Source organism: Flavobacterium sp. LS1R10 (genome assembly GCF_003968825.1).
In the GTDB taxonomy this organism is placed as follows: domain Bacteria; phylum Bacteroidota; class Bacteroidia; order Flavobacteriales; family Flavobacteriaceae; genus Flavobacterium.
This window is the reverse complement of sequence record NZ_RYDH01000001.1, coordinates 455436-1161231: the sequence shown is the minus strand read 5'-3', so window position 1 is coordinate 1161231 and position 705796 is coordinate 455436. Positions and strand designations below refer to the sequence as shown.

The 705796-nt window shown below is 35.3% G+C and carries 626 protein-coding genes, 10 tRNA genes, 4 pseudogenes and 1 riboswitch (1 of these 641 running past the window's edge); of the genes and pseudogenes, 275 read left to right on the top strand and 365 right to left on the bottom strand.

All coding sequences use genetic code 11. The features are described from left to right. Positions 1-60: 60 nt before the first annotated feature. The 22 genes from EKL96_RS05155 to recR form a co-directional block, all read right to left on the bottom strand. Positions 61-510, bottom strand: coding sequence for a glycosyltransferase family 39 protein (locus EKL96_RS05155; RefSeq protein WP_158615217.1), 450 nt, complete (start codon positions 508-510; stop codon positions 61-63). 201 nt (positions 511-711) lie between these two features. Next, a complete protein-coding gene (neuC, locus tag EKL96_RS05150; RefSeq protein WP_126458995.1) occupies positions 712-1833 on the bottom strand; it encodes a UDP-N-acetylglucosamine 2-epimerase in 1122 nt (373 codons plus the stop codon). A gap of 145 nt (positions 1834-1978) precedes the next feature. Next, positions 1979-3022 (bottom strand): N-acetylneuraminate synthase family protein, encoded by a 1044-nt coding sequence (locus tag EKL96_RS05145; protein WP_126458992.1) that lies wholly within the window; start codon positions 3020-3022, stop codon positions 1979-1981. Between the two features lie 237 nt (positions 3023-3259). Next, on the bottom strand, positions 3260-3937 hold the full coding sequence (locus tag EKL96_RS05140; protein ID WP_126458989.1) for a cytidylyltransferase domain-containing protein: 678 nt from the start codon (positions 3935-3937) through the stop codon (positions 3260-3262). Positions 3938-4046: 109 nt separating this feature from the next. After that, positions 4047-4931: a glycosyltransferase family 2 protein gene (locus EKL96_RS05135; protein WP_126458986.1), complete on the bottom strand. Its 885-nt coding sequence runs from the start codon at positions 4929-4931 to the stop codon at positions 4047-4049. A gap of 7 nt (positions 4932-4938) precedes the next feature. Then, positions 4939-5946: a glycosyltransferase family 2 protein gene (locus tag EKL96_RS05130; RefSeq protein WP_126458984.1), complete on the bottom strand. Its 1008-nt coding sequence runs from the start codon at positions 5944-5946 to the stop codon at positions 4939-4941. Next, positions 5943-6845: a beta-1,6-N-acetylglucosaminyltransferase gene (locus EKL96_RS05125; RefSeq protein ID WP_126458981.1), complete on the bottom strand. Its 903-nt coding sequence runs from the start codon at positions 6843-6845 to the stop codon at positions 5943-5945. The genes EKL96_RS05130 and EKL96_RS05125 overlap by 4 nt, the downstream gene beginning before the upstream one ends. After that, the gene (locus EKL96_RS05120; protein ID WP_126458979.1) at positions 6845-7990 is read right to left on the bottom strand and encodes a glycosyltransferase family 4 protein; all 1146 of its coding nucleotides are present in this window, start codon (positions 7988-7990) and stop codon (positions 6845-6847) included. Before EKL96_RS05120 ends, EKL96_RS05125 begins: the two co-directional genes overlap by 1 nt. Beyond that, on the bottom strand, positions 7991-8797 hold the full coding sequence (locus tag EKL96_RS05115) for a glycosyltransferase family 2 protein (protein WP_126458976.1): 807 nt from the start codon (positions 8795-8797) through the stop codon (positions 7991-7993). 23 nt (positions 8798-8820) lie between these two features. Beyond that, entirely contained in the window at positions 8821-9444 is a 624-nt protein-coding gene (locus EKL96_RS14560; protein ID WP_126458973.1) for a CatB-related O-acetyltransferase, read from the bottom strand. A gap of 16 nt (positions 9445-9460) precedes the next feature. Next, positions 9461-10411 carry a glycosyltransferase family 2 protein gene (locus EKL96_RS05105; protein ID WP_126458970.1) on the bottom strand — a complete coding sequence of 317 codons (951 nt, stop codon included), beginning with the start codon at positions 10409-10411 and terminating at the stop codon, positions 9461-9463. Continuing rightward, complete coding sequence (locus EKL96_RS05100) at positions 10408-11313, bottom strand: glycosyltransferase family A protein (protein ID WP_126458967.1); 906 nt, start codon at positions 11311-11313, stop codon at positions 10408-10410. Before EKL96_RS05100 ends, EKL96_RS05105 begins: the two co-directional genes overlap by 4 nt. Beyond that, a complete protein-coding gene (locus EKL96_RS05095) occupies positions 11314-12153 on the bottom strand; it encodes a glycosyltransferase (RefSeq protein ID WP_126458963.1) in 840 nt (279 codons plus the stop codon). Then, the gene (locus tag EKL96_RS05090; RefSeq protein ID WP_158614911.1) at positions 12150-12944 is read right to left on the bottom strand and encodes a methyltransferase domain-containing protein; all 795 of its coding nucleotides are present in this window, start codon (positions 12942-12944) and stop codon (positions 12150-12152) included. The genes EKL96_RS05095 and EKL96_RS05090 overlap by 4 nt, the downstream gene beginning before the upstream one ends. A gap of 25 nt (positions 12945-12969) precedes the next feature. Beyond that, positions 12970-13758 carry an FkbM family methyltransferase gene (locus tag EKL96_RS05085; RefSeq protein ID WP_126458955.1) on the bottom strand — a complete coding sequence of 263 codons (789 nt, stop codon included), beginning with the start codon at positions 13756-13758 and terminating at the stop codon, positions 12970-12972. Positions 13759-13821: 63 nt separating this feature from the next. Further along, positions 13822-15078: a polysaccharide ABC transporter ATP-binding protein gene (locus EKL96_RS05080; RefSeq protein WP_126458952.1), complete on the bottom strand. Its 1257-nt coding sequence runs from the start codon at positions 15076-15078 to the stop codon at positions 13822-13824. 299 nt (positions 15079-15377) lie between these two features. Then, entirely contained in the window at positions 15378-15839 is a 462-nt protein-coding gene (locus EKL96_RS05075) for a UpxY family transcription antiterminator (RefSeq protein WP_126458948.1), read from the bottom strand. 212 nt (positions 15840-16051) lie between these two features. After that, complete coding sequence (locus EKL96_RS05070) at positions 16052-17443, bottom strand: nucleotide sugar dehydrogenase (protein WP_126458943.1); 1392 nt, start codon at positions 17441-17443, stop codon at positions 16052-16054. A gap of 121 nt (positions 17444-17564) precedes the next feature. Continuing rightward, positions 17565-18548 (bottom strand): SDR family oxidoreductase, encoded by a 984-nt coding sequence (locus EKL96_RS05065; RefSeq protein WP_126458940.1) that lies wholly within the window; start codon positions 18546-18548, stop codon positions 17565-17567. 228 nt (positions 18549-18776) lie between these two features. Then, complete coding sequence (locus EKL96_RS05060; protein ID WP_126458937.1) at positions 18777-21233, bottom strand: polysaccharide biosynthesis tyrosine autokinase; 2457 nt, start codon at positions 21231-21233, stop codon at positions 18777-18779. Positions 21234-21248: 15 nt separating this feature from the next. Then, positions 21249-22040, bottom strand: coding sequence for a polysaccharide biosynthesis/export family protein (locus EKL96_RS05055; protein WP_126458934.1), 792 nt, complete (start codon positions 22038-22040; stop codon positions 21249-21251). Between the two features lie 72 nt (positions 22041-22112). Beyond that, positions 22113-22733: a recombination mediator RecR gene (gene recR / locus EKL96_RS05050; protein WP_126451855.1), complete on the bottom strand. Its 621-nt coding sequence runs from the start codon at positions 22731-22733 to the stop codon at positions 22113-22115. 578 nt (positions 22734-23311) lie between these two features. Here recR and EKL96_RS05045 point away from each other — a divergent pair. Then, complete coding sequence (locus tag EKL96_RS05045; RefSeq protein WP_126458931.1) at positions 23312-24820, top strand: sodium:solute symporter; 1509 nt, start codon at positions 23312-23314, stop codon at positions 24818-24820. Positions 24821-24919: 99 nt separating this feature from the next. Here the strand turns inward: EKL96_RS05045 and EKL96_RS05040 are convergent, their stop codons facing one another. Next, positions 24920-25288 (bottom strand): CoA-binding protein, encoded by a 369-nt coding sequence (locus EKL96_RS05040; RefSeq protein WP_126458928.1) that lies wholly within the window; start codon positions 25286-25288, stop codon positions 24920-24922. A 142-nt stretch (positions 25289-25430) separates the two neighbouring features. Here EKL96_RS05040 and EKL96_RS05035 point away from each other — a divergent pair, with 142 nt between their 5' ends. Then, positions 25431-26060, top strand: coding sequence for a MarC family NAAT transporter (locus EKL96_RS05035; RefSeq protein ID WP_126451852.1), 630 nt, complete (start codon positions 25431-25433; stop codon positions 26058-26060). Positions 26061-26105: 45 nt separating this feature from the next. Here EKL96_RS05035 and ctlX read toward each other — a convergent pair whose 3' ends face one another. The 37 genes from ctlX to rpsL all read right to left on the bottom strand — a co-directional run bounded on the left by ctlX (position 26106) and on the right by rpsL (position 49902). After that, positions 26106-27041 (bottom strand): citrulline utilization hydrolase CtlX, encoded by a 936-nt coding sequence (gene ctlX / locus EKL96_RS05030; RefSeq protein ID WP_126458924.1) that lies wholly within the window; start codon positions 27039-27041, stop codon positions 26106-26108. A gap of 88 nt (positions 27042-27129) precedes the next feature. Then, positions 27130-28044, bottom strand: coding sequence for a dimethylarginine dimethylaminohydrolase family protein (locus EKL96_RS05025; protein WP_126458921.1), 915 nt, complete (start codon positions 28042-28044; stop codon positions 27130-27132). 61 nt (positions 28045-28105) lie between these two features. Continuing rightward, positions 28106-29389, bottom strand: coding sequence for a citrate synthase (locus EKL96_RS05020; protein ID WP_126458918.1), 1284 nt, complete (start codon positions 29387-29389; stop codon positions 28106-28108). Between the two features lie 154 nt (positions 29390-29543). Next, the gene (gene eno / locus EKL96_RS05015) at positions 29544-30836 is read right to left on the bottom strand and encodes a phosphopyruvate hydratase (protein WP_126458915.1); all 1293 of its coding nucleotides are present in this window, start codon (positions 30834-30836) and stop codon (positions 29544-29546) included. 378 nt (positions 30837-31214) lie between these two features. After that, positions 31215-32315 carry a glutamine-hydrolyzing carbamoyl-phosphate synthase small subunit gene (gene carA, locus EKL96_RS05010; RefSeq protein WP_126458912.1) on the bottom strand — a complete coding sequence of 367 codons (1101 nt, stop codon included), beginning with the start codon at positions 32313-32315 and terminating at the stop codon, positions 31215-31217. 329 nt (positions 32316-32644) lie between these two features. Further along, positions 32645-33136, bottom strand: coding sequence for a 50S ribosomal protein L17 (gene rplQ, locus EKL96_RS05005; protein WP_126458909.1), 492 nt, complete (start codon positions 33134-33136; stop codon positions 32645-32647). A gap of 63 nt (positions 33137-33199) precedes the next feature. Then, entirely contained in the window at positions 33200-34192 is a 993-nt protein-coding gene (locus tag EKL96_RS05000) for a DNA-directed RNA polymerase subunit alpha (RefSeq protein WP_126451845.1), read from the bottom strand. A 21-nt stretch (positions 34193-34213) separates the two neighbouring features. After that, positions 34214-34819: a 30S ribosomal protein S4 gene (gene rpsD / locus EKL96_RS04995; protein WP_073210389.1), complete on the bottom strand. Its 606-nt coding sequence runs from the start codon at positions 34817-34819 to the stop codon at positions 34214-34216. Between the two features lie 87 nt (positions 34820-34906). Continuing rightward, positions 34907-35290 carry a 30S ribosomal protein S11 gene (gene rpsK / locus EKL96_RS04990; protein ID WP_024981527.1) on the bottom strand — a complete coding sequence of 128 codons (384 nt, stop codon included), beginning with the start codon at positions 35288-35290 and terminating at the stop codon, positions 34907-34909. Between the two features lie 8 nt (positions 35291-35298). Next, on the bottom strand, positions 35299-35673 hold the full coding sequence (gene rpsM / locus EKL96_RS04985) for a 30S ribosomal protein S13 (protein ID WP_091173715.1): 375 nt from the start codon (positions 35671-35673) through the stop codon (positions 35299-35301). Positions 35674-35675: 2 nt separating this feature from the next. After that, positions 35676-35792: a type B 50S ribosomal protein L36 gene (ykgO, locus tag EKL96_RS04980; protein ID WP_008992256.1), complete on the bottom strand. Its 117-nt coding sequence runs from the start codon at positions 35790-35792 to the stop codon at positions 35676-35678. A 12-nt stretch (positions 35793-35804) separates the two neighbouring features. Further along, on the bottom strand, positions 35805-36020 hold the full coding sequence (gene infA / locus EKL96_RS04975; protein WP_007136545.1) for a translation initiation factor IF-1: 216 nt from the start codon (positions 36018-36020) through the stop codon (positions 35805-35807). 4 nt (positions 36021-36024) lie between these two features. Next, on the bottom strand, positions 36025-37371 hold the full coding sequence (secY, locus tag EKL96_RS04970; RefSeq protein ID WP_126451844.1) for a preprotein translocase subunit SecY: 1347 nt from the start codon (positions 37369-37371) through the stop codon (positions 36025-36027). 13 nt (positions 37372-37384) lie between these two features. Continuing rightward, positions 37385-37837, bottom strand: a complete 453-nt coding sequence (rplO, locus tag EKL96_RS04965) for a 50S ribosomal protein L15 (RefSeq protein WP_126451843.1) — start codon at positions 37835-37837, stop codon at positions 37385-37387. Positions 37838-37848: 11 nt separating this feature from the next. Beyond that, on the bottom strand, positions 37849-38031 hold the full coding sequence (gene rpmD, locus EKL96_RS04960) for a 50S ribosomal protein L30 (protein ID WP_027310825.1): 183 nt from the start codon (positions 38029-38031) through the stop codon (positions 37849-37851). 12 nt (positions 38032-38043) lie between these two features. Continuing rightward, on the bottom strand, positions 38044-38571 hold the full coding sequence (rpsE, locus tag EKL96_RS04955; protein ID WP_035668102.1) for a 30S ribosomal protein S5: 528 nt from the start codon (positions 38569-38571) through the stop codon (positions 38044-38046). Positions 38572-38577: 6 nt separating this feature from the next. Continuing rightward, entirely contained in the window at positions 38578-38928 is a 351-nt protein-coding gene (rplR, locus tag EKL96_RS04950) for a 50S ribosomal protein L18 (RefSeq protein WP_113636694.1), read from the bottom strand. Positions 38929-38939: 11 nt separating this feature from the next. Beyond that, on the bottom strand, positions 38940-39482 hold the full coding sequence (rplF, locus tag EKL96_RS04945) for a 50S ribosomal protein L6 (RefSeq protein ID WP_126451841.1): 543 nt from the start codon (positions 39480-39482) through the stop codon (positions 38940-38942). 18 nt (positions 39483-39500) lie between these two features. Beyond that, positions 39501-39899 (bottom strand): 30S ribosomal protein S8, encoded by a 399-nt coding sequence (rpsH, locus tag EKL96_RS04940; RefSeq protein WP_066081018.1) that lies wholly within the window; start codon positions 39897-39899, stop codon positions 39501-39503. Between the two features lie 140 nt (positions 39900-40039). Next, complete coding sequence (gene rpsN / locus EKL96_RS04935; RefSeq protein WP_007136553.1) at positions 40040-40309, bottom strand: 30S ribosomal protein S14; 270 nt, start codon at positions 40307-40309, stop codon at positions 40040-40042. Between the two features lie 3 nt (positions 40310-40312). Continuing rightward, positions 40313-40864 carry a 50S ribosomal protein L5 gene (gene rplE / locus EKL96_RS04930; RefSeq protein WP_126451840.1) on the bottom strand — a complete coding sequence of 184 codons (552 nt, stop codon included), beginning with the start codon at positions 40862-40864 and terminating at the stop codon, positions 40313-40315. Between the two features lie 2 nt (positions 40865-40866). Next, a complete protein-coding gene (rplX, locus tag EKL96_RS04925) occupies positions 40867-41181 on the bottom strand; it encodes a 50S ribosomal protein L24 (protein ID WP_035668111.1) in 315 nt (104 codons plus the stop codon). Positions 41182-41192: 11 nt separating this feature from the next. Then, positions 41193-41561: a 50S ribosomal protein L14 gene (rplN, locus tag EKL96_RS04920; protein WP_026717863.1), complete on the bottom strand. Its 369-nt coding sequence runs from the start codon at positions 41559-41561 to the stop codon at positions 41193-41195. 2 nt (positions 41562-41563) lie between these two features. Beyond that, positions 41564-41824 (bottom strand): 30S ribosomal protein S17, encoded by a 261-nt coding sequence (rpsQ, locus tag EKL96_RS04915; RefSeq protein ID WP_066081027.1) that lies wholly within the window; start codon positions 41822-41824, stop codon positions 41564-41566. A 17-nt stretch (positions 41825-41841) separates the two neighbouring features. Further along, on the bottom strand, positions 41842-42027 hold the full coding sequence (rpmC, locus tag EKL96_RS04910) for a 50S ribosomal protein L29 (protein ID WP_091203666.1): 186 nt from the start codon (positions 42025-42027) through the stop codon (positions 41842-41844). Between the two features lie 13 nt (positions 42028-42040). Further along, positions 42041-42466, bottom strand: a complete 426-nt coding sequence (gene rplP / locus EKL96_RS04905) for a 50S ribosomal protein L16 (protein ID WP_007803637.1) — start codon at positions 42464-42466, stop codon at positions 42041-42043. A gap of 19 nt (positions 42467-42485) precedes the next feature. Next, positions 42486-43244: a 30S ribosomal protein S3 gene (rpsC, locus tag EKL96_RS04900; protein WP_126451838.1), complete on the bottom strand. Its 759-nt coding sequence runs from the start codon at positions 43242-43244 to the stop codon at positions 42486-42488. A gap of 5 nt (positions 43245-43249) precedes the next feature. Next, a complete protein-coding gene (rplV, locus tag EKL96_RS04895; protein WP_007136561.1) occupies positions 43250-43660 on the bottom strand; it encodes a 50S ribosomal protein L22 in 411 nt (136 codons plus the stop codon). 6 nt (positions 43661-43666) lie between these two features. Continuing rightward, a complete protein-coding gene (gene rpsS, locus EKL96_RS04890) occupies positions 43667-43945 on the bottom strand; it encodes a 30S ribosomal protein S19 (RefSeq protein ID WP_007136562.1) in 279 nt (92 codons plus the stop codon). A 6-nt stretch (positions 43946-43951) separates the two neighbouring features. Beyond that, positions 43952-44776 carry a 50S ribosomal protein L2 gene (rplB, locus tag EKL96_RS04885; protein ID WP_059114053.1) on the bottom strand — a complete coding sequence of 275 codons (825 nt, stop codon included), beginning with the start codon at positions 44774-44776 and terminating at the stop codon, positions 43952-43954. Between the two features lie 9 nt (positions 44777-44785). Further along, on the bottom strand, positions 44786-45076 hold the full coding sequence (gene rplW, locus EKL96_RS04880; protein WP_126451837.1) for a 50S ribosomal protein L23: 291 nt from the start codon (positions 45074-45076) through the stop codon (positions 44786-44788). A 6-nt stretch (positions 45077-45082) separates the two neighbouring features. Next, the gene (rplD, locus tag EKL96_RS04875; RefSeq protein WP_091173690.1) at positions 45083-45712 is read right to left on the bottom strand and encodes a 50S ribosomal protein L4; all 630 of its coding nucleotides are present in this window, start codon (positions 45710-45712) and stop codon (positions 45083-45085) included. After that, the gene (gene rplC, locus EKL96_RS04870) at positions 45712-46329 is read right to left on the bottom strand and encodes a 50S ribosomal protein L3 (RefSeq protein ID WP_126451836.1); all 618 of its coding nucleotides are present in this window, start codon (positions 46327-46329) and stop codon (positions 45712-45714) included. The genes rplD and rplC overlap by 1 nt, the downstream gene beginning before the upstream one ends. Before the next feature lie 155 nt (positions 46330-46484). Then, entirely contained in the window at positions 46485-46790 is a 306-nt protein-coding gene (rpsJ, locus tag EKL96_RS04865) for a 30S ribosomal protein S10 (protein ID WP_011963470.1), read from the bottom strand. An 11-nt stretch (positions 46791-46801) separates the two neighbouring features. Further along, a complete protein-coding gene (gene fusA / locus EKL96_RS04860) occupies positions 46802-48958 on the bottom strand; it encodes an elongation factor G (protein ID WP_126451835.1) in 2157 nt (718 codons plus the stop codon). A gap of 10 nt (positions 48959-48968) precedes the next feature. After that, complete coding sequence (gene rpsG / locus EKL96_RS04855; protein WP_035668130.1) at positions 48969-49445, bottom strand: 30S ribosomal protein S7; 477 nt, start codon at positions 49443-49445, stop codon at positions 48969-48971. 73 nt (positions 49446-49518) lie between these two features. Beyond that, positions 49519-49902, bottom strand: coding sequence for a 30S ribosomal protein S12 (gene rpsL, locus EKL96_RS04850; RefSeq protein ID WP_007136570.1), 384 nt, complete (start codon positions 49900-49902; stop codon positions 49519-49521). Positions 49903-50174: 272 nt separating this feature from the next. Between rpsL and EKL96_RS04845 the strand changes: the two genes are divergently transcribed. The 4 genes and pseudogenes from EKL96_RS04845 (at position 50175) to rlmB (EKL96_RS04830) (ending at position 57768) form a co-directional block, all read left to right on the top strand. Further along, positions 50175-51791 carry an outer membrane protein assembly factor gene (locus EKL96_RS04845; RefSeq protein ID WP_233579262.1) on the top strand — a complete coding sequence of 539 codons (1617 nt, stop codon included), beginning with the start codon at positions 50175-50177 and terminating at the stop codon, positions 51789-51791. Between the two features lie 468 nt (positions 51792-52259). Next, the gene (locus EKL96_RS04840; protein ID WP_126458903.1) at positions 52260-55517 is read left to right on the top strand and encodes a SusC/RagA family TonB-linked outer membrane protein; all 3258 of its coding nucleotides are present in this window, start codon (positions 52260-52262) and stop codon (positions 55515-55517) included. 11 nt (positions 55518-55528) lie between these two features. Next, complete coding sequence (locus EKL96_RS04835; RefSeq protein ID WP_126458899.1) at positions 55529-56968, top strand: SusD/RagB family nutrient-binding outer membrane lipoprotein; 1440 nt, start codon at positions 55529-55531, stop codon at positions 56966-56968. Positions 56969-57037: 69 nt separating this feature from the next. After that, positions 57038-57768 (top strand): annotated as a pseudogene (rlmB, locus tag EKL96_RS04830) (23S rRNA (guanosine(2251)-2'-O)-methyltransferase RlmB). 130 nt (positions 57769-57898) lie between these two features. Here rlmB (EKL96_RS04830) and EKL96_RS04825 read toward each other — a convergent pair. Continuing rightward, positions 57899-58684 carry a response regulator gene (locus EKL96_RS04825; protein WP_126458896.1) on the bottom strand — a complete coding sequence of 262 codons (786 nt, stop codon included), beginning with the start codon at positions 58682-58684 and terminating at the stop codon, positions 57899-57901. Positions 58685-58991: 307 nt separating this feature from the next. On the opposite strand from EKL96_RS04825, the gene EKL96_RS04820 reads away from it, so the two are divergent. From EKL96_RS04820 to EKL96_RS04805, 4 genes are all read left to right on the top strand, one after another. Beyond that, positions 58992-60989 (top strand): PAS domain-containing sensor histidine kinase, encoded by a 1998-nt coding sequence (locus EKL96_RS04820; protein WP_126458893.1) that lies wholly within the window; start codon positions 58992-58994, stop codon positions 60987-60989. Beyond that, positions 60976-62058, top strand: a complete 1083-nt coding sequence (locus EKL96_RS04815) for a response regulator (protein ID WP_126458890.1) — start codon at positions 60976-60978, stop codon at positions 62056-62058. Before EKL96_RS04820 ends, EKL96_RS04815 begins: the two co-directional genes overlap by 14 nt. Positions 62059-62653: 595 nt before the next feature. Then, on the top strand, positions 62654-65773 hold the full coding sequence (locus tag EKL96_RS04810; RefSeq protein WP_126458887.1) for a SusC/RagA family TonB-linked outer membrane protein: 3120 nt from the start codon (positions 62654-62656) through the stop codon (positions 65771-65773). A 10-nt stretch (positions 65774-65783) separates the two neighbouring features. Beyond that, positions 65784-67355, top strand: coding sequence for a SusD/RagB family nutrient-binding outer membrane lipoprotein (locus EKL96_RS04805; RefSeq protein ID WP_126458884.1), 1572 nt, complete (start codon positions 65784-65786; stop codon positions 67353-67355). Between the two features lie 357 nt (positions 67356-67712). Here EKL96_RS04805 and EKL96_RS04800 read toward each other — a convergent pair whose 3' ends face one another. Then, complete coding sequence (locus EKL96_RS04800; protein ID WP_126458881.1) at positions 67713-68690, bottom strand: polyprenyl synthetase family protein; 978 nt, start codon at positions 68688-68690, stop codon at positions 67713-67715. Positions 68691-68754: 64 nt separating this feature from the next. Continuing rightward, positions 68755-69798 carry a 23S rRNA (adenine(2503)-C(2))-methyltransferase RlmN gene (gene rlmN, locus EKL96_RS04795; RefSeq protein ID WP_126458878.1) on the bottom strand — a complete coding sequence of 348 codons (1044 nt, stop codon included), beginning with the start codon at positions 69796-69798 and terminating at the stop codon, positions 68755-68757. Between the two features lie 80 nt (positions 69799-69878). Between rlmN and EKL96_RS04790 the strand changes: the two genes are divergently transcribed. Then, positions 69879-70520 carry an O-methyltransferase gene (locus EKL96_RS04790; protein ID WP_126458875.1) on the top strand — a complete coding sequence of 214 codons (642 nt, stop codon included), beginning with the start codon at positions 69879-69881 and terminating at the stop codon, positions 70518-70520. A 128-nt stretch (positions 70521-70648) separates the two neighbouring features. On the opposite strand, the gene EKL96_RS04785 is transcribed toward EKL96_RS04790, so the two are convergent. The 8 genes from EKL96_RS04785 to EKL96_RS04750 form a co-directional block, all read right to left on the bottom strand. After that, positions 70649-71224, bottom strand: coding sequence for a phosphatase PAP2 family protein (locus EKL96_RS04785; RefSeq protein ID WP_126458872.1), 576 nt, complete (start codon positions 71222-71224; stop codon positions 70649-70651). Beyond that, entirely contained in the window at positions 71224-71625 is a 402-nt protein-coding gene (locus tag EKL96_RS04780) for a twin-arginine translocase TatA/TatE family subunit (protein ID WP_126451902.1), read from the bottom strand. The genes EKL96_RS04785 and EKL96_RS04780 overlap by 1 nt, the downstream gene beginning before the upstream one ends. 108 nt (positions 71626-71733) lie before the next feature. Then, the gene (locus EKL96_RS04775) at positions 71734-73977 is read right to left on the bottom strand and encodes a M1 family metallopeptidase (protein WP_126458869.1); all 2244 of its coding nucleotides are present in this window, start codon (positions 73975-73977) and stop codon (positions 71734-71736) included. A gap of 59 nt (positions 73978-74036) precedes the next feature. Beyond that, the gene (locus EKL96_RS04770; RefSeq protein WP_126458867.1) at positions 74037-74543 is read right to left on the bottom strand and encodes a DUF6702 family protein; all 507 of its coding nucleotides are present in this window, start codon (positions 74541-74543) and stop codon (positions 74037-74039) included. 80 nt (positions 74544-74623) lie between these two features. Next, positions 74624-75379 (bottom strand): hypothetical protein, encoded by a 756-nt coding sequence (locus EKL96_RS04765; protein WP_233579261.1) that lies wholly within the window; start codon positions 75377-75379, stop codon positions 74624-74626. Positions 75380-75396: 17 nt separating this feature from the next. After that, positions 75397-75645 carry a hypothetical protein gene (locus EKL96_RS04760; RefSeq protein ID WP_126458864.1) on the bottom strand — a complete coding sequence of 83 codons (249 nt, stop codon included), beginning with the start codon at positions 75643-75645 and terminating at the stop codon, positions 75397-75399. Between the two features lie 115 nt (positions 75646-75760). Next, the gene (locus tag EKL96_RS04755; protein ID WP_233579260.1) at positions 75761-76489 is read right to left on the bottom strand and encodes a carboxypeptidase-like regulatory domain-containing protein; all 729 of its coding nucleotides are present in this window, start codon (positions 76487-76489) and stop codon (positions 75761-75763) included. Next, positions 76479-77234 (bottom strand): hypothetical protein, encoded by a 756-nt coding sequence (locus EKL96_RS04750; RefSeq protein WP_126458858.1) that lies wholly within the window; start codon positions 77232-77234, stop codon positions 76479-76481. Before EKL96_RS04750 ends, EKL96_RS04755 begins: the two co-directional genes overlap by 11 nt. A gap of 149 nt (positions 77235-77383) precedes the next feature. Here EKL96_RS04750 and pepE point away from each other — a divergent pair, with 149 nt between their 5' ends. Then, the gene (pepE, locus tag EKL96_RS04745; protein WP_126458855.1) at positions 77384-78091 is read left to right on the top strand and encodes a dipeptidase PepE; all 708 of its coding nucleotides are present in this window, start codon (positions 77384-77386) and stop codon (positions 78089-78091) included. Between the two features lie 55 nt (positions 78092-78146). Here pepE and EKL96_RS04740 read toward each other — a convergent pair. The 3 genes from EKL96_RS04740 to EKL96_RS04730 form a co-directional block, all read right to left on the bottom strand. Then, positions 78147-78219 (bottom strand) — tRNA-Gly (locus EKL96_RS04740). A 45-nt stretch (positions 78220-78264) separates the two neighbouring features. Then, positions 78265-78337: transfer RNA gene (locus tag EKL96_RS04735), tRNA-Gly, on the bottom strand. Between the two features lie 757 nt (positions 78338-79094). Then, entirely contained in the window at positions 79095-79817 is a 723-nt protein-coding gene (locus EKL96_RS04730) for a murein L,D-transpeptidase catalytic domain family protein (RefSeq protein WP_126458852.1), read from the bottom strand. A gap of 189 nt (positions 79818-80006) precedes the next feature. Here EKL96_RS04730 and EKL96_RS04725 point away from each other — a divergent pair, with 189 nt between their 5' ends. The 18 genes from EKL96_RS04725 (at position 80007) to rlmB (EKL96_RS04640) (ending at position 106114) form a co-directional block, all read left to right on the top strand. Next, positions 80007-82400 (top strand): DUF5916 domain-containing protein, encoded by a 2394-nt coding sequence (locus EKL96_RS04725; protein ID WP_126458849.1) that lies wholly within the window; start codon positions 80007-80009, stop codon positions 82398-82400. A 132-nt stretch (positions 82401-82532) separates the two neighbouring features. Then, complete coding sequence (locus tag EKL96_RS04720; protein WP_126458846.1) at positions 82533-84938, top strand: DUF5916 domain-containing protein; 2406 nt, start codon at positions 82533-82535, stop codon at positions 84936-84938. A gap of 141 nt (positions 84939-85079) precedes the next feature. Then, a complete protein-coding gene (gene gpmI, locus EKL96_RS04715; protein ID WP_126458842.1) occupies positions 85080-86597 on the top strand; it encodes a 2,3-bisphosphoglycerate-independent phosphoglycerate mutase in 1518 nt (505 codons plus the stop codon). Positions 86598-86941: 344 nt separating this feature from the next. Then, positions 86942-87580 (top strand): leucine-rich repeat domain-containing protein, encoded by a 639-nt coding sequence (locus EKL96_RS04710; protein WP_126458839.1) that lies wholly within the window; start codon positions 86942-86944, stop codon positions 87578-87580. Between the two features lie 350 nt (positions 87581-87930). After that, positions 87931-88602 (top strand): TetR/AcrR family transcriptional regulator, encoded by a 672-nt coding sequence (locus EKL96_RS04705; protein ID WP_126458836.1) that lies wholly within the window; start codon positions 87931-87933, stop codon positions 88600-88602. A 27-nt stretch (positions 88603-88629) separates the two neighbouring features. Then, the gene (locus EKL96_RS04700; protein WP_126458833.1) at positions 88630-90288 is read left to right on the top strand and encodes a peptidase domain-containing ABC transporter; all 1659 of its coding nucleotides are present in this window, start codon (positions 88630-88632) and stop codon (positions 90286-90288) included. 6 nt (positions 90289-90294) lie between these two features. After that, positions 90295-91641 (top strand): HlyD family secretion protein, encoded by a 1347-nt coding sequence (locus tag EKL96_RS04695; RefSeq protein WP_126458830.1) that lies wholly within the window; start codon positions 90295-90297, stop codon positions 91639-91641. Then, positions 91641-93029, top strand: coding sequence for a TolC family protein (locus EKL96_RS04690; RefSeq protein WP_126458827.1), 1389 nt, complete (start codon positions 91641-91643; stop codon positions 93027-93029). Before EKL96_RS04695 ends, EKL96_RS04690 begins: the two co-directional genes overlap by 1 nt. A gap of 43 nt (positions 93030-93072) precedes the next feature. Continuing rightward, on the top strand, positions 93073-93891 hold the full coding sequence (map, locus tag EKL96_RS04685) for a type I methionyl aminopeptidase (protein WP_126451808.1): 819 nt from the start codon (positions 93073-93075) through the stop codon (positions 93889-93891). Between the two features lie 69 nt (positions 93892-93960). After that, positions 93961-94377: a GxxExxY protein gene (locus EKL96_RS04680; RefSeq protein ID WP_126451807.1), complete on the top strand. Its 417-nt coding sequence runs from the start codon at positions 93961-93963 to the stop codon at positions 94375-94377. Between the two features lie 51 nt (positions 94378-94428). Then, complete coding sequence (locus EKL96_RS04675) at positions 94429-95193, top strand: class I SAM-dependent methyltransferase (protein ID WP_126458824.1); 765 nt, start codon at positions 94429-94431, stop codon at positions 95191-95193. A 252-nt stretch (positions 95194-95445) separates the two neighbouring features. After that, complete coding sequence (locus EKL96_RS04670; protein ID WP_410503638.1) at positions 95446-96711, top strand: DUF5103 domain-containing protein; 1266 nt, start codon at positions 95446-95448, stop codon at positions 96709-96711. A gap of 81 nt (positions 96712-96792) precedes the next feature. Beyond that, the gene (gene apaG, locus EKL96_RS04665) at positions 96793-97179 is read left to right on the top strand and encodes a Co2+/Mg2+ efflux protein ApaG (protein ID WP_126451805.1); all 387 of its coding nucleotides are present in this window, start codon (positions 96793-96795) and stop codon (positions 97177-97179) included. Positions 97180-97343: 164 nt separating this feature from the next. After that, positions 97344-98972, top strand: coding sequence for an L-glutamate gamma-semialdehyde dehydrogenase (gene pruA, locus EKL96_RS04660; protein ID WP_126458822.1), 1629 nt, complete (start codon positions 97344-97346; stop codon positions 98970-98972). A 578-nt stretch (positions 98973-99550) separates the two neighbouring features. Continuing rightward, positions 99551-102712: a SusC/RagA family TonB-linked outer membrane protein gene (locus EKL96_RS04655; protein WP_317125133.1), complete on the top strand. Its 3162-nt coding sequence runs from the start codon at positions 99551-99553 to the stop codon at positions 102710-102712. Positions 102713-102729: 17 nt separating this feature from the next. Continuing rightward, entirely contained in the window at positions 102730-104382 is a 1653-nt protein-coding gene (locus EKL96_RS04650; protein WP_126458816.1) for a SusD/RagB family nutrient-binding outer membrane lipoprotein, read from the top strand. Positions 104383-104442: 60 nt separating this feature from the next. After that, entirely contained in the window at positions 104443-105309 is an 867-nt protein-coding gene (locus tag EKL96_RS04645; protein WP_126458813.1) for a hypothetical protein, read from the top strand. Positions 105310-105379: 70 nt separating this feature from the next. Further along, complete coding sequence (gene rlmB, locus EKL96_RS04640) at positions 105380-106114, top strand: 23S rRNA (guanosine(2251)-2'-O)-methyltransferase RlmB (protein WP_126458809.1); 735 nt, start codon at positions 105380-105382, stop codon at positions 106112-106114. Between the two features lie 54 nt (positions 106115-106168). Here rlmB (EKL96_RS04640) and EKL96_RS04635 read toward each other — a convergent pair whose 3' ends face one another. Then, a complete protein-coding gene (locus EKL96_RS04635; protein ID WP_126458806.1) occupies positions 106169-106945 on the bottom strand; it encodes a rhomboid family intramembrane serine protease in 777 nt (258 codons plus the stop codon). A 236-nt stretch (positions 106946-107181) separates the two neighbouring features. On the opposite strand from EKL96_RS04635, the gene EKL96_RS04630 reads away from it, so the two are divergent. Beyond that, positions 107182-108459, top strand: a complete 1278-nt coding sequence (locus tag EKL96_RS04630; protein ID WP_126458803.1) for a replication-associated recombination protein A — start codon at positions 107182-107184, stop codon at positions 108457-108459. A 62-nt stretch (positions 108460-108521) separates the two neighbouring features. On the opposite strand, the gene EKL96_RS04625 is transcribed toward EKL96_RS04630, so the two are convergent. Genes EKL96_RS04625 through EKL96_RS04600 form a run of 6 tightly spaced genes read right to left on the bottom strand, consistent with a single transcriptional unit; the run spans position 108522 to position 113241 of the window. Then, a complete protein-coding gene (locus EKL96_RS04625) occupies positions 108522-109265 on the bottom strand; it encodes a hypothetical protein (protein WP_126458800.1) in 744 nt (247 codons plus the stop codon). Between the two features lie 2 nt (positions 109266-109267). Beyond that, entirely contained in the window at positions 109268-109957 is a 690-nt protein-coding gene (locus tag EKL96_RS04620; RefSeq protein ID WP_126458796.1) for a YjjG family noncanonical pyrimidine nucleotidase, read from the bottom strand. Positions 109958-109966: 9 nt separating this feature from the next. Continuing rightward, positions 109967-110662, bottom strand: coding sequence for a RadC family protein (gene radC, locus EKL96_RS04615; RefSeq protein WP_126451795.1), 696 nt, complete (start codon positions 110660-110662; stop codon positions 109967-109969). A gap of 11 nt (positions 110663-110673) precedes the next feature. Beyond that, positions 110674-111132: a GNAT family N-acetyltransferase gene (locus EKL96_RS04610; protein ID WP_126458793.1), complete on the bottom strand. Its 459-nt coding sequence runs from the start codon at positions 111130-111132 to the stop codon at positions 110674-110676. An 8-nt stretch (positions 111133-111140) separates the two neighbouring features. Beyond that, positions 111141-112496, bottom strand: coding sequence for a UDP-N-acetylmuramate--L-alanine ligase (locus EKL96_RS04605; protein WP_126458790.1), 1356 nt, complete (start codon positions 112494-112496; stop codon positions 111141-111143). A gap of 37 nt (positions 112497-112533) precedes the next feature. Beyond that, on the bottom strand, positions 112534-113241 hold the full coding sequence (locus tag EKL96_RS04600) for a tetratricopeptide repeat protein (protein WP_126458787.1): 708 nt from the start codon (positions 113239-113241) through the stop codon (positions 112534-112536). Positions 113242-113384: 143 nt separating this feature from the next. Between EKL96_RS04600 and EKL96_RS04595 the strand changes: the two genes are divergently transcribed. Both EKL96_RS04595 and EKL96_RS04590 read left to right on the top strand, forming a co-directional pair. After that, a complete protein-coding gene (locus EKL96_RS04595; RefSeq protein WP_126458781.1) occupies positions 113385-114200 on the top strand; it encodes a UDP-2,3-diacylglucosamine diphosphatase in 816 nt (271 codons plus the stop codon). 80 nt (positions 114201-114280) lie between these two features. Further along, positions 114281-115273: a glycosyltransferase family protein gene (locus tag EKL96_RS04590; RefSeq protein ID WP_126458778.1), complete on the top strand. Its 993-nt coding sequence runs from the start codon at positions 114281-114283 to the stop codon at positions 115271-115273. 65 nt (positions 115274-115338) lie between these two features. Here the strand turns inward: EKL96_RS04590 and obgE are convergent, their stop codons facing one another. From obgE to hpt, 4 genes are all read right to left on the bottom strand, one after another. After that, the gene (gene obgE / locus EKL96_RS04585; RefSeq protein ID WP_126451789.1) at positions 115339-116340 is read right to left on the bottom strand and encodes a GTPase ObgE; all 1002 of its coding nucleotides are present in this window, start codon (positions 116338-116340) and stop codon (positions 115339-115341) included. Between the two features lie 82 nt (positions 116341-116422). Further along, entirely contained in the window at positions 116423-117697 is a 1275-nt protein-coding gene (locus tag EKL96_RS04580) for a hemolysin family protein (RefSeq protein WP_126458773.1), read from the bottom strand. A gap of 215 nt (positions 117698-117912) precedes the next feature. After that, on the bottom strand, positions 117913-118485 hold the full coding sequence (locus EKL96_RS04575; RefSeq protein WP_126458770.1) for an adenylate kinase: 573 nt from the start codon (positions 118483-118485) through the stop codon (positions 117913-117915). 13 nt (positions 118486-118498) lie between these two features. Beyond that, on the bottom strand, positions 118499-119029 hold the full coding sequence (gene hpt / locus EKL96_RS04570) for a hypoxanthine phosphoribosyltransferase (protein ID WP_126458767.1): 531 nt from the start codon (positions 119027-119029) through the stop codon (positions 118499-118501). Positions 119030-119245: 216 nt separating this feature from the next. Between hpt and EKL96_RS04565 the strand changes: the two genes are divergently transcribed. Next, on the top strand, positions 119246-120397 hold the full coding sequence (locus EKL96_RS04565) for a 5-(carboxyamino)imidazole ribonucleotide synthase (protein ID WP_126458763.1): 1152 nt from the start codon (positions 119246-119248) through the stop codon (positions 120395-120397). A gap of 107 nt (positions 120398-120504) precedes the next feature. Beyond that, positions 120505-120987, top strand: a complete 483-nt coding sequence (purE, locus tag EKL96_RS04560) for a 5-(carboxyamino)imidazole ribonucleotide mutase (RefSeq protein WP_126458759.1) — start codon at positions 120505-120507, stop codon at positions 120985-120987. Positions 120988-121037: 50 nt separating this feature from the next. Here the strand turns inward: purE and EKL96_RS04555 are convergent, their stop codons facing one another. Next, the gene (locus EKL96_RS04555) at positions 121038-121745 is read right to left on the bottom strand and encodes a hypothetical protein (RefSeq protein WP_231507387.1); all 708 of its coding nucleotides are present in this window, start codon (positions 121743-121745) and stop codon (positions 121038-121040) included. Positions 121746-121935: 190 nt separating this feature from the next. On the opposite strand from EKL96_RS04555, the gene EKL96_RS04550 reads away from it, so the two are divergent. Further along, complete coding sequence (locus tag EKL96_RS04550; protein WP_126458754.1) at positions 121936-123963, top strand: M3 family metallopeptidase; 2028 nt, start codon at positions 121936-121938, stop codon at positions 123961-123963. Positions 123964-124206: 243 nt separating this feature from the next. Beyond that, positions 124207-124689, top strand: a complete 483-nt coding sequence (locus tag EKL96_RS04545; protein ID WP_317125132.1) for a DUF2071 domain-containing protein — start codon at positions 124207-124209, stop codon at positions 124687-124689. 256 nt (positions 124690-124945) lie between these two features. Here the strand turns inward: EKL96_RS04545 and EKL96_RS04540 are convergent, their stop codons facing one another. Then, positions 124946-125665, bottom strand: coding sequence for a hypothetical protein (locus EKL96_RS04540; protein WP_317125131.1), 720 nt, complete (start codon positions 125663-125665; stop codon positions 124946-124948). Positions 125666-125905: 240 nt separating this feature from the next. On the opposite strand from EKL96_RS04540, the gene gcvP reads away from it, so the two are divergent. The 6 genes from gcvP (at position 125906) to EKL96_RS04510 (ending at position 133392) form a co-directional block, all read left to right on the top strand. Further along, the gene (gcvP, locus tag EKL96_RS04535) at positions 125906-128755 is read left to right on the top strand and encodes an aminomethyl-transferring glycine dehydrogenase (RefSeq protein ID WP_126458742.1); all 2850 of its coding nucleotides are present in this window, start codon (positions 125906-125908) and stop codon (positions 128753-128755) included. A gap of 278 nt (positions 128756-129033) precedes the next feature. Next, positions 129034-130092: a 3-oxoacyl-ACP synthase III family protein gene (locus EKL96_RS04530; protein WP_126451777.1), complete on the top strand. Its 1059-nt coding sequence runs from the start codon at positions 129034-129036 to the stop codon at positions 130090-130092. A gap of 235 nt (positions 130093-130327) precedes the next feature. Beyond that, positions 130328-130852 (top strand): methyltransferase, encoded by a 525-nt coding sequence (locus tag EKL96_RS04525; protein ID WP_126458739.1) that lies wholly within the window; start codon positions 130328-130330, stop codon positions 130850-130852. A gap of 104 nt (positions 130853-130956) precedes the next feature. Next, positions 130957-131805 carry a glycosyltransferase gene (locus tag EKL96_RS04520; RefSeq protein WP_126458736.1) on the top strand — a complete coding sequence of 283 codons (849 nt, stop codon included), beginning with the start codon at positions 130957-130959 and terminating at the stop codon, positions 131803-131805. Positions 131806-131884: 79 nt separating this feature from the next. Next, positions 131885-132634, top strand: coding sequence for an MlaE family ABC transporter permease (locus tag EKL96_RS04515; RefSeq protein ID WP_126451774.1), 750 nt, complete (start codon positions 131885-131887; stop codon positions 132632-132634). After that, positions 132631-133392, top strand: coding sequence for an ABC transporter ATP-binding protein (locus tag EKL96_RS04510; protein WP_126458733.1), 762 nt, complete (start codon positions 132631-132633; stop codon positions 133390-133392). Before EKL96_RS04515 ends, EKL96_RS04510 begins: the two co-directional genes overlap by 4 nt. Positions 133393-133396: 4 nt before the next feature. Here the strand turns inward: EKL96_RS04510 and EKL96_RS04505 are convergent, their stop codons facing one another. Continuing rightward, a complete protein-coding gene (locus tag EKL96_RS04505; RefSeq protein WP_126458730.1) occupies positions 133397-133999 on the bottom strand; it encodes a SprT-like domain-containing protein in 603 nt (200 codons plus the stop codon). A 19-nt stretch (positions 134000-134018) separates the two neighbouring features. Beyond that, positions 134019-134696, bottom strand: coding sequence for an SDR family NAD(P)-dependent oxidoreductase (locus tag EKL96_RS04500; RefSeq protein WP_126451771.1), 678 nt, complete (start codon positions 134694-134696; stop codon positions 134019-134021). A 131-nt stretch (positions 134697-134827) separates the two neighbouring features. Between EKL96_RS04500 and EKL96_RS04495 the strand changes: the two genes are divergently transcribed. After that, entirely contained in the window at positions 134828-135406 is a 579-nt protein-coding gene (locus tag EKL96_RS04495) for a GNAT family acetyltransferase (RefSeq protein ID WP_126458728.1), read from the top strand. Here EKL96_RS04495 and EKL96_RS04490 read toward each other — a convergent pair. From EKL96_RS04490 to EKL96_RS04445, 10 genes are all read right to left on the bottom strand, one after another. Beyond that, positions 135399-136379 carry a M28 family peptidase gene (locus EKL96_RS04490; protein ID WP_126458725.1) on the bottom strand — a complete coding sequence of 327 codons (981 nt, stop codon included), beginning with the start codon at positions 136377-136379 and terminating at the stop codon, positions 135399-135401. The two genes, EKL96_RS04495 and EKL96_RS04490, sit on opposite strands and share 8 nt — an antisense overlap. Before the next feature lie 18 nt (positions 136380-136397). Then, entirely contained in the window at positions 136398-137051 is a 654-nt protein-coding gene (locus EKL96_RS04485) for a hypothetical protein (protein WP_126458723.1), read from the bottom strand. A gap of 4 nt (positions 137052-137055) precedes the next feature. Beyond that, a complete protein-coding gene (locus EKL96_RS04480; protein ID WP_126458720.1) occupies positions 137056-138105 on the bottom strand; it encodes an ATP-grasp domain-containing protein in 1050 nt (349 codons plus the stop codon). A 22-nt stretch (positions 138106-138127) separates the two neighbouring features. Next, positions 138128-138838: an NRDE family protein gene (locus EKL96_RS04475; RefSeq protein WP_126458717.1), complete on the bottom strand. Its 711-nt coding sequence runs from the start codon at positions 138836-138838 to the stop codon at positions 138128-138130. Next, the gene (locus EKL96_RS04470; protein ID WP_126458714.1) at positions 138826-139314 is read right to left on the bottom strand and encodes a DinB family protein; all 489 of its coding nucleotides are present in this window, start codon (positions 139312-139314) and stop codon (positions 138826-138828) included. Before EKL96_RS04470 ends, EKL96_RS04475 begins: the two co-directional genes overlap by 13 nt. A 9-nt stretch (positions 139315-139323) precedes the next feature. Beyond that, positions 139324-139530: a hypothetical protein gene (locus tag EKL96_RS14415; RefSeq protein WP_231507385.1), complete on the bottom strand. Its 207-nt coding sequence runs from the start codon at positions 139528-139530 to the stop codon at positions 139324-139326. A 186-nt stretch (positions 139531-139716) separates the two neighbouring features. After that, positions 139717-140175 carry a YHS domain-containing (seleno)protein gene (locus EKL96_RS04460; protein ID WP_126458711.1) on the bottom strand — a complete coding sequence of 153 codons (459 nt, stop codon included), beginning with the start codon at positions 140173-140175 and terminating at the stop codon, positions 139717-139719. A 2-nt stretch (positions 140176-140177) separates the two neighbouring features. Beyond that, positions 140178-140777: a peroxiredoxin-like family protein gene (locus tag EKL96_RS04455; RefSeq protein ID WP_126458708.1), complete on the bottom strand. Its 600-nt coding sequence runs from the start codon at positions 140775-140777 to the stop codon at positions 140178-140180. An 80-nt stretch (positions 140778-140857) separates the two neighbouring features. Continuing rightward, entirely contained in the window at positions 140858-141535 is a 678-nt protein-coding gene (locus tag EKL96_RS04450) for a Crp/Fnr family transcriptional regulator (protein WP_126458705.1), read from the bottom strand. 99 nt (positions 141536-141634) lie between these two features. Further along, positions 141635-142774 carry an acyl-CoA dehydrogenase family protein gene (locus tag EKL96_RS04445; protein ID WP_126458702.1) on the bottom strand — a complete coding sequence of 380 codons (1140 nt, stop codon included), beginning with the start codon at positions 142772-142774 and terminating at the stop codon, positions 141635-141637. A gap of 88 nt (positions 142775-142862) precedes the next feature. On the opposite strand from EKL96_RS04445, the gene EKL96_RS04440 reads away from it, so the two are divergent. From EKL96_RS04440 to EKL96_RS04430, 3 genes are all read left to right on the top strand, one after another. Continuing rightward, a complete protein-coding gene (locus EKL96_RS04440) occupies positions 142863-143933 on the top strand; it encodes an anhydro-N-acetylmuramic acid kinase (RefSeq protein WP_126458699.1) in 1071 nt (356 codons plus the stop codon). Positions 143934-144000: 67 nt separating this feature from the next. Beyond that, positions 144001-145227 carry a Glu/Leu/Phe/Val dehydrogenase dimerization domain-containing protein gene (locus EKL96_RS04435; protein WP_126458696.1) on the top strand — a complete coding sequence of 409 codons (1227 nt, stop codon included), beginning with the start codon at positions 144001-144003 and terminating at the stop codon, positions 145225-145227. A gap of 406 nt (positions 145228-145633) precedes the next feature. Beyond that, on the top strand, positions 145634-146533 hold the full coding sequence (locus EKL96_RS04430) for an energy transducer TonB (RefSeq protein ID WP_126458693.1): 900 nt from the start codon (positions 145634-145636) through the stop codon (positions 146531-146533). A gap of 218 nt (positions 146534-146751) precedes the next feature. Here EKL96_RS04430 and EKL96_RS04425 read toward each other — a convergent pair whose 3' ends face one another. Together EKL96_RS04425 and EKL96_RS04420 are read right to left on the bottom strand one after the other, a co-directional pair. Beyond that, the gene (locus tag EKL96_RS04425; protein ID WP_126458690.1) at positions 146752-147147 is read right to left on the bottom strand and encodes an ExbD/TolR family protein; all 396 of its coding nucleotides are present in this window, start codon (positions 147145-147147) and stop codon (positions 146752-146754) included. Between the two features lies 1 nt (position 147148). Beyond that, complete coding sequence (locus EKL96_RS04420; RefSeq protein WP_126458687.1) at positions 147149-147844, bottom strand: MotA/TolQ/ExbB proton channel family protein; 696 nt, start codon at positions 147842-147844, stop codon at positions 147149-147151. Between the two features lie 129 nt (positions 147845-147973). On the opposite strand from EKL96_RS04420, the gene EKL96_RS04415 reads away from it, so the two are divergent. Then, on the top strand, positions 147974-149194 hold the full coding sequence (locus EKL96_RS04415) for a bifunctional folylpolyglutamate synthase/dihydrofolate synthase (protein WP_126458684.1): 1221 nt from the start codon (positions 147974-147976) through the stop codon (positions 149192-149194). A gap of 85 nt (positions 149195-149279) precedes the next feature. Beyond that, a tRNA-Val gene (locus EKL96_RS04410) sits at positions 149280-149354 on the top strand. Positions 149355-149443: 89 nt separating this feature from the next. On the opposite strand, the gene EKL96_RS04405 is transcribed toward EKL96_RS04410, so the two are convergent. From EKL96_RS04405 to EKL96_RS04395, 3 genes are all read right to left on the bottom strand, one after another. Further along, positions 149444-150898, bottom strand: coding sequence for an FAD-dependent oxidoreductase (locus EKL96_RS04405; RefSeq protein ID WP_126458681.1), 1455 nt, complete (start codon positions 150896-150898; stop codon positions 149444-149446). 355 nt (positions 150899-151253) lie between these two features. Beyond that, positions 151254-152267, bottom strand: a complete 1014-nt coding sequence (gene galE, locus EKL96_RS04400; protein ID WP_126458678.1) for a UDP-glucose 4-epimerase GalE — start codon at positions 152265-152267, stop codon at positions 151254-151256. Between the two features lie 83 nt (positions 152268-152350). After that, positions 152351-153481, bottom strand: a complete 1131-nt coding sequence (locus tag EKL96_RS04395; protein ID WP_126458674.1) for a DegT/DnrJ/EryC1/StrS family aminotransferase — start codon at positions 153479-153481, stop codon at positions 152351-152353. A gap of 229 nt (positions 153482-153710) precedes the next feature. On the opposite strand from EKL96_RS04395, the gene EKL96_RS04390 reads away from it, so the two are divergent. The 4 genes from EKL96_RS04390 to EKL96_RS04375 all read left to right on the top strand — a co-directional run bounded on the left by EKL96_RS04390 (position 153711) and on the right by EKL96_RS04375 (position 158011). After that, positions 153711-154964: a 3-deoxy-D-manno-octulosonic acid transferase gene (locus EKL96_RS04390; protein WP_126458672.1), complete on the top strand. Its 1254-nt coding sequence runs from the start codon at positions 153711-153713 to the stop codon at positions 154962-154964. Continuing rightward, the gene (locus EKL96_RS04385; RefSeq protein WP_126458669.1) at positions 154957-155403 is read left to right on the top strand and encodes a GNAT family N-acetyltransferase; all 447 of its coding nucleotides are present in this window, start codon (positions 154957-154959) and stop codon (positions 155401-155403) included. Before EKL96_RS04390 ends, EKL96_RS04385 begins: the two co-directional genes overlap by 8 nt. A gap of 23 nt (positions 155404-155426) precedes the next feature. Continuing rightward, a complete protein-coding gene (locus EKL96_RS04380) occupies positions 155427-157595 on the top strand; it encodes a S46 family peptidase (protein ID WP_126458666.1) in 2169 nt (722 codons plus the stop codon). 200 nt (positions 157596-157795) lie between these two features. Continuing rightward, a complete protein-coding gene (locus EKL96_RS04375; protein WP_126458662.1) occupies positions 157796-158011 on the top strand; it encodes a hypothetical protein in 216 nt (71 codons plus the stop codon). Between the two features lie 162 nt (positions 158012-158173). On the opposite strand, the gene EKL96_RS04370 is transcribed toward EKL96_RS04375, so the two are convergent. The 4 genes from EKL96_RS04370 to mutS all read right to left on the bottom strand — a co-directional run bounded on the left by EKL96_RS04370 (position 158174) and on the right by mutS (position 161609). Continuing rightward, positions 158174-158521 carry a DUF1508 domain-containing protein gene (locus tag EKL96_RS04370; RefSeq protein WP_126458659.1) on the bottom strand — a complete coding sequence of 116 codons (348 nt, stop codon included), beginning with the start codon at positions 158519-158521 and terminating at the stop codon, positions 158174-158176. A 130-nt stretch (positions 158522-158651) separates the two neighbouring features. Beyond that, positions 158652-158737, bottom strand: a tRNA-Leu gene (locus EKL96_RS04365). A gap of 14 nt (positions 158738-158751) precedes the next feature. Next, positions 158752-158824: transfer RNA gene (locus tag EKL96_RS04360), tRNA-Gly, on the bottom strand. Between the two features lie 148 nt (positions 158825-158972). Next, complete coding sequence (gene mutS / locus EKL96_RS04355) at positions 158973-161609, bottom strand: DNA mismatch repair protein MutS (protein ID WP_199739568.1); 2637 nt, start codon at positions 161607-161609, stop codon at positions 158973-158975. Positions 161610-161767: 158 nt separating this feature from the next. On the opposite strand from mutS, the gene EKL96_RS04350 reads away from it, so the two are divergent. From EKL96_RS04350 to EKL96_RS04340, 3 genes are all read left to right on the top strand, one after another. Further along, positions 161768-162211, top strand: coding sequence for a DUF1573 domain-containing protein (locus EKL96_RS04350; RefSeq protein ID WP_126458656.1), 444 nt, complete (start codon positions 161768-161770; stop codon positions 162209-162211). A 68-nt stretch (positions 162212-162279) separates the two neighbouring features. Next, on the top strand, positions 162280-162816 hold the full coding sequence (locus tag EKL96_RS04345) for an RNA methyltransferase (RefSeq protein ID WP_126451746.1): 537 nt from the start codon (positions 162280-162282) through the stop codon (positions 162814-162816). 20 nt (positions 162817-162836) lie between these two features. Beyond that, a complete protein-coding gene (locus EKL96_RS04340) occupies positions 162837-166568 on the top strand; it encodes a T9SS type B sorting domain-containing protein (protein ID WP_126458653.1) in 3732 nt (1243 codons plus the stop codon). Between the two features lie 10 nt (positions 166569-166578). Here the strand turns inward: EKL96_RS04340 and folK are convergent, their stop codons facing one another. Next, positions 166579-167715 (bottom strand): 2-amino-4-hydroxy-6-hydroxymethyldihydropteridine diphosphokinase, encoded by a 1137-nt coding sequence (gene folK / locus EKL96_RS04335; protein WP_126458650.1) that lies wholly within the window; start codon positions 167713-167715, stop codon positions 166579-166581. Between the two features lie 136 nt (positions 167716-167851). On the opposite strand from folK, the gene sppA reads away from it, so the two are divergent. Beyond that, entirely contained in the window at positions 167852-169612 is a 1761-nt protein-coding gene (gene sppA / locus EKL96_RS04330) for a signal peptide peptidase SppA (protein WP_126458647.1), read from the top strand. A 186-nt stretch (positions 169613-169798) separates the two neighbouring features. Continuing rightward, positions 169799-172411, top strand: a complete 2613-nt coding sequence (locus tag EKL96_RS04325) for an AsmA-like C-terminal region-containing protein (protein ID WP_126458644.1) — start codon at positions 169799-169801, stop codon at positions 172409-172411. A gap of 234 nt (positions 172412-172645) precedes the next feature. On the opposite strand, the gene EKL96_RS04320 is transcribed toward EKL96_RS04325, so the two are convergent. After that, positions 172646-173440 (bottom strand): DUF2797 domain-containing protein, encoded by a 795-nt coding sequence (locus EKL96_RS04320; RefSeq protein WP_126451741.1) that lies wholly within the window; start codon positions 173438-173440, stop codon positions 172646-172648. A 95-nt stretch (positions 173441-173535) separates the two neighbouring features. Here EKL96_RS04320 and EKL96_RS04315 point away from each other — a divergent pair, with 95 nt between their 5' ends. Both EKL96_RS04315 and EKL96_RS14175 read left to right on the top strand, forming a co-directional pair. Beyond that, the gene (locus EKL96_RS04315; protein ID WP_126458641.1) at positions 173536-175059 is read left to right on the top strand and encodes a GH3 auxin-responsive promoter family protein; all 1524 of its coding nucleotides are present in this window, start codon (positions 173536-173538) and stop codon (positions 175057-175059) included. Positions 175060-175069: 10 nt separating this feature from the next. Further along, positions 175070-175219, top strand: coding sequence for a hypothetical protein (locus EKL96_RS14175; RefSeq protein WP_158614834.1), 150 nt, complete (start codon positions 175070-175072; stop codon positions 175217-175219). A gap of 64 nt (positions 175220-175283) precedes the next feature. Here EKL96_RS14175 and serB read toward each other — a convergent pair whose 3' ends face one another. The 4 genes from serB to EKL96_RS04295 form a co-directional block, all read right to left on the bottom strand. Beyond that, complete coding sequence (gene serB, locus EKL96_RS04310) at positions 175284-176516, bottom strand: phosphoserine phosphatase SerB (RefSeq protein ID WP_126458638.1); 1233 nt, start codon at positions 176514-176516, stop codon at positions 175284-175286. 162 nt (positions 176517-176678) lie between these two features. Continuing rightward, the gene (clpX, locus tag EKL96_RS04305; protein WP_126458635.1) at positions 176679-177911 is read right to left on the bottom strand and encodes an ATP-dependent Clp protease ATP-binding subunit ClpX; all 1233 of its coding nucleotides are present in this window, start codon (positions 177909-177911) and stop codon (positions 176679-176681) included. Positions 177912-177997: 86 nt separating this feature from the next. Next, entirely contained in the window at positions 177998-178672 is a 675-nt protein-coding gene (gene clpP, locus EKL96_RS04300) for an ATP-dependent Clp endopeptidase proteolytic subunit ClpP (protein ID WP_126458632.1), read from the bottom strand. A gap of 408 nt (positions 178673-179080) precedes the next feature. Continuing rightward, positions 179081-180406 carry a trigger factor gene (locus tag EKL96_RS04295; RefSeq protein ID WP_126458629.1) on the bottom strand — a complete coding sequence of 442 codons (1326 nt, stop codon included), beginning with the start codon at positions 180404-180406 and terminating at the stop codon, positions 179081-179083. Positions 180407-180798: 392 nt separating this feature from the next. Here EKL96_RS04295 and EKL96_RS04290 point away from each other — a divergent pair, with 392 nt between their 5' ends. The 3 genes from EKL96_RS04290 (at position 180799) to EKL96_RS04280 (ending at position 182167) form a co-directional block, all read left to right on the top strand. Then, positions 180799-181299, top strand: coding sequence for an antitoxin Xre/MbcA/ParS toxin-binding domain-containing protein (locus tag EKL96_RS04290; protein WP_126458626.1), 501 nt, complete (start codon positions 180799-180801; stop codon positions 181297-181299). Then, entirely contained in the window at positions 181299-181775 is a 477-nt protein-coding gene (locus EKL96_RS04285; protein WP_126451733.1) for an RES family NAD+ phosphorylase, read from the top strand. The genes EKL96_RS04290 and EKL96_RS04285 overlap by 1 nt, the downstream gene beginning before the upstream one ends. A gap of 122 nt (positions 181776-181897) precedes the next feature. Then, a complete protein-coding gene (locus tag EKL96_RS04280; RefSeq protein WP_126458623.1) occupies positions 181898-182167 on the top strand; it encodes a hypothetical protein in 270 nt (89 codons plus the stop codon). Between the two features lie 68 nt (positions 182168-182235). Here the strand turns inward: EKL96_RS04280 and EKL96_RS04275 are convergent, their stop codons facing one another. Further along, positions 182236-182565, bottom strand: coding sequence for a hypothetical protein (locus EKL96_RS04275; protein ID WP_126458619.1), 330 nt, complete (start codon positions 182563-182565; stop codon positions 182236-182238). A gap of 263 nt (positions 182566-182828) precedes the next feature. On the opposite strand from EKL96_RS04275, the gene EKL96_RS04270 reads away from it, so the two are divergent. The 8 genes from EKL96_RS04270 to EKL96_RS04235 all read left to right on the top strand — a co-directional run bounded on the left by EKL96_RS04270 (position 182829) and on the right by EKL96_RS04235 (position 189308). Further along, on the top strand, positions 182829-183080 hold the full coding sequence (locus EKL96_RS04270; RefSeq protein WP_126458616.1) for a hypothetical protein: 252 nt from the start codon (positions 182829-182831) through the stop codon (positions 183078-183080). Positions 183081-183158: 78 nt separating this feature from the next. Next, positions 183159-183479, top strand: a complete 321-nt coding sequence (locus EKL96_RS04265) for a hypothetical protein (RefSeq protein ID WP_126458613.1) — start codon at positions 183159-183161, stop codon at positions 183477-183479. Between the two features lie 18 nt (positions 183480-183497). After that, positions 183498-184328, top strand: coding sequence for a hypothetical protein (locus tag EKL96_RS04260; RefSeq protein ID WP_126458610.1), 831 nt, complete (start codon positions 183498-183500; stop codon positions 184326-184328). 651 nt (positions 184329-184979) lie between these two features. Then, positions 184980-185210, top strand: coding sequence for a hypothetical protein (locus EKL96_RS04255; RefSeq protein ID WP_066082045.1), 231 nt, complete (start codon positions 184980-184982; stop codon positions 185208-185210). Next, on the top strand, positions 185200-185547 hold the full coding sequence (locus tag EKL96_RS04250; RefSeq protein ID WP_126455663.1) for a type II toxin-antitoxin system PemK/MazF family toxin: 348 nt from the start codon (positions 185200-185202) through the stop codon (positions 185545-185547). Before EKL96_RS04255 ends, EKL96_RS04250 begins: the two co-directional genes overlap by 11 nt. Before the next feature lie 204 nt (positions 185548-185751). Then, positions 185752-186690 (top strand): hypothetical protein, encoded by a 939-nt coding sequence (locus EKL96_RS04245; protein WP_126458607.1) that lies wholly within the window; start codon positions 185752-185754, stop codon positions 186688-186690. A 68-nt stretch (positions 186691-186758) separates the two neighbouring features. Then, entirely contained in the window at positions 186759-187298 is a 540-nt protein-coding gene (locus tag EKL96_RS04240; RefSeq protein ID WP_126458604.1) for a GNAT family N-acetyltransferase, read from the top strand. A gap of 558 nt (positions 187299-187856) precedes the next feature. Next, on the top strand, positions 187857-189308 hold the full coding sequence (locus EKL96_RS04235; protein WP_126458601.1) for a flavin-containing monooxygenase: 1452 nt from the start codon (positions 187857-187859) through the stop codon (positions 189306-189308). A 482-nt stretch (positions 189309-189790) separates the two neighbouring features. On the opposite strand, the gene EKL96_RS04230 is transcribed toward EKL96_RS04235, so the two are convergent. From EKL96_RS04230 to EKL96_RS04170, 13 genes are all read right to left on the bottom strand, one after another. Next, the gene (locus EKL96_RS04230; protein ID WP_126458598.1) at positions 189791-190609 is read right to left on the bottom strand and encodes an MOSC domain-containing protein; all 819 of its coding nucleotides are present in this window, start codon (positions 190607-190609) and stop codon (positions 189791-189793) included. Between the two features lie 45 nt (positions 190610-190654). Then, entirely contained in the window at positions 190655-193012 is a 2358-nt protein-coding gene (locus EKL96_RS04225) for a multicopper oxidase domain-containing protein (protein WP_126458595.1), read from the bottom strand. 2 nt (positions 193013-193014) lie between these two features. Next, entirely contained in the window at positions 193015-195549 is a 2535-nt protein-coding gene (locus EKL96_RS04220) for a heavy metal translocating P-type ATPase (RefSeq protein ID WP_126458592.1), read from the bottom strand. A gap of 58 nt (positions 195550-195607) precedes the next feature. Then, a complete protein-coding gene (locus tag EKL96_RS04215) occupies positions 195608-195829 on the bottom strand; it encodes a hypothetical protein (protein ID WP_126458589.1) in 222 nt (73 codons plus the stop codon). A gap of 106 nt (positions 195830-195935) precedes the next feature. Continuing rightward, positions 195936-196496, bottom strand: a complete 561-nt coding sequence (locus EKL96_RS04210) for a helix-turn-helix domain-containing protein (RefSeq protein ID WP_126458586.1) — start codon at positions 196494-196496, stop codon at positions 195936-195938. 2 nt (positions 196497-196498) lie between these two features. Beyond that, on the bottom strand, positions 196499-197227 hold the full coding sequence (locus tag EKL96_RS04205; protein ID WP_126458583.1) for a DUF3347 domain-containing protein: 729 nt from the start codon (positions 197225-197227) through the stop codon (positions 196499-196501). A 78-nt stretch (positions 197228-197305) separates the two neighbouring features. After that, positions 197306-198148, bottom strand: a complete 843-nt coding sequence (locus EKL96_RS04200; RefSeq protein ID WP_233579257.1) for a hypothetical protein — start codon at positions 198146-198148, stop codon at positions 197306-197308. Beyond that, the gene (locus tag EKL96_RS04195; protein WP_126458577.1) at positions 198117-198644 is read right to left on the bottom strand and encodes a heavy-metal-associated domain-containing protein; all 528 of its coding nucleotides are present in this window, start codon (positions 198642-198644) and stop codon (positions 198117-198119) included. The genes EKL96_RS04200 and EKL96_RS04195 overlap by 32 nt, the downstream gene beginning before the upstream one ends. 6 nt (positions 198645-198650) lie before the next feature. Then, complete coding sequence (locus EKL96_RS04190) at positions 198651-199121, bottom strand: TlpA family protein disulfide reductase (RefSeq protein WP_126458574.1); 471 nt, start codon at positions 199119-199121, stop codon at positions 198651-198653. A 19-nt stretch (positions 199122-199140) separates the two neighbouring features. Beyond that, positions 199141-200016 carry a DUF3347 domain-containing protein gene (locus tag EKL96_RS04185; RefSeq protein WP_126458571.1) on the bottom strand — a complete coding sequence of 292 codons (876 nt, stop codon included), beginning with the start codon at positions 200014-200016 and terminating at the stop codon, positions 199141-199143. Between the two features lie 610 nt (positions 200017-200626). Further along, the gene (locus EKL96_RS04180; protein ID WP_126458568.1) at positions 200627-200971 is read right to left on the bottom strand and encodes a phage holin family protein; all 345 of its coding nucleotides are present in this window, start codon (positions 200969-200971) and stop codon (positions 200627-200629) included. A 54-nt stretch (positions 200972-201025) separates the two neighbouring features. After that, positions 201026-201784 (bottom strand): alpha/beta fold hydrolase, encoded by a 759-nt coding sequence (locus EKL96_RS04175; RefSeq protein WP_126458565.1) that lies wholly within the window; start codon positions 201782-201784, stop codon positions 201026-201028. A 106-nt stretch (positions 201785-201890) separates the two neighbouring features. Beyond that, on the bottom strand, positions 201891-202604 hold the full coding sequence (locus EKL96_RS04170; RefSeq protein WP_126458562.1) for a pyridoxine 5'-phosphate synthase: 714 nt from the start codon (positions 202602-202604) through the stop codon (positions 201891-201893). Positions 202605-202717: 113 nt separating this feature from the next. Here EKL96_RS04170 and EKL96_RS04165 point away from each other — a divergent pair, with 113 nt between their 5' ends. The 8 genes from EKL96_RS04165 (at position 202718) to murI (ending at position 211062) form a co-directional block, all read left to right on the top strand. After that, complete coding sequence (locus EKL96_RS04165) at positions 202718-203377, top strand: CBS domain-containing protein (RefSeq protein ID WP_126458559.1); 660 nt, start codon at positions 202718-202720, stop codon at positions 203375-203377. A 78-nt stretch (positions 203378-203455) separates the two neighbouring features. Then, on the top strand, positions 203456-204340 hold the full coding sequence (locus EKL96_RS04160; protein ID WP_126458555.1) for an NAD kinase: 885 nt from the start codon (positions 203456-203458) through the stop codon (positions 204338-204340). A 167-nt stretch (positions 204341-204507) separates the two neighbouring features. Continuing rightward, complete coding sequence (locus EKL96_RS04155; RefSeq protein ID WP_126458552.1) at positions 204508-205182, top strand: DUF6089 family protein; 675 nt, start codon at positions 204508-204510, stop codon at positions 205180-205182. A 4-nt stretch (positions 205183-205186) separates the two neighbouring features. Then, positions 205187-205927: an isoprenyl transferase gene (locus tag EKL96_RS04150; protein WP_126458549.1), complete on the top strand. Its 741-nt coding sequence runs from the start codon at positions 205187-205189 to the stop codon at positions 205925-205927. Next, complete coding sequence (locus EKL96_RS04145) at positions 205860-208589, top strand: outer membrane protein assembly factor (RefSeq protein ID WP_126458546.1); 2730 nt, start codon at positions 205860-205862, stop codon at positions 208587-208589. Before EKL96_RS04150 ends, EKL96_RS04145 begins: the two co-directional genes overlap by 68 nt. 37 nt (positions 208590-208626) lie before the next feature. Beyond that, on the top strand, positions 208627-209649 hold the full coding sequence (locus tag EKL96_RS04140) for an OmpH family outer membrane protein (RefSeq protein WP_126458543.1): 1023 nt from the start codon (positions 208627-208629) through the stop codon (positions 209647-209649). A 21-nt stretch (positions 209650-209670) separates the two neighbouring features. Beyond that, on the top strand, positions 209671-210171 hold the full coding sequence (locus EKL96_RS04135; protein WP_126458540.1) for an OmpH family outer membrane protein: 501 nt from the start codon (positions 209671-209673) through the stop codon (positions 210169-210171). A 111-nt stretch (positions 210172-210282) separates the two neighbouring features. Further along, a complete protein-coding gene (murI, locus tag EKL96_RS04130) occupies positions 210283-211062 on the top strand; it encodes a glutamate racemase (protein ID WP_126458537.1) in 780 nt (259 codons plus the stop codon). A 12-nt stretch (positions 211063-211074) separates the two neighbouring features. On the opposite strand, the gene EKL96_RS04125 is transcribed toward murI, so the two are convergent. Both EKL96_RS04125 and EKL96_RS04120 read right to left on the bottom strand, forming a co-directional pair. Next, positions 211075-211590: a gamma carbonic anhydrase family protein gene (locus EKL96_RS04125; RefSeq protein WP_126458534.1), complete on the bottom strand. Its 516-nt coding sequence runs from the start codon at positions 211588-211590 to the stop codon at positions 211075-211077. An 11-nt stretch (positions 211591-211601) separates the two neighbouring features. Then, on the bottom strand, positions 211602-212600 hold the full coding sequence (locus EKL96_RS04120) for a type IX secretion system membrane protein PorP/SprF (RefSeq protein ID WP_126458531.1): 999 nt from the start codon (positions 212598-212600) through the stop codon (positions 211602-211604). A gap of 168 nt (positions 212601-212768) precedes the next feature. Here EKL96_RS04120 and EKL96_RS04115 point away from each other — a divergent pair, with 168 nt between their 5' ends. The 4 genes from EKL96_RS04115 (at position 212769) to EKL96_RS04100 (ending at position 216018) form a co-directional block, all read left to right on the top strand. After that, positions 212769-213668, top strand: coding sequence for a NifU family protein (locus tag EKL96_RS04115; RefSeq protein ID WP_126458528.1), 900 nt, complete (start codon positions 212769-212771; stop codon positions 213666-213668). A gap of 204 nt (positions 213669-213872) precedes the next feature. Continuing rightward, complete coding sequence (locus EKL96_RS14620) at positions 213873-213971, top strand: dodecin domain-containing protein (RefSeq protein WP_317125130.1); 99 nt, start codon at positions 213873-213875, stop codon at positions 213969-213971. A gap of 511 nt (positions 213972-214482) precedes the next feature. Next, positions 214483-215103, top strand: coding sequence for a hypothetical protein (locus EKL96_RS04105; protein WP_199736762.1), 621 nt, complete (start codon positions 214483-214485; stop codon positions 215101-215103). 66 nt (positions 215104-215169) lie between these two features. After that, complete coding sequence (locus EKL96_RS04100; RefSeq protein ID WP_126458525.1) at positions 215170-216018, top strand: mechanosensitive ion channel family protein; 849 nt, start codon at positions 215170-215172, stop codon at positions 216016-216018. A 57-nt stretch (positions 216019-216075) separates the two neighbouring features. Here the strand turns inward: EKL96_RS04100 and tsaB are convergent, their stop codons facing one another. The 4 genes from tsaB to EKL96_RS04080 form a co-directional block, all read right to left on the bottom strand. After that, positions 216076-216744, bottom strand: a complete 669-nt coding sequence (gene tsaB, locus EKL96_RS04095) for a tRNA (adenosine(37)-N6)-threonylcarbamoyltransferase complex dimerization subunit type 1 TsaB (RefSeq protein ID WP_126458522.1) — start codon at positions 216742-216744, stop codon at positions 216076-216078. A gap of 97 nt (positions 216745-216841) precedes the next feature. Next, positions 216842-218140: an efflux RND transporter periplasmic adaptor subunit gene (locus EKL96_RS04090; RefSeq protein WP_126458519.1), complete on the bottom strand. Its 1299-nt coding sequence runs from the start codon at positions 218138-218140 to the stop codon at positions 216842-216844. Between the two features lie 6 nt (positions 218141-218146). Then, a complete protein-coding gene (locus EKL96_RS04085; RefSeq protein ID WP_126458516.1) occupies positions 218147-219517 on the bottom strand; it encodes a TolC family protein in 1371 nt (456 codons plus the stop codon). Between the two features lie 82 nt (positions 219518-219599). Next, positions 219600-220280 (bottom strand): efflux RND transporter periplasmic adaptor subunit, encoded by a 681-nt coding sequence (locus EKL96_RS04080; RefSeq protein ID WP_199739570.1) that lies wholly within the window; start codon positions 220278-220280, stop codon positions 219600-219602. A gap of 240 nt (positions 220281-220520) precedes the next feature. On the opposite strand from EKL96_RS04080, the gene EKL96_RS04075 reads away from it, so the two are divergent. Further along, positions 220521-221930 (top strand): DUF4403 family protein, encoded by a 1410-nt coding sequence (locus tag EKL96_RS04075; protein ID WP_126458510.1) that lies wholly within the window; start codon positions 220521-220523, stop codon positions 221928-221930. A 33-nt stretch (positions 221931-221963) separates the two neighbouring features. Here EKL96_RS04075 and EKL96_RS14615 read toward each other — a convergent pair whose 3' ends face one another. The 28 genes from EKL96_RS14615 to EKL96_RS03935 form a co-directional block, all read right to left on the bottom strand. Further along, positions 221964-222113 (bottom strand): hypothetical protein, encoded by a 150-nt coding sequence (locus EKL96_RS14615; RefSeq protein ID WP_317125129.1) that lies wholly within the window; start codon positions 222111-222113, stop codon positions 221964-221966. 109 nt (positions 222114-222222) lie between these two features. Next, positions 222223-222807 (bottom strand): DUF420 domain-containing protein, encoded by a 585-nt coding sequence (locus tag EKL96_RS04065; protein ID WP_126458504.1) that lies wholly within the window; start codon positions 222805-222807, stop codon positions 222223-222225. Continuing rightward, positions 222808-223494 (bottom strand): SCO family protein, encoded by a 687-nt coding sequence (locus tag EKL96_RS04060; protein WP_126458501.1) that lies wholly within the window; start codon positions 223492-223494, stop codon positions 222808-222810. A gap of 11 nt (positions 223495-223505) precedes the next feature. Further along, positions 223506-224147 (bottom strand): hypothetical protein, encoded by a 642-nt coding sequence (locus EKL96_RS04055; protein ID WP_126458498.1) that lies wholly within the window; start codon positions 224145-224147, stop codon positions 223506-223508. 77 nt (positions 224148-224224) lie between these two features. After that, positions 224225-224575 carry a cytochrome C oxidase subunit IV family protein gene (locus EKL96_RS04050; RefSeq protein WP_126454166.1) on the bottom strand — a complete coding sequence of 117 codons (351 nt, stop codon included), beginning with the start codon at positions 224573-224575 and terminating at the stop codon, positions 224225-224227. A 21-nt stretch (positions 224576-224596) separates the two neighbouring features. Beyond that, the gene (locus EKL96_RS04045; protein WP_126458495.1) at positions 224597-225574 is read right to left on the bottom strand and encodes a cytochrome c oxidase subunit 3; all 978 of its coding nucleotides are present in this window, start codon (positions 225572-225574) and stop codon (positions 224597-224599) included. Between the two features lie 42 nt (positions 225575-225616). After that, on the bottom strand, positions 225617-226204 hold the full coding sequence (locus EKL96_RS04040; RefSeq protein ID WP_126458492.1) for a heme-copper oxidase subunit III: 588 nt from the start codon (positions 226202-226204) through the stop codon (positions 225617-225619). Positions 226205-226207: 3 nt separating this feature from the next. Then, positions 226208-227110, bottom strand: coding sequence for a heme o synthase (gene cyoE, locus EKL96_RS04035; RefSeq protein WP_126458489.1), 903 nt, complete (start codon positions 227108-227110; stop codon positions 226208-226210). Between the two features lie 105 nt (positions 227111-227215). Further along, the gene (locus EKL96_RS04030) at positions 227216-229369 is read right to left on the bottom strand and encodes a gliding motility protein RemB (RefSeq protein ID WP_126458486.1); all 2154 of its coding nucleotides are present in this window, start codon (positions 229367-229369) and stop codon (positions 227216-227218) included. After that, positions 229359-230102 carry a deoxyribose-phosphate aldolase gene (gene deoC / locus EKL96_RS04025; RefSeq protein ID WP_126459090.1) on the bottom strand — a complete coding sequence of 248 codons (744 nt, stop codon included), beginning with the start codon at positions 230100-230102 and terminating at the stop codon, positions 229359-229361. Before deoC ends, EKL96_RS04030 begins: the two co-directional genes overlap by 11 nt. A gap of 221 nt (positions 230103-230323) precedes the next feature. After that, positions 230324-230740 carry a VanZ family protein gene (locus EKL96_RS14665; protein WP_126458484.1) on the bottom strand — a complete coding sequence of 139 codons (417 nt, stop codon included), beginning with the start codon at positions 230738-230740 and terminating at the stop codon, positions 230324-230326. Continuing rightward, positions 230679-231059 (bottom strand): glycine cleavage system protein GcvH, encoded by a 381-nt coding sequence (gcvH, locus tag EKL96_RS04015; protein ID WP_126454175.1) that lies wholly within the window; start codon positions 231057-231059, stop codon positions 230679-230681. Before gcvH ends, EKL96_RS14665 begins: the two co-directional genes overlap by 62 nt. Positions 231060-231152: 93 nt before the next feature. Then, positions 231153-238319 carry a cell surface protein SprA gene (gene sprA / locus EKL96_RS04010; protein ID WP_126458481.1) on the bottom strand — a complete coding sequence of 2389 codons (7167 nt, stop codon included), beginning with the start codon at positions 238317-238319 and terminating at the stop codon, positions 231153-231155. Between the two features lie 26 nt (positions 238320-238345). After that, entirely contained in the window at positions 238346-238927 is a 582-nt protein-coding gene (ruvA, locus tag EKL96_RS04005; protein ID WP_126458479.1) for a Holliday junction branch migration protein RuvA, read from the bottom strand. Positions 238928-239028: 101 nt separating this feature from the next. Then, positions 239029-241305: an NADP-dependent malic enzyme gene (locus EKL96_RS04000; protein ID WP_126458476.1), complete on the bottom strand. Its 2277-nt coding sequence runs from the start codon at positions 241303-241305 to the stop codon at positions 239029-239031. A 158-nt stretch (positions 241306-241463) separates the two neighbouring features. After that, positions 241464-241889 carry a CBS domain-containing protein gene (locus tag EKL96_RS03995; RefSeq protein ID WP_126458474.1) on the bottom strand — a complete coding sequence of 142 codons (426 nt, stop codon included), beginning with the start codon at positions 241887-241889 and terminating at the stop codon, positions 241464-241466. A gap of 72 nt (positions 241890-241961) precedes the next feature. Further along, positions 241962-243827: a trehalase family glycosidase gene (locus EKL96_RS03990; RefSeq protein ID WP_126458472.1), complete on the bottom strand. Its 1866-nt coding sequence runs from the start codon at positions 243825-243827 to the stop codon at positions 241962-241964. After that, positions 243824-245038 carry an MFS transporter gene (locus EKL96_RS03985; protein WP_126458469.1) on the bottom strand — a complete coding sequence of 405 codons (1215 nt, stop codon included), beginning with the start codon at positions 245036-245038 and terminating at the stop codon, positions 243824-243826. Before EKL96_RS03985 ends, EKL96_RS03990 begins: the two co-directional genes overlap by 4 nt. 39 nt (positions 245039-245077) lie before the next feature. Further along, on the bottom strand, positions 245078-246016 hold the full coding sequence (locus EKL96_RS03980; RefSeq protein WP_126458466.1) for a carbohydrate kinase family protein: 939 nt from the start codon (positions 246014-246016) through the stop codon (positions 245078-245080). Then, on the bottom strand, positions 246017-247213 hold the full coding sequence (locus EKL96_RS03975; RefSeq protein ID WP_231507383.1) for a glycoside hydrolase 100 family protein: 1197 nt from the start codon (positions 247211-247213) through the stop codon (positions 246017-246019). It abuts the gene before it with no gap. Then, a complete protein-coding gene (locus tag EKL96_RS03970; RefSeq protein ID WP_126458464.1) occupies positions 247197-248498 on the bottom strand; it encodes an MFS transporter in 1302 nt (433 codons plus the stop codon). Before EKL96_RS03970 ends, EKL96_RS03975 begins: the two co-directional genes overlap by 17 nt. Positions 248499-248631: 133 nt before the next feature. Further along, positions 248632-249546 (bottom strand): hypothetical protein, encoded by a 915-nt coding sequence (locus tag EKL96_RS03965; protein ID WP_126458461.1) that lies wholly within the window; start codon positions 249544-249546, stop codon positions 248632-248634. A gap of 14 nt (positions 249547-249560) precedes the next feature. Beyond that, entirely contained in the window at positions 249561-250919 is a 1359-nt protein-coding gene (locus EKL96_RS03960) for a vanadium-dependent haloperoxidase (RefSeq protein WP_126458457.1), read from the bottom strand. A gap of 33 nt (positions 250920-250952) precedes the next feature. Continuing rightward, complete coding sequence (locus EKL96_RS03955; protein WP_126458454.1) at positions 250953-254210, bottom strand: VCBS repeat-containing protein; 3258 nt, start codon at positions 254208-254210, stop codon at positions 250953-250955. Next, positions 254203-257505 carry a VCBS repeat-containing protein gene (locus tag EKL96_RS03950; protein ID WP_126458452.1) on the bottom strand — a complete coding sequence of 1101 codons (3303 nt, stop codon included), beginning with the start codon at positions 257503-257505 and terminating at the stop codon, positions 254203-254205. The genes EKL96_RS03955 and EKL96_RS03950 overlap by 8 nt, the downstream gene beginning before the upstream one ends. Positions 257506-257711: 206 nt before the next feature. Further along, on the bottom strand, positions 257712-259259 hold the full coding sequence (locus tag EKL96_RS03945; RefSeq protein ID WP_126458449.1) for a RagB/SusD family nutrient uptake outer membrane protein: 1548 nt from the start codon (positions 259257-259259) through the stop codon (positions 257712-257714). 11 nt (positions 259260-259270) lie between these two features. Further along, positions 259271-262237 (bottom strand): SusC/RagA family TonB-linked outer membrane protein, encoded by a 2967-nt coding sequence (locus EKL96_RS03940; RefSeq protein ID WP_126458446.1) that lies wholly within the window; start codon positions 262235-262237, stop codon positions 259271-259273. Positions 262238-262966: 729 nt separating this feature from the next. After that, entirely contained in the window at positions 262967-264973 is a 2007-nt protein-coding gene (locus tag EKL96_RS03935) for a glycosyl hydrolase family 95 catalytic domain-containing protein (RefSeq protein ID WP_126458443.1), read from the bottom strand. Between the two features lie 196 nt (positions 264974-265169). Here EKL96_RS03935 and EKL96_RS03930 point away from each other — a divergent pair, with 196 nt between their 5' ends. The 4 genes from EKL96_RS03930 to EKL96_RS03915 all read left to right on the top strand — a co-directional run bounded on the left by EKL96_RS03930 (position 265170) and on the right by EKL96_RS03915 (position 270606). Continuing rightward, on the top strand, positions 265170-266759 hold the full coding sequence (locus tag EKL96_RS03930; RefSeq protein WP_126458440.1) for a glycoside hydrolase family 32 protein: 1590 nt from the start codon (positions 265170-265172) through the stop codon (positions 266757-266759). A 49-nt stretch (positions 266760-266808) separates the two neighbouring features. Further along, positions 266809-268137 (top strand): sugar porter family MFS transporter, encoded by a 1329-nt coding sequence (locus EKL96_RS03925; RefSeq protein WP_126458437.1) that lies wholly within the window; start codon positions 266809-266811, stop codon positions 268135-268137. 2 nt (positions 268138-268139) lie between these two features. Beyond that, positions 268140-269027 (top strand): carbohydrate kinase family protein, encoded by an 888-nt coding sequence (locus tag EKL96_RS03920; protein WP_126458434.1) that lies wholly within the window; start codon positions 268140-268142, stop codon positions 269025-269027. A gap of 550 nt (positions 269028-269577) precedes the next feature. Beyond that, the gene (locus EKL96_RS03915; RefSeq protein ID WP_126458431.1) at positions 269578-270606 is read left to right on the top strand and encodes a LacI family DNA-binding transcriptional regulator; all 1029 of its coding nucleotides are present in this window, start codon (positions 269578-269580) and stop codon (positions 270604-270606) included. 19 nt (positions 270607-270625) lie between these two features. On the opposite strand, the gene queG is transcribed toward EKL96_RS03915, so the two are convergent. From queG to EKL96_RS03865, 10 genes are all read right to left on the bottom strand, one after another. Further along, a complete protein-coding gene (queG, locus tag EKL96_RS03910; RefSeq protein WP_126458428.1) occupies positions 270626-271594 on the bottom strand; it encodes a tRNA epoxyqueuosine(34) reductase QueG in 969 nt (322 codons plus the stop codon). 92 nt (positions 271595-271686) lie between these two features. Further along, positions 271687-272709 carry a Holliday junction branch migration DNA helicase RuvB gene (gene ruvB, locus EKL96_RS03905; protein ID WP_126454217.1) on the bottom strand — a complete coding sequence of 341 codons (1023 nt, stop codon included), beginning with the start codon at positions 272707-272709 and terminating at the stop codon, positions 271687-271689. Positions 272710-272974: 265 nt separating this feature from the next. Next, complete coding sequence (locus tag EKL96_RS03900) at positions 272975-274771, bottom strand: cbb3-type cytochrome c oxidase subunit I (RefSeq protein ID WP_126458425.1); 1797 nt, start codon at positions 274769-274771, stop codon at positions 272975-272977. A gap of 30 nt (positions 274772-274801) precedes the next feature. Then, positions 274802-275938 (bottom strand): cytochrome c oxidase subunit II, encoded by a 1137-nt coding sequence (locus EKL96_RS03895; protein ID WP_126458422.1) that lies wholly within the window; start codon positions 275936-275938, stop codon positions 274802-274804. Between the two features lie 19 nt (positions 275939-275957). Then, positions 275958-277430, bottom strand: coding sequence for a quinol:cytochrome C oxidoreductase (locus EKL96_RS03890; protein ID WP_126458419.1), 1473 nt, complete (start codon positions 277428-277430; stop codon positions 275958-275960). Between the two features lie 27 nt (positions 277431-277457). Then, positions 277458-278003, bottom strand: coding sequence for a c-type cytochrome (locus EKL96_RS03885; RefSeq protein WP_126458417.1), 546 nt, complete (start codon positions 278001-278003; stop codon positions 277458-277460). A gap of 8 nt (positions 278004-278011) precedes the next feature. Then, positions 278012-278536 (bottom strand): DUF3341 domain-containing protein, encoded by a 525-nt coding sequence (locus tag EKL96_RS03880; RefSeq protein ID WP_126458413.1) that lies wholly within the window; start codon positions 278534-278536, stop codon positions 278012-278014. Next, positions 278529-279932 (bottom strand): NrfD/PsrC family molybdoenzyme membrane anchor subunit, encoded by a 1404-nt coding sequence (nrfD, locus tag EKL96_RS03875; protein WP_126458410.1) that lies wholly within the window; start codon positions 279930-279932, stop codon positions 278529-278531. The genes EKL96_RS03880 and nrfD overlap by 8 nt, the downstream gene beginning before the upstream one ends. 39 nt (positions 279933-279971) lie before the next feature. After that, positions 279972-283028 carry a TAT-variant-translocated molybdopterin oxidoreductase gene (locus EKL96_RS03870; RefSeq protein WP_126458408.1) on the bottom strand — a complete coding sequence of 1019 codons (3057 nt, stop codon included), beginning with the start codon at positions 283026-283028 and terminating at the stop codon, positions 279972-279974. A 29-nt stretch (positions 283029-283057) separates the two neighbouring features. Then, positions 283058-284392 carry a c-type cytochrome gene (locus EKL96_RS03865; RefSeq protein ID WP_126458406.1) on the bottom strand — a complete coding sequence of 445 codons (1335 nt, stop codon included), beginning with the start codon at positions 284390-284392 and terminating at the stop codon, positions 283058-283060. 215 nt (positions 284393-284607) lie between these two features. Between EKL96_RS03865 and EKL96_RS03860 the strand changes: the two genes are divergently transcribed. Next, a complete protein-coding gene (locus EKL96_RS03860) occupies positions 284608-284997 on the top strand; it encodes an SPOR domain-containing protein (RefSeq protein ID WP_126458404.1) in 390 nt (129 codons plus the stop codon). Between the two features lie 440 nt (positions 284998-285437). On the opposite strand, the gene infB is transcribed toward EKL96_RS03860, so the two are convergent. The 3 genes from infB to rimP all read right to left on the bottom strand — a co-directional run bounded on the left by infB (position 285438) and on the right by rimP (position 290179). Next, complete coding sequence (gene infB, locus EKL96_RS03855) at positions 285438-288335, bottom strand: translation initiation factor IF-2 (protein WP_126458402.1); 2898 nt, start codon at positions 288333-288335, stop codon at positions 285438-285440. Positions 288336-288447: 112 nt separating this feature from the next. Then, complete coding sequence (gene nusA / locus EKL96_RS03850; RefSeq protein WP_126453830.1) at positions 288448-289701, bottom strand: transcription termination factor NusA; 1254 nt, start codon at positions 289699-289701, stop codon at positions 288448-288450. Positions 289702-289714: 13 nt separating this feature from the next. Beyond that, positions 289715-290179 carry a ribosome assembly cofactor RimP gene (rimP, locus tag EKL96_RS03845; protein WP_126459084.1) on the bottom strand — a complete coding sequence of 155 codons (465 nt, stop codon included), beginning with the start codon at positions 290177-290179 and terminating at the stop codon, positions 289715-289717. A 175-nt stretch (positions 290180-290354) separates the two neighbouring features. Here rimP and EKL96_RS03840 point away from each other — a divergent pair, with 175 nt between their 5' ends. Further along, positions 290355-291179, top strand: a complete 825-nt coding sequence (locus tag EKL96_RS03840; RefSeq protein WP_126459081.1) for a universal stress protein — start codon at positions 290355-290357, stop codon at positions 291177-291179. 119 nt (positions 291180-291298) lie between these two features. Here EKL96_RS03840 and EKL96_RS03835 read toward each other — a convergent pair. Then, positions 291299-291369: transfer RNA gene (locus EKL96_RS03835), tRNA-Gln, on the bottom strand. A gap of 237 nt (positions 291370-291606) precedes the next feature. On the opposite strand from EKL96_RS03835, the gene EKL96_RS03830 reads away from it, so the two are divergent. Next, positions 291607-294888, top strand: coding sequence for a DUF2723 domain-containing protein (locus EKL96_RS03830; protein WP_126458400.1), 3282 nt, complete (start codon positions 291607-291609; stop codon positions 294886-294888). A gap of 72 nt (positions 294889-294960) precedes the next feature. Then, positions 294961-295596 (top strand): polysaccharide deacetylase family protein, encoded by a 636-nt coding sequence (locus EKL96_RS03825; RefSeq protein WP_126459077.1) that lies wholly within the window; start codon positions 294961-294963, stop codon positions 295594-295596. Between the two features lie 5 nt (positions 295597-295601). On the opposite strand, the gene EKL96_RS03820 is transcribed toward EKL96_RS03825, so the two are convergent. Both EKL96_RS03820 and EKL96_RS03815 read right to left on the bottom strand, forming a co-directional pair. After that, positions 295602-295898, bottom strand: a complete 297-nt coding sequence (locus tag EKL96_RS03820; protein WP_126458398.1) for a thioredoxin family protein — start codon at positions 295896-295898, stop codon at positions 295602-295604. Positions 295899-295962: 64 nt separating this feature from the next. Next, complete coding sequence (locus EKL96_RS03815; RefSeq protein WP_126458395.1) at positions 295963-297207, bottom strand: metallophosphoesterase; 1245 nt, start codon at positions 297205-297207, stop codon at positions 295963-295965. A gap of 329 nt (positions 297208-297536) precedes the next feature. Here EKL96_RS03815 and polA point away from each other — a divergent pair, with 329 nt between their 5' ends. From polA to EKL96_RS03800, 3 genes are all read left to right on the top strand, one after another. Next, positions 297537-300377, top strand: coding sequence for a DNA polymerase I (gene polA / locus EKL96_RS03810; RefSeq protein ID WP_126458392.1), 2841 nt, complete (start codon positions 297537-297539; stop codon positions 300375-300377). 304 nt (positions 300378-300681) lie between these two features. Then, positions 300682-301590, top strand: coding sequence for a pseudouridine synthase (locus EKL96_RS03805; RefSeq protein ID WP_126458390.1), 909 nt, complete (start codon positions 300682-300684; stop codon positions 301588-301590). 65 nt (positions 301591-301655) lie between these two features. After that, on the top strand, positions 301656-302036 hold the full coding sequence (locus EKL96_RS03800) for a nuclear transport factor 2 family protein (protein ID WP_231507426.1): 381 nt from the start codon (positions 301656-301658) through the stop codon (positions 302034-302036). 78 nt (positions 302037-302114) lie between these two features. Here the strand turns inward: EKL96_RS03800 and EKL96_RS03795 are convergent, their stop codons facing one another. Then, the gene (locus EKL96_RS03795) at positions 302115-304262 is read right to left on the bottom strand and encodes a M3 family metallopeptidase (protein WP_126458387.1); all 2148 of its coding nucleotides are present in this window, start codon (positions 304260-304262) and stop codon (positions 302115-302117) included. Positions 304263-304441: 179 nt separating this feature from the next. Here EKL96_RS03795 and EKL96_RS03790 point away from each other — a divergent pair, with 179 nt between their 5' ends. Then, positions 304442-306208 carry a DUF885 domain-containing protein gene (locus EKL96_RS03790; RefSeq protein WP_126458385.1) on the top strand — a complete coding sequence of 589 codons (1767 nt, stop codon included), beginning with the start codon at positions 304442-304444 and terminating at the stop codon, positions 306206-306208. A gap of 1 nt (position 306209) precedes the next feature. Further along, complete coding sequence (locus tag EKL96_RS03785) at positions 306210-306899, top strand: hypothetical protein (RefSeq protein ID WP_126458382.1); 690 nt, start codon at positions 306210-306212, stop codon at positions 306897-306899. A 175-nt stretch (positions 306900-307074) separates the two neighbouring features. Here the strand turns inward: EKL96_RS03785 and EKL96_RS14405 are convergent, their stop codons facing one another. The 5 genes from EKL96_RS14405 to EKL96_RS14555 all read right to left on the bottom strand — a co-directional run bounded on the left by EKL96_RS14405 (position 307075) and on the right by EKL96_RS14555 (position 309715). Beyond that, positions 307075-307428 carry a hypothetical protein gene (locus EKL96_RS14405; RefSeq protein ID WP_233579255.1) on the bottom strand — a complete coding sequence of 118 codons (354 nt, stop codon included), beginning with the start codon at positions 307426-307428 and terminating at the stop codon, positions 307075-307077. Next, positions 307409-307669: a hypothetical protein gene (locus tag EKL96_RS14400; protein ID WP_233579254.1), complete on the bottom strand. Its 261-nt coding sequence runs from the start codon at positions 307667-307669 to the stop codon at positions 307409-307411. The genes EKL96_RS14405 and EKL96_RS14400 overlap by 20 nt, the downstream gene beginning before the upstream one ends. Beyond that, positions 307656-308570: a bifunctional molybdenum cofactor biosynthesis protein MoaC/MoaB gene (gene moaCB / locus EKL96_RS03775; RefSeq protein ID WP_126458380.1), complete on the bottom strand. Its 915-nt coding sequence runs from the start codon at positions 308568-308570 to the stop codon at positions 307656-307658. The genes EKL96_RS14400 and moaCB overlap by 14 nt, the downstream gene beginning before the upstream one ends. A gap of 189 nt (positions 308571-308759) precedes the next feature. Then, positions 308760-309587, bottom strand: a complete 828-nt coding sequence (gene cobA / locus EKL96_RS03770) for a uroporphyrinogen-III C-methyltransferase (protein WP_126458377.1) — start codon at positions 309585-309587, stop codon at positions 308760-308762. Next, complete coding sequence (locus EKL96_RS14555) at positions 309584-309715, bottom strand: hypothetical protein (protein ID WP_255416219.1); 132 nt, start codon at positions 309713-309715, stop codon at positions 309584-309586. Before EKL96_RS14555 ends, cobA begins: the two co-directional genes overlap by 4 nt. 886 nt (positions 309716-310601) lie before the next feature. On the opposite strand from EKL96_RS14555, the gene EKL96_RS03765 reads away from it, so the two are divergent. The 11 genes and pseudogenes from EKL96_RS03765 to acs all read left to right on the top strand — a co-directional run bounded on the left by EKL96_RS03765 (position 310602) and on the right by acs (position 323527). Beyond that, on the top strand, positions 310602-311840 hold the full coding sequence (locus EKL96_RS03765; RefSeq protein WP_126458375.1) for a hypothetical protein: 1239 nt from the start codon (positions 310602-310604) through the stop codon (positions 311838-311840). A 23-nt stretch (positions 311841-311863) separates the two neighbouring features. After that, positions 311864-312040: pseudogene (locus tag EKL96_RS03760) on the top strand (DUF4212 domain-containing protein); the annotation flags it as partial. A gap of 205 nt (positions 312041-312245) precedes the next feature. After that, the gene (locus tag EKL96_RS14550; protein ID WP_255416366.1) at positions 312246-312371 is read left to right on the top strand and encodes a hypothetical protein; all 126 of its coding nucleotides are present in this window, start codon (positions 312246-312248) and stop codon (positions 312369-312371) included. A 298-nt stretch (positions 312372-312669) separates the two neighbouring features. Next, a complete protein-coding gene (locus EKL96_RS03750; protein ID WP_126453860.1) occupies positions 312670-313089 on the top strand; it encodes a helix-turn-helix domain-containing protein in 420 nt (139 codons plus the stop codon). Between the two features lie 102 nt (positions 313090-313191). Then, positions 313192-314571 carry a porin gene (locus tag EKL96_RS03745; RefSeq protein WP_126458373.1) on the top strand — a complete coding sequence of 460 codons (1380 nt, stop codon included), beginning with the start codon at positions 313192-313194 and terminating at the stop codon, positions 314569-314571. Between the two features lie 22 nt (positions 314572-314593). Next, positions 314594-316129, top strand: a complete 1536-nt coding sequence (locus EKL96_RS03740; protein WP_126458370.1) for an MFS transporter — start codon at positions 314594-314596, stop codon at positions 316127-316129. A gap of 11 nt (positions 316130-316140) precedes the next feature. Beyond that, entirely contained in the window at positions 316141-316368 is a 228-nt protein-coding gene (locus EKL96_RS03735) for a DUF6814 family protein (protein ID WP_126453866.1), read from the top strand. Positions 316369-316617: 249 nt separating this feature from the next. Further along, a complete protein-coding gene (locus EKL96_RS03725; RefSeq protein ID WP_126458368.1) occupies positions 316618-319323 on the top strand; it encodes an ATP-binding protein in 2706 nt (901 codons plus the stop codon). 2 nt (positions 319324-319325) lie between these two features. Beyond that, complete coding sequence (locus EKL96_RS03720; protein WP_126453872.1) at positions 319326-319688, top strand: response regulator transcription factor; 363 nt, start codon at positions 319326-319328, stop codon at positions 319686-319688. Between the two features lie 17 nt (positions 319689-319705). Next, complete coding sequence (locus EKL96_RS03715; protein ID WP_126458365.1) at positions 319706-321604, top strand: AMP-binding protein; 1899 nt, start codon at positions 319706-319708, stop codon at positions 321602-321604. 15 nt (positions 321605-321619) lie between these two features. After that, positions 321620-323527 carry an acetate--CoA ligase gene (acs, locus tag EKL96_RS03710; RefSeq protein ID WP_126458363.1) on the top strand — a complete coding sequence of 636 codons (1908 nt, stop codon included), beginning with the start codon at positions 321620-321622 and terminating at the stop codon, positions 323525-323527. Positions 323528-323633: 106 nt separating this feature from the next. Here acs and EKL96_RS03705 read toward each other — a convergent pair whose 3' ends face one another. The 4 genes from EKL96_RS03705 to EKL96_RS03690 all read right to left on the bottom strand — a co-directional run bounded on the left by EKL96_RS03705 (position 323634) and on the right by EKL96_RS03690 (position 332263). Next, complete coding sequence (locus EKL96_RS03705; protein WP_126458361.1) at positions 323634-326495, bottom strand: alpha-amylase family glycosyl hydrolase; 2862 nt, start codon at positions 326493-326495, stop codon at positions 323634-323636. 75 nt (positions 326496-326570) lie between these two features. Beyond that, positions 326571-327683 carry a SusE domain-containing protein gene (locus tag EKL96_RS03700; protein WP_126458358.1) on the bottom strand — a complete coding sequence of 371 codons (1113 nt, stop codon included), beginning with the start codon at positions 327681-327683 and terminating at the stop codon, positions 326571-326573. Between the two features lie 24 nt (positions 327684-327707). Beyond that, positions 327708-329306: a RagB/SusD family nutrient uptake outer membrane protein gene (locus EKL96_RS03695; RefSeq protein WP_126458356.1), complete on the bottom strand. Its 1599-nt coding sequence runs from the start codon at positions 329304-329306 to the stop codon at positions 327708-327710. A gap of 17 nt (positions 329307-329323) precedes the next feature. Further along, the gene (locus EKL96_RS03690; RefSeq protein WP_126458353.1) at positions 329324-332263 is read right to left on the bottom strand and encodes a SusC/RagA family TonB-linked outer membrane protein; all 2940 of its coding nucleotides are present in this window, start codon (positions 332261-332263) and stop codon (positions 329324-329326) included. Between the two features lie 233 nt (positions 332264-332496). On the opposite strand from EKL96_RS03690, the gene EKL96_RS03685 reads away from it, so the two are divergent. The 7 genes from EKL96_RS03685 to EKL96_RS03655 all read left to right on the top strand — a co-directional run bounded on the left by EKL96_RS03685 (position 332497) and on the right by EKL96_RS03655 (position 342392). Then, positions 332497-333519: a LacI family DNA-binding transcriptional regulator gene (locus EKL96_RS03685; RefSeq protein WP_126458351.1), complete on the top strand. Its 1023-nt coding sequence runs from the start codon at positions 332497-332499 to the stop codon at positions 333517-333519. Between the two features lie 246 nt (positions 333520-333765). Next, positions 333766-335127, top strand: coding sequence for an MFS transporter (locus tag EKL96_RS03680; RefSeq protein WP_126458348.1), 1362 nt, complete (start codon positions 333766-333768; stop codon positions 335125-335127). 3 nt (positions 335128-335130) lie between these two features. Next, positions 335131-335787 carry a beta-phosphoglucomutase gene (pgmB, locus tag EKL96_RS03675; RefSeq protein ID WP_126458345.1) on the top strand — a complete coding sequence of 219 codons (657 nt, stop codon included), beginning with the start codon at positions 335131-335133 and terminating at the stop codon, positions 335785-335787. A gap of 85 nt (positions 335788-335872) precedes the next feature. Beyond that, entirely contained in the window at positions 335873-338179 is a 2307-nt protein-coding gene (locus tag EKL96_RS03670) for a glycoside hydrolase family 65 protein (protein WP_126458343.1), read from the top strand. A gap of 213 nt (positions 338180-338392) precedes the next feature. After that, positions 338393-340270, top strand: a complete 1878-nt coding sequence (locus tag EKL96_RS03665; RefSeq protein WP_126458341.1) for a glycoside hydrolase family 13 protein — start codon at positions 338393-338395, stop codon at positions 340268-340270. A 115-nt stretch (positions 340271-340385) separates the two neighbouring features. Beyond that, entirely contained in the window at positions 340386-342071 is a 1686-nt protein-coding gene (locus EKL96_RS03660) for an alpha-amylase family glycosyl hydrolase (protein ID WP_126458338.1), read from the top strand. An 81-nt stretch (positions 342072-342152) separates the two neighbouring features. Further along, positions 342153-342392 (top strand): transposase, encoded by a 240-nt coding sequence (locus EKL96_RS03655; RefSeq protein ID WP_126458335.1) that lies wholly within the window; start codon positions 342153-342155, stop codon positions 342390-342392. Positions 342393-342412: 20 nt separating this feature from the next. Here EKL96_RS03655 and EKL96_RS03650 read toward each other — a convergent pair whose 3' ends face one another. Then, positions 342413-342826, bottom strand: coding sequence for a Rieske (2Fe-2S) protein (locus EKL96_RS03650; RefSeq protein ID WP_126458331.1), 414 nt, complete (start codon positions 342824-342826; stop codon positions 342413-342415). A gap of 162 nt (positions 342827-342988) precedes the next feature. Here EKL96_RS03650 and greA point away from each other — a divergent pair, with 162 nt between their 5' ends. The 4 genes from greA (at position 342989) to EKL96_RS03630 (ending at position 344872) form a co-directional block, all read left to right on the top strand. After that, positions 342989-343465: a transcription elongation factor GreA gene (gene greA, locus EKL96_RS03645; protein WP_126458328.1), complete on the top strand. Its 477-nt coding sequence runs from the start codon at positions 342989-342991 to the stop codon at positions 343463-343465. A gap of 55 nt (positions 343466-343520) precedes the next feature. Then, positions 343521-343910 (top strand): HIT family protein, encoded by a 390-nt coding sequence (locus EKL96_RS03640; protein WP_126458325.1) that lies wholly within the window; start codon positions 343521-343523, stop codon positions 343908-343910. A gap of 225 nt (positions 343911-344135) precedes the next feature. Next, a complete protein-coding gene (locus EKL96_RS03635) occupies positions 344136-344594 on the top strand; it encodes a transglutaminase-like domain-containing protein (protein WP_126458322.1) in 459 nt (152 codons plus the stop codon). 65 nt (positions 344595-344659) lie between these two features. Beyond that, positions 344660-344872: a hypothetical protein gene (locus tag EKL96_RS03630; protein WP_126458319.1), complete on the top strand. Its 213-nt coding sequence runs from the start codon at positions 344660-344662 to the stop codon at positions 344870-344872. Between the two features lie 12 nt (positions 344873-344884). Here the strand turns inward: EKL96_RS03630 and EKL96_RS03625 are convergent, their stop codons facing one another. Further along, complete coding sequence (locus tag EKL96_RS03625; RefSeq protein ID WP_126458316.1) at positions 344885-346039, bottom strand: sensor histidine kinase; 1155 nt, start codon at positions 346037-346039, stop codon at positions 344885-344887. A 174-nt stretch (positions 346040-346213) separates the two neighbouring features. Between EKL96_RS03625 and EKL96_RS03620 the strand changes: the two genes are divergently transcribed. The 3 genes from EKL96_RS03620 (at position 346214) to aat (ending at position 348233) form a co-directional block, all read left to right on the top strand. After that, on the top strand, positions 346214-347089 hold the full coding sequence (locus EKL96_RS03620; RefSeq protein WP_126458313.1) for a flavin reductase family protein: 876 nt from the start codon (positions 346214-346216) through the stop codon (positions 347087-347089). 26 nt (positions 347090-347115) lie between these two features. After that, a complete protein-coding gene (locus EKL96_RS03615) occupies positions 347116-347493 on the top strand; it encodes a DUF3127 domain-containing protein (protein ID WP_091203008.1) in 378 nt (125 codons plus the stop codon). Between the two features lie 101 nt (positions 347494-347594). Next, positions 347595-348233 (top strand): leucyl/phenylalanyl-tRNA--protein transferase, encoded by a 639-nt coding sequence (aat, locus tag EKL96_RS03610; RefSeq protein ID WP_126458310.1) that lies wholly within the window; start codon positions 347595-347597, stop codon positions 348231-348233. Positions 348234-348236: 3 nt separating this feature from the next. On the opposite strand, the gene EKL96_RS03605 is transcribed toward aat, so the two are convergent. The 17 genes and pseudogenes from EKL96_RS03605 to rplM all read right to left on the bottom strand — a co-directional run bounded on the left by EKL96_RS03605 (position 348237) and on the right by rplM (position 362996). Then, positions 348237-348947 carry a HesA/MoeB/ThiF family protein gene (locus tag EKL96_RS03605; protein ID WP_126458307.1) on the bottom strand — a complete coding sequence of 237 codons (711 nt, stop codon included), beginning with the start codon at positions 348945-348947 and terminating at the stop codon, positions 348237-348239. 233 nt (positions 348948-349180) lie between these two features. Continuing rightward, the gene (thiH, locus tag EKL96_RS03600; RefSeq protein WP_126458304.1) at positions 349181-350308 is read right to left on the bottom strand and encodes a 2-iminoacetate synthase ThiH; all 1128 of its coding nucleotides are present in this window, start codon (positions 350306-350308) and stop codon (positions 349181-349183) included. A gap of 139 nt (positions 350309-350447) precedes the next feature. Continuing rightward, a complete protein-coding gene (locus tag EKL96_RS03595; RefSeq protein ID WP_126458301.1) occupies positions 350448-350825 on the bottom strand; it encodes a GxxExxY protein in 378 nt (125 codons plus the stop codon). Between the two features lie 334 nt (positions 350826-351159). Further along, a complete protein-coding gene (locus EKL96_RS03590; RefSeq protein ID WP_126458298.1) occupies positions 351160-351930 on the bottom strand; it encodes a thiazole synthase in 771 nt (256 codons plus the stop codon). Next, complete coding sequence (locus EKL96_RS03585; RefSeq protein WP_126458295.1) at positions 351917-352549, bottom strand: thiamine phosphate synthase; 633 nt, start codon at positions 352547-352549, stop codon at positions 351917-351919. The genes EKL96_RS03590 and EKL96_RS03585 overlap by 14 nt, the downstream gene beginning before the upstream one ends. Next, positions 352542-353297: a hydroxymethylpyrimidine/phosphomethylpyrimidine kinase gene (locus tag EKL96_RS03580; protein WP_126458292.1), complete on the bottom strand. Its 756-nt coding sequence runs from the start codon at positions 353295-353297 to the stop codon at positions 352542-352544. Before EKL96_RS03580 ends, EKL96_RS03585 begins: the two co-directional genes overlap by 8 nt. After that, the gene (locus EKL96_RS03575; protein ID WP_126458289.1) at positions 353273-353869 is read right to left on the bottom strand and encodes a thiamine phosphate synthase; all 597 of its coding nucleotides are present in this window, start codon (positions 353867-353869) and stop codon (positions 353273-353275) included. The genes EKL96_RS03580 and EKL96_RS03575 overlap by 25 nt, the downstream gene beginning before the upstream one ends. Before the next feature lie 32 nt (positions 353870-353901). Next, positions 353902-355746 (bottom strand): phosphomethylpyrimidine synthase ThiC, encoded by a 1845-nt coding sequence (thiC, locus tag EKL96_RS03570; protein WP_126458286.1) that lies wholly within the window; start codon positions 355744-355746, stop codon positions 353902-353904. A 96-nt stretch (positions 355747-355842) separates the two neighbouring features. Then, on the bottom strand, positions 355843-356049 hold the full coding sequence (gene thiS, locus EKL96_RS03565; RefSeq protein ID WP_126458283.1) for a sulfur carrier protein ThiS: 207 nt from the start codon (positions 356047-356049) through the stop codon (positions 355843-355845). Positions 356050-356112: 63 nt separating this feature from the next. Next, positions 356113-356209: riboswitch (TPP riboswitch) on the bottom strand. An 81-nt stretch (positions 356210-356290) separates the two neighbouring features. Continuing rightward, positions 356291-356851: a DNA-3-methyladenine glycosylase I gene (locus EKL96_RS03560; RefSeq protein WP_126458280.1), complete on the bottom strand. Its 561-nt coding sequence runs from the start codon at positions 356849-356851 to the stop codon at positions 356291-356293. A 2-nt stretch (positions 356852-356853) separates the two neighbouring features. Continuing rightward, complete coding sequence (locus EKL96_RS03555) at positions 356854-357507, bottom strand: queuosine precursor transporter (protein ID WP_126458277.1); 654 nt, start codon at positions 357505-357507, stop codon at positions 356854-356856. A 394-nt stretch (positions 357508-357901) separates the two neighbouring features. Continuing rightward, the gene (locus EKL96_RS03550; RefSeq protein ID WP_126458274.1) at positions 357902-359275 is read right to left on the bottom strand and encodes a S8 family peptidase; all 1374 of its coding nucleotides are present in this window, start codon (positions 359273-359275) and stop codon (positions 357902-357904) included. A 402-nt stretch (positions 359276-359677) separates the two neighbouring features. Then, positions 359678-360083, bottom strand: a pseudogene (locus EKL96_RS03545) (queuosine precursor transporter); the annotation flags it as partial. Positions 360084-360238: 155 nt separating this feature from the next. Then, a complete protein-coding gene (tsf, locus tag EKL96_RS03540; RefSeq protein WP_126458271.1) occupies positions 360239-361063 on the bottom strand; it encodes a translation elongation factor Ts in 825 nt (274 codons plus the stop codon). Positions 361064-361170: 107 nt separating this feature from the next. Next, positions 361171-361974, bottom strand: a complete 804-nt coding sequence (gene rpsB / locus EKL96_RS03535) for a 30S ribosomal protein S2 (RefSeq protein WP_126458268.1) — start codon at positions 361972-361974, stop codon at positions 361171-361173. 180 nt (positions 361975-362154) lie between these two features. Continuing rightward, the gene (gene rpsI / locus EKL96_RS03530; RefSeq protein ID WP_126453913.1) at positions 362155-362541 is read right to left on the bottom strand and encodes a 30S ribosomal protein S9; all 387 of its coding nucleotides are present in this window, start codon (positions 362539-362541) and stop codon (positions 362155-362157) included. After that, positions 362541-362996 (bottom strand): 50S ribosomal protein L13, encoded by a 456-nt coding sequence (gene rplM, locus EKL96_RS03525; protein ID WP_066080505.1) that lies wholly within the window; start codon positions 362994-362996, stop codon positions 362541-362543. Before rplM ends, rpsI begins: the two co-directional genes overlap by 1 nt. A gap of 340 nt (positions 362997-363336) precedes the next feature. Here rplM and EKL96_RS03520 point away from each other — a divergent pair, with 340 nt between their 5' ends. Continuing rightward, entirely contained in the window at positions 363337-364362 is a 1026-nt protein-coding gene (locus EKL96_RS03520) for a LacI family DNA-binding transcriptional regulator (protein ID WP_126458265.1), read from the top strand. A 245-nt stretch (positions 364363-364607) separates the two neighbouring features. Here the strand turns inward: EKL96_RS03520 and EKL96_RS03515 are convergent, their stop codons facing one another. The 4 genes from EKL96_RS03515 to EKL96_RS03500 all read right to left on the bottom strand — a co-directional run bounded on the left by EKL96_RS03515 (position 364608) and on the right by EKL96_RS03500 (position 368009). After that, entirely contained in the window at positions 364608-365564 is a 957-nt protein-coding gene (locus EKL96_RS03515; RefSeq protein ID WP_126458262.1) for a geranylgeranylglycerol-phosphate geranylgeranyltransferase, read from the bottom strand. A gap of 92 nt (positions 365565-365656) precedes the next feature. Then, positions 365657-366595, bottom strand: a complete 939-nt coding sequence (locus EKL96_RS03510) for a mevalonate kinase (protein WP_126458259.1) — start codon at positions 366593-366595, stop codon at positions 365657-365659. A 59-nt stretch (positions 366596-366654) separates the two neighbouring features. Further along, positions 366655-366849, bottom strand: a complete 195-nt coding sequence (locus tag EKL96_RS03505; RefSeq protein ID WP_126458256.1) for a hypothetical protein — start codon at positions 366847-366849, stop codon at positions 366655-366657. 44 nt (positions 366850-366893) lie between these two features. Beyond that, the gene (locus EKL96_RS03500; RefSeq protein WP_126458253.1) at positions 366894-368009 is read right to left on the bottom strand and encodes a diphosphomevalonate/mevalonate 3,5-bisphosphate decarboxylase family protein; all 1116 of its coding nucleotides are present in this window, start codon (positions 368007-368009) and stop codon (positions 366894-366896) included. 113 nt (positions 368010-368122) lie between these two features. Here EKL96_RS03500 and EKL96_RS03495 point away from each other — a divergent pair, with 113 nt between their 5' ends. After that, positions 368123-368602, top strand: a complete 480-nt coding sequence (locus tag EKL96_RS03495) for a TspO/MBR family protein (protein WP_126458250.1) — start codon at positions 368123-368125, stop codon at positions 368600-368602. Between the two features lie 44 nt (positions 368603-368646). Here the strand turns inward: EKL96_RS03495 and EKL96_RS03490 are convergent, their stop codons facing one another. The 18 genes from EKL96_RS03490 to aspS form a co-directional block, all read right to left on the bottom strand. After that, entirely contained in the window at positions 368647-369855 is a 1209-nt protein-coding gene (locus EKL96_RS03490) for an NAD(P)/FAD-dependent oxidoreductase (protein ID WP_126458247.1), read from the bottom strand. Continuing rightward, positions 369852-370529 (bottom strand): glycerophosphodiester phosphodiesterase, encoded by a 678-nt coding sequence (locus EKL96_RS03485; RefSeq protein ID WP_126458244.1) that lies wholly within the window; start codon positions 370527-370529, stop codon positions 369852-369854. Before EKL96_RS03485 ends, EKL96_RS03490 begins: the two co-directional genes overlap by 4 nt. 538 nt (positions 370530-371067) lie before the next feature. Next, positions 371068-372438, bottom strand: coding sequence for an NADH-quinone oxidoreductase subunit N (locus tag EKL96_RS03480; RefSeq protein WP_126458241.1), 1371 nt, complete (start codon positions 372436-372438; stop codon positions 371068-371070). A gap of 13 nt (positions 372439-372451) precedes the next feature. Beyond that, complete coding sequence (locus EKL96_RS03475) at positions 372452-373894, bottom strand: NuoM family protein (RefSeq protein WP_126458238.1); 1443 nt, start codon at positions 373892-373894, stop codon at positions 372452-372454. Positions 373895-374001: 107 nt separating this feature from the next. Further along, positions 374002-375885: an NADH-quinone oxidoreductase subunit L gene (gene nuoL, locus EKL96_RS03470; RefSeq protein ID WP_126458235.1), complete on the bottom strand. Its 1884-nt coding sequence runs from the start codon at positions 375883-375885 to the stop codon at positions 374002-374004. Between the two features lie 6 nt (positions 375886-375891). Then, positions 375892-376212, bottom strand: coding sequence for an NADH-quinone oxidoreductase subunit NuoK (gene nuoK, locus EKL96_RS03465; protein ID WP_066079401.1), 321 nt, complete (start codon positions 376210-376212; stop codon positions 375892-375894). Position 376213: 1 nt separating this feature from the next. Further along, entirely contained in the window at positions 376214-376726 is a 513-nt protein-coding gene (locus EKL96_RS03460; protein WP_126453958.1) for an NADH-quinone oxidoreductase subunit J, read from the bottom strand. After that, on the bottom strand, positions 376727-377272 hold the full coding sequence (locus tag EKL96_RS03455) for a NuoI/complex I 23 kDa subunit family protein (protein WP_126458232.1): 546 nt from the start codon (positions 377270-377272) through the stop codon (positions 376727-376729). Positions 377273-377477: 205 nt separating this feature from the next. After that, on the bottom strand, positions 377478-378530 hold the full coding sequence (gene nuoH / locus EKL96_RS03450) for an NADH-quinone oxidoreductase subunit NuoH (RefSeq protein WP_126458229.1): 1053 nt from the start codon (positions 378528-378530) through the stop codon (positions 377478-377480). Then, complete coding sequence (locus EKL96_RS03445; protein ID WP_126453964.1) at positions 378523-379572, bottom strand: 2Fe-2S iron-sulfur cluster-binding protein; 1050 nt, start codon at positions 379570-379572, stop codon at positions 378523-378525. The genes nuoH and EKL96_RS03445 overlap by 8 nt, the downstream gene beginning before the upstream one ends. Before the next feature lie 67 nt (positions 379573-379639). Then, positions 379640-381007, bottom strand: coding sequence for an NADH-quinone oxidoreductase subunit NuoF (nuoF, locus tag EKL96_RS03440; protein WP_126458226.1), 1368 nt, complete (start codon positions 381005-381007; stop codon positions 379640-379642). A 1-nt stretch (position 381008) separates the two neighbouring features. Further along, positions 381009-381539 carry a complex I 24 kDa subunit family protein gene (locus EKL96_RS03435; RefSeq protein ID WP_126458223.1) on the bottom strand — a complete coding sequence of 177 codons (531 nt, stop codon included), beginning with the start codon at positions 381537-381539 and terminating at the stop codon, positions 381009-381011. 86 nt (positions 381540-381625) lie between these two features. After that, positions 381626-382864, bottom strand: coding sequence for an NADH-quinone oxidoreductase subunit D (locus EKL96_RS03430; protein WP_126453972.1), 1239 nt, complete (start codon positions 382862-382864; stop codon positions 381626-381628). 34 nt (positions 382865-382898) lie between these two features. Continuing rightward, entirely contained in the window at positions 382899-383420 is a 522-nt protein-coding gene (locus EKL96_RS03425) for an NADH-quinone oxidoreductase subunit C (RefSeq protein WP_126458220.1), read from the bottom strand. A gap of 4 nt (positions 383421-383424) precedes the next feature. Next, positions 383425-383973 carry an NADH-quinone oxidoreductase subunit B gene (locus EKL96_RS03420; RefSeq protein ID WP_113664545.1) on the bottom strand — a complete coding sequence of 183 codons (549 nt, stop codon included), beginning with the start codon at positions 383971-383973 and terminating at the stop codon, positions 383425-383427. 87 nt (positions 383974-384060) lie between these two features. Then, on the bottom strand, positions 384061-384426 hold the full coding sequence (locus tag EKL96_RS03415; protein WP_126458217.1) for an NADH-quinone oxidoreductase subunit A: 366 nt from the start codon (positions 384424-384426) through the stop codon (positions 384061-384063). 288 nt (positions 384427-384714) lie between these two features. Further along, positions 384715-384909, bottom strand: a complete 195-nt coding sequence (locus EKL96_RS03410) for a cold-shock protein (RefSeq protein WP_007137066.1) — start codon at positions 384907-384909, stop codon at positions 384715-384717. Positions 384910-385041: 132 nt separating this feature from the next. Further along, positions 385042-386787, bottom strand: coding sequence for an aspartate--tRNA ligase (gene aspS, locus EKL96_RS03405; RefSeq protein WP_126458214.1), 1746 nt, complete (start codon positions 386785-386787; stop codon positions 385042-385044). A gap of 226 nt (positions 386788-387013) precedes the next feature. Between aspS and EKL96_RS03400 the strand changes: the two genes are divergently transcribed. Then, positions 387014-387358 (top strand): toxin-antitoxin system YwqK family antitoxin, encoded by a 345-nt coding sequence (locus EKL96_RS03400; RefSeq protein ID WP_126458211.1) that lies wholly within the window; start codon positions 387014-387016, stop codon positions 387356-387358. Between the two features lie 534 nt (positions 387359-387892). On the opposite strand, the gene EKL96_RS03395 is transcribed toward EKL96_RS03400, so the two are convergent. The 5 genes from EKL96_RS03395 to EKL96_RS03375 all read right to left on the bottom strand — a co-directional run bounded on the left by EKL96_RS03395 (position 387893) and on the right by EKL96_RS03375 (position 394268). Then, a complete protein-coding gene (locus EKL96_RS03395) occupies positions 387893-389563 on the bottom strand; it encodes a sodium/sugar symporter (RefSeq protein ID WP_126458206.1) in 1671 nt (556 codons plus the stop codon). Between the two features lie 31 nt (positions 389564-389594). Continuing rightward, positions 389595-390644 carry a UDP-glucose--hexose-1-phosphate uridylyltransferase gene (locus tag EKL96_RS03390; RefSeq protein ID WP_126458202.1) on the bottom strand — a complete coding sequence of 350 codons (1050 nt, stop codon included), beginning with the start codon at positions 390642-390644 and terminating at the stop codon, positions 389595-389597. Position 390645: 1 nt separating this feature from the next. Continuing rightward, positions 390646-391815 carry a galactokinase gene (gene galK / locus EKL96_RS03385; protein ID WP_126458199.1) on the bottom strand — a complete coding sequence of 390 codons (1170 nt, stop codon included), beginning with the start codon at positions 391813-391815 and terminating at the stop codon, positions 390646-390648. A 352-nt stretch (positions 391816-392167) separates the two neighbouring features. After that, positions 392168-393214 carry an arabinogalactan endo-beta-1,4-galactanase gene (locus EKL96_RS03380; protein ID WP_126458196.1) on the bottom strand — a complete coding sequence of 349 codons (1047 nt, stop codon included), beginning with the start codon at positions 393212-393214 and terminating at the stop codon, positions 392168-392170. Position 393215: 1 nt separating this feature from the next. Next, on the bottom strand, positions 393216-394268 hold the full coding sequence (locus EKL96_RS03375; protein ID WP_199739567.1) for an aldose epimerase family protein: 1053 nt from the start codon (positions 394266-394268) through the stop codon (positions 393216-393218). Between the two features lie 101 nt (positions 394269-394369). On the opposite strand from EKL96_RS03375, the gene EKL96_RS03370 reads away from it, so the two are divergent. Continuing rightward, positions 394370-395368 carry a GntR family transcriptional regulator gene (locus EKL96_RS03370; RefSeq protein WP_126458193.1) on the top strand — a complete coding sequence of 333 codons (999 nt, stop codon included), beginning with the start codon at positions 394370-394372 and terminating at the stop codon, positions 395366-395368. Between the two features lie 64 nt (positions 395369-395432). On the opposite strand, the gene EKL96_RS03365 is transcribed toward EKL96_RS03370, so the two are convergent. Next, the gene (locus EKL96_RS03365) at positions 395433-399389 is read right to left on the bottom strand and encodes a two-component regulator propeller domain-containing protein (RefSeq protein ID WP_126458190.1); all 3957 of its coding nucleotides are present in this window, start codon (positions 399387-399389) and stop codon (positions 395433-395435) included. Positions 399390-399773: 384 nt separating this feature from the next. On the opposite strand from EKL96_RS03365, the gene EKL96_RS03360 reads away from it, so the two are divergent. From EKL96_RS03360 to EKL96_RS03315, 10 genes are all read left to right on the top strand, one after another. Continuing rightward, a complete protein-coding gene (locus tag EKL96_RS03360; protein ID WP_126458187.1) occupies positions 399774-402785 on the top strand; it encodes a SusC/RagA family TonB-linked outer membrane protein in 3012 nt (1003 codons plus the stop codon). Positions 402786-402802: 17 nt separating this feature from the next. Continuing rightward, on the top strand, positions 402803-404326 hold the full coding sequence (locus EKL96_RS03355; RefSeq protein ID WP_126458184.1) for a RagB/SusD family nutrient uptake outer membrane protein: 1524 nt from the start codon (positions 402803-402805) through the stop codon (positions 404324-404326). A gap of 83 nt (positions 404327-404409) precedes the next feature. After that, positions 404410-405582, top strand: a complete 1173-nt coding sequence (locus EKL96_RS03350) for a cellulase family glycosylhydrolase (protein WP_126458181.1) — start codon at positions 404410-404412, stop codon at positions 405580-405582. A 60-nt stretch (positions 405583-405642) separates the two neighbouring features. Next, a complete protein-coding gene (locus tag EKL96_RS03345) occupies positions 405643-406698 on the top strand; it encodes a glycoside hydrolase family 43 protein (RefSeq protein ID WP_126458178.1) in 1056 nt (351 codons plus the stop codon). A gap of 3 nt (positions 406699-406701) precedes the next feature. Continuing rightward, entirely contained in the window at positions 406702-408450 is a 1749-nt protein-coding gene (locus tag EKL96_RS03340; RefSeq protein ID WP_126458175.1) for a sugar-binding protein, read from the top strand. Positions 408451-408633: 183 nt separating this feature from the next. Further along, positions 408634-410451, top strand: a complete 1818-nt coding sequence (locus EKL96_RS03335; RefSeq protein ID WP_126458172.1) for a glycoside hydrolase family 2 protein — start codon at positions 408634-408636, stop codon at positions 410449-410451. An 11-nt stretch (positions 410452-410462) separates the two neighbouring features. Further along, entirely contained in the window at positions 410463-411503 is a 1041-nt protein-coding gene (locus tag EKL96_RS03330) for a family 43 glycosylhydrolase (protein WP_126458169.1), read from the top strand. Positions 411504-411534: 31 nt separating this feature from the next. Continuing rightward, positions 411535-412713 (top strand): aldose epimerase family protein, encoded by a 1179-nt coding sequence (locus EKL96_RS03325; RefSeq protein WP_126458166.1) that lies wholly within the window; start codon positions 411535-411537, stop codon positions 412711-412713. A 21-nt stretch (positions 412714-412734) separates the two neighbouring features. Further along, complete coding sequence (locus EKL96_RS03320) at positions 412735-413775, top strand: glycoside hydrolase family 43 protein (RefSeq protein ID WP_126458163.1); 1041 nt, start codon at positions 412735-412737, stop codon at positions 413773-413775. Beyond that, on the top strand, positions 413772-414767 hold the full coding sequence (locus EKL96_RS03315; protein WP_126458160.1) for a glycoside hydrolase family 43 protein: 996 nt from the start codon (positions 413772-413774) through the stop codon (positions 414765-414767). The genes EKL96_RS03320 and EKL96_RS03315 overlap by 4 nt, the downstream gene beginning before the upstream one ends. A gap of 148 nt (positions 414768-414915) precedes the next feature. Here EKL96_RS03315 and EKL96_RS03310 read toward each other — a convergent pair whose 3' ends face one another. Next, the gene (locus EKL96_RS03310; protein WP_126458157.1) at positions 414916-415077 is read right to left on the bottom strand and encodes a transposase; all 162 of its coding nucleotides are present in this window, start codon (positions 415075-415077) and stop codon (positions 414916-414918) included. Between the two features lie 320 nt (positions 415078-415397). Here EKL96_RS03310 and EKL96_RS03305 point away from each other — a divergent pair, with 320 nt between their 5' ends. Continuing rightward, complete coding sequence (locus EKL96_RS03305; protein WP_126458154.1) at positions 415398-416156, top strand: serine protease; 759 nt, start codon at positions 415398-415400, stop codon at positions 416154-416156. Between the two features lie 220 nt (positions 416157-416376). Next, on the top strand, positions 416377-417144 hold the full coding sequence (locus EKL96_RS03300) for a transposase (RefSeq protein ID WP_199739566.1): 768 nt from the start codon (positions 416377-416379) through the stop codon (positions 417142-417144). A 250-nt stretch (positions 417145-417394) separates the two neighbouring features. Here EKL96_RS03300 and EKL96_RS03295 read toward each other — a convergent pair. Beyond that, positions 417395-417474: transfer RNA gene (locus EKL96_RS03295), tRNA-Leu, on the bottom strand. A 290-nt stretch (positions 417475-417764) separates the two neighbouring features. On the opposite strand from EKL96_RS03295, the gene EKL96_RS03290 reads away from it, so the two are divergent. The 7 genes from EKL96_RS03290 to bioB all read left to right on the top strand — a co-directional run bounded on the left by EKL96_RS03290 (position 417765) and on the right by bioB (position 425497). Continuing rightward, positions 417765-418706, top strand: coding sequence for a ribose-phosphate pyrophosphokinase (locus EKL96_RS03290; protein WP_126458151.1), 942 nt, complete (start codon positions 417765-417767; stop codon positions 418704-418706). A 105-nt stretch (positions 418707-418811) separates the two neighbouring features. After that, a complete protein-coding gene (locus EKL96_RS03285) occupies positions 418812-419423 on the top strand; it encodes a 50S ribosomal protein L25/general stress protein Ctc (protein ID WP_126452005.1) in 612 nt (203 codons plus the stop codon). 283 nt (positions 419424-419706) lie between these two features. After that, complete coding sequence (pth, locus tag EKL96_RS03280) at positions 419707-420381, top strand: aminoacyl-tRNA hydrolase (protein ID WP_126458148.1); 675 nt, start codon at positions 419707-419709, stop codon at positions 420379-420381. A 141-nt stretch (positions 420382-420522) separates the two neighbouring features. Continuing rightward, positions 420523-422562, top strand: coding sequence for a M43 family zinc metalloprotease (locus EKL96_RS03275; protein ID WP_158615214.1), 2040 nt, complete (start codon positions 420523-420525; stop codon positions 422560-422562). A 101-nt stretch (positions 422563-422663) separates the two neighbouring features. Further along, a complete protein-coding gene (locus tag EKL96_RS03270) occupies positions 422664-423593 on the top strand; it encodes a bifunctional riboflavin kinase/FAD synthetase (RefSeq protein WP_126458142.1) in 930 nt (309 codons plus the stop codon). Between the two features lie 94 nt (positions 423594-423687). After that, positions 423688-424143, top strand: coding sequence for a hypothetical protein (locus EKL96_RS03265; RefSeq protein WP_126458139.1), 456 nt, complete (start codon positions 423688-423690; stop codon positions 424141-424143). A 268-nt stretch (positions 424144-424411) separates the two neighbouring features. Further along, positions 424412-425497 carry a biotin synthase BioB gene (gene bioB / locus EKL96_RS03260; RefSeq protein WP_126458136.1) on the top strand — a complete coding sequence of 362 codons (1086 nt, stop codon included), beginning with the start codon at positions 424412-424414 and terminating at the stop codon, positions 425495-425497. Between the two features lie 67 nt (positions 425498-425564). On the opposite strand, the gene EKL96_RS03255 is transcribed toward bioB, so the two are convergent. Both EKL96_RS03255 and EKL96_RS03250 read right to left on the bottom strand, forming a co-directional pair. Next, complete coding sequence (locus tag EKL96_RS03255) at positions 425565-429464, bottom strand: T9SS sorting signal type C domain-containing protein (protein ID WP_126458133.1); 3900 nt, start codon at positions 429462-429464, stop codon at positions 425565-425567. Between the two features lie 580 nt (positions 429465-430044). Further along, positions 430045-433374, bottom strand: coding sequence for a T9SS sorting signal type C domain-containing protein (locus EKL96_RS03250; RefSeq protein ID WP_126458130.1), 3330 nt, complete (start codon positions 433372-433374; stop codon positions 430045-430047). A 393-nt stretch (positions 433375-433767) separates the two neighbouring features. Here EKL96_RS03250 and EKL96_RS03245 point away from each other — a divergent pair, with 393 nt between their 5' ends. Further along, positions 433768-434265, top strand: a complete 498-nt coding sequence (locus EKL96_RS03245) for a regulatory protein RecX (RefSeq protein WP_126458127.1) — start codon at positions 433768-433770, stop codon at positions 434263-434265. 298 nt (positions 434266-434563) lie between these two features. On the opposite strand, the gene EKL96_RS03240 is transcribed toward EKL96_RS03245, so the two are convergent. The 5 genes from EKL96_RS03240 to EKL96_RS03220 form a co-directional block, all read right to left on the bottom strand. Beyond that, positions 434564-435718 (bottom strand): beta-ketoacyl synthase N-terminal-like domain-containing protein, encoded by a 1155-nt coding sequence (locus tag EKL96_RS03240; RefSeq protein WP_126458124.1) that lies wholly within the window; start codon positions 435716-435718, stop codon positions 434564-434566. Between the two features lie 127 nt (positions 435719-435845). After that, complete coding sequence (gene bioA / locus EKL96_RS03235) at positions 435846-437117, bottom strand: adenosylmethionine--8-amino-7-oxononanoate transaminase (RefSeq protein ID WP_126458121.1); 1272 nt, start codon at positions 437115-437117, stop codon at positions 435846-435848. Positions 437118-437174: 57 nt separating this feature from the next. After that, positions 437175-437792, bottom strand: coding sequence for a dethiobiotin synthase (gene bioD, locus EKL96_RS03230; protein WP_126458118.1), 618 nt, complete (start codon positions 437790-437792; stop codon positions 437175-437177). A 564-nt stretch (positions 437793-438356) separates the two neighbouring features. Then, entirely contained in the window at positions 438357-439157 is an 801-nt protein-coding gene (locus EKL96_RS03225; RefSeq protein ID WP_126458115.1) for a TIGR00266 family protein, read from the bottom strand. A gap of 413 nt (positions 439158-439570) precedes the next feature. Beyond that, positions 439571-440863: an aminopeptidase P family protein gene (locus tag EKL96_RS03220; RefSeq protein WP_126458112.1), complete on the bottom strand. Its 1293-nt coding sequence runs from the start codon at positions 440861-440863 to the stop codon at positions 439571-439573. Between the two features lie 215 nt (positions 440864-441078). Here EKL96_RS03220 and EKL96_RS03215 point away from each other — a divergent pair, with 215 nt between their 5' ends. After that, a complete protein-coding gene (locus EKL96_RS03215; protein ID WP_126458109.1) occupies positions 441079-443916 on the top strand; it encodes a WD40/YVTN/BNR-like repeat-containing protein in 2838 nt (945 codons plus the stop codon). Positions 443917-443990: 74 nt separating this feature from the next. Here EKL96_RS03215 and aceA read toward each other — a convergent pair whose 3' ends face one another. Together aceA and aceB are read right to left on the bottom strand one after the other, a co-directional pair. Further along, on the bottom strand, positions 443991-445271 hold the full coding sequence (gene aceA / locus EKL96_RS03210) for an isocitrate lyase (RefSeq protein WP_126458105.1): 1281 nt from the start codon (positions 445269-445271) through the stop codon (positions 443991-443993). Positions 445272-445333: 62 nt separating this feature from the next. After that, positions 445334-446935 (bottom strand): malate synthase A, encoded by a 1602-nt coding sequence (gene aceB / locus EKL96_RS03205; RefSeq protein ID WP_126458102.1) that lies wholly within the window; start codon positions 446933-446935, stop codon positions 445334-445336. Positions 446936-447096: 161 nt separating this feature from the next. Here aceB and EKL96_RS03200 point away from each other — a divergent pair, with 161 nt between their 5' ends. From EKL96_RS03200 to EKL96_RS03185, 4 genes are all read left to right on the top strand, one after another. After that, positions 447097-448578: a helix-turn-helix domain-containing protein gene (locus EKL96_RS03200; protein WP_126458099.1), complete on the top strand. Its 1482-nt coding sequence runs from the start codon at positions 447097-447099 to the stop codon at positions 448576-448578. A 1385-nt stretch (positions 448579-449963) separates the two neighbouring features. Then, on the top strand, positions 449964-450629 hold the full coding sequence (locus EKL96_RS03195) for a succinate dehydrogenase cytochrome b subunit (RefSeq protein ID WP_126458096.1): 666 nt from the start codon (positions 449964-449966) through the stop codon (positions 450627-450629). Between the two features lie 12 nt (positions 450630-450641). Beyond that, on the top strand, positions 450642-452642 hold the full coding sequence (locus EKL96_RS03190) for a fumarate reductase/succinate dehydrogenase flavoprotein subunit (protein WP_126458093.1): 2001 nt from the start codon (positions 450642-450644) through the stop codon (positions 452640-452642). A gap of 88 nt (positions 452643-452730) precedes the next feature. After that, a complete protein-coding gene (locus EKL96_RS03185; RefSeq protein WP_126458090.1) occupies positions 452731-453477 on the top strand; it encodes a succinate dehydrogenase/fumarate reductase iron-sulfur subunit in 747 nt (248 codons plus the stop codon). A 110-nt stretch (positions 453478-453587) separates the two neighbouring features. On the opposite strand, the gene EKL96_RS03180 is transcribed toward EKL96_RS03185, so the two are convergent. Next, complete coding sequence (locus tag EKL96_RS03180; RefSeq protein WP_126458087.1) at positions 453588-454151, bottom strand: hypothetical protein; 564 nt, start codon at positions 454149-454151, stop codon at positions 453588-453590. A 74-nt stretch (positions 454152-454225) separates the two neighbouring features. Between EKL96_RS03180 and EKL96_RS03175 the strand changes: the two genes are divergently transcribed. Beyond that, positions 454226-454996: an amidohydrolase gene (locus EKL96_RS03175; RefSeq protein WP_126458084.1), complete on the top strand. Its 771-nt coding sequence runs from the start codon at positions 454226-454228 to the stop codon at positions 454994-454996. Positions 454997-454999: 3 nt separating this feature from the next. On the opposite strand, the gene EKL96_RS03170 is transcribed toward EKL96_RS03175, so the two are convergent. Next, the gene (locus tag EKL96_RS03170; RefSeq protein WP_126458080.1) at positions 455000-456652 is read right to left on the bottom strand and encodes an Ig-like domain-containing protein; all 1653 of its coding nucleotides are present in this window, start codon (positions 456650-456652) and stop codon (positions 455000-455002) included. Between the two features lie 218 nt (positions 456653-456870). Between EKL96_RS03170 and mce the strand changes: the two genes are divergently transcribed. Together mce and EKL96_RS03160 are read left to right on the top strand one after the other, a co-directional pair. Continuing rightward, on the top strand, positions 456871-457272 hold the full coding sequence (gene mce / locus EKL96_RS03165) for a methylmalonyl-CoA epimerase (protein WP_126458077.1): 402 nt from the start codon (positions 456871-456873) through the stop codon (positions 457270-457272). 143 nt (positions 457273-457415) lie between these two features. Beyond that, positions 457416-457489 (top strand) — tRNA-Ile (locus tag EKL96_RS03160). A 362-nt stretch (positions 457490-457851) separates the two neighbouring features. On the opposite strand, the gene EKL96_RS03155 is transcribed toward EKL96_RS03160, so the two are convergent. After that, positions 457852-458439 (bottom strand): riboflavin synthase, encoded by a 588-nt coding sequence (locus EKL96_RS03155; protein WP_126458074.1) that lies wholly within the window; start codon positions 458437-458439, stop codon positions 457852-457854. 57 nt (positions 458440-458496) lie between these two features. Between EKL96_RS03155 and pdxA the strand changes: the two genes are divergently transcribed. The 10 genes from pdxA (at position 458497) to EKL96_RS03105 (ending at position 466178) form a co-directional block, all read left to right on the top strand. Further along, on the top strand, positions 458497-459546 hold the full coding sequence (gene pdxA, locus EKL96_RS03150; protein WP_126458071.1) for a 4-hydroxythreonine-4-phosphate dehydrogenase PdxA: 1050 nt from the start codon (positions 458497-458499) through the stop codon (positions 459544-459546). Between the two features lie 85 nt (positions 459547-459631). Then, positions 459632-460174, top strand: coding sequence for a YceD family protein (locus EKL96_RS03145; protein WP_126458068.1), 543 nt, complete (start codon positions 459632-459634; stop codon positions 460172-460174). A gap of 9 nt (positions 460175-460183) precedes the next feature. Continuing rightward, a complete protein-coding gene (gene rpmF / locus EKL96_RS03140) occupies positions 460184-460378 on the top strand; it encodes a 50S ribosomal protein L32 (RefSeq protein WP_007137315.1) in 195 nt (64 codons plus the stop codon). A gap of 172 nt (positions 460379-460550) precedes the next feature. Continuing rightward, positions 460551-461549 carry a beta-ketoacyl-ACP synthase III gene (locus tag EKL96_RS03135; RefSeq protein WP_126451979.1) on the top strand — a complete coding sequence of 333 codons (999 nt, stop codon included), beginning with the start codon at positions 460551-460553 and terminating at the stop codon, positions 461547-461549. 23 nt (positions 461550-461572) lie between these two features. Further along, entirely contained in the window at positions 461573-462052 is a 480-nt protein-coding gene (gene accB / locus EKL96_RS03130; RefSeq protein WP_126458065.1) for an acetyl-CoA carboxylase biotin carboxyl carrier protein, read from the top strand. A 91-nt stretch (positions 462053-462143) separates the two neighbouring features. Then, entirely contained in the window at positions 462144-463490 is a 1347-nt protein-coding gene (accC, locus tag EKL96_RS03125; RefSeq protein ID WP_126458062.1) for an acetyl-CoA carboxylase biotin carboxylase subunit, read from the top strand. 266 nt (positions 463491-463756) lie between these two features. Next, positions 463757-464053 carry a hypothetical protein gene (locus EKL96_RS03120; RefSeq protein ID WP_126458059.1) on the top strand — a complete coding sequence of 99 codons (297 nt, stop codon included), beginning with the start codon at positions 463757-463759 and terminating at the stop codon, positions 464051-464053. Between the two features lie 35 nt (positions 464054-464088). Beyond that, positions 464089-464385, top strand: coding sequence for a hypothetical protein (locus EKL96_RS03115; protein WP_126458056.1), 297 nt, complete (start codon positions 464089-464091; stop codon positions 464383-464385). 34 nt (positions 464386-464419) lie between these two features. Beyond that, positions 464420-464716 carry a hypothetical protein gene (locus EKL96_RS03110; RefSeq protein WP_126451975.1) on the top strand — a complete coding sequence of 99 codons (297 nt, stop codon included), beginning with the start codon at positions 464420-464422 and terminating at the stop codon, positions 464714-464716. 115 nt (positions 464717-464831) lie between these two features. Then, positions 464832-466178 (top strand): sigma-54-dependent transcriptional regulator, encoded by a 1347-nt coding sequence (locus EKL96_RS03105; RefSeq protein ID WP_126458053.1) that lies wholly within the window; start codon positions 464832-464834, stop codon positions 466176-466178. Here the strand turns inward: EKL96_RS03105 and EKL96_RS03100 are convergent. Both EKL96_RS03100 and EKL96_RS03095 read right to left on the bottom strand, forming a co-directional pair. Continuing rightward, a complete protein-coding gene (locus EKL96_RS03100; protein WP_126458050.1) occupies positions 466175-468607 on the bottom strand; it encodes a hybrid sensor histidine kinase/response regulator in 2433 nt (810 codons plus the stop codon). The two genes, EKL96_RS03105 and EKL96_RS03100, sit on opposite strands and share 4 nt — an antisense overlap. A gap of 110 nt (positions 468608-468717) precedes the next feature. Then, complete coding sequence (locus tag EKL96_RS03095) at positions 468718-470631, bottom strand: alpha/beta hydrolase family protein (RefSeq protein WP_126458047.1); 1914 nt, start codon at positions 470629-470631, stop codon at positions 468718-468720. Positions 470632-470864: 233 nt separating this feature from the next. Here EKL96_RS03095 and EKL96_RS03090 point away from each other — a divergent pair, with 233 nt between their 5' ends. Next, complete coding sequence (locus EKL96_RS03090; RefSeq protein WP_126458044.1) at positions 470865-471977, top strand: NAD(P)/FAD-dependent oxidoreductase; 1113 nt, start codon at positions 470865-470867, stop codon at positions 471975-471977. 61 nt (positions 471978-472038) lie between these two features. After that, positions 472039-472722 carry a monofunctional biosynthetic peptidoglycan transglycosylase gene (gene mtgA, locus EKL96_RS03085; RefSeq protein ID WP_126458041.1) on the top strand — a complete coding sequence of 228 codons (684 nt, stop codon included), beginning with the start codon at positions 472039-472041 and terminating at the stop codon, positions 472720-472722. An 88-nt stretch (positions 472723-472810) separates the two neighbouring features. Here mtgA and EKL96_RS03080 read toward each other — a convergent pair. Continuing rightward, positions 472811-472884 (bottom strand) — tRNA-Ala (locus EKL96_RS03080). A 125-nt stretch (positions 472885-473009) separates the two neighbouring features. On the opposite strand from EKL96_RS03080, the gene EKL96_RS03075 reads away from it, so the two are divergent. From EKL96_RS03075 to EKL96_RS03060, 4 genes are all read left to right on the top strand, one after another. Then, a complete protein-coding gene (locus EKL96_RS03075; RefSeq protein ID WP_126458038.1) occupies positions 473010-473777 on the top strand; it encodes an enoyl-CoA hydratase/isomerase family protein in 768 nt (255 codons plus the stop codon). Positions 473778-474039: 262 nt separating this feature from the next. Continuing rightward, on the top strand, positions 474040-474504 hold the full coding sequence (locus tag EKL96_RS03070) for a 6-pyruvoyl trahydropterin synthase family protein (RefSeq protein WP_126458035.1): 465 nt from the start codon (positions 474040-474042) through the stop codon (positions 474502-474504). A gap of 4 nt (positions 474505-474508) precedes the next feature. Further along, on the top strand, positions 474509-475261 hold the full coding sequence (locus EKL96_RS03065; protein WP_126458031.1) for a UDP-2,3-diacylglucosamine diphosphatase: 753 nt from the start codon (positions 474509-474511) through the stop codon (positions 475259-475261). A 229-nt stretch (positions 475262-475490) separates the two neighbouring features. Beyond that, complete coding sequence (locus tag EKL96_RS03060) at positions 475491-475787, top strand: superinfection immunity protein (RefSeq protein ID WP_126459070.1); 297 nt, start codon at positions 475491-475493, stop codon at positions 475785-475787. A 140-nt stretch (positions 475788-475927) separates the two neighbouring features. On the opposite strand, the gene EKL96_RS03055 is transcribed toward EKL96_RS03060, so the two are convergent. The 6 genes from EKL96_RS03055 to EKL96_RS03030 all read right to left on the bottom strand — a co-directional run bounded on the left by EKL96_RS03055 (position 475928) and on the right by EKL96_RS03030 (position 481841). Then, the gene (locus tag EKL96_RS03055; protein ID WP_126458028.1) at positions 475928-476284 is read right to left on the bottom strand and encodes a hypothetical protein; all 357 of its coding nucleotides are present in this window, start codon (positions 476282-476284) and stop codon (positions 475928-475930) included. Positions 476285-476539: 255 nt separating this feature from the next. After that, complete coding sequence (locus EKL96_RS03050; RefSeq protein ID WP_126458025.1) at positions 476540-477808, bottom strand: MFS transporter; 1269 nt, start codon at positions 477806-477808, stop codon at positions 476540-476542. A 9-nt stretch (positions 477809-477817) separates the two neighbouring features. After that, positions 477818-479509: a single-stranded-DNA-specific exonuclease RecJ gene (gene recJ / locus EKL96_RS03045; protein ID WP_126458022.1), complete on the bottom strand. Its 1692-nt coding sequence runs from the start codon at positions 479507-479509 to the stop codon at positions 477818-477820. A gap of 106 nt (positions 479510-479615) precedes the next feature. Further along, positions 479616-479960 (bottom strand): HopJ type III effector protein, encoded by a 345-nt coding sequence (locus EKL96_RS03040; protein ID WP_126458019.1) that lies wholly within the window; start codon positions 479958-479960, stop codon positions 479616-479618. A 13-nt stretch (positions 479961-479973) separates the two neighbouring features. Next, positions 479974-480687: a 16S rRNA (cytidine(1402)-2'-O)-methyltransferase gene (gene rsmI / locus EKL96_RS03035; protein WP_126451961.1), complete on the bottom strand. Its 714-nt coding sequence runs from the start codon at positions 480685-480687 to the stop codon at positions 479974-479976. 77 nt (positions 480688-480764) lie between these two features. Further along, positions 480765-481841, bottom strand: coding sequence for a hypothetical protein (locus EKL96_RS03030; RefSeq protein WP_126458016.1), 1077 nt, complete (start codon positions 481839-481841; stop codon positions 480765-480767). 248 nt (positions 481842-482089) lie between these two features. Between EKL96_RS03030 and EKL96_RS03025 the strand changes: the two genes are divergently transcribed. Beyond that, complete coding sequence (locus EKL96_RS03025) at positions 482090-482680, top strand: thymidine kinase (RefSeq protein WP_126451959.1); 591 nt, start codon at positions 482090-482092, stop codon at positions 482678-482680. 423 nt (positions 482681-483103) lie between these two features. Here EKL96_RS03025 and EKL96_RS03020 read toward each other — a convergent pair whose 3' ends face one another. Next, positions 483104-483709, bottom strand: a complete 606-nt coding sequence (locus EKL96_RS03020; RefSeq protein ID WP_126458013.1) for a thioredoxin family protein — start codon at positions 483707-483709, stop codon at positions 483104-483106. Positions 483710-483814: 105 nt separating this feature from the next. Here EKL96_RS03020 and EKL96_RS03015 point away from each other — a divergent pair, with 105 nt between their 5' ends. From EKL96_RS03015 to EKL96_RS02975, 9 genes and pseudogenes are all read left to right on the top strand, one after another. Continuing rightward, complete coding sequence (locus EKL96_RS03015; protein ID WP_126458010.1) at positions 483815-484594, top strand: patatin-like phospholipase family protein; 780 nt, start codon at positions 483815-483817, stop codon at positions 484592-484594. Positions 484595-484662: 68 nt separating this feature from the next. Continuing rightward, the gene (pyrH, locus tag EKL96_RS03010) at positions 484663-485370 is read left to right on the top strand and encodes a UMP kinase (RefSeq protein WP_126458007.1); all 708 of its coding nucleotides are present in this window, start codon (positions 484663-484665) and stop codon (positions 485368-485370) included. Positions 485371-485440: 70 nt separating this feature from the next. Then, the gene (gene frr / locus EKL96_RS03005) at positions 485441-486004 is read left to right on the top strand and encodes a ribosome recycling factor (RefSeq protein WP_126451955.1); all 564 of its coding nucleotides are present in this window, start codon (positions 485441-485443) and stop codon (positions 486002-486004) included. Between the two features lie 203 nt (positions 486005-486207). Beyond that, entirely contained in the window at positions 486208-487938 is a 1731-nt protein-coding gene (locus EKL96_RS03000) for a hypothetical protein (protein ID WP_126458004.1), read from the top strand. A gap of 4 nt (positions 487939-487942) precedes the next feature. After that, positions 487943-488416 (top strand): hypothetical protein, encoded by a 474-nt coding sequence (locus EKL96_RS02995; RefSeq protein ID WP_126458001.1) that lies wholly within the window; start codon positions 487943-487945, stop codon positions 488414-488416. 845 nt (positions 488417-489261) lie between these two features. Then, on the top strand, positions 489262-489720 hold the full coding sequence (locus tag EKL96_RS02990) for a hypothetical protein (protein ID WP_126457998.1): 459 nt from the start codon (positions 489262-489264) through the stop codon (positions 489718-489720). A 301-nt stretch (positions 489721-490021) separates the two neighbouring features. Further along, positions 490022-490480 (top strand): hypothetical protein, encoded by a 459-nt coding sequence (locus EKL96_RS02985; protein WP_126457995.1) that lies wholly within the window; start codon positions 490022-490024, stop codon positions 490478-490480. Between the two features lie 272 nt (positions 490481-490752). Next, positions 490753-490950 (top strand): annotated as a pseudogene (locus EKL96_RS02980) (ribosome recycling factor); the annotation flags it as partial. A 111-nt stretch (positions 490951-491061) separates the two neighbouring features. Then, a complete protein-coding gene (locus EKL96_RS02975; protein ID WP_126457992.1) occupies positions 491062-493560 on the top strand; it encodes a DUF5686 family protein in 2499 nt (832 codons plus the stop codon). On the opposite strand, the gene EKL96_RS02970 is transcribed toward EKL96_RS02975, so the two are convergent. Together EKL96_RS02970 and EKL96_RS02965 are read right to left on the bottom strand one after the other, a co-directional pair. Further along, the gene (locus EKL96_RS02970) at positions 493557-493886 is read right to left on the bottom strand and encodes a DMT family transporter (RefSeq protein ID WP_126457989.1); all 330 of its coding nucleotides are present in this window, start codon (positions 493884-493886) and stop codon (positions 493557-493559) included. The two genes, EKL96_RS02975 and EKL96_RS02970, sit on opposite strands and share 4 nt — an antisense overlap. A 1-nt stretch (position 493887) precedes the next feature. Beyond that, entirely contained in the window at positions 493888-496158 is a 2271-nt protein-coding gene (locus EKL96_RS02965; protein WP_126457986.1) for a cation:proton antiporter, read from the bottom strand. A gap of 198 nt (positions 496159-496356) precedes the next feature. Between EKL96_RS02965 and EKL96_RS02960 the strand changes: the two genes are divergently transcribed. The 5 genes from EKL96_RS02960 to rpoN all read left to right on the top strand — a co-directional run bounded on the left by EKL96_RS02960 (position 496357) and on the right by rpoN (position 502705). Continuing rightward, a complete protein-coding gene (locus EKL96_RS02960) occupies positions 496357-498777 on the top strand; it encodes an efflux RND transporter permease subunit (RefSeq protein WP_126457983.1) in 2421 nt (806 codons plus the stop codon). A gap of 133 nt (positions 498778-498910) precedes the next feature. Beyond that, on the top strand, positions 498911-499207 hold the full coding sequence (locus EKL96_RS02955) for a hypothetical protein (protein ID WP_126457980.1): 297 nt from the start codon (positions 498911-498913) through the stop codon (positions 499205-499207). Positions 499208-499341: 134 nt separating this feature from the next. Continuing rightward, the gene (locus EKL96_RS02950) at positions 499342-499572 is read left to right on the top strand and encodes a hypothetical protein (protein ID WP_126457977.1); all 231 of its coding nucleotides are present in this window, start codon (positions 499342-499344) and stop codon (positions 499570-499572) included. 154 nt (positions 499573-499726) lie between these two features. Then, positions 499727-501163: an asparagine--tRNA ligase gene (gene asnS / locus EKL96_RS02945; protein ID WP_126457974.1), complete on the top strand. Its 1437-nt coding sequence runs from the start codon at positions 499727-499729 to the stop codon at positions 501161-501163. A 75-nt stretch (positions 501164-501238) separates the two neighbouring features. Continuing rightward, the gene (gene rpoN, locus EKL96_RS02940; RefSeq protein WP_126451949.1) at positions 501239-502705 is read left to right on the top strand and encodes an RNA polymerase factor sigma-54; all 1467 of its coding nucleotides are present in this window, start codon (positions 501239-501241) and stop codon (positions 502703-502705) included. A 267-nt stretch (positions 502706-502972) separates the two neighbouring features. Here the strand turns inward: rpoN and EKL96_RS02935 are convergent, their stop codons facing one another. Beyond that, on the bottom strand, positions 502973-504112 hold the full coding sequence (locus tag EKL96_RS02935) for an aminotransferase class I/II-fold pyridoxal phosphate-dependent enzyme (protein ID WP_126457971.1): 1140 nt from the start codon (positions 504110-504112) through the stop codon (positions 502973-502975). A gap of 294 nt (positions 504113-504406) precedes the next feature. On the opposite strand from EKL96_RS02935, the gene EKL96_RS02930 reads away from it, so the two are divergent. From EKL96_RS02930 to EKL96_RS02910, 5 genes are all read left to right on the top strand, one after another. Further along, positions 504407-504946 carry a hypothetical protein gene (locus EKL96_RS02930; RefSeq protein ID WP_126457968.1) on the top strand — a complete coding sequence of 180 codons (540 nt, stop codon included), beginning with the start codon at positions 504407-504409 and terminating at the stop codon, positions 504944-504946. A gap of 486 nt (positions 504947-505432) precedes the next feature. Beyond that, positions 505433-506356: a transporter gene (locus tag EKL96_RS02925; protein ID WP_126457965.1), complete on the top strand. Its 924-nt coding sequence runs from the start codon at positions 505433-505435 to the stop codon at positions 506354-506356. After that, positions 506346-507902, top strand: a complete 1557-nt coding sequence (locus EKL96_RS02920) for a phosphatase PAP2 family protein (protein WP_126457962.1) — start codon at positions 506346-506348, stop codon at positions 507900-507902. The genes EKL96_RS02925 and EKL96_RS02920 overlap by 11 nt, the downstream gene beginning before the upstream one ends. A 358-nt stretch (positions 507903-508260) precedes the next feature. Beyond that, on the top strand, positions 508261-508641 hold the full coding sequence (locus tag EKL96_RS02915) for a hypothetical protein (RefSeq protein WP_126457959.1): 381 nt from the start codon (positions 508261-508263) through the stop codon (positions 508639-508641). A 2-nt stretch (positions 508642-508643) separates the two neighbouring features. Beyond that, entirely contained in the window at positions 508644-508853 is a 210-nt protein-coding gene (locus EKL96_RS02910) for a helix-turn-helix domain-containing protein (protein WP_126457956.1), read from the top strand. 167 nt (positions 508854-509020) lie between these two features. Here EKL96_RS02910 and EKL96_RS02905 read toward each other — a convergent pair whose 3' ends face one another. The 7 genes from EKL96_RS02905 to EKL96_RS02875 form a co-directional block, all read right to left on the bottom strand. Further along, the gene (locus EKL96_RS02905; protein WP_126457953.1) at positions 509021-509302 is read right to left on the bottom strand and encodes a FoF1 ATP synthase subunit delta/epsilon; all 282 of its coding nucleotides are present in this window, start codon (positions 509300-509302) and stop codon (positions 509021-509023) included. A gap of 69 nt (positions 509303-509371) precedes the next feature. After that, positions 509372-510883: a F0F1 ATP synthase subunit beta gene (atpD, locus tag EKL96_RS02900; protein WP_073204939.1), complete on the bottom strand. Its 1512-nt coding sequence runs from the start codon at positions 510881-510883 to the stop codon at positions 509372-509374. A gap of 257 nt (positions 510884-511140) precedes the next feature. Continuing rightward, complete coding sequence (locus EKL96_RS02895; RefSeq protein ID WP_126457950.1) at positions 511141-512610, bottom strand: SGNH/GDSL hydrolase family protein; 1470 nt, start codon at positions 512608-512610, stop codon at positions 511141-511143. Between the two features lie 33 nt (positions 512611-512643). Then, the gene (locus EKL96_RS02890; RefSeq protein ID WP_126457947.1) at positions 512644-515469 is read right to left on the bottom strand and encodes a TonB-dependent receptor; all 2826 of its coding nucleotides are present in this window, start codon (positions 515467-515469) and stop codon (positions 512644-512646) included. 386 nt (positions 515470-515855) lie between these two features. Continuing rightward, positions 515856-517703, bottom strand: a complete 1848-nt coding sequence (glmS, locus tag EKL96_RS02885; protein WP_126457944.1) for a glutamine--fructose-6-phosphate transaminase (isomerizing) — start codon at positions 517701-517703, stop codon at positions 515856-515858. A 9-nt stretch (positions 517704-517712) separates the two neighbouring features. Then, a complete protein-coding gene (locus EKL96_RS02880; RefSeq protein WP_126457941.1) occupies positions 517713-519302 on the bottom strand; it encodes a DUF4270 domain-containing protein in 1590 nt (529 codons plus the stop codon). Positions 519303-519322: 20 nt separating this feature from the next. Further along, on the bottom strand, positions 519323-520129 hold the full coding sequence (locus tag EKL96_RS02875; protein WP_126457938.1) for a glycogen/starch synthase: 807 nt from the start codon (positions 520127-520129) through the stop codon (positions 519323-519325). Between the two features lie 108 nt (positions 520130-520237). Between EKL96_RS02875 and panC the strand changes: the two genes are divergently transcribed. The 4 genes from panC to EKL96_RS02855 all read left to right on the top strand — a co-directional run bounded on the left by panC (position 520238) and on the right by EKL96_RS02855 (position 525394). Continuing rightward, positions 520238-521086, top strand: coding sequence for a pantoate--beta-alanine ligase (gene panC, locus EKL96_RS02870; protein ID WP_126457935.1), 849 nt, complete (start codon positions 520238-520240; stop codon positions 521084-521086). A 14-nt stretch (positions 521087-521100) separates the two neighbouring features. Beyond that, positions 521101-521451 carry an aspartate 1-decarboxylase gene (gene panD, locus EKL96_RS02865; RefSeq protein ID WP_126451936.1) on the top strand — a complete coding sequence of 117 codons (351 nt, stop codon included), beginning with the start codon at positions 521101-521103 and terminating at the stop codon, positions 521449-521451. Between the two features lie 235 nt (positions 521452-521686). After that, the gene (gene radA / locus EKL96_RS02860) at positions 521687-523048 is read left to right on the top strand and encodes a DNA repair protein RadA (protein WP_126457932.1); all 1362 of its coding nucleotides are present in this window, start codon (positions 521687-521689) and stop codon (positions 523046-523048) included. Positions 523049-523426: 378 nt separating this feature from the next. Then, positions 523427-525394 carry a transglycosylase domain-containing protein gene (locus tag EKL96_RS02855; RefSeq protein WP_126457929.1) on the top strand — a complete coding sequence of 656 codons (1968 nt, stop codon included), beginning with the start codon at positions 523427-523429 and terminating at the stop codon, positions 525392-525394. Between the two features lie 50 nt (positions 525395-525444). Here EKL96_RS02855 and EKL96_RS02850 read toward each other — a convergent pair whose 3' ends face one another. The 3 genes from EKL96_RS02850 to EKL96_RS02840 all read right to left on the bottom strand — a co-directional run bounded on the left by EKL96_RS02850 (position 525445) and on the right by EKL96_RS02840 (position 528713). After that, on the bottom strand, positions 525445-526482 hold the full coding sequence (locus EKL96_RS02850; RefSeq protein WP_126457926.1) for an aldo/keto reductase: 1038 nt from the start codon (positions 526480-526482) through the stop codon (positions 525445-525447). A 355-nt stretch (positions 526483-526837) separates the two neighbouring features. Beyond that, positions 526838-527779 (bottom strand): flagellar motor protein MotB, encoded by a 942-nt coding sequence (locus tag EKL96_RS02845; RefSeq protein ID WP_126457923.1) that lies wholly within the window; start codon positions 527777-527779, stop codon positions 526838-526840. A gap of 172 nt (positions 527780-527951) precedes the next feature. Next, positions 527952-528713, bottom strand: a complete 762-nt coding sequence (locus EKL96_RS02840) for an exodeoxyribonuclease III (protein WP_126457920.1) — start codon at positions 528711-528713, stop codon at positions 527952-527954. 199 nt (positions 528714-528912) lie between these two features. On the opposite strand from EKL96_RS02840, the gene EKL96_RS02835 reads away from it, so the two are divergent. Then, the gene (locus EKL96_RS02835; protein WP_126457917.1) at positions 528913-530715 is read left to right on the top strand and encodes a GNAT family N-acyltransferase; all 1803 of its coding nucleotides are present in this window, start codon (positions 528913-528915) and stop codon (positions 530713-530715) included. A gap of 275 nt (positions 530716-530990) precedes the next feature. Here EKL96_RS02835 and EKL96_RS02830 read toward each other — a convergent pair whose 3' ends face one another. Beyond that, on the bottom strand, positions 530991-531272 hold the full coding sequence (locus tag EKL96_RS02830) for a TM2 domain-containing protein (RefSeq protein ID WP_126451929.1): 282 nt from the start codon (positions 531270-531272) through the stop codon (positions 530991-530993). Between the two features lie 444 nt (positions 531273-531716). After that, on the bottom strand, positions 531717-532664 hold the full coding sequence (locus tag EKL96_RS02825; protein WP_126457914.1) for a 2-hydroxyacid dehydrogenase: 948 nt from the start codon (positions 532662-532664) through the stop codon (positions 531717-531719). A 145-nt stretch (positions 532665-532809) separates the two neighbouring features. Here EKL96_RS02825 and nhaA point away from each other — a divergent pair, with 145 nt between their 5' ends. Then, positions 532810-533979: a Na+/H+ antiporter NhaA gene (nhaA, locus tag EKL96_RS02820; RefSeq protein ID WP_126451927.1), complete on the top strand. Its 1170-nt coding sequence runs from the start codon at positions 532810-532812 to the stop codon at positions 533977-533979. 68 nt (positions 533980-534047) lie between these two features. Here nhaA and EKL96_RS02815 read toward each other — a convergent pair whose 3' ends face one another. The 13 genes from EKL96_RS02815 to serS all read right to left on the bottom strand — a co-directional run bounded on the left by EKL96_RS02815 (position 534048) and on the right by serS (position 545355). Continuing rightward, the gene (locus EKL96_RS02815; protein WP_126457911.1) at positions 534048-534362 is read right to left on the bottom strand and encodes a hypothetical protein; all 315 of its coding nucleotides are present in this window, start codon (positions 534360-534362) and stop codon (positions 534048-534050) included. Between the two features lie 166 nt (positions 534363-534528). Beyond that, positions 534529-534909, bottom strand: coding sequence for a Dabb family protein (locus EKL96_RS02810; RefSeq protein WP_126457908.1), 381 nt, complete (start codon positions 534907-534909; stop codon positions 534529-534531). Positions 534910-535054: 145 nt separating this feature from the next. After that, positions 535055-536152, bottom strand: a complete 1098-nt coding sequence (locus EKL96_RS02805; protein ID WP_126457905.1) for a YbjQ family protein — start codon at positions 536150-536152, stop codon at positions 535055-535057. Between the two features lie 151 nt (positions 536153-536303). After that, the gene (locus EKL96_RS02800; RefSeq protein ID WP_126451923.1) at positions 536304-536501 is read right to left on the bottom strand and encodes a hypothetical protein; all 198 of its coding nucleotides are present in this window, start codon (positions 536499-536501) and stop codon (positions 536304-536306) included. Positions 536502-536503: 2 nt separating this feature from the next. After that, complete coding sequence (locus EKL96_RS02795; RefSeq protein ID WP_126457902.1) at positions 536504-537043, bottom strand: hypothetical protein; 540 nt, start codon at positions 537041-537043, stop codon at positions 536504-536506. 412 nt (positions 537044-537455) lie between these two features. Continuing rightward, a complete protein-coding gene (gene proC / locus EKL96_RS02790; protein WP_126457899.1) occupies positions 537456-538232 on the bottom strand; it encodes a pyrroline-5-carboxylate reductase in 777 nt (258 codons plus the stop codon). Between the two features lie 169 nt (positions 538233-538401). Continuing rightward, a complete protein-coding gene (mgtE, locus tag EKL96_RS02785; RefSeq protein WP_126457896.1) occupies positions 538402-539754 on the bottom strand; it encodes a magnesium transporter in 1353 nt (450 codons plus the stop codon). Beyond that, entirely contained in the window at positions 539744-540523 is a 780-nt protein-coding gene (gene rsmA, locus EKL96_RS02780) for a 16S rRNA (adenine(1518)-N(6)/adenine(1519)-N(6))-dimethyltransferase RsmA (protein ID WP_126457893.1), read from the bottom strand. Before rsmA ends, mgtE begins: the two co-directional genes overlap by 11 nt. Positions 540524-540639: 116 nt before the next feature. Next, complete coding sequence (locus tag EKL96_RS02775) at positions 540640-541170, bottom strand: ORF6N domain-containing protein (RefSeq protein WP_126457890.1); 531 nt, start codon at positions 541168-541170, stop codon at positions 540640-540642. 108 nt (positions 541171-541278) lie between these two features. Then, on the bottom strand, positions 541279-541590 hold the full coding sequence (locus tag EKL96_RS02770) for a DUF4286 family protein (protein WP_126451918.1): 312 nt from the start codon (positions 541588-541590) through the stop codon (positions 541279-541281). Between the two features lie 50 nt (positions 541591-541640). Then, positions 541641-543419 (bottom strand): tetratricopeptide repeat protein, encoded by a 1779-nt coding sequence (locus EKL96_RS02765; protein ID WP_126457887.1) that lies wholly within the window; start codon positions 543417-543419, stop codon positions 541641-541643. 53 nt (positions 543420-543472) lie between these two features. Next, the gene (locus EKL96_RS02760; RefSeq protein ID WP_126451916.1) at positions 543473-544054 is read right to left on the bottom strand and encodes a TIGR00730 family Rossman fold protein; all 582 of its coding nucleotides are present in this window, start codon (positions 544052-544054) and stop codon (positions 543473-543475) included. 29 nt (positions 544055-544083) lie between these two features. Then, positions 544084-545355 (bottom strand): serine--tRNA ligase, encoded by a 1272-nt coding sequence (gene serS / locus EKL96_RS02755; protein WP_126451915.1) that lies wholly within the window; start codon positions 545353-545355, stop codon positions 544084-544086. A gap of 353 nt (positions 545356-545708) precedes the next feature. Between serS and EKL96_RS02750 the strand changes: the two genes are divergently transcribed. Both EKL96_RS02750 and EKL96_RS02745 read left to right on the top strand, forming a co-directional pair. Further along, positions 545709-547529, top strand: a complete 1821-nt coding sequence (locus tag EKL96_RS02750; RefSeq protein ID WP_126457884.1) for a DUF1800 family protein — start codon at positions 545709-545711, stop codon at positions 547527-547529. 12 nt (positions 547530-547541) lie between these two features. Continuing rightward, positions 547542-549149 (top strand): DUF1501 domain-containing protein, encoded by a 1608-nt coding sequence (locus EKL96_RS02745; protein WP_126457881.1) that lies wholly within the window; start codon positions 547542-547544, stop codon positions 549147-549149. A gap of 122 nt (positions 549150-549271) precedes the next feature. Here EKL96_RS02745 and EKL96_RS02740 read toward each other — a convergent pair whose 3' ends face one another. The 4 genes from EKL96_RS02740 to EKL96_RS02730 all read right to left on the bottom strand — a co-directional run bounded on the left by EKL96_RS02740 (position 549272) and on the right by EKL96_RS02730 (position 552277). After that, positions 549272-549811, bottom strand: coding sequence for a DUF4375 domain-containing protein (locus tag EKL96_RS02740; RefSeq protein WP_126457878.1), 540 nt, complete (start codon positions 549809-549811; stop codon positions 549272-549274). 102 nt (positions 549812-549913) lie between these two features. Then, positions 549914-550084 (bottom strand): hypothetical protein, encoded by a 171-nt coding sequence (locus EKL96_RS14275; RefSeq protein ID WP_197037238.1) that lies wholly within the window; start codon positions 550082-550084, stop codon positions 549914-549916. Between the two features lie 451 nt (positions 550085-550535). Further along, positions 550536-551075: a 3-hydroxyanthranilate 3,4-dioxygenase gene (locus EKL96_RS02735; protein ID WP_126451913.1), complete on the bottom strand. Its 540-nt coding sequence runs from the start codon at positions 551073-551075 to the stop codon at positions 550536-550538. Positions 551076-551164: 89 nt separating this feature from the next. Further along, the gene (locus EKL96_RS02730) at positions 551165-552277 is read right to left on the bottom strand and encodes an endonuclease/exonuclease/phosphatase family protein (RefSeq protein ID WP_126457875.1); all 1113 of its coding nucleotides are present in this window, start codon (positions 552275-552277) and stop codon (positions 551165-551167) included. Positions 552278-552439: 162 nt separating this feature from the next. Between EKL96_RS02730 and EKL96_RS02725 the strand changes: the two genes are divergently transcribed. The 4 genes from EKL96_RS02725 (at position 552440) to EKL96_RS02710 (ending at position 555409) form a co-directional block, all read left to right on the top strand. Further along, positions 552440-553441, top strand: a complete 1002-nt coding sequence (locus EKL96_RS02725) for an LD-carboxypeptidase (RefSeq protein WP_126457871.1) — start codon at positions 552440-552442, stop codon at positions 553439-553441. A 165-nt stretch (positions 553442-553606) separates the two neighbouring features. Further along, on the top strand, positions 553607-553966 hold the full coding sequence (locus tag EKL96_RS02720) for a YraN family protein (protein ID WP_126457869.1): 360 nt from the start codon (positions 553607-553609) through the stop codon (positions 553964-553966). Between the two features lie 108 nt (positions 553967-554074). After that, the gene (locus EKL96_RS02715) at positions 554075-554731 is read left to right on the top strand and encodes an aspartate kinase (RefSeq protein WP_126451909.1); all 657 of its coding nucleotides are present in this window, start codon (positions 554075-554077) and stop codon (positions 554729-554731) included. A gap of 69 nt (positions 554732-554800) precedes the next feature. Next, positions 554801-555409 (top strand): hypothetical protein, encoded by a 609-nt coding sequence (locus tag EKL96_RS02710; protein ID WP_126457866.1) that lies wholly within the window; start codon positions 554801-554803, stop codon positions 555407-555409. A gap of 47 nt (positions 555410-555456) precedes the next feature. On the opposite strand, the gene mfd is transcribed toward EKL96_RS02710, so the two are convergent. Next, positions 555457-558825, bottom strand: a complete 3369-nt coding sequence (gene mfd / locus EKL96_RS02705) for a transcription-repair coupling factor (protein ID WP_126457864.1) — start codon at positions 558823-558825, stop codon at positions 555457-555459. Continuing rightward, positions 558818-559423 (bottom strand): hypothetical protein, encoded by a 606-nt coding sequence (locus tag EKL96_RS02700; protein WP_126457861.1) that lies wholly within the window; start codon positions 559421-559423, stop codon positions 558818-558820. The genes mfd and EKL96_RS02700 overlap by 8 nt, the downstream gene beginning before the upstream one ends. 312 nt (positions 559424-559735) lie before the next feature. Between EKL96_RS02700 and EKL96_RS02695 the strand changes: the two genes are divergently transcribed. Beyond that, positions 559736-560674 carry an L-threonine 3-dehydrogenase gene (locus tag EKL96_RS02695; protein ID WP_126457859.1) on the top strand — a complete coding sequence of 313 codons (939 nt, stop codon included), beginning with the start codon at positions 559736-559738 and terminating at the stop codon, positions 560672-560674. 73 nt (positions 560675-560747) lie between these two features. Here EKL96_RS02695 and EKL96_RS02690 read toward each other — a convergent pair whose 3' ends face one another. From EKL96_RS02690 to EKL96_RS02680, 3 genes are all read right to left on the bottom strand, one after another. Beyond that, positions 560748-562622, bottom strand: a complete 1875-nt coding sequence (locus EKL96_RS02690) for a M1 family metallopeptidase (protein WP_126457856.1) — start codon at positions 562620-562622, stop codon at positions 560748-560750. 62 nt (positions 562623-562684) lie between these two features. Then, positions 562685-564316 (bottom strand): S8 family peptidase, encoded by a 1632-nt coding sequence (locus EKL96_RS02685; protein ID WP_126457855.1) that lies wholly within the window; start codon positions 564314-564316, stop codon positions 562685-562687. Positions 564317-564392: 76 nt separating this feature from the next. Beyond that, the gene (locus tag EKL96_RS02680; RefSeq protein WP_126455803.1) at positions 564393-565253 is read right to left on the bottom strand and encodes an MBL fold metallo-hydrolase; all 861 of its coding nucleotides are present in this window, start codon (positions 565251-565253) and stop codon (positions 564393-564395) included. 168 nt (positions 565254-565421) lie between these two features. Here EKL96_RS02680 and EKL96_RS02675 point away from each other — a divergent pair, with 168 nt between their 5' ends. The 8 genes from EKL96_RS02675 to sufD all read left to right on the top strand — a co-directional run bounded on the left by EKL96_RS02675 (position 565422) and on the right by sufD (position 570736). Beyond that, entirely contained in the window at positions 565422-565751 is a 330-nt protein-coding gene (locus tag EKL96_RS02675; protein WP_126455801.1) for a HesB/IscA family protein, read from the top strand. A 35-nt stretch (positions 565752-565786) separates the two neighbouring features. Next, the gene (locus EKL96_RS02670; protein ID WP_199739565.1) at positions 565787-566044 is read left to right on the top strand and encodes a four helix bundle protein; all 258 of its coding nucleotides are present in this window, start codon (positions 565787-565789) and stop codon (positions 566042-566044) included. A 155-nt stretch (positions 566045-566199) separates the two neighbouring features. After that, a complete protein-coding gene (sufB, locus tag EKL96_RS02665) occupies positions 566200-567648 on the top strand; it encodes a Fe-S cluster assembly protein SufB (protein ID WP_126457852.1) in 1449 nt (482 codons plus the stop codon). 19 nt (positions 567649-567667) lie between these two features. Continuing rightward, positions 567668-567871, top strand: a complete 204-nt coding sequence (locus EKL96_RS02660) for a DUF2683 family protein (RefSeq protein ID WP_126457848.1) — start codon at positions 567668-567670, stop codon at positions 567869-567871. Next, positions 567862-568101, top strand: a complete 240-nt coding sequence (locus tag EKL96_RS02655; RefSeq protein WP_126457846.1) for a Txe/YoeB family addiction module toxin — start codon at positions 567862-567864, stop codon at positions 568099-568101. The genes EKL96_RS02660 and EKL96_RS02655 overlap by 10 nt, the downstream gene beginning before the upstream one ends. Before the next feature lie 44 nt (positions 568102-568145). Then, complete coding sequence (gene sufC / locus EKL96_RS02650) at positions 568146-568898, top strand: Fe-S cluster assembly ATPase SufC (RefSeq protein WP_126455797.1); 753 nt, start codon at positions 568146-568148, stop codon at positions 568896-568898. Positions 568899-568947: 49 nt separating this feature from the next. Then, a complete protein-coding gene (locus EKL96_RS02645) occupies positions 568948-569322 on the top strand; it encodes a four helix bundle protein (RefSeq protein ID WP_126457843.1) in 375 nt (124 codons plus the stop codon). Between the two features lie 97 nt (positions 569323-569419). Beyond that, entirely contained in the window at positions 569420-570736 is a 1317-nt protein-coding gene (sufD, locus tag EKL96_RS02640) for a Fe-S cluster assembly protein SufD (RefSeq protein WP_126457841.1), read from the top strand. A 70-nt stretch (positions 570737-570806) separates the two neighbouring features. Here sufD and EKL96_RS02635 read toward each other — a convergent pair whose 3' ends face one another. Continuing rightward, the gene (locus EKL96_RS02635) at positions 570807-572153 is read right to left on the bottom strand and encodes a serine hydrolase domain-containing protein (protein ID WP_126457839.1); all 1347 of its coding nucleotides are present in this window, start codon (positions 572151-572153) and stop codon (positions 570807-570809) included. Between the two features lie 237 nt (positions 572154-572390). On the opposite strand from EKL96_RS02635, the gene EKL96_RS02630 reads away from it, so the two are divergent. The 10 genes from EKL96_RS02630 (at position 572391) to EKL96_RS02590 (ending at position 578157) form a co-directional block, all read left to right on the top strand. Further along, complete coding sequence (locus EKL96_RS02630) at positions 572391-573605, top strand: aminotransferase class V-fold PLP-dependent enzyme (RefSeq protein ID WP_126457837.1); 1215 nt, start codon at positions 572391-572393, stop codon at positions 573603-573605. 19 nt (positions 573606-573624) lie between these two features. Beyond that, positions 573625-574056, top strand: coding sequence for a hypothetical protein (locus tag EKL96_RS02625; RefSeq protein ID WP_126457835.1), 432 nt, complete (start codon positions 573625-573627; stop codon positions 574054-574056). Positions 574057-574079: 23 nt separating this feature from the next. Further along, the gene (locus tag EKL96_RS02620) at positions 574080-574499 is read left to right on the top strand and encodes a SufE family protein (RefSeq protein WP_126457833.1); all 420 of its coding nucleotides are present in this window, start codon (positions 574080-574082) and stop codon (positions 574497-574499) included. Between the two features lie 70 nt (positions 574500-574569). After that, the gene (locus tag EKL96_RS02615; protein WP_126457831.1) at positions 574570-574977 is read left to right on the top strand and encodes a GxxExxY protein; all 408 of its coding nucleotides are present in this window, start codon (positions 574570-574572) and stop codon (positions 574975-574977) included. 128 nt (positions 574978-575105) lie between these two features. After that, the gene (locus EKL96_RS02610; RefSeq protein WP_066075681.1) at positions 575106-575429 is read left to right on the top strand and encodes an SUF system Fe-S cluster assembly protein; all 324 of its coding nucleotides are present in this window, start codon (positions 575106-575108) and stop codon (positions 575427-575429) included. Positions 575430-575510: 81 nt separating this feature from the next. Next, positions 575511-576020: a DUF2480 family protein gene (locus EKL96_RS02605; protein WP_126457829.1), complete on the top strand. Its 510-nt coding sequence runs from the start codon at positions 575511-575513 to the stop codon at positions 576018-576020. Between the two features lie 25 nt (positions 576021-576045). Next, on the top strand, positions 576046-576213 hold the full coding sequence (locus EKL96_RS14170; protein WP_156063277.1) for a hypothetical protein: 168 nt from the start codon (positions 576046-576048) through the stop codon (positions 576211-576213). Positions 576214-576225: 12 nt separating this feature from the next. Further along, on the top strand, positions 576226-576477 hold the full coding sequence (locus EKL96_RS02600) for a hypothetical protein (RefSeq protein ID WP_126457827.1): 252 nt from the start codon (positions 576226-576228) through the stop codon (positions 576475-576477). A gap of 108 nt (positions 576478-576585) precedes the next feature. After that, positions 576586-577710: a PQQ-dependent sugar dehydrogenase gene (locus EKL96_RS02595; RefSeq protein WP_126457825.1), complete on the top strand. Its 1125-nt coding sequence runs from the start codon at positions 576586-576588 to the stop codon at positions 577708-577710. Between the two features lie 3 nt (positions 577711-577713). Then, positions 577714-578157: a c-type cytochrome gene (locus EKL96_RS02590; protein WP_126457823.1), complete on the top strand. Its 444-nt coding sequence runs from the start codon at positions 577714-577716 to the stop codon at positions 578155-578157. 22 nt (positions 578158-578179) lie between these two features. Here the strand turns inward: EKL96_RS02590 and EKL96_RS02585 are convergent, their stop codons facing one another. Further along, a complete protein-coding gene (locus tag EKL96_RS02585) occupies positions 578180-580258 on the bottom strand; it encodes a TonB-dependent receptor family protein (RefSeq protein ID WP_126457821.1) in 2079 nt (692 codons plus the stop codon). 340 nt (positions 580259-580598) lie between these two features. On the opposite strand from EKL96_RS02585, the gene EKL96_RS02580 reads away from it, so the two are divergent. Beyond that, entirely contained in the window at positions 580599-581627 is a 1029-nt protein-coding gene (locus EKL96_RS02580; RefSeq protein ID WP_126457819.1) for a hypothetical protein, read from the top strand. A gap of 15 nt (positions 581628-581642) precedes the next feature. Further along, positions 581643-582491: a polysaccharide deacetylase family protein gene (locus EKL96_RS02575; protein WP_126457817.1), complete on the top strand. Its 849-nt coding sequence runs from the start codon at positions 581643-581645 to the stop codon at positions 582489-582491. Positions 582492-582692: 201 nt separating this feature from the next. On the opposite strand, the gene EKL96_RS02570 is transcribed toward EKL96_RS02575, so the two are convergent. The 8 genes from EKL96_RS02570 to EKL96_RS02535 all read right to left on the bottom strand — a co-directional run bounded on the left by EKL96_RS02570 (position 582693) and on the right by EKL96_RS02535 (position 590731). Beyond that, positions 582693-583946 (bottom strand): murein hydrolase activator EnvC family protein, encoded by a 1254-nt coding sequence (locus tag EKL96_RS02570; protein WP_126455028.1) that lies wholly within the window; start codon positions 583944-583946, stop codon positions 582693-582695. Positions 583947-583969: 23 nt separating this feature from the next. After that, on the bottom strand, positions 583970-584755 hold the full coding sequence (locus tag EKL96_RS02565) for a DUF4292 domain-containing protein (protein WP_126457815.1): 786 nt from the start codon (positions 584753-584755) through the stop codon (positions 583970-583972). Then, complete coding sequence (locus EKL96_RS02560; RefSeq protein WP_126457813.1) at positions 584755-586104, bottom strand: tetratricopeptide repeat protein; 1350 nt, start codon at positions 586102-586104, stop codon at positions 584755-584757. The genes EKL96_RS02565 and EKL96_RS02560 overlap by 1 nt, the downstream gene beginning before the upstream one ends. Positions 586105-586521: 417 nt before the next feature. Beyond that, on the bottom strand, positions 586522-587532 hold the full coding sequence (locus tag EKL96_RS02555; RefSeq protein ID WP_126457811.1) for a sugar phosphate nucleotidyltransferase: 1011 nt from the start codon (positions 587530-587532) through the stop codon (positions 586522-586524). 84 nt (positions 587533-587616) lie between these two features. Continuing rightward, positions 587617-588051, bottom strand: a complete 435-nt coding sequence (dut, locus tag EKL96_RS02550; protein WP_126457809.1) for a dUTP diphosphatase — start codon at positions 588049-588051, stop codon at positions 587617-587619. Positions 588052-588228: 177 nt separating this feature from the next. Next, positions 588229-589695 carry a lipopolysaccharide biosynthesis protein gene (locus EKL96_RS02545; RefSeq protein ID WP_126459065.1) on the bottom strand — a complete coding sequence of 489 codons (1467 nt, stop codon included), beginning with the start codon at positions 589693-589695 and terminating at the stop codon, positions 588229-588231. A 123-nt stretch (positions 589696-589818) separates the two neighbouring features. Continuing rightward, the gene (locus EKL96_RS02540; RefSeq protein ID WP_126457807.1) at positions 589819-590277 is read right to left on the bottom strand and encodes a hypothetical protein; all 459 of its coding nucleotides are present in this window, start codon (positions 590275-590277) and stop codon (positions 589819-589821) included. A 10-nt stretch (positions 590278-590287) separates the two neighbouring features. Further along, complete coding sequence (locus EKL96_RS02535; RefSeq protein WP_126457805.1) at positions 590288-590731, bottom strand: GNAT family N-acetyltransferase; 444 nt, start codon at positions 590729-590731, stop codon at positions 590288-590290. Between the two features lie 406 nt (positions 590732-591137). Here EKL96_RS02535 and EKL96_RS02530 point away from each other — a divergent pair, with 406 nt between their 5' ends. The 6 genes from EKL96_RS02530 to EKL96_RS02505 all read left to right on the top strand — a co-directional run bounded on the left by EKL96_RS02530 (position 591138) and on the right by EKL96_RS02505 (position 595918). Further along, positions 591138-592211, top strand: a complete 1074-nt coding sequence (locus EKL96_RS02530; RefSeq protein ID WP_126457803.1) for a hypothetical protein — start codon at positions 591138-591140, stop codon at positions 592209-592211. A 43-nt stretch (positions 592212-592254) separates the two neighbouring features. Further along, the gene (locus tag EKL96_RS02525; protein WP_126457801.1) at positions 592255-592584 is read left to right on the top strand and encodes a hypothetical protein; all 330 of its coding nucleotides are present in this window, start codon (positions 592255-592257) and stop codon (positions 592582-592584) included. 50 nt (positions 592585-592634) lie between these two features. Next, positions 592635-593297 carry a hypothetical protein gene (locus EKL96_RS02520; RefSeq protein WP_091259556.1) on the top strand — a complete coding sequence of 221 codons (663 nt, stop codon included), beginning with the start codon at positions 592635-592637 and terminating at the stop codon, positions 593295-593297. A gap of 83 nt (positions 593298-593380) precedes the next feature. Then, positions 593381-594007 carry a hypothetical protein gene (locus tag EKL96_RS02515; protein ID WP_126457799.1) on the top strand — a complete coding sequence of 209 codons (627 nt, stop codon included), beginning with the start codon at positions 593381-593383 and terminating at the stop codon, positions 594005-594007. A gap of 169 nt (positions 594008-594176) precedes the next feature. Next, positions 594177-594947: a hypothetical protein gene (locus tag EKL96_RS02510; RefSeq protein ID WP_126552889.1), complete on the top strand. Its 771-nt coding sequence runs from the start codon at positions 594177-594179 to the stop codon at positions 594945-594947. Continuing rightward, positions 594941-595918 (top strand): hypothetical protein, encoded by a 978-nt coding sequence (locus EKL96_RS02505; RefSeq protein WP_126457795.1) that lies wholly within the window; start codon positions 594941-594943, stop codon positions 595916-595918. Before EKL96_RS02510 ends, EKL96_RS02505 begins: the two co-directional genes overlap by 7 nt. A gap of 60 nt (positions 595919-595978) precedes the next feature. On the opposite strand, the gene EKL96_RS02500 is transcribed toward EKL96_RS02505, so the two are convergent. The 5 genes from EKL96_RS02500 to EKL96_RS02480 all read right to left on the bottom strand — a co-directional run bounded on the left by EKL96_RS02500 (position 595979) and on the right by EKL96_RS02480 (position 602729). Then, positions 595979-596827, bottom strand: coding sequence for a thiopeptide-type bacteriocin biosynthesis protein (locus EKL96_RS02500; protein ID WP_126457793.1), 849 nt, complete (start codon positions 596825-596827; stop codon positions 595979-595981). A 3-nt stretch (positions 596828-596830) separates the two neighbouring features. Then, positions 596831-599041, bottom strand: coding sequence for a lantibiotic dehydratase family protein (locus tag EKL96_RS02495; protein ID WP_126457792.1), 2211 nt, complete (start codon positions 599039-599041; stop codon positions 596831-596833). Continuing rightward, positions 599041-600705, bottom strand: coding sequence for a S8 family serine peptidase (locus EKL96_RS02490; protein WP_126457791.1), 1665 nt, complete (start codon positions 600703-600705; stop codon positions 599041-599043). The genes EKL96_RS02495 and EKL96_RS02490 overlap by 1 nt, the downstream gene beginning before the upstream one ends. Then, positions 600702-600881, bottom strand: coding sequence for a hypothetical protein (locus tag EKL96_RS02485; protein WP_126457790.1), 180 nt, complete (start codon positions 600879-600881; stop codon positions 600702-600704). The genes EKL96_RS02490 and EKL96_RS02485 overlap by 4 nt, the downstream gene beginning before the upstream one ends. 141 nt (positions 600882-601022) lie before the next feature. Then, positions 601023-602729: a helix-turn-helix domain-containing protein gene (locus tag EKL96_RS02480; RefSeq protein ID WP_158614838.1), complete on the bottom strand. Its 1707-nt coding sequence runs from the start codon at positions 602727-602729 to the stop codon at positions 601023-601025. A gap of 513 nt (positions 602730-603242) precedes the next feature. Here EKL96_RS02480 and EKL96_RS14390 point away from each other — a divergent pair. From EKL96_RS14390 to EKL96_RS02465, 3 genes are all read left to right on the top strand, one after another. Further along, positions 603243-603416: a bacteriocin gene (locus EKL96_RS14390; RefSeq protein ID WP_231507447.1), complete on the top strand. Its 174-nt coding sequence runs from the start codon at positions 603243-603245 to the stop codon at positions 603414-603416. Between the two features lie 24 nt (positions 603417-603440). Next, complete coding sequence (locus EKL96_RS14270) at positions 603441-603626, top strand: hypothetical protein (protein WP_091259184.1); 186 nt, start codon at positions 603441-603443, stop codon at positions 603624-603626. Between the two features lie 279 nt (positions 603627-603905). Further along, the gene (locus tag EKL96_RS02465) at positions 603906-605048 is read left to right on the top strand and encodes an HlyD family secretion protein (RefSeq protein ID WP_199739563.1); all 1143 of its coding nucleotides are present in this window, start codon (positions 603906-603908) and stop codon (positions 605046-605048) included. Between the two features lie 43 nt (positions 605049-605091). Here EKL96_RS02465 and EKL96_RS02460 read toward each other — a convergent pair whose 3' ends face one another. After that, the gene (locus tag EKL96_RS02460; RefSeq protein WP_126457788.1) at positions 605092-605454 is read right to left on the bottom strand and encodes a four helix bundle protein; all 363 of its coding nucleotides are present in this window, start codon (positions 605452-605454) and stop codon (positions 605092-605094) included. 63 nt (positions 605455-605517) lie between these two features. On the opposite strand from EKL96_RS02460, the gene EKL96_RS02455 reads away from it, so the two are divergent. Further along, the gene (locus tag EKL96_RS02455; protein WP_126457787.1) at positions 605518-607686 is read left to right on the top strand and encodes a peptidase domain-containing ABC transporter; all 2169 of its coding nucleotides are present in this window, start codon (positions 605518-605520) and stop codon (positions 607684-607686) included. Positions 607687-607775: 89 nt separating this feature from the next. On the opposite strand, the gene atpG is transcribed toward EKL96_RS02455, so the two are convergent. The 15 genes from atpG to EKL96_RS02380 all read right to left on the bottom strand — a co-directional run bounded on the left by atpG (position 607776) and on the right by EKL96_RS02380 (position 621108). After that, complete coding sequence (gene atpG / locus EKL96_RS02450) at positions 607776-608636, bottom strand: ATP synthase F1 subunit gamma (RefSeq protein ID WP_126457786.1); 861 nt, start codon at positions 608634-608636, stop codon at positions 607776-607778. Positions 608637-608734: 98 nt separating this feature from the next. Next, complete coding sequence (gene atpA / locus EKL96_RS02445) at positions 608735-610312, bottom strand: F0F1 ATP synthase subunit alpha (RefSeq protein ID WP_126457785.1); 1578 nt, start codon at positions 610310-610312, stop codon at positions 608735-608737. 38 nt (positions 610313-610350) lie between these two features. Then, on the bottom strand, positions 610351-610884 hold the full coding sequence (gene atpH, locus EKL96_RS02440) for an ATP synthase F1 subunit delta (protein WP_126455011.1): 534 nt from the start codon (positions 610882-610884) through the stop codon (positions 610351-610353). A 5-nt stretch (positions 610885-610889) separates the two neighbouring features. After that, entirely contained in the window at positions 610890-611390 is a 501-nt protein-coding gene (locus EKL96_RS02435; RefSeq protein ID WP_126457784.1) for a F0F1 ATP synthase subunit B, read from the bottom strand. A 117-nt stretch (positions 611391-611507) separates the two neighbouring features. Then, positions 611508-611699 (bottom strand): ATP synthase F0 subunit C, encoded by a 192-nt coding sequence (gene atpE, locus EKL96_RS02430; RefSeq protein ID WP_073353856.1) that lies wholly within the window; start codon positions 611697-611699, stop codon positions 611508-611510. A 106-nt stretch (positions 611700-611805) separates the two neighbouring features. Further along, a complete protein-coding gene (atpB, locus tag EKL96_RS02425; RefSeq protein WP_126457783.1) occupies positions 611806-612942 on the bottom strand; it encodes a F0F1 ATP synthase subunit A in 1137 nt (378 codons plus the stop codon). Positions 612943-613062: 120 nt separating this feature from the next. Next, a complete protein-coding gene (locus tag EKL96_RS02420; RefSeq protein ID WP_126457782.1) occupies positions 613063-613455 on the bottom strand; it encodes a hypothetical protein in 393 nt (130 codons plus the stop codon). Between the two features lie 102 nt (positions 613456-613557). Then, complete coding sequence (locus EKL96_RS02415) at positions 613558-613785, bottom strand: AtpZ/AtpI family protein (RefSeq protein ID WP_126455003.1); 228 nt, start codon at positions 613783-613785, stop codon at positions 613558-613560. Further along, positions 613751-614161, bottom strand: a complete 411-nt coding sequence (locus EKL96_RS02410; protein WP_126457781.1) for a polymer-forming cytoskeletal protein — start codon at positions 614159-614161, stop codon at positions 613751-613753. Before EKL96_RS02410 ends, EKL96_RS02415 begins: the two co-directional genes overlap by 35 nt. Before the next feature lie 2 nt (positions 614162-614163). Further along, positions 614164-616788 (bottom strand): tetratricopeptide repeat protein, encoded by a 2625-nt coding sequence (locus EKL96_RS02405; protein WP_158615213.1) that lies wholly within the window; start codon positions 616786-616788, stop codon positions 614164-614166. Positions 616789-617112: 324 nt separating this feature from the next. After that, entirely contained in the window at positions 617113-617808 is a 696-nt protein-coding gene (locus tag EKL96_RS02400) for an ABC transporter ATP-binding protein (RefSeq protein ID WP_126457780.1), read from the bottom strand. Between the two features lie 50 nt (positions 617809-617858). Then, positions 617859-619328 (bottom strand): DUF5687 family protein, encoded by a 1470-nt coding sequence (locus EKL96_RS02395; RefSeq protein WP_126457779.1) that lies wholly within the window; start codon positions 619326-619328, stop codon positions 617859-617861. Positions 619329-619376: 48 nt separating this feature from the next. Then, positions 619377-620078: a hypothetical protein gene (locus EKL96_RS02390; RefSeq protein ID WP_126457778.1), complete on the bottom strand. Its 702-nt coding sequence runs from the start codon at positions 620076-620078 to the stop codon at positions 619377-619379. A gap of 6 nt (positions 620079-620084) precedes the next feature. Continuing rightward, a complete protein-coding gene (locus EKL96_RS02385; RefSeq protein WP_126457777.1) occupies positions 620085-620756 on the bottom strand; it encodes a hypothetical protein in 672 nt (223 codons plus the stop codon). Between the two features lie 10 nt (positions 620757-620766). Further along, on the bottom strand, positions 620767-621108 hold the full coding sequence (locus EKL96_RS02380) for a PadR family transcriptional regulator (protein WP_091259149.1): 342 nt from the start codon (positions 621106-621108) through the stop codon (positions 620767-620769). A gap of 151 nt (positions 621109-621259) precedes the next feature. On the opposite strand from EKL96_RS02380, the gene EKL96_RS02375 reads away from it, so the two are divergent. Next, the gene (locus EKL96_RS02375; RefSeq protein WP_126454992.1) at positions 621260-622312 is read left to right on the top strand and encodes a ferredoxin--NADP reductase; all 1053 of its coding nucleotides are present in this window, start codon (positions 621260-621262) and stop codon (positions 622310-622312) included. A gap of 85 nt (positions 622313-622397) precedes the next feature. Here EKL96_RS02375 and EKL96_RS02370 read toward each other — a convergent pair whose 3' ends face one another. Both EKL96_RS02370 and EKL96_RS02365 read right to left on the bottom strand, forming a co-directional pair. Then, positions 622398-623405 carry a glycosyltransferase family 9 protein gene (locus EKL96_RS02370; protein ID WP_126457776.1) on the bottom strand — a complete coding sequence of 336 codons (1008 nt, stop codon included), beginning with the start codon at positions 623403-623405 and terminating at the stop codon, positions 622398-622400. A gap of 43 nt (positions 623406-623448) precedes the next feature. Further along, complete coding sequence (locus tag EKL96_RS02365; protein WP_126457775.1) at positions 623449-624054, bottom strand: DUF4254 domain-containing protein; 606 nt, start codon at positions 624052-624054, stop codon at positions 623449-623451. Positions 624055-624140: 86 nt separating this feature from the next. On the opposite strand from EKL96_RS02365, the gene upp reads away from it, so the two are divergent. Continuing rightward, positions 624141-624794, top strand: coding sequence for a uracil phosphoribosyltransferase (gene upp / locus EKL96_RS02360; protein ID WP_126454984.1), 654 nt, complete (start codon positions 624141-624143; stop codon positions 624792-624794). On the opposite strand, the gene EKL96_RS02355 is transcribed toward upp, so the two are convergent. Further along, complete coding sequence (locus EKL96_RS02355; protein ID WP_126457774.1) at positions 624789-625718, bottom strand: DUF6427 family protein; 930 nt, start codon at positions 625716-625718, stop codon at positions 624789-624791. The two genes, upp and EKL96_RS02355, sit on opposite strands and share 6 nt — an antisense overlap. Before the next feature lie 143 nt (positions 625719-625861). Here EKL96_RS02355 and EKL96_RS02350 point away from each other — a divergent pair, with 143 nt between their 5' ends. Next, entirely contained in the window at positions 625862-626092 is a 231-nt protein-coding gene (locus tag EKL96_RS02350) for a DUF6341 family protein (protein ID WP_126454980.1), read from the top strand. Between the two features lie 27 nt (positions 626093-626119). Here the strand turns inward: EKL96_RS02350 and purD are convergent, their stop codons facing one another. Continuing rightward, the gene (gene purD, locus EKL96_RS02345; RefSeq protein ID WP_126457773.1) at positions 626120-627394 is read right to left on the bottom strand and encodes a phosphoribosylamine--glycine ligase; all 1275 of its coding nucleotides are present in this window, start codon (positions 627392-627394) and stop codon (positions 626120-626122) included. Positions 627395-627526: 132 nt separating this feature from the next. On the opposite strand from purD, the gene EKL96_RS02340 reads away from it, so the two are divergent. Further along, complete coding sequence (locus tag EKL96_RS02340) at positions 627527-628837, top strand: phenylacetate--CoA ligase family protein (RefSeq protein ID WP_126457772.1); 1311 nt, start codon at positions 627527-627529, stop codon at positions 628835-628837. Here EKL96_RS02340 and EKL96_RS02335 read toward each other — a convergent pair. From EKL96_RS02335 to EKL96_RS02325, 3 genes are all read right to left on the bottom strand, one after another. Then, positions 628821-629603: a glycosyltransferase family 2 protein gene (locus tag EKL96_RS02335; protein ID WP_126457771.1), complete on the bottom strand. Its 783-nt coding sequence runs from the start codon at positions 629601-629603 to the stop codon at positions 628821-628823. The two genes, EKL96_RS02340 and EKL96_RS02335, sit on opposite strands and share 17 nt — an antisense overlap. A gap of 2 nt (positions 629604-629605) precedes the next feature. Beyond that, positions 629606-630958: an exopolysaccharide biosynthesis polyprenyl glycosylphosphotransferase gene (locus EKL96_RS02330; RefSeq protein WP_126457770.1), complete on the bottom strand. Its 1353-nt coding sequence runs from the start codon at positions 630956-630958 to the stop codon at positions 629606-629608. A 120-nt stretch (positions 630959-631078) separates the two neighbouring features. Continuing rightward, a complete protein-coding gene (locus EKL96_RS02325) occupies positions 631079-632062 on the bottom strand; it encodes a UDP-glucuronic acid decarboxylase family protein (RefSeq protein WP_126457769.1) in 984 nt (327 codons plus the stop codon). Positions 632063-632352: 290 nt separating this feature from the next. Between EKL96_RS02325 and EKL96_RS02320 the strand changes: the two genes are divergently transcribed. Beyond that, positions 632353-633459 (top strand): glycosyltransferase, encoded by a 1107-nt coding sequence (locus EKL96_RS02320; RefSeq protein WP_126457768.1) that lies wholly within the window; start codon positions 632353-632355, stop codon positions 633457-633459. Here EKL96_RS02320 and EKL96_RS02315 read toward each other — a convergent pair. The 7 genes from EKL96_RS02315 to EKL96_RS02285 form a co-directional block, all read right to left on the bottom strand. Continuing rightward, the gene (locus EKL96_RS02315; protein ID WP_126457767.1) at positions 633395-634699 is read right to left on the bottom strand and encodes an O-antigen ligase family protein; all 1305 of its coding nucleotides are present in this window, start codon (positions 634697-634699) and stop codon (positions 633395-633397) included. The two genes, EKL96_RS02320 and EKL96_RS02315, sit on opposite strands and share 65 nt — an antisense overlap. Beyond that, a complete protein-coding gene (locus EKL96_RS02310; protein ID WP_126457766.1) occupies positions 634671-635735 on the bottom strand; it encodes a hypothetical protein in 1065 nt (354 codons plus the stop codon). The genes EKL96_RS02315 and EKL96_RS02310 overlap by 29 nt, the downstream gene beginning before the upstream one ends. Before the next feature lie 31 nt (positions 635736-635766). Then, complete coding sequence (locus EKL96_RS02305) at positions 635767-637077, bottom strand: MATE family efflux transporter (RefSeq protein WP_158615212.1); 1311 nt, start codon at positions 637075-637077, stop codon at positions 635767-635769. Positions 637078-637111: 34 nt separating this feature from the next. Then, on the bottom strand, positions 637112-638095 hold the full coding sequence (locus tag EKL96_RS02300) for a hypothetical protein (protein WP_126457764.1): 984 nt from the start codon (positions 638093-638095) through the stop codon (positions 637112-637114). A 7-nt stretch (positions 638096-638102) separates the two neighbouring features. Further along, positions 638103-639782 (bottom strand): DUF6909 family protein, encoded by a 1680-nt coding sequence (locus EKL96_RS02295; RefSeq protein WP_126457763.1) that lies wholly within the window; start codon positions 639780-639782, stop codon positions 638103-638105. 36 nt (positions 639783-639818) lie between these two features. Further along, a complete protein-coding gene (locus EKL96_RS02290; protein WP_126457762.1) occupies positions 639819-641318 on the bottom strand; it encodes a GH3 auxin-responsive promoter family protein in 1500 nt (499 codons plus the stop codon). Between the two features lie 67 nt (positions 641319-641385). Continuing rightward, complete coding sequence (locus EKL96_RS02285) at positions 641386-641907, bottom strand: peptidase (RefSeq protein WP_126454942.1); 522 nt, start codon at positions 641905-641907, stop codon at positions 641386-641388. A 214-nt stretch (positions 641908-642121) separates the two neighbouring features. Here EKL96_RS02285 and tatA point away from each other — a divergent pair, with 214 nt between their 5' ends. Then, on the top strand, positions 642122-642295 hold the full coding sequence (gene tatA, locus EKL96_RS02280) for a twin-arginine translocase TatA/TatE family subunit (protein WP_126454940.1): 174 nt from the start codon (positions 642122-642124) through the stop codon (positions 642293-642295). 40 nt (positions 642296-642335) lie between these two features. Here tatA and EKL96_RS02275 read toward each other — a convergent pair whose 3' ends face one another. Further along, positions 642336-644459, bottom strand: coding sequence for a Tex family protein (locus EKL96_RS02275; RefSeq protein ID WP_126457761.1), 2124 nt, complete (start codon positions 644457-644459; stop codon positions 642336-642338). Positions 644460-644523: 64 nt separating this feature from the next. Here EKL96_RS02275 and EKL96_RS02270 point away from each other — a divergent pair, with 64 nt between their 5' ends. Further along, positions 644524-644802: a DUF1294 domain-containing protein gene (locus EKL96_RS02270; RefSeq protein WP_126454936.1), complete on the top strand. Its 279-nt coding sequence runs from the start codon at positions 644524-644526 to the stop codon at positions 644800-644802. Here EKL96_RS02270 and rpiB read toward each other — a convergent pair. After that, positions 644799-645227, bottom strand: a complete 429-nt coding sequence (gene rpiB, locus EKL96_RS02265) for a ribose 5-phosphate isomerase B (RefSeq protein WP_126454933.1) — start codon at positions 645225-645227, stop codon at positions 644799-644801. The two genes, EKL96_RS02270 and rpiB, sit on opposite strands and share 4 nt — an antisense overlap. Before the next feature lie 718 nt (positions 645228-645945). Next, positions 645946-646179, bottom strand: coding sequence for a DUF2007 domain-containing protein (locus tag EKL96_RS02260; RefSeq protein ID WP_126454931.1), 234 nt, complete (start codon positions 646177-646179; stop codon positions 645946-645948). A 108-nt stretch (positions 646180-646287) separates the two neighbouring features. On the opposite strand from EKL96_RS02260, the gene rnr reads away from it, so the two are divergent. The 3 genes from rnr to EKL96_RS02245 are packed head-to-tail and all read left to right on the top strand — an operon-like array spanning position 646288 to position 649945. Next, positions 646288-648477: a ribonuclease R gene (gene rnr, locus EKL96_RS02255; RefSeq protein ID WP_126457760.1), complete on the top strand. Its 2190-nt coding sequence runs from the start codon at positions 646288-646290 to the stop codon at positions 648475-648477. Positions 648478-648482: 5 nt separating this feature from the next. Further along, positions 648483-649226 (top strand): head GIN domain-containing protein, encoded by a 744-nt coding sequence (locus EKL96_RS02250; protein WP_126457759.1) that lies wholly within the window; start codon positions 648483-648485, stop codon positions 649224-649226. 41 nt (positions 649227-649267) lie between these two features. Next, positions 649268-649945, top strand: coding sequence for a LysE family translocator (locus EKL96_RS02245; RefSeq protein WP_126452318.1), 678 nt, complete (start codon positions 649268-649270; stop codon positions 649943-649945). A gap of 410 nt (positions 649946-650355) precedes the next feature. Here EKL96_RS02245 and EKL96_RS02240 read toward each other — a convergent pair. Together EKL96_RS02240 and folB are read right to left on the bottom strand one after the other, a co-directional pair. Then, positions 650356-650426 (bottom strand) — tRNA-Cys (locus tag EKL96_RS02240). 82 nt (positions 650427-650508) lie between these two features. After that, positions 650509-650868 (bottom strand): dihydroneopterin aldolase, encoded by a 360-nt coding sequence (folB, locus tag EKL96_RS02235; RefSeq protein WP_126457758.1) that lies wholly within the window; start codon positions 650866-650868, stop codon positions 650509-650511. A 125-nt stretch (positions 650869-650993) separates the two neighbouring features. On the opposite strand from folB, the gene EKL96_RS02230 reads away from it, so the two are divergent. The 4 genes from EKL96_RS02230 (at position 650994) to EKL96_RS02215 (ending at position 654376) form a co-directional block, all read left to right on the top strand. Next, positions 650994-653096: a glutamine--tRNA ligase/YqeY domain fusion protein gene (locus tag EKL96_RS02230; RefSeq protein ID WP_126457757.1), complete on the top strand. Its 2103-nt coding sequence runs from the start codon at positions 650994-650996 to the stop codon at positions 653094-653096. 305 nt (positions 653097-653401) lie between these two features. Beyond that, positions 653402-653731 carry a YtxH domain-containing protein gene (locus tag EKL96_RS02225; protein ID WP_126457756.1) on the top strand — a complete coding sequence of 110 codons (330 nt, stop codon included), beginning with the start codon at positions 653402-653404 and terminating at the stop codon, positions 653729-653731. Between the two features lie 39 nt (positions 653732-653770). Continuing rightward, complete coding sequence (locus EKL96_RS02220) at positions 653771-654121, top strand: competence protein (protein ID WP_126452310.1); 351 nt, start codon at positions 653771-653773, stop codon at positions 654119-654121. Between the two features lie 3 nt (positions 654122-654124). Then, a complete protein-coding gene (locus EKL96_RS02215) occupies positions 654125-654376 on the top strand; it encodes a DUF6327 family protein (RefSeq protein WP_126457755.1) in 252 nt (83 codons plus the stop codon). A gap of 31 nt (positions 654377-654407) precedes the next feature. Here EKL96_RS02215 and EKL96_RS02210 read toward each other — a convergent pair whose 3' ends face one another. Beyond that, complete coding sequence (locus tag EKL96_RS02210) at positions 654408-655394, bottom strand: SPFH domain-containing protein (protein ID WP_126457754.1); 987 nt, start codon at positions 655392-655394, stop codon at positions 654408-654410. Positions 655395-655674: 280 nt separating this feature from the next. Here EKL96_RS02210 and EKL96_RS14385 point away from each other — a divergent pair, with 280 nt between their 5' ends. Further along, the gene (locus EKL96_RS14385) at positions 655675-655854 is read left to right on the top strand and encodes a hypothetical protein (RefSeq protein WP_231507448.1); all 180 of its coding nucleotides are present in this window, start codon (positions 655675-655677) and stop codon (positions 655852-655854) included. Positions 655855-656182: 328 nt separating this feature from the next. On the opposite strand, the gene gltX is transcribed toward EKL96_RS14385, so the two are convergent. Then, complete coding sequence (gene gltX / locus EKL96_RS02200) at positions 656183-657694, bottom strand: glutamate--tRNA ligase (protein WP_126457753.1); 1512 nt, start codon at positions 657692-657694, stop codon at positions 656183-656185. A 307-nt stretch (positions 657695-658001) separates the two neighbouring features. Between gltX and EKL96_RS02195 the strand changes: the two genes are divergently transcribed. The 6 genes from EKL96_RS02195 (at position 658002) to EKL96_RS02170 (ending at position 668237) form a co-directional block, all read left to right on the top strand. Then, a complete protein-coding gene (locus tag EKL96_RS02195) occupies positions 658002-661304 on the top strand; it encodes a hypothetical protein (protein ID WP_126457752.1) in 3303 nt (1100 codons plus the stop codon). Next, positions 661301-661708 (top strand): rRNA maturation RNase YbeY, encoded by a 408-nt coding sequence (gene ybeY, locus EKL96_RS02190; RefSeq protein ID WP_126457751.1) that lies wholly within the window; start codon positions 661301-661303, stop codon positions 661706-661708. The genes EKL96_RS02195 and ybeY overlap by 4 nt, the downstream gene beginning before the upstream one ends. A 152-nt stretch (positions 661709-661860) precedes the next feature. After that, positions 661861-663732 (top strand): tRNA uridine-5-carboxymethylaminomethyl(34) synthesis enzyme MnmG, encoded by a 1872-nt coding sequence (gene mnmG / locus EKL96_RS02185; protein ID WP_126457750.1) that lies wholly within the window; start codon positions 661861-661863, stop codon positions 663730-663732. 220 nt (positions 663733-663952) lie between these two features. After that, positions 663953-664801, top strand: coding sequence for a class I SAM-dependent methyltransferase (locus EKL96_RS02180; protein WP_126457749.1), 849 nt, complete (start codon positions 663953-663955; stop codon positions 664799-664801). Positions 664802-665117: 316 nt separating this feature from the next. Beyond that, on the top strand, positions 665118-665684 hold the full coding sequence (locus EKL96_RS02175; RefSeq protein ID WP_126459056.1) for an OmpH family outer membrane protein: 567 nt from the start codon (positions 665118-665120) through the stop codon (positions 665682-665684). 285 nt (positions 665685-665969) lie between these two features. Then, entirely contained in the window at positions 665970-668237 is a 2268-nt protein-coding gene (locus tag EKL96_RS02170; protein WP_126457748.1) for a helix-turn-helix domain-containing protein, read from the top strand. Between the two features lie 57 nt (positions 668238-668294). On the opposite strand, the gene EKL96_RS02165 is transcribed toward EKL96_RS02170, so the two are convergent. Further along, positions 668295-669239: an SPOR domain-containing protein gene (locus tag EKL96_RS02165; RefSeq protein WP_126457747.1), complete on the bottom strand. Its 945-nt coding sequence runs from the start codon at positions 669237-669239 to the stop codon at positions 668295-668297. A gap of 199 nt (positions 669240-669438) precedes the next feature. On the opposite strand from EKL96_RS02165, the gene dprA reads away from it, so the two are divergent. Beyond that, the gene (gene dprA / locus EKL96_RS02160; protein ID WP_126457746.1) at positions 669439-670539 is read left to right on the top strand and encodes a DNA-processing protein DprA; all 1101 of its coding nucleotides are present in this window, start codon (positions 669439-669441) and stop codon (positions 670537-670539) included. 79 nt (positions 670540-670618) lie between these two features. On the opposite strand, the gene trpS is transcribed toward dprA, so the two are convergent. After that, a complete protein-coding gene (gene trpS / locus EKL96_RS02155; RefSeq protein ID WP_126457745.1) occupies positions 670619-671593 on the bottom strand; it encodes a tryptophan--tRNA ligase in 975 nt (324 codons plus the stop codon). A 260-nt stretch (positions 671594-671853) separates the two neighbouring features. Between trpS and EKL96_RS02150 the strand changes: the two genes are divergently transcribed. Continuing rightward, positions 671854-672597, top strand: a complete 744-nt coding sequence (locus EKL96_RS02150; protein ID WP_126457744.1) for a lysophospholipid acyltransferase family protein — start codon at positions 671854-671856, stop codon at positions 672595-672597. A gap of 295 nt (positions 672598-672892) precedes the next feature. Here the strand turns inward: EKL96_RS02150 and EKL96_RS02145 are convergent, their stop codons facing one another. The 5 genes from EKL96_RS02145 to EKL96_RS02125 all read right to left on the bottom strand — a co-directional run bounded on the left by EKL96_RS02145 (position 672893) and on the right by EKL96_RS02125 (position 676754). After that, a complete protein-coding gene (locus EKL96_RS02145; protein WP_126457743.1) occupies positions 672893-673309 on the bottom strand; it encodes a membrane lipoprotein lipid attachment site-containing protein in 417 nt (138 codons plus the stop codon). A gap of 143 nt (positions 673310-673452) precedes the next feature. Next, positions 673453-674460: a recombinase RecA gene (gene recA, locus EKL96_RS02140; protein ID WP_126452335.1), complete on the bottom strand. Its 1008-nt coding sequence runs from the start codon at positions 674458-674460 to the stop codon at positions 673453-673455. A gap of 202 nt (positions 674461-674662) precedes the next feature. Continuing rightward, the gene (locus EKL96_RS02135) at positions 674663-675172 is read right to left on the bottom strand and encodes an acyl-CoA thioesterase (protein ID WP_126452284.1); all 510 of its coding nucleotides are present in this window, start codon (positions 675170-675172) and stop codon (positions 674663-674665) included. A 45-nt stretch (positions 675173-675217) separates the two neighbouring features. Then, positions 675218-675601, bottom strand: a complete 384-nt coding sequence (locus EKL96_RS02130; RefSeq protein ID WP_126457742.1) for a DoxX family membrane protein — start codon at positions 675599-675601, stop codon at positions 675218-675220. A 4-nt stretch (positions 675602-675605) separates the two neighbouring features. Further along, on the bottom strand, positions 675606-676754 hold the full coding sequence (locus EKL96_RS02125; protein ID WP_126457741.1) for an ATP-binding protein: 1149 nt from the start codon (positions 676752-676754) through the stop codon (positions 675606-675608). Between the two features lie 282 nt (positions 676755-677036). Here EKL96_RS02125 and EKL96_RS02120 point away from each other — a divergent pair, with 282 nt between their 5' ends. The 4 genes from EKL96_RS02120 to EKL96_RS02105 all read left to right on the top strand — a co-directional run bounded on the left by EKL96_RS02120 (position 677037) and on the right by EKL96_RS02105 (position 681887). Then, entirely contained in the window at positions 677037-678224 is a 1188-nt protein-coding gene (locus tag EKL96_RS02120; protein ID WP_126457740.1) for a phosphoglycerate kinase, read from the top strand. Between the two features lie 298 nt (positions 678225-678522). Continuing rightward, positions 678523-680355 carry a LysM peptidoglycan-binding domain-containing protein gene (locus tag EKL96_RS02115; protein ID WP_126457739.1) on the top strand — a complete coding sequence of 611 codons (1833 nt, stop codon included), beginning with the start codon at positions 678523-678525 and terminating at the stop codon, positions 680353-680355. A 48-nt stretch (positions 680356-680403) separates the two neighbouring features. Next, positions 680404-681384 (top strand): DUF4837 family protein, encoded by a 981-nt coding sequence (locus tag EKL96_RS02110; protein ID WP_126457738.1) that lies wholly within the window; start codon positions 680404-680406, stop codon positions 681382-681384. Positions 681385-681431: 47 nt separating this feature from the next. Next, complete coding sequence (locus EKL96_RS02105; RefSeq protein ID WP_126457737.1) at positions 681432-681887, top strand: GNAT family N-acetyltransferase; 456 nt, start codon at positions 681432-681434, stop codon at positions 681885-681887. Here EKL96_RS02105 and EKL96_RS02100 read toward each other — a convergent pair. From EKL96_RS02100 to rnpA, 3 genes are all read right to left on the bottom strand, one after another. Further along, on the bottom strand, positions 681876-682682 hold the full coding sequence (locus EKL96_RS02100) for an OmpA family protein (protein WP_126457736.1): 807 nt from the start codon (positions 682680-682682) through the stop codon (positions 681876-681878). The two genes, EKL96_RS02105 and EKL96_RS02100, sit on opposite strands and share 12 nt — an antisense overlap. Then, on the bottom strand, positions 682679-684310 hold the full coding sequence (locus EKL96_RS02095; protein ID WP_126457735.1) for a S41 family peptidase: 1632 nt from the start codon (positions 684308-684310) through the stop codon (positions 682679-682681). The genes EKL96_RS02100 and EKL96_RS02095 overlap by 4 nt, the downstream gene beginning before the upstream one ends. Positions 684311-684417: 107 nt before the next feature. Then, the gene (gene rnpA / locus EKL96_RS02090; protein ID WP_126457734.1) at positions 684418-684852 is read right to left on the bottom strand and encodes a ribonuclease P protein component; all 435 of its coding nucleotides are present in this window, start codon (positions 684850-684852) and stop codon (positions 684418-684420) included. A gap of 127 nt (positions 684853-684979) precedes the next feature. On the opposite strand from rnpA, the gene EKL96_RS02085 reads away from it, so the two are divergent. The 3 genes from EKL96_RS02085 to EKL96_RS02075 all read left to right on the top strand — a co-directional run bounded on the left by EKL96_RS02085 (position 684980) and on the right by EKL96_RS02075 (position 687459). After that, a complete protein-coding gene (locus EKL96_RS02085) occupies positions 684980-685714 on the top strand; it encodes a lysophospholipid acyltransferase family protein (RefSeq protein ID WP_126457733.1) in 735 nt (244 codons plus the stop codon). A 10-nt stretch (positions 685715-685724) separates the two neighbouring features. Continuing rightward, on the top strand, positions 685725-686714 hold the full coding sequence (locus EKL96_RS02080) for an acyl-ACP desaturase (protein ID WP_126457732.1): 990 nt from the start codon (positions 685725-685727) through the stop codon (positions 686712-686714). Between the two features lie 91 nt (positions 686715-686805). Further along, entirely contained in the window at positions 686806-687459 is a 654-nt protein-coding gene (locus tag EKL96_RS02075; protein ID WP_126457731.1) for an HD domain-containing protein, read from the top strand. A 219-nt stretch (positions 687460-687678) separates the two neighbouring features. On the opposite strand, the gene EKL96_RS02070 is transcribed toward EKL96_RS02075, so the two are convergent. From EKL96_RS02070 to EKL96_RS02040, 7 genes are all read right to left on the bottom strand, one after another. Further along, positions 687679-688083: a hypothetical protein gene (locus EKL96_RS02070; RefSeq protein ID WP_126457730.1), complete on the bottom strand. Its 405-nt coding sequence runs from the start codon at positions 688081-688083 to the stop codon at positions 687679-687681. A gap of 146 nt (positions 688084-688229) precedes the next feature. Next, the gene (locus EKL96_RS02065) at positions 688230-689012 is read right to left on the bottom strand and encodes an enoyl-CoA hydratase/isomerase family protein (protein WP_126457729.1); all 783 of its coding nucleotides are present in this window, start codon (positions 689010-689012) and stop codon (positions 688230-688232) included. Between the two features lie 10 nt (positions 689013-689022). Then, the gene (locus EKL96_RS02060; RefSeq protein WP_370274107.1) at positions 689023-690495 is read right to left on the bottom strand and encodes a PAS domain-containing sensor histidine kinase; all 1473 of its coding nucleotides are present in this window, start codon (positions 690493-690495) and stop codon (positions 689023-689025) included. Between the two features lie 2 nt (positions 690496-690497). Next, positions 690498-691052 carry a CopD family protein gene (locus EKL96_RS02055; protein WP_126457728.1) on the bottom strand — a complete coding sequence of 185 codons (555 nt, stop codon included), beginning with the start codon at positions 691050-691052 and terminating at the stop codon, positions 690498-690500. Further along, positions 691039-692394: an MATE family efflux transporter gene (locus tag EKL96_RS02050; RefSeq protein ID WP_126457727.1), complete on the bottom strand. Its 1356-nt coding sequence runs from the start codon at positions 692392-692394 to the stop codon at positions 691039-691041. Before EKL96_RS02050 ends, EKL96_RS02055 begins: the two co-directional genes overlap by 14 nt. Beyond that, on the bottom strand, positions 692395-693450 hold the full coding sequence (gene hemH, locus EKL96_RS02045) for a ferrochelatase (RefSeq protein ID WP_126457726.1): 1056 nt from the start codon (positions 693448-693450) through the stop codon (positions 692395-692397). A gap of 99 nt (positions 693451-693549) precedes the next feature. Continuing rightward, positions 693550-694425, bottom strand: a complete 876-nt coding sequence (locus EKL96_RS02040) for a helix-turn-helix domain-containing protein (RefSeq protein WP_126457725.1) — start codon at positions 694423-694425, stop codon at positions 693550-693552. A gap of 228 nt (positions 694426-694653) precedes the next feature. Here EKL96_RS02040 and hemA point away from each other — a divergent pair, with 228 nt between their 5' ends. The 12 genes from hemA to EKL96_RS01980 form a co-directional block, all read left to right on the top strand. Beyond that, positions 694654-695910 (top strand): glutamyl-tRNA reductase, encoded by a 1257-nt coding sequence (gene hemA / locus EKL96_RS02035; protein ID WP_126452248.1) that lies wholly within the window; start codon positions 694654-694656, stop codon positions 695908-695910. Positions 695911-695981: 71 nt separating this feature from the next. Further along, the gene (gene hemC, locus EKL96_RS02030; protein ID WP_126457724.1) at positions 695982-696902 is read left to right on the top strand and encodes a hydroxymethylbilane synthase; all 921 of its coding nucleotides are present in this window, start codon (positions 695982-695984) and stop codon (positions 696900-696902) included. Further along, complete coding sequence (locus EKL96_RS02025) at positions 696902-697585, top strand: uroporphyrinogen-III synthase (RefSeq protein WP_126457723.1); 684 nt, start codon at positions 696902-696904, stop codon at positions 697583-697585. The genes hemC and EKL96_RS02025 overlap by 1 nt, the downstream gene beginning before the upstream one ends. 22 nt (positions 697586-697607) lie before the next feature. Further along, positions 697608-698633, top strand: coding sequence for a uroporphyrinogen decarboxylase (hemE, locus tag EKL96_RS02020; protein ID WP_126457722.1), 1026 nt, complete (start codon positions 697608-697610; stop codon positions 698631-698633). Between the two features lie 186 nt (positions 698634-698819). Beyond that, positions 698820-699722, top strand: a complete 903-nt coding sequence (gene hemF / locus EKL96_RS02015; RefSeq protein ID WP_126457721.1) for an oxygen-dependent coproporphyrinogen oxidase — start codon at positions 698820-698822, stop codon at positions 699720-699722. An 80-nt stretch (positions 699723-699802) separates the two neighbouring features. Beyond that, entirely contained in the window at positions 699803-700795 is a 993-nt protein-coding gene (gene hemB / locus EKL96_RS02010) for a porphobilinogen synthase (protein WP_126457720.1), read from the top strand. 2 nt (positions 700796-700797) lie between these two features. Continuing rightward, a complete protein-coding gene (locus tag EKL96_RS02005) occupies positions 700798-701307 on the top strand; it encodes a DinB family protein (RefSeq protein ID WP_126457719.1) in 510 nt (169 codons plus the stop codon). Between the two features lie 38 nt (positions 701308-701345). Next, a complete protein-coding gene (locus EKL96_RS02000; protein WP_126457718.1) occupies positions 701346-701732 on the top strand; it encodes a c-type cytochrome in 387 nt (128 codons plus the stop codon). A gap of 237 nt (positions 701733-701969) precedes the next feature. Next, entirely contained in the window at positions 701970-702440 is a 471-nt protein-coding gene (locus EKL96_RS01995) for a methylated-DNA--[protein]-cysteine S-methyltransferase (RefSeq protein WP_126457717.1), read from the top strand. Positions 702441-702521: 81 nt separating this feature from the next. Next, on the top strand, positions 702522-703235 hold the full coding sequence (locus tag EKL96_RS01990; RefSeq protein ID WP_126457716.1) for a 3'-5' exonuclease: 714 nt from the start codon (positions 702522-702524) through the stop codon (positions 703233-703235). A 123-nt stretch (positions 703236-703358) separates the two neighbouring features. Continuing rightward, the gene (locus EKL96_RS01985) at positions 703359-704798 is read left to right on the top strand and encodes a nucleoside recognition domain-containing protein (RefSeq protein WP_126457715.1); all 1440 of its coding nucleotides are present in this window, start codon (positions 703359-703361) and stop codon (positions 704796-704798) included. A 306-nt stretch (positions 704799-705104) separates the two neighbouring features. Next, positions 705105-705796, top strand: partial view of a TonB-dependent receptor plug domain-containing protein gene (locus EKL96_RS01980; RefSeq protein ID WP_158615211.1) — the start only. 1507 nt of this gene lie beyond the right edge of the window; the window shows 692 of its 2199 coding nt (coding positions 1-692); its start codon is at positions 705105-705107; its stop codon lies off the right edge, out of view.

Genomic DNA, 705796 nt, shown 5'->3' with positions numbered 1-705796 from the left:
AATTTTGCGGACTTGTTTCATAGGCTAAAATTAAGATTATTTCTTAACTTAATGTGATGGCTAAGTTAGCATGTCCAGAGAATACATTCGTGCCTCTTGAGCATAATATAATACCCCAGGTGTAAACGCACTTAAGAATAAAAATAAAATTGCTAATTTTCTACTAAAATGTTTTTTTATTAGTAAATAAGACAATATTAAACCTAGCAAAGTAACAACATAACTCAGTAACCTTATTTCAAAATCGCCAGAACCAAATATTTTTCCCCAGTAAAACAATAATACATAGTACAAAGGAGGATTTCCATCTCTTGATATATATTTAGAAAACATTAAATCTAATGAAGATGTTTTTAAAGAGGCTGTTGCAGAAAAAATTTCATCCAACCATAAAGATTCTCTATCAATATTAGGTATTACAATTAACGTTGCAACAATTAAAATTAGGTAAAAAATTGTCTTGGAATTAAATAGGTAAACTATAAAGTTTTCTAACAAATTATTTTTCATAAAACACATTAATTTATAGAGGCAATTCCAAAGAATGAATCAGTTTAAGTTATGTATTGATTAGATCAATTTAAAAATAGTAGTAATAAGCACATAATAATGAAAGCAACTTAATAGTTATAACATCAAATTATTCTAACCATACCGCAACAAAATTCCGGAATCCAACGCCATCAGTGATTACTATACCTAGTTTTTTCATTAAATATCTCTAAATTGTTTTTGATGATTGATTGCCCAAATTGCATCCGTTTCTATAGACTCCAGAAACAACTGCGCACTGTTCCCTTTCCCAAAATCACTAGCCGTTGGAATGGTTTTTTGAATATCTATTAGCGCTAGTGCGTCTGTTATATTTTTTTGTTCATAATCCACGTTAATAATGTGCGCGTGAACCGCTCTGTTTTGCTGTCGTGTTCCAATATTAATAATAGGAATACCATAGCAAGGCGCTTCCCGAATTCCAGCACTACTATTCCCTATGATGTATTGTGCGTTTTTGAGCAAGGTCAGAAAATATTCAAATCGCAAAGAAGGAAATATTCGAAAACGGGTATTGTTTTCCAATCTTTTATAGGCTTCCAAAATAGTGTTAGTTCCCAAATCATTATTAGGGAAAACAACAACATAATTATGTGTATCTTCCAGTAAAGCGGCAACAAAATGATTCGCATGATGCTGCATTTCGGCAGCTTCTGTGGTAACAGGATGAAACATGGCAATGGCATACGTATCAAAAGGAATTTGATAATAAGATTGGGCAACGCTCAAATTTGGTAACGCATCCGAAAACATAACATCAATATCAGGAGATCCAATGGTAAATATAGAAGACTTTTTTTCGCCCATTTGAATCAATCTTTTGGCTGCATCAGTATTAGAAACAAAATGGATATGACTTAATTTACTGACGCTATGCCGAATTAATTCATCTACCGTTCCGGATAACTCGCCTCCTTCAATATGCGCCACTAAAATATTATTGAGCGATCCTACTATAGCACCAGCGAGTGTTTCTACGCGGTCACCATGAACTATAATCATATCCGGATTAATGGTCTTGATAAAAGCAGAGAGTCCTTCAATGGTTTTGGCCAAGGTCAAATCCATTGTAGTTTCATGGGTATGATTGATAAAAGTATGAATGTTTTTGAAGCCACAGCGTTCTATTTCCAATAGCGTATAACCATATCGCTCTAGCAAATGCATTCCGGTAACAAAAACAAAAGCTTCAAATCCTTCTTTTTCTTCAAGAATTGAAATCAACGATTTTATTTTTCCGAAATCTGCTCGGGTTCCGGTAAGAAATAGGATTTTTTTCATTATTTTTTTGTCATGTCGAGCGCAGTCGAGATACTTTTAAATCTTAAATACCGGTCGATTGCGCTCGAGGGAACTGTATTTATTTTGTAATTGTCTCTATTTTTAAGTTTTTAATTGCTATCCAAAAAAAGGCAAAATAAAGAAACTATTGTTCAAAATCATTAAAATCTAATTGCTCGTCGTTATCAATATCTCGAGTAGCGATTTTCCCAATCAAATCATTAAAATGTTTAGCCAAAATAGCTCCAGTTCCCGGACGTTTTACCCATGTATTATCCGTAGTAAATAACGCTCCTTTTTTTATTGGAGCAATCGTACAAACCGTTGCAAATGCAAAATCAATAGTTACTTGTTCTTCTAAAGCAGGCTTTTTTGTTCCACCCCGCATGTGCCACATTTCATGAGAAGAAACGATAAGTTCCCCACATGTCTGCTCATCCATGCTGCACACAATATCTGGACCGGTACGATGTGTATGATCCGTAAAATGACGTTCCAAAATACTGGCTCCTAAAGCTACAGCTCCTAAACACGCATTGTTATTCAAAGTATGATCGGACAATCCAAAAACTTTATCCGGAAAAGCTTTATGCATTTCCATCATTGCGCCGAAACGCACGAGATGAATTGGAGTTGGATATAAATTTGTAGTATGCAATAGCGCTACGGGTACGTTGTACTTATCAAAAATTGCCACCGCTTTAGTAATGCTTTCAATAGTATTCATTCCGGTACTCAAAATAACGGGCTTACCAAAAGCTGCAATATGCTCCAGCAAAGGATAATTATTACATTCTCCAGATCCTATTTTGTAAGCAGGAATATCAAATTTTTTCAGGCGTTCAGCGGCAGCACGAGAAAAAGGGGTAGAAATGAAAATCATTCCTTTGCTTTCTACATAATTTTTTAGTTCTAATTCATCGACTTCGTTCAATGAGCAACGTTCCATAATTTCATAAATAGAAACAGTAGCATTGCCCGGAATTACTTTTTTGGCTGCCCCAGTCATCTCGTCTTCCACAATATGCGTTTGATGCTTGACCACCTCAGCACCGGCTCTGTGAGCAGCATCTACCATCTCTTTGGCTATTTGCAAAGAACCTTCATGATTAATACCGATTTCAGCAATAACCAAAGGGGGATAATCAAGACCTATTTTTCTTCCTGCAATTTCAATATATGGGTTCATTTTTTTAATGAATGGTTACAAATTAAATTTTATAATAACTCCAAGACTCAATCTCGACCGAGCCTGCGTTGAGCGAGAGTCAATGAAGACAATCTCGACTGCGCTCGATTTGACAATAAAATCCTGAAGTCACTACAACTGTCACGTCGAAAGTTTGTACTGAGCGCAGTCGGAGTAAAGCCGAGACGATTTATTTCAAATTCATAGTACAACTAAATAATCAAATCATTACAACTGTCACTTCGAGCGCAGTCGAGACGCTTTATTGATTAAATACGCCGCATAATCAAAATCATCCAGCGTATCGATATCAACATTGGCAAAAATATGATTTACTTCATAAGGGATACTATTTTCAGAAACTATTTTACCCTCCAGTATCACTTTAGCTTTGGTAATGTACAACAACCCATTTTCAAAATAAAGAGGCTCTAAATCCTGACTGCGTTGCCCTATTGTGTAATTATAAGGTTCAAAACTGTTGTTGATTATTTTTCCCAATTTTTGATGATTCCTGGTTACGGTGACAAGACTGTCAGCATCATTCATGCAAAACCGTACATAGGCTTCCTGAAGCAAATTTTCTGGTCGTAACGGATTAGTGGGTTGTAACAAAACAACCGTGTCAACTGCATGAGTAATAGTCTCTAAAACATGTTGGACACTACTAATCGTTGGTTCCAAGTCTCCTGAAAAAGCATCTGGCCTGTCAATTACTGTAACTCCATACTGCAGCGCAATGTTTTTTATGGCTGCGTTATCGGTCGTTACATAGATTTCATCAATAATAGATGGATTTTTTTGGGCAAATAAAATACTGTGCACCAATAAAGGAATTCCTCCTAAAAGTAATAAATTCTTATTTGGCAACCGTTTAGAGTTTCCACGAGCAGGAATAATAGCAATCGTTTTCATTAGTAAAATTATATCCTTGTAAAAATACTTATTTTTTTGAATTTCAAATGCGCTCTGAGATTTATTACTCTTGTAGATATAAAGTCTTATCAATTTGCTTTTTAGCGTTTCAAAATTGCATCCCTTTTACTTTTCTCATTTTATCAAGTACTAATGCAGTAACTGGTTTTCTATAGGTAAGTATCCTGGGCATACTCCTAAGAACCTCAACACTAACGCTAAAAAAAATCTTAAAACAGTTAATGTCTCGTAATGCATACTTGTTGAAATTATGCCAATACAATTTCAAAATATTACCTAAAGGATACGGATAATACACTAAAAAATAATAAGTAGAATTTTTTAATTGTTTTCCAAATCTAAAATAATTTTGTCCCGCTTTCTTTCTTTCTATTAAATTAACACGGTGGTTCACTTGTATTGTGTTGGTATATATTATATCGTACCCCGCAGCTAACACTTCAATCGAAACGCATGATTCTTCTCCATAAATATCAATCCAAACCGGAAAGCCATTGGTAGCCTGATACGCCTCTTTGCGGATAGCAAATCCACAGCCTATAAATTCATTGGTAAAATATTCTTCCGCTATTGAGTTAACCTGACTTAAAGCCTCTTGATCTGAGCCAAACACACCTTTTATTTCCTGAAAAGCAACAATACCAACTATTGGATACCTTTCAAAAACACTTAGGGTTCTTGTAATAAAATCGGACTGTAAAGGATGGGCATCATCATCAAAACCTATTAAAAATTGTCCTTTGGCTTTTGGATATAGTTGATGCCTGGCAGCAGAAGCTCCTATGCTTTTTTCAGAAGAAAACCATCCAACCCAACAGAATTTTTCTTTTAATATCTTAGAATTATCAATGCAACCATCAAGAAATACCAAAACTTCATTCTCAGAAAAATCAATTATCTGAGCTAAAATATTTAACGTATATTCCAATTCAGATTTTCTATTTTTAGATACAATTAATATAGATGTTTGCATAAAGTGTTTATCGGATTAGGCTTTTTATTAATCTTATTTTACTCATGAACTTCACCTCTTTTATTATTACAAACCAGATTAAAGGATTAAATCTATTTACTGTTGATCGTTTCCAATAACTTAAAATCCTTCTGGCTAATAAATACCTAAATTTCTTTCTGTCATCAGGGTCCATCTGTAACTCTTTTAAATACAAAGTATTAAATTGAATTATCAAGAATTTAATTTTCTTAATAAAATCTGCTGAAGACAATAATTTATTTCCGTAATAATATTCATACACTTCGTCAACCGAAAGTATAATATTAAAATCAGCCCAATATCTAGAAATGATTTTTGATCGTTCTTTAATATGCTTATTTTTATTTTCAGGAGAACGATGATTACTATTTGGAAGGACTCTACATTTTAATAAAAAATTTGGTAAGTTTACGACCTTTCCTTCTTTTACTATGTGGGTCCAAAAATCCCAATCTTCACAGGTTTGAATTGTTTCATCATATCTCAAATGAGTTCTGATTAAAAATTCTGATCGAAAAACAATAGATTGATGATGAAAAGTAGCCGAAAAGAGTAAATAGTATTTGATATAGTCATTCTTGAAGGGATATTCCCAAGCGGATATAGGATTATCATTCATGTTTTTTAAACAATATCCCTGGGTTCCACACATAACTACTTCTTTGTTCCGTTCCAAATAATCAATTTGTCTTTGAAACCTTTCTGGGAATGACCAATCGTCAGCATCCATTCTGGCGATGTATTGATAAGAAGGTAATAATTTTTCAAAGCCTAAATTTAAAGTTTTGGCAATACCAAAGTTCTCGAAATTTTTTATATAAATAATTCTCTTATCACTATAACCTGATATAACTTGAATAGTATTATCTGTGGAACAATCATCGTAGATATAAAAATCAAAATCTGAATATGTTTGATTTAAAATTGAATCGATACTTTCCTGCAAATATTTTGCACAGTTATAAGTAGGCATTAAGACTGCTAGCTTTTTCATTGGCTAATCATTTTTTTTACAGCGTTAATGGTTTTTGCATTATTTTCAGGATCGAATTTTCTTGCGAATAAGAGACCTTCTTCAACACAATATAAATCTCCAACTTTCAAATATCTTGGACTGGCTTCTGCTCCGTTAAAACAAACTAAATGAGTTTTTTTATCACATACCACAAATTGATCTTGCAAATTGTAATTTAAAATCACAGTTGCAAAATACAATTCATCTGGAGCTAAAACGTATTTAAATATAGAGTTGAACTTTATGTTTTTATTACTTTTTTCAAGAATAAATCCTAACAAATCTTTAGTCAAAATCATCCACTGGCTGCTTCCATAAATTTGGAAATTTGGAAATCGATTCTTAAATCGATTTAAAGGTAACAAGAAACTAAAATGCATTTTTTTTATAACTCTGTTAGTCCAGTAATTCAGTTTAGGAAATTTTTTATATTGAAAAAAATAAAAATTTTCTAATCGAAACAAACCTCCTCCCCACCATTTATTATAAGGTAATTTCCAATAATCTAAAAATGAAGTATCTATATTGCTTTCTAAAAATTCGTGAATAGCTTCATTCCTTTTTAACGGTAAATCCTCGCTGGAAAGCATGATAAAATGATAGTCTGAATGTGTATAATGCTCGATCATAAACCTTTGCACTTCTTTCATTGTATTTAAAGTAGCTTGTACTAAACTGTAGGTCCCCCAGTCACACAACACTCTGTTTTTTACAAAATGACAGGATGAATTTTTAGTTGAATTTTCATATTCCTTTTGATTCACTTTTTTATCTAAATGAATAAAAAACAAAGATTTATTATCATCTAACAATGCTATCAAATCCTGAATTTGGCTTGGGTTCTTATGTGCTAAAATAAAGTAGACCTTAATATACATTATAAACTACTTAAAAGATAATTTAACTCATTTGCAAAGTCAACCGCTGGGTTTTCGGGAATTAAAGTTATAATTTCTTCTCTTGCCTTATTCCCTATTGCTTCCCAATTCTTTCTTTGTTGCCAAGCGCGTTCTAAGGCTTCATCCACATATTCTGGTCTTGGTGCAGCAGCAATAAAACCAGACTCATTATCCTGAACAAATTCGGCGTTTCCGCTTACATTGGTAACAATTACCAATCGCTTGCAAAGCATTGCCTCTACAACTACAATAGGTAAGCCTTCAAATCTTGAGGTTAAAATTAGACCTTGATTCATTTTCCATATTTCTTCTGTTGCCGTATGAGAATGTATCATTACATTGGTTAATTGATACATTTCAACCAAATCCTTCAAATTTTCTACATCATTCCCTTCTCCATAAAAATTTACCCACAAGTTTCTACTTTTCCACTTCGTTTCAGCTAGAACCTGAAGTAAAACATCCTGACCTTTTGCACAGAAATCATATCTTCCCACAAAAGCCAAATGAAAAATATCCAGTTTTGGGAAATCTAAATCAATTGCAAAAGACACATTATACGGGTTGCGAATAACAGCAGCATTATCCAATATGTTTCCTAACTGATTTTGAGTCACTAAAAGGTTGTCATGACTCACAAAATAATTTTTCTGGCTGTTATTAAAACCTTGAAGCATTTTTTTTCTCAAGTCTAAATTGGGCCACAATCCTTCATTTACGGCATGAGAAATTGTCACAAAGCTTAGGTTGTTTTTTAGCGCAAATAACATCAAATCTACAGCGTTGAAATTGAAGCCTTGATTCATTACTATTAAATCCGGGTTAAAATCAAGAATAAATTTATGCCGTAAATTAGAAGATTTAAATCGTTTACGGTAGGGCAAAAATCGATTCAGCATTCGTTTCCATATGGACAAGATAGAATTTGAATGTATAAAGATTTGTATTTTACTATCTTTTTCGAGCGAAAGTAACTCTTGAGGAAGTTTTAGTTTTTCATGAACGCAAACAGCTATAGAAAAACTAAATTGAGATAATTCTGCAACAGTTCTAGACCAAAGCAACTCGCTTCCACCCCAAGAAATATTTTCAGTAGTAAAGAATATTTTTTTAGAATTAATCATTTAGAAAGGCAATTTTCGTTTTACTTTTTTAAGTATCGTTTTTATTAAAAAATTAAAAGAGGGTTCCTGTTTAAGTTTTTTATTTTCGATAACACTTTCTCTAAATAGTGCTAAATGTTTTAATTCTTTTTTATTGAAAATATAATCTAACAACTCTGGTCTTTTTTGCCAAGCCTCTGACAGCATCGAATTATCTCTAACCCTATAGTCAAAAAACAGTTCATCCACATATTGAAAATTACAACCTGCATTACCCATTCGAAGCCATAAATCCCAATCTTCGAAACCCATAACAGGCATTCTTTCATCATATCCACCCAACTTTTCCCAAGTAGATTTTCTAAAGCCGGCACAAGCATCAATATAATTATTGAGTAGCATCTCCGGAAAATAAAAAGGTTTGGATTTCCAAATGCTAACTTTATTTCCAAAATTTTGAGCATTACCATGAACAACATCTATCTCTGGATTATTGTCTAAAATACTTATTGTTTGTTTAATAAATTCAGGTCTCAATTTATTATCAGCATCTAGTGGAATAATATACTTCCCTTTGGCCTGTTTAATTCCATTATTTCTTGCTTTTGCCAAGCCCATATTGCATTGATTCAGAACAAATATCGATTTATCTTGCTGCTCTATTGCTTTTAAAATTTCAATAGTAACCTGATCTATAGAACCATCATTTACAACAATAATCTCAGAATCGTCCAGTGGAAAATGACTCTTGATACTTGCAATAGCTTCATTTAGATAATTACCTAGATTGTAGCAGGTTATAATAATTGATATTTTGGGATATTGCATTATTTAACAAATTACGGTTCGATTTATTTTAATCGTGAAATCAACTCTAAATTTTCAATTATTTTATCCGACGTAAATAGTTCGAAATTTTCTCTTATAACTTTAGGAGATAAATCCCACCATTTAATTGATAACAAATTCCTTATCGTGCTTTGAGAAAAACGATATGACTTAACAACTCCTGGAACACCGACAACAATTGCATAAGCAGGAATATTTTTTAAAATAACAGCTCCAGCCCCAATGATAGCACCATCTCCTATTGTTATTCCATTTTTTATAAATACATTGGCACCAATCCATACATCATTGCCAATATGCACTTTTTTTTTTCCATAATATAAATTATCCAAAGGTTTTAAATCGAAACTACAATCAGAACTGTAAAATACAGGGGAAGTTGACAACATATTTGTTGGATGATCTCCAAAACCAATTACTGCATTTGGGCCAATTGAACAAAACTTTCCTATTTCAGTGTTATGTATAATCGAATTGTTTGCAATATAGGAGTAAATATCTATTTTCGAACTTTTAAATTCTACATTTTTAAAAAACGAGATATTATTGTTCTCATTCAAATTAATGATTTGTTTGGGTTTAAAAAAGATATTTATCTTAAGTAATATTTTTTTTATAAAATTCATCTTATAATTTATTAAACTAAAAATTATTAAATATTTTTTTAAATCTGTGATAACCTAATCCTTTAAATTTATCAAAACCAAAAGATTTATAAATCAGAATTAGAGCCCCAAAAAATATTTTATTATTTGACAAAATGCCTAATTTATTACCAAGTATATAGAATCTAATAAAATAGTTGTATTTCTTATTTTCAAAAATTAAATTATTAATGGTTTTCTTAAAACTAACTAAAAGATCCCTATCTATGTTATTTAAATGACAATTAAAAAAAACAAAAGCATTTTCTAATTCTAATTTTACTGGTCGTTTAGCAGCAAAATTATTCAATCTATAAAAACAGTCTGGCTCAGTATAATTAGAGAATTTCAATCGATATTTTTTCAATGCTCTTAAATGTAACTCTGGATCTTCAATCATCGTCATTTGCTCGTTAAATCCATCTAGTTCAACCAAAACACTCTTTTTCCATAATGGTCCAGTAATAACAAATGGATGATTACCTTTCATAAACTCTTTTTTACAAAATAAGCTTTCATTTTTCGCTATAATATTCTCATAAACAAATTCAAAATTGTTAATTGTATTATTAAAAGCCGCCATTTTAAAAATCCAAAAATCATATTCTAAATTTTGCATTGCAAACTCAATTCGATTTTCTAAACAAGTTATTGCTAATAAGTCATCCGAATCTAAAAAAATTATATAATCCCCTGTTACTTTTTCTATTCCATAGTTCCGGCAAGAAGAAGGACCTTTCTTTTTATAATCTGGTCGCAATAAATATAAAAACCTTGAATCTTTATTTAAATATTTTTGAATTACTACTAATGAATTATCCGTACTTCCATCATCTATAATAATACACTCCCAATTAAAATACGTTTGTTTCAAAACGCTATTGAGAGTTTCAGTAATAAGGTTTGCTCTATTATAAGTAGGAATAATTATAGAAACTAATGGAGTCATTTTAAAAACTTATTAATTAATATTCTTCTAAAAACTTTAGCTACTGCTACAAAAGAACCAATCTTTATATATTTTTTTACAATAAAAAACCATCTTTCTGCATTCATTTTATTCTGATCTTTTAAAATCACTTCATATCTTAATAACAGCAACAATTTAGTTTTATTGGAAAACTTATCAAATGAATTTGTAACTAACTCCGAAAAAAAAAGCAATCTAGCCCGATCCTTTTGAGGTTTATCATTTGTCTTTCCAGAAATACTTTGATCAGAAATTCTAATTACAATTTCTGCATCACTAATAGAATAAATTGGCTTATTCTCGGAAAAATCAAGCCACGCTATATCGTCACTATGCCAAGCAAGAGGATAATCTTTAAATTTATTTTTTGTGTATACTTCTCTTTCAAATATATATTCCGACAAAGAACTTCTTGTAAGCCCCTTAAACTTTCGATAATAAAAATCGGAAATGGTTTCAATTTTTGGATGTACCGTTTTATATCTTGTACTAAGCGAATCATTAAGTTTGACACTTGTCCGAAACCTAACGACATGAATTTCCTTCTTTATTATTTCTAATAAATTAGCATAAAAAGCTTCCACTACATTTACCCCCAGCACATCATCATCCCCCAAAATCATAATCCATTCTTCACTAATGGATAATGCAATACAACGTTCCCAGTGTTGTGTCAACGAAATACTGCCCAAATTATTTTCAAAACCATGATACACAAAATCAAATTTCGCTATATATTTTTCTAATAAAAACTCTGGATCTTCTGGACTAGCATCATTACCAATATAAACGTTAAACCGTTTGTCTGTCTGATTCACCAGAGACTCTAAAGTATCCTCAAAAAAAGTAATTTTATAATATGGAATGACTATTGCTAGCATTTATTTTAGCATTTGTTTCAAAAATTTAAAATGGCATCCTGTAATAGGCTTTAAAATAATTAATTGTATCCAAAGTAAGAAGGCTTGTTTTTTTAACCTGTAGTAAAGCAAACCTTTTATGAAATTTGTTCCGTTTTTAAACTCAAAATCCTTGCAGACTATTCCTTCTTCAACTTTTAAAGGGAGCAAATTCGAGTATATTTTGTGCATTATTATAGAGGTCAAATACCAATTTTTATCTAACTTTCCCAAAGAAAAATGTTCCACTACTATTGAATTAACCACTATAATACTATAACCCAGCTTGATGTACTCGAATGATATGTTCAAATCATAACAATGAAAACCCTTGGTAGATTCCTGAAAACGAAACTGTTTATCTCTTCGAGCAATCATAAAAAATCCATCTATTGCAACCACTTTTTCTATATTTTTATTCTTAAAACCTTGGTCCCAATCTTCAACATTGCCATTTCTTAAATGTTGTTTTAAATAAAGAAATTTATCCTCTTCTGGACAATCCCACCAAGCCGATGGCATCTTTGTTTTGGATTTAGCACCGGCAACCCCCAGCAACCCAAATTCTTCATTTTGGTCGAATAAATTCTTCACTAGTAGACCCCAATTTTGAGTATGCAATAAGACATCATCATGCATAAAACACAAATAATCATTCCTACTTTTTTCTATCCCTAAATTATAGGCCTCAAAAATAGAATATTTATTGTTTGAATTATCAATGACAATTAATTCATAATCACAACCAATCGTGTTTTTTATATTCTCAGATAAATTAAAAGAAATGTTTTGGGTTCGAGAACAAATAATTATTGAAATCATCGCTTAATACCTAAAATTATTTGATGATAAGGTTTTACAAAAGTCAAATTAACTACCTTAATATCAAAATACTTATAGACATTTTGCAGTAATTTGAAGTCAAAAACATGATGGTGCAAGCATCTATTTTCGTGATTAGCAAAAGACCTTTTTTTAAATTGTTCTTTAGTTCCGGCAGCTAAATCCATATTCAAATCATGTAACTCTAAAATTTCGGTTAGGTGTGTCAAATCGGTTTCATTAATCCCATTATTTAAATCATTTTCAAAATGACCAAAAGTAGAGATAGGACGATTATGATCAAATGTATATCTTTTATCCGGTAAAATAAGTAAAATAGCACCGCCTTTTTTAATAACTCTCACCCATTCTTTAACTGTTTTTAACGTGTTGGCACAATGTTCTAAACAATGGCTTGCAATAAGGAAATCATATTTGTTATCAGGTATTTCTTTAAGGTTACTCGCTTCACAAATGTATTGGTGTCCTTTTTTACTTCCTAAATAATTAAAATTTTGGCCTTCAACAATAGTACCTTCCCAAATGGTTTGAGAACTGAAATTACATCCGTCTAAACTATCTATAACCTGATAAATTGGAATTTCTTTTGAAAAAATAGCACTAGGCCCTCCTATTTCTATCCCTATTTTTCCATTAAAATATTTTAAAAAAAGATCCATTCTTTTAATAGTCCTCCCTTTGTATGGAAAAAATTTATCTTTAACAAGACACTTTATACCATAATACCCAGTTGTTACATATGTTTTCAGTAATGTTTGAATTTTTGACATTATAATAGTATACATTGAATTGCAATTATTTTGTTTTGTAGCAAAAAATATTTAGTTGTAAATCCATACCATAATTTAAATTTCTTTTGATGAAAGGATATTTAGTCGTGTAAGCTTCTTTAATATGATAACTAAATCCTGCTTTCTGAACTATTTCCAAAATTTTATGCAAATTTTGCTCTCGATCTGGCATGCTGTGGTATTCAATAAAGAGATAATCAATATTTTTCAATTCATCCTCACAGTCTTTTATCACTTCGAATTCCGCTCCTTCTATGTCAATTTTTAAAAAATCAACCTTTCGTCCTGTCAAATATTTTTTTAAACTGGTACAAACTACTTTTTTGTATTTCCCTTTTGAAGTTTCTTCTTCTATTCTTCCTCCTGCTCCTCCTTCAACAATAAATGACAAGGTATCATCGCAATTCCAAACTGCCTTATTGATTAACTCTACATCATTATATCCAAATGATTCAACGTTTTTTTCCAAAAAACCAAAAATATGCTCATCTGCTTCAAAAGCAATTATAGAAGCATTGGGATATAATTGCTTAAAATAAATGATACTCATCCCTAAATTTGCCCCACAATCTATTATACAAGGATTAGGACGACTAGCCTTAAACTTATACATTTCAAGTTGAAATAATTCCTCGTTACACAAATTAAATGATGCGATATCATGGATATATAATTTTTTTCCTAAAAATTCTTTTTCAGTAGGCACAAATCGCGCTATTGCATTTGTACCCTGTTTTTTTCCAATTAAGAAATAATAAGGTGGTTTAAAATATTTTTTTAAAATTTTAATCATTTATCTAATATTACTAAATGTTTATTACAAAAAATACAATTACAATTTATAAAAATTTTTCATCTAAAAAATAGAATCCCATTTCCCTTTTCCAAATACTTGTCCGTAATTGTATAATCCATGAATGCTCAAACTAGATTTTTCATCTAAAATCTCAAACAGACAAACTTCATTTACTTCATCAATTCTTAATTGTTGAGGGACATGTATAAACGCATTTAAAAAATACTCGCCTCTTACCAAAAATTCTGCTTCAATAGTTAATCGTATTTTTTCAGATTTAATCAGATTGGTTTCATATGAACATACTCTTTGACCATTCTTGCTGACAATTGTACAAAACATTTTGTAACGATTATTATCTTTTATTTCAAATTTTGAATTCAATTTAAAATCAATTACAATATTTTGATCATAATAAAAACGGCTTTCTAAGTTTCCTCCCTCATTATTGATATTTATTTCATCTATTACAATTTCGCTAAAGTCTTTCGAAATATCTCTTTTATAAAAAGATTCAAAATTTGAAGAAGCATTATGATATAAATCAACACTCTCCTCAATCCCCCCATCAAAAACTACCTGCCCATTCTCCAATACAATCCCCCTTGTACACAAACTCTTTACCGCCGCCATATTATGACTCACAAACAAAACCGTTCTGCCGCCAGTTCTGGAAATATCCTGCATCTTGCCAATCGCTTTCTTTTGGAACTCGGCATCGCCTACGGCCAAAACCTCATCTACAATCAAAATTTCAGGCTCCAGAAATGCGGCTACAGCAAAAGCCAGTCGAACATACATTCCGCTGCTATAGCGTTTTACGGGGGTATCAATGTAGCGTTCGCAACCGGAGAAATCAATAATTTCATCAATCTTGGAGGTTATTTCTTTTTTGGTCATCCCTAAAATAGCCCCATTGAGATAAATGTTTTCCCTGCCGGTCATTTCGCCATTAAATCCGGTTCCTACTTCGAGCAAGGAAGCCACACGGCCTCCAAACTTAATGCTTCCCGTTGTAGGTGCTGTAACACGGGATAATATTTTGAGCAAAGTAGACTTTCCTGCGCCATTCTTGCCAATAATCCCAAGAATCTCACCGCGTTCTACTTCAAAATTAATATCCTGCAATGCCCAGACATAATCACTCGTACCTTTGGTACTGCGGTCATTGGTGTCGCCAATTTTGAGATACGGATTTTCCTTACCACGCACTTGATGCCACCAGCGGTTCAAATCATGCGCCATAGTACCCGTTCCTACCTGGCCCAGTCGGTATTGCTTGGAGATGTTTTCGGCTTTTAATATAATGTCTTTCATTTTTTGGAATCTTTTTTTTAAATGGGCCTTTTAATGAGCATTAGGTTGTACTATAAACGAACTTCACTACTCACTAATTGCCGCAATTAATTACTATAAAGATTCGTCAGTTCGAGTGGAGCAGCAATTTGCGATAGAAAATTGCTGCGAAGTATCGAGAACTCTTCCGTTTTTCAGGCTTCTCGATACAATTTAGAATAGTAAAGCATTCGCATTACTCTTCTAAATTACTCGAAGTGACGGTTGAAACAGCTTATCCTTTTCTCTATTTTCTTCTCCTCACTTTGCACACTAAAAACTCATCGTTTCATTTTCAACACACATCCTAAAGATTCCAAAACCAGCACATAATGGGTATTGGTCATTTCCTGAACTGTGGCTTTTTGGTCGGCAAAAGGTCCCGATTCTAATTGTATCGTTTCCCCAATTTGATATGAGGCCACAGTGAGATCAACACAATCCGAAGTGTTGAGCCATTTCTTGATGACTTCAATTTCTTCATCACGCACAATTGCTGGTTTTCCTAACCAATACAAATAGCGGACTGCGCCAACGGATTGAAACACCAAATTCCGTTTCGAATCTTCTAATTGTACAAAAACATAGGAATTAAAAAGAGGTACTTCCACTTTTTTCTTGCGGTCAGACCATTGTCGCATTTGGGTTACCAAAGGACAGTAGCATTCCACACCTATCTTTTGTAATTGTTCTGCCACTTTTTTTTCCCATTTGGGTTTTGTATACACTACATACCAATTCATCTTTTATCTTGTATTGCCATAAAATTAATTCTCCCTATCCGAATTCAGAATACACTTTTTGAATTATTTATTTAAAAACGGTTCTCAATACACGACACTTCGAGTGCGAAGCGTAGCGAGACGTTTTGTTCTATTTCATTACTTGAAAACTACTAGCAACCCGCTGAGCACAATTAGCTTTTAAATGTTTAACCGTTTAATTGTTTAACCGCTTACGAACCTATCGCCTGATACACAAAACCAATTGCTTTTAATTCCGGGCCGTTCAGCAAATTTCTACCATCAAAAATAAAAGCGGGTTTTTGCATCGAATCATATATTTTTTGCCAGTCGTAGTGGATAAATTCATCCCACTCTGTCAGTATCGCAATAGCGTGTGCCTGCTGACAGGCTTCGTACGGGTCCAAAAAGGAACGCACACTGTTCGCATTCGCCTCTGCATTTCTGGTTTCCAAATAATTTAAATCCCCCAAGATCTTCTTGTTAGAAACTTTAGGATCATACACCGCAATTTTTGCGTGTTCATTGATCAAATCATCAGCTACATAAATTGCTGCTGATTCTCTGGTATCATTCGTATCTTTCTTGAATGCCCAACCCAAAAAAGTAATTTTCTTATCGGAAACCGTATTGTAAAGCGTTTGAACTATAGAATTGGAGAAACGTCTTTTTTGATGGTCATTCATGATAATAACTTGCTCCCAATAATCTGCAACGGCATTCAAACCATAGGATTTTGCAATGTACACTAAATTTAAAATGTCCTTTTGAAAGCAAGAACCTCCAAAACCAACGGAGGCTTTTAGAAATTTAGATCCAATCCTGCTGTCCATTCCAATCGCTTTAGCGACTTCATTGACATCGGCTCCCGTTTTCTCACACAGTTCTGACATGGCATTGATGGAAGAAATACGTTGTGCCAAAAAAGCATTGGCGGTAAGCTTAGACAATTCAGAAGACCAAACATTAGTGGTCAATATTTTAGCGGCAGGCACCCAATTCGAATAGACATCGACTAAGGCCTGAATCGCTTTTTTACCTTCCTCCGAAGGATCGCCTCCAATAAGAATCCGATCCGGATGCAACAAATCAGTAACAGCTGTTCCCTCTGCTAAAAACTCAGGATTTGACAGGATTTGAAACTGTACTCCATTCCCGGTATTATCAAGTATACTCTTAATTGCTTCTGCAGTTCGCACCGGTAGTGTCGATTTCTCCACTACTATTTTATTATCTTTGGCTACACGTGCAATTTGTCTGGCACAAAGCTCTATGTATTTTAAATCAGCCGCCATACCTTTTCCCTTACCATACGTTTTAGTGGGGGTATTCACGGAGATAAATATAATCTGGGCTTCGTCTATGGCTTTATCAACATTCGTAGAAAAAAACAAATTCCTTCCCCGAGCCTCGGCAACAATAACGTCCAATCCGGGTTCATATATAGGAATATTGGCCGTGTCGGTATCATTCCAAGCCGCAATGCGCTCTTCGTTCAAATCGACTACTGTAACTTGTATCTCCGGACATTTTTGAGCAATAACCGCCATCGTCGGACCACCAACATACCCAGCTCCAATGCAACAAATTTTTGTGATTTTCATCTATATATTTTTTTATTTTTTTTAATCCCAGTACAGACGCGATTTATCGCATCTCTACATTTCGCAATGCATCAAATCCGCAATGTAGATCCGATTTATCGCGTCTCTACGGTATACGGTATTACGATAAATTATCCCAATACCAGTGCACCGCCTCTTTCAATCCTTCTTGCATACCAAATTTTGGATTGTATCCCAGTAGGGCTTTTGCTTTATCAATACTAGCCAGGGAATGTGGAATATCACCCGCTCTGTTAGGACCATACACTACAGTAACGTTTGCAATTTCAGAATCGTATTTTGTTAAAAAATCTTTCAAATAGCCCACTAAATCATTCAACGTATTCCTATCGCCACACGCCGTGTTATACACCGTATTGATCGCTTCTGGATTTTGAGTTAACATCGCCAACTCATTCATTTGAATAACATTGTCAATATAAGTAAAATCGCGGGAATAATTCCCGTCACCATTTATTTTTGGGCTTTCGTGTTGCATGAATTGCATCACAAATTTCGGGATAACGGCTGCATAAGCGCCATTGGGATCTTGCTTCCGTCCAAAAACATTGAAATAACGCAGTCCTATGGTCTCTAAACCATAGGTTGTGCTAAAAATTTCGGCATACAATTCATTTACATATTTTGTTATTGCATACGGAGAAAGCGGCTTCCCAATAGTATTTTCTACTTTGGGCAACGCTTCTGAATCGCCGTAGGTAGAGGAACTTGCCGCATACACAAATCGCTTCACTTTTTCGTCTCTTGCTGCCACCAGCATGTTCAAAAATCCGGATACATTCACGTCATTCGTGGTCACCGGATCATTGATAGAACGGGGAACAGATCCCAAAGCCGCCTGGTGCAACACATAATCTGCGCCTTTGACTGCTTTTTGACACTCTTCCGGATTCCGAATATCGCCTTCTATCAAACGAAAATCAGGATGGTTTATGCAGTCTTTTAAATTATGCAGGTGCCCGGTGGCAAAATTATCCAGGCAAACCACCTTATAGCCTTTAGACAAAAAATGGGCACACAGATTAGAGCCTATAAATCCCGCTCCTCCAGTGATTAACACTGTTTTTTTTATATCTTCTTTCATTTGATTTTTCTGTATTAAAAAAAATAAACCACTATAAACTAAAAGTTCATAGTTTTTGTTGGCAGACTTAAAGTCTACACGGTGGTATCCCTTATTTATTTGCCACGAATTTCACAAATTATCACGAATTAATTTGTGAAAATTTGTGAAATTCGTGGTAAAAGTTTTTGAATCTAAAAAGTAAATGCCCTAAAATGCATCGTTTTAACTATATCTGTAATCAATAAATTACTTTCTGGGTCTATTAAGTATTTTCTGAGCCACTCTTTCATACATACTTTTGGGTTTGTCTTCTTCGTAATAGTCATTGGTATAGGTACCGTATCCGTAGCCATACCCATACCCCGTTCCGTATTTAGCTTTATTCTCCAGACCATTCAAAATTATACTGGCATTATTTAATTCCCCTCGTTTTATACGATTATTCAACAAGGTAATCATGTCTTTTTTAGTAAAATTCTGCCTCACAATATAAAGGGTAACATCACAATATTGTGCTAATTCTAGTGCATCTGACACTAACCCTACCGGAGGTGTATCTAATATTATATAATCGTATTTTTTCTTTAATTCTTCAATCAGCTCTCCCATTCCGTCACTCATGATCATCTCCGATGGATTGGGAGGAACCGGTCCGGAGAGAATCACATCCAGAAAAGGAATGTGGGTGTGATTTATAATTTCATCAACCGTTTTTTGCTTGATCAGGTAATTTACAATCCCGGCTTCATTAGATAAATTAAATTCAGTAGCCAGTTTTGGTTTTCTTAAATCAAGGCCAATAACAACTGTTTTTTTCTCGCTCAGGGCAAATACCGTAGCGATATTTATGGAACAAAATGTTTTTCCCTCACCACTAACGGAGGAGGTTATCATCAGTGTTTTGGCACCATCTACATTTTGTTGTTTGTACAAAAACTGGAGCGAGGACCGAATAGCTCTAAAAGATTCCGACAACGATGATTTAGGCCTGTCAAACACTGCTAAATTTGTATTTTCTTTATTGACACCGACTACGCCTATCAAAGGAATTTTTGTCAACTTACTGATGTCCTCCGTATTTTGAATCGAATTATTGACAAAAAAAATGCCAAATACAAAAATCAACGGAACAAGTATTCCCAGAAATAAGGCCAATATATAATTGACGGATGTTTTAGGGCCTATTAATCCGCCGCCAATATCCTTTGCGGGATCTATAAACTGAACATCCGATAGATTCGCTGCTTTGACAATATCCGCTTCACTTCTTTTTTGAAGAAAGGTGCTGTAAATATTATCACTCAAATCATATTTTCTTTTGATTTTAACGAGCTCTTGCTGGTCTTCCGGGAGTTGTTTTATGGTACTTTCGGTTTCATTAATTTTACTGCTCACCATCGCTAAATCATATTGCAGCGAAGCTTTTGCAGTAGCTATATTTTCTAACAGTACATTTTTGACCGCCTCCATTTGATTGTCAAAATCCTTAAATATCTTCTCGCTTTTTACGGCATAGGCCATTTCGGATCTTTGGGTAGACAAGGCGATCAATTTTGAAACATTAACTACAATATTAGGATCTTCTATTCCCGCTACAGATGGCGCTGGAAGTTTTGCATAGTTGGTGCTGTTTTTCAAATAAGTCTTTAACGAATTGTAATAGGACAGTTTACGGGTCACTTCATCTTTGGCTACATCAAATTCCAGAATCTTATCCGAGAATTTAGCACCACCCGCTTCAATATCATAAATGTTTTTATCTTTCCTAAATGTTTTTAGCTCATTCCCGGTTTCTTTGAGCTGGGATTCCATGGCAATCAGTGTACTGTCTATAAAAGCAATCGTATTGGTAGCAAACTGGTTTTTACTATCTAACTGTCTTTTGATCAGCATTTCAACAGTCGAATTCAAATATTCGACCATTCTGGCTTTATTAGTACCCTGCATTCCCAGGGTAATTATAGAACCGCCTTTATCATCTGAGCGCAAACTGATCCCTTTATATCCGGCTACTGTTCCGTCAAAATCATTAAAACGCACAAAATATTCATTTCCTTTGTAAAAACCGGGATTGTCTTTTATTTGTAATTTCCAATTCAAAAAGGGTAATGAAACAGACTCTCCTACTTTGTATCTTTTTACAAAATCACCAATTTCGACTGCTGTATTGCCATAGGAATTATTGGAGTACGTGACGACCGAGACGTTTTGATTCCCAAATGGAATTCTGATTTCATATTCATTTTCGCTTAGAAACGTAATTCCAATTAAATTTCCTGCTAACTGCCCTTTCGATTTATCAATATTTACATAGAATGGAACTGCTCCGTAGGCATCTACCATATTGTATTCGCCCTGAACTAAGTAATCAATATAATACTGCAGTTTATCTACCACTAACTCATTGTGTGATCTGGATTGCAGTGTTGTAGAGATGGATTGAACCTGATCAGAGGTACCGCCCCAATTAAAAACCAAACTGGTATTAGAAGTAAAAAGAGGGTTACTTTCCTCCTTTACGGCAATGAGGGTCTCCATGCCATATATTTTTTCTTTACGGATGTTGACCTGATAGGCAATAGTAAAAGTGATTATTAAACTCAGTAAAAACCACTTCCAATAACTTCCGATTTTCATTAAAAATCCCTTAAAATCAAAACTGACTTGATTTTCAAAAATCGAAAAATCTTTTATATCTAACATTTTCTGAATGCTGTTTTAATTTCTTAATAGTAGAAAGGTCGTTGTGGCCAAAGACAGCAACGTAATAATAGTCCCTAAGGATTCAATTCCTGTTTTCCCGGTTCCCCAGGTTTTTTGCTTGAGCGGCTTGATATAAACATAATCATTAGGTTGTAAGTAATAATAAGGCGATTGCATCACATTGATATCCGTCAAGTCCAGATCATGCATTTGAACTCCTGTTGGTGTTTTTCGCATGATGGTAACTGCTTTTCGGTCTCCTGTTATAGAGATATCTCCGGCATTTGCTATGGCTTCCATTATATTTACTTGCTCTTGAAATAATGTTTTTGTTCCCGTGCTGCCAATTTCCCCGTTGATCGTATATCTAAACCCCGATAATTTTACGGTTACAAAAATATTAGCTTCGGCATTAAAATACTCCGCTAACAATTGCTTTTCGATTCTCACTCTGATTTCGTCCAGCGTGTAACCAATAACATTTAATTCTCCTAAGACCGGAACCCTTATATTTCCGTGATCGTCTACTGTAAATCCATCAAAATACAATGCGGATTCTGATTTTCCTACCGAACCGACTTCGCTTGTAGGACTAAAAATAGCAACTAATTTAGGATCTATCGCTTTTATAGTAATACTCAACACATCATTTGTTTGCAACCGATAAGGCTTAGATCCTACCACAGCAATAGTAGATTCTTGTGCTGAGGTATCCTTTTTCTGAAGATAAATTAAATCTTTAGTAGGGATGCAGGAAAAAAGCAACACACTTATAACTAACAACAAACAGAGTACCGACTTGCTCATTTACAATATTTTTAAGCGACAAATATAACTTTTCATTTACGATTTAAAAAGCAACATTATTCATTAAACAAATTAATTATTTTTAAAAGTCTTTTCAAAAGGAACTCTTTGCAAAATACTCCTGCCCAGGGTAACTTCATCCGCATATTCCAGCTCATCACCTACTGAAATTCCTCTGGCGATTGTTGATATAATAATCCCGCAATCCCCAATTTGTTTGTAAATATAAAAATTGGTAGTATCTCCCTCCATTGTGGAGCTTAACGCAAATATAATCTCATTGACACTACCGGATTTTACTTTTTCAACTACAGTATTGATGTTCAACTGACTGGGGCCCACGCCGTCAATAGGTGAAATTTTACCGCCCAAAACATGATAAATTCCTCTGAATTGTCCTGTATTCTCGATCGCCATAACATCACGGATATCCTCCACAATACAAACAATTTGATGATTTCTGTTTTTGTTGGCACAAATTTCACACAACGCACTGTCCGATATATTATGGCAACTCGCACAATACTTTATATCCTCCCGCATTGCCACCAAGGCTTGCGCTAGAAATCCTGTTTGCTCTTTGGGCTGTTTTAATAAATGCAACACCAGTCGCAGTGCAGTTCGCTTACCAATTCCTGGCAACTGAGACATTTCATTGACTGCCCGTTCTATTAATTTTGAAGAAAATTCCATAACTGCAAATGTAGCAATTTGTTTATTTGTTTAATCGGTTATTTCTTGAATCGATTGTATACTTTAGTTATTCGATTTTAGTCCGCCGTTTTTTCTACTATTGGGCGCAATGTCATTAAGGCTGCGCTGTTTCCGCCCTCACTTCGAGTACTTTTGAATAGTAATGCGAAAGCGTTACTGATTAAAATTGTGTCGAGAAGCTATCAAAACGTTAGGATTCTTGATGCCCGGTAGAAATTTTTCCTGTCACAAATTTTTCTCACCTCGAACTGATGAAAAAAACTTAATGCCCTTTTTATCGAGTGCAGTCGATAGGCAACAAGGGTTCTCGGCTACACCCAAACTGACAAATGGAGTCGCTTGCAAAAGCCATTATATAAAAAAAGAATCCTTTTTCAACAGAAGTGCTTTGGACGTAAAGCAATACTTTTAGTAGGCGATATTAAAATAAAATCGTTTATAATGTTGCATACAAACCAATTAAGCAGTAGCTATTCGTGATGTGCCAAAGGGAATCCGGATCCAGAAATGACTCATTAAACAAAAAATCGTATTTTGCTCCCTGTAAACTCAAAAAAATGACACCATTCACCATTCTATCGTTAATTGTAATCTACTTCGGGATTTTATTTTTGATTTCCCATTTTGTAAGTAGAAAAGACAGTGGCAATGAGGCTTTTTTCAAAGCCAATAAAAACTCAAAATGGTATTTAGTGGCTTTCGGGATGATTGGGACTGCGCTTTCCGGGGTAACTTTTATTTCGGTGCCGGGAGAAGTGGGTGCGCCAAACGGAGAACAATTCAAGTATTTTCAGTTTGTTCTGGGAAATGCCATTGGCTTTATAGTTATTGCAAAAGTGCTGTTGCCTCTGTACTACCGGATGAATCTGACTTCGATTTACGGCTATATCGAGCAGCGATTGGGGTTGTATTCCTATAAAACTGCCGCAACAATTTTCCTGATCAGCCGAACAATAGGCTCTGCGTTTCGATTGTATCTTGTGGTGATCGTTTTACAGCGCTATGTTTTTGACTTTTACAACATTCCCTTTGCCTTTACCGTGCTGATTTCGCTGGCTTTAATTTTTGCATATACCTATCGTGGCGGACTCAAAACCATTATCATTACGGATACCTTACAAACTTTTTTCTTAGTGACCTCTGTTTTTATGACTCTTTTCTTTATTTGCAGAAGCTTGAATTTAAATGCTTTTGAAGCTTTTGAAACCGTAAAAAACAGTAACTATTCGAAAGTATTTTTCTTTGAGGATTTCGTGTCGAGTAAGTTCCATTTTATCAAACAAATTCTGGGAGGGATTTTTGTAACCATTGCCATGGTAGGTCTGGATCAGGATTTAATGCAAAAAAACCTGAGTTGTGCCACCATTGGTGAAGCTCAAAAAAACATGTTCACATTTACCGGAATATTTGTACTTATCAATATATTTTTCCTGAGCGTAGGTGCGCTACTGTATGTTTATGCCGCTAAAAACGGGGTTGAAATCCCCACCGATTTAAACACCGGAAAGCCCAGAACCGATTTGCTTTTCCCGGAAATTGCTTTTAATCACCTGGCTCTGATACCTTCAGTTATATTCTTATTGGGATTGACGGCCGCAACTTTTGCCACGACTGACTCTGCATTAACAGCGCTTACGACTTCGTTTTGTGTGGATTTTTTAGGAATGGACAAAGCGGAGAATCTGAACAAACCTAATGTAGTCCGAGACAGACATCTGGTTCATGTTGCGTTTTCCTTTTTGATGTTTCTGGTCATTATTTTCTTTAATTCCATAAATGACAGTTCCGTAGTAGGAATGATTTTCAGGGTGGCCTCCTACACGTATGGACCACTTTTAGGATTGTATTGTTTCGGGCTGTTTGCACAGTCAAAAACGGTCAAAGACAAACTGGTCCCGATAATTTGTTTGTTGTCTCCTGCACTCACATACCTTATCAGCGAACATTCAAAAACATTGTTTTTTGGATACGTCTTTGACAATGAGCTGATCATTGTAAACGGGCTTATTACTTTTCTTGGATTGTGGTTGATTAGCAAAAAAGCGGCTTCAGAAACACGATTTTAGTTTTAGCCCAGATGGCAGCGGCATCCTTTTCTTGTCCCGTTTTAAAAACGGGACAAGAAAAGATATAGCGAACAGCTGGAGGTAGCTCCAAAAAAAATATTAATACTGGTTAGTAGTCAATAATACTAAGGTACAGGCTATTTCTACTTTGATATCATTCAGCTTCAGCAATTGGTACAATTCTGGATTTTCAGTTCCCGGATTAAAAATAACACGTTTAGGTTTAGCCTCGACGATATAATTGTAATAATCGCGCTGACGTGCAGGGTTCAAATAAAGGGTAACGGTATCTATATTTTTTATGGGAATGGCTTTGGTCTGGATTTTCACACCGGCCACTTCACCAGCATTTTGTCCTAAAGCAAGCACCGAATGTCCTTTGTCTACCAACATAGTGATCGCTTTGAAGGCGTATTTCTCTGGTTTAGTAGTTGCTCCCAGAACTAGTGTTTTTTTATTCTTTGTCATTTTCTATAAGTATATGCAGCAAAAGTAATCAAAAAGGTTTGTCCGTTTCGGAATTTTCAAGTTTAGTTATCACTGCAATAAAAACATTTCCCTAACATTAAAAAGTAAAAAAAGAGTATTTTTACACCCTTAAATATAAAATATGGATCTTTTTATTTATCTGTTTGTCGCACTTTTCTCCGTGTTGAACCCTATTGGTACTGTTCCTATTTTTGTAGGACTTACACAACATGACACAAAAAAAGAACGTTCCAGGATTTCATTGTGGACAGCGATAAATGTGTTTATCATCTTAATTGTCTCTTTTTTTATTGGGCAATATATGCTGATTTTTTTTGGCATTAGCATCGATGCGCTTCGAATTGCCGGAGGACTTATCATAGTAAACTCGGGATTTTCATTGCTCTCGGGACAATTTAACAAAAAGAGGGGGATCACCAAAAAAGCAGAAAACGATGCTCAAAAAAGAAATGACATCGCTCTGACTCCACTAGCTATCCCTATGCTAGCCGGACCTGGATCTATTTCGCTGCTGATTGCTTTTTATCAGGAACACAATACAACTAGCGAAATTATCATTTCATCCTTTGCCATTCTTGCTATCGCAGTTGCTATTTTCATCATCTTGAAAAGTGCTCATTATTTAGCAAAAATACTTGGAGAATCCGGAATTGTAGCGATCTCCAGAATCATTGGTTTTATTGTAATTGCTATAGGAATCCAATATATTGTAAGTGCGATTATCAATATTATTAAAGGCAATTTGATCTAAGATTAAATTCAGGCAAAACGCAGTGTATTTGCCTGAATTGTACAATTATTTTCTTGGCAAAAAGATCTCAGCCATCATACATCTGGCACTGCCACCCCCACATGCTTCAATAGTATCCAGGCTCGAACTCAAAATTTCAGCATGTCGTTCCAGTTGTTCTATTTGTTTTGAAGTTAAACTCTGATGTGCAGCAGCACTCATCACTAAATATCGTTTGTCCTTTGCCCCACGAATTTCAAGCATGTTTCCTGCAAAAGTATTCATTTGGGCTTCCGTAATTAAAATGATTTCTTTCCCGTTTTCTTTTAGGCTATCCAGGACCATTTTACGTTCTTTTTTATCATCAATACACTCCGAACAAATCACAGCAAAAGTGTCCCCCAGACACATCATCACATTGGTATGGTAGATCAATTTTCGTTCCGAACCGACGGTTTGAAATGCTTCAAAAATAACTGGAGCATAGTCAAAATCCTCACAGAATTCGATAAACAACTCTTCATCAGCCCTTGGTGACAAAGCGCAATATGCTTTAGCATTAGTTCTATCCAAAAGCAAACTTCCTGTTCCTTCCAAATAGAATCCATCTTCCTCTGCCGATGTATAATCAACAATATTATGAATCACAAATCCTTTGTCTTCCAGAACATCTAAAATATCTTCGCGGCGCTCGTGACGGCGATTTTCAGCAAACATAGGATATAAAGCCACATCTCCATTCTCGTGAAAAGAAATCCAGTTGTTTGGAAAAACACTATCTGGTGTATCTGGATTCAGGGTATCATCAACAACCGTAACATCAACCCCGACTGCTGTTAGTTTTTCTACAAAAGCATCAAATTCTTGTTGTGCTTTAGCGTTTACCGTTGCAGGCAAAAGACCGTCTACTACTTTTTGGTAATAATTATTTACTGCCGTTTGTTCGTTCATTCTAAACGCTACTGGGCGAATCATCAATATCGAATTTGTTGTTTGTTTCATGGGTTTTTGTGTTTTATTTTTGTGGTAGAGACGCACTGCAGTGCGTCTCTATCGTGCGTCTCTACCACAATACGTTTTTAAAATTGAATTAATCTCGAATCAAAGGCAAGGTCGAACAGCGCAATAGCCCTTCTTGTTTTGCAATTTCGGCATAAGGAATTTCTTCTACCAGAAAACCGTTTGCTCGCAACCAATTGTTCAGTCGGGTGAAATTTCTTTCGGAAACCACAACAGTGGTATCGATAGAAAAAATATTAGAATTCATGTGATACATTTCGTCTCTAGTGACGTGAAATAAATTTTCTTTCCCAAAAAGATTAACCAGGAATAAATAATCGGCTTCTTCTCGAAATCCATTTTTGTATATAATCCCTTTATTAATTCCAACAGGCTGAAAACAACAGTCTAAATGCAAGGCATTATCCCTTGCTTCAATTTTAGACTTTACTAGGTCAAATCCCTTTACAATTTTAGTAGGAAACAGGTCTTTGATGTACTGCACACCCTGAAGATTCGTCCGTGCTGTAATATAATCCTGGTAATCACTCCCTTTATAAGTACCAACGAAGATATAGTCATTCCACAACATCACATCCCCTCCTTCTATGTGTACTTCTTCTGGGGGGCGCACTACTTTTTGAGGATCCATTTGGTCTATTACGTACTGAATCGCGTCTAATTCCCGCTCGCGATCCGGCAATATATTCGATTTTACAAAAACATCTCCAATTACAAAGCCAATATCTCTGGTAAATATTTGATTGTAATTTTCAATCATTTCAGGACGAAACACCGTTACATTATATTTTTCAAAAACCCGATTGAAGGCTTCCATTTCTCGAACCATATCTATCTCGATCGGATAAGTCCCTGCCAATATATGCTCTAACGATTTTGGATCATAGGCCTCTTCTCGTTTTGGCGTTGGCCCGTTATGTACTGCAGAACCCAAAACAACTGCCCTTAGTCTTGAAGTTTCATTATTTACATTTAATTCTAACATGTATCTTTAACTTTTAGCAAATATAAAAAAAGCTTCACAAATTTGTGAAGCTTTTTATCTTTTATCTTTTATCAGAGGTCTTGAATTCTCGCAAAGGATGTCCTGTGTAAATTTGTCTTGGTCTTCCGATAGGCTCTTTATTTTCTCGCATTTCTTTCCATTGTGCAATCCAACCCGGCAAACGCCCTATGGCAAACATAACCGTAAACATATCGGTAGGAATTCCTAGCGCTCTGTAAATAATTCCAGAGTAGAAGTCTACATTAGGATATAAATTTCTTGATTTGAAATACTCATCTTCCAAAGCCGCTGCTTCTAACTTTTTAGCAATAGCAAGAATTGGGTCTTCAACTCCTAAAGTTGCTAAAACTTCATTTGCTGCTTTTTTGATGATTTTTGCTCTTGGATCAAAGTTTTTATAGACTCTATGTCCAAAACCCATCAATCTAAAAGGATCATTTTTATCTTTGGCTTTAGCCATATATTTATCTGCATCACCGCCATTTCTATGGATTTCTTCCAGCATTTCAAGAACTGCCTGATTGGCACCTCCGTGCAAAGGACCCCAAAGAGCTGAAACTCCGGCAGATATTGATGCAAACAATCCCGCATGTGAGGAACCCACCATTCTAACGGTAGAAGTGGAACAGTTTTGCTCATGATCGCCATGAAGTATAAACAACTTGTCTAATGCATCTACTACCACAGGGTTTGGCGTATACGGCTCTGTAGGCAATTCAAACATCAAATGCATGAAATTCTCCACATACCCTTTAGTGTTATCATAATAATTCAAAGGATAACCCATACTTTTTCTGTAGGTCCAAGTGGCAATAACCAGGAATTTCCCCATGGTTTTACAAACTGCTTCATACATTTCTTTTTCATTCTCTACATTAACCGATTTAGGGTTGAACGCAGTCAATGCACTCGTCAAAGCAGCTAAAACACCCATTGGATGGGCTGTTTTTGGAAAACCATCAATGATGTTTTTCATTTCTTCATTGACCAGCGTGTATTTTCTGATATCCGTTTCAAATTGCGCCAACTGTTTAGTAGTAGGCAATTCTCCAAAAATTAAAAGATAAGACACTTCAAGAAAATCAGCTTTTTCTGCTAAATCTTCAATAGCGTATCCTCTGTAGCGAAGAATTCCTAATTCTCCGTCCAGAAAAGTAATATCACTCTTACAAGAACCTGAATTTTTATAGCCCGGATCAAGAGTAATTATACCGGATAAATCACGTAATTTGTTAATATCGATGGCAACTTCATTTTCGCTACCTACTACTATAGGCAGTTCAATTTTTTTTCCGTCGATTTCTAATGTTGCTGTTTTTGACATAATATATTTGAAAATAAACTTTTAAAATAATAATTTATCAAATCTAGGGAATTAAACACTAATTAAAAAGAGAATAATACAATGAAAATGTTAAATATTACCAAAAAAAAGCCATTCACACGAAGTGAATGGCTAAAAAAGATAGTAATAGAACTTATTTTATTTTAAAAGCGTTTTTTCCCGGAAAATAAGCGGTATCGCCTAATTCTTCTTCAATTCGCAATAATTGATTGTATTTAGCCATACGGTCTGAACGAGAAGCAGAACCGGTCTTGATTTGTCCACAATTTAATGCTACTGCTAGATCTGCAATAGTATTGTCCTCCGTCTCTCCGGAACGGTGCGACATTACCGAGGTAAAGCCTGCGTTTTTAGCCATATTGACCGCTGCAATAGTTTCAGTCAAAGTACCTATTTGGTTTACTTTAACCAAAATTGAATTTGCAATTCCTTTTTCGATTCCTGTTGACAATCGTTCCACATTAGTAACAAATAAATCATCCCCTACTAATTGTACTTTATTACCAATTTTATCCGTCAGGTATTTCCAACCATCCCAGTCATTTTCATCCATTCCGTCTTCGATAGAGATAATAGGGTAATTAGCTGCTAATTCAGCTAAATAATCAGCTTGCTCCTCTGAAGTTCTAATTTTACCCGTTTCGCCTTCAAATTTCGTATAATCGTATTTTCCGTTTACAAAAAATTCAGAAGCCGCACAGTCTAAAGCCACCATGATTTCGTCTCCAAAAGTATAACCAGCAGCCTCAACTGCTTTTTTGATCGTGTCCAATGCATCCTCTGTACCACCGGCAAGGTTTGGCGCAAAACCACCTTCATCACCAACAGCTGTACTTAAACCTCTATCATGTAATACTTTTTTAAGGCTATGAAAAATCTCAGTCCCCATTTGCATTGCATGCGTAAAAGAAGTTGCTTTAACTGGTATGATCATGAATTCCTGAAACGAAATTGGCGCATCAGAATGCGAACCTCCATTGATGATATTCATCATAGGAACGGGCAATGTATTCGCAGAAACACCGCCTACATATCGATACAAAGGCAATCCTAATTCATTTGCTGCCGCTTTGGCAACAGCCAAAGACACACCCAAAATTGCATTTGCTCCCAAGTTTGATTTATTAGGCGTGCCATCTAAATCAATCATCATTTGATCAATAACATTTTGTTCAAAAACGGAAACTCCAAGAAGTTCTTCCGAAATAAGGGTATTCACATTTTTCACCGCATTCAAAACTCCTTTACCAAGAAAAGCTTTTCCTCCGTCACGTAACTCCACTGCTTCATGTTTACCGGTAGAAGCTCCAGATGGAACTGCTGCTCTTCCTAAAACACCATTGTCTGTAATTACATCTACTTCAATTGTAGGATTTCCTCTTGAATCAAAAATTTGTCTTGCGTGAATTTTGATAATTATACTCATATTTTCTAATTTTTATTTAGTAATACAAATATATTCTATCTTTTGTAATGACATTATGAAAATAATGAATGTTATTAACGAAAACGTTATAATTATTTTAGAAATAACACTTTTCTACTTTATTAAAATTTTATTTTGCAGTATCAAATTAATTTTACTTTTTTCATTATATATTCGTGAAATTATATTCACTTTTGAAAGTGCTTTTTTTCTTTAAAATTTACAGTCAAGATGCGTATTGCATCGAGACAGCGCAAAATAGGACTAAAATATCATAGATAGTAGTATAAAAATTATTTTTCGCATAAAAAAAGGCCTGACTTTATGATTAAAGTCAAACCCTTCTGTTTTAAAATTTTGACAATTAAATAACTGTCTTTATCCTTTAATATTTTCAATAAACTGATCAAATAAATACGACGAATCATGGGGCCCAGGACTTGCTTCAGGGTGGTATTGAACAGAAAAACAATTTTTGTTTTTCATGCGCATCCCTGCAACAGTTCCATCATTAAGATGAAGATGCGTAATTTCAAGATTTGGATGATTGTCCAATTCCTCTTTATTAACCGCAAAACCATGATTTTGAGAAGTTATTTCCCCTTTTCCAGTGATGATATTTTTTACAGGATGATTTATTCCTCTGTGCCCATTAAACATTTTATAAGTAGAAATTCCATTAGCAAGACCAATTATTTGGTGTCCAAGACAGATTCCAAATAAAGGTTTATCATTGTCAAGAATTTCTTTAGCCACTTGAATCGCACCCGAAAGAGGCTCAGGATCCCCGGGACCATTAGATAAGAAGTATCCATCTGGATTAAATGCAGCTAAATCCTGATACGAAGAATCAAAAGGAAATACTTTGATATAACAATCTCTTTTAGCCAGATTACGAAGGATATTCATTTTTATTCCTAAATCAAGTGCTGCGATTTTATACGTTGCCTTCTCCTCACCAAAAAAATAAGGTTCCGTAGTAGAAACTTTAGATGCTAATTCTAAACCCTTCATATCAGGGACTTTTGATAAAGCAATTTTTAGTTCTTCTACAGAGGTATCATCTGTACAAATTACAGCATTCATAGCACCGTTCTCCCGAATATAACTAACCAGGGCACGCGTATCTACATCAGATATACAGATCAAGTTTTGTTTAATAAAATAATCTTCTAGACTCCCTGAAGCATCGGAACGAGAATAATTAAAGCTAAAATTTTTACAAACCAACCCGGCAATTTTGACACTACCTGATTCTATTTCTGAATCGTTTACTCCATAATTTCCAATATGAGCGTTCGTGGCAACCATTAATTGTCCAAAATAAGAAGGGTCAGTGAATATTTCCTGATAACCTGTCATTCCGGTGTTAAAACAAACTTCCCCAAAGGTAGTTCCGCTGATTCCAATAGATTTACCATGGAATATGGTTCCGTCACTCAATAAAAGAATGGCACTTTGTCTTGTTGTATATTTCATTCGTTGCTATCTAATGTTATTTTTAATAGTCTCATGGAACTCGCAAAGCGGGTTTCATATATAGTTAAATATTGTGCAAATTTAATTGTTTAAAGCAATGGATGCAAGTTTTTGAAATTTATTGTATAATAAAAATTCTACCCTAGAGCCCTGATGACCTTGGAGCGTCTGGAGTCATCTTTTTGATTTTTCTTTAAAAGCAAAAGATACAGTGAACAGCAAGACAATTCACTATTAAATAATACGTTTTTTGTTCCGAAAAAATCAAAAAAAAAGGATAAACTATAAATAGCTTATCCTTGATTTTTATTGAATGATTATTTTCATAATTACTCAGCAGCTGTCTCTGCAGTTGGTTCACTTTCAGCAGCTGGAGCTTCAGTAGCCTCATCTGCTTTTTTAGCTTTCCCACCACGACGGCTTTTTGCTTTTTTAACTTCTTTTTTACCACCATTGTAAAGTTCATTGAAATCTACTAACTCGATCATTGCCATATCAGCATTATCTCCTAAACGATTCCCAACTTTAATGATACGCGTGTATCCACCTGGACGGTCTCCTACTTTAGCAGCTACGTCTCTGAACAAGTCAGTTACCGCATATTTGCTACGTAAGTAAGCAAAAACGATACGACGATTGTGAGTCGTATCTTGTTTTGATTTTGTTATTAAAGGCTCAACGAATTGTTTAAGCGCTTTTGCTTTAGCAACAGTAGTGTTAATACGTTTGTGCTCTATAAGAGAACAAGCCATATTAGCTAACATAGATTTTCTATGTGCAGTCTGTCTGCTTAAGTGATTGAATTTTTTTCCGTGTCTCATGACGTGTTTTTTTATACTTTCATCTTGATGCTATCCATTTTGGAGATCAAAATATGAAGTAATTTATTCTTTATCTAGTTTGTATTTTGCTAAATCCATACCAAAGTTCAAATTTTTAACTGCAACAAGTTCATCAAGTTCAGTTAAAGATTTTTTACCAAAATTACGGAATTTCATTAGGTCATTTTTGTTGAACGATACTAAATCACCAAGTGTATCAACTTCAGCCGCTTTCAAACAATTTAATGCTCTTACAGAAAGATCCATATCAACAAGCTTAGTTTTAAGCAATTGTCTCATGTGTAATGACTCTTCATCATACGATTCTGTTTGTGCAATTTCGTCAGCCTCGAGTGTAATTCTTTCGTCAGAGAACAACATGAAATGGTGAATCAAAACTTTAGCAGCTTCAGTAAGGGCATCTTTTGGATTGATAGAACCATCAGTTTTAATTTCAAAAACTAATTTTTCATAATCTGTTTTTTGCTCTACACGGAAGTTTTCAATTGCATACTTTACATTTTTTACCGGAGTAAAAATTGAATCTGTAAAAATAGTTCCAATTGCAGCATTCTGTTTTTTGTTCTCTTCAGCAGGAACATATCCTCTACCTTTTTCGATCGTTAAATCGAAATTAAGTTTAATTTTAGGATCTAAATTACAGATAACTAGTTCTGGATTCAAAACTTGGAAACCTGAAATAAATTTTTGAAAATCACCAGCTGTTAATTGATCTTTACCGGAAACAGAAATAGTAACTGATTCATTATCAATATCTTCAATTTGTCGTTTGAAACGTACTTGTTTAAGATTAAGGATAATTTCGGTAACGTCCTCAACAACTCCTGAAATAGTAGAAAACTCATGATCTACACCTTCAATACGAACAGATGTAATAGCATAACCTTCTAATGCTGAAAGCAAAACTCTTCTAAGTGCATTACCAACGGTCAATCCGTAACCCGGTTCTAAAGGTCTAAATTCAAATTTACCTTCAAAATCGGTTGAATCGATCATGATAACTTTATCGGGCTTCTGAAAATTAAATATTGCCATAAATTTCGACTAAGTCAATTATTATTTGTTGTACAACTCTACGATTAATTGTTCTTTAATGTTTTCTGGGATTTGAAGTCTAGCTGGTACAGAAACGAAAGTACCTTCTTTGATATCATTATTCCAAGTAATCCATTCATAAACATGACTTGAATTAGACAAAGAACGTTCGATTGCTTCTAAAGATTTAGATTTTTCACGAACTGCAACTTTATCACCAGGTTTAAGGTGGTAAGAAGCTATATTTACAACGTCACCATTAACAGTGACATGTCTATGAGAAACAAGTTGTCTAGCTCCTCTTCTTGAAGGGGCAATACCCATTCTAAAAACAACGTTATCTAATCGTGCTTCACATAATTGTAAAAGAACTTCACCAGTAACACCTTTAGTTGCTGATGCTTTTTTGAATAAACCTCTGAATTGTTTTTCTAAAATTCCGTAAGAATATTTAGCTTTTTGTTTTTCCATTAACTGGATAGCAAATTCAGATTTTTTCCCTCTTTTTTTAGCCATCCCGTGTTGTCCGGGTGGATAATTTCTTTTTTCGAACGCTTTATCGTCTCCGAAAATTGCTTCGCCGAATTTACGGGCGATTCTTGTACTTGGACCAGTATATCTTGCCATTTTAAATTGTTTAAGATAGAGATTATGAATTCAGGTCTTATCCTTCGATAATCGGTATTCTATCTAGGTTATACTAAAAAAATATTATTAAACTCTACGTCTTTTTGGAGGACGACATCCGTTGTGAGGCATTGGAGTAACATCGATAATCTCAGTCACTTCAATTCCACCGTTATGCAAAGAACGGATCGCAGACTCACGTCCGTTTCCTGGTCCTTTAACATACACCTTAACTTTTTTAAGTCCTGCTTCAAGAGCTACTTTACTACAATCTTCTGCTGCCATTTGGGCTGCGTATGGAGTATTCTTTTTAGAACCTCTAAAACCCATTTTACCAGCTGAAGACCAAGAAATAACTTCACCTTTTTTGTTTGTCAAAGAAATGATGATATTATTGAAGGTAGCAGAAATATGAGCTTCTCCCGTTGATTCAACGATAACTTTACGTTTTTTTGCAGTTGCTTTAGCCATATTACTTATTATTTAGTTGCTTTTTTCTTGTTGGCAACAGTTTTTCTTTTACCTTTTCTTGTTCTGGAGTTATTCTTAGTTCTTTGTCCTCTTAATGGAAGACCAGTTCTGTGACGAATACCTCTGTAACACCCAATATCCATTAGACGTTTGATGTTTAAAGAAACTTCTGAACGCAATTCTCCTTCAATTTTGAAAGTGGACACTGCTTCACGAATCGCTCCGATCTCATCATCATTCCAGTCTTGAACCTTTTTATCTTGGCTTACTTGAGCTTTTTCTAAAATCTCAATAGCTCTACTATTTCCTAATCCGAAGATGTAGGTAAGTGCTATAACACCTCTCTTATTTTTTGGGATATCTACCCCTGCTATTCTTGCCATAATTATCCTTGTCTTTGTTTAAATCTAGGATTCTTTTTGTTTATTACGTACAATCTCCCTTTTCTTCGCACAATTTTGCACTCGGGACTTCTCTTTTTTACTGAAGCTCTAACTTTCATTTTGAATATCCTTTAATATCTATAAGTAATTCTTGCTTTTGACAAATCGTAAGGGCTCATTTCTAGTTTCACTTTATCACCAGGTAATAATTTGATATAATGCATACGCATTTTTCCAGATATATGTGCAATTACTATATGTCCATTCTCTAACTCTACACGAAACATTGCATTTGATAATGCTTCAATGATCGATCCGTCTTGTTCTATTGCTGATTGTTTTGCCATAAAGTTAAGCTACTGCTTTTCTATTTTTACCACTTTTCATTAAACCATCATAATGCTTATTTAGCAAATATGAATTGATTTGCTGCATTGTGTCAATGGCAACACCTACCATAATTATCAATGAAGTACCTCCGAAAAACATTGCCCAGGATTGTTGAACATCCATAACACTTACAATTATCGCCGGGAACACGGCAATCAAAGCAAGAAATAAAGATCCTGGAAAAGTTATTAAAGACATCACCTTATCAAGATAATCAGAAGTTTCAACTCCTGGTCTGATACCCGGTATAAAACCACCGCTTCTCTTTAAATCATCAGACATCTTGTTAGTAGGAACTGTGATTGCAGTATAAAAGAAAGTAAATACAATTATTAACGTTGCAAAAACTAAATTATACCAGAAACCAAACATATTACTAAAAGCGCCAACGATTGACTGCGAAGCATCTGATTTAGACAGCCCTGCCAAAGCAGCTGGAATGAACATAATTGCTTGAGCAAAAATAATTGGCATCACCCCAGAAGCATTAAGCTTTAAAGGGATCCACTGTCTATTTCCACCTAACATGTCTTGTTCAAAATCCCCTGAAGTAGTACGTCTGGCATATTGAACAGGAATTCTCCTAATCGCCATAACCAACAATACACAACAAACAATAACCAATAACCAAATGATAATTTCGATAACTAACAACATCGGACCACCGTTATTATTAGTCACTCTCGTGGTAAATTCTTGGATGAATGCCTGAGGCAATCTTGCCAAAATACCCACCATAATCAACAAAGATATACCATTTCCTATTCCCTTATCTGTAATTTTTTCTCCTAACCACATCGCAAAAATTGTACCTGTGACTAAAATAATTACTGAAGAAAATAAGAATTCAAATGAATTGAATCCCAATAAAAATGCATTACTAGGTAACGTTCTATATAAATTGTAGATGTAAGTAGGACCTTGAACCAAGGTGATACCAATAGTCAACCAACGTGTAATTTGATTAATTTTTTTTCTACCGCTTTCTCCATCGCTTTGAAGTTTTTGCAAGTATGGAACCGCAATTCCCATCAACTGAACAACAATTGAAGCAGAAATGTAAGGCATTATTCCTAAGGCAAAAACAGAAGCCTGTGAAAAAGCTCCTCCAGTAAACATATCAAGAATTGAACCAATTCCTTCTTTAGTTTGCCCGGCTAAATTACCCAACTGTGTAGCATCAATACCTGGTAAGGTTACTTGAGCCCCAAAACGATACACTAAAAGCAAACCCAATGTAATTAGGATTCTATTTTTCAGTTCTTCGATTTTCCAAACATTACTAATTGACTCAATAAATTTCTTCATATTAATTGAAAAATTACATTGTTACAGCTTCTCCACCAGCAGCTTCAATAGCAGCTTTTGCAGTAGCAGTAAATTTGTGAGCGGTTACTTTTAATTTTGCTGTCAATTCACCTCTACCTAAAATCTTAACGATTTCATTTTTAGTAGCTAAACGATTAGCAACATAAACTGTCATATCAACAGTATCTTTAATAACACCATTATCAACTAATAGTTGAAGTGTATCAAGATTTACACCTTCGTAATCTTTACGATTGATGTTTGTAAAACCAAACTTAGGTACACGTCTTTGAAGCGGCATTTGTCCCCCTTCAAAACCAATCTTTTTAGAATAACCAGAACGAGATTTGGCTCCTTTGTGACCTCTTGCAGAAGTACCACCTTTTCCAGAACCTTCTCCTCTACCTAACCTTTTATTTTGATTGTGTGTAGCACCTTCAGCAGGTTGTAAGTTACTTAAATTCATAACAGTATTTGTTATTTAGCTTCTTCAACAGAAACTAAGTGTTTAACTTTATTTATCATCCCAAGGATTGTAGGGTTTGAATCATGCTCTACAACTTGTCCCATTTTACGTAGACCTAAAGCTTCCAAACCTCTCTTTTGAGTAAGAGGACAGTTGATTTTGCTTCTAACTTGTTTTACTAATAATTTAGCCATAATTTCCTTGAATTAACCTTTAAAAACTTTTTCTAAAGAAACGCCTCTTTGTTTTGCAACAGTATAAGCACTTCTCATTTGTAATAAAGCATCAAAAGTTGCTTTTACCACGTTGTGAGGATTTGAAGATCCTTGAGATTTAGATAATACATCATGAATTCCTACTGATTCAAGAACTGAACGAACAGCTCCACCAGCAATAACTCCTGTACCATGAGAGGCAGGAATTAAGAATACACGTGCACCACCAAATTTACCTTTTTGTTCGTGAGGAACTGACTGACCATTCAAAGGAATTTTTACTAAATTTTTCTTAGCATCTTCTACTGCTTTCGCAATTGCTTCAGAAACATCTTTAGATTTTCCTAATCCGTGTCCAACCACTCCGTTTTCATCACCTACAACTACAATAGCAGAAAAACCAAAAGCTCTACCACCCTTTGTAACCTTAGTAACACGATTTACACTTACCAAACGATCTTTTAATTCAAGACCACTTGGTTTTACTAACTCTACATTCTTGTATTTACTATTAGACATACTATATTAGAATTTAAGTCCAGCCGCTCTTGCGCCTTCCGCTAATGATTTAATACGTCCGTGATATAAATAACCTCCTCTATCGAAAGTTACTACGTCTATCCCAGCTTTTAAAGCTTTTTCAGCAACTAGTTTTCCAACTGCTGTAGCAACTTCAATGTTCGTACCGTTACCTATTTCTTTTTCTCTTGAAGAAGCCGCCAATATAGTAACTCCGTTTACGTCATCAATAAGTTGCGCGTAAATTTCTTTGTTACTTCTAAATACAGATAGTCTTGGATTAGTAGCAGTACCACTAATTGTTTTTCTAATTCTGAATCTAATTCGTTGTCTTCTTTCAGGTTTTGTTAATGACATAATCTTATTTTTTAAGCTGATTTACCTGCTTTTCTTCTTAATACTTCCCCTACAAACTTAACACCTTTTCCTTTATACGGCTCAGGCTTACGGAAACCTCTGATTTTCGCAGCTACTTGCCCTAAAAGTTGTTTGTCAAATGATGTTAATTTCACGATAGGGTTTTTACCTTTTTCAGATATTGTTTCTAAAGTCACTTCTGGAGCAATTTCTAAAACAATATTGTGAGAATAACCAAGTGCTAAATCTAATTTTTGTCCTTGATTTGAAGCTCTGTAACCAACTCCTACCAATTCTAATGACTTAGTAAAACCATCTGTTACACCGATAATCATGTTATTGATCAAAGATCTATACAAACCGTGTTTTGCTCTTTGGTCTTTGTGATCAGAAGATCTTTCTACTTGAACTAGATCCCCTTCAACTGTAACAGTAACGTCCGAAAACTCCTGAGTTAGTTGACCATTTTTTCCTTTTACTGTAATAATACCATTTGCAACTTCAACAGTTACACCAGCAGGGATTACAACCGGACTTTTACCTATTCTTGACATCTTATTATAGTCTTTAAATTAGTATACGTAACAAATTACTTCACCACCTACATTCAATTGCTTCGCTTTTTTTCCTGTCATCAACCCTTTAGAAGTAGATACAATAGCGATGCCTAATCCATTAAGGATTCTAGGAATGGTAGAAGAACTTGAATATTTACGTAAACCTGGTTTACTAATTCTTTGGATATCTTTAATTACGGACTCTTTAGTATCTTTATCATACTTCAAAGCAATTTTGATTGAACCCTGAACAGCGTTGTCTTCAAATTTGTAACTCAAGATATAACCTTGATCAAATAAGATCTTAGTTATTTCTTTTTTTAGATTAGATGCAGGAATCTCAACGACTTTGTGGTTTGCAGCCACAGCGTTTCTAACTCTCGTCAAATAATCTGCAATAGGATCTGTATACATGTGTATTGATTTGCGGCAACGGTTTTCGACAAAGTATTTGTCGAACCTGAAACCAATTTATAAATTTCTATAATCACAAATTTCAAATTACGAATTACTTTTTAAAAGGTAATTCATAATTTGAAATTCATAATTGAATTTTACCAAGATGCTTTTTTAACACCTGGTATCAATCCGTTATTTGCCATTTCACGAAATGTAACACGTGAAAGACCGAATTGACGCATATACCCTCTTGGTCTACCTGTTAATTTACAACGATTGTGCAAACGAACTGGTGAAGCATTTTTTGGCAACTTTTGCAAACCTACGAAATCTCCAGCTTCTAACAAAGCTTTTCTTTTCTCAGCATACTTAGCAACTGTTTTTTCTCTCTTAACCTCGCGGGCTTTCATTGATTCTTTAGCCATGTCTTAATTCTTTTTAAAAGGTAAACCTAGTTCAGCCAATAATGATTTTGCTTCCTTGTCTGTTTTTGCAGTAGTTACAAAAGAAATATCCATACCTGAAATTTTGTTAACTTTATCAATATCAATTTCCGGGAAAATGATTTGCTCCAAAACTCCAAGGTTATAATTTCCTCTTCCATCAAAACCAGTAGCTTTAATACCACTGAAATCCCTTACACGTGGTAAAGCTGAAGTAATAAGTCTATCTAAAAACTCATACATTCTTTCTCCACGCAAAGTAACTTTTGCTCCAATAGGCATCCCTTTTCTCAATTTGAATGACGCAACGTCTTTCTTTGAAATAGTAGATATTGCTTTCTGTCCAGTAATCTTTGTCAACTCATCAACCGCGTAGTCGATTAGTTTTTTATCAGATACAGCTGCACCAACTCCTTTACTTAAAACGATTTTTTCCAATTTTGGAACTTGCATTACGTTTACGTATCCGAATTCCTCTTTAAGAGCAGCAATTACTCTGCTCTTATATTCTTCTTTTAGTCTAGGTATATACTCCATTACTATAGTACTTGATTAGATTTTTTTGAAAATCTTACTTTCTTATCTCCTTCTACTCTAATACCAACTCTTGTTGTTTCCTTAGTTTTAGGATCAATTAAAGAAATATTAGATATTTGTATAGAAGCTTCCTTCTTTACGATACCACCTTGAGGGCTTTTTGCACTTGGTTTCGTATGTTTCGATACCATGTTAACACCTTCAACAATCGCTTTGTTTTTCTCACGGTAAACACGTAATACTTTACCTTCAGCACCTTTATGGTCTCCAGCAATTACTCTTACTATATCACCTGATTTTATTTTTAGCTTTATCATCTTAAAACGAATTAAAGCACTTCTGGTGCTAATGATACAATTTTCATGAATTGTTTTTCACGAAGTTCTCTTGCTACCGGACCAAAAACACGAGTTCCTCTCATTTCACCAGCAGCATTCAATAACACACATGCGTTGTCATCAAACCTAATGTATGAACCATCGGCTCTTCTTACTTCTTTTTTGGTACGTACAACAACTGCAGTTGAAACAGCTCCTTTTTTAACGCTTCCGTTGGGAGCAGTATCTTTGATAGAAACTACAATCTTGTCACCAACAGAGGCATACCTTCTTTTGGTACCTCCTAAAACACGGATAGTTAAAACTTCCTTTGCTCCAGTATTATCTGCTACTTTTAGTCTTGATTCTTGTTGTACCATAATTATTTAGCTCTTTCTAAGATTTCAACTAACCTCCAACATTTGGTTTTACTTAAAGGACGCGTTTCGCTAATCCTTACCGTATCTCCAATGTTACAGTCGTTCATTTCGTCGTGTGCGTGATACTTTTTAGTTTTCAACACGAACTTACCGTATAATGGGTGTTTTACTTTACGCACTTCTGCAACAACAATAGATTTATCCATTTTGTCCGAAGTTACAACACCAACTCTTTCTTTTCTTAAATTTCTTTTTTCTTCCATCTTTCAGCAGACTACAGTTATTGTCTTTTAGTAAGTTCAGTAGCTAATCTTGCAACTGTTCTTCTTACACTTCTAATTTGAAGTGGGTTCTCAATTGGTGAAATAGCGTGAGCCATTTTTAGATCAGCGTATGTTTTCTTAGTTTGGCTAAGCTTTTCTTGCAACTCTGCTGCAGAAAGATCTTTTATTTCTGATTGTTTCATAATATAATATAGATTATGCTTCGAAATCTCTAGCAACGACGAATTTAGTTTTTACTGGAAGCTTTTGAGCTGCAAGACGTAACGCCTCTTTAGCAACTGACAAAGGAACTCCTCCAACTTCAAACATAATCCTTCCGGGTTTAACAACGGCAGCCCAATACTCAACTGCTCCTTTACCTTTACCCATACGTACCTCAAGAGGCTTCTTAGTAATTGGTTTGTCTGGAAATATTTTGATCCATAACTGCCCTTCTCTTTTCATAAAACGAGTTGCAGCGATACGTGCAGCTTCTATTTGACGAGAAGTTAAGAACATTCCATCTTCATGTACAGATTTAATACCAAACATTCCATTAGAAAGTTCATGTCCTCTTTGAGAATTCCCTTTCATTTTACCTTTTTGTACCTTACGGTATTTTGTTCTTTTAGGCTGTAACATTTTTCTTTAATTTAAAAATTTACTTTCGTTTACGAGCGTCTGGTTTACCACCTTTATTAAAAGGCTTTCTGTCTCCTCTAGGAGAATCGCCACCTTTACCACCAGCACCAGATTGTTTTTTGTCCATTCCAGCAAGTGGAGAAAGATCTCTCTTTCCATAAACTTCACCTTTCATGATCCACACTTTGATCCCCATTCTACCATAAGTAGTATGAGCTTCTGCCAAAGCATAATCAATATCAGCTCTGAAAGTTGATAGAGGAATTCTACCTTCTTTGAAACCTTCTGAACGAGCCATCTCAGCACCATTCAAACGACCAGAAATCAAAACTTTGATACCTTCTGCGTTCATACGCATAGAGGCGGCAATTGCCATTTTGATTGCACGTCTGTAAGAAATTCTGCTTTCGATTTGACGACAGATGCTGGTAGCAACTAGATACGCGTCAAGCTCAGGTCTTTTGATTTCAAAGATGTTGATTTGAACCTCTTTGTCAGTAACTTTCTTAAGTTCTTCTTTCAACTTGTCTACCTCTTGTCCACCTTTCCCGATAATAATACCCGGTCTGGCTGTAGTGATAGTAACGGTTACAAGTTTCAAAGTTCTCTCGATGATTACTTTTGATACACTAGCTTTTGATAAACGAGCATGGATGTACTTTCTGATTTTATAATCTTCGGCAAGTTTATCACCGTAATCATTTCCACCATACCAGTTTGAGTCCCATCCTCTGATGATACCAAGTCTATTTCCAATTGGATTTGTCTTTTGTCCCATCTTTATTAAATTGCTTGTGTGTTATTAATAGATCCAAGCACGATTGTAACGTGATTAGAACGTTTTCTTATTCTGTGTGCACGACCTTGTGGAGCTGGACGAAGTCTTTTCAACATCATTCCACCATCTACTGTAATCGTTTTTACAAATAAACCTGCTTCTTCCATATTAGCGTCAGGGTTTTTTGCTTGCCAGTTGGCAATTACAGACAAAACCAATTTTTCTAATTTTCTTGAAGCTTCTTTAGAACTAAATCTTAAGATGTTCAATGCTCTTTCTACCTTCTGACCTCTTACCAAGTCCGCTACTAAGCGCATTTTTCTAGGTGAAGTGGGGCAGTTATTCAATTTTGCGAAAGCAATAGACTTATTAGCCTCTTTTCTCGCATCTGCTGTTTCTCTTTTACGAACTCCCATTGCTTCTTATTTTTTACCTTTATTTTTTGCTCCAGCATGACCTCTAAAAGATCTAGTTGGTGAAAATTCTCCTAATTTGTGACCTACCATGTTTTCTGTTACGTAAACTGGTACAAATTGACGACCGTTATGAACTGCGATAGTTTGCCCAACAAAGTCTGGAGTAATCATAGAAGCTCTAGACCATGTCTTAACAACTCCTTTGTTTCCACCTGCAATGTTTTCTTGAACTTTCTTGTCTAACTTATAATGAACGAAAGGTCCTTTTTTTAATGAACGTGCCATATCTTATTATTTCTTTCTACGTTCTACGATATACTTGTTACTCGGGTTTTTCTTAGAACGAGTTCTATAACCTTTTGCTGGTATTCCATTTCTTGAACGTGGATGTCCACCAGAAGAACGCCCTTCACCACCACCCATTGGGTGATCGACAGGGTTCATCGCTACAGGTCTTGTTCTAGGTCTTCTACCTAACCATCTTGTTCTACCAGCTTTTCCTGATACAACTAATTGATGGTCTGAATTAGAAACCGCTCCAATTGTAGCCGAACAAGTCAACAAGATCAATCTTGTTTCACCAGAAGGCATTTTGATTGTTGCGTATTTTCCATCTCTTGCCATTAATTGAGCAAATGTTCCAGCAGAACGAGCTATTACAGCTCCTTGACCTGGTCTCAATTCGATACAAGAAATAACAGTTCCTAAAGGAATTCTGCTCAACGGTAATGTATTCCCAATTTCGGGTTGAGATTCTGGACCAGAAACTAATTTCTGACCAACTTTCAATCCGTTTTGAGCAATAACATACGTTTTCTCTCCATCAGCATACGCTAACAAAGCGATAAATGCAGTACGATTCGGATCATACTCAATTGATTTTACCGTAGCAGGAATTCCTTCTTTAGTACGTTTAAAATCAATGATACGATATCTCTGCTTGTGACCACCACCCGTATAACGCATGGTCATCTTTCCTTGACTATTTCTACCACCAGAGTTTTTTATCGGCGCTATCAAAGAGCGTTCCGGCTTATCAGTTGTAATGGCGTCATAACCATTCACAACTCTAAATCGCTGACCTGGGGTAATAGGTTTTAATTTTCTTACTGACATTTTTCTATCTTAGATATTGTTGTAAAAATCAATTGTTTCTCCTTTTTGTACTTGAACAATTGCTTTTTTAGTTGCATTCGTCTTTCCACTTATTAAACCACTTTTAGTGTATTTAGTAGTTCTATCTGGCCTAACATTCATCGTATTGACACTTAAAACAGTTACTCCATAAGCAGCCTCGACAGCTTTCTTAATTTGCACTTTGTTTGCTTTTTTGTCAACAACGAATCCGAAGCGGTTTAAAACTTCACTTTCTTTGGTTACTTTTTCCGTTACTATAGGCTTAATTATGATGCTCATATCCTATTATTTACTTAAATTTTCTTCAATTATCTCCAAAGAACTCTCTAAAAGCACTAAATTATTAGCGTTTAATATAGCGTAAGTACTTAATTCTAAGCTACTTACTACGCTGGAGCCTTTTAAATTGCGTGACGACAAATATACATTTTTATTTACATCACCCAACACAAACAGGGATTTTTTATTTTCTAACTCTAAAGCCTTCAAAACGTTGATGAAATTTTTAGTGTTTGGTGTTTCAAAATTAAAGTCTTCAAGAACGATAATATTCGATTCTTTAGCTTTAATAGAGAAAGCAGATTTTCTAGCCAAACGTTTCAAGCTTTTATTCAATTTAAATGAATAACTTCTTGGTCTTGGTCCAAAAACTGTTCCACCACCTTTAAACAATGGATTCTTTGCACTACCCGCACGAGCAGTACCAGTTCCTTTTTGTTTTTTAATCTTACGCGTACTTCCCGCTACTTCAGCTCTTTCTTTAGCTTTGTGCGTTCCCTGTCTTTGATTAGCAAGATATTGCTTAACATCAAGGTATACTGCGTGATTGTTTGGTTCTATACCAAATACTGAATCAGAAAGTTGCACTTTTCTTCCAGTATCTTTTCCGTTGAAATCTAATACTTTTGCTTCCATTACTTCTGAATGATTACATAAGAGTTGTTACATCCAGGAATACATCCTTTAATAACAAGTAGGTTCTTTTCAGCCACTACTTTTAAAACTCTAAGGTTTTGAACTTTTACATTGTCTCCTCCCATACGTCCAGCCATACGCATTCCTTTGAATACTCTGGATGGATAAGAAGACGCTCCTACAGAACCCGGCGCTCTTAAACGGTTGTGTTGACCGTGAGTTGCTTGACCAACACCACCAAAACCGTGACGTTTAACAACCCCTTGAAAACCTTTACCTTTAGATACACCTTGCACATCTACAAATTCTCCTTCAGCAAAAATAGAAACATCAATAAGATCCCCTAATTTTTGTTCTGTTGCGAAATCTTGGAATTCAACGACTTTTTTCTTAGCTACAGTTCCCGCTTTTGCAAAGTGACCTAAAGCCGCTTTTGTGGAATGTTTCTCGTTTTTGTCATCGAAACCAAGTTGCAACGCTTCATACCCGTCAACACCTTTGGTTCTGACTTGGGTAACAACACATGGTCCAGCTTCGATTACTGTACAAGGAATATTCTTCCCGTTTTCGTCGAAAATGCTAGTCATGCCGATTTTTCTACCAATTAACCCAGACATAATTATTAATTATTAATTATTAAATATAAATATAGAACGCAGCTTTTAACCAAATCCTATTTTTTAAGTGGGTGCAAATGTATAACTTATTTACACACAAACCAAAAAAATAATTTTCGATTAAAAACAGCGTCCTTTTCTTACTAGTAAGCTACTTAAACTTTGATCTCTACTTCAACACCGCTAGGCAATTCCAGTTTCATCAAGGCATCAATAGTTTTTGATGAAGAGGAATAAATATCAATCAATCTCTTGTATGACATTACTTCAAATTGCTCTCTTGCTTTTTTGTTAACGTGTGGAGAACGTAATACTGTGAAAAGTTTTTTGTGAGTTGGTAATGGGATTGGACCTGTAACAACTGCTCCTGTACTTTTAACTGTTTTTACAATCTTTTCAGCAGACTTGTCTACTAACATGTGATCGTAAGATTTTAGTTTTATTCTGATTTTTTGACTCATTTTCTTAAAGATTAAGCGTTTCCTTTTGCTTTTTTGATAACTGCTTCCGAAATATTCGAAGGAGTTTCAGCGTAATGTGAAAATTCCATTGTTGATGTTGCACGACCTGAAGATAAAGTTCTTAAAGTAGTAACATAACCAAACATTTCTGATAATGGCACATCGGCTTTAATGGTTTTAGCACCCGCTCTATCGCCCATATCATTTACCTGACCTCTACGACGGTTGATATCACCTACGATATCTCCCATGTTTTCTTCAGGTGTAATCACTTCCATTTTCATGATTGGCTCTAATATAACAGCACCAGCTGCTTTAGCTACCTCTCTATACCCCATTCTTGCTGCAAGCTCAAAAGAAAGTGCATCAGAATCCACAGGGTGGAAAGACCCATCCAATAAAGTTACTTTCAAACTATCTACTTGATATCCTGCTAAAGGACCAGTTTTCATAGCTTCTCTAAAACCTTTTTCTACAGATGGTATATATTCTTTAGGAACGTTACCACCTTTGACAGCATTAACGAACTGCAATCCAACAGGAGCTTTACCATCAACTTCATCAGCTGGCTCTAATCTAAATACGATATCACCGAATTTACCACGACCACCAGATTGTTTCTTGTACGTTTCTCTGTGTTGAGCAGACTTTGTAAATGCTTCTTTGTATTCAACTTGAGGCTCACCTTGGTTTACTTCAACTTTGAATTCACGTCTCATTCTATCAACTAAGATGTCCAAGTGAAGCTCACCCATACCTGAGATAATAGTTTGCCCAGAAGCTTCATCTGTTCTAACCGTAAATGTAGGATCCTCTTCAGCTAATTTAGCCAAAGCCATACCCATTTTATCTACGTCAGCCTTAGTTTTAGGTTCAATTGCAATACCAATAACCGGTGCTGGAAATTTCATAGACTCAAGAATAATTGGGTGTTTTTCATCACACAACGTATCTCCAGTTTTGATATCTTTAAATCCAACTGCCGCTCCAATATCACCCGCTTCGATATAATCGATTGGGTTTTGTTTGTTTGCATGCATTTGGTAAATACGAGAAATTCTTTCTTTATTTCCTGAACGTGTGTTCAAAACGTAAGAACCCGCATCTAAACGTCCTGAGTAAGCACGGAAGAAAGCTAAACGACCTACGAATGGGTCAGTAGCAATTTTGAAAGCTAAAGCAGCAAATGGCTCTTTAACATCGGGCTTACGCAATATTTTAGTTTGATCTTCTTCTAACAATTCAGCATCATCAGGATGAATTCCTTCAATACCATCTTTATCCATTGGAGATGGCAAATATTTACATACTGCATCTAACATGAATTGAACTCCTTTATTTTTAAAAGAAGAACCAGCAATCATAGGAATGATAGCCATATCCATTACAGCAGCTCTCAAAGCAATATTGATTTCTTCCTCTGTAATAGAGTTTTCATCTTCCATGAATTTTTCAAGTAAAGTCTCATCATAATCAGCTACTGCCTCAATAAGAATCGATCTGTACTCCTTCACTTCTTCAAGCATATCCTCTGGAATAGGCACAATATCATACGTTGCTCCTAAACCTTCTTCATGCCATACTATAGCTTGATTTTTAACTAAATCCACAACACCTCTGAAATCATTTTCTTCACCAATAGGCAAAGTGATTGCAACTGCGTTTGATTTCAACATATCTCTTACTTGTTGACAAACCATCAAAAAGTTAGATCCTTGTCTATCCATTTTATTAACGAATCCAATACGTGGCACCCTGTATTGATCTGCTAATCTCCAGTTCGTTTCTGATTGTGGCTCAACACCATCAACAGCACTAAATAAGAAAACCAAACCATCAAGAACACGCAAAGAACGGTTTACTTCAACTGTAAAGTCAACGTGTCCCGGTGTATCGATAATATTGAAGTGATAAGGAGCTGTTTCAGATAAAACTTTACCTTGTTCAGTTGGAAAATTCCATTCACAAGTTGTAGCTGCAGAAGTAATTGTAATACCTCTTTCTTGCTCTTGTGCCATCCAGTCCATTGTTGCAGCACCATCGTGTACTTCGCCAATTTTGTGTGATTTTCCAGTGTAGAATAATATACGCTCTGTTGTTGTTGTTTTACCAGCATCAATGTGAGCAGCAATTCCTATGTTTCTTGTATATTTTAGATCTCTAGCCATTTCTTAAGAATTAAAATCTAAAGTGAGAGAATGCTTTATTAGCTTCTGCCATTTTGTGAGTATCCATTCTTTTCTTAACAGCAGCTCCTTCTTCTTTAGCCGCAGCTAAACATTCTGAAGCCAACCTCTGAGCCATCGATTTTTCGTTTCTTCTTCTAGAATAAAGAATTAACCATTTCATCGCCATAGAAATTTTTCTGTCTGGACGAATTTGCATCGGAATTTGGAATGTAGCTCCACCTACTCTACGACTACGTACTTCTACGTGAGGCATAACATTGGTTAAGGCATCTTTCCAAATTTCTAATGATGGTTTCTCCGCATCTTGTTTTTTAGACTCAATGATGTCAATTGCATCATAAAATACTTTAAACGCTGTCGATTTTTTTCCATCCCACATTAAGTTGTTCACAAAACGTGTTACCAGTTGGTCATTAAACCTAGGATCTGGTAAAAGTGGTCTCTTCTTTGCCGCTCTTTTTCTCATGTCTTTTTTTTAATAAAACGTCATACTAATATAGTCGCGACGAATCGCGGCTTTACAAGAATAACTTTTTAAATTACTTTTTTGCTTCTTTTGGGCGTTTTGCTCCGTACTTAGATCTTCTTTGCGTTCTTCCTGCTACTCCTGACGTATCAAGGGCACCACGAACGATGTGATATCTAACTCCTGGTAAATCTTTTACCCTTCCACCCCTAACTAATACTATCGAGTGCTCTTGTAGATTGTGTCCTTCACCAGGGATGTAGGCATTTACTTCATTACCATTTGTCAAACGTACACGCGCTACTTTACGCATTGCAGAGTTTGGTTTTTTTGGTGTTGTAGTGTAAACACGCGTACAAACCCCTCTTCTTTGAGGACAAGAATCTAAAGCAACCGATTTACTCTTCTTAGTTATCTGAGTTCTTCCTGTTCTTACTAATTGTTGAATTGTTGGCATAATTAATACTAAAAATTTCTTATTATATTAAATTCCCGCTTTTTACGGGGTTGCAAATGTAGAAAATATTTTTTATTCTACAAACGTTAATCCACTAATTTTCAATAAGATTATTTTATCATTCGATTTTAATCGCAAAAAGCAGATATTTACATTCTATTTAATAAAACAAAATTCACTTGAAGCACTTCCTTATTTATATTCTCCTTTTTAATTTGGGCTTACACTGCTCTGCTCAAAGCTTTCAGGTACTCATTACAGGAAAATCAATATTGGAAACAAAGACAATCGACTCTTTAAAATATAACCCAAAACACACAAACACAAAATCAATTGAGATTGAATTAAACAGGCTGTCCGAAGATCTTTCAAGAATTGGATACATTGACAACATTGCCGGACCACCAATCCAAATAAATGACTCCAGTTATCTTGCTAAAATACATTTAGGAGAAAAAATAAAAGCGATACATATATATATAGGTAGCAACAAAAAACCAAACCTTCCTATACTTTTAAAAGAAGAAGAAGATACTATTATACTACCTTACCCAGAAATAGATTTTTACTTGCGTAAAAAAATACAAGAATTAGAACAAAATGGGTTTGCATTAGCTAAACTAAAGCTGACAAACATCAAAAGAATAAATGCCGTTTTGTATGCCAATTTAAAAATAGAAACTGACAAAAAAAGAATCTTAAATGCGATAACCATAAATTATGAAGACACAAATTCAACTACAAAATTCCCATCCGGACATTTTGCTCAACTAAACAGAAAATACAAAACAAGCATTTTTAACCAAAAAGTACTCGATCAGATTTACACTGATTTTGAAAATTTCGGATTCATCAGTCAAATAAAATATCCGGAAATTTTATTTACAAAAGATACCACAAAAGTATACGTATATCTTCAAAAAAGAAAATCAAACACATTTGACGGTTTCATTGGATTTACTAACAATGAAAATCAAAAAATCACATTGAATGGATATTTAGATGTACAACTCCAAAATATTTTAGGTACCGGCGAACAACTTTCAGTATATTGGAAAAGCGATGGCAATGACCAAAAAACATTTAAAGCAAGTGTAGAATTGCCCTATTTACTAAAAACTCCAATAGGCCTAAAAGCACAGATTCAGCTATTCCGACAAGACACAACCTTTCAAAACACTAAAACCGCAATAGACCTGAGCTACTTCATTAATTACAACACCCGGTTTTATTTAGGATACCAAAAAACAGAATCCAGCGCTATCCAAAATTTAAACAATAATCCAATTAGCGATTTCAATAATTCGTTCCTAACGTCAAGTTTTAATTATATCAAATTGGATGCAGCCAATTCTGTTTTTCCTACAAAATCAAGTCTTACACTACAATCAGGAATAGGAAGCAGAGCACTTAATACCCTATCCGAAAACACAACAAAAAGCAACCAGTTTTTTATAAACATTCAAGCCGTACACAACTTTAACCTAAATAAAAAAAATTCCATCCATATCAATAGCCTTAATTATTATTTACAAAGCAATACTTATGTCACCAACGAATTACACCGTTTTGGTGGATTCAACAGCGTCAGAGGTTTTGCTGAAAATAGCCTGCAAGCCTACCTCATGACTTCACTACTCACGGAATATCGCTATATTGTATCTCCAAATCTTTACGTTCATTCAATTTTAGATTACAGTATTTACAAAGATAAATCCCCAATAGACCAACAAGACAAAAAAGAAAACTTAATAGGTATTGGAATGGGATTGGGATTACTAACAAAAAATGGATTATTCAAATTAGCACTTGCCAGCGGGAGCACCACAAATCAACCAATAGAAATCAACAATACAATTGTACACATCAGCTATAATGTCACTTTTTAAAACATTAGAAACCGATTACACGACTTTTGTTCTATTAAAAATAGTCAAAATTTAAAAATCAAAAAACATTGCGAATAGCATATTAAAATTAATTTCTAATTTACTTCAAAACTTAAATAAAAGAATTAGAAAACATTTTTTGACATGGCAAACAGTTTTCGTCTCTATTTCTTTGCATCCAGTAAGGCACAATGTCCAGCCCATACTTTTTTTAACAGAACATTTACACTACAGACAAACATAGCAGTAAAAAAAATCTAGATATCCGCAAACAATTATCATCCTATTTAAACAATATTATGTTTTCATGAGATATCTCCTGATTTTTGTTTAAAAAAAACAAAAATATTGACTAATTAATAGTATTTATTGAAAATATTAAATTATTGTTAAATTTTAACGATAAATAATTAGGAATATTAACAAATTATTAAGAGATTTGCTAAACTAATTCAAAATATTTATAAAATGAAACTAAAGTTCAATGGATTCTTTGTACTACTTGTAGTACTTATGGCGCAGCTTACTTTTGCGCAAGAAAGATCTGTTTCAGGTGTTGTTTCTGATAATGCAGGATTGCCAATACCAGGCGTGAGTGTATTAGTGAAAGAAACACAAAATGGAACACAAACTGATTTTGATGGGAAATTTTCTATCAAAGCAAAGTCAACTGATATGCTGATTTTTAGCTACGTGGGTATGAAAACCATACAAATGTCAGCTAGTTCTACAAACCTAAAGGTTAAATTAGCTAGTGAAGCCATGGAGCTTGAAGGTGTTGTTGTAACAGCTTTGGGGATTAAAAGAGAGAAAAAATCTCTAGGTTATGCTACTCAGGAAGTTAAAGGTGACGCTGTAGCCCTAGTAAAAAGTTCAAACTTTGTAAACTCGCTATCTGGTAAAGTTGCAGGTTTAGAAATTAAAACTTCAGGAAACTTAGGTGGGTCCACACAAGTAGTTATCAGAGGAAATAACTCAATACAAGGAAATAATCAAGCATTATTTGTAGTTGATGGTGTTCCAATAGATAACAGCAACTCAAACACAAGGGATCAACAAGCTGGTAGAGGTGGATATGACTACGGTAATGCTGCATCCGATATCAACCCTGATGATATTGAATCTATTAATGTTTTAAAAGGAGCTGCTGCAACTGCACTTTATGGTTCTCGTGCCTCTAATGGTGTTGTAATGATCACTACTAAAAAAGGGAAGAGTCAAAACGGTATTGGAATCACTATTAGTTCGAGTTTAACTTTAGGGAGAGCAGACAAAGAAACTTTGCCTAGATATCAAAATAAATACGGAGCTGGATATGGTCCTTATTATGACTCCGCTGATGGATATTTTGGATTGGCTGACGTTAACGGAGACGGTGTTGATGATTTAACAACTCCTTTTACTGAAGATGCTTCTTATGGAGCAGCATTTAACCCATCGTTATTAATTTACCAATGGAATTCTATTTATCCTCAATTAACTGAAACTTTCGGAAAAGCGACTCCTTGGGTTGCTGGTAAAGCAACTCCAAATTCTGTATGGGGTACTGGAAGTACTGCTGTAAACTCTGTTTCATTAGATGGCGGGGATGATAAAAGTTCTTTTAGATTAGGTTTTACCAACTTATTACAAGAAGGCAACTTACCAAACAGTGGTATTAAAAGAAATACAATCTCTTTCTCAGGAACTCATAATTTAACTGAAAAATTAAAAGCTTCTGCAAGTTTTAATTTTATCAAAACTGATGGAAAAGGGAGAAATGGTACAGGTTATTCTTCTACAAACGTAATGCAACAGTTTAGACAATGGAATCAAATGAACGTTGATTTCGACGAACAAAAAGCTGCTTATTTACTTACAAGAGAGAACATCACTTGGAATCCAAACTCTTCTACTAATTTAAAACCCATTTATTCAGATAATCCATATTGGACATTCTATGAAAATTATCAAACAGATACAAGATCAAGATACTTTGGTAATATAGCATTAGATGATAAATTAACTAATTGGTTGAGCATAATGGGTAGATTCTCTTTTGACACCTACAGTGAATTACAAGAGGAAAGAACAAATGTTGGAAGTGCAGACGTATCTAAATATTCAAGAAACAATAATAATGTATCAGAATACAACTACGATTTAATGTTAAACTTCAATAAAGATTTAACTGAAAAATTAAATTTAGAAGGCAACATAGGTTATAATGTTAGAAACAACATTAGAAACAGTATTTTTGCAACTACTAACGGAGGTTTAAACAAATCGCGTCTTTATTCACTTTCAAACAGTGTTAGTCCAATTCTTGCACCGCAAGAATATGAAGCAAGTAGTATGGTTGACGGTGCTTACATAAGAGCTAGTTTAGGTTATGATAATTTTGCTTACTTAGAAGGAAGTTACAGAAGTGACCGTTCATCAAATTTACCAAAACAAGATAACAGATACGGCTATTACTCCGTTTCTGGAAGTTTAGTTTTCTCTAAATATATTAATGTAGACTGGTTATCCTTTGGTAAATTAAGAGCTAATTACGCTGAAGTAGGTAACGACACGACACCATACAGTGTGTTCAACACATTCGATATTGGAACTCCATTTAACGGAACTGGTATTGCTTCAAATCCTGGTGCTCAAAATAATTTGGACCTTTTACCAGAGAGACAAAAAAGTTATGAATTTGGTTTAGAAATGACTTTCTTTAAAAGACGTCTTGGATTTGATGTGTCTTATTACAATGACTTAAATATCAATCAAATTACAAGTATTCCATTATCAACGGCTACAGGATATAATTCAGCAGTTTTAAATGCTGGAACAATCGAAAACAAAGGACTTGAGGTCCAGATTAATGGAACACCACTAAAAACAAATGATTTCAGATGGGATTTAAATTTGAACTGGTCTCAAAATAAGAGTTTAGTTGTTGAATTATTGAACGGTATTGAAAATTTACAATTAGCTTCATTACAAGGTGGCGTTTCTATTAATGCTACCCCTGGACAACCTTACGGAACCATCAGAGGTAGTGATTTTATTTATGCTGATAATGGCCAACCAATCGTTAACCAGACAGGAAGCGGATCTAGAATTGGTACGTATCAAAGAACAGGTGCAAATAACATAGTTATTGGAGATATCAATGCTGATTGGAAAGCAGGCCTTAACAACAGTTTCACATACAAAAATTTCAATTTAAGCTTCTTAATTGACATGCAAAAAGGTGGAGATGTTTTCTCCCTTGACACATGGTATGGTTATGCGACAGGAATGTATGATTTCTCAGCTGCCAATAATGAATTAGGCAACCCTGTTAGAGATCCAATTGTTGGAACACCAGGAAACTATGGAGCTAATAGTGGTGGATTTATTTTACCAGGTGCGGCTCCTGATGGAACACCAAATGCAGTTAGAGCTAATGGAAGTGTATATACAACAGCTTGGGGCTACGCTAGAGCCCCTAATAAACTTCATGTTTATGATGCGGGTTACGTGAAGTTACGTGAGGCAAGTTTAAGTTATAACTTTAGTACTAAAACATTAAAAAATTCTCCTTTCACTAATATTGTTGTATCGTTAATTGGAAGAAATCTATGGATTATTGATAAAAATACTCCATATTCAGATCCTGAAGCTGGTCTAAGTTCTGGAAATGTTCAAGGATACCAATCGGGAGCTTATCCATCAATAAGAGAAGTCGGAGCAAGTCTTAAACTACAGTTTTAAAAAATTAAATTATGAAAAAAATAATATTAACAACATTAACTATTATTACTTTAATGGTATCATGTCAATCTGACGACCAATATGAAGATAAAAATAGAGATCCAAAGAACCCTACTCAGGTTAGTTCAGATTTTTTATTCAATGCTGCGACCAAGAGTTTGTTCGATCAGATGACCAGCACCAATGTAAATACAAATATCTTTAGGATGTTAGGTCAACATTGGACTGAAACAACGTATGTAGATGAAGCCAATTATGATTTCAATACTCGTAATATCCCACAAAACCACTGGTCTGAAATGTACCGAGATGTTTTATTGGATTTAGCAACTGCAAAAACAAATAATGATGCAGATACTGCAATATCAGAGGCTACCAGAAAAACAAGAAATGCTCAAATTGAGATTTTGGCAATTTATACTTGGGCGCAAATGGTTGAAACTTTTGGAAACATTCCATATACTCAAGCGTTGAATGCAGGTAAATACGTATTACCCAAATATGATGACGCAGCGACAATTTACAGCGATTTGCTTACTCGTTTAACTGCTACAATTCCAAACTTATCTAACACCGGTTTTGGAGCAGCAGATAATATTTACGGAGGAAATACAGCTAAATGGAAAAAATTCGGTAATTCATTGTTATTAAGAATGGGAGTAAGAGTTGCGGATGTTTCGGCAATGACTGCTCAATCAACTGCTGCAATTAAATCGGCTGTTAGTGGTGGAGTATTCACATCAAACGCCGATAATGCTGCTTTAGCTTATTCCAGTGCTACTCCCAATACTAATCCAGTTTGGGTTGATTTAGTACAATCAGGAAGATCGGATTTTGTTATTGCTAATACATTAGTGGATAAAATGAATGATCTTAATGACCCTAGAAGACCTTTTTACTTCGATCAAAATAAAGGGGCAGGTGTTTACGAAGGCGGACCTTATGGTGATAATAATGCTTTTTCATCTTACACTCATGTAAGCGCAAGAGTAATAGACCCAACTAATCCAGCATCGTTAATAGATTATTCAGAAGTTTGCTTTTACTTAGCGGACGCAGCGGAGCGCTCTATATCAGGAACACCTGCTACAGCTGCTGATTTTTACAATAAAGGTATTACTGCATCATTTGACTATTGGGGAGCTCCAAATGCAGCTAATTATTTATTAAGTACTAAAGTAAATTATGCCACAGCACAAGGAACTTGGAGAGTAAAAATTGGCACCCAACTTTGGTTAGCTATGTATAACAGAGGTTACGAAGCATGGACTGCTTGGAGAAGTTATGATTTCCCTGGCTTTAACTTACCAGCAGTATCTGAAGATCCAGTTCCAACGAGATACACCTACCCTATTAATGAACAAAATTTAAATAACGCCAACTATACTGCTGCATCTGCCGCAATTGGAGGTGATAAACAAACAACAAAACTTTTCTGGGATAAATTCTAGTTATCACTTAATTCAATTATTAAAACCACCCCATTTTTTGGGGTGGTTTTTTTTTATATCTTTTGCATGATAGAAAAAGAACATAAAATATTTGAGATTAGAGCGATAATTGAAGCTATATAAGCGGGTGCAACAGTAGACAACGTTTATATTCAAAAGGAAGCAAGAAGCAAACTAATGTAAAACTTAATGAAAGTGATGAAGCGCAGAAACATCAACTTTTCGTGTGTTCAAGTTGAAAAACTAAACAGATTGACTCCTAACAATCATCAAGGTGCGGTGGCAACTATCCCGACAATTTCCTTTTTTGAATTAGAATCTTTGATTGAATCCGTAATAGAGAATGGAAAGAAACCTTTGTTATTAATTTTGGTAAATATCGGATGCCCATAATTTTGGTGCTATCAAAAGAACGGCCGAATGTACAGGAGTAAATGGAATCATCGTTCAAAAAGCAGGTTCAGCACCAATAAACGATGATAAGGTAAAACATCTGCAGGCGCCGTTTTTAATATTCTTATTTGTACAGTAGGACGCATCAAAGACACTATTTTTTTGTTGCAGGCTACTGGTATAAAGAACGTTGCGGCCATTGAGAAAACAGATCAATATATATGACATTTTACTTAATGAACCCGTAGCGATTATTATAGGATCTGAAGATCGTGGTGTAAATCCTTCGTTTCTTGAAATTGTTGATAAAAAAGCAAAACTTCCAATGGTTTGGAACCATTAGATCATTAAACATTTCGGTAGCCTGTGGTACTTTCTTATGTGAAGCGACAAGACAACGATCTTAGAATTTTTATTGTAACAACCTCTTCTAAAGAAGAGTTATGACTTCGGTAAATTCATTTTTTTTACTTGTAAAAAGTCCAGACCTTTATTAATAAATTAAAAAAACACAACAATTAATTATTCCTTATTTTCTTAGTTATTCTCCAGCAATTTACTGTCATTATGGATGGATTTTATATAATCTCTGGGCGTCAGATTACTATATAACTTAAAACTAGTGGTAAAATATGAAAATGAATTAAATCCTGTTTCATGAACCAAGAACTGTATGTTTCTTTCTCCAAGATGGATCAGCTTAATGGCGTAATCCAATCGAAACTCTCTCATATATTGGCTGATGTTCTTATTTGTCAGTTTTCTGATTCTTTTATCTAAAGTTGATTTACTAATAAAAAGCTGTTTGGACAATTCATCTATATCAACATTCAATTTCAAATTATTCAACAAATGTTCATTTACACTCGTAAGAAAATCTTTTTCAGATAATTTTATAGTAACTTTTGAAAACGGATCTGGTTTGAATTTTTTTTCTATATTATTTTTGAATTCAAGTAAATTATTGACTTTAAAAATTAACTCTCTAACCTTAAATGGCTTTACTATAAAATCATTGACTCCGTTTTCAAGTAGCTTATACTGAACGCTATCGTCTATATTAGCAGTGATTATTACAAATGGAACTGCGTTTAGTTTGCCATTTTTTTTTATATTAAAATACAAATCTTCTCCATTCATATTAGGCATCATCAAGTCACTAATAATAATATCGGGTATGTGTTTGTTTAAGTATAACAGTGCATCAATACCGTCTTTGAACCAGTTCACATTAAAACCACTCAGGCTCAATAACTCCGAGATTGAGTTGCCAAGCGCTACATCATCTTCAATCAATACTATTCCGCTTTTTTGATTTATCATGCACCTAAATTAACTATTTTTATTTTAAATTATTGTTATTATTTTTTAAATCATTAGGACTAGTATTCATATAAATTAAAATTAAAATATCTTTATTTATGATTAAAGAACTACACCTCGCAAATGAAGCAATTACACCTAAAAAATCTAACAAAAGAGACCGATTGAATTACAATTATTTTTTTATCTGATAAAATAATTTTGCGCATACAACAGAAAGGCGTATGCTTTATTAGAAATAAATTAGTCTTAATAAAATTGATTTATTATATTGAAAAAATCAAATAAATAAAACCGTCTTAGATTGATGAAAAATCTCTTAATAAACATTTCTAAAGTCACTAATACTGTATTAAAAAAACACTCCATAAATGACGCCTTAGACTTATACTTAAGCGACATTGCCAAAGAACAACAAATCGACAGCTATACTATTTATAAGAACAAAACAAAAAACGGCATAATAACCTTTCATTCTGTCAATAAAAGACCAGATAATGAAATTAACAATCCTAATCAAAACGACCATAATTACGATAATTTTTCAGAACTTTATGAAATATTATCAAAAAACAAGTCTTTGCATGGTCTTGTCAGAGACAATAAAAATGTGATTTCTAAAAAATATATGGAAACAAAAGGAATAAAATCCTATCTATTTACCCCTATATTTTCGGAAACTACATTCTGGGGCTGGATCAGCTACACCATATGCAAAGAGGAAAGAAAATGGCAAGAGGAACAAATTAAAACCTTACACACAGTTGCTAAAAATATTGGAGACAGGCTTTACAAAGATAAAATTAATATAAAATTAAAAAAAACTTTGGAAAGATTTGATTTTTACATGGCCGGTTCAAATCAAGCAATGTGGGAATGGAATATTAAAACTAAGAAAACAACCTACTCTCATAATTGGGAAGGAATGTTAGGATATACTGAAGAAGAAATCATACAAGATAAAGAATTATGGCAAAAAAGCATTCACTCAGAGGACATGATTCAAATTGCAATCGATTTAGAATATTTTGTTACGCAAAAATTAAATCGGTATGAAGGAACTTCAAGAATGATTCATAAAGATGGACATATAATATGGATAAAATATTCCGGAATACTTAAAAAAAATAAAAAAGGAAAGCCGACAAAAGTCATTGGAACACATACTGATATTAGTGAGATTAAAGAAAAAGAAAACCAATTAGAGTTGTCCGAAGCTAAATTTAGATTCATTGCAGAAAACACAACCGATATAATTTGTCAACAAAAAATGGACGGAAGTTATTACTATATTTCAAATTCTTCAAAAGAAATAATAGGATATACACCTGATGAATTAATAAACAAAAAAATATTTGATTACATCCATCCTGACGATCATACAGACATGTTGAATTATTATAAAGCGTTTCTTAATTGCAGTAAAAACAAAACGGTAACGTATCGTTTTAGAAAAAAAGACAATGCCTATATATGGCTGGAAACCACTTTAAAAACAATATTAAATCATGAAAACATAATCATTGGTATACAAACTTCCAGCAGAGATGTCAGCGATAGAATTAAAGCCACCGAAGAAATCAAGATAGCATTTGAAAAAGAGAAAGAACTTAACGAAATGAAATCTAGGTTTATTACAATGGCGTCTCATCAATTTAGAACCCCTTTGACGGTTATTTATTCCAATGCGGAACTCATTGAGCTTAAATTAGATCATTTTGACAAAAACACACACCAATCCTTAGAAAAAATAACGTTACGAATAAAAAATGAAGTAGATCGAATGATCGAGTTAATGAACAACATATTAATTTTTGGAAAATACGAATCGGAAAAAATTCAAAAAACAATAAAAGTTCTAGATTTTAATACATTCATTAACTCCTTATTAAATCTTTATTTTAATAATCAACATCACAAACGCAAAATTCAAGTAAAAATAAAAGGTGAAAAACATTTTTTTATTACAGATGAAATCTTAATGACTCACATTCTAACGAATCTAATTAATAATGCCTTTAAATATTCCAAAGGAAAACCAGACCCTTTACTCCTTATAACCTATTTAGAAAAAGAACTAGAAATAGAGGTGATTGATTTTGGAATTGGAATTCCCGAAAATGATATTCAATATGTATTTACATCCTTTTTTAGAGCTTCAAATACAACGGCAATAACTGGTTCCGGATTAGGATTAGCAGTTGTAAAACAATTTACAGATTTTTTAAACGGTAAAATAGAACTAAAAACTCAAGAAAACATTGGAACTCGAATAAAATTAATTTTCCCTTATGAAAAAAAATAATATCCTTTTAGTTGATGATGACCCAAATATTAGAGAGACCATTGCTGAACTTCTAAGGTATGAAAATTACGAGGTAAAAGTTGCCTCTAATGGCCAAAACGCTTTAGATCTACTAGAATACTGGATTCCTGACTTAATTATATGCGATATAATGATGCCCGTAATGGACGGACATGTATTCCATAAAACAATCTCAGAAAACCAATCTTTGAGCCCCATTCCTTTTATTTTTCTGACAGCAAAAAAAGAAAATAATTTGATGAGAAAATGCCTGTTAAAAGGCGTTGATGATTTTTTATCAAAACCATTTAAAATCAAAGAGTTAATAAAAACAATAGATGTAAAAATAGAACGATTTGAAAAAATAAAGAATGCCAATAATAATTTATATATCGGCAAAAAAAATCATTTTGCACATGAAATAAACACCCCTCTTTCCGGGATTTTAGGTTCAATAGAATTGCTCATGGATGCTACAGAAAACTATAAAAAAAATGAAATCACTACATTTTATGATTCAATAAGGGTCTCTGGAGAACGATTAAACAGAACAATGCAAAACTTAATACTCTATCAAAATCTTAAAAACAATACAATCGAGTTTGATCACCAGTCAAAAACTGAAATAGCGACGACATTTGTAAATACTACAAGCAAAATTTTTGAGATTTATGATAAAAAAAACAATACAATTAATTTCAAAATAGATGAAGCTACTATAAAAATTAGTCAAAGACACTTAAAATTCATCCTATTTGAATTAATTGATAATGCATTGAAATTTTCTAAAAAGGATCCTACAATTATTGTTTCCGGCCAAAAATATAATGAGGAATACTATGAACTGGTTATTAAAGATTTTGGCATAGGGTTTAGTTCTGCTGAATTAAATAAAATTGGTGCTGCGCAACAATTCAAAAGAGAAGAGAGAGAACAACAGGGATTAGGCATGGGCCTTTATCTAAGCAAAACAATTATAAAAAAAATAAATGGTGTTTTCAGTATTGTTTCAAAAGAGAATGAAGGCACTACCATTAAAATATTCCTTCCATTAGACTCTAATTGCTGATACACATAACAAGCATCCTGCAGTTTCTCAACTAATAAAAGACCATTAGTGTCCGCTAAATCTGTTTAAACTACCTAACCTCTTTCGTATTTTTGTTTGATTTAATACTGTATTTTTTTAGGATAAATAAAACAAGACAAAGACATCTTTAGTACTTAAAACTTCGATATTATTAAAAAAAAAGCGCAATAAGTATCGTTACTTGCAATCTCCAAGGCAGTATGAAAATAAAGCCCTAATTATTAATTCATTAGGTATCTTCATACAAATCAGTTTTTCAATCCTAGTAATATAACTGTGCCAAATACCGTTCTTTTTCGAAGCAAAAAAACTAATAATATTTAACTACTCCTTCCATTTCCATATATAATATCTAGATTAAGCATCCGCAAAAAATTATCATAATATTGAGATCAATAGGTGCTTTTTTATGATAAAAAACACAATTATACTTAATTTATTTTGAATAAAAAAATTGAATAATTAATAGTATTTGTTCAATATATTGAATTATCGTTAATATTTAATAGGTTTTAATTAGGAATGTTAAGAATTTATTAAGAATTTTGAAAATCTAATTCAAAAATATTTTAATATGAAATTAATGTTTAATAGCTTTTTGGTGCTGGCAATAGCACTGATTTCGCAAGTTACATTTGCTCAGGAAAGAATGGTTTCCGGGTTGGTTTCCGACGAAAGCGGATTACCAATTCCAGGAGTTAACATTCTGGTTAAAGGAACCACAAACGGAATTCAGACTGATTTTGACGGTAAATTTCAAATCATGGTAGCACCAGAACAAATGCTGGTTTTTTCCTACATTGGAATGATCGGTAAAGAAGTCTTAGCTTCATCAACTAATTTGACAATCAAACTGAAAGATGATGCTGTACAATTAGAAGGTGTTGTAGTTACAGCCCTTGGAATCAAAAGAGAAAAAAAATCACTAGGATATGCAACTCAGGAAGTAGGCGGTGATTTACTGTCTCAAGGTGGTCAAAACAATGCAGTATCAGCTCTTTCTGGAAATGTGGCAGGGGTTCAAGTAGTTGCACCATCAACAATGGGAGGCTCTTCACGAATTATCATGAGAGGTATTGGATCCGTAACCGGAGAAAACAAACCTTTGATTGTGATAGATGGTATTCCTTTAGACAATGGTAATTATAACGACTCCAATACCGAAAGAGGAGCCGGAGGTAGGGATTATGGAGACGCTTCTGCGGATATTAATCCAGACGATATCGAATCCGTTACGGTATTAAAAGGAGGTCCTGCTGCCGCACTTTACGGGAATAGAGCCGGTAACGGTGCCATTTTGTACACTACAAAATCAGCTAAAAAAGGAAAAGGTGTAATCGAATTCAACAGTGGAATCACTCTCGAATCGATCAACATCATGCCAAACCTTCAAAACTCTTATGGTGGTGGTAATTCAACTACTTTTGGAACAGCTAACATAAACGGAACCACATACAACGTTCCTGATTATGGAACAGATGAAAGCTGGGGACCTAAATACGATCCCAATTTAAAATACCTTCCCTGGAATGCTTTTGATCCTGAATTTTCTAATGATTTTCTAAAAGAAAGGTCATGGGTTGCACCTGCTAACGATGTTCGTTCTTTTTTTAGAACTGGTGTAACACGCAACAACTCGATCTCTTTCATGAAAGCAACCGAAGATTCTAATATCAGAGTTGCCTATGCGAACCAAAGTACAGACGGAATCGTTCCAAATAGCAGACTGTCCAAAAACACCTTCTCTTTTAATGCGAGTACTAAAATATCGGATAAATTAAAAGTAGAAGCTATGGCTACCTATACTTTGACCAAAGGTTTTAACAGACCCGAACAAGGATATGGAGACAATAGTTTAGGACAAAAATTCTTTCAATGGGGACAAAGACAATTGGACTACAATGAATTAAAGGATTACAAACTGGCCAATGGCGACCAAAGAACTTGGAACAGAAAAGGTTTTGACGATGCTACACCTAATTATTCTGACAACGCCTATTGGACCATCAATGAAAATACATCCGAAGACAAAAGAAACCGTCTTTTTGGAAACGCTAAATTGACATATAACATCACTGATGAATTATATGTAGTAGGAAATGTGTATGCTGACACTTATACTTTTAGAGTAAGTGAAAGAGTCGCTATAGGCTCACAGGCTCAATCGAGTTATACGGATCAAACCAGAACTTTAAGTGATTTCAATTATGAAGGAAGAGTCCATTTTGACAAAAAAATAGGAAAATTTAGTGTTAATTCGTTTTTAGGTGCAAACAGAAGAAATTATTCCTTCAACTCCATTCGCGGAGAGTCTGTAGGAGGATTAGTATTGCCAGGATTGTATAACTTATCCAACAGTTCTGAACAAGCTCTAGCTACTAATGAGCAACAATTCATGACCACTAATAGTCTTTATGGTTTTGCTTCGGTGGGATATGACAACATGTTATTTCTTGAAGTTACGGATAGAAATGACTGGTTTAGTACCACTAGCAAATCCGTAAACTACGCCTCGGTAACGGGTAGTTTTATTTTTTCTGAACTGACTGATATTGATTGGTTGGATTTTGGTAAACTAAGAGCAGGTTGGGCACAAGCCGGAAACAGCACATCACCTTACCGTCTTCAAAATTATATTGACGTTTATTCTCCTTTTCAAGGTGATCCACGATATAGTACGGCTTTAAGCTCTAATAACGCTGATCTTGTACCTGAATTGAAAACTACTAAAGAAATTGGTCTGGAATTCAGTTTATTCAAAAAAAGAGTAAATTTAGACGTATCCTATTATGACGTAATTACAACTGATTTAATTACACCGATACAATTAGAAACGAGCACAGGATTTAGCTCTAAACTGATTAACGCAGGTAAATTACAAAACAGAGGTATCGAAACTACCTTGAACATTAACCCGATACGAACTGAAGATTTCAACTGGGACATCACTTGGAACTTTGCTAAAAATGACAACAAATTAGTCGAATTATTCGAAGATGTAACGAGTTTACAATTAGCACAAGGGCCTTTTAGAGCACGTTTATTAGCTGTTGTAGGTCAAAAATACGGTCAACTCTACGGAACTGACTTTGTATATGACAACAATGGGAACAAGCTAGTGGGAGCAGATGGAAATTACGTAGCCTCTGAACAAAAATCACTCGGATCTATTATACCGGATTACAACATGGGAATAAGAAATGCTTTCCGGTATAAAAACTTTAGCTTGAGTGCTTTAATTGACATTCAAAAAGGTGGTAGTTATTTCTCTACTACTCACATGTGGGGAACTTATTCTGGAATGCTTGAAAATTCTGCAGCAAACGGAATAAGAGAAAATGGAATTGTTGTAGATGGTGTTTTGGCTGACGGAACACAAAATACACAAAATATTCCTGCAAGAACATGGGCACAAGCACATTACAACACTGTAGATGCTCAAAATGTTTTTGATGCTGATTACATCAAATTAAGAGAAGTATCTTTTGGATACAACTTGCCAATCAAAAAAGAAAGTCCTTTTAGCAGTATTAAACTATCTGTTTATGGAAGAAACTTATTTGCTTGGGGATTGGCCTGGAAAGGAATGGATCCAGAAATGGCTTCATACGGAAGTGGCAATACACAAGGTATCGAAGGAGGTTCATTGCCTTCTACCAGAACCTACGGAATGAACCTGGAATTTAAATTCTAATAAAAAAATCATGAAAAAAAGAATCATATCTGCCTTAGCATTTATTGCTATACTTGTAACCACAAGCTGCACCGCTGATTTAGAAGAAATCAACAATGACCCAAACAGACCGGTATCCGTACCTAGCTATGGAGTATTCAACTTTGCCAATAAAGCCATTATGGACGGAACCAGAGGCCCATTCTCTTCTGCTAGAATGACTTTACCATGGGTTCAATATTCGGCACAGACAAATTACACAGAAGAGGATCGCTTCCAATTCAGACAGGAAACCAATACTGCTTTATACAACTCCTATTATTTAGCTGCCAATAATTATAAGTTAGTCATAGATTTGAATGTAGATCCTGCAACAAGAGCTGAAATGTCATCTTATGGAAATAATGACAATCAAATAGCTGCGGCAAGAATAATGCTGGCGTATACTTTTTCTCAATTAGTAGACACCTATGGTGATGTCCCTTATTACTCTTACGGAAATAGTGATGCCGATTTTCAAGCTTTGCAATTAGAAAAAGGCATTCTGAAACCCAAATATGCCAGTCAGCAAAAAATATATGCTGATATTCTAAAAGAATTACAAGAAGCCTCTGAAATGATTGTAGCTACTGAAGTAGTTTTTACCCGAGGGGATCAACTTTTTCAGGGAAATGCTCAAAAACTAAAAAGATTCTCTAACTCCCTGCGCTTACGAATAGCAAACAGAGTAAAAGGAGTTGTTTCTGGTGCCGAAGGTCACATTACTGATGCAATCGCTTCGGGCGTTATGCTTTCAAATTCAGATAATGTTGGCTTGACTTATCAAAATGATGCCATCAATCCTAGCCCACTCTATATTGCTTTTTTTATAAACAACAGAGATGATTTTACGATTTCTAATACTTTTGTAGACTTATTAAAAGGAACTTTAGGAAACAATAGTGCGGATCCAAGGTTGCAAAAATATGCAGCTCCAATAACTGCATCCTTAGAAGATGTGGGTAACAACTTGTATACAGAAACTGATGATTTAGCCCAATATATCGGAATGCCATATGGAATTCCTAGCGCATCAGCACCATCACAGTTACCTAATACATCGCGATTTAGTTCTAATATTCTTAAAACTAATTATACTGAATACTTTATGGAATATGCGGAAGTTGAATTTTTATTGGCCGAAAATAACAATTGGAACAATACAAATTACACCAATGGCGTAAGAGCTTCCATGGAACGTTGGGGAGTCACAGCAGCTAAAATTAGTACCTACTTAACGAACCTGGCCCCACCATCAAAAGAAAATGTACTGACTCAAAAATACATAGCGCTTTACATGCAGCCTACAGAGGCCTGGTCAGAACACAGACGAACTGGATTCCCTAATACAATCTTGAAACCAGGCGGTACTTATGCCTTGAATAATCCTTTTGAAGGCGCAACAACCTATACCTTTAAAGCTTTAAACAATTTGACAGAAATGCCAAGTCGCCTTAATTATCCCGTGAACTCCCCTCAGTTAAACGGCGAAAATTATCAACAAGCATCCTCTAATATAGGTGGTGATTTACTAACCACTAAATTGATTTGGGACAAAAATTAATTATCCTTTAATTAGTTTTCAAAAAGAAGAATACTAAAAAATTACAATTTTTAAACAGTAGTAAACAAATGTTCGCTACTGTTTTTTTTTGTTTAAAAAGTTCCTTTGACACAGATTAAGCTTCTTATTTGAATTACGCTCCGTACTATCAAATTCGGCTCATGCCGTGCTTATGTCCTCCAATCCACTGCTTAAGTTATAAAAAAAAGACAAAGTAAGACTGTCATTTAAAAACTAAACCCTTTGCAAGTTTGAAACGCAGCAAGAGTTCTTAAAAAGAAAAACACTGCCAAAATTTTAGGTTTAAAAAAATTAATAAAATGGATAGTTAACGAGAAAAGATTATTTTAAAAAAAATTATTTTTTTCTTTCAATGACATAATTTACCATTAAAATAAGTGCCTCTTTAAATTCAGAATTGGGATAGTTATCCAAAATCAAAAGGGCTTCTTGCTGAAATTCGACCATTTTTTGTTCCGCATAAAGCAATCCGTTATTGTTTTTCACAAAAGCAATCACTTCTTTGACGCGTTTTTTATCTTTATTATGGTTTTTTATGGAGTTGATCAACCACGTTTTTTCTTTTGAAGTACACGTATTCAGAACATGAATAAGTGGCAATGTCATCTTTTGTTCTTTGATGTCAATTCCGGTTGGTTTACCAATAGCTTCCTCCGTATAATCAAATAAATCATCTTTTATTTGAAAAGCCATGCCTATGAGTTCTCCAAACTTGCGCATGTTTTCAACCTGAACTTCCTCTTCAATTACTGATCTTGCTCCCAGAGCACAACAGGCAGCAATAAGTGTAGCTGTCTTTTTCCGAATGATTTCATAATAGATATCTTCTGTAATGTCAAGTCTTCGGGCTTTTTCAATTTGGAGTAATTCCCCTTCACTCATTTCACGTACTGCTACGGAAATAATTCGGAGTAAATCGAAATCACCATTGTCTATAGAAAGCAACAATCCTTTGGACAACAAATAATCACCAACAAGTACGGCAATTTTATTTTTCCAAAGCGCATTTAGCGAGAAAAAACCTCTTCTGCGGTTGCTGTCATCTACTACATCATCATGAACTAATGTAGCGGTATGAATAAGTTCAATAACACAAGCGCCGCGATATGTACGCTCGTTTACAACTCCTGCCGAAACCATTTTGGCCGTCAAAAAAACAAACATGGGACGCATTTGTTTTCCTTTTCTATTGACAATATAATACGTGATTCTATTCAACAAAGCCACTTGAGACGTCATCGATTCGTAGAACTTTTTTTCAAAAAGTTCCATTTCATCAAAAATGGGCTGTTTAATTTTAGAGGTCACATTCATTAGAATTCAAAGGTACATTATTAACCTGCCATTATTTTGATATTTCCATAAAAACCGAATCCTTTTACGCTTCCTTGTTTGCTAATTGTCCGCAGGCAGCATCTATATCTTTACCGCGACTTCTTCGCACTTTTACAACAATTCCGGCAGCCTCAAGCGCTTTTATGTACGCCTCTATTGATTCATCAGAGGCTTGTTGAAACTCCCCATCATCAATGGGATTATATTCAATAAGATTCACTTTGCAAGGAACATATTTACAAAACTTTACTAAGGCCTCTATCGAAGCTTTATTGTCATTTATATCTTTCCAAACAACATATTCGTAGGAAATTTTGCTTTTTGTTTTTCGGTACCAATACTCTAATGATTCCCGCAACTCTGCCAATGGAAAGTTTGCGCTAAACGGCATGATTCTGGAACGAATTTCATCGATTGCTGAATGTAGCGAAACCGCCAACTTAAACTTCACCTCATCATCCGCTAATTTCTTAATCATTTTAGGCACTCCTGAAGTAGAAACCATAATGCGTTTAGGCGACATTCCTAACCCTTCTGGAGAAATAATCATTTCAATAGCTTTCAAGACATTGTTATAGTTCATAAGAGGTTCTCCCATTCCCATGAAAACGATATTTGATAACGGATGATTGTAATACAAACGGCTTTCTTTATCAATGGCTATTACCTGATCATAAATTTCCGCTGGCTCCAGATTTCGCATTCTTTTTAATCGCGCTGTAGCGCAAAAATTACAATCCAAACTACACCCCACCTGACTGGAAACACAAGCTGTAGTCCTGGTATTAGTAGGAATCAAGACTGATTCCACCACCAACCCATCATGCAAACGTACAGCATTTTTTACCGTTCCGTCTTCACTGCGTTGCATTGTATCTACTTTGATATGGTTGATCACGAAGTGTGTTTCAAGCATAGCACGCGTTTCTTTAGACACATTAGTCATATCCTCAAAACTATGCGCGCCCTTGCTCCACAACCATTCGTAGACCTGATTTCCGCGAAAGGCTTTGTCTCCGTTAGTGATAAAAAATTCGCGTAATTGTTCTTTGGATACCGCTCGTATGTCTTTTTTCTCGATTTGCATGGTGCAAAGTTAATGACAATTTGTTGATTTGTTGATTTGATAATTTGATAACTTTGTCACAAATTGAAAAAACTCAACTAATGCATTTCATTTCCCAAGAATTAGAAGATTATATCGAGCAACATTCCGAAAAAGAGCCTGCTTTATTAGCGGCACTAAATAAAGAAACCTACCAGAAAATTTTATTGCCACGCATGTTAAGTGGTCATTTTCAAGGTCGGGTTTTGAGTATGCTATCAAAATTGATTCGACCTATGAACATTCTGGAAATTGGGACTTATACCGGGTATTCCGCTTTATGTTTGTGCGAAGGCATGCGGGAAAATGGTCAATTGCATACGATTGACATCAAAGAAGAATTAGTTGATTTCCAGCGCAAACATTTTGACAAGTCATCTTGGGGAAAGCAAATTGTACAACATTTAGGTGAAGCAACAGCCATAATCCCAACTTTAGAACTGCAATTTGATTTGGTCTTCATCGATGCTGATAAAGAAAATTATCTGAATTATTTTGAAATGATTGTTCCTAAAATGAATAAAGGCGGCGTTATCCTATCCGATAATGTTTTGTGGAGCGGAAAAGTTCTGGAACCCTTACAAACCAATGATGTGAGTACAAAAGTATTACAAGCCTACAATCAATTATTAAAAAATGACCCCCGTATAGAAACTGTTTTATTGCCTATTCGTGATGGATTGACAGTGAGCAGAGTGCTTTAGTTAGCAATCTTTTTTTGAAACCAAATGCCTTAGCCCCGGCAGGAACGACATCTCCCGATGTAGAAAAACAAGATCTTTAATCGTAGTTTTATATCGGAAATACAGTCTAGAGCAGGAAACGACTCCTGCTACTTGATAGGATTAACTGGGAAATATTTTTTCTGTGCTATTGTATATCCTTTAAACATAAGTGTTCCAAAAATAACGCCACATAAATAGCCGGATAAAATATCCAATGGATAATGCAATCCTAAATAGATTCTACTGTAGGCAAAAACTAAAGGCCATAAGAACAGAAAGGCCATATATTTAGTCGTTTTTTTGAGAACAAAGTATAAAAAAACGCAAACAGCCATTGTGTTTGAGGAGTGACCCGAGAAAAAACTAAAGGAATTGCGGACTTGCACAATACGAATAAAGGAATTGATTTCCGGATTATTACAGGGACGCAATCGTTGAAATCCGTTCTTGAATAAGTTCGTTGTCTGATCTGTAATTGTCACTAAAAGAGCTGCAAACAACAATACATATAAGGTTTGCTGTAGGCCTAATTTTTTATAAATGAAATACAACAAAAGCAAAAAAAGCGGAATCCAATTGAATTGACTGGTGATAAACAGCCAAAACCCATCATAAGTGGTCGAACCTAAACCATTCAAATAAACAAATAACTGGGCATCAAGGGATACTATTTTTTCTATCATTATACCTGACGTTTTATGGGACCTGCGGCATCTTCAATAATTTCTTTTGTTGTGTTGATCTGCGAAGTTGTTTCTTCCCGTAAACTCTCAGTAGTTTTATTAATTTCGGTCGATACGCCTTCTGTAATGTTTTTAAATTGCGAGGTATCCCCCATCAAATTGTCCTTTGCCTTATTGATTTCAGTCGTAATATTACCTCGAAAATCGCTCAAAGATTTGGTGTCAAACCCATTCGCCTCTGCTCCTTTTTGAATTTCGCTTTTTATATCGTTAGTTGCATTTTTCAATTGCGCCATTGCTTTACCCATCGTACGTGCCATTTCAGGTACTTTATCTGACCCAAAAAGCATGAGCACTATAAACATAATAAATATTAATTCTCCTCCTCCTATGCCAAACATATTTTTTGTTTTAGTTGCTACAAAGATACCTAATTTTGAAACTTTGCGTTTTAATTTTTTCATAAAAAAAGACTCTTTTTAGAGTCTTTTTTTAGCAGTACCGTTTATTTAATCAAATTTAGACTTCACTTCTTCTTTTGGCCACGTGTTATTGGTTACATCAATATCAGCTGTTTCTAATTTTGGATCTATCTGAATTTTTTTGATTGCTTTTTCAGTTGCATACACTTTCTTAGCCGTATCATTGTTTTTTCTCCAGATTTGCGCAGGATATTTGAAGGTTTCTTTTGTATCATCTTCATAGGTTAGCTCAACAATGATTGGCATTAACATACCGCCTGGCTTGTTGAAATCTACTTCATAGAAATACTTTGGCGATTTAAGTTTAGCTTTTTCATCTGCAGTAAAATTTTGATTTACATACTCCGAAAGTAAATTTACATCTGCAATTGCTAATGCTTTTTTATCTTTAGCGGACAATTCTTCACTTGTTTCTGGGACTAAATAAAGGAAGGGTCCTTTTTCTTGTCCAAAACGACCTCTTCGTACTGTGGCGTCTTTTAAATCTTTCGTGGGAGTCAGTGAAACATAATATTGTTTAACTTCCTTGATACCTATATCTACAAAATCCGTGGAGTAGAACCAACCTCTGAAAAACCAATCTAAATCTACTGCAGAAGCGTCTTCCATAGTTCTAAAAAAATCTTCTGGTGTTGGGTGCTTGAATTTCCATCGGTTTGCATATACTTTAAAAGCATGATCAAACAACTCTCTTCCCATGATAGTTTCTCTAAGGATATTTAAGCCTGTTGCTGGCTTTCCGTAGGCGTTTGCCCCAAATTGAACTATTGTCTCCGAATTAGACATAATAGGCTCCAAGAATTTTTGATCCCCGCTCATATAAGGAACGATCTTACTTGCTGGACCACGACTGGAAGGAAAATTAGTTCCCATTTCTTGCTCTGCCATATACTGCATAAAGGTATTCAATCCTTCATCCATCCAGGACCATTGACGTTCATCAGAATTTACAATCATAGGAAAGAAATTGTGTCCTACTTCATGAATTGTTACACCTATCATTCCATTTTTTATGCGATCACTAGTAACACCTTTTTCATCTGGACGCCCGTAATTCCAACAAATCATTGGATACTCCATTCCTTGATCTTCAGCAGATACTGAAACTGCTTTAGGATAAGGATAGTCAAAAGTATGCGCTGAATAACTTTTCAGCGTGTGTGCTACGGTTCTTGTTGCCGTTTCTCCCCAAAGTGGATTGGATTCTTTTGGATAAACTGAAATTGCCATTACCGTTTTATCATTCAATTTAACGGCCATTGCATCGTATATAAACTTTCTAGAAGTAGCAATACCAAAATCCCTCACGTTTTTAGCGCTAAATTTCCATGTTTTTTTCTTATCTGAAAATCCTTTTTCGCTAGCTTCCGCCTCTGCTTGCGTAACAACAACTACAGGTTTGTCGTACGTTTTTTGTGCTAACTCATATCTTTTTAGTTGCGCCGCCGTAAACACTTCACTCCTATTCATAAGATCACCCGTAGCTTCCATAATGTGATCTGCAGGTACCGTGATGTTCACATCAAAATCACCAAAAGGCAACGTAAACTCTCCCGTTCCCCAAAATTGCATATTCTGCCATCCTTCAACATCATTGTATACTGCCATTCTAGGATAAAACTGCGCAATTACATATAATTTATTTCCTGATTTTTCAAATAATTCATACCCGGATCGGCCGCCTTCAGCTCTGTAATTATTGATATTATACCACCAATTGATTGCAAAAGAGAATTTCTCTCCTGGTTTCATCGGTGTCTCTAAATTAATACGCATCATAGTTTGGTTGATCGTAAAAGATAACGGATTTCCTTTCGCGTCTTTTACAAAGTCAATATTAAAACCACGCTCTAATTCTTGTTTTAAAAACTTATTTGTGAAGTTTCCCGCCGGAAAAACCTGTTCCATTCTTTGGCTTTCTGCTAAAGGGGTTTGCGAATTTTTAGCGGATTGATTTTGGTCTAGTTGTACCCACAAATATTCTAAGGTATCAGGTGAATTATTATAATACGTAATAGTTTCAGAGCCTGTTAGCTTAGAATTTTTGTCGTCTAAATCAATATTGATTTTATAATCAGCTTGTTGCTGGTAATAAGCAGGACCCGGAGCTCCTGAAGCCGTACGAAATAGGTTAGGCGTAGCTAACAAATCATACATTTGACTAAACTTATTGGTATCGTACTTTCCGGTTTGTTTTGGCGATACCGTAGTCGATTTTTCTTGCGCAACTAACAACGCAGGAAGAAATAAAAATAAAAATATTTTTTTCATAGTAAATTTATGGTTCTTTAATTGTGTGAAATTAGCATTTTAAATAGCCGTTTCAAAATTTATTCATACTTTAAAACTCCAGTTGATACAGAATCTGTAAACAGCATCGTGTTTTTAATCCCAAAAACCTTAAAATGCATGATGTTTTGCTGCTCGTTATTTCCTTCAATAAGGACTGTATTATACACTTCAAGAGTCGTTATTTTTGGAATATCTTTTATGCTCAAATAACAAATAAGCACATCGCCTTCCATTTCTTTACTCAAAAGATACATCGTGGTGGGATGTCCATTAATTTTTATGGAAAACTTTTCAGTGAAATACTTTTTCAATAAAACCAAATCCGCAGCGGTTTCTTTCTCAGAACCCAAGTTGATTTTTTTACTGTACTTTTTTCCGATAGCACTATTCAAATCATCTACAAAAATACGCGAGGTGATTTGGAGCATTTTCTTTTCGGGAGCGTAATTCACCTGATACAATGCCACGTAAAACTTGTGCATACTGAACGAAGTTAACGTCAAAAATAGCAGTCCAAAAAAGGAAATTAAAATTATTTTTTTCATTCGAAGATTCTATTTGTTTTTTATCGGAAAATGGTATCGCCATTCTTCAATCTTATTTGTATTCTGGAATCATGGCGATTTCATTTTTCAAAAGTAGTAATTCTTTTAAACTCTTCGTTCTTGGTAATTAAGAAATCAATCAGCAAAAACTCATCTTCTTGTTTCAAAAGGGTTTTTGCTTTTGGATCACCCTCACAATAATCCAGAAAAAGACCTATCTCATCCTTTTTCAACCTCAATGTATTGGTAAAAAAATAAGCATCCATTCCTTTCGAGACTACATCCGAAAAATCTACATTTGGATTTAAACCTGCTTTATCTTCGGAATCTTTCTTAAATAATTTCGAAACCATTTTGAACACTCTGACAAAATCCATTCCGTTTTCTATAGTTCCGTCTGACGGCATTGTTCTATTAATAGGAGATGATTTTTCGTCATCTACAAATTGCATATCTACAATGCGCTGCGAACCTCCTACTATGGGTTTAATTTCGGTTTTTCGTTTCACAATAACTTCATTGAGCAGCGTAGTTTGCGTCTCTAAATTAATTACAAACAACGATTTTTCAAAATCTTTTTCCGCAACAACTATCTTTTTAGACTTGAATAAACTACTTGAAACAAGCAACGTATCTTTCGCTTTCGCCAAAATATCAAAAAAGCCCTGATTACTTATAAAAGTTCTGGTTTTTGAATTTAAATTAAAAACATACCCGTGATCCACTAAAGCAGATTCGTTAATAAACTGACCATGTAAAGACTTCCTGCTTTCATTTTGACCAAAAGAAAATTGGCAAAAGAAAATTAAACAAATGATTTTTATTCTTGTTTTCATTGTAATTTTTTTTAGTATTATTTTTTTAAAGACTGTTGTCTATTTTCTTTGGCAAGTATAGCTTTATATTCTTCGGCCAAAGCTACCATAAAAAAAGTAGTCTTTTGTTTATTTTTGGAGGCTAAAACTTCCAAAAAAATTTCATTTTCTACTATAAAATATTTAAAACCAGTAACGTAATCACTTGTAATCCCCAATTGAACCGTAAAATATTCTGGATTGTACAATTCAGAAATTAATTTGATATCGTTTTCTTTTTTCTCCAAAACAACTAATTTCTTAAGCCGTTTCGTTCTCCCATTGATCTTGTTTAGCAGCTTTTCATGGTGCGTTTGTCCAAAAGAAATTTGGTTTAGTAAAAATAACATCCCCGATAAAACACTATTGATTTTCAAGGGCTATTATTTCGTTATAATTTGCAGCAAGGCTTACAATTAAATACATAACCAATGTTTTATTTTTAGCACGCAACGCATTTGCAAAAGCTATATTATCCACACAATAATATTGAAATCCTTTGATATAATCCGAGGGTATTTTTAATGTTTGCGTATAGTACTTATCCTCAAAAAGCCCATCAATTCTCGCTAGTAACTGTTCTTTCTTCTCAATTATAATTTCTTTTTTCAACATGGCTTTTCGTCCAGAAATAGTATTGAGCAATCCATCAATTCCTCCACCGGAAGTTGCGGTGTATAATTTCCTCTCAGCAGGCGTATATTTCTTTTGACCGTAGGGAATAATCCCTAAACTCTCTGCTGAAATAGAAGATTCACCGACTACAACCTCATTTAGAATAATGCTTTTTGGGATCATTATCACTAAAAAAACCGTTTCTAATACATCTTGTTTATTAATTTTTCGGCGTAATGTTTCCAGATTAACGGCAGTAAAGACTAAAACGTCGCCTTCTTTTGCAGGTATAACAAAAAAGCCATTACCCTGTGACACGGTTGCTTTTCCTGTTGATATATTTACAATATTAATGCGGTCAACAGCAACAGAATCCGAAGTGATTTTTCCTCGAATTTCCTTTACCATTTCTACCTGTCCAAAAGTGGCTTGAACTACGAGAAAGAATAACAACTGTAAGGTATTTTTAATTTTCACTGGCAATTATTTCTTTATATTTTATAGCTAATTCCCCCATCAAGAAAGTGGTCATCGTCACATTTTTAGATTTCAGAACAGCCACAAATCGTTCGTTTTCAAGGCTGTAATATTCAAATCCTTTGACATACTCAACCGGTATTTTTAACTTACTCACAAAATAGTCAACGGCAAACAGGTTCTCTAATTGCCTCAAATAGGATTCTTTCTGCTCCACTTCAAGTTCTTTTTTTAGCATTTTTGTTCTTCCTGAAATCCAGTTCAATAACGGATCTGCTGACACGGACCCTCCCATCATGCTACCCACATTAGCACTGGCATTAAGATTGCTGGCAGTATATAATTTGCGTTCTGCAGGGGTGTAAATTTTTTGCTCTCTAGGAATTATCCCCATTGATACTGCATTGATCCCATTTCGAACAATAACTTCCCGCAATTGATTCGCAATAGGTGTCATTTTTTCAAAAAGAATCCCTTGATCAAAATGGACTTGGGTCAAAAGTATTTTGGTATCTTTGAACTGCACTGCTGAAAACAACAACGTATCACCAACGGCAGCCATAATAGAAAAGTTACCATCCTGACCCGTAATAGAAGTCTTCTCTGTTTTTTTATTTATGACATAAACCCCTTCCGGAACAGAAACATCAGCTGTCACTTTTCCGTTCAGTTGTATTCGGCTTCCTTCTTGTGACATCGCCGCTGTTGTTGCAAAAGCCAAAAACAAATACATAATTCTAATCATCGTTCTTGAAGTCCTTATTGACTTATCGTAAAAGTATCTTAATGCACTCCAAATTAATTACTAATGCCTTGGTAAAAAAATGTTAATTAAAAATTTGAAATAAAAAAGCCTGATTTAATACCTTTAGCGCAAATTATGTGTCAAAAAAAATGAAAAACATCCTAATTGCAAGCACATCTACTCTTGCAAACGAGAACTATCTGGACTATTTATTACCAGAATTACAAGTGCATTTTCAAAACTGTAATACAATTCTCTTTATTCCTTACGCCAAACCTGGTGGGATCTCTCATAAAGAGTATACTGCAATGGTACGCTTGGCTTTCGCCAAAATAAATAAAGAAATAATTGGAATTCATGAGTTTGAAAACACCACATTAGCTGTAAAAAAAGCAGAAGGAATTTTCACAGGAGGTGGAAATACATTTGTTTTAGTATCACAATTATACAAAAACAACCTTATGGAAACCCTCACTGATGTGGTAAAAAACGGAACTCCGTATTTTGGAACAAGCGCAGGAAGTAACATTTGCGGATTAACGATGCAAACAACAAATGACATGCCAATAGTTTATCCCCCAAGTTTTCAAACGCTGGGATTGGTTCCTTTCAATTTGAATCCGCATTATTTAGATCCGGATACTACTTCAACACACATGGGCGAAACTCGCGAAACCCGAATTAAAGAATACCATGCATTTAATACTGTTCCGGTTTTAGGATTGAGAGAAGGAAGCTGGCTGGATATAAAAGGAGATTCAATCACCCTGAAAGGCAATCTGACCGCACGATTGTTTCGACAAAATCAAAGTCCTGAAGAACTAGAAAGCGGAACTGATTTGAGTTTTGTAAAGTAATCCTAAAATAAATGACACAAAAAAAAGCCAAAACAATTATGTTTTGGCTTGAAAGAGCGAAAGACGAGGCTCGAACTCGCGACAACCAGCTTGGAAGGCTGGAGCTCTACCAACTGAGCTACTTTCGCATGATAACAGTAAAATAAAATTTCAAACTAAAATTTGAAATTCAGAGCGAAAGACGAGGCTCGAACTCGCGACAACCAGCTTGGAAGGCTGGAGCTCTACCAACTGAGCTACTTTCGCATTAACAACGGTGCAAATATAATTAATAAGTTTGCTTCAATGCAAGTTTTTTTCTTAAAAAGTCTCAAACTTACTCCGACAGTCTTTTTTTAAAAGAGGATTCAAATCATAAAGAATTTAATATGAAAATATTATATCCTTATAGCACTCAAAAAATACTTAAAAAAAATAAAGCAAAATATCAAAAAAAGGGCTGTTTGGAGACTTTTTCAGTACAATATCCTAAATTTAGGGAGGAGAACTCGCTAGAAAACGGTCGTTTTGACGGAGATACTTGAGCAACAACTTGCCGTTTTGAATAGTATGCTGCTATAATCTCTTAAAAACAGCCCTCGTATTCAAGGCTAAAAATGATTTATTTACCAATAAAAGCAATTTCAAATATGGGTAATGACCATTCTAAAACAGTATCAAATAAACTGGTTTAGGCAAAAAACGAATTGTTACCGGAGAAAAACGGCATCTCAAACAGAAACCAAATGTAATTTAGTTCAACTCCCCAAAAGAAGCCCTTGGCTTTTACAAAAAAACAGAGTATTTTATAAAGGAGTTAATAGTAACGGAATATTTACTGAACGACGGAATCAATTGAAATCTGGAATAAATCACAGAAACGTTACAGAACGAAAGAACAAAATTTGTCAAAATCAAAAAAGAAGTCGCCTTTCATCTCTTATATTGGACTGCTTGGAGCGAGAACAACAAATTGGTTTTTAAAGATGATAGCGATACTTTTGATGCTGCTTTATACGGCAAATTACAAAGCTGATTTGGATCCAAATTTTGACACTCTTGAAGGATGATAAATAAAGAAACAGGATTTATCTTTGATAACACTGATAATTGCTTTAGACAAGGTTACAGGAACAGCAGGACAACCCAAACTTCTTCCTAATCTTTGATTATTTTTTATAAATGAATTAGAAACATACTCTGCTGCATGCATCACCACGCCTCTTGCTCTGGCATTATCATTTACTCCTTTTTCCAGACCATCTAATCGAAGTGACATCCCATGTTTACCAGCGTAAATTTCGCCTGTCGAATAAAAGCCTAGACTACTCTTGAAGGATTCCGCAGTATTTGAAAAATTCGAAGCAAATTCATCGCCCGTATTTCTACCATGTGCAACCAAAGAATTAAATAAGACCTCACCGGTACCCAGATTGATCACCCAGAGTCTTTTAATATTAGAAGACAAACTAAAATCAATTAAGGTCAAAATTTCCTTCTTGACTAATCCTTTTTCTTTCAACAAATAGTATCCTTTTAGCGCTTCGGAGAAACTTTCTAATTTAGGCAGTGCAAATTTATTGGAATGCAAATTATTATATGCCACTGTAATATTATCGTCTAAACTCGGTTTCACAGCTTCAGCGTAAATCACTGGCGTGTGTGTCTTTGGTTCAGGAAAGTTGTTTTTGATTGGCACAAACGAAACTAGCAGCAAAAAAATAGTAAGAAATATGTTATAAATCATTGATTGTCTTTAAGTTATGGACTAATTGAGGATTGCAAACGTACGTTAAAAATCAAGCCAGAAACCACTTTTTAACAAAGTTTATTCTAACTCTAACGAAAAAAGTGACGAAATATTGAGTAATAAACTTAAAAAAAATACCGTTTATATGTTAATTTTACTATTTTTGTTCAATTATCCTTCAGATTTATGTTCAAATTACTACCTATCACTTTATTATATTTCATATTCTCTAGTTTGAATGCACAAAGTCAAAAAAAAACGCTTCAGGCAAAACCCACCACAGAAAACATTATAATTGACGGAAGATTTAATGGGGAAATATGGAAAACCGCCGCAGTAGCTTCGGATTTTATCATGTTTGAGCCTGATAATGGCAAACCAATCAGTGCGGATAAAAAAACAGAGGTGAAAATATTGTATGACAATAATGCCATTTACATCTCAGCACTGCTATATGATGACGAACCTGATAAAATTCAGAAAGAAATTACGAATAGAGATATTTTTGGCGTTTCCGATCATTTTTCCGTCTATATCAACGGATTCAATGATGGCCAGCAAGATTTTCGTTTTTTTGTAAGTGCGGCAGGCGTACAAATGGACTGTATAGCAACGGAAGATTTTGAAGATTTTAGTTGGGATGCCATTTGGGACAGCCAAGTAACACTCACTGAATTTGGCTGGACTGTAGAAATGAAGATTCCCTACGCCGCTTTACGATTTTCCAAAGCGGACAAACAAATCTGGGGGTTAAACTTTATGCGGGAAATCAAGCGCGACGTACAAAAATATACCTGGAATAGGATTGATACTAAAATTGGAGCCGTAATTCCGCAAGCGGGAATCCTGCAGGGAATTGAAAATATAAAGACACCGACACGACTTTTTTTGATTCCGTATTCATCGGCGTATTACCAACAAAGTGCGATAGGCTCTGGCATTACTTTAAAAGCGGGCTTGGATATCAAATACGGCATCAATGATTCCTTTACATTAGATGCTATTTTGGTACCTGACTTTGGTCAGACAAAATTTGATAATGCAATATTATATTTAGAACCATTTGAGCAACAATTAGAAGAAAACCGGCCTTTTTTTACAGAGGGAACCGATCTTTTTAACAAAGGTGGTTTGTTTTATTCCAGACGAATTGGCGGAGGATCCACTACAGAATTACTCCTTGATAATCAAGAAGAAATAACAAATTATCCCAGTACCGTAAACTTACTGAATGCCGTAAAAATATCCGGCCGAACCGAGAAAGGATTGGGAATTGGATTCCTGAATGCCGTTACGGAAAAGACTAAAGCTACTATTTTAAACAACGACACCGGCCAAATTAGAAAAGAAGTAATTGAACCTTTGACTAATTATAATCTGTTTGTAGTAGATCAACGTTTTAACCAAAACTCATCTGTTTCTTTTATAAATGCAAACACCACCAGAAATGGCGATTTCAGAGATGCAAATACCTCTGCATTGTTATTTGATTTGAATACAAAAGCCAATACCTATAGTTTGTATGGCGATTTCAAATACAGTTCCATCAAAACGACTGAAGATTACGACGGATTTAAAACAGAAATAGGTTTTGCCAAAACGAGTGGGAAATATCGGTATGGATTTTCTGGAAAATACGTCTCAGAAAACTATGACATCAATGATTTAGGAATCAATTTTTATTCTAATTACCACAATGCCTATGCAAATGGAAGCTACAGAATTGTAAATCCGACAAAACTATTTAATACCTTCAGAATCAATCAATATGTCAATTTTGAAATAGACAACACCTCCGGTAAGTTACAGACTGGTGCTTTTGGAACAGAAACTAAGGCCACAACATTAAATAACGACGCTTTAGAATTTGTAGTAGAGTTTTCTCCATTGAAAACCTATGATTTTTATGAACCACGAGAATATGGCAAATATGTATTTCTCCCGGAAAAAGTTTTTGCAGCAGTAAATTTCACGTCTAACGACAACAATCCTTTTACATTAGTACTCCAGCCTTCCTTCACAAAATACAATGAAAAGAACCGAAACGTTTATGGGTTGTATATAAGTCCAAAATACCGATTTAACGACAGACTTTCCATTACTTACATATTGGATTATTTTAACAAAACCAATGATCGTGGCTGGGTAGATTCGGATCCTACGGGGATAATTTTTGCAGAACGCAGCAGAGAAACTGCCCAAAATGATTTTACCGGAAAATATGCGATCAACAATAGAATGACTGTAAACCTAACCGCACGCTATTATTGGTCCTATTCAAAAAATCATAAATTCCTTACCTTACAAAACTCCGGTTATTTGACTCCAAACAATACCTACGCACAAAATAAAGACAGGAATTTTAATTCTTGGAACTTCGATTTATCCTATTCCTGGTGGTTTGCTCCAGGAAGTGAAATCTCTGTTTTGTACCGGAATTTTGGTATAGAAAGAACAGATATGGTGGAAAAAGATTTGTCTGCAAATCTTAAAAACATTTTCAACAGTGACCTGACCAATGTGCTTTCTATTAGCATCCGCTATTTTATAGACTACAATGTGATCAAAAATAAATTTTAATTTTTTTGAATCAAACTGTAACATTCCATTGAAAAGAAAGTCTAGTAGAATAAACTATTGTGTGAATTGGTACATTTTCACTTTGAAACTATTTTAGTTTTTCTAATTTTGTTCCAACCATTGAACTATTTCATGAAGAATTCTTTCTTATTTTGTTTTTTAGCACTCTCTTTTATTGGCTACAGCCAAAAAAAAGTATTACACACTAAATTTATTTCGGATAAAATTACTATCGATGGAAACCTAAATGAAGCGACATGGCAATCCGCAGCAATAGCTACTGATTTTATCATGTTTGAACCTGATAACGGCAAAAAAATTCCTGACAATAAAAGGACAGAGGTTCGCATAGTGTACGATAATGATGCCCTGTATATTGGTGCTACTATGTATGATGAAAATCCTGATAAAATCCTGAGAGAAATTACCCAAAGAGATAATTTTGGCACTGCTGATCTATTTGGCGTTTTTATAAATGGTTTTAATGATGGGCAACAAGATTTTCAATTTTTTGTCAATGCAGCAGACGGTCAGGCTGATTGCATCATGACAGACACCAATGGCGAAGATTATTCCTGGGATGCCGTATGGAATAGCAAAGCAGTAATTACGAAAAAAGGCTGGATTGTAGAAATGCGGATTCCCTATGCAGCCTTGCGATTTTCGGGAGAAAAGAAACAAACTTGGGGCCTTAATTTCTTTAGGGAAATACGACGAGACCGTCATAAATACACTTGGAATTTCATCGATTCTAAATTAGGTACCTTTACCCAGCAAACCGGAATTCTGGAAGGAATTGAAAATATAAAACCACCTACCCGACTCTTTCTTTTACCGTATTCTTCCTTTTATGTAAATGCAAACAGCCAAGAAAAAACTATCGGGACACTCAAAGGCGGATTGGATTTAAAGTACGGAATAAATGATGCTTTTACTCTGGACATGATCCTTGTGCCTGATTTTGGACAAACAAAATTTGATGATAAAATTCTAAATCTCGGTCCTTTTGAACAGCAATTCAACGAAAACAGACCTTTTTTTACAGAGGGAACGGATTTGTTCAGCAAAGGCAATCTACTATATTCCAGACGGATTGGGGGAACGCCCTCCTACAAACTAAATAAAAATGAATCGTTTGCGGAAGCCCCAAATATTAGTCTTATTAATGCCTTTAAAATTTCGGGACGAACTAAAGACGGATTAGGAATAGGAATTTTGAACGCTGTTACTAAAAATACCCCAACGACTATTTTCAACAATGAAAGCAGGGCATTAAGAACTGAACTTGAACCTCTGGCTAACTATAGTGTATTGGTTTTAGACCAGCGCTTTCGCAAAAACTCCTCAGTTGCATTTGTAAACACCAATGTAACTCGGAACGGACATTTTCGTGATGGGAATGTTACGGCATTAGTTTGGGATTTGAATACAAAAAAGAACACCTACAACATTTCGGGAGATTTTAAGTACAGTTACATAAATGATACAGAAGAGAAAACAGGGATTAACTCCCAATTGAATTTCTCTGAAACCAGCGGAAAATTTCGTTACGGGCTGGGCGCTGATATCACAACTAAAAATTTCGACAACAATGATTTAGGAATCAATTTCGAGACTAATTATTATAGCATTTATGGCAATTCCAGTTATCGAATATTGAATCCAACGAAGTATTTCAACACTTTTAATGCTCGAATAAATATGTATTCCCAATTTCAAAAAGAAACTGGCAAAGTGCAGTCCAGCAACATCAGCTTTCAGATTAACTCAAATAACAAAAAAAATCATTATTTTGGAATGGGAATTGATGCCAATCCATTAGAAACATTTGATTATTATGAACCCAGATCGGCAGATCGATTTGTAATAAAACCAACCAAAATTGGTGGCTTTATTTATCTTTCTTCAAATTATAATAATCCATTTGCAATTAATTTTAACCCTTCATTTGCAATTTTTGATGAAACCGGAAGAAACTCTTATGGGTTTTCTTTAGGTCCGAGATACCGATTTAGCGATAAAATATCTTTGAATTACAATTTCAACTTTTTGAGACAAAACAATAACAAAGGATATGTAGACAGTGTGAATGACGACATGAATGCAACCACACCAAACACAATTGTTTTTGCCAATAGAAATGTAATTACGTATTCTAATACTCTTTCAGGGAAATATTCATTAAACAGTCAGATGACTTTTAATCTCTCAATACGTCAATACTGGTCGTATGCTGAAAACAAAAACGCATTGTCATTGCAACAAAACGGCAGATTGGCTAATTTCATGGCCTACACTAGCAATAAAAATTCCAGTTTTTACTCCTGGAATACGGATTTATCCTATTCCTGGTGGTTTGCCCCCGGTAGCCAAGTGTCCGTTCTCTATCGAAATAATGCAGCTGCATTTGAAAGAAATATTAATAAAGAATTTAGTGAGAATGTCACTAATTTATTGAACAACGAAGCACTAAGCCATGTTTTTTCGATAAGCATTCGCTATTTTATAGATTACAATGAGGTTAAGAACAAATTCTAAAATACGTTTATTTCAAAAAAGTCCCTTTTCTATAGCAAAATAATCATTATTTGCAGGTGATCCCCTTAGAATGAATAATAGTGTTTTTGATTCATTCGAACCTTTTTAGAAATGTTTTATCTTTGTTTAAAATAAATTTCCATGAACAAAAAAGTAATTCTTATGATTCTGGATGGTTGGGGAAAATCTCCTGACCCAAAAGTTTCTGCAATCGACAATGCCAATATCCCTTTTATTAATAGCCTATATAAAAATTACCCCAGTGCTCAACTACGAACTGACGGTTTAAATGTTGGACTTCCTGAAGGCCAAATGGGAAACAGTGAAGTAGGACACATGAATCTTGGAGCAGGTAGAATTATATATCAGGATTTAGCTAAGATTAACCTTGCTGTTGCAAATGAAACTTTAGCAAAGGAGCCCGTTTTAGTTGATGCTTTTACGTATGCCAGAACACACAATAAAAAAGTACATTTTTTAGGCCTAGTTTCTGATGGTGGTGTACACTCACACACCTCTCATTTGCGCGGTTTGATTGACGCTACACAACAACATGGATTACAAAAAGTTTTCGTTCATGCCTTCACGGACGGTCGCGATGTGGATCCAAAATCCGGTACACATTACATTCAGGATTTACAGAATTATATGGCGAATACTACTGTAAAACTGGCTTCGGTTGTGGGACGCTATTATGCAATGGATCGGGACAAACGCTGGGAAAGAGTAAAACTAGCTTACGATTTATTGGTAAACGGAATTGGAACACCTACCACAAATGCAGTAGCTTCTATCCAAGAAAGCTATGACGTCAATGTAACGGATGAATTTATTCACCCAACAGTTATGGTGGATGAACTAGGCAAACCTGTAGCAACCATAGAAGATGATGATGTGATTATTTTCTTTAATTTCAGAACGGATAGAGGAAGAGAACTAACCGAAGTATTGACACAAATAGATTGTCATGAGCAAAACATGCACAAACTCAATTTGTATTATGTGACGCTAACCAATTATGATGAAACCTACAAAAACATAAAAGTCGTATATAACAAAGATAATATCACGGAAACCCTTGGGGAAGTTTTAGAAAAAGCCCATAAAAAGCAAATTCGTATTGCCGAAACGGAGAAATATCCACACGTGACTTTCTTCTTTTCTGGCGGGAGAGAACAGCCTTTTCTTGGCGAAAGCCGCATCCTGAAAAACTCTCCAAAGGTAGCCACGTATGATTTACAACCGGAAATGAGTGCCTTTGAATTAACAGAATCTTTAGTTTGTGAACTAGAGAAAGAAGAGGTAGATTTTGTTTGCCTAAATTTTGCCAATGGGGATATGGTAGGACACACCGGAATTATGAGTGCTGCCATACAAGCCTGTGAAGCCGTTGATAAATGCGTAGCAAAAGTAATCACAACTGCATTAGCGCATAATTACACTACCATTGTCATTGCAGATCACGGGAACTGTGAAACGATGATCAATCCTGATGGAAGTCCAAACACCGCACATACGACTAATCCCGTTCCCATTATTTTAGTAGACAACGACTTGAAAACCATTCATGATGGAGTTCTTGGCGACATTGCTCCAACAATTTTGGAATTAATGGGTGTGGAAAAACCTGCTGTTATGACCTGTCATTCCTTACTTTAAGGATACTAAGTAAGTCGAAAGTTTAAAAGTCGTAAAGTCAAAAGAATCAACTTTAAGCAAAACAGCTTTAAATCAGATTGTTACATAATTTTATCCTGATTTTAAAATACGCCATTATACCATGGTTATTACTTACATAAAAATGTCCCAATAAAAAACTACTTGATTCAAGTAGTTTTTTATTACAAAAAAAAGTTAAATACTTTTATGTTTGATAGCGTTACTATTATATTTGCAAACAAGAAACAATCACTAACAAGAAAGCATGAATTCTACTGTACTTGTGTTCAATAGCAAATAAAAGATGGGTAATAACCCTACGAATCAAACTAAATTCAAACACAATGAAAATATTTTACACAATCACCCTTTTTTTAATGACCCAAATAAGTATTGGGCAAATCGTTGATTCGATTCAAATCAAAAAAGAGTTTACTAATATAGAACAGGCTTTAAAGGAGCCCGAAAAAGTGTTCCGCCTAAATTTGAGTAATCAAACCTTAAAATTGGACAGCCTTAACTGGTCAAAATTCATAAATCTTGAGTACTTAAGTTTGAAAAATGATCATTTAACGGTAATTCCAAAAGAAATAACACTACTAAAAAAACTTAAAGTACTAGAATTAAGCGGAAATGATTTTTCAGTATTGCCAGAAGATTTTTGGAAGTTAAAAAGCTTAGAAGAACTTTTTTTAAACGATGAAACAAATTTAAATTTAGAGGCGAATATAGAAATAATGAGCAAAATGAAATCTTTACGAATATTACATTTAGAAAATGACAATTTAAACAATATGCCATCATCCATCAGTAGTTTAAAAAATTTAGAATTTTTATATTTGAACAACAATCAATTTAAAGAAATTCCAAAAGAAATCAAACAATTAAAACACTTACAATTACTCGAAATAAAAGATAATAAAATTATGGTTCCAGAGCGGTCTACAGAAAATTTGAATTTTGGTTTTAGAGTAAATCTATAGAACAGGCAGAAAAAACAGAGTAGCAACCATTCACGGACTGAACGTTTTAGTATGGTGGCCGTATTAAAACGAGTAGTTGCTACATTTTTATTTGTTTTTAACAAAAGTAAAGAACTTGGGCAGTACAAAAAACGACTAGCTCTATTGCAATTTATTCAGTTCGTCTGAATGATCCTGCTAATTATGGTGCGCTAAGCATCCGCTTTAACCAAATATAGGATCTGAAATTAAAGAAATTATCCCTAGAAATTAGAGAATAAATGTATCTAAATTCAATGCTTACAATATATTTAGTAAAACACTTTTTTATAGCTGGTAATGCTACTATATTTATATAAAATTTCAATAAAATGAATACGGTTCTCTCCAATTTAAAAATACAAATCAACGAAAAAATCTATGTAAAGGATCCTGAGACATCAGCTTTAGGAAAAAAAATCATAGAGCAAAGTATCCTTTTAATCCATGAGATTGGCTTTGATAATTTTACTTTCAAGAAATTAGGAGAGAAAATCAAATCTAATGAAAGTTCCATCTATCGGTATTTTGAGAACAAACATAAATTACTGGTTTATTTATCGTCCTGGCATTGGAGTTGGATGGAATACAAGCTAGTTTTTGCAACCACAAATGTTTTGGATCCCAAAGAAAAACTCAGAAAAGCCATTACAATTGTTACTGAAAAAATAACGAATGACAATAGTGCCTTATACATTAACGAGGCCGTTCTAAATAAAATTATCATTTCAGAATTTACTAAAACGTTACATACCAAAGAAATCGATCAGGAAAACAAGGAAGGTTTTTTCTTGATTTACAAAAGAGTAATCAATAGAATTGTGGCTATTGTAAAAGAAGTAAATCCGGAATACCCCTTTTCAAAATCCCTAATTTCAACAATTGTTGAAGGAAGTTTGCACCAACATTTTTTAATGGATCATTTAAAAACCATCACAGATTGTACTGATTCTGAGAGCACCACTGATTTTTATCAAAATCTTGCAGAAAAAGTTTTAAGTTAAAAAAAAAAAAAAAAAAACACTCCCATTATGACTCCCTTAAAACGATTTTACAATCTACTTGAATTAGATAAAAAAGACGTCTATCAAATATTTTTTTACGCCATTTTTGCCGGACTACTCAGTTTGTCCCTTCCACTGGGAATACAGGCAATTACAAATTTTATCCAATCCGGAAGAGTTAGCGCATCATGGATTGTGCTAATCATTTTAGTCATTTTTGGTGTGGCATTAGTGGGTATTTTATCCATCATGCAATTGCGGATTACGGAAAACTTACAACAAAAAATATTTGTACGTTCCTCTTTTGAGTTTGCTGCACGACTGCCTAAAATAAAATCAAAAGAATTATACTACAGCTATCCGCCGGAGCTAGCCAATCGTTTCTTTGACACAATGATAATTCAAAAAGGGACTTCAAAGTTACTAACTGATTTCTCTGCAGCATTGTTACAAATTGTTTTCGGGATAATATTATTGTCCTTATACCATCCTTACTTTATCATATTTGGTGTTTTACTGCTTGCATTGCTGTATTTTATTTTCAAATTTTCTTTTAAATCCGGACTGGAAACGAGCTTAAAAGAATCTAAATTCAAATACAAGGTAGCGAGTTGGTTACAAGAAATAGCTCGCAATAATTTTAGTTTTAGAAACGAGCTAAATTATGATTTTGCTTTAAAAAAAACCAACATGATTGTAACCGATTACCTGGTGTATCGAGATAAACATTTTAATGTGATCAAAAAACAATTTACGCATTTGATTATTTTCAAAGTCATCATTACCGGAAGTTTACTATCCATCGGTGGATTCTTAGTTTTATCTCAACAAATGAATATTGGCCAATTTGTAGCTGCTGAAATTATTATTTTATTAGTTATCAATTCCGTCGAAAAAATAATTATTGGATTGGAAACTTTTTATGACGTACTCACATCTATTGAAAAAATTGGAGAGGTAACGGACTTAGAATTAGAAAATTCTTCCATTGTTAACAGTGACATCTGTTACAATAAAATCTCAATGGAAATAGAAAACCTTACATTCAAATTTCCAGATTCAGAAAAAGAAATTTTAAACTCTATTTCATTAAAAATAGAACAAGGAGACCGAATTGTAATAAATGGAGAAAATGGCTCTGGAAAAACAACTTTAATTAGGATATTATCCGGCTTATTGCAGCCTACCAGCGGTTCCTTTTATGTAAATGACGATACTTTTCGTAAAATAAACATAAAACAATACCTCTCGCAAATAGGAAGTGTCATTTATGGAGAGAAACCTTTTGAGGGAACCTTGCAAGAAAATATTACTTTTAACGATCCTTCCGTCAGTTCCGAAGATATAAAATGGGCGGTAGACGGAGTACAACTCACCTCTTTTATCAAATTGTTCCCTAAAGGATTAGACACCCGAATTTACCCAGAAGGACGACAATTATCCTCGTCTAACGCGCAAAAAGTACTATTAGCCAGAAGCATCATTCACAAACCCAAAATACTTTTTTACGAAGACCCAACTGACACCATGGATGAAAAAGTAGCTAATGAAATTATAGATTTTATTACATCCGATAAAAATAAATGGACGATTATCGTATCCTCAAAAAACCCGTATTGGGAAACCAAATGCAATCGAAAAATCACGATGAAAAATGGGCATATTCAACTTGATTTAAAAAAATAATTAGTCATGCTAAACATTTCAGACAACAAAATAAAACTGCAACAGCTAGACCAATACGAAGCGGTCAAAAATCTAACAAACAGGCCGCATTATAAAATTTTAAATAAAATTATAGCGGGTGTTTCCATAATTGGTATAATTGCACTTTTCTTGCCATGGACTCAAAATATTTCTGGTACTGGAGCTGTTACCACCTTAAAACCAAGTCAAAGACCACAATCTATCCAAAGTATAATCTCCGGTCGAATTGAAAAATGGTACGTTCAGGAAGGCGATTTTGTCAAGAAAGGCGACACCATACTCTTTATCTCAGAGATCAAAGAAGATTATATGGATCCAAATTTAGTGCAAAATACCAAAAGTCAGATCGATGCCAAAAAACAATCTTTACAATCTTATGGGTCTAAAGTAAGCACGCTTTTAGAACAAATTCAAGCCATTGAAAGGGAGAAAGTCTTAAAACTAGAACAAGCACAAAACAAAATCAAACAATCGGTTTTAAAAATAGAAAGTGACAGTATGGATCTTGTGGCGGTAAAAACCCAACTAAAAATTGCAACCACACAATACAACCGATCCGTACAATTGAATAAAGAAGGCTTGAAACCGCTAACTGATATTGAAGAAAAAAGATTAAAACTGCAGGAAGTTGAAGCTAAAATCATCACTCAAGAAAACAAGTACTTAATCAGTAAAAACGAGTTGATCAATGCAAAAGTAGAAATAAACCGAATAAGTGCGGAGTATACGGAGAAAGTTTCTAAAGCAAATAGTGAAAAATTCACAGCGCTCAGCAGCCAGTTTGAAACAGATGTTCAAGTCTCTAAACTGGAGAATCTATACGCAAACTACAGCATCCGTAATGGAATGTATTACATCAAAGCATCCCAAAACGGCTATATCAACAGGGCCTTGCAATCCGGCCTTGGGGAAACAGTGAAAGAAGGCACTCCAATAGCCACTATCATGCCCTCAGATTATGATATCGCTGTGGAAACATTTGTAAATCCAATCGATTTGCCATTATTAGCGAAAGGTGAAAAAGTACGCGTTTGGTTTGATGGATGGCCTACTATTGTTTTTTCAGGATGGCCTAATATGTCTTACGGAACTTTTGGAGGTGAAATTGTAGCTATTGAAAATTTCATTAGCGTCAATGGAAAATACCGAGTTTTGATTGCTCCAGATAAAAACGAAGATAAATGGCCTGTTCAATTAAGTATTGGTGCTGGTGCGCAAACAATCGCTTTATTGGACAATGTCCCTGTATGGTTCGAGCTGTGGAGAACCTTGAACGGATTTCCGCCTAATTATTACAAACCTTCGCCTACAATAACAACAGAAAAAAAATAATGAAACAGATATTTTTAGCATTTTTATTCTTCGGGCTTTCTGCGGGTGCTCAAGAAAAAATATCCAACGAACTGACCTTTACTGAATTTCTGGGGTATGTAAAAAAGTACCATCCCTTAGTGAAAAATGCCAATTTAGAGATCAGTAAATCCCAAGCTAATTTGATGATGGCCCGTGGTGGTTTTGACCCAAAAATTGAAGTTGATTTCAGTGAAAAACAATTCAAAGGCAGCGAATATTATTCCATTTTAAACAGCAGTTTCAAAATACCTACATGGTATGGCATCGAGATTAAAGCGGGCTTCGATAATAGTGAAGGCGTGTATTTGAATCCCCAAAACACGCTTCCCAATCAAGGATTAACTTCGCTAGGAGTGACCATTCCGCTTGGGCAAGGTTTGTTTATAAATCAAAGGATGGCTGATGTTCGAAAAGCCAAAATGCAAATGCAACTGAGTCTGGCAGAACGAAAACTGCAGGCCATTGTGGTTTTATATGATGCTTCATTGGCGTATTTCAATTGGAAAAAAAACTTCAACGAAGTTGCCTTGTACCAGGAATACAACCAGAATGCACAAATTCGTTTCAAAGGAATTCAATCGTTAATCATTCAAGGGGACAAACCCTCCATTGATAGTGTTGAAGCAGGAATTATTGTAAAAAACAGAAAGCTGAGCCTGGAAGATTCAAACCTAAAACTGGCTAAAGCCAAGTTAGAACTGGCAACTTTTCTTTGGCTAGAAAACAACATTCCGCTGGAATTATCCGATGCCTTAATTCCTGAAATACAATTAGAATTTACCATTCAGGAAAGTTTAAAAACCAATGCCTTATTGAATTCAGATTTCTCCATCACCAATCACCCCAAAATAAATGCATTGCAAAGCAAAATTGATATGCTGAATGTGGAACGAAAACTAAAAGCCAACATGCTTTTGCCTAAAATTGATGTGGGGTACTCTTATATTTCAGAACCCAGTTATATTGACAACTATCAATTTGAGGATTATAAAATTGGATTGGATTTCTATTTTCCTTTATTTCTTAGAAAAGAACGCGGTAGTTTGAAACTGGCAAAATACAAAGTACAGGAATCTGAATTTGTATTGGATTTGGAAAAAGTGCAGTTGACTAATAAAATCAATGCCCAAAAACTAGAAATCAAATCACTCTTAAAACAACAGGAGTTAATCAAAGATTTAGTGCAAGACAATCTCATTATGCTAAATTCAGAGGAACGTTTGTTCTCTTTTGGTGAAAGCTCGTTGTTTTTAATCAATATCCGGGAAAATAATTTAGTTACGGCACAACTTTCGAAAATAGCATTAGAAAACCGTTTTTACATCTCTAATTCGGACCTTTTTAAAATCATGGCCAATCCGGATTAAATACTTATAAAATTGTATTTTTGCAACTTGAAAAAATGAAATTATGATTATTATAAAATCCCGTGAAGAAATAGAATTAATGCGCGAAAGTGCGCTGATCGTATCAAAAACATTAGGAATGATTGCTTCTGAAATCAAAGAAGGAGTTACCACATTATACCTGGATAAATTAGCCGAAACCTTCATTCGCGACCATGGAGCTGAACCAAGTTTTCTTGGCTTATATGGTTTTCCAAACTCCCTTTGCATGAGTCCAAACGCACAAGTAGTCCATGGAATTCCAAATAACAAACCATTAGAAAGCGGGGATGTAATCTCGGTAGATTGTGGAGCTTACAAAAATGGATACCATGGCGATCATGCGTACTCTTTTGAAATTGGCGAAGTGGCTCCGGAAACTAAAAAACTATTACAGATAACCAAAGAATCCTTATATATCGGAATCCGAGAATTTAAAATAGGAAACCGCGTGGAAGATGTGGGCAATGCCATTCAAAAATATACCGAATCATATGGATACGGCGTCGTACGGGAATTAGTGGGTCATGGCGTAGGACAAAAAATGCATGAAGATCCTGAGATGCCGAATTATGGCAAAAAAGGAAGAGGCAAACTCTTTGTTGAAGGAATGGTTGTTGCCATTGAGCCGATGATTAACATGGGAACTAGAAACATCAAGCAACACAAAGACGGCTGGACCATCACGACAGCTGACGGAAAACCAAGTGCCCATTTTGAACACGACGTAGCCATTATCGATGGAAAACCAGAAATTTTATCCACGTTTGCGTATGTTTATAAAGCGCTAGGAATTGTAAGTACAGAAGAAGATGAGTTTAGACGAGAGCCTTTAGTATTGTAAAGCATTTCACAAAGATTCACAAAGTAAACTCAAAGACTCACAAAAATTTAAGTCCTAAATTATTTATAAATGACAAACGAAGAATTTATAGAGATCTCTGAAGATTTACAAGCAATTTCATATAAAGTAATTGGCTTAGCTATTGAAGTTCATCGTCAACTTGGCCCGGGACTTTTGGAATCAGCCTATCAAGAATGTCTTTTTTATGAAATTAAAAAAGCAGGTTTGCAAGTAGAAAAGGAAATAACGCTTCCTATAATATACAAGGAAATAAAACTTGATCAAGGATATAGAATTGACCTATTAGTAGAAAATAAGTTAGTTATTGAATTGAAAACAGTCGAAAATTATACTTCCGTACATTTTGCACAAATACTTACCTATTTAAAGCTTGGAAATTATCCTTTGGGATTACTAATAAATTACAACAGTAAAATTTTAAAAAACAATATAAAACGATTTATAAATACAACTTCAGATTCTTAATAAAACTCAGTGAATCTTTGAGTTTACTTTGCGAATCTTTGTGAAACAACAATGAAAAAACTCTTTAAACTTATACTCAATACCATTCCGCGGCCCCTACTTATTCGTTTAAGTTATGTGGCACGCCCAGTTCTTGCACTTGCCTTAAAAGGAACAACATACACTGATCCAATTGACGGAAGAAGCTTTAAAACTTTTTTACCTTACGGTTACGGAACACAAAGAAACAATGTGCTTTCACCAAGTACCCTTTCATTAGAGAGACACCGTTTATTATGGTTGTATCTAAATGACAAAACTGATTTTTTTACGTCTCCAAAAAAAGTACTGCATTTTGCACCGGAACAAGCTTTTTATAAACTGTTTCGAAACCAGAAAAATCTAGATTACACGACAACCGATTTGTTTTCACCGTTAGCAGATGTGAAAGCAGATATTTGTAATTTACCTTTTGAGGACAATCAATACGATGTTATTCTGTGCAATCATGTTTTAGAACACATTCCGGATGATACCAAAGCAATGCAAGAACTGTATCGGGTTTTGAAACCGGGCGGAATGGCAATTTTACAAATTCCACAGGATTTATCCAGAGCCACCACTTTTGCAGATGATTCTATTACGGATCAAAAAGAACGTGCTAAAATATTTGGTCAATACGATCATGTCCGTATTTATGGCCGCGATTATTTTGATAAATTACGAAGTATCGGCTTCAAAGTAATCGAAGAAGAGTATACTAATAAAATTGCACCTGAATTAGTAGAAAAATATTGTTTGGCCAAAGGGGAAATTATCCCGGTTTGTTTCAAATAATTCAAAGTATAAATTTACACCATAAAAAAACCTGCTAAAGTTACTTTTTAGCAGGTTTTTAGTTTATTAGTGCGTCAGTTTATTTTTTTCATAAGCCGTTTATTTGTAATAAAAATAATCAGTTAGTCTTTAAGACCGGAACGAATTAAAACGATTTTGACAGCTATTACTTTCGAAATAATTAATGTAAAAACTAGATGAACCAAAGACAAAAGGTAATTGCTATATTTACACAATCTTACGTTTTATAAAATGGAAAACCCTTTGCTCAAAATAGCCGCTTTTATGCTTACTGCATTTTATTCCTGCGTTTCTTTGGCACAAATAGAAAAAGAAGTTGCTCCGCCATACCACATTAAAACCATTTCATTTGTTCAAAATGACCAAACTATAATTCCAATTTTAAAACTAGGCGAAGGATTTCAATTGCAATTTGATGATCTTTTTGGCAATGAAGCCAATTATTATTACGAAATAATTCATTGCGATTACAACTGGAATCCAACGGCAATACCTAAAAACGAATATTTAGAGGGTTTTGACAACCAAAGAATTCAGGAGTACACCAACTCTTTTAATACTTTACAAATCTATTCGCATTACAAATTAGCCATTCCAAATCAATTTACGCTCCAATTAAAAATCAGCGGAAATTACATGATAAAGGTTTTAGATGAAAATAAAGACATCCTGTTTTCGAGAAAATTTATTTTATACGAAGATCTGGTCACGGTTCCCATTCAAGTCAAACGAGCACGAACAATCAGCACTATCGAATTGAAACACAATTTAGATTTTGCGATTAAATCCAATTCTATTGTTTTCCAAACTCCGTTGCGGAATGTCAAACTGTTATTACTTCAAAACGGACAACTAAATAGCGGTATAAAAAATATAATTCCGCAGTATACGATAGGAAATGATTTGATCTACAAATACGATACTGAAACGCAGTTTTGGGCGGGAAATGAGTTTTTGTTTTTCGAAAATAAAGACATCAGAGCCGCAAACAACAACATTGGTCGGGTAGACTTTGACACCCCTATTTATGGTTCTTTTTTATACACTAATGCTGCTAGAGCCAATTTTCCGTATTCTTTTACCCAAGATGTTAATGGGGCTTTTGTAGTCAAGAATATAAGCGCTGCTGACAGCGAATTCGAAGCGGATTATGCCTGGGTCTATTTCAGTCTTTCGGCCCCCACTTTCAGAATGAATAAAAATATTTATGTTGCCGGTATGTTCAATAACTACGCATTAATCCCTGAATATAAGATGGACTATAATCCTAAAAAAGGGCTTTATGAAAAGGCTATTTTAATAAAACAAGGGTTCACAAACTTTCAATACCTTGTTGCGGATGACAAAGGAGTTCTTGATCCGGAAAATGCGATAGATGGCAATTTTTATCAAACAGAAAATGAATATACCATAGTAGTCTATTACAGAGAAAACATAGGTCGTTATGACAGGGCTGTGGGCAAAGGAATGGCAAATTCAATAAACACCATCAATTAAAAAAACTTTCATAAAATTCAACAAAACGATACCCTTTTTTTGTAAATTTGTTAGTATTAAACTCCTACACACCCATTTAATATGGTTTCTCAAATAACAAGAGGTATAAAAATTTCAGTATTGACTAGTTTTGAAGGTACGTACGTTAAGAACTACAAGCTTCATTTTGCATTTAGTTATGAAATTACTATTGAAAACCACAGTAAAGATTCCGTTCAATTGATCTCGCGTCATTGGGAAATTTATGATTCCTTAAATGATATCGAAATTGTTGATGGCGAAGGGGTAATTGGGAAAAAGCCTGTTTTAAAACCTGGCGAATTTCACACCTATAGTTCCGGTTGTCTATTATCATCCCCTTATGGTGCGATGAAAGGGTATTTTAACATGATTAATTTTACCTCAACAAAAAACTTCAAAGTCATTGTACCTACCTTCCGATTGTGTGCTCCCTTTGCTTTAAATTAATTTTTTTCGCTTAAAATATTCCTTTTTCTTATTCCTATTTTATCAATTTTAAAATTATCCTTTGTACTTTTGCAGTACAGTAATTTTTTGATAAAATATCGAGTAATTTATTTTTTAATTTTCTAATCTTAATCTCTTCAAACAGATTATCAAATTACAATATCATGCTAAAAGGATTTTTTCATGCGCCAAAAGCAGTAAACGAACCAGTAAAAGGGTATGCGCCAAATTCACCTGAAAAAGCCGCCGTACAAGCCGCTTATACTAAAATGTGGAATTCTAAAATTGACGTACCATTATATATAGGAAGCGAAGAAATTAGAACAGGGAATACCAAAACAATGTCAGCGCCTCATGACCACAAACATAGTGTAGGAACGTATCATCTTGCCGAAAAATCACATATCGAGAAAGCTATTGCAAATGCATTAGAGTCAAGAACAGCTTGGGCTAACATGGCTTGGGAACAGCGCGCAGCCATTTTCCTTAAAGCCGCTGAATTAATTGCTGGCCCTTACAGAGCCAGAATTAATGCCGCAACCATGATTGCTCAGTCTAAAAATGTTCATCAGGCCGAAATTGATGCGTCATGTGAGCTAATTGACTTTTTGCGTTTCAACGTAGAATTCATGACTCAAATATATGGAGACCAGCCGGCATCCACCTCAGATATGTGGAACCGTCTAGAGTACAGACCTCTTGAAGGATTTGTATATGCGATCACGCCTTTTAACTTTACTGCAATTGCCGCAAATCTTCCAGCAAGCGCCGCAATGATGGGGAACGTTGTAATCTGGAAACCAAGTGATAGTCAAGTTTTTTCTGCGCAAATTATAATCGAAGTGTTCAAAGAAGCTGGTGTTCCTGATGGAGTTATCAATGTAGTTTTTGGAGACCCTTTAATGATTACCGATACCATTCTGGCAAGTCGGGATTTTGCTGGAATTCACTTTACAGGTTCCACTCACGTATTCAAAGATATCTGGGCAAAAATTGGAACAAACATTCACCATTACAAAACGTACCCAAGAATCGTGGGGGAAACAGGCGGAAAAGATTTCATCATAGCGCATTCAAGCGCTAACCCTAAACAAGTTTCTACGGGAATTGTTCGAGGCGCATTTGAATTCCAAGGGCAAAAATGCTCTGCAGCCTCTAGATCTTATGTCCCACAAAGCTTATGGCCCGCTGTAAAAGAGCAAATTATTGCGGATGTAAAATCAATGAAAATGGGATCTCCAGAAGATTTTAGTAATTTTATTACTGCCGTTATTCATGAAGGCTCCTTTGATAAATTGGTCAGTTTTATAGACCAAGCCAAAAAAGATACTGATGCGGAGATTATCGTTGGTGGGAACTATGACAAATCAGTTGGATACTTTATTGAGCCAACGGTAATTGTAACGACTAATCCTCATTATACCACCATGGCAACTGAATTATTTGGACCAGTTATGACTATTTTTGTGTATGAAGATGCAAAATGGGAAGAAACACTAGAATTGGTAGATACAACGTCTGAATACGCATTAACAGGAGCCGTTTTCAGTCAGGACCGTTACGCCATTGAAGTGGCGACAGTGAAATTACAAAATGCTGCCGGTAACTTCTATATTAATGACAAACCAACGGGTGCCGTTGTAGGGCAACAACCTTTTGGCGGAGCAAGAGCTTCAGGAACCAATGACAAAGCAGGTTCTCCATTGAACTTATTGCGCTGGGCTTCTCCAAGAACAATCAAAGAAACTTTCGTTACTCCGGTAGATTACAGATACCCTTTCTTAGGAGAATAGCTATAATGAGGAATTCACCTCACCAAACAATGTATTTCATAAAAAATCCCAAGATTCAAAACAATTGAATCTTGGGATTTTTTTTAGGACTAGACGTTAACACCAAAAAAACGCTGTTATCCAATAAATACTTTTCCAAACTGATTGCCCCTTTGAAAACTATTTATAAACCACCCCAATTACATCCTTTGGATTGTTTTTGTTACTTTATTAAAAAGCGCAATGAAACTTTAGCGATTTTTGACTTCCCTTTTATTTTTCAGACAAATCGAATTCTATCTTTTCAAGAAAACAGACTGGCCTTTATCGAAAATAATTTCAATTAATTGATTCGTCTTTGGAAAGAATTAATTAGCCCAATAAAATAAAAAACAATACTAAAATTATAATTAGTTCAATTTTTTGGCTTTAAAAAGAAACAAAAAACATTTTTTAAGGTTAATTACTATTATATAAAATAAAAAATTAAGATAAGATTAGGATTTTTAACTTAAAATTTAGATTTTTGAAGAATATAACCAAAAATCATAACTATGAAACTAAAGTTTAATGGATTCTTAGTACTACTACTAGTACTTGTGACGCAATTGACCTTTGCACAAGAACGATCTGTTTCAGGGATCGTTTCTGATAATGCAGGAATGCCTATCACGGGAGTCAGTGTATTAGTAAAAGGGACTAAATCAGGGACACAAACTGATTTTGACGGAAAATTTTCAATCAAAGCTACATCAAGCCAAATCTTGATTTTTAGCTATATTGGAATGAAAACTCAGGAAAGAGTAGCAAATTTCGAGAACTTGAAGGTTAAACTTATGGAAGACTCACAAGCTCTAGAAGAAGTCGTAATTACATCTCAAGGTATAAAAAGAGAGAAACAAGCAATTGGTTACGCAGTTAGCCAAGTTAAAGCAAAAGATCTAGAACAAAGGTCAGAAGGTGATATAGCTAGGGTTTTAAGCGGAAAGGCTTCAGGAGTGCAAATCATTAATGGTAGTGGTATTTCTGGTTCCGCAACAAACATCAACATTAGAGGCAACTACTCTGTTAGTGGATCATCTCAACCATTATTCATCGTTGATGGAGTTCCTTTTAGCTCAGACACGAATGCTAATGGTTCATTCATTAATGGTAACTCTGGTTCAAGTAGATTCTTGGATTTAGATCCGAACAACATTGAAAACGTAAGTATCCTAAAAGGATTTGCAGCTGCAACACTTTACGGAACTGAAGGTAGAAATGGTGTAATTTTAATTACTACAAAAAGTGGAAGTTTAAAAAAAGGACCTAAAAAAACAGAGATTTCTGTAAGTCAATCCCTTTTTGCTAACGAAATAGCATCTTTACCAGATTACCAAAATAAATTTGGTAACGGATTTGACCAAGCTTTTGGTAACTTCTACAGTAACTGGGGTCCTGGATTTTATCCAAATGGTATTGGTGGTTACACAAATCCAAATTCTGGAATTGCTGCTGATGGCACAATCAAACACCCATACGACAGAGCAAACTTAAATTCTGCTTTTCCAGAATATATTGGTAAAAGAGTACCTTATTCTGCAAAACCAAACAACGTTAAAGATTTTTTTAGAACAGGTATAGTTGCTAGTACTTCTGTTAATATTGCTGGAGCTTCAGCTGACGGAAAAACTAGTTTCAACTTTAACTTTGGTCATTTAGAAGATGAAGGATTTACACCTGGTAACAAATTAGGTAGAAATTCAATCTCTATTGGTGGTAAGTCTGCTTTAAGTAATAAATTTACAATTAGCGGAACTTTAAACTATTCAAATACTAATTTTAAAAGCCCACCAGTTGCTTTAAGTACAGGCTCAGGAGCTTCAGGAACAGGTTTATCTGTGTTTTCAGATGTGTTTTACACACCTCGTAACGTAGACCTGATGGGATTACCTTTCCAAGATCCTATTACAGGAGGAAGTGTTTATTACAGAAATGATGGTGGAATTGTAAATCCAAATTGGACAGTAAACAATGCTTTCACATCACAATTAACAAATAGAGTTTTTGGTAATTCAGCTTTGAAATACGACATTAACGACAATTTGAACATAACGTATAGAGTAGGTATTGATAATTATACTGAAAGAAACGTTTCAGGAACTAATAAAGGTTCTGGAGGAGCATCTACCTCTGGACCGGTTTTAGGAGACTACAGAACATTTGATAACCTTAATACAATATGGGATCATAACATATTAGTAACCGGTCAGTACACGCTTACTGATAATTTAGGACTGAATTTCAGTGTAGGGGCAACTTCCAGATCTACTAAATATGACCGTCAGGGAGTTAATAGTGTAGAGCAATTAGGATTTGGAGTATTTAGACACTTCAACTTCAAAACACAAACGCCAATTCAGTACTCAGAAAGCCGAAATATTGCAGGTATCTATGGTCAAGTTGAACTTGATTATAATAAATGGGCTTATTTGACACTTTCTGAAAGAAAGGACTGGGTATCTAATACAAATATTAATACTTTGGATTACCCAAGTGCGAGTTTAGCGCTTATTCCAACAAAAATATTCTCTGAAATAGCATCAGATAAGGGTTTAAATTATTTGAAATTAAGAATGGGTTATGGTACCTCTGCTGGATTTGCAACAGGATATCCAGTTTCAAACAACGTAACATTAGCTCCAAGAGGAAACATAAACGATGCAGGAACTACATTTCCTATTGTATCAGCTTCAAATAACTTAGGAAATCCTAATTTGAGACCCGAACTATTGACTGAGATTGAACTTGGTTTTGATTCCAAATTTCTGAGTAATAGAGTAAGTTTAGATTTTTCTTATTTCAAAAGAAAAACAAAAGATTTAATTACCGACAGACCATTACCTCCAAGTTCTGGATTTGGATCAACAAAAACAAATATCGGTCAAATTGACGGAGAAGGTTTTGAAGTTGATTTAGGTGTAAGCGTTATAAATCACGCAAACGATGGATTTAACTGGGATGTTAGTGCTAACGTAACTAAATCTAAATCTATCGTTACTTCTTTAGGCCCTGACACAGAACAAATTGTTTATGATGGATATTCTAACTTAGGTAACGCTGCAATTCCTGGACAACAATTTGGGATAATTGTAGGTAGTAGAATTCAAAGAGATGCTAATGGAAATAAAGTTGTAGAAAGTACTGGTTTGTATAAAATCGAACAAGGTATCTTTAACATTGGTAATCCAAACCCTGATTATATATTAAACGTTTCTAATAGTTTTTCATACAAAAATTTTAATTTTGGATTTTTAATTAATTATACAGCAGGTGGAGATATGTTTTCACAAACAATCGCAACTTTGTTAGGTAGAGGTCTTACAACTGATACAGTAGATAGATTAAATACATATATTCTTCCTGGTGTAAAAGCTGATGGATCTGTAAATGATATTCAAATCAACAATTCAGATAATTATTTCAGTAATATTATAGCTGGTGCTGACGAAATGAAAATTTATGACGCAACTGTAATTAGACTTTCTGAAATATCTTTTGGATACAACATACCACGTAAATTATTAGATAAAACCCCATTTGGAGCTCTATCTATATCTGTATCAGGTAACAACTTGTATTACAATGCTATAAATACTCCTAAAGGAATCAATTTCGACCCTAACGTAGCTGGTCTTGGAGTAGGTAATGGTAAAGGATTTGACCACTTGAATGGCCCAACGGCTAAAAGATATGGTTTTAGTATTAAAGCAAGTTTCTAAATTTAAAAATAACAATTATGAACAATACGAAAAAAATAGCAAGTGTAATAATTTTGTTCTTAGGGGCATTATTATACTCTTCTTGCGAGACAATAGACATGGATATGAAAGAGGATCCAAATGCATTATCTGTTGACAAGGCAGATGTGGATTTCTATTTAAATGGTGTTCAACGTTCTTTTGCACTTAACATGCAAGCTTATGGTAGAACAAGTATGGAAGTAACAAGGATGACTAATATGTTTGGTAGAAGTTATGAAAATGCTTATAGCCCTGCTACATTAGACTCAAAATGGGCAGTTTCTTATCAAACAGTTTTAAAGAACATCCAATTAATGAATGTTAAAGCTGCAGAAAAAGGATTGAAACGCCATATTGGTATGGGACAGGTATTAGAAGCATACACTATTGTTAACTTAGTTGACTTTTTTGGTGATGTCCCCTATACTGAAGCTTTATTAGGAGCTACTAATCTAAATGCAAAGGCAGATACTGGAGCTTCAATTTACAATGCTGCTTTAGTTTTACTAGATAAAGCAATTGTAAATTTTTCAGAAACTAGTCCAACAACAACTACTTTCAATGATTTTTATTACAATAAAGATTGGACTAAGTGGATTAAGTTAGCTAATTCTATTAAGATGAAAATCTACATTCAAAGAAGATTAGTTGACCCTTCAGCTATCGCTAGTTTTAATACTATTGTAGCAACAGGAAACTTTATGCAAACTGCTTCAGATGATTTCCAATTTGACTGGAATTCAAATGTTAACAACCCTGATGGAAGAAGTCCTTTATACAGAGACAACTATTTAACTACAGGTACTTCTGAATACCAATCAAACTGGTTTATGGATTTAATGCTAAGTGACAAGTCTATAGCTGACCCTAGAATGAAATTCTACTTCTACAGACAGTTAAACGGACAATCACCAATTGACCCTACTACATTAAAATGTTCTATTGAACCAGCTCCAGCTCACTACGTAGCCGGAGGTTATACTTACTGTACTGTAGCTAATGGATACTGGGGCAGAGATCATGGAGACAATTTTGGTATTCCACCAGATGCTGACAAGAAAACTGCTTATGGAGTTTATCCTGCAGGAGGTCGTTTTGATGATAACACATTTAAAACTGTAAATAACTTAAGTGGAGCTAAAGGAGATGGAATTACACCAATATTACTAAGTTCTACTATGGATTTCTACAGAGCTGAAGCTGCGTTATACGGAGGTATAGGAAGTGCAAAAGCATTTATTTTATCTGGAGTTCAAAAATCATTCACTAAAGTGAGAGCTTTTATATCTAGAGATGCTGGTGCTATAGTATCAACTGTACCTGCTACAACAAGAGATGTAACTTATATGAACGAAGTTGGAAATAAATTTGATGCTGCTACTTTAACAGGTCAAAGAGAAATTCTTGCGAAAGAATTGTTCATCTCGGTTTTCGGAAACGGAACAGATGCATACAACTTTTATAGAAGAACTGGATTCCCTCAAAGAATTCAACCAAATCTAGAACCAAATCCTGGGCAATTTATAAGATCATTTTTATATCCAGCAAATGAATCTTCTTCTAATTCAAATATGAAGCAAAAAACTAGCGTTTCAGCAAGAGTATTCTGGGATAACAATGCTACAACTGGATTTCCAATTGGTAACTAATAAATATTAAACATGAAAAAATATATAAAAAACTTAACGTATTGCTTACTTGCAATGGGCATGGTACTATTACAATCTTGTAGTAGTGATGAAAGTACTGCAGACAATGTACTTGCCAACACTACAAGAGGCGCAATTTTAAGAACTTTAAAAGTAAACCAATCTACTTTTAATTTCTTTGATACAACTTCTAAATGGTCAGTAAATATTGAAGAACAAGATAGTAAAAATGGAGATCTTCTATCAGAAGTTAGATTGTATGTAAAACACACTAAAAATGGAGTAACAAGTGCCGAAAAATTAGTGAAATCATATTCCGCAACAGCCTTTCCAAAAGGATCTAATAATTTACCTACAGGTGAAGTAAGTGCTACACTTGCTGAGACTCTGGCTAAATTAGGGCTTACAACCGGAGGTTACACTACATCCGATAAATTTACAATGAGATTAGAATTAGTGTTAACGGATGGTAGAACATTTACTAATACTAACTCTTCTAGTACAGTTGTAGGTGGAGTTTACTTCTCATCAGGATTTGTATATTCAGTTCAATTCTTTTGTCCATTAGCTAGTGCAGCTGCTTTCAATGGTAACTACAAAGTAACCGCTGATGCTTGGGCTGACTACGCAGTTGGAGATATAGTGCCTGTTCAATACGTATCCACTGATGGATTGTATACATTTAGAATTAGAAATACAAACAATCCATACTTAAACAATCCTTCGACATCCTATATGATAGTAACAATCAACCCTTCAAATGCAGTGGCAACTGTTACTGCTAATGAGCAGTTCGACTACACAGGCTGGATGAAGGTAACAGTGACTGGATCAGGATCTGTAGGTTCTTGTACTGGGGACATTAACTTAAGATTAAACTTCAGTGGATCGTCACAAAATCAAACTTTTACCTTAGTTAAAATTTAGATTAAATAAATTTCCATATATCTAAAACCACCATCATTACGATGGTGGTTTTTTTTTATATATTTGCACCATGGAAAAAGAACATCAAATATTTGGGATTAGAGCTATAATCGAAGCCATACAAGCAGGCGCAACAGTAGACAAAGTCTACATTCAGAAGGAAGCGAGCAGCGAACTGATGAAAGACTTAATGAAAGTGATGAAGCGCGGTAATATTAACTTTTCTTATGTTCCGGTTGAAAAACTAAATAGATTAACGCCTAATAACCATCAAGGTGCAGTGGCAACCATATCCCCTATCTCCTTTTTTGATTTAGAAACGTTGATTGAATCTGTAATTGAAAACGGGAAAAAACCATTGTTCTTAATATTAGATCAAATCTCTGATGCGCGTAATTTTGGCGCTATCATCAGAACTGCTGAATGCACCGGCGTAAACGGTATTATTGTCCAAAAAGCAGGCTCAGCTCCTGTGAATGGTGATACGGTAAAAACCTCTGCAGGAGCTGTATTCAATATTCCAATTTGCAAAGTAGAACACATCAAAGATGCTATTTTCTTATTGCAAGCAAGCGGTATCAAAACAGTTGCTGCAACTGAAAAAACAGATCAAAACATCTATGATATCTCTTTGAACGAGCCTGTTGCCATAATTATGGGATCTGAGGATCGTGGTGTAAACCCATCTGTATTGAAGATTGTTGACGAAAAAGCTAAACTTCCCATGTTTGGAACTATTGGTTCTTTAAATGTATCCGTAGCTTGTGGTGCTTTTTTATACGAAGCGGTAAGACAGAGAAGTTAATTTCCAAACCCTTCCCAAAGAATAGGGAACCAAAACAAATTCACTAAAAATGAATCAAGACTCCCGTTTTGATTCATTTTTTTTATGCGCTACAACAGTGTAACAAATCGGGAGACTACACCAATAAAAAGAAGCAAATTCCTCAGGCTCGTCTCTCGGAAGATTTACAAAATTACCGTTGGCATCAAAACGCTGCATGAATTTATCCGCCAAGGGATCATAATCCGGATGTTCCCAATCATACTTAAGGACTTTTTTATACTCTGGAGTTTTGTATACTAACGTAAGAAGGAATCCAGAGAGCAACCCTCCCAGGTGACCTTCCCAAGAAATAGACTTATTACCTGGAATCTCAGGACTTGGAAAAACATACCAAACTAAACCTCCATAAACAACAATCACGGCAAGAGACAAGGCTATTAATCGATTGTACTTTGTTTGAATTCCCTTAAAAAAAATAAAACTAAACAACACATAAATCAAACCACTGGCTCCAATATGGTAATTCTCCCGACCAATAATCCACGTGATAAATCCAGACAATAGAATTCCATACCCAACAACCGCCAACGATTGTTTCGCATAGAAAAATTGTAAAGCGACCAATAATACCAATACAGGTATCGAGTTGTTGTACAAATGCTCTATATCACTATGAATAAAAGGACTGAACAAGATTCCTTGCAGACCTGAAAATGTTCGAGGGTAAATACCGTTTTGGACAAAGTCAAAATCAAATCGAATTTCGAGCCAAAAGACAAACCACAATACTACCACAAAAAAAAGAGGCAGTCCAATAACTAAATTCGTGAATTTAAAATGTTTGTCCATGAATCCTACTTGTTTATACTATCATCTTAATTCAAAAACTTCTCCAAAAGCAATTTAATGCAATTTTGTCATAGTACAACCCAAGAGTAAAATTAAACACAAGAATTCCTAGCCCAGATGGAAACGGCATCCCACGCTTTTTTGCGTGGATATAGTGTACAGCTGGAAATAGCTCCGAAAAATAAATTTGACAATCATAAATGGGCTTAGATTAAAAAAAATATTAATTTTACACTATGGAAGCACCACTTGCAGAACGCATACGACCACAAAAATTAGAGGACTACATCAGTCAATCCCATTTGGTTGGACCAAATGGTTCCTTGACACAACAAATTACAAAAGGAATTATCCCTTCCTTAATTTTTTGGGGACCACCGGGCACTGGTAAAACTACTTTAGCGCAAATTATTGCACAGGAATCAAAACGACCCTTTTATATTTTGAGTGCCATCAATTCCGGTGTGAAAGACATTCGCGAGGTGATTGAAAAAGCAAAGCAAAGTGGGGGTTTGTTTACGGCTAAAAACCCTATATTATTCATTGATGAGATTCATCGTTTTAGCAAATCCCAACAAGATTCGTTATTGGCTGCGGTAGAAAAAGGGTGGATCACCCTAATTGGTGCCACAACAGAAAACCCTAGTTTTGAAGTTATTCCAGCACTATTGTCCCGATGTCAGGTGTATGTTTTGAACGCTTTTAGCAAAAAAGACTTAGAAACACTTCTGGAACGCGCCATAAAAACAGACGCTTATTTGCAGACCAAAAACATTAAACTAAGAGAAACAGAAGCCTTATTGCGCCTTTCCGGTGGCGATGGACGTAAGCTGTTGAATATTTTTGAACTTGTTGTACATGCATCCGAAGAAGACGATGTTATAATCACTAACGAACGTGTTTTTGCTTTAGTACAACAAAATACCGTTTTGTATGACAAAACTGGCGAACAACATTATGACATTGTTTCAGCTTTTATAAAATCCATTCGGGGAAGTGATCCAAATGGTGCTGTGTATTGGCTTGCCCGCATGATTGAAGGCGGTGAAGATGTTAAATTTATTGCTCGTCGAATGCTTATCCTGAGTAGTGAAGATATAGGAAATGCCAATCCAACTGCTTTTATTATGGCCAATAATACCTTTCAGGCGGTTGCCACAATTGGATATCCGGAAAGCAGGATTATATTAAGCCAATGTGCCGTTTATTTAGCCACTTCCCCTAAAAGTAACGCTTCGTATCTGGCCATTGGAACTGCGCAACAACTTGTAAAACAAACTGGCGATTTACCGGTACCAATTCACTTGCGCAACGCGCCCACTAAATTAATGAAAGAATTAGGGTATGGCGAAGAATATAAATATGCACACGATTACACAAATAATTTTGCAGAACAAGAATTCCTTCCTAATGAACTGTCCAACAATCCCATTTATATTCCCGGAAATAACTCCCGAGAAAACATCACAAGAGAATTCTTAAAAAACCGCTGGAAAAATAAATATGGCTATTAAAACACAAAAAGGGATACACCGCAGTACATCCCTTTTAGAAAAATAATTAATTTATAATTGCACTAAAACTTTACCGCTATTTTTTCAGAATATAATTTGTCGTTTTCATAATACTCAAAAAACCATTGGTTGTTCTTAGCAATTAAAACACCTTTAATATCTCCTTTGAAAGCGATAAAAGATTCGGCACTAGAGGTTTTAAAAACTTTCATAACAACTTTTGGAGAACTATCAATCAACTGGAAACCGGTTGCCGTAGGCTGAGCATAAAGCAAATCCATTTCTTTTTCATCAGATACTGAGTCGCTGACTACTTTTTGAGCCAACACCACCGGAGCGGCCAAGGGCTTGGTAACTTCTGGCTCCATAGTTGTATTTATAGTACCGTTATATTTATATTGCAACTCATTAACGGATTCAAAAGCTTTGTTAAGCGCTTCGCCATACGCAGTTTCATATTGTTTCTCCTTGCTTTTCCCCACTGCAGATTGGAAAATTATTTTCCCGTAACAATCCTTAAGTGTCACAAATAACTTAGTCATCAAAAAAGCATTTTCTTTAACAACATCCATATACAACAAACTGCAACGGTCACTGTAGTCACTTGGAATGGCTTCTTTGCTGTAAAAAGCTTCAAAACCGGCTTTGTTTAGATTGAATTTAGACATTGTTGTCAGTCGATACTGATTCTCTGTTTTGAGGAAATCGTACTTAACGGGAATAATCACAGCTTTATAATCGTTTACCGATTGAGAATAGGAATAACTAACAACTAATATCAGCAGGAATACTAATGATTTTTTCATCTTTATAAATATTTTTTAAGTTCTAATAAATGGTTAATTTGTATGATGTGCTGTTCTACCTGAACTTTACTTTCATTAAAAAAAATAGCTTGCAGTCCCGCATCCAGTGCTCCTTGAACATCCGCTTCTAAACTATCACCAATCATGATACTTTTTTCTTTTTTGGCTTTGGCCAAATCTAAAGCGTAATCAAAGATAATGGGATTTGGTTTTTTTACCCCAGCCATTTCTGAATTAGTTATGGTCTGAAAATAGCTTCCAATTTTTGAATTGTTCAATTTTTTAAATTGCACTTCCGCAAAACCATTGGTTATAATATGCAAATTGTATTTAGGTTTTAAATACTCCAAAAGTTCCACTGTCCCATCAAAAAGATGATTGTTGTCCGGCAAAAACCGAATATAATCATCCGCAATAGTCTCTATTTCTTCATCTGAAATAGTATAACTCAACGCATCAAACGAGTGTTTCAATCGATTGTACCGCAATTCCTGATGGGTAATCTTATCGTATTGATAAAGTGCCCAACACGCTTGGTTAATTGGAACATATTTTTCAATAAATTCCTTGGTTGCTATCGTTGGATGATTTCTATTAAAAATAGTCTCAAAAGTGAGCTCTGAATTTTTATCAAAATCCCAAAGGGTATGATCTAAATCAAAAAAAACGTCCTTTATATGTGTTTGTTTCATTTTGTAATTTTAAAATATCCCTTCATCTGCAAAGCTGAAATAACTGGTTTCAGTTATAATAAGATGATCTAATACTTTTATTTCTAAACTATCACCTGCCAATTTCAATTTTCTTGTAATTTGTTTGTCGGCATCACTAGGAATCAAGGTTCCGGAAGGATGATTGTGACACAAAATCAATGCTGTAGCTCCGATTTCGAGTGCCGTTTTGAAAACGATTCGCACATCGACCAATGTTCCGGTGATTCCGCCTTTACTCAATTGGGATTTCGACAGTACCTTATTGGAGTTATTCATATAAATAATCCAAAATTCTTCGTGTGGTAATTCCCCAATAATAGGCTGCATGATTTCGAAAATGATTTTGCTGGAAGTAATTTTTGTCAATTCCACAACCTCTTCGCCTCTTCTGCGTCTTCCTAATTCTAAAGCAGCAATAATAGAAATGGCCTTTGCCTCTCCTATTCCTTTAAATTGCATGAGCTGAGACAGTGATAATTTTCCTAAGGCATTCAAATTAGTATCTACGCTTGCCAAAATCCGTTTACTCAAATCCACCGCTGACTCATTCCTGCTGCCGGAACCTATCAAAATAGCTATCAGTTCCGCATCACTCAAAACACTTTTACCTTTCAGCATTAGTTTTTCACGTGGTTTATCGTCTTCGGACCAATTGGTAATAGGAAAAAAGGAATTTTCAGCCATTCGCTTGTTGTTTAAATTTGTTTGCGCATGCAAATACTATTTTCTAAACCCACATAAGGCTCATAATTATCAACAATAACATATCCCGCTTTTTGATACAAAGCAATAGCTTCCTTTTGCTTGTATAATGTTTCCAAAACAGAAAATGATGATCCAGAATCCTGCGCCCAAAGTTCCAATTCTCGTAAAATAGTTTGAGCCAATCCCATTCCTCGCACCTCAGGAGAAACAAACATACGTTTTATTTCAATTGTATTTTTATCATATTTTTTAAAACAACCGCAAGCAACAGCTTCGTTTTTTAGATATACAACAATAACATTTGGGTTTAATTCCAAAATATTATTACCCCAATAGTCGGTTTTTAATTCGGGATAACGCTCCCATAAACTTTTATCTAAAGCGCTAATAAGAGCCATAAAGTCAGGATTTTCGCTTGTAGTCTTAGCAATTCTTATAGAATCTTTCATAGCATTATTTACTTTACCAATTCCTTTACTTCATCAAAATTCAATCCGCCGTAATTACCGGAACTCATCAACAACAAAGCCGAATTTTCAAGGTTTAAATTAAACAAATAATCCGCAAAATCTTTTGGATTGGTATAAATAATTAAATCTTTTTTGTTAAAAGCAGTAGCAATTTGCTCGTGTGTTACTTCCTCCAATTGTTTGATTTTTACGGCATCGGGCGAATAGAAAACTACTGCTGTATCAGCATATTCAAGTGCGCCTTCGTATTCTTTTAAGAATTCTGCATTCAAGCTACTATAAGTGTGAAGTTCTAAACAACCCACTAAAGTACGATTTGGATATTGTTCTTTTACCGCTTTGGTAGTTGCCGCCACTTTACTTGGGGAATGTGCAAAATCTTTATAGGCCACTTTTGTTTTACTCTCCGCAATTTTTTCTAATCGTTTTGATGCACCTTTGAAACTGGCAATGGCTTCATAAAAATCAGCTTCATCAACACCCATATTCTGGCAAATCCATTTGGCACCAGCCAAATTATTAAGATTATGTGCTCCAAAAACTTCAATTGGCATGTCGCCTTCCGGAGTTTCCAGCAGTGTCACACCCTCATTAACAGTATATTTTGGGGTATGATAGGCTAATTTTCGGATTGGATTTGTAGCCCCTTCTGCAACACGTTTTACTTCAGTATCATCTTCATTATACACGAGAATCCCGCCATTGGTAATTTTGCCAATAAAAATTTCGAACTGCTCCACGTAATTTTCGTAAGTTGGAAAAACATTAATATGATCCCAAGCAATGCCCGAAATCAATGCAATATTTGGCTGATACAAATGGAACTTTGGTCTTCTGTCTATCGGCGAGGACAAATATTCATCTCCTTCTAAAACGATAAAGTCATTCTCTTCCGTAAGATGCACCATTGTATCAAATCCTTCCAGTTGAGCGCCAACCATGTAATCTACAGCAATGTCATGGTAGTGCATTACATGCAAAATCATCGAAGTTATAGTTGTTTTTCCATGAGAACCACCAATAACCACACGTGTTTTATTTTTAGATTGTTCGTATAAAAACTCCGGATACGAATATATTTTGAGTCCTAATTCCTGGGCTTTCAATAATTCAGGATTATCTGCTTTGGCATGCATACCAAGAATTACAGCTTCAATAGCTGATGTTATTTTTTCAGGAAACCAGCCTAATGCTGGCGGTAAAATCCCTTTTTTGTCTAATCTAGATTTTGACGGTTCAAAAATGGCGTCGTCACTTCCCGTAACTTGATATCCTTTGTTGTGTAATGCTAAAGCCAGATTGTGCATGGCGCTACCTCCGACAGCTATAAAATGTGTACGCATTAATTGTTTTAATTTAGAGTTTTACAGTTCAAGTGAATTAAAAACTACTTTGAACCTTTTTGTTATTATAGGATTCTAAAAGAGATTTTGCCTTTTCAGTTTCATTCATTTTATCATTATATAAGCTAACCAGCTTTTGGTAACTTATTTTTGAACCACCAGCCAGAATTGCTTTTTTATACTGCTGTTCCGCACCTTTATATCGTTCGAAATATTCCTCAATATGACCTCTTGACAAATATCCATCAACAGGCGACAACCGCAATAATTCATCGGAATATTTCATAGCCTTAGTTTCACTCCCGCCAACAATTCCCGGTAACTGAATGTATATTTCAATCAAAGCCCAACGCGCCTCTATATGTTTTGGATTCAGATTGATGGCTTTTTCAAAGGAGGCTTTAACTTCAGCAATCATCCCAAGCGCCTTAAATTTACTGCTCTCTTTAGCTCTCATTCCCATCGCACCACCATATTTATAATAATAATTGGCTTCTGATGGTTTTACTGTTTTTAGCTTTTTATAATAGGTAATTGCTTTTTCCCATGAATTATAATAACCGGCAATATCGCCTAAATACTCTATCGTCTTCAAATCTGAAGGATTCGTTTTTAGTATTGATTCAAATATTGTTTGTGCCTGCTCATACTTTTCCTCTTTGAAGAGTTTTTGCGCTTTTTCAAAATTGGATTGTGACCAAATCATAATAGGAAACAATAAAAAAACTAGTATACTATGTTTCATGCTTCAAAAATAAGGAAAATTTAAAGTATTAAACAGCTTTTTTAATCTTAAAAAAGTTAACAAATCAATATGTGTAGCGTGTAATAATAATATATACGAAACATTATCATAACACAGAGTAATTAATTTCGTCAAAACAAATTATGAAAAGAAAGAGAAAAATTCCTTTAGTCGTATTGAGCGATGTACACTTAGGAACATATGGTTGTCAGGCCAATGAATTACTACAATATTTAAAATCGATTCAGCCAAAAATGTTGGTTTTAAATGGAGACATTATTGATATGTGGAGTTTTAGCAAAAGATATTTTCCTGCCTCACACATGAATGTATTGCGACAAATCATAAAAATGTCGAATCAAGGAACTCGAGTTATTTATATTACGGGAAATCATGATGAAGCTTTAAGGAAATATTCCGATTTTATTTTAGGGAATTTTGAATTGGCAGATAAATTGATCCTGGACTTAGATGGAAAAAAAACCTGGATTTTTCACGGGGATGTTTTCGATTCTTCTACGAAAGGTTATGCTAAAATTTTAGCTAAACTTGGCGGAAAAGGCTATGATTTATTGATTTTGATAAATAGTTTTATCAATTGGGTTTTAGTGCTTTTGGGAAAAGAAAAAAGAAGCTATTCTAAAATGATTAAGGACAGTGTAAAAAAAGCCGTCTCTTTTGTGTCAAATTTTGAAACTACAGCCGCCGAAATTGCTATTCAAAAAAAATACAGTTATGTAGTTTGCGGACACATTCACAAACCCCAAATGAGGGAAGTACAAAATGAACATGGAAAGGTTATGTATTTAAACAGCGGTGATTGGGTCGAAAACCTTACCGCATTGGAATACAAAAAAGAAAAATGGAGTATTTACCAGTATAAAAAAACGGACTATATAGACCATGAGAACAAAGAAGATGCAATTATAAATGACATTGTAACCAAAATTTTATCTTAATAACCCTGAGGAAAAATCATCTTATCCTAATAAATCCATATTTAAAAGAAATCAGTTATAATCCAATCTAAATAACAAACATGAAAATATTTTATGCTATTCAAGCCACTGGCAACGGTCATATCAGTCGAGCTATGCAACTTTATCCTTATTTACAAAAATTTGGCACTGTAGACTTCTTCATGAGTGGAAATAATGCTAGCCTAAAAATTGATTTACCAGTAAAATACAAAAGCGACGGTTGCAGCTTGCACTACAGTAAATGTGGTGGCTTGAACTACTGGAATATTGCAAAAAACATTAGGCCAATACAGATGTTCAAAGATGCAAGCTCTCTACCTTTAAAAAATTATGATGTTGTAATAAATGATTTTGATTCAATTACTTCTCTTGCTTGTAAATTACAGAAAGTACATTCGGTACAATTTGGACATCAAGCTAGTTTTGCGTCAAAATTGACACCAAGACCAGAAAAAAAAAGCCTTATGGGAGAAATAATTCTAAAACATTATGCTCCTTCTCCACAGTATATTGGACTGCATTTTGAGAAATACGATTCTTTCATTCTCCCTCCAATTATTAAAGATGAAATCATACAAGCCGAACCAAAAGACTTAAAACACATAACGGTTTATTTACCGTCTTTCCAAAAAGATTGTTTAGAAAAAGCGTTTAATAAACGCTCCGAAATTAATTTTCACTGGTTTTTGAATGATGTAAAACTCAAACATACCATTGGCAACATCACGTATTATCCTGTAAATCAAAAACAGTTCAATCAAAGCTTAATCAACTGTCATGGTGTCATAACCGGTGGTGGATTTGAAACACCCGCAGAAGCATTGTATCTTAGAAAAAAAATACTCAGCATTCCTATACGAAATCATTATGAGCAGGAGTGTAATGCTGCAGCACTAAAAAAAATGGGGGTTCCAGTAGTTTATGAAGTAGGTGATAATTTTGATTTAATCATAGAAAACTGGCTTAATAAGGATACTCCTACGCCTAATATACTAGCTAATACAGTCCCTGACACATTACAGTTCTTATTTGACACCTACAACAGTAACTAATTCTTAAATTATGGCAACAAAAAAGGTGTTCTAAAAGAACACCTTTTTTGTGAAATTTATGAAAATTAGTCGTTCAACATTTTCCACAACTTGTCTTTTAATTCTGTCAAACCTTGTTGAGCCACAGAAGAAATAAACATATACGGAACATCCTTGAAAGCAACGTCTAATTCTACTTTTAGCTCTGCTTTTAACTCATCATCAAGCATATCGCATTTAGAAATCACCAGCAAACGCTCTTTGTCAAGCATTTCGGGATTGTATTTTGTCAATTCATTTACCAAAATATCATATTCCGCTTTGATATCCGGAGTATCCACTGGAACTAAGAACAATAAAGTTGAATTCCGTTCAATATGGCGCAAGAAATAATGTCCAAGACCTTTTCCTTCGGCTGCTCCTTCAATAATTCCGGGAATATCTGCAATTACAAAAGATTGAAAATCTCTGTAGGCTACAATACCAAGATTTGGTTTCAAGGTAGTAAACGGATAATCGGCAATTTTTGGTTTTGCAGAAGTCAAAACTGACAATAATGTTGATTTTCCTGCATTAGGAAAACCTACCAAACCTACATCAGCCAGCACTTTTAATTCTAAAATAACATCCATCTCTGCTCCAGGCAATCCCGGTTGAGAATATCTGGGGGTTTGATTTGTTGAGCTTCTAAAATGCCAGTTACCTAAACCACCTTTCCCACCGCGAGAAAGAATTTGTTTTTCACCCTCATCAGTAATTTCAAATAATATTTCTCCCGTTTCTTTATCCTTTACAACAGTACCCAGCGGCACTTCGATAAATTTATCGTCACCATCTGCACCGGTACTCCTGTCTCCACTTCCATCTCCACCATTACCGGCTTTGATATGTCTGGCAAACTTTAGGTGAAACAATGTCCAAAGTGCTTTATTTCCTACCAAATATACATGGCCACCACGACCACCATCACCACCGTCAGGGCCTCCTTTTTCAATAAATTTTTCTCTGTGCAAGTGCGTAGATCCTTTTCCTCCTTTTCCGGATGAAACATATATTTTAACATAATCTACAAAATTCCCTTCAGTCATTTTTTTTTGTTTAAAAGTTTATAGTTTAAAGATTAAAGATTAGCGGCACACTAACTTTACACATTAAACTTTAAACCAAATTTTAACCCTTTAAGGCTTTCACCATCACTTTATCAATCTTGACGCCATCCATATCGATAACTTCTAACTCAAATTTTTGCCAAATTAATTTCTCTCCTTGTTTGGGTATATGAGATAGTTCCGTCATTATTAATCCACTCACCGTAGTAACTTCATAATCATTGATTAGTTCATCTAACTCAAAGTACGTCAAGAAATCGTGCAACGAATAATGTCCGTCAACCAGCCATGTTCCATCTTCTCTTTCAATTAACTGAAAATCATCTTTATAAAAATCCGAAGCATCACCAACCAGCGCTTCCAGAATATCATTCAGTGTAATAACACCCTGAAAAACACCATATTCATCAGATACAAATGCGTAATGTATTCCGGTTTTTTTAAAATTCTCTAACGCTACATACGCCGTGGTTTGCTCCATCATAAAGGGAGCTTCGGTCATAATATCAGCCAAATTGAAATTTTCGTTCTCAAAATGGGCAAAAATATTTTTTAGGTTAACAACCCCTATAATATCATCATAATTCTCACCGTAAACAGGATAAATAGAATGCAACTCTTTAAGCATAAACTCTCTAACCTGTTCTTTATCTGCATGAAAAGGTAGAAAAACTACTGATTTTCTATGTGTCATCAAAGAATTTATTTTCCGATCACCAATATGAAAAACGCGTTCCACAATATCTTGCTCTATTTCCTGAACTTCGCCTCCTTCAGTTCCTTCTTTGATAATCGCTCTAATTTCTTCTTCTGTAACTTTGCCGTCAGCTGTTGGTTTTATTTGTAAAATACTCAACAAAAATTCCGTTGAATGCGTCAACATCCAAATGAATGGAGCCATAATTACCGAAATAATTTTCATGGGTAATGCCACTGTTTTTGCAATGCTTTCCGGATGATTTAAACCAATTCTTTTTGGCAGTAATTCCCCTAAAACCATAGAAAAAAAAGTTAAAGCCACTACAACAATCCCAACAGAAACAGAATGGGCATACGGTTTGAGTATCTCAAAATTATTGATGTAAGTTTCGACGTCAAATGTGATTTTATCCCCACTATAAATACCGGTTAGAATCCCTATCAAGGTAATTCCTATTTGTACGGTTGATAAAAATTTGTTTGGAGAATTGGCTAATTCCAATGCAATTTGAGCATTTTTATTCCCTTTTTTTGCAGAAGTTTCTAATCTATTTTTACGTGCCGAAATCAATGCGATTTCTGACATGGAAAAAATTCCATTAAGCAGTATTAGAAAAAATATTATTAGTATTTCCAATTTCTTAGTTGATTCGTTTGTGTATTAAAATGTGATTCCTCCATTTTTTGTTTTGAAATCGGTTGTTTGTAACCTCAATTTTATGGCCCAGATAACAGTGAAAATCCCGCAAAAAAAACCTTTTTCTTGTCAAAAAAGAGCGACCTAAGGAAGCTCCTTTTTAGGACTTAGAAAAAAAAATTTCGAGGACTTACAACGTACCACTGGAACTGCTCCTATAAATGATCAATAACGTTACTTACTCTTTGGGTAATTTCTGCAATGGTACCAATTCCGTTTACTGCGTGAAATTTCCCTTGTCCCTGATAATAATCCATTAATGGCACTGTTTTTTCGTTGTATTCCTGGTAGCGATTTCTGATCTTTTCTTCGTCTTGATCGTCAATTCTGCCACTTGTTTTTCCTCTTTCTAACAATCGTTGTACCAGGATTTCGTCATCAGCTTCGAGTGCAATTGTTGCGGCAACAGTCGAACTAATTGAAACAAGAAATGCATCTAAATCTTTGGCTTGTGATAGTGTTCTTGGATATCCGTCAAATAAAATTCCGTTTGTGTCTGGATGTTTATTTACCTCATCAATCAACATTTTTGTCGTCAATTCATCCGGTACTAAATCCCCTGCATCCATATAAACTCTTGCTTGTTTGCCTAATTCTGTGTCGTTTTTTAAATTAAAACGAAATACGTCGCCCGTGGAAATATGCGTTAATTTGTACTTGTCTTTCAAAAATTCTGCTTGAGTTCCTTTTCCTGCTCCTGGTTTTCCAAATAAAACAATGTTAGTCATAATGTGTTGGTAATTATTCTTTTAGTTTATATACTTCGGATAAATTTCTTCCTAAACCATCATAATCCAAACCAAAACCTACAATAAATTTATTTGGGATTCGAATCCCAATATAATCTATTTTGATATCTTTTGTGTATGCCTCTGGTTTGAAGAAAAGTGTCGCTATTTTGAAATGCTTTACATTTTGTTTTTTGAATAATTCTTTGAGTTCCACTAAAGTATTTCCGGTATCTACAATATCCTCTAGTATGATAACGCTACGTCCAGTCAAATCCTGATTTAATCCGATTAATTGTTTTACCTCATTTGTGGTAGAAGTTCCTTCATAAGAAGCCATTTTTATAAAAGATACTTCACATGGTTTTTTATACTGTTTCATAAAATCAGAAACGACCATAAAAGCTCCGTTTAATACACCTACAAAAACTGGTATTTCATCAGCGAAATCATCTTCTATTTGCGCCACCATTTTAGCAATGGCAAAATCAATTTCTTTAGCAGAAATAAACGGAACAAATTGTTTGTCGTGAAGTTGTATCATTATTTTCGTTTTTAAAATAATGTGCAAAGATACAGAATTCGGATTTGTGAATTGATAAATGAGAATTAATTTGTAATTTTAAGTAAATTTCACATAAAAGGACCTCAAAATGTATTGAAAGCAACAAAAGTTATAATAAAAATTCCGAAGAAAATAAAATTGTGTTTTCGGATTCCATCATTATAAAGTATCTTTGCTCAAACATACAATTACACCATGAATTATTTTTCTTCTGATTTCAAATTAGGAATTCTCGGTGGCGGACAACTGGGCAAAATGCTATTGTTTGACACCCGAAAGTTCGACATACAAACCTATGTTTTGGATCCAAGTGATGAAGCACCTTGCAAAATAGCTTGTGACCAATTCTTCAAAGGGGATTTAATGGATTTTGAAACCGTATATAACTTTGGTAAAAAAGTAAGTGTTTTGACTTTTGAAATCGAATTAGTCAATCTGGAAGCTTTGGTAAAACTAGAAGAAGAAGGGTTAAAGGTATTTCCTTCGCCAAAAACGTTGAAACTCATTCAAAACAAAGGAATTCAGAAAGATTTTTACATTCAACATGCCATCCCAACCGCAAATTACAAACGATTTCACAATTTAAAAAGTCTCGTTGTTGATATTCTGGATTCGAAAACAAAACTACCGTTTGTATGGAAATGTACGGAATTTGGTTATGATGGAAATGGCGTAAAAGTGATTCGACACATTTCGGATTTGGATAATTTAGCCAATGTAGAATGCATTGCCGAAGAAATGATTCCGTTCAAAAAAGAATTAGCTGTCATCGTTTGTCGCAATCCTTCCGGTGAAATAAAAACGTATCCTGTGGTAGAAATGGAATTTCATCCCCAAGCCAACCAAGTAGAATATGTGATTTGCCCAGCTCGAATTGATGATACAGTAGCCGAAAAAGCAAGAGCTATCGCATTGAATGTTTCTAAAAAATTCAATCATGTGGGATTATTAGCCGTAGAAATGTTTCAAACCGAAGACGATGAAATCCTTGTGAACGAAGTGGCTCCACGCCCGCACAATTCAGGTCATTACTCGATTGAAGCCAGTTATACCTCGCAATTTGAAAATCATTTGCGTGCCATTCTAGATTTGCCTTTAGGGAATACAGACAGTAAAGTAGCCGGAATCATGGTAAATCTAGTGGGCGAAGAAGGTTTTTCAGGAGATGTAGTCTACGAAAACATCGAAAAAATACTGGGATGGAATGGTGTTACGCCACATATTTACGGAAAAAAACAAACACGTCCCTTTAGAAAAATGGGACACGTAACCATCGTAAATGAAGACATCAACGAAGCCCGAAGAATTGCTGAGGATGTAAAGAATACGATTAGAGTGATAAGTTAATTAAAAGATTGAAAAAATTAAAGATTGAAAAATTCAAAAAATTAATTAAATTGAATTTCTCAAAAATCTTTAAATGCTTAAATCTTTAAATCTTTAAATAAGAAACAATGAAAGTAGCCGTAATAATGGGAAGCATCTCAGATATGCCGATCATGCAAGAAGCCATAGATATCCTAAAAGCATTTGAAATCGAAATTGAAGTCGATATCGTTTCGGCACACCGAACGCCTGAAAAATTATTTGATTTTAGCATGAACGCACACACCCGTGGTATTTCTGTGGTTATTGCCGGTGCTGGCGGCGCGGCACATTTACCCGGAATGGTCGCTTCAATGTCGCCACTTCCCGTAATTGGCGTTCCTATAAAATCCAGTAATTCAATCGATGGCTGGGACAGCGTTTTATCCATTCTGCAAATGCCAGGTGGCGTTCCCGTAGCAACCGTAGCCTTAAATGGCGCCAAGAACGCAGGTATTCTTGCCGCTCAAATCATAGGAAGTCACAACAAAAGTGTCCTAGAGAAAGTAATTAAGTACAAAACCGGATTGAAAGAAGCCGTCAATATCGCTTCCCAAAGCCTCCAAAAATAAAAAAAGCTCCATTACAGAGCTTTTTTTATGAATTCAAATAGTGAAATAATTTATTCTGCATCAACAACAATTTCAAGAACTCCTTCAAATTCTGATGCAATAATGTCCTCTCTGCTTAACCAGTATTCAGAAGTTGTAATCGTATAATTCACATTATCCGTGGTCTTAACATCCCATAAAATATCTTCCGCTTCCGAAAAAGGGACGTTTTCAGTCATTGGCAGATCGAACAATCTTTTGATCAAATTACTGCCAGACAAACCGTTGTTTAATAATTTCAGAATATTTTCTTTAGTCAATTCGCTTTCATTTTCACCTTCGACCGGGACCAAACTGCATTCAACAATCGTCGCTTTTGCATTAGGAAAAGTACCGTTGTAAGCTTTGAAAAGCAATTGATTGATATGAAACAATGTTGAATGCAATCCAATTTCGGGATATTCTTCACATACTTTATCTAAAAGCATATCGTTTGAAATTTGCTGAATTTGACCTTCATTCAAATCTTCTGATAATTTGTATTCCAATAGTATTGCAGCGGCATCTTTTGGTTCGAAATCACTTATTGCCATAAACAATAATTCCCTTAAACTGGCAGCATCCCCATCAGCAGCATCCGGATAATCAAACTTTCCCAAGAGTTTTATATAATCCTCATTTGTCCAATATTCTTCAACCTCATCAACAGTATTCGCTCTATTTATTGTAATTTGATAATTCATCTTTTCTTTTAGTTTATTATATTTTTTTCGATTCATTTTTTACAAAACCAATCATTTTTTACAATTTAAGGCTTTATTACTGCCAAACGAAATAAATAACATTTAAATAACACTTTTGAATCCGCTATTTTGGCCCAAATCAATTCCTTGGACAAACACATTTTTTTTATTAAATCCGTACCTTTGATTTCTTTAAACATCAAATTATTTTTATTACAAAATACAAATGAGCATCCTAACACACCCTTTCAATACAAAGTACAATACTGCACCTTTTTCGAAAATTAAAAATGAAGATTTCCTTCCTGCTTTTCAAAAAGGAATCGAATTGGCAAAAGCCGAAATCGATGCGATTGTACAAAATCCGATAAAACCCACTTTCGAAAACACGATTGAAGCATTAGCGTTCAGCGGCGATGTTTTGGACCGAATCTCAAGCATCTTTTTCAACTTGAATTCAGCCGAAACCAATGACGAAATTCAAAAAATCGCTCAGGAAGTTTCGCCTCTGCTCTCTGAGTTTGGCAACGATGTGCGTCTTAATCCGGATTTATTCGCACGAGTAAAAACAGTGTATGAGCAACGAGAAAAACTGAATCTCAATCCGGAGCAAACCACGCTTTTAGACAAAAAATACAAAAGCTTTTCCAGAAATGGAGCGAATTTACCGGAAGATAAAAAGAATCAATTGCGAGAAATTGATAAAGAATTATCAAAATTGAGCTTGCAGTTTGGCGAAAATGTTTTGGCCGAAACACAGGCCTATCAACTGCATATTACTAACAAAACAGATTTAGCCGGTTTGCCAGAGGGAACTATCGAAGCCGCTCGTTCATTGGCTAAAAGCCAAGAAAAAGAAGGATGGATTTTCACATTGGACTATCCTAGTTATGTTCCGTTTGTGACCTATGCCGACAATCGGGAATTACGCATGGAAATGGCAATCGCTTTTGGTGCCAAAGGTTTTCAAAATAACGAATTTAACAATCAGGAAATTGTACTAAAAATCGCCAAATTGCGTTTTGACAGAGCGCAAGTTTTAGGTTATGCTACGCACGCTCATTTTGTACTTGAAGAAAGAATGGCCGAAAGTCCGGAGAAAGTAAAAACCTTCTCGAATGATTTATTAGAAAAAGCCAAACCGGCAGCTTTGAAAGAATTTGCACAATTGACCGCTTTTGCAAAAGAGCTTCACGGAATCGAGCAACTTCAAAAATGGGATGGTGCGTATTATTCGGAGAAATTGAAGCAGCAATTATTCAATTTGGATGATGAAATTTTAAAACCGTATTTTCAATTAGAAAAAGTTTTGAACGGTGCTTTTGCAGTAGCGCAAAAATTATACGGAATTACTTTTGAAGAAGTTTACGAAGTAGATAAATACCATGAAGAAGTAACAACATACGCAGTAAAAGATGAAGACGATCAATTAGTTGCGGTGTTTTATGCTGATTTCTTTCCAAGAAAAGGCAAACGAAACGGAGCTTGGATGACTTCTTTTAAATCGCAATATGTTAAAAAAGAAATTAACGAAAGACCTCATATTTCTATTGTTTGTAATTTCACGAAACCTACCGAAACAAAACCATCCTTATTAACTTTTAACGAGGTAACAACTTTATTTCATGAATTTGGTCACGCGTTGCACGGAATGTTAGCCAACACGACATATCCAAGTTTGTCCGGTACTTCAGTATATTGGGATTTTGTAGAATTGCCAAGTCAGATTCTGGAAAACTGGTGTTACGAACCGGAGGCCTTGGCGTTGTTTGCCTATCATTATCAAACCGGCGAAATGATTCCGATGGAGTTAGTTCATAAAATTAAGGAAAGCGCGAGTTTTCAAGAAGGTATGGCAACGATGCGCCAATTGAGTTTTGGATTATTAGATATGGGTTGGCATTCACAAGATCCATCTAACATCAAAGACATCAAATCTTTTGAAACCGAACAATTTGCAGCCACACAATTGTATCCTGAAGTAAAAGAAAATGCGATGAGCACTTCTTTTTCACACATATTTCAAGGCGGGTATTCCTCGGGTTATTACAGTTATAAATGGGCCGAAGTGCTGGATGCTGATGCTTTTGAATATTTCCAAGAAAAAGGTATTTTTAATACAGAAGTGGCCACCAAATTCAAAGAAAACATACTTTCAAAAGGCGGAACAGAACACCCTATGATTTTGTACAAACGCTTTAGAGGACAGGAACCAAAACCGGAAGCTTTGTTACGAAGAGCAGGATTGGTTTAGAAAAAACTTATTGAAAACCTGAAGTAACAGGCTTCGGGTTTTTTCAATAGTATTTCACATACCTACAAAAAATTAAAACCAACAAAAAAATGAGTTTCTTATAAGCCGAGTGGAATAATTTAGCCCTGAATTAATTATATGGTCAATCCGGAAATTCTAGAGAAATATGTCCCAAAAGGAACAGAAATCGATTGATGGAACGGCAAATGTTATGTTAGTTTTATTGGTTTCTTGTTCGAAAACGTGCGCGTTTTAGGAATGAAGATCCCGTTTCTTTCTGATTTTGAAGAGGTCAATCTTCGTTTTTACGTTAAGCGTTTTGAAAATGGTGTATGGAAAAGAGGTGCCGTTTTTATCAGCAAAATTGTCCCAAAACATACTATTACACTTGTTGCAAATACGTTTTACAATGAGCATTATAGAACGCTACCGATGAAACACGTTTTGAAAGTCAATGGAAACTCCCGAGAATTTATATACCAATGGAAAGTAAAAAACAAATGGAATACGATTCAGGTAACAACCCAAAAAAATCCCATTGCAATTGCACCGGATTCCGAAGCTGAGTTCATTACGGAGCATTATTTTGGGTATACCAAAATCAACGAAAATGCAACTTTTGAATACGAAGTCACGCATCCCCGATGGCAACAATTTGAAGTAACGAAAAACGAGTCAGTAATTGATTTCGAAGGCGTTTACGGAAAAGAATTACTTACGGATTAATTAACTACAATGAAACGGTTACCTGGCGCGGTAAATATTTTGGTTTCTAAAAACCCCTTATTCCTTTTATCCTCGAAAGAAACAAAGTATTAAAAGCTTTGTCTGAAAATAAACAGTAAAAACCAACACACTACGTACACAAAGACCAAACTACTTCAAAAATTCTCGAAAATTATCTTTAATCAACACTAGAAAAATATCCTATTCACCAAATTAATACTATTATTAGTGAACGTACTCACCAATTAAGTGCTTTTTAAAATAATAAAAGTAACAACCACCAAACTATCGGAATGCTTTCAACACAAAAAGAAGTATAATATTTTGATCGTTTTTCATTGGCAAAAATCAAAAATAATGAAATCATCAGTACTAAAATGAAGTTTACAATCAATTGATCTTTATCTAAATTACTTTTAAAAAATTCCAATAAATAAAATGGAATCAAAAGTAACAGTCCCAATATTTTGGTACGGTTTGCTCCTATTTGTTGGGGTACGGTTTTAAGATGCGGATCGTCATGTGCCATATCAATGATTTCAAAAACAAGCACCAATACAAAAATCAAGACAAAGCGTTGCATGCATTTTAGATAGAAATCTATGGTTATTGGGATGCCCGCATCTAAAATTGGGAGTCCTAGCGTGACACCCACCCAACACAATGCTACGATATAAATTTTGACACCAGCCCAATTTCTTGCATTTTTTTTATTTGGAAAAAAAGGAAGCGTATACAACAAGGTAATACTCAAAAAAACAATAGCGGTAATTTGCGTCACTCGTTCCAGCATAAAGAAATAATAGCCTACAAATAGAAGGGAGCAAAAACTAAACAAAGCAATCCCTTTTAGTTCCTTGCGCATTTTTATCTTTTTGGATCGAGCCAAAGCATCGTATTTCACAAAATTATACCCCACAATAGTTCCAAAAAAAACAAAATTAGCAACTGGTTCACCTACTGGAATGTGGAACATATAGTGCGTCATTCGGACCAAAGCATAACACGATAAACCCACGTGAATACTACTATTAATATAAAAATCGAATATTTGTTTAAAAAACCTCATTAGACAAAATTAATCAAAGTGTTAATAAGAACGGCTTTTAGTTGAAAAATTCACAGAAAATCCGATTAAAAAAGGCCATTAATAGCATATTAATATTTAATTTTACAGCCTTTTAAAACAAGAAACACACAACCTATTTTATATACAATGAAAACAGACGCTTTTGCATTAAGACACATTGGCCCTAGAGAAAATGATTTAGAACACATGTTAAAGACAATTGGGGCAGCAACGCTGGAACAATTGATTCAGGAAACGATTCCAAGTGACATTCGTTTAAAATCTGATTTAGATTTAGAACCTGCAATGACCGAATATGAGTTTGCAAATCACATTCAGAAATTAGGGAATAAAAATAAAGTTTTTCAATCCTACATTGGTTTAGGATACAATGCCGCAATTATTCCTGCAGTGATACAAAGAAATGTATTTGAAAATCCAGGATGGTATACTGCCTATACGCCGTATCAAGCCGAAATTGCGCAAGGCCGTTTAGAAGCCATTTTGAATTTCCAAACGATGGTTATCGAATTAACCGGAATGGAAATTGCGAATGCCTCTTTATTAGATGAAGGAACTGCAGCCGCAGAAGCAATGGCACTGCTTTTTGACGTTCGTTCTCGGGATCAAAAGAAAAATAACACCAATAAATTCTTCGTTTCTGAAGAAATATTACCCCAAACTTTATCCGTTTTACAAACACGTTCCACGCCAATTGGTGTCGAATTAGTACTAGGAAACCATGAAACATTCGATTTTTCATCGGACTATTTTGGAGCAATCCTTCAATATCCGGGAAAATTTGGGCAAGTACATGATTATACTGCCTTTATCGCTAAAGCAGCTGCAAACGAAATAAAAGTAGCTGTTGCCGCTGATATTTTGAGTTTGGCTAAATTGACACCACCCGGAGAAATAGGCGCTGCTGTTGTTCTTGGAACAACACAACGTTTTGGAATCCCGCTAGGATACGGTGGTCCGCACGCCGCTTATTTTGCAACAAAAGACGAATATAAAAGAAGCATGCCGGGAAGAATCATCGGCGTGACAGTTGATACGGATGGAAACCGCGCCTTGCGTATGGCGTTGCAAACCCGTGAGCAACACATCAAACGGGATAAAGCGACTTCTAACATTTGTACCGCTCAAGTATTATTATCCGTTATGGCCGGAATGTATACCGTGTATCACGGACCAAAAGGATTGCAATATATTGCAAATAAAGTACATGCTTCAGCAGCGACATTGGCTAATGCATTAGAAAAATCTGGTTTCCAGCAAATGAACACTGCTTTCTTTGACACCATTGTCATCAAGGCTGACGCTAAAAAAGTAAAAACAATTGCAGAAGAAAACGAAATTAATTTCTATTACATTGATGATAATACGATTTCAATTTCCTTAAACGAGACGACAAGCATTGCTGATTTGAATAAAATTATTGCTGTTTTCGCTTCTGCAAATGGGACTCCGCTTACACTGATTGAAACGTTATCAAAAACCAATCATTTTCCTGAAAACATAAACAGAACATCAACGTTTTTACAACACGATGTTTTCAATAAACATCACTCAGAAACAGCTTTGATGCGTTACATCAAAATGTTAGAAAGAAAAGATTTAGCGTTGAATCACTCGATGATTTCATTAGGGTCTTGTACCATGAAACTGAATGCCGCTTCAGAGATGTTGCCGTTAAGCATGCCACAATGGAATAACATTCACCCGTTTGCACCACTTGATCAAGCGCAAGGATATCAGGAAATGTTGGCTAAATTAGAACAACAATTAAACGTCATTACTGGTTTTGCAGGAACAACATTACAACCTAATTCAGGTGCTCAAGGCGAATATGCCGGATTAATGGTGATTCGTGCGTACCACCAGTCAAGAGGAGATCACCACAGAAACATTGCTTTAATTCCATCATCCGCACACGGAACGAATCCTGCATCAGCAGCGATGGCAGGAATGAAAGTAGTGGTAACTAAAACATTGGAAAACGGAAATATTGACGTAGAAGATTTACGCGAAAAAGCAGTTTTACACAAAGACAATCTTGCCTGTTTGATGGTAACCTATCCATCGACTCATGGAGTTTTTGAAAGTGCCATTAGAGAAATCACACAATTGATACACAGTAACGGAGGCCAAGTATACATGGATGGTGCGAATATGAATGCGCAAGTTGGATTGACAAATCCTGCAACTATTGGCGCTGATGTATGTCACTTGAACCTACATAAAACATTCGCGATTCCTCACGGCGGCGGCGGACCAGGAGTAGGACCTATATGCGTTGCGCCACAATTAGTGCCGTTTTTACCTACTAATCCTGTAATTCCAACTGGTGGAGAAAACGCGATAACAGCAATTTCTGCCGCACCTTGGGGTTCCGCATTAGTGTGCTTGATCTCTTACGGCTATATCTGTATGCTAGGTGCCGAAGGGTTGAAACAATCTACTCAATATGCCATTTTAAACGCCAACTATATTAAAGAGAAACTAAACGGTCATTATGATACGTTGTATTCTGGAGAAATGGGTCGTGCCGCACACGAGATGATTTTAGAATGCCGCCCTTTCAAACAAAAAGGAATTGAAGTTACTGATATTGCAAAACGCTTGATGGATTACGGTTTCCATGCACCTACGGTTTCTTTCCCAGTGGCAGGAACATTAATGATTGAACCTACAGAAAGTGAAAACCTGGAAGAGTTAGATCGTTTTTGTGATGCCATGATTGCAATCCGTAAAGAAATTGAAAACGCAACATTAGAAGACAAAAACAATGTTTTGAAAAATTCGCCCCACACATTAGCCATGCTAACTACTGATATCTGGAATTTTCCTTACACTCGGGAACAAGCCGCTTTCCCATTAGATTATATTGCCGAGAATAAATTCTGGCCAACCGTACGAAGAGCAGATGATGCCTATGGAGACCGAAACTTAGTTTGTTCCTGCGCACCAATTGAAGCCTATATGGAAAGTTAAACCACTACAAAATGTCTCGAGAAATCGAGACATTTTTTTTGCGCAAAAAAATTATCTGACCAGAAGCAATCTTTTGATAAAAAAAATAAAAAAGCAGTTTTTTTAACTTAAAAGAAGTAAGAAATAAAAATCGCATCAAAACATTCCTTTTACAATAAAAAAATTAATATTTTAGCCAATAAATTATTATTTCACAATTATATGCGTGCATAGTAAATATTGTGACCGTACTAATTTTTTAATGATTAATTTAGCATAAATTTTGGAAAATTAACGCAATGAAAATAAAAATAGCTGGAATAGGAAGTTATATTCCTGAGAAAAAAATAAGCAATACAGATTTTGGCGAACATGTTTTTTTAAACGAAGATGGAACCGCTTTTGGTTATCCAAACGAAGTAGTCATTAATAAATTTAAGGGAATTACCGGAATTGAACACCGGCGCTATGCAGAGGATCATTTAAACTCCTCCGATCTCGCTTTTTTTGCCGCTCAAAAAGCAATAAAAAATGCTGGAATTGATCCTGAAACAATAGATTACATCATCTTTGCTCATAACTTTGGTGATGTAAAATACGGCACAAGCCAGTCCGATATGCTTCCAAGTTTAGCCACACGTGTCAAACACAAGCTACAAATAAAAAACCCAAAATGTGTTGCATACGACATCCTTTTTGGCTGTCCCGGATGGATCGAAGGCGTACTTCAAGCCAATGCTTACATCAAATCCGGCATGGCAAAACGTTGCTTGGTTATAGGTTCAGAAACGCTTTCCAGAGTAGTCGATGCGCATGACAGGGATTCCATGATCTACTCAGATGGTGCCGGCGCTTCTATCATTGAAGCTTCAGATGATGACACCGGTTTGTTAGCGTATGAAAGTGCCACCTATGCAAATGACGAAGCCAACTATTTATTCTTTGGAAAATCCTACAATCCTGATTTAGATCCGGACATTCGCTACATAAAAATGTACGGACGTAAAATCTATGAATTTGCATTAAATCATGTCCCTGCAGCCATGAAAAGTTGTTTAGACAAAAGTGGACTAGGTATTGATGATGTCAAAAAAATTCTTATCCATCAGGCTAACGAAAAAATGGACGAAGCAATCATACAGCGTTTTTACAAATTATACGACAGAACAGTTCCTAAAGACATCATGCCCATGAGTATCCATGAACTGGGAAACAGCAGTGTTGCTACCGTTCCAACTCTTTTTGACCTGCTCATCCGAGGCAAAATAGAAAATCAGGAAATACACAAAGGAGATGTTATGATTTTTGCCTCTGTTGGAGCAGGAATGAACATCAACGCCTTTATTTACCGATATTAATTCTTTTTAGGAAATTGTAATCAGGAGCTAATCCGGCTGTCCTTTACAATTCCTCACTACAAAACTTGTTTTTCTAAGGTGCAGTAAAGCTTCTTTTAGTCGCTTTTTGCACCTTGAAAAACTACATTTTGAAGCTCCGGGATTTTCATTGCCATCCGGGCTAAAAAACAATCTTCAAAAACACATTTATTACTATATTTGTGCCTTCGTTCCCCAGCGGACAAATCAAAAAAACATGTACGAAAAAACGTTTCCCAATAAAAGATTCAAACATACTTTAGAATTTCTAAAAAAACATGTCTCCTCCTCAGAGACCATCTTAGACTTAGGCGTTGAAAACCCTTTCTCTAAAATCATGAAATCCGAAGGATTTACAATTACAAACACAACCGGAGAAGACTTAGACAAGGACCAATCCGTATTTTTAAGAGAACAAAAAGAGGTTGTAACCGCTTTCGAAATTTTTGAACATTTACTAAATCCTTTCACTATTTTAAACGAAATAAAATCGGATAAACTTTTTATTTCTATACCATTGCGACTGTGGTTTTCTCCAGCTTACCGCAGTAAAACAGACCTCTGGGATAGGCATTACCACGAATTTGAAGACTGGCAACTCGATTGGCTATTAGAAAAAACAGGCTGGAAGATAATAGATCGGCAAAAATGGACCAATCCCGTTAAAAAATTTGGAATTCGTCCCTTATTAAGAAAGTTTGCCAACCGATATTATATTGTTTACGCTGAAAAAATCAAATAGATTTAAGATTGTAGATTAACGATTTCTGATTTCTGATTTCTGATTAACGACTTGCAACAAATCGTTAATCTGAAATTTAAAATCTAAAATCTAAAAATTTTTAAATGAATTATTACATTGTTATTCCGGCCCATAACGAGGAAGCATTTATTGCTTTAACGCTAAATTCTTTGATTTCGCAAACCATTTTGCCCAAAAAAGTAGTCGTAGTCAATGACAATTCTACTGATAAAACAGCCGAAATCGTTATGGCTTTTGCCAAAGAAAATCCGTTTATCACATTGGTCACTAAAACCTCCCAAGCAATTCATTTGCCGGGAAGTAAAGTTATTCAGGCCTTTCACAAAGGTTATGAAACATTAGATGAAAATTATGACGTAATCGTGAAACTGGATGCCGATTTAATTCTGCCCAACAACTATTTTGAAACTATTTTAAACATTTTCAAAAAAGATGCAACAATAGGAATGGCAGGCGGATTTGCTTATATCGAAAAAAATGGCACATGGATTCTGGAAAATCTTACTGACAAAGACCATATTCGTGGCGCATTCAAAGCCTATAGAAAAGCATGCTTCGAGCAAATAGGCAATTTAAAACCGGCAATGGGTTGGGACACCGTAGATGAATTACTATGTAAATTTTACGGATGGAAAGTCATTACGGACACTTCATTACTGGTAAAACACCTAAAACCAACTGGCGCCAATTACAATAAAACTGCACGTTACAAACAAGGCGAAGCATTTTATACTTTAGGCTACGGCTTTTTAATCACTTCCATCGCTTCGGCAAAGCTGGCAATAATGAAGAAAAAACCGCTACTATTTGTAGATTACATCAGCGGTTATTGGAAAGCTAAAGCAGCTAAAACTCCATTATTAGTTACAGAAGAACAAGCAAAATTCATTAGAAAATATCGTTTAAAAAAAATGAAGGAAAAGCTTTTTTAGCTTCCAAAATCAAAAACTGCTAAATTGAAAGATATAACTCCTTACAATTTTTGTAATTTAGCCCATATTCGCAAAACTTATGATGCTCATTCGATATATAACACAGATAGGAAGATACTTCCTAATGCTGAGAGAAATTTTTAATAAACAGACCAAATGGTCTGTGATGAGAAATTTAATTTTCAAGGAAATTGATGATCTAATCATTGACTCTCTTGGTATTGTTGCCTTTATCTCTTTTTTTGTTGGAGGTGTAGTTGCTATACAAACTGCTTTAAATCTAACTAACCCATTAATTCCAAAATATCTTATCGGTTTTGCGACACGACAATCCGTAATATTAGAATTCGCACCCACTTTTATCTCCGTGATTATGGCCGGAAAAATGGGTTCGTTTATTACCTCCAGTATAGGAACCATGAGGGTTACCGAACAAATTGATGCCTTAGAGGTGATGGGTGTAAACTCCTTAAATTACTTGGTTTTTCCTAAAATAATCGCCTTATTATTATACCCATTCTTAATAGGAATTGCTATGTTTCTGGGAGTTTTGGGAGGCTGGATGGCAGGCGTTTATGGTGGTTTTATCTCTAGTACTGAGTTTATAAATGGCACACAGATGGATTTCATCCCGTACCACATTGTTTATGCATTCATAAAGACACTGATATTTGCCATGTTACTGGCCACAATCCCCTCTTTTCATGGCTATTATATGAAGGGCGGTGCGCTTGAAGTAGGTAAAGCCAGTACCGTTTCTTTTGTTTGGACATCAGTTTCCATAATACTATTCAATTATATACTAACACAGTTGTTACTAGGATCATGATAGAAGTACAAAACATAGAAAAATCATTTGGTGGAAATAAAATTCTTAAAGGTATTTCTACGGTTTTTGAAACCGGAAAAACCAATTTAATTATTGGACAAAGTGGATCCGGAAAAACAGTTTTGCTCAAAAGTCTTTTAGGCATTCATACTCCAGAATCTGGAACAATTTCATTTGATGGTCGAATTTACTCGGAATTAACGTCTGACGAAAAACGAGAACTTCGCACTGAAATTGGAATGGTTTTTCAAGGAAGTGCTTTATTTGATTCCATGACTGTAGCTGAAAATGTTGGCTTCCCATTAAAAATGTTCACTAGAGACAATAAAGCAAAAATTCAGCAGCGCGTAGATTTTGTATTAAAAAGAGTCGATCTTACTGACGCCCATAAAAAACTCCCTTCGCAAATTTCAGGAGGAATGCAAAAACGCGTTGCTATTGCCCGCGCCATTGTAAACAACCCCAAATACTTATTTTGTGATGAACCTAACTCTGGTTTAGACCCAAATACAGCTATTTTGATTGATAATCTTATCAAAGAAATCACTGAAGAATACAACATGACAACGGTTATCAATACACATGATATGAACTCCGTAATGGAAATTGGGGAGAAAATTCTATTCCTGAAAGATGGTTTAAAAGCCTGGGAAGGAAACAAAGAAGAAATTTTCAGAACCGATAATGAGGCTGTTGTCGCCTTTGTTTATTCTTCAAATTTATTCAAAAAAGTACGTGAAGCGTATTTGAAAGCGTAAAAAGCTAGCTTGACCTCAACAACTCCACCTCAGCATTAGGATTGAATAAATAGGTTTTTCCAGAACTCATTTCCAGACACTCAAAGCGCTTAGTTCTTACGGCAATTTTCTTGAATATCTTTCCGTTTTGGATTCGAAAAACACTACCGTATGGGATTTCGAATACATAGTTTTTGTCATTTTGCTGGTCAAATTGTTTCAGGGCTAATGCCAAAGTAGCATCAGTATCGCTGCTGGCTGTAGGATTTTTGAAATGTCGAGCTAACAAAGGCAACAAATGATTCGGAAAAATTTCTGGTCGAATATAAGGAATCATCAACCGTTGAAAAGAATATTTCCATTCGTCCCCATGCGGCTTAATATTTCTGCCGAACTTTTCAAACGCAACCAAATGCGATATTTCATGAATCAACGTAATCAAAAACTTGTATTTATTGAGATTTGAATTTACCGTGATTTCATGCTTCCCGTTTAAGCCTTTTCGATAATCACCATGACGTGTCTGACGCTCGTTGACAATCTTAAGATGCACTTGATTAGCAACAATAAGTTCAAAAACGGGTTTTACCGCATGCTCTGGAATAAATCTGGCTAAGGTTTCGCTCAAAATAGACGTGAGTTATAAATTAAGGATTCGTAGAAGAAACTTGCAACACTTTACCATTGAAATATTTATTTCCAGTTAAAGTAAAATCATAAATATAATTAGCCATTTCACCCGCTGATATTGGCGCTTGATATCCCGGAAAAGCTTCTGCCAACATTTCTGTTTGCACGGAACCCAAAGCCAAAACATTGAAAGAAATCCCGCGTTCTTTATATTCTTCAGCTAATAACTCTGATAACGTAATCACGGCTCCTTTACTTGAACTATACGCTGCTAATCCAGCAAACTTTAAACTTCCCTGAATCCCACCCATAGAACTTATGGTTACTACATGGCTTCCTTTTTGCAGATAAGGCAGGCAAATTCGAGTCAAATTAGCCACTCCAAAAACATTGACCTTATAGATGTTTTCGAAATCTTCCTGAGTCGTTTCTGAGAAAGGTTTCAACAATAAACTTCCGGCGTTATGAATGACTGCATCTATTTGTTTCCAAGACTTAGAAAGGAAATCACTTACTTTCACTAATTCAGATTCATTGGACAAATCAACTGAAAGACAGATAATATTCTCGTTGCCCAATAAAGCTTGAGGAATCTTTCTGGATATGGCTAGTACTTGGTGTCCCGCATTGGCAAATTGCAATGCCAATTCAAATCCTATTCCTCTACTCGTTCCTGTGATGATAATATTTTTCATGTTGCAAAAATAAACAAAAACGACAAAAAAATAAGGCTTTAGGCAAAGGATTGTTGTTACAATAAAAATTAAAAATTTCAGGAATTTTACTTATTTTTGACAAACCAAATTAACATCAGATTTCAAGAAAAATGACCGAAAGCATACAATTCGAAACTGCAAAAATGAGTGACATTGATGGAGTATTGGTATTACAAGAATTGTATCTTGTAGTAAATTTATCCGAAGAAGAAAAAATTTCTGGATTTGTTACTACGCCATTTTCAATACTACAACTAACCGAAGTTATTCAAAAATCAGAATTATTTATTGCCAAGAAAAACAACAAAATCATTGCTTACATTTTTGCAGGAAGTTGGGAGTTTTTCCAACAATGGCCCATTTTCAATTACATGAGCTCCTTGTTTCCTGAATTACACTTTTTAGATTTTAAAATCACCACAACAAATAGTTTTCAATACGGACCCATTTGCATTCACAAGGAATACCGTGGCAGGGGATTGATCAAACCACTGTTTGAATTCATGAGAACACACATGACACAAAAATATGCGTTGGGTTTGACATTTATCAATAAAATAAATATCCCGTCTATGAAAGCGCATACCGAAAAACTAAAATGGACCATTATTGGGGATTTTCAGTTCAATAATAATGACTATTCTATATTAGCGTATAATATGAATCAGCCGGTTTCTAAAACTATTTAAGCAATACGATTTCTTGTGTTGGCGTATTTGCCATTTGCGTTACAGCGGGTAATAATTCTTGAATAAAAGAAGTCATGTGAGGAATATCCATCGCTTTGAAATCATCCGAAACATGATGATAAAAGTCAAAATTTTCAAAATCGAATGTACTCACTGATTGGCAAGGCACCTTAAAAACATCATAAAAAGAGAAGTTATCGGATCTGTAAAATAATTTATATTCGGCTTCTTTTGGAAGAAAACCAATCGTATTTTTTCCAGTATATTCATTGATTTTACCTGCCATATTGGATTTATCAAAACCAGTAATATAAGCTAGATACGCTCTTTTCATTGGCACACCAATCATTTCAATATTGAATTGAGCATACAATTTAAAATCTTGCGCTTTCAGTTTTTTGGATAAATGCTTAGAACCTAATAACCCTTTTTCTTCTCCTGCAAAAAATACAAAAAGAATACTTCGCTTATTGTTTTTGGCTATGCTAAAATATTTTGCCATTTCAGCAACTGCAGTTGTTCCTGAAGCGTCATCATTGGCACCATTGTTTATAAAATCTCCCTTCACTCCTTTTTTATCCAAGCCAATATGATCGTAATGTGCGCTTAGCATTATAAATTCATTTTTAAGAACCGGATCGTTGCCTTCAACAAAACCGACGATATTAAAAGCGGTTCCCTTAAAAGTGGATAATGTATCGCGATACGATTTGAAATAAGGTTTTACATTGTTGTCTTTAAAAAACTGCTCTAAATAATCCGCCGCTTTTACCATTCCTTCTTTTCCGGTTTCCCTTCCTTCCAGTTCATCCGAAGCTAAATATTTTAATGTTTTAGCAACGTCATTTTCTGATACTTTATAGTCAATATCAACTGGGGTTTTTTGCGTCTTACTAGCTGTTTGGGCAATAATAACTTGAGTTGACAGACAACCTAAGAAAATTAAAAAAAGAGATAGGAATGCTTTTTTCATGATATTGAGATTTCTATTTTATAAAAGGGTTTTATTTCGATAATATTTCTTGTAGACTTTACCCATTTGAACAAGAGCCAAAACCACAAAAAATGACGGAATTACTACTGGCATTACATATTGATAAAAACTGGTTGTGTTTTTAGATAAGGTATTTAATATTAAAACTAAACTTAACATCCCAAAAAATGTGCCTACCAAAGTTCCTGCAATATAATACAGTTTGAGCTTATTTACAATGGAAATATAATCCCCATTTATCAAATAGAGATTCCAGCCGGTCCAAAACGGCACTTGAAGAAAATTGATACAATTCAACAATACACCAATAAGGAAAGGAGAACACATAGCATAACTCTCTAAAATCCCTTGTTCTTCCATTATTTGACTGGAATTAGCATAAAAAGAATACCCTAAAATCAACAGAAAGAGAACGGCAAAAAAATCAATAATTTTCATTAATTTTTTATTGTTTACTAATTGCTTTGCGAAAATTAAAGTGAGATAAATCACAACCATCTCTACGAAAATCACTCCTAATAAAAAGAAAAACAAGCTATTCATTCCTAGCTTTGAATAGATTTCGAAACCTACAACATTCAAATAACCCAAGGGTATCGAGCCGACAAAACTCACTAAAAAACCAACAAAAATGTTCTTTAATGCCTTCATTATTTTAGAAATTTACAATTTTATAGCTTTGTTTCAGATGCATTCTGTATTCTTTCATCCCCTCTTTATGCCCTAAATATGGAGTGCCATTTTTATGGTTTGCCACACTTATTTCGTACATGTAGGTAATGTGACGCGCAAGTTCTTTCCAGGCAAAAAACAAAGAATTTTTTGGATCATAAATGTGGGTGGGCTCACTTGCAGCTCCATTCAGCTCCACAACTGAAAAGTTCAATCCTTGTTCTAATTCTTCAATAGTATTGTACATCACATCCATTCTCCCAAAGTAGAAACCAGGAATTTGCAAACACATTTCGTTAATAGTCTGTGTCAATTTTGGTGTTACCCAATGGCTTCCATCAATGAATTTTGCGCCTCGTGCATGATTCCCATACGGCACCAGATTCAATTTTTCTCCTTTTGGAAGAATCTCGAGTAGTTTTTTTCCGTATTCTTGTTTCAAAACCTTTAATTGCAGTTCGTATCGCGGATTTTCTTTGATTAATTCTTCTACGGTAGAGAATCCGGTTCCGGTAATAATCAGAAATTCTTTAGAAACAATTCCAGTAATTCTACCGGTTTTTTCATGAGGATAACGCACATAAAAAATCCCGACTTCATTGTCAAACGGAATTAAATCCTGCACTACATAATCAAAATTTGCTTTTTCAGCATATTCTTTTAAATCTTGAACATTGTTAATTTTTTTGACTCCGGAGCCTCGCAGTCCAATATCTGGTTTTGCAATCAAAGGATATTTTATTTTTGATACTTGAATCGTCTTTAAAATTTCTTCAAGAGTAGTTCCTTCTTTTATTAATTCCGTTTTTGGGTAATAGTGTTGTGGAATCAAATTGTAGATTTGTTTTTTGGACTCCATCATAAAACCGCCATTTTTTATGGTTGGATTAGACGCATTAAAGAAAAAAATAGATTTTGCCTTGATGGAATAATAGGACCAAAGAAAATAAATTGGAATATACACAATCTGGAAAGGCCAGTATTCCCAATGCGTAACTTTATAAAAAAATAGTTTGATTCGCCTGTTCGTCATAACTCGGGTCAATGTGTACGTATTAAACGGTGATAAATGAGGTCGAAAAATCCTGTTGCGCAATCAAATCGTAATGCAATATAGCAACTTTATTTTTTTCAATAACTGCTTGTGTAATGCTCAACGTTTTCATTTCGTCATTTCTATTGATAACCAAACCATTTTCATCATTTCCTTCTTCGGTGTAGCGATGAAAATCGTGCATTTTTGATTCGGAAATTTCAGGATTCTCATTCATAAAAGTGTGAAACCACTGCAAACGCTGTTCACGCATGGCTAATGAATATAACGTTGATGAAGACCAAATATGATTTTTACGTATGTCTAAAGATATTGTTTCTTTCTTTTTTCCGTTCCAGCGCAATTGAAAAAGAGCGTTGTTTTGAAATAAAACTAATGTAAAAGGTTCAATGTTTTCCAAATCAATTTCGCTCCAGAAATCCTTTGGAGATAAGCTACTGATCATCTCTAAAACAATCAAGCCACGGCTTTTTCGATATGGGAGCTGTACTTCATGCTTTTCATCCGCACCGTTTAAAAGTACCAAAATTACTCCGTCAGCATTAGCCACAAACCACGTTCCTCCTGCTTTTGGATCCTTTGGGAAAATAATATTTTTCCCGTTTACGGTATAACTTTTTGGAGGTATTGCACTGGGTCTTACTGTTTTTTCATCCCGATTGGAGGTAATGATAATTGTATCATTCGTTGCTACAAAACTTACTGTGCACATTGATTTCTATATTCGATGGTAGATCGGGCAACTCCAAAATTAGGGTCAATGATTACTGTTTCACATTGTAAAATAGCTACTTTTATAAGTGCTTGATGGTGAATGCAATGTTCTAGATTATACAGTAATTCTCTGAAATAATTACTCTCAATTCGGATTTCCTCTCCATCAATAACTTGCAACAACTCGATATTTTTGTTTTTCTTGTTTAAATTTTGTTGAATCAAGACGATGTTTTCAATAGCAAAAGTCGTATCCGTTTGAATACGGGAATTTCGTTCTCTTTTGTCATAATTCACAATGCCTGAATCATATTGATTTTCTAAGCACTGAAACATTTCAAGAATATGTCTGGTATGCTCCCCAATAGTTGCATTACTTAATTCCGCACAAGAATTTGAATATTCTTTTTGCGACAATTGATTCAGCAAATCAATCAGCTCGTTTAAACTATTATTAATAGAAGGTAGTAGCATATTTACGTTTTAATTCAACAAATTCATCACTTTAGTTCTGTCATTAATAATTAAAGTAGCGCAACAAAGAAAGGCAATTAGAGCCAAAATAAAAAGTGTCCCACCATCATTTTTAACTTCAAGCCTAAGCACAAACAGATGGGCAAAAACCGCACCAACCATAATTCCGCAACCCAATACAGCGTCAAACAAGAAAGTTCTTGGTATTAAGATCAAAATTACCACAATCAACTCGGCAATTCCAGTGCCAATTCGTCCATAAGGTTCTACCCCATAGTAGAAAAAACAGAAACCGATTCTTCACTCCCCGTAAATTTGAAGTACAGCGTTTGGACTAAAATTACTGCTGTCGTAAATCTCAGCAATCAGAAAAACAGAGATAGTTTCATGATTTCTATTTTTTTAATTCACTATTTTATTCCAATTTACATCGGCCTTCATCATCAATCCAGATTCATTCTTGTTCCAGCTTTTCAATGTATTATTAAAAAAAGCATTGTAAAACAAATACAACTTCCCATTCTTTATTTTGAAAGTCTCCGGATTTATAGACACTTTTTCATTAGAATCTCCCATCGCAAAAGCACACCAACCTCCGTACTGCGGTTCAAATTTTGAAGGATTCTTTAAGAAATAGTCTTTATTTACTGGCATCGAAAAATAATAAACCACGCCTTCATGCAATGCTGTTATTTCTTTTTTGCCTTTCACTGCTTTTCCTTGTTTGAAATAAGCCACAGGATCATGTCCTTGAATAGCCACATTTTTTTCAAGATTAAAATGATCCATTCGTTTGCTGTCGTTTTGTGCAAAGCCAGAAAAAGCAAACAAAACGGTTAGAACAAACAGTACCTTTTTCATGACTATTTACTTAACGATTTTGCAACGGCTATCAACAAATCATTTGAAATTCTGTTTTTGAAATTTGGAGTGATGTACTCAAATTCAATTTCCGCATTTACATTTAAAATAAACACCGCCGGAACAGGCAAAAAAGAGCTATTTACTCCTTCAGAATCTTTATTGAGAATGGCTTTATAATTTTCTGGTGCTTGAAAAGCAATCCCAACCGCCTTCGACAATTCACCTGCACTGTCTGACAATAACAAATAATTTAACTTTTCTTTATCATCTGTACCTTTCAAGCTTTTTGGAGCATCGGGACTTATTGCGATAATTTGATATCCTAAATCCAACAATTCTTTTTCGGCTTCGGCCAAAGCGGCTAAATGAGCATTACAATACGGGCACCAACCACCACGGTAAAAAACTAAAACCGTTCTTTTCTTACTGATTAATTCCGTTACATTAACATCCTTATTTTCTACAGATTTCAAAGTAAAAGTAGGAATTTTTTCTCCAATAAGCAATGGAGCGATTTCTGTGGCTAATTTTGGTAAATTATTTTGAGCGTAAGCGGATAATCCAATTGTAAATAAGGCCAGACAAATTATTTTTTTCATAGTGTTACATTTTTAAGTTGTAAAACTACTGTACTATTTCGAACTGATTTGTCGGCTATGTTACAGTTCCACTAAATTAATTATAATGCACTGATGTCCGTTATAATAATTTCTCTCCTGCTGTAAACAATAGTACCATTCGTTTCCATTTCATTCAGTAATTGTGTAGTTGTCTGCCTCGAAGTGCATATAATTTGGGCAATATCATTTTGGGTCAGGTAATTTTCAATAACTACTTTATCACCTATTTTTTTTCCTTCTTTCTCAGCCCAATCTTTCAGGAACTGAAACAATCTGGTTCTGGCGTCTTTAGAAATCAAATTAGAATAACTGTTCTTAATGCGTTTCATCTTTAATCCTACAAACTTGGTGTAAGACAACGCCAGACTTGGATTTTGCAATAATAAATTTTCAAAATCCGACATTAGAAAACTACAGATAGCCACATCATCCGAAAGTACTTTTGCATATTCATTAGAGTGGCTGTCGGCTTCCAAAGCCAGTTCCCCAAATAAATCTCCTTTTTGAATAATATCTTTAATTGTTTCATTGCCGTCTTCATCAACTGCCACAATTTTTATATTCCCTTTTTTTAGAAGAAAAATTCTTGGCAAATCCGAAGAAGAAAAATAAATAATTTCGCCTTTCTGTGCTTTTTTAAAACCGGTGATGATACACAATTCCCTGATTTGTCCAAAACTCAACGTCCGGAATAATTTATGATCGCGCAAATACCAATATTTTAAATCTTCGTACATAAAAAAAAATTTCCGTAAATGTATTGAAAAAATGATTTGAAAAATAAAACCCTTTCAAATCATAACTTGAAAGGGTTTGTAAAATAGTATGCAATATAATTATGAAACTAATGTTCTTGAAATTACAATTCGTTGTATTTCAGAAGTTCCTTCGTAAATTTGAGTAATTTTAGCATCCCGCATCATTCGCTCCACATGATATTCAGCTACATATCCATTTCCGCCGTGAATTTGAATAGCTTCAATTGTAGTATCCATTGCCGTTTGAGAAGCAAATAACTTAGCCATAGCACCCGATTGCGTAATATCTTTCCCTTCGTCTTTTTCAGAAGCTGCTTTTAGAACTAGCATTTTTGCCGCCATAATTTGAGTAGCCATATCCGCTAATTTGAAAGCGATCGCTTGATGTTTGAAAATTTCCTTTCCAAAAGATTTTCTCACTTGAGAATATTTCAATGCTAATTCGTACGCTCCGGTTGCAATCCCTAATGCTTGGGAAGCAATCCCTATTCGTCCTCCGTTTAAAACTGCCATAGCAAAATTAAACCCAAAACCATCTTCTCCAATTCGGTTTTCTTTCGGAACTTTCACATCAGAGAACATCAAAGAATGCGTATCTGAACCACGAATTCCCATTTTCTTTTCTTTAGGTCCAATATCAAAACCCGCCCAACCTTTCTCTACGATAAAAGCATTGATTCCTTTATGTCCTTTTTCAATATCTGTTTGAGCAATTACAATATAGGTTGACGCTGAAGAACCATTGGTTATCCAGTTTTTAGTCCCATTCAACAAATAATGATCCCCTTTATCAAGAGCTGTTGTTTTTTGAGATGTGGCATCTGAACCCGCTTCTGGTTCTGACAAACAAAATGCTCCAATTACTTCCCCTTTTGCAAGCGGAACCAAATATTTCATTTTTTGTTCTTCATTGCAATATTTTTCAAGACCAGCACAAACTAATGAATTATTCACAGACATAATTACTGCCGCAGAAGCGTCAACTTTTGAAATTTCGGTCATAGCCAAAACATACGAAATACTATCTAAACCGGATCCACCATATTTAGGATCCACCATCATTCCCATGAAACCCAAATCAGCCATCATTTTCACCTGTTCAGTAGGAAACTTTGAATGTTCGTCTCTTTCTATAACTCCGGCTAACAGTTCTGCATTTGCAAAATCGCGTGCCGCTTGCTGAATCATTAAATGCTCTTCGGTTAGATTAAAATCCATATTTTTATTGTAAATTAAATGTTCTTAAATTTGTCGTCAAAAGTAATTATTAAATATTAGATTTCAAACGATTTCGTAAATTTAGCCAATGTTTAAAGAAAAGTATACAATTATAGGAGTCATGTCCGGAACTTCACTGGATGGTGTAGATTTGGCATATATTGTCTTTACTGTCAAAAATAATGAATGGGACTTTCAAATCCTGGAATCCGAGACGGTTCCGTATAGCATTGATTGGTTAAACAAATTGAAAATAGCTGTCGGTTTTTCTGAAACTGCTCTCGAAAAATTAAACCAAGATTACACGCAACTTCTGGCTGCTATCATTTCTGATTTCATCGAAAAACATGAAATAAAAAATCTCGATGCCGTTTGTTCCCACGGCCATACTATTTTGCACCAACCCCAAAACGGATTCACACTTCAAATTGGAAATTTGCCGGAAATTGCCCCTTTAATTAGCCAAACGGTTGTTTGTGATTTCAGAATTCAGGATGTGCAATTGGGAGGTCAAGGTGCCCCTTTGGTTCCTATTGGCGACCGCATTTTATTTTCTGAATACGAGTATTGCATGAATTTAGGCGGTTTTTCGAATGTGTCGTTTGAACAAAACAACAAAAGAATTGCCTTTGATATTTCACCGGTAAACACTGTTTTGAATTTTTATGCCAATCAACTGGGATTAGATTATGATGACAAAGGCAGTATTTCGAAAACAGGAATTTGCAACAAAGATTTAGTACAGGAATTAAATGCGTTGGATTTTTACCAAAAGAAACATCCTAAATCGTTGGGTTTTGAATTTGTAAAAGAAACCGTTTTACCTATTATAGAAAGCTATTCCATTCCCATAAAAGACAAATTACACACGTTCACGGAACACGTGGCGCTGCAAATTGCGGTGGCTTTACCCAATAAAAAAGGAAGCCTTTTCATAACTGGCGGTGGCGCTTACAATGATTTTCTGATGGAGCGCATTCAATGTCATTTACCGGAAATGAAAATTATTATTCCATCAACTAAAATTCTGGAATTTAAAGAAGCGTTGATTTTTGCATTACTCGGCGTTTTAAAATTACGAGGCGAAATAAATGTATTGAGCAGCGTTACAGGTGCAAAATCAGATCACAGTTCGGGAATTATTTATTCTCCAAAATAAAACTAAAAATACAGATTTCACATTATTCTATTTTTTATATTTGCCAAAATTAAATATATCGCAACAAATGAAAGATTTATTAAAGAAATTCGAAAATAAAGAACCTGAAATAGTTTTCCATTGGAAAGATGCTGAAACTGAAGCTGAAGGATGGACAGTCATCAATTCGCTACGTGGTGGCGCTGCCGGTGGCGGTACTCGTATGAGAAAAGGGTTAGATATGAATGAAGTGTTGTCTCTGGCAAAAACCATGGAAGTGAAATTTTCGGTTTCCGGGCCAGCTATTGGCGGCGCTAAATCTGGAATTAATTTTGACCCGAATGATCCAAGAAAAAAAGGCGTTTTACAACGCTGGTATAAAGCCGTTTCTCCATTATTGAAAAGCTATTACGGAACCGGTGGCGATTTGAATGTGGATGAAATTCATGAAGTAATTCCCATGACGGAAGAATGTGGCGTTTGGCATCCTCAAGAAGGCGTTTTCAACGGTCACTTCAAACCGACAGAAGCAGATAAAATCAACAGAATTGGACAATTGCGTCAGGGTGTGGTGAAAGTGATTGAAAATCCAAAATTCTCACCAGATGTTTCCAGAAAATATACTATTGCTGATATGATTACAGGTTATGGCGTTGCCGAAGCCGTTCGTAATTATTACACGATTTATGGTGGCGATGTAAAAGGAAAGAAAGCTATCGTACAAGGTTTTGGAAATGTCGGTTCAGCTGCCGCATTTTACTTAGCCGAAATGGGTGCTAAAGTAATTGGTATTATCGACAGAGATGGTGGATTAATAAAGGAAGAAGGATTCACTTTTGAAGAAATTAGAGCTTTATTTTTGGCCAAAGACGGAAACAAACTGGTAGCCGAAAACATGATTCCTTTTGAAGAAATCAATCAAAAAATATGGACAATCGGTGCTGAAATATTCACTCCATGTGCCGCCTCGCGATTAGTCACTCAATCTCAAATTGACAGCTTAATTGCAAATGGGCTTGAAGTAATTTCTTGTGGTGCAAATGTTCCCTTTGCTGACGCAGCAATATTTTTCGGTCCAATTATGGAAGATGTAGATCATAAAGTGAGTTTGATTCCTGATTTTATTTCGAATTGTGGTATGGCTCGTGTTTTTGCTTATTTCATGGAAAAGAAAGTACAAATGACGGATGAAGCTATTTTTCAAGACACTTCAGAAATTATTAAAAAAGCGATTGAAAAAGCGCATAATTTGAATCCCAGTAGAACAAATATTAGCGCCACTGCTTTTGAAATAGCATTGAAGCAGCTTACTTAAAATAAAAAAGTATTCTTTAATCCGTTGGGGGTAATTCAATTTGTTTAATTTTTTAACCACATAGAAACATAGATTTTTACTTTATGGAAGGCGTTTCACTTTTTAGTAAAAACCATGGCTAGGTGAACTCAAGAATTGGGCTATATGACTCTTTTTTTCTATGTTTCTATGTGGTTCGATTTTTTTAAAATTAATTTGAATTTTTATTAATATTACCCAACTCATTATTCTTTAATCTCGGAACTGATATTAAGAAGATTTTATAATATATTTAATCCCTTTTCTTATTTTTAGTTTTAAGCGAAAGCGATCTTATTTATATTCTGGCAGTCGCTTTTTACTCTTAACAATTTTTAGTACTTTTCAACGTTTTTTAGTAATACACTTTTTTAAATTTAAAACACAAATGAGTTTCACCATTTTATCAGATCAAAAGAAATCGTTAGCACTATCCATTCTTTTGTATGCGACAATGTTGTTAATTTTATTTTTTATCCGTTTCTGGCCTCCTGCAAACATGGATGAACTTGCTGGTGGCGGTGGTGGCGGTGGCGTTACAGTAAATTTTGGCGACAGCGATTTAGGTTCGGGTGCGAATTATAAAAGCGAAGTTTTGGAGGTAAAAAACCAAACCAGACAAACGCCTGCTAAATCAACTCCAGAGGAAGCTATTTTATCTCAGGAAAACAGCACTGAAGAAAGTGTTGTGATTCCGACAAAAGAAAAAACTAAAAAACCAACAGTAGTTATAAAAGAAGCAGCAAAACCAGTAGTTGTAAAACCTAAAGTTTCTAACAATACCAATAATGCTTTATCCAGTTTCATGAAAGGCTCCAATAAAGGCGGAGATGGCGATGACAAAGTAGCCGGAAACAAAGGGAAAGCAAACGGAAGCCTGAGTTCAAACGGTTATTATGGAACGGGTGGTTCTGGAGGAGGAACAGGCGGCGGAAACGGTACTGGAAGCGGAATAGGAACTGGCAGTGGCTATGGTTCCGGAAGCGGGGGTGGAACCGGAAGTGGCTCTGGCGGCGGAGTGGGATATTCGTTAGGAAACAGAAAAGCTGTTTCTAAACCCGCACCAAAATACACGTGTAATGAACAAGGCAAAGTTGTAGTTGAAGTATCTGTAGACAGATCCGGACGGACAGTAAATGCCGTTGCTGGTGTTAGAGGAACCACGAATACCGCAAAATGTTTATTAGACCAAGCCCGAATTGCAGCAATGAGCACGAGATGGGATGCCAGCAGCGATGCCCCGGAAAAACAAGTCGGTAAAATTGTTTACAATTTCAATTTGAATTAGAGCAATTAGGAAGCGTATCTTTTTATCATTGCGAGGAATAAAGTAATGACAACTGCGTAACATCAGAGATACAACTTTGCGTAAGGGATAGTAGCAAGTACCGAAGTACTGCGGATAGCCCGACCGCAATAGAAAAAGGGGCTAATCAACACTATGCTGATTAGCCCCTTTTTCTATTACGGTCACGCCCAAATAATCCTGTAAATAAAATGACAGTATTACTTTGGACTGGTAGCAATCACAAACTTCAAATTGTTTTTGACTCCTATTTGCAGTACATCAACTAAGTCTTGCACTTGCAAATTGAATGGAATACGAACAATAACCGTTTGATCCTTCTCTAAATTCATCTTAGACATCAAGGTTGTTTCGAGTTCTTCAAAGGAAACCGCCTGCTTGTCTATGTAGAATTTTTTATCCTCAGTGACAGATAAACTAATGTATTGCTTATTTGTTTTCTCGTTCGCCTGAGCTTTTGGCAAGGTCATCTTGATCACATTAGGATTTGCCAACGTTGATATAATCAAGAAAAACAACAACAGGAAAAACATAATATCACTTAATGACGATGTGGCTACCTCAGCATGAAATCTTCTTTTTCGTTTTATAGACATGTTACGATCTTTGAATAATATTTACAAACTCCAGGATTTGTTTTTGAATTTTTAAAGCAAAATTATCAATCTTGCCGTTTAATATATGATATCCGCTGTAGGCAATGATACCAACGATTAAGCCCGCACCACTACTGATCATTTTTTCATACAATCCCCCGGAAATATTACCGATACTAATATTTTCAGTAACTGAAATACTATAAAATATTTTAATTACTCCAGAAATAGTTCCAACAAACCCTAACGTAGGTGCGATTCCGGCTATAAGGCCTAAGTGACCTAACTGCTTTTCCATTTCTCCTATTTCGATATCTGCAGCACGATCCATATTAGATTCAATTTCAATAATTGGTCGCCCAATAACCAGAATTCCTTCTTTTATGATATTTCCTGAAGCCGTATTATTTCGTTCTGCAATAGATCGAGCTAAATCAAGATTCCCTGAATTAAGATTATCACGTACATCGCGCATCAAAAGAGTATCAATTTTTGATGCTTTATTGATATACAAATAGCGTTCTATAATAAGATAAAAAGTGTAAAATAATAGAATCCCGATTGGGATAAGCCACACTCCCCCTTTTAAAAGGAATCCTAAAGTGGATATTTCGGCATTTGAAGCAATTTTTTCAATAACTACGTTTGAAGCAGCGTTGGTAATCGTGTCGGCCTGTAATTGTATAAAACTAAACATATAATATTATTGTATTTTAATCATTAATTCTAAAAATTATTTCAATTTTGCACTAAAGATACTTTTCGATGTACTATTAAACTAAAAAAAACGAAAAATATTTCAAACAATTACTATTTTATTACAAAAATGAACTACCAGGAAACCACCAATTGGATGTTTAACCAGCTCCCGATGTACCAACTTCAGGGCGCCTCGGCGTACAAGAAAGATTTAACCAATGCGCATTTACTCACAGCACATCTTGACAATCCTCAAGAAAAAATAAAATGCATTCATGTTGCGGGAACTAATGGAAAAGGCTCTACTTCGCACATGTTGGCATCCATACTTCAAGAAGCTGGGTATAAAGTTGGCTTGTACACTTCCCCACATTTAAAGGATTTTAGGGAACGTATAAAAATTAGTGGAAAGGATATTTCCGAGGAATTTGTTACTAATTTCATCCATGAACACAAACATTTTTTTGAATCCAATGACATGAGTTTTTTTGAAATGACCGTTGGTTTAGCCTTCGATTATTTTGCCAAAGAAAAAGTAGACATCGCTGTTATAGAAGTGGGAATGGGCGGACGATTAGACGCTACCAATATTATCACTCCATTAGTTTCGGTGATTACCAATATAGGATTGGACCACACGCAATTTTTGGGCAACACACTTGAATCAATCGCTTTTGAAAAAGCGGGAATTATCAAACCCAACCTTCCCGTGATAATAGGAGAATACACTCCTGAAACCCGACCTGTTTTTTTGGCTAAAGCCAAAGAATGCAATTCGGAAATCTATTTTGCTGCTGATTTAATTTCAGAAACCTATCCCTCTGATTTAATTGGCGATTATCAAAGGCACAATAAAAAAACAGTATTAGAAACCATCACCGTTTTAAACAATCAGAACGAATTTAAAATCACTTCTGAAAATGTAAAATCCGGCTTATTGAATGTGATGAAAAATACCGGACTGCAGGGAAGATGGCAACAATTAAGAGAATTCCCCAAAGTTATTTGCGATACTGCACATAACAAAAATGGACTGGAAATTGTGTTGAATCAAATCCAAAAACAAACTTTTGAAGCATTACATATTGTTTTGGGAGTTGTAAATGACAAAGATTTGAACGAAATCCTGCCTTTATTTCCTAAAAAAGCAATTTATTATTTCTGCAAACCCAATATTCCTCGTGGGCTGGATGTTCTAATTCTAAAACAAAAATCGGCTAGCTTTGACCTAAAAGGGGAAATATACAATTCTGTTTCAGAAGCTTATCATGCCGCACTGAAAAATTCCGGAGCAACTGATTTTATATACATTGGTGGAAGCACCTTTGTAGTAGCAGAAATTTTATAATTTTTTTAGTTTTTACTTGCAAATCTAGAAAAGTGGCGTATATTTGCACACGCAATAACGGAAACGAAAGTAACCAAATTGTTTAGGGCGATTAGCTCAGCTGGTTCAGAGCACCTCGTTTACACCGAGGGGGTCGGGGGTTCGAACCCCTCATCGCCCACAAAAACTCCATTATTTCTAATGGAGTTTTTTTATGTTTACTACTTAACGGAACACTTCGTTTATGATCAATATTAAAATTGTTGCGGATCAAATATCTTTTTTCTTTAGACTCCGTCCTCTGGGCGCATTACCCTCTTGAAGCACGATATCAGAATGTAAGAACTCTGCAGCTGCAGCTGAATCGTGCACTTTGATCCCACTGCGTTCTAACATTTCCGCTTCAAACTTCGTTAACACACTTTCCCTTATTCCAACTTTTCTCCATTGAGATAAAGGACTACATCCCTTTGAGATTTCCCGAGCCAGCGAAAGTGCATCTAGCAAGGCTTGATTTGCCCCTTGTCCTTTGAAGGGGCTCATCGGGTGAGCCGCATCACCAATCAAAGTCTCTGCCCCCCATTTCTCCATCATTTCTGACTGGAGCAATTCTCGATCATACACAGGATATCCAGAAATCTGTGCTTTCAGGGTCGCCGCTAAAATCTGAGGAATGGGATCGTGCCACTGCGTTCTACGACACGCTTCTTCCTTGAGTGCTTGAGGTCCTTGAGCGCTTAATGTCTTAGCCTCTTGTTCTGGCATTGGGAAGCTAAGTTGCCACATCACTGAGTCTGACGTATAAGGCATGATGTAGATCCGCTCATTGCCATTGGCGGTTTGAAATACTGTAGCCGAGTCCAGTAAAGAATTATTAAGACCTTCGAGACGGCTTAAAGGACAAATTCCCAATATCACAATACAACCTAGGTATCGTAATGGAGTAATATCCTCCCCAATCAGTAGCGTCCGTACCGAACTACGAATGCCATCGGCTCCAACCACAAGATCTGCTTTGTAGTTCTTTATTTTCCCGTCTATTTGAAAGCTTAAATCAACACCATCCTTACATGCCACAAACGCTACCAACTGATGCCCCCATTGTACTGCATCCTGCCCGCCGAGTTGCTCTAGTAAGGCTAAACGCATCGATTGTCGTGCAATATGTACATTGGAACGCTTGGGAGATGTTTTCGCATCTGACTGTATCCATTTTCTGACTCCCCATTCCCCAATCACTTTTCCTTCTGCAGTATGAACCAGATGTCTTGTTGAAATCACTCCTTCTTTTAAAGAAAAAATACCTAATCCCTCGATCGCTTTACTCCCTTGTTGCAAAGTAAGTCCGTAGCCTTGAGAGCGAGCATCGAAGTTACTGTCGCGTTCAAATAGCGTAAAAGGAATCCCGCGGTGCAAACAAGCCACTGCTAGAGCCACTCCTCCTATACCACCACCGATAATAGCAACGTGTGGGAAGTTTTTTTTATCCGCAACCGGGTGACTATCCGAATGAACCAAACCGAATCCGTAACAGTTCAAACAGGAGTATAAGTGACCCTTAGGATACACTGGAGCCGCTCCTTCGTCTTTTGTTTTTTCAAATAGATCAAATGCTAGTTGATAGCGGAGTCGCGCTTTCTTGCTGATCCCACGACTTTTTTTGCCACGTCCCTGACATTCCGGACAAATAGTCCAGCATGCTACTTCACCTTCCTCTTTTTTCACTTCTTTTTTATTTCACTTGATGTTGACTCTTCGCTACACGAACACGAAGCTAATACTATTGCTGTTGGGCTTTTAAATACAGTCCAGATCCTGACTTTCATATAATTTAACATGAGAAATTTATATTTTTAGTTCTTACCGCTTGTGGCAGTTTTGCAACTTTAATACAAAAAGATAGCAATACAAAACTACTTTTTCCAAATTAAACCAAAAAGGATTCCTCTGAGTCATTTTATTCAAATCCTAGATGAAATGATTCGCAAACAGTTCCGCAAGAACCCCAAAAATCAAAAACCTTCAAGATCAAATGATTTTGAAGGTTTTTGATTTTTGGCATGAAGCAGGCGTGATTTTTTCATCTCCTAATCTTCTGTTCCCATTTCCAGGCACTTGCCATAGCTTGCTCCAGCGTGGATTGTGCTTTCCATCCCAAAATAGTATTGGCTTTATCTGTATTGGCGTAAGCAGAGGTAATGTCTCCTTCTCTGCGACCTACAATTTTATAAGGCAATTTTTTACCACTTACTTTTTCAAAAGTATGAATAACCTCTAATACTGAGCTGCCGGTTCCGGTTCCCAGATTAAAGGTTTCTACTTTAGCCGTATTTTTTTTGTTCAATAAGCGCTGTAGAGCAATTACGTGGGCTTTCGCCAAATCAACTACGTGAATGTAATCGCGTACTGCCGTTCCATCTGGAGTAGGGTAATCATCACCATAAACCGAAAGTTCTTTTCGCAATCCAAAACCGGTTTGCGTAATAAACGGCACTAAATTCTGAGGAACTCCAATAGGCAATTCTCCAATTTCAGTAGAAGGATGCGCCCCAATTGGATTAAAATAGCGTAATAATATAGCATTGATATTAGTAACTTTGGCAGTATCAGTAATGATTTCTTCTCCTATTTGTTTCGTGTTCCCATAAGGAGACATGGCGGTTTGAATAGATGCATTTTCCGTAATTGGCATGGTTTCGGCCTGACCATAAACCGTACAAGAAGAACTGAAAATGAAATTTGCTTCCGGTTTTAGCTGTAATTCCTGCAAAACATATACCAGTGTATTGATGTTATTTTCATAATACAACAACGGATTCTCAACACTTTCGCCCACTGCTTTTGAAGCTGCAAAATGAATGACCCCTGAAATATCAGGATGCCTTTTGAAAAAATTCTGCACTTTTTCTTTTTCGCGCAAATCTAATTTTTCAAAAGCCGGAACTTTCCCCGTAATATTCTGAATTCCGTCCAAAACACTCAAGGAAGTATTCGATAAATTATCAACAACGACAACTTCAAACCCTTCGTTTTGCAATTCCACTACGGTGTGAGACCCTATGAACCCTAACCCACCTGTGACTACTATTTTCATGATTTCTAATTTTGTACAGACGCAATAAACTGCATCTAATCGTTTATAAAAAAGACGCGATGAATCGCGTCTCTACAACAATATTATTTTAAATATTGTAAAACCGAATCCGTGATGAATTTAATTTGCTCGTCATCTAATTCAGTATGCATTGGCAACGAAAGCACTTCCCTGACTAGCTGATTGGTTACCGGAAAATCTTCTTCATTGTAACGGGAATCAGCGTAGGCTTTTTGTAAATGCAACGGAATTGGGTAATAAATAGCACAAGGAATTCCTTTTTCCAATAAGTGCTGCATCAAGCCATTTCTGTCAGCATCAATGATTCGTAACGTGTACTGATGAAAAACGTGACAGTCACAAATTGAACAAATAGTTGGTGCAACGATATTTTTATGCCCTTCAAAAGCCGCAGAATATTTCCTGGCTGCATCTTGTCTGGCTCTTCCATACTCATCTAACAAAGGCAACTTTGCGTTCAAAACGGCCGCCTGAATACTGTCTAATCGAGAATTTACGCCTACTACATCATGGTGGTATCGCTCATACATTCCGTGATTTACAATTCCGCGAAGTTTGTGCGCCAAAGCATCATCATTGGTAAAAACAGCTCCGCCGTCTCCGTAACACCCAAGATTTTTTGAAGGAAAAAACGAAGTTGCTCCTACGTGTCCAATCGTTCCCGCTTTCTTTTTAGTGCCATCCGAAAATTTACAATTGGCACCAATCGCTTGCGCATTATCTTCGATAACGTATAAGTTATATTCTTTTGCAATCGCCATAATCGCTTCCATATTGGCGGCACGACCAAACAAATGTACCGGTACAATCGCTTTTGTTTTTGGCGTAATCGCTTTTTTGATTCCTTCGATAGAAATATTCATATTATATAGATCCACATCGACTAAAACCGGTATCAATTGCAACAAAGCAATTACTTCCACTGTGGCTGCAAAGGTAAAATCGGCAGTGATTACCTCATCGCCTGGTTTTAAATCCAGTCCCATCATGGCAATTTGCAACGCATCAGTTCCATTTGCACACGGAATTACGTGTTTTACATCCAGATATTCTTCTAATGTTTTTTGAAATTGATGAACTTGAGGTCCATTAATATAAGTATTAGTATCTAAAACTTCCTGAATAGAAATGTTAACGGTATCTTTTATTTTTTCATATTGACTTTTTAAGTCAACCATTTGGATTTTTTTCATTACAATTTTTGTTTAATGTTCGAAAGAATACCATTTCTTAATACAGTAAATACTTTCTTAAAACGAAGAACAAAAATAGCTATTTATGAGTTGAAACCAATACAACCTACATTAAAAAAAGATATTATTCAAATGAACTAAAAATGACATTCCTAACAACCAAAATTTAAATATTGCTGTGGAAGAAATTAAAATAAAGAAACCGTATTTTAGCCCCAAAATTTTAATCATGCTTTTTCTCTATACTTTAGTGGTTCAATTTGCTGGTTTTTTATTAAAAATCACAGCACTTTTCAGTCCAAAAATGAAACTTTTTATGGATGGCAGGAAAGTAGTTTTCCCTATTTTGGAACAAAAAATAAAACCTACTGACAAAACAATTTGGTTTCATGCCGCTTCTTTGGGTGAATACGAGCAAGGTTTACCCGTGCTCGAAAAGATAAAAAAGCAGTTTCCTTCGCACAAAATCGTGCTTACTTTTTTCTCTCCTTCGGGTTATGAAGTCCGTAAAAACAATACAGTTGCTGATGTTACAGTTTATTTGCCTTTGGATACCAAGAAAAATGCACAACAATTTTTGAATCTCGTTCATCCGGATTTAGTGTTTTTCATCAAATACGAATATTGGCCCAATTATTTATTTGAACTCAAAAAATCAAATACTAAAACCTACCTGATTTCTGGAATTCTTAGAAAAAATCAACTGTTTTTCAAGTGGTACGGCGGCTTTTACAGAGAAGCGCTGGATGCCTTTACCTACTTTTTTGTTCAAAATGAAACTTCCAAAAAATTACTGCAGCAGTTAGGCAAAACAGACGTTGCTGTTTCTGGCGACACCCGATTTGATCGAGTGGCTACAATTTTAGAAAAAGACAATTCGTTGGATTTTATCTCTGATTTTAAAAACAACACACTCACTATTGTCGTGGGAAGTTCGTGGCCAAAAGATGAAGATTTAATAGTGAATTTTATAAATTCGAATACTTTCAATGTCAAATTTATTATTGCGCCACATAATATAAAGGATGAACAAATTCAGAATTTAAAAAACAGCATTGCCAAAAAAACTGTTTTATTCTCTGAAATGGAGACTGTAGGGACAAGTCGCGACTTGTCCCTACAGGATTTCGATGTTTTTATCATTGACATCATTGGTCTTTTAACAAAAATATACAGTTATGCGGATATTGCCTATGTGGGTGGCGGTTTTGGGAATCCCGGCGTTCATAATGTCTTAGAACCGGCAACTTTTGGTGTTCCAATCCTTATTGGCCCCAACTATTCGCATTTTGCAGAAGCAATTGCTTTGGTCAATATGGAAGCCTGTGTTGCCGTCAACAACCAAAAAGAATTGGACGAAGCCCTTGAAAACCTGATTCATAATGATGATATCCGACAGGAGAAAGGTCATATATCCAGCACTTTTGTACAAATGAATAAAGGCGCCACCACCATTATTTTAAACCATATTTTGAATGATTGAATTTAAACCTCTGGTTGCTACTGATATTGAAACCATTGTCTCGCTGATGCAGGAATTTTATGCCATAGATAATTATCCCATTTCTGTTGATGTGTCCAAAACTTTATTTCAAGAATTTATTTCCAATGAAAATTTAGGAAAAGCATGGCTCATTATATCCGTCAACGAAATTGTGGGCTATCTTATTCTAACCTTTGTTTTTAGTTTTGAACACCAAGGAAGAATTGCTTTTTTAGACGAATTGTATGTCACCGAAAAAGCACGTGGAAAAGGGATTGGTAACGAAGCCATTGCATTTATTACAACTGAAAGTCGTAAACTATCGTTACAGTTGCTTTATCTGGAAGTGGAACCGCACAATGAAAAAGCACAAAAAATGTATCTCGCCAGCGGTTTTGAATCGCACAACAGACAATTAATGAAGTACAAAATCATATAAAATTACACTCTAAATTTAATACTATGAAATTTTTAAAATTATTCTTAGTCCTATTTGTCATTCAGATGCAAGCCCAGCAAGGCGGCATGTGGATTCCTTCGTTGCTAAAAGGAATGAATGAAACTGAAATGAAAAATCTTGGCATGAAAATGTCCGTCAAAGACATTTATGATGTGAATCAATCCAGCATCAAGGATGCTGTACCTCATTTTAACGGTGGCTGTACCGCTGAAGTTATTTCTCCAAAAGGACTAATCCTGACCAATCATCATTGTGGATTTTCTCAAATTCAATCGCATTCTACCGTTGACCATGATTATCTGACAGATGGTTTTTGGGCATACAAAATGGAAGATGAATTACCAAATGAAGGTTTGACAGTTACTTTTATGGTAAAAATTGAGGATGTAACCACATCGATTCTGGAAGGTACTGCTTCCCTTAGTAGTGAAGCCGAAAAACAAAAGAAAATTCAAGAGAACATTACGGCATTGTCTAATTTGTTGCCAAAGGAAAATTGGCAGGAAAATAAAATTCGTACGTTTTACGAAGGCAATCAATACATGCTTTTTGTCACGGAAACCTTTACGGATGTGCGCTTGGTTGGCGCTCCACCTACTGCCATCGGAAAATTTGGTTCTGACACTGACAACTGGGTTTGGCCACGTCACACTGGTGATTTTTCTTTGTTTAGAATTTATGCCGATAAAAACAATCGTCCGGCTGCATATTCAAAAGACAACGTGCCTTACACCCCCAAACACTTCTTGCCTATTTCACTGGATGGCGTAGCCGAGGATGATTTTACATTGGTTTTTGGATACCCGGGCAAAACAAACGAATATTTACCCGCTGTTGCAATTGAGCAAATTATAACCGAACTGAATCCTGCAAAAATCGAAGTCAGAGACAAAGCCCTGAAAATAGCTGATAATTTTATGCGAAAAGACAACGCCATCAAAATTCAGTACGCCTCAAAATATGCAAGTACTGCTAATTATTGGAAAAAATGGATTGGCGAGACACAAGGATTAAAAAAATCAAATGCAGTTACTGTAAAAAGAGAATCTGAGAAAACGTTTCAACAAAAAATAACAAAAGCAGGCAAAGAAAAAGAATATGGAACAGTATTGGCTGATTTTGACAAAAACTACACAGAAATAGCTCCTTATGCGCTAGCAAGAGACTATTTTACAGAAGTAGTTCTGCGCAATACGGAATTGCTCAGTACTGGATACAAGTTATACCAATTAGAACAAGTGTATAAAGCCAAAGGAGAACAATCTTTTACAGACCGAAAAAATAATTTAATACCCGGATTGGCTAATTTTTATAAAAACTTCAATTCAACTGTAGATGAAAAAGTTTTTGAACAATTGATCGAATTGTATGCGACAAAATCTCCAAAACAATTTTTACCGCAAAGTTTGGTCAACGTTAATGCAGGGAATTTGGCCTCGGAAATATATACTAAATCCAAACTTCAAAATTATGCCGGCCTAATAGAATTGCTGTCAGGTGACGCCGGAACTGTTTTAACAAATTTAAATAACGACCCCGGATTCCTGTTAGTTAAAGAAATAGCCGATAAATACGCTAAAGAAGTAGCTCCAAAATATGACGAAATCAACGTGAAGATTACAGCACTGCAACGTACTTACATGAAAGCGCTGTTAGAATTAAACACGGATAGCAGGATTTTTCCAGATGCCAACAGTACTTTGAGAATAACCTATGGAAAAGTAAAAGGATATGAGCCTAAAGATGCTACTGTATACACTCCAATAACCTATTTAGAGGGTGTTATGGAAAAATACATTCCGGGAGATTATGAATTTGATGTTCCTGAAAAACTAGTGAACCTCTACAACACAAAAGATTATGGCCCGTACAGCGAAAATGGTAAAATGCCAGTTTGCTTTATTGGCACCAATCATACTACCGGGGGCAATTCAGGAAGCCCTGCGATTGATGCTTCCGGAAACTTAGTAGGACTTAATTTTGACCGGGTCTGGGAAGGAACAATGAGCGACCTCTATTACGACCCCAGTATCTGCAGAAATATCATGGTAGACATCCGCTATGTTTTGTTCATTATCGATAAATACGCAGGTGCAAAAAATTTAATCACCGAATTAAAATTAGTTCACCCCAAGAAAACCAACTCCTTGAAAAAGAAAAACTTAAAATAAAAATAGCAAAAAAAACGAGAGTATAGCACCAATATTAAACGTTTCTTAAATATTTACTTTGACTGGCACACTATTTGCTTTTTATCCTAGCGTGCATAAAAAATAATATTTTTTAAAAAAAAAATAAAAAAATATTTTACATATTAAAAAATTTATATCTTTGCCAAGAATTAATAATTAACCTTTTATATTAAATTAAGATGAAAAAAGTATTTTTAAGTTTAGCTGCTGTTGCTGTTTTGACTGTTGTATCATGTAAAAAAGCTGACGCTCCTGCTGAAGACGCTGCTGCTGTTGTTGATTCTGCTGCTATGGTAGTTGATTCTGCTGCTGTTGTTGTTGACTCTGCTGCTGTTGTTGTTGATTCTGCTGCAACTGCTACTGAAGCTGCTGCTACTGAAGCTGCAAAAAAATAATTAGAACTCAAATTCTAAAAATTTTAAAGCCATCCGCTATGCGAGATGGCTTTTTTAATTTGCAAAACCTCCTCTTTCGAGAAACAGATTTTCAAAAGCAAAAAAGAGGGTCTTGGCTATTAAACCAAGACCCTCTTTTTTGTAGATTCCTTTATTGAGAAATTAGGCTATAAAAATAAAATCATTCCCCGAAAAATCTAGTATTTCCGAAATTGAGCCATACCGAATAATTTCGTCAATTCCTTTTTGCAAACGCAACGATGTGGTATATTTTCTACTTGTTGCGAAATGATTACCACTTACTATCAATTTGAAATAGAACTTCCCACCGGAAGACTTAAATTTTAAAAAGTCAGCAGTTTCAATTGCTGCTTTAAATTTTTCAATATCTTCTTCACACTCAAATTTCAGTTCATAACTCAAACTTGTAAAAACTATTTTCCCCTTTCTGGAAGTAAAAACAAATTTATATTCGTCATTATATCGTTTACTTATTACGAAAGCTCCCATAGTTTATTAAAATAACAAAAATTCAAATTATGAATCACGAAAAAGCAAGGAGTTGATATTGGTTCCAACAGATTTAGTTTTATTAAAAACCATAAAACAAAAAAAAACCGCTTCAGTTGAAGCGGTTTAGTACTCAGAGCGGGACTTGAACCCGCACGAACATTGCTGTTCACTGGATTTTAAGTCCAGCGTGTCTACCAATTTCACCATCCGAGCATTATGTGGTGTCGAGCGAAAAACGGGGCTCGAACCCGCGACCTCGACCTTGGCAAGGTCGCGCTCTACCAACTGAGCTATTTTCGCATTTTCAATTCTTAGAAAGAACCGCGATACTTGTTCTGTATTGCGGATGCAAATTTAAGACATTTATTGAATTACACAAGCCTTTTTTATGAAAAATTCACAGATTAAAGTTAACGTTCTGATAACCTAAACTTTAAAACAAATAAAATCATTTTCTAGTCAGCATTCTTTTAATTTCATTGAGTTTCATCAGCGCTTCCATAGGCGTAATGGTATTGATATCGAGATTTAGGATCTCTTCTTTGATTTCCTCCAATAAAGGATCATCCAGATTAAAGAAACTCATTTGCATTTGCTCCGCCTGTTCGCCTTTCAGGCTCGAGCCATCTTTTGCAGCTTTAATCCCGTTCAGCGCATCGCTGGAATGATTCTTTTCTAATTTTTTTAAAAGCTTCTGTGCTTTCAAAATAACGATTTGAGGCATTCCGGCCATTTTTGCCACATGTATTCCAAAACTATGGGCACTTCCTCCTTTTACCAATTTTCGAATAAAAAGCACGGTATCTTTCAATTCTTTGACAGCAACATTATAATTATGAATTCTTGGCAGTGATTCACTCATTTCATTCAACTCGTGATAATGCGTTGCAAATAATGTTTTGGGTTTTGAAGGATGTTCGTGTAAGAACTCCGCAATTGCCCATGCGATTGAAATACCGTCATACGTACTCGTTCCTCTCCCAATTTCGTCCAAAAGGACTAAACTCCTATCCGAAATGTTATTCAAAATGGAAGCTGTTTCATTCATTTCGACCATAAAAGTAGATTCTCCCATCGAAATATTATCACTTGCTCCTACTCTAGTGAATATCTTATCTACAACTCCCATTCTCACGCTGTCTGCAGGGACAAAACTCCCCATTTGACATAAGAGTACAATCAAAGCGGTTTGACGTAAAATGGCTGACTTTCCAGACATATTTGGACCCGTAATCATAATCAGTTGCTGCGTTTCTCTATCCAAGAAAACATCATTAGCAATATAAGGCATGCCAAGTGGTAATTGTTTTTCGATAACAGGATGTCTTCCGTTTTTAATTTCCAGTTCGAATGTTTCGTCCAGTTCCGGACAAACATATTTATTTTCGATGGCCAATTGGGTAAAAGAGCACAAACAATCCAGTTGCGCTACTAAATTAGCATTCATTTGAACGGGTTTTATATACGTGGCAATCCAACTCACCAATTGTTCAAATAACTCTACTTCTATCTTATGAATTTTCTCTTCGGCACCGAGTATTTTAGTTTCGTATTCTTTTAATTCTTCCGTAATATAACGCTCTGCATTAACCAAAGTTTGTTTCCGAATCCACTCCGCAGGAACTTTATCTTTGTGCATGTTCCTGACTTCGATGTAATAACCAAAAACGTTGTTGAAAGATATTTTCAACGAGGAAATTCCTGTCAACTGTGATTCGCGTTTTTCGATTCCGTCCAAAAATTCCTTTCCGGAAGTTGATATTGCCCGCAAATCATCTAACTCTGCATTGACCCCTTTGGCAATCGCATTCCCTTTGGCAATAGCCACAGGAGCATCTTGATTGAGAATCGTTTTTATCTTTTCACGCAACAATTCACAGTTGTGCAAACTATCACCAATTACTTTTACAGCTTCCTGCGGGCTTTCCAGCGCCAAGGTTTTTATTGGAATAATCGCATCTAATGATTCTTTTAGATACACAACCTCGCGAGGCGAGACTTTTCCGGCGGCAATTTTCGAAATCAAACGTTCCAAATCAGAAATTTGCTTGATTTGATTTTGGATGTTTTTCAGGACGTCCTGATTGTCTTTTAGATACGAAACTACTTCATGTCTACTTTTTATTTTAGCACTGTCTTTCAATGGCAATGCCAACCAACGTTTCAACAAACGTCCCCCCATTGGTGAAAGCGTTTTATCAATAACATCTAGCAATGTCACCGCATTGGGATTGTAACTATGGTATAATTCCAGATTGCGAATCGTAAAACGATCCATCCAGACATAAGCATCTTCGGCAATGCGTTGAATCGAGGTGATATGCTGCACCCGATTGTGCTGCGTCTCGGATAAATAATATAAAATCGCTCCTGAAGCAATAATTCCTTCTTTCAGGTCTTCGATTCCAAATCCTTTCAAAGACACCGTTTGAAAATGCTTGGTTAAGGTCTCGAATGCATAGTCTTCTTTGTAAATCCAATCCTCCAGATAAAAACTATGATAGTCGTCTCCGAAAATCTCCCGAAAATCATTTTTATTATTTTTTGGAATCAGAACCTCGCTGGGATTAAAATTCTGTAAGAGTTTGTCAATATATTCCGCATTGCCTTGTGCCGTCAAAAATTCACCGGTAGACACATCCAGAAATGAAATCCCTATGGATTTATTGGCAAAAAAAACAGCTGCTAAAAAATTATTCGTTTTAGACTGTAAAACCTCATCATTCATGGAAACACCGGGAGTTACAAGTTCAGTCACGCCGCGTTTCACGATGGTTTTAGTCAGTTTTGGATCTTCGAGCTGATCACATATCGCTACACGAAGTCCTGCTTTTACTAATTTTGGCAAATAGGTATTCAAGGAATGGTGCGGAAAACCGGCAAGAGCCGTCTCGGTTTCAGAGCCCGCTCCACGCTTGGTCAATACAATTCCTAATATTTTAGAGGCACGAACAGCATCCTCCCCAAATGTCTCATAAAAATCCCCAACACGAAACAACAAGCACGCATCCGGATACTTCCTTTTGATCTCGTTGTACTGTTTCATTAACGGAGTTTCTTTAACTTCTTTATCTTTAGATGCCAATTGTATTTGTGTTTAAAAATGAAAAAATATCAGCGAATTTATAGATTTTAAAGCAAATAAATAACCTCCTTAAAAAATTAACCTTTTTTTTAAGAAATATTTAAGGCCTAATTTATTTATTTTTTTTAGATTTGTGACTCTATTAAATTGAAACACACATGAAAAAAATAATTGCCTTCGCTTTACTAGTGGTTTTAGGAGTAACGACTTCTAATGCACAAGAAACATCAAAAAAGATAAAAGCGACTAGCGCCACACTTGCCAAAGTAAATGGAGCAGGAATGGTTTTTGTAACTGAAACCATTGATTATGGTACTATAGCACACAACGCTGAGGGCCGCCGTGAATTTGTATTCACTAACAACGGTAACAAACCCTTAATCATAACTAATGCTCAAGGTTCTTGTGGTTGCACCGTGCCAACGTATCCAAAAGAGCCAATCGCCCCGGGTGCAAAAGGAGTTATTGGAGTAAAATATGATACTTCAAGAGCAGGTCAGGCATTTACAAAAACCGTTACGTTGACAACAAATGCTACTGTTCCTAATAAAACATTGACGATAAAAGGAAACGTTTTAGCAGCACAACCTGCAAAAAGCTAAAATTTTAACGAATACATAAAAAAGCTTCCATTCATTTCGGAAGCTTTTTTTTTGAATACTTTACACACATGAGAAAACTCGAAAATAGTGAACTGGATCGAAAATCCGTTGAGGGTTTTAAACAATCTGAAAAAACACCCCTTATTTTGGTATTAGATGACATTCGAAGCCTGCATAATATTGGCTCTGTTTTTAGAACTGCCGATGCCTTTTTAGTCGAGAAAATATTTTTATGTGGCATCACCGCCACACCGCCACACAAGGAAATTCATAAAACAGCCCTTGGTGCTACTGAAACAGTAACTTGGCAACATCAGGATAATGTTCTTGAAGTTATCGAAAAATTAAAAACAGAAGGCGTTATCACGCTAGCTATAGAACAAGTACAAAGTGCCGTTTTTCTTCAAAATTTTAAAGTTAAAAAAGGAGTGAAATATGCTTTGGTTTTTGGGAACGAAGTCTACGGAGTTTCACAGGAAGCGGTTGCATTATGCGATGGCTCCATCGAAATCCCACAATTAGGCACCAAACATTCTTTGAATATTTCCGTAAGTGCCGGCATTGTGGTTTGGGATTTATTTCAAAAAATGAATTGGCCAAAATAGAAAATTAGTACTTTTATAGAATGAAAACAACTGTTTTTTTTAAAATAATTCTAGCACTTTCACTTTTCATAACAAAGACAGCTTATGCAATTGATCCCCCTGTAATTAAAGCAACAGGAAATCAAATTTATTGTCCAGGAACCTCATTAAATATTGTAAAAACAATAAATATTAGTTTTGACCCCGACGAACCAACTACTGATGCTGTTACAATTCAAATATCTTCTGGGTATGTATCTGGACAAGATCTATTAAAATTAAATAATGCTAGTTTGCATGCTACAATAAAAGCCAACTCTTTTGACCCAACTACTGGAATTCTAAAATTAGTTTCACAAACTGGAAGCAAAATTCCTTATGCTGATTTTGAAGCTGCAATCAAAGATGTTAAATTCTACAATAACAATACTTCTCCATCAGGAAATAGGACTTTTTCAATCAGCTTAGGAACAGGACAACTTAGTTACTTGCCCAGCAATGGTCATTATTATGAATATGTTGCTTCTTCTGGCATTAATTGGACAAGAGCCCGAAATGAAGCCGCAGTCAAAAGATATTATGGCCTACAAGGTTATTTAGCCACTTTAACAGTCGCTGATGAAGCACAATTAGCCGGAGCTCAAGCACCAGGAACAGGATGGATTGGCGGAAGTGATGCCGAAACTGAAGGAACATGGAAATGGGTTACTGGACCAGAAGCAGGAACTACTTTCTGGATGGGGAAAAATAACGGAACAACAACAGCTCCTTTTAATTATGCCAATTGGAACTCACCTAACGAACCAAATGACTCCAGAAATAATGAAGATTACGCTCACATAACTTCTTCGGCAGTAGGAAACCCAGGGACTTGGAACGATCTTCCGGAACAAGGAGATCCACCAGGGAACTACTACCCTAATGGTTACATAGTTGAATACGGCGGTATGCCCGAAGATCCTGTACTTCATATCTCAACAAGTACTACAATTACAATCGCAAAAATTACAACGACAACACCAAGCCCTATTTGTGCTTCAGCGACATGTACACTTCAAGCAAGTTCTACAACTGGAACAATAAACTGGTATGATGCTGAAACAAATGGAGTTTCTCTTGGGACTGGTAATAGTTTTACAACTCCTCCACTTTATACCACCACAACCTATTATATTGATAACGGCTGTACTCCGAGAACTCCAATTATAGTAACTGTAAATCCATTGCCGATTGCAAATCCGGTAATAATTCCTAGACAATGTGATGACAATCAAGATGGAATAATCACTTTTAATACTGCTGTTCTTGAGACAACTTTATTAGGAAATCAAACAAACATAACCGTCACTTATTTTGACCAAAATAATAATCCGCTAAAAGATTCAAACGGAAATTTGGTAACTAGTCCCTTTCCTGCTAGTTTCACAACAACATCACAAACCATAAAAGCTGTTTTGACAAACAATTATTCTTTACACTGTTCTAAAGAAACAACTATTAAATTTATCGCAGACGATTTACCCGAAGCTTTTGCCGTTCCTGCATCCTTAACCACAACTTGTGATGACGAACCAAATCCATTAAATCAAGATGGTAAATTTGCTTTTGACACTGCTACATTTGAAGCTTTCATTCTAAAAGGACAAACCGGAATGATGGTTAACTATTTTGATAAAAATGGATATCCATTATCAAGTCCACTCCCAAATCCATTTGTAACTGCAACTCAAAATATTTTAGTAACAGTAACAAATACAGCAAACACAAACTGCACCGCAACTACAACTTTGAATTTTGTTGTTAATCCTTTGCCAATTGTCAACGATGTTACAATTATTCAATGCGATACTGACTTGATTTCTGACGGAAAGACTCTTTTTAATTTGACAGTAAATAACAAACTAATTTCCGCAAATTACACCAATGAACTTTTTACTTATTATACTTCACAATCAGGAGCTAGTAGTGGTTTTTCAACCGATTTAATTTCAAATGATTTGGCTTTCGAAAACACAACAGCATCGACAATGAATGTTTGGGCGAGAGTTGCCAATAAAATTAGCGGTTGTTATAGCGTTGCCAAATTAACATTAAAAGTCCCAGCTACCAATCTTCTTTCTTCCTATAAAATCACAGTTCCTCCTGTTTGTGATGATTTTTTAGACGTTATTAACAATAATAGAGACGGAATTGCAACTTTTGATTTCTCTTGGACGAAAGCCACAATACAAACTCAACTCCCCATAAATCAAGTTTACACTATAAACTATTTTAGAAACCAAGCTGATGCCTTAGCCGAACTCAATGTGATTGCGGATATTTCAAATTACAGAAATATTGGTTATCGCGATTCTCAAGATATTTGGGTCCGGGTTGAAAGTAGTCTAGATAACGCTTGCGTTGGTTTAGGGCCTTATATTACTCTAAAAGTCGAGGCTTTACCTATTGCTAATTCTGTTGCAATTCCAAGACAATGTGATGATAACAACGATGGAATATTTTTATTCAACACTTCCTCACTTGAATCTGATTTATTAAAAGGCCAAAACAACGTAACGGTTACTTATTTCGATCAAACCAATAATCCTTTGAAAGATGCCAACGGTGATTTGATCATGAGTCAATTTCCGGTAAATTTTCTTTCCACTTCGCAATCCATTAAAGCTGTGATAACTAATAACACGCCGCAACAATGTTTTGAGAAAACTATAATAAATTTTGTCGTAGATGTTTCTCCAAAAGCATTTTCTATTTCTCCATCTTTGATAACAGCTTGCGATGACGAAGCGAACCCAATAAATCAAGATGGGAAGTTTGCCTTTGACTCCTCAACATTCGAATCCACCATTTTAGGCGGACAAACAGGAATGATTATCAAATATTATGACCAAAATAATGACCTTTTACCAAGTCCATTGCCTAATCCTTTTATAACAGGGACTCAAAATATTACAGCAACAGTAATAAATCCACTAAACACTTCTTGTACTACCACCACAACTTTAAATTTTGTTGTTAATCCAATACCGAAAATTAACTTGAATGCCAATGGTAGTGAAAATGAATTGGTTTGTTCTAATCTTCCCAGTTTTTTTGTAACTCTGGATGCTGGGATTCAGGATGGGTCTCCCACAAGCAATTACACCTACATTTGGTCAAAAGACGAAACTATCTTGATTGGTGAAATAGCCCCAATTCTTTCAGTAAACGCCGAAGGAAATTATGCTGTCCAAGTAACAAATAGTTCAGGTTGCAGTAAAATTCGAGCCATAAAAGTTACCGCTTCTGATTTGGCACATATCAAAAGTATTGATATTGTAGATTTAACCGATATAAATACAGTAACCATAGAAGTAACAGGCAAAGGAAGTTATGAATACAGCATTGATGAACCCAATGGATTTTGGCAAGACTCCAACTTCTTTACCAATGTTCCAGCTGGAGTTCATATTGTTTATATTAATGACAAGAATGGATGCGGTCCTGTTTTTCAAGAAATTGTAATTGTAGGTGTGCCAAATTTTTTTACACCAAACGGTGATAGCTATAATGATTATTGGAATATAAAAGGAGTGAATGAAACTTTTAATTCAAAATCCATCATCTACATTTATGACAGATACGGAAAACTTATAAAACAATGGATTCCTTCAGTAAATCTGGGTTGGGATGGCACCTTTAACGGAATCCCTTTACCTGCAGATGATTATTGGTTCACCTTAAAACTGGAAGATGGCAGAGAAAAAAAAGGTCACTTTTCGCTAAAAAGATAATTTTCAAATTTTAAACCTTAATTTTCTTTTGGATTTCTTCTAAAATATACAAATAATCTGCTTGATTTTTTACAAAATCCCGATCAGAAACATCAATAATCAGCACATTCAAATCGGTTTGGGATTTAATGTAATCCAGATAACCACTGTTGATTTTATCCAAATATTCAGCCGGGATTTTTTGTTCGTAGCTTCTGCCACGTTTCTTAATATTTTGTAGCAGTCTTTCGGAATTTTGATACAAATAAATATACAAGTCCGGTTTTGGCATTTCTCTGTAAATGATATCAAAAAGATTGCGATACAGGCGGTATTCGTCCTCGGCCAATGTTATTTTGGCAAAAATCAACGATTTAAAGATATGATAATCGGCAACCAGAAAGTCTTTAAACAAATCAAATTGTGCTAAATCATCTGATAATTGCTGGTATCTATCTGCAAGAAATGACATTTCAAGTGGAAACGCATACCGGTTTTGATCTTTGTAAAATTTAGGTAAGAAAGGATTATCTGCAAAACGTTCCAATACTGTTTTTGCATTAAAATCCTCAGAAATTTTAGTAGCCAAAGTTGTTTTTCCTGCTCCGATATTCCCTTCAAAAGCAACATAATTAAATTGCTCCAACGGAACATTCTGCAAAGGATTCACTAAATTCTGAACTACTGTACAAACACTTTCATCTGGAGACAAAGCCAATAATTCCGAAATATTTTTTTGAAGAATGGGATGCTTCCAATCTAAATTTAAGTCCTGCACGGGTAACAAAACAAAATTCCTGTTCTGCATTAAGGGATGTGGAATTTGGAGTTTTTCAGTAGTAATAACTTCCGAGTCGAAAGCAATCATATCTACATCAATTGTTCGTGATTGATACCCCTGCGCCTTTGTTCGCAAACGTCCCAATCGTTTTTCCACTTTTAAAATCTGTGTTAGCACTTTATGAGCCGAATTAAAAGTATGCAAAACCAATGCACAATTATAAAAAGCATCACTTTCAAAACCCCAAGCAGGAGTTTCATATAATTTAGAAACTTTGATTACCGTCCCTATTTCCTTATGTATTACTTGTAAACAATGTTCGATATTTTCCAATCGATTCCCCTGATTACTTCCTATCGATAAAATGACCTGATGCTGTGATTTCATAATTAGATGCAAATTAACTAAAGAATTTTAGAATTAGCAATATATTTGTATGCGGTGTTGCTAATCAAACTTGGGATTTTCCCCCACGGCTTGTAACATTTCAATGTTTTGTACGACTTATAAAAAAAATATAATTATGAAATTTTTAGGAAATGTATTAGCGACTATTATAGGTATTTTTGTTTTCTTCATGTTATTCTTTTTTGGAATAATCCTTGTTGGAGCCATTTTTGGCGGTGAATCTGAAGGCGTTACGATAAAAGATAATACTGTTATTGAACTGAATTTAGAAGACATACAGAATGATTATGCCGGAAAATACAAAGATCCGTGGATGACTATTTTTTCAGAAAACAAAAAAGTAGGTTTATCTGATATTATCAATGCCGTTGAAGCGGCTGAAACGGATGATGATATCAAAGGAATTTCTATATTGAACAATGTTTCATCGCTAGGAATGGCTCAGAGTAAGGCCTTGAGAGATGCTTTGGAACACTTTAAAAAATCAGGAAAATTCGTCATGGCTTACGCCAACTCCTATTCGCAAAAAGAATATTACTTAAATTCTGTGGCCAGTCCCATTTATATAAATCCTGTGGGAGATATGGATTTCAAAGGACTTTCTGCTGAACTTATGTTTTTTAAAGACTTTCAGGAAAAATCAGGTCTAAAAATGGAAGTAATCCGCCATGGAAAATACAAAAGTGCTGTGGAGCCGTTTTTAGAAAATAAAATGAGTGATGCCAATAGAGAACAAACGACAGCTTTACTGAATTCTGTTTGGAACTCCATCACCACTGACATTGCTAAAAGCAGAAACATCTCTGTGGCTAAATTAAATGAAATTGCCAACGGACTTCTTGCAAGAACTCCGGAAATGGCAAAAAACCAAAAATTAGTAGATATCATTGCTTATGAAGATGTGTACCATAATGCCATACGAAAAGTGCTTAATGTAACTGCAGATAAGGAATACAACAAAGTATCTGTAATTGATTATGCACAGAAAATCGCTACCACTTCCCAAAGTTCTGACAGCACGGATGAAATTGCCATTATTTATGCCCAAGGAGAAATTATGGGTGGCGAAGGAGATGTCAATGTGATTGGTGAAGGTTCAATGCGTCGCTCGTTACAAGAAGCTCGAAAAAACAAAAATGTAAAGGCAATTGTACTTCGCATTGACAGTCCGGGCGGAAGTGCTTTGACCTCAGATTTGATCTGGAGAGAGATTGAACTGACTAAAAAAGTAAAACCCGTAGTCGTTTCTATGGGTAATTATGCGGCTTCAGGCGGGTATTATATTGCGTGTAATGCCAACACTATATTTGCTGAAGCAAACACAATCACTGGTTCCATTGGTGTTTTTGGAATATTGCCAAACTTTACGCCATTAGCCACTAAAATAGGAATATATACGGAACAGGTTAAAACACATGAAAATTCCGCCAATTACAGTCCTTTTGTTCCCATTGATAAAAACTTCAAAGCAGTTACGCTGGAAGGTGTGGAACACATTTACAAAACTTTTGTAACCCATGTGGCTGAAGGACGCAAGATGACATTTGCACAAGTAGATGCTATTGCGCAAGGTAGAGTTTGGACAGGTTCAGAAGCCTTGAAAATTGGACTCGTAGATAAAATTGGAGGATTAGATGATGCTATTGCGAAAGCGGCTTCCTTGGGGAAAACAAAAAATTACAGCACTCAAAATTATCCGGAATACGAGAAAAACTTTGATGATCTTTTAGCAAATCTTCCTTTTGCAAAATCGAAAGCAGATTTTATAAAAGAAGAAATAGGGGAAGAAAATTATCGTATTATGCAGGAAATTAAAAAAATACAAATGCAAAAAGGCGTTCAAGCCTTAATGCCGTTTGAAATTAACATGCATTAAAGAAAAAGATAAAGCTGCTATTAAATCCGTTTTTGCATTTGCTTAAACGGATTTTTTCATACAATATAGTTAAAGTATTGTTTATAAAAACACCATAAAAGTTACACTGCCCTAAAAATACTATTTTTGTAAAGGAATACAAGGCACCATTTTTGCCAAAGATATAAATCTAAAGACATTCAAATCATGCTAAAGAAAGTTTTAAAAATCATCGGAATACTCGTTATCCTGCTCGTCTTGACTTTATTTGCAGCTCCTTTTCTGTTTAAAGACCAAATAAAAGCCAAAATTTCTCAAGTCATCAATGAAAAGGTAGATGCCAAAGTCACTTTTGCAGAAGCGGATTTAAGCTTATTCAAAAATTTTCCTAATGCAAATGTAACACTGGAAAAACTAGTCATCATAAACAAAGCTCCTTTTGAAGGCGACACATTGCTATCACTGGGCGAATTGAATTTAAAAATGTCTATTAAGGAACTTTTTAAAGGCAAAAATGAAGCGATAGTTATTGACGGAATCACTTCGAAAAACGGATTAATAAATATCATTTTCAATAAAGACGGACTAGGGAATTATGACATTGCATTGAAAGAGAAAAAAACGGCAGCCGATGGAACAAGCAGTCCGTTATCCTTAAAAATCCAAGAGTATAAAATCGAAAATTTCAAGTTTCGTTATTTTGACGAAAGTTCAAAAATAAAAATGGTTGTCGACAGTTTGAACCACGAAGGAACTGGAGATTTTGCAGCCCAAAAATTAGATTTGGTAACCAAATCTACTGCAAAAATATCGCTGGATATGGAACAAGTCAATTACATGAAAAATGTTGCTTTGACTCTGGACGCCGTTTTGGGAATCGATTTAGAAAAAAGTAAATACACCTTCAAAGAAAATAAAGCGTTAATCAACCAATTGCCGCTGGAATTTGATGGATTTATTCAAATGGTGGAAGCCGGTCAACAGTATGATTTAAAATTTAAAACGCCTACTTCCTCCTTCAAGAATTTCTTGGGAATAATTCCTGCAGCCTATGCCTCACGATTAGACAACGTAAAAACAACCGGTGATTTTACTGTGGCAGGTTTTGCAAAAGGTTTGTATTCTGACACAACAGTGCCAAAATTTAATATAGAAATCGCTTCCCATAATGCTTCCTTTAAATACCCTGACTTACCAAAAACGGTTCAAAACATCATTATTGACACAAAAATCACCAATGAAACCGGAATTTTAAATGACACGTATGTCAATATTGACCAACTTTCTTTCAAGATAGATCAAGATGTTTTTAATGCCAAAGCCAACATCAAAAACATTACTCAAAACGCACTAGTTGATGCCATGTTAAAAGGAACTATCAATTTGTCCAATCTTTCTAAAGCGTATCCTATAAAACTCGATAAGCCATTATCCGGGATTTTAAAGGCTGATGTGACTACAAAATTTGATATGCAATCAGTAGAGAAAAGTCAATATGAAAACATTAAAAATGCGGGAACCATGAGTGTATCGGGTTTTAATTATGCGGATGAAAACGGCAAAACCATGAACATCAGCAATGCCTTGATCCAATTTAATCCTAGTCAAGTCAATTTGAAAGAACTGAATGCGACTACCGGAAAAAGCGACATTAGTGTAACGGGAGTATTAGAAAACTTTTACGGATTTATATTTAGAAATCAAGAATTGAAAGGAAACTTTTATATGAATTCTAAACAATTGGCCATTGACGATTTTATGACAACTGGTGAAACGACTAAAACGGCAACTAAAAAAGCAGATGCCATGAAGATTCCTGCTTTCTTAAATTGTACGCTTACCGCAAAAGCGACTACGGTGCTATATGATAATCTGACTCTGAAAGATGTTTCGGGAAAACTGATTGTGAAAGATGAAAAAGTGACTTTAGAAAATGTAAAAACATCTATTTTTGGGGGAACTATTGCGGTGAATGGAGCTGTTTCCACAAAAGGAAAAACACCGGTTTTTAATATGGATTTAAAATTAAATCAAGTCGATATTGCGCAATCCTTCAACCAACTGGATCTGTTGAAAAAAATTGCTCCAATTTCCGGAATCATCAACGGGAAATTAAATTCAAGCATCAAATTGAACGGGAATCTTGATGCAACAGCACTGACTCCTGACTTGAAAACCCTTACTGGAGATTTACTAGGACAACTGCTTTCCACGACTGTAAACTCAACTAATTCGACTTTGCTGACCGCTTTAGGTGCTAACTTGAAATTCATTGACGTCAGTAAAATCAATTTAAATGATTTGAAAGCGGCAGTTACGTTCAAAGATGGAAAAGTAAATGTAAAACCTTTTGATATCAAGTACAAAGACATCAAGGCAACCATTGGAGGAACGCACGGTTTTGACCAAAGCATGAATTATAATTTAAAATTTGATGTTCCCGCTAAATATTTAGGTTCAGAGGCCAATGCTTTAATAGCAAAATTATCTGCTGCAGATGCGGCAAAATTAGAAAGCTTTCCGATAAATGCTGTATTGGTGGGTAATTTTACAAATCCAAAAATCACAACGGACATCAACAGTGCGGTAGCTAAATTGACCACTAAACTCGTAAACCAACAAAAAGACAGACTGGTAAAACAAGGAACGTCCGCTTTGACGGATTACATCAATAAAAACAAAAAGCCAGGAGACACGACAAAAACGGCCACTCCTAAAATTCCGGTAACTAAGGAAGAAGTAAAATCTAAGGTCGCAGCATTATTAAACGGATTTTTTAATAAGAAAAGTAAAGCAGTAGATACGACAAAAGTAAACTAAAGTAACTTTACAAAATATAATAAAGAGGATTTTAGGTGATGAAATTCCTCTTTTCTTGGCTAGCAATATTGGGTTTGTGATTTGTCTCCATGATGTTTTCGTGTAGCTGTACGTGCGTAAAGGATGGTAGCGGCATCCTTTTATGAAGCGCAGCGGAGTAAAAGATACAGCGGACAGCCTGACCTTTTTTTAAAATTTTTATTTTAAAAAAGGATACGCCCAAAATTATATTACTTAAACCGCAATTGTAACCATATACCCTTCGGAACCACGGACATTAAAAACGGTTCCGTCTTCAAAAAGTAAATATTGCCCTTTTATTCCGGTAAGCTTCCCCTGAAACTGTGGTGTTTTATCTAAGCTCAAACTGTTTACCTTATTTGGATACTGCAAAACGGGGAAGTGCATCTCATACAAATCGTTTTTTTGCGAATAAAAATATTCCTGAACTTCGGTTGGAATAAGATTCTCAACCTTCAATCGTTCTGCGATTAAGTCAATTTGCTCCACATTGTTAGTCAGCATTTTTCTCCAATTGGTTTTATCGGCATAATAATTTTTCAATGCTACCTCCGTAATTCCTGCTAAGTATCTATTAGGGACTTCTACAATAGAAATGGCTTGGGTTGCGCCCTGATCAATCCATCGGGTTGGCACTTGCGACTTGCGGGTAACACCTACTTTGACTTCGCTGGACAAAGCCAGATACACAATATGCGGTTGCAATTGTACTTTTTCTTCATACGCTAAATCCCGATCCTGAATTCCAAGATGGGCAGTGCTTAATTCCGGTTTCATAATCCAATCGCCAACAGCTGCACTGGAATAGAAACAATCATAACAAAATCCCTGACGGAATATTTTTTTCTTCTTGCCACAATTCAAACATTGATATCCCACAAAATTGATTTCCAGTTCTTTATTCAACAACTGATTCACGTTTAAAAAACTATTCTCAAAAACCAAGTAATATTGAATTGGATTTCCAAATTCAGTTTGCATTTTTGTAAGTACACCTTCGTATGTCATTGTGATTAAAGTTTCCCGTTTAACACATCTAGTTAAACAAATTTTGTTATTTTTGGTAAAGTTATAACTCATAATTCATAATTCATAATTTAAAAATGCCACTAACCATAATCAATTCGTTTGCCTCTTGGGTTCTCAAACAAAGAATCCATCAGATCGAACTTTTCCTGAAATATCCAAACGAGGTTCAGGAAGAATTGCTCATGAATTTAATTCAGTCATCTAAAAATACTGTTTTAGGCAAACAATATGATTATGCTTCGATTCATTCCTATGCCACTTTTGCCGATAGAATTCCGATCTCTACTTACGAAGAATTACAACCATTGATTGAAAGAACCCGTAAATGTGAGCAGAATGTTTTTTGGGAAACACCGATAAAATGGTTTGCCAAATCCAGTGGAACCACAAATGCCAAAAGCAAATTCATACCCGTAAGCAACGAGGCCCTGGAAGGATGTCATTATAAAGGCACTAAGGATTTGTTGTGCTTGTATTTGAATAATAATGAAGATTCAGAACTGTTTCTTGGAAAAAGCCTGCGTCTTGGCGGAAGCTCTCAAATCTATGAAGACAACAATACGTTCTTTGGAGATTTATCTGCGATATTAATCGAAAACATGCCTATTTGGGCTGAATATAGCAGTACCCCGAGCAACAAAATTTCCTTGATGAGCGAATGGGAAACCAAAATTGCTGCGATTATAAACGAAACAAAAAACGAAAATGTAACCAGTTTTGCCGGAGTTCCTTCCTGGATGCTGGTTTTAATGAATAAAATGCTCGAAGAAACCGGAAAAGGAAATCTATTTGAAATTTGGCCAAATTTGGAAGTTTACTTTCACGGTGGTGTAAATTTTGAGCCGTACCGGGAACAATACCAAAAAATACTCCCAAAAAAAGATTTTAAATATTACGAAATATACAATGCTTCCGAAGGTTTTTTTGCCATTCAGGATTTAAATAATTCCAGTGATTTATTATTGATGTTGGATTACGGAATTTTCTATGAATTCATCCCAATGGATACTTTTGGCACACCAGATCAAAAAGTTATTCGATTAGCAGATGTGGAATTGTTCAAAAATTATGCTTTGGTCATTACCACCAATTCTGGTTTGTGGCGCTATTTGATTGGTGATACTGTTCGTTTCACCTCATTGAATCCATACCGAATTCGGGTAACGGGAAGAACCAAGCATCACATTAATGTTTTTGGTGAAGAATTGATGGTTGAAAATACCGATCAGGCTATTGCCAAAGCGTGCAAACTAACCCAAACGGAAGTGGTTGATTACACCGTTGCGCCTATATTTATGGAAGGCAAAGAAAAAGGTGCTCACGAATGGATGATTGAATTTAAAAACCCTCCAGCTGATGTATCACAATTCCAGAAAGCATTAGACGAATCCATACAATCTTTAAACTCCGATTACGAAGCCAAACGCTATAACAATATGACTTTGAATCCGCTTGTGATCAATGTAGCACGAAAAAATTTATTTTACGACTGGCTAAAAGATCGTGACAAACTAGGCGGGCAACACAAAATTCCAAGACTATCTAACCAAAGAGATTATTTGGAACAACTGAAAAGTATGCAGTTTCAAAGCGTATAAAAATGATGAGATGAAAAAAATTCTTTATATCCTGTTGACAGGAATTTTCTTGAGTTCCTGCGGACCACATAGAATGCGTTGTGGCGCCAGAGGAATTTGTAAATCTTCCGAAAAACAAACACTGGAAAAACCTGAAAAAATATTTAGCATTAAAGTATAAAAAAAGCTATCCAAAAATCATTTTTTGGATAGCCTTTTTTTATAATTATTAAAGTATTTTACTCCTAATCCATCATATCAATATGTCTGTCGTGGTAACCTAATAGGTATAAAACACCGTCGAGTCCTAAGCTGGAAATAGAACTTTCTGCTTTTTCTTTTACCGTAGGTTTAGCATGAAAAGCAATTCCTAAACCTGCCAAATTCAACATCGGCAAGTCATTGGCACCATCACCAACTGCAATAGTTTGGTTGATATGAATGCCTTCCTTATCAGCAATCGCCTGAAGGTATTCCGCTTTCTTTTTACCATCCACAATTTCACCTAAATAGTTACCTGTCAATTTTCCGTCTTTAATTTCCAATTCATTCGCATGAACATAATCAATACCTAATTCTTTTTGCAGGTACTTCCCAAAAAACGTAAAACCTCCGGACAATATAGCGGTTTTATAACCGTAATATTTCAAGGCCTTCATCAAGCGATGTGCTCCTTTAGTAATAGGCAGATTCTCAGCAACTGTTTGCAGTACCTCTTCACTCAAGCCTTCAAGCAAGGCCATGCGTTGCTTGAAGCTTTCGCTAAAATCGATTTCACCATTCATGGCTGCTTCTGTGATTGCTCTAACTTGCTCTCCCACACCCGCTAACTCTGCCAGTTCATCAATTACTTCGGTTTGAATCAGCGTCGAATCCATATCAAAACACACCAAACGGCGGTTTCTTCGGTACATATTATCTTCTTGAAAAGAAATATCCACATCTAACGTTCTGGAAATTTCCATAAAACTGGCGGTCATAAACGTTTTGTCGACAATCGTTCCTGTAACCGACAATTGTATGCACGAACGAGGGAATTCTTCTTTCTCAAGAATAGATACCCTGCCGGTTAATCTTTTAATTGCATCAATATTCAAATTTTGGTTGGATAGTATTTTGGTTACTGCCGCCAATTGTACAGCCGTTAAGGTTTCTCCTAAAACATTGATGGTGTAGCGTTGTTTGCGCTGCGCTTTGACCCAAATTTCGTAATCTGCAATGGATATAGGAATAAACTTGACTTTGACACCCAATTCGTATGCTTTAAATAACAAGTCTTTTAAAACTGGACCAGACGAAGAACCCGCTTTTATTTCAAATAAAATACCTAAAGAAAGCGTATCATGAATATCCGCTTGTCCAATATCTAAAATAATAGCATCATAATTCGCTAAGATGGATGTTAAACCAGCAGTGACTCCCGGTTTATCTTGTCCAGAAACTTTTAATAAAATTACCTCTATCTCGTCTTTTTGCATTTTATATATAATTGATTTAGAATATACAAAAATCGACAATCTGACGTTGATAAAAAATAATAATGTTCCTTTTTTTGAACAATAACAAATAGTGTAATTTCCCCATAAAAAAACCTGTTCAAATGAATGAACAGGTTTATATTTTTAAGAAAAATGCATTTTTTACGATGCAATCTCCAAACGCTTCAATAAATTTTTATTCAACGTTTCTTTAGCATAAGTTACGTCAATTTCTAATACTTTATCATCAGAACTAGGCAATTCATACATCGCATCGGTCAAGATAGCTTCACATAACGAACGCAATCCACGAGCGCCTAATTTATATTCTAATGCTTTATCAACAATAAAATCCAGTGCTTCATTGGTAATCGTGAATTCAACATCATCCATCAAAAATAATTTCTCGTATTGTTTGATTAACGCATTTTTAGGTTGTGTCAAAATTGCACGCAAGGTTTCTCTATCTAAAGGATCCATGTGTGTCAAAACTGGCAAACGACCAATAATCTCAGGAATCAATCCAAAATCTTTGATATCCTTTGGAATAATGTATTGCAACAAATTGTCTTTGTCAATATTGTCCACATTTTTTGAAGTAGAATAACCCACCGCTTGACGGTTCAATCGTTTCGAAATAATTCTTTCGATTCCATCAAAAGCACCACCGGCAATAAACAAAATATTTTGTGTATTTACCTCCACAAATTTTTGGTCCGGGTGCTTGCGTCCTCCTTTTGGTGGTACATTCACAACCGTTCCTTCCAATAATTTCAATAATGCTTGTTGCACCCCTTCACCGGAAACATCTCGCGTAATAGAAGGATTGTCACTTTTACGTGCAATTTTATCTATTTCGTCAATGAATACAATGCCGCGTTCTGCTTTGGCAACATCATAATCAGCAGCTTGCAAAAGACGTGTCAAGATACTTTCGACATCTTCCCCAACATAACCTGCTTCAGTAAGAACTGTCGCATCAACAATCGCTAAAGGCACATCCAACATTTTTGCAATGGTTTTAGCCACCAATGTTTTTCCTGTTCCAGTTTGTCCCACCATGATGATGTTACTTTTTTCAATCTCAACCTCATCGTCCAGTTGCTGTTGCATCAAACGTTTGTAGTGATTGTAAACCGCAACCGACATCACCTTTTTAGTTTGATCTTGTCCTATCACATATTGATCCAAAAACGCTCTGATTTCTTTTGGTTTCTTTAAAACCAAATCTCCAACCAGCTTTGAACTTCCACTAGATTTTATTTCTTCAAGAACAATCCCGTGCGCTTGTTCAATACATTTATCACAGATATGTGCATTGATCCCAGCAATCAATAATTGGGTTTCTGGCTTCTTTCTTCCACAAAACGAACACTCTAATACTACTTTTGCCATTTTTATAGTCTAATGTCATAAAGTCAAAAGTCGTAAAGTCTGAGCAATGCTTTTGACTTTCCAACTTTTGACTTTCGACTAATAATTTATCCTCTTACTAAAACTTCATCAATCATTCCGTATGCTTTTGCTTCTTCGGCGATCATCCAATAATCACGTTCGCTATCCGTATGAACCTTATCGAAAGTTTGTCCGGAGTGGTGAGAGATAATTTTATACAACTCATCTTTAAGTTTCAACATTTCACGTAAGTTGATTTCCATATCCGTTGCTACTCCTTGCGCTCCACCTGATGGCTGGTGAATCATTACTCTTGAATGTGGCAATGCCGAACGTTTTCCTGCTGCACCGGCACATAAAAGCACTGCTCCCATGGAAGCTGCCATTCCGGTACATATCGTTGCTACATCTGGTTTAATGTATTGCATCGTGTCATAAATTCCTAATCCTGCGTAAACGCTTCCTCCTGGAGAATTCAAATAAATTTGAATATCTTTAGAAGCATCGGCACTTTCAAGGAATAACAATTGTGCTTGAACGATGTTTGCAATTTGGTCGTCTATTCCTGTTCCAAGGAATATAATTCTGTCCATCATCAATCTGGAGAAAACGTCTAATTGTGAAATATTCAACTGACGTTCTTCAATGATATAGGGAGTCATATTTTTAGGAGTCATTGCGCCTACGATTTTATCGTAATACATAGAGTTTACGCCGTGGTCCTTTGTAGCAAATTTTTTAAATTCTTTACCGTAGTTCATATTTTTTTGTTCTAAGTTTTACGTTATATCTTGTCTATTTCTTTTAATGCAAAGGTCATACCTATTTACAAATGATGTCAATATGTCTTATTTGTAGCCCAGATGGGAGTAAAAAGCTTTTTGAATTCCGTTTTTAAGTTTTTTTATTCTTGCAAAGCGACTGAAAGAAGCTCTTGCAGGAATTTAAAAAACTAAAACGGAAGAAAAAACTTGTAACGTACAGCTGGATTGGCTCCCGCAACTAATTGAAACAAAAGAGCGTCAAAAAATATTTTTTCTGACGCTCAAATATAACTATTTTTTATTGTTTTGTATTTGTAATAGAATCTTAAAATTTGAAACAACTAACGAAATTGTTTCCGTCTTTTCAACTTTTGACTTTATGACATTTGACTTTACGACTAAAATTTATTCTCCGTAAGACGCTGCAATAAATTCGTCATACGTTACTTCTTTAGTGGTAGGATTTGCTTTTTCTTTGAATAATTCCAATAATTTTTCAGCAACAACTTGGTCCGAAAGTCTTTTCACTTCGTCTTGGTTTGACAAAACTCTTGCTACAATTCCTTGAACTTCTTCGTCAGTAGGATTTGTTTGTCCGAATTGTGCCATTTGCTGACGGATGTTTTTTGTAGTGAATGTTTTCAAGTCTTCAAAAGTGATTTTGATGTCAGATTGAGCCATAGCTCTACCTTCGATCAATTGAAAACGCAATCCTTTTTCAGAACGTGCATATTCAACTTCAGCCTCCTCAGGAGATAATTTTTTCTCCCCTACAGTTTGCAACCATTTTTTAAGGAATTCAGAAGGTAAATCAAATTTGGTGCTTTCGATCAAAAATTCCGTAACATCCCCTAATAATTTTTGATCCGCTTGTTGCGCAAATTGAGTCTCGGCATCTTCTTTGATTTTCGCTTTCAATTCTTCAAGTGAAGAAACAGTTCCAGCACCAAACAATTTGTCGAACAATTCTTGGTTCAATTCTGCTAATTCAGCCGTGTTGATCGCTTCGATTGTGAAGTTCACTTCAACCTCTAATCCGTGAACGTCATCATGACTTACTTTCATCACGTCCATCAATTGGTGGTCGTCTTCAAATAAACCTTTAGTATTTACAGTCACAACATCTCCTGCTTTTTTACCGATGAATAAATCAAAAATCGCTTTGTCTTTAAAAAGATCAGCAGCAATAGTGGTTGCGTTATTAATTCCTTTTTCTTCGTTTGCAAAAGTTCCCGTTACATCTGAATCTGCAGCAACAACTTCTTGAGGAATTGCAGTTCCAAATTGTTTTTGGATTCTTTCCAACTGGCCTTCAATCATTTTATCATCCGCTGAAACCACATATTTAACGATGTCATTTTTAGCTTCAAGATCCAATTCGAAATTAGGAACCAATCCTATTTCATATTCAAAAACCAATTCTTCAGTACTCCAGTCAAAGTCTTCGTTTACTTTAGCAAGCGGCGTTCCAAGAAGGTTTAATCTTTCTGATTGTACGAAACGCTCCAAAGCTAAATCTACCACTTTCTGAACCTCTTCCTGTTTGATTGCTTTACCGTATTGTTTTTCAACAAGATCTTTAGGCACAGCACCTTTTCTAAATCCTTTAACCGTTGCCAAAGGCATTTTTTCGTTTATTCTTTTTGCAACTTGTCCTTTGTAATCCATGTGAACAACAGTCATTACAATTGTTTCCGTCACAGCGTCTATTGCTACTCTTTTGATATCCATCTTCTTCTTTAATTTACATAATAAAATTGGACTGCAAAATTATAAAATTTTTGCAACCCAAACAAGTTTTTAGTCCCGAACCTTCGGGATTGAATTTTAGGCAGTTATTTGACAAAATCACAGGTTGGAAAAGGAAACTAATTTGGGCGTGTCCCTCCAGATTGCTTCGTCGTTCCTCCTCGCAACTACGGGTCAGACTGTACGTTCCCGCTTTTTATCGCCTGCCAAAAAAAGGCAGCCCATAAAAGAGCTCCACTGCCATCCTTCACGCGGATCGTGGTATGCGACATATAAAATTGCTTAGAAATTTTGACGAATTAGTGATAATTATGTTGGAATTTTTTCGTTTTAACAACAAAAATATTGTATGTTTACAATAAATTAGTTGCGCCATGGAGAAAGCCACACGTAGAACAAAGCCTTTCGACACTAAAAGAAGTGTCCTAAAAGCATCTGGTAATGCTGTAAATATTAGAAAATCTTTATTGACTTCCGATGGCAAGGAATATAAATGGAGCAATAAGCTCGAGCGTGTTAATGTCATCAGAGCTGGCATTCCATATGATTCAATTGAATTAATTAGCAAAAGGCTTAATAATCCCATTAAGTCAGTTCTGGCAATAGTTGGGATTCCACAAACTACATATAATAAGAAAAAAAGTGAACATTTACTTTTGGACAGTAGAAATAGTGAATTAGTGATTCTAATTAACGAGTTAATTGACTATGGCTTAGAAGTTTTCAATAACGAGGAAGAAAAATTTCAACGCTGGTTAAAAAAACCTAACTTGTCTATTGGGGGAAGTTCACCCGAAAATATGCTTGACACAATAACAGGCATTAACGAGGTTAAATTTAGTTTGAATCGCTTAGAATTCGGAAATTTAGCGTAATGATAGTATTTAGAATTGAACGTGAAAAATATTTAAGTACTACGTTAAATGGAATAGGTGCGTCGATTTCTGAAGGTTATCGGTGGAATAGTCTTAATACTCGAATTGTTTATACTGCTGAAACTAGAGCTCTGGCAACATTGGAAGTTTCTGTTCATTTAGATTTAAGCGAGGATTTACCCGATGATCGTTTTTATGTCGAAATTGAAGTACCTGATGGAATTACTATACAGGAAGTAAAGCTGGAAGATTTACCAAATGATTGGAATTCAAAACCACCATCTTTAACAACTCAAACCATCGGTGATGATTTCGTAAATTACAATGAAGCTGCCATTTTAAAAGTCCCTAGTAGTATCGTACCAAAAGAATTTAATTATTTAATAAACCCTGTTCATCCAGATTCATCAAAAATTAAGGTCGTTAGCACTTCAAAAATGATGTTTGATCAGCGATTAAAAAGTGTAAAAGAATAAATTACCGTTAACAGCAGGCAAAGCTCGGCAAAGCATTCATTAAAACAATAAATTTGTCGTACAAGCCATAAAATCCTAACAAAACCAGTTGTACAACTTACCAATAATTAAAATTAAATAGATTGACAAAGAATTTAAAATATCTTATTTTCCTTTTTCTGGCTTTTGGTCTGATGGTAAATGATGGTGCTTTAGATTCTCAATCAAATTCAGCAGATTATTATCAATTCTCGAACGTAATTCTAAGACGAGAATTAAACTGTAAGCGTTCAAAATTATACGTGTTCCATCAGATAAAACCAGATGGCTCGGAAATAAACTCAGTTTTCTCCTTAACAGATAGCGCGGTTTTGCAAACCGTGCCCATTCCAATTGGTAATTATAACACTTAGTCGGTAGGTAGCCGAAGAAATAAAGCTAACAAAACCATAAAAAAAACTGACATTAAAACGTAAAAAAGCTATCCCGCTTTAAGGATATAGCTTTTCTGACTTGTTTTATCTGCATTCGTTGGCGGGCACGGTTTGCAAAACCGCGCTATCCTTAGTGACACTATATCTGATAGGTCGGGTTTTAAATTGGTCAGAATATCCTCGGCACAATCACCGCCAGAAAACAGTATCATCCAAATGTTTTTAATAATATCTGAATACTGATAAGTCGCTAATACGGAACGACTTCCTAAATGGGAAGTAATCAATTTAGGCAATTGTAATTGTTCAAATTCTGTGGATATAAAATTTAATCCGCCAAAAGAGTTGATGTTTTCTAAAGATGTTGTAATTTTCACTTTGAGAGAGTTTCACTAAATTTAGTGAAATTTAACGGAAGAAAAAAGTCTTTAAAGCATTAGTTTTATTGACTTTTTACTCTTCCTGAATCTTTCCCTTGCGGATTTAAGGTATTTGAAAAAAAATGTATACTGATTTGCACACATGTCTATCTAATTTGAGGTAGCTTTGTCAAAGATGCATATACAAGTCAGCCATCAGCTTTAGGGACATTTCGGAAAACAACTAACAAACGAGTTAAACAAAAAACATAAACTATAATATGAAATTTTATACTCAAGAAGATGCAGAATTTTTAATACAATTTTTTACAAACATATTAGTTGGAACATCAATTGAACCGCCAAATGAAATTCTAATAACTGGTTTAGAATGGGAATTATATGAAGGTAATAACTATAGAGTAATTTGCAGAGTAAATCATTATCAAGGAGTGACAATTATTGATGATGTTGCTCACGTTGCGGAACTGCAAGGAATAGTTTCACCCGAAGAAGTATTAGCAAATAAGTAATAGCACAAACCGAAAGACCTACAGCAGTTTGGCACAATTTAAAAAACTAAGGAGACAACTATAACATAACACAATTTTATGGGACAAATTTTAGAAGGAATATGCACTAAATGCGATTATTCAGCAAATCTTTTGTTTGGGGGCAATCGTATAAATAATAAAGAACAATGTCCTGTACCAGCCTTAAATTTGGAAACCGACCAAATTGAGAGTGTTAATTATATTTTACATCAAAACAACCCGAATTATCTATTCTACACCAACAAAAACCTTAAAGGGATAAATAAAGAAAAACTTGTTTATCGCAATTTTGATTTAGAATTACACCCTTCAAATAATTTTTGCCCAAAATGTAAAAATTTATCACTAGAGTTTATTTCAAAATATCTTACAGATTAATTAAAACAAAACAACCAAATGGAAAAGAATTTAGAAGAAATCTATATCGGATATCAAAACGAACTAAGTAGACATTTGAGAGCTCGATATAATAAAAACGACGGTACCTATAATTTAATTGATGTAAGAAATGAATCTGTATTTTTCCTTTTAGTTTATAATTTTTTGATGATAAATAATTATAAAAATCAAACAGGAAAAATTATTGTTGAATTGACAAACGAAAGTAGAAATCTATTATTTAATGGTTTAAAATATTCTTTAAAAAACATTTTTAATGATGGCTTAATTGATGAAAATGAACTTAAAACAATTTTTTCACAATTTGATTTCATGCTAAAAAATGATTCAATAATAAATTTAATTAATGAACATTATTCAGATTTATATGATGATTATTCAACGAAAGTTCTTGATTTTGAATCGAAACAATTAAGTAAAAATGATATTCACGAATTAGCAGAAAAAATATACAGTTGCAAAAAATTTGGTTTTACTCCATATGAGTCCACAATATTTTTACAATCTCAATATTATAATATAGTTGATTTATATCTCAATTATGACAACTTAATTGATGCTAATGACATTGAACAAAAAGTAGACCTTACAGAAAAAATATCATCAATATGTGAATCCTTTTGTATTAGTCTAAATTCCATTCCTGAAAATGTTCGCTGGGAAAATTCAATTGAGCATATATCACAAATAACAACCATTCAAAAAGAATTAAACGATGTTCTTGAACTTCAATTAGCCGAAAGACATTTTTTAAATAATCCAAACCACTTTACAGCAATGTTACTAAAACAAGCTGAACATAAAATAAGAAATCAAAATAATAATTAAAACCCAGCCCCAGCTCGCCCCTGCTAGCGCGAGTGCAATGTCATTAAGTTAAGGATTTGTTATATTGCATCTTTCTGATTTTTAAGCACTACGGGGCTTAACCCGATGGCTCTGAAATACACTCAGTTTTCTCTTTAACAGATAGCGGTTTTGCAAACCGTGCCCATTCCAATTGGTAATTATAACACTTAGTCGGTAGGTAGCCGAAGAAATAAAGCTAACAAAACCATAAAAAAAACTGACGTTAAAATGTAAAAGCTATGCCGCTTTAAGGATATAGCTTTTCTGACTTGTTTTATATGCATTCGTTGGCGGGCACGGTTTGCAAAACCGCGCTATCCTTAGTGACACTATATCTGATAGGTCGGGTTTGTTCGTATTCTGTGCAAATGGATTTATATTTTGGGATACTAAGAGCAATATTTAACCCTTTTTACGGACTGTTTTATTTTAATAATCATAAAGCGAGTTTTGCCAGAACGAGTTTTAATTGTAGTTTAAATAACATATATTTACTCACTGTTTAACCAAATACAGTTCGTTTAGAGGGTTTTAGACGAACTGACGTTGTGCGACATGCGAAAAAAAAAATCGTACTAAACAACTTCATGCCTAAAAAAGATATACCTTTGTGATATCAAATTAAAACATATGAAAACAGTATCACTTAAAATAGATGATTCAATTTTCGGAGAAACCGAAAAAATTCTTTCAAGAATCAGTATTCCTAGAAATAGATATATCAACGAAGCAATTGAATATTATAATAAAGTACAGAAAAGACAAATTTTAGAAAAAAGACTTAAAGCCGAATCCGAATTAGTCAAAAAAGATTCAATGAACATTTTAAAAGAATTTGAAAAAATTGACTATGCAGATTAATCAATACGAAATTTGGATTGCTGACTTGAATCCACAAATAGGAACTGAGGCAGGTAAATCTAGGCCTGTTCTAATTGTTCAAACAAATTTGCTGAATAAAGTATCGCATCCCTCAACAATCGTTTGTCCAATAACTACAAACGTTGAAGATGATTCTGATATTTTAAGAGTTCATATTAAAAAGGGAATGGCAAATTTACATGAAGATTGCGACATAATGATTGATCAAATTCGAGCAATCGACAACAAAAGATTATTTAAAAAAGTTGGAAAATTGCCAACCGATTTAATTGAAAAAATAAAAGAAAATATTGCGATTATCATGGACCTAGAATAAGCACGATCGCACAACAGCCATTTGGCAAGATTGCGAATTTTGTGGTAAATTCACTTATACGTTTCGCAAGAAATTTTATCTTTAATGGAAAATATAAAGTTCCGAACTTCGCAACTGACGAGAAGCGGCGGAACTTTATATGATAGCTTAATCTCCTAAAAGAGAAGCTATAGTAGAAGCGAGAAAAACTTTGAAAAATATTCTATGAATAAAACAACTAATACACTGTTACTACTATTTTTAGCAGTCTTTATTTTATCCTGCCAGAATAACAAAAAAGTTCATACAGAGGTAAAACAAGTAAATCAAGATAGTTTAAAACTTCGTGAAATCATTGCTCAGAAGAAAAAATTTTTCCTTCAATATTGGGGAGGAATGACTACTAGTGAATTTCGTGAAGTAAATAAATTTTTGGTGTCTGAAGGGAAGTTGTCACATATCAACGAACAAGACAAGTACTATTATCAGGTGGAAAATTGCGGAACAGAGTTCTATCCTTATTTTGCGGACGGGAGATTATACGAAATCACATTATCGGCATCAGAATGTCTATACAAATTATTCCAAGAAAAATACAAATTACCTGCTCTAAAGAAAATAACTTACCAAGAAAAATCTGTTTGGGAGGACAATCCTAAATATAGCCCCGCAATGTCATATCTTGATGAAAATAACAAGTTAATACGATTACCAAATGCTTTTATAGATAGTTCTAATCTAGCAGGTTTAAAGGACGAAGAAAATAAAGGTATTAGTAGTGAAATGTACGTTCTACAGCAGGATTCAATTTCAGTTAAAACCTCTACCGCCGACATAATAATTTCACAACATCTTGAACAAAGTCAAATACACAAACCAAGTATAGAGTATTCTTTAGATAAGAGTCCTGAAATGGCTAAATATAGAAAAAGTGATGAGGGTGATAAGATGCTAGGTGGTTTATTTGCTACAAAACAATCAAGTTTTATTAACACAAATTCTAGATTTAGGAAAGTAATACCAAACACTGAGAACATTATCTACATAAGGTATATTTCAACGGAATACAAACATAAAAGAAAGTTGGATAATGACAAAAACGACGAACAACAAAAACTCTTAAAACAAAAAAAAGCTGAAAATGAAGCTATCAAGGAAATATAATATAACAGAGGAGTTAAGAAAAACTGAAGATTTCACCCAAAATTTTAAAATTAGAATAAAAACCTGAAATGAATAACTTAAATTTTAATACGGAAAGATTGAATTTGCGAACAATCGCAGAAAGTGACATTGATAACATTCACAAATTACATAGTTTGGCTGAAACTGATGAATTTAATACATTAGGAATTCCAAATAATATTAACGAAACCAAAATTATTGTCGAAAATTGGATTTTTAACAATAATTTGGAGAATAACAAGCATTTCTCTTTTGCGGTCGAATTAAATGGAGAAAAAGAATTTATCGGATTAATTGGAATAAATTTAGGAAAAGAAAAGTATAGAAATGCTGAAGTTTGGTTTAAATTTGATTCCAATTATTGGAATAAAGGTTATGCTACAGAAAGTTTAAAAAAGATAATAGCTTTTGGTTTTGAAACATTAAAACTTCACAGAATTGAGGCAGGTTGCGCGATCGGAAATATTGGCTCAATAAGTGTTTTAGAAAAAGTTGGAATGTCAAGGGAAGCGCATACAAGAAAATTGTTGCCTCTAAAATCAGGTTGGTCTGATAATTATGGATATGCCATTTTATGTACTGATTAAAAATAAAAATCCCCGCTAGCGCAAGCGCAATGTCATTAAATTAAGATTTTATACCAGCACCAGATGGCTCTGAAATACACTCAGTTTTCTCTTTAACAGATAGCGCGGTTTTGCAAACCGTGCCCATTCCAATTGGTAATTATAACACTTAGTCGGTAGGTAGCCGAAGAAATAAAGCTAACAAAACCATAAAAAAAACTGACATTAAAACGTAAAAAAGCTATTCCGTTTTAAGGATATAGCTTTTCTGACTTGTTTTATCTGCATTCGTTGGTGGGCACGGTTTACAAAACCGCGCTAACCTTAGTGACGACATATCTGATAGACCTGGAAATTTTAAAAGCCAAATTACTAGTTGGACAAAAGAATGACCTCAACGCTACATCGTGTTTATTCAAAAATAAATCTGTCGTTTAATCCTAATAAAAAAACCCTTCTTTTTCACTTCAAAAGGTTTTCATAGCAATTACAAACACCGTTATTTAAGAAAAAGTAATGGTGTTTTTTTATTGCTACAATTTTGTATTTTGCAACAGCATTTAATTCTAAAATAAAAACATGAATACTAATCATATCGATATTATTATAATAGGAGCGGGTTTATCCGGTATAGGCGCTGCGTGTCATTTGTCACGTAAAAATCCAGACAAAAACTATGTTATTTTAGAGGCAAGAACGGAACTTGGAGGTACCTGGAGTTTGTTTCAATACCCTGGAATCCGTTCCGATTCGGATATGTATACTTTTGGGTATTCCTTCAAAACATGGGAGGATCAAAAGTCTTTCGCCGACGGACCTTCTATATTAAAATACCTGAATGAAGCCGCAGACGAATATAAAGTGCGAGAGCATATCATCTACAATCAACGCGCTCTTTCTTATAACTTCGATACAGAAAAAAAATCATGGACGGTCACTACCGTAAATACCGTCACGGAAGAAGAAACAGTTTATAGGTGCCAGTTTATCTTTAGCTGTAGCGGCTATTATAATTATAACAAAGGGTACACTCCTGAATTTAAAGACCAATCCCGTTTTGAAGGTAAAATTGTCCATCCTCAAAAATGGCCTGAAAAATTAGATGTTGCCAATAAAAAAGTGGTTATAATTGGCAGCGGAGCCACTGCTGTGACCATCCTTCCGGAGCTTGCCGCCGAAGGTGCACAAGTTGTTATGCTGCAACGATCGCCAACCTATATTGCTGCTTTACCCAATAAAGACAAAATTGCTGCTCGCCTCAAAAGGCTGTTTCCAAAAAAAGTAGCTTATAGACTGATTCGTTATAAAAATATTTTCTACGCTATTGTCTTTTTTAATCTGTGCAAGTTCTTTCCAGAGGCAATGAAAAAATTCATTATAAAAGGGGCTGAAAAGGCTTTGGGTAACTTTCCCGTGGACCCTCATTTTATACCCAATTACAATCCATGGGAACAACGTTTTTGCATTGCGCCAAACGGAGATTTTTTTAGAGCCATCAGAAAAGGGAACGCAGCGGTAGTTACGGATCATATCGATTGTTTTATAGCAAATGGAATTTTACTAAAATCGGGGAAGACACTGGCCGCCGACATTATAATCACCGCAACTGGACTTGATTTAGTGGCGTTTGGAGGCGTAAAAATTCAACTAGATTCGCAACCTTTTAATGTTTCTAAATCTTTTGTCTATAAAGGCCTCATGTTAAGCGACCTGCCCAACTTCTTTATTTTTGTTGGCTATACAAATGCTTCGTGGACGTTGAAAAGTGACCTTACCAGCGAATATATATCTCGGGTTTTAAATTATTTGGACAAACACCATTATAAAGCGGTGCAGTCAAAAGTAGTCGAGACAAATTTAAAACCGGTTCCACTACTCAACCTGAATAGCGGCTACATTAACAGAGCAGCGAATACGCTTCCTAGTCAGGGAAACAAAGCACCTTGGCGTATTTACCAAAATTATGTGCTGGATTATAAAATGCTTCGCTTGGATGCCGTTAAAGACAAACGACTTACGTTTTTCAAATAAAGGAGGTTCAAGAGTACAGTAAAGAATTGGGTACTAATAATCCGGAAGTAAACGGTCTTCGAGCTCCAAAATCCTAATAAAACCTGAGAGCGTTCAACAACATATCAATAATGCAAATTAAATAGATTGTCAAAGTATTTAAAGCACGTTTGGAGCAATCTAAACGCCCAATTCTTTGGCTAAAAGAAAAATCATGCTATTATTACTGCATTGATGATTGGAAGGTCAAACGGAATGAATGTGGAAGATCATATGATTAACGGAAACCAAAATCACACGGAACAAAAACATAAAAAAGATTGATTTGATTGCTTGTACATACGTTGTAACCCACAAGAGATGAACAAGAATAGTATTAAAAGTCGGGTTGATCTGCAGCGTCTCCCGACTATTAATACTATTTCAGTAAGCAATAAATTTGAGTAAGAAATCTGGAAACTTAGTCAACGGATTACCTCATATTCACGAAAAGAAAAGGCCATTTAAATAGAAATCAAAATGGTAATAGCATCACCAACAGTAACAAGACCAGTTCCAGAACCGATCAAGTTTTGTCCAAACAACACATTATTTCCCGATGTCCTGTATTTTGCCAAAGTCCGCAAAGGATCTTTTCCTGATGTCACTCCTTTTTCTTGGTCTACAGTTGTCATTACGCATCTCCCGCAAGGTTTCACTCCAAAAAAAGTCAGCTCACCTATTGTGAATTCTTTCCAAGAATCCTCTTCATAAGCATCACCACCTGTAACAACAAAATTAGGTCGAAACCGATTCATCGGCAGTGCTTTTTTTAAACGGGAATTCAAATCATCCAATGACGATTGACCAATCAACAAAAAAGGATAGCCATCCGAAAAAGAATTAATATCAGCTTGCGTAACGGCATATTTAGCCTCTACTTTTCGGTGACTTTCCTCAGGCATGTATACCAAACGAGCCGAAAATCCCAATATTCGAGAAAACCAATCTGAAACAACTGAATCTACTTCATACGCCTGAATGGAGTCCTCCCAGACCATCACATCAATTTTAGTTTCGGCTTCCGAAAAAGATTGCTGCAGCGGAAGTTGTATTGTTTCTAATTGCATGCGATGTGTAATCTTCAGGAAATTCCCTATAATTTCAGGTAGAAAAAGAGCTAATTCCGGATGTTCCCTTTGCGACAGAAACATTCCGTTTTCATCAATCAACAACCAACGGCGGTCGTGTTCCAAACCACGATCGGTCACTTGAGCTTTTTGCAATTTAATTCCACCTAATGATTTTACAGGATAAATCCAGATTTCTGAAAGTTGTACCATAGCACTCTATTTTTCCCAAAATTACAAAAACAAAGTATTCCGTTTTTAATAATTCAAACTCAATCCAAAACCCATTCCCATATCGCTGTCATAATGCGTGGTAATTCCAAAATTTCTCTTGACTATATACCGCAATCCCGCCATGTATTCTTTGTCCGTATTCCACATTAAATTCATGCGCAATCTTTTAGAAACCGGAATATCCATGCGTTCAAATTGCAACCTGAAATTCCCGTCGGTATACACTTCGGCTTGCGCTTTAATCAGCATTGGCATGGTATATTCGACTCCGGCACTAAAAACGGCGCGATTGTCTTTGGTATTGGTTTGCCCAAAAAGATTCTCTTCCATTGCTCCCATTTCCATTTTTCGATACCGCCAGTCAAAACCAATAAATGGCATTAGCCACTGCATTTTCCCTAAATATCGTCCAATATGCGTTTCCGTTTCATACCCGTGATGATCTGTATAACCCAAACGCCATTCGGTACCAATACTCCAACGCGTGTTTTGAATCATCAGCATTCCATCGTTCCCATTGGTGGCAAAATCATTTTCGGCCATCACATGGAAGGCTCTGTCATCGGCAAATAATTTGCGTTGCGCTAATTTTGGATTTGGAATCAAAGGATTTGGCTCTTGATTTTCATAACTAAAAACGCGACCCATTCCCGCCATCATGTGATAGAGAATGTGACAATGAAAAAACCAATCGCCTTTGACATTCGCATTAAACTCAATCGTATCGGTTTCCATCGGCATAATATCGATGATGTTTTTCATGGGAGCGAACTCTTTCTGACCATTCAGGACTCTAAAATCATGCCCGTGTAAATGCATCGGGTGGCGCATCATGGAACCATTTAAGAGTACAATTCGAACATTCTCTCCTTTTTTAATTAAAATTTTATCGGCTTCAGAAACCACTTTATTGTCCAGACTCCACACGTAGCGATTCATATTTCCTGATAATTCAAACCGCAGTTCTTTTGTCTCCCCAGTCCCCGAAGGGGGAGTTGGAAGCGTTGTTTTAGTAGGTGATTTCAGCATGGCATAATTTAAGGTAGTAATATCAGATAATGCATTACTATTATAATCTTCCTCCGTCATTTTCATACCATCCATCTTCGGAGCGGTTGCCTCCATTTTCATTTTTCCCATATCATGAGACGAATGATCCATCTCCACTTCTTGTTGTGTTCCTTCTTTAGAATCTATAGGCCCCGTGATTTCAGGATACATTACTACATTCATATCCATTTGGTTCAGTGACATTTTCATTCCCATATCATCTAAATCGCCATTCATTTTCATCATGCCGTTCATCATTTTCATTCCTTCAAAATATTTTAATTTTGGCAAAGGCGACATCAGTTGCTTGATTCCATCTCCTAAATACAACGAAGCTGATTTAGTTCTATCCTCCGAAGTAACTAAAAATTCATACGCCGTTTTATCTGCTGGAATCGTTACAACAACATCATACGTTTCAGAAACAGCTACAATTAATCGGTCGACTTCAACTGGTTCCACATCGTTTCCATCACTGGCCACCACGGTAATTTTTCCACCGGCATACGTCAGCCAAAAATAAGTAGAAGCGCCACCATTGGCAATCCGCAACCTCACTTTATCTCCCGCTTTGAACTTCCTCAACCCAGACCCCTCTTCAAAGGAAAGGGGAGAAGAAACGCCATCTATTTTACTTTCATTTTTGCCGTTGATCAAAAACTTATTGTAATACACATCGCTTACATCCATCGCATTCATTCGTTTCCATTCATTGGTAATTTTTGTCTTAAAATGTCCTGCTTTTATGGCTTCGGCATAGCTCTGGGTAGTTCCTTTTTGAATTGCAAACCAATCGGTTGCATTGTGCAGCATCCGATGGACATTTTTTGGATTTAAATCCGTCCATTCACTCAAAATGATTGGAACGGTTGGTAAATCATCAATTCCTGCTCTAAAAGTTGGATCCTCATTTCGTTTGTTCATAACAAAGGAACCGTACATCCCAATTTGTTCCTGCAACCCCGTATGACTGTGGTACCAATGTGTTCCGTGTTGAATAATTGGAAACGTATATTTATGGGTGCTATGCGGTTTTATTGGCATTTGAGTCAAATAGGGCACGCCGTCTTCTTTATTGGGTAAAAACAATCCGTGCCAATGCAGTGAAGTATCTTCATTTAATTCATTGTGTACATAAATTTCGGCAATATCGCCTTCGGTAAACGTGAGTGTCGGCATCGGAATCTGTCCGTTTACGGCAATCGCTCTTTTGGGTGTATCGCCAAAAGTGACAATCGTATCCCGAACATATAAATCATACCGAACTATTTTTTGCGCTTCAGCATTCCAAGCAAAAAGCAAGAGTATAATTATTATGGAGTATTTTTTCATAATTAAAATTTTAAATTACGCAATCGCAACGCATTTGTAATTACTGAAACAGAGCTGAAACTCATGGCCAAAGCCGCAATCATTGGCGAAAGCAACACGCCAAAAAACGGATACAAAACACCCGCTGCAATTGGAATTCCAAGCACATTGTAGAAAAAGGCAAAGAATAAATTTTGCTTAATATTTCGCATCACCGCATGACTTAAGTTTTTGGCTTTGACTATTCCTTGCAAATCACCTTTCACTAACGTTATTTTGGCACTTTCGATAGCCACATCTGTTCCTGTTCCCATGGCAATTCCTATGTCGGCTTGTGCCAAAGCCGGCGCATCGTTGATTCCATCACCTGCCATGGCTACAATTTTTCCTTCGGCTTGCAATCGTTTAATTTCTTTGAGCTTGTCTTCAGGCAAACAACCCGCTTTATACGAACTCAAATGCAACTCCTGAGCCACTGCTTTTGCAGTATTTTGATTATCACCGGTAAGCATGATTACCTCAACTCCCTGACGCATCAGTTCTTTTATAGCTGTGATGCTTGTGGCTTTGATGGCATCTGTAATCGAGACAAATCCCACCGCAATTCCGTCAATTGAAATATAAGAAACCGTTTTTCCGAGTTTCTGTTCGGCGATAATTTTATTTTCTAATTCTTCGGAAATCGTGGCATTTACCTGCTCCATCAATTTTTTATTTCCGAGTGCCACTTTTTTATCGACTACGGTTCCAATAACTCCTTTGCCGGAAATCGCTTCAAAATCCTTGACTTCGATTAATGAAACTGCTTTCGCTTTCGCAAAATTGACTACGGCTTGCGCCAAAGGATGTTCGCTATACTGATTTAAAGAAGCAATACTTTGCAACAAAGAATCTTCTTCATTATTTAAAGAGAATACTTTTTCAACAGAAGGCTTTCCTTCCGTAATGGTTCCTGTTTTATCGGTAATCAGCACATTTACTTTATTCATATTCTCTAACGCTTCGGCATTTTTTATCAAAACTCCAGATTGCGCTCCTTTACCAACACCAACCATTACGGACATGGGCGTGGCCAATCCCAAGGCACACGGACAAGCAATAATTAATACTGCAATCGCATTGATAAATCCATACACCATTGCGGGTTCAGGACCAAATTGTGCCCAAACAAAAAAAGTGATTATGGAAACCCCAACTACAATTGGTACAAAATATTTAGCGATTCTGTCCGCTAGTTTCTGGATTGGTGCTTTAGACCTACTGGCAGTGTTGACCATTTGTATAATTTGCGAAAGCACCGTTTCCGAACCTACCTTTTCAGCAATCATCACAAAGGATTTATTGCCGTTAATGGTTCCGGAGCTAATACTATCGCCTGTTTTTTTATCTACGGGAATAGGTTCACCTGTTATCATCGATTCATCAACAGTACTTTCTCCATCGGTAATTTTTCCATCCACCGGAATTTTATCTCCCGGTTTTACCCGCAATAAATCTCCTTTTTTGATATCATGAATCGAAATCACTTTATCCCCTTCATTGCTAACCAAAACAGCTTCGGTTGGCGCTAACTTCAATAATTCTTTTATCGCTCCACTGGTTTGACTGTGCGCTCTAGCTTCGAGTAATTGCCCCAATAAAACCAAAGTTAATATCACCGTTGTAGCCTCAAAATAAAGATGAACCGCTCCGTTATCCGTTTTAAATTCATCCGGGAAAATAGCGGGAAAAAACAATCCAACCAAACTAAACAGAAAAGCGACTCCAGAACCAATTCCAATCAACGTAAACATATTGAGATTCCAAGTAACTATAGATTTCCATGCACGCTGAAAAAACATCCAACACGCATAAAAAACGACAGGAAGTGAAAATAATAATTGTACCCAATTCCATTTTTCTAAATCCATAATTTTCATTATTGGATTATTCGGAATCATATCTGACATGGCAATAATAAAAATGGGAACTGTAAAAACTACCGCTATTTTCATTTTGCGGACTAAGTCATTGTACACTTTGTTTTCTTCAGAAGCGGTGGGTTCCATTGGTACTAAATCCATTCCGCAAATGGGACAGGAACCGGGACCGTCTTTGATTACTTCGGGATGCATCGGACACGTGTACCTTGTTTTTGCAACACTCAATTCGGGAACTTTTTCCAGATTCATTCCGCACACAGGGCAACTTCCCGGTTTATCATAGACTTTTTCCCCCTCACAATGCATCGGACAATAGTATTTGCCTTGCGCAGTAGCGGGTAAAATTACGGTTGATTTCTCTTGTGGTTTATTCGAACTGCAACATGACTTCTCAATTGGTTTTTCAGTAATTCCATGAGAATCAACACCAGTATTCATTTCTATGGTGTAGTTTCCAGCGCCAGTTAAAACCTCTTGTAATTGAACTGTGGAAATGTGTTGATCCATTGTTATAGTCGCTATTGGCGGATTCAAAGTAACTCTCGCTTGAATTCCATCAATAACATTCAATGTTTTTTCTACTTTGGAACGGCAACCGTCGCAAGACATTCCAGTGACTGTATAAGTATGTTTCATAATGTTGAATTTAAAAAAAATCGGTTCTATAAAAGTATAGAACCGATTTAAAAAAACTTTAATGTTGATGATTCTCTTCTTTTGTATCACTTGCTTTTGGAGTCATCTGCATCCCACATTTTGGATATTTTACAGATTTATCACTCATTTCTTTCGGGTGCATTGAACAAGAATACATTGCTTTATGGGTTTCCTTTTGGGAAGATTTCACCACTTCTTGAGCTGATGCTATGGAATTCACTGCTAAGAATACGCTTAGTACGATAATTAATGTTTTCATTTTTTCTATTATTAAAATATTTAGCTAAACATTCATTGCTACTAAACAAAGGTACATAACCTTCTATTTTAACTTGTTGTAGAATTTTGGAAATGATTTGTAAGTTTTACAACGCATCAATTTGCGATCTGTTATTTTCTTTTAACTGTTTAAAATGAGTTGGCGTAACGCCCGTGATTTTTTTAAATTGATTGCTCAAATGCGCTACATCGCTGTAATTTAACTTATTTGCAATTTCACTTAAAGTTAATTCTTTGTACATTAATAATTCCTTTACCTTTTCAATTTTTTGAGCAATAAAATAATGCTCAATAGTTATGCCTTGCATTTCTGAAAATAAATTACTCAAAGTACTGTAATCCTGCCCTAATTGTTCTGATAAATAGTGTGATAAATTAATTTTTAATTCCTCATTTTGATGATGTACCAAATCAATAATTAGGCATTTAATTTTCTCTGTCAGTATCGTTGTTTTGTCTTCTAACAATTCAAACCCGAACGATTGTAATTTTATTTCTAACTCTCGCTTCTGATTTTCTTTGAAATTTTCTACTACTTCGACTTCTCCTAACTTCACCGAAACAGGAAAAATTCCAAGTTTTTCGAGCTCGGATTTCACAACCATTATACAGCGACCACAAACCATATTTTTGACATAGAATTTCATCGCTATTGAACGGTTCCTATTCTCCTGCCACAATTTAGCATCTCCGCACCAAAATAGGGATTAATCACGTCTTGGGTTTCACTGATCCAATACCCGTTTTTTCCTGCTCCATACATGGGACAGTAATCCTGATATACGGTTTGTTTGGTTCCAAAGGCTTTTATCAAATCAAAAACATCTTTGCTCAATAACGAAAAATACGTTCTTTGATGCTCCATTTTACCGGCATTATCCCCAATATGTTTGACATTTACTTTGGCATCCGCCACAAAAGCATTGTATTTATTTTTTAATTTGGTGTCTAATGAAGTTGCGCTGGAACTATTCAATATAGTATGCAAATCTTTTGCCGCGATGGCTGCTCCTTTTGAATCGTCTTTGGTTAATGCATTTTTAATTTTGAGATAATTAGATACAATAGCATCGGTTGGAAAAGTCATTTTATCAGCACTCTCCGTTTTAAGCATAGCACTAGAGTTCACCTTGGTTTCAACAGGCGTTTGCTCTTTTTCAGTAGGGATTGTGTGCACCACTTTCTCGGTTAGTTCCATCCCGCATTCTGAACATTCTCCACCGGATGCACCAGTAACTTCCGGATGCATCGGACAGGCATATAATTCCGTAGCTTTTTCTGTTTTTTCAGAACTTGTAGCTGCTGCTTCTTTGTTTTTCTGGTCACAGGAAACCGTCATAAATACCGTTATTAAGGACAAAAACATTATTTTTTTCATTGTATTTTTTTTTATAATTACAAATTTACATTTATTTAAAATCAATTATTCATTGTTATAAATCTAAGCTTTATCTATTTATTTTATGATATTAAAAAAATTATATTCTAAATTTAAATAAATTCCATTGGGTGCTGTACGCATCATAGAACTCATAATTTCTCTCCGGTAAGCCAAATCCAAACGGGCTTGACTATTGAAAATAAATTGTATTGCCGGAACCACATCAAGATACGATTTTCCATTTTCATTGATCGTTTGCCCAACAAATTCAACCATCAGGTTAATATTTGTTTGTTTAAAACTGGTGTATTTTTTGGGATACATCAGTTTGCCAAAAGACAAGGTATAATTCGTGGCGTTATTGCCTAATTCACTTGGAAAAGGATAATTTGGTTTATTATCAAATGCCTTTTCAAAACTTACCGACGAACTAATTGCTACTTTTTTTATCAGTTTCGTGGCTACTAATCCGGTCTCAAAACCCGTATTGTGCCCCATTATTTCAATTTGATCCTGATGAATATCTGCGTTATTAAAACTATACCTTCCAAAAGCAGCCAAACGAAAATGACTGTTTAAATCATCTGTCGAGAAAAACCGGTATTTAGCATAAAAACCGCCTCCTTCTGTAACCAATTGACTGTTTCTATTACTGACAAATGCGGTAGCCCTAACCATCAAATTTTTATTCAAACCATAGGTTACTTCCGGCATCAAATGATAGTTGTACTCTTCACTAAATTGCTCCTCAAAAAGGGATTGTGACAGTCTTACACTCAATGAATTTGCAGGGATATTACTGGCAGGGTCCGTAACAACAAATAATTCCTGGGCTTGCATTTGAGCCGATATCAGGAATAGGACAGCAAAGCGTAAATAACTCATATTAAATTGTTTTAAGGTGAAAATTATTTTCATTTTCGACCAGATAACTAGGGTATTTCGACAATGTTTTAAATGTTTTTTTATACTCTTTTTGAGTAACAAAACCTTTATCAACCACTTTTAACTTTGTTTCCCCGTTCATTGTCTTTGCTTTCACATCAACAAATATAAAGGTGTGTTCACCCTTTTTCAATGCTAGGTTGTCTTCTATTTTCAAATTATCGAAAGCCATTGTCAACACCATGGAGCCCACAAAAAAACCAGCTTTTTCGACACTCGTTTTTAAAGTTTTTGGACTTATTGAATTATTTTCCTTCAAATAAACGGTAAACGTATTCGTATTTAGATCTGTACTGACGCTGTCTACTTCAGTCATGGCCTTTAGCTGTTTGTTAATTGCATTCGAACACATGGAACACGTTAAACCCGTTGCAATTATGTCTGCTTTTGAAATTTGAGAATAGGACTTCATGCTTGCCATCAAAATCAAACAAGCAATACCAATGAATTTTATATTTATATTTTTCATCTTATTTTATTTTTTTATTTGCATTAAAATTTGTTCTTCTGTTGGATTTACAGCAACCAGTTTCCCTGTTGCATCAAAAAGATAGGCACTAGGCAACTGCTCTACGCCAAAGACTATAGCCGATGGCGCATCAAACCCTTTGGGATCAATCAACTGCTCATATTCTAATTTGTCTTTTTGAATGGCACTTATCCATTTCGCTTGATCCGTATCCAGGGATATCCCTATAATTTCGAAATTTTCTGTTTTATACTGATTGTAAAAAGGCACCAGCTTTTTATTGGCCATTCTACACGGTGCGCACCAAGAAGCCCAAAAGTCAATTAAGACGGTTTTCCCTTTTACAGAAGCCAAACTTACAGTGGCCTCTTTATTATTTTTAAGTTCAAAATCAGGTAAATTATCTCCAATTTTCATCTGGGCATTAGCCGTTGAAAAACTGATTATTACACTTACTACCAGAATTATTTTTTTCATTTTATTTTCCTTTAAATAATTATTGAAGCGTCTCTACCGTTTTTCCACAAGTCATCATTTGCGAACCGTAATACGGATTCTTAACGTCATTTTCTTTGCTCAACCAGTTGGCTCCTTTACCGCCATTTGCCATAGGACAAAACTGGAGATAAACCGGAGTCTCGTATTTAGCCACTTTTATCAATTCATACATCGATTTTGATAAATCCATGAAATGATCTCTCTGATGAGAAATATCTTTTGTATCACCAATATGCTCAGAATGTTCTTTTAAGTCATTCAAAACTTTCATCCAAACAATATGTTCTTCCGATTTTAGTGTTTCCATCTTCACGGAATTGATTGCCATTAATAAATCCTTCGCTTTCAAGGAAGTACTGTTTCCGTCTGTTTTCACTAAAGCATCTTTTAAAAGAAAATAGCTATCAAAAACAGCTTTTAATGTAGTATCTACTTGTTGTTTTGGAACTGCATTATCTGGGTGATTGGCGTGGCCTGCATGATTTTCTGTAGTGACGGTTTCCATTTTCGTTGCTGGAGAAACGGCTACTTTTGCTTCTCTTTCATATTGGCAACAGCCATGTAGTTTGTCATAAACAGCATCTGGAGCAAGAAACTTATCACTGTCATACCCTGCTAAAGCAATGCGTTTCAGGATTTCGTCTTGACTTGTTTTAGTCGAGTCATACGTGAGTGTTGCCATTTTGGTGTCTTTATTCCACTCGACTTTCGCTGCTTTTTTCAGGTTACCTGTAGTTTCTATGGTGCTTTTACACATCTCACAGTTGCCATATATTTTTACCGTTTCTGTTGTAGCATTTTTAATTTGCGCATGGCTGATTGTGATTGAAAGCAACAGAGTAGTTGCCATCAATATTTTTTTTATTGAATTCATTTTGATATTATTTTGAAGTGAATTAGTCGCAAAACATTGAAAACAACAGCTTATTTTGCTCTGTTTTTTGAATTGTAATTGACTACGTTTATTGGTTTTTAAAGCATATACTGCTTTGAACAAGACAGTTTTTTGGCTGTCAAAAAAGAAATTTAGCTTATTTTAGGTGGAAGCCAAATAGAACGGAAATGGGATGAGATAAAGATTTCCGAGTAATAATAATTTTGTTTTTCAGTAGAAAAACTAAAAATTTGCTTGTTTAATTCCGTGTTAAATATGGATGTTAAACCCAAATGAATTGCTGTACTGCCACAAGAAATACTCTTGCAAGCACCGTTACAACCATCATGCAACCCTTTATTTGATTTTTTTTCTTTATTACAACAGTCTTTTTGCTCCGTTTTTGAAGAGAATTCTTTTTTGCAACACGATTTTTCTGCTTTTATTCCACACGCAATAGCTACGCTTGGAGTCATAAAGAACCCAAGCGTAACTAGTAACAATATGTAAAAATTTTTAGACATAGTATCGTTCAAATAAAGTACAAAGATATTGATTGATTCTTAATTTCAAATGCATTACGTCATAAATACGTGTTAAAAATAGCCTATTATTTTCCCTCGCCTAGAATTCCATTCATTATAGACTGCGATACGGATAATATAATACTAAAAAACAAGGCAGTCCAAAACGTATCTACGCGAAAACCGTCCACAATTTTTGTACACAACAAAATCATCAGTGCATTAATAACCAATAAAAACAAACCTAAAGTTAGTATCGTTACCGGCAAAGTTAGTATCACTAATATTGGCTTGATAAATATATTAAGTAATCCAAGAACAATTGCCACAATCAAAGCCGTGGCGAATCCATCTACACGCACACCCGGCATAAAGTTCGCAATAAGCAATACTAAACCAGAGGTAATAAGAATTTTGATGAGTAAATTCATAAGTTTATCTTTTTAAATTTTAATAAATGTAGTGAAAATTAGAAACCATCTCCTTTATTTTAAAAAAGAAGTGACTTTTTGATAGAACTCAGCTGGATTTTCGGCATGAAGCCAATGCCCTACATTAGGAATCGTTTCAATATTTGAATCCGGGAAATGCTGTTTTATAATTTCAAAATCGCTGTCTAAAATATAATTTGATTTTCCGCCTCGAATGAACAAGGCTGGTTTCTCGAAAACGGAATTCTTAGGCAACGGAATTCCTATTTCATCCATTTTTGTATTGAAAACTGCCAAATTAAATCGAAAGGCAAGTTGCCCGGGCTCTTGCCAAAACAAATTCTTCATCAAGAATTGTCTGGTTCCAAAATCAGGAACAAACTTCTCCATGATTTCTTCGACATCACTTCGACTTGGTTTTTTTGAAAAATCAACCGCATTCAATCCCGCCAAAATATCCTGATGATGCTGCGGATAAAATTTTGGTCCTATGTCCGCAACAATTAACTTATTAACTAATTCAGGATGCAACGTTGCCAGAAGCATGGCTATTTTCCCGCCCATGGAATGCCCAATGACATTAATTTTTTCTAATTTATGAAATTGGCAATAGGCGACTACATCCTGAACCATGATTTCGTAAGTAAAATTCTCTGAGTGCAGGCTTCTCCCGTGATTGCGTAAGTCCAGCAGATGTACCTGAAAATGAGTTGCAAATTGTGTTCCTAATGTTTTCCAGTTATCGGACATCCCCAGAAATCCGTGAAGAATTAAAAGTGGCTGTCCTGATCCTTCTATTTTTGAAAAAAGCATATAATTTTAGATTTTAACGTTATGATTTAAATTAAAAACCATTAAGAAAGTAAAGCTATTAAGCTTAAAACTTAATCCATCATAATTTCTTAATGGTTAAAAAAAACTATTTTAATTTTTGCAAATACATATTCACCACATTGTCTAATCCCAGATAAATAGCTTCGGAAATCAGTGCATGACCAATAGAAACTTCGAGTAATCCCGGGATATTTTGTTTAAAAAATTGAATGTTATCCAAACTCAAATCATGACCTGCATTGATCCCTAATCCAAGCGCATTGGCTAGGATGGCAGCGTGTGTGTATGGCACAATTCCGTTTTGATTTCCTAAACTGTATTGGTGTGCGAATGCTTCGGTATACAATTCAATTCTTTCGGTTCCAATTTTTTTTGCACCTTCAATCATTTCGAGAACAGGATCTACAAAAATGGACGTTCTAATTCCGTTCCGTTGAAACTCCTGAACAATTTCAGTCAAATAAGAAGCGTGTTTTATGGTATCCCAACCAGCATTAGATGTTATGGCATCTACAGCATCCGGAACTAGAGTTACCTGAGTCGGTTTTATTTCCAGAACAAGGTCGATAAAGGTTTTTTCTGGATTTCCTTCTATATTATATTCCGTATAAACAGTCGTTTTTAAATCCCGTGCATCCTGATAGCGAATGTGGCGCTCATCCGGACGGGGATGTATGGTAATTCCTTGCGCTCCGAACTTTTGAATGTCGGCAGCTACTTTTAATAAATCAGGAACATTTCCTCCACGAGCATTACGTAAAGTAGCTATTTTATTGATGTTTACACTTAATTTTGTCATTGGAACCCTTTTTGATTAAACCAGTACTATTTCTTGAAGCAAAAATACAAAGTAAAACTTAGGAGTTTTTGCTTATTTTTGATTATTTTGCATGAAATATTTTTGCCTAATTTATGATCGGAATTACAGACTATATAACCAATGATTTTAAAGCGATTAACAACCAAGATACTATTGCGGTTGTTCAAGAATTCTTCAATGACGTCCACTTTTCACATTTCCCAATAATCGAAGAAGGGGTGTATCTGGGCAGTATTGCCCGCGAAGATCTAGAAACTTTTGACAGCACTAAAAAAGTATCTGATTTTCGCTATTCACTGGAAGGGTTTTTCACAAGAACTAATACAATATGGCTTGATGTGCTGGAAGTTTTTGCAAAAAATCAGACTAATTTAGTTCCGATTTTAGACGAAAACAACACCTACGTGGGTTATTATCAAATAGAAGACATCATGAAGTTTTTTCATGAAACTCCTTTTTTAAAGGAACCCGGCGGCGTTATCGTTGTCAAGAAAGCCGCTTTAGATTATTCTATGAGTCAAATTACCCAAATAGTCGAAAGCAACAATGGCAAACTTTTAGGTGTATTCGTCTCCGAATTAGATGTTGAGAGCGTTGAAGTTACCTTAAAAATAACGTTAGGCGCTATCAATGAAATAATACAGACTTTCAGAAGATATGATTATGAAATTATATCCGAGCATCAAGAAGACAATTACATCAATAATTTGAAGGAACGCTCTGATTATTTAGACAAGTACCTTAATATATAGTGCTCGTTTAACCGATTATTTGTTTAATCGATTAAATACTAAAACAAACATATCAACATTAAACGATTACACAAAAAGATGAAAGTAGCGATCTACGGCCAATATTATCAAAACAGTACCGAACCTATTATAAACGACATCTTTGTTTTTTTTAACAAAAATAATGTAGAGATGATTATTGAGTCTCATTTTTTGCTGATGCTCAACGAAAGGAAAATTGTAGAAAAAAAATACAAAACCTTCACATCCCACACTGAACTTGATTCTAGTTTTGATATGCTCATCAGCATTGGAGGAGACGGAACTATTTTAAGAGCAGCCACTTTAGTGCGGGATTCCGGAGTTCCTATTTTAGGAATAAATGCGGGAAGACTAGGTTTCCTTGCAACCGTCCAAAAAGAGAATATCGCAACATTCATGCAATTTGTCATTGACAAAAAATACACCATCTCAAAAAGAACATTACTGAGCGTAACCTGCACGCCACCAAATGAATCCATCCAAAAAATGGCTTTTGCCATGAATGAAATTACGGTCAGTAGAAAAGACACTACATCGATGATTACGATAGACACGTACTTGAATAACGAATTTTTAAATTCATATTGGGCCGATGGGTTAATTATATCAACACCAACAGGATCTACGGGGTATTCTTTGAGTTGTGGCGGTCCAATCTTGACACCTGATGTAAAAAGCATCGTCATCACCCCAATTGCTCCCCACAACCTAACGGCCAGGCCTCTTGTTGTTCCGGATGAAACAGAAATTAGACTAAAAGTTTCCGGAAGAGAGGAAAATTATTTAGTGTCCTTAGACTCCAGAGTTACCTCGGTAAAGAACGAATCCATACTGACCTTAAAAAAAACCCCCTTTCAAATCAATATGGTAGAAATACCCGAAGAAACTTTTTTAAAAACCCTTCGAAGCAAATTACTTTGGGGACAAGATAAGCGTAACTAAATCATTTTAATAAATAATATACGATTCTATGTTTTTTTTTCGTTTGAATAAATAAAATACTCACTTTGCGCAATTTACTTGTCAATTAATCAAAAAAACACACATTTAACTGAATGGGTATTGAATCGTATTGATTATTATTATATTTGCACGCAATTTTTGATTGAATGAACAAGATTTTCTATTTATTGTTTTGCTTACTCCCATTTACGAACACCCATGCTCAGATCCACGAAATTGGTGTTTTTGCAGGTGGAAGTAACTTTGTAGGCGATGTTGGTCCTACGACTTACCTTGCGCCAAACGAACCTGCTTTTGGGGTTTTATACAAATGGAATAAAAGTCCAAGACATGCTTACCGATTTTCATACATGCAGTCAAACATAAATTCAGATGATTCAGATTCAAAAGAAGCAGCAAGAAACCAAAGAGGATATCGTTTTGAAAACAATCTAAAAGAAGTCTCTTTAGGACTTGAATTCAACTTTTTTGACTTTAATCTTCACGACTCTCGAACTAAAATTACACCTTATGTGTTTTCAGGAATCAGTTATTTCCTGAGCAGGTACAAATTGACAGACACGCAAGCAGGTACAACAGCAGAAGGCAGATCAGAAAGAAGAAAATCAATAGCGATCCCGATGATTTTAGGAATCAAGTCAACGCTATCTCCCAGTTTAATATTGGGATTAGAAACCGGAGCACGGTATACGCTGACCGATGATATAGAAGGAAGTTATAATGGGAATTTTGGAAATATAAATAATAATGATTGGTATGTCTTCACAGGCGTTACGCTAACGTATACCTTTGGAAACAAACCCTGTTATTGTGCAGAATAAAAAAATGAATTTACTAGACACTATAGATGCAACGAACCTACCAAACCATTTGGCTATCATAATGGATGGTAATGGCCGTTGGGCAAAACAAAAAGGACTCTTACGAGCTTTAGGTCATGAAAGCGGGACAAAATCAGTAAAAAAAATAATTGAAGCCAGTGCTAAACTAGGGATTGATTTTCTAACACTCTATGCTTTTTCTACCGAAAACTGGAACAGGCCCAAACTGGAAGTAGAAACCTTAATGAAGGTACTCATCAACTCCTTAAAAAAGGAATTAAAAACCTTACAGGAAAACAATATAAAACTGAATGCTATTGGTAATTTAGAAAAATTACCAAAATCTGCACAAAAAGAGCTCCTCGACGTTATTAGTAAGACAAAAGACAACACGCAAATGACACTAACCCTAGCGTTAAGCTACGGTTCCAGGGAGGAAATTGTCACTGCTGTAAAAAACATTTGCAGTAAAGTTAAAAATAATATAATTTCAATAGACACTATTGACGATTCCATTATTAATGAGCATCTTTACACGCAAAATTTACCTGATGTAGATTTATTAATACGAACTAGTGGAGAGCATAGAATAAGTAACTTTTTGTTATGGCAAATTGCCTATGCAGAATTATATTTTACTGATGTATTATGGCCAGACTTTAAAGAACAAGATTTATATGAGGCTATCATTAGTTATCAAAAAAGAGAACGTAGATTTGGAAAAACAAGTGAACAAATTAAATAATTATTTAGTGTTAAATAAAAGCATCAGAATAGCCCTCACCGTTTTAATTTTAGGAAGTTTTACACAAGTTAAAGCACAAGAAAGAGTTCCTTTTGATCAAGGAAAAAAATACATCTTAGGAGATGTAACAGTTGTTGGCGATATCACTTTCAACACTCAAACTGTAGTTACTTTTGCTGGTCTGCAAAAAGGACAATCGATAACTATTCCTGGTGAACAAATAAGCAGCGCCATAAAAAAACTAGGAAAACTGGGCTTGTTCGATGAAATTTCATTTTATATCAATAGAATAGAAAATGACAGCATCTATCTTGATTTGAATATCGTGGAATTACCTAAATTGAGTGGTGTAAAATTTGTAGGTGTAAAAAAATCAAAAACGGAAGCTTTAATTAAAGACAACAGCCTTAACAAAGGGAAAGTAGTCAATGAAAATTTAATTACCACTACAAAAAACTACATCGAGAACAAGTATAAAAAAGATGGGTATTACAACACCAAAGTAAACATAAATACTGCCAAAGACACAGCTACGATAAACCAAGTCAACATGGTTATCAATGTAGACAAAGGAAATAAAGTAAAAATACAAAAAATTGATTTTGTAGGAAACACAAAAATATCCGATAAAGTATTGCGTAAAGCAATGAAGGATACCAAACAAAAAAACTTCCTGCGTGTTTTAAAAGGCTCTAAATTTATAAAAGAAAAATACAAATCGGATTTAGAAAACGTAATCGCTTCTTACAAAGAGAAAGGCTATAGAGATGCCAGAATACTTTCGGATTCTGTTACCTATGACAAAGACAAAAAAGCCTTAATGATTAAAATAAATGTCGAGGAAGGAAATAAATACTTTTTTGGAAACATTAAATTTTTAGGAAATACCGTTTATCCGGATCAATATCTAAACAGAATTTTAGGTGTCAAAAAAGGGGAAACCTACAACGGAGTACTTCTGGAGAAAAGAATTGCAGACAAATCAAAACCTGACGGAGAGGACATCACGAATTTATACCAAAACAGCGGTTATTTATTTTCTAATATCAATGCTGTAGAGGTAAGAACCGCAAATGACACCATTGACTTTGAAATCAGAGTTACTGAAGGACCAATTGCATACTTCAATAAAATTACAGTAGTAGGAAATGACAAGACCAATGACCGTGTAATTTACCGGGAATTAAGAACCAAACCAGGAGAGAAATATAGCAAAGAAGAGTTAGTACGAACCATTAGAGAGATTGGCCAATTAGGATTTTTTGATCCGGAAGCCATCGATCCAAAATTCAAGAATGTAGATTCAGGAGCAGGAACTGTAGACATTGAATACAATCTGGTGGAGAAAGGATCCAGCCAAATCGAACTTCAAGGTGGTTACGGTGGTGGTGGTTTCATTGGAACATTAGGACTTTCTTTTAATAACTTTTCAGCCAGAAACTTACTCAATAAAGAAGCCTACAAACCGCTTCCTATGGGAGATGGTCAAAAAGTATCGTTACGTTTACAGGCCAGCACCTTTTTTCAAACGTATAGCGTCTCGTTTTCCGAGCCTTGGTTTGGAGGTAAAAAACCCGTATCTTTTAGTACCTCATTGTCATACAGCAAACAATTTTTGAATAATTTTATAACACAAAGAGCCGATAAAAGTAAGAGTTTTAATATCATTACATTGTCCGTTGGCTTGTCAAAAAGATTAACAGTGCCGGATGATAACACGTATTTATCTCAATCCGTAAGTTACCAACATTATGATTTAAATAATTACAACACTGGATTATTTACTTTTGGAAACGGGTCTTCCAGAAATTTAGCGTATACTATAGGACTAACGCATACTAATAAAGGATTCAATCCTATATTTCCAACGTACGGTTCTGAATTTAGTTTAACCGCTAAATTTACACCACCCTATTCATTGTTGAATGGAATAGATTATGCCACACTAGGCGATAAAGAAGAATACAAATTAAAAAACACTGTAGACCGACAAAATGTGCCTGATGGAAATGGGAATATTGTTCAAATTGGAGATTATATTGACACCAACGGAAACAAAGTGACCGATTTTAACCTGGCGGCAACAAACATTAGTAAAGTAGATCAAGAGCGATTTAAATGGTTGGAATATTATAAAATAAAGTTTAAAGCGGACTGGTATACTAAGATTTACGGAAAATTAGTCCTTAGAACGTTGACTGAATTTGGATTTCTTGGAGCATACAATCAAGACAGAGGTTCAGTTCCGTTTGAACGATTTTATCTTGGGGGTGACGGACTGGCTAACTTTTCTATGGATGGTAGAGAAACCATTCAGTTAAGAGGGTATCCTAATAATTCATTGACACCCGTAAATAGCACAGGAGATCAAATTGGAGCTACGGTTTTTAACAAATTTTCAATGGAGTTACGCTATCCAATAACATTAAAATCATCCGCATCAATTTATGCTTTGGCATTCATGGAAGCAGGTTCGTCATTTAGTGATTTCAAGAGCTATAACCCTTTTGCCTTAAATCGTTCCGCAGGAGTTGGATTGCGTGTATTCATGCCCGCATTTGGTTTATTGGGAATTGATTTTGGCCATGGTTTTGACGCTCTGCCCGGACAAGCAGAACCAAACGGATGGGAAACTCACTTTATTATTGGACAACAATTCTAAAAAATTGATTTAAAATTTTTCTAGTACGTTACTATTTATGAGAAAACAATTTTTATATCTTTTTTTAATTTTAGCAGTTGCGCAGACTACGAAAGCGCAAACTAGAGGAACCAAACTGGGCTATATTGATATGGAATACATTTTACAGAATGTTCCAAATTATACCGAAGCAAAAGTTCAATTAGAGCAAAAAGCCCAAAAATGGAAACTAGAAATTGAAACTAAAAAAATTGAAATCAATAAATTGAAAGATGCGTTAAAAGCCGAAAAAGCACTATTAACCAAAGAACTCATTAGCGAAAGAGAAACAGAAATTAGTTTCCTCGAAAATGAAAATTTAGACTATCAACAAAAAAGATTTGGACCCAATGGCGATTTGATCCTACAAAAATCTATTTTGGTAAAACCAATACAGGATCAAATTTTTACCGCCGTTCAGGATATTGCTGAAGCAAAAAAATATGATTTCATCTTTGATAAAGCCTCTGATCTTACCATGCTGTTTGCAGCAAAAAGATTTGATATCAGTGAGCAAGTTTTACGTGTATTGAACCGTACAGAAAAAAGAGAACAACTGACAAAAAAACAACTTCAGGAAGAAGAAGCCAGAGAAAGCAAGGAAGATGCGTTAGATGAAAATCCTACCTTAGCCGATAGACAAAAAATCCTGAACGATAAAAAAATAGCCCGAGACAAATTGCTTGAAGACCGAAAATTACTTCAAGAACAAAGAAAAAAAGAATTTAACGACAAGCGAAAACAAATAATAGCTGACAGAGAAGCTAAAAAAATTGGCACGGTTTCTGCAAATGTCAAAACAATTGACACCGTTACAGCACCATCAGTAAGTGACTTAAAAAAAGAAAATGCTAAAGAAACTGTTGAATTAGCCAAACAAAAACAAGCTGATGCCAGAACTAAAACATTGGAAGATCGTAAAAAAGTCATTGAAGATCGCAGGAAAGCTTTAGAAGAAAGAAGAAAAAAAATACTGGAAGACAGAGAAGCTCTCAAAAAAGCAAAAGAGGAAAAAATAAAAGAAAATACAAACAATAATTAATTACTAAATACTTTAAAAACGATGAAACAAATCAAAACCCTATTAATTGCTGCCCTTGTTATTTTAGGAGCAAATCAAACAATTACTGCACAAACAAAAACAGCACATGTAGATGTAAGTGAAATTATGACAAAAATGCCTGCAATGTTAGATGCTCAAAAACAATTAGACAAATTGAGTACTACGTATGATGCTGATTACAAAAAAATGGTTGAAGAATACCAAGCTAAATTAAAAAAGTACGAAGCAGAAGCAGCAACAGTTACTGAAGTTATAAACACAGAACGTTCTAAAGAAGTTCAGGACATGCAAAAAAGAATTGTTGACTACAGAGACAATGCTCAAAAAGAATTGCAACAAAAAGAATCTGATATCGTAAAACCATTAATGGAAAAAGTAAGAGCTTCGATCCAAAAAGTGGGTAAAGCAAAAGGATATCAATATGTTTTAGACGGTTCAACTCTTTTACTTGCTGATGGTCCAAACTTGACTATGGATGTAAAAAAAGATTTAGGTTTCTAAAAAAAAGAACAAAATTCAAAAAAACTGCTCACCTTATATTAGGACAGAGCAGTTTTTTTTGTTTAACAAATATTCTAGGAAATTAAAATTTCAGCGCGTAACTTTGTTTCTATGAACAACAACGATCAACCTATAGGGATTTTTGACTCAGGAATAGGTGGCACCTCCATCTGGAAAGCAATTCACAAACTACTTCCAAACGAAAAAACCATATACCTTGCCGATAGCAGGAATGCACCTTACGGACAAAAAACAAAAGAGGAAATTGTTGCATTAAGCATGAAAAATACCGAATTCCTGCTTGATATGAAATGTAAATTAATTGTAGTTGCCTGCAATACGGCAACAACTAATGCCATTCAAGAATTAAGATCTAAATATAATGTTCCTTTCATAGGAATAGAACCTGCGATAAAACCAGCAGTCACTCATTCAAAAACACAAATAATAGGAATTCTGGCTACACAAGGCACGCTAAACAGTGAACTTTTCAATAAAACCACTGAAAAGTACCAAGACACTAAAATAATTGAGCAGGTGGGACATGGATTAGTGCAATTAATTGAAAATGGAGAGATCAACTCGCCCGAAATGACCACATTACTTCAAGCCTACCTGATTCCTATGATTAATGCCAATATTGATTATTTAGTATTAGGTTGCAGTCACTATCCGTATCTGATTCCTCAAATAAAAAAAATCCTTCCCAAACACATTCACATTATAGATTCCGGTGAAGCAGTTGCCAAACAAACTCAAAACATATTGCGGGAAAATATAGGTTTCGCATCATCACAAAACAACGAACCTATTTTTTATACCAACACCAATCCAAAAGTATTGACTGAAATTTTAGAAAACAAGTATACGGTAGAACAGGAAAATTTCTAAAACGGCTGAATATTACTCCTCCTTGAACCAACTGGAATACATAACATAATTATTCGAAATGCGTTCAATTTCTCCTGCAAAATCGGACTGATCTATATCCTTAACTTTTCTAGCGGGAACTCCTGCCCAGATTGTCCCTGAGCCTACAACAGTGTTCTGAGTAACAACAGCACCGGCAGCTACAATAGAATTACTTTCGATAACACAATTGTCCATTACTATCGCCCCCATTCCAATCAATACATTGTCGTGAACCTCACAACCATGCACGATTGCATTATGTCCAATAGAAACATTATTTCCTATGAGTGTAGGATGTTTTTTGTACGTACAATGAATAATAGCTCCATCTTGAATATTGACTTTGTTTCCAATTTTAATACAATTAACATCGCCTCTGATAACAGCATTAAACCATACACTACAGTTGGTTCCAAAAGTAACATCCCCAATAATAGTGGCATTTTCAGCAACATAACAATCCTTCGGAATAGAAGGTGATTTACCGTTGACAGATTTTATTAGCATGATAAGATAAATTAGTTAATTGCCGGACAATTGCAATCGTATTTTACAGGTTTACAAAACAAATCAATCCCAAGGGTAATTTGGTGGTACCCACCATTATCAAATTTAACCGCTCCAGACAATTGAGAATACGTATAAGCGACCATAAATTGATCAAAATTCACACCCACAATTGGTGTTATGTATTGCAGTTTTTGTTTGGAAATTGTATTGCCATCAAGATATTCTGCACCATCAAAACTTCTTCGATAGGACAATCCACCCCAAACTCTACCAAAATCTAAATTTTTATATGCTTTCAAATTAAGGTCAATTGATTTCTCTTTTGTTTGATCCACCAATTGGAATAAAACAGAAGGCTCCCATAAAATTTGATCTGAATTACCAAAAACATACCCTGCACTGAATAAAAACTTCCTTAAGTTATCACTTTCATATTCCGTGTAAATATTTCTTCTCGTTTCAATTGCGTTTTTTACTGTCGCATGCGCGTAAAAATCTAAAAAATTATAGGATATTCCAAAGTCCACGTTAAAATAAGAATCTTTTTGCACCACGGTTCCGTCAATTATTGGATCAAAATCCCCTGACTGCAAAAAAGCGGTTTCATCTAATTGACTTTGTATCAATCCACCACTAATCCCGAAAGACAATTGATTTAAATCAATTTCATCTCTAGAAAACATAAGGTGATACGCATACGTCAATTTTATTCCTTTTTGAGAATGATACCCGTTTTTATCATTAAAAAGTATAAAACCCGCTCCTGCTTTTTCACCTACTTTACCATTAAAACTAAGTGTTTGTAATTCAGGCGCGTCCTTCTGATCGAACCATTGCTTACGACCGGTTAACCTAATTTTAGAACAATTTGCCGCTCCGGCCATAGAAGGATGTATCAAGTAATAATTGTCTGACAGATAATCTGAGTACACCGGTATTCCTTCCTGAGAAAAGGAATAATGAGATATCAAAAAAATAATGGCTAGAAATCTAATCTTATTATACATTCAAATACTTTTTAGTAAAACGGATGCGATCAAAAAACAATATAAATTATTAAAAAAAAGCAAAAGCCGAATCAAACACGTAAATTAAAGTTAATTTATTCATTAAAAAATCAAATATAGGTATTCGTAGAAAATAACTTTAGTAAATTTGTAAAAAATTCAAAACTGATGAACAAAGTTACCATAAAAGAGACCCAAAATCCAACGATATTAAAATTTGAATTTAACGATTTCATCACTCAAAATGAAAGTTTTGAATTCAAAAATATAGACGAGGCAAAAACATCCCCTTTAGCACAACAATTATTTTACCTGCCTTTCGTAAAAACAATTTATATCTCCGGGAATTTTATTGCCGTTGAAAAATATAATATTGTTGAATGGGATGATGTCAAAGATGCTGTGGCGCAACAAATAGAAAAATTTGTAAATGATGGCGGATCAATCATTACTATAGAAGAAAATAAGTCTAAAAAACAACCGGTGACCGTGTATGGCGAAACAACTCCTAATCCGTCAGCTTTGAAATTTGTAGTTAGCAAAATACTCACTAAAAACGCTATTGAATTCAAAAATATCGATCAAACTGGCGCTTCTCCATTGGCAAAAGAACTGTTCAAATTCCCTTACGTAAAAGAAATTTTTATTGATGAAAATTACATCTCCGTAACTAAATACGAAGTCAATGAATGGCAAGAAATTACCTTAGAACTAAGAAGTTTCATCAAGCAATACATAGAAAATGGCGGAACTGTTTTAGATGAAAATTATATTGCCACGGTAACTGCAGAAGAAAAAATAAAAGTAAAAGAATTTGACACCCTGGATGTCACTTCGCAACAAATCATTAATATATTAGAAGAATATGTAAAACCCGCAGTACAAGCTGATGGTGGAAATATAGCCTTCGATTCCTATAATGAAGCCGACAAAACTGTAAAAGTGATTTTACAAGGTGCTTGTAGCGGATGTCCTTCTTCTACATTTACTTTAAAAAGCGGGATAGAAAACATGTTAAAAAGCATGTTAAATGACGAAAGCATCAAAGTAGAGGCAATAAATGCATAAAAAGGAAAAATAATTCAAAACATTGATTTAAATATAGTTACGTTAAAAAAATGTATTTTAAATTGAAAATACATTTTAATCTTTAACTTAATACCTAGAAATCAGGTCAATATTAAAAGTAATTGAAATTCTTTGCAGTTCTGAAACAAGTTGGCAAGATGGAGCTCGAAAAGAATAGCCAAAGCCTGAAAATCTGTAAAACACATGCGGTCCGTCTATGTCCATGACCAAAGCGTAACCATCAGTAATGGTGTTATAACAGAATTTAGAATAAATCTAAAATTAACTTTCGAACACGAATAGAGTAGCTAAAAAAATCAAAGCGTTTCATCAGAAGCGCTTTTTTTTAGGAGCAATTTCCCGTTATCCGTTACAATCTTTTTCTTTTTAAAGAAAAAAGAAAAAGGATTTCCACTTCTACCGGGGCTAAAAAAATTTCCATGAATAAATTCCATTTTGAAACCAGTCCCTATTTATTACAACACCCCAAAAATCCAGTAAACCGAAAACTCTGATTTCAAAATCATTGGCACCAATCCTAGAAAAAGACAAACCCAACATTATAAACACCGCTAATTTCCCAGCCATTAACAACCAACCTGTACGGCACTACTGCAGCAATAACAGGAATACAAAACTATCAAATTATCTTTTTTACAGGCACGCATCTCAAACCAAGAAAAGCTGTCATCCTTGAGTCAAAACTATACCTGTTCAATGCCAAATACTGATTATCAACAAATTATTAATGATTTAATAAAGTAATCATAGAAAAAAATCACTACTATTGTAAGACCAATCAAATAGAAATACCATGGGACTAGCATCATTTTTTAAAAAATTATTTGGCTCAGCCAAAGAAACGACTAATGAATTAGCGAACAAAGCAGAAACTAGTTTTGATCACGCCAAAAAAACAGCGGCACCTTACTTAGAAAAAGCAGAGAATTTCGTAGCAGAAACATTTGAAAAAACAAAAGAAAGCGCAACACCTTATCTTGAAAAAGCAGGGGTTTTTGCTGAAGATACTTTTGAAAAAGCAAAAGAAACGGCAGCGCCAATTATAGAAAAAGCAGAACACTTTGCCAGCAATACTAGAGAAGTATTAAGCGAGTATTCAGCCAAAACCGGAGAAGCTCTTGGGGATTTAGTAAATAGTATAAAAGAAAAAACTGATGCAACTGCTGACAAAGCATCAGATATGGCCATTGAGGAAAAAACAAGCGTATCTGAAGTTATTGATACCCTAAAAGAAAAAGCAAGCGAAACTGCTGACAAAGCAGAAGACTTAGCCAGTGATGCAAAAACAACCGCTTCTGAAGTTGTTGACACTCTAAAAGAAAAGGCAAGTTCCCTTGCACATGATGGCGATGAAGAACTAAAACAGAGCAAAAAAGAAACCATAAATAAAATAGAAGAAGAAGATGCCGATTAATTTATTCGTATTTTTGTCTTTCAAACTTAACCTTCTCCTTTTGAGAAGGTTTTTTATTACATAAAAATGAATTTAGATCCAGACCAACTTTCTAGTTACGCTAATACTTTTTTAAAAGTATTGATAGATTATTCTCCAAAATTGATTTCTGCCTTTATAATTCTATTTGCTGGACTTTATATCATCCGCCTCATCAATAGATTCATAAGAAGAATAATGGTGAAAAGGAATCTAGACCCTACACTGACAAAATTTCTGGCAGATATCTTACTTTGGGTTTTGCGGATCATCTTATTTGTTTCTTTCATCTCAAAACTTGGGATTGAAACGTCTTCCTTCGTGGCTATTCTTGGCGCAATGGGACTTGCTGTAGGCTTATCTCTCCAAGGATCACTCTCCAATTTTGCAGGCGGCATGTTGATTATTCTCTTTAAACCCTTTAAGGTTGGCCATACAATTGAAGCCCAAGGGGTCATTGGAACTGTTAACGAGATACAAATATTTGTAACCAAATTAATCACCGCTAACAATCAAACTATTTTTATACCCAATGGATCTTTATCAAATGGAAATATCATAAATTATTCTTTACAAAGGATCAGAAGAGCTGATTTGACAATTGCTATTTCTTATGATACGGATATTAAAAAAGCGCGCGAAATGATAACGGCAGTTCTAAAGAACAATCCAAAAGTGCTTGAAACACCTGCTGCTGAAGTATCCGTAAAAAACCTCACCGACAGCGCCATCCAAATAGCGGTAAGACCTTGGGCTACAAATGAAGATTTTTGGGGTGTTTATGCCGATACATTGGAAAACTGCAAACAAGCGTTTGATACTGCGGGAATTATTATTCAGCCTTATGTTAAAGAGTCTTCAAAAAAGAATAACACGGAGAGTAATGAAATAGAATAAGAAAGGCAGAAGTTACGACACTATTATTTTAAAACTCAGATTCCACAAAAGCAATAACTATTTTTTTGAAGTCGTAATCAAAAAATCTTTCAAATAATAAGGCTCAAAGTACGCAACATCAACGGTGTCACTTACTTTGAATTTCTCATAACTCAAAGCGCTCATTTCTTTGGCAGAAGGATATTTAATCTCCTCTAAAAAAATATGATTTTTTTTAGTTAAAACTAGCTTGCATTTCTCGGCACAATCTCCAACAAAATAGATGGATTCCTGCAAATCTTCAAATGAATTCTCCGTAATTATTTCGGCAAGAACTTCTCGTTTTTTTTCTAAATTCGGGTTAAAAACAGCACTATATACTTCCATTCTTCGCGCATCAATCATGGGAATAATCAATCCGCTGGAAACTGTAACCTGCGATGCCAACGCTTGCAAAGTATCAATAGCAATCAATGGGATGTTCAGTGCATAGCAAAGCCCTTTTGCTGCCGAAACCCCAATTCGCAATCCAGTATAAGAACCCGGTCCTTGACTTACGGCAACAGCGGATAAATCCTGAAGCGTAATTCCGGCTTCTTTGATAATTTCCTCAATAAAAACATGCAATCGTTCCGCGTGGGAATATCCTTCTTCTGCTATTTCTTTGCAGAGAATCGTTTTTCCTCCTTTTGCAAGAGCTACCGAGCAATTTTTAGTGGCGGTTTCAATATTTAATAAGTAAGACAAGCCGTTTAAAGTTTAAAGTTTAAAGTTCCTCTCGAAACCTTTAATTTGTTTTATTTTTGAATTACAAAATTCGCATTATTTATCCTGTTTTTCGCTTTTATTTTTTCATAATTTCCTTATCTTTTTTCAGCATCACTTTATCTCCTGAATTCAGTTCCTTAGCGACTGTAGAGTATGGCCCGGTAATGACCACATCGCCTTTTTTAAGACCTGTCAAAACTTCAATATTAGTATCATCCTGAATTCCGGTTTTAATAACTCTAATTTTTGCTTTATCCCCTACTTTTACGAACACACATTCGTATTTTTTATCACTTTTAGGCGCTGCTTCTTTTTGTTCTTCAGCTGGATCTGCCACTTTAATCTCTTTGACTGAAGCCGTATCTGACTTTATAACAACAGCACTTATAGGCACTGTCAGTATATTTGTTTTTGTATCGGTAATAATATCAACCGTTGCGGTCATTCCAGGTCTAAAAGGGGAATATGTTTCTGGTCTTCCTTTAAGTAAATCTTGATAAGATTCCTTCAAAATTCTAACTTTTACTTTAAAATTAGTGACCTGATCAGCTGTCAAGGCGGAACTGGCTGAATTAGAAATACTAGTTACCGTCCCTTTAAATTGTTTTTTTAAATAGGCATCTACCTCCACATTTGCTTCATCTCCTACTTTAATTTTTACAATATCATTTTCATTGACATCCACTTCCACTTCCATATTATTTAAATTGGCCACTCTTAAAATCTCCGTTCCGGTCATTTGTTGCGTACCCAAAACGCGCTCGCCCAGCTCTACATTCAGTACTGAAATGGTTCCGTCAGCGGGTGCATAAATGGTGGTACGCCCTAGATTATCTTTAGCCTCATTTACGGTTGCCGCAGCACTTTGAACATTAAAGTAAGCCGTTTGTTTTGATGCTTTAGCAACTTCATAAGAAGCAACTGCTTTATCCCAATCTGATTTTGAGATAATGCCTTTTTCAAATAATATTTTGTTTCTCTCGTAATTTGATTTGGATTCTTTAAAAGAGGCCTCCGCCTGACTCAAAGCAGCTCGTGTGCCTGATAAATTAGAAACGGAACGATTGTATCCTGAAGTATACAAATCCGGATTTATCTTGACCAATAAATCGCCTTTTTTAACGGCTTGTCCTTCTTTTACATTCAAAGAAATAATTTCGCCTGAAACCTCCGATGAAATTTTAACTTCAATTTCTGGTTGAATTTTCCCGGTAGCCGATACGGTTTCAATAATAGTTGAGGGATTGACCTGGGCGATTTCAATTTCTGTTCCCTCATCTTTATTTCCTATAACACCTGCTTTTGAAAGCGTTACTAACAATACAATAGCTGCTACTGAAACACCTAATACAATATAAATTGTTTTTTTTGACATGATAAATTAGTATTTGATAATTGGAATTCCAAAATAGAATTCTAGTATTTTGATTTTAAAAATATAATCGTATTTGGTTCTAATAATTTCTGATTGTGCATTCGTCAGTAAGGTTTGTGATTGATTAAAATCAAATGAATTCATCAAACCTACATCATATTTTTCTTTGGCATAATCGTAAGCGCCTTGTCTCGCCTCAAGTGCCACAACTGAGGATTCATAGGTATTTAGTGCGCCTTTAGCATCTGTAAAGGCAGTAAAAACATTACGCTGCAAATCTAAATCCTGCTGTTCCACTGCAATTTTTGACCGTTCTAAACTTACTTTTGAACGTTCTACATTGTTCCTCACCGAAAACCCATTGAATATCGGAATCGACAATTGTGCTCCAAAAGACTGTCCTTTATTACTATTAAACTGTTCGAAAAACGGAGCTGAATTTTTAGTGCCAATTAGATTCCTCATACTATCAAAGAAAGGGACATCAGCATAAGAAACTCGGCTATTAAAGCTGTAAAAACCTTGTAAAGTAGGTTGAAAAGCTCCTTTGGCAATCTCCAGATCTTTCTGTGCAATCTCCAGATTTGTTCTGGCAATTTTCAGTTCAGTTCTGTTTTCTAATGCTTTGTCATAAATAGCAGCTGGAGTTTGTACCATTATATTATTTTTATCTCTAATGTCAGTATCATCTACTACATCAAAATCTTCAAACTCTTTTAATTGCAACAACTGCGCTAAACTTAATTTAGAAATTAATAAAGCATTATCTGCAGCAATAACATTTTGATTGTTCAATGCTACTGTAGCTTTGATATCTAATAAATCCCCACGAGGAATTGAACCTGCTTTAACTAATTCTTCAGAGCGTACATATTGTTTTTCATTAATTTCCAACTGTTCTTTTTGTACTTTAAGATTTTCTTTATTAAAAAGAATCTGTAAGAAAGCGTTGGCAACATTCAGGGCAATATCCTCCTGCATTTTGAGTAATTGGTATTTAGCCGCCACAATTGAAAGATTAGCTCTTCGAAGTGTATTTTGATTTTGCAGTCCTTTATAAATATCCACTCCAACATTGGCTCCAGCCGAAGTAAACTGCGTCGTTTGGTTCTGCAAAAGCCCTGTTGTAATATCCTGATTCAAACCAATGTTCCAGGAATGTGATGCATTTGTATTTAAAGACGGCAGAAAATTTCCGATGGCTCCTTTTTTATCAATAAGAGCTGTTTTACTATCTAATTCAGATTGCTTGATGGAAATATTGTTTTGAATGGCATATTTCACGCATTCCTCGAGGGTCCATTTTTTGGATTGCGCCTGAATAGACAAACTGAACAGCGTGATAAAAACGAAACTGATATAACTATTTTTTTTCATATATTTTAGATGAAAGTGTAACAAAGGTACTACACATATTTAACATTTTTTAAAAAACTGAATTTCTTTTTTAAGTACAGATTTAGGGTTTCACTTCTTCGCTTTTTAAGACTTGATTCCAAACTTTAATCGTATCGGAAGCTTTAATTCCACTTTTGATTTCGACATAAATACCATCGCTGATACCCAAGATTAACTCCTTTCTTATAAATTCCTGCGTCCCCGTTTGAATCTCTACGTATGGTTTTTGTGTCTTCTTATCAAATTGAATCAGCGCCTCTTTCAGCGCCAATACCTTATCCACTTTTTCAAGTATAATTGACACATTTACTCTCAAACCAGCGCGAATAAAAGTGTTCTCACTATTGGCTAATGATGCTTTGATTTCAAATTGGATGGCACCATTTTCAGTTTTACCTTTTGGAGCAATGTATTGCAATACGGTGTCAAATTTTTTGTTCTCGATAGCGCCAATGGTAATTTCGATGGGTAATTTTTCTTTTATTTCGCCCACTTCTGACTCGTCAATTTTTCCCACAAATATCATTCGGCCTACATCTGCAACACTTGCAATTGCTGTCCCTTCATTGAAGTTATTACTTTCAACAACCTGATTCCCTACTTTTACGGGAACAGTATCTAAATTGTAATTCCCGGAATCTGCCTCATCCAGAATTCCAAGTATGTTTAATAGTGTTGATTTCCCTGAACCAGAGGAACCCATAATGGCCACTAGCTCGCCTTCCTTGATATTGAAATTAATCCCTTTTAAAACATGTAGATCAGAACTTCATATTTTATACGATTTGTACAGGTCTTTAATTTCAATCATAATCTGGCAATTTTAAAACACTATTTAATTAGTTTCAACAGTAAATTATACGGAAATAAAAAGAATGACTTCAAGGATTTTAACCATAAGACTTCGTTGCAGATAAAATGTTACACTTTAATCTTAAAAAAGAATAGTTTTATTAATTTTACCGCTTTAAACCCGAATTAAATGCCAAAAACGCTATCAACCCTGCTTACACTCTGTTCTATAATTTTATTTTTTAGCTGTTCGTCAACAAATCAAATTGAAGCTTTGAAACCTGAGCCTGACGACGCAACACCATTAGTCTATGAAAATACTCCGTCCTTTATCAACTTGCCCATCAGTATCAAACTGAAAGACATTCAAAACCAAACCAACACTCTAATGAACGGCTTAATTTACGAAGACAACAATATTGACGATGATGGCATTGAAATGAAAGTTTGGAAATTGGCACCAATAAATATCGTGAATAACCCAGAGAACTCAGGAGAAAAAATAAAAACTATTTTACCCTTAAAAGCGGTTGTAAAATACCGAATTGGCACTAAAAAAATGGGTATTGAATTGTATGATACGCGAGAATTCAACCTGAATGGCGTGATCACTTTAGTAAGCGAAATTAGCTTAACCAATTGGAAATTGAATACCACAACCCAACTGCAATCATTGGACTGGAATGAAAGCCCAACGATGCGTGTTTTTGGAAAAAATGTTCCAGTTACCTATTTAATCAATCCTGCTATCCAATTATTTAAATCGAAAATCGAAAATAAAATTGATGCCGCTATTGCGAAATCAATGGATTTCAAGCCGAATGTGTTGACCGCTTTAGAAAAAATTTGCATCCCTTTTCAAATGAGTACAACTTACAACAGTTGGCTTCGTATTGTTCCTATTGAAATTTATTCTACAAATGCCCAACTAAAAAAAGACACTTTTGTGTTGCAAATGGGGATGAAATGCAACATGGAAACCATAATAGGACAAGAACCTGATTCTAAATTTGATGCCTCAAAAATCATTTTAAAACCAGTTACTAAAATTCCAGAAGCCATCACTGCAAATATCATTGCTGTTTCGACCTATCAGGAGGCTTCAAAAATAATGATCAGGAATTTTGCAGGCCAGGAATTTAGCTCAGGATCAAAGAAAGTAAAAGTGCAAAATGTAGCAATTTGGCACAAAACCGGAAAAATGATTATTGCGCTAGAAATAACAGGATCTGTAAACGGAACACTCTATTTGTCCGGATTACCCAAATATAATGAACAAACAAAAGAGATCTATTTTGATCAATTGACCTATGCATTGGATACCAAAAATAAATTGATGCGCACTGCTAGTTGGCTTGTACAAGGATTTGTATTGCGAAAAATGGAACAATCTTGCCGATATTCCTTGATACCAAATCTTGAAGAGGGTCAAAAAAATATACTGCCTTATCTAAAAAATTATTCTCCAATGCAAGGCGTGTTCATCAATGGAAAAATGGAAAACATTCAATTTCAAAGAATCCAATTGACAAATCAAGCCATCTTAGCCTTTATAAAAGTAAAAGGAACCATCAATGTCGCTATAAACGGCCTGAAATAATTTTTCCATTTTAAAAAAAATAAAAAGTGCTGTTTAACTGGATTTGTTTTTTTTCATTCGATAAATAGCGTAACCAATCCCTGCAACCAGAAGATAAGGAATTACCATTAAATATACAATTCCGTCATTAACCGCCGCTGCTGTAGTGGTATTTCCTTCACTCGTCAATGCTGCGCGACACATCGCACATTGAGCCTTTACAGAGGACGAAAAAAGAAAACAAATTAGTACAAATATAGATACAGACCACTTTCTGATTATACTCTTGGTTTTTGAAATCTGGCTTTTACTTTTAATATACATAATAAGGGGAAATCATTAAATAAACAATTACTCCGGTAACGGCAACATACAACCAGATTGGGAAAGTAATTTTGGAGATCTTTTTATGACTTTCAAAATTTTGTGCTAATGCTCTAACGTACGTAATTAAAACCATTGGAATAATCGCAATCGATAAAATAATATGCGTGATTAAAATCAATAAATAAACGATTCGTAATGATCCTATAGTTACTCTTTCAGAATCCTCTAATATAAGATTATGGTTAGAATCTCCAAAAACAGCAGAAACGGACGTCATGTGATAGGCAACATACATTACCAAGAAGGCAATAGACAATGCAATAGCGCCTGTCATCAACCTTTCGTGTAATTTTCTTTTTCCGTTTTTAATTGCTACTACGGCTGCTACTAACAAAATCGCAGTAACCCCATTAGTGGCAGCATAAATGGGTGGCAAAAAAGAAAGAGGCGCTACATCATATCCCAAATCTTTTAATTTGACCCCAAAGAGTATAGCCACAACCACTGGTATTAAGATTGATACCGCTATAATTATCGTATTGTATTTTTTTTCTAAAGAACTGTTTTCCATTTACTCTTTTAATAAAATATTAATATCCTGCTGAATGTTCCTTACTCCTTTTTTATCTAAACCATCGTAATATAAAATCGGATTCCCAAAATCATCTTTTCTACAACGAATATTTCCATTCTTATCAATCAAGGCAAACAATCCTGAATGCTCGAATCCACCTGCTGCTTTCTTATTTTCCCCAGCATAAAGATTAAATCCCTTATTGGCCAGATTAAAAATATAGGCTTTATCACCGGTCAAAAAATTCCAATTCGTAGATTTTACTCCTAAAAAGTCTGCATGCTCTTTTAATACTTCTGCAGTATCGTGCTCCGGATCTATAGTAATAGAAACGATCCCAAAATTAGGATTTCCGAAAAAACTTTTTTCAATAAGAAGCATACTTTCATTCATCTTTGGACAAATCGTAGGACACGTTGAAAAGAAAAACTCTAAAACATAGACCTTTCCTTTGTAGGTTTCATTCGTTATTTTTTTATTGTCTTGATTAGTCAATTCGAATTGTGGGGCTGGACCAATTTTAGTTAGCTTCTCACCTTCTATAACTGCTGGCCTCACACTGTCCAGACGATCGCCCTGAACCACTTTGTCATTTTTAATTCTATCTACAATTTTTGGAATCGCATAGATGCCAAAAATCAAAATAATAAACGAAATACCGATATATGATTTATTCTTAAACATAAACTATAAATTTAAATTTTTCTACTGGCATTCTTATTTTTCTTCAGAGCAGCGCGATATTCATACAAAATGACTTTAAAATCATCCAGCATTTCATTGCTTAACTCAGCGGGGTGAAACGTATTATACCCCTCTTTGGTATCTTTTACTAATTTCCTCCCTCGAAGATTGCGTTCTTTATCGATGATATACACTTTGGGAGTCCCTAACTTTTGGTCAAGGTTCTCGATCAGTTTTAATTGCTTGTGATACGCTTGAATTTCTTCAGCTGAGGCAAACACAAAACGCCATTGTGCCATATCTGTAAAAGCGGACAAGGCATCAACTACTTTCTTCGCATCTTTCTCAGTCCCTATAGGGCAAATTACTACGAACTGGACATCTTTAAACTTATGATACGTTTGATAAATTTTCTGATTTAGGTTAAAAAGGTTGCCTCGGTTTATCAAAAGATCTGTCCCTGAAAACCCCAGAACGGTAACCTTATCATTTAAACTGATTTTTCCTCCGTCTAAAGTAGACCAATCTCCAAAATCAGCTGTTTTAGGGGTTACAATAGGAAGTTTTGTAAAACTGTTTACACCAGAAGCAAAAAAGAGGTACGCAACGATGGGTAAAATAAAAAGAACAAAAAGAACACTATTTTTTTTCATTGTGACAATGCTATTTATTAAAGTACAAAAATAAAAAAAGGCACGCAATGCGCACCCTTTTTTGAATTAATATCGTGTTAAAAATTCCATTTAATCGTGGAATTTTTAAAAACCTCATGAATATAATCTCCTTCTGTCAAAAGAATGAAAAGCAGGTAAATGATCAAGAAAATTAAAGGCAAAACAACTGCACTTCTTAAACTACTTTTTTCACCCTCCATGTGCATGAAGGCCCAAACTATATAGTACGCCTTATAAATTGTAAGGCCATAAAATATCCAGTTAAGCAAATTCATACCCATAAAATTATTCATGTGAAGAACTTCAGGTTTCAAAATCCCAAGAATAACTTCTATTATGGTAACGGCAGATAATATTCCGAAAACTTTCCAGATTCTGCCTATGTTAGATACGTGTACGTGTGACATGATAATTACTTTTTTTGAAAATTAAACAAGATAGAAAACGGTGAATACAAACACCCAAACTAAATCGACAAAATGCCAATAGAGCCCCACTTTTTCTACCATTTCGTAGCTACCTCTTTTTTCATAGGTTCCAATTAATACATTAAAAAATATAATAATATTAATTATTATTCCTGAAATAACGTGAAAACCGTGAAAACCAGTGATAAAGAAAAAGAAATCAGCAAATAATTTACTTCCATATTCATTTCTGACCAGATTTGCGCCTTCCACAACATAATGTGCCTGACCCAATCTAGATACGGATTCTTCTCTAGAAAGAATTGTTTTCTGTTTGGTTGCGGTCATCACTTCTGTTCGAATCAAAAGTTCAGGATGTGCTTTGAAACCGGCTTGAACCTCGGCTACAGAATAGGAAGGTAATGATGGCTCACTCATAAACCATTTAGCTTTATTTGGAGTCAATTGCTCTCTTTCTTCGTGCAGATTGGCAGCAAAATCAGCCAAAGCTACACGATTTCCGTCTTTATCAACAAACTGAAGCAAACTACCGCCTTTTGTTTCGATAGCGCCGTATTCGCCTTTGATGAAATTTTTCCATTCCCAAGCTTGAGACCCTACGAAAATCAAACCTCCAATAATAGTCAAAAACATATAAAGGATTACTTTGTTTTTTTTCATTTGATGCCCTGCGTCAACGGCCAAAACCATAGTCACAGATGAAAAGATCAAAATAAAAGTCATTAATGCTACATAATACATCGGAGCAGATACCCCATGCATAAATGGAAAGTGTGTAAACACTTCATCAGCCAACGGCCATGTCTCAATAAATTTAAATCTAGAAAAACCATACGCGGCTAAAAATCCAGAGAACGTTAAAGCATCCGATACGATAAAAAACCACATCATCAATTTGCCATAACTTGCCCTCATTGGCTCATTGCCGCCTCCCCAAGTTTTCTCTTCACTATTTGCAGTAGTAACTGTCGCTTCCATAAAAATTATTCGTTAAAAAGTTCCCAAATTTACGTTTTTTTCTTATTTAAAGAAATATAAAAACAAAAACAAATAAACCCATAATAGATCCAAAAAGTGCCAGTACATTGCACCTAGTTCTATACCAAGGGTTTGAGATGAATTGTATTTTTGTTTAAAATGATTATAAATTATAATTAGTAGTGAAATCACACCACCAGCAAGGTGAATCAGGTGCACAACCGTTACAACATATAAAAAAGTAGTCGTTATTGAGCTTCCACTTCCCGTGAAATAATACCCGCTTTCGACTATTTCTCCAAAACCTGCAAACTGCAAAAAAACAAACAATATTCCTAATGCTAAAGTAGCTAAAAGAAACATTGTAGTTTGTGTTTGATTGTCTTTTTGAATCGCTTTTTTGGCTAGGTAAAAAGTCACACTACACCCTATAATTGCCGCAGTGCTATAGTAAAAAGCAATTGGCAATTGAAAATTCTTCAACCAGTCAGCTCTTGATTTACTCACTACAAAAGCACTCGTTAGTCCTGCAAACATCATAGTCATACTCACCATAGCAAACAACAAAATCAATTTATAGGATCTTGCCGTTCTTGATTTTTGCTCGGCTGCTGTCATTATCATTTCCATAATTTATCTTAAAAATTTATCAAATATATAGACTAATTGTAACAAAGTAATATAGGCTACACTAACTAACATCAAAGTTTTAGCCGCTTTTGCGGTTCGTAATTTATACAATCGAACGGCATAAAAAAGCATCCAAATACCCAGTAAAAATACAACAATTGCTGCAATTGGCGTGATAAAAAAACGTCCCGTATACCCTAAAACCGGCAATAAGGAAGCCAAAATAAGCCACACTGTATACAGAATAACCTGCAAAGCGGTTCCTTTGTCTTTCTTTCCCGTTGGTAACATAAAGAACCCTGCTTTTTCATAATCTTCGTATAGAAACCAACCAATAGCCCAAAAATGTGGAAATTGCCAAAAAAACTGAATCAAAAACAAGGTTCCTGCCTCTATTCCAAATTCTCCCGTTGCCGCTACCCACCCCAACATAAAAGGAATTGCACCCGGAAATGCCCCCACAAAAACGGACAATGAAGTCATTGTTTTTAATGGCGTATAAACACTTGTGTATAAAAATATGGAAATAGCACCAAACATGGCCGTCTTCGGGTTGATCGTATAAAGCATCGCAATTCCTATAACGGTAAGCAAACTTGCTACCAGCAATGCAGTGCGTTGAGATATTCTTCCCGTTGGAACCGGACGATTTTTGGTCCTGTCCATCAAAGCATCTAAATCTTTTTCAATTACCTGATTAAAGACATTCGAAGCGCCCACCATACAATACCCGCCTACAGCTAATTTGAACAACACCGCCCAATCTAAAGAGTGCAAATCATAAATCCCAAGCATAAATCCTGCAATAGATGAAAATACGACACTAACGGCTAAACGAGCCTTAGTGATTTCGCGGAAATCGATATAAATAGATTTTAATGAAAGGGTACTTTGTGTTGTGCTCAATGCTAAAGATGATTTGCTTTGTAAAAACTTTTGCAAAAGTAGGGTATCAAAAGGGATTTGACAAAAAACAATTCATAAAAAACTTTTTTAAAATGAAAATGAAAACTAATAGTCAAAATACCAGTTAAAAATATCAGCTCTTAATCCTAAAGTTAGCCAATTAGTGCTCTGATTGAAAGTTGTTGCCGTATTTTTTGAAGGGTCGAAACTCCTGTAAATATAGCTTCCAAAAAACTTTAGGTTGGTTGCCGGATTGACTAAATATCCCCCTTGAAAGTCCGCAATAAAAACAGCTGTTTTATTTCCTTGACCCACTTTTACACCACTGTCAAACGGCCTATTTTCATCATAATCCTTGTAAATATTTCCTCCATAATTAAAAACATCTTCTGTTATACCAAAATCCAGGCCTCGAGTTCCCATAGTAATTTTTGCGTCAGCAAAATACCTTCCTTTGTGGTATCGGGCAATTGCAATAAATTCCTTAAAATTTCCGCCCCACTGATGTCCTATACTTTGATTATTATGTCCGTAATTTGTGACTGGAGCACTATGAGAATATACATACGGACGAACATGATTGTACTCTAACTGCAATAGTAAATTATCTACTTTGAAAGCATCAAAATATTTAATTCCAAGTTGGTATCCGTATTTATTTTTCCAGCTGTTATCCCGTTTTTTTACATCACCAAGCGAAAATTCATCGAGAACAAACTGTCCGTATAAGTTAATCTGGTTGCTCCATTTGTATTTATAAGTCAATCCTAAAAGCGCATTTCCGGTTCTTGCTGACGAAGCAAATTCGACCGCACGATAAAAAATTATGGGATTCACAAAACTCATGTCAAATCCTCTCTCATTGGTATTTGTCCAAATCACAGATTCGAAGAAACCTAGATTCAGCCTGTTCGAAACATTCCAACTCAAATAATGGTTGGCCATAAACTTCGTAGCGTAGGTTCTTTCCAGCGTAGCGTCCGGGCGAACGTCTTTAAGCCACATATAAGTATTGGTATATTTTATTTTCCAAAAATTAGTATTCAATTTAAAATAAGGATAGGGACTGGCGCCATCACTTTCTAACAAAGAGCGATAACCATCCCCAATAAAATTTCTTCCGTAACCCAATTGCATATCAATATGTTTGCTGGGCGCAAAAGTCAAATTGGCTTCGGCCAAAGGAAAATCATACGAATCCGTTTTGAAATCTTTTGCAATTCCGATTCCCGGAATAATCGCAGGATTACCTCCATCCGGTTTGATTGACTCAGCATACCGATTGTAATAATCCGCAAAACGACCCTGACTTTCAAAAATGGTTGTGGTAAAATTGAGTTGTTTTCCTATACCACCACGAAAATTTATCCCCCGTGTATTTACATAAGTATAAGAAGCCTCCGTTTGGGTAGCCTTCCCAAGCTGCAGGTCAAAAATAGGGTTAACTGTAAACCAATAGTCTTCCCCTTGAATTGCAACTGTACTCTCATTCCATAGTTTTCTGGCCCACCAGCCGGAAACATTCTTTTTCAGCTTTTCATTGGCTCCTTTTAAGTCATAATATTTTGACACCTCCGTGTATGTATATGGTTTTGATGCCGTATGATTATTGCTCCCCACTTGATTTAACGAAGCATCAAATTGCGCATAATAACTGTGTGAAAAGGGCACATTCAAATGGCTATCAAATTCAGGGTTATTAAATTTTTTATACACGATGCTATCCAGTTCTGTTACCTTTTTATTGCTACTAGGCAGGAATTCGGCTTTCGCCAAAGCTTCAGCAACAACTTCTCCCCTGTTTTTTAAAGGAATTGCAATCGTCATTGTAAACTTATTATAGGTGGGGTTGCCGTTGTAGGTTGAGGGTTGAATTTTAGGCAATTTTGCAAAAACTCTTTTGGTTTCCTTTATCAGGTCTTGCGCTATGGCATCTACATAAATCACTTTAAATACCCCCGTATTATCTACTTCAAAGAGCACTTTTACCGCTCCTTGAAAATCATTTTGGACTAGGTGCTCTGGAATTTCAAAGTTTTGAAAAACAAAATCCTGAACCTGATTATAGAAACAGCTTTCTAATGCTTCGGATTGCAAGTTTACACAATCTGGGAAAACAGGAAATCGTTCGGCTGAATTTCCTGAATCTTGCAGTAAACTATTAATCTGCTGAGCGTTTGTATAGAAAGAAGACAGGAACAAAAGCACTACAAACACTGTTTTTTTTACCTCAATTTCCTTTATAAATCTAATATTCATTGTGTGAATTTTGACCGTTAGCAATCATTTTAGCTCCCGAAGTTCCTATTCGTCTTACGCCTAATCGGATCATTTCAACAGCTTCCTCATACGTCCGCACTCCTCCGGCAGCTTTTACCGGTAAAGGCGACGCATTTTCGAGCATCATTTTTATAGCAGGAATCGTAGCGCCATTGGGCAGATTATTTTCCGTTTTATAAAATCCGGTTGAAGACTTCACAAAAATCGTAGCGAACAACTCTTGCTGAAAATTAGAAACAATAACATTTTTAATCAAACTTGATAATTGGATGATTTCTTTATCATTGAGCGCTGCAACTTCAATAATCCACTTTACAACTTTCTTATTGGCCAATCCCAATTGCGTACACTTTAGAATTTCATCTTTGACCAAGTCAATTTCACCATTTTTGAAGGCTTCATAATTACAAACAAAATCCAGATCATCAGCCCCATTATCTATAGCCTGTCCGGCCTCAATCAACTTCTGTTCAATTGAAGATTTGCCCTGCGGAAAATCAATTACAGTTCCTGTTTCCAGATTTGAATGTGCCGAAAGAATCATTTTTCTAGCTAAAGGAACCATCTCGGGACGTATCATAATGAGTTTAAAGCGTTCCTCAATGGCTTCCCGAATAAATTCCTGAGCCACAAGCGTATTTTCTTCATGACTGAGACCCGCTTGTACCGCAGTTTTCAAATAGGTTGAGTCTAAATATTGCTTGATATCCATAGCGATTTTGATTTCATAATTATAGTGAACTCTGACTGACAAAAATACATTTTATATGCACATGAGCTTAGTGCTAGATCGTACAATTTAATTATTTTTGATACTACAACTGATACTTTCACTACCTTAAAAATAGTAAAAATCCTGTTCCGTAAAACCGCAACTCTTCTAGTGCCTAAAACATAAAATCCCACAAGAAGTGGGACTTTATCTTTATGTTTTTATTTCTTAAACAGCACCGCGATTGCTACTGCCAGCACCGCTCCGGATGTATTTGCTGAAACATCATATATGTCTGCATGTCTGGAAAGGGTAAACAACTCTTGTGAAATCTCGATTACTATTCCAAAAAAAAAGGAAAACAAAAAAGAAAACACTAACGGTTTTAAACTATTCGAACTGCTTATCTGTTTTTTTAAAAACAAATAACAAAATGACGTTAGTACAAAATGAAAAAAAGCATGGACATATTTATCTATATTGGACACATTCCCAAGAGGGACATTGTTCAATTGTATTAAACAAAAAAAGACAATAATTCCAGCCCATACAATAGCTGCCCACAAAAATAGTTGCTTATGCACCAATAATTTCTTTATACGAATCACTCGAAAGAAGCGAATCAAATTCAGCAACATTAGTTACTTTAATTTTTACCATCCATCCGGCGCCATAAGGATCTGAGTTGACACTTTCCGGAGTGTTCTCTAGTGCGTCATTAAAAGCGATAATTTCTCCTGAGAGAGGAAGAAACAAATCAGAAACCGTTTTAACCGCTTCCACAGTCCCAAAAACCTCATCTTTCTCTAAAGTCTGATCTAAAGTTTCCACCTCAACATACACGATATCACCTAATTCTTTTTGCGCAAAATCAGTGATTCCTACTGTTGCAATATCCCCTTCAAGGCTTACCCATTCGTGATCTTTTGTGTACTTTAAATTTGCTGGTATGTTCATATTATTGTAATTGATAATTATTAAATGATAATTTGAATTTTATGTGACAAATGTAGCAATCTCAATTCAAATCTGGTTTAGATTTAAAGAAAATTAATTCCCAAAATTATACCGAAGTGTAAACCCGGAACGAACATTTGTCAGTGGAAAAGAAGTCGAGATTACTGCTTTAGAAAAAGAATGATCGTAATAGAAAATAGCCGTAAGGTTTTTACTAAAGGAATAATCAGCTTTTACGGTAAGTGACCACAAATTTTGACCGCCTGCCAGCTGATTGTTGTTATAATCCAAGTACCTTACAATGGTTTGATTGTTCCGATAGGACAAATCTGCTTTCAAATTAATATCGCTTTTTATTATTCCTGTGGGATTATCTGCGAGTCTGGAAGAAAAAATAACATCTTTGAAACGGTAGCCTAGCCCAACCACATATTCAATTCCTTTGACTTCGGTCAATAAATTATTATCAAAACTCATGGATAACGCTCTGTCTTTTTTGATTTCGGCCAATACTTTCAAGGAACTTTTCAGTTCAAAATCCATTCGCAACAACGGATTAAATTGCTCTACTAAATTGATATTAGACATGATGGTTTGATTAAAAAAATTACCACTTGCATCAGTTCCGTCGGGTGTTTTATCGTATTCAAAATTTGATCTGAATGCATTTATCGTATATGAAGCCCTGTAATTATGCTGCAGGGAGAATCGTTTGAAATTCTTTTTAAAAACTTCATAACGCATCAGTCCATTATATTTCACAGCCCAGTTTGGGATTGGAAAATTTCTAAAAATTCCCAGCGAAACAGCGGAAGCATCTCCCCCGGAATAAGCAGCTAAAAACGCTGGTAACAATACGGCCTGATTATTTTTTCCATAACCCAAAGGGAATCCTTCCGGATCCAGGTTACTCGGATTATTAATGTCGATGCCGCGCTGTGTTGCCAGTCGATTTGCCACAGTAAGCCTGTTTGATCTAAAGTCATCAAATGCAGCTGATATATTTTCATCACTACCCGAAAAGGAAGTTTTTATCAGAACGGTCGATATCGAGAAAATCCCGGCAGTGTAGGGAGATCTTGCGTTATAAACGCCATCGGTAACGTCATATTGTTCCGAAAAATTTTCAGAGTAGGCCCGGTCTAAAGTCAAATCAATTTTTAAATCCGGCAGTAAATCTACATTTGCTGTAGCTTTAAATAATTTATTTGTCACTCGGGAAAAATTTTGGTTGAAATCCGGATAATTGGTCAGCCATCCATTTTTTGCTGCTTCAAAGCGAACATCATCCTGACTTCCAAAAATAAATCCTAACGATGGTCTTGAAGAACCCAGAAACCCCACGCTTGGTGTGTATCCCGGCAAAACGGTACCGCTATTGTGTGTATAGGTCATCTGAATGTTTTTGACACTAGTCAACATCCCAATCAAACCATCTACAAATGGATTGTTTTTTGGAGCTTGGTTTGCATTCCTATTTACTATTTTTTCTCCCGGTTTTGGAGCAGTCATTCTAGGTTTAGATACTGTCTTAGTACTGTTTTTGGCAAGTCCTAAATATTTATACAACAAATCCATATTGAATGTTGCATTCAAATTATTGGAATTTGCATTTTGAACGGTATTTCCCAGATTATAATTAGCGCCTTCAATTTGTATTTCTGACAAAGCATTAGAAGTACGCTGCCAGCTGTAATCACCGGTATAAGAATACGTTGCTTTTACAAAACTGAACAACGGAATTTTATTAATTGGAATTTCATAATTCAAAACCAGTTGTTGCATGTGTTGATTTGGATCTCCCATGTCCCAATAACTATCCCAAATTGTAAACGTATCAATAGGCTCATTATTCTCGTTCAAATAGCTTTTTACAATATTGCTGGATGAAGCGGTATAGTTTAATTTCAGTGATTTTGTCAAATTATAATTAAATCCATATTGGTAATTAAAAGCAAAATTTCTACGATACAACGGATCAAGTCCTATGCCTTCTACCTCAACCTGTCTGAATTGCTGACGGTTGTATTGTCTAATAATATTGCTGTTAAACGAAATATTTGAAGGCAAATAATTAAAATTAAAATCACTCAGTAACTTCCAATAATTACTGTTTTTCATGAACTTAGTTTTCTTGAACGGCTCCACTGATTTAGGCTGAAATGTGTACGCATAATCTACAGAAGAGTTTACCTGTTGATCCACATAATCTTCGATTTCAAAATCATGTCTTTCTACTTCATTAAAAGATTGCGAAAAAGTAAAGTTTTCCGGGTCGTAAACATGCTGTTTTTGTTCCGGACCACGTTCTTTTCTAACCCCGATAAAGTTTATGCTTTTGCGTTTTGTATAATCAATAGCTCTACTGGCAATATTATCTCTTTGATTTTGATCCGTGGTTTTATCCAGTAACTGTTTTAGTTTTATATCTTGATTAAAAGGATCGTATTCCGGCGTTATTGTTTCTTCGCCTATAGCGTAATTAAAAGGCAGGTTAATCTGCCATTTTGGAGGCAGTAATTTTCCTAAATTCACATTAGCAACAATAGTATACTGTTGCGTATCTTCTCTGCTTCTTTCATTTGGGCCTTGCTCCAATGCTCCAAAACCAATAGTGCTTTTTCTACCGGAAGCTGAAACAGTGGCGAAATCAGCTAAATTTGAATCAATATTCAACACTGCGGCCATTCCGCCTTTGTTATCCATATCGGCCAGGCGAAGTTCATTAAACCAAACTTCTCCTTTAATATCGTTGCGGGCATCATTGTTTTTTACCCCAACCATTAAGGTTCGCACTAACCCAAAATTAGGATTCCCCTTAACTCCTATTCTTAATTTATTTATTTTATTGCCCAGGGAGGAATCCAATTCATCTTCATTTTGATAATAAATCCCATCTAATGGCAGTGTGGCAGGATCGATACTCATAGCCAGAATCTTCAATTGCGTTAATAAAGCAAGTGACAAATCAATTTCATTCTCTGCGGGCCAAACTGTTTCGGCACTCAAAGGTGAGCAATCAGAATTAGATGCTGATGATGGCGTGGTGACTTTTAAAGGAATTTCAATTTGGTAAAAATTCTGGGTAAAATCATTTCCAAAACGAATGAAACCTACCATTTGATTTTCTTGAAGTGCAATTTCGTTTGGTAAAGATTCTGCATGCAAAAACATTTTTAATTTCTTGAATTGGCGCATATCAATACTAACGTTTTTAAAAACGGCTCTGGAGTCTAATGGTTCCAGTCCGTTTCCGGATACCCGCAAGGCTAATGATTGTTCGTTTTGATTAATTACCGTGTTGTTATTAAACAGTTGTTCACGCGTTACGCCCGGTGGAGTAATGTAATTAACAGGACATCTTTGGTTGTTTTCCTGAACATTTACGGCTAAAACATCTAAATTAGTATTGTCATCGTCTATGTTAGTATCATTAAAATCAAGGGTATTGGTATAGCGTCTCCATTCTCCTCGAACTAAATCCAAGGCTCCAAAACGAACCGTTACTTGATCTTCAAAACCGGTCATAAACATTCTCATGAAACGAATAGATCTAAAATCGGAAATATTTCCTATTGTGTTTTCAGGTTGCGAAACCGGAATTTTAAACTGCAGCCATCGGGCCTCTGTATTTGAACCATCGGGCAAGGTCACTTGCGTATTTCTAATATCCGTAATGTAATTTTGTCCCACGGCCATATTGGGCTGGACAGTAATGCTGTATTCATAATACGCATTAATGGTATTCATCGTATTATCCTTATTGATATCCTCGACATCAGGAAGAGTGGTAGACCCTCTGTTAGGATCATTGATATCTACTGTTGAGTTGCCATCAGTACCGTTGTACATTTTGTATCGATCAATAATGCCGCCTGATGCATTCAAGTAAAAAGTATAGTCATCTGCCGCTGGATCCAGCTCAGAAGCAAAATTAGTATATACTGATCCTTCATTAGCATTAGACAAACCATCTAAACCAATGTCTTGATTTTTTCTATTATCAACATTTGTGTCAAAAGCATAAATCAATGATTGAGAAGCCGGGACATCGCCCCATATTGGCTGTGGATTTGCCACTATCTGATCCGGTCCTAATCCGTTTTCATATTGTTTTCTTCCATCTTTCAGGACATCCTCTGATATCTCTCCTAAGTTGAAGTATATTTTACCCGTATTTGTTTGTGCTGCCTGACCATTTCCTACATACGGATCTAAAATCCAAAACTGGATGTATTCCACATTTCCTTGTTCGAAATTAGTCGAATTTAATGCTCGCATGATTCCACCAAAATTGTCTTTGGCATTTGCACCAACATTTAGGCTGTTGTTATATGGCCCCCGTTCTAAAGGATAATAACTTAAATCTAATGTGTTTATCACTTGTGATTGTCCTTGGGCGATATCTGTCAGGGGATACAATTCCTGACTAAAGATTCTTCGGGTAGAATTAAATGAAAGGTCTTCATTAGAAACACCGGATGGTTTTTGTGTATAAAATATCGGATCTATAGAATACCATGATAATTTGGCTCTTTTAAACCCGTAACTTAAGTCATTGGCACTGGCATTAAAGTCATACGCACTAGTTGTGTTTTTTTCTGGGGTTGATGCAAGACTCCAAGAATATGGGCTTCGCATATCAATAGTAGATTGAGTTCCTTCAAAATCATCTACATAAATCGTAGATTCACCCTGAAATTGATCTGCTTTAGGCGAATCCGGTTTCAAGAAAGCAACTTCGCCTCGTATAGAAAGATTAGAAGGCACATCCGTATCCAGATTGGGTAATTTATTTACCAATCGAGTCAAGAATGGCACTTCGGTTGAAAAATTAGTATTAAATCCAAAAATAGTATTGTTGACCGATTCCTGTCCAAAACTCGATTTTTGAGTAAATGGCCTTTCGCTCATTTTCAAAAAAGTGGCTCCAACCACAAAATTATCAGCAATTTTATGCTCTACATTTACACCCATAAACCGCCTGGTTTGCTGGCCAAAAACAGAGTTGTTTTCCAATGACACCTCAATAGGCGTATTAGAGGCTTGAAGTGAAGCATCTAAAATCTGTACGCGACCCAATTGATAATTGACACTGTAGTCAATTCCTTCTACCAGAACCCTTCCTGCTGCGGTCACTACAACAGAACCTCTAGGAACATTAAAAGCGCCAATTGGTATTCCATCACCACCTGTAGATTTGTATTTCCCTCTTAATAAGAACTTATTTTTCTCACTATCCTGCAAAGCCCCTGATTGGGTGTTGCGGTACATATTGCGGAACACATATTTTTTCTGATTCTCATTATAAGAACTTACATTGTTATAATTTTCTATTAAAGCGGGGTTTGCTAATTTAGAAAACAATAATTCTCCAAACGGTTCTTTTGTGGTAAAAATAATTCTTCCGTTTTGAGCATCTATAGTCAGCCCTGGCATAAAGTCAAAAAAACCATCACCTCCGGCTTGCGGATCATTATTGAAATTTAATTTGTCTAAATTAAAGACTTTCAACAATGGTGTGCTGGTAACAGTATAATCTTTTGGAGGAATTTCATTTTTATTGTTAGCATCCGGAAAAGGACTTCCGGATACTTCCGTAATATAGTTTAGAGGCGAAGGATCCGTGTAGAGAATATTAAATCTGAAATCTTCTTGTTTCAATTGATAGCCCCCTTGAATCTGATAGATATTTTTCATCATCAGGTTCCAAATAGGGTTTCTAACGTTAGTCAAATTACTTTTCAGCATTTTCAATATCAAACTTTGCGAGATAACCGCTTGATTTGAGGAACCATTCCCCGTAACCACCGTTGCATCTACTCCATCATTACCAAATTCCCCCACTTGATAGACCTGATCGCCTATGGTATATTGATACGCCACTGCCAGAACCTCATCATTTGCCAGTCGTTGTTGCAATGAAATATATCCTAATTGTGAATTAAAAGTATATTCATTTGGATTCAGTTTTCGAGCATTTTCTAGTTTAGAATAATCCTGTGCTTCACTTACTGTCACATTAAAACCGGAGTTTGCCGTTACAATTTCACGTATATTGGGATTCAGCAAACCTCCTCCTGTAGTAATTTGTGCAGGATCATAATCATTATTTGAATTGTCAGCAGGAGAATCTAAGGGATTATTAAAAATACCTGTTGATGGATCTAAAACAACTACTTCGTTGTCTGCCAAACCCGATAATTGTCCTTCCCCTAAATCCTGAAGTGCAATAATATTTCTAAGGTTATTATTCGTGGTCGTGACACGGTTTTGCTTATTGGTTACCCAAATTTCGATTCGGGAGATCTGAACTCTACTGTCAATAAAAGGATAATTTGCCAGGGATTTATCATACCTGTTTCTGAAATATTGGGATAAGAAAAAATGCCTGTCACTATCATAATCTAAGGCAAACATCTCAAAATCTTCAATTGTGCCTCCACCTTGAGCGATTAAACTTTTAGTCTGCGATTTTTGTTCCGAAAAAACACCGGTGACTGTTGTTTTCCCAAACTGTAATTGTGTTTTTACACCAAATAGACTTTGTGCTCCACGGATCAAGGAACTATTCAATGGCATGCTGACATTACCCACTTCAATTTTTTGAATAATATCGTCCTCTGATGGTGCATATTCCAGCTTGATCAGGTTTTGAAAAGCAAATGTTGACTGCGTATCATAATTTACATTTACATTGAGCCGAGTCCCTACCTTTCCCATCAAGCTCATGCTAATTCTTTGATCAAAATCAAATGAAGTAGTAGTCCTGTTTCTCGGGGAAAATGAGGGATTGTCTTGTTTGGTATACCGCATTCCTAAATCCATTTCAACAGATCCGGTAGGTTTTACATCAATGGTATTGCTACCAAAAACAGATTCAAAAAGCCCTGATTTTACGTAATATCGAGGTAATAAATCTCTTTTAGCAATTTCACTTCCTTCCTTTTTTCCGTCAATAGCGTCTACTTTTTTCTTGAAATAATCCCGCATGGATTCCTTCAAAACAAGATTTTCATACTCTTTTGGTGTTAAAATAATAGGGTAATTAATAGAAAAACCATCCACGGAATTTGTATAGATGTACCTGTCAGTTACAGGATCATAGGTATATGCCGAAAGGACACTTTGAGGATTTTTTAACTGTACCTCCCCTATAGAAAATCCGGTTTTTACGGTATCCTGAACTGCCTGAGTTACTTGTGCATTTGACATAAAACCACAAAATAAAACAAGTGAAAAAATACAAATTTTATGCATACAACTCGTGTTTCTTGAATCCCTTTTTATAGATTTTTCAATGCTTTTTTGATGATTGTTTCCACTGTGGCGTCCGGATCTTCTTTAACAATTTTTTCTATAATTTTTTCCGAAGTTTTTCGTACAAAACCTAAAACTTCCAAAGCTGATAACGCTTCATCTCGATTTGTATTGTTCTGTGACATAGAAACTTCATCTAAGTCGTATAATTTTAATACTTTCTCTTTTAGATCCAGTATGACTCTTTGTGCTGTTTTACTTCCAATTCCTTTTATAGACTGAACAGTAATTACATCCGCAGTCGCAATTGCTTGTATGATTTGTTTAGGATCTAGCGAGGAAAGCATTGTTCTTGCTATGCTCGCTCCTATTCCTGAAACGGACAATAACATTTTGAATATTTCTCTTTCTGACTTTTCCATAAAACCAAAAAGTGTATGCGCATCTTCTTTTATCTGAAGATACGTATACACTTTTATAAAATCTGTACTAGGAAGTAACGAATAGGTATGTAAGGAAATATTTACGTGGTAACCTACGCCACCACAATCAATAATTATGTGAGTGGGTGATTTCTCAACTAGTTTCCCTTGTAAGTGTGCTATCATGAATTAACAATATGTTAACAAATATAACAAAATTAGCATACTATTTTAGTAAATTCATTAATTTAACTTTGTTAGCTTCTTGACGCTTTTCTGAATTTAATTTATTTTTTCTTTTGTTTTTCCTGAGCATCAATCACAGCAATAGCTGCCATGTTTACCATCTCCTCAACACTGGCTCCCAATTGAAATATGTGAACAGGTTTTCCCATCCCTAACATGATTGGCCCAATAGAATCTACTTTATTTAGTTCTTTCAACAGTTTATAGGTGATATTAGCCGATTCCAAATTGGGGAAAATAAGGGTGTTTACTTTTTTGCCTGCCAATTTAGAAAACGGAAATTTCTCTTTCAGCATTTCTGGATTAAGGGCAAAATCAGCCTGAAGTTCTCCATCAATAATCATTTCCGGATGATTTTCATGCAAATAAGCAACCGCTTGTCTTACTTTAGTGGCACTTTCATTTGAGGAAGATCCAAAATTAGAATAGGAAATCATGGCAATGACTGGCTCTACTCCAAACATTCTGGCGGTTTTAGCTGTCATAACTGCAATTTTTGCCAAATCATCTGCTGATGGATTAATATTTATAGCCGTATCAGATAAAAACATTGGTCCACGAGCCGTCATCATCATATTAGTTGTAGCCACCAGCGAAGCCCCAGGTGCTTTCTCGATAAGCTGTAAAATAGGTTTTACCACCGTAGGATAGCTTCTGGAATATCCTGTTACCAATGCATCAGCTTCGCCTTCATTGACCATCATAGCCGCAAAATAATTTCTTTCGCGCATCAGCTTCTGAGCATCTAATAATGAGATTCCTCGTCTTTGTCTGGAGGCCCAGTATGTTGTGGCAAACTTATTTCTTCGACCTTCTTCTTCAGTGATTTTCGGATCAATAATTTCAACATCGGCATCAAAGCCAATTTCTGCTTTCAATTCTAAAATAATTTCTTTATTCCCCAATAAAACTGGAAAACCTATTCCTTCTTCCAATACTATCTGGGCTGCTTTCAAAACATCTAAGTGATCTGCTTCGGCAAAAACGATTTTTTTAGGATCCATTTTAGCTCTATTGGTAATCAATCGAACCATTTTATTATCATTCCCTAAACGCTCTAAAAGTTCCTCTTCATACTTGACCCAATCCGTTATAGGATTCAATGCAACCCCAGAATCCATTGCTGCTTTAGCTACCGCCGGAGCAACAACTATAATCAATCTTGGGTCAAAAGGAGAAGGTATAATATAATCCCGTCCAAATGTTAACTTTTTAGCCCCGTAAGCGATATTCACTTGTTCAGGAACGGACTCTTTCGCTAAAGCTGCCAGCGCTTTGACTGCAGCCATTTTCATGGCTTCATTTATTTTGGTCGCACGCACGTCTAAGGCACCCCTAAAAATATAAGGGAATCCAAGAACATTATTCACTTGATTAGGATAATCAGACCTTCCAGTAGCCATAATCACATCTTTTCGAGTTGCAATGGCTAAATTATAATCAATCTCCGGATCTGGATTTGCCATAGCGAAAACGATAGGATTTACAGCCATTCCCTGTAACATTTTAGGGGTCATAATATCTCCTGATGATAACCCTAAAAAGACATCAGCACCAACTAAAGCTTCTTCAAGACTGATAGGTAAAATGTCTTTGGCATATTTTAATTGTAAATCAGACAATTTCGGATTATCTTTGGTCAACAATCCTTTGCTGTTATACATTAGGATATTTTCTAGTTTTACACCCAGTAAAATATATAAATTTGCACAAGCAAGAGCGGCTGAACCTGCTCCTGAAACTACCAATTTTACATCTTCTACATTTTTGCCGGCCAGCTCAAGGGCATTTAGCAATGCTGCCGAAGAAATGATGGCTGTACCATGCTGATCATCGTGCATCACGGGTATATTAAGCTCTTCTACAAGCCGTCTTTCTATTTCGAAAGATTCCGGTGCTTTGATATCTTCCAGATTAATGCCCCCAAAAGTTGGCGCTATGTTCTTTACCGTCTGGATGAATTCTTCTATATCTTTTGTCCCAATTTCAATATCAAATACGTCGATATTGGCGAAAATTTTAAACAACAACCCTTTTCCTTCCATTACTGGTTTTGACGCTTCCGGACCAATGTCTCCCAATCCTAAAACTGCAGTTCCATTAGTAATCACTGCAACTAAATTTCCTTTTGCAGTATATTTATAAACATTGTTTACGTCTTTAGCAATTTCTAAACACGGCTCAGCTACACCAGGAGAATAGGCCAAAGATAAATCTCTTTGTGTTGCATATTTCTTGGTGGGAACTACTTGAATTTTACCAGGAGTCGGCTTTGCGTGGTATAATAATGCTTCTCTTCTTTTGCTATTCTTTTCCATTGTTTTTAGATTTTATTCTAGCGCGTAAAGATAGGGGTCTAGATTTAAAAAGAGAGGACTTTTCTCCCATTCTTTTGCATAAAAAGGTCTGATTTGATTCCAAAAAAAAAGCTACACGTAATGCAGCTTTAAATAATTATTATTTTTTTGAATCTTTTTTATTGGGTAATGTAGGAGTTTAAATGTTGAATAGTCTCTTTTTGGATCTCGATTATAGCCTTTACCACATCACTTATTGAGATAATTCCAATTACAATTTCATTTTCCAAAACGGGCAGGTGACGCACTCTTTTGGCACTCATCAACTCCATGCAGTACTCCAAATTATCCGATGGACTTACTGTAACCACATCCGTCTCCATGATTTCATAAACAAAGGCTTTTTTTGAAGATTTTGCTTTCAGAACAATTTTCCGAGCATAATCTCTTTCAGACAGCACACCTTTCAAAATCGTATCTTCAATAATAAGAATTGCTCCGATGTTTTTTTCACTCATCACTGACAATGCTTCGTAAACAGTGTTAGTGGAAAGTATGGAATACACTTCCTTCCCTTTAGTACTTAAAATTTGATTAACTGTCATAATTGATTCATTTAGTGAATCATAAAGTTAAAAAAAATATGCATTCAAACAACAAAAACTTTTTTTTAAGCTCTAAAATATAGCATCAGGAGAAACCAACGCTCCTAATTTAGCTTTTAATTCTTCATTCAAAATTTGTAATCCATATTGATAGGACGCATTCACCCAGCCAAAACCTTCCTTTGCGATGTAATCAAATTCAGTCCCTACATTACCATATTCGGCAAAAACTTTATGGGAACTGATTTCCAAATCAAATTTTTCCGGGATTGTTCCATTATAATCCACTGCATTTCTAGTAATTAACCACAACCATCGGTACACCATTTCTTGTGCTTTATCTAGATAATTATAGTTAATCAATCCTTCCCACAGCAACATTTGGTGCGGTGCCCAACCAAAAGGATAATCCCATTGTCGTTGCGGTACCTCTTTTGAAGCATTAGCAATACTAGCCTTAGTGCTTCCTGTAATTCCACCTGTTTTCACAAATTGCGGCAAAGCAATTTCCACTAATTTTTTGGCCTGATTTTCATCACATAACCCAGCCCACAAAGGAAAAAATGTTGTCGCCGCTTCAAACGGGAACTGCTTATGGCTCACAAAATCATAATCAAAATACATACCTGCGTCCTCGTTCCAGCACAATTCATTCATTTTATCTTTACGGGAAAGTGCTTTTTGCTCCCATTCTTCTGAAGTGTAAAGGATCTCGCCACTTTGAAAAGCATTACTAAAATATTCTTTTATCAAGTAAGCGACATCTTTTTCATATTTGTAAAGAAAACTATTGACATCTACTGAATTCAAATTAGTACACGTATTTATCAGGCGGTTTGTTGTATCATGCCCGCTTTCTCTCATGCTTCGATCATGAACAAAATAAATGTCCAGTTCGTCATCAACAAGCGTTCGCTGTAAATATTGTTTTTCAAATTCTCGAATAGGTAAATTGTATTTTTTAGCATACGGCTCTAAAACATCATCAAAATGCCCCGGTTCTACTTCAAATGGCATTCCAATTCCATCGGCTTTATACCTGTTTAAACCTGTTGGGGTCAAGCGATTTCCTTGCACCATCCAAACTGTATTGTATTCCAAAATGACCGTTTCCAAATGACTTCTTAACCAGTCTACACTTGGCGTTTTCTTTTTTGCAATTTCGATTAGCAAAGAAGAATACAAAGGCGGTTGTGTTCTGGTCAAATAATAACTTCTATTCGCATTCAGAATTTTACCATACTGTATAATTTGGTATTTAAAATTTTCAGCAATTGCGATTGCTTTGTCTAATTGACCATCTATTAACAAGCCAACACCAATAAAATAGCTGTCCCAACCATACATTTCATTGAATCTTCCACCAGGAACAACAAAAGGCACACCTTGCAGACTGTATAATTTTTGTTCCAGAGTCAAAGCCAGAATTCCTGGTTTTTCATTTAAAGTTTCCACATATTCCACCGAATAATTCTCAGGCAGAATTTCAACTTTAAAATTTGGCAATTCTTTTTCTAATTCTTGAAAATAAGCAACTCCCGTTTTGTCTTTGGCAGCAACATAAAGTGTTGCCACATCACTGGACGTTTTTTCATCTTCAATAATTTGTTTCAACCCTTTTTTATCAATGGTACGAGTCAGTTCCTCCCAATAATCATCCTTGATTTTTCTTGAAATTCGGTGAACTGGATTCTCTTGAATGCGACTCAAATCGACTTCACCCAATACTGAATTCGCTTCCTTAAGCTGCGCTAATTCCTGTAATAAATTGGACAAATGATACGTACCTATAATAGCCACTTCCTGTTTGGTGTTTTCGTCTACCAAAACAAATTTTTTAGGCCCATTGTCGTCTTTCGTGATTTTTTTATCCTGATCTGTATCCTCTTGAAGCAATAGTTCTTGGAATACTTTGTCTATATTGAGTATGAATTTCATTGTTTAGCGGTAAGTTTTTTTAAAATAAAGAAAGAAACAAGCAGTAATGACATTGGAATTAAAGTGTAATAAAAGGCGTTTTCAGGGCCTTCATTTTTAAATAAGTAACCAATAACTCTAGAGCCCAAAGTACCACCAAGTGCTGAGAAAACCACAATTAAACCAGTCATAGAACTGTGTAATTTTTTTGGCAAGGCACTTAAAACTACTGAATTTAAAAGCGGATAAATCGGTGCAATAAAAAGTCCTACTAACGGAAATGCAAATCCTATCAAAGGAATATCGCTTAATGAATTGATTTCTTTGACATTCAATCCAACTGTTTTAGGAAGTACAAAAATCACAATGAGCATAGCTGCTATAATACAAAAACTGAGTACCCAAATCCAATTGACTCTTTTAGTAATTACCCCAGCAACAAGTCGGCCTACAGCCAATGAAATAGCCAAAATACTCGCCATCATGATACTGATATTCTCCGGAAGATGCAACACCTTATTATTGAAAGTAGGCAACCAAGACATAATTCCCTGCTCAATCATTACAAATAGGAATGCGCTGATTACAAAAACGATGGTTAACAGTTTCGCAAATAATTTGAACATTTGTTTGAAGTCATCAGCTAGATCAACGCCCGGAATTTCAATTTTATTTTCGAATTTGATAAAAAATAAAAAACCAAAAGACAATAACGAAATACCGGCCAATAACCAATACACGTTCAACCAAGCATCTGGATTCGCATCTGAATTAAAAGCCGGAAACAAGAAATACGCTAATGCAATTCCTATCATAAACACGCCTTCAATGCTACTCATCAAACTATTGTGTTCGTGTTGATTGGTTGTTATGGTTCCAATAAGTGAATACACCGATACTTTTATCAATGCAAAAGAAACGCCCACGGTAGCAAAAAGCAATTTGGCCGTTCCAAAAGAATTTCCATAATACATACTGACGCAAGCTGCTGAAACCAAAGCCAAACCAATAAGCATAGCTTTCTTATATCCAATTCTGGGTAAAAACGAAGCGATTAAAAACGAAACTATAGCAATGGGCAAATCCTTGTATGCTTCCAAAACACTGGCTTGAAATTCATCTACACCATAATTTTTTTGCGCCTTTAATATCACAATTCCCACGCTGTTCAGCAGAATTGCAAATACAAAGTAGTTGAGATACATGGCTAATTTTATAGTGCTTTTTTTCATGTTTTATCTATTATAACAATTAATTTTTATTCAAAGACATTACAAATCGGAATTTAAATATTCCTGAATATCTATTCCTTCTGGCAATCTGCCTACATTCTGAAGTTTCAATACTGCCAGTTTCTGTGCAATAGTTATTGTTTCTTCAAAGTTTTTATTCAACAATTGTGCATATAAAAAACCCGTCCAGAAAGCGTCTCCTGCTCCTGTGGTGTCTTTAATATCTTCTACCGGCAATGCTTTTTGATGAAACCTTCCATAGTCAACATTAGACAATACTACGCCATCTTTCCCTTTTGTCAAACAAATCGTTGAAGCGCCCAAGCTATGAAAATAATCAAAAATAAAATTTTCGGTTTTTTCTTCCGCAAAAAGACGGTAACAGTCATCTTCGCTTAATTTTACCAAAGGATTTGTTGACAAATAATCCTTTAAAACCTCACTTGCCTCTTCCCGATCAGGCCAAATTCTCTCCGAAAAATTAATATCAATACTCGTTTGTAATCCTAATGCTTTCGCTCGTTTGGCACTTTCCACAATAGTGGTCCGAGCTGGATTTTTGCTTAAAGCAAAACAAGTCGTATGGAAAATTTTAGCACTTTCCAGTAAATCATTCGGTATTTGACTTTGCTCAATCTGACAATCTGCTTCTCTGTACGGAATAAAATCCGGCGTACTTGTCGATTTTGAAACAAATATTACAGACGTCGGATGACTTTCTGATATTCTAATTTGTGACGTAATGACATGATTTGCTTTTAACTTTCGAACAATATATTCGCCTAAACCATCTTCTCCACAGGTGGCCACTAATACTGATTTCAGACCCAAACGCGCAGCATTTACGGCCAAATTTGTTGGCGAACCGCCCAGAAAACGATGGTAATCTTTGGTTCTATTTATAGACGTATTCATTTCATGACCAATAAAATCAATCAAAACTTCGCCTGCACATAATATGTCTATTGACTTTTTCACTTAAACTAAAAATTTAAAATTTGTATGTACACTTTGGTGCAACAGCACCGTTGCTGCGCCACTCCAAGCGCAAAAAGGAACGCCGTTTGGCTCTTTGGTTTCGCTATTAAAATTTTCGTAGAAACTAAAATTTTCAATAGCGTTGGCTTCATTTATAGCCGTTAAAAGCGCCTCTGCTTCCTTATTATTTCCTTTCGAAAGCAAAGCCAGACCATAAAAGCCATTGACCATGGACCAACTTCCACCGTTATGAAACTCATTAGGGTAATTTCTGAACTCGTATTTGCAATTGTTTTTAAGCAAATTCCAGTCTAAATCAGTTTCTTGTATTGGTGGCCAAAAAGCAGGTAACAACTGCAATTTCATTTCGTTTTTGAGTGCAATTGAATATTCTAAAATTGAATTTTGAAAATCTTCGGAACCAATGTTTAAGTACAAAGCCAACGAATTTGCAAAAGCATCAAACTGTGTTTTGTAACCAGCCGGTGAAAAAGAACACGGCATGTATTTTTGGAAGTTCAATTCATTATATGCACGTTCGTGGTATTTTTCACCAACTGAATTTGGAGTAAAATTAATTTCTAGTTGCGCTGTTATTGTTTCAATCTTTACGGTAATATCCTCGTCATGTGCAAAATGATTGTAACTTTTTAAGGCCCAAATTCGGAGTAATTGATCGTACAAAACATAGCCGTCCGTAATATATTCATCCGCCCAATTTCCTGATAATGGCACATACAAAAGGCCTTTATTGTTAAATTCCCAGGATTCCAGGAGCGCAAAACACTTTTCAATTTCAGTATCGTATTTTGCTACAAAAGTAATGTCCTTTGTATAATACGCATATTGGCAGATCCCAATTACAAACCAAGTCACGGCGTCGACTCTTCCTGCCAATCCGCCATAACTAACCTCAACTTGCTCGCCAATTGTCATCACGTTAGACGGAATAGTGCCATTTTGATGTTGATTACTAGCTAATGTTTCTAATGTGTTACGGAATGTTTCGATCAATTTTTTATCTCCAGAGGCCAAAGCCGCCAATCCACAAATCACTCCATCTCGGGCCCAGACTCTTTTATAGTTGGAAATATTTTGAGCACTGGCTAGAAATCCTTCAGAAGAAGACACTTTCTCAAGCAACTCCATTGCTTTTGTATAATTCAAATCACTGTTCATATTATTGTCTTGAAACATTTTTACTTTTAATCAAAAGAGTACAAAAAGCACCGATTAGCATCAGAACCCCAGCAAAAGTAATGGCTTGGCGAGCATCATTATCTAAGAAATTCTTTAAAATATAACCAAAAGAGAGATTTTGGATAATCATTGGAATAACAATCATCATATTAATAATACCCATGTACACTCCATAGCGCTCTTTTGGAATAACAGCAACGACCATCAAATATGGTATTCCCATCATACTGGCCCAAGCAATTCCGTAACCAATAATTACTGCAAAAAATATGTATTGATTTTGCACCATTGGAAACCATAAAAAAGAAACGGCTCCAAATAAAAGACAGACAAAATGAATCATTTTTGCACCGTATTTTTTAGCTAATATTGCCAAATAAAAGGCAATTGAAAAAGTAACTATAAATCCAAAAGCACCAATTAATCCGTTCCATTCTACCGCTTTTTCATAGCCCATTGCATTCCTCGGTGTTACATTCCATACGGACAAAGCAATACTTTTCGAATTATTTTGCCAATAGCACATCATGGCATACCATTGAAACAAATACACCAGAAACAGTTGCCACATGACCGTTGGCATTTCTAAAACTGCTTTATAAATATCGATAAAAGGCGAAAAAATATTTAGAGGTTCTGCTTTTAAGATAGCTAATTCTTCTGCTGTTGGCGGGATTTCTGTAGTTTTACCCATACTCCACCAAATGGAAGTTACTGAAAGAATTGCTCCTAAAAAAAAGGAGGCATAAATCCACGTTGGTAGCGATCCTGTATATCCTACAAAAATAATTGGAAACAGAAAAAGGGAAATATAAGCCAGAAACTGTCCGAAACCAGTAAAAAAACTTTGCGCCTGGAAACCTGTTGGTTGTTGTTCTTCATCCAGCGTATCCGCAATAAAAGCCCGGTACGGTTCCATAGCAGTATTGTTACCAACATCCAGAATCCAAAGCAAACCTGCAGCCATCCATAAGGAACTGCTAAATGGGAATAGAAATAAGGCGATACTACAAATTATGGCTCCGATAAAAAAGTACGGTTTGCGCCTTCCCCACCTTGGATGCCACGTTTTATCACTCATTGCGCCAATAATGGGTTGAATCAATAAGCCCGTTAAGGGTCCGGCAAGATTTAAAATAGGAATTTGATCCGGACTTGCATGTAAAAAATCATAAATAGGATTTACGGCACTTTGTTGCAAGCCGAAACTGTATTGTATGCCGAAAAAACCAACATTCATATTGATTATCTGCCAAAATTTTAATTTTACTTTAAAGCTCATTTTGGTTGGTTGATTTATTAATTTTATCTAAAAATAATTTTAATATTGCCAATTAAAAACAGATTAAAAACAAAAACGTTTTCGGAAGACCCGAAAACGTTTTCGATTATTTTAAATCAACGAAAATCAACCTTTATTTTGAAGCAAAAGGAATGATGATTTTTGTTTCCCATTCTGATTCTACACCCCCATTAAAAGGATTTGAAAGAAAATGCTCTAATGGTTTATTCTCTAATTTATAGCCATGTAGTTTCGCATAATCCAACAACGCAAACCAAGATCTGTCTGAAGTTCTGAAATTACCAAAATATGTTGCCTGAAGACCCTTTAACGCCGGTATAATTTTAAATTTGACATCACTATCCGGAACATATTTTGTATTTTTGGAAATCGGAAAACAATAATTAAAACTAATAATTTCTTTATCTTGATTCCAATCAGTAACTTCCAAATAAGGACGATAACCGATTATTTTTATTTTATTTCTATCTAAATAACCTACAATTTTAGCATCAAATTCAATCATAGTCTGTGCTTTTTCTTGCAAAATACTTTTTAAAGAAATGTAAGCTACATATATTTCTTCAGATGATCTTTTACCGTCTATTCTTATTTTAAAATCGTCAATATGATCTTCAAGTCCCATTTTAAAAGATTTTATTTTCTCTATTTGTTCCGTCCTAAACTTGGTTGAAACAAAGGGAGCTGTTAATCTATTGTAAAAGGAATGATTTAAATCTTTTATTCCAACAGTAATACTGGTCATAGAATCGTTTACTGATTTCATATTCCAAGTGTATTCCATTTCTTTATTTCCTTTTTTCATCTGATGTTTGATGAAATCAAAATTTCTTTTTTCTAAAACAGTATAAAATTCATTTTGATTTTTAGTCTGTGTTGTTGTCCACTCTATAATTCCTTGAGAAATAGTTCCTGTTGCAGCATTAACTTTAAAAGTAATAGTATAATCCGATTGCTTTAATAAAAAATACCATCCTAAAAAAGAAAATAAAACGACAGCCGATAACCACTTTAACTTATTATTCATTGTATGAATTTGATTTATTTAGATTTGAAAAATTTGATTTTACTATTAATATATGTCCCTAGGTTTGTACCTTGAACTACCCCATTTTCAATTGCGGCTCTATAATGAATGCCTCCATACAACCTACTAATAGAAGCTTCTGCTGCAGCTTGCTTAAACGATTTAAAAGGTCTTTTAGGCAACCCAAAAGAAACTTCTGAGTCATCGATATAACTAAAATTATCTCCAAAAATAGAGGTTAGAATAATTGCCGAACACGACGAAACTACAGAGTGTCCACTTACATATTCCGGAAAAGGAGGTGTTTGTAATTGTGGTCTCCAGTTTTCATCAATGTTTTGATTGATATACGTTTCAGGACGCACAACATTACTCCTATACTTTTCATCCCAACAACTAATGAAGCTCTCAAAAATTCCGATAGATGTTATAGTGTAAGCAAAAACAGTAGTTTCAAAATCTGATTTCGATTTTTTTAAGGCTATTTTAGTGATATTAATCCAATGTGCATCCGGTGTATTTTTCTTCTTTGCAAACATCATGTGTCCCTGTATGACTGTAGCATAGGGATTACAATCCCAAAAGGAAGCTATAGCCGATTCCTCAGGAATTGGTTTGCTTGGATTTTTTTCGACTTCAATTAATTTTTCAGAAATTAAATTTCCGACATCATAGGTTTCTTTTGCCTCTTTATAAAAAGCAGAATTTTTATCCGTAGAATAAGGATGAGGTGGAATGGCTTTAAATTGAGAGGCTGAATCCATAACCAAAGTTCTTATTTCGCCCCAATGAGGCTCCACACCATCCATATAAGAGGGCGGCGTTGGTTGCCATCGGCCGGGTTGATCTGCATACACTGAAAACTTAGGAAAAGTACGCGTTTGTTTATAATTATCTTTCCCCATCCACATTTTTATTCTGTCTACCACTCTTAAAGCGTACGCTTTGGAAACATCAAATTCTTTTTGATTTTCAGCGCTCCATTTTTCATACAAACTGTCTCTATATTTTTCTATAGCTTCCTCAGAAAAAATCAATTCTTTACTCACTTCAATATGGGCAATAAGCGCTGCCAAATTTTTATTCACTCCACTTTTCGGATCTAGTTTAGGAATAGAATCCAGTCCTTTTAACTGCCCTTGTAAACTTTCGTATTTCGTGCTATTTTGTGCCATAATCTCGTAAGCTGCAACATTGGGATAAACATAAATTCTACTCGCTACTGGAGGAGAAAATATGTCATGAACCATAATTCCTGTTACTGTATCTACTGCAGCACAAAAATCAGCTGATGACACTTTAATTGGCATCTCTTTGCCACAAGAGGTCAAAAAGAGCATTATAAGTCCTAGAAGATAAATTTTAGAGTTCATTTTATAGGGTTTAAGTGAGTTGTTTTCATTAAATTAGTTCTTAGCTGAAGGCATTTCGTACAGCTCTGCCTTTTTATTATTGATGGTAATTAGCAGGTATTTTTTGCCTTTAAAATTGATAATCCCCAGATGCTTAACTGCTTTTTGAGTCAGATCAATTCCAATTTGATGCCCTAACAAGATGGTTTTTTCATTCTTGATTAAAGCACCGGAAAACCCATCAAATCTACTGTGATATGGAGTCACTCCAAAGTAATTTCCCGCAGCAAAAACTTCTTCCCTAGCATCTGAATCAAAATTAGATTTCACAAAACTGGTGATAGGCGCTACTTGCATTTTATTGGAAAATGGAACAAAAATAAATTTACCCTTGTCATTTCTTAAATACCCCGATTTTAAATTATGAACTTCATACAATTTTGCTTTGTCTAACATTTTGGGATCAAAAACTTCCTCTAGTGTTTTTCCAGCAAAGGATTTATAGCTATTGAATTTCTTTTTCAACATTCCACTGAATTCTTCAGCTAATTCATCTAAACCTATTGTAGTATAGTATTTTCCGTTTTTTTCGATCGCAACAATTGTTTCAAAAGTGTCATTCGTATCAAAATCATCGTAATACATTTTCATAGGGAATTCCGGAGAGGCTTTGAATTTTGAATTCATTCCCCAGTTTCCAACCAAATAGTCTTGATCACCATCATGGTCAATATCAAATGCACAAATAGACTGCCATAACCCATTCTGATTTCCTGGTAAAAGACTTTCTGTAACCTCTTTAAAGCTTCCTTTTATATTGGCAAAAAATTTAGGTTTCATCCATTCCCCTACTACAATCAAATCTAAGTTTCCATCATTATTAAAATCCGTAACCAACGCATCAGTAACCATTCCAATTCCTGCGAAAATTTTACTTTGAACTATCGAAAACACACCTTTATTATTATTTAACAAGTAACAATCTGGCATTCGCCCGAAACTATTATATTTAGAATTATTTCCGACAAACAAATCTAAATCGCCATCTTTATCATAATCAATTGTTTTAATAACAGAAGCATTCATTGCCTTTGTATCTGGAAAAGCACTTTTAATTAGCGTATTTCCCAAATACAATCTATGAATTAGATCAGCAGCATATTGTCCACTTCCAGAAGCAACTATTAAATCATTTTGCTTATCCCCATTGAAATCAGCAATCACCGCCGAGGCATCTTCATAAATGGAATCTAAGTAAATTGAATTGAATACTTTTTTTGAAAATCCTTTTCCATTTTGAAGGTAAATTTCGGCTAACTTCCCTTGTGATCCTCCAAAGAAAACATCTTCTTTACCATCATTATTCAAATCTCCAACAACAGTTGCCGGTCCACGATCAGAACGTTGATATGGTATTAATTTTTGAGCTGTAAAATCAACAAAGTCATTTTCTAGATGTGTAAAATCGATTCCTAAATTGATTTCTGATTTTTTAAAAATAGGCAAAATAGCTGGATGTAATTTTGCATAATTAAATACTTTACGCCCCGGATTAGCTTGGATTGTAAGCGTCTGATTCGTTTTTACATTTTTCAGGGTTTGGATCGTTTTATCCGGCCAAATTACCTGAATAGAATCTACTTGCTTTATTTTTCCGTAACCAAAATGAATTATGGGTTCTGAACTCGATTGAAAACCACGTGTAGTCTGAATTTCTTTAAATTGTTTTTTGCCTTTTACATACGAAATCACTTTACTTCCTATCCCGAAAGTATTCTTTCCTCCAAAACGCAATTTTAATTTTAAATAATTGGCTTTATTATTAGTCCTGTTAATATAAATGGAAGCCACACTATTCAAATTATTGGTTACAACATCCAAATCACCATCATTATCTAAATCGGCATAAGCACCACCATTTGAAATAATGGAATCGTTTTCTATCCATTCATTAGATTTGTTTTTAAATTGCAAATCTTTAGCTCCTTGAAACACATAATTGGTTACATTGCCTTTAGGCATTTTCTTTAGCGCTTGTTTATCCAATAACTTAGTTGTATTAAGTTTGGTTTTTACATGATCATTTGAAAAATACTTTATGTAATCCAAATCATTTGGCCGTTTCGGAATTCCATTACAAATAAAAATATCTTGTTCACCATCTTGATCATAATCAGCAAATAAGGAGCTCCAACTCCAATCTGTTGCCGCTACCCCACTCAACAAAGCTGTTTCTGTAAAATGTTTCCCTCCCTGATTAATTTGCAACATATTTCTGGTATATTGATAATGATACCCTAATTTTTCTGTTCTAACCTTCAACATTTGAGGATTATCGTCACCCGATGAAGATTTTAAGACTTTTTCATCCTCAGGCAACATATCCAATGTAATTATGTCCGGAAAACCATCGTGATTGATATCAGCGACATCTATTCCCATCGAAAATCGACTAATATGACCAAAATAATTCTTCATACTTTCTGTAAATGTCCCATCTCCATTATTTAAGTAATAATAATCATCTTCATGAAAATCGTTACAAACATAAATGTCTGGATTGCCATCCAAATTAAAATCAGAAATCGCTATTCCTAAACCATAGCCATTAGCACCTCCAAAAATACCCGCTTGTGCGCTTACATCAACAAATTCGCCATCATCATTTCTAAATAGTTTATCTCCACTTTCATAATTTCTTTTATTTCGAATATCAGCTTTGCCATAAGAAGCTTCCGAATGAATCGCATGATTTAACAAATACATGTCTAAATCACCATCGCCGTCGTAATCAAAAAACGCTGCCGAAGAACTGTAATTATCAAGATCTAATCCGTATTCTGAAGCACTTTCAGTGAAGGTATTATTTTTATTATTAATAAATAATTCATTATGACCTTCAAATCCATTGATTCCTACCACTGCACAAACATAGATATCTAAATACCCATCGCCATTGACATCGGCCATAATAGAACCCGTTTTCCAATCACTTTCCCCCTCTATGCCAGCTTTCACAGAAATATCCTCGAATTTATTGTCGCCCTTATTGAGATACAACTTGTTTTTTCCTTGATTGGACGTAAAATAAATATCTACTAAACCATCATTATTAATATCACCCAGAGCGACCCCGCCTCCATTATAATAATAGAGATAATCTAAAATCGAAATATTCTTTGATTGATCTAATTGATTATTAAACTTTACATTACTTTCTTCGGGCGATAGTTTTTCAAATAATAGATTTTCATTCTTTGAACAACTAATAAATAGCAATGACGCTAGACCTATTTTAAAAAAATTATTCATTACTTATAAATAGTTTTGGAGTATTATTATTGAGTACTGCTAAAATAGCTATCGTATTATTTTTGTTTTTAACTATTTTAATCTTTTGCACTTCTCCAGTTAAAAAGAAACCAGAATTAGCATAAGGAAGCCAAGTAAAATCACCTTTTTTACTCCCTAACAAAACACTTCCATGATTGGCATCTAATCGCCCAAATTGCGGTTTAAATTCATATTGATTTCCCCCAAGTATGATATCTAAAATTCCGTCCTTATTAACATCCACGACACAAGTAGTATTTACAGATGAAAATTGCACTTCTTTTGGTAATATTTTTATTTCAAACTGACCATTACCCTTATTAATAGCAACAACACTTTCCTGAATCACAGCCGTTTTTTGTAAAGAATTGCCGACTACATCTTGAGCAAATATTTCTTGAACTGATTTGTTCGCATAATCAGCATAACTTAAATTTTTCTTTTTAATAGATGGAATCTGTTTTGCCAATTCTTGTTTTAAATGAATTGGCATATCTTTTCCTTCAATAGTACGAGTAGTAATTTGTTCAATAGTTCCATTATTGTCAAAATCATTGACAAATAATTTCATAGGATTTTTAGCAGAAGCTTTATAAGTTGTATTAGTTCCTTTATTCCCAAAAATAAAATCTTTTTTACCGTCATTATTCAAATCCACACAATTTATTGAATTCCAAAAACCTGAATAACCAGTCAAATTTGATTTAAAAATAGCCAAACGTCTTCCTGTATTTTTAAAGATTTGTGGAGCCATCCAATCGCCTACTACAATCAAATCTTTCTTAGAATCATTATCAATGTCTTCCCAAACCGCATCAGTAATCATTCCAGTCGAGTTGAGTTTGAAGGCTTTTTTATCGATAATATTTGTAAAATTTCCTTTGCCATCATTTTCTAATAATAAATGTTTTGGGTCAATACCATAGACTCCTGGAACACTTCTACTCCCCACAAAAACATCTACATCCCCATCACTATCAAAATCACAAGGTGCAATAACTGATACATTATTAGTTGTTGGAATGGTAGTTTTACTTTTTATGAAAATCCCTTTGCCATTATTCAAATACAAACGGTTTTTATAATTGGCTTGATCCGATTTCTCATTTCCGCCTGAACCTACAAATAAATCTAGGTCTCCATCATTATCAGCATCAAAGAAGCTAGCCGCTGTATCTTCAAAATCAACATCTACATCCAAATCTTTTTGAACTGTGACGCCAAAACTATTGTCTCCTTTGTTCAAATAAATTTTTCCTGATTGTCCTTTAGCACCTCCAATAAACACATCATCATTCCCATCACCATTAATATCTCCTACGGCAAGTGAAGGTCCCTCTTGTGATAGCATTCTAGAGATTAATCCTTCATAATCAAAATCGATGTAATCATTTTCCTTATGAGTAATAAAGTTTGACTTCACCTCTTTAAATAAGGCTTTTGACTGTGTTTTTTTAAAGATATACTCTTTTTTAGCATTACCAATTGATAAATTAATAGTTGAATTGAGAATTACTTTTTTTATCGTTTGCGATTTTCCATTTGGCCAAATTACCTGTAATGAATCTATTTTTTTAGTTCCAATACCAAACGTCATTACATAATCAATAGAAGATTGAAATCCTCTTGAAGGAATTAACTCTTGTCTTATAATTTCCTTACTTGAATATAATTCAACTACACTACCGATAGCAAATTTATTTTGATTATCTCCTTTCAATTTTACCTTAACAAAATGATTTGCTTTGTTTTTCTCTGAATTATTTCTGTAAACAAAGGATTCCATATTTACATTATTCACTACTAAATCTAAGTCACCATCATTATCTAAATCACCATAAGCCGCACCATTAGAGAAACTTGGCGTATCCAAACCCCAATTTATCGCATTATTTGTAAACGTCAGATTATGATTGTTTTTATAAGCGTAATTTGAGATAGGCGTGCTTGGCATCTTGGCTATAATGGTTTCAATATCTTCTTTTTTACCTGTAACTACCATTTTCTGCAAAAATTCATTTGCAAAAAAGTCCATAAAATCTTGATTTGTCAAGTCATGATAAATCCCATTACAAACATAAATATCTTTATACCCATCATTATCCATGTCAAACAACAAGGCTCCCCAACTCCAATCCGTTTTAGCCACGCCTGCATAATTAGCTATTTCAATAAATTTATTATTGTCATCATTAATCTGTAAAGTATTGGACATATATTGATTAAAAAAATCTAAATTCAATTTTCTAGTCAATAAATCATAGTTATCAAAACTAGTTGTTGTTTTTAAACGGGCATCCCCTTCTGGCAACATATCAGTTGTAAAAACATCAGATTTACCATCATTATTAACATCCGCTAAATCTGCCCCCATAGAAGATTGACTTATATGGGTTGCCCAACCTTGAATTTGTTCGGTAAACGTTCCGTTTTTATTATTGATGTATAAATAATCTCTTTCATAAAAATCATTTGAGATATAAATGTCTGGATATAAATCGCCGTTAACATCCCCCACAGTCACTCCTAAACCAAAACCAATCAAACTACTAAAAATACCCGCTGATTCACTAACATCAACAAATTTCCCATTGTCATTCCGCATCAATTTATCACCACCTCCTTTAAGGATTTCAGCAACATCCCAGTCTTTATCTCGTAATTCTCTTTTATTAGAATAATTTAAGGTCCCAACCGGAATAAAGCTGTTATTCAAAATATAACAATCTAAATCCCCATCCTTGTCATAGTCAAAAAAGGCCGCATGGGTTGTAATTCCAGTATCCGCAAGATTGTATTCTGCCGCTTTTTCTGTGAAAGTAGTATTCCCGTTATTTATATACAACTGACTTTTTCTTATAGCATCAATATTACTTCCTGCATCACAAACATAAATATCTAGCAAACCATCACCATTGACATCCACCATTACTACACCCGTTGACCACGCTTTTTCACCTTCAATCCCTGATTTTGTTGAAATGTCTTCAAATTTAAAATTGCCTTTATTCAAATACAACTTATTTGTGCCTTGATTAGAAGTAAAAAAGACATCCGCCAAACCATCATTATTGATATCACCAATTGCTACACCGCCACCGTTATAGAAATTACGATATTTAAAGATATTCATATTCTTACCATTTTTCACCTCATTCTGAAAACTAATACCCGTTTCAGAAGCGTCTAATTTAGTAAACAAGGAATCCGAATTTCCTTTAGAACAACTTATAAAAATTATAAATAGAAAAAAACTCGCAATACACTTCAACATCTTAAAAATGAATTAATTTAAATAAATATAAGCACGCAATTTATGTTTTTTTCAGTTTATAAAAAAATTAAAAAGAGCCAAAAAAAGTGTGAAATAAAACAAAAAAAGAGCTTCATAAGAAGCTCTCAATTATAAAAAAATTAAGAGGGCAATAAATCGCCCTCTTAATAACTAACTCCAAATATAATTAACAGTAAACAATACTTTTAATATCCAGGATTTTGTTTAATATTAGGATTCAACAAAGCTGTTGTTGGTACGGGTAACAATACTCTATACGCATCAGTATTCTTCATTGTAGCTCTAGCAGTAGTATAAGTTCCAAAACGAATCATATCATTTCTTCTCCAACCTTCTTCCCACAATTCTGTAGCTCTAGCTTTATCAATGTTAGCCAAAGTCGACAAATTAATTACAGTGGTAATTCCTTGACGAGCTTGTAATTGAGCAGCAATAGAAACAACAGTACTTGTGCTTGAACCACCTCTTGTTATAGCCTCCGCTTTCATCAATAAAGCATCCGCGTAACGGAATAACACATAGTCATTTTCCGGTTTATCCATATTAGACACATCTGGAATGTATTTTTGTGGACGAATACCCCATCTTTCTAACCAGCTTTGAGAAATGATTCTACCATCTGCTGGCAAATTTGCCAAATCACTTTGAAAATTTAAAGGTAATGAACCATTTTGAGCTCTTGTTGTTAGAGGAGTAACTCCTCCTTTATCATATTGCAGTCCTTTACGCAGTCCTAGAGGGCTCCCGAAAGCGGCAATAATAGCCGGATCATTATTATTAATACGTCTATCTGACGGATCAAATTTATCGTAATACTCCTGCAATACAGAAAATCCGTTCCAACCACTTGGAACTTGATTGTAATGGTTTCCCATATACCACCTTGTTCTAATAGCGCCCATATCAACACCATTAATATTTTTGGCTGTAAAAATTAACTCCGGACTAGTATGATTTGCTGGTTTAAAGTTATCCCAGTAATCCGAAGCTAAAGTAGTAGCGCTAGAAATAGCATCAACGTATTGAATTACTTTATTCATATTAGCCACATTGTTCGCATTAAATCCTGTATGACTTGGCGAATCAAATACCGCTTTATTCAAATAAATTTTAGCTAACAAAAAGTTTGCTGCATCTTTACTTGCAATTGAAGGATCAGAAGTATTTTTTGCAGGAAGATTAGGCAACGCTTCTACAAGCAATGCAATAATTTTAGCTGTCGCTTCAGGAGAAGTCCAAACCTTAGGAAAATCATCTGGAGAACTACCTGCTTCTCTGTATGGAACTTGACCAAACATATCAATAGCATTGTAATAATAATAAGCTTTCAAAAATTGAGCTTGCGCTTTCTTGTCAGCCGGAATTCCCTGTATAGCTAATGCTAAGTCACAATTATAAACACTTGATAGCATCTGTCTCCAAGAAGTATTTATTTCTCTACTATTTGCGTCCCATGTATGAAAATGATCTTGCAACCACGCTCCACCGTCACCCCAGTCACCTGCACGTGTTGGCACAATAACAAAATCTGTAGAAACCTCTTGTATTGCAAATACTCCGTCTTGTCCCTCAAATTGTCGCAATCCATTATAAGCTGAAGTCAAAACTGCATCAGGATCCGCTTTTGAAATTTCAGTTGCATCAGGGATTTGTTCATCTAAATTAGTACAACTAACGCCAAGAACTAATGCTCCAGCAAAAATACCGTACTTTATAAAATTATTTTTTTTCATTTTTATTCTAATTAAAATGTTACGTTAAGACCTACTGACAAAGTTCTAGCTCTCGGATAAGATAAATAATCTATACCTGCAGAAGGGACACCATTTAAAGATTTGTTAGTATCAACTTCCGGATCAAAACCTGAATATTTAGTAATTATAAATAAGTTAGAACCGTTTACATAAAAACGAGCAGACTTCACTTTAAAACGCTCTAAAACATCTCCTTTAACAGTATAACCTAGTGTTAAATTACCCATTCTAATAAAGTCCCCTTTTTCAAGGTATTTAGTAGATGGTGTATTAGCATCAGATCTTGATTGAACTGAATTTGCAACTTCTGGAGTTACGTTTTTACCTCCCAATTGATTTTGATAGAAAAGGGCTACATTAGTGTTGTTGAATAAATAATTACCGAAATTTCCATATAATGATGTTGAGAAATCAAAACCTTTGTAGGCCAAACTTGTTGAAAAGCCTGCAGTCATTTTAGGTAAAGGCTGCTTATCTAACAATTTTACAGCGCCTCCATCTGCATATTGAGAAATTCCATTTGCATCATATCCTGTGAATGTTGGAAGATAATAGGTATACAATGGATGTCCATCTTGAATTCTTTGAACATATGCATCACTCAGACCTTGCCCGTGAATGGCTCCAACGTTGTACACGTTTGCAGCACCCAGATTTTCAATAGTATTTGACAAGAATGCCACGTTACCAGAAATATCCCAAGTTAAATCATCTGTATCAATTACCTTGTATGACAACGAAACCTCGACTCCTTTGTTTATTAAGTTAGCTGGTAAATTAGTATATTTGATACCTTGAGGTGAAGGCTGCCCTGAAGTTGAAGGGATACCAACAATTAAATCAGTAGTATTTTTGTTGAAATAATCAACAGATCCTGTTAACTTATTATTAAGCAAAGCAAAGTCTGTCCCTACTCCGTAAGAAGTTGTAGTCTCCCAAGTTAATTGAGAATTCGCATTGTTTACAACATTAAATTGATTTGGACCATTGTATTCAATTATACCTACAGAAGAGTTTCTTGGAAATTCAGTATTACCTGTTTTACCAATATTTCCTCTTAATTTAAAATCATTAACTAACCCGTCTTTTCCATCAACTAGTTTGTAAGCCAAACCTAAAGAAGGGAAATTTCCGTATTTTTTACCCGCTGCTGTTTTAGAAGAACCATCACGTCTTACCGTTAAATCTAAATTCAATTTATTATAGAATGCTAATGATGCTCTGGCAAAAACAGATTGCATATCAACTAATCCTTTATAAGAACCAACTCTTGTTTCTGTTGGGATTCCACCTTCCATATTTTCTAATAAATTAGTTTGTGTAGCAGCAAAACCTTTTGCAGATACATAAGTACCATTAGATGCATAGTTATAGTACGAATATCCAACAATTGCATTCAAGTTAATATTTTTTGTAATATCTTTTGTGAATGTTAAATTGTGTTCAATAGTTTTGTTTACTCTTTGATCATTAGAAACTGTCGCTTGTCCTCTGTACGTTTTCAAATCCGCAGGATTAGTAGCCGTTGCAAAATCTTGAATATTTAAATCCGGAGTAGCTTGTTGCTTTACAGAAGAATTAGATGTCTCAATACCAACAACCATGTTGTATTTCAAACTATTAGTTAATTTCACAGTAGTGGTTAGACTACCTAATAATTTAGACAAATCACCATTATTAGAGAACGAATTCATCAAATGAACAGGATTAAGATAATCACCACTCACTCTTGTGTAACCGCCTGGCTGTGCTGGGTCATAAACTGAACGCGTTGGGTTCCAATACAATGCAGCACTTAATAAGTTACCAATATATCCTGTATCGTTAGTAATCAAACCTCTACGATCTTTGATATTAGAATAAGCGATACGAGTTTCTAATATCACTTTACCATCAAAGAAATCATTTGAGTTGTAAAAACTTGCAGAAATTTTATCTAAACCAGTATTTCTTACGATACCGTCAGTATTAGCCATACCTAGAGAAACTCTAGTACTAGAATTGTCTGTTCCACTTGAGAAAGACAGGTCATGATTTACAGTATTACCTGTTTGCAATACTTGTTTTTTCCAATCGAATGCTCCGCCAAAATGATTTGCTGTCTGACCTGGAGTTGCCGCAATAAATTCATCAGTAGATAAAACATCGAATTTTGAAGCATAAGAAGAAGTAGTGTAAGAAGTAGAATAAGTTAATTCTGGCACTTTAGACTTTCCTTTCTTAGTTGTAATAATAATTACCCCATTAGCCCCTCTAGCTCCATAAATCGCTGTTGAAGAGGCATCTTTCAAAATTGACATACTTTCGATATCATTTTGATTAATGAAACTCAATGGATCTTTGGCGCTCATAGAGCCTAAATTCATATTAGCACCACCTGCTGATACGTCACCTCCGGCTAAAGGCACCCCATCTACAACAATAAGCGGTCCGTTACCCCCGCGTAAAGTACCATTACCACGAATTCTTATTGAATTTGCAGCACCTGGCTCTCCACTTGAAGAAGTAATTTGAACACCTGCAACTTTACCTCTCAAAAGTTCAGCTGGATTGATAGCAGCAACATTATCAAATTTTTTAGAGCTAATTTGATCTACAGCACCCGTTGCATCTTTCTTTTTAACCGTACCGTAGCCAATAACTACTACTTCTTTCAGTTCTGCAGAATCTTCTTTTAAGACTACACTAATAGTGCTCTTACCTGCTACATTTACCTCTTGAGATTTAAGACCAATGTAACTAAAAACTAAAACTGCATTTGAGCCTACGTTTTTGATCGTAAATTTTCCATCGAAATCAGTTTGTGCTCCATTTGTTGTTCCTTTAACTAAGACAGAAGCCCCTGGAAGCGGACCGCTGCCATCAGATACTGTACCAGACACATCTTGCGAATATGTCAAGCTTGTACACAGCATCGTTAGAAACACCATCAAGCCTTTAATTAGACTATTTTTCATACGTAATAAATAAGTTGGTTAATAATTTTTTTTAATGGTTTGTTTAAATATTAACACCAAACATAATTATAAATTTATGATAATATTAAGATATTACTAAACTATAACGTTTTCGTTATGCCGAAAACGTTTTCGATTTTAAAATTAATACTTTAAAAAATTAATACTAAAATTATACTAAACACAAAAAAAAGATACTAAAAAACATATTATTATAATTTAGTGGCTTTTTCACTTCAAATCAATTGTATATTACTCAATAGAAAAGCTTTTTACAAACTAAGATTACGAATTACTCATCATAATGAAGTTTTTTATACCAAATCGATAATCCAAAATAAGTCGCGTCAAATGTCTAAAAATAGTACGCCATACCTATCAATACTTCGTTTTTTACTCCGTGTTTCAACGGCTAAAAAAATCACATTTACTAAACGTATGATTATGAAAATGTAATTGCCTTTAAAATATAAATTTGGAATAAATTACATAATTAAACCATTTATCACTTCATCCTATTTATTTTATCTAAATAATCAGTCCTAAAATAGTAAAAGCAATCATGCAGCTTTTTCTGTCGAAAATTTAAATTGAATAAAACCCAATGGCTTCTAAAAACAAAAAACCACGAATACTATAACAATCTTCAAAATAGATTGCTTGTATATTCGCGGCAAAAATTATTTAAAGTAACCCGTTGGGTGTAATTACACCCAACGGGTTACTGTATTATTTGATAACAATTGTTTTATTATCCACTCCCAGTCCAATAATCTTAAGTGATTTCCATTGTTTTGGCAGCAGTCCCTTGTTGTATTTCAATCCCATATCCGTTTGTTCCACTCCGCCAAAACCATAAATAACGGCTTGAAGCATTGCTCCGGCTCCAGTAGCAAAATAAGGGTTATTACTATTGGCTGATTCCGAAAATACGCCAAAAGGAGGCCGACTGTTAGGTAAATACGATTTCACAAAATAACTATAGGCTTTATCTCTATCTCCCAATCGAGCATATAGAACCGATAAAACTCCGGAAGCCATAGCTGGACCATCTTTTTTGTCAATTTTTTCGGCGTAATATTCCAAATCTCTTTTTATTTGTTCTTTGTCAGTGATTGTATGCAAAGGATATGCTAATAAGTTGACATCTGCCTGTTTGATCATTTGTCCTTGATATCCTTTATAATTTTGAGTAATCCCATCCTTTTTATGAATCACTAATTTCTCTGATACTGCTATCCATTCTGGATTGATCGGCTCATTTAAAAGTGTCGCTGCTTTAATCGTATTTTTCAAAGACTCGATCGCTGATGCATTGGTAAAAGCATTGTCATCTACATGTTGCGCATACTCATCGGCACCAACTACATTCAAAATAGAAAAACTTCCGTCTTGATTTTTAACTACTCTGCTTACCCAGAAATCGGCTGTTTCTTTAAGAACCGCCCATTCTTTTTTCAGCCAAGAAGTGTCTTGTGTATAGGCGTAATAATTCCAAAAAGCTATCGAAACATCTGCTGTGATGTGCTGTTCAAAAATACCTGTCAAGGCCCAAGTTGGTGTTGCTTCTTCTCCTGTATCATCAGATTCCCAAGGATACATTGCTCCTTTGTACCCATAAATAAAGGCTTTTTGTTTTGCTTTTTGCAAACGATCTGACCGGTAATCCAAACATGATTTTGCCATATCAGGTTGCAGTGCCAAGAGCGTTGGATACATCCAAAGTTCCGTATCCCAAAAAATATGTCCGTTATAGCCTTGAGACGACAACCCCATAGGCGCAATACTTTGTCTGGTTCCTGGACGTATATAAGAATACAAGTTATACAACGCGAAACGCACCCGTTGTTGCGCATCCAGATCGCCTTCAATTTGTATGTCCCCCGTTTTCCATAATTCGGCCCAAGCTTGTTTGTGACGGTTCAATAATTTATCAATTCCTTCCTGAAGGGCATAAATAGGTTGTCTTTCGGATTCGTTCAAAGGATCCGTAACATCCTTGGAAGTGCAAATTCCTCCTGCAACCGCAAAACGGTATTTTTGGCCTTTGATCAATTTTTTAGTAAACCCAACTTCATTTCCGGTTTGTTTTAAGGTTTCGCTTTCATCATCAAAAAGAAAAGTTGTTGAAGCGGCCACTGTATATTTACCGGTTAGCGTTTTAGCTGTAGTACCAAAAACCGGCATTAAATACTGATTATCCTTTAAGACCCGAAACTGACTTTTTGCCTCTTTCAGTTCATCAGGAACAACCATGTAATTGTTAGCGGTAATTTCTATATCCTTAATAGGAGTAATTTCGACAATTGCCATCGCTGAAAAAGGAACAGCTCTATTAGCCAAAATCGTGTAATTAATTGTGGCCAAATCTTTAAACGAAAAGGAAGTGGTACTCGTTCCTTCTTTCATTGAAACCACTTGACTCCAATTATCGATATTGTCTGATTTGATTTCTTGCTTATTGATATTCAAATGCAGATTTAAAAACTCAATTCCGCGTACTATTCTGCTGATCCCATTTTCAGGACTTCCGTCATACACACCATTCAGGATAATTTCTTTTGTTTTGAGAGGTGTGTCGTCAGTAACGATTCCTATTTGACCATTGGCCATGGCAACTCCAAAATAATTCTCTCTGGAATTAGCATATAAGTGCCACTCGTCTGATTGGGCTTGACCACAAACCACAGTACTAACTAAGAGCATGAACACCAATGTTTTAACTGTTAAATTCATCATATAATTTTTTAATAATATCTTCAAACATATATAAATTATTCGTAAAAACATTAAATAGCTCAATATAGTATATGGAATACAAATCGAAAACGTTTTCGACTAATCGAAAACGTTTTTGATCGGTCCCAAATGAACAATTACAAAATATAATTCTATTTTTATGAGGATACTATACTAATTAATCCTTTTTTTAATGAAGTTCACAAATAAAATCACCTATTTTTTTATACTATTTGCAGTCTCTTTAATTCTATTTTCCTGCATAAAAGAAACTAAAAATGATGTTATCACCATTGATGCTTCTGGAAAATTAGCAGTAGATTCCTCTAAAAAATACAAAGAACCTTTTAGACCGCAATTTCATTTTTCTCCGGAAAAAAAATGGATGAATGATCCTAACGGAATGGTTTTCTATAAAGGGATTTATCATTTATTTTACCAATATTACCCAGATGATATCGTTTGGGGACCAATGCATTGGGGACACGCCACAAGTACAGATTTAATCCATTGGACACACCAAAAAATCGCTTTGTTTCCTGACAAATTAGGAATGATATTTTCAGGAAGTGCCGTTGTAGATTTAAAAAATACTACTGGTTTGGGAACAAAAGAAAATCCACCAATGATTGCCATTTTTACCTATCACGACATGGCAGGCGAAAAAGCGGGCAAAAGAAATTATCAAACGCAAGGATTGGCATATAGCTTAGACGAAGGCGAAACTTGGCTCAAATACAATGGAAATCCAATCATAGGAAATGTTGATCAGAAAGATTTTAGAGATCCTAAAATGTTCTGGAATACCGATACTAATCTTTGGAATATGGTATTAGTAGCAGGAGATCATGCACAATTTTATACTTCCAAAAATTTAATTAATTGGAAATTTGAAAGTGAATTTGGTAAAAATATAGGAGCTCATGGCGGTGTTTGGGAATGTCCTGATCTTTTCAAATTAAAAATTGCCGGTTCCAATGAAGAAAAATGGGTTCTACTCATTAGCATCAATCCCGGTGCACCACTTGGTGGTTCAGGAACACAATATTTCATTGGTGATTTTGATGGAAAAAGTTTTAAAACCACCCAAAAAAACATCAAATGGATTGACAATGGTACTGATAACTATGCCGGAGTCACGTACAATAATACGCCAGAAAACAAACGGATATTCATAGGCTGGATGAGCAATTGGCTGTATGCCAGAAATACGCCTACCAAAAACTGGAGAAGCGCCATGACGTTGCCAAGAGAACTTTCGCTTGCAAAAATCAATGGCGATTATGTCCTAAAAAACGTTCCTGTGGAACAATTCAAAAAACAAGAGACCATAGCCTTTTCTAAAGATGAAATTATCCTAAAAGCGAATCAAAAAACTACATTTAATTACCAATATTTAAATCAATCAGCAGTACAATTTAATGCTAAAAATAAAAATTTAAAATTGGTTTTTTCCAATGATGTAAAGGATTCTTTGGTCATGAATTACGATGCGAAACGAAAGACTTTTTCTGTTGACAGAAGACATTCCGGCGTAGTCAATTTTGAAAAAAGTTTTGGAGAAGAAATACACAACACCAAAATTCCAAATATAATTTCTGAGGCTATTGATTATCAAATCATAGTAGATTGGTCCTCAATAGAAATTTTCCTCAACGGTGGCGTTTACAGTTTCACAGAACAAATTTTCCCTAACAAACCATATACCAAACTAACCATTCAATCCGATGAAAATCAAGAAATTAAAAATTTTAGTATTGCTGAAATAAAAGGAATCTGGTAATAAAATTCATTTATAATAACCAAAACCACTAACTAAAAAAAACAGAATAATGAATAACAAAAAAATACTCTATTGGTCCATTATCGTTGCCTTTGCAGGATTTCTATTTGGATTTGACACCGTCGTAATTTCAGGAGCAGATAAACAATTGCAACAACTATGGGGTTCTTCTGATTTGTTTCATGGATTAGTAGTGATGTCATCCGCATTATGGGGAACGGTTATTGGCGCTATTTTTGGTGCGTTTCCAACGAATATTTTAGGTCGGAAAAAGACTCTAATAATTATAGGATTACTGTTTTTGGTTTCTTCCATTGGAACTGCATTCGCAAATGATCCCATTTTCTTTTCCGTTTTTAGATTTCTTGGCGGAATTGGTATTGGCGCTTCAACCATTGCTGCTCCAACCTATGTTTCTGAAATTGCTCCTGCAAAAGACCGTGGAAAACTGGTTGCTTTGTACCAATTCAATATTGTTTTTGGAATTTTAATCGCCTTTACATCCAACTACTATTTGCAAGATATAGGAGAAAATGCCTGGCGATGGATGTTAGGAATACAAGCGTTTCCATCTTTCATTTACACACTTCTGGTATTTGGAATCCCGGAAAGTCCGCGTTGGATTTTAGAATACAAAAAAGACAGACAAAAAGCAGTCGCTATTTTGAAACAAATCAATAGTGACGCAGCAGTAGAAGCGGAAATTGCTGCTATAGAAAAAGAAACTGTTCAGGAGGGGAAAAACGAATCTATTTTCATGGCTAAATATAGAAAACCATTGCTCTTAGCGTTTTTTATTGCCTTTTTCAATCAGCTTTCCGGAATTAATGCTTTTTTATATTATGCGCCTCGAATTTTTGAATTGGCAGGATTAGAAAAATCTGCCTCTTTTTTGAGTAGTAACGGAATTGGGATAATCAATTTAATATTTACCATGATTGGAATCTCGCTAATAGATAAATATGGTCGAAAAACGCTCATGTATTTGGGTTCGGTAGGATACATTATTTCTCTAGGATTAGTGACAACCGCATTTTATTTTGAATGGAAAGGAATGGCTGTTCCGTTATTTTTCTTTTTGTTTATAGCCTCACACGCCATAGGTCAAGGAGCCGTCATTTGGGTATTTATCTCTGAATTGTTCCCGAATAAACTTCGAGCTGCCGGAACCTCTTTTGGCACTTCTGTACATTGGATTTTAGCAGCATTAATCCCATCATTCATTCCGTTTTTGTTTAAAGAGATTGGAACAACAACCGTTTTTGCCGTCTTCTGCATAATGATGGTTTTCCAATTGCTTTGGGTATTTACAAAAATGCCGGAAACCAAAGGGAGAACATTAGAAGAACTATCTGAAAGTTTGTCAAAAAAAGAATAATTATGACCAAAAAAATAATCTGTTTCGGGGAAGTTTTATTTGACGTTTTCCCAACGCACCAAAAAATCGGAGGAGCGCCATTGAACGTGGCGCTGCGTTTAGCATCACTTGGCATTGATGCTCAAATAATAAGCCGAGTAGGAAATGATGAAATTGGAAAAGAACTCCTTGCCTTTGTTAAAAAAAATGGAGTTGTTACCGATACGATTCAAGTAGATAAAAACGCTTCTACCGGACAAGTTATTGTTCAATTAAATGAGAAAGGAGCTGCTTCATACACAATCAATTATCCGGTTGCTTGGGACAAAATTATATGTATTCCGGAAGACGAAATAATGGTCAAGAAAGCAGATGCACTAGTTTTTGGGAGTCTTGCATGTAGAGATTCTGTTTCGCACGATTCCCTATTAGAAATAATTAACTATGCAAAATATGCCGTTTTCGATGTTAATTTACGTGCTCCTTTTTACACTAAGGAACTACTGATTAATTTGATGATGCAGTCAGATTTTATAAAATTTAATGATGAGGAATTGTATGAAATAAGTGCTTTTATGAATTCACCATACCATTCATTAGAGCAAAATATTCTTTTTATTGCTACACAAACGAATACAAAACACATTTGCGTTACAAAAGGAAATCATGGTGCGGTGTTGTATTACAATGAAAAAATGTACTACAATAGTGGCTATAAAATAGATGTTGTAGATACCGTGGGTTCCGGAGATTCTTTTTTAGCCGGATTGCTTTCTAAACTATTAAAGGATGCCGATCCCCAAGAAGCAATTGATTTCGCTTGTGCAATAGGAGCCATTGTAGCCAAAAATGAAGGAGCCAATCCCAAAATTTCAAATAAAGAAATTAGTGCCTTTATGAATCCATGCTAGTTTAGCAAAACTGATTTTTAACAATTACAACAACCCAAAAAAAACCCATGCATCTGTAAATCAATCATAAAAAGATTGATTTGCAGAAATTTTTTGGGATAACAAAAAAGTTATTGAACTTTTTTTTAGGGTTTTAAACAAAAGTATTGAACTTTGAAAAATCCCATTATCAACGAAATAGCCACTCAATTACGGATTTCTAAAACCCACGTTTCAGAGTCATTGAAGGAATGCCGAAATCTATTAAAGAAAACAATTCCCTTCTGGTTTTAAGTACATTAAGATCGGAACACCTATAAATGAAAGAACGTCAACCTAGGATGTTCCCGCCTTTACTAAAAATGGCAGATCCAATTAGTTTATGTAACGAATGTGTAATAATTTGTTTTATTATTAAAAAATTACAGAAATAAGATAAAAATCAATACCTTGGTAAGGAATATTTGAACTTATAGTCTTTTTTATACCTATGTCAAAGACTGAAAAAGGACGCACAGCAAAGTTACTATAAACACCTTTTCTTAAAATTAAATACGTAGAAATTCGATTCATGAAAGACATTACTCTTAAGGAAATTGCAACAAAACTGGGAATTTCAATAACGACTGTTTCAAAAGCGCTTAAAAATTACCCTGATGTTAGTGAAAAAACTAAAAAAGCAGTAATTGAACTTGCCCAGCAATTACACTACACTCCTAATAGTTTTGCTGTAAATTTAAGAACAAAAGAATCAAAAACCATTGGTCTAATTATTCCTGAAGTTGTACATCATTTCTTTTCGAATGTGGTCAATGCTATCATCAACGAAGCTGAAAAAAACGGCTATTTAGTAATCATTTTACAATCAAATGAGACACTGGCTTTAGAAAAAAAACAAGTAGAACTGCTTATAAACAAAAGAGTTGACGGAATCATCATGTCCTTATCAAATGAGTCCAATAATGATGATCATATAAAAGAAATAATGAATAGAAATATTCCTTTTGTTATGTTTGACAAAATAGCAAAGCTTTCTAAATGCTCGAAAGTAATAATTGATGACCAAAAAGCAGCCTTTAATGCAGTACAACACTTAATCGACACTGGTTGTAGAAAAATAGCACACATTAGAGGGCCATTGAATCCACAAAATTCAATAGATCGGTATATTGGATATAAAAAAGCATTAGAGAAAAATAACATTCCTTTTGACACAAAATTAGTTTTTGCATGTGAAAATGTGACTTTTGAAGAAGGAAGATATTTTGCTAAACAGATTATTCAAGAGCATGCTGATATAGACGGCATTTTTGCTATAACAGATCTGGTAGCAGTGGGAGTATTAGACTATTTTAATGAAAACAAAATCAATGTCCCGGAACAAGTAGCGGTAATTGGTTTTAGCAATTGGTTTATATCGCAAGTACTGACTCCAAAACTTAGTACTGTAGATCAGCCAAGCCATGAAATGGGAATTGAATCTTTTAACTTATTGTTAGAAGAAATGAATTGTCATAAAGAAGGAATTCCTTTTACTCCAAGAACTGTTGAATTAGAAACAAGCATTATTGTTAGAGAATCTTCTACAAAATTCAAATAAATTAAGTTTCAAAATTTCGTTACTGTAAAAAATCAATATTCCTTTTTAATCCTTGAAACTTGGCTCTTTTAATTGGTGAGTTTTTAAAAACAGCTTTAAAAGTTTCTTCAGTAATTTCTATCCAATCTTTTTTGGACAAGGACAGTAATTCTGGATTTGGGTTAAATAAAGGTTCATTATGTGCTTTTGAAAACTTGTTCCAAGGACAAACATCCTGACACACATCGCATCCAAAAGCCCATTCATCAAATTTACCTTTCATCTCCTGAGGGATATTTTCTTTTAATTCAATTGTAAAATAGGAAATGCATTTGCTGCCATCTACTACATAAGGCGCAACTATTGCCGCTGTAGGGCACGCATCTATACAAGCTGTACACGTACCACAATGATCGGTTGTAGGATTGTCATAGTCTAAATCTAAATCGATAATGAGTTCCGCGATAAAGTAAAAAGAACCTACTTTTTGTGTCAATAAATTACTGTTTTTGCCTATCCAACCCAAACCACTTTTGGCAGCCCAAGCTTTGTCAAGGACTGGAGCAGAATCTACAAAGGCCCGACCAGAAACATCTCCGATTGTAGATTGAATAGAAAATAAAAATTCTTTGAGTTTTTCCTTGATCACAAAATGATAATCCTGACCGTACGCATATTTTGAAATCTTATAAGAATCTGTATTTTGCAGGTCTTCTGGATAATAATTTAACAACAGTGAAACTACACTTTTAGCATCCTCAACGAGTAAAGTTGGATTTAAACGCTTGTCAAAATGGTTTTCCATATAGGACATTTGGCCATTTCTATTGTTCTCCAACCAGTTTTCTAACCGCGGTGCTTCTTGTTCCAAGAAACCAGCTCTAGCTATTCCACAGGATAAAAATCCGAGACGTTTCGCTTCAGATTTGATAAATTGTGTGTATGTCGCTTTTGTATTAATAGTTAAAAAATAGAAGTTAATAAACGGGATTCCAAGCCCTGATACCATCGGCGCTTCCCGATTAACAAAAACTACGGCTGAAAAAGCCTTGTTTTTCTATATCGGAAATACAGCGGAAAGCGGGAAACAGCTCCTAAAAATCAGAATAAACCGCCTTGATTGTTTGTTTTTAATTTCCCTAAATGTTGATATGCTTTATCGGTAACTTCTCTACCTCTTGGCGTACGCATAATAAAACCTTCCTGAATCAAAAATGGTTCATAGACTTCCTCGATTGTTTCACTGCTTTCAGATACGGCTGTCGCCAAAGTAGATAAACCTACAGGTCCGCCTTTGAATTTATCGATGATTGTATTTAGTATTTTATTATCCATCTCGTCCAGGCCATGAGCATCTACATTAAGTGCTTTTAAGGCGTAACGGGCAATTTCTATATCGATAGTGCCATTCCCTTTTATCTGGGCAAAATCACGCACACGCCGTAACAATGCGTTCGCGATGCGAGGAGTTCCACGACTACGACCAGCTATTTCTATAGCTGCCTCCATGGATATAGGCATTTTAAATATAGTAGCACTTCTTTCTACGATTGTGGTGAGTAACTCAGTGGTATAATATTGTAAGCGGGAAGAAATTCCAAAACGCGCTCTCATAGGAGCGGTTAATAAACCGGAACGCGTGGTGGCTCCAATTAAGGTAAATGGGTTTAGATTGATTTGGACGGTTCTTGCATTAGGTCCTGATTCAATCATGATATCAATCTTAAAATCCTCCATAGCAGAATACAAATATTCTTCTACTATTGGACTCAAACGATGAATTTCATCAATAAATAAAACGTCTCTTTCTTCTAGATTAGTCAGTAAACCGGCTAAATCTCCAGGTTTGTCTAAAACCGGACCGGAAGTAATTTTGATTCCCACTTGCAATTCATTGGCAAGAATATTGGCTAATGTTGTTTTTCCTAAGCCAGGTGGACCATGAAACAGCGTGTGATCAAGTGCTTCATTTCGTTGATTTGCAGCCTGAACAAAAACTTTCAGATTTTCTAATATTTGGTCTTGTCCTGCAAAATCATCAAAAGAAAGTGGTCTCAATTTTTTTTCAAGATCTAGCTCTTCTGAATTGTAACCATTTGCTGTTGGGTCTAAATTTTCATTCATATAACAAAGATAGCAAAGCAATATTGAATTATAAATTTAAATTTAAAATGCTATAAATAAAAAAGCAATACTATCAAGCAATCTATTTCAGTATGTTATTTTTTTATTCATTCAAACAAAATCCAGACACCACAATGGTTGTAGAATGCACTGCATTAACAATTGAACCCTTCTATAAATACAGTGATTACACACTTACAAAAGGGATGAAAATTGAGTAATGTCCTAAAAAAAGCCTCTACTTTCGCGAGGCTTTTTTTATATTTTAGTGATGTAAAACTTCTTCACCTTCTTTCATTGGAACATTTTGAGGTACAAAATCTACATCATGAGCTGGATTACTGTAGTCATAAGGCCAACGATGAACCTCAGGAATTTCTCCTGGCCAGTTCCCATGAATATGTTCCACAGGTGCAGTCCACTCTAATGTATTTGATTTCCAAGGATTCATTACTGATTTTTTACCGTAGAAGATACTACTGAAAAAATTGTACAAGAAAACCAATTGAAAGGCACCACCAATTAAAGCAAATATTGTGATCAAAACGTTAACATTTTGTAAATCATCAAATAACGGAAAGTTGGTGTTAGTATAGTAACGTCTTGGCAGACCCGCTAGTCCAATAAAGTGCATCGGAAAGAAAACTCCATAGGCACAAATTGCAGTTACCCAAAAGTGTACATATCCAAGATTCTTGTTTAACATTCTTCCAAATAATCTTGGAAACCAGTGATAAATACCTGCAAACATTCCATAAAGTGCAGAAATTCCCATTACCAAGTGAAAGTGAGCTACAACAAAATAAGTATCGTGTACATTAATATCAAGTGTACTATCCCCAAGAATAATCCCTGTTAAACCACCTGTAATAAATGTAGAAACCAATCCAATAGAAAACAGCATAGCCGGATTCAATTGTAAATTTCCTTTCCACAATGTTGTAATATAATTAAACGCTTTTACCGCTGAAGGTATCGCAATTAACAATGTTGTAAATGTAAATACAGATCCTAAAAACGGATTCATACCGGAGACAAACATATGATGCCCCCACACTATCGTCGATAAGAATGCAATTGCAATAATTGACATAATCATTGCTCTGTAACCAAAAATTGGTTTACGAGAATTTGTAGCAATCACTTCAGAAGTAATACCCAAAGCAGGTAATAAAACTATATAAACTTCAGGGTGACCTAAAAACCAGAATAAATGCTCAAACAATACTGGAGAACCTCCTTGATAATGCAACACTTCCCCTGCAATATAAATATCAGATAAGAAAAATGAAGTACCAAAGCTTCTATCAAAAATCAATAATAAAGCAGCTGATAAAAGAACAGGAAAAGATACTATACCAATAATAGCAGTCACAAAGAAAGCCCATATAGTAAGTGGTAATCGAGTCATAGACATTCCCTTAGTTCTTAAGTTAATTACCGTAACAACATAGTTCAAAGATCCCATTAAAGAAGATGCAATAAAAATAGCCATTGAAATTAACCATAATGTCATACCCATACCTGAACCAGGAATAGCTTGTGGTAAAGCACTTAAGGGAGGATATATCGTCCATCCTGAAGAAGCAGGACCAGCCTCAACAAAAAGGGAACCAATCATGATTACACTAGATAAGAAAAACAACCAATACGAAATCATATTCATAAAACCGGATGCCATATCTCGCGCTCCAATTTGAAGTGGAATCAATAAGTTACTAAAAGTACCACTCAGGGCAGCCGTTAAAACAAAGAAAACCATTATTGTTCCATGAATAGTAACCAATGCTAAGTAAATATCATTAGCCATGACTCCATTAGGAGCAAATTTATCCCCTAGTAAAATATTAAATATTCGGAAAGATTCTTCCGGCCATGCTAATTGCATTCTAAAAAGCATAGACATCCCAACACCAATAATCCCCATAATGATACCCGTAATTAGGTATTGTTTGGCAATCATCTTATGATCAATACTAAAAATATATTTAGTAATAAAAGTGTCTTTATGGTGATGTTCGTGTTCGTGATCTATTGCGTGATCGTGACCTTCTGCTGACATATATGTTTACTTTAAATTTTTTTTATAATATTATTTCATTGCCGTTACAGCAGCAGCAGTATCAGTACTTGCTCCAGTATCTACAGGAGCTGGCGTAGCTAAAGCTGCTTTAACTTCATTAACGATAGTAGCCTTCTCTTTCAACCAAGCTTTATAGTCTTCAGGAGTATCTACAATGATCTTCATTTGCATGTTGTAATGAGATGTACCACAAATTTTATTACAAAGTAACAGATAATCAAAAGTATAAGAATCTAAAGCTGCCTCTCCTTTTGCCACCAAACCAACACTTTTCTTAGCCCTTAAAGCATTAATATTTGCAACTTTTTCAACCATATAAGGCAATTCTCTGTATTCTACAGTGGTATAAACAGGCTCAAAAGCGAACTCAGTTACCATACCAGGAACACAATTCATTTGCGCTCTAAAGTGAGGCATGTAAGCAGAATGTAAAACGTCTTGAGAACGCATTTTGAAATGAATTTTCTTCCCTTTTGGAATATGCAATTCTGTTACCAATATATCATCTTGAGAATATGGATCCGATAAATCAACTCCTACAGCATTTGCACCTTCGATAAACCTTACATTTGCTTTTCCAAGTACGTTATCCTCTCCTGAATATCTGGCTTTCCAGTTAAACTGTTGCGCATATAATTCGATTACGATTGTATCTTCATCTTCATCAACAAACATAATATTATTCCAAGCATACAATCCATAAAGTATTAATCCTGCCAAAACTACTGCAGGAATAACGCTCCAAATAGCTTCTAATTTATTATTATCGGCAAAATAAAGTGCCTTTTGATCTTTTTTTCCTCTGTATTTGAAAGCAAAATAATGCAATAAAACCTGAGTAATAGCTTGCACAATAAAGATAAGAATCCAAGTTATGTTCATCAAATAATCCACTTGTTCACCATGAGCAGAAGCAGATGTATGAAGGACTAAAGGTCCCCAAGCAAACAAACCATATATTGAAAAAATATAAATAAAGGCCAAAAAACCAAACATTAAATAACCTTGAACGTTATTGTCATTATCTGTAGCTACTTCAGAGCTATCGGAATTGGATCCAACTTGCGTCAGATCGAATATTTTAGTCAATTGCCACAAAGCAACAGCTAATAAAGCTAAAACTATAATTACCAACAAACTTGTCATCTGTTTTTTTCTTTAAATATTAATAATGGAAATGTTTACTTTCTTCAATAAATGGATTTCTTTTTGGCAACAAAGGAACTTTTGTCAATGCTGTAAAAACAACATATATAAATAATCCAAGGAAGAAAAGAACAGAAGCTATCTCTGAAACCCCAATGAACCATCTGTCTCCAACAGTTCCTGGCATAATCATGTTGAAAAAGTCTATATAATGTCCAACCAAAATAACGGCACCTGCCATGACTAAAACCCATGTAATTCTTTTAAAATCAGTATTAACTAAGATCAACAAAGGAAATACAAAATTCATAACCACAGCACCAAAGAACGGAATATTATATAATTCGATTCTAGTTATATAATAAGTTACCTCTTCCGGAATATTAGCATACCAAATAAGCATATATTGTGAAAACCATAAATAAGTCCAAAATATACTAAAACCGAACATGAATTTTGCTAAATCATGAATATGACTCGTATTAACGTGCTCTAAAAAACCTCTAGATTTCAAATACAAAGTAACTAATGCTATCGTGGTGATTCCACTAACAAAGAAACTTGAAAAAACATACCACCCAAATAAAGTACTAAACCAATGTGGATCGATAGACATAATCCAGTCCCAGGACATTATCGATTCTGTAACAATAAAGAAAACTAAGAAGACAGCCGATAATTTAAAGTTTTTCTTGTAAAATAAATCATCACTAGCATCATCTTGCGCTAAACAATATTTTCTAGAAAAATAGTGATACAAATTCCAACCAGTCAAAAATATAGCTGCCCTAATAATCCAAAAAGGAAAATTTAAATACCCCGCTTTATTCGCAATTAATTTATCCGTAGCAACAACTTCAGGATCTAACCATATAAAAAGATGATTAAGATGAAGACCACATAACAATAATACTATAAAAAAGACAACAGACCCTACTGGTAAATAAGACGTTATACCCAGCATAACTCTAAACAAAACAGGAGACCAACCAGCCTGAGCTACTTGTTGAATAGCATAAAAAGCTAAAACACCCAAAGACACCAACATAAAGAATATACAGGCAACATAAAAAGCAGCCCATGGCTTATTTTGCAACTGATGCAAAACATGATTCAAATGTTCCGCATGTTCCGCATGTTTCACTTCTTCACTAATTTCATGTTCACCCTTTTTTACAGCTACTTCGGTGTGTAACGAATTCTCATGAACTTCATTAATAACTTCTGAAGTGCTGTCCGTAGGCGATACTATTGCATTGCCCTCTTTTGTACTTTGAGCTTCCTCGTGCCCGTTAGAAACAACATGCTCTTCAACAGGTTTTGAAGTTTCATGTTTAACTTCTCCATGACTACCATGGCTTTCAGCAGCAAGAAGAGTTTCAACTTCTTGAATATCCTTTGGTGCACTCCAAAAACCATATCCAATCCCTAATACGCCTATGGCCATTAAGAGGAAAGAAAAAGTTTTTAATTTACTTGAAAATGTATACATATCTATTACGATCAGTTTGTTCAACAATTATAATTCGCTTTTTAGTTTTAGAACATAGTCAGTAACCAACCAACGTTCATGGGCACTCAACTGGTTTGCATGCGAGCCCATAGAATTCAAACCATACGTTATTACATGATAAATACTTCCCTCAGTAATAACTCTATCTTTATAACTAGGAACACCCAGAAATTTTTCTCTTTCTACCAGTTTACCTTTACCGTTTCCAGAAGCACCGTGGCAACTGATACAATAAATTTCAAAAAGTTCTTTTGCCTTTTCAGGTTCTCTACTTAAGGAGTCTAAAGGAGATTTAAGATTCACTTTAGCTAACTCATATCCAGCCGTAGAGTTTTCGTATTCAAAAGGCTCAAACCCTCGGTTTATGGATCCTTGAGCAGGAAGTTGTCCTTCTTTACCATTTTTAAATGCATTTGATTCAGAATAAGTTTCATACCCTACTGACTCATACATATTTGGAAAATACTGATAGTTTGGTGCCGCATTATTATGGCAGGAGGAAACTAAAATAGTTATACCAAATAAAAGTGTTATTTTATATACGCTTTTCATATCTATAATTAATGCTTTTCTATTACTTTAACTTCTACAGCTCCCGTGCTTTGGAAAAAAGAAACTAATTCCTCTTCATTATTGTTTACAGCAACTTCCATTAAAAAATGGTCATCTGTGGTTCTTACATCAGGATTTTCCGCTTCTTTGAAAGGCCATAATTTACTTCTCATATAAAAAGTAATAACCATTAAGTGAGCAGAAAAGAACACTGTAAGTTCAAACATAATTGGAACAAAAGCTGGCATATTTTCAATATAACTGAAACTTGGCTTTCCACCAATATCCTGAGGCCAATCTTGAATCATTATATAATTCATCATGGCTGTTGCTACCGAAATACCTACGCAACCATACAGGAAAGCACAAATCGCTAATCTCGTTGGTGCAATTCCCATAGCTTTATCCAAACCGTGTACAGGGAATGGAGTAAAAACTTCTTCAATATGATGATGGGCTGCTCGGGTTTTTTTAACCGCATCCATCAAAATATCATCGTCATTATAAATGGCGTATATTACTTTATTACTCATGGTGTGAATCTTTATTTGCTTCTCTTTCTCTTTTGTAATTATCTCCGGTTCCTTTTAAAATTGTTTTCACCTCTGCCTGAGCTATCACAGGAAATGTTCTGGAATAGAGTAAAAACAGTACGAAGAAGAATCCTATAGTTCCAATAAAAATTCCAATATCAACAAATGTAGGAGAGAACATTGTCCATGAAGATGGCAAATAATCCCTGTGCAATGAAGTTACAATGATTACAAATCTTTCAAACCACATTCCAATATTCACTACAATTGAAATTATAAAGGAAAACATAATACTTGTTCTTAATTTTTTAAACCACATGAATTGTGGAGAAAAAACATTGCAAGTCATCATAGACCAATAAGCCCACCAGTACGGTCCAGTAGCTCTGTTTAAAAAGGCATATTGTTCATACTCTACACCGGAATACCATGCAACAAATAATTCCGTAATATAAGCAACACCTACAATTGAACCTGTAATCATGATTACGATATTCATCAATTCAATGTGTTGAACTGTGATATAAGCTTCTAAATTTGAAACTTTTCTCATAATAATCAGCAACGTATTTACCATTGCAAACCCTGAGAAAACTGCTCCAGCAACAAAGTAAGGCGGAAAAATTGTAGTATGCCAGCCAGGAATAACTGACGTGGCAAAATCCATTGATACAATTGTGTGCACCGAAAGCACAAGCGGAGTTGCTAAACCTGCAAGAACTAAAGAAACTTCTTCAAATCGTTGCCAGTCTTTTGCTCTACCGCTCCAACCAAAACTCAATATAGAATATACTCTTTTATTAAAAGGAGTTATTGCTCTGTCACGCAACATGGCAAAATCAGGTAATAAACCAGTCCACCAAAATACTAATGAAACAGAAAGATAGGTAGAAATTGCAAATACATCCCAAAGTAATGGTGAGTTAAAATTCACCCAAAGAGAACCAAATTGATTCGGAATTGGTAAAACCCAATAGGCTAACCATGGACGACCCATGTGAATAATTGGAAATAAACCTGCCTGGATAACAGAGAAAATTGTCATTGCTTCAGCAGAACGGTTAATAGCCATTCTCCAACGCTGACGGAAAAGCAATAATACTGCCGAAATTAAAGTTCCAGCATGACCAATACCAACCCACCAAACAAAGTTCGTGATATCCCAAGCCCATCCAACAGTTTTATTTAACCCCCATGTTCCAATACCTGTAGAAACAGTGTAAATTATACAGCCTAAACCCCAAAGGAAGGCTATTAATGCAATTGAAAATACAATCCACCAATGTTTATTTGCTTTACCTTCAACAGGTGCTGCTACATCTACAGTTACATCATGATAAGTTTTATCACCTATAACTAAGGGTTTTCTAATGGTTGCTTCGTAGTGAGACGACATAATCCTTTATATTGATTCTTAATTAATTCTTTTTTTGTACTAAGTATTTCTAACTTTAACGTGATAAATCACATTAGGTTTTGTTCCAACATGCTCCAACAAATGATACATCCTTTCGTCAGCAACTAAGGCAGCCACTTCCGCATCTTTATCATTTATATCTCCAAATTTCATTGCTCCATTAGAACAAGCATTTGAACATGCCGTTTGGAATTCACCATCAATGATTACTCTTCCTTCGTTTTTAGCTTTCAAAATAGTTGCTTGTGTCATTTGAATACACATTGAACATTTTTCCATAACTCCACGAGAGCGAACATTAACATCCGGATTCAATACCATACGTCCTAAATCATCATTCATATGATAATCAAATTCACTGTTTTTGTTGTATAAAAACCAGTTAAAACGACGTACTTTATACGGACAGTTGTTAGCACAATAACGCGTACCAACGCATCTGTTATAAGCCATATGATTTTGACCTTGACGCGAGTGTGAAGTTGCCGCTACTGGACAAACTGTTTCACAGGGCGCATGGTTACAATGTTGACACATTACAGGCTGAAAGGAAACTTGAGGATTATCACCTGCCTTTTCCATTTCATTAAATGTAGATAATGAACTTGATAAACCTGCTATATTTTCTTTTCTTTCGTTATCACCTTCAAAAGTACTTTCGGAAGAATAATACCTGTCAATACGCAACCAGTGCATATCACGACTTCTTCTAATTTCAGCTTTCCCTACTACAGGAACGTTATTTTCAGCATGACATGCTATCACACAAGCACCACAACCGGTACATGAATTTAAATCTATAGAAAGATTAAAATGATGCCCGACAGAACGATCAAATGAAGACCACAAATCTACCTTAATAGCCTCTACCTCCTTATGATCCAATGACACCATAGGTTGAGGATTCCAGATTTGAGCATCTTTTGTATTAAAAATTTCTAAAGATGTTTCTTTTATAATATCCCCTCTTCCCATCAATGTTTTCTGACCTTGAACACAAGCAAACTCATGTTCACCTTCAGCTTTTACCAAGGTTACTGATTGTACATTATTGAAACCTTTATATAAAGAATAGGCATTTAAACCCACCATCATTTCTTCCTTCAAAGCCGCTTTGCGACCGTACCCTAACGCCAAGCCAATAGTACCAACAGCCTGACCCGGTTGCACAATTACAGGAACATTTTCTAATTTAATTCCGTCTGCTGTGGTAATACTAGCATAACTTCCGTTTAACCCCCCATTAGCAACAATTTCATTCGAAAGATCATATTTCTTAGCATCAGCATTCGAAACCGTAAGATAATTATCCCAAGAAACTCTTGTAATTGGATCCGGAAATTCTTGTAACCAAGGGTTGTTTGCTTGTTGTCCATCCCCTAAACCAGTTTTGGTGTATAAAACAAGTTCTAGTCCTTCAGAAGCTTTTGATTGTGCCAAAGCAGTTGCAGCAGCACCATAATCAGCAGAACCTGCAGCTACAGTTGGTACAACACCCACATAAACACCATCATGCAACACTTTATTCCAAGAAGAACCTGCTATTATTGTCGAAGCATTCCCTTTAATATAATCGTAAAATGTACCAGTCATTCCATTTAAAGACAACAATACATCCTGAAATTGTTTGGTATTAAAAAGAGGACGGATCGTAGGCTGAGTAATCCCATAAGTTCCTTTGGTGAAACTTACATCATTCCATGATTCCAAATAATGAGGAACAGCTGCTGCAATTGTACTTACTAAAGCCGTTTCATCTTCTTTCAAAGAAAAAGATACTGATGTATTAACTTTCTTCATTGCTTCAACAAAAGAAGTGCTGTCTGGTAAAGTATAGACTGGATTAACACCACTCATAATCAACGTATGAACACTTCCTGCTTTCATATCATTAATTAATTGATTCACTTTTTCATTTGAACCTTTTCTGATTTGTCTTACACCAGAGGTAGTAAAAGCCTCACTGGCCAATGCTTGATTGACAGCCAAAACTACTAACTGAGCATTTTTATCTTGAATACCAGAAACTAAAACTCCTTTTGCACCAGCAGCTTTTAACTGCTGAGCCGCTTTAGTAACTTCAGCTTTAAATTTATCTTCTAAAGTTACGCCAACAGAAGAACCTGTTACCACATTATAAATATGAACTAACGCTTGCTTTTGATTAGCCGTAGACATTGGCAAACGTTTATCAGCTGCAGCACCCGAGAGTGTCATATTAGCTTCTAACTGAAAATGACGAGACATTTTTCCTGCTTTTGGCACTCTTCCTTGCGTATAACCCGAATCATAACCCCCGCCTTGCCAGTCTCCAAGAAAATCAGCTCCAACAGAAACGATAAGAGATGCTTTTGAAAAATCATAATTAACTAAAGCTCTTTCTCCATAAACAGTTTCAAAAGCATCTAATGCTTCCGAAGAAGAAACAGCATCGTAAACAACATGTTTCGCATTTGGATTTTTGGCAATAAATTCAGCAATAAGCTTTTCTGATGATGGACTCGCCAATGTATTAGTCAAAAGCACCACTTGCCCGCCTTTTGCAGCAGCAGCAACGATACTAGACTTTATTTTAGAATCAACAGCAGACCAAGCCGCATTTTTACCTTCTATCTTTGGCTCCTTCAAACGCATACTGTCGTATAACGAAAGAATAGAAGCATGAATTCTTGCATTAGCACTAAACGCAGCACCTTGAATAGTATTATTATCTATTTTAATAGGGCGCCCTTCGCGTGTTTTCACCAAAAGATTTGCAAAGTCAAAACCATCAAAAACTGACGTTGCATAATAATCGGCTACTCCGGGGATAATTTGTTCCGGCTGAAGCACGTAAGGAATAGACTTGTTAACCGGTCCTTCACAAGCCGCAAGCGTGGCTGCTGCTGTGCTAAAACCAACGTACTTTAAAAAATCACGACGTGATGTTGACGAAGATGACAAAGTACCATCATTTCCTAAAAATTCATCCGTAGGAATTTCTTCAACAAATTCGTTATTTCTAAGGGCCTCAACAACAGAACTATTTTGATCTAGCTCTTCAACACTTTTCCAGTATTTTTTGTTTGATGACATATATAAATATTAAAATCTTAATAATTTGATTAATAATGGCATTTACCACATTCTAAACCTCCCATTTGAGCCGCAGTCAACTTATCTACACCGTATTTCTTAGAAAGCTCCTCGTGAATCTTAGTATAATATTCATTGCCTTCCATTTTTACCTCAGTTTTCCTGTGACAATCAATACACCAACCCATTGTTAAAGGAGCGAATTGTTTTTGAATCTCATATTCTTGTACTGGACCGTGACAAGTTTGACATTCAATACCAGCCACCGTTACGTGTTGCGAGTGATTAAAATAAACAAAATCCGGCAAGTTATGAATACGAACCCATTTTACAGGCTGTGTTTTACCTGTGTACGTTTGAGTTGTTTGATCCCAACCAACTGCTGTATATAATTTCTGAATTTGCTCATCATAAAACGCCTTACTGTATTCAGGAGTAGCTGTTGTTTCAGCAACTTCAGCAATATTCTTATGACAATTCATACAAACATTCAATGAAGGAATTCCAGCATTCTTACTAACTCTTGCCGAGGAGTGACAATACTTACAGTTGATCTCATTATCTCCAGCATGTATTCTATGAGAATAATGAATCGGCTGAACTGGCGCATAATCCTGGTCAACACCAATTTGCATCAGATAACCATATACAAAATACGCACTCGCCAACAACAAAAATACAGAAGTAACCAATACTAAAAACTGATTTCTAACAAACGATTTCCAAATAGGTGTTGTTGGAGTTTTTGGAGCAACTTCAATACCATTTGCTTTTGCTACTTTAGTTAACACATTATTTACAAGAAACAACATTACCACAAGAACTAACATCACCAAGGACAAAGCCCCTAAAATAATATTATTCGAAACCCCACTGCCTGCATCAGCTGTTCCTGGAACCGCCTCAGTACCTGAAGCTACTGCAGGAGCCTCCGCTTTTGGCTCTGAAGTGTAAGCAATTATATCATCAATATCAGCATCCGATAATTGAGGAAAAGCAGACATTACGGCCTTGTTATTTTCCTCATAAACTTTTACAGCTTGAGCATCTCCTGATTTGATAAGATCTGAACTATTACGAACCCACTTATGAAGCCATGAAGCATCATATTTAGCACCCACGCCTCTAAGAGCCGGTCCTGTTGCTTTCGCATCAAGTTTGTGACATGCCGCACAGTTAGCATTAAAAAGCTCTTTACCCTTAACCGGATCAGCACTTTGTGAAGTAGCTGTAGCATCCGCAGTAACATCCGCTACTGCTGGAGTAGCTTCTTGAGCAAATGAAGTAAAGGAAACAGACAGCATTAAAGCTATGCTAAGAATTAATTTCCTTGAGATCGAATTATGGTTACCCACCTTTTTCATATAGTATAATGATTATCTACTAAAAATTGGCACAGTTTTTTCTAATTATTTTTATAAAAACTGATCCTTTATTTTAAACTTGCACAAAAATACGACTTAAGAACTACTCTCAAAACCTTAAAATAGTCTTAATTTCAATTTATATCTATTCTAAATAATATTCTGAGTTTAGTATGATTTATTAAATAGTACTTTTACACAAAAACAATCACATTATGAGAATTTTAGCCTCCAAAAAAGCTTTTTTTATCACTATTGCATTTTGTATATCTTATATACATGCAATTGCACAAGACAAAAACTTAACCGTTAATCAAGACCCTAAATTTGAACAATTACTAAATGAAAAGAGAAAAACAAATATTTCTAATGCTATAAATGACCAATATAAAATTCAAATATTTAGTGGCGAAAGTGAAAAAGCAAGAAACACTCTTAATCAATTTAGACAACAATTTCGAGATATTGACGGCACCATTATTTTTTTTACTCCAAACTACAAAGTTTGGGTTGGGAATTTCAAAACACGAATTGAAGCAGAACGAAATCTAATAGAGATCAAAAAAAGCTATTCCAATGTACATTTGATAAAGCCTAACAAATAAAACAGCATCAGTAATCATGCATCTCCTATTTTAAAAAAACCACTTCAAAAGTGGTTTTTTTGTTTTTATAATTGGATTAAAAAAAACCAAAGACAATTGAAAAATAGCAAAATTATCCTCTAATAAACTTAAAAAATATTCAAATTATATAAAATCAAGCTCTCTATTATTTGAAATAAGCAAAAAACTTTAAATCAGGATGACATAAACGAATAAGCTCAGTTCAACACAAACTCCTATCCCACTCTCGATTAAATAAAAAATCGCGTTTTACTAACTGAAATAAAAAAAAGTTGTCACTTTTCCTTAACAAATAAAAATCAGTGTTAAAACAAAAAACTTTTATTCAGCCATTAAAAAAGCTTTTCAAGACTAAACCTGTCTTTGTTTAAAACAAAAAAATCCCGACTAGTCGGGATTTTAATTAAAACAATATAATTCTATTTCAATTTCTTCTTAATTGCTACCTCATGGTAAGATTCAATAACATCTCTTTCTTCAATGTCATTATATCCCTTGATCTGAATTCCACAATCATAGCCTTTAGCAACCTCTTTAACATCATCTTTGAAACGTTTCAATGCTATCAGTTCACCTGTATGCACCACCACACCATCTCTAATGATTCTCATTTTAGCGCTTCTGGAAATTTTACCGTCCATTACCATACAACCCGCAATAGAACCTACTTTAGAGATTTTGAATATCTCTCTAATCTCCGCTGTACCCAGAATTTCTTCTTTCATTTCCGGAGCTAACATCCCTTCCATGGCATCTTTCAAGTCATCAATTGCAGCATAAATAATAGAATAGTAACGGATATCAATTTCTTCTTTATCTGCTAATTGTCTTGCGTTTCCAGCAGGACGAACATTAAATCCGATGATGATTGCATCAGATGCCGAAGCCAACATTACGTCAGTTTCTGTAATTGCACCAACCCCTTTATGAATAATATTAATTTGAATTTCTTCGGTAGATAATTTAGAGAACGAATCAGACAATGCTTCAACAGAACCATCCACATCTCCCTTAAGGATAATATTTAATTCTTTAAATTGACCCAATGCTATTCTACGTCCAATTTCATCCAATGTAATGTGTCGTTGTGTACGTACAGACTGCTCACGCATCAATTGAGAACGTTTTGAAGCAATTTGTTTGGCTTCTTTTTCATCTTCAAAAATATTGAACTTATCCCCTGCAGTGGCTGCTCCATCAAGACCCAGAACAGAAACCGGAGTTGAAGGTCCCGCAACTGTAACTATATTCCCTCTTTCATCATGCATGGCTTTTATCTTACCATGATGCTTCCCTGCTAACATATAATCACCAACTCGTAACGTTCCATGCTGTACTAATATGGTAGAAACATATCCTTTTCCTTTATCAAGAAATGCCTCAACCACTGTACCTTGAGCCGCTTTATTTGGATTTGATTTTAAATCTAAAAGTTCCGCTTCTAACAATACCTTCTCTAATAATTCTTTGACACCTGTACCAACTTTTGCAGAGATATCATGAGATTGAATTTTCCCACCCCAATCTTCTACTAGTAAATTCATACCCGCTAATCTTTCTTTTACTTTTTCAGGATTGGCATTAGGCTTGTCAATTTTATTAATGGCAAATATAATAGGAACGCCTGCTGCTTGAGCATGACTGATCGCTTCTTTCGTTTGTGGCATGATGTCATCATCCGCAGCAATCACAATAATTGCAATATCCGTAACTTGAGCACCACGCGCACGCATCGCTGTAAAAGCTTCGTGACCCGGTGTATCTAAGAATGCAATTTTTTGTCCGTTATCCAAAGTTACTCCGTAGGCACCAATATGTTGTGTAATTCCTCCAGACTCCCCTGCGATTACGTTTTCTTTACGAACGTAATCCAGTAACGATGTTTTACCGTGATCTACGTGACCCATTACCGTAACAATAGGCGCTCTGAATACTAAATCTTCTTCTCTATCTGCAACAACCTGAATTGCTTCTTCAATATCTACCGTGATAAATTCAACTTCATAACCAAACTCATCCGCAACGATTGTCAATGTTTCCGCATCAAGACGCTGATTCATGGTAACCATGATTCCAAGCGACATACAAGTTCCAATAACTTTTGTAATTGGCACATCCATCATGATGGCAATTTCACCAACGGTAACAAACTCAGTAACCTTAATCGTTTTGCTTCCTTCGTCTATGGCTCTTTGCTCGTCATCTGATTTTTGACGGTGCGTATCTCTTTTATCTCTTCTATATTTAGCTGCTTTAGATTTACCTCCTTTTCCTTGAAGTTTTTCTAAAGTCTCTCTAATTTGGTTTTTTACTTCTTCTTCCGTAGGCTCTACTTTAGCAACAATAGCAGGTCTGTTTCCTCTTACGAAACCAGGTCTTGCACTTCTGTTAGCATTAAATCCGCCACCACCAACATTTGGCGTAATCTTGTTAGGATTTGGCGCTCCCGGAACTCCTGGAACTGCAGGCGGCCTAGGAACTCCTGGTTTAGGAGCAATCCTTTTACGCTTGTTTTTATTTGCATTAGCCGCAGCCGATCCTGGAGCACCCGGTTTATTAGGAGTGATTTTAGGTTCTTCTTTTTTCTTTTTTGGTTTGTTGAATTGTGACAAATCAATGATCTGCCCTGTCAAAGTAGTTCCTGATAATTTTTGATATTGCGTTGTGATGGTTTCATCAACAGGCACGTCATCAGTTTTAGCAATTTCCGTTTTCACTACCTCTTTTGGTTCAGCAGGGACTGCTTTTACAGTCTCTTTTTTTACCTCTTTAATTCCAACAACCGGTTTTATCTCTTTTTTATCTGAAACAGGTTTTTCTTCTAAAGGTTTTTCTGGCGACAGTTTTTCTGTTGAAGCTTCTTTTTGAATTGCTTTCACCTCAGCTACTTTAGCAACTGGAGTCTCCACTTTTTCAACCGCTTTCACAGGAGTGACGATGGAAGGTTTTTTAGGATTAAGATCAATCTTACCTACCTGAACAGGACCCGCTATAACTGCTCTCGCTTTTATAACTTCTTGCTGTTTCAGACGCTCTTCCTCAATCTTACGTTTGTCTTCGATTTCTTTCTCTCGTTCTAAACGCAAAGCCTCTTTTTCTTTTCTTTTTTCTTCCCCAACTTCTTTCGAAGCTTCTTTATTCCCTTTGTCACCTGCAAACTGACCGCACAAGACATTGTATACATCATCAGAAATTTTTGTGTTTGGGTTTGCTTCAATAGCTATCCCTTTATCTTTTAGATAATCCACAGCTCTTTCCAAAGAAATATTCAATTCCCTTAAAACTTTGTTTATTCTAATAATTCTCTCTTCAGACATAAAACCTTTTTATTATTACCTTTTTTGTTATTCCTCACTTTACTCCCGACTCGATACCTACCGAGCAAGAATTAATTGTAAAATGGCATGTTTATCGTTGAAGATTTAATGACTAACTATCAAATTCTTCTTTCAATATTCTCATTACATCCAGAATCGTTTCCTCTTCCAGGTCTGTTCTTCGTACTAAATCTTCTACATCTTGCTTTAAGATACTTTTTGCAGTATCCAATCCAATTTTTGCAAATTCTTCAATAACCCAGTCTTCAATTTCATCTGAAAACTCTGTTAATTCAACATCATCATCATCAGCGGTAGCACCAGCAACATCACCTTCACGAATAACGTCTAATTCATAGCCCGTTAGTAAGCCCGCTAATTTGATATTGTGTCCCCCACGACCAATTGCTTTTGAAACCTCTTCAAGCTTCAAGAAAACCTCCGCTCTTTTAGTCTCTTCATTGATCTTGATCGAAGATACTTTTGCAGGGCTTAATGCTCTTGTGATAAACAATTGAATGTTGCTTGTATAATTGATAACATCTATATTCTCATTACCTAATTCACGCACGATTCCATGAATACGAGACCCTTTCATACCTACACAAGCCCCCACAGGATCTATTCTGTCGTCATAAGAATCAACAGCTACTTTTGCTTTTTCGCCGGGTATCCTAACCACTTTCTTTACCATGATTAAACCATCAAATACTTCCGGAATTTCTTGCTCAAACAATTTTTCCAAGAACTTCTCCGAAGTTCTAGACATAATAATTTGAGGTTTATTTCCCTTCAACTCAACGCTTTCAATTATCCCTCTGACATTATCTCCCTTGCGGAAAAAATCAGAAGGTATTTGTTTTTCTTTTGGCAAAATAATTTCATTGCCTTCATCATCAACTAAAATCACAACTCTTGGACGCACATGGTGCACTTCGGCGGTGTAAATATCTCCTATTAAATCTTTAAACTGCTTGTAAAGATTGGTGTTATCGTGTTCATGAATTTTAGAAATCAAATTCTGACGCAAAGCTAAAATTGCTCTTCTTCCTAAATCAATTAATTTAACTTCTTCAGAAACCTCTTCTCCAATTTCAAAATCAGGCTCTATTTTTCTAGCTTCAGTCAATGTAATTTCAAGGTGATCAAAATCCAAGTCTTCATCCGCAACAATTACTCTTCTTTGCCAAATCTCCATATCTCCTTTATCAGGATTTATAATGATATCGAAATTATCATCTGAACCGTATTTTTTTTTCAATGCATTTCTAAATACATCTTCTAAAATTGCCATAAGCGTTACACGATCAATAAGTTTATCATCTTTAAACTCTGAGAATGAATCGATCAATGCTAAATTTTCCATGCGAATTCTTTAATTAAAATGTTACTGTAACAATTGCTTCTTTAATGTCTCCATAAGGTAGTTTAAGTTCTTTTTGAACGGTCTCCTTCCCTTTACCAATCTTTTTTGGCTCTCTTGCTTCCCATGACAAAATTACAAAATCATCATTAGCTTCCACTAATTCCGCTTCAATTATTTCTGCTCCAGTCTTCACAATCAATGTACGCCCTATATTTTTCTTGTATTGTCTGATCAATTTCAATGGAGATCCTACTCCTACCGAAGCCACTTCTAAAGAAAAATCCTGCTCCTCACGGTCCAGGTTATTGTCTAGTGAACGGCTCACATCAATACAATCCTGAAGCGCTACTCCATTATCTCCATCCAAGGTCACAATAACCTTAAAAGCATCCGTGATAATCAGGTCTATCAAAAAAATTGACGGCTTCTCTAACAGGCCTTCTGCCAATAACGTGTTTACTTTCTCTTTAAATGTCATATGCTTATAAAAAGAGGGGACATTTAGTCCCCTCATTATCTAGATTTTAATAAATAACGGTGCAAATATAGTGTTTTTTTTTATAAATTAAAATAATCGATTGCTGTAAAATAATTTCTTACCTTTATTATAGCATTAAAATAACAGTTTTCATATAATTTAATACTTTCAAATGATGAAACGCATTTTAGTACCCACTGATTTTTCCACACATGCTGAAAACGCACTTAAAGCAGCTGCCATAATTGCAAAAAAAAATAAATGCGAAATATTTCTATTGCATTTATTAGAACTTCCAAACCAGATGAACGACGCAATAGTAAATGGTAGTAGCATTCCTGAAGTGATGTTATTTATCAAAAAAGCAAATGAAACACTTCAAAAAATTAAAGAGCAACCCTATTTAAATGGAATTTCAGTAATTGCATCTGTACAATTTGAAAAAGCCTTTAACGGCATCCTCTCGTTTAATAAAAAAAATAAAATTGACTTAATCGTTATGGGATCTCACGGAACTTCTGGAATTGAAGAAATACTCATTGGCTCCAATACCGAAAAAGTAGTACGACTCTCCGATGTCCCCGTTTTAGTAATAAAACACGATGTAAAAGAATTAAAATTTAAAAACTTTGTATTCGCCTCCGATTTTTCGAAAGAAATAGAAAAACCATTTAGGAAAATGATAGAGATTGTTAAAATTTTTGACGCCGATCTTTTTTTAGTAATGATTTGCACACCCAATAGTTTTAAGACCACTCTTGCTGCCGAAAAAGTGATGGGTGCTTTTATGGCTGATTTTGACCTTCCAAATTACTCCTCACACCTCTTCAATGATGCGAACATTGAAAGTGGAATAATCAATTTTTCAAAAACAATAGATGCTGATTTAATTGGCCTTTGCACTCATGGCAGAACTGGGCTAGCACATTTCTTTAACGGAAGCATCAGTGAAGACTTAGTAAATCATACCACCAGACCTGTTGTCACTTTTAGAATTTAACTCCTTTTGGCTTTGCAATAACAACTGACCAACTTCATTCTCATATCCCGGAAACCCCAACAAACTCTACTCAGAATTTAGTATATAAAAAAACCTCTCAGAAATTGAGAGGTTTTTTGTTGGTCTACAAGGACTCGAACCTTGAACGACTGCACCAAAAACAGTTGTGTTACCATTACACCATAGACCAGCATTGCTGCTAAGCGAGTGCAAATTTAAAATAAAATTTAGTTTGCACAAATTTTTTTTGCCTTTTTATTAAAAAAAAATAACAAAAAATAAAATTAGCTGCAAAATATCTCAAAAGAGCTTTACAATCAATTGATTATTGAATTTCATTACTTTTCCAGAAAATAGTGTTAATGCTACTAGGGTTAAATAAAAAAACATTTTCTTTGTAACTTACATTTAAACTAAATTTTAGTACATGGACAAAGGAACATTCAACTTCAATAAATGGAACACAATTATTGGTTGGTTAACATTTGGAATCGCATTATTAACTTACACTTTAACTGTTGAGCCTACCATGAGTTTTTGGGATTGTGGCGAATACATTTCCACCGCAGCAAAACTTCAAGTTGGCCACCCTCCGGGAGCTCCTTTATACCAGATGATTGGCGCTTTTTTTGCCATGTTTGCATCAGATGATCAACACATTGCCTTAATGGTAAATATGATGTCTGTATTCTCGAGTGCCTTTACTATTTTATTCCTTTTTTGGTCTTCGTCTATACTTCTAAAAAAATTGATTTCCCGATTTTCAGAGACTAACAGAAACAATGAAATCGTTATACTAGGAAGTTCATTTGTTGGTGCTTTAGCCTTCACTTTTTCAGATAGCTTTTGGTACAATGCTGTCGAGGCTGAGGTTTACGCCATGGCATCCTTGTTTATTGCCCTATTGTTTTGGCTGGGTTTACGCTGGGAGCAAGACATGAATACTCCAAGAGGAAATAAGTGGTTATTGATTATTTCTCTTGTTGTAGGACTTTCCTTTGGGGTTCACTTTATGGCATTACTAACAATTCCCGCAATAGGTTTTCTTTATTTTTTTAAAAACTATAAGGTAGTAACAGTTAAAAGTTTCCTTATTGCAAATGTTGTAGTAATTGCTATTTTGTTGTTTATTTTCAAATTGCTACTTCCTATGACCATGGGATTCTTTGGTAAAACAGAAGTTTTTATGGTCAATAGTTTAGGACTGCCGTTTGACTCGGGCACTGTGTTTGTTACAATAGCTTTGATTGCTTTCTTTTACTTTGGATTGAAATACACCAAACAAAAAGGCTTTGTGTTCTACAACACCATAATTCTTTGCATCCTTTTTATTTTAATTGGTTTCTCGACATGGATGATGCTACCCATTCGAGCAAATGCAAATACTGTAATCAATGAAAACAAACCGTCTGATGCCCGCGAAGTTTTAGCCTATTACAATAGAGAACAATATGGTGTAAATGCATTGTTCTATGGTCCACAATACACAGAGAATTTTGCCGGATTAGATGCCAATAATCCTTATTTAGACAAAGCACCCAATTATGAAAGAGATTATAAAACAGGGAAATATGTTATTGTCAATAATTATAAAAATGCTTCCCAAAATTCAGATGACAATCATAAAACCATTCTCCCAAGAATGTGGAGCGATGGACATATTGAAAATTACATGAATTTTACCAATCCGCCTCAATTCAAATTAAATCCTAATTATCCTTACGAGGATGATTTAGCAAAATACGGTATTGATGCCAGTCAGCTTAGTGAAGAAGATTACAATAAAGCGATTGCACAACTCAAAAATGAAACTCAAAAAATAATTTCTGAATTCAGACAAGCCTACGCGCAAAAACAAATTGACAACGAAGGATATGTCACCTTCCTAAAAAGTTATGGCGACTATTTGATTGTTGAAAAACCAACAACTGCGGACAATCTAGGTTTTATGGTAGAGTATCAATTTGGATACATGTATTGGAGGTACTTGATGTGGAATTTTGTTGGCCGTCAAAATGATGTTCAGGGACGATACGATTATCTGGATGGCAACTGGCTCAGTGGTATAAAATTCATTGATGAATTGCATTTAGGAAGTCAGGACAACTTACCATCGGATGTATTGAACAATAAAGGTCGGAATGTATATTTCTTTTTGCCTTTTATTCTGGGCCTTATTGGACTTATGTATCATGCCAATAAGGATTTAAAAAGCTTTTATGTTTTGCTTGCCTTGTTCCTTTTTACGGGAATAGCCCTGAAAATTTATTTGAACGAAAGGCCTTTTGAACCTCGAGAAAGGGATTATGCATTGGTAGGCTCCTTTTATGTATTTGCCATCTGGATAGGCTTTGGTGTTTACGCCTTGTATGAAAGTGTCAAAAAACATCTCGCTCCAAAAATAGCTGGCCCTCTCCTTATCGCATTAAGTTTGGTAGCGGCACCAGTGCTTATGGCGTCACAAAACTGGGATGACCACGACCGTTCCGGCAAATATACCGCCTTGTCTATGGCAAAAGCGTATCTTACCTCGTGCGACCCTAATGCCATCTTATTCACCATTGGAGACAATGACACTTTCCCGCTTTGGTACGCACAGGAAATTGAAAAAATAAGAACCGATGTCAAAATTGTAAACACCAGTTTATTCATGACGGACTGGTATATCGATCAAATGAAAACCAAAACATACGAATCAGACCCAGTACCGGTTTCATTTACACACGAGGAATATGTTGGAGATAAATTAGACTATGTGGCCCATATTCCAAAAATTGAAAGTCGCTGGGATATAAAAGATTTTATCGATTTTATTAAAAATCCGAAATCAACGGTAGGAATGCAAAACGGACAAACCATCCATTTTTACCCAACCAATAAGATTCGGATTCCCGTTGACAAAAATACGATCATACAAAACAAAGTAGTATCCCCTAAATACAATGACTCTATAGTGCCTTATATTGATATAGACATCAAAGGGAGTGCGTTGTACAAAAACAGATTGATGATGCTTGACATTGTTGCTAATAACAACTGGAAAAGACCAATTTATTTTAGCGGTGGTGCTTATGATAGCGAGGACTACCTCTGGATGAAAGAATATCTTCAACTCGAAGGTATGGTGTACAAACTAGTTCCAATAAAAACTCCAATGTCCAAAGATGGAAGTCCACTTGAAATGGGACAAATAGACACTGACAGAATGTATGCAAAGGTCATGAAATGGGATTGGGGAAATAGTGATAGTCCTTCTATTTATCATGATCCAGAAACCAGAAAAAATAGCATTACCTACCGAAACAATCTGTCAAGATTGATGAATCAGTTAATCCTGGAAGGACAGAAAGAAAAAGCCAAAAAAATCATTGATTTAGCTATGGCAAAAATGCCTTTGGACAGCTTTGGCTATTATTCATTAGTAGAACCTTTTGCGGGGGGCTATTATAAAACTGGCGAAAAAATAAAAGCCGAACAATTATTGGACCGATTAGTCTTTAAGTACCAAGAAAACCTCAACTATTATGGCAATCTTAAATCTTCTGAACAAAGCAGTATTGCAATTCCAATCATAACTGATATTGAGCGCTACAGAAGCCTCTTGCAAGTCATGAAAGAAAATGGCGATCTCGCATTTTACAATAAGAACAAAATTGTCTTCAATACGTACATCAAAATGTTTGAACGTTTTGGACGCGACAAAGAGTAATATTAGAGAGCCATTAAAAAAATAGCGACATTTTTCAATGTCGCTATTTTTTTTAATTTTAAAATGAAAAAAATGAAATTGTACTGGACAAAGACCCATTCGATTATAAAAAAAATATTCTCTAATTATAGTTGGGATGTCTCCAATACAGGAAATACTGTATACCTTACCTTTGATGACGGCCCCATTCCAGAAGTTACAGAATGGGTTTTGGTGGAATTAAAAAAATACGGAATCAAAGCCACTTTTTTCTGTATTGGAAATAATATCGAAAAAAATTCTGAAATATTCAAAAAGGTGATTCGGGAAGGCCACACCATAGGAAACCACACTTTCAACCACTTAAATGGCTGGCAAACAACTACTGAGACGTACATCAAAAACACGAAACAAGCTCAAGAAGCGATTGAAAACCACACCCATCCAGACGCTAAACTTTTTCGCCCTCCGTATGGAAAAATAAAAAAATCGCAATCAAAAAAACTACAAAAACTAGGGTACAAAATAATTATGTGGGATGTCCTGAGTGCTGATTTTGATGCCACAATATCTAAAGAAAAATGCCTGAATAATGTGTTGTCAAATGTAAGACCGGGGAGTATTATTGTTTTTCACGACAGTATAAAAGCGTTCAAGAACCTACAATACGTGTTGCCAAAAACACTAGCTTATTTAAAAGAAAATAATTTTAAGTGCAACCCTTTATAAAAATATTACAATTGTTCCTGAACGAGACTAATTATCGTATTGGCGTCAAGTTCTCCGGACTGTCTCCAGATCATCTGACCTTGTTTATAGATCATCAACGTAGGCAACCCTTTGATCCGCAAAGCATCCGCTAATTCTTGATTTTTATCCACGTCAATCTTAATGACTTTCGCTTTATCGCCAAGAGCCGCCGCTACATCTCTGATCACAGGATGCATTAAAACGGAGGATTCATTCCACTCCGTATAAAAGTCAATTAATACCGGAATTTTAGTATTTATAAGTTCTCCAAATTTTGACATAAAACCAAAAATTTAATTTTTAAAATTCACTAAACAGAGATATTATTTTTACAAATGTAGCATTTTAAACGAATTCTGCTACATTAGTGCCTTTTTTTAGTTCGATGACCGTTATTTCCGGCATGATTCCTACTCTTCCGGGAAAGGCATGAAAACCAAATCCCCTATTGACATAAACGTATCTTCCCAGGTTTTCATATAAGCCGGCCCATTGTTTGTATACGTATTGCGCCAAACTCCATTTGAAATAACCGGGAATTTCGATTCCAAATTGCATTCCGTGTGTGTGCCCGGAAAGCGTAAGGTGGTAGTGTTTATCATCGTGCTGCACCACGTGCTCCCAATGGGAAGGGTCATGGCTCATCAAAATCTTGAAATCTTCTTTCTTTAACTGCCCCGAAGCCTTATTCAAATCTCCGGCCTGCTTGAAATTATGTCCCCAGTTTTCGACACCTACTAATGCTATTTTGGCATCTCCTTTCTCGATAAACGTATGCTCATTCAGCAATAAATCAAACCCAATTTCTCCGTATAAATTTTTTATTGCCTTAAAATTATCTGCTTTTGCGGCTTCACTTGGCCAGGTTACATATTCTCCGTAATCATGATTCCCCAAAACGGAATATTTGCCATATTCATGTTTCTTAATTCGGTTGAATGTTTCTATCCAAGGATGCATCTCTTTGGCGTGCGTATTGACAATATCTCCAGTAAACAGAATCATATCTGAATTTTGCTCATTTACCAAGTCAATCGCATAATTAATTTTTTCCGGGTCATCAAAGCTTCCACTATGAACATCGGATATTTGAGTAATTTTAAAACCATCAAAAGCATCCGGTAAATCCGGAAAAAAAATACGCTGCCTGATCACTTTGTAATTGTATTTCCCAATCGTGACTCCATATATCAAGGATAAAAACGGAACCGCCGCTAACCCTAATCCTATTTGACTGATAAACTTTCTTCTGGAATTAAGGAAATCAGTACTCTTGTCATAATCCACGAAAAAATTTAAGGCTCCAGCACCTACTCTAAAAATGTCTTCCCCTATTAAAATTAAGGCTAAAATTAATTTTGGAACATAAACAATAAGCAACAATCCCATACTAAACATGAATTGCTGGGTTTGTCCTACGCTACGGTCAAATTGCATTAAAGAATACACGATATATATTAAAACTAATAGGCTTATACCCTGAATTGAAAACAATATTAGTTTTGATTTTATCAAAGTTTTTAAGATCTGAAAAGTATACAGCTCAATAATAAGTAGAATTGAACACAAGAATACGACACGGAAAATCATTTTTAATCAAATTTTACACAAAATAACAAATTAAGAAAATAGTATGCGTTTTTATTAATCTAAATTTAACTAAAATTACATTAAATCAACTTGAAACAGCTTAGCTGAAATAGAAAAACTTAATTTTAAATAAAAAGCAAAACCGTTATCGTACAAATTATTCGTGCTTTATTTAATAAACAAGTTTAACAAATATAAAATCGCTGCACCTAAGCCCCTGTTTCTCCTATTTTATTTTAAAAAACATAGTGAAATTGATTTGAAGAAATATTTCATGCCTTTATCTGACAAGTTTTGTACTTTTGAAAACTTTACAAAAATTACAATTCATGTCACAACAAAAACGCCTGTTTCTTCTTGATGCCTATGCCTTAATCTTCAGAGGCTATTATGCTTTTATAAAAAATCCACGGATCAATTCTAAAGGAATGGATACATCCGCCATTATGGGTTTTATGAATTCATTGATGGATGTTATAAAAAGAGAAAAACCAGATCATTTAGCCGTTGCTTTTGACAATGGTGGCAGCCAGTTGAGAAATGACATCTTCCCGGAATACAAAGCCCATCGTGATGCTACTCCGGAAGCCATAAAAATTGCTATTCCTTATATCCAAGATTTACTGAAAGCCATGCATATTCCTATAATAGAAGTCAAAGGCTATGAGGCTGATGACCTAATTGGGACCATTGCCAAACAAGCCGAAAAACAAAATTATAAAGTTTTTATGGTCACCCCGGATAAGGATTTTGCACAACTTGTTTCTGAAAACATATTTATGTACAAACCTGCCCGAATGGGGAATGGAATAGAGATCTGGGGAATTCCTGAGGTTTTGGCAAAATTTGAAATTGAACGTCCGGATCAGGTAATCGATTTCCTTGGAATGATGGGTGATGCAGCGGATAATATTCCAGGACTTCCCGGGGTAGGCGAAGTCACTGCAAAGAAGTTTCTAAAAGAATTTGGAACCATGGAAAATCTTTTAGCTAATACGGATAAGCTGAAAGGAAAAATGAAAGAGAACATTGAGGCGAACAAGGAAAAAGGATTATTATCTAAAACCTTAGCCACAATTTTACTGGATTGTCCCGTTATTTTTGATGAAACGGACTATGAATTATCCACTCCTGATGTCGAAAAAACAGACGCACTGTTCAACGAGTTAGAATTCCGCCGAATGGCAGAGCAGTTTGACGCTATATTCAAAAAAGGAGCGACTGCGACAGCCAATAACCCGGTTGATGAAACTAAATTATATAAAAAACCACAACCTAAAACTGAAGAACAGTTTGATCTTTTTGGAAGTGCCATTCAGGAAGATTCATCAGAAGAAACACGCCATCAATATTATAGTTCACTAGCAAATACAGAACATTCGTATCAGATAATCCAAGGGGATTTAGGGCTGAAGTTGCTGTTGCAAAATTTACAAAAACAAGCTTCAGTATGTTTTGACACCGAAACAACTGGTCTAGATGCTTTGCATGCCAAATTAGTGGGGATTTCGTTTTCTTTCGAAAAAGGAAAAGGATTCTATGTTCCTTTTCCGGAAAATCAAGAGGAAGCACAAGTTTTAATCGAGAAATTTATTCCTTTTTTCGAAAATGAAAACATCGAGAAAATTGGTCAGAATTTAAAATACGATTTAAAGATACTCTCTAATTACAAGGTTACCGTAAAAGGAAAACTATTCGATACCATGATTGCACATTATCTAATCAATCCGGATATGCGTCATAATATGGATATTTTGGCAGAAACATATTTAAAATATTCCCCGCAATCTATTGAAACTTTAATTGGAAAAAAAGGGAAAAACCAGAAATCAATGCGCGACGTTGAACTGGAAGAAATCAAAGAATATGCGGTTGAAGACGCTGATGTAACTTTGCAACTCAAGGAAATATTCACTTTAGAATTAGACAAAACCGGCACCAAAAAACTTTTTGAGGAAATCGAAATTCCATTGGTACCTGTTTTGGCCGCTATGGAAAAAGAAGGAATCCGCGTAGATGTCGATTTCTTGAAATCCCTGTCGAAAACCTTGGATGATGATATAAAGATACTGGAAGCAAATATTTATGAAACTGCCGGTGAAAAATTCAATCTCGCTTCCCCAAAACAACTGGGCGATGTATTATTTGACAAATTGAAAATTGGAGGAGCCAAACAAAAGAAAACCAAAACCGGTCAATACGCAACTGGAGAGGAAATCTTAAGTTATTTAGCCGCTGAAAACCCAATTGTAAAAGACATTCTGGATTGGCGACAATTGATAAAGCTGCAAAACACGTATGTTGATGCTTTACCCAACCAAGTTGACAAAATCACGAACCGCATACACACCGATTATATGCAAACCGTTGCGGCAACAGGACGATTGAGTTCGAATAATCCCAACTTACAAAACATCCCGATTCGAACCGAACGTGGCCGACAAATCCGGAAAGCATTTGTGGCACGAGATGAAAATTACACATTGGTTTCTGCAGATTATTCCCAAATAGAATTGCGGGTAATTGCTGCATTAAGCGGTGAAGAAAACATGATCAAAGCCTTTCAGAATCACGAAGACATTCACAAATCTACTGCTTCAAAAGTCTTTAATGTTCCGCTGGAAGAAGTGACTCGCGAGCAACGAAGTCATGCCAAAACGGTCAATTTCGGAATTATATATGGTGTTTCGGCTTTTGGATTGAGCAATCAAACTAACTTATCTCGTAAAGAGAGTGCTGATTTGATTGAAGCGTATTACCAAACCTATCCAAGATTAAAGTCTTATATTCAGGAACAAATAGATTTTGCAAGAGAGAACGGCTATGTGCAAACCATCCTGGGCCGTCGTCGTTATTTGAAAGATATCAATTCACAAAACGCCATTGTTCGTGGTGGAGCAGAACGAAATGCGGTAAACGCACCAATTCAAGGCAGTGCTGCTGATATCATCAAAATTGCAATGATTAATATTCACGGAAAACTAACCTCTGAAAATTGGAAAAGTAAAATGTTGCTACAGGTTCATGATGAGCTTGTGTTTGATGTGCATAATGACGAACTCGAAAAAATCAAACCGATGATTAAACATGAAATGGAACATGCGTTTAAACTTGATGTACCTTTGGATGTAGATTTAGGAATGGGGAAAGATTGGCTGGAAGCGCATTAATAACTGCTTGAAATATCCCAGAAAGATTGCATCTAAATAGTACAATTAGCGCTTTATTGCGGCAGTATTTCACTATTTCATTCCTGATAAAACGAACAAAAACAACTTATGAAAATAGCAAGATGACTAGATTTTTTTTGTTTTAAAAAGAAAAGGGGGAACAGTAGAAATCGAGAGCCAGCTCTAAAAAGCGAATTTAATTTTTTTTAATTCGCTTATTAACAAGCCAGTTACCTTTTTTATAATTGCCATCTATTGATTCTCAATTATATAAATACTATCTTTGCGCAAATTAAGGAATATTATGAATAATAAGCAAGGCAACAATAAAGGAAGTGGTGCTAGAACAAATAGTTCAAGACCAAGTTCTAACAAGCCAAAACCTGCGATGCAAAAACGGGCACAAGGGCCAAAAAAAGTTAAAATAAATACTAAAGTTGTAGCTGTCGATACGGATAAAGTAGAAAAAAAACCAAATCAAGCTCCTAAAAGACCAAAGGTAAAAGACGAAATCCGTTTGAATAAATACATCGCCAATTCTGGGGCATGCTCGCGTCGTGATGCGGATATTTACATTCAATCCGGAACTGTAAAAGTAAATGGAATTCCCGTTATCGAAATGGGATATATGGTAAAACCGGGAGACGTAGTAAATTTTGACGGCGCCACTTTGACACCGGAGAAAAAAGTATACATCTTATTGAACAAACCAAAAAACTTTACTACTGCGATGGACGAAGGTCAGGAATATCGTAATGTACTGGAACTGGTAAAAGGCTCTACAACAGCAAAAATTGGCGCTATTGGGAGAATGGACAAGAATACAACTGGTTTACTATTGTTTACGAATGATACGGATATGATTCGTAAATTTACGTTACCAAGTCAAAAATCATCTAAAATCTACCAAGTTTCATTAGATAAAAACTTGAAATTTGAGGATTTAGAAAAAATAAACAAAGGACTGACTCTTGATGGACACCGTGTTTTTGTGGAAGATGTAAGCTACATTGACGGAGAAGCGAAAAGTGAAATTGGATTACAGTTGAGATCCGCTAACGTGAAAGTGGTTCGTAATATTTTTGAACATTTCAGTTATGATGTGTTGCGTATTGACAGAGTTGCTTTTGCTGGTTTGACTAAAAAGAATTTACCAAGAGGAAACTGGAGATTGCTTACGGAACAAGAAATCATCAATTTGAAGAACGTTTAATATTTCTTTGAAATTATAAAATTAAATCCCTTTTGCGTAGCAAAACGGGATTTTTTTAATTAAAAATGCAAATTAAAATTAGTATGATGCCAGAAAAATTACAATCTATAGCTTTTAAATGGTTTGAAACTTTCAACAATAAAGAATTAGAAAAACTATTGTCTTTGTATGATGACGATGCTGTGCATTTTAGTCCAAAACTAAAAATATTCAAACCCGAAAGCAACGGTTTTGTCACCGGCAAAGAAGCCTTGCGAGAATGGTGGAAAGATACTTTTGAACGTTTGCCGAGTTTGAATTACAATGTAAAATCGCTTACCGCAAATGGTGACCGCGTTTTTATGGAATACATACGAACGGTAGCCGGTGAAGAAGATTTACTGGTAGCAGAAGTATTAGATATCAGAGAAGGTAAAATAATTGCTTCCAGAGTGTATCACGGATAAGCCTTTTTTGAAGGACAATAAAAAACCCTACAACACATTATTTGTATTGTAGGGTTTTTGCTTTAGAACAAAATTATTTTATCCTTTTATCTTTTTAAATACTTCTTCTTTTTTGTCCAAACCACGTTTTCTCAACAGCGGTTCAATACTTGGCTCCGCACCGCGGAAACGTTTGTACAAAACCATCGGATCTTCTGTCCCTCCTTTTTCCAAAACATTCTCACGGAATAATTTGGCTTTTTCAGGATTGAACAAAGTAGTTGTTTTGAACGCTTCAAAAGCATCCGTATCTAAAACTCCTGACCATATATAACTGTAATATCCAGAAGAATATCCTCCAGAGAATATATGACTGAAATACGTACTTCGGTATCTTGGAATAATAGATGCAATCAAACCAATTTTTGTCATTGCTGCTTTTTCGAAAGCGTTTGCATCAACGGTAATGTTTTTGGTTTGAGAATGGTATTCTAAATCCAATAAAGAAGCTGCTAGATATTCTGTTGTAGTAAAACCTTGGTCAAAAGTCCCTGCTTTTTTTAATTTATTCACCAATGTTTCTGGAATCACTTCCCCAGTTTTATAATGCTTTGCATACATTTTTAAGACCTCTGGTTCAGCTGCCCAATTCTCCATAATTTGAGAAGGAAGTTCTACAAAATCTCTTGGAACACTTGTTCCTGCTAAACTTTTATAGGTCACATTAGACAGCATTCCGTGTAAAGAATGTCCAAACTCGTGAAAGAAAGTCGTAACCTCATCAAATGTCAAAAGTGCTGGGGCATTCGCTGATGGTTTAGTAAAATTACAAACAATAGAAACTACTGGAGCCACGCGTTTTCCGTCAACCGTTTTTTGAGTTCTGTATGAGGTCATCCATGCACCGCCTCGTTTGGATTCACGCGGATGAAAGTCCATGTATAAAACACCCAAATGGGTTCCGTCTTTCTCAGTCACTTCCCAAACTGTAACATCTTCATGGTATTTTGGAACATCCGTCAATACTTTAAACTGAAGCCCGTATAGCTTTTCGGTTACTTGAAAAACGCCTTTTCTAACATTTTCTAAACTGAAATACGGCTTTAATTCTTCTTCGTCTAAATCAAAACGTTCTTTTCTAATTTTCTCCGTGTAATACCTCCAGTCATACGGCTGTACGGCACCTTTAATTCCTTCTTTAGCCATCATTTTCTGAATATCGGCAGCTTCCGTTTTAGCAATTTCCAAAGCTGGTTTCCACAAATCATTCAATAGCTTATTCACATTTTCGGGAGTTTTAGCCATTGATTCTTCCAAGACATAATTGGAATGTGATTTATACCCTAATAATCGTGCTTTTTGCCCACGAAGATTTGCTAATGCTATTGCATTCTTTTTATTGTCAAATTCATTATCTTGATTACCTCTAGTCTGGTAGGCATTCCAAATTTGCTTGCGCAATTCTCGATTAGAACTGTATTGCAGAAATGGCATCACACTGGAATTAGAAAGGGTAAAAACCCATTTTCCTTCTTTGCCTTTTGCTTTGGCATCAACAGCTGCAGCATCAATTAATCCTTGTGGCAATCCGGACAAATCTTTTTTGGCATCAACAACCAACTCGTATGAATTAGTCTCCGCCAAAATATTCTGTCCATACTTTAAACTGGTCAGCGAAAGATCTCCGTTTATTTTACGCAATATTTCCTTGTCAGCATTTGATAAATTGGCTCCACTACGAACGAAATCTTTGTACGCATTATCCAAAATTTTAGCCTGTTCTAAATTCAGTCCCAAAGTTTCTTTTTTGTCCCAAAGCGTTTTTACTTTTGCGAATAATTTCTCGTTCAGGTAAATATTATCTCTGTGCGCGGAAAGATTTGGTGCCATTTCTTTGGCAATATTCTGAATCTCTTTATTGGTATTCGCCGAATTCAGATTAGAAAAAACCGTATTCACATTCGATAATAATTCCCCTGCATTTTCCATGGCAAGAATAGTATTCTCAAAAGTAGCGGGTTGCGTATTATTTGCAACAGCATTAACCTCCGCTTGATGGGTACTAATTCCCTCTAAAATCGCGGGCTTAAAATGTTCGTTTTTAATTTTATCGAAAGGCGGCACATTAAACGGCGTGTCGTAAGCCTGAAAAAATGGATTCATACTAGTGTTTTCTTGTTTTTCTTGTGCTTCAATTGTTAGCATATTTCCGATAACTAACAAAATAAAAAAGGATTTTTTTCTCATTTAGGTGTGATTAATTAAAAAAGTAAATTTAGCAGAAATCTACTAAAAACAAACTGTACGATGGCGCGTTAACTAAATTTTATGACAAATAAAGATGTTTTTACAAACGAAAAACTATTCTTACATTTGAATTTGAAAAAAAAACAATAAATTAGCTCAATCTATTACCAAATATAATTATGAAAAAAATAACCACTCTTTTACTTTCCGTAACCACTTCATTATTGCTACTTAATTGTAAATCGGAAGAAAAAAAACAAGACTTTAGCAGTCTGACAGAAAATTATTTTGACGACAAAAATGCTATGAATCCTCTGGATGCGACCCAAAGTGGTCAAAACCAATACAACGACCAACTGCAGTTTGAAATGACGGACAGTTTTAGAAAATCACAAGAAGCTTTCTTTGACAAATACCAAACTGCCTTAAAAGGATTTGCTATTGAAGACTTATCCGAAGAGGAAAAAAACAGTTACGAAATCATCAAATGGGAAGTTGAAATCGGGAAAGATTTATTAAAACAACCGACAAATTTGCTGCCGGTACATCAATTTTGGGGAACACATCTAACCATGGGACAATTTGCGGGAGGAACCGGTGCACAACCATTTAAGACAGAACAAGATTATACCAATTTCCTAAAAAGAATGGACAAATATGCTGCCTGGATCGATTCAGCAATGGTGTATATGAAAAAAGGAATGGCAAAAGGGGTTGTTTTACCAAAATCATTAACGGTAAAACTGATTCCACAATTTGCAGAAATGGCTACACCTAAAATCGAAGACAATTTGTTTTATTCTTCTATAATACTCCTGCCTACTACTTTTCCTGACAGAATCAAAAACGAGTTAACCGCAAAATATACCGCAACCATCAACAACAAATTGATTCCGCAATACAAGAAAATGGCCGATTTCCTGAATAAAGAATATCTTCCTGCTTCCAGAGCTACCAGCGGAATAGGAAGTTTGCCTTTTGGAAAAGAGTTATATGCCACGTATGTAAAACAATGGACCACTACTGATATGACTCCCGAACAAATTCACGAACTGGGATTAAAAGAAGTCGCACGATTGAACTCCGAAATGGAAAAGGTAAAAACGCAAGTAGGTTTCAAGGGCACTTTATTAGAATTCTTTGAGGTGGTTAGAAACAAAAAAGAATTAAAACCATTTACAAAACCAGAAGAGGTTATAGCCAATTTTCAAAGCATTTATACCCGTATCAAACCGAATGTAGATAAATTATTCGCACTCCAACCCAAGACGAAGTTTGAAATCAGAAGAACAGAAGCCTTTAGAGAAAAAACGGCTAGCGCCGAGTACAATCAAGGAACTGCTGATGGTTCTCGCCCAGGCATTTTCTATGTTCCGATACCTGATGTAGCGAATTATAATATGTACGGCGATGAAGATTTGTTTTTGCATGAAGCCGTTCCTGGACACCATTTCCAAATATCCTTGCAGCAGGAAAACGAAAATCTTCCTGACTTCAGAAAATTCAATTGGTTTGGCGCTTATGGCGAGGGTTGGGCTTTATACACGGAAAGCCTAGGAAAAGAACTGGGATTGTATCAAGATCCGTATCAATATTTTGGGATGCTGGGCAATGAAATGCACCGCGCAGTGCGATTAGTAGTTGACACTGGACTGCACTCCAAAGGCTGGACTAGAGCGCAAGCCATCCAATATTCATTAGCAAATGAGGCCGAAAGTGAAGCTAGTATTATTCCAGAAATAGAGCGGTATATGGCCATCCCCGGACAGGCTTTATCCTATAAAATTGGTCAGTTGAAGATTCTAGAATTGCGTAAAAAAGCCGAAACAAAAATGGGTGCTAAATTCGATATTAAAAAATTCCATGAAAAAGTATTGGAATCCGGTGTAATGCCTTTAGCGATATTAGAAAATAAAATTAATGCTTGGATACCTAAATCTAACTAAAATGAAAAAAATAACCGTTAACGTCTTATTCCTGTTCTGCATTGTTTTAAATAGCTATTCTCAAGGATATCTTGATAAAATTGACCCATACTCAACTGGTGTATTATATCGAAGCACTGATTTAAACAATCCTGTTTTAGCAAAAACAGAAGGCACGCAGTACCTCAATAAAGACTTTCAATTAGCGGAAGTTTCTGATGTTCCAAAAAAATTAATGGTGCGATACAATGCCGTCACAGACACTCTAGAGATTCAAAGTGAGGGTGACCAATTCTTTTCGCTCACAAAAAAAGCTCCATATAATACCATCACTATGGTTTCTAACCAAAATAAATTAAAACTTTTAAATTACACAAATAAAGAAGGCGACGTTTATGGGTACCTATCTGAATTACATGGTACAAGCTATCTCGCCTTGTACCGAAGAGATAAAATTATACTCCAAAAAGCAACAGAGGCCAGAACAAGCTATCAGCAAGCTAAACCCGCAAAATTTGTTAAAACAAATGCAGAGTATTATCTAAGTTTAGAAAATAAAATAGCAAGACCAATGCCAAAGAACAAGAAAGAGCTTCAAGACTTGTTCCCAATGAAAAAAGAGAAAATTGCAGTTTACTTAAAAAAGAATACCTTTTCTTTGAAAGAGGAAAAGAGTATTATTGAAATTGCAAAATTTCTTTCTGCTTTATAGAAACTTCACTAAAAAACATAGAAATCCGGAGATATACCTGATGACTCGGATATGTGAGCGCAACGATAGTGGACTTGCTAACTTTCCTCTCTAACCCCGGGGTAAAGCCTCGAGGAATTCAACTGATTGAAGAATTTGATTATGGGCACGAGCGGGACGCTCGCGCTCAATGTCATTAAGTTAAGAGTTTATTGTTTTTAATGGCAAAAGCAATCAAGTTTTCTATCGCTTCGCCATTTCTGAAAGGCGTCAGTAAATCTGTTTCGGAGTTAGAGAACAGACAGTATTTTAGTTGCCCATTGGCCGTAAGGCGAATTCTGTTGCAACTGTAACAAAAAGGATTGGCTATCGAACTTATAATTTCAAAACTTCCCAAATAGTTTCGTGTTTTGAATTCTCTGGCAGTGAAGTTTTTATCGTCTTCTAATTTCTCTACATCGGATTGCCGGAAATGATGTAACACCTGATCCAGAATCTCCTTTTGAGCAACCATTTTGCTCTTGTCCCACTCATTTCCTCCAAAAGGCATGAATTCTATAAACCGAATCGAAATCGGTCAATCTTATTTTGTCAACACCATTATTGACGAATATTTGGGCGATTGCTTGAATTTCGTCAGTCGTCATCAGGCTCGCTTTTGGAGGTACTACAATTCCATCGACCGGCATGCAATAGGTGCAACGCAAATTGTATTTCTCAATTAGAGAAATACGTAAATAGTGGTGTTTACATCCAAAATCATTCGATAAAACAGCCTTATTTGATATCATGATTATTGCCTTTCAAAATATGAAAAACATGCAGCACATGAGGAAATATCGCATCCATAGATTCCTTTGCGCCATTGGTTGAACCTGGCAAAGCCAATACCAACGAATTCCCTAAAGTTCCCGCGACTGTTCTGGAAAGCATGGAATACGGCATGCGTTGTTGCCCATAACTGCGTATGGCTTCCTCGATTCCCGGAATTCGGGTTTCTAATAAAGGTTCCAGTGCTTGCGGGGTAACATCTCTTGGCGAAAGCCCGGTTCCTCCTGTAAAAATGATTAATTGATTTTCTTTGGCAAAAGCTTTAGTCCGCTCCTGAATCACATCAATTTCATCCGGTATGATTTCGTAATGCGTCGTTTCTACACCGCTAATTTCCAATTTTTCAACGATTATTTTTCCGGAACGATCTTGTTTATCTCCCGCAAAAATAGAATCGGAACAAACGAAAACCGCCGCTTTAATTGCGGATGGAAATCTATTTTTGAAAGACGATTTTCCGCCTTCCTTACTGATTAATTTAATGGTTGAAATCTCGATATTTTTGTCAATTGGTTTCAGCATGTCATACATCGTAAGCGCCACAATCGAAGCACCGTGCATCGCCTCTACCTCAACTCCGGTTTTGTAAACCGTTTTCACGTTGAAAATAATATCAATGCGTAATTCGTTAATTTCATATTCCACCGATGTAAATTCAATTGGAATAGGATGACAATCCGGAATGGATAAATGCGTGTTTTTCACGGCAAATAAACCAGCCGTTTTAGCCATTTCCAGTACGTTTCCTTTGGGAACCAGATTATTTATAACGGCGTCAATTGTGGCTTGAAGACTCACAATTACTGTGGCCTTTGCGGTTGCTGTACGAAGCGTACTTATTTTATGTGTGATATCAACCATTTTTTTTTAAATGTTTAAAGTTTCAGGTTAAATCTGATAACGACTAATTATAGAAACTACGAACTACTTTTTAATTATTTTTGTACTTTAAAATGTTTAAGACAATCATTAAAGACAATCGCTATCGACAACGGACTTTATGACTTTCGCCTTTAAGACCTTCGACTCGGTTACTTTATGATATTTATACTACAACCTATTTTTATTCCCCGTAAAAGTACTGTTTTCAACTATTTCTTTATCAGAAACAGGTATATCTTCTACTTTCTTCTCTTGAAAATAAGCCGTTAGTTTTGAAGCATTTCGCACTACTTCTCCAATGACAATAATTGCAGGTGACGAAAGTTGGTGTTCTTGAACCAATTTCACAATAGAATTGATGGTTCCCACCACTTTTTTCTCCGTGTCTTTTGTTCCGTTCTGAATGATGGCAACCGGTAAATCATCGGCTCTGTTGTTTTGATAAATCGAAATAATTTCGTCTAATTTATTCATTCCCATCAAAATAACCACCGTTGCCGCGGATTGCGATGCCAAAGCCACATCTTTAGATAATTTATGATTCGAAGTAGTTCCGGTGATTACCCAAAAACTTTCGGCAATTTTTCGCTGTGTCAAACTGATTCCGTTAGACGCCGGGACACCTAAAGCCGATGAAATTCCGGGAACAATTGCGGTTTCCAAATCAAATTTTTCAGCATATTCAATCTCTTCGCTTCCTCTTCCAAAAACAAATGGATCGCCACCTTTCAACCGGACGACATGACCAAAACGTTTTGCCATCGATACAATCAACTCATTAATTTGATCTTGACTGTAGGCGTGACAACCAACACGTTTCCCCACAAAAATAATTTCGGCATTCGACGCATATTGCAACAATTCCTCATTTACAAGGGCGTCATACAAAACAACAGCGGCACTTTCTAATGCTTTGATCGCTTTCAAAGTAATTAACTCTACATCTCCGGGACCTGCCCCTACGATTGTCAATTTTGGTGTATTGGAATTTTTCATTTTAACTGGGATAAATTGGTATTCAATTCGTTCAACTCGGCAACAGCATTTATATTTTTAAACACCTGTCTTTTTTCATTCGGAATCGGAATCAATTGGCGTTGTACAGTTGCAATAAAGCGCATCATTTTTAACTCATTTTCATCAATTGCCTTTTATAAAACTGGCAGTATTCGTTTCGAATAGATTCCTATCAAAGGATGCATCCGATTTGCCTCTTCAAAAGCAGTTTTTTATTTATGATAAATAAATTAGATTTATACAAAAAGACAAAAATTATATTAAAATCCTAGTCGTTTTATCGTTTTAGTTAAAAAATAAAAATAATTCAAGATACAGTCAATATGTGATTATTAAGCAAAAAACCTATTGTATCGTCGTTTATTAAGATAATTAACTGAATATAAAACAGAATAATATAAAAATATATGTTATTTTTTACATAATTCGTTTTTTGGATAATTGCAAATTTACTATAGTTATGCAAAATTTATATACACACGAACCTTTTCTTCTTTAAAAAAAATAGTTACACAGAGCTTAAGCTCTGTAAGCAATACAAAAAAAAGAAAGATACTAATAAATTTTATTTGAGAAATATTTATAAAACAACCACTGCATTTCCCTTATTACTCTTTTTTAATACAACAAAAGCATTCCTAATTTAAGAAATCGTATTGATTTTAAAACAAGGCAAGAATCGTGTTGTTCCCGCTGAACCAATAGCGGTTAAATTCCTTAAAAAAAATATAATTACAAATAAAAATAATTTAAAACATTGATTTTTAGAATTTTAATTGAATACGCTTCGTCAAAAACCAATCCATTTTTGTTCTTGTCAGGCATGTATCAACCACAAACATACTTATCTATTCCGGTGCATTCAGGCTTTAATTTAAATAAAAACTATAGTATTTAACTTATATATATACCATATATTTTTATACTAAATATAAAATTGGACTTTAGCATTGTTGCAAGAATATTTTTTAACGCCTTAAATTCTAATTTATTATGAAAAAAACGTATTTGATAGTTTTCGTATTGCTCTTCTCTTTAAAAGGTTTTTCACAAGGTTCTCCAGATTATGGAGCTGGGATGAAATTCGATTTAAATGACGAAGGAACAAAATATCTAAGGGTGATTTCCTGGGCTCAAATTTGGTCCCAATACAATTCGGATCGCCCTTTAGATGCCAATGGAAACCAACAAGGCGATCTCGATTTTAGCGTTAGGAGATCCAGAGTATTATTGTTAGCACAAATTAATAAAGACTTTCTGATAGTCACTCATGTTGGATTGAATAGTTTAAATGCTAATTCAATGACGCCAACCGGACTTGGTGATGGCCCACAATTTTTTCTTCATGATGCATGGGCACAGTACAGTGTGGGCGCAAATAATGCCGTGGGAGCAGGGCTGCATTATTGGAACGGAATCTCCAGAATGAACAACCAAGGAACTTTGAACTTAATGACCTTAGACAATACGCGTCAAGGCTGGGCTACGCTGGGTTTATCGGATCAATTTGCCAGACATATTGGGGTTTATGCAAAAGGAACCGTTGGAAAGTTACAGTATCGCGTTTCTGTGAATGAAGCCTCAAATAATAATTTAGAACAATTAGTTGTGCCTACTAATGATGGAGCCGCCACCTATACCGGCAGAAGGTTATTGGGTTCAAAAGCTGCCGGAAAAACCTTTGCTGGTTATTTTGAATACAGCCTTTTTGATACCGAAAGTAATGTTTTGCCCTATAAAGTAGGATCCTATTTAGGAACACAAAAAATATTTAATATTGGAGCCGGTTTTTTTTCCCATCCTAATGGTGCAGTCGTAGCGGATGCTTCGGGAAATATAAGTGGTGAAAATGTAAACATTTTTGCTCTGGATGCTTTTTACGATGTCCCAGTTGGCACTAAAGGAGGTGCCATAACCGCTTATGGTATGTTTCAAAAAACAGATTATGGCGAAAATTTTAGATTAGGAACTACATACGAAACCGGCTCTCTAGTTCACGGTCATGTAGGGTATGTTATTCCGGGAGAATCTAAAACCCGTATCCAGCCGTATGTATCTTATGACAATCGTCAAATTGATGTTTTAGACGATTCTGCAAATCAATTTGGAATTGGCGCCAATGCTTATTTCAGCGGCCATAATTCAAAATTAACGTTAGAATTTCAATCTCTGAAATATGCTACGTTCAACACCATCAATACCATTACATTGCAAGCCATGATCTATTTATAAATTAATCTATTAAAAAAAACAGTATGACAACACCAGAAAACGCAAGCGCCTATTGGAAGGAAAATATACGATACCCCTTTATTTTACTAGCGATCTGGTTTATCTCTTCTTTTGGAGCAGGAATACTATTTGCAGAATAATTAAACACCATAAAACTGGGCGGATTTCCACTGGGATTTTGGTTTGCACAGCAAGGATCCGGCTTTTATAGCCACTGCTGAAGCAAAAGGATTCGGCTTTTATAGCCACTGCTGAAGCAAAAGGATTAAAGGGAAGTGAACTAAAAAATGACAATGACATTATGGTATTGACAAATCCGGAAATTGCCAATTTACCGGATTGGGTTATTGCTTTGGTAGCTGCGGGCGCTTTGGCATTTCTCCAGAAGGTTTTGGTACAATCGCTATGCTAGCCAATTTCATTGTTGCTTTTATTATCAATAGTTTTACCCCGGAACCACCACAGGAAGTTCAGGAAATTGTAGAAAACATCCGAATTCCTTCTGGCGTTGGTGAAGACTCCTCACTTTAGAACCAATTTCAATACCAATAAAAAGCGCTATTCTTCAGATAGAATAGCGCTTTTTATTTACTACCGAAGATATTTTTGTCTAAAAAAAGGCACTACAAAGAGGCAAACCCTATTTAATTTTCAACACCTATTTAATTTCTATTTTCTAAAAACCATTTTATATAAAACTGCATTTATCTACTTATAATTAAAGCATTCCCCAATAAAAACAGATAGTGTGCAAAATAAATCCATTTTTTTTACACAATTCATTTTTAAATTGTTGCTAAATTACTATATTTATGCAAAATTTATATATATGGAGATTTTAAGCTGTCCTAAATGCCAAAACAATCAGATTATAAAAAGCGGTATAATCAACAGTAAACAAAGGTATTTATGCAAAAAATGCAAGTATTTTTTCACGGTTAACAAAATAGGAAAAAAGATTGATGATTACTATGTTACCAAGGCTTTACAGCTGTATCTGGAAGGACTCAGTTTTCGAGAAATAGAGCGTATTCTTGGCGTTTCACATGTTACGATCAGCAATTGGGTAAAGTCCTTTAACATCAAAAAACCTTCGCACGCAAACTACCACCCTACTTATAAGATTTTTAGTCACTTAGAACTGGTAGAATACCTCAAAAACAAACAATTGTTATCCGGGGCAGGCATGATCATTACAGAACTAGGAGACAAGTTTATGCTCATAAAATGGGAACGATTCAAGGACTAACTATATCTCTTTACATAAAAATATATCAAAATTTTTTTCTAGAATTAAATAACTCAATTTGGCACTTTATTAACCAACCATTTAATAACCAAAATTTTATTTATGAAAAAAATATTTTTTATAGCGGTACTATTATTATTGTCGCTAAAAAGTTTTTCACAAGGCTCTACTGACTATGGCGCTGGATTGAAATTTAACCTGAACGAAGACGGTTCCAAATTCATGCGTGTAATTGCATGGAACCAGATCTGGATGCGTTCCTCTCAGATGAATCCAGGAACAATGATTGGTGGCGAAGCAACTTCAACTGCAACCGACATTGGTAATCGACGTTTGCGTTTTCTAGCTTATGCACAAGTATCCAAAAGATACATGATCTTAACCCATTTTGGAATCAACAACCAAACTTTTATTAACGGTGGTGCAGCAGGATCCTCAGGTACTGGTGGCTACGGTGCCGGAAAAAAACCGGGTTTATTCTTTCATGACGCATGGAATGAATATGCAGTTGTATTGCCAGAAAAAGATAAGAAATTTAGTTTCACCCTCGGTGCTGGATTGCACTACTACATGGGATTGTCTAGACTTACGATGGCTTCAACACTAAACTTCTTAACCATAGACGCCCCTGTTTTTAACTGGCCTTTAATAGAGAACTCCGATCAGTTTGCCAGACAAGTAGGTTTATTCGCTAAAGGAAAATACGGTAAGTTAGAATACAGAATGAGTTATAATAAACCGTATGCTACGAATTTAACACCTACAAATACCTCGAATGCATCGAATGCCGTAGCTGTAGATAACAGTGGAAATACAAAATGGTCTAAAGCGGGTTATTTTGAGTATCAATTTTTAGATCAAGAAGCTAATGTATTGCCTTTTAAAGTAGGTAGCTATTTAGGAACTAAAAAAGTATTCAACATTGGCGCTGGTTTTTACACTGCGCCTGATGCCACAAAAACTTCTGTAAACAGCACTATCAACAAACATGACATCAAACTTTTCTCTGCCGATGTTTTTCTTGATATGCCTATTGGAAAAAAAGAAAACAAAATGGCCGTTACAGCTTACAGTGTACTATATGATTATGATTTTGGCCCTAATTATTTGCGTAATGTTGGGATTATGAATATTGGCTCAGTAGATCCAAATTTCACAGGGAGTAGAGCTATAGCGGGAGCTGGAAATGCACAGCCAACGATGGGATCTGGAAATATTTGGTACACACAAGCTGGTGTTTTATTGCCATGTAAAGAAGCGAAACCTAAAATTCGTATCCAGCCTTTTGGTGCTGTTACCTATAAAAACTTTGATGCTTTGGAACAATCAAGCACACAGTTTGATGTAGGATCTAACTTTTTCCTAGATGGACACCATGCCAAAATAACGGCACAATATTCAACTAGACCCGTATACACCTCTCTTACAAACCGCTCAGGATCATTAGGAGACTTCATAGTACAACTTCAAATTTATCTATAATCAATTTTAAAAATAACAATACATGAAAGAAAAATCAACAAAAGGAATTTGGAAAGTTATTTCCGCATCCTCAATGGGCACCATGATCGAATGGTATGACTTTTACATCTTTGGAAGTTTAGCAGTTGTAATTTCAACTAAATTTTTCCCTTCGGATAATCCAACAGCTGCTTTCTTATCTACTTTGGCAACATTTGCAGCAGGGTTTGTAGTTAGACCATTTGGAGCCCTTTTCTTTGGAAGATTAGGCGATTTAATTGGCCGAAAATACACCTTCATGGTCACCTTACTTTTGATGGGTGGAGCCACGTTCCTGATTGGTTGTATTCCGAGTTATGAAACCATTGGTTTTATGGCTCCTTTATTAGTATTAATTCTACGTTTGCTTCAAGGTCTTGCTTTGGGTGGTGAATATGGCGGAGCCGCAACATACGTAGCGGAGCATGCCCCTGTAGGACAAAGAGGCTACTGGACTTCGTGGATTCAAACTACTGCAACGGTGGGTTTATTCATCTCTTTGATGGTGATTTTAGCCACTAGAAATATCCTTACGCCAGAGCAATTTGACGAATGGGGATGGAGAGTTCCGTTCTGGGTATCTATCATCATGGTTGGCGTTTCCTATTTAATTAGAAAAAATATGGATGAATCTCCTGTTTTTGCTAAAGCAAAAGCGGAAGGAAAAACCAGTACCAATCCATTGAAAGAGAGTTTTGGAAATCGTTACAATTTGAAATTTGTCTTATTAGCTTTATTTGGAGCTACTATGGGTCAAGGGGTCGTTTGGTACACCGGTCAATTCTATGCCATGAATTTCATGAAAACAGTAATGGCTATTGATTCGTCACAAGTTGACACTTTACTGGGAATTGCATTAATGCTTGGTACTCCGTTTTTCATCCTTTTTGGTTGGTTAAGTGATAAAGTAGGCCGAAAATACATCATGATGGGCGGGATGTTGCTAGCCATCATATTATACCGACCTATTTATAAAAGTATGTACGAAACTACCTCGATAGCCAATAAAACGGAAATGGTAGAAAAAACAACGCTAATCGCGGAGCTGAAAGAGAACAAGAAGCAAACCATGGACTCTATTTACACCACCAATAAAGAGTATGCGGATGGAACTACTTTTCAAGAAATAAAAACCGTACATTTAGAAAACGGAACGGCAGTAATTGTAGATGGCAAAGCAAAAGTAGACACCAAAACAACTATTAAGATCTCCACTGCTGACGAATGGTCGTTAATATTTCTAGTCTTCGTTCAGGTCATATTTGTTACAATGGTATATGGTCCAATTGCGGCTTTCCTTGTAGAGATGTTCCCTGTAAAAATTAGATATACGTCTATGTCGTTACCATACCACGTAGGAAATGGAATTTTTGGAGGACTGCTTCCTGCCATTTCAACCTATTTTGTTATAAATGCAAAAGAAGGCGGGAATCCGGAATTTTACCTCGAAGGACTTTGGTATCCAATTGTTATTGCTGCTATCAGCTTTGTAATTGGAATGGTTTACATTAAAAATAAAGACAAAAACGCTCACATTTAAAAAACACAGCTATGAATCAAATAAAAAGAATTTTAGGATTAGTTTGGATTGCATTAGCAGCTGCTGCAGCCTATTTTTGCATCTTCACTTTCGGATTGCCCAAATTTATGTCCGGTAAACAAGAGGATTTAGTATTCGGGATTATCATCCTATTCATACTCACCCCACTAATTGTTTTAGGATTGGGAGCCTTTGGGTACTTCTCCTTAATGGGAGATTACGATGAAAAAAACGATTAATTAAATGCATTCCTTAAAAACAATCTCTGCATTTTTTTGCAGAGATTGTTTATTTTTTTACAATGAAAAAAAGACATGAACAAAAGCTGGTTATACTCTCAGTGTTAATCTTATTAGCATTGAATATTCCGCTTTTGCTATTATTTGACAGTTCTAAACCTATTTTTGGTTTACCCCTAATTTACCTCTACATTTTTTCGGCATGGCTATTTTCAATCGCTATAACCTACTTAATCATAAAAAGATATTATGAATAGCGTAGGGGTTTTACTGATTTTAGCGCTTTATGTCTCCATTTTATTTTACATAGCGCATTGGTCTGAAAAAAGAAGACATTCTAAATGGACTAACAATCCGTATATCTATTCTTTTTCATTGGCAGTATATTGTACTGCTTGGACCTATTATGGCAGTATAGGAGTCGCAGCAGAAACAGGACTAGCCTATTTACCTATTTATTTAGGCCCTATTATTATTATACCAACGTGGATGATCATCCTAAAGAGAATTATCCGAATTTCGAGAGTAAATAAAATCTCCAGTATAGCAGATTTTATTTCTTTACGATACGGAAACAGTAGATTTCTTGGAGCATTAGTCACCATGGTTTGTGTTATTGGGATACTTCCTTATATTTCACTACAACTAAAATCAATTTCAGATACCTTTCATATTGTCAGCAAAACACAATCAAGCGACAACATCTTTACGGATACAACTACATATGTGTGTCTTGCTTTGGCATTATTTGCCTCTTATTATGGAACACGCTACGTGGATGCTTCCGAAAAAAGACGTGGTATTGTAACTGCCGTAGCCATGGAATCAATCCTAAAATTAGTTTTCTTTTTAATGATTGGCATTTACGTAACCTTCTTTGTTTTTGATGGGTTTGATGATATTTATCAAAAAGCGAGTGTCCTTGAAAATTTTGACAAAAAAAATACCATTGGCGGGATTACAAACGGAATCAACTGGTTTTTCCTTTGTGTGTTGTCTATGTTTGCCATTTTTCTATTGCCAAGACAGTTTCATACTGCCATCGTAGAAAACAATAAAGAAAGCCACATTCGAACAGCCATTTGGCTTTTTCCACTCTATCTGTTGCTTTTTAATCTTTTTGTTTTCCCAATTGCTTGGGGAGGAAACATCTTATTTGAGGGGCAAGGACTCAATTCCGATACCTATTCATTGTTAATCCCACAATATTTCAACAACAACACCGTAATGGTTTTAGTCTTTCTGGGCGGATTTTCGGCAGCGATCTCAATGATAATCGTTTCCTCAATTGCGCTCGCCACTATGCTTAGTAACAACCTATTAATCCCTTATGGCTTTATAGGTTCACTCGAGAATGATTCCCAGAAAAAAAACAACAAACGCATCTTGATCAGTCGGAAAATAGGCATTTTTTCCCTCATTATCCTGGCGTATGCTATCTATCGAATTTTTATTCTGGACTACTCTTTGGTTTCCATAGGACTTGTCGCCTTTGTAGTAATCGCGCAATTGGCTCCTTCTTTTTTTGGTGCCATATTCTGGAAAAGAGGATCAAAAAATGGTGCTATAACAGGGATTTTACTTGGATTTATAACCTGTTTTTATACCCTTCTAGTTCCTTACGCCATTGGGATAACCGAATCAACAAGCTTATTCATTCAAGAAGGCCCTTGGGGAATTGAACTTCTAAAACCATTTCAGCTTTTCGGACTGGATTATTTAGAACCTATACCACATGCCGTTTTTTGGAGTTTATTAATCAATTTGATGAGTTATCTGGCCATTTCCGTTAGTTTTAAAGGGAATTACAGGGAACGCAATTATGCCGAAATGTTTGTAGACATTGACAAATACATTACCAATCATGAAAATGCTTTTATTTGGAAAGGAACGGCCTATATCTCCGACATTCAAAAAGTATTGCAGCGATTTCTAGGGGAAGAAAGAACAAAACGTGCACTGACAATTTTCAATTTGAAATACAACATAGACAAAGACATCACCACCGCCGATGCCCGATTTATAAAATTTGCTGAGAATTTATTGACGGGACACATTGGTACGGCTTCCGCCAAAATATTAATATCAAGCGTGGTCAAAGAAGACAAAATCAGTCTGCCAGAAGTGTTGCGAATTTTAGAAGAATCCAAAGAAAACATCATCATCAACAAAAAGCTGACAGACACCTCAAATGAATTAAAAAAAATATCCGAACAACTCAAAAATGCCAATTTGGAATTAATAAACAAAGACATTCAAAAAGATGAATTTCTTGACACTGTTACCCACGAATTGAGAACGCCAATAACCGCAATTCGTGCGGCAAGCGAAATCCTTCATGATGATGACGACATTCCGGAGGAGTTGAGAAAACAGTTTTTGCAAAATATCATTTCTGAGTCCGATCGTTTGAATCGTTTAATTGATAAAATTCTGGATTTAGAAAAATTTGAAACCGGAAAACAAAAAATTTACCTCTCTAAAAACAACATTTCAAAAACAATCAAAAAAACATTGAATTCCCTCCAGCAACTCCTAAAAAACAAAAACATAAATGTTGAATTTCAGGAGGAATCAAGAGAGATCAAAGCCTTTTATGACGAGGAACGAATCATTCAGGTGATTCACAATTTAGTATCCAATGCGATAAAATTCTGCGCTGAGACAAACGGGAAAATAGTGATTTCCATTCATGAAAACAAAGACAATATTGAAGTCAAAATACACAACAACGGCAAGGCAATTAAGAAAGAAGATTTTCAAGCTATTTTTGATAAATTTTACCAATCTCGAAACCAAAACGTAAAAAAACCAATAGGAAGCGGCTTGGGTTTAGCCATTTGCAAACAAATAATAGAACATCACAAAGGTAGAATTTGGGCCGAAGACGATACCGCTGAAGGTGCCACATTCGTCTTTACATTACCCAATTATAATACAACTGAAAATAATTAAAAATGAAAAAAATTTTAATTGTAGATGACGAACCAAATATTGTAATGTCATTAGAGTACACTTTCAAAAAGAACAATTTTGAAGTTTTCATCGCGCGCGACGGTCAGGAAGCATTGGATATTTTAAAAAATAAACTTCCGGATGTCATTATTCTTGATGTCATGATGCCTATGGTGGACGGGTATGCCACATTAGAGCAAATAAAAAAAGACGAACGGTTGCAGCATTGCAAAGTCATTTTCCTTTCGGCAAAAAACAAGGAAAAGGACATTGAAAAAGGCCTTTCATTAGGCGCTAATTTATATGTAGTCAAGCCTTTTTCAATCAAAAAGTTAGTCGACCAAGTTCATGAATTAATTCAATAAGAAACAAATTCAACACAATGACATACAAGGAAATTTATGAGGAAAGCATTGAGCAGCCAGAAAAATTCTGGGCTGAACAAGCTGATGCAATTGAGTGGTACAACAAACCGGAGACAATTTTGTCAAAAGACGAAAATGGCTATCCGCTTTGGTACAAAGATGGCGAATTGAACATTTGTTACCTGGCGTTAGACAAACACATTCAGGATGGCTGTGGGGACCAGGTCGCTTTTATTTATGACTCTCCGGTAACACAAACCGTAAAAAAATACACTTTTTCGGAAGTAAAAACAGAAGTCGCAAAATTAGCCGGAGGGATGCAGTCGCTGGGATTGAAAAAGGGAGATACTGCCATAATTTACATGCCCATGATTCCACAAACAGCTTTTGCCATGTTGGCTTGCGCGAGAATTGGAGTGATTCATTCGGTTGTTTTTGGAGGTTTTGCTCCACATGAATTGGCAATTAGAATTGACGATTGTAAACCTAGAGCGATTATTACTGCTTCTTCGGGAATTGAAGTGGATCGTTTGATTGCGTACAAACCTTTGGTCGATCAAGCTATTGAACTCGCTTCACACCGACCAAAAAAAGTAATCGTTTTCAACAGAAAATTAGGCGCCCGAATTCCGTTTAAGAAATATGATGTAGATTATGATGCCTTGGTTTATGGCTCAGAAGAAACTCCTTGTGTTCCTGTAAATTCAAATCATCCGCTTTATATTTTGTATACTTCGGGAACGACGGGAAAGCCAAAAGGAATTGTAAGAGATACTGGTGGATATGCTGTGGCATTGAAATTTTCTATGAAATACATCTATAATGTCAAAGAAGGCGAGACTTTTTGGGCCGCATCAGATATGGGTTGGGCAGTAGGTCATAGCTACATCCTTTACGCTCCGTTATTAAATCGAAATACTACCATAATTTTTGAAGGCAAACCGATTAAAACTCCCGATGCGAGTACGTTTTGGAGAATAATTTCAGAGCATAAAGTGGGCACTATGTTTACGGCTCCTACCGCCATTAGAGCTATCAAAAAAGAAGATCCTGATGGAACATTCATCAAACAATATGATTTAAGTTGTCTCAAAAATCAATTTTTGGCGGGCGAACGTTGTGATAATGCCACTTTAGAATGGTATCAACAACACATTCCTATTCCTGTAATTGACCATTGGTGGCAAACAGAATCAGGCTGGCCAATGATTGCCAATTCTCTCGGCATTGAAAAAATGCCAGTGAAATTCGGTTCTGCCACAAAAGCAGTTTGCGGATATGATATTCGGATTTTCAATGAAAACGGTGACGAATTAAGCGCCAATGAAGAAGGCTTGGTTGTCATAAAATTACCTTTGCCTCCGGGAAATATGTTGGGTATCTGGGAAAACGAAGCCCGTTTTAAAGCCAGTTATTTCAGTAAATTTGATGGCTATTATCTATCTGGTGATGGTGGTTATAAAGATGAGGACGGTTATATTTTCATCACCGGAAGAACGGATGATGTTATCAATGTAGCAGGACACCGCTTATCTACAGCTGAAATGGAAGAAGTTGTTGCTTCCCACCGATTCGTTGCAGAGTGTGCGGTCATTGGAATTCAAGATGATTTGAAAGGACAAATTCCGTTGGCATTGGTCGTAACGAAATTAGATATTGCAATAGAGCATTATCAATTGGAGCAAGAAATTATTAAATTGATTCGCCAGCAAATTGGAGCGGTCACTTCTTTACGAAATGTAGTTATTGTAACGCGCTTACCAAAAACGCGCTCGGGAAAAACCCTTCGAAAACTACTGCGCAGCATTGCAGATGGTGCCGAATTCCAAATTCCGTCGACCATTGACGACGAATCGATTGTGGAAGAAATTATCACCGCATTAAAAAAGTATAAAATAGGAATTAACAACATATAAAATTTATCAATAATCATGAGTTACTATAAAATTAATAATCTAGAAGAGTACTTTAAACATTACAAAAAATCAATTCGTGAACCGGGAAAATTCTGGGACAAAGTGGCCTCAGAGAATTTTACTTGGTACCAGCAATGGGATAAAGTAGTTGATTTCAATATGGCTGACGCCGAAATAAAATGGTTTACCAATGCCAAAGTAAACATTGTAAAAAACTGTATCGACAGGCATCTTGCTAAAAAAGGAGATAAAACAGCTATCATTTTTGAACCGAATGACCCAAATGAAGAGGCATTGCATATTTCATATAATGAGTTATACGAGCGTGTTTGCAAAATGGCGAATGTCTTAAAGGAGCAAGGCATACAAAAAGGAGATCGGGTTTGTATTTATTTACCAATGATTCCTGAATTAGCGATTACCACTCTGGCCTGCGCCAGAATTGGAGCAATCCATTCGGTTGTTTTTGCAGGATTTTCCGCCTCGGCAGTTGCCGCAAGAATCAATGACAGCGAATGTAAAATGGTCATCACTTCAGATGGTGGGTATCGCGGGAATAAAACCATCGATTTAAAAAGTATCGTTGACGAAGCCTTATTGAATTGCCCTTGTGTAGAGAACGTTTTAGTAGCTAAAAGAATCAACTCCACTATCCACATGAAAGAAGGTCGTGACCAATGGCTGCAACCACTTTTAGACCAAGCTTCGAATAACAATGTGGCTGAAATCATGGATGCCGAAGATCCTTTGTTCATCCTTTATACTTCCGGTTCAACAGGAAAACCAAAAGGAATGGTTCACACTACAGCCGGTTATATGGTGTATTCTGCATATACGTTCAAGAACGTTTTTAATTATGAAGACAATGATATTTTCTGGTGTACCGCTGATATTGGCTGGATTACCGGACATTCCTATATTCTTTACGGCCCGTTATTGAACGGAGCTACGACCGTAATTTTCGAAGGCGTTCCGTCTTATCCTGATTTCAGTCGCTTTTGGCAAACCATCGAAAAACACAAAGTTACCCAGTTTTACACGGCGCCAACAGCGATTAGAGCTTTGGCAAAAGAAAGCATCGAATACGTGCAACGCTACCAGTTGACCTCTTTGAAAGTAATTGGATCTGTAGGAGAACCCATCAATGAGGAAGCATGGCACTGGTACAACAACCACGTAGGCGATAAAAAATGTCCTGTGGTAGATACGTGGTGGCAAACGGAAACCGGAGGAATTATGATCTCACCAATTGCCTTTGTAACCCCGACAAAACCTACTTATGCTTCATTACCTTTACCGGGAATCCAACCCGTTTTGATGGATGAAAAACGAAATGAAATAGAAGGGAATCAGGTTACCGGAAGTTTGTGTATTAAATTTCCTTGGCCAGGAATTGCAAGAACAATTTGGGGCGATCATCAACGGTATAAAGAAACCTATTTTTCTACCTTTCCAGGTAAATATTTCACTGGCGACGGCGCTTTGCGTGACGAGGTTGGGTATTACAGAATCACTGGACGTGTAGATGATGTAGTAATTGTTTCCGGACACAATCTGGGGACTGCCCCTATTGAAGATGCCATCAATGAACATCCTGCTGTTGCGGAATCAGCCATTGTAGGTTTCCCGCATGATATCAAAGGAAATGCGTTGTATGGTTTTGTAATTCTAAAAGAAACCGGAGAATATCGCGACAGAGAAAACCTGAGTAAAGAGATCAACCAACACATATCCGATCACATAGGACCCATTGCCAAATTAGATAAAATCCAGTTTGTTTCCGGTTTGCCAAAAACCCGTTCCGGAAAAATCATGCGCAGAATTTTGCGTAAGATTGCCGAAGGGGATTATTCTAATTTTGGCGATACCTCAACCTTGTTAAATCCTGAAATTGTGGAGGAAATCAAAGACGGTAAAATTTAATATTTAGTTGTAATTGTAGTTAAAAACTGCTTCATTTATGGAGCAGTTTTTTTATACAAAAAAGGCTGCCTTTTTATGGACAGCCTTTTCAATCTTCAAGGTATTCTTAATTTTTCAACAGTTTCAATACTTTCATTTCATTATTTTCATCAAATGTTTTTACGATGTAAAGTCCTTGATTCAAATCACTAACCGAAAATTGAGATCCTGCCGTTTTATTGGTATCAAAACTTTTTAGCAATTGTCCCGTGATAGAAAACACCTGCACCTTAGCCGTTGTTTCATTCAATGTAAAATAATCAGATGCCGGATTTGGATACAACACAATCGTTGGTGATTTTTCGTAATCCGCTATTGCCAATGATGCTGTTTTATTCCCATAGATTTTAAATTCTCCCGGTTTCAAAGTAATTGCAACTGAGGTACTGATTACATTAATAGATGTATTGTCCATCAAATTGTACCATGTTCCGGTGTATGGAAACCCGGAAGGAGCATTTTTTGGCGTCACATCAAAATTAGCTACAATCAATACATCTTTCAGTTGTGTTGATGCTAGTGCACTGTTGGTAATTTTGATATTCGGTAATAACGAACTGCTATTATTGATTGTTACAGTTCCTAAAAACACAGGTTCTTCGGTCTTCATCGTAATCATTTTGGACCAATCATTGTAAATCTTGCTTCTGTTGGTATCTCCAATCCAGTTATTGACCCATTGTGGTTGCGGTTTAGTATCTAACTTACAATCTCCTGATGTACCATCTGAAGGAGAGTTCACAGTTCCATTATTGCAGGTAAAAATAGAAGAATTCCATCCTAATTCTCCAAATTGCCAAATCATTTTTGGCCCTGGAACCAATAAAGAAACAGCTCCTAATGCAGACATTCTGGATAAAGCTACAGTAAGCGTTCGTACATTATGGTCCGCAGTGGTATTGTTTCCTGCTTGCACATTATTGTACATTAAGCGCTCCTCATCATGACTCTCTGCATAGCCCATCAATCGGTGTGCAGTAAATCCTCGACTTGATGAACTCATTCTTGAAATATTACCTGCATACCCTTTTGTAAGATTGTTATAGTCAAAAGTCATTATTCCCCACATCATCACGCCTTTACTTAACGTTTCATTCAACCTGTAATTAGCCCATTGTTGTTCTTCCTCATTACCACCCAAATGTTCGAAAATAACGTAGTGATTTGGATCTAAATTCCAAGAATAATCAGCATATTTTTTCAATACATCTATTCTATCTTGTTGTAAACTGCCGGTACAATTTTCTTGCCCGCCAGCTACGTTCGCTGGACAATTTTGTGTAAAACCTTTGGTTAAATCCCAACGAAAACCGTCAATTTTATATTCTTCAACCCATTGTTTAATGACCCGTTGTACATAATTTTGTGTTCTGGGCAGTTGATGATTAAAATCTTCCCCCACACTATAACTGTGCATCGCTGTTGTATTAAAATAAGGATTTTCAGTGGAAGGCGAGCCCCAACCATTGCCGTCAGGATCATTCATCCACATGCGAAGCATTGGGTTTCTACCAAAAGCGTGATTTAGCGCCACATCAAGAATAACAGCAATTCCGTTTTGATGGCATAAATCAATAAACTCTTTCAATTTATCCGAAGTGCCATAGAATTTATCCAAAGCCATGTGAAAAGAGGTATTGTAACCCCAACTTTCATTGCCTTCAAATTCCATCACTGGCATTAATTCAATCGCATTTATCTTCAAATTTTTGAAATAATCGATTTTATTAATCAAGTCCTGATAGCTTTTATTGGCATCAAAATCACGCACTAACAATTCATAAACTACTAATTTTTCTTTAGCTGGTTTAACAAAGTTTGTAGTGGCGCTACTCCAAGCGTAAGCAGCTTTCCCGGTTTGCAAAACGGTTACTTCACGTTCCTGACCAACGGGATATACCGGAAGATTTGGATAATTTACAGATGAAATCCCTGGATCATCAAAAGGAGATAAAACCAAAGTGGAATAAGGATCCGCAGTTTTTACTAAACCAGGCGAACCGGCCAAGGGAGTTGCGTCCCCCACCCAATATTGATACATGTAATTTGTCCCCGAGACCAATCCGGTTAATTCTAACCAAAATTTACCGCTGGTTGGGTCTTTTTTCATAGAGTGCGCTGATGTTGGCTGCCAGTTATTAAAACTCCCTGCTACATAAATAAAATCTTTTAAAGGTGCATCCAACACTAAAGTTGCTTTTGTCGCATCACCAGTATTGTAATTAATTCCGTCTAACAAACCATTAGCCATCGCGGCACTTATCGTACCCGTATTTACAATCACACTGAATTTTTTAGTAATAACAGTAGTTCCTTGAGTAACTTCCAACTCATAGATTTGATTTCCGGTGATATTTGTGTGATTAAAAGTATAACTGGAAGCCGCTGTATTTATATTTAAATTTGTTCCGTTTGCCTTCAAAACATAACTGGCATTTCCTCCTGTATTAGAAGCTGAAATATTCAAACTGCCACCAGATGCAATAATTGTCGAACTGTTTTCTGCTGGAGAAGTTAAAGTTGCCTGAAAAGCTCCAACATTAAAAAAAGTATCAGCAGTCTGCATATTTCCGGCATCATTTCTTAAGACTACACAAATTTCTGTAATAGAGCTCGTATTTGGAATCCCAAAATAAGCATACAAATCCGGAGTAAGATCCAATTTATAAGTAGTTCCTGAAACCAATGTTAATGCGGGTTGTGTGGAATTATTACCCCAACTCCCTTTCACGTTTTGCCATCTTGTGCCATTAACAGTTAAACCAATATGCGCATATATTGTACCTGTATAACTGGCGAGTGGCGTTCCTGTTTTGTTAAAATTAAGAGTAACTGCACTACTTGCAATTGCAGGTGATGGCGTAGTTGTAAATTGGGAATAACTTATAGAGGTTATAAGTAAAATTAATAAAAGTAGATTTTTTTTCATGGCTAAGTATTAATTAAATTAAAAACTAAAAAAAAGGGCTACCCATAGATAGCCCTTAAAAAATTTTGAAATAAATTATCCTTGATTAGGAATCATTAAATAACTACCATCTAAATCATTAAAATAGATTTTGTATTTAGATTTTGCAACCGGTAGGTCACCTCCACTTGTTCCGTTATTTGGGAATCCTGAAAAAGCAGTGTTTCCACCCCAACTTACGTCCCATGCATTATTTGCTCTAAATTTAGCTTTACCATCATTTAATGGCAACAAATTTAATGACCAAACATGAGAATTGAACGTAGATTGGGTTAATGCTGTTGAAGCATCCCATTTTAATGGTGTGCTATCTCCAATGATACCTACGGTAGTGAAAGTTTTAGCAGCAGCTGCATTATACGTCACTAAAGTGTATTTTAATGTTTCAGTATTCATTGTAAAAGTATAATAGCCTTCCGTTGCAATAGTAAAAGATGCTGGATCTGGATCAGCTTCTGTAGGTCTAGCCACAATAGCACCATTATCTCCTTTACCATACATTGGAGCCCATTGTCCAAGTGTAGAAATTAATTTGAATGCACCCGCTTTGAAAAATCCAGTAAATTGATACAAACTTGGGTTTGTTCCGCTTCTGAATAAAGGTTGGTTTTTATTATTATTGTTCCATCCTGAAGCAGTTGCGTCGCCTACAAAATACCAGTCTTTAAATGCGTAAGGAATTAATCCAGTGTACGCATTAACTAAAATAGTCAGTGGAGTTTTAGACATCATTTTTTCAATTCCTGCTAAACTAGAAACTACTTTGACATCATAAGAACCCAGTTGATCAGGTGTTCCACCCAATTGAATTACTGCTTGATTCAATGTTTTTACAGTTACTTCAATTTGAGTTGCTCCAGAAGTTCCTCCTAATTCAATTGCTTTTGTAAAATTTCCTCCTTTAACATCCATCAAAAGTTTGTACCCAATCTCTACATTACCAGCATAAGTTGCTTTGGTCCACACAAAACGTTCTATAACATCTTCCGCATTTTCTTCTAGTAAAACGTATGATTTATCATTTTCAGGCGCCACTAATTCAGGAGTATCCACTCCTTGAATTACTGGTCTGTCTTCTACATCCTCTACGCTACAAGACAAGGTAAGAACTGCGAATAAGGCAATTACTGATTTAGTTATATTTTTCATTTTTTATTTATTATTTAAATTTTATTAATACCCAGGGTTTTGTTTCAATTTATTGTTTGATGCTAATGCTGTAGCAGGAATAGGAAATAAATTTTTAAATGCTTGCGTTGGCGCACCACCCGCTACATTTCCTTTCCAAGGCCACACATAACTACCGCCTGTAAATTTACCAAAACGAATTAAATCCGTTCTTCGGTGTCCTTCCCAGTGCAGTTCTTTTGCTCGCTCGTCTAGAATCAGGTTAGCACCTGCAGCATCCGCAGTAAGAGCACTTATCGTTGAAGCATTCGCTCTGGTTCTTAAAGCATTTACATATCCTCTGGCAGTTCCTAGATCTCCTACTTTACCAACTACCGCACATTCAGCATACATTAAATACGCATCGGCTAAACGGAACATTGGAAAATCAGAGTCAGAAAAGTCTCCTGATTTATCTGAGCCCTGAACTCCGTTTACGGTCACATTTCTAAATTTCTGAATTGCGTATCCATCAGTAAATGTACCAATATCAGCAATTTCTTTAGTTTGTCCATCAGTATAAAATTGACCTCTTGCGTCTGTAGTATTTTCACTAAACTTATTTACAAATGCTGATGTTGTTCTGATACCAGCCCAACCACCATTGATTCCAAATTCAGAAGCCTTCATAGTACCACCAACTGGTGCATGCGTCAAGAAAGTAGTCCCACCATACGTTTGCGTTCTTAGTCCATCAAAAGCAATTGCAAAAATGAATTCGTTTTGAGCTCCGTTTCTATCATTATCCGCAAAAAATAATTGGTTATAATTGTTGTGTAAAGTATACCCTGATCCTATTACTTTAGTAATCAAAGGCAATGCTCCTGCATAATTATCAGTACCAATATATACTTTAGCATTCATGTATAACTTAGCTTGTAACATCCAGGCAGCAGCTTGATCCACACGATACGCCTCATTTGATTTTGGCGCTTTCAATTCTGGAATAATTGCTGTTAATTCGGCATCCACAAATTTGTATAATTCTGCTCTTGACGCATATTCCGGGTAGTAAAAACTCGTTGGGGAATCTTCAGTAACCAAAGAACCTCCGCCAAACATATCAATCAAGTGCCAATAGGTGAATGCTCTAATAAAACGCGCTTCTGCTCTGTAGGTTTTAATCTTTGCTATCAAAGCGGCATCAAGACCTCTGGAGGCTAATTTAGCATCCGTAGTTTGTCTTAAAAACTCATTACAGTTTACAATTTGAAAAGAAAATCGAGCAAATGTAGCCGTGATAAAACGGTCTAAAGAAGTCCATGTTTGTGAATGAAGGTCTTTTATTGTTCCGTCATTCCAGGCAATAACAGCTTCATCTGTTGTTAATTCCTGCATCAACCAGATCCCTCTGATGTATTGACTTTCCCCTTCATCAATTCCGGAGATATCTGGAGAACCAGCTGCAGTTTGCCCTGAAGTAGCAAATCCTGCGTATAACTTGGCCAGATTTTGTTTGTACGATTCCGGGGTGCTAAAAAACTGTTCTCCCGGAACTGCAACACTACTTGCCGGGGCTTGGCTCAAATCATCTGTACACGATGAGAATACCATCACGCACAGTAACAAAGAAATACCCAATAATTTTATTTGTATCTTTTTCATTTTTCTTACTATTTGTATTAAAAATTAACGTTTAAACCTAACGTGAAAGTAATTGGTCGTGGGTATAAATTTCCATCTATACCTCCAGAAATTTCTGGATCTAATCCTTCATAATTAGTAATGATCAAAACATTTTGTGCTGATAATGTCAATTTAACTAATGAAGACGTATTCTCTTTTTGATTGAAAGTATAGCCAACACTTACGTTGTCTAATCTTACAAAAGAGGCATCTTGAATGTAATAATCGGATTCGAAACGTTTGGTGTCATTAGATCTGAAACCTGTTTCCAAAACATTTTCAACTCCGTTTGACAAATCTGTGTTTCTGATCAAAATATTATTGAAAGATCCTTTACTGGAATCCACATTGTTGTAATTGTAATTACCCCATGATCCTCTCCAGTTCATTCCCATGTCAAAATTTTTGTAGGTCACACTAGTGTTAAACCCGTAAAAAACATCTGCTGCCGGTTTATGAAAACGGTATTTATCCAACTCTGATATTATTCCATCTTGATTTCTGTCAACATACACCCCATCTAAAGGTTTTCCGTTTACACCATACGCTTGCTCATACACGTAAAAAGAACTTGGTGCATAACCCACTTGGTGATTTTGAATAAAATTTCCGGTAGCACCTTCATAGCCTCCAACATTAATTCCTGGCGTATTAGGAAGTGTAGTAGTCAGCTTAGTGATTTTAGACTCTTGAAAGGTTACGTTTCCGCCAATTCTCCATTCAAAATCATCAGAACGAAATGGGATTACTTCTGCAGCAATCTCAATACCCCTATTTTCAATTGTTCCTACGTTATAATTGTCAAAATTTGAAAACCCGAAGAAAGATGGATTTTGTGTGTACAATAATAAATCTTCTGTTGTTCTTTTGTACAAATCAACACTACCATTGATTCTATTGTTCAAAAATCCAAAATCCAACCCTGCATTCACAGTGGTGGTTTGTTCCCATTTCAAATTACTGTTGTACGGCTGTGGTCTGTAAGTGGTGTAAAACTGACTTCCAAACGGGTATTGAGCAGCAGTATTAGAGGCTAAATACAACGGAATAGATGGATAACTTATTCCAATATCCTGTTGTCCGGTAATACCCCAACCCCCACGGATTTTTAAGGTAGAAATACTACTTACGTCTTTCAAAAAGTTTTCTTCGTTCAGTTTCCAAGCCAAAGCAACAGCAGGGAAATTAGCCCAACGATTTGATTCTGTAAATCTTGAAGTACCATCACGTCTATAGGACAAAGTCACTAAATACTTATCGGCGATATTAATATTTGTTCTTGCAAAGAAAGACTGCAAGTTGATACGGGACGGGAAATTAGGATCTACCGTAGTGTTATTACTCTGAAAATTAAAATTGGAAGAGTAAAAAGTCTCTCTGAAATCTTGGTAGGAATACCCTCCAGTAACATCAAAAACGGTATTGATCGATTCTACTTTTTTGTTGTAATTTAAGTACAAATCCATCAATTTATTGAACCGTGATTGGGTTTTTTCATACGTATTCTTGAAACCGGAACCGGAAAGTCCATTCAAAAAATTAGCTTCTGTATTACCAAATGAACGTCCTGTTAATTGATCGTATCCAAAATTAGCTACTGCTTTTAATTCTGGTAAAAAATGCATTTTATATTCGGTTTGAATATTTCCAATGCTTCTGTACGCTGTTCCAAAACTGTTTTGTTGTTCGATTTGAGACAATGGGTTTCTGCCTGCCAATTGGTTGATTTCAGTTGGAGACGTATACCATTGAAAAAAGGTTCCGTCAGGATTTCTTACCGCTTGTGTTGGATCAAAACGAATGGCTGAACCAATAGCACCACGATTACTATAATTACTATTAATCAGAGACGTATTATTATTCAATTCTATCTTTAAATGATCGTCAAAGAAGTTTCCGGTTATACCAGCAGACATTGTAGTACGCTCCATGTTATCTCTTTTTAAGATACCATTCAAATTAGCATATCCCACAGAGGCTCTGTACACTATATTATCAGAACCACCGCTTAGGGCAATATTATGATCTGTACCAATAGCTGTTCTGAATATTTCATCCTGCCAATCTGTATCAGCAGCACCCATCAACGCGATTTGAGCAGCATTTCCGTTAGCCGTTACAAAATCTCTGAATTGTGTACTTGATAAAGCATCTACTTTATTCGTGATTTCAGAAACCTGGAAGTTTGCATTATAATTAATTTGCATTTCCCCTGCTTTACCTTTTTTGGTAGTAATTATAATTACCCCATTCGAAGCACGAGATCCGTAGATAGCAGTTGCCGAAGCATCTTTCAAAACCGTAATCGATTCAATATTATTTTGATTAATAGTACTCAAAGGATTTCTACTTCCTTCTACGCCACCAGCAGCAACCGGCACACCATCAATAACATACAACGGATCGTTATTAGCAGATAGTGAAGAGCCACTTCTAATTCTGATAGTTGCACCTTCACCTGGAGAACCTCCTCCATTAATAACCTGCAAACCAGCTACTTTCCCTGTTATCATTTGATCTGCAGAAGTAACAGGTCCTTTATTAAAATCTTTGGAAGTCAGCACGGTTACCGCTCCTGTAGCATCTTTTTTCTTAACAGTCCCGTAACCCACTTGGATCACCACTTCTTTTAATTGATTGGCATCTTCTTCTAAAGACACGTTTAATGAATTTTGAGCAACATAAGTCACGACCGTATTGGTGTAACCAATATAAGAGAACACAATTTTATCCCCTCTTTTTACATTAGACAACTGATATTTACCATCAAAATCAGTAGAAACACCATTATTTGTACCCTGTACATTTATGTTTACCCCTGGAATTGGCTGTCCTGACACTTTATCAAGAACGGTTCCGCCAACAATATTCTGAGCCAGAACACTAAAAGGGAGCAGCAGTACTAAAATCAACAACTTTTTATAAATTGTTTTCATACATTTTCTTTAATTTAATTGAATTTTCCTTGAATTTTCAAGCGTAACTATTACTTCGAATGTTAAATTTATGTAAATTTTTGCACGCCCGACAAGAGCCCTTTTTAATTGGGTTACGAAAACGTAATAGTGTTGAAAACTTTTTGTTTTATTTAAATTTTAACCCGTTTAATTACCATTTGTAAAATTAAATTTTATCTTTATTACGAAATAAAATTTTACTCCCTCTCCACATGAAAAGGAAAATAACGCTTAAACAAATTGCCAAAGAATTAGACGTTTCTATTTCTACCGTTTCTAAGTCATTACGGAACAGTCCAGAAATAGGCGAGGAAACCAGACTTAAAGTACAAGCTTTCGCCAAATTTTACAATTACAAACCCAATAATATTGCGCTGAGCCTAAAAAACAGAAAAACAAAAACCATTGGAATTATCATCCCGGAAATTGTGCATCATTTCTTCTCCACGGTCATCAATGGAATTGAACAAGTGGCCAATGAAAACGGATATAGCGTACTCATTTGCCTCTCAGACGATTCCTTTGATAAAGAAGTCCTGAATATGGAAATGCTCGCTAACGGCAGTATTGACGGATTCATTATGTCACTGTCTAAAGAAACCCAATTCAAAGGCGATTTTCACCACATTACAGAAGTCATCAATCAGGGAATGCCTGTAGTCATGTTTGACAGAGTTACGAACGATATCTTTTGCGATAAAGTCATTATAGACGATCAATCTGCAGCCTATGAAGCCGTTCAGAGCTTGATTGATAAAGGACGGAAAAAAATCGCCTTAGTTACCACTGTTGATTATGTGAGTGTGGGTAAACTTCGCACAGATGGTTATATCAAAGCATTACTGGACAATGACATCCCCTTCAATGAAAATCTTATTATCAAAATTGAAGATGTTGATACCTGCGAAATCACTATTGGAAAACTATTAGAAGACAAAGCCATTGATGCCGTCTTTGCTGTAAACGAACTTTTTGCAGTAACGATAATTAAAACCGCCAATAAAATAGGATTAAATGTCCCTAAAGACTTAGCCGTTATTGCCTTTACAGATGGTATCATTTCTAAATATTCTACACCTACTATTACTACTGTAAGTCAGAATGGTATCAAAATGGGAAATAAAGCGGCAAAAATGCTGATTGAAAGACTCGAATCTGAGGAAGATGAAGAAGATGAAAATTACAAAACTGAAGTAATTGAAACGCATCTGATAGAAAGAGAATCTACACATTAGATATTATACGTTTTCAGTTGCCTTCATAAAACTGCGACTGAAAACTGTGACTAATTTTTAAAACAGCTGTATTATATTCAGTACTACAACCTTGTAGTGAAAAATGTTTCTTTTTATTTGTATCTGAAAAACAAAAGTTTAAAATATATTTTTATATTTACCCCATCAAAGCCTCACTTTTACTTCGAAAATAAGACAAGTTTTGATAAGCATATCGCTTATCGTATTAATTTATAAATTACGATAATGGAAAAGCGTAGATTAAGTTTCTGGCAAATTTGGAACATGAGTTTCGGATTTCTGGGAATACAGATGGGTTTTGCACTGCAAAATGCTAATGCCAGCAGAATTCTTCAGATTTTTGGTGCTGATGTGCACGAACTATCCTGGTTTTGGATCATTGCCCCTTTGATGGGACTTATTGTACAGCCCATCATAGGCCATTACAGTGATAAAACGTGGGGGAAATTTGGAAGACGAAAACCATTCTTTTTAGTGGGTGCTTTGTTAGCCTCCATTGGTTTAATATTAATGCCGCAAGCCGAAATTTTCATTGCTCTTTTGCCTGCCTTATGGGTAGGTGCCGGAATGTTGATGATTATGGATGCCTCTTTCAATATTGCTATGGAACCTTTCAGGGCTTTAGTAGGCGACAATTTAAGAACGGATCAAAGAACACTTGGATTTAGCGTACAAACCGCCTTAATTGGTTTCGGTGCCGTGATTGGTTCTTGGCTGCCTTATGTTTTGACGAATTGGTTTGGCGTTTCCAATAGAGATGAGGATGGCGGTGTTCCCATGCATTTGATTTTATCTTTTGTAATTGGAGCTGTTATACTTATAGGTTCTATCCTGGTTTCCATTTTTTCTACCAAAGAATATTCTCCGGAAGAGCTAGCCCAATTTGAAGACGAAATGGCGCATCAGAAAACCAAAGTGGCTGATGCCAATGCTAAAGAATCCAGCGTACTGGACATTTTTGATGATTTCAGAAAAATGCCTACCACGATGCGGCAATTGAGTTGGGTACAATTTTTCTCTTGGTTTGGTTTGTTTGGAATGTGGGTTTTTACCACTCCGGCCATAGCCCATCATATTTATGGTTTACCTATTTCGGACAGCAAAAGTGAGGCGTATCAAAATGCAGGAGACTGGGTTGGCGTGTTGTTTGGTATTTACAATTTGGTTTCTGCTTTCTATGCTTTTGCGTTGCCTTATATCGCAAAAAAGATCGGAAGAAAATTAACCCATTCCCTATCCCTTATTATTGGTGGCCTTGGATTAATTTCGATCTATTTTGTCCCTAACGAAAACTGGCTTATTCTTTCTATGGTTGCAGTGGGTATCGCTTGGGCTAGTATTCTATCTATGCCGTATGCCATATTAGCCGGATCAATCTCCCCAATGAAAATGGGAGTTTACATGGGTATTTTCAACTTCTTTGTCGTTATTCCCCAAATTATCAATGCCTTAATTGGCGGACCATTAGTTAAATATGTATACCATGACAATGCCATATTTGCATTAGTCACTAGTGGTGTCAGCTTTTTGATTGCTGCTATTTTAGTAGTTAAAGTACAAGATGTTGATGACCTAATAAAACAATAATCAATGAATACAAAAGCATTTATATTCGACCTAGACGGAGTGATTGTAGACACGGCTAAATACCATTATTTAGCGTGGCAAAAAATTGCAAATGAATTAAATATCGAATTTACACTGGAACACAACGAATTACTAAAAGGAGTCAGCCGGGTGCGCTCTTTGGATATTATATTAGACCTAGGAAAAGTAACCGCCTCACAAGAAGACAAAGACCAATGGTTAGTCCAAAAAAACGAGGAATACTTATCTTATTTAGTGGATATGAATGAAAGTGAGATTCTTCCGGGAGTTTTTGAAATTTTAAAATTTTTAAAACAAAACGACCAACCCATCGCATTGGGTTCAGCCAGTAAAAACGCCAGACCCATTCTGGAAAAAACAGGACTACTCTCTTATTTTGACGCTGTTGTAGACGGAAATGATGTGACCAATGCGAAACCCGATCCGGAAGTATTCTTAATGGCCGCAAAATTATTAAAAATAAAACCAGAAGATTCAATTGTTTTTGAAGATTCAGTCGCAGGAGTTCAAGCGGCGAATATTGGTAATATGACCAGCATAGGAATTGGGGAAGCAACTACTTTGCACGAAGCAAAATACATCTTCAACGATTTTACAGCTATCGATACCCAATTCATAGAAGAATTAATTAACAAATAACGAAACAAATTCAAAAAAGTAAAAAGGATAATATTATTTGTGCATCACAATAATTTTTAATCTTTGAATTTTTAAATTATAAAAAATGAATCAAGATTATATAAAACCAGACAATTGGTCTATCATAGAAGAAGGATTTGATGCCGAGTGTGTAAAATCATCTGAAAGTTTGTTCAGCATTGGCAACGGTGCTATGGGACAACGGGCTAATTTTGAAGAAAATTATACTGGTGAAACATTTCAGGGAAGTTATATTGCGGGAATTTATTATCCGGATAAAACCAAAGTGGGCTGGTGGAAAAACGGGTATCCAGAATACTTTGCTAAAGTTTTGAATGCACCAAACTGGATTGGAATTGATATTGAAATCAATGGAGAAAAATTAGATTTGAATACCTGTGCTGAAGTCAAAAACTTTCGTCGGGAGCTGAACATGAAAGAAGGTTGGTACCACCGCTCTTTTGAAGCCACTTTAAAAAACGGAACCGAAATCGCAGTTAGTATTCGTCGTTTTCTTTCAATCGTGTTGGATGAAGTTGGGGTTATCAATTATGAAATTACCCCTTTGAACAAAGATTCAAAAATCGTTTACAAACCTTACATTGATGCTGGTGTAACCAATGAAGATGCGAACTGGGAAGAAAAATTCTGGGAACCGCTTGATGTAAAAAAATCAGGAAATGAAGCTTTTGTAACGGCACAAACCTTCAAAACACATTTCAAAGTAACCACTTTCATGCAAAATAGCATTTTTACTAGTGGTGAAAAAATGGGAATTTCTCCTTCTAATATTGATGCAACTGCTGATAAAATTCAGTTTAGTTATGATGTAATTGTGGGACAGGGTCAAAAATCATCGATCCAAAAAATTGGCGGGTATACGGTTTCCTTAAACCATGAAAATACCATTACTGCTGCCGAAAAAGTGATTCAATCCGCTTTAGCAGTAGGCTATGACCAAATGTTGCAGGACCAGATTGATGCTTGGGCAAAAATTTGGGAAATGTCAGACATTACAATTGATGGCGATGTCAAAGCACAACAAGGAATTCGTTTCAATATTTTCCAATTAAACCAAACCTATTTAGGCAAAGATTCCCGATTGAATATTGGTCCAAAAGGTTTCACCGGAGAGAAATACGGAGGTTCTACCTATTGGGATACGGAAGCGTACTGCATTCCGTTTTACATGGCGACCAAAGATCAGGAAGTGGCTCGGAATTTATTGACGTACCGTTACAATCAATTGGATAAAGCCATTGAAAACGCTACTAAATTAGGATTTACTAACGGAGCAGCTTTGTATCCAATGGTGACGATGAACGGCGAGGAATGTCATAACGAATGGGAAATTACTTTTGAAGAAATTCATAGAAACGGAGCTATCGCTTATGCCATTTATAACTTTTACAGATACACTGGCGATTACAGTTATATTCCTGAAAAAGGACTAGAAGTATTAATAGGAATTGCTCGTTTCTGGCATCAAAGAGCGAATTTTTCGACTAATTTAAACCAATATGTAATTCTTGGCGTTACGGGTCCAAACGAATATGAGAACAACGTAAACAATAATTTTTACACCAATTATATTGCAAAATGGTGTCTGGAATATACCTACGAACAAATTCAGAAAGTATCGCTGGAATATCCTTCGGATCACAAAAGAATTACAGAAAAGGTAAAAATCTCCGATTCCGAATTACAGTCTTGGAAAAAAATTTCGGACAATATGTACTTCCCTTTTTCGGAAGAACATAATGTGTACTTGCAACAAGACGGTTTCTTGGACAAAGAATTGGTTCGTGTAGTTGATTTGGATAAAAGCCAAAGACCCATCAATCAGAAATGGTCTTGGGATAGAATTTTGCGTTCGCCATACATCAAACAAGCCGATGTTTTACAGTGTTTTTATTTCTTTGAAGATCATTTTTCGAAAGAAGAACTGAAAAACAATTTTGAATTTTATGAATCCTTAACGGTTCATGAGAGCTCCCTTTCGCCCTGCGTACACTCGATTCAAGCCGCTTTATTAGACAAAATGGACATGGCGTACTCGTTCTATTTGAGAACGTCACGTCTGGATCTTGATGATTACAATAAAGAGGTCGAAGAAGGGTGCCATATAACCTCAATGGCCGGAACCTGGATGAGTATCGTAGAAGGTTTTGGCGGAATGAGAGTTAAAGATGATACGCTTCATTTTTCTCCAAAAATCCCAAAACAATGGAAAGGCTATTCGTTTAAAATCAACTTTAGAAATCAAATTCTGAAAGTAGCGATCGATCATAAAGAGACTTTATTTACAATTCTTGGAGATAAAGAATTGGAAATTGTGGTAAATGGCAAGACTCTTGTGGTCACTACTGAAAATTTAGTCTCCGTAAACTAACATTTGCTAGAACTTGTAGTTAATTCTATCATTTGAACCCAAGCCTTGCTAGGCTTACTGACAATCCCAATATCTATTGGGATTGTTCGATTGAAAACTACTCTTAAATAAAAAAAGAATGGCCTCTAAAATGCTGAAAATAGTTCTTTTCAAACATGAATCCGTTTTATTTGAAGCCAACACAACATTAAATAGCACTAAAAAATACATACAATGAAGAAAACAGATCAATTTCCGTTCTTAAACAGAAGCTTTCTAAAAAAAATAACTTTATTCCTTTTTTTTATGTCAATAACTGTACATGCGCAAATCGACAAAGTGGAACCCCCTTTTTGGTATGCAGGAATGCAGAATCCAGAGCTGCAAATTCTTTTTTATGGCAAAGGCATTGCTCAAAACCAAGTAACGGTTTCTAATGGCATAAAAATAACCGACGTAAAAAGAACGGAAAATCCCAACTACCTATTTGTTACCATTGACACTAAAAAAGTGGTGGCATCAGATCTGATTTTTACCTTTAAAAACAACAGTAAAGAAACCTTTACACAAAAATACAGCCTTAAGAAAAGAAGAGAAAACTCAGCGCAACGCAAAAGCTTTGACGCTTCGGATATGATGTATTTGTTGATGCCAGATCGCTTTGCCAACGGAAACAGAAACAACGATAGTGAAAATTCAACCCAAGAAAAATACAATAGAGAATTACCCGGAGGAAGACACGGTGGCGATATTGAAGGGATTATAAAAAATCTGGATTACATAGCAGAACTAGGTGCAACAACAATTTGGAGTACACCACTGTGCGAGGATAATGACGCTGCTTTTTCGTATCACACCTACGGACAATCTGATGTGTATAAAATAGATCCCCGTTACGGAACCAATGAAGATTATGTTCGATTGGCTGCTGAAATGCACAAAAAAGACCTGAAACTGGTGATGGATTACGTGACGAATCACTGGGGAATTGAACATTGGATGATCAAGGATTTACCCACAAAAGAATGGATCAATCAATTTGACACCTACACCCAAACAAATCATAAAAGAACAGTTATTCACGACACCAATGCCTCTGAAATTGATAAAAAAATCACGCTGGACGGTTGGTTTGTCCCATCGATGCCCGATTTAAATTTGAAGAATCCGTTGACTTTAAAATACTTGATTCAAAATGCCATTTGGTGGATAGAATATGCTGATTTAGATGGCTTCAGAGTCGACACCTACAATTATTCTGATCCAAAAGGAATTGCAAAATGGACCAAATCCATAACCGATGAATACCCCAATTTTAATATTGTAGGCGAAGTCTGGATGCAAAGTCAAGCGCAAATGGCGTATTGGCAAAAAGACAGTAAAATTGCAGCAATACAAAATTACAATTCATATCTGCCAAGTGTAATGGATTTTACATTATATGAAGCCGTCACTAAAGTTTTCAATGAAGATGACGGCTCTTGGGACAAAGGAATGGTAAAACTCTATGACAATTTTACCAATGATTTTCTGTATCCTAATGTCAATAATATGTTACTATTTGCAGAAAATCATGATACCAATCGCATCAATCAAACCTACGGGAACGATATCAGAAAATACAAAATGGCAATGACTTTGATGGCTACCGTTCGCGGGATTCCACAATTGTATTACGGAAGCGAAATAGGCATGGCCGGTGATAAAAACAAAGGTGATGCAGCTATTCGTCTTGATTTTCCAGGCGGTTGGGAAGGCGATAAAAACAATGCTTTTACGAAGGAAGGACGAACTCCGGAGCAAAACCACTATTTTGATTTTACCGCCAAATTGTTCCAATGGAGAAAAACAAAAGCAGTGGTTCATTTTGGAAAAACAACCCATTATATTCCGGAAAATAATATCTATGCTTATTTTAGATACAATGCAAATGAAACGGTAATGGTTTTAATGAACAACAGCAACGAAACCAAGACGGTAAACACACATCGTTTCAAAGAAAATATCAAAGACTTTAAAACTGGAAAAGATGTCATTTCTGAACTCACCTTTGACGTGACGAACGAAATTATAATCGAACCTAAATCTGTTTTGATTTTAGAACTGAAGTAATTCACACTCTAAAATACAAGAATCCGGAGAACTACTGAAAAAAATACCAGATACTGACTGCTGCTCCTTGAAAAAGAAGCTCCAGCAAAAAAATAATTATTCAATTTAAAAAAAAATGAAAAAAAAATCTTTACTATTAATTCTATCCGTGCTCGCTTTTTGCGTGAGTTGTTCCGGTACCAAACCTGTTACGGAAAACAACACTCCAATAAAAAAGACAAAAAAAACCCCTTTTGTCTGGGAAGGTGCTAATGTCTATTTCCTTATGACAGATCGCTTTAATAATGGTGATCGTTCCAATGACATTACTTTAAACAGAACTAAAACTACAGGAAAACTTCGTGGTTTTGAAGGAGGAGATATCAAAGGAATTACTAAAAAAATTGAAGAAGGTTATTTTGACAAACTAGGGATAAATGCCATTTGGTTTACTCCTGTAGTGGAACAAATTCATGACGCTGTAGATGAGGGCACTGGATTGAGTTATGGCTATCATGGCTATTGGGCCAAAGATTGGACGGCATTAGATCCCAATTTTGGAACTAAAAAAGAGTTAGCTGAATTAGTGAAAAAAGCGCATGCACGAGGAATCAGAATCATTCTTGACGGCGTCATTAATCACACCGGTCCTGTGACTGAAATAGATACTGTTTGGCCAAATTACTGGGTTCGTACCAATCCGGTTTGTGATTATAAAAATTATCAAAATACAACAACCTGCACTTTGGTGGCCAATCTTCCAGACATCAGAACTGAAAGCACCCAGAATGTAGACTTACCTCCTTTTCTTGTCGAAAAATGGAAAAAAGAAGGTCGATACGAACAGGAAATGAATGAGTTAGATGCTTTTTTTTCTCGGACAGGCTATCCTAAAACTCCAAAATATTACATCATAAAATGGCTGACAGACTACGTTGCTGATTATGGGATAGACGGCTACAGAGGAGATACCGTAAAACATACAGACGAAACCGTCTGGGCAGATTTCAAAACGCAATGTGACTATTCATTTGAGACTTGGAAGAAAAAAAACCCTACAAAAGTACTGGATAACAACTCCTTTTACACCATTGCCGAAGTCTATAATTATGGTATCAGCGGCGGACAAGATTTTGATTTTGGAGATAAAAAAATAAACTATTTTAAAAATGGTTTCAACAATATGATCAATTTTGAGTTCAAATGGGACGCCCAAAAAGACTATGAATTCATATTCTCAAAATACTCGGACAAGCTCAACACCGATTTAAAAGGATACAGTGTTTTAAACTATTTATCCTCACATGATGACGGCGCTCCATTTGATGCAAAACGCACCAAAAGCATCGAAGCCGGTACAAAATTATTGTTGAGTCCGGGACTTTCTCAAGTATATTATGGTGATGAGAGTGCACGTCCCTTAGTAATTGAAGGCACAAACGGCGATGCTACCTTACGCTCCTTTATGAACTGGAAAGATATAAAATCCAATCCTGAAACTAAAAAAATACTGACACACTGGAGAAAATTAGGAAAGTTCAGAAAGAACCATCCTGCTGTGGGAGCTGGAATTCACACCATGATTTCGGACACGCCCTACACATTTTCAAGAACATACACTAAAGGAACTTTCACAGACAAAATAGTGGTTGGTCTAGATCTCTCTACTGGCAAAAAAGAAATTATTGTAGCCCCTATTTTTGAAGATGGATCTAGAGTAAGAGATGCCTATTCCGGAAAAGAAGCCAAAGTTTCAAAAGGAAAAGTGACTATTCGAACCGACTTTGATATTGTTTTATTAGAAATGCGAATCAAGGGTTAAGAAGATAGATGTTCTTTTGGAGATAAAATTTATCAAAACAAAGAATTTTTATCTGATTTTGAAAAAGAAAAAAACGCTGTAATGTTCACACCCGTTAAAGCAGTAAAAGGAGAATCTCAAGAAATTAGAAATAGAGATAAAGTTTCAAACGACTTGTATTCAACAGCAGTATCAAGAATTAGACAACCTATTGAATCCCTTTTTAATTGGTTGATTGAAAAAACCAATATTCAAAGAGCATGCAAAGTTAGATCCACAAAAAAATTATTAGGGCAGCTATTTGGCAAGATAGCAGCTGCCTTTATAAACTTAATATTTTAACCCTTGATTCGCATTTGTAATTAATTATAAACCCGAAGCACATTTCCATTGACTTGAACGCGATACTGCTTCATAGGATATTGTAAAGTTCCTTGTCCGGTAAATAAACTGTATTCTTTACCGTCGCATCCGCAAACGGCATTTATCCCATTTATGGTCATGGTAGAACAAGAACTCATCGCTTGATTGGGACAAGCGGCATCAAAAGCATTGTAACCACTGCCTGTATTGAAAACAATAACACCTCGAGCGCCTATTCCGGATACATAAACCGCATTACTAACGAATTTAAGATTAGAGTATTCCGGCAAATTCAGGTTCAGGTCTACGGCGAAAGTATAATTAGGCACAAATGGATTGGTGTTGTCAAAACCAGAATCACTACACGAAAAAAATAAAGGAATAACAACGAAGAGCAGCAGAATTTTTTTCATTTTAAAATAGTGTCGAAGTATTAGTGAAACAAATTTAATTTATTTAACTTTGAATTATATATGATTAACATATATTTATCGACGAAAAAAAAATAATAATATCTTTGTGGAAAGAAATCCCGTCCTGATGGGATTTTTTCTATTTATATAAATGAAGAATTTATGAGTACAGTATCGTATTACACAGCAGAAGGCTTAAAAAAATTAAGAGAAGAATTAGATTATTTAAAAAGCGTAATGCGCCCAAAAGCATCGGCTGATATAGCTGAAGCACGAGATAAAGGTGATCTTTCTGAGAATGCAGAATACGATGCCGCAAAAGAAGCACAAGGGATGCTGGAAATGCGTATTGCCAAAATGGAAGAAATACATTCTAACGCCAGATTGATTGATGAAACCCATCTGGATGTTTCTAAAGTATTGGTATTATCCAATGTAAAAATCAAAAACCAAACGAACGGAATGGAAATGACTTATACATTAGTTGCCGAAAGTGAAGCCGATTTAAAAACAGGTAAAATCTCGGTAACCTCACCTATTGGAAAAGGTTTGTTAGGAAAATCAGTTGGAGAATTTGCTGAGATCACGGTTCCAAACGGTGTGTTGAAATTCGAAATTTTAGAAATATCTCGCGACTAATTAAAGGTTTATTCGGTTAACCGATTAATCGATTCAACAATTAACCAATTTCACAATGTCAAGTATATTTACCAAAATTATAAACGGAGAAATTCCGTGCTACAAGATTGCTGAAGATGAAAATTTCTTGGCTTTTTTGGATGTAAATCCAAATGCAAAAGGACACACACTTTGTATTCCGAAACAAGAAATTGATAAGATTTTTGAGATGGAAGATAATTTATATATTGGACTGATGCAGTTTTCTAAAAAAATCGCAGTTGCGCTTGAAAAAACGGTTCCGTGTAAACGAATCGGAATGGCAGTTGTAGGACTTGAAGTTCCTCATGCGCACGTTCACTTGATTCCATTGAATGAAATGGATGAAATGCGTTTTCAAAATAAAGTATCGCTGTCCAAAAATGAATTTGAAGCGTTGGCAGAAAGTATTAAAACCAATTTGTAAATTTGCACAAATAAAACAAATTGGTATGATTTTAGTTTAAAAGGGAATAGGTGAAAACCGATTCCCTTTTCTATTTTAGAGAACTTAAGTAAGTCGAAAGTTTAAAAGTCGTAAAGTCAAAAGAATTAACTTTAAGTAAAATAGCTTTAAATCAGATTGTTAAATAATTTTATCCTGATTTTAAAATACGACATTATACCATGGTTATTACTTACATTCGAGACTATGAAAAATATATTTTTGTTGCTTACCTTCTTTTTCTCCTTTATGAGTGTTGGACAGGTCAATCCCGGATATCTATTGGTTGATGCTAAAACGGCAGCTATTCCAGCTAATTCAACTACATCTACTGAAGCTATTGCCAATTATATCAATGCTAATTTTAAAACAGAAACCGATAAAATAAGAGCTGATTTCTATTGGACCGCATCTAACATCAGCTATGATGTTGCGAATAGGTATGCCGTAAATTCCCATGAAACGGGAGCTGAGAAAATCACGAAGACATTAAAAACTAAAAAAGGGGTTTGCATTCATTATGCAACGGTTTTTAATGCGCTTGTGCAAAAGATAGGAATCCAATCCTATATCATTGAAAGATATACCAAACAAAACGGAAAAGTAAGTGACTTGGCTCATGCTTGGACAGCAGCTGAAATTGACAAAAAGCGGTTGTATTGTTGAATGATTTTATACACTATCGAAACAATAAGTTTAAGCCTTCTTTTTCAGATACTGAAATTAGCCGTATGATTGAAATTCCGAGAATGAAACTGGTAAAGTGTCAAAACGATATGTATATCGTGGGTTCCGTTGGTAATCAAAACGTTTCTAATGTCACATCGATTAAAAAATCAATTGGAGCCTCTTTGGCGCAAGCCGAAGAGCACGCATTGTTTGTTAAAAATTATTTGAGTAAGTCCAAAATAGTCAGAAAAACAATGTTTTCTAAAGTTACATAGTTTGGAGTTCCGTTACGCTAGGTTGTTTTTTTTAAAACTCACCTGCATTGTGGTTCCTTTTCCAATTTCGGAGTTCAGTACTTTGATGGTTCCTTTGTGGTATTCTTCCACGATTCTTTTGGTTAGTGAAAGTCCCAATCCCCATCCGCGTTTTTTAGTGGTAAATCCAGGTTCGAAAATGGTTTTAAATTGTTGTTTGTGAATTCCGCCGCCAGTATCAGAAACATTTATTTTTACATAATCCCCTTCTTGTTCAATTTCTAAAGCTAATTTTCCTTTTCCTTTCATTGCATCGATGGCGTTTTTTACTAAATTCTCGATGGCCCAACTGTGCAGCGTAGGATTAAGAGATACCATAATAGGAGTTTTTGGCGCTTGGAACGAAAACTCAATTTGTTTGGAGAATCGGGATTGCAAATAGTCGTAAGATTGTTGTGTTTCGGCTACAATATCTTTGTTTTCTAATTTGGGTTCCGATCCTATTTTCGAGAAACGATCGGTTATGGTTTGCAAACGCTCAATATCTTTTTCAATTTCGAAAGTAGTACTTTCATCCATGTTTTCAGATTTCAGGAGTTCAACCCAGCCTATCAGTGACGAGAGCGGCGTTCCTATCTGGTGAGCAGTTTCTTTAGCCATTCCTGCCCAAAGTTTGTTTTGTGTTGCCATTTTGGTGCTTCTATAAAAATTATAAACTAAACCGCCAAAAAGCACTATGATCAGCACTAAAGCAACGGGATAATATTTCAATTTATTCAGTAAAGCCGAGTTGCCGTAATATAATTTTTGAAATTTCCCAGGGACATACTCAATGACTATGGGCACGTTTTCGTTTTTTAAGTTCTGCAAGAATGCGACTGCCTTTGAATTATTTTTTACAATAGCGTCGTCAATATTTACGGTGTTTATGATGCTGTCATTCTCTGTCAGTATAATAGGAATTGAAGTGTTGTCACTGAAAATTTGCAGCGGAAGATCAACATCTGTATTTTCATTGGCATTAATGAGTGTTTTTTGGGCTTGTGCCCAAAGATTCATTTTTAATCGTTCTTCGTTTTTGAAGATTTGAAAAAAAGTGTATGTGTTCCAAAGAATCAGGGAAATGATTAAAAAAGAGGCAGAAATTATAATCCAACGGGTTGTATTTCTTCTTTCAGAAAACTGCATAAATGAAAATTTGAATTATAAATATAACGAAATAAACGCTGTGGTATTTTAGTTTTAAAGAAAGATTTTTTTTTAGATTAAATTCAGATGTAATTTTATTCTAATTGGATATACTCTTTCATAAACTGATCCGATTTGTTTACTTTTGTAGAGTACAGCTATAAAGTAAAAAATATGATTACGATTGATCCTAAAAGTATCGAAACGGCAAAATTACAAGGCTATTTGCAAAGTTCAGTTGGACCTAGACCTATTGCTTTTGCCAGTACTATGGATGCGGAAGGTAATGCTAATGTATCGCCTTTTAGTTTTTTTAATGTGTTCAGCGCCAATCCTCCAATCCTTATTTTTTCACCAGCAAGGCGCGTTCGTGATAATTCGATAAAACACACGTTGATCAATGCTGAAGCAACTCGGGAAGTAGTCATTAATGTGGTGAATTATGACATGGTACAACAGATTTCGCTGGCCAGTACAGAGTATGCTCATGGTGTGGATGAGTTTTTAAAATCAGGCTTGACTCCGATTGCTTCAGAGGTGGTGAAACCCTTTCGAGTAAAAGAATCACCGGTTCAATTTGAATGCAAAGTCACTCAGATTATTCCGCTGGGAACAGAAGGAGGTGCGGGGAATTTAGTACTGTGTGAAGTTGTTCGCATTCATATTGACGAGTCTGTTTTAGACGAAAATGGTGCGATTGATCAATATAAAATTGACTTGGTTTCCAGGTTAGGCAGCAATTGGTATTCCAGATCAAACCAAGGGCTTTTTGAAGTGCCAAAACCCTTGTCTACTTTAGGAATTGGAGTGGATGCCATTCCAAATTTTGTTAAAGAAAGTTCGGTTTTTAACGGAAATGATTTAGGCATGTTAGGGAATATAGAAGCCTTGCCCACAATGGAAGAAGTTAGTATATTTGTAAAACAGAATTTTGCTGTAAAAGGAGTTTTAAGTGCTGATGACCAGCAAAAAGTACACCTGGAGGCAAAAAAATACCTGAATGAGAATGATGTCTTATCGGCTTGGAAAGTACTTTTGGCAAAAAAATAATATAAATAACATTAAAAACAACGAAGATGGAAGTTACAGGAAAAATTAAAATGCTTGGGGATGCAAAAAATGTGGGAAGCGGAAGTTTCTTAAAAAGAGAATTGGTCGTAACCACTGAGGAGCAATATCCACAACATATTTTAGTAGAATTTGTACAAGATAAATGCGATTTATTGAACAGTTTTAAAGTAGGTGAAGCGGTTAAAGTTTCGATCAATTTAAGAGGACGCGAATGGGTTGACCCACAAGGAGTGACTAAATATTTTAATGCAATTCAAGGATGGAGAGTAGAAAGAGTAGCCACAGAAGCCACTGCTGCTCAAATGCCTCCGATGCCGGCTGCTGAAGCATTTGCACCAGCAACAAACCTAAACGAAGAAGAAGCAGACGATTTGCCTTTCTAAGGGATGAAAAAGTTAGAATTTAGAAGTCAGAAGTTTGAGTCTTACTTGAATTTCTGACTTTTTTATTTTTTGAAATTGGTATTGATTTTTGAAATTGAAAAATGTATTATTTATCCCCAACCTTATTTTTCCCTCCTGTTGACCAAGCCAATTGCGATGGAATTTTGGCCATTGGAGGTGATTTGTCCCCGGAACGCTTGCGACTTGCGTATCAAAGCGGCATTTTTCCTTGGTTTGAAGCGGGAGAACCTATTATGTGGTGGTCTCCAAATCCCAGAATGGTGCTATTTCTCGATGAATTGATTGTATCTAAAAGCATGCGAAATATCCTGAACCGGAATATTTTCAGTGTTACTTTCAATCAAAATTTCAGAGATGTAATTTCAAATTGTCAAAATATAGAACGTGACGGTCAAAACGTGACTTGGATTACCAATGACATGATTGAAGCCTATTGTAAGCTGCATGAATCAGGTATTGCAAAATCGGTTGAGGTTTGGCAAGATGAGGTTTTAGTTGGTGGTTTATATGGAATTGATTTGGGAGGTATTTTTTGTGGTGAAAGTATGTTCTCGAAAGTATCTAATGCGTCGAAAATGGCTTTTATAGCTTTGGTCAACCAATTAAAAAAAGAAGATTACAAACTTTTGGATTGTCAGGTTTATAATCCGCATCTTGAAAGTTTAGGTTGCAGGGAAATCGACAGAACAGATTTTATGGAAATTTTAAAGAGTAAATAACTCTTAAAATTCCAGCTTCTTAAAACTCCAATCCAGCGTATTAAAAAGAACCAATTCATTTTCCAATGTCGGTAAATCCATAACAAGTTTCAACGTTTCGTGCGCCATCATGGTGCCAATAATCCCAGGGAGCGTACCCAATACTCCGTTCAAATCACAATTAGGAACATCTTTAGGATTTGGAGGTTCTGGGAATAAGTCCCGAAGATTTTTATTTCCATTATGGTTAAAAACGGCCACTTGCCCCTCGAATTTTAAGATGCTGCCGTAAATCAATGATTTTCCTAATGTCACGCAAGTATCATTTATCAGATAGCGGGTTTCGAAATTATCACAGCCGTCAACAATTACATCAAAATCCTGGATGATTTGTACTGCATTTTTAATGGTTAATTTTTCTTCAAAAGCAACAACATGAATCAATGGATTCAGGATTTCTAAAACTGATTTTGCCGTGATTGCTTTTAATTGACCAACGTGCCTCTCCGTATATAAAATTTGACGGTGTAAGTTGTGCAATTCGATTTTGTCAAAATCAACTATACCAATAGTTCCTACTCCGGCCGTTGCAATATAGTGTAAAACAGGACAACCCAATCCGCCTGCGCCGATCACTAAAACTTTCGCTTTTTTGAGTTTTTCCTGTCCGGAATCGCCTATTTCCGGCATCATCATCTGGCGGTTATAGCGTAAAAAATCTTGAATAATACTCATTTTTTTAGTCTTAAAGTTAAAAAGTCATAAAGTTGGACAGTTATAAAGTCTATAAGTCATAAAGTTGGAAAGTTTTAAAGTCAAAAGTTAAAAACAAGTCAATTCGAGCGCAGTCGAGAACTTTTTTAAAGTTAGTTGCTATTAGTAATAAATATTAAGGTGTGGCCCCATGTTGCTTTCTAAATTTTTAGACTCTTGTCTCTTGTCTAATTTTTTTGTTAATTTCTAAACTTTTAGACTTTCGACTTTTGACTAAAATTTCTGTCCCAATCTTTCCAAACGGGTTCGTATCCTTTGCTGGAAATAATTTTTGCAATCTCGGCAGCAGATCGCTCGTCACTGATTTCAAATTGTTCCAAAGATTGTGGATCAACTGCATAACCACCAGGATTAGTTTTAGAACCGGCACTCATACTGGTAATTCCAATTGGAATAATATTGTCCCGAAATTTCTCGTTCTCTCGGGTTGACAGGGAGATTTCTAAATCTTCATTCCACAAACGGTAGGCACAAATGAGCTGGGTCAAATCAGCATCATCCATGATAAAGTTGGGAGCAATCACTCCTTCTGCGGGTCGTAATCTGGGAAATGAAACTGCATATTTAGTTTGCCAATATGTTTTTTGTAAATAATCTAAATGCAAGGCATTAAAAAAACTGTCAGTGCGCCAATCTTCTAATCCCAATAAAACACCCAATCCTATTTTATGAATACCAGCAGTTCCTACACGATCTGGTGTTTCTAAACGAAAATCAAAATTGGATTTCTTTCCTTTGGTATGATACTGTTTATACACATCTCGATGATAGGTTTCCTGATACACTAAAATTGAATAAATACCAGCGTCATGTAATTGTTCGTATTCTTCTGTTGACAAGGGTTGCACTTCGGCTGAAATGGTTGAGAAATCGTTTTTTATTTGAGCAATTGCTTTTAGAAAATAATGAATGTTTACGGTCTGATTGGCTTCGCCTGTAACTAATAAAACATGATCAAATCCTGCTTTTTTTAAGACTTCAATTTCTTGCGTAATTTCATTTTCGGTCAGTGTTTTTCGTTTGATTTTGTTGTCTAAACTAAACCCACAATACGTACAAATGTTTTGGCATTCGTTGCTTAAATACAAAGGCGCATACATTTGAATCGTTTTGCCAAATCTTTTTTTGGTTGATTCCTGTGTGAGTTGTGCCATTTGCTCTAAGTAAGGTTTGGCAGCTGGTGAAATCAACGTCAGAAAATCATCGAGACTGCGTTTGTTTTTGCCTAACGCAGATTCGACTTCTATCGAAGTGGTATGGTATATTTTTGTTTTGATTGTTTCCCAATCGTAGTTGTCAAAAACCGATCTAAATGTGTTCATTGTTTTATTTTTTTTCGCAAAAAGGATATGCGGTTTTTGGCACGCAGATTCTGCAAATTTTCGCAGATTTTTTTAACCGTTTTTTTTAATTTTAGCTGTATATATAAGTGAAATCTGCGTGCTATTTTCTAATCCTTAATTATAATTTATTTGCAATTCGTTTAATGTCATCTAAAATAGTGACTGTATTAAAATTGACAAGTAGGCCTAATTTTTTATTAGTAAGTTTTAAATAGTTTGTAATTTGTTTGTAATGAATAGGTGCTAAATCTTCGACAGATTTCAATTCAATAATTACTTTGTCTTCTACTAATAAATCAATTTTAAAAGCAACATCTAATATGATTTCATCGTAAGGAATACTGATTTCTAATTGTCTTTCAACTTTTAAATTTATTTTAGTTAATTCATAATACAAAGCGCTTTCATAAACAGATTCAAATAAACCTGGACCGAGTGTATTGTACACTTTGAAAATGGCTCCTCTTATTTTGAATGATATGTCGTTTTCGGTCATTTTTAAGAATTTAAAAATTAGTACTAATTAATAACTAAATGTAGTTATTTTAATACAACTATAAATTTCTGTAGTCTGTAAATTATGCGAATTTTTGCAGATTCTTTTTAAGTTTTTATATGCGTAAATCTGCGTGCCATTTTTTCAACAGTTTTCTTGTAAATAGACCAAAAATATAGTACTCATTATAAATTAAATCTAGCTATTTCAATGCGATTTATAATTTTTTGTTACACGTATATTTTAGCCATTTTTTTATTTCCCATCTGCGAAAATCTGCAAAAGCTGTGTGCCATTTTTTCAACAGTTTTCTTGTAAATAGACCAAAAATATATTACTCATACAAAAACGCAGTCAAAGGACTTGAGGCCATTGCATGATTTACTTTTTGTGCTAATTGTGCTTCGAATGCTTTTCGACCAGCAATAACGGCTTCTCTAAAAGCTTCTGCCATCAATATTGGATTTCCTGCTACGGCTATTGCTGTGTTTACTAAAACCGCGTCAGCTCCGAGTTCCATCGCTTTTGCTGCATCGGATGGTGCGCCAATTCCAGCGTCTATAATCACGGGAACTCTGCTCTGTTCAATTATTATTTCTAAAAAATCGATAGTTTTCAGTCCTTTGTTGCTACCAATTGGAGAACCTAAAGGCATCACCGCCGAAGTTCCTGCGTCTTCCAGTCGTTTACATAAAACGGGATCCGCATGGATGTAAGGCAAAACGACAAACCCTAATTTGGCTAAAGCTTCCGTAGCTTTTAAGGTTTCGATTGCATCGGGCATTAAATATTTTGGATCGGGATGAATTTCCAGTTTAAGCCAATTGGTCTCCAACGCTTCTCGTGCTAATTGTGCCGCAAAAACCGCTTCTTTGGCATTTCGTGCGCCAGAAGTATTGGGTAGCAAATTAATCAGCGGATGTTTGAGATGGGATAAAATGGCATCGGTTTCCGTTTCTAAATCGATACGTTTTAGCGCTACCGTTACTAACTCGCTTCCAGAGGCTAAAACGGCTTCTTTCATCTGTTGGTTAGAACCGAATTTTCCTGTGCCTAAAAACAAGCGGGAATGAAAGGTCTTGTCTCCTATTTTAAATGGTACCATATAATTTGTCGTTAAGTTGCTTGATGAGTTGAGATGGATTTTTGCTTTGGGTGATCAAACCAGAAACTGCAATGCCCTGAATTCCGTTTTCCATCAGGTCTTCAACGTTTTCTAGTGTGATTCCTCCAATGGCATAAATGGGAATTTGGATGTTTTTTATTTTCATTTGTTGGATAATCAATCGATACCCTTCCAATCCTAAAATTGGGCTTAAATTTTGTTTGGTAGTTGTGAATTGGAATGGACCCAGGCCTATATAATCACAGTTTTCAGATGTCCTTTGGATCACATCTATAAAAGTATTTGCCGTTCCTCCAATGATTTTTGTTTTTCCTAAAAGGATTCGGGCCTCTTCCACTTTCATATCACTTAAACCCAGATGAACGCCATCCGCATCCAATTGCTTTGCCAAATGGACGTTGTCATTGATGATAAAAGTGGCTAAGTATTCTTTGCATACTATTTTTACGGCTTCCGCCAAAGTGAAAACGGCAAGCGCGTTTTGATTTTTGAATCGCATTTGTATCCAGTCACAACCATTATCCAGTGCTTTGTGAATATTGTGCAATTGTTCTTCGACAGTATTTCCTTGCGAAATGTAGTGTAGCTTATTATACATGATGATATCCTAATTTGGTTTGATTAGATTGTAAATAGGTTTCTATATATTTTTTGGCATTGATGCAAGCTGTTTTCAGGTCTAATCCCAAAGCTAAATTGGCTGTAATCGCTGATGATAATACACAGCCAGAGCCGTGTTTCTCGAAAACCGAAGTGTTATTTGGCGTAAGCATGAAGATTTCCTTTCCGGTATACAAACAGTCAACACCAATTGCCAGAGGATTGTGACCACCTTTTAGTAATACAGCGCACTGTTTTGACAGCTCGTGAGCAATTAAATCAGGTTTTTTTTCTGCTGCGGAAAGCTGTAAAATTTCATTGTAATTGGGTGTTATCAAATCTATTTTTTTCAATATTTCGATCAAAACAACTTGATTTTCTATAGTTATAAAACGGAATTCGGTTGTAGATTTTAAAACGGTATCCCAAACGATCTTTGTTTTTGGCGAAAGCTTTTTTATAGCAAAAACAATTTTTTTTAAATAATCCAGTGAAGGAACAATTCCAATTTTTACGGCTTTGATAGCATAATTTTCAAACAATTTGTCCAATGATCTCAAAACGAAAGCTTGGTCAGTCCAGTGCATTTCGAAGAACTGATTTTCGGTTTGAATGGTGTTACCGGTATTGACGGCAAAACCATAAACGTGATGTTGCTCGAATGTCTTGATGTCTGCTAAAACTCCCGCGCCTCCAGAAGGATCAAAGCCTGCAATTGTTACTACGAAAGGTCTGTTTTCTTGCATTGTTTAAAATTTTCTATTGGATGGTTACTATTCCAAATGGCACCTAAAAGTGCCACATCATCAAAGCCATATTTTAATGCCGTTTTAATTTTATCAGCTGTAATTCCACCAAGTGCTACTAATGAAGTTTCGTTATTCTTCCTTTGTTGCAATGCTTTTTTAAAGTCAATATCCGAAGCATACTTTGGTTTTGAAATACTTTCGAAAACAGGACCAAAAAAAGCATAAGCAAAAACAGTAGGTAGTTCTTCAAAATCAATCATTTGATGAATCGAAGTAGAGAGTTTAAATCCACTTTCTTTCCAGTTTTTTAAACTTTTCTCCGATGTTTCAATTCTTGCTTTTTCTGTAAAATGAATCCGATGTATTCCAGATGCTAAAGCCAGTTGGTGATGACTGTGCAAAACCACTTGCTGACGGAAATCTGATTTTATTTCGGATAAAAAAGCGTTCATTTCTGTTTCTGAAAAATCAGGTTTCCGAATATGAAGCAACTCCAGTCCATTCTCAAAAAGAGAATGAATGGTGTCGATTTCATTAATTACAGGAATTGGATTTGTGATTACGATCATAATCTTTTTTCTTTCCTCTTTCTTCTACAGTCTTATAAGTAAATTTCTTTGCCGCTTTCTACAAATTCTTTTGATTTTTCTTTCATGCCTTTTTCGGCTTCAGCTACATCGCGAATTTCTTGTGAAATTTTCATAGAACAAAATTTTGGTCCACACATGGAACAAAAATGAGCTACTTTGGCACCATCTGCTGGTAATGTTTCATCATGAAATTCACGAGCAGTATCGGGATCTAAGGACAAGTTGAATTGGTCTTCCCAACGGAATTCAAAACGGGCTTTGCTCAAGGCATTGTCACGGTATTGCGATCCAGGATGCCCTTTGGCCAAATCAGCAGCATGAGCCGAAATCTTATACGTGATTACGCCGTCTTTAACGTCTTTTTTGTTGGGTAAACCAAGGTGTTCTTTTGGTGTCACGTAGCATAACATCGCACAACCATACCAGCCAATCATAGCCGCGCCAATGGCAGAGGTGATGTGATCATAACCTGGAGCAATATCAGTAGTTAATGGTCCTAAAGTATAAAAAGGAGCTTCATCACAGTGCTCTAATTGTTTGTCCATGTTTTCCTTAATCATGTGCATGGGTACGTGGCCAGGGCCTTCAATAAATACCTGAACATCGTGTTTCCAGGCGATTTTTGTCAGTTCGCCAAGTGTTTCCAGCTCTGCAAACTGAGCGGCATCATTCGCATCGGCAATAGAACCGGGACGTAACCCATCTCCTAATGAAAACGCTACATCATATTGTTTCATAATTTCGCAAATGTCTTCAAAATGGGTGTAAAGAAAGTTTTCTTTATGGTGAAACAAACACCATTTTGCCATGATAGAGCCTCCACGGGAAACAATACCGGTAACACGTTCAGCAGTCAAATGGATGTAGCGCAATAAAACACCGGCATGGATGGTAAAATAGGAAACCCCTTGTTCCGCTTGTTCGATTAGCGTATCACGATAAACTTCCCAAGTGAGATCTTCGGCCACGCCATTTACTTTTTCCAAAGCTTGGTAAATAGGCACGGTTCCAATTGGCACAGGAGAATTTCGGATAATCCATTCTCTGGTTTCGTGAATGTTTTTACCGGTTGATAAATCCATAATCGTGTCAGCTCCCCAGCGGCATGCCCAAACTGCTTTTTCTACTTCTTCTTCGATTGTTGAGGTTACGGCGCTGTTGCCAATGTTAGCATTAATTTTCACTAAGAAGTTACGACCTACAATCATAGGCTCACTTTCTGGGTGGTTGATGTTATTTGGAATAATGGCACGTCCTCTGGCTACTTCGCTTCGGACAAATTCAGGGGTGATTTTCCCCACCCCAGCCCGGCCCGAAGGAGAGGGAGTGTTTGCGCCCCAACTATTTCCTTCGTGTTGGTGTTGCATGGCTTTGGTTTGTTCGTTTATCAACTCCAAGCGTTGGTTTTCACGAATGGCTATGTATTCCATTTCTGGAGTAATGATTCCTTGTTTTGCATAATACAATTGGGAAACGTTGGCTCCTTTTTTGGCACGCTTAGGTTTGTGCAAATATTCGAAACGCAATTCGTTTAGTTTTTCGTCATTCAAACGCTTTTTCCCGTATTCGGAAGAGATTTCACTTAATTCTTCGACATCATTACGATCCAGAATCCATTGTTCACGAATGCGGGGCAGTCCTTTTCGAATGTCAATTTCGATATTTGGGTCGGTAAATGGGCCCGAAGTGTCATAAACGGTTACAGGCGGGTTTTTTTCTATTCTGCCATTTGACATTTTAGTGTCAGTCAATGCAATTTCTCGCATCGCTACTTTTATGGGATGAATGGTTCCATCTACATAAATTTTTGTAGAATTAGGAAAAGGAGTGGTTGATATTTTTTCTTCGTATTTCATATTTTTTTTATTGAAAGATTTAAGTATTAAAAAATTGAAAGATTGAAGAGTGGATTTGATAAATATTTTAATCTTTCAATCTTTAAATTAAAATGGTTATCCTCCTTGAGTTGCAGAGATGATGAGAATGTTATCGGTTTCTTGTATGATGTGGGAATTCCAGTTGGATTTTGGAATTATACTATTGTTAATGGCTACCGCAATTCCGTTTTGTTTTATGGGAATTTCCAAGTCAAGAAGTGCCTGAACAGTAAGACTGTCAGTTGCAAATTGTTTCGTTTGATTGTTGATTTTGAGTTCCATTCCTTTTGAATTTAGTATACAGTTATACTTTAGGAATGGCTATAGGAGTACATAAATGTACCAGAAAGTCATCTTACTTTTCCCTACGCTAGTATGAACTAGATCAGGTTCAGAGGGTAATTCTCAGCCTACAATGTTGTAGACACCCCTAAAGTGTGAAACAAATGTAATGGTTTTTTTGATTAAAATTTCGGATTTAAAGTTTTATTTGATAATTTAAATGTCGAAAACGGATTACTCACTACTGTTTTTTCCAGCAATCTGCAACGTGATCATCAACCATTCCGGTGGCTTGCATGAGTGCATAAACTACTGTAGAACCGACGAATTTGAATCCGCGTTTTTTCAAATCTTTGCTTATTTTATCCGAAAGTGGAGTGGTTGCAGGAACTTCTTTTAGAGATTGTCGGTTGTTTTGAATGGGTTTTCCTCCAGTAAATTCCCAAATATATTTTGAAAAACCGCCAAATTCCTCTTGTACTTTCATAAAGGCAGTAGCATTAGAAACGGCTGCGCGAATTTTTAACTGATTGCGAATAATTCCTGCATCAAGGAGTAATTCCTGAATTTTATTTTCGGTATAAAATGCTGTTTTTTTATAGTCAAAATCATCAAAAGCCAATTGGAAATTTTCTCTCTTTTTTAGGATTGTAATCCAACTTAGTCCGGCTTGGAAAGTTTCTAAGATTAGAAATTCAAATAATTTTTGGTCCTCATATACTGGAACGCCCCATTCTTCGTCGTGGTATTTTTTGTATAAATCGCTGGAAGTGCACCAACCACATCTTGTTTTTTTATCCATAATTATTCTTTTTCTGCCGCTAAATAGTTTTTTATAATGTAGTGGCCCAAGTAAATTAAAGGAGTCAAGAGAATGGCAATTCCAAGTTTGAAGGTATATCCTGTCAAGGCGGAGGTTAGAAAAACGTCAAAGTTTATTTTGCCGGGCAACCAAAAAGCAATTCCCAACACAATAAAAGAATCGAATAATTGCGAAATGATAGTAGAACCCGTGGCTCTGAGCCATATTTTTTTGTTTCCTGTACGGTTTTTGAAAAACCAAAAAACGGTTACATCTATCAATTGAGAAACTAGGAACGCAATGATACTTCCCACTATGATCCACATGCTTTGTCCAAAAACGGCAAAAAACTGCTCATCATTGACTGGACTGATTCCTTTTGCGGCTGGTATATTGATCGCGAAAAGTAAAACAAGGAAAGAGTAGGCGATTAAACCGGCAGTGATTAAGGACAATTTCTTTACTCCTTTTTCTCCAAAGTATTCATTGATTAAATCAGTAGTCAGGAAAACAATAGGCCAAGGCAAAATGCCGATGCTCATTACAAACGGACCTATTTGTATCAATTTCCCACCGATGAGTTCTGCCGTAACGGCATTAGTGATAAAGATTCCGGCAAGAATAACAAATACAAGTTCTTTTTTGGTTTTGAACATAAAAAACAATTAATATCCAAATTTAGTGTTTTAATTGAAAAGTATTAATTTGTATTGTTGTTTTCGATGTAAATTTATTCTAAACATGATTCTATTTTTTTTCATTTTTATTGAATAAAATCGTTTAATTAATTTATAATCAAATTAGTGAAAAAGAAGAATCATGTAACTTTAATATTTTGGCTAGAGATATTTTTCCGATTATTAAGTTCAAATTTTTACATTAAACAAGTCAATTTGTGCTTAGCAGTCTTATCTAACATAGCTTTTGCTATTCATCCTCTACTTAGGATATTTTAAAAATATGGATTTTTTGAACGGTATTGAAAAAAAATATGACCATAAAAAAAGAGCCCAACTTGTGGACTCCTTTGTTTAATTAGTTTTAATTGGATTAAAATCCGCTTACATTCAATCTACCTCCTGTTAAACATTTTCCAGATAAAGAGGAAGTAGGAGTAGCACTGTTCAATAGTGCTGCTTTAATTTGTGCAGCTGTTGCACCAGGATTCAAAGATGCGTATAATGCAGCCGCTCCTGACACATGTGGAGTTGCCATTGAAGTTCCGTTATAACTAGCATAGCTAGATACAAACTTACCTTTAGATCTTGCAGGTACTGTTGACCATATTCCTGAACCAGGAGCGCCTAAATCAACAGAGGTAGCGCCAAATTGAGAGAAACTTGATAGAGCTCCTGTATTGGTAATTGATGCAACGGCGATTACATTTGCGTTAGGATAACTTGCAGGATAACTTGGTGTGGTGTCATTGTCAGTTCCACTATTCCCTGCAGCAGCAATGAACAGTATTCCAGCAGTATTGGCTCTCTCAATTGCATCCTGAAGACCTTGTGAGAATCCTCCTCCTCCCCAAGAGTTATTAGTAGCTACAATGTTTAAGCCATGTCTTGTTTTTAGATCAGTGAAATAGTCAATTGCTTTAATTGCATTTGCTAATGTTCCGCCTGTTCCACCTAAAAATTTAGCGTTTATCATTTTTACATTCCATACAACACCAGCAACACCTTTTCCATTACCTCCTACAGCACCAATAGTACCGGCAACATGTGTTCCGTGGTCATCGTCAACTCCGTCAAAAACAGTATTATCGTTTGCGGCAAAATCATAGCCATACACATCGTCAACAAGGCCATTGCTATCATCATCTATACCATTTCCATCTATTTCACCTGGGTTTTTACCTGCATTGGCTGCTAGATCTTCATGAGTATACATGTAACCTTCGTCAATAATACCGATATACACAGTAGCTGATCCTAACTTATTGTTTGCCCAAGCAGCTGCGGCTTGCGAACCAAACTGATTCGATGGAGAAGTTGTAGATCCATACATGCCCCAAAGTGAACCATTAGTATAATAAGTGTCATTTGAAACTGCAAAATGATTGTATATCCAGTTTGGCTCTGCATACTCTACTCCTTGTAAATCTTTAATAAGCTCAATAGCTTCCATTGTGCCTAACTTTGAATTTACCAATAAAATTTTTCCACCTGTAGTGTTTGTTTTAGCAGTGGAAGTTTTCATAGAATTAGTGTTAATAACTTCTACTGTAGTTCCTCCAATTAGAGATAAAATGTTTGTTGATGTTTTAGCTCCAGTTTCTGTAGGTTTAAATTTAATAAGTAGTTGGTTCGCAACATAACTTGGTTGTACCTTATTTTGTACTACTTCTGTTGGGTTTAAATTTTCATCAGTACAAGAGAAAAATGCGAACAAGACTAGGGATGCGATAAATAAATTCTTCATAAATTTGAGTTTTTGGTTTAAAAAGTTAAAAGTATTAAAAAAATAAGGTAACGATAACGTTTTCGGTAAAAATATAAATAATTTTAGGTGATGGTCGTTTTATGTTAAATTTTTACGATGCGCGTTTTTAGGTAGGAATTTTCGTTTTGTATTTATAAGCTATTTTAATTTAAATTGTTAGTGGTTAATGGACACTGCATGAAGTTCAGCTTTTTATAATCTAATATGTTTAAGAGTTCTTTTTGAATGAATGAATCCGATAAAAAAACCCATTTCAAATCTCTTTGAAATAGGTTGTATATAAATCTGAGTTCAAATATTATAATCTGAAATCAAAAAATCAATTTATCCTAACGCAGCTCTTTTGAAACCTGTTTCTCTGAGCCAGATTTTTTTATTTCATGTACGGTTTTTGAAAAACCAAAAAACAGTTACGTCTATCAATTGAGAAACTAAGAAGGCGATGATGCTTCCCACAATAATCCACATGCTTTGGCCAAAAACTGTTCGTCATTTACCGGGATTATCCCTTTTGCCACGGGAGTATTTATGGATAAAAACAAGAGGTTGAACGCATAAGTAATTAAAAAAGCGGTAATTAAAGATAATTTTTTACTCCTTTTTCTCCAAAGTATTCATTGATTAAATCAGTAGTCAGGAAAACAATAGGCCAAGGTAAAATGCCGATACTCATTACAAAGGGACCTATTTGTATCAGTTTTCCACCGATGAGTTCTGCGGTAACAGCGTTAGTAATGAAGATTCCGGCAAGAATAACAAAGACAAGTTCTTTTTTGGTTTTGAACATAAAAAACAATTAATATTCAAATTTAGTGTTTTAATTTATTTTTTGGAAGTGGTTTTTAGGGAATAAAAAAATCCCATTCGAGTGAACGAATGGGATTTATAATTTTTAAACAGAATATAAATAAATTTAAGATTCTGTCGTAAATTTTGAAAAAATTATCCTAACGCAGCTCTTTTGAAACCGGTAACGATAAGATCTTTATCTAAAGATTTAACATAAGCAGCAACGCTCATTTTGTTGTCTTTGATATAATCTTGGTTTACTAAAGTATTATCTTTAAAGAAACGAGCCAATTTACCTTTAGCGATATTGTCTAGCATTGCTTCTGGTTTACCTTCTTGACGTAGGATATCTTTGGCAATTTCTATTTCTTTAGCGATGGTGTCAGCATCAACACCCGTTTCGTCTAAAGCTATTGGAGCCATTGCAGCTGCTTGCATCGATACGTTTCTTGAAACTTCTTCAGCACCCTCTACATTTGCAGATAGCGCCACTAAAGTAGCAATTTTGTTTCCGGAGTGAATGTAAGATCCGATAAAGGCACCTTCTAATTTCTCGAAAGTTCTGATTTCTAATTTTTCACCGATAACACCCGTTTGTTCGATTAATTTATCCGCAACAGTGATTCCGTTGAAATCAGCTGCTAAAAATTCTTCTTTTGTATTGAAGTTCAATGCTAGATTAGCCATTTCAGTAGCCATTTTCACGAAGCTTTCATTCATTCCTACAAAGTCAGTCTCACAGTTTAAGGTGATTACAACTCCAGCAGTTTTATCAGCATTTACAACAGCAATTGCAGCACCTTCTGTAGATTCTCTATCAGAACGGTTTGCAGCTACTTTTTGTCCTTTTTTACGTAAGTTTTCGATAGCTAAATCAAAATCTCCTTCTGCTTCAACCAAGGCTTTTTTGCAGTCCATCATTCCTGCACCAGTGATTGTTCTTAATTTATTTACGTCTGCAGCAGTAATTGTTGCCATAATTTTTTTATTTTAAAGATTAAAAGATTGAGAAATTTAAAGACTTCATCATTAATTTTACAATCAATAATTTTTATCTTTAAATTCTTCAATCTTTAAATTTATTTTTATTCTTCAGTTGCAGGAGTTGGAGCTACTGTTTCGGTAACAGGAACAACTACTTCAGCAGCAACAGGAGCTACTACTTCAGCAGCAACAGGAAGATCAGTTTCTTTGTCAGATCCTCTATCAGAAAGTCCTTCGATAATTGCACCAGTTACTAAAGTTAAGATTTTGTCAATTGATTTAGAAGCATCATCGTTAGATGGGATTACAAATTCAACCTCTCTTGGGTCAGAATTGGTATCCACCATTGCGAAAACTGGAATGTTTAATTTTTGAGCTTCTTTTATTGCGATGTGTTCCGCTTTGATATCAACTACGAACAATGCAGCTGGTAGTCTTGACATGTCAGCGATTGAACCTAAGTTTTTCTCTAATTTGGCACGAAGACGATCTACTTGCAAACGTTCTTTTTTAGAAAGGGTCATGAAAGTACCGTCTTTCTTCATTTTATCAATAGTTGCCATTTTTTTAACAGCTTTACGGATAGTTACGAAGTTAGTTAGCATTCCACCAGGCCATCTTTCAGTGATGTAAGGCATGTTTGCAGCTTTAGCTTTTTCAGCTACGATGTCTTTAGCTTGTTTTTTGGTAGCTACGAATAATATTTTTCTACCTGATGCAGCGATTTTTTTCAAAGCGTCATTCGCTTCTTCAATTTTTGCTGCTGTTTTATAAAGATTGATAATGTGTATACCATTACGCTCCATATAAATGTAAGGGGCCATGTTTGGATCCCATTTTCTAGTCATGTGTCCGAAGTGTACACCTGCTTCTAGTAATTCTTTTACTTCTACTTTGTTTGACATTTTTTGTTTAGTTTACGTTCTGTTGATTAGCAATGTTCCTTTTTAATTTAAAGATTCAATCTTTTAATTGGGTTTCATTTAGATGCTAAACTAATTTCCCGTCTCAACGGGACAACAACAACATTGTTTTTAAATTTAATAATCAATACGTCTTGTATAAATAATACAAGACAGGTACTATTAACGTTTAGAGAATTGGAATCTCTTACGAGCTTTCTTCTGACCGAATTTCTTACGTTCAACCATTCTTGGATCTCTTGTCAATAAACCTTCTGGTTTCAGTATCGCTCTGTTTTCAGCATTTACTTCACACATAACACGTGCCAATGCCATTCTTACTGCTTCTGCTTGTCCAGTTGAACCACCTCCGTAAACGTTCACTTTTACATCAAAATTTGTTACATTTTCTGTCATAGACATAGGTTGTAATACTTTGTACTGTAACGTTGCAGTTGGGAAGTATGTTTCGAATGCTTTTTTGTTTACAGTGATTACTCCTGTTCCTTCCGAAACATAAACACGTGCAACAGCGGTTTTTCTTCTACCGATTTTGTGAATAACTCCCATTACTTAAGATCGTTAAGGTTAACTGTTCTAGGTTTTTGAGCGCCTTGTTTGTGCTCTGATCCTACAACAACATTTAAATTTCTAAAAAGTTCAGCACCTAATTTGTTTTTAGGTAGCATTCCTTTTATTGCTTTTTCAACTAGTAATGCAGGGTTTTTTGATTGCAATACTTCAGCAGTTAAAGTTCTTTGTCCTCCAGGATAACCAGTGTGACGGATGTAAGTTTTTTCTTTCATCTTGTTCCCTGTAAGGTTGATTTTTTCTGAGTTGATAACAATTACGTTATCTCCACAGTCAACGTGTGGCGTATAACTTGCTTTGTACTTACCTCTAAGGATCATTGCGATCTTCGAAGCCATACGACCTAAGTTATGCCCATCAGCATCTACAACAATCCACTCTTTTGTAACGGTGGCTTTGCTTGCTGATTGTGTCTTGTAGCTTAATGCGTCCATAATATTATTTTAATTAAACATTCCATCCCCAATAAAGGGGTTGCAAAAGTACAATTAATTATTTTAAATACAAATACCTTAAAAGATTATTTTTTTCTTGTTTTAGTGCTGATTATCAAATGTATATTTGAAATATTTTTCCGGCAATGAATTTAGAATTAATCGAAACCGTCGATAGATTGTTTTGTTGTGAATTTTTATGTAAATTTATTGAATATTCCTCATTTTTCAGAGCCAATTTTTATATTATAATCGCTATTTTTGTCGATCTAATTGTTAATATTCTATTTATTTACATCTTGTCCCTTTTTTCTTTATTAATTACAATAAACATTTTTTTATGAAAGCCAGAGCTACACTAAAACAAATCGCAAAAGAACTGAATGTTTCTGTTTCTACAGTTTCAAAAGCACTTAATGATAGTCCGGAAATTAGTGAGTTAACTAAAATAAAAATAAAAGAATACGCAAAGCTAAAAAATTACAAACCTAACGTAATTGGTTTGAACCTAAAAAACAGGAAAACAAGAACCATTGGGGTGATTATTCCTAATATTTTGAATTCTTTCTTTGCCAAAGTATTTAGTGGTATCGAGAAAGTGGCTGATGAAAAAGGATACAATGTGATTATGTGTATTTCAAATGAATCTTTGGATAAAGAAGCGCATACTTTGGAGATGCTCAGCAATGGTACTATCGACGGATTTATTGTTTCGGTTTCTGAAGAGGCTCAAAAAAATCAGGAATACAGTCATTTTTCGGCAATCATTAATGATGGAACTCCTATTGTGATGTTTGATCGAATTGCGGATGGCGTTGATTGTGACAAAGTTATTGTAGATGATTTTGATTCGGCCCTAGATTCTACCCAACATTTAATTGATTTAGGGTGCAAAAACATAGCGCTGTTTTCTTCAGTTGATAATTTGAGTGTCGGGAAATTGCGTGCTGCCGGCTATATTAAAGCCTTAGAAGTCAACAATATACCCATTAATAAGGCTATAATTTTGAGAACTGATTGTGATGAAAATCTAAATAATCTCATAGAAAATATTTTTGATACCAATACAATTGACGGGATTTTTGCTTTGGACGAAAATGACTCCGTAGCTGCTTTGAGAATTGGACTCAAAAAAGGATATAAAATTCCCGAAGCACTTTCTATCATAGGTTTTGCAGATGGTATACTCGCCTCCCGTAGGTTGTCTCCCAGTTTGACCACGGTCAGTCAGCATGGCATAGAAATAGGCGAAGTTGCTGCTAAACTACTTATTGATCGACTGGAATCTAAAGAAGAACACATTCCCTATGAAACGGTTGTCATTAAGACAAAATTGAAAGAAAGGGAGTCAACAAGAAAACTGTAGAAGGTATTATAGCAATCCTGCGGAATCACGTTTAGCAATGAAATGAACCCGAAAAAGGGTTTGTACAATGCCCCATAGCATAAAAACTGCTCTTTTTTTGTTTTTATTGAATACATAAAATTAAAAATCAAATTAATAAATGGTTGTGATTTTCTAATTTTATAGTAGGAACCCTTCTTCTATTTCAAGAGAATGCCTAGCCTGATGATAGAGGTTTTTTTTAGTAATTCTTAAAAAGGGATTGTCTAAAGCATCATCAGCAATCTTTTGCCGTGCCATAAAACACTCGGATCAATCAGTACAATACAAAATACTCCAGAGACAATTAAAAATTTCAGGACATTATGAAGCAATAGAAATTGTGGTTTAGCATTTGATTTCCACAAGTAAAGCAAGGATAAAATAAGGATTATGAGCGAGGAATAAAAATAAATATCCATATATCCCACATCGTAAATTTCGATTAAAACATAAACGGGGAAAACGGTAAGGAGTGTCAAAAAGGTTATGATTTTTTTTGAAATTTCTTCTCCATAAACAATGGGAATCGTTTTATAATCAGTAATTAAATCGCCTTTCAGATTTTCTAGGTCTTTAATCATTTCCCGAATCAGCAGCAATAAGAACAAAAAAGAGGCATGCACAAATATTACTCCAAGCTGTCTTTTGTAATTTTCAATTTCTTCAAACGGGATCTGATTGTAGTAATACAATAGTATGGCAAAAAAAGGGGTCACGGCAAGTAAAGCCGCTGTCAAATTTCCTATTATAGGGTATTTTTTTATTTTATGGGAATAAAACCAAATAACGAAAATGTATAGGGAAAAGAATAAAAAAGCACGCCAAGAAACAAACAGAGCCATTAAGGCAACTATGAAATTCAATGTAAAATAGACGTTTAGTTTTGTTTTTTGACTCACTAATCGATCTAACATGGACTTGTTAGGGCGATTGATTAAATCTTTTTGGCTGTCATAAAAATTATTGATAATATATCCCGAAGCAATTGTTAGTGATGAAGCAAAAACCAAGATAAATAAATTGAAATCGAGTAAAATAGCCAAAGCTCTTGTGTCAGGAGCCAAAATAAATATGGCTGAGAGGTATTGTGCCAGGATAATGACCGGAATGTTATAGCCTCTAACCACAGAGAACAAACTTGCAATTTTCATTAGGAGAAGTTTGTGGTGCCTGCTTAACATTTAGATTTATTTAAGAATGTGCTCCCAATAATAAGGGTGCTATTTTAGGTTTTCTTCTCCCTCTCCTTTGAAGAGGGTTGGGGAGAGGATGTTTAAAACTGGTACACGACTTCTAGTTTATACTCTTTCAGGGAAATTTTGGCTTTTTCTAAATCTTCTGTGAATCCTAAGATGTAACCACCGCCACCAGAACCACATAATTTCAAATAATAATCATTACTGTCAATTCCTTGTTGCCAGATGCTGTGAAATTGTTCCGGAATCATTGGTTTAAAGTTATTCAAGACCACTTTAGATAGTTTCTTGGTATTCATGAACAATGATTTCATGTCTCCGCCCAGGAAATTTTCAACGCAGGCATCTGTATATTTTACAAATTGATTTTTCAACATGGCGCGGAATCCTTTGTCTTTCAGGTTTTCCATGAAAATATTCACCATGGGAGCGGTTTCGCCCACAATTCCAGAATCTAACAAAAATACGGCTCCTTTGCCGTCAAAGCTTTGATTTGGAATTCCGGTTGCTTGAATGTTATCTTTAGAATTGATTAAAATAGGGATACTCAAATAACTGTTCAAAGGATCTAATCCAGAACTTTTTCCGTGGAAAAAACTCTCCATTTGAGAAAATATATTTTTTAGCTGCAATAATTTTTCACGAGTCAAATTTTCCAGAACCGTAATTTTATTTTGAGCATATTTATCATAAATAGCGGCTACAAGTGCACCACTGCTACCTACGCCATAACCCTGAGGAATACTGGAATCAAAATACATTCCGGCTTCCACATCATTTTTCAAGAGGTCTAAATCAAAAGTAACCAGATTGGGGTGTTCGTCTTGTAAAGTGTCTAGATAGATAACAAAACGCCTTAAATTCCCATTTGATTTTACCGCTTCTTCAGACGAATTTCCGTCTCTTTTGAGCGCACCATTATAAAAATTATATGGAATTGAAAGCCCTTTTGAGTCACGAATTATTCCGTATTCTCCAAAGAGTAGTATTTTTGAGTAAAATAAAGGTCCTTTCATATGGTGTTGTAAATTAACAATTTGGGGGTTGGCAATTAGGCATTTTTTAATGTGCTGTTTTATAAATCAACTTGATCGCCACGATTCGCTTCCTGAATTTCAAGGTCAATTTCTTCTTGTTGTTCAGGTGATAAATTTTTCCAAACCTCTTTTTTTTGTGATTTGAAAATGTTTTTCACAGCTTCAATTATGGCTGTGTCGTCAGTTTCTAACAACATTTTTATCAATTCTAATTTCTCGGATTGAATGTCCATGTTTTCAGGTCTTTAAAAATTAAAGATAGTGAAAAATAAATAAATTAAAGCAATACCGCTCCATTTCCAATTTCGTCACAAATGTACTGACCATTTTGACAATAGCCAACTAATTCGTGCTGAATAAATTGTAAAACTTTTTCGGCAACATTCTCAGGATATAAAACATGCACATTTGCTCCGGCATCCAGCGTAAAACAAACCGGAATTGTAGTCTCATTTCTAAATTTCCAAATCGCATTTATAATCTCCAACGTATTTGGTTTCATCAATATAAAATAAGGCATCGAAGTCATCATCATGGCATGTAACGTCAAGGCTTCGCGCTCTACAATTTTGATGAATTCGTCCAGATTTCCACTTTCGAAAATTGAAATCAATTGGTCTAAATTTTCGTGCGCCTGTGCAAACCGCCTTTCGGCAAAAGGATGGTTGTGCATTAAATCATGTCCAATGGTACTTGAAACTTGCTTTTCTCCTTTGTCAACCAGCAAAATAGTGTCTTGAAAATTCTTGAAATTAGCATGAATTGCATTTGGAAATTCCACGCCAAATAAATCCGAACTTCCGGAGATATTTGCATGATTACCCCATACTACCACTTGTCCTTTTACACTTCTGCAAGCGCTTCCAGAACCCAAACGTGCTAATAAAGAGGCTTTCTGATAGAAATATTCCTCGGTCATTCTTGGGTTTAACGCTTTTTCTAAACTCATTAAGTTCATCGCCAAAGCCGCCATTCCAGATGCCGATGAAGCAATTCCGGAACTGTGCGGAAAGGTATTTTCCGTGTCAATCGTAAAATGGTAGTCTTTTAAAAACGGTAAATAGATTTCGATTCGCTCCAGAAATTTTTGGATTTTTGGTTTGAAATCTTCTTTTGGTTGTCCTTCAAAAAGTAAGTCAAAAGAGAAATTATTACCCGTTACATTGAGCGATACCGAAACTTCTGGAGAAATCTCTTTTTTGGCGAAAGCCAATTTAGTAATCGTCTTGCAATTATTCAAGGTAAAACTCACCGATGGATTAGCAGGAATTTGATTGTCTTTTTTTCCCCAGTATTTTACAAGGGCAATATTGCTGGGTGCACTCCATTGAAAATTGCCTTCTTCAATCGAATGTGTATATTGTGATGGAATAAAATCGGTTGCTGAAATCATGAATGTATAAATTTATGCAAATATACTTTTTTTGGGTTATTTGTTTATTCGTTTAGTTGGTTAATCGTTACAAAGATTTGAGTAAATTTGGCTCACATTAGAAAAATATAAAAATGAATAAAATCACCCGAATATTAGCTGTTGTTGTTACGTGTCTTGCGATTGGTTATTTCTCTGGTACGGTTACTCGTTCTGCCATTACCACTTGGTATCCAACCTTAATAAAACCAAGTTTTAATCCGCCCAATTGGATTTTTGCACCAGTTTGGAGTATGCTGTATGTGATGATGGGTGTTGCTGCTGGATTAGTTTGGGACCGAATAGAAGTCGAAAAAGAACTAGTAAAAAAAGCGTTGATTTTCTTTGCGATTCAATTAGCACTGAATGCTTTGTGGTCGTATTTATTCTTTGGATTACACAACCCGATGTTAGCCGGATTAGAAATTATTGTATTGTGGTTGATGATCTTTGAAACGTACCTTCAGTTTTCAAAAATCAATAAAATTGCGGGCTATTTATTCATTCCGTATTTGGCTTGGGTAAGTTTTGCAGCGGTTTTGAATGGAAGTATCTGGTGGTTGAATAAAGGATAGTTTTTTAACCTTTTAGGCTTCCACACTGTTAAAGCGTTGATTTATTATATAGCACTCGCCACAATAAACCCACTAGTCCACGCATTCTGAAAGTTGAATCCTCCAGTAATGGCATCAATATTAACAATTTCACCAGCAAAATATAGGTTTTCGTGTAGTTTGCTTTCCATAGTTTTGAAGTTGATTTCCTTTAAATCAATTCCGCCTGCCGTCACAAATTCTTCTTTAAAGGTGCTTTTTCCATTCACTTGAAAAGTGCCATTCGTTAATTGATTCGCAAGATTCGTCAATTGAATTTTAGACAAATCGGCCCATTTCGTCTCCGCTTCAATTCCGGAAGCGAACACCAAACTTTCCCATAATCTATTGGTTAATTCGAAAGGAGATTTCTTGGAAACTGATTTTTTCGCGTGTTCCTGTTTTAAGTCTTTTAGCTTTTTCTCGACATCTTCTTTGTCAGCATCGTTCAACCAATTCACGAAAATATTGAACTGATAATTTTTATCATGCAAGATGCGGGCTCCCCAAGCGGAGAGTTTCAATATCGCCGGTCCGCTCATTCCCCAATGGGTAATTAACAACGGTCCTGTTGAGCTGAGTTTGGTGTCTTTTACTTTTACGGTTACTTGCGCCGCAACTCCGGGTAATTCTTTTATTCTGGAATCTTTGATATTAAAAGTGAATAAGGAAGGAACCGGGCTGACAACTGCATGACCAAAATTCTGTAACATTTCCCATACTTTAGGATTACTCCCAGTAGCTAGAATCAGTTTTTCGGCAAGATAATTTTCAGTTTGGGTTTCGATTTTCCATTCATTCTCTTTCTTGAAAATTGATTGTACACTTTGTCCTGTAAGTACTGCAATACCCAGTTTTTGTGTGGCAGTTAGAAAACAATCAATAATAGTTTGTGAAGAATTCGAAACCGGGAACATGCGTCCGTCTCCTTCTATTTTTAATTCTACACCATGTTTCTCAAACCATTCAATCGTATCGCCAGAACAGAACTGATGAAAAGGGCCTCGTAATTCTTTTTCGCCACGCGGATAAAACTTCACTAATTCATTTGGCTCAAAACAAGCGTGCGTCACGTTGCATCTTCCGCCGCCGGAAATGCGAACTTTTTGCAATACCTCTGCACCGCGCTCCAGAATGGCAACTTTCAGTTTTGGATTTTTTTCTACAATATTTATCGCTGTAAAAAAACCTGCTGCGCCACCGCCTACTATTATTATATCAAAATTCTGATTCATATTCTATTTGGGAAATCGGTGATGATTCCGTTTACGTTGAATGTTTTTATTTTTTGAATATCTTCTAATTCATTGATAGTCCATGGGAAAACCTGCAATCCTTTTTCTTGCATTTGCGCCGTGTTTTCTTTTGTCAATAAATGAAAATGCGGATGAATGGATTTTGCCTGAATGAATTTGGCGAAAGCCAAAGCCAAGTCTAAATCAGTTTCCGTTAAAACGCCAATTGAAATTTTATCATTTAAAAACGCCACTTGCTGCAACGCATTCCAATCAAAACTGGAAATTAAAAAACGATCGTATTTCCAACCTTTTTTAGCAACATATTTTTCAATGAGTGAGACTACTTTGTCTGTTGCTTCGTAGCTTTTGAGTTCAATATTGATCAGGCAGCCTTGGTTTACCAAATCAAAAACCTCTTGTAGCGTAGGGATTTGGTGCTTTCCATTTATTCGAAATGCCTTTAATTCTTGCAAAGATAAAACTTTTACAAAACCTTTTCCATTGGTCGTACGGTCAATGGTTTCATCGTGAATAACAATTAATTCTTCATCAGCACTCAAATGCACGTCGAGTTCAATACCGTCCACATGTAGGTCTAATGCTTTTTGGAACGAAACAAGAGTGTTTTCCGGTTCGTATCCTTTAGCACCACGATGTCCAATTTTGAGCATTGCCTTTTAATTTCGAGTAAAGATAAACATAAAAAAAACGCCTTCATTTCTAAAAGCGTTTGGATTTAAAAAGTAAACTCATAGTCAGTTTAGACTCTTCGGTACCGTCTCCAGCTTTTGGAGAGTCCCAGATTTTATTATTTCAATTCTAATGCGAAACAAGTGTTAAGAATCAGTATTACAAATCGATTAAAAAAAACAGAAACATCTTCTATATATCTTATTAAAGTATAAAAATAAGCGACTTACGGAATTCTCGAAGTACTTTTAAACATACGATTATTCAGACTAAAGCATTAAAATTAGTGCAAATTTATTCGACAATTTGTGAAAAATTAGAAAAAATTTAAAATATACTTGTGAGCGATTCAGTAACAACGATAAGCCAGATTTAACAGATCCAGAAATTATGACCATCTATTTTGAAAAAAGACAATACCGTTCCATTAGATTGAGCACACAATTCATTGCAAAAACACATGACAAAAAAATTCTGATAGCTAAGTCATCAAGATTTTTTTTAATATACAGATTTAATTTATGCCAACAAATCCAACACTAAGGATGGAAACAACCCTAATGCGATATTCAACACAATTGCTACAATGGCAACCGCATAAATAACAACCGGCGTTCCTTTTCGTTCCTCGTTTGGTTCTTTAGTGTACATCGCCAAAATCAATTTGAAGTAGTACCCAACGCTTATAATCGAATTGATCACTGCTACGATCACTAAAGTCAAATAACCCGCTTGAATCGTTTGATTGAACAAAACCAACTTAGCAAAGAAACCCGCAAAAATAGGAATACCTGCCATAGAAAGTAAAGCTGCCGTAAGAATGGCCGCTAATAAAGGGTTGGTTTTTCCTAATCCGTGGAAATTTACAACATCTTCGTTGTCTCTATTTTTACAAACGTATAAAATCACACAAAAAGCAGCGATTCCAGATAAAGAATACGCTGAGGCATAATACAACAAACTTCCAGCTGATGTAGACAAACTCAACAAAGTCATCAACATAAAACCGGCATGAGAAACGCCAGAAAAAGCCAACATACGCTTCACGTTTGTTTGTCTCAATGCCATAATATTACCAACGGTCATCGAAGCCATCGAAATCACAACGACTACCATTTTGAATGACTCAGAAACATCCGCATTCATTACTGATAGTAATTTGTACAAACTAGCCATAGCAACTACTTTTGCCAAAGTACTCATTAATGCAGTGGTCAACGCTGGAGAACCTTCGTAAACATCAGGTGCCCAGAAATGAAATGGAACTGCCGCCACTTTAAACAACATCCCTATGGTAACCAACACAATTCCTATTGGAAACCAAACTGGCAATTCCGCTGATTGCGACAATTCACTGATTTCAGTAACGTCAAAACTTCCCATGGCACCATAAATTAAACAGATCCCAAAAAGAATGATTCCAGAGGCAAAAGATCCCATTAAAAAATATTTCATTCCCGCTTCGTTACTTTTCAAACTCAAACGGTCACTTGCAGCAAGAATGTAAAGTGCAATGGACAACACTTCGATTCCTAAAAAGAACATCGCTAAGTTTCCAAAAGAAACCATTGCCACTGCCCCTGCTAATAAAAATATTTTTATGGCAATATAATCCGAGATTTTAGATTGGTGATTTTCGTAAAAATTATGTCCTAAAGCTACCAAGAAAATGGTTAGCACAATAAACAAAGATGAAAAAGTAGTTGAAAATTTACTCACAACAATCATGTTGCTATAGTAACTTTCTGTTGAATTATATTCAGATATAGTTAAACCCAGCACTCCCAATAATCCAATAATCATTATTGGAACAATGGCTCTTCTTAAATTAAAGATTTCAAATAAAAGGCATAAAACACCTAATCCTATTATAGCTATTAATGTATTCATTTTTTTATTTGACTTAGTTAATTCGGTTTATTTGAGTTAAAATTTCTTCCAGACTTGGGGTAATCAAATCAGTAATTGGCTTTGGATACATCCCAAAAAAGAATAAAACACCAATTATTAGTACCAAAGTTATTCCTTCATTGAACGTTACATCCGCAAAAGGTTTTGAATTAGTTTCGCCCAACATGGCATGTTGAAACATTTTCAACATATAATACGCTCCTAATATTATGGTTGTTCCTCCTAAAATAGCAAACCAAATGTTGATTTGTGAAAGACTGTATAAAACGGTGAATTCTCCAATGAAATTAAAAGTAGTTGGCAAAGCAACAGAGGCTAAAACCAAGATTAAAAACATTGATGTAAATTTTGGTGTCTGTGAACGAATGCCTCCCATTTCAGCAATTGCTCTAGTTTCATATCTTCTAAAAATAATTTCAGCTACATAAAACAACCCAACAACTACAAATCCGTGTGCAATCATTTGTAAAACAGCACCACGCAATCCGTCTAATGTCAACGTGTACGTTCCGGCTGCTATTAATCCAACGTGAGCCAAAGAAGAATACGCTAATAATTTCTTCAAATCTTTTTGTTTCAATGCAACGATAGACCCGTAAATCACCCCTGCAAGTCCAAGTCCGATGAAAATATACATGTATTCCTTAGCTGCCAGAGGTGTCAAAGGCAATTGCCAACGAATAACGCTATACAATCCCATTTTTAGCATGATCCCTGACAAAAGCATCGTACCAACGGTTGGTGCTTTCTGATACACATTTGCCTGCCAAGTATGAAAAGGAATTAATGGAATCTTAATGGCATACGCCAAGAAGAAAGCTAAGAATATCCACAATTGTTCAGTTGCTGTTAGGTTCAATTTGTATAAATCTTCTAATAAAAGACTTCCCGCTTTTTGATACATATAAACAAAAGCCACTAACATAAATAAAGAACCTGCTAAGGTGTAGATAAAGAATTTAACTACTGCTTTTTTGCGTTCTTCTACGTCTCCGTTACCCCAAATTAAAGCGATGAAGTAAATTGGAATCAATGATAATTCCCAAAAAACATAATACAACAAACCGTCTGATGCTAAGAATGTTCCTGCCATTGCAAATGACATGAACAAGATTAACGCATAAAAAGATTTTGAATTTTCGTATTGATTTCCAAAAGAAGAGAATATAATTATTGGAATCAAAACCGTAGTCAATAAAAGCATCGCCATTGACAATCCATCTGCTTTTAGAGCGAAAGAAATATTAGGTTGCGTAATCCACTGGTTGATGAAACTGATGTTTTCACCTAAATTATAGTGATTTAATAATACAATTGAAGCGCCTGCAGCAGCTAACCCAAAGAACAAAGCTACTTTTGAAGCTAGCTTATCGCCTGCAAGATACGTTGCAAACGTGCCGACCAAAAGTATAATTAATATTAGAGATACATTCATTTGTAATTATTTATTGTTTTTTAAACATCCTTAGAACCAGATTTTTAAAAGAAAATTTATTTTAAAATTATAATTTTAGTATTATGAAAACTTGTGTATAAATTCGGTTATTCTGCTAAAAACAAATACGAAACAATAGCACAAAGTCCTAAAACAAAGGCAAAGAGATAAAGACCGATACTTCCGTTTTGGACTTTCTTTCCTTGAAAACTTATTTCGTTTGCTACTTTTCCAATACCAAAAACAAAAGCTGTTACACCCGTTTCTATTGTGTCTCTGAAAAAACGAGACAAAAAGTTAATTGGTTTAACAAAAATAGCATCATAAAATTCGTCCACATAATATTTATTGTAAAGAACTTTAGAAAATCCTGTAATGGCCGCATCCTCTGTAGGAACCTCGTTTTGTTTGATGTATTTAGCGTAAGCAATACCAATTCCAACCAATCCACCCACAACAGCAATAACCATTAAGATGTATTCAGTAGTTCCTAAATGGTGTTCTGCCGCGGCTAATTTAGGTACAATAGGAGTCAAATATTCATTCAACCAACTATTTCCAGGCAAACTGATCATACCACCTATAGTAGCCAATATTGCCAAAACAATCAAAGGAATGGTAATCAAAGCTGGACTTTCGTGCAAATGGTGCTTTTGTTCTGCTGTTCCTCTGAATTCTTGGAAGAACGTTAAAAACATTAAACGGAACATATAAAAAGCAGTCATTATAGAGGCAACCGAAGCCACAATCCATAACGGAATGTTATTATGGAAAGCCACTAATAATATTTCGTCTTTAGAGAAAAAACCGGAGAATAATGGAACTCCTGAAATCGCTAATGAAGCAATAAGCATTGTTGCAAAAGTAATTGGCATTGCTTTTTTCAATCCACCCATCTTGCGCATGTCTTGTTCACCGTGCAAAGCATGAATTACAGAACCGGAACCCAAGAACAAACAAGCTTTAAAGAAAGCGTGCGTGATTACATGGAAAACAGCCACTTCATAGGCGCCCAATCCCAAAGCCAAAAACATTAATCCCAGTTGAGAAACAGTAGAATACGCCAAGACTTTCTTAATATCATTTTGCAGCAGTCCAATGGTTGCAGCAACCAGAGCAGTAACGGCTCCAACAATAGCAATAATCGATTGCACATCCGGAGTCAAATCAAATAAGAAATTCAATCTGGTAATCATAAAAATCCCTGCTGTTACCATCGTCGCCGCGTGTATCAGTGCCGAAACCGGTGTTGGTCCCGCCATCGCGTCCGGTAACCACGTATACAATGGAATTTGTGCTGATTTACCGCAAGCGCCAATGAATAACGCGAAAGCAGCAACAGAAAGCCAATACATATCAAGATCCGTTGCACCGGCAATAGCAGTTTTTAAAGTAGCGTAATCTAAAGTCGAGAATAAATTACCGAGAATGAAAATTCCAACTAACAACCCTAAATCCCCAATACGGTTCATGATGAATGCTTTCTTTGCAGCGTCATTAAATTCTTGGTTTTTATGCCAAAAACCAATTAACAAATACGAACAAAGACCTACGCCTTCCCAACCGATGAACATCACTAATAAGTTACTTCCTATTACTAAAAGAATCATGAAAAATATAAACAGATTCAAATACGCAAAAAAGGTATGCATATTTTCATCCTCATGCATATAACTGATCGAATACAAATGAATCAAAGATCCAATTCCGGTCACAAAAAGCAACCATAAAATGGACAGTTGGTCCAATTGAAATCCAAAATCGACTTTGAAAGTACTGATTTGGATCCAGTCAAAAAGAGCAATTCGAATGCCTTCTGGTTGCGCTGCAATTCCACCGAAGAAATAAGCAGTCGCAATAAAAGAGACAACAACAGAAAGTGTTCCGATTATTCCAGAAAGTGATTTTCCAAGGCTTTTGCCAAAGAAAACATTAATTAAAAATCCTAAAAAAGGAGCAAGAACTAAAACTAAAGCTATATTGGTATTCATTTCCATTTATCCTTTTAGGTTTTTTAAATTATCGATGGTAATTGAACCTAAATTTCTAAAAATAGAAACCAGAATTGCCAATCCTACCGCAACTTCTGCCGCAGCAACAGCCATCGAGAAGAACACAAAAACTTGTCCTTGCGCATCTTGATGATACGTCGAAAATGCTACAAACAATAAGTTTACTGCATTCAGCATAATTTCAATTGACATAAATACGATTATGGCATTTCGTCTGTACAACACCCCAAAAACGCCAATACAAAAAAGTATCACGCTTAGGAATATATAATTTTCAATACCAATGTGGTTTAAAATATTGTTCATTTTATTTTTGCAATTTTTCTTTTTTAGACAATAAAACAGTACCAATCATAGCGACCAAAAGCAATATAGAGGCAAATTCAAAAGGCACCATATATTCGTTGAGCAACACTTTACCCAGTACTTTTATAGATTGATAATCTTCGCCAGTGGTTACATATTCGCCAACAATAGGTTTTGAGTTGATAAAAATAGCAATCAAAATCAAACATATCAAACAAAAAGAAACAATTGCTCCTAATCTTGTTATTCTTGGTTTGTGGACTTCTTTTTCTTCGTTCAGATTCATCAACATGATCGTGAACAAAAACAAAATCATAATCGCTCCAGAATACACGATGACATGTACTATGGCTAAAAATTGAGAATTCAATAATAGATAATGACCCGCAATCGAAAAGAAACACACCACTAAATAAATAGCACTGTGAATCGGATTTTTGCTGAAAATTGTCAAAAAGGCGGTTGCTAATGTGATAGCAGCCAATACACAAAAAATTATAAGTATTGTAGACATTTAGTTCGCGTTTTTAAGTTGAGCATTTTTCATTGCGATATCTAATGGCATGACCAATCTGTCTTTTCCAAAAATGAAATCTTCTCGTTCATAACTTGAAGGAACCAATACTTTAGAAGTCGTCAGGTAAATGGCGTCTTTAGGACAAGCCTCTTCACACAATCCACAAAATATACAACGCAACATATTGATTTCATATATCGAGGCATATTTTTCTTCTCGATACAAATGTTTTTCATCCTCTCTGCGTTCTTCAGCCTTCATCGTGATGGCCTCTGCAGGACAAGACAACGCACACAAACCACATGCTGTACAGTTTTCACGACCTTCCTCATCTCGCTTTAACATGTGCTGCCCCCGATACACAGGACTCATTTCACGCACTTGCTCCGGATACTGAATCGTTACTTTTCTGGTGAACAAATGCTGAATCGTAATTATCAAGCCTTTGACAATCGCAACCAGGTACATTCTTTCCCAAAAAGTCATCTCTTTATTAGAGACTACTTTTTTCCTTCCCGATAAGGATATGTTTTCTATACTCATTTTTTAGTCATTTCGAGGAACGAAGCAATCGAACACTCAATTTTAATCCTTTCTACTTATTTTATTTGAAGCTTAATCCTGCTATTCGCTGTATCTTTTATTTTTTAAAGAAAAAAATAAAAGGATGCCGCTACTATCAGGGCTAGTGATTTTGAGATTTATGTATTAAATTTAATGCTAATTAATTTTATTTTAAGAGTAGACATTAAAATCCTAAATAAGCCGCAATATCGTTTCTCAAAATTACAATACCCGTAATCACTATATTGATGATAGACAGTGGAATCAATATTCTCCAACCCAAATGCATCAATTGATCGTATCTAAATCTTGGAATAGTCCATCGTACCCACATATAAAAGAAAATGAATCCACATATTTTTATAAAAAGAACTCCAATACCTATAACATTAGCAATATTGATTCCCCAATTTTCAACCACCCAACTCATCCCAGGATAATTATAGCCGCCAAAGAATAAAACCGCCAAAATAGTAGATGAAATAAACATATTTGCATATTCAGAGAACAAATAGAAACCCATTTTCATCGACGAATATTCCGTATGATACCCCCCAATTAATTCGGTTTCACATTCTGGCAAATCAAATGGCGTTCTGTTGGTCTCCGCAAAAGCACACACCAAGAAAATTAAAAAAGATAAAGGTTGGTAAAAAACATTCCAACTCATTCCAGACTGCTGTGCTGAAATTTCTCTCAAACTCAACGTCCCGGTCATCATCAATAGAGCTATAATTGAAAGCCCCATTGCCACTTCATAAGAAACCATTTGAGAGGCAGCACGAACCGCACCAATCAATGAAAATTTATTGTTTGAGGCCCAACCTCCAATCATAATTCCATAAACACCTACAGAAACAACTCCAAAAAAGTATAATAATGCTATGTCAATATCAGCTGCTTGCAGCAAAATATCCCTGCCAAACAAATGAAAACGATCGCCCCAAGGAATAACAGCACTAGTCATTAAGGCCGTACTCATTGCAATGGCCGGACCTGCAAAAAACAACACCCGGTTTGGCGTATTGGGTTCAAATTCTTCTTTCGAAAACAATTTCAAACCATCAGCGAGTGGTTGAAACAATCCCATAGGTCCCGCTCGGTTTGGGCCAACTCGATCTTGAAGCCATGCGGCAACTTTACGTTCTGCCCAAGTAGAATACATCGCCATCAACATTGTTATAGCAAAAACTACTACAATAATGACGCTTTTATCAATGATAAGTGTACTATCCATTATTACCTAAGCTTTTTTGATTCGTAATATCTTCTTCAGTCAATGGAAACTCTACCATGCTTATTTTCTTGCGGTCTTTCTCTCTTCCTAAAAGAATATTCTCTTCGGTAGCGATTTCCACTTTTTGTAATTTTCTATTGTATTTATTTTGATTGATCACAGAATCTTTTTCAAAGGCTCTCGGCCCTTCAATAATCCAATCCGCAACATCTTTGTGATCAAAACGACACCCATTACAAATAAATTCATCTACTTCATGGTACTCATCTTTTCTTCCTGTAACGCGTTGAATTTCGTCACCAAACATCCAAACGGTAGTTTTTCCAGAACAAGTTGGGCAATCTCTGTGTGCATTATAAGGTTTGCTAAACCAAACTCTCGATTTAAATCTAAATGTTTTATCTGTTAAAGCGCCTACCGGACAAACATCAATCATATTTCCAGAGAATTCATTGTCAACCGCTTTTGAGATACACGTTGATATATTAGAATGATCTCCTCTATCCATTACTCCGTGCACACGATCGTCTGTCAATTGATCAGCCACCATCACACAACGGTAACAAAGAATACAACGGTTCATGTGTAATTGAATATTTGGTCCTATATTTTCGGGCTCAAATGTTCTTTTTTCTTCGATAAAACGCGTTTCTGACTTTCCGTGCTCAAAGCTTAAATTTTGCAAATCACATTCTCCTGCCTGGTCACAAACCGGACAATCTAATGGGTGATTGATCAATAAAAACTCCGTTACTGATTTTCTGGCTTCGGTTACTCTTGGCGAAGATTTACTGTTCACTTCCATTCCGTCCATACAGCCCGTTACACAAGATGCCATTAATTTTGGCATTGGTCTTGGATCAGCTTCACTTCCTTTTGCCACTTCCACTAAACAACAACGGCATTTTCCGCCGCTTCCTTTTAGTTTAGAATAATAGCACATCGCTGGCGGAACTACCTCTCCACCTATCATACGTGCTGCCTGCAGGATTGTTGTTCCTGGTTCTACTTCTATGCTTTGACCGTCTATGGTTACTTTCATTATCTACCAATATTTAACTCCTACGGAGTATCTTAATTCTGAAATCAAAAAACGTTAATCCTTACTCTTAAATCATTTCTTTAGAAACTAAATGCTTTACTTTTTCAAAAGGTTCCGCAACAAAATGATCTCTATGTTTTATTTTTTCCGGGAAACGAATGTGGTATTCAAACTCGTCTCTAAAGTGCCGAATCGCCGCTGCCACTGGCCAAGCTGCCGCATCACCCAATGGGCAAATCGTGTTGCCTTCAATTTTACTTTGAATGCTCAACAACAAATCGATATCTTCTTCCCGACCGTGACCATTTTCTATTCTATGCAATACTTTTTCCATCCAGCCAGTTCCTTCACGACAAGGGGAACATTGTCCACAACTTTCATGGTGGTAAAAACGAGAGAAATTCCAAGTATTACGTACAATACAAGATGTATCATTGTACACGATAAATCCACCTGATCCTAACATAGAACCTGTTGCAAATCCACCGTCACTTAACGATTCGTAGGACATTAAACGATCTTCACCGGCGGCAGTTTTATAAATCAAATGCGCTGGTAAAACCGGAACAGAACTTCCACCGGGTACAAATGCTTTCAAAGGTCTGTCAGAACTCATTCCGCCTAAATATTCATCAGAATTCATGAATTCATAAACACTTAAACCCAATTCAATTTCATAAACACCCGGATTTTTAATATGTCCAGAAGCCGAAATTAATTTGGTCCCTGTAGAACGCCCAATACCAATTTTGGCATATTCTGCACCTGAATTATTAACAATCCACGGCACCGCGGCGATCGTCTCTACGTTATTCACCACCGTTGGATTAGCCCAAAGTCCTGAAATAGCAGGAAATGGTGGCTTGATGCGAGGATTTCCTCTTTTTCCTTCCAACGATTCTATCAATGCAGTTTCTTCGCCACAGATGTAAGCTCCGGCACCACAATGAACATATAGTTCTAAATCATAGCCTGAACCTAATATATTTTTACCCAAAAATCCAGCGACTTTTGCTTCGTTAATGGCTCTTTCTAATATTTTATAAACCCACATATATTCTCCACGAATGTAGATGTAGGATAGGTTTGCACCCAAAGCATAACTGGAAGTGATCATTCCTTCAATCAACAAATGAGGAATAAATTCCATCAAATAACGATCCTTAAAAGTTCCTGGTTCTGATTCATCCGCATTACAAACTAAATGTCTTGGCTTTCCTGATTTTTTATCAATGAAACTCCACTTCATTCCTGCGGGAAAACCTGCCCCACCGCGACCTCGCAATCCGGAAGTTTTCACTTCTTCGACAACCTCGTCTGGCGTTAATGTTTTGATGGCTTTTTCTACTGAAGCATATCCACCATTCTGACGGTACACTTCGTAAGTTTTAATCCCCGGAATATTTATTTTATCTAATAATATTTTTTGTGACATATTATGTATCGTGTAAAACTATTGTATCATTTTTGCAATCTTCAATTAACTGGTCGATTTTTGCCACCGTCAAATGTTCTTTATAAAAGTCTCCTAATTGCATCATTGGAGCGTAACCACAAGCTCCTAAACATTCCACACCTCTTACTTCAAAAAGACCATCTTGAGTAGTTTCACCTACTTTTACACCTAATTTTTCACAAGTGTAATCCATTAAATCCTCGACTCCGTTCAAACAACAAGGAGAGGTTTGGCAAAATTCGAACATGTATTTTCCAATTGGTCTTTGGTTGTACATCGTATAAAACGACACTACTTCGTACACTTCAATTGGTTTAATCAAAAGGATTTCGGCCACTTTATTCATTAATTCAATACTCAACCAATTCTCATGAGCGTCTTGAACTTCATGCAAAATAGGCAATAACGCCGATTTTCTTTTGTTTTCAGGATAATGACTAATCAATTCATTGATGCGAGACATCAATGCTTCAGTCATATTTATTTCTTGTTTGTGATACGTACGTTCCATTTTTTATTATTTCAAATTTTGAATGCTAAATTTTTAATGTTTTTTAACTTTTATTCAAAATTTATAATTCATCTTTTATAATTTCATTAAGCGTCTAATTCTCCGGCAATAACATTTAAACTTGATAAAATAACAATTGCATCTGAAAGCAAGGCTCCTTTTATCATTTCTGGATAGGCTTGGTAATAGATAAAACAAGGTCTGCGAAAATGCAATCTGTACGGCGTCCGACTTCCATCAGTAACCAAGTAAAAACCAAGTTCTCCATTACCTCCTTCTACCGGGTGATACACCTCAGCAACCGGAACCGGAACTTCACCCATTACAATTTTGAAATGGTAAATCAAGGATTCCATATTGTTGTACACATCCTCTTTAGGCGGAAGGTAATAATCCGGGACATCCGCATGGAACTCGTTGCCTTCTGGCATTTTTTCCAATGCCTGACGAATAATACTCAAACTTTCCCAAACTTCAGCGTTACGAACACAGAAACGATCATATGTATCTCCTGATTTTCCCACCGGAACAATAAAATCAAAATCTTCGTAAGAAGAATAGGGTTGCGCAACACGAATATCATAATCAACACCGGTAGCCCGTAAGTTAGGACCGGTAAATCCGTATGCCATAGCTTGCTCAGCCGATATAGCGCCAACATTTACAGTTCTGTCAATAAAAATTCTATTTCTTTCGAATAAGTTTTCAAATTCTTTCCAAGCGGCTGGAAAATCAGCTAAAAAAACATCTAATTTTCTAAAGGCTTCTGGTGACCAATCTCTTTCGAAACCACCAATTCTTCCCATATTGGTAGTCAAACGAGCCCCGCAAATTTCTTCGTATATTTCGTATACTTTTTCTCTAAATTGGAAAACATACAAAAAACCGGTATAGGCGCCGGTATCGACACCAAGGATTGAATTACAAATAATGTGATCCGTAATTCTCGCCAACTCCATTACGATAACTCTTAAATATTGTGCTCTTTTAGGAACTTCAATATCTAATAATTTTTCTAATGTCATCCACCAACCCATGTTATTGATAGGCGACGAACAATAATTCATTCTGTCCGTGAGGGGAGTGATTTGGTAAAAAGGTCTGTTTTCAGCGATTTTTTCAAAAGCTCTGTGGATGTAACCAATGGTTGGTTCCGCCTCCAGAATTCGCTCTCCATCCATCAACAGGATATTTTGAAAAATACCGTGAGTCGCAGGATGCGTAGGACCTAAATTCAATATAGAAAGCTCGCTTCCATCTTCATTTAACTGCGCTGCAATTCTTTTAGCATAGCGATGCTCTGGGGATAATAATAGTTCTGACATTTATTTAATGTGAAAAATTATAATTGTTTTTTTTTTAATAATTGTCGGTTGTTCTACCAAAGAAACGGTCATCTTTATCCGTTCTTCCGCTGTCTTCCATTGGGAATTCCTTTCGCATTGGAAAAGAAATCATTTCGTCCATATTCAAGATACGTTTCAATTGCGGATGACCAATAAAATTTATCCCATAAAAATCATACGTTTCTCTTTCCATCCAGTTTGAACTTAGGAAAATACTTGATATCGATTTTATTTCAGGGGTTTCACCATTGATAAACACTTTGATTTTAATTCTTTTGTTTTCGTACCAATTGTGTAAATGATATACTACCGCAAATTGATGTTCTACATCATTATCTGGGTAATGAATTCCACATAGATCAGTTAAAAAATGAAAACGCAATATGGGATCATTTTTTAAAAAAAGAATCACCGCAGTAATTTTGTCCGCAGTAACTTCAAATGAAAATATATCTCTCTCTTGATTGAATTCAAAAACAGCTGAATCAAATGTCTCAACTAATTTCTCTTGGATTTGTATCGTTTCTAGCGCCATTCTTTTATTTGATATTATACGAAGCTAATAATTCTTGGTATTCCGGGGAACTTCTTCTTCTTACGGATTCAGTTCGAACCAACTCTTGTAATTTCATAACTCCGTCAACAATTTGCTCCGGTCTTGGCGGACAACCCGGAACATAGACATCGACCGGTATCACTTTATCAATTCCCTGCAAAACAGAATAGGTGTCAAAAATCCCTCCAGAGGAAGCGCAAGCACCAACGGCTATTACCCAACGAGGCTCTGCCATTTGCTCATATACCTGACGCAAAATAGGGGCCATTTTTTTTGAAATCGTTCCCATTACCATTAACATATCGGCCTGGCGCGGAGAGAAACTCACTCGCTCTGAGCCAAATCGAGCCAAATCATAATGCGAAGCCATTGTTGCCATAAACTCTATACCGCAACAAGAGGTTGCAAAAGGTAATGGCCATAATGAATTAGCACGAGCCATACCCACAACATCATTCAGTTTTGTAGCGAAGAAACCTTCTCCTACAACTCCTTCGGGTGGCGCTACCATATTTATTTTAGAATCACTCATCTTTTATTATTTTGAATTACAAATTTTGAATTGTAAATTATAATGAAACCTTTTAAAATTTAAAATTCAGCATTTAAAAATAAATTTTTATTCCCACTCTAACGCTTTCTTTTTGATGATATAGAAAAACCCTATCAAAAGCAAAGACATAAAAATCACCATCTTTACCATTCCTTCCATTCCTAATTCTTTGAAATTGACTGCCCAGGGATACAGAAAAATTACCTCCACATCAAACAAAACAAACAATATGGCTACTAGAAAATATTTAACAGAAAATGGAATTCTGGCATTTCCTACCGATTCAACACCGCATTCAAAGTTTTTATCTTTCGCTTCTGAAGATCTTTTAGGCCCTAATTTACCAGAAATTATTATGGTGCCTACAACAAATCCCACCGCTAAAACTAACTGCATTAAAATTGGGATATAACTTAATTGATCGGATTGCATGGTTGTGGTTTTTTTAAATAAATATAAATGACAAAGATACCCTTCAAATTATTAAATAGCAATGAAAACTTAAAAATACATGGCTACTATATCGATGTAAATTTACAATTTTTATTAATTATAAATAACAAAAAATATTTATCTTGTGATGTGTTTAACATCCCAAGGGTTTAACAAAGTCAAATATCAGTAGTCTTTTTGAATACTACGCTTTGGTGCAAAAAAAAACGTTCCGATAAATATCGGAACGTTTTAAACATTCGTAGGCAAAAAAATTAATTTTTATGCTTAGATCACTGCTACTTTCGCAGCAACTTTTCCTTTTCTTCCTTCTTCTTCTTCATAGCTAACTCTATCCCCTTCGCGTAATTCTTCCGCGTTGATTCCTGATGCATGAACAAAAATGTCTTTTCCTGTTTCTTCGTCTGTAATGAATCCGTAACCTTTAGATTCATTGAAAAATTTAACTGTACCTGTACGCATTGTAATAGTAATAATAATTTATAATGGAGCAAATGTAATATTTAATATAATACGAAATACGATGTTGTGTTTTTATTTTGCAAAAATATTGACATTCAACGTTTTCTAACGAATTTTATCGACAAACTACAATTACGCTAACTTTATATGCAGCTCTTTTAACTGTGATTCGTCAATTTTAGACGGAGCATCAATCATAACATCCCTGCCCGAATTATTTTTTGGAAAGGCAATAAAGTCTCTAATGGTTTCCTGTCCGCCAAGAATGGCTACTAAACGGTCCAATCCAAAAGCCAATCCTCCGTGTGGCGGTGCGCCAAACTGAAATGCATCCATCAGGAATCCAAATTGCGCTTTTGCATCTTCCGCTGTGAAGCCTAAATATTTGAACATTAATTCCTGTGTCGCTTTATCATGGATACGTATTGAACCACCACCAATTTCATTTCCATTCAAAACCATATCATACGCATTGGCACGAACTTTCCCTGGATCGGTTTCCAGTAAGTGCATATCTTCCGGCTTAGGAGATGTAAAAGGATGATGCATGGCATGGTAACGGCCACTTTCCTCGTCAAACTCTAATAAAGGAAAATCAACCACCCACAACGGAGCAAATTCAGCTGGATTTCGCAACCCTAAACGAGTGGCGAGTTCCATACGCAACGCACTTAACTGCGTTCGCGTTTTATCAGTAGGACCAGAAAGCACAAAAATCATATCTCCGGGTTTTGCTCCGGTGATTTTTGCCCACTGTGCTAAATCGTCTTGATCGTAAAATTTGTCAACGGATGATTTATAGGTTCCATCTTCATTGCATTTTACATACACCATTCCGGATGCACCCACTTGAGGACGCTTCACCCAGTCAATTAATCCATCAATTTCTTTGCGGGTATAGCTCCCAACTCCCGGAACTGCAATTCCAACCACAAATTCCGCCGCATTAAAAACTGGGAATTCTTTGTGTTGTGCTACTTCATTTAATTCCCCAAACTCCATTCCGAAACGAATGTCCGGCTTGTCATTTCCGTAGGTCTTCATAGCATATTCATAGGTAATTCTTGGAAATTTTTCTACTTCAATACCTTTTATTTCTTTTAATAAATGTCTGGTCAGTCCTTCGAAAACATTCAAAATATCTTCTTGTTCCACAAAAGCCATTTCACAATCAATTTGTGTAAACTCCGGCTGTCTGTCTGCTCGCAAATCTTCATCTCGGAAACATTTTACGATTTGGAAATATTTATCCATTCCGCCCACCATCAATAATTGTTTGAACGTTTGCGGGGATTGTGGCAATGCGTAAAATTGCCCTTCATTCATTCTGGAAGGCACCACAAAATCTCTGGCTCCCTCTGGAGTAGACTTGATCAAATAAGGAGTTTCTACTTCACAGAAATCCAAATCCGAAAGATATTTACGCACTTCCATCGCTACTTTATGACGAAACATCAAACTGTTTTTCACTGGATTTCTTCGGATATCAAGGTAACGGTATTTCATTCGGATATCTTCGCCACCATCCGTTTCGTCTTCAATAGTAAAAGGAGGCGTGAGAGAAGCATTCAAAATAGTAAGTTCCGTTACTAAAATTTCTATCGCTCCCGTTGGGATATTATTATTTTTGGCTTCGCGCTCAATAACAGTACCTTTTACTTGAATCACAAATTCACGACCAAGGGTTTTAGCTCTTTCAAAAACTGTTTTATCCGAACGACCTTCGTCAAAAATTAATTGCGTAATTCCATAACGGTCGCGCAAATCAACCCAGTTCATAAATCCCTTATCACGTGATTTTTGCACCCAACCGGCAAGTGTAACTTCGGTGTTAATATGTGAGGCGTTCAACTCGCCACAGTTATGACTTCTATACATGTTCTAAATTTTTGATTATTTTGTCCTTTGGACATGGCTGCAAATTTAGGACTAATTATGAATAATGAATTGAGAAATAAGAAATTTTAGTAATGAGTAACGCAAGGCACTTCGTTAAAATGTTAAATTTTATTCTAATGTTACTAAATTGTTAAGTAAAAGTTTTTTTATTGTAAAATAATTTATATATTTGTTAAGCCAATATGAATTTTAAAAACCCAAAACCATGAAAAAATATATAATATTAACCGCACTGCTTTTTTCAGGAATAGCATTCGCTCAAGAAAATAATCCAAAATTAGAAGCTCTAGGTGATTTAGTAAAAACAACTTACTACTTTGAAAATGGAAAAGTACAACAAGAAGGCTTCTTTAAAAATGGAAAATTGGAAGGAATCTGGACTGCGTACGACACAAATGGTAATAAACTATCTGTTGCTATTTATGAAAATGGAGAAAAAACTGGAAAATGGCTTTTTTGGAATGGCAATAATTTAAACGAAGTAGACTATTCTAACAGCAGAATTGCTTCCGTAAAAACTTGGAAACAAGATGCATTAGTAACCAACTAAAAAAACCTCAACAACTATAAAAGCTTTCGTTACTCCGAAGGCTTTTTTTTGTGCCTTATATTTTTGGGTTAATACATCTTTAAAGTTTTGTCTCATCTAATAAAAAAATGGACACGAAAAATTAAACTAAAAATATAACGTTTCTTCGGGAAATAATCAGTCCTAAATTAAAAAAGTCCTTATAGCCATTAGGTCTAATTTTTAAACCTCACTCCGACTTCGCTCTGTGCTGGCTAGAAATATCGGTTTTGTAATTCCGGTAGGCCTGTCACTTTTTTTAGAGAAAACCAAATCTATGTGGCCCAATACCACAGAAGGACTGGCGAAGCAACCTAATAATTGGGCTATCTGACTCTTTTTTCTATGTTTTTATTAGATGTCTTTTTTATTTAAGATTAATTGAAGTTTTTATGGATTCATAACTAATGGATTTGAATCGTTTTTATGATCCTCAATACACTTTTTTAAACAACAAAAAAGCGATGAATTCAATAAAAATTGAACGCATCACTTTTTTTGCATCTAAAACATTATCTACCAAAAAATAGTGTAAAACGCTGCAATAATCGAAAGAACAATCAACATCCCGACAGTAAAACCTGGTGACATTTTAAACATGGTACGATCAATTTCCAGACCATTAGTTTTAACGCCTCGCGCTGTTTCATACATACTGATGCTGTACATCCCGATGACACAAATTAAGAAAACAAATCCCATGCGATCAATAAAAGGAATTTCATAGACACCATTCCCATTTGGAACTGAAAAACCGGAAGAATGAAGGAACGATAAATCTACAAAAGCCGGCATGAATTTAAACAGAATAGAAAACATAAATCCACCAATTGTTGCAAACAAAGCCGCGTTAGAAGTTGTTTTTTTCCAAAAGAATCCTAAAATAAACATAGCGAAAACGCCCGGACTTACAAAACCTGTATATTCCTGAATGTATTGAAATCCTCCTTTTTTATCAATTCCAAGAAAAGGCGCTACTACAACTGCAATTAACATCGCCGCTACAATTGCTTTCTTCCCCACATTAACTAATGTCTTTTCATCGGCATGCACATTCAATTTGGTTTTGTAAATATCCAACGTAAAAATAGTAGCGATACTATTCGCTTTTCCGGCCAATGACGCTACAATCGCCGCAGTCAAAGCAGCAAATGAAAGTCCTTTTAGGCCCACAGGAAGCAAATTTAACAAAACCGGATACGCACGATCAGGATTTACTGTACCATCTTGCAACATTTCAGCGCCAAAATGCCCGTTCTGATACAATACAAAAGCAGCTATTCCAGGCAAAACAACAATTATAGGCATTAGCAATTTCAAGAAAGCAGCAAACAAAATTCCATTTCTCGCCGTTTTTAAATCCGCCCCCAACGCACGTTGTGTAATGTATTGATTACATCCCCAATAATTTAAATTGATGATTAACATTCCTCCTATCAAAACTGACAATCCTGGTAAATCCATATAATTAGGATTCGTTTTTTCAAAAATCATGTGAAAATGGTCGTTTGCATGAGTCGTCATCAAATTGAACCCATTTATAACTCCCGTAGAACCAAATTCTTCGGCAACTAAATTCAATGCTAAATAAGTAGTAACCAATCCACCCAAGATCAAAAAGAAAACTTGAATCACATCCGTATACCCAATCACTTTCATTCCGCCCAGCGTAATCATCACCGCAAAAAACGCTAAGAAAATCATACACAAAGTAATATCCAGACCAGAAATGCTGCTTATCGCCAAAGCGCCCAAATACAATATAGAAGTAAGATTGACCAAGACATACAACAACAACCAAAAAACAGCCATAATCATAGCAACATTACTGTTATACCTTTGATTCAGGTATTGCGGCATGGTGAAAATTTTATTTTTCAAGTATACCGGAATAAAGAAAATAGCAACGATAATCAAGGTAAAAGCTGCCATCCATTCATACGTAGCAATCGCCAGTCCCATTTTAAAACCACTTCCACTCATTCCTATAAATTGCTCCGCACTAATATTACTGGCAATTAATGATGCGCCTATGGCCCACCAAGTAAGCGATCCTTCTGCTAAGAAATAATCTTTACTGCTCGTTTCTTCTTTCTTTTTCTTTCTGTAAATCCATATTCCATAACTGACAATCAGGATGAAATAGAAGAAAAAGACAATATAATCTTGGATTGCTAAAGTTTGCATTGGTTAAATGTATTTAGTTATTGGTTAATGGTTATCTATTTTTATAATGTACATTTGATTGCGCTCTTAAAACGGCTGCACTTTTCTCCGCCGTGATGTCCCTTTGCGATTCACCCATCATTTCATACCCTACCATAAATTTCTTTACGGTTGCAGACCGCAATAACGGTGGATAAAAATGCATGTGAAAATGCCATTCCGGATGCAATTCTCCGTCTGTTGGCGACTGATGAATTCCGGATGAATATGGAAAAGATGTTTCAAAAAGGTTATCGTATTTGGTTGTCAAATGTTTTAAAATAATTGCAAAATCCGTCACTTCGGTTTCCGTGAAATCAGTTATTTTACTCACATTTCGTTTGCTGACAATCATAGTTTCGTAGGGCCAAATCGCCCAAAAAGGGACTAATGCCACGAAATGATCATTCTCAACAACAATGCGCTCGTCCAGTTTCATTTCTTCTTGTAAGTAATCCTGAAAAAGTGTTGTGTTGTGTTTATCAAAATACGTTTTTAGATTTTTTTGCGTTTTTTCCACTTCGGTGGGCAAAGAAGATTGGGCCCAAATTTGTCCGTGCGGATGCGGATTGCTGCACCCCATCGCACTTCCTTTATTTTCAAAAATCTGAACGTGGTTGATGTACTCCACATTACCCAAATCCATATATTCTTTTTGCCAGGTACGAATGATATTTTCAATCGCTTCGGCCGGCATTTCTGGCAATGTCAAGTGGTGTTTTGGCGAAAAGCAAACCACTCGAGAAATTCCTCTTTCTGGTTTTGCTCTAAAAAAAGTCTCGCTTATATTTTCCTCAAAAGCTATTTCTTCTTGTTTTAAAGCCGCAAAATCATTTTCAAAAACAAAAGAACTTTCATAATCCGGATTTACCATTCCATTCGCTCTAACATTCCCTGGACACAAATAACAAGTCGGGTCATATTCGGGCAATGCATCCGAAGGTACCACTTCATTTTGCCCTTGCCAAGGGCGTTTCGAACGATGTGGAGAAACCAGCACCCATTCGTTAATTAACGGATTATAACGTCTGTGCGGATCTTCGTTGATATCAAAGTTTTTCATTCTAATTATTGTTATAAAGTGATGTTCCGTTTCCAATTTTAACATCATAAATTTTTAATTCTATTCCAAATTTATCTAAATAAAGAGTAGAGAGCTGCTTTTTAATTCGCTCTTCTTGTCCTTTTTTAATCAAATTAATGGTACAACCGCCAAAACCGCCGCCCATTAATCGAGAGCCTATCACTGATTTGTCCTCTTTCACCGTGTGTACTAAAAAATCCAATTCGGCGCAACTCACTTCATAATCCAATGATAATCCTTCGTGCGTACTGAACATTAGCTGTCCTAAAACTTCAATGTTTCCATCATCCAAAGCGTCACAAGCCAGTTTCACGCGATTCATTTCTTTCACTACAAAAAGGCTCCTTTTGAAAACATTCGCAGACATTTTATCTTTTAGACTCCAAACGTCCTCTTCTTTACAATCTCTAAAACTACTAATTTCCGGGAAATAAGCACTAATTATCGATATTCCTTCTTCACATTCTTTCCGTCTGGTATTGTAAGCCGAGCTAAACAAGGAATGTTTGACATTACTATCGAATAAAACTAAGGAGTAATCACTAAAATTAGCATTATGGTATTCATATTCTAATGTCCTGCAATCAATTTTTATGACTTTGTTTTCAAGACCCATTACACTGGAAAACTGGTCCATAATTCCGCAATTGATTCCCACCCAATGTTCTGCTTTTTGTCCCATAAGCGCAATATCAATGGGTTTAATTTTAAAATTGAACAGTTCATTTAAACCATACAAAAAGCCACATTCTAAAGCCGCCGAAGATGACAAACCGGAACCAACCGGAATATTACTGCTGAAAACACAATTGAAACCCTCCACGGAATAACCGTTCCTTTTCAATTGATTCAGAACACCACGCAGGTAATTTGTCCATACACTATCCGTCTGATTTTGCTCTTCGTTTGTATAAACTTCGAACTCGTCATTCAAATCTATAGCCACAATTTTAGCGGTATCCGAATTGTTTTTTTCGAAAGCAAAACAAATAATTTTATCGATGGCTGCCGGCAAAACAAAACCATCGTTGTAATCAATGTGCTCTCCTATAATATTGATTCTGCCCGGGGAAAGAACAATTTTTTCAGGCTCTGATCCAAAAGTCTCCTGAAAAAAATCAATTGTTTTGTGTACTAAAATGTCATTCATGATTTAAAAATTATCCATTTCCTTTTTTTAGGAACTCGCTGTTGTTATTTTTTTAAATATTCAGTAAAACTATATGAATTTTGGTTTATTTCGTAGCGTACAAGGTCAATTTACCGCTCTTTAGTCCTGCTCCATGTACTTCTGGTTGTATAGCATTGTACGCTTGTCAATTAACCATTTACAGTGAATGTAAGTTAAAATATTCTTTAAATGATTAATGACTTTACTTAAACGAATACCGAGTTTTTACTTGATTTAATTCAAATTAAAAACTTCAATGACTTATATGCTGCAAAATAATTAATAAAATGCCGTTTTTTTCCTAGGATTAAGCGGCATTTCTTTTCTTTAACTAATCCTTAAACGCATCTAAAGCCATTGATGGTTTTCCGTCAGACTGCCAAGCACTCAGGGAATAACCGCTCCAACTTTTTTCTCCTTGTGGTTCCCAATAAATTACGCCAAGTCCTTTGTTATTTGGTACCGCTTCGACTGCTTTGATTGTTGCTGCTAACATTTCGTACGTATTTTGCGCTTTGTCATATTCTCCACCAACTTCTACAACCATCACTTCTTTGTTGTATCTGTCCACCATATCGTTTAGATTATACGCTAAATCCGCAATAGTTTCTGTGTAATCTTTCTTGATCCAAAAAGGATAATAGGACAGTCCAATCACGTCGTACTTTACATTTTTTGCTTTGGCATTATCAAAAAATAATCTGAATTTTTCATTATTATTTCCTTCGTCAAGATGAACGATTACTTTAATTTTAGGATCAATAGCTTTTGTAGCTTCATACCCTTTGTTGAGTAATTGTGCCAATTGATTCCAGTTTTTGGTACTTCCTTCCGGCCACATCATTCCACCTGGAATTTCATTGCCTACCTGAACCCATTCCGGAGTAACTCCTGCTGATTTCAAGGCACTCAAAACATCAAAAGTATGATCATACACATCTGTCATTAACTCCTGAAAAGTATGGTTTTCCCATGCTTTGGGTTTAAATTGTTTGGCAGGATCTGCCCACGAATCGCTATAATGAAAATTGATCATGATGCGCATTCCCGTTTTTTGCGCACGCAAAGCCATGAAAACGGTTTCTTCCTTGCTGCAATACCCACTGGCTTTATCGTCATTTGGATTGACCCAAACACGAAGCCGAATGGTATTCATTCCTCTGTCCTTTAGGAGTTGCAAACAATCTTTTTCAATACCGTCAGTATCATAAAATTTATATCCTGTGGCTTCCATTTGTGGCAACCATCCTATATCAGCTCCTTTTGCAAAAGTAGCAACTATTGGAGTTGGCGTATGATCCACATTCGTTTGAGAATTACTGGACGTAAAAAACAAAAATAACAGTAACAACGACAATATAGTTTTACTATTTTTCATTTTAAAAAGATTGGAATTTATAACTTGTTTTATGATAATATATTTCACCTTTTTTTAGAATAGCATTCGGGAAATGTTCGTGATTTGGTGCATCAGGAAAATTTTGCGTCTCAAAACAAATACCGCTCAAAGCATGATAATTTGCATTTTCTTTTCCTTTTATTGTATTAAAACAGTTCCCACCAACATAAATATGAACCCCAGGTTGATTCGTATAAACGGTCATTTTCAAATTATTATTTTTATTAAAAAGAGAAGCAGCAAATTCATTTTCCTTTTCTAATACAAAAGTGGCATCAATTTTTGGAGGACACTTTTTAGGTTGATTAAAATCGAAAGGTTTATTATCTAAATCCAAAAATCTACCAGTTGGACTATTTTGATCAGTAGTCTCTACCATTTTTTGAGCGTTAACGATTAACTCTTGTTCTAAAATATCAGAATCGTGACCATCGAGATTAAAATAACTGTGATGGGTTAAATTCACAACTGTATCTTCGGTCGAAATAGCTTTATACTCTATAATTAATTCATTGTCTTCCGATACCATATAGGTGATTTCTACTGATAAGCCTCCTGGATAATTTTCTTCCCCATCAGGACTAAAATATGCGAAAGTAATAGCCGGGTTTTTGCCTTCTTTCACGTTTTTTACTCGCCAATTTTTTTGACTATATCCAATATTTCCACCATGTAACGAATTATTGTTACTGTTTTTATTTAAATGAAAAGCTTTACCGTTCAAACTAAAAAAGCCATTATTAATTCTGCCAGCATATCTTCCAATGGTTGCTCCAAAGTATGGCGCACTTTCCAGATCAAATGATTTTATGTAAGCATCTAAAGTATCAAAACCCAATACCACATCTACCAATGCTCCGTTTTTCAGTGGCATTTTCAACGAAGTAATAGTTGCACCATAATTGGTGATTTTAAGTTGCATTCCATTTTTGTTAGTTAATTCATAAAGAGAAACCTCTTCACCATCTGACGTAAAACCAAATAATTTCATTACAGAATTAGCTTTAAAATGTGATATGTGTTTTATTTTCATTATTTATTTATGAAATATTAAAACCAAAAGTAAAATAATTACCGTTACTTACATACCAGTACCTACCAGTTTTTGTATATTGCCAAGAAATTCCATTTTATATGACAATAATTTCCATTCAAAACAATCTTGGAGTTCCTAAATACAAACAAATAATCATTACCGTTGAGAAGGGAATTGAAGAAGGAAAATTAATAAAAGGAGACAAACTCCCCTCAATAAATAAAGTGTGCTTAGAGTTTTCATTGTCTCGAGATACGGTTCTTCTAGCCTACGACGAATTAAAAAAAAGAGGTATTATTTATGCCATTCCGGGCAAAGGCTATTATATAAAAAGTGTTGAAGTCACTATAAAACAACGGATTTTTTTACTTTTTGACGAATTGAATATTTTCAAAGAAGACCTGTATAATTCGTTTCTGGAAAACATTGGTACAAATGTTCAGGTAGACATTTTCTTCCATCATTTTAATACTCCTGTTTTCCAGAAACTAATTAATGACAGTAATGGCAATTACACCAAATACATCATCATGCCGACCAATTTAACCCAGGCCGCCACCGTGATAAAAACCCTACCAGTTAATGATGTATACATATTAGACCAGACAAATCCAGAACTAAAATCCTTTCCTGCTGTGTATCAAAATTTCGTAAAAGACATTTATGACGGCTTACTGAAAGGGAAATCCAGACTAGATAAATATGAAAAAATGATTATGATTTTTCCGGGATTTCGTGAACCTTTGGAAATGAGAATTGGTTTTGAGAATTTTTGCAAAGACTTTGCTTTCGATTATGAAATCATTACTGAATTTAAGAATCGGGAAATTAATAAAGGTGAAGTGTACATCATCCCGAGTGACAGGGATTTAGTGCGTGTAATTGAAAAATCAAAACTTCAAAACTTAAATCTAGGTAGTGATTTCGGCATTATTTCCTACAATGAAACGCCTTTGAAAAAAGTAGTTGAAAACGGAATCACAACTATATCAACGAATTTTGAAGCTATGGGAAGAATTTTGGCTCAGATGATTTTAAAAGGTACAAAAGAACAAATTGAGAATAAGAGTGCTTTGAATGTCAGGAATTCGTTATAAAAAAATTACATGTACTACTCCTAATTCCTATATAGTTCTGCGCTTTTCCATTGCGATGCGCTTTTTACTTTTTTATCGAAATATAATCCGAAGGTGACATTTTAAAATGCTTTTGGAAATTCCTGCCAAAGTTGGTTTGTGATTTATAACCAACCATTTCGGCAATTTCATACATTTTGTAATCTTCGTTCAGTAACAATTCAGCTGCTTTTTTCAGTCGGACAATATTAATTAATTCATTTGGACTCAAATTCGAAATGTCTTTAATTTTTCGGTATAAAGTCGATCTGCTCATATTCATGATTTCGGAAAGCGATTCAACACTTAAATTTTGATCGGTTATGTTTTTGATAATTTCTTCGTCTAATTTTTTCAAAAAAGCTTCATCCGTTTTATTATGCGCGATGCTTTTGATGTGAGAAAGCGGAGAACTCGCATAATATTTCATGATTTGCTTCCTGTTTTCTATTAAATTTAAAGACTGGACTTTTAAATATTCCATAGAAAAAGGTTTGGCAATATAGGAATCCGCTCCTACTTCGAGTCCGTCAATTTGAGATTTCAATGAATTTTTTGCTGTCAGTAAGATAACCGGAATGTGACTGGTTTCCAGATTGGTTTTGATTTTTTTGCATAGTGTAATTCCATCCATAACGGGCATTCCAATATCGCTGATTACCAAGGAAATATTTTCATTATGAATCACTTCCAATGCCGCTTCTCCGTTATTTGCATTAAAAACAACATAAAACGGAAGCAATTCTTTGCTTATGAATTGCAATAAATCTTCATTGTCTTCCACAACCAGAATAGTCGTTTTCTCGCTTCTGGTTTCTGGCTCTATTATTTTATATTCGTTGCTCTCTAAATCTTTTGCCTGTTCGTCATACAGCATAAATTCCTCTTCCTGATGCAAAGGCATAATGAGTTCAAAGACGTTCATTTCAGGTTCCGAAAAAACCAATTGCAAACTGCCGTTGTGCAACTGCGTCAACGAATGCGCCAAAGACAATCCAATCCCGGTTCCGGAATTATTATCCATATTTTCTACTCTAAAAAAAGGTTCGAAAATCTTGTCTTTCAAATGATTTGGAATCAAAATCCCATCGTTTTTGACTGTTAGTTTTAGTTTTTTCTCATCTCTGATTAAACTCACAATAACTTTATTTTCAGAATATTTGATGGCGTTATTGAATAAATTACTCAATATTTTTTTCAAAGCTTCTTTGTCTACAAAAGCATAAATATCCTTTTCGCTTAATTCTAATTCAATATCAATGTCCTTTTCTTCGATAAGCTGACTAAATCTCAGCTGCATATTCCGCACCATTGATGAAATATTGGCTTCGACAAAAGTGAGCTTCAAACCACCAATTTCTGTTTTTCTAAAATCTAAAAGTTCATTTACCAATTTTATCAATCGGGAAGTATTTTTTTTCATTATCGAAAGATTCTGCGGAATCTCGGGCGTTTCATATTCATACTTCAAGAGTTTTTCCAAAGGACTTTTGATAAGCGTTAAAGGCGTTTTTATTTCATGGGCAACATTGGTAAAAAACTCAATTTTGGCCTGATATATTTCCTTTTCTTTTTCATCATTTAGATGTTTTATTTTTCGGTTATTTTTCACTTGACTCAAATGATTGGAGTAGAGAATAATCATATACAAACCATAACAAATCAATACAAAATACAACAAATACGCATACCTACTGGCCCAAAATGGAGGAAGGATTTTTATTGTAATAGCAATTTCTTTACTCCAAACTCCAAAACTGTTCAGCGATTTTACTTTAAAAACATACGTTCCGGGAGACAGTTCCGTAAAGAAAACTTTGTTATTTCGTTCTAAATAAACCCAATCTTTATTTATGTCTTCCAATTTGTACCAATATTCTGTTAACTCAGCTCCGGTATAATTTAAGGCGGCAAATTCAATATTGAAAGACGACTGATCGTGTTCCAGTTCTAGTTCATTCAGATACGAAATGGATTTTTTAATAGGGGAATTTTCATCGGTTGCCTGAACTTCCTGATTGTTGATTTGCAAACCTGTTATAAAGGTTTTTGGAGCGTATTTATTTTTACTGAAATTTTTAGGATTAAAACTAATCATTCCGTTTAAGTTCCCAAAATACATATCGCCGTTAGCATCTTTAAACGCAGAATTGTAATTGAACTGGTCACTTAACAAGCCATTTGCCGTGGTATAAATTTTAATGCTGTTCTGTTTTGGTCCAAATTTCACTAATCCTTTTGAAGTTGTTATCCATAAATTACTTTTATCATCTTCAAGAATAGAATAGAACACATTACTCGGAAATCCATTTTTAGTGTTGTATTTTCTAAAGGTTCTTGTTGTTTTATCAAAAAAATTCAAACCGTTTTCTGTAGCAATCCATAAATTGTTTTTACCGTCTTGAAAAATAGAGTTGATAGAGTTATTGCTAATTCCTTTTGTATCTTTATAATTGTATCTGAAAATTTCTTTTTTCTTGTTCTTAGGATTATAAAACAACAATCCGTCCCTATACGTTCCAGCCCAATAATTCCCGTCTTTATCCTCCATAAATGAGGTATAATGCATATTTTCCGGAAAAAATTTCAGCACGTCAAAATTATCTAATACTGCATTGTATTTATAAATCCCTACAGATGTTATTACTAATAGTTCCTTCTTTTTGGTTTCATAAAAATTAAAAATAAAATTACTTCTAAGTCCTCCAACTTCATTGTTAGCTCTGTAATGTTTAATTACTTGCCCGGATTTAATGTCTAAAACATCTAAACCATGTTCAAAAGTTCCTATCCAAATTTTATCTTTTCGAGCCATTAAGGCATGAATATTATAATACGACACCGAGCCTTTTCCTAGTCCTGGTGTATACGATGTAAACACTTGAGTTTTTGGATTGAATTTATTCAAACCGGCATCTTCGGTACCAATCCAAAAATCCCCATTTACATCTTTCTGAATTTCTCTTACCGCACTCCCATTAATCGAATTTTGATTGTTCTTAGGGAAATACTTTTTAAATTGTGTGTATTGGTTTTGATGGTAATTGATTCCTCCAAAATAAGTTCCAATCCAAACTCCATTTTCTTTATCAATCGTAATCGAATAGGCAGCATTATCTGAAATACTAAACGGATCATTAAAATCTTTCTTAAGATTCGTGTATTTTTTGGTTTTGATATTGTAAATAAAAATACCCGATTCACTGGCTATCCAAATTTCATTTGCTCCATTTTTTTTTAATTGTCGAACAAACAAAGACTCTTTTGTAGAAAAAGGCAACACCGTTGTGCTCTTAGTGATGCGGCTATAGGAAAAGACGCCATTTTCCTGCGTGCCTATTAATATATTGTTTTTATCAAAGGCATAAATTACAGTAATCCTGTAGGCTGTTTTAGCTGTTGTATCATTCGTTAATAAAATGGTCTCAAACGACAAACTTTCCTCCGAATAATGGTATATTTTATTTAAAGACGAAATCCATATTTCTCCATTTCCATCTCTTGTAATTGAAGTCGCTATAAAATAATGATTGGGATTGAATGTGGTTGTTTCCTTTTTCTGCGTTGAATATTTATACAGAATATTACCGGAAATAAACCAGATATTACCGTATTCATCATGTTCAATTGCTGCAATTCGATCATTTATGGCTTCGTTTAGAATACTAAACCGATCTGATTTTTTGTCATATTGATACAACCCCTTATCCGTTCCTACCCAGATAATCCCTTTATATTCATGTAAGGATTGAATATAATTACTTCCTAAACTATGAATTGGATCAGAATTACCACGATAGATCTTAAATCTATAGCCGTCAAAGCGATTTAAACCATCTTTCGTACCAAACCACATGAAACCATCTTCATCTTGTAATGACGATAAAACAGTGTTATTAGACAAGCCCTTTTCTACTTGATAATGCTTAAAATAATAATCTTGTGCCTGAACAAAAGAGGATGATAAAATTAAAAAAATATAAAAAAATAAGAATTTACGCATATTTATGATTTTGATAGTAAATATCGACTTCGACGAATCGTCTCAATTATATTCCAAATGTTGCAGCAACCTAATTTTATCCTTTAAAAAAAGAATTTGCATCATTTCTAGTAAATATTGACACAAATGAATAGATTTTTTTTGAATAAAAATGACCTAATTTGAATTTTCAAATAAAAAATATATTGGCATTTTATTTAGAATAAAATTATTATATCAATAAAAAAAAGTTGCTAAAAATACACTATTACTATTTTGAAAACAATGAATCCAATTTCACCAGAGAGCACCATGAATTATTTTTTTGCTCGAATCAGAGACGATTAAAGTTTCTAATCATTTCAAAAACCAAAACAAATTAAAACTATTTAAAATGAAAAATCAATGAAAACAAAAATTAACCAAATTTTAAAGCAGAGATATTACCTCTTACTTTTTTTTAGTTTTTTACTACAACAAAGTTATGCTCAAGAGCAAATTAAAATTACGGGGAAAATAATAGCTGCTGTAAATGGAGATGGTATTCCACTTGCTAACATCCTTGTGAAGAATACTCCAAACAGTACCGCAACAGATTTTGACGGGAATTTTTCCATTATGGCTAAACCAGGCCAAGTGCTTGTTGTTACCTATCAAGGTTACAAAACTAAAGAGTTTACTGTAACCAAAGAAACTGACATCAACATTGCTTTAATTGAAGATGCGCTTGCTTTAAATGAGATTGTAATCGTAGGATATGGATCGCAACAAAAGAAAGATCTTACCGGTGCTATTTCAGTAGTTAACGCAGATGAAATCCAAAAAAGACAAGTTACCACAATGGCCGAAGGTTTACAAGGTTTAGTAACAGGCGTTAAAGTTCGAGGAGGAGGAAGACCTGGACAAGAAGCCAATATTGAAATTCGTGGACTTAAAAATCTTCAAAACGCAAATCCACTGTATGTTGTGGATGGTTTAATCACTACGGCTAACAGAGATTTTAATCCAAACGACATTGAAACCATTCAGGTTTTAAAAGATGCTTCTGCAGCTGCAATTTACGGCTCCAGAGCTGCAAACGGAGTAATCATTATTACTACTAAAAAAGGAAAAAAAGGCCCCTTAAAAATAGAAGTTTCCTCAAAAACGAGTTTTTCAACGATGCCAAAATATGATTTGATGGGAACGGAAGAATTTTCGAAATTCAACTTCCAAGCCTATGATAATGCCGGTATTCCGAGACAAAACTTGAATCTTGGCGTAAATACTGATTGGCAGAAAGAGATTTCTCAACAAGGATTGCTTCAGGATTATAACGCTAGTTTTTCGGGTGGCGGAGACAATTCAACTTTTTTCATGTCGGCAAACTATTTTGGAAATAAAGGAACTGTAATCTCAACTGATTTTAATCGTGTTTCTTTTAGAGTAAATTCAAGCGGTACAAAAGGAATTTTCAGCATTGGTGAAAACTTAGCTATCAGTAATTCAAGAACCGATGAAATGTCTGGCAATCCAATCATCGATTCATACCGATTATTCCCAACCATACCTGTTTATGATGAAGCTAATCCGGGTGGTTTCGGTTATGGAAAACAAGGCGTTGCCAATACTTTTGGAACAAACCCAATTGCTCTTGCCAATTTATTAGACACTCAAAATGAAAATTTTAGAATCAGAGGAAATTTATGGACCGAAATAAAATTGGCTTCATTTTTAAAATATCGTTTTAATTTTGGATACGAAACCAGTTTCGATAGTTACAACTTTATTAGAAAACTAGGAAACTGGACGTTGAATCAACCCAACGAACAATCATTCATTAACCAAAATAAAGGTCGCTCAGAAACTAAGTTATTTGAAAACACATTGACTTTCAAAAAAGAATTTGGAAAACATGATATTAGCGTTTTGGTAGGTCAAACATTTCAAAAAGACGACTACGAACAAATTTATGGTACCAAAAGAAATCTTTTAGTCAACCCAAGTACAGGTCAATACTTTGATGTTTTAAATTTAGGGGACCAAGCAGAAGTTGGCGGTTTTAGAAACGAAGCTGCCTTAACCTCTTATTTAGGAAGACTAGAATACAACTATGACGACCGTTATTTATTTAATGCTGTCTTTAGACGTGACGGTTCTTCAAAATTTAGTGACACTAATAAATGGGGGAATTTCCCGTCGGCTTCATTAGGATGGAGAATAAACAACGAATCCTTTTTTAAATCTGAATTCATCAATGATTTGAAACTAAGAGCCAGTTATGGTGAATTAGGAAGTGGGAATATTGGAAACTACGAATACCAAGGTTTCATAAATACTTTTGGTGCTATTGTTCTTGGTGACGGACAAACTTTATATCCATCAGCAACTCAAGTGCGATTGGCAAACGCTGAATTGCGTTGGGAAAAACTAAAACAAACCAATATTGGGGTCGATATAGCGATGCTTGATAGCTCTTTGCGTTTAACTGCAGATTATTTTATTGCACGTACTGAAGATGTTTTGTTTGGATTCCCAATATTAATGACCACGGGTAATGACGGAGGAAATCCTATTTCGAATGCTGCGACAGTAGAAAACAAAGGATTTGAATTGGATTTAAGCTACAGCAAAAAAATTAATGATTTCTCATTCAATGCCTCCATAAACTTTACTAAACTAAACAATAAATTAGTTTCTCTTGGCAACGGACAAAACGAAAGCATTCAAGGAAACACAATGACAAGAGCCGGAAATGCTGTAGGAATGTGGTTTGTATTGCAAACTGACGGGCTATTCCAAAATCAACAAGAAATTCAAAATTATGTGAATTCAGCCGGAACTGTAATTATGCCAAATGCGCAACCTGGTGACATTCGATTTAAAGATATTAATGACGATGGGGAAATCACGAATGAAGATAAAGACATCGTAAGCAGCCCCTGGCCCGAGTTTGAAATGGGATTCAATGCTGGCGCTTCATACAAAGGATTTGATTTTTCTATGAACTGGATTAGTTCTCACGGAGCAACTGTTTATAACGGATTTAGAAGTGTCGTCGATCGTTTTGATGATGACAGCAATTACAGAGCCGGCATCCAACCATGGACTCCTGAAAATCCAAATACTGATTTCCCAAGAATTGTCAAAGGAACTACCTTAAATGCCAGAGGTGATACTGACCGATTTTTAGAAAACGGCGATTTTATCCGACTTAAATACATTGGATTTGGTTATAACTTACCTGAAAATATTTTACAAAAAGTAGGTTTAACCGGCGCTCGATTTTCTTTATCTGCACAGAACGTGATTACAATTACAAAATATTTAGGACTAGATCCTGAATTCAGTAATAGTAATGTTTTTGAAAGAGGTGTAGATGTAGGTTCTTTTCCAAACCTAAAAACCTATTCATTCGGCGCGGAGTTTAGTTTTTAATTTTAAAAAATAGCATAATGAAAAAAATATTTTTAATAACTGTAGTTTTTCTTAATCTTCTAATCTTGTCTTCCTGTGATGATGAGTTAGATCTTGATAACCCAAATACATTAACGACAACTCAATATTGGGCTACAGAAAGTGATGCACAAGCCGGAATAAATTCCGTTTATGCCATGTTTTATAAGGACGGTTTATGGGCTCGATGGATTTATTTCCGTCTGGATTTAACCTCAGATGAAGGCTATAGCCAAAGTCCGTGGATAGAATTAGCAGACTGGACTCGATTTAATTACATCAATTATAATTTCTGGGAAGGAAACAGCGTAACCTGGAGAGACACGTACAAAGCCATTTTTAGATGCAATCAAGTTATTGCCAATGTTCCAAAAATCGAATTCCAAAACGAAGACGACAAAAAGAAAATTTTAGCGGAAGCAAAATTTTTAAGAGCATTACACTACTATTATGCTGCAATCCTTTGGGAAAATATTCCAATTGTTCTAGAGCCATCAACACCAAATGATCGTCCGGAGCAAAAAAATATTACCGAAGTCTGGGTTCAAATAGAAACTGATTTAAATGATGCTTATGTTGATTTACCAATTGAATGGGCCGGAGATCAAACAGGAAGACCAGACAAAGGTGCAGCAAAAGGAATGCTTGCAAAAGTGTACATGCAACAACGCAAATGGACGGAAGCAAAAACAGCTTTAGACTATTTAATTTCTGGTGCTGGAGCAAAATACAGTTTGGTGGCTAATTACAGAGACAATTTCACCGATGTGAATGAAAACAACAGCGAATCTGTTTTTGAAATTCAGTTTGGAGACCAAAGAAAAGGTGGAACTGATGAAGGTCCAAGTGCTGCGGTTTCCAGCAACCGTGCTCAGTTTTTTGCTCCAAGAAGTATCGGATGGTCAGACGGACAAGCTAGATTTTGGTTAGTTGATGCTTTCAAGAAAGAAAAAAATAAAGACGGTGGTTTAGACATCCGATTAAAACACACTTTGTTTTATCCGGGTTTATTGGCTGATTTTGGAGACAAAACATACAATAAAACGTGGCAATGGGGAACTGAAGCATGGTTTAGAAAAGGCAGTAGAGATTATTACAGAGACAATGAAGATTATTACAGCCAAGTAAATTATCGATTAATTCGCTATGCAGATATTTTATTGCGTTATGCCGAAGTATTGAATGAAACAGGAAATACTGCTGGTGCTTATCAATATGTAGATAGAGTAAGGGCTCGTGTAAACATGGGAACTTTAGCAGTTACACATCCTGAAATTGGAAATGATAAAACTAAATTCTTAGAACAATTAAAAATGGAACGCGTTTTAGAATTAGCTGGCGAAAGTGTTCGTTGGGAAGATTTAAAACGTTGGGGAGATTTAGACTCTCAAGCTGCTGTAGATAAAATTTCATTACGTGATCCTGATTTTAAAAACTTTAAGGTTGGTAAAAATCAAAGATTACCAATTCCTCAAGTAGAGGTTGATAACAACCCTAATTTAAGCCAACATCCTGAATATTAACTAGTAATTTTTATGGGAATGGTTTATAGAATCATTCCCATAAAATTAGCAAACACAGATTTGTTCCAATAAAATAAATTACAATGAAAACGACAAAACTTTACCTGGCACTTGTGCTGGCAGGAATACTATTCCTTAGTTGCAACAAAACTAAATCAAGTTCAGAGGGAAATAATACTCCGGCAACAGCCGCAGTTGAAAAAAGAGAAATTTGGACAAAAGAACAGGCTAATTCATGGTATGCAAAACAGCCGTGGCTTGTAGGATCAAATTACAATCCAAGTACCGCCATAAATCAACTGGAAATGTGGCAAGAGGAAACTTTTGATCCTAAAAGAATTGATGAAGAACTAGGTTGGGCAGAACAAATAGGAATGAATACCATGCGTGTTTATTTACATGATTTATTACACAAAGATGATGCTGAAGGTCTTTACAAACGAATGAATATCTTTCTAGAAATTGCTGATAAACATCATATAAAAATTTTATTTGTGCTTTTTGATTCTTGTTGGGATCCATTTCCAGAATCAGGGAAGCAAAGAGCTCCAAAACCACATGTTCACAATTCAGGCTGGGTACAAAGTCCAGGACAAAAAGCATTGCAGGATGAAACACAATATCCTCGTTTAGAAAAATACGTAAAAGAAACGGTTACTCATTTTAAAGAGGATCAAAGAATATTAGGTTGGGATGTTTGGAATGAGCCTGATAACATGACAGGTCCTTCTTATGAAAAAGTTGAGATCGCCAACAAGGTTGATTTAGTGTACACTCTTTTGGGGAAAGTATTTAAATGGGCTAGAGAAAGTAATCCTTCACAACCACTAACCTCCGGTGTTTGGGCTGGTGATTGGACAGAGGCGAATTTAAAACCCATTTTTAAATTACAGTTAGACCAATCGGATGTGATTTCTTTTCATTGTTATGATAAACCCAAAGATTTTTTAAAACGTATCAATGAGCTAAAACGCTACGGAAAACCAATGTTGTGCACGGAATACATGGCGCGTCCTAATGGAAGTACATTCGAAGGATTCTTGCCAATTGCAAAAGAAAATAAAATTGCTATGATCAATTGGGGTTTAGTTGATGGTAAATCACAGACTAAATACTCTTGGGACAGTTGGACTAAAAAATACGATGCGGAACCCCAATTATGGTTCCACGAAGTATTTCATACTGATGGTACGCCGTATAAAAAATCAGAAACTGATTTAATTAAAAAAATGACTTCTGAGGCTAATGACAAATAAAAGAAGTTAAAAACTAACCCTATTTTAATTCCTTAAAATAGGGTTATAATACCCAAAAAAATGAAAAACAGGATTCTAAATACGGTTTTAATACTCGCAGTTTTATTATTAGAAACAGCATTATTTGCACAGCAACCTAATCCGCCGGGGCAAGTACAAAATGGTTCAAAAGCAAAGAACGAAGCTTATTTATTTGCACACATGACGCATAACGATTACGGAAGATTGTATTATTCAGTTAGTCTTGATGGCTTACATTGGACTAATTTAAACAACGAAAAAAGAGTCTTTCCGGAATACCAAGGACACCCGGACATTTGCAAAGGTCCGGACGGCAAGTATTATATAGCAGGCAACACCAGCGATGATTCACCAGAAATTAATATATGGATTTCTGATGATTTAATAACTTGGAAAAAGCATGCTGTTTACACGCCAAATCTAAAAAGCACTCCCGATTATTCCAGTGCATTGCAAAGAATAGGCGCTCCAAAATTGTATTACGACAAAGACTCCGCAAAGTTTATGCTAACTTGGCACACGCCTCACAAGCAAGGCTCTAAAGAAGATCCCGAAGCCTATTGGGCAAGCCAAAGAACACTTTATGTCATGTCAAAAGATTTAAAAATGTTTGAAGGCACTCCAAATCGATTGTTTGATTGGGACATGGGGACGATTGATGTCTTCATCAGAAAAGTGGGAGATTCCTATTACGCAATTTTAAAAGATGAAACCTACCCAACTTTATATTGGACAACGGGAAAAACCATCCGAATTGCTAAATCAAAATCGCTATTAGGGCCATATTCATTGCCACAGGAATCAATCAGTCCGAATTTTAGGGAAGCACCTATGTTGATTCCATCTCCGGACGATAAAATTTGGTATATGTATTACGAGCAGTATCCCGGAGTTTCTTATGGATTATCCATTTCAGATAATTTAAACGGCCCTTGGTTTCAAGCATCAGGATATACTTTTTATAGTGATTGGGACAAATACAGTTTACCCGAAAAAGCAAGACATGGTTGCATGATTTCAATTTCTACAAAAGAGTATGATGGTTTGGTACAGAAATTTGGTTTAACCAAAACAGAATCGAATCCCAAAAAGTAAAAAATGAAAAAAATAAATTATGCATTTCTAGGGCTTATTTTCATCCCGTTACTTTCTTGTAGTGACTCTCCGGATGGAAATGACGAAAAACCCGTTGTAGAAAACATTACTTCCAAACCAGCTGTGGAAGGCATCAGAATTGCTTGGGATTACAACTCTTTAATTCTGGTTTCGGATAAAAACAGCACAGATTACAATGGATACGCCAGATTAGTACAGCTAAATGACAAGAAATTAATGTGTACTTATGAATCCGGCGGAGCGATTTTAGTGAAAACAAGTTCTGATTTTGGCGGTACTTGGAGCGCACCCATTACAGTAGTTTCCGGAAATGCTTCGGTGAATATGACCACGCCGGATATTTTACAATTAAAGGATAATTCTATTTTGATTTGTTACAATCCAAGACCAATTGCAGGGAACGGTACTGTGAAATTTTCTATCAATACGATTAAAAGTTATGACGGAGGTTTGACTTGGAAGGAAAATCGACTCGTATATGAAGCCAGTTCTGATTTTGAAAATGGCTGTTGGGAACCTTCAGCGTTACAAATTCCGAGTGGAGAAATTCAATTGTTTTTTTCCAATGAAAATGTGTACCGCAATTCTAATGAGCAAAATATTTCCCTGATCCGTTCATCAGATAATGGATTAGCATGGTCAACAATACCAGAAATTGTGAGTTTCAGAGCCGGAAAAAGAGATGGAATGCCCTCTCCAATTCTACTAAAAAATCAAACTGAAATTGTTTTTTCTATTGAAGATAATGGCATTGAGAATCAATTTAAACCGTATATCATTCGGAATTCAATTACAGAAAACTGGAAGCAACCAGTCGATGCAAATAGCAATAATAGAAATTATGCTTTGGAAGAAGTCTTGAGTAACCCCGTTTATGCAGGCGCTCCGTATCTGTCCCAAATTAGCACTGGAGAAGTTTTGATGTCCTACCAAGGAACTGAAAACAGAACAACAAACGATATTAATAATGCCGATATGAAAGTGGTTATTGGAACTAATGACGCTAAAAATTTCAACAGAAAATCTACTCCTTTTATACTTTCCATCAGAAAATCGGCTTTATGGAACAGTATTGCTGTTTTAGATGACGATACCGTTATAGCTTTAACCACTACGAATCAATTTTCAAATTCATCCCAAATTTGGATGATAAAAGGACGTGTTTTACCCGAAATTAATGCCACAAAAGAAACAGCCGTAATTGACGGGCTAAACAATGAAGTGGTTTGGCAAAAAGAAAGTCCAGTTTTCATTGGTCAAAAAAGCAGCACTCAATTAGAAGCCAATTTTACGTACGACACCGAATTTTTATATGCTTTTGCACAAGTGAAAGACAGCCAAATTGTAAGTACAGATGCCTTAACCGGAAGTGATGGTTTGAATTTGTATTTAGACCCTAAAAATAAAAGTTTAATTGGCCCGGGAAATTCCATTTTTAAACTGGAATTAGGGCAATCCAATCTGTTTTCGATATATGAGGGAGAAAACAGCAAATGGAAAAAATTAGACAGTCCAAAAGGAATGGTAACAACGACTGTCAAAACTTCAAACGGTTATCGAATAGAAGTCAAAATACCGTGGAATGTATTAGGTGGAATGCCTGCAAAACAAACCAGAATAGGTTACAACGTAGAAATTAGAGAAAAAGGAACAAATAATTATACCGAAAGTATTGCAACCAATAGTAGTGACAAACCGTATTCTTGGTCCACTTTAAAACTGGTGAATTAATACAAAAAGGTAAAAAAACAGGGCGTTTTATAATGGTTTAAAACGTCACTAAAAGGAGGTTAGTTAAGTTAGGTTTGTTTAATTACCGGGCTGTTTTTAAATAGTCTGGTAATTTTTTAGTAACAGAAATAGAAAAATAGCACGTCAATTTTATTGAGGTGCGCCAAAATAAATTATATATCAATGAAAAAAAATGCAACAGTACTTCTCTTTTTATGCTTAGGATTATCATTATCTGCGCAATGGAAACCGGCTGGAGAAAAAATCAAAACAGAATGGGCGAATAAAGTAAATCCAAAACAGGTACTTCCTGAATATCCTCGTCCGATAATGGAGCGCAAGGAATGGAAAAACCTCAACGGATTATGGAATTATGCTATCCAAGAAGCAGGAAAACCAACCCCTACAAAATACGACGGTCAAATTCTGGTTCCTTTTGCAGTAGAATCCAGTTTATCTGGTGTGATGAAAGAAGTGGGTTCTAAAAATGAACTTTGGTACACCACCACTTTCACGGTGGAATCCAATTGGAAAGGTCAGAACATTTTGTTGCATTTTGGCGCAGTCGATTGGAAAACCGAAGTTTGGTTGAATGGCGTTAAAATTGGTTCGCATACTGGTGGATATACTCCATTTTCTTTTGATATAACACCTTTTATAACCGGAAAAACGCAGCAATTAACCGTAAAAGTTTGGGATCCTTCCAATGAAGGACCACAACCAAGAGGAAAACAAGTTAAAAACCCGGAAGGAATCTGGTACACGCCAGTTACAGGAATTTGGCAGACGGTTTGGATTGAACCTGTACATAAAAAGAATATTACAACTATCAAAACCACACCAGATATTGATCAGAATGTAATTAATATAAAACCCGAAGTTCCCGGAGCAAGTTATGGAGATGTAATCGAAGTGACCGTTTATGATAATTCAAAAACAATTGCAAGCGGGAAAGCTTCCGTTGGAGAAAACTTGGAAATTGTTTTAAATAATCCAAAATTATGGTCTCCGGAATCTCCTTTTTTATACAAAACCAATGTAAAATTAATCAGCAATGGAAAAGTTGTCGATCAGGTAAAAAGTTATTTTGCAATGCGAAAAATTGGTTCTAAAAGAGATGCAAATGGTGTGCTTAGAATGCAATTAAACAACAAAGACTATTTCCAATTTGGGCCTTTAGATCAAGGTTGGTGGCCAGACGGATTGTACACTGCTCCTACCGATGAAGCTTTAAAATATGATATTGTTAAGACCAAAGAATTAGGTTTTAATATGATTCGCAAGCATGTCAAAGTAGAACCGGAACGTTGGTATACGCATTGTGATGAGCTTGGGATTTTAGTATGGCAAGATATGCCAAGTGGTGACGAGCAACCTTTATGGCAAAATAAAAAATATTTTGAAGGTACTGAATTGCAAAGAACTCCTAAATCGGAAGCAATTTATAAAAAAGAATGGAAAGAGATCATGGATCATTTGTATTCGTATCCAAGTATTGTCGTTTGGGTTCCTTTTAATGAGGCTTGGGGACAATTTAAAACCGTTGAAATTACCGAGTGGACCAAGAATCACGATCCAAGCCGATTAGTTAATTCATCCAGCGGAGGAAATCATTTTCAAACGGGAGACATATTGGATTTACACAATTATCCCGGTCCAGAGATATATCTTTATGACGCCCGAAGAATTACCGTTCTGGGTGAATATGGTGGTATCGGATTGCCTCTGGAAGGTCATTTGTGGAGAGCAAACGACAATTGGGGTTATATCAAGTTCAAAAACGTTACAGAAGTAACCAATGAATATATCAAGTATGCCAAGGAGTTGAAAAAATTAGTCAAAACTGGATTTTCTGCTGCAGTTTATACACAAACAACTGACGTAGAGGGCGAAGTAAATGGATTTATGACATACGACAGAAAAGTAGATAAAATGGATTTCGAAAAAGTAAGCGCTATCAACAAAGAAGTTATCGATGCTCTAAATCATCAATCGAACTAAAAGCTATTGAAATGAAAAAATATTTAATACTAATCGTATACTTAATTGCCTCGGGCTGTAATTCAGAAGCCTATTCGCAACAAAAAAACTTTACAAACCCTATTTTGCCATCTGGTGCAGATCCTTACAGCACGTATTATAATGGCTATTATTATTACACCCATACGTTGCAAAATAAGTTGGTTTTATGGAAAACAAAAAGTTTAGCTGATTTAAAAAATGCGGAGAGCAAAACCATTTGGACAGCACCAAAAAATACAGACTATTCCGCAGATATTTGGGCCCCTGAATTTCATATGATCAATGGCAAATGGTACGTCTATTTTGCAGCAGATGATGGAGACAATGCGACCCATAGAATGTACCTTTTAGAAAACAAATCGGAAGATCCTTTTAAAGGAGTATGGGAATTTAAAGGAAAAATAGCCGCAAAAACTGATAAATGGGCCATTGACGGAAATGTATTCAATTATAAAAACAGTCTTTACATGATTTGGGCAGGATGGGAAGGCGACACTAATGGACAGCAGAATATCTATATCGCAAAAATGAAAAATCCTTGTGAAATAGAAGGCGATCGGGTTTTAATTTCGTCACCAACATTCGATTGGGAAACACACGGTGCTTTAAACGACCCGAATAATCCGCCTCAAGTGAATGTCAATGAAGGTCCGCAGTTTTTAATGCACGACGACAAGGTATTTATTGTGTATTCCGCCAGCGGCTGTTGGACTGATTTTTATGCTTTGGGCTTGTTGCATTTTCAAGGAAATGGAGATTTACTGGAAGCTTCTTCTTGGGTAAAAACAGAGAAACCATTATTCCAACAATCTGTAAAAAATCAGGTTTTTGCTCCTGGACACAATTCGTTTTTCAAATCTCCAAACGGAAAAGAAGACTGGATTTTGTACCATGCAAATTCTAATCCCGGAGAAGGCTGCGGAAATAAAAGAGCTCCAAGAATGCAAAAAATAAATTGGGATTCGAATGGATTTCCTGTGTTTGGAGAACCTGTTAGTGAAGGAACGAAATTAGAAATTCCCGCCGAGTAGTTTTTTATTAAAACGATATAAATTTAAAACAATGAAAAAAATTCAGATTTACACAGTCCTTATTCTTGCTGTATTTCAGGTTTCCTGCAAAGAAAATAAAAACGATAATTCAACTCAAAAAGAAATGAATCAAGAAACGACTGCTGATTCAGCTCAAACTTTTTTAGAAACTAAAAATTTTGAAGCGGAGATAGACCACAAAAAAACAACTTTATATTGGATTGAAAACAAAGGTTTAAAAGCAGCTTTCACTAATTACGGAGGACGATTAGTAGGATTATGGGTAGCGGATAAAAACGGAAAGCTCACTGATGTTGTGGTTGGAATGAACAGCATTACCGGATTTCAAAAATCAACAGAACCTTATTTTGGAGCTACAATCGGCAGAGTTGGAAACCGAATTGCTAAAGGAAAATTTACTTTGGAAGGAAAAGAATACAATGTTCCTTTAAATAACGGAGAAAATGCACTGCATGGCGGAAAAAACGGGTTCCAAGATGTGGTTTGGAATGCGGAAAAAACTCATAACCATACTTTAGTCTTAACCTATACTTCTCCCGATATGGAACAAGGGTTTCCAGGAAAACTAGAAATAAAAGTGACCTACTCCATTACGGCTGACAAAACTTTAAAAATGGAATACGAGGCCACCACTGATAAAACTACGGTTGTCAATTTGACCAATCATGCTTTTTTTAATTTAAACGGAGAAGGCAGCGGTACCATTCTGAATCATGAATTACAGATTTACGCGAATCAATTCACGCCAGTTGATGAAGGTTTAATTCCGTCAGGCGAATTAAAATCGGTACAAAATACACCTTTCGATTTTACTTCAAAACATACCATTGGCGAGCGAATAGAAACAAAAAATGAACAGTTGAAATTTGGAAAAGGATACGACCATAATTATGTACTGAACGGTACCCAGAAAAATGGAATGAATCATGCAGCAACAATCTCTGGAGATCAATCAAGAATTACATTGGATATTTTTACCGAAGAACCTGGTTTACAGTTTTACAGCGGGAATTTCATGCAATCAAAAAACACTTTCAAATCTGACTCAAAAGATGATTTTAGAACCGCTTTTGCTTTAGAAACACAGCATTTTCCGGATGCTCCAAATCAGCCAAAATTTGCTCCGATTGTTTTAAAACTGGGACAAAAATACCACACAGTCTCCTATTACCAGTTCTCAATAAAATAACAATTCAATTGCTTTATTAATATGAATTATAGTGTAAAATATATTTTCTGGTCAGTTGTTTTTATGAGTCTCCTCGGATGTAAATCCAGAGAGAAAGAGGTAATAAAAACGACCACATTTGTAAACCCGGTCTATATCAAAGATTTTCCAGATCCAACGGTTATAAAAGCCGCCGATGGTTATTATTATGCCTATGGAACGAATACGGATCTCAATGGTAAAAGTATCAATATTCAGGTTTTAAAAACTAAAAATCTGGTAGATTGGAGTTATGTTGGAGATGCACTTCCCACAAAACCAAAATGGGCGGACAAGGATTTTTGGGCTCCTCATGTTTTGTATGATGCCCAACTAAAAACGTATTTTTTATATTATTCAGGAGAAACTGCCTCTGCCCCAGGAAAATGTCTTGGTGTTGCAACATCAAAATCGCCAGCAGGCCCTTTTATAGATAAAGGCGAGCCTTTACTTTGTGGAAATGGGTTTATCAATATTGATCCGATGGCTTTTGATGACCCTAAAACTGGCAAAAAATTGCTGTATTGGGGATCTGGTTTTGAATCTATAAAAGTGCAGGAACTTTCAGAGGATCGATTGCATTTTAAAGAAGGGAGCAGTTTGAAAACACTAGTCAATCCAATTATTAATAATGATCCTGCCAATTATCAAAATTTAGTAGAAGGGAGTTGGGTTACTTATCATGACGGTTATTATTATTTGTATTATTCAGGGGATAACTGCTGTGGCGAAAAAGCGCATTATGCCGTAATGGTTGCGCGTTCTAAAAATGCGGAAGGCCCTTTTGAAACTTTGGAGGAAGCTGCGAAAACTGCTAATAGTGTGATTTTAAATAAAAATGAGAAATGGGTTGCTCCCGGACATAATTCGGTTGTAACTGACGATAACGGACAGGAATGGATGGTGTATCACGCCATAGATTCAAAAAACCCAAATGGCGGACGCATCGTTTTGATAGATAAAATAACGTATAAAAATGGCTGGCCAACTGTAAATTCTGGATCGCCGTCTACAAAACCAGTTTTAAAACCGAATATAAAATGAAAAACACCTTGACCATAATTTGTTCATTATGCCTATTCATTTGCTGTTCTCAGGAAAAAATTACAACTGAAACATCTACCGACATTAATTCGAAAAACATTTTTCTGGCTGACCCTACCATTTTTTATAATGAAGGTACTTATTACTTATACGGAACGACAACTGGAAACAGCTCCCTAAACGGAGAAGGTTTTCAAGTCTATACCTCTTCCGATCAAAAAAATTGGAAAGGACCTGTTGGTGCTCAAGCTGGTCTTGCGCTAAAAAAAGGAGATGCATATGGTACACAAGGATTTTGGGCTCCACAAATACTGAAATACAACAATCTTTTTTACATGATTTATACCGCCAATGAAAATATTGCTATTGCAACAAGTAATAACCCCGTTGGTCCTTTCAGAAACACCTCTAAAGAACCATTATCTGCCTCCGTAAAACAAATTGATCCTTTTGTTTTTATAGATGATGATGGAAAAAAATATTTGTACCACGTTAGACTTACGAATGGTAACAGAATTTTTGTAGCGGAATTAAACGATGACCTTTTAAGTATTAAACTAGGAACACTTACAGAATGCATCGCTGCAGAATTGCAATGGGAAAACACGCAAAATGTGAACTGGCCGGTTACTGAAGGCCCTACAGTATTGAAAAAAGGCAGTTTGTATTATTTAATTTATTCGGCAAATGATTTTAGAAATCTGGAATATGCCGTTGGATATGCAACCAGTAAAAGTCCTTTGGGTCCTTGGAAAAAATCAACAACAAGTCCAATTATATCCCGAAATTTAATTGGAGAAAATGGTCCCGGCCACGGCGATTTATTTTTAGACAAAGACAACCAATTGCAATATGTTCTTCATACCCATTTCAGCGCAACGAGTGAAGCGCCCAGAAAAGCAGCAGTTATTGAAATGAATTTTGTTGAAAAAGACCAAGAATTACAATTGCAAGCAAAAAAGGAAAGCTTCCAATTTTTGAAGACCAATTAAAAACATCTTAAAACAAAAGGCCTTAATTAATCGAAATTCATTGTAGTAACTCAATCTTCTTATGGCAATACTATTTTTAAAAATTAGTATTGCCATTTTTTATTGGCAAAAAAAGGCGATTCTTAGGGTCACATAAATTTTCTGGGGATTAGGCAAAAAGTTTTTCCATTCTAAAGAGAAAGAATTTGATACCTACGACACCTCTTTGGTTGGCTCTGAAGAGTTTTATTTTCGAGTTAAATGATTCTGCATTTGCATTTGTATGTCGTTTTATAAAGAAGTTTAAAATGGTTTCCAAATGATATTTCAAACTCTTTAACGATTTTCATACTGATTTCCGTAATTAGAAATCAACTCTTGAGATTGACGGGTTACGTCTTGACGATTCTCATTAGTTGAACAACGAGATATGATGATTGCTTTTTCCATATTCTAAAAGTCCAGATATTTCGGGACATGGCAAAATAAATCAAAGAATATTTTTGATACATTTTTAATTTGATACATTTGAAAAATTAAGGTAAATAAAAAAGCTTTTCTGTTTATTAGTAGATTTCTTTCTATATTTGAATACCTGCATAAATTTAACTTTTACCCTAATAAGATAGGATTGTAATAATTTAAAAAAACATGAGAAAGAATGTTCTATTAATTATAGTTTTAATAATTTCAACAAATTATATTATATCACAAGAAAATAAATTATCGCCTTCTGAACTTATAATAAATTCTACAATTCGAATCGAATGTACTGGAGATACAATCATAAATAATCAAAAAACGACTTTTACCTCAACTGGAACTGGTTTTTTCTTTGAATTTTTAATAGACAATATAAAAATCCCAGTTATTGTCACCAATTATCATGTAATTAAAAACACTACTAATGGAATACTAAATTTTACTGAACAAGAAAACGGTTTGCCGAAATATGGTAGTATTTTAACTTACACTCTTAATGATTTCCAAAATAGATGGATTAAACATCCCAATGTAGATTTAGCTATTTTGCCTATAGCGGGTATAATTGATGACTTTAAAAAACAAAAGAACAAAGACATTTTGTATGTTCCCTATGACGAAACTCTATTACCAAATGCGAAATTACTGAATGAGATAACAGCTATTGAAAAAGTGTTAATGATTGGATATCCAAAAGGTTTTTGGGACAAGGTGAACAACCTGCCAGTTGTAAGAAAGGGACTTACCGCTACACCGCTATATATCAATTACTCAGGAAAAAAAGAGTTTCTTTTAGATATTCCGATATTTGCAGGGTCTAGTGGCTCGCCTATAGTTTTATTCAATCATGGGTCATATTCAACAAAACTAGGAGAGATAAATATTGGTAGTAGAATAGCTTTGTTAGGTATGCGAATCAAGGGTTAAAAAAGAAAGAAATATCTGTTTAAAAATTAGATTAATAAGCTGATAATCAGTATATTTATAGTGTATCTAACGCACATTTAAATATATGATTAATCAGCCTAAAGCCCTAAAATTAATAAAAATCTACTCAATAATCTGCGACAGATTTGAAAAAGATTTAAAATATACTTGCTAACGTTTTAGCAACAACGATAAGCAAGATTTAACAGACCAAGAAATTATGACCATTTATCTATTCGCAGTTCAAGAAAAACAACGCTTTAGCATCAAACAGATTCACAAATATGCTTGTGATTATTTGATTGATTGGTTTCCAAAACTCGGTTCATATACTGCTTTTTCTAATCGGCTTAACCAATTGTCGGAAGCTTTTAGACGTTTTACATCTTCGTTGTTTGAAGATTTTATACCCTCTGACTGTTTTGCTGATCAAAGTTTACTAGATTCAATGCCAATAATCACTTGTTCTGGAAAGCGTAATGCAAAAGTAGCTAAAGAACTGACCGACAAAGGATATTGCTCTACTAAAAGCTTGTATTATTATGGTGTGAAATTACACGCATTGGCTTTTAGACGCTTAGATAAAATCCCTTTTCCTGAGGAAATTCAAATAACTCCTGCCTCAGTAAATGATTTAACTGTATTCAAAGAAGCTTGGTCTGAGAAAACTAACAGGAATTTTTTTGGAGATAAAATATACAATAATCTAGATTTTTTTACTGAATTAGAGCAAAAGAAAAATTCGATTATGATGACTCCAATCAAACGAATTAAAGGGCAATGTCAAGAAATCAAAAATAGAGATAAAGCTGCAAATGATTTGTTTTCGACAGCAGTATCAAGAGTTAGACAACCTATAGAAGCATTTTTTAGTTGGCTAATTCAAAGAACAGATATTCAAAGAGCTAGTAAAGTGAGGTCTGCCAAAGGACGGTTGATTCATATCTTCGGCAAAATCGCTTCCGCTTTTATAAACTTAACATTTTAACCCTTGATTCGCATTATAATAAACTTTCTAACAACTATATGAGAACAAAGGAAGCAACACTAACAAAATTAGTGCAGTCCGCAATTAAAGTAGGAAAGGAAGCGAAAAACTTGGAATAAAATAAAAAGGAGACGCCACCAATCAATATGAATAACCCTATGCTAAAAAGAGTATTTTTAAAATGGCCGGGCAACTACAATAAAAAAGCCCGTAAAGTATTGACAAACAATACCATTACAGACTTTTTAAGTACCCGGAGCCGGAGTCGAACCGGCACGGTTTCCCACAGGTGTTTGAGACCAGCGCGTCTACCAATTCCGCCATCCGGGCTTAGCTAGACATGAAATAACAACAGTTATTTCAACGCAATAAAAGAGGTGGTTGTGTTTAAATCAACCATCAATTCCTTTAACACGATGCAAATGTAAAAAATAATATTAAATGTTCAACTAAAAATACTTAATTTTTTCCTTTCAGAGTTGAATAAATTTTATAAATTTGCACCTCGTTAAAAACACAACACACAACTAACTACACCCGAGGCAAATACAAACATACGGCTTTATACAAATGACAAAGCCAACAGTATGGAGCGCAGCGGAATAAAAACAACAAATTAAATGTCACACCTAGAACCAGAAGCTAAAATTTTTGCGTGTTCACAAAGTGTCTATCTGGCTGAAAAAATAGCAGAGCAATACGGAATCCCTTTAGGGAAAATCACCATGTCAAAATACAGCGACGGTGAATTTCAGCCTTCTTATGAAGAGTCTATCAGAGGATTACGGGTTTTTATCGTTTGTTCTACTTTTCCAACGGCAGATAATTTGATGGAAATGTTACTGATGATTGATGCTGCAAAACGGGCTTCGGCACGACACATAACAGCAGTAATTCCTTACTTTGGTTGGGCAAGACAAGATAGAAAAGATAAGCCAAGAGTTCCGATAGGAGCTAAATTAGTGGCTAATTTACTTGATGCTGCAGGCGCAACAAGAGTAATGACCATGGATTTGCACGCAGATCAAATTCAAGGATTCTTTGAAAAACCGGTAGATCACCTTTTTGCATCGACAATATTCTTGCCGTACGTAAAAAGTTTAGGTTTAGACAATCTGACTATCGCTTCTCCAGACATGGGAGGTTCAAAAAGAGCCTATGCGTATTCTAAATTCTTAGAATCGGATGTGGTGATTTGTTACAAACAAAGAAAAGAAGCCAATATTATTGACACCATGGAATTGATTGGTGAAGTTAAAGGTAAAAATGTAATCTTAGTAGATGACATGATTGATACCGGAGGCACTTTGGCGAAAGCCGCAGATTTAATGATCGAAAAAGGAGCACTGAGCGTACGAGCAATTTGTACACACGCGATTTTATCCGGGGATGCTTACGAAAAAATAGAGAATTCTAAATTATTAGAATTAATCGTCACCGATTCTATTCCGTTAAAGAAAGAATCAAAAAAAATAAGAGTGTTGAGTTGTGCGCCTCTTTTTGCTGAAGTTATGCACATGGTGCACCACAACAATTCCATAAGTGGAAAATTTATAATGTAATACATTAGTCGTAAAGTCTAATGTCTTAAAGTTATAAAGTCTTGCTGATAGCCAAAAGCTAAAAGCCAAACAAGTAATATTATTTAATAACTATATTTTTTTACAATGAAATCGATTACAATTAAAGGATCAGAAAGAGAAAGCGTGGGTAAAGTTGCGACTAAAGCCCTACGTAATGCTGGATTGGTTCCTTGCGTATTATACGGAGGAAATCAGGCAGTTCATTTCTCAGCAGAAGTTATGGCTTTCAAAAACTTGGTTTACACCCCAAACGCTCACACAGTTGAGATCAATCTAGGTGAAGGAAAATCATTTAATGCTATTTTACAAGACATTCAGGTTCACCCGGTGTCTGACAAGATCTTACACATTGACTTCTTTCAATTATTTGATGACAAAGAAATCACTATGGAAGTTCCTGTAAAAATCATTGGTAACTCTAAAGGAGTTATGGCCGGTGGAGATTTACGTTTGAACACTCGTAAACTAAAAGTAAAAGCTTTACCAAAAAATCTTCCTGATTTTATTGAAGCTGACATTACTGCCTTAGACATGGGTAACAAATTGTACGTTACTAAAGTAGCTTCTCCGGACTACAAAATCATGCACCCGGACAACACTGTAATTTGTCAAGTGAAAATCTCTCGTGCCGCTATGAAAGCAGCTCAAGAGGCAGCAAAAGCAGCAAAAGCTCCCGTAAAAGGAAAGAAAAAATAATATTTTTTCAATCATTCAAGAAAGCATCAGTTCTACAACTGGTGCTTTTTTTTGCTTTTTATTTTCTCATTTAGAGCAACGAGAAACCTCATTATCCTATTTTAAATTATGAGGAGCACCACTACCCATTTTCACAATAACGCTCCTCCTGCTGTCCGTTGTATCCACGCCAAAAAGCGCGGGATGCCACTCCCATCAGGGCTATCCAGAACTATTTTGTTCCCAATACCGATTTTCTAAAAATCTAATAGTACACTATTCTAATTAAGTCTATTTTTGCAGTATGATAAAATGGATTTCAAATTTATTCTCACCGACAAAAACTGAGAATAATACAGATTGTAGGAAATCAGAGGCTCTCGAACACCAAAAAAATAATATAGAAAACGTGAGTAATAAATTTTTAATAATAGGACTCGGCAACATTGGCGCCGAGTATGTAAACACTCGCCACAACATTGGTTTTAAAATCGTGGATTTCCTCGCCCGGAAAGAAAGCGTTACTTTCGAAACCGTAAAACTGGGTACACTGGCCCAATACAAATTCAAAGGAAGAACTTTTTTGTTACTCAAACCCAACACATATATGAATTTGAGCGGAAAAGCCGTGCAATACTGGATGGGAAAAGAGAATATTCCACTTGAAAATATTCTGGTGATCACCGATGATTTGAATCTATCTTTTGGAGCCATTCGCATCCGACAAAAAGGAAGCGATGGCGGACACAACGGACTCAAAAACATCAATCTGGTATTGAATACGCAAAATTACGCCCGATTCCGTTTTGGGATCAGTGACGAATTCAAAAAAGGAAAACAAGTTGACTATGTCCTTGGCGACTGGGATGATACTGAAAAAACAGCGCTTACGGAACGACTGGAATTAGCCTCCGAAATCATAAAATCCTTTGGAACTTCCGGACTGGAAATTACCATGACCACATTTAACGGGAAATAAAAAAAGGAATATGCTTCCTTTGTACGCCTCTGTTTTTTTTAATTTGTATTAGATAAAAATAATAATTAATTTTAATGCATGTTTTTAATACACACTAAAAATCAACACATTGAATTACCCTTTTCTAAACACATCCATAATATGAAAAAAATTATTTTTTTTATTACACTGTGCTTTTTTTTTTCAATCAATCCTACGTTTGCACAAGTAAATAACACCCCTTCAAAAGCGCTTCTTTTTGGCAAAAATAAAATCATTCCGGAAGGTTCTGTAATTCGATGTGCCACGACAGAATATGAAGAATACCTAAAATCCAAAAATCCAAACAGAATATCTACTGCTGAATTTGAACAATGGATAACACCAAAGATTGAACTCGAAAAAAATAAAAAAAAGAATGCTGCACAAGAATTCAAAACAAATGCAGTCATCACCATACCGGTTGTCGTTCATGTAATTCATAATGGCGACCTTTTAGGCAGTGATGAAAATATTTTTGATGAACAAGTAATTTCTCAAATTCAAGTACTCAACGAAGATTTCAGAAAAAAAGCTAACACTCCAGGATTCAACAGCAATCCTGTAGGAGCTGATGTAGAAATAGAATTCGCACTGGCTAAACGAGATCCATCGGGCATTTTATCAAACGGGATAAACCATGTAAACTTAGGGCGAGAAAGCTGGTCTACTGTCGATATTGATGGCTCTCTAAAACCCCAAACACAATGGAATCCTGAAAAATACCTTAATATTTGGGTAGTCAAATTTACCAAAACCGATCTTTTGGGATACGCACAATTTCCTAGTGCTTCCGGACTTCCGGGAATAAAATCAGATGAAGGCTTCGCTAACACTGACGGTGTCGTGATTGGTTATTCTGTTTTTGGTTCATCCAGTTATTTTACCGGAGGAAACTACACTACTCCTTATGACAAAGGGAGAACAACCTCCCATGAGGTAGGACACTGGCTTGGGCTGCGCCACATCTGGGGAGACGGAGGCTGTGATGTAGACGATTTTTGTGAAGATACGCCTAATGCAGGACAAGAAAACACGGGCTGCCCATCAAATACTGATTCCTGTCCCGCATCCCCAGGCTTGGATATGGTTGAAAACTACATGGACTATACGGATGATGCGTGTATGAACATCTTTACAGCAGATCAAAAAGCACGAATGATTACTGTAATGAACAATTCCGTAAGGCGGGCTTCTTTGAAAACTTCGGATGCACTTACCCCGGGGATCATCTTTGCCAATGATGCTTCAACAATGGTTATAAACTTAAACATTCCTCCTTGCGGCACTAGCTTTATTCCTGTTATTAGAATCGTGAATAAAGGCAGCGCAACATTGACTCAAGCCTCAATCCGTTATGGAATTGATAATAACAACCTGCAAACCTATAATTGGACTGGAAGCCTGGCAAATAACGAATCCCAAAATATTACTTTAAATAGTTTGACTACTACTGGAGGCAATCATGATTTCAGCAGTACAATAACTAGTACCAATAGGATAAAGGATGAAAACAGCGCCAACAACAGCGATACTATAAATTTTGACATCACAAAAAATTACGCCAGCAATACAGTATTTTTCTCCTTACAGCGAGACTATTTTGGTTCAGAAACCACCTGGAATCTTACAAATTCAGCCGGAACCGTGTTATACAAAGGAGGCCCTTATACAGATCTTCCAGAAACCGGGCCGCTTCCTGATCCAATCAAGGCAACCTTCGATCTCGCAGGCAATGATTGTTACACTTTTACTATATTTGATACTCAAAATGACGGCATCTGTTGTGATTTCGGAAATGGCTCTTACACTGTATCAACCCCTACGAATGAAATTATTGCTACCGGAGGAGCCTTTGGGGGAACCCAATCTAAAAGTTTTAGAATTGGATCATTATCTACCGTCGATATAGAAAAATTAAATTCGGTTTACCTCTACCCAAATCCCACCTCTAACATCCTGAACGTAGTTAGTGAGAACAAACTCAATACTCCGGAGGTTTACACTATTATCAATACTTTAGGTCAGATCCTAAAATCAAAAAAAATAGAATCAGCGGAGGATCTTCAGATAAACGTCTCCCATTTATCGCAAGGTATTTATTTTTTAAAATTATCGAAAAATCAATCTGAAACGACTACTATTCCGTTTATTAAAAAATAAATTAAAGTCTATAATACATTAAAAAAGCATTGAACTTTTCAATCCTTTTTTAATTATATCAATTGTATACCTTAAATTTGCACCATTATAAAACACTTGCTTTGAAGATTTTTCATTCTATAAACGATTTCGTTTCCCAAAAAAAAACAATTCTAACGTTGGGTACCTTTGATGGTGTCCATATTGGGCACAAAAAAATCCTGAATAAACTGACCCAAAATACGGAAAACGAGAATTACGAAAGTCTGGTACTTACTTTTTTTCCGCATCCCCGAATGGTTTTACAGGAACATTCTGATCTAAAATTACTCAACACTATCACTGAGAAAATTGATTTGTTGGAAAAAATTGGTATCGAAAACCTTGTCATCCATCCTTTTGACGAAACTTTTTCAAGATTGACTGCCGAAGAATTTGTAAGTACTATTCTCGTAGATCGTTTTCACATCCACAAGATAATAATAGGACACGACCATCGATTTGGACGAAACCGAACAGCTGATATTGATGATCTTATCGCCTTTGGAAAAGAGTATAATTTTGAAGTAGAACAAATATCCGTTCAGGAAATCAATGCCATTTCCGTGAGTTCCACTAAAATCAGAAAGGCCTTATTAGAAGGTGATATGGCGCTGGCTAATGAATATTTAGGCTATGATTATTCACTCACTGGGAAAATCATTCAAGGAAAACAGCTGGGAAGGACTATCGGTTTTCCAACGGCTAACTTAAAAATTGAAGAAAACTACAAACTGATTCCACAAAATGGAGTGTACATTGTACAAAGTAGTATCAATCAAAAAACGGTTTTCGGGATGATGAACATTGGGTTCAATCCTACTGTTGATGGACAAAATCAGTCGATAGAAATTCATTACTTTGATTTCGATGCTGATTTATACAATCAAGATATTAGTGTCTCGATACTTCAAAGAATTCGTTCCGAACAAAAATTCGAATCAGTTGACGTACTAAAAGAACAACTTGAAAAAGACAAAAAAACAGCACTTGCCTATTGGAATAAATATTGATTTTTTCATAAAACATTACTATTTTTTCTGTAAATTTGAAAATAGGATGCTTTTTATAAGAAATGTATCATTTTTAAATTTTAAAACTAACTGTATGAAACTACCTAAAGAATTAGTAAACGGATTCATTATTTTCATAGGAATTGGTCTTTATTTCTTAATAATGGAACTTTTAGGCCTGGCAGATATTTATTTGTTGCGTTTATTTAACGTGTTGTTTGTCTTTTACGGCGCCCATAGAACACTAAAGGCTAATTTTTCCGAAAACAAAACAATATTAGTTTCTAATGCGGTTTCAGCATTATTAACGGCGCTTACAGGAATATTTTTGAGCATTATTGGCTTAATTATTTACAGTTATTCCAAAGGTGGTGATGCTTATGTGGGATCACTATCCAAAACCTTTTTATTTGGCGGGGATCCGTCGGTGATGACGTATTCCATTTCTTTGTTTTTTGAAGGGATAGTATCCGCTGTAGTTGTCACCTTTATGCTTATGTTGTATTGGGACCCCCGCTATGCATCAGACAAACACGGAGCTGAATCATAACCTATATTTTAAATTAATCCTTCCTCTAATACCGTCGCAAAGCACAATTAATATTGGTCTTTGCAACGGTATTATTAAATTCTAAAATCCGCTGTATCAATAAACCGTTGTATCTACAGTACTACACCCAGAATTTATGGAATATAAAAACACCGGTATACATCTGCTTAATTTGGCTATTAAAATTTTCAGAACCGGCTTTTCAATGGTATTACATTGGTTCTTTAGAACAATTTAACTACTTTTGAGCCATCAAAAAATAGTATCAATGAGCATTACAAAACACAATTGGACCAAAGACGAAATTATCGCAATATATAACAAACCTATGATGGACTTGCTGTATGAAGCAGCTTCTATTCATAGAGAACACCATGATCCTAACGTGGTTCAAGTTTCTACCCTTTTATCCATAAAAACTGGCGGATGCCCTGAAGACTGCGGTTATTGTCCGCAAGCAGCGCGTTACCATACTGAAATTGAAGGCAATGATTTAATGTCAGTAAGTCAGGTAAAAGCACAAGCTTTGCGTGCAAAATCAAGCGGATCATCCCGTGTATGCATGGGCGCAGCTTGGAGAAATGTAAAAGATGGTCCTGAATTTGACCAGGTACTGGAAATGGTCCGTACCATAAACAAACTGGATATGGAAGTGTGTTGTACCCTTGGAATGATCACTGAAAACCAAGCACATCGACTGGCAGAAGCTGGTTTATATGCTTACAACCATAATTTAGACACCTCTGAAGAATATTATAAAGAAGTAATTTCGACCCGCGGATTTGAAGACCGTTTGCAAACTATAGAAAATGTTCGTAAAACAAATGTCACTGTTTGTAGCGGCGGAATAATTGGAATGGGAGAAAGTATTGAAGACCGAGCTGGAATGCTTGTCGCACTTTCTACCTTAAACCCACAACCGGAGTCAGTGCCTATAAACGCCTTGGTTGCTGTGGAAGGAACGCCAATGGAAGAAGAAAAACCAGTTGAAATATGGGAAATGATCCGAATGGTAGCCACAACCCGAATCATCATGCCAGAAACCCAAGTCCGCCTTTCTGCGGGAAGAATGAACATGAGTCGTGAAGGTCAAGCCATGTGCTTTTTTGCTGGTGCCAATTCCATTTTTGCTGGAGATAAGTTATTGACCACTCCAAATCCTGACGTAAATGAAGACATGAAAATGTTTGAAATGTTAGGTTTAAATCCACAAAAACCCTTTACAAAAGTTTCTCAGCCTCAAACCGTTGAAGCTGTAGATTCTCAATTTGCTCCCTTGGGTGAAAAACCAAAATGGTCACGACCAGGACATACCATCGAGAAGAACCTTGAAGCATCTGGCAAAGGGAAATAATCTTCGTTTTTGAATAAAGACTCAAAACCATCTTGCAGGAGCAAGATGGTTTTTTTAGACTTCTATTTTAGTACACTATTTTCTTGGTAACAACCCTTCCATGCTGCAAAACTATTTTTACCAACACAACTTGATGACCAACAAGTAAATTCAGAACTGAGAAATCATTGTTGTCGATTTCGTTTTTTTGATAAATTGTACTTCCTGTTAAATTGTATACAACAACCTGCTCTATGAATTCTTTGGTTGATTTTATTTGCAACTCTTTGTTTTTAGTCGATACAAAAACAGATTCATCTTCTTTTATAAATTCATCCGAAATTAGGGTTTTATTTGTATATCGCAAAACGAAACGATCGTCAAATATTCCCACAGCAGTAGTGAAAGCATAGCTTTTGTTTGTTATATCAACAAGATTATTATTTAATTTATCCTCAATAAAAACATTTTTATTGACTAACACTCCATCTGTCTGATCTATTTTAATGATAAAAGTTCCTGCTACTTTACTGCTAAAACCTAATTTTATTTCATCCGTCTCTTCAAACGGTAATGCACGCCCCTGAATTACTAAATTCTTATCTTGACTCCTACTATAAAAGTCTAAATATTGATTTCCTTCAAAACTCTCACCGTCAAAAGAACGGTCAAAATCATTTGTCGCTCCCGTTGCATATCCTATTAAGATTTGTTTGAAAGCACCTTCATTATTACTCAAATTTAACCAAATTCGGTCTTTTTCTATAGCCTCAGATTTTGATTTATTAATGGCACTTGATTTAAAAAAACTAGCGTTTTGACCAATCACACGCATACTGTTATTAAAAATAGCTGTCCCACCACCATTGATACTCGTCATAAAAAAAGATTGTCCTGAAGCTATTTTCCCGTCTGGCTTAGTATTATTAACGCCTGAATTAGTTGCAGCACTCGTACCAACGCCTCCCAATAAGTTATACACCGCATAATCATCTGAAGTATATACGTTCTTATTAATAGCCGTATTGTGTGTCCAGAGATAAATAGTTCCATCCATAGTTTCTTTGTTTGCAATTATAAACAAATCTGCGTTAATCGCTGAAGGATACGGATTGCCAATCAAATTTGACGTACCTGTGGCCGCAATTGGCACTGACACCAACCCATTATTGGGAACTCCCGCAAAAATAGCTTCATAATTTGCTGCACTCGTTTCTGAAAAAGTTTTCGGACCACGAATAATATATCCTTTACCAACTGACATTACGTTTGTTGAAATCTCATTAGCCCATGAATTCCTTGAAGCATCAAAGGAATAAAACTTATCCCAATGCGTATCAGGAGAAACATCAATCAGTTTTTGATTTAAAACAGGCGAAGACCAATAGGTATAATCTGTGAGGAGAATGGGCGTTGTTTTTCTTTTTAATTGAATCACTCCGGAATTACTGACCTGATCTTCAGATTGATACAATGCAGCATTGTTTTCTAAAATTAATGTGCCAGAACCAGAATAATCGAAAACCAAACCTAACGTATTTCCTGCCGGAATTGTAACCGTGTTCCCTGCACTAATGAAACAAGAACAGGAGTTTACTGTTGTAAATGAGGGGTGATTTCCCTGAAAAAGCAGTGTCTTTTCAGCAGATGGTATTCCATTATTCCAGGAACTCCCATTCCAAACGGAGCTATTGGAACAGAGTTTAATTCGGGCTATTCGATGTTTAGTTACACCTGAAACCGAATTGAAGTTTCCTCCAATAAGCACTTTATTATTGGGAGTAAAACAAATACTAAACAACGTATTATTCAAATTTACCGAAAATGTCGTGTCAACATCTCCCGTTGCTAGCAACCGAACCATTCGCCTCACAGCTGTCCCGTTGTATGTACCGGAGAACGTTCCGCCAATTAATAAGCGATCATCGGGCTGGACTAAAACTGCCCTAATTTCTCCATTACTAAATCCCAATCCCGTTGCAAAAGTGATATCTAAACTCCCATCACTGTTCAATCGCAACACTCTTTTTGCGGAAACGCCTTTATATGTTGTAAATGTCCCACCAACAATCAGTTTATTATCTGATTGTAGTGCTATTGCATACACATTTTTGTCAAAACCAGTTCCTATAGAAAATCCAGGATCTATGCTTCCATCCGCATTCAGGCGAACCATCCGATTATACGAAATCCCATTAAAAAAAGAAAACTGGCCGCCTAAAACAATTTTTCCATCGGGTAGCAATAAAATATTTTCTACGATAGCATCAGTTCCAGAACCGGTATTAAAACTGGAGTCTAAAGTTCCATCGGGTAATAATCGAGCGATTCTATTCTTCAAAACCCCATTGTAACTTGTGAAATTTCCACCGACAATTATTTTTCCATCAGGTTGTACCGCCAAAGCATACACCTGATTGTTAAATCCGGTTCCAATAGAGAAAACCGCATCAATGTCTCCATTTGCCAGAACCCTGGCAATCCTGTTCCTTACGACACCATTATAATATGTAAAAACACCTGCAATAACAACTTTGCCATCCGGTTGTACAATAGCGGTTTTTATAGAATTATTGGCTCCAGCACCAGAATTATTAAAAGAAACATCAATTGCTCCGTCTTCTGATAACCTTGCAATTCGGTTGCACATCGTTCCGTTGAATTTGGTGAAATTTCCAAAAACCATCGTTTTATTATCTGATAACGCATTTACTTTTAAAACAGAATTATCAAAACCAACTCCAGCAGTAAGATATCCAATGTCTAAAGCGCCAAAAGCATCAATTCGCGCCAAACGTCCTTGATTTTGGGAATCAAAAATAGAAAACGACCCACTAACGTACCAAGAACCATCAGATGCAGTAGCTAAATCAAGAACGGATGCCGAAAACGGGCCTGCCCCAATATCAAAGGCAGGATTAATAACTCCATTTGCTTCCAGTAAAACTAATCTATTAACAGCTGTTCCATTATAAGTCCCCGTAAAAGATCCCCCAACCAAAACACCTCCAGCCGGATTTAGTTTCACAACCGCTACAACACCCCCACTAAACCCTGAGCCAGTGCTAAAAGTAGCGTCAAGCGAGCCATCACTATTCAAACGAATTATTCTACTGGTTTTAACACCATTGAAATTTAAAAAAACACCCCCTACTAAAATTTTCCCATCCGCTTGTGTCGCTAGTGCTGACACATCATCATCAAAACCGGCTCCTTGAACAAAAGTAGCGTCAACAGTCCCATTGCTATTCAATCGAATTATTCTGCCGCAAGCAGTTCCATTAAAGGAAGTAAAAGATCCTCCCAAAATTATTTTACCATCAGCTTGAATTTTGATTTCTTCAACAAGGGAGCCAGCGCCACTACCTATTGCAAAGCCTGTGTCAATATTTCCATTAGGCAAAATTCGAGCTACCCTAGGTGCGGGAACTCCGTTGTAACCGGTAAAACTGCCACAAATTACAATACTACCATCTGATTGCAAATCGCATGAATATATTATATTATTGGTAGTCCCAGCAGAAGAGTTAAAAGTTACATCTCTAGTTCCATCAGCATTTAAACGGATTAGTTTTGCAACATTTACACCGTTAAAGGTTACAAAAGAACCGCCTAAAATAATCTTCCCATCCGGTTGTATTAAGGAACAATATACTTTGCCTTCGATGCCTGAACCTAAATTGAACGAAAGATCTTTGGAACCGTCCGGCAGTAACCTACACAAATATGGAGTTGAAGCCCCATTAAAATTTAAAAAATCACCTCCAACAATTAGTTTCCCATCCGTTTGCAAAGCAACAGTTCTTATGGTTCCATCAAAACCGTCGCCTTGCAAACCGTCATCATACGTGTTGAATGCAACATCTGACTTTCCTTGTTGTGAAAAAGCTACATTAATAAAAAGGAAGAAGAAAAAAATAGTAAAGTGTCGTATTTTGATGTCTAAAATTGAATTTCCGGCGTTTGCTTGAGCTCTCCGAAAATTCATGACTGTACTAAAAGATTACGTGCCATATGGGTTGTTTTAAATTGTTGCTTTTTTTGTTGAAATTCATTTGATAAAGAAATATCAGCGATAACTTTATAAAAGTAAATACAATCTTTTGCAATCACAATACCCACATTTAGTGATATTTAAACTAAAAATAACACACTGAATTAGGCTCTTGTTTTTTTCATATGCTTGTCGGTATTCCTCTGTTTTTTTTAAAAATGGACACAGACCCCACAGCTTAGCACCGATTTTCAATATAATGATGCAATCAATTTTTGGAAATTTATGTCAAAAAAAACATTCGGTATTCATTCGGACTAGTACAACCCGTTGGGTACAATCATTAAAAACGTCAGTTCGCATATTTTTTTGTGTAGCAAAACGAAACAAAACTTCTCGATACGCTTCGCATTTGAAGTGACGTGTATCGAGAACCGTTTTTAAAATTAATTGGTAGTTTTGTCCAAAAACAAGAGCAAATCAACATACAAATAGCTTCAAAAAACTATTTAAACAAAAAAAGCCCGTTTTGTTTACACAAAATGGGCTTGGAATGTATTGTTGTATGATGCTTTTAATACACCGTTTTTGTTGTAACTGTCTCACCATTTTGCAACACTGTTTTTACAATTAGAACTTGTTCACTTGATCCTAAATTTGGGATTACTAATTCAGTGTTATCAACATTTGTTTTTTTATAAATTTGCTTGCCCAGCACATCATAAATAAAAACTTTATCAATAGTTTCTACTGATGAGTTGATTTTTATCTGCTTGTTTTTTACAGATACTAAAACCTGCATCGCGGCAGTATCAAAATCGCCAACTCCTAATGTCCTGTCCGTATAACGCAATACAAAACGATCATTAAAGGTTCCTTTTTCAGTGCTAAAAGTATAAACTGCTTTTTTTAGATCATAAATACTATTGTTACTTTTATCTTCAAGGTAAACATTCTGAGAACTAAAAATCCCATCGACCTCATCAATACCAATTGAAAAACTACCTTGAATTACAGAACTATATCCCAATGGCACAATATCGTTTTCATCAAAGGGCAAAGCCCTTCCTTGTATGGTTAATTTCTTATCTTCGTTGATACTATAAAAATCAACAAACTGATTTCCATTATTGTTTACACCATCAAAGGCATTGTCATAACCATTAGTAGCACCATCCAGATACCCAACCAGCATTTGCTTGAAAGCACCTTTATCATTTGTTAAATTGAGCCAAACACGGTTTTTCTCGACTGCATTCGTGTTTTTTGAGCTTTGGGTAGTTTTAAAAAACTGCTCATTATCTCCCGTGATAGTGCCTACACCCACTCTCATACTATTTTTGAATATTGCTTTCCCCGTCATTAGACCAGTTGCAAAGAAACCTTGTCCTGAGGCAATCTTACCCGATGGTTTATTAGCCTCTTTCTCTATACCTGATTCTGTATTCCCCTTTACTATTGCAGTTCCAACACCTCCCGAAAGATTATAAGAAGCATAATCATCCGAAATATAAACTAATTGCCCCGAGCTTCCGCTACTAGCATCAGTTGCTGCACGAATCTCAGTATTGTGAGTCCAGAAATAAAGAGTCCCCTGCAATACTGAACTATTTGCTCTTAAGAACGATTCAGCATCTAGTGCCGAAGGATACGGATTCCCAATTAAATTTGAAGTTCCAGCACTTGCTATATCAATCTCAAATTGCCCGTTATGCGGAACACCTTCAAAAGGTACTTGAATTACATCAGATGTCGGATTTGGTGCAGGAAAAAATTCAGGTCCACGAATAATATATCCTTTTCCTCTGCCCATTATATTTGCTGAGTTTTCCGGTACCCAGCTGTTTGTTGCTGCGTTAAAGGACCAAAACCTGTTTGGGTTTGTATTTGGAGATACCTTAATTAGGGGCTGAAAAGCAACGGGCGACGACCAGTAGGTATAATCTGATTTCCTAATTACCCCTGATTTACGTTTATAAACGATGTTTCCTGTATTTATATCAGGATCCTCATTTATTTGGACCAAGCTAGAGTTGTCTTCGAATATCAAACTGGTACCCAGAGCTGTATTTACTTTTACAGCATTCGTTATTTTGAGAGTATGACCGGATTGTACATTCACTTGAACTCCAGCGTTTACAGTGCAATCGCAGCCTTCTAGGTTTCCAATGGAGGTATAATTACCTGAAAAAACGATGCTTTGTTCAATAGTTGGCGGACCATTTGTCCAAGTCCCATTGAATGAAGCTACCAATGGCAATGGCTTGATTACAACATTAGAGCTCACTGAGGACGTACACGTTCCATTTGAAACTGCAAATGTATAGGTTGTTCCTGCTACCAAACCTCCAACAGTTGTAATTTCTCCCGTTCCCGTTAACCCTGTCAAGCCTGCTGTATTTGGAGTTGCAATAATGGTTCGAGATCCAGTTGCTGGCAAACCGCTTAATGAAACACTTCCAGTTGCTAGTGCACAAGTAGGTTGCGTTATGGCTCCCACAACAGGTATCCCAAGTGCTGAAAATGTGGATGAAAACCGCACACGTGACTGCCCTAAATTTTCATAATATTCTAGCACAAAATTAGTAGCCCCGCTAAGGTAAACCGTAGAGGTTGTTTCTTGGTACGAATGATCGCTCCAGTTATTTATAACATACGTTAGACCTCCGTCTAAACTTAAACGATACCCATCATCACCACCTACTGTAAATGTATAGCATCCTGCCGGTAAGTTTCTATTCATTTTAAATCGTACCGCAAAATTATCAGTAAAACTACCACATACATTAGGCCCTGAAAGCGCTCCGTCAACTAAATTTAAATCAAAATTCTCAGTTTGCGTAACATACCCCCTATAGGTAGTTGTAAAAGCATTACTAGGTGGACTTCCATTTGTGTTAGCATAAACATAACCTAACCAGGAATTATTACCATAAGATATTTGATCTCCTGCAGGTGTACTTACCGTAAAACTACTAAGACTCGTCCCCGTCCCACCAGAAGTAGTTACAGTTATAAATCCAGTTGTGGCTGTAGCTGGTAATTGAGCCGTTATTTGTGTATTGCTATTTACTGTAAATGATGCCGGAATCCCATTAAAATTTACTGCCGTTGTTCCTGTAAAATTTCTTCCTGTAATAATTACTGAAACTCCAGATGCAGCGCAAGCATTGCTTGGTGTAAAACTAGTTATGATAGGATTTGGTGTCCATGTATAGGTTAAACCATTAAGCGGCAGTTCTCCTGAACCACTACCTGTTCTACAACTAGCGGTATTATTAACACCTACTGTAGATGTAGGCCAGTTATTAGTTACTAATCTATTATTAAAATCAGTATTATTTAATCCACGTAATCCAACTTGAGCAGTCAGACTACCTGCGTAAGTTGTAGCACAACCACCATAAATTACTTGAATTGTATTTGATGATTCATTCAATCTAATCTGAAAATTGAAGTCACCATTTCTAGCCGTTCTACCCTCATATCGACGCACGTTGGTCCATTGCAATACAAAAACTCTATTGGGTGCACTTCCTATTGAACTATAAACTATCGCAGAATTAGCACTAAACAGATCCATTCCCAAAGCACTAATTGCACCCTCAAAACCAGTATTTGAAGATATAGGAGTATAACTTGTAGCGGAAGAAAGTGTGGTGCCGAAGGTGATATACCCGTTAGAGTTAACAGAACACGTAGTATAATTAATTCCATTAAAATTGAATGAGAATCCAATTGGGATAGTATTATCGCTTACAAAATCGTCCCAAGGACTAATCAACACACCATTTAAAGCTGCATAGGTACCACTAGCTTGCGAAAAAGAGTAATTTACTACTTGACCATAACCTAAACCAAAACTAAAAAAGAATGCAATTAATAAAAGTAATTTTTTATTCATGTTATGATATTTATTTAAGCATCTTACAGCTAAATCTCTAATTCTTTTAAATACAAAAAATAAGTAAAATCAACTATTCTGGTAATATCGTTCCGTATTTTAAATAAAACCTAATTTAATCGACCAAGCGCAAAATATTCTGTTGAAATACATGTTTTAACTATTAAAAATCTTCTACCATTTCTCTTAAAAAATCATTCACACCATCTTAACTGGCTTTATAACAGTCGCTTTGTTTCAAACCCTAAGCCTTTTTCCTAGCTAAAACAACAAAAAATAAATTCCTGTTTCCCGTCCTGCGACACTTTAAATTTAATATCTTATTTTTGAAATTCTCAATAAGGATTCTTGAACCTATTTAAACCATAAAGAACAAGTACAAAAGCAAAAAAAATGAATCCCATATATACCCTAAAAACAGCCATTCCTAAAATTGAACACTACTGTGCTTATCAGGAACGCTGTCACGAAGAAGTAATACAAAAGCTGTGGAGCATGAAAATGGACTCTGATGAAATCGATACGATTGTAGTGCATCTGATCAGTAGTAATTTCCTGAATGAAAGTCGTTTTGCCTGCAGTTTCGCCAGAGGAAAACACCGCATCAAGTTTTGGGGCAAAATCAGAATTATCAATGAATTAAAATTCCGAAAAATCACACAATACAATATCAATCTGGCACTCAAAGAAATTACGCATGAGGAATATACCGCAACCTTTGACGGCATTTCCCAAAAACAATGGGAGGCCATTCGGGAAGCAAACCGGTTGAAAAAACGAAAAAAATTTTGTGATTATTTGCTCCGAAAAGGCTACGAAAGTAATTTAGTCTACGAAAAAGCAAAAGAACTGGAAAGTTGGAACACGGATGACACGGATAAAACCGATTAACGTTGATTTTTTTTGTTTGCAAAAGAAAAAGCTACTCCAAAACAATTCATTTTAGCCCAAGATTCAGTTCTAAGTCACATTGAAAAAAAACCAAAACCGACAATGGAATTATTTGATTTCATTCAAATGGTATTCCACACAAAAATAAAAATCCGCTTAAATCTGCGGTATCTGCGTGCCATTAAACCTTGACCTTTATAAACAGATCGTACCAATTAACACTGATTACCAAAATTTGTGAAATTAGAGTAATTCGTAGCTACTTTTTTAAAAAGAACACCTCTTATAAATGGCATCCTTATACACTCAAAAGAACACTTACCGCGTTTCCTCCAAAACCAACGGCATTAATCAATACTTTCCTAATCGGTTTTGTTTGTGCTTGCGCTTTTGCAAAAGGGACTCCGATAAAACGATTGTGTTGCAGCATCAAAATAGCGAATTCCATACTCAAAATCCCTGATGCACCAAAGGTGTGACCAATTTTCCATTTATTGGTAGTGAGCAAAGGCAGACTTTCACCAAAAACTTTCTGTATCGCTTTATATTCGGTCAAATCCCCTTTTACAGTTCCCGGAGCATGCATGACAATCACATCCACTTTGGACAAATCAGTATTTTGAAGTGCCATTTTCATGGATTTCTGGAAACAGGTCGCTTCTGCCGAAATAGAAATACTATGTTCCAGAATTTCTGTAGCGTATCCAATTCCTTCGATGTAGGCCAAGGCGTTTTCTTTTTCCCCAATTTCGAGACAACACACCCCAGCACCTTCACCCAGAATCATGGTGTTTTGCTTTTTTTCTAAATCAAGAGCCCGATTGGGATATTCTTCTGCGCGACTCGAATAAATTTTCAAGGCGCGCATTTGGGCAATCGTAAAATCAGTTAAAGGCGCTTCAGTTCCACCGACTAAAAACTTATCTGCCATTCCCGATTTTAGCCACGCCACTCCGTTTAACACGGCATGCAACGCAGTAGAACACGTAATAGAATGTGAGATTTCAGGGCCAGAACTTTGCAAATCATGTGCCACCCAAGAGGAAATATTGCCCAAAGTGGTCGTTGGAGAAGCCAATGTTTGTGCTTTTCCTGTTTTTAAATACTCCTGATAATTCTTTTCGAATAAATCCGTGGCACCGCGAGATGAACCAATATTGATTCCAAAAACGTCATTTGAATTCCAGCCTGCATTTTGCATCGCTTGCCGCGAAGCCGCCATAGCGTACAAAACGGATTGGTCCAAGGATTTATATTTGTTATCTGACTGTTTCAACTTGCGAATTATTTCAGTAGAATCAGCATCAATTTTGGCTACAAATGTGTTTTTTTGATCCAAAAAATGTTCGGAAAAACAATGATTTTTATCGAGATATTTTTTCCAAATTTCCTCAGGTGCATTTCCTAATGGAGAAAGGGAAGCTATGGCAGTTATGGAGATTGTTGTTGACAAGTTATTTTATTTTTCGCAAAGGTCGCAAAGTTATTTACATTCTGCGTTCAATCTGCGGAAAAATAGCACACCAATGACACGGATCTGAACCGATAAAAACGGATTTTTCTAATCTGCAGCCAAAAAACTAGACTATTTCTAACGCTTTTTCGACCACTTCATACACTTTTTGTAATTGCTCATCGGTAATAACATAAGGCGGTAAGATATAAACGATATTACCAACAGGACGCAGAATCACTCCGTTTTCGATAAAAAAATCATAGAGTTTGTTCCGTAAACTTCCGTAATAACTGGCAGCACTTTCGGTTTTTATTTCTAAAGCAAAAATAACGCCCAGCACTCGGGTTGCAGTAACTTTTGGATGATTTTTGATGCGCTCCTGAAAGTTCAGATGCCTTTGATTGACCCGAATTAAATTCGCCTGCATTTCATTCGTTTGCAGCAATTCCAAACTGGCCAAAGCCGCTGCACAACCGGTAGGATTTGCTGTAAATGTATGCCCATGAAACAACGCTTTATTAATATCATCATCATAAAAAGCATCAAATAAATCCTGCGTAAAAGTCGTAATCGCCATCGGAATTGTTCCTCCGGTCAACGCTTTAGACAAACACATCATATCTGGTTTTTCTAATAAATAATCCGTTGCAAACGTTTTTCCGGTTTTCCCAAAGCCGGTCATCACTTCATCTGCAATAGTCAGTACATTATTCTGCTGACAAATTCGCATTAATTTATCTAACGATTCTGGTTCGTACATCACCATTCCTGCAGCTCCCTGAACCAATGGCTCAAAAATAAAACCCGCACAATTATTGTTTTTTATTACATGACGTAAAGCGTTGTAACTTTGCTCTTCCTGCCCTTTAACAGGAACCGGAATCCGAATCACTTCAATCAAAGAATCCTTAAATGCTTCCACAAAAAACGATATTCCACTTGCGGCCATAGCACCAAAAGTATCTCCGTGAAACGCATTTTCAAAAGCAATTATCACCGTTCTCTTTTCTCCTTTATTGAAAAAATATTGTAGGGCAACTTTAATCGCAATTTCAACAGCCGTAGAACCATTATCGGAAAAGAATATTTTTTGTTGGTTTTTAGGTAAAATTTCCATTAGCTTCTCTGCTACCAAAATAGCTGGTTCATGAGTGAATCCGCCAAATAATACGTGCTCTAATGTGGTGAGTTGTTTGTAAATCGCATCGGCTATAAATGTATTGGAATGTCCGTACGGATTGACCCACCAAGAGGCAATCGCATCAATATATTCTTTATTGTTTTCGTCCCAAAGCAAAGCGCCTTTCCCTTTTTTGATGGCAATTGGCAACCCTGCCGTTTTGTGTTGGGTATACGGATGCCATAGATATTGGCGGTCTCTTTCTGTTAAAGTCATTTTAAATAATATATTCCACAAAGATACACAGAGAAAGCAAAAAGTTTCACAAAGATTTTATAAACTCAATAGCTGCTCCCGAAATAAAGCTGCATATTCCTGGATGACATTTTGATCAAAATATGGTTCTTGCGCTATACGTCCAATGCATTTTACAATCGTTTTACTCAGAATTATTTCTTCAGTAGCCTTATTTTCATCGCCCGAAAAAATAATTCCGGCGATTTTAATTTTTCGGTTTTGCAAAGCTTCAATGGTCAATAACGTATGATTGATACTTCCCAGATAATGTCGGGAAACCACAATCACTTTGTAATCGGGCTGAATCAAATCTACAACACAATCCTTAGCGTTTAACGGCACAAAAACACCGCCTGCACCTTCAATAACCAAGTGGTTTTCTGTTTGAGGTTCACTAATTTTCTTTAAATCAATAACAACTCCATCTCGTTCAGCAGCAAAATGAGGACTTGCAGGTGTTTTTAAGGCATAACCGTTGGGATGAATTACCGTCATTTTATTGGACAAAAACGATTTAATCTTATGACTATCTGAGTTGTCTAAATCCCCCGCTTGAATGGGTTTCCAATAATCAGCTTCTAAAGCTTCTGTTACAATGGCTGACGCGATGGTTTTACCTACATCAGTACCAATTCCTGTGATGAATAGTTTCATAAATTTAGCCTGCGGACAATTCTGATTTTACAGATTATCTCTAATTTTATTTGTTATGTTTTTTATTGTTTGTATGTATAATACGTTTCAATTCTGGATTTTCCCCAAAGCACATTACCAATCCAAGATCAATCTCAGAAGTTTTTGAACATTTCATTCTTTGTATGTAATTCAAGCATTCCGTTTCGGAGTGTAAAACCCCACATCGTTTTGTTCTCTAGAAAACCATGAGGCAAAATAATAGCGGTTCCTTTCCTGATATCGCAATAGGAGATGACGGTGTTTTTAAAGAGAATTTGTTTCCCTTTTTTGGGTTTGTTTCGAACGACTGTAAAATTAGGGCTTTAATTTTTTTTTAAACAGATGTGTCATATTATTTTTTAGAATTCTTGTATGGATTAGACTAAAAAATGCCAATAAAAATTAAAAAAAATATTTGAGCAGAATTAGTAAACAAAAAGTGTTTTTGTTTTGTCATTTCGACGAAGGAGAAATCACATTCTTGACTTTTATAATGAGACCCCTCCTTTGTCGGAATGACAATTGGACAAAATACTTTGTAAACTAAAATCGTTTATCATCATTGAGTAAACTGCCTAAACCGCCCAATAAACTGCCTTCGTCGCGACTGTTTCCGCCAGCTCTGGGAGCAGATGCGATGATTCTGTCGGCGAGTCGACTGAAAGGCAACGATTGCACGTAAACTGTTCCCGGACCGCGAAGCGTGGCGTAAAATAATCCTTCGCCACCAAAAATAGAATTCTTGATGCCGCCAATAAACTCTATATCGTAATCCACATCTTTGGTAAAACCTACGATGCAACCGGTATCGACTTTTAGGATTTCGCCTGTTGCTAATTCTTTTTTGGCTAATGTTCCGCCGGTATGCACGAACGCCAAACCGTCACCTTCTAATTTTTGCATGATGAAACCTTCACCGCCAAACAATCCGCGACCGAGTTTTTTAGAGAATTCGATTCCAACAGAAACACCTTTAGCGGCGCAGAGAAAGGCATCTTTCTGGCAAATGAATTTGCCGTCAAATTGCATTAAGTCAATTGGGATTATTTTTCCGGGATACGGTGAGGCAAAGGAAACTTTGCTTTTGATAGTATTTTGATTGATGAACGCGGTCATAAAAAGACTTTCGCCGGTCAATACTCTTTTTCCGGCACTTAAAAGTTTGCCGAACAATCCGTTTTCTTGTCCGGAACCGTCTCCAAAAATAGTTTCCATTTGGATATTATTGTCCATCATCATAAAACTTCCGGCTTCGGCAATTACAATTTCCTGTGGGTCTAATTCTACTTCCACATATTGCATTTCCTCGCCGTAAATGTGGTAGTATATTTCGTGTGCTTGCATGATTTCTGTACTTTAAGTTTTTGTTTAAAAGATTTTTACCATTAAGAAATTAAGTTTCATTTAGAATCAGAGCTTAATTTTTCTTAATTACTTAATGGTTTAAAATATTTTTTGTTTTTAAATAGGTCGGTAAGATGATTAAAAAGTTACAGCTTTACCATGGATTTTGGAATTGATGTTTTGGAATTGATGTTTTGGAATTGATGTTTTGGAATTGATGTTTTGGAATTGTAGATTTTCTCGTTGAAGTGCGCAAGGGATTACTTCACCGTACATTTGTTTTTATAGGAGTTCAGTGAATTTCATTTGCAGCGAATAGCCCGACGCAGCCGGAGTTTACGGAGGCTGGGTAGCGCCCAAAAAAAATCGGTTCACATTGCTGTAAACCGATTTCCTTATACGTTTTTGAGGAATTAACTGTTCATTAATTCTTCAATTTCGTCTACTTCAATTGGGATGTTGCGCATCATGTTGAATGGTTCGCCGCTTTCCTGAACGATAATGTTATCCTCCAGACGGATTCCGAAACCTTCGGCAGGAATGTAGATTCCAGGCTCTACGGTAAAAACCATATTCGCTTGCATGGGTTCGGTGAGGATTCCATAATCGTGCGTGTCCAACCCCATGTGGTGTGATGTTCCGTGCATGAAATATTTTTTGTAAGCGGGCCATTCCGGTTTTTCGTTTTGCACATCGGCTGTGTCAATAAGACCCAAACCTAGCAATTCTGAAGTCATTAATTTCCCAACTTCGATATGGTATTGTTTCCAAAGTGTACCTGTTGTCAGCATTTTAGTCGCTTCATTTTTTACGCGTAAAACGGCATTATACACTTCTTTTTGTCTTTTGGTATACGTTCCTGAAACCGGAATGGTACGCGTCATGTCACTGGAATAATTGGCATATTCAGCCGCAACATCCAGCAAAATCAAATCACCAGCTTTGCATTGTTGATTGTTCTCTATGTAATGCAATACATTAGCATTATTTCCGGAAGCAATAATTGGCGTATAGGCAAAACCTCTGGAACGGTTGCGAATGAATTCGTGAATTAGCTCGGCTTCAATTTCGTATTCGGTTACATTTGGTTTCACGAAAGGCAATATTCTTCTAAAACCGAGTTCCGTAATAGTACATGCTTTTTGGATTAAATCCAATTCTTCAGTTTCTTTTACAGAACGAAGGCGTTGTAATATCGGATTGCTTTTTGCAACAGCATGTGCCGGATATTTCTCTTTCCACCATTTTACAAAACGGGCTTCGCGAGTTTCGGTTTCTACAGTAGCGCGGTAATGCTCGTTGGTATTGATGTAAATCGTGTCAGCGTGCGTCATCATCTCAAATAAGACTTTTTCAAATTCCTGCAACCAATACACAGTTCTGATTCCTGTTACTTCAAAAGCACGCTCTTTAGTCAGTTTTTCGCCTTCCCAAATCGCAATGTGCTCACTGGTTTCTTTCAAGAATACCATTTCTCTTTGGTGCTCGTAAGGCGCATCCGGGAAAAGCAATAAAATACTTTCTTCCTGATCTACTCCGCTCAGATAAAAGATGTCGCGGTGTTGTGCAAATGGCAACGTACTATCTGCCGAAACGGGATAAATATCATTAGAATTAAAAATAGCAACGCTTTTTGGCTTCATCTGAGCCATGAACTTTGCTCTGTTTTTTATAAATAAATCACTGTCAATTTGATGGTATTTCATGTGTTGATTTTTATTGTTTTTTATGGATCATGTGTAGTTCACAGAGCGTTAGGATTCGTATTGATACCATTTCTGGCTACGCTCATTTTATAACAATTTGTTTATAATATTGAATAATCAAAAATACTAACTTTGAGAGAAACGGATGTTAATTACACGATAAAATTTTCAGATAACTATTTTTATGATTAATTTTCCAACTCAAATAAATTTACATGAAAAAAATAGTACTCTTTTCGGCTCTTATTGCACATAGTGTCTCCTGGGGACAAGTTTCTGCCGAAGCGATTCAGCAAGCCTTGGAAGCCAAAAAAACAATGGAAAAACAATCGCTTTTTCAAAATGTTGCTTTCGAAAATGTGGGTCCAACGGTGATGAGCGGAAGAGTGGTAGATGTGGATGTAAACCCCGAAAATCCAACCGAGTTTTATGTGGGCTATGCTTCAGGCGGACTTTGGTACACCAATAATAACGGAATGAGTTTTTTGCCTATTATGGATGCGGCGCCTACACAAAATGTGGGTGATATTGCGATAGACTGGAAACAAGGCACGATTTGGGTAGGAACTGGCGAAGTCAATTCGTCGCGATCGTCTTACGCCGGAATTGGAATTTTAAAATCCGAAGACAAAGGAAAGACTTGGCAAAATATGGGATTGCACGACAGCCATCACATCAGCAGAATTTTGATAAATCCATCAAATCCAGATGAAGTTGTTGTGGGTGCCGTGGGTCATTTGTACTCAAAAAATGAAGAAAGAGGAATTTACAAAACGACTAATGGTGGGAAAACGTGGAGTAAAACCCTTTATATCAATGATGAAACGGGAATTATAGATGTGGCTGTTTCACCAAAAAATTTCAAAGTTCAATATGCGGCTTCTTGGAGTAAAGATAGAAAATCGTGGGATTTTATAGGAAGCGGTGCTACTTCGGGAATTTATAAAAGTGAAGATGCGGGATTCACATGGAAACTTTTCACGAATGCTGAAAGCGGATTTCCGGTTGGAGAAGGCGTTGGAAGGATTGGTTTAGCGGTATATGACGATGAAAATGTGTATGCCATTTTGGACAACCAATTCAAAAGACCGTTACAATCCAAAAAAAGTAATTCGTTACCGGTTGCGTTTTCTATGCCGGGAGATGAATTCCTGAAATTACCTAATAAAAGTCTGAATTCTATTTTAAAGAATTACGGTTTAACCGAAAAATACAGAGCCGAAAATATCAAACACTGGGTTCAAAACGGGTATTTGCAACCTAACGAAGCAGCAAAAGTGGTTTTGGATGCGATCAATAGTTTAGCGGAAACAGAAGTAATTGGAGCCGAAGTATACAAATCAAGTAACGGCGGGAAAAACTGGACGAAGACCCATCAAGATTTTATCGATGATTTCTTTTATTCGTACGGGTATTATTTCAGTGTTATTTCAGTTGATCCTAACGATGTCAATAAAATTTATTTATCGGGTGTGCCCATTATAAAATCAAATGATGGCGGAAAAACATTCACCTCCATAAGCGAGGAAAATGTTCACTCGGATCATCATGTTGTTTGGGTGAACCCAAATAAATCAGGTCATTTAATCAATGGAAATGATGGAGGTTTGAATATTTCGTATGATGATGGAGCGCACTGGGTGAAAAGTAATTCGCATTCAGTGAGTCAGTTTTATTCAGTAAATGTGGATGAGCAAGAACCGTATAACATTTATGGCGGGATGCAGGATAATGGGGTTTGGGTTGGGCCAAGTGATTATAAATATTCCTCAGAATGGTACCAAACCGGAAAATATCCTTACGAAAATTTGATGGGTGGAGATGGAATGCAGACTCAAATTGACAAAAGGAATCCCAATATTGTTTTTACAGGGTTTCAATTTGGAAATTATTACAGAATTGATCGTGCGACTAACAAGCGGGAGTATATTTCGCCAAAGCCAAAAAAGGACGAAAAGCCCTTTCGATTCAATTGGCAAACGCCTATTTTATTGTCTTCACACAATCAGGATATTTTATACATGGGATCTAATTTCTTGCATCGTTCGATGAATCAAGGGGAAACTTGGACGGCTATTTCGCCGGATTTAACGCAAGGAGCAAAAGAAGGAAATGTTGCTTTTGGAACAATTGCTGTTATCAGTGAAAGTACCTTGCAGTTTGGGTTACTATACACAGGAAGTGATGATGGATTGATTCATGTTTCGAAAGACGGCGGTGCAACTTGGAACAAAATTTCGGGAAATTTACCGCAAAATAAATGGGTTTCCAGAGTCGTGGCTTCGGCACACAAGAAAGAAAGAGTGTATGCGACTTTGAACGGGTATCGAAATGATGATTTCACCAGTTATGTTTATATGTCAGATGATTTTGGTCAAACGTGGAAAAATATCGCCAATAATTTACCTGCAAGTCCAGTGAATGTAATTGTGGAGGATAATGTAAACGAGAATGTTATATATCTGGGAACGGATAACGGTTTGTATGTTTCATTAAATAAAGGAACATCTTGGGATGATTTTTCTAATGGAATTCCAAACGTGGCCGTTCACGATTTAGTGATTCAAAAGAAAGCAAAAGATTTAGTGGTAGGAACTCACGGTCGTTCGGTGTATAAAGTCAATTTGGATCAAGTGCAACAACTGAATGATAAAGTTGTAGCGGAAAATCTTCATGTTTTCGAACTTAAAAAGATAAAAAAAACAAAAGAATGGGGAAACAGCTGGAGTTCTTGGGCTAAGGCTTCAGAGCCAAAAGCAGAGATTTGGTTTTATTCGAATGGAGATGCAGAAGTGCTTTTGCAAATTGAGAACAGCTTGAAAGAAGTGGTTTATTCTCAGAAAGTGAAGGCTGTAAAAGGATTGAACAAACACGTATATGATCTTTCCATAACCAAAGCAATTGCTGATAATTGGAAAAATAAAGACAAAAAATTAAAATTGGAACCAGCCAAAAACGGCAACTATTACCTTCCAATTTCGGTGAATAAAATAAGCATTCAAAAAGGAAAAGAGAAAGTGGTTACTGATCTTGAAATTATCGAATCAAAATAAACAGTCCTTTTATTTTAAAAACAAAAAACACGATTTCATCTGAAATCGTGTTTTTTTTATAGTTGTTGTTCTGTTTAAAACTGTGCCGCTTCTGTAGAATCTTTCATTGCGGTTGTAGAAGATTTTCCAATTGTTACAGTATTTTGTACCGCATCAAAATAAGATGTTCCTACGAAACCTTGGTGTTTTACCGCTTTGAAACCGTGTTTTTGCAAAGCAAACTCTCTTTCCTGCAATTCAGAATATCCTGCCATTCCTCTTTCTTTGTAGGCTTTAGACAATTCGAACATACTAGTGTTTAATGCGTGGAATCCGGCTAAAGTGATGAACTGGAATTTGTATCCCATTGCAGCAAGATCTTCGCGGAATGTTTCCATTTCAGCAACGGATAATTTTGCAGCCCAGTTAAAAGAAGGCGAACAATTGTAAGCCAACATTTTTCCTGGGAATTTTGCGTGAATTCCTTCAGCAAATTGTCTAGCGTAATCCAGATCCGGATTGCTGGTTTCCATCCAAATTAAATCAGCGTAAGGCGCATAGCTCAATCCTCTGTCAATTCCTTGCTCCACACCACAATTTACATAGAAAAAGCCTTCTCCTGTTTTTTCTCCTGTGATGAATTTAGCGTCTCTTGGGTCAATATCGCTAGTCAATAAGTTGGCTGCATCCGCATCGGTGCGTGCCACAACAATTGTTGGCGTTCCCATTACGTCAGCTGCTAAACGAGCCGCAATCAATTTGTTGATGGCTTCTTGCGTAGGAACCAATACTTTTCCACCCAAGTGACCGCATTTTTTAGCAGAACTCAATTGATCTTCAAAGTGAACTCCGGCTGCTCCCGCTTCAATCATCGCTTTCATTAATTCAAAAGCATTTAGGTTTCCACCAAAACCGGCTTCGGCGTCAGCCACAATAGGAACTAAATATTCTTTTTTGTCTGCAGTCCCGTTAACCACTTGTATTTGATCTGCTCTCAATAAAGCGTTATTGATACGTTTTACAACCAATGGAACACTGTTAGCAGGATATAAAGATTGGTCAGGATACATTTCGCCGGCTACGTTTGCATCAGCAGCAACTTGCCATCCGCTCAAATAAATGGCGTCTAATCCTGCTTCTACTTCTTGAATGGCTTGGTTTCCGGTAAGCGCGCCAAGTCCGGCTACAAAATCCTGAGCATTTAGTTTATTCCATAAAGTATTCGCTCCAATTCTGGCTACGCTATGTTCTATTTGATACGAACCTTGCAATTTCACCACTTCTTCAGCAGTATATGGTCGCTCAATGCCATTCCATCTTGGGTTTGTAATCCAGTCGGTAACTAATTCTTGAATTCTTGTTTCTGTAGTTTTCATAGTGTTTATAAAGGTTTAATGGTGTTTAATGATTTTTTATTGAAATTGATTTTATTGAAATTTTAAATGTATTTGTATCCTGGAATAGTCAAAAACTCGATAAAATTGTCGTTCACGACCAGAATATCTAATAATTGTTCTGCCAATCTGTATTTTTGTTTTTCGTGATTCTCATCTCCAACGAGCTTTCTTATTTTTTCAAATTCTTCCATGGCCAGTCGGTGATAGTATTTTTCAGTCAGGACTTTTTGATTATCTAAAACCACTTTGTTTTGCAGCCATTGCCACAATTGTGATCTTGAAATCTCAGCAGTAGCGGCATCTTCCATTAAATTGTGCAAGGCCGCGGCGCCTTGTCCGTTGAGCCATGAAGCAATATATAAAACCGAAATACTGATGTTTTTTCGAACACCTTGCTCGGTAATGGTTCCTTTTGGCGTTTCCAGTAAATCACTTTCGGTAACGTATACGTCTTCTCTTTTTACCTGAATTTGGTTTTGGTTTGGCATGTATTTGTCGAATACCGTCATGGCAAGCGGAACCAAATCTGGATGCGCAACCCAAGTGCCGTCATGACCATTTTTTACTTCCCGTTCTTTGTCCGCAATTACTTTATCGAACGCAACCTTATTGGCTTCTTCGTTGTTTTTTATCGGAATTTGTGCCGCCATTCCGCCTATTGCGTGAATATTTCGTTTGTGGCATCTTTGTATAACCAATTGGGAATACGCACTCATGAATGGGGCAGTCATAGTCACCTGATCTCTATTGGGCACAATGAAAATTGGATTTTTTCTTAATTTTTTTATGTATGAAAAAATGTAATCCCATCGACCGCAATTAAGGCCTACAATATGCTCTTTCAGTTCAAAAATGATTTCGTCCAATTGAAAACTGGCCGTAATGGTCTCTATCAAAACTGTAGCTTTGAATGTTCCGTTATTTACACCCAAATATTCCTGCGTGAATTCGAAAACCTCATTCCACCATCGCGCTTCCAGATAATGTTCCAGTTTTGGAATGTAAAAATAGGGCGCCGTTCCATCCTCAATAAGTTGTTTGTAATTATGGAAAGCATACAAACCAAAATCAATTAGCGATCCCGAAGTTTGTTCTCCATCAATCAAAATATTTTTTTCCGGCAAATGTAATCCTCGTGGTCTGACAAGCAGAACAGCAGTTTTGTCGTTCAGACTGTATTTTTTATTTTTTATAGTGTCTTCAAGAGTGATGGTTTTATTCACCGCGTCTTTCAGGTTTTGCTGTCCTGACATTAGGTTGCTCCACGTAGGCGAAGTACTATCTTCAAAATCAGCCATGAAGGTTTTTGCTCCGGAATTCAAGGCATTGATCACCATTTTTCTGTCGACCGGCCCTGTTATTTCGACTCTTCGGTCTAATAAATCCTTGGGTGTTTGCGCCGCTTTCCAATTGCTTTCTCGGATGCTTTTTGTTTCAGCAGGAAAAGTGGGTAAGACCCCCTGATCAAATAAATCCTGTTGTTTTTTTCGTTCTTCTAAAAGGTCGAGTCTTTTTTTGTTGAAATTTTCATGAAGTAAAGACAAAAAAGTCATGGCTTCATCAGTTAAGATTTCCGGATACTGATCGGTGGTTTCTTCTGAAAAATTTAACAAATTTTTCGAATATACTTCTTTAAAATTCATTTTTTAACACATTTAAATTGATACTATTAAACTTTTGCTGATAATTATTAATTATTCAACACTGCAATACTACAAAAAGTTTTTTACAAAACAAGCGAACGTACGCTAAAAATTAAAAATATTTTTTTTGGCGTAAATATTTTTTACATTATCTTTGAAATATGAATATAGAAAAGGATTATATCAAGTTAATTTTTGGACTTAAACTCAAGCAGGCTCGTACCAATAAAAAACTGTCTTTATTTGGTTTGGCAAAAATCACGGACCTTTCAAAATCGTACTTGAACGAAATTGAAAAAGGGAAAAAGTATCCTAAAACGGATAAAATTATTCTGTTAGCCGAAAAACTCGATATTTCCTATGACAATATGGTTTCCTTGAAACTGGATAATAATCTGGCCCCCATTGGAGAAATCCTAAAATCTGGCATTCTGAAAGAGATCCCGTTGGATATTTTTGGGATTCAGGAAAATGATCTTATCGACATTATTGCTAACGCTCCTGCAAAAGTCAATGCGTTTATCAGTACGATTATTGAGATTGCGCAACATTATAATTTAACCAGAGAGAGTTTCTTCTTGGCTTCATTGCGTTCGTATCAGGAAGCGCACACCAATTATTTTGAAGATTTAGAGCTGAAGGTTTTGCAGTTTTCCAAAGCATTTTACGTAAATATTGACACTAAAATTTCGATTGAAGAACTCACAGCAATCTTAATGGAGGAATACGGATATACGATAAAAGAACTTGTTTTTTCGGAACAAGAACAATTGGGGGATTTGAGGTCGATTTTTGTACCAAAAAGCAAGACTTTGTTACTTTCATTAGATATTGACGAACCTCAAAAAGCATTTATTCTGGCCAAAGAAATTGCGTATAATTATCTCGCAATCACCGATAGACTGTATACGTTCAGTTGGATTAAATTTGATAATTTCGACCAAGTTCTGAATAATTTTTATGCTTCATACTTTGCGGGAGCATTGCTTATTCCACGACAGAAACTGATAGACGAACTGAATTTATTTTTGTCCAAAACAGATCCGAAACCTCAGGAAATGATTGCTTTGATGAGCGGGTTTAATGTTTCTCCGGAATCATTCTACCAAAGGCTGACCAATATTTTGCCAAAAGATTTTCAGTTAAAAAATCTTTTTTTCCTGCGATTGTCCCATCAAAAAGGAACGGATACCTATCAGATAAAGAAAGAATTACACATCACCAATCAGCAAGAGCCGCATGCGAATGAAATGAATGAGCATTACTGCCGAAGATGGGTTTCGATACGCACAATTGAGGAGTCTTTGAAGCAAAATAAAAACCACTTTTTTGATGCACAAATCTCCAGTTATGAAAACAGTAAAAATGAATATCTTGTTTTTTCATCCGCAACACCGGATCCGTTCAAGGTAGATTGTATCCGCAGTATTTCAGTAGGGATTTTAATTACTCCGGCCGTGAAGAAAAAATTTAAGTTTATGGAAAACGACTCCATTAAAAAACAAATTGTTGGGGTTACCTGTGAGACCTGTGCGGTAAAAAATTGTTTGGAACGTGCTTCTCCACCAATTCAGTTAGAGCAAAAAATGCGAAACGAGAATACGGAAGCGATTGTTCAAAAATATATGGCGAAATTCAATTGACTTTAAAACTCTTGTTATTTAATTGTAAATAAATCGTTTACGGTTAGTTTGTATTTAAATAATTTTTATCTTCGTAAGAATTAACCTTAAGTATATTAACTTGATAAAAAAAGTAATGCCTTTTAATTTTGTTCTTCTAACAATTTCTATACTGCTTTTTGGGTCTTGTGCTGACGATTCTGAAATCTCCGCGGATTCTGCTAAATCTATTGATCGTAACGAGTACATTAAACATGAAAAAAAATAGAAAATCCTTATTCTGTAAATAATTATCAGTAGAGCATTATCTAATAACAAACCTATAGATCGAGTGAGTGGCTATACGTTACCGCAATTAGAGCAAGCACCAGTGGGAGCAAGATCGTGATGGGAATGGCGCGATAATATCAAAAACAAATACGATAATCCAACTGAGATTTTTGCAGAAGAATTATTTAATAATTGGCAAGACTAAAAATATGAAGAATATACTATTTTTATTGCTCATACTGCTTTTTAGTAGCTGTACAGAACAATCAAGAATGTACTGCAACAAATCAATGTTTTAATCAAGCTAGAAACATTTTTAATCCAATGTTTAGAGATGAACGCACCGAAGTTTACACCATTACTCCGGAAGATTATCAAAACGCGCAAGACTGCGGTGGAAATTGTAATTAAGTACTATGGAAAATAAATGAGGCTTAGTATTTTGTATAGACTAAGTCTTTGTTGAAATAAAGGCTGTCTCCATTACGAAGACAGCCTTTATTTTATGTTACACAGTAGTAAGATCCTGCAATACTTAATGAAATATATAAAGTGTTAGTACAATAACCCATTTTATAACACGACTAGGCTCGATTTGACAATGGTATTAATGTCTATATTGTTGTGTTTTTTATAGAAGTTAAAATGAAATTTCAGGATTCATTTTAAGGAGTAGAATATACTTAGAAACAGATTTCGCCATTTCATTGGTGCAGTCCATATTTTTAGGCCCGTGTATTTTTAGAACATCAAAAGAGATGATGTTAGTTTAGTTTTTTTGCTTATAAAAGTAAATTTAGGAGTTTGACGACAATTTTTTTAAAGTTGTTAAAATTGTATTTAGTGACTTTTTAAGAATTTGAAAAATAAACCATGCCAAAATTATTGATATGATACGTTTAATGTGAATATTTTAAGGATTATTGTTTTCATTTGCAATCGTTAAATTTTAAAATATATTGTTTTTGTTGTGCTAAATGACAGATTTACAATATATTAAGTGCCGGCATTTAGTAAATTATTAACTTCGGGGCTTTAGCACTTTAAAATGATTATAAATTATAACGAAAAGGTTGTAGTTCACTACTAATTGCTCTATTTTTGTGTGATTCTTAAATTAATTCATTCAAATTCTTATGGCAAAATCTGCATTATTGAAATCGTCAATAGCAAAAAAAGTAGCTATGGCACTTTCAGGACTTTTTTTGATGTTGTTTCTAGCACAGCATTTTTTTATCAATATGACATCAGTGTTTAGTGAAAGCACTTTCAACTCGATTTCTCATTTTATGGGAAATAATCCTTTAGTTCAGTATGTAATTCAGCCTATATTAATCGTCGGGGTCGTTTTTCACTTCATCATGGGTTTTGTTTTGGATTTTAAAAACAGAAAAGCCAGGCCAATTGGGTATGCGAAAAATAACGGAGCTGCTAATTCTTCGTGGGCTTCCAGAAATATGATAGTTACTGGGTCAGTTGTTCTAGCCTTTTTAGCTTTGCATTTTTACGATTTTTGGGTTCCTGAAATGGTATATAAATATGTAGAATCTAATTCATTGAATGAAACAAGATATTTTCATGAATTAGCAGAAAAATTTGAAAGCCCCGTTAGAACAGGATTGTACAGTTTGTCTTTTTTATTGTTGTCTTTGCACTTGTGGCACGGTTTCAATTCTTCGTTCCAATCTGTAGGTTTTAATAATAAATATTCAAAATCGTTGCATACATTAGGATATGCTTTTGCAATTGTAGTTCCTTTTGGTTTCATTTTCATTGCATTATTTCATCATTTCAATCATTAATATTAAATTATAATGGCATTAGATTCAAAAATTCCTACAGGTCCAATTGCGGACAAATGGACAAATTATAAAGATCATATTAATTTAGTAAACCCTGCTAACAAACGTAATTTAGATATAATTATAGTGGGTACAGGTCTTGCTGGAGGTTCTGCTGCTGCAACATTAGCAGAATTAGGATATAACGTAAAAGCATTTTGTTTTCAAGATTCACCCCGTCGTGCGCACTCCATTGCTGCACAAGGAGGAATCAACGCTGCAAAAAATTATAAAGGAGACGGTGACTCTGTTCACAGATTGTTTTACGATACTGTAAAAGGTGGAGATTATCGTGCTCGTGAGGCTAACGTACACCGTTTGGCGGAAGTTTCCGGTAATATTATTGACCAATGTGTGGCGCAAGGTGTTCCATTGGCTCGTGAATATGGAGGGTTATTAGATAACCGTTCTTTTGGCGGAACTTTGGTTTCTCGTACTTTTTATGCACAAGGGCAAACAGGTCAACAATTGCTTTTGGGTGCTTACTCAGCAATGAATCGCCAGATAGGTCGTGGTAAAGTAAAAATGCACAACCGTCATGAAATGCTGGATTTAGTAATCGTAAACGGAAAAGCAAGAGGAATTATCGCTCGTAACTTAGTTACCGGTGAAATAGAAAGACACTCTGCTCATGCTGTTGTTATTGCTTCTGGTGGTTATGGAAATGTGTTTTTCCTTTCTACCAATGCTATGGGAAGTAACGCTACTGCTGCCTGGAAAATCCACAAAAAAGGGGCTTTCTTCGCTAATCCTTGTTACACACAAATTCACCCTACTTGTATTCCTGTTTCAGGAGACCACCAGTCAAAATTGACATTAATGTCAGAATCATTGCGAAATGATGGACGTATTTGGGTTCCTGCAAAATTAGAAGATGCGCAAGCGATTCGAGAAGGAAAGAAAAAAGCAACCGATTTATCAGAAGATGAAAGAGATTATTTCTTAGAAAGAAGGTATCCTGCCTTTGGTAACTTAGTGCCTCGTGATGTAGCTTCCCGTGCTGCCAAAGAAAGATGTGATGCAGGTTTTGGAGTAAACAAAACAGGTGAAGCAGTTTATTTGGATTTTGCGGCAGCTATTCAACGGTACGGAAATGAACAAGCGTATGTGAAAGGATTGGATACTAATGATACTAAATTAGTAACTAAATTAGGTACTGAACTTGTAAAAAGTAAATACGGGAACTTGTTCCAAATGTATTATAAAATTGTAGATGAAGATCCTTATACTGCTCCAATGATGATTTACCCTGCGGTACATTATACAATGGGAGGTACTTGGGTTGATTATAACTTGCAAACTACTATTCCGGGTTGTTTTTCCATTGGGGAATCGAACTTCTCAGATCATGGAGCTAACAGACTTGGAGCATCGGCTTTGATGCAAGGTTTAGCAGATGGGTATTTCGTATTGCCATATACTATTGGAGATTATTTAGCTCCAGACATTAAAATGGGTGCCATATCTACAGATTTACCTGAATTTGTTGCTGCTGAAAAAGCGGTAAAAGACCAAATCGAAAGATTCATGAACAATAAAGGAACACATTCTGTTGACTATTTTCATAAGAAATTAGGGAAAATTATGTGGGACAAAGTGGGAATGGCTCGTAATGAAAAAGGATTAAACGAAGCAATTGTAGAAATTGCTGCTTTGCGTGAAGAGTTTTACAAAGAAGTAAAAGTTCCCGGAGATGCGAATGGTTTGAATCAAGAATTGGAGAAAGCAACTCGTGTTGCCGATTTCCTTGAATTGGGGGAATTATTTGCTAAAGATGCATTACACCGTAATGAATCTTGCGGAGGACATTTCCGTGAAGAATACCAAACTGAAGAAGGAGAAGCGCAACGTGACGATGAGAATTTTGCTTACGTAGCAGCATGGGAATACACTGGGAAACCAAGTGAAGCAATTTTACACAAAGAGCCGTTGGTATTTGATAACGTGAAATTAGTTCAAAGAAGTTATAAATAATTTAGTCTAATGTCTAACGTCTTAAAGTCAAGTGACTCCATGTCAATCGACTTTCGACTTTCGACTCTATGACTTTCAAACTAAAAATATGAAACTTACATTAAAAATATGGCGTCAGAAAAATGCCGCTGCAGAAGGTAAAATAGTTGAGTATCCTATAGATCATATTGAGCCAGACATGTCATTTCTTGAAATGCTTGACATTTTGAATGACGAATTGATCATGAAAGGGGATGAACCAGTTGCATTTGATCACGATTGTCGCGAAGGAATTTGCGGAATGTGTTCTTTGTATATCAATGGGGAAGCGCACGGACCAGACCGTGGCGTTACCACTTGTCAATTGCACATGAGAATGTTCAAGGATGGTGACACCATTTTTATTGAGCCGTTTAGAGCTAAAGCTTTTCCTGTAATAAGGGATTTAGTGGTCGATAGAAGTTCTTTTGACAGGATTCAACATGCGGGAGGATTTATATCCGTAAACACCTCAGGAAATACTATTGATGCTAATACGATCCCTATTAATAAGGAAGATGCGGATAATGCTTTTGATGCGGCTACTTGTATTGGTTGTGGAGCTTGTGTGGCGAGTTGTAAAAACTCATCGGCGATGCTTTTTGTCGCTGCAAAAGTATCTCAATATGCGTTGTTGCCACAAGGAAGAATTGAAGCTACTGACCGTGTATTGAATATGGTGAGCCAAATGGATGCGGAAGGTTTTGGGAACTGTACCAATACTGGAGCTTGTGAAGTAGAATGTCCAAAAGGAATTTCTCTTGAAAATATTGCCAGAATGAATAGAGAATATTTATCGGCCAGTTTAAAAGGGTAAACATTTAGTCCTAAAGGTCAAACTCAAAGGACAAGGATTGCATAATAATTTAAAACGCATTCAATGTCAAAGTTGAATGCGTTTTTTTATATAAAATAATCTATTATACACTAATCTTTCCATCCCCAAGGTGCGGCAGGCGTACCTACTGTTTTTGTCAAATCAAATTTCACGGTAAACAGTCGGTCAGAACCGATGCGCCTTAGGTTGTACGTGAAAGAAGTTTCGTCAAGAGTAATCCACCAAACATTTGCAGCAGCATTTGGAATCAAATCACAGGTTTCCTCATCTGCCGGAAAAAACTGAAGCGTTGCTGACCCCGCATTAGTGGTTGTCCCTCCATATTGTGTCACCTTATCCTCCGAGCCATCTTCGTGGCGGTGGTCGTGTTTCAACTGGATGCGATCGTTTTCATAAGCAAGTACCCATGTTCTTGATTTGTCGTCTCCTACAAAAAACGGAATCCGAATCGTTTTTTCATCGCAGTTGCGGACATGCATCACCAGTTTTTTATCCCGAAAAGTATCATTGGTTGCACCCTCTGTGACTGTTCCTTCAAAGGATTTCCCACATTGTTTTTGTAGGTTTTCCCAAAATTGTTTCGCTCCCGATTTTTCCTGTCCAAAAATAAAAACAGAAAACAGAAAAGAGTATACAAGAAATATCTTTTTCATAAAGTCATTTTTTAGCTAATATAATGAACTTATGGTGTTGTGATATTTCTTATTTTTATAAAAAATAAAGTAAAATGAAAATTATCCTAATTCAAGCTCCTTTAGTTTGGGAAAACCCAAAAGCCAACCGAAACTATTTCGAAGAAAAAATCAGTGCACTTACTGAAAAGGTAGATTTGATTGTGCTTCCTGAAATGTTCACAACGGGCTTTACGATGAATCCAAAGGATGTTGCAGAAACAATGCAAGGCGAAACCATTGTATGGTTACAATCATTGGCAAAAGCTACAAATAGTGCTATAACAGGAAGTTTAGTTATTAAGGAAAACGGAAATTTTTACAACAGAATGGTGTTTGTATTTCCTTCTGGAACAATTCAGTGCTATGATAAAAAACACTTGTTTACTTTAGCTGGCGAAGATAAAGTATATACTAGTGGCACCCAAAAAACGATTGTAAATTATTTAGATTGGAAAATTTGCCTTCAAATATGTTACGATTTGAGATTTCCTGTATTTTCCAGAAATTCAGAGGATTATGACTTGGTGATTTATGTTGCAAGCTGGCCAAAAATTAGAACAAATGCTTGGGATGCTTTATTGAAAGCACGAGCGATAGAAAACATGTGCTATGCTATTGGTGTCAATAGAATCGGTATTGATGCAAATGGTTATGAATACATAGGTCACTCACAAGCAGTCGATTTTCTGGGGAATTACATTCAAGAACCAATAGAAACAGAAGGTTTGTTTTTAGTAGAATTAGACCCAGAAAAAATGCTGGAAACCCGACAAAAATTGGGTTTTTTGAATGACAGAGATTCTTTTGAAATAGAAAACAGGTAACGTTTATTTCTTCTTGTTGGTTTTCTTTTTAGGTTCCGGAATGTAGGGAAGACTTAAATCAAATGCCTGGTTGACGTCCCAATTTGCCCGAACAGGAATTTCTTTGGAAAAGTAAATCACTTCCTCGGCTTGACGTTTTTCTAAATAATTACCGGAATCCCATTCCTTGTTTTTATTGGCATCATAAATAATTCGGAGCGTGTACAGCTCGGGGTCAATTAAATTAAAATTTATTGTGGTGTTTTCCTCGGTATATTCAGTAGCTAAAACGTCCCCTTTTGCATTCGTGAGTTCAACAATGACGGGAAATTGTTTTGCTTTTTGCAACTGCACGGTCAGATTCCCATAATCAGCAGTGCTTTGAGTGTTTAATTTATACGTTAAAGTATCGTTTGTTTGTTCGAAAAAATCAGTTAACGCTCCAGGTAAAATTTCAAATGTATAATTTTCGGAAGGTTCTTTTATGAAATCAAAAAATAGCTTTTGATTGAATTCGTCGTATTTAGTGGTAAACGACACTGCATCTTTTGCGTTATTGGTTAGGTTTATTTTCGAATTTTCGAAACGGGTTAAAGGAGTATTACTTTCTAATGTAAATTGCTCTCTAAATTTTAAGGTTCCGTTTTGCAGGGCTATGACGTTTAAAGTATCTTTTTTCTGATCTTTTATTTTAAAGTTGAATTTCGATTCATATTGACCTTTGGCTACAGCCAAATTTAGTGAATCAGCTTTAATGGGCTTGTACCAGATTTGAAGGGAATCTTTTTTTGGAAATTTAGTAATGACAGTAGGCAGAAGATCGTTGTTGTTTTTTAAAATTATTTTGGGCCTGTCATCAGCAGAATTTATTAGTCCCTCATACCCTACTAACAAACGGTTTCCTGAGGCTTGACTAGGCTTAAATGTTTTGAAAGGAAGTGTTTCCTTAAATAATTCTAACTCATAAATAGTGTCATTTGGAATCGTAATAAAGTCTTTGCTAAATCCAATTTTATCTGTTTTTGGGTTGTATTTATTGTTGCTGTTGTAGTCTTTCATGGCTACAAGAAGATATTTCCCTGCTTTTAAATTCTCTAAACGAAACGTCTTCAAGCTGTCCAATGTGTTGGTTACATATCTTGGGGTTTCAGTATAAACAACGGAGTCCTTGAAACTGTCATTGACTTCGTAAAGCATAACTGATACGAATGATTCCACTTCTTTTTCATACGCACTTTTCAGAGTACCGCCAAGGCTTAAAGAGTCAATATAATCGCCGGTAGAAAATACATATTTGAATTGATTTAACGGATTTCCTTCATTATTATCAGCAATACTTTGTCCAAAATTAAAGCTGTACGTGGTGTTGGGTTGTAGTGTATCTTTAATTTTTATGGTGATCGTTTTGCTTGCCGTTGTGGGTAAAACCAATGGATCGTTCTTCATTGGTGGCGAAATAATCAATTGTTTGTTCAGGTTTTTTATTTTAATATTTTCGTCAAATACCAACTTAATCTCATCTCCTTTGAATTTTGTGTTGAAGTTTTCCGGGAAACTCATTTTCAAAACAGGCGCAATAGTATCTTTTAATCCCCCGGTGATAGAGCCTCTTTTGGCACAACCAGCTACAATAAAAAGCAATAATAAGAAGGCGTATTTTAAATTGTTTTTCAACATATCAAATCATAATTAGAATTTACAAAATAACAATTATAATTCATGTGATTGTTATTTTTTATAAAATTATTATGAGCAATAAATTCAACTTGCCTTTTGTGGGGACCTTGTTTTTTCTTTTTAATGTTTAATTTTACACTGAAAAATAATTGTAGTTATAATTCGCAGTGGTAGTAGAGTTTTTCAACTAAAGTAGCGTTGCGCTCAAAACATAAATAATGAGGAAAATAGAACACATTGGGATTGCAGTTAAGAATTTAGAAGTTTCTAATAAAGTTTTTGAAAAGCTTTTTGGAGCTCCGGCCTACAAATTCGAGGCGGTGGAAAGTGAAGGAGTAACAACTTCTTTTTTTATGAATGGGCCGAACAAAATTGAGCTCTTAGCGGCTACCAATCCAGAAAGTCCTATTGCTAAGTTTCTTGAAAAAAAGGGAGAAGGCATACACCACATTGCCTTTGACGTAGAAGATATAGTTTTAGAAATTGCGCGTTTAAAAAAAGAAGGTTTTATTGTATTAAATGAAATTCCTAAAAAAGGGGCTGATAACAAGTTAGTTGTCTTTTTGCATCCAAAAAGTACGAATGGCGTTTTGATTGAGTTGTGTCAGGAAATAAAATAAGTGTTTTCAGGATAATTCATTTAGTATTCTACTATTCAGCAAGTTTCTGCTTGAAAGCAATGAATCATTGAAATATTATTGAAATCTAAGTCAAAATATTTGGAGTACATGAAAAATAGTAGTAATATTGCACACTCTTAACCGGTCCTATAGCTCAGCTGGTTAGAGCACCTGACTCATAATCAGGTGGTCCCTGGTTCGAGCCCAGGTGGGACCACAGTTTAAGTTTAAAAGCCTTCAAAATTATTTTGAAGGCTTTTTTTTAAAACCGAAGCTAAAAAAATGCATCACAAATTAGAAATGATAATAAAGCACATTTTAGATTTAATAAATATTTTGTATCATTAATTGTGCTATTTATGAAGATTGGAACAAATAAATTTATTTTTTTAATCGTTTTCTTTTTTGCCTTTGCGAATAGCACAATTGCTCAGACTCCTCCTCCTCCTCCTCCGGAGCCCCCTACTGCGGTTCCTATAGATGAATACATTTATATCGCAATTATAGTCTCGTTGATTTTTGGCACAATGCTGATATATAACAGTGTAAAAAAAAACCTTAAATAAAGAGTGTTTTGTATTATTGGGTTTTGTAAAGCCTAGTCACGTATTTACCAATGACATCAAATTCAAGATTTATTTTTGTGCCAACTTCAAAAGTTTTAAAATTAGTATGTTCGTATGTATAAGGAATAATGGCGACACTAAACTGATTTTTCTTTGAGTTCACAACCGTTAAGCTGACGCCGTTTACCGTAATGGATCCTTTCTCAATGGTAATGTTGTTCCAATTTTCCTCATATTCAAAAGTGTAAAGCCAGCTGCCGTTGGTCTGCTCGGCAGTGATGCAGGTGCCCGTTTGGTCTACATGCCCCTGAACAATATGTCCGTCCAGCCTATCTCCCAGCTTCATTGCTCTTTCCAGATTGATACTGTCTCCAACTTTCCAATCCGATAAATTTGTTTTTTTTATAGTTTCGTCTATTGCGGTTACGGTATAAAAAGTGTCGTTGATAGCAACAACCGTAAGACAGACCCCGTTATGTGCCACGCTTTGATCTATCTTAAGTTCAGTGGTAATTGATGCATTTATGGTAATATGAACGTTATTTTTTTCTTTTTTTATTTCTTGGATGATACCAAGGGTTTCTATGATTCCTGTAAACATTTCTTGTTTTTTTTACTAAATTTGCACTTCAAAATTAGCAATAAATAACGGTATGTCATTATGAAAAAAGCAGAAAATATAATTGTCGGAATTTCTATTGGAGATTTAAACGGTATTGGAAGCGAAGTTGTTTTAAAAACATTTGAGGATTCTCGCATGTTAGAGTTGTGCACTCCAGTTATCTTTGCTAATGTCAAGTTGTTGTCTTTTGTTAAAAAAAGTTTTCAATCAACATCTTTGCTCCACGGGATCGACAAATTAGATCAAATCGTATTAGGCAAAATCAATGTATTAAACCTCTGGAAAGAAGGTGTGGATTTAAATCTTGGCAAGGATGATTCTAAGGCAGGGGAATATGCTATAAAATCATTTATTGCAGCGACGAAAGCACTCAAAGAAGGTGTTATAGACGTTCTGGTAACAGCACCAATAAATAAATTCAATATACAATCAGACGATTTTAAGTTTCCGGGCCATACGGATTACCTAGACCAAGAACTAGAAGGCAATGCCTTGATGTTGATGGTTCAGGATAATTTGAGAATAGGATTGCTGACAGATCATATTCCGCTTAGTGAAGTCGCCTCACAGCTAACGGAAGAATTGATTGTGCGAAAAATCGAAACGGTCAGACAGACTTTGATCAAAGATTTTGGCATTAATAAACCCAAAATAGCAGTTTTAGGTTTAAACCCGCATTGTGGAGATGGCGGAGTCATAGGGACAGAGGATGACTTGATTATAAAACCTACATTAAAAAAAATGTTCGACAAAGGGATCTTAGTATTTGGTCCATTTGCTGCAGATGGTTTCTTTGGCAGTAATCAATACGAGAAATACGATGCCGTTATAGCAACCTACCACGATCAAGGATTGATTCCTTTCAAAACATTATCTTTTGGAAAAGGAGTAAATTATACTGCAGGCTTGCATAAAATAAGAACCTCACCAGATCACGGCACCGCTTATGATATAGCAGGCAAGGGAATAGCTGATTTTAACTCCTTCAAAGAGGCTGTATATCTGGCAATAGACATTTATCATTCCAGAAATCAATATGCAGAAATTAGCAAAAAACCATTGAAAACAAAAGAAAAGCAGTTGTGAACAAAAAAAAGTGAATAACATTATTAGATTTGCAATAATTTTATATCTTTGCACTCCCGAAGTTTAAGGGAAAATTGTTGTTGAAATGAAGAACACAAAAGAATATTTAATTCCTTTTATAGGATTAAAGCTAGGGAAACATCATTTTGAGTATCAAATCAGTAATGCGTTCTTTGAAATCTTTGATTATGATGAATATCAAGATTCAAAGATCAAAGTAAATGTAGTTTTAGAGAAAAAAAGCACACTGTTAGAGTTGCGTTTTAATCACAAAGGGGCTGTAAATGTGCCATGTGATCTTACCAGCGAAGATTTTGATCTGCCAATTGAGGGCGAAATGAAATTAATCGTTCGTTTTGATGAGGTTTACAATAATGACAACGACGAATTATTGATTTTGCCCCACGGAGAGTTTGAAATAAATATTGCACAATATATCTATGAAATGATTGTGCTGTCAGTCCCTTTAAGACGCGTTCATCCGGGCATACAAGATGGAAGTTTAAAGACTGAAGCCTTGACAAAACTCAATGAATTGACGATAAAGGAAGAAAAAGAAGAAAATAAAGAAGAAGAAAATATTGACCCGCGTTGGGACAAGTTAAAGCAACTATTAACGGATAAATAATATAGTAAAATGGCACATCCTAAGAGAAAAATCTCCAAAACAAGAAGAGATAAAAGAAGAACACATTACAAAGCTACTGTAGCACAGATTGCTACTTGTCCAATTACTGGAGAAGCACATTTATACCACAGAGCGTATTGGCATGAAGGTAAAATGTACTACAGAGGGCAAGTTGTTATAGATAAATCTGTAGCTGTTGCATAATACATTTTTTGTAAATGATATTCGAACTCTCACATCGTGAGAGTTTTTTTGTTGTTTGTAATTTTCGTTAAATAAGAAGTTCTAATTCAAAGAGAATGGAATTTTTTTTGTAATTTTCAAGTCTTTTAAAAATTTTCAAATGGTACCATTTGACTAGAAATAAACGCATACAATGAATACAATCACAGCCGCAATAACCGCTGTTGGAGCCTATGTTCCAGACTTTGTACTAACGAACAAAGCTCTTGAAGCCATGGTCGACACCAATGACGAATGGATCACCTCTCGTACAGGAATAAAAGAAAGAAGAATCCTTAAAGACAAGGACAAGGGAACTTCTTTTTTGGCCATAAAAGCCGCGCAGGATTTATTGGCCAAAGCGAACATTGACCCTTTAGAGATCGATCTACTAATTATGGCAACCGCAACGCCCGACATGCCAGTAGCGTCAACAGGCGTATATGTAGCAACCCAAATTGGAGCCACAAATGCTTTTGCTTATGATTTGCAGGCTGCTTGTTCCAGTTTTTTGTTTGGGATGTCAACAGCTGCTGCTTATATTCAATCCGGAAGGTATAAAAAAGTACTCTTAATTGGTGCTGATAAAATGTCTTCTATCGTGGATTATAAAGACCGATCTACTTGTATTATTTTTGGAGATGGTGCTGGTGCAGTACTCTTTGAACCTAACTATGAAGGATTAGGATTGCAGGATGAATACTTGCGCAGTGATGGAATTGGCAGAGATTTTCTTAAAATTGATGCCGGCGGATCACTTAACCCTGCCTCTTTTGAAACGGTAAGAGACAACAAACACAACATTATTCAAGACGGGAAAACAGTGTTTAAATACGCCGTAACCAATATGGCAGATTCAAGCGAATTAATTTTGAAAAGAAATAATCTGACAAATGAAGATGTCGATTGGCTGGTTCCTCATCAAGCCAATAAACGTATAATTGATGCGACAGCCAACAGAATGAATTTAGAAGAATCTAAAGTATTAATGAATATCGAAAAGTACGGAAATACAACTTCTGCCACTTTACCATTAGTGCTTAGTGATTTTGAACATCAGTTCAAAAAAGGAGATACGATAATTTTGGCTGCTTTTGGAGGTGGATTCACTTGGGGATCTATTTATCTAAAATGGGCATACGACAAAAAATAAATTTAAACTAAAAACAAATAATTATGGATTTAAAAGAAATTCAAAATCTAATCAAGTTTGTCGCAAATTCAGGAGTTGCAGAAGTTAAACTAGAGATGGATGACGTGAAAATCACCATCAGAACAACCTTAGAAGGAAATGTCACTGAGACTACTTATGTACAGCAAATGCCCGCTCAAGGAGTGCTTCAGCAACCATTAGCTCCACAACAAGTGGCTCCCGTTGCAGTTGTTCCGGCAGTACCTGCGATAGAAAACGCTCATTTCATCACTATAAAATCTCCAATTATTGGAACTTTTTATAGAAAACCATCTCCGGATAAACCGATGTTTGTTGAAGTAGGTAAAAGCATCGCTAAAGGAGATGTTCTTTGCGTAATAGAAGCTATGAAGTTATTTAACGAAATTGAATCTGAAGTTTCTGGTAAAATCGTAAAAATATTGGTTGACGATATGTCGCCAGTTGAATTTGACCAACCTTTATTCTTAGTAGATCCATCATAAGAAATTATAAATTATAAATTTTGAATGATGCTTTTTCATTATTTGAAATAATTTAAAATTTAAAATTCAACATTTAAAATTGCAAAACAAGATGTTTAAAAAAATATTAATTGCAAATAGAGGAGAAATTGCGTTACGCGTAATTAGAACTTGCAAGGAAATGGGGATCAAAACAGTAGCGGTGTATTCTACTGCAGATGCCGAAAGTTTACATGTAAGGTTTGCTGACGAAGCCGTTTGCATAGGACCACCTCCAAGCAACTTGTCCTATTTGAAAATGTCAAATATAATTGCCGCCGCAGAAATTACAAATGCAGATGCAATACATCCAGGATATGGATTCCTTTCTGAAAACTCTAAGTTTTCTAAAATTTGTCAAGAACATGGAATCAAATTCATTGGAGCTTCTCCAGAAATGATTGATAGAATGGGAGATAAAGCTTCTGCAAAATCGACTATGATAGAAGCGGGTGTTCCTTGTGTTCCGGGTTCAGTTGGGATTTTAGAATCCTATGAACAAGCGCTACAGCTTTCAAGAGATTTTGGCTTTCCCGTAATGCTTAAAGCTACTGCCGGTGGTGGTGGAAAAGGGATGAGAGCAGTTTGGAAAGAAGAAGATTTGTTGAAAGCCTGGGAAGATGCCCGTCAGGAATCAGCCGCAGCTTTTGGAAATGACGGAATGTATTTGGAGAAATTAATCGAAGAACCTCGTCATATTGAAATTCAAGTTGTAGGAGATGCATACGGAAAAGCCTGTCATCTTTCAGAAAGAGATTGTTCTGTTCAAAGACGTCACCAAAAATTGACCGAGGAAACTCCATCACCGTTTATGACCGATGAATTGCGTCAGAAAATGGGGGAAGCAGCTGTAAAAGCAGCCGAATATATTAAGTATGAAGGTGCTGGAACGGTTGAGTTTTTGGTGGATAAAAACCGTAACTTTTATTTCATGGAAATGAATACCCGTATTCAAGTGGAGCATCCTATTACAGAACAGGTTATTGATTACGACTTAATTCGGGAACAAATTATGGTTGCTGCCGGAATATCTATTTCAGGTAAAAATTATTTACCACAGTTGCACGCCATCGAATGTAGAATTAATGCAGAAGATCCTTATAATGATTTCCGTCCTTCTCCAGGAAAAATTACAACACTTCACATGCCCGGTGGACATGGTGTTCGTTTAGACACTCACGTTTATTCAGGATATACAATTCCGCCAAATTACGATTCTATGATTGCAAAGTTAATTACTACTGCACAAACTCGTGAAGAAGCAATTAGTAAAATGAGAAGAGCCTTAGACGAATTTGTGATTGAAGGAATAAAAACTACCATTCCTTTTCACAGACAGTTGATGGATGATCCTCGCTATATTGCAGGTGATTACACAACCGCTTTTATGGATACGTTCAAAATGAACGACCCAGAATAGCAGATTTACATATCTATAATAAAAAACCTTGCAGCGATGCAAGGTTTTTTTGTTTAGAACCACTACAAAAAAACAAAGCGGGTAATTTATACCCACAACACGCTACGTTTTACCCACATTTCTCCTTATTAAAAAAAAACATATTTCATTAAACACCTCTATTACAGATATTTAATGACACAGCGCCTTCCTTTATAACTCTGGTACAATTATTTCAATTACTTGAACAATAATAAGTAACAATAATAATCTATAAATAAAACAGTATGAAAAAGTTAATGGTATCAGCAGCAATTGTAATAGCGAGTTTTTCAACATATACAACTACAGCTCAAACAACAACTACACCAGCAAAAACAGCCTCAATTCAAGAAGAATATATTGAAGTGAAAAATGAAGAAGTGCCGGAAGCTGTAACAAAAGCGTTAAAAACGGCTTACCCAGATGCAATTCTAGACAAAGCATATACAAATGCAAATAAAGAATATAAACTGGATGTGACTGTTGGGGACAAAAAAGGAAATCTTTTTGCAGATGCTACTGGGAAATGGATTCAAAAATAAAGCATTAAAACAATAACAATTTAAAAAAAAACACTATGAAAAAGTTAATTTTATCAGCAGCAATTATTTTAGGAAGTATGACAGCATTTGCCACTACAGTTCCAACTTCAAATGAACTAGTACAAACGCTATCCATTCAAGAGGAATATGTAGAGGTACAAGTAGAAAATGTTCCGGATGCTATTAAAACCGCTTTACTAGCAGCACATCCAGACGCTGTTCTGGACAAAGCACACGTAAATGCTAACAAAGAGTATAAATTAGAAGTGACTGCAGCAGCGAAAAAAGTTATTCTTTTTGCAGATGAAACTGGGAAATGGATTCAAAAATAAAGCATCAAAACAATAACAATTTAAAAAAAATACTATGAAAAAGTTAATTTTATCAGCAGCAATTATTTTAGGAAGCATGTCCGCATTTGCAACAATACTTCCCGTTCAAAACCCACAAAATCAATCGGTTTTACTACAAGAGGAATATACTGAAGTACAAGCAGAAGCAGTTCCTCAAGCAATAAAAACAGCTATGGAAAAAGCATATCCCGGAGCAATTCTGGGAAAAGCATACATCAATAAAAATAAAGAATACAAACTAGAAATTACAGTTGGAGACCAGAATGCTACTGTTTATGCGGATGCTGAAGGAAACTGGATAAATAAATAATTTAGGTGAGTTTTTGTTTAAAAAGAGAGATTGTTTTAACAGTCTCTCTTTTTTTGCAAAAAATTAGCTAAATACAAATTTAATACCTTTATTTTAGCCATAAAGTTAAAATACAATGGCTAAAATTTTATTGATTGAAGATGATGTTGCTTTTTGTAAATTATTAGAAAAATTTCTGGTAAAAAACGATTATGAAGTAACGGCTACATTTTCAGCTGAAGAAGCAAAATCTCAAATCAAAAACAATGAATTTGACCTCATCATTACGGATTTACGACTTCCAAATTATGATGGAATTAAACTTATGTCAGAAATCAAGAGTACCCATCCTAATGTTCCCGTCCTCTTAATGACGGGATATTCTGATGTGAATACTGCTGTAAAAGCCATGAAAAATGGGGCGGCAGATTATATTTCTAAACCATTCAATCCCGAAGAAGTTTTATTGGTTATTCAAAATTCTCTTCAAATGGAAACGCACACTAATTCTGATAAAGTAATTTCTGAACCTAAAACTGACAATAAAAAAAATAAAAAACCGACTAGTGAATTTGTGAAGGGGATCTCAAAAGCATCTCAAAAACTGGCAGAATATATCCAACTCGTCAGCCCAACAAATATGTCAGTTTTAATCATCGGCGAAAGCGGAACGGGAAAGGAAGTTATTGCCAAAGGCATTCACCAGAACAGCTCCAGAACAAACAATAATTTCATTGCCGTAGACTGTGGATCGATCCCAAAAGAATTAGCTGCAAGTGAGTTTTTTGGCCATGTAAAAGGATCTTTTACGGGAGCCATAAATGATAAAATTGGATTTTTCGAGGCAGCAAACAGAGGTACATTATTTCTTGACGAAATAGGGAATCTTTCCTATGAAAATCAAATCCAACTATTGAGAGCACTCCAAGAAAGAAAAATTAAGCCTGTAGGAAGCAATAAAGAAATTGATGTAGACATCAGAATCATCACAGCCACAAACGAAGACTTACGGGAAGCGGTAAAAAATGGGACATTCAGAGAGGATTTGTACCATAGAATAAATGAGTTCTCTATACATTCCCCCTCTTTGGTAGATCGTGACGAAGATTTGATGCTCTTTTCTGATTTTTTTCTTGAAAAATCAAATCAGGAATTAAACAAAAAAATCATTGGGCTTTCTGCTGAAGTAGTTACAATTTTTCAAAACTACAGATGGCCGGGAAATCTGCGTGAGCTTCAAAATTGCATCAAAAGGGCCACGCTCTTGTCACAAGGAGATTTCATTGAAAAATCAGCACTACCCACAGAATTTTTTCAAAATGAAAACCTAGACACCTTTGATCTGTCTTTGTCTCAAAACGAAAAAGAAATCATTCAGGAAGCTTTAGCTAAAACCAATAACAACAAAACAGAAGCTGCTAAATTATTGAAAATCAACAGAAAAACACTGTACAATAAATTAAAATTATACAATATCAATTAGTTTAATTCCTTTTCTAACAGGACAAAAAGAACTGTTATTTTGAGCTTCAAATTAATTGAAGCCATTTTTACCTCTTCAAGTGTTAAGTCTTCTTGCTCTAATACATCTAGAATAACACTGATTTCTGATGCGCTAATTTGCTTGAACATGGGCCCCATTTTATGAGCTGTATTCTTAATCTCCATAAAATCAATGTTTGAAACTGACCGATCTAAATTTTCTAAATTCTCTGCCGTACTTTTTATAAATGAGAGTAACACTTCTTTTAAAGCAACTATATCATTAGATAAAAAAGCGTTCAAGACTTTTAATGAATAAGGCCTTTCCCCCTTTGTTTGCTTGCTTTTTAGAATTGCTTCAAAGGGAACTGCGTCATTGTTCAAAATAGACTGTAGTGTTTTTAGCAGTATATTAGGAGAATAGGGCTTGCTGATTACAGTGGTAAATCCTGCGGTTGTGTAGTTGTTCAGATTTAAATCATTTCTTCCGGTGACCGCTATTACAGGTTGTTTTTCATACTCGTATTTGGGATTATCTATGAGTTCTTTCAAAAATAAAAACCCGTCCATAACTGGCATTTGAATATCGGTGATAATCAAATCAAAGGTAATATTTGATAGCGCATCAAGAGCTTCTTTTGCACTAGCAAAAGGGAATACAATATATTGGTTTTGTTTTAAAACTTCAGTTGTTAATTTCAACAAGCTTTCATCGTCATCTATCAGTATGGCTGTATAGTGCTTTTTTGACGGATTCGCAGTAGTCTGTTTTTCGGAAACCGTGACATCAAAAAGTAAGGGGATTTGGATTGTAAACAAACTTCCCTTTCCTAATTCACTTTTCAAATGCAAAGCACCGCCTAGAATCGCTGTCATTTTTTTAGAAATGGTAAGTCCTAATCCTGTCCCGCCATATTTTTTCTCTATATTCTTATCGGCTTGAATGAATTCCTCAAAAATGAGTTCTTGGTTTTTTTCTGCTATTCCAATCCCGGAATCTTCTATTTGTATCGCTATCAATTGTGTTTCCAAGTAGATTTCAACACTAATTTTTATGAATCCTTTTTCAGTAAACTTGAACGCATTTCCAATAAGGTTTGATACTATTTGTCTTAAACGAAAAGGATCCCCAATGATTTTTTTTTCGAGATTAGGGTCAATTTCAACAATCAGTTGAATTGGTTTTTGTGCATAAACGGATTGAATGCTATTTGCCACTTCATAAATCATCTCGTACAGCGAAAACGGGATTTTTTCTATCGTGATTTTCCCAGCTTCAATTTGAGTAAAATCCAATAGATCCTGAACCAATTGTGAAATATAATCGGAGGAACCTTTGATGTTCTTGGTGTAATAGCATTGTTTACTGCTTAAATCGGAATTTCCCAATAATTCCGTATAGCCAATAATCGTGCTTAAAGGGGTTTTCAGGTCGTGGCTTACAGTTGCAATGAGTTGCTCCCGACTAATAAGTAATTTTTTGGATTTTAGATTTGCCTCCTCCAATTGTTTCTTATAGGATTGGGTTTTTGAGTAATCATTTAGAATTATAATCAAAAAAAACAAAGTAAGCAATAATCCAATTATAGCCGCAGAGGTTACAATTTGATTCGTTTTTGCTAAGGAATTCTCTCTATCCGAATAGTTTTTTGTGGTGTTTATTATAATTTCCCGTTCTATAGTGTTAAGGACTTTTCTTAGCTGGTCAGAGATTGAAAGTTCATTTTGCAATAATTTATTTTCCTCAAAATTCAATAATTTTTTCTTTCGGGATGTTTCTCTTTTTACCTCATTTAATAAATTTTTAGAAACCGTCAAAATAGAATCGGTTGCTTTTTTACTTAACGTATTGGTACTATCATCCGGAATGTTTTGATTTAAGTAGGCAACATATTTCTGAAGGACATTTCGTTGATAAATTCCCATTCTGGCGGGATCTTTTACAAAATCTTCTAATTCCAGTTTCCGCAAGGAAGACTCCATTTTAGTCAAATCACCAATCGCGTCGTCCACCGCATCTTCATTTTCAGTTTTATTTTTAATAAGTTTAAGTTGCTGAATATTTATCGTTTTCTTAGATAGCAATTGCTTGACACTGTCTAGTAAAGTGATTTGGTGTGGTGTGGAGACAAACAATTTCAAGGAATCAATTTCTGCTTTTAACAGCATATTTTTCTTCATATAGTTGTTAAAATCTTTTTCTGATTCTGATTGAATGGCTATTCGAGCTAAATTTTCCGTTTCATATGTATCAGAGAGCAAGTTGCTAACCCGTAAAATAGTATTGCTTTCCTCGGTAATTCTTTCTTCGGTTTTTGAAAAATTCTTGTTCTCGGAGTATAAAAACCAGCCCACACTGGCAAAAAGCACCGCCAAAACCAGATAACTCAGGAAAACTTTTATCGGAATATAACTTTTTTTGTTATTCATTTTTCAAAGATAAAAATTACAAAATTATTTAAAGTTAAGGTATTCAAAATATTTTGACACAAACAAAAAACCCCACGAAAAAGTGAGGCTTCCTATTTTTAAAATGATTTCTACAAGGTTTCTTTGAGCCATTTGAAAAATTCACCTTGCCAAACCTGCGCATTTTGAGGTTTCAGTACCCAGTGATTTTCTTCCGGGAAATACAAAAATCTACTTTTTATTCCTCGTAATTGTGCTGCTTGGAACGCTTCCTGTCCTTGTCCTATTGGTACACGAAAATCTTTTCCGCCTTGAATAATTAAAATAGGTTTGTTCCATTTCTCTACCAGAGTCATTGGGTTGAATGTCGTGTAGGTTTTTTGCGCTACAGCATTGTCTTTTTCCCAGTACGCACCGCCAAAATCCCAATTGCTAAAGAAAACTTCTTCGGTAGTCCCAAACATGCTTTGGGTGTTAAAAACACCATCATGGGCAATGAAGGTTTTGAATCGGTTGTTGTGCATTCCGGCCAGATAGAAAACAGAATACCCACCGTAACTGGCACCAACGCATCCTAAACGAGTGGCATCAACATATTTTTCCTTAGCAATAGCATCAATCGCTGACAGGTAGTCATCAATTACTTGTCCGCCCCAATCTTTGCTGATTTGCTCATTCCATTCCACGCCATGACCTTGCATTCCACGACGGTTAGGAGCCACAACAATATAGCCGTTGGCAGCCATCAGCTGTAAATTCCATCGGAAGGAATAAAATTGTGTCAATGGAGATTGAGGTCCGCCTTGACAATACAAAAGCGTTGGGTATTTTTTTGAAGCATCAAAATTAGGAGGAAGAACCACCCAAACTAACATTTTTTTGCCATCTGTTGTCGTTACATATCTTCTTTCGGTTTTGCTTAGCGCCAAAGAATTATAAATTGTAGTATTGACATTAGACAGTTGTTTCCAAGTCTTTTTCTTCAGATTATAAGAAAAAAGTTCTGCCGCATGATTCATGTCGGTTCTCGTTACAATGATATTATCACCGGAAAACCCAACTAAATCATTGACATCAAATTCTCCATTGGTGACTTGGCGAACGGTAATTGCTCCCGAAGCTTCTGGATTGGTCAGACCAGGAAAATTAACTTCAAACAACTGCTTTGTTCCGTCTACAGGGGCAACAAAAAATATTTTTTCCCCGTCACTACTCCAGATGAAATTGTCTACTGTTCCATCCCAATTGGCCGTTAAGTTCATTTTCATTCCTTTGAAACTAACTATCAGGTCGTTTTTATCTGCCTCATACCCATCTCGTTTCATTTGCAACCAAGTCAAATTTCCGGTTGGAGAAAATTGTGGAGCGGTATCATATCCAAGGTTTTCTTCCGTTCTATTGCTGGTTTTCCCAGTTTTCAGGTTGTATTCATAGATATTGGTGTTGGTAGAAAGAGCATAGTCAGTTCCTGCTTTTTTCTTGCTTACGTACAGAATACTTTTGCTGTCTGGCGACCAAATGTAATCTTCATCACCACCAAAAGGTTTTTGTGGACTGTCGAAATTTTCGCCTTTCAGAATGTCAATTCCCATGGCGCCTTCTTTGTTTTCTTTATAAAAAACATGGTTGTATTTGCCTTCATTCCAGGTATCCCAATGACGATAATTCAATCCGTCATAGATTTGAACATCTGATTTTACTAATTCTGGATAAAAATCTTTTCCATGAACGTTCTCCATTTTTACTTCTTCATTGTAAACGATATATTTCCCGTCAGGAGAACTGTTTTTATCTTTTAACAGGGCTGCGGTATCTTTTACTTCGGTTGGATTTCCGCCATTTACGGGTAAAGTGTAGAATTTTGTATCCGATTTATTTTCTTGAACAGAAGGAGTTGTTACTTTATACACTACATTTTTTCCATCTTTGGAAATGCCTAAAGGGGTTACTCTTCCTAGTTTCCAGAGCAGTTCTGGAGTCATTACATTTTGTGCCATAGCATTTAAACTCATCATTAATAAAGGTATAAATAGGAATTTGTTCATTTTAATAATTTATTTTTTCGAATGCTAAAATTAGCCAATTTAATTTGATGTTTTTTTGTTTTTAATACTTGTTTTTTAGCCCCGATAAAAGTGGAAATCCCTTTGTTTTTTTCTTTAAAAAATAAAAGATTACTTCACACTACTTTTATTTTAATTGGAGTTCAGTGAATTTATTTAGAACGGATAGCGGTATTAGCTCCAAAAAATTATTATTTTTATAAAAATATTTAAACATGGATTTGAGCTATTGGGAGTTGAAAAACTGGTTTACTGATGTAAATTATACCATCGTAGGAAGCGGTATTGTGGGCTTACATGCTGCATTACGCTTGCGCGAAAGATTCCCTGAAAGCAAAATTCTAGTGTTGGAAAAAGGAATGTTGCCGCAGGGCGCGAGTACTAAAAATGCCGGTTTTGCTTGTTTTGGAAGTCTCTCAGAAATCATCGATGATTTAAAATCCCACTCGGAAGAGGAAGTCATTCATCTCGTTCAAAAACGGTGGCAAGGCTTGCAGTTGTTGCGAAAAAGATTGGGTAATGACACGATAGATTTTAAACCGTACGGCGGATATGAGTTGTTTTTAAAAGCAGATGAAAGTAGCTATAATGAATGTGCTGGAAAATTACCATTTATCAATGAAATCTTAAGACCACTTTTCAAAGCCGATTTTTTCGCCATGGAAGTAAACTGTTTTGGGTTTAGCGGGATACAGGAATATTTAGTTTTCAATCCGTTTGAAGCACAAATAGATACCGGAAATATGATGCAGGCGTTGTTGAAAGAAGCGGTTTCTAAAAATATTTTAATCCTGAATCAACAAACCGTTACCTCCTATTTCGACAACGGTAATAAAGTGGAAGTGGCACTTGCTGATTTTAGTTTTAGTACCCAGAAAATACTGTTTGCAACAAATGGTTTTGCTAATACATTGACAAATGGTGCGGTTAAACCGGCCAGAGCACAAGTTTTAATTACGGAGCCTATCAAAAACTTAAATATAAAAGGAACTTTTCACTTGGATAGAGGGTATTATTATTTTAGGAATATTGGCGATAGAATACTACTGGGCGGAGGAAGAAATCTGGATTTTGAAACGGAAAATACAACTGAATTTGGACAAACAGAAATTGTCCAAAATAAATTGGAACAATTATTAAAAGAAGTAATTTTGCCGAATCAGGATTTCCAAATTGCACACCGTTGGAGCGGCATTATGGGTGTTGGTAACAGCAAAAGTCCTATCGTTTCACAACTGTCAGACAATGTCTATTGCGGTGTACGATTGGGTGGAATGGGAGTGGCAATAGGGAGTTTAATTGGAACAGAATTAGCAGATTTAGTATAATGGCAACGAAAATAACACCCAGGAAATCAAAACAACCCATTAAAAAAAAACAACCTCTTTTATGAGCAAACTAATTCGTTTTTTATTCAAAATATTGTTGTGGTTCATCGGACTCTCTTTATTTTTTGTGGTATTTTTTAAATTTGTACCCGTTCCGTTTACCCCATTAATGGTGATTCGTGCAATTGAAAATAAAACTGCAGGAAAAGAAGTTTTCTTCAGCCACGACTGGGAACCTATTGAAAACATCTCGATGAATCTTCAAAAAGCCGTGATTGCCAGTGAAGATGGAACGTTCCTGAAACATAATGGTTTTGATTTTGTAGCCATGCAAAAAGCGTATAAAAGCAATGAACGAGGCCGAAGAATAAAAGGAGGAAGCACAATATCACAACAAACGGCCAAAAACGTATTTCTTTGGCAAGGCCGCAGTTATTTGAGAAAAGGATTGGAAGCATATTTCACTCTTCTGATTGAAATCATTTGGGGAAAGGAACGCATTATGGAAGTCTACTTGAACAGTATCGAAATGGGAAATGGTGTCTATGGAGCTCAAGCAGCCACCGAACATTGGTATCGAAAAGATGCTTCCAGTTTAACACTAATCCAGGCTGCAGGAATAGCCGCGATATTACCCAATCCAAGAAAATATTCGGCGACTAGTTCTTCCACGTATATCAACAGGCGAAAAGCTAAAATTGTACGCGTGATGCGACAAGTAGGAAAAATTGAATATCCAAAATAGTTTTTAGCAGTCTTAAAAAGTAATCAGATAATTTCTAAAAATAAAAAACCGTAAACTCTTAATTAAAAGATTTTACGGTTTTGTTTTGTGGAGAATATCGGATTCGAACCGATCACCTCTTGCCTGCCAGGCAAGCACTCTAGCCAAATGAGCTAATCCCCCAAACTAGTTCGCAAATATAACATATAAATTTCCCAAAAAGCAAATTTCAAAATACAAATCCATTCTATTTGAAAAAAAGTCAAATCCTCCTTTACTTTTTTTAACTTTACATCAAAATCCCCACTATGGTATCAGAAAACCCAATAGGTTCGCTCTTCACAACTATTGATAATAAAATTGCAACCGTTACATTTGCTCATCCTTCGAGTAATTCTTTTCCGAGAGAATTGTTAGATCGACTCACTACTGAATTCAATAATTTAAGTGCCGATCCAGCCGTTTCGGTGATAGTTATACAAAGTGAAGGCTCGGGTGCTTTTTGTGCGGGTGCTTCTTTTGATGAACTTTTAGCTGTTTCCAATGAAGAAGCAGGAACACAATTTTTTTCTGGATTTGCGCATTTGATCAATGCAATGCGTTCATGTTCCAAGCTTATCGTCGGGCGCATTCATGGAAAAGCAGTTGGTGGAGGCGTAGGAATTGCTTCCGCCTGTGATTATGCATTGGCGACAAAAAATGCATCAATAAAACTATCAGAATTGGCCATCGGAATTGGTCCCTTTGTAATAGAACCTGTCGTTTCGAAGAAAATCGGAAAAACGGCAATGGCCGAAATGACCCTCGCAGCCCATGAATGGAAAACCACTGATTGGGCGGTAGCCAAAGGATTATACGCTAATACTTTTGAAACCATAACAGAACTGGATGCCGCAATAGCTGATTTCACTGGTAAATTATCCGGTTACAATCCAGAAGCTTTATTGGAGATGAAAAAGGTTTTCTGGGAAGGAACGCAACATTGGGATACATTGTTGATAGAACGCGCCGCGATTTCGGGTAAATTGGTGTTGTCTGATTTTACCAGAAAAGCATTGTCCCAATTCAAAAAGTGATTTTCGAAGGATTTATTCTGAATTTATTTCAGGAGCTATTTCCTGCTGTACACTATATCTTTTTATAAGGTGAAAAAAAATCACCTTATAAAAAGGATGCCGTTTCCATCAGGGCTAGAACATTTGTGGATTATCAAATTCGGATAACAAACAAAATAATTTCATCCTATCTCCCTCCACTTTGGGGAGGGTTGGGGAGGGAAAATATTTACATCCCATTTCTCATATCAATTTGCTAAATTTGCATCAAAATTAAACTCCAATGAGCAATATCAGAATTACTAAACAATTTAGTTTCGAAACCGGACACGCCTTATATGGCTATGATGGGAAATGTAAAAATGTCCACGGACATAGTTATAAATTGTCAGTAACGGTAATTGGAACCCCAATTTCAGATCGCTCTAATGTGAAATTTGGAATGGTGATTGACTTCACGGATTTAAAGAAAATTGTAAAAGAAGAAATAGTAGATCAATTTGACCATGCGACTGTTTTCAACGGAACAACCCCGCATATCGAATTGGCAAACGAATTAATAGTTCGCGGACACCATGTTATTTTAGTAGAATACCAACCAACAAGCGAAAATATGGTAGTTGATTTTTCTCAAAGAATCATCAGAAGATTACCCGAAGGAATCACCCTTTTCTCTTTGAAATTACAAGAAACCGAATCTTCTTTCGCGGAATGGTTTGCCAGTGATAATGTAAAATCCATACTGTAACTTCATGCAATTACCCAATAACAAAAAGATATATTTTGCCTCCGACCAGCATTTTGGAGCACCAACACCCGAATTGAGTTTCCCGAGAGAACAAAAATTCGTAGCTTGGCTCGACGAAGTAAAAGACGATGCTGAAGCTATTTTTCTATTGGGCGATTTATTTGATTTTTGGTTCGAATACAAAACCGTAGTTCCAAAAGGGTTTATCCGTATTTTAGGTAAATTGGCCGAAATCCGAGACAGTGGAATCCCTATTTATTTCTTCGTGGGAAACCATGATTTATGGATGGAAGATTATTTTCAGAAGGAATTGAACATTCCAGTTTTTCATGACAATCAAGAATATACTTTTGGAGATAAAACATTCCTTATTGGCCACGGTGATGGAAAAGGTCCCGGTGATTTAGGGTACAAACGCATGAAAAAAGTGTTTGCCAATCCGTTTTTCAAATGGCTTTTCAGATGGTTGCATCCGGATATTGGAGTTAAACTGGCGCAATACCTGTCCGTAAAAAACAAACTGATCTCTGGTGATGAAGATGTGACTTTTCTGGGTGAAGACAATGAATGGTTAATTCTGTATTCCAAAAGAAAATTAGAAACCAAACACTACAATTACCTTATTTTTGGCCATCGTCATTTGCCTATGAAAGTAACAGTAGGAGAAAATGCCGAATATGTGAATTTAGGTGACTGGATTACGTATTTTACTTATGGTGTTTTTGACGGTGAGAATTTTGAGATTAAAAAGTATTAATAAATTTTCGAGTGTTTTAGTATTGACTTCCTATTTTTATTGCATAAAAAACTTATAAATATCCGAATGCTTCTCCGTTGACGTTTTCTTTTTTTGTATATTTGATTTAGGTAATATTTGATTGATTCGATTTTCAATCTCTATAAATTTGGCAGGATTGTGCTGATCATGTCATATCTATAAACGAGTTGGTGTACAGTTTAGTAGAAATTAATCTTAAATAGAAAATATGCAAACAATCATTATAATTTCATTAATAGCTCTTTATTTTTTACCCAGTATTTTAGGTTATAAATTAAGAAATGCGGGTTCAATAATCATTTTAAACTTTCTATTAGGTTGGACTGTTATTGGTTGGATAGTAGCTTTAATATGGTCTGTTTCAAACGATAAAAACAAGAATATTGTAGTTAAACCAACAAATAGCGCATCAAATGAATTAACCCAATTGAAAAAACTTTTTGATGATGGAGTTTTGACGAAAGAAGAATTTGACGCACAAAAAACCAATATACTTAAAAAATAATATGGAAAAATATTTAGAATTAGCAAAAAGAGAGATTGAATATTTAAAACGTGATTCCCCCAGCTGGCACGAGCACCTCGCTCGTGTCTAAAATTACAAACTGTTTATAAAAGATTGAAGTTGAAATTAATAACTCAACCCTAATTCATTCCCTCTCCATACAAATAATCATCTAGATTTATTTTAAACAAAGTGCCTTCTACCAAATCTTTTACGGCATCTAATTCTTCCATGGAAACGGCCAAATCAATTTGGGAACAAGGTGTTTTTAGTAAAAATTTGTGGCATTTGTTTTTCAGTTCACAATCGTCGCAGCATCTGTTTTGGATATAGCTGTCTTCAATACAACGCTTAAATAGTTGCAGTTCCTGTTGGGTAAAATAAAAACCCATTTCTCTAAAAACCAATTGGACTTTGTCCAGTACAACGTCATTATCTTTTCTCCAGTAGAAAGCAGTGCCTAAATTGTTATGATATATTTGTTTTATTTCTTGCATGTTTCATTAGTTTGAAGCAAATATAAGTATTATTTATATTTGTTCTAAATAATAAAACATAAAAAAGCATAAAAGTTTGGTAAAATAATCTTGAAATTTTTTTAAAATAGAATGTATAATGCCATTCTACTTTTGTAATTAACAACCGTGCAGTTTGTCATTTCGACGAAGGAGAAATCACATCAAGTTATTCAAATTGTGTGATTCCCCCTTGTCGGACACGAGTGATAGCAAACTGGCGAAGCAATGACAATATTACTCGCTCTTTTCATGTTCCTCAATATCTTTTTGCAAGTCCAGTTTTCTAAAAGTAGGGAATACAGCTCCTGTAATAAATACGGTAATCAGTGTCATGCTTCCACCAAAGACCACTGCGCTAACAGTTCCCATCAGCTTTGCGGTTAATCCACTTTCGAAAGCACCCAATTCATTAGAGGAACCCACAAATATAGAATTCACGGCTGCAACTCGGCCTCTCATGTGATCCGGAGTTTTCAATTGCAAAATAGTTTGGCGTATCACCACCGAAATCCCATCGAAAACACCGCTTAAAAATAAAGCCGCAACTGACAACCAAAAAATCGATGAAAGTCCAAAAACGATAATACAAATCCCAAACGCAAAAATTGCCGATAACAATTTCATACCCGCATTTTTGGTAAAAGGAATATAAGCGGATATTATTAGCATCAAAAATGCGCCAACTGCCGGTGCGGCTCTCAAAACACCAAATCCTTGGGGACCGACTTTCAAAATATCCTGTGCAAAAATGGGTAACAGCGCTACAGCTCCTCCAAAAAGGACGGCAATCATATCTAGTGATAAAGCACCTAAAATCGTTTTATTGTTGTAGACAAACTTCACACCTTCCTTCAAACTTTCCATAATGGGTTCGCCAATTTTTGGATTCAAAATAGGTTTCGTTGCAATTTGGGTTAAAGCGATTAACGCAAAAAGTGAACACCCCAAAACGATGGACATGGACCAATGAACACCAATCCAATTGATCGAAAAACCGGCTACCGCAGGTCCTAAAACGGAACTTATTTGCCAAACAGAACTGCTCCAAGTGGCAGCATTGGGATATAATTTTTTAGGAACAATCAAAGACAAAAGAGAAAATATCGTCGGGCCAAGAAAAGCACGAACCAATCCGCCTAAAAACACGAAAAAGTAAATAGAATATAAAATAGTTTGGGTAGAAAAGTCTTTTATAAAGGGTGGCCATGTAAATAAAAACAAGCCCAAACTAATAATTGAAAATCCTAATATGCATTTAAATAGCAATCCTTTTTTCTCCTTTTGATCGACTATATGTCCGGCAAATAAAGCCATTGAAATGGCTGGAATAACTTCCATTAATCCAATAATTCCTAAGGACAACGGGTTTTTGGTTAAACTGTAGACTTCCCATTCAATGACAATAAATTGCATCGACCAGCCAAAAACCATAGCAAAACGCAATAACAAAAAAATATTGAATTCTTTATACCGCAGTGCCGAATACGGGTCTTTTTTTTTCATAACAAATAATCATTCTTTAATATCTCGCAATCGCAATTGCAAGCTTGTTTTTCCTTTCCATTCGTTCTCATCAATGCAATAGACCGCTTGAAAAGGTTTTTGATGCGTAGTCAGTTCCATTTTGTCACCTAAGTTAAAACCAATTGCAGCAATACCTTCGGAATTATTTTGTTTGACAAAAAGTTTTAGGTGTTCCTCTTCTTGACCCATAGGTTTTCCATAACCAGTGTCTTTGATGTTTTTAGTCAGGAAAATTGGGGTCATATTTTGTGGTCCGTACGGTTCAAATTGTTTCAGAATCCGAATTAATTTTGGAGTAATATCCGCAAAATCAATCTCGGCGTCAACTGCAATTTCGGGTGTCAACATATCCGAATGAATGGTTCTTTCCACTTCTTTTTCGAAAGCGTCTTTAAAGATTTGATAGTTTTCTGCCGCCAATGTCATTCCCGCAGCATACATGTGACCGCCAAATTGTTCCAAATATTCTGTACACGCTTCGAGTGCATTATACACATCAAATCCTTTTACGGATCGTGCCGAAGCCGCATATTTATCCCCACTTTTGGTAAAAACAAGTGTTGGTCGATAATAGGTTTCTATCAATCGGGAAGCAACAATTCCTATTACTCCTTTGTGCCAATCTTCTTGAAAAACTACGGAAGTAAAACGTTCTTTTTCATTATTTTCCTCAATCTGTTGCAACGCTTCTTTGGTAATTAATTTATCTAAATCTTTTCGTTCAGAATTATATGCCTCAATTTCAGAAGCAAATTGTTGGGCTTGCTCAAAATTAAATTCGGTTAGTAATTCTACCGCATGATTGCCGTGTTTGATCCGTCCGGCAGCGTTTATTCTGGGAGCGATGATGAAAACAACATCGGTAATGTCTAAGGTTTGTTTTTTTATCTGGTGGATTATAGCTTTGATTCCTGGTCTTGGATCCGTGTTTATAACTTGCAGTCCAAAATAAGCCAGCACCCGATTTTCTCCGGTCATCGGAACGATATCAGCGGCAATGGCAGCCGATACTAAATCCAGATACGGAACCAAATCCTCAATTGTCTGGTTTCGGTTGACACCCAAAGCCTGAATCAATTTGAAACCTATTCCACAACCACACAACTCATCATAAGGATAATTACAATCATCACGTTTTGGATCGAGAACAGCAACGGCTTCAGGCAGAGAATTTCCTGGTCTATGGTGGTCACAAATGATAAAATCGATGTTTTTTGCTTTGGCATACCCCACATGATCAATGGATTTTATACCACAATCCAAAGCGATGATAAGTGAAAACCCATTGTCATCAGCAAAGTCAATTCCCTTAAATGAAATTCCGTACCCTTCATCATAACGATCCGGAATGTAAGTCGCCACGTTTGGATAATAGGTTTTTAAATAGGAAGAAACGAGAGAAACTGCGGTGGTACCATCGACATCATAATCGCCAAAAACAAGAATATTTTCCTCATTTTCAATTGCTTTTTCGATTCTAGAAACTGCTTTTTCCATATCTTTCATCAAGTACGGATCGTGCAAATCATCTAAACTCGGACGAAAAAAGCGTCTGGCATCTTCAAAAGTTTCAATGCCGCGTTGCACTAATAAAGTGGCTACAAAATCTTCTACATTCAATGCTTTCGCCAAATCTTGAACGGCATTTTCGGAAGGTTTTGGTTTTAGGGTCCAACGCATATTGATTTGGGATTATAAAATTGTATTAGGAATTTTGTCAGGTCGAGCGCAGTCGAGACCAACTGATGTGTCTCGACTGCGCTCGACCTGACATCGGATTGTAATTTTATTTTGAAACCAAAGCACTTCCGTAAAATGCAATTCCATCCCATCCGGTTTTCATGAAATTGCGGATGTTTTGGTGATCTGTTCCGTTTGGATTTTGCAAAACATCTTCGTAATAATACGCTCCAAAACAGGCTAATGTTGGTGCTTCTGATAAACTTTGAATTTCAGCGAAAGCGAACAACTTGCAAGATCCTGAATTTTCTCCAGCTGCATTGTGTTGCAAACCATTCTCAAATGCTGTAGGAGTAAAATCGTAGTTATCTTCAATTGTTGCGATGGTTTCTGCAAACGTGATCATTTCTGGCGTTTGCTTTAATTTATATAAAAAGGATTCTAAATTCATAGTTTTTTATGGGTTATTCTTCTTCCGAAAATTTACTTTTTTTAGGTTCTTTAGTGATAGTTTTTCCACTGATCACGACGACAATTTCACCTCTTGGTGCTATTTTATTAAAATGATCGACCACTTCTTTCACGCTTCCGCGAACATTTTCTTCGTGTAGTTTGGATAATTCTCTGGAAACCGATATTTGGCGGTCTTCGCCAAAAAAGGTAATGAATTCCGCTAAAGTTTTTACTAATTTATGTGGAGAAACATATAAAATCATCGTTCTGGTTTCTTCTGCCAACGCTAAATATCTAGTTTGGCGTCCTTTTTTATCAGGCAAAAAACCTTCGAAAACAAATTTATCATTGGGTAAACCGCTGTTGACTAATGCCGGAACAAACGCCGTTGCACCCGGTAAACATTCCACATCAATTCCGTTTTCAACACAAGCGCGGGTCAGTAAAAAACCAGGATCAGAAATCGCTGGCGTTCCTGCATCTGAGATTAAGGCGATATTTTCTCCGGCTTTTAACCTCGAAATTAAATTCTCGATGGTTTTGTGTTCGTTATGCATGTGATGGCTGTACATGTGAGTGCCAATTTCGAAATGCTTTAACAATTTTCCGCTTGTACGCGTATCTTCGGCGAGAATCAAATCGACTTCTTTAAGAATCCGAATCGCTCGAAAAGTCATATCTTCGAGATTGCCAATAGGCGTAGGAACGATGTATAATTTTGACATAGATAAAATAATTAAATACAAAATTTAAAGAAAGTCTGTATTTGTTCAAATGTATATTCAGAACAATTCAAGGCGATTTACAAAAATTTTTTCTCTATAATATCCATAAAACGTTCTTCATACTCTTGTTTTCCTTCCCAGTTGTTATAGTCCGGTTTTACCATTTCCTGGATAAAATCTCTAGTTTCATAGAAGGTATCAAATGTGATTAATTGATTTAAAACGCGGTTGTAATCTTCGCTGCTGTTTCCAAAAAGATGTTTTATAAAAGCAATGCGGTCATTTAAATCGATATTGATTCCTTTGGCTAATTTTTCGTTCAGCGAAACTATTTTTGGCTCTACTTTTTCGGTTGGTGCTGCGGGAGTACTTTCTGATTCCGGTTCTTCAGGTTGTAGATTTTCTTTTGGAGTTTCAATAACTATTGCTGTTGGAATGTTATCTACTTGCTGTTTTTTTACAAAAAGCGTGTCGTGATAATTGCCTCCTAATAAATCCTCAAAAGAGATTTGCACCGCTTGCGCTTTCTTTGGCATTTCCAATTCCGTCTGCGTTTCTTCTTCCTGTGATAATTCAAAAGCAGGTTCAAAAGGCGCTTCCGGTTCTGCTGTCTCATCCTCTGCTTCCGTTTCCGTAGCAACAACTGTTTCGCCGACTACCATTTCCTCTTCTTTTTCATGCTCCTCAAGTAGCGCTTCGGCTTGCTCTAAAGGCATTTCGATAGTTTTCTCAGCAGCTGCTTCCTCAATAATTATTTCCTCTTCAGGAATTTTATCAGCTTCAGTTTCTTGGACTTCCACGGCACTTTCTTCTTCCGTTGCAACTGGATCCGGTTCCTCTGAAGGAGTTATTTCTTGGGTTTGTTCCAAAGTCGTTTCTACTGTTTCTTCAACTATTGTTTCTTCTAGTACCGCAACTGTTTGTGGTTGAACGGAATCAGTTGTATCAAAAACAGCTGCGATTTCTCTGCTGATTTCCGTTATACCAATGGTTGGTTTTGCTTCACTGAAATGTTCGTCCACAAATCGTAAGACAGAAAGTTTTTCATATAACTTCTGTGTTTCCAGATATAATTGATTGATATCAGATTTATTCTTTAGCTGTAATATTCTGTGTGCAATGCTGATTAAATCGGCTTCCAATTTTTTTTTCATGTCTGTTGAAATTATAGGGTGTTAAGCGGGTCTTTTTTGATGCGTTTTCGTATTCCGTTTGATATCGTCCCAAGAAAAGGGAATCTTTGTGAACACGATTTTTATTTTTTTAAATAAGTGCTCTCGAATCTCCCATTTGATATAAATTTTATACTTTTGAAACGACGTAAAAGTATACAATTTTTAAGTCGGTTTCTTTATTATAAAGCAATAAAAACTATTCATTTTTTAAGTCAGAAAAATACAAAATGTTTCTCGAAAATACAGTAAATCACAAAGAACAATTTGGTTGGATCGAAGTCATTTGTGGCTCCATGTTTTCGGGTAAGACCGAAGAATTGATCCGTCGTTTGAGAAGAGCGCAATTTGCCAAGCAAAAAGTCGAAATTTTCAAACCAGCAATCGACACCCGCTATGATGATGAAATGGTGGTCTCTCATGATGCTAATGAAATCCGTTCTACGCCCGTTCCCGCTGCCGCAAATATTGCAATTTTGGCGCAAGGTTGTGATGTAGTGGGCATTGACGAAGCACAGTTTTTCGATGACGAAATTGTCAAGATCTGTAACGATTTGGCCAATCAGGGAATCCGTGTTATTGTGGCCGGATTGGATATGGATTTCAAGGGAAATCCTTTTGGCCCGATGCCTGCTTTAATGGCAACTGCTGAATATGTAACCAAAGTCCATGCCGTGTGTACCCGCACGGGAAATCTCGCGAATTACAGTTTCCGCAAAACCGACAATGACAAACTCGTCATGCTGGGCGAAACCGAAGAATACGAACCATTGAGCCGTGCTGCGTATTATCATGCGATGCGGAAAGATCAGGAGAAGTAAATCCTCTCCCCTTCTTAATTCCATTTTTTTCTGAAATTCCCAAGTTAGATAATTCACATACGAATAGGTTTTATTTAAATCCAATAAATTAATGTCTGTTATCACAACTATTCCTTTTTAACAAAACTACAAAAAAAGGATTCTCGTGGAATAACTTTGTTAAATTGATTCCTGCTATAACTGGCAAATAGAATTTAGTCTACACGGTTGAACTATATTTGAGACCAATAATCCTAAATCTGCAACTCTGATAGCAATAAAACAGGTGTTGTGGTATCGATAACTTGATAAATATCAGATATTTTTTTAAAATAGTTGGTTTTAAGACATGCTACCATAAAAGTACATGCCTGACTTCCTATAATCACTTTTTAAACAAAATAGGTTAGACTATTCAAAATTTGATGCGTATTGACTTAAAAATTACACCTCTAAATCAACCATTAAACCAATCAACTCCTTTTGGGTTGTTATCCCTTTATCGTGCAAATACCAGAGTTGTAAGTTGGTTTTTAAAGTTTCGTCAATAACGCCAAATTCTTTTTTATAATCCGCAACCAAATCAGCAGCAGCTTTAGGTCTTGGTCCCCAACTACCGAGTATAGCGCCTGTTGTTTTAGCGACAACGATCAATATAGGAATTGATTTTTTTTTGTTCGTCAGATATAAGTTCATTAGTTCTTCATTTTCATCACGCAGCACAATTCTCAAGTCAATTTTGCCAGATTGCACTGCCATTGTATTCATGATTGGCAACAACTGAGCAGCATCTCCGCACCAACCTTCTGAAATTACTACCCAAATGTATTCACTTTTTAGATTCTTTAACTTAATCTGATTTTCTTCCGTAATTGTAATGGTTTTGTCCAAGCGATGCATACGGGTTTCATTCAGGGTGCTATACTGCGTCAAATTTTCGGATTGTTCCTTTCCTGTGGATTTTCCTTCCAATATTAAATCTGAAATAAGTTTTCTGTATTCGGTATAGGAATGACTGTTAAATAATGCTTTAGCTACAGGAATTTTCATAATACGTAAATTGTTTACACAAAGTTAGCATAAAATTGGCCTATAAAGATGACTTATATCAGTTTCAATTCTACAAAAAGTGTATTTTTATCCTAAATTACAAAGATGGATTTAAAAACAAAATCGATAGGATTAGTTCTCTCCGGAGGCGGTTCTAAGGGTATTGCTCATGCTGGCGTGATCAAATTTTTAGAAGAAAAAAACATACGCCCGTCTCAGATAGCGGGTACGAGCGCAGGTGCTATTGTTGGTGCAATGTATGCCTGGGGAAAGACACCGGAGGAAATTCTGGAGTTTTTCAAGTCGATCTATCTTTTTCATTGGAAACATTTGACCTTTAAAAAGGCGGGGTTGATTGATTCAGAATCCTTCAAAAGTTATTTTCATACTATTTTTGGAGAGGCTGTTTTGGGCGATTTAAAAATTCCAATTCAAATTACAGCTACCGATATGGTTCGAGGAAAACTAAAAATATTTGCCCCCGAAACAAAAATTACAGATGCTGTTTTAGCTTCCTCGGCGTTTCCGGGTATTTTGTCCCCTTATGAAATAAAAGGAAGCATTTATAGTGACGGAGGTATCCTAAATCATTTTCCAACAGATATCCTGCAAGGACAATGCGATACCCTGATTGGTGTTTACGTGAGTCCCATTCAAAAAATAGACGCCAAAGATTTGAATACGATCAAAGCGGTAACGACTCGGGCTTTTGATATTCTTTCGGCAAATTCTAATATGCATAAATTTAACATCTGCGACTGGATCATAGAACCAAAGGATTTATGCCTGTACAGTACGTTTGAAACCAACCGAATTAAAATGGATGCCGTATTTAACATTGGCTATGAAGCCGCAAAAAAATCGTACGGAAAACTAAATTTATAAAATTTAAATAACGCATTTTTTAGAAAACAGAATATGTCTATATTTGCACCAATCAACTCAACACACACATGAAATACAAAAGAATTCTTCTTAAACTAAGTGGAGAAGCTTTAATGGGCGACTTGCAATACGGAATTGACCCAAAAAGACTAGCTGAATACGCTGACGAAATTAAACTAATTCATGATAAAGGAGTAGAAATAGCGATTGTAATAGGTGGTGGAAATATTTTTAGAGGAGTTGCCGGAGCCAGCGCAGGAATGGACAGAGTGCAAGGAGATTACATGGGAATGCTGGCCACTGTGATCAACGGAATGGCCCTACAGGGTGCACTGGAAGAAAAAGGAATGAAAACCCGTTTGCAAACGGCGTTAAAAATGGAATCCATTGCGGAACCTTATATCAAAAGAAGAGCAGACCGCCACCTGGAGAAAGGAAGAATTGTAATTTTTGGAGCCGGAACCGGAAATCCATATTTCACAACAGATACCGCAGCCGTTTTACGGGGTATTGAGATCAATGCTAATGTGATTCTAAAAGGAACTCGCGTGGATGGTGTGTATGATTGTGATCCGGAAAAAAATCCATCTGCCGTAAAATTCGATTTTATTTCCTTTGAAGATGTCCTCAAAAAAGGATTGAATGTAATGGACACAACCGCTTTTACATTAAGCCAGGAAAATAAATTACCAATCGTGGTTTTTGATATGAATAAAGTAGGCAATTTATTGAAAATCTGCGAAGGAGAAAACATAGGAACCGTAGTAAATATATAGTTAATGGTTCCTGGTTATAGCTTTTGGATTGCTCCAAATTTCTAAAACCCAAAACCCAAAACCTAAAAAAATGACTGAAGAAATTGAATTTATATTAGATAGCACCAAGGAATCCATGACCGGTTCTATTGCACATTTAGAAAAAGAATTTTTGAATATTCGTGCCGGAAAAGCATCTCCTGCCATGCTGGGAAGTGTTTTTGTTGATTATTACGGATCGGCAACACCGCTTTCGCAGGTATCAAAAATCAGTGTGCCTGATGCAAGAACAATTACGTTGCAACCTTTTGAAAAAAACATGCTACACGTGATTGAAAAAGCAATTATGGTGGCCAACATTGGTTTTAACCCAATGAATAACGGTGATGTAATTATCATCAGTGTTCCTGCACTAACTGAGGAAAGAAGACGTGATCTTGCCAAACAAGCCAAAGTTGAAGCCGAAGACGCTAAAGTGGGTATCAGAAATGCCAGAAAAGATGCCAACACTGAGATCAAAAAATTAGAAAAAGAAGGAACATCAGAAGACATTTGCAAAAGTGCCGAAGAAGAAGTGCAAAACTTAACCAATAGTTATATCCGTAAAATAGATGAACTTTTAGTGGTGAAAGAAGCTGAAATCATGAAGGTGTAAAACAACCTCAACACCTATTGAAACCCGTCCCGTTAGTATAATTGGACGGGTTTTCTGTTTTTTGTAAATATCACTACAAGTGGGTATTATAATTTATAAAATATTTCTTATTTTTATGAAATATTAACATTTAAAAATTTTATGAAAACAAACAAACAAACAAACAGCTAAAAAACTATTTATGCAGGACAACTATCCTTGGCTTGGTTTTAATTTTACTTAGTTGTAGTGAAGATTTATATGAGGAAAATATTGATGCTTCAATTGGCAAAGCAACTATTACTGAAATGAAATTTGAAGAGCTTTTGGCAAAAGATTCTAAATTTAAAGACTTAGTTGAAAAAGTAGGTGGAAATTTGATTACAAAAAAAAATGCATTCAAAAAACAAAACGATTTTATCATCACTAACGACAATGTAAAAAAAATTAAATTAAATAATATTATTTCTTATACAATGGCAATAAAAAGAAACAATGCTACTGATAATTTAAGTTTTGAAAATTTAGTTATACAAGAAGAAATTAATACTAATCCAAGAGCATACATTTTAAAATATATACCTAATAATATTATATTATCAGAAGGTCAATTATTGAATTTTGAAGGTAAAATTCAAATGAATCGTTTAGAAAAAGCACCTAAATTTAATAACAACAAACCACAGAACCGAACCACAGAATCAGAATGTTTCGTATATGTAGAACAATTATGGTGTTCAGCACCTTATCAAGGTAGTACACAACATCATTTACCCGGTGCGTCGTGTCAAGTTTCAACCCTTTATATAAGAACAGTTAAAGTATTAACACCTGATGCATGTGGTAGTACTGGTGGTGGTGGAACAAGTGGTTCAACAGGAAGTGATGGTGGTTTTGGCGATCCCTACGGTACAGGAGGTGGTGGCGGCTACGACAATAGTGATTATCCAACAGAGGATACATATACGGAGAATTATCAACAATATATTACAATCCCTATATTGAGTGCAGAAAATAGTTTTGATATAAAGAATACTGTGATTTTTTATAACAGTCTTTCTTTTCAGCAGCAACAATGGGCTATTGACAACCCTAATTCATACAATCAAATTATCCAATATCAAATAGACAACAAATGGAGCGATGAAAGTAAAGAATTTTCCTTACAAATAATAACACCATTAAGTGGAGACTCTTCATTAAAAATCGATATTGAGTCTTCTTTTAAATCACCAATGAATATTGATTGTTCAAGTATTCCCTATGATACTACAAAACCCGAAAATCAGAAGTTCAATGAATTATTCGATGCATTAAAAACGTCTGCTGAATTTAAAAAACTGTTTTTAGATATTTTCCACGATAGTAAACGATTTAATGTTAAATTTGAGATAGCCGATCGAGTATATGAAGACAATGACACTTCTAAACCAGAAGTTAACGCCACTACAAGTGAAGATCCAGTTACCAAAAATTTGACGATAAAAATTAGTAAACAAATACTCATTGCAGGAACAACAAAATCCCAAACCAATATTGAAAATGCAAAAACAATATTACACGAATGCATTCATGCTTATCTTTTTTCAAAAGCAGCTAATCCTGCTGTAGGGTTTACTTTTGTTGAAGCATTAAATAATAAATATCCTACAGCTAATGAACAGCATAATTTCATGTATAATAAAATGATACCTACAATGCAAAAAGTTCTAGGAGAAATAAGAGATTTGGTAACGACCGGACCGAAAAGAACTATCCTAGAAGCGTATACAATGCATCCGACAACAAATCCAATGACTTCTACTAGTTTTAATTGGCTAGACTTTTATAAATATATAAGTTTAAGTGGACTAAATGAAACAAGTTGTTTTAAAGTTGATTTTCCTAAAGACACTGATGCACAATCCCTCTTAAATCAATATATTAACGCAGGAAAAATAGAATTAGATAGATAGAAATATGAAAAACTTATACATAATGCTTTTGTTCGTTTCTGGTATTACTTATTGCCAAAACATTTCTTTAATCAAAAACTTAGATACAATATATGTAGACTTCAAAGAAAGCGCTACGCAAATTAAGACCGTTCTACCTAAAGATAATCCAGGGTTTAAGAGATGGTATATTATAAAATTTAAAGAAAAAAACAAGGATGAATATTTACAATTTAATGTAAGTGATTACCCCTCAACTACAAGAAGAGAAATAGGTGACAAATCAGATTTTAGATTTATCAAAAAATCGTATTTAAGGAAAAACAAGAAAAGGATAATTTCAGTAAATTTTTTTAAAAAATATGGCGTTTTCAAGAGCTATTATGAAGCGTTTGAAAAATGTAAAGTAATATACATAATTGACAGATCAGAGGAGAAAAATGGACAAATTCCTATTTATGAAGTGTCAATATCAAGTTCATATATGATGGGAGAGTAAAATTAGTGCTATTGTTACTAAAGCAAAACATTGACTGCAAAAGAACCTTGCTCATAAACCAAATCATCATATCATGAGACCTTACTTATTGCTAGTGCTACTGTTTTCTATAAAAGTGTTTAGCCAAAACTATAATTCTCTCAAAGAGTCCGAAACTATTTATATTGAATTCAAAGGAAAAAACAACGAAAAAAAATACGCTATTGATACTAGAATTCAACCAAATAATTTTGATGAGAGGGCGCTTACAATTTTGTTTTACCCGCAAAGTTCGGGCTTTACTTTCAACACCCAAAGTTTAAAAATTGAAAAAAAAAGAAGCAAATATTGTCTCTGAAGTTAGGAAAGTAAATAAATCATTTTAAAAAAAATAAAAAACATATAATTGGAATAAATTTTAAAAAAAAATATGAGCAGAATGACATTATATGTCAGTTGTTTACACAAAAAAAGTATTTTATATTATTGATTTTACCGTAAAGAAAAAAGTCAATGTTCTCTTATATGAAGTTAATTCGATGAATGTTTGTCCGGTGTTGGAATAATAAAATACGTTGATGCAAAACATTTTCCCGCTGCTTGAGCGAGCGTCCCGCTCGTAATTCCTATTAAGGATTAATATAATTTTGGTATGTGGTAGTGTTTTAAAATTAAAGTATGTGACAATATAGATTGTGTTCACGAGCGGGACGCTCGCGCGAGCTGGGAATTTAAGCTTAAACGGATTGAATGAAACAAGCGGTTTTAAAAAGATCTTCCTAACCCATCAGATGCTCTTAGGTTACACCAAAATTATATTGATGCTGGTAAAACTGAATTAGACCGCTAACTTAAAGTTTATTAATATGAAAAAATTAGCCTTTTTAATTATATTTTTTTGCTGTTCTCATAGTTATGCACAAGATATTGAGTATATCAAAAAACTTGATACTGTTTACGTAAAGTTTAAAAAATCTGTTAATCAGACGAAAGAGGGTTCGGCAGATTATCGTTTTTATACAATTACACTTGATAAAAGTCAAGACGAAGGTTCTTTATATTTTACTAAACCTGATTTTAAAGATAATTCAACAGAGACGGCCAAAAAATATTCGCCTAGATTCGAAAAGAAATCTTTTCTGAAGAAGCATAAAAACAATATTGTTGGAATAGATTTTTTTCAAAAATACGGTATAAAAAAAAGCAGATACGATGCTTTTTCTGTAAATAGTGTAATTTACATCATCGATTGTGATGAACGAAAAAAAGACAAAATTTCTTTGTATAGAGTTTCAATGTCGAGTTCTTATCGTATGGGAGAATAAGTATTAAAGCAGTTTTAGAGTATTTCTAAAGCTGCCTTTTTTATAAATTATGCTTGACCGCTCGGATATATAAAAAAACATAAGTGTAATTCCCTTTCAAATCTTATAAAAAAACCCACGCTGCCGGGAGTTTCCCCGCTGCTGGAGCGAGCGTCCCGATCTTGATGCCTGCTGTAGATTAATATAATTTTGGTTTGTGGTAGTGTTTTAAAATTAAAGTATGTGACAATATAGATTGTGTTCACGAGCGGGACGCTCGCGCAAGCAGGGAATTAGATCGATAATTAAAATTAAATCTATTATGAAAACAGCAATTTTTTTATTTCTTATGATTAATTACGGATATTGTCAAGATATTGAACATACGAAAAATCTTGATACTATTTACGTTAAATTCAAAGAAGACAAGTTTCAAAAAAGAATGATACATACTTCAAATTATCGTGAATATTTCTTTTATTTAGTTAAAAATAAAGACAGTGATTATCTTAATTTCACTAAACCAGACCGCAAAAATTCTTTAACTGAGAAAGGCAATACTCGAACAGATACAAGAACAGAAAACAAATCATTTTTAGAGAAACACAAAACAGATATTATAGGAATTGATTTCTTTGAAAAATATGGAATTATAAAAAGTACTTATGATGCTTTTGAAAAATGCAAAGTAATTTATATTATCGATTGCGATGAACAGAAAAAAGGTAAAATTATGTTGTACAGAGTTTTAATGTCGAGTTCTTATCGTATGGGAGAATAAGTATTAAAGCAGTTTTAGAGTATTTCTAAAGCTGCCTTTTTTATAAATTATGCTTGACCGCTCGGATATTTAAAAAAAACATAAGTGTAATTCCCTTTCAAATCTTATAAAAAAACCCACGCTGCCGGGAGTTTCCCCGCTGCTGGAGCGAGCGTCCCGATCTTGATGCCTGCAGTAGATTAATATAATTTTGGTTTGTGGTAGTGTTTTAAAATTAAAGTATGTGACAATATAGATTGTGTTCACGAGCGGGACGCTCGCGCAAGCAGGAGAAAGCCGAAGACGCTAAAGTGGGTATCAGAAATGCCAGAAAAGATGCTAACACTGAGATCAAAAAATTAGAAAAAGACGGAACATCAGAAGACATTTGCAAAAGTACCGAAGAAGAAGTTCAAAACTTAACCAATAGTTATTTCCGCAAAATAGATGAACTTTTAGTGGTTAAAGAAGCTGAAATCATGAAAGTGTAATTCCTTTTCAAATCCTATTAAAAATCCGTTCGCTTAGGGGAACGGATTTTTTTATTGTTACTTTTGCGATACCAAAATGAGATTATACCCGTTTTGCAGTAAACCCTATTTATGAAGCAATTGTGTGTGTTCTTCTTTTTTTTAACGCTTTCGCTACAGGCGCAGTTTCAAGTCAATGGAATTGTGAAAGAGTCTACAACCAATAAACCATTGCCTTTTGCCACGATTACTACAACTGACGGTATAAACTCCATCTCTGATGTCGATGGGAAGTTTAGTATCGTTACTCCAATTCCCTTTACAGCCTTTGATGTTTCATATATTGGTTTCACCAAAGCCAGAATTACCCTTGAAAAAAACAAAAATTATTATGTGGTCATGCTATCTCAAAAAACAGATGATCTGAATGAAGTGGTGGTTCCAGACGAAAACCCAGCTTTGGCAATTATCCGAAAGGCGATCGAAAATAAAGACAATAATAACCCCCAAAAAAAACTCTACAGTTTCGAGTTTAAATCCTATAATAAACTCATTGTAAGCGCAAATCCTGACTCCATTGACGGGAGAATCGATTCTGTTTTTGTCCAAAAATCAAGCGGTGATCAGTTCTCAAAAATTGACTCTTCCGAGTATAAGTTTAAAGATATCGTACGTCAGCAACATCTGTTTCAAACTGAAAAAGTATCACAATATCAATTTGCTAATAGCACATTAAAAGAAACTATATTAGGTACCAAAATGGCGGGTTTCAAGCAACCTGTTTATGAAATCATTGCATTTAATTTGCAGTCCTTCTCTATTTACGATTCCCGTTACGAACTTTTTGAGACCAAGTACAACAGCCCCATTGCCAATGATGCCCTAAAAGATTACAACTATAAACTGTTGGATTCCCTGATCATTGACGGCAGAAACACCTACATGATTTACTTCAAGAATAAGAAAAAAAGAAGAGCGTCAGGACTGGAAGGCGTACTTTATATTGACCAAAATAATTTTGCTGTCGCCAAAGCAGTAATGCGCATAAAAGGCGTTCTTGACATTAGTGGAATTCATAACTTTAAGTACATTCCCAGTGAAAAATTATGGTTTCCAACGGACAAAACCTTTAAAATTGTAAAGGGCAAAAATGATGACGATATAAAAATCCTTGGCGGAACGATTCAATTTGATGGTGATGTAGAAAACGATTTTAAAGAACGAAAAAAAACAGCCTCGGATTTCACCTATTTATTGTCGCAAACCAACAATTTTGAAATCCAATATAACATTCCAATCCAAATAAAAAAATCAGCCGTCACTATCGAAATCAAAGACGATGCGATTAATAAACCAGAAGCTTTTTGGGACACTTACAGAAAAGACAGCTTAGACAGCCGAAGCAAAAAGACCTATCAAGCACTCGACAGTATTTCGATCAAAAAAAGAATTGAAAGCCGCCTCCGTTTTGGCAGGAAAATTATCAACGGGTATTTACCTATAGGAAAATTCGATTTAGACTTACGAAAATTGTTTAGCTATAATAACTACGAAGGATTTAGATTGGGAATTGGGGGCACTACAAACGAACGATTTTCAAAAAATTTCAGAGTCGAAGGATACACCGCTTACGGAACAAAAGATAATGATTTTAAGTATAACTTAGGAATAGCAGCACGTGTAGGGAAATTTACTAATTCCTGGATAGGAGTTTCCTATACGGATGATCTTCGAGAAATTGCCAGTACCGTATTTGCAATTGACAAAAAGCCTTTTAAAATTTATGATCCCAGACCAATAAACATCAGTACTTTTTATAATTATGTAACTTGGAAAACATTTATAGAGACTAAAATCATTCCAAAAACCGAAAGTTTATGGGAACTCTCTAGAACGGCTGTGGAGCCACAATTCAATTATATTTTCAATTTAAACGGAAAATTATATCCTAATTACGTGATGACTACTGCGATGGTTTCTTTGCGCTGGAATCCATTTAGTGATTATATGCAAACGCCTACGGGACGAATTGAGGTTGAAAAACGTTTTCCTAAATTTACGTTTCAATACACCCAATCCTTCCCCAAGATCTGGCAAAATGATTTTGAGTTTAGCAAAATAGATTTTAAAACAGAGTATGAAAAAAAATATTTAAACGGTCAAAAAACAAGCTTACTTTTCGAGGCAGGATATTCTTTTGGTGCAATACCCTTAACTCATTTGTACAACACCTCGCCTAATAATATTACCAAAGAAACTATCATTCAAAGGATCACTTTTTCAGGCAAAAACAGTTTTGAAACCATGTTTTTCAATGAGTTTTTCTCCAGTCAATATGCCTATTTTCAATTCAAGCACGGGTTTAGCCGTGTCACATTATTCAAAAAAATAAAACCGTCTTTAGTCATTGTATCCCGCGTGGCTTGGGGTAATTTACAAAACCCGGAGCAGCACATCGGACTGGATTATAAGACACTGAACAAAGGGTATTTCGAATCGGGAATCGAACTGAATCAAATTTACAAAGGACTTGGATTAGGTGGGTTTTACCGGTATGGACCCAATCAGTTGAGTAAATTTCAAGATAATATTGCTGTCAAAATAAGCTTCGTCCTCAATATAGGCCTTTAATGACTCGACACAAATTTTAATCCTATAATAGAACTGATCAAAGTGGTGATGAAAAATATTCGCCAAAAATCAGCTGGTTCTTTAAAGACAAAAATTCCAACCAATACGGTTCCCACTGCTCCTATTCCAGTCCAAACCGCGTATGCAGTGCCTATAGGCAAAGTGAGTGTGGCTTTGTAAAGTAATCCCATGCTTATTGCCAGACAAATCAAGAATCCGCACAACCAGAATGTGGCTGCCATTCCGGAACTTTCCTTGGCTTTGCCCAAGCAAGTGGCAAAACCCACTTCAAAAAGACCTCCTAAAATTAATAAAATCCAGTTCATATTATTGTTTTAAAATTAATACCGAAGGAACGCCGCTCAGCCAAGTGCTTCTGGAGTCCACCAAGTCTTTCCAACTTTCAAGACTGACTACCATTAAATCCTGCTGATCTAAAAATTCCTTTTTAATGATTTTATCGGTTATCAAACCAATGTTATTTGGGTATTTTTGCTCCAAAGAATCAATAGCGCTCTTCATGACAAAATTAGTCGTAAGATGCCCATTTACATCCAAAAGAATAATTTTAGAATTGTTGTTGTAAATTAATTTTTGCACATAATCAATCAAAAAAGAGTCTTCAGGGCTAAAAATTGGAATAAAAATATGGTTTACGTGCTGTAAATCTTTATCGATCAAAATCCCTATTGGCATCTTGGTTTTAGAAATAATCTGTCTGGTTCTTTCATCAAAGGGCGAGTTTTCAAACAAGCCTTCTTTGCCGGTAAACTTATCAATCAAACGATCCGGATTGATGATCCGTGTGGTAAAGCCAATTACTTTTCCAAGAATAGTCCCTTCAAAAATAGATTTCCCTAGACCTATCAATAACAAGTCATAGTCGCCTTGATTGGCTACATCGGCAATTTCAGTTTCAATATCCATCGTTGCTTTAAAAATCGTGGTGATGTCCTGTTTCAGGAGATGGGATTCTTCAACAATAGGATAAAAACTATTTTTTTCTTTGTCTTCCATGTTAAAAGTATGTACCTCATCACTTAAAGACAAATGCATGACGGTAACACTGGAAGTGTTTTTCTGTTTTTTTATCAAACTATTGGCCAATCGAAGCAACGATTTTCCTTTTTCATTGTTTCCAAATGAAATTAAAATTCGGTATTTGTTATCATTTGATGGTTCCAAAATCTCAACCCCATCTTTAGTTTTAAAAATATAATTGATGAGATCTAAGGCCGGACCTGTCATAAAAGTAGTGACCAAAGCCATAATGACCATCATGGTAAAGACTTCAGGAGTCAACACTTTAAGCTCCAACCCGATGTTTAACACAATCAATTCCATCAAACCTCTGGTATTCATCAAAGCGCCAATTGTCAAACTATCCCGCCAACTTTGCCCTATAAATCTGGCGGCCAATGCACTCCCCAAAAATTTTCCTACTACCGCTACCAGAATAATAAAACCGGTCACTTTCCACAAATACGGATCATTGATCAGCCCAATTTCAGTTTTCAAACCTGTGAATACAAAAAATAAAGGCAGTAAAAGAATCAACGCCACATCCTCTACTTTTTCTATAAATATGGTCCTGAATTTTGGAACATCTGGCATAATGGCTCCCGCCATAAACGCTCCAAATAAAGCATGAATACCGATAACCTCAGTAGCATACGAGGAAATAATAAGTACCAGAAAAAAGATCGCCACAACTGGTTTTATAATACTGTCTTTGGAACCATATAAATCCCCAATTCTTTTTAGAAATGGTTTTACAATAAAAATCATAGCTACAACATAAAGTACCGCCAACATAATAATGTATAAGGAACTCACGAACGTTCCTGCTTTCACGATCGCAATGACCACTGCCAGAATACACCAAGCCGTAATATCATCAGCAGCAGCACATGTAATAACAATAGCGCCTAACTTTGTTTTATGAATTCCTCGTTCCTGAACGATTCTGGCCAGAACTGGAAAAGCAGTGATACTCAACGCAATTCCCATAAACAAACTGAAAGAAAGGAACTTAACTCCTTCAGGAGCAAATCGATTGTACACAAAATAAGCCAGACCAATCCCGAGAGTAAAGGGAATGACGATGCTCGCATGACTGATTACCACGGCTTCATTTGCTTTGTTCTTCAGCACTTTTAAATCGAGTTCCATCCCTATCACGAACATAAAAAGAATCAGTCCTATCTGACTCAAAAACTTTAAGTTTCCTAACGATTCAACAGGAAATAAAGCAATTGAAAATTCCGGAAAATACAATCCCAGTAAGGATGGTCCTAGAACAATACCCGCAATAATTTCCCCAATTACTGAAGGCTGACCAATTTTCTTGAAAATCCAGCCAAAAACACGAGCAACTAGAATAATCGTAATAATTTGCGCCAAAAGGATAGCCAAAGGATCTTGGAAGTTATGCTGAATCGACGCTAAAAAATCACTCCAGGAACCGTTTCCACTTTCTGGTGTCACTATCGTTTCTGCAACTTCTAAATGCTTCCCTTTAGTTATAATCCAATACATTAGTGCTATAAAACCGCCAGTAACACTTAAATAAAATAGTGTGTTTTTATAATTCTTCATATTTGTTTTTATATGGACTTTCCCAACTTTAAAGAAACAAAGATGAGAAATTCAAATGTATAATTTATATGCCACAAAATTATTTTATTGTAAAATAAAAAAAGGGTATAATTAGCCCGGTAAAACAACAAAAAGTTTCTTTTAAAATAAATAATTTATAGTGGTTTTGACTACCTTTACCGCCTTTAATATTGACTTATGATTAAGTGGTTTAGTTTAGGATTTTGGGAATTAATAGCGCGAATTGTCCTCAGAAATAGAATTTTGATGTTATCCATTATTGTTGTGATAACAGCGCTTTTAGCACTACAATGGAAAAATATCCACTTCACTTTTACCGAAGCCAATTTATTACCGGATGATAATATTGTAAATATCGAGTACAACGCTTTTCTAAATAAATTTGGCGAAGAGGGAAATCTAGTCATCATCGGTGTAAAAGATAACTCCATATTTACCCCAAAAGCCTATGCTTCCTGGAGCAAAATGATGAATACGCTGAAAGAAGACAAAGCGGTAGATTTAGTAATTTCGTTAAATGACTTAAAGAAATTACAAAAAAATGATTCGCTGCAAACCTTTGAACTCGTTCCTTTTGTGGACCAAAGCAAAACTCTTGATCCGGCATATCTTCAAAAGATCAAAAAAGAACTATTCAATGATTTGCCTTTTTACGAAGGATTACTTTTCAACAAAAGATCGGGAAGCATTCGCTCTGCCGTATACATGGATAAAAAAATTGTAAACACAGCAGCCCGAAAAGATTTTATTCTGGATAAATTAGTTCCCGCAGTCGAAACATTCGAAAAAGAAACCGGAATCGACCTGCGCGTTTCAGGCATGCCTTACATCCGGACGCTAAACGCAAAAACCATCACCGATGAAATAAGTATCTTCATTGGAGCTTCACTATTAGTTACTTCACTGCTTTTCTTTTTCTTTTTTAGAAGTTTTAGGGCGACGTTAATATCAATGGTAATTGTCATTATTGGGGTAATGTGGTCTTTTGGATTTTTAGGATTACTGAACTACGAAATCACTGTTTTGACCGCTTTAGTTCCGTCATTAATCATCGTAATCGGAATTCCGAATTGTATTTTCCTGACCAATAAATACCATCAGGAATATAAAATTCACCACAATAAAGCCAAAGCATTACAGCGTGTCACTACCAAAGTAGGAATGGCAACCTTGATGACGAATCTCACCACGGCCATAGGTTTTGCTACGTTTGTGGCTTCTAATAATCAATTGTTACTGGAATTTGGCGTCGTGACTTCTATCAATATTATGGCACTTTTCTTTTTATGCATCATTGTCATCCCTATTTTTCACAGTTATATTCCGGCCCCGAAAGAGCGCCACATCGAACACCTAGACCGCAATTATGTGAAGGTTTTTATGGATTGGATTCTGAGAAACGTAAAATACAATCGCTTTTCAATTTATGTCGTTTCTGTTATTCTTTTAGTAATTAGCATTGTAGGCATCTACGAAATGCGCATTTCCGGTAGTTTAATTGAAGACATGCCTAAAAAAGAAGCCTTTTTTGAAGACATTGTTTTCTTCGAAAAAGAATTTGATGGAGTGATGCCCCTCGAAATCATGATTGACACCAAACGCAAAAAAGGAGTTATGAAATTGTCTACGCTTAGGCGAATGGAAGAACTGGAGGAAACCATTGATGAAATTCCGGAATTGTCAAAACCCATTTCTATTGTCAATTTAATTAAATATTCCAAACAAGCGTATTATAACGGAAACCCAGACTATTATGAATTGCCAACGTCACAGGAACAGTCGTTTATTTTGTCGTATGCTAAAAATGCTACAAAAAACTCGAAAGATAATCTGATGAAAAGCTATGTAGATTCCACTGGACAATTTGCCCGAATCACGACTTTTATGCGCGATGAAAATGGCGATAATATTGCCAAAATTGAAGCTGAAATTCGTAAGAAAGCTGATAAAATTTTCCCGCCAGATCAATATAAAGTCACCATCACCGGAAAAGCTTTAGTTTTCCAAAAAGGAACCGGTTACCTACTGGACAACTTACTTTCGTCGCTGGCTTTCGCCTTTTTCCTGACCGCACTTTTGATTGGTTTTATGTTCCGTTCGTTCAAAATGGTGTTGGTTTCTATCATTCCTAATTTATTGCCGTTAATGCTAACCGCAGGAATCATGGGCTTTCTGGACATTCCGCTGAAACCGTCGACGATATTGGTTTTCGGAATTGCGTTTGGTCTTTCGGTGGATGACACCGTAAGATTTCTGTCGCAATACCGCGAGGAATTAAAGAAAAATAACTGGAAAATTCGCAAATCCGTTTACGCCACATTTACGGATGCCGGCCTGAGCATGTTTTATACTTCTATCGTGTTGTTCTTTGGATTTTCGGTGTTTATGTTGTCCAGTTTTGGCGGAACAATAGCACTTGGCGGATTGATTTCGCTAACATTATTATTCGGAATGCTATCCAATTTGATGTTGTTGCCAGCTTTAGTCTTGACCTTGAATAAAACTTTGGCCAACGAACAAGATTTTATCGAACCCAAAATTGACATCATCGAACCAAGTGATGCCGAGATTGATGATTTAGAAAAAAAAAATAAGTAAAGTTTATATACACTGTACTTGAATATTATTTTATATTATTCAAAGTAATATCGTACTTTAACTCCCAGAAAGGTGTCGTAAGAATACCGTTTACCTGGCAATCGATACTAATTTAAATTAATACAATGCAGTCATGAAAAAACATAAATACAGCAATTTTCTCTTAATTACGTTAACCGGCGTACTTGTTTCCTGCGGTGATATTTCAAAACAAGCTGAAGAAAAAATCAATCAGTTGAATGCCAAGGCGGAAAAGTTAGATTCACTGGTTAATAAAGAGTTGAAGAAAGTAAATTCCCTTGATTCTATAATCAACAAAGAAGGAGCTAAAGTAAAAAAACTCGACTCATTAATTACTAAATCAACTTCAAAAATTGATTCTATTGCCAATAGTAAACTGAATCTACTAAAGAAAATTAACAATAATTAAGAATCATAAAATTTATTTTTCAACTTACATTCCCATTTTTGAATTTTCCTGCTCTTCTGCTTCGCAAAGTTTCTAACTTTTAGGATGTAACTTTTAGTTTTTTACTGATGGAATTAGATTCAAACCAATAAATCATGCTCCTCAAAGTTTCCAACTTTGAGGATTTGTTTTTAAGTTTTGTACTGCTGGTATTTGAGGCGAGATTGTACCTATCAAAATACCAAGAATTAATTACCAGAAAATATTCTCATTTATGTGATCAAAAAACTAAAGCATTTCAGTTACCAATCACAATCCTATTTATTCTCAAAGAAGATCTTGAAAAACCGTACTTTCACTACTCCCTAGCCCTGATTGCAGTGTAAATCCTTTTTATTTTTTCTTTAAAAATAAAAAGATTGCAACGGAAAGCGGGAAATAGCTCCAGATTGCTTCACTCCTCGCAATGACTTTTAAAACAAATCATTTATATTTGCAGTTCAGTTACAGACAATTTTTAATATCAATTATACCCCTAAAATGAGACATACAAAAGTTAAAGACTTACTAAACAGTACCACGACGCTTCATGAAGTGAATGCAAAAGGATGGGTGAGAACTTTTAGAAACAATCAATTTATCGCGTTGAACGATGGTTCGACTATCAATAATATACAATGTGTTGTCGATTTTGAAAACACTCCAGATGAAACCTTGAAAAGAATTACCACTGGAGCAGCAATATCTGTAACCGGAACTTTGGTAGAAAGCAAAGGTGCAGGACAAAAATTTGAAATTCAGGTAGCTAAACTGGAAATCCTTGGAGATTCAGATGCGGAGAAATTCCCAATACAACCTAAGAACAAACCGAGCTTGGATTTCTTGCGGGAAAATGCGCATTTAAGAGTGCGTACTAATATGTTTGGAGCTATAATGCGTGTACGTTCGGTATTGTCGTATGCAGTTCACAGTTATTTTCAAGAGAAAGGTTTTGTGTATGTGAATACACCAATCATCACCGGATCAGATGCCGAAGGTGCCGGTGAAATGTTTAAAGTTACCGCCTTGCCATTTGACGGAACGCCAAGAACCGAAGATGGAAAAGTGAATTACAAAGAAGATTTCTTCGGGAAAGAAACGAACCTAACGGTTTCGGGACAACTGGAAGGAGAAACTTTTGCCATGGCTTTGGGACAGATTTATACTTTTGGACCAACATTTAGAGCCGAAAACTCGAATACTTCGCGTCACCTTGCTGAATTTTGGATGATTGAGCCAGAGGTAGCGTTCAATGATTTGAACGACAATATGGATTTGGCCGAAGATTTTATTCAGCATGTAATCAAATACACTTTGGAAAAATGTCCTGAGGATTTGAAATTCCTGGAAGGAAGATTATTGGATGAAGAGAAATCGAAACCAGTTGCGGAAAGAAGCGAAATGGCTTTGCTGGACAAACTAAACTTTGTTTTGGAAAACAATTTCAAACGTGTTTCGTACACCGAAGCCATTGATATTTTAAGGGATTGTACGCCTAATAAAAAGAAAAAATTTAACTATATCATCAACGAATGGGGAGCTGATTTACAATCAGAACACGAGCGTTATTTGGTGGAAAAACACTTTAAATGTCCGGTAATCTTGTTTGATTACCCGGCAAATATCAAAGCATTTTACATGCGTTTGAACGAAGACGGAAAAACAGTTCGTGCGATGGATATCCTTTTCCCAGGGATTGGAGAAATCGTGGGCGGTTCTCAAAGAGAAGAGCGTTTTGATGTTTTAGTTGAAAAAATGAAAGCCTTAGGAATTGATGAAGAAGAATTATGGTGGTATCTTGATACCCGAAGATTTGGTTCAGCGGTTCACTCTGGTTTTGGACTTGGATTCGAAAGATTGGTATTGTTTGTAACAGGAATGACAAACATTCGTGACGTAATTCCTTTTCCAAGAACGCCAATGAATGCGGAGTTTTAAAAAAGTTTATTCGGTTAGTCGGTTATTCGGTTAATCGATTCAACAAATAAACGGTTAACCGATTAAACAATAAAAATGCTGAAGCAATTCTTAAATTTAAAATTATCACAGAAATTATCTCCTCAACAAATTCAGTTGATGAAGTTAATTCAATTGCCTACGCAAGCTTTCGAACAGCGTTTACTGGAAGAAATGAACGAGAATCCAGCTTTAGAAACTGGAAAAGAAGAAGATGAGTATGAAAAGGATGAATTCGAAAACGAAGATTATGACGATTATGATGATGCGGAATCAGAGCGAATTGACGCCGAAGACATCAACATTGACGAATATTTAAGCAATGACGAAACTCCGGATTATAAAACGCAGGCTAACAATTATAGTGATGATGACGATGATCGCGAAACGCCTTTTGCCGCGCCAGTGAGTTTTCATCAGGATTTAATCAATCAGTTGAATACCTTCATCCTGAATGATGAAGAGCGTGATATTGCCGAATTCCTTGTAGGAAGTATTGATGACATGGGATATATTCGTCGCAGTGTTGCTGATATGGTAGACGATATGGCATTCACGCAAGGCATTTATACCGATGAGAAAATGGTCGAAAAAATGCTGCAGGTAATTCATGAACTGGAACCATCTGGTGTAGGAGCACAAGATCTACAGGAATGTTTGTTGTTACAATTGAAACATAAAACACCGACAGAATCCGTAGAACTGGCCACTGACATTATCGAAAATCAGTTTGATGCTTTCACTAAAAAACATTATGACAAGCTGTTACAAAAATACAATGTTTCAAATGAGCAGCTTAAAAAAGCAATTCACGAAATAGAAAAACTGAACCCAAAACCAGGAGGATCCTTTACCGGAAACAATAAAATAACAGAAAACGTAGTCCCTGATTTTGCTATTAGAATTGTAGACGGTGAACTGGAACTGACTTTAAACGGTCGAAATGCTCCTTCTCTGCACGTTTCTAAAGAGTATCAGGAAATGATGCAAACGTATAAGGATTCCCGAGACAAATCGGCACAACAAAAAGATGCAGTGCAGTTTATAAAGCAAAAGTTGGATTCAGCTAAATGGTTTATCGATGCGATACGCCAACGTCAGGAAACCCTTTTTGTAACCATGAATGCGATTACGCATTATCAGGAAGAGTTTTTTCTGGATGGTGATGAAACCAAGTTAAAACCAATGATCTTAAAAGATATTGCCGACATGGTAGGTCTTGACATTTCGACGATTTCACGTGTAGCAAACAGCAAATATGTAGAAACGCCTTATGGCACGAAACTGATCAAGGAATTTTTCTCGGAATCCATGAAAAACGATCAAGGCGAGGATGTTTCGACATTGGAAATCAAGAAAATCCTTCAAAATACAATTGAGGAAGAAGACAAGAAAAAACCGCTTCCAGATGATCAACTAGCCGAAATCCTAAAAGAAAAAGGATATCCAATTGCGAGAAGAACCATTGCTAAATACAGAGAACAACTCGATATTCCTGTGGCGAGAATGAGAAAGAAAATATAGGCGCTGCGTTAAATAGGGACCAATTTGAGCACTCAAAATTCGTACAACAAAAAATTAATTTACAAACCATATTAGGTTTAAATACTAATCGCTTCTTTCCTAATAAAGTATCGATAGTTTATACTACAATTCACCCGTATTCTTTATGCTTTTTTGATTATTTGAATTCAGGATTAATCTGCAATCAAAAGTAAACCCATAATTACAGCAAGAAGTACGTTAATGCACTAATCTGTTTTAATCCTTGAAATCCAAAGCATCCGCACGCTAAAAAAGAAAAGTGCACAACAAATGCAACACTTCCGTAATTTCTTGCGTCGAATTGTAACTATGAATGCAAAAACGCAGGCGTTCCTGCCCTTTGGGAACTGTTGGCGAAAGTATAGCTTTCACATCAAATCCTTTTTCCTGTAGTTGACTGGCGATGGTTTTTACTTTTTCATTTCCGGGAATAATGGCCGATTGTATTGCCGATTTGCTTCGGACGAAAAGTGGTTTTAAACTCAATAGATTTTTCTGCTGATTGAAAAAGACAATGTTTTCTTTTAATTTTAAAATTGAAACCGAATCTTTTTCTAAATGCTGGTACGCAACCAAAATCGCAGCAACAGAATGTGGCGAAAGCCCTGTGGTATAAATAAAACTTCGGGAGAAATTTACTAAATAATCCCTCAATTCAACCGAGCCTAAAATCGCGGCTCCATGGCAACCTAATCCTTTCCCAAAAGTCATTATTCGAGCAAAAACGTGCTCTTGCAAACCCAACATTTGAACTAATCCTTCTCCTATCGAGCCAAAAACACCCAAAGCATGCGCTTCATCAACAACAAGATAACAATTGTGTTTAGTTGAAACCGAAACCAATTCTTCCAAATTGGGACAATCACCATCCATAGAAAAAACAGATTCAGTAACGATATAAATAATAGTGTTTGGATTCCGTAAAATCAATTTTTCTAAATCCTCAAAATCATTATGATTGAATTTATAGGCTTTGGCATTCGACAGTTGGATTCCGTCCCGAATAGAAGCATGACACAATTCATCGTATAAAATCAAATCGCCTTTTTGTGGAACGGCACTAAAAAAACCAATATTGGCATTGTAACCCGAATTAAAAATCAAGGCTGTTTCTGATTGGTGGAAACTGGCAATACAGTTTTCTGTTTCTTGATACAGCTTATGGTTCCCGGATAACAATCGGGAACCCGTCGCCCCGTTTTGAATGACATTATTAGTAATTAAATACTCGTGCGTCTGATTAAATATAATTTCTGATTGTGAAAATCCCAAGTAATCATTGGAAGAAAAATCAATTCTTTTACTTGACAAAGACAATTTTCGCAACGCATTATTTTGCTTTCGAATTTCAAGTTTAGCGGATAGATTTTCTGGGAAATGTTTCATAGTCCACAAAAATAAGCATCTTTTTTGGTTTATGGATTTTGCGCCATTTTTGTTTACTAATTTCTTCCAATTAATGAATTTTGAAATAGAAATTCTAATACAGAATCTTGTTTCATTATTCAAAAAAATATAATTCTATAAAAATTAACAATTAAAAAACAACTATTAAAAAAAAATCTACAAATTTTTCCGAAAACGGTTTCGTTTTATAATTTTATTAAATTATGTTAAAAAAACCTTAAAATTAATATTGAAGATAATAACCTATGAAATAGTTTTCTACTTTCGGCAAATATGAAACGAATTGCATCACTTTTTTTAATAGTAACGTTGTTTTACAACGTGATGGGATACTATCTAATGTTTGCTTATCAAGAAGAGCAAGCGTGGGTATCTACTATGGAAAAAAGACATGATACAGAGTTTGAAGTAATCCAATTGAATGCAACTTTATATTCTTTTATTGAAGACACTGATTTTGAATACGTCAATGAAGATGTGGTTATCAACAATAAAAGGTATCATATTTTCAAGAAAAGAATTCAAAATAACATACTAAGTTTGTATTACCTGCGCAATGCACATCAAGATGCAATAAGCCAGGATTTAAAAAATATTGTTGACAATCAATTATTTAATGGATCTTCCTCTAAAGAGTCTCCGGTTAAAAAACTCATGAAGTCTTTTCTTCAAGATTATATTTCAAATAATACTGTTTGCGTAGCTTTTTATCCAAAAACAGCGATGCTTTCTGCTGAACCTATCATTACGCCAAACCAGGCGTTAGATCCCGGGTACACTTCCATTTCGTATTCACCACCTGATTTCGTTTAAATCTTCTTTCATTTTAGTGGAATCATTCGCTTTTATCCCGCCTTTAAAAGTCAAGATAACTAATGATTGTTTTAGCTATATCTGTACATTTATTACACCCTTTCGATAGAAATTGTGCCCGTTATAAATACAAAACAGGTTTTTGTGTTTTCTGAATTCACTTTTGTGAATAATTTGATAGGCCATTTTGCATTGCTATTCTGGTATACTTTGTATAACTAGCCTTTAGGACCATGACTAAAATGGATTTATAGAACAGTTCTCTGTTTGAAAAACGCCCTTAATCAATGCATTTAGCCTTGTAAATTCAAAGAGATTTTTTGGCTGAAGCCAAAAACAAATCTTGTTTTACAGCGATATTACTTGACAAACAATCACTATTTTTAACTCAGACCTTCTTAGGTAAAAAGTTGTTGTTGTTGTACTATTTTATACCATTATCCATTCTAAAAAAGGCTAAAACCATTAACCAAAAACCATTTTTTAATGAAAAAAATTTATCTGAACTGCCTGCTATTGGTTCCTCTATTTATAAATGCTCAAACCGAGATTGACGGAATTATGATGAGTAAAAATAATTTTTGTTTTGGAGCCGTTTACCAGTACAGCAGCTGGAACAAGTATTGGGAAGGAACTTTCAAAAGAGAAAATCTTAATCTGGGTACTGTTTCAACAAAATCAATTGCTCTAATGGGAAACTATGGTGTTTCTGACAAATTGAATATTATTTTCAGTCTTCCTTACGTGGATACACATACAAGTGCTGGAACAATGGAAGGCAAAAAAGGATTACAAGATATTTCACTAACAGTAAAATACATGCCATTTGAAAAAACAATTGGTAAAGCTACCTACTCGTTATATGCTTTGGGAGGACTTTCGGCTCCGGTTACTGATTATTCAGCTGATTATTTACCCTTGAGTCTTGGCCTAAAAAGCAAGACAGCTTCTTTACGAATCATGGGTGATTATCAAAGAGGTCATTTTTTTACCACTATATCAGCCGCTTATGTAAAAAGAGATAATATAACCGTTGACCGAAACTCCTACTATACAAACGAAATGCATTACACCAATGAAGTAGACATGCCAGATGCAATTTCTGTAAACTTGAGAATTGGCTATCGTTCCACTAGATTAATAGCCGAAGCGATTCTGGACAATTGGGTATCGCAATCCGGAGGATTTGACATCACTACCAACAACATGCCTTTCCCGAGCAATACTATGAATGCCTTAAAAATTGGCGTGAATACTAAATACACACTCCAGAAAATTCCGGGATTATCTCTTATTGGGGGGTGCAATTTTGTTACGGAAGGTAGAAATATTGGCCAATCAAACACCTTCTACGGTGGTTTATTTTACATCCTTAATTTAAAAAAAACAGCACAAGAAAATGAAAAATAAAACACAAAAAATAGCCTATTACAGTCTTTTGGTTCTGTTTCTTGCAGTGAACCAATCTTGCAGTGATGAGCTAACAGAACGCAACGAGCAATTCCCTCAATTAAATCCTATCAATACAGACGAATTAGCAGGGACCTGGAAAACATTCTTACTGACTACTCCGGATGAGTTCTCTTTGGATGCACCAATAGCAACTACTGCAGCGGCTTTTACAAGAGAAATAAATGAGATAAAAAGCTATCAGGCAAACATCACGCAAGACCAAAGAAACATCATAAAATACTGGAGTGCCGGAGGAGTTTTGCGTTGGAATGAAATCATGCGAACATTAGTGGCAAGACACAATCGACCGCCGTATCAAAATGAAGACGGAACCTACCCTGCACCATCTGGAGCAAATCCGTTTGCGAATCCGCAGTTTCCATTCTCAAATCCGCCTTATGCAGCCAGAGCGTATGCCTATGTGAGTGCGGCGCAATGCGATGCGATGATAGCAACTTGGCATTATAAAAAACTGTACAATAGAGCTGCACCTTTTACGGTTGATGCTACATTACCGGTTTTAATCCCAAAAAGCAACTTGCCTTCCTATCCCTCTGAAGATGCTGTTTTAGCAGGAGTAACGGTTGAGTTATTAAAATTATTATTCCCAACAGAAATCGCTTACATACAAGAAAAGGCAGCGGAACAAAAATTATATCGCATTATTAGTGGTGCCAATGTTCGCAGTGATGTGGATGCCGGAATTATTCTAGGCAGAAAAATAGCAGCCAAATTTATCGCCAGAGCTACTGCTGACGGAACAGCAGCTGCTATTGGCAATCAAGCGCTTTGGACACAACTGGAAACTCAAACGGCAGCAACCGGAGAAACTCCATGGAAATCATTAGATATACCAGCAAGACCTCCAATGCTACCATTATTTGGAAAAGTAAAATCATTTCTTATGACTCCTGAAATGGTTGTGGCCAGCCGCCCGATTCCACCACCATCTACAAAATCAGAACAATTTGCAAAAGAATTAGCTGAAGTAAAAAGCTATGGAAAAAATGCCACTAGAAAAAACATGGAAATTGTTGCTTTTTGGGCTGATGGAGTAGGAACTTATACGCCACCCGGACACTGGAATGCAATTGCATCAGAGTCATTTGTAGCACTCAATTATAGTGAGGTGCGCTGGGCACGAAATCTAGCGTTGCTAAATATTGCTATGATGGATGCGGCGATCTGCTGCTGGGACGCAAAATACACGTACTTTAACCCCCGACCTTCCCAAATAGATCCGTCTATAAAAACATTAACCGGGATTCCAAATTTCCCTGCTTATGTATCCGGCCATTCTACCTTCAGCGGTGCGGCCTATGTTGTTTTATCACATCTCATCCCTGCAAAAGCACAAGGTTTTGTAGCTATGGCAAAAGAAGCTTCGGATTCCAGAATGTTTGGATGCATTCATTATAGAAGCGATTGTGAAAAAGGACTTGAATTAGGCGAAAAAGTGGGTGGCTTTGCAGTTGCAAGAGCTCTTATTGATGGTGCCGAATAACTAAAAATAATCAAGTTGGTGATTTGTTTTAATGGTTTGTTTTAATATCTAATTTTATCAACTACCGCCTAACAGATGTTGGAAACCTGTTAGGCTTTTTTATAAAAAAAACTATTAAAAATGAGTTTTGTCTAAAACAGTTTTTAATTCAGATTTAAAATAAAAAGAAAAAAAATACCTGTAATTAATTTTTTTTTATATTTTATTGTTTTTAAACATTTAATTATTGTTTGTCAATAATTTTTATATATTTACAAGAAAAAATATGAGAAAAATTATTATTTTAAATTGGGTTTTAAAGATCTTCATAGGATTATTAATCTTAGCTATCCCAATAAACGAGTGCTTACGGTATAACATGTCTAGCGAAGAAATAACTATAATGTACAAGGAATCTATTTTCGGAAATTTAAGTCCTTATATAATGATAGTACGGATAGCTGTATTAATATTAGCGTTGTTTAATATTCAAAAAGGGCTACAAGGATTTATTAAAGAAGGCTTTTTTAATTACAAAGGCTCAGAGAGATTTAAAAGAAGTGGCTACCTTTTGTTGCTTTTAAGCGTTTATGGGATCATAATTAGACTGTTGGGCATGAGTCAGAAGCCAAAGGACCAAATACTTTCTGATATTATTATGTATTTGTTACTACTTGCAATTGGCATTGGGTTATTAGCTTTTTCTGATGTTATTAAAAAAGGAAATATTATAGAAACTGAAAATAATTTAACAATATAATCATGTCTATTATCATCAACCTGGACATAATGCTCGCTAAACGAAAGATGCGTTCGAATGAATTAGCGGAACGAATGGGAATCACAACAGCTAATCTTTCTATTTTGAAAACCGGGAAAGCAAAAGCGATTCGGTTTTCGACTCTAGAACTGATTTGTGAGATTCTGGAATGTCAACCCGGAGATATTATGGAGTTTGCAAAGGATAAATAATCTCTTGTTCTCGACTTTTTAGCCCAGATGGAAACGGCATCCTTTTACAAAGCTTCCAGCCTTTTGAAGGCCGGAAGCTTTGTAAAAGATATAGTGGACAGCTGGACATAGCTCCAAAAAAAAAGCCCCACAAATTGTGAAGCTTTGATTTATAACTCAAAATTATTTTAGTCAACTAAAATAATAACTTTATTATCTTTCATTTCAATTGTTCCTGAAGTGATCGTTAGCGTATAATTTTGATCATCTAACTTCGTGAATTTACCTACTACCTCTTTTGCAAAAGCAAAAGTAGAAGCTGTAATTTTCACGACACCTTTTCCTAAAATAGAAACGATCGGTGCGTGGTTATTCAAAATTTGAAAGCTTCCATCAACTCCGGGCAATGTAACCGAAGTTACTTCTGCTGAAAATAATTTTGCTTCTGGTGATACTATTTCTAATAACATACTTTTTAGTTTACAGTCTCAGTTTACAGTCACAGTACTGAATACTGAGCCTGAACACTGAACACTAATTTATGCTTCCGCTAACATTTTTTCTCCAGCTTCGATAGCTTCTTCAATAGTACCTTTAAGGTTAAAAGCGGATTCTGGCAAGTGATCTAATTCACCGTCGATAATCATGTTAAATCCTTTGATAGTATCTTTGATATCCACTAACACTCCTTTTAATCCTGTAAATTGCTCAGCAACATGGAAAGGTTGAGATAAGAAACGTTGTACACGACGTGCTCTTGAAACGGCTAATTTATCTTCTTCCGATAATTCTTCCATACCAAGGATCGCAATGATATCTTGTAATTGTTTGTATTTTTGTAAAATTTCTTTTACTCTTTGTGCACAGTCATAATGCTCATCACCTAAAATTTGAGGCGTAAGGATTCTTGAAGTTGAATCCAATGGATCAACCGCTGGATAAATACCTAGCTCAGCAATTTTACGAGATAATACTGTTGTTGCATCAAGGTGAGCAAAAGTTGTAGCCGGAGCCGGATCCGTTAAATCATCTGCAGGAACGTAAACCGCTTGCACTGATGTAATAGAACCTTTATTTGTAGATGTAATACGCTCTTGCATCGCACCCATTTCAGTAGCCAATGTTGGTTGGTAACCCACTGCAGATGGCATACGGCCTAAAAGTGCCGAAACCTCAGAACCTGCTTGTGTAAAACGGAAGATATTATCCACGAAGAACAATACATCTTTCCCTTGATCAGTTCCTGCACCATCACGGAAATATTCAGCGATAGATAATCCAGAAAGTGCTACACGAGCACGAGCTCCTGGAGGCTCATTCATTTGTCCGAAAACGAAAGTAGCTTTAGACTCTCTCATTCCTGGCATATCTACTTTAGATAAATCCCATCCTCCATTTTCCATAGAGTGCATGAATTCGTCCCCGTATTTTATAATTCCTGACTCCAACATCTCACGAAGTAAGTCATTTCCTTCACGTGTTCTTTCCCCTACTCCTGCGAATACAGAAAGTCCACCGTGACCTTTTGCAATATTGTTGATCAACTCTTGAATTAATACTGTTTTACCAACACCAGCACCACCGAACAATCCAATTTTCCCTCCTTTTGAGTAAGGCTCAATTAAATCGATTACTTTAATACCTGTGAATAAAACTTCAGATGAAGTTGACAAATCTTCGAATTTCGGTGCTTGTCTGTGAATAGACATCCCGTTTTCTCCTGTTTTTGGCAAGTTTCCTAAACCATCAATGGCATCTCCAATCACGTTGAATAAACGACCGTAAACATCAGCACCAATTGGCATTTGGATAGGATTCCCTGTTCCAACTACTTCATAACCTCTACTCAAACCATCTGTTGAGTCCATCGAAATGGTACGTACTGTGTTTTCACCAATGTGAGATTGTACTTCAAGTACTAATAGTGTACCATCTTTTTTTGTGATTTCTAATGAATCATAAATTTTTGGAAGTTCAACATCCTTACCGTTGAAAACAACGTCAACTACTGGGCCAATGATTTGGGCAACTTTTCCTATTACTTTTGACATCACTTATGTATTTATTAAATAGCTATTTAGGTTTATGAAACAGAACCAATCGAAACATATCGATTATACCCTTTTTTCAGTGTGCAAAGATAATTTTTAAAATATAAAATCAAGATATTTTTTTATAAAAAAAGATATTTTTTTAATAGATTATTTAGAAACGACTTAGAAACTAACAAAAGACCGAGTTGTCACTAAAATAAACAACCACCACGTCATCAAACGGGTGGTTGTTATTATAGAAAATCAAATTCTAATTATTGAATAGAAGCCGGATATTGAATAGGGTAGAGCCCTAAATCAACAGGTCTTAGCGTAGCTGTATATTTAGCATTTATAGAATTTGCAAAAAGGTTTGCTATTAATGCATATCCCCTTGCGCTGGGATGCACTCCATCGAGTGAAAAAGCACCACCAGTAACATAAGCCGCCGTAATATGAAAATTCCCAAAACGAATTCCGCTTGAAGACAGTTGTGCCATAGTGGCTTTAGCATCTACAAAAGCTAATCCTTTAGCATCAGCAACTGCTTTGATGGTAACATTATAAGCATCTGTAGCAACTTTGACTTCCGCCACCTCCGCTTTAGATAAAACCCAGTTGTCAGCAAGAGGCACCGAAACGCCGTTTACAGCTGCAGCATTCCCTCCTACTAGTGTTCCAATAAAAGTTCTCGACGTAAGCACTAAAAGATCTTCTTTAGTTGCTTGTCTGAACGAAGGAACTCCAAAAGCACTCAAATTTGTCAAATAGCTATCTACAATCACCACGGCATTCGCTCCTGCAGCAAACTTAACAGTTCTTCTTGTTGCTTCAGCTGCTGTAAGTAACCCATTAGTGACCATTGCCTGCAAACCTCCATTATAAGCAGCATAACCTCCATTTAATTGTGCAGCCACAGCGGCAGTCAATGGAACTGGATTATAAGGAACTGTTGTAAAATAAGGAAGTGTAGTTACATAAGGAAGATTCGCAACCACCCCTTTTGCACCATTAGCCGTCAAGGCATTCACCAGCCCGGTATACACATTTGCAAAAACAGTTGGATCTGTAATATCATTAGAACCATAAGTAGCAGGGTTAAAATTTCCGGTTCTGTCCACTCCTATACCTCCAGAGGTAGCGTACGTCAAGACATCATTCCCGCCAATCCACAAGGAGAAGAACGTTGGTGCTTGAGTCAGGGCATCTGCTAAAACAGTCGTTCCTGAAGCTGAAGCAAAACGAGCAAAATACGGGTTAGCCGCACCAGAAGCCACTCCGGCTACGTTTCCATAGCCCGGGGCTACTAAATGAAAACTTTTAGCCCCTGGAATTCCTAGGTTGTTAATAGGCCCAGCTACTTTATTTGTAACTACTGTGGTAGGAGTACCGCTTACCTGAACAGGTCCTGAACCATTAAAATACAACCTATTTGTTGCAATTACATTCCCTCCCAACAATAAGCCACCAATATTATCATTGGTGTATGGCGTTTTAAATTCACCACCACCTGCTAAAGCGAACTGTTGCGACAGGATGTTTACATACGAATTTTCTTGTCCTTTTTTGAAAAGAGCGCCATCACTATATCCTGCGGCAAATGAATCTCCTAAAGCAACGTATTTTGAAAAACTTGCTGTTCCGGAAGTTATAGGAACCTCAACTGGCCCAGCATTGTCATCCTCGTTATTACATGCTGCGAAGGTTAGCGAAATCAACAACAGCCATTTGAAATTTTTTATCATAATATATTTTTTAAAATTATTGACTTTTCTGAACTACGGATTAATTGTCCAAGAAGCAAACCATTGCTGTCCGATGGCACCCGCTCCAATTACCTGAATATAATCCCTTCCTCCAATATTAGTAGCTCCCACTTTAAGCACTGATTTTAAGGCCGGAAAACCATAATTAATCTGAGCATCTAAGACCGTGTTTTCAGGAACAATTCCATCAGCAAAAGAGGACTGCCATAAATATTCCGTATTGTATCTCGCATTGATATTAAAACCAAAATTTTTGAATAATTTATCATTTCCTACAGACGCTTTAACCCTATGTTTTGGCGTATTGAAACCAGCTACAAAACCTGGATCTTCTGCTTGATCAAAACTAAATTCAGCAAAATTATAATTTACACCAACCTCAAAATCTTTATACACTTTCTTAGACAAGCCTACACCAAAACCTTGAGACGTGATTTTTGCAGTAGTATTCGTATACACTTGGTACACTCTTCTATCTCCATTACTTAATGCAGAAAGCGTCGCTAAAGTTGCTGGATTTCCAAAATCAAATGTCGTGTTAACGTCCCCATAATAAGGACTAATTACTCTTGAAACATTCATGAAATCATTATACACATTGTAATATCCATTAATATCAATTGATAAGTCATTATTTACAACCGTACGATATCCTAGCTCAAGTGCCTGAACTTCTTCTGGCTTTACCAGCCCTATATTAGCCACTTGCAACAAAGCTGCTGCAGCCGGAACATTAGCTGGATTAGCCGCTATTGCCGCACTAAAAGCCCGAACTGAAGCTAGCGTAAACGAATTGTTATACGCATTTTGTCCTGTTAATGTTAACGTAGCAGGAACGCCCATTGCTTGTCCCGCCGCACTAACTCCTCTAACCTCTGTAAAACGATCTAAGTTTTCAGGAGCTGAACCAATTAAAGCAAATGGCCCTAAGTCAAGACCAATATACTGGTCTTGAGTTGTTGGATTTCTAAAACCAGTTTGATAAGAAACCCTGAAATTATGTCTTTTTGACTCTCCCGCAGAATACACTAAAGAGACACGAGGGGATATATTTCCATTAAAATTTTGACTTTTATCGTACCGTGCAGACCCAGTAAATTTCAATCGGTCATCTAAGAATTTTTTAGTTAATTGCGTATAAGCACCATACTCATTATAACGTAAAGGACCATCAAAATCAGTAAAGATTGTTCCCTGAGAATTCATTTCATATTGTCTGAATGACCCTCCTAATTGGATCTCTGCAAATTTTATTAGATCTTTAAAATTATAATTTACATCTGAATGGTAAATTTTTGATTGATCAATAAATTTAGCTCCTTTGGTTAGATCCGGTTCCGCGATTGCAGCCGCCAAAGCACGATTGAATTGTACCGAACCCGGTTCAAATCGCGCACTCCCTGTTGGAGTTGGCAAAAAAGGAAGTCCAGCCGGTTTAATATTGTAATCGGCATAGTTCCTTGCATTCGCAGCAGATAACTGTGCATTAGTTCCCAAAACTGCACCTGAAAGTTGATATGCTGTAGCATAGTTCGTAAACCATTCTGTATCTGATTTTGCCGCTCTATTAACATTCCAAGCAGCAAAACGCATGTCATAGGAATTCCCTGCATCTTCATCCGTTATGTACCCTCTTACAAAGAAATTTTTTCCTTTTACTTCTATTTTAGTTTGTTGCATAAAGAAATCATTGAGTGCATATCTATTCGCTCCTTGATAAATAGTGCTCCCCAAACCTATTTTGTGCTGTAATATAATTTCGGTTTCCCCTTCCCATGGTTTAAAATGTAAAGAAAAATCTGCCTTTACACTTCTTACTTTATTGTCATTCAGGTCTTGTTCCCGGTATCCGGTTCTGCTTACCTGACCAACATTAGTGATGAAAGTAGTTACCTCATCACCGTATAAATTTAATCCGTCATAATTTTGATTATTAGCATGACCTATTGATCCGCCAGTAACGCTTCTTTGATCAGCAGCAATCCATTCTGTAGCTCTCATAAAATTAAAATTCCCTTTGGCGGCAAAATGCTTGCTGAACGCTTTGGCAGCTCTAAGTCCAAAATCAAAATAATCATTAGTTCCTGCTACTTTCTGGGTTGTTTGTCCATATTTTACGTAGGTACTGATCCCTTGATTTGTGAACGGATTTTTACTGTTCATAAATAAAATACCATTGAAAGCATTTGCACCATACAATGCAGAGGAAGCTCCCGGCAGTAATTCTACATTAGCAACATCAATATCAGAAAGTCCTATTAAATTCCCCAAAACAAAGTTTAAGGCCGGAGATGAATTATCCATTCCGTCTACCAGTTGCATGAAACGCGTATTGGCGACAGTTGAAAACCCCCTTGTATTAATCGATTTAAAGGAAATACTACTGGTATTAAAATGCACCTCTTTCAGGTTTTCTAAACCATCATAAAAGGTTGGCGCCGTGGTGTTTTTTATCTGCTGAATTCCCATTCTTTCAATAGTAACCGGAGACTCGATCACTCGTTCTGGTGTTCTTGAAGCAGAAACAACGATCTCATCTAGCTTGTTCTCTTCATCTAAAAGCTTTATGAGTAGTTTTTGACTACTAGAAACAACACTAATTTGTTGAGAAACAAACCCCACACTGGTCACCTCAATTGAATAAGGTGGTTTTTTAGAGGATTGCAATACAAAAGAACCGTCTAGATCCGTAATTGTACCAGAAGCATCTCCAACTATCTTGATGTTGGCTCCAGGAATTGGTTGGTTGTTACTATCAGTAACAGTACCTGAAATTGAGTTTTGAGCAAAGGTTAGACTGCAAAAAAACAATGACAAAAAAAGTAAATACACTCTCATTGGGTTCTATTTTGTTGGTTTAGGAAGCCAAAGTACAAATATTTTTGATATTAATAAAAAATCACCTGTAAAATTTCATATTTATCAGTAATTTTGCCTCATTTGCAGTTATTCTACATTTATATTTTATTTCAAAATGTTAAAATTTAGATTAAAAAATCAAAATTTCACTATGCATGCATATAAAAAATACATTTATCACAAAATTATTATTGATTTTTGGATATATGATAAAAGTGTCAAAAGAGCAAACATTTATGATTCGTTTGTATTTCGGAAAAAAATTAAAGACAAAAGAAGTACTAATAAAAAAAGCCTCGAAAGTTTTTCTTTCGAGGCTGGCACTACTAAAAAGGATATCAGTAATATCCCTATTATATTTTATTTTATTCTACAGTAACCGACTTTGCTAAATTACGAGGTTGATCTACATTGCATTCCCGCATAACAGCAATATGGTACGACAAGAGCTGTAACGGAATTGTAGTTATCAGCGGCGATAAAGCATCTGAAGTTTCTGGTATTTCGATAACATAATCTGCTAACTCCCTAACTTGAGTATCGCCTTTAGTCACCACTGCTATAATTTTACCACTTCTGGATTTTATTTCTTGTATATTACTTACAATTTTATCGTAATGGCCTTGTTTAGGCGCAATAACGACTACTGGCATGTGTTCATCTATCAGTGCAATTGGTCCATGTTTCATTTCAGCAGCAGGATAACCTTCAGCATGAATATAGGAAATCTCTTTTAGCTTTAAGGCTCCTTCAAGCGCTACAGGAAAGTTATAGCCTCTCCCCAGATAAAGACAATTTGGAGCATCTTTAAACATCGCCGCAATTTCTTTTGCTCTCTCGTTTGTCTCTAAAGCTTCTTTTACTTTTTCAGGTATAATTTCTAATTCCTGTAAATAAGCATGAAAAACAGAATTTGACAATGTCCCTTTGGCTTTAGCCAAACGCAACGCAATCATAGTCAAAACCGTAATTTGAGTGGTAAAAGCCTTGGTCGAAGCAACACCTATCTCAGGTCCGGCATGTGTATAGGCTCCAGCATGTGTTTCTCTAGAAATAGAAGAACCTACCACATTGCATACTCCAAAAACAAATGCCCCGTTTTCTTTGGCTAACTTAATTGCTGCCATTGTATCTGCTGTTTCTCCAGATTGAGAGATGGCGATCACAACATCTTTACTGTTAATTATAGGATTTCTATAACGGAATTCTGATGCATATTCAACTTCAACTGGGATACGGGCAAATTCTTCAAATATATATTCCGCAACTAAACCGGCATGCCAAGAAGTACCGCAAGCAACGATTATAATTCTATCGGCGTTTAAAAATTTTTCTAAATTATCTTCCACACCAGACATTTGAATCAATCCCTGATTAGCATGAAGCCTTCCACGATAAGTATCTTTGATAACACTTGGCTGCTCATAAATTTCTTTCAGCATGAAATGATCATATCCTCCTTTTTCAATTTGCTCCAAATTCATTTGAAGTTCCTGAATATTCGGATTTACTAAAGAATCATCTTTAATTTTTCGGATTTTCATCGGTTTGTGCAACCTGATATTCGCCATTTCACCGTCTTCTAAATAAATAGCATTCGATGTATATTCTATGAATGGGGAAGCATCAGAGGCAATGAAAAACTCTCCTTCTCCAACACCTATAGCCAATGGACTTCCCAGACGGGCAGCCACAATTTCATTTGGATTTTTTTTATCAAAGACAGCAATTGCATAAGCGCCCACCACTTGGTTTAAAGCGACCTGAACTGCTTTGCCTAATTTTAGATTGTCTTTTTTTTGTACTTCTTCAATTAGATTCACTAACACCTCGGTATCCGTATCTGAATGAAATACATACCCTCTTTTTATCAACTCTGCCTTTAAGGGCGAATAGTTTTCAATAATTCCGTTATGGATTATAGCTAGATCTCCAGAATTAGAAAGATGCGGATGCGAATTTACATCATTAGGAACTCCATGAGTAGCCCAACGTGTGTGTCCTATTCCAATTGTTCCGTTGGTAGTAATGCTAGAAGAAGCGCTCTCCTCCAGATCAGAAACCTTTCCTTTTGTCTTACACAGTTTCAAGTTTTCGCCATCATATAGCATGACACCGGCACTATCATACCCTCTGTACTCAAGCCTTTTTAATCCCTTTATTACAATAGGATAAGCTTCTCTATAACCGATATATCCAACGATTCCACACATAAATTTGACTTAATTTGGTTTTGTATAAAAAATTTCAAGTTTCAATCGTTTATCAACTGGGACGGTAGATTTTGAGCCATATAAAATAGTTCCCAAAGGACTCATAACAGAAGCTTTTGGCGCTCCGGTGATAAAAGAATTAGGAGTTCTCAATTTATGGGAAGGAAATACACTGATGTCTTCGGTAACAACAACACCTAATTTGACATTAGTTGAATCCTTAACATTGATAAGATTTCGTATTTGATTGGTTATTCTAATCTTGTATGTCAACCCTTTTTTGGAAGTAGCATTTACGTTAATATTCCCATCAAAAACTGTTTTTGCTTTTTTGAGATTGGCAGTATTAGACGTTAAGTCCATATAATAATCCACAATAGGCCGATTATTATTAAAATCATATAGATAGATCCTTTTTGGTTCATAACTACCTGACATAGCCTCCGCATCAATATGAAAAACAAGACTTGCTTCATTGATCAACCAGCCACTGTTCCTAATGGCTTCTAACTGACCCGGAGTGTTAAAAAGACTCAATACTGCAACGGATCCTTGGCCCCCTTTAAGGTATAATTTCTCGTCTCCTTCCGAAGTATTTCCCGTATTAGGCAAAGCATTATAGGCAAGTCCGCTACTTCCAAAATTGTTTTCTAACAAACTAACACAGTTTCCTGTCAGGTTCATCACTATGGTTTTTTTAACTCGTGTTGGGCTCCCTCCAGTAGTTGAGGCCAAATCTTCATTGTATTTTATCGTAATTTTTCCTGCTTTAAAGTCCAACATTGCTAAATTACCGGCACTTCCTGCCGCTTTCTCCATTTTAAAGTACAGGCCTCTAAAATAGTCTTTAAAAACATCATTTGTTGCTAATTTCCCCGAAGCAACAGCATCTATTATCCTTGTTTTAAAATAGCCTCTATTTAGACTAATTTGCATTCCTGGAGCCGTTCTTGTTGTGGTAACAGCATTAGTTAAGGAATCCGTAACCGCAACTACATGCTCCGCAGGATCAAAGAAAAAAGCATCGTTTTGTGCTGTATCCACAGCGTCATTTAAACGACTGGATACTTTAACATTATCAAATTCTGTATTTTGGTTTGTAAAATAATTTTGAGCCTGTTGAAAACCACCTACCGGATCCGCATCTCTCATGTAGTAACCCGACTCATAGATGCTAATTTTCATTTTAGCTTTTTCAACACCATAAATTGAATCTAAGCGATACACATTTCCCGTTGTGGTAGATGAGGAGGTCAATGTGCTAAAATATGGAATTGTTAAGATTACACTTTCTATATAAGCATTTGCACCTATAGTAGATATAGGAGTGACCAATGTCAATTGTGTACCATAATTTGCTGTTACTTCGCCAAAATTAGGATTATTAAAAATCCCTAAAGGACTTACCGCAAGATTATTAGATTGTATTGGCCCCGTTTTTTGATTGTAGGCTATTACATCATACGTTTCTTTTTCCAGGTTAAAATTATTTTCACCTATTAAACCCGCTCCAATTTCATTATAATCTTTATCACAAGAATATAAAAAAGCAATACTTGCCACTACCAGAATTTTCTTAAAGAAAGAATTATTGTACATATTTAATAAAAAAGTTTAATTTAAAGAACCTCGTTTCTGTAGAAATTAGTATAAGCTTCCGCGAATGCATCTTTCGGGACGAAAGATAAAAAAGGTTTTCCTGAAGATTCTATAAATTTTGTTAAACTTGAAGACAGGTTTTCCGAGGCAATAATCACAGCGTCAGAATGTTTTATCGTGGCCTTAATAATATTTTCATAATCCGGGATTTCAAGATCAGCAATATCTTCTTTAGGTATGCCATCAAATTTTACTTTATTAATCATTCCAGCATCTAAAGTTCCTTCAAAAGACTGACTGTAAACCGATGTAACGATTTTTGTCTCTGAAAACAATGCTTCATTTTTATAATAATGTTTCATGTAAATGGGCAACATTGCCGCCATCCAGCCATGAACATGAATAATATCTGGCACCCAATTGAGTTTTTTCACGGTTTCTACCACTCCTTTTGCAAAGAAAATAGCACGCTCATCGTTATCCGGATACATCACGCCTTCTTCATCTGCAAAAGTCGCTTTGCGCTTGAAATATTCATCATTATCAATAAAATACACTTGTATTCGTTCCTTTGGTATAGATGCCACTTTAATAATCAAAGGCATATCCAAGTCATTCACTACCAAATTCATGCCCGAAAGTCTGATAACTTCGTGCAACTGATGTCTTCTCTCGTTAATATTTCCATACCTTGGCATAAAAATTCTTATCTGTCCGCCTTGATCATTAATCATTTTTGGAACGTCATAAGACATTAAAGAAACCTCGTTTTCAGCGAGATAAGGCACCACTTCAGATGATACGTATAATATCCTCTTATCTTTCATATTATAATTTACTTAATTTATTGGCAATAAAAACAGTGCAAAATTACAATAATTTATGCAGTTATTAACTAAAATAGTAAGTTTGCATTTAATTTTAATAATACAGTCATGCCTATTTTCTACGGAAAAGCATCTTTAGTGAACTATTTGAAACCTATAAAAGCACTTCACTCCACCATTGGATTTGTTCCAACTATGGGTGCTTTACACCAAGGTCATCTGGCATTAATGCAAAAATCATTGTTGGAAAATGAGAATACGGTAGTGAGTATTTTTGTCAATCCTACTCAATTCAACAATTCCGAAGATCTGGCAAAATACCCAAGAACATTTGATGAAGACGTAAAAAAACTTACGGCTTTGAATCCAAATATCATTTTATACGCCCCTGAGGTGGTCGATATTTATGATGGAACACCCCTTGCTGAACATTTTGATTTTGATGGACTTGAAAATCAAATGGAAGGCAAGTTCAGACCCGGGCATTTTAATGGTGTCGGTACAATTGTAAAACGTCTTTTTGAGATTGTTCAACCTACAAAAGCCTATTTTGGGGAAAAAGATTTTCAGCAATTGCAAATCGTAAAAAAAATGGTAGCTAAAAACCATTTAAACATAACCATAATTGGCTGTCCCATTTTTAGAGAGCCTAACAATCTGGCCATGAGTTCCAGAAATGAGCGTTTATCAGCTCTGGAAAGAGCCGAAGCAGCTATCATCTACAAAATATTAACTTCTGTAAAAGCCCAATTTTTTACAAAAAGTACCGCAGAAATTTCAGAATGGGTTCAAAAATCATTCCGGAACAATCCTACTTTTGTACTGGAATATTTCGTTATTGCTGATGAAGCAACCCTGCTTCCGTGTACCCGAAAATATAAAAATAAAAAATACCGTGCCTTTATTGTTGTAATAGTCAACAATATTCGTTTGATTGACACCATTTCATTAAATTAATTTACTTTTGTAGCATGCAAATTCAAGTTTTAAAATCAAAAATTCACCGCGTTAAAGTAACGGGAGCCGATCTGAATTATATCGGAAGTATTACCATTGACGAAACGTTACTGGATGCTTCTAACATCATTGAGGGGGAGAAAGTGTCTATTGTAAACATCAATAATGGTGAACGTTTTGAAACCTACGCCATCAAAGGCGAAAGAAATTCAGGAACCATAACCCTCAACGGACCTGCGGCCAGAAAAGTGCAAAAAGACGACATCATCATCATCATCTCATACGCAACAATGGAATTTGAAGAAGCCAAAACCTTCAAGCCTTGGGTTGTTTTTCCCAATGAAAAAGACAATTCTTTGACCTAAAACATTCCATTCTAAAACGGCTCTTTATGGTATCGTTTATGATACGCAAAAGGCCCTTGTCACTTCCAGCCACTGATGCTCTATTTTTTAAATAAGAAAAATAAAAGCAACAGTGGCTAATTTTTTATAATGTAGTATATTGCTTCTCCTAGTGAGCGTGAAATACCCGTACTTTAACCAAACGGTTGCTACTAGAAAAACAGGATGCTATGAAAAGCCAAATACCAAAAAAATAATGTCAAAAGTAAAAACAACTTTTTTTTGCCAAAACTGTGGCGCACAATATGCCAAATGGCAAGGGCAATGCAATTCCTGTAAAGAATGGAATACAATAGCAGAAGAAATTATACAGAAACAAGAAAAAACAGCTTGGAAAAGCGAAACTACTTCTAGCAGTAAAGCACCAAAACCGTTACGAATAAACGAAATTGATTCTGCTCAGGAAATCCGAATGGACACGACAGATGGCGAACTAAATCGCGTTCTGGGTGGCGGAATCGTTCCCGGCTCCTTGATCCTTTTAGGTGGTGAACCCGGCATAGGAAAAAGCACACTGTTGCTCCAAATCTCTTTAAAATTACCGTATAAAACTTTATATGTTTCAGGCGAGGAAAGTCAGAAACAAATAAAAATGCGTGCCGAAAGAATCACGCCCAGCGGTGACAATTGCTATATTCTTACCGAAACCAAAACCCAAAACATCTTCAAGCAAATTGAAGCCATACAACCGGAAATCGTGATTATCGATTCCATTCAAACCTTGCATACGGATTATATCGAATCCACTCCCGGCAGTATTTCTCAAATACGGGAAACCACTGCCGAACTAATCAAATTTGCCAAAGAAACTAATATTCCAGTGATTCTGATTGGTCATATCACCAAAGACGGTAACATTGCCGGACCAAAAATCCTAGAACACATGGTGGACACAGTTTTGCAGTTTGAAGGTGACCGAAATCACGTATATCGCATTTTACGTTCGTTAAAAAACCGTTTCGGATCCACTGCTGAAATTGGTATTTATGAAATGCTGGGCAATGGTTTACGCGAAGTTTCGAATCCATCCGAAATACTGATTTCGCATAAAGACGAGGAATTATCGGGAACAGCAATTGCTTCAACTTTAGAAGGCATGCGCCCGTTGATGATTGAAATTCAAGCCTTGGTAAGCACCGCAGTTTACGGAACGCCACAACGCAGCACGACGGGGTATAACGCCAAAAGACTTAATATGATTCTGGCCGTTTTAGAGAAAAGAGCCGGTTTTAGGCTTGGCGCAAAAGACGTTTTCCTGAACATCACAGGAGGAATTTCAGTGGATGATCCTGCGATAGATTTGGCTGTAGTTGCCGCCATTTTGTCCTCGAATGAAGATATAGCAGTCAATAAAGATTTTTGCTTTGCCGGCGAAGTGGGCCTTTCCGGTGAAATACGTCCGGTAAACCGTGTAGACCAACGCATTCAGGAAGCGGAAAAATTAGGTTTTTCGACCATTTTTGTTTCTAAATATAATAAAATTGCATTGAAAAATACCGGAATTAACATTCGATTAGTAGCCAAAATTGAAGATGTGGCGAGTGAGTTGTTTGGATGATATTTGTTGACAAATCTAAAATAACGTTTCTCTTATACATTTAGTGTTGCAACTAATTGTAATTGATTGGTTTACGATGCAGAAGTTGTAGTCTTGATTTGTTTTCAAATACTCTAAGGGCACGGATTGCAAATCCGTTATCGGGATATAAAAAACCGAAATCCAATTACTAATGGCACTGCTGCCGCTAATATCAAAAACTACAACGCAGAAATGTTGTAGTTTTTTTATGTCCTAAAATGGAATAGTATTCATTTTATCCAATCAAAACTATAAAGAAAATTATAAAAAACTCAGCTTTAGTATTATTTTCCTTTTCTTTATGAATAATATTATAAACGCCTTGTATTTTAGATTCTTTTATTTTTAAAACTGTTTATGAAAACCAAAAAACAAAACATAATTCTAGCAACAAAAATACTTTTTGTATTGTTTACCACTATAATTATTGCTTTTTACCTCTTTCGTGATGCCGTTTTACAGCAAACCATTGCAAAAGTTTCCCATGAAATGAAAATGGATTACAACAGTACTTTTACGATAAAAAAAGCTTCTTTTGAAGGATTGTCCGGTCTAAATCTTACTGAAATCATTTTGGTTCCAAAAAATGCCGATACGCTTTTTAAAATTAAAAAATTAAAAACCAGCGTTAATTTGTGGCATTTGATAACCGGCGACCTACAACTTGGTACTTTAGAGGTTCAGAATGGTTTTATTCAATTAGTAAAAAAAGGAAAAAAGGGAAATTACGATGCTTTTTTAAAGAGGGACAATCAAACACCAGTACAAAATGAGAAAAGAGATTACGCTCAATTTGCCTACAGAATCATCTCAAAAGTACTAAATTTAGTTCCAACTGATATGATTCTGAACAATCTTTCGATCCGAATTAACGATAACGAAAAAAAAACAAACATCAATTTCCAAAAATTGCGATTGGTCAACAAGCAACTTGAAACTGCTATTCAAGTGCAAACCAACACCTTTACTCAGCACTGGAAAATTAAAGGATTTGCCGATCCCAGAAATAAAAAAGCCGATATTAGATTCGTTAATATCGACACCGGTGCCATCAAAATGCCGTATTTAGACGAGCGGTTCAACCTAAAATCAAGCTTTGACTCCATTCGTTTGAATATTCAAAACATAGATAAAGACGGTGATGAATTGCATATCGATGGGTTTATGGCTATTGCTAATTTAAAACTCAACCATCCTAAAATCGCCAGCAAAGATGTATTGCTAAAAAACGCCAAATTTGACTACCGTTTTCTTTTGGGTTCTGATTTTATTTCGATTGACAGCACCTCAACAGTTCAGTTAAACAAGATAAAATTTCATCCTTATGTGGCTTATGAAACTGAAAAAGACACGATTTATAAACTCAAAGTGAATATTCCAAAAATGAACGCGCAGGATTTTATCACTTCGCTTCCAGACGGTTTATTTGCCAATTTTCAAGGCATGAAAGCCAGTGGTACTTTTGATTACAAATTGGACTTTGCATTCAACCAAAACAAACCCAATCAACTGGTTTTTGACAGCAAACTAAAAAAAGAAAATCTAAAAATTACAAAATACGGTGAAGCCAACCTGAACAAACTCAATGGCGAATTTGTGTATCGCGCACTTATAAAGAACGTGTTGCAACGTCCGGTTTTAGTGGGCTCTGCTAATCCAAATTTCACGCCACTGGACCAAATTTCACCCTATTTACGAAAGTCGGTTTTGACAACGGAAGATCCTTCTTTCTTTTCGCATCGTGGTTTTATCAGCGAAGCTTTCAAACAATCCATCATCAAAAACATAAAAACTAAAAAGTTTTCCCGCGGCGCCAGTACCATCAGCATGCAATTAGTGAAAAATGTTTTTCTGAGTCGGGAAAAAACTGTTTCCCGTAAACTGGAAGAAATTTTATTGGTTTATATTCTGGAAAACAACCGGATTGTAAGCAAGGAACGCATGCTCGAAGTGTATTTTAATATTATCGAATGGGGTCCAAATGTATATGGAATTGGCGAAGCAAGTCAATTTTATTTCCAAAAAACACCTTTGGAATTATCACTGAACGAATGCTTGTATCTCGCCCGAATTATTCCAAGTCCAAAAAAATTCATGTATCAGTTCAACGATCAGGGAATGTTGAAAGATTTTGCTGTAAAACAAGAGTTGTTCTTAACCAATATTATGTTTCGAAGAGGGCTTTTGACTCCTGAAGACACGATTTACAAGTCCTTACCAATATTGATTTCAGGACCTGCAAAATCTTTTATCAAATTCAAAATACAAGATTCAACACAAATAAAAGTGGATTCTTTATCGGTTGACGATGAATTTGATCTGTAATATTGAAAACAACCCTGTCCAATTTCAAAAATCAGACAGGGTTGTTTCATTTAAGGTGCCGGATCCGGAATCACGGCTTGCACTTCATCAATCGCTTTTAAGATTTCATCCGAAAGTGACACTTGAATGGTATCAATATTTTCTTTTAATTGTTCCAATGTGGTTGCGCCAATAATCGTGCTGGTTACAAACAGCTGTTGGGCTATAAATGCCAACGACAATTCCGTCAAGGTCAATCCGTTTTTCTTAGCGATTTCCTGATATAGCCGCGTGGCTTCGGTGCATTGTGGACTGCTATATCTGGAATACTGCGGAAACAATTTGATTCTGGCATTTGGATGCGCTTCGCCAGTAAGGAATTTACCGGACAAAACGCCAAAAGCCATTGGAGAATACGCCAATAAACCAACATTTTCTCTCAGGCAAATTTCAGCGGACCCGTTTTCAAAAAGTCGGTTCAATAACGAATACGGATTTTGAATCGTCTTTATTCTTGGCAGATTATTGTATTTGCTTTCCTCCAGAAAACGCATAATTCCCCAAGGATTTTCATTTGAAAGACCTATGTGATTTATTTTTCCTTCCTTGACAAAACCGTCTAATGCTTCCAGCACATTATGAATATTATCTTCCCAAGCATCGTCTTGCACTTTGAAACCGCGTTGTCCAAAATAATTGGTTTTACGTTCCGGCCAATGCAATTGGTACACATCCAGATAATCAGTTTGCAGGCGTTGCAAACTACTGTCCAATGCAAACTTGATACTGGCGGGCGAAAAATCTAATTTTTCTCTCATATAGCCAAAATTAGGATTGGGTCCGGCAATTTTGGAGGCCAAAACAATTTCTTCTCTTTTCCCTGTTTTCTTGAACCAGGTTCCAAGGATTTTCTCTGTACTTCCATAGGTTTCCTGACGCCCCGGAATAGAATACATTTCGGCAGTATCAAAGAAATTGACTCCATTTTCAAAAGCATAATCCATTTGTGCGTGACCATCAGCTTCTGTGTTTTGTTGCCCAAAAGTCATGGTTCCAAGGCAAATTTTGCTGACTTTTATATCAGTATTTGGTAATGTTGTATATTTCATATTTAAGGAAATTGTATTTTATTTTCGAAAACAAAGATAAAATTAGTTTGCGGTTACGATTTAGTGTTAACAGAAAATTGACAAAAGTTTACAGGATGTTAAAAAAATAACCGCGAATTCGCAAATTAAAAGCCCTTGAAACGAAAGATAAAATTAGCGAATTAGCGGTTAAGAAAAGGTTCCTTTTTTAAATCATTAAGAGATTAAGTTTCATTAAGAATTCACGCATAATTTTCTTAATTCCTTAATGGTTAAACTTATAAAACTGGAGATTATTTTATAAAATATCCCGTAGAGAACAAAAAAAGGTTCAAAGCATACACTCTGAACCTTTCTATACTTTAACCTTTAAACCTTAATTTATTTCATTCAGCATTTCGGCAATTTCATCTAATCTTGGGGTAAGAATGATTTCGATTCTGCGGTTCTTCGCTTTTCCGTCAGCAGTTGCATTGCTGGCTAGCGGAGAGAACTCTCCTCGTCCTGCGGCGGTAAGACTTTGTTTGTTGATTTTTGAGTTTTCGCTCAAAATAGCTACGATTGCGGTGGCTCTTTTGGTTGATAAATCCCAGTTATCCGCAATTGGTCCAGAAGCTGAAAAAGCATCATCATCCGTATGTCCTTCAATAAGAACGGAGATTTCAGGATTGTCTCCTAAAACTTTACCTAATTCTACTACTGCCTTTTTCCCTTCGGAACCTACTGACCAACTTCCAGAATTGAAGAGCAGTTTGTTCTCCATGGATACGTATACTTTTCCATTTTTTTGTTCGACAGTCAATCCTTTTCCTTCAAAACTATTCAAAGCATTAGAGAGTGTTTCTTTTAGTTTTTTCATGTTGGCTTCTTTGGCGGCGATCAAGTCTTCTAATTCTTGCAAACGCTGGGCACTTTTGCTCAAACGCTCTTGTTCTACTGCCAACGCTTTTGCTTTCTCATCCAATTGGCCTAGTAAATCACGATTTTTCTTCATGTTACTTTGTAAAGCCTCTCCGCTGTTTTTCTCTAAAGCGGCATAGGAATCCTGCAGGACTTCGAGTTTGTTTTGAGCAGCAGCATAATCTGCTTTCAATTTATCAAGTGCTGCTTTAGAAGCACTCAAGTCAGAAGTTAAAGCAGTTCTATCTAAATCCAATTGGTTTTTAGTTTTCAGCAAATCTTCATTTTCGTCCGTTAGGCTTCGGTTTTCCTTTTTGGAATCCGCATACTTGCTTTCTAAGTCATTGTATATTTTTTTTGACACGCAGGATGTTGAAAGTGCCAATACGAGTAATCCTAAGGAAAATTTTTTAATCATTTTAATGGTGTTTATATCGTTTTTATTGTTGTTTTGAAATCAAAAATTTAAATTGCATTCGGATGCCCTAGCCCCGATAGAAGTGAAAATCCTTTTCTCTCGTTTTTTAACGAGAGAAAAGATTGTAGCGGATAGCGGGAAATAGCTCCTCCTTTGGCTGCGCTAAAGATGATTACTCTAATTCTACCAAGACCGGGCAATGATCTGAATGTACGGCATCTGATAAAATAACGGCTCTTTTGAGTTTATGTTTCAAAGAATTGGCAACTAAATTATAATCGATGCGCCACCCTTTGTTATTCCCTCTGGCTCCAGCGCGGTAACTCCACCAGGAATACTGGTGCGGTTCACTGTTGAAATGGCGAAAACTATCGACAAATCCGGACTTTATAAATCCGTCAAGCCAGGTTCTTTCATGGGGTAAAAATCCGGAAACGGTCTTGTTTCTAATTGGGTCATGAATGTCAATTGCCTCATGGCAAATGTTGTAATCGCCACAGATAATCAAGTTTGGCGTTTCTTTTTTGAGTTCATCAATATAATTCTTAAAATCATCCATAAACATGAATTTATGGTCGAGTCGCTCCATATTTGTCCCAGATGGCAGGTACAAACTCATCACGGAAAAATCATCAAAATCAGCCCGAAGATTTCTTCCTTCAAAATCCATGTGGTGAATTCCGGTTCCGTGGACCACATTATTAGGTTTGATCTTTGAAAGAATCGCTACGCCGCTGTACCCTTTTTTAGTGGCTGAATAATAATATTGATACGGATACCCTGCCTTTGCAATAGCCTCCACAGGAATTTGATCCTCAGTGGCTTTGATTTCCTGTAGGCAAATGATGTCCGGATTTGCCTGTTGCAGCCAATCGATAAATCCTTTTGAAATTGCGGCTCTAATTCCGTTGACGTTGTATGAAATAATTCTCATAAAGTGTGTATTTGAATTTCTGTAGAAATAAATAATTCCCAAATGGTATTAGAAATGCATTTTTAGAATCTGTCAGAAAAAATCATGGTGTGTATATAACGATTTCAAATGTAATAAAAAAGTACAAGTTTGACTCAGAAAAATAGAGAAAATGGAGTTTTTTGCTATCTTTGTTTCTTGCTTTAAAAGAAAAAAATTCATGGGTTTAGTAACCGCCAAAGAAGTTGCAAAAGCAATAAATGCTGATAAGTATGGAGTTCTAGGTACCTTCTCAGGATGGATGCTTATGAAGGTGCTAAAGATTTCTACCTTAAACAAAATGTACGACAGAAATAAGCATTTGAAAGATGTTAATTTCCTGAATGGAATATTAGATGATTTACAAATAAAATTTGAAATTCCGGAAGAGGATTTAAAGCGCCTGCCAAAAGAAGGAGCTTACATCACGATTTCAAACCATCCACTGGGAGGAATTGACGGGGTTTTATTATTGAAATTAATGCTGGAGAGAGAACCCAATTTCAAGATTATTGCTAATTTTCTTTTACACCGAATTAAGCCGCTCAAAAAATACATCATGCCTGTGAATCCTTTTGAAAATCATAAGGATGCTAAATCAAGCGTGGTGGGAATCAAGGAAACACTGCGTCATTTAAGCGATGGAAAACCCTTAGGCATGTTTCCCGCAGGCGAAGTCTCTACCTATAAAGATGGTAAGTTAATGGTAGATAAGCCTTGGGAAGAAGGAGCTATCAAAGTAATTAGAAAAGCGCAGGTGCCTGTGGTTCCTATTTATTTTCATGCTAAAAACAGTCGATTATTTTATTTGCTTTCTAAAATAAGCGGGACTTTTAGAACGGCAAAACTGCCTTCGGAAGTCTTTAGCCAGAAACGCCGTGTGATCAAAGTGCGTATTGGTAAACCAATTTCCGTAAGCGAACAAAATGAGCACAAGACTTTAGAGGAATACTCTGAGTTTTTAAGAAAAAAAACGTACATGTTGGCCAATCCTTTTGAGAAAGAAATTCCTTTTTTGCCAACGCCTACTTTAAAAATTCCTAAAAGCCCAAAGACAATTGTCACTGCTGCCAACAGCGAAAAGATGATTGCCGAAGTTGATGCCGCCAGAAATAGCGATTGCCGCCTTTTACAAAGTAAAAATTATGAGGTTTTCTTTTCTGAAGCCACTAAAATTCCAAATATCCTGCATGAAATAGGACGTCTTAGAGAAATCACTTTCAGAGAAGTAGGCGAAGGAACCAATGAGTCTATTGATTTAGACAAGCACGATAAATATTATCATCACTTGTTTTTATGGGATAATGAAGCCCATAAGATTGCCGGTGCGTACCGAATGGGATTGGGTTCAGAAATTTATCCGAAGTATGGAATCAATGGATTCTACCTCAACGATCTGTTTAGGTTTGAGCCCGAATTACATGATATGATGCACAAATCTATCGAAATGGGACGCGCTTTTATCATCAAAGAGTACCAACAAAAACCAATGCCGCTTTTCTTGCTTTGGAAAGGAATTATGCATACCACCTTACGCTATCCCGAACATAAATTTTTATTGGGAGGCGTGAGTATCAGTAATCAATTTTCAGATTTTTCTAAATCCTTAATGATTGAATTTATGAAATCCAATTATTATGATCCGTACATTGCGCAATACATTCATCCCAAAAAAGCGTATAAAGTAAAATTAAAAGATGCCGATAAGGATTTTATTTTTAACGAAACCGAATCGGATTTGAATAAGTTTGATAAAATTATCGACGAGCTGGAACCGGGAAGTTTGCGTTTGCCGGTTTTAATCAAAAAATACATCAAACAAAATGCAAAAGTGGTCGCATTTAATGTGGATCCGTTGTTTAATAATGCCGTAGACGGATTGATGTACATCAGGATTGCAGACATTCCGGAAAGTACCATGAAGCCCGTAATGGAAGAATTCCAGAAAGAATTGGAGCGGAAACTGAGCGAGAAAGAAGATTAATTTCAGAATTACATTAAATAAGTAAGTCGAAAGTTTAAAAGTCGTAAAGTCAAAAGAATTAACTTTAAGTAAAACAACTTTAAATCAGATTGTTACATAATTTTATCCTGATTTTAAAATACGACATTATACCATGGTTATTACTTAGTTGCTAGAAATTTTACAAATCAGCACAAAATTAATTCGTGGCAATTAGTGAAATTTGTGGTAGAAAAATACCCCCAAATAGTGTCTGCCTTTTTGGGGACAGTCTAAAACCGGGATTTTTTTATGTTTTAAAACCAAGCCTTTTTACCTACTTGATACATTTGGTAAAACTCCTCGTCAGATTTTGTCAAATAAATTATTCCTTCGATAATACCTAAAATGTACGTCACCGTTCCGCAGGTAAAAAGACTAATTACCAACCATATTATCCCTTCAGTAGTATACCCCAATAGGAATTTATGAATCGCAAGAGGACCTAAAAGTATCGCTAAAATTCCGGCAGGCAGCTTTTTATTGTTTTGACGAACTGGCAGCGGATTATTCCAATTTTCAATCTTCGAATTTTGCATAAATAATTTGTATTAGATTGTTTTTCAATGGTTAAAAATATAAAAATTATTGAAACACTCTACCAATTGGTTCAAAAATTCGGTTTTATTTCCTCCACTATTCAAAATCCATCCGAATTTTCTAGAGTTACAAACCTCCATAACGCCCACAATTATTACGCCTTCATCTGATAATTTTGCAATAAACGTTCTAAATCATCAACTGTAAAATTTTGCACGAACCGTTTTTCGCTTGGCTTAAAATGATTGGTACCATCCATAAACGGCTGCCATTGGATAGAACAATCCTTCCCTATTTTGTCTTTCCACCAAAAAGCAAAACGATACGAATTGGCTTTAAACCAAGATGTTATCTTCGCAACAAGCGACGAGTTTTAGGGATTTTCACTTTAAAGAAGAAACTCCAATTCCCGTATTGCGGTGCTACGGCACGACAAATTTTACCTAACTAAGATACTTTGCTTTTATTTTATCAACGATTACTTGTGCCAATCGTTCATGGCTTTCGAAAGTCCAACCGGCAATATGTGGCGTCAGAATTGCGTTTTTGGCTTTCAACAAATACTGAAAAGCCTCTGGTGTGTTTTTATCGTTAAAAAGGGTTTCAAAAGACAACTTCTCATATTCCAGAACATCTAAACCTGCTCCGAGAATTTTTCCGGATTGCATGGCAGTAACCAAATCGGCAGTGACAATATTCTTGCCTCGAGAGGTATTTATAATCCAAAAAGGCTTAAGAAATCCATTGATAAAATCAGCATTCACCATTTTATTTGTTTCGGAAGTCCATGGAATATGCAAACTCACTACATCTACTTTTTGCTGAAATTCTGCTAAGGAAACCTGCTTCGCATTAGCATCACCCACATTTTCCTGAATGTCATAACACAAGACTTCGACATCAAAACCACGGAGTTTTTTGGCAAATGATTTTCCCATGTTTCCGTACCCGATAATCCCAACGGTTTTACCGTCAAGTTCCTGACCGCGATTGCTTTCCCGGTTCCAATGGCCTGCTCGTATCTCGCTGTCAGCTTGATTCAATTTATTAAAAATGGATAAGATCATACCCAAGGTGTGTTCAGCAACAGCGTTTCTATTTCCTTCTGGAGCGGCAATAAGTGTAATATTTTTAGATGCTGCATGCTCGCAATCAATGCTTTCCAATCCGGCTCCAACGCGAGCGATGAATTGCAAATTAGTAGCTTTATCTAAGAAAGTTTTGTCAATCTTGAAACGGCTTCGAATCACAACTCCTTGATACTCCTGAATTTTAGCTTCGATTTCTTCTTTTGAAGAAGTAAAATCACTGTGATTGATAAACCCGGATTTTTGCAATTGATCCCAAAGTAAAGAGTGATTGCTATCTAGGTGCAGAATTTTAATATCCATAAAAATAGTATTTTTTGATAGTCAAAATTAACAAAAAAATTACGGTTTATACTTTTAAGAACGGAAATTAGCTTTCAAAAGCTTAAATTTGCAGAATTCCTATTCATCATTTATACTATTAATTATAGAAAAAGAAAAACAACAAATGAGATTAACAAAAACATTCAAAGCCTTTTTTGAAAACGAAAAAGCGGGAGGTCTTTTATTACTCCTAGTTACGATACTCTCTCTTCTATTTGCTAATTCCCCTTTTCAAACTGACTATATTGCCTTTTGGGAAACCAATGTCGGCAACCATTCGATCACCCACTGGATCAATGACGGACTGATGACTATCTTCTTTCTTTTGATTGGTTTAGAGCTAGAACGGGAGATCTACAAAGGAGAATTGTCGAGTATTAGAAATGCCACTTTACCTGTTTTTGGTGCTTTAGGCGGGATGATTGTTCCGGCAGGAATTTTTTTACTGCTCAATTTTGGAACACCCACACAAAATGGTGCCGGTATTCCTATGGCTACTGACATTGCCTTTGCAATTGGAGTTTTATCGCTTTTAGGAAATCGGGTTCCTACCTCGCTGAAAGTATTCCTTACTGCCCTTGCTGTAATTGACGACTTAGGGGCTATTTTGGTAATTGCTGTTTTTTATACAAAAACAATTGCTTTTACTAATCTGTTTATTGCTTTTGCCATTATGGGTGGTTTATTTATCCTGAACAAAAGAAAGGTTCACAACCTTATCCCCTATTTAATTGGGGGTGCTGCTATGTGGTATTTTATGCTGAATTCAGGTGTTCACGCCACAATTACCGGAGTGTTATTGGCTTTTGTCATTCCGTTTGGAGACGGAGGCAAGAAAACATCCTCTTATAAATTACAGCATTTTTTACATAAACCGGTTGCGTTTTTGATTCTGCCGCTTTTTGCCATCGCCAATACCAGTATTGCCATTGGTTCTGATTGGTCAGAAGGATTGAATCATACCAATACAATTGGGATCATGCTGGGACTTGTGGTGGGAAAACCTCTTGGAATTTGGCTTTTCTCCTTTTTAGGAGTGAGTTTAGGCATTTGCACGTTGCCCAAAGATTTAAATTGGAAAAAAATAATTGGAGCAGGAATGCTTGGTGGAATTGGGTTCACCATGTCCATTTTTATTACCCTTCTTGCTTTCAAAGAAAGTGGTAAAGAGGTTATTACATACTCTAAAATTGCCATTCTGATTGCTTCTTTTGTTGCTGGTCTGACGGGTTTCTTCTGGTTGAAATATACCTTAAGAAAACAATCTAAAAAGAAGAAAACAGCACTAGTATAAAACATATTGTGATCCTAAAAAGCCTCGTTTAAGCAATTAAACGAGGCTTTTTTATGTTCAATAAGCTTCTATTTTGAATAACTTATCGCAAAACTATTTTTAAAATCTCTTTTTTTAATAAATAAATAAAGCATGAATGGAATAATCATCACAGGAGAAAATTTTTGAAGTACTGCAAATTGAATAACCAAACCGGTTACCACCATTCCGGTCAGTATTCCGAATCCAAGATTGTACGTAAGACTGGGATTTATGCTCAGTACTTTCGTTTCTCCCGCCTTTAGCACTATCTCTTCTGTTTGAAAAGAAGTTCCATCACCAATTTCTATGGTATGTTTTCCGGGCAAAACACGGTATTCTTTCCGGTTGTTGCTGTAGTTCATTTCACACTCCGTTTTGCTATCAATACGTACTACATAGCGATTGGATTTATTCTAAATACCACTGCTTTTAGACATTCTGAAAACAATTGTGCTCTGATTCATGTTTTATTTTTTACGGTTTACTATGCAGAAAAATTGTTCTTTAATTATTTACTGCGATTTTTGTTTACTTATTCGTCCAATAATCTACTACGGTAACTTTATCTGGTGCCGGACTCAAAACAGCTACAAAAGCTTTGTGATCCGGATGAATTAAATATGCATCTCTGTCGGATTTACTGGTGAAAGTCAACACAAAACAATGGGTCAAACCATTATTCAGGTTTTCAGGACTGTTATTAATTCCCCATTCATACGCTTTGATCAATTTGATTTTATGTTCTAAGTTTCCAAAAGCAGTGACTACTTTGTCAATTGCTGCTGCATCTGTACCGGGTTTCCAACCAAACATCACTACATGTTTAAGGATTTGTTTTTGTTCGTCTTTTTGCGCATTCACAGTATAACTTGAAATTAAAATAAGGATTAATAGGAGTAGTTTTTTCATGGTTGTTTTTTTCAAATATAAGATTTATTTGAGTGTTAATACAAATATGAAATGTCAATATTCATCCCTTTTAAGAAAAAAATTGCGCAAAGTCGGAGACGTTTGCGCAGCATAATTAACGAAAAAATTACGGAGTAGCTGTTCGTTATTTTATATATTCACTTATCAATTCCATTTTTTGCTCAATATATTTCACTATTTCATTTGGTTTCATTTCATTTTCTTTAAATCCAGATATATCATTATCACAAGTCCCACAATATTGTCCAATTTCATTTGATTTATTTCCACATTCACAATTCCAAACATCTTTTTCTTTTGATGACAAAAGTTGTTTTTTAGTTGTTATTTCACCTCTTTCTTTAAAAGTTGTAAAAATAAAATTTTTGGTTTGATTTAGATCTTCAATGTCATTTTTATCATAAAATGATTTGTCATAAGCAGATATTCTTATTCCAATTTTTTGTTTTTTGAAATCTGAATTTTTAAGTAAACTCATGTTTTTTTCATAATCAAATAGATTTAATTCCTTGATTACTTTAGATATATACAAAGCAACTTGCTCATTATTATCAATTTCGATTGTGTCATAAAGTAAACTTGTTTTTTTGTTTTCCTCCAAAGAGTCAATGTAACTTATAAAATTTTTATTAAAAATATTATAAGAGTCTGGCATTGACTGAAAGTTTTCAATTGTGTGAGAAAATCTTTTTAATAAGAAAGTAAAAATTTCTTGAACTTGATTCGAAGTTATAAAACTCCATGTTTCATCATCGTAATCTAGTTCTCCATTCTCAGCTCTTTTAATAATATTTTTTCTTTGTCTTAAATTATTAATTCTCTCAACTCCAACATTTTCAAACTTTTTACTAATATTTGATAGTGAGTTTGACTTTTCATCGCTTTCAATAATAACCGCAGTTCCAATCGCGGTTAACATAAACATTGATTTTCCTTTTCCTGATATTTCATCCATATCAATACTTAAACCAATGACACAATTTCCACCAATCTCGTGAGCATTATGTTTTATTCTCTCAATAGCTTCATTATAAAGTGACGATAATTGTTTTTGATAAGAGCTTGAACGACCACCAAAAACATCTGTCAATCCTCCTAAAAAATCACTAAATAAATTTGTTCCTGCAACAATATGAGCTGAAACTGGTTTTAAATGTTTTTTTATTTTCAAACCTTCTGCTGAAGATGTTGTTATTACCAAAATATCTTTAGGGTTTGCCATTTTTAAATTTTTATTTGATTTCTAAATAATTGTTTTTAGTCGCTAGTGCGAGCGTCTCGCTCGTACTCATTATAATTTATATTTTAACTTTTAAATTAGTTTGTAGTCATTTTTTTTTCGCTGTCGTTTGAGAGCTCTTAGGAGATGGCATTTATTTTTTTTCATCCTTATTTTCAGTAGAACTAGATTGATTTTGATTGTTATTTTCTGTATTTGTTGTGATAGTTTGGTTAGTAAGTGAGCTTGGAGGCTGTCTTAGAAACATTGCTTTTTCTTCAATTTTGTCTTGATTTCCTAATCTTTGTTTAAGAATCTCATTTAATTGTTCTTTGTTTATTTTATCGCTCATAATTATTTTATTTTTATAGTTGTTTTTTTATTTAAGGTGTCATTATATCTAAATTCTTCCAATGAACCTTCTATAAATATTTTTTCTCCATTTTTTGATTCTTTTTCAATTGTCATTTTTTTATTTAAATCTGTCTTTTTATGACCTCTTACATTCTCAATATTCAGCACACAATACAAAACCAAAAACAATATCCCTAAAGGTAATGATATTGCAATTGTTAAATTTATTTTAGGAATTAGATTGTCAATTTTTATTTCTGAGACTTTATTTTCTTCAACTTTTTTGATTGATTTTGAAATTTGATTTAAACTTAAATAATGAGCTATAAATCCAAGTGTTAAAGTCAAAATAAATAATCCTAATGAAAAATAAAAAAGTAAAATATATTTTGATTCTTCGAATGGAACAATTTCTTTTATGAAAGTTAATGATAAACCTATTGCACCGCTACTTATTGCTAAAGATTGACTATCAAATTTAGATAAGCTATATTTTAAATCTTCAAACAAATCTTTTATATATTGTTCTTTCTCAGTCATTTTTTGTTTTTAAAAGTTTTCCTGTAGCTATTACCTAACTTGTTTATATAGCTTTTAGCGCCCGACTTATCTACCCTAAATTGAGTTGCTAAGTCTGAAAAGCGACCGTGTTTGTTTTCAAATATAAGATTTATTTTATAAAATTAATTCTCTCCAAATCTATCAAGAAGAAAACACACTGCTTTACGGTTTCCCTCATTTGGATGAAAAAAAATAAAATAATTGTAGATTTTTGATTAACGATTTTTGATTGCAGATGTAGAAAATAGAATATATTTCGATCACGTCCGCGTGAAGGATAGAAGCAAGCTACCGAAGTAGCGCGGATAGCCTGACGCCAATAAAAAAAGGGTCCTCTCAACAGTTACGCTGAGAAGACCCTTTTTGTAATGGCGGCACGCCCAAATGAAATTTATCCCTTGATTTGTTTCAAGGATGTTTTGATGCCTCGGATTAGGGACGAACTGAATCCGTGCATTTCCATTTCGTTCAATCCGGCTATGGTACAGCCTTGTGGCGTGGTGACACGGTCAATTAATTGTTCCGGGTGTACTTTTTCTTCTAGTAGCATTTCGGCAGCACCTTTTACCGTTTGTGCCGAGATGGCTAAGGCGGTTTGCCAGTCAAATCCTATTTCGATACCGGCTTGCATTGAGGCCCGAATGTAGCGCAAGGCAAAAGCGGTTCCGCTGGCCGCCAAAACGGTTGCAGCATCCATTAATTTTTCGTCAATAATAGGAGCGGTTCCCAAATTCTGAAAAAGGGAAACAACATCTTGCGCCTTCTCTTTGTCTTTTTCATTAAACGCAATACAGGTGGCTGAGGCGCCAAACTGTGCCGCGATATTGGGCATGATTCGGATGGCACTATTAGCCGTACCGATTTTGTTTTGCAGATTTTCTATCGACAATCCACTCACTGCCGAGGCGATGATTTTATTAGAAATTACGGGAAGAATTTCGGCCAAAACAGTGTCTACTTGGTATGGTTTGATGGTCAAAATAATGACATCGGCTTCCTGAATCTGATGCATATTATTGGTAGAAACTGTTGCTCCTAATTTTTCAAGATACAGAATGCTGGAGGTGTTTCTTCGGGTTATGGTAACTTGGTCTTCTGGCGAAAATTTTGATAATCCTAATGCGATAGAAACTCCTAAGTTTCCTCCGCCAATAATGTGTACTTTCATGCTGGTTGTGGTTTTTCCTCTCCCCTCCAGAAGCTTTGGGACTTTCCAAAAGAAAGCAAGCCGTCTGGAAAAAGTGTTGGTTGTATAGTTATAGATGTATTCGTTTGTTGTTGTATTTCCTATCTATTCTCTTTGTTCTCTATTCTTTTTCTCTTCTCTTACTTCTATCTTAAAATCCCAAAATCATTTTTGCTATCGAAAAATAAATCAAAATGCCACAAATATCATTACTGGTTGTAATAAACGGACCAGTTGCCAATGCGGGATCAATACCAAATTTATCCAGCAATAACGGGATAAAAGTCCCTATTAATGAAGCAATAATAATTACTGAAATTAATGCTACGCAGATAATAACGCCAATTATCATTTCAACATCCAATAGAAAATGACTTCCTAAAAATAATATTATAGCCAGAATCAATCCATTTAATAAACTTAGGGAGACTTCCTTAACTAATCTATTAAATAGCGATCCGCTCAACGTATTATTAGCCAAACCCTGTACAATAATTGCCGAGGATTGTACACCGACATTTCCTGCCATCGCAGCAATAAGGGGCGTGAAAAAGAATAAATTACCATGTTGCAGCATTGCGCCTTCAAACAATCCCAACACTTTTACGGAGATAAAACCGCCTAAAAGAGCCAAAACTAACCAAGGCAACCGTGCTTTTGTATGTTCAAATATGCTGTCATCTGCCTCAACATCTTGCGAGATACCTGCAGCCAACTGGTAATCCTGATCGGCTTCATCCTTGATTACATCCACAATGTCATCAATAGTGATTCGACCCACTAACCTTCCTAATTCATCTACAACAGGAATAGCTTCTAAATCATATTTCTGCATAATTCGGGCTACCTCAACATCTTCTGTATCTACTTTTACGGAGTTTAATTTCCGGATGTACACATCATTAATTGGGGTTCTGGAAGAAGTGGTCAATAAATCCTTGAGGGATAAACGCCCTTTCAATCGGTCTTCATCATCCACCACATAAATCGAATGGACTCTGGAGATATTTTCGGCCTGAATGCGCATTTCTTTGACACAGGTAAGCACATTCCAATTTTCATTGACTTTTACCAATTCCTTGTGCATGATTCCACCGGCAGTATCTTCGTCATAGCGCAATAAGTCAACAATATCTTTGGCATGTTCTACATCCTGAAGTTCTGATATTACTTCGGCTTTCAAATCTTGTGAAAGCTCCGCTATAATATCAGCTGCATCATTGGTTTCCAGCTCATCTAACTCTTCTGCAATTTCTTTTGGCGAAAGCCTGCTTAATATATTTTCCCGCAAATCATCTTCTAGTTCCAGAAGAATTTCAGCAGTTTTTTCACTGTCTAATACTTTAAAAATATAGGTCGCTTCATTAAAATCAAGCTCATCGAGAATTTCAGCAATATCAGCATGGTGCATATCATTCAATAATACTTCCAGTTGCTGGTCGTTTTTGTTTTGAATGAGTTGCTCTAATTCCTGAATTAATCCTTTGCTGATTTTAAACTCCATCGGCTTCTATTTTTTGGGTGAGTGCTATAAACTGCGCTACATTTAATTGTTCTGGTCGAAGGTTGAAAATTTCATCCTCTCTCAAACTATCCGACAAATTTAAGGTTTTTAAACTATTTCGTAACGTTTTACGTCTCTGCTGAAAAGCAGTTTTCACTACCGTAAAAAACAATTTTTCACCACATGGCAAGCTGTAATCTTTTTTTCTGCGCAAACGTAAAACACCTGATTTTACCTTTGGCGGTGGAATAAAAACATGTTCGTCTACCGTAAATAAATACTCGGCATCATAAAAAGCCTGTACCAAAACCGACAGTATTCCATACGCTTTTGTTCCCTTTTTTTCACAAATGCGTTGTGCCACTTCTTTCTGGAACATTCCGGCAAATTCCGGAATTTGGTGGCGATATTCCAATGTTTTAAAAACAATTTGTGTCGAAATGTTATACGGGAAATTCCCAATGATTGCGAACTGCTTTCCTTCAAAAACTTCGTTAATGTTGTATTTTAGGAAATCTTTAGAAATAATTTTATCTTTTAATTTTGGATAATTTTCGTCTAAATACGTCACTGATTCCGCATCGATTTCAATAACGTAGGTGTTCACCGGTTTATCCAACAAATATTTTGTCAAAACGCCCATTCCTGGTCCTATCTCCAGTACATCATCATACCCTTCTAAGTTCAATGTATCTGCAATGTCTTTGGCAATACTTTCGTCTTTCAAGAAGTGTTGTCCGAGGTGTTTTTTTGCTTTTACTTTTTCCATGTTTGTCTTTGCGAGGCACGAAGCAATCTCACTTTATTGTTAGGTTTATTTTGCCCCTAAGGCACTACTGTATTGTATTAAATATCCAGAAAACTATCGCAAAATCAATATTGCAACTACTTCTTATATCCTATTTTTCCTCGTTCTGGAATGATTTCTTTCTTTTCCATAAGTTCATCTACATATTGAAAAACGAGTTCTATGTTTTTTCCCTGATTTTCAATTTTCTTTTTCATTGTTTCAAAATCAATACGTAAATCCGAATTATCGGAGAGCATTTGCCTCGTTTTTGTAAATATCCGCATTATCTGAATATTGGTTTGAATTGCTTTTTCACTATTCAAAACACTCGATAACATTAATACGCCGTGTTCTGTAAAAGCCATCGGAGCATATCGCAAACCCATCTTTTCAGAATTGGAGATCACAATTTGTGACCTCCAATTCTCCAATTCTACTTTAGATAATTCAAACATAAAATCTTCTGGAAATCTATTCAAATTTCTTCGCACAGCTTGCTTTAAAACCCTTGTTTCAACCCCGTAAAGTATTGCCAAATCACGATCCAGCATTACTTTTTGGTTTCTGATGAAATAAATTTTATTGATAACAATGTCATCTGGAATTATTGAAATTTTATCGCTCATAAAATGAAATTTTTATGTTTTTTATAAATGGAGGTCACAAATTGCGACTTGAAGATTGTGATTCAAAACGACAATCTGAATATGATTGCTTCGTTCCTCGCAAGGACTCTAATAATCCGCAATCAATTCTAATTCCGTTCTAAACGCCAGCATTTTGTCTCCAAACAGCTTCGCTCCTTCTTCACGAAAAGCCGGTGCGTCCTCCAGATAATATTTCTCCAAAGTGTCTTTGCTGTCCGTCACATATTGAACGGAATAGGTAACTCCGCCCATTTCTTCTTCAATTAAAACCCGTACCATTCTTGCCGAAGAGAATTTTCCTGTAGCCAGAATTTCTGGAATGTGCTTGTGTTGCATCCAAATCATCCATTGATCGTGCACGCTTTCGTGTATGTTTGTAGTAACGTTGTATAGTATCATTTTTTTGTTTAATTGGTTAACTGGTTAATCGATTAAACAGTTAAACTTTTTTATAAATTAGTATCTCCCCTCAATTGCCTGAATTTCTTTCTGGCTTCCACAAAATAAATACTGTCCTGATGATTAAAAATAATCTTCTCATACAAAGGTTTCGCTTTATCAGGCAATAGCAGTTGTTTTTTATATATCTCTGCCGAAAAATACAGCGCTTCGTCTATGTAAATCCCATCGCTATACTGATCCATAATCGTTTGGTATTGGCTTAAAGCCAAAGTAAAATCGCCCGTTTCTTCGTAAATATTTCCCAAACGCAACAACGTCACGGCTTCTATTTGCTGACCTTTATGATTTTTTAAAATCGATAGAAACTGCGTTATCGCTTCCTGATTCCTATTTTGATACAACAGATAATCTCCTTTGGCAAATTGTTTCAAAGCCGTTTGTGTCGAATCAACGACGGTATTGTCATTGATTAACAGAAAATATTCCAAAGCATCATTCGCAATCAACTGTGTATTGGCTGATTTCAATTCCTTAAATTGTTTCAACGCCCAAGCAAAATCAGTTTTAAAATAACTCGTTTTTGCGGCTTTCAAACTGGCTTCATGCGCCATTACATCATTCTTCAAGTCCAATTCAATCTGCGAATAATAGATCAACGCCTGATTGAATTTTTCTTCGTACAACAAAATATCTGCCAGTTCCATTTTGGCATCAGCTACCTGATAATCATTCAATTGCAATTCCAGCGCTCTCTTGATTATTGCCTTTCCTTCCTCCGGTTTTTTTAACTTAAATGCCGTGAAATGTGCCTGAATCAGCTGCAAAGATAAGGTAAAAGGACTTATTTCAAATTGTTTCACCAAACCGTCTAATTCTTTGCTGATAACGGCAAAGTCTTTTTCGGTTGCTTTTTCAATTTTCATCGCAATCAAATACGAATTCGCTTGGATCAGCAATTCTAAATCTAGTGTGTTTTGCAATACAAACCCTAAAATTTCCTTTGCCGCTTCCTCATTTTCCTCGTCAATTGCCAGTTGCCCTAAATTTACAATCGTAGCAAGCGATTCTGGATTGCGTTTATAAATGGCTTTTTGCTGAATAAATGCTTTCCCAAATTCCTTTTCCTGCACATAAAACCAACTCAGATAATGGTTCCAAAAAATGTCTTGATTTTTCTGCGTCCTTACAATTAAAGCTTTACGCAACAATTCATTGAAATTTGCATCGCCTTCATCAGCCATAAAACGAACCAGTTGATTTTGGATTCGAATGGAGTTTTGAGGATTAGCAAACGCTTCATCCAGAAAAGTGGAAATCATCATTTCTATATTAGACAATTGACCGTAAAGCAATCCTATTTGATAATTGAAATTAAAATTAGGCTCTAATTCTACTGCGATTTGGTAGGATTTCAGCGCGTATTCAAGTAGCACTTTTCGCTCAAAAGTGTTTGAAATTCCGTACACTTGATTTGGGTTTTTTCTGATGCGGTCTAATGCCTGATCGTAGTACATCTTGGCTTTATCATCATTTTTTTGCAACTGAAAATTATATCCTAATTCTACCAGAAGATTTCCTTGATTGTACTTGTCAAGTCTTTCTTGAATGGCTTTTTCGGCACTTTCAAACTCTTGCAATTGCTGTGAACAATCGATTATTCTTAAAAAATACTGAGAGTTTAATGGAATCTCTTGCAGTAATTCTTCATAACTGATTTTGGCTTTTTCAAAATCGCCCTTGTCATAATAATACTGTGCCAATTGTTCGTTTTGGGCGAAAGCGAATAGCGATAAAAACAGGTGTATTAAGAGAACGATTTTTTTCATTTTTTATCTGTTTTTCTAATTCAGATTAGGTGTTGGAATACATATTCGTGTCTTTATTCATTTCCCTTTTTAATCCATTTTCCAACTTCCGGTGCGGTGTAATTTTCCATTTTGTTCAGCAATTCTTCCGCATTATCACTAACCAAAATCATCTTTTGATTGATTTCTTTTAAAAAACCGTTATCAACCATTTTTTGGATGAATTGCAATAATAAATCATAAAATCCATCAACGTTTAAAATCCCAATGGGTTTCTTATGAAGTCCGAGTTGCCCCCACGTGAGCATTTCGAAAAACTCCTCTAAAGTTCCAAATCCACCAGGCAATGCAATTACGCCATCGCTTAATTCATTCATTCTGGTTTTTCTTTCGTGCATACTTTCCACAATGATTAACTCGGTCAAATTATCGTGAGCCACTTCCTTAGACATCAAAAAACGGGGTAAAACACCAAATACTTTTCCGTTTTCACTCAAAACACCGTCAGCAACCGCACCCATTAAACCCACTTTTGCGCCACCGTAAACCAAATCAATGTTCTTCTTAGCCATTACCTGTCCCAGTACTATCGCTTGAACCTCATAATTTTTTTCATTCCCAAAACTGGAGCCACAGAACACCGTAATCTTTTTCATCAACAAAATATTTTTCAGTAGTGTTTTAACTAATTGATACTATCAAATCCGCAATAAGCACGCAAAACCTCAGGAATTACGATTCCTTCCGGAGTTTGGTAATTTTCTAAAAGTGCTGCCAAAACTCTTGGCAAAGCCAATGAACTTCCGTTTAAGGTGTGTGCTAATTGATTTTTTCCATCTTTATCTCTAAAACGTAATTTCAACCGATTTGCTTGAAAAGTCTCAAAATTAGAAACCGAACTGATTTCTAACCAACGGTCCTGTGCAGTAGAAAACACTTCGAAATCATAGGTTAACGCTGCTGTGAATCCCATATCGCCGCCACAAAGACGCAATATTCTGTAGGGTAATTTCAATTCCTGCAAAATACTTTTTACATGCTCCACCATTCCGTCCAAGGCTTCATACGATTTATCGGGATGCTCTACACGAACAATCTCGACTTTGTCAAATTGATGTAAACGGTTCAATCCACGTACGTGCGCACCATAAGAACCTGCTTCACGACGAAAACAAGGCGTGTAAGCCGTGGTCAAAACCGGTAATTCACTTTCGTTTAAAATTACATCCCGAAACAAATTCGTTACTGGAACCTCAGCAGTTGGAATCAAGTATAAATCATCCGTTTTATCATGGTACATTTGCCCTTCTTTGTCGGGCAATTGTCCCGTTCCATAAGCAGATGCTTCGTTTACCATGTGTGGCACCTGAACTTCGTTATATCCTGCAGCGGTATTTTTGTCCAGAAAATAATTGATCAAAGCACGTTGTAATTTTGCTCCTTTTCCTTTATAAACCGGAAATCCTGCGCCTGTGATTTTTACTCCCAATTCAAAATCGATAATGTCGTATTTTTTTACCAATTCCCAGTGTGGTTGCGCGCCTTCATGCAAAACTGGGATTTCCCCTTCTTCAAAAACGTTCAGGTTTTCCTCCGGTGTTTTTCCAATAGGAACAATATCAGCAGGAAGATTGGGTAAGGTATATAATTTTTCTAAAAGTTCAGCGGCAAGTGCATCAGCAGTTTCGGCTAATTTCTTGCTTTTCTCTTTATTTAAAACAGTTTTTTCTTTTAAGATTGCGGCTTTAGATTTCTCTCCCGCTTTCATCAATTCGCCAATATCCTTGGATAATTTATTAGATTCGGATAAAATGCTGTCTAGCTCCACTTGCGTAGCGCGACGTTTTTCATCCAGTTGTACCACTTCTTCAACAACACTTGTAGCATCGATGTTTCTCTTTGCCAAAGCGGTGATTACTTTTTCCTGATTCTCTCTAATAAATGCGATTTGTAACATAGCTTGATTTTTTTAACGCTAACTTATATATTAATGGAAGCAAATTTAGGGAAATGTTTGGTAGTATGAGATAAAAATTTTATCAAAAATCGAATTAAAAAGGGGAATTGCACCGCCATTTTTTGCGCGCCTATAGATTTAAATAAAATAAATAATCGAGAAAGCTTTTTGTGTAGTTTTAATGACCCGATTATAAATTTTTGCAGCAATTTGAACAATACATTATTTAAGTACAACATTTATAGCACGTTGAACGTATTGTAAAAAAACATAATTTTGAGTAGCTATTTTTACTTATTAGAAAATAATAAAGTAGTAGGGAGTCGATTGTACAAATCAAATTTGAAATCGTTATGAGTAATACTATTAACCGTAGAAATTTATTTAATTTAATACTAAATAAATTAAAAATTAATCAGGATACCAAAGATCCATTATTTGAAAAATATTCCCGAAAAATATTTACAGGCAGAAGATATCAAAGCGTTAAAAGCGCTACAAAATCGGCTTTTACCGATAGAGTAGTTCCTGTTAACAGTGGATTAAATCCCTACAGCGGTAGTTGGGGCAAGCAAGAAGTACTGCATTTGCTAAAACGTACTGGTTATGGTTTTAGAAAAGCCGATGTTGATGTGTTACTCGCTTTAAATATGACAAATGCAGTCAATGCCGTGTTGAACATCAGCACTACTGCGCCTGCGCCTCCCGTAAATTCATACAATAATTATTCTCCAGATGAGAGCAACTTGCCCTACGGAGCTGACTGGACAAATGACCCATTGCCTGCGGGAACCAATACCACTAACTCGAGAAGAATAGATTCATTATCACAGTGGAATTTTGGTTTAGCTTGTAATCAAAATTTGACTATTAAGGAAAAAATGACTTGGTTTTGGTATCATTTTATTCCAGTAGATTTTGACACCGTACGCAGTACACCATTTTCGTATGCGGGCAGTAATTCATGTCGCATATTGTACTCCTACATGAAAATGTTTCGAGATAATCCGCTTGGAAATTACAAAACACTGATCAGAAAAATGGCTACACAGCCCGCTATGATGTACTATTTAAATAATCAAGCCAACACAAAAACATCTCCAGACGAGAATTTTGCACGAGAGCTTATGGAGCTTTTTACTCTAGGAAAAGACCCATTAAGCCAGTATACTGAAGCTGATGTGTTACAAGCAGCAAAAGTTTTAACAGGATGGAGAGTTGTAAATTTAAATACAGCAACACCCAGCACTAATTTTGACACCAATTTTCATGATACGAGCAATAAGCAGTTCTCCTCGTTTTTTAACAATATCGTTATTAGCAATGCTGGTGCTTCAGAGTTAGATGCTTTGATTGATATGATTTTCACTAAATCACAAGTAGTTTCAGAATATATTTGCCGCCGATTATATCGCTATTTTATCTATTACGATATCGATGCCACAATAGAGTCAAACATCATTAAACCATTAGCACAAACATTTGTAGCTAACAATTGGGAAATCGCACCGGTATTAAACCAACTTTTCAAAAGCCAACATTTTTATGATATGGCCAATAGAGGCGTTTACATTAAATCGCCTTTTGATCTGGTCATTGGTAGTTTGCGGACTTTTAACTTGAATTATACGGTTACAGACGCAACTAATTTTGAAGCGCAATACCGAGTTTGGAATTACTTCAACAATACTGTTTTGAGCGGTTTAGAACAAACTATGGGGAAAATTCCAAATGTTTCCGGTTGGGTTGCTTTTTATCAAAATCCGTCTTTTCATGAATATTGGATCAATTCCAGTACCACTCAAAAAAGATTCGATTTCTTAAATAAAATTTTCAACGGTTACAATCTTACTTACAACTTGCTCACAACTCGGATAGAAGTAGATATAATAGGTTTTATTCAACAATTTAGTCCTGCTATTTGTGCTAATCCAGATTTATTAGTTGCTGAATCTATACAGTACTTACTGCCCATTGATATTAGTAGTACACAAAAAGAGCAAATAAAAATTCAATCGCTACTTTCCAATCAAACAAGCAATGATTACTGGACCTCAGCTTGGACACTTTACCTAAATGACACGTCAAATACAACCAATCGAAACATTGTGAAATCTCGACTTAAATCCTTGCTTGTGACTCTTACTCAACTTGCTGAATACCAATTAATGTAATCTTTTGAAGTTATGAAAAGAAGAAGTTTTATAAAAACAAGTGCATTAGCCTCCATCCCTTTAGCTTTGAATGGAATTCCTGTAATGGCGTCAGCTTCAATTGAAAGTAATGCATTAGATGTTTTGGCAAACGCAGCGGTAAATTGCGGAAAAATTTTGGTTATCATTCAAATGAATGGCGGTAACGATGGGTTAAATACCGTTTTCCCTTTAGATAAATGGACAAATTTAAATAACGCACGTTCGAATATATTGATGAACCAAAATTCTGTTCTGCCACTGGCCAACAATACCACTACTGGCATACACCCTGCAATGTCTGAAATGAAAACTTTGCATGATAATGGCAAATTAATGATTATTCAAGGGGTTTCCTATCCCAATCCAAGTTTCAGTCATTTTAGAGCAACTGATATTTGGTTTACAGCTTCTAATAGCAATCAAACCCTTGATGATGGCTGGCTAGGACGATCGCTAGATACCATATATCCTAATTTCCCTATTGGTTATCCTAATAGCGCCATGCCTGATCCATTGGCTATTCAAATAGGTTCTACTTTGCCTTTTTCTTTACAGGGACCTACTATTAATATGGGTTATAATGCTCCTGATCCAAATGCACTTTTGAACGTTATTAATCAAATTACGGATCCCGCACCTAATTCTGATTACGGAACGGAGTTGACTTTTTTACGTTTAATGAAAGACCAAAGCAATGTGTATCGCACTGCAATACAAACTGCTTTTAACACTGCTCAGTCACAAACCGCAACATATCCCAGTGCTAATAAACTAGGTGATCAATTAAAAATTGTTGCTAAATTAATCAACGGCGGATTACAAACTCCTATTTACATTGTCAATCACCCTAATACATCTGATTTACACAGTGGTCAAGTGGATGCTGCTGATAAGACCAAAGGTGCTCATGCTACAAATCTCAGTATTTTATCGCAGGCAATACATGCATTTCAACAAGATTTAGAGCTTATGGGGAAATCAAATTTAGTAACAGGAATGACTTTTAGCGAATTTGGTCGAAGAATTAAAAGCAACGGAAGCCTTGGTACCGATCATGGAGCTGGAGCACCTGTGATTTTCTTCGGAGCCGCCTTGAATACAGGATCTAGTTCTATAACAGCTCAAAATCCAGTTTCAGGAATGATAGGAAGCTCACCAAACATACCTGTTAACGCAACAGTTTCTGACCAAATTGCGATGCAATTTGACTTTAGACAAATTTATTCTTCGATTATGCAAGATTGGTTGTGTATGAGTGAAGCACAAACTGCGGAAGTTTTGGGTGGCACTTTTACAAAATTAGCCCTGTTCAAAACTGCAACTTTAGACACTGTTTCTTATGAAAATGAGCACTTTTTTGTTGTTTATCCAAATCCAATTACAAACAATACTATCAATATTAATTTTAAAGACAGTTTAAGTGATTACATAAATGTGCAGTTGTTTACGATTCAAGGAACAAAAATCTTCCAAAAATCTTTCAGAGTAAACGGAAATACCTTAACATTTTCGCCAGATAACACCATGGTATCTGGAATCTACATCTTAGAAATAGAATACAACAACTATAAATTTCACACCAAAGCGATTGTGTCTTGATAGATTAAGAATGGAATGCTTTAAGTTACTTCATAGAAAAACACAAATGTAAAACACAGAGATTCGCTACGTTATACTTTAACTCTCTCCACGTTTATTTGTACTTTTTCTATGTAAAACAACTACTCTCTTTTAATCTCATGTCCCACAAACTCCTCTAAGGCTGCAAACATATCATCTACAGAAAGAACTTCAAAATCTGGGTGTGTTTTTAAGAAAGCAGCATTCAACGTAATCAAGTTTTCTTCAATTTCGAAAAAAGTGTCGTTGTTAAGCAAATCTCGAGTAGGATTTACGCCTTCGAGTTTTCCTTTCAGGAATTTATTCAGCTTGACACTGCTCATTAATTTCACTTTTTTGGATTGTTGTTGAAACAATTCCAAGTGCTTTTCAGCACCAATCAAAGCCAAACCTTCTTCGATCAATTCGTTTAGTTCTTTATCCCAACCCGAATTGTATACAAATTGAGCAAAATTTCCTTCGGTATATTGTGAGGTATAATAATCTAAATAATAACTCATTATGGCATCTTCGTGAATCAAATCATCATTCACGCCTTCCTCACGCATTAAGTTGATTACCGATATATTAGAGTGAATTATATCTTGGAGATTTCCACTGTTCATTGCTGTTTCTGAAATAATTATTCTACCGAATTCCATAGGTTTTGTATTTGAATATGTGTTGCAAATTTCGGGCAAAATAGTGAAGAATCGAAATGTTTTTTTAGCCACAGATTAGCACCGATTGATTAGCGCAACCATTTAAATGACATCAGATTCGTCACTACGCTTTTTCTGATTCATTTTGGTAACCAACGCTTTCAAACGCATGGCTTTTTCTTTTTTTTCTTCTTGAAGTTTGGTCTTTTTCCGATTGAGCAATTTGGTATGCAACGCCTTATTTTTGGTGTTTTTTTCGGGTCCTTTTGCCATGGTTTACAGTATTCTTTAATTCTGTTTACAAATATAAAAAAAGCACCTCTCTTTCTGGATTTGTTATCTATAAAACAGAAAATATCTTTAAAAAAATAAACTATCTTAACTTTATGAAAATAAAAGAGTCTATACAAATGAGATTAGCGGAATTTTTAACATTATGCAAAAGTCATAATGTTAAAAATATTTATGCTTTTGGCTCTGCTGTGACTGAAAATACCAAATTCCCTAGCCCCGATAGCAGTGGAAATCCCACGCTTTTGGGCGTGGATTGCAACGAATAGCGGGAAATAGCTCCAAAAAATACAAACAATTTCTCCGTAGTACAGACAAGTCGCGAGCTGTTCTTATCCTAAAAAATATTTTGTTTTTTGCTGCCAAAAACATATAATTTTCAGAAATATTGGGACATGAAGGAAGCGAACTGACGCTAAGCAGCGACTTAAAATTATTTTTTGGCTACAAATCTGGTGTCGGTTTCCATTATGGTTCCACATTTTTCACAGGTTCGCATCTTTGTAGAAGTATAGAACTGTTCAAAATGAGGCAGAAAATCTTTCTCGATATTATGAAGTTCAAAATAGACCTCGTGCAGCTTATGATTACAAGTATCACAAAACCAAAGTAATCCGTCCGTGAATCCTTTTCCAGCTCTTTTTCTTTCGATGACAAGTCCTATAGAACCCTCGGAACGCACTGGAGAATGGGGGATTTTAGCAGGATGAAGATACATATCACCCGCATGTAATTCCATTTCTTTGCGTTCCCCATCTTCTTGAATAATCACTTTGATGGAGCCTTCAAGCTGGTAAAACAATTCTTCAGTTTCGTTGTAATGATAGTCTTTCCTGGCATTTGGGCCGGCAACAACCATGACGATATAATCACCGGATTCCGTGTATAAATTTTTATTGCCAACGGGTGGTTTCAGCAGATGACGGTTTTCGTCAATCCATTTATTGAGGTTGAAAGGTTTTGCAATTGCCATTTTTTCTGAAGGTCAAAGTTTTTAAGGTACTAAGGTACTAAGATTTTAAATGATAGAACCTACTAATTCTCTCCAAAAGTACAAGCACTTTAGTTCCGTTTTTCCTTAATCAAATAAATATACACGGGAAAATGGTCGCTAAATCCTATTTCGGTGGGGGAATGCCGCAACGGATAGCCTTTGTATTGTCCGCTGGTTTGTATCAAAAAAGATTTGTTGTAAATTCCGGCTTTCCAATACCGAAAGCTAGAATAGTCTGATTGCAGTAAGGTTTCGGAAACCATTATTTGGTCAAAAACATCCCATGCATCACGAAATGCAATGGTTCCAAATCCTTTCTTGGCCATTTCCTCGAAGGGATTATAAATCCCAAACGGTAGCACATCTGCTTTTTTTGCTTTGGCGCCAAGCCCAAATTTGACACTTTTATTATATGGTCCGTCATTTAAATCACCTAAAGTAATCACTTTTGCTTCTGGATTTATGCGTTGCAAAGAATCGATTATTTTTCGGTTTAATGCTCCAGCGGCTTCCCGGAACGGACTTGATTTTTTCTCGCCGCCAGAACGCGACGGCCAGTGATTGACTATGATATTGATTTCCTCTCCGTCCAGAAATCCGGTTACCAATAGCTGATCTCGTGTGTAAACCCGATAATTTTTGGTGCTTATTTGCAATTCGTCATCTGTTTTTTCTTCGGAATTGGCTTTAGAATTTTCGTTTGTGGTGGTTCCTTCTTTATAAATGTACAACGGAATGTTACTATAACTCGTGGGCTGAAATTTCTTTTTTTGATACAACAGCGCCACGTCAATTCCTCTTTTGTCCGGTGAATCAAAATGGATGATTCCGTAGTCTTTATCAATAAGCTTGGGCTGTTTTACTAAATCTTCTAAAACGCCTCTGTTTTCTATTTCACAACCGCCAATAAATGTGGGCGAATCCGTGTTTTCAGCTGAACCAATTTCAGCTAACACTCGGGCTAAGTTTCCCAATTTTTTTTGGTACTTCCCATAATTCCAGCCTTGCAACCCTTTTGGAGTCCACTCTTCGTCAAAAGTATCCGGATCGTTTATGGTGTCAAAAAGATTTTCAAAATTATAAAACGCAACGGTATGAATAACATATTTTTTTGGTTGCGCAGTATTTTTTGCAATTGGAAAGAATAAAAAAAGAATAGGAATCCAGTACGTAATTCTCATAAATATCATTTATTTACCGCTGTTGCTGAGATCCCTTTTAGAATCTGGTTATTGTAAAAATAGTCATTTGAGTGTGAACTTAGAATTATTTTCTAAATGTCTATCTTTGTTTTTGTCATTTAACGCCTTTATCATTAGAATTTCTCAGAAAAGCAATACCGCATGAATCAAAATCAATTTACTTTTACATCCCGTTATTCTATTTTATATCAATTGCTATTGCTTATTTTTGTGTTACAATCTTTCAACAGTCAAGCCCAATACAATATGATTACACCCCCTAGTTTACAAAAAGGAGATACCGTAGCTATTTTGGCAACAGCCCGAAAAAACACAGATGATAACTTGAAACCCGCTATTGATTTGCTGCACAGTTGGGGCCTGGAAGTGGTCATAGGCAGCACAATAGGTTTAGACAACAACCAATTAGCCGGGACTGACGAACAGCGAGCAACTGATTTTCAGCAGCAACTGGACAATCCAAACATCAAAGCCATTTGGTGCGTAAAAGGCGGATACGGAACCGTGCGTATGATTGATTTGTTAGATTTTACTGCGTTCAGAAAAAATCCGAAATGGATTATTGGCTTTAGTGATGTGACTGTTTTACACAATCATTTGAACACTATGGGTTTCAAATCCATTCACGGAATCATGCCGATAACCGCTCCAAGAGCCACTCCTGAAGCTATAAAAACTATGCGGACTGCTTTATTTGGTGAAAAACTATCCTACAATATAACGCCTTTTGTAATGAATAGACCCGGGAAAGCTACCGGAGAATTAGTGGGTGGGAATTTATCCATTCTATACAGTTTGTTGGGTTCACCCTCCGCGATTGATTGTTCCGATAAAATCTTGTTTCTAGAAGATTTAGACGAATATTTGTATCACATTGACCGTATGATGATGAATTTAAAACGAAATGGTTGCCTGGAAAGCGTCAAGGGAATTGTGGTAGGTTCGATGACAAAGATGAAGGATAATGATATTCCGTGGGGGAAAAATGCCATCGAAATTATCGAGGATGTAACCAAAAAATACTCTATTCCTATTTTGTATAATTTCCCGGCGGGACACATACAAGACAACAGAGCCTTAATTTTAGGCAATACTGTAACGATCAATGTCAGCGAGAAAAGCAGCACACTAGTTTTTGAATAAAGAAATCCTCCCTCCGGCTCCCCTCCGAAGGAGGGAGAGACTAAACGGAAATAGACTCAGGATAATTGTTTGTAATATTACATATCATTTTGGGTTTTTGGTTATAAATTACCATTCTGAATTGTAGGAATTAATTTCACAGGTTTATTAACTGAAAACTTTTTTATGGCTGCACATAATGAACTTGGAAAACTAGGAGAAGAAATGGCAGTCGAATTTCTACGGAAAGACGGCTACACGATTTTGCAAACCAATTGGACCTTCCAAAAAGCCGAAATAGATATTCTCGCCCAAAAAGGAAACACACTTGCTGTTGTTGAAGTCAAAACGCGTTCCTCATTAGAATTTGGCTTACCACAAGATTTTGTAAAACCAAAAAAAATCCAGCTCCTTGTAAAGGCCGTTCATGCCTTTGTCAACAAAAAAAATTTAGATATAGATGTCCGTTTTGACATTATTGCAATACATAAAGAAGGCAAATCTTATGTCATTGAGCATCTTATCGATGCGTTTTATCATTTTTAATTCGTTTTTTTAATGTTATATTTGTAACAAATTGTTTTTTTATTTACATTTGCGTTATATGTACACACTGACTACGCGTATATTTACAACCACTAAAAAAATTAAATTATGAAAACTGTTTCTTCCATTGTAGAGAACTACATCAAAACAAAGCCATTTTTGTTGAATGCGTTATCATTAGGGATCATTAATCTGACCTCATTATCCCGGAATATAATGACTGAATTAGAAAGTGAATTTGGCAAGGAAGTAAAACAAGGCGCAGTGGTTATGGCTTTAAAAAGACTCACTGAAGAACTGGATTTCAGACTGAATCACAAGATCAATAAAGTAATTAAAAATATTGGGGAAATTACCGTTCGTTCTGCTTTGACGGATTATACATTTGCTGCTTCTGACACTGTTTTAAATAAACAAGCAGATTTAATTACCGATATTAATACGCTGCCGGATATTTTTTACACTTCGTCCAGAGGTGTGAATGAAACAAATATTGTGGTCAGCAACAGCATCAACAATTTGGTTGACAAGCATTTTGCTTCTGAGAAATTAATTCAAAAACTGGATAATCTGGCTTCGATTACCGTGAAATTACCGAAAGAAAACATCGTTGTTCCTGGGATTTACTATTTTATTTTCCAGCGTTTGGCTTGGGAAGGAATCATCATAAACGAAGTAATTTCGACTTCTAATGAATTCACAATTTTAGTAAGTGAAGAACAAGTAGATGTGGCTTTCAAAGTAATTAAGGATTTGAAGAATTAACAAAGCTTCCAGCCTTTTGAAGGCTGGAAGCTTTAAGAGGGAAGAAGTTTTAAAACTAAAAAATACATTATGAATCCAATTCCTCTTGAAAACGGTAAATATTATCATATTTATAATAGAGGCAATAATGGAATTGATTTATTTCATGAAATTGAAAACTACAAACATTTTTTGAGGTTATACGAGAAATACATTGACCCGATAGCAGAAACTTACGCTTGGTGTTTGATGAAAAATCATTTTCACATTCTAGTTTACATCAAAGAAACCGAAGAAATTGATGTTACCAAATTAGAATATTCTTCAACTGATAAACCAAAAATGGTTAGCGCTTCAAAACAGTTTTCTAATTTATTCAACGCTTATACTTTAGCGATGAATAAACGATATAAAAGGACCGGTAGTTTATTTGAGAAAAACTTTAGGCGAAAAGTGGTTGATTCGGAAACTTACTTTCAAAAACTTGTTTTTTATATCCACAATAATCCGGTTCATCATAAGTTTGCAGAACACATCATAGAATACCCTTGGACTTCTTATGGAACAGTTATCTCAAACAAGAAGACAAAATTACAAAGAGAAAAGGTAATAGAATATTTTCATGATTTAGGAAATTTTAAATACTATCATTCTAGTAATCCAAATTTGGATGAAATCGAAGGATTGCTTATGGAGTAAGTTTAAAAGCTTCCAGCCTTTTGAAGGCTGGAAGCTTTAGAAATGTCTTATTCCCCGCCCAATAGCTCCATCAATTCCAAAGCTCTCCTGGTGTTCTTTACATTGTCAAAAGTCAACAGTAATCGCAAACCAGCCGGCGTTTGTTTTTCTTTCATTTTACAAATAGAACTGTTTTTTTGCACAAACAGTAGGACTTGATTAAAACGTTTCGATTGGTAATAATCGGATTGTTGATCCGAAATGAAATACCCAATCATCTTGCCTTGTTTCATTACTAATTTTTCGATTCCAATGCGGGTAGCGATCCATTTGATACGAATACTGTTCATTAATGCTTTGGCACGTGGCGGCATTGGGCCAAAACGATCAATCAATTTATTTTGGAAAATGATGAGTTCTTCTTCGTTTTTTACAGCGCCTAATTCATTGTACAAACTCAATCGTTCCGATACATTATTGATGTATTCATCCGAAAATAATAACTCAAAGTCAGTGTCGATTTGAAGATCCTTGACATATTCTTTGGTTTCCAAATTATTTTCCTCCGGATACAAATCCTTGAATTCATTTTCTTTCAATTCATCAAGGGCTTCATTCATAATTTTTTGGTACGTATCAAAACCAATTTCGTTGATAAAACCGCTTTGTTCACCGCCCAATAAATCTCCGGCACCACGAATCTCAAGATCTTTCATCGCAATATTAAATCCACTTCCCAATTCACTAAATTGTTCCAAAGCCTGAATTCGTTTTCTAGCATCGTCTGTCATTGCGGAATACGGCGGGCAAATAAAATAGCAAAACGCTTTCTTGTTGCTACGTCCTACACGACCGCGCATTTGATGTAAATCAGACAATCCAAAATTATTCGCATTATTGATGAAAATCGTGTTCGCATTAGGAACATCCAAACCGCTTTCGATGATGGTCGTTGCCACCAAAACATCAAATTCGCCATTCATAAAAGCCAACATCAATTCCTCCAGTTTTCGTCCTTCCATCTGTCCGTGACCAATTCCAACTTTGGCATTGGGTACCAAGCGCTGGATCATTCCGGCCACTTCTTTGATGTTTTCTATTCTGTTATTGATGAAAAACACCTGTCCGTTACGCTGAATTTCATACGAAATCGCATCCCGAATCAACTCTTCGCTAAAACCGACTACATTGGTTTCAATAGGATAACGATTGGGCGGTGGAGTTGTAATTACGGATAAATCACGCGCTGCCATCAACGAAAATTGTAATGTTCGTGGTATTGGAGTTGCGGTCAATGTCAGTGTATCAACATTGGCAGCTATGGTTTTCAGTTTGTCTTTTACATTAACTCCGAATTTTTGTTCCTCATCCACAATCAATAATCCAAGGTCTTTGAAAACAACATTTTTACTGACTAATTGGTGCGTTCCAATGACAATATCGAGTTTTCCTTCGGCTAGTAATTTTAAGGTTTCTGCTTTTTGTTTGGCAGTTCTAAAACGGTTTAAATACCCCACAGAAACCGGCATGTCTTTCAATCGTTCCGTAAAAGTACGGTAATGCTGGTAGGCCAAAATAGTTGTAGGCACTAATATCGCCACTTGTTTGCTATTATCCACAGCTTTGAAAGCCGCACGAATGGCGACTTCGGTTTTACCAAAACCTACATCACCACAAACCAAGCGATCCATTGGACGGTCACTTTCCATATCCGCTTTTACTTCTGCCGTTGATTTAGTTTGGTCCGGCGTATCTTCATAAATGAACGAACTTTCCAGTTCATTTTGTAAATAACTGTCGGGCGCAAACTGGAATCCTTTTTCGAGTCTTCTTTTTGCATACAACTGAATCAAATTGAAAGCAATATGTTTGACACGCGCCTTGGTTTTTTGTTTTAAAATCTTCCAGGCGTTCGAACCCAATTTGTAAATTTTGGGAGGCGTTCCGTCTTTTCCGTTGTATTTTGAAATTTTGTGCAGCGAATGAATACTCACATACACAATATCATTATCGGCATACACGAGCTTGATGGCTTCTTGCGTTTTGCCTTCGACTTGTATTTTTTGCAAACCTCCAAAACGTCCAATTCCGTGATCGATATGCGTCACATAATCCCCAACAGAAAGTGTCGTAAGCTCTTTTAAAGTGATATTCTGTTTTTTCGAGTATCCATTTTTGATGTTGAATTTATGATAGCGTTCAAAAATCTGATGGTCCGTGTAACAGGTAATTTGGTTTTCCTCATCAATAAATCCTTGGTACAAAGGCAAAACAACCGTGTGATACTGCTTGCGGATATTCTCAGAATTGGCTTCATCCAAAGTTTTGAAAATATCATGAAATCGTTTGGCTTGAGCCTCATTAGAACAAAATAAATGATTCTTGTAGCCATTAAAATGATTTTCATTCAGATTATTCAACAACAAATCAAATTGTTTGTTGAACGACGGCTGTGGCTGAATATGAAATTCGAATTTTTTGGTGGTTCTAAAAATAGGTTTTGAACTCAATTCTACAATCGAGAAATCCAAGGCTCGTTTTATAAATTCGGCTTGATTCAAGAACAATTGCTCCGGGGATGACCGCTTTATTTCTTGCGATAATTTTGCGAAAGCTTCTTCGGCTTTGCCAAATTGTTTGTCTAATTGTGATAAAAAATCTTCGGTATTCTGGATGAAAATCACCGTTTTCTCTGAAATATAATCCAAGAAACTTTCTCTGTTTTCCTGAAAAACTTTGTTTTCCACATTAGGGATTATCGTAATTTTCTTCTGTTGTACCATTGACAATTGGGTCGCAACATCAAAGGTACGAATGCTCTCCACTTCATCTCCAAAAAACTCAATTCGGTACGGATTATCATTCGAAAACGAAAAGACATCGACAATGCCGCCACGAACCGAAAATTCTCCGGGTTCAGTAATAAAATCGACTCTTTTGAACTCGTATTCGAATAATACTTCATTGATAAAATCGATAGAAATTTTGTCACCAACAGCAACCTTCAACGTGTTTTTATCTAATTCTTTCCGGGTGACCACTTTCTCGAATAAGGCTTCGGGATAGGTGACAATAACGGCTGGTTTCTTGCGGGAATTGATCCGGTTGAGGACTTCGGCGCGAAGCAAAACATTCGCATTATCCGTATCTTCAATCTCGTATGGACGACGAAATGAACCGGGATAAAAGAGTACATCTTGTTCGCCAATCATTTGTTCCAGATCGTTCAAGTAATACGCTGCTTCTTCTTTATTGTTTAGAACAATTAGAAGAGGAAGTTCGGCTTTCTTAAAAACGGATCGAATTACAAATGAAAGTGCAGAGCCCAAAAGTCCCGACAGCTGTATTTTGATTTGCTTGTTTTCTAATAAACGAGCAACAATTTGCTGGGTTTTTGGCGAATTATCGTAGGTATTGTATAAGGCTGTTTTACTCAACGCGTGGAATATTTGGGTCGATTATAGGTGAATTGGGAATGGCTCTTGTGGTATCCATCATTTTCATTAACTCAGATTCCCCTTCCTCGATGGGAATCTTACTTTTCTCTATGATTTTGTCCATCTGTCTTTGAAGCGAAACCAATTCTAAATTGATTTCTGACACTAGCTGCGTTACTTTTTTATCTGGAATAGCATCTAAATTAATAAATAAATCCAACAATCGTACCTTAGTAATTAAGGTCGAAATTCTGCTTTTTATTTGAGGTTTACTGTATTCATAAGGGATATTTTCGTTTAAATCCATTACTTTTTTAGAAAGTGCTTTTGATTTTTGTTGGAACGCTTTAATTGATTTTCTGGGTTTCAGCGCTAATTCAGCCAAAAAAATACGCCAGGCATTCCAAGTAGCTAAACTTTTTTCAGAAGCCTCCGTAACTGGAGTATCATAAAAAACCCAACCCTTTTCTATGTTTTTAAAAATAATTTCTCTTCGCTGCATCTCTTTTTTATTTTCGGAAAGGCGTTTTTGATTATTATCCTGACAGGAAAACAAGAGCAAAGCAAGAGCAAAGAAGATTGCTGTTTTATATTTCATGTGTGGCAATTTGTTGTTTTTTACTGGCTGAATGCAATCGCTATACGCTCTTACTTTTGCAAACGAAAACCCATTATGCTCGTTTAAAAATCGCCATTAATTTAGGTGCAAAGTTACAAAGTAAATTTACAATTACGAATTACGGCATCGGAATAACTATCTAATATCCCTAAAGCAGTTTTTATATTTAAAACCTATAAAATTAAGAAACATAGCTTGTTTTTAATTACAACTTTAAGAATTTAACAGTATTTTTTATCAAAATTATGTTATTTACGAAAACGTTATCTTTGTTTTTTAAAACAGACAAAAATGAGTACTAAAATATTAATTATTGGCGCTTGCGGCCAGATAGGAACGGAACTTACCCAAAAATTACGAAAAATATACGGAACAGAAAATGTAATTGCTTCGGATATTCGAAAGTTAAATATTGACGTTGTCAATTCCGGTCCATTTGAAGTGGTAAATGCCTTGGATTTCAATCAAATTGAACATCTGGTGGAATTGCATCAGATTGACGAGGTCTATTTGATGGCAGCACTTTTATCAGCTACAGCAGAAAAAAACCCAGCTTTTGCTTGGGATTTGAATATGAATTCGTTATTTCACGTTTTGAATTTGGCGAAAGCCGGAAAAATAAAAAAAATATTCTGGCCTTCGAGTATTGCCGTTTTTGGTCCAACAACACCCAGAGAAAATACGCCGCAATACACAATCATGGAACCTTCAACGGTGTACGGAATCAGTAAACAAGCTGGCGAAAGATGGTGCGAATACTACCATAATATTTTTGGTGTAGATGTAAGAAGCATTCGTTATCCTGGTTTAATTAGCTGGTCATCGCCTCCTGGTGGCGGTACAACAGATTATGCGGTAGATATTTTTCACAAGGCGATTTCGGATAAAACATACGAATGTTTTTTATCTTCCGAAACAAAAATGCCGATGATGTATATGGACGATGCCATTGCTGCGACCATCCAAATTATGCAAGCGCCGGTAGAACAAATAAAAATTCATTCTTCATATAATTTGGCGGCAATGAGCTTTACACCAACGCAGATTGCTGCCGAAATCCAGAAACACATTCCTGAATTTACCATCACTTATGAGCCAGACTTCCGTCAAAAAATAGCCGATAGCTGGCCAGCGAGTATTGATGACGCTGAGGCTAGAAAGGACTGGGGATGGAAACATGAATTTAATTTAGAAACGATGACTGCCGATATGTTGGAGCATTTGAAGTAAATCATTTAACAATATAAACCAAAAAAAAGTCTAGTTGTTGAACTAGACTTTTTTTATAACGTTTCAATAGTAGTTACTTTATCTCGTACGTATTGTTTTCCTTTTTCAAATCAGCCATTAATCCGCTTGGGTCAATGGTAATTTTTTTGATGGAAGTTTTCGATTTAGAAATATCAAATTCAAAGGTTGGGTACGCCCACGCCCAATCATTCAAAACCGTTCTTTTTATGGCGGGATTTGGATTTTCTTTTTCGAAACTCATCATGCGCAACGGAATGTAGAAACTTTCCGTTGTTCCATCTGTGTACTCCACTAATAAATCAATTGGCATTGGCATTCTACCAATTCTTTCTAAAGTAACGGTTGTTTTGTCTCCATTTTCTTTTATATCCTTAATACCATAATCAATAGTATTGGTGGTTTCTGTCCAATCCACTAAGTACCAATCGAGATTTGCTCCAGAAATTCGTTCTGCAGATCTTTTAATGTCATTTGGCGTAGGGTGCTTGAATTTAAAATCGCTGTAATATTTCTTCAATGTTTTCATGACATTATCTTTTCCAATCAAATACATCAATTGAGTCAAGAAAATTTCCCCTTTACTATACGATGTGATGCTGTAGACTCTGTTTTCATCAAAACGATCTGCATGCGTTCCTTGTGGTAATTCTTTTCCCGAATTTGCCATAGAAAAATAACCGGTATAGGCTCCTGTATAAGGGTTTTCTACTTTTTTATTTGCAATTTCATTCAGTCCAAAATCTTCCAGAAATGAGGTAAAACCTTCGTCCATCCATCCGTGTTTTGATTCATTGGAAGCCAAAACATGTTGGAACCAAGAGTGCGCCATTTCGTGTGCAGTTACTCCAAGCAATCCTTCAAAACTACCTTGTCCTAAAATCAGTGTACACATGGCATATTCCATACCACCATCGCCACCCTGAATCACAGAATATTGTTTGTATGGATAATCCCCTACCGTTTTGTTGTAAATTTCCATTAACTGGACCGTTTTTGGTTGCAGGTTTTTCCAGTTTTGAATGTATTTAGGGTTGTTTTTATACAAAAAATGCAAATCAACACCGTTAGGCCCTTTTACTACATCGTGAATGTAATCCGGATCAGCAGCCCATGTAAAATCATGAACCATTGGTGCATTAAAATGCCAAGTCAACATTTTTGTTTTCTTTGGAACAGACACAACAACACCTTGGTCTTGATAGCCGTGACCAATTTCATTTTTGTTTTGCAAATAACCGGTACCGCCTAAAACGTAATCCTTGTCAATAGTAATATTTACGTCAAAATTTCCCCAAACACCATGAAATTCTCTGGCAATGTAAGGATCAGCATGCCAACCTTCAAAATCAAATTCAGCCATTTTTGGATACCATTGCGACATGGATAATGCTACACCTTCAGCATTATTTCTTCCGGAACGACGAATCTGAATGGGAACCTGACCCTCAAAATCTAATGTAAATGTAGTTTTAGTATTCGGTAATATTGGCTTGGCCAAAGTCACTTCAAGAATAGTTCCAACCTCTTTTGCAGTAGCAACTGCTCCATCTTGTTTAAAATTAGAAATTCGCAAAAAACCAATTTCATTTGGTTTCAGGTTTTTAATGCGGCTTTCCTTCACTTCTTTACCGTCTACTTTTATTTTGGTGACCATTCTGCCGTCAGGATCTTTGATACTTTGGATTCTGGCATCCATTTCGCTTCCGGGCTGAAAGGCATTATTAAATAGGTGATAATATACTTTTCTCAAAGTATCCGAAGAATTATTGGTGTATACCAATTCCTGCTTCCCGGTGTACTGGTATGTTTTTACATCCAAGGTAACATCCATTTTGTAATCGACATGTTGTTGCCAATACGAGGAGTTTTGGGCAAAAACAGTTCCGAGACCAAAAACAACAAAAGAAAATAAAAGTAATTTTTTCATAGGTAGGTTTAAATAAAAATGGAAGGACAAACTGCCCTTCCAAGTACTAAATTCTTAAAACATTATTTTTTAGACATTTTTTCTGCCATGAGTAAAGCATTGTATGCATTTACTATTTTACCAGATTTAGAAAGTGCCGAAAAGGGACGCGTGTCATTTGGTTTTCCTCCCACAATAACAGCTGTTGTAATTGCAATTCCGGAATCCATCAAGATGTGTTTTACTTGTTGCGCGGATAATTTTGGGTAATACGAACGGATCAAAGCCGCTACTCCGGCAACGTTTGGCGCAGCCATTGAAGTTCCTTGCAAGTATTTATAAGTATCGTTTGGAGTTGTAGCGTAAATTTTTACTCCGGGAGCAAAAACATCTACATTTATTTTTCCAATATTAGAAAAACGAGCCACCACTTTGTTTCCATATTCAAAATTTAAAGCCCCAATTGTGATAAAATTATCTGCAAACTCTGTTATTTTATCCTCAGAGTCATTTGGAAAATTGTCTGCATAATCGATGTCTTTTGCGTCATTTCCGGCTGCATGTACAATCAAGACGTCTTTTTTCTCTGCATATTTTATAGCATCGTACACCCATTGCTTGTGAGGAGAAAAGCCTTTTCCAAAACTTCCGTTGATTACTTTGGCTCCATTATCTACTGCGTAACGAATTCCAAGTGCAATATCTTTATCATACTCATCTCCATCCGGCACAGCGCGAACGGTCAGAATTTGAACATTATTAGCCACACCATCACCCCCCAAAGTATTATTTCTGGTTTGAGCAACAATTCCGGCAACGTGAGTCCCATGAAGAATTTCATTCTTGTCTGGTCCCATCACATTATTGTTTCCGTATTTAGTATCCGTAATATCATTTGGATTATCTCCTACTACTTTACGATAATCTGTTTTTAGATTGTCACCGTTTATAAGGGCAACCTGATCGTCTAATTGTTTTTGAATAGCCACTTTTAGTTCCGCAATTGGCAATCCATAAGAAAGCATTTGTTGCATAGCCGCTTTGCTCTTTTGTGTTTCCAGTTCTTGCGAAACAATCGCATTTACCTCTTCAATGGTATAAACTGACTTACCAAAATGTTTCATTAAAATAGCATCACTCGTCATAAGAGCTGCTAACATTTGCTCTGAACGTGTTTTTCCTGCGTCTGCTTCGGCAACTTTTTTGTCATTCAACGCTTTTGCAGCTTGATAGGTAACGTCATCTACCAGGGTTTTATCTTTGATAATTCTTTCGTATTCCAGATTCTCTTTGGTACTATCTCCAAGAAAATTCCAACCGTGAATATCATCAATATATCCATTTTTGTCATCGTCAATTCCGTTTCCGGGAATTTCTTTGGTATTAGTCCAAAGTGCCGATATTAAATCCTCATGTTCAATATCCACTCCCGAATCTACAATCCCAACAATAACAGGCACGCCTTTTTTACCCTTCAATAATTCAGCATACGCTTTATCTACGCTCATTCCGGGAATCGTGTCAGTAACAATATCTAAATGGCTCCAACGTTTCAAGTCATTTTCAGTTATTGGTGCTTTTTTTGTAATATTCAAAGGAGCGCTTATGGCAACCAGTCCAGAAATTGAAGTATTTGAAACTTGTCTTGAAGCGCCACAACCTGCTAATGCTAATAAAGCAAAAGCAGAAATGCAAATGGGTTTAATGGTATTCATCGAAAATGTTTTTTGTTAATTTTAAAATATTTGTCTAAAATAATTTTTTTTGTTACAACTGAAACTATACTTAACACTACGTTAAGACTTCATCACATGAAAACCGTTCTTTCAAACGCACCCCTTTTTCCGTTTTTTCAACCGTTATGATTTCGTTATGCGCATCATGTTCTAAAAATAAATAGTAATTATTTTCTGCTGCAGCATTTAGAAATTTCGCTTTTTCAGGCATCGTTAACAAAGGTCTGGTGTCATAACCCATGACATACGCAATGGGAACGTGTCCGGCTGTTGCCAATAAATCAGCGCAAAAAACGATTGTTTTGTCCTTGTATTGTATGTGCGGAATCATTTGCTTTTCCGTATGTCCATCAGCAAAGAAGATACCAAAACCCAATTCCGATTTTGCCAGAAAATCGCCTTCCGGTCTTTGGATGAAATGCAACTGACCGCTTTCCTGTATCGGCAAAATGTTTTCAGACAAGAACGATGCTTTCTCTCTGGGATTTGGTTTGGTTGCCCATTCCCAGTGATTTTCGTTACTCCAGAATTTAGCGTTTTTAAAAGCCGGTTCATACCCCGTTTTGCCCTTATTCCATTGTACACTGCCCCCACAATGGTCAAAATGCAAATGCGTCATAAAAACATCCGTGACATCATCCCGATGAAAACCGTGTTTAGCTAATGAGTTGTCCATCGAATGGGTACCCCAAAGCGAGTAATACCCAAAAAATTTATCGGATTGTTTGTTTCCCATTCCGGTATCAATCAAAATCAATCGATTGCCCTCTTCAATTAGTAAACAACGAGCAGCAATGTCAATCAGGTTATTCTCATCTGCGGGATTGGTTTTGTTCCAAATGGTTTTTGGCACTACGCCAAACATTGCACCTCCATCTAATTTAAAGTTTCCAGTTTCTATGGGGTATAATTTCATGTTTTTTGTGTTTTTTGAGAAGTTTCAAAGTTAAGGAATTCAAATGCTTTTAGTTGCTTCAAATAGCTTTTTTCTATTTTTGTATTGGTTATAAAAATGTTATCAACTATGTAAAAAGCTTTTTATATACTATCTTTGTCTTTAATTTAGACAAAATCAATATAAGCTATGATAAAAGTTTCTGACACAGCAAGAAAAAAAATCATCGATTTAATGCAAGATGATGGTTTTGACGCCTCCATAGACTACGTGAGAGTAGGTGTGAAAAGCGGCGGATGTTCTGGATTGTCTTATGATTTAAAATTTGATAAAACAAAAAGCGACGACGATAAGATTTTTATAGACAACGATATCACTATTGCTGTCGAAAAAAAATCCTTTCTGTACCTAGCCGGAACAGTATTAGAATTTTCAGGAGGAATAAATGGTAAAGGATTTGTTTTTAATAATCCTAATGCCAATAGAACATGTGGTTGCGGTGAGAGTTTCTCTCTTTAATTTAAAGATTGAAAAATTAAAAGATTAATGATAGTATGACAAAATCATTTGAAGAATTTGATGTCCATAAAAAAGGTATTGTCTTAACTAAATTAGTTTTTGAATTATTAAATAATAAATCCTTGGAAAAAGAATTTGGTTTTAAGGACCAAATAAAAAGAGCAGTAGTTTCAATTACAAATAATATTGCCGAAGGTTCAGAATACAACAGTAATAGACAATTTACAAGATATTTAAAAATCTCCAAAGGCAGTTGTGCTGAGGTTAGAAATATGTTGGTATTATACAGATAGTTAGGTTTTTGCAATCACGAAGAAATTCAAAAAAGTTATAATTTAACTATTGAGATTTCTCAAAACCTTTCTAATTTTATTAAATATTTAGACACAAATAATAAAGTTTAATATTCAATAATTGAATCTTTAAATCTTTAAATCTTTAAATCAGAATGAGCAAATATACAGAAGACGACTTAAAAATCGAACTCGAAAATAAAGAATACGAATACGGATTTTACACTGAATTAGAATCAGAAACGTTTCCTATAGGTTTAAATGAAGATATCGTTCGCGCTATTTCGCACAAAAAAGGAGAACCTCAATGGATGACTGATTGGCGTCTTGAGGCTTTTCGTGCTTGGGAGCAAATGACAGAGCCAGAATGGGCAAATGTGCATTATACCAAACCTGATTTTCAGGCTATTTCCTATTATTCAGCTCCAAAAGCGGTAGATCCAAATAAAACATTGGATGATGTAGATCCGGAACTTTTAGAAATGTACAAAAAGTTAGGCATCTCTGTCGATGAGCAAAAGATGATGAATAATGTAGCTATGGATATCGTTGTGGATTCCGTTTCAGTAGCAACGACTTTCAAAAAAACATTAGGCGAAAAAGGAATTATCTTCATGAGTATTTCTGAAGCCATCAAAGAACATCCCGAATTAGTTCGTAAATATTTAGGGACAGTTGTACCGCAAAAAGACAACTTTTATGCGGCGCTGAATTCGGCAGTTTTCTCGGATGGATCTTTCTGTTATATTCCAAAAGGCATTCGTTGTCCAATGGAACTATCTACTTATTTTAGAATTAATCAAGCAGGAACAGGACAATTTGAAAGAACATTATTAATTGCTGACGAAGGTAGCTATGTGTCTTACTTAGAAGGTTGCACCGCTCCAAGTCGTGATGAAAATCAATTGCACGCTGCAGTAGTAGAATTAATCGCTTTGGACGATGCCGAAATAAAATATTCAACCGTACAAAACTGGTATCCGGGAAACAAAGAAGGAAAAGGCGGCGTTTTCAACTTTGTAACCAAAAGAGGAATTTGCGAGAAAAACGCAAAAATTTCCTGGACACAAGTGGAGACCGGCTCTGCAATAACATGGAAATATCCTTCGGTTATTTTAAAAGGAGACAATTCAACCGGCGAATTTTATTCGATTGCGGTGACCAATAATTTCCAACAAGCCGATACAGGAACTAAGATGGTGCATCTAGGTAAAAACACTAAATCTACTATTATATCTAAAGGGATTTCTGCCGGAAGATCACAAAATAGTTACAGAGGTTTGGTGCGCATTTCAGCAAACGCAGAGAACGCTAGAAACTTTTCACAATGTGATTCCTTATTAATGGGAAACAATTGTGGCGCGCATACCTTTCCTTATATCGAAAGCAAAAATCCATCGGCAAAAATCGAACATGAGGCTACGACAAGTAAAATTGGCGAAGACCAAGTTTTCTATTGCAACCAACGTGGAATTCCAACCGAAAAAGCTATTGCTTTAATCGTAAACGGTTTCAGTAAAGATGTATTGAATAAGTTACCAATGGAATTCGCCGTAGAAGCACAAAAATTATTAGAAATTTCGTTAGAAGGTTCTGTAGGGTAATTTTTTAAATCTAAATATTATGGATATAATTTTAAAAAATGTAAAGAAAAAAGATTTTCCAGTGTTAAAATCGTTGGCGAAATCACTTGGATTTGAAATTGTAAAAGAAGAAAATCCATATAACCCTGAGTTTGTAAAAGAAATTTTGGAAGCAGAACAAAGTATTAAAAACGGGAAAGGGATAAAAATGACGATGGAAGAAATACGTGCTTTATGCAAATAGTATTTACGACTAAAGCTAGAAAAGATTTAGATTTTTGGATTAAATCTGGAAATAAAAATATTTTAAATAAAATTACAGATTTAATAGAAGACATTCAACTACATCCTTTTGAAGGAATTGGAAAGCCTGAACAATTGAAATACCAGCTTTCTGGAAAATGGTCAAGAAGAATAAATCAAGAACATCGTATTATATATAAAGTTACCGAGAAAATACAATTGAAATATTAGACATTTTATCACTAAAAGGTCATTACGAATAAACAAAGAAACAAATGTTAAGTATAAAAAATTTACACGCCTCCATTGGGGACAAAGAAATATTAAAAGGAATCAACCTTGAAGTAAAAGCGGGAGAAATTCACGCGATAATGGGACCAAACGGTGCCGGAAAAAGTACGTTAGCCTCCATCATTGCAGGAAACGAAAACTACGAAGTAACCGAAGGCGAAATCACTTTAGACGGAGAAGACCTTTCGGAATTGGCACCAGAAGAAAGAGCGCACAAAGGCGTTTTTCTTTCGTTCCAATATCCAGTGGAAATTCCAGGAGTTTCAGTTACCAACTTCATGAGAACAGCAATCAACGAAACCCGTAAAGCTAAAGGATTAGAAGAAATGCCTTCTAATGAAATGCTAAAAGTGATTCGGGAGAAATCAGAATTATTAGAAATTGACCGTAAATTTTTGTCTCGCTCTTTAAACGAAGGTTTTTCTGGTGGTGAGAAAAAAAGGAATGAAATTTTCCAAATGGCAATGCTAGAACCAAAATTGGCTATTCTTGATGAAACTGATTCTGGACTTGATATTGATGCCTTGCGTATTGTTGCAAATGGGGTAAACAAACTAAAAAGCGACAAAAATGCAATTGTAGTGATCACACACTACCAAAGATTGTTAGACTATATCGTTCCTGATTTTGTTCACGTATTGTACAATGGAAAAATTGTAAAATCTGGTGGAAAAGAACTAGCACACGAACTGGAAGAAAAAGGATACGACTGGATTAAACAAGAACAAGAAGCTTAAAATTAAAATAGTCTAAAGTCGAAGGTCATAAAGTCAAAAGAAAAAAGTAATGGGAAAATTTAATTCTTTCGAAGAAATTAATTCTTGGCAAAAAGCAAGAGTTTTTAACAAAAAAGTTTACCTAGTTACCGAAAACACAAATTTCAAGAAAGACTTTGATTTCACTAGACAAATTAGGCGAGCATCAATTTCTATATCATCAAATATCGCTGAAGGCTTTGAGAGAAATACAGACAAAGAGTTTATTTACTTTTTATATGTTGCAAAAGCTTCCGCTGGAGAAGTTCGTTCTCAATTATATTTAGCATTTGATTTAGATTATATTACTAAAGAAGAATTTGAAAAACTTTTAGAATCAGTAACAGAAATATCAAAATTGTTAAGTGGTTTTATTAAACACCTAGAATCTAGTCGTAAAGTTTAAAAATCGAAAGTCGAAAGTCTAAAATAGTTGAATCAGCTATTTTATGCTTATACCGACTTTAAGACATTTGACTTTCGACTTTAAGACTTAAATAAAAATGGAATTAAAAGAAAAATTACTATCGTCTTTTATGGCTTTCGAAGAACGCATTGATGTACATTCTGAACTTCATGACGTGAGAACTGCTGCCATAAAAAACTTCGAAAATAAAGGTTTCCCAACAAAAAAAGAGGAGTCTTGGAAATACACATCGCTAAACGCCATCCTGAAAAATGACTTTACCGTTTTTTCAAAACAGGAAAATGCAGTTGAATTCAACCATGTAAAAAAATATTTCTTACACGAAATAGATACCTACAAAGTAGTATTTATCGACGGAGTTTTCAGTTCTAATTTATCGTCAACCACACACGAAGGGATTGATGTTTGCTTAATGTCATCGGCATTGACCAAACCAAAATACAAAATGGTTATTGATGCTTATTTTAATCAAATTGCCAGCAAAGAGGAAAGTCTAACATCATTGAATACGGCTTTCGCCAATGAAGGAGCGTATATCAATATCCCAAAAAGTAAAGTAGCTGACAAGCCTATTGAAATCATGTATTTCTCTACAGGGAATGAAGCAGCACTAATGGTTCAACCTAGAAATTTGATTATTGTAGGGGAGAATTCCCATGTACAAATTATTGAACGGCATCAAAGCTTAACCGAAAATCCCGTATTAACGAATTCTGTGACTGAGATTTTTGCTCAAAAACGCGCCATCGTTGATTATTATAAAATTCAAAACGATACGCTTGAAGCCAATCTCATTGACAATACCTACGTTTCTCAAAAACAAGAAAGCAGTGTATCCGTTAATACGTTTTGTTTTGGCGGAAACCTTACCAGAAACAACTTGAACTTTTATCATTTTGGAGAAAGAATCGTAAGTTATCTTAACGGAATAACAATAATTGGGGAGAAACAACACGTAGATCATTACACTCTAGTGCAGCACTCTACTCCTAATTGCGAAAGTCATCAAGATTATAAAGGAATCTATTCTGATCGCTCGACAGGCGTTTTCAACGGAAAGATTTTTGTAGAAAGAGAAGCCCAGAAAACCAATGCCTTTCAGAAAAGCAATAATATACTATTGAGTGATAAAGCAACAATCAACGCCAAACCGCAACTAGAAATTTTTGCTGATGATGTAAAATGTTCTCATGGCTGTACTATTGGACAATTGGATGAAACCGCAATGTTCTACATGCAAGCGCGTGGAATTCCTAAAAAAGAAGCCAAAGCGTTATTAATGTATGCCTTCTCCAATGCAGTTATTGAAAGCATTAAAATACCGGAACTCAAAAAACGAATTACTACGATTATTGCAACTAAATTAGGTGTAAAAATGGGATTCGATTTGTAATCAACACTAAAAAGAAGTTATAATAGTAACCCTGTCAGAGTTTAAAACTCTAACAGGGTTTTTTATCCAATCATTTTTTCACACTCTCCACAATCCCACGCAACATTCCATTAAAATCAAAATTAGGATTTTCCTTCAAACCCATTCGTACAATCACTAAATCCAGTGATGGAATAATCGCTACCATCTGACCTTGAAAACCGCTGCAGTAATACATATCTCTGGGAACATCAGGGAAGTGTCCGCCGGCATTGAGCCAAAAGTGTCCACCATATCTTCTATTTGAAGTGTTTGTAGGAGTTGCGGTGTATTTTGCCCAACTTTCGTTGAAAATTTGTTCACCATTCCAGTTGCCTTTATGCAAATACAACAACCCAAATTTAGACCAATCACGTGTGGTAGCCCAACCGTAAGATGAACCCACATAATTTCCTGCCATATCCGTTTCGATTACCATCGAGTACATTCCTATTTTATCTATCAAGGCACTGTACCAGAAGTCTAAATATTCCTGATGCGTTTTGAACTGCTTCCGTAAAATTCCCGAAAGCAAATTCGTGGTCCCCGAAGAATAATTCCAATGCGTATTCGTCCGGAATACCATTGATTTTTTCCGTTGTACAAGAGTCATGTCTTCGGCTTGGAAAAGCATTTTGGTGGCATCAGAAATTTTATCGTATTGCTCCTCCCATTCTAAACCGGAATTCATGTGCAATAAATCATTGGTAGTAATACCTTTTCGATGATCATTTTTCCATTCTGGAATTGGAGCAGGTTTGTAAATATCGTATTTGCCTTGTTTTTCCAAAATTCCAAACATGGCGCTGGTAATACTTTTTGTCATCGACCAACCCAATATTTTACTGTTTTTATCAAAACCGCTATCGTATTTTTCGGCAATAATTTTATCTTTATAAATCACTAAAAGGGAACGGGTTCTTTTTTTGATTGCCTCTTTTTCATCAAAAGCATTGGCAACAGCTGCATTCAATTTAGTGTAATCAACATCTGAAAAAATAGTGTCTTTTGGCTCGTTATTCCCGTATGGAAAAGGCATATTAATATTCAATCTCGTTCTTTTAGGAACCAAATACGGCTTTGAAACATCAAAATCATCGTTGATTAAAGTGGCCCCCAAGCCTTCACGATAAATCGCTTTTCGTTCTTTCAAACCATAAACCGAAGCAATCGCAAATTTTCCGGTAGCTTCTATTTTGTTTTTGGCTAAGTCAATCATATCGATGTCATTGTCGCCTTTTTCTATCATTTTCTGCGAACGATTATCAATAAAATGTCCCGAGGCTACACTTTTGGCTGAAAAGCCAGAAATTAAATCCAATTTTGGATAGGTTATTAAACCAACATAAAAGATTCCGATAAAAGAGGCAAAACCAACGAACTTGAATACTTTTTTCATAGAGGCTTAATTTGAAGCAATTTAATAAAAAAGAAGCACATTATTGAAACAGTATCGGATTGAGAAAATGAGGTATTATTAACAAGTGTTTGCTATAAATTAATTCCAATTTCACTACTTTTGTATGTAGAAAAATTCTAAATAAGAAAAGACCAATACTAAATTGGATTGTCGAAAAAATTGTTGACTATTGGCGTTCTATCTTACCAATAAAAACAATAAAAACAAGCAGATAAAATGTTAGATGTAAATAAAATTAGAGCCGACTTCCCTATTCTTTCTCAGAAAGTAAACGGGAAAGCATTGGTTTATTTTGACAACGGAGCCACTTCGCAAAAGCCACAAGTTGTGATTGATGCGATCTCTAAATACTACCAGGAAATCAATGCTAATATTCATCGTGGTGTTCATACGCTGAGCCAACTGGCCACCGATGCATATGAAATTTCACGCGGTAAATTACAAAATCACATCAATGCAAAATTTCCCCATGAAGTGCTTTTTACTTCGGGGACTACTCATGGAATTAATTTAGTGGCCAATGGATTTGCTTCGATTTTGAAACCCGGTGATGAAATTTTAGTTTCGGCAATGGAACACCACAGCAATATTGTGCCTTGGCAAATGTTGTGTGAGAAAACCGGAGCAATTTTGCGGGTCATTCCAATGAATCTGGATGGCGAACTGATCATGTCCGAATATGACAAATTACTTTCGGACAAAACGAAGATTGTAACAGTAAATCATATTTCGAATGCTCTTGGAACTGTCAATCCTATCAAATACATGATTGACAAAGCACATGAGGCAGGAGCCGCAATTTTGATTGATGGCGCACAAGCCGTTCCACACCTGAAACCAGATGTACAAGAATTAAATTGTGATTTTTATGTTTTTTCAGGACATAAAATATGTGGTCCAACTGGCGTCGGAATTTTATACGGAAAAGAAGCGTGGTTGAATAAATTACCCCCATATCAAGGCGGAGGCGAAATGATCAAAGAAGTAACTTTCGAAAAAACTACTTATGCGGAATTGCCCCATAAATTTGAGGCCGGAACACCAAATATTGCCGGAGGAATTGTTCTGGGAACTGCGGTTGATTATATGAACGAAGTGGGTTTTGACAACATTCAACAACAGGAATTAGAATTATTGGAATATGGAACCAAACGGTTATTGGAAATTGAAGGGTTGAAAATTTTTGGCACCGCAGCAGCAAAGACTTCCGTAATATCCTTTAATATTGAAGGCATTCATCCGTACGATATTGGCACTATAATTGACAAGCTAGGAATAGCCGTACGAACAGGCCATCATTGTGCGCAACCCATCATGGATTTCTTTAAGATTCCAGGTACGATACGAGCATCATTTGCTTTTTATAATACCACCGAAGAAATTGATGTTATGGTTGAAGCTATTAAAAAAGCAAAAGTCATGCTATCCTAAAATTTAAAATTATCTTCACATGAAAATACTATCTATTATATTCCTGACTATTTTTATGGGCAACGGTTGCAATAGTGCCAAAGCACAAGATATGGAAACTACTGTTATTGAATACACGGCCAACACCAGAGGTTTTTATCAAAAAATAACGGTGAAAAATCAGATACTGACAGTTTCAAAAGACAGAGATGGAAATGACAAACCAATACCCAAAAAAGTATCGGATGCCGACTGGAAAGAATTAGTGGATTGTTTTAAAACAGTGAAATTGGATAGTTTGTCTAAGCTCAAAGCGCCCAGCGAAAAACGTTTTCATGACGGTGCCGCTATAGCCAAACTGAAAATTACCCTTAAGGAGAAAGCCTATGAAACCACTAGTTTTGATCACGGTTTTCCACCAAAAGAAATTAAGAAGTTTGTGAATACGATAACTTCATTAGCTAAAGAATAATACTGAAATAAATTCAGCATAGTATGAAAATTAAAGAAATACAAGAAGAAATTGTAGCGGAGTTCTCCATGTTTGACGACTGGATGGAGCGTTATGAATACATCATCGAATTAGGAAGAAAGCTTCCTTTAATCAAAGAAGAATTCAAGACAGAGAACAACATTATCAAAGGCTGCCAGTCCAAAGTGTGGTTGCAAGGAGAACAAACGGATGATAAAATTATTTTCACTGCTGACAGTGATGCCATTTTGACAAAAGGAATTATTGCGATATTAATTCGTACTTTTTCCAATCAAAAAGCATCTGATATTCTTGAAGCAGATCTACATTTTATTGACGAAATAGGTTTGAAAGAACACTTGTCGCCAACTCGAGCCAACGGATTGGTATCTATGATAAAAAATATAAAAATGTATGCTTTGGCGTTCAACGCACAGAATTAATTGCGAACTAATTCGTTTAACCATATAAGACATTTAAGGTCATATAAGTCAGAATAAAAAATGGAAATTTATGACCAAAACATATTTAAAAGATTTAATTTATCAGGTTAATGGTTGTGCCATAGAAGTACATAAACATCTTGGTCCCGGTCTTTTAGAAAGTGTTTATCATACTTGTTTAAAAAAAGAATTGACAATAAGAGGTTTTGAATTTCAAACTGAACTTACAATTCCTGTTTATTATAAAGGTTTAGAACTTGAAACAGGATTAAGATGTGACTTATTGGTTGAAAAAAGTTTGGTTGTTGAACTAAAAGCAATAGAAAAAGTTTTACCAATACATGAAGCCCAAATTTTAACCTATATGAACCTTTTAGAAATTCCTATAGGATTAATGATAAATTTCAATGTAACACATATTTTTAAAGAAGGACAAAAAACATATGTCAACGAAAGATATAGATATCTGGAAGAATAAAAAACAAACATAGCAGACTTTAAATATGATTTAATCAAGCTAAATAATAAAAAAAAGTACAAATATAATATTCAAAACAAAAACCTTAAATGACCTTCAATGTCTTATATGGTTAAAACACTCAAATAATGGAACAAGAAATAGACACAACTGAATTAGGAGAATCGATCGTAAAAATATTAAAGACTATTTACGATCCGGAGATTCCTGTAGACATTTACGAATTAGGATTAATTTATGACGTGATGGTCAATACGGATTATGAAGTAAAAATCCTGATGACCCTTACTTCGCCCAACTGCCCCGTTGCAGAAAGCTTACCAAGAGAAGTGGAAGAAAAAGTGAAATCGATCGAACATGTAAAAGACGCTGAAGTAGAAATTACTTTTGATCCGCCTTGGAGCAAAGATTTAATGAGCGAAGAAGCTAAATTAGAATTGGGAATGCTTTAAATTAGTCCTAATGTCGAAAGTCATAAAGTCTCTAAGTAATTGACCTTATGACTTTCGATATTCGACTTTATGACTTTTAAAATGGAAATAATAAATAAAGTTACGAATAGTGTTTTGGAAGTTTTCGATCTTGAAGACTATTATCCAAAAGGGATTCGTACGCAAATCGATATTTCAAAATGGCTTTTAGAAGGATTTTTATTGAAAGAAAAAGACTTTAGAGAGGAACTGAAAAATCACGATTGGTCACAATATCAAGATCACTATGTGGCAATTCACTGCAGCACTGATGCTATTGTTCCTGCCTGGGCTTCGATTTTGGTTGCCATTCAATTGGCGCCATTTGCAAAGAAAATTATCAATGGAACCTTGGAAGATTTAGACGCATCCTTGTATGAAGAATTACTGCCTAAAATTGACTACTCAGCGTATGAAAACAAGCCTATTATTATAAAAGGATGCTCCAGAAAACCGGTTCCGATGCGGGCTTATGTATTGGCCGCGCATTACTTGTACCCTTTTGCACGAAGTATCATGTATGGTGAAGCCTGCTCTGCCGTTCCATTATACAAAGCGCCTAAAAAAGGATAATACCATTACGGAAACTAAAAGCGCCATGAAAGGAAAGCCGGTATTAGTATCTGTGAATATTTCTAATCCAATGGTTTTTGGGGAATTTAAAAAAGAAGTAGATGCCATCGTGGGAGAATTTGGTGTTCAAATGGAAGCTTTATTGGATATTGTTTCGGGTAAAACAGAACCTTCCGGATTATTGCCTTTGTAAATGCCATTGAATATGACAACCGTTGAAAAACAATTAAAAGACGTTCCTCTTGACATGATTCCACACACAGATGCATCTGGTAATGTGTATAATTTTGGTTTTGGATTGAACTGGAAAGGGGTAATCAACAACGACAGAACTGCAAAATACAGCGCTAAGAAATATTTTTTTTTCAAGAAGATTAAATTTAACCCCCTGATTTTTAGATGGGGTTTTTGTCCAATTCTAAATTTAAATTATAGCTCTAAAAAAGGAATTCAATAGCTTCCTTTTGTTAATTCTAAGCAAAATTAAATACTTATTTGCCTTTTTAAATCCTCTTTTACTATCTTTAAAAAGATTTCTTTTTTTTAAAGACCAAAAATGATACTCATGAAAAAAATTAAATTAGTTTCACTTTCAATTATATCCTTTCTTTCTTTAAGTTGTAACGCTCAGGTAAAATCTGATGACATTCCTATTAAAGACGAGGTAAAAAACTATACGCTTGAAACCGTGGTTGCAGATATTGTTGTTCCGTGGGGGATGACTTGGTTGCCAGACGGTGCAATGTTGGTTACTGACAAAAGTGGTATTCTATATCACATTAAAAACGGAACAAAAACAGAAATCAAAAATGTTCCAAAAGTATACGCACGTGGACAAGGTGGATTATTAGACATCGCTTTACACCCTGATTATGCTAAAAATGGTTGGATTTATATGACCTTCGCTTCCGATGAAGGGGAAGGTACCGGCGGTCACACAAAACTCATTCGAGCCAAATTATTGGACGGAGCGCTGACACAAATCGAATCACTTTACAAAGCCACTCCAAACACTACAAAAGGACAACATTTTGGTTCCAGAATTCTATTTGACGACGATGGTTATTTATATTTCTCCATCGGAGAGCGGGGCGAACATTTTGTCAATCCGCAAGACATTAAGCGTGATGGCGGAAAAATATACCGACTAAATGATGATGGAAGCATTCCTAAAGACAATCCATTTGTAGGTCAAACCGGAGCCAAAGAAGCAATTTACACTTATGGAAATCGGAATCCGCAAGGAATGGCCAAAAACCCCGTAACAGGAGCCATTTGGGAACATGAACATGGTCCACAAGGTGGAGACGAAATCAATATCATAAAAAAAGGAATCAATTATGGATGGCCTGTGGTTACTTATGGTATCGATTATGACGGAACCACCATTAGTAAAGAAAATGAAAAACCAGGCATCCAAAAACCTATTTATTATTGGTTGCCATCCATCGCTCCAAGCGGAATGGCCTTTGTCACCAGCGACAAATATCCAGACTGGAAAGGACATTTATTGGTGGGCTCTTTGAAATTCCAATATCTTGAATTGCTAAAGTTAAAAGGAAATGAAGTGATCGGCAGACAAAAAATTGCAACCGGAATTGGTCGCGTGCGTAATGTGGCACAAGGTCCGGATGGCTATATTTATATGGGCGTGGAAGGAAAAGGAATTATTAAAATTATACCAAATTAAACGATGTTGATAACGAAATTATTTTTAGGATTTGGAGTGTTTGTATTGGGAAGCTTCTCTTTTGCAAATCCATTTTCCGCAGACAACTATATTGACTTGAATACTGAAACCGCAGTTACTGCAAAACTTCAGTCACCCGGAAAAGAAATTTATGCAGATTTTTGCATGCAATGCCATGGCGCAAATGGAAAAGGAGATGGTAAGAACTTCCCGCCTCTAGACGGTTCGGACTGGTTGAAAACTAAGAGAAATCAAAGTATCGCTGCCGTAAAATTTGGACAAAGTGGCGAAATTGCTGTCAATAAAATCAAGTACAATAGCAGCATGCCGGCCATGGGACTTACGGATCAGGAAGTAGCTGATGTGATGAATTACATTATGACATCTTGGAGCAATAAACAAACCAAAATCGTTACCGAGAAAGAAGTCGCGGGCATTAAAAAATAAAATATCGGCTAAGGATTCCTATCTAAAAAAGAAACGCTACCGAAAAACCACCGTAAAAATTGACGGGATTTCCTGGATAAAAATAACGTGGCGCAGCAGTGCCAAAACCAACTGCGTTTGGCAAAATATTAGCCGCATATTTAGTATCCAAAGCGTTATTGATTCCAGCATTCAGCTCTGTTTTCAGGATTTTAAGAATCGTGAAAACATAGGTCGTTTTAATATCAAGCAACGAATACCGCTCACTGTATTTTGTATTGGAATCATTTAACGAAATTTTACTAATCGTTCGGAAAGAAGTGTTGACACCAAATCCATTTTTTGTGGTTAAATCTACTCCAAAATTAAATTGCTTTTCAGGAACGCCAGTCAATTGATTTCCCGAATAATCAGCATCACCATCCAAGAATTCTTTGAATTTAAAGTTATTCACCGCACCTGAAAAATAAGAAGTCATTTGAAATTGGGTAAGTTCGAAAAGTTTGTAATTAACCAAGAATTCTAATCCTGAATGTGAACTGCTTCCCGCATTAATCCCAACAAATTGATCATTGGCGGTGCGTCGTGTCACTAATAAATTTTCAATTTGTGTGCTATAAAACGTTACTTCGGTGTATATTTTATTTTCAAGCCAGTTTCCTTTGAAACCCAATTCATAATTCCACCCCACTTCTGGTTTCAAATTGGTGTTTATTTGCCCTTCTGGAGTCAGTGTTTCAGCAACTGATGGCACCGAAAATCCTTTACTCGCCGATGTAAATATATTTTTTCCTTTGCTTACTTTATACGAGAAACCAATTCTTGGTGACCACACATTTCCAAAAGTAAAGGACATTTTTTGAGCCCCAGAATTATTTTCGAAAATATCTTTTAACGAATATTTGGTTGTGTTAAATGCTACTCCGGTTTCCAGATGCAGTTTTTCTGAAATCCAAAATTCCATTTGTAAAAAGTAGTTGCTGTAATTCCGGTTTTGTTTGACAGAGCTGAATTCGTCGCCTTTTAAACTACCTTGACCAGGTTGCGATTTGTACAAATTTTTAAAAAGGGAATACGCGTATTTTTCCGTTAATAATTCGGTGCCAAAACTCAGTTCAAAGGGCAAAGAAAATAATTGGTCTTTGTAATTCACATTCGAACGAAGGCCTAGCGAACTTGTTTTTTCGTCCAAAATATCAAAAGGTCTGGGTTCGTACGCATCTTTAAAATTAGAAAAAATACTGGTTTGCAGCGACCATTTTTCAGAAAATTGATGGTCGTATCCTAAACCCAGCATGAATTTATCATACGACTCAAAACCTTGTGCGGCTGCCCATGTAGCGGCTGCTTTCTCTGGATTATTTTTTAAATCCGTCTCATTAATAGAACTTGGAATAAAAGCTTTCAATCGGGTGAATGTTCCCAAAAAGGAAAAACTACCCTTTGAATTAATTTTTTGTTTGGCATGCAGGTTAAATGATTTTCTGTCATAGGAACTATTTTTCCTGAATCCCTCACTTTGTAAATCCGTAAAACTCGCAAATACATTCGTTTTGGAATCGCTGTATCCTGCCGAGAGTCGGTTTTGTAGCAACCCAAAACTCCCAAAAGTAACTGTTGATTTTCCAAACGATTCCAATAATGGAGTTTCTCTTGAAAACAACTGAATCACGCCACCCAAACCGGATCCAAAACTCGTAGAATTTGGTCCTTTTATGATTTCTATTTTTTCGATTGACGCTAAATCAATATCGTCAATAGTGGTTTCACCATCACCGGAACTCAATGGTATACCATCAAAATAGGCTTTTATTTTATTGGTTCCGTATTGAGATCTGGCGCCAATGCCACGAATCGTAATCCTGTTGGTGTTCAACGCACCTTGTTGCATGGTAACCCCGGGAATTTTGTTTAGTACAGGGGTCAGTATAATGCCATCACTTTTATTGATGTCGGCAGTAGTAATCACTGAAACGGAAGAAGCAGTGTTTTGAGGTGCATTTTTAATTGGCGAACCCTTCAAAGTGATTTCTGAAAGGGCTATGGTATCTTTTTTTATTTGTCCAAAAACAGTGAAAACACTACATAAAAAAAGAAGAAAGGAAAGGCTGTTTTTGAACAATTTTTGTTGTGTTTAAGGGAATGAAAACGTTTATAAAGTTAGTATTTTCTTTTTGTTCCAAAAAACCCTTTTAAATAAAATATGGATTAAATAAAAATGCTCCCTACAATTATAAGTTGCAATTTACATTCTGTTTCATATTGTTTTGAATTCGATTAAAGATTATTGTAAAATTACACAAAAGTCTAGTTTAAACGGAAATTATATAAAAAACACCATTTTAAAAACACTAGTTTAACCAAAATGACGTTCTTTAAAAATCATATCTTTGTGATTAATCCCAGAATTAAATTATCTTTAAACTTGGACCTTCATTTTAAATAAAAAGTAGTAGCTACCTATGAAAAAATCAACAATTGCATATATCACACTTCCCGTATTATTGTTAAGTACGCTAGCCTGTAATCGGAATAAAGCCGCTGATAATGAAAGTGAAACAGAAAAACCGGCCACCGTAAAAGTAGATTCGATAGAAAAGAAAATATCCCTTACCATCGACACGCTTGATTTTAATACCAGAATGATTGCCTTAAGCAACAATGACACCACGGGCAGATGGCCTGTAAAAGCCCCTTATCCTTTACCGGGCGCACTCTTACCCTACAATAGAATCATTGCTTATTACGGCAACTTATATTCCACCAGAATGGGAATATTAGGTGAAATTCCCCGAAAAGAAATGTTGGCAAAATTACAAGGTGAAGTGGCCAAGTGGCAAGCAGCGGATTCTACTGTAAAAGCAATTCCGGCTTTGCATTATATTGCCGTTACCGCTCAAGGCGCTCCGGGAAAAAATAATATGCACCGCATGCGTATGCCATTTAAGCAAATAGACACTATTATAAGTTGGGCAAAACCTATAAATGCGCTGGTATTTCTAGACATTCAGGTGGGACACAGCACCGTTAAGGCAGAAGTGGCAGAACTGGAACAATACCTTTCAATGCCTAATGTACACCTTGGAATTGATCCGGAGTTTTCTATGAAAAATGGAGAGCGCCCAGGTTCAAAAATCGGGCATTTCACTGCCGCTGATATTAACGATGCCATTGACATATTGGCAAATATTGTGCGCAAAAATAAACTGACTCCAAAAGTGCTTGTAATACACCGTTTTACTCAGGGCATGGTAAAAAACTATAAAGAAATCAAGACCGTTCCTGAAGTTCAAATCGTTATGGACATGGATGGTTTTGGAAGTAAAATTCTAAAAAAGTCCACGTATATGAGTTATATTTATAGAGAACCGGTACAATTCACTGGTTTTAAATTATTTTATAAAAATGACAATAAAAACGATTGGAAGATGTACAGCCCAGAGGAATTAGTAAAATTTACTCCAAAACCAATTTACATTCAGTACCAATAATTTACCAATTGATTTATGAAGAATATTCTTTATTCCCTTTCTGTTGGGCTTTTTTTAGTAGTTGGATGCCAATCAGAACCTCGTAAAATAATACCGGAAATCCCGCTTATAACTGTTCCTGCAAAAATTATTGCACCAAAAAAAGTAGCGGCTGATGCTGCGACTATTCTTTCAAAAAAAGAAGTACCCGTTTTATGTTATCATAATATCCGAGATTTTAGTGCCAGTGCGAGTGGAAACATGAAAGTGTACACCGTAAAACCTGATGCTTTTGCAGCACAAATGAAAGCCTTAGCCGATGCAGGATATAAAACCATTTTACCACAACAACTCTATGATTATTTAGTATTTGATGGTCCCTTACCGGAAAAACCAATCATGATTACTTTTGATGATACCAGAGAAGAACAATTTAGCATTGGCGCAGCCGAAATGAAAAAACAGGGTTTCAAAGGCGTGTTTTATATTATGACTGTCTCAATTAATCGTCCCGGATATATGAGCAAAGAGCAAATTAAAAGCTTATCTGATGACGGACATGCGGTAGGCGCACATACTTGGGATCACCACATGGTTACAAAATATACGGGCGACGACTGGAATTTACAATTGGTAAAACCAAAAGCAAAATTAGAAGAAATCATAGGAAAACCGGTGACGGATTTTGCCTATCCATTTGGATTATGGAATACTGCAGCTATTCCTGAAATTAAGAAAAGTGGTTATGAAATGGCTTATATTTTATCAACCAAAAGAGATCCTGCAGATCCATTGTACACTATCAGACGTATTATAGTTTCCGGAACCTGGTCTACTGAAGGAATGATGAAAGCTGTACATTCTTCTTTTAATAAAGCAGAATAACCCATTAAAAGGTTCTAAATTCGTTAATTTATTCAAAAATCAAACAGCTATCTATACTAACACTACAGCAATGGAGCACAACCGTCAAAAAGGTTTCGTCAACAGACCTTTTATCCATTAATACTATAGAATTCCTTAACTAAAAAAAGCATTATCAATTCGATTGAATTGATAGTGCTTTTTTTATCAGACAACTATTTTCTATCTTGGGGACAACCAGCTTGAAGGATTATTATAGGTTGTATTTTGTAGGATTAAAAATTTAATTATCGTTTTTCCGGTCTCGCCATTCGTTCTTACTTTTCCAAGACTTTGCTTTATACTCACTTTATCTCCTTTATTGACTGACACTGAGCTTAAATTTTGATAGACCGTAAAGAAATCTCCGTGCTGTATCATTACCGCTTTGTTTACTGGTGACAAAACGATGACACTGGTTACTTCTCCTCCAAAAACAGCTCTGGCACTTGCGCCATTGTCCGTAGTGATTTCTACACCGCTGTTGTGAACCGTAATTGTATTGAACAAAGGATGGGTTTGGTTTCCATATCCTAATGATATATATCCTTTTTCAACAGGATACGGCAATCTTCCTCTATTCGCTCTAAAATTATCAGCAACTATTTTAGCTTCGGGAGTTAACTCAATTTTAGAGGATGACACTGCACCTCTGGAAACCGGAGCACTTGGATTGGCTTTCGCTTTTTCTAAGGCGGCTTTCCTATTGGCTGCCGCAATGGCTTCCCGAATTAATTTATTGATTTGTCTGTCAATTGATTTGTACTCTTGTTGTCTTTTCTTAAGCTCTTTGGCAATCATATTTTTATCTTTTTTGATAAAATTTACTACCTTTTGCTGTTCTTTCTTTTCCTTTTCCAGAGCCAATCGTTCCTTTTCGTTTTCGGCAATCAGTTTTTGTTTTTCCTTTTTTTGAATGTTTAATTTATCATTATAGTCCAATAACTTGGTCGACTTAGATTTAATTTCCTCGCCCTGTGCTTTTCTATAACTGGTGTACTGCTTCATGTACTGCGCTCTTTTGTATGCCTGTAAAAAGTTTTCAGAAGACAATAAAAACATCGCTCTACTTTCTGACGAACGGCTTTTATATGATTTTAAAATCATTTCGGCATAATCCTCCTTCAGTTCCCCCAATTCTTTTTTTAATTTATTGATCTGAACCTGATTAATGTACATATCGTTGTTAAGCAACTTGGTTTGCTTTTCAGTGGTATTTATTAATTTTTCTTTAAGCCTTATTTTAGTACTTTGAATAATCACCACATTGAGAGCGGATTTCTCTTTTTTCTTTACATTCTGCAGTAATCTTTCATTTTCTCGAATTTCTTTTTGAATTTGAGCTTTACGTTCTTCTAATTTTTCTTGTTGGGATTCCTGACTCCATAGTAATGAAGTGGTACAAATTAAAATTAGGCTTAGGAGAAATTTTGGCATATCGGAAAAATATTTTTGCTAATTTACTTAATTATAATTCTTTTGTACCCATTTGGAACACTATAAGGAAAAGAAAGTTCTTCATTGAAAGTTACCGTATTGTAATCTAAACTGATTTCGGTAGTTCCTTTCTTCTGAAACGTATTAATTAAAACACTTGTAGGCAATGTTGTCTCGTTGTATACTTTGTTGTCTGTGTATGTAACTTTGATCGTTCGCTCTTCGGCAGTTTGTGTAATTTCTTGCTTTTGAACTAAAAATTTATCGGCATCTAAAAAGAATGATTTTTTCGTGTTTTTGTTCGATGTATCATCTAATCGATAGGTTTGTTCCAATAATGTTTCTAGATATTTTCCTTTAGTCAAATCATCAATAGCCTGACCTAATAACATGTTCTGGATTTTATTATAATCCAAATCCGTTCCTAACCACTGGCTTAAACTGCTGAAATCCCCTTCAAAATAGTTTCCGTTGATTTTTTCGTAATAGCTCACCGTGGAAGGCGTAATCAATGCTTTTGCCATTGTAATTCCAAGAAAACGAATGCTTACTAAAATTTGTTCGTCTTTCTTGATTTTAATTTCTGCGGTAACGTTTTGGGTCTGCTTGTCATCCGCATAACGCGCGCTTGACTTAATGTATAATGTAGAAAATTCATTTTTATTGTTATAATGATTTTCTATTATTTTTTTGGCTGACATATACCCCGCTTCAGCAACGGGCTCATTACTGGCAGCAACCACAATGGCTTTAGATTTACAAGAAATCATAAAAACAGTAAGTAGAACTACTATTGAAATTTTTTTCATTATTTTTTTTCTTTTAATAATTGATTGGCTTTAGAGAAAAACAAGTCTTTTTTCTTGAAATCTCCCAAACCATTATACGCTTCTCCAAGTTGAATATTGAAATTGATTTCCAACTCTTTATTCTCCACTACATAATCCATGCCCATTTCTAAAAAACCCTTCGCCTTTTTAAATTGTTGCAGCTGATTGTTGGCTAAACCCGCATAATAATAAAACTGAGGCTGCGTTGGAAAAGTCTCCATAAGTGCCGAAGCTTTCCTAGCTACTGTATCAAATTGTTTCATCTCCGTATGCGCTTGAAGCAAAAGTAAATTCGTTCCGACGGCATCACCAGACTCCTTATTTGCTGATTTTTCATAATACATAATTGCTTTGTTCCATTGTTTTTTAGCATGGAAAAACTTCCCAATTTCTTTGGCAACATCAACGGAAGTATCCTTGTCAAAATAGCCGACAGCCTTCTCTAAATCAGCCGAATATTGCGGATTTTTATCGGTAAAAACCAGAAACTCATTCAGAATTCGGTGTTTAATCTTTGAATCAATTTTGGCACTGGCCAAAACAATATTCATTGCTTTAATGGCTTTTGGTGCGTCATTAGCATCCAAGTAATTTTTGAATACACTTACTTGTGCCCACTCCGAATCTGGGATTGCTTTTTCGAGTTTTTTGACGGTTTCAAAAGCTTTTGACTCTTCATTATTTTTCGAATACAAAAAAATTAAACTGATATAATTGAACTCATCCTGTGGGTTTTTAGCAATCAGATCTTCCAGATTGGTAATCTCCATATTCTGAAATTTTCCTACAGACAGAATCTGGCTTTTGTATAATTCCCTTCTATCTGTTTTTCCGATGGTTTCATTAAGTTCCTGAATCAGTGCCAAAGCTTTCTCATACTGATTAGTCCCCATATAAAGTGAGGTCAAATCTTCTTTGTACTTGGGATCAAATTCAATCAACTTATTGATGACGGTAATTCCCTGAGTAAAATTTTTAGTTTCGTAACTCACATCATACATTCCTATCCAGAACCACTTGTTTTTAGGATCAATTTTAGTGGCGTTTTCAAAGTAATTATAAGCACTTTTATACTCTTTTAATGCTAAATAATTCTTCCCTAACTCATAATATACGGCGGCATCATTGGGTTTAATTTTATTGGCTTTATCCAAAGCTACAATTGCTTTATCATAGTTCTCAATCCCTTTTTGCAACAATGATTCATAAAAAAGTTCCTGAAACTGATCCGTATCGAGCTTTATTTCCTCAGGTTCTGTTTGTGCCCACAGCAAAGCCGAATTGCATTGCAAAACGAGAAATAAAATTATGAAAGCGCTTTTTTTCATGCTGTATTTTTAATCCTGAATCTTTTTTATATAATACCACTTAACATTACAAATAATAACATTTCGTCGCATACTTGTTTAAACATATAAGTCATATAAGTTTTGAATTAATTCAAGTAAAACCAATAGTTCATTTAAGCGAAGCCACATAGCCTAGCAAGACTCGTATGTTTAAAATTAAATATTTTTATTTTTGATTATAGCATTTAAGTAGTTGGACCTATTTAATGTCATACTAAAAAATGAGTGAAATACTATTTGATATATAAGTCATATAAGAATTAAACCTTAAATGACCTTATGATTGTTTAAGTTACATAAGGCCAACACAATTGAAACTTAAACTTACATGACTTATATGGTAAAAAAATGCAACATTGTTTTATTCTTATTGCTTAGTGCATTAATTGAATCCTTTTACTCCAATACCGAATAATCCCCAATGCTAATACTGGAAAAATTACCGTCGAAACTAACGTGATTCCCAATCATTGCATTGTCTAAATTCGCATTTTTGATATGAGAATGGGTTTGTACCAAACTGTTTTTTATCGTACTGTTTGAAACATGGCATCCATCTCCTAAAGATACATTAGGACCAACAGTTGCGTTAATCAAAATTACATTTTTACCGATATAACAAGGCGGAATTATAGTCGAATTCTCTAATTTGACATCAAAATCCACTAAATGTTCGCCATCATTATGCAAGAATCCTAACATTCTGGAATTGGTTTCAACGGTTACATTCTTGTTGCCACAATCCATCCATTCGTCCACTTTACCGGGAACAAATTTCATGCCTTTAGCCATCATTTGTTTGATACCATCATTTATTTGATATTCACCACCGTGGATAATATTGTTATCTAATACTAATTGTAATTCGTTTTTCAGCACGGCCACATCTTTAAAATAGTAAATTCCGATAACGGCAAGATCTGAGACAAAAGTTACCGGTTTCTCTACTAATTCTACTATTTCATTTGCTTCGTTTAGTTTTACAACACCAAAAGCTTCTGGTTGATCTACTTGTTTGACCCAAATTACACTGTCGGCATTTTTATCTAAATCGAAATCAGCTCGAATTAAGGTGTCTGCATACGCAATTACTGCTGGTCCACTCAATGAATCTTTAGCGCACATAATGGCGTGACCAGTGCCTAATGCTTCGTTTTGATAATAAATGGTGCCTCTTGCCCCAAGTTTGTTAGCGATAGCGATCAATTCCTCCTCTACTTTACTGCCAAAAGTTTCATGAATGATGAATGCTACTTCCTCAATTTCTTGATTCAAAACGCCAGCGATATCCTCAACTAGGCGGTGTACAATTGGTTTTCCTACAATAGGAATTAATGGTTTAGGAATGGTTAATGTATGCGGGCGAAGGCGTGAACCACGACCAGCCATTGGGACAATTATTTTCATGTTTTTTTATTGAAAGATTAAACGATTGAAAAATTTAAAGAGTATCGCAAATCTTTAAATTTTTCAATCTTTAAATTATTAAATCTATTTCACTCCCGTACTACCAAAACCACCTTCACCTCTGGAGGTTTCAGTTAATTCCTGAACTTCTGTCCATTCTGCGCGTTCGTGTTTTGCAATGATGAGTTGTGCTATGCGTTCTCCGTTTTGGATCACAAAATCCTGATTGGATAAATTTACTAAAATAACTCCAATTTCACCACGATAATCGGCATCTACTGTTCCGGGTGCGTTCAATACTGTGATTCCGTTTTTAGCAGCGAGACCGCTTCGAGGTCTTACTTGCGCTTCGTAACCTATGGGTAGTTCTATGAAAAGTCCTGTTTTTACGATGGCTCGATCTAATGGTTTTAATGTTATAGATGCTGTTAAGTTAGCACGTAAATCCATTCCGGCAGAGGCTATGGTTTCATAGTTTGGTAAGGCATGTTGTGATTTGTTGATGATGTTTATTGTCATTTTTTTTATTTTTATGTGCTGTAGGGACAAGTCGCGACTTGTCCCTACTTGTCCGTATATGTTCTTTTGTATTGTTTTCGATTTTTTAGCCCTGATTGAAGCGGCATCCTTTTCTTTTTTTCTTTAAAAAAGAAAAGATACAGCAAAAAGCAGGAAATAGCTCCTAAAAACTAGATTCTAATTCTTTTTTCGGTTCAACATTTTGATTAATAATTCTTTCTCGTTGTAGTAAATAAAATATAGGAATGCTAACAATAGCGGCACTCCAACTAAATAATTTTCTCTAAAGCCATAAAATGAAACTGCTGAAAAACCTATGGAAATCACTAAATACATGGCAATTTTATTGGTTTCGTACGGTATGGGGTAATATTTGTTTCCAAAATAATAAGAGATGGTCATCATGCTCCCATAAGCCGCAATGGTGGCAATTGCAGAACCGTAATAACTCATTGTAGGAATTAAAAGAAAGTTTAATGCTAAGGTAATGATGGCTCCCACTATAGAAATGTATGCACCAATATGCGTTTTGTCAATGAGTTTGTACCAAACGGAAAGGTTGGTGTAAATGCCTAGGAAAAAATTAGCCAAAATAATTAATGGTACTACTTTCATGGCTTCCCAATAGGAATCATCTCGGATCATAATAACTTTGAGCACATCGGCAAAAACGATGACGGACAGTAATATAAACGACCCAAAAATGACAAAATATTTGGTAATTGTAGCATAGGTTTGTGGCGCATCTTTACTATTAGAATGGCTAAAAAAGAAGGGTTCGATTCCCAAAGTATAGGCAGTTCGGTACAAGACCATGAACAAACCGAGTTTGTAGCAGGCGTTATACACTCCCACTTCGGCATCAGCAATGTCAGGAGGCAATAAGTATCCCAATAAAATTTTGTCAAATTGGTCGTTGATGGCAAATGCTATTCCGGCCACCATAACAGGCATACCGTATTGCATCATGCGTTTCCAAAGCGAATAATCAAAATGCCATTTCAATATAAAGTAATTGGGTGACAACACTATAAAGGTCAGTAGACTGGCAATTAAATTAGACACAAAAATATAGCCTATCTGAAAATCTTCCAAGTAAAAAGAACCTAAAAAACTATCCGGGTTTGATTGTGAAATCACCGGTAAATAACTCAAAAAGAAAAGGTTCAAAAATAAATTGACAGCTACATTTCCTATTTTGATTATGGCGTATTTTATCGGTTGTTGATTGACTCTTAATTTAGAAAAAGGAACAATCACCAAAGCGTCGAGCACTAAAATCCAGATGTTATACGTAATAAATTGCGCTTCAATTCCGGCCCAAACGGCTAATTTATTGCGGAATAATAATGCTATAAATAGAAACGAAATGGAAGTCCAAAAAAGCGAAACGGATGTGGTTTCCACTACCGATTTCTTGTCTGTTTCTTTATTGTAAAATCTAAAAAAAGCGGTTTCCATTCCGTACGCAAGAATGACATTAAAAAAAATCATGCCGGCAAAAATGATGGAAAGTTTTCCGTATGCTGCTTTTGGAAGTAAATCCGTATATAAGGGCACCAAAAAAAAACTGAACATTCGCGGGACAACCGTTGCTAACCCGTAAATCGCAGTCTGTTTAAAAAGATTTTTATATAATCCCAAAATGGCGTATTTGTTTAAATTGATATCGACAAAAATAACCAATTCTTTGGTTTAAATGACCTCAGTACCTTTTTGTTTTTACTGCTGTTTTGTCTTAGAAAATATTTGATTTGAAGATTTTAATTAGAGCGGTTTTTCGAAGACATTGGAGATTTTCAAATAATACGTTTTATTTTTTAGCTTGTATTTTAATACTGCTTCTGTGGATTTGATATCGAATTTGGTCTTTGAAATTATAGGTGCTTTGTTGCAATATTCTTTGGTGGGATTTATATCCATAATCAAATCTTCTTTTTTATTGCTTTGTAAAAATGAAGATTTAAAGTCTTTTGGTGTAATTTCCTGAACTAGAGATTCTTGATTGTGAAAATAGATTTTCTCCAATTTGATGTTTGCCGCAAGCGGTTTTTTGAATTCGATATAAAAATTGATCACGCTGCTTTCCGTATCTTTTTTCACTTTTTGGTAGAATACTGATTGTATTTCTTGAGGGAATTCCGTTTGAAGTTCGTGTTTCATAGCACAAAAAGTAAGGCTGATAGCGGTAATCACAGAGAAAAAAATTATTTTATATCCTTTCATAATTTTCTCTTTAACTTAGACCTTCTTCGTTTAAAATTTTAAGAAAGTGAAACCCTTTGGGTACGTAACCTTGGTTGTAATAAAAGCGATGTGCGGTGAAATTTCCGGTAAAGGCATCTAAAACGATCATCGTACAGCCCGTTTTTTTTGCCAAAGCATCAACATAATCCGTCAACATTTTGCCAATTCCTTTTTTGCGGTGATCTGGGTGTACAATAAAATTATCAATTTCTAAATACTTGCCAGACCAGAGTTTAGTTCCTGACCACAATCCAGAGAGTCCAACACATACATCACCTTCAAAAACGGCAATTTGCTTGTAGTTGTGTGGGATCATCTCTGTGAGATACGCATCGTATTTGTCTAAAGTGAAATTCGTATATAAATGTAGCATAACTTCATATTGAGCTAACATTTCCTGTTTAGTGGTCAGTTCTCTAATTTCTAATTTCATATTTGCTTTTCAAAAATGTAAAATTAGAGAAAAAGGAATGAGATTGAAAGTGATGATAGGGTAAATTTTTGAGAAATCTAATTGAAAATTTTGAAGTTTAATAAGTGTCATTTATCGCGCAACACCTAAAATTAGAGCTTATAGCTTAAATTCATAGAAAAAATCATGTTTTCAAATTATTGATGTTCAGGTATTTTAAAAAAATATTCACGGAATTAAGACACGGAATTCCGTGAATTCCGATAACAAGTGTTTGTATGTTAAAATATATGAGGGTAGTTTTGGAGTCAAGAAAAACAAATAAGTTCTTAGTAAGACGTTATTTAGAATTAAGTTTTTTTTCTAAAATGATATTGTAGCTACTTATCTAAAATTTATCAATTTAAAACAATTAAAACAATCTTAAATGAGAACAAAATTTATAATGAGAAAAAGTATATTCCTACTTTCCTTCTGCCTCTTGGTAATCAGTTGTTCTACTGAAAACAATAGTGAAACACTAGAAAAAACAAATTTAAATTCAAAACAGAAGTTAGTACAAGAAACTGCTATTTTGTTAGGCAAGTTATTAACTGACTCTGAAGTCAAAAACGCTTTAAATAACAAAATGAAAGAAGTTGACAAAGATGCAAATATTGTATCTTTTGCATACTTACTTGAACAAGAAGAAGGTTTAAGAAAAAATGAACAAGCTACGTTCAAAAACCAAATAAATAATTTAAGAAAGCAAAATATTTTTAAAAATGCTTTAAGAAAAGAGTTTGAAAATAATTCTAATGATTATAAAACAATTAAAGAAATTTTGGACAAAAACTTAACTTCTAAGAACAATTTTAGATCTACAGCGTTTATTGCAGATGAATTAACTAATCTTCTTGTTTCACAGGAATTACAAATTTTTTTTCCATTTGATCCTGAATATGAAAATGATGATCAAAATGCACAAGAATATTATGTTTCATTCGATCCGCTAAACAATTCGCAAACAAACATCGGATTTCAATTTAATACAGGCTACAGTGATTATGAAATTATTAATAATCTTGATAACAATTTTTTAGATAACAATCCCGTTTATGTAATCGTACCTATAGATCCATGTGATATTGCTGGTAGACCTTGTAATTTTATAGAACTGTTACCTACACCTTTAGACCAAAATAATGAACTGATAACTAGTGAGAATCAATTCATGGTTTACAATCCTAGTGGATTTACTAATAATAACAATACAATACCAACAACAACATTACTGACAACAAATACCAATCATAATAATATTCCCGAAACAGATGGTATCAGTTCCTATATCCCAAGAATAAGAATAAATGGAACTGGTTACATGGGGTTTGGTGGCACACATCAAAAGTTGAGATTTTACCGCGGCACAACTGATGGTTCTGTCACACAAAACGCAGATGGCACAATAACAGCTTCTCCAAAAGATTATATTGTAAAAGAATTCAGATGTCAAAGATAAAAATTGGGTTGATTTTGGTGCTGAATTTGACCAAGATTGGAACATGAGCGAAAATACACAGGATTTCGCTATTTTTTCCATACATAACTTGAAGGCTACAGCATCTTTTGAACTTTCCATGAAGTCAGGTTTTAAACTTGAAGATGGTAAAATTAAACCAAATGCCGAGGCAAGCGGTTCAGCTAAAATTAATGTTTCAGTCGGTAATGCAAAGTTTAGGACAAATGCAGAAATCTCACGTAGAATTGTTTTAGCAACTATTGTAGGTCTTGGCGCTACTGGTGAAACAGTCAGTGATGGTGGTGTGGATTATAATGTGAAGAAAAATGGCATTGTAGATTACTACTTTAAACACTATTATACCGACCTTTAATTATTAATTAGATGCTGTATCTTTGGTACAGCATCTACATTTATGTTGTTATGAAAAAAAATTTTACAGTTTTATTTATCTTTATTTTTACAATCTCATCTGCTCAAAACGAAAGCGTTTATGTGTCAATTGGCAAACCTTGGTTTCCTGATAAAGAAAGCAACTTAAATAATTTTTCACTAGGTTTAAATTATCAAAATAGATTTTCTCAGTCTTTTGCATTTGATTTGTATTTAGAATACAATCAAAGTAATGATTTTCCTCGTTTTTTTGATGATGCAACAGCAGTCGATAATTATTTAATGGATCAAACCTACTCAGGTGTATATTTTAATTCGCTTTGGTCAAAAATAAATACTGTTACTGTAGGAACTAAGATAGATTATCTATTTGTTAATAATGATCGGTTTTTATTTAATTTTAATTTAGGTGCTGGCTATTTGTTTTCATATTCTAGAGCGCATGATGTAAAAAATTGGACTTATGATTTTAATAATGGACAGATACTTACTTATGAAAATGGAACCACTTCAGGTAATTTAAATACTTTTTATTATACCTTAGGATTACAATTTCAATGTACATTTTATAAGAATTACTTTGTTGGTATCAGTCCGTACTATTTAATGCCTATTGGCGAAAAAAAAATTAACTCAATTCCGGTGTATCCTAACCACTATAACCTTACTTTAAATATTGGTAAAAGATTCTAATTATCATAAAATTATTTTTAGAAAAATGATTCAATAAAACATTCATTAAAATTAAAAAACAGTTACTTATAAAATCTAATCCTATGAAAAATAGACTACTATTAACTATATTTTTTCTTTCAACTTCTTTATTTGCTCAAGAAAACAAAGAACAAAAAATTGAAATTTCGTTCTCTTATGGTCTATCCTACATCGAGTACTCCAAATCCTTTTTAGATGATCCCGTACCTTTTGAATTGCCAAATATTGGCTCGTTTTATGAAATAAATTTTGATTTTAAATTACCTAAAGACCGCTACATTGGATTAGGTTATTCTAGGTTACAGCATGCAAAAAATATAGATGATGGTGTAATACTTACTTCAACCAATACTGGTTTGGTTTTACAAAACTATAGAAACATTCATACCAAAGACTTTTATGATGTTCATTTTAGAACCGTTTTTAAAAACAATTTGCAGTTTACGCTTGGAGCATACTATTTTATTGAAAATATGAACAGAAGCGATATTACTAATATTGATAACAATACTGTGTTTGTGTTAATAAACGAAAAAAATCGAGCAGACAATTTGGGTTTATTTGGATCTTTAGAATATTATTTCAAACTCAATAGTTATGCTGAACTTGGTTTAAAAAGCAAGTTGTATTATTCATTAAATGGTGTTGAAACCATAGCTATATTACCTACTTTAAGAGTAAAATTATAACGTAATGATTGTTACTTGTTATGTAGCAAATCGAATAGAAATGTTCAGTAATTTTGCTATTTTCCAACATAAAAAATGATGGTGCTAAAGTCAATTTTTAAAGGATGCTTACAATGTTTGGGAAGGTACTGCATCAGAGGGTTGGCAAAGAGACAACATCTATTATGGATTGACTCCTAGCAAGCAAAAAGGAGCAATTAGTGGTGGGAAGTATAGAGAATACATAACCTCTTTCAAAATGTCGGGAAATGATGCACAAGGAGCATTTAATACTATTTCAAACACAGATGACCCAAAACAAGTAACTGATTATAGACTCAATAGCTCCTCCGGATGGACAGACGGACAATTTGAATTTATGATTTATTGCTTTTATGGATCAAAAGCATCAAACACTGGTGAATCAGATAAAAAAGGCTTTTTTGCTAAACCGTCTGATTTATTTGAATTAAAACATGAAGCATACAGCAGATTTAATTGGCCTTTCAAAAAAACTTACATTCGTACAACTATAATTGGCTTAAAAACTATAAATTTTTTGAATAATAATTACGGTACAGTGTTAGAATTTCAAACGTGGGATTTAAATAGATTTTCAAATGAATGGAAATTTTCTTTTGAAGAAGTAGATGATCCATTAATAATTGAAACTAAACAATCAATAAGCTCAAAATTCAATGCTAACTTTTCTACCGAATTAAGCGGGACAATTTTTGAGGTTGTTAAAGTGAACACGAAATATGGAGCGTCAATTGAAGAATCAAAATCAAATGATTATATCGTCAAAAGAACAACGAAAAGCAACAATTTATTCGACTCTGTAATTCCTTTTTACGATAATGTAGTAAATAAAAATCCTAATACTGGGCAATTTGCTACAAGAACATATTATACTGGTAAAGTAGAGTTTCAAGTAAGACCAATTCAAGTTCAATGGTAGGCACAAAAAAAAACATATCCACCTACGGTAAGTACTGTAGGTGGTTTTTAATAAAAGCAAATAGTTTGCTTTTATTCCTTTTTATAGCATCTTGTGAAAGAGAAGAAGTTCTTAAAGAAGAAGTTGTGAATTCTCTAAATATTAAAATTGACAATGAACAGTTAAATTTAATAAATAGTCGCATCGGCTCCAACGAAAGTTGTGAAAGTTTATTTTTTAGTTGTAGCTATCAAAACAATAAAAATCCAGGTTTTAGAATTGAATTCTCGCTATTGAAAAATGGTACGTTAAAAAATATTACACTTTTTGACTATAGAAATCAAAATGCACATTTTGAATCTGCCGATTTTAACCCTAAAGGCTTAATGACAATATCAAATTTCAACTACGATGAAACAAAAAAGTACCTTCATTTTGATTTTAAAGGATATCTATTAGAACAATCTTACTATGATGAATTAGACATTGATAAAAAAAGAAAATATATCGAAGGGTCGGTAACTAGTAATAATGTAAGAACTACCGAGTGCCCATATACTTTTACAAATATGAATTTTAAAGGAACTGCTTTAAGTTTTTTTACCGCATTTCATTTTGGCGAATATGATCCGAAACTATTAAATAATCCATATCAAATGTACTTTTACACAGATAACGGATTTAGAGCTTTAATTAAATCTAAAATTAAATTGCCAAATTTAGCAGTAGGCACGTATAAATTTGACCAAAATACAATAGAGAACAGAATTGATTTTGATCAATATGTTGGCATATTTAGAGCTACCCAGTTATTGTGGATTAGAGATATTGATTGGAAAAAATACCAAACAGCTGGCAGTTACACAATTCTTGAGCATACAACTATAAATGAAGAAAAAGTAACTAGAGGCGAAATGAATCTGCAAGTTTATAATAAAGGCGCTTTGATTCACAATATTACAAATGGTAAATTTGTTGTCACTGATTTTTAACTAAAACATTCTATTGTATTATAGAGCAAAAGGGCTTAACTCAAAAGTCAATCCCAATTTTTAATGCCTTCTGAGCTCCTGAGTTTTATAAAACCGATACAAATGGTCGTATATCAGGAGCTCATATTGTCGTTGGCGGGAGGTAAACTGACGATTAACCATCATGTGAATATGGCTGCTTAAAAAATCAAAAAGAGGAATCTCCAACTGACTTTTTATGTTGGAACTTAACAAAGCAATTTCTGATATTTTAGTTTCTATGAAGGGAGTTAATACTTCAAATGGCAAGTCCGTTTTGCCTAGTAGCAAGGCAGTAATTTCTACTTCACGCTTGCGGTATTGGGTATCTAGTCCCTTATTTGTGGCCGCATCGGCATTAAATTCTTTTTTAAAATTCATTTGTAACCGGCGCATCAATTCATGTTTTTCAGACATTGATAACTGAAAACTTTCTAAAAAATGATGAATTGTAAACAGTCCAAACAATAGCTGTGCTGCTACCTCAAAATTGGATTTATGCTTTAAATAGGCTACAATCAACTCACTATGATACCCAAACAAAGTCTCAGAATCTACCATGGTAGCCTCTCCGTACCGCTCCAATTCTCTCTTATAAGTATCCGTTTGTACTTTCCAAACTAAATGGTTGACCAATAACTTCTCAAAAACAGGATGGAATGAACTGATAATGGTAGCTATTGCTTCTGGTTTGGTTACTAAAAAACGAAGACGAAGATGCGAATCAGGATCGTTATACCGAATAAAAAACCATTTGGCAATTATCTTTTCCTTTTGTAAATCTAAAATTAAGGGATACAACTTTTCAGATAATATAAGATCTGCTGTTTTTACTCCAGTGTATATTTTATAATACAGCCATTCACTTCCTATGCAAAAATCCCTTTTCATACTTTACAATTGGTCTTTATAATAGGATAGAATGAACTGATTGGCAAAATTTTCACCTTTTGCGTTTTTCACCACAGATTCCTCTGTAAATAGAAATTCTTCTAAAGTGATTTTAACATGATTTACAACTGATTTCAAAAATAATTGAATCCCTATATTTGTCTCAAAATCAAGTAACAATGTGTTGTCAAAATGAGCCCAATTTACAAGACTAGGAATGCTTCGTTGTTTTCTCCAAATCGAAAAAGCTTCAAATAATAGAATGCCATCCATTTTATAAAAAGGCATAATTTCAGTTTTACTTACGATCCATTTTGATTTTGAAAGTAGTACTCCGTTATATTCAACCCTTGGAAAAAAATCATAATGCGTTTCTAAAACACCCCAACTGAAACTGTAAATAGGCTTTACATCTTGCGACTGTAAATCACATAAAAAATGATAAACAGGCAGCGATTTAGTAACATAATTATGGGCATTTGACAAACAAGGAATAACTTCTTTATTGTGTTTCTTAGATCGCAAAATAATTTTGTTGTTGCGTATCGAAATCATTAAATCATTTAAGTCAATCGTGTAGTCTTTAGTTGCTGCCGAATTAGCCAAATAGGCAATTTCAAATGCTCTTAAAACAGGTCTTCTTAATATATTACCAGTTCTTGATTCCGGAATATGAACAATCTCTGCTAAAATTTTATCAGAATGATAGGTCGCTTCTTTGGCTACAACTTCATTGGTTAAATTGAAAATAGCATCATTTCCATTACAAAAACGCCCTAATAGTTTGGCGGCACTAACATCCCCCGAAGATTCAATTGATATGATTTCTTTTTCTTGATGCAATGCAATTTCAATCATTACCGAGAAAGTAGCTGGTGCATTATTCCAACTAGGATCAAAATCCGGAAAATCCTTTTCAGAAAGCGATACTGCTTCTTCATTTTTAAGAATACATTGCTGAAGTTTCTTCTCCATTATAAAATCATAAGCCGTCCAAGGTTCGAGGATTGTTTCTTGAACTTTACTTTTAAAAGAAAAATGCTCCAAAATCTCATGCGTATCATTCATTTCAGAATTTTGAAGATACCCAATTCCCGTTTCAGTATCTAAAACAGTTGTCAAAGGCATTTCTCTTGATTCATTCCTTTGTGTGAATGCTTTTATAAAATTAGTATGGTTTTCAGACTTCTTTTGCTTTTGAATTCCGTTTAAAAAACGAACCGCTTGGAAGACTTTATTTTGTGAACTAGTACTCAAAGTATTTACGGAAGCGGTCGTATTTAAATCAGTTTGAAAAAGATATTTTTCATCAAACTCCACACCTGTTTTCTCAATTAAATCCTGTATCGCTTCATAGTCTTTTTCAGAAGGAACAAGCGTTTGGTCTAATACTAAAAATTGAGTTCTTATACTTTGCAAAAGTTGAGAATCTTTTTTTAAGTTCGGAATTTTATCGATGATAGAAAAAACGCGTCCCCATTCATCACTACCTGTAACTGTTGCATCCAATTCACTTACAAGAAACTGAAAATCGATAAGCTGATTAATATATTCTAAAGCTTCTGCGGTTTCAGAATCATCATCGGCAAGAAGACAAACCATTTCATCAACAGTCATCCCTGATGTTGCTTTAAGCACTAATTCACTTAAAAGGGCTGTTTTTCGCAATGCTGAAATGGTATGGACTCTTTTTGTTTTTACATAGTTGTAATCAACATAGCGGTAAAAATCCCCAAGAGCATAGATCGAATTATTAGGATAATATTTAAGATAAGGTATAACTTCTTCTCTTTTAGCAAATTCTCGTAATAATGCCACCCAAAATTGCATGTCAAATTGTGTAAAACGACTAAAATTTTCAGTTGAATTGAGTATAATGTTCGTTTCAGAAGCTATTTTTCCAACTGAACAACCCGCAAATAACCCGAAAGGAGTACAACGAGTTGATATTCGCGCAATGTATTTCAGTAAACTAAGCTGCAAACTCTCCCTTTTTTTAGGTGATACACTGGAAGGATCAGCTTTCCATTTTTTTAAAGCTGTTAGTAGTTCCGGTGAAGCCATACGAATGGCTTCTCTAACATAAGGGTTTTCAAACTGCAGCAATAAGGCCTCTTCGGAATAATTTTCCAATAAATCAAAATAGAAAGGCAATGGAAATAAAGGGGTTCTTAAAACATAGTGCGAGAAAGGACGAACTTGATAGTGGTGCATTATCGTTTCTTTTTACTCACTTTCTCAGCGAGTTGCATCGCGTTATAGACATTTAATACTTTTCCTGATTTAGATAATTCACTAAATTTGATTTTTTTGCCCTCTCCACCAGGGACCAAAACGTCTAAATCGTAAGCCGTTCCTGATTCTAGAATAATTTGTTTAACCTCCTTAGCTGTTAGTTTAGGATAATACGACCATATTAAAGCCGCTGTTCCAGAAACCATGGGTGCTGCAAGTGAAGTACCTGAATCATAGCCATAACTATTGCCTGCGGTTGTGGTATAAATTTTATCTCCAGGAGCAAATAAATCTACATTCTTCTTGCCGTAATTTGAATAAGAGGCCACAAAAGTACTGTCTGCTTTTGCAGTAGTGGCGCCTACATTGATAAAATTATCTACGACTTCTTTTGCATCATCCTTAAATTCTGTATCTGACGGATAATAAGGGTTTTCGTCAATATTGAATTTATTGTTACCCGCAGAATGTACAATCAATACATCCCTTTTCATTGCATACTTTAATGCTTCTATTACCAATTCTTTATATAAAGAAAATTCTTTACCAAATGACATATTGATAACCTTTGCACCATTATCTACTGCATAATATATCGCATTAGCTATATCCTGATCGTATTCATCACCTGATGCCGAAATTACTAACGGCATTATCTTGAAATTATTTTTTGCAATCATCGATACAATACCTGATACCTTAGTTGAATGATTATGCGTAGATCTTTTGCCTGCCTTGTTTTCTGAGATAGTCGCATTTCCATATCCTTTACTAACTAAATAAGGATTGCCTTTAATATATATTCTTTCATCAAAATTTACATTTAGATTTCTGTTGACTATCGAATCTATTCGAACCCTTGTATCTAAAGCTTCCTCAATTGTATTCTCTCCTGCTTGCAATCTTGACTTTATAAAACCTATCATTGCACCAATATCATAATCCTTGTCTTCACGTCTTTGTTTAAAAGTTTTATCATTAATTTTATGCTTGAGATACAAACTATCTAATTCCTTGATTGAATACTTTTCATTAGGAAAATATCTTTTTAAGCTATCTTTTGCTATTTGATAATTATCAACAATGTATTGTTGTGATTTTAACCAGTTGTCATAAGCTCCAAATTGCTTGTTATAAGTGTTGATTATACGTTTATATTCATCACCGCCTAGGTTTTGAATAGTTAATTGAGGATTAGAATTAGCGTTCAAAATTTTCAAAAATCTTACAAATTCAAAATTAACCCAAACTAAATAACCATTATCTCTTGTTCCTATAAAATTCCAACCATTAATATCGTCTACATAGCCATTTTTATCGTCATCTATACCGTTAGAAGGAATTTCATGTTTATTGAACCAAATATTATTCTTTAAATATTCATGATTAGTATCTAATGGAGTGTCAATTATAGCAACCACAACATTATTGTTTCGAACTTTACTTTTAGATGTTTTTTTGACTTGAATAAAATCAATGATAAAAGCATTTTGATCTTTATTGACTTTATGAAACCAATTTAAAGAATCTAAACTTCGCCAACCAGAGCTAATTGATTCATTTTTTAAAACATAAACTCCATTTTTTTTTGTGGCACAACTTAAAATTATACAGACTAAAAAAATTAAATAAATATTTTTCATTTTTTTAAGTTAAAGTTATTGGGAGGAGGCATTAAAGAGTCAGTTACAGTTTCAATGTCACCAGTCAATTTTAAAAAACCACCATTTATTAAATGTAAGTTATCCAATTGAGCTACTTTCATTTTTTCTAAATTGAACTTTGATTGCGTTTTTGTTTGTTTTTTTTCTGTTTTCATGTGATAAAATTATTTATTTATTATACAAGTTGCAAAAGTAAAAGCTTGGCCTGATAATAGCTAAAAAAAATTAAAAGTTATTGGCGGAATTCCGTGAATTCCGATAGCGCTATATAAAATAATTAACTGAAAACGAAATAGTTATGAATATTTTTCATTTTCTAGTGCTTTTAGAAAAAAAGTAGGCTTAATCTTGTTTTTCTTATAAAAAGCCGCAGCAAAAGCTTCGGCAGAATTGAATCCAAACTCCTTCGCTAAAAAAGGCATGGTGTAATTTCGTAATTTCGTTTGGGCTTGCAATTGGTCAACCGCATGTGTAATTCTCAAATCGTTAATATAATGCACAAACGTTTTTCCTTTATGTTCATTAATAACATTAGACAAATATTTTGTATTTGTATTTAACTGCAAAGCTACTTTTTGAATGGTAATCGTATTCTCTAAATATCCCTTATTGCGTTCAAAGTAGACTAACTTCTCTAATAATTGCTCCACAACCTCTATTGCTATACCTCGTGATTCTTGTGATTTACTTTCTTGTTTAAAATCATCTTCCTTTTTTATAGCACCAGAAGGCTGAAAATCAACTGATGTAGGACGAATAATTGCTTCAAATCGTTTTTGATATTGTTTTTTTGAATAAAATTGGTAGCCTATTAAGCCTCCAATACCTACTATTAGAATCAAAATCCATATAAAATATCTAGATTCATTGTTTTGCAAGGATTGTACAAGGGATTCTTTTTCTGCAAGTAAACGAGGAGTGTCATATTCTTTGACTAAAACTTTATTTAAATGCTTATAGTTTCTTTGTAATATGCTATCAATACTCATAAACTTATTCAAGAATTTTAATTGATTTTCTTTGTCTCCAGTTTTTTTGTAATATTCAATTAAATAGGAATACCCACTTATAAACTCTGGTGTAATTCTTTTATTTAATAAATACATGGAATCTACTTTGATAAAATTTTGAATCGCTTTCTTTTCACTACTCATACCAGCGTACGACTTTCCTAAATAAAAATAAGACGCCAGTATATTACCAAAATTTTTATCTAATATTATTTGAGGCAATGCCTTATTTATACTATCTAAAGATGCTTTGTAATTTTTCTTTAACATTTCATTTGCACCTTCATTTAAAATAAAATATGGTATATAAAACTTATCGTTGGTTATAATCGATTCTTTGTACCCTAATTTGTTATAAAAACTAGCAGAGTCTAAATTCTTTAATGATTTGTGCGCATCGGCAATCACAAATAAAAGATTGTGATAATCGCTACTGTATTTTAAAGATGATATGTCTTTTTTTCTTATGTAACTTAAACATTCACGATATAGTAGCAATGCCTCCTCTACTTCACCTAATTCCTCTGACCTTAAAACACCAATTGACCGCTTGATATAAAAATTTAAATCTTCATTATTGTCTTTAGCATATTTTTCTGCTTTGAAATAATTAGCTAAAGCCTTGCTATACTTAAATTGCATTCTTAACTCATATGCCTTTCTAGAATAAGACAATGCTGGAAAATTATAATCATTTTGATTAGTTGAATAGGCAATAGATGAATCAAGGTATTGTATTGCTTTATTTCCTTTGTATAATGTTGATAAAAGATAAAAACCCCGTGAAAGACTTAAATTATTTTTTCTAGAATAAGATTTAGAAATGATTTCCGAAATAAATGTTTTCTTATTATTATCACTTTTCTGTAAAATAAACTCTTTTTTTAAATCTTCATACGAATCTTTTCCGATAAATTTATCAGCCGTTTGCGCCAATAAACAATAAGGAAACAGTATTAAAAGCACTATTTTAATAAAACGTTGGTTAGTCATTACAGTAGATTTTGCACAAAAATACAGCAACATCACTAAAATAATCTTAAAAATAATGATTTTTTTACATTATTTAAATAGCATATTTTCAGTGATTTATAAAATACAATTTGTGGAATTCCGTGAATTCAGTATCGGAATTCAGGAATTCCGATAACAACAGTTTGCTTAGAACCTCTTCTTACTCTAGTTTTGGCACAAAGAAAGTGAAAGCGTTTGGAGTAAGACGTTACTTTTAAATGTAGATTACTTTCCTAAATCAATTGGCCAATTACAAGGGAATAATTCAGCTGTACTGTAACCCTTTCAAAAAAAACAGAGCATGAGGTTTTATGTAAAGGTATTTGTTCCTCAAAAAACAAAGCATAAGGGAATAATTCAGCTGTACTGTAACCCTTTCAAAAAAAACAGAGCAAGGAGTTTGAAAGCTATGGTCTCTAAAAAAAACCAAGCACAAAAGTTCTCGAGAAACTTTTTATTGAAATGAAATGTGTAATTTTAAAAACTTAAAAAATGAATTTAGATAATTTGAATTTAGTGGAGCTTAATGCTCAAGAAGTTAAAGGAACAGAAGGTGGGTTTATACCTCTTCTAATATGGGGAATAGCAATATCTGCTGAAACTGTAGCTACTGCATTTTGGGTAGGAGTTGGTGTAGGTGCAGCAGTTGCTCAAGGACAAAAATAATGTTAAATATCAAAAAATTAAAATATGAATTTAGAAGCGTTGAATTTAAAGGAAATTAGTATCCAAGAGTCCAAAGAGACTGAAGGAGGTTATCTTGCTCCAGCAGTGATAGCCGTGGCTGCTGCAGGGGCTACAGTTGTTGGCGTTGTTGTTGTAGGTGCTTTAGTTGGATATGGCGTCTATAAATTTGTAGACTGGGCAACATCATAAAATTAACACAATGACTTATCATAAAATAATGCAATACTTAGCTCCTTATTGGTTTAAGATATTTATCATAGGTATTGCTTTAGGAGCGTTAATTGCTCATATTCAAAAGTTAAAAAATAACTTTTAAATCAAGATTTTTATTGTGAGACTGCCTATTTTATTAGGCAGTCTTTTTAGTATTGAAATAGTAATCAGTTAAAGGAAATTTGTTTGTTGGATTGCAGGTTCTCCATGTTTTTATTATCTATACAAACGTGTCTTATAAATTCACTAAAAAAAATGAACTTCAGTCAAGATCCCATAAACACTCTCGAAAACCTTATCGCAAAAAACAAAACCAAGAGTATTTCTATTTACTTGGTCTTGATTCTGGCTATACTTATTTTTCTGGCACTATTGCCTGTCATCAAAATAGACATTAGCAGTCAGAGTCGCGGTATCGTGCGAAGTACTACTGACAATGTTCCAGTAAGTAGCTTAGTGAATGGCAAAGTAACTTTTATAAAAATAAAGAATAACCAAGTAGTGCAACAAGGAGATACCCTGATTGCCATTACCCAAGAAAATTTAAATACCGAGAAAGCCAATAATCAAGTGACGGCGGCTACTATTCAGGATCAAATTCATGATTTAACTCAAGTTACACAAGGCAGGGCTACGGGTTTTAAAACACTTGCTATGCAGCAAGAGTGGCAGAGTTACAATAATAAAAGAGAGGAATTGCAAAGCAAAATTGCCCAATCAAAAATAGTATATGACCGAAACAAACAGTTGCATGATAAGGGCATAATTGCCAAAGCTGAATTTGAGAAATATAGTTTTGATTATACGTATGCTCAGCAAGCACTTTCTGGTTTAGAAAAAAACCAACGTAGCCTTTGGCAAAACAGCAAACGAGAGCTACAAATGCAACTTCAAAACCTAAACGGCACCCTAGAAAAAATAAAAGTAGAAGCGCAAAACTATTATATAACAGCACCATTATCTGGAACTATAGAAAATTTCTCAGGAATTCAAGCTGGTTCTTTCTTGAACGCCTCTCAACCTATAGCCTCTATTTCGGCAATAGATCAATTGATTGTAGAAAGCACCGTTTCACCAAACGATATAGGTTTAATTAGAAAAAATCAAAAGGTGAAATTTCAACTCGATGCTTTCAATTACAACCAATGGGGTTTGCTAGAAGGAAAAGTAATCGATATTGACCGTAATATTACCATTCAAGGGGAACAAGCTTTTTTTAAAGTACGATGCGCACTGAATACTACCGCAATGCAATTGCAATCCGGTTACAAAACCCAAATTACAAAAGGAATGACCCTAACCACACGATACATCATTACAAGAAGAAGCTTATTTGATTTATTGTTTGACAAAGTCGATGATTGGCTCAACCCGAAACAATTAGAAATTAGCAAGTAGTAATTAGCAATTGCTGAAATTTCTACTTTCTACTTACTAATTACTAGTTCTCTAAGCTTTCTTTCAATTTTTTAGTTATGGCGACCAATAGTTTTAGTATTTCAATACAATCCGCAGACAATGAATCAAATTCCATTTTTGTAATGTATTCCGTTTCAAACAATAGTTCAATCCAATACTGGGTTTCGTTTGCTTCCTTTAAAGCAATGTACAATTTGTTCAGAAAATCTTTTCTGCTTTGGGCAAATTCACTTTCTTTAATTAAAGCACCAATTGCTGTTCCACTTCGAAGCATTTGTTTAGACAAAACAAATTCTTTTTTCTCTGTTTGTAAATACTTAAAAGTATTGATAATTCTAATTGCAAATTTTTTTGACTTTACATGGATAAGATTATCGTTTTTCATAAAGAAATTAATTTATAGAAAATCAAAATTACTAATTTCTAACTACTAATTTCTAATTATATAATGGCCTCTATAAAAATAAAACAACATGATATCAAAGATTGTGGCGCTGCTTGTCTCGCTTCTATTGGCAATCATTACAAAGTTAATCTGCCTATAGCCCGAATTCGTCAATTTGCCAATACCGATAAACGAGGTACCAATGTGCTGGGGATAATTGAAGCTGCAGAAAAAATGGGTTTTTCTGCCAAAGGAGTAAAAGGAGGTATCGATGCTATTGATAAAATTCCGCTCCCTGCTATTGCTCACGTGGTGGTAAAAGAACAATTGCATCATTATGTTGTTATTTATTCTGTCTCCTCCCCTTCGGGGAGGTCGGGAGGGGAAATTACAGCAATGGATCCTGCTTACGGGAAAATGCAAACCTACACTTTTGAAGAATTTCAAAAAATCTGGACTGGCGTATTAATTCTTTTTGCCCCGAATGATGATTTTAAGGAATACAACGAAAAAGTTTCTCCTTTAAAACGCTTTTGGCATTTGGTACAGCCACACAAAACCATTTTAATTCAGGCTTTGGTGGGTGCCATACTTTTTACCGTTTTAGGATTGGCCATGTCCATTTATATCCAAAAAATTACCGATTATGTTTTGGTGGAAGGCAACAGAAATTTACTGAATCTGCTGAGTGTTTCCATGATTATCATCATTACACTGCAAGCCTACATCGGTTCTAAAAAGAGTGTTTTTGTTATGAAAACGGGGCAATTAATTGATGCCAAATTAATTTTGGGATACTACAAACATTTGCTCCATCTGCCGCAACGTTTTTTTGACACGATGCAAGTGGGAGAAATCACATCCCGGATTGGCGACGCGGTAAAAATTAGATCCTTTATCAATGAAGTGGCGATTGATATGATTGTCAATATCTTCATTGTGATTTTTTCCTTTACGTTGATGTTTACCTACTATTGGAAATTGGCTTTGGTGATTCTTTTGGTAATTCCATTTTATGGAGCTATTTATTTTATTTTAAATAAATTCAATAAAAAAGTAGAACGTGTTATCATGGAGAATGCCGCCGAATTACAAACACAATTAGTTGAAAGTGTAACGCATATCAGAACCGTAAAAGAATTTGGGATCGAAGAATTTTCGAATCTAAAGACAGAAAATAAATTTGTAAAACTATTGTTCACCACCTACAAATCAGGCTTAAACAGTGTTTTTGCAGGGACTTCTACCCAATTTCTGGCTTCGATATTTACTGTTATTCTAATGTGGATTGGTTCGGGTTATGTGATTGACAGAGCCATTACTCCAGGGGAATTATTTTCCTTTTACGCTTTGATTGGGTATTTTACTTCTCCCGTTGCTTCCTTGATTGGGATGAACAAAACGGCACAAAATGCACTCATAGCAGCTGATCGACTTTTTGAAATAATGGATTTAGAACGGGAAGAAACAGAAAACAAAGTCGAATTGCAAAGAGAAAAGATAGGAGATATAAAATTTGAAAATGTAACGTTCCGTTATGGCTCGCGCACAGAAGTTTTCAAAAATTTTAATGCTGTTTTCAAGAAAAATGAAACCACAGCTATAGTTGGCGAAAGCGGAAGTGGTAAAACGACACTGATTTCACTGTTGCAAAACTTATATCCCATAAAAGAAGGAAAAATTTATATTGGAGAATATGATTCTCAATTCATACATTATCAGAGTTTACGGAATTGTATTGGCGTAATCCCGCAACAACTCAATCTATTTTCGGGGAACATTATCGAAAACATTGCTTTAGGCGATTCATTTCCAAATATTCAACGCATTTTAGATTTGTCCAAACAATTGGGAATTACAGAGTTTGTGGAGAAATTGCCCAATGGTTTTGAAACTCAAATTGGTGAAAATGGCGCCATGCTCTCTGGAGGACAAAAACAACGTATTGCTATAGCAAGAGCCTTGTACAAAAACCCGGAAGTGTTATTAATGGATGAAGCCACTTCTTCATTAGATACTAACTCGGAACACATTGTAAAAGAAGTGATTGATAATTTTAAATCTCAGGGAAAAACAGTTATCGTCATTGCCCATCGATTGAGTACTATAGCTAACGCAGACACTATTTTGGTAATGGAAAATGGCACTATCGTGGAGTCCGGAAATCACACGGATTTATTAGAACAAAAAGGAAAGTATTATGATTTATGGGATAAACAAGGATTGGTTTAAGAAAAAAAAGATTATTAAGCAATTCCCTTAGAAACAAAAAAAGAGTCACGCATAGCGTGACTCTTTATATATTTTGAATCAATACTTTATTACCCATTCAACGCTTCGGCACCACCAACAATCTCTAAGATTTCGTTAGTAATAGAAGCCTGACGTGCTTTATTATATGTTAATTTCAATTGATTTCTCATTTCCGTTGCATTATCAGTTGCTTTATGCATCGCAGTCATACGCGCTCCGTGCTCTGAAGCAAATGAATCCCGAATTCCTTTATACAATTGTGTTTTTAATGATTTTGGAATTAAAGTCAATACGATTTCTTCTTTTGAAGGTTCAAAAATATAATCACCAGTTGAAACTGTAAGATCAGATTTTATAGGTGCCAATGGCAAAAATTGTTCGGTTTGAACGATTTGTGTTGCGGCATTTTTAAATTGGTTATAAATCAACTCAATTTTATCATATTCTCCTGAAACGAATTTCTCCGTTAATGTATCCGCAATTTTAGCTACAGCATCAAAAGTCAAGTCATCAAAAACAACGCTTTGATTATCAACCACTGAATGTGTTTTACTCAAAACATCATTTCCTTTTTTGCCAATAGCAAAAATATCCACTTGCTTCCCCGTATAAAATTCAGCGCGATTTTTAGCTTCTTTGATTGCATTCGTATTAAAAGCACCCGCTAAACCTCTGTTAGAAGTTATTACAACTAATAATACTTTCTTGATCTCTCGTTGTATGGTAAACTCTCCTCCTATCTCACCATCAAGCGTGGCAGAAAGATTTTGCAATAATTCCGTTAATTTTTCGGCATAAGGGCGCATTGCTGTGATTGCATCTTGTGCTTTCTTTAGCTTTGCTGCAGAAACCATTTTCATTGCCGATGTAATTTGCATCGTAGATGAAACGGAAGTAATTCTATTACGGATTTCCTTTAAATTTGCCATTTTATATTAGTCTAATGTCGTAAAGTCATAAAGTCTAAAGTCCTCAAAAGCAGATAAACTGACTTTAAGACTTTCGACTTTACAACTTTTGACTAGTTTTAGTTATATTTTGCTGATAATTCTTTTGCCACAGATTCAATTACATCTGTAATTTCGTCTGTTAATTTTCCTGCTTTTAAAGCGTCAAGAGTTGCTCTGTGTTTGTTGTTCAAGAATTCCAAGAAATCTTTCTCAAATTCTCTTACTTTATTTACAGGAACATTTCTCAATAAGTTTTTAGAACCAGCGTAGATAATTGCAACTTGATCTTCAACAGTATATGGATCGTTCAAACCTTGTTTCAAGATTTCAACGTTTCTTCTTCCTTTTTCAATTACATTTAAAGTAACGGCATCAAGATCAGAACCAAATTTAGCAAACGCTTCTAATTCACGGAATTGTGCTTGATCCAATTTCAAAGTACCTGCTACTTTTTTCATTGATTTAATTTGGGCATTTCCTCCAACACGAGATACCGAAATACCTACGTTAATTGCCGGACGAACCCCAGAGTTAAACAAATCTCCATCAAGGAAAATTTGACCATCTGTAATCGAAATTACGTTTGTTGGGATGTATGCAGAAACGTCACCAGCTTGAGTTTCAATAATTGGCAGCGCCGTCAATGAACCACCACCTTTTACAATTGATTTCAATGAATCTGGTAAATCGTTCATGTCTTTAGCAATTCCATCATCTGCAATTACTTTACAAGCACGTTCTAATAATCTACTGTGAAGGTAGAAAACGTCTCCAGGATATGCTTCGCGTCCCGGTGGTCTTCTCAATAACAGAGAAACCTCACGGTATGCAACCGCTTGTTTAGATAAATCATCATAAACAATTAAAGCCGGACGACCTGAATCTCTAAAATATTCTCCAATTGCAGCACCTGCGAAAGGAGCATACACTTGCATTGGAGCTGGATCAGAAGCATTTGCAGCAACAATAATGGTATATGCCATTGCGCCTTTTTCTTCTAACATTTTAGCAATTCCTGCTACAGTCGAAGCTTTTTGTCCAATAGCAACATAGATACAAAATACTGGTTTCCCAGCATCGTAAAATTCTTTTTGATTTAAGATAGTATCGATACAAACAGTTGATTTACCTGTTTGACGGTCACCAATAACTAGCTCACGTTGTCCACGACCTACTGGAATCATAGCATCTACTGCTTTTATTCCTGTTTGTAATGGCTCAGTAACGGGTTGACGGAAGATAACTCCAGGAGCTTTTCTTTCTAACGGCATTTCGTATAAGTCTCCACCGATTGGTCCTTTTCCATCAATAGGAAAACCAAGTGTGTTTACTACACGACCTACCATTTGTTCTCCTACTTTAAGAGAAGCAATACGTTGTGTTCTTTTAGCAGTTGAACCTTCTTTGATTCCTGTAGATGGTCCTAAAAGAACTACACCTACATTATCTTCTTCAAGATTCAAAACAATAGCTTCTAATCCATTGTCAAATTCAACTAACTCTCCATATTGAACATTCGAAAGCCCGTAAACACGAGCAATACCATCTCCAACTTGAAGTACTGTTCCTACTTCTTCTAGTGTAGCACCAGATTCAAAACCTTCTACTTGCTTTCTTAATATTGCTGAAATTTCAGCAGGTTTGATTTCCGCCATCTTAATTTATAATTTAGACACTTAAATGTGCAATAAAACTAATTACTTAACTCTCTTTTTAATACTTGTAATCTGTTGGCTACTGAAGCATTGTATTGCTTGTCGCCTATTCTAAGAATAAATCCTCCAATGATTGAAGCATCTACTATATTTTCTATTGTGATTTTTTTATCCGAAAGTGTTGCAATTTTAGCCAAAACTTTAGCTTCTAATGCTGCATCCATAAGAATCGCTGTAGTAACCTGCGCTACTTCAATACCATTCATAATATCCGATAATTTACTGTACTCTATGGCAATTGCTTCTAGAATTTCGAATCTTTTGTTTTCAAATAATAAATGAAACAACCCTTGAGTTACGCCATTTATACCGGCAAAAACTTCTAACAGTGCTTTTTCTTTTACCTCCACTTTCATGGTCGGGTTTTGAATAAAAGTACTCAATTCTAAATTACCCTTAATTGTCGAAGCAATCAATTTCATGTCGTTATTTACAACTTCGGCAACACCTTTTGAGTTTGCTAAGTCTAGAATTGCTTTTGCGTAGCGAATTGCTGCTCTTGTACTTGCCATAATTGTTAGTTTAACTTTACATCACCTAACATTTTCTCAACTAATTTAGTTTGAGCTTCTTTGTTAGATAATTCGTCTTTCAATATTTTTTCTGCGATATTCAATGACAATGTTGAAACTTGTAATTTCAATTCGGCCATGGCTGCATTTTTTTCACTTTCAATTGCTGCTTTCGCTTGCTCGATCATTTTTAATCCTTGAGCCTGTGCTTCCTTTTTTGCATCAGCAACCATTTTCTCTTTTATTTCACGAGCGTCTTTAAGCATGTTGTCACGCTCTAATCTTGCTTCTTGTAAAATACGTTGGTTGTCAGCTTGAAGATTTTGCATTTCTTTTCTAGCGTTTTCAGCAGATAGTAAGGCATTTTTAATTCCTTCTTCTCTATCATTAACTGCATCCAGAATTGGTTTCCAAGCGAATTTTTTTAACAAGAATATCAATCCTACAAATATTACTATTTGCCAAATAAACAAACCAAACGAAAAATCATTTATTAACTTATCCATTATATCTAATTATAAATTTTAAAGTATGAATTGCTTTTAATCGCAATTTGTAATGTTTTAATTTTAAAAACAATAGTTACAACCAACCGTTGTAACTATTGTTTTTTTTAGTTTTAATTAAGATGCGAATAACGCAGCAAAACCAATACCTTCAATAAGTGCAGCTGCGATAAGCATAGCTGTTTGGATTTTTCCAGAAGCTTCTGGTTGACGAGCAATAGCGTCCATTGCTGAACCACCAATTCTACCAATACCTAAACCTGCTCCGATAACAATCAATCCTGCTCCTACAATAGTTGGAATTTCCATAATATATAAATTAAAAATTAAACATTTTTATTAATAGTCTAAAGTTGTAAGGTCGAATGTCATAAAGTCAAGGTGACTTTTAAACTTTCAACGTTTGACTTTCGACTTAATGGTGAGCCTCTTCGTGATGATGCTCTTCGTTTCCTGCTCCAAAATAAAGTGCGGATAACATAGTGAAAATATACGCTTGTAAAAAAGCTACTAATATTTCAAGAATCATAAGCACAAATGCCAATCCAAATGACAAACTGCTTCCAATCCAACTTTTAAAAATAAACATTAAACCAATAATACTCATCAAAACTACGTGTCCTGCTAAAATATTAGCGTACAAACGGATCATTAATGAAAATGGTTTGATGATGGTTCCCAATAATTCAATTGGCGCCAAAATAAATTTCATTGGAGTTGGCACCCCTGGCATCCAGAAAATGTGTGCCCAGTAATTTTTATTGGCTGAGAAAGTGGTAATTACATACGTCAAAATAGCCAGCGATGCTGTTATAGCAATATTTCCCGTTATATTGAATCCCAGTGGCGTTAACCCTAAAATGTTTAGAAATAAAATAAAGAAAAATATCGTTAACAAGTAACTCATGTATTTCTTATAATTTTTTTCTCCAATATTTGGTATGGCAATTTCGTCTCTGACATACAAAACAATCGGTTCAAATATGCGTCCGGCTCCTGAAGCAATTCCTCCGTTTTTAGTATATGATTTTGCTAAACCTTTAAACAAGATAAACATTAAAATGGCGACAAACAAAATACCAACCACACTTTTAGTGATGGATAAATCAAGTGGCGTTACATTAGTAGGATGACCATGTTCGCCTTCTGTTAAAGTTCCGTCCGCCTCTGTTTTGTATATTTTTTCGTGGTGCAATACGTAGAAGTTTCCATTGTGCTCTGCTGTTTCTTCACCATAATGAAATTTTGAAGAAGAAAATACTTGCAAACCATTGTCCCAAAGGATAACAGGCAATGAGAAACCATTATGTGATCCTGATTCTTTATCCGCATTAAAGGTAAAAGAATGTGAATCTAAAAGGTGATGATTGATAAATTCCTTAATTTCAGATTTTACATCTGTTGGTTCAGCATGAGCTCCTTCAGCTGCCTCATGAGCAACTTCTGTTTTTACTTTCACAGAATCCTGTTCCGGATTTGCAAAACTAATTAAAGGAAGACACGCTACTAAAGTCGCTACTATGAATCTAAGTGGTTTGTTTGAAATCACCATAACAGTTAATTATCTTAATTTATTACGTTTCTGAAATTTGGTGCAAATGTACATCTTTTATTAATATGCAAAAGAATATAAAAAATTATTTTTGATGGATTTGTTCCTTAAAAAATATATTTATTGCTTTTCGTTTAAGATACGTATTGTTAATATGGTTTCGATTGCTAAAAAGAGAATAAACATTATAAAAAAATTAATTTTCTCTATTGATTTAATTTCAATTGTAACCCGCAATATAGGCTTTAAAATCAAATAACAAACTATCATTTTGATACTGGTGCTCAAAAGAAATGACATGCCTACATTATCAAAACTTCGTTCTTTCACTTTCAGCAAAACCACAAATACCATAATTGACAACGCCAAGAACAGCAGGTATAGGGTTTCTATCGAATAGTAAAAAGTGGAGTCATTTATGTGCAAAACATAAAAAACAACTCTATGAATACCGTAAGCCAATCCCGCAAGCACCAATAAAGGCAGCAGTGGTTTGTATTTTTTTAAATTCATTGTATTTGTTTTTTGCCGCAAAGGCACTCAGGCGCAACGTTATTTTAATTTGTAAAATCGGAACGTGTTACGATTGGTTTTTACGCTTTTTATTTTGAAAAATTACTGCGTTTTATTGATTTCGTTTACCTGACGGATTACATTGTACAATGCCAAAACCACGCCAACCATCACTACAATTTTACTGTAATATACTCTTGGATGGGGATAATTCTCGTCTAACCAGTCCCCAAGATAGGAAAACAAAAATATGATAACTCCCATTTGAATTGGAATATTAATGAACTGCAGCCATTTATTCGCTCTTTTCGGGGGTGGTTTGTTGTCCATCGTTTTGCATTACATTTTTAATATTTGTTTTCATGGCACAAGATGCACTAAAATCAGCGCCTGGCTCTACTGCTAATTTCCCTACAATAACTTCTCCATGAATACTGGCCTTTGATTTTACATTCAATACTTCGGTTACCTGAATTTTACCTTCAAATTTTCCTTCGATGTCCGCATTTTTGCATACAATATCTCCAGTGACACTTCCTGCGGGTCCAATCACTATTTTTCCTTCTGACTGAAAATTACCAATTAAATTTCCGTCTAATCTAAAATCAGCCTGTGAAATAATATCGCCTTTTATCGTAGTTCCTTCAACAATCCGATTCGTTTTTCCTAAAAGATCGGTATAGGATTTTGCTTTTTTATCAAACATAATTATTGCTTTTTTGGTACCAAATACGTTTCGAGATTTTTCTTGATTTGGATTACTTTGTAGTTTTCACCTGAAACCACTATTGCGGCATCCGTGATTTTATATTTTATGTTCTCTGCTAAAACCAATGTTATGTCAGTTGCATAAACCCGTGATTTTATACCGTGAATGGTAATGAAATTTTCTTTCTCCGTATAAATATCATAGGAATAATATAGTTTCTGAAGATTTTCACTGGCTATGAACATTTTAATTTTTTCTTCCACTGCTTTTGTATTTTTATCGTCACGAGAACCTACTTGATATAGAATTTTCCAATTATTTGAATCCGTTGTATTCAACTCCATTTTCTCTAAAAACGGGATTTGGTCATTCAAAATAACCTGTGCTCCTTTGCCTTCTTCGCTATTTGGATAATTATCAGCCACCTCTTGTAATGCGTTTTTGTAGGCCGTCACACCTTTTAGTTTTCCAATGGCACTTGCTTTGAGCAATTCGAATTTAGATACAATATCCTCGCCTGAAAATTGAGTAATCAAGCTGTCTGAATGCTCTATAACGGCAATAAATTGCTCTTCTTGGAATGCTTTATACCACTTAGCATAGACGCTTTCCGGGGTTTCAGTTTGAGAAATTGCATCCGGATTGGTGTTGTTAATTATTTGTGCATAACGCGAATCCGGAAACCGAATTGTTATCTCCTTTTTCATCGCAGTTGCCATGTTTACATCGGTGATTTGATATAATTTATACAAATTATACATCGCTGGAAGCACCAGTTTTTCCTCTGGATTATTGTTTAATAATTGTTCCAATTTTGCAATAGCCAAACTATTTTCTTTGAATTTTTCCTTATAAATAATACCCAATTGATAGTAAGCAAAATTACGTTCTTTGGCTATGTTGTCTAACTCGATTTGTGCCGTAGGAAGCTGTTTCAGGTAAAAATCCGGTGTGTGTTTTTCTATAATTTTATTTGATTCCGTTTTCTTTTCAACGGATTGACTGTTCTCAACCGAAGCAGCAGCCAAAGTTGGGTTAGCATTTCCTGATGAAAGTCTCCAATTCCCATTTAAAGTCCTTTCGCCCCAATTTTTCTTGAAGTCTACTTTTCCAAAAGCAACTGTTGTAGGATTATAAAAATAGAAACTACCCGCTGATTGGGTCGTCTCGCTGGGAATGGTTGGTGGCATCATGGGTGATTTCCGAATGGGTTTTGCGGACTCTTGATCTGAAGCCGAACCTGCCGATCCAATCGAATTATTCCGCTCTATGTTTTCCTGTTTTGCTTTATTTTGCTCCGCTAAAAGTCTTTTGGCCTCCTCTTTTTCTTTTAGTTGAACGATATACTTTTCAAAATAAGTTTGACGATCCGCAGGGTTCATCGCCACCACATTCAGGATGCTGTCATTTCGCTTTGCTAGCGCTTCATACAAAATCACCTCATCGAGATTGCTTCTTATTTTTTGTATTTTATTAAACTCCCTTGATTTTGTATTCAATTTAACCAAGGTACTATCATAATATTTTGCCGCCACAGGATAATCCGCATTTCTAAAATACAGGTTTCCTAAATTTCTATAATTTGACGCTACTAAATAGGTGTCTTTTGAACTGGTCTTTAACGAGGCGTTATAAAAATCTAAGGCTTGTTCCTGTCTGTTTTGTTTATCATAAAACACTGCCATTTGATGAAAAATCAGATCTTTATAAGGCCTGTTCTCTCTGTCTTCTATTAATTCATCGTAGGTTTCAACAAAAGAATTAAAATCTCCCTTTTCATAATCAAACAATTCGGCTTTTTTGGCATGCGCCTGAATGACAAATCTTCTTTCGGATTTTCGGTTCATGTCAATCACGGATTGATAGGATGCAACCGCGCTGTCTTTGTATCCTAATCCCTGATACAGTTGTCCCAAAACAAAACGGTATCGTGCTTTTTCCTGATTTATTTTAGTGAATTCAATCGCGTTTTTGATCTTAGCAACGGCGCTGTCTTTTTCTTCTAAATTAAAAAAAGAAGCGGCCAAAAGGGCATTTGCATCCGCAAAAACTTGATTTTTAAGGTCGTGATCTTCTACTAATTTACTGATGTTTTTTATGACCAAAGCATCATTTCCCAGACGCATGTTTGTTTTTTCCCGCCAAATTTTGGCTTCATAAATCTTGCTGCTGTTTGGATATTTGTAGAGAATGTAATTGAAAGCATCGAGTGCCGGAACAAATCGCTGGTCGTAATACCTGGCTTTTCCAAGCATCAGATACGCTTCGTCTATTTGACTGTTTTTTTCTCTGCCACCAATGTTCATCGAATGTTTTTGAATGGCTTTGGTCGCTTTGGCTTCTGCCAATTCAAAATCGGTATTTTTAGGTTTTGTTGTGGAAGTAAAATCTTCTACAATTTGCATTTTTTCTACCGGCAGAAGTTGCCAAAAATCATCATCGCTATTGGCATTTACCGCCAGAACTCCTTTATCCAATCCTACTTGACCGTTATATAAAATATTATACTTGGTACTTAACGCGTGTGAATTTCTTGCCATAAAAGTATCTCTCTTGGTAGAACAGGCTGCCAAAAAAGAAAAAAAGAAAAAGAAAAATAACTGCTTGAATCTATTGATTTTCAATGGAAAACGTTTTTTATCAATTAACTAGTAAATACCCGTTTTAGTATATTTAGTGGTAAAAATACATTTCTTTTTGCTATCGTGAAAATTATGGTGTTATATTTCGGTTTTCCTATCGTGCGTAAGGGATGGAAGCGGCATCCCTCGCTTTTTAGCGTGGATACAGCGTACAGCCCGACCCGAAGTTGCGAGGAGGAACGACGAAGCAATCACGGAGGGTTACGCCCAAAAAAAACCGCTAATTCGCAAACTGAACATTTAAATTAATAAATGCAATTAGCAAATTAGCGGTAAAAGTTTAGTCTACGACTGTTGCGTTGAATTTTAAACGGCAAAAAATAGTTCTAATTCCTTTAAGGTTTCCTCCGAAGTTTGAATGTCTTTGACCACTTCGCCTTTGTGCAGCGCAACAATCCTGTTGCTGACCTCAACGGTGTGCAGTAAATCGTGGCTAGAAACCAGAACGGTTACTTCCGGATTACCCGCTAAATCCTTGATGATTTTTTTTAATCGAAATTGGGTCGTGGGATCTAAATTGGCAAACGGCTCATCCAGAATAATGACTTCCGGATTCCCAATTAAAGTGGCGATGATGCCTACTTTTTTCTGGTTCCCCTTGGATAAATCGCGTAAATATTTCTTGTTATTGAGGATTTCTCCGTTGAAAAACTCTTCGTGTGTTGCCAGTAAAGCATCCACATCGGCTTTGTTTTGTCCGCGTAAATCGCCAATGAAATAAAAATATTCTTCGGGCGTCAAGTACCCAATGAGAAAGCTTTCGTCCAAGAAAGAAGCGGTGAACGGTTTCCAGTTTTCGCTGGTGTTTACTTGAACGTCATTGTTGACAATATTTCCCGTTGATGGCTGAATTAAATCCAATAAAAGACTGAAAAAAGTGGTTTTTCCGGCACCGTTATTCCCTACTAATCCAAAGCTTTCGCCTTTTTTTATTTCTAAAGTATCTATTTTTAATACGGTTGTTCCGTTGTATGTTTTCGAAAGGTTGTTTACTTGTATCATTTTTTGAAGTTTAGTCGGTTAACTGGTTGTTTGGATAATGTGATTGCTATTTATCCTTTTTGTTTGTAAGCCGCAATGGTTGCGTATTTCTCTGATTTATAGATTTTTTCAATCAAGGTGAAAACTTTGTCTTTGAATGCAAAACCTATCACTCCTGCCGAAGCCACTATGGCTAATCCCACATTAGCACCGGCTAGAGTAGAACCGGCCCAATACAGTAAAACGGGCAATCCTAATTGCGGCAGTGAAATTAGCATCGTTTTTACATTGAATGCTTTTTTATCTCCAAAAGCGCCTTTCCCGGAACTCAAATCGATTGGTGTTTTAGTGTACGCGCCACCCAATAAAACTAAATGAGAATTGACTCCAATGTTATAAATGGCACCCACAATAATGGTTAAATATACCTGCCATCCAAAGTAAAGATAGAACGAAGCAATGGTTGTAGTCACAATTGTAGCAATTACCATCAGCCACCACTTTGAACTCAAATAGCCTTTGTACGGAATGTTTTGCGTCATCATTAACGGATAATACGCGCTGTCCCAACTCGGTACAAATTGTCCGAAAGTGATTAAGAATCCACCCGAAACGAATATCCCCGCAAAAATATGCATTATAGGATTATTATACGCTTCAATCCCATTAGTGAAGAAAAGAAAGCCATAAAAAAGGAACATGACGCTCAGTCCCACAGTGGTTTTAGAACGTTTGTTTCTTTTGATTAATTTTATGTCGTTTTTCAAGAAGGTTCCTATGGTTCCAAATTGGTTTAACCAAGTCAGCTCTTCTGTTTTGGCTTCATCATGTTTGTTTGACAACCCCGCATCGAGGTATAAATTCTTTTTGAAATACTGAAAAGTAATATAATATAGCACGATTAAAACCAAAACCGGAATAGCGAAAGCCCAGTACGTATTGAAAATAGCATTAAAAAATGGCGCTGTAAACTCCGTAATATTAAAGAGTCCGTAATAGTGTAATCCTCCTAAAATAGCAGCTAGTGCTAAGAAAATGGCAAATAAATTGTCCTTATTACTCAATAGAATATTTAGAAAATTATTGATGTACAGCAATGAAAACAACGCAGTATACCAAAGCATTACGGAAACTACATCATAGCCTTCGATAATTAAAACAACACAAAACGGAATCAGGAAAAAACAGTGCACCAAATTGAAGAAGGACAAAACCGTCTTCCCTAGTGAGAAATGAACAATCGTGGATTTTTTTATGGGGAAAATTAACATGGGGCGAATGTTCATTACCGGAATTTTTTGCAACAGCAATCGGATGATTAAATCCATCAACACATAATAAATCAGGAATTGATTTACGGTAACAATTGGGTCCAGATTCATTTTCTTCAGAATATAAAAGGCCCCGACTCCTAATGCCAAGAAAATTAAAATGAAATAAATGGCAACAAAACCCATCAGGATTTTCAAAGCCAAATTAGTGGCGAAGGAAGCCGATCTAAAAAATGCTTTCCATTCGAGATAAAGAAATTTTTGAATCATAGTTTGGTTATTTTGGTTTAGTAATAGGTATTTAAAAGTAAGAAAACGTTACAAATTTTCTAGTTTATATTCCGGGTAGGTTTGTTTTAAGTAGGCCTCTGCTTTGGAAGGGATTATTTTTAATACAATATAAATGGCCAAAGACATTGAGACTATCAACAGGCTCATGCAAAATAGTGTCAAGTCATGTGGATTTGTTGTTCTATCAATTCTAATGATATTAAAAAAATGAAAGGGCAAAATCATTAACCACGGAAAAGTTCCATAATTAGAAATTATTTTTTCAAAAAGCCAAATTTTTCCCGTTTCCTGCTTACGTTTTTTCATTTTTCTGTTTGCAAAAAACAAAAAAGGCAGCATACTAACTATTAAAAAAAACATGGATATCCTAAAAATCTCTATTGTATAATATTTTTTAAGGAAAAAAAACACTGCCAAAATCAAAAACACTGTCACTATAATTTTAGGTATCGTAAAAAACCTTCTAAAATGACTCCATACAATACGGTTGTATTTTTTCCCTAAAGCAATTTGCCGACTTTCCACCACATCCATAAACCCAAAAACGCCAAACTTCCTGAATTCTTTATTCAGGACTTCGTCAAAAGTAAGTTTGGGATTTTGCTGCCATTCAGTTTCAATAGCGTTTGCTAAATGATCGACCAATTCCGTTTGTAGATCGTAATATTCCACATAATGCTGACGGGTAAAAAGGTAAAGTTGGTCTATTTGTTGGTGGGTTAGTTTCATGTGAAATTAATTCAGTTGGTATTGTTTTTTGACATTTTCCTTTGTTTCTTTTTGAAGGTGAATTGCTGTAATTGAAATCAAAATTCCTAATACCCAAATACAACAAAAGAGTAATACCAACCATTGGTATTGGACTAATTCTTGTTTCAGTAGATTACTCATACTCATTCCCAAATTAGGAAAAGAAAATACCAAAAGATTAGGGTTTAAGGTTTCTAAAGTTAAAAAGTGCTTACCATCAATTTCTTTGTTTTTCCACCAGTAATATAACGATGGCAAACCAATGAGTAATAAAGAACAAAATAATACCGCTAAATATTTCTGAGGACTAACAAAATAAGCTGAAAAAGTATAAGCGAGATATACTAAAAGAATACTTCCAAAAATTTTAGGAAACTTCAAATATTCAGTTATCATTTTCCATTGTACTTTTCTGTACAATTTTTGTAAAATACGTTTTCTTTCCTCTTGAATCGCTTTAAAACTAGAATCCTCTGTAAACTTATTTTCAGCATATTGTTTCACTTGATGAAAAGTAAGTTCGGGATCTTTCTCCCAAATTTCCTCTATACTGCTTACCATGTGATCTGTAAATTCTACTTGCAATTCATACCATTTGATGTCAAAGGATTTGACATAGTTGGACACATATTCTATTTGTTCGGTGGTTAGTTTCATCTTCATAAGATTAAAATTCTAATTTTGGACTTGGATTCACTAAACTCTGCATGTTTCGGATGAAATCTTCGAGTTCTGAAAGTCGGTTGACGGTTTCTTTCTGACCGCTTTCCGTGAGTTTGTAATATTTTCGCATGCGGTTATCCACTTTTTCGATTTCAACATCCAGCAAACCTTCGGCCTCGAGTTTGTGTAAAGCCGGATACAAGGCGCCTTCGGTGATGTTGAGTTCGCCTTGGGTAATTAACTTTACTTTCTGAGTGATTTCATATCCGTACATCTTGCCGTTTTCTTCGAGCAATTTCATGATAATCGTATTCAGACTTCCTTTGTATAATTGTGAGTTTTTCATTTTTTTGTCATTGAGCGTTTTGGAATCATCTCGATTGTACCTAACAAATATACATAAGAAACTTATACATAACTTAGTGATGTATGTTAAATTTCAAATATTTTGAATTCAAAAAACCTATTCTGTTTACTATATTTGCAAAAAAAACAACATGTCGTCATTCTATAAATTAAACATTAAAGAAGTTAAACGAGAAACCACAGACTCGGTTTCGGTCTTATTTAACGTCCCATTAGAATTTAAAGCTTTTTACACCTATCTGGCTGGTCAATACACCACCTTGAAATTGAAACTTGACGGTGAAGAGATCCGTCGTGCGTATTCCATTTGTTCTTCTCCGGAAAGCGGCGAATTGCGAATTGCGGTAAAAGCCGTAAAAGGTGGTGCATTTTCTCAATTGGCTAATACAAAACTAAAAGCGGGAGATACCCTGGAAGTAGGAACTCCAGAAGGAAAATTTACCTTTGTTGCTGATGCGGATCGCGCCAGAAATTATGCAGCTTTTGTAGCCGGAAGCGGAATTACTCCGGTTTTATCCATCATTCAAAGTGTTCTCAGCAGCGAACCAAAAAGCAGTTTTATCTTGGTTTACGGAAATAAAACTCCAGAAGAAACCATGTTTCACCAACTATTACATGATTTACAACAAAAATATGTAGCTCGTTTCTTTGTTCACTATGTATACAGTCAGTCCAAAATTGAAGGTGAATTATTCGGCAGAATTGAAAAATCAACCGTCAACTTCATTTTGAAAAATAAACATAAAGAATTAGAATTCGAAAAATTCTATTTGTGTGGTCCGGAAACAATGATCAATACGGTTTCGGATGTTTTAAAAGAAAATAATGTCAAGGAATCGGCTATAAAATTTGAACTTTTCACTCCGTCTGCCGAAGAAAATCAAATAAAAAAATCATTGGGTGGACATACCAAAATCACGATTATGGTGGATGATGAGGAAACGACTTTTGAAATGTCACAAAAACAAACCGTTCTTGATGCCGCTTTAAAACAAGGCCTTGATGCTCCGTACTCCTGCCAAGGCGGAATTTGCAGCAGTTGTCTGGCTCGCATTACCTCCGGAACTGCCGAAATGACGAAAAATTCCATCCTTACCGATAAAGAAATCGCCGATGGTTTGATTCTTACCTGTCAAGCACATCCAACTTCTGAAACTATTTATGTGGATTATGATGATGTTTAGGAAAACTGTTCCCTTTACGGTAGCTTTGTTTAAAACATCTTGAGAGGCATAATTGAGATGTAATTTTTCTAAATACCTTAATGGTTCAAAAAAACATTTTTATTTTTAAAACTACTGTCCCCGGCAAAATCGTACGCATCGCATCTTCATAACCAGCTACTTTTTTATTCCCGTAAACCGAAGTCGGTAATTTTGGAAACATATTTCTATCGGAAACCAAAGAATTTTCTTTCGGTTGATTAAACGGTGAAAATCCCGCATACGGATGCGTCGCGCCCCACAGTGTAATCACTTTTACGCCTAGCATTGCTGCAATATGTGCATTCCCAGAATCCATGGAAAGCATTACATCAAGATTGCTAATGAGTTGTAATTCCTGTCGCAATTTGAGTTGCCCCGCAACAACAATCATGTTTTCTTTATTAGCAGCAAGCGAATCTAAGATTTCGATTTCCTTTTTTCCACCGCCAAAAAGCAAAATGGTATTGGTTGTGTCCAGAGCTAATTTGTCAATTACTTCCTGCATTAAATCCAACGGATACACTTTAGAATCGTATTGTGCAAAAGGAGCAATTCCAATCCATTTTTGATTTTTTTCTCCAATTATCGCAAGAATTTCTGGACTCAAAATTGCTTTTTGAGGAAATTCAGGTTGTGATAAATTAATTGTAAAACCGAGTTGTTCAAATACTTTAACGTGTCTTTCGAACATCGTAGGGAGTTGCTGGAACACTTTGTTTTCTGGCTGGGTCAGCGCTTTTTTCTCGGCTCTTCCTTTATCCGCAGAAGCTACTTTTTTTCCGCTTAAAGCAAAAAGGTTTCGGATGATTTTAGAGCGCAAGACATTGTGTAAATCGGCAAAAGCATCAATGTTTAAACCTTTTAAATCTCGGAACAAACGCAACAATCCTGCAACCCCTTTGTGTCGTACTTTTTCATCGAAAGCAAAAAAAGAAAGATTCGGAATTCCTTCAAAAAAAGGTTCGAAAAACGGTCTGGAAATCACTGTGATTTTAACATTCGGATGCTGGTTTACAAAAGCGCGTAAAACAGGAACCGTCATGGCGACATCTCCCATTGCGGAAAGCCTCATGACGGATATATGTTGGATTTCTTTTGACAAAAGAGGGTTTAAATTATTTCTTGTTTTGGTACAAAACAGGATTCAAATCATCATCGTTGTACATTTTCATTTGTTTGTACACTTTCATGAATTTATTGCCATTTTCAATGTCTGTTAATAAATCATCAATGGCAGTTGACAAATCTGTTCTTTGTTCCAATAAAATATTCAACTTAGCCTGACATTTATCTCTGTGCTCTTGTGAAGCTTCTGTACGAGTAGCTTCTTCATTCATGTGATAAATTTTTAAGGCTAAAATCGACAATCGATCAAAAGCCCAAGCCGGACTTTCGGAGTTGATTTTTGCTTGGTCTTTTACTTTTACAGCACTGTATTTTTGAAGAAAATAACTGTCAATATATTCCACCATATCGGTACGTTCCTGATTAGAAGCATCGATTCTTCTTTTTAAGGTCAAAGCGGCAACCGGATCAATATTTGGATCCCGAATAATATCCTCAAAATGCCATTGCACGGTGTCAATCCAGTTTTTGTGATACAACAAATGTTCAAATTTATCCTTTGGGAAAGGATTATTTATGGGCTGATCCACATTATCAAATTGATGATAATCGTTGATACTTTGTTCGAATACGGAGTACGCTAATTTTGAAAACATATCTTTATATATTAAAAGACAAAGATACTTTTTATACTTTTATACCATATAAAAATAACTATAAGTTTAATTACAAAAATACGACCATGCAAATCCATTATTTATCAGAGGAAAACAGCGTCCTAAATCATTTTTTAGGGCAGATTAGAAATGTGAACGTTCACAATGACAGCATGCGCTTCCGAAGAAACATTGAACGTATTGGTGAAATAATGGCGTATGAATTGAGTAAAGAATTACAGTATAAAAGTGTAGAAATCAAAACACCATTAGGCCTTAAAAAAACCACTGAAATCAAGGATCAATTGGTTTTATGTTCCATTCTACGGGCCGGATTGCCATTACATTTGGGTTTTCTGAATTATTTTGACTATGCCGAAAATGGTTTCGTTTCTGCTTTTAGGCACCATCCAAACCATGATGATTCCTTTGATATACTTGTGCAATACGAGGCCATTTCTGACATCAACAACAAAAATTTAGTACTAGTAGATCCTATGCTTGCCACCGGTCAATCTATCGTTGCGGTTTACAATAAATTGATGGAGAGAGGCACACCTAAAGAGATTCACATTGCGGTCGTTATTGCTGCTCCTGAAGGCATCGCACATCTGGAAGCACATTTGCCGGAAAATTGTCATCTTTGGGTCGCTACATTAGATGAAAAGCTAAATGAGCACAGTTATATTGTTCCCGGTTTAGGAGATGCAGGTGATTTAGCCTACGGTGAAAAGCTATAATTGCGTAAAAAAAGCAAACAAGCTGCAGGCAATAAGCACAAATAGTACCATTTCCTGTTTTAGTTTAAGTTGAGGCAGTTCAATGTGACTGGTTGCCATAATGGCCAAAGGAGCAAATGTAAACACTAATAAGTCGCTGCTTTTATTTGATGAAATCAGAAAAATAAGTACCCCAATAAAAAACGAAGCAATAATTTTTTTGAAAGAAGTGTGCACCAATTGTGGCCTGTTAGATAATGTGGCAAACATCGAAACCAGAAAAAATAGCGCGATTGTTGCATAAATAGACAAGGCGCCGTTTTGATAATTGGTAGTGAAATAATCAATTTTAAAATTAATTTTTACACTTTTCAAAACGTAATCAACCACATTCAGGTTGAAAACTGTTGCAAAAAGCAGAAACATAATTCCTGCAATAAAAAAAGCAATAAAAGGCAACATCCAGTTTCTATAATCTCTGGAAACATGAAAAATTATAGATATAAAAACCAATACGATAAAGATTATGCTCCAAAAATGAAATAAAGCAGCCAGAAAAATCCACAATGAGGCATCAAATATTTTTTCTTTAGAAGCTTTCAGGGACTGCAATGAAATCAATCGACGTAGGGCTAATAAAATGAAGAAATTCGAAATAATCAGATTTGTATTGTCGAATATAGTTGGGGAAAAAAGCAACAACAAAAAGTAAAAAAAAATCGTGTAGGTACTGTCTTTGCTCAATCCATTTTTTTTGGCCACAAAATCGGTAATAAAAACAGAAGCCACTACAAAACAGAACAATCCTGCTTTATTTAGGATCGAAAAAAAGGAATTCACCCACGATAAATCTTGAAATTGGTATATAGAAAAGAAAACCAGCATCAAAATTACGACCAATGAAAAATTTAATGGTGTAGATTTTCTAAAAATACTTGTTATCATACGGATATTTTATACTTTTGTGTTCGTAAATATAATACTTGTTTAAAAAGCAAACCCTGCAAGTTCAAAAAGATTCTTCTAAATAAGAATTTTTACCCGTCAGAGTTCCCAAAAGACAACTACTAAAATTAATTTTATACATTATGAAAGCATTTTTCGAAGGAATACAATACTTATTTGTAAATATTTTATTTGCTCCTCTAGACTTTTTACGCTCACTAGAGCTTACCTCTTGGTTTGCTGCAAACACAATTAACTGGATTTTCATGATTATTTGTGCCTCAGCAATGGTATATTGGATCAAACAATTGAAAATTTTTGAAGAAGCAGGAACAGAAAAACAAGATACTACCGCTCACTCTTTCTTAAAATAAGAATTAAAAATGAGCGATAACTGGAAACTATTTTAAGTCGTTTCCAATATCTTTTCTAAAATACATCTTATCAAAATGTAGCTTGTCTATGTTTTGGTAGGATTTTTTTATGGCTTCTTCAAAATCATTTCCATACGAAGTTACGGTCAAAACCCTTCCTCCGTTAGAAACTACATTTCCGTTATCGAGTGTAGTTCCTGCGTGAAAAACAATCGAATCTTCAATGGTTTCTAATCCTGAAATTACTTTTCCTTTTTCGAATTCCTCCGGATATCCACCGGAAACAACCATAATGGTAGTAGCACTTCTTTCATCAATTTCCAGATTAATTTCGTCCAGTTTTTCATTGGCTACAGCCAAAAATAATTCTACTAAATCCGTTTTCAATCTCGGTATAACCACCTCAGTTTCCGGATCACCCATTCTCACATTATATTCTATTACGATTGGCTCATTTTTTACATTAATCAATCCAATAAAAACAAAGCCTTTATATGCAATTCCGTCTTTCTGGAAACCGTCAATTGTAGGTTTTACAATGCGTGTTTCTATTTTTTCCATCAAAACAGCATCAACATAAGGAACTGGAGAAACGGCTCCCATTCCGCCTGTATTTAAACCTGTATCACCATCACCTATACGCTTATAATCTTTGGCAGTTGGCAGGATTTTATAGTTTTTTCCATCCGTAAGAACGAAACAGCTTAATTCTATACCGTCCAGAAATTCTTCGATAACGACTTTAGAACTGGCGGCACCAAATTTTTGATGCACGAGCATATTTCTTAATTCTTCTTTGGCTTCTGCCAAATCTTGAATAATCAACACCCCTTTTCCGGCAGCTAAACCATCTGCTTTCAAAACATACGGCGGTTGCAATGTTTCTAGGAATTTACATCCTTTTTCTACTGTTTCAGCAGTAAAACTATCGTAAGCAGCCGTTGGAATATTATGTTTTATTAGAAATTCTTTGGCAAATTCTTTACTTCCTTCCAGTTGTGCCCCCATTTTTGATGGACCGATAACCGGAATATGACTTAATGTAGCATCGTTTAGAAAGAAATCATAAATCCCTTTTACCAAAGGATCTTCTGGTCCTACCACAACCATTGCTACTTTTTCCTGAAGAACAAACGTTTTTATAGCTTCAAAATCAGTTGGGCTAATAGCCACATTAGTAGCTATTGAAGCTGTTCCAGCATTTCCTGGTGCTACAAAAAGTGTATCACAAAGCGGACTTTGAATCATTTTCCACGCAAAAGCATGTTCTCTTCCCCCCGAACCCAGTAGTAAAATTATCATGTGAAGTTGTGTTTAGTTGTAGTGCAAAAATAATTGCTTTTGTACGTAAAAAATAATTAATTTTTAAAAAGTTGTTCGTTGTCTGTCATTAGTTGTTGGTAAATATTATTTTTGATGAATTATCACTTTAAAATGCTCCCACTTTTCGACTTATCGTTGCAGCTAAATGGTTTTCCAATGAAGGAGGCTAAAGCCGAATTGCAAAAAATTGTAGCCTTTTCTGAAACAGAACTTGAAGTTTTCGTTGCAAATAAAAAAGTGGAAATTGTCCATTTTCATTTGCAAAATAATGCTTTTTACAAAGATTTAGTTGGAAATACAACTTTTACAAACTGGGAAGACTTACCGATTTTAAATAAAAAAAACTTACAAAAACCTTTAAAGGAACGGCTTTCGGAAGGCTATTCCGCTAAAAACAGTTACATCAATAAAACATCTGGTTCCAGCGGAACTCCTTTTATTTTTGCCAAAGACAAATACTGCCATGCGTTGACTTGGGCTTCAAACATGTATCGTTTTGGCTGGTATGAAATTGATTTTAATACTTCCTATCAAGCGCGTTTTTATGGAATTCCAATGAACTTTATTGGCAACAAAAAAGAACGTTTCAAGGATTTTTTGAGCCATCGGTTTCGGTTCTCCATTTTTGATTTATCAGATGCTGTTTTAGAAGGATTTTTGAATCATTTTCGAACTAAAAAATTCGATTATATCAATGGGTATACAAGTTCCATTGTTTTGTTTGCTAAATTTTTACAAAAGAAAAACATCGTATTATCAGCAATTTGTCCGAGTTTGAAAGTGTGCATGGTAACTTCTGAAATGCTTTTTGAAGAAGACAAACTCCTATTGGAAAAACAATTTGGCATTCCTATTGTCAATGAATACGGTGCATCAGAACTTGATTTGATTGCTTTTCAGAATAAGGAAGGAAAATGGCAAGTGAATTCAGAAACGTTATTTGTGGAAATTTTGGATGAAAATAATCGAGTTGTTCCAAATGGTACTTCAGGCCGAATCGTGATTACTTCCTTGTTCAATAAAGCACATCCTTTTATTCGCTATGACATTGGCGATCTTGGAATTCTAGACGAAAAAAGCACATTACAGAAACCCATTCTCAAGAAATTAATAGGCCGGACCAATGATGTTGCCATTTTACCCAGCGGGAAAAAATCACCTGGACTTACCTTTTATTATGTGACAAAAAGCATCATCGAGGACGACGGAAACGTGAAAGAATTTCTGATAAAACAAACCAAAATAGATACTTTTGAAATTGAATATGTGAGTGAAACCGAATTAAATTTGGAACAAATTGAAAAAATTAAAAAGGCGATTGAACAATATCTCGAACCGAATTTGAATTTTATATTTATCCGAAAAAAAAGTTTAGAAAGAAGCAATCGAGGCAAATTGAAGCAATTTAAATCGATGCTTTAATGGTCTTGGAATACCGTGGTTTGAGAATTAACTGCGTAAATAAAAACCCAACCATGCAAAGTGTTGCGCTAATTAAATTCAAATGATGATGCGTTCTGTACACGGCAAAATTATGCTTTACTAACTCCATTTTAGAAGCCGAAATAGAATTTTCTCGGATGCGATAAAAAGCTAAACTTTCCGGAACGGGCTGTGCAGTTTTTATTTTTTTGAGTACTGTAAGCCATTGTATCCAATCCTGACGCTTTCGAATGGGGGAAACAGCGATTTTTCCAAAGTAATTAGCTTCATAGATTCCCGTTAGATTCCCTATATAATTACAAAAAAATAACTGTTGGTAGGAAAGATGCAATGGCGCTTCAATTCTTTTGTTTAACGGGTTTCCCCCTTCGTTTATGCAATCATAAAAAGAAAATGTGAAAGGAAGCTTATTCACTTTCATAAAATCAAGTTGTTTGTCTAGTTTTTCGGGTTTCCACAAATCATCCGCGTCTAAAAAAGCAATAAATTTCCCGCTAGCTTGGGCCAAAGCGGTACTTCTGGCAATTCCTGTTCCGGAGTTTTTTATAAGTTTAAAAAGGTGGATTCTGCTATCTTTTTTTGTGATTTCTTCAACTATAGATACCGTTTGATCCGTAGAGCAATCGTCTACAATAATCATTTCCCAGTTTTTATAGGTTTGATTTTGCACGGATTGAATGGTTTCAGTGATGAATTTTTCCGAATTAAAAGAAGGCGTAATTATGGATACAAGTGGTTTTTCCATTATTAATACGCTTTTTCATCACCTTTTATGGTGTTGTATATTGTGTTAAAAACAATCTTAATATCTAATAAAATAGACCAATTTTCTAAATAAAAAATATCAAATTTTACTCTGTTGATAATATCTTTATCTGTTTCGACTTCACCACGAAATCCTTTGGTTTGAGCAAGTCCGGTTATTCCTGGCTTTACAAAGTGGCGTACCATGAACTTATCCACCTTCAGCGCATACATTTCGGTATGACTTACCATGTGGGGTCTGGGACCTACAACGGACATATCGCCAAATAGTACATTTAAAAACTGTGGCAGCTCATCAATACTTGTTTTCCGTATAAACTGACCTACTGTAGTTACCCGAATATCATTTTTAGAAACCTGATTTATATCAGCTTCATCGTTTAATTCCATCGATCTGAATTTGTAGCAATTGAATTCTTTATAATTTAATCCGTTCCTTTTTTGGATAAAAAATAAAGGCCCTTTGGATTCCCATTTTATAAAAATTGCGAGAATTATGGTAAGCCAAGATAACAACCCTAGAATCACCACAACCGAAAATAAAATATCAAAAACCCGTTTGATCACCTTGTTCAAGCTATCGTCTAACAAGATATTTCTCAAGGAAATTACTGGAATGTAATTGTAATATTCAAAAGTAAAGTTCCGGGAAAGAATCTGCTTTTTGTCCGGAATAAATTTTAATGTTTTTAGGTTATTGTCAGCAAAATATACAATTTCATTAATTTGACTTTGCGTCAAATCACTCATCGAACAATACATTTCATCTATTTTGTGTTCCAAAACAAAGGCAAAACTCTCCCTAAGCTTTCGCACTTTATCTTTTTTCAAGTCAAAAACTTTTTCTAATTTGTATCCATAATCTGGATTTTTAGTAAAAAACTGTTGTAATGGCTCCACACTTTTAGAATTTCCTAACAGTATTACAGTTCTAAAATTACCGCCAAAAAGCACTCTGTACCTTTTTAGAAAATAATAAATACACAGTTTAATGATTAGAATTAAGAACAGCGAAACTGAAGTGAAGAGAACAATTCTTTGAAAACTGGAATTTTCAGAGTCAAAAAAAGCGAAGACGAGACAAAAAAGGGTAAATAAAACACCTTGTTTTAAAGCACAGTTTAATATAGATATCAATTTTGTGTATCTGTATACTTCATAAAACCCAAGATTGGCCGCTATAATAAACCAGCTGGCACTTATAAATAAGGAATAAAAAACCTTATTTACAGGAAAGTCAGTCAAGTATACCGAAAGCACATTGATAAAGATCAAGTCTATTACAAATGAAAAAGGGCGAATGTAACCTGAATACCTTCCCGTTTTGGTTTTCACAAATTTATCTGATTAGAAAAAGTGTAATACTCTTCTTTTACTACTATAATCCATAATTACTCTGATGCTGAATTTTCATACCTAAACTTAGGCTTTTTAAACTGTTTTAAAATCGTTGAATTAAAAGATATATTTTGAGAAATCTTTATGCTCCTCTTTAGAAAGTTCTTCTTTAGATAACGATTTGAAATAATCATAGGTGATTTTCATTCCTTCGGTGCGACCCACTTTAGCTTCCCATCCCAACAAGTTTTTAGCTTTTGTGATGTCTGGCTGACGCTGCAACGGATCGTTTATGGGTAAGGGATGATACACCACTTTTTGATTGGTTCCGGTTAGTTTTATGATTTCCTCGGCAAAATCTTTGATCGTAATTTCGTCCGGATTTCCAATGTTGACCGGATAAACATAATCCGAATGCAGCAATCTGTAGATTCCTTCGACTTGATCGTCTACATAACAAAACGAACGCGTTTGCATCCCGTCACCAAAAATGGTTAAATCTTCTCCGCGAATCGCCTGACCTATGAATGCTGGAATAACACGGCCATCATTAAGTCTCATTCTTGGCCCATACGTATTAAAGATTCTAACGATTCTGGTTTCGACGCCATGAAACGTATGATATGCCATAGTGATTGATTCTTGAAAACGTTTTGCTTCGTCATAAACCCCTCTTGGTCCAATGGTATTCACATTACCATAATATTCTTCGGTTTGCGGATGAACCAATGGATCTCCGTACACTTCAGAAGTGGATGCGATAAGAATTCGTGCATTTTTTACTCTGGCCAATCCCAACAAATTGTGCGTTCCCAAAGAACCCACTTTCAGGGTTTGAATTGGAATTTTTAGATAATCTATAGGACTTGCCGGGGAGGCAAAATGAAGGATGTAGTCTAAATTTCCCGGTACATGGACAAACTTAGTGATGTCATGATGGTAAAATTCGAATTGTTCTAATTTAAAAAGATGCTCAATATTTTTTAAATCTCCCGTTATGAGATTGTCCATTCCAATAACAAAATAGCCTTCCTTGATAAAACGGTCACATAAATGTGATCCTAAAAATCCTGCGGCTCCGGTGATAAGTATTCTTTTCATAGTAATTATTTAAACGTAACAAATGTAATTGATTTGAAGAAAACTCACCCACAAACCGCATCTTTCTTTTTAAATTCGAAGGAGGAAATACAAGGTTTTCTAGGGCATATCGTACCGTGATCTACTATATCTTTGCTTTTTAAAAGAAAAAACAAAGGATACCGCTCCTCCCGGGGCTAAGGAACAACAAATTGCTTTTTCGGATTTGATTTTACATCAATTCTATCTCCGTTTATTGTAAAAGTGCAAAAGAATACTTTATTTTTGTTTCCCACGCAAAAAACAAACATTTGAAAGTTGTACATATAATTGAAGCATTAGGCGGAGGCATTTATACCTATTTTGAAGATCTAACCCATCATTTCGAAAAAGAAATCATTCTTCAAAAAGTACAAACTTCCATCCTATACAGTGCCAATCGCAAAGAGATTGACCCAGAAAAAGTAACCCAATTATTTGCTACTATTCCAACTGTCAAAATTGAGATGAGGCGAGAAATAAACTTCATTTCAGACCTTAAAGCATTACAAAAATTAGTCTTTGAACTTCAAAAAATCAAACCCGATATAGTCCATTTACATTCTTCTAAAGCGGGAGTTTTAGGGAGAATCGCTTGTGGTTTTTTGAACCCAAAACCAAACGTTTTTTATACACCGCACGGATATGCGTTTTTGCGTACCGATATTTCTACTATGGCCAAAAAAGGATATTGGTACATCGAGAAATTCTTTCAAAAATTTTTCGGAGGAATCACCATCGCTTGTGGTGACTCGGAGTTTGAAATGGCAAAACAACTAGGAAAAGCCGAAATGATTAGAAATGGAATAGATATTTCTGCCATCGAAAACTATTCACAAGCCGTTGATAATACAAAACTAACCATAGGAATTGCAGGTCGGATTACTGCGGCTAGAAATCCAAGACAATTCAATGCCATTGCTTTGCAATTTCCAGAGTATCAATTTGTATGGATTGGCGATGGAGAAGAACGCGATAAAATTACTGCCCCAAATATCAAAATTACAGGTTGGTTTATAGAAAAAAAACAGGTGTACGAGCAAATAAATGCTTTAGATATCTATCTTCAAACCTCACTTTGGGAAGGATTACCTATCGCGGTTCTTGAGGCTATGGCATTACAAAAACCAATAATTGCGACTAAAATAAATGGCAATAAAGATACCGTTGTTCACAAAGAGACTGGCTTTTTATACCAAGAATTATCGGAGTTATCGCTCTATTTCAAAATCCTTGAAGATTCAAAAGTTAGAGCTCAATTTGGCAACAATGGCAAAACAAGATGTAAAGATTTATTTAATACAACAATTAATTTTACTGCACTTCAGAAGTTGTATGAACGTTACTTTTTTGCTGCAGCCAAAAACTTCCAAAAATAGAAAACCAAAAGCCGCTAAACGTAATTCCGTCGAAACGCAATAAAAAATCATCAGTCAAATTCGAAGTAAAAAAAAGAAAAAAGAAAGCAAAAATTAATGCGTTTTTTAAATCGATTCCCAGATAACCAATCGTTCCAATAAAAAGCAAAACCACTAGCGGCCCTAAAACACCAAACTTCAACAAAGAGTCTAAAAATTGATTGTGTGTAGGAAAAGCATATTTTGCTAAAAAATACTGATTCGTTTGTTTATAATAATTTACTAATTCTGGTTTTCCATCCGAAGCTCCAACGCCAAAAGGCAAATGTTGCAAAGATAATTCCCAAACCGATTGCCAGATAGAAACTCTGGTTACGAGAGAATTAAAAACCTTTATTTCGGGATGATCAATTTCGTCAAGCTTCCCCACTTTGTCCATGTAAGCAAAAGTTACCGTGCTATATTTTTCTTTCATATAAGGATTTTTTTGAATAAAGAGAAAAAGAACCCCACACACTACACCACCAATAACTGCAGTATAAAGCAATACCTTTTTTAGGTCAAATTGTGCTGCAAAAAACGAAAACAATACCAATAAATACCCAACTAAAACATTGAATAAAGCCATTCGAGTATTAACTAAAAGCACAACAAAAAAAGAGATTACAAATATCAAAAAGGATAAAAACACAAGTCCAATCTTCTTTTTCGTTTGGCAACTTTGCAATAACAAATACAAGGCTGAAATACTCACAAAAACCAAGTGCATATTGAGCGCTGGAGCATGAATTCCGATAGAATTTGCAAAAACATAGCCCATTTCCCATAGGTGAATTCCATGCCAATACTTAGTGATATGCTCCGGAAAAACAAATACAAAACGCAACACAAAAACAATCATTAATAACGTGGTACTATTTACATAAAATTGTAACAATTTTTGAAATGAAATGCGTTTGTAATTTCCCAAAATAATTAGTGGAAATAACACTAAAGAGACTGTCTTTTCTAAAGATTTAATACCTTGCGCAAAAGAATCATTGTTCCAAAATAGCAATAATTCTAACAAAAAAGGCGACGCGATTGTAATGGCTAAAATCAATGCCTTTCTAGATAACTTTATTTTCTTGAAATAGAACATATTAAAAATAGCGAAAGCAAAAATTAACCAAGTACAAGGCTTCCTGAAAATTAGCGTACAAGCTATCGCCACCAAAAAAAAAGAGAAAACTTTATTGAATTGCTTTTCGGAAATGGTCATAATAAAGAGCATAATAAATTAATGGGAAAACACCCATTTTGTGACGAATCGCTGATCCTAAGTCAGGTTCAAAAACCCCTTGAATGATAAAAAAAGAAAATATAAAAAGAAGCATCCATAACTCGTAAACATATTTTTTTTTATCTTTTATGCAACGTGCCAATCGAACCAATAAAATATAAAACAGAAATAATTGCCAAATTACGAATAACAAAATTTGTGGAGAAAAAATATGCTTCAACCCGTTAAGGGGGACATTTACAGTAAAAAAACCATACAAAATCCCTATGATTTCACCATACCAAGTGTCTGTTTTTACAGGTGAAACAATGCTTGAATTAGCATCAACAGATCCTAATCGGGCGCTATTTATAAGCTCTCTGCTTTGCTCTGAAAAAAATTCTCCTTGTACAAAGCCATAACTCAATGACAAAAAAATTACAATTACAATTCCGTAAAAAAGAGTTGCAAAAGTACGATTCGGAATCTTGACACAAGTAACCCAATACATTCCCATGGCTACGATAGGAAGTAGCGCAAAATAAGGCCTGTAGATAACTCCAAAAAACACAAAAAGAGACAAGGCTATAAATAAGGTAGTCTGAAAAGTAAAATGCTTATTTTGAAATAAGAAAACGATCACGGAGAGGTACAAAAAAGTAATAAACTCCTTGGAAGGCATTGCCATAAAAATCGCAATCATGATGAAAGCAAAATACACCAAAATATTCTTAATTGTAACTTTCTCAAACGTACTTGGAATTCCTATTTTATACAAAATACCCATTAAAATGGAAAACTGAATCAATGCAATTATTGAAAAAGGCAAATAACGCAAACCTGTAATTTTATAAAACAAAATAGTCAATGGGTAACTTCCAAAATAACCAATTTCGTTACCATTATCATAAGCAATTATAGCAGCATCATAAAAAAAACGTTTCGGTAAAATAAAACTCGCAGCAAAGGCCACAAATAGATTGAGTCCCACAAGGAGTAAAAAAGCTACTTTATTTTTTTTTATGAGTAAAGACATTTAGGTCTGATTGAAAATAGAAGTGACAAACTTAACTCAAAAACAACTTAATCCCGTCTTTGTAATACACAAAAAGAGCTGTTCCAAAATTCCAAAAAATTGCACTTGCCGAAAAAGCGATTGCCCCTCCTAACATTCCATAGGAAGGAATTAACCAATAATTGAGAATAAAATTAAGGCCAAGAGCGCCCAAAACAATACGTTGAAAAATTCGTTGCCGCCCAGTCATGTTTAAATAAACAGGAGCCGACCCAAAAAAGGCACAAAAACCTTGTCCCAAAACCAATACTATTAATGCCTCTTTCGCCGCTAAATAATTGGGGCCAAAAAAATTCAAAACAAACTCCGGAAAAATAAGCAATCCAATAACTGCGGGTAGCGTAATCGCTACAATTAATCGGGAACTATTTTGAACTATTTGCTGTACTTTTTCAATTTCTTTATTCGAAAAACTTGCTGCGATAGATGCCGAAACGGTAATGTTTATTGTCAAAATAATAACAGACAACAATGTCATTAACTTGACCGCCACCGAATAAAAAGCAACTGCTGCGTAACCTTGGTATTTTTTTAAAAACAAGATGTCAAAACTCATCATCAAAAAAATAGCCATTCCGCTTACGGCTATGGGAAAAGATTGAGTGATAATCTCTCGAGCTGAGAAACAATCCGTAGTGCAAATAGCTGTTTTTTTTGTAAAAAAATAAAAAGTTAGTACTGTAGTAACAATTCCCAAAAAAACAAAACTCAACAATAGAGCATCCACTAAATACAATTCTAATTGCCATTGAACTAATAAAACAGCCAGAACAATAATAGGCAAGTATTTAAAAACATTTCGAAATAATTCAGCTACTACTATTTCCTCTAATGCTCTAAAAACCTCAACGTTTAGAATAGCAAGTCCATAAAAAAACATAACTGCGGAGGCTTTGAATAGAAGGAAATAAGTTGTATTATCAGCAAAAAATAGTGTAATAACAGAAGCATCCAATAGTACAAAAAAAAGAAATAAAAGTAAGGATGCTAAAAACAGCATCAAAACCATTTTTAAATATACTTTCTTCAAATGGCCTAAAGAATAATTAGGATACAAACGCCCTTTAAAATACAATATGGATTGGTCAAATCCTAGCAAACAAATACTACCGATTGCGAAAAGAAACGTACGCACAAAATCATATTGCCCAACTAGTTTAGGATCATATTTTTGAGTTAAAAACAAAGTAAAACCAAATAAAAGAACCACACCAAAAACCCGAATCAATAAGGTTAGTAAACTTTGCCGAACTACAGGATTTTGGACTGTTGTAAGTAAGTAGTATCGAATTGTTTTTAACACAATGGCTCTGTTTTGCAAAAGAAAAATATTTTTTTTAAGAAGCAATTACTTTTGATTTTGCTAATTGCTTTTGATAAAATCGAATGAACAAATGAATAAAAACAAATAATAATACTAGCAATACTGGCAATACAAACTTCATAACGCCATTTACTGATTTTGAAGTATCACTATTCAATGTGAATGTTACCTCTCTAATCGTTTTTTGAAAATTGATTAATTTTAATCGGTTTAGTCCTTGAATGTATAACAATTCCTGTTTGGTTTTAATAATATCATTCAGTTGTGTATTTTCATTATAATACATGAGCTTATCATTTTTTAATGCACTTTTTACATTGGCCGTAAACCCATTAAGAACTCCATTTATTTGTTGAATAATCGTGTCATTTTGAGTAATATCCTGTTTTAAATTTGCCAATCCTACCTTTTGTATGGCGGTAAAATATTCAGATTGATTTAGATAATTCAATAATGGTGTAATCAATTTTTTCTCACTAGTAGTTCCATTGGTAACAACCGCAATCGTATGGTACGTATAATTTTTACTAGTAATATTATCTTCAAGTACTTTTTTTACCTCTCCAACTTCTGCCATTAACTTAATCAACTCAAAGTTTCGCTCTTTATCTTCAATGAATTTATAAACATCAGCTATGGGTTTAATTTCAATTTTTATTAGATCTTCAGGTTGGGACAATCCTATTTCATTTTGTAAAAAAACGATATCGCCAGCATTAATTTTAGATTGAATCAAATTGATTTTTGCATACAAATAATCCACACTCCCAAAATTAGGAATTACAGTAATTTCAGTAGTATACAATTTATTATTCTTATCCAAAAACAATCCCAAACCAAAACCGATGATTAGTAATACTAAAACAACCTTCCGTTGATTTAAAAAAAACTGAATACAATAGAACAACAGGGTATTCAACCTTCCGAACCCTTTTTTTAGCTTACTGGTAATTTGAAATACATCAATTTCTGAATCGCTATGCGCGTTTAAATTCATGAGCTAATTATTTTACGTTGAAAATTTGTTCTAATATTTTAATGGTAATCAAGTAAGTTGGTTTTACACCAGTGGTTCCTAGTCCGCCTGAAGCTAATGTACTTCCCGTTTCCAGCGGGTTATCTGATGCATAATACGCATATCTGACCTTCACATCATGTGGAACACTCTTTCTAATTTTTGAAGCTGATTGAATGGCTTTCTGGTAATAAGAACCTTCCATTTCCAACCCAATAATTCCCCAGGTCGACTCATGGAAAAACTTCAATAAATCCCTGTTCTGCAATGAAGTTCCTAAAACAGTAACCATGGGTCCGGCAAAAACAGCAATATCATTGCCTTCAAACATCTCAGCCGACAATTCATTATGGAAAAAATAATTATCTGCCGTTCCTTCATTAATGTGTGCATTCGGAATCATAATGTCCCCTTTTCCACCTTCCAGAATCCCAGCTTTCCCCATGATAGAAACCGATTCCACATTCAATAAAGTGTCTTTTTTAAACGGTTTCAGCAACTCATCAATCGTTTCATACGCCTGTTCCCCAAAAGCATAATCCATAACAATCAGTACTGGTTTTTTATCTCCTGTACTCGCTTTAGGAAAAGATGTTTTTGCCCAATCAATTTTGGCCGTATCAAAAATCTGAATATCGATATTCGTTCCTGAGGTATCCGGCAACGAAATCATTCCAAATTTCAAGGCTACTTCTTCCACTTGGTTTCGCACAGCATCTGCTCCGGATTTACTCAATTCCTCGTAAATAAAGAAATCTGATTTGTCTTTGAACTTAGTTTTCAACACTTCGGTGGCAAAAATAGAATTCATCACACTGTGCATGTTCGCACTAATCACGTGAATAGGGCGGTCTAAAAGTTCGTTTTCTTCTAGCACTTCTTTAATTTTGGTAGCCCAAATTTCTCCGTGAATATGGTGTCCCAATCGTTCTCTTAAAATAGGACTAAAGGTGATTGTTCTCTTATTATCGTCTACAATTTCTTCAATGGCGAGTTTTCCCAACCAAAAGATAACATGCAAGAAACGATCTGGCGCAGCAGCTGAACCAAATGCGTCATAAATATCCAATACTTCCTCAAATGTTCTTCCCAGAATATTAGCGGCATGCGAAATGGCTTTCTCTTTTTCTACAAGAGTCAGTTTCTTCTTTTGGGAAACTGCTTGTTCCAGTTTGAACCAGTCGCGGGAAACTTCACCGGCGTCATCCAGTAAAACCCTGTTTCTAATTTTGTGTGATTCTATGAAAATAAACGTCAAATGCGTCAGAATATCATAAATATCTGAGCGTCCACGAGTAATCTCCACGTTCATTTGTTCCTCGTCGATACGGTAACAATTACGTCGCCTTTTTGGCGGTACAATTGCCTGAAAATGCGATTTAGAATACCCTTCATCCGAAGTTAAATTGATAAATCTGCATTCTTCTATTCCTACTGGCAGACGTTCAATTACATATAAAAGTCCGTTCAATTCTACTTTTTCTTCGGCAATATTTCCATAAATTTCTGGTCGTAATGCTAATAATGCTTCGCGCAATGTATCGCCTGAAATTCCCATCGGTTTGTAAAATCCCCTGTTAAAAAGGTGGCGCATCGTGATGTACATTTTTTCAATTGCTGCCGAAGACTCTTGTGCTCTGGAGCGTGATATATTTTTTGTTTCTTTCATTTTCTACTTATTTTCTAACCTTCAAAGGTAAGATATTTATTTACTTCTTAATAAATCCACTATACTTCTGTCATTGGAAAGCCTCGGGATTTTATTTTGACCGCCCAGTTTGCCTATCGATTTCATATACTCCTGAAAACCATTTTTAGCCACTTTGGTGACAACCACTTTTCGCAACACTTTGCCCACAATCAAATCATCATAATACATGTTTTGTTTTCGCATGGCATTGTCCAGCGCTTCCGCAAAAGATACGCTGTCTTCCGGTTCGTTTTCAAATTCAATACACCACTCATGATACGGCAATCCGTCTGCGGGAGTGATTTGTGGTGCCACCGTAAATTCATTGATTCGAATAGTGGTTCCAAGAATTGCTTCCTGCAGCGCACTTTCTACCTCTTTGCCAATTACATGCTCGCCAAAAGCCGAAATATAGTGTTTGATTCTTCCGGATACTATAATTCTGTAGGGTTTTAAACTGGTAAATTGAACGGTATCGCCTAAATCATATCCCCAAAGTCCTGCATTAGTAGAAATGATTAAAACGTAATTCACGCCCAGTTCCACTTCACCAATCGTAAAACGTCTTGGTCCCGAACCTTCGGGATTCGTATAAAATTCGTCCGATTTAATAAATTCATAAAAAATTCCCGAGTTTAAAAGCAGTAACATTCCTTTTTCTTTTTGTGAATCTTGGTACGCAAAAAATCCTTCCGAAGCCGGAAACAGCTCAATACTGTCTACTTTTCGACCTATCAAATTTTCAAATTTGGCGCGGTACGGTTCATAATTTACACCGCCGTAAATAAACAAATTGAAGTTTTTGAAGATTTCCCCAACAGGCTTCCCTGCTTTTTGATGCAATTTCTCAAAATACATTTGCACCCAGGAAGGAATTCCAGAAATCACAGCCATGTTCTCGTTGATTGTTTCCTCGACAATTGCATTCACTTTAGTATCCCAGTCTTCAATGCAATTGGTTTCCCAAGAGGGCATTCGGTTTTTTTGTAAATATTTTGGAACAAAATGCGCTACAATTCCAGATAAACGACCAAATTTTATTCCATTATTCACCTCCAGAAGTGGGCTTCCCTGCAAGAAAATCATTTTTCCATCTACAAAATCAGCGTTACCGGTTTCATGAATATAATGCAAAATAGCGTTTCTGGCTGCTGTAATGTGAAACGGCATGGATTCTTTTGTCAAAGGAATGTACTTAGCCCCAGATGTTGTTCCGGAAGTCTTGGCAAAATAAAGTGGTTTTCCTTTCCAGAGCACATCAACTGACCCCTTGACCACCTTATCAATATAAGGTTTTAACCCTTCATAATCTCGAACAGGAACCTGATTTGTAAAATCATCGTAATTTTTAATTTGGTCAAAATGATGGTCTACGCCAAATTGGGTTTTATTTGCGTCTTTTATTAATTGTAAAAAAACTTTTTTTTGAGTTTCAATAGGATCAGTAGACCAAGCTTGTGTGGTATTGTAAATTTTTTTTGCAAATAATTTTGCTGCAATTGATTTTAGTGACATTTCTTCCTTCTGATTTTAATTGTTTGAGCCGCTGGGCGCACTCCATTTTATTGTAATAAAAACTATTTTACTTTATTGGAGGTTGACTCTTACCTTTGTTTGAGGATCGCAGGGAATTTACATTTTTCTCTTCCTGCGCAACCTGTTGCCTCAATTCTAATTCTTGTTTTGATGCAGACATATCAACCTGTGAAGGCGCTTCCTCTGCCTCCGCGAGTATTGAATCTTTATTGAATTTTGCATATTCTAATTCTCCGGTCAGCACTTTTTGAATCGATTGGATATAGGCTTCGTTTTGTTTTAATGCGCGTGACAAAGAATCCGATTTTAAAGACAATTCCATTGCATCCTTTTTCAATTTTGAAGAAGAATAGCCCGGTATAAATTCTCGTAAAGGAGTGAATGCAATGATAAAGGTGGTGACAAATGTAATGATTATAGCGCCCAAAGTTGCTACCACAAAAACGTTCATTAGGGTAAGTTTCAATGAAAAAGTTTCTTCAAAAGTATCTTCGTTTAGTATGATTAAACGTCTTTTATTAAATAAATTTTCCTTTAATTTCTGTCTTTTTAATCCTTTGTCGGGCATCTTTTTTGATTATTTAACAAATATAACAATTATTGTCGTTGATTGTATTCGCTTTTCTAGGATCATATTTCTTAATCTTGCATTCGTTTTTAATAAATTTTTAACGTTTTTAAAATTAAAATAAATGAATTTAAATGAGTTTCTATTAATTAATTCTCTATACCTTTGCTGATAGGTTTATTACAAACTTGCTTCGGCAAAAAATTATCGTATTATGAGTAGTATAGGTGTTACAGAAATCCTTATTATATTGGCGGTTGTTTTATTACTTTTTGGAGGTAAAAAAATCCCAGAATTGATGAAAGGCTTAGGAAGCGGAATCAAAGAATTCAAAAACGCAGCCAAAGAAGATCCGTCAGCTGATAAAAAAGTAGACGAAACAAAATAAAAAAAGGCTTTTCATAATTTGAAAAGCCTTTTTTTATAATTTAAATGACCATCGTCAACTGAATTCTCTTTCTTTCCTCATCTACTTCGGTCACTTTGACTTGAACATGTTGGTGCAATTTAACCACTTCATTTACATCACTAACAAAACCGGCTTTGAGTTGCGAGATGTGAACCAACCCGCTTTCTTTGACTCCAATATCCACAAAACAACCAAAATTAGTAATGTTATTGACAATTCCCGGCAAAATCATTCCTGTTTTTATATCTTTTATCATTTTTACATTCGGATCAAATTCAAATACTTTAGCTGATTGTCTGGGGTCTAATCCTGGTTTCTCTAATTCCTTGATAATGTCTTTCAATCCCAATAAACCTATTTCTGGTGTACTATAGTTTTCTGGTTTTATCAAAGCTATTTTCTCTTTGTTGGCAATCAAATCATGCACCGTCAATTTCAAATCTTTAGCCATTTTTTCTACAATTCCATAGGCTTCCGGATGAACCGCTGAATTATCCAATGGGTTTTTTGCATTCGAAATTCGGATAAAAGCAACGCCTTGTTGGTAGGCTTTTTCACCCAAACGCGGCACTTTTTTAAGTTGTTTTCTATCTGTAAAAGGACCATTATCCGAGCGGTATTGTATTATATTTTCAGCCAGCTTCTCTCCTATTCCACTCACGTAACTCAATAAATGCTTGCTCGCAGTGTTTATGTTTATCCCAACTGAATTCACGCAACGAACCACTGTATTATCCAATTCTTCTTTCAACTTGTTTTGGTCCACATCATGTTGGTATTGGCCTACGCCAATGGCTTTCGGGTCAATTTTTACTAATTCGGCCAATGGATCACTTAATCGTCTACCTATAGAAACCGAACCTCGAACCGTGACATCATAATTCGGAAATTCATCTCTAGCAATTTTTGAGGCAGAATACACCGATGCTCCCGCTTCTGAAACGATAAAAACCTGGACCGGTTTGTCGAAAGCTATTTTCTTGATGAAGAATTCGGTTTCACGCGAAGCCGTTCCGTTTCCTATTGAAATAGCATCAATTTTATACGAATTTACCATCGAACGAATTTTTTTCATCGCCATCGCTTCCTCTTTTTGAGGCGCATGCGGATAAATAGTTTCATTGTATAACAAATCTCCTTTTTCGTCCAAGCAAACAATTTTACATCCGCTTCTAAAACCGGGATCAATCGCCAGAATTCGTTTTTCACCCAACGGCGGCGCCAGTAATAACTGTCCAAGATTGTTCGCAAAAACCTGAATAGAATTGGCATCAGCCTTCACTTTAGCTTCTTGCAAAGTTTCATTTGAAATCGCCGGATTCAGCAATCGTTTGTAACTATCTTCGATAGCTAATTGAACGTGCGGTGTGCTTTTATTTTCACTTTTTAAAACTAACGCATCAATAATAACATACGCTTCATCAATATCAACTTCTACTTTAACCTTAATAAAACCTTCATTTTCGGCACGGAGCATGGCTAATAATCTGTGTGAAGGTGCTTTAGTCAACGGCTCAGACCAATCGAAATATTGATTAAATTTTTGTGCTTTTTCATCTTCTTTCTTTGTTTTTACCACTTTAGTCGTAATAATGGCTTTGCGTTCGTACAATCGTCGGAGTTGCTTTCGAACATAACTATTTTCATTAATCCATTCAGCAATAATATCTCTGGCGCCTTGTAGAGCTGCTGCTTCATTGCTTACTTTTTCGTTCAAATATTTTGTCGAAATAAAATCGACATCATCATTATTTTGCGCCATAATGATTTTGGCTAGTGGTTCCAATCCATTTTCTCTAGCCACATCGGCTTTGGTTTTTTTCTTCTTTTTGAATGGGAGATAAAAATCCTCCAATTCCTGTAAATCGAAACTTTGTTGTATTTTTTTTTCTAATTCTGGACTGAGCGCATTTTGTTCCTGAATCGATTTTAAAATCGCTTCTTTACGTTTTACAATCACTTCGTATTCTTTTTGAAGCTTTGCAATTTGTTCTATTTGTACCTCATCCAGATTTCCTGTTGTATCTTTTCGATAGCGAGAAATGAAAGGAATAGTACAATCTTCTTGTAATAATTGTACTGTTTTTTGAATGTTTATTGCTGCAGTCGCAACGACTTTTGATATGAATTGTATGTTGGTCATTTTAAATTTAAGATTATAAAATCATGTTACTAAAATAGTATCTTTGAGTCAAAATTTCTTATTTATGTCTTTTTTATTCTGGTATTTTGCACTCATTAATTTGGTTGCTTTTTCAATAATAGCAGTTGACAAACAGCTAGCTGTAAATCAAAAAAGACGCATTTCAGAACTTAATTTGTTACTGCCAAGCGTTATTGGCGGAACAATTGGTTCCGGGTTAGCAATGCTTCTATTTAGACATAAAACCTCAAAAGAAAGCTTCCTTTTGAGGTTTTACGGAATTATAGTAATTCAAATTTTAATCCTTTTTGGACTGTATAATTTTGGAATAATTAAATTCTAGCAAGAAATTTTATCTACTCTATTTTGGTGTCTTCCACCTTCAAATTCAGTACTTAAAAATGCTTCAACCATTTCTACTGCTTGTGGAATTGAAGTGTACCGAGCGGGAATACTAATAATATTAGCATCATTATGTTGACGAGCTAAAACTGCTATTTCTTTCATCCAACATAAAGCCGCACGAACTTTAGATTGTTTATTGACTGTCATAGAAATTCCGTTGCCACTCCCGCAAATAACAATTCCAAAATCAGCTTTTCCCTCTGCAACATCTGTAGCAACAGGATGACCAAAATCTGGATAATCTACACTTGCTGCTGAATCTGTTCCGTAATTAGTTACTTCATGTCCTTTTGCTTGAAGCATTTCCACAATTGCTTTTTTGTATTCCGGACCTGCATGATCGTTTCCTATGGAGATTTTCATATACTATGTATTAAATAATGTTGTGCAAATTTAAATAAAGTAATCTATTCTGATGAATTAAATAAGTCCTATTTATTTGATAAATTCAATTTAAATATACCTTTAAAATTGAATTTAATATTTTATTTTGTAACTATCAGATCCTTATTTAATTAACAGTTATTAACAATTCCTTTTAATCCATAAATAGTTGTAAATCAATATAAATTTTGTATTATAAATGTTAAAATTTTACATTGTTAATAACGAAATACAATTGCTTGATATTCAGTTAACTTTAAATTAACGTACTATGTTCATAACTTAAGATAGAATCTTAGAACTATTTTTGGGTAATATCTAAAAAATAAGTAATCCAAAACCTAGTTTTTAAATCCTAATTTAGTTTCGTTAATTTTTAGAATAGTTATTAATATTAAAAAGTGGGTTATCAACAAAATAGTGTTGTGTGAGTTATTTACAAAACCACTAGTTTTTATATTATCAACCATTGTTAATTAAAATATAAAAAGACTTTAAAATTAATACTTTATCTTAAAATAAGTATGTTAATAACTCTTAATAACATCTTTAAACTTGATTTCAACCATTTTTAAAATAAATTTATTGCCACTATTAACATGCTATAATAACAACCAAAAAATAATTTAAATTTAATTTTTCTTTTTATTTAAAATAATAGATGTTGACAACTTTCAAAAAAAGTACTGTTTTAGATTTAAACAATAGTCAGTTTTGTATTCAGGTTATCTAATAATTCCTGAACCTTTTCAAAATCATTAATATGAACTTTAAGTTTAATTCCACCATAAGCAAAACTGCCAAACGGATCGATGGAAACCAACGTTTCATTTTCGAAAAAATAGTTGATTTTTTCCTGTTCTAATAAATGCTTTAGTACCACAATTTCATGTGAATAATTAAAGGTTCTAATTATTTTGAAATCTTCCATTTTTTCAATTTTTATAAAGATACGAAAGTTATTTTTTTAATAAATATAATCCGTAAAATCTGTAATATGATATCTTCTTTGTAATTTTAGACTTTTAAGAACCGATTTATGAGTAAAAGACTAAGAAAGCCGATAAAAAAAGAGAAAGATTTCTCTGAAAAAATAATAAAAATATTATCGCAAAGTGCTAATAAAGCATTCAATTATAAACAGATAGGAGCAAAACTTGAGCTTGATGATACCGAAAGCAGAAATCAAATTATAAAAGATTTGAAGATTCTGGCTTCGCAAAACAAATTCATAGAATCAGAGCCGGGTAAATACTTAGTAAAAGCCGAAAGTAAGGAGTATTACGAGGGTAAAATTGATATGACAAGCCGTAAAACAGCTTATTTTGTTTGTGCTGAAATGGAAGAAGATGTTTTTATCCCGACCAATAACTTGAACCACGCCTTAGATAAAGACATTGTCAAAGTGTATGTATACAACCGCAGAAAAGGAAAAAGACCCGAAGGTGAAGTAATTGAAGTACTTGAAAGAAATAAAACAGATTTTGTGGGTGTAATTGACATTCAAGCTAATTTTGCTTTTGTTTCTACTGCAAATCCAAAAATGTATACCGATATTTTTATTCCAAAGGATAAAATAGGCGAGGCCGAACAAGGTGATGTCGTTTTGGTACACATTGAAGATTGGCCGGCCAGAGCTGATAGTCCTTTTGGTTCCGTAATAAAAGTTTTAGGAAAACCAGGGGAACACGATACAGAAATTCATGCCATTCTTGCAGAATATGGTTTACCGTCAGAATTTCCTATTGAAGTAGAAATGTTTGCACAAAAAATTGATACTTCAATAGAAGAAAATGAAATTGCTAAACGTCGCGATATGCGAGATACGTTGACTTTTACGATTGATCCAAAAGATGCGAAGGATTTTGATGATGCACTTTCATTTAAAAAACTAGAAAATGGTAATTACGAAATTGGTATTCACATTGCTGATGTTTCGTATTATTTACAAGAAGGAACAATCCTGGATGATGAAGCGTATCAAAGAGCAACATCAGTTTATTTAGTAGATAGAGTAGTGCCAATGTTACCCGAAGTATTATCAAACTTTGCGTGTTCGTTGCGACCAAATGAAGAAAAATATACGTTTTCGGCTATATTTGAAATTAACGAAACATCCGAGGTTATCAACCAATGGTTTGGTCGAACGGTAATTTACTCTGATCAACGTTTTGCGTATGAAGAAGCGCAGTATATCATAGAGACCAAAGACGATGTGATTCCATCAGAAATTTCGATCACGGCAAGTTCGTATCAAGTTTCGAAAGAAATTGTCGCTGCGACGCTAAAAATGGATGAATTAGCTAAAATTCTTAGAAAAAGAAGAATGGCTGAAGGAGCTATTACTTTTGATAAAGTGGAAGTGAAATTTAATTTAGACGAAGCCGGTGAACCGCAAGGCGTTTATTTTAAAGTTTCGAAAGATGCCAATCATCTGATTGAAGAATTCATGCTTTTAGCCAACAGAAAAGTAGCGGAATACATTGGAAAACAAAAGAAAACGTTTATTTACAGAATTCACGATGAACCCAATGAGGATAAACTTTTTGCAATGCAAGCTGTTATTGCTAAGTTTGGACATAAAATTGATTTTAAGCAAGGTTCTATTTCACAAGCTTTAAATAAATTAATGGAAGATGTAAATGGTAAAAAAGAACAAAATTTAATTGATACCCTTGCGATTAGAAGTATGAGTAAAGCCAAATATTCAACGGATAACATAGGACATTATGGTTTAGCTTTTGATTATTATTCGCATTTTACATCACCAATTCGTCGTTATCCGGATGTGATGGTGCATCGTTTGTTGCAACATTATCTGGACGGAGGTAAATCAGTAGATGAAGAAACGTATGAAACAAAATGCGTTCATTCGTCCACAATGGAAGGTTTAGCAACTAATGCCGAACGTGATTCTATTAAGTACATGCAGGTCAAATACATGCAAGATCATCAGGACGAGGAATTTTTGGGTGTAATTTCCGGTGTGACAGAATGGGGAATTTATGTAGAAATTATCGAAAATAAATGTGAAGGAATGTGTAGAATCAGGGATATAAAAGACGATTATTACACCTTTGATGAAAAACAATACGCACTTACTGGTGCAACTTCTGGAAAATTATTACAATTAGGAGATGAAATTTACGTTAAAGTAAAAAATGCTGATTTAGTTAAAAAACAACTGGATTTTAATTTTTTAAGAAGAATTGGAGAACCATTAAAATAAAAAAAATGAAATCAAAGATTCACGACACGAGTGCTAACGAACTGGCGAAGCAATACCAAAAAATAAATATTAGAAATAGGAGTAAAAAATTAGTGATTATTGCTTTTATATTTTTAAGTCAAATAACAAATGCTCAGATAACCAGAAATTTAGGAGATTTTGATGAAGTAAAAGTATTTGATAAAATCAGTGTTAAATTAATTGCAGCCTCAGAAAACAAAATTATTATAACTGGTGCTCGTGCAGATGAAGTGGAAACGGTGAATAAAAACGGTGAATTAAAAATCAGAATGCCTTTCCCTAAATTATTATCTGGAGATGATATTAAAGTTAAGTTATATTTTAAAACCTTGCAAAGTATTGCTGTAAGCGAGGGAAGTTATGTATCAAGTGACTCTGATTTTAAACAAACAGTATTAGATTTGAATGCAAAATCTGGAGGCGAAATAAAGTTAGAAATTGATGTTGATAAAGTAGAGGTGAAGGCGAATGCAGGAGGAATAGTTTCAGTATCCGGTAGAGCCAAAAATCAAGATGTTGTAATTACCTCGGGCGGAATTCTTAATGCTAAGGATTTAGAGACTTCTCAAACAACCATAAGTGTTGCTGCAGGAGGACAATCAGAAATTCATGCCACAATATTAGTGGATGCAAAAGTAAAAGCTGGAGGCTCAATTTTTATCTATGGAAAACCAAAACAGATTAACCAAAATATTTTTATTGGTGGTACTATCTTAGAGAAAAATTAGTATTTTAGTTTATTTTTCATACCAATAAATTTAGATATTTAATGATAAACGATATTCTAGCTGGTATTCCTTGGGGAATTTTCTTAAGTTTTATGATTGGCCCTGTTTTTTTTATTTTACTGGAAACAAGTATTATAAAAGGATTTAGAGCGGCTTTAATATTTGATTTAGGCGTAATTTTAGGAGATATTGTTTTCATCGGAATTGCTTATTTAGGCAGTTACCGGTTAATTCAAAGTTTAAAAGACCAACCAGCACTTTTTATTTTTGGAGGTGTGTTGATGCTCGCTTATGGTGTAATTTCTTTCCTGCAATTAAAAAAAGAAGAGAAAATAAATACAGACATTATCGATAAGGAAATAGTTAAAAAAAATTATTTAAGCCTTTTTATAAAAGGTTTTTTGTTAAATATTATCAATATAGGTGTACTTGGTTTTTGGTTGGCTATTATTATTTCAGTAGGACCAAAACTAGAAATGCAAACATTTAGAATGGTCACTTTTTTTATTGCAGTTATTGGAACCTATTTATTTATAGATTGTATCAAAATTGGATTAGCTAAACAATTAAAAACAAAACTTACCCCTAATAACATCCTTAAAATTAAAAAAGGAATCAGTATTGTAATGATGGTTTTTGGGATGGTTTTGATCACCCAAGGTTGGTTTCCGGAAGAAAAAGAATTGGTAAAAAAAGCATTTGATAAAATAGATAATTAAAGTCTATTACGTTTTTTTAAACCATTAAGAAATTAAGAAAAATTAAGTCTTAAGTCTTAATAAAATGTAGTTTCTTAATGGTAAAAATTTGAGTCAAAAAAAACTAAAGTGTTTTAAAGGTTTTATATTTTATCCGGATTCGAACCCTAATTTTCCTAAAAATTAGACATAAAAAAAACCTCCAAATTGCTTTGAAGGTTTTAGAGGCATCTCTCGAAGCTTGAGGACGGATTCGAACCTATATTTATTTAATTTTTCCTAAAAATTAGACATAAAAAAACCTCCAAATTGCTTTGAAGGTTTTAGAGGCATTTCTCGAAGCTTCAGGACGGATTCGAACCCTATATTTATTTAATTTTTCCTAAAAATTAGACATAAAAAAAACCTCCAAATTGCTTTGAAGGTTTTAGAGGCATCGTCCGGATTCGAACCGGAGTAGGAGCTTTTGCAGAGCCCAGCCTAGCCACTCGGCCACGACGCCCTGTTGAATGGACGGCAAAAGTACTCAAAAAGTTTAAAGTTTAAAAGTTTAAAGTTTAAAAGTTTTAAAAAATATTTTTAATTTAGCTTCTATATTCTTCCAATTCAATACTAACTGCTTCAACATCACCACCAATAGGGGGGTTTAGTTTAGAAACCGCCACAATAATTCTGGAAATTTCCGGAATTTCTTCAAAGATTCGCGTTAAGATTCGGTGTGCCACATGTTCTAATAAGTCTGAACGAATCGCCATTTCTTCTACAACGATATGATTTAAGAGCACATAATCCACCGTGTCTTTCAAATCATCTGTGACACTGGATTTTCTCAAATCAGTCTTAACTTCTAAATTTACAATATAGTCTGACCCAATTTTTCCTTCCTCGATCAAGCAACCGTGGTAGGAGTAGGTGCGGATATTTTTAAGTTTTATAATTCCCATTATTTTATTTTTGTGTGTAAAGCGTATAATGTAAAGAGGAATCGCTAATTTTTCAAAGGTTTCTATGGAAACTTTAAACCTTTAACCTCAAACTTTTTTTATCTTTGCTAAAATAAAACAAAAAAATGTCAACTGAAGAAAAATCGCTCCATTTTATAGAACAAATCATTGAAGACAGTTTATCTAACGGTTTTCCTAAAGATAAATTACGTTTTCGTTTTCCGCCGGAGCCTAATGGCTATTTACATATTGGTCATGCTAAATCAATTTGCTTGAATTTTGGTTTAGGATTAAAGTACAATGCACCGGTTAACTTGCGTTTTGATGATACCAATCCTGCTAAAGAAGAGCAGGAATATGTAGACGCCATCAAAGAAGATTTAAAATGGTTGGGATTTAACTGGACCGAGGAATTGTATTCTTCTGATTATTTTCAGCAATTGTATGACTGGGCAATTTTGATGATTAAAAAGGGAAAAGCATATATAGACAGCCAATCCTCGGAAAAGATGGCATTGCAAAAAGGAACGCCAACACAAGCAGGTGTAGATGGGCCTTTCAGAAACCGTACTATAGAAGAAAATCTCATTTTATTTGAAGGAATGAAAAATGGAGATTTTCCGGAAGGAAGTCATGTTTTACGTGCGAAAATTGATATGGCATCTACTAATATGTTGATGCGTGATCCATTGATGTATCGTATTTTACACCGTCACCATCACAGGACAGGCAATCAATGGAATATTTATCCAATGTATGATTATGCACACGGAGAAAGCGATTATATCGAGCAAATTTCGCATTCTATTTGTACGCTTGAATTTGTAATGCACCGAGAACTATACAACTGGTTTTTAGCCCAAATTTATGATGACTCAAAAGTACGACCACAACAATATGAATTTGCCCGTTTGAACTTGAACTACACGGTAATGAGCAAACGAAAACTGTTGCAATTAGTACAGGAAAATATTGTAAACGGTTGGGATGATCCTAGAATGCCAACAATTTCAGGATTGCGAAGAAGAGGATATACCGCAGCTTCTATTCGTAAGTTTTGTGATAGTATTGGTGTTGCCAAAAGAGAAAATATAATTGATTTTTCACTTTTGGAATTTTGCCTGCGTGAAGATTTGAATAAAACGGCTCCAAGAGTTATGGCGGTTTTAGATCCTATAAAATTAGTCATCACAAATTATCCGGATGACAAAGAAGAATGGCTTGAAGCCGAAAACAATCAGGAAGATGAAAGTGCAGGATTTAGGAAAGTTCCTTTTTCAAGAGAATTATTTATTGAAAAAGAAGACTTTCTAGAAGAGGCTCCTGCCAAATTTTTCCGATTGAGTTTAGGCAGAGAAGTACGTCTTAAAAACGCCTATATTATTAAAGGAGAGCGTGTTGTAAAAGATGCTGCGGGTAATATTACTGAAATTCATGTAACGTATGATGAAGACAGCAGGAGCGGGAGCGGGAGCGAAGCCAGTCAACGAAAAGTGGCCGGAACCCTGCATTGGGTTTCTATACAACACGCTCTAGAGACGGAAGTTCGGCTCTACGATCGCTTGTTTATCGATGAAGCGCCAGACAGTCACAAAGAGAAAAATTTCTTGGAATTTATGAATCCTGGTTCGTTACAAATTGTAAAAGGATTTGTAGAACCAAGTTTGGCAACGGTACAATCCGGAGATAAATTCCAGTTTCAACGATTGGGTTACTTCAATGTGGATAAAGATTCAACTGAAGGCAAAATTGTCTTCAATAAAACCGTTGGATTAAAAGATGCTTGGGAAGAAAAGGGCAAAAAAGAAGAAAATTTATTGATGAACACGCAAAAAGAAATCAATAAATATGTAAAAGAAAAGGATGAAAACAATGCCAATTTGATTTTAAACAACATTGTGACTAATATAAAAAGTATAGATAATTACAGTTTAATTATTCAGACTATTGTCAAAAATATTAAGAATGATAATAACTCGTTATTGTTTTCTAATTTGATTTTACTGCATTCTGATAAGGTTAATATAAAAGATATTGACGAAGAGTCTTTAACAAAATTATATTCGATGTCATTGAAAAGCCAATTGGCAGCGGTTCGAATTTTAGTTATCGAAAACTTACAAAAGGACGGCGGTAATTTTAGTCTTTTTCAATCACAACTTTCAGAAATGAAAAATAATGAAAAAAACGATAAAGTGCTACAGGTATTAAATGATCTTACATTTTAAGAACATATTGCTAAAATAGATTTTACCAATCAAAAATCCTCTTTTTAGAGGATTTTTGATTGGTATAGTAATTTTTTATAGAAATACTTTTTTTAATATTTTTATCTAATCGGAAACAACATCCATATATTGATTTTAAACGTCTTTTATAGCATAAACAACATCTTTTATAGAATTTAAAAAAACACACAAGAGCTTGCTTTTATTTGCTTTTGGTCTTGTATAATTACACTTTAACGAGTTGTTAACGGGTTGTTGTTTATAAATATGTATCTTTATAAAACGAACGTATAAAAGTAAGAATCATGTCGAATAATACAGGAAATACAGTATTGGCTCTTTTAACAGGTGTAGCTATAGGTGCAGGAGTAGGAATTTTATTCGCTCCGGATAAAGGCTCTAGAACTAGAGAAAAATTTAAAGATGGTTTTGAGGATGCTAAAAATGAATTAAAAAACAGATTTGATAGTGTATCTTTAGAATTGAAAGATAAGTTTTCGCTTGCTAAATACGATCTGGAAGGAACTTATGAGGAGCTAGTGTCTAATATGAGTCACAAGACGGATGATGTCATTTCTTTCTTAGAAGAAAAATTGGCGGAATTAAAATCTCAAAACGCCAAACTTCAAAAGTAATTTTGATTTAATTTAGTATTAAAATCTAAAAATAAGTACATGGCTTTTGAAGAACTAAAAGAAAACACAGAAAACATTCAAGAACAGGCTAAAGAATATTTGGAAGCTACCGCTGCTTATTATAAATTAAGAGGCTTTAAGCTTGCAATGAAATCAACGACAATGATCATAAAAATGTCTTTGATTTTACTTTGCTTTAGTATGGTTTTATTGTTTTGTTCTGTTGCGGCAGCATTTGCTATTGGAATAGCTTTAGATAGTTATGCCTATGGGTTTTTAATAGTTGGTGGAATTTATCTTGTACTGACAATGCTTTTATTTACTATTAAAGATAGAATTATTGAAGGACCCATTTTAGAGAAATTTTCAGAAATCTTTTTTAACGACTAATTTATGGAAACCAAAAAATATTCATCCTATGCTCAAATTGAAAGAGAACTGGAAATTTTAAGGATTGAAAAAGAAATCAGTTATCAAAAATTAGCGTATGGTTTTCAAAAAACAAAAGAGAGTTTAACCCCCTCAAATATTGTGAGTGGTGTCATAGGATCATCCTTAAATGCATTTTCAGGTTCGTACGGATCGCTATTGACCATTGCATTACCATTTGTGATTAAGTGGATAAAAAAAATAAAAAGAGGCTGATGAGCCTCTTTTTTTATGATTTGAATTTAAATTATTCTTCCGTTTCCGGAGCTTCTGGTTTTTCAGGTAATTGATAATCCGTTTTATTTTCTTTTTTAGGATTTGGTTTTCTATTACCTTTTTTCATCATTTCACCCACTTGATTGGAAGCGCTGAAAGAGGCAATCATGTTATTCAGCATGTCACTTCCTGCTTGAGGTGAATTGGGTAATAAAATTAAATTAGAATTAGAATCTGCTCCAATCGCTTGTAGCGTATCATAATGTTGTGTAACCACTATCAATGCTGAAGCTTCTTGGGAGTTGATACCAACTCTGTTCAAAACATCTACACTCTCTACTAAACCTTTAGCAATTTCTCTTCTTTGGTTCGCAATACCTTGTCCTTGTAATCGTTTACTTTCTGCTTCGGCTTCGGCTTTAGCTACAATTCTAATTCTGGAGGCTTCGGCTTCAAATCCTGCAACAGTTTTTTCTCTATCAGCTGCATTAATTCTGTTCATCGCATTTTTCACTTGAATATCCGGATCGATATCTGTTACCAATGTATTGATAATCGTATAACCATACGTAGTCATGGCTTCATTTAATTCTCTTTTTACAGCAATGGCGATATCGTCTTTTCTTTCAAAAACATCATCCAGTTTTAGCTTTGGAACTTCGGCACGAACCACATCAAACACATAAGATGTTATTTGATCGTGTGGATATTCCAGTTTATAAAAAGCATCATAAACGGTTTCTTTGATAACCATAAATTGAACCGAAACTTTTAGTTTCACAAAAACATTGTCTTTGGTTTTTGTTTCAATTATAACGTCTAATTGCTGTATTTTAAGATTAACGCGACCGGCAATTCGGTCTATTAAAGGAATTTTTAGATGTAAACCTGATTGTCTAATGTTTAAAAACCTTCCAAATCGTTCTACTACTGCAGCTGTTTGCTGTTTGACCGTAAAAAAAGAGGAAAGTAAAATAAAAAATCCAACTACTAAGAGTACTATTAATGGAATGTTCATAATGTTTTTTTTAGTTAAATAAATATCCGACAATTTACAAAAAATCTTTAGGTTTGTTCTTGTAAATTTTAAATAATATGAGAAAGATTTTGTTTGCTTTAGCTTGTGTTTTTATTTCAATAAGCACTTTTACGCAATACAAATACCGGGATTCCAATAGAGTAGGTATTATTTTTGGAGAGAATCAATTTACCTTTAACACAAATAATTTTAAACTAAATAAGGACTGGGTTGGAATGCAGAATTTTCTATTCGAGGAAATTTTTATAATAATTGGGATATGGTGTATGTAATTCAGTTTAGCGAAAATAATTTTTCTGTAGCAACAAACAGTTTGTCTTCAGTTAATGAAGATGTAAATTATAAATTAGCATCAGCTCAAGTGTCTTTACAAATGTGTTACAGGCTTATTGAAAATCATTTGAGTATTGAGTTTGGACCCGTGTTACACGGTAAATAGAAAATTAAATACAAATAACACGGAGAAAAACAATGTTATTTGCGGAATAACTTTATTAGCTAAAGATATTAGGGAAATTTCAAATTTTAATTGTTATCCAACTGTTAGAATCACTTTTGGCGTTCGTCATTTTAGAGCTAATGTTTCCTATCAATATGGAGTCAATAATATGCTTTAAAAATGGAACAACAAGAATTTAGGAGTCAACTTCAAAGGAAATCCTGGAATACTAAACGGAAATATGATAATTTATTTGTAAAATTTTTACTTGTGAATTGTATAAAATATAAAGCTTCTAGCCTTCAAAAGGCTAGAAGCTTTATTAGTTTTAAAGAGTAGCAATTGCTTTTTTAATTCTGTTAATCGTTTCGTCTTTTCCTATTACTTCAACGATATCAAATAGGTGAGGACCTTTTAGTGCGCCAACCAAACTCAATCGAAACGGTTGCATTACTTTTCCCATTCCAATTTCATTTTTTGTCATCCAATCTTTGACAATTGTTTCTGTGTTCATCGAAGTGAAATCGGTGATTTCTTCTATAACAGAAATTAATTCTTGCATCAATGCCGGAGTTTCTGCTTTCCAATTTTTGCTTGCTTTTTCATCATAGGCTGTTGGAGCCACAAAAAAGAAATCGCTCATTTCCCAAAATTCTGAAACGAAATCCGCACGTTCTTTGATTAAAGAAACTATTTTGGTCAACTTTGTCATTTCGAGCGCAGTCGAGAAACCTTTTTCAGCTAAAATAGGAGTATAGGCTTTCGCCAAAGTTGCATCTTCCCGCTTGATTAAATACTGGTGATTGAACCATTTGTTTTTTTCTGGATCAAATTTAGCTCCAGCTTTATGAACTCTGTTCAAGTCAAATGCTTCCACTAATTCCTCCAGCGAGAATAATTCTTTATCCGTTCCATCGTTCCAACCTAATAATGCTAAAAAGTTGATTACGGCTTCCGGGAAAAATCCTTTTTCTCTGTAACCCGATGAAATGCCTTCTGTAGTTTTCCAATCTAATGGAAATACAGGAAATCCCATTTTATCACCGTCACGCTTGGATAATTTTCCGTTCCCAACAGGTTTCATAATCAATGGTAAATGTGCAAATTCCGGTGCTTCCCAACCAAATGCTCTGTACAACAAAACGTGCAAAGGCATTGATGGTAACCATTCTTCACCGCGAATTACATGTGATGTTTCCATTAAATGATCATCCACAATATTAGCCAAATGGTACGTTGGCATTCCGTCACTTTTGAACAATACTTTATCGTCTAAAAGATTCGTTTCAAATTTCACATCGCCACGAATTATGTCATGCAGATGCAAGGTTTCATTCACTGGAGTTTTAAAACGGATGACATAATGCTCTCCATCAGCAATTCTTTTAGCAGTTTCATCTGCAGAAATCACTAAGGAGGTATCTAGTTTTTCTCTGTTAGTATGATTGTAAATAAAGGTGTTCCCTTGATCTTCTTCTAATTTTCTTGCTGAATCCAATGTTTCGGCTGTATCAAAAGCATAATACGCATTTCCAGAATTGATTAATTCAGCAGCATATTGTTGGTACAATTCTTTTCTTTCGCTTTGACGGTATGGACCAAATTTTTCATTTTTACCAATAGTCTCATCGGGTGCAATTCCTAACCATTCTAGCGCTTCCATGATATATTCTTCGGCTCCGGGAACAAAACGATTTTGGTCTGTATCTTCAATTCTCAGGAAGAAGACACCATTGTTTTTTTTGGCAAACAAATAATTGAATAATGCGGTACGAACTCCGCCAATATGTAAAGGTCCCGTTGGACTTGGTGCAAAACGCACCCGAACTTGTCTAGACATTGCTGTATTTTTTTGCAAAGATACAAATTCAAGTAGGCAAACACATCAGTTTTTAAAAGAACCGCAAATCCGCAAATTTATTTTTAGAAAAACTAAATTTTGTATTTTAGGATGTTAATTAGTGCAATTCTACATCAAGTGGTTTATTTAATATAGATTTTTTTATAAAAATTAGCGAATTAGCGGTAAAAACGTTGATTCTGTTTGCCAAGAGACTTCAATCTTTGATTCAGATATTTTGGAATTTGGATAATTGCCAGCATATAAATTATTACTTTTATTGGTTACAACAAACAAAGCATAAATTTTGGAAACTCATGAATTTATTTATCTAAAATTAGAAGCTTTCATCAGGAAGTTTTATACCAACGAATTGATACGGGGAACTATTTTCTTTGTCGGTTTAGGATTGTTGTATTTCCTTTTTACGCTTTTTGTCGAATATTTTCTTTGGCTCAAGCCAATAGGAAGAACCATTTTATTTTGGACTTTCATTGGAGTAGAAGTCTATTTGTTGTTCCGTTTTATTTTGTTTCCCATTTTTAAATTATTCAAACTTCAAAAAGGAATCGATTACAATCAGGCTTCGGAAATTATTGGAAATCATTTTACGGAAGTGAGTGATAAGTTGACAAATTTCTTACAATTGGCAGATTCGGATATTCATCAAAGTAAATCGGAGTTATTAGCTGCTTCGATTGAACAAAAAGCCAATGCATTGCAACCAATTCCTTTTGGGAACGCCATAAATTATAATGTTAACAGAAAGTATTTTCCTTTGGCTTTAATTCCAATTTTGTTATATGCTTTCTTTTATTTTTCTGGAAACAGCAGCATGATTTCTCAAAGTTTGAATAGAGTAGTACATTTCAATTCGGCTTTTTTGCCACCGGCTCCTTTTAAATTCGTTGTTTTAAATTCGAATTTACAAACCGAACAAGGAAAGGATTTTATCCTTCGCATTAAAACCGAAGGAAAGATAGCTCCGGAGAATGCAATGATTTTCATTGGCGATGAAAGTTATTTCATGGAATCATCGAAAGCTGGAGAATTTCAATTTAAGATGGCAAAGCCTTCAGGAAATATTTTGTTTCACGTGGAGGGAAATGCTATTTCTTCTCCGGATTATGAATTGAAAGTGATAACCGTTCCTTTGATTGCTAATTTCGAAATGCAATTGAACTTTCCTTCATATTTGAATAAAAAAGCAGAAACTATAAATGGAACTGGAAATGCTGTTATTCCTGAAGGAACGCGTGTAACTTGGAAAATAGAAACTCAAGCGACCCAAAATATTGCGTGGATGAGCGGAATTTCCAAATCTTCTTTTTCGAAAACAGAAAACTCCTTTATTTTATCTAAAAATATACTTCAAAATACAGATTATCAAATATTTACTTCAAATGATAAGGTAAAAAACCACGAAAAACTCAATTATCAGCTTACAGTTATCAAAGATCAGTTCCCAACGATCAATGTGAACAATACACCGGACAGTTTGAAGATTGCTAAGAACTATGTTTTAGGCCAAATCACGGATGATTATGGTTTGTCTAGACTTCAGATTGTTTATTACGAAATAGAGAAACCGCAAACTGCCAAACGTGGAACAATTGCCATTAAAAAAAGTTCTTTTGACCAATTTGTATTTTCGTTTCCAAGTAATCTTCCGGTGGAGCAAGGGGTTTCTTATGAGTATTATTTTGAAGTTTTTGATAATGATGCGATTCACAATTTTAAAAGTACGAAGTCTATGGTCTTCACTAATCGTGTTTCCACAGATGAAGAAAAGGAAGATCAAATTTTGCAGCAGCAAAACGACAACATTAACAGTTTAGAGAAGTCGTTAAAAAACCAGGACAAGCAAATGGCCGATATAGAAAAGTTTCAAAAAACCGGAAAAGAGAAAGAAAATTTGGATTTCAAAGATCAGCAAAAAGTAAATGATTTTATCAAGCGTCAAATGAAACAGGATGAGATGATGAAAGAATTTACAAAAAAAATGAATGACAATTTGGAGCAATTCAAAACGGATAAAAAAGATGAATTAAAAGAAGTGCTTCAAAACCGAATGGACAAATCGGAAAAACAATTGGAAAAAAACCAAAAGCTTTTAGATGAGTTGAAAGAACTTAACGATAAAATCCAGAATGAAGAGTTGTTGACCAAGTTGGATATTTTTAAACAAAACAGTAAAAACCAAACTAAGAATTTAGAACAGTTGGTAGAGTTGACTAAGAGATTTTATGTTGAAAAGAAAGCGGAACAGTTAGGTGAAAAACTGGACAAGCTTTCTAAAAAACTAAACAAATTATCTGATGATGAAAATGAAAATAAACTGGATAAACAGGAAGATATTAATGCGGAGTTTGATAAAATTCAATTAGATTTAAATGATTTGGAAAAAGAAAATAAGGAATTAAAATCACCATTGGATTTACCAAAAGATGATGCTAAAGAAAAAAGCATTGATGATGATTTAAAGAAAGCTTCTGAGGAATTGAAGAAAGATAAAAAGGATAAAGCCAAACCAAACCAAAAAAGTGCTTCAAAAAAGATGAAAGAGATGGCGCAAAAAATGGCGCAAACTTTGGATAAAGGAGATATGGAACAGTTGCAGGAAGATGTTGTCATGTTGCGACAAATCGTAGATAATTTATTAGCTTTTTCTTTGTCACAGGAAGATTTGATGAATCAGTTCAAAAGGCATAAATCAGGGTCTCCAGCGTTCAATAAAAACATAAAAATTCAACAGGATTTAAAGCAACAGTTCAAGCATGTTGACGATAGTTTATTTGCGATGTCCTTGCGTAATCCTAAAATTGCGGAGGATATTACCAAAGAAATTGGTTATGTAGTTTACAACGTCGACAAATCGTTATCCAGTTTAACCGACGCTCAAGTTCCAAAAGGCTTGTCTCACCAACAATATTCGATTTCATCGGCTAACAAACTAGCAGATTTTCTCAGTGACATGCTTTACAATATGCAAATGCAAATGTCAGGAATGGGTTCTGGGAAACCGAAGCCAGGTCAAGGACAAGGAATGCAATTGCCGGATATTATTAAAAAACAAGAAGGTCTTGGCGAGAAAATGAAAGACGGAATTAAGAAAGGAGATAAGTATGGGGACAGTCCAAAAGGACAAAATGGTAAACAAGGAAATCAAGGAAAACCGGGACAAAAGGGTGAGGGCGGAGAAGGTGATGCACAAGCTATAATGGAAATTTACAAAGAACAAAAGCAATTAAGGGAAGCATTGCAAAACGAATTAAATAAACAAGGATTGGTTGGTAATGGACAAAGCGCTTTGGAACAAATGAAGCAAATTGAAAAGCAATTATTAAACAAAGGTTTTAAGAACGAAACGCTTCAAAAGATATTGAATGTGAAACAGGAATTGTTGAAATTAAATTCCGCTATTCAGCAACAAGGTGAAGAAAACAAACGCCAATCTGAAACCAATAAAAAGGAGTTTAAAAACCCATCTAATGTGCTTCCGGCAGCTTTATTAGATTATTTGAATAGCATAGAAATATTAAATAGACAATCCTTACCTTTACGCTCGAATTTTAATCAAAAAGTTCAAGAATATTTTAATAAAAAATGATCAATTTTAATTACGAAACCGACTTTAATTTAGACAACGAAGAAGCTGTTGTTGCTTGGTTGGAAAATGTTATTACTTCAGAAAACAAGAAAGAAGGAGAGATTAATTACATCTTTTGCGATGATGAGTATCTACATAAAATCAATGTAGAATATTTGAATCATGATACGCTAACAGATATAATTAGTTTTGATTATTCTATGGGTAATGAGTTACACGGTGACATTTTTGTTTCTGTCGAAAGAGTGAAAGACAATGCTGCTGATTTCAATGTCTCTTTTGAGCAAGAATTAAAGCGCGTTTTAGTTCACGGAATTTTACATTACTGTGGCTACAAAGATAAAGGAGAGTCGGAGGAGCTTTTAATGCGTAGTAAAGAAGATGAAAAAATCGCTATGTTTTAGGTGAAATAATAGTGTTTTCTTTATTTTAATCTAAAGTGTTTCACGTGGAACATTTAGTTTAGATTTGAAAATTGAGTATATAATGTTTCACGTGGAACAATAAAATAGATTTCAAAATCACAATCCTTAATACGGATTAAATTATAAAGAAGATGTTTTTAAATGAATATGATGTGATAGTTGTGGGCGCAGGACACGCCGGTTCTGAGGCTGCTGCCGCTGCTGCAAATCTTGGTTCTAAAACCTTACTGGTAACAATGAGTTTGCAGAATATTGCCCAAATGTCATGCAACCCAGCGATGGGTGGAATTGCTAAAGGACAAATTGTACGCGAGATTGATGCGCTTGGGGGGTACTCTGGAATTGTTTCGGATAGAACTGCAATCCAGTTCAAGATGCTGAACAAATCCAAAGGTCCTGCAATGTGGTCTCCGCGTGTTCAAAGTGATCGAATGCGTTTTGCCGAGGAGTGGAGAATGATGCTTGAAGGAACTCCAAATCTTGACTTTTATCAGGAAATGGTGAAAGGTTTGATTATTGAAAACGGAAAAATAAAAGGAATCCGAACTTCGCTAGGAGTAGAGATTCGGTCTAAGTCGGTTGTGTTGACTAATGGAACTTTCCTGAATGGATTGATTCATATTGGCGAAAAACAATTTGGTGGTGGAAGAGCAGGCGAGAGTGCTGCACATGGAATTACTGAAGATTTAGTTGCTGCTGGGTTTCAATCAGGACGAATGAAAACAGGAACGCCTCCAAGAGTTGATGGACGATCTTTGGATTATTCAAAAATGAATGAAGAAAAAGGAGATGCGAAGCCGGATAAATTTTCCTATTCAGATGTGACCTCACCGTTGATTCATCAAAAATCGTGTCATATGACCTATACCTCTCTTGAAGTTCACGATATCTTGAGAGAAGGTTTTGATCGTTCGCCAATGTTTAACGGTAGAATAAAAAGTCTTGGGCCAAGATATTGTCCGTCGATTGAAGATAAAATTAATCGTTTTGCGGATAAAGAAAGACATCAACTGTTTGTAGAACCAGAAGGATGGAATACTTGTGAAGTTTATGTGAATGGATTTTCAACGTCGCTTCCTGAGGATATTCAATTCAAGGCATTGAGTTCTGTTGTAGGATTTGAAAAAGTAAAATTCTTTCGTCCGGGATATGCAATTGAATATGATTATTTCCCGCCGACACAATTGAAGCATACTTTGGAAACAAAACTTATTGAAGGATTGTATTTCGCTGGTCAAATAAACGGAACTACAGGATATGAAGAAGCAGCTTCTCAAGGACTGATGGCCGGAATAAATGCGCATTTGAAAGTGCATGAAAAAGCACCCTTAATTTTAAAAAGAGACGAAGCCTATATCGGAGTTTTAATTGATGATTTAATTACGAAAGGAACTGAAGAACCATATAGAATGTTTACGTCTCGAGCAGAATATAGAACGCTGTTGCGTCAGGACAATGCCGATTTTAGATTAACTCCCATGTCACATGAAATAGGTTTGGCCTCAGAAGCACGTTTGCGCAGAATGGAACACAAACTAAATGAATCCGAAAAAATGGTGGCTTTCTTCAAAGAAACGAGTGTTTCGATTGCGGAAGCAAATCCTGTTTTAGAAGCAAAAGAGACGGCGCTGATTTCGCAAGGGGATAAGATGTTCAAAGTGTTTTCACGTCCGCAAATTGATTTAGAGGACATGATGAAATTCGAGAAAGTAGTAGCTTATGTTGCCGCCAATGATGTGGATCAAGAAATTTTAGAACAAGCCGAAATCCAAGTGAAATATTCTGGTTACATAGAAAAAGAAAGAAATAATGCTGATAAGTTACTTCGTTTAGAAGATGTTAAAATCCCTGAAAATTTTGATTATGATAAAATTAAGTCCATGTCAATTGAGGCCAAACAAAAACTAAGCAAGATTCGTCCTGTTACCATTTCGCAAGCATCAAGAATCAGCGGTGTGTCACCAAGTGATGTTTCGGTGTTGTTGATTTATATGGGACGTTAGGAAGTGATCAGTATTCAGTTTATAGTGATCAGTTTAATTGTCGATTTATACTGAATACCGCCTCTGAACACGGAACACTAAAATTTGTTCCACGTGAAACTACGCTGTGAAGCCTTGGAATTATTAAAGAATCATAAAAATAAATAATTCAGCCCTGAAAGCATTCGTATGTGTTTTCAGGGTTTTGTTTAAAATTAAAAATATAAAAGACTATTAATTAATGAACATTTCAAACCAACAGCCTTTTTTAACCGTTAAAGATTATTCTGTTTCTCAGGAGGTTTTTGACTTGTATCATGACGCCAAATTAGATATGCTGATTACGTCTCCACAACCCAGTTTAGAAAATTTAGGAAAGTATTATGAAAGTGTGGATTACATTTCCCATACAGACAGTAAGCGATCCTTGTTTGAAAAAGCGTATCATTTTGTAAAAAGCATCGCGCTAAAAAACAAACTGAATTTAATCAATTCGTTGCAGCCAAATAAAGGAAGCATTTTAGATATTGGTGCCGGAACAGGGGATTTTTTATATGTGGCCAAAGAAAACGGTTGGCATACCATAGGAGTAGAGCCAAGTGAAAAAGCAAAAGCAATTGCCAAAAAGAAAGGCGTTTCATTTGTTGGCGAAACCAGTGAATTAGACAATCATTCTTTTGAAGTCATTTCGATGTGGCATGTTTTGGAGCACGTTCCTAATTTGGAAAACCAAATCAAAGAACTCAAACGATTATTAAAACCTAATGGAACTTTAATTATTGCTGTTCCAAATTTTAAATCCTTCGATGCAAAACATTACGGAACGTTTTGGGCCGCTTATGATGTGCCAATTCATTTTTGGCATTTTTCTAAAACGGCTATAAAAATGCTTTTCGAGAAAGAAGAAATGAAATTGGTACAAGTGCTTCCCATGAAATTTGATTCGTTTTATGTTGCTTTGCTTTCGGAAAAATACAAAACCGGAAAAATGAATTATATAAAAGCCTTTTTTGTTGGATTGCAATCAAATTGGGAAGCGAAGAAGAATTCTGAGTATTCCTCACACATTTACATCCTAAAAAACACCTAAAAATCATTTTAAGTGTGTTTAAGCGTGTTTTTTAATGAAATCGAAGGTGATCATCGGATTTTTAAACTAATTAGTTTATTTAGAAGATATGAAGCTCGGTTTTAATAGTCATAGATTATGCATTTGTGAATCACAATAATAAAATCTTATATCATAAAAAAGTAGCATTTTTCAAACTTTATGTCAATACTATCTATTTTTTTATATTTTTGTCACCAATACTCAAAACTAGAAATTCATCAAAATGAAATCAAAGATTCACGACACGAGCGTTAGCGAACTGGCAACGCAATACCAAAAAAGAAATATTAAAGATATGGGTAAAAAAGCATTAGTAATTATCGCATTATCAATTTCAATTGTTGCTTGTAACAAACCAGCAGAAGTTAAGGAAGTGAAAACTGCTTACGTAGATACTTCTGAATTAATGAAGGAATATACAGAGGCCAAAGATCTTGAAGCAAAATACAAGACAAAAGCAGAAGAAAAAGGAAGACAGCTAGAGGCTGAAATTAATCGATTCAAGCAAGAAGCAGCAGGTTTCCAAGCTCAGGCACAAGCTAACGGGCAGGCTTGGGCACAACAAAAAGGAGCTGAACTGCAAAAAAAAGAACAACAATTGAGCTACGCACAACAAGCGTTGTCTCAGGAATTGCAGCAAGAAAGCGGAAAAGAAATGGATTCTCTGGTAAGTGGTGTGAAAAAATTTATTAAATCCTACGGTAAGGAAAAAGGATATGCCTACATCTATGGAACCGGTGACGCTGCCTCAATTTTATACGCAGAAGATAAATTTGATATCACAAAAGAAATTATCAAAGCCTTGAACGATAAATATAAAGCTCCTGCAAAAACGGAAGAAACAGCAGCGGCTAAAAAATAAATTTTTACTATTAATTCAAAAGATTGCCTTCGTCTATAGTTAGATTGAAGGCTTTTTTTTTTGAAGCCATACCCGGTTATCCGCTATAAACGTAGTTCACTGAACTCCAATTGAAATAAAAGTATAGTGAAGTAATCTCTCGTGTAGCAAGTGTTTTTTCTAAATTTCGAGGATTTTCGCTGCTATCTGGGCTAAAAAACAGTCGAATTATAATCGTAAATATTTTCCAATTATTCCAATAGTGTTTTTAATTTTCAATACTTTAGCTTTATATATACACGCCTAATGCAAACCATTTCAGAAGCCGCCGCTTATACAATACGATTCATCAATCAAACTCATCGATCCATTTTCCTGACCGGTAAAGCAGGAACGGGAAAAACCACCCTTTTACGGGAAATTATCCAAACCACGCACAAAAACACCGTTGTGGTGGCGCCAACAGGAATTGCCGCGTTAAATGCAGGAGGCGTTACGATTCACTCCATGTTTCAGTTGCCGTTTGGAGGATTTATTCCAGATAATTCATCACCTCAATTTTCCGAAAGTACTAAATTTGAAACCAAAGCTACCTTGCGCAGGCATTTCAAAATGAGTGGTTTGAAGAAATCGGTGATTCGCAATATGGAATTATTGATTATCGATGAAGTCAGTATGCTTCGTGCGGATTTGCTGGATGCGATGGATTATATGATGCAAACAGTACGCAAGCGCAACACTGCTTTTGGAGGTGTTCAAGTCTTATATATTGGTGATTTGTTGCAGTTGCCGCCGGTCATTCGGGACGAAGAATGGCGTACGCTGAAAACCTATTACAAAGGAAAATTCTTTTTTCATTCGCACGTCGTGCAACAAAATCCGCCTTTATACATTGAATTGTCCAAGATTTTTCGCCAGACTGACGATACATTTATTTCGGTTTTGAATAACCTGCGCAACAATGAGATTTCACAGCAGGACATTCAAACCTTAAACCAATATGTAAAACCCGATTTCGATTTAAAAGCAAATAAAGGATACATCACATTAACCACTCACAACAACAAAGCCGATACGATGAACGCGCAGGCTTTACAAGATCTGGAGGGAAAGCTGGTGGTTTATAAACCGGAGATTACCGGAGATTTTCCGGATAAGATATTTCCCGTGGAACAACAATTGCAGTTAAAAGTGGGCGCGCAAATCATGTTTGTAAAAAATGATTTATCCTTTGATAAACACTATTTCAACGGAAAAATGGGCGTTATCAAATCCCTTTCGAGTAAAGAAATTCTGGTTCATTTTCCGGAAGAAAATAAAACTATAGAAGTTGAAAGATATGAATGGCAAAACATTCGATACAAAGTAGACGAAACCACTAAAGAAATTGATGAAGAGGTTTTGGGAACTTTTGTGCACTATCCCATCAAATTAGCATGGGCGATTACGGTGCATAAAAGCCAGGGACTAACCTTTGATAAAGCAGTACTTGATGTTTCGCAAGTTTTTCTACCCGGACAGGCTTATGTGGCATTATCTCGTTTGCGCTCACTAGAAGGGCTTATTTTGCTATCTCCGTTGCGTATGAATGGCATTTCAAACGATCAGGATGTCATGGATTACTCATTAAACAAAGCTTCGGATTCGTTTTTAGAGAATGCCTTGCATTTTGAAACCAAAAATTTCATCCATAACTATCTGACAAACACCTTTGATTGGAACGATTTGGCTCAGGAATGGCGCAATCATAAATTCAGTTATAACGAAAAATCAGAAATTTCAGAGAAATCCAAACACGCTGTTTGGGCCAAAAAGCAAACAGAAATCATTGAACAGCTTTTAGATCCATCCAAAAAATTCATTTCGCAGTTGAATACCCTTTTTGGTCAGGAAACGGTCGATTTGAATCACGTATCGGAACGCATTCAAGCCGCTTTCAGTTATTTCCTAAAACCAATGGACGAGCTGGTTTTTGAAATTCTTTGGAAAATTGAAGAAGTAAAGCGCATCAAAAAAGTAAAAACGTTTTATGATGAATTAATCGTGCTGGAAGAATTGCAAACCAAAGCCGTTTTACGCTTAATGAAGGCCAAATTATTGATAGAAACCGTTGTGGCAGGAGAAGCCATTTCGAAAGAAAAATTGACCTCTTCAGAAATAAAAAATTACATCATCCGCAAGACAGAAGCCATACAAAATCAATTCAAGGAATTAAATATAACCTTGATTGCCGATGATAAAGACATAGAGGGTTATACTTCGAAAAAAGCAAAAACAACGGTACCTAAAAAAACAACGGTGCAGGAAACCTATGAATTGTGGGTCGAAAAGAAATCAATTGCGGATATTGCAACTATCAGAGTGCTGACCAAACAAACGATTTACACCCATTTTGTAAAGCTGATACAAACCAAAGCAGTTTCAATTTCAGAGGTTTTATCGGAGGATAAAATGCAGGATTTAGCAGCTGCTTTTGCAGGATATAAAGAAGAATCACTGAATGCGTTGATGGAGAAATACGGTCATAAATTTTCTTGGGAAGAAGCGAGAATGTACAAAGCGAGTTTGAATTAAATAATAAGAAAGTATTAAAACTAAAAAACCCTATTCGGTACGAATAGGGTTTTTGTTTTATAGTGACTGAATTAATATCCAAGCTTCTGGATTGTGCTTTTCATTGATTTCTTTTTTTGCTTTTTCTGCTTCAGCAAATGTGGCGTAACTGCCATACAAAACCGGAAAATAACCGTTTCGGTTAGGAGCGATTCGCTTGGCATCATATCCTAAGCGATTTAAAATCCGCAGTGTTTTATCCGCATTTTTTTCTTCCCTGTACACTCCGGCCATAATGTGATACGGCATTTTTGCTTCGATAGTCGATTTTACGGATAGTGTAACAGCAGGAACCGGACTTTCGATGAAGAATGTGGCTTGCTGAATTTTATTTTGAACTTGTTTTTGAACGGCAGTTTCTACAAGAATCGTTTCTGAGGCAATTTGATTTTGATACATTGGATAACCAACACTTCCCGCAAGTCCTAATCCTAACACAAAAATAGCGGCGTATTTTAAATATGGATTCGCTGTTCTGGTTTCAGGAACCATAGTGATGGTTGCTTTTTCTTCAATTGCTTCTACTTCTTTTTCGAAGATTGCTCTTTTTACAAGTGGTGAAACAAAGGGAGCCAACCCAAAAGAGCTGGTTAAGTAATTCGTTTGGTCGTATGGAGTGAAAACTATATTTTTATCCGCGTTCAAATGAAGATCACCTACATTTTTGATAGAAAAAAGTTCGTTTTCTTCTAATGTTTTTTTCCAAGTAAAAACTTCATATTGAATGGCACTAACGGCGTATTCATAAGACGTTTTCTCTGCTAAAGCGATATGATTGGCTAATAAACCATCATTGTTTTTCAAATTAGCATTGAAAGCGATCATTTTTTTGGGAGGAGAAAACGAGTTCGTGCTTTCGTTCCGTTTAGCCGATTGAATTTCGGTCAAAAAAGCTCCGAAACCCGGAACGGTTACACATTGATAACGGTATAAAAGCTGCGCGATGTATAGTTCGATTTTCATACTCACAAAGTTATACAACGAAAACAGGTATCAAAATTTTATTTACAATTTTTATTAACAATCCGCATAAAAATTTATACATTTCACCCTCAAATAATTAGCATGAAATAGCCATGTTTAATCGTTATACAAACATAAATAAAGATTTTTTTAAACTGGCGTATTCCATATTCCAATAAAAAACAAGTATTATCTACATATGAAAGAGCAGGATTTATTTTATTTATTGGCATTGCAAAGAATAGAGGGCGTGGGCGACATCATAGCCAAAAAACTGCTTACCCATTTTGGAACAGCAGAAGCGGTTTTTAATACAAAAGCATCGCAACTCGCTGCTATTGATGGAGTAGGATCTGTTTTGCTGAAAAATTTAAAAGATAAATCAGTTTTCGAAAAAGCGACTCAGGAACTGGAGTTTATAAAAGCAAATGAAATCAATGCGGTTTATTTTCAGGACGAAGAATATCCAGATCGGTTGAAACATTGTATTGACGGACCACTTTTATTATTCACATCTGGAAATATCAATTTAAAAAACAGAAGAATAATCAGCATTGTAGGAACGCGCCAAATTACCTCGTACGGTACTGAATTTTGTAGAAAACTGATCGAAGATTTGGCTCCACTCGATCCTATAATCGTAAGTGGTTTTGCCTACGGTGTCGATATTGTGGCGCATCAATTGGCAATGGAAAATAACCTACAAACCATTGGTGTTGTTGCTCATGGTTTAAACCAAATTTACCCGAAAACCCATAAAAAATATGTGTCGAAAGTCGAACAAAACGGTGGTTTTATGACTGAGTTTTGGAGTTCCTCCAATCCGGATAAAGAAAATTTCGTGCGAAGAAACCGGATCGTTGCAGGAATGTCTGAAGCGACGATTGTAATTGAATCTGCCGATAGAGGCGGATCGTTAATCACTGCAAACATGGCGAATGATTACAATCGTGATGTTTTTGCGGTTCCGGGACGTGTTACAGATAAGTATAGCCAAGGCTGCAACAACCTCATAAAGACTCAAAAAGCAAATGTATTGACTAGTGCCGCTGATTTGGTTTATATTTTGAATTGGGACATTCAGAAGGAATCCAAACCCATACAAAAACAATTGTTTGTAAGCTTAGAGGAAGACGAACAAAAAGTATACGACTACCTCCTTAAAACAGGGAAAGAACTAATGGATATTATTGCTTTGCGCTGTGATTTTCCTATTTATAAAATCTCAGGAATGCTATTAAATATGGAATTGAAAGGCGTGATACGGCCTTTACCGGGGAAATTGTTTGAGGCGATTTGATTTTAACATATAAGTCATGAAAGCTTTAATAAAATAGTATTAAACTTAAAAAAACTTATATGTTTTAAAAATTGATTGTTTAAACCTCAAATCCTAATTTCTCTCTCACTCTTGCCAAAACTCCATTGGCAACAACAGCTGCTTTTTGAGCACCAATTTTCAGTAAAGCATCTACTTCAGGAAGGTTATTCATGTAATACTTGTATTTTTCTCTTTCGGTTTTGAAAGTTTCTACAATCAACTCAAACAACGCTTGTTTGGCGTGACCGTAACCGTAATTTCCATTTAAGTAATTGGCAGTCATTGTGGCTATTTGTTGTTGATTTGCCAATAATTTATAAATGGCAAACGCATTGCACGTATCCGGATTTTTAGGATCTTCCAGCGGCGTGCTGTCGGTTTCAATGCTCATAACTTGTTTGCGTAAGGACTTATCATCCAAGAATATATTGATAATATTATTAGCTGATTTACTCATTTTTCCGCCGTTAGTTCCGGGAATCAGCATGCTGTCTTCCTGAATTTTTGCTACGGGAAGTACAAAAGTCTCTCCCATTTGGTGGTTGAAACGGGACGCTACATCACGCGTGATTTCAACGTGCTGCAATTGGTCTTTTCCTACGGGTACAAACTCGGCGTCGTATAATAAAATATCTGCCGCCATCAGCATTGGATACGAAAATAAACCAGCGTTGACATCTTCCAGTCTATCCGCTTTGTCTTTGAAAGAATGCGCTAATGTCAGGCGTTGAAAAGGGAAAAAACAACTCAAATACCACGATAATTCGGCTGTTTGTGGCACATCTGATTGTCTGTAGAAAACGACTTTATCTACATTCAAACCACAGGCAAGCCAGGCTGCAGCAGTACTGTAAGTATTTGTTCTTAAAGTTTCGCCGTTTTTTATTTGCGTTATGGAATGCAAATCGGCAATGAAAAGAAACGATTCGTTTTCCGGTTTATTTGATAGTGCTATTGCGGGAATGATTGCACCAAGTAAGTTTCCTAAATGCGGTGTTCCGGTACTTTGAACGCCTGTCAGTATTTTTGCCATTATGATTTTTAACTATTACCGCAAAGTTCGCAAAGTTTTTTATTTTTTACCGCAAATTTGCAAATTATAAAAATCAAGTTACTTTAAATCGTGTTAGTAATTTCTTTTAACCATATCAGACATTTAAGTCAATAAAACCTTGATGGTTAAACGAAGATATTATAATTGAGCAGTAAATTAGAACTTATAATACTTATATGTTGAAAAACGCAAGAATATTTTTTGAGTATCATAACATCCGATTTCTTACTTTTGAACTTATGAGAGCATTAAAAATTATTTTCTGGGCGCTATGGCGTATATGGTTTTATATTTTGATGACCATTCCTATATTGGTGATGTTTCCTTTTCTGGTGCTGTCTATTTTGACGGAAAACGGGTATCCTTATTTTTTTAAGATGGCTCGTATTTGGGCAAAATTCATTCTTTTTGGCATGGGTTTTCATTATAAAATAGATAGAACACAAGCAATGGAGTGCCAAAAAAGTTACATGATTGTTGCGAATCATACCTCCATGGCTGATATTATGCTGATGCTTGTCCTGACAAGAAATCCGTTTGTTTTTGTAGGTAAAAAAGAACTTTCAAAAATTCCGTTGTTTGGCTTTTTCTATAAAAGAACCTGTATTTTGGTGGATAGAAATTCTTCAAAAAGTAAAATGGAAGTCTTTAATCGCGCTCAAAAAAGAATTAATCAAGGACTGAGTATCTGTATTTTTCCAGAAGGTGGTGTTCCATGTGATGAATCAGTCTTGCTGGACACTTTCAAAGATGGTGCTTTCCGATTGGCAATTGAGCATCAAATACCCATTGTTCCCATTACTTTTGGAGACAATAAAAAAAGATTTCCATATGCTTTTTGGGGAGGAAGTCCAGGATTTATGCGGGTAAAAATACATTCTCATGTGGAAACTTTTGGAAAAACAGGGGCAGACAGGAAACAAATTCGCGAAGAAGTACGCGAAATCATTTACGAGCAATTAGTTGCTTTCGACTCTAAATAAATTTTAAAAACTGTAACTGATCCCGGAATACAATCCAATAAATAGCGGTTTAAAGTCACCAGAGTTGTTTGAAAAAGTATTTATTTGATACTTTACCATAGGTTCAAAATTAATCTGAAATGATTTTACAATTCGGTATTTAAAGCCGGTACTCACATTAGTGCTAAAATGGATTTGCTTCAAATCTGTAAATTTCTTCGGCATCCGGATAACTACTCGAATGTATCAAGTAAACTCCTAATAGCTTTTTACAGTCAATAATTTATTGGTCTAACCGCACAATTTTATTCAAGAATTAATTAATAACGACTGGAACTTCTACTTCTTCAAAGATATTTTCTCCATTAGCATTCTCCCCTTTATAAAATTTAAAAATATAAGAACCGGTATTGGTTACATAAAAATTAAAAGAAACCTCTGATGGTGAAGGTATTTGTTGCGTACAAACTTGACTAGTATTCACTGCCGTTTGAATGCCTATGGTTCTTACATTCAAATTTTTGTCATAATAAATCCCTTGAAATAAATGACATTCGGTTGGTCTTGTATATTTTAATTTTATCTCATAGGTATTTCCCAATATGAATTTTTCGGGTAATGTATAGCTATCTATAGGCAGCACTTCAAAGCTATAAGAATCTTGATTGTCATTATCAATGGAACATCCGGTCAAGGTTGTAATGAACAGAATAAAAAGCACAATTTTTTTCATTTATTAATTTTTTAAATTTATACAATTCAGTTTCTTAATTGAATTCTAAGCTGTTTTGCAAAAGATCAAAATTTCAACAAAAGGTTGCGTGTAAAAATAAAAAAATCCGTCTCGTTTTTTAGGTGCGAGACGGGTTTTACTTTTTATGCTTCTGCCAATTCTTTTATTCTGGCTTTAATCTTTTCTTCTAATTCATCCGCTAATTCCGGATTGTCTTTAATCAAAGACTTAACAGCATCCCGACCTTGTCCTAATTTAGTTTCACCGTAACTGAACCAAGATCCTGCTTTTTTGATGATTTCAAACTCAACAGCAAGATCAAGAATCTCTCCTGTTTTTGAAATTCCTTCCCCATACATGATGTCAAATTCTGCGATTTTAAATGGCGGAGCGACTTTGTTTTTCACCACTTTTACTTTGGTTCTGTTCCCAAGGACGTTATCTCCATCTTTAATTTGAGTAGAACGACGAATATCCAAACGAATCGAAGCATAAAACTTCAATGCATTTCCTCCCGTTGTAGTTTCTGGATTACCAAACATCACACCAATTTTCTCTCTCAATTGATTAATAAAGAAAACTGTACAGTTTGTTTTACTGATGGTTCCCGTTAATTTACGCAATGCTTGAGACATTAAACGGGCGTGTAATCCCATTTTAGAATCTCCCATTTCGCCTTCAATTTCACTTTTTGGAGTCAAAGCTGCAACCGAGTCAATGACAACAATGTCAATTGCTCCGGAACGAATCAAGTTCTCCGCAATTTCTAACGCTTGTTCTCCATTATCAGGTTGTGATATGATTAAGTTTTCAATATCTACGCCTAATTTCTCCGCATAGTTTCTGTCGAAAGCATGTTCTGCATCAATAAAAGCTGCAATTCCACCTGCTTTTTGAGCTTCAGCAATAGCATGAAGCGTCAATGTGGTTTTTCCAGAAGATTCCGGACCGTATATTTCAATAATTCTACCTCTTGGATAGCCTCCAACTCCTAATGCCAAATCGATTCCTAAAGACCCGGAAGAAATAGTTTCTACTTCTTCAATGGCTTTGTCGCCCATTTTCATTACTGTCCCTTTTCCGTAGGTTTTGTCTAATTTATCAAGCGTAAGTTGTAGCGCTTTTAATTTAGATTCTTTCTCTGAACTCATCTTCTCTTTTACCTTTTCTTTCATCTATTTGTATTGGTTTATAACTGTAAGAAACTGACAGGATGATTACTTATCCCATAATTTCATTTGTATATTGAATATATGTTTTGTAAAAATACTTCTTTTTTGATTTAAAATTTTCTCTTTCAAGAATATTTTAAATCTATTTATCAATTAAAAATAGTCAGTTGTATTTTGCTTCTTACACGAACAATGCTTTTAATTCGGTTGCATCATGGGGGTTCATTTTTCCGGCTAAAACTAAACTCAGCTGTTTGCGTCGCAATGCAGCTTCAAAACGTTGTTTTTCTATTTCGGTTTCCGGAACAATTTGGGGTACTTCAACGGGTCTTCCCGTATCGTCTACTGCTACAAAAGTATAGATCGCTTCATTGGCTTTGGTTTTATTACCGGATTCTCTGTCTTCAACCCAAATGTCAATGAATATTTCCATTGAACTTTTGAAAGCTCTGGAAACTTTAGCTTCAACAGTAACGACACTTCCCAACGGAATGGCTCTGTTGAATGCAACGTGATTTACGGATGCTGTAACTACAATTCTTCGGGAATGTCTGCGTGCCGCTATACTTGCTGCGCGATCCATACGGGCTAATAATTCGCCACCAAAAAGATTGTTCAAAGGATTGGTCTCGCTTGGTAAAACCAAATCAGTTAATATCGTCAGGGATTCTGAAGGGTGTTTTGGTGTCATTTTTTTATTTAAAAAGGAGTTGTTCAAAATAATAAGTTGTAAAGTCTAGTTTAACCAATAAACGGCCAATATTGCAGGGATAAAATAAATAACAATTGTTCTGGCTCCATCATAATCTTTGGCCAATCGCTGTCCGAAAAGCAACATCAACAACGTGATACAAGAGAAAACGGCTCCGTAAAAACCAAAAATTCTTCCGTTGTTTACGAATAATTCGATGCAACCCACCACACATAAAATACCGGAAATTAATTCTAAAATCAAGATATTTAGTAGTGCTAAAGGTACATGGTTTTTTAATGGTGTTTTAGCGAAATGACCTTTTAACCATTCGACATTATCTTTCCAATAAAACAATTTGTCGTATCCGGACTGTAGGAAAGTGATGGCCAGGAAAATTAAAATTAAAATAGAAGTAATATTGTTCATTTTTTTATTTTTTGTGAATTAAACGAGTAAGTTTTATTGATAAATCGGTTAAAATAATTTTAGCGTTTCCGTTGCGTTCAATGTGATACATTGCCTCTGAAAGTTCTTTAAAAATATCATTTATGTTGTTGCCATTTACAAAAGGTGCAAAATTCTCCAGTTTGAATTTTTCCACTTGTGGTTCTATGTAGACTAAACTTGGCGTTTGGTAATTGAGCAACAAGGCCTGACGAAACATATCAATACAAAAATGTAAAAACTTTTTTTGGGTTTCTCTTCCCAAACCAGCAATTTGCTCGCTCCACTGGATCAAATCCTGAATGGCAGCTGCGTTTCCTTTTGCTCTAAAAGCCGCACGAACCCAATCGACAAACCATTTTTCAAAAAAAACTGATTCGCTGTCCGGTTGTATTAATTGCAATGCTTTATTGAAATTTCCTTGTGCTTGATGCGCTATTTTTAAAGCTATTTTAGAATCCGTATTTTCTTTTGAAACCAAAGCCTCCGCAATGACAGTTTCACTCAAACCATTAAAATGTAGTACTTGGCAACGGGAACGAATCGTTTGAATAATATCTTCTTCATTTTCTGAAATCAGGATAAAAACCGTTCTGTCTGTAGGTTCTTCCAATAATTTCAGTAATTTATTAGAAGCAGCGATATTCAATTTATCAGCCATCCAAATAATCATTATTTTGTATCCGCCTTCATAAGATTTTAAAGCCAGCGATTTCAAGATTTCCTGCGCATCATCGACCCTAATTTCTCCTTGCTTGTTTTTAACACCTAGCATTTGGTACCAATCAAACAAACTTCCGTACGGATTTTGTTCTATAAACTGTCGCCATTCCGTTATGAAATCAATGCTTTTGGGTTTTGTTTTTACTTCTTCAGTACTGACAGTCGGGTAAATAAAATGCAAATCAGGATGGGAAGTTTTCTGAAATTTCAGGTTGCACGCTTCATTTGAACCGGAATTCTCTCCGTTTTGATTGCTGCAAATGATGTATTGTGCATACGCAATCGCCATGGGTAAAGTGCCACTGCCTTCCGGACCTACGAACAGTTGTGCGTGGGGAATTCTGCCCAAATCAGCACTTTTTGTCAAATGACTTTTGATGTGTTCTTGTCCTAAAATTTCTGAAAATTGCATGAAGCAAAGATAGCAGAAAATGGTGTAGTCTAAAATTTTAGCAGGCAAAGTTTCAGCAGAAGCTAGTTTATAGAAGTGTCAATTTATGTTTTATTTTTAAAATTTAACAGGCCTTTATCTAAAATAATATCTAGACAAATTGATAAATAAAAGCATTATTTATTAATTTACATCGATTTCGTTGCTAAAAATTGATTTTATATGATTTTCTCTAATTTATTAATAATTTAAAAGTTCTATATTTGTTACTCTTTCAAAAAAAATAAACTAAAAAACAGACTGATGAAAACCATAAGTGATTTCAATTTTGCAAATAAAAAAGCCATAATTCGGGTTGATTTTAATGTGCCTTTGGACGAAAAGTTCAATGTAACGGATGCCACGCGTATTGAAGCTGCAAAACCTACTATTGACGCGATTCTTGCGCAAGGCGGAAGCGTGATTTTGATGTCGCATTTAGGTCGGCCAAAAGGAGTGGAAGAAAAATACTCTTTGAAACACATTTTGAAAACAACTGCTGAAATTCTTGGAGTTTCGGTTCAGTTCGCTTCAAACTGTATTGGTTCAGAGGCGAAAGCTGCAGCTGAAAAATTGCAGGCTGGAGAAGTTTTATTGTTAGAAAATTTACGTTTTCACAGCCAAGAAGAAGCGGGTGATGTTGCTTTTGCAAAAGAACTGGCGTCACTTGGTGATATTTTTGTAAACGACGCTTTTGGTACAGCGCATAGAGCGCACGCATCGACTACAATTATTGCGCAGTTTTTTCCAAGCGAAAAATGTTTTGGATTATTATTGGCCAAAGAAATAGAAAGCTTGAACAAAGTTTTAAAAAACAGCGAAAAACCAGTAACAGCAGTCCTTGGTGGATCAAAAGTATCTTCTAAAATTACCGTAATCGAGAATATTCTGGATAAAGTAGACCACATGATTATTGGTGGCGGAATGACTTTTACTTTTGTGAAAGCATTAGGCGGTAAAATTGGCGATTCTATTTGTGAAGATGATAAACAAGAATTGGCATTAGAAATATTGCGATTAGCTAAAGAAAAAGGAGTACAAATTCATATTCCGGTTGATGTTGTGGCCGCAAACGCTTTCGCTAATGATGCTCAAACCCAGATTGTGGATGTCAAAGCAATTCCTGACGGGTGGCAAGGATTGGATGCTGGACCAAAATCATTGGAAAACTTCAAAAAAGTAATCATGGATTCTAAAACGATTCTTTGGAACGGTCCATTGGGTGTTTTTGAAATGGAAAATTTTGCTACCGGAACTATTGCTTTGGGTAACTTTATCGCTGAATCTACGGCAAACGGAGCATTTTCTCTTGTAGGTGGCGGTGATTCCGTTGCTGCTGTAAAACAATTTGGTCTTGAAGACAAAGTAAGCTATGTTTCAACCGGTGGAGGAGCAATGCTGGAAATGCTGGAAGGAAAAGTATTGCCAGGAATTGCAGCTATTTTAGACTAATAAATGCAGTAAAATTAAAATAAAAGCCGTTTGATATCTAAATAGCATTCAAATCAAACAGCTGTTTTATCACATGTATAAAAACCTTAGCGATACCTTATGTATCGCTGAGGTTTTTTTTAAGTTTCACAATTGGATCTTTAAAGTAATTTTACCCACAAACGATTAGAAATTCAGTGCCAAGGACTGAAAAATTATATTTTTAACAATATTTAAAGAAAATTTTAGTTTTAACCTCTTAAGTTTGTAAAAATAAGACTTCTAATCATTTGGATTATAGGTCTTTGATCTTTTAAATATGACTATAAAAAATACCACATTATCGTTTTTTCTGTTGTTATCAATTCATTTATTTTCGCAGAAAGCAACTGAAAACAAAGCATTTGAAAAAATTGATGCAAAATTATCCTATTTAGATTCCATTAAGAATTCCTTTGTTGAATATGATCTGGCATCTTGTGTAGACAGTTTATGGATGAATGAAATGACCAACTTAGATTTATATAATGATCTTACAGAAGACATCGAAAATATAAATATAGATGAAAAAGTAGATTATGAGTTACCAACAGCACTGCTGAAAGAAAGATTGGCGGCAATGAATGCAAAATCGCCGTTTAATATTGCGTACAATCAAGGTCTGGAAAACATTATTAAATCATTTTTAAAATACCGAAAAAAATCTTTTGAACGATTAATGGCCACTTCGGAATATTATTTCCCCATGTTTGAGGAGGCTTTGGCCAAACAAAATATTCCCTTGGAGATAAAATATTTAGCCGTTGTGGAATCTGCTTTAAATCCAAAAGCAGTTTCAAAAATGGGAGCAACTGGACTGTGGCAATTTATGTATCAAACCGGAAAACAATATGGGTTGAAAATTGATTCGTATGTGGATGAACGCAGCGATCCCTTAAAAGCTACCGAGGCAGCAGCGCAATATATGACCAATATGTACAAAATATTTGGAGATTGGGATTTGGTTTTGGCCTCTTATAACTCTGGTCCGGGAAATGTTTCCAAAGCTATCAGACGTTCCGGTGGTCAGCAAAATTATTGGAATATCAGGAAAAATCTTCCCAGAGAAACCCAAGGATATGTACCTGCTTTCTTAGCAACCATGTATCTTTATGAATACCATAAGGAACACGGAATCGTGCCCCAGCGGGCTACCATAAAGCATTTTACTACGGATACTATCCTGATCAAGAAGCAAATTACATTCAAGCAAATATCAGATTTACTTGATGTTCCAGTAGTTCAATTGCAGGTTTTAAATCCCTCCTACAAGCTTGATATAATTCCTTTTTATCATGATCAAAATCATTATTTGAGATTGCCACAAGAAAAAATTGCTGTTTTTGCCTCTAATGAAGGTCCGATTTATGCCTATACAGAATACGAATCCAGCAAACGAGAGAAGCCCTATTTTGCCACAAAAACAACACCCAAAAAAGAACGTGAAGATACTGGCAATCAAAGAATAGCGCAATCCCAGACAACCCAGTATTACAAGGTAAAAAAAGGAGATAATCTGGGAGCTATTGCCAGTAAATACAATGTTAGCATTGCTGATTTAAGACAATGGAATGCGCTAAGCAGCAATGTTATCGCGTATGGTAAAAACCTAAAAATTAGTAGCAACGAAGCGGCTGTTTCTAATGAAGTAATAAAGAATTCAGATCCAATACAAGCCCTTTCTGAGAAGCAAGTTGCCGCCTCATTAGAGGCAAACGCAGCTGTAGCATCTACTGAAAGCAAGGCGTATTATATAGTTCAAAAAGGAGATAATTTAGAGCGCATTGCTAAGAAATTTGGCACCTCTCCGTCTACTCTGAAACAATGGAATAAAATTTCCGGGCAGACAATTATTTTAGGGAGTTCTTTGATTGTCGCCAAAGAGGAACCTGTAATAAATACAAATAAAGCAACGATAAGTTACTTTAATAAAAAAATAAATGGTTCCGGATTATCCCAGAAAGAAACCGTTGATTACTATGTAAAAAAAGGGGATTCGTTGTATAGTATATCAAAAAAATATCCAGGCGTAACCATTTCTGACCTGAAAAAATGGAACGGTATTCGCGGGGAAGTACTCAAACCAGGAATGAAACTTAAAATTAACGGATAATAGAATAATCTTATCTAAATTTGGGTTTTATTTTATAATTGAAATACAATGAATAAAGCCCTTCTTTTATTGCTTCTTACTGCCATTTTGCTGGGTTCTTGCAACCAAAAAAAGGATCCCCAACCGCGTGCTACAACAGGAAAAATTAATACTATTTCAGTTATCATAGACGACCAGTTGTGGAATGGTGAGATTGGCGACAGTATTCGAAATAAATTTGCCTCCGCCGTTATAGGATTGCCTGAGGAGGAACCTCTTTTTACGATAAATCAATATCCTACTAAAATTTTAGAAGGATTTATGACGGACAGCCGTACGATTATCGTAGTCAAAAAAGAAGAGCAAAATAAATTTGAAATTAAAAAAAATCAATACGCATCACCCCAAAATGTGTTTCATATTTCCGGAAAAACAAGTGTAGATATTCTAGAAATAATAGCGAAAAATTCGCCAAAAATAATTGAAATTATTAAGGAAACTGAAATTTCCGAAAACCAACGCATTATAAAACAGTCTATTCTTAATCCAAAAATCATCAAGAATAAATTTCAAATTTCGATTAATATTCCTTCTTCATATCAATACGTCCTTCATAAACCGCATTTTATATGGTTAAAAAATGAAATTATAAGCGGCAACACGAGTTTGTTGATTTATCAAGTTCCTATAAATGTCATCACTAAAAAGGATACAGATCTGATCACGAATATTATTAAAATGAGGGATTCTATTGGCAATCTTTACATCAGCGGAAAAGAGAATAATACTGTAATGATTACCGGAGAAAGCTATTCGCCTTATTTTTTTAAGATCAGTCTGGACGGAAAGGAAACGTATGAAACAAAAGGAACTTGGGAATTGAAAAACGATTTTATGTCAGGCCCTTTTATTAATTATGCTATTCTGGATACAGAGCACAACAGGATTTTAGTTTTGGAAGGCTTTTGTTATGCGCCCTCCAAAGAAAAAAGAGACTTAATGCATGAGTTAGAAGCCATCATAAAATCAGTTGAGGTTTTGAAAAAATAGTTTTATTTTCTTTTATTTGCAGTCTAATAAAAACTAAAAAAAATAAAATGTTAAAATGGAGTATAAAGTCGTTTAAGGAACTTTCTGTGGATGAGTTATACGATCTGCTGAGATTGAGAAGCGAGATTTTCGTGGTGGAGCAAAACTGTGTATATCTGGATCTAGATGGAAAGGACAAACTAGCTCTGCATCTTATTGGGGAATTTGAAGGTAAAATTGTAGCGCATTCCAGACTTTTCAAACCAGGAATCAGTTTTGACAATGCCTCAATTGGCCGAGTAACAGTTGATTCAAATTACCGTGACAGAAAATGGGGTCATGACTTAATGCGGGAATCTATTGCAGGAATAGCGCATCATTTTGGCGAAAGCCACATCACTATTGGAGCGCAATTGTACCTAAAGAAATTCTATGAGAGTCATGGTTTTGTGCAAACCAGTGAAATGTATCTCGAAGACGATATTCCGCATATTGAGATGAAAAGTGGGGAACTAAATTTTTAGAATCAGAAACTCAACTCTGCGGTCTAATGCTTCTCCTTGACCTAAGGGAAATTTGTTTCCGTTTCCTATATAATGCATCCTAAGGCTGTTTACGCCTTTATTTATCAAGTATTTATAGACGTTTTTTGCACGGTTCAAGGAAAGCTTGCGTTCTCGGGTTCCCTTATCTATGGCATCCAGGTAATAACTGGGCGTGCAACAAACGTGGCCTCTGATTTCGAATTCCAACGTTTTTTGTTGCTGCAAAAGAACCACAATCTTGTCTAATTCTTTCTTAGATTTCTCCGTTAATGTGCTGCTGCCAAGTGGAAAAAGGATATTTTCCAGATAAATACGGTCGCCTACTTTATGCTTCTTCTGAAACGAATTGTAAATGCCGTTTCCAAAACTGTTTTTCTTGACAAGAAACAAGTCGACTCGCCTGTTTTTAGAACGGGTTTCGGATAGGTTTTCTATCATATCTTTTTTCAGAATCACGCGGCCTTTGCCTTCAATAATGACAATTTTGTTTTTACTGAAACCATTTTGGATAAGTATATTTTGTACCGTAATTACTCTGTTTTTTGATAATTCATAATTATAATCGTTAGCACCCCGGTCATCACAATACCCATAAATTTGTATCGATTCTACTTTTGAGGTATCTGTGTTTTTTATAAAATCGACTATCGTTTGTATTTGGTCGTTATAAAGTGTGAATTTGTCAAATTCAAAATAAACCGTTTCTATAGGTTGCCACTGAGCTGATACGTAGCTCGAAAAAAGCAATAGCACTATGGAGAACGATTTTTTCATTTTAAGATAGACTGATACTCCATATTGGAATTCAAAATAGTAATGGCCCGTTTGATTTCAGAATTATTTTTGATGTAATACTGATACAGCCCTTCCTGATATTGATAGCGTTTAATGATTTCATCGACCATCAGGTTTTTGATTTCTTTTTGGTTTTTGTCCAATAAGGCATTTTCGCTTTTTTGAAGCGCAACACTTAATTGTTGATATTCTACCAGAATAGATTCCTCTAGTTTTTCTTTTTTGGCCATAGCCAAAGTGTTTTTCAAGGCCAATTCCGTTTCCGTGTCAAAGGAGAATTTTTGTGTTTTTAGGAACTGTTTGAACTCTAAATACTCCACATCAGAAATAACAGGAATGCGATTTCCTAAATTTGGATTTTTATAATAATACGTCGTGGCATAGTTAAAAATCCCGTCGTTGTGAAGCAAAGCATTTGCTATCGGACTTAATTTAGTTTCTTCCAGTTCTACATCCGGCTGAATTCCTCCACCGTCATAAACGGTTCTGCCTTTTCTGGTTTTAAAGGCATTATAGTTTTTCTCCTCTGTTTTTAGAACCATTCCGTTTTTGTTTTTTCGTGAATAATCTAAAGCTTGAATGCATCTTCCGGATGGCGTGTAATAACGGGAAATGGTTACTTTTAGTTGTGTACCATACGTTAAATCTACCGGTCTTTGCACGAGTCCTTTCCCAAAACTGCGGCTACCCACCACTACAGCACGATCTAAATCTTGAAGTGCGCCAGCCACGATTTCGGATGCTGAAGCGCTGTGACCGTTAACAAGTATTATCAAAGGAATGTCAGTATCTACAGGGTCTTTGGTTGTTTTATATGTGCTGTTGTGTTGCTCTATTTTTGATTTTGTAGTAACAATAATTTCGTTTTTTGGAACAAATAAATTACAAATATTCACGGCTTCATTCAAGAGTCCGCCCGGATTGTCTCGGACATCCAGTATAATGCGTTCGGCACCTTCTTTTTTGAGTTGTTCTAAGGCTTCTTTGGTTTCTAAGGACGCTTTTTTATTAAAATGCGATAATACGATATAGCCGGTCTTGTCGTCTATTTTTGCAAAAAAGGGCACCGATTTGATTTCGACTTCGTCTAGGATAATCTGGGTACTTTGTACTTTTCCTTGTCGGATGTATTTGAGGTCTATTTTGGTGTTTTTGGTACCTTTGAAAAGCTGAGAGGCCTCGTCTTTAAAATCAGACAAAAGGACATCTCCCACTTGAATAATTTCGTCACCGGCTTTAAGGCCAGCTTTGTCGGCGGGAAAATTTTTATAGGGCTCTTTAACGATCAATTTATCTTCTTTTCGAGTCAGTAAAGCGCCTATTCCGGTATATTCTCCAGTGTTGTTTATCTTGAATCGCACTACATCCTGCTCGTTGAAATATACGGTGTATGGGTCTAAATTAACCAGCATTCCTTTGATGGCCTTGTCCATTAATTCTCCAGGATTCGTTTCATCGACATAATTTCGGTTTAATTCCTTGAAAAGGGTCGTGAATATCTCGATTTGCTTGGCGATTTCAAAAAAATCATCTTTGAAGCTGGTTCCAATAAACAGAAATACCGAAGCGACAAGGGGAATTAAGAATTTTTTTTTGAGGAAGCTCATAGGTTTAATTAACTAAATTTGAGACCACTAAAATAACAATAAATCACGAATAATGATGCAGGACTGAATCTAAAGGTGATTTTGTTTAATTGGGATAGGTGAATTGTTTATATTTCAGAAATAGAATCGCTTTCGGATACTGGTTTTTTAATGTTTTGAGCAACAAATTTCTCAAACAATTGAATGGTTTTGGTATTAATTTCGGCGTACGTCAATCTGTCTTTAGTTTGATAAAAAAACATAAAGGAATAGGGTTGGTCCAGATGGTCAATCAAAAGGTGTTTGTTCAGCCGGTAGGTTTCGCGCAGCACGCGTTTGAAATAATTGCGGTCTACGGCTTTCTTGAAATTCTTTTTGGAAACCGAAACTCCCATTTTTATTTTTTCTCCCGTCCCGAAGTTTCGGGATTCGGGATCGCCAAAAGAGCTGGCTTTATACACCAATCGCAACGGATATTTTGATACTGATTTCCCTTCGGTAAACAATAATCCAATAGTGGTCTTGCTTTTTAGTTTTTCGTTTTTTGAGTAAGTAAAATTCATTTTAATAGAAAAAAGGACATGGATTTTGACTGGCAAAGTTACGATTAAAGGTTGAGTCCATATATTGTTTGGGATTTAAAATCGGGCTAAAAATATATTTCTTACTTTTACGGCAAATTTTTAAAGCATGGAAAAACTAATTTCGTATCCCATATCCGTAATCTATTATTTATGTTTTGGTCTTACCTTGGTTATTTTTCACCCAATTCAATGGGTTTGCTTTCACGTTTTTGGGTATCAAGCCCATAAAATAAGTGTCGATTATTTAAATTTTTTTCTGATTTTGTGCACAAGACTGTTAGGAACATCGTACCGGTTTGAAAATGTGGAAAGCATCCCAAAAAATGTTCCGTTAATTTTCGTGTCCAATCATCAAAGTATGTACGATATTATTGCTATGATTTGGTTTTTTCGCCGATTTCATTGTAAATTTGTCAGTAAAAAAGAATTGGGAAGTGGGATTCCCAGTGTGTCGTTTAATTTACGACATGGCGGTTCTGCTCTTATTGATCGTAGAGATCCCAAGCAAGCCATTCCTGCGATCAAAAATTTGTCTGAATATATTGAAAAACACAATCGTTGCGCAGTTATTTTTCCGGAAGGAACACGAAGCAAGACTGGGAAGCCAAAGGAATTTGCGCAAAGCGGATTCAAAATTTTATGCAAATACGCCCCTTCGGCTTATGTAGTTCCGATAAGCATAAACAATTCTTGGATAATTGTTAAATATGGATTTTTCCCTTTAGGTTTAGGAAATCGCCTTACCTTTGTAGTTCATAAGCCATTAGCGGTTAAAGATTATAATTTTTCTGATTTGATCGAAAAAACAGAAAAAGCAGTTGTTCAAGGAATAAAAATTTAATTTATATATAATGTCAATAAAAAACATTCGATTAGAAGTAATGCAGTTTTTGGAAAAAAACGTAGATAGCTTTGTCGATCAGTATCTGATACCAGTAGAAAAAATATGGCAACCAACGGATTTTTTGCCTAATTCTCAAAGTGATACTTTTTTTGATGAGGTCAAAGAATTGCGTGAAATTGCAAAAGAATTACCCTATGATTTTTGGGTAACTTTAGTAGGTGACACGATTACTGAAGAAGCCTTACCGACCTACGAATCTTGGTTAATGGACGTAGACGGAATAGATAATGTAGAGCGAAACGGTTGGTCCAAATGGATCCGACAATGGACTGGAGAGGAAAATCGTCATGGCGACATGCTCAACAAATATCTGTATTTATCAGGTCGCGTGAATATGCGTGAAGTAGAAATGACTACCCAACACCTCATCAACGATGGTTTTGACATAGGAACTGGAAGAGACCCTTATAAAAACTTTGTTTATACTAGTTTTCAAGAGTTGGCAACCTATGTTTCCCATAACCGAGTAGCGCAAATGGCTAAGAAATATGGGGATAACAAATTGTCTAAAATGTGCAAAATGATTGCGGGTGATGAGATGCGCCACCATCATGCTTACAGTGAGTTTGTAACTCGTATTTTTCAGGTGGATCCTAGCGAAATGATGCTTGCGTTTCAATATATGATGAAAGCAAAAATCGTTATGCCAGCACATTTCTTAAGAGAATCCGGTGAAAAAATAAGTACTGCTTTCGAACAGTTTTCGGATTCGGCACAACGAATCGGGGTGTACACTGCAGCGGATTATGTAGACATTATGCAAAAATTAATTGACAAATGGGAAATTGATAAAATTACAGGCTTAACTGACGAAGCAGAAAAAGCCCGGGATTATTTGATGAAATTACCCGGAAGAATGGCACGAATTTCTGAGCGATTGGTCATTCCGAAAGAATCCCATATTTTCAAATGGGTAGAACCCGCTTTAGTACGATAGCTTTTTGAATGCAAAAATAAAGAATAAAAAAGTTGAATTTTGAAGTTACAGAACTTTGAAATTCAACTTTTTTTTTAAAAGTATATAAAGAATGATAAATGCAGATTTAATTCGAAAAACGATTCTTTTTGTAAAGGAAAAACTAAAAAATGCCGAAGGCGGACACGATTGGTTTCATATTGAAAGAGTGTTTAAAAATTCCGTTTTGATTGCTAGAAAAGAAGCTTGTGATCCCACGGTGGTTCAATTGGGTGCTTTGCTGCATGATATTGCCGATAGTAAGTTTCATGACGGTGACGAAACTGTAGGGCCAAAACTAGCGAGATCATTTTTAGAATCAGAAAATGTTGACGCAGATACCATTGTACATGTGGTCAAGATCATTGAAAACATCTCATACAAAGGCGGTAATTTCGAAAAGAAATTCTCCTCCATAGAACTAGATGTGGTTCAGGATGCGGACCGATTAGATGCGATTGGCGCCATTGGAATTGCCAGAACATTCAATTATGGCGGATTTAAAAACAGAGCGATCTACGACCCTAAAATTGCTCCAAATTTCAACATGACCAAGGAAGAATACAAGAAGAACGATTCTCCAACGCTCAATCATTTTTACGAAAAATTATTGCTGTTGAAAGATAAGATGAATACCGAGGCGGGAAAACAAATTGCACAAGAAAGACACCAGTATATGGAAGGATTTCTAGCGCAGTTTTATGCGGAATGGGAAGGGGAGAAGTAAGTAAACAGTGTTCAGTTTTTAGTATTCAGTTTGTTGACGTCCAAATACTGCAACTTTAATTAAAAAAGATCGATTTCAGTCTTGCTTTACACCCAAGCCATGAACTGATTACTAAATTCTGGTCCCTAACCACTATTTTTAAATTTCAGATATTTTTTGGATTGCTGGTTTTTTAAATCAAAAATCAGTCCCGATAGTTATCGGGATTAATCAAAAATCTTAAATCGAAATCCCTTTTGCTTTCATTTCCAAGATCACATCCGAAGCATTTTTAAAAGTGGGCGCTTGCTCAATAATAGTTCCTACTCTTTTTTTATTGAGTTTAAAAGTGATGTCGTTCTCCGTTGTAAACAGTAAGGCAGTTAAAAATGGATTGTTCATAAAAGGCGCTAATACCATAAAAGCTTCGTCAATTGTATGAAAACTTTCTATTTCTTCGGTTTTGTAACGCGCCGTAACGGAAAGACTGAATAGGTCACTTTCTGACAAAACGGGACGAACGTAGATATTTTTCAGTTCGGTGTCACCAATGGTTTTGGCAAGTGTTAGTTTGGCGTAAGTGCCATTTTGGATGCTTTTTTTTACATTTTCCCAGAAAAGTGCAAATACAGGTTGGAAGGACATTGGTTTAATTTTAGATGGTTATATTCCGAAAGAGGATTGCAAAATTAAGTCTTGTCAAGCAGATAATCTGTTTTTTGAGCAAAGATTATTTTAAAGGAACATCATTTATAAACTAAAAAGAGAACCAACGTGGTTCTCTTTTGTTATTATTTCCCCGTAAACACTGCTTTTCTTTTCTCTAAAAATGCAGCTGTTCCTTCTTTAAAATCTTCGGTTCCAAAACATTTTCCAAAAGCTTTTATTTCGGTTTCATAGCCATTTTTTCCTTCTTTAAAATTAGCATTGACGGCTTTTATGGCTTTGCCAATAGCATACGGAGAATTTTTTATTATTTTATGGGCTACACTCACACAGTAATCTAAAAGTTCAGCTTCAGGGACTACGTGATTCACCAGTCCCGTTCTGTAAGCATCTTGCGCTGTTACCATTCCTGCGGTCATAATCATTTCCATTGCGCGTCCTTTTCCTATCAATTGCGGCAAACGTTGCGTTCCTCCGTAACCCGGAATTACACCCAGCGAAACTTCAGGTAATCCCATTTTTGCATTTTCTGAAGCTACTCTGAAATGACACGCCATGGCTAATTCTAATCCGCCGCCCAATGCAAAACCATTAACGGCTGCGATTACGGGTTTTTTTAAATTTTCTATGAAATCAAATAATTTTTCTTGTCCTTCAGCGGCCAATTGCGTTCCTTCTTCAACTGAAAAAGCAGCAAATTCAGAGATATCCGCTCCCGCCACAAAAGCTTTTTCACCGCTTCCCGTTAAAATAATAACACGAATTTCATCATTTTTCCCTAATGTTTTGAAAGCTTTATTCAAATCAGAAATCGTGGCAACATTCAACGCATTTAGTTTTGTAGCACGATTAATGGTAATCGTTGCAATGTTATTTTCGGTTGCAATTAAAAGATTTTCGTAGTTCATAATTGTATTTTTAGGTGTTAATTATTGGAAGCGAAACCGTAAAAGTAGTTCCTTTTCCATATTCAGTTTCAAAGGTAATCGTTCCTTTATAATTTTCGATAATGTTTTTTATAATTCCAAGACCAAGACCCATTCCGCTGCTTTTAGTGGTAAATTTTGGTTCGAATATACGGTCAATATCTTTGAGTTGAATCCCAATTCCATTATCGGTAACAGTAATTAATACGTTGTTTGCTGCTTTATGGATACGGAGAACTACTGATTTTTTTTCTTGTTGTTCCGGAATAGACTGAATAGCATTTTTAGCCAGGTTCGTGATAATCCGGATCAGTTGGGTACGGTCAATTTTCGAAATAATTTCAGGAGAATCGCTTTGAAATTCAATGTAGTCTTCATTGAAAATGTCCATCGCAAGTTCTACTACGGCAACAACATTCAAGGTTTCGTTTTGCTGTGCCGGCATTGATGCAAAATTTGAAAACGCAGAGGCAACGGCACTCATGGTGTCAATTTGTTGAATTAAAGTTTCGGAGTAATCGTTCATTTTTTGTTTTACATTGGCATCGTTTGGATCAAATTTTCGTTGAAAACTCTGTACTGTTAATCGCATTGGCGTAAGCGGATTTTTGATTTCATGGGCGACCTGTTTGGCCATTTCGCGCCACGCTTCTTCTCGTTCGCTTTGGGCCAGTTTAATGGCGCTTTTCTCCAGTTTGTCCACCATTCCGTTGTAGGCATTGATCAATAAGTTGATTTCCTTACTGTTTGCTTCCAGAACAATTTTTTCATTTTTTTGATTTAAACTCGTTCCACTTAACTTATCTGATATTGTTTTTAATGATTTTGTAATGTAAGAGGAAAGGAAATAAGCGACAGCAAAAGCAATAATAAGCATAAAAGCATACACCTGTCCCAGACGAATTAGGAAACTTTTTAATTCGTTTTCATAATATCCATCATCTTCTACATAAGGTAAGTTCAATATCCCCAGTGGTTTGAATTTATGATCTTTGATTTGGCTGAAAGCGGAACGGTTCTTTTTGCCATCTATAGTTTTAATATCAACGTATCTTTTTTCGATAGAAGAACGAACTAGTTTTAAAATGTATTTTGGAATAGGAGGCGCCACTATATCCACAGAAAAAGACTCTTTAGAAGACTTTAGTAATTTTCCGTCCAGACCATAGATGTTTATTTCCGCATTATGAATGTGGGCTAATTCATGGATTTTATCTTTAAAAATCAAACTTAAATTGGCAGAATTTAAAGGATATGTAGTGGTAGAGAGTACATAATTGATGTGCTCTTTTACAGAATTCTCATTGCGTTCTAAGCGTTCTTGGTGGTACTCTTTGGCTTCGTTTTTAAATTGAATGATGGATATAGAAGCTAATAAAACAGACGCTATTAATATCAACACAATCATCGAAAGGAAGATTCTGATTCGTAACGAGAGCATTGCTATTTTGAAGCTTTTGAACATAATTAAGATTGATTTCTTTCTCTTATTTTTTTATAAAATTTAAACCCAAGCATGATTAAAACAGAAAACAAAATTATTCCTATTACACCATAAATCCAGTTGAAAGCATTTTTTAAAATAACTAAAAAAACGACTGCAAAAAGGATTATTGTCGCACCTTCGTTCCATAAACGCATGAAATTAGAGGTGTAGTTGACTTGATTATTTTGCAATTGCTTGAATATTTGGTGGCATTTTGCATGGTATAAATACAACACAAATACAAAGCCAAGTTTTACATGCATCCAGGGCATTTTTAACCAAGCATTGCCTAAATCAGTAAAAAACAACATCCAAAAAGCAAAAATACTCGCTAAAATAGCAGAAGGCCAAGTGATAATGTACCACATGCGGTAGGTCATTATTTTAAATTGTTTTTGTAAAATTTCTTTTTCAGGCGAGGGTTTATCTGCCGCTTCTATTTGGTAAACAAATAGTCGAACAATATTAAATAGACCTACAAACCATGTGATTACAAAGATGAGGTGCAAAGATTTAAGGTAATTATAGTATTCCATCGTTAGTTTGAATCAATTTTGTATTCATTTCTTTTTTTAGAAAATAGCCAGTTAGTATTGTTGATAAGATATCTGCAATTGGGAATGCAAACCACACTCCAAAAATACCTAAAAAATTTGGTAGAATGAGCACTAAAGGAATCAGGAAAAATCCTTGTTTACTTAACGTCAAAAGCAGTGCTTTTTTTGCCTTTCCTGCAGCTTGAAAATAAGCCGCACCAATGAGGTGTACAGCAATAATTGGCGAAGCCGCAAATACCCAGCGCAACGCTTCCGGAGTTTGGTCAATCACGAGTGGGTCTGTAGTAAAAATAGCAACGATAGGCTTTGCAAAGATTAGAATAACCACAAAAATTAGCGAGGCGAGAAATGCGGCATATTTTATGGATAGTTGCACACTTTCTTTCACTCTTTCATAATTTCCTGCACCGTAATTGAAACCGGCAATTGGCAGAAATCCTTGTGTAATTCCCAGGATAGGAAACAAGGAAAACATCAGCATTCGACTGATAATTCCATAAATAGCAACAGAATGTTCGCCGCCATACGTATATAAAGTATGATTCAGGATGATGGCTAAAATGCTCACAACTCCTTGTCTTGAAAAAGTCACAAAACTCAACTCAGCGATTTCTTTGACAATGGGCATTTTAAATTTAAAATGCTTCATTTTCAGTTGAAGTTCACTTTTGAAAACAAAAAACCAAAGTACAAACAAGAAACAGGTAAAATAGGATATGGCAGTAGCCAAAGCAGCGCCAAACATACCTAAATCTAAGTATTTGATAAAAATAATATCCAATGCAATATTGACAAATGCAGGAATAATCATGGAGACCATCGCAAACTTGGCCTTGCCTTCGGCGCGAATCACGTTGTTTCCCATCATGCAAAGTGCCAAAAACGGAACGCTTATAATTATGGGGATAAAAAATTCTTTTGCGGGTTCCATTATGGCTCCTTTCGCGCCAAAAAGCATTAGCATTTCGTCACTAAAAAAAAGACCAAATACCACAAAAACAGAAGCCAATAAAAAAGTCATCATGATTTGGTTGCCAAATGTTTGAAGTGCTTTTTCCTTGTGACTGGCTCCCAATGCTCTGGAAAGTACAGATCCTCCGCCCACACCAATCGCCATTCCCAGAGAAGAAATCAAAAAGGTGATGGGCAGAACTACGGTTACCGCAGCAATGGCCAAAGAACCAATCCATTGTCCAACAAATATGGTATCAATCAAGATATTAACCGACATGAATAAAATCCCAATAGAAGACGGAACTGCCTGTTTTATCAAGAGTTTTTTAATGTCTTGTGTTCCTAGTTCATCGGCGGTAACAGTCATTTAAGCGTTAATTTTTTCGGAGTCAAGTTTAAGTGATGATGAAGCATTGGACCAGCTTGAAATCCAATTACTTACGGTTTTACACCAGTCGTCACCATCATTTAAACATGGAATTGCTTTGAAATTTTCTCCTCCGTGAGCCTTAAATTCATGATTGGCTTCCATGGCAATTTCTTCCAAAGTTTCCAAGCAATCCGATACAAAAGCAGGCGTTACAACAGCCAGGTTTTTGATTCCTTTCTCGGGCATTTTGTTTACTTCAACGTCTGTATATGGTGTCAACCATTTGTCTCCGGCTAAGCGCGATTGAAAAGTCTGGCTGTATTTTCCTTCTGGAATTCCCAGCAATTTTACAACTTGTTTGGTCGTTTCATAACATTGATGGCGGTAACAAAACTCATGTGCCGGCGACGGGGTGTTGCAGCATGAACCGTCAATTTTACAATGTGATTTTGTGATATCCGTTTTGCGAATATGACGCTCCGGAATTCCATGGTAGGAGAATAATAAATGATCATAGTCAAAACCTTCTAGATGACCTTTAATGGAATCAGCCAAGTTTTTGAGATAATCTGGTTTGTTGTAAAACGCAGGAACTATCGTGAATTTCATACCCGGAAAATACTTTTTACGGTACTCTTCGGCCAGTTCTATTATTGTGGTGGTAGATGCCATTGCATGTTGCGGGTACAAAGGAAAAAACAACACCTCGGTCACGCCTTTATCATGTAACTCTTGTAAGCCGGACAATAAGGATGGATTTCCGTAACGCATTGCTAGGGAAACGGGTACATCAACTAATTTTTGTACTTTTTCGTGCATTCTTTTGGAAATAACCACAAGTGGAGACCCTTCGTCCCACCATATTTTTGCGTAAGCGGCAGCAGATTTTTTAGGTCTTGTTTGCAAAATTATACCACGAACTAATAATGCTCGTAACAAAAACGGAACGTCAATTACGTATTTGTCCATTAAAAATTCATCTAAATACGATTTTACATCCTTTGGAGTTGGACTTTCCGGAGAACCTAAATTAACTAATAATACACCTTTCATGTTATCTTTTTTTGTTGGTACAAAAGTAAATAAACTTACTTTTTTATAAATTGCGATTAACTATTTTTTATTTATTGTTTAATATATGAAATCAATTGTTTATGACATATTTGGATTGATCGACATCAAGTATTTTTTGGGCGTAGTGGCAAATTTTTTCTTAAATGCCGCTATGAAATGGCTTCCGGTGCTGTAGCCAATTTTCAATCCTACTTCGTTTACATTATAGGAGCCGCTATCGAGTAATTTTCGAGCAAAATCCATTTTGTAGTCAAACAGAAAACCATAAACGGTATCGCCATAAATTTGTTTGAAACCCATTTTTAGTTTCTTTAGATTCAGCCCTATTTCATCCGCCAATTCCTGTAATCCGGGTGGTTCAGCCATATTGGCTATGATGATTTCTTTGGCTTTTTTAATTTTCATGACATTGTCCTCATCAATTAGAAACGGACATTGTTCTGCGTTTGGATCTTCAGTTCTATTGAAATACAAACTCAATAATTCGTATCCTTTGCCTTTGTAATACAAGTTTTTTATGGAGGGATGCAAGTTATAATGAAACAATTGCGATAAAACAATCGCCATCGAGGGACTGATATTACCTTCGTTATAATATTTTTTGTCCTTATTATCTGCGCTTAAAAAAGTAATATAATCGGCTTCGGTCGAAAATAAAGCATGGAATTTTTTGATAGAAATAATCACAGAGATTACCCAAGAATTAGGTGCTAACTCCAGATTTAAAGGCAGTTCTTTTTGTGGGTTGTACAGCAACAATGATTTTTCCTCTTTCAGTTCCAAAGCATAATTGCCTTGGTTGAAAATGAATTTCGCTTTTCCTTTGATTCCAAAATGAAACTGAATCAAACCGCTGCCCACTTCCCGTTGCGCATTAAAAGAATCGTTGCTGTCATTCTGAAAGCGAATGAGTGTGAAATCATCCTCAATTTTTATAATTTCCTGAGAACCCATAGCGATATTTTTTTTAAGTAAAAATGATATTCATCAAGTTATTTTATTTAGAACCACTTTAAATAAAGCAATTCAAACAACTTGAATTCATTACAAAAGTAGCCTTTTTTGCAGTATTCTGACCATTTGGAATTAAAAAATCACTGAGCGATACAAAAAGAACTTCTAGCGTTACTTTTATAAATACTATAGTGATAATTTTGCCTCACTTTTAGGAAAAGTGCAAATATGGAAAACAATAACACATCAAAGCATCATTATTTTTACTCCGTAGGATTAAGCTATAAAAAAGCAGATGCTGAGATTAGAGGAAAGTTTAGTTTAGATGCCGCAGCAAAAACGCGGGTATTGGAACAAGCTAAGAATGAAGGAATAGAGAGTTTAATAGTTACTTCTACCTGCAACCGTACAGAGATTTACGGTTATGCGGAACATCCGTTTCAATTGATCAAATTAATCTGCGAGAACAGTCAAGGCTCAGTTGAAGCTTTTCAAAAAGTGGGTTTTGTCTATAAAAATCAAGAAGCCGTCAGCCACATGTTTCGTGTGGGAACGGGTTTAGACAGTCAGATTCTGGGTGATTTTGAAATTATTGCCCAAATAAGAAACTCATTTTCACAATCAAAATCATTGGGCTTAGCCAATGCTTTTATGGAACGATTGGTGAATGCGGTGATTCAAGCCAGTAAAAAAATAAAAACCGATACCGAAATTAGTTCTGGAGCTACTTCGGTTTCTTTTGCTGCGGTTCGTTATATTATTAACAATGTGCAAGACATTGGGAACAAAAATATTCTATTGTTTGGTACTGGAAAAATTGGTAGAAATACGTGTGAAAATTTAGTAAAACACACTAAAAACGAACACATTACACTTATCAATAGAACCAAAGAAAAAGCAGAGAAACTAGCCGGAAAACTGAATCTAATTGTGAAAGATTATTCGGAACTGCATTTGGAACTGCAAAAAGCAGATGTTGTTGTGGTAGCTACCGGCGCACAGAATCCTACTATTGACAAAGCGATTCTGAATTTGAAAAAACCAATATTGATTTTGGATCTATCAATTCCTAAAAATGTAAATGAAAATGTCGAGGAATTAGAAGGTGTTACGCTGATTCACATGGATTATTTGTCGCAATTAACAGATGAAACTTTAGAAAATAGAAAAAAACACATTCCCGCTGCTGAAGCCATCATTGAAGAAATCAAAGAAGAATTTACTACGTGGACCAAAGGCAGAAAATTTGCCCCTACTATCAATGCTTTGAAAGCAAAATTGAATGCGATAAAAACATCCGAATTGGATTTTCAAAGCAAGAAAATTTCAAATTTCAACGAAGAACAAGCAGAGATTATCAGCAACAGAATTATCCAAAAAATAACTACACATTTTGCCAACCATTTGAAAGATGATGATACGATGGTGGATGAAAGCATCGATTGGATTGAGAAAGTTTTCAAAATAGGAGCGACTACAAAATAAAATTTACACCATTAAGGAATTAAATTTCATTAAAATAAACCTTTAATTCCTCTTGGTTTGAAAAAATAAAAATGGCAAACAAAACAATACGCATAGGAACCCGAGACAGTGAACTCGCACTCTGGCAAGCCCATACCGTCGAAAAAAAACTAAATAATTTAGGCTATAAAACCGAAATTATAGCGGTAAAATCGCAAGGAGATATTATCCTTGACAAACCACTTTACGAATTAGGAATCACAGGCATTTTTACTAAAACACTTGATATTGCCATGATCAACGGTCAGGTTGATATTGCAGTGCATTCCATGAAAGATGTTCCTACGGCTTTGCCAATAGGAATTGTACAGGCGGCAGTTTTGGAAAGAGCCAATACGTTAGATATCCTAGTGTACAAAGGAACCCTTGATTTTCGTAATGGAGCAGGAACAATTGCCACAGGCAGTTTGCGTCGTCAGGCACAATGGCTCAATAAATACCCCAACCATAAAGTAGTTGATTTACGTGGAAACGTCAATACGAGAATGCAGAAATTGCAGGAAAGCGATTGGAACGGAGCCGTTTTTGCGGCAGCAGGTTTGGAAAGAATCAACTTGAAACCTTCTAATTATATCGACTTGGATTGGATGATTCCGGCGCCAGCTCAAGGCGCAATGGTGATTGTTGCGATGGCAAAAGATGAATTTTGCAGAGAGGCCGTTTCTGAGTTAAATGATATTGATGCCGAGGTATGTACACACATTGAAAGACAGTTTCTGAAAACACTCGAAGGCGGTTGTACGGCACCAATTGGCGCTTTGGCAGTATTTACAGAAGAGGAAATAGTATTCAAAGGCGTTTTGTTTTCAATTGATGGGAAACAAAAAATCGAAATAGAAAAAACCGTTCCGATGCAGGAATGGAAGAAATTAGGCTTTTATTGTGCCAAAGAAATTTTAGAAAATGGCGGAGCAGAATTGATGACAGCAATTAAAATTAATTTGAAGAAATAATGAGCCAAACAAGCATTTTATCCACCAAAACATTATCGGCAGAACAAAGGCAAGTATTTATTGATGCTAATTTTGATCTTTTGGAACAAGATTTCATCGAAATAAAAAACAACCTTTTCGAACTCAGTACCATCAACAACAACTTAATTTTTAGCAGCCAAAATGCGGTTTTAAGTTTGATAGAACAAAACGGTTGGGAAGTTTTAAAGACGAAACCTGTTTTTTGTGTAGGTATTAAAACCAAAGAATTACTGGAATTGCATGGCTTTACAGTCGATGTTTATTTAGATTATGCCTCTGAATTAGCTGAAATAATCACTTTAATTTACAATAAAGAAAGCTATACTTTTTTGAGCGGAAATTTGCGTAAAGAAACGTTGCCTGAAGCATTAAAAAGTGCCGGAATAATTTTTAATGAAATCGAAGTGTATCAAACAACACTAGCGCCTTTTAAAATATCAGACCAAGAAAATTTTGACGGAATTCTGTTTTTTAGCCCATCTGCCGTTGAAAGTTATTTGACAAATAATAAAATCAAGAATGAAGTTTGTTTTTGCGTAGGCACTACTACAGCAGCAGCATTAGAAACAAAGAAAATTAAAAACATAGTAATTCCCGAAACACCAACTATCGAAGCCGTGATTTTGGAAGTTATTGAATATTATACACCGGAAAGCATCTAGCAATCCGCTAAAATTTAAATACATGATCAAAAACGACCTATTTTTAAGAGCACTAAAAGGAGAAACAGTACAACGTCCGCCAGTTTGGATGATGCGTCAAGCCGGACGGTTTTTGCCGGAATTTATCGCATTGCGTGATAAATATGATTTTTTTACCCGTTGTCAGACTCCGGAATTAGCAGCCGAAATAACGATGATGCCGATTCACAGAATTGCTCCGGATGCTGCCATTTTGTTTTCAGATATCTTGGTAATTCCACAAGCCATGGGAATTGAAGTGTTGATGAAAGAAAATTTCGGGCCGTTTTTACCAAATCCAATTCGTACGATTCAAGATGTGGAGAAAGTAATTGTTCCAGATGTACATGAAACATTAGGGTACGTTTTTGATGCTATTAAATTGACCAAAGAAATGTTGAATGATGAGGTGCCATTAATTGGTTTTGCAGGTTCACCTTGGACAATTATGTGTTACGCGGTGGAAGGGAAAGGTTCTAAAAGCTTTGATATGGCCAAAGGATTTTGTTTCGAACATCCAGAAGCTGCTCATGTTTTATTGCAAAAAATCACTGATACCACGATCTTATATTTGAAAGAAAAAGTGAAATCAGGAGTGGATGCTGTTCAAATTTTTGACTCTTGGGGCGGAATGTTATCTCCAGTTGATTATCAGGAATTCTCTTGGAAATATATCAATCAAATCATTGAAGCTTTGGCTGATGATGCACCGGTTATCGTTTTCGGAAAAGGATGTTGGTTTGCATTGAATGAAATGGGAAAAAGTAGGGCTTCGGCACTTGGTGTAGATTGGACGTGTTCTCCAAGAAATGCAAGATACTTGTCTGGCGGAAACATCACATTACAAGGAAATTTTGATCCTTCCAGATTGTTATCTCCAATTCCGGTGATCAAGAAAATGGTACATGAAATGATTGACGAATTCGGAAAAGACAAATACATCGTGAATTTAGGTCACGGAATTTTACCAAATATTCCTGTGGATCACGCAAAAGCGTTTATTGATGCGGTGAAGGAGTACGGGAAATAGTATACAGTAATTAGTGTTCAGTTTGCAGTCTTTACTACAAGGTTTTTTGGAAGATAAAGTGTACACCTGGGTATTATTGGGAATTAATTTAGATACTTTTAGTCGCTTTTTAGTCACTTTTTTTAAAGCATTATTATTTAGTGGTTTAAAAAAACTAAAAAATAATTTAAACACTTTTAACTTAAAATGAAACAACAATTTTACACCTACATACAAAACCTTCAAGACCAAATCTGTAAAGGATTAGAAGCGGTTGAAGGTCAAGCCAAATTCCGTGAAGACCTTTGGGAACGGCCGGAAGGAGGAGGAGGAAGAACCCGCGTGATCGAAAACGGCAAAGTTTTCGAAAAAGGTGGTGTTAATATCTCAGCCGTTCATGGGAAATTACCAGAAGCCATGCAAAAAATGTTTAATGTGGGCGAAGCTGATTTTTTTGCCTGTGGATTAAGTTTGGTAATGCATCCAAAAAATCCAATGGTTCCTACGGTTCATGCCAACTGGCGCTATTTCGAAATGTACGATGATAACGGAAATGTAATTCAGCAATGGTTTGGTGGCGGACAAGATTTAACACCCTATTATCTGTTTGAAGAAGATGCAATTCATTTTCATCAAACCTGTAAAACTGCTTGCGACAAACACAATCCGGAGTTTTATCCAAAATATAAGAAACAATGTGATGCCTATTTCTGGAATGCGCATCGCAATGAAGCGCGGGGAATTGGCGGATTGTTTTTCGATTATTGCAAAGAAACACCAGAGCGGAGTATGAAAGATTGGTTCAATTACGTTTCAGAAGTCGGCAATAGTTTCCTTGACGCATACGTTCCAATTGTGGAAAAAAGAAAAGATTTACCCTATACGCCAGAACAAAGAACGTGGCAGGAAATACGCCGCGGTCGTTATGTCGAATTTAATTTGGTTCATGACAAAGGCACTTTATTTGGACTAAAAACCAACGGAAGAATCGAAAGTATCCTGATGAGTTTGCCACCAAATGTACAATGGGTGTACGACCATCATGCAGCAGCAGGAAGCGAAGAAGAGAAATTAGTTCACGTATTAGAAAACCCAAGAGATTGGCTTTAGATTTATTTTAAATTCTGAATTTTAAATTTTAAATGGGTTTAACTTTAAACTTTTAAACCTGAAACTTTAAACGAAAATATATGTTCCCATTACACAGAGGCAGAAGATTAAGAACAAACGAATCCATAAGGAGTTTAGTTCGTGAAACGAGTTTAAGTCCATCGGATTTTATGTTTCCTATGTTTATAGCTGAAGGCGAAAATGTACAAGTAGAAATTTCTTCCATGCCGGGTATATTCCGTCGTTCGATAGATTTAACTGTAGAAGAAGTCAAAGAAATATTTGCATTGGGCATTCGTGCAGTAAATATTTATGTAAAAGTAAGTGAAAATTTAAAAGACAATACGGGACTGGAAGCGTGGAATCCAAACGGATTGATGCAAAATGCCATACGTGCCATCAAAGCTGCTTGTCCGGAAATGATTGTAATGCCTGATGTGGCTTTGGATCCTTATTCTATTTATGGACATGACGGAATCATTGCAAATGGAGATGTAGCAAATGATGCAACGAACGCAGCCTTGGTAAAAATGGCTGTTTCTCATGCGCAAGCGGGAGCCGATTTTGTAGCGCCATCAGACATGATGGACGGACGTGTATTGCGTTTGCGCGAGGGTCTGGATACTGCCGGTTTTCATAACGTAGGTATTATGAGTTATTCGGCAAAATACGCATCTGCTTTTTACGGGCCGTTCCGTGACGCGTTAGACAGTGCTCCTGTTGACGCCACTGAAATTCCAAAAGATAAAAAAACATACCAAATGGATTATGCCAATCGCATAGAAGCTATCAAAGAAGCGTTATGGGACGTTGAAGAAGGCGCTGATATGGTCATGGTAAAACCTGGAATTGCCTATTTAGACATTGTTCGCGAAGTTAAAAATGCGGTAAATGTGCCGGTAACAGTCTACCACGTTTCGGGTGAATATGCAATGATCAAAGCCGCTGCCGAAAGAGGTTGGCTCGATCACGATAAAATTATGATGGAGCAATTAATGTGTATCAAACGAGCGGGAGCCAGTTTGATTTCGACCTATTTTGCGAAAGAGGCTGCAATACTCCTTAACAAATAGAAATGAAAAAATGTTTAATAATAGTGGTTTTATTGCTTTCCAATAGCATTTTTGCACAAGCGGAAGTAGTTTCTACTTTCATAGAGAAATGGGATAATTCCAAAGATTATTTAGTGGCCGTTGCAGAAGCTATGCCGGAAGATAAATATGATTATAAACCCGCTGAACGTGAAATGTCCTTTAAAGAACAATTATTTCACATACAAGATAACATGAATTGGTTGGGCACAACTTATTTTTCGGAAGAGAAATATGTGAAAAAGGAAGCCGCAAAAGGGCTTTCAAAAGCACAAATAATCCAAGAGATAAAAACCTCTTTTGATGCAGCAAAAAGAGTTGTCCAAAAAACCAATGATGCTGAATTATCCCAAAAAGTTACTTTTTTTGCGGGTCAAAAATCAAAATTGCAAATACTTAATTTGATGCAAGACCATGTCACCCATCACAGAGCACAAATTTTAGTATATTTGAATCTGAATCAAATTCAGCCACCCAAGTATATTGGATGGTAATTCTAGCCACTGAGCCACCTATAATTAAAGAAATTAACATGAGAAAGACATTGTTTTTATTTGCCGTTTTAGCCTTAGCTTCTTGTAAAAAAGAAGAAGCCAAAAAAGAACCTTTATACCCAACTACTACCGAAGAAATTGCTCAAACACCAGAGCAATTGGGAGAAGAAATTTTCAAAGGGAAAGGAAATTGTGTGGCCTGCCATCAGGTTGACAAAAAGGTGATAGGGCCTAGCCTGCAGGATATTGCTAAGATTTATAAAGATAAAAACGCAAGTATCGTAACGTTTTTGAAAGGCGAAGGCGAGCCTATTGTTGATCCTAGCCAGTATGAAGTGATGAAAACAAACTTCGTGGTTACCAAAGCCATGTCTGATGACGAATTGAAAGCCTTGGAAGCATACGTATATTCCAATTTGAAATAATCCTGGCGTTTTTCAGGAGCTACTCCCGCTATCCGCTGTATTCCCGATAAATAAAAACTACGGATAAAAAGCCTTGTTTTTCTAAATCGCGAGATGCCGCTGCTATCGGGGCTAAAATACAAGAACCATTCGTCTCTGCGAATGGTTTTTTTATGCTCAAAACACTTTAAGTGCATTTATTTCTGAACTTTATTACTTCTTTAGGAACAATGTGGGTATTTTTTTTATCTTTAAAATATGGAAACCGCATACATCAAAACGCCATTGGGAATTGCCAAAATCATAGGCGATGAAAGTGGAATATCACGAATTTCAGTCACCGAAGAAGGGTTGTGTTCAAATACAATTCAGGCTGTTTTACAACAAGCCGTTGTACAACTCAACGAATATTTTGAAGGCAAGAGAACCGATTTCGATTTTAAATTAAATCCAAAAGGGACTGAATTCCAACAAAAAGTCTGGAAATCTTTACTGGACATTCCTTATGGGAAAACGAGAACATATCTCGAACAATCCAAAATTTTGGGTGATGTCAAAGCCATTAGAGCCGTTGCATCTGCTAACGGGAAAAATCCACTTTGGATAGTCGTGCCCTGTCACAGAGTCATTGGAACAGATGGTTCACTAACAGGATATGCAGGCGGATTATGGCGAAAAAAATGGTTATTGGAACATGAGAATCCAACGACGCAACAAAGTTTGTTTTAGTTGTTGATGAATAAATTTGGTATATTCGTTTAAGAAAATCTGAATAAATCTGTAAAATCCACGTAAGCTGCGTGCCATCAAATGATAGAAAAAATAAACCTCAATAACATTCTGTTTCTGGACATCGAAACCGTTCCGGAAGCCGAAGATTTCAATGCATTAGATTCTGAAATGCAAGATCTTTGGGAACATAAAACCCAATACCAGCGTAAAGACGAATATACTCCCGAGGATTTCTACGATCGTGCGGGAATTTGGGCCGAGTTTGGGAAAATCGTTTGTATCTCCGTGGGTTATTTTACTATCAAAGGCGATATTCGGAATTTTAGGGTGACTTCTTTTTTTGGTGAAGAAAAGAAACTATTGTTAGATTTTAATACTTTGCTGAATACTCATTTCAACCAGCCGCAACATGTTTTGTGTGGGCACAATGCCAAGGAATTCGATATTCCGTTCCTTGCCCGACGCATGATTATCAACCAAATCGCCATTCCAAACAAACTGAATTTATTTGGAAAAAAACCATGGGAAATCCCCCATTTGGATACCTTGGAATTATGGAAATTCGGGGATTACAAGCATTTTACTTCTTTGAAATTAATGTGTAAAGTCCTTGGAATACCTTCGCCAAAAGGCGATATCGACGGTAGCCAGGTAGGACATGTATTTTATGTAGACAAAGATATTGATCGTATTGTAACCTATTGTGAGAAAGACACGATCGCCGTGGCGCAGATTTTCTTGAGATTAAGACGGGAAGAATTATTGATTGAGGACGAAATAATTCATGTGTGATAATTTACCGCCAATTCGCAAATTGGATATTTTGCGAATCGAAATGTTTATTCCTGGTTTATTTTTATTAGCGAATTTGCGGTTAAACTTTTTAAATTTTTACATTTACAAAAATTATAGATTATGGTATTGAGTAGATTTTGGTTAGTCATTTTTATTTCAGCAATTGTATTTGTAGTGTTTAGTTTGTTTTCGGGAGACAGTTATACTATTGACCACGTTTTGAACGGAAAGAAAGATGATCCAATTCTGGTTTCGGAGAAATTTGCCGAAGAACTTCCTGCCTTTATTAAAGACAGCATCAAAAAAGCACCCGAACAAACCATGATAATTAATCGTGATACGCTAAATGCGGATACGACTTATGTTTATAAAAACAAAACCGTAAAAATATACAGTGGCGTTCAAAAATCAGATGGTTTACTGCCAACGTGCAAAAGTACTTTGCTTGATTTAGTCCTTCCGTTGATGGCTTACTTGGCCTTTTTCTGTGGATTAATGGAGCTTTTAATCATTTCCGGAGCTTCTGGAAAGTTAGCGAAAGCATTGAGTCCAGTTTTTGTAAAAGTGTTTCCTAGTATTCCTAAAAATCATCCTTCCATTTCCTATATGACCTTAAATTTTGCTGCTAATTTCTTAGGATTAGATTCTGCTGCAACTCCTTTTGGTCTTAAAGCCATGGAGAGCTTGCAAGAAATAAATCCTGATAAAGACAAGGCCAGTGATGCACAAATTATGTTTATGTGTTTGCATGCTTCGGGTCTTACTTTGATTGCAACCTCTATTATAGGGTATCGTGCTGCGGCTAATGCCAGCAATCCGGCGGATGTGATGTTACCTTGTATTATCACTTCTTTTATAGGAACTATTGCAGCATTTCTAATTGTTGGAGTGAAGCAAAAAATCAATTTCAAAAGTGCTTCTCTAGTGATTGTATTGATGGTTTTAATAGCTGCAATTGTTGGTTTGTTGATGTATGTAAACCATTTAGATTTAATCGGGAAAAACTATTTTACGGCTAATCTTTCTGCTTTAATATTAATTGGAATTATTGCTTTTACCCTGATTTTCTCCTTTATAAATGAGAAGAAGTTTACGGTCGCAAGTACTACAGTTTTTGATTCTTTTGTAGTAGGAGCAAACAATGGTGTGAAAACTGGAGTAACTATTTTTCCTTATGTATTGGGAATGTTGGTTGCCATTTCTTTATTTAGAAACAGTGGTTTATTTGAAATTATTAGCAATTGGATCGCTTTTATTTTCTCAAATATGGGTGTTAGCAAGCAAATCACGGATGCCTTACCAGTTGCGTTGCTTCGTCCCTTTAGTTCTGCAGGATCAAGAGGATTTTTGATTGACTCAATGAATACTTTTGGTGCTGATTCCTTAACGGCAAGATTGAGTAGTATTTTTCAATGTAGTGCCGAAAGTACTTTCTATGTGATAGCCGTTTATTTTGGTTCCGTAAATATTAAAAATACGCGTTATGCATTAGGAACGATGCTTATAGTCGATTTGATTTGTGTGATTACGGCTATTTTTGTGGCGACTTGGTTTTTCTAAAAGCTGAATTAAAAGCTGAATTTCCCTGTAAAAATCAAAAACAACTGATTATTTGAGATTTTTGTTTTGAGATTGAAATTACGACAAATGCTATTTTAAAAGTAAGTAAAAACGAATCTTTCTCTTTAATCACCTCTTACAAAAAAACAAAGTGAATTTTGGTTTTAAAATTGATTTTAAAATTGATATAATTAAAAATCATAATACTCAATTTAATTTAAAAACTAGATCCTTTATCTATTCACTATTAGATACTCCATGTTTTTTTTTGAAGTATCTATTTTAAACAAAATTAATTACACAAACATGAAAATAATAATAATCGTAATGGTTTGTATTTACTCTTTGTCGGGATTTTCCCAAACTAAAAAAGACATTATAAATTCAATAGGATTAGATGAAGTAGTTGTAAGTACACAACGATTTGCAAAACCAAAAAGAAAAATTACGCAACAAATTGAAAGTATTTCTAAAAAAGAAATCGAGTTTAATAACTTCCAGTCCAGTGCCGATGTGTTAGGGAATTCGGGGACTTTAGCAGTTCAAAAATCGCAACAGGGCGGCGGAAGCCCTGTTATTAGGGGTTTTGAATCCAGTAGAATTTTATTACTCGTTGATGGAATCCGAATGAATAACTTAATTTACAGAGCTGGACATTTGCAAAACATAATTACTGTTGATAAAAATATGCTTGAAAATGTAGACGTGCTTTTTGGACCATCATCTACTATTCACGGAAGTGATGCGCTTGGCGGAGCCATTTATTTACAAACTAAAATTGCAAAATTGCTTTCCGATACGGAAAACCAAAAGGTTAGCGGAACTGCTTTAACAAATTATAACTCTGCAAACCAAGGAAAATCAGGTCATTTAGATTTCAACTTTGCGAGTCAAAAATGGGGTTACTTAACTTCATTCTCCTATAATGATTATGGGGATTTAAAAATGGGAAAACATAAAAATGGTAGCAATGATTTTTTTGGAGAAAGACCTTTTTA

Bases quoted from the DNA above. Each gene is read 5' to 3' on its own strand.
- EKL96_RS03095 (WP_126458047.1), bottom strand. From the start codon at position 470,631: ATGAACAAATTCCTATTTATACCTTTATTAATGATGAGTTTAAATGCT.
- EKL96_RS02005 (WP_126457719.1), top strand. From the start codon at position 700,798: ATGAAAAAATGTTTAATAATAGTGGTTTTATTGCTTTCCAATAGCATT.
- EKL96_RS05155 (WP_158615217.1), bottom strand. From the start codon at position 510: ATGAAAAATAATTTGTTAGAAAACTTTATAGTTTACCTATTTAATTCC.
- EKL96_RS04455 (WP_126458708.1), bottom strand. From the start codon at position 140,777: ATGAAAAAAATAATTTGTCTGGCCTTATTTACAATTGGATTATCCGCT.
- recJ (WP_126458022.1), bottom strand. From the start codon at position 479,509: ATGCGTTGGACCCTAAAACCAAAACCTTCCGAAAATGCCGTTCAAGAT.
- rpsG (WP_035668130.1), bottom strand. From the start codon at position 49,445: ATGAGAAAAAGAGCGGCAAAGAAGAGACCACTTTTACCAGATCCTAGG.
- apaG (WP_126451805.1), top strand. From the start codon at position 96,793: ATGGTTTCTCAAATAACAAGAGGTATAAAAATTTCAGTATTGACTAGT.
- EKL96_RS03145 (WP_126458068.1), top strand. From the start codon at position 459,632: ATGAAGAACACAAAAGAATATTTAATTCCTTTTATAGGATTAAAGCTA.
- EKL96_RS02105 (WP_126457737.1), top strand. From the start codon at position 681,432: ATGTTAAAATGGAGTATAAAGTCGTTTAAGGAACTTTCTGTGGATGAG.
- sufD (WP_126457841.1), top strand. From the start codon at position 569,420: ATGGAATTAAAAGAAAAATTACTATCGTCTTTTATGGCTTTCGAAGAA.
- hemB (WP_126457720.1), top strand. From the start codon at position 699,803: ATGTTCCCATTACACAGAGGCAGAAGATTAAGAACAAACGAATCCATA.
- pth (WP_126458148.1), top strand. From the start codon at position 419,707: ATGATAAAATGGATTTCAAATTTATTCTCACCGACAAAAACTGAGAAT.
- EKL96_RS05085 (WP_126458955.1), bottom strand. From the start codon at position 13,758: ATGATTAAAATTTTAAAAAAATATTTTAAACCACCTTATTATTTCTTA.
- moaCB (WP_126458380.1), bottom strand. From the start codon at position 308,570: ATGGTTGATATCACACATAAAATAAGTACGCTTCGTACAGCAACCGCA.
- EKL96_RS03410 (WP_007137066.1), bottom strand. From the start codon at position 384,909: ATGCGTACAGGTACAGTTAAATTTTTCAATGAATCTAAAGGTTACGGA.
- EKL96_RS03840 (WP_126459081.1), top strand. From the start codon at position 290,355: ATGAAACGCATTTTAGTACCCACTGATTTTTCCACACATGCTGAAAAC.
- EKL96_RS02040 (WP_126457725.1), bottom strand. From the start codon at position 694,425: ATGGGTTCTCAGGAAATTATAAAAATTGAGGATGATTTCACACTCATT.
- EKL96_RS04450 (WP_126458705.1), bottom strand. From the start codon at position 141,535: ATGTACGAAGATTTAAAATATTGGTATTTGCGCGATCATAAATTATTC.
- EKL96_RS03445 (WP_126453964.1), bottom strand. From the start codon at position 379,572: ATGAAAGTAACCATAGACGGTCAAAGCATAGAAGTAGAACCAGGAACA.
- EKL96_RS03185 (WP_126458090.1), top strand. From the start codon at position 452,731: ATGAAACTTACATTAAAAATATGGCGTCAGAAAAATGCCGCTGCAGAA.
- EKL96_RS02400 (WP_126457780.1), bottom strand. From the start codon at position 617,808: ATGATACAAGTAAACAACCTTTCGAAAACATACAACGGAACAACCGTA.
- EKL96_RS02690 (WP_126457856.1), bottom strand. From the start codon at position 562,622: ATGAAAAAATTACTTTTATTTTCTTTTGTTGTTTTTGGTCTCGGAACT.
- EKL96_RS14275 (WP_197037238.1), bottom strand. From the start codon at position 550,084: ATGGCAAAAGGACCCGAAAAAAACACCAAAAATAAGGCGTTGCATACC.
- EKL96_RS04205 (WP_126458583.1), bottom strand. From the start codon at position 197,227: ATGAAAAAAATAATGTTTTTGTCCTTAATAACGGTATTTATGACGGTT.
- EKL96_RS04840 (WP_126458903.1), top strand. From the start codon at position 52,260: ATGAAACTAAAGTTCAATGGATTCTTTGTACTACTTGTAGTACTTATG.
- EKL96_RS04185 (WP_126458571.1), bottom strand. From the start codon at position 200,016: ATGAATTCAATAAAAAAAATATTGATGGCAACTACTCTGTTGCTTTCA.
- EKL96_RS03490 (WP_126458247.1), bottom strand. From the start codon at position 369,855: ATGAATCAGAATTTTGATATAATAATAGTAGGCGGTGGCGCAGCAGGT.
- EKL96_RS03100 (WP_126458050.1), bottom strand. From the start codon at position 468,607: ATGAATAACAAAAAAAGTTATATTCCGATAAAAGTTTTCCTGAGTTAT.
- EKL96_RS02315 (WP_126457767.1), bottom strand. From the start codon at position 634,699: ATGACCATTTCCGAAAAGCAATTCAATAAAGTTTTCTCTTTTTTTTTG.
- nuoK (WP_066079401.1), bottom strand. From the start codon at position 376,212: ATGAACAATATTTTAAACCACATTGGTATTGAAAATTATATATTCCTA.
- glmS (WP_126457944.1), bottom strand. From the start codon at position 517,703: ATGTGTGGAATCGTTGGATATATCGGTTATAGAGAAGCTTATCCTATT.
- ykgO (WP_008992256.1), bottom strand. From the start codon at position 35,792: ATGAAAGTTAGAGCTTCAGTAAAAAAGAGAAGTCCCGAGTGCAAAATT.
- ruvA (WP_126458479.1), bottom strand. From the start codon at position 238,927: ATGATAGCACACTTACAAGGGAAACTAGTTGAGAAATCACCCACTCAC.
- EKL96_RS04825 (WP_126458896.1), bottom strand. From the start codon at position 58,684: ATGATAAATCAAAAAAGCGGAATAGTATTGATTGAAGATGATGTAGCG.
- EKL96_RS02955 (WP_126457980.1), top strand. From the start codon at position 498,911: ATGAAAAAACATAAATACAGCAATTTTCTCTTAATTACGTTAACCGGC.
- EKL96_RS03930 (WP_126458440.1), top strand. From the start codon at position 265,170: ATGAAGTTCACAAATAAAATCACCTATTTTTTTATACTATTTGCAGTC.
- EKL96_RS02110 (WP_126457738.1), top strand. From the start codon at position 680,404: ATGAATAAAGCCCTTCTTTTATTGCTTCTTACTGCCATTTTGCTGGGT.
- EKL96_RS03695 (WP_126458356.1), bottom strand. From the start codon at position 329,306: ATGAAAAAGATACAAATAAAATTATTGGGTATTTCTTTGTTACTGTGC.
- EKL96_RS03680 (WP_126458348.1), top strand. From the start codon at position 333,766: ATGGAAAAGCGTAGATTAAGTTTCTGGCAAATTTGGAACATGAGTTTC.
- EKL96_RS04210 (WP_126458586.1), bottom strand. From the start codon at position 196,496: ATGAAATTCTATGTCAAAAATATGGTTTGTGGTCGCTGTATAATGGTT.
- EKL96_RS04820 (WP_126458893.1), top strand. From the start codon at position 58,992: ATGAAAAATCTCTTAATAAACATTTCTAAAGTCACTAATACTGTATTA.
- EKL96_RS02905 (WP_126457953.1), bottom strand. From the start codon at position 509,302: ATGTTATTAGAAATAGTATCACCAGAAGCAAAATTATTTTCAGCAGAA.
- EKL96_RS02590 (WP_126457823.1), top strand. From the start codon at position 577,714: ATGTTGATAACGAAATTATTTTTAGGATTTGGAGTGTTTGTATTGGGA.
- EKL96_RS03790 (WP_126458385.1), top strand. From the start codon at position 304,442: ATGAAAAAAATAACCACTCTTTTACTTTCCGTAACCACTTCATTATTG.
- EKL96_RS02355 (WP_126457774.1), bottom strand. From the start codon at position 625,718: ATGATAACAAGTATTTTTAGAAAATCTACACCATTAAATTTTTCATTG.
- EKL96_RS03365 (WP_126458190.1), bottom strand. From the start codon at position 399,389: ATGCGTAAATTCTTATTTTTTTATATTTTTTTAATTTTATCATCCTCT.
- EKL96_RS03380 (WP_126458196.1), bottom strand. From the start codon at position 393,214: ATGAAAAATAGTAAAACTATATTGTCGTTGTTACTGTTATTTTTGTTT.
- EKL96_RS02455 (WP_126457787.1), top strand. From the start codon at position 605,518: ATGGCCTCTATAAAAATAAAACAACATGATATCAAAGATTGTGGCGCT.
- EKL96_RS03900 (WP_126458425.1), bottom strand. From the start codon at position 274,771: ATGTCAGCAGAAGGTCACGATCACGCAATAGATCACGAACACGAACAT.
- EKL96_RS04385 (WP_126458669.1), top strand. From the start codon at position 154,957: ATGATTGAATTTAAACCTCTGGTTGCTACTGATATTGAAACCATTGTC.
- EKL96_RS02370 (WP_126457776.1), bottom strand. From the start codon at position 623,405: ATGAGGCTTTCCGCAATGGGAGATGTCGCCATGACGGTTCCTGTTTTA.
- EKL96_RS14390 (WP_231507447.1), top strand. From the start codon at position 603,243: ATGAATTTAGATAATTTGAATTTAGTGGAGCTTAATGCTCAAGAAGTT.
- EKL96_RS03335 (WP_126458172.1), top strand. From the start codon at position 408,634: ATGAAAAAAAATGCAACAGTACTTCTCTTTTTATGCTTAGGATTATCA.
- EKL96_RS04260 (WP_126458610.1), top strand. From the start codon at position 183,498: ATGGAAAAGAATTTAGAAGAAATCTATATCGGATATCAAAACGAACTA.
- EKL96_RS02125 (WP_126457741.1), bottom strand. From the start codon at position 676,754: ATGCAATTTTCAGAAATTTTAGGACAAGAACACATCAAAAGTCATTTG.
- hpt (WP_126458767.1), bottom strand. From the start codon at position 119,029: ATGATACAACTTCACGACAAACAATTTGTTCCGTTTATTTCTGCTAAA.
- EKL96_RS03830 (WP_126458400.1), top strand. From the start codon at position 291,607: ATGGACAAAGGAACATTCAACTTCAATAAATGGAACACAATTATTGGT.
- EKL96_RS04555 (WP_231507387.1), bottom strand. From the start codon at position 121,745: ATGAATCGAAAAAAATATAATAAACTAAAAGAAAAGATGAATTATCAA.
- EKL96_RS04340 (WP_126458653.1), top strand. From the start codon at position 162,837: ATGAAAACAACTGTTTTTTTTAAAATAATTCTAGCACTTTCACTTTTC.
- EKL96_RS14405 (WP_233579255.1), bottom strand. From the start codon at position 307,428: ATGCCTTTTGGAGGAAATGAGTGGGACAAGAGCAAAATGGTTGCTCAA.
- EKL96_RS04250 (WP_126455663.1), top strand. From the start codon at position 185,200: ATGCAGATTAATCAATACGAAATTTGGATTGCTGACTTGAATCCACAA.
- rpsI (WP_126453913.1), bottom strand. From the start codon at position 362,541: ATGGGAGTTATTCACAAAATCGGTAGAAGAAAAACCGCTGTTGCACGT.
- EKL96_RS05100 (WP_126458967.1), bottom strand. From the start codon at position 11,313: ATGCTAGCAATAGTCATTCCATATTATAAAATTACTTTTTTTGAGGAT.
- EKL96_RS02415 (WP_126455003.1), bottom strand. From the start codon at position 613,785: ATGGACAACAAACCACCCCCGAAAAGAGCGAATAAATGGCTGCAGTTC.
- EKL96_RS02800 (WP_126451923.1), bottom strand. From the start codon at position 536,501: ATGAGCGATAAAATAAACAAAGAACAATTAAATGAGATTCTTAAACAA.
- rplO (WP_126451843.1), bottom strand. From the start codon at position 37,837: ATGAATTTAAGTAACTTACAACCTGCTGAAGGTGCTACACACAATCAA.
- EKL96_RS03700 (WP_126458358.1), bottom strand. From the start codon at position 327,683: ATGAAAAATATAACTAAATCAGTAATTGCCTTATTCGCAGTTCTTACC.
- EKL96_RS04320 (WP_126451741.1), bottom strand. From the start codon at position 173,440: ATGACATACGAAGGTGTACTTACAAAAATGCAAACTGAATTTGGAAAT.
- EKL96_RS04610 (WP_126458793.1), bottom strand. From the start codon at position 111,132: ATGAAAGATTCTATAAGAATTGCTAAGACTACAAGCGAAAATCCTGAC.
- EKL96_RS03255 (WP_126458133.1), bottom strand. From the start codon at position 429,464: ATGAATTTTCGGAGAGCTCAAGCAAACGCCGGAAATTCAATTTTAGAC.
- EKL96_RS04475 (WP_126458717.1), bottom strand. From the start codon at position 138,838: ATGTGCACAGTAAGTTTTGTAGCAACGAATGATACAATTATCATTACC.
- EKL96_RS03945 (WP_126458449.1), bottom strand. From the start codon at position 259,259: ATGAAAAAAAATAATTTTATAAAGTACGGTATTTTTGCTGGAGCATTA.
- recR (WP_126451855.1), bottom strand. From the start codon at position 22,733: ATGGAATTTTCTTCAAAATTAATAGAACGGGCAGTCAATGAAATGTCT.
- EKL96_RS14270 (WP_091259184.1), top strand. From the start codon at position 603,441: ATGAATTTAGAAGCGTTGAATTTAAAGGAAATTAGTATCCAAGAGTCC.
- EKL96_RS05115 (WP_126458976.1), bottom strand. From the start codon at position 8,797: ATGCAATATCCCAAAATATCAATTATTATAACCTGCTACAATCTAGGT.
- EKL96_RS03605 (WP_126458307.1), bottom strand. From the start codon at position 348,947: ATGAGTATTATTCAAGATTTTTTACGCTATAACCGCCAGATGATGATG.
- EKL96_RS02890 (WP_126457947.1), bottom strand. From the start codon at position 515,469: ATGAGAGTGTATTTACTTTTTTTGTCATTGTTTTTTTGCAGTCTAACC.
- EKL96_RS04595 (WP_126458781.1), top strand. From the start codon at position 113,385: ATGAAAAGAAAGAGAAAAATTCCTTTAGTCGTATTGAGCGATGTACAC.
- EKL96_RS04445 (WP_126458702.1), bottom strand. From the start codon at position 142,774: ATGGATTTTAATCTAACCGAAGAGCATTTAATGATTCAGCAAGCGGCA.
- EKL96_RS03170 (WP_126458080.1), bottom strand. From the start codon at position 456,652: ATGTTGAAAAACAATTTAAAATACGCCTTCTTATTATTGCTTTTTATT.
- nuoF (WP_126458226.1), bottom strand. From the start codon at position 381,007: ATGTCACAAAAAATATTATTAGATAAAATAAATATTCCGGGGATTAAA.
- EKL96_RS05140 (WP_126458989.1), bottom strand. From the start codon at position 3,937: ATGAAAACGATTGCTATTATTCCTGCTCGTGGAAACTCTAAACGGTTG.
- EKL96_RS04490 (WP_126458725.1), bottom strand. From the start codon at position 136,379: ATGAAAAAAGCATTCCTATCTCTTTTTTTAATTTTCTTAGGTTGTCTG.
- EKL96_RS02260 (WP_126454931.1), bottom strand. From the start codon at position 646,179: ATGGAAGATTTCAAAATAATTAGAACCTTTAATTATTCACATGAAATT.
- EKL96_RS02520 (WP_091259556.1), top strand. From the start codon at position 592,635: ATGAAAAAAAATTTTACAGTTTTATTTATCTTTATTTTTACAATCTCA.
- EKL96_RS02530 (WP_126457803.1), top strand. From the start codon at position 591,138: ATGAGAACAAAATTTATAATGAGAAAAAGTATATTCCTACTTTCCTTC.
- EKL96_RS02670 (WP_199739565.1), top strand. From the start codon at position 565,787: ATGACAAAATCATTTGAAGAATTTGATGTCCATAAAAAAGGTATTGTC.
- EKL96_RS04140 (WP_126458543.1), top strand. From the start codon at position 208,627: ATGAGAAAACAATTTTTATATCTTTTTTTAATTTTAGCAGTTGCGCAG.
- EKL96_RS02930 (WP_126457968.1), top strand. From the start codon at position 504,407: ATGAAACGAATTGCATCACTTTTTTTAATAGTAACGTTGTTTTACAAC.
- EKL96_RS02595 (WP_126457825.1), top strand. From the start codon at position 576,586: ATGAAAAAAATTAAATTAGTTTCACTTTCAATTATATCCTTTCTTTCT.
- EKL96_RS04145 (WP_126458546.1), top strand. From the start codon at position 205,860: ATGAGGCTATCATTAGTTATCAAAAAAGAGAACGTAGATTTGGAAAAA.
- EKL96_RS03180 (WP_126458087.1), bottom strand. From the start codon at position 454,151: ATGAAAAAGATATTTCTTGTATACTCTTTTCTGTTTTCTGTTTTTATT.
- hemC (WP_126457724.1), top strand. From the start codon at position 695,982: ATGGCAAACAAAACAATACGCATAGGAACCCGAGACAGTGAACTCGCA.
- hemA (WP_126452248.1), top strand. From the start codon at position 694,654: ATGGAAAACAATAACACATCAAAGCATCATTATTTTTACTCCGTAGGA.
- EKL96_RS02565 (WP_126457815.1), bottom strand. From the start codon at position 584,755: ATGAAAAAAATTTCAATAGTAGTTCTACTTACTGTTTTTATGATTTCT.
- rnr (WP_126457760.1), top strand. From the start codon at position 646,288: ATGAGTAAAAGACTAAGAAAGCCGATAAAAAAAGAGAAAGATTTCTCT.
- EKL96_RS05145 (WP_126458992.1), bottom strand. From the start codon at position 3,022: ATGAACCCATATATTGAAATTGCAGGAAGAAAAATAGGTCTTGATTAT.
- accC (WP_126458062.1), top strand. From the start codon at position 462,144: ATGTTTAAAAAAATATTAATTGCAAATAGAGGAGAAATTGCGTTACGC.
- EKL96_RS05075 (WP_126458948.1), bottom strand. From the start codon at position 15,839: ATGAATTGGTATGTAGTGTATACAAAACCCAAATGGGAAAAAAAAGTG.
- rnpA (WP_126457734.1), bottom strand. From the start codon at position 684,852: ATGAATTTTACTTACTCAAAAAACGAAAAACTAAAAAGCAAGACCACT.
- EKL96_RS03505 (WP_126458256.1), bottom strand. From the start codon at position 366,849: ATGGACATTCAATCCGAGAAATTAGAATTGATAAAAATGTTGTTAGAA.
- EKL96_RS04290 (WP_126458626.1), top strand. From the start codon at position 180,799: ATGGAGAAAGCCACACGTAGAACAAAGCCTTTCGACACTAAAAGAAGT.
- sufB (WP_126457852.1), top strand. From the start codon at position 566,200: ATGAGCAAATATACAGAAGACGACTTAAAAATCGAACTCGAAAATAAA.
- proC (WP_126457899.1), bottom strand. From the start codon at position 538,232: ATGAAAGTACACATTATTGGCGGAGGAAACTTAGGAGTTTCTATCGCA.
- EKL96_RS04675 (WP_126458824.1), top strand. From the start codon at position 94,429: ATGAAAAAACTCTTTAAACTTATACTCAATACCATTCCGCGGCCCCTA.
- EKL96_RS04480 (WP_126458720.1), bottom strand. From the start codon at position 138,105: ATGACGAACAGGCGAATCAAACTATTTTTTTATAAAGTTACGCATTGG.
- EKL96_RS01990 (WP_126457716.1), top strand. From the start codon at position 702,522: ATGATAGAAAAAATAAACCTCAATAACATTCTGTTTCTGGACATCGAA.
- EKL96_RS04075 (WP_126458510.1), top strand. From the start codon at position 220,521: ATGCCAAAAACGCTATCAACCCTGCTTACACTCTGTTCTATAATTTTA.
- EKL96_RS02990 (WP_126457998.1), top strand. From the start codon at position 489,262: ATGAAAAAATTAGCCTTTTTAATTATATTTTTTTGCTGTTCTCATAGT.
- EKL96_RS02740 (WP_126457878.1), bottom strand. From the start codon at position 549,811: ATGGAATTCGGTAGAATAATTATTTCAGAAACAGCAATGAACAGTGGA.
- EKL96_RS04645 (WP_126458813.1), top strand. From the start codon at position 104,443: ATGGTACTATTACAATCTTGTAGTAGTGATGAAAGTACTGCAGACAAT.
- gltX (WP_126457753.1), bottom strand. From the start codon at position 657,694: ATGTCTAGACAAGTTCGGGTGCGTTTTGCACCAAGTCCAACGGGACCT.
- EKL96_RS04225 (WP_126458595.1), bottom strand. From the start codon at position 193,012: ATGAAAAAATACTCCATAATAATTATACTCTTGCTTTTTGCTTGGAAT.
- EKL96_RS02995 (WP_126458001.1), top strand. From the start codon at position 487,943: ATGAAAAACTTATACATAATGCTTTTGTTCGTTTCTGGTATTACTTAT.
- EKL96_RS14385 (WP_231507448.1), top strand. From the start codon at position 655,675: ATGGTGTATGTAATTCAGTTTAGCGAAAATAATTTTTCTGTAGCAACA.
- EKL96_RS03120 (WP_126458059.1), top strand. From the start codon at position 463,757: ATGAAAAAGTTAATGGTATCAGCAGCAATTGTAATAGCGAGTTTTTCA.
- EKL96_RS04325 (WP_126458644.1), top strand. From the start codon at position 169,799: ATGCTAAAGAAAGTTTTAAAAATCATCGGAATACTCGTTATCCTGCTC.
- EKL96_RS02390 (WP_126457778.1), bottom strand. From the start codon at position 620,078: ATGAAACTAACCCACCAACAAATAGACCAACTTTACCTTTTTACCCGT.
- EKL96_RS04235 (WP_126458601.1), top strand. From the start codon at position 187,857: ATGAATACTAATCATATCGATATTATTATAATAGGAGCGGGTTTATCC.
- EKL96_RS04390 (WP_126458672.1), top strand. From the start codon at position 153,711: ATGCTTTTTCTCTATACTTTAGTGGTTCAATTTGCTGGTTTTTTATTA.
- EKL96_RS03345 (WP_126458178.1), top strand. From the start codon at position 405,643: ATGAAAAACAGGATTCTAAATACGGTTTTAATACTCGCAGTTTTATTA.
- rpoN (WP_126451949.1), top strand. From the start codon at position 501,239: ATGCTGAAGCAATTCTTAAATTTAAAATTATCACAGAAATTATCTCCT.
- EKL96_RS04540 (WP_317125131.1), bottom strand. From the start codon at position 125,665: ATGTTCCACATTCCAGTAGGTGAACCAGTTGCTAATTTTGTTTTTTTT.
- EKL96_RS03225 (WP_126458115.1), bottom strand. From the start codon at position 439,157: ATGCAAGCACACGAAATATACTACCACATTTACGGCGAGGAAATGCAA.
- rplR (WP_113636694.1), bottom strand. From the start codon at position 38,928: ATGTCATTAACAAAACCTGAAAGAAGACAACGAATTAGATTCAGAATT.
- EKL96_RS02985 (WP_126457995.1), top strand. From the start codon at position 490,022: ATGAAAACAGCAATTTTTTTATTTCTTATGATTAATTACGGATATTGT.
- EKL96_RS02965 (WP_126457986.1), bottom strand. From the start codon at position 496,158: ATGAAGAATTATAAAAACACACTATTTTATTTAAGTGTTACTGGCGGT.
- accB (WP_126458065.1), top strand. From the start codon at position 461,573: ATGGATTTAAAAGAAATTCAAAATCTAATCAAGTTTGTCGCAAATTCA.
- nusA (WP_126453830.1), bottom strand. From the start codon at position 289,701: ATGGAAAATTTAGCATTGATCGATTCATTCTCAGAGTTTAAAGATGAT.
- EKL96_RS03955 (WP_126458454.1), bottom strand. From the start codon at position 254,210: ATGAATAATTTTTTTAAAATAGGTCTAGCGTCATTGCTATTTATTAGT.
- EKL96_RS02745 (WP_126457881.1), top strand. From the start codon at position 547,542: ATGAAAAGAAGAAGTTTTATAAAAACAAGTGCATTAGCCTCCATCCCT.
- EKL96_RS02825 (WP_126457914.1), bottom strand. From the start codon at position 532,664: ATGGATATTAAAATTCTGCACCTAGATAGCAATCACTCTTTACTTTGG.
- EKL96_RS03250 (WP_126458130.1), bottom strand. From the start codon at position 433,374: ATGAATAAAAAATTACTTTTATTAATTGCATTCTTTTTTAGTTTTGGT.
- rplV (WP_007136561.1), bottom strand. From the start codon at position 43,660: ATGGGAGTTCGTAAAAGAGAAACAGCAGATGCGAGAAAAGAGGCTAAT.
- nrfD (WP_126458410.1), bottom strand. From the start codon at position 279,932: ATGTCGTCTCACTACGAAGCAACCATTAGAAAACCCTTAGTTATAGGT.
- EKL96_RS04530 (WP_126451777.1), top strand. From the start codon at position 129,034: ATGAAAATAAAAATAGCTGGAATAGGAAGTTATATTCCTGAGAAAAAA.
- EKL96_RS02700 (WP_126457861.1), bottom strand. From the start codon at position 559,423: ATGAAATATAAAACAGCAATCTTCTTTGCTCTTGCTTTGCTCTTGTTT.
- EKL96_RS02050 (WP_126457727.1), bottom strand. From the start codon at position 692,394: ATGACTGTTACCGCCGATGAACTAGGAACACAAGACATTAAAAAACTC.
- EKL96_RS03815 (WP_126458395.1), bottom strand. From the start codon at position 297,207: ATGATTTTCCGTGTCGTATTCTTGTGTTCAATTCTACTTATTATTGAG.
- EKL96_RS03285 (WP_126452005.1), top strand. From the start codon at position 418,812: ATGAAATCGATTACAATTAAAGGATCAGAAAGAGAAAGCGTGGGTAAA.
- thiC (WP_126458286.1), bottom strand. From the start codon at position 355,746: ATGAAATACGAAGAAAAAATATCAACCACTCCTTTTCCTAATTCTACA.
- EKL96_RS03420 (WP_113664545.1), bottom strand. From the start codon at position 383,973: ATGAGTGATTCTAAAATAAATATGGTAGCGCCACCCGAAGGAGTTGTA.
- tsf (WP_126458271.1), bottom strand. From the start codon at position 361,063: ATGGCAACAATTACTGCTGCAGACGTAAATAAATTAAGAACAATCACT.
- EKL96_RS04105 (WP_199736762.1), top strand. From the start codon at position 214,483: ATGGGACTAGCATCATTTTTTAAAAAATTATTTGGCTCAGCCAAAGAA.
- EKL96_RS02505 (WP_126457795.1), top strand. From the start codon at position 594,941: ATGGTAGGCACAAAAAAAAACATATCCACCTACGGTAAGTACTGTAGG.
- EKL96_RS03395 (WP_126458206.1), bottom strand. From the start codon at position 389,563: ATGCAAACTTTAGCAATCCAAGATTATATTGTCTTTTTCTTCTATTTC.
- EKL96_RS03320 (WP_126458163.1), top strand. From the start codon at position 412,735: ATGAATTATAGTGTAAAATATATTTTCTGGTCAGTTGTTTTTATGAGT.
- EKL96_RS04690 (WP_126458827.1), top strand. From the start codon at position 91,641: ATGAAACAGATATTTTTAGCATTTTTATTCTTCGGGCTTTCTGCGGGT.
- EKL96_RS04635 (WP_126458806.1), bottom strand. From the start codon at position 106,945: ATGGACAAACATTTTAAATTCACGAATTTAGTTATTGGACTGCCTCTT.
- EKL96_RS04800 (WP_126458881.1), bottom strand. From the start codon at position 68,690: ATGAATGTGACCTCTAAAATTAAACAGCCCATTTTTGATGAAATGGAA.
- EKL96_RS04430 (WP_126458693.1), top strand. From the start codon at position 145,634: ATGAGTTTCACCATTTTATCAGATCAAAAGAAATCGTTAGCACTATCC.
- EKL96_RS03685 (WP_126458351.1), top strand. From the start codon at position 332,497: ATGAAAAGGAAAATAACGCTTAAACAAATTGCCAAAGAATTAGACGTT.
- EKL96_RS04100 (WP_126458525.1), top strand. From the start codon at position 215,170: ATGAATTTAGATCCAGACCAACTTTCTAGTTACGCTAATACTTTTTTA.
- EKL96_RS03655 (WP_126458335.1), top strand. From the start codon at position 342,153: ATGTTCACACCCGTTAAAGCAGTAAAAGGAGAATCTCAAGAAATTAGA.
- EKL96_RS03560 (WP_126458280.1), bottom strand. From the start codon at position 356,851: ATGGATAAAAAAACAAGATGTGGTTGGTGCACTTCCAGCGATTTATAC.
- EKL96_RS02060 (WP_370274107.1), bottom strand. From the start codon at position 690,495: ATGTTCAAAAGCTTCAAAATAGCAATGCTCTCGTTACGAATCAGAATC.
- EKL96_RS04195 (WP_126458577.1), bottom strand. From the start codon at position 198,644: ATGAAAAATATAAATATAAAATTCATTGGTATTGCTTGTTTGATTTTG.
- radC (WP_126451795.1), bottom strand. From the start codon at position 110,662: ATGGCTGAAAATTCCTTTTTTCCTATTACCAATTGGTCCGAAGACGAT.
- EKL96_RS02570 (WP_126455028.1), bottom strand. From the start codon at position 583,946: ATGCCAAAATTTCTCCTAAGCCTAATTTTAATTTGTACCACTTCATTA.
- EKL96_RS03950 (WP_126458452.1), bottom strand. From the start codon at position 257,505: ATGTTGAAGTGTATTGCGAGTTTTTTTCTATTTATAATTTTTATAAGT.
- EKL96_RS03915 (WP_126458431.1), top strand. From the start codon at position 269,578: ATGAAAGACATTACTCTTAAGGAAATTGCAACAAAACTGGGAATTTCA.
- EKL96_RS02895 (WP_126457950.1), bottom strand. From the start codon at position 512,610: ATGATAAAAAATTTCAAATGGCTGTTGTTGATTTCGCTAACCTTCGCA.
- hemF (WP_126457721.1), top strand. From the start codon at position 698,820: ATGAAACAACAATTTTACACCTACATACAAAACCTTCAAGACCAAATC.
- greA (WP_126458328.1), top strand. From the start codon at position 342,989: ATGAGTACAGTATCGTATTACACAGCAGAAGGCTTAAAAAAATTAAGA.
- EKL96_RS02925 (WP_126457965.1), top strand. From the start codon at position 505,433: ATGAAAAAAATTTATCTGAACTGCCTGCTATTGGTTCCTCTATTTATA.
- EKL96_RS04775 (WP_126458869.1), bottom strand. From the start codon at position 73,977: ATGAAAAAAATATTTTTATTTTTATTTCTTCCTGCGTTGTTAGTTGCG.
- rpsM (WP_091173715.1), bottom strand. From the start codon at position 35,673: ATGGCAAGAATAGCAGGGGTAGATATCCCAAAAAATAAGAGAGGTGTT.
- EKL96_RS03920 (WP_126458434.1), top strand. From the start codon at position 268,140: ATGACCAAAAAAATAATCTGTTTCGGGGAAGTTTTATTTGACGTTTTC.
- EKL96_RS04780 (WP_126451902.1), bottom strand. From the start codon at position 71,625: ATGTTTGGCATAGGAGGAGGAGAATTAATATTTATTATGTTTATAGTG.
- EKL96_RS04230 (WP_126458598.1), bottom strand. From the start codon at position 190,609: ATGGTACAACTTTCAGAAATCTGGATTTATCCTGTAAAATCATTAGGT.
- EKL96_RS02290 (WP_126457762.1), bottom strand. From the start codon at position 641,318: ATGTCACTAAAATCAATTGCAGCAAAATTATTTGCAAAAAAAATTTAC.
- EKL96_RS02675 (WP_126455801.1), top strand. From the start codon at position 565,422: ATGATAAAAGTTTCTGACACAGCAAGAAAAAAAATCATCGATTTAATG.
- rlmN (WP_126458878.1), bottom strand. From the start codon at position 69,798: ATGCAAATCGAGAAAAAAGACATACGAGCGGTATCCAAAGAACAATTA.
- EKL96_RS03315 (WP_126458160.1), top strand. From the start codon at position 413,772: ATGAAAAACACCTTGACCATAATTTGTTCATTATGCCTATTCATTTGC.
- EKL96_RS03360 (WP_126458187.1), top strand. From the start codon at position 399,774: ATGAAAACAAAAATTAACCAAATTTTAAAGCAGAGATATTACCTCTTA.
- EKL96_RS04705 (WP_126458836.1), top strand. From the start codon at position 87,931: ATGAATACGGTTCTCTCCAATTTAAAAATACAAATCAACGAAAAAATC.
- EKL96_RS03990 (WP_126458472.1), bottom strand. From the start codon at position 243,827: ATGAAATTCATACTCAATATAGACAAAGTATTCCAAGAACTATTGCTT.
- EKL96_RS04695 (WP_126458830.1), top strand. From the start codon at position 90,295: ATGCTAAACATTTCAGACAACAAAATAAAACTGCAACAGCTAGACCAA.
- EKL96_RS03670 (WP_126458343.1), top strand. From the start codon at position 335,873: ATGAATCAAGATTATATAAAACCAGACAATTGGTCTATCATAGAAGAA.
- queG (WP_126458428.1), bottom strand. From the start codon at position 271,594: ATGGTATCAGGGCTTGGAATCCCGTTTATTAACTTCTATTTTTTAACT.
- EKL96_RS14170 (WP_156063277.1), top strand. From the start codon at position 576,046: ATGAAAGGAAAGCCGGTATTAGTATCTGTGAATATTTCTAATCCAATG.
- EKL96_RS14400 (WP_233579254.1), bottom strand. From the start codon at position 307,669: ATGATATCAAATAAGGCTGTTTTATCGAATGATTTTGGATGTAAACAC.
- EKL96_RS02680 (WP_126455803.1), bottom strand. From the start codon at position 565,253: ATGAAATTATACCCCATAGAAACTGGAAACTTTAAATTAGATGGAGGT.
- EKL96_RS03455 (WP_126458232.1), bottom strand. From the start codon at position 377,272: ATGAGTATAGAAAACATATCCTTATCGGGAAGGAAAAAAGTAGTCTCT.
- EKL96_RS04575 (WP_126458770.1), bottom strand. From the start codon at position 118,485: ATGACTAACATTGTTTTATTTGGAAAACCAGGAGCAGGAAAAGGAACT.
- EKL96_RS03975 (WP_231507383.1), bottom strand. From the start codon at position 247,213: ATGTTTCAAGACAATAATATGAACAGTGATTTGAATTATACAAAAGCA.
- EKL96_RS03055 (WP_126458028.1), bottom strand. From the start codon at position 476,284: ATGCAAGAAATAAAACAAATATATCATAACAATTTAGGCACTGCTTTC.
- EKL96_RS14620 (WP_317125130.1), top strand. From the start codon at position 213,873: ATGCGGTCCGTCTATGTCCATGACCAAAGCGTAACCATCAGTAATGGT.
- rimP (WP_126459084.1), bottom strand. From the start codon at position 290,179: ATGACATTTAAAGAGAAAGTAAACACGTTATTGGCAGAAGGCCTGTTA.
- EKL96_RS03425 (WP_126458220.1), bottom strand. From the start codon at position 383,420: ATGGCGCTAGAAACGATACAAATCCAAGAGAAATTAGTTGAGACATTT.
- EKL96_RS01995 (WP_126457717.1), top strand. From the start codon at position 701,970: ATGGAAACCGCATACATCAAAACGCCATTGGGAATTGCCAAAATCATA.
- EKL96_RS04565 (WP_126458763.1), top strand. From the start codon at position 119,246: ATGAATTATTTTTCTTCTGATTTCAAATTAGGAATTCTCGGTGGCGGA.
- EKL96_RS04135 (WP_126458540.1), top strand. From the start codon at position 209,671: ATGAAACAAATCAAAACCCTATTAATTGCTGCCCTTGTTATTTTAGGA.
- EKL96_RS03960 (WP_126458457.1), bottom strand. From the start codon at position 250,919: ATGAACTCTAAAATTTATCTTCTAGGACTTATAATGCTCTTTTTGACC.
- rlmB (WP_126458809.1), top strand. From the start codon at position 105,380: ATGGAAAAAGAACATCAAATATTTGGGATTAGAGCTATAATCGAAGCC.
- EKL96_RS04510 (WP_126458733.1), top strand. From the start codon at position 132,631: ATGATAGAAGTACAAAACATAGAAAAATCATTTGGTGGAAATAAAATT.
- EKL96_RS03430 (WP_126453972.1), bottom strand. From the start codon at position 382,864: ATGTCAGAACTATTATTATCCCCAGAGCATCGCTATGCTAAAAGAATT.
- rpmC (WP_091203666.1), bottom strand. From the start codon at position 42,027: ATGAAACAATCAGAAATAAAAGATCTTTCTGCAGCAGAGTTGCAAGAA.
- purE (WP_126458759.1), top strand. From the start codon at position 120,505: ATGAAAGTAGCCGTAATAATGGGAAGCATCTCAGATATGCCGATCATG.
- EKL96_RS02805 (WP_126457905.1), bottom strand. From the start codon at position 536,152: ATGGCAAACCCTAAAGATATTTTGGTAATAACAACATCTTCAGCAGAA.
- EKL96_RS03495 (WP_126458250.1), top strand. From the start codon at position 368,123: ATGAATAAAATCACCCGAATATTAGCTGTTGTTGTTACGTGTCTTGCG.
- EKL96_RS02835 (WP_126457917.1), top strand. From the start codon at position 528,913: ATGGGTTTAGTAACCGCCAAAGAAGTTGCAAAAGCAATAAATGCTGAT.
- atpD (WP_073204939.1), bottom strand. From the start codon at position 510,883: ATGTCAAAAGTAATAGGAAAAGTTGCCCAAATCATTGGCCCAGTAGTT.
- EKL96_RS03985 (WP_126458469.1), bottom strand. From the start codon at position 245,038: ATGAAAAAAAGCACTATAAAATTAGCCATGTATCTCAACTACTTTGTA.
- EKL96_RS03330 (WP_126458169.1), top strand. From the start codon at position 410,463: ATGAAAAAATATTTAATACTAATCGTATACTTAATTGCCTCGGGCTGT.
- pepE (WP_126458855.1), top strand. From the start codon at position 77,384: ATGAAAAACATCCTAATTGCAAGCACATCTACTCTTGCAAACGAGAAC.
- EKL96_RS02815 (WP_126457911.1), bottom strand. From the start codon at position 534,362: ATGAACTACAGCAACAACCGGAAAGAATACCGTGTTTTGCCCGGAAAA.
- EKL96_RS14175 (WP_158614834.1), top strand. From the start codon at position 175,070: ATGAAAAAAATTCTTTATATCCTGTTGACAGGAATTTTCTTGAGTTCC.
- EKL96_RS03350 (WP_126458181.1), top strand. From the start codon at position 404,410: ATGAAAACGACAAAACTTTACCTGGCACTTGTGCTGGCAGGAATACTA.
- EKL96_RS04220 (WP_126458592.1), bottom strand. From the start codon at position 195,549: ATGAAACATACTTATACAGTCACTGGAATGTCTTGCGACGGTTGCCGT.
- recA (WP_126452335.1), bottom strand. From the start codon at position 674,460: ATGAGTTCAGAGAAAGAATCTAAATTAAAAGCGCTACAACTTACGCTT.
- rpmD (WP_027310825.1), bottom strand. From the start codon at position 38,031: ATGGCTAAATTATTAGTAAAACAAGTTAGAAGCAAAATCAACTGTCCT.
- EKL96_RS05060 (WP_126458937.1), bottom strand. From the start codon at position 21,233: ATGTTAGATATAAAAGATTTTTCGATTTTTGAAAATCAAGTCAGTTTT.
- EKL96_RS03795 (WP_126458387.1), bottom strand. From the start codon at position 304,262: ATGAGAAAAAAATCCTTTTTTATTTTGTTAGTTATCGGAAATATGCTA.
- EKL96_RS02760 (WP_126451916.1), bottom strand. From the start codon at position 544,054: ATGAAAAAGATTACGGTGTTCTGTGGCTCCAGTTTTGGGAATGAAAAA.
- EKL96_RS03800 (WP_231507426.1), top strand. From the start codon at position 301,656: ATGCAAATTAAAATTAGTATGATGCCAGAAAAATTACAATCTATAGCT.
- EKL96_RS04285 (WP_126451733.1), top strand. From the start codon at position 181,299: ATGATAGTATTTAGAATTGAACGTGAAAAATATTTAAGTACTACGTTA.
- EKL96_RS02710 (WP_126457866.1), top strand. From the start codon at position 554,801: ATGAATCCAATTCCTCTTGAAAACGGTAAATATTATCATATTTATAAT.
- eno (WP_126458915.1), bottom strand. From the start codon at position 30,836: ATGAGTATAATTATCAAAATTCACGCAAGACAAATTTTTGATTCAAGA.
- EKL96_RS02645 (WP_126457843.1), top strand. From the start codon at position 568,948: ATGGGAAAATTTAATTCTTTCGAAGAAATTAATTCTTGGCAAAAAGCA.
- EKL96_RS04215 (WP_126458589.1), bottom strand. From the start codon at position 195,829: ATGAAAACATTAATTATCGTACTAAGCGTATTCTTAGCAGTGAATTCC.
- EKL96_RS03515 (WP_126458262.1), bottom strand. From the start codon at position 365,564: ATGTTAAGCAGGCACCACAAACTTCTCCTAATGAAAATTGCAAGTTTG.
- EKL96_RS14555 (WP_255416219.1), bottom strand. From the start codon at position 309,715: ATGATGCGCTTTATTGCAACTGTACAACGCCAATTGATTCCGATTCCG.
- obgE (WP_126451789.1), bottom strand. From the start codon at position 116,340: ATGACTGAAGGGAATTTTGTAGATTATGTTAAAATATATGTTTCATCC.
- pruA (WP_126458822.1), top strand. From the start codon at position 97,344: ATGCTAAAAGGATTTTTTCATGCGCCAAAAGCAGTAAACGAACCAGTA.
- fusA (WP_126451835.1), bottom strand. From the start codon at position 48,958: ATGGCTAGAGATCTAAAATATACAAGAAACATAGGAATTGCTGCTCAC.
- EKL96_RS04000 (WP_126458476.1), bottom strand. From the start codon at position 241,305: ATGGAAAAGAATAGCAAAAGAAGAGAAGCATTATTATACCACGCAAAG.
- EKL96_RS02875 (WP_126457938.1), bottom strand. From the start codon at position 520,129: ATGAAAGATAAGAGGATATTATACGTATCATCTGAAGTGGTGCCTTAT.
- clpX (WP_126458635.1), bottom strand. From the start codon at position 177,911: ATGGCAAAAGTAGTATTAGAGTGTTCGTTTTGTGGAAGAAAGAAGCCA.
- EKL96_RS02725 (WP_126457871.1), top strand. From the start codon at position 552,440: ATGAATCAAAATCAATTTACTTTTACATCCCGTTATTCTATTTTATAT.
- purD (WP_126457773.1), bottom strand. From the start codon at position 627,394: ATGATAATTTTACTACTGGGTTCGGGGGGAAGAGAACATGCTTTTGCG.
- EKL96_RS02135 (WP_126452284.1), bottom strand. From the start codon at position 675,172: ATGACACCAAAACACCCTTCAGAATCCCTGACGATATTAACTGATTTG.
- EKL96_RS05120 (WP_126458979.1), bottom strand. From the start codon at position 7,990: ATGATTAATTCTAAAAAAATATTCTTTACTACTGAAAATATTTCTTGG.
- serS (WP_126451915.1), bottom strand. From the start codon at position 545,355: ATGTTACAAATCGCATTTATTAGAGAGAATCAGGAAAAAGTAATCACC.
- EKL96_RS03825 (WP_126459077.1), top strand. From the start codon at position 294,961: ATGAAATTGTACTGGACAAAGACCCATTCGATTATAAAAAAAATATTC.
- EKL96_RS02055 (WP_126457728.1), bottom strand. From the start codon at position 691,052: ATGGAATACTATAATTACCTTAAATCTTTGCACCTCATCTTTGTAATC.
- EKL96_RS03325 (WP_126458166.1), top strand. From the start codon at position 411,535: ATGAAAAAAATTCAGATTTACACAGTCCTTATTCTTGCTGTATTTCAG.
- rplN (WP_026717863.1), bottom strand. From the start codon at position 41,561: ATGGTACAACAAGAATCAAGACTAAAAGTAGCAGATAATACTGGAGCA.
- EKL96_RS02225 (WP_126457756.1), top strand. From the start codon at position 653,402: ATGTCGAATAATACAGGAAATACAGTATTGGCTCTTTTAACAGGTGTA.
- EKL96_RS04375 (WP_126458662.1), top strand. From the start codon at position 157,796: ATGAAAAAAGTATTTTTAAGTTTAGCTGCTGTTGCTGTTTTGACTGTT.
- EKL96_RS04380 (WP_126458666.1), top strand. From the start codon at position 155,427: ATGAAATTTTTAAAATTATTCTTAGTCCTATTTGTCATTCAGATGCAA.
- EKL96_RS02165 (WP_126457747.1), bottom strand. From the start codon at position 669,239: ATGAAAATCGAACTATACATCGCGCAGCTTTTATACCGTTATCAATGT.
- EKL96_RS02210 (WP_126457754.1), bottom strand. From the start codon at position 655,394: ATGAACATTCCATTAATAGTACTCTTAGTAGTTGGATTTTTTATTTTA.
- EKL96_RS04785 (WP_126458872.1), bottom strand. From the start codon at position 71,224: ATGATAGAAAAAATAGTATCCCTTGATGCCCAGTTATTTGTTTATTTG.
- EKL96_RS04170 (WP_126458562.1), bottom strand. From the start codon at position 202,604: ATGACAAAATTAAGTGTAAACATCAATAAAATAGCTACTTTACGTAAT.
- EKL96_RS04620 (WP_126458796.1), bottom strand. From the start codon at position 109,957: ATGAAACAAACACATATAAAGGACGTTTTTTTTGATTTAGATCATACC.
- EKL96_RS03595 (WP_126458301.1), bottom strand. From the start codon at position 350,825: ATGACCGAAAACGACATATCATTCAAAATAAGAGGAGCCATTTTCAAA.
- EKL96_RS02750 (WP_126457884.1), top strand. From the start codon at position 545,709: ATGAGTAATACTATTAACCGTAGAAATTTATTTAATTTAATACTAAAT.
- EKL96_RS03105 (WP_126458053.1), top strand. From the start codon at position 464,832: ATGGCTAAAATTTTATTGATTGAAGATGATGTTGCTTTTTGTAAATTA.
- EKL96_RS04155 (WP_126458552.1), top strand. From the start codon at position 204,508: ATGAACAAGATTTTCTATTTATTGTTTTGCTTACTCCCATTTACGAAC.
- sprA (WP_126458481.1), bottom strand. From the start codon at position 238,319: ATGCATAAAATTTGTATTTTTTCACTTGTTTTATTTTGTGGTTTTATG.
- rplW (WP_126451837.1), bottom strand. From the start codon at position 45,076: ATGAGCATCATAATTAAGCCTATAGTAACGGAAAAAGTAACCAAAGAA.
- rplE (WP_126451840.1), bottom strand. From the start codon at position 40,864: ATGGAGTATATACCTAGACTAAAAGAAGAATATAAGAGCAGAGTAATT.
- bioD (WP_126458118.1), bottom strand. From the start codon at position 437,792: ATGAAACTATTCATCACAGGAATTGGTACTGATGTAGGTAAAACCATC.
- EKL96_RS02635 (WP_126457839.1), bottom strand. From the start codon at position 572,153: ATGAAAAAAGTATTCAAGTTCGTTGGTTTTGCCTCTTTTATCGGAATC.
- EKL96_RS04460 (WP_126458711.1), bottom strand. From the start codon at position 140,175: ATGAAAAAGGTACTGTTTGTTCTAACCGTTTTGTTTGCTTTTTCTGGC.
- EKL96_RS03690 (WP_126458353.1), bottom strand. From the start codon at position 332,263: ATGAAAACAATTTATAAAAAGTTGTTGATTTTAGTACTGCTGCTCCCT.
- EKL96_RS03660 (WP_126458338.1), top strand. From the start codon at position 340,386: ATGAAAAAAAAATCTTTACTATTAATTCTATCCGTGCTCGCTTTTTGC.
- EKL96_RS04090 (WP_126458519.1), bottom strand. From the start codon at position 218,140: ATGTCAAAAAAAACAATTTATATTGTATTAGGTGTTTCAGTAGCAGCT.
- EKL96_RS02715 (WP_126451909.1), top strand. From the start codon at position 554,075: ATGAAAACTGTTTCTTCCATTGTAGAGAACTACATCAAAACAAAGCCA.
- EKL96_RS02410 (WP_126457781.1), bottom strand. From the start codon at position 614,161: ATGTTTGATAAAAAAGCAAAATCCTATACCGATCTTTTAGGAAAAACG.
- EKL96_RS04085 (WP_126458516.1), bottom strand. From the start codon at position 219,517: ATGAAAAAAAATAGTTATATCAGTTTCGTTTTTATCACGCTGTTCAGT.
- polA (WP_126458392.1), top strand. From the start codon at position 297,537: ATGTCACAACAAAAACGCCTGTTTCTTCTTGATGCCTATGCCTTAATC.
- EKL96_RS03890 (WP_126458419.1), bottom strand. From the start codon at position 277,430: ATGTATACATTTTCAAGTAAATTAAAAACTTTTTCTTTCCTCTTAATG.
- rplX (WP_035668111.1), bottom strand. From the start codon at position 41,181: ATGATAAAGCTAAAAATAAAATCAGGTGATATAGTAAGAGTAATTGCT.
- EKL96_RS02840 (WP_126457920.1), bottom strand. From the start codon at position 528,713: ATGAGAATTATTTCATACAACGTCAACGGAATTAGAGCCGCAATTTCA.
- bioB (WP_126458136.1), top strand. From the start codon at position 424,412: ATGAGCATTACAAAACACAATTGGACCAAAGACGAAATTATCGCAATA.
- secY (WP_126451844.1), bottom strand. From the start codon at position 37,371: ATGAAGAAATTTATTGAGTCAATTAGTAATGTTTGGAAAATCGAAGAA.
- EKL96_RS03805 (WP_126458390.1), top strand. From the start codon at position 300,682: ATGAATAATAAGCAAGGCAACAATAAAGGAAGTGGTGCTAGAACAAAT.
- EKL96_RS02215 (WP_126457755.1), top strand. From the start codon at position 654,125: ATGGAAACCAAAAAATATTCATCCTATGCTCAAATTGAAAGAGAACTG.
- EKL96_RS04770 (WP_126458867.1), bottom strand. From the start codon at position 74,543: ATGAAAAAAATAATTTTAATTTCCTTTTTTGGACTGCTATTTTTGACG.
- EKL96_RS02230 (WP_126457757.1), top strand. From the start codon at position 650,994: ATGTCAACTGAAGAAAAATCGCTCCATTTTATAGAACAAATCATTGAA.
- EKL96_RS03015 (WP_126458010.1), top strand. From the start codon at position 483,815: ATGGATTTAAAAACAAAATCGATAGGATTAGTTCTCTCCGGAGGCGGT.
- EKL96_RS03460 (WP_126453958.1), bottom strand. From the start codon at position 376,726: ATGTCTACAATACTTATAATTTTTTGTGTATTGGCTGCTATCACATTA.
- EKL96_RS03500 (WP_126458253.1), bottom strand. From the start codon at position 368,009: ATGATTTCAGCAACCGATTTTATTCCATCACAATATACACATTCGATT.
- EKL96_RS04040 (WP_126458492.1), bottom strand. From the start codon at position 226,204: ATGGAAATGATAATGACAGCAGCCGAGCAAAAATCAAGAACGGCAAGA.
- EKL96_RS05095 (WP_126458963.1), bottom strand. From the start codon at position 12,153: ATGATTTCAATAATTATTTGTTCTCGAACCCAAAACATTTCTTTTAAT.
- EKL96_RS03935 (WP_126458443.1), bottom strand. From the start codon at position 264,973: ATGAATTTAACAGTTAAAACATTGGTGTTCATGCTCTTAGTTAGTACT.
- EKL96_RS03575 (WP_126458289.1), bottom strand. From the start codon at position 353,869: ATGATCGTAATCACAAATCCAATTCCTGTAATTAATGAAATCGACACC.
- EKL96_RS02150 (WP_126457744.1), top strand. From the start codon at position 671,854: ATGAGAGCATTAAAAATTATTTTCTGGGCGCTATGGCGTATATGGTTT.
- EKL96_RS04600 (WP_126458787.1), bottom strand. From the start codon at position 113,241: ATGAAACATAGTATACTAGTTTTTTTATTGTTTCCTATTATGATTTGG.
- EKL96_RS02615 (WP_126457831.1), top strand. From the start codon at position 574,570: ATGACCAAAACATATTTAAAAGATTTAATTTATCAGGTTAATGGTTGT.
- EKL96_RS02270 (WP_126454936.1), top strand. From the start codon at position 644,524: ATGTCTTTTTTATTCTGGTATTTTGCACTCATTAATTTGGTTGCTTTT.
- EKL96_RS03580 (WP_126458292.1), bottom strand. From the start codon at position 353,297: ATGCAAGAAAACAGACCTTTCGTAGTAACAATTGCAGGCTTTGATCCT.
- EKL96_RS04255 (WP_066082045.1), top strand. From the start codon at position 184,980: ATGAAAACAGTATCACTTAAAATAGATGATTCAATTTTCGGAGAAACC.
- EKL96_RS03745 (WP_126458373.1), top strand. From the start codon at position 313,192: ATGAAAAAAATATTTTTTATAGCGGTACTATTATTATTGTCGCTAAAA.
- EKL96_RS02480 (WP_158614838.1), bottom strand. From the start codon at position 602,729: ATGACTAACCAACGTTTTATTAAAATAGTGCTTTTAATACTGTTTCCT.
- EKL96_RS05130 (WP_126458984.1), bottom strand. From the start codon at position 5,946: ATGAAAAAGCTAGCAGTCTTAATGCCTACTTATAACTGTGCAAAATAT.
- galE (WP_126458678.1), bottom strand. From the start codon at position 152,267: ATGAAAATAGTAGTCACAGGTGGGTTAGGGTTCATAGGGTCTCACACC.
- hemE (WP_126457722.1), top strand. From the start codon at position 697,608: ATGATCAAAAACGACCTATTTTTAAGAGCACTAAAAGGAGAAACAGTA.
- EKL96_RS02735 (WP_126451913.1), bottom strand. From the start codon at position 551,075: ATGGCAATTGCAAAACCTTTCAACCTCAATAAATGGATTGACGAAAAC.
- acs (WP_126458363.1), top strand. From the start codon at position 321,620: ATGAGTTACTATAAAATTAATAATCTAGAAGAGTACTTTAAACATTAC.
- EKL96_RS02660 (WP_126457848.1), top strand. From the start codon at position 567,668: ATGGATATAATTTTAAAAAATGTAAAGAAAAAAGATTTTCCAGTGTTA.
- upp (WP_126454984.1), top strand. From the start codon at position 624,141: ATGCAAATCCATTATTTATCAGAGGAAAACAGCGTCCTAAATCATTTT.
- EKL96_RS03940 (WP_126458446.1), bottom strand. From the start codon at position 262,237: ATGAAAAATAGTCTAATTAAAGGCTTGATGGTGTTTCTAACGATGCTG.
- EKL96_RS04525 (WP_126458739.1), top strand. From the start codon at position 130,328: ATGTACGAAAAAACGTTTCCCAATAAAAGATTCAAACATACTTTAGAA.
- EKL96_RS04120 (WP_126458531.1), bottom strand. From the start codon at position 212,600: ATGTATAATAAGATTAGATTTCTAGCCATTATTTTTTTGATATCTCAT.
- EKL96_RS02730 (WP_126457875.1), bottom strand. From the start codon at position 552,277: ATGAGAATTACGTACTGGATTCCTATTCTTTTTTTATTCTTTCCAATT.
- EKL96_RS03585 (WP_126458295.1), bottom strand. From the start codon at position 352,549: ATGTATAATAAGCTACACTACATTTCGCAAGGAAATACTGTCGAAGAA.
- EKL96_RS04055 (WP_126458498.1), bottom strand. From the start codon at position 224,147: ATGAAAAAAAATAGTGTTCTTTTTGTTCTTTTTATTTTACCCATCGTT.
- EKL96_RS04315 (WP_126458641.1), top strand. From the start codon at position 173,536: ATGCCACTAACCATAATCAATTCGTTTGCCTCTTGGGTTCTCAAACAA.
- rpsK (WP_024981527.1), bottom strand. From the start codon at position 35,290: ATGGCTAAAGCAACTGCAAAAAAACGTAAAGTTATCGTTGAATCAACG.
- atpA (WP_126457785.1), bottom strand. From the start codon at position 610,312: ATGGCGGAAATCAAACCTGCTGAAATTTCAGCAATATTAAGAAAGCAA.
- atpH (WP_126455011.1), bottom strand. From the start codon at position 610,884: ATGGCAAGTACAAGAGCAGCAATTCGCTACGCAAAAGCAATTCTAGAC.
- EKL96_RS03070 (WP_126458035.1), top strand. From the start codon at position 474,040: ATGAGCAATATCAGAATTACTAAACAATTTAGTTTCGAAACCGGACAC.
- EKL96_RS04420 (WP_126458687.1), bottom strand. From the start codon at position 147,844: ATGTTTAGTTTTATACAATTACAGGCCGACACGATTACCAACGCTGCT.
- EKL96_RS04045 (WP_126458495.1), bottom strand. From the start codon at position 225,574: ATGGAAGCGACAGTTACTACTGCAAATAGTGAAGAGAAAACTTGGGGA.
- EKL96_RS02695 (WP_126457859.1), top strand. From the start codon at position 559,736: ATGAGTACTAAAATATTAATTATTGGCGCTTGCGGCCAGATAGGAACG.
- EKL96_RS05125 (WP_126458981.1), bottom strand. From the start codon at position 6,845: ATGTATATTAAGGTCTACTTTATTTTAGCACATAAGAACCCAAGCCAA.
- EKL96_RS02495 (WP_126457792.1), bottom strand. From the start codon at position 599,041: ATGCACCACTATCAAGTTCGTCCTTTCTCGCACTATGTTTTAAGAACC.
- EKL96_RS04485 (WP_126458723.1), bottom strand. From the start codon at position 137,051: ATGAAGGCATTAAAGAACATTTTTGTTGGTTTTTTAGTGAGTTTTGTC.
- pgmB (WP_126458345.1), top strand. From the start codon at position 335,131: ATGAATACAAAAGCATTTATATTCGACCTAGACGGAGTGATTGTAGAC.
- EKL96_RS02775 (WP_126457890.1), bottom strand. From the start codon at position 541,170: ATGAGCGATAAAATTTCAATAATTCCAGATGACATTGTTATCAATAAA.
- EKL96_RS04345 (WP_126451746.1), top strand. From the start codon at position 162,280: ATGAGAAAACTCGAAAATAGTGAACTGGATCGAAAATCCGTTGAGGGT.
- folK (WP_126458650.1), bottom strand. From the start codon at position 167,715: ATGAAATCACAGCATCAGGTCATTTTATCGATAGGAAGTAATCAGGGG.
- EKL96_RS05080 (WP_126458952.1), bottom strand. From the start codon at position 15,078: ATGAAAGACATTATATTAAAAGCCGAAAACATCTCCAAGCAATACCGA.
- EKL96_RS03725 (WP_126458368.1), top strand. From the start codon at position 316,618: ATGAATAGCGTAGGGGTTTTACTGATTTTAGCGCTTTATGTCTCCATT.
- EKL96_RS04265 (WP_126458613.1), top strand. From the start codon at position 183,159: ATGGGACAAATTTTAGAAGGAATATGCACTAAATGCGATTATTCAGCA.
- EKL96_RS02630 (WP_126457837.1), top strand. From the start codon at position 572,391: ATGTTAGATGTAAATAAAATTAGAGCCGACTTCCCTATTCTTTCTCAG.
- EKL96_RS02100 (WP_126457736.1), bottom strand. From the start codon at position 682,682: ATGAAAAAATCGTTCTCCATAGTGCTATTGCTTTTTTCGAGCTACGTA.
- EKL96_RS02950 (WP_126457977.1), top strand. From the start codon at position 499,342: ATGCTCCTCAAAGTTTCCAACTTTGAGGATTTGTTTTTAAGTTTTGTA.
- EKL96_RS03155 (WP_126458074.1), bottom strand. From the start codon at position 458,439: ATGTTTACAGGAATCATAGAAACCCTTGGTATCATCCAAGAAATAAAA.
- EKL96_RS04270 (WP_126458616.1), top strand. From the start codon at position 182,829: ATGAAATTTTATACTCAAGAAGATGCAGAATTTTTAATACAATTTTTT.
- EKL96_RS02460 (WP_126457788.1), bottom strand. From the start codon at position 605,454: ATGAAAAACGATAATCTTATCCATGTAAAGTCAAAAAAATTTGCAATT.
- EKL96_RS04625 (WP_126458800.1), bottom strand. From the start codon at position 109,265: ATGAAAAAATCATTAGTATTCCTGCTGATATTAGTTGTTAGTTATTCC.
- EKL96_RS02065 (WP_126457729.1), bottom strand. From the start codon at position 689,012: ATGAACTACGAAAATCTTTTAATTGCAACCGAAAATAACATTGCAACG.
- EKL96_RS04425 (WP_126458690.1), bottom strand. From the start codon at position 147,147: ATGTCTATAAAACGAAAAAGAAGATTTCATGCTGAGGTAGCCACATCG.
- aceA (WP_126458105.1), bottom strand. From the start codon at position 445,271: ATGAAAACTACAGAAACAAGAATTCAAGAATTAGTTACCGACTGGATT.
- tatA (WP_126454940.1), top strand. From the start codon at position 642,122: ATGAGTAGTATAGGTGTTACAGAAATCCTTATTATATTGGCGGTTGTT.
- ruvB (WP_126454217.1), bottom strand. From the start codon at position 272,709: ATGAATGAAAATTTAGACCCAACAGCAAATGGTTACAATTCAGAAGAG.
- EKL96_RS05000 (WP_126451845.1), bottom strand. From the start codon at position 34,192: ATGGCAATATTTAATTTTCAGAAGCCCGATAAAGTTATCATGATCGAT.
- EKL96_RS02085 (WP_126457733.1), top strand. From the start codon at position 684,980: ATGGAAAAACTAATTTCGTATCCCATATCCGTAATCTATTATTTATGT.
- EKL96_RS04835 (WP_126458899.1), top strand. From the start codon at position 55,529: ATGAAAAAAATAATATTAACAACATTAACTATTATTACTTTAATGGTA.
- EKL96_RS04725 (WP_126458849.1), top strand. From the start codon at position 80,007: ATGTTCAAATTACTACCTATCACTTTATTATATTTCATATTCTCTAGT.
- EKL96_RS02220 (WP_126452310.1), top strand. From the start codon at position 653,771: ATGGCTTTTGAAGAACTAAAAGAAAACACAGAAAACATTCAAGAACAG.
- rpsH (WP_066081018.1), bottom strand. From the start codon at position 39,899: ATGTATACAGATCCTATTGCAGATTATTTGACGAGAGTTAGAAACGCT.
- EKL96_RS03300 (WP_199739566.1), top strand. From the start codon at position 416,377: ATGACCATTTATCTATTCGCAGTTCAAGAAAAACAACGCTTTAGCATC.
- EKL96_RS04720 (WP_126458846.1), top strand. From the start codon at position 82,533: ATGAAGAATTCTTTCTTATTTTGTTTTTTAGCACTCTCTTTTATTGGC.
- EKL96_RS03020 (WP_126458013.1), bottom strand. From the start codon at position 483,709: ATGAAAATTCCTGTAGCTAAAGCATTATTTAACAGTCATTCCTATACC.
- radA (WP_126457932.1), top strand. From the start codon at position 521,687: ATGTCAAAAGTAAAAACAACTTTTTTTTGCCAAAACTGTGGCGCACAA.
- EKL96_RS02365 (WP_126457775.1), bottom strand. From the start codon at position 624,054: ATGTTTTCAAAATTAGCGTACTCCGTATTCGAACAAAGTATCAACGAT.
- EKL96_RS14560 (WP_126458973.1), bottom strand. From the start codon at position 9,444: ATGAATTTTATAAAAAAAATATTACTTAAGATAAATATCTTTTTTAAA.
- EKL96_RS03355 (WP_126458184.1), top strand. From the start codon at position 402,803: ATGAAAAAAATATTTTTAATAACTGTAGTTTTTCTTAATCTTCTAATC.
- EKL96_RS03510 (WP_126458259.1), bottom strand. From the start codon at position 366,595: ATGAAAGGACCTTTATTTTACTCAAAAATACTACTCTTTGGAGAATAC.
- EKL96_RS03390 (WP_126458202.1), bottom strand. From the start codon at position 390,644: ATGAAAAACTTTGATATCAACGAAGATCCGCACAGACGTTATAATCCG.
- EKL96_RS02610 (WP_066075681.1), top strand. From the start codon at position 575,106: ATGGAACAAGAAATAGACACAACTGAATTAGGAGAATCGATCGTAAAA.
- EKL96_RS04710 (WP_126458839.1), top strand. From the start codon at position 86,942: ATGAAAATATTTTACACAATCACCCTTTTTTTAATGACCCAAATAAGT.
- EKL96_RS03485 (WP_126458244.1), bottom strand. From the start codon at position 370,529: ATGCTCAAAATTGGACATCGTGGTGCTAAAGGATACGAACCGGAAAAC.
- thiH (WP_126458304.1), bottom strand. From the start codon at position 350,308: ATGAACACATTTAGATCGGTTTTTGACAACTACGATTGGGAAACAATC.
- EKL96_RS04630 (WP_126458803.1), top strand. From the start codon at position 107,182: ATGGAAGCACCACTTGCAGAACGCATACGACCACAAAAATTAGAGGAC.
- EKL96_RS04245 (WP_126458607.1), top strand. From the start codon at position 185,752: ATGAATAAAACAACTAATACACTGTTACTACTATTTTTAGCAGTCTTT.
- EKL96_RS03025 (WP_126451959.1), top strand. From the start codon at position 482,090: ATGTTTCTCGAAAATACAGTAAATCACAAAGAACAATTTGGTTGGATC.
- EKL96_RS01985 (WP_126457715.1), top strand. From the start codon at position 703,359: ATGGTATTGAGTAGATTTTGGTTAGTCATTTTTATTTCAGCAATTGTA.
- EKL96_RS04520 (WP_126458736.1), top strand. From the start codon at position 130,957: ATGAATTATTACATTGTTATTCCGGCCCATAACGAGGAAGCATTTATT.
- EKL96_RS04550 (WP_126458754.1), top strand. From the start codon at position 121,936: ATGAGCATCCTAACACACCCTTTCAATACAAAGTACAATACTGCACCT.
- EKL96_RS04160 (WP_126458555.1), top strand. From the start codon at position 203,456: ATGAAAGTAGCGATCTACGGCCAATATTATCAAAACAGTACCGAACCT.
- EKL96_RS02970 (WP_126457989.1), bottom strand. From the start codon at position 493,886: ATGAACTGGATTTTATTAATTTTAGGAGGTCTTTTTGAAGTGGGTTTT.
- EKL96_RS02580 (WP_126457819.1), top strand. From the start codon at position 580,599: ATGAAAAAATCAACAATTGCATATATCACACTTCCCGTATTATTGTTA.
- bioA (WP_126458121.1), bottom strand. From the start codon at position 437,117: ATGACTTTAACAGAAAGAGACCGCCAATATCTATGGCATCCGTATACC.
- nuoH (WP_126458229.1), bottom strand. From the start codon at position 378,530: ATGGATAGTACACTTATCATTGATAAAAGCGTCATTATTGTAGTAGTT.
- EKL96_RS14615 (WP_317125129.1), bottom strand. From the start codon at position 222,113: ATGTGTCGCGCAGCATTGACGAGTGAAGGAAATACCACTACAGCAGCG.
- EKL96_RS02395 (WP_126457779.1), bottom strand. From the start codon at position 619,328: ATGATTCAAAAATTTCTTTATCTCGAATGGAAAGCATTTTTTAGATCG.
- EKL96_RS02180 (WP_126457749.1), top strand. From the start codon at position 663,953: ATGAACATTTCAAACCAACAGCCTTTTTTAACCGTTAAAGATTATTCT.
- EKL96_RS03090 (WP_126458044.1), top strand. From the start codon at position 470,865: ATGGATTTGAGCTATTGGGAGTTGAAAAACTGGTTTACTGATGTAAAT.
- rplM (WP_066080505.1), bottom strand. From the start codon at position 362,996: ATGGACGCATTAAGCTACAAGACACAATCAGCAAGCAAAGCCACCGTT.
- EKL96_RS02845 (WP_126457923.1), bottom strand. From the start codon at position 527,779: ATGATTAAAAAATTTTCCTTAGGATTACTCGTATTGGCACTTTCAACA.
- EKL96_RS04150 (WP_126458549.1), top strand. From the start codon at position 205,187: ATGAATTTACTAGACACTATAGATGCAACGAACCTACCAAACCATTTG.
- EKL96_RS02960 (WP_126457983.1), top strand. From the start codon at position 496,357: ATGATTAAGTGGTTTAGTTTAGGATTTTGGGAATTAATAGCGCGAATT.
- EKL96_RS04815 (WP_126458890.1), top strand. From the start codon at position 60,976: ATGAAAAAAAATAATATCCTTTTAGTTGATGATGACCCAAATATTAGA.
- EKL96_RS03555 (WP_126458277.1), bottom strand. From the start codon at position 357,507: ATGTTCAAAACCAAAAAAGAACTTGTATTTGTTATTCTTGCCGGAATC.
- EKL96_RS03705 (WP_126458361.1), bottom strand. From the start codon at position 326,495: ATGAAAAAAAATCTACTTTTATTAATTTTACTTATAACCTCTATAAGT.
- rpsD (WP_073210389.1), bottom strand. From the start codon at position 34,819: ATGGCAAGATATACTGGTCCAAGTACAAGAATCGCCCGTAAATTCGGC.
- mtgA (WP_126458041.1), top strand. From the start codon at position 472,039: ATGAGCAAACTAATTCGTTTTTTATTCAAAATATTGTTGTGGTTCATC.
- EKL96_RS02720 (WP_126457869.1), top strand. From the start codon at position 553,607: ATGGCTGCACATAATGAACTTGGAAAACTAGGAGAAGAAATGGCAGTC.
- EKL96_RS02920 (WP_126457962.1), top strand. From the start codon at position 506,346: ATGAAAAATAAAACACAAAAAATAGCCTATTACAGTCTTTTGGTTCTG.
- EKL96_RS04605 (WP_126458790.1), bottom strand. From the start codon at position 112,496: ATGCGTACACATTTTATAGCTGTCGGAGGTAGCGCCATGCACAATCTG.
- EKL96_RS02380 (WP_091259149.1), bottom strand. From the start codon at position 621,108: ATGAAAAACTCACAATTATACAAAGGAAGTCTGAATACGATTATCATG.
- EKL96_RS03220 (WP_126458112.1), bottom strand. From the start codon at position 440,863: ATGAAATACCATCAAATTGACAGTGATTTATTTATAAAAAACAGAGCA.
- EKL96_RS02500 (WP_126457793.1), bottom strand. From the start codon at position 596,827: ATGAAAAGGGATTTTTGCATAGGAAGTGAATGGCTGTATTATAAAATA.
- EKL96_RS02540 (WP_126457807.1), bottom strand. From the start codon at position 590,277: ATGAAAGGATATAAAATAATTTTTTTCTCTGTGATTACCGCTATCAGC.
- EKL96_RS02465 (WP_199739563.1), top strand. From the start codon at position 603,906: ATGAACTTCAGTCAAGATCCCATAAACACTCTCGAAAACCTTATCGCA.
- sufC (WP_126455797.1), top strand. From the start codon at position 568,146: ATGTTAAGTATAAAAAATTTACACGCCTCCATTGGGGACAAAGAAATA.
- mce (WP_126458077.1), top strand. From the start codon at position 456,871: ATGAGGAAAATAGAACACATTGGGATTGCAGTTAAGAATTTAGAAGTT.
- EKL96_RS03630 (WP_126458319.1), top strand. From the start codon at position 344,660: ATGATTGAAATTCCGAGAATGAAACTGGTAAAGTGTCAAAACGATATG.
- EKL96_RS04515 (WP_126451774.1), top strand. From the start codon at position 131,885: ATGATGCTCATTCGATATATAACACAGATAGGAAGATACTTCCTAATG.
- EKL96_RS04650 (WP_126458816.1), top strand. From the start codon at position 102,730: ATGAACAATACGAAAAAAATAGCAAGTGTAATAATTTTGTTCTTAGGG.
- EKL96_RS04700 (WP_126458833.1), top strand. From the start codon at position 88,630: ATGACTCCCTTAAAACGATTTTACAATCTACTTGAATTAGATAAAAAA.
- EKL96_RS03665 (WP_126458341.1), top strand. From the start codon at position 338,393: ATGAAGAAAACAGATCAATTTCCGTTCTTAAACAGAAGCTTTCTAAAA.
- EKL96_RS03635 (WP_126458322.1), top strand. From the start codon at position 344,136: ATGAAAAATATATTTTTGTTGCTTACCTTCTTTTTCTCCTTTATGAGT.
- EKL96_RS02420 (WP_126457782.1), bottom strand. From the start codon at position 613,455: ATGAATTTAAAAAAATACAAACCACTGCTGCCTTTATTGGTGCTTGCG.
- rpiB (WP_126454933.1), bottom strand. From the start codon at position 645,227: ATGAAAATCTCCATAGGAAACGATCATGCAGGTCCGGAATACAAAAAA.
- EKL96_RS02880 (WP_126457941.1), bottom strand. From the start codon at position 519,302: ATGTACAATAATTCTTTCTTTAAGAAAATTCTGGTAGTGGCAAGTATT.
- EKL96_RS02555 (WP_126457811.1), bottom strand. From the start codon at position 587,532: ATGAAAATAATTGTCCCAATGGCTGGTCGTGGTTCACGCCTTCGCCCG.
- EKL96_RS02170 (WP_126457748.1), top strand. From the start codon at position 665,970: ATGCAAACCATTTCAGAAGCCGCCGCTTATACAATACGATTCATCAAT.
- EKL96_RS02375 (WP_126454992.1), top strand. From the start codon at position 621,260: ATGTCGTCATTCTATAAATTAAACATTAAAGAAGTTAAACGAGAAACC.
- EKL96_RS02765 (WP_126457887.1), bottom strand. From the start codon at position 543,419: ATGAAAAAAATCGTTCTCTTAATACACCTGTTTTTATCGCTATTCGCT.
- EKL96_RS03375 (WP_199739567.1), bottom strand. From the start codon at position 394,268: ATGAAAATAAAACACATATCACATTTTAAAGCTAATTCTGTAATGAAA.
- EKL96_RS02515 (WP_126457799.1), top strand. From the start codon at position 593,381: ATGAAAAATAGACTACTATTAACTATATTTTTTCTTTCAACTTCTTTA.
- EKL96_RS03740 (WP_126458370.1), top strand. From the start codon at position 314,594: ATGAAAGAAAAATCAACAAAAGGAATTTGGAAAGTTATTTCCGCATCC.
- EKL96_RS02285 (WP_126454942.1), bottom strand. From the start codon at position 641,907: ATGCCCGACAAAGGATTAAAAAGACAGAAATTAAAGGAAAATTTATTT.
- EKL96_RS02485 (WP_126457790.1), bottom strand. From the start codon at position 600,881: ATGAAAACAGAAAAAAAACAAACAAAAACGCAATCAAAGTTCAATTTA.
- atpB (WP_126457783.1), bottom strand. From the start codon at position 612,942: ATGGTGATTTCAAACAAACCACTTAGATTCATAGTAGCGACTTTAGTA.
- sppA (WP_126458647.1), top strand. From the start codon at position 167,852: ATGAAATTTTTAGGAAATGTATTAGCGACTATTATAGGTATTTTTGTT.
- EKL96_RS02535 (WP_126457805.1), bottom strand. From the start codon at position 590,731: ATGAAATTAGAAATTAGAGAACTGACCACTAAACAGGAAATGTTAGCT.
- EKL96_RS03030 (WP_126458016.1), bottom strand. From the start codon at position 481,841: ATGAAAAAAAAATTGGAAGCCGATTTAATCAGCATTGCACACAGAATA.
- EKL96_RS03785 (WP_126458382.1), top strand. From the start codon at position 306,210: ATGAAAAAAATAACCGTTAACGTCTTATTCCTGTTCTGCATTGTTTTA.
- ctlX (WP_126458924.1), bottom strand. From the start codon at position 27,041: ATGAAACAAACAACAAATTCGATATTGATGATTCGCCCAGTAGCGTTT.
- EKL96_RS03200 (WP_126458099.1), top strand. From the start codon at position 447,097: ATGAATATAGAAAAGGATTATATCAAGTTAATTTTTGGACTTAAACTC.
- EKL96_RS03995 (WP_126458474.1), bottom strand. From the start codon at position 241,889: ATGACAGTTAATCAAATTTTAAGTACTAAAGGGAAGGAAGTGTATTCC.
- EKL96_RS04790 (WP_126458875.1), top strand. From the start codon at position 69,879: ATGCATTTCATTTCCCAAGAATTAGAAGATTATATCGAGCAACATTCC.
- EKL96_RS03550 (WP_126458274.1), bottom strand. From the start codon at position 359,275: ATGAAGAATTTATTTATCGCATCCCTAGTCTTGTTCGCATTTTTCTCT.
- infB (WP_126458402.1), bottom strand. From the start codon at position 288,335: ATGTCTGAAGAGAGAATTATTAGAATAAACAAAGTTTTAAGGGAATTG.
- EKL96_RS03880 (WP_126458413.1), bottom strand. From the start codon at position 278,536: ATGAGTAATAAAGTAATATACGCCATTTATAATGACGATGATATTTTG.
- EKL96_RS03965 (WP_126458461.1), bottom strand. From the start codon at position 249,546: ATGAATAATAAGTTAAAGTGGTTATCGGCTGTCGTTTTATTTTCTTTT.
- EKL96_RS04350 (WP_126458656.1), top strand. From the start codon at position 161,768: ATGAAAAAAATAATTGCCTTCGCTTTACTAGTGGTTTTAGGAGTAACG.
- EKL96_RS03175 (WP_126458084.1), top strand. From the start codon at position 454,226: ATGAAAATTATCCTAATTCAAGCTCCTTTAGTTTGGGAAAACCCAAAA.
- atpE (WP_073353856.1), bottom strand. From the start codon at position 611,699: ATGGAAATTCCAACTATTGTAGGAGCAGGATTGATTGTTATCGGAGCA.
- EKL96_RS03715 (WP_126458365.1), top strand. From the start codon at position 319,706: ATGACATACAAGGAAATTTATGAGGAAAGCATTGAGCAGCCAGAAAAA.
- EKL96_RS03110 (WP_126451975.1), top strand. From the start codon at position 464,420: ATGAAAAAGTTAATTTTATCAGCAGCAATTATTTTAGGAAGCATGTCC.
- EKL96_RS03435 (WP_126458223.1), bottom strand. From the start codon at position 381,539: ATGGAACGTACGTATCACAAACAAGAAATAAATATGACTGAAGCATTG.
- deoC (WP_126459090.1), bottom strand. From the start codon at position 230,102: ATGGATATCAAGCAATATTTAGACTCAACCTATTTGAAAACTGCGGTA.
- EKL96_RS03925 (WP_126458437.1), top strand. From the start codon at position 266,809: ATGAATAACAAAAAAATACTCTATTGGTCCATTATCGTTGCCTTTGCA.
- rpsB (WP_126458268.1), bottom strand. From the start codon at position 361,974: ATGTCAAACAAAGTAGAAGTAAAAGAATTACTAGAAGCAGGTGTACAC.
- infA (WP_007136545.1), bottom strand. From the start codon at position 36,020: ATGGCAAAACAATCAGCAATAGAACAAGACGGATCGATCATTGAAGCA.
- EKL96_RS03650 (WP_126458331.1), bottom strand. From the start codon at position 342,826: ATGAAAAAAATTCTGCTGCTCTTCGTTGTTATTCCTTTATTTTTTTCG.
- EKL96_RS04500 (WP_126451771.1), bottom strand. From the start codon at position 134,696: ATGAAAAATATTATCATCACAGGAACGAGTAGAGGAATAGGATTTGAA.
- panD (WP_126451936.1), top strand. From the start codon at position 521,101: ATGCAAATTCAAGTTTTAAAATCAAAAATTCACCGCGTTAAAGTAACG.
- mgtE (WP_126457896.1), bottom strand. From the start codon at position 539,754: ATGGAGTTTAAAATCAGCAAAGGATTAATTCAGGAATTAGAGCAACTC.
- EKL96_RS02810 (WP_126457908.1), bottom strand. From the start codon at position 534,909: ATGAAAAAACTACTCCTATTAATCCTTATTTTAATTTCAAGTTATACT.
- EKL96_RS02435 (WP_126457784.1), bottom strand. From the start codon at position 611,390: ATGGATAAGTTAATAAATGATTTTTCGTTTGGTTTGTTTATTTGGCAA.
- EKL96_RS04670 (WP_410503638.1), top strand. From the start codon at position 95,446: ATGGAAAACCCTTTGCTCAAAATAGCCGCTTTTATGCTTACTGCATTT.
- EKL96_RS05040 (WP_126458928.1), bottom strand. From the start codon at position 25,288: ATGACAAAGAATAAAAAAACACTAGTTCTGGGAGCAACTACTAAACCA.
- neuC (WP_126458995.1), bottom strand. From the start codon at position 1,833: ATGAAAAAAATCCTATTTCTTACCGGAACCCGAGCAGATTTCGGAAAA.
- EKL96_RS03040 (WP_126458019.1), bottom strand. From the start codon at position 479,960: ATGAATTTAGAATCCTTTTTATATAAATTAAAGCAAACGCCAGAAATG.
- rpsN (WP_007136553.1), bottom strand. From the start codon at position 40,309: ATGGCTAAAGAATCAATGAAAGCCCGCGAGGTTAAGAGAGAAAAAACA.
- EKL96_RS02095 (WP_126457735.1), bottom strand. From the start codon at position 684,310: ATGAGCTTCCTCAAAAAAAAATTCTTAATTCCCCTTGTCGCTTCGGTA.
- EKL96_RS02605 (WP_126457829.1), top strand. From the start codon at position 575,511: ATGGAAATAATAAATAAAGTTACGAATAGTGTTTTGGAAGTTTTCGAT.
- EKL96_RS03400 (WP_126458211.1), top strand. From the start codon at position 387,014: ATGAAAAAATATATAATATTAACCGCACTGCTTTTTTCAGGAATAGCA.
- murI (WP_126458537.1), top strand. From the start codon at position 210,283: ATGAACAACAACGATCAACCTATAGGGATTTTTGACTCAGGAATAGGT.
- EKL96_RS05055 (WP_126458934.1), bottom strand. From the start codon at position 22,040: ATGAGCAAGTCGGTACTCTGTTTGTTGTTAGTTATAAGTGTGTTGCTT.
- EKL96_RS05105 (WP_126458970.1), bottom strand. From the start codon at position 10,411: ATGACTCCATTAGTTTCTATAATTATTCCTACTTATAATAGAGCAAAC.
- EKL96_RS05020 (WP_126458918.1), bottom strand. From the start codon at position 29,389: ATGTCAAAAACAGCAACATTAGAAATCGACGGAAAAAAAATTGAACTG.
- EKL96_RS04175 (WP_126458565.1), bottom strand. From the start codon at position 201,784: ATGCTTTTTTCAAAAATAGAAGGATCAGGACAGCCACTTTTAATTCTT.
- EKL96_RS04765 (WP_233579261.1), bottom strand. From the start codon at position 75,379: ATGAAAACAAGAATAAAAATCATTTGTTTAATTTTCTTTTGCCAATTT.
- EKL96_RS04125 (WP_126458534.1), bottom strand. From the start codon at position 211,590: ATGCTAATAAAATCTGTCAACGGTAAATCACCTTCTATTCCGAAGGAT.
- EKL96_RS05135 (WP_126458986.1), bottom strand. From the start codon at position 4,931: ATGCAAACATCTATATTAATTGTATCTAAAAATAGAAAATCTGAATTG.
- EKL96_RS03615 (WP_091203008.1), top strand. From the start codon at position 347,116: ATGGAAGTTACAGGAAAAATTAAAATGCTTGGGGATGCAAAAAATGTG.
- EKL96_RS03065 (WP_126458031.1), top strand. From the start codon at position 474,509: ATGCAATTACCCAATAACAAAAAGATATATTTTGCCTCCGACCAGCAT.
- EKL96_RS02295 (WP_126457763.1), bottom strand. From the start codon at position 639,782: ATGAAAGAAACAAAAAATATATCACGCTCCAGAGCACAAGAGTCTTCG.
- EKL96_RS04680 (WP_126451807.1), top strand. From the start codon at position 93,961: ATGACAAACGAAGAATTTATAGAGATCTCTGAAGATTTACAAGCAATT.
- EKL96_RS03735 (WP_126453866.1), top strand. From the start codon at position 316,141: ATGAATCAAATAAAAAGAATTTTAGGATTAGTTTGGATTGCATTAGCA.
- EKL96_RS03340 (WP_126458175.1), top strand. From the start codon at position 406,702: ATGAAAAAAATAAATTATGCATTTCTAGGGCTTATTTTCATCCCGTTA.
- EKL96_RS02600 (WP_126457827.1), top strand. From the start codon at position 576,226: ATGACAACCGTTGAAAAACAATTAAAAGACGTTCCTCTTGACATGATT.
- gpmI (WP_126458842.1), top strand. From the start codon at position 85,080: ATGAACAAAAAAGTAATTCTTATGATTCTGGATGGTTGGGGAAAATCT.
- EKL96_RS02575 (WP_126457817.1), top strand. From the start codon at position 581,643: ATGAAGAATATTCTTTATTCCCTTTCTGTTGGGCTTTTTTTAGTAGTT.
- rplD (WP_091173690.1), bottom strand. From the start codon at position 45,712: ATGGAAGCAAAAGTATTAGATTTCAACGGAAAAGATACTGGAAGAAAA.
- EKL96_RS14550 (WP_255416366.1), top strand. From the start codon at position 312,246: ATGCTAGCCAATTTCATTGTTGCTTTTATTATCAATAGTTTTACCCCG.
- EKL96_RS02325 (WP_126457769.1), bottom strand. From the start codon at position 632,062: ATGAAAAGAATACTTATCACCGGAGCCGCAGGATTTTTAGGATCACAT.
- nhaA (WP_126451927.1), top strand. From the start codon at position 532,810: ATGAGATTAACAAAAACATTCAAAGCCTTTTTTGAAAACGAAAAAGCG.
- EKL96_RS02000 (WP_126457718.1), top strand. From the start codon at position 701,346: ATGAGAAAGACATTGTTTTTATTTGCCGTTTTAGCCTTAGCTTCTTGT.
- EKL96_RS03245 (WP_126458127.1), top strand. From the start codon at position 433,768: ATGAATCCCATATATACCCTAAAAACAGCCATTCCTAAAATTGAACAC.
- EKL96_RS02525 (WP_126457801.1), top strand. From the start codon at position 592,255: ATGAGCGAAAATACACAGGATTTCGCTATTTTTTCCATACATAACTTG.
- asnS (WP_126457974.1), top strand. From the start codon at position 499,727: ATGAGACATACAAAAGTTAAAGACTTACTAAACAGTACCACGACGCTT.
- dut (WP_126457809.1), bottom strand. From the start codon at position 588,051: ATGACAATAAACATCATCAACAAATCACAACATGCCTTACCAAACTAT.
- EKL96_RS02770 (WP_126451918.1), bottom strand. From the start codon at position 541,590: ATGATACTATACAACGTTACTACAAACATACACGAAAGCGTGCACGAT.
- EKL96_RS04395 (WP_126458674.1), bottom strand. From the start codon at position 153,481: ATGAAAAAAATCCAAATGGTTGACTTAAAAAGTCAATATGAAAAAATA.
- galK (WP_126458199.1), bottom strand. From the start codon at position 391,815: ATGAATGACATTTTAGTACACAAAACAATTGATTTTTTTCAGGAGACT.
- EKL96_RS05070 (WP_126458943.1), bottom strand. From the start codon at position 17,443: ATGAAAATCACAAAAATTTGTTGCATTGGAGCTGGGTATGTTGGTGGT.
- EKL96_RS03870 (WP_126458408.1), bottom strand. From the start codon at position 283,028: ATGTCATCAAACAAAAAATACTGGAAAAGTGTTGAAGAGCTAGATCAA.
- dprA (WP_126457746.1), top strand. From the start codon at position 669,439: ATGAAAGAGCAGGATTTATTTTATTTATTGGCATTGCAAAGAATAGAG.
- EKL96_RS03520 (WP_126458265.1), top strand. From the start codon at position 363,337: ATGAAAGCCAGAGCTACACTAAAACAAATCGCAAAAGAACTGAATGTT.
- EKL96_RS04115 (WP_126458528.1), top strand. From the start codon at position 212,769: ATGAACAAAGTTACCATAAAAGAGACCCAAAATCCAACGATATTAAAA.
- EKL96_RS02830 (WP_126451929.1), bottom strand. From the start codon at position 531,272: ATGCAAAATTCGAAGATTGAAAATTGGAATAATCCGCTGCCAGTTCGT.
- EKL96_RS03860 (WP_126458404.1), top strand. From the start codon at position 284,608: ATGAGAATTTTAGCCTCCAAAAAAGCTTTTTTTATCACTATTGCATTT.
- EKL96_RS02795 (WP_126457902.1), bottom strand. From the start codon at position 537,043: ATGACTGAGAAAGAACAATATATAAAAGATTTGTTTGAAGATTTAAAA.
- EKL96_RS03290 (WP_126458151.1), top strand. From the start codon at position 417,765: ATGTCACACCTAGAACCAGAAGCTAAAATTTTTGCGTGTTCACAAAGT.
- EKL96_RS02025 (WP_126457723.1), top strand. From the start codon at position 696,902: ATGAGCCAAACAAGCATTTTATCCACCAAAACATTATCGGCAGAACAA.
- gcvP (WP_126458742.1), top strand. From the start codon at position 125,906: ATGAAAACAGACGCTTTTGCATTAAGACACATTGGCCCTAGAGAAAAT.
- cobA (WP_126458377.1), bottom strand. From the start codon at position 309,587: ATGAAAAATTCCAATACACCAAAATTGACAATCGTAGGGGCAGGTCCC.
- EKL96_RS02340 (WP_126457772.1), top strand. From the start codon at position 627,527: ATGCTCCCACTTTTCGACTTATCGTTGCAGCTAAATGGTTTTCCAATG.
- EKL96_RS04190 (WP_126458574.1), bottom strand. From the start codon at position 199,121: ATGAAAAAAATAATTCTGGTAGTAAGTGTAATAATCAGTTTTTCAACG.
- EKL96_RS04295 (WP_126458629.1), bottom strand. From the start codon at position 180,406: ATGGATATCAAAAGAGTAGCAATAGACGCTGTGACGGAAACAATTGTA.
- EKL96_RS03640 (WP_126458325.1), top strand. From the start codon at position 343,521: ATGTCAAGTATATTTACCAAAATTATAAACGGAGAAATTCCGTGCTAC.
- EKL96_RS04200 (WP_233579257.1), bottom strand. From the start codon at position 198,148: ATGAAAATAATTTTCACCTTAAAACAATTTAATATGAGTTATTTACGC.
- EKL96_RS03190 (WP_126458093.1), top strand. From the start codon at position 450,642: ATGGCATTAGATTCAAAAATTCCTACAGGTCCAATTGCGGACAAATGG.
- EKL96_RS04165 (WP_126458559.1), top strand. From the start codon at position 202,718: ATGATCGGAATTACAGACTATATAACCAATGATTTTAAAGCGATTAAC.
- EKL96_RS03865 (WP_126458406.1), bottom strand. From the start codon at position 284,392: ATGAAAAAGGTGGGTAACCATAATTCGATCTCAAGGAAATTAATTCTT.
- hemH (WP_126457726.1), bottom strand. From the start codon at position 693,450: ATGAAAGGTGTATTATTAGTTAATTTAGGTTCTCCGGAAAGTCCAACT.
- EKL96_RS02625 (WP_126457835.1), top strand. From the start codon at position 573,625: ATGAAAATACTATCTATTATATTCCTGACTATTTTTATGGGCAACGGT.
- rplP (WP_007803637.1), bottom strand. From the start codon at position 42,466: ATGTTACAGCCTAAAAGAACAAAATACCGTAAGGTACAAAAAGGTAAA.
- EKL96_RS03620 (WP_126458313.1), top strand. From the start codon at position 346,214: ATGATTACGATTGATCCTAAAAGTATCGAAACGGCAAAATTACAAGGC.
- rplQ (WP_126458909.1), bottom strand. From the start codon at position 33,136: ATGAGACACGGAAAAAAATTCAATCACTTAAGCAGACAGACTGCACAT.
- EKL96_RS03305 (WP_126458154.1), top strand. From the start codon at position 415,398: ATGAGAAAGAATGTTCTATTAATTATAGTTTTAATAATTTCAACAAAT.
- EKL96_RS02070 (WP_126457730.1), bottom strand. From the start codon at position 688,083: ATGTCCTTCCAACCTGTATTTGCACTTTTCTGGGAAAATGTAAAAAAA.
- EKL96_RS03135 (WP_126451979.1), top strand. From the start codon at position 460,551: ATGAATACAATCACAGCCGCAATAACCGCTGTTGGAGCCTATGTTCCA.
- aspS (WP_126458214.1), bottom strand. From the start codon at position 386,787: ATGTATAGAAGTCATAACTGTGGCGAGTTGAACGCCTCACATATTAAC.
- serB (WP_126458638.1), bottom strand. From the start codon at position 176,516: ATGCAAAAAGACGAGATAGAGGTAATTTTATTAAAAGTTTCTGGACAA.
- EKL96_RS02310 (WP_126457766.1), bottom strand. From the start codon at position 635,735: ATGTCTTTACTCATAAAAAAAAATAAAGTAGCTTTTTTACTCCTTGTG.
- EKL96_RS03265 (WP_126458139.1), top strand. From the start codon at position 423,688: ATGAAACTACCTAAAGAATTAGTAAACGGATTCATTATTTTCATAGGA.
- map (WP_126451808.1), top strand. From the start codon at position 93,073: ATGATTATTATAAAATCCCGTGAAGAAATAGAATTAATGCGCGAAAGT.
- EKL96_RS04805 (WP_126458884.1), top strand. From the start codon at position 65,784: ATGAAAAAAAGAATCATATCTGCCTTAGCATTTATTGCTATACTTGTA.
- EKL96_RS03480 (WP_126458241.1), bottom strand. From the start codon at position 372,438: ATGAATACATTAATAGCTATAATAGGATTAGGTGTTTTATGCCTTTTA.
- EKL96_RS04065 (WP_126458504.1), bottom strand. From the start codon at position 222,807: ATGGAAAACAGTTCTTTAGAAAAAAAATACAATACGATAATTATAGCG.
- EKL96_RS03885 (WP_126458417.1), bottom strand. From the start codon at position 278,003: ATGAAAAGCGTATATAAAATAACACTTTTATTTGGTATAACTATTTTA.
- EKL96_RS04370 (WP_126458659.1), bottom strand. From the start codon at position 158,521: ATGGGAGCTTTCGTAATAAGTAAACGATATAATGACGAATATAAATTT.
- EKL96_RS04495 (WP_126458728.1), top strand. From the start codon at position 134,828: ATGACCGAAAGCATACAATTCGAAACTGCAAAAATGAGTGACATTGAT.
- EKL96_RS02080 (WP_126457732.1), top strand. From the start codon at position 685,725: ATGTCAATAAAAAACATTCGATTAGAAGTAATGCAGTTTTTGGAAAAA.
- EKL96_RS04060 (WP_126458501.1), bottom strand. From the start codon at position 223,494: ATGTTTAAGAATAAATCATATATCGGTATTTCGTTTATTATTTTGATT.
- EKL96_RS02175 (WP_126459056.1), top strand. From the start codon at position 665,118: ATGGGTAAAAAAGCATTAGTAATTATCGCATTATCAATTTCAATTGTT.
- rsmI (WP_126451961.1), bottom strand. From the start codon at position 480,687: ATGTCAAAATTATACATCGTTCCTACGCCTATTGGCAATCTCGAAGAT.
- EKL96_RS02490 (WP_126457791.1), bottom strand. From the start codon at position 600,705: ATGAAAAATATTTATTTAATTTTTTTAGTCTGTATAATTTTAAGTTGT.
- EKL96_RS02655 (WP_126457846.1), top strand. From the start codon at position 567,862: ATGCAAATAGTATTTACGACTAAAGCTAGAAAAGATTTAGATTTTTGG.
- trpS (WP_126457745.1), bottom strand. From the start codon at position 671,593: ATGGCAAAAATACTGACAGGCGTTCAAAGTACCGGAACACCGCATTTA.
- frr (WP_126451955.1), top strand. From the start codon at position 485,441: ATGACTGAAGAAATTGAATTTATATTAGATAGCACCAAGGAATCCATG.
- EKL96_RS05090 (WP_158614911.1), bottom strand. From the start codon at position 12,944: ATGTCAAAAATTCAAACATTACTGAAAACATATGTAACAACTGGGTAT.
- rpsJ (WP_011963470.1), bottom strand. From the start codon at position 46,790: ATGAGTCAAAAAATCAGAATAAAACTAAAATCTTACGATCACATGTTA.
- EKL96_RS02855 (WP_126457929.1), top strand. From the start codon at position 523,427: ATGAAAACCAAAAAACAAAACATAATTCTAGCAACAAAAATACTTTTT.
- rsmA (WP_126457893.1), bottom strand. From the start codon at position 540,523: ATGGAAAAAGTAAAAGCAAAAAAACACCTCGGACAACACTTCTTGAAA.
- EKL96_RS02935 (WP_126457971.1), bottom strand. From the start codon at position 504,112: ATGAAACATTTCCCAGAAAATCTATCCGCTAAACTTGAAATTCGAAAG.
- folB (WP_126457758.1), bottom strand. From the start codon at position 650,868: ATGGGAATTATAAAACTTAAAAATATCCGCACCTACTCCTACCACGGT.
- gcvH (WP_126454175.1), bottom strand. From the start codon at position 231,059: ATGAACATACCAGCAAATTTAAAGTACACAAAAGATCACGAATGGGTA.
- EKL96_RS02685 (WP_126457855.1), bottom strand. From the start codon at position 564,316: ATGAATACCATTAAACCCATTTGCATTTCTGCTTTTGCTTTATTAGCA.
- EKL96_RS02350 (WP_126454980.1), top strand. From the start codon at position 625,862: ATGAAAGCATTTTTCGAAGGAATACAATACTTATTTGTAAATATTTTA.
- rpsE (WP_035668102.1), bottom strand. From the start codon at position 38,571: ATGTCTAATAGTAAATACAAGAATGTAGAGTTAGTAAAACCAAGTGGT.
- rplC (WP_126451836.1), bottom strand. From the start codon at position 46,329: ATGTCTGGGTTAATTGGTAGAAAAATCGGCATGACTAGCATTTTCGAC.
- EKL96_RS03895 (WP_126458422.1), bottom strand. From the start codon at position 275,938: ATGACAAGTTTGTTGGTAATTATAGTTTTAGCTTTATTAGCTGTTGCT.
- EKL96_RS03720 (WP_126453872.1), top strand. From the start codon at position 319,326: ATGAAAAAAATTTTAATTGTAGATGACGAACCAAATATTGTAATGTCA.
- EKL96_RS03050 (WP_126458025.1), bottom strand. From the start codon at position 477,808: ATGAAAAAAAAAGACCCGTATTCGGCACTGCGGTATAAAGAATTCAAT.
- EKL96_RS03970 (WP_126458464.1), bottom strand. From the start codon at position 248,498: ATGAGCTTTAAAGTAAAATTAAAATTTTGGCAGATAATCAATATGAAT.
- EKL96_RS02910 (WP_126457956.1), top strand. From the start codon at position 508,644: ATGTCTATTATCATCAACCTGGACATAATGCTCGCTAAACGAAAGATG.
- EKL96_RS02245 (WP_126452318.1), top strand. From the start codon at position 649,268: ATGATAAACGATATTCTAGCTGGTATTCCTTGGGGAATTTTCTTAAGT.
- rpsL (WP_007136570.1), bottom strand. From the start codon at position 49,902: ATGCCAACAATTCAACAATTAGTAAGAACAGGAAGAACTCAGATAACT.
- EKL96_RS04180 (WP_126458568.1), bottom strand. From the start codon at position 200,971: ATGAATTTACTCATCAAAATTCTTATTACCTCTGGTTTAGTATTGCTT.
- EKL96_RS03115 (WP_126458056.1), top strand. From the start codon at position 464,089: ATGAAAAAGTTAATTTTATCAGCAGCAATTATTTTAGGAAGTATGACA.
- carA (WP_126458912.1), bottom strand. From the start codon at position 32,315: ATGAAATATACAACAAGACAAAGTGCCATTCTTTTATTGAGTGACGGA.
- EKL96_RS02620 (WP_126457833.1), top strand. From the start codon at position 574,080: ATGAAAATTAAAGAAATACAAGAAGAAATTGTAGCGGAGTTCTCCATG.
- EKL96_RS02560 (WP_126457813.1), bottom strand. From the start codon at position 586,104: ATGAAAAAAAGCGCTTTCATAATTTTATTTCTCGTTTTGCAATGCAAT.
- EKL96_RS02275 (WP_126457761.1), bottom strand. From the start codon at position 644,459: ATGACCAACATACAATTCATATCAAAAGTCGTTGCGACTGCAGCAATA.
- EKL96_RS05045 (WP_126458931.1), top strand. From the start codon at position 23,312: ATGACACCATTCACCATTCTATCGTTAATTGTAATCTACTTCGGGATT.
- panC (WP_126457935.1), top strand. From the start codon at position 520,238: ATGCCTATTTTCTACGGAAAAGCATCTTTAGTGAACTATTTGAAACCT.
- EKL96_RS02115 (WP_126457739.1), top strand. From the start codon at position 678,523: ATGACTATAAAAAATACCACATTATCGTTTTTTCTGTTGTTATCAATT.
- EKL96_RS02300 (WP_126457764.1), bottom strand. From the start codon at position 638,095: ATGAATTTAAACGCGCATAGCGATTCAGAAATTGATGTATTTCAAATT.
- EKL96_RS03195 (WP_126458096.1), top strand. From the start codon at position 449,964: ATGGCAAAATCTGCATTATTGAAATCGTCAATAGCAAAAAAAGTAGCT.
- rpsQ (WP_066081027.1), bottom strand. From the start codon at position 41,824: ATGGAAGAAAAAAGAAATTTAAGAAAAGAAAGAGTTGGTGTTGTAACT.
- EKL96_RS04810 (WP_126458887.1), top strand. From the start codon at position 62,654: ATGAAATTAATGTTTAATAGCTTTTTGGTGCTGGCAATAGCACTGATT.
- rplF (WP_126451841.1), bottom strand. From the start codon at position 39,482: ATGTCAAGAATAGGTAAAAGTCCGGTTGTAATCCCTGCTGGTGTAACT.
- EKL96_RS02850 (WP_126457926.1), bottom strand. From the start codon at position 526,482: ATGAAATATACAACATTACCAAATACTGATATAAAAGTCAGCAAAATT.
- EKL96_RS04050 (WP_126454166.1), bottom strand. From the start codon at position 224,575: ATGTCACACGTACACGTATCTAACATAGGCAGAATCTGGAAAGTTTTC.
- EKL96_RS04415 (WP_126458684.1), top strand. From the start codon at position 147,974: ATGAACTACCAGGAAACCACCAATTGGATGTTTAACCAGCTCCCGATG.
- EKL96_RS02120 (WP_126457740.1), top strand. From the start codon at position 677,037: ATGAAAACCATAAGTGATTTCAATTTTGCAAATAAAAAAGCCATAATT.
- EKL96_RS02385 (WP_126457777.1), bottom strand. From the start codon at position 620,756: ATGAAACTAACCACCGAACAAATAGAATATGTGTCCAACTATGTCAAA.
- EKL96_RS05065 (WP_126458940.1), bottom strand. From the start codon at position 18,548: ATGAAAGAAGATATAAAAAAAACAGTGTTAATCACTGGAGGAGCGGGA.
- EKL96_RS03750 (WP_126453860.1), top strand. From the start codon at position 312,670: ATGGAGATTTTAAGCTGTCCTAAATGCCAAAACAATCAGATTATAAAA.
- EKL96_RS05025 (WP_126458921.1), bottom strand. From the start codon at position 28,044: ATGTTAGAATTAAATGTAAATAATGAAACTTCAAGACTAAGGGCAGTT.
- mnmG (WP_126457750.1), top strand. From the start codon at position 661,861: ATGTTTTTAAATGAATATGATGTGATAGTTGTGGGCGCAGGACACGCC.
- rplB (WP_059114053.1), bottom strand. From the start codon at position 44,776: ATGTCAGTAAGAAAATTAAAACCTATTACCCCAGGTCAGCGATTTAGA.
- EKL96_RS03590 (WP_126458298.1), bottom strand. From the start codon at position 351,930: ATGGTACCATTTAAAATAGGAGACAAGACCTTTCATTCCCGCTTGTTT.
- EKL96_RS03415 (WP_126458217.1), bottom strand. From the start codon at position 384,426: ATGCAATCCGATCAATTAAGTTATATCCCAATTTTAATGCAGTTAGTT.
- ybeY (WP_126457751.1), top strand. From the start codon at position 661,301: ATGATCAATTTTAATTACGAAACCGACTTTAATTTAGACAACGAAGAA.
- EKL96_RS03765 (WP_126458375.1), top strand. From the start codon at position 310,602: ATGAAAAAAACGTATTTGATAGTTTTCGTATTGCTCTTCTCTTTAAAA.
- EKL96_RS04240 (WP_126458604.1), top strand. From the start codon at position 186,759: ATGAATAACTTAAATTTTAATACGGAAAGATTGAATTTGCGAACAATC.
- rpmF (WP_007137315.1), top strand. From the start codon at position 460,184: ATGGCACATCCTAAGAGAAAAATCTCCAAAACAAGAAGAGATAAAAGA.
- EKL96_RS03475 (WP_126458238.1), bottom strand. From the start codon at position 373,894: ATGAATGTATCTCTAATATTAATTATACTTTTGGTCGGCACGTTTGCA.
- EKL96_RS02915 (WP_126457959.1), top strand. From the start codon at position 508,261: ATGTCTAGCGAAGAAATAACTATAATGTACAAGGAATCTATTTTCGGA.
- EKL96_RS03060 (WP_126459070.1), top strand. From the start codon at position 475,491: ATGCAAACAATCATTATAATTTCATTAATAGCTCTTTATTTTTTACCC.
- EKL96_RS03625 (WP_126458316.1), bottom strand. From the start codon at position 346,039: ATGCAGTTTTCTGAAAGAAGAAATACAACCCGTTGGATTATAATTTCT.
- EKL96_RS02975 (WP_126457992.1), top strand. From the start codon at position 491,062: ATGAAGCAATTGTGTGTGTTCTTCTTTTTTTTAACGCTTTCGCTACAG.
- EKL96_RS04730 (WP_126458852.1), bottom strand. From the start codon at position 79,817: ATGATTTATAACATATTTCTTACTATTTTTTTGCTGCTAGTTTCGTTT.
- aat (WP_126458310.1), top strand. From the start codon at position 347,595: ATGTATTATTTATCCCCAACCTTATTTTTCCCTCCTGTTGACCAAGCC.
- EKL96_RS04440 (WP_126458699.1), top strand. From the start codon at position 142,863: ATGTTTAAAGAAAAGTATACAATTATAGGAGTCATGTCCGGAACTTCA.
- EKL96_RS02130 (WP_126457742.1), bottom strand. From the start codon at position 675,601: ATGAACAATATTACTTCTATTTTAATTTTAATTTTCCTGGCCATCACT.
- EKL96_RS02075 (WP_126457731.1), top strand. From the start codon at position 686,806: ATGATAAATGCAGATTTAATTCGAAAAACGATTCTTTTTGTAAAGGAA.
- EKL96_RS03215 (WP_126458109.1), top strand. From the start codon at position 441,079: ATGAAAAAAATAGTACTCTTTTCGGCTCTTATTGCACATAGTGTCTCC.
- EKL96_RS03075 (WP_126458038.1), top strand. From the start codon at position 473,010: ATGGTATCAGAAAACCCAATAGGTTCGCTCTTCACAACTATTGATAAT.
- EKL96_RS03820 (WP_126458398.1), bottom strand. From the start codon at position 295,898: ATGTCAAAATTTGGAGAACTTATAAATACTAAAATTCCGGTATTAATT.
- EKL96_RS04435 (WP_126458696.1), top strand. From the start codon at position 144,001: ATGAAAGATTTATTAAAGAAATTCGAAAATAAAGAACCTGAAATAGTT.
- rpsS (WP_007136562.1), bottom strand. From the start codon at position 43,945: ATGGCACGTTCATTAAAAAAAGGACCTTTCGTTCATTATAAGTTAGAC.
- EKL96_RS03370 (WP_126458193.1), top strand. From the start codon at position 394,370: ATGACAATAATTTCCATTCAAAACAATCTTGGAGTTCCTAAATACAAA.
- EKL96_RS02335 (WP_126457771.1), bottom strand. From the start codon at position 629,603: ATGGAAAAACCACTTGTATCCATAATTACGCCTTCTTTTAATTCGGAA.
- EKL96_RS05035 (WP_126451852.1), top strand. From the start codon at position 25,431: ATGGATCTTTTTATTTATCTGTTTGTCGCACTTTTCTCCGTGTTGAAC.
- clpP (WP_126458632.1), bottom strand. From the start codon at position 178,672: ATGAACTACGGTAAAGAATTTAAAAAATTTGCTACAAAGGACCACGGC.
- EKL96_RS14665 (WP_126458484.1), bottom strand. From the start codon at position 230,740: ATGTTGCTGAATTTGATTCGCTTCTTTCGAGTGATTCGTATAAAGAAA.
- EKL96_RS04470 (WP_126458714.1), bottom strand. From the start codon at position 139,314: ATGCTACTACCTTCTATTAATAATAGTTTAAACGAGCTGATTGATTTG.
- rpsC (WP_126451838.1), bottom strand. From the start codon at position 43,244: ATGGGACAAAAGACAAATCCAATTGGAAATAGACTTGGTATCATCAGA.
- EKL96_RS04590 (WP_126458778.1), top strand. From the start codon at position 114,281: ATGAAAATATTTTATGCTATTCAAGCCACTGGCAACGGTCATATCAGT.
- nuoL (WP_126458235.1), bottom strand. From the start codon at position 375,885: ATGAATACCAATATAGCTTTAGTTTTAGTTCTTGCTCCTTTTTTAGGA.
- EKL96_RS04030 (WP_126458486.1), bottom strand. From the start codon at position 229,369: ATGAATATTAGATTTATAAAGGAAATTGAGGTAAAAAAAACAGTGTTT.
- EKL96_RS03275 (WP_158615214.1), top strand. From the start codon at position 420,523: ATGAAAAAAATTATTTTTTTTATTACACTGTGCTTTTTTTTTTCAATC.
- atpG (WP_126457786.1), bottom strand. From the start codon at position 608,636: ATGGCAAATTTAAAGGAAATCCGTAATAGAATTACTTCCGTTTCATCT.
- EKL96_RS02145 (WP_126457743.1), bottom strand. From the start codon at position 673,309: ATGAAAAAAATTGTGCTTTTTATTCTGTTCATTACAACCTTGACCGGA.
- pyrH (WP_126458007.1), top strand. From the start codon at position 484,663: ATGAAATACAAAAGAATTCTTCTTAAACTAAGTGGAGAAGCTTTAATG.
- thiS (WP_126458283.1), bottom strand. From the start codon at position 356,049: ATGGAACTCAAAATCAACAATCAAACGAAACAATTTGCAACTGACAGT.
- EKL96_RS04750 (WP_126458858.1), bottom strand. From the start codon at position 77,234: ATGATTAGAATTATGTATTTGTTTTTGGCTTTTGCAACAACAGCGGCG.
- EKL96_RS02250 (WP_126457759.1), top strand. From the start codon at position 648,483: ATGAAATCAAAGATTCACGACACGAGTGCTAACGAACTGGCGAAGCAA.
- aceB (WP_126458102.1), bottom strand. From the start codon at position 446,935: ATGAATTTTAAAGAAGTATATTCGAAAAATTTGTTAAATTTTTCAGAA.